This is a genomic window from Hydrogenobacter sp. T-8, assembly GCF_011006175.1.
GTDB classification, from domain to species: domain Bacteria; phylum Aquificota; class Aquificia; order Aquificales; family Aquificaceae; genus Pampinifervens; species Pampinifervens florentissimum.
On sequence record NZ_CP048795.1, the window covers coordinates 871699 to 1752268 of the forward strand.

The window sequence follows — 880570 nt, forward strand, 5'->3', positions numbered from 1 at the left end:
ATTATCCTTCCCGCATCGTCGGTAAGTATTATCACGCTGGCGGAGGTCTTATTTAGTAAGTTTTGCAGGACCATCCGCAGACGCCTTTTGGTTTCTGGGTCTATATCGTATTGAATTATATCAAGCTCCATATAGCTCCCTCCAGTTGGGATGATAGAGTATATTATAGTCCTATGATCAGGGAAGGGTGGGTTATTCTTGCCTTTGTGGTTATACTGGGTGCTATAGTCCTGCCCGTGCCCGCCCTTCTTCTTGACCTTCTATTGGCTCTTAGTATTACCTTTTCAATGACGGTTCTGGTGCTTACCACCTTCATAAAAGAGCCTCTTGAGCTTTCTGCCTTTCCTAGTATTCTGCTCCTTGGAACGCTTCTGAGGCTTTCTCTTAACATAGCTGCTGCGAGGAGAATACTCCTATACGGACACGAGGGAACCTCTGCCGCAGGGCATATCATAGAAGGCTTTGGCACTTTTGTGGTGGGTGGTGATGTGGTGGTGGGTCTTATTGTGTTTCTCATATTTATAGTTATAAACTTTGTAGTTATAACCAGAGGTGCGGAGAGGGTCTCCGAAGTGGCAGCGCGTTTTACCCTTGATGCAATGCCCGGAAAGCAAATGAGTATAGATGCAGACCTCAACGCAGGACTAATTACAGAAGAAGAGGCTAAAAAAAGAAGGGCTCAGCTTGAGCAAGAGGCAAGTTTCTTTGGTGCTATGGATGGTGCCAGCAAGTTTATAAGGGGAGATGCCATAGCAGCTTTGATAATACTCTTCCTTAGTCTTGTGGGCGGTCTTCTTGTGGGTTTGGTTTTTAAGGGTATGGGTTTCTCCGACGCTATAAGGACATACTCTCTCCTTACAGTGGGTGAGGGGCTTGCCAGCCAGATACCTGCCCTTATGCTTTCTACCTCTGCGGGTATAGTGGTCACCAAGTCCTCTTCAAGGGAGGAGATTGGCAGGGTGCTTTTCAAAGAGTTTTCAAAAGAGCCAAGGGTTTTTCTCTTTTCCTCTGCACTTCTTGTCTTTATGGGTTTAATACCGGGCTTTCCCAAACTTCCCTTCTTCTTCATGGCAGGTCTGCTCGGAGGGCTATACTATGCCCTAAGCAGGGCACTTAAGGAGGAAGAGCTGAAGAAACTTGAAGAGCTACTCAAAGAGCAGAAAAAAACACCTACGGAGAAGAGAGAAGAGGAGGTAATCACACAGCCAGAAACCATAGCCCTTGAAATAGGTTATGGACTTATTCCCTATGTGGATGAATCTCAAGGGGGAGATGTGCCAGAGAGGATAAAGACCATAAGAAGACAGCTTGCAAGTGAATATGGCGTTGTTATACCTCTTGTGCATATAAGGGACAATCTAAGACTTAGACCTCACCAGTATCGCATACTCATAAGGGGTATAGAGGTGGACTCTTATGAAATAGTGCCAGGGCACTGGCTTGCCATAGATTTGGGCAATGCCAGAGAGCCACTTCAAGGCATAGAGACCAAAGACCCATCCTTTAAGCTAAAAGCCTATTGGATAAGGGAAGACCAAAAGGAAAAAGCACAAAAGCTGGGATATATGGTGGTGGACATATCCACGGTTATGATAACTCACATAAGCGAGACTATAAAGAAAAACTTGCATGAAATACTGGGAAGGGCGGAGGTTCTTGAGCTTGTAGAAAACCTCTCAAAGAAGTATCCAAAGGCAGTGCAGGGGCTTGTGCCTGATGTGGTGCCTGTCTCTGTGCTTCACAGGGTGCTTCAAAACCTTCTCAGAGAGGGCATACCCATCAATGACCTTCTTACCATCCTTGAAACCCTTGCGGACTACATAGACCAAACAAGAGACTCAGACCTTCTTACAGAGTATGTTCGTCAAAGGCTTGCCAAGAGAATAACAAGACTTTATTCCACAAATGGAACCCTGTATGCCATGATACTGTCTCCAAAGGTAGAAACAAAGCTCACCGCCTTGGTGCAAGAGGGCAAGGAGGAGGAATTTTTAGACCTTCTTATAAATGGACTCTATCCGAAGCTCTCTCAGGAGGTCACAAAGTTTACCCAGTATCAGGCTATGCCCCTTCTTATAACCTCAAGCTCTATAAGGAGACACATAAGAAAGGTTCTTGAAAACTACATGCCAAACCTCATTGTGCTGTCTTATAATGAACTTGATAGGCAGTTAAACCTAAAGGTCATAGGTGTCATAGATGAAAATTAAAAAGTTGGTGGTGGACTCTCTTCAGGAGGCGGTGGAGGAAGTGAGAAGCCTATATGGTTCAGAGGCGGTGATATTATCCACAAGGGTTATAAAGCAAAGGTTATTGCCCTTTTTACCCTTCCCTAAAAGGTCAAAACTTGAGATAACGGTGGGTATACCAGACAAAGAGGACTTTGGAGAGGAGCTAAGAAAAGAAGAAACCTTATACCAGGAGATAAACAGGCTAAAGGAAAACCTAAAAGAGGTTATGGAGCTTGTCAAAAGACAGAGGGTGGAAAAGGAGGAGATAAGGAGGGATGACCTTGAGGGAGAATATTCCCTCAGAGCCTTATACCTAATGAATAAGCTCATAAACAGAGGAGTTTCAAGGGATGTGGCGCAGAAGATAGTAGAATCCGCATGCGGATATGACTTTGAACTAAAAAGGCTTGACCTAAAAGGGGAAAACCTTGAGTCTCTCATAGAAGGCTTTAGCAAAAGTCTAAGGCTTGTGGAAAACTTTCCAGAAGAAGGCTTTAATGTGGTCGCCCTTTTGGGTCCAACAGGTGTGGGTAAAACCACCACCATAGCCAAGCTGGCGTATAACCTAAAGCAAAGAGGTAAAAGGGTTGGGCTAATAACCATAGATAGCTACAGGACGGGCGCGGTTCAACAGCTTCAAACCTATGCCAACATAATGGAGCTTCCCTTTAGAACTGCGGACACACCTTATAGACTTAGAGAATGTATAGGAGAACTTTCTTCTTTGGATATAGTGCTTGTGGATACCGGTGGTAGAAGTCAGTATAATGAGGTCAAGTTAAAGGAGCTTGCATCCTTCTTTACAAAGCTTCCAGCACTTAAGGCGTACATAACCCTAAGTGCCAACACAGAAGAAAGGGTTCAGTATGAGATAATACAGAGCTTTAGCGTGGTAGAGCCTTCCGGTCTCATATTTACCAAATTGGACGAGACCAGCTACTTTGGGACTTTAGTCAATGTTGCCTACAGAACCCAGATACCTATCCTATGCCTTACAACTGGTCAAAGGGTTCCCGAGGATATGATTATGGCAAGTTATGAATACTTGGCTAAGATATTCTTAGAGGTGCAGTAATGGAGGCTCAGGCTCTTCATCTTATGAGAGTGGAAGGTAAAGAGAGGAAAACGGGATACATTGCGGTGGCAAGCGGAAAGGGTGGGGTTGGTAAAACGCTGATAACCATAAATATGGGAAGGATAATAGGAAGGAATGGCAAGAGGGTGTTAATAGTTGACGGAGACCTTGGGCTTAGCAATGTGCATATAATGCTTGGGATAACTCCAGCAAAGAATTTGTATCACTTCTTTATGGGTGAAGTGTCCCTTGAAGAGGTAGTAGTTCCTGTGGAAGAAAACCTTGACTTTATCTCCAGCGGTAGTGGAGTCAGAGAGCTTGTAAACCTGCCACCTGCACAGCTCAGAAACCTCATATACAAACTACAAGAATACGCAGAGAAAAACTATGAGTGGGTGATATTTGACACACCACCAGGCATACATTCAGACACCACAGCCCTCGTTTCCTCTTCCCACATACCTGTAATAATAACCACTCCAGAGCCCACCGCTATAGCGGACGCCTACGGGCTCATAAAGGTGCTAAACCAAGAGGAGAAGGTGAAAGAGTTTTATGTGCTTGTGAATAAGGTTAGTAGCGATGAGGAGAGCCTTAGGGTTTACGAGAGCATAAGGGTAGTGTGTGAAAAGTTCACATCCGCAGAGACCAAATACCTTGGAGGCATAAGGTATAACCCTAAAATGATAAGGAACATAGTAAACCAAAATCCCTTCAGTGAGGATCTGACAAAGGACCTTACAAAGGCATTGCTTAGACTACCTCTTGATATAAAACCTTACGCTCCAAGTTTCTGGGAAAGACTATTATCAAAACTGAGGAGATAAGCATGGTGCTGGGAATTATAGGCTACGGCAATATGGGAGAGAGCTTTGCTAAGGCTCTAATAGGTCATGTGGAGGTGCTTGTATACGATGTGAGTGAGGAGAAAAGGTCAAAGGCACTTTCTGAGGGTTTTGGGGTTGCTTCTGACCTTGAGTTTCTTCTAAAGAATTCCAATTGGCTTTTGGTGGCGGTAAAGCCAAAGGATGTGGAAAGGCTCTTAGAGAATTTAAGGGGAAAGCTTGACCGAAAGATTCTCATAAGTCTTGTGGCTGGGCTTTCTCTTGAGAGGATAAGGGAGCTTTCTGGAACTTCAAGGGTCATAAGGCTTATGCCAAACATAAACGCTCTTGTAGGAAAGGCGGTCATAGCCTTTGTTTGTGGTGAGGCTATAGAAGAAGGTGAAAGGGAAAAGTTCATATCTCTTTTTTCTCACTGTGGAAGTCTTTATGAACTTGAGGAAAGCCTTTTTGACGCCTTTACCGCCCTTGCAGGCTCTGGTCCTGCCTTTGTCTTTAGCTTTATTCACGCTCTTTCTCTTGCTGGCGTGCTTGAGGGGTTTTCCTATGAGAAGGCAAAGGCTATAGCCATAGACATGGTGCTTGGCTCTTGTGAGCTACTCAAAAGGCTTGGTGGAAACCCAGAGGAGTGGATAACAAGGGTTGCCTCTCCCGGCGGGACGACCATAGAAGGTATAAAGGTGCTTGAAGAGAGAGGCTTTAAGGGCATAATAATGGAATGCGTGCGAAGGACCTCAGAGAAGGCAAAGAAACTCTAATATTTTCCTTACAAAAAGGAAGGGCAAGGCTTGCCATAAAAAGGTGGCAAGAGGACAGCGATGTGCTAACTCTTAAGCAAGTGCATTCTGCGAGGGTCTATCTGCTCTCAGAGGCAGTTGAAGGTTTGGAGGGAGATGGCATAATAACCCAAACCCCTGGGTTAAAGATAGGTATTAGGACTGCGGACTGCGTGCCTCTTGCCTTTCTTGGAGAAAAAACTGTGGCGGTGGTGCATGCAGGCTGGAGAGGTCTAAGGGAAGGCATAATAGAAAAAACCCTTGAAATACTCTCAAGCCTTGAAAGACTTGAAAACTTCCTCGCCTTTGTGGGTCCCTCTGCGAGAGCCTGCTGTTATGAGGTGGGTGATGAGTTCAAAAATTACTTTGTGAGCCTACATTACAAAAGTGGCAGGCACTACATGGACACCCAAAGGGAGACCATCCTAAGGCTAAAAAAAGGCGGAATAGGACGGATTTTCCAGTATGGTGTATGCACCATATGCCACCATAGCCTACCCTCATACAGAAGAGACAAAACGCAAGAGAGAATTTTAACCCTTGCGGAACTTGTTGCCTAAGAAGAGAAAAGGTTTAGAATATTCTATGGTATGGACTATATACTTGAAAGAAAAGTCAGAGAGCGTGCACCTGCATACTTTGGAAGGTATTTTAGAAGGGTAAAGGTGGTCCCTATAGAGGAGTGGTCAGAGAAATTGGAAGATGCTCTGGATGGTGGGCTCATAAGTGAGGAAGAAAGGAAAGACGCACTAAACCTTGATGCATTAATAAGGGTGAAATCTGAAGATGGTAGAAACCTTCTTCTTGCAGTGGAAGTATCCCACACACTTGAGGACAAGGATGCAGATAGGGCTCTCAAAAGGGCTAATGTTATTGCAAGGGTATATGGCATAGAGACCATTCCTGTGGTAATTGGAGCATATGTTCCAGAAGGCTTGCAGGACAGACATCCAAAGGTGCTTGTAGTTCAGGTTTCAGATGATAACTAAGAGAACAGTTGGAGAGGTTTTTTCCTCTGTAAGCAGAAAGTATGACTTTTTTCTAAACCTAATAACCTTCAGGAGAATAGAGCATTGGCAAAGAGACCTGTTGAGTATGCTAAGTCCAGAGGGTAACAGACTTGATGTTGGCACCGGCACGGGCGAAGTTCTTTTAAAGTCTCAAAACAAGGGCATGAGGGTAGGAATGGACCTGTCCCTTGAGATGCTAAAGCTGGCAAAGTCCAAGTGTAAGGTTTGTAAGTTTGTGGTAGCGGATGCAGAGAATATGCCTTTTAAAGACTCTTCCTTTGGCTCTATAACTCTATCCCTCGTATACAGGCATCTTTTAGATAGAAAAGCCTTTTTAAGAGAAGCCTACAGGATTTTGGAAAAGCACGGACAAATTGCTATGCTTGACATAAACCGCTTTAGTTTAACGCCTATTCTTATATTCCTCATGAAGTATCCACTAAAACCCTTGGGACTTCTCCTCTTTGGCAGAGAAAAGTGGGACTTTTTTATCCACTCTTTGGAAAACTCCTTGAGTATTGAGGAGGTGAAAAAGGAGTTTGAGGAGGAGGGCTTTGAGGTTCTGGAGGTCCAAAAAAGGCTTTTTGGACTTGTCTACCTTATCCTTTCCAGAAAGAGGTGAGCTTTTACAGTTTTTGCTTTTTCTTTTTCTTTTAGCCTTTAGCCTTTGGAGGGTAGAGAGAGAAAACAGATATCTTTGGTTCAAGGACGAGGGTATTGTTTGGCTAAGGCTTGAGGGAGTGCCAATAGAAACAGACAGGGGCTTGAGGTTTAGGGCAAAGGTAGTGGGTGGAGACCTTCCAGACATATACGGTAGGACTGCCTTTGTAAACATATACGGTCTCAAAGACCTTCCGGCAGATTCCTTTAGCCTCTACGCACATGTGAAGGCGGAAGGCTCAGAGCTTTTCATCAGCGGTAGCTACAGGGACATAGAGGACATATTTTCTGAAAAGACCTTGAGGAAGTCCTACATAGACCGTGTTCAAGAGAGAATACAAGACCCGCAGGTGAGAGCCTTTGTGCTTACATACCTTCTTGGCGAAGCCCGTGAGAGCCTTCCTCAAGACCTTCAGTATTACTTTACCAAAACGGGTCTTATTCACCTTCTTGTAATATCTGGCTTTCATGTGGGAATGGTTTTTCTCCTTCTTAGGTATCTCCTACCCTATCCTTACGGTTTGCTTTTGGGTGTTGTGGGTGTGAGCCTTTATGTGCTTTTGCTTGTTCCTAAGGAAGCTCCAGTTCTTAGGGCAGGGCTTATGCTTTCGCTTTGGGTCTTAGTGAGGCTTTCTGAAGGTAGACCAAACTCTCTTGGCATACTGCTCTTTTCTGGTTCTCTCTTGCTTTTGTATAGACCTGAGTTTTCCCAGTCCTTTTCCTTCTGGCTTTCCTTCTTTGCGGTCCTCTACATAATTCTTGGTCTTAGACTTTTGCCTTCGGAAGGCTCATGGGTATACAGAAACTTGGGACTACCCTTTGGAGTTTCTCTTTTTGCCTTTCTTGGAGTGTCTCCTCTATTGCTTTCCTTTACCCATACAAGTCTTGGCAGTGTGCTTTTTAGTCCCCTTGTGGGCTACATGCTACTTCCCTTTACCGCCTACGGAGTTTTGGAGCTTATCACCTTCTTTAGCCTTCCCACCCTTCCTTTGGAGCTCATGGGTAAGGCTGTCATACAGGTAGTGGAACTGCTTTCAGTTTTTGACTTAAGGGTAGGTTTTGACCTGTCTGTAGGAAGCTCCTTTGCAATAAGCACTCTTGGAGCTTTTCTGCTATACCTTTTGTCCCTTGTGTCTTGGCGACCAGTCTCCGAAAATATTGACATTTATACCTAATAATGGTAATTTGTTGCTTGAATTGTTTCACACACAAACTCACAAACAAAAGCTATAATATCCCTATGTATAGGGCTATTGAAGTCTCTTGCCCTACCACAAAAAGAAAAAGCACCCTTATAGCTCATGTCCTAAAGCTATACAGAAAAACCGCTGAAATAATAGCAAACTTCCAGTGGTCTCTTTTCTTCAAAAATGGCTCTTTTAACAGAAAAGCTAATATAAAACACTTAAACTGCCCACTTTCAGAAAGGTTCAAGTCCACTATCCAATACCATGTGGTAGTCCCTACACTGGAAAGTTTTATTGCCAATGTCCAAGAAAGGTTCAAAGAGATAGTCCTTAGCTCTACTCTTCCTGAAAAGACAAAAAGAGTTCTCCTTTATATCAACTCCAGAGAGGAATGGCTTATTCCAAAAAGTGAGAAAGCCCTGTGGATAGATAAAGACAAAAACAAGCACGAGTATGAGATAGTCAAAGAAGAAAGAATGCTTGCTAAAAAGATATTCAAGCATATTCTCAAAAGCTGGAAAAAGCCAAGTTTTAGAGGTGTTTCTATGCTTTTAGACAGCAAGTGTGCCTTGCTGGAAAGACCAAAGAAAGCAAAAGGCTTTGACTTCTGGATAAGACTGTCAACTCATGAAAAGAGAAAGCCTATATATCTGCCTGTGAAACTTCATGAATACTTTGAGGAAAGAGGTGGAAAGCTAACAAGCATGGTTCAGATAGCAGAGGATGGCAAACTAAGGCTTGTGAAGGAGATAGAGAGGAAGGAGATAACTCTCAGTGGAGAGGTAGCTCTTGACTTTGGCATGGAGTGTTTTCTTGTTTCAGACAGAGGAGACCTCTTTGGCAGGAAGTTTTACAGCAAGGTCAGAGAGTATGCGGATAAGATAGACAGAATTCAAAGGGAGATGCAAAGGAGAGGAAAAAAGCCAACAGAGAGCAAGAGGTATTTAAGACTTCAACACAGGCTAAGTGAGTATGTGAAGAACGAGGTAAGGAGGGTAATAAACAGGGTTATAGAGCTATACAGACCACGAAGGCTTGTGCTTGAGGACTTGAGAGGATTTCTGCAAAGGGTAATAAACAACTTCCCAAAATCAGTAAAGCGAGTGCTTATAAGGTTTGGGCTTGGGGAGATAAAGAAGAAGTTAGAGGAAGTGAGAGAGGAATATGGCATAGAGGTCGTGTATGTAAATCCTGCCTATAGTTCACAAGCATGCAGTAATTGTGGGTATGTAGACAAAGAGAATAGGAAGACAAGGAGTGAGTTTGAGTGTGAGCTATGCGATAAAAAGCTCCATGCGGATGTGAATGCAAGCAGGAATCTACTTAGCCGTGCTAAGTGGAGCTTGCATTTACGCAGGATGGAGCAAGCCCTTATCAAGCAGGTAGAGGAGTTTATGGCTCGCCTGTTTGATGAGCGGTTTAAGTGTCTTTGGAGTAAGGCACTGGGATTGATTGAAAGAAATCCATACTTTCAGTCAGTCCCTAAACCCGAGGTGTGGATAAATGTCCCTAAAAGGGATATTTGTCTAGGCTAAGGGATACTCTTTATAATATAATTCCATGACAACTTCCGAGCTTGCTAAGCTCATCAATGCCAAACATTTTGGAAAGCCTGCCTCTTTTAGTGGTTTTTCCATAGACAGCAGAGAGGTGCAAGAGGGTCAGCTGTTCGTGGCAACAAAGGGTAGGGTTCATGACGGGCATGACTATGCTCTGCAGGCAATTCAGAAAGGAGCAGTGGGGGTTATATGTGAGAGAGAGCTTGGACTACCTAAGGATACTCCTCAAATAGTGGTGGAAAGTTCCTTGGAAGCTTTAAGAAGGTTTGCAAGTTGGAAAAGGGAAAACTTCAAAGGAAAGGTAGTTGCCATAGCAGGGTCTGCGGGTAAAACTACCACGAAGGAACTTACCGCCTTTTTGCTTTCAAGGGTAGGGAAGGTTTGCAAAACGCCCAGAAACTACAACTCTCAAATCGGTGTTCCTCTTTCTATAGCTAACTTTGAAGGGGACTGTGATTTCTGGGTTGTAGAGATGGGTGCAAGCCAAAAGGGGGATGTTAAAAGGCTCGTGGAACTGGTAAAGCCACACATAAGGGCAATAACCGCCATAGGTGAGGAGCATCTTGAGACCTTTGGATGCCTTGATGATGTGGTGCTTGGAAACGGCGAGGTATTCTACCAGATGCGAGAGGAAGACCGTGGCGTATGCCCTGCTTATGTATCTCACTGCTACCATATACCCAGAAAGTTGGTCTTCGGAGATGGCAGGTTCAAAGCGGAAGACCTAAAGCTTTCCGAAGAGGGTGTTAGCTTTATAGTGGACGGAGTGCAAGTCTTTATTCCAGTGCCAAGTCTTGCGATAGTAGAGAACGCCCTCTGTGCCCTTGCCATACTTGAGGCTTTGGGGATAGACTGGAAGGGTCTTTGTGGACACCTTGCAAACTTTCATCCAGTGGAAGGTCGCTTTCGTATCCTAAGGAAGAGAGAGATGACCCTGATAGACGATACTTATAACGCAAACCCTCCTTCCATGAGGATGGCTCTTAGAAGTTTGAGTTTTTTCAAAACTAAAAAAATTGCAGTCTTAGGTGACATGTTAGAGCTTGGAGCGGGCTCTGAGAAATACCATAGGGAAGTGGGAAGACTTTGTGTGGAGCTAAGCATAGATGTGTGTCTTTTCTTGGGAGAGAATATGAGACATGCCTACGAAGAGTGCAAAAGGCTTAAGGAAGAGTGCTTTTTCTTTGAATCCCATGAGCAAATTCTTCATTGGCTTCTTGAGAATGTTCATGAAAAAGCGGTTATACTTTTTAAAGGTTCAAGAGGTATGAACATGGAAAAGTTGGTGGAGGGAACTCTTAATGGCAGACCTTGTTGATGTTTATAAGATACTTGAGGGTGGCGTCCTCTTCCATACAAGGCTTGAGAAACTCAAATATCAGGAAGGCAAGCTCTACTTAGGCATAACACCCCTCGTCAGAAGGCTAATATTGACTGGGGATGTAGTAAACCTTGGGTATATGAACTTCATGCTGCCGGGAAGGGTTGTAGGTAAAAACGAGCATATCATAGTGGACATCTTCTACGCCGGCGAAGGGAGGCTTGGAGACAGAAGCAAACCAAGGGTCCCAGTTCAAAGGGACCAAACTTTTGTGGTTCTTCTTAAGATAGAGGGGGTCTTCCGTGCTTTTGCTCCTATTGATATATCGGAGGGTGGCTTTTCCATTGCGGTAACAGATGTATCTATTGTGCCTAACATGTTAAACAAAAGTTTAGACTTTAAAATTACGGGTAGGGAGGAGCTTTCTGGAGTATCTGGCACTGCGAGGCTCGTGGGTATAATGGAGGAAAGCACATACAGTTCAAAGCTCGCATTTGAGATAGATGTTGATGATGCAAATTCCACAAAGATAAGGCTATACGTTGTAAACACTATTAAGAGGTTGCTGAGTGGTGCTTGACATATTAGTATATAATGATATAATTATATTGTGATAAACCATGAGAATAGTGGTTCTGTTGCTCACGATTTTTAGCTTGGCTTTGGCGAGAGAGGTTGAACTCAAAGAGGCTATAGAGCTTGCCCTTAGAAACAGCCCTCTCATAAAATCTGCCCAGAAGGACCTTAAGGCTCAGGAGCTGGAGCTAAAAGCGGCAAAGGGTGCACTCTTCCCCAGAATAAAGGTGGAAGAAACCTTTACAAGAACTGATGTGCCAGCATATGCCTTTATGAGCAAGCTCAATCAGGAAAGGATAACTATGCAGGACTTTGACCCTGCAAAACTGAACAATCCCAAAGCAATAAACAACTTTGAAACAAAGTTTACCCTTGAAGTTCCCATATGGCTCGGCGGTAAAGTGCAGTCCGCACAGAGGATGGCGGAGTACGAATACAGAGCTGTAAGTCTTGAGGCAGAAAGAAGGAAAGAAGAGGTTATAAGGCAAGTATACAACGCTTACATGGATGCGGTGCTTGCCAAAGAAAGCATAAAGGTTGCAAAGCAGGCGGTTGAGGATGCAAAAGAACATCTTAGGCTCGCGGAGCAGATGCATACAGTAGGTATGGCTTTGCTTTCTGACGTGCTAAGGGCGAGGGTATACCTCTCGAAGGCAGAAGAAAACCTCCAAAAGGCAATGAGAGGCTATGATATTGCAAAAAGGGGACTTGAGGTTGTAGTGGGTGTCCCTCTTGGGGAGTTTGAGGTTCATGATATAGGACAATGCCCTGAGGTGGATATAAAGGTTCTAAGAGAAAAGGTTCAAAACAGAAAAGACATAAAAGCCTTAGAAGAGAGGGTCAAGACCCTTGAGGAGGCTTTCAGGTTCACCCTTTCAGACAATCTACCCCAGGTTTTTGCCTTTGCCCAGTATTTCCTTAATTCAAAAGACTACCCTCTTGGTGCAGATGGAAAAGGCTATCTTGCGGGCATTGGAGTGTCTTGGACTTTTGATACGGGGCTTACAACCCTAAGAAGGGCTCAAGCAAACTTAGAGAGAAGGGCAAGCCTTCAAGAGAGGTTAAAGCTCCTCAAGGATTCTGCAGTCTTTGACCTTGATAGGTCTTACGCAGAGTATGAAAATGCACTTGACATGCTTAGGTCAGCGGAAGACAGAATAAGGGCGAGCCAAGAGGTTTTAAGGGTTATGGAGGTAAGATACAAGAATGGGCTTGCCAGAATGGTAGATATATTGGATGCACAAACAGAGCTTGACAGGGCAAGGATAGAAAGGGTTCAGGCGATAAACGCCTGCAGTAAGGCGTATATGGATATTCTTTACAACGCAGGCTCTGTGGAGGAGGTAAAGAGATGAAAGGCTGGATAAAGTATGCGGTCTTTGTTTTGATAATACTTGCCATGATAGTCTGGCTTGGGGGGTTTCTCACAAAGAAGGAAAAGCCTGGTGAATTGGCAAAAGAAGCAAAGGTTGTTGAAGGTCTCACTATAGGCACTACGGAAAAACTCTCGGAAGTTCTAAGCCCCTACACTGGTCAGATAGTGGCGGACAAGAGGGTGGATGTCTCCACAAGGATAATGGGAAAGATAAAAAGTGTTCTGGTCAAGGAAGGTGATAGTGTAAGAGCAGGTCAGCTCCTTGTAAGCATAGATGCAGAGGACATACAGGCTCAGACGGAGGCGGTCAATCATCAGATGGCTCAGGCGGAGCAAGCCCTCAGGTCTGCAATGGCAAACTACGAAGCGGTGAAGAAGACCTTTGAAAGGTATTCCACACTTCTGAAGGAAGGTGCTATAACTCAACAGGAATTTGACCAAGTAAAAGCCCAGTTTGAGTCCGCACAAGCACAGGTGGAACAGGCAAGGGCAGGAGTAAGGGCGGTCCAAAGCCAAAAACAAGCAATAGGGAGCAACCTAAAGTATGCCAACATAACCTCGCCCATTAACGGCTACGTGGTTCAAAAGAGTGTAGATGTAGGAGACCTTGCTGTGCCTGGTCATCCGCTCCTTGTGGTAGAAGCTCCCCCATACCTATTTGAAGCCTTTCTGCCAGAAAGGTTCGTGGGTAAAGTCAAGATGGGTCAAGAGTTTGAAGTGAGCGTGTCTGGACTTGGGAAGACCCTAAAGGGTAAAGTGGTAGAGGTTTCGCCCGCACTTGACCCTGCTACGAGAACCTTTAGGGTTAAGGTAAGGTTAGAGAATGCGGAAGGGATAAAGAGCGGTATGTATGCAAGCCTTCTAATACCCGAAAAGGTTGATGTGATACTTGTTCCAGAAAATGCCATAGTAAGACGCTTTGATTTTACAGGTGTATGGGTGGTAAAGTCAGACAACACCTTAGAGTTGAGGTTTGTAAAACTGGGTGAAAGGAGAGGTGATAAAGTTGAGGTGCTGTCAGGTTTGAAGGAGGGTGAAAGGATAGTTATCCAAGGGATTGAAAGAGCCTGTGAAGGTTGTAGGGTAGGAGGCTGAGCATGTATGGTTTTGCAGGAAGGCTCGCCAACTACTTTATAGACTCAAAGCTCACACCTATAATAATACTGGTTTCTCTTGCCTTGGGTCTCTTTGCGGTTATTACCACTCCAAAGGACGAGGAGCCACAGATAGTGGTTCCTATGATAGACATAATGATCTCCTACCCCGGTGCCACCCCAGAAGAGGTGGAAAGAAGGGTTGTAGCACCCCTTGAAAAGAAGTTGTGGGAGCTAAAAGATATTGAATACATATACTCCGCCAGCATGGAGGGTATGGCGGTTGTAACTGCACGCTTTTATGTGGGCACAAACCCAGTAAAGGCTCTTGTGGACCTAAACACAAAGATGATGTCCGCTATGGACTTGGCACCCCCTGGGGTTATCCTACCACCTCTCATAAAGCCCAAGTCTATAGATGATGTGCCCATACTTACCCTTACCCTTTGGGGCAAAAACTACGACCCGTACGACCTAAGGCGAATATCTGAAGCCCTTGAAAACGAGATAAAGAAGGTTCAAAACGTGGCGGATGTGTTCTTGGTTGGAGGAAGACCAAGACAGGTTCGCATAGTCCTTGACCCTCAGAGAATGGCGAGCTATGGGGTTTCTCCCCTTTATGTAGCCCAAGTCCTTCAATCCGCCAACGCTCAAGCCCTAAGTGGTAAGGTGGTCCAAGGGGGAAAAGAATATGTGGTAAGGACAGGAGAGTTTTTAAGGTCAAGGGAAGATGTGGAAAATATAGTGGTTGGTGTCTTCAATTCAAGACCAGTATATATGAAGGATATAGCAACTGTGGTGGATGGTCCCTCCGAAACAAAGGACTATGTCTTTATGGGCTTTGGACCTCAGTATAGGGAAAAGGGGATACAGGGTGTAAAGCCCGGGGAGCTATACCCTGCTGTCACCATAGCGGTCTCTAAGAGGGTAGGAACCAATGCGGTGGAAGTAGCTAAAGAAGTTCTTGACCTTGTAGACCACCTAAAGGGGAAAATAATTCCCAAAGACCTGAATGTGACCATAACAAGAAACTATGGAGAGACCGCAAAAGAAAAGGCGGATACCCTTATAAAGAAGCTCATAATAGCCACCTTCTCTGTGATACTTCTTATCGCAGTTGCCCTGGGCTTTAAGGAAGCCATAGTGGTAGGTATTGCGGTGCCTGTTACCCTTGCCATAGCCCTATTTCTCAGTCAAGTTTTTGGCTTTACTCTAAACAGGGTCACCCTCTTTGCCCTCATTTTTGCCATAGGTATTCTCGTGGATGACGCCATAGTGGTGGTGGAGAACGTGCACCGCTGGTTTGAGCTAAAGTTGGCAAAAACTCCAAGAGAAGCTATTGTCAGAGCCACTGACGAAGTGGGAAATCCCACCATATTGGCAACCTTTACCGTCATCGCAGCCCTCATGCCTATGGCTTTTGTGACAGGTCTTATGGGTCCCTACATGAGACCCATACCCATAAACGCCTCAGTTGCCATGTTCTTCTCTTTGCTTGTTGCCTTTATCATAACTCCATGGGCAAGCTACTTGCTTCTGAGAAAAAAGTTTGACCAAGAACATGAGAAGCACGAAATTGACATAAAGGAAACAGCCTTCTGGAAGGTTTATTCCCGTTTAATGGTTCCCCTGCTTACCAGTAAAGTTAAAAGATACGCCTTCTATGGTCTTACACTTACCCTTATGGGTCTGTCGGTGGGTCTTCTGCTTACCAAAGTGGTAGTGGTTAAGATGCTACCTTATGATAACAAAAGCGAGCTTCAGATAGTTATAGACATGCCAGAGGGCACAACTCTTGAGAAGACCCTTGAGGTGACAAAGGCTATAGGAGACTACATCTCAAGACAGTCCATAGTGACCGATTATCAGGTATATGTGGGAACAGCCTCACCCTTTAACTTCAACGGACTTGTAAGACACTATTATCTGCGTCAAGGTTCAAACCTTGCGGACATTCAGGTAAACCTCATAAACAAGGACAAACGTCAAGAGCAGTCTCATGATTTTGCAAAAAGGATAAGACCTGCGGTTCATGAAATAGCCCAAAAATACGGTGTCAAGTATGTAGCGGTGGTGGAAGTCCCACCAGGTCCGCCAGTGCTTTCTCCCATAGTGGCAGAAGTTTATGGTCCAGACCTAAAGACTCAGCAAGACTTCGCCAGAGAGGTGCTTAAGGTTTTCAAAGAGAGCAAAAGTGTAACAGATGAAGGCATATACCTTGAAGACCCTGCACCTCTGCTCAGGCTTGTAGTAAAAGAAGACAAGGCAAAACTTGCTGGATTTTCAAGACAAGAGATAGTATACACATTACAAGCCCTCCTCGGAGGCTATCAGGCTGGCATAATACAAAACACAGACACAGAACATACTCCCATAATTGTTAGGTTTGACGAAAAATACAGAACCCTTGAAACCTTGAAAATGCTCCAAATTCCCACAAAGGATGGCAAAAGAGTGCCACTATCGGAGATTGTGGAAGTAAAGGAAGACACCATACCAACCACCATATACCGTAAGAACTTAAGACGCGTGGTGTATGTGATAGGCGACGTGGCGGGAAGAGAAGAAGCACCTTTCTATGGCATTCTTGATGTGAGGTCTCAGATAAAGAACTTACCGAACCCTTACGGAGAGGTGAAGGAGCTTTGGATGTCTCTGCCTCTTATAGAGGATGGTATTTATGTTAAGTGGGATGGAGAGATGCACATAACCCTTGAGGTCTTCAGAGACCTTGGTTTAGCCTTTGGCGTTGCCCTCTTTGTCATGTATGTCCTTATACTGGGCTGGTTTAAGGACTTCAAGATACCAGGTATAATCATGGCACCCATACCCCTCACATTGGTTGGTATAATCCCAGGGCATCTTATAATGAACGCCTTCTTTACAGCCACATCTATGATAGGCTTTATTGCCCTTGCGGGTATAATAGTGAGAAACTCCATCCTTTTGGTGGACTTTGCAGAAGAGAGGATAAAGGACGGAGTGCCACCTCACCTTGCAGTAGTAGAAGCAGGAGTAATAAGGACAAGACCTATTCTCCTTACCGCTATAGCGGTTATAGTGGGTGCCTTTGTTATAATCTTTGACCCCATTTTCAACGGTCTTGCCATATCTCTAATATTCGGAACCATAGGCTCTACAACCCTCACCCTTGTGCTTATACCTGTGATGTATTACGCAAGCAGGGTAAAGAAAATGGAGACCCTGCCCACTGCGGAAGAGGTGCAAAGGGATATTCTCAGATAATAATCAGGCTGTCTGTAGTGCCAAAGGGGTTAGGAACCTGCTGGTCTGCGGACAGCTCATTTTCCCAGTATTGTCCGTCAATAAGGTATTTAAACCGGTAGCTCCTGCCAGTCTTTAGTCTCTTGCTTATCCAAAAAGTCCCATCCTTTTTCCTGCGCATGGGCTCTGGTTTCCAATCGTTCCACTCACCTACAACCTCAACCCTTTGTGCATCATCCCTTTTTACATAGAAGCTCACCACGCATGTGTTTTTGCCTTCTTGATAGCTCTTCCTTATCATTGGCCACCCCCCTGCGTAATTTATAATTCAGTTTAACCCATAAACCTTGCCTTCTGTTATAATAGACCCTTATCTGAAGGATGAACCTAAGCCAAGAAGAGGTAAATAGACTATCAAGGGACTACAAGGTAATACCTCTATACGCAGAGTTTATGGCGGATACAGAGACGCCTCTTTCTGTTTATCTTAAGCTCAAAGAAGGTTGGAAGTATAGTTTGCTTTTGGAGAGTGCGGAGGGTGGAGTTAAATGGGGTAGGTATTCTTTCGTAATACTTGCAAATACCTTCCATTACGCTTGGAAAAGTGGAATAGCATACCTATACGAAGGGGGAAGGGTTAAGCTCTTTGAAAAGAGAGACCCACTAAGACCAATAAAGCTCTTGCTTGAAGACTTTAAAGCCTATCATGACCCATCTCTTCCAAGGTTTTGGGGAGGCTTTGCAGGTTATGTGGGCTACGACATTATAAAGTGCTACGAGCCTATAGAGGATAAAAAGCCAGACACTCTTGAGGTTTTTGACCTTTTCTTTATCCTTAGTGATGTGGTGGTGGTGCATGACAACCTAAGCGGTAGTTTGAAGGTTATAGTGCCTTTGCATGCAGATAGGGACATATCAAGAGAATATGAAAGGGCAAAAGGGCTCATAGAAGACATAAAAGAGAGGATTTTCACTACTTGCGTCTATCCTATGCACTTTCCTCAGAGAGCTATAGACCTCAAAGAATGGCGTTCAAACTACACAAAAGAGGAGTTTATGAGTTTGGTAAAAAGGGCAAAGGAGTATGTGGAGCAGGGAGATATAGTGCAGGTGGTTTTGTCTCAAAGGTTTAGTAAGGTCTTTTCTGGAGAGCCAGAGGGCATATACAGGTCTTTGAGATTTCTAAACCCATCACCCTATATGTATTACATGGACTTTGGAGACCTAAAGGTAATAGGCTCTTCTCCAGAGGTCTTGGTAAGGCTTGAGGGGAGCAGGATAGAAACAAGACCCATAGCGGGGACAAGAAGGAGGGGAGAAACTCCCGAGGAGGACTTGGCTCTTGAGAGGGAGCTCCTGCAAGATGAGAAGGAAAGGGCGGAACACTTAATGCTTGTAGACCTGGCAAGAAACGATGTGGGACGCGTAAGCAAGCCAGGAAGCGTAAGGGTAGAGGGCTTTATGAGGGTAGAAAGGTATTCTCATGTTATGCATATGGTGAGCGATGTAATAGGTGAGCTAAAGGATGGTCTTTCTGCGGTGGACGTTTTGAAGGCTCTATTTCCTGCGGGGACAGTGTCTGGTGCACCCAAGGTTAGAGCCATGCAGATAATAGAGGAGCTTGAAAAGGAAAGAAGAAGCATATACGCAGGGGCGGTGGGTTATATATCCTTTGAAGGGAACATGGATATGGCAATAGCCATAAGAACTGCGGTGCTACTAAGAGACCAGGTTTTTCTCCAAGCAGGTGCAGGCATAGTGGCGGACTCTGACCCAGAAAAGGAGTGGTTAGAAACTGTAAATAAGGCAAAAGCTCTTATGAAGGCTGTAGCTATGGCTGAGTCAATCCACGAACAAAGATAAACTCTTTATACCCTTCTCCTTGAAGAGTTCCCTTTTTATCATAGCCTTAAAAAGCTCTTGGTCTTGCTTAAAACTTGCAAACTTCTTCATAAGGATTGCTTTTTGCTCCCTGCTTAGTTCATCCCACAATTTTTTGGCTATTTCAGAAGAAAGGCTTTGTAGGATTTCCTCCGCACTTTGCATATCCTCTGGCATTTTTACTTGTATCTTTCTTCCTAAAATCTCTTCCGCAAGCCTTAGTTTTTTGAGAAACCTTTCCTTCCAGTCCAGACCTTGTGAAGTTTTCTTGATATAGAACCTTTTCAGTTTTTGTATCTGCTCAAAGCTCATAAAAAGTGGTAGCTTTGAGGCTCTATTTGGAGGATGGAAAAGAAAAAACCTTTTTATACCTTCTTTCACCACTTCAAGGGGGTAGCCTTCCTCTTCAAGAAACTTCAAAAACCACCTATCTCTTGGCGAAAGAAAAAAGTCTCCCTTTATCTGCAGTATAAAGTCCTTAAGTTCTCTGTAATAGCTCATGGGCTCTTTTTAGCACCTCTTCGTGGCTAAGTAATGTTCTAAAACCCTCGGGGCTAAAATGTGTTCTTGTGCCTTCAAAGACCTCTAAAAACCTTTCTATAGTGGGTGATTGTCCTATGCGAAAGGTTTTGCATATGGAAGAGATAGTATAAAAGCCCAAGGTTTGAGCTCTTGACTCATCTTTTATTCTTTTTAAGAGCTTATTGGTGTTTTCTGAGATTTCTACCATGCCTCTCGTTTCCCATAACCTTTGGACAAGCTCCTCATCCCAAAGGTTTCCAAGCCAAAGAGGTCCTGCAACCAAAAGTCTATTCTTGCAATGAGGGCACTCATGCCTTATGTTCTCCACCTGCACACCCTCTCTGTATAGACACCTATCGCAGTAGAGCAAAAAGCCTATTTGTCTTATAAGAGCGTTGGTCCTTTTTGGTCCTATGTCCTTTATGAAGAAGGCTCTCATATAGTGCCTGTAGGAATAGGAAAACACTGGCTTTAGAGCGTAGTCCATCTTTGCACCTTCTTCTACTACCTTTTTTATGAGGATGCGTAAGCCTACCTCGTGGTAAAACTCCGCACTGAGAAGGGGCTTTGAGCCATATCTTCTTTGACAGGTTTCTGGATATGTGCCAGAAAGCACAGAAGTATCTGTGGCACTTACAGCCAGCAAGCCATACCTTGCCAAAGGCAGTATACCGCCTTCTAAGAAGGGCACGGGTGAGCCAAAGGGGTCTATATCCACATAGTGGCAGTTTCTGAGTTTTCTAAGAAGAAGGCTTGCATCTTCCTTGTATACTTCCACTTTATCTTCTGGAATGTTATGAGACCTCAAAAGGTTCAGAAAGAACTCTACCGCAGAAGGGCTTATGTCATTGTATATGGCTTTTTTAACCTTGTTGGTCTCAAGCAAAAACCTCATAAGCCTTATACCGCTTGCACCCATGGGGTCGCAGACTGTAAGGTCTTGGCTTGGCATGTTCAAGAGCATAAGAAGGCTTATGTCCCTGTTTTCCCTCATGTGTGGGTTATAAAAGACCTGCATCTTTGAAGAGACAACCTCTGGAAGCTCAATGTCCAAAAGGACCTTTCCCTCTCTTATCATGAGAGGCGATAGCCCTTTACCGTATCTACGAGAAGTTTTACTTTGCTTAGCTCCATATCTGGCATAAGACCATGTCCTAAGTTAAAAACATACTTGGTCTTTCTTGGTATACATCTGAGAAACTCAAGGGTCTTTTTTTGAAGGCTTTCCTCATCACAGTAAAGAAGTGTAGGGTCAAGGTTTCCCTGAAAGGCTTTTGAGCTTTCTTTCATGGCAGAGACCATATCCACCGTCCAGTCTACAGAAAAAGCATCCACTGGCAAGTTTTCAAGGGCTCTTAAAAAAGAGCCAGAGCCTCTGAAAAAGTATATAACTGGTTTGTCTGTATGTTTTTTTAGCTCTTCAAAGAAGGGTTTTAGATAAGTGTAGACATACTCCTCAAAGTCTTCGTAAGAGAGGTGCATTGCCCAGCTATCAAAGACCTGCAAAAGGTCCGCACCAGCCCTTATTTGACCAATAAGGTATTCAAGTAAGTTTTCACAAAGCAGTTTCATAAGGTCCGCATATTGCTCTGAAGTCCACATAAAGAGCTTGGTCTTCTTAAAGTCCTTGCTTGAGCGTCCCTTTACCATATAAGACATAAGAGTAAAAGGAGCACCACTAAAGCCTATCACTGGCACATCTTTGACCTGAGCCTTTACCCTTCTTATGACCTCTCCCACAAACTCCACCTGAGAAAAGGATATTTTCCTTAAACTCTTTACACTTCCATCCCATTCAAGCCTTGGACCCTCACCCTCAAGAAACTCTACCTTAACGCCCATAGGCTCAAGGGGGACAAGGATATCGGAAAAGATTATCACCGCATCCACTTGGAGAAGCTCTACAGGTAAAAGGCTTACCCTACTTGCAAGGTTTACGTTTTTGCAAAAGCTGAGAAAATCCTTCTCTTTTTCTCTAAGCTCTCTATACTGGGGCATGTATCTACCTGCTTGACGCATAAGCCAAACAGGAAAGCGTGGGATTTTCTCTCCTTTAAGGCTTTTCAAAAGAAGCATGGTTTAATATCTTAGCATATTTTTCACCCCCGGGGGAGGGGGTGAGGGAGGAGGTGAGCCATGGGGTTGCTGGGGTATGAGATATAATAATATAGCATGAACTTTACAAAATTGCAAGGGTCTGGAAACGACTTTATAGTTATAGACAACAGAGATGGCAAGGTATACGAGCTTTTAAAGAGGCTTGAGCTTGATATAAAAGACTTTGTGATAGCACTCTGCAAGCAACACACGGGTATAGGTGCGGATGGGCTTATCCTTATAGAAGACCCTCAAGACCCAAAGAACCACTTCAAATGGCAGTTTTTTAACTCCGATGGCTCTGTGGCGGAGATGTGTGGCAACGGCTCTCGCTGTGCGGTAAGGTTTGCCTATGAGAAGGGTATAGTAGGCGAAGAAGTGCGTTTTGAGACCCTTGCGGGTGTGATAAAAGCGTGGGTCAAGGAAGGTGGAAAAAGAGTAAAGGTACAGCTTACAAGCCCAAAGGACCACAGAGAGGTATCTTTGCAGGTAGATGGTCTCCATATTGAAGGTAGCTTTATAAACACGGGCGTGCCTCACTTTGTGGCAGTGGTGGAAAACCTGCAAGACCTAAATTTGGTAAAGCTGGGAAGGGCTATAAGGTTTCACAAAGAGTTTGAGCCTAAGGGCACGAATGTGAACTTTATAGAGAAGCTCTCAGACAAGGCTATAAGGATAAGAACTTACGAAAGAGGTGTGGAAGGAGAGACCCTTGCCTGTGGAACTGGAGCAACCGCATCAGCCATAGTGGCTTATATGAAGGGTTTGGTAAAGGAAAAGCCTGTGGAAGTGCATACAAAGGGTGGTGAAATTCTCCGAATTGACTTTAGCGAGGGCTTAAGGGAAGTATTCCTTGAGGGTGCGGTCTGCAAGGTTTTTGAAGGCTTTTTCTCAGAAGAAGACCTGCTTTGCATGAGATAGCTCACAGATAGGCACAATATAGGAGCTTATAATTCTACCTATGGCACAGATAATAGTGGCGGAGCATGCAGGTTTTTGTTTTGGAGTAAGAAGGGCTATAAACCTTGCGGAAGAGGCGGTAAAGGATACACATTTAGACAGAAAAGTCCTCAGCATGGGTCCCCTCATACACAACCCTCAGGAAGTTAAAAGACTTGAAGGCAAGGGTCTTATGCTTTTAGAAGATGAAAGCATGCTAGATGAAAACAGCACGGTGATAGTGCGTTCTCATGGCATACCACCACAGAAGGAAAGGGAGCTCCTTTCAAAGGGTGTAAGGCTTGTGGACGCTACATGCCCCTTTGTAAAGGCGGTTCATGAGGCGGTGGTAAAGCTCTGCAAAGAGGGATACTTTGTGGTGCTTGTGGGAGAGAAAAACCATCCAGAAGTGATAGGCACTTTGGGATACCTACAAGAGTGTGGTGGCAAAGGTGTGGTGGTGGAAAGCAAAGAAGACCTAAAGGCGGTTCTTGGAAAGGAAAAGGTTGGCATAGTGGCACAAACTACTCAAAACGAACAGTTTTTCAAAGAGGTGGTAGGTGAAATAGCCTTGTGGGCAAGGGAAGTAAAAGTGATAAACACCATATGCAACGCCACCTCTGAGCGTCAAGAGGATGTATACAAGCTTGCTCCACAAGTGGATGTGATGGTTATAGTAGGTGGGAAAAACAGCGGAAATACAAGAAGGCTTTATGAGATATCCAAATCTCTAAACTCCAACAGCTACCATATAGAAACACCAGAGGAGCTAAGAAGGGAATGGTTTGAAGGAGCTCAAAAAATAGGTCTTACCGCTGGTGCGTCAACCCCTGACTGGATAATACAGGCGGTGGTAGACAGGATAAAAGAGCTTATAATTTAAACCATGAGGCTTTTATTAACTCTCTTGCTACTTTTGAAGCTAAGCCTTGCCCAAGACCTATACACAGAGTTTATAAGGTCTCAAGTTAAAGAAATACCCCTCAACAAGGCTATCGTGGTAGGTAAAGGGAAAAGGGAGCTTATAACCTTTATAAACCCTGACTGTGGACACTGCAGGAAAGAGTGGCAAGCCCTAAGACCTCACTTAGACAAGGTAAAGGTCTATGTTTTTCTTTTACCTTTTAGGAGCTTTCCAGAAAGCCACGCCAAGTCTTATTACATAGCCTGCTCAAAGGATAAACTAAAAGCACTTGATGAAGTCCTATCTGGAAAGTTTGACGGAAGAACTCCACAGGTAAAGGAGTGTCCTCTTGTTTATGAGCACATAAAGATAGCGGAAAAGTTAAATGTGCAAGGAACTCCATACAACATAATACTTGGGAGCTACAAGGTTATAGAAGGCTATAGCCCAGCTCTCTTGGAACATCTTGGCATTAGATGATAGTAGTGGTTATGGGTCTTTCTGGCTCTGGCAAATCCTTTCTTGCAAGCATACTCCACCAGGACTTTGGCTTTGAATGGCTAAGGAGCGACCTAATAAGAAAGGAGCTTGCTGGTATAAACCCTTATGAGAGTGCTAAATCTGGCTACGGTGAAGGTATATATTCACAAGAATGGACAAAAAGAGTTTATGAGGAGATGATAAGAAGGGCTAAAGAATTGGTCTGTAGTGGTAAAAATGTAGTGCTTGATGCAACTTTCCTTCAGGATTGGCAAAGAGAACTGGTAAAGAAAAGCTTTCCAAATGCTATATTTCTGCTTGCTTATGCAGATGAACAGGTTGTGATTAAAAGACTTAGGGAAAGGCGCGACGTATCTGATGCGGACGTTGAGGTGTATTTAAAGCAAAAAGAAAATTTTGTCCCACCTTCCTATGCAATACCTATAGATACAAACAAAAGCAGAGACGAACTTAAGGTTGTCCTGCAGGAGATACTCCAAAGGCTTGAGAGGAAAGACATTCAAGAGAACGCTCTATAGGGTTTTCCTTTTCCAGCTTGCAGTCAGGGTTTATACCCTTATCGGTAGTCACAAGCTCACCACTTGGAAGTTTCATCTCAAAGGTTATAAGCCTTAGCACATTACCGCAGGAGTCAAGGATATACATGTTGCTCCCTACATACTTGCCCACGGTGTTTTCCCCCACTATAACTGCACCCGCATACCTTCTAAGCAAAGTGGCTACCAGCTCCGAGGCGGAGGCGGTGTGTTTATTAACAAGCACAATAATCGGTTTATTAAAGCTCTGTCTGTTTGTGAACTGATAAACCCCTAAGTTCCTTCCTCTGCCCTCAAGGTAGAACATAACACCCTCACCCCCTATCAACATATCCACTATACTTTTGGCTACAGAGATAAGCCCACCACCGTTATCCCTTAGGTCAAGTATAAGGACATCTATGTTGTTGGCGTTGAATTTTTCCATAACCTCCCTAAACTGCTCTACCGCAGGCTGTGTAAAGTTTACGAGTTTTATATATCCTATCTTTTTGTCTCCATGATCTATTATCCTCACCTCTTCTATTACGGGCACGGAGAATTCACCCTTTAAAACCTTTATCTCCATAAACAACCCTTCCCTTATTATTTCAAGGTTTATGATTCCTCCCTTTTCTACCTCTCTTATAACTCTCCTCCACTGGTTTTTGTCATTTACACCGTTTATGGCTAATATAAGGTCACCCTCTCTGACACCATGCTGTTCTGCGGGAGACTTGGGAAAAACCTTAACCACATAACCCTTGTCATCCCATCGCACACCCAAACCTATCATTTTTGAACTTGAATACCAAAGCCTATCTTCCTCCTGTCTTGTTATAGAAGTCCAACGGTCACCTATCTTTCTTAGATGGTCTATTAGCTCCTGCTCACTTTTCCACTGACTATCCTTTATCCTATCCCACCAAAGATAATGCCTTTCCATGAGTGCGACAACTTTCTTTAAGAGTTCTTCCCTGGAGCAGTCTTCCCCTGCAAAGGATACATGCAGGAGCAAAAGCACAAGCAAAAAGGACATACCCATGGAAGTTCAGCTAAAGAAATATAATTCTGTTGACAAAAACTTCAAGGGTTATAACTTATAAACACCTACTATTAACTTTTTAGGAGGCAAGGCATGTACTATGTGGCTGAGGTCATAAACGAAGAGTGCAGTAAGTACAACTGCAAGCAGTGCACCCTCTTTTGTCCTGAGCCCAACACCCTTATGTATACTGATGAGGAGCATCATGCCTTCGTGGTGCAAGAACGGTGCAAGGGCTGTGCCTTGTGTGTCTATGTCTGCGTAAATCTCTTAAAGAGAAACGCCATCCACATGGTCATGCCGGAAGTGCATGCGGAGAAGTAAGGCATGGCAGTAAGGGAAAAGCTCTGGACTTATGAGGATTATTTCCAGCTTGAGGATGAAAAAAGGTATGAGATAATTGACGGAGAGCTCCTTGAAATGCCAGCACCAAGCCTAAGGCATCAGAAGGTTATTTGGAATCTTGCCTATGTCTTTAGAAGATATCAAGAGAAAAAAAAACGCGGAGATTTCTATCTTGCTCCAGTGGATGTGGTTCTTTCTCAAGAGCATGTGGTTCAGCCAGACCTTGTCTTTGTCTCAAAGGATAGGCTTTCTATAGCAAGGGATAAAGGTATATTTGGTGCTCCAGACCTCGTAGTGGAAGTGGTCTCTCCATCTACCTTTAAAAGGGATACAGAGGACAAGAGAAGGCTATACGCCAAGCATGGCATAAAGGAGTATTGGCTTGTGTTTCCAGAGGAGAGGGTGGTGGAAGTACTTACCTTGAAGGGAGATGAGTATGAAGTATTCTCCCACGCCTTTGAAAGCGGAAAGGTTTGTTCAAAACTTCTTGAAGATTTTTGTCTAAATTTAGAAGAAATTTTTTAAGGAGGTAAACTATGGCAATACTTGGACCGTCAGGCTTTTCACCCTATCCTGTGGCTGTTTATGAGGGTATTTTGAATCCTCCACCGGGCAAGGCTCTAATGTTTAACGAGATCGTAGAAGAAGAGCTTGCTATGAGAGAAGCTGCGAAGGCAATGCTCACAAGACCTAACCCCACCATATTCCCAGGTCCTCAGGTTCTTTATGCTTGGAACGAGGAGGCAAAGGAAAAGGCAAGGTTAGTAAAGAAGATGGCACAGGTTCTTGGTGCAAAGATTATTCCCATGTATGACTACAGACCTAAATATCCCAAAATAAACCCAGCGGTGGAAATAAACCCTAACCATCCAAACCTTACCATATGGCACAACAAGATAAAGGCGTGCATATTCGTAGGCGTGCATTGCCACTATGCCAATGTAGCTCTCAAGATAATAAGGGCTGAAACGGACTGCTTTACCATAGCCATGTGCGGTATGGCAGGGCATGAAGATGCTATGATAACACTCAGAGACCAGCATATAGAAGAGATGGAAAAGTTCATAAATATCGCAGAGGAGGTAAAGAGGGAGCTAGGAAAATGAAAACCCGGGAAAGGCTTTGGACTTATGAGGACTACCTAAGCCTTGAGGAAGAAAAGAGGTATGAGATAATCAATGGAGAGCTTTTTGAAATGCCAGCACCCAGTGTTAGACATCAGGAAATTCTAAAAAGGCTTGTGAGGCTCTTTCAGATAGTAGAGGATAAAAAGCTGGGGCTTTACTATTTCTCACCAATAGACGTGGTGCTTTCAGAGAAGGACGTTCTCCAGCCAGACCTTGTGGTAGTGCTTAAGGAGAATTTGTCCATAGTTCAAGAGAGGGGCATCTTTGGCGTTCCAGACCTTGTGGTGGAAATTGTCTCTGCCAGCTCCTACAAAAGGGACACAGAGGACAAAAAAAGGCTATATGCAAACTATGGTGTAAAGGAATACTGGCTTGTGCTTCCAGAGCTAAGGCTCATTGAAGTGCTTACCCTTCAAGAGGGTGAATACAGAGCTTTTTCCTTTGCCTGTGAAAGGGGCAAGGTGTGTTCAAAGGTGGTTGAGGGTTTGTGTGTGGAGTTGGAAGGAGTGCTACCATGATAGCAGAGAAGGTCTGGACTTATGAAGACTATCTAAGCCTTGATGAAGAAAAGAGGTATGAGATAATTGACGGGGAGCTATTTGAAATGCCAGCACCCAGCGTTAGACATCAAGAGATATCTGGTAGGTTGTATGTGAAACTTTTCAACTACATAGTGGAGAGCTCTCTTGGGATAGTCCTTTACGCTCCTATAGACGTGGTGCTTTCAGAGAAGGACGTTCTCCAGCCAGACCTTGTGGTGGTGCTTAAGGAGAATTTGTCCATAGTTCAAGAAAGAGGTATCTTTGGCGTTCCAGACCTTGTGGTGGAAATTGTCTCTGCCAGCTCCTACAAAAGGGACACAGAGGACAAAAAAAGGCTATATGCAAACTATGGTGTAAAGGAATACTGGCTTGTGCTTCCAGAGCTAAGGCTCATTGAAGTGCTTACCCTTCAAGAGGGTGAATACAGGGCTTTCTCCTTCGCCTGTGAAAGGGGCAAGGTTTGCTCAAAACTGGCTGATGGTTTGTGCATAGACCTTGAGGAGGTCTTTCGGTGATAAAAATCAGCTTGCTTATCGCCACCTTTTATAAATTTAAAACAAACTTCTATAGGAGGTAAGGTCATGCAGACATCTACCGAGACGGTCATATACAACAGGGCAGGACAGAGGGTGGTTTCACCTGACTACCTTCTTTTTGAAGCTCCAAGGACGAAGCATTTCATGACAGGCTCAGAGGCAGTAAAGGAGGCGGTAAAGAGGGCTTCAGTAGACGCCTCTGTGTCCTACCCAATAACACCCCAGTCTGAGGCGGCGCACCTCATCGGTGAGCTTTGGGTTGAGGGCTATGTGGGTGTATACTTTAGAGGCGAATCTGAGTTTGGCGTTATGTCAGAAATAGCGGGATGCGCCATGGCGGGTGCAAGGACAATAACCACTACCTCTGGACCTGGAACTCTTAGGGCTTTTGAAAACTTCCCCATGTGGGCGGGGACAAGAATACCCGTCCAGCTTGTCCTTATGGCAAGAGGTGTAAACTCTCCCCTTTCTATACAACCTGACAACCTTGAGGTGGGTTTCCTGCTTGATACTGGTTGTATGATATGGTATGCGGAAAACGCACAAGACCTTTTTGATATGATACTGGCAGGCTTTGTGGTAGCAGAACAGCCAGATGTGCATGTCCCAGTTATAACTGTGGTGGACGGCTTTTTTGTTTCTCATACACGTGAAGCAGTTATGCTCCCACCAGATGATATAGCCCTTCCACCCTACAATCCTTACAAAGCACCCATGCCTGTTATAGACGCAGAAGTGCCACCAGGAAGATTTCTCAGAGACCCATTTGTGATGAAGTCCAACTACATCTCCTATGCAACCCATGCCAGCTGGCAGTGGGAAGTGAGGTCCGCCATTGAAAGGTCAAGACCCTACGCAAAGCACTATCTCAGAGGTCTCGTAGAGGAGTTTGGAGACCCCTCCGCAGAGCTTGTCTTTGTAGCTTGTGGCACTGCGGCTGCTCAATCAAAGGAGGCGGTCAGACTTCTTGAAGAAGAGGGCATAAAGGCAAGGGTTATCAAGCTAAAAACCATAAGACCTTTCCCCATAGAAGAGTTAAGGCAGGCAGTAAAGGGTGCTAAATACATCTTTGTGCCAGAGTTTAACGTGGTAGGATGGCTTGAAAGAGAGGTAAGAAGATATCTTTACGGACACTCTGACGCAGAGGTTATAGGTGCACCAAGGGTAGCCGGTGGAATGACCATGCCCGCGGAGGTTATAGTCAAAGAAGTTCTTAAACTTACAGGAAAGGAGGTAAAACATGTCATATAAGATTTACGAAATAAACGAAGAGTTTTTGGATGTTATGCCTCAGGAAATAAAAGACCTTCAGTTTAAGGCTACCTGGGGCAACCCCAAGAGGGGTGTTATGGACCTTCCTTATTCAAAGGAGTTAATAGAGGAGCATTCTCTGTGTGCGGGATGCCCTGAGTCCATGGCTCTCAGGTATATCCTCGCCTCTTTGCCAAACCCCGAGGACACCATAATAGTCAACTCTACAGGATGCACCTCTTTGGTCTTCCCCCACATAGCCCTTCATACGGTCCACTCCCTCTTTGGAAACCAGAATGCGGTAGCCTCTGGCATAAAGAGAGTGCTTGAGTGGAGGTTTCCCGACAAGGTCAAGGATGTGGTAGTGCTTGCTGGAGATGGTGCCACAGTGGACATAGGTCTTGACTGCACCCTTCAGTCCTTCTTTAGGCAAGAGAAGATAACCACCATATGCTTTGACAACGAGGTCTATGCCAACACAGGCGGTCAAGAGAGCGGTTTGACGGTAAAAGGTCATGTCTTTAAGATGGCACCAAAGGGCAAGCAGTGGGACAAAGTCCCCATGTGGCAACTTGCCATAGACTCAGGATGCCACTATGTGGCAAGGCTTACCGTGTCCTCTCCCAAAAGGGTAGAAACGGTCATAAAGAAAGCCATATACGTGGCAAGAGAAGTAGGACCCACATATGTGCATCTTTATACTCCTTGTATTCTTGAAATAGGTCTCAACTCTGATGACGGTCTTGATGAGATGAGGCAAAGGGACAAGGAAAGGTTTGCCTTCTTTGAGTATGTTTCTGAACCTGCAAAAGAGGTCATTGAACGCAAGAAAGAGGAGGGCTTGCTATGATGAGGAGAAGGGTAAACATTCGTATGCCAGCCCTTGGAGGTCAAGGTGCAGTTACCGCTGCACACATAATAGCCACAGCGGCGGACTACGAGGGCTACTATGCGGTTTCTAACCCCTTCTTTGGTGCGGAAAAGAGGATGGCACCAGCGGAGAGCTATGCACGCATAGGAATGGAGCCCATCTACGACAGAGGCGAAGTGGTCTATCCGGATGTTATCATGGTCTTTCACCCTCAAGTCATCACCATGGGTAAATCCTACACCATGCCCTTCTACTCTGGCATAAAGAGAAAAGGTCTTATCATCATAAACACAGAGGAAGACCTACTTACCGACGAGGACAAAGAAAGACTTGAAGAGCTTGAGGTAAAAGTATTTAACTTCCCAGCTACCAAGTTTGCTATAGACATAGCAGGCACAGAGCTTTCCACCAATATGGCTATGATAGGTGCCCTCTTTGGTGCTATAGGCGCGGTTGGCGTTGAGGCTATAGAAGAGGGTATAAAGTCAAGGTTTCTCAAGAAATTTGTAGCCTCTGGTGGAACTGCTTCTTTGGACTCTGCTCTTGAGAGGAAGTTCAAGAAAAAGCTAGAGCTAATAGAGAAAAACCTCAACACCGCAAAGGCTGCATATGAGCTTGCTCAAAGGTGGGCACAAGAGCAGGGGCTTGAGCCTTTCCTTCCTCCCCCACCCAAAAAGGTAGCAGTGTAAAACCTTGGGGGCTTTGCCCCCCCTGTAAAAACTTGATATAGTAATAGCTAAGGTATAAAATTTAAGCATGGGGTGGATGGGAACGTTTTTAAGACTGGTTTTCTTAGGTTCCTTAATAGTGTCTACACCGTCTTTTTCATGCCCTGAGGGCTTGCCAAAGTTGTCTTGGAGCTATGAAGTTTCTCGCAAGAAGGGGAAGGAATACAGAAGGGTGGATATAGAAATAGTAAAGTCAGAAAGAGTAAGCACTGTTATACCAGACAACAGATTGTCTTACAAAACATCTGTTAGTCCCGATGGTTTTATAAGGGTGGAAGTGCTTAACAACAGCAATGAAACGATAAAAGATGTAATAATATCTCAGAGGTTTGAAGGTGTCTTTGAAGGATTAGTAAGAGCAAGACGCATACTATCCAGAAGCCCACTTATAGTAGAAGACTTTATTACTGCTCCCTATAATATGGAAGAGGGTAAGCTCTATATAGGCATTCCAATTTTGCACGCAGGTGAACAACTACAACTTGAATACAGTGTGAAAGCTTCAATTATATACAGACCAAAGCTCGTCTCCCCTGTGGTCAAGAAGGAAGAGGTTCGTGAAAGAGTTGTTAAGAGCTATACCTTTTACTTCCCCTTGGGTAAGACAAAGCTGAATGATTTGATTGTTGAAAGACTGATAATGGAGATAAGCCTACTACCTTCTGGTGAGGACTATAGAATAAGGGTAAAGGGCTATGCGGATTCGGCTGGTAGCCTTCCTGTAAACGAGAGGATAGCAAAAGAGAGGGCAATGAATTTAATAAGTCTTATTACGAGTAGAAGTCTCGCCTGCCTTGAAAAGCACCATTACGCTGAAAGCCTTACGGGCACACCCCTTGAAGCCAAGTAAGCCTTCAGCTCTGGTATGCTTATTTCCTTAAAATGGAAAAGCGAAGCCGCAAGACAAGCATCCGCTCCACCGAGGGTAAAGCCCTCATAAAAATGCTCCATTGAGCCTGCTCCACCCGAGGCTATCACCGGTATGTTTACAGCTTCAGAAGCGAATCTTGTAAGTTCTATATCGTAGCCGGACTTGGTGCCATCCCTGTCCATGGAAGTTAACAGTATCTCACCCGCTCCAAGACTTTCTACTCTCTTTGCCCACTCAATGACATCGAGCCCAGTGGGAGTTCTACCACCGTGTATGTAGACTTCCCAGCTGTTTCCCTTTCTCTTTGCATCTATGGCAACCACAATACACTGAGAGCCAAACCTCTTTGCACCCTCGTAGATGAGCTGAGGGTTTTTCACCGCAGAGGTGTTTATTGAAACCTTGTCCGCACCAGCTTCTAAGAGTTTCCTCATATCCTCAAGGTTTGATATACCACCACCTACGGTAAAAGGCATGAAAACCTCTTCTGCTACCCTCTTTACCACCTCAAGGGTTATCTTTCTGTCTTCTGCAGAGGCGGTTATATCAAGAAAGACCAGCTCATCCGCTCCTTGTTCTTCGTAAACCTTTGCCACCTCCACTGGGTCGCCTGCGTCCACAAGGTTTAAAAACCTCACCCCTTTTACCACCCTTCCCTTATCAACGTCAAGACAGGGTATTATCCTCTTCGCTAACATCTTAGCCTCTCTGGAGCTTTTTGTAGATATCGCCAAGATATATCCGGTAGTATATGGGTCTGCCATGAGGGCACACTTCCTTATTCTCAAAGGAAAGCCACAGGTTTAAAAGCTCCTTTGCCCTCTTTTGGTCAAGTCTGTCTCCTGCCTTTATGGAAGACCTACAAGCCTTGTCCTCTTCCATCTTAAGAACCTCGTAATTATACCTTTCTGAAAGCAAATGCTGGTCAAAGAAATAGAGATAATCTCCCAGCTTAGCCACAATTAGCGTGTTATCTATTATACCAATAAGCTCTGGCTCTGTTTGGTATTCCGCCTTTTTTTGAGATAACAAGGCAGGCATGTGTTTGTGCCTTGTTTCCAGAGCAGACTTTATGAGGTTTTTTACATTACCTTCTTTGAGAATTTTCACCTCTGTCTTCTTTGGATGGACGTTTACATCCAAAAGGTATGGAGGCACTCGCACATAACAAAGCACTAAACCAGTCTTTCCCAAAGTCCTTCTAACATACTCAGAGAGGCTTTTGTTTTGCACTGGTCTACCATTTATAAAAAGGAAAAGCTCTTTTCCCTCTCTGTTTAAGGGAAGTAGTAAGTCAACTTTAAAGGATTGCTCTTCTTTTGTTATATGCTCCAACTTAACTTGAAAAACTTCTTCCGCCCGTTCCTTTATGTCTATAGCAGGCTTAAGATGGTATATATCTTTCCCCTCTGCCCTTAAGCGAAAGGCAGTTTTTGGGTTTGCCAAGGCAAGAGCTTTAAAGACTTTGTATATTTTTCTTCTCTCTGTGTCTTCTTTTCCAAGGAAGGCGCTTCTCACAGGCGCATTATAAAAGAGGTCATAAACCTCTACATGCGTTCCCACAGGCATACCAACGAGTTTTTCACTTACCACCTTTCCACCTTCAACTTTTAGCTCTTTACCTACCTCTTCTTGGAAAAACCTTGACCTAAGAACCATCTTACTTACAAGACTGATAGCGTGAAGGGCTTCACCCCTAAAGCCATAGGTGGAAAGGCTTTGAAGGTCTTCAAGGGTTCTTAGTTTACTCGTTGCTCCGCTCATTACCGCTTTACTTATATCTTCTGAGGGTATTCCTATGCCATTATCCCGCACGCTTATATACCTCTTGCCGCCCTTTATTACTTCCACATCGACAAAGGTAGCACCTGCATCAAGAGAGTTTTCCATAAGCTCTTTGACGCATTCCGCAGGACCTTCTATAACCTCTCCAGAGGATATGCGGTTTTTCACCTCTTCTGGCAGAAGATTTATACGCATAAGAATATAAGATATGCTTATTTATGCCTTAAACATCTCTAATTGCTTTTGGATAAACATTTGTTATCTTATTTAACAAGGAGGTGGAAAAATGGTAAGGTACTTTCTAATCATTTTCACTCTCTTGTTTCTTGCTTTTGCTCAAGAGGATGATGTGCTTATAAAAACACCTCTTACGAAACGTCTTGAAGAATTCAATGTAAGCATAGGTATAGTTAGCGTTGACGAGCTCAAAAAAACCTTCCCGAGAGCTTACAGTCTGTTAGAGAAGCACAATGGCGTACCAGCAAAGCATGATACTCACCATCTTGCAGTGGCTATTTGGAAAAAGGAAGGTGACAAGATAGTCTACCTCTCTAACTTTAAGGTTGAGGCAGAAGTTAGGTCTCCCATACTAAGAGCTCAGAAGAAGGAGCTTCACAAGTATCCTCATACACATGGCGACAACTTTGGAGGATGGTTTCAGATGGAAGAAAAGGGGCTTTATTCAATAAACATTTACATAAAGGACGAAAAGGGAAAAACCCGGAAGGTTAACTACGACTACATGCTCCAGTAATCCTACAAGGCTGAGCTTTCTCACAGTAAACTCTTAGCAAGAACTTAACTTTATACATAGGAGGAATACTATGCCCAACAGACTTATAAGCTCAAAGAGCCCATACCTTCAGAAGTCTGCCTATCAGCCAGTAGATTGGTATGAGTGGTCAGAGGAAGCCTTCCAGAGGGCAAGGGAAGAGGATAAGCCCATACTGCTCTCCATAGGCGGTGTGTGGTGCCACTGGTGTCATGTAATGGCTCATGAGAGCTTTGAAGACCCAGAGATAGCCAGAATAATAAACGAGAACTTTATTCCCATCAAGGTAGATAGGGATGAGCGTCCCGATGTGGACAGAAGGTATCAGGAGGTAGTTATAGCCCTCACCAACTCCGGAGGATGGCCCCTAACGGTATTTTTAACCCCGGAGGGTAAAGCCTTCTTTGGAGGTACCTATTTCCCACCCAATGACCGCTGGGGAAGGCCGGGCTTTAAAAGCCTGCTCTTAAGGATAGCCCAGCTCTGGAAGGAAGACAGACAACGGGTCCTTAGGTCTGCAGAGAGCATATATGAAAGCCTCATAAACTACAGCAGGCAGAGCTTTAAGGACCCAGTGGAGGAAGACCTGCTCCAGCAAGGCATATCCACCCTCCTTGCCAGCATAGACTACCAATGGGGAGGCATAGGAGCCGCTCCCAAGTTTCACCATGCCAAAGCCTTTGAACTGCTTATACATCACCACCACTTTGCTCCATCACCCCTCCTACAAAGAGCCATAATGAGTTCCTTGGATGCCATGGCAAAGGGTGGCGTATACGACCATCTTCTTGGGGGCTTTTTTAGGTATTCCACCGACGAAAAATGGCACATACCACACTTTGAGAAGATGCTATATGACAATGCAGAGCTTTTGAGCCTGTATTCCATAGCCTACAAGGTTTTTGGAAGGGACCTATACAGAAAAACCGCAGAAGGTATAGTAAACTATTATAGGCTCTATGGCTACGACCCTGAGGGCGGCTTTTATGCCTCTCAGGATGCGGACATAGGAGTGCTCGACGAGGGAGGATATTACACCTTTACCCGGAAAGAAATTGAGAGCCTCTTGAGCCCTGAGGAGCTAAGGGTGTTTAGCCTTCACTTTGGTCTGGCGGATATGCCACACGAGCCAGAAAAAAAGGTGCTATACATAAACATAGAAGAGGAAGAGGTTGCAAGGGTAACAGGAGCGGAGCTTGAGGAGGTGAAAAGGCTTTTGGGCTCAGCCAAGGCTAAACTCCTCCAACACAGACAAAAGAGGGAAATGCCCTACATAGACAAAACAGTCTACACAAACTGGAACGCCCTTATGATATGTGCCTTGTGTGAATACTGGAAGGTCTTCTCAGACAGCTGGGCTTTAGACACTGCAAGGCGGAGCGCCCAGAGGATTTTGGAAGAATACTACAAAGAGGGTGCCCTTTTGCACAAGGAGGGTGTGGAAGGCTTTTCTGAGGACTATATTTTCCTTGCGGGTGCCCTTCTTTCCCTTTTTGAACTTACACAAGAGAAGAGGTATCTTGAGCTCTCAGGAGAGATAATGAGGAAGGCTTTGGAGCTTTTCTGGGATGAGGAGGGCTGGGGTTTTTATGATACTGCAAAAACCGGTAATGGGCTTTTAAACATAAGGCTTAAGAACCTTCAGGACACACCCACCCAGTCGGTAAACGGCTATGCACCCTATGTGCTTCTCTTGCTTGGCACTCTGACCGGTGATGGCAGGTTTATTGACTATGCGGAGAAAACCCTACAGGCTTTTTCAAGGTTTGTAAGGGAAGTGCCTATGGTGTCTCATTCTTACCTTATTAGCCTTTACTCCTATCTGAAGGGTATATACAAGGTAGAGACAAGAGACTATTTTGAGCAAGCTCTGAAGCTCTTTAGACCCTTTAAGTTTGTCCTTAGGTCTGAGGTGGAAGGGTTGATAATATGCGAGGGGCAAACCTGCCAGCGGTTTGACAGTCTTAATGAAATCTTAACAAAAGCGCACTAAAATTATATACAAAAGGAGGTGCTAAGGATGCTGATAAGCTACGAAACCAGCAAGGGTGTTGATGAAGTAAAGCAAGCCATTGAAGAGAAGGCAAAGGAGAAGGGCTTTGGAGTTATGGCGGTTCATGAAGTTTCAAAGGTCTTGGAAAATAAGGGTGTGCCCATAAGCTACAAGTGTGTAATAGTTGAAGTCTGTTCTCCAAAGCATGCAAGCAAAGTGCTCTCCACAGACCCTTACATATCCACCGCCATGCCCTGCAGGATAGCCATCTTTGAAGAAAATGGTAAAACGGTAGTGAGCACCATGGCTCCCACTGAAATGCTCTCCATGTTTGAAAGACCAGAACTGGAAGATATCGCACAAGAGGTAGAAGAGCTCATGGAGCAGATAATGGAGGAGTGCCTATGAAGGTGCTTAGTGTAAAGGACAAGAAGGTGGCAAGAAGGTTAACAGACAGACTTCTAAAAAAGGGTCTTGTGGTTGCACAGGCGGAGAAGGAAGAGGACCTAAAAAAGGACTTATCCAAGAAGGCGGACGTGGTTATCTTGTTTTCAGAGGGTGTATCCAAAACTCTTGACTAATTCTGGTCTCTTCTTCCAGTCTGGCTTTACCCTTACAAAAAGCTCAAGGTAGACCTTCCTGCCTGTTATAAGCTCTAACTCTTCTCTTGCCATCTTGCCTATGGACTTTAGTCTCTGCCCGCCTTTTCCTATGATTATAGGCTTGTAGTTCTCCCTATCTACTACAATGTCCGCCTTTATGACAAGGACGCTTGGGTCGTGCTTTCCTTCAGAAACTTCCGTTATAAGCACCGCCACGCCCTGAGGGATTTCTTGGTGAACCTTTAGCAAGACCTTTTCCCTTATTATCTCTGCAGCCATAAGCCTAAAGGGTAGGTCTGTGACCATCTCCTCGGGAAATAGTGGCTCACCCTCTGGAAGGTATTTTATTATGGTCTTGAGAAGCTCATCTATGTTATAGCCCTTTAAGGCACTTATGGGTATTATCTCTTTTATTTGCGGATACTCCTTTGAAAGCTCTTCTGCAAGAGGTAAGAGATTTTCTACACCCCCTACCTTGTCCACCTTGTTTATAAGGAGGAAAACAGGTTTGTTTTCCGCATAGGGCTTTATGTATTTTTCAAAGACTTGTCTATCGTCATCCCTGAAGCCGTCCTCCGCATCTATCATAAAGAGTATAAGGTCCGCATCCTCTAAGGAAGTGCTTGCGGTCTGCACCATAGCCTCTCCCAGTGCATCCCTTGGTCTGTATATGCCAGGGGTATCTAAAAAAACTATCTGTGCCTGCTCTGGTATGTTTTTCACACCAAGCACCCTTATGCGTGTAGTCCCTGGCTTTGGAGAGATAATAGAAACCTTCGTGCCTAATATTTGGTTCAGAAGCGTGGATTTGCCCACATTCGGTTTGCCTACGATAGCTACATATCCTACCTTCATCAAAGTTATTATAAGCCAAGCTCTGCAATAATTAAAAGCACTATTCCAAGTAAGACTACCGCAAAAGAAGCACCAGAGGCGTAAACCTTTGAAGGAAGCCTTTTAGCTAAAAGTCCACCCGTTAGTGTTCCAAAAACAAGCCCTGCAAGACCCATAGCTATAAACCGCCAGTCAAGAGAAAGTAGGTCAAGGTTTTGATAAAAGCTAAGCCTTATGAGTATATTGGAAGTAAAGTAGAGGTTAAGCATAAGCCTTATGGAGTAGGGGTCAAAAAGGTGCTGACTAAGGAAAACGAGGGGTGGCGGTCCTCCCATACCCATAAGCCCTGCAAAAAGACCACCAAGAAAACCCACAGGAAAAGCCATATGTCTACCAAGCCTAACTTTTAAAAGCCCCCTCTGGACCAGCAGGTTATAAACTCCCAAAGCGAGGATAAAAGCTCCTATGGTGAGTTTTAGGGTCTTTGTGTCTGCCTTGTCCAAAAGATATGCACCCAAGAATATTCCTGGCACTGAACCCGCTATTAGAGAAAAAAGTAGCTTTGTCTCTATTTTTCCCTTCCTGTTTTGATACAGAAGGCTGAGAGTTCCAAAGAGGTTGAAAATGGCAGAGGACACAACCACCATCTTGGGGTCATACAACATGGAAAGAATACCTATTATGAATATCCCAGCTCCAAAACCTGTTATAGATTGAAAAAACCAAGCAAAGGAGACCACAAAAAAGGGTATCATTTACCAAAAATTGACTTTATAAAGTTTATAAACCCTCCAAACCTTCTCTTAAACTCCATGCGTAGGTTTTCTACCCATTCACCTATTCTGCCAGAGGTTTTTGAAAGAAGGGACTTATCTTTTATGTGGTCTGTGAAGAGAAACTCTTTTAACACTTCGTTGGTCTCCTCAAGAGCCCTTATAAGGCGTTTTAGCTCCTCTTTGTTTTCAAAGTTTGCCTTGTTTATGGCTTGCTCAAGGCTTTTGAGTATACCCTCAAGGGCACTATCAAAGCTCGCATTCCTCGCCTGTGTGTCTGTGGGAAACTGGTTTATAAGTTCTACCAGTTTTGACTTTAGCCTAAAGCGGTATTCAGAAAGCAAGGAGGGAAAGGGTTCCTTTGAAGGCATGTCTTGGAAAAACTCCTCCACTATTAGGACAACCCTTTCCTCTATGCTGTATATCCTATCCATTAGTCCGTCTCCGTGTGGTGTTCCTCACCAGTTGGGGCTTTTTTGCCTTCCTCCAAGTCATAGAAACGGTCTTCAAGTTTTTTAAGTATTTTAGGCAGTGTGGTGTATTCCATCTCTTCTGAGGGCAGTCTATGAGGTTCAAATATCCCTTGACGCCTGAGGATGTCTGCGATTATCTGGGCTTGTTCTCTTGCCTTGTCAAAGGCTGGGTCATCAAAGAGGTCTCTGGGACCTATAAGTTTGCCGTTGGCTATCTGATATCCTGCGGCGATAACCCTTGGAGGTCCGTCAAACCTTGAAGGAGTGGCATACTTGAAGGATACGGGCATAAGGGGTCCATTGTGAGAACCTCTCATCCAACCCTCCACTATCCAAGGTCTCGCAAAAGGCTCAAGTATTTCACCTATGGCGGGAAAACCGGACTGAGACCTCACTATCATAACAGGGTCATCTTTGCCTACATACTTGCCTGCGATTAAGGAAAGCCTTTGTGTGGATGCAACCGCAGCTATCTCCCCGTCAGAGTTTCTCCAGACGCTTTTTACCGCATAGCGCTCCACACTTCCAATAAGGGCAAGAAGGTCATACAGCTCCGCTGGTGTAGAGAGCTTTACCGCCTTGCCTGTAAAAGTATCAAGCACCTCAAAGGTAAAGCCATCATGCATTTTGGGGTCTATAACAAGACCTGCACAGACCATGGGGTCAGCAAACATCTCATAAAGGGGCAAGCTCCATGCACTGGGTGCGGTCTTGTCCGCAAAGAAGACTATTACAGGTTCAGAGGGTCTTTCTTCAAACTCCATCTCCGCCACACCAGGACCCATACCCTTCACATTGCCAGAAAAGGTATCAGAAAGTAGGTCTTGACCCGCACCGTAGAGCTTGAGCCTTTTGGCTACCTGTGTTCCCTCTTCAAAAGCTCTCCATGCTATACCATGCACAAGTTCACTGTCCACACCATGCTGGTGGGTCATCACAAGAGCAATATCATCGCCACAAACAAGCACTTGACAGTCAATAAGGTTTCCCTTTTGGACTTCCTTTAATCCTATTTCTTTTACCTTTTCCACCACCTCAGGATGTGCGGAAGAGTGCCCCACATAACCCCCTATGTCTGCCTTTATTACACTCAAAGTTATTTTCATGACTACCTCCTTTGTGCTTTGCTTTTTATATTATAACATCTCATGAAGCTCTTTATAGTGGAGAGCCCTACAAAGGCAAAAACCATAGCCAAGTATTTAGGGGAAGGTTGGATAGTTAGAGCTACTCTGGGTCATATAAAGGACCTGCCAGAGGACAGGCTTGGTGTAGATGAGGAGACTTTAAAGCCAACCTTTGTATGGGTAAGGGGTAAAAGAGCGCTTATGGAGAAGTTAAAGGCTCTGGCTCGCAAGGCAGAGTCCATATACATAGGCACAGACCCGGACAGAGAAGGAGAAGCCATAGCCTACTTTATCTATAAGGAGCTTGAAAACCTTAAAAAGCCCATAAGTAGAGTAGTTTTCTATGAGGTTACTCCTCAAGGTATAAGGTCCGCCATACAAAAGCCTACCACTATAAACCAAAACCTTGTAAAGGCACAGTTTGCCAGAAGGGTGCTTGACAGGCTCATAGGTTATAAGCTCTCTCCCTATCTGTGGAGAGCCCTCAGCAGAAATACCCTCTCGGTGGGAAGGGTTCAATCTCCTGCTCTAAGGCTCATAGTGGAAAGAGAAAGGGAGATAATGGCTTTTAGAAAAAAGGAATACTACTACATAAAGGTGGTCTTTGAAAAGGATGGTGTGGAGTTTTCCGCCTTTTGGGACTATAGGTTTGAAAAGCCAGAAAATGCCAAGCCCTACCTTGAAAAGTTAAAATCTGCCCTTTTTGAGGTCCTAAGCTATGAAGAGAAAGAAGAAAAACATGAACCTCCAAAGCCCTTTATAACTTCAAGTCTTCAGACAGTAGCCAGTGGGGTTTTAAAGGTTGGTGTGGAGCAAGTGCAAAAGATGGCTCAAAAACTCTACGAAGAGGGGTATATCACTTATCCAAGGACGGACAGCTATAGGATGAACCCACAGAAGGCAGAGGAGTTTATGAAATACATTGAAAAGACTTATAGAAGGGAATATGTGGGTAGGCTAAGGAAGTTCAAGGAAAAGGAGCTCTCTCAGGGTGCTCATGAATGTATAAGACCCACAGCACTAAAGGTCCCGCCTCTTAAGGGAAAGGAGTTAGACCTTTATATGCTTATACTAAAGAGAACCCTTGCAAGCCTTTCAAGCCCTGCGGTCTTTCTCAAAAAGAAGGCGGTTATAGTGCCCATATACGAGAAAAGGAAGGGTGAAGATATGAGGTTTTTAGCTAAAGGTTCAGAGCTTGTCTTTGATGGATATTTGAGAATTTACCCAGAGGAACAGGAGATTGTGAAACTACCACCTTTGAAAAAGGGAGAGGTTCTAAAGCCTAAGAAGATACTCCTTGAAAAGAGGCAAACTCAACCACCATCAAGATACACAGAGGGCTCTCTGGTTAAAAAACTTGAAGAGCTTGGCATAGGTAGACCTTCCACCTATGCGGTTATAGTAAAAACCCTAAAAGAGCGAGGCTATGTGGTAGAGGAGAAGGGACACCTAAAGCCCACTGAAATAGCCTTTGAGGTGGCGGACTTTTTGCAGGAAAACTTCCCAAAGGTAATAGACTATGCCTTTACAAGCCAGATGGAGGGGGGTCTTGACAAGGTGGAAGAGGGTCAAAGGGACTGGCGTGAGGTGGTAAGAGAGTTTTTCTCACAAGTTCAATCGGGGCTATAATTTATAGTTTCAGATGGATACCATTCTTGATAAGTTCAAGGGCGTTATTCTTGGTAGTGCCATAGGCGATGCCATTGGCAAAAGTCTTGAGGATGTGCCTTTGGCAGATGTGCTTGAGTTTTATGGTGGCAAGGTAAAAGGCTTTGTAGAGCCACATCCTCTTAGTCCTTCCGTGGGTCTTGAGCCAGAAAAAACTTCTGATGAGACCACCATAAGTGTGCTACTGGCTCAAAGTATAGTGGAGAAAAAATTCTTAGACCCTTACCACTTTTTTGAAAAGCTCAGAGAGTGGGCGAGTAAAGAAGAAAGCCACAGATATCCAGACCCTGCACTGATTACTGCCATAGACCTTATATCCTCTGGAGTAGGTCTTGAGGATACGGGGCTTGTATCTTCCTCTGTGGAGGGAGTGCTTAGATGTGCTATAACTGGGCTTTTCCACTATTACAATCCACATCTTGCAGTTGAGGCTGGCAGGCTTGTAAGCCTAATTACACACAGAAGCAAGGAGATATACGATGCCAGTGCCTTGGTTTCTGCCCTTGTTAGCTATCTTGTGCTTGAGAGCTTTGACCTAAGAAACCCAGTGGAGAGGTTTGCACTCCTTGAAAGCCTTAAAAACTTTCTCAAATATGACAAAAGCAAAAGATACCTTGACAGCGTGAAAAAACTCTTAGAAGAGGAAGCAGACACAGAGAAAGCCATAGAGCTTATAGGAAACTCCACCTATGTTTTTGAAGCCCTACCCCTTGCCCTTTTTATCTTCTTAAGACATGTGGACGACCCTATACAAGCCTTCTGGGAAGGAGTAAACGCCTGCGGTATGGTGGGAGGGGACACGGACGCTATAGGATACCTTGTGGGGTCTTTTGTAGGTGCATACGCTGGGCTTTGGGCTTTCCCCTTGGAACTTCTTGAAAATTTGGAAAACTACGAGTATTATATTCTTTTGGCAGAAAAACTTTATGATACTACCATGGAATTTCTTGAAAGGAGGAGATGAGATATGGCTTACAAACTTCAAGAAGCCTTTTTAAACACCGCAAGGAAAAGAAGGGTAAAGGTTACCATCTATCTTCTTAACGGCGTAAGGCTTCAGGGAAGGATAAGGTCTTTTGACCTCTATACCATTCTTATAGAGGATGGGCGTCAGCAAACGCTTGTTTACAAGCATGCCATAACCACCATAATACCCTCAGAGAGGATGGAAATAGAGTTTGAAGAAGAAGGAGTGCCAGGGGCTGTATAGCCCCCTATCCTTAGAACATACCTGGAGGTTTACCCTTAGAAACCACAAGCCTTTCTACTGGTTGACCACCCTTTAGATGGCTTTGAACTATCTCATCCACATCTGAAGGCTTTACATTTCCATACCATACCCCATCAGGGTAGACCACAATCGTAGGTCCGAGACCGCAGGGTCCAAGACAGCCTGTGGGAGTCACCGCAGTGCTCATAAAAAGCTCTGGGTCCATTTGCAGTTTTTCCATGAGCTTCATGTATATATCCCTTCCGCCCTTCTCCGCACAAGAACCCATGGGATGACCAGGTGGTCTTTGGTTTACGCAGACAAAAACATGCCTAAACTCCATAGGATACCTCCTTGAAAAGTTTTGAAAGAATTCTACCAGAGAGTTTGAAAATTTTGTATGAGACTAATCACTTTTTAAGGAGGGGAGGAAGAGCCTCCCCAGAGGAGTTTAGAACTTCCAGTTGAGACCTATGGCTATGGCGTTTTGGGCGTTTTGGGCTTCCACGAGGAAAGCTCCTGAAGGGTCTGTTGCCTTTACCTTCTTGTTGAAGGCATGCTTGTAAGCAAGGTCTATTCCAAAGGTTTTTGTAAACTCATATCCAAGACCGAGGGTTATGTGATGTTCTGTTATCGCTGGGAAGCCTATAAGGTTAAACCATGCTATATTAAAGTCACTAAAGGGTGCAGAGAAGTTGGGTATACTGTTGGCATTCATGGGATTCTTAGCTCCGCCCCTTATGGGAGACTTTCCATAGTTATAACCTGCTCTCAAAGCCAGCTTTTCTGTAGGCTTATACTCACCACCAAGGGCTATAACCCACTGGTCTTTCCATTGGAAGTGCTTGTAGCCCTTTGCGTTCTTCCAGTTTATCCATCTTATGTCCATACCTACCTTGAAGTTGTTCATAGGCTTTACACCAAGACCAAAGGCAAGCTCTTGAGGCTGAGTGAGTTTTAGGTCTTCAAACCTTCCATCATTATTGCTGTCAAAGACCCTTTTGTAGGTCATAGAAACAGGGCTCTGGTAAGTTATACCTGCATACACAAAGTTTCCCATGTTGTAGGCTAAGCCAAGCTGAAAGCCTATTCCATAGGTCTGAGACTGTCCACCCCCAGCATTCCAACAGTTTGTAGTCATTGGCTGACACATGTTTGCTCCCATATCAAGTGAGCCATAAGCCAAGTGAAGAGCACCTGAAACAGATATGGCGTTATTCACTTTGTACGAAAGGGCTGGTATAACCCGCATAAACTGGAGGGTCGTATGCATGTTGGCAAGTCTTTGGTCCTTGTTTCTGTAGTCCACACCCATCCCTGAGACACCAAAGGCACCTATACCAAAGCTCAGGTTATTATTAATCTGTTGCACTATACCAACTTCCGGGACAACAAACATATCCGCCTCACTAGTAGCAGAGGCTGGAGGGTTCATAGGACCCATGGGAGTTACGTTAGTTTTTGCCTTAACCTCAGGCATAAAGAGTATTCCACCAAAGCTTAGGTTAAAGCCCTTATACTGGCTCATCCAAGCAGGGTTTCTAAAGATAGAGTCCGTAGGTCCTACTGGCATACCCACACCTATACCACCCATACCCCTTGAGGCTGGAGATACACCTATTAGGTTATCCCCGTTTGTAGCAAAAGAGAGCCCCGCAATTCCTAACAAGGCAGTTAAAGCAATAGCCTTTTTCATAGCCTTTACCTCCCTTCAAAGGTTTTCTCTCACATTTTATTCCTCATAACAGTAAACTTGCAATTCAAAGGACTTATAAGGTTTTAAGCCTGTGTTATATAAGAATTTCAGTATATTCCTATAAGTTTTCAATCAAGACAGCCCTATTTTGCAAACACTCTATAAGTTTTTCTATGCCTTCCCTCCTTACAAAATACACCCTTCCACCCAAAGGAACACCGTATTCCTTCATAGGTTTTATTCTCACATATCCCAAGTTTTTACCTGCAATGTAGCCTGTTATGTAATCTGGGTCATCGCTCCAGCATAGCTCCGCTATAACTCCGCAATGTATATTCTTTGTAGCAAGGGCAAGGGCATCAAGAAGTCTTTCAAGGTATGGCTTTTTTAATCCTCTTTCTCTCAAGACCCTCTTGACCTCTTGCCTGTCTTTCCAGTCCACCCTTACGGTTCTTATGCCTCTTTCCTTGTCTGGCTCAAGCCGTTCACCTGTATGAATATCCATTAGCACCGCACCTCTCATATTCCCACCCTTTGGGTTTGCTCCTCTCTTTAAGGTCTCAAGTGCCTTCAGGGCTATCTCCTCTGGAATGCCTTCCTTCGATAGGCTTTTTATGGCAAAGTTATGGGCTTCTTCTACGCTTTTAAAGTCATAGCTGTATATGGTAAGTGCCTTTGGAATTGTGGTTATCTCTTCCACCCTTTCAAGGGTTATAACCATCTTGTCATAAGCCTTGGGTCTTTTGATAAGTTCCTTTATAGTCTTTTGAAGGGCGTCAGGTTTTATAAGCCTTTCCGCACCAGATATGTGCTGTCCCTTTAACTCCGCTCTCATACGAAGGCTAAGCATAGCTTTTCCAAAACCTAAAGCCTCTTTTTAGAATTGTAAGCAAGTTTCTACCAGAAAGCAAAAGCTTTGGCTTTTTTGGAAGTGAAGAAAGCACCAACTTCCAGCCTTCTTTGAGGTTTCCAAACCTCATACACACATCTCCCACATGAAAAAGAAAATATGGCAAGTATTCCTCTGGAATTTTATCTCTGTAAAACCTGTAAACCGCCATAGTGCCTTCATAAAGCCTGATGCTTTTGCTACTTCTTTTCCCATGCTCTCTTATTTTTACCGTGTTAGTATCGCAAATTTCTACCTTTAGACCTTTAAGCACCGCCCTAAGGAAGATTTCCCAGTCCTCTCTAAGCATGAATTGGTCTTTGTATCCTAAAAAGCTCTCTTTTCTGAATGCGGTAGCGGATGGGTAGCCTACCATTCCAGAAAACACCAAAATTTTGTAGTCCTTTGGTATCTTTTTTCTTGAAACTCTCAGAATTTTACCCTCCGAGTTTACAAGGGTTCTCGGAAAACTATAAACCATATCCGCAACCTTTAAAGCGCCCATTAGTTTCTCCACATGGTTTTTTTCCCAGAGGTCATCATGGTCAAGGAAAAAGACATATTCACCCCTTGCCAAGCTAACTCCAAGGTTTCTTGAGTAGCACCTTTCCATGTTCTTTGGGTTGCGATGGTAATGCACCCAGCGAGAAAATTCACTCTTTACTACCTGCTCTGTTCTATCCGTTGACGCATCGTCTATAACTATTATTTCGTCAACCTTTAGGCTCTGCTCCAGCACTGACTGTATGGCTTGTGCTATGTATTGCTCTCCGTTATAGACGGGTATGACCACACTTACCATAACTTGGAAACCTTTTCCTTTAACTCAAGCTCGTAGAGAAACTTATACTTAAGGAAGGTGTAAAAGAAGGCAGAAAGGGCAACCATAAAGCCTCTTAGACCATCAAGAAAACCCAATTGGACAAAGTATACCTTAATAAAATGCCAAAGAGGATTGAATATTAGCTTATATAACCTGAACCTTTTGCCTTCACTTTTCATAATTTCCGCCATTGTGTATGCATAGTGTACCGTTTTTAAATACTGGTCTTTTAGACTTTTGTATGAATAATGATAGAGGTCTCCCTTTAATCTTCCTACACTACCACTAAATATAGCCCTTTCGTGGAGTAATCCTTCAAACCTTACCTTTCCTTTACGAAAAAGCCTAATCCTCCACTCGGGATACCATGCGTGTTTTAAAAAATCTCCCAAGTAATAAGTCCGTCTGCTAACCATATAAATATCATGCTTTGGGTTTTTGATTACCTGTCCTATGCTTTCCCTTAGCTCTTTGGAAACTTCCTCATCCGCATCAAGCACAAACACCCAATCTCCAGAACATAGACCTATGCCGTAGTTTAGTTGGTCTGGGTATCCTTTCCATTCCCTAAAAAAAACCTTTGCCCCCAGCTCTTTGGCAATTTCCACAGTTCTATCCGTTGAGCCAGAGTCTACCACAATAACCTCATCCGCAAGCCCCTGCACGCTCTTTATGGCTCTTTCTATGTTTTTCTCCTCGTTTTTTGTGCGAATTAAGACAGACAACATTTTAGGCTTATAATTATAAACTATGGGAAAATTAAGGGTTCAAGATGTGGCAAAGGAGCTTGGTGTTCCAGTCAAAGAGGTGAGAGAGGTTCTCAAAGAATGGGGTATAGATAAGGGGAATTTTGCCTACCTTAACGAGGAAGAGCTTCAGATAGTTTACGACCATTTTTCTGTTCCCAAAGAAAAGCCGGTAGAAAATGGAAGCAAAGCAGTAGCAAAAGAGGAGACCGTAGTAGTTTCTGAGCAGTCCAAAGAAGAAAAGCAAAAAGAGGAAAAAACCGAGCCAAAAAGAGAAGAGAAAAGATACAGAGACCAAAGGGATAAGAGATACCATGAAAAAGCAAGACAGCCAGCAAGGGAAGCACCACCTCCAAAGCGAGAGAGGGCGGAGGAAAGGGAGAGACCAAGAAGGGCAGAGGAAAGAAGACCCTTCCCAGCAAGGGTTCCTGCACCACCACCTATGCCTCCAACTCGCGAGCAAAGGGTAGAAGAAAAACCTCAAAAACCACAACCAAAGGAAAAACTCAGTAAAAGTGAAGAGCAAATGCTTAAAAAACTCCAACAGCCAGTGAAAAAGGAAAAGAAGGAAGAAAAGGAAGAGGAAATTAAGATAGTTCAAATTCCTGAGGTGATAACAGTAAGAGAGCTTGCAGACCTTTTGAGGACACCTCCAAACCAGATAATGGCGGAGCTTCTCAAGAGAGGAATACTTGCTACCATAAACCAAACAGTTCCTTCAGAAGTAGCACTTCAAGTAGCGGAAGCCCTTGGATTCCTTGCGGAGATAAAGTCGGAGGAAATAAAGGAAGAAGAGGAGACAGAGGTCTCTGAAGAAGGTGGAGAACCAAGACCTCCAGTGGTAGTAGTTATGGGACATGTGGACCACGGGAAAACTACCCTTTTGGATACCATAAGAAAGACAAGGGTTGCGGAGAGAGAAAAGGGTGGAATAACCCAGCATATTGGTGCGTCGGTGGTGGAGATGTCAGACGGAAGGAGGATAACCTTCTTGGACACACCGGGTCATGAAGCCTTTACTTCCTTAAGGGCAAGGGGAGCTCAGGTTACAGACATAGCGGTTTTGGTGGTTGCTGCGGACGATGGCGTCATGCCACAAACTGTGGAAGCCATAAACCACGCCAAAGCCTTTAACGTGCCTATAATCGTAGCGGTCAATAAGATAGACAAGCCTGGGGCTGACCCTCAAAGGGTAAGGAGAGAGCTTTCTGAACTTGGACTAATACCAGAAGAGTGGGGTGGAGATACAGTGTTTGTGGATGTTTCTGCCAAGACGGGGCAGAATGTGGAGACCTTGCTTGAATACATACTCTTGGTGGCAGACCTGCTTGAGCTAAAAGCCAATCCAAACAAGCCAGCAAAGGGGACAATAATAGAATCTAAACTTGACAAGCAGAGGGGCGTGGTGGCAACAGTTCTGGTACAAGAGGGAACTCTTAAACTTGGTGATATCTTTGTGGCGGGAACTACCTATGGGCGTGTTAGGGCTATGTTTGACGATAAGGGCAGGAAGGTCAAAGAAGCAGGACCTTCTATGCCCGTTGAGGTGTTGGGCTTTGAAGAGCTTCCCATGGCAGGAGACCAGCTCAAAGTGGTTGAGGATGAAAGAAAAGCCAAACAGATAGCGGAGCAGAGAAAACTCAAAAAGGAGCAGATGGAAAAGGTAGCAAAGGGCTTTGTGCTTGAGGAGGTCTTTAAAAAGATACAAGAAGGGGAACTAAAGGAGCTAAGGCTCATACTAAAAACGGATACACTTGGCTCTTTGGAAGCTCTGAAGAAGTCTTTCTCTGAGCTTTCCACACCTGAGGTCTCTGTAAGAATAATACATGGGGATGTGGGTGGCATAACAGAAAACGATGTTATGCTTGCTAAGGCGAGTGGTGCGGTTATAATCGGCTTTAACACGCGTCCAGACATAAAGGCAAGGGAAACTGCGGAAGCGGAGAAGGTAGATATAAGGCTCTATGGAATCATATACGAGGCTATAGAGGATGTGAAAAAGGCACTTAAGGGTATGCTAAAGCCTGTGGAAAGAGAAGTGGTTCACGGCACTGCGGAGGTAAGAGCAACCTTCAAGATAAAGGGTGTGGGCACCGTTGCTGGATGCTATGTGCTTGATGGAAAGATACTCAGAAATGCAAAAGCAAGGCTCGTGAGAAACGGCGTTGTGGTCTTTGACGGTAAGATAGAAAGCCTAAAAAGATACAAGGAAGATGTGCAGGAAGTGGCTAAGGGCTTTGAATGTGGAATAAAGCTGAAGGACTACAATGACGTGAAGGTAGGTGATATCATAGAATGCTACGAAGTGAAGTTAGAAAAGCCTCAATAAGCGTCAATGAAATATACCCAAGCATACAAGGAGAAGGGCTTTTGGTGGGGACACCAAGCCTTTTTATTAGACTTCAAGGTTGTAATCTCAGATGCCCTTGGTGCGACCAGCCTTCCGCTTTAGCCTTTAGAGAAACTTCTATAGGTTTAGAGGAACTTCTAAAAGAAGTTGATAAGTATCCTCACAGACATGTAGTTATAACGGGCGGAGAACCTTTTACAGAAGAATCTCTACCCTTGCTTGTGGAGGACCTCCTAAAAAGAGATAAGTCTGTTCAGATAGAGACAAATGGTACACTGTGGCAGGACGCTATAGGAGAGCTTGCACCACAAATTCATATAACCTGCTCTCCAAAGGCTGTTGCAGGCTGGTTTGTGCATCCAAAGATAAGACAGTATGCAAAGGAGCTAAAGTTTGTGGTAGACCAAGAGCTAAGCCTTGACGTGCTTCTTAAGTTTTCTGATTTTCTCCAAAGAGGGGTGGTAGTGCTACAGCCAGAGGGTAATAAGAAGGTCTTTCTACAAAAAGCCCTTGAGATGCAGTTAAGGCTTTTGGAGATGGGTTATCAAGTTAGGGTAATTCCGCAGGTGCATAAGTTTCTTGGGCTGAAGTGAGCTTTTGTGTGGTAGGGAAGAAGTATTCTACAATTGCAAGATATAATGCCCTTGCGAAGCTATCCTGAAAATCCTTGTCAGACATCATCAAAGCTTCTTGCGGGTTTGTCATAAATCCCACCTCCACAAGGACAGAAGGTATGCCGGGGGTTTTAAGCACAGCAAAGCCTGCCCTTTGGATACCCCTAAAATGCACATCCCTGCCAAGCTCTCTCCTTACTACTTTAGCAATTCTATTTCCAAAGACTACACTCTCATTAAGCGTCACATCCATGGCAAGGTCTGCCAGCACTGCCCTTGCGGATGTGGGTATATCATCTCTTCCGAAAACAAGGCTTGCATAATTTTGATTGCTAACTATCTGCTGACGGCGTCTTTGTGCCGCTTCTGAAGATATGGCAAAGATAGTTGTCCCTCTTGCCTCTGGAGACCTCTGAGGATGGGCGTCTGCATGTATGCTTATAAAGAGGTCTGCCCTGTTTCTTAAGGCTATGTTCGCCCTTTCCTGAAGAGGCACAAAGGTGTCATCCTTGCGTGTCATTATAACTTTAAACCTTCCATCTTTTTCAAGGTAATCCGTAATCCTTTTAGCAATAGCAAGCACCACATCCTTTTCTTTTATTTGCATAAAACCTATAGCCCCTGGATCGTGTCCTCCATGCCCTGGGTCAATCACTACAACTCTTCTTTGAGTTATCACCTGCCCTCTTCTTACCTCATTAACCACTCTCTCGCCAGAAGGAGCCATGTTAGTGTGACGCAGTATTCTTACAAATACAGGGTCTATTATCTCTATAAGTTCATCCCTTTCCTCCACCTTTGCAACCGCCCTTTCTATATATGTCCCCGTGTATACATCTATAACTATCCTGAATGGCTCTTGCAGAGAAAAGGCTTTTATGTCTTGAAAGTTTCTCTCAAAAACCAACCTCGTACCCCAATGATGCTTACCAATACGACCTTGCATGTTTGCGGGAAGGTTTATATTGACATCCTCCATAATATCCACCACAACCCTCTTTGGGTTTTCAAGGGTGTAGACTTTGTAGTTTACGCTTTTGTCCAACTGGAGAACTATACGCTCCTTTTCTGGATACTTTCCTACCCTAACAACAGCCTTCTGAGAAAAGGCAAAGCTCATAAACAAACTAAAAATTACCAAAATCCTCAGGAACATGGACCTCCTCCTCCACTTCAGAATACCTTGTTGCCCATGCGGGCTTTGGAAATCTCACAATCATAGGGTTTGGTATGTCAGGCTGGTATAGAATCATACTGCCCTTCTTGAGCATTATGGCTCTCTGTTTGAAGTTCCCTGTAAGATACTCGTATTCCTTGCTAAGCACCTCGCTGGAGTCCATTCTACCCAGCACTTTAAGGGCTGAGTTTGCCACCACCCTTTTTTCTACCTCGCTGGCGGTTTGCTGAGCACCTATGAGTATAACTCCCAAGCTCCTACCTCTTTCTGCAATATCCAGCACCACGTCCTTTATAGGGCTCCAGCCCTCCTTTGGTGCATACTTGTTTAGTTCGTCAAGAACCACGAAAACTTTAGGATAGGGCTTGCCTATGTTTTCTTTTTCTTTGAAGACCTTCTTGAGTATGGCTCCCACCACAAACATCTTGCCTATGCTGTGAAGACCGCTTATGTCCACCACAGATAGCCTGTTGTCCTCCCATCTGGGCGGGCTTGATAAGCCTCTTATGAGCCTTCCCACGTGCATACAAGCCCTGCTGAACCTTCTAAAGAAGGCATAGGCGGTCTGGGTTTGAGCATCCCCAAACCAGCTCCTGTATAGTTCAGATCCCTTATTCTGCTCCTTGTCCCTTATGGCTTCTTCAAGCCTTTCTTCAAGGTCTTTAAGGCTCTCTATATCCCTTGAAAAGTCGTCCAGAAGCCTCCCGGGCGGACTGTTTTGTGCAAGGGCGTAGAGCTTGTTGGCTATCCTGTCTATCACGTAGTGTATATTGGAAACGCCTTCCTCACCCTCGGTGAACATAAACCTTATAAGCCCTTCCTCTGCAAATTCCCTTATACTCCAGTAAAAGGGGACCACATTCTTGTCCAACCGCTCGCAGTCTGGCGTGTGCGGGTCGTGGTAAGAGGGTGGCACATAGAACTTCACATCCCTAAAGGGCTCAGCCCTTAGCCCCATAGCTTCATAGACCTTATGGCTTTCCTCATCAAGGTTTTTGTTTCTCTTATCAAGCCAGAGAAGGTCCTTGCCCTTGACGTTGAAGATTATCCCATGCACCTTGTCCCTGTCCCCAGCCTTTTCAAGGATAGAGTAGAGGAGAAAAAGAGCGTAAGAGGTTTTTGTGGCTATGCCAGACATGCCCGATATACTCACATGGGCACCCTCCAAGCCGTTTATAAAGTGGTAGTTCACATAGACCACATTACCGTTTCTATCCAAGCCTGCGGGAATCTTCTCCTTCATCTGGTCATAGTAGAGGGCTCTTTCAAACTCCTTGCCCTTTGCCTTGTAGACCGCATCCCCGGGAGAGGGTGGTGCAAAAACCTCTGGCTCTATTCTTGTCACATTAACCCTTGCCACATAGGCTATGTTTACAGGAATTATACCCTTGCTAACCAAATGTGCGTCGTAGACAAACTCTGCACCTTCCAGGAACTTTTGAACTTCGTTAACTATGCCATAATACTTGACCCTTTGACCCCCCACCTGGCTGTCCACATAAAGCACATCGTCCAGCTGGACCACCTGACCCTCCTCCACCCCAACCCAAAACTCAAGGGGACTAATGGGCTTTGTGCCGAGAACTATACCCACCCTCATGCATAAAAATATAACACTTTCACAAGCGGGCGATGGGATTTGAACCCACGACCTTCTGCTTGGGAAGCAGACGCTCTACCCCTGAGCTACGCCCGCTTGATATATATTATATTCCATGGAGTTTCCAAAGCTAAGACCAAGAAGACTAAGAAGGAACGAAAATATACGCAGGCTTGTGAGAGAGACCAAGCTAACCCTTGACGACCTTATATACCCCATCTTTGTGCGATATGGTCAAGGCATTGTGGAAGAAGTCCCAAGCATGCCCGGGGTTTATCGCTACAGCCTTGACAAGGTAGTGGATGCAGTAAAAGAGGTAAGAGACCTTGGTATACCTGCCATAATACTCTTTGGCATACCAGAGCACAAGGATGAAGTAGGCTCAGACACTTGGAGTGATGAGGGCATTATACAAAGGGCTCTAAGGCTCATAAAGAAGGAAGTGCCAGATATGTATCTTATAACGGATGTATGCTTTTGTGAGTATACAACGCACGGGCACTGTGGGGTGCTGTGTGATGGAGATGTTCACAACGACCTGACCCTTGAAAACCTCAAAAAGCAGGCTATATCGCATGCCAAAAATGGTGCGGACATGCTTGCACCCTCTGGCATGATGGATGGGATGGTAAAGGCTATAAGGGAGGCTTTAGACTCTTCTGGCTTTGAAAACATTCCCATAATGGCATATTCTGCTAAGTATGCCTCTGCCTTTTATGGACCCTTTAGAGAAATAGCTGAATCCGCACCAGCCTTTGGCGACAGAAGAAGCTACCAGATGGACCCAGCAAACTCAAGAGAAGCTATTAAAGAGATACTCTTGGATGTGCAAGAGGGTGCGGACATTGTGATGGTAAAACCTGCACTTGCATACCTTGACATAATATCAAAGGTAAAAGAGCTTACACTTTTGCCCGTGTGTGCTTACAACGTGAGCGGTGAATATGCCATGATAAAGGCAGGTGGTAGGCTTGGCTGGATAGATGAAAAGAGGGTGATGATAGAAACCTTGCTTTCCATAAAGCGTGCGGGTGCGGACATGATAATCACCTACTTTGCCAGGGATGTGGCAAGGCTCATAAACAGTGGAGAAGTTTGATGGGCTTGGTTGAAAGGTATCCAGTAAGATACACAGTGGAGGACTGGAAACATTGGCAGGGAGACTGGGAGCTGGTGGAAGGAGTTCCCTACGCCATGGCCTCGCCAAGACCCATAAACCAAAGGCTTTTAATCTTAGTGGCCTTGCTTTTAGAGGGAATACTCAGAGATAGATGTCCAGATTGTATGGTTTGCGCAGAGCTTGATTGGTATATTTCTTATGACACAGTTATAAGACCAGACCTTATGGTGCTTTGTGGAGAAATTCCAGAAAGGGTAGAAAGCCCACCGCAGATGGTTGTAGAAATAGTTTCGCCTTACAGCAGGCAGATGGATGAGGGGCTAAAGTTTGAGCTGTGTGAAAGAGAAGGTGTGAAATACTTTGTGCTTGTGTATCCAGAAGAGAAAAGAGTGAAGGTCTTTGAGCTCGCTAAAGGTAAATACAGGGAGAAAAGGGACAGAGGCTTCAGCTTTGGAGAATGTAAGGTAGAAATAAAGCTTGAGGAGGCTTTGATATGAGGTTCTATGGCATACCTTTTGAGGATAGGGTGCTTGAAATAGTAGAGAGGATAACAGATGGTGAATGGCTTTATGAAGAGAATGGCAATAGGGAAGAGCTGTCCGCAGAGGAAGTTAAGAAAAAACTCCTTGAGCTGGTCAATATGGTAAAGAGTTGGAAGCAAGAAAGTAGGCATATACCCGCAGGCACAACTTTCTTTTTTGTAAGCACTCCAGACAACCCTCAAGCTATAAAGGTCTATGACCTATCTTCTCTTGGATGTTCCTCAAGTCTTAGCCCCGCAAGGTGGAAGGTCTACAAAAAGGAGTTTGAAGGTCAGCTTTGATGGTATATTTCCTCAAGTATCTCTTTGCCACCCTCTTCTAAGAGCCTCCTGGCAAGTTTTTTGCCTACTTGCTCCGCTTGATGGAGGTCTCCTTCTTCTATTCCCTCTAAAAACTTCCTTCCTTCAAGGTCGGAAATAAAGGCTTTTAGCTTTAATTTCTCGCTCTCAATCCATGCATAGGCACCTATGGGCACTTGGCAACCACCTTGAAGTTCTCTCAGAAAAGCTCTTTCACACTCCGCCCTAATACGACTTTCTCTATGGTCAAGAAAGGCTATAGCCTCATACACCCTCTGGTCTTCTTGTCTTATCTCTATGGCGAGACTTCCTTGACCCACTGCAGGAATAAAGTCTTCCAAGACCTCGCTTACCCTTTCCTCAAAGCCCATTCTCTTAACACCTGCGTAAGCAAGCACTATGGCGTCATAAAGTCCTTCCTCCAGTTTTCTGAGCCTCGTGTCCACATTTCCGCGAAGGGGCTCTACCCTCAAGTCTGGTCTTTTTCTCTTTATCTGAACCTGTCTCCTCAAAGAGGAAGTGCCTACCTTTGCACCCTCTGGAAGCTCTTGAAATCCTCTTCCATCCCTTGATATGAGCACATCAAAAGGCTCTTCCCTCTCTGTTATAGCTCCAAGAGTGAGACCCTCTGGCAGAACCATTGGCACATCCTTTAAAGAGTGAACCGCAAGGTCTATATCTCCTCTCAGAAGTGCCTCCTCTATCTCTTTTACAAAAAGTCCTTTGCCTCCTATTTTTGCCAAAGGAGCGTCAAGGATTTTATCGCCGGTGGTAGTGATAAGCACAAGCTCCACGCTGTAGCCTCTGCCCTCAAGCCTCTCCTTTACATAGTTTGCCTGCCAAAGAGCCAACTTGCTCTTTCGTGTGCCTATGCGAAGTGTATTCTTACTCATCCTTGTCAACCCTACCAAGTTTTTCTATTATCCTTCTAAACTTTTCAAAAGGCATGACTTTCTCACTTTCTTCAATCCGCTCTGTGGTTATTACGAAAGCTCCGTCCATATCCACTTCAACGATAGCCCTACCCTTTTTTGCAAACCTTTTTCTTGAGAGGTCCTTATCTTCATCAAGTGTTATAAAAAAAACTTTTATATTTTGCGTGAGTTTTGATTGTTTCAACTTCAAAGACCAATAACCTGTTTGAGCTATTCTTTCCCTTAAGGTAGCTTTTACGGATATTATCGCTAAAGCTCTGCAATTCTTATTGTATATAACTAAATCAGCATCTGGAACATGCATCCCAAACTCACCATAATCAACAAGTATACTCCTTTTCACCATGCATAGACACTCATCTAACACTATACCACTTAACTTTGAACCACTTATTATATTTAAACCATGTTTTTTAACTTCAGAACTTATAACTTCCACTATCAACTCTTCAAGAAGCCTCCCTTTGAATGCTTTCCAGCTTTGCTCTGCGTCTTTTATACCAAACTTGGTTATTTCCCCAGAGAACTCTTGCCTTATGGTTTCAAGAATATTAGAAAGGTTTTCTATGCCCTTTAGTTTTACATCTTCTATAGCTTTCAATTTTAATGTTTCAAGGAAAAACTTTTTACTATCTTTCATAGAAATTCCACCTTATTTTCGTCCCTTTCTTTTTAACACTCTCATCTTTTCCAACTATTATGAGGTATTTAAAACCTCTTAGATAGAAGTTATGCTGTAAAGCCTTGCTATGCCAAAAGGGGGTATTTGAAGCTTGATTTCTGCGAACCACACAAACCACATCAACAGGGGAAAAATATTTTGTAAGTCTTTCGTATATCTTAAAGCCCACTGGAATATATTCCCCCTTTGCCCATTGGTCACCTATTAACCAAGCCAATACTTTGCCTTTTTTGAGTATTCTATAACATTCCTGCATTACTTTTTCAAGCTCCTCGTAAAACTCTTCAGAACTTGCAGGTATATGACCTATATTTAAGGGATGGTCGTTATATTTGATGTTGTCTCCGTATGGCGAGTCTACAAACACTAAATCCACCGTTTCATCCTTCAGAGGTATGTTTCTGGCATCCGCCTGTATTATATCTTTTCTCGTTGGCACTATATCAAAGGCTACAACCCTTCTCCTCTCTTCAAGGCACACATCTATCGTAGTCCCAGAACCTGCCATAGGGTCGCATACTATCTCACCAGGTTCAGTGTATCTCCATATGAGGTTATAAATAATGAAGGCTGGAGTAACGCCAGGGTATTTATTATTACCCTTTTTGGTATATCCGTAACTTTGGTATGGATAGTCCCACAAGGTAGTTGTCATCATTGGGGGTATGTATTTGTCATCTACTATTTCTTCCTTGCGAAACCTATTTATTGCTCTTCCCTCAAGGATATTCTTTATCAGAAGTGCCCCCTTCTCTGTCAGTATATCTCTCCACGAGATGTTAAGACTTCTAAAGATTGAACTTGCCTTTTCAACTTTTTTTATGGTTTGTGTTGTTTCAAAGCGTATATAGTAAGGGTATCTACCTTCAAAGATTGGAATATCTTTATCATATCCAGGTTCGCCTTTTGCAGTAAAAGTGCCATAAAGAACATCTTTGTCAAGATTATACAGAAAAATAAAATCGCCTTCTTTAACTGCGAATAACTTATTTGCGTAATTTTTCCCAGTCAAGATTATCCTATTAGACAATAGTGTTTCCTCGCTCTTGTCAGTGCAAGCAAAGATAAAACCATGTCTAACAAAATGCTTTTTTACTTCACTTTTTTCTACCCCCACCGAGCTTAGGAAACCCATTTCCTCTAACCTTCCACCACCCTTATATGAAGCTCCTTGAGCTGTTTTGGCTCCACATAGTCTGGTGCACCAGTGAGAGGGCATATGCCCTTTTGAGTCTTCGGAAAGGCTATCACATCCCTTATAGAGTCCAAGCCTCTCATTATGGCAATTAGCCTGTCCAGTCCAAAGGCAAGTCCACCATGTGGTGGTGCTCCAAAGCGTAGTGCGTCAAGTAGAAAACCAAACTTCTCCCTTGCCTCCATCTCTGGTATCTCCAAAAGCTTAAAGACAAGTTCCTGAAGGTCTTTCCTATGTATACGAATAGAACCTCCTCCCACCTCGTATCCGTTTATCACAAGGTCGTAAGCCCTAGCCCTTACAGAATGAACAAGCCTCTTTTTCTCCTCCAACTCCTGCACCTGTAGAGCCCTTTCAAGAAGCGGAATATCCTCCTCTCTGGGTGAAGTGAAGGGGTGGTGCAAGGAGACAAACCTTTTCTCCTCCTCATCCCATTCCATGAGAGGAAAGCCCACCACCCAAAATATATCAAACTTGCTAGTGTCTATAAGGTTGTATTTCTTGCCTATGTGAAGCCTTAGATTTCCAAGAATACGGTAGACCACTTCCCTTTTGTCCGCGGAGAAAAATATCACATCACCTGGCTCAGCCCTTAGCTTTTGTAGAAGCTCTCTGGTCTCTTCCTCAGAGAAAAACTTTACTATTGGTGAGTTTAGTTTGTCTTCTTCTACCTTTATCCAAGCAAGACCCTTTGCTCCAAGGCTTTGCACAAACTGGGTAAGCTCATCTATCTCTTTCCTTGAGAGGTTTGAGCCTTTGAAGTTTATAGCCTTTACCACTCCACCAGATTCTATGGCTTGACGAAACACTTTAAACTCTGTATTTTTAAAGACCTGTGTGAGGTCCACAAGCTCAAGCCCAAACCTACGGTCCGGCTTGTCCGAGCCATAAGTTTCCATGGCATACTCGTAGGATATGCGGTCAAAGGGGAGCTTTAGCTCAACGCCAAGAAGCTCCTTAAAGAGGCTATATATAAGCCTTTCGCTAAAAGCCATAACATCCTCTTCTTCTACAAAGGACATTTCAAAGTCTATCTGGGTAAATTCAGGCTGACGGTCTGCGCGCAGGTCCTCGTCCCTCAAACATTTAACTATCTGAAAATACCTATCAAAACCTGCAACCATAAGCACTTGCTTAAAGAGCTGTGGAGACTGAGGAAGGGCGTAAAACTTGCCCGGATGTAACCTTGAGGGAACAAGAAAGTCCCTTGCACCCTCTGGGGTGGACTTGGTAAGAAAGGGTGTCTCTATTTCCACAAAGCCTTCTTCAAGGAAAACCTTCCTTATTACCTGATAGGCTCTATGCCTAAAGAGAAGGTTTTCCTTCATGCTCTCCCTTCTTAGGTCCAAGTAGCGATATTTGAGTTTTGTCTCCTCCGAAAGGTGTGTCTCTTCGTCAATGGGAAAGGGTAAGGTTTCTGAGGTGTTGAGAATTTCAAGCTCTTCAATTACCACTTCGTAGTCTCCCGTCTTTAGCTTTGGGTTTTCTGTGCCCGGGGGTCTTTTCCTAACAGTGCCACGCAGGGAAACCACATACTCTGACCTGAGCCTATCCGCAAGCTCATACACCTCAGGGTTTGTTTTTTCTTCCACCACACACTGGATTAGACCCTCTCTATCTCTGAGGTCTATAAAGATTACTCCTCCGTGGTTTCTTATGCGATGAACCCAGCCGTTTAAAATAACCTCCTTTCCGAGGTCTTGTTCGCTGATGTGTCCGCAGTATCTTGTTCTTTTTAGCATATTTAAATTATAGAAAATCCCTTCTTTGCATGCTTTAAGATGGTAGAATATAAGGTGATGAAGGTAAGAGTTCTTATCCTTCCCAAGAAAGGACTTCTTGACCCAGAAGGCAGGGCGGTAAAAGAGATGCTCCTTGACGGCGGTTTTGATGTAAAGGACGTAAAGGTGGGAAAGGTTGTGGAGCTTGAGGTGGGAGAAGGCACAGACATAAAAGCCCTTGTGGAAAGGTATCTTGTAAATCCCTTAGTTGAGGAGTATGTAATAGAATGAAGTTTGCGGTCTGCGTATTCCCAGGTTCTAACTGTGATTATGATACTTACTATGTGATAAGAGACTTGCTTGGGCAGGATGTGAGCTTTGTAGACCACAATACAAAAAGGCTCAATGGTTTTGACTGTGTGGTCCTCCCGGGTGGTTTTTCCTTTGGTGATTATCTGAGGGCTGGAGTGCTTGCCAGCAAGACTCCCCTGGGTAATGCTATAGTGGAATACGCACAGCAAGGGGGTCTTGTGCTTGGTATATGCAACGGCTTTCAGATCCTTACAGAACTTCACCTACTGCCGGGTGTTTTACTCAGGAATGAGAACATGACCTTTCTGTGTAGAGATGTCTACCTTAGGATTGAAAACAATTCCCTGCCCTTTACCAGAAGGTTTGAAAAGGATGAGGTTATAAGGCTTCCTATAGCTCATGGGGAAGGGAGGTATTATGTGCCAGAGGAGGACCTAAGGGTCATGGAAGAAAGGGGGCAGGTGGTTCTAAGGTATTGCGATGAAAATGGTAATATAAACCCTTCCGCTAATCCCAATGGCTCATCGCACAACATAGCGGGGGTTTGCAACAAAGAGGGTAATGTCTTTGGTCTTATGCCCCACCCAGAAAGAGCCTGTGAAGACATACTTGGCTACCGAGACGGCATAATACTCTGGCATTCTCTTGTCGCTTAAGGCTATAATTTAAGCATGAGGTTTTCCAACGAAACCAAGGTAGGTTTTCTCGTGATTGTTTTTTCCCTTGGCTTTGCCTTTCTTATACTTACCTTTGGAGAGGTTCCCTTTTTCAGACCTGCGGTAAAGACCTACAAGGTCTACTTTGACAATGTAGCGGGGCTTAGTGTGGGTGCGGAGGTAAGGGTGGCCGGTATAAAAAGTGGAAAGGTTAAGTCTGTCAGCTTAAAAGATGGCAAGGTGGAGGTGGTTTTTGAACTTGATAAGAATATAGCCCTATACAAGGATGCACAGGCGGAGATAGGAACTCTTGGTCTTATGGGAGATAAATACCTAAACATATACCCCGGAAGTCCACAAGCAGGTGTGTTGGAAGAGGGTGGGACTATAAGTAAAACCCTTGGTTATGCGGATACGGACCTTCTTATAAAGCAAATGACAGATGCCTCAGAATCCATAAGGCTAATGGTGGAAAGCTTCCAGCTTATACTTTCTGAAAACAGAGAAGATATAAGGAGAGTGGTGCAGAACTTGGAAATGCTTACCCGTAATCTTAACTTAATAGCCCTTGAAAACAGAGAGTCCCTAAGGGGAGCTATACATAACATAAACCTACTTGCCTATAACTTAAACAGAACACTTCCTCAAACTATAGAAAGCATAGACAGGCTTGCGAAGAGTCTTGAAGCCATAGCCAGCGAGAACAGGCAAGACATAAGAGAAACCGTTGCAAACCTAAAACAGCTTAGCAATGACCTAAAGACAACCCTTCCCGAACTTTCAAGAAACCTTAACGAGCTTTCAGTAAATCTAAACGCCTTGATTGTGGAAAACCGTCAAGATATAAGAACCACCACATCAAATCTCTCTGAACTTACCAAAAGCCTTAAAGAAAGCTCTGAAAGGTTAAATAACATACTGGCACATATTGAAAGAGGTGAAGGCACATTAGGGAAACTAATAAAGGATGAGGAACTATACAGAAATGTATCCTCTGGTGTTAGGGTGCTTGGCAAAGCAGGAGAGGTCGCAGATAGGACAAATCTCTACATAGGCTTTAGGGGTGAGCTCTACAGGGCTGGTGATTCAAAGGGGATACTTACTGTCAAACTGCAACCCGATAACGAAAAGTATTACCTCTTAGAGATAGTTGGGGACTCAAGGGGTAGAGTCTACAAGGAGGAAATACTCCCTAATCAATGGATAGTTAAAAAGGAGTTTAAGCCTGAAGTTACATTGCAGTATGCAAGAATATTTCCCTTCTTTGGTAAGGAGCTTGTCTTGAGAGGTGGACTAAAGGAATCCACAGGCGGAGTAGGTGCTGACCTTATATATTCACAGAGACTCGCCTTTACCACAGACCTTTGGGACTTTGGAAGAAGAGACAGACCACAGGATAAGGACCTAAAGCCAAATCTTCAGGTGGGTGTAAACTACAAGGTTAATGGTCCTATGTATGTGAGGTTTGGTGGCGATGACCTTTTAAATTCAAAGCTAAGGGGTGTATTCGGTGGTGTAGGTCTTATGTTCACTGACAACGACCTAAAATACCTGCTTGGTGGTTTAAGACTGCCCTTGCCATAAGGTAAATTGAAATAAATTTATGAGTAATAGCCATGTATAGGGAACACATATACAGGCTCTACAGAGTGAACATGAACTTGAAAGAGGACGAGTCTTTGCTCCTGCTTACGGATACGGAGAAGGACTACCTTTTGGCTCTGATAGACCAGTTTGTGGAAAGTGCAAGAGCCATAACACAAAAAGTAAGGCACTGTGTTTATCCCTCTTTGGGAGGGCATGGCAAAGAGCCACCAGAGGAGGTTTGGAGGCTTGCCTTTGGAGATAGAGCAATAGATGAGCTAAGAAAAAAGGGTCTCTTTGAGCATATACTCCTTAAAGAAGACTATTCGGAATATGAAGCTCTGCAAATACTCAAGGCTTACGCAGAGGATGTCCCTCAAGTGGTGGTAGCCTTTCCCTACTTTTCCACCACACATACCTTTTTTAGAAAAGCTCTTACAGAAGGCTTTGGCTGTAGATACGCAAGTATGCCTCTTTTTGAGCCGGAGATGTTTTACGGTCCTATGAACGTGGACTGGGATTACGTAGCAAAGTTGAGCCTTGATGTAGCAGACATGCTCTCCGAAGCGGAATGGGTGCATGTAAAGGCGGAAGGAACAGACATGGAGTTTTTTGTGTTAGGAAGGAGGGCTATAGCGGACACGGGTCTTTTCCATCATAGCGGTCAATATGGAAACCTGCCTGCTGGCGAAGCCTTTGTAGCCCCTATAGAGAACTCAGCCTTTGGAAAGCTAACCATAACCTACGGTCCTGATAGGAAACTGGAAAGACCCATAACCCTTAAATTCCGAGATGGTGCGGTGGAAGAGATAGAAGGCTTTGAACCATATAGGAATTACCTTGAAGAGGTGTTTAAAAGATACGAGAATGCCCGAGTAATTGCAGAGTTTGGCGTTGGGACAAACCCAGGTGCAAAAAGACCCGACAATGTGCTTGAGGCAGAGAAAATTCTTGGCACAGTGCATATAGCCATAGGAGACAACCATACCTTTGGAGGTGTGAACAGAGTTTCCTTCCACACCGATTATGTGGTTTTTGAACCCCAAGTAACCATAGGAGGTAAGGGATGGCAAAAGAGACTTTTAGAGAAAGGCAGGCTCAGGACCTGAGGATTGACCTACTAAGAAAGGTTCACATTTTTGAAGACCTGTCAGAGGATGAGCTCAGGGATGCCCTGAACTACATGCAAGTTAGGGAGTTTAGAAGAAATGAGTATCTCTTCTTTGAAGAGGAGGCGGAGCCTGGCGTTTACATCCTTCTGGATGGTCTTATAAAGCTCTTGAAGGAAACCCACGATGCAAGGATTGTTATAGTTAGGCTTGTCTATCCTGGGGACATATTTGGCTGGATAGAGTGGGGTAAAAAGGTTCCAAGAAATACTTACACCGCTAAGGCGATGCTTGAAAGCAAGACCCTCTACATTTCCAACAGGGACTTTATAAACCTCTCCATAAAGCATCCTGCTATTGCTATAAAGATGACCTGCGAAGCAACTACCACACTTCTGCATAGTTACGAAACTCTCAAGAGCATAGCGGGTGGTAAGGTAGAAGAAAGGATTGCGAAGGTCCTTCTTGAGATAGCGGACAGAATAGGGAAAAAATACGAAGATGTCATAGTCATTGATGCACCCCTAACAAGGCTTGACATTGCAGAGATGACTGGCACAACTGTGGAGACCACCATAAGGGTTATGAGTAAGTGGAAAAAGCAAGGCATAATAAACGCAGAGAGGGGATACATAGAGATAATAAAAAGGCGTGAGCTTGAAAGGCTTGCAGTATGAGCCGGGCGGGATTTGAACCCGCGACCCACGGATTAAAAGTCCGTTGCTCTGCCAGCTGAGCTACCGGCTCTAAGTTTAGTTATTATAACATCTATGAGATTTCTATTCAAGCAGTTTCTCCTTCCCTTTACCCTTTAAAATTCTTAGTTTAGACCTTTCAATAGCAAGGTCACCATCAGGCACATCTTTGTTTATTACAGAACCACCTGCCACAAAAGAATAGTTTCCAAGCCTTATTGGAGCGATTATCAAGGAGTTGCTACCTATAAAGGCACCCCTTCCCACATAGCTCTGATGCTTTCTCTTTCCGTCAAAATTTGCAAAAACCACACCAGCACCTACATTCACATCATCCTCAATAGTTGCGTCTCCTATATATGCAAGGTGCTTTGCTCTTACTCCTTCTCCGATAAAGGATTTCTTGACTTCCACGAAGTTTCCTATATGGCTACCTTTCCCTATTAGGCTGTTTTCTCTAACATGGGCAAAGGGTCCTATCACAGCCCCAGACTTTATGTGTGAATTTCTTACTATAGAATATGCCTCTATCACTGCTCCCTCTTCCACCACGGAGTTTTCCAAGAGGCTACCTTTTCCTACCAACACACCCCTGCCGAGCCTTGTGTTGCCCCTTAACATAACATCTGGATATATCTCTACATCGCCCTCTAAAACCACGTCTGGTTCTATCCACACACTTTCTGGTTGATGTATGGTGTTGCCCTTCTCCGCCCACTCCTGAAGTATCCTTAGCCTTATCACATTCTCCGCTATGGCAAGCTCCCACCTCGTGTTAGCTCCAAGGACTTCCGTAGGGTCTTCCGCCATAAAGCTCCTTACTGTGTAACCTTTCTGGTGCATGAGATTGAAAACCTCTGTGAGATACACTTCACCCGTCTTAGGACTGGGCTTTACGTGAAAGAGGGTTTCTACAAGATGAGGACAATAGAAAATGTAAACCCCTCCATTTATTTCCTTTATTAGCTTTTCTTCAAAGCTCGCATCCTTTTCTTCCACCACCTTTATCACATTTCCCCTTTCGTCCTTTATTATCCTTCCATAACCCGTTGGGTCTGGTAATTGTGTGGAGAGTAAAAGGGCACTTAACTTGATACCCTCGTATTCTTCCACCATATGCAAATATCTCTGCATGTTTTTGAGGGTTTGTGACTTGACTAAGGGAGAATCTCCGTTTATTACCAACATATACCCATCGTAGTCTCTCCAAAAGTCAATGGCAGAAAGCACTGCATCACCAGTTCCACCCTTTGGGTTTGATTGGTAAAAGTAATGGTAAGAATCTCCAAAGTATTCCCTTATCTGCTCCGCCTTATACCCCACCACAAGGGCAATATTTTCTATATGCAATTCCTTCAGAGTTTTTAGAACATACCAGAGCATGGGTTTACCAAGTATGTTATGCATAACCTTTGGCTTTTCGCTTTTAAAGCGCGTTCCAAGACCTGCGGAAAGAACAAGGGCTCGCATTGGAATATTTTAACTCCTCCCTGCGTCTCTTGCGACACCTCTTTTTGAAGTCCTTATGAACTCCACTAAGTTTCTTACCTCTTTGTGGTCTCCGTATTCACTAAGAAGTAAGGCTATAGCATCCTCCTTCAACATACCACTTCTAAAGAGAATTCTGTATGCCCTTTTGAGAATGGCTATTGTTTCCTTGGAAAAGCCTCTCCTCTCAAGTCCAATCGTATTTATGCCGTATAGATGTGCATGTTGTCCTGACGCCCTCACGTAGGGCGGTATATCAAGGGATACTCCAGATAGACCCCCCACCATGGCGTAAGCTCCAACCCTCGCCCATTGGTGGACTGCGGAAAGCCCGCCTATAAAGGCATACTCTCCCACCTCTACATGCCCTCCAAGGGTAGCACAGTTTGCCATGATAACTCCCCTTCGGACTATGCAGTCATGTGCCACATGGGAATAAGCCATAAGCATCACATCATCCTCTATAACTGTTTTCATCTTGTCTATGGCTGTTCCCCTATGAATGGTGACGTATTCTCTTATTATTACATTATTGCCCACTATCACCTCGCTTTCTTCTCCTGCATATTTTAGGTGTTGTGGCTCCTCTCCTACGATAGCTCCGTCATGAATCCTACAGTTTGAACCTATGGAGACCTTTCCTTTTATTGAGACCCTTGCACCTATTTTTGTTCCCTCTCCAACTACCACCTTGCCTTCTATGATGGTGTAGGGACCGACCTCCACGTTCTCTCCCAGCTCTACCTCCCCCCTTATTATAGTTGTTGGATGAACCTTTGGCATTTTAGACCCCCCTTATAAGGTATTGCCTAAGTATTTCAAGAGCCCACTGGGTAGCTATGAAACGGTTCTCATTCCTGCTACCCTCAAAGAGAAACCTTCTAACAACCACTTCCCTGTCTGTTGCGAGGGCTATGTAGGTAAGCCCCACAGGTTTTTGGTCTGTCCCTCCTTCTGGTCCGGATATACCCGTTATGGCAAGTGCTATGTCCGCATCCGTTTCCTCAAGAGCACCCACCGCCATCTGTCTGCAAACCTCTTCAGAAACCGCACCGTGTCTTCTTATAGAGCTTTCTTCAACCCCGAGCAGTTTTGTCTTGATCTCGTTGGCATAGACCACAAAGCCACCTACGAAGTAGTGAGAAGAACCTGGAACATTTACGATCCTTGCGGAAAGTAGACCACCTGTACAACTTTCCGCAATGGCTAGCTTTAAGCCTTTTTCTCTTAAAAGGACTCCTACAATCTCCTCCATACTCTTCCTTCCAATTGCGTAGACAAAGTCTCCATACCTTTCCATAAAGACCTTTAGCTCTTCCTCATCCTTGATAAGAAAGTCAACACCGCCAACCCATTTCCTGCTTTTATAGCCCTCAATAACATCTAATCCTATAGTCCTGACTAAAAAACCTTCAAACTCAATAGGATCCTCACATACACCCACCATCATAGGAAGACCTCATACCTGTGATAGGGATTTTTTAGGAAAGCTCCAACTCTATGCCCTGGGTCAAAGGGTTGAAATTCTTCATACTCTGAGGGTATAAAGATAACGCCCTCTGCTATATTTTCTGTGGTGATTAAGTCAAAACTTATACCTCCTATCTGTATGCTATCCTTTAGTCCGATCCTTCTTGCAGTGTGCGTGTTTATATAAGCCCTTTGAAACCTTTCCATCTCATGAGTCCAAGGGTTCCAATGTCCCAAGTCCTCCACAAGGGTGCTGTCTGTGTAGAGGAAAAGCTCCCCCTTTCGTGTGTAGTAATCACCTGAAAACCCCTTCGAACCAATGTCTTCCATCCTAAGCTCTACCTCACCCTTTGTTTCTAAATCTTCATAGTATTCAAAGTCTTTTAGGCTTACCCTTAGCCCAAGAGCTTTTCCAAGCACGTCCGCAGGACTATAAACATCTTGCGCATCTACCGTCTTTGGTGAATATACAAGATAGCCAAAGCCATGCCTGTAGTTTATAAAGTCTCGCTCTTGATACATGCTCAAGGCAAAAAGCATGTCCGAATAATGGGCTGTAATGTTTGGGAAAACCTGAAAGCTAACCACAAACTTATCCTTAAGGGCTTTTAGATGGTCTTCCCTTAGATATCTAAAGTGGTTTCCTACCACCACAAGGTTATCAAACTCCTCAAACCTTTCAAAAAACTCCTCCATAGGCTTGGCAGGGAAAGGCATAAGGTCTCCCACAAAGCTGTAGTTGACACCAAACTTCTTTCTAAGCCCAGCAAGAATAGAAAGTATAGCTTCTCTAAAGGGAGAGTTCAAAAGGTGTGCCCCCACAAGGACAAGGGCACCTCTCATGAGAAACAGGCTTCTTTTAACAAACTCCACCTTGCTATCACCCTTTTCAGGCTTAAGAATAGCCTGCAAAAACTCTATAATAGAATCTGGCTTTAATAGCAGTCTATCCTTTGCCTTGGCACAGGTGGTTTCATACCTGCTGGAGAGACAAAAGAGGTATGCACCCGCTTCTATGGCATCTACCACCCACCGCGTTGCCATAACCTCAGAAAAAACTGGCTCCGCATCAACGGAGAGTATGAACTTTGCCCTTTTCCAATCAGTGGGCTTAAGACTTGAAGGCATAAACTCTACAATGGGGGCATCAACAAAAACATCCTCTGAGAGGCTTCTGGCAAGGAGATAATCCTCAAGTCCTGCCTGCCTACCAAGCAAAAAGGCGGTCTTGCCCTTTGATAGTTTTCCCTTCAGGATTTCAAGAGCTTGAGCGTAATCAACAGAAATAAACTCATCTCCCTTCCTCATAAAAATACCTTTTAGTCTCATAGGATTGGTTGTCGCTTCCTGTATATAGGCTATACCTTTGGTGCATAGACTTCCCATCCCCCTTGGGTCTGCAGGGTGTCCGTATAAGTCTACTATCTTACCTTCCTTTTGGTAAAGGATATATCCGCAGGCACATCCACAACCTGCACAAAAACCTACCTTTTGGCTGTCAAACTCCTTCACCGTGAGAGGTATTTTTGTGGGCTCAAGGCTCATTGAGTAGAAGATTATACGACAATTTTTTTACGGATTTATCTTGTGGGTTTTCTGATAGTTAATTATTGTTTGACATTATTATAGTATCAAACTACTTGACATTTTCCAAAATAGGTATATAATCATACCCATGGATGAGGTAGCCAAGATAATGGCAAGAGGGCTGGTAGCTTTGCCCAGTGATGTTAGAAAAAGGCTCGGGCTAAAGGAGGGAGACTTGGTCAGGATTGAGGTAAAAGATGACCAGCTCATAATAAAAAAGGAGCAGAGGGTTTATGACCTAAAGGGTAGCATCCCATCAGGACAAACCCAACAGAAGAGCTTTGCCCAGATATTAGCGGAAGAGTTCCAAAAACAGAAGGGAGGGAAGAAGGATGGCGGAGCTTAAGGCTACAAACCCCTACGATATAAAACCCCCTGAGCCGAAAGTTCTACCCAAAAACTACACTCAAGGCGTAGACAATCTCTCTTCTGAAGACTTCCTAAAAATATACATGGAGACACTAAAGTATCAAGACCCTTTCCAGCCTCAAGACCTCTCAAAGATGTTAGAGGACATGACAAGGCTAAATCAGATCAGGTATATGAACGATATGAAAAACTTTATGGAAAGTCTCAAGGGTTGGTTTAATCAAATCACACTTCTCTCAAGCCTGAGTTTGATAGGTAAAGAGTTTGTGTTTTCCACTGACAAAATAGACACACTAAAGGGTGGGCAATACTACCTTCTGTCTTCAGAGGATATAAAGGGTGCTACCATTAGGATAATGGATGGGAATGATGTGATAAAGGAATATCAAGTAGATATAAACAAGGGGCTTAATCCTATTGAACTTAGGGACCTGCCAAAGGGGCAGTTCAGCGTGCAGATACTTAAGAACGGTATGCCCGTTGATGGTCTAAATCTTGGTGTTATGGGTAAGATAAAGTCTGTTAGTGTTTCTGGTGGGGAACTGCTTTTTGAGCTTGAAAATGGAGAGCTTGTCTCTCCTTCAAGACTAATATATGCAGGAGGGACGTAGTCATGATGAGGAGCTTTTTTAACGCTGTAACGGGCATGAACGCCTACAGAACATGGATGGACATAACCGCAGATAATATGGCAAACGTAAACACCATAGGCTTTAAGGGTAGTAGACCCATTTTTCAGGACGTTATATCTTCGGTCACCATAGGTCTTAATACAGTAACCAACACCATTAAGTCTACCACATACGGAGCGGGTGTTTTGGTTGATAGCACGCAAAAGCTTTGGACAATAGGCAACTTCAAGCAGACAGGTATAAATACCGACCTTGCCATACAAGGCAGAGGGCTTTTTATAATAAAGGACCCCATTTCAGGAATCAACTACTACACAAGGGATGGACAATTTAGGCTTAGCAGGGATGGCTATATGGTTAATTCTGGTGGTTTAAAACTGCAGGGCTTCAGGGTTGACGAAAGGGGAAAAACCGTAGGCACAGGTCTTGAGGACATTCATGTTATACCTCAGCTTCCACCAAAAGCTACAGGGCAGATAAGGTTCTTGGGTCCAACAAACCTTAACGCAGATGCAGGTGTACCTGCTATTGCTTTTGACCCAAATGACCCTGCAAGTTACAACTACAAATACACCATAACCATATACGACAGCCTTGGAACCCCCTATCAAGCAGACCTGTTTTTCAGAAAGACGGGAACAAATACATGGGATATATACCTCAGAGCAGATATCGACCCAGCAAATGCAGGATATGAGCTTTCTGGTGACTGGACAGGTGTTCAATTTGATTCCTCTGGAAAACTGGTCTACGACGGAACGGTAGTTAGGAGAGAACCGTCTCCCGATGGGAAAAGCCATTACTACTATCTTGACCCAGGTGCTCTTTCCGTTCCTACAACCACTCCCAGCGGTGGAACTTTCCCTGCAAACACCGACTGGAGGATATACGTAGGTGAGTCTCTCCAATCTGTGACAGTAAATAATGGAGACCCTATCCCAAATTCATACATAACCCAATACTCTGCAGACTTTCTTGTCACAGCAGACCAAAATGGCTACGCCAAGGGTGACCTCGTAGATGTCTATGTTCTGTCCGAAGATGGTGCGGTTGTAGGGGTATATTCCAACGGAAAATCTCTACCCCTTTATAGAGTGGCGGTTGCAGTGTTCTCTGACCCAGAAGAGCTTATCAAGAAAGGTGCAAATCTCTATACTTCCATCTCTACACCAACCATAATGACTCCAGGTGGTGCGGAGAAAGTCAGGTCTGGCATGTTAGAAATGTCCAATGTGGATATAGCCTCTGAGTTTATAAATCTTATATCTGCCCAAAGGGCATATCAGGCAAATACGAGGGTAATAACCTCATCCAACGCAGTGCTTGATGATACAATAAATCTGGTAAGGTAACTTAGAAGATGGGTATGGGAGGGAACAAAGGGGTGGGAGGGGGTTAAAGCTTTTCAAGGGACTTAAAGAGCCTTTCAAGGTCATCATCCGTGTACCTTAGTGTTGTGGTAAGTCTTAGCCTTGCCATGCCTCTGGGAACTGTGGGATATCTTATAGCTTGAATAAGTATTCCTTGCTTAAGAAGTCTATCCCTCAAGTCTAATGCTTTGGCTTCCTCGTAAACCATTATGGGCAAAATAGGGGTATGGTGAAAGAGAACCTCAAGCCCAAATGTGGAGAGCCTGTTATATATCAACTGGCTTCTCTCTCTTAGCTTTTTTACCCTCCAGCTTTCTCGCTGGATTATCTCTATAGCCTTTTTTGCACCAGCACATACCGCAGGAGGAAGAGATGTAGAAAATATCAAGCTCCTAGCTCTGTTTACCAGATAATCACATAAAACCTTAGAACCGCATACAAAGGCACCATACGAGCCTATCGCCTTTGATAGAGTGCCCATAACCACTATATACTCTTCCCAACTCTCTCCAAACTCTTCAAGACCACCTCTTCCAGAAACTCCAAGCACACCCGTTGCATGGGCTTCATCAAGATAAAGCATGCAGTCAAATTCCTCCGCATACCCTTTTAGGGTCCTAATATCCGCAATGTCACCATCCATGCTAAAAACCGTATCCGTAACTATAAGACATCTTCTGTGGTCGTTTCTAAAGGTTTTGAGTAGCTCTTCTAAGTGTTGATAATCTCTGTGTCTGTAGACAAGCACCTTAGATTTAGATAACCTACAAGCATCTATAATACTTGCATGGTTTAGCTGGTCGCTCAGGACTAAATCATCCTCCCCCACAAGGGCGGGTATAGTGCCAAGGTTAGCAAGATAGCCAGAGCCGAAAAGAACACAGCAAGGTGTTAACTTAAACTCAGATAGTTTGTCTTCAAGCTCTTTATGATGCTTTGTATATCCAGACACAAGTGCGGAAGCCCCAGACCCAAGACCGTAATTTCTAAGAACCTTTACACTTTCCTCAATTACCTCGGGGTGGTCTTTCAGTGCAAGGTAGTCGTTGGAGCAAAAGTCTAAAAGACCCTCTCTTAGGCTCCTTTGTCTGTATAGACTTTCAAACCTGAGCCTTTCAAGCTCTTCTTCTATCCATTGCATTCAGTTTATGAGCTTGTTAAGGTCTTCCTCCGTTGGAAGCCCTGAGTGCAGCTTCCCGTTCATACCTATAAAAGTAGGTGTCCCTCCTATGCCCAGCTTGTTCATAAGCTCTAGATTTGCTTCAACAGCCTTCTTACCTTCTTCACATTGATTCTTTGAAGTGTAGCCTTCTGCGTATTCCTTAAAGCCTTTCTTGTCGCATATTACAGCCACCGCCTTACCAAAGGCTTCTGGATGTATTGGAAGGGGGAAGAAGATAAGTCTTATCTGGACATTGTTTTTCTTTGCCCACTCTTCTACTATTGGGTTGCTCCTCTTACAGAAGGGGCAATCTGGGTCTGTTATAAAGTATATATACTTGCTTCCTTCTCCGTACCTAACATTTACATGCTTTTCTATTTCTTTAAGTTGGTCTGCGGAGACCTTCATAAACTCCTGCTGTCTGTCTCTGGTTATGTTCTTTTTGTCTTTTACGCTTATTAGATTACCAGCAAGCAAGTATTCACCTTTGCTATCCATGTAGAAGACCAGAGGTTGTGCTCCAACCTTGATAACCACTTCACAAAGACCGCCTATGCTTTGAACTTGGGATACAGCTTCAACGCTAAAATCTTGAGGTATGAAGTCTTTCACAGAGGTTTTGACCTGTTCCTTTGTAGGGCACTTAGCAGAGCTCTGCCCACAGGCATTAAGAGAAAGCAACGCAACTACAAAGGCTGAGAGGAAACCTATTTTTTTCAACATGACACCTCCTTTGGAGTTCATTATAAAGTAAAAGTGTAGTTTCTGCAAGCATGAATTATATTCTTTGCAAGCAAGGAGGGGTCTATCGTCCCATCAAGCTCAAGGTGGGCTTTGCTATAAATTTTAGACCTGCTTTCAAAAAGTTTAAGTAGCTCTTCCTTGCTCTTTCTCAAAAGTGGTCTTGATGGGTCTTTTCCACATCTTTCCAGAAAGGTTCCGAAGTCCACCCTTAGCCAAACAACAAACCCTGAGCTTTTCATTAGCTTCATAGCTTGAGGGTTTGAACCCAAACCACCTCCTGTGCTTATTACGAGCCCTTCTCCTTTGACTAACTCTGTAAGAACCTCCAACTCACGCTTTCTAAAATAATCTTCTCCCTTAATTTTAAATATCTCAGGTATGCTCATCTTTTCTATCCTTTCAACTTCCTTGTCTATGTCCACAAATTGCCAGCCTAACATATCAGCAAGAAGTCTACCTACCGTGCTTTTTCCACTGCACATAAATCCCACAAGAAACACCCTCTTACAGCTCATGTCTGACAAAGAGTATGTTAAGCACGGTAAAAACCATGCCAAGTATAACTGCATAGGAGAGTGTTTTAGGTTTTATCCTTTTTAGGAGATTGAGGTGAACTACCACGGCGTAGTATGTCCACAGGTATAGCACAAATATTAGCTTTGGGTCGTTTACCCAGTGTTTTCCGAAGAAGCTCCTGCTCCAGAAACTTCCAAAGATAAGGGTAAGTGTAAAGAATAGAAAGCTCAGGTTCATGGAAAGCCTTTCCGCCCCTCTGAGAAGACTAAGGGGCATAAAAAAGCCAGTTATATTCTTGTGTTTTAGCCTTGTCTCAAGAAAGAGTTTGAACATAGATGAGAGCCCACCCAGAAAGGCAAAGGCGTAAGAGACGAGGGCGGAGGTAATATGAAGGGAATACAAGGGGCTTCTGTAGGGTGAGGGTTCTGCGGGCATAGCCAGTAAGGTCGAAAGTATCCCAAATATGGCAAAAAAGGCGGAAAACTTCCAAAGATATTCGTATCTGAAGGACACAAGGATTAGTATGCATAATATAACATTTCCCAAGAGGGAATAAAAGCCATAAGTGTCCGCAAAGGGGAAACTACCCACTTTAACAGATAGAATTGTCGCATAAAGCATATAAAAGAGAAGAGCTACAAAAAGGAAAAGACGGGTAAGTTTTTCAGCCTTATTTAGAAAATAAGAAACCAGAGAAGACGCAAAAGCCAGAAAGTAGAATACTATGCTAAGAGTAAGCAAGGACATGTAAGATAGTTTATCATGGTGGGCATTGACATAGTGAGCAATAAGAGGATAAAAGAGGCGGTGGAGAGGTTCGGAGAGAGGTTTCTAAGACGCGTTTATACGGAAGAGGAGCTAAGATACTGTATGGGTCAGCAAGCCTTTTATGAGTGCCTCTCCGCAAGGTGGGCTTGCAAGGAGGCAGTGCTGAAGGCCTTCTACCAAACATACGGGATTGTTCTAAAGTTCTCAGAGATAGAGGTTCTTGGTGACAGGGGGAGACCGGCAAGGGTAAGAATACTTAGAAGAGGCTTTGAGGATGTGAAAGTCCTTGTTTCCCTATCCCATGAGAGAGAATTTTCTGTGGCGGTCGCTTATCTTCCAAAGGAATAGAAGGGCCACATGTGGTTGAGGGGTCCATGCCCTTTACCGAGAGGCAATGAATCTTCTATAGCCTTCTGAATGTATTCCTTTGCCATTATGAGTGCTTCTTTTAGACTATGCCCCTTTGCCAGATGGGCGGTTATGGCGGAGGAGAAGGTGCACCCAGTGCCATGAGTATTCTTTGTCTTTATAAACCTACCCCTTAGGTATTCAAAACTCTGCCCGTCGTAAAGCACATCCACCGACTCCTCGCCTTCCATATGCCCTCCCTTTACCACCACCGCAGAGGGACCATAAGAGAGTATCTTCCTGCAGGCTCTTTCCATATCCTCAAGGCTTTTTATCTCAAAACCGCACAGCTCCTCCGCCTCTGGGATGTTTGGGGTAACCACAAGGGCAAGGGGAAGGATTTCTCTTATAAGCGTCTCTCTTGCAGATTGCTTCAATAGTGGGTCTCCAGACTTTGCCCTCATTACAGGGTCAACCACGAGCTTTTCAATTTTTGTGTCCTTTATAGCCCTTGCGACCGCCTTTATTATCTCTTCATTGGAAAGCATGCCAGTTTTGCAGGCATCTACGCCTATGTCTTCTACCACAACCTTTATCTGTTCGTAAACCGCCTCTGGTGGAAGGTCTACAACTTGGTAAACTCCTAAGGTGTTTTGGACGGTTATGGAAGTTATGGCACTCATACCATACACGCCAAGCACGGTAAAGGTCTTTAGGTCCGCTTGGATTCCAGCACCGCCACTGCTATCAGACCCCGCTATAGTTAGAGCCCTTGGCACCATTAGAAGAACACTCCAAGAACAAAATGTATCCTACTCCTTGATGTATCGCCTGGCACTTTTTTCGTTTTAACCGCCCAGTCTAACTTTATGGGTGCAAAGGGTGTTATAAACCTTATGCCTACGCCGAACCCCCCTTTCAGGTTCTGTGCCTTTAGCTCGCTCCAGTCGTTAAAGCCGAGGCCCGTATCGTAAAAAACCGCACCGTACAGTATGTTCTTATAAAGAGGGTAATTTGCCTCTGCGGATAGTATAAGCTGTCTCTTGGCTCCAATGGGGTCTTTTGTGTTGGGGTCAAGGGGACCTGCATAGCCGTATTTATAACCTCTCACAGTAAAGTCACCTCCGACGAAGAACCTTTCATCAAGGGGGACCTTTGCACCCCCATAAGGTTCCACAATTCCAAAAACACCCTTAAAGGAAAGTATAAGACCAGTGTCCAGCCATGGGTCTTTGAAGAACTGCTGATGGGAGAGGGTTATCTTGTTAAACTTCTCGTTTCCTCCAAGCACTGGGACAGCTACCGAATAATTTAGTTCTGTAAGAGCACCAGTCGATGGAAACAGATAGTTGTCCCTTGTATCCCGTGTGAGACCCAAGAGGAGCTTTCTAGATTGCCTGGTTCCAGCTTCCTCTTTTATGAGGGATGAAGCATCAGGGGATATGTTCGTATACCTCACTCTTTGCAAACTCAACCCTGCGCTTGCCCTCCAAAACTCTGCAAACTCCCTTGAGAAGATAAAGTCTACACCAGTTCTTTCCACCGTGTAGGTGGTGTATTCTACCCTCCTGTCATAAACAGAACCAGTAAGGTCAATGGGTTGATTCAGAAACCATTTTCTCGTGTAGGAAAGGGAGTTATCCCTGTATTTACTCCCGTATGATAGGGATATACCGGCTATATCACCCGTTCCAAGGAAGTTGCCCTTACGCAGGGATATAAAGCCCGAGACACCTGTGACCTGATTGTAGCCCAGACCTATGGAAAACTGCCCTGTAAACCTTTCCCTTACCCTTGCGGTAAAGTCCCAGTTTTTATCCTCCGCGGGGAATGGGTCTATGGAGACATCCTGATAGTATCCGAGATTAAAGACTCTTGTCCTTGACCTGTCTATTTCCCTTTGGTTCGCCAGCTCGCCTTCCTGAAATCTCAGCTCTCTCCTTATCACATAATCTCTGGACTCATAGTTGCCCTGCACCTCTATCCTACTTACATACACAGGCTCTCCTTCCCGCAGGTTCATATTTACGCTCACTCTTTTGCTTTCCCTGTCCACCACTTCTTTCTCTTCAATGAACACTCCAAGATAGCCTATTTCTGAATATCGCCTTCTTATATTTTCCTTTACCCTGTCTATAACTTCCCTTCTGTAGTAGCCTCCCCTGTTTTTCCTAAGCAGGTCTCCCACCAGTTCAGAGTAGGCATACAGAGTGTTGCCTTCTATCTTTAGCTCAGAGAGCTTGTATCTTGGTCCTTCCTGTATTTTTATGTTTATCTCGTATCTATTCCCTTCCTTCCTTATTGAATAATCTATCTCTGCCTCAAGGAAGCCCTCGGAACGGTAGAAATCTCTTACTTTTCTTAAATCTTCTCTAAGAACATCCTCACTGTAGGGTGGCTTTAACCTAAAGGCAAGGAGGCTCACCGGCTTTGTCTCCATAAGCCCCAACAGTCTGCCCCTACTAAAGGTTCTGTTACCTGTGAAGTTTATGCTCTTTACATACTCTGGCTCTCCTTCCACTATTCTGTACACCACCTTTGATGCTCCCTTCTTTGGAACAAGTTCATAGTTTACCTGAACATTTGAATACCCCTCTTTTACATAAGCTTCCACTATTTTCCTCTTTATAAACTCCAACTCTTCACGAGTAAGCACCCTTCCAAGCCTGAGCCTTCTTTGAATTTCCAATCTCTCCTCTACCGCAGGCGCTGAGGTAAATCCCTTTATAAGCTCCTCTGGTTCTATTTTGCCCACTTCTGTTTCTATTCCTATTTTCCTTTCAAGCTCGTCAGACTTTATCTTTCTGTTGCCTACAAACTCAATCTTGTATATAACAGGGAGGTCCTTTACCCTGTATATGAGCACTACATCCTCACCCACCCTTTCCTCGTAGACCTCCACCTGATCAAAAAAACCTGTCCTATACATGCGTCTTATGCTTTCTCTGACCATATCTGGACTGTATAGACTTCCCTGTTTTATGTTTATAAGCCCTACTATTACATCCTCTGGCACATACTGTGCCCCTTCAACCCTCACCTCCTTTACCACCTGCCCGAGAGAAAAACCTACTAAGAGGAATACAGGTAATAAAGCTCTAAACAATAACCACATCTTTTTTACCCTCCTCAATAAAACCACAAACAAAGGAAGAAGGAACCACACCAAGAGCAGTAGGCATATCCTCTTTTCCAACCACCACCATAAATCCTACACCCATGTTGAAGGTTTTGAACATTTCCTCCTCCTGTATTTTCCCTAAGTCCCTTATCCAGTCAAAAAGGATTTTTTTTGGAATTTTCTTCTTTTCCACAACTGCCCTCAGCCCTTCCGGAAGTATTCTAACAAGGTTTCCTGGTATACCACCACCTGTTATATGAGCCATTCCCTTTATCCTTATACCAGAAGATTTCAAGGCACGCACCTCCTGCAGGTATATTCTTGTGGGCTCTAAAAGCACTTCCCAGACCCTTCTGCCCTCAAAGCTGTCCTCGTAGCTTATGCCTCTGTCCTGAAGCACCTTTCTTATAAGGCTGTATCCGTTGCTGTGAAACCCGCTTGAAGGCAAGCCTATTATAACATCTCCAGCTTTTATATTTTCTCCAGTGATAAGGTCTTCTTCTTCACACACACCAAGACAAAAACCTGCAAGGTCATAAACGCCTTCTGGATAGAAGTCTGGCATCTCTGCGGTCTCTCCACCCACGAGGGCAACCTCTGCGAGCCTGCACCCCTCCACTATGCCATCCATAAGGGCTTTCATAACCTCAAGGTCTATCCTGCCAGTGGCTATGTAGTCCAGAAAGGCGATGGGGGTTGCACCAGTAGTAAGAAGGTCATTTACGTTCATGGCAACGAGGTCTATGCCCACCGTGTTATGAACACCCACTGCTTGTGCTATCTTAAGCTTTGTCCCCACACCATCCGTTGTAAGCATTAGCACTGGGCTTTTATAACCTGTGAGTTTTAGCCCGCTGGCAAAAGAGCCAAAAAGAAGAGCCTGTTTTGGCAAGGCTTTAACCCTTTCCCTTATGTATTCCACAAAGGCGTCCGCCCTCTCTATACTCACTCCAGCCTTTTCGTAAGTCCACTCACCCATGGAAGTAAAACTCCTCTATGACCGTGTATATGGGTCCCACTGCAGTCAAGGAGCTCTTGACCAATGCTATTTTGTCCACAAGGTCCTCACCGAAGAAGGTATTTTCGTGCTGACGCAGAAGGTCTTTGAGAGCCCTCTTATCAAACTCCTTTATCCTGCATATGGTTACATGTGGGTGGAAGGGTTTGCCCTCTTCCCTTATTCCTATCTGCCTGTTTGCTCTCACTATGCTCTTGGCAAGGTCTATTAGCTGTCTATGACCATCGGACACACCTATCCAGAGGACTCTGGCTCTATCAAGGTTTGGGAAAACACCCAGTCCCCTATACTTTATCCTTACTGCCTTGGCATTCTGAGCTATTTCCTGAAGGTTTTTCAAAAGGTCTGTAAGCCTTTCCTGAGGCACCTCACCTATGAACTGAAAGGTCATGTGAAAGTTCTGTGGTTCAACCCACTTGCCCTTTATAAACCTTTCGCTTTGGGACTGTAATTTTTCCACCGCTTCCTGTATCCTCTTGGTGGTAAAAAAACCCACAAAGACCCTTATCATCACCAGCACCTAAAGGGTCCAGTATCCAAATGCACAAAGCCAGACCTTGGGTAATATCCCACGCCTCCAGCCCGCAGACTCACTGCTAAGTCTCTAAGACCGCTTAAGCTCATTCCATCAATCCTTATATCTATAGCCTTTCCATGCGTGTGATAGCTGTCTTTGGCTACGCCTTTTTTAGTTCTACGAAGGTATGCATTGGTGGCAGGAGACCTATAGCCCGATATTACCTCTATCCTCTCCCTTTCAGAGAGCCTGGTTATAAGAAAAAGAAGGTCAATCAGCTTGAGGTCTATGTCTGCAACCTCTCCGCTTCTGTAGTCCCTCAGAAGCCAGTTTATCTCCTTGATAGAGCTGTTTATATACTCTCCGTCCACCCAGTAGACAACCTTTAGGCTCTCTCCCGTGTTTACAGAGTAAAGGTTAAGAAACCTTGCACCTTCTGTAATGCCCACCATTGAAGGAAGGGAAGCGTAAGAAATTGAACCTGTCAATAGCATGCATCCCATGTATCCCATTGACTTTAAAAGCTCTCTCCTTGTCATCTTCTACCTCCAGAATTGGAAAGTGCACGGGACAAAATTGTATCATACTCGTATAGGTCTTCCCTAAAGTGTATCTTACCGTCCCTTTCAAAAGTGGTAAAGTAGAGGATGTATACAGGCACGGGGTTTGTAAGGCGTATGGTTTGGGTCTGCTGGCTCTTTATGAGATTGTCCAGTCTTTTTGCGTTCCAACCCTCTCCAAGAAGGGCTAAAGCTAAGTCTCTTGCCCTCTCCACCCTTATACAGCCAGAGCTAAAAGCCCTATGGCTTCTGTTGAAAAGATGTTTGTCTGGAGTGTCATGAAGATAAACCGCAAAGGGATTGGGAAAGTTGAACTTTATATAGCCCAGTGAGTTTTTCCCTCCTGGCTCCTGCACCAGTCTGAAGGGAAAGTATCTCTCGTTGTATTGACCCCAGTCTATCCGCAGGGGGTCTATTTCCTCTTCTCCCTGAAAGACCCTAAAGCCCTTTCTTATGAGATACTGCGGGTCTTTTTTGACCTTTGGAAGGAGGTCCTTGACAGATATGCTTACAGGCACATACCACTTGGGGTTTATGGTGATGCTCTCTATCCTGCTGTAGAGCATGGGTGTGGGTCTGAAGTCCTCCTTGTAGCTTCTGCCCACTATTACCCTTGATTGGAGCCTAACCGAGTTGTTTTCTATGAGAAAAAGCTCAAAGGAGGGTATGTTGACCACCACTGCCCTCTTGAAGTCTTCTGGAAGCCAGCGATGTTTTTCAAGGTTTAGGTATACCTGCGAAAGCCTTTCCTTAGGGCTCACATTTAGTTTTGCTATGGTCTTTGTGTCTATAACTCCCGTATCTGGTAGTCCATGTCTTCTTTGGAAGCTCCTGACCGCCTTAAGAAGCGTATCGTCAAAGGTCTCAGAAAAGGTATACTCCTCAAGGTCTCCAAGTAGGAAGAGCCTAAACCTTATCTCCTCAAGGCAGGCATCCCTATCACCATATGACAAGGGCTTTGAAAGCCTTATGGGCTTCCATTCAAAAGAGGACAGGTCCCTGTAGAGCCTTGCCTGCTCCACGAGAAACCAGTATTCTCGGTTTTTGGGCGCAAGCTCAGAGAAAAGGTCTTTTAGTCTTCCCTCTTTTATAAGAGTTGCCAACGTCTGGAGGACTCTATCCTGCTTTTGAGGGATACTCCAGCCCTTGTAAAGCTCTGAGGGTCTCACCCTCCCATAGTAAAGGTGGTAGGCAAGCCTTATGAGGCTGTCTGTAGTAGCCAGCTCTGGGTCTATACCATCCACAGGCTTGTAGCGATCTGGGTTAAGTCCATGGTGAACCGCTTCCCTTAAGATTTGTTGGAAATCTGAAATTTCTTTTGTGGGCAGACCATCACAATACCATATGCATCTAAAACCAAGGAGTTTATACAGCTGGTAGACCTTCTGAGGGTTTGAGAGCCTATCCCAACTTTCCCCTATCTTTTTCTCGTATGCGGTAGCAGTTCCTAAGAGGAGTAGAATCAAAAGGGGAAAGGCGACCGCCATAGGCGGTCAATATTATATCACATGGGCTTGCCCTCTATCACATCTCCACCTTCGCCCTTTTGGGTGGTCTGTCCTTGATAGAGGTGGCTTCCCACCTTGCTGGCAACCTCAAGGACCTTTTCGGTGGTTCTTCTTACCTCCTGCAGGTCTTGAGAGCTGGCAAAGACCCTCTTTGCTTCTTCTATAGCCTTTTCTGCCTCAGAAACCACATCCGCAGGTAGCTTGTCCCTGCTTTCTCTTAGCACCTTCTCAAGGTTGTAAACATGCTGGTCAAGTTGGTTTTTAGCTTCCACCAGCTCCTTCTTTTTCCTGTCTTCCTCTTCATGAAGCTGGGCTTCCTTTACCATCCGCTCTATCTCTTCTTGGGTTAGACCAGAGGATGCCTGAACCCTTATGGACTGCTCCTTGCCTGTGCCGAGGTCTTTTGCGGTCACGTGCAGTATACCGTCCACATCTATGTCAAAGCATACCTCAATCTTTGGAACGCCCCTGGGTGCAGGTGGAATGCCCGTAAGGTAAAATTTCCCAAGAGACTTGTTGTCCCTTGCCATAGGACGCTCACCCTGAAGCACATGGATCTCCACCTCTGTCTGGTAGTCGCTGGCAGTGGTGAAGGTTTCACACTTCCTGTAGGGTATGGGTGTGTTTCTGGGTATAAGAACTGTCATAACACCGCCGTAGGTCTCCACACCAAGGGAGAGAGGCGTCACGTCCACAAGGAGTATCTCCTTCACCTCACCAGACAGCACGCCCGCCTGTATGGCAGCGCCCACCGCCACCACCTCGTCAGGGTTCACACCCTTGTGGGGCTCTTTCCCAAAGAAGTCCTTTATCCTCTGCTGAACCAAGGGAATCCTCGTGGAACCTCCTACAAGCACCACCTCGTCAATATCCTGAGGTCTTAGTTTAGCATCCTCAAGGGCCCTCTTGACTATTTCCATGGTGCGGTCCACCAGGTCTTTTATCATCTCCTCAAGCCTTGCCCTTGTGAGCTTTTTCTGAAGGTGAAGGGGCTGGTTTGTAGAAGGGTCTATTGTAATAAAGGGTAGGTTTATCTCTGTCTCCAGCTTAAAGGAAAGCTCCTTCTTTGCCTGCTCGCTGGCTTCCTTTAGCCTTTGCAGGGCGGTTCTATCCTTCTTTAGGTCAACGCCCGTCTCCTTCTTGAACTCCTCTATGAGCCATTCCATTATCCGCTCGTCTATGTTGGCACCGCCCAGATGGGTATCCCCAGCGGTGGCCTTTACTTCAATGACGCCTTCTCCACCCTCAAGGATAGACACATCAAAGGTGCCACCGCCAAAGTCATAAACCAGAATCTTCACATCGCTCTTCTTGTCAAGACCGTATGCAAGGGCCGCTGCAGTTGGCTCGTTGAGGATTCTTAGCACATCAAGCCCTGCAATCTTGCCCGCATCCTTTGTTGCTTGCCTTTGTCTCTCGTTAAAGTAGGCAGGAACCGTTATAACCGCCTTCGTTATCTTCTCTCCAAGATAGGCTTCCGCGGCTTCTTTGAGCTTTTTTAGCACCTGAGCTCCTACTTCCTCTGGACGCACCTTCCTACCTATGTTGGGTATCTCAAAGCTGGCATCTCCCTTGTCGTCTGCCACCACCTTATAGGAGACTCTCTTAGCTTCCTCAATCACCTCTTCATACTTTCTACCTATGAACCTCTTGGACTCGTAGACCGTGTTTTCAGGGTCAAGGATGGCGCGTCTTTTTGCAGGTTCTCCTACAAGCACCTCCTTTTCCTTTGTCCAAGAGACCACAGAGGGTGTCAGCCTTGAACCCTCCTGGTTGGCAATAACCACAGGCTCATCACCGATAATAACAGCCACCACCGAGTTGGTCGTTCCAAGGTCTATACCTATTATCTTCTCCGCCATAGGATACCTCCTTTGCTTAGCTTTATGTCATCTAATATAAAACTTTAGTAGAGTTTTGTCAAGTTTTTTATGTAAGGTTTTTAGAGGTTGCAGTAGATGAGGGATGGCATTAAAATAAACGCAGGATAGTGGAGTAGTTTCAAGGCGTGCTACGGGACATGGCAAGAGAGGTCTACGCACGCTTGGCTCAAGGGAAGTTTATCTTAAATACCTAAGTATACTCATATCCCTCTGGTCTGCAATTATGCGCATAAGGGCTTCGTAAGCCAACCTATAGCGGGTGTAGTCCATTATGCTTTGAGAAAGGTCCGCATCCTCAAGGTCGGATTTCTGTTTATTTAGGTTATCACTAAGATTTTCCTGCAAAGGCTGGAGATTTTTGACTTGAGATAACACGCTACCCACTTGAGACCTTCTGAAAGAAACCCTGTCAAAGGCTCTCTGCAAGAGCATGAGGTCCGCATCATCAGGATACAGGGCGGAGGAGAGCTTTTCTCCTACCCTTTTTACCGCCTGAAGCACATTCGGAGAGTAAAAGTCCACAGTCCCCACATCAAAGTCTCCACCACTTGTATCGGAGACAGAAATATCCTTGCTTATGTCCACTGGCATAAGCATAAGGGAATATGTGCCATCAGGGTTTTGGCTCACCTTTGCCTGAAGAAGGCTTGAATGGTTGGTGTTTATAACCTCTACAAGGTCATTGAGGGTTTGGGTTGTGGTGTAGTTTACATTTATGAGAGTATTTCCCACGCTTATGTTCAAAGCACCTGAAGTGTTGAAGTTGGTGGCGGGGCTTGAGAAGCTAGCCCTTGATATGGCTACATTAAGACCAAAGGTCTCCGCACCATTTAGAAGGGCGTCCACTTTGAGATTGTCCGAGAGCCATACCTTAAAGTCCTCTGTGGAAGCTTTATAGTCAAGGGTGTTCTCGTCAAAGGGTTTTTGGGTGAGGCTTGCACCTCCAAAAATATAGTTGCCTCCCAGCTGGTCATTTACCCTATCAAGAAGAGACCTAAGGCTTGCGGAAAAAAGCTCTCCTATTGACATAAGTTGGTCAGATTGAAGCACTTGGTTCTTTGCCTGTATGGTTTTGGCATAGAGAAGGTTCAGGGTGTCTGTTATCTTTCCAAGGTTAAAGTCCACATAGCTAAGGGTTGTGTCCGCAAAGAGCCTGTTTTTTGAATATTGGGAAAGCTGGGATATATCCTTTTTGAGCTCAAGCACCTTGTATGTAGCAGATGGGTCGTCGGATATACTTTGATACTTCCTACCAGTGGAAATCTCCAGAGACTTTTCTGCAAGCTGTTTCCTTATCCTGGCATCCTGCTCCTGAAATAGGGAAAAGAGCAAATTATCGGGCACTTTCATGGCTTTTCACCTCACACCATATTTAGTGTTGCCTGAAGCATCTCGTCCATAGCATTTATGGTTCTTGCAAGGGCTTCATAGCTCCTCTGAAGTTTCATTAGTTCAATAAACTCGTTATCCACAGAAACTCCCTGCATCTCCTGAAGCCTTGCGTTCAAGGAATTCAAAAGGGCATTTTCTATGTCATACCTTGTCCTTAGGTCCCTCTGCCTTGAAGCCACACTGTCCACAAGCCCATTGTATATAACCTTTACATCTTCCCACCAGCCCCTTGAAAAATCCATAAACTCATCCACCTTTTCGTAGTCAAGGTTCTGTATATAATTGTTTATGTTTGGGTTTAGAGCCATGTCCCCTATACCAGTTCCAGTAAAAAGAGGCTCAGAACGGTAGATAAGGTTGTTGCTGTCTTCTATGGTGTATGAAGGGTTGTTGGCGGTTATCCGCATTGTGTAAGTGCCATCTGGGTTCTGGATAAGGCTTGCGGAAAAGCTACCGCCAAGGTTTGCGTTTATGGCGTTTACGACATCGTTTAGGCTATCTGTAGATGAATAGTTAAGAACCACAGGACCACCGGGAAAGTTAAAGGTAATGCTTCCAGAAAAGCCCAAGGGTGCGTTTGGGTCGCTTACATTTTTGAACCAAAACCAGTTTGTGGTGGCTTGTGCATTCAGTGGCACCTTTACTTGGCTTATGAGCCTTTTGGCAGTTCCCTCAAGCTGGTTTATGTAGTCCTGAAGGTCTTGCTGGAATTCCAAAAGCCCCCTAAGCCTTCCACCGCTTATAAGATTACTTATGTCCACCTCTGAGCCATCCTTTGACTTCCACAAGACCCTTCTGTTGCCCGCATCATACTTTAGCTCCCAGCTGTATCGGTCTTCTACAAGCACAAAGCCCTGACTGGTTTCTACCCTTACCCTTCCAATATCATCTTCTTGCACCTGAATATTTATAAGCTCCGAAAGCTCCCTCAGGTAGCTATCCCTTTCGTCCAGCAGGTTTTTGTAATCCTTACCCCGTGCATAGGTCTGGGCATAGCCCGTGAGTATTTCTTGGTTTATACTGGCTATCTTCTTTGTTAGGGTGTTTATCTTGTTTATGTATTGCCTCATGTCATAGTGGGTGCCTGCAAGGCTTTTGTCCATATCCCTTCTTCTGTCCCTTAGGTAGGCAATAAGGCTCTGGGCGGAGTTCAATAGTTCGCTCCTTGCTCCTTCGTTGGTAGGCTCTTTCATTAGGTTTTGGTAGGCGGTAAAGAAGCGGTTTATGTATTCACTGCCACCGAGCCCCTGCGTAAACTCCTGAAAGAGGTTCTCCACCTGAGCGTTGCCCTTTATGGTGGTGTCAAGGGAGGACACCACGGAGAGTTTTTGGTTTCTCAAGGACATGTAGTAGAAGTTTTGACTTCGGAGGATATCCTCCAACTTTATGCCCACCGGTGCAAAGCTCTTTATCACCGGGTCCTCTTGGGCGTAGTCTGGGTTGTTAGCGTTCAGTGTGTTCCTGTTCCTTATATCCGCAGACTTTCTAAAAAGTTCAAGCCCCTGAGCCACTATACCAAAGGTAGCACCAAACATTTACACCTCCCTCTTTATTATCGTAAGGCACGGGCTAAAATTTAGCAATATCTTTTATACCCATTGGTGCTATGGCAGATTTTGAGGTGGTTGAGAGGGTTTGGCTTTCTGCGGTTTTTTCTGAAGAAGTCGCCAGGAGTTTACCAAAAGACAGCCCAGAGCTTGAGAGAATGCTATCTTGGCATTGGGCTTTCAAAAGAGACCTTTACACGGTTCGCAAGACTAAAAGCACCACGGACTTGGAGGATGCCCTTGAGGTGGCTCTCAGGAGACGCAAAAATAATAAAGGAAATAACAGAAAATGCAGATAAAGCCAATAGTAGTTGGAGAATACCCTTAATATGCTAACAAAAGAAAACAAGATAAACTCTTCACACTCCTCAAAGAATACAGGAAAAAAGTAAGTCAAATAGCAAAATACTAGTGGCTTGTTTCACTTCTAAAAGAAGGGAAGTTTGATAGATATGTTAGTGTAAAACATATCCAAAGCAAACTATCCGAGAGATATAAACAAACATGCCTATGGCAAGTGATATCTGTGCTTGAAGGCTGAATTATAGCACGCATAGGTTTTAGGCTTACAGATATAATAGAAAATTATTATGACAGTTCTCTTGGGAAAACCCAAACCCTTTGTAAAATGGGTGGGTGGGAAGAGGCAGATAGTGGACTTGCTTGTGGCTTATATGCCATCAAAATATAAAACTTGCATAGAGCCTCTGGTAATAACCAACTACTGAACCATGTCTGAGAACAAAATAGAAAAGGCGGTAAAGCTCATAAAAGACTTGTCGCAGGAAGACTATAAGCGTCTCAAGAGGAGCTTTGGCATCGGTTTATATCTTTTTAACCTTTTAAAGGACAGCCTTGAGCCCTCATACCTTGAAATGTTAAAGGATTTTGACAAACTTCCCTTTGAGAAGCAAAAGGCTATTCTAAGGAGCATTGAGGATAGGCTAAAGCATCCTTTACCTACCCTTGAGGTAGACTTCTCTAAGGTGGAAAAAAAACCAGTAGAAGCCTTCTTTAAGCCTGTGGATAAACTAAAAACACTTGATGAGAGGGAAAAGAAGACCCTCAAAGCCTTTGGAATAAAAGACCTTTATTCCGCCCTTTGGTTTGCTCCTTTGAGGTATGAGGATAGAAGGCTCATATACACCGTAAAGACCGCAAAGCCCGGGCAGAAGGTAGCCCTAAAGGTCAAGGTGGTTGCCACAGGTTATAACCCACAGGAAAAATATCCCGCTTGGGTTTTGTGTGAGGATAGCACGGGAAGTTTATACTTGAGGTTTCGCTACAAGGATGAAAGAGCTCTTTATAGATTTGGAAAGGGTCAGGAGCTTATAGTGTATGGAAAAATAAAGGAGTTTGCGGGCGAAAAGTATATGGTTCATCCTGAGTTTCTAAAAGAGACGGAGGTTGGAAGGGTTTTGCCCTTTTACTACATAAGGGTGGACGGAGAGCTAAGGAGTATATCTGCGAAGAAAAGGCACGAGAGGATAAGAAACCTTCTCTACAAACTTTCCGAAACCGCAAAGTATATGCCCGAATATCTCCCTCAGTGGATTATAAAGGAGAGGAACTTCCCACCCATTGGAGAGAGCCTATACCTTCTGCACAGACCAGTGGGTTTTTCCGAAGAAGACCTAAACAGCTTTTCTACGCCCTTTCAAAGAAGACTAATATATGAAGATTTATTCCTGTTTCAGCTCTCTCTTCATCTTATAAAGTCTCAGGTAAAGAGTCAGCCTGCCATAGCCCTAAAAGAACCAGAAAAGCATATTAAGGAATTTTTAGCTTCCTTACCCTTTAAGCTCACTCAGGCTCAAATGAAGGCTATAAGGGAAATACTGGCGGACATAAAAGAAAACAGACCTATGAATAGGCTTTTGCAGGGTGATGTGGGAAGTGGGAAAACGGTTGTGGCTATGGCTATCGCTTACGCCTTTGCAAAGGAAGGCTATCAAAGTGCCATAATGGTCCCTACCGAGATATTGGCACTTCAGCATTACGAAAACTTTAGGAAGTTTCTTGAGCCTCTTGGGGTTCATGTGGGTCTTTTGACTGGGTCTGTAAAGGGCTCTAAGAGAAAAAGCGTCCTTTTCCATACAGAAAGGGGAAACATAAAGGTGCTTGTAGGCACGCATGCCCTTATTCAGGAAGGCGTGGAGTTTCAGAGGCTTGCCTTTGTGGTGGTGGACGAACAGCATCGTTTTGGTGTCATGCAGAGGAAACTTCTTTTGGAGAAGGGTAAAGGTTATTATCCTCATAGCCTTGTAATGAGTGCCACGCCCATACCAAGAACCCTAGCTCTTTCCCTGTATGGAGACCTTGACCTTTCAATAATAGACCAGATGCCTATTGGCAGAAAACCTGTTATTACAAAGCTCCTCTTTGATTCGGAGTTTGACAAGGTTTTGCAGGCAGTAAGGGGAGAGCTTTCAATGGGAAACAAGGTCTATGTTATCTACCCTCTCATTGAGGAGTCGGAGACCTTAGCCTTAAAGTCTGCCGTTAAGGAGCATGAAAGGTGGAAAAGCCTTTTTCCAGACAAGGAGGTGCTATTGCTTCATGGAAAGCTAAGGGATGAAGAAAAGAGAGAGGTTATGGAAAAGTTCAAAAGCACTGGAGATATACTTGTGGCTACCACTGTGGTGGAGGTGGGCGTGGATGTGCCATCCGCAACCCTTATGGTTATAGAGTCCGCACACCGCTTTGGTCTCTCTCAGCTTCATCAACTTAGAGGAAGGGTAGGAAGGTCAGACAAGCAAGCCTATTGCTACCTTGTGGTGCCAGATGAACTAAAGAAGGACCAAGAGGCTATGAAGAGGTTAAAGGTTGTGGTAAGGTCTAATAACGGCTTTGAGATTGCAGAGGAAGACCTAAAGCTGAGAGGTCCTGGGGAGCTGTTGGGTGTTTCTCAGTCAGGATACTTTGGCTTTATGGTGGCAAACCTTGCGAGGGCTCAAGACAGGGTTATGCTTGAGCTTGCGAAGGAAGACGCAAATAAGACCCTTAAGGAAGACCCAAACCTTGAAAAATACGTGGACTTAAAGAAGGTTCTCATCCATAGATACGGCGATAAGATGGGCCTTGCTTATATGGCGTGAAAGGCTGGGGTGCAGGAGAAAAACCTTAGCCCAAAGTAAAACCTCCACAAACGAAAACGGTAAGTGTAGACCTGCACACTATAATTGCCACCATCTTGTAGAGTTTCTCTTATAGACCTTTGGTCAAAGACCTTATATATTGTGCCATTCCTTAGGAGAAATATCAAAACTCTCTTTTCATAAAAGTCCGCACTTAGCACTGCAGGGGTTTTAAACTGGTCGCCCGGAAAGAAAAAACCTGTTCGCGAATACGCATATATTTGTGGATTCCTGCTTCCTGTGAAGGGCATGAGGGCTGTGTTCTCGTAAGGGTCGCACTGACCTGCATAGTATAGGTTTTTCCTATCTCTCAGTATAAAGCTGTAACTGGGTATGTCTAACTTCCATAGGGAAATGATTATTGGCATATCCGATGCCAGGGGTTTACATTGGCTTAGACTAATGAGAGAATAGGGGTCTGAGGGCTTTTCAAAAAGAAGGGTTTTAGGTATGTATTCAAAGAGAAAATATAAAAGCCATTTACTAAGCCCAATATCTCTGTATCCTTTTACCTTTTCCTCCTCCATATGGCAGGCTATTGCATTTTTTCTTTCTAACTCTTCTTGAAGTTTTTGGGGGTTTCCCAAGGGGCTGTTGTAGACACTTTTAGGGTTTATAACGCATGCACATTGCTTTTGAAAAGGCATGGGCACTGGAGAAGGAATGGAATAGTTTACATGGTCAACATAAACATAGGGCAGGCAATAATAGAGAAAAAAACCAACCAAGTATAAACTCATTAAAAACCTAATAACTCCCTGGCATCTCTTCCTCCACTTTTTTAAGATTTTTGAGCTTGTATATGTAAAACTTCCTTATCTCTTTACCTCTCCAGAGAATTGGAAGCTCCTTCTCTTCTATTATACCCTCACTTGCGGATAGGACTCTTGGGTTTATAGGTGCATAATCTACAAAGATAGCGTCGCCTTCATAGTTCTTTCCCCAAAGGTCATACTGGTTCATCCTCCTTCCAAGATTTATGCAATAAGTCCTTGGGTTTCCTTTCACATAGAAGGCAAGCTCCGCACTAATTTGATAGTGGGGGCTTATTATGCTCTCCTGTGCTCTTCTCATTTCTGAAACCACCTCTCCCAGCTGAGCCCAGCCTATGCCTGCCTTTGTGGGGTCCCTGTGAGGTGGAAGAAGCCATCCAAGCCCAACCTTATCAAGAAGAGGAGTAAAGTGCAGAAATACAAACAAAAGTCCTGCCAGAAGGTAAGAGGGCAAAAGCAGTCTGCTTTTTGATAGATATAGGCTCACTAACACAAGGGCGGAAAAGTAGGAAAACCCAGCCCAGTTTGCTTCTACCCTTTTGAAAAGGGAAAGCACTGCAAAGAAGAGAAAGGGTATAAGGGAGAAAAGAACAAAGAAGGCGGTCTTTTCTCTCTTTATGTTTTTGACCCAGAGGTATGGCAAAAGTAAAAAGGGAATAATTGAAAGCAAAAGAGCCTGACCTGCAAGAAACTCAAAGAAAGAGCCAAAGTTTAAAAAGCTTGCGGACTTGCTGGCAAGGGTGGAAACATGCTTGAAGGAGACAAAGTCATGCCTATAGTTCCAATACAAAACAGGCAAGGATAAAAGAAAAGCAGGAATGAGGCTAAGGTAAGGCTTGTAGTCTCTAAGTAGGTTTCTTTTAAGGAAAAAGCCATATAAAAGTGCACAGGGAAGAAGAAAAACCGCTGGATACTTACTCAAGAAGGCAAGCCCACTTAAGAATCCTGCCAAAAGCCAAAGCCAAAGGAGGTTTCTCTCAAAGGCAAAGAATAGCACTATAAGACTCAAAGACCAGAAGAAGATAAAGCCTGCATCTGTGGTCATAAGCAGGGAGTTTATTCCAAAGCCTACTGTTATCTGTGGTAAGGTTGAGGCTATTATGGCAGACCTCTCGTCAAAGACTCTTTTTACAAAAAGGTAAGTAAATAAAGAAAGAAGAAAGGACAAAACTATAGGTGTTATCCTCACCGCAAGTTCTGAGACGCCGAAGATTTCTCTTGTCAAAAAGTTCAAATAGGCGACCATAGGGGGTTTTGAATAGTAGCTTAGGTCTAAGTGCCTTGACCAGTCCCAGTATTGGGCTTCCTCTGGCGTGAGGTCAAGGGGGTAGTAAACTACATAAAACACTCTAAAAAGGAACAAGATTAGGTTAAAAGAGAGGACTGCTATCACGACCTAAAGCTGTGTTCTTTGCCTTCCATGAGTCTTGCTATATTCTCCTTGTGGCGGTATAGGATAAAGAAGAACATAAGGAGTGCCATGAGAAATATTTTGAGCGGGTAGCCTGAAATAAGGAGGAGCAAAACCGCAAGGGCGGACGCAGACAAGGAAGCAACAGAAACTATACCTTTCCACCTAAATATAAGCCCCCAGAAGGCTATGGAAAGGACGGCAATTAGTGGAGAGAGTGCAGTAAGAGTGCCAAAGGCGGTAGCCACACCCTTTCCACCTTTGAAGTTATGAAAAACTGGATACATATGCCCCAAAAGGCTTGCAAGACCCACAAAAAAGGCAGTCCAGCTTTCAAAACCAAAGTAGAGCCTTGCAAGAAGCATAGGAATTAAACCTTTGGAGAAGTCAAGTAGAAAGACCAAAACAGCATACCTCTTACCAAGCGCCCTTCCCACATTGGTAGCCCCCACGTTTCCGCTCCCCACAGACCTTATATCTACACCCTTTGACCTTGCTATATGCTCACCAAAGAGAACTGAACCATAGAGGTAGGCAAAGATCACAAGAAGCATGCTGTCCATGGAAACTATGATAACCTAAATCTATGCGTGTGGTAGGCTATCTTATACTCTTACTGCTTGCCCTGTACTTTCTTCTAATAAAACCCTATCTTTTGGCGAGGAACATAGAGATTGAGATAGAGGGGGTTGGACTGAGCTTTGAGAGAGGGCTGAGCTTTAGGAATCTTCTCGTATACATACCTCTTAATGGGAGAACTTTTCATGTCTTTGTCAGCAACGGAGCTATAAGACCATGGGATATTAAGGCTGGCGAGTTCAGTTTTATAGAAGTATCTAAAACCCCACCCTCTGACAAACCTTTTGACTATGACTTTGGACCTCTTATAGAATTTGCAAGCAGGCTGAATCTTAGGGTAGACCAGCTGTACATTTCTACTAACTATATCCCTCATGGGGAGAGCCTTACCCTATTTATACCCAGAACCGAATTAAAAGCGGGTAAGGTCTATTCTACTGGATGGGCACAGGCTTACTGGCTACACCACAAGGACATATACCACATTGAAGTTTTTCTCAGGAAGGCTCACACGGAAGGTAGAAAGTTTGTATTGGAGCAAGCCCAAGTAAAAAGCGACCTCTATGAATTTAGCTTAAGGGGAGCATGGGAAGGAAGGAAGGGGGTCTTTGATGCAGAAGGATATATAGAGCCTATTCATAGGGAGAGCTTCTCTCTTATGAGGACTAAACTAAAGCTATCGGGAAGTCTAAGCTATACTCAAATAAGAGCAGGCTTTTCTGGGTCTGCGGAGGCTCTTGATATAAAAGATAGGAAAGAATTTAGAAATCTAAAGCTGGAAGGAGAATACCTCTGGAAATGGAGGGAAAAAAGCCAGCTTAAGGCGATAATAACAGATAGTTTCACCAAGGCAGAAGTTGACTATTCTCTAAAGGATGGAGTTTTGCACGCGGTGTTTAGAGGTTTACCAGTAGACCATAGGCTTTTAGGTATAAACCAAAGATTGTCCACTATAGCCAGCGGTCAGCTTGAGCTTGACTTGAAGAAAAAACTCTTAAAACTACAGGCTTATTCACCTATGGCAAAGTTTGAAGCTCAAGAGGTTATGGGCGTTAGCCTTAGGTTGACCCTCAACTATGAAGGAGTCCAGCGGGGAAACTTTGAGCTCTCCGTAGCTCAGCCTTTTTTACTTTCCGTAGGCGGTAGTTTCTACGGTAAAGACTTTACTGGAAGTGTAGAGCTTTTGGGATACAAACTAAGGCATGAGGACTTGTCCGCCATAGTTTCCTACAGCGGGTCTTTAAGGTTCCAGCAGGGTCAAGCCTATAGCTATGGCAGGGGAAGGCTTGAAAACCTGCTTGTGAGGGATATAAGCCTCGGAAGCACCAGCTATGACCTATTCCTTGAGGGGGATAGCTATAGGATAAGCCTCAGGGGAGAGGGTTATTCTCTTTCAGGTGCTGGTTCTTTAAAAAATAGAGATTTCTCTGGCAGTTTAAAACTTGAAAGTATGAACCTTTCATATGCAGATATTGATTTAGAATCTTTGAGAGGAATCATAGACCTCAAGGTGGGGGAGAACAGGGCATGGGGTTTTGGAAGGCTTGAGGGTAGGATTTTCAGAGAAGGTATTTCTTCTTGGGCTGGCATATCCTTTGAAGTGGAGAAAAGGGGAGAGCAGTTAAGGGGCAGTTTTAAAGGAGAACTAAGGGATGTAAAAGCCTTTCAGTTCTCTTACTCAGAGGGTAACTTTGAGGGAAGGGTAGAGGGTCAAAAGGTCTTCTTTTCCTTTGACCTCAAGGATGGGCTTGTGGGTAGGGGTTATTACGATTATAAGAATACATCCTACAGCCTTGAGGGTTCTCTCAAACATGTTCAGGGCAGCCTCTTGGTGGCTTCAGAATACCGCCTGAATGGCAAGGGCAGAGACTTGCATCTTGAAATTTCAGGCGATGGTAGATACAAAAACTACAGCTTTCCGCTGAATGCCAGCTTAAACATAAAGGAAGGCAGGCTTGAGGCTTTAATGAAGGGTTTTATCCTCAGGATGGGTATTGTTTTTCTTAAGGTGCCAGATGTGAAGGCGTACGGAAGCACAGAAAGTGGGAGCATAGAGGTTAATCCTATTACCGTGGGTATAGGACAAGAAATGCTGGCAAGGGTGGAGTTTCAAAGGGGAGAATATAAAGGCAAGACCCTTTCAATTAGAGGCAAGATGTATGGAGCTCTTGAAGGCTGGCTTGACTTTTCCTACAATGGAAAGCCAAGGCTCTCCTCCGAAGGTGTGCTTGACCTTGGCAAGCTTTTTTCTGTAATAAGGAGCAGAGTTCTTGCAGATGCGGAGGGTAAGGTATCTTACAGGCTCTCCTACACAGACAGCTTGAATTTGAAAGCAGGCTCTGAAAAGATAACCCTTAGGTCCAGATACCTTGCGGTGCCATTGTCTGGTGGGCTTGAAGTAATCTTTAGGGATAATAGGCTTTCGGGCTTTGTAAGCCTAATTGGCAACCAGAGAACTTCCATCCTTGCAAACTTTACAGGCGACAATAAGTTTGCTCAGCTTAGCTTTGAGGTTTTGCAATTACCCTTATTATATAGAAACGATATTATTAGAACAAGCCTGTTTATCTCGGGTAAAGGTGTGCTAAGCTCCGATTATAAGAACTTGAGCATAAAAGGCGATTTTTACACCTCTGGGGTTATTAATCTACAGCGAATCAAAGGAAGGTCTGGGGAAACTCCCGAGGAGTATAAAAGGGTAAGCCTTGAGATTTCCCTTGCATCTTCTGAACCTTTGAGAGTTAACCTACCAGAGGGGTTTGTATATACGGACGTTTCCGCAAAGATAAAAGGCACTCTCTACGAGCCTGACTATGTGGTGAATACTTACCTTAGAGGAGGTGCTCTAACATACTTTGAAAGGGAATTTTATGTAAAAAGGGGCGAGATAGCCTTTACCAGCAAAGACAGCCAAATGGACCTCACCATAATAGCACCCACACCGGATTACAGCATTATCATTGACCTTAAAGGAAACCCCCAGTATCCAAAGGCGATAGTAAGGTCTGAGCCTCCCAGAGATACAAGAGAGGTGCTTACCACTTTGGTCCTCGGAGGTGCGGAAACAGAGGGGCTTATACCAGTGGGCGGTGCCCTTATAAGCCAGATACCGCAAATAAGCGGTCTCATAAAGGGTGCGAAAGGCATGACAGGTCTTGACATAAGGGTTCAAGTGTCACCATCTGTATCTCCCACAGGAGAAGTTGGGTTAAGTGCAACAATTTCCAAAGACTTAACTCAGAGAATAACTGTGGAACACAGGCAAAGCACTCTGAAAAACCCAAAGGAAACTTACACAGGCGGGGATGTAAAGCTCACACCCAACACTTCCATAGGTGGAAGATACTACTCAGACAGAACTCAAGAAGTAAGGGTTAGGTTGAGAAGGAAGTTTGACTTCTGAGCCTTTTTAACCCAGAGAAGGCGTAGTCTATCCACGAAAGGGAGAGCATAAGCACACTGACCCAAAGCATAAACTGAGAGGGAAAACCAACCAGACACAAAACAATAAAAAGCGATAGGATAAAGGTAAAAGCCTTACCTAAAAGCCTTGCGGGCGGAACGCTCCCATTTCTGCTGGTAAGGATAGCCCCTCCCACGAGGAGAAATAGGTCTCTTGCCAACACTGCGTAGAAGAAGGCTTTAGGTATCACCTGTAGCTTAAAGGTGCATACAATAAGCCCGCACAGGATCATTACCTTGTCCGCTACTGGGTCAAGCATCTTGCCAAGCTCTGTTTGAGCTCTTAACTTCCTTGCAAGGAATCCATCCAGAGCATCAGAAAGGGCAAGAGGAAGGAAAATAAGAACTAAATAATCCTCCCCCACAAGGAGTAGCAGTGGGCTGAGTATTAACCTAAGAGAAGATAAGAGGTTTGGTAAGTTAGTCAATAAGCAAGACCTCTCCATAAACAACACCTCTTTTCATGTAGGGCATTCTTTCAAGAACCATGCCCATAGGGTCTATTATGCCCGTGTCTCCTGAGTTGTTTACCCAAAGCACATATTTACCCGTCTCCAACGTCCTTACCCTTGCCCAAAGGTAATGTTGGCTTACGCAGTCAGAATCCTTAAACCAGCCATCGTTGGTTAGAACCGCCATAAGGTTTGCCCCTTTGGAAAGATCCCTAACTAAACCGTAGTAGGCTACTTCAAAGCATATAGGCGTGGCTATCTTCATGTTTCCGTATTCTAAGGGTTTTAGGCTTTCTCCCGGAAAGTAGTCAAGCCCGCTTATGGCTGGGAAAAGCTCTTTTAGAAAGCCGAAGGGGAAGGGCATGTATTCTCCTATGGGAAAGAGTCTTATCTTGTCGTATCTTTGGACTGCAATACCGTCTTTTAAAAGATAGGCGGAATTGTAAGGCTTTAGACCCTCCCTTATGTCAACAAGACCTACAAGAATAGGTGTCTTTTGACTAAGTAGCCTTAGCTCAAAGTTGGCTTCATCGCTTTCCTCTGAGTAGAAAAAGTGAAAGGCGGACTCAGGAAGAACTACAAGGTCTACACCCTTCTTATTGGCTTCTTCTATCAACTTAAGTATTTCTCTCGCATGTTTTCTGAAGGACTCTCTTTGGAGTTTATCTTCCTGAGGCACTGCAGTTTGCACGAGTGCAACCTTTATGAGCTGTGCTTTCTCCATTACACGATTCTTTTCTTTTAGAGCCAAAAAGCCTATAAGCAGGAATAGTGCCCAAGCAAGGGAAATTAATTTTACCTTCCTATACAGGATAAAAAGGACTGTATACAGTAGAAAAAGGCTCTGAAGATAAACATTTGCATACAAAAGGCTGTGTTTTACGAGGGGTAAGTATACAGAGAGAGATCCCACAATAAGCCAAGGAAAGCCTCCGTAAGGAAAGTGTGAGCGGATAACTTCAAAAGACCCATACAAAAGAGGCAAAAACCACACATTATCTCTAAACAGCCTTTTCCACAACCAAAAGGGTAGATAAAATTGGTAGAGGCTAAGAAAAAAGGCAAAAAAACTGAAAAGCCCATAAGAAAGAACTGGGCTAACGCCACCATAATCCACACTGGCAATGTTAGCGCACCTTAAGGAAAGAAAGAAGAAAACAAAGCCTGAAAGAAGCCAGTAGAGCCCAAACCTTATACGGAAAAGAAGCATAAAGGCTGGCAGGACAAAGAACCAAAGTTCATACTTAGAAAAGGGCAGGTACAGTAAAAAGCCTGTCAAAAAAGCCAGAGCTACCTGCCTGATGACAGACTTATCAACACTATTCCACATACCACCAAGAGTATACCAAAGGCTCTCAGCCAACTGAAGGGTTCACCAAGAAGGATAAAGGCGATAAGAGAACCCCATAGAGGCGAGGTAGAGGCTATGGGAGCTACTACAGACACATTTCCACGCTTGACAGCCTCAAAGAAGAAGAATAGCCCTAGAAAACCTGACATTATACCACCTGCTACTATGAGCATTACTTCCCTAAGTGGATAATTCAACTTCATTCCCGTGATAACTGTAATCACAAAGGCGAGCAAGAAGGCGGAAAGGTTATGAAAAACTAAGGCACTTATTGGATGTATATCGCCTCTCAGACCAAGTTTAAAAAGCACCGGAGCTGTTCCCCACATCAGGCTTGCAAGAATTGCAAAAAACACGCTTTTCATGTTTAAAATCCTTAAAAATCCTCTTGCATCTTGACTTGACTTGGTATATCATTATAAACTGCTAAAAAACTTTGTAAGGAGGGAATGCCATGACCAAAGCTGAGCTTGTTTCAGCCATAGCCAAAGGGGCAGGTATTACCAAGAAGCAGGCTGATGCTGCCCTCAAATCTGCCATTCAGGCTGTCTCTGGAGCCCTCAAGAAGGGTGAAAGAGTTGCAGTGCCAGGGTTCGGAATATTTACTGTCCGGACAAGGGCAGAAAGGAAAGGCCGCAACCCAAGGACTGGTGCGGAGATAAAGATACCAGCCAGAAAGGTGGTCACTTTCAGACCTGCAAAGGAGCTCAGAGAGTCTGTAAAGTAACTGCTGGCGGGGCATCCGCCCCGCTTCCTTTATGGAAAGGTTAATATGCAGTGGTAAGGAGGGAGATTTTTTAGTTGTAGGTGGGCAAGAGTTTAATCACCTTAAAGCCTTAAGAGTTAAAAAAGGAGACAGGCTTGAGGTTTTTTGTGAAGGTAGGTTATTCTTAAGCGTCCTTTTGTCTATTGAAAAAGGCTACGCCCTCTGCAAGCCCTTGGAAGAGATAAACATTCCTCTGCCAAAGCCAGAGGTAAATCTATATCAGTGTATACCAGTGGAACTAAGACTTATGGAGGAAGTAATAGACAGGGCAAGCCAGACAGGGGCAAACTTGCTCATACCTGTAGTATGTAAAAGAGGTTTCCAAAAGTTAAGTATTGTTGAAGAGAAAATGGAAAGATGGAAAAAACTGAGCCTTGCCTCTTTTAAGCAATGCAGAAGACCAAAACCTATGGAGATAAGTAGACCCATAAGGCTATCTGAGATAGAAGCCAAAGAAGAATTAGCTCTTGTGCTTGATAACTTCTCCGCAGAGGCTGATATAAAAAGCCTTGACCTGACCAAAAGAAGCTACGGTGTGCTGGTGGGTCCTGAGGGTGGTCTGTCTATTGAAGAGGTGGAGTTTCTAAAAAGCAAGGGCTTTAAGCCTCTTTTTCTTAAACCTTACATACTAAGGACTGAAATGGCTGGGGCTGTGGCAACTGCTCTTATAATGAACCTTGCAGGAAAGGATTGAGGGGATTATAATAAAAGGATTAGGAGAGCGTAGCTCAGCTGGCAGAGCAGTGGACTGTGGATCCACGGGTCGCGGGTTCGACTCCCGTCGCTCTCCCCATGTTATAATCCTTTGGATGGTTTTTGAGTGGTCTGAGTTTATCCAGAAGGTAAGGGAATTCTTTAAGGGAAAGGGTTACATTGAAGTTCATACACCTGTGCTTCTTGAGTTTCCCAACATTGACCTAAATGTTGACCCCATAGAGCTTAAGGTAATAGAATGCGGTAAGGAAAAAACTCTGTGGCTTCAGACCTCGCCAGAGTTTCCTATGAAAAAGCTACTCTCAAAGTACAAAAAGGACATATTTCAGATAGCCAAGGTCTTTAGAAATAACGAGTGCGGAAGGCTCAACAAGATAGAGTTTACCATGCTTGAGTGGTATAAAGTTGGTGCGGACTACAGTTATCTCATGAGGGAGATAGCTGAATTGCTTGAGTTTTTGGGAATCTCAAAGGAATACAAGACCACAAGGCTTGAGCATGCCTTTGAGGAGTATGCGGGCGTGGTGCTTTCCGAGGATGAGGAGATATTCAAAAACAACCTACTTGCCTACGGTTATGAATTTGACGATAAAGAGGACTGGGAAAGTCTCTTTTTCAGAATATATGTGGATGTAGAAAGAAATCTTGGCAGAGAAAAGCCTGAGTTTATAACCCATTTCCCTCAGAGGCTAAGCTCTTATGCAAAGGTGGTAGATGGTTATGCGGAGAGGTTTGAGCTATATATAAAGGGCATAGAGATAGCCAACGGCTGGACAGAAGAAACAAAACCTGAGGAGATAAGAAGAAGGATGGAAGACTTCAGAAGAAGCAGGAACCTGCCGTTGGACGAGGAGCTTCTTAGTGCCTACAAAGACTTTCCTCCCTGTGCGGGCTGTTCCATAGGACTTGAGAGACTTTTTATGGTTTATAAGGGACTTAACAGCCTTGATGAGATATACTTTTAAGCATGGCATACAGGTGCATGGTAATTTCCCTTGAGGGCGACGATAGAGAGATAACCGCAAAGCTCAACGAGGTTCTATCCACAATAGAGCAGGAAGGCGGAGAAGTGCTTGATGTGGAGACAAGCCTTGCAAGAGAGCATGGTATAGATGGCTTTGTGGTGCTATACACTATAAAATACAGGGCTCTCAGGGAGATAACGGAGGAATGATTTTTAAGGTAAAAGCCAGGCCTGGGTCAAAGGTAGAATATGTGAAAGAGGTAGAAAAAGACCTATACGAAGTTGCGGTCAAAGACCCACCAGAGGGGGGAAAAGCCAACGAAAGAATAAGAGAACTACTGGCAAAGCACTTTGGAGTTTCAAAGTCAAAGATAAAACTCCTAAGAGGCTCTACCTCAAGGCTTAAGGTTTTTGAGGTCATCAAAGATTAGAAAAATTTGGCTAAATCCAAAGGGTTTTGTAGCTCAAAATCTGGAACTTCCTCTTGGACTTTAACATACCCCCACTGGGCAAGACCCCTTTTTACGCCTGCGAGCCTGCCTGCCCTTAGGTCTGCCTCCGTATCTCCCACTATAATAGCTTTTGAAGGCAGAGTATCAACACGTCTCAAGGCTTCCAACACGGGTAAAGGTGAAGGCTTTTTCTCTGAAAGAGTGTCCCCTCCAATCACCGCTGAAAAATACTCTGCCATGCCAAGCTTCTGAAGAATGGCCTTAGAAAGGCTTTCCATCTTGTTGGTAACCACCGCAAGCTTTATCCCCCTAACCTTTGCCTCTTCAAGAAGTTCCCTTATACCTTCAAAAGGCTGGGTGTATATGACGGGATCTTTCATATAATACTCTCTAAAGACCATTAAGGCTCTTTCAAGAAGACCATCTTGGAAAAACCTCCTTAGAAGTTCTCTTGCCCCTCCTCCCACCATATGCTTGACCTCTTCTATGTCCACCTCCTGCCTTTTAAAGTCCCTTAATGTCCTATTTAGATGTATGCCTATATCCTTGTAAGAGTCTATAAGCGTGCCATCTAAGTCAAAGAGTATGGCTTTTATATGCATCTTTCTGCCTTTAGGTAATCCATATACTGTGTGTCCTTGTATCTTCCCTCTTTTACAAACCTTATACTACAGGCGAGGGTTTTGGGTGGTTGATAGCCCGGCAGATGAAGCACTATGTTGCCTTCTCTGTCGTAGAAGAAAAGCTGAGGAAAAGAGTTGACCTTGAGCGATCTTGCAAGCTCCTCTTCGGTGCTTACATGTTCCTGTCCCTTTAGTATGTATCTGACCCTTGCGTTGCTTTCATAAAGCACACTGAATACATCCATTCCCCTTATCTCTCGTGCGAGTATTTCACTTTGAAGGTCTTTCCTGAGCTGTTTGCAGTATATACAGCTCTCGCTCTCCACTATCAACATGGCATACTCATGCTTTGGCACTATGTCCTTTATCTCTCCCTTTCCTGTGGACTGCTTTTGCTGGCATGAAAGCAAAATTAGGAGGGCTATCAAAGAAACTAACCTCTTCATGCTTTATAATTTTAACCACAGGTGGAGGTAATTCAACTCTTAGAGTATGCTTTCTTGTTTGCGTTGGGTGCAGTTCTGGGGAGCTTTTACAATGTGCTTGTATACAGAATTCCCAGGGGCATGTCCATAGTCTCACCTCCCTCCAGTTGTCCTCACTGTGGAGCGAAGATAAGATGGTATGACAACATACCCATAGTCTCCTACCTTCTTCTTAGAGGTAAGTGTAGGCACTGCGGAGGTAGGATATCCCCGAGGTATCCCCTTGTGGAGGCTTTCACAGGTCTTCTTGCGGTTCTCTGTAGGCTCAGGTTTGAGGACATTTTTTTAAGTCTTGTCTTTTTTGTGTTTTTCTCCATCCTTCTAGTGGCAAGCCTTATAGACTGGGATACCTTTGTACTTCCAGATACTTTCACACTTGGTGGACTTGCCTTTGGGCTTGTGGTGTCTTTCTTTAGACAAGACTTTAGCCTAAAGGAGAGTCTTTTTGGTGCTTTTGTGGGTGGTGGTTTCTTTCTACTTATATACCTTTACTATACAAAGCTCAGAAAGATGGAGGGGCTTGGCTTTGGAGATGTAAAACTCATGGCTTTTATAGGCTCTGTGGCTGGTGTATGGGGTGTGGCTTATGCGGTCTTTTTGGGGTCTTTGCTTGGTCTTTTGTATGCACTGCCTATAATATTGAAAAACAAAAGCCTGCAGTTTGCCCTCCCTTATGGACCCTTTCTTTCTATGGGTGTGTTCTTGGGTCTTCTTTTAGACCTCAAGAGGTTTTTCCTCTAACCTCCAACGGAAAAGCTCTCTATATAGCTCTGAGTCTATCCTTTTTGCCATATGTCTTTCTTTTGGCACATCCTCTATCTCCACAAAATACAGACAGTTGGTGACACACTTAGACACGCAAGAGGGCAAAAGCCCGGCGTCCACCCTTTTGTAGCAGTAATCACACTTTTCCACCTTCATAGTGGTAGGATTAAAGGCTATAGCTCCATAGGGACAGGCAATTATGCACGCCTTACAGCCTATGCATCTTAGCTCTTCCACATAGACTATGCCGTCCTCTCTCTTCCTCATGGCGGAGGTAGGGCAGGCATAAACGCAGGGTGCTAGCTCACAGTGAAAGCAGTTCATAGGCAGAAAGAAGGCATCCGCCCTGTCTCCAATGCCACTTACTCTGAAGACCTTCATGGGTCTTATGCCGAAGTTCTCAAGCCCCTTTTCTTGTTTACATGCAACCTCACAAGAAAGACAGCCTATGCACCTGTCAAGGTCTATTAGCATTATGGGTCTTTTCATAGCATTTCCTGAATTTTTCTTTTGTATTCTTGTAGCTTTTCAAAGGTATCGTCTATCTCCGCATCTATTTCAAATATCTCCTTCTCCACATCGTCCACTTCCTTCCGCATATCCCTTATCTGCTTAATCCTGTCCGCAAGGGATTCTACTGCCTGAAAAACCTCTTCTCCCAGTGTCTCCTTTATCCTCTCAAAGCTCTGAGGGTTGCTCTCGTATTCTTCCAAGAAGTATAGGGCGGTTTGTATATCAATACCCACCTCTTCCTCAAATACCTTTTCAATCTCTTGTATCTTCTGCCTCATTTCCTGAACCCTCTTATACTGATAGAGCACCTTCATACGCCTTTGCCAGAGGCTCTCCTCCATATCAAAAAGCTCCTTCATGAACTTCTCTATACTCATGCATAAAATTATATGCATGAAAAGTCCTTTGGTGGGCATAATAATGGGTAGTCTTTCTGACTGGGAGTGGCTAAAGCCCGCTTACGAAGTCCTTCTGCAGTTTGAAGTCCCCTGCGAGGTTAGAGTTGTGTCCGCCCACAGAACGCCAGAAGCCATGTATGAGTATGCAAAGACCGCAAGAGAAAGAGGTATAGAGGTGATAATAGCGGGTGCGGGAGGCTCTGCACATCTCCCGGGCATGACCGCCAGCATGACCACACTGCCAGTAATAGGCGTCCCCGTGCCTTCTAAACATCTAAGCGGTGTGGACTCCCTTTACTCTATAGTGCAGATGCCAGCAGGCATCCCTGTGGCAACTGTAGGCATAGGTAATGGCACAAACGCAGGACTTCTTGCAGTAAGGATACTCTCCATAAAATACCCAGAGCTTGAGGAAAAACTAAGAGACTACGAGGCATCCTTAAGGCAAAAGGTCAAAGAAATGAACGAGAAGCTAAAAGAACAACTCTCTTAGATAACTACCACCCTGTTTTTCCCCTGCTCTTTTGCTCGGTAAAGTGCTTCGTCCGCCCTTGAAATCATGCTATCTATAGTGTCACCTTCCCTGTAAGTAGTTGCTCCCAGAGATATGGTTACGCTCAAATCTTTACAGAACTTACAGTTTTCAACTGTCTGTCTTATCTTCTCCGCAGGTGCATAAGGCTCTAAGGTCATAGGAAGAAGCACCAAGAACTCTTCACCACCCCATCTTCCAAAAATATCGCTTTTTCTTAGGACCTTTTTTACCGCCTTAACCACTTCTTTCAGAGCCTTGTCTCCCATAAGGTGTCCGTATGTATCATTTAAGCGTTTGAAGTTATCCATGTCAAAGATTATCAGAGAAAAGGGTGTTTGGTATCTTCTTGCCTGAAATAAAAGACGCTCAAAATCGTGGATAAGTGCTCGTCTGTTAAATATGCCAGTAAGTTGGTCTCTTGTGGCGAGTTTTGTGAGTACTCTTTCTCTTCTTACTTCTTCTGATATGTCTACCAATGTTATGACAGAAACAGTTCTTCCCTTGAAATAGGCTACAGTTGAAGATAGGTTAACCCATTTTATCCTTTCACTTTTGGTAATAATCCTTAACTTGTAGCTGATAGTGCCCCTGTATCCTTCTTTCCTTTTCTTCAAATTTTCATAAACCTTTTCTCTATCTTTCCAAAATATGAGGCTGATGGGGTCTTCAAGGTTTAACAATTCTTCTCTGCTATAGCTAGAGAGTTTTGTTGCCCTGTGGTTTGCGTAGAGAACTCTGTTTTGCTGAAAATCATAGACCAGCACCGCATGAGGGTTTGACTCTGCAAGAATATGGAAAAGCTCTTCCTGTTCATGTTTTTCCGTTATATCCAGCAAGTATCCATAGTAGCCAATTATCTCACCCTTTTCGTTAAATAATGGCACGGTATGGTCAAGAACCCATATGTATTCTCCGTCTTTTCTTTTGAGCCTATAGTCTTGATGTATCCAAAAGGAAGATTTCTTGTCTGTATGATACTTTACCTCTTGAGCTACCCTTTCCAAGTCTTCTGGATGTATAAGGTCTGAATACTTTATCCTTCCAGATATAAAGTCCTCTGCGGTATATCCCAAAAGCTCAGACACGTTAAGTGAGACAAACTCCACAGGCCAGCCCTCTGCCCTTTTCCATTGGAAAAAGACCACGGGACCTCCAGAAAGAAGAAACTCCGTCCTCTGACCACTGAGCTTTAGATTTTCCATAAGGTTAAAGAGGTCTATATGAAGCTCCACATAAAAACCCTTTTCTGGAAGGTGCTGAGCTACAACATAAAAATACCTTTCACCCTCTTGCGTTTTGTGAACATGCACGACGCCAGACTTTTCTACCCCCAGCTCTTTTATGTTTTTGACTGGGCATGAGTGTCCCTCGTATTCATAACATGGTTTTGAAAAGGAATGAGAAAGCCCATAGCAGGTTTCTGCCCTATTACCGTATACCTCTCTTGCCTTTTTGTTAGCAAAGAGAACTTGGTAATTCTCATCCACTATTAAAACTGGCTCTGGTATAAGGTCAAGTGCGGAGTAGTCCATTAGCAAAAACCCAAAGATTTTTCCATTATAAACCAAATTGCAAGTTATTATATAGTGCTTTCCTGTCAATTACAACTCAAAAGCCTCTCCTCCCTCAAAACCTCCAAAACATCCCCAGAGTTTATTAACTTCTCTATCAAAGCATTTAAATATTCCCTGTCCCTTATGCCCTTCACCTTTACTTCCACACCTTCAGGAACTCGTCCAAGCTTGCCCCTTATAAGAGTCAACACTGTATCTTGCAATGCTTTTATGAACCCTTCCTCATGTCCAATCTGTTTACCTTCCTCAAGACCAATCTGCTTACCTTCCTCAAGCCCAAGCCTATACAGAATATCCTTTCTCAACTTCCTCTTTGGCAGTTTTATATCCTCAGGTCTAACCACTATAGGCATGTGCCTAACCTCCTCAGACAGCCTTATCCTTAAGTTAGGTCTTAGCTCTGTCAATGTCAATAGCTTCATGATGTAGTCTTTTCTTTGTTCCTCTTCCATGCCTTCCATCGTCTCCAAAAGCTTCTCTATCAAATAGCCTTCATCCTCTACTTTGCACAAACATGCCATTATCCTATCTACAGGGTCTTGGCTCTCAAGTAGTATCTTGCAGTCTATCTGCCTTATGTCAAGTATTTCATACTTAAAGACTAAGTTCTTAATCTTGAGAGAGGACTTCATTCTGAGCTTTTCATTTCCCACATACACGACAAGCTGTTTTATGTTGTGTGTTTTGTATTTTTCTGCTATGGCGGTATAGTAGCGAAGCATTCTCCAAGGCATGTTTGTATCGTTAAAGGATTGGAACTCCATATGTAGGATGCTTTCATCTTCAAGTCTTGCCAAGAAGTCCACTCTTAGCTCGGTGGATGGCAGAGATGTTGGCAATAGCTCTTTGATAGGGGCTGGAGAGAGGATTTTGCTAAGCCTGTGGGGGACTTCCTCAAAGATGTCTTTGAGAGTTATATCTTTTGAGGGCACAGAGAGATTATATCATCAAACAACTTTCTACTCGTATACCTCATGGCGGACTCAAGGTTATTAATTTTCTATAGCTTGTAACTTGCGTTATTATAACCCAAACTGTGCTATAATTATATGTCTTAAGTATAAAAGGAGGTCTTAGCTATGAGCTTGCTTCAGAAAATTGAGGAGTTATATCTTCCAAAAAAGCAATACCCAGCCTTTAAGGTAGGCGATACGGTAAAGGTTCACTACAAAATAGTGGAAGGAGAAAAAGAAAGAATACAGCCCTTTGAGGGTGTGGTTATAAGGATAAAGGGTGGTGGCATAGGTAAGACCTTTACTGTAAGGAAAGAGTCCTATGGTGTGGGTATAGAAAGGACATTTCCCTTTTACAGCCCAAACATAGAAAAGGTTGAGGTGGTCAAATATGGAAAGGTCAGGAGGTCAAGGCTTTACTTCCTGCGTAAATACAAGGGCAAAGAGGCTATGGGTAAGATAAGAGAGATAAAGCCCTGGGAACTCAAGAAAAAGGCATGACAGAATACGAAAAGCCCCACTGGGAAAAGGGTCTTTTGGTGGCGGGTGTTGACGAAGCGGGTAGAGGTCCTTTGGCTGGACCTCTTGTTGCCTGTGCGGTTATACTTCCACCCTTTACAGAACCTTTTATAGACAAGGACTCAAAGGCTATGAGTGCAAGGGAGAGGGAGGAGGCTTATGAGCTTGTAAAGGCAAAAGCACTTGCCATAGGCACTGCGGTGGTGGATTCTACTCTTATAGATAGGCTTGGTATTCTGAAGGCAAATCTGCTTGCCTTTAGAAGGGCTTTGGAAGACCTAAAGCACAAGTTTCATGTGGTTATAAGCGACTACCTGCCTGTGGAAGGTTATGAATGTATTCCTCTTGTGAAGGGTGATGAAAAAAGCCTTAGCTGTGCCTGTGCCAGCATTGTGGCAAAGGTTCTCAGAGACAGAATAATGGAGCATTACCACAAACTCTATCCTCAGTATAACTTCTCAAAACATAAGGGCTATGCAACAAGGGAGCATATAAAAGCTATAAGACTTTATAGAGAAAGTCCAATACACAGGAAGAGCTTTTCTCCGATAAGACAGTTCAGCCTTTTTGAAGATTAATGCATGTTCCCGTTCTTCTTGAAGAGTCCACAGACTTGCTTTTAGGCAATGGTGGAAAACTCTATGTAGATTGCACCATAGGTCTTGGTGGACATACGCGTAGGATATTAGAGAAAAACTCACAAGCCTTTGTAATAGGTATAGACAGAGACCCTTATGCACTTGAGATGGCACAGGAAAACCTCAAAGACTTTGAAGGTAGATATAGCCTGTATCATGCAAACTTTTCAGACCTTGACCAAGTCCTCAAAATGGAAGGACTTTTGCAGGTGGACGGTTTTCTCTTTGACCTTGGTGTCTCTATGCTACAGTTAAAGAGTCCAAGAGGCTTTTCCTTTCAAAGGGACGAGCCATTGGATATGAGGATGAACCCAGAGGACAGATTGAGTGCTTACCAAGTGGTTAACAACTACTCTGAAAGAGATTTGGAGAGAATATTCAGGGAATACGGAGAAGAGCCTTATGCAAAAAGGATAGCGAGGGCGATAGTGTTGGCGAGGGCAAAAAAACCTATAGAAACTACCCTTGAGCTTGTGGAGATAATAACTTCGGTCTTACCTTACAAGGGTGGAAGGATACATCCTGCCACGAGGGTCTTTCAGGCTATAAGGATAGAAGTTAATGAGGAGCTAAAGAGCCTTGAGATAGCCTTGCGGAAAACCCTTGACTTTCTTAGGTCCGGCGGTAGGGTGGTAGTTATATCCTTTCACTCTCTCGAAGACAGGATAGTAAAAAACTTTATAAAAACACACCTTAAACCCTTGACAAAAAAACCGATAACACCTACTATGGAAGAAGTGAAGAAAAATCCTGCAAGTAGGAGTGCAAAGTTGAGGGCAGGAGAAAAGCCATGAAATACTTACTTTTGGCTTCTCTGCTTCTTTTGTTTAACCTGCTATACTCCGCCTATAGCCTAAATGTGGCAAGAGATTATGCCAAAAAGGTCTCTGAGCTAAAGAAAGAAAAGGAAAAGAGCCTGACGCTAAAGGCGGAGATAGAAAAGTATGTAAATTACAAAACGGTTAAGAACTATGCGGAGTCTTCTGGCTTTAGCCCTATTGACTGGAGCAAGGTAAAGGTTGTAAAGACCTCTACTCAGGAATAACCCTATAAAACCTCTTTTTACCAGCCTGAAGTCTTAGCTCCCGAGAAACATGAATTTCTTGGTTTGGGTCTTGTATCTTTTGACCGTTTATCTTTAGACCTCCACCTTCTATGAGCCTGCGTGCGGAGTTCTTTGACGCTTCTATACCCAACTCAAAGAGAAACTCATAAGCCCTTTGACGGTAGCCTGCGGGAACTTTTATAATTTGTGCGTCCTCTGGAAACTCTCTTTGAGAAAAGGTTTTTTCAAAGAACTCAAGAGCTTTGTCCGCACTCTCCTTTGAGTGATAGCGAGAAACCATGTAGTGTGCGAGCTTCTTTTTGGCTTCCATTGGATGAAGGTTTTTCTTAAACTCTTCTATCTCCTCTTGGCTGTAGTCCGTAAGTAAAAGGTAGTAATCCCACATGAGCTCATCGGATATGGACATCAATTTTCCAAACATATGGTTTGGCTCTTCTGTGATGCCTATGTAATTGCCATAGGACTTGGACATCTTCTTTACACCATCAAGACCCACCAAAAGTGGCATGGTTATACACACTTGAGACTTTTGACCAAAGGCTCTTTGAAGGTCTCTTCCTACAAGCAAGTTAAACTTCTGGTCTGTGCCACCCAGCTCCACATCCGCCTTTAAGAAAACAGAATCATAGCCCTGAAGCAGGGGATACAGAAACTCATGGATATATATGGGATTACCCTCTTTAAACCTTTTTGAAAAGTCATCTCTTTCTAACATCCTCGCCACTGTGTATTGACCTGCCAGCTTTATAATACCCTCTGTTCCAAGAGAAGAAAGCCAGGTGCTGTTAAAGACTATGTTGGTTTTCTCTGGCAGGAGCACCTTAAAGACTTGATGCTCGTAGGTTTTGGCGTTTTCTAAGACCTGCTCCTTACTGAGAGGTGGTCTTGTCTCACTTCTTCCTGTGGGGTCTCCTATCATGGCGGTAAAATCACCTATCACAAAATAAACCTCATGCCCCAAGAGTTGAAACTGACGCAGTTTTTGAAGAAGGACCGTATGCCCAAGATGAAGGTCTGGAGCGGTAGGGTCAAAGCCAGCCTTTATGCGAAGCGGTCTACCCTCTTTTAGCTTTTCCAAAAGCTCCTCTTCTTCTATTATCTCTACAGTTCCCTGCTTGAGAAGTTTAAGTTGCTCCTCTGGGCTAAGCATGATGGAGTTAAAATTATAACCTATGAGAACGGAGCTTTTACTTGGCGGAGAGTGGGTATCAAAGGAAGAAAAACTGCCGGTGGTATACCCTTACACTGGCGAAGTTGTGGCAGAGGTTTCAAAGGCAAGTGAGGAAGATGTCTATAAGGCTATAGAGGTGGCAAAGGAAGGGTATGAAAAACTTTCTGCTTTGACTCCTTACGAGAGATACGAGATACTCATGAGGGCAAGCCAGCTCCTAAAACAAAGGGCAGAAGACTTTGCCAAAAGCCTTGTGCTTGAGGTGGGAAAAACCATAAGGGAAGCAAGAACAGAGGTTCAAAGAGCCATACAGACCCTTATCTTCTCTGCGGAAGAGGCAAGAAGAATAGGAGGAGAGGTCATTCCCATTGACGCCCATCCTAATGGAAAGAGCAAAATAGGCTTTTACCTTCGCCAGCCTGTAGGCATAGTCTCTGCCATAACACCCTTTAACTTCCCCTTAAACCTTTCCATGCATAAAGTAGCACCAGCCCTTGCCTGCGGAAATGCGGTAATCCTTAAACCCTCAGAGAGGACACCTCTTACTCCCCTTATGCTCGGTGAGGTTCTGCTTGAGGCTGGACTTCCTCCGCAAGCCCTTAGCATTCTGCCTGGCTACGGTGATGTGGGAAAGGCTATGACAACACATCCTGATGTGAGGGTGGTATCTTTTACAGGTAGCAGAAAGATAGGAGAGATAATAACCCGTCAGGCAGGTATAAAAAAAGTGGTGCTTGAGCTTGGGTCAAATTCTGCCATAGTGCTCCACAAGGATGGAGACCTAAAAAAGGCGGTGCAAAAAACTGTCTTGGGAGGATACGCTATAGCGGGTCAGGTTTGCATATCTGTGCAGAGGGTCTTTGTCCACGAGGAGCTTTTTGACCAATTTCTTGAGGAGCTTGAAAAGGCGGTAAATGGGCTTAAGGTGGGAGACCCCATGCAAGAGGACACGGATGTGGGTCCAATGATAGGGGTTTCTGAGGTTCAAAGAGTTCAGGAGTGGATAGATGAAGCTCTTCATGAAGGTGCAAAACTTATAACTGGTGGTGTTTCTTGTGGAGATAGGGTTTCTTCTGTGCTTTTGCCAACGATTGTTTCTCTTGTCCCTCCAAACACAAAACTCTATAGAGAAGAAGCCTTTGCTCCAGTGGTGGTGGTCAACCCCTACAAGGAAGTAGAGGAAGCCATACAGATGGTTAACGATTCAGAGTATGGTCTTCAGGTGGGAGTATTTACCAAAGACATAGACATAGCTTGGGAATTTATAAGGAAGGTTCAAGCGGGTGGAGTGCTTATAAACGAAGGACCTAACTTTAGGGCGGACCATATGCCATACGGCGGTGTTAAATACTCTGGCATAGGTAGAGAAGGACCACGCTTTGCCATAGAAGACTACACGGAGATAAAGATGGTAATTTTTGACCTTTCTTAAGCCAAGCAGGTCCCTTTTACTCTTGAAGATAGGGACAGGATTATAAGGCTTGAGGGAAATCAAAAGGCTTTAATGCAGAGGATAGATGACACAAACAAAAGGATAGACGACTTAAACAAGAGAATAGATGATGTAATAAACATTATGCTATGGGGCTTTGGAGTTTTGTTTGCTGGTATGATGAGCCTTATAGGTTTTGTCATATGGGACAGGAGAAGTGCACTCGCTCCAGCTATCAGAAAGACAAAGGAGCTTGAAGAAAGAGAGGAGAAAATTGGAAGGGTAAAAGAGGCACTAAAAGAAGCTGGCATCCTTTAGACCTTTTAAGCTAAAATATTCTTATGAGTGTAAGACATCAAGTAAGGAATTACGTGGAAAAGCTCTTTGAGAATATAAAGGAAAAGGGCTTAGGTGAGCATACCATATATTGCATATACTCTCCTGTGTATGTGCAGAGGGAGAGCCTGCCTGCCAATCAAATAGATGTGGAAGAGTTTGAAATCATAGACACAAAAGTTAACCTAAAAGACCCAGAGAGCGTAAAAAAATTTCTTGATAGAACCACAAGAGAAGCTCTTGAAAACGAAGTCAGGGGATATTATCTCCTTGCTATGGTGCTTGACAGGGACGGAGAATACTTTTTCTCCTCTGAAAACCCCATCATAGAAGAACTAAAAGATGATATAATGGATAGGATAGAAAGGCTCAAGGAAGAATGATAAGCCTTATTCTTCTCTCCGCAGGTGAGGGAAGACGCTTTGGCAGGAAAAAGCAGTTTGAAAAGCTCTTTGGAAAGCCTCTTTTTATGCATTCTTTGGAAAGACTTATTGGTAAGTTTGATGAGACCATTCTTGTTTTGCCTCCTGAAGATATAAATCTTAGCATTCCCGCTGGAGTGGTTAAAGTCCCTGGCGGAAAGGAGAGGCAAGATTCTGTCTTTAATGCACTTCTTGAAGCCAAGGGAGACCTTGTAGTAGTGCATGACTGTGCAAGACCCTTTGCAAGCCTTGAACTTTTTTTAAGGGTTTGTGACCTTGGAGAGTTTGAGGGAAAAATTCCTGCCCTGCCCGTGAGAGACACAATAAAGAGGGTAGCCCATGGCATGGTGGTGGAAACAGTAGACAGGACAAACCTGTGGCTCTCTCAGACCCCTCAAGCCTTTAGGAAAAGAACCTTGCTTGAATGCCATTTCAAGGCAAGGAATGAAGGTTTTTATGCCACCGATGACGCTCAACTCCTTGAAAGATATGGCTACAAGGTTGGCGTGCTTTTAGGAGAGCCGACGAACATAAAGATTACCTATCCGGAGGACTTGCCCCTTGCGGAGGCAATAGGCAGGCTCTTAGGATACAGCTAATCTCCTCAAAGGCTTCCTTGTCTATCCTCAGTTCTTCTCCTTCAAACTCCTCCACCACCGCACACAGCAGGAGAGAGTTAAGCACAAAAATGCCGTTGTAATTCCTTGGGTCCTTTATGTATTCCTCTTTAACCTCCAAGCGTCTGCTTAAAAATTCAAGGGCAGTGCCCCAGAGAAGTCCGTTCCCCCTTGCGGGTGTGTATAACCTTGAGCCTTTTACAAACAGCAGGTTTGCGGTTGAGGTTTCACAGATATATCCCTTCTCGTTCAGGATTATGGCATCCCAGAAACCTCTACTTAGGGCGTGTTTCTTAACAAGTAGGTTAAAAAGATAAGAGGTGGTCTTGTGCCTGCACACGGGATCCGAAGAGTGTCTTCTATAAGGTGAAATACAAAGCCTTACCCTTTGAGGCAGGGGCTTTAAAGGTTTTACCACTACAAGCTTTCCGTAAGACTGGGCACTGTCTGTGAGGTTCTCCCCTCCCTTTGAGAGTAGCACATACTTTAAATAGAGGTCGTTGCCATCCTTTGCCATGTCCTGAAGGTCTCTCAAAAACTCCTCATAAGAGGGGCAGGGTATTCCTAAAAACTCCGCAGATGTGCTAAGTCTTCGGTAGTGAAGTTTCAGCTTTTCCTCTGAGGGTTTCCATCTTATGGTTTCAAAGAGCCCTTCACCGAAGAAGAGGGTGCGAGTTATCATTTTCCCACTCTCAGGAGTAGCTCCCAGCTCGTAAACTCCACCACATGGCAAAGCTTACCAGAGCATAAGCCTACCTTTAGAGATGTGCAACGAGTGTGAGTTATGGAACAGGCTACGCTTTCCCTAAACTTGGAGACCTCTGGCTCATCCGCTTTGCAGAAAACCCTTACCACAGAGCTTATAAAGTCAAGGGTGTGCCTGTTTTCCCTGTAGCACCTCCTTGGCACTATCCAGACGCTCATGCTGTAAACTCTGTCAGAAAACTGCCCCCTTAGGGTAGCATTGCGGTAGGCGTAGACCATCTCGTCCGAAGACCTTTTCTTTTTATATCTTAGGGCGTTTTTCTGCAAGAGGCTTTTACACTCAAAAAACTGCCTTTCAAGGTTTTGAGGGTAAGCCACTATCACATTATATCATCTTGGGAGCCGGGCAGGCTCCCTGTGAGTCTTACCTTACCTGTGGTCTTGGTGTTTTATCCGTTGACGCTGGCAAAACTGGTACTTCAAGGGCGTGCTTTGGTATTTGACCAGTGAGGGACCTCAGGAAGGCTACTATATACCGTGTTTCTTCCTCCGTTAGTTTTCTTCCAAGCTGGGTTTCTGCCATTATCTTAACTGCGTCCTCAAGGCTCCAAACACTTCCATCATGGAAGTAAGGATAGGTTTTTTCTATATTCCTGAGAGAAGGAGATTTGAATACAAACATGTCTTCTTCCTTCTTTGTAACACCGAACCTTCCAAGGTCAACGGGAATGGTAGGCTTATCAAGGGTTACGTAAGGTGCGGTAGCCCTCCAGTAGTCCACAAACTGACCAAACTTAAAGAAGGCATTTCCACCTACCGCAGGTCCAGAGTGGCATGCTACACAGCCTACTTCAATAAAGAGTTTTAGACCCTTCTTTTCCTCTGCGGTTAGAGCCTTTGTATTGCCCTTGAGAAACTCATCAAACCTTGAGGGCGTCGTCAGAGTTCTTTCAAAAGCTCCTATAGCCTTACCTATGTTTTCATACCTAAGAGGCTCCTTGTCGTTAGGAAAAGCCTTTTTGAACATTTCCACATATTCTGGAATAGACCTTAGCCTTTCAATCACTTCCTTTTCAGAAGGCATAGCCATTTCTATTGGGTTGAGTATAGGACCAAGAGCTTGCTCTTCTACGTCTTTGGCTCTTCCATCCCAGAACTGAGCGGTATGCAGTGCAGCGTTGTATACAGTAGGTGCGTTCCTTGGACCTATTGCCCAGCCATGTCCTATGGAAGTGGGCAGGTTATCCACTCCGTAGGTTGCCAGATTGTGGCAAGTATTACAACTTATAAGACCGCTTTTTGAAAGCCTTGGCTCATAATAGAGCGTTCTGCCAAGCTCCACTTTTTCCTTGGTTATAGAGTTTTGTGGGTTTTCAACCACTGTAGGGAGAGGTTGGAAAAACTGTCTTGCCTGCTCAAGAAGCTGTGCATCTTCATCCTTCGGCTGAGGAGCTTGAGCCTTTCCTTTGCTTTGGGCATAAACTCCAGCACCCACCACAAACGCCCCGACCACTGCACTCAAGAGTAGTCTTTTCATATCTTCACCTCCTTATAAGTTTTACTTATGATATTCAACATGATATAAATTATACTTAGTCTGCAAATTTTTTGCAAGAGATTTTTATGGGCAAAAAGTTAGTTAACTCAGAAGATTAAATTTTTTGCTCTCACCATCTCCTCAAGGCTCAACTGCCCCGGGGCTACCGCTGAGCCTATAAAGGCATAGCTTATCACAGACCCAAAGACAAAGCCTGCAACCCTTGAAACCTTTCCATATTCACCCATGGCAATTAGGATTTTTTCTCCTTCTTCTTCTTTACCAAGACACAAAAGCCTTGCGGTATCTTGGTAGGAGTTTGCCTTTACAGAAATCTTTACGATATCCGCATCCCATCTTCTTGCTTCTCTGAATACTTCCCTCAGTATCCAGTTGGCAGGCGTAAGCTCAAAGTTATGGTAGGAGATTATGAGTTTTTTCCCGGCGGTCTTTACTATGTCCCTGACCTGAGAGATGATATCTTGAGAGGAAAGCTCTATGTCTGTGTAATCGCTATATGGAGCTACCTTTCTGAAAATCTCCAGCCTGTTTTCAACCCGTGAGCCACCTTCCCTTTGGCTTCTTACCGTAAGAATAGTCTTTAGACCCTCCTTTTGAACCTTTTCCACACATTCAAGGACGAACTGAGGGTCCTTGTTTTCAAAGAGGTCTACCCTAAGCTCTATTATGTCCGCACCCTTTTCTTTGCAAAAGCTCAGGTTTTCTTCAAAGCTTTTGTCTGAGAGAGGAACTGCTATAAGCATATTTTACCTTCCTCTCACCCTTCCCAAAACCTTCAGTGGAAGTCCAAAGACCTTTGTGAAGTTAGCACCAGCCTTGTGGTCAAAGGCGTCCCTTTCAGAATAGGTTGCCAAGTCTTCCACGTATAGGCTGTTGGGTGAGCTCCTACCCACCACCTGCACGTGTCCTTTGTATAGCTTAAGCATAACCTTGCCGTTTACATACTCCGCAAGGGTGGAATTAAAGGCGTCCATGGCGTCCCTAAGAGGTGAAAACCACAGACCTTCGTATACCACCTTTGCATACTCGTGTGGAATATGGGTTAGGAAATAGTGGAAAGTAAACCTGTCAAGCACCAAGGAAAGCAAGTCCCTGTAGGCTTCATAAAGCACCGTTGCCCCTGGAGCTTCGTAAACCTCTCTGCTTTTTATTCCCACAAGCCTGTTTTCCACCATGTCTATGCGTCCAACTCCATGCCTTCCCGCTATGGCGTTTAGCCTAAGGATAAGTTCGCTTAGCCTTTCAAACTTCTCTTCGTTTATGGTGGCAGGCACTCCTTTTTCAAAGCCTATTTCCACATACTCTGGCTCATCTGGTGCCTTTTGAGGTGAAAGGGTCCACTCAAAGGCATCCTCTGGTGGCTCAGTCCAAGGGTCCTCCAACGGACCGCATTCTATGGATATGCCCCAGAGGTTTTTATCTATGGAATAGGGTTTGTCCTTTGTAGCCTTGACGGGTATGCGATGCTTGAGAGCATATTCAACCTCTTCTTCCCTTGAACGAAATTCCCACTCTCTCACGGGTGCAAGCACCTCAAGGTCTGGGTTCAAAGCCCAAACGGAGAGCTCAAACCTCACCTGGTCATTGCCCTTCCCAGTAGAGCCGTGTGCCACATAGTTCGCACCCAGCCTTTCTGCGTATTCTACCAACTTTTTGGCTATGAGAGGTCTTGATAGGCTTGCGGTTAGAGGATATTTACCTTCATAAAGAGCCAAAGCCCTAAGGGTCGGCAGACAATACTCTCTTGCAAACTCCTCCTTTAGGTCTTCTACTATAGCCTCTACCGCACCAGAAGCCTTCGCCTTTTGAGGTATTTCAGAAAGCTCTTCACCTTGCCCTACATCCGCAGTGTAGGTTATAACCTCATAACCTCTATCGGTTAGCCATCTTACTATTACGGAAGTGTCAAGCCCACCAGAATAGGCAAGTATTACTCTTTTTGGCATAGGTCTATTATATCATCTTAGCCTCTCGAAGGCTTTTGTAAGGTCAATTTCTAATTGGCAACCTCCGAGACTAAACTTCATACTATGCTTCTCCACATACCTACCCTTAGAAAGCTCAAAGACCTTCACTGCTTTCTCATCAGGATAAACAAGCACAAAGTATTTAACGCCCTCCTTCTCACATAGTTCAAACTTTAATCCCTCATCCATTTGCCTGCTTGATGGTGAGACTATCTCAATAACCATCTGCGGTGGGATTTCTACCCTTTCTGGTATTTCTCCACATAAAACCATTAGGTCTGGTCTTATAACAGTGTCGTAAGAGATATACCAATCAAGCTGCACGCCCACAAAACATTCTATGCATTCCCTTTCAAAAAGACTCTCTAAAAGAAAAGTAAGGCGAGAAAGCAAGATTTGATTAATAGGTCTTGGCGAAGCCATGGCATAAGGGATGCCTTCTATAAGCTCCCAGTCTCCCTGCCAGTGTTTCCAGTTTTCTATCGTATATCTTACAGGATATCTCTCAGCCAAGCCCATGGAAAGCCTCCTCAAAGTTTATCTCCACTTGGCATCCATTAAAGAGAAAACTTCTATCCTGCTTTTCTGTGTACCTGCCATTAGATAGTTCAAAGACTTTCACCATCCTCTCGTCAGAATAAACCAAAACAAAGTATTTAACGCCTTCCTTCTCACACAGTTCAAACTTCAACCCTTCATCCATTTGCCTGCTTGATGGTGAGACTATCTCAATAACCATCTGCGGTGGGGTTTCCACTCTCTCTGGTATCTCTCCACACAACACCATTATGTCTGGTCTTATAACAGTGTCGTAAGAGATATACCAATCAAGTTCTGCGTAAACCATGCAACTGGGACAGTTTTCTAAAAGTGCACTTCTGATTGCCCACACGAGGTTGGAGAGTATTGCTTGGTTTATAGGTCTTGGAGATGCCATGGCGTAAGGGACACCCTCTATAAGTTCCCAGTCTCCTTGCCAATGCTTCCAGTCTTCCACCGTATACCTTACAGGATATCTCTCAGCCAAGCCCATGCTTTAAATATAGGCTTATGGGTTATCGTATGACCAAGAGCATAAATAAAAATTACTTACAGGGTATAAATTTTTAGAAAACTTAAGGAGGGTTTACTATGGAGACAAAAGAGTTTCATTATAGAGCCTATAGACCAAGACCTTTCACAAAGGAAGAGAGGTCAAAAACCACCATACTCTTTGGTGGACTTACATGGAAACACGAAAGGCTTATACAAGGCTCTCTTGAGAGGATGGGATACAAAAGCATGCCTCTGCCTAATATAGAAAGACAAGACTTAGACATAGGAAAGGAGTTCATAGATGTGGGGGCTTGCTGTCCTACTACTTTTACCGCTGGGAATTTGGCAAGGACATTGATGACTTTGAGAGAAAGAGAGGGTGAAGAAGGCGTAAAGAACAATTATCTTTTCGTAACCATAGGAGCTTGTGGACCGTGTAGGTTTGGTCAATATCACGAGTCTTATGAAAGGGTGCTTGAAGGGTTAAACCTTACAGATTTTAGACTTTTCCTCCTTGACCTTTTGCAGATGGAGCAGTCCGCACCCGGTGGTGGGCTTGAGATAAGCATGCCTCTTACCTTTGGTCTTGTGTACTCTATGTTCTACGGAGACCTTATAACGGACATGGAATATGCCATAAGACCCTACGAGGTAGTGGAAGGCTCAACCGATAATATGGTAAGGGAAAGTGTGGAGCTACTTTATGAGAGGCTCAAAAATAGACCTATAAAGGGCAAAAAGATAGACTCCTTGATATGGCATGTCTTCACAGGCTACTTTGTGGATGCCTTAAAGGAGGTAAGAAGGCTATGGGATGAGATAGAGGTAGATAGGCTTAGAGTAAAGCCAAAGGTGAAGATAACTGGTGAGTTTTGGTTGCAGACCCACGAGGGGGATGGCAACTACAACATAAAGAGGTGGCTTGAGAAGGAAGGGGCGGAGGTTATACCACCACCTGTGGCAGTCTGGATGGACTATTTGATAAACATGGAGCTTTTTAAGTTGGAAGATGCCAAGGGCTTTGTGAAAAAGTATTACCTTAAAAAGCTCGCCATAGGCACAATAGCAGGGCTTTACAAGATGGTCTACAACCGCCTCAGAAAAGCCCTCAACAACATACCAAACCCACTGCCAGACCAAAGGAAACTCAAAGAATTGGCAAGACCATACTTCCACTACAGGCTCACAGGTGGAGAGGGTCATATGCTTATCGGCAAAGCCCTGTATGCCTATTTAAATAGGCAGGCACATATGATATGTGAGCTATCTCCTTATGGATGTCTGCCTAATACCATGTCGGTGGGTGCTATGGCAAAGGTGCTTGGGGACTATCCAGACCTGCTTTATGCACCTATTGAGATAAAGGGAGATGCGGAGGTGCATGCCTACTCAAGGTGTCAGATGATACTAACGGAGGCAAAAAGAAGAGCAAAAGAGGAGTTTGAGGAGGTTTTGGAAAGGACTGGTTTGACGGTGGAAGATATAAGGAACTTTGAAGAAGACCATCCAGAGCTAAGAAGGGCAACCTACAAAGTCCCACACTACGGATATGCGGGCACTGCCAGCAATTATGCGATGCATATAGCAAAGCTCATGGGGAGGATATAGTTATGCTCTTGCTGGGTATAGATGTGGGTAGCACCACCTGTAAGTATGTGCTGACGGACGAAAAGGGCAATATCCTTGATAGAGCCTACGAGAGGCACAACACAAAACAAGCTGAGAAGGTTTTGGAGTTTCTCCTAAGGCTTGAAGGCGGATATGGGCTAAAGCCAGGCAGGGACAGGGTGTACATCACAGGCTCTGGCGGTGGCTTTGTAGGAGAGCTAATAGGGGCTCGCTTTGTGCAGGAGGTGGTGGGGGTTGCCACTGCGGTGGAAAAACTGCATCCAGATGTGAGGTTTGTAAGCGAGATAGGCGGGGAGGATATGAAAACCATCTTTATAAAGGAACAGGAGGGTAAAAGAAACAAACAGGTCTATATGCAAAATGTGTGTGCGGGTGGGACTGGAACTTTTATAGAAAAGTCTGCGAGAAAGTTAGGCATCTCCTCTGACGTCCTTTCCCAGATGGACTACGAGGGCTATACGCTTCACAGAATAAGCTCCAAGTGCGGCATTTTTGCGGAGGCGGATGTGAACTCTTTGGTGAAAGCGGGCGTGCCAAAGGAAGAGATAATTGCCTCCCTCTTTGAGGCGGTGGTCTACCAAAACCTCGCTCAGCTTACCAAGGGAAACACTCCTCTTCCTAAGGTGCTTCTTCTTGGAGGTCCTAATCTCTTCTTCAAAGGACTTCAACAGGCTTGGAGACTGCATCTGCAAAGGCTCTGGAAGGAAAGGGGCATAGGGGACTTTAGCAGGGAGGAGATGGAAAAGCTGGTTATTGTTCCAGAAAACTCCCTATATTACGCTGCGCTGGGGTGCATATTCACAGCTCTTGAGGAAGAAGGAGGGCTTTACGCAGGCACAGAAAGGCTTCGCTGGTGGGTGGAAGAAGGTCAATATGAACAAAAGCTAAAAGAAGGCAGGAGGGGTCTTGTTTCCTTGGAGGAGGAGCTCCTTGAGTTTAAGAAGAAATACTCCTACGTGGTGGAAAACAAAATTCAGCCAAAGAAGGCAAAGGAGATAATCATAGGATGTGATTTTGGCTCTACCACCGCCAAGGCGGTATGCATCACGCCAGACAAGGAAATAGTCTTTTCCTGCTACAGCCTAAGCAAGGGAAATCCCATAGAGGATGCAAAGGACATATTCAGGCAGATAAAAGAATACCTTGGCGATGGAAAGGTTCTTGCTTTGGGACTTACGGGTTATGGTAAAGACTTGCTAAAGGATGTTCTTGGTGCGGATGTGGCGGTGGTGGAAACGGTCGCTCATGCGGTCGCTGGGCTTCACTTTTTCCCAGATGCGGACTGCATATGCGACGTGGGTGGAGTGGATGTAAAGATTATGATACTGCGTCAAGGTTCTGTGGTGGACTTTAGGCTAAACTCTCAGTGTTCTTCTGGGAATGGTGCCTTTCTGCAGGGAGTGGCGGAGAGGTTTGGTATTCCACTTTCTGAGATAGCGGACAGGGCTTTCTCTGCAAAAGCTATGCCGAGCTTTACCATGGGCTGTGGCGTTTTCCTACAAAGCGATATAGTAAACCAGCAAAGAAAAGGTTGGAAGGCAGAGGAGATTCTTGCAGGACTTTGCTATGTGCTTCCTCTCAATGTGTGGGTCTATGCGGGCAACATAAATAACCTCTCACAGGTAGGTAAGAAGTTTATCCTCCAAGGTGGCACGCACAGAAACCTTGCGGTGGTGAAAGCTCAAATAGACTTCATAAAGTCCAAAGTCCCAGATGCAGAGGTCTACGTGCATCCCTATTCAGGCGAGGCAGGAGCTATAGGTTCAGCACTTATCGCACTTGAGCATTACCAAAAACATGGAAAGACTTCCTTTAGAGGCTTTGAAAGCATAGAGAGGCTCACCTACAGGTCCACCACTTCAAAGGACACAGTGTGTCATTGGTGTCCTGTAAACTGTCAGAGGAGCTTTATAGATGTTTACATAGGCGAGGGTGAGGGAAGACCTTGGAGCAAAGTTCCACTTGAGGCAGGATGGGTAAGGCTTATTGTTAACAACGCCTGCCCGAAGGGTCTTGTGGAAGACGAAAGAGAGCTAAAGGCAGTCAAAGAAAAGATGGAGAGGTTAAAGCATGAATTTCCTAACCTCGCTGACTTTGTTAAAAAGGAGGCCTTTAAAGTCCCAAGGGGACAGAAGGTCCATTAAGGTAGGTATCCCTAAGTTCCTCAACATATGGGGCACTCACCAATTTTGGGTGGGCTTTTTCCAAAGCCTTGGCGTGGGCAGGATAGTCTTTAGCTCAGACACCTCTGAGGAGCAATACAGAGAATATGGAAAGGGTAGAATAACCATGGACTCCTGCTTTCCTGTAAAGGCTCTCGCAGGGCATATGGGCGAGCTTCTTCACAAGGATATAAACCTGCTTTTTGTTCCCATGATATACTCCCTGCCATCCTTTCTCAAGGGTCATGTGGTGGATACTCTCTCTTGTACTCGGGTAATGATGAGCGTGGAGAATATAAAGGCTGGCTTTTTGAGGGAGAGAAAGGAGTTTGAAGAAAGGGGAATAGCCTTTGTTTCTCCCTTTGTGCCTTTTGCAGAACCTGAACTTCTTCCCAAGTATCTGTGGGAGTCCTTAAAGGAGCATATTCCGGGTCTTACTCTTGAAGAGACCGCAAGAGCGGTAAAAGAAGGCTTTAGAGCCCTTGAGGACTTTGAAAGAAAAATGAGAGAAAAGAGCCTTGAGATAATAAGGTGGTGCGTAAAAAACAACAGACCTGCCATCCTTGTCCTTGCAAGACCTTACCATATGGACCCTGGCATAGGGCATGATATAGATGGAGAATTCCAACAGTATGGCTTTCCTGTGCTTTGGTATAACTACCTACCCTTAGATGACTGGCTCTTGGAGTGGCTCTTTAGCAAGGAGATAAGGGCTGGCATAATAAGGAGCTACTTTGATATCTCAGATGTGTGGACTTCCTCATACAGCTCAAACACCAACGAGATAATATGGGGAGCAAAGTTTTCTGCGAGGCTTCCGTGGATAACGGGAGTCATAAGGCTTTCCAGCTACGAGTGTGGCATGGACCAGCCAACCTTTACACCAGTGCAGAAGATAGTGGAGAGTTCTGGGACGCTCTTTTTCAAGTTCGGAGAGTTAGATGAGACAAAGCCTGCAGGTAGTGTAAAGATAAGAGTGGAAACCATAGTCTACTACTTGGAAAAGTATTCACAGGACATCATAAAGAAAAAACTCAGCAGGCTTGGAGCTGTGCCTTCGCAACTTTTGGTTTAAAATGAGAATATAATGCATTCATTTTTCACCACCGCTTACTTTGAATTTGCCTTTATACTGCTCCTTGCGGTTTTGCTGGGTCTTTTGGGTCTTGTGCTTCGCCAACCTCTCATTATAGCTTACATAATCCTTGGCATTTTGCTTGGTCCCTCTGGCTTTGGGCTTGTTAAGGCACAGGACACGGTAGATATTTTGGCTCAAGTAGGCGTTGCGGTGCTTCTCTTTCTTGTAGGTTTGGAACTAAACCCTCAGTATGTGCGTAGACTTGGTGCGGTGGCGGTAGCCACTGGCTTGGGTCAGATAATCTTTACCAGTGTTATAGGCTTTTTTATAATCTTGCTTCTTGGCAAACTGCTCCTTTTCTTCTTTATAGACCTTGGCACTAAGTTTGACTTTTCTGTAATTCGCATGGACTGGCACATTGCGGTTATTCTGTCCCTATTTGTTCTAATTGGCAACCCTCTTATTGTTATGGTGATAATGGGTATTATGGGATACAGGAAGAAAACAGGCTTCTTGGCAGGTCTTACAGTGGCACAGATAAGCGAGTTCTCCATAATCTTCGTGGCTATGGGTATGTCCTTAGGTCATGTGGGAATGGACGCCCTTAGCATAACCACCATGGTGGGTCTTATAACCATAGCCCTTTCCACTTATATGATACTCTACTCCCATAAGTTATATAAATGGCTTGAGCCTTATCTTAGTGTTTTTGAAAAGAGGACACCTCATGCAGAGCTAAGGTTTGAAAAGCTCTTTTCTGAAGAAAGACCAGTGGAGGTTGTCATATTTGGACTTGGCAGGCTCGGTGGCGAGCTCTTAGAGCACTGTAAGGAGATGGGTATAAACGCCATAGGCTTGGACTACAACCCTTCAAGGGTAGGTGAGCTTAGAGAAAAGGGACTGCCTGCCTACTTTGGCTCTGCGGAGGACAAAACAACCTTGGAAGAGCTACCTATAAGTCAGTCCAGCATAATAGTTATAACCGTCCCAGAGCTGGAAGACATAAAGACACTGGTAAATAACCTAAGGGACATGGACTACAAGGGCAAAATAATAGCGGTCGCAAGGTCTCAAAAGGATGCGGAGAAGTTAGAAAAGATGGGAATATACAGGGTAATAAATCCCTACTACTACGCCTTTGAGGAGCTTGTAAAGGAGTTTGTAAGCCATGTTGGTGCTAAAAGATAAACTACCCTCTGCCAGAGATGCGCGCATATACATGTCTGTGGAAAGAACATACCTTGGCTATGTCAGGCTTGCCCTATACACCTTGTCCTTTGGAGTATTTCTCAGAAAGTTGGAGACACTGGCTGTCATTACCCAAAAGATACATGCTTCTGTGCTTCTTGAATGGACCGCCAAAGTCTCTGGAGTTATAGGAGTTTTTATGATTATCGCAGGTTTAATTACCTTCTACTTAGACATAAAATACATAGAAGGAGGTATTCCTGTGCATCCAAAGGAAGTTACAGACCCAAGGATTTACATGGCAGCGGAGAGGACCTTTCTTGCTTGGGTGAGGACTGCCATAGCCCTTATAGTTTTTGGCTTTGTTATAGAGAAGTTTGAGTTTTTCCTGCTTCAGCTTGAAAAGGTTTTTAACATTCACCTTGCGGAAGAGCACCACAGGCTTGTAGGCATAGGTATCTTTGTTATAGTGGTTGGCTTGCTTACCTTAATCCTTGGCATGGCTAACTTCTACAGAACTATACAGCAGGTTGACAAAGGCTTCTATAGGACACACACTTGGCTTTACAAGGCTTATGGAGTGGTTATATTTATAGCCTGCTTGGTGCTAACCTTCTATGTGCTGAAGGTAATATAGGTTAAAATTTAAAGCCATGAAAAGCTATGACGTAGTGGTTATAGGTGCCGGTGGTGCTGGTCTTCGCACCGCTATAGAGTGTGCAAGGGACCCATCCATAAGGGTGGCGGTGGTTTCAAAGGTCTACCCCACAAGGTCTCATACAGGTGCAGCACAAGGGGGTCTAAACGCTGCCCTTGGAAATGCGGTTCCTCAAGATAACCCGGAAGCCCACGCCTTTGATACCATAAAGGGTTCTGACTTTTTGGCGGACCAAGATGCAGTCTACTTTATGTGCAGGCATGCACCCGAGGTGGTCTATGAGCTTGACCGTTGGGGTGTGCCCTTTTCAAGGATGGAGGATGGCAGGATAGCCCAAAGACCCTTTGGTGGTGCATCTTTTCCAAGGACTGTTTACTCCGCAGACAGGACGGGACATGTGCTTTTGCACACCCTTTTTGAGCAGGCACTTGCCAGAGAAAACATAGACTTTTTCAACGAGTTTTTCCTTCTTGACCTTATCCACGACGGACAGAGGGTCAAGGGTGTGTCCCTATACGATATAAAAAACGGAGAGGTGGTAAACCTAAAGGCTAAGGCGGTAGTCCTTGCCACAGGTGGCTTTGCACGCATATACTGGCAAAGAAGCACCAACGCAATAGGTAACACGGGAGATGGTGTGGCGGTAGCTCTTCTTAATGGTCTCCCCCTAAAGGATATAGAGTTTATCCAGTTTCATCCCACAGGTCTTGCCAAAACTGGCATACTGCTTTCAGAAGCCTGTAGAGGAGAAGGAGGCTACCTAATAAACAAACTAGGCGAGCGCTTTATGGCAAGGTATGCACCAGAGAAGATGGAGCTCGCACCACGGGACATGGTCTCAAGAGCCATAGAATACGAGATAAGGGAAGGCAGGGGCTTTGGAGAGGGGACCTCCGCCTACGTGCTTTTGGACCTAAGACATCTTGGAGAAGAGAAGATAAAGGAAAGACTACCTCAGGTGCGTCAGCTTGCTATAGACTTTGAGGGTGTTGACCCAGTTTACGACCCTGTGCCCATAAGACCCACTGCCCACTACTGCATGGGTGGCATACACATAGAAAACTACATGACCTCCTCCACACCCCTTGAGGGTCTTTATGCAGTAGGTGAGTGTGCCTGCGTGTCCGTGCATGGTGCCAACAGACTTGGAGGAAACTCCCTTATAGAACTTCTGGTCTTTGGAAAGTTCTGTGGCATATCCGCAAGGGAATACGCCAAACAGGTGGATTTTCTTGAGCTTTCAGAGGGAGAAAAGGCTAAGGGTAAAGAGCTTATAGAGGGTCTTATGAAAAGAGAAGGCTACGAAAAACTCGCGGACATAAGGAGGAAGATGGGCGAGATAACTTGGGAAAAGATGGGTATATTCAGGGATGAGAAGTCCCTACAAAGTGCTTACGAGGAGCTTTCTGAACTTTTAGAGCGTTGGGAGAACATTCCAGTGGTGGACAAAAGCAAGGTCTTTAACACAAACCTTATAGAGGTGCTTGAGCTAAGAAACATGCTACACCTTGCAAGAGCGGTAGCCTACTGTGCCCTCCACAGGAGAGAGTCAAGAGGTGGACACTACAGAGAGGACTATCCAGAGAGGGATGATGAAAACTTCTTAAAGCATACATTGGTTTGGCAAGAAGGAGACAAGCTCAAGATAGACTACGCAGAGGTAAAGATAACCCAGCACCAACCTGCGGAGAGGAAATATTGATGGACCCACAAACCGCGGTAGTAGCCTTACCAGCCCTTATGATGGCTGTTATTTTGCACGAATACGCCCACGGATGGGTTGCCTATAAGATGGGAGACCCAACCGCCAAGGAGTTCGGCAGGCTAACCCTAAACCCCATACCCCACATAGACCTATTGGGCACTATAATCCTCCCGGGCATGCTCATGCTTATAGGTTCTCCCATACTCTTTGGCTGGGCAAAGCCTGTGCCCATAAACCCCCTCAGGTTTAGAGACCTTAGAGTAGGAACTTTTTTTGTTTCCATAGCGGGTATAGTGATGAACGTATGGCTTGCTTTGGTTTTTGCCTTCCTCTATCGGACCATAAGGGAAGGCTATCTGAACTTTCTGAGTGACGCTATACTCATACCCCTTGCCCTCTTCTCCGCTAATGCGGTTTTGATAAACTTGGTGCTTGCCTTCTTTAACGCCATCCCTATACCACCCCTTGATGGAAGCCGGGCGGTGATGAGCTTTTTTTCCGTGAGATACTGGGAGCTCTTCTATAGGTTTGAGATGTATGGCTTTCTTATAATCACCCTTCTCCTTTTCACTGGTATCCTCGGAAGAGTCATATTTCCCCCAATTCTATTTCTTTGGAAATATCTTTTAGGTAGGCTATGAGGTCTTGGGTTTACTACATAGAGATATCCGCATACTATCAAAAAGGTAGTAGGGAAAGGGCATCCGCCGTCTATGTGGTTGCTCTGCCAGAGGACAAGCCCTTGAACCCAGTGGACATGGAATGCTACGCCTCTGAATACGCGCCGGTGAGGCTGGCAATAGAGCATGGCATGGCTTACGCCATAGGCTTTGACGAAGAGATTAAAAATCCACAGGACTACGACCTCATGGGCTACAGGGAGGACATGGAGCTTTATGTATTCAAGGAAGGACTTAGTTTCAAAGAAGGACTTGAAAGAGTCTATCGGCTTTTATACGAAAGCATAGAAAAGGAAGACCTTGTAGCCATAGAGCCTGTGGTGGATGTGGGAAGTCCACCAAAGGAGCTGATGTTTGAATGCCTTAAGAGGGCAATTTCAACTTAGCCCCTTTTCAAAGTCCTCCGGCTTTATGTTTTCAAGCCACTCCTTTAATTTTTCCTTCTCCTCTTCCTCTTCTGGCTTCGGCACCTTGGACTTTTCAAGCACCTCTTCCTCTACAAATACAGGAGCATCAAACCTCAAGGCAAGGTTTATAGCATCGCTCGGTCTTGAGTCTATTACTATAAGGTTGTTGCCCTGCAGGAGGTGAAGCTCCGCATAGTAAGTGCTATCTCTAAGGTCGTTTATGACCACCTTTTCCAGCCTCGCTCCCATGTTTTCTATGATGCTTTTTGTAAGCTCATAGGTCATAGGTCTTGGGGGCTCAATGTTTTGAAGTTGACGCACTATGCTGTCCGCCTCAAAGATACCTATCCATATGGGTAAAAGTATCTCTTCGTTGTCCTTAGCCTTAAGCACTACTATGGGCATTTGAGATACAGGGTCAAGGGTCACTCCGTGCACCACCATCTCAATCATGGCAGACCTCCATGTATAAATTTACTCCTCTCCTTACCTGTAGCAATATGAAGTGTAAGTGTTTATCCTATTGCCCTTAGGACTTCACACTCCATATTAAAGGGCTTTGAGCTTAGCACTTTTACCTTTACCAACTTTCCGAGCAGGCTCTCCTTTCCATTAAGGGTAGCCCACCGGTTTGTTCTCGTCCTGCCCATGAGCTTTCCATCTTCGTAGCTCTCTATCAAAACCTCCTGCTCTGTCCCCTCGTAGGACTTGGCTATCTCTGATAGTATCCTCTTTTGCAATTCAAGAAGTCTTGACATCCTCTGGGTTTTTATCTCATCAGGAATCTGCCCTTCCATGCTATAGGCTGGTGTGTCTGGTCTTGGTGAGTATTTAAAGGAGAAAACCTGTTCAAACCTCACCTTTTCTAAAATATCCAAAGTATCCTCAAAGTCTTCTTCCGTTTCTGTGGGAAAGCCTACTATTATGTCAGTGGAGAAGGTTATACCCTTCACATATTCTCTCAGCATTTGGACCTTTTCAAGATATTCCTCCTTTGTATAACCCCTGTCCATGAGCTTGAGTATCCTTGTGGAACCTGCTTGGACTGGTAGGTGTATATGCTCGCAAACTTGAGGTATCTCTCCCATAGCTTTGGCGATGCCCTCTGTTAGGTCTTTGGGATGTCCGGTGGTAAACCTAATCCTTTCCACACCGGGGATTTCCGCAACTCTGTAAAGTAATTCTTCAAAGGGAATACCAAGGTCCTGCCCCCATGCGGTCACGTTCTGACCAAGCAAATGTATTTCCCTCACACCATCTAACACAAGGCTTTTGACCTCCGATAGTATGCTTTCGAGACTTCTTGACCTTTGCCTGCCTCTTGTTTTTGGCACCACACAGTAGGTGCAGTTTTTATCACAACCCTTCATTACCGTCACGTAGGCACAGAACTTGTTGTCCCTTACCGTAGGATATTCCCACAACTTGTCTTCGTCCTCTGGTGGGTTTTCAAGGATGGCTATAGCCTTATATCCTGCCTGAGCTTGCTGAATTAACTCTGGAAGCTGGTGCATGTTAAAGCTGGAGAACATAAGGTCCACCATGGGAGCCTTTTGCACCAGCTCCTCTCCCATCCTTTGGGCAAGGCATCCGCATACGCCTATGATAGCCCCCGGGTTTTTCTCCTTTATCTTCTTGTATTCTCCCAGGTGGGAGTAGACCTTCTGGTCGGGCTTTTCCCTTATGGTGCAGGTGTTTATGAGGATTATGTCCGCCTCTTCCCAGCTTTGCGAGGGCTCATAGCCCATGCTCTGCAGTATGCCCTTGAGCCTCTCTGAGTCATTAAAGTTCATCTGGCATCCAAAGGTTTTTATGAAGTACTTCATGGTGATAAAATTTAGTTCAATGGAGGAAAGAAGACCAGAGGTAGTAGAAGAAAGCATATGGGTAGCAGGAGAAGCCATCAAAAAAGCCCCCAAGCTATACGGTGTGCCTACTGGTGTGGAGGGTCTTGATGAACTCTTCTTTACTTCAGAGGTTCAAGGGGGAAAGCCCGTAAAAAAGCCCCTTGGAGGTATACCCGCCTATTCGGTTGTAAACATAACAGGTGTCTCCGACACAGGCAAAAGCCTTATGGCGGAGCAGTATACGGTAATGCAGGCAAGCAGGGGTGAAGCGGTAGCTTTTATAACGGTGGAATCCCCCGCTCACTTTACCGTCGCTGGGATTAGAGAGAGGGCAAAAGCTATGGGTATGGACTTTGAAAACATAGAAGAGCGTATTATCCTTATAGATGCTGCAAGCCATGGCAGGTTAAGAGAAAACATCCCAGACCTCCTGGCAACCCTGGCTCATGTGATAAAGACTTACAAGGTCAAGCACACGGTTATAGACTCAGTCACAGGGCTATACGAAGCCAAGGAGATGCAGGCAAGGCTTGTGGTGCGTCAGCTCTTTAACTTTATGAAAAAGTGGTATCAGACCGCCCTTTTTGTCTCTCAGAAAAGGAGCGGACACGAGGAGCTTACCGCAGAGGCGGCGGGTGGCTATGCCATAAGCCATATAGTGGACTGCTCCATGGTGCTTTCCAAAGACCTCGTGCTCACACAAGCCCAGTCTAAGCTCTACAAAAAGCCCATAGGGGATGTGGTTCGCCTCTTTCGCATAGATGGCTGTAGGCTCTGCGGGCATGATACAAGAACGCACCTTATGGAAATAACAGAAACAGGTCTTGTAAGGATTGGACCACCGCTGAGTGGATGAAATTAAGGGTATGCTACTACACCCATCGAGGCTACAGACTCATTAACGAAGATGCTCTTCTCATTGGGGGGCTTGTCCTTCAGGAGCAGTTCATGGAAGGGGTAGAATGCCTCAGCTTTGAAGGAGGTGGTCTCTTTGCGGTAGCGGATGGTCTTGGTGGACATGTGGGTGGAGACATCGCCAGCAGGCTACTTCTTGAAATTCTTGCTCAGCTAAGACCGAGGACAGAGCAGGAGCTTCTGCAGGCTCTTAGGAAAGCCAGAGACAGGCTTGAGGACTTTGTGAGGGAAAAGCCAGTATACTCTGGACTTGGCACTGCGGTAGCAGGTCTGCTTTTGCTTGAGGAAAGAAGACTTGTTTTCAATGTGGGAGATTGCAGGGTGTATGGTATAAAAGAGGGCAAAGCCCTGAGGCTTACACAAGACCATTCTGAGGCGGAGGAGCTCGTAAGGGCGGGACTTCTTGATCCCGAAAGGGCAAAACATGACCCAAGGAGAAACTTTCTCACATCTGCTATAATAGGAAGCTCTAACCTTAGAAACTTTGAGGTCTTTATGAGAGAGGTGGAACACTACGGACAATACCTCATATGTTCAGATGGGGTGTGGGAACCTCTCGAGGAGCAAGAGCTTACCCTAACACCAAAAGCTATGGCGGAGCTACTGCTTGAAAAAGGCGGTGATGATAACATGAGCTTTGTGCATATAAGTGTGGAGGTGTAAGATGGAATACCATGTAAAAGACCTAAGCCTTGCGGAGGCTGGCAAAAACAGGATTGAGTGGGCGGAAAGGGACATGCCTGTGCTAAGGAGTATAAGGGATAGGTTCTCAAAGGAAAAGCCCTTCAAGGGCATACGCGTATCCGCCTGCCTTCATGTCACCACCGAGACCGCCAACCTTATGATAACCTTGAAGGAGGGTGGTGCGGAGGTATACCTGACCGCCTCTAATCCCCTTTCTACTCAAGATGATGTAGCTTCTGCCCTTGTGAAATACTTTGACATACCCGTCTTTGCCATTAAGGGAGAGGACACGGACACCTACTATATGCACCTCAGAGAGGTCATAAAAAGAGAGCCACACATAGTAATAGACGATGGTGCGGACCTGATATCCACGCTTCATAGGGAGTTTCCCGAGCTTGCAAAGAAGGTATACGGAGGAATGGAAGAGACCACCACGGGAGTTATAAGACTAAGGGCTATGGCTCAGCAGGGAGTTTTGCAGTTCCCCATAATAGCGGTAAACGACGCCTATACAAAGCATATGTTTGACAACCGATATGGTACAGGGCAGTCCACCATAGATGCCATAATGAGGGCTACCAACAGACTCATAGCAGGCTCTTACTTTGTGGTCGCAGGATACGGATGGTGTGGCAAAGGTGTAGCCCAAAGGGCAAGAGGTATGGGAGCAACGGTTATAGTCTGCGAGGTAGACCCCATAAAAGCCCTTGAGGCAAAGATGGACGGCTTTTTGGTTATGCCCATGGCAGAAGCCTGCAGGCTGGGAGACTTCTTCGTGACGGTCACTGGCAATACCTCTGTAATAAGAGAGGAGCATTTTGAGAGGATGAAAGACGGTGCCATTATCTCCAACGCTGGACACTTCAATGTGGAGATAGACATAGAGGCTCTTGAAAAGTTAAGTGCGAGTAAAAGGGAGATAAGACCTTTCGTGGAGGAGTATAGGCTCAAGGATGGTAGAAGGCTCTATCTTTTGGCACAGGGAAGGCTTGTGAACCTTGCCAGTGCGGAGGGTCATCCTGCGTCAGTGATGGATATGAGCTTTGCCAACCAAGCCCTCTCTGCTGAATACATACTAAGGAACCACAAAGACCTCAGGAAGGATGTTTACAGAGTGCCAGAGGAGATAGATAGGGAGGTGGCATTCCTCAAGCTAAGGAGTATGGGCGTGGAGATTGACCAGCTTACCCCCGAGCAGGTTAAATATCTTTCCTCTTGGGAGTTTGGCACTTAGTTTATAATATTGTGTTCCTTGAAGGAGGTTTAGAAATGGCAAGGTGTTATGTTTGTGGAAAGACCACCAAGTTTGGAAAGAGCGTAACCTTCTCCGCAGAGCAAAACTCAAGGACCTTTAAGCCGAACCTTCAGAAAGTCAAGATTGTTCTTGAGGATGGAACTGTAAAAAGAGTATACGTCTGCACCAAGTGTCTAAAAGCGGGTAAGGTAGTAAAGGCGGTTTCTGTAAGAGACTGATGCCTATTAGGTTTCTTACCGCAGGAGAATCTCACGGAAAGGCTTTGGTTTGCATCCTTGAGGGTATTCCTGCAAACCTTGAGCTTTCTTCTGAGTATATAAACAGAGAACTTCAAAGAAGACAGAGGGGCTATGGCAGAGGAGGGAGGATGAAGATAGAAAGCGACAGGGTGGAGTTTCTCTCTGGTGTGCGCTTTGGCAAAACCCTTGGAAGCCCCATAAGCATGGTCATATGGAACAGGGACTGGGAAAACTGGCAAGAAAAGATGGCATACGAGGGAGAGCCACCAGAGAGCCTTGTGCCCTTTGTAAGACCTCGCCCGGGGCATGCGGACCTTGCAGGTGGCATAAAGTATAACCAGAAGGACCTCAGGAACATCCTTGAGAGAGCCTCCGCCAGAGAGACCGCCTCAAGGGTTGCGGTGGGTGCGGTATGTAAAAGGCTATTGGAGGAATTTGGCATAAGGATAGGTAGTTATGTGGTAAGTATAGGGAGGCTAAAGCCAGAAATAAGGGAAGAGGACCTTCTCAAAAGGCACGAGCTTGCAGAGCTTTCTGAACTGCGTTTCCCAGACCCCTCAAAAGACCAAGACTTCAGGGCGGTTATTGACGAGGCAAAGGAGAGAGGCGAAAGCCTCGGTGGTATCTTTGAGGTCTTCGCCGTAGGTGTGCCACCGGGGCTTGGAAGCCATATCCAGTGGGATAAACGCATAGATGGAAGGATAGCACAAGCTATGATGAGCATACAGGCTATAAAAGGAGTGGAGATGGGGCTCGGCTTTGAAAGTGGCAGGCTCTATGGCTCTGAGGTACACGACGAGATTGGCTGGTCAGAGGAGTTGGGATACTTTCGCTATAGCAACCGCCTTGGAGGAACAGAAGGGGGCATTACCAACGGCATGCCCATTCTTGTTCGGTGTGTCATGAAGCCCATACCAACCCTTACAAAGCCCCTTAGAAGCGTAGACCTGCGGACAAGGGAGGAGGTAAGGGCAGGAAAGGAAAGAAGCGACGTGGTGGCAGTGCCAGCTGCCTCTGTGGTGGGAGAAGCCATGCTTGCCATAGTCTTGGCGGATGCACTGCTTGAAAAGCTGGGCGGAGATTTTATGGAAGAAATAAAGGAACGATTTGAGAGGTATCTCCAGCATGTCAAAAGTTTTTGAGGAGGTGGGAAGGGCTACGCTCCTTACCCTCTGGGGTCTTTACTTTATCTTCAGAAGACCTCCAAAACTAAGGCACTTTATAAAACAGCTTGCATACCTTGCCTCCGAAACGGTGCCGGTTGTAGTAATTACATCCCTTTTTTCTGGAGGTGTAATAGCCCTTCAGACCTACAGCACCTTTCATCGCTTTAATGCGGAGTTCCTCATAGGTGCGGTGGTAGCCATATCCATGGGAAGGGAATTGGGTCCTGTGCTTGCCTCCCTTATGGTGGTGGCAAGGGTAGGCTCCGCCATGACTGCTAATATAGGCACTATGAGGATAACGGAGCAGATAGATGCCCTTGAGGTCATGGGCATAAACCCCAAAAGCTACCTTGTGTCTCCAAGGCTCTTTGCGGGCATTGTGGGCGTTCCCATGCTCGTGGTAATTGCGGACATCTCTGGTATATTTGGTGGATGGTTTGTGGCGGTCAAACTTTTTGGAGTAAATGAATACCTCTTTTGGGAAAAAATGAAAGACCTCGCAGAGCTTTACGACTTTATCGGCGGTCTATACAAGGCGGTCTTCTTCGGCTTTATCATCTCTGCGGTAAGTTGCTATTTTGGATACTACACAAGGGGAGGAACAGAAGGCGTGGGAAGGGCAACTACCAATAGCGTGGTAGCCTCTTCCATGCTAATTTTGATTTCTGACTACTTTTTGACTGCGATAATATTCTAAGTGCATTCTCGCATGACCCGCTGAATGCATTATAATGTAAGGCAAATGCTCTCAGGTAAAAAGGAAAACTTATATAGGATAGAAAACCTTAAAATTGCATCAGTAGAATGATAGAGATGGACAATTTAAATATTCATAAATGGAAAGAAAGAATAGAAGAGAAGCTCAGAGAGCTTTTAACGCCCTTTGAGCCACAGCTCCTTTATCAAGCCATGTCCTACTACCTTTTCCAGGAAGGCAAACGTATAAGACCCCTCTTTTTGTGTGCGGTGTGTAATGCTCTTGGTGGTGATATGGAAGATGCCATCACTGTGGGCTGTGCGGTGGAGATGGTGCATAACTACTCTCTAATTCACGATGACCTTCCTGCTCTTGATAACGACAACCTAAGAAGAGGAAAGCCCACCTGCCACATAGTTTTTGGCGAAGACCTTGCCATACTGGCGGGCGACGCCCTTCTCACCTATGCCTTTGAGGTGCTTTCAAAGAGGGAAAACTTTAATAGTCTTGGGGAAAGGGAACTCCTACTCCTTGTAAGAGAACTTGCCAAAAGCTCAGGCTTTGAGGGCATGGTGGGAGGGCAGGTAATGGATATAAGGAGGCTCTCCTCTCAGGAAGAAATAAGTTTGAAGAAGACCGCAAGGCTCTTCTCCTTTTGCTTTGTGGCAGGGGGCATAGTAGCCAAAAGGTTGGAATTCCTCCAAGCTCTTGAAAACCTCGGGCTAAAGGTAGGATTGCTCTTTCAGATGGTGGATGATTGGAAGGATAAGGACGGCTTTTATCTTTACTATGGTGAAAGCCTATGGAAAAATATAGAGCTTTTTAAGGAGGAATGTATTCACGTAGCTGAAGGTATGAATATGAGAACAGAAGAATTCTTAGGGCTTGTGGAACTCATTACTGGCGGAGGGGGAGGGATTCGAACCCCCGGTGGGCTGTAAACCCACTGGTGATTTCAAATCACCCGCCTTCGTCCACTCGGCCACCCCTCCTAAGCAGACTATATATTATAGCTTTATCTTCCCTTCCTTCAACTCTCTTCTTAGCTGTCTCTCAAGGTCTCTTTGACGGAGCTCTTCTCTTCTATCGTGAGCCTTTTTACCCCGAGCGAGGGCTATCTCCACCTTTGCCTTTCCATTTTTGAAGTATACTCTCAAAGGTATAAGGGTGTAGCCCTTTTCCTTCACCTTTCCCATAAGCCTGAGTATCTCCCTTTTGTGAAGCAAGAGCTTTCTTGTTCTGAGTGGGTCTGGAGGCTTTATGGTTGCATAGCGGTATGGTGCAATATACAGGTTATAGAGCCACGCTTCTCCGTCTTGAATTCTCACAAAGCTGTCTTTGAAGGAAACCGTCTGTCTGTTTCTGAGGGCTTTTACTTCGGGACCTTCAAGGACTATGCCAGCCTCATAGGTTTCCAGTATCTCGTATTCCGCTTTTGCTTCTTTGTTGTAGGCTACAGTAAGCTCTCCAGTCTGCTTAGCCATTCTATTAGTTTAGCATAGCCAATATTTGATGCCTTAACACATGGGCTGGTTTGTAGTCCGGTGCTACCCTTATTGCATTCTCTGCCTCTAAGAGAGCGTCCTTGAACATGCCCTTCATCAGGTAAATTCTCGCCAAGTTCATATGTGGATACTGCCGTGGTTCGTATCTGGGTGCGGTTATAGCCCTCTTGAGCCAGGGAATTGCCTCATCAAGTCTTCCCATAGCCATAAGATATGACCCTATGTCATTATAGGGATTTCCGAAGTCCGGGTCTATCTCTATTGCCTTCAGACAAAGTTCTATCGCAGTGTCAAGCTCACCGAGCATGCTGTATGCCCAGCCCATGTAGGTGTAGGCTTCAGCGGTAGGTTGAAGGTCTATGGATTGTTGGTATAGCTCTATAGCTTGATGCAGATTGCCTGCCATATGTTCCTGAAGAGCCTTCTCTAAAAGCTCCTTTGCATCCTTGCTTATTTCCCTCATAGTGCTATTAAATATATCCCTATCACAAAAATTGACAATATAAGACTAAAGCATGGGTTTACAAGAGGTTATACTTTTTCAAAGCCCTTGCAATTCTTTCATCTTCCTTTGCTAAGTCCTTCATGGCTTCCAGTAGGTTTTTAAACTTTCCACTTTCAAACTTTTCAAGAGCATCATCTGTAGCTTTTTTAACCACCGTCCTTCTATCCCATATAAGCACACCTATAACCGTTGCGACAAGAGCAATTTGCCCCGCAAATATGGCAAGCATTATGTCGATAAGTCTATCTATTTGCCTTTCTACTTGCTCAAACCTTTTGTCTATCTGCTCAAACCTATGCATGATAGCCTTCTGACCCTCCTCAAGCCTTATCATTCTGTCTCTGTCTTCTAAGGTAAAGGGAACTTCCTTAGGAAAGGCAATGCCAAAGAGTAGCACTATCAAAAGAAGTTTCACCATAACTTACCTCCGCTTAGATAATAATTTACTCCCACTCCCTCTCTCTTAGAGAACTTTGAAGGTTTTTGGGAACTTCCACCCTTATGCCAAAGAGCAGTTTTAGCTGAAGAGCATTAAGCACTGCCTGAGCCCTAACAGTGTTGTTGAAGAAGATATAAGTGTCTCTTTCTCCAAGCCTTCTAACCTTTTCCTTTATCTTCTTTAGCTCATCAAGAGAGTAGAGGTAATCGTATGGTTTTTCTGGGTCTCTTCCGTGTAGCCTTATGTAGTTTATGGCACCTATGCCAATCCACGGACCCACGAGAAAACCCTTTCCCTTGGGTGCATCGGTGTTTACAAGGGAAAAGCCAAGCTCTTCAAGGAACTGATAGAAGTCAACCTTCTTAAAGCTCTTGCTTCTGACTTCAATGACCTTTTGAATGCCTTTAAAATCCTCCGATAGCTTTTTTATGTGTCTAAGGTTTTCCTCTCCATAGCCGAATCGCTCGGGAAACTGAAAGAGAAGGGCTATAAACCTGTCCTCTTCAAGAGTTGGCTCAAGGGCATGCAGGAACTTCTTGACATCCTCTTGGGTATAGCTCCTGTGGTGGGTGAAGGTTCTATGAGCCTTGAAGGCAAACCTAAGGCTTGAGCTTCTGGAGAGCATGCTTTTGACCGTGCCTCTGTTGGGAAAGTTGTAAAAGGATGAGTTAATCTCCACCACTTGAAAATACTGGGAGTAAAACCTTATGTAGTCCTCTCTCTTTAAAAGGGGAGGGTAGAACCCTCCCACCCAGTCCTTGTAGAAAAAACCACTACAGCCTATGTATACTCTCAAGGAATGAACTTAGATTTAAAGTCTTTCAGAGCTTCCTCTATCTTTGCCTTGAGCTGGTCATCAAGAGCCTTTTTCTCCTTTATTTCCCTGAGGATGTCCGCCCGCTCCCTATCAAGGTAAGCATACAGCTCCTTTTCAAACTTTCTTACAGACTCAACGGGTAGGTCGTCAAGATATCCGTTTGTGCCTGCGTAGATGGCAATTATCTGCTTTTCTACCGGTATAGGGCTGTAGGGTTCCTGCTTTAGAAGTTCCACGAGCCTAAGACCTCTGTTTATGGTTTGCTGAGTTGCCTTGTCAAGCTCTGAAGCGAACTGCACAAAGGCTTCCAACTCTCTGAACTGAGCAAGGTCAAGCCTGAGGGTTCCAGCAACCTGTTTCATAGCCTTTATCTGTGCCGCACCACCAACCCTGGACACAGAAAGACCCACGTTTATGGCAGGTCTTATGCCCTTGTTGAATAGGTCTGGCTCAAGGTAAATCTGACCATCGGTTATGGATATAACGTTTGTAGGAATGTAAGCGGCCACGTCCCCCGCCTTGGTCTCTATTATGGGCAACGCGGTAAGGGAGCCTGCACCCATCTCATCGTTTAGTTTTGCTGCGCGCTCCAAGAGCCTTGAGTGAAGGTAGAAGACATCTCCGGGGTATGCCTCTCTACCGGGAGGTCTTCTCATAAGGAGAGAGAGCTGTCTGTAGGCTTCTGCGTGTTTGGAGAGGTCATCATAGATAATAAGGGCGTGCTTTCCGTTGTCCCTGAAGTATTCTCCTATGGTGCACCCCACAAAGGGAGCAAGGTATTGCAAAGAGGCTGGGTCTGTGGCGGACGCCACCACCACGCAGGTATATTCCATAGCACCACTTCTTTCAAGAAGCTCTATTATTCTTGCGGTGGTGGACCTCTTTTGACCTATTGCCACATATATACAATAGACATCGGTATCCTTTTGGTTTAGTATAGTGTCTATACATATGGTAGTTCTTCCAGTAGACCTATCTCCAATAATTAGCTCCCTTTGACCCCTTCCTATGGGTATCATGGCGTCTATGGCTTTTATACCCGTCTGTAGCGGCTCGTGGACAGACTTTCTCTTTACCACGCCTGGGGCTATTTTTTCCACTGGAGACCTGTATTCATATTTTATAGGACCCTTTCCATCAAGAGGATTACCCAATGGGTCTATAACCCTTCCTATAAGACCCTCGCCCACAGGAGCGTCCAATATTCTCCCTGTCCTTCTCACTATTGAGCCTTCTCTTATACCGCTCTCGCTACCAAGCACTATAATACCCACGTTGTCCTCTTCAAGGTTAAAGGCAAGTCCCATAGTCCCACCTTCAAACTCCACAAGCTCGTTCGCCATCACATTATCAAGCCCGTAAGCCCTTGCCACACCATCACCCACATAGTAGACCACACCTACCTCTTCCATCTTTGCGGACGCTTCAAATCCCTTTATCTGCTCTCTCAATAACTGAAGAGCTTCCTCATAGGTTATAGTTGCCATAACAAACCTCCTTAGGGTTTTGGAAGTATTTTACTACAAAACTCACAGAAAAACCTACTCTTGGCATCCACATCCTGCAGACTGTTGGAGAAGTTCATAACGCATTTTTTATTTTTACAGTGCATCAGTCCAAAAGTATGACCCAGTTCGTGGTTAACCTCCTTGAAGACCCTTTCAAAGAAAAGCCTCTCATCTTCACTCTTTAATCTGTATGTGCTTACCACCGCATACCTTCCACCAAGTTGGGCAAGCCCAAATATGAAGTTTAGTCCCTCTTCATAAAGGTCAAAGGGTAAGAGTGCCAGAAACTTTAGCATATCAGGATAGTAAACCTTTGATAGAACCTCTAAAAGCGTATCACCCTTATACTGCCCTCTTTGTGGGTTATAGCCAAGTCTTGGTGGAAGTGTAATATGCGAGAACCTTACACCAAAACCAAACACCTCACGTATGTTCTTTGCAGTGGCAAGTATGAGCCTCTTTTCCACACCAAAACCAGCGAGATATATAAACTTACCTTCTTGCATTTCTGAATTCCCTTACTCTCCTGTTGTGTTCTTGATAAGTTTTGCTAAAGTAGTGCCCGCCTGAGCCATCCGCAACAAAGTACAGATAATCAACCTCTGCAGGTTCAAGAACAGCCCTTAGGGACTCAATCCCAGGGTTGCATATGGGAGATGGTGGAAGACCAAAGTAAACATAGGTGTTGTAGGGATCTTCAAGCCTAAGATGGTTAAGTGTCAAACGCCCATCCCATAAGTTTTTTCTTTTCAATGCATATATGACGGTGGGGTCTATCTGCAGTTTCATACCCCTTTTTAGTCTGTTGCGTATAACTGCGGACACAAGGGGTCTTTCTTCTGACTTTGCGGTCTCCTTTTCTATCATGGACGCTATGGTGACCCACTCTTCAAGGGAAAGTTCCTTAAGGTTCTTCCTAAGTTCTTCGGTTTTTCTTAAGAAGTTTTTGTGCATTACATCAATAACCCTTAGAGGGTGTGTATTCTTTGAGAAAAAGTAGGTATCTGGAAAGAGAAAACCTTCCATACTGCTTACTTTGAGCCCATATCTCTTAATGGTTTCTTCAGAAAGCGCATATTTTAGAAAGTCTTCTGCGGAGCATATGCGATTCTCCTCCAAAATCCTCGCTATATCATAAAGGTCTGCACCTTCTGGGATAGTTATTCTGTAGACCTTTTTGAGACCTTTACTGAGCTTTTCGTATATGTCCCATGGAAATACAAGCCCGCCAAACTCGTATTCTCCAGCCTCAAGTTTTCTCTTGTATACCGCATGAATAAGTATAAAACTCATAGGGTTTCTCAGAAGTCCTTCCCTGTATAGCTGGAGGGCTATATCCTTTGTTGGAGTCCCGTAGGCTATTTCTACAGTTTTTTCCTCAGTTTTTACAGGCAAGAAGGAGTAAAAAATAAAAAGAGCTAAGATAAAGAACGGGAGAAAAAACTTCAGGTATCTCATAGGTTCTCTATATATTCCAAAAGTATAAGGTAGGCGGATAAACTATCTTTTAGCTTTTCTCTTTTTTTGGGGTTTACATCCTGCATCAGTCTATAGGCTTCCTCTGTGGTGTATCTCTCATCCCAAAGTAGTACCTCCACATCCTCGGACAAGAAATTTTTGAGCTTTTCCGAGAAATCCTTTACCTCCCTTACTCTTTGTCCCTCCCTTCCTCTTGGTGTGAGGGGGAGCCCTATAAGAATAATATGTGCACCGAATTCCTTTACTTTATCCGCTATTGTCCGAAGGGTTTTCTCACCCCTGTTTTCAATACCTTCCAGCGGTAAAGCTATACCAAGCCTTGTGTCTCCAAGGGCTAACCCTATGCGTTTACTACCATAGTCTATGGCAAGGACCTTCAACCTGTCCTTATACCCACCACCCTATATAGGGGGCAGAAGCCTATGGCAGAAGTCCCTATGAACACTATGCCTATTATACCCAATATCCACCAGGCACCGCCCTTGGTGAAGGCAAGGTAAAGAAAAACAAGTCCTAGCACTATCCTTATAGCCCTGTCCCATGTTGCCATGTTTTTTTCCATGGTTTGCACCTCCTTTTGTAGTAATTTTAACATAATAGACCATGAAGGGTTTTGTGGCAATGCTTACTGACTTTGGGCTGAGGGATGGCTTTGTGGGTGCTATGAAGGGTGTAATACTTAGCATTAATCCTGAGGTTCAGGTCGTTGACATAAGCCATGAAGTAGAACCCTTTAATATACTTCATGGAGCACTGCTTCTAAGAGCTCATTTCTCATACTTTCCTAAGGGTACCATATTTCTATGCGTTGTGGATCCGGGGGTTGGTTCAGAAAGGCTTCCCGTGGTGGTTTCATGTGGAGGCTACACATTTGTGGGACCTTACAATGGACTTTTTGACCTTGCCCTCAGAAATATAGAAGAAACCCCGAAAGCTTATAGGATAGAAAAATTTACACTTCCAAGGATAAACCAGACCTTTCATGGCAGAGACGTGTTTGCACCAGTGGCTGGGTGGCTAAGCAGAGGTTTAGAGCCTCAGGAGGTGGGAAGTCCGATAGACTATCAGTTTAAACTATCCTGGGAAGACCCAGAGGATAGAGGGGACGCAGTGGTAGGAAAAATAGTTTACTTTGATCACTTTGGCAACGGTATAACCAACGTACCCTGTGGCAGATATGCGGAAGGATATTTCAGAGGAGAAAAGCTAAGGGTTGTTTCCTACTTCCTTGAGGCAGAAAGGTGCAAGCCTGCCTTTGTGTGTGGCAGTTTTGGTCTTATGGAGGTATTCCTGCCAATGGAAAACCTCAAAGAAAGGCTTGGGGTCAGGCTCGGAGAGGGGGTGATCTTGAAAAAACTACTCACATAACCGATAATATACTCATGATTGATAGGGTAGACATACAGAGGATAATTGGGTATATAGCGGAGCTAGAGGAAAGGAAGAGAAGGCAAGTTCAGGAGAAGGAAGAAAGTCAGGGCGTTAGTGTTGAACTATCCCAGAGGCTTCAGAAGGGCGGGGTTGTAAACTACGAAGACATTAGCAAAAAGGTGGAAAGCATAAGGTCTCAAATGCAGAAAAACGCCTATGAGGTCTCTCCAGAGAGAATACTGCAAGGTCTTGAGAAGTTCCTTTCCTCTAAATAGCCCTCAGTAATTCTTGAGTGTAGGAGTGTTTTGGGTTGTCAAAGATACTCCACACATCTCCTTCCTCTACCATCATGCCATCTTTTAAAACTATAACCCTATCTGCCACCTCCGCCACAACGCCAAAGTCATGAGTAACAAGAATAACGCTTCTGTTCTCCTCCTTCATAGCTCTGAAGAGTTTAAGTATCCTACTCTGAATCGAAACATCTAAGGCAGTGGTGGGCTCATCCGCAAGCACAAGCTGTGGGTTGCACACTGTGGCTATGGCAATGCAGACTCTCTGCTTTAAGCCACCAGAAAGATGATGGGGATAGCTGTTGTATATCCTATCTACTTCCTTAATGCCTGCCTTTTGGAGTGCCTGGAGAGCCTTTTCCTTTGCATCCTCTTTCCCAAAGTGTGCCATATAGGCTTCTTCTACTTGAGTGCCTACTCTATAAAGAGGGTCAAGATATACGGAGGGTTCCTGGAAAACTATGGATATATGCCTTCCTCTTATGTTTCTGTATTCCTTTTCTGAAAGACTGACTAATTCTTGCTCTTTGAACCTTATAGACCCTTCAAGTTTGGCATTTTCTGGCAATAGTCCGATTATGGAGTAAAGAATGGAAGTCTTCCCAGAACCCGACTCACCTACTATGCAAAGCACCTCTCCCTCTTTTAGGTCAAAACTTATGTTCCTCAGGACATGCTTATCGCTATAGTATAGGTTTAGGTTCCTTACCTCAAGAAGCATTGAGTAGCCTTTTGAATACTGGTTTCATCCTATCATACAGCTCATAAAGGTCTTGAGATATAACCTTAGTATCCGCAAGGGTTTGCATAAAGTTGGTGTCTCCAAACCATCTTGGGACTAGATGGAGGTGTATGTGGCTTTCCAATCCAGCACCCGCAGCCCTGCCAAGGTTGTAGCCTACGTTTATGCCGTGGGATTTCATCACTTCCCTTATGAGCTGTATACTCACCCTAGTAAGCTGGTGCATCTCAAGAGCGGTCTCTTGGTCAAGAAGCAGATAATCCCCTATGTGGTCTATGGGTGCCACCATTAGATGTCCAGGGTTGTAGGGAAACTTGTTAAATATTACAAAAGCCCTTTTACCACGGTGCAGAACAAGGTAGTCTCTGAGCTTCTCCTCTGGTTGAGATACCGCTTCACAAAGAAAGCATCCCTCTTGCTCGTCCACCTTTTCCACATATTGGCTTCTCCAAGGTGCCCAAAGGAGCTTCATAGTCTCAAAAGCCTCCTTATTGCCCTTTCTACTTCCTCCTCCTCGGGGATGTAGTCATGCCTTTCCAACTCCATAGTATCCCTGAAATATAATACCGTGGGAAAGTCAAAGACACCAAGGTCTTCTGCACTCGTGTGCTTGCTCACATCCATCCAGTAAAAGTTTATCTTATCCCCATAAAGCCTTTGAAACCTTATAAGCCTCTCGTAAAAGGTTTGGTTTTTGGGATTGTCTGGCATGGTAAGTAGCACCACCGCAGGCTTTTCCCCCGCCATTGCCTTTTCGTAAAAGTCTTTGTCTGTCAACTCCTCAAAGCCCTCAAACATGTTAACCTCCTGACAGGTTTTATTATAGAGCAATCCGCCTTTTCTAAGTGCTAATATTATTTCCTATGAGGCTCACAGACTTTCTTAAGGAAAGGAACATATCCGTGGGTGACAACTTTCGCCTTCTACTGGATACCCTAAAGCTTAGCGGGGAAGAATACATAAGGGCAAAGGAGCAGGAGATTGGGGAGCCCGCCAAGATGTCCAAGTCAAAGGGCAATACCGTTGACCCAGAGGAAGCCATAAGGAAATACGGAGCGGACACGGTAAGGCTCTACATACTCTTTGCCGGACCTGTGGAAAAGGACTTTGAGTGGACGGAAGAAGGTGTGCAGGGAGCCTACAGGTTTCTCAGAAGGCTATGGAGCCTTTTCCATCAGCATTTGGAAAGCCTAAGGTTGGTAAAGTATAGCGGAGAGGACTTTACATCCCTTGCGGGAAAACAAAAGGAGATAAGACACAAAACCCATCAAACCCTCAAAAAATACCTCTCCAGCATGGAAGACCTCTCTTTTAACACAGCAATAGCCAGCATAATGGAGCTTCTGAATGCCCTTCAGGACTTCCAGCCATCCCAAGAAGTGGACTACAAGGTGCTAAGGGAATCTCTTGAAACCCTTCTCTTCATGCTCTATCCCATAACTCCTCACATATGCGAAGAGCTTTGGCACAAACTGGGACATGAGAGGCTTATGGTCTTCTATCCCTTCCCAGAACCCGATGAGAAAGCCCTTGCCCTTGAGGAGGTAGAAATCCCAGTGCAGGTGAACGGAAAACTCAGGACCCTCTTAAGGGTTCCGGTGGATGCGGAAGAGGAGCTTGTGAAGGAAATGGCTCTCAAAGACCCAAAGGTGAGCCAATGGCTGGATGGCAAGCAGGTAAAAAAGGTTATATACATAAGGAACAAACTCCTCAATCTGGTGGTGTAGGATGGAAAACTTGATAAACCTGCTTCTGTTTTTAGGAAAGCTCCTGCTTTTGATGGTTCTTGTAGGACTACCACTCCTTTTGATAATAGTCTTCATAGCGGATAGGGTATACAGAAAGGTGGGTCCGAGATACGAAGAGCTAAGAGATAGAAGGATAAGAGAGCTGGAGGAGGAAGAAAAGAAGAGCGAGGATAAGAAAGGGAAGAAAAAGACATGATTTTTATCATACAAATTCCCCTTGACAGCCTTTAAGCTCATGCTAATTTTTTGATAACCCATTCATAAGGAGGTTAAGGCATGCCGATGGAAGTTTTGCCAGGACCCGCTGGTTATATACCAACCCCAGCAGCCTTTGAAGGTGTTGAACTTCCTCCACCAGGAAAAGCATTGCTTTATGGGAAGATAGTGGACGAAGAGACCGCAATGAGAGAGGCTGCAAAAGCCATGCTTACCAGAAGAAACCCTACCATATTCCCAGGACCGCTGGTTCTTTGGGGATGGAACGCAGGAGCAATGGAAAAGGCAAAGGCTGTTCTTGAACTTGCCATGGAAATACCCAATTGTAGGATAATACCCATGCCCGACTACAGGCCCAAGTATCCCAAAATAGACCCAGAAGCAGAGATAAATCCAAACCACCCCAACCTAACCATACTTCACAATAAGATAGAAGCCTGTATCTTTGTAGGTGTGCATTGCCACTATGCGAACCTATCTCTTAGAATGATAAGGGCTGGAACCAACTGCTTTACTATAGCCCTTTGTGCAGAAATGGGCCACGAGGATGCTATGGTCTCCCTAAGAGACCAGCATGCGGAAGAAATAAGACGTTTCAAGGATGTGCTTGTTCAGGTAAGAGAAGAGCTTGGTATAAAGTGGGAGCCAAAACTTCCACCAGAGAACCCATCCCTTCCAAAAGAAGAGTATCAGACCCTTTCTGTTTTGGACTATGGAGAGTATTCTTATCTTTTAATCCCCAGAAGGGGAGAACACGTGACCGAAAGCGAATAAAAACGGAGGTAGTGTCATGCCAGAGCAAAGAGTTGTAGATGCGGATTACCTTCTTTTAGAGGCACCGAGGGAGAGAAAGTTTATCACCGGTGCCCAAGCTATGGCGGAGGCTGTCAAGCGTGCCAACGTGGACATAGCAATAGCATACCCTATAACACCCCAATCTGAGGTTATGCACCTTGTGGGTGACCTATGGGCTCAGGGCTATCTCAAGGACTACTACAGGGCGGAAGAGGAATACGGTGCTATGTCCGCTATAGCTGGAGCGGTCAGAGGTGGTGCAAGAGCTTTTTCCGCTACTTCTGGACCAGGTCTCCTTAGGGGTTTGGAAGCCATAGCCTCTTGGCCAGGGCATAGAATACCTGCGGTTCTTGGGGTTCTCACAAGGGTTGTGAACGCACCCCTTTCCATACAGCCTGACAATGTGGAGATAGCTTACCTGCTTCACTCTGGAGTGGTGGTATTGCATGCAGAAAACCAGCAAGATGTTTTTGACTTTACGCTTGCCAGCTTTGTTATATCTGAGAAGGTGGACGTTTATATACCCATAGCGGTTTGCACCGAGGGCTTTTTTGTAACACACGCCAAGGGCTATGTCCACATGACTCCAGAAGACATGAAACTGCCACCAAGAGACCCCTACAAAGCACCCGTGCCACCCACAGACTGCGAAATACCCCCTGCAAGGATACAGAGGGATGCACCAGTTCAAAAATCTAACTTTATGAGCTACCTTATACACGCGGTATGGCAACAAGAAGTTTGGGCTTCTAACATAAGGGCAATGAAATACATCTACAAATACCTTGGTGGTCCTATAGAAGTGGTAAACCCAGACGCAGAAGTCTTTATAGTTGCCTCTGGATGTGCCGCAGCACAGGGAAGAGAGGCGGTGCGTTACGCCCAGCTTGAGGGTCTAAATGTAGGGCTTGTAAAGGTCAAGTCCATAAGACCCTTCCCAGAAAAGGAGATAAGACAAGTTCTTTCAAAGGCTAAGGCGGTTATAGTGCCTGAGCACAACATAGTGGGATGGCTTGCAAAAGAGGTAAAGGCGGTCATACCTAACAACGACATAGTTATAGGCGGTCCAAGAGTCTACGGCGGTATGACGCTACCGGTAGAGCTTATCATGGAAAAGGTATACGATGCCTTTGGCATAAAGAAAGCAAAGAAAGTTGTTGTATAAAAAAACTTAAGGAGGTATAGATATGGGTTTGGAATACGTCAGAATATCACCAGGCTTTGAAAAATATATGCCCAAGGACTATGTAGACCTGGTCCAATATGGGCAGTTTGGTAGAGAGGTAGATGTGCAACAGCTTGGACAGTTCAAGGAGCTTGTGGAAGAGCACCCCATGTGTGCAGGATGCTTTATGGCATATTTCATAAGGATATTCTACGCAGCTCTTCCAAAGCCAGAAGACACCATTGTTATAGGCACCGCAGGTTGTGCAAGACTTGCCCTCTCTCAAGCAGCCGTTCCCTTCATATACGGAAACTATGGAGACACTAACGCAGTTGCTTCCGGTCTAAAGAGAGCTCTCAGCATAAGGTTTCCCGATAAGGTAAAGGATGTGGTGGTTATAGCAGGAGATGGTGGTCTTATAGACATAGGCTTTGGAATGACCATGCACTCTTGGTTCAGAAGAGAGAAGTTCACCACCATCATGGTGGACAATGAAGTTTATGGAAACACTGGTGGTCAAGAGAGTGGTATGTCTCCAAAGGGTGTTCAACTAAAGATGGCTCCCAAGGGCAAGCAGTTTGACAAAATAAACGCGGTGGAGCTTGCAAAGACCGCAGGCTGTGTATACGTAGCAAAGCTGGCACCCACCAATCCCAAGAGAATAGCAAAAACCGTCCGCAGGGCAATACTTGCCGCAAGGCACTTTGGACCCACCTTTATACATGCCTACACCTCTTGTAACATAGAATACTCCATACCCACAGAAAAGGTTCTCGAGGATGCCAGAAAGAGAGAAAAGCAAGACTTTGGTTTCTATGAGTGGATGACCGATGAGGTAAAGGAATTCTTTGAAGAGATAGAAAGGAAGCCAGAGGAGGTAAAGGCATGAAAAGGTATAACATACGCATAGCTGGTGTTGGTGGGCAGGGGGTGGTTACCTCCGCCCACATCCTTGGTAATGCCATGTCTGCCGCAGGTAAATATGCAACTCTTGTCCCCTTCTTTGGTTCAGAAAAGAGGATGGCACCCGTTGAAGCCTACGTTAGGGTCTCCGACCAACCCATATACGAAGTGGGTGAGGTGGTATATCCAAACGTGATAATGATTTATCACCCTCAGGTCATAACTCATGGAAAGTCCTACACCATGCCCTTCTACTCAGGTCTGAAAGAAAACGGTCTTGTGATAATAAACACGGACGTGGACATAATTCCAGAAGAGGACTGGAATATTCTCAAAGAACTCAACACAAGGGTCTACATGTTCCCAGCTACAAAGATAGCCCTTGACATTGCTGGAACTGAGCTTGCCACAAACATGGCAATGATAGGTCTTTTCTTTGGTATAACCCGTATTGTAGGCTTTGAACACATAGAGCAGGCTGTAAGAGAGAGATTTCTTGGAAATACCTTCGTAGCTTCTGGTGGAACAACAGCCCTTGACAGTGCTATAGAGAAGAAGTTCAAAAAGAAGATGGAGCTTCTTGAGAAAAATATGCAGGTTATAAGAGAAGCCTTCAAGATAGCGGAGGAAAGGGGCTGGGTGGAAGAAGAAGCTCTTACGGGTTAAATTAATCTATAAGGAGGCAAGGCAGGTATGTACTATGTGGCGGATGTAAAGGAAGCGGATTGTGCTAAGTATAACTGTAAGCAGTGTGTGCTCTTCTGTCCAGAGCCAAACACCCTCATGTATCACGACTCCAAGCATGTGGCGTGGGTAAACTACTCAAGGTGTAAGGGCTGTGCCATATGTGTTTATGTATGCTCTGACCTTTTAAAGAGAAACTGCATAGAGATGGTAATGGTGACCGCTGGAGATTAAGGAGGTAGAGCATGAACTTGGAGGAAAAGTTTAACTTACTGGCGGAAGAGGTCAAGAAGAGTATGGCTAACCCAGACCTTGATATTGAGTTATGCTTTCCCAACGAGGTGGACCAAGCTTGTGAAATAAGGAGCTATCCATACCTAAGGGTAAAGTATGTGGTGGAGGGGCACGATGTTTATGAAAAGGAGATAGATATAGAGCCCATGTATTGGGAAAAGGATATAAAAGACCTTGCTGGTCTTGTTACTTTTCAGATACAGCAGTTTATGGAAGAGATAGACTCTGTGGAGTACGGCGGAGAGTGAAATGCTTCCTGCCTTCGTGATAACAGGCTTTCTCGGAGGCGGTAAGACTACCCTGTTGCTCAACTCTGCGAGAGAGCACTTTTCTAACAAAAGGGTAGCGATTATAGTCAACGAGCTTGGCGAGGTGGGCGTGGACGGCAAGGTTCTCAGAAATGCCTATTCTGAGGTGCTTGAACTTCCGGAAGGATGTATATGCTGTTCCCTGCATGCAGAGTTTGAAAAAGCAATTGAGGAAATAAGGGTTAAATATGAGCCCGAGGTGCTTCTTGTAGAGACCTCTGGCGGTGCGGTACCTTTCCCTGTGATCCTTAGCCTTCAGTCGCTTGGCTGTTCTGTGGATGGGGTCCTATGCCTTGTGGACTGTGCCAACTTTGAGAGGTACAAGGAAGACAGCACCGCAAGATATCAGATAGGTGGATCAAACATAGTGGTTCTAAATAAGACCGATTTGGTAGCAGAGGAAAGGGTTTCTGAAATAGATAGAGAGGTAAGAGAAATCTGGAACCTCTACAGACCGGTTAACTCCTTCACAGGCGAAGCCTTCTACACCAAGCTCAGGGTCTATAGAACCAGCTACGGTAGGCTTCCAGCAGAGGTCTTCTCTGGCGCCTATACCATTCCTGAGCTTAAGAGTATAGCAATAGACCACGCACACACCCACAAGCACAAAGTGGTAAGCCTGCTTGAGCCTTTGGATTATGAAGAGCTTGAGAGAAGATTGAGAAACCTGCCTGATAATATAATAAGGGCTAAGGGAATAGTGAGGCTCAAACACTATCCCTTTCCTGTTGCCATAAACTACTCCTTTGGATACATAGATAACCCTGTAGAGGTCAGCGGCTACGACGGACCCTCCTTCCTTGTCTTAATAGGAAACTGACCTTCGGAGGTATCTTATGGGTCTTGAACTGCTTTTGCAGAACATACTCAATCCACCTGTGCTAATGTTTTTTCTTGGGCTTGGTGCGGTGCTTCTAAGGACAGAGCTTGAGGTGCCACAGCCTCTTCCGAAGCTCTTTTCCCTATATCTTCTTATAGCTATAGGTCTTCATGGTGGCTATGAGCTTTCAAAGAGTGGTATAACCCTTGATGTGCTTAAAGTCTTACTCCTTGCTATGTTCATGGCGGTTGCTGTGCCCATTTATGCCTTTTTTATACTTAGGCTCAAGCTGGATGTCTACAATGCGGTCGCCATAGCTGCTACTTACGGCTCCATAAGTGCGGTGACCTTCATAACTGCAGGCTCTTTTCTAAACAGCCTTGGGGAGAGCTATGGTGGCTATATGGTAGCTGCTATGACCCTTATGGAGTCTCCGGCTATAGTTATAGGGCTTGTGCTACTGATGCTCTTTGCCAAAAGAAACAACAACTCTGCGGTAAACTGGGGTGAAGTGCTTAGAGAGGCTTTTCTAAACCCTTCCGTTTATATCCTCATGGGAACGCTCCTAATAGGTTTTCTGACAGGGGAAAAGGGTTGGAAAGCCATGGACCCGCTTTTTGGTGTGCTCTTTAAAGGTATGCTTGCCTTTTTCCTGCTTGATATGGGTATAGTGGCTGGTCGTAGAATAGGGGATATAAAAAAGGTTGGCTTGTTTCTTATAGCCTTTGGGGTTTTTCTACCCGTGTTTAACGCCTTGGTGGGTATATTCTTAGCAAAAAGCTTTGGCTTTGTTAAGGGAGATGCCTTTATGTTTTCTATACTATGTGCCAGTGCTTCTTATATCGCAGTTCCTGCAGCTATGAGGCTCTCCGTGCCCGAGGCAAACCCAAGCCTTTACGTGACCATGTCCCTTGCCATTACCTTTCCCTTCAATATAGCGGTAGGCATACCGTTATACTACTTTCTAATAAACCACCTATGGGGGTGAGAGCATGAAACCTATGAAAAAGGTGGAAGTGGTCATTGACAGCATATACCTGAGCAGGGTGTTGGAAGTGTTAGAAAAAACTGGAGTCTCTGGCTACACGGTCATAAGGGATGCCCTTGGAAAGGGGGAAAGGGGTATTATGGCGGGTGATGAGCTAACGGATGTATTTAAAAATAGCTATGTGTTTACCGTGTGCTCAGAAGAAATAGCTCAGAAAATAGCTGAAAGCCTTAGACCACTTCTTAAAAAGGTGGGCGGGGTATGCCTCATATCAGACGTGCTATGGCTCACACACTGATATAAGGAAAACTTATAATCTTTATCATAATTACTAATGGCACAGGTCAGATACAGAACTTATAATATGAGGATAATCTTACACAGGAGGTGTTTGAGATGGCAACTATAACACCAGACAAGACCCTTGATGCTTCTGGGCTTAACTGTCCTCTTCCTGTTCTTAAAACAAAGAAGGCTATTGAGGAGCTTCAATCTGGGCAGATTCTTGAGGTAATAACCACAGACCCCGGTGCAAAGGCGGACATACCAGCCTTTTGCAACAGGACAGGGCATCAGCTCCTTGAAACGGTAGAAGAGGGAGGAAAGATAATCTTCTACCTCAAGAAGAAATAAGGAGGGATAAAAATGGCTACAGAAAGGCTTGCTATAATAGCCACAAAGGGTACGCTTGATATGGCGTACCCGCCTTTAATATTAGCCTCAACCGCCGCATCTCTTGGTATAGAAACTGCCATCTTCTTTACCTTTTACGGGCTTAATATTATCCATAAAAAGAAAATGCACGAGTTAAAAATAGCCCCCATAGGAAACCCTGCCATGCCCATGGCTTTCCCTCCCTCCATGCAGAACCCAGTAACAAACGCAATATCTTCCATATTCCCAGGACCTCCACAGATAATGGGTATAATCCCTGGCATGACAGACCTTATGAGTTTTATGATGAAAAAGACCATAAAGGAGCATGGAGTGGCGGACATACCTGAGCTTATAGAAGCGTGTAAAGAGGCAGAGGTGAAGCTCATACCATGCCAGATGACCATGGAACTCTTTGGCTACAAATACGAAGACCTCATAGATGGTCTTGAACCTCCAGCCGGCGCTGCCACCTTTATGAATTATGTGCTTGAAGCGGACAAGCCTATGATAATCTTCGTCTAAGGAGGATAGATATGGCATACGAGAAGGTGCTTTTCTACATTCTAACAGTGCCCTTCTTTGAAAGGGCGGAGCCGACAACTGGCGAGCTAATTAACCCACAGGCTGGTGCTCCTTTCTTCCTCGCTACCGCAGCCACCACCATGGATTACGAGGTGGAAATGGTTATAACTTCAGAGGCAGGCTTTCTACTTATGAGAGACAACGCCAAAAAGGTAAAAGTCAGACCGGGAGTGGAGCAGACCATATACGACTTTATAAAGATGGCAAAGGATGCGGGTGTGAAGATATACCTCTGTGTGCCTTCTCTTGACCTAACAGAGATATACAAAAAGGAAGATGTGAACCCTGAGCTCTGCGACGGCATAATAGGTGGTGCTGCCTTCCTTGACAAACTTATGAGTGGCGAGTATGCGGTTCTTACCCTTTAAGGCTTTTTCCACCTCCCCCTTTTTTGAGTATGCACTCATAAGTTTATCCTTATATATACATAAGCAAAATTTAATTGACTTTTATCATTTGTATAATACCTTTATAGAAAGTAGAAACCCTAAGGAGGTTTACCATGGATGGACATATTTATGGATATAACCTCCCCATATCGGAGAAAACCAAGGCAGTGCCTTGGGAGGAAAAGGTTCGTATAGTGGAGGAGGTAAAGTCAGACTTTCGTTTTAAGGAATACATCTTTGGCTGTCTTAACTGCGGTGTTTGCACCGCATCCTGCCCTTCCAATAGGTTTTTTGACTACTCTCCAAGGGAGATAGTTCAAAGGTTCTTGGAAGAGGACGTGGAAGTGCTATATGACATGATGCATGAATACATATGGGCATGCTCTCAGTGCTTTACCTGTTGGATAAGATGTCCCTTTGTGAATAACCCCGGTGGTCTTGTTGCTATAATGAGAGAGGTGGCGGTGCGTAATGCCTTTGAAGCCACAAAGGACCTTCTAAAACCCTACGGAAGGGTTCTTCTCAAGGTTATGACCACAGGAAACCAGCTCTCTGCGGACATGCTTCAGCCAGACTTCTTCCCAGACTGGGGTCCCAAGATGGCGGACAATATGGAAAACCTGAGGGCAAAGAGGCTTGCCATACCCTTTGACGTGGGCAAGTCTGTCAAGACCGCATGGGAAGTGTCTTTGGAGACCGCAATAGAGATGTATACCATATGGAGAGAGACAGGCATCTTTGAGATGCTTGAAAAGCTTGACCCAAACCTCTACAACGTCATCATGGACATAGTAGAGGAAAACGAAGAGAGGTATGCGGAGCTTTATGAAGAGGAAGAGTAAGCTAACAAGAGGGGTTGATGCCCCGAAAAAACTAAGGAGGTGTAATCATGGCAAAACATGGCTTTGGACATAACAGCCCCGGAGGCCTTCTGAGATATCCAGAACAGCCCCCCTTCCCCCTCAAAGAATACAGCGCCCACTACGACCACATCTTTGAGATGATGGAAGAGCTCGAAGCCAAGGGCGAAATTCTCATACACAGGATTACGGAGGAGCACCAGCCCGTAGAGGTCTTTACAAGGACCGGAAGGATAAAGCTCATACCCACCAACAAGCTCTGGCATCACAAGTCCTGTGGTCAGTGTGGAAACATCCCCGGATATCCTGCCTCTGTCTTCTGGTTTATGAACAAGTTTGGCCTTGACTACCTTAACGAGCCTCACCAAACCTCCTGCACCGCATGGAACTATCACGGCTCTGGCACATCCAACCCAGTAGCTTTGGCAGCGGTCTGGCTCAGAAACATGCACCAAGCATGGAAGACTGGATACTATCCTCTCATCCACTGCGGAACATCCTTTGGCTCTTACAAGGAGACAAGGGAACAGCTCATCATGAACAAGGAGTTAAGGGATGCGGTAAAGCCTATACTCAAAAAGCTCGGAAGGCTCACAGAGGATGGAAGGATAGTTATACCCCAAGAAGTGGTCCACTACTCCGAGTGGGTCCACGCTATGAGATACAGGATAAAGGAGCTATACGAAAAGGAAGGCAAGGCTAAGGGCATAGATGTTTCCAATGTGAGGGTTGCCATACACAACGCCTGCCACACCTACAAGATGATAGCGGATGACTATCCCTATGACCCAGAGGTCTACAACGGTCAAAGACCTGCTGCTTCTACAGCAGTGGTAAAGGCTCTTGGTGCACAGGTGGTGGACTACTCCACTTGGTATGACTGCTGTGGCTTTGGCTTCAGGCACATACTTACCGAAAGGGAGTTCACAAGGTCTTTTGCCATACAGAGAAAGCTCAAAGTTATCGCAGAAGAGATAAAGGCGGATCTCATAGTAACTCACGACACAGGCTGCACCACCACCTTTGAGAAGAACCAGTGGATAGGAAAAGCTCACGGTATGTATCACCCTGTAGCGGTTATGTCTGACGTTATGTTTGCAGCTCTTGCTTGCGGTGCTCATCCCTTTAAGGTGGTCCAGCTCTACTGGAACTGCTCCAACTACGAGCCTCTCCTTGAGAAGATGGGTATAACCAACTGGAGAGAGCTAAGGAAAGAATGGGAAGACACCGTTAAATACATAGCAGACCTTGAAAAGGCTGGCAAGTACGATGAGCTCATGGAGTTCTTCAAGGAATACGACCTGTATGAGCCCTACAGCAGAACTTCCACGGGTAAACCAAAGGCTTCCGCAACCGCAAACATGCCCCTGTTTAAGTCATAAGCTTTTTCTGGGGGCTCTGCCCCCTTAAGAACAATTAAAGGAGGTTTAGCATGGCTAAGAGCGTATTGGTGATCGGTGGTGGTCCCGCAGGACTTGCGGCAGCAAGAACCTTGGGAAGGCTCGGAGTTTCCACCATCCTTGTGGAGAAGGACAGTCAGCTGGGTGGGAACCCCATCAAGAACCATTATCACACACTAATTCCCAGAAAACTAAAACCCTCCCAGGTGATAGGTCCTTACATAAAGGATGTGGAGCAAAATCCCAATATTAAGGTGCTTCTTAACACGGAGATATCCGCCTGTGAAGGAGAGCCTGGAGAGTATAGGGTAACCCTCTCAAACGGTGAAAAATATGAAGTTGGTGCCATCGTGGTTGCCACAGGGTTTGAACACTTTGACCCAAGGAGGAAGGGAGAACTTGGTTACGGGCTTTATCCCGATGTTATCACAAACCTTGAGCTGGAAAGGATGTTCTCTCAGGAAGGTAAGCTCTACAGACCCTCTAACGGACAGCTTCCCAAGAGGGTTGCCTTTGTCTTCTGTGTGGGCTCAAGGGACAGACAGCTTGGTGTGACAAACGTGCACTGCTGTAGATATGGCTGTGCCCTCTCTGGTCTGCAGGGTATGGAGATAAGAGAACACTACCCCGATGTGGATGTTTTCTGCTACTACATGGATGTGAGGACCTACGGCACTTGGGAATATCCCTTCTACTGGGCTCCTCAGGAGCAGTACGGTGTAAGGTATGTAAGGGGTAGGATTGCGGAGATTACATACAGCCCTGCAGACGGCAGGCTTAGAGTAAAGCACGAGGATACCATCGTACAAAGACCTGCAGAGGTGCCTATGGACCTTGTGGTGCTTGTGCTTGGAATGGAGCCATCCCCCGGAACCAAGAAGGTTGCCAAGATACTTGGTCTTGCTCAAGACCCCGACAGCCAGTTCCTTGTTCCCTCTGAAGAGTCTGGCTCTAACATCATATCCAATAAGCCGGGAATATTCATAGCGGGTGCCTGTAAGGGTCCAATAGACATAGAGTCCTCCTTCTCGGAAGGTGAGGCTGCTGCTGCTGAAGCTGCAGCCTTCCTTGGTGCAAAGGTGACAGTATGAAAAAGCCTGTAGTTCTTGACGACTTTTTGGTTAGGGACTATCTGATAAAGATACTTGGAGAAGGCGAGGAGTTTGTCCAGGAGTTTTACAAGGACCTCCTCGCCAAGTCCCTCCTTTTCCAGCAGGCTTTTTCCAAAGAAAGGCTACCCTCTCTGACAGAGGAAGACCTTGACCTTGTGCTTGAAAAGATATTCCCTGCAAGAAGAAGAAGACAGAAAATAATCCAAGAAACAGGCGTTAACAAGCTCAAAAGAGCCATAAGCGACCTTCTCTATGGCAAAGCTCAGACTTGGGAAGAGAGGGTAGAAAAGTTTGTAAGAGAGATAAGGGGTGTGGACAGGAAGTTTGCAAGGGATATAGCCAGCGAGATACTCCACTTTACCTTTCCAGAGGAGTATGTGCTTTGGACCAGTTGGATATGGGACCCAGAGAGCGAAAGTGGTGCAGTGGTTTTTCTAAAGGAAGAGCCACCAAAGAGGAGCATGTATGGAGAGACTTACGAAGAGTTTGAGCTCATATACAAACAAATTCAGGAAAAGCTCCTTGACTTTGGTATAAAGGTGAAGGGGTATCTCTTTGTGGATATATTCCTCGCTATGATATACGCCACCTATGTGGACTATATGACCCTGTCCACCATGCATAGTGCCAAGGGCTTCTTCCCTCCTGCAGGAGTTATGGCAAGGAGGCTCCTTGGCGTTATAAGAAAGGAAGACCTTTTGGAGGTATAACCATGGCGATACATGAGCGTAGCCTTGTAGAACCAGAGAGAATTTTAAGGAAGGAAAGGCTTGTTATTGACGGTGTTGACGTCTCTGGAGACTGGAACCTTATAATCCTTCCAAGGGTTATAAACGACTACGACCTTGACTTTGCCAAGGAGATTATAAACTCTCCAGATGGCAAGACCATAAACCAGTGCTATCAGTGCTCTTACTGCACTGCATCCTGCCCTGTGCATAACTATTGGGATGAAAGATATAACCCCAGGCACTTTATATACTTGGCAAGGCTGGGTATGATAGACGAGCTTCAAAAGCGTGCGGATGTGATGTGGAGGTGCGTTTCCTGCCACAAATGCACCCACAGATGTCCAAAGGGCGTGCTTGTGGAAGAGGTACTAAAAGCCATACTTAGAACTATGGCAAAGAAGGGACTTATAGAGGAGTATCCTTCCAAGAAGTTTGATAAGTTCTTTACAGAGTCTGTGCTTGAATACGGAAGAATAGAGGATGGAGAGCTTCTCTTTGGGTGGATAGAAAAGCAAGGATACAAGGTCTTCAAAGACCCCATACTCAAAAAGCCCATACCTTTCCTTGGTGAAACACCTGAGTGGTTAAAAGAGCTAACTGTAAAACCTATAAAGTCTATGAACATAGGCTTTCTGGTGCTCAATGCCAAACATATGCTCTTCCATCCAAGAACAAAGAACTGGAGCAGGTTCAAGCAAGTGCTACGCAAGGTTATGCAGGAAGAAGGTGCATTACATTAAGGAGGTTTAACATGGGTGTGATAGGAAAAAGGGTTGCTTATTATCCAGGCTGTTCCCTTGAGGGTGCAGCGAGGGCTTACGATGTTTCTACAAGAATAGTAGCAAAGGAGCTTGGTCTTGAACTGGACTACCTTGAGGACTACAACTGCTGCGGTGCTATGGAGTCCAAAAATGTCACCTTTATGGGCACCATGCTCCTAAATGCCAGAAACATGTCCTTGGCAAGAAAGCAAGGGCACAATGTTATCGTAGCCCCCTGCAACGGATGTTCCTTTTCCCTGCAAAGGGCGGAATACTTCCTTGAAACAGATAAGGCGGTATATGACAGGGTCAATGCACTTCTTAGAGAAGGCGGTGTAGACCCCCTTGACCAAATACCTCAGACCTATCACATATTAGAATGGTTCTATCACGAGGCTGGACCACAGAAGGTAAAGGAAAAGACAAGAAAGCCCCTGAGAGGTCTTAAGGTGGCAAACTACTACGGATGCCTATACACAAGACCCCACTTCTACGCAAGAACCTACGCTCACGCAGGTGGTCAGGACGAAGAGGCAAGACCAAGAAAGAGGGAGACCGCCGATGACGACGAACATCCATACTATATGAACGCCCTCCTTGAGGCTGCTGGTGCTACGAGCGTGGAGTTTGAACCCATGCATACCCAGTGCTGTGGAGGTCCTCACTCGCTTTCTGATGAGATGGTCTCTGAAAAGTTCGTAATGATGATACTGCAGACTGCCAAACGCAACGGTGCGGATATAATAGCTACCGAATGTCCCCTCTGCCATGCATCTCTTGAAATGTATCGTCACAGGCTTATGATGAAGGGCGTGCCGGATGTGGATGTGCCTGCTGCCTACTTTACACAGCTTCTTGGGCTCGCCTTTGGCTACAGTGCAAACGATGTAAAGCTCAAGGACAACCTTTCAGACCCCTTGCCAGTGCTAAAAAGATTGGGACTTGCCTAAGAGGGTGAAAAATGGGTGTGGTGCAGGAGCTGGAAAGCGGGAACGAGTGGGAATACAACGGATGCGTTGTCCCTCTTGACTTATACTACGAAATAGAAACCCAAACATGGCTCAAGGTGAACGAGGATGGAACGGTCACCATGGGTCTTACCGATGTGGGTCAAGTAAGGGCTGGAAGGCTCCTGCACGCCCGTATCAAAAATGTGGGCAAAGTGATTCAGAAGGGTAAACCTGTGGCATCTCTTGAGAGTGGAAAGTGGGCAGGACCTATAAACGCCCTTGTGGAGGGCGAGGTGGTGGAAAGGAACGAGAAGATCCTTGAACAGCCTGATATAATAAACTATGACCCATACGGTGAGGGATGGATAGTAAAGATGAAGCCAGTGGACTTGCAAAGAGACATAAAGGACCTCCTCTATGGTAAAGAAGCCATAGAGGAAATGAGAAAATACATTGATGAATGGGATATAATCTGTATGAGGTGCACATGATGGCTGCCAAAGATAAGCATGTTATACTGCTTGTTTCTCAGTGGTGTGCCACATGTCCTGATGCGGATGCCCTTTGGAAAAGGCTTCAATCTGAATATGGCTTTAAGTATGAGGTGCTTGATGTGGCACAGCCAGAGGGGAGAATGTGGGCAAAGAAGCTCATAGTAAGGGCAGTGCCATCTACTATAATTGACGGGAAGCTTACCTTTGTGGGTGTTCCTGATGAAGCGGAAGCCAGAAGGGTGATAGAATCATGAAGGTAGTTATACTGATGACCAGCGGACCAAGAACGCCTTGGAGGTGCGCTTCTCCCTTTTACATAGCAGCTCTCATGGCTGCTAATGAAGCAGAAGTTGAAATGTTCTTCAACATGGATGGCACAAGGCTTCTCAAAAAGGGTGTTGCGGAGAAGATAACGCCCGCAGAACCCAACTGCTTGTCGCCCAACGGCAAGAAGCTTAAAAGCGTATACGATTTTATGAAGGATGCCAAGCAGGCAGGGGTAAAATTCTACTCCTGCAAGCAAGCTATAGACTCTATGGGTTATAAGCCAGAAGACCTTATACCAGAGCTGGATGGGGTGTTTCCCGCCAGCGAGTTTGCCCTTAGGGCTATGGAAGCGGATAAGGTGCTAACCTTTTAAAATTTCTATAAAGGAGGGTAAAGCATGGCAACAGTGAACGGATGCAACATACCCGAGGACCTTCTTTATGACGTGGACCCAGAGGCTAACGCCTTCACCTGGGCAAAGGACAACGGAGACGGCACCTTCACAGTGGGTCTCACCTCTGTGGCGGCTGCCATGGCAGGAAGGCTTGTGGCCTACACGCCAAAAAAGGCTGGCAAGGTCATAGAAAGACGCAAAAGCATAGCCACCATTGAAAGCGGTAAATGGGTGGGTCCAGTTCCTACACCTCTAACTGGAGAAATAGTGGAGATAAACGAAGCCCTCAAAGGCAACCCAGCCCTTGCAAACGATGACCCATACGGTGCAGGATGGATAGCCAAGATAAAGCCTACCAATCCCGAGGAAATTAATAGCCTTCTAAGGGGTCAGGCGGCAGTGGACGCCCTCACAAAGGTTATAAACGAGAAGGGTATAAAGTGCGGATGATAGACCTCAGGGGGGTAAACCTCCCCCCATCTTTTGAAGATTTAGAGTTAGACCAAACTCTTCTTGATGAGCTCTACGAAGGTTTCCAGATAAGGCTTAGAAACTTTGGCAAGGATATATTCTTCCATAGCCCGGGCTTTAAGCACTACGAGGTGGAGGACTTTTCCATAAAGACAGGTCCAAAGTTTGTGGATATCTCCATAACTGGCAGAAACTGTGAGCTTATGTGTGACCATTGTGCCTCTAAGATACTTTGGCACATGATACCGGCTACAACCCCTGAAGAACTTTGGAGGGTGGCACAGGAGCTAAAAGAAAAGGGCGTGGATGGGATTCTCATATCTGGAGGTTCTAACAAGGACGGTGTGGTAGAGCTGTATCCCTTCTTGAATACTATGAAAAGGATAAAAGAAGAGCTTAGTATGTTCGTAAGCTGTCATGTGGGTTTGGTGGACAAAGAGCTCGCAGAGGGCTTAAAGGAGGCTCGGGTAGATGCGGTTCTTCTTGATATCATAGGTGATGACCAAACCATAGCGGAGGTATACAAGCTACCTCACAAGAGCGTAAAAGACTACGAGGAGTCCCTGAGGCTTCTTAAAGAGGCAGGACACAACATAGTTCCGCATGTGATAATAGGACTTCACTACGGACAAATAAAAGGTGAATACAGAGCCATAGACATGATAGCCAAGTTTGACCCCTCCGCCCTTGTTATGGTGGTGGTTATGCCCTACTATGGTAAAGCCCGTTTTCAGCTTCTACCTCCACCAAAGCCGGAAGAGAGTGCCAAGGTAATACTTCATGCCAGAAAAGCACTGCCAAGTAAACCTGTGGTTATAGGTTGTGCAAGACCTGCCGGTCCAGAAAGGGTGAAGTTTGACCTGTATGCCCTTCATGCGGGGGTGAACGGTATAACCTTCCCAGCGGAGGGCATCTTTACCTATGCAAAAAGCCTAGGATTGAGACCAGTGGTATCACCAAACTGTTGCTCCACTGTCTTTTTGCATTAAATTTAAAAACCATGAAAGTTTTTGATATTGACACAGCAAGAGACCTAATAACAATTATAAAGCCCATAGTAGAGGATATAAACCTAAAGAAAGAAGAGCTCTATTCCTGCCTTGCAAGGCTTGAAGAGGAAAAGGACGAGTTAGAAAGGCTCTATCTCCAAAGCCATGTGGAAGACCTTGATATAGAAATACGGAGGCTCTTCCAAAAAATAGAGGCACTGGGTGGTGTGATAAAGGGCATAGACCCCATCCTTGTGGACTTTCTCTCCTTCCATCAAAATCGCTACATATGGCTTTGTTGGAAAGAAGACGAGGACACACTCATGTATTGGCACGAGCTTGATGAAGGTTTTGCGGGCAGAAAACCCATTGAATTACTTTACGAATGAAAATCCATATAGACCTTTGAGGGCGTAGCCCCTCTTTGCCCCTGATATTTACCCCTGTATGGTTTTTCCGCCCTTTTGTCTAACCTTGCCAGAACTATCTGGCATATGCGTATGCCTTTGTATATGCGTATGGGGCAGTTGTTGGCGTTGTATAGCTCAAGGGTTATCTGTCCTTCGAAGCCTGCATCTACCCATCCTGCGTTTTCTATGAAAAGCCCAAGCCTTCCAAGAGAAGACCTACCTTCCACAAAGGCGGTAATATTCTCCGGAAGTTTTATGTATTCCTCTGTGGTTGCCAGAAGGAAAGCCTTTGGTGGTATAAGAATTCCTTCCTCGGGTATGTTTATCTTCTCCACTGACATGTTTTCACTCTTGAGGTCTATGCACCCAGACCTATAGAAGAGAAGCTCTCCGCCTAAGGTGAGGTCTATGGAGGATGCTTGGACGTTTTCTTCCTTGTATGGCTCTATTACAAGCCTGCCTCTCTTTATAAGCTCCTTGATACTTCTATCGCTCAATATCATGGCAAGGTGTGGGGGTGGAGGGACTCGAACCCTCACGGCTCATCACCGGCGGATTTTAAGTCCGCTGCGTCTGCCAGTTCCGCCACACCCCCTGCTGGTATTAAATTATAATATTTCTCGCAGAGTTATGAGCTACTGGCGAGGTATAATACACAAATATAAGGAGTTTTTACCTGTAAACGAGAAAACACCTATAATAACACTGTGTGAAGGAAATACTCCCTTAATCTATGCAGAGAACTTAGCGAGGGCTATAGGCTTTAAGGGGGACATATTTCTCAAATACGAAGGTCTGAACCCTACAGGCTCTTTTAAAGACAGGGGCATGACCGTAGCCATATCCAAGGCGGTGGAGGCAGGAAAGAGAGCGGTAATATGTGCCTCAACGGGCAATACCTCTGCTTCTGCGGCCGCTTATGCGGCAAAGGCTGGTCTCAAAGCCTTTGTCCTCCTTCCAAAGGGTGCAGTGGCTCTGGGTAAGCTCTCCCAGGCAGTCATATACGGTGCAAAGGTAATAGCCATCCAGGGAAACTTTGACGACGCTTTGTATATTGTGAGAAAAATAGGAGAGCTTCTGCCTGTAGAGATAGTGAACTCGGTTAACCCCTACAGGATAGAGGGACAAAAGACGGGAGCTTTTGAGGTGTGCGATGCCCTTGGCAGGGCACCAGACTATCACTTTATTCCTGTGGGCAACGCAGGAAACATAACCGCCTACTGGAAGGGCTATGGAGAATACCATAAAGCTGGGAAGATTAGAGAACTGCCCAAGATGATGGGTTGGCAGGCAGAGGGTTCCGCCCCAATAGTGAAGGGCTATCCTATAAAAAACCCACAGACTATAGCCACTGCCATAAGGATAGGAAATCCCTACAGCTGGCAACCAGCCCTCCAGGCGGTGCGTCAATCTGGCGGGCTTATTGATGCGGTGAGCGATGAGGAAATACTCCACGCTTATAAACTAACTGCTTCAACGGAGGGTGTGTTTTGCGAGCCTGCCTCTGCGGCCTCTGTTGCAGGTCTTATAAAGCTCACAAGAGAGGGCTTTTTCAAGGGTGGAGAGCTGGTGGTTTGTACCCTCACGGGCAACGGTCTAAAGGACCCAGATACGGCTATGAAGGTCTGTGAACCCCCTATAACACTTCCGCCAGATGTGGAAAGGGTTATGGAGGTGATAGACCTGTGAAGATGGTAAAGCTCACAAGCCATATTCTCAACAACGTAGCCAACACTCTCAAAGAGGGGAAGATAGTATGTTTTCCCACAGACACCATATACGGGCTTCTGGCGGTAGCCAACAACAGAGAGGTGGTGGAGAGGCTCTACTCTATAAGAAGACCCTCTGGTAGACCTTTCATAATTCTGATAAAGGGCATCCACTGGCTGGAAACCCTTGGGCTATGGGCCAGTGAATTACATACGAGGCTCATGGAAAGGTTTAACGCCACCTTTGTCTTTTATAAAAGAAGTACCTTGCCCCTATACCTGACCAGAGGAAGAAAAAGCCTTGCGGTGAGGATTCCTCCCTTTGACAGCCCTGTGTATGAGCTTCTTGAATATCTAAACGCGCCTGTGGTAGCACCCAGTGCAAACCCAGAGGGTCAAAAGCCAGCAACCACCATAAAAGAAGCTATAGAATACTTTGGAGATAAGGTTGACCTTTATGTGGACGGTGGCGTAAGAAAGGGCAAACCCTCAACCATAGTAAGAGCCCTATACCCTAAAGGTCTTAGGCTCATAAGAGAAGGTAACATACCCTTTAAAAAAATACTCCAAGCCTACAGGGAGTTAAGGACTACCTTTTCCGCCTTGCCTGAAGACGCTCCTTTAGGGTCTTCCTTTTTGGACCTTTTTGACCCTGATCTGCCTTTCCCTCCGCTCCGCTGAAGACTGCCATGCTTAGGAGCTTGTCCCTTTCTTGCTCTTCCCTTTTTAGCTCCTCTTGAACCTCCTCTTGGGTTCTCACCTGCATGTGCATTATATCCGATATGGTCTTTTCTCGGAACCTTGATAGCATATCCTCAAATAGGTAGAAGGATTCCTTTTTGTATTCTACCAATGGGTCTTTGGAGGCATAGCCCCTTAGGTATATGCTCTCCCTAAGCCTGTCCATGGTGTGCAGATGCTCTCTCCAAAGGTGGTCAAGGTTTGAAAGCATGAGAATTTTTGCAAGCTCTCTGAAAACTTCTTCTCCGAGCTCTTCTTTCCTCTGAAAGAGGGATTCAAGTACCCTTTGGGAGAGTTTTTCTATAAGCTCTTCCTTGTCCCTTGCGCTGGGTATGTCTATGTCCCTGCCTGTAAGCTCTTTTAGGTAATCCCTTAGGGGTTCAAGCTCCCAAAGCTCCGGCTCTTCTTCCTTTATGAGCTCTTCCACCCTTTGGGCTACAAGGTCGTAGACAAACTCTTGCAGGTATTCCTCAATCCCTTTAGACTCAAGAAGGTCTCTCCTTATGGCATAAACGGTGAGCCTCTGGGTGTTCATCACCATATCATACTCAAGGAGCCTCTTTCTTATCTGGAAGTTTTGGGCTTCTACCCTCTTTTGTGCGTTTTGTATAGCCTTGGTAACCATACCGCTCTCTATGGGCTCTCCCTTGGGAATCTTGAGTATCTCCATGAGCTTCTTTACCCTGTCGCCACCGAATATTCTCATGAGGTCATCTTCCAAAGATAGTACGAAGCGGGACTCACCGGGGTCTCCCTGCCTTCCTGCTCTACCTCTGAGCTGGTTGTCTATCCTCCGGGATTCGTGCCTTTCTGTGCCTATAACCAGAAGACCACCCAAATCCACCACCTTTTTCTTTTCCTCCTCTGTTATCCTGTATGCCTTCTCTAAGGCTTCCTTCCATTCCTCTTCTGTGGCTTCCTCTGGGGCTTTGCCCTTTGCCCTTAGTATCTCCCTTGCCAAATACTCTGGGTTTCCTCCAAGAAGGATATCTGTTCCTCTTCCTGCCATGTTGGTGGATATGGTGACCGAACCAAGTCTTCCCGCTTGAGCTATTATCTCCGCCTCTTTCTCATGCTGCTTGGCGTTTAGCACGTTGTGAGGTATCTTCTCCTTTTGCAGAAGCCTTGAAAGATGCTCCGAGTCCTCTATGGAAACAGTTCCCACCAGTATGGGTCTTCCCTTCGCATGCTCTTGTTTGATAAGGTCTACCACCGCCTGCCACTTTTCTTCCTTTGTTTTGTAAACGAGGTCTGGATGGTCCTTTCTTCTCATGGGTCTGTGGGTTGGGACTACCACCACCTCAAGACCGTATATTTCCTTGAACTCAAGAGCTTCCGTCTCGGCGGTTCCCGTCATGCCAGAGAGCTTTGTGTAGAGCTTGAAGTAGTTCTGGAAGGTGATGCTGGCAAGGGTTTGGTTTTCCTGCTGTATGGGAACACCCTCTTTTACCTCTATAGCCTGATGAAGACCGTCGCTCCAACGCCTACCCGGAAGCACCCTTCCAGTGAACTCATCCACTATGAGAACCTCGTTGTCTCTTATTATGTAATGCACATCCCTTTTAAAGAGGGTGTGGGCTCTGAGGGCTTGGTTTACCGCATGAAGGAGGTCTATGTTCCTTATATCGTATAGGTTTTCTACACCAAGGAGTTCCTCCACCTTTCTTATGCCCTGCTCTGTGAGCTGGACAGTTCGGTTCTTCTCATCCACTACAAAGTCCTCGTCCCTTACGAGCCTTCTTACCACCTCGTCCGCCTTGTAGTATACGGAGGTATCCATCTCCGCAGGACCAGAGATTATAAGGGGCGTTCTTGCTTCGTCTATAAGGATAGAGTCCACTTCGTCCACTATGGCAAAGTTATGCCCCTTTACCTGCACTATTTCCTCAAGGGAAAAAGCCATGTTGTCCCTAAGGTAGTCAAAGCCAAACTCGTTGTTGGTTCCGTAGGTTATACTGCACTCGTAGGCTTGTCTTCTGGTGCAGGGCGTTAGCTTAGTATAGAAAGCCTTCTTTGCTTGAACCTTTATGAGGTCTGAGGGTAGAGTTTCCTCAAAATAGCCCTGTGGCCAAACCCTCCAGTCTTCTTCTATAGCCCTCTGTGCCAGCTCTGGGTCTGCCCATTCTACCCTGTAGGAGCTATAGTCAGAGTTTATAACACCCACATCAAGACCAAGGAAAAGATATAGTCCACCCATCCATTGGGCGTCCCTTCTCGCAAGGTAGTCGTTGACGGTAACCACATGAACCCCTTCCTCTGTCATGGCGTTGACCACCACTGCAGAGGTAGCCACTAAGGTTTTACCTTCACCCGTTTTCATCTCCGCTATCTTGCCTTCGTGAAGCACAAGCCCACCTATAAGCTGAACGTCAAAAAATCTAAGCCCAAGAGCCCTTTTGCCCGCCTCCCTTACAAGAGCAAAGGCGAGCTCCACCTCTGGAATTATCTCACCTTTGATTATCTTCTGCTTTAGTGTCTCATCCTGCAGTATCCTTTGCCTTAAGTCTTGTGCTATAAGTCTTATCTCTTTGTTTGGAAGTTGGTCAAGTTCTTTCTCCTTTTGTGTTATCCTTTGGACTACCTTTCTTAGCCTTTTGACTTCTCTCTCGCTCTTTGTCCCAAGGAGCTTTTTAACAAGCCATTCTATCATGGTATTAAAATTATAACGCTTTAGCTTTGTGGCTAACGCTCTTGAGTATGTTGAGGTGGTGATTGTGGCGGGCTTTGGTTTGTTGAGGGTTGAGAGGTGGTATCTTGTATTGTGTCCTGTTTTTTGTAGCATTCTTCCGATGCGAGGCACATAAATTGATTGGCTGTCCTTAAATGGTATATTGATAGGAGAAAAGACAAAATTACTGCAAAAACCTGAATAAAGAACAAGAAATATGAATAATCCTGTTTATCACTTACATCTATAAGTAAAAAATTTATAGAAATAACCAGAATAAAAAAAGCTGAGGATATCAGTATGAACCTTTCAGGCATATTCCTTAAAGAAGATATCAAAGAGTTTAAAAACACGCATTTTTTTATTACTAGATTAAGTAAAAGTATCGTGTAAACTATAATATAAATGAATAAGAGAAAGAAGTACATTAAAAAATATGTGATAGCAGACAAGCTTGATATAATCTTAGGAAGATTTGAATATGATGCAACAATAGAAAAATTTCTAACAATATAAATTATTGAAAAGATAATCAGCATAGTAGAACACACATAAATGCTTATAGAAAGACCAGAAAAACCTTTAGCCAATGCAAAATGAACCTCAGAAATTCCTAAGGTGAATTTTGTTTTTTCATTAACCATAGGTCTAACAAGAGCTATAAAATGTCTCCATTTTATATCATTATCCACGTATAATTCTCTATTATGTAAACCTGCATCTAAATTTTTCTCGAATAATCCAAGAGTAGAAATTAGTCCAATCCAACTAAAGAACTCTCCAACAAAAACAGATACGACCAAAAATGCTATCACATTTTCATTAAAAATCCTTAAGGTTCTCTTCACAGCCCATTTCAAATCTTTCCATGTAAATCTGAGATTGTTTATGCTAACTTGATTTTTGCTTTCGATGCTGTCCATACTTTGGCGAATAACTTTTTTCTCTGCATCGCTCCTTTGTGTTTGATTATAATAATACCTCTCTGCAACACTAACATTAAAAATAAAAACCAATATAGTTATAAGCCCTACCGCGACGCTTACCAAAATCCTATACAGCTCTATCTTTAGCAAGTTTTCAGACATAACTCCAACTCCCCCACAAGATTACCTTAAATTATTATAACGCAAGTTGCAAGTTATATTAGGTTCATTTTCCACATTCTATACAGATTATAGGAAACCACAGCGGTATAGATTTTCACAAGAAGCCCATTCAGGCTAACAGAATAAGGTCTCATACCGATAAACCTTTTAAGGACACTAAACACACTCTCCGCAAGCCTCCTGTATAACCTCTTTGCATACTCAATCCATTCACCCTCATATCTGCTTTCCTTTATACTCATTAATGGGTTAAGCACTATGCCCTCTTCCTTCAAGATATCCTCCATCAGATAATTCTTGTATGCCTTATCACATATGATTTCCTTACTTTCTACACTGTAAAAGCTCATGTTTGCCAAACCATCAATATCATGCCTACTCCCCTCAAGTAGATGAACCTCTCTAATTAAACCCTTAGAGTCCATAAGTGCGTTTAGCTTAAGCCCGTAAAAGTATTCTCTCTTGCTTGGTGTATATCCTCTGTATAGCTCACCTTTTAATGTTTTGCATGTCCATATGCGTGCATTCTCACACACTTTCACTGGCATGCTATCAATTAGGTAATATCTTTCATCCACCTGTGGTAGAGATGCGAGTTTTAATATGATGGTTTGCATATAAGGTAGCAGTTTTTCAAGTCTTCTTGAGAAGGTAGATTTATCAGGGACTTTAGGGAAGAGATGACTACAGAAACTTTTAAGCCAATCAAGAGCCTTTGAGTAGTTTGCACAAAAATCTATGTGGGCTATGACTGCCATTGTTAACACCTCCGAGTTAGATATTACCGCTTGTGGTTCTTCACGAAGTCTAAGTTCATTGAGCAAATCGTCTATAATTGCAAAGTATGTTATTATTCTATCTTCTGTCATTTTTGCACCTCCCTATGGGGATGCTCCATAGGGAGCTTTTTTACCACATCTCTTTATAACTTGCAACTCGGGTTATTATACAACACACTCGACCCTCAACTACAGCACGAACCTTTCCTTCCCCTCCGCCAAAGGTAAAACGAGAAGATCACCAACAAAAACGGTGCTAAGTATTCCATATCACACTTCCTATCCTATATGCAAAGAAACCGAAGAGCCAGCCCACGAGTAGGCTATATGCGAGAAAGGTAAGGGCAAAACCCTTTCCTGCCTCTCTCCACATTACCGCCACCGTTCCAAGACAGGAAGTGTATAGCAGTAAAAATACCATAAAAGCCAGAGCGGACGCTGGCGATATACTCTGTGCTATTAAACTTCTTAAGCTGTCGCTTCCTTTTTCTTCTACTTCAAAAGCAGTTGGCACTGGCTTGAAGATATTTATCACAGCCTCCTTTAAGGCATTACCAAAGCCAATAGCTTGCCCCTTTAGAGCTTCCGAGAAGACAAAATGTTCTTCTCTCTTCTCTACCTCTGCGGTGTATATGGTTCCCATAGAACTTAGCACTATCTCTCTTGCAAGGAAGGCTGGTATAAGGGAGGTTGATATTCTCCAGTCCTCAAGACCTAGGGGTTTAAAAATGGGAGATATAGCTTTTCCTATCTGTCCTGCGAGGCTTTCAGAGGGATTTTTGACACCCGGTGGTAGATTCAGCAATAGCCATATGAAAACCGACGCTGCAAATATGAGGGTACCAGCTCTGTATAGAAAATCCCTTACATAAACCCATACAACTCTGAAAAGAAGTCTCAGCGTGGGAAGTCTGTAAGGTGGCAATTCCATAACGAAGTGATAGAGAGTTCCTCCGTATAGAGTTTTTCTCAAAAGAAAAGCAGTCAAAAATGCAACGAAAATGCCTAAAAGATAAAGTGAAAATATAATGACCGCAGGGTTTTTGAAAAAGAGCACCGCAAAAAAGGAGAAAACTACAAGCCTTGCAGGACAACTCATAAAGGGTATCATGGCTATGACGAGAAATTTGTCCCTTTTTGTTTCCAAAGCCCTCGTGGCAACTATGGCAGGCACATTACATCCAAAGCCGAGAAGCAAAGGAACAAGGCTTTTACCATGGAGACCAAGTTTATGCATAAACCTGTCCATAAGAAAAGCAACTCTCGGAAGATAACCCGAAAATTCCATAAGAGCAAGCAGGAAGTATATGACCGCAATGAGAGGAACGAAAGTCAGAACAAAGCCCACACCACCTATAAAGGCTTCTGCAAAAAGTCTCTGAACCCAATCACCAACACCCATAAGGGACAGACCTTCTGAAATAGCAGGAGCAATAAAGCCGTTTACAAACCCCTCTACCCACTCCATAAAAGGTGCAGAAAAGTCAAAGGAGAACTTAAAGAGCAGGAACATTAACAAAAAGAATATGGGTATGCCAAAGATAGGGTGCAATAAAACCTTGTCAAGGGAGTCTGTTATATCTCTTGAGGTCAGAGGTTTTCTCTCTACCACTTCCCTGTATAGACCATGAGCCTTTGCATACCTTTCGTCCCTAATGACATCTTGAACATCTCTACCCATAAGGCTCTTTATGGACTCTCTAAGCTCCCTAAACTTTTCCGAGTTGAGGAGTTTTCTTATAAGCTCCGCCTTGGTTTCGTCTTCCCTTTCTCTTACTTTCTCAAGTATGTCTTCCAATTCTTTACTGTATCTCAAAGCCTTTGTTTTTTCCTTAAGGTTAAAAACTTCCACTATGTTTGGAAGTAAAGCCTTTACACCTTCGCCAGTCCTTCCGTTTGTCCTGAGGACCCTCACACCAAGAAGTTCAGAAAGCCATTTGTCTTTGACCTCTATTCCCAGCTTTTGGGCTTCGTCCGTCATGTTTAGGACTAAGATGAGAGGTATTTCATGCTCAAGAAGTTCTATGGTTAAGAGTAGGTCTCTTTCCATGTTGGGTGTTTCTATGATATTGAGTATCAAGTCTGGTTTTTCCTGCGTTATATAGTTGTATGCAACCCACTCATCCTCCGATATGGGCTCAAGGGTGTATATACCCGGAAGGTCTACAAGGTTTATTTCATAGTCCCAAAACTTTACCTTTCCTTCCCTCTTTTCAACAGTTACTCCGGGCCAGTTACCTACCTTAAGGTTTGTTCCCGCAAGATGGTTAAGAATACTTGTCTTTCCTACGTTGGGATTGCCCGCAAGGGCTACCTTTATACTTTTCATTGAACCTCTATGCCTTTTGCCAGGTCTTTACTTATAACTATCCTTGAGTTGTCCACCTTCAGAAGAAGGTTTCTTCCAATCTTTTGCAGAAGAGATACCCTTCTACCCTTTCTAAGACCCATTGCCTTAACCTTTTCTAAGACCTCCTCTCTACCGCTGAGACCAAGTATTACCACTTCCTGCCCAGGTTTTACCTCTTCAAGGTTCATGCCAGACCTCCAAAAGAATTTGGAAATTAATATACAATTCCAAAATTAGAATGTCAAGTAGAAAATCCTATCTTACAGTCTTGCCTCTCTTATCTCCTTTCTCTTAAATACTCCTCCCTGCACTTCAAAAAAGGCTTTTTGGAGCTCTATAAGCTGTTTTATACCCTCAAGCCCAAGAGACAGCATCTTGTCAAAGTCTTCCCTTGTAAAGGAATGCTCCTCGCCCAAGGCTTGTATCTCCGATATCCTTCCTGAGCCTGTTGCTACCAAGTTCATGTCCACCTCCGCAGAGGAGTCCTCTTCAAAGTTAAGGTCAAGAAGTATCTGGTTATTTACTATTCCAACGCTCACCGCCGCTACGAAATCCTTTATAGGTGTGGATGTTAAGACTCCATCGCTGTATAGCTTTATAACCGCATCCACAAGTGCTACAAAAGCTCCAGTTATGGAGGCAGTCCTTGTTCCACCATCCGCCTGTATAACATCGCAGTCTATCCAGAAGGTTCTCTCTCCCACTTTGGTAAGGTCAAGAGCGGTTCTCATAGCCCGCCCTATCATTCTCTGTATTTCGTGAGTTCTACCCCCAATCCTGCCCTGCACAGATTCCCTTATATTTCTTGTCTGTGTAGCCCTTGGGAGCATGGAATACTCAGCGGTTATCCAGCCTTGCCCTTTGCCTTTTAGAAAGGGGGGGACACTGTCCTGAACGGAGACAGTGCATATAACCTTGGTGTTTCCAAACTCCACAAGAACAGAACCCTCTGGATGCTTGAGATAATCCCTGACTATCCTTACCGGTCTTAGCTCTCCGGGCCTTCTTCCGTCAGACCTCAAACCTTAGCTCCCAGAGCCTTGGCTTTCTCCACCACCTCCTCTATGGTGCCCACCATATAAAATGCCATTTCAGGAAGGTGGTCGTAGTTGCCGGTGAGTATCTCTTTAAAGCTCCTTATGTTGTCTTCCAGCTTGACATACTTTCCGGGCATGCCCGTGAACTGCTCCGCCACGTGGAAGGGCTGAGCCAAGAACCTTTGAATCCTTCTTGCCCTGTTGACTATAGCCTTGTCCTCTTCAGAGAGCTCTTCCATACCCAGTATGGCTATTATCTCTTGAAGCTCCTTGTATCTTTGGAGTATTCTCTTGACTTCGGAAGCTACCTGATAGTGCTCCTCTCCTACAAACTCGGGAGCCAGATACTTGGAAGTGGACTCAAGTGGATCAACCGCTGGGTATATACCAAGCTCCGCAAGTCTTCTGGCAAGCACTGTAGTAGCGTCAAGGTGGGCAAAGACCGAATAGGGTGCTGGGTCTGTAATGTCGTCCGCTGGCACGTAAACCGCTTGTATAGAGGTTAGAGAACCCTTCTTGGTGGAGGTTATTCTCTCTTGGACTTCACCCACGTCCGTATTTAGTGTGGGCTGATATCCAACCGCAGAGGGTAGCCTTCCAAGTAGGGTGGAAACCTCAGAACCTGCCTGGACAAACCTAAAGATGTTATCTATGAAAACAAGCACGTCCTGACCTTCCACGTCCCTGAAGTATTCCGCCATGGTTATGCCCGTTTGTGCCACCCTAAAACGCACGCCTGGTGGCTCGTTCATCTGTCCGTAAACCATGACCGTGTAGGGTAGAACTCCAGACTCCTTCATCTCGTGCCAGAGGTCATTTCCTTCCCTCGTCCTTTCTCCAACGCCTATGACTACGGAAAAGCCTTTGTGGAACTTAGCTATGTTGTGGATGAGCTCCTGCATAAGAACCGTCTTACCAACTCCCGCACCACCAAAGAGACCAACCTTTCCACCCTTCACATAAGGCTCAAGAAGGTCCACCACCTTAATACCTGTTTCAAGTATCTCCACCTTTGTGGACTGCTCTTCAAGGGGTGGAGGCTCTCTAAACATGGGCCAGTATTCTTCTGCGTTTACAGGTCCTGCCTCGTCTATGGGTTGACCCACCACATTGAATATCCTACCAAGGGTTGCTCTACCCACTGGAACCTTTATAGGACCTCCGAGGTATTCCACCTCTTGACCTCTCACAAGACCATCGGTGGCACCCATTGCCACACATCTGACTCTGCTTTCTCCTATGTGCTGAGCCACTTCAAGGAAGAGCTCCTCTTCTGCCCAATTACCTCTGTCATCTATGAATTTTCTTCTTGTCTTGAGACCGTGTCTGACAGGTGGGAGGTTCTTGTCTCCAAACTCCACGTCAATGACCGCACCTATAACTTGCACTATTCTTCCCTTCATGTTTGCCTCCTTTATTTCATGGCTTCCACTGCGTTCACTATGTCTATAAGTTCAGAGGTGATGGACTCCTGCCTTGCCTTGTTGAAGATAAGGGTCCATGTTTTCACAAGCTCGTCTGCGTTCCTTGTGGCGTTGTCCATGGCTACCATACGGGCAAAATGCTCCGCAGCATTTGACTCAAGCATTGCTCTGTAGAGCTGATAATTTAGATAAAGGTCTATAAGCCTATTTACAAAAAGCTCCTTATCCACCTCAAATTCGTAAACACCATAGTCTCCATCGCCCTGAACCCTTTCAAAAGGCAGGAAATTTCTCACTACTGGCTTGTAGCTTACCCTTGTGACCATCTCGTTGTTTATCAGATACACTGCATCTGTTTCTTTGTTTGTATACCTCTCCCTGAGAAGCTCTCCCACTTCCTTGACCACGTTGAAGTTTATCTCTTTTCTGAAAACCTCATCATAAGCCTTGAGTATGCTATAACTCCTCCTTCCAAAATACTGAACACCCTTTCTCCCAATAAGAACAAGGTTTATCTTTACACCCCTTTCCTGCTTTTCCTTTATGATGTCTTCTGCCCGCTTTATAAGGTTTGAGTTAAAGGCTCCTGCAAGACCTCTGTCTGCGGTTATAAGAACCAGATCACAAATCTTTTCTTCCCTCACATCAAAAAGTGGATGAGTTTGGGAATCTATGTGAGAGGCAAGGCTTTTTAACACCTCGTAAAGCCTTTCTGAGTAGGGTCTTGAGGCGTATATGAGCTCCTGAGCCCTACGGAGCTTTGCCGCTGAGACCACCTTCATGGCGTTGGTTATCCTGCGTGTGTTCTTTATTCCTTGTATCTTTCTCCTTATGTCTCTGGGTGAGAGCTTTGGCATGGAGATATTATACCATATCTTCCAAGTGTTTCATCACATGCATCATGTCCTTGTCGCCCCTGCCAGAGAGGTTAAAAAGCACTATGCCATCCTTCCCTACTTCTTTGGCTATTTCTACCACCCTCAAGACCGCATGAGCTGGCTCAAGGGCGGGAATGATACCTTCAAGCCTTGAAAGAATCCTAAAGCCTTCAAGGGCTTCTTCGTCTGTTGCATAGGTGTACTCCGCCCTTCCGCTCTTGAAAAGGTAGGCATGCTCTGGTCCAACACCTGGGTAGTCAAGCCCTGCAGAGATGGAATGGGTGGGTTGGATTTGTCCCTCTTCATCCTGCAAAAAGTAGGACTTCATACCGTGCAAAACTCCCACAGAACCGCCGTTTATAGAGCTTGCGTGTTTACCCGTGTGCAGTCCAAGACCTCCAGCTTCTACGCCTATTAGTCTTACCTCTTCGTGCTCCATAAATGGATAAAATATACCCATCGCGTTTGAACCACCTCCTACGCAGGCAACTACCGCATCGGGAAGCTTGCCCTCCAGCTCAAAAAGTTGTTCTTTTGCCTCCTCCCCTATCACCTTCTGGAAATCCCTAACCATCATGGGAAAGGGGTGAGGTCCCACCACAGAGCCTATAATGTAGTGTGTGGTTTCCACGTTGGTAACCCAGTCCCTTAAAGCTTCGTTTATGGCATCCTTTAAGGTTCTTGAACCGCTCTTTACGATGCGAACTTCCGCACCCAGCAGTCTCATCCTAAAAACGTTAAGTTTTTGACGCTCTGCGTCCTCCTCTCCCATATAGACCACGCACTCAAGACCAAGTAAAGCACAGGCGGTGGCGGTTGCCACTCCATGCTGTCCTGCTCCCGTCTCTGCTATTACCCTTTTTTTGCCCATTCTCTTAGTAAGAAGTGCCTGACCAAGTGTGTTGTTTATCTTGTGAGCACCCGTATGCAAAAGGTCTTCCCTCTTTATGTATATCCTTGCACCCCCTGCATACTGTGTAAGCCTCTTGGCAAAGTAGAGGGGTGTGGGTCTTCCTGCAAAGCTCCTAAGGTAGTGGTTTAGCTCCTCCCAGAAGGAGGGGTCTTCCTTTGCCTTTGCATAAGCCCTTTCAAGCTCCTCAAGGGCATACATGAGGGTCTCTGGTACAAACCTGCCACCGAACTCTCCAAAGTATCCCCTTTCATCTGGAAGAGTGTATAACTCTTGTTTTATCATAAGCTTTCCTCCTTTCTTTTAATCTAAGCTCCTTTTGTATATTTGGTCTATGTGTTTTAAGAAAGACCAGGGGTCTAAGGCTTGCCTTATCTCTTCTTGACTAAGGAAGACACTGACCTCTTGGTCTTCCATAAGGCTTTTTTCAAAGGATATGCCCTCTTCCCAGCTCCTCATGGCACACCTTTGCACCATGTCGTAGGCTTTGTCCCTTGGCACGCCCTTTTCCATGAGTCTAACCAACACCCTTGAAGAGCCATAGAGACCATGGGAGAGTTCCATGTTTTTCCTCATTCTCTCTGGGTTTACCACAAGCCCTTCAAGCATTTCAAGGAAGAGACCCAGCATATAGTGGAGTGCTATGGTGGAGTCTGGCAGGATTACACGTTCTGCGGAGGAGTGAGATATGTCCCTTTCGTGCCAGAGTGGAATATTCTCAAGAGCTACCAGAAGGTTTGCTCTTATTATGCGTGCAAGACCACACAACCTTTCTGCGTGTATGGGGTTTTTCTTGTGAGGCATAGCAGATGAGCCCCTTTGACCCTTCTCAAAGGGCTCCATAAGCTCTAAAACCTCCGTCCTCTGAAGGTGTCTTATCTCCGTGGCAAACCTCTCAAGGGCACCGGCGGTGGAGGCGAGTGCGTACATAACCTGCGCATGCCTGTCCCTTGGCACTATCTGGGTAGACACGGGTTCTACCTTAAGCCCAAGCTCCTGGAGGGCAAGCTTTTCTACCTCAGGCTCAAGGTTAGAGTATGTCCCCACTGCACCAGAGAGCTTACCGTAAGAAACCGTTCCAAGAGCCTGTAAAAGCCTTTCCTTGTTTCTTTTGAGTTCCTCATACCAGCTTAAAAACTTAAGCCCCAAGGTCATAGGCTCTGCATGCACTCCGTGGGTTCTTCCCATCATGAGGGTACTCTTGTGTTCAAGGGCAAGGGACCTAAGCCTTTCAATAACCCTGTCCAGCTCTTGGATTATAAGCTCCAGAGCTTCCCTAATCTGCAGTGCCAGAGCAGTGTCCACCACATCAGAGGAGGTAAGACCCATATGAAAGTAATGAGAATACTCTTGAATCTGCTCGTTTATTGCGGAAACAAAGGCAAGCACATCGTGTTTATAAACCCTTTCATACTGGTATATCTTCTCCACTACCTTTTCGTCCACAAAGGTTCTCTTTTCTATTTCCCTTAGTGCCTCCTCTGGAATTTTTCCGAGCTTGTGCCATGCCCTACATACCGCTATCTCCACTCTGAGCCAGAGCCTGAACTTGTTGAGCTCAGACCATATGTGTCCCATCTCCTTTCTTGTATACCTCTCTATCATCCTTTTCCTCCGCTCTAAAGATTGCCACTGGTTTAAGGGGGTTTGTGGGAACGCTTGAATAGAACTTAAACCATTCTAAGGGTGCCTTTCCCCATATCCTACGCCAGTTTTCAACCCATCTTTTGGTAAAACCCCAAGGTGGTATGACTGGACAGTTAAGGGCTATGGAGACTATCAAGTCTCCCCTTTCGTTTACAGAGGGCACTATAGGAAAACTCCTACAGTCTATGGGATGTCTTCCATGTATTCCACACCAACCATCCACGTTAAAGGGACAATCCTCTTCGGGTGCAAGAAAGCCTATGCTAAAGCCGTTAACATTCATCTCCGGAAAGGCTTTTCCGTTGAGCAGGGTAAGAAGTCTATTCTCTCCCGGCAGAAGTATGACAGCTTCCCTTAGTCTGTCACAGGGTTTTAATCTACCACCCTTCGCACACAGGAAACAGTTAATCTCTCCACAGCCAAGCTCTATAGGTTCTTGTGCATATATTTCATTGATTATGTCCATAAGCTCCTCGTATGCGGTATCTTCCATGTTCTCAGTCCTCCCCAAGAATTTCAAAGGTGCTACTTGTCCCTATCCTTTCCGCACCAAGCTCTAAAAACCTCAGGACCTGAGCCCTTGTCCTTATACCACCGGATGCCTTAATTTTAAGCCTTCCCCTTGATAGGTCTATGAGAAGTTTTATGTCTTCTTCAGTGGCGCCTGATGGTGCATACCCCGTTGAAGTCTTAACAAACGCCATACCTGTATCCGCAATAAGCTCCACCGCGAGCCTCTTCTCCTCCTCGCTTAGGTAGGCAGTTTCAATTATAACCTTCCTTACCACCCCCTCTGTGTTTCTGGCTATGGCTTTTAGCTCCTCCTCCACATATCCATACATCCCGCTCTTGAGAGCAGAGATATTCAGGACTATGTCCAATTCACTGGCTCCATCCTCCAGAGCCCTAACCGCTTGCATAACCTTCTGCTCTTTTGTATCAAGACCAAAAGGGAAAGATACCACAGAACATACTACGAGCCTGCCACCTGAGGTCTCCACCGCCCTCCTGACCCAGAAGGGATTTACGCATACCGCATATACGCCGAGCTCAATACACTGGCGGACCTGCTCCTCAAGGTCTTTAAGGGTGTGGTTTGGTCTCAGTATGGAATGGTCTATGAATTTTGCTATATCCATGAGTGAATACCATAAGTAAGGTCGTGGTATACGGAAAGCAGAGCCTTTGCACCGTCCCCCGCTGCTGTTATTATCTGTTTTGCAAATACATTGGTGCAATCTCCCGCAGCATAAACGCCACGCTCTGAAGTCCTGTTATTGCAGTCTATTATTATCTCCTCCCTTTGCGTGGTAAGAACACCCAGAGACTTTGCCAACTCAGAGTTGGGCTTTAATCCCACCTCCACAAAAACCCCCTCCACCTCCAGCTCGTAGACCCTCTTGCGGTTGAGGTCTTCCACTAGAACACTTTTCACATTCCTCTTATCACCTTTTATCTCTAAAACCCTGTGTCTGAGAAGAGGGACTACCTTTTGGCTTGAGAGCACCTTCTCCCTTAAGACCTCGTCCGCCTTAAACTGCTCCCCTATTTCCATAAGGTATATCCTTCTTGCGTAGTTTATAAGCTGGTCTACTGCCTCAAAGCCCGAGTTTCCTCCTCCCACCACCAACACATCCACGTCCTTAAAAAAGGGTGCATCGCATGTATAGCAATAGGAAACGCCCCTTCCCGTGTATTCCCTCTCCCCAGGAACTTCCAGCTTCCTGTGTTCCGCGCCGGTGCAGAAAAGAACAACCTTTGACACATACTCCTTTCCAGAGAATGTCCTGAGGAGAAACCCTTCTTCCAATCTTTCTACCTTTACCACCTCATCCAAAATTGGCTTAACCCCAAGCCTTTCCATCTGCTCCATCATCCTTTGCACGAACATAACTCCATCCACCATAGCATAACCCAGATAGTTTTCAATCTCACCCGCCTTTATTACCTGACCCCCTATCTCCCTAGTTATAAGGACAAAGTCCATCCTTTTTCTTTGGGCGTATATGCTGGCGGATATACCTGCCGGTCCTCCGCCTATTATAACCAACTGGTGCATAGTGTATATTATAAAAAACCGCTATAATTTTCCCATGTCCTACGAAGATAACCTACCAGAACCACTCAGGTTAGTTCTTGAAAAGCTCACCCAGATACCTACCTACGGAGGGAGGTCTGCGGGAAGGTTTATTTACAACTTTCTCAAGCTACCTGTAGAGAGAAGGCTTGAGCTGGTAGAAGCCCTTCAGAAAGTTGCGGAGAAGATAAGACCCTGCAAAGAGTGTGGGCTTTACACGGACCAAGAGATATGCAAAATATGTTCAGACCCAAAGAGGAGCAAGAAGTTTATATGCGTTGTGGAAGAATCTCAAGATGCCTTTGCTATTGAGAAATTAGAAAGATACTCTGGAGTTTACCATGTGCTGGGTGGGAGAATAGCGCCCCTTGAGGGCATATCACCAAAAGACCTCAGCATAGACAGTCTCATGGAAAGGATAGAAAGGTATAGACCAAGGGAGGTGATAATTGCCACAAACCCAAACCTTGAAGGTGAAGCAACCGCCAACTATATCGCAAGGCTAATAAGGAAACAATTTCCCACACTTAAGATAACTCGCATATCTCACGGTCTGCAATTTGGCTCTCTCATTGAGCTTGCGGATGAGCTTTCCTTAGAAAAATCCGTGGAAAACAGAAGAGCCCTCTGAAATTCCTCCCTTCTTAATATCCTCATTCGGACATCTGGTTTAAGCATACGGAGCCTTCTTGGAATTCCGCTTTCATAGTCTTGGGCATGCCCTCTACCTACAAGCACCACTATTTTGTAGTCAGGATACTTATCCAAAAGTCTTGCTATAGCCAAAGCCATGCCATTGTCCCATGCGTTCTGCACATCAAAGAAACTCTTTTCGTCCACCTTGGGATGGGTTTTTAGAAACTCTCTTAGCTCTTTTATCTCCTTCTCTGTCTGCGGTATTACAGGATAAGGCAGACTTTCATCTCTTACCTTTTCAATACCTTCTTTTCTTATCCTCTGTAAAAGCTCTGAAGAGATGTTTATAGCCACTATCCTTATACCCCTATCCTTAGCAAAGCTCCATATATCTCTGTAAAGGCTTGGGTCAAAGCCCCACCTTCTTCTATAATCAGTCCTTCTAAGCATTTCCTCTTCACTTATTTGACCAGTTACATACAAGTCAAGGGCATCCTGAAAAGGTTGTTGAAACATCTCCATGGCTATTATAAACTTGTAGTTTTTTGAGCTTAGGAGCTTTATAATGTCAAGCTGGAAGTTGTGGTCTTCCTTATTAGTGTGTTCCTCTGGGAGGAATATAACTTGGTAGTTATTGGCAAAATTTTCCATACTCTCTTGGGCTTCCGTGATTGAAATCAGCAAGATAAAAAACAAAAACAAGGTTTTCATGCTATAATTTTAAATGTAGGAAAACTTTAAAAGGAGGAGTAACATGGCTAGAAAACCTAGAAGAAAGGGTGGTGCAAGGTATAAAAGGGTAGTGCTTTCTCTCCCCAAGAGGCTCTACTATGTCCTCAATGGTATAGCCATGGGGGACGAAAGGAGATTAAATAGGCTCATAAAGGGCATACTTGAGGACAAGCTCATGGAATCAACGGTTGCGGAGCTTGAACTTTATCTTGGAAGGGCTGAGGAGGAAGAAGAGGAGGAACAAGCCCAAGAGCAACAATGATAAGTAAAAGGGTAAGGGAACTTGCCCCATATAAGACGGAAACAACGGAAGCGAAGGTCAGGCTCTCTTCTAACGAGCTTTCCCTTCAGCTTCCAGAGGATGTAAAGAAACGCATAGGGGAGGAGGTTTCCCGAATCCCCTTTAACAGATACCCAGACCCAGAGGCAAGGGAACTCAAAGAGGTTATAGCCCTTCGCTTTGGAGTAAAGCCAGAGAACATAGTCTTAGGCAATGGCTCAGATGAGCTCATATACTATCTTTCCATAGCTGTGGGCGAGTTTAGCAGTGGTGTTTTCTGCCCTGTCCCTACCTTTTCCATGTACAGTATATCCGCTCAGGTTCTAGGAAGAGAAAGGATTGAGGTAAGACTAAACGAGGAGTTTGATATAGACCTCCAGAAAAGCCTTGAAGTAATAAGGAAAAAAAAACCAGCCCTTGCCTATTTCGCCTATCCCAACAACCCTACAGGAAACTGCTTCAGCGAGGAAGGGATTAGAGCCATAAGAAACCAAGGAGTCTTCACCATAGTTGACGAAGCATACTACCACTACTCTGGGAAAACCTTTCTCAAAGAGGCACTTGAGAGAGAGGATACGGTAGTGCTTAGGACTCTTTCAAAAATAGGAATGGCTGGGCTTAGGGTGGGTATTTTGATAGGCAAAGAGGAAGTGGTCAAAGAAATAAACAAGATAAGGCTTCCCTTTAATATAACCTATCCTTCTCAGGTTATAGCGGTTTTAATACTGAGAGATTTTTATCATATCATAGAAGAAGCTATTCAGACAGTTATCTCAGAAAGACAAAGGGTCTATAAAGAGATGCTTAAAATGGAAGGTATAAGGGTCTATCCCTCAGAGGCAAACTTTATCTTTTTTAAAAGCCTTTATCTTTCTGGAGATGAGCTTTACAAAAGGCTTTTGCGGAAGGGGGTGCTTGTTAGGAATTTTTCTTATATGGTAGCAAACTGTCTCAGGGTAAGCATAGGGGAAAGAGAGGAAAACGATGCCTTTCTACAAGCCCTGCATGAGGTTCTTACTACCTCTTGACAAATGATAACTATTTGCATATAATAAAAGAAAACAAACAAAGGAGGCATGCTATGAGAAAGATTACCAGAGATGAAATCCTCAACATCTACGAGTATGAAAAGATTCGTCCTCAAAAAGTTCAAGAGGTCATACAGCTTAAAAAAAACAGAAGAGTTTTCATAGAGCCGTGGGTGCATCTTGTTTTTGAAAACAGGGAAACGGTCTGGTTTCAAATTCAGGAGATGATAAGAGCGGAGAGGATGGTAAAAGAGGAAGAGATACAGCAGGAAATAGATGTATACAATGATCTCATACCTGATAAAAATGAGTTATCCGTTACCATGTTTATAGAAATACCTGAAGCCAGCGAAAGGAAAAGACTTCTTCCACAGCTTGTAGGCATACACGACCATCTATATTTTCACATAGGGAATAAACACACCATAAGAGCAGTTGCGGACGAAAGGAGCAGAGAAGACTACGAATATGGAAAGGCAGCGGTGGTGCATTTTCTGAAGGTAAAGTTTACAGAGGATCAGGTAGAGGATTTCAAAAGAGAGCCTGTGAGGGTTGAAGTAAATCACCCCAACTACAGGGCTATTACCCTAATCCCTGAGGAGGTAAAGCAAGAGCTTATAAAAGACCTTATTTCTGATTAAAATATCTTTGATGATCTATGTCTACGCCAGCTACGGAGGGGTTTTTAAGAGACTTGGACTTGACCAGTTTGGAGACATAAAAAAAGAATCCGTAGTGTGGCTTGATGTGGAAAAGCCAAGCGATGCAGAAATTGACTGGCTTAAAAGTGCCATAGGATTTCACATGCCTCCCAGAGAGGTTTTTGGAGACATTGAAATAAGCAGTAAATACAAGGAGGAAGGAGAAGCTATATATATGAACCTCTCCTTTGTAATACAACAAAAGGAAGATATAAGCGTTGAGCCTGTGCTTTTTTTCATAAAGGGAAGGTATATGGTAAGTATACGATACAGAGACATACCAAGCATGTTAATTTTTATAAAAAGGATGGAACAGAATCCCATAAACTTCCAATTTCCAGAAGCCATATTTTCACAGATAGTAAACATAGAGGTGGACAGACTGGGCGACAGGCTTGAGATATTGGGAAGACGCATAAGAAACCTTAGAAAGGAGGTCTTTGTGGAACAATCTGAAGAAATAATAAGAGAGATATCTTACTACGATGAGCTTAATATAACCATAAGGGAAACTATAAACGAAAAGCTGAGAATTCTAAGCCACTTCGTGAAAAGTCCAAAGATAAACGCTCAAACAAAGAGGGAGATAAAGATAGTCCTCGATGACTTACATACATTACTTGACTACACAAGTTTTTACATGGATAAGCTGGATAGCATACAAAACTCTTTACTGGGTCTTATATCCATAAAGCAAAACGAAGCGGTAAAGGTCTTTACGGTGCTTGCTACCATATTCCTGCCTGCAACGCTCATTGCAAGCATCTTCGGTATGAACTTTGAACACATGCCAGAGCTACATTGGAAGTATGGCTATCCTTATTCTTTGCTTCTTATGGTGGCTATAACTCTATCCCTCATATACTGGGTGAGAAAGAAGGGGTGGCTATGAAGCTGAGCTACAATAAGGAAGACTTGGTAATAGGCTTTTTTATAGTCCTTGCCATATCTTATCCCTTTATCACCGCACTTTTTATTTTCTTAGAGGATGTAAAAGGAAAAAGGCATGAAATGGAAGATTTGAGGGCTTTTTATAGCTTTTTATTCGGGCTTGAGGAGTGCAAAAGGGAAAGGGCGGAAGAACTTATAGACCTTGTATCTGAAAACCTCTTAAAGGATATAGGAGGTGTGGATGGACTCCTTAGGACCTGTGAATCCTACAGAAGGACATATCAAGGTGCAAGGGCTGAAGAAAAGGTTATCAAAGAGGGTGAGCTTCTTGTGTCCTTAGTGAGGAAAGAAAAGGGAATGACCCAAAGACTGGTTTCTGTAAGGGTCTATTATGAAAAGGGAGATGAGAGCATAAAGATAAAAAGGCTTGAATATGAGAAAGGGAGTTGACATAGGGGGTAGCTTTATAAAGGTTTACTGGGAGGATGGTAGAAGGGAAAAGCATTACATAAGGGACATATCCAAAGACAGGGAACTTTTTTTACAAAGGATAAGGGAGATAGTCTTTGAGGGATATCCTTCCTCTGTAGGAATTGCGGTCGCAGGTTTTACCTCCTTAGAGGGTGTGGTTTATAAATCTCCTAACATACCAGCCCTTAATGGTGTAAACCTTAAGGATATTCTTAAGGGAATTAATGTGAAGGTGATTAACGATGTTTCCGCAGGAGCTTTTGGAGAGTGGTTTTATGACCATAGGGAAAGTAGGGTTTTACTCTTTGTTGCGGTGGGCACTGGGCTTGGTGCTGGGCTTGTGGTTAATGGAAAGCCTTTTCTGGGAGCATGCGGAAGTGCTCTTGAGCTGGGACATCATACCATACTTCTTGGAGGAGAAAGGTGTAGTTGCGGAAGGTTAGGGTGCTGGGAGGCTTATTGCTCCTCTTATGGTCTTGAGAGGATATACAAAAACCTCTCGGGAGAGGATCTCAAGGACTACCAGATAATTCAGAGGGCAAAGGAGAGAGAGACCTATGCTTTGGAGGCGGTGGCAAGTTTTAAAAGGTTTCTTCTCGTGGGTCTTATGAACGCAGTTCACATACTAAATCCAGATAGGGTGGTGCTTGGTGGTGGTCTCATTGATGCCATGAAGGACCTACTTGGCAACCTTGAAGCAGACCTAAAAGCCCTCTGTGAAAGCCTACCTGCGGAGTGCTTCAGTCTTAATTTTTCTTCCTGTGCGGAGTATTGTATGGCACGTGGGGCTTTAGCTCTTGCCCTAATGGACGATATTTAACCCTATGGAGATTAGAAGGATAGAAGGTATTCTTCTCCAGCAGGCTATTGAGCAGTCAAAACCTTCTCAAGCACAGAAGGCTGGAGAAGAGTTCAGGATAAAGGTTTTGTCTAGTGTTCCAGATGTTTTTCTTGAGCTTTCCTCTGGAGGCAGTAGCACAATAAAGGCAGAAGTCTCCTCTTCTGAGGGCAATCTTTTAACTCTCCTTCTAAAGGATGGCTTTGAACTGAAAGCTGAAAACAGGTCTTCTCTTAGGTTTTTCCCCGGTGATATCCTTGAGCTTAAGATTGAAGAAGGAATCCCTCTCACCTTCAGGATAACAGGTCTATATAGGAAGGGCTATGAAGGAAACATCTTAAACCTCGTGCTTGAAGGAGAAGAAAAGTTTTACATATCTATCAATCCGGAGAAGTTCATGGAAGATTTGGATAATTCTGGAATCTTTTACGAGAGAAAGTTGGTTGAACTACTTCTTGGAAAGCTAAAGCCAGAGGAACTCATTAAAGATAAAAAAGCACAGCTTGTTCAGTCTATGCTTGTATATGCTGAGGAGCTTTCATCTTTGCTTAACATGGAGTATGAGCAAAGTGTTGATGGTATAAAAAAACTTCTTGAAGCTTTAAAACTAAAGGTTGAAGAGTTCAATAGGGTATCCTCTTCCCTCAAGACCTTGCTCTTTGAAAACCTTGACCATGAAGAATACATAAAGCTGGCAAAGTTTTTTGAATCTATGGGGGAAGTGAATCTCCTTAAGGCTATGGAGACAAAGGATACTCTTAACTTTTTGAGGTCTTTCTGGAATCTAACAGAGAGGGGTGTTCTTTCTGAATACAGAGAGGTCTTTGAAAAGCTCAAAGACTCCGAAGAACCTGTGGTAAGGGATTTTTTTAGGCTTGTGATAGAATCCTCAGAAAAAGACGCAAGAAATGTCTATAAAAGTTTTCAGGAATACATAGAGAGGGGTCGCAGTCTTTTGGAGTTTTATAATAGCAAAGGGGAGCGTATGGAAAGCTTCCTAAGCAGGCTGGAGTTTATAGAGCATCTGCAGTGGCTTTTAGCTAAACAGGGAGGTGCCTTTTACATACCCATATACTACCAAGGTGGTAAAGGCGGGCTTATGTTTAAAAGTGGACAGGAATATTCCGCAGTGTTTAGGCTTGATTACGGAGATAGTTTTATTGCTGGTCTTTTAAAGATGCCAAGGTCTAAAGGGCTTTTGGATGTTATACTGTTTACAAATACAGAAAGTATAGCAGAAAAGATCAGGTCTAGGAAGGAGCTACTTCAGAGAATGCTTTTAGAAGAGAAAATAAAGCTTAGGAGCTTTTCCATAAGCGTGTCAACAAAAGAAGGTGCGGCAGACACCATAAGGTCAAACTACGGAGAGGGTTTTTTCTTGTTGGTGTAACCATGGAAAGGAAAAAGGCAATAGCCATTAGATATGATCAAGGAAAGGATAAGGCTCCTATGGTTGTAGCAAAGGGCGTGGGTGAGCTTGCGGAAAAGATAATAGAAACTGCAAGAAAACACGGCGTTCCTGTCCTTGAGGACAAAGCTCTAATATCTGCATTAATGAAGGTGGAAATATACGAAGAGATACCTCCAGAGCTGTATAGGGCTGTAGCAAAGGTGCTCGTTTTTATAAAGGCTGTAAAGAGTTCAAGCTAAGTTCATATAAGCCCTGCGGGCAAGGGCTATTTGATACTTTAGAAGACTTGAAAGGCTATGGACCTCTTCTGCAGTGCTTAGCAGTATGTAGTAATCGCTCTTTCTCTGGGCTTCCTCTAAGGAGCTAAGTATCAACCTTAATTTCTGCATCGGGTCTCCCTCCAATAAACCCTGCAGAAATATGGGGCAAGATTCCTCTATTGCAGGAAGTATAAACCCCATCCAAGACAGGGCTTCAAGTATGAGATTAACCGTGTAATCGTCCCTTAGTTCTTCTGGAGAACTCAGTAGCTCACTTATCATGTCAAGAAGCTCAATGTTGTAGTAAAGAACATCAAAGGCGGTGTTTACGCTCAGTCTTGCTTTCTGAGAACCTGAGATAAGTAGGAGGTTTACCAGCTTCTCCTGAAGGGAAAGAAACTCTTCAACCCTTTCTAATATGTCCCTCATAGTATGTATTTGGAAAGCTCCACATCCTTTACTATACCTTCCAGCTTTGCCCTTACAAACCTTGCGTCTATGATTATCCTCTGACCCGATAGCTCTGGTGCATTAAAGGATATGTCTTCAAGGAGCTTCTCCATTACCGTATGAAGCCTTCTTGCCCCTATGTTCTCAGTGCGACTGTTGGCATCCTCTGCGATGCGTGCTATCTCCTCAAGGGCATCCTCTGTAAACTCAAGCTCAACTCCTTCTGTTTTGAGAAGCTCCGTATATTGCACTGTTAGGGCATTTTTTGGCTCTTTGAGTATTCTTACAAAGTCCTCTCTTGTGAGAGGGCTTAACTCAACCCTTATGGGAAACCTTCCCTGAAGCTCCGGCATGAGGTCTGAGGGCTTAGATATGTGAAAAGCACCCGCTGCGATGAAAAGTATATGGTCCGTTCTTACTGGTCCATACTTGGTCTTTACCACTGTTCCTTCTACTATGGGAAGAAGGTCTCTTTGCACTCCTTCCCTTGACACTCCCGGACCAACACCCGGAGTTTTTACCGCAATCTTATCTATCTCGTCTATAAAGATTATCCCAAAGTTCTCTGCTCTGCTTATGGCTTCTCTTGCTACCTCCTCTTGGTCTATGAGCTTTTCTGCTTCTTCTGATTCAAAAACCTGAAGGGCTTCTCTGACTTTGAGCCTTCTTCTTTTCCTACCACCGCCAAGACCACCCAGCATGTTTCTAAGCTGTTCTTCAAGCTCCTCAAGACCTGGAGGTCCAGCTATACCTATCACTGGAACGAACTTTTCCTGAACTTCAACCTCTATAACTCTGTCTTCTAATTCTCCTCTTCTTAGTTTTTCTCTTATTTCCTCCCTTTTACCTGCATCTTGTGGGCTTCTTATACCAAAGCTCAGCTGTTGAGGGACGAGGTAGTCAAGAAGTCTCTCTTCCGCAAGCCTTTTTGCTCTTTCTCTCACCTCTTGCATTTTCTCCTGTTTTACCATCTGGTAGGAGACCTCCACCAGCTCCCTTACCATAGACTCCACGTCCCTTCCCACATAACCTATCTCCGTATACTTTGTGGCTTCTACTTTGACAAAGGGAGCTTTTATAAGCTGTGCTATCCTGCGTGCTATTTCTGTCTTCCCCACTCCTGTGGGACCAATCATAAGGAGGTTCTTGGGTGCCACCTCGTCCCTTATGTGTTCTGGCAGTTTCTGTCTTCTCCATCTGTTTCTGAGGGCTATGGCAACTGCCCTTTTGGCACTCTCCTGTCCCACAATATACTTGTCCAGCTCTTCCACGATCCTCTTAGGTGTTAGCTCTTCAAGTAGGTCAGAAAGGTATTTCGTCATCGTCCGCCTTCTCCCACTCTAAGGTTTCTATTTCAACATTTTTAACAAGATTGTCAAGGAAACTGTCAAGGTCTTCTGGAAAGGCTTCAGCCTTAAAGCTAAGAGGGAAAACCCTTTCCACCACCTCTATGGGGGGATTGCCTACACCGAGGGCTGGCTCAATAACCTTAGGTATGCGTCTTGAAGCCTCAAGACATGCCATTTTATATGCCTCAGAAAGTGCAGTTTCTATATCTGAGAACCTTGCCACCTCATCTCCATATTCATAGAGCACTATATCGTAGGCACTTTCCTTGAAGGCTTCCCAGTCATGCACTTGGACCACATATTCCCTACCCTCTAATTCCCTTGTCTCCACACAGCTTTTATCCTTGAGTTTAAAGGATATTATGTAAGCATCTACAAGGTATCTGTCCGCATAAACATCGGGGAAAAAATAAAATTCCATAGTCTTTATAATATAGCATTGGTGCGTGTATTTTCCAGCTCTGAAGAAGAAACCCTTAAGATTGGAGAATTGATAGGCAGAAATCTAAGAGGTGCGGAAGTGATCTGCCTTATTGGTCCCCTTGGTGCGGGGAAGACTACACTAATAAGGGGTATAGCGAAAGGTATGGGTCTACTTGAAGGCTACCAAGTGCGTAGCCCTACCTTTACTTTAATAAACGAGTATCCCACAGAAAAGGGTTTGCTAATACATGCAGACCTGTACAGGGTCAAAGAGCTGGACCTCGAGGAGTTTATGGGCAGGGGAGTTCTCGTGGTGGAGTGGGGAGAGGGCTTGCAGGTGTGCACCTGCACCATAAGGATAGAAATATGGCAAGAGGGTAGAGTTTTGGATTTCTCAGAATGTGAAGAACTTGCTACAGCCCTTTCGTATGGCAAAGCCTGTTGAGATGTTTTAGCTCAAACCTCCCTGAGTTATACCTAAGATGGGTTATTCCCGTGTTGTCCATGTGTATGTTCCAGAGGTTCTCAAGCCCAAGCCCAAGGGCAAGGCATGTGATGGCATGAAGCGTTCCACCGTGTGCCACTATGAGAAGGTTTTCATAGTCTGACCTTAGCACATCCGCCATGAAGCTCTCCACCCTTTTTCTGAAGCTCTCCATGTTTTCCTGGGTGGGTAGGGGGTTTTTCAGAGGGTTTGAGAGCCACGCTCGGAAGGTTTCTCCTTCTTCTTCCATCAGCGTCCAGAAGTGTTTGCCCTCATAGTCTCCAAAGGATATCTCCCTGATGCGCTCATCTACCACCACTTCAAGCCCTAAAAGGTCCGCCACTGTGAGGGCTGTCTTGTATGCCCTTCTCTGGGGGGAGGAGTATATCACCTGTATTTTTTTATCAAGAAACTCCCGGGCTACCAGCCTTGCCTGAACAAAGCCAAGAGGCGTCAGGTCGCTATCTAACCTTCCTTGAAATATTCCCTTTTCGTTATACTCACTCTGAGCGTGACGTAGGAGGTATAGGTTTTTAAACCTTTTAAACAGGGTTGACATATTAAATACTGGAACTATAATTATACACAAAAAAAAGATAAAAGGAGGTGTTAGGGTATGAAATACCTGGTGGGAGCCATCTTAGTAGGGGTGATTTCATTTGTTGTGCCTTCTTATGCACAAGAAGATCATGAATATGCAAAGGATGTAAAAGAAAGGACCCTTAGAATACCCACATGTAACAAACCCATAGGCACTGTTGCAGCACGCAGGTTCTCGTGTAAGGCTGCGGCTTGTAGGGGTGGGACTGTATACCTTGGACCTGGTTATACAGTTACTTTAACTACAGAGGCACTTGGTGATGGTCTTGCGGATATGCTTGTAACTGCGTTAGCCAATACTGGATGTTTTAGAGTATTAGAAAGGGCTGCAATGCAAGAAATAAAAGAAGAGCTTGAACTTATGGGTGTCCAGCCAAAGCAAACTCTTAAGGCTGCAGATTTTATAATTACAGGTGCGGTAACTGCCCTTGAGACACAGGCTTCTGGTATAGGAGGTGGAGGCGTTGTTATCCCATTGCCTTTCAAGATTGGTGGAGGTCTAAAGATAGGCAAAGGCTCCGCTCATATAGGGTTAGATATGAGGCTGGTTTACGTTAAAGGAGGGGAGGTAATAGCTGCAAGGACAGTGGAAGGTAAATCAGAGAGATGGCGGTTTGGTATCGCTGGTGGTGGTCTGTTTGGTACTACTATTGCTGGGGGTTGGTTTGAAGCCTTTAAGAACACACCCCTTGAGGAAGCAACCAGAGACCTTATAGCTAAGGCTGTAACCCTTATAGTTGAAGATGCAAAGAGGTTTGCCCCAGCTGATGTAAGCGTAGGTGAAAAAGTAGTTATGTATGATGAGAAAGGTAATGTAGTAAAGGAAGAAATAAACATGCCTGTCTCAAAGGCACAACGTGAGGCTGGCGAGGGAGTGGTAGCCGGTTCTGTAAAAAGGGCAAGTTATAGTTTCTCTCATTACAAAAATGTGCTTTTGAGTGAGGACTTTTCCGGCTGTAAAGTTGTGCCTACTAATTTTCAAGTGCGTGGTAAGGCAGAGTGTGTGGAGATGGGAGGTAAAAGGTGGGTTTCCACCACCTACGGTCAAGTCATTCTTGAACGAACAATCCCTAAATTTGACCCAAAAGCTAACTGGGCTATAGAATATAAAGTAGCTCTTAGCCAAAGAGTGAGATTCCCTCAGGGTGCAGCCTTACATATTGGTAAGCAAGGAGGTCCGCTGGTTGTTTGGATAAAAGATGAAGGGAAAAAAGTTACAGTAAATGATCATACCGCACTTCAAGAAAATTTGGTTGGTAAAATAGTGAAGATAGGTATTGTGAAAAAAGACAACCAGGTTGACGTATTTGTGGATGATAAGAGGGTGTATACAGGAATACTTGACCCTGTGGCTATATCAAAGCTTGAACCCAAGCTAATATTTGATCTCCATGGTGAGGATATAGAAAAGGGGATATATACTCTGATTACGGATATAACGGTTTCTCAAGAATAGCTTTTTAGAAGTTCTAAACTGTTATTTTGATAACCTTCCCTGTAGGGATGCTATGTTTGTCTGTGTTTATTTGAATATAGTTTTCTGTGAGTAGTTTTCCGTAATCTATAACTGTTGCCCTTAGCTCCCTACCTCTGTTCTTTTCATAAAACTCTCTCCTTTTCTCACTATCCAGTTCCTTAAGTATTTTTACCCTTTCCTCCTTTGTTTGAGAAAACACTTTCCCCTCCATTTTACTCGCTTTGGTAAAGGGTCTATCTGAGTAGGGAAAAACATGCATGTAGGCTATGGGTAGCCCCTCTAAAAGTCTGTAGGTCTGCTCAAAGTCCTCTTCTGTTTCTGTAGGAAAGCCCACTATAATGTCTGTGCCTACGGCGGATATGGGTCTTTTGCTTATTATCTTATCCACAATCCTTACATAATCGCTCACCGTGTATTCTCTCTCCATAAGCTTTAAGATTCTGTCAGACCCGCTTTGAAGTGAAATATGAAAGTGGGATGCTATCTTTTCCTCTGAAGTTATAAGCTCCAAAAGCTCTCCCTCTATCTCGGAAGGATGCATGGAAGAAAGTCTTATAAGTTCAATGCCCTTGACTTCTATAAGCCCTCTTAGAAGCTCATAAAGGCTTGTTCCCATGTCCCAGCCATATTGAGTTAGCTGTGTGCCTGTTAGGACAACTTCTTGGAAGCCTTTTCGTGCCAAGAGTTCTACCTCTTTTATAACCTTCTCAGGTGGGACACTTCTTACCTTTCCTCTCGCATAGGGTATTACACAAAAAGTGCAAAAGCGATTACAACCCTCTTGGACCTTTATAAAGGGTCTTGCCTTTTCAAAAAAGGTTATAAGGTCAAAGCTCTCAAGTCTTGACTGACGGAAGATGTTATCTACAAAGATATTCTCTCCCTTATCCTGCAAAAACTCCTCAATCAGCTCAACTATCCTGTGCTTGTGAGAGTTTCCCACTACCATATCCACGTCCTGCATACTTGATAATGCCTGTGGGTTTACCTGTGCGTAGCACCCTGTGGCTACCACTAAAGCTTTTGGATTTTTTCTCTTTGCTCTATGTATTGCTTGACGAGAGGACCTATCCGCCTCTGAGGTAACGGTGCATGTGTTTATTATGTAAATGTCCGCTTGTTCTTGGTAGTTTACAACCTCGTAGCCTTTTGACTTAAAGTAGTTTGCCATAAGCTCCGTATCAAAGGCGTTGCTCCTGCACCCGAGGGTTATAAGAGAAACTTTCATAGGTTTTAAATTTAAACCTTGACAAGAGGAAAAAAAGTAAGTATATATATACTATCATATGAAGGAGGTTTTGCATGTTTACCATAACCGAGTATCTGACAGAAGAACACAGAGAGTGTGATGACCTGTATGCAAGAGTGGAGGAGCTTGTGAACTCTGGAAGTTGGGAAGAGGCGAGAAAGGCTTTTGAAGCTTTCAAAGACGAGACTCTCAGACACTTTCAAAAAGAAGAGGAGGTGCTATTTCCTGAGTTTGAGGGAAGGACAGGTATAGTCATGGGTCCTACGCAGGTTATGAGGATGGAACATGCTCAGGCGAGAGAGCTTATACAGAGGATGGAACAGGCTCTTGAAAAAAGGGACAGGAAGACTTTTCTCTCCACTGGAGAAACCTTTATGATACTTATACAACAGCACAATATGAAAGAAGAGCAGATACTCTATCCCATGTGTGACCAGCATCTTGATGCACCAGAGGTTGTGCAAAAGATGGAAACACTATGAGCTTTCCCAAAGGGTTATCCCTATCTCAGGCTCCACCCTTCATTGTTGTTTCAGGCTTTTTTATAACAGCTTGTCTTTTGTGGTTTTTGGGTTCCTTGCTTGAAGTCTATGCCCTTCTAACAAACAGATTAAGCATACCTTTCCTTACACATATAACCACCGTTGGCTTTGCCCTCTTTACTATGTTTGGTGCCCTTTTTCAGATGCTTCCTGTTGTAGCAGGTGCGGTAATACAAAAGCCCAAACAAAAGGCTTTTATCTCTTGGCTTCTTTTATTGCCGGGCTATCTATTGCTGTTATTTGGTTTTTATTTAAGTAGCTTTTCTGCACTTCTTGCTGGAGCATCACTCCTCTTTACTGGGATAGCTTACACAAGCCTTCTTATGCTTAATAGGCTTATGAGGATAAAAAGCTATACTCCTACCTCGCAAGGCATAAAGTTTGCACTTTTGTTTGTGCTTATAGGAGGGTTTTCTGGCTTTCTTACTGCACTTTCTTATGGTGGCTATATTGACAACACGGAAATCTTTCTGAAAGTGCACCGCCTATTTATGCTCTTTGGATGGATATTCCTTCTCATAACAAGCGTTTCTTTTCAGGTTGTAGAGATGTTCTTTGTCACAAAAGCCTATCCAAGGCTTTACGCTATGAATTTTCCATACCTTTTGACTCTTGCCCTCATCTTTTCTCTTTTTGAATTTAAACTATCAAACCTTCCACTTTCTATGCTTGTGTTTTTTCAAGCCCTTATTACACTCCATAGACTTTTCACAAGAAAAAGAAAAATTGCGGACAAAAGCCTCTACTTCTGGTATCTTTCCCACATCCATCTTTTAATAGCTGTTATTTTTCTGGTTTTTGATGGCTTTAATTATCGTTTCCTTTTTGTCTTCTTCCTTTTCTTTTCAACTCTAATAACAGGCATGATGCTTAGGATTATTCCCTTTCTTGTGTGGTTTCACCTTAGCAATGAAGGCTCATTAAAGGTCCCTCTTATGTCTGAAGTCATAGACCAGAAGCTTATAAATCTCTGCCTTTTGCTTAGTTTTGCAATATCTTTAAGCGTATATCTCTTGCCTATTATTGGACTTGCCCTTATACCTGCCTTCATGCATTCAGCTCTTAGCTTTCTTCTTTCTTACTCAGTAATTAAGGGTTCGTTTCTTTACTTTAGGCTAAGCCCTCTTTATAATCCTTCTAAATGAGAGTTTTTGTTTCAGGCGGTGGCACGGGTGGACACTTTTTCCCTGCGCTGGCACTTATAGAGTGTCTTCTTGAGGAGAAAATAGATACTGTTTTTGTGGGTTCGGAAAGAGGCATAGAAAAAAGGCTAAGCGACAAATTGCCCGTCCAAAGCCACTTTGTGCAGGCTTATCCTTTTATGGGTAGAGGTATAAAGGAGAAACTCACTTCTGTGTTTAAAAACTTCAGGGGAGCTTTGCAAGTAGCCAGGCTATTAGAAAGAGGGGACAAGGCGGTGGTCTTTGGAGGATATGCGAGCCTTCCTCTGGGTTTAGCTTGCCCTCTAAAAGGCACTTCCTTATACCTTCATGAGCAAAATTCTGTGCCAAGCAAGACCAACAGGCTACTATGGAGGTTTGCAAAAAGGGTCTTTATAACCTTTGAATACACAAAAAGATACTTTCCAAAGGAAAAGACTGTTAAGACTGGTCTGCCTGTTAGGAAATCCCTGTGGGAGGGACTTAGTCTAAGCAAGGAAGAAGCACTCAAAAGGTTGGGTTTGGAAGACAGAATTACGCTCCTTGTAGTGGGAGGCAGTCAGGGTGCAAGTTTCTTAAACCAGATAGCCCCCGAGGTCTTTCAAAAAACAGGCTGGCAGGGCATACACATAACTGGAGAAAGGGATTACGAAAAGTTAGAAGAATTTTATAAACAAAAAGGACTAAAAGTTTTGGTCTTGCCCTTTAGTCATGAAATGCATATCCTATACAGAGCAAGCACTGTAGCCCTTAGCAGAGCGGGTGCAAGCACCATAACAGAGCTTTCTCTTTTCGGCGTGCCTTCCGTTTTTATTCCCTTTCCTCATGCAATTGGAGACCATCAATATTACAACGCAAAAGAGATAGAAGACCTTGGAGGTGGACTCCTTCTAAGACAGGAAGAAGTAAGCGTAGAAAGGTTAGTCAAAGAGATAGAGCGTATACTCAAAGACTATGAGCTTTTCTCCAAAAACATAAAAGTTTTTGCCAATCCACTTGCCTGTGAGGAAATAAAGAAGTATATTCTTCATGAGGAGGGAAAATGAAGAGGTTGTTTCTTTGCTTACTATTCTTTTTTAGCATGTCTTTTGCCCTTACGCCAGAAGAGGAAAAACAGTTGCTAAAAGATGTTGCGGAGATAAAGGCATCCTTAAAGGTGTTTATGGAGCAGACAGAAAAAAGGTTTGAGCAAATAGACAAAAGGTTTGAGCAGGTAGATAAAAGGTTTGAGGAAGTTAATCACAAAATTGAGATGATTCTGGTCTTTATGGGTATTCTTGCTGGCACTTTTGCCACCATAACTGCGGTAACTATAAGCTTTGCCATATGGGACAAGTTTGAAGCCTTTGGAAAGCTGGCAAAAAGAGATGAGGAGCTTGCAAAATTCTTAAGAGAAAGAAATCTACTTTAAGGAGGGTATAAACATGGAAGTAAGAAAGGCAGTTTTGCCAGTAGCAGGCTGGGGGACAAGGTTTTTGCCAGCAACAAAAGCTATGCCAAAGGAGATGTTTCCTATAATTGACAAGCCTGTCATACAGTTTATCGTGGAAGAGTGCCTTGATGCTGGCATTGACAATATTATATTCGTCACAGGAAGGCATAAAAGACCCATTGAACACCACTTTGATATAAACACAGACCTTGAAAAGCACCTTGAACAATGCGGAAAAACGGAGCTTTTGAAAAACATAATGGAGATAAGCAGGTTAATAAATCCCATATACATAAGACAAAAGGAACAGCTCGGACTTGGTCATGCGGTGCTTGTGGCAGAGCCTGTGGTGGGTTATGAGCCTTTTATAGTGTGTCTGGGAGACGTGATACTCAGAGATGAGGATAATGTGCTAAGAAAAATGATGGACGTATACAAGAGGTTTGGTAAAAGCGTAATAGCGGTCTTTGAAGTGGAACAAAGGGAGGTTTCAAAATATGGCATCATAGACGGCAGGCATATTGAAAAGGACATATACATAATAGATGACCTCGTGGAAAAGCCAAAGCCAGAAGAAGCTCCCTCAAGGCTCGCCATAGTGGGAAGATATCTCTTCACTCCAAGGATATTTGAAAAACTTAAGATAACACCGCCCGGTAAGGGGGGTGAGATACAGCTTACCGACGCCATAAGACTACTTCTTGAAGAAGAAGCGGTCTATGCCATAAAGATTGACTCAAGGGTCTACGACACGGGAACACCTATGGGATACATACAGACCATCCTTGAATTTGCATTGCAGAGGGAAGACCTCAGGGAGGGATTACTAAGGTATATAAAAGAGCTCACCATTGAAACCACTGAGGTATAATTTATAGCTATTATGCTGAGGCTATTCTTAGGACTTGCGATACTGTTTACCTACATAGTGATGATATGGGGAGGGGCGGTAAGGTCAACGGATTCTGGGCTTGCTTGTCCTGATTGGCCCCTCTGCTATGGTAACTTTCAGCCACCAAAGGAAACTTCTGCAAAGTTAGAAATGGGACACAGAACGGTTAGCGGGCTTGCGGGTATTTTTGTATTCCTCACCTTTTTCCTTTTATGGTTCAAATACAAGACTGCTCCAAAATCCGCAAAGATAGCATCTCTTGTTGCCTTGCTCTTTACCGTATCCGCTGCGCTTACTGGGATGAAGATGATAAGGTTAGAAGCTCCAAACCTCAAATATGTGTCTCATATGCTCCTTGAGTCCTTCCACATATACGAGTCCATGATAATTCTTGGTGCTTTGGTTTTAACTTACAGATTTTTGCAAAGGGATGAAAAACCTTCTGGTGGTGTCCCCTTATGGGCTTATGCCTTTGCCCTTACCACTATGATAACCGGTGTCCTTGTGCGATACACGGGCTCTGGTGAAGCCTGTGGTCATGAGTGGCCTACCTGTGCAGGAAAGCTAATACCAGACCTTACTAACTGGCAGATCGCTCTCCAATTCGCCCACAGAAACATAGCCTATGTTACATGGCTTGCCTTTCTTTTGGCTATGGTATCTAACTTTAACAGGACAACGCTTACCGCCTTTGTTTTTATAAACCTTCAGTTCCTGTTCGCCATTTCTATGGTGGTATCTGGGTTCTTTCTCCCCTTTGTGTTTCTTGATACCGCTATGGGCTTTTTCTTTTTTGCTTGGCTTACATATAACCTTCAACTTAGTAAAACTCCAGAGCCAAGGGTAAAACCTGCATGGTAAATAGGGCTGTGGTATACAGTAGTCTCATAAGGGATTACATAATCCTCACAAAACCTGGCATAGTCTTGCTCGTTCTAATAACAACTCTCACTGGCATGTATTTTGCCAAGAGAGGCTTTCCAGACCCTTGGCTCGTCTTTTGGACCCTTCTTGGGACTGGACTTGCCTCTGCGGGCTCTGCGGTTCTCAATCAATTCTTTGATAGGGACTTGGATGCCCTTATGAGTAGGACAAAGGACAGACCACTGCCAAGCGGAAGCATACCACCTTCCAACGCCCTCGTCTTTGGCTTGTCTTTGCTTGTGCTTTCTGCGGTTGTAATGATTCTTAAAGTAAACCTGCTTTCAACCTTTTTTGTCTTCCTCGCTTCCTTCTTCTATGTGGTGGTCTATACCATCGCTCTAAAAAGAAAAAGTCCATTGGCAACAGAAATAGGTGGTGTTTCAGGTGCTCTTCCTCCTGTGATAGGGTATGCGTCGGTGAGAGGAGAGGTAGGCTTTGAAGCTCTTATACTTTTTCTCATAATGTTCATGTGGCAACCACCCCACTTTTGGGTTTTGGCAATAAAGTATGCGGAAGACTACAAAAGAGCGGGAATTCCAACCCTTCCTGTATCAAAGGGAATAGAGCATACCAAGATAAAAACCCTCATATACACTGCAGGACTACTTCCCCTAAGTCTTCTGCCTTCCCTTTATGGGTTGGCTGGGCATATCTATTTTATCTCCGCCCTTGTGCTTAGCGGTTTATACCTCGCCCTCACCCTTAGGTTTGTCCTTTCAAAAAAGCCCAACGGTATGTTTTTGTTTTTCTACTCGGTTCTCTATATAGCCCTTTTATTTTCTGTGATGGTCTTTGACATGAGGAGATAAACTATGCACAAAAAATGGCTTTTGCTTTCTATTGTTTCTTTGGGTCTTGGTGGTTTGCTTGCCCTCGTTGCCGCGATAGCAAGAACCCCCGCAGTTTATAAACTTGTCCCACCCGGCTATTTTTACCATTCTATAATAGGACATGTAGACCTTGCTATAGTGGGATTTTTCTTAACTTTTAGTCTTCTTCTTTGGCAGTTGACCTTCAGAGAGGAGCTTAAAACCCCCCTTTACTTCTCTTTAGGTGGTATTTTCCTTATAGCTCTCGTTTCTCTTCTTGGAGTTGGCAAGGGAGTGTCTAACAACTACCTTCCCACCATAGACCATCCACTTTTCTGGCTTGGTGCTTTGTTCTTTTTCGCCGGTTTTTGGCTCGGTGGCTTTGGACTTTTGGCAAGAGCTGAAAAGGGTATATTCTCAGAAAACCCAAGGAAACACTTAGCATCAATTTCTATCCTGCTTTCTATTTTTATGCTTCTTGCCTTCCTTACCTCTATACCAAAGGCAGGCTCAAGAGAAGAGCTCTACCTTTTTTACGAAAGGCTCTACTGGGCTCCAGGGCACATCCATCAGTTTATAAACGGTGTTATGCTCCTATACGCTTGGTATTACTTGTTTGAGATAAAGGGTATAAAACTTGAACTTGGAAGACTTAGATATGTGAGCTTTTTGTTTCTTTCCTTTTGCTTTATGTATGTGTTTATTCCCATAGTTTTTGCAGACCCTGTTTCTGAAAGTGCAAGAAGACTTACAGACCTGGGATATGCGGTAGGGCTTGGTCTTCCCATATTCTTCCATATATACTTCTTGCTTAAAAACTATAAGATGGGCAAAGACCTATATTCCACAGCCTTTTTTATCTCTCTTGTCCTCTACCTGCTTGGTGTATTTATCGCCTATGCTGGAGTTCTGCCTTCCCTTGTGTCTTATTTTATTAACCCCTCAAGCGAATACATAGGAATGAAGTCAAACCTTAGCATTCCTGCCCATTATCATGGAGTAATAACCAGCCAAACCCTTGCCTTTATGACAATCGCTTACCACCTCTTTAAGGAGCTGGGATATACCCAAAGGCTTAGCAAATTATCCCTGCCCCAAGTTTATCTATACGGCACTGGCATGGTGCTTTTTGTGTTGGGACTCTTTTTTGCAGGTTTAAGGAATGCACCAAGAAAAACCTATGGCACAGGCTTTACCGATGACCCATTAGTGCTTATGTCTTTGGGTCTAATGGGTATTGGCACACTTCTTGCAGTTGCAGGTGGTGTTATATTTGTTCTCTACTCTCTTAAAGTGTTATTTGGTAGAAGTTCTCCACAATAGGGTGTTTTGAATCTGTCTTTTCCGTGTCCCTTACAACCCTTATAGTTCTCATACCAGCGGACCTTGCACAGTCAAGCTCCTCCTCCAAGTCAGACAAAAACAAACACTCCTCCGGCTTTAGACCTATAAGCTCAGCAATTTTCAAATAAGACTCCTTCTCCTTTTTACTTCCCACAGAAGTGTCAAAAAAACCATCAAAAAGATAGGTAAGGTCTCCATAGTCCGTGTTTCCAAAAAAGAGCTTTTGAGCCTTTACAGAACCAGAAGAGTAAACATAGAGCCTATAGCCTTGCTCCTTCCACTCTTTGAGTTTTTTGTAAGCATCTTCGTATATGTGTCCTTTTAATTCTCCTGAAGTAAACCCCTCTTCCCATATATGCCCTTGAAGTTCTTTGAGAAGTGGTTCCTTTAGGTCCCTGTCTATCCATTCCTCAAAGGTCTTTACTGCGGTGTCAAGGTCTACACTTCTTTGGAGCTTTTCCTCAAGCCCTCTTATTAGCTCCTTGACCTTATCCTCTTGCCAGTGAGCCTCAAGAAAACTTCTAAGCCTTATCTCTGAGTAGGGAAACATAACCTCTTTTACATAGGATATGGACGAAGTTGTCCCCTCTATGTCTGTTATGATCGCCCTTATCATCTTAGCTTTAGGATATGGTCATGACTTGGTATTTTTTTGGATATGTCAGAGCCAGTAAAGTTCGCCACCCAACCATCAGGTATGGAGAAAAACCTAATAGCCTTAAAGAAAGGCTCTGTTCCCATATCAAACCAGTGCTTTGTGTTTGCAGGCACGCTTATGAAATCACCCTTCTCACACAAGACCGCATAGACTTTATCCTCAGGGTGCAGATAAAAGGTTCCACAGCCATCAACAAAAAACCTCACTTCAAAGTCTGAGTGCGTATGCTCTGAAAGGAACATATTCCTTAGCTCTTCCTTTTTTGGATGCTCTGGTGTTAGGCTTACCACATCAATAGACTTGAAGTCAAACTCCTTCACTATCCTGTCCACATCCTCCTTGTAGGCTTCAAGCACCTCTTCTTGACCTGCAGACCAGGGAAGCTCTGCCTTTGCCTCCCACCTTTCAAAGCGTATGCCAATGGACGCAAGCCTCTGAGATATCTTTTCGTAATCCCTTTCAACCTCCAAAAGCCTTCCTTCTTCGTCATAAACCACCAGCAAGCTCATTTCGGACCTCTTAAGTTTATTATAGCTTAAACTCAAAAGTGTCTTTTGTCCTCATCTAAATTGTTAGTTAAAACGAACTTCCTCCGCAATATTCATCTGCACCATTTTTCTATTTATGTGGATTTTATTTTTAAGAAATACTCTGGCAATAACTGTATCATAAGGACTTTCTTTGCTATTACTCACAAACTTCAAAAACACCTCTTTGCCCTTTACATAACGGTTCAAATATTCTAAAGCAGACTTCTTGTCCTTAATCCTCACACCAGCCAATTTCACTTTAATGCCAGTAGAAAGTAAGAGGGTATCTTCTGAAAGCACTTTTATAACTTTGTATAATCTATCTCCGTTAAACTTAAACTTCTTTTCATCAATCAATGGCTTAGCATCTTTTATCTTTGGCTCATAATTGACCTCTTCTACCTTATAGTCCTGAACTTCCCTTTTTATGACCTCAAGCCCAAACAAACCTAATTTCTCTCTCACCAATTTAACGTAGTCTTCCTTTATCTCATAGCCTATGGCTTTTCTACCAAGCTCTAAGGCTACTTTGAGAGTTGTCCCACTGCCTGCAAAAGGGTCAAGCACCGTGTCTCCTACAAAGGAAAACATCTTTATTAGCCTTCTTGGAAGCTCTTCTGGGAAAACCGCCTCGTGGTCAACTTGTCTTGCACCTGCGAATTTCCAATGACCAGAGAAGTATTCCTTCCACTCTTCTTTTGTCAATTTTGAAGCCTCTTTAACGCTTTTTTCAACCTTGCGTTTACCTTCTTTTTTGAAAATTAGTATAAACTCGTAGTCTATTTCTACGATACCATTCGGCGGATATGGAAAACTACCCATTACGTTTGCCCCACCTGTGGTATTCATAGTTGTCTTTTTCTGCCATATTATAGCACCCATATAGTCAAAGCCTATTTCTTCACACATGCATATTATCTCCGCATGGATGGGGATAACCTTATATGTTCCATAGACTATGCTACGGGCAAACTGGTCTCCTATGTTTATGCAAAGTTTAGTTCCTCCTTTTAGAACCCTGTAGCATTCTTTAAAGACCGCATATAGGCTTTTTAAATACTCGTGCAGGTTCTGTCCATATCCTATTTGACCTTCAACTCCATAGTCTTTGATGTGCCAATAGGGTGGTGAGGTAATGACAAGGTCTATACTCTCGTCGCTCAACTCTTTCATACTTCTTGCGTCCGCAATATAAAGCCTTGCCTTCATGCCAAACGCATTAGCCTAAGCTCACACTCAAAGAGAAACTCAAAAGCCTCAAGCCTTATATAAGCCTCCCTTATGCCTTTGCCCCATGTGTATAAGCCATGAGACCTAAGGAGAAAGCCGTAAACCTTTTCTTCCTTTAGTCTCTTTTCAATTTTCTTAGATAACTCCTCCATGTCTTGGCAGTTTTCAAAGACAGGGACACTTATAATCGTTTCGTGGGTTTTTATGCCATCAAAGGCTTTCAGAAGCTCATACCCTTCAAGCCTTATGTCTTCTTGTGCCATTCTTGATATTAACGTGGAGTTTATAGAATGCACATGCAAGACGGACTTTGCCTGTGGAAAAACCCTATAGACTAAAAGATGAAGCTCCGTTTCCGCAGAAGGCTTTTTTGAGCCTTCTAATATCTCTCCCTTTAGGTTGACCACCACAAAGTCTTCTCTTGTAAGATGTCCCTTGTGGCTTCCTGAAGCGGTAATAAGCACCCTCTCATCCTCAAGCCTCACAGAAAGATTTCCACCACTTGCAGGTAGCCAACCCCTTAAATGCAAAAGCCTTCCTATCTCTATAAGTTCAGAGACTTCTGCGTGCATAAGGTTTATAATTTTAGCACTTTAATTGAAAAGCCTTACTATCCTATAGTATGTGTCCCTCTGGGCAGGGATAAAGCCTGCGGACTTTATGGCTTGAACCATGTCCTCCACCTTCGGTATGCTTACCTTGTAGGAAGTAGAGGAGATGACATTTTCCTCTATCATCACACTGCCAAGGTCGTTGGCACCAAAGTGTAAGCCTATCGTTCCTATCTGCATGGTCTGAGTTACGTGAGAGCTTTGTATATTCTTGAAGTTGTCAAGGTATATTCTTGATATGGCAAGCACCTTGAGATAGTAGGTAGAAGAGGCTTCCTCCACCTTGTCCAGCAGGGTATTACCCTTCTTGAAAGTCCAGGGTATAAAGGCGGTAAAGCCACCTGTTTCATCCTGTATTTTTCTTACCCTCTCTAAGTGTTCCACTATATGCTCTGGTTTTTCCACATGCCCAAACATCATAGTGGCGGTAGAGGTCATACCAAGCTCATGGGCAGTTCTGTGCACAAGCTCCCACTCCTCTACACTGCACTTGCCTGGGCTTAGAAAATTTCTTACTTCCTGAGATAGAATCTCCGCACCACCACCGGGCAGAGAGTCAAGACCTGCGTCTTTTAGCCTTCTTAAGACTTCCCTTATGCTTAGCCTTTCTATCTTAGCCAAATAGACTATCTCAGGAGCGGAAAAGGAATGAACCTGAACTTGTGGAAACCTCTCCTTTATGGAGCTTATGAGGTCTTCGTAGTATTCTATTGGCAGGTCTGGGTTTAGACCACCTTGCATAAGTAGAGTAGTCCCGCCCCAATCCACCAGCTCTTGCACCTTTTTGAGGATTTCCTCCTTTGAAAGCACATAACCCTCTGGCGACCCTACCTTTCTCTGAAAGGCACAAAACTTGCACCCAGCAACGCACACATTGGTGTAGTTGACATTTCTGTCTATTACAAAGGTGGCTATGTTCTCAGGATGATGTCTTTTCCTTATCTCGTTGGCAAGAAAGCCAAGAGTGGATAGGTCTTCCTCAAAGAGCCTAAGGGCTTCCTCTGGGCTTATCCTTTCTCCTTCAAGAACTTTATCGTAAATCTCTGTTTGCGTCTTCATGCCATAGAATTTATCTCAAGCACCAAACTTGGCAAGCCTTAAAGAGTGTGCCAACATGAGATTTATGAGCTTTTCTGCGGGAAAAATGCCAAGCTCACCCTTTAAACACTCCCTCTCTGTAAACCTCTCTGAAGTTCCACCCAGCGCGTAGGGAGAATGCAAAAGCACTGGCACAGGATGCCAAGAGTGTCCCCTTAGCACGGAGGGAGTAGAGTGGTCTCCTGTTATAACAAACACGTCTGGTTTTAACTCCAAAAGCTCTGGCAGATGTTTGTCAAACTCCTCTATCACCCTTATCTTGCCTTCATAGTTGCCATCCTCACCGTAAGAGTCCGTTTTCTTTATATGCAGGAAGAAAAAGTCATAGTCCTGCCAGACATCTTTGAGAGCCATTATCTGGTCTTGTATGGACTGACCTTCAAAGTCTATGAGCTCCATACCCACAAGGCTTGCAAGACCCCTATACATGGGATAGACCGCAATAGCACAGGCTTTTAGACCAAACCTCTCTTCAAAACTTTCCATCTTTGGCTTTTGAGAAAAACCCCTCAAAAGCATATAGTTAGCCTTTGGCTCATCTGCGAGCACTTCCTCTATTTTTTCCAAAAGTCTTCTCAAGACGTGAGCCACCTTTTCTGACGCTTCGTTCAAGCCTTTCGGCTCTATAGGCTCAAGTCCTTCCTTTTGTGGGTCTGTGTCCCTTATACGGTCGCTACCCTCTGGAAGAGCCTCTGGAAACCTTAAGAGCAAGGCAACTCTGTGCTCCATGCCCGGTGCAAAAAACACCCTTACACCATCCACTTCCCTTATCGCTTCTGAGAGCTTCTTAGTTATTCTTCTGTTCTCCTCCGTAGGAATCCTTCCTGCCCTCCTATCCTTTACTATTAACCTACCATCTACCCTCTCCACCGTGGCGTAATTGCCCCTTATGGCTATGTCTGTATCCCTTACCTCAAGTCCAAGACCAAGAGCCTCCAATATACCCCTACCTATCTGATACTCCAAGGGATTGTAGCCAAAAATACCCAGATGACCAGGACCACTACCGGGTGTTATGCCATAGTCCACAGGAATATGCATGCCAAGGGCAGACCTTTTGGCTAAGCGGTCAAGGTTTGGAGTGTTGGCAAGCTCAAGCTCCGTCTTTGTATCCTTCACAGGTAGCCCACCAAGACCATCAAGGACCACCATGAGTATCTTTGTATTGTTTTTTACAAGCAAGTCCTTCAACATAAGTTAAGATTTTACCAGCTTATGGTCCTATCTGTCTTAGGAAAGGAGGTATTTCTTCACTTTTGAGCCATCCGCATTCCTCAAGCCCTCTTTCTACAGCTTCCTGTGATTTTTTTGTCCTCTCCATAAGCAGTTTCACAAAGTCCTGCCTCCTGCCCTTATACTCCTCTATCTCTTCGTAGCTAACTTCAGGAAAACGGGAAACTATCCTATCCTTTACTATGTTCCACGCTGCAAGGTTAGAGTATAGGTTAAACTCCTTGTCTCTGACAGTTTCCTTTACCGCAAGGGATTTTAGAAACTCAAACCTTTCTGGCTTTATGGTTAGGATGGCTTCCGCCATAAGCGGGTCAACGGTGTAGAATACACCAAATAGCTTACCCAGTATTCTCCTTTGAGTTCTTATAATCTGGTCAAGGATGCTCTGGACTTCTGGCTCTACCTTGTCGTATATCAGCTCAAAGTAGTTTAACTCTTCCAGTTCAAGACCGCCCAGATATCTTATAAAGTTGGCAAGCTCATGGTAGCTAACATTTGCTTCCTCTTTCCCTTCTTCCTCCAACTCCTTTTCAATCTCTCCATAGTCTAAGACCACATCCGTGTGGACTGGTGGTATTATGTGGTAGGTTTCAGACTCCCAGCCAGCCTTTCTTAGTATCTGCTCCGCACCATCCTCAGGGAGGTTATACTTTTGCATTAAAAGTCTTTTTAACCCAGCTCTGTCCTTCTTGTATTTATCAAGCTCCCCATCGGGTATGTCCACCTCTACATAAACGAGCTTTTCTTTCCCATCTTGGAAAATCACCACGTTCTTTCTTCCCTTTATATGTCTTTTTATAAACTTCCAGTCTTCGTCGGTCATTATGGGCTCGGGATGCCACTGCTTTGACATTTCTTCCTCAAGCTCAAGGTATGGGACTGTTTCATACCATGTTGCCTTGCTTAGCTTTGATTCTATTACTTCCTCACTTTCGCCGGTCTTTTTCCTTGCGTATTCTACGAATTCCCTTCTCTTGAACTTAAACCTTTCTATCTCATCAAGGGTAAGCTCTGGGAAGAGAACTTTTAGCTTGTATTTTATAAAGTCCCAGTTTCCGAATAGGTTTTGAGGTTCAATAGCTTCATATCCGTATGGGTTTGTCCGGAGAAAATCAAAGTAATAACCTATAAATTTTCTTACCCTTGGGTCTGTTAGGGCAAGGGTCTTTATAAAATCTGGGTCGTAGAACTCAATTATGCTCAAGAGCCTGGCTATATTGACCTTTTTTATGTTGTGCAGATGGCAAAGCTCTACCGCATACCTCTTTGGCATATTGTCCACACCGCAGTATTCGTTTAGAACCTCCATCTCAGAACGCAAAAGACTTCTAAAGAAGACTAATTTTTCCCTGTTTGAAAGGCTTTCTTTGTTAAGTATTAGCTCTATCATTTTTCCCACCTCCTTAGTTTTGAATATAGTCCCCATATACTTTCAGTCAATAAAGCCTTTTTATCCCTTTATAAGGAAATTTTTGTTGGTGTTCATGGTCATAGTCTGTTTTAAAATATACATAGGAGGGATGGTATGGGTAAAACTGTCAGCCTTGATATTGAGACCTTCTGTTTATTAGAGGAACTTACAGAGGAAGACCTTTCATACCTTAAAGGAAGAAAAGATTACGAGTCTGAAGAAGATTTTCATAGAGACCTTGCAACTAATCCATATGTTTCTTTTTTAGTTTCCTTTTCTCTTTTCTTCTTGGAAGAGAGCAAAGGCTACGTTTTTTACATGGGGGAGGAAGATAGAAAAGAAGAATCTCATACTACAGTAGGCGAGAGGAACGTGGAAGTCCTATATACATCTATATCCCTAAAAGATGGGTTTCTTTCTGCGGAGAGAAGGCTTCTTGGTGTCCTTTGGGAATATCTAAGGCATGCGGATACGCTCATCACTTTTCACGGAAAGTATTTTGACATGGAGTTTATAAAGATAAGAACCATAATACAAGGTATGAAGCCTACCGCTTTTTACAAACACCTCTATTCTAAGGGTATAAGCCACATAGACCTCAAAGACCTATTCAAGGTGGGCAGGAATAACTATTCTCTTAACTTTATTGCGAGAAGGCTCAATCTTCCCATAGATAAGGGCGACATGGATGGTTCAAAGATAAGGGATGCCTTTCTAAGAAAAGAATACAGGAGGGTTGCGGATTACAACCTAAGGGACGCTCTTCTTACAGGCATGCTTTATGAGAGAGTTAGAGACTATCTTTATCATGAGCCTGCTGTTGAGCTCGTAAAGTCCGCCGGTTTTTCTAACGGCAGAGAACTTATAGAGTATGCCCTTGATAACAATCTTCTTAGTGGAAGGGAAACCTCTATGCTTATAGATATATGCAAGGAAAAGGCAGACTCTGGACCTACAGAAAGACAGGTAGCTTATCTACGTGATCTGGTCAAAAACTCTGATTTAGACCTTAGGGATGTGTGTGGACTTTTGGGTTATGAGACCATAGACAAGATAATAAAGCTATCGGAGGAGGAAGAGATAACTTGATCTTGCTCCTGCGGAGGTTGGGGATATATTTATGAGAAGGAGGTTAGTATGTCTTTGAAACCCTTAAAACTTAGAAATAAAACTGTTCCAATTCCCATAATTCAAGGTGGGATGGGTGTGGGTATATCCTGGGAAAAGCTGGCAGGTGCTGTAGCGAGGGAGGGTGCGGTCGGTGTAGTATCTGCGGTAGGCACTGGCTACAGATATCCAGAGCTTGTCAAAAGAGACAGGTTTGGAAGACCCATAGGCTCCATATACACTCATAGCAAAGAAGCCCTCACAAGGATAATACAGGAGGCAAAAAAGATTTCGGAGGGTAATGGTGCCATAGGTGTAAACATACTCTGTGCCATAACTGACTACGGAAGAGTGGCACAGGATGCGGTTGAGGCTGGTGCGGATGCCATAATATCAGGTGCTGGTCTTCCCCTTAGGCTTCCTGAATATGTAGGTGATGCGGATGTGGCATTAATTCCCATAGTTTCCTCTGCCAGAGCCCTTAACCTTATATGCAGGACTTGGGAGAAAAAATACAAAAGGCTTCCTGATGCGGTTGTTCTTGAGGGTCCAAAGTCTGGAGGGCATCAAGGCTTTAAATACGAAGAATGCTTTATGCCAGAATATCAACTTGAGAACCTTTTCCCTTCTGTCCTTGAAGAGGCCCAAAGGTGGGGAGGCATTCCGGTTATAGTGGCTGGTGGTGTATGGAGCTATAAGGACATAGTCTACTACATGCAGAAGGGTGCAAGCGGTGTGCAAATGGCAACACGCTTTATAGCTACTCATGAATGTGATGCACCACTAATATACAAGGAGACAGTTCTTAATGCGGAGGAAGAGGACATAATTCTCTTTAAATCTCCTGTGGGATATCCACTAAGGGTTGTAAGGACACCCTTTATAGAAAGACTTCTTGCCGGATACAATGGGTGGAACGGCTGTGTTTCTCATTGCATAACACCCTGCAACAAAGGGGAAGAGGCTAAGAAGGTAGGCTTTTGCATAGCGGACAGACTTGGCTCTGCGTGGCTTGGAAACTACGAGGAGGGTATATTCATAAGCGGTGCAAACGGTCATCTTCTCAAAAAGCAAGGAATAATAAGCGTAAAGGAGCTTATTGAAATACTCACCGGCAAAAGACCAGACCCAACCCTTGAGAAAGAAGTTGTTTTAAAATAAAACTTAAGGAGGGGTAATATGTTTAGGGCACTTTGGACATCGGCTTCAGGTATGACCGCTCAGCAGACAAACTTGGATGTGATATCCAACAATATGGCAAATGTGAACACGGTGGGCTTTAAGAAAATGAGAGCAACCTTTCAGGACCTGGTTTACCAAACCATAAGGGATCCGGGAGCACCTACATCGCCCGCTACGAGAAATCCATCTGGTTTTCAGGTGGGCTTGGGAACATACATATCGGACACTTACGGCATCTTCACTCAGGGGAACATCTTCCAAACAGGCAATCAGTTGGACATAGCCATTCAGGGAGAGGGCTTTTTTAAGGTGGTTTTGCCAGATGGCACAATAGCCTACACAAGGAACGGACAGTTCAGGCTTGATGCGGACGGAAGGATAGTTAATCCAGATGGCTATCCAATTGACCCAGAGATAACCATACCCCCAGACGCTATAAGCGTGGGTGTGGGTCCTGATGGAACTGTGACGGTTTTGAGGCAGGGTGCTACCGCTGTGGAAGAAGTAGGTAGGTTTGAACTTGCCAAGTTTGTAAACCCTGCAGGTCTTAGAAGAATAGGAAACAATCTATTTATACAAACTGATGCATCAGGTGAGCCAGTAGTGGACAACCCAGGTAATCAGGGCATAGGTACGCTTCTTCAGGGGTATCTTGAAGCCTCCAACGTGAACATAGTGGAGGAGATGGTAAACCTCATAATAGCTCAAAGGGCTTTTGAGTTCAACACAAAGGGTATTACCGCTGCGGATGAGATGCTTGGACAGACCGCTAATTTAAGAAGGTAAGCTATAATTTAATCCATGGCTGAGGAGGTAAAAGAAGCAAAAGAGGAAAAAAAGGGCGGGTCTAAGAAGATACTTTTTATTTTACCGCTCCTGTTGGTTCTACTTGCAGGCGCTGGTGGAGCCTACTTTTTCCTTTTTGCGAAAAAGGAGAAAAAGGAAGATAACGCACCTCTCCCTTCTCAAGTAGGTGTTATGATGGACTTGGGAGTTTTTACCGTAAACCTTGCAGACAGGGAAGTGGATGCCTACGCAAGAGTTTCCATAACCCTTGAGCTTTCTAATGAGAAGGTAAGGCAAGAGGTAGATAAGAGGCTACCCATAATAAAGGATGCTATAATTGATGTAATAAGCAGTAAAACCTCCTCCTTTGTGAGAACTCCCGAAGGTAGAGAAAGCCTAAGGCTTGAGCTTATAAAAAGGATAAATACCATACTCTTTGAGGGTGGAGTTAGGAACATATACTTTACAGAATTTGTGGTGCAGACCACATGACTGACTTCTTCCTTAGCTTTCTGCGTGCCCTTATTGCGCTAGGCATAGTGATAGTCCTTATACTTATCACTCTTCCATACCTGCTTCCTCTTCTTCAAAGGCTCCGCTGGACAAGGGAGGAAAAAGGGTCAGAGATTAAACTTAGAAGGGTCATACCCCTGGGTAGAAACATGCTCCTTGTGGAGCTTGAGATAAGAGGAAAGCTCTTTGTCCTTGCTATAACAGAAGGTGCGGTGGAGGTGGTCTATAGGGATGAAGATAATCCTGCTTAGTCTTCTACTTTCTTTACCCGCCCTATCTCAACAGATAATCCCCAACATAGACATAAGGGTGGGGACAGGTCAGTTAGACACATCCATAAGACTTCTGATATTGCTTACCATCCTTTCCCTTGCACCCTCTATCCTCATAATGACCACATCCTTTATAAGGATAGTTATAGTTCTTTCTCTTCTTAGACAGGCTTTGGGGGTTCCTACTGTTCCACCCAATCAGGTTATAGTTTCCCTTGCACTCTTCCTTACCTTCTTTATTATGAAACCCGTCTTTGATAGGATAAACTCTGAGGCACTCCAACCCCTTCTTAAGAACCAAATCACAGACAGTGTTTTTTTTGATAGAACCTCTTCCATCATGAAGGAATTCATGGCAAAAAACACCAAAAAAGAAAGCCTAAAGGTCTTCCTTGATATATCGGGTCTATCAAAGGAAGAGAAGGAGAATATAAAAAGCCCTCAAGATGTCCCTCTGAGCGTTCTTATACCTGCTTTCATGGTAAGCGAAATAACCACAGCCTTTCAGATAGTCTTTTTGCTTTATCTTCCCTTTTTGATAATAGACCTTGTGGTTGCTTCTATCCTCATATCCATGGGTATTCTTATGATACCGCCTCAAATAATATCTCTACCCTTTAAGATAATGCTCTTTGTGCTTGCCAACGGCTGGGAGCTTGTGGTATTATCCCTTGTAAGGAGCTACCAATGAGCCCAGATATGGTTATATCCTTTGGACAAAAGGCTCTTGAGATGGCTCTTATGCTCTCCGCACCAGTGCTTCTTGCCACCTTTTTAGTGGGTCTGATAATAAGCATCCTACAGTCCGCCACGCAGATACAGGAAATGACCCTAAGCTACATACCGAAGATAATAGCTGCATACATAACCGTATTGGTGTTAGGTGCGTGGATGCTAAATAAACTTCTTGACTACACAAAAGAGCTAATCATAAATATGCCCACTTGGCTAAGATGACCCTTGATATAAACGCTCTCCTTACCCTATTTCTTGTATATCTTAGGGTGGTTAGTTTCCTCCTTTTAGTGCCCCTGTTTGGCAAGGAGTTTATGCCAAACACCTTTAAGGTTTTCTTGGCAACTGCCATAGGCTTTGCCCTATTTCTCTATTCAGATATAAAGCCTGTTGAGTTCCCTACAACCGCACACTTTTTCCTTGCATGTTTAAAGGAAGTCCTCTTTGGATTTACTGCAGGGTTGATGCTTAGGCTTATTTTTGATGCCATGCAGATGGCTGGAGAGCTCATAAGCCTTAATATGGGTCTTGGTCTTGCTACCATATTTAACCCACAACAACCTCAGACCACAGTCTTCGCCTTTTTCTTGTCCCTTTTGGCAACTATGTTTTTCCTTGCCTTAGGTGGTGCGGAGATTGTTTTGCTATCTATGAGCAGGAGTTTTCAGAGTGTTCCACCGGGAGGCTTTGACTTATATGGAATAAACCCTGAGGTCTTTCTGGGCTTTTTCTACGAGAGCTTCCTTTTGGCTTTTAAGGTTGCACTTCCAATCATAATGGTTATGCTCTTTTTTAACCTTGTGCTTGCTCTAATAAACAGGTTCATACCTCAGATAAATGTCTTCATAGTTGGGTTGCCCATTCAGGTTTTTATAGGTTTTGTGGTTCTAACTTTGTCTTTTCCTGTGATATTTCTTGCTTATTCTTCCCACGTAAGAGAGTATATAATTAAGTTTGTAGCCCTTATAGGTGGACAGTAATGGCTCAAGAAAACAGGACAGAAAAGGCAACGCCCTATAGGCGGAAAAAATTAAGGGAAGAGGGAAATGTAGCAAAAAGTCCAGAAATCGCATTTTCCTTAACGGTCTTTCTATCCACCGTTGTTTTGTTTTTTATAGGTGCTTATCTCTTTTATGAGGTCGTAGGTTTTATGCATTTTATTGTGGATAACCCTTCTATGAGTTTATCTTCTGCGGTTAAGTATGCAAGCCAACGCTTTCCAAGAATACTTTTGCCACTATTTCTTATAACACTGCTTACCGTAGTGCTTGCCCATATGGGTCAGTTTGGCTTTATATTCACTCTAAAGCCACTCCAGTTTAAGTGGGAAAGGCTAAACCCTTTTGAAGGTCTAAAAAGGATTTTTTCCCTTAACACCGCCTTTGACCTTTTTAAAAATATACTAAAAGTGTCCCTTTTTATGGCAATTTCCTACTTCATACTTAAGGGAGATTTGTATAACCTTCTCAGTGCCTCTTCTCACGACACTTCAAGCTTCCTGCTTTACGCTATAAGGCTTACCTTTAAGCTAATCTTAGTGCTTAGCGTTTTTGCAATACTTATAGCCTTGCTTGATTACGCTTACAAAAGGTGGGACTACGAAAGAAGAATAAGGATGAGCAAGGAAGAGATAAAGGAAGAATACAAACAACAAGAAGGAAACCCCCAGATAAAATCTGCCATAAAAAGGCGTATGAGACAGCTTGCCAGAGGTAGGATGATGAAAGAAGTTCCAAAGGCAAGCGTGGTTATCACAAACCCCACACACATAGCCATAGCCTTAAGATACAACCCTGAAGAAGGAGACAAAGCACCAAAGGTTTTAGCAAAGGGAAAGGGAGTTATAGCGGAAAGGATAGTTAGCATAGCCAGCGAGAGTGGTGTGCCAGTTATAAGGAAAGAGGAGCTCGCAAGAGCCATGTATCCTGTGGTGGAGGTGGGAGAAGAAATACCTCCAAAGTTCTACAGGGCTGTTGCAGAAATTATAGCCTTCATAATGTTTAGGAAAAGGAGGCTTACCGCATGAGTGAGGTGGGCAAAGTGATTCTGCTCATGGGTGTTGTCCTTGTTATTCTGGGGCTACTGCTTACCTTCTTTGAAAAACTTCCCCTTGGGCTTGGAAGACTTCCAGGAGACATTGTGATAAAAAGGGATAACTTTACTTTCTACTTTCCCCTCGGCACTTCCATAATACTGAGCGTAGTCCTCTCTTTGCTTCTTACCCTTCTTTTTAGCCTGTTGAGGAAGTAAAATTTTCTTATGCGTGTGGGCATTCTTGGTGGTGGACAGCTCGGCTGGATGACCATCCTTGAGGGTAGGAAGTTAGGATTTGAGTTTTTTGTCCTTGACCCAGACCCTAAGTCCCCTGCAAGCAAAATAGCGGATAGGTGGTTTCCACCAGATAGGGTAGAAGAGTTTATAAAAACTTGTGATGTTATTACCTATGAGTTTGAACATATACACCAAGAGGTTTTAGAAAAGGTTTATGACCTTACCACACCATCCCTAAACGTGCTTGAGACAAAAAGGAGTAGGATAAGAGAAAAAGAGTTTTACAGAAGAAGAGGCTACCCTACCGCAGAGTTTACCACCGCAAGTTGGAAAGACCTAAGGGAGAAGATAGAAGACTTTGGACTTCCCTGTATGGTAAAGTCAGAAAGTTTAGGATACGATGGAAAGGGACAGTATAGAGTTTACTACTTAGAGGATGTGGAGGATATTCTAAAAAATCATACTGAAGGAGAGAAGTTCCTAATAGAGCGGTTAGTGGATTTTAGCTTTGAGTTTTCTCTCATAGGTGTAAGAGACCAAAAGGGCAACAGCAAACTCTATCCTCTCACTGTAAACCACCACGAAGGTGGGGTTTTACTATATAACCAAACGAGGAGCTTTTCCATAAAGGAGGCGGAGGAGATAGTTTTGTCTCTAATGGAAGATTTAAACCTTGTAGGTCTTTTGGCGGTTGAGTTTTTCTACACTTGGGATGGTAAGGTCCTCATAAACGAGTTTGCACCCAGACCTCACAACACAGGGCATTACAGCCTTGATGCCTGCTATACTTCTCAGTTTGAAAACTTGCTAAGGGCTATATGTGGTCTTCCGCTGGGCTCAACAAGGCTTAAACTGCCTTCAGGCATGGTTAACATCTTAGGGCTCTCCTTGGAGGATATAGACCTGTCAAGCCTTCTCTCCCTTGAGGGAGCAAAGCTCTACTGGTATGGAAAGGATAAAAAGCCAAAAAGAAAGATGGGACACATAAACATAATTGCAAGCACAGAGCAAGAGCTTGAGGAAAGGATTGAGAAGATAGTTAACCTTCTTTATTCCCATGAGCCTTCTTAAGGAATTTCTCAGTCAGGTGGGTGAGGGTTATTTGCTTATTGACAAGGAAGGAAGGGTGGTTTTTGGCAACGATTTTCTATTGAAAAGAAGGCTTTTAAGAGAAAACTTTGAAGGTAAACCCTACTATGAGTGTGTCAACAACCTTACAGTGGTGAGCTGTCTTGCGGAAGCCCTCTCAGAGAAAAAGGATAAGGTTTGCAACTTTGACCATGAGGAGAGGGAGTATACTCTATACGCCTTTACGAGAAGTGATCTCACCGTGGTTCGTTTTTCTGATATAACGGACCTAAAAAGGTATGAAAGGTCAAGAAGGGAGTTTGTTGCCAACGTGTCTCATGAACTGAAAACACCCATAGCGGTGCTTAAAAGCCTTTTGGAGACTCTATACGAAGAGGAGGACAGGGAGGAGAAAAGAGTATTTTTGGAAAAAGCCCTCAAACGTATTGAGGACATGAGAAGGCTTGTAGAAGACCTTCTTATACTTACCAAGTTGGAGTCTGGTGAGGAAAGAATAAAGAGGGAGGATGTGGACCTTAGGCTCTTAGTTGAGGAGGTCTTTGACCTTCTTGAGCCTCAGGCAAAGGAAAGGGAGGTGAGTCTTGTAAACTCTGTGGAGCAGGGCTTTAAGGTCAGAGGCGACTGGGATAAGCTCTTCCTGCTTTTCAAAAACCTCGTGGACAACGGCATAAAATACAACAAAAGGGATGGCAAGGTAGAGGTCAGGGCAAGGAGGTCTGGCTCTCAGGTTCAAATAGAGGTGGAGGACACGGGAATAGGCATACCCAAGGAGCATCTGCCTTTTATCTTTGAGAGGTTCTACAGGGTAGACCCCTCCAGGTCAAGGAACTTGGGCGGGACTGGTCTTGGTCTTTCTATCGTAAAGCATATAGCCCTCTCTCACGGTGGGAGGATAGAGGTGGAAAGCAGGGAGGGCATGGGTAGCACCTTTACCGTATACCTTCCCTTAGAGTAGGTGCCCCAGCTTTGTTTTCTTTGTCTCCAGATATCTCTGATTATGCTCGCAGGCTGGGAGTTTGAGAGGAACCCTTTCTACCACCTCAAGCCCATAGCCTTCAAGGGCTACTATCTTTCTGGGATTGTTGGTCAAAAGCCTCATCTTTCTTACACCCAGGTCAAGGAGTATTTGCACACCTATGCCGTAATCTCTGAGGTCTGCGGGGTATCCCACCTTCTCATTGGCTTCTACTGTATCATATCCCATATCCTGAAGGTGGTATGCCTTTATCTTGTTGACTATGCCTATGCCTCTACCCTCATGACCCATTATGTATACAAGCACTCCCTTGCCTTCTTGAGCTATTATTTCCATTGCGGTTTCAAGCTGTCCCCTACAGTCACACCTAAGAGACTTAAAAACATCCCCAGTAAGACATTCAGAGTGAACCCTTACCAGAACAGGTTCTTCCTCCTTCCACTCACCCATAGTAAGGGCTACTTGCTCCTCACCGGTAAGTATGTGTCTGTATGCATGTATCTTGAAAAAGCCATACCTTGTGGGTAGGTTTGCGGTAGCTTCGCGCACCACCAGCCTTTCCCTCTTTAGCCTGTATCTTATAAGGTCCGCTATGGTTATTATCTTTAGGTCAAACCTTTTGGCAAACTCCATAAGGTCTGGCAGTCTTGCCATCGTGCCATCCTCTTTCATTATCTCACAGATAACACCCGCAGGATAAAGACCTGCAAGCCTTGCAAGGTCTACGCTTGCCTCTGTATGCCCTGCTCTTTCCAAAACACCCCCTGGCTTTGCCTTAAGAGGAAACACATGCCCCGGTCTTATAAAGTCCGATGGTTTTGCATCTGGACTTACCGCAAGCCTTATGGTCATAGCCCTGTCGAAGGCAGAGATGCCTGTGGTAGTGCCATACTTAGGGTGAGCATCTATAGATACACAAAAATAAGTGCCCTTTGGGTCTGTGTTTCTTACCGCCATTGGATATAGGTCAAGCTCATCACACCTTTGAGGTGTTAGTGTCAAGCATATAAGTCCTCTTGCATACTTTGCCATAAAGTTTATGGCTTCTGGTGTTACCTTCTCTGCGGCCATAACAAGGTCGCCTTCATTTTCCCTATCTGGGTCATCCACCACTATAACCATCTTCCCCTGAGCTATGTCCTCAAGGGCTTCTTCTATGGTGTTGAACTTAAAATCCATGCAAAACCTCCTTTAGGAGTTATTGGTGGAAGTGTCTTCCTTTTTTAAGACCTTTTTTATTCTTTCCCAAGCTTCGTCTATTATGCTTTTCCTATAGGATTGTTGTAGAGGAACCTCCTCCTTCTCAATAGCACCCTTTTTTAGCTCTTCTCCATACTGCCCTCTAAGTCTCTCCGCTAAGGGACTTCCATAGTGAACCCATACGTGATCTATCAAGAGAAAAGCCAAAATTATCCCTACAATCCATCTCACCATGGCTCTTTAATAAAATAGTCTTTCACATGGAGAATATCAAGTGGGCTATCAGGCGTCTTAGGGTATATTGGCATCTTATACTTCTTAGCCTTTTAGGCTCAGTCCTCGAAGCCACCGGAACCGCAGGTGTAAGTCTTCTAATAAAATCCCTCGTGGATGAGGTCTTTCTGCTAAGGGAAGGTGAACAGATAGTAAAAATAGTCATATCCCTAATGGGTCTGGTGTTTCTTTCTCAGTTGGGGAACTTTACAGTTAGGCTCTTTTCTTCTCTATACACAGAGCTTGAGATGAAAAAGTTAAGAGCTGAAGCTTTTGGAAGGCTTATGAGGGCGGATTACTCCGCCTTTATGGGTATCTCCGCAGGAGAGTTTGCCTCAAGGGTCATATCAGACATGAACCTCTACAGAAATCTAATAGGCTCTTACGCAATAAAGCTCATAAGAGAGCCTATAACGGTGCTTTTTCTCTTTGGAGTGCTTCTATACAGAGACTGGGTTCTTACCCTGAGCCTTCTTATTCTCCTTCCCCTTCTTGCCTTTGCGGTTAGATATTTTGGCACAAAAAGAGGCAAACACATAAAGAAGGCTCAAGAGGGATATGCCAATATCACAGACAGGCTTTTTAGCTCCTTCTTGGGTTTTGATAGCATAAGGAGCTTTAAGGCTCAGTCCATGTTTGAGAGTCTTTTCCAAAAGCTTAATAGCCTTCTCTTTAGGTCCAGCTTCAAGTCGGAGCTATACTTTGCCATGAACTCGGTTTTTAACTACACCTTTGGCTACTTTGTGGTTGCTATGGTGATACTCTACGGTGGATATAGAATTGTGGAAGGTAGCTTAACCCCTGGGGATTTCATATCCTACATTACCGCCCTGGTCTTCTTACAAAACCCTCTTATGGAGGCTCAAAAGGGTGTGATGGAGGTGAGGTCTTCCCTTCCAGTGATACAGAGAATTAGAGAAGTCCTTAACCTGAAGGAGGAAGAGGAAGGAAGTCTCCCTCTTAGGAGCTTAAGGCAAGGCATACGGGTAGAAGGGCTCAAGGTAAAACTTGGAAATGTGGAGCTTTTAAAAGACATAAACCTTTCTATTCATAAAGGCGAGAAGATAGGCATAATGGGAGATACGGGCTCTGGAAAAAGCACCTTCTTGCGTGTTTTGGCAGGTTTTGTGCCATACGAGGGAAGTGTAAAAGTAGACGAGCTTGAGTTAAAGCATATAAGCAAAGAGGAGCTAAGAGAGCTCTTTCTGTTTCTTTCTCAAGACAGCTTTGTTTTTCCCGGCACGGTTAGAGAAAACCTCCTTATTGCAGAAGACAGGGACGAGGCAGAGCTTTGGGAAGCCCTTAGGCTTGCGGGTTGTGATTTTGTAGAGGACCTTGACCAACAGGTAAGTCCAAAGAGCCTATCAGGCGGGGAAAGGCAAAGGCTCGCTCTTGCAAGGCTTTTCTTGAGGTCTCCAGAGGTTCTTTTGCTTGACGAAGTCACCTCCGCCCTTGATGCCAAGAAGGAAGAAGAGGTTCTAAACAACCTGTTTGAGAGGTTCAAGGACAAGACCATGGTGCTCGTTGCACACCGATTTTCCAACATACTAAGGTGCGATAAGGTTTTTGTTTTCAAAGAGGGTAGGGTAGTATTTCAAGGTGAGCCAAAAACCGCCATAGAGTTTTTCCTTCAAAGCCCATAAACCGCTATACCATACTTGTCTGCGAGTTTTATGAGCTTTTCTTTTTCCAAGAGGTATACCTTTCCAGCCTCTACAAAAAGCGTATCTCCTTTTATCTTCTTTATCGCCTCAATGGTTTTTGGACCTACAGTAGGCACATCTATGCGAAAGTCTTGACTTCTTCTTGCCACCTTTATAACCCTACAGCCCTTTCCCGCAAGCTCACCAGCCCTTTCTATGGCCTTTTGAGTGCCCTCCATAGCCTCCACGCTCACCACCGCCTTATCCTTTACCACGATAGTTTGTCCCACGTCAAGGTCTGCTATTTGCCTTGCTATAGGAAAGCCCCAAAGACCGTCTTCTATGGCTTCCTTAGAGGGCTCTTTTGAAGATATCTTACCTGCAGGTGCAAGAAGTTCTTCAAGGTAAGGCTTTGGGTCTGGAAACTCAAAACCAAGAGCCTCAAGCTCCTCCATGAGCGTTTTTATAAGGGTCTGAGGCTTTTTATCCTTGGCTTTCCTTAGTATCCTTATGGCAAGCTCATCAAGGGTCAAAAGGTGAGAAAATATGAGACTATGCTCAAACTTTCCTAACATTACTATATCTTTTATCCCTTTTCTCTCAAGAGTTTTGAGTAGCCTTTCTATCTTGCCTAAAGGAAAGTATTCGTCCGCTTGCAGGTCCGTTATACCCTTAACCCCCGCAACAAAGACCTCAACACCCTTTTCCCTTGCACTTTTTAGAAAAACTTTTGGTAGTTCTCCAGAGCCAGCTATCAGACACAGCCTCATAGAGGATGCTTGCCTACAAGCTTTAAAAACTCCTCTCTTGTCCTTATATCGCTAAGGAATAAGCCTCTAAGGGCAGACGTAACGGTAAGATGCCCCGGAGACATTACACCCCTCATGGACATGCAAAGATGCTCCATCTCAAGCACCACCGCCACACCCTTTGGCTTTAGCTGTTCCATGAGGAAGTCCGCTATCTGGTTTGTAAGCCTTTCCTGCACCTGAGGTCTTAGGGCAAAGGCACGCACGGTTCTGACCAACTTGGAAAGACCGCATACTATGCCGTCGGGTATGTAGGCTATATGGGCCTTGCCGAAAAAGGGGAGGAGATGATGCTCACACAGGGAGTATATGTTTATATCCTTCACAAGCACCATCTCGTTGTATGAACCAAACTCCTCAAAGAGCTTAAAGTCAAAGCTCCGCTGCCTTTCAAACTCTTCCCACATGCGGGCAACCCTATCGGGCGTTTCTCTTAGACCCTCTCTGTCTGGGTCTTCTCCTATACCCTCAAGGAAGAGCCTTATAGCCTGCTTGATTTTTTCCTTGTCTATAGCCATAGGCATTAATTATAAAACCTCACGGCTTTAGCCTTTATGATATTTGACTATGGAGGAGCTAAAAAGACATCAAAGCATATTGATTAGTAGTATAAGACGCATAGCCTGGGTTTTTGACGCCTTTATCATTTTCACACTTTCAGTAGTGGGCTTATTTCTCATAGTGTGGATAGTCTACGAGTTTTACTTGGTGCTTTCGGGACAACTACCTCTTGAAAGAGGAGGTCTCAGTATTCTTGGCTCTGTTCTCATCCTCTATGCCATATCTGAGCTTTTGTCTGAGGAAATAAAGCACATAAGAGGAGGAGCGGTAAGCATAAGAGCTTTTGTGGGCGTTGCCTTAGCAGCGATTATAAGGAAGGTTCTTATCATCTCTCTTTCGCCAGAAAAGGTTCAGGAGCTTATAACCCTCGCTTTGGTTTTGGTAGCCTTGGGTCTCGTCTTCTGGCTTATTCATAAGGTGGAGAGCTCTTCATGAGAATAGTCATATAACCTCCCCTTGAAAAAGACCACCATAAGGCTATCATATTCTTAAGAAATTCTTACAGGAGGTAGTGTTATGCAAAAGGTAGCTTTTAATTTCTTTGCTACAGACAAGGCGGTTCAGGAGGTGTTGAGGATAGCCCAAGAGAACAACATCACTGAACCCATACTCAGGATAAGAGTGGTCCCCGGAGGATGCTCCGGTTTTCAGTATGCCATGGGCTTTGATGACACAATTGAAGAAGGAGACAATGTATTTGAGTTTGGTGGGCTTAGGATAGCAATAGACCAGTTTTCTATGCCATATGTAAACAACGCAGAGCTTGACTATGTAATGGACTTTATGGGTGGTGGATTCACCATAAGGAATCCTAATGTAACTGGTTCCTGCGGTTGCGGTAGCTCCTTCTCCTGCGGATGATATTATGTGCCCCCTTCGGGGGCCTTTATTATCTTTACCCTTACGTATTCAGGCTCAATCCTTTCAACGGTTACCAAGAATCTTGGCAGGTTTTTCGCCTCTACTTTTAGAATGTATTCGCCTTCTTTCATACCTTTCACGTTTACCCCTACACCTACCCCTTCCAGCATTTCCTCAGGAACAAACCTTTCCATCACTTTGAGCCTTATCCTTGCTCTTTTCCTTTCCAGTTTGTATTCATAGCCCTGCTCTTTGTTATATACTTCAATATTCCTTTCCACGCTCATAGGAACCCTTTCTCCAAGGTTTACAAAAAACCACAAAGTTGTACCCATCAGGAGAGAAAGGAGCTTGTATTGCCAATCTTTAAGCAGAAAAACCTCAAGCCTTCTCAATTCTCAGCTCCTTTAAAAGTAGTTCCTTTAGCATTTCTGTGTCAAGGTTTCTATGAAGTTTTCCTCCCACTGCGAGAGATATCTCCCCAGTTTCTTCAGAGACTACCACACACAGGGCATCTGTTTCTTCAGCAATACCTAAAGCCGCTCTATGCCTTGTCCCGTATTTCTTGGGAAGTTCCGCGGACTTTGAGAGTGGAAGTATACAAGAGGCGTATACAACTCTATCCCCTCTCACCACCACCGCGCCATCATGCAAAGGTGATATGGGGTTGAATATGGTAATTAGCAGTTCAACGGATACAAGGCTGTCTATAAGCACGCATCCTTCTACCACACCTTCCACGCTTTGCCCTCTTTCAATAACTATAAGAGCTCCTATTTGCCTGTCTGATAGAAAGGAGCATGCTCTCACCACCCTGTCAACAACCCTTTCCTCCACAGGCTTTATGACCGATATGCCTGTCCTCTGACCCAGCCTGCTGAGGGTCTTTCTTATCTCTGGTTGAAATATGACTACCAGCGAGAAAAGCCCCACTGTCCAGAGCTTTTCAAATACCCAGGAGAGAGTCCTAAGGTTCAGAAGCTCCGCAAGAAGCCAAAAGCCTGCAAGCACCACTATTCCTCTAAAGATCTGAAGACCCTTGGTTATGCGAAGAAAATGTAGAATGCCATATATAAAGGTAGAAACTGCCAGTATGTCAAGTAGGTCCCTCCATGAAAGTAGGTCAACCAGCTCCCAGCTAAAATTCGCCATAGGTTCTTACCGTGTCGAGAAGTGCAAGAAACTCTCTGGTTTCCTTCACATCGTGGACTCTCACTATGTTTGCTCCCTTCATAACCGCAGGAGCAATAGCTCCCAAGCTGCCATATAGCCTCTCTGTAGGCTCTGTTTTTTTCCTAAGTAATCCTTCCAACACAATGCCTATAAAGGACTTTCTTGAAGCACCTACCAAAAGGGGCAAACCAAATATCTTTAACTCATCAAACCTCTTAAGTATTTCCACGTTATGCTCGGGCAGTTTTCCAAAGCCTATGCCCGGGTCAAGTATCACTTGTCCCTCGTATTGAGTTTCTCTCAATATTCTTAGCCTTTCCTCAAACCAAAGGATTATCTCCTCTACCACATCCTCGTAAATAGGAGGTTCTTCCTTCCATGTTTCGGGCTTGCCCTTTATGTGCGTAAGCACATAGGGACAGCCATAGCGGGCAATTACTTTAAACATATCCTCATCAAAGGTTCCACCGCTTATGTCGTTTATCATATCCGCCCCTTCTTCAAGGCAGGCTTCTGCCACCCTTGCCTTGTAGGTGTCTACGGAAATCCAAACCTTTGGAAGCTCCCTTCGGACCTCTCTAAGAACTGGTAGGATTCTTCTTAGCTCTTCCTCTGCATCTATCCTCTTGGAGCCAGGTCTTGTGGACTCTGCACCTATATCTATTATATCCGCACCCTCCTCAGCCATCTGCACAGCCCTTTTTATGGCATTGGAAGGTTCTAAATACAGACCACCATCGGAGAAGGAGTCTGGTGTTATGTTAAGAACACCCATAATGGCGGTTTTTATACCCAGAGGCAGTATTTTCTGGTTGTATTGGAGCTTAAAGGACCTTTTCCTGTAGCTTTGGAGCTTTTGGAGTATTTCAATCGCAAGCCTCTTGTCTTCCTTCACGAGAAGAGAGCAGAAATCTCTCAGCTGAGCTTCTGAACCGCAGAGGGCTACAGTACTGTCACCATAAAAGGCATGCAGGCAAGACCTTTTTGCCAGAGGGACAATAATCTCCGCCTTTACTCCCTTCAGATATAGCACATGGAAAACTCCTTCAAAGCCTCTGTCGTAGGCTTCTCTGAAAAACACGCCCATTTTCTCCTTCAGAAACCTATAGAAGGCTTCCCGACTTTCAAAGTGCTTGACCAGCATACACAATAGGATACATTATTTAAGCATGGTTCTAAAGCTAAAAATAAGAAGGCAGGAAGACTCAGGGAAATCCTACTACCAAACCTTTGAGATACCCTACCAGGAGGGTATGACTCTTCTTATGGCACTCCAGAGGATAAAGGAGGAGCTTGACCCGAGCCTTTGCTTTAGGCATTTCTGCAGGGCGGGTATATGTGGCACCTGCACCATAATGGTCAATGGTTTTCCAAAACTCGCTTGCAAGGAGCAAGCATTACCCTACGCCCTTTTTGGGCAGGAGGTTCTTATAGAACCCGTAAGGAACTTTAGGGTCATAAGGGACTTGGTGATAGACAACGAAAGGGTGATAGAGAAGATAAAAAGCCTAAGGCTCTGGATAAGGGAACAGAGCAAAGACCCAAGGATAGAGCCAGAGCTTAGCAGGAAGATAGAGAACTCAGCGGACTGCATCCTTTGCCTTGCCTGCCAGTCCTACTGTCCTCAGGTTTTGGAGGAGAACTACGCAGGACCCCTTTTCTTTGCCAAGCTCTTTAGGTTCTACGAAGACCCAAGAGAGGAGCAAAAGGAGCTAAGGGCGAAGCAGGCGGTAAGGGAGGGAAACCTCTACCACTGCCTTTCCTGCAACAAGTGTAATCTGGTCTGTCCTAAGGAGGTGGAGCCTGCCACCCTCATAAGGGAGTTGATGCAGAGGATGGATGTGGCTTCTTAGCCTTTTGCTCCTATTCTCTTTTGCCTTTTCCAGTCCAGAAGAGCTTATAGAATCAGAAGTCTACAAGCGTTTTGGCAATAGTGTAAAGGTTCAAAGTGTCAGGCTTTTTGCACCTAAAAACTTGGAGGTTGAAAGAGTTGAGCTAGATATGGAATACGGCAGGAGCAGGGCGGTTGCTTATCTCTATTCTGGCAAGGAGAGGTATCAAGCTATTGTAAATGCTTTGTGGAAGGCAAAGGTCTTTATAGCCCTTGAGGACATACCAAAGGGAAGTCCCATCAGACCTGAGCAGTTTAAGGTAGAAGAAAGGTTTATGAAAACCATTCCATCAGACCTAAGGCTAAGCTCAGAAGACTTTGAAAAATACATAGCGTCAACGCGTATAGCGAGAGGAACTATTCTAAGAAGGTCTCTTCTCAAAGAGGTACCTATTGTGAAAAGTGGTGATTTAGTTGAAGCAGTATACAAAAGCGGTTCCATTGAGTTGAGCTTTCAAGCAGTGGCAGTGGATTCTGGCACAGCGGGAAAGATAATACGCATAAGGAGAGAGGATAAAATATTGAGGGGAAGGGTTCTGGCAAAGGGCAAGGTGGAAGTTCTACCATGAAGGAAGAATTTTCAGCAGGAGGTGTGCTAATAAAGGATGGAAAGGTATTGCTTATAAAGAATCCTTCTGACGTCTGGACGTTTCCAAAAGGTCTTGTGGAAAAGGGAGAAAAACCAGAGGAGGCAGCGGTCAGGGAAGTTTACGAAGAGACAGGAGTAAAGGGAAACATAGTTTCTGAGCTTGGTGAGATAAGCTACTGGTATGTGAGGGAGGGAGAAAAGATAAGGAAGAAGGTTTTTTATTATCTTATGAATTATATTCATGGAGAGCTTAAGCCCTCGTGGGAAGTAAAAGATGCAGAGTTTTTCCCGCTCAAAGAGGTGGAGAAGCTACTCAAGTATAAGGGGGATAAAGAAATATTCCGCAGGGCATTAGAGGTCATTTCTCCTCTAAATATTTCTTCATAAAAAGAGTAGACCTTATAAGAGCATCCTTTGAGGCAAGGTCATCCGCAAAGGTTCTCCTGTCAAGCCTGAAGTCAAAGCCTCTACCCACACCAGGATAAACCACTATCCATATGGGTACACCTTTAGCTCTGAGGTGTTCTACAGCTACCAGTGCTGGTCTTATTCTCTGATACTGTTCATTCTCACCTACGAGTATAAGGGTTGGTATCTTAAGGCTTTCCCATTCTGGGGCGTAGCGGTAAACTTGCTCAGGCTCTGGAGCGTTCGGGTTTTGCATGTGCGGGTAGTAAGCTACAAAGCATGCTATATCCTTTTCTTGTCTTTTAAAGGTCACGAGCAGTCTAATTGCATAGTAACCCCCTCTGGTCAGCCCGTAAGCACAGAGTTTCTTACCCTTTATGTCACCTCTGTTAAGGGCGTACACAAGGACCGCGTCAAGGTCTTCCTCAAGCACTGGGTCATGCTCTATTGGAAATTGGGGTATGAGCCTACCAGTGTAGAGGTCTGGAGCTACTACAAGGAATCCTTTGCTCGCAAGCCTCTTTGCATGTAATTTAAAGAGGTCATCAAGACCTCTTCTTCCATGTATAAAAAGAACCCCTGGATACTTCTCCCCGTCGTCAGGTCTGTATATGAAAACAGGTACTTCTACATCTTTCTTTTTGACTACTGCGGTTTCCACCCTTACCCTGTAGTTAGGCACATTTTCTATATAGCCCTCATCCCACCATTTTGAGTTCCACCACCAAGCAGACTGACCTTTCTCCATGAGCTTTTCTATAAGTCCTTTTACAAACTCATCGGTTGCAATGCCTATGCTTACCAGAGTCAAGAGAAAAAAGACTATCTTTTTCATATCAACACCTCCACCACCTTGCCAGGGTTAAAGAGGTTTTTGGGGTCAAAGAGCAGTTTTATTCCCCTAAGGAGTTCATACCCTGCTGGTCCAAACTGCCACTGGAGAAACTTCTTTTTGGTAAGCCCAACACCATGCTCTCCAGTTATAGAGCCATTGTATTTGAGAGCTATTTCAAACACCTCATCCACAGCCCTTTCTGCTCTTTCTTCCTCTTCCCTGTTTGCCTTATCATAGAGAAGGTTCACATGCAAGTTTCCATCGCCTATATGACCAAATATTACCATCATAAGGTCATACTTCCTTGCTACTTTTCTGAACTCTGGTATGGCTTCTGAGAGGTATATCCTTGGTATTACTATGTCTTCGTTTATCTTACCTGTTTTGAGATTTCCCAAGGCTGGACCAAGGCTCTTTCTGGCACTCCATAGTTTTTCTTCCTCTTCTTTGCTTTGTGCGGTTTTCACTTCAATTCCCATAGGCTCAAGAAGGTTTTTTATATCTCTTATGTCTTCTTGGACGCTCTGGGGTGAGCCATCCACCTCTATAAGTAGCAGGGCAGATACCCTTGGCAGACCCACTGGCTTGTAGTCCTCCACAGCTCTTATGGCGTCTTCATCCATAAACTCAAGGGCGGAGGGAAATATGCCTGAGGTGAAAATTTTGGTGACCGCCTTGCCCACATCCTCAAGCCTGTTAAAGAGAGCCAGCGCAGTTGCCCTCGCCTTTGGTTTTGGTATGAGCTTGAGGGTTGCGGAAGTAATAAGACCTAAGGTCCCTTCTGAGCCTACAAGGAGCTTTGTAATGTCGTAGCCTGCCACATCCTTTATAACAGGGTTGCCTGTCTTTATGGTCTGTCCCTCCTTTATGACCGCAGTAAGTCCAAGCACATACTCACGAGTGACCCCATACTTTAGACATCTTGGACCGCCTGCGTTTTCTGCAATGTTGCCCCCAATGGTGGAATACTTAAAGGAGGAGGGGTCTGGAGGATAGAAAAGTCCAAGCCTTTCCACATACTCCTGAAAGTGAGCGGTTATTACCCCAGGCTGGACTTCTGCAGTGGCATTGTCTACGTTTACTTCAAAACGGTTCATCCTTTCAAAGGAGACTACCACACCCCTTTCTGAGGTGGGCACCGCCCCCCCCGTTAGCCCAGAGCCAGCGCCTCTTGGAAATATAGGTATATCCTCCTCGTAGCAAACCTTTACCAGCTTTACCACATCTTCATGGCTTTCTGGAAAAACCACAGCGGAGGGAAGAGCCCTTTCAAGGGGTATGGGTGTAGCATCGTAAGAATATAGTTTCCTTTCAGGGAGGGAAGTGTTCACCTTTTGCTTTCCCAAAACCTCTACAAGTTTGTCAAGGGGCTTCTTTCTCAGCATTCCTAACATGGCATAAAATATAAACCCAGCCTATATTTATAACAATGCCTCTTGTCAGTATGCTTTGGGGAAGCCAGGAGGGACATAGCTTTTATCCTCAGAAAATATTCTGGCTTTTGGAAAACCCTCATCCACACTGGGTAGAGACGGTGAAGGACAACCTAAAACTTGACTTCAGAGAGAGTGGCTTTAGGCAGTTTGTCTCCCTGTCCTCTAAACACCTTATTACCGATGCCATGCTCATGTTTGGGCTTGAGTATGCCCTTGAAAGAGAGCGTCTCATAGAGAGCTTAAATCCCATAAGGCTTACCGTTAGGGTAAAGCCTGGTAGTTTTTTGGGTATAAGCCACCATTTCCTTGGAGCACCCTTTGAGATAGAAAACGACGAAGTGCTTAGGGAGTTTCTTTACACTTCAAGAAGACTGCTTGAGGAAGGTGGCTTTGGGTTAAGTGTGGTGGTAATATCTTACAGTCCCTTTGTGGAGGATATAATTTTAGAAAACTTGGAGAAGATACGCGGTCTTAACTACAGGTTTCATGGAGCAAGGCTATGATGGATAAAGGCTATAGGGGTATTTTTAGCAAGATGGGAGAGGGTCTATTGGAGAAGTTTATAGAGGACTTAAAAAAGGAGATAGAACAAAAACCACAAGACCCAGAGCTTCTTTTCAAGCTGGGAGTTGCCTACACGAGAGCTGGAAAGGTTTCACAGGCAAGGGAGGTCTACAAAAGGCTAAAGGAAATAGACCCACAAAAAGCCAGCGAGCTTCTTGACATCATATACGAAGTGTAGGCTCACTTGGTGGGTTTATATATCACCGTTAGGGTCCTTGCACCCACAAGAAGGGCTATACCAAGGGTCCAGAGGACCACATCAGTCCCCTTAAGATTCCCAGCGAAGATATATATCATAAGCTCTCTTATCATAAAGGCTATTGCTATTTCTATGAGAATTTCAATTCTAACCCTTTCGTGTTCAAAGTAGTCCACGAAAGCCCTCACCAGTTCAAGGAGTATAACTATAGACAGCACGTTGGTGACCAACTCCTTTATGCTAAGCCTCACCGTTTCCTCGGTGAACACAAAACCAAGCTCCATAATGGTCCTTCCCAAGCCCACAAAGAGCGAGAAGAGAAGTATCACTATGGCTATGTTGAAGACTATTCCAGTAAAAAACTTGTAGATCCTTAATATGTTCTCTTGCAGGTTCATATCCTTTTGAACTCTGGAGGTAGCTCCCTTGGTGGCACGCCCGTATACTCGGTCTCCGTTTCTTCATCAAGCCTTTTGGAGAAGGGCTTTTCTGTGGTTAGCTCTTCGTAAACGTGTGCCACAAGCCCTGGCACCCTTCCTATTATGAAAAAGCCCTTTCCAAGCCTCCAATCAAAGCCCATCTCCGAGGCAACTGCAGCAATACCTCCGTCCACATTAAGAACCAGCTTTTTACCCTTTTGCCTGCCAATTTCCTCCTGGACTGCCTCTGCAAACTCACAGTGCTTGCCATAAAAGCCAAGCTCTTTGGCTATATCCATAAGCCTCTTTGTCCTTGGGTCAAAGTCCTTGTAGTATCTGTGTCCGTAGCCGGGTATGGGTCTTTTTGTCTCAAGATACTCCCTTACTATATCCTCCACACTCTTTTGACTTGCCACGCCCTCTTGGATAAACTTCATGGCATCCTCAAGAGCACCACCATGAGCAGAGCCAAAGGCAAGCACGCCTGCCGCAACACCCACATTGAGTGAGTTTCCACCAGAAGCGACCGCCCTTGCGGATATGACAGAGGGTGGTGCTATGCCGTGGTCTATAACAGAGACAAATATGGCTTCCATCATCTTGGACTCTTTTTCGCTGGGAAGCTCACCTTTGAGAATGAGGTATATAGCCTGAGCAAAGCTCAAGTTTCCCACGAGGTCCAAAAGCCTATAGCCCCTTATGTAGGTCTCATGACCCACATGCTGTGTTATGGCGGTTCTCCACTTTTTCTCCATCTTATCCACCTCCAAGTAGTTCCTTGTTTATGCGTATTTTAGTGTTCTTTTTCAGATATTCCACATACTGGTTTAGCATAGCTTGAGATTTAAGACTAAGTATGTCTTTGAAGGCTTCTTCTTTCTCTTCTGGCTTTAATTCCCTTTTGCTCCTCTTTTCCACAAGCACTACGCCGTAGCCCTGTCTGAGGGGGTATGGACCAAAGACCCTATCCTGGGAAAGCACTATACGGGCTATATCCTTTTGGTCTATGTTAGCCACTGCATTAAGCTGAAGAGCTGGCGTATCGGAGAAGTTGAGGAATCTCACCTCTGGCTTTTTCCCCTCCTTCAAGAGCCTGGCAACTTCCTGTGCCTTTTGCTCTACCAAAGATAGAGACTTTTCCTCTACGAGTTTTTCCTTTACCTTTTCCTTTACCTTTTCAAAGTCCTCATAACCTGCAGGGATAACCTGCTTGAGATACAGAACCAAATAATCCTCACCCTCCTTTGTAATACTTACTCTCTCCTGAGGTGTGAGCCTTTGAGCTTCTTTCTCAAGAAGACCACTCATCTTCTGAAAGTCTTCTGGCAGTTTGTATTCTTGATAGCCTTCTGCTTCTTTTCCAGCCTTTAGATTGTTATAAATAGAAAGTGCCTTCTCCTTGTTCTTTTCTCTCCACACCCAGACTACTTTTCCTTCTGGTCTTTTGAAAAGCTCTTTGTTCTTCTGGTAATACTCCAATAGCTCTTGTTCTGTAGGCTTGTATTTTTGGGATACATCCGCAGAGGTTATAAGGTAGAGACTACCGCTCAGAAGAGTGCTGTCCGCAAGAAGGTTTATTTCCAATTCCTTCTCCGTAAGGTAGACGCCGTTGGTTAGAAAGCTAAGGAGTTTTTGAATGCTAAGCAGTTTTCTTATGTATTCTTCATATTCCTTTGGCGTCATACCTATCCTTGAGAGCACCTCTCTGTATTTGGAAGAGCTAAAAAGCCCACCCTCTTGAAAGGAGGGGTCAGACTTTATAACCTCAACCACCTCTTCATCACTTGCGATAAAAGATAGGCTCTTTGCCCTTTGATAAAGTAGCTCTTGGGCTATAAGGTTAGAGAGAACCTGCTCCCTTACCAGCTCCTCCATCCGTGGGTTTTTCAAAAGTTCAGAAAACCTCAAAAGCTCCCTTCTGTAGTCCTTAAGGGTTATACACCCTGAGCCTACCTCCACTACACACCTTTTAGAAGGAGAGGTTATATCTCTAACACTTCCTGCGAAGAAGAGCCATAGGAAAAAGCCACCAGTAGCCAAAGCTATGATGGCTACAGTTATACTTTTGTATCTGTGAAGAATGGAATACATCGGGAAAAATTTTAGCATATATTATTCTGAATTCCTTTTTCAGGAGGGCTAACATGCTGAGTAGAGAAGAGCTTGAAATTCTTAAGGAGAAACTTCTTGAGGAGAAGGCAAAGCTGTTAGAGCGTTACAGAAAAAAGGAGGACACACAGGCGAGGATTGAAGAGGAGGTTAAAGAGCCAAGGGACTTGGAAGACATAGGCCAGATGACCTATACTCAGGAACTTCTTGATACTCTCTCCGCAAGGGAATTTTTCATAATCAAAGAGATTGACCATGCCCTCAGCAAGATGCAGGCAGGAACCTACGGTATATGCGAATACTGTAGCGAAGAGATACCCTTTGAAAGGCTAATGGCAATACCTTGGACAAGATACCACGCCCACTGTGCGGAAAAGGCAGAAGAGGAAGGCATATTGCCCACATACCCAGCCCTAACCTTTGAGGCAACCATACCCGAAGAGGTAGAAATCCAAAGGGAAGACATAACAGAGGCATGAACTTTGAGTTTTACCTCCCCGTTGAGATAATCTTTGGTGTGGGTTCTGTAAACAAGGTTGGAGAAGTTGGTAAACGCTTTGGCTACAGAGTCCTTATAGTCACTGGAAGGAAAAGCACAAAGGAAAATGGCTCTCTTCAAAGGGTGATTGAATCCCTTAGAAGAAATGGTGCGGAAGAGGTTTTCCTATTTGACGAGATTGAGCCAAACCCCACAGACAAGAGCGTAAACAAGGCAAGTGAGCTTGTGGTAAGGGAAAAGATAGACTACATTGTGGGTCTTGGTGGAGGTAGCAGTCTTGACAGTGCAAAAGCCATATCCATAGTTTCTTCCAATGAAGGCTACGCCTGGGACTATGTGAACTATCCTGAAGGTCCAAGGCTCATACCCTTCTTGAATAGACCTGTGATATGCATTCCAACCACTGCAGGCACGGGAAGCGAGGTAAACAGGTATGCGGTTCTTTCAAACCCCATAAGAAAGGAAAAGCTGGTTATATCTCACTCCTTAAACTACCCAAGGGTAGCCATAATAGACCCATCCTTGACTGTAAGTATGAACGCAAGGCTTACCGCCATAACAGGCATAGACGCCCTTATGCATGCCCTTGAATCCCTTACCAACAAACTTTCCAATACCCTCGCAGAAGAGTTTGCCATAAGAGCCATAAGCCTCATAAAGCAGTGGCTACCTATTGCCATAGAAGAGCCAGAAAATCTTCAGGCAAGGTCTTATATGAGTTATGCGAGCATGCTCGCAGGCATTGCCATAGACAGAAAAAGGGTAGCCCTCATACATGGCATGGAGCATCCCGTGTCCGCCCACTATCCTCAGGTAGCTCATGGAGAAGGTCTTTCCGCTTTGGCGGTTGCCATTACGGACTTTAATTACAAAGGAAATCCACAAAAATACGCCCTCTTTGCAGAGCTTATGGGTTATGAGCCAAAGCCTCACATGGCAGTAAAAGCCCTTGAGGATTTCTTAGAAAGGGTTGGCATGAGACTTAGCCTCAAAGACCTTGGCGTGGAAAAGGATAAACTTGAAAGGCTTACAGAGGATGTGTATATGCTCTCAAGAGGCTTGTTTGCCATAAACCCCGTAGAGCCTACCCTTGAGGATGTGCAAAGGCTCTATGAAAGGGCATATGAGGGATATTGAGTGTCAATATTTATGATTTAACGCATAGCCTTTTATTAAGAATTTCATTATATTGTAATACGCTTAAAAACTCTTAGGAGGTGCTAACATGTATGGAAACTATATAGTGGACGTTCCAGAGGATGCAATAGTTAACATAAACTATGTGGTGCTCAAAGAGGGTGTTACCATTGACGATGTGGCAGAAAGGGTGGCATACCTCTGCGAGCATGTAAAGACTTACCACTCAGACACTGGCTTTTACGGAGGCTTTGTGGCACTCAACACTGGCGGTGTCTCCCTTGAGGGCTCAACCGCAGGTCAGACCACAGAGCACCCACTCAAAAACAGAGAAGTGCTTATCATTACCTTCTGGAGGTCCTTGGAAGACCACGAAGAATCCCACAGAAGCGAGGGCTTTAACAAGCTCTTTAAGGAGCTAACGGAGCTCGCAGAAAGCACCCACGAAGTGGTCTATCAGATGCTTTGGCAAGGCAAAGCCTACGACCCAGAAATGGCAAAGAAGGCAAGAGAAGCAAAAGAGGCAAACTGCGTCAACTGTTAATCTTCCCAATACTCCGCCCCACAGTCTTCCTTTTCCCAAACCACAACTTTGGAGACTGTGGGGTATTTTTCTTTGACCTTCTCATAAATCCACCTTGCCATATTCTCCGCACTTGGAGAGAAATCCACAAACTCGTTCAAAAGCCTGTAGTCTGGCAATAGCTCTCTCAAGAATGCGTCAACCTCCAAGAAATCGTAGCCCATACCACCTGCATCCACCTTGTCCGCCCTTATGTGCACCTCTACCATCCATGTGTGTCCATGAATAGGCTCTGGAGCACCATGATAGTCCGTAAGGAAGTGAGCCCAGCTGAATTTTTTCTTTACTATCACATTCCAAGGCATGATTTTATTATACCTTTTATTTGTTAAGCATTTTATACATATTTTTGGCTCTATACATGCTTTTGTCCGCTTCGTGGATTAACTCTTCTATGCTTTGTCCATGTTCAGGGTAGCAAGCAAAGCCAATACTTAGAGTAACTTTTACATCTCCATACGAAACATTTACCTCACTATACAATCTATCTATTACCTCAAGTAGTTCATTACAGTTTGTTTCTGTAAGAAAAACAGCGAATTCGTCACCACCCCATCTTGCGATAATATCACAGTCTCTTAAAGTATTTGAGAGCTTTGTTGCTATTAAATTTAACACCTTATCCCCTGCGGAATGTCCGAATCTGTCATTAATTAATTTAAAATCATTCAAATCGATGAACAAAACACTGAACTTTTTATTATATCTCTTAGCTTTTCCTAGTTCTTTCTTTATATATTCTTCAAAGAAATATCTAGAGTAAACACCTGTCAGGGAGTCTATAATTGCTAACTTTTTATCAATCGCATTTCTTGTTCTTAATGTGTATAAAAGAACAGAGGTCCCAATGATAATGTAAAAAATACCTATAACATAGGGAATTTGGGTAAAGGATAAACCTATGAAGCACAGCCCTATTACTAAAGAGTATATATTTTTCGCAAGCATAGAGACTATTAAAATGAAAATTCCCAATAGAAAGGGTATTAGTGATTCAACTTCCATCCAGTTCCTCCCCCCTTATGAGCCTTTGGGCGTAGTTTACACAGGCTAGCACCATAAACCACAGGGCGTGGTTGTTGATATCTTCAAAGTTCTCCTTTACCCAGAGGGTTCCATCCTCTTTTTTTACAAGACTTATGTATTCAAAGGCTTTCATGGCAAGGGCCTTGTTGGAGACCTTCTGAAGGATTTTCTCCTTTATATCTTCAGGGAGGGGCATTTCTTCCATCTCCGACCTCCTTGCGCACAAATAAGAAAAGGGGCGTAAGCCCAAAGTAAAACCTCCACAACCTGAAATTATAAGTATATGCCAGAAGGAAACTTCTTCCAGAAGGTGCAGGTAGCTCAAAGTAGGATCCGGCATAGAATTCCTCCCTATCCTCTTTCAGAAGACATAGGAGACAGTTAGTGGGCGTCAGAACTTTGAGTGTTTGGGATTCTTTCCAGAATAAGGTAGGCTTTTTGCTGAAGGATATTAGGGTATTGCCTTGCTGAAGCTCTCTGAGAAAGTCCTCTGCGCCCTTTACCTTTCTGTCCGTTATAAGAAAGTTCCTCACCATTCTAAAGCTGTGCTGGTAGTTGGGAAATAAAAACCTTATGCCCACCTCCCTTATGTATACCTTTACATGGTGGTCAAGCCCGGCAACCACTGGGTTTTTTATATCCATATTCATATACATGAGAGCGTATCTTTTTATGTCTACAAGCCTCTTTAAAAAGTTCAAAGCCAAGTCTACGGATACTAAAGACCTTAGAAATATGTATGGCAAAAGAAAGAAAAGTAGCATTTTTCTCTCAAGCAGAGCATCCTTTAGGTCTATCAGCTCAAAAAGATAGTCCTCTGGGAGTGGAAGACGCCATTTGTATTTTTCCTTAAAGGGGTGTGCTACCACCCTTAGGTCTCCTACTTCAAGAAGATCTCCCAGTATCTTGCCCTTTTCATCAGTAATCTTTACTTCCTTACCCGCTATTATGCCCTCATCCGCAAAGTATTTTATATGGTCGTTGTCGTGGTCTGTAATTATGAGAAAGTCTATATCTTCTTCTTTCGAAGCCCTTTTTATATCTTCTGGTTTTCCAAGAGAGTCGTAGGAAAACTGTGTATGGATATGGAGCTCGAAGGAATATAGGTATAGGGGTGGTAGGTTTGGTAGGTTTGCTTTGTTAATCTTCTCAACCCTTAAAAACCTTATGGGATAAAGCTCAGCAATCAGTATATATATGGCAAAGAAAAGGATCGCCAAAAGTATGTAGGTCATCCCACCTTTGTTTTTAATCTCACTTCTTCCATAGTTTCTTTGGCTATACGCCTTGCCTTTTCCGAGCCTTCCTCAAGGATATATATAAGAAGCTCCCTGTCTTTTGCAACCTCTTCTCTTCTTTCTCTCATGGGTTTAAGAAAAGCCTCAAGACCCTCAAGCATGATTTTTTTACAGTCCACGCATCCAAGTCTACCGCTTTTGCATTCCCTTTCTATTTCTTGAGTTTTTTCTGATGGAGAGAAAATCTTATGGTAGAAAAACACAGGGCATATTTCTGGTCTTCCAGGGTCTCCTTTTCTTAGTTTTTGTGGGTCTGTGTAAAAGCTCATGACTTTCTTCTTTACCTCTTCTTCGCTGTCTGCAAAGTATATGGCATTGTTATAAGACTTGCTCATCTTCCTTCCATCTGTGCCTGGAAGTCTTGGAGTTTCTGTGAGTATAGCCTGAGGCTCTGGAAAGGTTTCTCCGTATAGGTGATTAAACCTTCTTGCTATTTCCCTTGAGAGTTCTATGTGAGGTAGCTGGTCTTCTCCTACTGGAACTGCCTGAGCCTTGTATATGAGTATGTCCACCGCCTGAAGCACTGGGTAGCCCAAAAAGCCATAGGTGTCCGTGTCGTAAAAGTCCCTCTTTGAAACATTGAGCTCCTTTAGCATTTCCTTGTCCAGATAACCCTCAAAGAGAGCAGTTATGAGGGCATCGGACAGCATATCGAGAAATAGTTCCTCAAGTGCTTCGAAGTCCTCAACTTTGTAAGGAAGTTTTGCTATAAAGGTCTTTACGTGGTCTCTAAGACCGCCTTTAAACATAAGGCTAAGGTCGGCAATTCTAAGAAGGTTATACTTAGTGTCCTTGTAAGTGGGGTTCCACTCAAGCCAGCTCTTGGGGGTTATCATGGAAAATATGAGGAAAAGCTCCGCATGTTCCTTTACCTTTGATTGTTGAAATACCACACTCTTTTTTGGGTCAATGCCTAAAGTAAGCCAGTCTATTAGCATATCCTCTATGTTTTGAGGTATCTCCTCTACCCTTTTATAGCCTGTAGTAAGGGCATGCCAGTCCGCCACCATATAAAAGGTTTCGTGCTCCTCTTGGAGTTTTACCCAGTTTTTTATCACACCAAAGTAATGCCCAAGGTGCAGTTTACCTGTAGGTCTCATACCGCTTAAAACTCTCATGGTCTAAATATTAAAACACAGTTGACGATTATAATAGTTATCATGGATCTCCTTACGGTCATAGGTATTGTGGGAGGGCTTGTAGCTCTTCTTATAGGCGCGGTTCTTAAGGGGGCAAGCATCCTTTTTCTTATTCAGCCCGCTGCCTTTGTTATAGTAGTCCCTACAACCCTCTTTGCAAGCCTTGTAACCATACCTTTGTCAAAGTTTTCTCTAATCATAGAGGGGCTTAAACTGGCTTTTAAGGGTGGAGGCAACGAGGTTCTTGAGACAAAGACTCAGCTTGTGGAGTTGGCAAATGTTGTAAGGAAGGAAGGTATGCTTGCTCTTGAAACCCGTGCGGAGGAGATAGAAGACCCTTTTCTTAGAAGGGCCATAGACCTAATGGTTCTTGGTGTGGATGAGAACGTGCTCGTGGAAAGTCTTGAGGCGGAAATAGCAAAAAAAGAAGAAGACTTTGAAATAGCGGTAGAATACTGGAAAAACTCCGCAGAGAGCGCACCTACCTTTGGGCTTGTGGGTGCTGTCTTTGGGCTCATGAAGGCTCTAAAGAGCCTTGATAATGCTCAAGAACTTGCTTATGGAATATCCGCAGCTTTTGTGGCAACCGTCTATGGTATAACCTTCTCCTATCTTGTCTTCGGTCCTCTCTCCAAAAAGATTAAGATAAAGTCCAAGGAAGAAATACTAAGAATGTATATGATACTGGATGCTTGTAGAATGATGGTGAGGGGTGAGAACCCAAGGCTTATAGAAGAAAGGCTCAGCTCTTACGTTGAGGTCAAATAATGGCGAGGAAAAAGAAGTGTCCAGAAGAGGTTTCAGAAAGGTGGGCAATACCCTATGCGGATTTTCTAACGCTACTTCTTTGTCTTTTTATAGCCCTTTTTGCCATGGCTCAAGCTGGCAAGCAGGCAGCCCTTGAATATGCTCAGGCTTTTGCAAAGGCTTTTGGTATGAGGCTTGTTCCCTTTCAGGAAACTTTGCCAAAACAGATACTTCCAGAGCCGGTGATTAAAAGGGCGGAGCCAACAGAAAGGGGCAGAAGAATTCAAAGGCAACTTCAAGAGCTCCAAGAGATGCTAAAAAAGATGGGGCTTGAAGGAGAGTTTAAAATAGCTTACGAAGCTATAGGCATAAGGCTAATACTTCAGGAAAAGCTCCTCTTTGAGTCCGGAAGTGCAGATATAAAGCCAGAGATGAGACCTGTGCTTGACAAACTTTACGAAGTAATCAAAGAGCTTCCAAACCCTGTGGAGGTGGAAGGACATACCGACAATATACCTATATCGACAGAAAGGTTTCCCTCTAACTGGGAGCTGTCTACCGCAAGGGCGAGCACCATTGTAAGGTATTTCATAGCCAAAGGCATAAACCCAGAAAGGTTAAAGGCATCGGGTTATGCGGACACCAGACCTATAGCTCCCAACACCACTCCAGAAGGCAAAGCCCAAAACAGAAGAGTAGAAATAGTTATCCTCAACATAAGGGGTTCGGAGCTAACCCAACCTCAACCATAAGGCTTTCTGTGATAAAGTTTATCTCTTCCTCGGTAAGGTAGGGATGGACTGGTATGGAAAAGACTTCTTTTCTGAATTTTTCTGCGTTTGGTGTGGGTAAGTGCTCCGCGCCTCTTAGCTGGTGCAAAAGATAGCTATAATAGACCCTTGCGTCCACACCCTTTTCCCTTAGTTTTTCCACTATGGCGTCTCTGTCGGGATGCCTTAGGGTATAAAGATGGTATACGTGGTATGCTCCTTCTCTTTCCACAGGATGGACAAAGCCACCGTTTAAGGATTGCATATACTTAGAGGCGTTCTCCCTTCTTTTTTTGTTGTGCTCTTCAAGCCTTTTTAGCATAAGGTATCCAATGCCTGCTTGAAACTCGGTTATCCTAACATTAAAGGCAGGGTGGTCTCCAAAGTCTATCCACTTTTTTATCTCTTTGGCGAGTTCGTCGCTGTTTGTGGCTATTGCACCACCTTCTCCCATAGGTAGGTTCTTGGAGGCATAAAAGCTAAAGGCGGAGATATGCCCGAAAGAGCCAGCCCTTTTGCCCTTCCAAAGAGCTCCGTGAGCTTGAGCGGAATCTTCAAGCACATAAAAGCCATATCTTTCAGAGAGCCACATAATGGCGTCCATATCCGCAGTCTGTCCGTATAGATGCACGGGTATAACCACCTTTGGTCTGTATTTTTTTACCGCATCCTCAAGTTGCTCAGGGTCCATGGTATAGTAGCTGTCCACATCCACTACCACTGGCACACCACCCGCAAGATAGACCGCATCAATGGTTGCCATAAAACTCATGGCAGGGACTATTACCCTTTCTCCCTCAACACCAAGAGCCTTCAAAGCTATAAAGAGAGCCACAGTCCCAGAGCAAACAGTAAATACGTGCTCTACACCAAGGTATTTGGCAAACTCCTCTTGAAAGAGAGAAGTCCACTTACCCCTTGTTATCTGCCCACTTTCCAATATCTCAAGGACAAGCTCTTTTTCCTCCTGTGTAAACCTCTGCTCAATAATTTTAATCATAATCAGACCAATATATGCCTAATGCCTTTGCAAAGTTGCGAAGGGTAAATTATATCAAATCCATAACAGTTGCAAACTTTCACAAAAGCTTAAGCAAAGTTTCCAACTTCTCCGCATCAGTGAAGCTTGTAGACAAGTCCGCAGTAGGATGTCCATAAAGACCACAAAGGGTAACCACTTTGGTGTCCGTGTGCTTTTTCAAAAGCCTTATTACAAAGTCTGTCCTGTAGCAATGGACTCCCACAAGCACCGTTAGGTCATGTTTCCCGTGCAGGACCGCATGGTGTGGGTTTGGTGGGTCCATCTCCACCGCAGGGTCATACTTTTTGAGCTTTGGTCTGTAGTCAGGTAAGACCTTTACATTAAACTTCCCTACCTTTTCTATCAGTTCCCTTACAAGCCTTGCCTTATTTTGTAGCTCCTTATCTCCAAAGTCCCAAAAGAGCAAGGGTCCCACCACCAGCGTGGGTCTTTCCGACTCCCTTATCCACTTTGCAAGGGTTTCAAAGGCTTGCTGGTAGCTAAGGACTTCTTCTCCTATGGTTGCCTCCCCGAGGAAAACCTCCCTTTGCATAGAGGTTCTTGTCCTGTCCTCCTCAGGCGTCGGCACTGCCTTAGGCTTTTTGTAATAGGAGGGTTTAAAGTCCACAAGGTAAGGTGAAAAGTCAAAGCTAAGCTCCCTTTTGCCAACCTCCTCTTTCACATCTTCCTTTATGGAAAGGCTCTTGTAGAGGTCTTCTTTTATAAGGTCAAGCTCCACTGTAAACTCTCCATGATATGCCTTTTCTTCCTCTTCCACTCCAAGACTGTAGCAAGTGGTCCCTACTATATCAAAAAGCACACCTTTTGCACCCTCTTGAGAAGCCCTTCTGAATATCTCATACCGCTTTTCGTAAAACTCATAACAGCAATGTCCTATATAGGTGTATCCATTCTGAGCACACCAAAGGAGCGTATCCCTCAAAAGCTCAAAGGAGGTTATAGTAATAGGTATCATGCCCTTTTGGTAGGCAAGCCTGTAGGCATCTCCTACCGTGCAACCTCCACACTCCCCACAGTCATCAAGATGTCTGTAGTCGCACCAGCGAGGCTTAGCACAGTAAGGCAGAAGCATAACCTTAGCCTTTTCTATGTTTTCTATAAGCCCACCACCTATGGACGCTATTATGTTATTCAGTCTTTTTTTTTCTATACCCAAGTCTATTCCCTCTGTTTTTCTGAGAGGAAAGAGCACCGCCTCTACAAGGTCTTCCACGGTGAGGTTTAGCCCTTCCCAGTCCCTTTGAGAGAAGAACTCCCTTATTCTCTTTTCCACATCCACTATGGGTGTGTGCTTTAGATAAGCCTCAAGGTCGTATATGAGCCTTTGAGGTCTCACGAAAAAGTCTCCGTTTATTATTACCTGTTGGAGGACTTTGCTCTGCAGGTCCACCTTGGCGGAAACCCTAAAAGTCCCCCCAGGACATCTGTATATACCAAAGAGCATTTCACTATCTTCAGGTGCCTTCTTTACATGATAGACCCAATCATCACTTCTAAAATAGTCCCTTTTTTCTTCAAGCAGCCTTATCTCCTCCTGTGTGAGGTCTCCCCACTCAAATTCAATGTTGAGTTCTTCCCTTAGACCCTCAAGGAGTGCGGAAAAAACCTCTTCCTTGGGAGGCAAATATCCCAAAGCCCTCTTTACCCACTCAACCCTGTCCTCTGCGGATTTTATACCCTTTGAGGTGAGCTTTTCCACAGGAATCTGCAATGACTTTAGCATCCTTTCCACGTTAAAGTCCATAAGCACTGTTCCTTGATATAGGAAAGCTCTGCCTTCAAAAACTCCACCTGTGCCAGATATCTTTCTGCCCTCCACCTCTATGTCATTTCTTGGTCTAAACTCCGCCCTTATTCCAAGTTTTTGAAGTCCCTTTGCCACACCGGTGCATATTTTCCTTGTAAGCTCTTCGTAGCTAAGGTTTCCAAGCTGGTCGGTGGTGGCTATAACCTCCCACCCTATCTGCGTTTCGTCAAAGTATATGGCACCACCGCCTGTTATCCTTCTTCCTACCTCTATGCCCTCTCTTTGTGTATATTCAAGCCTTACCTCTTGCTCCACAGCTTGATGAAAGCCCACAAGCACACACTCAGGTTTAAACTGCAAAAACCTTATAGTGGGTGGAATTTTGCCCTCGGACATTAAGTCCAGCATTATCCTATCAAGTGCTATGTTCTCATAGTGAGGTCTTTGACCTGTATACAAAACTCGCCACATACCTGCCTCCTTTTTAAGTTCAAGTAAATTTTAGGCTTTTGTGTAGTTTGTTTTTGTGATATGCGTCAGATTATTTCAAGAAAGGCTGTGGTAGGCTTTTAACAGGTTATGAGTTTTCTCGCCAAGTTTCAAAGCCTTTGGGTCATCTTTGCAGTCCTCTTGGGTTTGTATTTGAGTAGGTTTGAGGTTATAAGGGAAGTCTCTGGCTACCTTATAACGCCCTCTTTGGTTCTTATGCTCTTTGGTCTATTTCTTGGCATGCCCCTTAGGGAAGTGTTAGATGCTTACAGAAACCGTAGGTTTTTCTTTATAAGCCTAATGGTTAACTTTCTCATTACCCCTGCGGTTGCATATCTTCTTGGGTATATATTCCTAAGGGAAAATACAGCCCTCTGGATAGGCTTTGTGATGCTCTTAGTCACTCCTTGCACTGACTGGTATCTTATCTTCACCGCCATGGCAGGTGGAAACCTACCCCTTAGCACCTCCATACTTCCTGTGAACTTTTTTATGCAGGTAGCCCTTTTGCCCCTTTATCTGGAGCTGTTCTTTTCTAAGGAAGGCTTTGTTAACCTCTGGTCTATTTTGGAAAGCATAGCCTTTGTGATAGTGTTGCCCCTTCTTACTGCCCAAGCTCTCAGAAGGTTAAGGTTTTCGGAGAGGCTTTCCTTCTTAGCGAGTTTTCAAAGCCTTTTTCTCTTCATTGCCATCGTATCCATGTTTGCCTCTCAAGGTCAGGCTATAACCCACAAGCCATTTTTGCTTTTGAAGATGCTTACGCCTCTTCTTATCTTCTTTCTCTTTGCCTTTTTAGTAGGTGTTTTTCTTGGACGCCTCATACTCAGGAGCTACCAGAACACTGCCAGCTTGACCCTTACCCTAATGGCAAGGAACTCACCCATAGCTTTGGCTATAGCCCTTACCGCCTTTGAGAACGAACCCCTTATAGCCCTTGCCTTAGTGATAGGACCCTTGGTAGAACTGCCCGTGCTCTTTTTAGCAGTAAGAGGGCTTTTACTCTTAAAGAAATTGAGCTTATAATTTCCCCATGCAGAAGCCCTGGGAAGGCAGGTTTAAAGAAAAAACAGAGGAGTTTGTGGAGAGGTTTACCCAGTCGGTAAGTTTTGACAAGGAGCTTGCCCTGTGGGATATAAAACAAAGCAAAGCCCACGTAAAGACCCTACAAAAGGCTGGAGTGCTTACAGAAGAAGAAGCCCAAAAACTCCTTCTTGGTCTTGAAGACATAGAAAAGGACATAAAGGAAGGAAGTTTTGACTTCAAGCAGGAGCTGGAAGATGTGCATATGAACATAGAGGCGGAGCTCATAAGAAGGCTTGGAGAAGTGGGAGGAAAGCTACACACCGCAAGAAGCAGAAACGACCAAGTGGCTACCGACGAAAGACTATACATAAAGGACAAGCTCACAGAGGTTATCCAAAGTCTAAGAGCTCTCAGAAAAGAGCTCGTGAAATTAGCGGAAAGGTCCGTAGATATCCTACTGCCTTCCTACACTCACCTTCAGAGGGCTCAACCTATAAGGCTTGCTCACTACTTTCTTGCCTACAGAGAGATGTTTCTAAGCGACGAGCAAAGGTTTATAAACGCCTATAGAAGTGCGGACTGTTTACCCCTTGGCTCTGGAGCGTCCGCAGGCGTAGACTTTCCACTGGATAGGTTTTATACCGCAGAGCTCTTAGGCTTTGGTAGGCTCTGTAGAAACTCCCTGCAGGCAACTGCAGAGAGGGACTTTATACTTGATGTGTTATACGCCTGTGCGGTTTGTGGCATGAGGCTTTCAAGGCTTTCAGAAGACTTGATAATCTGGTCTACAGAGGAGTTTGGCTTTGTGGACCTACCCGATAGGCTATGCACTGGAAGCTCCATAATGCCTCAGAAGAAAAACCCAGATGTGCTTGAACTAATAAGAGGCAAAACTGGAAGGCTTTATGGAAATCTTATGAACCTTTTGGTGGTCCTAAAGGGTCTTCCCATGGCATACAACAGAGACCTACAAGAGGACAAAGAACCCCTCTTTGATAGCTTAAGGACTATAAAGGACTGTATTGAAGGTATGACGCTTGTGTTAGAAGGTATGAGTATAAGGACAGACAGGATGGAAAAAGCAAGCGGAGGCTTTACCCTCATGACAGACCTTGCCAATTACTTGGTCTTGAAAGGAATCCCCTTTAGGCAGGCACATAAAACCGCAGGCTCAATAACCGCCTACCTTCTTGAAAAGGGTAAAAGACCAGAGGAGCTTACCCTTGAAGAGCTAAGGAGCTTTTCTGAGCTTTACCAAGAGGATGCCTTGGAGCTTTTGAGACCAGATAGGGTAGCGGACAGGAGAAAAACCTACGGCGGGACTGCAAGGGAAGAAGTTTTAAAAAGGCTACAAGTAGCTAAAAGGGAGGAAGGCATACCATGAAGATGGTTCTGGTTTTTATTCTTCTCATAATAATTGCAGGAATATCTGGCACTATAGTATTCCTCAATCAGGAAAAGGTTATGTTGGTGCTTACGCCAACCTTTAGAGATGTATACTACATAGTCCCTCCAATCCCTCTGGGACTTTTGGTAGTTTTGAGTTTCTTTGTAGGTCTCTTCATAGGCTACGTAGGTGGAGTTATATCTAAATTCTTCAAGTAGAGTTATAGATTGAACTCCTCCTTTAAAACGTGGAGCAAGTCTTCAGCAACTACAAGTTTTTTAAACAAAATCAGTTACCTCGTCTGGCACATAGCCGAGCCTACATTCTATGAGACTTAAAACCATCTCTTGGGTGGACTTTAAAAGACCTTCCTCAAGACCGATTTGCTCGCCTTCCTTAAGCCCAAGCCTATATAGAATATCCTTTTTCAGCCTTCTCTTTGGCAATTTTATATCCTCAGGTCTAACCGCTATAGGCACATGCTTGACATCCTCCGTGAGCCTTATCCTTAAGTTAGGTCGCAGTTCTGTTAGTGTCAATGCTTTCAGTAGATAGTCCTTCCTTTCTTCCTCGTTCATCCCTTCCATAGTCCTTATGAGTTTCTCTATCAGATATGCCTCGTCCTCTACCTTACACAAACAAGCTAAAAGCCTATCCATAGGGTCTGGGCTTTCCAAAAGCACTTTGCAGTCTATCTGCCTTATGTCAATCATCTCGTAGCTAAAGCTAAGGTTTCTAAGCCTTAGCCTTGACTTCATTCTTAGTTTTCTGTTTCCCACATACACAAGGAGCTGTTTTATAGGACTGCTTGGATATCTCTCTAATATGGCAAGGTAATAGCGTAGCATTCTAAAGGGCATGTTAGTGTCGTTAAAGGACTGGAACTCTATATGCAGTATGCTTTCATCCTCAAGCCTTGCTAAAAAGTCCACTCTTAACTCTGTGGAAGGGAAGTTGGTGGGTAGCAGTTCCTTTATGGGTGCGGGTGCGAGTATTTTGCTTAGTCTGTGTGGGATTTCTTCAAAAACATCCTTTAAAACTATGTCCTTTGAAGACACGGGAAATTATAGCACACTACTTGCAACCTACATTAAAATATAAACTGGGGAGGATGAAGGTATGGCGATAGAATACCAGCCCTTATACATACTATCAAGCGGAATGCTACTCCAACAGAGAAAGTTGGAAACCATAACCAACAACCTTGCAAACGTGGACACGCCAGCCTTTAAGAAAGACCTAATTTTGGCAAGCCTCTGGGAAACTCCTATGGGTCAGAGCTTTCCAGACATTGACCCACAAAACCCAAGCAACAACTTTTTGTATCCAGTCGTAGAGAGAATCTTTACAGACCTCTCTCAGGGTGCTATAAAACAGACGGGCAACCCGCTTGACCTTGCCATAGAGGGCAATGGCTTTTTTGCGGTTAGAAGTGGTCAAGAGGTGCTATATACAAGAAAGGGAAACTTTAGGCTGGACGCAGAAAGCTATCTTGTCAATGAGCTTGGCTACAGAGTGCTTGATACAAACCTCAATGAGATAAGGCTGGAAGGGCAACCAACTTTTGGTATTGATGGTTCTGTGTTTGTGAACGGTCAGCAAATTGCTACTATCGGTGTGTTTGAGCTTCAAAACCCTCAGAAAATAGGAAGAGACCTCTTTACAGGTCAGGCTCAGCCTGCTCAAGGCTATAGGCTCATGCAAGGCTTTCTTGAACTTTCCAATGTGAACCCTATTCTTGAAATGGCAAAGCTTATTCAAACCCACAGAGCTCACGAGGTTTATTCCAATCTTATAAGGTCTCTTGACGCCATTTATGAGAGGTTTAACCAGAGCTTTTAAAAAAGGCTCTTCTGTGTGGATGTCTTTGAGAGGCTGTCAAGCTCCTTTATAAGGCTTTTCATTTCCAATTCTTCAAACCTTTTCCTTAATGCGTTAAAGTTAGGACTTTTTAGCCTTAACTCTTCTTCTTTTAGGCTTAAACCCTCTACTTTTTGCAGTTTTAGAAGAGATAAAGCAAGCTCAAGGCTTTCTCTGTTTGCCTGAGGAAAGGCTCTAAGGAAGTCTTGCCAGTTTCTCAAAAGGTTTTCCACACTACCGTAGGCTTCAAGAACTTTTATGGCAGTTTTTGGACCTATACCCTTTACGCCTTCTATATTATCCACCTTATCACCCACAAGGGCAAGGTAGTCTGGAAGTTTTTCTGGTGGAACGCCAAACTTTTCCAAAACTTTTTTCCTGTCAAAGACCTCACCGCTTATGGGATTAACCACCACAAGCCTTTCACACACAAGCGACAATATATCCTTGTCTGGTGAGTAGACTTTTACAGAAAAGCCTCTTTCAAGAGCCCACCAGCTTATGGTTGCAATTATGTCATCCGCCTCATAGCCTTCCACTTCATACCTTTTAATGCCAAGAAGGTCAACAAGCTCCTTTATAACTGGTATCTGGACCTTTAAGGGGTCTGGCATGGAAGGTCTTTTGGCTTTGTATTCTCTATAGACCTCTTCTCTCTTTGTGGGTGCAGGCAGGTCAAAGGCTATGGCAAAGTAAGAAGGCTTTTCTGTTTTTAGTATGGAAAAGATAGCCCTCATAAAGCCGTATATGGCACCGGTGGGAAAGCCAGACCTTGTGGAAAGAGGTGGAAGAGCAAAAAAGCTCCTATACAGAAAGGCGGAGCCGTCAAGGAGATGCAAAACCTTCATGGAGAGCCCTTCTGTAATAGCCTTTCATAGCTTCCACAAGGCTTCTTGTAGCCTTTTCTACGTCCTCAAAGCCAAGGATAGCAGAAACCACCGCAATACCCTTTGCACCCGCAGCGAGCACTTCCGCAACACGATAGTGAGTTATACCACCTATGGCGACTATGGGCTTTGAGGTTAGCTTTACCGCTTGACGCAGACCCTCTATACCCACCAATTTGTAGTTTGCCTTTGTGGTAGTCTCATACACAGAACCAAAGCCTATATAGTCTATGGGAAGATGCTCCACCTCTTTTAGCTTATCCACAGAGTTTACTGAGTAACCTATAAACATCTTGTCTCCTACGAGCTTTCTGACCACATCGGGAGGAAGGTCTTCTTGACCCACATGAACACCGTCCGCAGACACCGCAAGAGCTAAGTCCACCCTATCGTTTACCACAAGCTGAACATTATACCTTTGAGTGAGCTCTCTAAGAACCAAAAGCTCCTCATACATCTGCCTTGTGGACTTGTTTTTAAACCTATACTGGAGTGCAGTTATTCCACCCTTTATGGCGGACTCTATGGTAGATACGAGGTCCCTGTCCATAAAGTAGCGGTCATCGGTTACAAGGTATAGGGTTAGATTGGGCTTTTGCATGTTTTCCTCCTGTTGCAAATGATATTCAGTTAGACTATATTATATGCTATGCAGTTGGAAGAGCTAAAGCAGAAGTTTGAGCAGTTTCTCAGACAGAACGGACACAAGATAACAAAGGGCAGGTTTGAGATAATAGACAAAATAGCCAGCTATGGTCCTCACTTTGAGATAGAAGAACTTGTCCGCTGGATAGCAAACCAAGACAGGACAATAGCCAGCCGGTCCACCGTCTACAGAACCGTAAGGCTTCTTCAGGAGTTTGGAGCAATAAGGGAGGTAATAAAGCTGGGTAACAGAACCATATACGAGTTTGTGGCGGGAAAGCCACACCATGAGCATCTCATATGCGTGGAATGCGGGAAGATAATAGAGTTTTACAAAGAGGAAATAGAGGAGTTTCAAGACAAGGTATGCGAAGAGCACAACTTTACACCTTTAAACCACAGACTTGAAATTTTTGGTATATGCTCAGACTGCAAGGCAAAAAAATATGAGAATAGAAGGCTGGAAGTTGGAGCTTAAAACTACGAGAGCAGGGCATATAAAACCCAGCGAGGACTTTAGCTCTTACCTTAACTCTGCTATAGAAAAACCACAGGAGCAGGTCAATAAAGAAGCCTTGCCAGTAGATGCAAGAATTAGTGCAAAGGTGGAAGAGGTATCCAAAAAGTATGGTATCCCTAAGGAGTTAATCTATGCAATAATAAAGCAAGAGAGCAATTTCAACCCTATGGCTTACAATAAAAACAAAGATGGCACAGAGGATAGAGGTCTCATGCAGGTCAACTACCAGCACAACCTAAGGCTTATGAGAGAATATGGCATAACAGACCCAAACCAGCTTTTTGATATAGAAACCAACATAGAGCTTGGAGCAAGGATACTCTATGAAAACTTCCAAAGGTTTGGCAACTGGGCTATGGCTGTAAAAGCCTACAATGGGCTAAGGGCGGACAACTGGGACTATGTGAGGGGAGTTTTTGAGAAGCTGGCTCTTTTTAGGTGAGGTGCAATGGAAATAAAGGAGCTTACCCAAAAACAAAAGGACTTTCTAAAAAACCTCTTTGGGATTGAAGAACTTCCAGAGGATATGGAGTTGGAGGAGTTTCTTGCCTCAAAGGGTTGTAAACTATACGAGTGCCTAAGTTGTGGCAAGCTGGTATTTCACGATAATTATGAGTTTTGGAACTTAACGGATTGTTGTGATGACAATTCAAAGCTGGTGGAAGGTGGGCTACTTTGTGAGGTATGCTACTCAAGAACTCCAGAGAACCTAAAGCACTGGATATTTTTCAGACCTACTTACTACAAAGAGGTGAGCTTTTTGTCACCAGAAGGTAAAAATAAGCCAACAAAAGAATAGAAGCCAAAGGAAAACTTATAATATCTATATGCCTCTCATAAAGGACATTGAGGAGGTAAAGGAGTTTATAAGAAAAACCTCGCAGAAGACCGCTGTTTATGTGGGTTGTGATTCAAGGCAGGTTAAAAACCACACGGTCTTTGTTTCTGTGGTAGTTGTTCACATAGATTCTTCCAGAGGTGCAAAGATATTTTGGAAAGTAGACAAAGTGCCACGCATAAGGTCCCTCAGACAAAGGCTTTTAGAGGAGGTGAGTAGAGCAGTCTACCTTGCCCTTGAGGTTTCTGAAGTGGTTGGCAACAGACCTTTTGAAGTCCACCTTGATATAAACCCAAACCCAGAGCATAACTCCAGCGTCATACTCAAGGAAGCAATAGGCTATGTGCTCGCCCAGGGTCTAAAGCCTGTGGTAAAGCCTCATTCCATCGCAGCTACTACTGTGGCGGACTATATTACCGGCAAATACTAAAACACGTATTCACCGGATATGAGCCTGTTATAAAAGCTCTCTGGCAAGAAGGCATGACGGTGCATGTCCGCAGAGTATAGCTTTGTCTGAACCTTTACCTCTCTGGAAGGTTCTCTTACGGGGTGCTTCTTAGAAGCTATGGACATGGTCCACCAGTATCCTGCGTATCCTGGTATTACTGCGGTGTAGAGGTCTACTATTGGGAAAACTTTCTTAAGAGCCTTCTGTATTCTTCTAACTATTTCAATGTGGTAATGTATGGACTCTGTCTGACCCACGTATATGCCGTCCTCCTTGAGGGCGCTGTAGACATACTTAAAGAACTCCTCTGTGGTTAACACGTGGGCAAAGCCTACTGGGTCTGTGGAATCTACTATTATCACGTCAAACTCATTCTCATAGTCTTGAATGTATTTGTAGCCATCTTCATTAAGGATTATTGCCCTTGGGTCTTCAAAGGCGACCGCCATGGTAGGTAAAAACCTTTTGGAGACCTCTATAACCTCCTTGTCTATGTCCACAAGGACAGCCCTTTTGACCTCTGGGTGCTTAAGAACTTCCCTTAGAACTCCGCCGTCTCCTCCGCCTATTATGAGGACATTTTCTGGGTTGGGATGGGCATATAGGGGCACATGTGCCATAAACTCGTGGTAGATGAACTCATACCGCTCGTCGCACTGAGCAACACCATCAAGCACCAAGATTCTTCCGAAGTGTGGCGACTCCACAACCATTATCTCCTGATATTCGCTCTTGCCGTGGTAAAGCACATTGCTTATAGGGTAGCAGTGTCTTATGGGTGCATAGGGGTCTCTTTCCATAAAGAAGGTGTCCATCATCGCTTTTCACCTCTCAGTTTTTGGAGCATATTATAAAGCATAAGAACTCTGTCTGGTTCAAGAGTTTCAACTCTGCACATAGGGTCAATACCTGCTTTAAGAAGTATAGTTTCTGGAACTTTATTCTTTAGAGCCTTTCTCCTCATGGAGTATAAGCCTACCAAGAAACTCTTATAGTCCTCAAGGTCTAACTTTGGAAGCTCCTCCCTTCTGCTTAGCCTAATAAGTCCGGATTGCACCTTTGGGGGTGGCACAAAAAAGCGTGCGGGCAAGCTCATGAGATACTCAACTCTATAAAAAGTCCTTACAAAGGTAGAGAGCCAAGAAGCTCCCTTTTGAATTTTCTCCGCCACTTCTTTCTGTAGCATGTAAACTGCTATTGGAATGCAGGAATGGTGAAAAACTGTGTTTTCCAATATAAGACTTGCCACATTATAGGGTAGATTTCCCACCACTTTGAGGTTTTCTCCCAGAGAGCAAAGGTTAAACTTGGTGGCATCTTCCCTATGGATAAACACTTTATCCCTTTGTATGTTTTTATGAAGAATTTCTACCATCTGCGGGTCTATTTCTAAAAGATGAAGCTCTTTGAAGTTCTTTTTTAGGATTTCTTTCGTTAGGTTTCCAGTGCCTGGACCTATCTCAACCACTATGTCCTCCTCTTGGAGTTCCAAAAACTCCACTATGCGTTCAAGGACACCCTTTGCCACAAGAAGGTGTTGACCAAGATGTTTTTTAAGCTTCATGCTTTATAATTTTAGGCATGTTTCTTTTCCTCTTGCCTTATAGTAGGCTTCAAAAGAAGTTGGTCTTTAAAAATTGTGATGAGAGCAGGTTTACACTTGAGGAGTTTGAGCCTCTTGCAAGGTCTATTGAAAAGGAGTTTGTCAAAGACCACTCTCTTGCACCTTTGTATAGAAGATTTAGGAATGTTTTTTGGGAAAGTCTTGAGCTGTGGGTCTTGCCTCCTCCTGTGGTTAGATACATAGAGGAAAATTCCTGGGTCTTGTCTCCTTTGTATGGTCTTGTTAAACCTACCGCTTGCATTCCCTTTGCACCTGTATCTTGGAAGGAATTTTATGGAGGGAAAACTCTTATGGATTTCTGGAAAGAACACATAAGAAACCTCTCAAAAAAGCTCCTTTCTGAAAAGGTTGTCGTTTCCTTTCTTGGTAAACCTTATGAGAAACTCTTTGACCTAAAATATGCCAAAGGCTTTTTGAGCTTTGAGTATTATAGGAAAGAACAGAAGGTAAAATTACCCTATAAACACTATGCCTATACGCTAAGATACATAGCTGAGAAGAACTTGAGCCTTTCTGAGCTTGAGAAGATAAACTTCTATGACTACAAGGTGGAAAGTATAAGGAGCGTGGATAATAAAACTGTAGTGTTTATGAGGTCGGAGGGTAGGTATGAAATCTGATACATATATCTCCATAGTTATACCTGCCTACAACGAAGAAGACAACATACCCATACTCTATGAAAAGCTAAAAGGAGTTCTTGAAAGGCTTGGAAGAGAGTATGAGATTATTTTTGTGGATGATGGTTCTGTAGACAGGACTTGGGAAAGGCTAAAAGATATAGCGGAAAAAGACCAAAGAGTAAAGCTAATACGCTTTAGGAAAAACTACGGACAGACCGCTGCCATGTATGCGGGCTTTCAGCACGTTAGCGGAGAGGTAGTCATAACCATGGATGCAGACCTTCAAAATGACCCAGAGGACATTCCCATGCTCCTGCAAAAGCTGGAAGAGGGCTACGACATAGTAAGCGGGTGGCGAAAAGACAGAAAAGACCCCTTCCTCTCCAGAAAGCTCCCCTCTATGATAGCTAATTGGATAATCTCAAAGGTAACTGGTGTGGAGCTTCATGACTACGGATGCACTTTAAAGGCTTACAGGGCGGACATAATAAAAAGGCTTGAGCTATACGGAGACATGCATAGGTTTCTGCCTGCACTTACAAAAAGGCTTGGAGCGAAGATAACAGAAATTCCAGTAAGGCATCATCCAAGATTGTATGGAAAGTCAAAGTATGGTATTGGTAGGACTGTAAGGGTTATTCTTGATATTTTCTTAGTAAAGTTTCTCAACGAATACATAAACAAGCCCATGTATGTGTTTGGCACGGTGGGCTTTGCCCTTTTGAGCCTTGGATTGCTTATGCTTTTCTACCTTGTTTTCATAAAGCTCTTTCTTGACGAGGAGATTGGAAGAAGACCTCTGCTTATACTGAGCGTCCTCTTTACCCTTGCGGGCATACAGCTTCTTTCCACCGGCATAATAGCGGAGCTTCTTGTGAGGATATACTACAGAACAAAGGAAGATAAACCCTTTGTAGTGGAAGAAAAGGTCAATCTTTAAACAAAAACCTATGACCACCTTCATTGAAGCCTTTTCATATTTATGCTTAACTAATAATTAACACCATGAAAAACATTGATATTGACCTAAGATTGCTTGAGCTCTTCTGTTGTGTATATGAGAAGGGTAGCCTATCTGAAAGCTCTAACTGTCTACACCTCTCTCAGTCCACTATAAGTTTCCATATGCATCAGCTTGAAAAGTCCATAGGACTAAAGCTCTTTTATCGCAAGGGAAGGAGGCTCCTGCCCACAAGCAACGCCCACATGCTCTATCCCTACGCAAGAAAATTGCTTGAGCTAAAGCTCTCTGTGATAGAAGAGATAAGGCTTCTGACGGGTTCTTACAAGGGCTACATAAAAATAGGAGCAAGCTCCATACCGGGAAGCTACCTACTTCCACATTTTATAAGCAGGTATCTTAACAAAAACCCAAGCACCCAAATAGACCTGATAGTGGAGGATTCGGAGATAGTGCTCAGTAGGCTTGAAGCTGGGGAAGTAGACATAGGCTTTACAGGCTTTGTTCAGCAAGACAGAAGGATGGTAATAAGGGAGGTTTGGGAGGACAGCATACTTTTTGTCGGTGGCAAGGATGTGAAGGATTGGCTTACCTTAGAAGAGCTTACCAAGATGCCCTTTGTTCTGAGGGAGGAGACCTCGGGCACAAGGAAGTTTGTGGAAGGCTTTTTGAACTCTGTGGGGGTGGATGTGAGAAGCCTAAATGTGGTTCTTGTAGTGAACAAGAATGAGGTCATATTGGACGTATTAAAAAACATAAGGGCGGTTTCCTACCTCTCTTCCCATGTGCTGAAAGGGTCTGATGCGTCCGAAATACGTGTCCTAAGGGTTCAGGGTTTGGAAATACCTAAGAGGAAGTTCTACATGGTCTATAGCAAGGACAGACCACAGAGCCCGGCGGTTAAGAACTTTCTTGAGGAGTTCAGTAAATTCCTACAAGAGGTAAGCGTCTAAACTTCCGCACCCTCCAGTATGCGGTCGCAACCGCAGGTTCTATTCTCTGGTAGTCTCTTTATAAACTCAACTATCAACTTGCCTATTTCTTGCTCTTTTTCTTTCATAAGACTTATAACCTCATCGCTGGTTAACCTGTAGCCCGCTATACCTGCTGCAGGGTTTGCCACTATGCATATGCTTGCATAACACATGGTGAGCTCCCTTGCAAGGACCACCTCGGGATAGCCTGTCATACCTACCACATCACCACCGAGCCTCTCTATAGCCCTTATCTCCGCTGGTGTTTCAAACCTTGGACCCTCTGTGCAGGCGTAAACGCCAGAGGGATGGTAGGTAAGTTTTAGGTCCTCTAAAACTTCAAAGAGAAGGTTTCTCATCTGAGGGCAGTATAGTTGGCTTGCGTCTATGTGAACTACCTTTCCTTCTTTCAATAGTTTGGCTACCTTGTCATCACCATCCACAGGTAGAGAAAACTTACCTTCATAAAAGGTGTCTTTTCTGTTTTTTGTGAGGTCAAGAAGGTCATCAATCACCACAAAATCTCCTGCTTTAAAGGTTTTGTTTATACCACCGACCGCAGACACAGCCAAAATTCTCTTTACACCAAGCTCCCTCAAAGCCCAGAGGTTCGCTCTATATGGCACAAGGTGAGGAGGGTATACGTGCCCTTCACCGTGCCTTGAGATGAAGGCGAGCTCCCTATCTCCTACTCTGACTATTACCACTTCAGAGGAAGGTTCACCAAAAGGCGTCCTTACTCTAAGTTTTTTCACTATTTCAAAGCCTTCAAGTTTATAAAGTCCACTGCCACCTATTACACCTATCATAGCTCCCTCGAAGGACAAAGGTCATAAAGAGGACACTCATGGTGTTTAGGCTTTTGTGCGGTGCATATATACCTTCCAAGAAGAACAAGGAGGTTAGAGAATTTCCCCCACTGTTCCCTTGGGACTATTTTCATTAGGTCTTTTTCTATCTTTTCAGGTTTTTTCTCCTTTGTTAGACCCAGTCTTTGACTAACCCTTGACACATGCGTATCTACCGCAATGCCTTCGTTCTTTCCAAAGGCGTTGTATAGGATAATGTTGGCACTTTTTCTGCCTATTCCAGGCAGGCTTGTGAGAGCTTCCATACTGTCTGGAACTTGTCCTCCAAACCTTTCCACTATATGCTGACAGGCGGACTTTATAAACTTTGCCTTGTTTTTATAGTAGTTTATGGAGCTTATATCCCTTTCTAACTCCTCTAAGGGTGCTTTAAGATAGTCTTCACAGCTTCTATATTTCTTAAATAATTTCTCGGTCAGTTGATTTACCTTTTTGTCTGTTGACTGTGCTGCAAGTATGACGGCCACCAGTAGCTCAAGCGGGTTTGAAAAGTTTAGTTCAAGTCTATCTGGAAACACCTTATCAAGCCTTAAAAGGATTTCCTGCACCATTTTAGGTCTGATAGAATTATATCACGAGGGTTTACTTGGATGCACCTATGGTGTCAAGAATAGGCTCTATTTTGAAAAGGTTCTAAAGGAAAAGGTAAGTAGATACAAGATGTTTGGCGTGCCTCGTTTAGTAGATGGGGTTGAGAAAAAGGAAGAGCTTGAGTTTTTCCTTGAGCTTGACGTGGACTTCATTCAAGGCTTTATATTTTCCAAGCCAGAGCCTTATCCCAAAATAAGACAGATAGAGGAGTTGGCATATAATAGTATTTCGTCCTATTAAAGTAGGAGGTATTTGGCATGAAAACTCTTGCCTATGGCTTCCCAAAGCTTGGAGAGAAAAGGGAGTTCAAAAGCCTTCTTGAAAACTTCTGGAAGGGCAAGATATCAGAGCAGGATTTCATAGATGGCATGAACTCTTTGAGGGATTGGATTGCTGGGCTCTACAGCCAGTATGTAGACCTTTTTCCTTCTGGAGACCTTTCTTACTATGACTTTATGTTGGATATGTCCATAACCCTTGGTGCAATTCCCAGAAGGTTTGGAGAATACAAGGGTCTTGAGACCTACTTCCAGATGGCACGGGGCGGTCAGGCTCTTGAGATGACAAAATACTTCAATACCAACTATCACTACCTTGTTCCAGAGCTTGAGGGCAAAAACTTTAGGCTTTTCAAAAACATACCCCTTGAGGAATACTCATATTTAAAGGACAAAGGATACGAGGCTTTTCCAAAGGTAATAGCACCCTACACTTTCCTTAAGCTTTCAAAGGTCTTGAAAAGGTCTTCTCTGTCAGATTTGCCTCTTTATGAGCTTTCAAAGTTGGAAGGTCAAAAGGACTTTGAGGAATATCTCAATGCGGTGTTTCCAGCTTACGAAGAGTTGCTCAAGGCACTAAGTTCTGCGGGTGCACAGGTGGTGATAATGGAAGACCCTGCTTTGTGTCTTGATATGCAAGATTGGGAGTGGGACCTGGTGCATGAGACCTATGCTTGCTTGAGCAAGTATGTAGACCTTTATGTGATAACCTACTATGACAGCGTTTCTAACTACAAGAGGTTTGTGGAACTTCCTGTCAAGGCTCTTGGTTTTGACTTAGTTTCCAACAGAGAAAACCTTGAAAATCTAAGAAAGGAAGGCTTTCCAGAGGATAAGGTTTTAATAGCGGGCATTATAAACGGCAGGAATGTGTGGAAGGCAAACCTCAGAGAAAAGCTAAACCTTGTGGAGGAGCTTGCCAAACTTAGCAAAGAGCTTATTGTTTCCAACTCTTGCCCCCTTTTCCATCTGCCTGTGAGCGTAGAGCCAGAGGATAGCCTGCAGGAGGGTCTAAAGGAAAGGCTTTCTTTCGCAAAGGAAAAGCTAAGAGAGCTCCACACCATAAAGAAGGCTCTGCAAGGAGACCAAGATGCGATAAGAGAAGTGGAACACTCAGAAAAGCTCTCTACGCAGGCTTTTGGTGTAAGAGAGGAAGTAAGAAGATGGGTCGCATCCCTTACCGCCTCGGACTTTGAGAGGGATGTGCCATATGCGGAAAGGATAAGGCTACAGCAAGACCTCTTGAAACTTCCTCTTCTTCCCACCACTACCATTGGCTCTTTCCCACAGACAGAGGAGGTGAGGAAAACAAGGACTGCATACACCTCTGGGAAAATAACAGAGGAGGAATACAAGGACTTTATAAGGAAACAGATAGAGCATGTGATAAGGGTTCAAGAGGAGATAGGGCTTGATGTTTTGGTGCATGGTGAGTTTGAAAGGACGGATATGGTGGAGTTCTTCGCTCAGAGGTTAGAAGGTATTGCGGTCACAAAGCACGGATGGGTGCTCTCTTACGGCTCAAGGGTTTATAGACCACCCATAATATATGGCGATGTTTACAGACCTGAGCCTATGACGGTAGAGGAGATTAGCTACGCACAGTCTCTCACGGAAAAGCCTGTAAAGGGTATGCTCACAGGTCCTGTAACCATACTAAACTGGAGCTTCTACAGAGAAGACATAAGCAAGAGAGAAATAGCCTATCAGATAGCTCTGGCACTGCTTGAGGAGGTCAAAGACCTTGAAAGGGCTGGCATAAAGATAATTCAGATAGACGAGCCTGCTTTTAGGGAAGGTGCACCTCTCAAGAGAAGGGACTGGGAGGAATACTTTGACTGGGCGGTAAAAGCCTTTAGGCTGTGTTCCAAGGCTCAACCACAAACTCAGATACACACCCACATGTGCTACAGCGAATTTAACGAGGTTTTGGATTATATATATCAGATGGACTTTGATGTAATCTCCATAGAGGCTTCACGGAGTAAGGGCGAGATAATTTCTGCCTTTGAAAACTTCAAGGGTTGGGACAGGCACATAGGCATAGGCGTTTATGACATACACTCTCCTGCCATTCCTACAAAGGAGCAGATGAGAGCTGTCTTGGAAAGGGCTATGAAGGTTCTGCCAGTGGAGATACTGTGGGTAAACCCCGACTGTGGTCTAAAGACCAGAAGATGGGAAGAGGTCATTCCATCCTTGAAGAACATGGTAGAGACCGCACAGGAGCTTAGAAAAGAGCTGGTTCAGGCATGAGTAGTAGGGATGGGATTCTTATAAACACCATAAGGTTTCTAAGTGTAGACCAAGTAGAAAGGGCAAAGTCGGGACATCCCGGCATGCCTCTTGGTGCAAGCCACATAGCTTATCTTATCTTTGACCGTTTTCTACGCTTTAATCCCCAAAACCCAAACTGGATAAACAGAGACAGGTTCGTTCTATCTGCGGGTCATGCCAGTGCCATGCTTTATTCTCTCTTGTTTGTGATGGGATATGACCTTACGCTGGAAGACCTAAAGGCTTTTAGACAACTCGGTAGTAAAACTCCAGGACATCCCGAGAACTTTCTCACTCCCGGCGTGGAGGCTACCACTGGACCACTTGGTCAAGGTATAGGCAATGCGGTAGGTATGGCACTTGCAGAAAAGTATCTTGCCTCTTACTTTAACAGAGAGGGCTTTCCTATAATAGACCACTATACCTTTGCACTGGTAAGCGACGGAGACCTTATGGAGGGTATATCCTGCGAAGTGGGAGAGCTTGCGGGACACTGGAAACTCCACAAGCTCATAGTAATCTGGGACAACAATAAGGTTTCCATAGATGGACCCACATCCCTTGCTTGGTCTGAGGATGTGTGCAAGAGGTTTTCCGCTTTTGGCTGGTATGTCCAGCACATAGAGGATGGCTACAACCTTGAGGAGCTTGAGAGGGCTATAAGGAATGCCCTTTCTCAAAAGGAGAAACCTTCCTTTATCTCAGTCAGAACGCATCTTGGCTATGGCTCTCCAAAGCAGGACGATGCCAGCGTGCACGGTGCACCCTTGGGAAGGGAAAAGGCACTTGAGACGAAGAGAAACCTCAAGTGGGTAGAAGAGGACTTTTATGTGCCAGAGGAAGCCTTAAGCTATAGAGAGGAGAAAATAAAAAGGGGCAAAGAGCTTGAGGAAGAGTGGAACAGGCTCTTTGATGCATACGCTAAGAGCTATCCAGAGCTGGCACAAGAACTCCTTAGGGCTTTCAAAAGGGACTGGGGAGAGGAATACAGAAAGCATATCCCAGTTTTCACAGAGGCTATGGCAACCCGTCAAGCAAGCGGTAAGGTTTTAAATTTCATAGCTCCCCATATACCGACCCTCTTTGGTGGCTCTGCGGACCTATCTGAGTCTAACAACACCTACTTGCATGGCATGGGAGACTTTTCTGCAGAAAACCCCACTGGAAGAAACCTGCACTTTGGCGTAAGAGAGCATGGAATGGGTGCCATACTTAATGGTATGGCATACCATGGTGGCATTCTGCCTTATGGTGGGACTTTTCTTATCTTTTCTGACTACATGAGACCCTCCATTAGGCTCGCCAGTATGTCCGGTTTGCAGGTAATTTATGTCTTTACCCATGATTCCATAGGGCTTGGAGAGGATGGTCCAACCCATCAACCCGTGGAACAGCTCTCTTCTCTGAGGCTCATTCCTAATCTTTGGGTTATAAGACCTGCGGATGCCAATGAGACTGCAGTAGCATGGGACATGGCAATCCAAAGAAAAGAGGGACCAACCGCACTCATACTCACAAGACAAAAGCTACCCCTAATAGACAGGTCTAAGTATCCACCAGCACAAAACATCACAAAAGGTGCTTACACACTCCTTGACTGTGAGGGTCTACCAGAGCTAATCTTAATAGCGAGTGGTTCAGAAGTCCACCCAACGCTAAGGGCTGGTGAAATGCTCTCTCAGGAAGGTCTAAAGGTAAGAGTGGTTAACATGGCGAGCTTTGAGGTCTTTGAAAGCCAAGAGGAAGAATACAAAAGGTCAATATTACCCCCGGAGGTAAGAAAAAGGGTGGCGGTAGAAGCTGGAAGAAGCCTATGCTGGCACAAGTATGTGGGACCTGAAGGTCTCGTCATAGGACTTGACACCTTTGGCAAGTCCGCACCGGGCGATGTGCTTATGGAACACTTTGGCTTTAGTCCAGAAAAGATAGTGAAAAGGATAAAGGAACACTTTAGCCTATGATAAGTCGCATTGAAAGAAAGCCTCTGGAAGATATCTTTTTGACACTATGATAGACACGCACTGCCACCTTGACCTTTTGAAGAAGGAAGACTTGGAGGAAACCCTCCAGGACAAGGGATTGGAGTATCTTATAACGGTAGGATACGATAAGAAAACCATAAAAAACGCCATAAGGCTCTCTGAGGAAAACCCTCATGTCTTTTGTGCGATAGGCTTTCATCCCCATGAGGCGGACAAGGTAAAGGAAGAAGACCTACTGTGGCTAAAGGAGACTGCACAAAAATATCCAAAGGTGAAAGCTCTCGGAGAGATGGGTCTGGATTTTTATAAGGACTACTCTGATAGAAAAAAACAAGAAGAGGTCTTTAGAAAACAGATAGCCATAGCCAAGGAGCTTGGACTTCCCATTGTGGTACACTCAAGGGAGGCAGAAAGGGAAACGGTAAGTATCTTGAGAGAAGAAAAGGCATACGAAGTGAGTGGCGTAATGCACTGTTTTACTGGCTCTTACGAATTTATGAAAGCCTGTCTTGACTTGGGCTTTTATATATCCTACTCTGGCATAATTACCTACCCCAACGCTCAAAACCTCAGAGAAGTGGTAAAGAGAACGCCTACCTACAGACTGCTTATTGAAACGGATGCACCCTTCTTGGCACCACAGCCTGTGCGGGGCAAACCCAACAAGCCATCCTACATACGCTACACCGCAGAGGCTATGTCACAACTTATCCCCAACAGCTCCTTTGAAGACATAGAGAGGATGACCTCAGAAAACGCCAAACTTCTCTTTAACCTCTCCACCAACGGTCATAAGGAGACCATAACCTATGTAATAAACAACAAGCTATATATAAACCTTACCAACAAGTGCAATCTCCATTGTGAGTTTTGTCAAAGGGAAAGGGAGAGAAACTTTATGGTAAAGGGCTATTGGGTTTGGGTATCCAGAGACCCCTCTGTGGAAGAGGTGATAAGGGAAATAGGAGACCCTACGAAATACGAAGAGATAGTCTTCTGTGGATACGGCGAGCCTACTTTGAGGTTTTCTGCTCTCAAGGAAATAGCCAAGTGGGTAAAGGAGAAAGGTGGTAAGGTGCGTGTAGATACCAACGGGCTCATGTTTACCTTCCTTCCAAAGGAAAAGCTAAGAGAATTAAAGGGTCTTGTGGATGTGTGGTCGGTGAGCCTTAACGCACAGGACAAGGAAACCTATAACAAAGTCTGCAGACCTGCACAAGGAGATGCCTTTGAAAAGGTTGTGGAGTTTATAAAAGAAGCTGTCAAGGAAGGCTTTGAAGTGGTTGCCACCGCCGTGGACTACGAGGGCGTGGATATGAAAAAAACCGAAGAGCTTGCAAGTTCTCTTGGGGCAAGGTTCCGAGGCAGGATTTACGAGTCCGTGGGTTAAGCAGGGCTTATAGATTCTATAAGCACATCTGATAAACTAAAACCACAAGAACCATGCTAAAATTAGGGAAAGGAGGGTCAGTATGATTGATGCGGATATTCTCCTGCTGGCTATAGTCAACATGGCAGAGGGTGTAAAAAACCTCATAGGAGACAAGGGGGCAAAGGCGGTTATGCGCGATGCGGGCAAGCAGGCAGGACCCAAACTCTTAGAGAGCCTAATAGGGCATTTCCCCGAGACACTGCCCAAAGAAGAAGCTCTCAGACGGGCATGCATAATCCTTGAGGATCTGGGCTTTTCCAAATCCATAAGGATGGAAGATGGAAAGGTTATAGCAGAAGAGGACATCTTTACCGACGCCATAGTGGGCGAAGACCTTATCAATTCGCCTGTGGTCTACTTCTTTGCTGGACTTATAGAAGGCTTTGTTTCCTTTATGAGCGACCAAAAGGTGGTTCTTGTTCCAGAGGAGGTCCAAAGGGGTAAAATAGTATACAGGTATGCATGATAAATATAGAAAACTTTACCCTTAACCACAAACTCTTTTTCCTTATAAACCACAATAGGCATCCCCTTCTTGATGTTTTCTACAGGCACTTTTACCTTCTTGGAAAGGGTTGGTTTGGGGCTTTTGTGGGGATTGTGCTTTTTGTCTTGCATGACCCCCGCTTTGTGAAATACCTTCTTGCCATGCTATTGCAGGCTCTTGTGGTAAAAGCTCTTAAGTATAGTATAAGGGCAAAAAGACCTTCTGCAGTTCTTGAAAAGGTCTACCTTCTTGAAAGGCTTAGGCTAAAGTCCTTCCCTTCTGGAGACTCCGCCATGTCTATGACTATAGCCTTGTGTCTCTTAAAAGGTTCTCCTCACCTTCTTAAGCCTGTGTTGTTAGCCTATCCTATACTTATAGGCTATGGTAGGGTCTATATGGGTGCTCATTTTCCCTTGGATGTGGTTGTTGGCTGGGCTATAGGTGTGGTATGTTTCCTTTTAGTCTGCGTTGGGTTTTAACCCTTTCTCTTTTCTTTTTCCTCTTTGGCAGTTGGGTCTTGTCCTTTACCTCCCTTGACGAAGGCAGGAACGTGGACTCAGTCCAAAATATGCTTAGGAGCAAAGACTTTGTCTCTCCAGTTTATAACTGTGAGTGGAGGTTTGAAAAACCACCCATGCTCTACTGGCTCATATCCCTTGGCTCCTACCTTTTTGGACTTAATGAGTTTTCCGCAAGGCTTATCTCTGGACTTTCCGCAGTGGGTTTAGTCTTGCTTACCTACCTTATAGCCGGGGATTTTTTCTCGAAGGACATAGCCATAAAGTCCGCATTTGTCCTTATTACCTTTCCTCACCTTTGGCTTGAGTCGAGGGCTGTTGTTCCAGAGATGCTAAACACCTTCTTTGCCCTACTTGGTCTTTATGCTTTTTTGAAGGAGAGGTTTACCCTTGGCTGGCTTGCCTTGGCTTTTGCCTTTCTTACAAAGGGTCCTGTGGGTGTGGTGCTTTCTGTGGGTGCGTATCTTCTCTGGAAGAGAAGGCTTGACTTTATAAAACCCACTGGTCTTTTGCTTTTTATTCTTGTAGGCTTTTCGTGGTATGCCCTTATGCTTTTTCAACATGGCTACGAATACTTTTATAGGTTCTTTATCTACGAAAACCTAATGCGATATACAGGACAAAGGTCTACACATCCTGCACCCTTTTATTACTACCTTCTTGTCCTTTTGGTGGCTACCCTCTGGTATGTGCCTTTGTATCCAAAGCTAATAAGGCATTTCAAAAGAGAATGGCTCCCTCTCTTACTCTGGGCTTTCCTCGTTATCCTTTTCTTTAGCCTTGCAAAAAACAAACTACATCACTATATACTCTTTTCCTACCCATCCATAGCCATAATGCTGTCTTATTTGGTAAGTGAGCGGTATCTAAAGGTGGTTCTGGGACTTTCCACTGTCTCAATACTCTTGCTTACCCTTGGCTTGCATCTTTATGAAAAGGAAAGGTTTACACCCAAAGCCTACCCTGTAGTAAAAGCCTATAAGGGAGATGTTTACTTCTATAGGGCGGAAGATTCTGCCCTTGTTTTCTACTCTGGCAGGTGCATAAAAAAACTTGAAGACCCCAATAGGGCAGAGGGGCTTGTCATAACAAAGGAGAAATACCTTAAGGAATTTAGTGAATGCTTACTCCTTCAGAAGGGTAGGGAGTTTGACGGCGTATATGTATTGTTAGACTGCACTTTTGGTCTAAAATAAACTACTATGGAGAAGAAATACGGAGAGAAAGCCATAGAAGAGGCTCAGCTTGAGCCTTGGGAAAACCCCACACCAGAGAGAAACTATATGATAGAGATAACCTTTCCTGAGTTTTCTTGTCTTTGTCCTCGCTCTGGGTATCCAGACTATGCCACCATAAGGATAAGGTATATTCCAGATAAATACATTGTGGAGCTTAGGTCCCTAAAGCTCTGGCTTAACAAGTTTAGAAACCGCTACATATCGCACGAGCAGGCTACTAACGAGATATACACTGCCCTGTATGAGACGCTAAAACCTAGATTTCTTGAGGTGATTGGTGACTTCAATCCGAGGGGTAATGTGCATACGGTTATAAAGGTCAGGAGCGATGAGAATTACGGATAAGCTCCTTCAACCTTTTGAGGGTCCTGTAGCCCTCTTTTATCTCATCGGGGTAGACTCTGTAAGGAGAGTATTTGTGCCTTTGGTATATGGAAAGAATAAACTTTACATGGTTATATAGCTCTGTGTTCCTGCAGGCGGATATGATCTCTTCTGGTAGAGCCTTGCTGTGGACAAGCCCTTCCCTGTGGAGAAGCTCTCTTGTTTTCACATAGAGGTTCTCTGGCGTTTTTCTCAAACCTTTAAAAAGGTAAAAGCATAGGTATAGTGCCAGAGCAACAAGGAGAAGCTGAAGGACTTGAAGGAACCTCCTTCTGAGGTTTTCTGGGCTAAGTTCTGCCCTTACCCCTTCTCCTATGCTTCTAAAGAGCTTGAGCTGTTTTTCCGAGGAATAGCCCACAATGTTGGAATACCAGAAGCTCACGATGGAGTCTCTTATTAGGGAAAGGGTGGAGATTTCCTTTACCGCCGGGGATGTGTAGGGTGGGGTGGTATCTACTCGTAACCAATGCCCCTTTACATAAGCCTCTACCCATACATGTGCCATAGAATTGGTCACTATGTGGTAGCCTCCGTAGGGGTTCCAAAGGGCTCCTTTATAGCCTCCCACTACCCTAGCAGGCACGCCCATAAGCCTCAGAAGTAGTGCGGTGGCGCTGGCATAGTATTCGCAGTTGCCCTTTTTTGAAACAAAGACAAAGTAATCCAAGGGGTCGCCTTCGTATTTTTCCAACTTTAAGCTGTAGCTGTAGCCCTTTGAAAAATGCTCCACAACCCTTCGGAGCTTCTCCACATCATCCCTTGTACCCTTGGCCAGGTCCTCCGCAAACTTCTTGAGGTTAGGACTTATATCCGGTGGGACCTGCAGGTAATCCTGTAGGTCTTCCCACAACCATAGGCTCTTTGAAGAGCTTACCTTTAACCTTATGGCTCTATTTATCTCTCTGTCAAGGCGTAAGGTGTTGCCCGTGGTCATATAGGCGTTTGCGGATATGCCTTCCACATTTAGGACTCTGTAAGGGTAGTCAAGAGCGGGTATTATATTATCGTAAGAGGGCTCTATCACAAGGGTATACACTATATCTCCGCTACCTGCGGGCATATGGAAGGGCTCTTCTTTCACCCTCACCCATGTGTTTTTCGCATAGCTCCCGAAGACTACCGCCCTCCAGTAAGGGTCTTTTATACTTTGGGGCAGTCCGTAGGCTCTGAGGACTACCGTGTTGTCCTCCTGTATTTCTCCCACTTTGCCGAGGCTTACGCTCTCCGCAAGACCAGTTTTTAGTCCACTGCCTCTGGATATGAGGTCAAAAAGAGGAGTTTGTGTTCTTGGAAGAAGAAAGAAAAAGGGAAGGGTAAAAACCGCAACTAAGAGAAAGAGTAGAAAGCTCACCAATATGTAATGCTTATAAATTGAAAGCTCAAGCCTCTTATCTCCCGCAGTCCTGTATAGATTAAGAAACACAAGAGAAGAAACACCTAAAAGACTATGCAGGATAAAAACAAAAAGAAAGCTAAGGCTAAGGTTATAGGCGGTAGATATGGAAACTGCAAAAAGGCTAAGTAGAAGTATCTGGTATAGGTCTCTGGGCTTTTTCTCCTCAAGGCTCTTTATAGAAAGAAGCAAAAGAACTACATGAGAAAAGGGCTTGAGAAGGTCTTCAAGGCTGAGAAAGGACAGAAAATATAAGGTCAAGGCAACGCCAAAAAGGTTTAGAAATAGCCTCCTTACGGGATATATAGCCTTTATGTCCATAGGCACACCCACAAAGTAAAGGGCTAAAAAGCCAAGAAAATATACCGCATCCGCCACATTCCACAAGGACAGTATACCCACAAGGGAAGTAAGACGCACAAGGGTTATGGTTGTTAGGCGAGAGCTACTTAGATATTTTTCTAACATACTCCCTGACCTCTTCCTTGTATCTTGGATGTGCGTATATTCTGTAAAGTCTTATATCTTCCAAGGAGGCGACAATAGGAGATACTTCTCTCAAACTAAGTAGTTCATGCCCGTCCCATATAGGTATGTCTTCGTCCAGCACCCTTTTGCTTGCTCGGTCAAACCTCAAAAGGTCATCCTCATACTTTTCCAAAAGTCTTTCTTTTACCACTTCAAACAATTCCTTTGATGAGGTGGAAAAGACCTGTCTGAAATGCTCCCTTCCCAACACCCTTCTTACCTTCTCCTCCATGTGCCTGTCTAACATGAAATGAAGTATGTGTTGGTCTGTTTTCCTGTAAAGTTCTTCTGGCTTTAAGAGACCTCTTTCCACAAAGTCCTGCACCACATCCTCTAAATGTATGTTGAGTATGCGCACCACCTTGTGGAAATAGACCTGAGAATACATAAAATACCTTCCAAGAATAAAGCTCTCCAAGGCTCTGAGTGCACTTATATGGACGCACTTTTTACCCTCTATAAAAAGCATATTCTCCAAAAGCCTACGGTAGTCAAAAAAGCCATAGGAAGTTCCGCAAAAATAGGCATCTCTCCTGAGATAGTCCATCCTGTCCGCACCGAATTCTCCAGTGATTATTTTTGGCAGGCTACTGCCCTTTCTAAAGGCAAGCTCCACAATAAGCTCAATATCCTCAAGAGAGTATCCACAATTTTTTAGTATGTCCGCAATACCCTCTTCAAAAAGCACCCTCTCTCCTATGGATTCGTGGCTTTTGTCTCCAAGGAGGACCTCTGTGGTATGAGAAAAAGGTGTGTGTCCAATATCGTGCAAAAGACCCGCCAATCTCACTATTCTGTAGAGCTTTTCATCTTTGAGCCCAAGGCTATTGTAAATTCTTCCTGCGAGCTCCATAGTTCCCAAGGAGTGTTCAAACCTGCTATGCTGTGCGGAGGGAAATACCAGATAGGCTATGCCCAACTGACTTATGAATCTTAGCCTTTGGAGAGGGTAGCTGTCTATTATTCTTATTTCGCAATCATCGGCTTTTATCAGCTCATGTATGGGGTCTGAAAACTCTTTGAACATATATCCCCCTCAAAGAAATACTTGTCCTTATCCTTGCGGAAAACTCTATTTATCATATCCCCAAACTTGTTAAAAATTCTTCTAAGCCAATTCCCTCTCTTCTTCTTTTGGTTTATAAACTCTATCCTTAGGGGGCTTATACTTTTCCCCACCTCTGCCCTTCTGAGAAGGGTCTCAAGATCTCTTTTGAGTTTATAGAGGTTAAACCCGTAGTATACATCTCCGAGTTTTTGTGCTTCCTGAAGAATGTCCCTTATTTCCCTAACAATTTCTCTTCCCTGACCCAAATAGACTCCTGCAAGTCTATAAAGCAGGTTGAAGTATTTCCTTTCTGCTGGGTATCTTTCTACGCAGAGTTCACAATAACTTCTCAACTCTTCATAAATGCCTTCGTTGAACATCATGGTGGATATCACTACCGCATCCTGAGCGGTCAAATGCTTCCTGTAGAGCATGGTTCTGCTGAGTATGTTCCAGAGTTTTAGCACCTTTTGGCTTATGCTCTCAAAGACATTAAGGTATTCGCTCCTTAGGCTTATAAAGTGTATGCTACCTTCCTCTACCCTGTATATGTCCTTGCCCATGTATATATTCCCATAAAGGTCAGATACCACAAAGAGGTTCATTTCTACTAACACATCCTTCCAGTAGTTCCGTGCATTTCTGAAGTTCCTGTAAGCACAGGAGAGAAACTTCTCAAGCTCCACATAGGGGTTTCCTTCCCTCCTTACAAGCTGTGAGTAGCACATTAGATAAAAGACCATCTCCTTCTTTGAGGGGTCGTCCAGCACCTCAAGCACCAGGTTGCTAAGGGGGTCTCTTTCCTTTATTTCCAGCATACTTATAATATAAGCCCAAGGCAATAGAAGTTTTATGATATTATGTTAAGCAAAGGGTAAGAGCCTCTAAAGATGAGTAGGACTGGAAAATACCTTGAACTTGTCAAGTTTGAGCATACCATTTTTGCACTACCTTTTGCTCTTGCGAGCGTAGTTCTGTTGTATGAGCAGATACCTTCCCTCTGGAGGCTTTTCTGGGTCCTTCTTGCCTTTATTAGTGCAAGAACCGTAGGTATGGCACTTAACAGGCTTATAGACCTTCCTATAGACAGGCTAAACCCAAGAACGAGCCAATGGGTTCATGCAAGGGGTGAGGTTTCAGAAAAGGACATAAAAAGGCTCATACTTATCTCCTCTGGGCTCTTTCTCCTTTCGTCCCTTATGATAAACCTCTATGCCTTCTTGCTTGCTCCTGTGGTGCTTCTTCTTCTGTGGCTGTATCCCTACGGCAAGAGGATAACCTACTATCCCCATCTCCTACTGGGAGCGGTCTACTTTCTCATCCCCTTAGCCATAGATATTTCCTTCAACGAGCATGTGTCCTTTAACGCCATAATTCTTGGCTTTGCAATGGCTTCCTGGGTTGCTGGCTTTGATATTTTGTATGCCCTTCAGGACTACCAGTTTGACCGTGAGCAGGGTCTTAAGTCCATACCTGTCAAGTTTGGGATAGAGGGGGCTTTGTGGATTGCAAGGCTTTTTCACTTTATTACCTTCCTTGCCCTCCTTATACTGCTCTTCAGGGTTGACTTTCTTGGTTTTGCGTATCTTCTTGGTCTTTTGGGCATTGCCATGTTTCTCTACTACGAGCATAGTTTAATAAAGCCCTACGACCTTTCCAAGATAAACAAAGCCTTCTTTACTGTAAACGGATACATAAGCGTGGTCTTCTTTTTTGTGGTGCTTTTAGATAGGATACTTTAGCTTGCCTGTTCTATAACTTCCTTGGGTATGTCAAAGTTGGCTATCACCTCTTTTACATCGTCAAGGTCTTCAAGGGCATCAAGCAGTTTGATTATCCTTTTTGCGGTCTCTACATCTTGGACCTGAACAAGGGTGTTTGGTTTGTAAGCTATTTCTGCCCTCTCCACCTGAAGACCCATGGACTCAAGGGCTTCCTTCACCGAGTAGAGGTCTTCGGGCTTTGTGTATAGGGTATAGGCAAGCTCTCCCACCTCCACATCCTCCGCACCTGCCTCTATAGCCTTTTCGTATATTTCATCCTCGCTTATGCCCTCCTTTGGCACCTCTATAACACCCATCCTGTCAAAGAGGAAAGAGACACACCCAGAAGAGCCCAGGTTTCCACCGTGTTTGGAAAGCACATGCCTGACCTCAGAGGTAGTTCTGTTTCTGTTGTCTGTATAGGTAAGTATCATAAGTGCTACACCCCCAGGTGCATAGCCCTCGTAGAGCACTTCCTCGTAGTTCTCTCCAGCCAACTCTCCCGTGCCCTTTTTAATGGCTCTCTCTATGGTGTCTGTGGGCATATTGACCTTTCTAGCATTTTCTATAGCTGTCCTCAGTCTTGGGTTTGTGTCTGGGTTTGGTCCACCTTCTCTAACTGCGACGGTTATCTCTCTTATTATCTTTGTAAATATCTTGCCCCTTTGTGCGTCAATCTTTGCCTTTTTGTGCTTTATCTGAGCCCAATGACTGTGTCCTGCCATGGTAGATATATTATAGCTTCAATCCGTGAAGTGTGGTATAATAAACCCACCCACAAAAAGCAGGAGGTAAAAAATGGACCTGGAACAAAGGATAAAGGAGATAATAGCTGACCAGCTCGGTGTTGAAGTAGACAAGCTAAACCCCAGTGCAAAGTTTGTGGAGGACCTTGGTGCGGATTCTTTGGATGTGGTGGAGCTTGTTATGGCTTTTGAGGAGGAGTTTGGCATTGAAATACCAGACGAGGATGCGGAGAAGATAAGAACCGTGGGTGATGTTATAGACTATCTCAAGGAGAGAGTGAAGGGCTGATGCGTCGTGTGGTGGTGACCGGTCTTGGGGCTGTAACCCCCATAGGGACCGGAGTGCAGAAGTTTTGGGAAAATCTCATAGCAGGTGTTAGTGGTATAGACATCATAAAAAGGTTTGACCCTGTTGAGATAGGGCTGTCCGTTCATATAGCGGGTGAGGTAAAGGACTTTGAGCCCGAGAGGTATTTTGACAAGAAGGATGCCCAGAAAGTTTCTGACTTTATAAAGTTTGCGGTGGCTGCTTCAGAAGAGGCAATAAGGGACAGCGGGCTATTGGAGAGCAAAGTAGACCCCTACAGGGTGGGGGTGATAATAGGCACGGGTATAGGTGGGCTAAGGGACATAGAAGAACAGCAGAAGGTCCTTATGGAAAAGGGTCCCAGAAGGGTGTCTCCCTTTTTTATACCCTACGGCATTTCCAACATGGCAAGCGGGCTAGTTGCGATAAGGTTTGGTTTTAAGGGACCCAACTACTGCGTAGTGTCCGCCTGTGCTACTGGAAACCACGCTATAGGGGATGCCATGAGGCTCATCCAAAGGGGCGACATAGATGTGGCCATAGCAGGGGGGTGTGAAAGTGCCATAACACCCCTTGGTGTGGCAGGCTTTGCCTCAATGAGGGCTCTTTCTACAAGAAATGACGAACCCCAAAAGGCCTCAAGACCTTTTGACAGGGACAGGGATGGCTTTGTGATGGGTGAAGGGGCTGGCATTTTGGTTTTGGAAGAATACGAGCATGCCAAGGCAAGGGGTGCAAAGATATACGCAGAGCTTGTGGGTTATGGTGCCACAGATGATGCTTACCACATAACTGCTCCCTGTGCGGATGGTGAGGGTGCATATATGTGTATGAAACTTGCTTTGGAAGATGCAGGCATAAGACCAGAGGATGTGGACTACATAAACGCTCATGGAACATCTACGCCTCTAAACGATAAGTCTGAAACCCTTGCCATAAAGAGGCTCTTTGGAGAGCATGCCTATAGGCTCAAGATAAGCTCAAACAAGTCTATGATAGGGCATCTTTTGGGTGCGGCGGGTGCAGTGGAAGCGGTGGCGACGGTGAAAACTATAGAAACGGGCATAATTCCTCCTACCATAAACCTTGAAAACCCAGACCCCGAGTGCGACCTTGACTATGTGCCAAACAAGGCAGTAGAGTCTCCTGTCAGGTATGCCCTGTCCAACTCCTTTGGCTTTGGTGGAACAAATGCCTGCCTTATCTTCAAAAAGCCTTGATGAGCTTCAGCAAAGGCTTGGCTATAGCTTTAATAACCCAGAACTTCTTATACAAGCCCTCACCCATAAATCCTACGCAGGAGAGCATGGTCTAAAAAGTTATGAGACCCTTGAGTTTCTTGGAGACTCCCTTATAAACTTCTTCGTGGTGGACATCCTGCTTTCTGAGTTTCCCTCCGCTTCTGAGGGAGAGCTTGCCATGATGAAATCCTACTTTGTAAGCGAAGACTACCTGCATGAGCTGGCAGAGGAGCTATCCCTTGACATGTATATACTCTACGGCGGAAGAAGAAAAAACAGCTATGTGAGCTCTTCCCTTATGGCAGATACCTTTGAAGCTCTGTGGGCTGCAGTGTATCTGGACTGTGGAAGGTCTGCAGATTTTGTAAAAGAACTCTTTAGCAAGCTATACAGAGAAAGGCTTGTGTCTGCGGTCAAAAACAAGGACTATAAAAGGGATTACAAAACCCTTCTCCAAGAGGAGACCCAAAAAAGATGGAAAGAAAGACCTATCTACCGTGTGGTAAGCGTAGAAGGTCCCCATCATAGCAGGGTCTTTGAGGTGGAATGCAATATAAGGGAGTTTAGGGCTACTGCGAAGGGAAAGAGTAAAAAGTCTGCACAACAACTCGCAGCAAAAAAGGTCCTTGAACTTATTCTGTCTTCTGAAGGCTGAGTTCGTTGAGCTTTTTGTTAAACTCAAGACTTTGTCTTATTACTTCTTTATAAACTCTGAAGGGTGTAAGTATCGCAAACATCTTTGGGCTCTCCTCTGCAATAAGCAGGATCTCTTCGAATATAGTAATTATCAATTCCAGCTTGGAGTTTATGGAGTTTACTGCGTCGAGCCTTTCTATTTCTCTACCCAACTCCTCTGGGAGCGTAGAAAGAAAGGTTATGTCAAAGTTAAAAACCTCATATATGTCGTATATATGGTCTATAACTTCTGATATTTTGGCTAAAAGGTCTGCCTCAACCTTGAGAACTATATCCCTGTATCTCATGTATTCCTCTTCAGAAAGACAAGCCTCTGCAAGAATGCTCAGTTCCTCCACATCAGCTTTTATTTCTCTGAGAATGCCTTCTAACATCTGAATGTTGAGCCTTATTAGTCTGTCCTGCACCATCAGTGCACCTAAGATTGCGGATTTCTCCATCTATGTCCTCCACATAAAGTATTCCTCTGCTCCTTAGCTCCTCTCGAAACTCTTCTATTAAAATATAGCCCTGTTTGGTTAAGATTTCTTTAACCTTTGAGTTTATCCTTTCGCCGTGCTTGTCAAGGTCAAAAAGAATCACTACCTTCTCAAAACCCTCAAGAAGGTCTGGAAGGTCTGTAAGCCTTTTCCCCTCAAGGGTGAAGATGTTTTTTATACCGAGCCTCTGAAGGGCTTGCCTGTCCCTTTTGCCCTCCACGAGGACTGCACTGCTTTCAGAGACTTTTCTTAATTCCTTGAGCCACTTTTCAAGCATCCTGCCTATGATATAATTTTAAAACCGCATGGAAGTCATCACCGTCCCCATAGAAGAAGAGGTTAAGCAGTCCTACATAGACTATGCCATGTCCGTTATCGTTCTACTTTTTCTAACCTCTGGCATTATTCTGTCAGTTAACCTTGATATGGTGCTTGCAGATAGTCTTGTGCGGTAGATGTTTTCAAGGATGTCTTGGATATCTCTTGTGGATAAGCCTTTAGAGTATAGTAGGAATAGTTTGTCTTGGAGTTCTTTAAGCAGGACTTTTTCGCCTTTTGGGACGAGAGTGGGTTCAAACTCAGATAGTCTATCTCTTGGTATAGAGACTTTGATTTGACCTGAGGGGGTATTGATGGTTTTTTCGTATGAGCCATTTCTGGAGTTAGGGTTGTTGGAGCGTTTGTATTTTTCGTAGCCGAGGAATTCATCCAGCTCTGCCTGTAGCATTTTGCCTATGGTTTGAGCCATAAAGTCTTTTAGGACTTCGCTGAACTCCCTACGGTATTGCTCTACTTTTTCTTTGCTTGGCTTTTTCATGTTAACACCTCCTTACTTTATTTTTACACAATGGATGAAACAGTCCCAAATAAGGAGGTCATATGTGATAAGGCATACAAGAATTATCTGATAGAGGACATCTTGAAGGAAGAGGGCATACTGCTTACCCCCTTAAGGAGTGTAAAGGAGAGGAGATATGAAGATGAGTGGATTGAGTAGGCAAAGATGTTATACAGGAGGCTTGCGGAGAGTGTGTTTAGTGTTCTTAAAAGGTTTATCGGTATGAGACCTTATTCTGTCAGTCTGCGCAGGATTCTTGTGAAAATCTATACAGCTGTGGTTTCCCATAATCTATATAGAATGTGGAAAATGAATCTAACATAATCTTGTCTAACATAATCTTGCAATTTGCGTTGGGATAATGGGATGTGTCAAAAGCGTATAAAAGGAGTAAACAACTAAAAAATCACTTTATAAATTAACAGAAAAGTTTGAATGCACTGCTTTTGAGCAGTATCTGTTAAAAATTTGGACAACCAACATCCTAGAAATAAAAAAATCTATGAAAAATCTATGTTTGGAAAGGTGTAAAGACTGGCACTGAATTTGCAATATAAAAAGTTGGAACAAAGTTAGGAGGTATAAGTCATGAAGAAAAAAAGCAAAATGAGTACATACCGCCAAGCCAACTGTAGTCTGTCCGTGGACAGGAGAGACTTTTTAAAACTCTCGGGAGCTGCAACTGTTTTAGCTGGCGCCGCAGTGGGTAAGGCACGTGCCTCTGTTGCTCCTTCCTTACCTTATAAGAAAGTAAAGGTAGCAAACATAAGGGACATCAAAGAGGACCAACCTGTTCTCTTCAACTATCCTGATGAGTCAAGCCCTGCCATACTGGTAAAGTTAGGGAAGGAAGCCATTGGAGGCGTTGGACCGCAAAGGGATATAGTGGCCTTTTCCGCTCTTTGTACTCATCAGGGCTGTCCTATCAGCTATGAGAAGAAAAGGTTTATCTGCAGATGTCATTACAGCATGTTTGACCCAGCAAAGAATGGACAGACCTATCAAGGACACGCTTCAGAGTGGTTACCTCAGGTCATCTTAAGGTTTGAACCTACTACGGGAGACATATACGCGGAAGGCATTGAAGGGCTTGTTTGGGGTAGGTCAAAGAACATCATCAAATAAAAGGAGGTGAAAACATGGCTCTGTTTGCAAGAAAAGACCAATTACCAATACCGCCAAAGGATGCAGAAAAGCGTACTACAGTCTGCCAATATTGCAACGTAGGCTGTGGTTATGATGTTTATGTCTGGCCTGTAGGTAAGAATGGTGGAGCAAAACCCAACGAAAATGCCTTAGGTGTAGACTTTACAAAGCAGCAACCTGCGTTGGCAGGGCAGGCAATTGTGGAAAACATGCACTCTGTAATAACTGGAAAGGATGGGAAGCAATACAACGTACTCATAATTCCCTCTAAGGATTCTCCCATAAACAGGGGGAATTATTCCATAAGAGGTGGTACCAACGCGCAGGCAACATATGCGCCCACAAAGCCTACAAGGGCAAGGCTCCACCATCCTATGATAAGGGTTGGTGATGAGTTTATGCCTATAAGCTGGGACGAGGCAATAGACCTTATAGCGAGGGTTGTAAAGGGTGTAAAGGATACCTATGGACCAGACTCTGTGGCTATGAAGATACACGACCATGGCGGTTCTGGTTCCGGCTTTGAAGACAACTGGGCTGTTGGTAAGTTCTTCTTCATAGCGGTGGGTACAAGGATGCTCTCCATTCACAACAGGCCTGCCTACAATTCAGAGGTTTGGGGTCAAAGAGAAAGAGGAGTGCACGAGCTAAACTACACCTATGAGGATGCAAGGCTTGCAGATACCATAGTTCTTTGGGGGGCAAATTCTTTTGAGACAGCTTCTGTCTTCTACACGGAGCATATGCTTGCCAACTTCCAAGGAGCTACAGAAGAAGAGAAGAAAAAGGAGTATTTAAAGGGAGAGCCTATAGAGCCTGCAAGGATGATCATAGTAGACCCAAGGAGGACTGCAAGCCTTACAGTAGCAGAAAGCATAGATAAAAGCAGGGTGCTCCATCTTCGTCCAAACCTTGGAACAGACTATGTTTTAGCTAACGCCATAGCAAGAGCAGTTTGGGAAAAGGGCTGGCATGATAAAGAGTTTATACAAAGGAGGACAGACCTAAAAACCTTTGAAGAATACAAGAAAAAATCCCTAATGCTTGATGTTCCTTATGATGAGTTTATAAGTAGGGTAGAAAAGCTTACGGGTGTCTCAAAGGCTGATATAGAAAAGGCTGCAGAGTGGATAGCAAAGCCAAAGTCTGGGGGTTTTAGAAGAAGGACGCTTATCATATATGAAAAGGGTGTAATATGGGGTTATAAGAACTATGATACCATAGCAGCCATAGCTCAGCTAGCCGCCCTTACAGGAAACTATGGAAAGCCGGGGACAGGTTGTGGCAGGCAGGGTGGACATCAGGAAGGCTATGTAAGACCTCACAGCTCATCAAGGGCAAAGCTTGTAGGTTCCATATACGCAGGAGGGCCACCTCCTAACATAGATGAGTATGTTAAGAACGACCTAAAAGCCAAGGTTTACTTTGTATCTGGAACAGACCCATACCTTTCCACGCCAAACGCCCAAGAGTACAAAAAGAGGGTGCACGAGAGAACCCTTGCTTTAACCAAGTATCTTTCAGAGTACAGCGGGTTTGCTGGAGAGCCTGCAGGTTCAGAAGAGAGAGCAAAGCGTATACTGGAAGGCCTTAGCAAGACAGATGGACTTTTCCTTGTAGTTATAAACATGTATGAAACAGAGGTTGGTAGAGATGCCCATGTTATCTTACCAGCCGCAGGATGGGGTGAAACGCCTACCACCTATATAAATTGCAACAGCAGGCTTCTTAGGATAGCAGACCAGTTTATGGAACCACCGGGCGATGCAAAGCCAGACTGGTGGATATGGGGTAGGATAGCCACAAGGATGAAAGAGCTCTACGAAGCTGAAGGAAACCATGAGGAAGCAAAGTACTGCTCTGGTATGGATTGGAAGACTGCAGAGGAGGTCTTTTTGGATGGTGCTAACGAGTTCCCTAACAATAGAGTGCCAGAAGAAGATGAGGCAATGCTTCCTGCAGAATGCTATAAGGGTGTTACTTACGAGTACCTAAGGAAGGTAGGACAGAAGGGTATACAGGTTCCTGTAAGGATAGACCCAAAGACAGGTCAGCTTGTTGGCACAAAGAGAAGGTATGTTCATAGATTCGGAACTCCTGATGGTAAGTTCAAATGGTATGGCACAGACCCATGGGAACCCGACCCTAAGAAGTTCTATCCACCTCAGATTACCAAGTACTTTAAGAACGGTAACGAGAGGCGGTTTCCCTTCTGGTTTACCAACGGAAGGACGCAGATTATCTGGCAGACTGGTTACAACGATAGGTACTTACCGGAGAAGGTTTACACCTTACCCATGCCTTACGTAGAGATAAACCCTGTTGATGCGGAAAGGCTCGGTGTAAAAAGCGGTGACCTGGTAGAAGTGTATAACCTGGAAGGCAATGTAGTAGCTCTTGTACTCGTGAACGACGCACCCCCTCCAGGAACAGTATTTGGTCTTATGTACAGATGGAGAGAGTCTTTGAACCACCTTACAACCAGCTATACAGACCCCAAAACCACCATACCATGGTACAAGGCTTCAAGGGTTGGCATAAGGAAACTAAAGGGCAGTCTGGAAAGCGTTCTCAAGAATACCTCCTTGCTACCCAATAATAGCTTCATTTAATAGGAATGGGGGGAACTTCCCCCCATCCTTAAATATAGTAATTATCAATTCCAGCTTGGAGTTTATGGAGTTTACTGCGTCGAGCCTTTCTATTTCTCTACCCAACTCCTCTGGGAGCGTAGAAAGAAAGGTTATGTCAAAGTTAAAAACCTCATATATGTCGTATATATGGTCTATAACTTCTGATATTTTGGCTAAAAGGTCTGCCTCAACCTTGAGAACTACTTCCTTGTATATCTTGTATTCTTCCTCAGAGAGACAAGCCTCTGCAAGAATGCTCAGTTCCTACACATCAGCTTTTATTTCTCTGAGAATGCCTTCTAACATCTGAATGTTGAGCCTTATTAGTCTATCCTGCACCATCAGTGCACCTAAGATTGCGAATCTCTCCATCTATGTCCTCCACGTAAAGTATTCCTCTGCTCCTTAGTTCTTCTCTAAAGTCTTCTATTAAAATATAGCCCTGTTTGGTTAAGATTTCTTTAACCTTTGAGTTTATCCTTTCGCCGTGCTTGTCAAGGTCAAAAAGAAGCACTACCTTCTCAAAACCCTCAAGAAGGTCTGGAAGGTCTGTAAGCCTTTTCCCCTCAAGGGTGAAGATGTTTTTTATACCGAGCCTCTGAAGGGCTTGCCTGTCCCTTTTGCCCTCCACGAGGACTGCACTGCTTTCAGAGACTTTTCTTAATTCCTTGAGCCACTCTTCAAGCATCCTGCCTATGATATAATTTTAAAACCGCATGGAAGTCATCACCGTCCCCATAGAAGAAGAGGTCAAGCAATCCTACATAGACTATGCCATGTCCGTTATTGTGGGCAGGGCTATCCCTGATGTTAGGGATGGTCTAAAGCCTGTCCAAAGAAGAATACTCTACGCTATGCACGATATGGGTCTATACCCAGAAAAGGCTTTTGTCAAAAGTGCCAGGATTGTGGGTGCGGTGCTTGGATATTACCACCCTCATGGAGACCAAGCGGTATACGAAGCTCTTGTGCGTATGGCACAGGACTTTAACATGAACTATCCTTTGGTGATAGGTCAAGGGAACTTTGGTTCTGTGGACGGAGACCCACCCGCGGCTATGAGGTATACGGAGGCAAAGCTCTCCAAGTATGCGGTAAAGCTCTTAGAGGACATAGACAAAAACACGGTGGACTTTGTGCCAAACTTTGACGGCTCTACCCTTGAGCCATCGGTATTACCCTCTAAGTTTCCAAATCTTCTTTGCAATGGCACAAGCGGTATAGCGGTAGGTCTTGCCACTTCCATACCCTCTCACAACCTAAGAGAGGTCTGTCAAGCTCTTATTGAGCTTGCAAAGAACCCAGACCTGACCACGGAAGAAATTATGAAATACATAAAGGGTCCAGACTTTCCCACTGGTGGGATAGTGGAGAACTACTCGGAGCTCATAGAGTTTTACGAGAAGGGCAAGGGTCAGGTGCGTATAAGGGCAAAGGCTCATGTGGAAAGGATTCAAGGGGGAAGGGAGCAGGTAGTGATAACCGAGCTTCCCTATCAGGTAAACAAGGCAGACCTTATAAAGCGTATGGCAGACCTTGCAAGGGAAGGAAAACTAAAGGAGATATCTGATATAAGGGATGAATCTGACAAGGAAGGCATAAGGATAGTGGTGGAGCTAAAGCGTGAGGCAAAGGGGGAAAAGGTCTTAGAAAAGCTATACAAGTATACCGCTCTAAGGAAGAACTTCCCTCTAAACTTTGTGGTTTTGGTAAGGGGTGAGCCAAAGCTCCTTGGCATAAAGGCACTGCTTCAAGAGTTTATGGCTCACAGGCTGGAAGTTATCCTAAGAAGGTCTAACTTTTACCTGCAAAAGGCAAAGGAAAGGCTTCATATAGTGGAAGGCTTGCTCATAGCTCTTAAAAACCTTGACAGTGTAATACAGGATATAAGAAGCTCTGCAGACACACAAGAGGCAAGGGAAAGGCTCATGAAAAACTATGGGCTATCTCACGCTCAGGCAAATGCAGTGCTTGATATGAGGCTTCAGAGGCTCACATCCTTGGAAAGGAGCAGGCTTGAGGAAGAGGAGAAGGAGCTAAGGCAGAAGATAGAGTATTATACGAAGTTGGTGGAAAGAGAAGAAGAGAGGGTAAGGGTCTTTATAGAGGAGATGCAAGAAATGTCAAAGACCTTTAGCACGCCTAGGAGAACCTTAGTTGAAGGACTTCAAGCTCCAGAAGAGGGTAGCCTCACGGTGGTGGTCTACGCAAGGGGCAGGGTGGCTCCCCTTGAGGAGATAGAAGAGGGAGAAGAAGTGGTCAACATACTGGAGGTTCCCTTTACCGATGGGCTTTTCATGGTATCCGACCGGGGAAGAGTATACTGGATAGCGGGATCTCAGGCTCTCAAGGGAAGCCTATTATCTCTAAAAGAGCCAGAGGAGAGGATAGTGGGGGCTTTTGTGCGTTCCGGCGTGGATGGAAGAATACTCCTTGCGACAGAAGGGGGCTATGTGAAGAAGATACCCCTTGTGGACTTTGAATACAAATCTCAAGGAATGCAGATAATAAAGTTTTCCGAAGAAGATGACAGAGTTGTCAAAGTAGTGCAAGCACCAGAAGAGGGGGATATTATCCTTTTTACACACAGGGGCAGGCTTTTGAGATTTCCAGTGGGTGAGGTTCCACCTGCAAGTGCAGGCTCAAGGGGTGTCCAAGGCATAAAACTTGAAAAAGAAGACAGGGTGGTAGGCATAAGGGCATTAAGGGATGCGGAGTATCTTTTGGTAATAACAGAAAATGGAGGTATAAAGAAGGTATCTCTTCAAGAAATTCCACAGAGAGGCAGGTATACCAAAGGAGTGGAAGTCTTGGGCTCTATGAGGGAAAGGCTTGTGGATGTAATACCCATAAGGGGGTCTGTGGAGCTTATGTTAGTAAGTTTTGAGGGGAAGGTTTTTTACGATAGAATTGAGGAAAAGGACTTGCCTCTTAGTAGGCTTGACCAGAGGGCAAAGAAAAGGTGGGAGCTTGGGGAAGATAGACTTGTGAGAGTGGTGGTAAAGGGGTAATTTCTGTGAAGCATAGAAAAAGTCGGAAGAAAAACAAATGTTTCCCTAACACCATAGTATATAGAGCTATGGAAATAAGCTGTAAGGATAACTTAGGTAAACAACAAAGTGTGAATACAAAAGCACTTCTAAATCGGTTAGCGGGTAGCGTAAGCATGGGAGGCGATGCGGTTAAGGAGGAGTGGGGTCTTTATACCTAAAGGAAGATTAATAAAAAGGGTTTATAATAAACAACATGGTTATAAGAGGTAGAGTGTGGAAGTTTGGAGACAATGTGGACACGGACCAGATAATACCTGCCAGATACCTAAACACCTCTGACCCTTATGAACTTGCCCAGCATGTAATGGAGGACTCGGAGCATCCAGAGTTTGCAAAGGAGCACAAGGAAGGAGATATAATAGTGGCGGGTAGAAACTTTGGCTCTGGCTCTTCAAGGGAGCATGCACCCATAGCCATAAAGTATGCTGGAGTGCCTGTGGTTATAGCCAAATCCTTTGCAAGGATATTCTTCCGTAATGCCATAAACATAGGTCTTCCTATAGTGGAAGCACCACAGGCAGTGGATGAGATAAAAGAGGGCGATGAGATAGAGGTAGACTTGGAAAAGGGTATTATAAAGAATCTGACGACCGGTAAAGAGTATACCGCCACCAAGTTTCCAGATACTTTAATGGCTATCCTAAAAGCCGGTGGTCTGATGGAGTATGCTAAGGAAAAGTTGAAAGCCAATGGATAGAGAAAGACTAAAAGCTCTAATAAGGGAAAGGTCTCTCAAGGTTGCGGACGAGCCTATATTCAAACTTTCTTCTGGAAAGCTAAGCAAGTATTATATAGACCTAAAGCAGATAACCTTTGACCCAGAAAGTGTGTATATTTTGGGTAAGGTTTTATATCAGGCTATAAAAGACCTAAAGCCTCAGGGTGTGGGAGGTCTAACCCTTGGTGCGGACCCTATAGCCTATGCGGTAAGCATGGTCTCATACCTTGAGGGAGATACCATAAAACCCTTTGTGGTCCGAAAGGAGCCAAAGGCTCACGGCACTGGAAAGCAGGTGGAAGGGCTACTAAGGGCAGGAGACAGGGTTGTGGTTTTAGAGGATGTGATAACCACAGGAGGTTCTGCTCTCAAGGCAGTCCAAGCCTGCAAAAGGGAGGGCTATGAAGTGCTTTGTGTCTATGCGGTGGTTGATAGAGAAGAGAGTGGCAGGGAAAACTTACAAAGGGAAGGTCTTGAAGTATACGCTCTTTTTAGAGTGTCTGAGCTTTTGTAAGGATGGAAAAAGAGCTAAAGGAGCTATACAGAGAAGATTTTCCTCTCTGGGCTGAGATAAACTACCAACTTCTCAAGGCAGGAAGATATCAAGAAGTTGACTGGGAAAATCTATACACAGAATTGGAAAAGCTAATCCAGAGGGAGGTGGACGAGGTAGCAAGCTATTTATCTTTACTCTTGGAAAAGCTATACATATGGGAAAACTACAAGGAGCTTATAAAAGAGCCAAAAAGACACAGAATAGAGATATATCACCTTAGAGACAGGATTGAGTTGGAGTTAGAGTTTTCGCCAAGCATGAGACAGAGGCTTGAAAGGGAACTTTATAGGGCTTGGAACTACGCAAGGGTTAGGATAAGACTTTGGCTTGAGAGCTTGGATAAGAAGTCAGAAGCTATAAGTTTTTTCTACACCTTTATAGATTGTCCCTATGACCTAACAGAAGCCCTTACGGGTAAAATAGAAGACACATGAACATACTTTTCATATCCTCTCTTCTACTTCTTGGCACTTTTCTTGGTAGCCTGCTTGCTGTCCTGCTTAAAAAGCCCTTTTTAAGCGTTGGTGTGAGCCTTTCTTTTACAGGTGGTGTTATGCTCGTTGCCAGCTTTACAAGTCTTATCTTGCCTGGGCTTGAGGTGGGTAGCTTTTTTGAGGTTGCCTTTGGCATTGTTTTAGGCTTTGTGCTTATGGCTTTGGTGGAAAGCCTTGTGCCTCACGAGCATACCATAAAGGGTATGGAAGGTATCTCTCCTCAAAGACTAAGCAGGCTATACTTGATAGTGTTTGCGGTAATTATTCACAACATACCCGAAGGCTTAAGCGTAGGTATAGCATCCGCCTACTCAGGAGAGAAAGGTTTTCAAACCGCTATAGCCATAGCCCTCCAAGATATTCCAGAAGGCTTTGTGGTGAGCTTACCTCTCATGGTGATTACAGGCAAGGTTCTTATGCCCTTGTGGGTTGGCTTTCTTAGCGGTTTTCTTGAAGCCCTCTTTTCTCTAATAGGCTATGCCTTTTTTGAGGTCTTCAAAAACCTTTTGGCGGTAGGTCTTGGTTTTGGTGGTGGTGCTATGGTATACATTACCGCAAAGGAGGTCTTCCCAGAAGCCTACGCAGAAGGCAAACACACCCAGTCCACCATAGCCTTTCTTTTGGGACTTTTGCTTATGCTCTTTCTTGATACCTCACTTTAGAGCATTTTGCACAAGCACGGGTATGAGGTGCACATTATGGCATCTGTAGCAAAACTGTCCTACCTCCGAGAGATGTTTAAAGACATTGTCTCTGTTTATCTGAGGAGCCTTGAGGGCCTTCTGGAGGTTATCAAGTGCGGTAAGATACTCCTTTCCTGCAAGGGACTCTATAGAAGCCTTTGAGGTATGACACTTGGTGCACATGGTATTGAGCTGTTTTGCCCTTTCCACAAAGTTATCGCCATGCTCCCTTGCTTTAGAAACCTCACCTTGAAGCAGAAACACCCTCAGAGACTTCATAGAATCCGATAACTTTTTCATGTAGTCCTTTGTCTTTAAGTTCTGAAGCTCTACAGGGTCTTCGAGGGTTATGTTGTCATATCTTGGAAAGTGATAGTAGAGCTTTACCACTGCTTGATTGTCCTGATGGCACTTGCTACAGGTTTGTCCAAGCTCTCTTGATGCATTTATTACCGCATCCACATTCTTTGACTGGACCGCCTTTACAAGATTGTCCGCCAGTGCTGGCTTGAAATAGTCCCTCCACTCTGGCACCATCCTTGCGGATTCTTCATAGGTTTTTTTAAGCTGGTTAGCCCACTCAAGAGCTTTATCCCACCTACCTTCGTTTATGTTTAGGTTAATTCCGTGAAAGGCTACGCTCATGGTATGCATATTGGACAGATATTCCATCCTTTGAGACTGAGGAGGGTAGTATTTTTCAAGGGACTTGGGCGGTCTTTTCATGGTTATCTGCTGTGAGAAAGAAATTCCAACAAGCAAAGCAAAGGCAAGATACAGTCTTTTCATAGCTCCACCTCCTGGGTTTATGCATAATTTTAGTAGAGCTGGGACAAATTTCAACCTTATAGGTTTATGCTTATTCCCTTAAAATTCTATACATGCATGTCCTTTTGGTAGGACTTGGCAATATGGGAAACAAATACTTTTGGAAGTTAGAGGAGCTTGGTGAGAAACTGGTTCTGTGCGATATAGACCCAAACAAGGAAAAAAAGCCTTACCCTTTCTATTGTCATTTTGGAGATATTAAAGAAGAGCTCAAGGCGGTTATAGTAGCAGTAGACCCAAAGGAGCATGTAGGCATAGCCCAAGAATTTTTAAAGAAAGGAATACCTCTTCTTCTTGAAAAGCCTCCCGCATTAAGCTCTAAGGAGTTTGACAGAATAAAAGACTACCCAAACCTGTATATCTCAGAGGTGGAAAGCTATTCGGTGTGTGTGGATTTTTTGCAAAGACCGAAGAAGTTCATAAAGATAGAGAGGTTTGGCAGAGCAAAAGGCTACATTTCGCCACTTTGGGACCTCGCTTGGCATGACCTGTATCTCCTTCAGAGAATTTCCAAAAACATAGTTCTTAGAGACCTTAGAATAGAAAAAAACATATGGACTCTTGAAGGCTACATAGATGGAGTCCCCTTTAGCCTAAGTGTCGCATGGGAGCATCCAGAGCCAAGAAGAGTGTGGAATATAGATGACAAGCTCATGCTGGACTTTGGCAACGAGAGAGTATACGAAGACCAAAGGGTGGTCAAGGAAGAAAAAAGAGACAAGCTAAAACTTATGCTACAGGACTTTTTAAGAGGCACATACGACCCACAGAGCGTAGAGAGAGCATACATAAACCTAAGAATTCTTGAGAGTCTCTCTTAGTCGTATTTTTCCTTCTTTATCTGGTTCTTATCCACTCCAAGCTCAAGAAGCATGCTTGCTATGTCTTCCACAAAGGCTGGTGGTCCACAAAGGTAGTAGAGATTTGTAGGAATATCCTCCACCTCTTTTAGTATCATCTCCACATTTATCCTTCCCGTGTATCCCTTCCAATCTGGTGGATGAGAGCGTGTAAGGGTGTGGACTACCTTTATGTTTGAGTGCTTATCCATTCTCTCTAACTCTTCTCTGTAGATTATCTCCTCATAGTGGGTGTTTGAATATAAAAGCGTAGCCTTCACGTGTTCTAACTTGGCGGAGACTATGTATCTTAGTATGCACATAAGAGGCACTATGCCACTTCCTGCACCTATAAGCACAAGGCTTGTGCCCATTTGAGGAAGCCACACAAACTTTCCATAGGGTCCCTTTAGGAGAAACTCGTCTCCTTCCTTTACCTTTTCTGTGAGATAGGTAGAGGCTCTGCCTTCTGGCACTTTCTTTATGGTTAGCTCAAGGGTCTCTTTTTGAGTGGGTGGGCTTGCAATAGAGTAAGCTCTTTTTAGCACTTGATCCTCGTAGGGGACATTCACCATCACATACTGCCCTGGGTAGAAGTCAAAGTCCACATGGCTTATGTCAAAGACCAAGGTTTTTGTGCTGGGCGTCTCGTGTATAACCCTTATAACCTCTGCGGTAAATTCCCTTATTGGCTTTTTCTCAAGCTCCATCAGACCCTCCTCAAGGCTGGAAAGAGTATAACCTCCCTTATAGAGTCCACGTCTGCCAGTATCATCACAAGCCTGTCTATACCTATGCCTTCTCCTGCGGTTGGCGGCATACCATACTCAAGGGCGGTTATAAAGTCCTCGTCCATCTGCATAGCTTCTTCGTCTCCCATCTCCTTTTCCCTTAACTGCTCCAAAAACCTCTCCCTTTGTTCAAAGGGGTCGTTTAGCTCCGTGTAGGCGTTGGCAAGCTCCTTTCCTGCCACAAAGAGCTCAAACCTCTCCACAAGGTCTGGGTCTTCTCTGTGGCTTTTGGCAAGAGGCGAGAGTATCTTTGGAAAGTCCAAGACAAAGCAAGGACCCCAAAGCTCATCCTCCACTAAAAGGTCAAAAACCTTATCTATGAGTTTGGCATGAGTTAAAGTCTCTGCCTTTGGCACTCCTATCTCCTTTGCAAGCTTTCTTAGACCCTCTAAATCTCTTAAGAAAAAGTCCTTGTCCTTGCCTGTTTTTTCCTCTAAAAGCTCAAAGTATCCATACCTTTTGTATGGTGGTGTAAAGTCAAGCTCTCTGCCTCCATAAGTTAGCTTTAGACTGCCCACCGTTGAAAGTAGAACATGCGATAAAAGCCTTTCTGTAAAGTCCATAAGGTCCTTATAGTCCCAGTAAGCGGTATAAAACTCCACCATGGTAAACTCTGGGTTGTGGGTGGTATCCACACCCTCGTTGCGGAAGTTTTTACCAAGCTCATAGACCTTGTTAAAGCCACCCACGATTAGCCTTTTGAGATAAAGCTCTGGTGCTATCCTAAGGTATAGGTTCTGCTCAAGGTAGTTGTGATAGGTTATAAAGGGCTTTGCATTAGCCCCAGAGGCTATGTGTTGAAGTATGGGAGTTTCCACCTCAAGGAAACCTTCCTTGTCTAAAAAGTTTCTTAGCTCCTTAATGACCTTGCTCCTTAATAGGAAAATCTTCCTTGCCTCTTCGTTGGCTATTAGGTCAAGGTATCTTTGGCGGTATCTTACTTCCACATCCTTTATGCCGTGCCACTTTTCTGGCATAGGGTGTAGACTTTTTGAGAGTATCTTAAAGCTCTCTACCTCTACCGTTAGCTCTCCTGTGTTTGTCCTAAAGAGCTTGCCCCTCACGCCCAATATATCTCCAGTATCCACAAGCTCCTCAAACTCCCTAAAGGATTCCTCACCCACCACATCCTTTTTGAGGTATATCTGTATCCTACCTGTAGCATCCTGCAAATGTCCAAAGATAGCCTTACCCATGCTCCTAAGGGTTATAAGCCTTCCAGCGAGGGAAACCTCTTCAAAGTTAGGGTCAAGGTCATAAAGAGGCTTTATATCTTCTATCTCAAGGGCTTGTCCCTCCCACAGAACCGCGTCATAAAGGCAAAGCTTCCCCTCATACCTACCAAGTTTTCCCATAAGGACGTATTCCTGTCCAACCTTTAGTTCTTGTTGTGTTATGGCGAGTATCTCCACGCCTTTGGAACTTGCAAGCCTTAAAAGACAGCCCTCTTCTATTTTCGAAGACCTTTTTACAACCCCTCTTAAGACAAGCTCTCTGTTTTCTGTAGGTTTTTCATACTTGTTCCTAATATCGCCTATCTGAGTGCTTATCTCAAACCTATAGGGATAAGCCTGTTTTCTCTCTGCTAATTCCCTTAACTTTTCAAGTCTTGACCCTTCCATAGAGAAAGGATTATAGCACTTTTGGAGTATAATCATCTTCATGAAGACAGGCATTGTTTACGACCCCATATACCTTAAGCACCACTGGAAGGGTCATCCAGAAAACAAGGATAGGCTAATAGCCATAATTCAGGAACTTGAAAGAAAAGGTATTTTAAAAGAGCTTGTTCATATAAGCCCAAGGAGGGCTAACGCTCAAGAGGTTTCCCTCAATCACGACCCCGCATACATACAGGAAGTGGCAGATTTTTGCTCTGCCGGTGGAGGATACCTTGACCCAGATACTTACACAGTTCCTGATTCTTACGAGGTAGCTCTGTATGCGGTGGGCGGAGTGCTTGAAGGTATAGACAGGCTCTTGAACGGAGATGTGGAGGCAGTCTTTTGTGCAATAAGACCTCCGGGACATCATGCAGAATACGCTAAGGCTATGGGCTTTTGCCTTTTTAACAACATAGCCATAGGCGCCCACTATCTTCTTCAGAAAGGCTATGAAAGGGTCTTTATAGTGGACTTTGACGCCCACCATGGAAACGGCACTCAAAGGAGCTTCTACGAAGAGGACAGGGTTTTTTATTTCTCCTCCCACGAGTATCCCTTCTACCCCGGCACAGGCTCTTCAGAGGAAAAGGGTGTAGGTAGAGGCTATGGATTTACTCATAACGAACCCCTTCCTGCGGGAGCAGGTGATATGGAGTTTGACAGGATATATGGTGAAGTTTTTCCAAGGCTCTTTTATGAGTATTCGCCTCAGTTCCTTCTTGTCTCAGCGGGCTACGACGCCCACAGGGATGATCCTCTTACATACCTTAATCTCTCCACAGAGGGCTTTGGTAGACTTGTGGAGAGCCTTCTCCAAAATACCAAAAGGCTGTCAGTGCCAGTCCTCTTTGCCCTTGAGGGAGGTTACAATCTCAAAGCCCTCTCGGAGTGCGTCAGCATTACACTGCAGAAGATGTTGGAGGCTTAGATGCTTGCAAGACTAAAGCACTACCTTTTTCAGGCATTTTCCTTTGTGCTACTTGTCTACGGCTTTTACCTCCTTTTTCTCTTTCTCCTTGATACAAGCCTGAGGCTAAACAGGACCCTTGCCTATCCCTTTTCCATAGCCCTCACCCTCCTCCTGTTTACCGCAACCCTCATATATTGGGTCAAAAAGAAGAGACTGCCCCTATAAAGTCCCTATACCAAAGGTAGAATTCCTCGGTAAAGTATCTGACCCTTCTTTTCTTGAACTCCCTCTTGGAGAAAAGCACCTTGTAATCTTTTAAGGACAACTCCTCCGCTATTTTTCTGACAAGGGCTTCTACCTCACCTCTGTCCCTTCCGTGCACCATGGAAAAGAGGTTATACCTCCAAACAGCGTTTGTAGTTCGCTCGTAGCAATGGGAAACTCCCTTAAAGCCCGCTATAAACCTTCCCACTTCCTCAACCCTCTCCTTTTCCACATTCCATACAGCCATCCCATTGGCAATCCAACCAGCCCTTCTATGGAAAAGGATAGCTCCTATCCTCCTGAGAATACCCCTCTCCTTAAGGGAACGCATAAGCTCAATAAGCTCTTGCTCTTTAACTCCGAGCTTTTTTGACCATTCAAGAAAGGGTCTTTTTACAAGTGGCATATCTTCCTGAGTAACTTTCACCAGCCTTATCTCTATATCCTCAAGCGGTCTGTAAATAAGTTCCCTTTCTTCTACCTCCTCCCTCTCTTCAAGGTTTTCGTAGGTAAGTCTAACTCCAATCTTGAACATTCTGACAGTTCTGAGTATTACAAAGTCTTTTACACCAACCCTCTGTGCCATAAGTCTTACAGTATCCTCAAGGCTTAAGGGAGCGTTGGGCGGAACCGCCAGCGTAAACCAAAGATTGAACTCATCTTCTCTTTCATAGTTATGACTAACGCCTGGATGGGAATTTATAAACCTTGCAACATCCTCAATCTTCCCTAGCTCAACCCTAAAGGCTACGAGCGAAGAGTCATATCCAAGCATTCTCGTATCGTATATAGGTGATATCTGCCTGATGATTTTCTCCTGTTTAAGGGTTTTTAGCACCTCTATTACCTCTTCCTCTTTCATGCTAAGCCTATCCCCTATAGACAAAAAAGGTCTTTGGGTAATTGGTATTTCCTGTTGAACTTCCTTGAGCAGGCTTTCGTATTCCCCCATGGCAAGTTTTAAATATAAACTCTTTGTATGTGATTGGCAACTTACTTTTATCCTCAACAAGATGTGAGAAAAGGTGTATAATATTTAGTTGTTGGGCGATTAGCTCAGAGGCAGAGCGCCATCCTCACAAGATGGAGGTCGGAGGTTCAAGTCCTCCATCGCCCATTATCTACAAAGTTCAATATTGACAAATATCATATTCTGTCTATGTTTTAAGCATAACTACCTAAAGGAGGCTAAGATGGAAAGCCTTTATCACATATACAAAAGGAGGGGATACACAAGGAGAGATTTCTTAACCTCCGCTCTTTTGCTTTCTACCGCCCTCGGATTATCCTCTTCCTTGCTACCAAAAGTCGTCAAAGCTCTCGAGGTAAAACCAAAGCCTGTGGTGATATGGCTTGAGTTTCAGGACTGTGCGGGTTGCACCGAGTCTTTTATAAGAAGCACAAGCATATTGCCTACCGATGTCCTTTTAGATTACCTTTCCCTTGAATATCATAAAACCCTCATGTCTCCCTCGGGCTTTTATGCGGAGGAATCAAAAAGAGAAGCAATGGAAAAGCACAAAGGCAAGTATGTGCTCGTGGTAGAAGGCTCTGTTTCTCCTAAGGATAAAGGTGTATACTGCACTGTAGCCGGCAAGTCAAACGTAGACACAGGTTGTGCAAGTTCACACCATCTTTGGTGGAAAGAACCCCCATCCCAACTTTGCGGTGGGGGGTATGCCATCGCCCATTGACCTTGATAGCGACACAGCCATAAACATGGAAAAGCTCGGAAGGGTCAAAACATTGATAGACCAGATGGTAGACTTTGTGGATAGGGTTTACCTTCCGGACATAGTGGCTATCGCCAGTTTTTACAAAGAGTGGTTCCAAAAGGGGGAGGGTATTGGTAACTTTTTGGTGCTTGGAGAACCAGAGGGCGACTCCTACAGAGAAGGTAAATTTTTCATTCCACCCACCTTTATAAGAAACAGAAGGTTGGAAGCCTATGAGGATGTGGACTACTCAAAGGTGGAGGAGTATATTACCCATAGCTGGTATAGTTATTCTAAGGGGGATCAGGTGGGACTTCACCCCTTTGAAGGTGAGACGGTGCTTAATTACACAGGTCCAGAACCACCCTATGAATTTCTTAATGTGGAGGGTAAATATAGCTGGCTGAAGGCTCCAAGGTACGATGGTTTGCCTGCGGAGGTGGGCCCTCTTGCCAGAGTTTTATCTCTATACGCAAGGGATATGCTTGGTGTAAAGGAATTGGTAGATTCCTATCTCTCAAAACTCGGACTTAACCACTCAGCCCTCTTTTCAACCATGGGCAGGACACTTGCCAGAGGCATAGAAACCCACATCTACGCACACGCTATGAAAAGATGGTATGATGAGCTAATAGAAAACATAAGGTCTGGAGATACAAAAACCTTTAACGCGGAAAAATGGAAACCTTCCACTTGGGAGAAGGAAACAAAAGGGCTTGGCCTCATGGAAGCACCAAGGGGTTCCCTTTCCCACTGGGTTCACATAAGAGATGGCAAAATAGAAAACTATCAGGCTGTGGTGCCTACCACATGGAACGGCTCACCAAGGGATGCAAAGGGTCAACCATCTCCCTACGAAGCCTCCCTTGTGGGACACGCCCTTGCAAATCCCCAAGAACCTCTTGAGATTTTAAGAACCATACACTCCTTTGACCCTTGCCTTGCCTGTGCGGTGCATCTATATAGAGAGGAAGAAGAGCTAACCTCAGTAAGGATCCTGTAGCTTTAACTTTCTAAGGGAATAAAATTAATACCATGGGTCTGAAGGAGAGCCTCCTCAAGGTTTCCGATTTTGTGTATAAACTTCCAGAGAATACACTGCAAGGGCAGAAGGTTCCAGTATACTTCTACCTTAGTGATAAACTCTTTGAGCTTCTTGAGGAGGATGCCATAAGGCAGGCGGGCAACGCCGCAACCTTGCCTGGCGTTGAAAAAGCTATATATGTTATGCCAGATGTGCATGTGGGTTATGGCTTTCCTGTGGGGGGCGTGATGGCAACGGATATAGAGGAGGGTGTCATAAGCCCCGGGTCCATAGGATACGATATAAACTGCGGGGTAAGGCTCATAGCCACCAACCTTACCGCAGACAGGGTTCAACCCGTAAGAAGAGAGCTTATGCAGGAGATACTCAAGAGTGTGCCTGCGGGTGTAGGTTCAACAGGAAGGCTTAGACTTTCAAAATCTGAGCTTTCTGAAGTTGCAGTAAAGGGTGCTCGCTGGGCGGTGGAAAAGGGTTTTGGCTTTGAAGAAGACCTTACGCATATAGAAAGCGGTGGAGCCCTTCCCGAGGCTGACCCTTCAAAGGTTTCAGACTTTGCCTTTCAAAGAGGGGCAGAAGAGCTTGGAACTGTAGGCTCTGGAAACCACTTTGTAGAAGTGCAATACGTGGATGAGATATACGACGAAGAAGTTGCACAAAAACTTGGGCTAAGCGTAGGGCAGGTTACCATAATGGTTCATTCAGGTTCAAGGGGCTTTGGTCATCAGGTGTGCGTGGACTATCTAAAGACCGCAAGGGAAGCCTTAAGAAAGTATCAAATAAATATACCAGATATGCAACTGGCTTGCATGCCCTTTAGCTCCCTAGAGGGGCAGGACTACTTTAAAGCTATGAACTCCGCTGCCAACTACGCCTTTGCCAACAGGCAGATATTGGGATATCTGACCGCAGACACAGTCCGCAGGTTTTTTGGACTTTCATGGGAAGAGCTTGGCTACAGGCTTATTTACGACCTTGCCCACAACATAGGTAAAGTGGAAGAACACGGGATAGATGGTAAAAGAAAGAAACTCCTCGTGCACCGCAAAGGTGCCACCAGAGCCTTTCCGCCACACAACCCTGACATTCCGCCTGCCTATAGGGATATAGGTCAACCGGTGCTTCTGCCAGGGGATGTGGGAAGGTATTCTTTCCTCCTTGTGGGTCAAGAAAAAAGCATGGATATGAGCTTTGGAAGCGCATGCCATGGGGCAGGAAGGCTCATGTCAAGAACAAAGGCAAAAGAGTTTGTAAAAAAAGAAGGGCTTGAAAAAGTGCTTGGCGGTCTTGTGGTAGTGGCAAGGGGCAAAGGAACTGTGGCGGAGGAAATTCCGCAAGCATACAAGGATGTCTCAGAGGTTGCCTATGTGGTTCATTCACTGGGTATAGCAAAACTGGTGGCGAGGTTCAAACCCTTAGGCACTTTAAAGGGTTAAGTGTTATAATAAAAAATTCTGGAGGAACTTATGGGCGAGTTTGAAAAGCTACTTGAAGAAGGTCTTGAACTTAAAGAACTAAAAAGGGGTGAGGTGATAAAGGGGAAGGTGGTGAAGATAGACGAAAGAAACATCTACGTGGATGTGGGGTACAAGGTAGAGGGTATAATATCAAGGGAAGAACTGCCAGATGCAAGGGTTGGTGATGAGATAAAGGCAGTGGTTGTAAGGTTCACAAAAGGTGGCTCTCCCCTTCTATCCTATAGGAGGTATCTTGAAGACAAACTAACAGGCTTTTTGAAAGCCTGCTATGAGAAGGGCAAATTTATAACAGGAACGGTGGTAGAAAAGAAGGATGACGGTTATGTGGTGGATGTTAGCGGTCTAAGGGTTTTTCTCCCCATGAAAGAAGCCATCAGAAACCTCAGAGAAGGCAAGAAGATAGTGGCAAAGATAACAGAGTTTAAAAGAGAAGAGGATGGGCTTAAGGTGGTCCTCTCCCAAAAGGACTATATAAAAGCTCAGGAGGAAAAAAAGAGGGCAAGGCTCCTTTCCAAGATAAAGGTGGGAGACCTGGTTGAAGGCAAGGTGATAAAGATAGACCCAGAAAAGGGCATAACCCTGCTAGTGGGCAATGCACTCAGAGCCTTCCTCCCCCTTGAGGAACTAAGCTGGGGAAGGGACAGAAACCCCTACAATTATGCGGAGATTGACGAAAGGCTAAGGGTGAAAGTAAAGAGGATACCCAAGGACGGTCAGTTTATATTTGTAAGCCTAAAAGAAACAAAGGAAAACCCATGGCAGAAAGCACAGCAGAGCATACAGAAGGGTCAGGTGGTAAACGGAAGGGTTTTAGAGGTTAGAGAGAACGGGCTAATCTTTGAGGTCATGGAAGGGGTGGAAGGTTTTGTGCCAAAGGATGAGATATCTTACGACGGAAGCATCCCCAAAAAGGGCGACAGGGTCTCTGCTCAAGTGCTTGACTTTGACCCCAAAAGGCATAAGCTGGTCCTCAGCATAAAGAGAACTCTTCCAAAACCATGGGAGGAGTTTATAAAGAAATATCCAGCTGGTAGTAGAGTTGTGGGAACAGTGGAGAAGATAGAGGGCGCAAGGGCTATAGTAAGCCTTGAACAGGGTGTGCAAGGTGTTATTCACAGGAGCGACCTTGCTTGGATAAAGCCTGGAAGGATAGAAGATGTGCTTAAGGTAGGTCAATCCATCGAGTTCGCTGTGCTTGGGCTTGACGGAAGGTTTGTAAAACTTGGTCTTAAACAGCTCACAGATAACCCTTGGGAGACAGTCCTCAAAAATTACAAAGTAGGTGATAAGGTAAAACTAAAGGTAAAGAGCGTGCACCCCTTTGGTGCCTTTTTGCAGTTTCCGGAGGGTATAGATGGGCTCCTTCCCATATCTGAGATCCCAAAGGGTCTAAAACTTCAAGAAGGTCAAGAAGTGGAAGCGAGAATAATAGAGCTTTCTCAAGACAAGATAACCTTCAGCATGAAGGAAAAGGAAGAGGAGAAGAAAGAAGATATAATAACCACCTCTGATAAGGGCTTTACGCTGGGAGACATACTCAAGAAAAAGATGAAAATATGAAAAAGAAAACCCTTGTTGAGAGGCTACACGAGGAGTATTCTCATGTTTACTCAAAGAAAAGGGTCTATAAGATGATAAATTTTCTATTAGATAGGATGAGAGAAGGTATAGCCTCTGAGGATGGCTTGAAGATTTCAGGCTTTGGCAGTTTCAGAAGGAAGGGTAAACGAGTCCTGTTCAGACCAAGCAAAAAGCTCATAAGCAAGTTGAAATCAGAAGCTAAAAGGCTTAAAATGTAAATTTAACGGGGTGTGGCGCAGGCGGAAGCGCGCTGGCATGGGGGGCCAGAGGTCACGGGTTCAAGTCCCGTCACCCCGATTTTAAAAGAGGAGGTACGAATATGGTTGTGATCGTCCAGCCCGTAGAAAAGGACTTGGAAGCATTGGTTCTAAGAGTGTTCCTCAAATCTATTGATGTGCTTGGGGGACTTTCAAAGCTGGCGGAATACAAAACCCTCACATGGCTTCCATCCCTTGCCAGAGCAGTTTACTGTGTGGTGCTTAGGGAAGAGTATTTCAAAACGGACAGAGAAATAGCGGAGAAGGTAGGTCTTACTGTCCAAACGGTAAGAAACATCTTAAGGGCTGAACCCTCTACCGCTCTTGAAAAGCTCAAAAGGATAGAGGAGCTTCTTGAAGAAGAGAAGAAGGAATTAAAGGTCCATACCGCGGGCGGAATAGCAAAACTTGCCTACAAACTCGTAAAGGAAGGGCACGAAGAACCTCAGGTATTTCTCCAATACTGTGAGAGGGTTGCTTATGCCCTTGACATACCATGGGCTTATATGGTGCTCAAAAGACTGAAAGGAACAGACTTTCCCATACAGTCCGCGGGGGCCATATCTGACAGATTTGAGGGTGTTTACATAAAGGGCAGAACCGCAAAGGAAGTGCTTCAGGAACTGGAATATCCCATAAAGAACCCAGCTGATCTTCTACACAGGATAAAGGAAAACCTCAAGATGCATGGGCTGGAGTGACCTAATCCTTTAGTATCCTCTTTTCGTATATGAGTGCAAGGGTGAACAAAGTTGTAAATACTATAGGTCCAAGGAATATGCCCACAAAGCCGAAGGTCAGCAAACCGCCTACTATGGAAAAGAAGAGCACTATGTAGGGCATGCTTACGCCCATTTTCATTATGAGGGGTCTTATAAAGTTATCTATGGTGGATATAACGAACATGCCGTATATGAACATGAAGATACCGTTGTATAAACCCTTGACCGCAAAGGTATAGACCGCCACTGGAAACCAGACAAAACCCGCACCGAAGGGCGGTATAAAACTGCTCATGAAGGTAGCCATGGCGAGAAGTACGGCATAGTCCATACCAGCCAGCTTGTATCCTATGAAGCCTACCGTGCTTTGGGCTATACCAACGCCTATGGAACCGTATACGGTAGCGAGAACTGTCTTGTATATGGTAATAAACACCTGTTCTACATCCTCTTTGTGCATAGGAAGAAACCGCTCTGCGAACCTCACAAACTTTGGACCATCCCTTAGGATAAAAAAGAGCGTAAGCAGGAATACAAAGCTCTTGAAGATAAAGCTACCCACAGCTGGCACCATGGACGCCGCAAGGTTTAACCCCCTTTGCAGAAAGTCTCTAAGACCGCTCATAAGGATGCCTTTGAACTCTTCAGATTCTAAGTAGGCTATAAAGCTGTCTATTTCTTCCTTGGTAAGTATTTTCTTAAGCAATGGGTTTTCAAGTATGCCCCTTATCAGGTCCATGTAGGAACTGTTTTGGGTGAGACTAACTGCAAGATGGAGAAGGTCTATGGACTGCCTTATTGCCATGGTTAAAAGAAGGCTGAAGGGAATCACCACAAGGGCAAGCACAAGGAGGGTGAGTGCAAGGGCGGAGGGTGTGTTGCCTATTCTCTTTGCAAGTTTTATATGAACAGGATAAAGGACAAGAGAGAATATAACCGCCCAGAGTATGGGTTTAAGAAAGGGAAGGAGCATGGTAAGAGCAAGGGCGGTAAAAAAGCCTGTAAGGGAAAGGAGAAAGTAAAGAAAGACTCTTTCTCTCACAAGACTAAATTATAAGTTATGGAAAGGTGTCCAAGGTGCGGAGCTTTGCTTGAGGTTATAGAGTGTTGTGGCGGTGGGATATTTAGGTGCGGTAGCTGTGGTGAGTATTACTTCTACGGAGAGCTTATAAAGTCTCAAAAGGACTTTGAGGAGGTCTCCTCAGAAGCTCAAGTGCAACATCCCGTGGAGGATACCCCTCAACCACCACTCTGTAGACCGCAGTGCTTATAGGTGCATGTAAGCTTCTCTCTGTAGAGAGCCTGTAGACCGCTTTAACCGTGTGTATGCCTTCTACCGTCTGGTTGAGCCTTTGTAGGATTTCTTCCATAGAAAGCCCCTGACCAAGAAGGTAGCCAAAGGTTCTGTTTCTTGACTGTGGAGAGCTGGCGGTAAGAAATAGGTCTCCCATACCAGAAAGACCGTAGAAGGTTTCCCTCTTTGCACCAAGGGAGACACCGATCCTCACCATCTCCGCAAGTCCTCTTGTCATAAGAGAAGCCCTTGCGTTCTCCCCAAGCCCAAGTCCATCAGATATGCCACAGGCGATTGCTATAACATTCTTCAACGCCCCTCCAAGCTCAACACCCACAAGGTCTGTAGAGAGGTAAACCCGAAAATTTTCAGAGCTTATCCAGTTTCTTATCTTCTCCATCTCCTCAAGGTCATTTCCTGCAAGCACCAAGGCGGTAGGCAAGCCCTTGGAAACTTCGCTGGCAAAGGAAGGACCAGAAAGACAAAAAACCTTTACATCAGGGTCTATCTCAAGAAGCACTTCAGAAACCCTCTTTTCAGTTCCCACTTCAAGCCCCTTGGAGGCGGAAATTATCCTTTTGCCCCCTAAAGCTTTCCCGCCTAAGACTTCCCTTATGACTTGGACGGGTAAGGCTACTATTATGTAATCCGAAAAGTCAAGGGCTTTGTTAAGGTCTTGTGTAGCGTCCACCCCCCTTAGCTTGATTCCTTCCGTGTATGGGTGTTTTCCTTCTTTTATGAGCCTGACTGTTTCTTCTTTTCTTTCAAAGACTAAAACCCTGTGTCCTAAATTTCCTAAATGTAAAGCGAGGGCAGTGCCCCAGCGACCCCCACCAAGGACAGAGAAGTTCATGTGTTATACTATATCAGAATATGCTTGAGGAAAAACTTGAAAACAGCCTTTACTGGGGCGTGTCTTTGATTCTTAACTTGATAATCTTTACCCTCTTATCTTTGTATCTTTCTGTCAAAATTGAACTCAAAAACCCCCCAGAGCCTATGGAGGTGTATCTTCAAGAAATTCCCGAGCTTAAGGAGATAAAGCTAACTTCTGGCAAAAGCACTCCTATTGTAAAACAGCAAGCAGGCGAGGGTATTATAAAGAAGGATAGACACCTTGTCAGCTCAAGCCCTATGGAAGTTTCAAGAAGCACAGGAGACCTTCAGGTTCCCGCAGGCAAGCCAAAGGAGGAAGAGCCCTCCCTACTTCAGGAAATTGAGCAAAGGGTGAGAGGAAGAGAGAGGGAAGTAGAGAAGGAAGGCGTAAGAAGCGCGGACATCGGGAATATAACCGCAGTTGTCTCACCTGGAGGTATTGGTCTCTCAGGTGGTGGAAGGGCAACTGTATACATTCCACCCTTTCCAAGAATAAGTTCTGATGAGCCTCTTAGCCCTTTAAGGGTAAGGGTATGGATAGAGCCTTCAGGTGTGGTCTCAAGGGTTCAAATAATTCAAAAAAGTGGCTCTCCACAGATAGACCAAAGGATGGTGGAGTTTGTTCGTGGCATAAGGTTTGAAGCCATAAGGGAAAACGTAGTCCAGACTGGTGTAATAACCTTTAGGTTTAAGGGAGGTTAAAAATGAGTATAGGAAAGCAGGTAAGGTTGGAAAGGCTTATTAACAGGGATACGGGCAAGACCATAATAGTGCCCATGGACCATGGGGTGAGCTCAGGTCCTATGGAGGGTATTGAAAACATAAGAAAAGCGGTAGAGGATGTGGCAGAAGGTGGTGCCAACGCAGTGGTGCTACACAAGGGTATGGTGAGGGCAGGACACAGGGGCAGGGGCAGAGATATAGGGCTTATAGTCCACCTTTCCGCCTCTACTGACTGGGCACCTACCAAAAATGACAAGGTGCTGGTCTGCACAGTGGAAGAAGCCATAAAGCTGGGTGCGGACGGTGTATCTATCCACGTGAACGTGGGTGCGGATATGGAAAGGGAGATGCTAAGGGACTTTGGATATGTTTCTAAGGTTTGCGAGGAGTGGGGTATGCCTCTGCTTGCCATGGTCTACGGAAGGGGTAAGGATATGAACCAATACGAGCCCAAGGTTGTAGCTCACTGTGCAAGGCTTGGTGCAGAGCTTGGTGCGGATATAGTTAAAGTCCCCTACACAGGAGACCCAGAGAGCTTTTCAAGGGTGGTTGAGGGCTCTCCTATACCAGTGGTTATAGCGGGCGGTCCTAAGATGAAAACGGAGAGAGAAGTGCTTGAGATGGTATATGGAGCTATACAAGCTGGTGCAAAGGGTCTTTCCATAGGTCGCAATGTCTTTCAGGCAAAAAACAGGGTCGCCATGGTAAGAGCCTTGAGCCTTATAGTGCATGAAGGCAAAAGCGTGGAAGAAGCTATAAAAATCTTAGAGTGAGGAGGCATGGTATGGGTCTTCTTGAAGGCAGAAAAGCCCTTATAACGGGTATAGCCAATGAGCGTAGTATAGCCTACGGTATAGCAAAAGCCTTTTACAGAGAGGGAGCGGAGCTTTGTTTTACCTACGCCAACGAAAAGCTCAAAAAGAGGGTGGAAGAGATTGCCAAAGAGTTTGGCTCTGAGCTTGTGTTTGAGTGTGATGTTTCAAAGGACGAACACATTACCGCTTTGAAGGATTGGCTCTCTAAGGTTTGGGGAAGTTTAGATATAGTAGTTCACTCTATAGCCTACGCTCCAAAGGAAGAGTTCAAAGGCGGTGTTATAGATACCTCAAGGGAAGGTTTCAAAATTGCCATGGACATATCTGTCTACTCTCTTATAGCCCTCACTAGGGAGCTACTTCCTCTTATGGAAGGTAGACAAGGCTCAATAATAACCCTTTCTTACTACGGTGCGGAGAAAGTGGTGCCACACTACAATGTGATGGGTATTGCCAAGTCCGCCCTTGAGAGCACGGTGCGATACCTTGCCTATGATATTGCCAAACACGGACACAGAATAAACGCCATATCCGCAGGACCCATAAAGACCCTCGCTGCATACAGCATAACGGGTTTCCACCTTCTTATGGAACACACCACAAAGGTAAACCCCTTTGGAAAAGCTATAACCATAGAGGATGTGGGAGATACAGCGGTGTTTCTCTGCAGTGATTGGGCAAGGGCTATAACCGGTGAGGTCATCCATGTGGACAACGGCTACCATATAATGGGTGTCTTTGGAAGGGAAGAGGAGATAAAGAAGGAGGTCTTTGGAGAACAAAAGGAATGAAACACTACGAGCTTTATGGTCTAAGGGAAGAAGAATACAAGAGGATAGTCCAAAGGCTCGGACGTGAGCCAAAGGAGGTGGAGCTTGGCATACTTGGAGCTTTGTGGTCTGAACATTGCTCTTACAAGTCCTCAAGGGTGCACCTTAGGAAGTTTCCCACCAGTGCAAACTGGGTGATTCAGGGACCTGGTGAAAACGCAGGGGTGGTGGAGCTTGACAGCAAGGTCTGGCTCGCCTTTAAGGTGGAGAGCCACAACCATCCTTCTTACATAGAACCCTTTCACGGTGCAGCAACGGGTGTGGGAGGAATAATAAGGGATGTCCTATCTATGGGTGCAAGACCCATAGCCCTTGTGGACTCTCTGAGGTTCGGACTGCCTATAGACAAAAGGATAGTAAAGGGAGTGGTAAGCGGTATATCTCATTATGGCAACTGTATAGGCATTCCCACCGTGGCAGGAGAGACCTACTTTGAGGAGTGCTACAGGACAAACCCTCTGGTAAACGCCTTTTGCCTTGGTATTCTGCCTGCAGGGAGGATGCTTAGAGCGAGGGGCAAACCCGGAGACCTCCTCTTTCTCTTAGGGTCTTCTACTGGAAGGGATGGCATACACGGTGCGGTTATGGCTTCTGCGGAGTTCGGAGAAGGTGCGGAGGAAAAGCTACCAAACGTCCAGATAGGAGACCCATACTTTGGCAAAAAGCTCATAGAGGCGGTTCTGCAGGCTATAGAGGAGGGTCTTATAACAGGTCTTCAGGACCTTGGTGCGGCGGGGCTATCGGGTGCTTCTTCGGAGCTTGCCAGCAAGTCCAAGTGTGGCGTGGAGCTATGGCTTGAAAAAGTCCCTCTAAGAGAAGAGGCTATGAAACCCTTTGAGATACTCCTATCAGAAAGCCAAGAGAGGATGCTACTTGTAACACAAGAGGACAAGGTGCAAAGGCTTTTAGAGCTTGCCAAATATTACCATCTTGAGGGTGCGGTGGTAGGAAGGCTTACAGAAAATGCAATGTTTAGGGCTTACTACGAGGGTCAGATAGTGGCAGAGCTTCCAGTAAGCCTTATAGTGGAGGAAGCCCCAGTATATGAAAAACCCTACTCAGAGCCTGCCTATATAAAGACCCTCTGGTCTTTTGACCAAAAGGAGCTACCTCAAATAGACCTGAAAGAAGCACTTCTTAAGCTCCTTGTCTCACCCAACATAGCCTCTAAGGAGTGGATATACACCCAATATGACCACCAAGTGGGGACAAACACAGTCCTAAAGCCAGGAGGAGACTCTGCCCTTCTTAGGGTCAAATGGGTTCAAAAGCCAGAGCTAAAAAGTGAGAGGCTCATAGCCATTACATCGGAAGGTAATGGTAGGATGTTCTTCCTTGACCCCTACGAGGGTGGAAAATATGCAGTGGCGGAAGCCCTCAGAAATCTTGCCTGCGTGGGTGCAAAGCCTTTGGGAATAACAGACTGCCTTAACTTTGGAAACCCAGACAGACCAGAGATTATGTGGCAACTTGTGAAGGCTATAGAAGGCATATCCGATGCCTGCAAGTTCTTTGAAGTTCCCGTGGTTAGCGGTAATGTGTCCTTGTATAACGAGACGGTGGAAAGAGAAGAGATAAGAAACATATACCCCACACCCATACTGGTTGCGGTAGGCTACATAGATTCTGGAAGGTGGGTAGACCATCGCTTTAAGGAGGAGGGAGACCTTATCTTCTTGGTGGGAGACCTCAAAAGGGAGTTTTCCCTTGCTGGCAGTGAATACCTAAAGGCGGTGCACGGAAAGGTGGCTGGCAGGACTCCTCAGGTAAACCTTGAGAAGGAGAAAAAACTTCATGCCTTACTTATAAGGCTCATAGAGGGGGGTATTCTTAGGTCTGCTCATGACGTGTCTCAGGGTGGGCTCTTGGTGGCACTTCTTGAGGGTGTTTTTGGAACAGGTTTAGGTCTTGACATAAACCTATACGTGGAAGACAGGCTTGACTTCTTTCTGTTTTCTGAAAACCCCACCCTTGTGGTTGTGAGTTTGAAAAAGGAGGATGCGGAAGCCTTTAAAGACCTCGTGGAAGAGTATGAGCTTGACTGGATGTTTTTGGGAAAGGTGAAGGAGAAGAGGTCTTTCACCTTAACAAATAACGACGAAAGCCTTTTAGAACTACCTTTGGAAGAGCTTGAAGAGTTATGGAAAAAAGCCTTAGAAAGATTGCTCTAATATATGGGCTCACCGCCTTTATGGTGCTAAGCCTTGACCTTATTACCAAAAACCTTGCAGAGTCCTTTCTCAAAGAGAGGGACATTAGCCTTTTGCCCTTTCTTCATCTCGTGCTTGTCCACAACAGGGGCGTAGCCTTTGGACTTCTTGCAGAGGCACCCGACCTTATAAGGATTCCCGTCCTTTTTATAACTCCTTTGATTGCTCTTGTTATAACCTTTTTGTATGCGGTAAGGGTCAGGGGCATACTTGTTCCAGTGCTTATGGGTATGGTGGGCGGGGGTGCTTTTGGAAATCTCTATGATAGGGTTTTACTTGGATATGTAAGAGACTTTATATACCTTTCCTATGGAGGGCTTTCTTGGCCAGCCTTTAACTTGGCAGACGCCAGCATAAGCACCGCCATATTTCTTCTCCTCATGAGGGAGCTCCTACCAAAGGGTGGAAAAAATTAAGATACTCTGCTATATTCTATCCTTATGGTAGAGAAGATAGCCCATCTTGCAAGGCTAAAGTTAACAGAGGAAGAGAAGGAATACTTTGAGAAACAGCTTACAAGCATCCTGCACTTTGTGGAACAGCTCCAAGAGGTGGACACCCCAGAGGTAGAACCCTTTACCTCTCCTTTTGAGGAGACGCCCATGCGGGAAGACGAGCCCCTCAAGGACTTTGACCCTCAACTGGTTTTGGAGCAGGCACCAGAGGCGGAAGGGAGTTTCTTTGTAGTGCCAAGAGTGGTAGAATATTAAGAGGAGACACATATGATAGAAGAAATCCAAAAGGAGACCCTTGAGAAAAGGAAGGCTTTAGAAAATGCTCTTGCAAGCATAGAGAGGCGGTTTGGCAAAGGCTCTATAATGCCTCTCAAAAATGCGGAAAAGGTGAAGGTGGATGTTATACCTACAGGCTCTCTTGCTCTTGATATAGCCACAGGTATAGGTGGCATACCAAAGGGAAGGGTTATTGAGATATTCGGTCCAGAGTCCTCTGGAAAAACCACCCTCGCCCTTCATATAATAGCGGAAGCACAAAAGAGAGGAGGCATAGCGGTCTTTATAGACGCAGAACATGCCCTTGACCCCAAGTATGCGGAAAAGATAGGAGTGGACACGGAAAACCTCTACATATCCCAGCCAGACTACGGAGAGCAGGCTCTTGAGATAGCGGAGAGCCTCATAGCGAGCAATGCGGTAGATGTCATAGTGGTAGACTCTGTGGCCGCCCTTGTGCCGAAGGATGAGCTTGAGGGTGAAATAGGTGAAGCTCATGTGGGTAAACAGGCAAGGCTCATGTCTCAGGCACTTAGAAAGCTAAAGGGTATGGCTCACAAGGCAAACACCGCTATCATTTTCATAAACCAGCTCAGAGAGAAAATAGGTGTAATGTTTGGGAACCCAGAGACCACACCCGGTGGAAGATCCCTTAAGTTCTTTGCGGACATGAGGCTTGATGTGAGAAGGATAGGAGACGTAAAAGATAGCGGAGAGAAAACGGGTAGCAGGGTAAGGGTAAAGGTGGTAAAAAACAAGCTTGCACCACCTTTTCAAGAAGCGGAGTTTGATGTGCTTTATGGAGAGGGTATATGTAAGCTCTGCGACCTTATAGACATAGCAAGCGAGCTAAAAGTTATAAACAAAAGCGGTGCGTGGTATAGCTACGGTGATATAAGACTGGGGCAGGGTAAAGAGCAGGCTAAGAAGTTTCTTATGGAAAACCCCGAGATTGCCAATGAGATAGAAAAAAAAGTAAGGGAGGTAGCTGGGCTTGCTCCAGTTGATACTTAAGAGAGCGGTAGAGCTTGGTGCATCGGATATACACCTAAAGACAGCATCTCCACCTGTAATAAGACTGAAAAAGAAGCTCCAGAGATTGGAGGATTTTCCTGTTATAGATGAAAGGGTTATGGAAATGTTCCTCAATGAGGTTCTTGGTAAAAATCGCAGGAAGCTTGCGGAGTTTGAGGAGCTGGGAGAGACGGACACCTCCTACTCACTGCCCGGTGTTGCTCGCTTTCGTGTAAACGTATACAGACAAAGGACAAGTGTGGGTATGGCTTTCAGAACCATACCTTACAGCATACCCTCCTTTGAGAGCCTCAACCTCCCTGCGGTTATGAAAAAGATTGTTCTTGAAAATACCAAAGGTCTTATACTTGTCACAGGACCCACAGGCTCGGGCAAATCCACCACCCTTGCCTCGCTTATAAACATCATAAACAGCACGAGAAGTGATGTGATAGTTACCATAGAAGACCCAATAGAATACCTCTTTAGGGATGAAAAGTCTTATATAGTTCAGCGTGAGGTGGGTATAGATACTTCTTCTTTCGCAAGAGGACTTCGTGCAGCACTTAGAGAAGACCCAGATGTTATTATGGTGGGTGAGATAAGAGACCCAGAGACCGCACAGATAGCACTGCAGGCAGCAGAAACGGGACATTTAGTTATGTCTACCCTACACACTCTGGATGCCAAAGAAACGATAAACAGACTTATAGGTATGTTTAACCTTGAGGTAAGGGAGCAGATAAGGATACAGCTTGCGGAAACCCTAATAGCCATATTTTCCCAAAGACTCCTTCCAAAGGCAGACGAAACAGGAGTTGTTCCTGCGGTTGAAGTCCTAATAAACACAGCTTCTATAAAGGAAGCCATCATAGACCCCTCAAAACTGGACGAGATTTCCCTTCTTCTTGAAAAGGGCAAGCCTGCCTATGGCACTCAAACCTTTGACCAACACTTAGAAGAGCTGTATAGAAATGGTCTAATAGACTACAATACCGCCATAAGGTATGCAAGCAGACCTACAGATTTAGAGCTTAGACTAAAGGGTATAGCTTCTGGAGGTAGAGGCTTTATCTGATGAAGATAGCCATAGATGGTCCTGCGGGAAGTGGGAAAAGCACCGTGGCACGCAAGCTATCTCAAAGGCTTGGCTTGCCCTACCTAAACACAGGGCTCGTATACAGAGCCTTTGCATACATATACAGGGAGGAAGGACCAGAAAACCCCATATTACTTTTTGAAAACCCACCCTTGGTGGAAATCCTGCCTGCAGAGACAAGGGTCTTCTACAAAGGAAAAGACATAAGCCAACTACTTGGCTCTGAAGACTTGGGAAAAACCGCCTCTGAGATAGCTAGCCTGCCAGCCTTTAGAGAGAGGATAAATGAATTTTTTAGGTCTTTGGTAGGACAGGGGCAAGTGGTAGCAGAAGGCAGGGACGCGGGAACGCATATATTTCCAGATGCACCTATAAAGATATTCCTTACCGCATCTGCAGAAGAGAGGGCAAGAAGAAGGTGCGAGCAACTCATGGCTCAGGGCATACCTGCCAACTACCAAGAGGTGCTTAAGGCTATAGTGGAAAGGGACGAGAGGGACAAAAATAGACCCTTGTATCCCTTTAGACCTGCAGAGGATGCAATTGTGATTGATACCACAAGCCTTAGCCCAGAGGAGGTGGTGGAAAAAATACTTAGCCTTGTAAAAGAAAGGGTATAATTATCCTATGAAAGACTTCTGGTTTTGGGCGGAAGAATACGACAAAAAGCTAATAACCACCGCACTTGAATCTGGTGCAAGGGTAATACTTTTGTCTGACCCCTCAAAGTCTTCGGAGGTCAAAGCCCTTGGTAGGGTTCAAGTAGCCTCAAAGGAAGGTGGAGACCTTAAAGAGGGTCAGGATTATGTATATGTTCTCATAAAAGGCAAAGAAGACGAAAAAAGAGCAGGAAGGTTTCCACCTCATATAAAGGTGATAGTGGAGACCACTGACTGGACCATAATACCCCTTGAAAACCTCATAGCACAGAGAGAAGAGCTCTATGCGGTAGTGAAAAACGAAGAGGAGGCAAGACTTGCCATAAGGGTGCTTGAAAAGGGTGTAAAGGGTATTGTCCTCAAAACTAAGGATATAAACACCATAAAGAGGGTGGGAAAGGTTCTTGAAGAGGAGGAAGAAAAACTCCCCCTTGTGGTGGTAAGGATAACGAGGATACTGCCTCTTGGTCTTGGAGATAGGGTCTGTGTGGATACTACTTCTCTGCTAAACAGAGGCGAAGGTATGCTTGTGGGAAACTCTTCGGGCGGTATGTTTTTGGTGCATGCGGAGACAGAAGAAAACCCCTACGTGGCTTCAAGACCCTTTAGAGTAAACGCAGGTGCGGTGCATATGTATATAAGAGTGCCAGAGAACAAGACCAAGTATCTTTGTGAGCTTTCCGCGGGAGACCCTGTGATGGTTTATGACTACACGGGTAGAGGAAGGCTTGTCTATGTGGGTAGGGCAAAGGTGGAAAGAAGACCTATGCTTTTGGTGGAAGGCGTTTATGAGAAGAAAAAGCTAAGTGCGGTGCTCCAAAACGCAGAGACCATAAGACTTACAAGACCTGATGGCACTCCCATATCTGTGGCGGAGCTAAAGGAAGGCGATGAAGTGCTCGGATACATAGAAACACCCGGCAGACACTTTGGCATGAAGGTGGAAGAGACCATAACGGAGAAGTGATTATAATTATGTAGTCATGCCATCAAGAAGAGACTTATTCAACATTATATGGCTAACTCCCACACTGCACTATTACACCTCTCCAAGCAGAAAGAAGACTTTACTTCTCAAGACAAGGCTTGCAGGATATTTATACTACGGTGCGGATAAGGTTTATCCATACGTAAGGTTTGGAAATGCTTTTGACCTTAGGCGTGAACCACACAACCCTTATGACCACAAGGCTGTGGAGGTATGAACCTAAAAGAAATCCTCTCTTATGCAAAGGGTATAAGCTCCAACTCCAAGGAAGTCCGTGAGGGTTATGTTTTTGTAGCCATTAAAGGAACGCAGGTGGATGGGCATGACTTTGTGGAAGAGGCTTTGCAAAGGGGTGCTCTCTACGCGCTTGTGGAGAGAGAAGTAGGCATAAAAGACCCACGCATTATAAAGGTGGAAGATACAAGAAGGGCTCTTGGTGAGCTGGCAAGTCTTTTTTATGGTGAGGTTTCAAAGAGGCTTAAGATAGTGGGCATAACGGGGACAAATGGCAAGACTACCACAACGCACATAATAGAGTCTATCCTCAACAAGGCGGGTATAAAAACTGGTCTTATGGGGACGATTTACTACAGGCTTGGAGAGAATATATACGAATACGAAGGGAGGACCACTCCAGACCCTATAAAGTGGCACTCCACACTAAAAGCCATGTGGGAAGAGGGTGCAAGTGCGGTGGTTTGCGAGGTTTCCTCTCATGCACTTGACCAAAAGAGGATATGGGGCACAGACTTTTATATGGTGGGCTTTACCAACCTCAGCCAAGACCATCTTGACTATCATGGCACTATGGAAGACTACTTCCTTGCAAAGGCAAGGCTCTTTGAGGAGTATGCATATACCTATGCGGTGATAAATGAGGATGACCCATATGGCAAAAGGCTAAAGGCTATTGCAAAAAACCCAAGAACCTACGGAAGGGAAGGAGACCTTAAAATTCTTGACTTTCAAACAGACTTTGAGGGCTCAAGGCTAAGAGTGGCATACGAAGGAAAGGTGTATGACTTTTTCTCCAACCTGCGAGGGAACTTTCAGGCGTATAACCTCTCTCTTGGTATCCTTGTGGGCTTTCTGTGGGGGCTTGAAAGCCAAGCTATACAAGAAGGCATAAGGCAGGTGCAAGTCCCTGGTAGGTTTGAAACCTATAAGGGAAAGGGCTTTGTGGTGATAATAGACTATGCTCATACGCCTGATGCTTTGGAAAAGGTCTTGAGGACCGCAAGGGCTCTTTGCAAAAACAGGCTTATTGTGGTCTTTGGTGCTGGGGGAAACAGGGATAGAACAAAGAGACCTCTTATGGGAAAGACCGCAGAGGCTATTGCAGACCTTATAGTCTTGACCTCGGACAACCCAAGGTTTGAAGAGCCGATGGCTATAATTGAGGATATCTTGAGCGGGATAGAAAACAGGGGGGCGGTCTTGGTGGAGCAGGACAGAAGAAAGGCAATAGAGCTTGCCATAAGCATGGCACAGGAGGGGGATGTTATCCTAATAGCGGGCAAAGGACACGAAGACTATCAAGAAATAAAAGGTGTAAAATATCCCTTTAAAGACTCTGAAGTGGTCAAGGAGGTCCTCGGTGTGTGATTTTGAAACGCTCCACTATAACCTCAAAGACGAACTGTTGAATATCTACAAAGAGGCGGAAACGCCACAGCCAAAAATAAAGATAACCAGTCTAAAAAGCGGTAAGGTATGCGGTCTTGCCAACCTTGCCAAGCTCATCCTCTACTTTGAAAGAGAGGGCTATCTGGTGGTGTTAAACAAGGATGAGGACTACAGGGAATGGGAGATACAAATAGAGCCGGGCATACTTGACCTTATGTTTGGGTATGGATAAAATTTAGCCTATGAACATTTTTATGATAGGCTTGGGGAGGATGGGGCTTGGTATGTCAAGAAGGCTACTTTCAAAGGGGCATAAAGTAGCGGGCTATGATGCAAACCCGGAGGCAAGGGAGAGGGCAAGGGCTTATATGGAAGTTTTGGAGAGCCTTGAGGGTCTTAGTGGGCAGAAGTTAGTATGGCTTATGGTTCCTCACGAGGTGGTGGACAAGGTTCTTGAAGACATAAAGCCTTATCTGCAAGAGGGAGACATAGTGGTGGACGGTGGAAACAGCTTTTACAAAGACTCTCAAAGAAGGGCGGAGGCTTTGAAGGATATGGGTGTTTACTTTTTGGATGTGGGTGTTAGTGGCGGTGTTTATGGTGAGGAGCTTGGATATTGTCTTATGGTGGGTGGGGACAGGTCTGCCTTTGAGAGGATTGAGCCAATTTTGAGAGACCTATCCTATGAGGGTAGGGGCTATGCCTATCTTGGTTCTTCTGGTGCGGGGCATTTTGCCAAGATGGTTCACAACGGCATAGAGTATGCCTTTATGCAGGCTATTGGTGAGGGTTTTGAGCTCCTCAAAGAAAGTGGCTTTGAATATGACTTGAAGGAGGTTGCACGCATATACAATACGGGTAGTGTTATCCGTAGCTGGCTTATGGAACTCACTCAAAAGGTCTTTGAGGACTTTGGAGACCTGCAAGAGCTTGAGCCTTATGTGGAAGACACGGGAGAGGGTCGGTGGACGGTAGAGGAAGCCATAAAAAGGGCTGTGCCAGTGCCAACTATTGCGGAGGCTCTCTTTGCTCGCTTTCGCTCAAGGCAAGATAACTCCTTTAGAGACCGCCTTTTGGCAGGTCTTAGGTTTGAGTTTGGAAGACATCAGGTAAAGAAAAAGGATGAATAGAAGTTTCTCTCTTTTTATTCTTGGTGGGACGGGAGACCTTGCAAAAAAGAAACTCTTTCCTGCACTCTCAAGGCTTTACGCAAAGGGTTATCTAAGTGGACTTGACAGGGTGTATTCCTTGGCAAGAAGTAAGCGAGAAGATTGGGAGCAGGTGGTTTGTAGACTGGACGCTGGCTTTGGAAAGCTATGCAACTTTTTACCCTTTGATGCACGAGATTGGAACTCATACGCAGAGCTTGGAAAGCTCATAGAAAACCTAAAGGGTCAAGAGCTTATCTTTTTCCTTGCACTTAGTCCATATCTTTTTGAGGACACTATTAGAAATCTTGGAAAGCTCCTAAGAAACTACACAAACCCAAGAAAGATAGTTATAGAAAAGCCCTTTGGTTTTGACCTAAAGTCCGCAAAGAGGCTAAACGATATCCTACATAGGTATTTTATTGAAGAGGAGATATACCGCATAGACCACTTTCTTGGCAAGGATACCATACAAAACATCTTTTCTTTGAGGTTTTCCAATACCATCTTTGAAGGCATATGGAACAGGAATTTTATTGAGCATGTGAAAATATACGCCCTTGAGAAGGTGGGAGTGGAAGGAAGGGGAGAGTTTTATGACAAGGTGGGTGCTATAAGGGATATGCTACAAAACCATATGCTCCAAATGCTTGCCTTTACCGCCATGGAGCCACCCGCCTACATGTCAGAGAAGTTTATAAGGGACGAAAAGGTAAAGGTCTTAAAAAACACACGCATTGAAAAGCTCACAAGAGGTCAATACGAAGGCTACAGGCAGGAGATAGGAGTGGAAAACTCCAAAACAGAGACCTTTGTGCTTGCCAAGGTCTTGGTGGAAAACTTCCGCTGGCACGGAGTGCCCTTTTATCTAATGACAGGAAAAGCCCTTTCTGAGAAACTAACCCAGATAGAGATAGTCTTTAGGGAAGTTCCACAGAGCTTTACCAAGCTCCTTGACTGCAAGCCACACCAAAATAGAATAGTCTTTCAGAGTGCACCAGAGAGTAAGCTCCAGATAGTCTTTGAACTAAGACCGCCCACTGGCAGGTTTATGGCTTGCCCAGTGGAGACCTTTATGGAGTATAGGTTTCCCTCAGAGTTTAAGGACGCATACGAGGTCTTGCTCCTTGATATTGTAGAAGGAGACCAATCTCTTTTCATAAGAGGAGATGAGATAGAAACCCTTTGGGAAGTGGTTGAGCCATACTTAAACATGGAGGATGAGCCTTTTGTTTATCCAAAGGGTGTAAAACTGCCAAAGGAGGCAGAGGAGTTTTTACCCTAATCGTCTATGCAGTGAATTGAGGAACAGACATTGAACTTGCAAATGAGCCAAGAAGGGAGATATTAGTTAAAGATGACCCAAGAGGAGTTTCTTAAGAAATATTCTTGGGATGGAGAAAGGAGCAGGGAGGAGCTTTTGATAAGAGCTATACTATATGCCAATCCTCTTGAGATTGCACCGCTTTTTAGCAAAGAGGAGTTAAAAGGGATATTTCTAAACAATCTCCATAGGTTTCACCGCAAGGATAGGAGTTTTTGGAAGGTGGTTTTAGAGGTTTCTGAGGATGAGCTTAAGAGATATTCAGAAAAGAACTTTAGAGAAGGTAGTATCCTTATCCCTTACTGAAGGCTTTTACTTGGCAGGAGGAACAGCTTTGGCTATTAGATATGGACATAGACATCTCTCCCTAAAGAGCTTATCAAAATCCTTAACAAAAGGCATGTCTTTTGTAGGTGTCTATTCTAATAGCCTTTGACTTAAATAAGTCCCTTGCTTTTTCTATCCAATCCTCTATGGGGTTTCAACTCCACACGGTGGATTAGCAACATGAACTACGATGAAGCCGTAGAGGTCGCAAAGAAGCAGTTTCAACTCCACACGGTGGATTAGCAACTCCAGTTGGTGGGCTTTTGTCTCTTGGATTATTTTCGTTTCAACTCCACACGGTGGATTAGCAACCTCAACTCACAACATAAAGAATAATAAGACATATCAAGCCTTTTGTCAAGGGGATACCCCTCTCAAGTGAAGGTGGTTTGCCAGAAGTGTCAGGTCATGCAGGGTTGAGTATGGTATTGTCAAATTTAAACCCTTGAGAGACAAGGTTTTGAGACATATGTCATCAAAACATCAAAGCATCACTGCATCTTTATGCCAAAACATAAAAGCATAAGGGCATTAAAATATAACCTATGAGAGGTAAGCAGAGGAAAAGGCAAAAGTTTAAGAGAACCACTATATCTCTACCCTATGACCTCTGGGAGACCCTGCGTATAGAGAGCATAAAAAGGAACATCTCAATGGGAGAGCTAATAGCCAAAAAGTTAAAGGAGTTGGAAAAACTCAAAGAAAAGACCACCATCATGCAAGTGGACGAGGAGGGACTTCTCAAGCCTCTTGAGTGAATACTACTCCTTTAGCCTCAAGAATCAAAAGCCCTATTCAGTTGCCAAAATGTCATGGGAGCAAATGCTCCCTAAAAGCCTTATAGGGAGTATTATACCATAAAGAACAATTTAGAGGATATTGGAAGTTGGGTCTTCCCCCTCGGTGAGTATTTCTCTTTTGTAGTCCACAAGGTCGTCAAAAATGTAGATTATGAGGCTATCCTCTTTTTTGTTTATTACTTGCAATAACTCGCTTTTTAGTCTTTCAAGTTTTGATTTTGTTATGTTTCCCTCAAAGACGGACTTTTGCACGTGGTTTATGTATCTCTTTGCTATCTTCCGCACTTTATTGAGCCTTTTCTGACCTTCTCTGTTTTCTGTAGATATATCATATACAAGGATTATCCACATCAAAGGCTTGCGTAGTTTAGTGGTCTGTAATTTTCTTCTGCAAGGAGGTGTTTTATTAGCTTGTAGAGTTCAAGCCTTATAAGTTGTCTGTGGGATATCTTTCTTTTTAACCTTCTGTGCCTTACTGTAGACTCAAGAAGTTCATCAAAGGCTTTTGCAAATAGTCTTCTTCCCTCCGGAGAGAGATATGTAAAGTTAAGCTCTTCAGAAAAGTGGTATTCCTGTAAAACCCCATCTCTTATAAGCTTGACTATTAGGACATCAGAAAGTATTGGTTTAAAAACCTCCGCTATGTCAAGACACAAAGAAAAGCGTTTTGTGGAAGGTTCATGAAGATAGCTCACAGTAGGATTTAGCTGAGTATGGTAGACCTCACCTAAAACTTTGGCGTATACTAAGGAGTTTCCAAAGGAAATAAGTGCATTGAGAGGATTCTGAGGTGGTCTCTTGGTTCTTTTCTCAAACTCCCAGCCAGTTTCTTGTTCTAACCTTCTATAAAAATCCTTTCTGAGGTCCGCCTCTACCTTCATAACTTCGGGAATGTTCTTTGCCTCACGGAGTGCAAAAAGATAGTCCTCTTTTCTTAGACCAAAAAGTGTGCTTAGGTTTACGATAGCTCCTTCTACAAAAGCCTTTGCAAGATATAGCCTCTTTTGGGTATTTGTGTAGTGCTCCACTTGTTTAATTAGCAAAAAGCCAGAAAGGTTTGTCTCCCTTGGATAAAAGCTACCTATATAGTATCCGTAGTGATTGAAAAAGTGTGCTATTACACCCTTCTTGGAAAGCAATGCTAAAGCCTTGCTGTTGGTAGAAACCTCACTAAAGAGGAAAAGTTCATCAATATCCTCTATGGGTATAGACTTTTTTATGCTTGAGTTTTCAAAAATTATGGTATTTTCCTCTCTTCTTAGCTCTCCAGAATGAGTTATATAATAAACTCTACCCATAGCAAAATTCCTCGTAAGCACAGCTCTTACAGTAAGGCTTTTCTTCTATAGGTGGTGGCTTTTCCAAAGAAAGTATATACCCTATACCCTTGAGTGCGTCCTCTATAATAAACTCATCCTCTTTGCTAAGATAAACCTTTCTTATCTCTTTAGCCCTTGGATAGTGCAAAATGCCGTGAGAAACCTCAAGCCCTTTGCTTTTTAGGTAGTACATGTAATACTTAACTTGGAGAAGGTGAGACTCTTCTATGGCTCTTGAGTGCTTTACCTCGTGAACCACAAGCCCATCATATGTTTTTATGAAATCCATCCTTACAGGCTCGTCGTAAAAACCTTCTTCTCTTTCCCTCTTAAAACTTTCTTCGTCAAGCAACTTTCCCAGAGCCACGCTTTCAGAAAGATGCTCAAAACCTATGCCTTTAGAAAAAAGCCACAACTTTCTTTTACAAACCACATAGTAGGCTACCTGAGTGCCTTTGTATTTAAGCTCCCTAATCACCATACATTATCCGAGCTTAGCTCAGGGTCTTCTCTAAGTTCAGCCAATCCCTTCTCCTCGTCATAAGGAGCCTTCAGCCAGTGGAGGTTAAAGGTTTCAAGTCCTTTTATCCTTTCTAACATGTTATCCTTTGGCATATAAGCGGGGATGTTAAAGGTATAGTCCAAAATTTGGTTCAGAGCTTGGATTTTTTCCTCCTTCTCTGTGCTATTTTTGTAATTCTGTATGAGTGCCTCTACTTTATCCTTGTAATATATGGGTATTACCGTGATTGAATGGATATCTCTAAAAAGTTCTTGGGCTTTTTTCCTGCTCTCTTGAGAGATAAGCCCTAAGGTATTCCAAATGTCTCTCACATATTCTTTCGCCTTTGAGTAATCTTCCATGTATTTAGGGTCTATTTTGGAGAGGGTTTCTCTTGAATATATCTCGGAAAGCAGGTTCCTTTTGTCTTGCTCTGTCCATATACCCTCCCGTAGTTTACCTTTAGAGTATTCATGTATGCTTTTTCTGTAGACACCGCCTATGCCAGAGCAGTCTTCTGTAAATATGTAAGCGTTAGGCTCTTCTACTTGCTTTTTTCCTTTTCTGTTTACCCTCCCAAGCCTTTGGAAAAGGCTGTCTGGTGTGGAATACTCCGTTATCAGAAAGTCCGCATCAAGGTCAAGAGAAACCTCTGCAAGCTGTGTGGTAATCCATATGCCACCATTCCCCTCTTTGAAAAAGCTCTCTATTTCCTTTTCCCTTTGTTTTCTTTGCAGTTGTATAAACCTTGAGTGCAACAGATTAGGTTTTAGCCCTTCCTTCTTCAAAGCATCATAAAGGTCAACAGCCCTCCTTACTGTGTTTAGAATAACCAAAACCTTTCCTTCTTGAGACTTCTCTTTTATTAGCCTCAAGGCGTTTTCTGAAAGGACGCTATCCTTTATAAGTTTTAGGTTATGGCGAGGCTTTGGGTTGTCAAAAACCTTCTCTGTAAAATCTGGTAAGTCTTCTCGGATAAACTCTGGCACGGTTGCTGTCATAAGCATTACCTTAGCTCCCACCTTCTTTGCAAGTTTTATGCCTTCCACCAAAAAGCCAAGAGTATGAGGCTCAAAAAGTTGAAACTCATCCACCACCACTCTTGAATAGGAAAGGACTGCAAGGCTCTTTTCAAAGCCCTTGTAGGCAAAAACAAAAGGAAATAGCTGGTCTGGAGTGCAAACAAGCAATGCCTTTGAAAAGTTTCTGGCATATTCGTAGTCCACAATAAGCCCAGTTAAGTGGTTTCTGTTTTCCTCTATAAGAAAGTTCAAGGCGGTAGAATGTAAAAGTCCAGCCTTTTCTCCAAAGAGGTCCTTAGCCCTCAGATATAAGGCATTTGCAGAAGTTCTAACTGGTATGGTAAAAAATCCTTTACCTTCTAAGTATATAAAGCCCGCTTCCGTCTTTCCGTATCCCGTAGGTGCACTAAGGAGTAAGTCTTTGTCTCTGTTCTTTAAGACAAACTCCTGCAGGTCATTTAGTTCAAAGCCCTTTTTGTCTTTTATAACCTTTGCCACATCCCTTATCGGCTCAACCTCAAGGCTCTCTATATCCTTATTACTGCTTGCATGGTCTATACGCAATAAAAGACCCTTTAAGAGTATATAGAAATTCCTCAAATTTTCCATAGGTTTTTCATGTTTTTTAGAAAGGTATATGAGAGCTTCGTATTCCAATCTTCTTAGCAATCTCTTGTGCCAACTCTGTATAGAAATACCAAATTCCTTAGAGGCAACTTCCTTAACCTTTTCCGCTACATCGTTGCCTGTTTCCACCCTATGATGGTGAATTATGGTAAGAGCACATATGTCTCTCAAAAACTCATCGTCCAAATTTTCCATGAAAGCTGGAGATAGTAGGTTATGTCGTATTTTTTCCACATATGAATCTGGATAGTTTTTGTTTTTTACCACTTCCCTTTGGAATTTACAATGAAGTTTTCCATAGTCATGATACTCGCAGGCAATCTCCAAAGCCTTCCAAAGATAGCTCCTCAAACCTACAGGACAGGCTTTTTCTATATCCTCTCCGTATAGGCTTCTAAGGAGTTTGAGATTTTCCAAGAGTTTGTCTGTATGCTCTCTTATAGAAGTGCCATCACTCTTCGCCCAAGCTATCTTCAGTTTCTGTGTTAGACTCATCCTTTCCCTCCTTACCGTTCAAGCCAATAAGAAAAGCGTAGGCTATTCTTTCTAAGCCCTCCTCCTTTATAGCACTTAGAAACACACGCGGTATAGGCTTTTCCACTTCAAGGTATGCCCTTATTAGGTTTTGAGAAAAGTGGTCTATGTCCCTTCTTCTAACCGCCTCAAGCAAACGGTAAGAGAGGCTTTCTATCTTATTCTTTGCCCTATCTTCTCCAAGGCTTTCTTTGTAGCTTTGTGCTAACTTCTTACCCTCCACAAAAGCTGAGTTGATTTCTTTCTCCTTATTTGCTTGCATGTTTAACACCTCCTGAAATTTTATTAGATATATAAGACTTTTATCCAAACCACTCTTTTGTTTAGAGCTTCTTTCACTTTTAAAAGCAGCCTCAGTTCCATATTTAATAAGCCTTACATCATCATTAATTTTCTCCTTACCTTCATAATTACCTGCAAAAATATAACCTAACATTATCTTGTATAGCATATGATATAGGCTTTTACCATAGTAGACATACTTGAGGAATATATCAAAGAGAGGGTTAAGACTCTTCGGATATTCTTCTATGTATTCTCTGAGGGCGTGTGCCTGTATTTGGCTTAAGCTGAAGGTGTAGATATTGCTTTGTGCTTTACTTACAGTTTGTATCTCCACAACATAGATGTTTTCCAAAGACCAGCCAGCCTTATACTTCTCAATACTCTTTACCACTTCAATAAGACTTTCTTTTATTATGTCCGCAGATATCCACTTGCGGGTCTCCAAGGCATTATTTATACCTATCATAGATCTTATATCATCCGGAAGATAAACAAAAATATACCTTCTTTCAATATCTGTAAAGCCAAAACAAGCAAAGTAAAGCAATGCCTCACATTCTTTACATAAAAACATAGTATTTACACCGTTGTAGAAAAGGTTTGGAAAAGTGTTTGGACTTGCAGAAAGCGGTGTGAAGTTAATCGCATCAAAAGTCTTGTAGAAATTTTCCTTTTTGTAAGAGTTTCTTTCCTTACAGAAAAAGCATTTAGGGAAGTTATTTGAAGTATTAACAGAAAGTAATTTTTGAAAGAATTTTTCTATTTCTTTTTTATTATTCAATGATATCTTTGCTTTAGGATTAGGATTAGTTAGAGGTGAGTTGTTGTAAAAAACTTTAAGCCTTGAAATGTTAGCAGGGTATTTTAGAAGATAGTCCGCATACAGTTCTGGAAGTCTTTCCCATAGGTCTTGTGGAACTTCCAGGACACGCTCTTTGAAGTAAGGTAGTGGGTCAATTTTTGCATGATTTAAAACCTTAGCAAAACCTACCGCACTGGAAGCCATAAGCCAGTTGTCTATCCGAAACCTTATAGCCATACTGGAAGCCCTCCTTCTTTTTCCATCAGGATTTCACCCTCCTCTACTACAGTTCCCTTTTGGAGGTAGTAGACTTCCATCCATTCGTGCTCTCTTAAACTGCTGTTCCTTTTTAGAAAGGTTGGCAAAAGATAAAATATACCAGATGGGTATGTAGATAGGTTAATATACCTATCCTTTGGTAAAAAGGCGGACCATTCAAGTTTAAGCTCTTCCACCTTTCTCTCCTCAAGCTCTACAAAATCTATCCTTCGTATCTTTACAGCATACTCTCCACCAGAGAGGTAAAGATAAGTCTGCGGCTTTTTCAAAGCCTCTGCAAACTCTCTCAAAAGCTCATATTCGCCGTATAGATGGACTATTAGCTCAAGCTGGTAAAGTATGGGGACTTCAATGGGAACAACTTCTAACTTCTTTTTATCCACATTATACTTCCTAAAACGCACATAATCTCTAAAAAGGGCTTGGTACCTGCCTTGTATGGATATTTGAAACTCTTCGCCTTGCCATTTTCTTCCTATGGCGGTATACAAAAGACCTATTATGGTAGAATAGGGTGGAAGCGGATAGGTCTCTATACCCTTTAAGGAAAAAGGGGCCTTGAAGATGCCAGTAGGCGTAAAGAGTTCAAACCTTAGGGCTTTCATCTTAGAGCACTCCGTAAACACTCTTAACCTTTTGCCTTAGGCTCTCAAAGACCTCTGCTACACCTTTTGCACTTAGCTGGGTTCTTATATCCTCTTCGTTATGAAAGTGTCCAGAGGCAACTCCCACTAAAACCTCCTCACCTTCTGGGACAAGGTCTATGGCATCTCTTAGGGCGTTTATGTCAAGAATTAGCTTTCCTTCCTTTTCCACAGCCTTTACCGCATCCATAAAAAAGGGATTTTTCACGCTAAAGACACCACCAACTACAAAAACTGGGGAGAGGTTTTCCCATCTGCCTCTTATCTGCCTGCTAAGGGTCTTTATAACCTCAAGAAGTTCCACCACTCTTTTTGCCTTTGCCTGAGAGTCTATGACCTCTTTTATTTCTCCCTCCTCTGTTTCCCACACACCCACACGGTCAAGGTCTACAGTAAGGGTGTAGATGTAGTGAGAGGTGTGTTGTTCGGAGTTTACTATCGCTTGGTCGCCTCTATCCTCTATGTGCCTTATGTATCTGTTGTAGGCATCTATGTTGTTCATAAAGTCCATATCGGATTTGAAGGGACTTACGGAAAACATATAGCTGGTTTTGACTACGCTTACCCTCTTTACCGCATCACCCTTTGAGAGCTTTAGGGACTTCTTTTTACCATCCTCTTCCTTAGCAGGCTTTGTAAAAAGCCCACCAAAAAGGTCAAACTCTTCGTAGTCCTTTACCAAGTCCTCGCCAAACTTATCCACATCAAGAGTATCCTTAGAAGTGTGTCTTGCAATATACTCCTTTAGCTTTTCATCCAACAGCCTCCAGCCAAACCTTTCCCTTCCATGCCTTCTTATCTCATACTTTAAAGCCTTGTCAGAGGCATAGGTTAGCTGTGTGTTATCCGCAAGGGTAATCTTCTTAAGCACAGACACATTACCTATACTCTCTCCATAGTTGAGAGAGCTTGCCCTGTGGGTTATTACCGTAAGGGTTAATCCAGCCATTTTTGACCTCCCTTAGTTGTTCTACTTACTTATGTTAACAGACACTTTTTACAGTTTCTGACAGTTTAAAATTTTCTCTATGCGTTTTTTGGTGAAAATGGAAAGTCAAAGGGGAGAGAAGATACCCATAGACTACAGACGCAGGCTCATATCTTTGATGAAGAGGGTTTTTGGAGTTAGGGAGTTTCTTGAAAATCCAGTAAGACCCTACACCTTTGCGGTATACCTCGGAAAGGGTGTGGTCTTTGAGGAAGAAACCATAAGCGGTGTAAAGTTTATAAACCTACGCATCTCCACAGGAGACCCAGTTTATGGGCTAAGGCTCTACAATGGGTTATCTTCTCTCAAGGGTAAAACCCACAAGATAGGAGATGCGGAGTTTGTTATAAAGGAGATTAAGTTAGAAAAGGAGGGAGATTGGTCAAAGGGCAGTTTCAAAAGCCTGTCTCCTGTGGTAGTGGAAAAGCCGGTATTTTCACAAGACAGCCCAAAAGCAAGATATCTAATTCCTATGGAAGAAGGCTTTGAAGATGCTCTTCTTGAGAACATACTTAGACGCTTTAGGGTTATAAAGGGCTATGAGCCAAAGATAGAAGAGTTTTCCTTTAGCTTTAAATACTTCAAGGAAGAGTTCATAAAGCACTATGGTGGGCACATTAGGGCTTTTCTTGGAAGGTTTCGTATAAACACAGATAACCCAGAAGTTTTGAGATTTGTCTACCAATATGGGCTTGGTCTAAGGACGGGTCAAGGCTTTGGATACCTTGAGGTGGACTAAAATTAAAACACTTTAAATCTCACTACTTGTGTGCTATATTTAAAATATGACCTCTATCATGTTGGAGGTGCAATATGAAAAATGTTATCTTCAACACTCCAGACCACAAGGTGGTCTTCTTTGAAGAGCTAACCCCTGCTTCTGCGGTGCAGGCAAACCAAGTGCTTATCATTCATAAGGGCGAAGGCATGCTCCTTGACCCAGGAGGTCATAAGGTTTTCTCCAAGCTCCTTTCAGACCTCTCGCTCTACATACCACCCAACCAGATAAAGTATATATTCCTCTCTCACCAAGACCCCGACATAGTAGCCTCTATAAACGGCTGGCTTATGACTACAAGGGCGGTCGCTTACATTTCCAAACTCTGGATGAGGTTCTTGCCACACTTTGGGTTGGACTCTCAGCTTGAAGATAGGGTCTTCCCCATAGACGATGGTGGAACGGTGTTAACTCTTGGTGGAGACTGCAAGCTATACATCCTGCCAGCACACTTTATGCATTCTCCGGGCAACTTTCAGGTATACGACCCATGCTCTAAAATACTCTTTTCTGGAGACCTTGGAGCATCCCTTGGGCAGGACTACTTTGTGGTGGAGGATTTTGATAAGCACATAAAGTATATGGAAGGCTTCCACAGGAGATATATTGCAAGCAGTAAGATACTACGCTTTTGGGCAAATATGGTGCGTCAGCTTGATATTGAGATGATAGTGCCACAGCATGGTGCTATATTCAAAGGTAAAGACATGGTAAACCGATTTATAGAATGGGTAGAAAACCTTGAGGTGGGTGTTGACCTAATGACTCAGGAGAGATATCAAGTGCCCACTGGCTAAAAAAGTTCAGAGTTTCTTGAGTTTTGGTGCTGGTATGGGCTTGCTTTTATAGTTCAAGGTTTTAAAGGCTTGCAATAGAAGGCACATAGCTTTATAACCTATAGGTGGTCATGAGAGACTTTGTCCATTTGCATCTTCATACACAGTATTCTCTTTTGGATGGTGCTATAAAGATAAAGGACTTGGTAAAGAGGGCAAAGGAGCTGGGCTATAAGGCAGTTGCCATAACAGACCATGGAAACCTCTTTGGCATTTTGGACTTTTACAAAAGCATGAAGTCTGTGGACATAAAGCCTTTGATAGGTATGGAAGCTTACTTTACCACCGGCTCTCGCTTTGACAGAAAGGGTAAGGGTTCAGAGGATAACATCACAGACCGCTACAACCACCACCTTATACTTATTGCAAAGGATGACAAGGGTCTTAAAAACCTTATGAAACTCTCTACACTTTCTTATAAGGAAGGCTTTTATTACAAGCCAAGAATAGACTACGAGCTTCTCAGTCAATATAACGAAGGGCTAATAGCCATAACCGCATGTCTGAAGGGAGTTCCCACATACTACGCAAGCATTGGTGAAAGAGAAAAAGCTCAAGAGTGGGTCAAAAAGTTCCTTGACCTCTTTGGTGAAGACCTATACCTTGAGCTTCAATCTAACTCTTTGCCAGAGCAGGAAACTGCCAACAGAACTCTAATAGAAATAGCTAAAAGGCTTGGTGTAAAGCTAATTGCCACTAATGACTCACACTACCTTATGCCAGAAGACAGGCTTGCCCATCAGGTGCTCATGGCGATACAGATGAAAAAGACCCTTACAGAGATTCAACAGGGTAATGGTTTTAAATGTGCCAACGATGGGCTTCATTTTGCCAGTCCTGAAGAGGTTTGGGAAAAGTTTCGTGGAAAGTTTGAAGGGTGGGAGACCGCACTTTCAAACACCCTTGAGGTGGCAGAAAAGACCGCAGATAGCTTTCAACTTTTGGAAGGTGGTTCATATCTTATGCCACATTTTCCCACAGAGGGAGTGCCTCTTGGAGATTTTCTCAAAGAGCTTGCCATAAAGGGTCTAAGACAGAGAATTTCACAGGGTCTGGCAAAGGATAGTAAAGAATACTGGGATAGGCTTGAGTTTGAGCTTAATGTGGTTTCTCGTATGGGCTTTGAAGGATACTTCCTTATAGTCCAAGACTTTATAAACTGGGCAAAGTCTCAAGGTGTCCCTGTGGGTCCGGGTAGAGGTTCTGCGGCAGGTTCTCTCCTTGCCTTTGCCTTAGGTATAACGGACGTAGACCCCATAAGGCATGGGCTTTTGTTTGAGAGGTTTCTAAACCCCGAGAGGGTCTCCATGCCAGATATTGACGTGGACTTTTGCATGGAAAACAGGGACAGGGTCATAGAGTATGTGAAAAACAAGTATGGCTCTGAAAACGTGGCACAGATAATCACCTACAATGTAATGAAGGCAAAACAAACCCTTAGGGACACCGCTCGCGCTCTTGGAATACCCTATCAGACCGCAGACACCTTAGCCAAACTTATACCACAGGGTGATGTGCAAGGCACATGGCTCTCTTTGGAAGAGATGTTTTTAACTCCCATAGAGGAGCTTTTGAACAAATACGGAAGGCACAGAACAGATATAGAGGAAAACGCAGGAAAATTCAGAAAGCTCTGCGAAGAGAACCCAGAACTAAAAAGCCTTGTGGAGATAGCCCTTAGGCTTGAGGGTCTTACAAGGCATACTTCCTTGCATGCAGCGGGTGTGGTGATAGCACCCAAGCCCCTTGAGGAGCTCCTGCCCCTTTACTATGACAAAGAGGGTGCTATTGCAACCCAGTTTGATATGGCAAAGTTGGAAGAGATAGGTCTTATAAAGATGGACTTTTTGGGTCTTAAGACCCTCACAGAACTTCAGAGGGTAAGGGAGCTCATCAAAGAAAGGCACGGTGTGGATATAAACTACCTAAGCCTACCCCTTGATGACCCAGCTGTCTTTGAGCTTTTGAGAGAAGGAAACACTACGGGAGTCTTTCAGTTAGAAAGCAGTGGCATGAAGAACCTACTCAAAAGACTTGCACCAGACAGCTTTGATGACATAGTGGCGGTGCTTGCCCTTTATAGACCTGGACCTCTAAAAAGCGGTCTTGTGGATAGTTATATAAACAGAAAGCATGGAAAGGAAAAAGTGGAATATCCCTTCCCCGAGCTTGAGCCAGTCCTAAAAGAAACCTATGGTGTGTGGGTCTATCAAGAGCAGATAATGAAAGCCTCGCAGATACTCGCAGGGTTTACACCAGGTGAAGCGGATACACTAAGAAAAGCCATAGGTAAGAAAAAGGCAGACCTAATGGCTCAGATGAAGGAAAAGTTCATAAAGGGTGCAGTGGAAAGAGGATACGATGAGGGAAAGATAACTCAGCTATGGGAAGACATAGAGAAGTTTGCCAGCTATTCCTTTAATAAATCTCACTCTGTGGCTTATGGATATCTCTCTTACTGGACCGCCTTTCTGAAGGCACACTATCCAGAGGAGTTTTTCTGCGTAAAGCTGTCTACCGAAAAGAACGACAAGAAGTTTATAAATCTCCTAAAGGATGCAAAAAACGAAGGCTTTAGGATATTGCCACCAGATATAAACAAGAGCGGTGTGGACTTTGTGATAGAAGGTGAAAAGACCATAAGGTTTGGTCTTGCGAGGATAAAGGGTGTGGGCGAAGATACCGCAAGACTAATAGTAGAAAGCAGAAAAAGAGCGTGGACTTCTCTTGGAGACTTTGTAAGAACGGTGGATAGCAAGAAGGTAAACAAAAAGACCCTTGAAGCACTCATAAAGGCGGGAGCTTTTGACTCCTTTGGAGAAAAAAGAGGAGAACTGCTCCAAAGACTTGAGGGAAGCTCTGCATTGCTTGGTAAAGGTCTTTTTGCCACAAGGGAAGAGAAAAGAGAAGAGGACTACTCTAAGTATGAAAAGGAAGTGCTTGGCTTTTATGTATCCTCTCATCCTCTTGACCCCTATGAACATCTCCTCAAGAATAAGGTTTCTAATCTTGAGGTCCTTGAAGAGGCAGAGGGAGGAACATACACCTTTGCGGGTGTTATAACAGACCTTAAGACAAAAAAGACCCAAAAGGGCAACCAAGTTGCCTTGTTTAACCTCGTAGACAAGACGGGCATAGCACAGGTCTTTGTCTTTCCAGAAACTTATTCACAGAATAGTGAGAAGATAAAAGAGGACAAGGTAATAGTGGGTAAGTTTGAAGTGGATATAGACCAAGAAACAGAGGAGATAAAACTTCTTCTGAGAGAAGTATACACGCCAGAGGAATTCCTAAGGAGCGAAGACATGAAAATAAGGCTGGTCTTTCTCAGAGAGCTACAAGAAGAGGCACTACTAAGACTAAGAGAGCTTATAAGAGAATGTGAAGACCCAGAGGGCAAAGAACTTACCCTTGAACTAAGGATAAACGGCTATAGAACCATACTCCACGCAGACCCAAGAATAAAGGTGGGAACAAACATCGTAAAACTAAGGGAAAAACTAAGGGAGATGGGAATAAACTTAGAAATCTCCTAATATTGGAAAGATAGGATACTCTTTTATATCTCCACCAGCCTCTAAAATTTGTAAGTGTTTGATTACATGCTCAAGTAGATAGGCTATGTCTATACCTCTAAAGCTCTCCCTACAAGGTTGAAGCTGGTGGTAAACCATCTTTAGAACTCTTATACAGCTTTCTCTCCTTCCACATATATAATGGTTGTAAGCAATGGCAAGCCTTATTAGCCCTTGGTAGCAGTTTCGTGAAAACTTATCTTCCTTTGGGAAAAGCCTCCATATATCCTCAAGCACTTCGTGAGCGGAGTAAAAATCTCCCTTGTCCCATAGGCTTTTTACTTTCCTCAGAAGGTCTCTCTCGCTCAAGTTTTCAGCCCTATGGCAAAGCCCACTGCAAAACTGCCAGCGAAAGCCAACTTTCTTATAAGTCCATGCACAAAGGCAGTAAAGCCTTCAAACATACCCTTAAACAATGCAAATAACTGCTCCCATTCAACTGTGATTATACCCTTGCTGGCAAGCCACATGAGAGACAAAATATAAAGACCAAGCAGGAGGAGAAAGAAGTTAAGCACTCTCCTTACTGCAAAGCCCACCACAAAGCCTGCAAAACCCGCATAGCCCATATCAAAAATAAGCTCACTCCAATTCATTGATACCTAAAAACGCTTGGGTTTAGCACATCTGGATAGTTAGTGGTCATTTCATAGTCAAAGAGCTGTTTTCTTATTCTCTGAAGGTCTGACCTGTTTGGCTTGAAGGGATAACTCTTTATGTCGCTCACAGAGCTGTCTCCAAAAGGTCTGTTGCAGGCAACCTCTGTGGTCTTGCCTCTACAACCTGAGGTCATAAAGGGTCTTCCGCTCCAGAAGAGCTCCTCAAAGGTGTCCTTGTCTATGCCAAAGTCTATCACTTGACCCTTTTCGTTAAACTTCATATCTTCATAGCGAGCTATCTGATTATCTATGAGATATCTGGCAAACTGCACTCTTCTGTATTGAGGTGCAGGGCAGGGTTTTTCCTTTTCCATCATGGACCCTTCCTCTGGCCAGAAGGAAAAGAGGTGTGTCCTTGCTCCAAGGTCTCTCACTTTCTGTATGGTTTCTATCATCTCCTGCTCTGTTTCACCAAGACCCACCACAAGATGACATCCTGCGTATCCATCCCCCATAACATCACAGGCCCATTCAAGGACCTTCCAGAAGGTTTCCCATCTGTGAGGGCTGTTCATGGGTCTTCCACGGAGCTTTTCAAAAACCTCTGGTGTCCCGCAGTCTATAGCAACGGTGACCGTGTCCGCACCAAGTTTTTTATAATCTTCCATGTCCTCGTAGGTTGTCCCTGTTGCGTTTATAAGCAAAGAGACAAAAATCTGGTCTCCAAGCTCAGAAAGCACCCTCTTGAGCACATACTTGGTATCCCTTATAGCTCTTGGATGGGTTATCTGGGCTATGCAGAGCCTTTCCACATGTCCTACCTTTTTAGTCCTTTCTATTATATCGTCAAGCTTTACTGTAGGCCACTCAACCCTTATAAAGTTCTTCTTTGAATATTCCATCTCCCTTGCCTTTTGAAGACCGCAGTAGGCACAGGTGGCATGACAACCAGAGGGGTACGTAAGAAGAGTATTTATACAGCTCAATCTTGTATTTCTATAAAACTGACCGGGCACTATGCCAAGGGTCATAGCCGCAGCCATGCTTATCTGAAGGTATTCTGGGCTCTCCTTTTGTTCTGTGAGCCTCTCTAAAACCAACCTGTCCATCCTTACACCTCCAGAGAGTTATTATAAGCCTTCCTACGAAGGCACTTTTAACAATTTCTTATAGTCTTATAAGCTCATCTTTTTCCTCTTCTCTCCAGCACAATCCTTGAAACTTCTGCCGCCTTTTGAGGGTCCATAGCTTCCAATATGGCGGCCGCCTGTCTTTCTTTTAGATTAAGTAAAATCTCCGCAGCGAGGCTTGGTTCAAGGTTGTTCATAATAGCACCTGCTTCGTCAGGAGATGCTTTATTGAATATATCCACAAGTTTTTGGACTTCAGGTCTCTGTTCCTCTTTTGGCTTTGATGTCTTTTTTAGTTCTTCAAGCCTTTTACGCTCCTCTTCTATCTTTTTTAGTTTTTCTTCAAGGTCTTTTGAAATGGAGCTGATCTCCTCCTTCGCCTTCCTCTCTCTGTCTTCTCTAAGTTTCTTTTGAAGGGCAGATTGAGAGAGTGCAATACTAAAAACCAGAAGCAGAAGAATTACACTCCTAAGCATCTCTCCATCTCCGCCTTATGAGATGCATAAAGCCCATCCTCTGAAATTCAATATTTAGGTTCTTTATAGTGTTTTCCCTTTCTTTGTTTATCCTTAATATCTCAAGAGCCTTCAGGTCTCTGTATGCTTCTTTTAACCTCTCTCTTTTTTCTATCCTCAAAAGCTCCAATTGACGAATTCTTTCCGTTAGCTCTTTCTTTTTTGCCATAAGGGCTTTGTACCGAATAAGAAGACTCTGAGAAAAGGAAACCTTTAGCTCCTCATTTATGCTTTCCGCTTGAAGGTCTAAAAGCCTTACTTCTTCTTTTAGTGCGTCAATTTGCATATCCAGCTCTTTTAATTCCCTTGCCCGTGCTTCCTTTATACCTTCCTTTAGCTTTATTATCCTCTTTAGAGACATGTTAAAATTATAAATTGATGACATGATGGAGAGAAAATGTTCTGTCGTGTAAAAAGTGGTGGGATTCTGGGAATAGAGGGTTTTGAAGTAGATGTAGAGGTAGATATTGCCAACGGATTGCCACAGTTTTCTATCGTAGGTCTTGGAGACAAAGCCATAAACGAAGCACGGGAAAGAGTAAGGTCTGCACTCAAAAACATTGGCTTTCAACTACCTGTAAAAAGGATAACTGTAAACCTCTCACCCTCACATCTCAAAAAGCAAGGAACACACTATGACCTACCTATAGCCTTGGGTATCCTCAAGCTCTCAACAGGTATAGATTTTCCCGAAAACCATGTGGTTCTTGGTGAGCTGTCTCTTGATGGTAAGATAAACCCAGTTAAGGGTGTCCTGCCGATAGTTCTCTCTCTAAGAGATCTTGGCTACAAAAGGTTTATTGTTCCAGAAGGCAATGCAAAGGAGGCCGGTCTTGTCAAAGATGTAGAAGTTTATGGTTTTGAGAGCCTAAGGGATGTGTTGGATTTTTTCAGTGGGAGCCTTTCAAAAAAGCCAGTGGAGGTGAACTTAGAGGAGGTCTTTGAACAAAACCTTTCCTTTGATGTGGACTTTAGCGAGGTTTATGGTCAGCATCAGGCAAAAAGGGCTATGGAAATATCCGCAGCAGGATTCCATCCTATTCTCTTAGTGGGTCCGCCTGGTGCTGGCAAAAGCATGCTTGCCAAAAGGCTCATTACCATTATGCCACCCTTGACCTTTGAGGAAGCAGTGGAGATAACGCGTATATACAGCGTTGCAGGTCTCTTGAGCGAGGACAAACCCCTTATAACAAAAAGACCCTTCAGAAACCCTCTAACAAACGCCTCAGATTCTGCTCTTGTAGGTGGTGGCACAGTGCCACAGCCCGGTGAAATATCCTTAGCACACAGGGGAGTGCTTTTCCTTGATGAGTTTCCAGAATTCAGCAGAAAGGCTATAGAGTCTCTAAGACAGCCCTTGGAAGATGGAAAGGTCACCGTGTCAAGGGTTGGTGGTAGGATAAGCTTTCCTGCGGAGTTTTTGCTGGTAGTGGCTATGAACCCCTGTGCCTGTGGCAACTACGGAAACCCATACAAAGCCTGTGTATGCACTCCCATGCAGTTAAAAGCATACCAGTCAAGGATATCTGGTCCCATAATGGATAGGATAGACCTAAAGGTTTGGGTATATCCAGTGGAAAAAGAAGACCTGCTAAAGATGTCCTCAGGCGAAAGCTCAGCACAGATTAGACAAAGGGTTATGAGAGCTGTTGAAATTCAAAGGGAGCGTTTTAAAAACAGTCCAACAAAATACAATTCACGCATGACAAACGACCAAGTTAAGAAATACTGCGAGATGACCCAAGAAGCTAAATCTCTACTTCAAAGTGCCATAGATAGACTAAACCTAACTGGCAGAGGCTATATGAAGGCACTGAAGGTGGCGAGAACCATAGCAGACCTTGAAGGAGAAGAAAAAATAGCCAGCCATCACATAGCAGAAGCTCTCCAGTATAGGATAAACGAAAAAGCACCCACTCTATGATATAAATCATAAAAGAATTTCACACCCTGTTTCTAAGTATGGCTTTTTCCATAACTTTTTTAGCCCGAATTTCACAGGGAATTTCACACCCTAAGGCGGAATTTCACATCTGATACAAATCATATTTCTAAGTATGGCTTTTTCCGTGTATTTTTAGAGGCGAATTTCACAGGTTTTTCGGTTTTTCACAGGAAAATTTCACACCCTGTGAAATTCTTTAGGGTATGTTTCTAAATATGGCTTTTTCCAACATTTTCTAACATACACAAAAACGGAAAAATTACGGAAAAATCCATACTTAGAATGCGGACCTGTGAAATTGTGAAATTCGTCTGAAGTGCTTGATTCTCAAGGGTTTGCTACAATCGTGAAATCAAGGAATATCAAGCATTTGAAAGGGGGTGTGAAATTCTGTTTCCGCAAGTGCTTGATTCTCAAGGTTTTCCCTAAGGGGGTGTGAAATTCGCGGGGGTCTATTATTATTATTTCTAGATAGAAATAAAATAAAAGAAATAAAGAAGAATAGGAATTTCACATCCAAGCCCGTCAGTAAGAACCCGCTTGGTCTTGTTAAATAGATGGAAAAAGCCTACCACTTATCTCAGCGGGTTTCTAAACATAAAAGGTGAAAAGGGACGCTACGAGATGTTTCCATTAGGCACTTCTATCTGAAGGAGCCTTTCATATCCTAAGTCCTTGAGAAGTTGATAGTCCTTTTTTATGTCCCTTCCTGCTCTTGTGAGATAGCCACCCACCATCATGGCGTTAGTCATAAGAACAGCCATACCGTGAAAGTCTCTCAAGTTTTGCTCTCTTCCTCCACAAAGTCTTAGCTCTGCCTTTGGGTTTGTAAACCTAAACATGGCTATTATTTTTAGAGCTTCAAGGGGGCTCACACCCGGAGCAGTTTCCATAGGCGTTCCTTCTATAGGCATAAGGAAGTTAAGCGGTATAGAATCCACCTCCAACTCTCTGTATGTAAGTGCAAGGTCAACCCTATCTTCGTCAGACTCTCCCATGCCAAAAATTCCACCACAACAAGTGGAAAGCCCCACGGACTTAATCCTTTTTATGGTCTCATACCTTTCTCTCCATGTATGTGTGCTTACTATCTTAGGAAAAAAGTTCTCCGATGCCTCAAGGTTATGGTTTACCCTTTTGACTCCTGCGGATTTTAGTCTCTTGAGGGATTCCTCATCAAGGGTTCCGGCAGAGACACAGACATTTATGGGAAGCCCTTCCTTCCTAATCTCCTCTACACCTTCACATATTCTTTCCACCTCTTCCTTAGTTGCGGATTTGCCACTAAGGACGATGCAGTATCTATTTGCACCAAACTCCACACCTCTATATGCACCTTCCAATATTTCATCCTTAGGGACAAGGTTGTATATGTTTATGGGCGTTTTGTAAAACTTGGACTGGGCACAGAACTTGCAATCTTCTGAACAGGCACCACTTTTTGCGTTTATTATAGAGCAGAACTCTACTTTGTCTGGTGGATGAAAGTGGTTTTTTACCTTTTGTGCCAGATAGACCATAAGGGCAATGTATTGGTCTGGTATTTGCAAAAGTTTTAGTGCGGTTTCCTTATCTATAGGCTCATAGGCTATAGCCTTTTCTGAAACTTCAAAGAGAAAGCTCTCCACTCTGTCCATGCAAGCCTCCTTGCTAAGGTATTAGTCTACTAAATATATATCTCTTGTGTAAGCTCGCCCTGATAGTTTAGCCTATCAAGAATAGCTTTTCCTCTCAGGGATTTGGCAGGTATTTCAAAGACCTTTCTTGAGGAGTAGATTTTTATAATATCCTCTGTAACTTCAATCTTTTCGGGAGGCTTGCCATCTTCAAGCACCACTATATTCTTGTATGATAAATCTTCCTTGTTGTAGACTTTCATGTGGATTAATCTACACTTTATATCTGTATTTGAGATGACAGGTTTATGTGATGAGAGTCAGATTTAGAGTGGCGGTCTACAGCAAAGAAGGTAAAAGACTTGGTAGGGAAGACTTTATAGCGTTTCGTGAGCCTCTTTATGTGGGCATAAGGTATGTGGTAGAGTTTAAATACCTTGAGGCAACCAAGTGGCTCATGCTTGCAAAGGATTGTCAAGAGAAGTATCTGCTTTTGGCATTGCTTAACTTCTCTCTTGGTCAAGAAACGCAGGCTCGTGAGTTTTTGCAAGAGGCATTAAAGCATGAAAGGGCTACTGATTACCTTTTTGTGATAGAAAAGCCAGAAGAGGGTCTGAAGGTGGCTATTGAAAGGATAGAAGCCTCCTTGCCTGATTTTCTATTATCCTTGTAAAGGCTGTAGGAAGTTCGCTTATGCTCTTTATCCTTATGGCACTTTTCTCAAAGTAATAGTCTGTGTAATTTCTTTCTGTGCCAACTCCTATGCCTATGATTGGTATTCTTGACTTTATCTGTGCTATAAGACTCTTTAGCTCTTGACCTTTTAGACCTCTTGTAGGCTCTCCGTCAGAGAAAACTACAATGCATCCCCTAATGTGATTTTTCAAGCAGAAGGTCTGAAGGTCTTCATAAGAATATATAAGGGCTTTTTCAAGGTTTGTCCCACCGCCCAGCAGGTTAAAAAGCTCTATTATTTTCCACTTTACAGCCTTGTAGTCCTCTGAAAACGCCTTTAGTCTAAAAACCCTGTCTGAAAACACATCTATGGAGAAGGACATTTTAAGGCTTTCTATAACCTCTGAAAAGAGCAAAAGAGCCTTTATGGCGTTTTGTATTTTGTCCTCTCTTTTCATAGAAGTGGAGATATCTATGAGGAGCTTAAAGGCTAACTCTTTTCTTACTGGTATGTGCCTTCTCATGTATATTCTTCCTCTTCCAAGAGGTGCTTCCACGCTTAGGCTTTTAGTATCAATCCTTCTACCATAGAAGTGTTTTCCGGTCCAGCCTTCCTCTTCTTGTGGCATGAGTTTGACCAGTTTTCTCTTTAAAGCGTCTATGTGTGGCAAAATATCAGAGAGCATTCTTTTGTAGACCATAAAGTCTTCTTTTCCAAGACCGTAAGCCTTCTCATACAGTCTATCCTCTTCTGTTTTTTCTCTTTTGCTTCTTCCAAAGCCAGACTGAGAAGAGGAAGAAGACTGCTCTTCCCATCCCTTTATAATAAAGCTCAAAAAGCCTCTGTGTTCTATATCAACCTCAAGGGTTTTTGGCAAAAAGTGTCTTATAAACTCCACATCCCTCTCTATCAAGTTTATGTAAGACATCTGCTTTAGGTAGTCTCGCATCCAGTCTGGGACTGCCTTTAAACTTTTGAGTATTTCTTTTCTGTCCGCTTCTGATATATCCACCGCCCTTTTGTCCTTGTTTTGCACTATTATCTCTTGAAGATGTTCTGGTAATTTCTTTAGAAGGTCTGTCATTATCCTGCCTCTGTGGGCATCCACTCTGGTCTTTCCTCTTGCCTCTTCCAAAAGCAGGTCAACATAGTTTATGTCTTGTGCCTTTTCTATATGGCTCATGTATCTTCCAAAGAGGTCTTCCATAATTATGTCATAGGCATCCCTGCTTTTTGCATTTAGATACTCTTGGAGGAATTTCTGTGTATCTTTTTGATAGTTCCCTTCACCAAGCCAGTTTTCCAGAAGAGAAAGAGCAAAAAGGTGATGCGGATAGTAGGTTTCTAAGTTATTCAATATGTTTTTGTAATGCTTTTTTACAGTTTGCAAGCTATCTGGACGGCTTTTTATAAGCCTTTCGTCTGTTTTTATAGACTCCAAAACCGCATAAAGCACTAAAAAGGACGTAGGCGTAAAGCCAAATTTATAGAATTCCCTTTGACCAAGCCTCCAAAGGTAAAGGTCAGTGCTAAAAAGATACTCTATTTCATGCCTTATGGTGTTTATGGCTTCCTCTTCTGGTTTGTTAGAAACTTCCTGAAGATAGAAGGCAATGCCAGAGGGTCGCTTTACTGGTTCTGGCACATCTTCTACTTCCCCCTTTGCCCACATTTCGGTGAGAGGTAGAAACTTAGGGTCATAGCCAGCTCCCCAGCCCTCGTAGCTTGCCTGAACCTCTATATCATATTCGTCAGATAGGAGCTTCTCTATTACCTTCCAACGCTCTTTCACTTTTCGCCTATTACCATTATGGCACCGGGTCTCTTTATACGCGGTGCTATAACTTCCATAACCCTAAAGTGGTGCACCATGTTGGTAGATTCCACGTAGGCAAGGCTAAAGTCAAGCCCAAGGACAAGGTCCATATTCTGCGGTCCTACAGACAGGAGAATAGCCTTTCCTTCTGGGACTATAGGTGTATGGTAGACATCGGAAACCAGCTTTTTAATCTGCTCAATCTCAAGAAGTCCTGTGTTGTGATAGAGCCTATTGAGCTTAAAGTAGTCCCTTGGGTTTAGAAGAAGATAGTATGGTCCATAAAAGCCCTTTTCTGAGAGCTTTGATATACCAAGGGATACATCGTTAAAGGCGTTGCCAAGCACATCCCAGTCGCTCATGGACATGCTCTGCCTTCCTTCCACCGTAAGAAAGCCCTCTATTTCCATTTTTGGATTGCCGTGAATTATGAGGGTATCCTCCGCCACTGCAGTGGCAAAGGCTGCAGCAGATGCCTGAGAGGTATCAATTGGCAAGTTAAATTGTCTGAAGTATTCAAGGTCTCTCCAAGTTATGGAGAAAGGCTTGAATATGGTGGGAAGGGTTATGTATTTTCTTCTTCCTGTTCTCACAGGCTCGCAGGCTTCGCTCTCTTCTCCCGGTCTTACTTCACATACTCCCGGTTCTACACCAAGGTAAACATCGTAGGCTATTACCTGATGCCCAACGCCTATTGGTCCTATAACTGGCATAAACCTTCTGCATACAAGGGTCTTTTTAGCCACATCAATAACCGCACTTTCTAATTGCTCCCATTCTTCAAAGGTAAGTGGTGATTGCTCTCTTCCTAAAAAGTCCATTTAACCACCTCCTAACTTAAATTATACGCCAATATTCTTCAAAGGCTATCCATGTTTTTGGGATTATTTCCTTTAGGTTGTCCCATCTTTTCATGTGTTTTTTCCTCTTTTCTGATGCCCTCCATAGGGTGCTACCAAAGACCTCTTGAGCTTCCTCTTCAAACTCTTCTGGAGAATCCTCACATAATGCTTTACCTGCCATATCCCCCGATATGACCGCGTTGGCTATTCCACCGCCAGTTATGGGATGACAAAAGCCACCCGCATCCCCCACAAGCAGAACCCTCTTTCTTACCAAAGGCAGTAGCCCATCCGCAGGTATCCATCCACCCGTTCTTTTTATTATTTGTTTTTCTACTATACCCTCTGCAACCACCTCTTCTACGAACCTTTTGAGGCTTTCCATCACATTAACTCCATAATCTGGGTCAACCCCCACTCCCACGTTGGCGAGCCTTCCCTTTGGAAAGACCCAGCCGTAGCCTCCTGGGATGTAGTCTCTAAAGTATATAAGAAGGTCTTCAAGCTCTTTTGTCAGTTTCATTGTTATTTGTGCAGTGGTGAGGAATGTCTGGGTTTTTTCACCAGTGAGCCTTGCCACCTTTGACCTTGGTCCGTCCGCACCCACTACAAAGTCCGCCTTTACTGGAAACTTTTCTCTCGTGTCAATCTCTTCAAGCCATGCAAAACCATCTTCAAAGCCCAAAAATTGTGTTCTAAGCATATATACCGCACCCTGCTCCTGTGCCAGCTTGGCTATCTGAGCGTCAAAGACCTCTCTGTTTAATACAAAGCCCTCCGACCACATACTTACCACCTCTCCCCAAGGTGTAAAATGAACCATATTCTTTACCCTCTGAGCTATAGCCTCCTGTGGAAAGAACTCCTTAAACTGATGGTATAGCTGAATAGGGACAAACTCCGCACATTGCACAGGCTTTCCTATACTTCTTTTTATGTCAACTACCAAAACCCTTTTACCAGCCTTTGCAAGCCTATAGGCACAGGAAGAACCTGCAGGACCTCCTCCAACTATTAAGACATCAAACTTTTTCATGCCCTTTATTGAAAACACTTGAAGGCTTAAAGCCTATACTATACCTTTCCTCCACATACATCTCTATGCCAGTCTTAGGGTTCTTTATAAACCTTCCGCTCAGCCTCCTTATTTTAAAAATGCCAAATCCTCTAAGTTCAAGCCTACCCTTTTCAAGAACAAGGTTAACTATCTCTTCAAAAAAACTGTCCACAAAGAGCTTAGCGTCCGCCCTGTTTTTTATATTAAACTCCTTCCTAAGGCTTTCTATTAGGTCTGTTTTTTTCATCCTTTTCCTCCACATAGAAGGTTCTTACCCGTGAATTTTTACTAACCGCAACCGCCCTATCTTCTTTTCTGTAGTAAACTATCTCATCCGCCTCAACAAAATTCTGCCCTTCTTCCACCTTTGCCTTTCCTATCAGGGTTATAACCTCATCCTTAAGGTCGTAGACCATTTTGTTGGCGGAGGCTTTCCTATTTCCTTCCGTGTATCTCGCATTTCCCTCTGCTTCTATGAGCTTTGCTTTTTTGCTCTCGTCCAAGTGTATAACTACCCTGTTTGCAGTAAGAAGTGCATTTCCTCTTGTGATTCTCACATTTCCCGAATACACCACCTTATCCTTCTCATAGGTGAGATTGTCCGCTTCGCCTACTATGGGCTGTGCAAACATAAGCGTAGGTATTAAGACCAAAAGAATTACAACCTTTCTCATCTTATGTCCGTCCTTGCCCTATTAATTATAACCTTTAGAGGTTTTAGGGTTATCTCAAAGCCCTTACCCCTTACGAGACTTTCTCCCTGCAATATTTGGATGTCCCCTTCTCCCCATATTTTACCCTCCTTTAGGTTTATGTATGCGTTCTGTGTCTTTGCGGTAATGTCTTCAGACTTAACCTCCACCCCTTCTGTGAGCTTTCCTTCGCCTGTAGACCTGTCTATATAAGCCTGAACAGCTCTTATGTTAGCCTCCTTTGAAAAGAGCTCCGCCTCGTAGAGCTTAACATCTTTGCCAACCACCTCAAGGGTCTTACCCCTTATAGTCCACTCAATACCAGTCTTACTATAGGCTTTTATGGTTACACCTTCAAGTAGGCTTACCATCTCTTCTTGTCCACCGCTCATTGCAAAGCTGTCTACATACATCTTGAGAACGGAAGCAAGAAGGATTATCAGTATACTAAGGAGCAAGCTCCTAAGCATAGTATTGGCTTATGACCTCTTCCCATTGTCCTCTTAGCTTTAAGATAAACTCTATGGCATCCCTTACCGCTCCATGCCCACCCTTTGAGTTTGTTATGTATAGGGCATGTTCTTTTATCTCTTCTGGTGCATCCACAACCGTCATGGGAAAGCCCACCCTTCTAAGAATTGGAAGGTCCACATAGTCATCACCAAGAAAGGCGATCTCTTCCAAGCTAAGAGAAAGCCTTTTCATCACATCTTCAAGGATTGGAAGTTTCTGGTTATAGCCTAAGTGCACTTCATCCACTTTTAACTCCTTTAACCTGTTTATAAGTGCCTTGCTTTTTCTTCCAGATATTACACCTATCCTTATGCCAGCCCTTTGAGCCAGCTTTATACCAAGCCCGTCCCTCACATTAAAGACCTTTATCTCTTCACCCCTTGAGGTATAGTAGAGCCTTCCGTCTGTAAGCACACCATCCACGTCAAGTAGAAGCAGTTTTATCTTTAAAGCTCTATCCCTTAAATCCATCCTATGCTTGAGCGTAGCTCTCTTTCAACTTCTTTATCCTCCAGAGAGCTTTGCTGTCTTCAGGTGTGATAAGGCTGTAGGCTTTTCCATAAGTGCCTATCCTTCCAGTCCTACCTATGCGGTGTATGTATACCTCTGGGTCTTCTGGGATATGGTAGTTTATCACAAGGCTCACACCCTTTATGTCAAGCCCTCTTGAGGCTACATCTGTAGCCACTACTATCTTAACCTTGCCATCTCTGAAAAGTCTTAGAGAGTTTTCCCTCTGCCTTTGTGTCATATCTCCATGAAGGGAGACCACATTAAAGCCCTTTCTTTTCAGCTCTTGCGTTATATCCTTTGCATCCTTTTTTGTCTTTACAAAGACTATAACCTTTTCAAGGACATGTTCCCTCAGTATCTTTTCAAGCTCAGACATCTTTTGTCCAGAGGAACTCAGCTTTATAAGCCTTTCCTCTATCTTTGGCTTTAGTTCTTCTGTTATAACCTTAACAAACTTGTAGTCCTTTTTTAGGTGTTTCTTGGCAAGCTCTTCTACCTCTCTTGGTATGGTAGCAGAAAAGAGAAAGGTCTGTCTTTCCTTTGGAAGCTGAGCTATTATCCACTCAATGTCTTCTATAAAGCCCATATCAAGCATTCTATCCGCCTCATCTAAAACGAAGTATTTTAGGCTTTCAAAGTTAAAAAGGCCTCTCATGGTAAGGTCCTTTATCCTCCCAGGCGTGCCTACTACGATGTTTGGTGTTATCTTCCATAGAAGCTCAAGGTCCTTCTGGACTGGTGTCCCACCGTAGAAGCTAAAGACCTTTAGTCCCTTATACTTAGAAAGCTGATATAACTGTTCTTTTACTTGAAGAGCAAGCTCTCTTGTAGGTGTCATTATAAGGGCGGTTGTTCCTTCTTCCTTTTCGCTTCCTTCAATTATAGGTATACCAAAGGCGGCGGTTTTCCCTGTTCCTGTTGCCGCCTGACCCATTATGTCGTAGCCCTTAAGGGCTAAGGGTATGGCTTCCTTCTGAATTGGAGTGGGTTTTTCAAAGCCCATGTCCTTGAGTGCCTTACGCAAGGGAATACTAAGCTGTGAGAAATCAAAGTCCATTTCTTCCTCCTTTTTACTTTAATTATAAGCGAGCCACAGAAAATTACCAGCATAAGAAAATTCTTATTTTGAAATGTTAGAAGATATTCTTTGAAAATTTGAATGGATATTTATTCCTTTTAGCTCTACATTTTATCGTGAGGTTATCAAAGGAGGTGTAAAAATGGAGCTCACAAGGCGAAGTTTTCTAAAAGTTGCAGGCGTTTCTGCGGGTGCTACCCTTACTGGTGGGCTCGGTTTTGACCTAAAGCCTGCCATGGCGAGGGTTAGAGACCTTAAGATTTCCAACGCAAAGGCTGTAAAAAGCACATGTCCCTATTGTTCTGTTTCCTGCGGGGTAATAATCTACAGCCTTACCGATGGTGCTATGAACGTAAAGCCAAGGGTCATACATGTGGAGGGCAACCCAGATGACCCAGTTAACAGAGGAACATTGTGTCCAAAAGGTGCGACACTTAGAGATTTTATAAATTCACCTCAGCGTCTTAAAAAGCCCCTTTATAGACCACCTGGGGCTAGAGATTGGCAGGAGATAAGCTGGGAAGAAGCTCTAGACAGGATAGCTCGTCTAATAAAGCATACGAGGGACAGAACTTTTATAGAAAAGGATGAACAAGGAAGAACCGTCAACAGATGTGAAAGCATAGCTTGGGTTGAAGGTAGCACCATAGCTAACGAAGAGGGCTACCTGTGGGTAAAGATGGGGGTTGCCCTCGGGCTTGTTGCACGGGAAACCCAGGCGCGAATATGACACGCACCAACGGTGGCCAGTTTGGCCCCAAGATTTGGAAGAGGTGCGATGACCAATGGATGGAACGACATAAAGAACGCAGACCTAATACTGGTTATGGGAGGAAATCCTGCGGAGAACCATCCCTGTGGCTTCAAATGGGCGATAAAAGCGCGTCAAGAAAGGGGAGCCAAGATAATTTGCATAGACCCAAGGTTCAACAGAACCGCTGCGGTTTCTGATATATTCCTGCAGATAAGACCTGGGTCTGACATAGCCTTTATGGGTGGTCTTATAAACTATGTGCTTCAGAACAAGAAATACAACGAAGAGTATGTAAAGCACTTTACAAACGCTGCATACATAGTAAAAGACACTTACAGCTTTGACCCACAGACAGGTCTATTCTCGGGTTATGACCCAGAGAAAAGAAAGTATGACCAGTCCCTTTGGGGATACGAGCTTGACGAGAAGGGTATGGTAAAGAAGGATATGACCCTTCAGCATCCAAGATGTGTCTTTCAGCTTATGAAGGAGTTCTACTCAAGGTATACGCCAGAAGTAGTAGAAAAGCTTACAGGCATCCCAAAGGACAAGTTCCTTGAGGTGGCAAAGCTCATAGCGGAAACCTCTGCACCAGACAAGTCAATGACACACCTCTACGCTCTCGGATGGACACATCACTCCACAGGAACACAGCTCATAGGTTCTATGGCTATACTTCAGCTCCTTCTTGGAAACATAGGGGTTCCTGGCGGTGGTGTAAACGCTCTAAGAGGTCATTCAAATGTGCAGGGCATGACCGACCTAGCAGGAGAAGGAAGATTTCTACCAGGATATCTAAAACCACCAATGGCAAATCAGCAGACTCTTAGGGACCACATAGAAGCAAACACTCCAAAGGCTGTGGACACTTCAATGAATTACTGGTCTAACTATGGTAAATTCTATGTAAGCCTTCTCAAAGCATGGTTCGGAGACGCTGCAACCCCAGAGAACGAGTTCGCATACCACTATCTGCCAAAGCTGGAAAAGGTCATTTCCATGGACGAGATACTAGACAGGATGTATAGGGGTAAGATGGAAGGCTTTGTTTCCGTGGGTATGAACATACTTGCAAGCAATCCAAACGTCAAGAAGATAGCGGAAGGACTTGGAAAGCTAAAGTGGATGGTGGTTATCGATGTCTTTGAGACGGAGATGGCAGGCTTTTGGAAGTATGTGGATGACCCATCAAAGGTTCAAACAGAGGTATTCCTCTTACCATCCGCTCTGTTTGCGGAGAAAGAGGGGTCTTATACCAACAGTGGAAGGGTTATAAAGTGGAAATACAAGGCGGTAGACCCACCAGGGGATGCAAAGGACGAGCTATGGATAGCGGGTCAGCTGTGGATGAGGCTCAAAAACCTTTACAAGAAGGAAGGTGGTAAGTTCCCTGACCCTATACTAAACCTCACATGGAACTTCCAAAACCCCTACTATCCAACTGCCGAAGAGGTCTTGAGAGAAATGAACGGCTACGCCCTTGCGGACCTTACAGATGACAAGGGTAATGTGGTGGTTAAAAAGGGTGAAAGGCTACCCGGTTTTGGTGTGCTAAGGGATGATGGGACAACAGCCTGTGGCATGTGGCTCTACTCTGGTGTTTTCCCTCAATCGGGCAACAGGGCAAAGTCTACAGACCTCTCCGACCCATCAGGTTTGGGAATCTATCCGGGCTACGGCTACAGCTGGCCAGCCAACAGAAGGATACTCTACAACAGGGCATCCGCAGACCCAAGCGGTAAGCCTTGGAGCGAAAAGAAGAAATACATCTGGTGGAACGAGGCGGAAGGTAAATGGGTTGGCTACGACGTGCCAGACATAAAACCAGACCTCACACCCGATTATGGACCCTTCATAATGCTTCCAGAAGGAAGAGGTAGGCTCTTCTGTGCACCTCTTGTGGATGGACCCTTCCCAGAACACTACGAACCCTTTGAGTCTCCAGTAGAGAACATCTTGCATCCAAAGACACCTCATAACCCAGTGGTTAAGATATACAAGTCAGACCTTGACCTACTTGGAAAACCCGATGAATTTCCATATGTGGCGACCACCTATAGGGTCGTTGAACACTTCCACTATTGGACAAAACATATCTACGGCACCTCTGTGCTTGTTCCCAACATGTTTATTGAGATACCAGAGGAGCTTGCAAAGGAATTGGGTGTAAAGGAGGGTGACAAGGTAAGGGTTGTTACCGCAAGAGGTTCTGCGGAAGGTTATGTCCTTCCCACTAAGAGGATAAAGCCTCTCACAATAAACGGTAAAAAGGTATATACGGTAGGTATCCCTATACACTGGGGTAATGAGGGTGTAGTTAAAGGTGCTCTTGCCAACATGATAACGCCCTTTGTGTGGGACCCTAACTCTCAAACTCCAGAGTTCAAGGGTTTCCTTTGCAGGGTTGAAAAGGTAAAAGCATAAGGAGGTGAAAAGATGGCTACAGTAACCACAGAAGGAACGGTAGGATTGGGGTTGAGGCGGGTCTCCGCCTCTAAATCCCCTGACCAAAGCATAAAGCAAGCTGACCAGCTTGCAATACTTGTGGATGTATCAAGCTGTATAGGTTGTAAAGCTTGTGAAGCAGCGTGTTCTCAGTGGCACGACCTAAAGCCACCTCTCAACGTGGGACAGCAGGCATTCTTTGGTTATCAGTCTGGTCCTGGTCTTGCTCCTAACCTCTTTATGTATATGCGTTTTCATGAGGAAGAAACTCCAAATGGGCTTGTCTGGGCAATAACCAAGTATCAGTGTATGCACTGTGCAGACCCGGGCTGTCTTAAGGCGTGCCCATCTCCTGGTGCTATAGTTCAGTATGCAAACGGCGTTGTGGACTTTGACCACTCTAAGTGTATAGGTTGTAAGTTCTGTCTATCTGGCTGTCCCTTTGATGTGCCAAGGTATGATGCAAACAACAAACCATGGAAGTGTAACTTCTGCATAGACAGGGTCTCCGCTGGTCTTGAGCCCATGTGTGTAAAAACCTGTCCCACAAACGCTCTGCACTTTGGAACAAAGGAAGAGATGCTTATAAGGGCTAACAAGCTTCTTGAAGGTCTTAAAAAGAGAGGTTTTGAAAAGGCATCCATATACGACCCACCGGGTGTAGGTGGAACTGGATACATCTACCTTCTGCCTCACGGGGATAAACCCGAAATGTATGGGCTTCCAAAAGAGGCAAGCATATCACCTTTGGTGAGTCTTTGGAAGGGTCCATTAAAACTTATAGGCTCAGTAGTGCTTTGGGGAACGCTCCTTGGTGCTTTCTTACAGCTTATACTCTTTGGACCCATAAAGGTAGGCAAGAAGCATAAGAAGGAGGAATGACCATGGAAGAAGTTAAGAACCTTGAAGAGATTGAGGTGGAAAGGTTTTCAGCCTTTGACAGGTTTGTGCACTGGCTTACAGCCATACCTTTTGTATACCTTTTCCTCTCAGGGCTTGGTATGTATTCTCCAAAGTTTGCCTGGCTACTTCCCTTCCTCGGAGGAAGAGAGTTCTCCGCATGGCTTCACAAGTGGGCGGGCGTAGTGTTTGCTGTTGGTGTTTTCCTTATGTTTCTAAGATGGGCAAAAGACTTTGTTCTTGACAGCGATGACATTAGGTGGCTTTCCAGCGTAAAGCACTACATAAAGGGAGAAGAAGAAAAACTTCCTGAGGTGGGCAAGTATAACGCAGGTCAAAAGATCTTCGGCTGGATGGTCTTCTTAGGTGGTGCATTGTTTCTTGTAACGGGTATAGTCATGTGGTTTCCTGAGAGTTTTCCTGCAAACATAGTAAGGCTTTCCATACTCCTTCATGATGTTGCTTTTATCTTGGTGGGTGCAGGTTTTATAGTGCATGTTTATATGGGCACTGTGGGTGTTCCCGGTTCACTTTCTAGCATCATAACGGGCAAGGTTTCCGCACTCTGGGCTATGCACCATCATCCTAAGTGGTTCAGACAGATTATGAGGAGGCAATAATATGAAAGGGCTTTTGCTGGCAGGACTGGGGGGCTTATGCCTCCTCGCTTCTTTTTCCTTTTCTGAAGAGCTAAGAGCCTATGCAAACCTTATAAATACGAAGGGAGAAGAAGTGGGAAAGGCAGAATTTACAGAGACTGTCTCTGGAGTGCTTATAAAGATTGAAGCTTCTGGACTTCCACCTAATGCTGAGCTTGCCCTGCATATACATGAATTGGGAAAGTGCGACCCACCTGATTTTATGTCTGCAAAGGGGCATTTTAATCCCTACAATAAAAAGCATGGCTTTCTAAATCCCGAGGGACCTCACGCAGGAGACATGCCTAACGTTTTTACCGACGAAAAGGGTAGGCTCAAGGCTCATGTTTTGAACACCTTTGTAACCCTTCAGAAAAGAAAGGTCAACAGCCTTTTGAAGGATGGAGGAACGTCCATCATGATACATGCACACAAAGATGACTATAAAAGCGACCCTGCAGGACAGGCTGGACATAGGATTGTTTGCGGGGTTATAAGGTGAACTTATTCAAGTTAAGAGAGAAAGAATACGCTCTTGAAAGGCTAAGGGTATTAAAGTCAAAATATCCAGAGGCTTCTGAACTTCTTGATTTTTATTCACATATCCTTGAATACCAGAGAGAGGTCTATGAAGCCCTTGAAGGCAAAGAACCAAACTGGCGAAAGGGTATGAAATGGTTTTACAAGCTACTTGAAATATGCAGAGAAAATGGAACAATGGAAATATCTGAAAGGGCAAAGGAATTAAAACAAATGGAGAGGGATAAAGTGGGTAGTATGATAGATAGGTTTATAAAAGAGAAGAAAACAGAGGACATAGACAGGTTTTTATTTCTTGCCTTCCTTGGTCCCTTTTACGAACGCATGGCGGAGAGCATGGATATTGATAAGGAGAACTGGTTAAAGACCAAGTGCCCTGTTTGTGGCTTTAGACCTCACATATCCTACATAGCGGACAAGGAAGATGTGGAAGGTGGTAGGTTTCTCCTTTGTGTTTTATGTGGAACTGATTGGCTATATAACAGGAACAGATGTGTAAACTGCGGAAACGAAGAAGATAATTCCATCGATTACTACTACAACGAGGAAAACAGAGCTGTTCAGATACAGTATTGTCATAAGTGTGGTCATTACATTAAAATTGTGGATATGCGACTTGATGGTCTGGCAGTGCCAGTGGTGGATGATATAGCCACACTTGTCCTTGACCTATGGGCGAAGGAAAGAGGTTTTATAAGGTTTGAGAGGAATATCTTTGGTTTATGATAAGCAGGAGAATTCTCCTTAGTTTTCTGCTTTCTATACCTATCTTAGGCAAGGTAAGGGTTATGGATATTGAAGTTCAAGGTTGCATCATAAAGGCGGACAGGCTATACAGGGTAGATGAAGAAAGAATGCTTTTCCAATGGGTGAAGGATGAGGGCTCAGGGGTTTACTCTGTGGGTTTCATGCAGGTGCTTTCCTCTCTCATTTATCCCCTTTATGCCATAAGGATAAAGCCTGTTAACACGGTGGTGGAGTTTGATTCAAACCTTGCGGTAGTTGAGTCTGGAAAAAGGGTCTCCACCTTTCCAAGCCCCCTAAGTGGAAGGATAGTAGAGTCTAACAAGATGTTAGAGAGGGAGCCTTCCCTCATAGTAAGTAGACCTTACGAGAGCTGGGTTGTTAAAATAAAGGCTGAACGTCCAGAAGAGCTGAAAAGGTTAAAAAGAGCTGAAGATATAGTAGAGATGGTTAGAGGTGTAATTCTTAGGGAAAAGATAGAGTGTCTGCCAAAGAAGTAGGGAGAGTTTGGCGCGCTGGTGCGGTCCCGGGACTTCAAATCCCGTGAGGGGTCCTGTTAGGGGTCCCTGGAGGGTTCGATTCCCTCACTCTCCCGGTTTATAATACTGATATGAGGGTGGCGGACTATATAAAGGAAGGGCTAAAAAACTTTGTGGAGGAAGTGCCAGAAGGATATGGAGAGATTGGAAAGTGTAGCTCAGGCTGTCATTCTGTTAGGTTTTTCATAAAGGGTAGTCCAGAAAGGGTAGAGGATGTAAAGTTCAAAGCAACCAACAGATGCAAAAAGCTCCTCGCAATAGCGGACTACGCTTCGGAAAGGATTAAGGAAAGGGGGAAAATTGAGCTAAAGGAAGAGGAAGTGCTTTCATATTTTTCTGAAGAGAAGGAAAAGGATAAGCTAAAAGACAGACTAAATATGGTAAAGACCGCCTTAGGGTTGAAATAGTATATATAATTAACCTTATGGAGAAGGTTAAAGTAAATGTAAACGGTAAAGAACTTACTGTTGATAAAGGCACACCTTTGGGTGAAGTTTTTAAAGCTCTTGGCATAGAGGACGCCATAGGTGGAAAGTCCGGCTCAAGGCTCATAGACCTACTTACTCCCATAAGAGAGGATATGGAAATAGTGCCTATCTTTAAGCAAGACCCAGAGAGCCTTGAGATAATGAGGCATACCCTTTCTCATATAATGGCTCAGGCTCTAAAAGAGCTCTATGGCTATGAGAAGGTTCATCTTGGTGTGGGTCCTACCACGGAGGAGGGCTTTTACTACGATGTGGAGGTGGAAGGGCACACTATAAGCTCAGAAGACCTTCCGAAGATAGAAGAGAAGATGAGAGAGATTATCTCAAGAAACTACCCCCTCTTTAGGAAGGAGCTTTCAAGGGAAGAAGCCATAAAGCTCTTTTCCGATATGAAAGAAAACTACAAGCTGGACATAATAGCGAGGATAGACCCACAAGATACCATATCTGTGTATGGTCAGGATGGTTTTACAGACCTCTGTAGAGGTCCACACGTGCCTTCCACAGGTATGGTGGGAGAGTTTAAGCTGACCCATGTGGCTGGTGCTTACTGGATGGGAGACTCTTCAAAGCCTATGCTCCAGAGGATATACGGTATAGCCTTCTGGGATAGAAAGGAGCTTGAAGAAAGGCTAAGGTTTTACGAAGAGGCAAAAAGGAGAGACCACAGAAAACTCGGTAGAGAGCTTGAGCTATTCCTTATAGAGGACGAGGTGGGTGCGGGACTTGTTATATGGCTTCCCAAAGGTGCAATCTTGAGAAAGACCCTTGAGGATTACTGGAAGGAAGAGCATATAAAGAGAGGATATCAACTTGTATACACTCCACATGTGGGAAATGCAAAGCTCTGGCAAACAAGCGGGCATTTGGATTATTACAGACCTAACATGTTTTCTCCTATGGAGATAGAGCATGAAGAGTATTTTGTAAAGCCTATGAACTGCCCTTTTCATATAGCGGTCTACAAAAGCAAAGTGCGTAGCTACAAGGAACTGCCTCTTAAACTAGCAGAGCTTGGCACGGTCTACAGATACGAAATGTCAGGCGTCCTTCATGGGCTTATGAGGGTTAGAGGTTTTACGCAGGATGATGCTCACATAATATGCACTCCAGAGCAGGTGGAGGAAGTAATACAGGAAACCCTTGAGTTTGCGGTTGAGATGCTAAGGTCTTTTGGCTTTGAAGACTTTAAAGTTTATATCTCCACAAAGCCTTCCGATGCCATAGGCTCTCAGGAGCAGTGGGAGCTTGCGGAGGGAGCTCTCAAAAAGGCGGTGGAGAAGGTGGGACTTCCCTATGAGATAGATGAGGGTGGTGGTGCCTTTTACGGACCAAAGATAGACGTGAAAATAAAGGATGCTATAGGCAGGCTTTGGCAATGCTCCACCATACAGTTTGACTTCAACCTTCCAGAGCGTTTTGACATGGAGTATGTGGGTCCAGATAACAAAAGACACAGACCCTATATGGTCCACAGGGCCATATTTGGTTCAATAGAGAGGTTCGTGGGCGTTTTACTTGAGCATTACGCAGGGCTTTTGCCACTTTGGCTTTCTCCCGTGCAGGTAAAGGTCATACCCATATCTCCAGAAAAGCACGGAGACTATGCAAGAGAAGTGGAAGCATATTTGAAGAATAAGGGCATAAGGGTAGAGCTTGACCTTAGAGAGGAAAGACTAAACGCTCGCGTAAGGGATGCGGAGCTTCAAAAGATTCCCTACGTGGTGGTGGTGGGAGACAAGGAGGTAGAAGGCAAAAGCCTCTCTGTGCGAAGCAAGAAGGAAGGCAATCTTGGCTCTATGACGCTGGAGCAGTTTCTGAGCATGTTGACTGAAAAAATAAGAAACAAGGAATAATGTTTGGAAGAGTTGCAGTCCATATATGGGAAGAGGATTACGAGTATCTTAGGTATGTAAAGAGTTTGCTTTCCAGACTTAACATAAAGCCTAACTTCCTCTTTGTAGAGGAAGAAAACCTTCTTGGAGACCTCGTAAACTTCTTTTCAAAGCCTTCTGAAGAAAGGGAAAAAGCCATAAGAAAACACATAGAGGAGCTATTTGAGGACTACGAGTTTTACACTCTACCCAGCTCTGGCAATGCCACCCTTGAGCATCTTCAGGAAAACTATGACCTGATATTCGTAAAATACAAGAAACAGCTCTTTCGTAAGTCTGTGCCAGAATGGATAATATCTGGAACTGACGGCTTGAGGTTGTGGGTTTATAAGGATGGAGCTAATGCAAGCGTAAAGAAGGTGTGCCTTCCCATAGATTTTTCGGAGAGGTCTATAAGGCAAGTAGAATTTGCCCTTAAGTTAAGGGAGTTTATACCCTTTGATTTTGACTTGGTCTATTCTATCAACATAAGTAGGTTAAAGGATAAGCTGTTTATTGGCGATTATGAAAAGCGTCTTGAGGATAAGAAAGAAGAGGCAAGGCATATGTTTACCGATATGTTTGGCGAAAGGGACATGAACCTGATATTTCTTGAGGGAGACCCATACAGGGAGATGGTTAAGTTTATAAACTCATCCCAGTATGACTTGGTGGTTGTGGGAAGAAGAGGCAGAGGCATGAGGGAAAGAATAGGTAGCGTTTCCCTTCATCTTATAAGGAGCTTGAAATGTCCAGTGGTTGTCCTGTAAGTAGGTTTTCAAAGATTTTCCTTGCACCCCTTTGTCCTCCTGTTAAGAGGGTTTTCAGGAGTATATTTCGCATAGAGGCTTATGGGCTTGAGAATATTCCAAAAGACCCTTGCATAGTGGCAAGCAATCACAGAAGTCACCTTGACCCTCCCGTGCTAAACAGCGTTTTTCCAGAGCCTTTGAGATTTCTTGCTAAGGAAGAGCTTTTTAAAGTGCCTATCCTTGGAAAACTACTTCCCCATATGGGTGCATTACCAGTCAAGAGAGGCTCTGGAGACTTGGAGGTGCTTGAGCTTGCCTTAGAGCTTATGCACTTTGGTTGTAAGGTTTGCATATTTCCAGAGGGAACGAGGGCAAACCCAGGGGAGTTTCTAAGACCTAAGCTAGGCGTAGGCTTGTTGGCAATAAAAAGCCAAAGACCAGTGCTTCCTGTATACATAGAAGGGACAGACAGAGTTTTTCCAAGAGGTGCCAAGTTTCCAAAACCAGGACATCCCATAAGGGTTTTTATTGGCAAGAGCAAGGTCTATTATGATGAGGACAATCTTAAAGGCTACAGAAGGGTAGCGGAAGATATAATGGAAAGCATAAAGGAGCTCGCCCGTGCCAAAGATAGTGAGCATAGTAGGATACCATAACTCGGGAAAAACCACGCTTATAGAGGCACTCATACCCCAGCTTAAGGCAAAGGGTTTAAAGGTTGGATACCTCAAACATGACCCAAAAGCTCATGGCATAACCGATAAGGAAGGAAGTGACACAAACAGGGTTTTCAAAGTGGCGGACAAGGTAGGGCTTTTGTCTCCAAAGGGACTAACCCTATGGGAAAGGAGAGAGGATGACCCTTTAAAGGTGGTAGAAGAATACTTTTCAGACTTTGACATAGTCCTTTTGGAAGGCTGGAAGTCTCTAAAAGGCATAAAAAAGGTTGTCCTTGGAGGGCTTGATGTTGAGGGTTTGAAAGTGGAAGGTCTAAAGGACTTGCAAAAGGTTATAGATTATATATTGGAGGATTAATATGAGTTTGCTTTTCCTTTTGCTTTTGCTGGTAGCTTCTATTACGCACGCTGATGCCTTTACACAGGAAGACCGTGAAATGCTAAGAAGCACCTACATAAGGGTGGAAAAACTTGAGACTAAAGTGGAAGTGGGTTTTCAACAAATTGAAAAAAGGTTTGAGCAGATAGACAAGAGGATAGAGCAGGTAGATAAGAGAATTGATATGGTTATAACCTTTATGGCTATACTTGCGGGCACTTTTGCCACTATAACTGCGGTAACTATAGGCTTTGCCATATGGGATAGAAGGACTATGATAAGACCCTTTGAAGATAAGGACAAAGAACTTGCGGAGCTTATGAAAAAGTATAACATGTTATAAAAAGGAGGAGATACATGGTCTGTATAACCCATCTTGAGCTATGTCCTTATTGCAAAAGGATAGCACTTAGGGTTTGTGAATATGAGGAGCCCTATCCAAGAGTGGAGGCGGAATGCCAATGCTGTGGCTACAAGGCTTATGATGTGCCTATGAGGCTGACACAGGAAGACTTTAGAAGCATATTGGACAAGCTGGGAAGAAAGCTCATAGGAGAGGTTTGCATAGATGACCGGTGCGGTTCTACCAAGGTGATAAGGCTTATAAAGGAAGGTAGTTATGCGGAATACCGTTGCCTTGAGTGTGGCTCGGAGTGGAACAGCGATGAGGTGCAAAAAGCTATAGATAGGGTAAAAAAGGTGCAGGGTGGTTTAAGGAACGGAAACAGGCTTATGGAACTTCTTAAGGCTGGAGAAGGTGAATGCCCCCTCTGCGGATGGGACATAGGTCATATGCATGTGGGATATGCGGTCTCCATTGAATGCTTTGTCTGTGGCTATCATACAGATACAAGGGAGGTCCTACCTCAAGTAGACCCCTCAAGCCTTGAGTGTCCTGAGTATGAAAGGTCGGAGGAGACAGGTTGAGAGTTCCTCATCAGGAGTTTATAAGGTATGAAAACTGGAAGGAGCGGTTTCTAAAAGACTACGAACTTATAAGCTCAAGGGATGTGGACAGATTGGCACAAGAAATTTCCAGCCTGTATCCTCAAAGGGAGGAAAGGCTTCTCAAGGCCCTCATCTCCATGTATGTGGGAGGCTACGAAAAGAGGGTGGAAGACCCAGAGGTGCGTTATTGGACCAACTGGGCGGGAATAAAGACCTACAAGACCTTCAATGGCTTTCCACAACTTTCAGATATAGAGCTTGCATTTGTCTTCTATGCCATGGGTAAGGTCTTTGTCCCTCTCCTTTTGCACGAAAGAGGTGTAAAGTCTGAAAGCTTTAAAAGCCTAAGCCCAGAAGACCAAGAGAAGGCGGTAAAAGAGGAGTTAGAGGTCGTATGGGAAAACCACCTCATAAGAGTTCTTCAAATACTGCCCTTTCTCGGACTTAGTTCCACAAGCATATAAAAGCCATCTTTGCTTGGAAGAGCCCTGACACTCCAACCATGTAGCTCCGCTATATGCCTTACTATGGCAAGACCAAGACCCATACCCTGTGGGTTTTCCGAGTGGTATGGCATGAAAATGAGCTCTTCTTTTCCTTCCTCTATACCCACCCCATCGTCTTTGTAGATTATCATGTTCTCTTTTAACTCAACCCACACCCTCTTTGCACCCCACTCAAGGCTGTTGTTAAAAAGATTGAAGAACATGTCCCTTAATAGCCTCTCGTCACCTGCCACCTTCAAAGAGCCATATACCTCTATGGAAAGACCCTCATAGAGCCTTGAGACCTGCCTGAGCAACTCTCCCAAGTCCACATCCTTAAACTGAGGCTCTGTATCTATGGAGAGACTTCTAAACTGGTCAATGGTCTTCTTGACCCTTTGAATCTCTTGGAGCATAAGCTCAGCCATCTGTGCCACACGCTCCATATCGCACTGACCCCTTTGCAGAGACCTTATAAGCCTTTCAAGGTTTAGACTTATGGGTGTGAGAGGGTTTTTTATTTCATGGGCTATTCTCTTTACCGCCATCTGCCAAGTTTTAAAGCGTTCCGCAAGAATAACCGCCTCAAGGTCTTCGTAAACCACGACCTTTCCAAGCTCAAGCTCAATAAGGCTTTGTCTTACGTTGCTTTTCTTTGCAAGCTCCTCGTAGGTTTTGTTATGAAACCTTTCCCCATCCTTTGATATAAACACTATACCCACAGGTAGGGCATCAAAGAGGGTCAAAAGAATTTCCTTTTCCTTGTTTAGCCTTTGGTATAACGCCTTTAACTCCTCTTTCATCCTTAGAAAACTGCTTGCAAGTTCTTGCACCTCGTCTCCCGTTTGAGGCACTTCTACATGAACTTCAAAGTTCCCCTTTGCTAACTCGCCAGCCTTTTGTGAAAGCCTTTCAAGAGGTAGGCTAATGTATCTTGCAACGAGATTGCCAAACCATACCGCAGAAAGAAAGGAAACAAAACCCGCAAGCACTATAAAGTATATGTATATGCCACCTATTATGTCCCTTGCCTTTACCATATTCCTTAACTCACCTGCGGTCTGGTATATGTAATTGACTAAGGAGTTAACTTCTGAATCCCTTCTTATACTTACACTGTAGCCATCAATACACAACACAGCCATTTCTTCCTCAAGGCTTTCCTCGCAGTTTGGATTTTTGATAACCCTAACACCCTCCAAGGCTTCAAGCACCTGAGGTTCCACACCCTTTTCCTTTAAAAGCTCTGCAATTTTCCTATAGTCCTCTATTTTCTTCTTCTCCTCCTCCTCTATGAGAAGTTTTAGACTTTCTGACCTTCTTGCCACCTCCTTTAACTGCCCGCTCACAAAGGACTTGGTGGATTGCAGGAGTATAATGGAGGTTGCTACGTTAAGAAATATAAGAGGCGTTATAATGTAGAGCAAAAGGCCTGTGGATAGCTTACGCCTTAGTGGACCCTTTCTACCAGTGAGGTATGTTTTTATAAACTTTCTAAAAAATATAACAAAGACCACAAAGAGGATAAGAAGGTCAAGGTTTATAACCAAAAGCACAAGTGGATAGCTTATACCCCATATTTGTCTGAGGTTGTCTAAAAAGGCTATGTTTATGAGGATAAAGACAGAGAGAAAAAGGAAAAAGGCAAGGTAAAGCCTCAATGCATTTCCTTCTCCTTAATGTGCTGGTGCTTTACCACCTCTCCCTCAGACCAGTATATGGTCATCTCCGCTATGTTCTCCGCATGGTCCGCCATCCTTTCAAAGTGCCTCGCTATAAAGGAGAGGTGCATAGACCTCTTTATGTTTCTCGGGTCTTCAAGCATGTAGGTGATAAGTTCCCTTTGCACTTGATGGTATAGCTCATCTACCATATCATCCCTTTCTATGACCTTTTTGGCAAGGCTTATGTCCCTTTGGAAAAAGGACAGCACCGCATCCTCTATCATGCTTTTCACATTTGCAGCCATAAGGGTTAGGTTTACATAGGGTTTTAATGGTGGCTCTTGTGCCAAAAGTATAGACCTTTCCGCTATGTTCTCCGCCTCGTCCGCAATCCTTTCAAGGTCAGACACTATCTTGTATATACCCATTATGAGCCTTAGATCTACCGCCTCTGGCTGATATAGGGCTATCATCCTTATACACCTTCTCTCTATCTCCACCTCCATCTGGTCAATCTGGTCATCTCCCTTTATGACCTCCTCCGCAAGCTCCACGCTTTGCTTGTTTAGAGACTCTATCGCCTTGTCCACAGCCTCCTTGACAAGACCTGCCATCTTTAAAACAAGGTTCTTTGTCTCCTCAAGCTCCTGAAAAAGTTTCATCATGACCCTCCATTAATTATAGTATTTTAATGACCTTTTGTTAAGATTTTGTTAAAGGCTTTCTTTGTCTACTCTCATCTCCACAAGTTTACCCTCAAGTTTAAGGGTAAGTATGACCTCTCTGTGGTTTTCTCTTTTGCTTACAAGGGTTGCCTGAGCGTCCGCTAATATCCTTTGAGGTTCACCCTCTTCCACTATCTTTCCTTTGTGTATTTTTATCACCCTGTCTGCGAGCCTTAGGGTTTCTTCCTTGTCATGGCTCACCATTAAAGCGGGTATTGATGCATTTCTTTGGAAGTTCCTTAGCTCTTTTTGAAGTTCAAGCCTTAGTTCTGGGTCAAGGGCAGAAAGAGGTTCATCAAGCAGTAAAACCTTTGGCTCTTTTGCAAGGGCTCTCAAAAGGGCTACCCTTTGCTTTTGACCTCCAGAGAGCTTGTCAGGTTTTTTGTCCTTTAGACCCTCCAAGCCAGCCATCCTGAGAAGTTCTATAGCTCCGTCTTTGTCCTTTTTTCTCATTCCATACATAACATTTTCAAGCACCGTCATGTTGGGAAAAAGGGCATAGTCCTGAAAGACAAAGCCCACGTTCCTCCTTTGAGGTGGCAGGTTTATCCTTCTCTTTGAGTCAAACCAAACCTCTCCATCTACCTCTATATAACCCTCTTCTGGTGTTTCAAGCCCTGCTATACATCTCAAAAGGGTTGTCTTTCCACTACCAGACTGTCCAAGAATAACGAGAAATTCCGTGCCTTTTACTTCAAGCTCTGCGTCAAGCCAAAAATCTCCATCAAAGCCATGCAGGAGCTTTTTTACCCTTGCTCTTATCACAGGCTCCACCTCCTGTTAATGGCGTATAGCATGGCAAGGCTTATAAAGGAAGCTACGAAAAGAAGACCTGCATAAACGTGTGCGGTCTTGTAGTCTATGGCTTCCACCGCATCGTATATGGCTATGGATACCACACGGGTTTGTCCCTCTATGTTTCCACCTACCATCAAAACCACACCAAACTCTCCTATGGTGTGGGCAAAGGATAACACTATGCCAGTAAGCACAGAAGCCTTCATGTTGGGAAGTATCACTCTAAAGAGGGTCTGAACTTTTGACTTTCCAAGAGTCCAGCTGGCTTCTATGATGTTTCTCGGCACGCTTCTAAAGCCAGAGGTAAGTGGATGCACCATCATAGGCAGGCTGTATATGACAGAGGCTATAACTATACCCTCAAAGTGGAATACAAGCTGATAGTCAAACAGCCTATACCATACAGAGCCTATAATGCCGTTTTTACTCAAAAGCAGTAGAAGGTAAAAGCCCAAAACTGTTGGTGGCAGGACAAGAGGAAGGGTAGCCAGAGCTTCTATAACAAGCCCCAGCTTGCTTTTTGTGTAAGCGAGGTAGTAGGAGAGTGGAACGCCTATTATAAGTAGTAATATGGTGGTCCATATGGAAAGTTTTACCGTAAGCCATATGGGAACTGGGTTTATCTCCGCCATCATTTTACTTCACCTGGCAAGACAAAGCCGTATTTGACGAATATTCTTCTTGCCTCTGGAGAGCCTATAAAGTCGTAGAATCTCCTTGCGTTTTTAACCTTGCCTCCCTCCTTTGTAATGCCGTAGCCTTGTTCAAGCCTTTCGTGCTTATCCTCTGGAATTAGCCAGTATTTACCTCTTGCCTGCAGTTCAGGAGCAAGTGCCAATGATAGTGCTATTATCCCAATGTCTGCCGCACCTGAGTATACAAAGCTGGCGGTCTGAGATATGTTTTCTCCAAGCACAAACTTGTTCTTTACCCTATCAAACACACCATAAGCCTCAAGAGCTTCCTTTGCTGCCCTTCCGTAGGGTGCATGCTCCCAGTTGGCTATGGCTATCTTCCTAACTTTCGGGTCAAGTAGCACTTCTGGAAACTTAGAGGGGTCAAGAGGAGAGTCCTTTGTGGTCCAAACCACTATCCTACCGATGGCGTATAGCTTTGGTTCCGTTATTATATGTCCTTCTTTGTAGAGCTCTTCCACATACTTCATGTTGGCAGAAAAGTAGATGTGAAAGGGTGCACCAGCTCTAACCTGTGCGTAGCCCTTTCCAGAGGAGCCAAATACAAGCTCCACTTTGTCCTCTGGATACTTTTTCATATAAAGGTCTGCGACCTCTTTTAGGGCATACTGCAGGTCCGCTGCTGCAAAGACCCTTATGAGCTCCGCATGAGCAAGGCTAAAAAGCCCAAGAAGTAGGAAAAGCAGTGTCCTCATAGTAAAACCTCCTCAAGGGATTTTTTTTCATAACCCGGTAGGTAAGAAAGTAAGCGTGTGTGTCTTTTGCCTTTGAGAAAGTCAACAACTCTAAGAAAGTTTCTGTCTTCTTCTAAATCCGCTTTGTAGCAGAGGCAGTAATCCTCCCACTTTACACCCAAGAAGCTAAGTCCATACTCAAGGGCATAGGCTTTTGTGGTAATCCCCACATCACCAAAGCCTTCCATTAGGCTAAAGGCTATCTTTTCATGACCTCCAGAGACAACTCTGAAGTTTTCTATTGCCATGTCCTTTCTTAACTCTTCAAAGACCTTCCTTGCACCGCTTCCTTCCTCTCTTGCAAGCCAAAGTTTGCTCTTTAACTCCTGAAGAGAATACTTTTCTCTAACCGCTATACCTTCTTCCCAAGAGAAGAGCTTTACAACCTTATATCCTCTACCAAGAAAACTTCTTGCCAGCCTTATGTTCTCTTCAAAACTTCCCATGTGGACACCTGCCATATGAATAAAACCATCTTTGAGAAGCTCAAGAGCCTTCTTGCTTGGAAGGTTTATAACCAAGAGCCTTATTCCCTCTTCTCTGAGGGCTTTTGAGAGGAGTTTAAAGGAAGGGTCGCAACCCGCAAAGGTGTATGTGGGTAGAGTTTGTCTATTGAACCACTCCGCTTTGCCTTCTTTGAAATAGCCCTCTGGGCAGTCTTCCGCCTCTGACAGGTTTATTGGAAAGAGAACTCTCCTCTCACTTACCTGATAACTAACAAAAAGCCCTTCCTTAAAGCCCAAAAAGGGGACAAACTCTTCCTCTCCAAAAAGTTCCTCTACCGTGCATCTTAGAGCCTTGGCAAGCCTTAGAGCATAGTCTACAGAGGGTGTAGCCTTTCCAGACTCTATGGCACTTATGGTAGTCCTTGGAATGTTTGTTATCTTAGATAGCTCCTCCTGAGACAAGCCAAGCCTTTGACGCAGTTCTTTGACCCTGTGCATGACAATAAATTGTATCTTAATGACAAAAAATTGTCAAGAGGTTAGTGCCTCCAGACCTTGTAGGCGGATATGAGTAGGATTAGCACGAGCAAAATTCTTAGCAGGCTTTCAGGGGCTATACCCAATAGAAGGCTTCCACCCACATAACTGCCTGCCATTGAGCCAAGAACCATAAAAAGCACAAAGCTATGGTTTTCCTTAAGGACAAGGAAGCTCTTATCTCTGCTGTATCTGGCAAAGGCGGATATCATAGTGGGCATGCTAACCATAAGGGATAGGCTTCCTGCCAGTTTTAGGTCAAAGCCATAGAGGAGAACAAAGGTGGGTATGAGAAGCTCACCACCTGCCACCCCCATAAGTGCTGCTACAACACCTATGAAAAAGCCTGCAAACAATGCCAAGAAGATAAGGAGATAGCCATGGGGTTTTGGCAAAGCGTTGTTTAAAATATAGCCTTCCACAAAGAGGACGAGGGCAATAAAAAGGAGAAGGAGTGCGATGGTTTTTTGGAGGGTCTTTGAGTGCACCTTTGTTGCCCAGTCCGCAGCAACCCATGCACCAATAATACTTCCTGCCAAAAGATTAAGCACAGCAGACCAATACCCTAAGAGAGTCTGAAGGGGGATAACTTCAAGCCTTGAGAAGAAACTTGAGGACACCACCACAAGACTTATGGCTTTGTTTATTATCACCGCCTGAAGGGGCAAAAAATGAAAGAGGCTAAGAAGGAAGGGAAGTCTGAACTCCGCACCACCGAGCCCAATTAGACCACCAAGCAGAGCCACGAAAAAACCCACAAGAAAGGAAAGGATGTTCCTCTTCATTCTCCACATCTTAGCACAAGGGCTTGAACTTCTACAACTCCATCTTTGAGCATATCTAAATCCCTTGCAGCGGAATAGGAAAGGTCAAGGACTCTTCCAGGCTTTAGTGGACCTCTGTCTATGACCTTTACGACCACTTCTCTACCGTTCTTGAGGTTTTTTACCCTAAGGAGGCTTCCCAGTGGCAAGTCTGGGCTTGCGACATAGTAGCCATGCATGTCATACCTAATTCCATAGGTGGTTTCTCTACCATGGTAGGCTTCTGCGTAATAACTGGCAAGACCTTTTATCCTTGCAGGGCATGTTCTTCTGTCATCTACTCCGCATCTTTGAATTTCAAGCCTTGCTGGGAAGGGTGCATCTCCGAGAATATTTTTAAATCTCTCAGGAACACATATGCCTTTTATGTCTTCTCTTCTGAAAACCGCTATAGTTATGCTTTTGCCAGTGGCTGTGTTAACTACCCTTACTCTGCTTCCGCTTTGAACCAAATTGCTGTATGCTCTATCTCCTGTGCAGTAAAAGCCTTCAGTCCACAATACCTCAGGGCAGTTAACCCTTAGCTCACCACTCATTCCTGTAGACCTATCCTGCACCACCACAGAACAGGAAGAGATAAGAAGTAAAAGAACGAGTAAGAGTATTTTCATAGCCTTCTGAATATGATAGACAAAATTAGTCCGTTGAGGTTTTGCATAAGGCTAAAAAAGGCACCGGGAAGGGCGGACTCTGGAGGGAAGTATCTGAGGGCGAGGACTGTAGCCAAGCCAGAGTTTTGCATCCCCACCTCTATGGAAAGGGTTTTGGCATAAGTTCTGTCAAAACCTACCACTTTTGCAAAGATGTATCCAAGAAGAAAACCCAAAAGATTGTGAAGCAGGACGAGTATAAAAACTTGCATAGAAAGCTCCTTGAGCCTCTCTGAATTGACAGCAAAGACGGTGGCGATTATAACTCCTATAAAGAACACCGCAAGGTATGGTAGTAGGGTCTCAAGATGCCTAATCCTTGGGAAAACCCTTCTTATAAGGATACCTGCCACAACTGGTAAGAGGACTATTAAGAGAAGGTCTAAGACCATGGAAGCTAACGGCAGGTCAACCCTCTTGCCTATAAGCGTATAGGTAAGAAGGGGTGTCATTAGGGGAGAAAGGAGAGTAGAAAAGGTTGTCATGCTCACAGAATAGGCAAGGTTTCCACCCGAGAGGTAGGTTATTACATTAGAAGCGGTGCCGCCGGGAGCAGAACCAACCAAAACAGAGCCATACATAATCTTCTCATCAACTCTGATTAAAATAGCAAGGATGTATCCTAACAAGGGCATTATGGTAAACTGCAAAAGCCCAGCGTATATTATTCTCAAGGGCTTTCTAAACACCTCGTAGAACTCCTCACCTCTTAGTGTTAAACCCATGCTTAGCATAATAAGGGCGAGAAGATATGGAATAGCTGGCTTTAGCTGTGAGAAGAGCTCCTTTACATAAAACCCTAATAGGCTAAAGGTAATTAGCACACCCAAAGTTATAACCGCCTGCATACTGCTATAATATACCCATGAAGCTGTTGATTCTGGTTATCTTCATACTTAACATTGCCTTCACCAAAGTGGTAGCGCGCATAGATAAGGAGCAAATAACCTCCACCGAGGTCCAACAAGCCTTTAATGCATACTGGAGGGAAATACTACATTTACCCATAGCAAGAGCTACACGCAGAGACCTTCAAGAGTTTCTTGTAGAGTATGTAAGAAGCAAGATAATACAGATGGAAGCCAAGAGGATGGGGATATCCGTTAGCCCGCAGGAATTTGAGGAGTATGTGGAAAGGCATGTAGGTAGTAAGCGTCTAAGTGATGTAGCGAAAGAGCTTATAACTACAGAGATACTAAGCCAAAAAATAATAAGCAGGATGGCAAAAGACCTTGACGTTAAGGAGGGACAGATAACCGCATACTATTACCTTAACCTAAGGGATTTTAAACTTCCCGCTCAAGTTCTCTTGGAAAGATACACAACAAGTAGCCTTGATACCGCTAACGAGGTATATTACAGCCTTTCAAGAGGACAGGTTGTTAGAGATGTGGAAGCAAGGGTAGGTCAGCCCATGTGGTATTCTATCCAGACATTACCAGAGATAGTAAGACGCCAGCTGTATCCCTACGAAGTAGGCAAGACCACAAGACCTATAGAGGTGGGTGAAAGCTACGTTGTCTTTAGGGTGGCGGACAAGAGGGGAAGTGGTATAATGCCCCTTGAGGAGGCAAAACCCATAGTAAGAGAAAAGCTCCTTAGAGAAAAAAGGCAGGAGGTGTTCCGGAGATGGTTTCAGGAGGTCTCAAAAAGATACTCGGTGGAGTTTTACTTTGGACAACTTTGAGCTTTTCTGCGGTTCTTGTGGACAAGGTGGTAGCTTCTGTAAACTCAGAACCAATACTTGAGAGCGACATTAAGATGGGTATGCTTTATTATGCGACCGCAGATAGAAAGCAGGTTCTGGATAAACTCGTAAATGATATGCTTTTCTATCAGTTCCTCGTGGGAAGAGGACTGCAGGTTCCTCCTGAACTTATAGAGGAGGCTATCCAGAATATTGCAAGAGCAAACAGAACGTCCCTCGAGGGTATAGCCCAAGAGCTGACAAAGGAGGGTCTAACCCTTCAGGACCTAAGAAGGTTCTTAGAGAGAGAGCTTTTAGCTACACAGGGGCTTAGTGCCTTCCTTGAGAGGGAGGTTAAGGTTTCCGATGTGGAGCTTGAGTTGGAAAAGCTAAAAAGTGGTAATGTAAAGGTGGTCAGAGACATAGAACTCCTTGTAATAGACAGAAAGGATGAGGGAAAGTTAAAGGCTACCTTTAACCCTGAAAAGCCACTTGAAATATTAGCTAATGAAATGGGCTTAAACCTGGAAAGGTTAAGGGTTGGAAAGGGTGAATTGGTTGATGATCTGGACAAAGAAGTCTGGAAGGCAAGCCCAGGACAACTTGTGTTCGCAGAAGACAAAGACCATATATACATAGCAAAGGTTATAGCTCAGGGGGAGCTAACTGAAGGTAAAAGCCCAGAGGAGCTGAGGCAGGAGATACTTCTTAGGAAGATAGAAGCCAGAAGACAGGAACTTCTTGAGAGGCTAAGAAGAAACAGCTTTATAAAGATAATCCAGTAGTTCTGAGAGGCTATCAAAAACCAAGTCTGGGGTAAAGCTCACCTTTGATAGCTCTTCCTTTTTGTATTTACCCGTAGTCATAAAAACCGTTTTTATACCGAGCTCCTTTGCACCCACAAGGTCTGTGTATATATCGTCGCTTACCAAATATACTTCACTACCCCTTAACCCCTCAAGGGCGTATCTTATAAACTCCTCAGAAGGTTTGCCAAGATTAGGTAGAGCCTCGTCATATTTAGAAGCATGAGCTATAGCTGTAGCAATTGACCCTGCTCCCGGAAAGTAAAGCCCATCATCGTCCTTTACAATTCTACTTAAATTTATGGGAATTAGCTTAGCACCTTTTAGAAAAACCGCAGAGGTGGCAATTTTTAGCTTGTTAAAGTCAAGGTTTCTATCTTGTCCTATCACTACCGCATCCACCATATAGTCCTGAGCTACCTCAAAGCCAAGAGTTCTTATGTATTCTTCTACCACAGGCATGCCTATAAAGAAGAGCCTCTTTACACCTTGAGCTTTAAGGTAGTCTCCAAGGATGGACAGGGGTGAAATAAATTCCTCCTTTTGAAGTTCCACACCTTTCCTTTTTAGTTCTTCTATTAGTTTATCTGGCGGTCTTGTGGAATTGTTAGAAACCACTCTAAAGGGAATGTTCAGCTTTCTTATGTTTTGTAGGAATTCAACGGTGTCCTCAAAGGGGTTCAAAGCCTTATCCTTTACTAAAACTCCGTCAAGGTCAAGGAGTAAAACTGGCAACTTCATTGCTTAAAGGGTATACTAATCCAAAGCTCATCAAAATCGTCTTTGTCTTTTCTTATATCTACTTCTATCTTGTTAACTTCAAACTGTGGATATTTGGAAAACACTGATATAAGGTCATCCTTAAGTCTATCAACGAAGTTGGGTGGAAGACCTTTTCTTTCATAAGATAAAACAAGAGTAAGTCTTCTCTTTGCCTCATCTTTGCTCTTACCTCTGTTGAAGAAAAGGTCCCATATCATACCTATCTCCCTAAGAGCTTTTCAATAAGCCCCCTCTTCTCTCCATAGCGGACCATAGGAACATCCTCACCCTCAATCCTTTTTGCCATATCTATGATAGCCTTTGATGCGTTATAGTCCTTTGACAGAACTATAGGTTCACCTCTGTTGGTAAAGTCCACAAGTTTTGGTTCTTCTGGCACTATACCTATGGGTTGGGCTTTTAATATGTCCACTATGTCTTCCACTGAGAGCATCTCGCCCTTTTTCACACTTTCCCACTTTATCCTGTTTATGACAAGGTAGTATTCTTTTTTACCCATGTTTTCTAACAGTCCAATTATCCTGTCCGCATCCCTTATTGAAGAAACTTCAGGATTTACCACTACAAGTGCTTTATCTGCTGGCAAGGAAGCTATCTGAAAACCCTGCTCTATACCTGCAGGGGAGTCTATGAATATGTAATCGTATTCGCCAGACTCTTTCACCCTGTTTATAAGGTCAACCCACCTGTCTCTGTCTATGGCATCCTTATTTCTTGTCTGGTTTGCGGGGAGTAGCCACAGGCTCAGCCCCCTTTTATCTTTTACGAGAGCCTTGTGAAACTCCACCCTACCCTCAAGCACATCAAGCACATCATAAACTATTCTGTTCTCAAGCCCCAGTATCATATCAAGGTTTCTAAGTCCTATGTCCGCATCCACCGCAAGAACTTTTTTTCCAAAACTTGCCAAAGCAACGCTGAGATTGGCTGTTATGGTGGTTTTACCTACGCCTCCCTTTCCAGATGTAACAACAAAGACTATACTCATCTATACCCTCTCAAGTATTATATTACCATCTTCAACTTTTGCAATTTCAGGATAGCCTGGGGATTTTCTTTCCTCTTCGTTTAATATGGCTACTTTTTTACCTATTCTTATCTGCTGTGGTTCCATTTCCAGGGCAACTACCACCGCATCTTCATCTCCCAAAGCTCCTGCTATGGCAATGCCTCTTAGCTTACCCATCACTATTATGTTTCCAGTTGCCACTACCTGTGCGTCCTTATTTACATCTCCAAGCACCAAAATATCTCCGTTGTGTTCCACCCTCTGACCAGACCTAAGGTGTTTCTGAACTACCATTAGCCTTTCCCTTTTTGTGTCTCCCAAACCTGAAAGACTAAGCTTCTTTACGCTTTTTATATTTCTCTCTGTAAGGGCTTTTTCTATTTTTTCAATTTCCTCCTTCTTAAGCAAACCCTTTCCATCTATTAGCACGTAGCTACCTTCAAAGAGTTTTGAGGAAAGTTTCTGCTCTATCTCTTCTACGAGAGAGTTTACATTTTCCCCTTCTTTTATTTCTACCAACACAACGGGAAGGGTTATTCCTCTTATCTCTACCATGTTTTTATTGGCTCCGGGGGAGGGACTCGAACCCCCAACCTGACGGTTAACAGCCGCCTGCTCTGCCGGTTGAGCTACCCCGGATTCATAGATATATTATACACCTCTTTTACCCTTTGGTATACTTTTATCGTGCTGAAAAACTGGGATGGGTGGATAGTCTTTAGCCTCTTAGCCTTATTTTTAATAGGAGAAACTGTCATAATCAGCGTGAACGTGGTTCCATATCTCGTGGACTCTTATCAAAAGCTGAGCCTATACAAAAAGCCACTCCTTCAGTTTATGGTTTTCTCCATAGGCTTTCTGCTGGCAAGCCTTTTGGCAAGACTGGACTACAAAAAATATATGAGTGGGGCTATTCCCTATCTGATTTCCCTTATCACTATCCTGAGCCTTCTTTTTGTTTTTATAAAAAAACTCTTAACCGGCAGGTCTGTGGACAGGTGGCTTTTCGGGGGTAGCATACAACCCCTTGAATTTGCCAAAATTGCACTTGTTGTGTTTTTTTCCTATTACATAGTTCGTAAGGGAAATCTTAGACAGTGGAGACATCTCTTCTGGGCTCTGCTTTTTCCCTTGTTTATAGCTCTTTTACTTCTTGCACAACCTGACAAGGGTGGAGCGGTTTTTATACTTCTTATGACTGCCCTTATGGTTTATGTAGGTGGTGTTCCAAAAAGGGTTTATCCTCTTGTGTTCCCTCTGTTTTCTCTTATGGTTTACTACATACTTACCTCAAAAGGCTATGTGGCGGAAAGACTTTCCGCATGGAAAGATCCCTTTTTAGACCCAGAAGATAGCGGATATCAGATAATACAGTCCCTTTATGCACTTGCAAGAGGTGGTTTTATGGGTGTGGGTGTGGGTCAGGGGCTTCAAAAGATGGGTTCTTTGCCAGCTTCAGACACGGACTATATAATCGCAGTCATTGGAGAGGAGATGGGCTTTCTTGGGATTTTTGTGGTTATAGTCCTTTATGCCATATTAGTGGGAAGGTTGCTATGGTATGCCTTAATGGCAAAGGAGCATATGGAGAAACTCTTGCTTTTTGGAACTGCCACGAACTTTGCCCTGTCCTTTCTGTGGAACCTTGCCATGGTCTCAAACCTTATACCCCCCAAGGGCATAGCCCTGCCCTTTGTAAGCTATGGACCCTCTAATCTTTTGGCTTCTCTCCTGTTTCTTGGCATAGCCCAGTCTGTCATAAACCATCAAGAAAGAAGTCTTTCAAGCCCCCTAAGAACATCATCCACACCCACCATACTTAAGCACGCTTGAGTCCCTGTCCTACATACCTTAGGGTTTGGTGAGCAGGGAGAACAATAAAGCTCAGGTTTAACATAATCACCTATTAGAGGGTAAAAGCCGTAATCTGGAGAGGTTGCGGTATATACACTAAGGGCTGGTATGCCAAGGGCGTTGGCTATATGCACTGGCGATGAGTCGCAGGAGACGACCCCTTTGGAGAGGCTTATCACCGCCATAAGCTCCCTTAGGGAGGTCTTGCCCACGAGGTTTAAAGAGCTTGTCTTATCAAAGATTTCAGCCCTGTGCCTATCTCTTTCTGTCCCAACCACTACCGAGGGTATTCCGAGCCTTTTGACAAGCTCTACCCATCCTTCAAGGCTCCATTCCTTTAACCTAAAGTTGGAGAAGGGAGAGAGCACTACAAAGTCCTCTGGAAGTTTAAATTTGTCTTTAACCTGCCCTTTTTCCTCCTCTAACACAGAGAGGTATGGCATTCTTTCAAAGTTCTTTATACCCAGAGGTCTCAAAAGTTCAAGGTTTCTGTCCACCTCATGGAGTTCCCACCTGTGTCTTACGGTGTGCGTGTAAAGCCACCTTAGCTCTGACCGGTCAAAGCCAACCCTCATTGGCACGCCGGCGAAAAAGAGTATGAGGGCGCTCCTTGCGGATATGTGAGGGCTTATGGCCACATGGTAATCCCTTATCTTCTCCACTATTTCAAAGCTCTCCCACAGCCCTTTGTCAAAGGTGATAAGCTCCACGTCCAATCCTCTTAGTAAATCCCTAATAAAGCTCCTGCCCACGAAGGCAATACGGGAAGATGGGAAGGTTTTTCTAAGGGTTCTTATAAGGGGTGTGGCAAGCACCACATCCCCCAGATAGGCTGTCTGCCATATGAGTATGTTCATTTAATGCCCGAGATGCTGGCTATCCTCCACCTCTTTTCGTCCTTTATCACTATAAAGGTGAAAATCTTCTCAACACCCTCTTTGTCCACGACCTTCACTATGACCTCCGCATGCTTGTCATCTATCCTGCTTGCATCAAGCACCTTTATCTTCTTTATGTTCTCCCCCATAGAGGACAGAAGACAGGCGAGCACTTCTGATGGCTTCATCTCTGTAAGCTGAAGAGGCAGTTTTACATCCTGCACAAGGGCATCCCTGAAGGGTGGATAAAGGAGCTTTACCGCTTCCCTGCCTTCCCCATCCCTTATGTTTTCAATAAAATCCTTTACTATGCTCTTTGCGGACTTTTCTGGGTTTTCTTCGCAAGACTTGAAAACAAAAAAGGCAAGGAGCACCGCTCCAACTGCGATGGCAACCTTTTTCATAGCCTTACCTCCTCTATGAGAAATTTATGGATTGCTTGTGCGGACTTTCTGCCTTCTGAAAGAGCTCTGACCACTGTGTCTCCCCCATTTACCGCATCACCTCCTGCAAAAAGACCTTTTATAGAGGTTCTAAAATTCTCATCCACTTTAATAGTTCCCCATTTTGTAAGTTCAAGACCCGGCATGTCTTCATAGGCTATGGGATTAGCCTTTTGACCTATGGCGAATATTACAGAATCGCACTCAATAACGTGCTCTGAGCCTTCCACCGGCACAGGTCTTGGTCTTCCACTCTCGTCTGGCTCACCCAAGGTCATCTTTATGCACTTGAGACCTACCACATTACCCTTGTCATCCCCTATTATCTCTATAGGTTGAGTGAGCCAGTGTATTATAGCACCCTCTTCTGAGATGTGGTCCCACTCCTCTTGGCGAGCGGAAGAGGTTTCCCTTGTTCTTCTGTAAACCACATGGGTTTCCACACCAAGCCTAAGAGCGGTTATGGCACAGTCCACTGCGGTAAAGCCACCACCTATTATGGCGGTTCTTTTGCCAAGGTTTACCGGTGTTCCACTTTGAGGGAACAGGTCAGCTCTTACAAGCCCAACCCTTGTAAGCACCTCTATGGCAGAATAGACCCCCTTAAGATGGTCTCCTCTTATTCCCAGAGAACCCCTGCCCGCACCCACACCCAAAAAGACCGCATGGTATCTTTCCAAAAGTTCCGATAGCTTTATGGTTCTTCCTACCACGTAGCCAAAGAAGAACTTCACTCCAAGCCTTTCAAGCCTTTTTATTTCCCAATTGAGAAGGTCTCTTGGAAGCCTTGCATGAGGTATGCCATATGCCATCACACCACCAGCCTCTGGTAAGGCTTCAAAGACATGAACCTCATGCCCCCACTTGGCAAGGTCGTAAGCACATGCAAGCCCCGCCGGTCCTGCACCCACCACTGCTACCCTGTAGCCTGTTAGCTCCGCCCTCTCCGTGTCCACGTCAAGACCTGATATTCTTATAAAATCTCCCACGAACTTCTCCAAAGCACCTATGCTTACAGGTAGCCCCTTGTTTTTCCTTCCACGAACCGTATCGTAGTATAGTATGCATGAGCCTTCACATTGCCTTTCTTGAGGACATATCCTTCCGCATATGGAGGGAAAGGGGTCTGTTTCTACTATCTTTTTGTAAGCTCCAAGAAGGTCTCCTTCTGTTATCTTCCTTATAAAGCCTGGTATATCCACATTTATAGGACAACCCTTTATACACCTTTGGTCCGCATCCTTGCAAAAGAGACATCTTTGTGCTTCGTCGAGGGCAAGGCTTACCGAGTAGCCAAAGGCGTATTCTCTAAAGGTCTTTACCCTCTCTGAGGGTGGCATGAGTGGCTCTGGGTTTCTATCCTCGTATCTTATACGCTTTGCCATAGGTAAATAATTATATGCATAAAGGCTGAAACTTGGTGAGAGCTCTTGCAGACACCCCTTGACAAATGAAAAAAGTTTGCATATAATATGTATAACCAAAAACCTTAAAGGAGGTGTTAACCATGAGCAAGAGCCTGCAAGGCACAAAGACCCTTGAGAACCTAAAGCATGCCTTTGCCGGGGAATCCCAGGCAAACAGAAGGTATCTCTACTTTGCCAGAAAGGCGGACATTGAAGGCTATCCAGACATAGCCAACATCTTCAGAGAGACCGCAGAGGGTGAAACTGGCCACGCTTTCGGACACATTGAGTTTATGGAAAAATACGGCGGTGGAGACCCAGCCACCAACATGCCCATAGGGACCATGGAGCAGAACCTTGAGGCGGCCATAGCTGGAGAGACCTACGAATACACAGAGATGTATCCTGGCTTTGCAAGAGTGGCGAGAGAAGAAGGCTTTGACGACATAGCGGAGTGGTTTGAGACCCTTGCAAGGGCAGAAAAGTCCCATGCAGGAAGGTTCCAGAAGGCTTTAGAGTCTCTGAAGGGATAATCCTTCACTTATGGGGGCTTTGCCCCCCCCTCCTTAAAGACATAAAAGGAGTATGTCATGCAAGAGCTTGCCCTTGGTGGAGTAAAGGATTTTGAATTCAACATTAAAGACCCCAACTTTCTCAACGAAGAGGCTCTGTGGGAAGAGGCAAAAAGGGTCTACTCCAAATGTAAAGACTGTAGGATGTGTGTCACCTACTGTCCATCTTTTCCAGCCCTTTTTGATGCAGTGGACAGACATGAGGATGACCTGCAAAAGCTCTCAAAAGAAGAGCTTGCCCTTCCCTTAGAGCTTTGTTTTCACTGTAAGCAGTGCTACTTTAAATGTCCCTACACACCACCCCACGAGTGGAGGATAGACTTCCCTCACCTTTCTCTGAGGTATAAGGTTTGGAAGTTTAAAAACAAGGGTGCAAAGCTCACAGACAAACTCATGCTAAATACAGACCTTGTGGGCAAGCTCTCCGTGCCCTTTGCCCCGGTGGTAAACAAAGTAAATAACATACCCACCTTCAGAGTGGTTATGGAAGGGCTTATGGGCGTTGACAGAAGGGCAAAACTGCCACCCATAAACTCAGAGACTTTTGTAAGCTGGTTTAAGAAGAACAGAAAACCCGTAAGGGGAGAAAACGGCAAGGTGGCACTATTTTACACATGTCTTCTCAACTACAACTACCTTGAGCGGGGCAAAGCCCTTCTTAAGGTTTTTGAGAAAAATGACATATACGTGGAGATTCCGGAACAGCAGTGCTGTGGCATACCCTTTTTTGACATTGGCGATATAGCATCTGCCACAGAAAAGGCAAGGTTTAATGTGCAAAGGCTTAAGCCCTATGTGGATGCGGGTTTTGACATAGTGGTCCCTGTGCCTACCTGTGCCTTGCAGATAAAGTATGAATATCCCTTGCTACTACCTGACGACCCAGATGTGAAGGCAGTTTCAGAAAGGGTCTACGATGTGCATGAGTATCTTTTTAGGCTACATCAGGAAAAGAGGTTCAACAGGGACTTTAAGGTTTCTATGGGAAGTATAGCATACCATATACCCTGCCACCTTAAGTCTCTCAATGTGGGATACAGAGCCTTGGCTCTTATGAGGCTTATACCCAACACAAAGGTTCAGCTAATAGAGAGATGCTCAGGGCATGACGGGACCTTTGGGGTGAGAAAGGAAACCTTTGACATGTCCATAAAAGTCGGCTCAAAGCTCTTTGAGGACATGAAAAACTCTGGTGCGGACCTCTATGTGTCAGACTGTCCTCTATCTGGAAATCATATAGAGCTAATGACGGGCAAAAGGGTTTACCATCCCCTTGAAGTGCTTGCCATGGCATATGGTGAGGACTAAGATTTCTCTGTGGAGGGTAGAAGATACCTTGAGCTGATAGGTAAGGCTATAGAGAAGGCTTTGGACAGGGAATGCCTTGTGGTTTTCTTTGGTTCTATCCTAAGGCAGGATTTTGGCAGAGGTTCGGATATAGATGTGGCGGTCTTCTGCTCAAAACCTCTTAAGGGTCACGAATATGGTCGTATACTCTCTGAGTTTGAAAAGCTCCCCATCCTTAGAGATATAGACCTTGTGGACCTGTGGTGTGTAAATTCGCCAGAGTTTCTGAGTAAAATACTTGAGGAGGGTTTCATTTGGAAAAGCTCAGAAGGGCTTATGAATCTTTTGAAAGAGCGTTTAGAAGATTTGAGGAGGTTAGAAACCAAAGCCTGATGAGTTTTTTCAGCGAGGAGTTCTACACGGAGGTGGTAGTAAAACGCTTTGAGTATACCTACGAATCACTCTGGAAGCTCACAAGGGAGTTCCTAAGGTCAAGGGGCTTAGAGTGCTACTCTCCGAGGTCTTGTTTTTTAGAGCTTCTTAAGGAAGGGCTTGTTTCTCACTCACAGGAGCAACTTCTGAGCGAGCTTATACAGATAAGGGATAGACTTGTTCATGTTTACGATGAGGAGGAAGCCAGAAGGCTCAGGGAAAGAGTGCTAAAGGAGGACATACACAACCTTTTTGCTGAGCTTCTGCTCAAGCTAAAGCCATGAGATACTTTCCTTTGGGTGTTGCAGGGCATGTGGACCACGGGAAGACAAGCCTTGTGAAAGCCCTTACCTCCATAGACACGGACAGGCTACCAGAGAAAAAAAGAAGGGGCATGAGCATAGACATAGGTTTTGCCTTTTTGGACTTTCCCGAGAGGGCTTTGCGAGTGGAGGTGATAGACCTACCGGGGCATGAGAGGTTTATAAAGAACGCCATATGCGGGCTTGCTCCCGTGTGGGGGCTTTTGCTGGTAGTGGACGCAGGAGAGGGGGTTATGCCTCAGACGGTAGAACACTTAAGGCTTGCAAAGAGTTTTGGTATAGAGGAGGTCCTCCTTGCTCTTACAAAGGTTGACAGGGTAGACGCAGACACGGTAGAGCTTGCAAAGGAGGAGGCTCTACAAAGTCTAAGGGAAGAGGGTATTGAGGTCTACGGGGTTTTCCCCGTGTCTGCCCTAACTGGCTACGGGGTTGAGGGTCTAAGGGTAAGCATTGGGGCCTACGCCCAAGAGAGGCTTAGGAGCAGGGAAGATGAGCTTTTCAGGTTTTTTGTGGACTCTGCCTTTAGCGTGAAGGGGTATGGGACGGTGGTGAGGGGCAGTTGTGTCTCTGGAAGGCTAAGGGAGGGTGATAGGTTGACCCTTGAACCTCTTGGAAAGGTGTGCAGGGTGAGGAGCATGCAAAACCACGGGGTTTTTGTAAAGGAGGGTAAGGCAGGCGAAAGGCTTGCCATAAACATCCCTGAGTTGGAGCCAGAGGAGATAGAAAGGGGCTATTTCTTGGTCAAGGGCATAAGGTCCTCCAGCAGGCTTATAGTTACGCTTGAAGGAAAAGCCCCAAAGGGCATGGGCTTTCTCTTTCTTGGCATGCGCGAAGTATCTTTTACGCATGCACACATACAAGAAGACATATACTTCCTTAGGCTTTCTGAGCCTGTGCCTGCGGTGAGGGATGACAGGGGTCCGGTGTTGAGCTCCTCGGGGGAGTTTATAGGCTCATACCGTGTGCTTCATCCCATGCCACTAAGAGCCTCCAAGAAGTTCATAAGGGAGAGGCTTGGCTTGCTCCTGGAGAGCCCAGAGGAATACTTACTCCTTGAGAGGGGAAAAAGGGGGCTAAGCCTTGAGGAGCTCTTTTCCTTTTATGGCAGGGCGGTGCAACCGCCAAGGTATCCAAAGGCAGGAAACCATTTTTACCATCCAGAGCTTCTCCTAAGCCTGTCTCAAAAGACTGTGGAGCTTGTCTCCTCAAGGGGTGGTGCCCTTCCTCTCGCGGAGCTTCTTTCCAAGCTAAGAGTGCCTCAGGAGCTTTTGAGCCTTTTATTGGAAGATGCGAAGGATATAAGGGTGGTCGAAGGCTATGTGCTGGACACCAAAAGGGCAAACCTACAAGAACTTGAGGGCTACAGGAAGTTAATGGGGCTTTTACAAGAGGGCATAAAGGAGGAAAGAGAGCTCCAAGCCTACAAAGAGCATCTCTCTCTGGCGGTAAGAAGGGGCGTGGTATACAGCCTTGGGGATTATCTTTACATATCAAAGGCTATGTTTGAGGATTATGTGAACAAACTAAGAACCCTTGGAAAAGAGTTCACACTGCAGGAGGCAAAGTCCCTCCTTGGGCTTAGCAGGAAGTATCTTATCCCTCTTTTGGAGCATATGGACAGGCTGGGTATAACAAGAAGAGAAGGAGAAAGGAGGGTATTTGTGAAATGGATGCCTTGAGGCACATACCACAGGTTTCAAAGCTACTACAAGATTTCAAGGACTATCCACAGGAGCTGGCAAAGAGGGCAATAAGGGAAGTGTTAGAGCAAGTCCGGAAGGAGATAAGGGAGGGCAGGAGAAAAAGCCTTGAAGACCTAAAGGACCTCATAGAGAGAAGGATAAAGGAACTATTTAGCACAAGCCTAAGAAGGGTTATAAACGCCACAGGCGTGGTGATAAACACGAACCTTGGTAGGTCTCCCCTTGCACGAGAGGTGGCGGACTTCATAAGAGAGATAGCCATAGGCTACTCAAACCTTGAGTATGACCTTGAGAAGGGAGGAAGAGGCTCAAGACTAAGTCATGTGGAAGGGCTTTTGAAAGACCTCACCGGTGCGGAGGGGGTTCATGTGGTAAACAACAACGCAGGAGCGGTCTACCTTGTTTTGAACACCTTAGCCTTTGGCAAGGAAGTGGTAGTCTCAAGGGGCGAGCTTGTGGAGATTGGCGGGAGCTTTCGCATTCCAGATATTATGAGGGCGTCGGGTGCAAGGCTTGTGGAGGTGGGCACCACCAACAGGACAAGGCTCTCGGACTACGAGAGAGCCATAAGCTCGGAGACTGTGCTTCTTATGAAGGTGCATAGGAGCAACTTCTACATGGAGGGCTTTGTGGAAGAGGTCCAGCCAGAGGACCTACTAAGGCTGGGGCTTCCCCTTTATTACGACATGGGGAGCGGTAGCCTTCTGAACCTGAGGGAACTGGGTATAAGAACGCAAGAGCCAAGTTTTGTAGAGGGTATAAAGAGGGGTATTCATATACTCTCTGGCAGTGGAGATAAGCTCCTTGGTGGACCTCAAGCGGGTATAATCTTGGGGAAAAGAGAATTCATTGAAAAGATAAAGAAAAACCCCATGAGTAGGGCTCTTCGCATTGACAAGCTCACCCTTGCGGGGCTTGAGATGACCTTGAGGTTATACATAAGAGGAGACTATGAGAAAATACCCACCCTTCGCATGCTTTTGCAGAAACCCGAGGAGATAAAAAGGAGAGCCCTAAGGCTCTCAAGAAAGCTCAGGTCGTTGGAAGGGTTTGAGATAAGGTTGGTCAGGGAAGTTTCTCGTTGCGGTGGCGGTGCCCTGCCAGAGCTGAGCTTAGAAACCTACTGTCTTGGTCTTAGGCATAAAGGTTTAAGCCCAGTGGAGCTGGAGAAAAAACTCAGGAACTCAGACCCATCCATTATAGCAAGGATAAAAGATGACATGGTGCTTTTGGATATGAGAACTGTGGAGGACAGGGACCTGACGGATATTTTGAAGGCTTTAAAGCTCTTGGAGGTTTGATATGCCATACTTTCCTATGTTTGTAAACCTTGAAGGCAAAAGGGTGGTAGTGGTAGGTGGTGGTAAGGTGGCAAGCAGGAAGGTGGAAAAACTCCTACCCTTTGAGCCGAGGATTAGAGTTATAGCACCCCAAATTACACACTACATCCATAGCCTTGCAAAGGAAGGAAAAATAGAGCTTTTAAAAAGAAGGGTAAGGCTCAAGGACTTAAAGGACGCTTTTATGGTTATAGTGGCTGTGAATGACCTGAGGCTTCAGAAAAAGATATATGGCTTTTGCGTAAAAATGGGAATACACTGCAATGCGGTAGACAGCCCAGATTTTTGCACCTTCCTATTTCCAGCCCTTGTGGTAAGGGGTAACCTTGTTATAGGGGTATCCACATCAGGCAAGGCACCAGCCTTGTCCGCAGGTATAAGAGAGTTTATTGAAAATAGACTTCCGGAGGGTGTTGAGGAACTTCTTTCGGAGCTTGAAAACTTGAGACGGACTGTACCAGAAGGCAAAGAAAGACAGGAAAAGCTAATAAGGCTCGTAAGGCATAAGCTTGGCTTATAATCTTTCTGTGTGGGTTTTGGGTCAGCACGACGAACCTTACAGAAGGCTTAGAAACTCTATCCTCAATCTTGTGGGCAACACGCCTCTTGTGAGGCTCAGAAAAATCATTCCACCGGGGGTTTCTCCAAAGGTGGAGATATACGCCAAGTTGGAAAGTTTCAATCCAGGTGGTTCTGTAAAGGACAGACCAGCCCTTAGTATGTTTCTGGACGCTATGGAAAGGGGACTTCTCAAAGAGGGCAAGGTGGTTATAGATGCCACCTCTGGAAACACGGGCATAGCCCTTGCCATGGTGGGTGCTTGTCTTGGTGTGCCTGTGGAGCTTGCCATGCCCGCCAACGTGAGCGAAGAGAGAAAAAGAATAATAAAAGCCTACGGTGCAAAGGTCTACTTTACAGACCCTTTGGAGGGCACGGACGGTGCCATACTCTTTGTGAGGGACAAGGTGAGCAAAGAGCCAGAGAAATACCTCTACCTTGACCAGTATAACAACCCTGCCAACTGGAAGGCACACTTTTATTCTACGGGCATTGAGGTATGGAACCAAACGGGGGGAAGGATTACGCACCTTGTGGCAGGCATAGGCACGGGCGGGACCATCATGGGCACGGGAAGAAGGCTAAAGGTATACAATCCAGAGGTTCAGATAATCGGCGTCCAGCCTGCCTATCCCTTTCATGGAATAGAAGGGCTAAAGCACATTGAAAGCTCTATAAAGCCCGGCATTTTTGACGAAACCTTTCTGGACAGGACCATATTCGTAGAGACAGAACCCGCCTATGAGATGACCAAAAGGCTTGCCAGAGAGGAGGGCATACTTGCAGGTCAATCCTGTGGTGCAGCACTGCACGCAGCCCTCCAGCTGGCTAAGGAGCTGGAAGAGGGCGTTATAGTGGTTATCTTCCCCGATGGCGGGGAGAAGTATCTTACCACCGCACCCTATAGAGATTGATTTAAAATATTTTCATGAAAGTTCCCTTCTCTTGGCTTTCAGAGTTCATAGATGTAGAGGGGCTTGAGCCTCAAAGGGTAGCAGAGGAGCTTACCCTGAAAAGCGTCGAGACCACCCTAAGCAGGTGGGATATGGACCTTGACGGTGTAGTCTCTGCAAGGGTGGTGGAGAAAAAACCCCACCCCACAAGAAACCTCTATGTGTACAAAGCTCAGGTGGGCGAGGGTCATTTTCTTCAGGTGGTATCTGCGGATGCAAAAGTGCAAGAGGATCAATGGGTCTTGCTAGCCCTTCCAAACGCCAAGGTGGGTAGCATGTGCATAACCCAGAGGGATTTTGATGGAGTGGTATCTCAGGGTATGTTTCTGTCTGCCAAGGAGCTGGGGCTTGAAGACCACTCTGAGGGCGTGCTTACCTTTGAGGAAGAGCTAAAGCCGGGCTTGTCCGCCTATGACCTTCTTGGCTTTGGAGAACACATACTTGAGATAGAGCCCACCCCCAACAGAGGAGACCTCCTCTCGGTGAAGGGTCTTGCGAGGGAGATATGTGCCATAATGGGAGTAAGCAAAAAGGAGAGGCAATACCCAGCCTTTGAAGACTTTGGGGATATGGACATAAGGCTTGAGTCTCCAGACTGCAGGAGATACCGGGGGGCGGTCATAGAGGGCATAAGGGTAAAGGGCTCACCCCTTTGGCTCAGAAGGAGGCTCTGGCAGTGTGGTATAAGGACCATAAACAATGTAGTGGACATAACCAACTATGTGATGCTTCTTGAGGGTCAGCCCCTGCATGCCTTTGACCTCAAAAAGTTAAGGCTTCCCCTTTTTGTGAGGGATGCAAGGGAGGGCGAGAGGATAACCACTCTTATGGGAAGTGAGAAGGAGCTGAGCTCTAAAAACCTTCTCATAGCGGACGCAGAAAAGCCCCTTGCCATAGCGGGAGTGGTAGGCGGTCTTGAAAGCTCTGTAAAGGAAGACACAGAAAGCATACTCCTTGAGTCCGCCTACTTTGACCCATACAGGATAAGGAGGTCTGCAAAATCCTTGAGCCTTCAGACGGACAGCTCCTACAGGTTTGAAAGGAACGTGGATATAGAAGGGGTAAAGACCGCACAGAACCTTGCAATAAAACTACTTCTTGACCTGGCGGGCGGCACTCTTATCGCCTTGAGGGATGTTTATTCAAATCCCTACGAGCCTAGAAAAGTATTCCTTAGCCTTGAGAAGTTCAGGAGATACTCAGGCAAAGACTTTGACAGGCAAAAGGTTTCACAAGCCCTAAGTGCCCTTGATATTCCCCATGAGGTCATGAGATGTGGTGTGGAAGTTTTTATTCCATCCCATAGGAGCTTTGATATGCAGGGAGATGTAGACCTAATAGAGGAGCTTCTAAGGGTTGAAGGATACACGCAGGTTGGCTCACCAATCCTAAAAGCTCCATCCAGACCCTCACAGATGGAAAGTATAGTAGACAAACTTAGAAACTTTATGGTGAGTAGGGGCTTTTCTGAGGTGATAACCTTCTCCTTTGAAGATGCGGAGCTTTATGAGCTTTTGTCTTTGCCTCTTCCCCAGTTGGAGATCCTGAACCCTCTTAACAAAAGCCAAAGGTTTATGAGAACTTCCCTCCTGCCCTCTCTACTGAGAGTATGTCTTGATAACATAAGAAACTACAACTACAGCATGGCTATCTTTGAGGTGGGTAAAGTCTTCCTCCAAGAAGAGGAGTTAAGGCTTGGCTTTCTTATGACTGGCTACAGAAGGCTCTTCCCAGAGGAGGAATATACACCCTACCATGGGCTGGCTCTTGTTCAGGATATTTTGAGAAACTATACAGAAGAATATAGATCAGAGCCATCTGCTATGCCTTTCTTGCATCCCAGGGTGCAGAGGGCTTTCTACGATGGAGAAGAGGAGTTGGGATATTTTGGTCTTCTCAATCCTGCCCTTCAGGATAGGCTTGGTTTTAGGCATAGGACTATTGTAGGTGAGCTAAGGCTGAGCCTTCTTAAGGAGAGAACTAAGAGCTACAGACCCATAGCCCAATATCCGCCTGTGATAAGGGACCTCACCCTGCTTATGGACAAAGAGGTAAGTCTGGATAAATTAATATTCCATATCAGGAAAAAAGAGCTGGTGGAAGACATGAAGGTTTTTAGCCTCTATACAGACCCAAAATTTGGGGAAGGCAAGAAGAGCGTTAGCTTTAGGCTGACCTTTAGAAGTAAGGAAGGCACCCTTTCTGACCAGCAAGTTAACAAGCTTGTGGAAGAGATAGTGGCTGAGCTGGAAGAGAAGTTTGGGGCAAAGCTCAGATAAAACCTGCCCTGTGCGTGGTGAAGGAGTTTATATTGGGGTCCACATGGTGAGGCAATAGGGAGCCCGGTCTCCGGAAGAGCCAAAGAGGCTTTCCGGGAGGGCACCCACCTAAGGCTCTTGGGGCCCACCGAAGGCTCCTTCCTCCACGGCATGGGCGGGTATTTCTTGCCTTCCCCTCCTGAAAAGGAGGCGGAAGATGAAAGTGTTTGCTAAGAAGGATATAAGAAGAAGGATTATACAGAAAAGAGAAGGTCTAACAGAGGAAGAAAGAGAAAGGCTGTCAGAAGGCATAGTAAAAAATCTCTTAAGTCTCAGGTCCCTATGGGACGCGGATACCCTTCTTATGTTTTGCCCTCATAAGGGAGAGCCTAATATTACGCCTCTCTTTTCTTGGGTTCTACAGAGGGGTAAGAGTCTCTTGCTTCCAAGGGTAGAGGGGAAAGACCTAAAGCTAATAAGGGTTGAGGACAATACCAGCCTTAGCCCCGGTGCTTTTTGTATACTTGAACCCTCTGGAGGTGAGGAGGTAAGACCAGAGGAGGTAGACTTATCCCTTGTCCCAGGGGTAGCCTTTGACAGGGAGGGATACCGCATAGGCTACGGCAAGGGATACTACGATAGGCTTTTGGGGAGACTAGGGGGGCTAAAGGTGGGAGTTTGCTATGAGTTTCAGGTCCTAGAGGAGGTGCCAAGGGATGACTGGGATATGCCTGTTGACCTTGTGGTCACGGAGGAAAAAATCTATCAAGGAGGTAAGGAAAGATGAGTATGGAAGTGCTTGTTGTGGCTTTTTTAGCTTTGGCTATAGGAGGTATCGTAGGCTTTATCCTCTCAAGGAGAGGGACGAGCACCTCACCTGTCATGGAGATTACGGTAGACCTTGAGGAAAAGAGGAAAGAAGCGGAGCTCATAGTTTCAAAGGCTAAGGAAGAGGCTCAGGAGATACTAAGGAAGGCTCATGAAGAGGCAAGAGAGGTCAAGCTAAGCTCTGAAAGAGAGGCGGAGAAGATAGTAAGACTTGCCCAAGAAGAGGCGGACAGGCTAAGGGCAACCCTCAAAGAGGAAACGGAAAAGATAAGAAGAGACCTTGACAGGAAAAGCAGAGAAATGGAAGAATACCTTGCAGAGAGGAAGCAAGAGATCCAAAGGTTAGAGCAAACCCTCCAGCACCGTGAAGCCAACTTAGATAGAAGGGTTCAAGCCCTTGAAAGGCGAGAGGAAGAGCTATACAGAAGGGAAAAGGAAATAAGGGAGATGGAAAGGCAAATAGACCAGGCACAAAGAGAACTACAGGCTAAGCTCAAGGAGTTGGAAGAAAAGGAAAAAGAGATAGAAGCCCTTAGGCACAGGGAGATTCTTGAACTTCAAAGGATTGCCAGTATGACCCTTGAAGAAGCCAGAATGGAGCTTTTAAGGAAGGTGGAAGAAGAGGCAAAAATAGAAGCCATAAGATTAGCTAAGCGTATAGAGGAGGAGGCAAGGGAAAGGGCGGAGTTTGAGGCGAAGAAGGTGATAACCACCGCAGTGCAGAGGCTCTCCTCTGAGATAGCCATCAACTACACCACGACCACCGTGGAGCTTCCCAGCAATGAGTTCAAGGGCAGGATAATAGGAAGAGAAGGAAGGAACATAAGAACCTTTGAATTACTCACAGGTGTGGACCTTATAATTGATGACACCCCAGATATAGTCACCATTTCCTCCTTTGACCCCATGAGGAGGGAGCTTGCAAAGGATGCCCTTGAGAGGCTCATAGAGGATGGAAGGATACACCCTGCCAGGATAGAAGAGGTGGTGGCAGAGGTCAAGAAGGAGATGGACGAGAAGATTAGGAAGATGGGAGAAGAAACCTGCATGGAGCTTGGGCTATATGACATAAACCCCGGTCTTTACTATTACATAGGCAAGCTCTACTACAGGACGAGCTACTCGCAGAACGTGCTTTTACACTCAAAGGAAGTTGCCTACCTTGCTGGGATGATGGCGGAGGAGCTTGGGCTGGATGCCAAAATGGCAAGGAGGGCTGGGCTTTTGCATGACATTGGCAAGGCTATCTCCCACGAGCTTGGAGGCTCTCACACAGACATAGGCATAGAGCTTTGCAAACGTTATGGAGAGCCAGACCCAGTCCTAAATGCCATAAAGGCTCACCACAACGAGGAGCCAGTAAGATATCCAGAGGTAGCCCTTGTATGCGCAGCGGATGCCCTCTCTGCGGCAAGACCAGGGGCAAGGAGGGAAAGCCTGGAGGCATATCTCAAAAGACTTGAAAAGTTAGAGGAGATAGTCAAATCTTTCAAGGGTGTGCAGAACGCCTATGCGGTGCAGGCAGGAAGAGAGGTAAGGGTCATAGTTAGCCCCGAGGAGATAAGCGACGAGGAAGCCTACATGCTTTCCAAAAACATAGCAAGGAAGATAGAGGAAGAGATGCAGTTCCCCGGACAGATAAAGGTGGTAGTCATAAGGGAGACAAGGCATGTGGAATACGCCAAGTAATGAAGACCTGACCCCCATGCTCTCCCAATACCACCACTTTAAAAAGCTCTACAGAGACTGTTTGCTCTTTTTCCGTCTTGGAGATTTCTACGAGCTTTTTTACGAAGATGCGGAGCTGGGGTCAAGGGAGCTGGGGCTTGTGCTTACCTCAAGACCCGCTGGCAAAGGAAGGGAAAGGATTCCCATGTGTGGTGTGCCATATCATTCCGCAAGCTCTTATATTTCAAAACTGGTTTCTAAGGGCTATAAAGTAGCCATATGCGAGCAGGTGGAGGACGCCTCTCAGGCTAAAGGTCTTGTGAAGAGGGATGTCATAAGGGTTATAACCCCAGGAACCTACTTTGAAAGGGAAAACTGTGGGCTTGCCAGTCTTTTAAAAAAGGGAAACCTCTATCTTTGTGCCTACCTAAACCCAGCAACAGGGGAGTTTTTGGGGGGCACTTTTGACCATACTGGCACAAGGGAGTTTATTCTTAAATTTTCTCCAAAGGAACTTCTAATTCCTCAGAACCTTTCTTTTGATATAAAGGAGCTTGACCTGTTTGTAAACACTGTAGAAGAAGACTACTTTTATGAGGGTCTTAGGGTGATCCTTGAGGATATGAAGCTCTACAGTGCCAAAGGGCTCGGCTTTGAAAGAGAAGAGGAGCTTTTGCCTTTTGGGGGGTTATACCTTTACCTTAAGAGCACACAGAAATCCTTTCTGCCCTTTGTGGAAAAACCAAAACGGTATATGGGAGAAGGCTATGTTGGTATAGACTACAGAACAAGAAGGGGGCTGGAGCTTTTGGAGTCTTACGAGGGCTCAGAAAATTATTCTCTCTTTGGAGTTATAAACAGAACGCTAACTGGCATGGGAAGAAGAAGGCTCAGGTTTCACATACTACACCCCTTTAGGGAGAAAAGTGCCATCCAAAAGGTGCAGTCCGCAGTGCAAGAGCTTATGGAAAAAAGACAGCTCTTAGAAACCCTAAGGCAGGAGCTAAAAAACATGCCAGACCTTGAAAGGCTTGTAAGTAGGATAAGTGGTGGCATCTCTACTCCAAAAGACCTCTTGCAGGTAAGGAGGGCTCTTGAGTCTTTAGAAAGGATAAAGGAACTTCTCAAGGACACCTCTTCAACCGCACTTAGAGAAGTCTACGAAGGGCTACTTGAACTTATTGACCTAAGAGAGGATATAGAAAAAACCCTTGTGGATGACCCACCTTTGCATGTAAAGGAGGGAGGTCTTATAAGGGATGGCGTAGACCCAGAACTTGACCAACTTCGCTACTATAGAGACAACGCCCAAAGCCTAATAGACCAATATGAGGCAAAGCTAAGAAAAGAAACAGGCATTCAAAGTCTTAAGATAGGCTTTAACCGTGTTATGGGCTACTACATAGAGGTAACCAAGCCAAACCTCAGGTATGTGCCTTCACACTTCCGCAGGCGTCAAACCCTTTCAAATGCAGAAAGGTTCACCACAGACTATTTACAGGAGCTTGAGGAAAAGATCCTTTCCGCTCAGAGCAAAATAAACAACCTTGAGTATGAGCTCTTTATGGCTTTGAGAGAGAGGGTTATAAAGAGACTTGAGGAACTGGCTCACAATGCAAGGCTTATCGGCTGGCTTGACTATCTTCAGTCCTTGTCAAGCATCGCTTTGGAAAAGGGATGGATAAAACCTCAGCTAACGGAGGAGAAAGTCTTACACATACAAGAGGGCAGGCATCCAGTTATAGAAGAGTTTGTAAAGGCTTACTGTCCAAACGATACCCACATGGATGAGAAGAACTTCCTTTTCATCATAACTGGTCCAAATATGGCAGGAAAGTCCAGCTACATAAGACAGACCGCAATCCTTACCCTTTTGGCTCACATGGGATCTTTTCTTCCCTGTAAGTCCGCAAAGATTGGTCTTGTCTCTTCTATTCATGCACGCATTGGCTCTGGAGATATTCTGGCACTTGGAGTTTCTACCTTTATGAACGAGATGCTTGAGGTTTCCAGCATACTCCACAATGCAGATGAAAAAAGCCTTATAGTTCTTGATGAAGTAGGAAGGGGGACATCTACCTATGATGGTATAGCTATAAGCAGGGCTATAGTGGAATACATCTTAGAGAACATAAAGGCGAGAACCCTTATAGCAACCCACTATTTGGAGCTTACGGAGATAAACAAAGAGGGTGTAAAGAACTACCATATGGCGGTAAGTAAAGAAGGGGAGGAGATAAATTTCTTGTATCTTCTAAGACCTGGTAGGGCAGAGGGGAGCTTTGGCGTAAGGGTGGCAAAAAAGGCAGGACTGCCAGAGAAGGTCATAGAAAGGGCAAAGAGTATACTGTTAGAGCTGGAGGCTTCAAAGACCTTGCCCGTGTTAGAAAGGGTATATGAAGAGAGCCAAAGAGAAGAAGAGAAACAACTTTTAGAAGAGCTTTTAGAACTTGACATTGCAAACCTAACACCCTTGCAAGCACTTATAAAACTGGCGGAGCTAAAAGAAAAAGTAGTTAGCTTGAGAAAAACGAGAGCCTAAGAAGGAATATGAGCTTTTGAATTAGGTTATGAAATTTTCAGCTCAGTAGCTAAAACCTGCATGAAATCCTCAGAAGCAGAAACCAACTTCTTGGCTAAAGACCTCAGAAAGTCCACATCTTTTATTTCCCTTATCCTATTTGCTATCTCCTCAGGCACATAGCCAAGTTTAGCCTCAATTATGGCTACAACCATATCCTGTGCGGACTTTAAAAGACCCTTTTCAATACCAATAATTTCACCCTCTTGAAACCCAATTTGCTTACCCTTTTCAATACCAATAACCTCCCCCTCTTGAAACCCAATATGTTTACCTTCCTCAAGACCAAGCCTATAAAGAATATCCTTTCTCAACTTTCTCTTTGGCAGTTTTATATCCTCAGGTCTAACCACTATAGGCATGTGCCTAACCTCCTCTGTGAGTCTTATCCTTAAGTTAGGTCTCAGTTCTGTCAGCGTCAAGGCTTTCAATAGATAGTCCTTTCTCTCTTCTTCGTTCATGCCTTCCATAGTCTTTATGAGTTTCTCTATCAGATATGCCTCATCCTCTACCTTACACAAACATGCCAATAGCCTATCCATAGGGTCTGGGCTTTCCAAAAGCACTCTGCAGTCTATCTGCCTTATGTCAATCATCTCATAGCTAAAGGTAAGGTTCCTAAGCTTTAGTCTTGACTTCATTCTTAGCTTTCTGTTTCCCACATACACAAGAAGTTGTTTTATAGGATTACTTGGATATCTCTCCCATATGGCAAGGTAATAGCGTAGCATTCTGAAGGGCATGTTATTGTCGTTAAAGGACTGGAACTCTATATGCAGTATGCTTTCGTCCTCAAGCCTTGCTAAAAAGTCTACTCTTAGCTCTGTGGAAGGAAAGTTTGTGGGTAGCAGTTCCTTTATGGGTGCTGGTGCAAGTATCTTGCTAAGCCTTTGTGGGATTTCTTCAAATATGTCTTTTAGGGCTATGTCTTTTGAAGACACAAGCAGATTATAGCATATGTATTTTAGGAGTTGAGTTAAAATAATGGGTTTAATGAAGAAAGTATTAATCCTTGGCAGTGGACCAAATCGTATAGGTCAAGGTATAGAGTTTGACTATGCATGCGTCCATGCGGTTTTTGCCCTAAGAGAACAAGGCATAAAGACCATAATGGTAAATTGCAACCCAGAGACAGTTTCCACTGATTATGACACTGCGGATACGCTTTACTTTGAGCCAGTGGTTTTGGAAAACGTGCTTGAGGTCATAAGAAGAGAAAAGCCTGATGGAGTCTTTCTTCAGTTTGGTGGTCAAACGCCTCTTAAACTCTCCCTTCCTCTCAAGAACCTTGGTATAAACATACTGGGAACTCCTCCAGAAAGCATAGATATGGCAGAGGATAGGGAGCTCTTTAAAAAGCTCATTGACACCCTTGGCATAAAGCAGCCACCCAGTGGAACTGCAAGGACAAAGGAAGAAGCCATAAGAATAGCGGAAGAGCTTACCTTTCCCGTGCTTGTGAGACCTTCCTATGTGCTTGGTGGCAGAGCTATGAGAATAGTTTATGACAGGGAGGAGCTTATCCAATACCTTGAAGAGGCGGTAAGTGTGAGCTTTGAAAGACCCATACTCATAGACAAGTATCTTTCTGACAGCATAGAGGTGGACGTGGACGCCATAGGAGATGGCAAGGATTATCTCATAGGAGCGGTGATGGAGCATATAGAGGAGGCGGGTGTCCACTCAGGAGACAGTGCGGCAAGCATACCACCATACACTCTCTCAAAGGAAGTGGTAGAAGAAATAAAAAGACAGTCCAAGCTTATAGCGAAGGCTCTAAAGGTGAAAGGGCTTGTGAACCTTCAGTTTGCAGTAAAGGATGGTGAGGTCTACGTGCTTGAGGTTAACCCAAGGGCCTCAAGGACAGTGCCCTTCGTAAGCAAAACCATAGGCTACCCCTTGGCAAAGCTGTCAGCCCTTATAGGCGTTGGTAAAAGTCTAAAGGAACTTGTCCCTGAGGTTTTTGAAAGACTTGAAGGAGGCAAAGCCCACCTTGCCAGCGACTTTATGCCTTCTGACAAGAGGATATACTCTGTCAAAGAGGTAGTCTTTCCCTGGAGCAGATTTCCAGAAGAAGACCCTGTGCTTGGTCCGGAGATGAAAAGCACAGGAGAGGTTATGGGTATTGCAGAAGACTTTGGTCTTGCCTACTACAAGGCACAGCTTTCCGCTGGTAGCAGGCTACCCTTAGAGGGCAAAGTTTTCCTTAGTGTTGCGGACAGGGACAAACCAAAGGTGGTAGACCTTACAAAAGGTTTTCTTGAACTGGGTTTTGAGGTCTATGCCACTGGAGGGACATACAAATTTCTAAAAGAAAGAGAGCTGAATGTAAAGCATGTGCTAAAGGTCTCTGAGGGAAGACCCAACGTGGTGGACATGATAAAAAACCAAGAAATACAGCTCATCATAAACACGCCAACGGGCAGAAAAGAGAGGAGCGACGCCTACCACATTAGGAGGTCTGCCATTCAGTATGGCATCCCCTACACAACCACTATAAGAGGCGGATATGCTATGCTTGAAGCCATAAGAAGCTACATAAAGCACGGCGGTAGACTGAAGGTTTACGCCCTTCAGGACCTATGAAGATAGTGCTCACAGGGGAGCCAGGTATAGGAAAAACCACATTCATAAAAAAGCTGGCAAAGGCTTTAGGGGACAAAGTCATAGGCTTTTGGACAGAAGAGGTAAGAGACCCAAAGACAAAAAAACGCACAGGCTTTAAGGTGGTCTCTACAGAGGGCAAGAGCCTTCTTTTTGCCAGCAAAACCTTTACTTCAAAGCATCTCGTGGGCTCTTATGGTGTAAATGTGCAAAGGTTTGAAGGTGTGGCTCTTCCAATTCTTGAAAAGGCTTTGCAAGAGGACAAGGTGGTGCTTGTGGATGAAGTAGGCAAGATGGAGCTTTTCTCAAAGCCCTTTAGAGACTTGATAAGAGAGCTTATTCATGACACAAGAAAAGATATGGTGATAACAATCCCCATAAGGGATGTGCATCCTCTCGTTGCAGAGATAAGAAGACTTAAGGGAGCAGTTCTTTTGGAGATAAACAAGGAGAACAGGGATGGGCTCTTAGAAGATATTCTGAACCTTCTTGACAGGGTTTGACCTTTTGGGGTATAGTTTTACCTGCCCCTCTGGGGCAAAGGAGGGTTGCTATGAGAAAATTTTTCTTCTTATGTGCTATTCTTTCAGCACTTAGCCTTTCCGTGCCCACAGACCTGTCTTTTGCAAATACGCAAACGAAAAAACAGGTGGTGCAGGGAAAGGCTAAGCAGGTAAAGAAGAAGAGCTTAGCCACGAATAAGGGTTCAAAGAAAACCTTAGTAAAAGGTAAGTCAAACACTAAAAAAGTCGTTTACAAGAGACCTCGTTATGCCAGCAATGTTAACCAACCCAAAGAGGGTGAACTTCTTAAATTAGAGGGTATGATAAAAGACCTAAATGAACAGTGAAGAGATACGTCTCATAGAAGAGCTTAAGATAAGGCAGGGTGACACGTGGCGTGTGCTTAAGATAATGAGTGAGTTTGTCCAAGGTTTTGACGCTCTGTCTTCCGTCGGTCCTGCCATAACTTTTTTTGGAAGTTCAAGGCTTGATGAAACAGACCCTTACTACAAGAAGGCTTATAGGACCGCCTTTATGCTTGGAAGCCTTGGCTTTCATATAGTTACCGGTGGAGGTCCGGGCATAATGGAGGCTGCAAACAGAGGAGGAAAGGACGCAGGAACCCTCTCCGTTGGTCTAAACATTCAAATACCCACAGAGCAGGTGCCAAACCCTTATCAAAACATCTCTTTAAATTTTGACTACTTCTTTGTAAGGAAGGTGATGCTCCTGAGGTATTCTACCGCCTACCTTATATTCCCTGGTGGTTTTGGAACTCTTGATGAGCTTTTTGAAGCTCTGACTTTAATACAAACAGGCAAAAGCCCCCGATTTCCTATAATCCTCTTTGGCTCTGAATACTGGAAGCCCCTTCTTGACTTTATGAAAAACACTATGGTGTCCTACCGCACTATAGACCAAAGGGATATAGACCTTATATCCCTATGCGACAGTCCAGAGGAAGCGGTTGAGCTTATAATAGAGGAGATGACCGCCCTCTACAGAAGGCTTGAAAAGGAAGAGCCCTTCAATCCAATGTTTGAAAGGTTAAGGACCATACTTTCTGGAGCAGGTGTTTTGTCATGAGAATTCTACATATAGCGGACCTTCATGCAGGTAAAAGACTATACGACAGGATAGGCAGAAATGAAGACCTCTTGTATGCCCTTGAGCAGATAAAAAACATATGCAAAGAAGAGAGGGTAGACATTCTTTTGATAGCGGGAGATGTCTTTGACAAGAGAAACCCTGACTTTGAATCTCAGGGGTTGATAATGGAATTCCTCACAGAAATGAACGCCCTTGGACTGCATATACTGCTTATAGCAGGAAACCACGACAGCTACGACTTTATGAAGATATACAAAAACCTGAGGAAACTTGCGAACATTCATGTCTTTGATAGACCTTCTGCAAACCTCAAGGAATCCATATTTCAATACGAACAATTAAAGGTTGCCTGCCTTCCCTATCCCGATGAGAGGGTCCTGACTCACTTTGACGAAGAAAGGCAAAGAAGCTATGCGGAAAAAGTAGCGAATTACATGAGAGCCCTTGCACATGAAGTAGAAGACTCACGCTATAGGGTTCTTGTTGCCCACATGATGGTAGACAGAGCCCAAATAGCTGGCAGTGAACTCCAGTCAAGCGTAAGCCCCTACTATGCGATAAAGGCAGAGACAATCCCAGATACCTTTCAGTATGTAGCTTTAGGGCATGTTCACAGAAATCAAAGGATAGAAGGCATAGCCCCCAAGGTCTATTATTCGGGCAGTCCTTACCAGATAGATTTTTCAGAAAAGGGCATGGATAAGTTTGTAAACTTGGTGGTGCTTGAGGATGGCATGGCAAAGGTAGAACCTATAAGGCTTGACCTTAAGAGACAGCTTGTGGAGATAAGATTGAAGGAGGGAGAAGATATACAAAAATCTCTTGAACCACTGGCTAAGGAAAACCTACTGGTAAGGGTTGTCATGGAGGTAAAAATGTCAGACCCCTTTTTCCAGCAAAAGAGAGATGCTGTTTTTAGAATCCTTGGCGATAGACTGGCAAGGCTTGAAATAGAACCTGTAGGAACTTTTCAAGAGACAAAGGCGGAGACTGGCAAGATGGACTTGCTTAGCTTGTATGAGGACTTTCATAGGTTCAAATACAGGTCAGAACCCTCTGAAGACCTAAAGGCTTTACTTCAAAAACTTATAGACAAAGTTAGCCATGAGACCCATAAGGCTTGAGCTTGAAAACTTCACCGTCTACAGAGGAAAGCACAGTATTGATTTTTCACCTCTTAGCTTTTTTGTCATAAAGGGCAAAACTGGTGCAGGAAAGACAAGCCTTATTGATGCCATATGCTACGCTTTGTATGGAAAAGTTCCAAGATACGGAGGAGAAAAAGCCCATGCACACCTTGTCTCCAAAGGTCAAAAGTTTATGCAAGTGTCCTTGGAGTTTTCTGTAAAGGGAAAAAGATACAAAATAGAAAGAGAATATTCAGAAGGTAGAAGGAAAAGCCATTCAGAGTTTAGGTTCTACGAAGAAGGGAAACCCAAGCCTTTTAGAGAAAGGGAATTAGAAGACTATCTCAAAAATGTGCTTAGGCTTGACTATGGTATTTTTACAAAGGTTATATTGCTACCTCAAAACCAGTTTGATAGGTTTTTAAAGCCACAAAATCAAAGGGAAAGAAGAGAAATACTCAATTCCTTGCTTGGATTTTCTGAGCTTATTTCCTCACTAAAAGACTTAGTGGGAGAAGAGTATAAACATCTCACTGGCAAGCTTCAGCTTATGCAACAGAGATTTGAGCAGATGGCTCATATAACTCCAGAACTTATACTTCAAAAGGAGAAAGAACTTGAGAGGGTGGAAAAAGAATATAAGGAGCTTTCAGAAGAGGCATCCAAACTAACAGACCTACTTCTAAGGTGTAAGGAACGGGACAGCCTTTTGCAGGAATACAAAAAAACATTGGAAAACTTAAACAATTTATCCCTTCAAGAAGAAGACATAGCAAGCAAAAAACAACTTCTTGAGACCGCCCTTGAAATACTTCCTTACCTTCCAAAGGTAGAACAGTATGAGAACCTTCTTTTGCAAGAAGAAAATCTCAAAGAAGAGAAAAAGAAAAAAGAGCTTGACCTAAAAAAGCATTATGACGAAAGGGAGCTTGCGGAGCAGGAGTTTAAAAGGATAGAAGGAGAGTTTAAAAACCTTGAGTTATACCACAATAAACGAATTGAGATAAGCCAAACCTTACAGCTTATTGAGCAATATTTAAGTTTCAAAAAAGACTTAGAGAAGATAGAGGGAGATATACAGCGTTTAGAGGAGCAAAAAAACCTTTACGAAACACAGTTAAAGGAGCTAAGGGAAAGGTCTCGCAAAGGTTATGAGAAGATAAGAGAGGTGGAGCAAGCCATACAAAAACTTGAGGAAGAGGGTATAGAGCAAGAGTTTATTCAATCTCAGAGGATAAAGGAGCAGGTGGAGAAGTTGAGTGAATTGAAGAGGGAGCAGGAACAGGTCAAAAAACAGGTAGAAATACTTGAAAAAGACCTAAAAGGCAAGGAGGAGGAGCTAAACAAAGCACTAAAAGAAAAGGAGAAACTGGAGCATGCCATAGAAGAAATAGAAAGAGAGATATATAACCTTAGGAACTTTTTAGAAAAAGAGGGTGAACTACTTCAGGAGAGCTTTAGGCTTAAGGAACAGCTAAGTAAAGCTTTGGAACTCAAGCAGGTAAGCGAAGAGAAAGCTATGCATAAACAAAAATTGCAAGAGCTGGAGAAAAACCTAAGCCTTATGGAAGAAGAGTTGGAAAAGCTAAAAGAAAGAAGGCTTGAGGTGTATGCCTTTGAGATAAGGTCAAGTTTGAAGGAAGGAGACATATGTCCCGTATGCGGTCATAGATTGGAGCATATAGAATTTGAAGGAAAGGGAGAAGACATCGCAAGTCTAATTAGAAGACAAGAAGAATTAGAAAGAGCTATAAATGGTCTTAGGTCTGAGCTTTTTGAAAGGCAAGCCAAGTTCTCCCTTTTGGAAAATAAGGAAAAGGAATTGCAAGAATCACTGCATGGACTTTCCACAGAGGATATTCACAGAAAACTCTCTGAGGTAGAGGACATTCTAAAGGAAATTGAGGAAAAAAAGAGGCTTTTAAAGGACAAGGAGCAAACCTTAAGAGACCTCAAGACCAAACAATCTGAACTATCCAACTTTATAGACAACCTAAGGTCCGAAGAAGGCAGAATAAGAGAGGAGTTTCTCTCAAAGAACTCTATCCTTGAGAGGCTTATAGAAGAAATAGACTCCTTAGTTAAGTCTTTGGGAGAACCTTTGGATGTGGTGCTTGAAAAGGTCAAAGAAGTAGAAAAGGCGTATGAGGAGCTTAAGTTGTTGAGGGAAAGGGAAAGGAAGTTTAAACAGAGGTTTGATGAGATACAAAAAGAGCTTATGGAAAAGGAAAAGAAGTATGCGGAGCTTGAAGAGAGGTTAAAGGGATTAGCAGAGCAGAAGAGGTCTTTGGAAGAAAAACTTATGGACTTAGGCGGTAGGGTTATAAAAGCTACCGGAGAAAGCCCCTCTGAACTCTTAGCACACAAGCTAAAAAAACAAAACCAAGAGTTGGAAAGAAGGATAAGGGAAGTGCAGGAGAACTACCAAAAGACCCTCTCCTACTTGCAAAGATTGAGAGAGCAAGAAACGAGGCTTACTTCGGATATTCAAAACATAGAAAGGATGCTTTATCAATTGCAGACTCAAAAACAAAGCATGGCAAGTGAGATATACTTTCTCCAAGAGAAGTTTGGTAGTTTGCAAAACCTCAAAAGATATGCTTTGAGTCAAGAGCAAATAAGGGAGCTTCAACAAGAGATAGAAGAATATAACAGAGAAAGGCATAATCTTGAAAATAGACTAAAGGAGCTTGAGGTAAAACTTCAAAGCCTAAGAGAACTTCCTGAAACCTTTCAGGTTGAAGAGGAATTAAAGAACTTAAATGCATCTATTGAGGAAAACAGAAGACTGCACGGAAGTCTCCACAGCGATATAGAAAAGCTAAAGAAAGACCTTTCCGAGAAACAACGTTTGGAAAAGGAACTTTCTGAGCTTCGCATGAACTTGAGTCTTTACGAAAGGCTAAGGAACGACCTTGTAGACAATCAATTTCCAGAGTATGTGAGCCAGCTTATGCTAAAAAGGATTATTGATAGGGCAAGTTATTACCTTTTTAAATTCACTACGGGACTTTTTACCTTTGACCTACTTGAGGGAGACCTACATGTATATGACCACTCTACTGGATATCACAGGGTTGTTTCCAGTTTGAGCGGTGGTGAGACCTTTTTGGCGAGCCTTTCTCTTGCCTTTGCGGTTGCGGACATACTTTCCCAAAATGCACCTCTTGAAAGTCTTTTCATAGATGAGGGCTTTGGTTCTTTAGATAGGGAAACAAGAGATTCCCTTTCTGAGTTTTTTGATATGATAAGGCAGTCCACAGACAGGCTTGTGGGAGTTATAACCCACGTGGAAGACATAGCGGAAAAGTTTAGTCAAAGAATAGAAGTGGAAAAAAGGGACGGCTACGCAAGGCTTAAGGTCATATATTAATACTCATGAGAACCATAAGCAAAGAAGAGCTTAAAGCACTCTATCGCAAGGACTTTCCACTTTGGGCGGAGATAAACCACGAGCTTTTGAAGGAGAAACTCTACGACCTTGTGGACTGGGAAAACCTCTTGGAGGAAATAGAAGATATGGCACGGTCTGATTTGAAGACTTGTATAAGTCAATTGGCAAGGATATTGGAGCATCTCTACAAGTGGGATAACTTCAGAAACCTCGCTGGTGGAGAAACTGCAGGAAGAGGCTGGATAAAAAGTGTAAACAATGCAAGAAGGGAAATATTGGCAATGTTTGATGTTTATCCAAGTTTGAGGAATAAATTGCCTAACGAAGTTAGCACTGCATGGAAGTTTGCAAAGAGGAAGCTTGAAAACTGGCTTGAAGATAATGACTACAATCCGGAAGACTTTTATATTCCAGAGGAATGTCCCTATACTTACGAGGAGGCTATGACAAGGGACTTGAGAAAGGAGCTATGAGGATATTTTTATTACTTTTGGAGGTGTTTTTTATGGCGACAATGGTTTTTGCTGGAGAGCTAAGGACTTATAAGCTTCCTAACGGTGCAAAGTTAGTGGTAAATAAGAGAGAGGATACAGAAGCGGTAGCCTTGCATGTGTGGTTCAAGGTTGGCTCTGCCTACGAGGACTATCAGCAAAAGGGTATGGCTCACTTTTTGGAGCATATGCTCTTTAACGGCTCGGAGAAGTATCCATACGGACAGATAGACTACATTATAGAAAGTCTTGGTGGAAACCTTAACGCCGGCACTTCAAAGGATTATACCTTTTACCACATAACTATAGCAAAGCCTTATTGGAAACAAGCCCTTGAAGTGCTCTATCAGTTAACTCAAAAGCCTCTGCTCTTGGAAAACATGGTGGAAAAGGAAAAGCCCATTGTTATAGAGGAGCTAAGGCGTGGAAAGGACAATCCTACTACAGTCCTGTGGGAAGAGTTTGAAAAGGTCTTTTACAAAGTCTCTCCATACAGACATCCTATTATAGGCTACGAGGAAACCATTCAGAAGTTTACAAGAGACATGCTCCTTGAGTTTTACCACAACTTTTACCAGCCAAGGAACATGTTTGTGGTGGTGGTGGGATATGTGGAGCCGGAGGAGGTCTACAAGGAAGTGTTGGAAACCTTTGGAAAAGAAGAAGGTAAGCCTGTGCCAAAGGTGGAGATATTGCCAGAGCCAGAGCAGTTGGAAAGTCGCTCAAAGACCATAAGGGACAAAAGAGTGGAAAGGACATACTGGCTCATAGGTTGGAGAGCTCCTGCCATAGGCACGAAGGAATACTATGCCCTTGCAGTGCTTGACCAAATATTGGGAAATGGTAGGACTTCTCTCTTTTATAGGGAATTAAGGGAAAAGGGTCTTGTTTACAGCGTATCTACAGGAGACTTTGGAAAACCAAGGGATAACCTATTTTTCATTTACGCTACCTTGGACCAAGAGAAATTGGAGGAAGTAAAGGCAAGGGTCTTTGAGCTTATGAGGTCTCTCAAAGAAACTTTGACAGAAGATGAGGTTCAAAAGGCAAAGGAAAGGCTCATAAATTCAGAAGCCTTTGCCCTTGAGAGGGTAGAAAGGGATGCCTTTTATATTGGTTATTCTCTTACCGTTGTAGGTCTGCTGGACTATTACAAATACTTTGACAACAACATAAGAAGCGTGCGTCGTGAGGATGTGTTAAGGGTTCTTGAGAAATATATCCTTAGCAAGCCTTACAGTGAAGTTATTATGGTGCCAGAGAGATGAGGTTTATAATACTTTTGCTTTTTTTACTTAGCCTTTCCTTTGGAGGTGCAAGGGTGCAGGAACACATTTTGGAAAATGGAGTAAAGCTGATAACAAAGGAAACAAGGGGAAGAGGTATAGTCTCTGGTGTGATATTTATAAGGTCTGGGACGCATGGGGAGAAAAGGAGAGGGCTTACGAACCTTACCGCCTTGCTCCTTACAAAAGGCACAAAGACCTATAGCTCTTACCAGATAGCAAGCACCTTTGAGGACTATGGAGGTAGCGTATACGCCTCTGCCAGCGATGATTATGTGGAGATAGGCTTTTCCACTAAGGTGGAGGGTCTAAAGGAGGGTCTAAGAGTCATAAGGAGTATGCTCCTTGAGCCACTCTTTTCTGAAGAAGACCTTGAGAGGGAAAGACGAAACGTGCTACAGGCTATAAGGGCGAGAAGAGAAAGGGGGCAAGAGCTTGCGGTGGACGCTCTGCGAAGAATTACCTACAAGGGTTCTAACTACGAGGTTTTTCCTCTTGGTCTTGAGGAAGATGTAAAGGCTATAAGCAGGGAAGATGTGATAAATAGGTGGCAGGAAATACTGCGTTCTAAAAATGTGGTGGTAAGTCTTGTGGGAGATTTTAAGACAGAGCAGGTTTTACCTATGCTTAGAGAGGTTTTTTCTGAAATTCCCGAGGGAGAGTATCCACTAAATCCTGTGGATGTGCCTATGAGGGAAGACCTATTAGAAAGGGTGAAAAGACCGGGCTCTCAAGCTACGGTGCTTTGTGCCTTTGACGCTCCTGAGTTTAAGGGAAGAGAATACTTTGCCTTTAAGGTGTTGGATGCTGTGCTTGGAGATGGTATGACCTCAAAGCTCTTTAAGGAACTAAGAGAAAAAAGGGGCTACGCCTATGCGGTCTATTCCACATATCCCACTCGCCTTTCCTCTCCAAGGCTAATAGCCTATATAGGCACTTCTCCTGAGAAAAAGGAAGATGCTCTTAGAGACTTGATGGAAGTGATAAAGAATAGTGAAATAACGCCAGAGGATGTGGAGCTTGCCAAAAACAAGATAGTGGGAGACTTTCTATTGGCTCGCCAAACAAGGGCAAGACAGGCATGGTATTTAGGCTTTTTTGAGGTAATGGGCTTTGGCTGGAAGATGGACTCAGAGTATGTGGACAAAATAAGGTCAGTGAGTTTTGAAGAGGTGCAAGCCTTAAGAGAAAAATACCTTAAAATACATCACTGTGTGGTGGTGGAACCCTAATGGGAGACTTTACAAAGGCTGGACTTGACAAGGGAGACCTGCAAAAGGAGTTGGAGCATGTTTTAATATCTGCAAAAATGCTCTACAGAACCTACTTGGCAGGCATAGAAGACCTCACAGAAGAAGAGCTTAGCTACGACCTTATAGAATACAAAGACCAGCTTGAGAGGGTAATCATTCCCTTAGTCAAAAGGGCGGAAGCGGAAGGGGATGTAAAGCTTGTGGATATGGCTTACGAAATTAGATACACCTACGAGAAGCTCTTAGAGCTCATTCAACAGAAGCTAAAAACCTCTTGAGCTTTTCTATGGCATTAGCCTTTATTTGAGAAACCCTTGCCATAGATACGCCTAAAAGCCCTGCCACCTCTTTTAGTGGTAACTCCTCGTAATAGAGAAGCTGTAAGACCAACTTTTCTCTGTAGTCAAGAGTCTCTATAGCCTTAAGCAGTTTTTCTCTGAGGTCTTTTCTAATTACTGCCTCTTCTGGTCCTTCTTCTGTGCTTTCAAAAAGCTCCTCGTAGCTCCTACCCTCTTGAAAAAGTTCATCCAGGCTCATAAGATAAGAAAAGCTTATTGCCTGAAGGTCTTCTCTAAGCCTTTCTGGGCTCTCACCAAGATATTCCGCCAGCTCCTCATCGCTTACTTCACCGCCCTTTTCCATACTGAGCTTATCAATAGCTTGCCTTATCATCTTTTCTTTAGACCTAAGGCTCCTGCTTACAAAATCAAGACTTCTCAAGTAGTCGTATATAGCTCCCTTTATACGGAGCCTGAGGTAAGCGGTAGGGTTTTTGCTTTTGTCTAACTTTGGCAGAGACTCCACAAGAGCCAGAACTCCATATCCTATTAAGTCTCTTACATCCACAGAGGCAGGTAGGTGTCTGTGTATGCGGTAGGCTATCTGCTGAACTAAGGGCAGGTAAGAAAGCACAAGCTCTTTCTCTTCTGCGGTCATGGAAATATTTTAGCGGTTATGAGCTCTATCAGTGCATGGTAAGAATTTAAGTATACATTTACTTAAAAACTTAGGAGGTATTTAGGCATGCTTGAACTTAAAGATCTTCCAAAGGTTGCCAACGAGCTTTTTAACGCCCTGCACGAGGATGAACTACAGCTGATAAGGGAGCTATACATCTCCTGTGAGAAGGACAATCTTGAAGAGGTGGACAGGTTAATGGATATGCTCCTCTACGATGTGGAAGACCATTTCTCAACGGAAGAGGAACTTATGAGGGAGGCGGAGTTCTTTGCCTATCCTATGCACAAAGCTGAGCATGACAGCATGAGGAAAGAAATAAAAGAGCTTTACAGTAGCTGGAAGTCTGGAAGAAATACAAAAGATATCATGCACTTTCTAAAAGAGAGGCTCATACCATGGCTCCTGCTCCACATATCGCGTTGGGATTCAGTTACCGCTATGCATATAGGAGACTAAGAAGCCCAGCCATAGTATGTTGCTTGCAAGGTGCAAAAGGCTTACAAAAACCAAAGAGCCAGTCCTTTGGTATGCGTAGCCGTAAAGCAAAGAGGGCAAAAAGGTAAGCACAGACCAAAGGTCTGTGTAGAGTATCACATGAGGCACCGTAAAGAGAACTGAGACGTTTAGGTTTGACAGCCTCTGCATAAGGTATGCCCTAAAGAACAACTCTTCTGCAAAAGCCTGAAGGCTAAGGCTCATAAAGTTTTGAGGATGTAAAACATAAAGCAAAGGTAGTGCCAAAAGGCTTAAGTTCCATGGACTTTTTACTCCAAACCTCTCTGAAGGTAGAAAGACCAATAGTTTTCAACCCCTCAGACCCATTAAAATCTAAAATAAACGGTCAGCTCTCTGGTGGTGGCATGAGCTTTAGCCTATCTGGCACCTTAGAGAGACTACAGCTTAGGAGGTAGAGGCATGGAAGTAAAGCTACTTGTAAACGGAAAAGAGGTAAGACTAAAGGACTTTCCTCAAAGGGTGCTTTATAATCTCATTGAGGGTTATGTGAAAAGCCTAAACCTCCAAGAAGAGCCGAGGCAAGTAGAGGTTCATGTTAGGCTCAAAGAGGACCATAGTAGAGACACTAACCTTTGAGGTAGCAGAGGAACAAGAGGGTCTTAGGCTTGACCAGTTTCTCTCTCAGGCTTACCCCGACTTTTCAAGGAGCTACCACCAAAGGCTCATAGAAGAGGGCTATGTGCTTGTGGATGGTCTTGAGATAAGAAAGCCTTCAAAGAGGCTAAAAAGGGCAAGCCAAATAACCCTGCTTATTCCAGAGCCAGAGCCTCTTGAGGTGCTCCCAGAAAACATCCCCATTGACATAGTCTACGAAGACCAGCATATTCTCGTGCTTATAAAACCCTGCGGTCTTGTGGTGCACCCATCCCCGGGATACACCTCTGGAACGCTTGTGAACGCACTTCTTTATCATGTTAAAAGCCTCTCCTCCATAGGTGGTGTGGAAAGACCGGGCATAGTCCACCGGCTTGACAAGAACACCATGGGACTTATGGTGGTGGCAAAGACCGACATGGCACACAGAAGTCTCGCAGAGCAGTTTAAAGAAAGAAAAGTGGAAAAACTATACAAAGCCTTAGTAAAGGGCATTCCAAACTGGAGCTACAAGCTCATAGAAGCACCCATAGGAAGACACACAGAAGACAGAAAGAAGTTCACCATAAGAGAAGAGGGCAAGCCAGCCAAGAGCGAAGTCTGGCTTTTAAGAACCTTTCCCCGTCAAAGCATAAGCCTGCTTAAGGTAAAAATACACACAGGCAGGACACACCAAATAAGAGTGCACCTGTCTCATCTTGGCTTTCCCATCTTGGGAGACACCACCTATGGCTTTAAGAGAAGCTCCGTAGACAAAAGGCTACTTCAGACCCTTGGCGGTTGCCACATGCTCCTTAGCTATCATCTCTCCTTTGAGCATCCCCAAACAGGGCAAAAGCTCACCTTTGAAATACAAGAGCCAGAACCCTTCAAAAGCACCTTAGCCCTCATAGAAAAGCTTGAAGAAGAGCTCTCTTAGTCTTTGCACCGCACCCTCTCCACCAAGAACCTGCCTTAGCCTCTTAAACTCAAGCCTTTGGCTTTCCTTCCAATCCTCCTTCAGCTCCGAAAAAAACCTACACAAAGCCTCTGGACTTTTTTGAACCATCTCGGGCACCACATCCCTCTGGAGTATAAGGTTTGTGAGGGCTATGTTTTTTACCTTAACAAGAAGCCTTCCGAGAAGATAGGTTATGGGACTTACCCTATAAAAGACCACATGAGGAGAGTCCAAAAGGCTTGCCTCAAGCTCCGCAGTGCCACTGGCAAGAAGCGTAAAATCCGCATAAGCCATAGTGTTGTAAGAAGCCCTATCCAAGTCCTTGTTGGTTATGACCCTTATTGGAAAACCTGCAAACTCCCTCTCTAAGAAATCCCTAAAAGCCTCAAAGGTAGGAACAACCATAGGCTTTTCCACCCTCAGACATCTTAGCACCTCCTTCAGATAAGGCACATGCCTTTTTATCTCACTCCAACGACTTCCCGGAAGCAAAGCCACATAGTCCTCAAAGCCAAGAAAACTCTTCATAGCCTCCCTGCTTAGGCTTGGCTTTGCCAAATCCACAAGAGGATGCCCCACAAAATGCACCCTAAAGCCATCCCTTGCGTATTTTCTGTAAAAGTCCACCTCAAAGGGAAGTATCACAACAAGATGGTCTACAAGCTCCGATATTAGCCTTGCCCTGCCCTCCTTCCAAGCCCAAACCTGTGGAGAGATAAAGTAGATAATTTTTCTCACCTTCCCCTTAGCCCTCTTGAGAAGTGGCAAATTAAAGGCAGGAGCATCACACAAAAGGAGCACATCCACCTCAGGAAGAAGAGCCTCTATCTGTCTCCAAAGCCTGTAGACCTTTGGAATTTTTGGAAGAGCCTCCACAATACCCACTACAGAAAGCTCCTCTATGCGTGCCACACTTTTAAAGCCCAAAGACTCTAACCTCTCATCGGTTATGCCAATAAACTCCACACCCCCAAAGTCCTTGAAAATCTCATAAACATAGTTGCTTGCAGACCTCTCCCCCAGAGAAACAAAGACCCTCATTCAACCTTTGCAAAAGCTCCAAAGAGCCCTTCACCCTTCCTCTCTATCCTAACCCTCACACCCTCCAACCTCACAAAAAAGGCATAGGAAACCTCCACCCTACCAGAGCTCCTCACACTTACATACCTCTCCGCCCAGCAGTCCTCCAAGGCATTCCTAAAGGTCGCCTTCAAATAAGCCCCATCATGATGCTCCATAATCTCTGTGTAGACCACCTCCATGTAGTTATTCTCCTCCACCGCAGACCTCCACAAGCCCTCAAGCCCATCCTCAGAAACCTCAAAGGACACACCAAACTCCAAATCCTCTGGGTCCATGCCCTCAAGATACTCCTCTACCTTTGTCCTCAACACACCACAAAGCTCCCTTACCTTATCAAGCGAGGTCTGTCTGTAGGTTTCGTCTATAGGCATAGAATTATGATAACATTAAAAAGCATATAGTGTCGTAGTAAAATCGTATTACAGGTAAAAGCTTATGCAAGAGGCTAAATATTCTATCAATTATGTAGTTAGGCTACTTTTCAAAACATCTTCTATTAATGTTGCTTCTAGGATATTTGGATATTTAAGAACATTTTCTATAGCAATTTTGTTAGGATTTTCCTTGGATACGGATGCAGTCTTCCTTGCCCTTTCCATAATAGGATTATTTATTTTATTCTCTGAGTCTTTTGATACCGTTGGAGTTTCAAAGCTAGTAAGGTTATTTGAACAAGATAAAGAAAAATTTAAGATATTTGTTACAAATCTTTTTACACTTATTATACTTCTGTCTATCATAAACGTGTTTTTTGTAATTATATTGGTTTCTATATTACCATATGTAAGATTCATACCAAAGGAAATATCTATGTATGAGCCATTCAAACTTTCAATGTTTATTTTCTCTTTATACTCTGCTTTAAATTTCATATTTACTTTTTTTGGAAGTCTTACAAGAATAAGAAAACATTTTGTCTTATATTTCTTTGCAGAGTTTGTTTTTTATTTTTTCAATTTTGTTCTGACAACATTAGGATTAATGTATATTAAAAGCTATGTGATAATTCCAATATCTTTCCTAATCTCCTTATTCCTTGCAACTTTAATACTTATGCTTAAGAATCTATCTTATTTGGATTTTTCTGGTCTTAGTCTAAATTATATCAAAAAAGAGCTTAAATATATATTAAATGACTTCATAAGTGTATCATCCGCTTATGGAGCTTTCTATCTTTATACACTTGTAGATAAGTTTTTTGCAATCCACGTCGGAGAAAAAGCCCTATCTGCTCTTAATTATGGCTTTCTATTAGCAACTTCTGTGTGGAATATTTTAAGATTTGAAAGGATAGCTATTATAAACTTGGCAGAAAATTTGCAAAACTACAAAGCTTTTACGATTTTACTAAAAAACTATATTAAAATGCTAATTTTAATTTCTATCCCCTTTTCAATTATATTCTATGCATTACCTTATTACATAGTTAAGTTGCTATTTGGGTATGGAGCCTTTAGTTTAGAAGATATTTTATTGACATCAGAAGCGTTAAAGTATTATTCTTTTTCACTACCATTTACCATACTTTGGCCATTGGTTTTTAGAGCTATGATAGTTTCTAATCTTAGGCGTGCTGTTTTCGTTTTATCTATTTTTACTATACTCTTAAATATAATTACAAATTACATTTTTGTATTTATGCTTAGCTTAGGTATAAAGGGTATATGCATTGCTACCTTTATATCCTATGTGGTTTTAGTTGGAGGAGGGCTTTCTGTTATAATAGTAAATGGGAGAAAGGAAAAATGATTTTTCTCTTCCTATTTCTACTTAGTTGCATCATATTTTGGTGGATGCCTTATTTCATAAATATTCACGTGGGTATAGATAGAGAAATAAGTCAGTATACTTTTCTCGTATCTTTATTCAATTTTCTATTCTTTTCAATAGGTTATATAACTTTATACTTTTCTCTGAAGAATATCCGTTTTAGACCGTTGTTTTTTAGAGATTACAGTCTAAGAAAACTTTCTGAGTTTGCTGAAAATCTTTTGGTTCTTATAACACCTATATGTTTAATTTTTGCAATAACCTTTTTTTTCATGAGATTAGGTTATAAATACGGCGAAGGTCCTTATATGCCATTTATATTTCAGGTGTTCTTTTACTTACAAATATTTCTATACTTTGTATATGCAACTACAATAGGCACTAATAACTATAAACAAAGAAAGTTTATATTGTTAACTATATTTTTTATTTTAACTCGTTTCATAGTATCTTTACAATGGGGCAGGCTCTTTTTAGCTTATTCTATAGTTCCACTTTTTATACTACTACTTGCAAGAGGAATAATAAGACTCACTTTCAAAAATATAGTTGTTGCACTTGGTTTGTTTTTCGTTTTATTGTTTGCTATACCATTTTTTAGAGGGGATTTTTCTAAAATTCAGGGGGACAGTATATTTGTTGAAATCGGTTATTTGCTAGCTTTTGGTGGTCCAATTAGTCTTTTTGATGAATATAAGGATTTTTCTTATGAAGAAATTGCTAAAGCTGTAGGTATAGATGATAGATGTAATCCTTTGCTTATTTCTCTTACTGCTTGGCTAATTCCATATAAATATCTTGGTATTTGCACTCTTGATATATGGCAAGCAGAGGGTCGTCCTGCTACGCTTGATAGAATTTTTGCTATGTTAGAATTGGGTCCAAAAACTGCTTACGAAACGCTTTATGGTCCGGGTTCTGTATATTTCATAGAGCTTTACTTTGCCTTTGGTGAAAATCTTTTCATAGTTTATTTAATGTCTGCTTTGTTAGGAGGACTTTCTGCGTTTGCTTATACAAGGCTGAGATATAAGACTTTATTTGGAGTTGCATACTTAGAGATTTTACTTAAAGTATTGTTTGCGACAAGGTCTAATTTTGGACAGATATTTGAGAAAGCTATTCCTTTTGCTTTTGGTGTTATAATTATACTATTACTGATAAGTACTGATAAGCTTAATAAATTTCTTAAGGAGGTTGGTCATTGTCCAGCGAAATCCGCAAAGTGCTTATAACAACCAGTTCTAATGTTGGAGGAGTAAGGTTTGTTATGGAATCTTTATATTATGGTTTTAGTAAACTAGGCATAGAAAGTGAACTTGTAAACTTAAACAATTTAATTGCTAATGGTAAAAGATTAAAAGAATTGAGGGATACAAATATTTTAAAAATATTGAACCTTCATGCATTGTTTATTTCCCCTTTATGTAAGAACTGTATAAGTGTAGCACATGGCTTTCCAAGAAAGGATACATATAAACTTCATAGATATTTAGGTATATTATCTGCTTATATGTTGGCATCTAAGTTTTCAAAGTTTATAGCGATTTCAGAATTCACAAAAATGATTGTAGAGAGTATAATGGGCATAAAGATGTATGGAGTAATACATAGTCCCATACCACACGATTTTGCAGATTTGATATATTCTGGATATGATAGGCAAGACAAAAAGAAATACATAACTTACGTAGGAAGATTTCATCCTGACAAAAAAATAGATATATTTATAAATCCTCTTAAAGAGCTACTTAAACAATATACAGATTATAAGGTGTTAATAGTAGGTTATGGTCCATTGAAGGAAAAAATACAGAATTTGATTGGTGAAGACGATAGATTTATGATTATAGATAAACCAAGCAGAAACAAAATAAAAGATATACTTCTTAAAAGTAAAGTATTCTTCTCTGGAAATCCTTTTGAAAATTTTGGAATTACGTATCTCGAAGCTTTAGCTTGTGGTTGTAATTTGGTAATGCCTAATTTTGGCGGTGGAATAGAAATAGCACCAGAATATATAGGTAAAAGGATATTCACATACTATTTACCTGTTACTGATGAAAGGATATATGAAGCCTTAAAGAAAGCCTTAGTTTCTGAAAATATTCAAATAGACCTAAGTGAATATTTACCAGAAAGAGTAGCTATGAAGTATCTGGAGGTGGCAAAAAATGGATAAGAAGCCTAAAGTAAGCGTAGTAATGGCTTGTTATAGGGAACCTTTGGAGTATGTAAAAACAGCTGTAGACTCAATCCTAAATCAAACTTATAAAGATTTTGAGTTTCTTGTTATATTGAACGATGCAAATAATAGAGAATTGTACGATTTTTTACAAGATTTATCCAAAAGAGACAATAGAGTTAAGCTGTTTATATCAAATTTTAATCTTGGAATAGCTTCCAGATTTATATACGCGGACCTTTATGCAAAAGGAGATTATATAGCTATAATGGATGCAGATGATATTGCATTTCCTGACAGAATTGAAAAACAGGTTGAAATACTTGAAAAAAATATTGCAGATGTGGTAAGTGGTTGGATAGAAGAGTTTGATGATGAGAATAAAGATAATGTAGTAATAGGTATTAGGAAAGTTCCAGAAAAACATGAGGACATTTTAAAATTTGCAAAAAGAAGAAATCCAATTAATGATCCAACTACTATGTTTAAAAGGCAGTGCCTCTATGCTTTAAAAGGGATGAGTATATTAAACCATTTCGGTCTAGAATATATGATTTGGGTAAAATTGATGAAGGAAGGATGTAGATTTTATAATATTCAAGAACCAATATTAAGGTTTAGATTTAATCGTAGAACATACATGAGACGGAGAGGATTAGGTATATTTTGCGAAGAGCTAAAGGTGTTAAAATTTATGAAAGATATAAATTTCTTAAACAAGGAAGAGTATTATTTTAATCTTTTTGCAAGATTTACTGCAAGAGTTTTACTCTCACCTTTTATACCCTATATATATGCTATTCTAAGGAGGCGTTAAATGGAAAAAGAAAAAATACACTCTGTGAACGATGATGAAGTGGATCTGTATCAACTTATATCTATCATATGGCGAAGGAGAAATATTGCGGTTATGACCTTTCTTGTGTCTACCATTTTGGGCACTACAATAGCCTTTCTTTTACCTAATATCTATCAAGCAAGAGCTACTATACACTTGAATGTTGATTTATGGAAATATTATTTAGAGGAAGTAATTTCAAGCATCTCTCAAAATGAAAAGTTGTCTGTAATAGTACAATCTGATACTAAAAGTTCTAAAACTCAGGAACTAACACAATTTTTAGTATCCGCACTAAATGGATATGAATCTAGATTGAGAATTGCAAGAGAGCTGAAGGAAAAATATGGATTAGACTTAAATCTAAGTGATAGAAAAGATTTGGATAGAATTTATACTGTTCGCTTGGACAAAAATGGGGTGAACATAGTGTTAATCTCTGAAATGAAGGATAGAAAAATTGCTGAAGCCACAATAAAACTACTTATTGAGGAGCTTGATAGGAAGGCTAAGGAGTTTATATACGCATACTGTAGAAATGCTTATAAGGTGTGTGAAGAACACTATAGTATAGTTTTTGTAGAAGAGCCCTTTTCCTTTGATAAACCGGTAAAACCAAAGAGGGGTCTCATTATATCTGCATCAGCAATTTCTGGTCTTCTGCTTGGAATATTTTTAGCCTTCCTTTGGGAAGGATTGGCTCGGAGAAGGGATGAACTTAAAGCTAAGTCTAATCTTTCGATGTAGCCCATTGTGGCATCTTTTTACGAAGCAGTCTAAAGTATAAAAACACATAAAAAGAAGCATATAAGACAAAGCATAGGGCAAGCATAGGGCTTGAAGAGTGAAAGACAATTGCAGGAATTAGTGCAATTAGGTTGATAATCCACATAAATGTAGATGTGAGAGGGTTTCTGAATGGATGTTTTTTTGCTTTGAAAAACTTTTTTGTGTATATTTTGTAGACAAGCATGTGTAAGTGAAGACCGTCTGGTATCATGGGAGATAGCTTTCTCAAAATGGTTTTTCTATATACAGAAAAAAGCGTCTCCACTACTGGATAGCTATTAACCATAAGGGCAAACCATGGCGATACTTGTGGATTTCTCTCTACAAGCAAGATAGAAAGAGCACCAACGAGAAAACCAATTATATAGGCACCACCGTCTCCTAAGAATATAAGACCATAAGGATAGTTAAGCACAAAGAAGCCTATTATGGCAGAAACTATAAGGAGAGAAACATACAGGAGAGTTAGGTCATTGTGTTTGTAAGCTACGTAAGCTATGGCTAAAAGGTTTAGCACTGCGGTCATGCTGGCAAGCCCATTAAAGCCGTCTATTATGTTGTAGGCATTTACAAGACCTGCAAGGGCTATGGCGGTAAAGAGCAAAGAGAATACCTGCAGGGTAAAAAGATAGTCCACGTAAGGAATATCTACCTTTGAGACAGAAGAGCCAGTAAGGAATACAAAGGAAAGACCAGAGAGGAAAATTATGGCAAGTCTTTTTTTGGGGCTTAGGCTTTTGGTGAGGTCCTCTATTATGCCTGCAAGAAGGGCAGGCAGGGAGCTAAGGATTAAGAGGGCAAAAAGAGGAAAGAGGCTTTTATCTTTGAAAAATACAAGCGGTAGTGCAAGGCATAGGGATAGGAATATGGCAAGTCCACCAAGTCTTGGCGTGGGTTTTTGATGGAAGGTTTGGGGTCCTATGTGCAAGTGGTCGGTTATAAAAGTCCTTATCTTGTTAGAGAGCAAGACTATGCCAAGGTTAATGAAAAGCGAAACTAAGAAGGCAAAAACTAAGATTAATAGTTTTGACTCTTGCACATCAATCCCTCCCTCATACTTTCAACACCACCTTTCCAAAATGCCTTGATTCTTCTAAATACCTGTGAGCCTCCTGAGCCTCTTCCAGTGGAAAGACCTTGTCCACAACAGGCTTTAAAAGACCTCTTTCAAAAAGCTCCGTTATCTTAAAGAGGTCTGCCCTTGGACCCATATAAACGCCAAGTAGCTCTATTTCACGCACAAAGATATATCTTATGTCTATCTGTGTCTGTGAGCCTGTGGTAGTGCCAAAAAAGACCAACTTTCCACCTCTTTTTAGACACTCCACGCTTTTCCAAAAGGTTTGCGTTCCCACATGGTCTACCACTATGTCTACTCCTTCCTTAAAAAGCTCTCTGACCCTTTTGACCACATCCTCTTGGTAGTGGTTTATGACCATATCCGCACCAAGCTCAAGGCATCTTTTGGCTTTCTCCTCTGAGCCTGCGGTGGCTATAACAAAAGCTCCAAAGAGTTTTGCAAGCTGGATGCCTGCCACTCCCACACCAGAGGAGCCTCCCCATATGAGCACTCTGTGGTAAGGCTTTATGTGGGCTTTGTTAACCAGAGCGTTCCACACAGTCAAAAAGGTAAGAGGATAGCTACTTGCCTCTTCAAAGCTGAGGTTCTTTGGCTTTTTTATCACATTCCTTGCTGGGACGCTTATATACTGGGCGTAGCCTCCCTTTGACCTAAGACCTATAATGTCGTAATGCCTGCAGTGATTGTCCTGACCTGACTGACACTCATAACACACACCACAGGAAAGCCCCGGCGCCACCACCACCTCATCACCCTCTTTTATGTCCCTTACAAGACTTCCCACCTTTTCCACCACCCCGCTTATGTCTGAGCCAAGTATGTGAGGGAGCTCTGGCTTTATGGCAAGTGCTCCAGTTCTTACCCATATGTCAAGGTGGTTTAGGGCTACCGCCTTAACCCTTATGAGAACCTCGTCCTCTTTTATCTGAGGCTTGGGAAAGTCCTCCACAAGCCTTAGGTTCTCCACTCCACCAAAGTTTTCAAGAATAACCGCTCTCATGTTATGCTTATTATACTATGCGTATAGAGGATTTGAGAAACTCCGCTTGGAGGTTTAACGAGAGGCTAAACTTTGTAAAAAACAGAGGGCAGGTGCTTACAGAGGAATACGAGCATGTGGTAAAGGAGATAATCCAAAGAGTCCAAAAAGAGGGTGATAAGGCTATCATAGAATACACAAAGAGGTTTGATGGTCTTGAGCTCACTTCTGAGACTATGGAAGTCCCTTACGAGGAGCTTGAGAGGGCTTATAACGAGATAGAGGAAGATGTAAGGTCCGCCCTTGAGGTAGCCCATGAGAGGATAAGGAGGTTTCACGAAAGGCAGTTGGAGAGGAGCTTTTTCACAGAAGAGGAGGGTATTGTCCTTGGCAATAGGGTCTTACCCCTTGAGAGGGTGGGTATATATGTGCCTGGTGGGAAGGCGGCATATCCCTCTACGGTGTTAATGAACGCAGTGCCTGCGGTGGTGGCGGGTGTGGAAGAGGTTATTATGGTTTCTCCAAAGCCTAACCCCTATACCCTTGCCTCCGCCTTTATAGCAGGTGTAAGCAGGGTATACCAGATTGGTGGTGCTCAAGCTGTCGCAGGGCTTGCCTTTGGAACGGAAACCCTCCCCAAGGTAGATAAGATAGTAGGTCCTGGAAACATATTCGTAGCCCTTGCCAAAAAGCTCCTTTACGGCGTGGTGGACATAGACATGATAGCGGGACCCTCTGAGATACTCATAATAGCGGACGGTAGTGTAGACCCCAAGTGGACTGCCTCTGACCTTCTCTCTCAGGCGGAGCACGACGAGCTGGCGGGAGCTTTTATGATAACCACCGACGAAGAATACGCAAGGGAGGTCTCCCAATGGGTGGAAAAGCTCCTTGAGGACTTTCCAAGAAGGGAGATAGCCCAGAAGTCCATAGAGAGGTTTGGAACCATATTCCTTGTGGAAGACCTATACAAAGCCTGTGAGGTAGCAAACTACATAGCACCAGAGCATCTTGAAGTGCTTACAGAAGAGCCTTTTGCTCTGCTCCCTTACATAAAGCATGCGGGTGCGGTTTTTCTTGGCAAGTATGCAACAGAGCCTCTGGGAGATTATGTGCTTGGACCAAACCACACCCTACCCACAGGAGGGACTGCGAGGTTCTTCTCACCTCTTGGAGTCTATCACTTTCTAAAGAAAAGCTCTGTGATATACCTTTCTAAGGAGGGTTTTGAAAGGGTGGCGGACTATGCGGAAAGCATAGCAAAGGCGGAAGGGCTCTTTGCCCACTACTATGCGGTTAGAGTAAGGAGGGAGCCATGAAAAGACTGCTTTTGCTTTCCTTGCTTTTATCCTCCTGTGCTACCTTTGTCTGTCCTGAGGGAGAGGAGGTCAAAAGGACCTACTCGGAGTATAAATCCCCCAACTCCTATACCGCAGACCTTTCCCTTAGGTATGGTCTTTTGAGAATTCCCATAAGGGTCCAAAAGTCTGAGGGTAAGTTCCTCATAAGCGGTGAGGGTAGGACTGGAGAGATTTCTCTTAACAACCTGTGCGTAGCGGGTGCTTGTATAGACCTCCCTGTAAGTCCAGATGGTGTGATATTTGGCACGGTGCTAAGAGGCGATGAGAAGATGGCTTGTTCCTATTCTGGAGTTTCCTTTGAAAGGGATGATGGAGTGTTTAAGTCAAGGTATGTTTTCAAGGATGGAAGGCTTGCCTTGGCAGAGTTTTATGACACTAAAAGGGATAGGAAACTTACCCTTAACTACCTTGAGTGGTCAAAGGAAGGCTTTGCCAGAGCCATAAGGGTTCAGACAGAAGGTATAACCCTTACCCTCACTGTGGATAGCTTAAAATTTTAGCCATGTATCCCGTGCTTATAGAGATTTTTGGAATTAAGATATACACCTACGGCGTGCTTGTAGCCCTTGGTGCCCTTATTGCTTACTGGCTGGTGCTTAGGTTTGCAAAGAAGGAAGGCATAAACCCAAACCATGTGGAAAACACCCTTTTGCTTGCCCTCCTGCTTGGCATCCTTGGTGGAAGGCTCTCCTATGTGATAGAACATCCCGAGCATGTCCAAAGCCTTACGGATATTCTTTCCATATGGAACGGTGGTATGGACTTCTTTGGTGGTCTTGCAGGCGGAGTGGTAGGTGCGATCATTGGCATAATAAAATATCGCCTGCCCTTTTGGAAAACCGCAGACATGGCAGTGGTTGCCCTTAGCATAGCCCACGCTATTGGAAGGCTCGGATGCACTTCTGCGGGGTGCTGTTATGGAAAGCCCTTTCCCGTTGATGGCTCTGTGCTTCCGGGTATACACTTTTCAGACAAGTTTCCCTTCTTTTATGTGGTCTTCCCTCCCGGTGCGGTAGCACCCCCCTATATGCCTCTCTATCCCACTCAGCTTATGGAGTTTATGGGTTTAATGGCTATCTTCTTAGTTCTTCTCTTCGCCTATAGGAGAAAGCCCTTTGACGGCTTTGTCTTTTCCCTTTATATGCTTCTGTATGGCGTCCTTAGGTTTTTCCTTGAGTTTTTCAGGGGTGTGACGCCTCCCATAAGTGGCATAGGTCTCACGTGGAATCAGGTAGTTGCCTTGCTTATGATAGCCACCTCTATAGCTTTAGCCCTTTGGCTCTATAGGGAGGCAAGGCATGAAAAAGTGGCTTAAAAGGCTTTTGCTTTTTGGCATAATAGTTATGGTGCTTGGCTTTTTGGGGTCACTTCTTTCAAGGCTTCCAGTAGGCGACAGGGTAGCGGTCATAAAGGTAAAGGGTGCCATAATTGAACCAGATAGAATAGTTTCAAAGATACAAAAGGCAAAAGAGGACAAAAGCGTCAAAGCCCTCGTTCTCAGGGTAGACAGCCCCGGCGGTTCGGTGGGAGCCTCTCAGGAAATATACAGAGCCCTTGAGGACTTTAAAAGCTCTGGAAAACCCCTTGTGGTCTCCATGGGAAATGTGTCCGCCTCTGGAGGCTACTATATCTCCGCACCCGCAGACCTTATATTTGCCAACCCAGGGACCATAACAGGAAGTATAGGCGTGATAGTCCAACACACGGAGCTAAAGGACCTACTTGAAAAACTCGGCATAAGGACAACCGCCATAAAGACGGGAAAGTTTAAAGACACCTTGTCTCCCTTTAGAGACCTCACGCCAGAGGAGAAGGAATACCTCCAAAAGACCATAGAGGACGCTTACGAGCAGTTTCTCCAAGCCATATTGAAATACCGTTCAAAGAAGATAAGCGAGCAAAAACTTAGAGAAATAGCGGACGGAAGGGTTTTCACGGGCAGGGTAGCCAAAGAGCTGGGTCTTGTGGATGAGCTTGGAAACCTTCAAGATGCCATAAACAGGGCAAAGCAGATGGCAGGCGTGCCAGAGGCAAGGGTCTTTTATATGGAAGACAGGAGAGGCTTTATAAGAAAGCTCATGGAAGAGGGCTTTGAAGGTTTTGGAGGAGACTATCCTCTAATGCTTTACTATCTTATGAGATAAAGGCGTAGCCTCCGTAACCTACAACTCTTGCTGTATCTCCAGAACTATCTGCGGAAGTGCGGTAGTCTACAAGAACAGCCCTTAAGTTTTTCCTCCTTGCGTAGTCTAAAGCCCCTTCTATACCTCTTTTCCCACAGGCTTCGCATAGTTTACCCTTATCCTCATCTCCCTCCAAAATCCATGTATGACAATGACTATCAAGTTTCCTCGCGGTCTGGTCGTCGTAATAGTGGCTAAGGTCAGAGCTTATCACAAAAAGACATTCTCCATCGCAAAAGTGTTCAATCAAAGCTCTTATATCTTCCGCCTTTACTCTTCCGTAGACCACGGGGATAAGTAGAAATTCTCCTAAGGCAAGCTGAAGAAAAGGGAGCTGGACTTCAAGGGAGTGTTCCCAGAGATGGGGTTCGTCGTAAAAAAGCTCCTTCTTTTCCTTTGCGTAACTTTCAATACTTTCCCTGTCCACAAATACCTCTCCCAATGGTGTTTCAAAGGCTTCAAAGCTTCCAAAGGAATAACCTTTAAAGTCAAAAAAGTGGGAGGGACCTATAAGAAGAACTCTCTTTATAGGCTTTCCCCTTACCAAAGTGTAAACCTTCCCCGCAGTCTTCCCAGAATACTCATATCCCGCATGTGGCACCACAAGCCCTCTCACTTCTCCCCTTAACTCTATGCTTTCTTTCATAAGTTCCTCTATGTTTTTTCTCAACCTGTTTGGTTCTGAAGGATAAAAATAACCTGCAACCGCTGGTTTTCTTACCTTCATAGATTTAAATTTAAACCTGTGAGGGCTATAGCGTGGCTCAGCGAAAAAAGGAATGGGAAGATACTTTGTAAAGCCTGCTCTCAAAGATGTCTATTAGGTGAGGGAGAATATGGAAAGTGTGGAGTTAGGGTAAAAGAGGGTGATAATCTCTACCTTACTGTTTACGGTCTTGTATCCGCTATAAACGTAGACCCCATAGAGAAGAAGCCCCTTTACCACTTTCTACCATCCACGAACAGCCTTTCTATAGGCACGGTAGGTTGTAACTTTTCCTGTCAGTTCTGTCAAAACTGGGAAATCTCCCAGTATCCTAAAACGCATCATCATGAAGTTTTTGGCAAGGAGCTAAGTCCAGAAGATATTGTGAGGCTTGCGGAGCTTTACAAAACGCCTTCCATATCTTATACCTATAACGAACCGGTTATTTTCTTTGAGTTTGCTTACGATGTGATGAAGTTGGCAAAAGAAAGGGGAATAAGAAATATATTCGTTACAAGCGGATACGAAACGGAAGAAGCCATAGATATAGCCCTTCCTTACCTTGATGCCATGAACGTAGACCTCAAGTCCTTTTCCGATGATTTCTACAGAAATATATGCGGGGCAAGGTTAAAACCAGTCTTAAGGACCATTGAATACGCCTTTAAAAAGGGTATTTGGATTGAGATAACTACCTTGCTGATACCGGGCTACAACGACACAGATGAAGAGATAAGACAAATAGCCAGGTTTATAGCGGGGCTTTCAAAAGATATACCTTGGCATATATCTAGGTTCTTCCCCGCCTATAGGATGCTCCATGTCCCTCCTACGCCAGTAAGCAGTTTGAAAAAAGCCTATGAGATTGGCAAAGAGGAAGGTCTTAACTTTGTTTATGTGGGAAACTACTGGAACGAAGACCTTGAATCTACCTATTGTCCTAACTGTGGTAAAAAGGTAATAGAGAGGTTTGGTTATAGCACAAGGAATCACCTGAGAGAGGGAAGGTGTCCCAATTGCGGATATCAGTTAAAGGGTGTGTGGCAATAAACGTGTCCGGGGGGACTTGAACCCCCGACCTTGGGTTCCGGAGACCCACGCTCTATCCAGCTGAGCTACGGACACTCAAGAGAATATAATATACCTATGTTTAGAGAGAGGGTCAAAAGTTTTCACTTCGTAGGTATAGGCGGAATAGGCATGAGCGGTATAGCCCAGATACTCCTTGAGATGGGCTATGAGGTCTCTGGCTCGGACATAAGGGAAAACAAAAACACGGAGCTTCTCAGGAAAAAGGGTGCAAGGGTCTACATAGGACATTCAGAAAAAAACTTAGAGAGGGCTCAAGTGGTGGTTTACTCCTCTGCGGTCTCTGAGGACAATCCAGAGATAAAAAAAGCCAAGTCTTTAGGCATTCCTGTTATTCCTCGTGGGGAGATGCTTGCAGAGCTCTTTAGGCTTGGGGAAGGTATAGCGGTATGCGGTTCTCATGGCAAGACCACGACCACTTCCATGATAGCCCATGCCTTTCATGAGGCGGGGTATGACCCTACTGTCCTTATTGGGGGTGTGCTCCAGAGGTTTGGCTCTAATGCTAAACTTGGCAAGGACAAGCTAATAGTTTCTGAGGCAGATGAAAGCGACGGGAGCTTTTTAAAGCTCTTGCCTACCGTGGCGGTGATAACCAACATAGACAAGGAACACATAGGCTTTTATAGGGATATTGAGGAGATAAGGCAGGCTTTTTTGAGGTTTGCGGATGCGGTGCCCTTTTATGGCTTTGTGGTAATTAACGCAGATGACGAAAACTGCAGGTGGGTTATAGAGAGAACCCATAGAAGGGTAATAACCTTTGGGCTAAGAGAAGGTGCCAACTATACCGCAAGAGAGCTTAGGCTCATAGAAGGAAGGTATGCCTTTGAAGTTTGGCACGAAGAGCAAAGGCTCGGTGAGGTGCATCTTGGTGTGCCGGGTAAACATAATGTCTATAATGCCCTTGCCTGTATCTCCGTCTGCCATAGTGCCGGTTTGGGCTTTGAGGATATAAAGAAATCCCTCGAGAGCTTTAGGAATGCGGAAAGAAGGCTTGAGCTAAAAGGATACTTTCATGGTGCACCCGTCTACGATGACTATGGGCATCACCCAACGGAGATAAAGGCTGTCTTAAGTGCGGTTAGGGACATGCATCCTGAAAGGAAAATAATTTTGGCTTTCCAGCCTCATAGGTACTCAAGAACCTTTCACCTTTTTGAAGACTTTACACAGGTCCTTAAAGGGGCAGACCTATGCCTTGTTACGGATATATATCCTGCTGGTGAGGAGAACCTATACGGGGTGAGTGCAAAAGAGTTAGCATTAAAATCCAATGCCATATACTGCCCTACAAAGGAGGACCTCTTTGAAGCACTTGAGGAAAGGATATCTGAAGGGCACGTAGTCCTCTTTATGGGTGCGGGTAGCATATCCAAGTGGTGTGAAGAGTTTCTGGCACTCAAGAGGGCATGAAGGGTCTTTCTGGAAAGGAATGGGTGCTTTTGAGCAAACTTATAAAGCCAGAGGAGGCTTTGTCTCGAAGGCTTGGAGGATTAAAGGCTCAGCTTCTTGCTAACAGGAACTTTGGGGAGGAGTTTCTTGAAAGTAGGCTCAATAAACTAATTCCACCCTTTGGTATTCCAAATATATATGAGGCAGTTGAACTCATTGGGTCTTATGTAAAAAAGGGTCGTAGGATAGTAATCTTTGGGGATTACGATGTGGATGGTATAACGGGCACCGCCATACTTTATGACCTTTTGAAAAAAGCGGGTGCAAAGGTTGTCCCCTTACTTCCCTCAAGAAAGAGAGGCTATGGGCTTACGAAGGAACTTGTCATAAAGCTAAGCAGGTATGCGGACCTTCTCATAACGGTGGATAACGGAAGCACTGCGGTAGAGGAGCTAAGCCATGCAACCATACCCACCATTGTGCTTGACCATCATAACATAAGCGAGATTATGCCAAAGGCTCTTGTAGTAAACCCAAAGTTAGGAGAAGGAAGAGAACTAAGGGAAATATCCTCCTCCGGGCTTGCCTTTTATATGTCTGCACTCCTTAGGAAAAGTTTAGACCTTGACTTGGACGTGCGTCATTACCTCCATTTTGCCTCTATGGGGACTGTTGCAGATGTTATGCCCATGAACTTGGTAAATAGGATAATCGTCTCAAACGGCATAAGGCTTTTGAACCATGTCCTAAGGGGTGAGTTTCACGCACCGGGCATAAGGCTTTTGATGGAAAGGGCGGGCATAAGGGATGAAGTAAGCTCAAGGGACATAGCCTTTTCTTTGGCACCTCGCTTAAACGCTCCTGGTAGGGTTGCCAAGCCCTATGTTGCTCTCAAACTACTTCTTGAAAAAGATGAAGATAAGGCGAGAATGCTCGTAGAAAGGATAGACAAGCTAAACCAACAGAGAAGACAGCTAAGCCATTTAGCCTTGGAGAAGGCTATGGAGCAGGCTATTGTTCAAAAAGAGAAGAGCGTCATTATAGTGAAACTTGAGGACTGGGCTGGTGGCGTTGCGGGCATAGTGGCAGGAAGGCTCGCAAACATGTTTACAAAACCCACAGTGGTAATATCCGTAGGCAAAGAATATTCAAGTGCATCTGTTAGAGGAACAGAGGGTATGGACGTGCATTCTGTCCTAAAAAAACTGTCCTATCTCTTCATAAAATGGGGTGGACATTCTACCGCAGCAGGCTTCACCATAAGGACAGAAGACATACCTCACTTTGAAAGCCTTGCAAGGCTTCTTTTCTCAGAGATTACCTCAGAGGAGGGTAAGCTATACATAGACATGGACCTTCCCTTGGGCTATGTGAACCAAGAGCTTTTTGACGCTATAAGAGACCTTGAGCCTTACGGTGAAGGCTTCCCAGAACCCCTCTTTATGTCAGAACCTTTGAACCTTAAGCCTATAGGCGATAACGGAGAGAGATTGATCTTGAAGTCGGACCGCTTTAACCTAATCTCTTGGGATAGCACTATAAACAAAAAGGTCTACGCCCTTACTTCAAGACCCAGAAGAGTAGTCTATCAGCTAGACAGGAGAAGACCCAATACACTTCTGCTTGTGGATGTGGAGGCTTAGATGGCTCTTGGAAGAGGTCATGATTTTGTAAATCTCCTTGCACTTCCTGCTTGCCTATACTTTGTCCCAAGGGAGTTCTTTCTTCCCTTTGTGGGAGGCTACCTTGTGGGGACTTTTCTTCTTTCTCCAGACCTTGACCTTCCTCGCTCAAAACCCTCCAAGAGATGGAAGACACTGAGATTTATATGGAAACCCTACCAAGCTCTTTCAAAGCACAGAGGGACATCTCATGTTCCAATTCTTGGAACTTTTCTTAGGCTTACATACTTCTTGTTGGTGGTTATGTTTTTCTACTTTGTCCTACTTGGTGTCTCCTCTAAGTATATGCCTGAGATTAAAGAGCTTCTCCTTAGCTTTGACCCCTTTGAACTTTTCTCAAAGCTCGCCAAAAGGGAAGAGGTCTTCTACTTTGCCCTTGGCGTGGTTCTTTCTGAGGTTTTTCATGTTTCCCTTGACCTTTTGACCAGCAGGCTTAAAAGGTTTAAAATATAGATGTGAGACTTCTAATACTTGCCTCTGAATCAAAGAGGAGGGTTCAGATACTTAGTATGCTTGGCTTTAAGTTTTTGGTAGTACCTTCTTATTTGGAGGAGAAACATCATAACAAACCCATACTCACCGCAAGAAGGCTTGCCTTCAAGAAGGCTTTTACCGTTTGGAAGGACTACAAGTTTGCCACCGTTTTAGGAGCGGATACCATAGTGGTCCTCGGGAGGGAGGTCCTTGGAAAGCCAAAGGACAAAGAGGAGGCCATAGGAATGCTTCGCAAGCTCTCCGGAAAGTGGCACAGGGTTATAACGGGTGTTTCTATCATATCTCCAAAGGGGAGGTATACCTTCCATGATACCGCATGGGTAAAATTTAGAGCTATGAGTTTGAAGGATATTGAAGAGTACGTAGAAACAGGAGAGCCTATGGATAAGGCAGGAGCCTATGCGGTTCAAGGCATGGGTGCAAGGTTTGTGGAAAGGATTAAGGGAGACTTTTACACAGTTATGGGTCTTCCTGCAAGCAAAACCTACGAGGTGCTTAAAAGTGTTTTGGATTAGCCTGTTTATAGTGTTTTTGTGTGGCTGTTCTGCAGTGGTAAGCAGGGAGGACAGCAAAATGGACATAGGCGGTGGAATGCAGATACAGATACAGCACAGGAGGTAAGCCATGCCATTAAAAACAGGTGATAGAGCAAAGCCCTTTGAGCTTCCCGACAAGGATGGGAACTTCTACTCCCTTGAGGACCTTCAGGGCTACAAGCTCCTTGTATTTTATAAGGTTACCTGCGGTGCCTGTCAGCTTACGTTACCCTTTGTAGAAAGGATCCATAGATTATACGGGGACAAGGTGGCTGTGCTGGGCATAGCCCAAGACCCAGAGCATGCGGTGGAAGATTTTGCCAAAACCTACAGGCTAAGTTTTCCACAGCTCATAGACCATCCTGACTACGGTGTCTCTGTGGACTACGATGTGCAGGTGGTGCCTACCATATTCCTGATAGACCCAGAGGGTTTCATAGAGTTTGTAAGCCACTCCTTTGTAAAGGCTGAGCTTCAGAGGCTCACAGAGAGGTTGGCTCGTATAGCCCAGGCACCCTTTGAGGACATCTTTGCAGGTCAACGCGTGCCTGAGCTAAAGCCTGGCTGAGGCTCAAGAAGTAGGCGTTAGGTTAACGCTATGAGCTGTGATAGGCTAAAAGAGGTGGAAGAGAGAATTCAAAGAGCCTGCGAGCACGCAGGGAGAAGGAGAGAGGAGGTTCTACTCCTTGGAGCCTCCAAGTCTGTGCCTTCAGAAAAACTTAGGAATTTCTTCCACTGTGGTCTTAGAGCCTTTGGAGAAAACCGCGTCCAAGAGTTTTTGAAAAAATACGAAGACCTAAGAGACCTGCCCGTAGACTGGCACTTCATAGGGAGGCTCCAGAGCAACAAGGTAAAATACATCATAGATAAAATAAGCCTTATACATTCCCTTGACAGGGAAAGCCTACTGGAAGAGATTCAAAACAGAGCGGGCAGGCTTGGAAAAGTTCAAGAGGTTCTCATAGAGGTCAATGTGGGCGGTGAGGAGACAAAGGGAGGCGTTGAGCCTGAAAATCTGAAGGAATTCTTTGAGAAATGCCTAAGGGCTAAAAATGTAAAACCTCTCGGGCTTATGTGCATACCCCCCTATAGAGAAAACCCCGAGGAGGTGCGACCCTACTTTGCACTTCTGAGAAGTTTAAGAGACCAGTTAGAGCAAGAGTTTGGTCTCAAACTGCCTCACCTCTCCATGGGCATGTCCTACGACTTTGAGATAGCGATAGAAGAGGGGGCAACTATCGTAAGAATTGGCACTCTACTCTTTGGAAGCCGGGTTTAAATAAACCTCCCTCACTGGGAAAGGTATCTTTATGCCCTCTTGCTCGTATCTTTTCTTTAGCCTCTTTATAAACTCATGCCTCAGAAGGTGCTGGCTTCCGAAGTCCTTTGCTCTAAGTATCACATTAAAGTTTATAAAAAAATCTCCAAAGGCAGTAAGACGTATCATTGGCTCAAAGTCTGGCACTCCACCTTCTACTTCTTTTTGCACCTCCCTTGCCACTTCAAGAGTAACCCTTTCTACCTTTTCTAAATCGCTGTCATAAGAAACACCAACAGGCACTATTACACTCATTTCTGGCTGAGGCATGTGGAAGTTTGTGATTATGGAAGTGGAAAGTTTAGAGTTCGGCACTATTATAAGGTTGTTTGCAGGCTGACGCAGAATTGTGTTTCTCCATGTTATGTCCTCTACAAAGCCTTCTTCACCACTTTGAAGCCTTATGTAGTCTCCTACCTTTATTTGCTTTGTTGCTAATATATGAAAGCCTGCAAAAAGGTTCTCAAGGGTATCCCTGAGAGCCAGAGCTACCGCCAAGCCACCCACACCAAGTGCAGTGAGAATAGGCGTTATGGCTACGCCGATCTTATCAAGGGCTATGAGCACTCCCACCACAAGAATAACAACACGAGAAACCTGAACCACAAGGGAAGTGGCAGGAAGGTCTTCTCTGTATCTGTTTATGTATAGTCTAAGAAAGCCACCTACCAGTCTTGATACGAAGAGCGCGAAGGAAATAATAAAAAGAACCCATAGGGCTTTATCCTTAACTAAGACGATACTCTTAGGTAGTTTTAGCTCCTCTGAAACCAGATATAAGGCGACCAGAAAGGACCAAAGGGTAGGTATATACCTAAGAGAGTCTATTAAAACCTTATCCCAACCCCAAGGGCTCTTTTCTGATAATTTTCTTAACTTATAAAACACAAACCTCTCTACAAAGAGACCCAACGAAGGAACGAGTATAAGTATTAAAAGAAGTACACCGTAGGTTTTTAAGAGGCTCATAGAGTAAATTTTAGATTAAAAGGCGGGCAGAGCCCGCCAAAAACTTTTAGATGTAGTTCCTTGCTATGATAATAAGCCCTGTGCCAACAAAGACTATAGCCCAAAGTATCACTATAAACACAGATACTTCACCAAGATGATGTTCTGTCTCGCTTGCCTGATATACTTCACCTTTTGGTGTTCTCCCTGCCTTATAAGCCATCCACCAAGCGTAGGCGTAGAGTATAAGACCTGTCAGAGTTGTTCCTAAGAAGAGCATTGGGCTAAGCCATTCAAGGTTCACCTTGTATTCGTATATGGAGTATCCAAAACGTACGGTAGAGGCGACCCTGAGGTATTCTCTAAAGACCGCTATAAGAAGAGTTGCCACCGTGCCAGCAACGAGAGAAGGAATTGCCATACCAATGGGGTTCTTTTGGGCTATGAATATAACACCCGCACAGAGCAGTAGTCCAAGGACAGAAAGCCATGCAAAGATGCTACCCTTCGCGTTCCAATCTGCTGGAACGGAGAATATGTAAAGCACATGGAAGACTATCCAGCCAGCACCACCCATGAGAGCAAGCTTTGCACCAAGTTTTGCAGAAAAGTTTACATAGTCCCTTTCAAACTCTGGTCTTTTTCCAAAATACCAAGCGTATAGCATCATAAAGACGCCAATAACGGAAATAGCAGGAAACACAAGAAAGGCAAGGTATCTGAATATGTTAAAGGCGTATATACCCCAACCAGTGTGGTTCATGGTGGTTCCGCCAGAGGTATACCACTCTACCCACTTTTCTGGATAGAGAGCCTGGTAGTTAACCACATGGATTATAAAGCCCACTAAGAGCAAGAAGATAACACCACCTATAGAAAAAAGGGTGGCAATCTGTGGTTTCATCCTTGTAAAGTATGCACCCCATATAAGATAGTAGCCGATAAGCAGGGAAACTATGAACATAATATACCAGCTTGCAGATAGGTTAGCGGATGCATACCAAAGTGGGTCGTAGATGACTTGATAAAACAGCAGAGGTGCTACTCCCAACACTATAGCCAAAGATACAGAGACCTTTGAAAGCTCAAGCATAGCCTTTGCAAGCCTTTGGTGGTTTGGGTCTTTTCTTGTAAAGCCGTATATGGCATAGAAAAGTCCACCTATGGAAGTCCAAACAAAGACTATGTGGAGAGCCCAGGTGAGCACTTGCAGTATTTGCATAACCACTGGGAAGAAAGGTGCACCTGCAGGGTCAGCCATGGCTTTTAGCATAGCGGATACATCCGCGAGGGACTGCCCTGCGAAGGCAAGCCTGCCACCAAGTAGCATGAGAGCCAATACACCGAGCAATAACCACCTTGTTAGGTTTTGATAGGCCACCATGCTCATGTCCACACCTCCTTATTTATGAGCTTGAATGCTGGAAGTTGGCACTTCTATCTTGGCGGAGACTCTGCCACCCTTTGAGACCATGTCCGCTATGTAGGCTGAAAGGGCTCGGAGCTCTTCGTCCTTACCCACAAAGTAGGGCATGTATGCGGGATGGGCTTGAGGAGTAAGGTAGTTGGAGAGGAAACCATAAACTGCATCCTCTGAAGTCATACCTTCAAACTTTTTGGCAAAGGGTCTGAGACCAGAAGCTCCTGTCACGTTGTGGCATCCAGAGCATTGGAGTATGGCTATCGCCTTTCCTGCCATTATCTTGTTTTCGGGTGTTATGGTCTTTAGACCCTCTGGCACGAAGGGGTTAACTTTGAGAAAGCCCTTTTCTTTAATGGTATCCACCTCAGACTTTATACCTTTGGCTGGCACGTCTCTGGCGATAATCTGGTTGACCCACACAAATTCACCAGCCACATAGGGCTTGCGGATGGTTTCCCTTATTTTCTCCTCTGGATATACACCCATGAAGAATATGAGTGCATATATGGGGTATGCGATATAGGGTCTTGCAACAGTTGGCTTTATGGAAGTGAGCACAAAGTGTGCAAGGAGGACAAGAAGTATGCCGAATATTAGAGCGTAATACCACTTTGGCACTATTCCAGCAAGCATTATGAGGCTTCTTTCTGGTAGTGTGGAAACATACCATCCGAAGAACATAGTCCCAAAGACAAGACCACCTATACCCCAGTAGGACATGGTCTTGACTATGCTCTTGTATACGTTCTCAGGCACGTCCTTTTTCATAAGGCTTGCAATAACTATGCCGATAGTGCCCGCTATAGCAAACATGAAGGAGCTTCTCATAAGAAGGTGTGGGAAGTAGTTCTTGTTATAAAAAGCGTCAAGGATGTTTCCTGTGGTAAACCACTTCTCATGACCCGGTGAGAGCATAAAGGAAAGGATGCCTACGATTATATACATGGTTGCCCAAGAGCCTATGGCAAAAGTCCAAGCAAGCCTTAGCCAACTCTTTTGGTCTATCCTGCCAAGGGTGTAATAGAGTATATAGACCAGCGTCACCTCAGCCACGAACCATATCCACTCTGCAGCCCAGACCCAAACGAAGTTGTGTATAAGGGCAGATATACCTCTGGGGTTTGCCACTGTGGCGGAGAACCATATGCCAGGACCGGTTATAGAACCAGAGACATAAGAAAATACCAAGAGTGCCAACAGATACCTTTTGATGTAGTCGTAGATCTGCGGGATGTTTTCTCTATAGGCTTTTGTGGCAAGGTATGCCAGCAAAATGGAGGCACCCACTGATGTGTGGGATGCCATGACGTGAATGGTGGCGATAATGGCGATGACCGTGGCACTGCCTATGGTAGGCACATACCACATGGGTTGAAAGCCAAGCACATCCATGTTCGCACCTCCTGTGCGGTTTTAACTTGAAGTTAACATTTAATATAACATGACTTTTATCATTGTCAAGGGTCTGAGGCTTTTTTGATAAGTTGTGCTTATAATTTCATAAAGGAGGCTTATGAATGAAGAAGGTTGTGATACTTGGTGGTGGTGTAGGTGGTGTGGAGTGTGCCATACATTTGAGAAAATACCACTTTGATGTAGAGCTGGTATCTGACAGGGACTTTTTGTATATCTACCCCACATCCATATGGCTACCCACGGGCGAGGCAAAGTTGGAAAATGTTAGTATTCCACTGAAGGATATTGCTAAGGCTCATGGCTTTAAGTTTGCAAAGGGTAAGGTGGTAAAGGTGGACGCAGAAGGCTTTGTCTTTGAAGATGGCAGGCAGGTGAGGGACTTTGACTATCTTGTGGTAGCCCTTGGACAGAGCAAGCTAAAACAGGAAGGAATAGAACACACCTACTCCATATGCTCCTCGCCAGAAGAAACTATGAAATACAAGGAGAAACTTTGGGAACTTCTGCGGAAAGGCTCAGGCAGGTTAGCCTTTGGTTTTGGAGGAAATCCCAAGGCAAAGGAAGCAGTAAGAGGTGGTCCAGTTTTTGAACTACTTTTTAACGTAGATACGCTCCTCAGAAGACGCGGCGTAAGGAATAACTTTGACCTTGCATTTTTTGCACCTATGCCAAGACCGGGGGAAAGACTTGGGGAGAAGGCTTTAAAGCTAATGGATTATATGTTTAAGAAGAGAAACATAAAGGTTTACACGGGCAAAAGGATAGTCAGGTTTCTACCCTATGGGATTGAGTTGGAAGATGGAACTCTTATAGAATCTAACCTTACTCTTTTTGTGTCCGGCGGAGATGGACACCCTGCTATAAAGGAAGGAAACCTACCAAAGACTGAGGCAGGATTTGTAAGGATAGACGGACATTGCAAGGTGGAGGGGTTGGAAAAGGTTTATGCCATAGGTGACTGTGCCAACATAGAAGGACCCGAGTGGAAAGCGAAACAGGGACATCTCACCGAGGCTATGGCACGCATATGTGCAAGACATATGGCATACAAGGAAGGGCTTACTACAAAAGAACCAGAAACATACCACGAGCATATAAATATTCTCTGCTTGATGGATACGGGAGATGGCGGAGCCTTGGCTTATAGGAGCAATAGTAGAGCTTTGCTGTTGCCCATGCCCTTGTTGGGACATTGGCTTAAGAAGGCTTGGGGAATTTATTACGGACTTTCAAAACTTGGCAAAATTCCACAGATTTTATAATAGGCTTTGTTGTGGAGAGGCGTGCAGGCATACTGCTCCACATAAGCTCTCTTCCCTCTGACTTTGGCATAGGAGACCTTGGACCCAACGCCTACAGGTTTGTAGACCTTTTGGTGGAATCTGGTCAAAGCCTTTGGCAGGTTTTACCCCTTAGCCCCACAGAGTTGGAGCATGGAAACTCACCCTACTACTCTTCTTCTCTCTTTGCAGGAAACCCTCTATTTATAAGCCCAGAACTTCTATACGAGGAAGGTCTGATAGACAGACGGACCCTTGAGAGCCTAAGGGTAGAGCCCTCCGATAGAGTAGACTACGAGAGGGTTTACGCCCTAAAGGCACATATGCTGGAAAAGGCTTTGGAAAACTTCAAGGAGAGCCAAGAGTTTTACCTTTTTTGCCAAGAGCAGGCATACTGGCTTGAGGACTATGTTAGATTTAACCTAATAAAGAAAAAACTTAAAAAGTCTTGGTGGGAATGGAAACAGTTGCCAGAGCTTTCAGAGAAGGAGGTTCTAAGAGAAAAGGTAGTCCAGTTTCTTTTCTTCAAGCAATGGAAGGCTTTAAGAACCTACGCCAACTCAAAGGGTGTGAGCCTTGTGGGAGACCTACCCATATACCCTGCACCAGACAGTGTGGATGTTTGGGCAAACAGAGAGATATTCAAGCTAAGAGAGGATGGACTTCCAGAGGTGGTGGCTGGCGTGCCACCCGACTACTTTTCAAAAACGGGACAGCTTTGGGGAAACCCCGTATACAGATGGGACAGGCTAAAGGAAAGGGCTTTTGACTGGTGGCTTTTGAGAATAAGGCATGCCCTTGAGCTTTTTGACTTTGTAAGGCTTGACCACTTTAGAGGCTTTTGTGCCTTTTATCAAGTTCCCTATGGAGAAAAGACCGCAGAAAGAGGCTGGTGGGAAAAAGCAGAGGGCTATAGTCTTTTTGAAACTATAAGAAAAGAGTTTCCACACATGCCTTTTATAGCGGAAGACCTTGGCACAATAGACCAAGAGGTTCATAGCCTAAGAGACCACTTTGGACTGCCGGGAATGAAAGTCTTAGCCTTTGCCTTCTTTGACAAAAACTCAGACCACCTGCCTCATAACCACACCTATAACTCTGTGGTCTACACCACCACCCATGACAACATGCCTATAAGAGGATGGTTCTTTGAGGAATTAAACGAGTGGCAGAGGGCAAGGGTTTTAGACTATCTTGGATACACACCTGAGAGCATAAGCCATGCACTTGTTAGACTTGCTTACATGTCTGTGGCAAAGTATTGCGTAATTGCTATGCAAGACCTACTTGAGCTCGGACAAGAGGCAAGGATGAACACTCCTGCCAAGCCAGAGAGCAACTGGGAGTGGAAGTTAAGGGAAATGCCAAATAGAGAGCTTTGGGAGTGGATTGGTTTGTTGTGCGAGCTATATGGGAGGGGTTAAAATTTCTACATTATGCTTGAAGAAATCCAAAACAAGCTAAAGGCTTTGGGCTATGGTGGTTTCTACACGTGGTATGACCCGCCGGGGACTTATTACGACTGGCATACGCATCCGGAGGATGAGGTAAGATATGTGCTGGAGGGTGAGATAACTATAGGGACTGAGGAAGGTGTGTATCATTTAAAGGCTGGGGATATGTTAGAGGTAAGGGCGGGCACGAGGCACTGGGCAAGAACCGAAAGGGGCGTGAAGTATATCTGTGGACGTAGAAGGGTGTTAAAATAAAAGGGGTGAAGGGATTTGTTGAAAGGGCTATAAGGGAAAGGATAAAGGAGCTGTACTCCTTAGAGCTTGACTCTTTTAGCCTTGAGCCACCAAGGGAAGAAGGCTACGGAGACTATGCCACCAACGTAGCCTTTTTGCTCTCCAAGTTTCTTAGGAAAAACCCACAGGAGATTGCTCAAGAGCTGGCGAGCAAGCTCTCAAACCACCTAATGACTGCAGAGGCGGTCAAGGGCTTTGTAAACATAAGGCTCAGCGAGGAGTTTGTGAGGGAAGAGTTCAAAGGGCTTCTCACAAAGGGGCAAGACTACTTCTTTGAGCCTGTGGAAAAGCCTATGTATATTCAAGTGGAGTTTGTAAGTGCCAACCCTACTGGTCCTTTACATGTGGGACATGGAAGGGGTGCGGTAGTAGGCGATGTGCTTTCAAAGGTTCTCCAAAGGTTTGGACACAAGGTCCTAAGGGAGTATTACATAAACGACGCAGGCAATCAGGTCTATATGCTTGGGCTTTCTGTCCTGCTTAGATACTACGAGCTTTTTGGAAAGGAAGACCCAGGGCTAAGGGAGGTCTTTGAAAGGGAGGGCTACAAGGGCAAATACATAAAAAGGCTCGCCAAAGACTTAAGGGCTTTTTACGGAGAGGAGCTTTTAGACCTTGAAAGGGAGAAGGCTATAGACCTTTGCAAAGAGTATGCTCACAGGAGACTTCTGGAGGATATTAAAGAGACCCTTGAGCTTTTGGCTGTGGCCTTTGATAGTTGGTTTAGCGAGAGAAGTCTTTATGAGAGGGGTCTTGTGGAGGAGGTTATGCAAAGGCTAAGGGAGAAGGGCCACCTATACGAAAGGGACGGTGCCTTGTGGTTCAAAAGCACAGATTTTGGAGATGACAAGGATAGGGTAGTTAGAAAATCCGATGGCTCTTGGACCTACTTTGCCTCAGACATAGCCTATCATTACCAAAAGTTCCAGCGAGGCTTTGACAGGGTTATAAACCTTTGGGGTGCGGACCATCACGGATACGAAAGAAGGCTTATAGGTGCTCTAAAAGCTCTTGATGTTCCAGAAGATTGGCTGAAGGTGGAGTTTGTCCAGATGGTTAGGCTCATGAGCGGTGGTCAAGAGGTGCGTATGTCCAAAAGGACTGGCGAGTTCATTACCCTGCAGGAGCTTATAGAAGAGGTGGGAAAGGATGCGGTAAGGTTTGTTTTTCTTACAAGGGACAGTGATACGCCTTTGGACTTTGACATAGACCTTGTAAAGAAAAACACCACAGAAAACCCCGTCTTTTATGTGCAGTATGCCCATGCAAGGATAAGGGGAGTCTTTAGAGAGGTCAAGGAAAGGTATGGCATAGACCCAGACAAGGAAGACCTAAGAGGATACCTGCATGGGCTGTCTGAAGAAGACCTTAAACTGATTAAAAGGTGTCTATATATGAAAGATACCTTTGAGGCGGTAGCCAAGACCTTCTCTCCTCACCTTATAACTTACTCGCTCCTTGAGCTTGCAAGGGAATTTCACCACTACTACAACCACCACAGAGTAATGGTAGAGGACAAAAACCTTATGCTCTTGAGACTTGCCCTCTTTAAGGGTGTGGAGATAACTCTAAGGACTGCTTTTGAATTGCTGGGAATAGAAGCTCCTGAGAGGATGTAGGTTTTCTCCCTTTGCTACACTTACCGCAAGTGTATAGAGTTGGTCGTTAGAGAGAAGAAGCTCCTGTCCGTTTATCTCCATGAAATATTCAAACACTACTACCGCAGTTCTCTTATTGCCGTCAACAAAAGGATGGTTTTGTATGAGTTTTGAAAAAAGATTAAAGCCAAGAGAAAAAAGGTCATTTTCACCCTCGTATTCCTTTTTATTAATCACGGAGGCTATCGCAGATTCTACGAGGTTTCTATCCCTTACTCCAAAAACTCCCTTATGCTCTTGCATTATGACCCTATTAATCTCCACCACTTCCTCGGTGGTAGGTAGTATGAGCTCCTTTTCTGAGAGTTTTAGAAGAAGCTCTTTCCTGCGTTCAAGGATGTTAGAAACCCTCTTATAAAAGAGTGGACTAAATTCCATGGTTTAAAATATAAGCCATGAAGCTAACTGTAGTTGGAGGAGGATACGTAGGGCTTACAACGGGCGTGTGCTTTGCACACCTTGGGCACGAGGTTATGGTGGTGGAGAAAATCCCTCAAAAGGTGGAGCTCCTGAAGGCTGGTAAGTCACCCATTTATGAGCCGGGACTTGAGGAGCTTATGCATGAGAGTCTAAGTTCTAATAGGCTAAAATTCACCACGGACCTGAAGGAAGGGCTTGAGTTTTCTGATGTGATATTTATCTGTGTGGGGACGCCACAAAGACCTGATGGCTCTGCGGACCTTTCACAGGTGGAAGAGGTGGCAAGGGAAACCGCAAAGCTCATGACCTCTTATAAGCTCCTCATAGAAAAGTCCACCGTTCCAGTAAACACACACCAGCTTATAAAAAAGACAGTGCAAAGATACATAAAAAGTCCAGATATACCCTACGATGTGGCGTCAAACCCTGAGTTCCTTAGAGAAGGCTCCGCCATAGAGGATTTTCTCAAACCTGATAGGATAGTGGTGGGAGTGGAAAGCGAAAGGGCAAAGAAGATATTTGAGGAACTCTATAAAGACTTTAACTGTCCCATAATCTTTACAGACCCAGCTACCGCAGAACTTATAAAGCATGCAAGCAATTCCTTCCTTGCTATGAAAATATCCTTCATAAACATGGTCGCAGACCTCTGCGAAAAAACTGGTGCGGACATAAAGCTGGTTGCGGACGGTATGGGCTACGATAAACGCATAGGAAGGGATTTTCTCAATGCAGGCATAGGCTATGGAGGTTCTTGCTTTCCAAAGGATGTGAAGGCTTTTATAAGGATAGCTCAAGACTACGGGCTTGACTTTGGACTTTTGAGGGAGGTAGACAGGATAAACCAAGAAAGACCCATAAGGTTTGTGGAGAAGGTAAAGAGGGTTCTTTGGAGCGTTAAAGACAAAAAGCTGGCGGTTTGGGGGCTTGCCTTTAAACCAAACACGGATGACATAAGAGAAGCACCATCCATAAAGATAGTGGAAATGCTACTAAGGGAGGGTGCAAAACTTTCCCTTTATGACCCCAAGGCTATGGAGAACTTCAAACTCCTCTTTCCGGAAGGTAAGGGCATAAGCTATGCAAAAGACCCTTATAGTGCGGTAGAAAATGCGGAAGCCCTGCTTATACTTACAGAATGGGAAGAGTTTAAAAAAGCGGACTTAAAAAGGGTAAAGAGCCTTATGGCTTTACCCATTATAGTGGATGGCAGAAATGTATACGAACCACCGGAGGTAAGGGCTTTAGGCTTTGAATACTACCCTGTGGGAAGATGAGGGTTTTGATAACCGGCGTGGCAGGCTTTATAGGTTCGCATCTTGCGGAGAGGTTCTTAGAGGAAGGCTTTTATGTTATAGGCATGGACAACTTTCTCACTGGCAGTCCAGACAACATAGCCCATCTTTTTGAGAAGAAAAACTTTCGCTTTATACACTACAACGTGGTTAACTACATATACGTAGAAGGTCCAGTGGACCTCGTAGTCCATTTAGCCTGTCCTGCCTCTCCCGTAGACTATATGAACCATCCCATACACACCATGAAGGTGGATTCCCTTGGCACTCTCAATACTCTGGGTTTTGCCAAGCTAAAGGGTTCAAGGTATGTCTTTGCCTCCTCTTCTGAAGTCTATGGTTCTGCACAGGTCCATCCTCAACCAGAAGACTACTGGGGATATGTAAATCCAGTGGGTCCAAGAAGCGTTTACGATGAGGCTAAGAGGTTTTCTGAAGCGTTGTGTATGGCTTATCACAGAGAACATGGACTTGATGTGAGGATTGCAAGGATATTTAACACCTACGGTCCACGTATGAGGAGAAATGACGGAAGAGTAATACCCACTTTTATAGAGAAAGCACTTAGGGGTGAGCCACTACCCATATATGGAGATGGCTCACAGACAAGGAGCTTTTGCTACATAGATGACCTTGTGGATGGACTTTTTAGACTATCTGTGGAAGAGGGACTCGCTGGCACGGTGGTAAACTTGGGAAATCCTGAGGAAGTTTCTATATTGGAACTTGCCCAAAAGGTTATTGAGCTTTCCGAATCTTCCTCAAAGATTGAGTTTCTTCCGCCCAGAGATGACGACCCACCCAGAAGATGTCCAGACATAAGCAGAGCAAAGAAATTGCTGGGCTGGTTTCCTCAAATATCCTTTGAAGAGGGTCTAAAAATAACCTTTAGATGGTTTGTAGGGTTATAATAATCTCATAAAGGAGGGTAGCTGTGAAAAGAGAAAGGCTTGTAATACTTCTCGGAGTGCTTGTTGCCCTTGTGTTTTTTTATCTCGGTTTGAATGAGTGGCTAAAGACCAAAGAAGAAAAGGTTCAGCCACCGCCCCTTGTAGTTAAACCTTCATCTCAGAAGAAAGAAGAGCCGCAGGCTCAACAACCTCCTGCGTCTACGAAGTTAGAACCTAAATCAGAGCCTAAGAAACAAGAAGAGAAGCAAGAAATAAAGGAAGCGCCAAAAACTAAAGAGCAAGACGTGATAGCTCAAAAGATAAAGGAGGAAAAGAAGACAGAAGCACCCCAAAAAACAAAAGAGGGTGAAAAAGTCACAAAAGTACCTTTGAAAACTTATACAGTTCAAATAGGAGCCTTTAAGAGTAAGGAAAGTGCGGAGAAGGTAGTAGAGAGGGCAAGAAAAATGGGTTATAAGGTCAACATAGTTGAAGAGGATAACTTCTATAAGGTTAGGGTTTTGGTGAAAACTGATGACATAAACAGTGAACTAAGAAAACTGAGAGGAACCTTTGGTGGTGCTATAGTTAAGCAATGAGAAAATTCACATTCTTGATTTTTCTCTTTATCTTTTCCTGTGCTCCAAAGCAAGAAGATGTTTCTAAATCCCAGTGGCAGTATTTTTATGACCTTGGCATGTCCTCTTACATAGCCAAAAACTATTCAGAAGCTATAGCCAACTTCTTCAGAGCAACACAACTTGCACCACAAGAGCCAAAGGTATGGAACGCTTTGGGGCTCGCCTACATGGAGGTGCAAGAATACCAAAAGGCAGAGAGTGCCTTTCTTAGAGCCCTTCAGGTGGATAAAACATATACGGAAGCAAAGCTCAACTTAGGAGTGCTCTACTATAAACAGAAGGACTATGAGCGGGCTATAAGGGTTCTTAGGGATGTCATAGAAGACGAAGCATTTCCTCAAAAGCACATGGCTTTTTACTCCCTAGCAAAAGTCTATCAGGCTATTGATAGGAAAGAAGACTATCTTGCTAACCTCCGTAAGGCTGTTGCTTACAACCCCATGTTTATTGATGCACAATTGGAGCTTGCCCAGCTCTATGAAGGCGAGGGGGACTATGCTTCTGCCAAGGAAGTCTATCAGCGTCTTATAAACAACGGCATGGGAAACCCATCCATATACCTCAGCCTAGCTGGTGTCGAATACAAGCTTGGCGACTACACTTCTGCCAAGGAATACATAAGGAAGGTTTTAGAGGATAGACAGACCACGTCTCAATTCAAGTCTAGAGCCTATGAGCTTCTCAGTCTTGTCCTTATAGCAGAGCAGAGCAGACAGAGCACGCCGAGGCTTCTAGAGAGAGAAGAAAAGCAGCAAGAACCAGCTTCTGAAAAGAATAGGTCCAACCAAGTAAAACCCCAAGAAGCAGAAGTTCTTAAGCCAGCCATGAAATTTTACAGAATTCAGCTTGGTGCCTTTTCTTCCGCAACCTCTGCAAGGGCTTGGAGAGATAGGCTTGAGAAGGAGCTAAATCTCAAAGATGTATCTGTCGTGGAAAGTGCGGGCATTTTTAGGGTTTTCTACGGCAGGTATGAGAGTAGAGAGGAAGCTATGAGGCAACTTGAAAAGCTTCGTAGCATGAACCTATACGGTTTTATAGTCTACGAGTAGCTTATAGGCTTCCCTTTGTTGAGGGTATACCTCCGCTTGTAAGGCTCACCGCCTGCCGAAGGCTCAATGCAAGACCCTTAAAGCAGGCTTCTGCCACATGGTGAAGAATTTTGCCGGAGATCACCCTTATGTGAAGGGTGCTTTTGCTTTCTAAGGCAAATCCTTTAAAGAACTCCCATATGAGTTCAAAGTCAAACTCTGTTATCTTACCCCTTAGGTTCAAGTCTTCGTAAAAAAACAGAGGTCTTCCTGATATGTCTACGCTTACCATGGCAAGGGCTTCGTCCATGGGCACTATAGCGTATCCGTAGCGGTTTATACCCCTTTTGTCTCCAAGGGCCTGCAGAAAAGCCATACCCAGCACTATACCCACATCCTCCACCGTGTGATGATATGAAACATGCACATCACCTTCTGCATAAAGCTCTATGTCAAACCTTGCATGCCTTGCGAGGGTTTCCACCATGTGCGTTAGAAAACCCACAGGCGTCTCTACCCTGTAGCTTCCCTCCCCATCAAGGTTCAGAAATACCTCTATCTTCGTCTCCCGTGTCTGCCGAGTAATATGTGCCTTCCTCATGTAGCATGTATTCTATCACAAATTCCCTTAGAGCTTGTGTTGGGTCTGAGTAGTAAACCTTTATGCCTATGTCTAGTAGGTAAAGGTTTCTAAGCAATAATCTAAGGTCCTCGAGGGAGTTAGCCTTGAGGTACTTCTTAAAATTCAAAACCTGGAACTTGTGTTTTACATCCACTTCAGAAAGAGCTTTTTCCATATCCCATCCTTCCTGCACTAAGGTTTTTGCGGTATATAGCTTAAGGACGTAGTTAATAAGAAGGCTAAGGACCTGAAGAGGATGTGTGCCAGACCTCAGAATAGAAGTAAGGGATTTTAGGGCTTTTTCGTAGTCCCTGAGAAACAGCCCATCCACTAGGTCAAAGATGCTAAGCTCAGGCTCTGCGAGCACCATATACTTGATGTCTTCAAGGGTTATGCTCTTTTTTCCGTAAAGTATAAGCTTGTCTGTTTCAACTTTCAATGTCATGAGCTGGTAGGAGGTAGCTTCCAAGAGATAATCAAGTGCGGAATCCTCTATGCTTATGCCTTCCTTCTGAAGTTTGTTTTTCACAAGATCCCTCACCTTTTTCTTATCAAGCCTGCCCGTGTATATGATATCCCCCAGTTTTGACAAACTTAGGAATGGCTCTTTTTGAATGTCCTTTTCACTAAGTTTATAACCCAAATAAAAAAAGACCTTTTTACCTTTTATCCTTTCAAGGTGATCAATTAGGTTCTTGTAGGTTTTTAAGTCCCTTAGAAACTCTTCAGCCCTATAGATAAACAGAGCTTCTTCCTTTGCAAACATACCTACGGTGCTTATAGCACCTACAAAGCCCTCAAGGCTCAGTTCATCGCCCCATAGAATTCTCACAGGAATTATCTCTCTTAGCTTGTCAAGAAAGTTTTTTACAAGATATTCTTCTTCTCCATATATGAGGTTTACTGCCTTTATCTGCCCCTTTCCAAGGTTTTTTTGGTATTCAAGCAGGCTTATCACGAGTGCATAGCCTTTAAAAAGTCTTTGTTGGTCTTGAACTTCTTGAGTTTATCAAGGAGAAACTCCATAGCTTCTATGGCGTCCATAGTGGCTAAGAACTTCCTTAAGACCCATATCCTCTGAAGTTCCCAATCTTCAAGCAGAAGCTCCTCCTTCCTGGTGCCAGACTTCTCTATGTTTATGGCTGGGAATATCCTCCTCTCCATTAGCCTTCTGTCTAAGTGTATCTCCATGTTCCCTGTGCCCTTGAACTCTTCGTATATAACATCGTCCATCTTTGAACCAGTTTCTATAAGAGCGGTTGCTATTATTGTTAGAGAGCCACCCTCTTCTATGTTCCGTGCCGCACCGAAAAATTTTTTGGGTCTTTGAAGTGCGGTCGCCTCTATACCACCGGTCAAAACTCTACCTGTGGGTGGGGTAACTGCGTTGGCTGCCCTTCCAAAGCGGGTCATGGAGTCCAGAAGTATCACCACATCCTGCTTTAGTTCTACGAGCCTCTTTGCCTTTTCTACAACCAGCTCCGCCACTTGCATATGTCTTTCTGGTGGCTCGTCAAAGGTAGAGGCGATAACTTCTGCACCATCACCCACTATCCTTCTCATTTCTGTGACCTCTTCTGGTCTTTCGTCTATGAGCAGGATTATCAGATGCACCTCAGGGTGATTCTGTATAAGGGCTTTTGCTATTTTCTGCAGAAGCACCGTCTTTCCAGCCTTTGGTGGTGCCACTATCATACCTCTCTGTCCCTTCCCTATGGGTGCTATAAGGCTTATAACCCTTGTGGATAGTTCTGTAGGGGATGTTTCAAGGTTAAACCGCTCTGTTGGATGGTAAGGAGTGAGTTTTTCAAACTGAGGTCTCGCCTTAAGAAGGTCTGGGTCTGGTGGTAGTCCATTAACGGACTCAATCTTTATAAGTGCTTGGTATTTTTCCTTCTCCTGTGGCGGTCTTGCAAAGCCTACTATGGTATCACCAGTCCTTAGTCCAAACCTCTTTATCTGGGATGGTGCCACATAGACATCGGTGTAGCTGGGCATATAGTTGTTCTCAGAGCTTCTTATAAAGCCATAGCTCTCAGGCAAAATCTCTAATACACCCTTTACAAAGTTTAGTCCCTCCTCTTTTGCCTGCACTGTGAGTATTTTCTCTATAAGCTCTTCCTTCCTTAGCCCAGTTACCCTTGAAAGCTCAAGGTCTCTACCTATTTTCTGTAGCTCCTGAAGGGATAGCTTCTTAAGCTCTTCAAGTGTATAAACCTTTTTCTCTTGAACTTGTTCCATACTCCAAAACCTCCTTTATTTTCCTATGCAGAACTTTGAAAATATACTTCCCAGCACATCTTCCGTGCTAACAACTCCAAGAATTTCCTCCAAATAGCTAAGGGCTTCTCTCAAATCAAGCATGAGTATCTCTGGGAACAGCTCTTCTCTCTCCAGTCTGTATATTAATGATTTTAACACTTCTGAGGATTTTTTCAAGAGGTTTTCATGCCTGACGGTAATGTAAACCTGTAGTCCATCGCCTACATGGAGACCAAGCCTTTGCAGGGTTCTCTCCTTCAGCTCTTCCAGTCCACGCCCAGTTAAAGCACTTACCCCCATAGCCTCAGGGAAGACCCTAAACACCTCTTCCTTAACACCTCTGTCTATCTTGTTAGCCACCACAATATGCTCAAGGTCTTTGACCATGGAATATATGTTTAGGTCTTCTTCCTCAAGAGGACTGCTAACGTCCACCACAAAGAGAACCATGTCCGCACTTTTGAGTTTTTGGAGACTTCTTTCCACTCCTATCTTTTCCACAGGGTCTTGTGCATGCCTTATGCCCGCAGTATCTATGAGGTTTACCGGTATGCCCTTAAGAGTTAGAGTTTCTTGCAAAAAGTCTCTTGTAGTCCCGGGAATGTCTGTAACTATGGCTCTTTCCGTGCCAAGCAATGCATTAAAGAGAGAGGATTTACCTACATTTGGCTTTCCAACTATAGCAAGGTTTATGCCCCTTCTGAGAAACTCTCCAGTTTTTACCGTTGAAAGGAGGCTTTCTATGTCCCTAAGGATTTCCTTGAGCAGGTTTATTAGCTGGTTTCTGCTAAGGGTGGGTATGTCCTCCTCTGAAAACTCTATGTCCGCCTCCACATAGGCAAGAAGTTCAAGAAGTCTGTTTCTAAGGGAGTTTATAAGAGAAGAGAGCTCTCCCTGGAGTTGCCTCTGGGCAGACCTCAGGCTAAGTTCAGACTTAGCACCGATGAGGTCTCCTACTGCTTCCGCCTGCAGGAGGTCTAACTTTCCATTTAAGAAGGCTCTCTTGGTAAACTCCCCAGGCTCTGCCAGTCTTATACCCCTTGAAAGGAAAAGCTCAAGGGCTTTTTTTAGAATTAAGGGGTTTCCATGCAGGAAAAGCTCCACCATGTCTTCACCCGTGTAGCTTTTTGGAGATGGGTAAAAGATTAGAATTCCCTCGTCAAGCACGCTACCATCCATATCCTTTAATTTCACAAAATGGGCATACCTTGGCTTTAGACTTCCTCTGAGAAGCAAAAGGTCTTTTATCCTTTCCCATACACCAAGACCAGAGAGCCTTATAGCTCCAATGGCACTTTCACCAAAGGGGGTTGCTATGGCAACTATGGGTTCTCTTTGCCTTACCATGGGTTTTAGAAAAAACTTATTCAGTCTAATATAAGCGTCAAGTTCTTAGCATGCTCAAGGGCTTTCCTAAACTCCTCTTTGCTTATCCTTCTTGAAAGTTCAGGATACTTGTAGGCTTGATAGTATGGCATGTATTGGTCCATTACATTAACCGCCATGCGAGGGGAGATGGACCTTAGCTCTTCCATTACCGTTTTTGTTTTGGCTATATCTTGTGGCAGGACAAGATGCCTCACTAAAAGACCCCTTATGGCTATGCCTTCTTGGTCTACTTGAAGGTCTCCCACCTGCCTATACATTTCCCTTATCGCCTGAAGGGCTACCTTGTGGTAGTCCCTTACCTTTGAGTATTTCTTACCAGCAATGTCATCACCATACTTGAAGTCCGCCAAATATATGTCTACAATACCATCAAGAAGCCTAAGACTTTCAAGACTGTCGTAAGAAGAAGTGTTATACACTATAGGAATTCTTAGACCACCCTTTACCGCGATGTATAGGGCTTGAAGTATCTGAGGCACCACGTGGGATGGGCTCACAAGGTTTATGTTATGACAGCCAAGTCTCTGGAGCTTTAGAAAAACCTCCGCAAGGTCTTCCGGTTTTAGCTCCTCACCCTCTCCCAAATGGCTTATGGTATGGTTTTGACAGTAAACACATCTCATATTGCAGTAGGAAAAAAACACCGTTCCAGAACCCCTTTTGCCCCTTATGGGTCTTTCTTCGCCCCTGTGAGGAAAGTAGTCTGCCACAATTGCGTATCTGCCAGTTTTGCAATACCCCCTTTCGTCTTCCAGTCTGTTTACACCGCATCTATGGGGGCAAACCCGGCAATTAGAGAGCATATCAAGAGCCCTGTTTATGCGAGCGAGCCACTCCTCCTCGCTTAAGTTGAGATAGGATGGATGTTTTCTCATCGCAGTTTGGGTTATAATATACGCTATGAAACTAAAAATAGACAAGGGAGAATTTTTGTCCGCCCTTCAGAAGGCAAAGAACGCCACAGAGAAAAAGTCTGCCCTACCCATACTGAACAATTTTCTCCTAATCGCAGAGGATGAGTTTCTTACTCTAAAGGCAACAGACCTTGAAAACTTTCTATCCCTGCGTATATCCGCAGAGGTAGAAGATGAGGGTAAAACAGCAGTTAACGCAGATAAGCTCACCAATGTAATAAAAAGCCTTCCCGTTGCTACAGTTTATCTTGAGCTAAAGGAAGACAAGCTAACTGTGGGAGGTGGCAGGAGCACCTTTAGGCTTACAACCCTTGACCCAGAGGACTTTCCAGAGTTTCCTCAACCAGAAACCTCCACAGAGCTTCCTTCGGTAGACCTTATCAAGGCGATAGACAAGGTGGAGTATTCCATATCAAAGGACGATGCTCGTTATGCACTGCAGGGTCTCTATGTTCACGAGGTGGATGGAAAGACTCACTTTGTGGGCTCAGACGGACACAGGCTTGCCCTCTTTTGGCGGAATTCCCCTTTCCCTATGGAGCTACTTATACCAAGAAAAAGCCTAAAGGTTATTCAAGGTCTTATGAAGGACTATATTGGTGTTGTCCAATCTGGAAAGGATGAGTCCTTTGCCCACTTTATTGGAGAGGACTGGAGCTTGTCAGTAAGGCTCTTGGAGGGTGAATACCCAGACTACATGGCGGTCATACCCAGAAACTTTAACCATGAGGTGGTTGTTAACAAGGATGCCCTTCTTGAAAGCCTAAAGAGGCTTTCCGCTATAGCGGAGTCTTCCGCCTTTCCTGTGAAGATTAGCTTTTCCGACCACGTTGCCCTTCTTGAAATATCAGACCCAGAGTATGGAGAGGGAAGGGATGAGGTAGATGTGGACTACACCGGTGAGCCTGTAGAGGTAGGTTTTAACGGCAAATACCTTATTGAAGCCCTTGACAGTTTTGATGTGGATAGGGTATGGATAAAGATTGTTGACCCAGATAGTGCGGTAGTTATTGAGTCCGATGACACAGAAAGGGACCCATACCTCTGCGTGGTTATGCCAATGAGGCTCTAAGAATTGGCTTTCTGTTTGCCTCCGCTTCTTTTATTCTTCTCACTGGCGTTTTGTGAGGAGAGGACTTGAGATGTTCGGGGTTTTCTTGTGTGGTCTTTACGATCTCCTCTAAGGCTTTAGCAAACCTTTCAAGGGTCTGAGGGCTTTCCGTTTCTGTGGGTTCTATCATAAGAGCTTCCCTTACCGTAAGTGGAAAGTATACGGTGGGTGCATAAAAGCCTCTATCCAATAGAGCCTTAGCCACGTCCATAGCCTTTACATCCCACTTTAAGAGGTTTTGAGCGGACAAGACAAACTCATGCATGCAAGGGACATGCTCATAGGGGTCAAGTAGTAGGTCTTTAAGAAGCGTTCTCAAATATCTGGCGTTGAGGATAGCGTATTTTGAAACCAAGTCTATCTGCGAGCCGTAAGAGAGTATATAAGCCAAAGCCCTTACAAAGACACCTACATGTCCATAAAAGGCAAGGAGCTTACCTACGCTCTTGGGTCTGTTCCAGTCAAGTCTGTATTTACCATCCTCAAAGACCACATGAGGGACAGGAAGATAGTCTACGAGCCTTTCTGAAACACCTACCGCACCGCCACCTGGACCACCACCACCATGAGGTGTGGAAAAGGTCTTATGAAGATTAAAATGCATAACATCCACACCCCACTCCCCTGGTCTTGCAGTCCCCACAAGGGCATTCATGTTAGCACCGTCCATATACAAAAGAGCGTCCCTTTCATGAAGAGCGTCCGCTATTTGTCTTATCCTCCTTTCAAATATACCCAAAGTGTTAGGGTTCGTTATCATAAGGCATGCGGTCTCATCGCTTAGCTTTTTTTGAAAGTCTTCCCAATCAAGCTCTCCCTCTCTGTTGCTCCTTACCGTTATTACCTCAAAACCACACAAGGAAGCGGTTGCAGGGTTTGTGCCGTGAGAGGTGTCTGGGACGAGGACCTTTCTCTTATGGAAGTTCCCCCTGTCTCTGTGATAGGCAAGTATCATTAAAAGACCCAAAAGTTCCCCATGAGCCCCTGCTGCAGGTTGCAGAGAAACCTCTCTAAAGCCACCTATCTCCTTCAAAAGCTCCTTTAGTTCATACATAAGCTTTAAAGTTCCCTGAGCGTAGTCTTCTGGCGTCATAGGGTGCAGGTTCAAAAAGCCTTCAAGGCTTGCGAGCTCTTCGTTTATTCTTGGGTTGTATTTCATGGTGCAAGAGCCAAGAGGGACCATGGTGGTATCTATGGCGTAGTTAAGTTGAGAGAGCCTTGTGTAATGCCTTACTGCGTCAAGCTCAGAGACCTCTGGAAATTTAAGGTCTTCTCGGAAGTATTCACCAAGATGCTCTTTGAGGTTAACTTCTTCTATGTCCAACTCTGGCAGGCGATAGCCCTTTCTTCCCTTTGAAGATAGCTCAAAGATTAGCATTTTGAAATTATACACCCTATATTTTTTTATCTGCTATGGTTGAGGTAAAAAAGTCCTATAGAGGCTATGCCCTTTTGGTAGTTTCCTTTGTCCTCTTTACCGCTACCGTTATCGTTGGGCTTTTTCATCTTGAGGAGAGAGGCACTCTTTACTTTGCCCTTCTTGGTGGCACTTCCGCACTTTTTACCTTTGCCCTTCTCTCATATGCCTTGAGTGTATACAGTTTTCTAAGGGAAGAATACACAAGGAAAAAGAGCCTTTGGTCTTTTCTTTTTGATTTTCTTGCAGACCTCAGGCTTGCCATATTCATAATGATACTCCTTGCCCTTCTTTCTATGCTTGGGTCTACTTACGTTCAACAAAACCAACCTATAGAGTTCTACCTTGACAGGTTTGGTGCGGATTTAGGCTATTGGCTTTGGAGGCTTTGGATAACGGATGTCTTCCGTTCTTGGTACTACATCGGGCTTATAGTGCTTCTTGCGATAAACCTCATAGCCTGCTCCTTTAAGAGACTTCCAAGAGTATGGGTCCAGACCTTTACAAAGGAAAGGTTTCAGAGGTTGGATGAAAACATGGAGAGACACTTAAGAGCCATATCCATAGAGGTGAACCCTTCAAAGGAAAAAGTGGCACGCTTTTTTGGAAAGCTCGGCTTTAGGGTTTTTATGGAAGAGGAAGGTGGAAAGACTTACTTCTACGGAGAAAAGGGAAGGTATGCCCGTCTTGGCGTTTATGTGGTTCACATAGGTCTCCTTGTTATAATGGCAGGTGGACTAATAGATGCCATATGGGGTATAAGGGGAACGGTCATAATTCCCGAGGGTTCAAAGAGCGATACCCTCATCATACCCGCCAAAGAAGAATCCATAAAACTACCCTTTCAGATAGAGTTGGAGGACTTCAGAATAGTTAGCTATGAAGAGGAATTTCAGAGAAAGGGTAAAGCCAAGGAGACACCTTTCAAGGATGCTATAGCGAGCTTTGAAAGCGATATAAGGATAATTCAGGACGGGAAACCTGTAGCAAAGGGCATGACCGCAGTAAACTCTCCCTTTGACTTTGGCACATATAGAATATTTCAAGCAACCTATGGGCTAACAGGAAACGCAGGCAGGGCAAAGATAGCCATTTTTGACAAAAAGCTCGCACCCCAAGACCCAAAGAAGGCTTTTGTTGGAGAAGTGGAGCTAAGAGCTGGCAAAGTGTCCGAGTTTAAAAACATGCTCTTGGCAATAGATAGGTCTACTCTAAACATAGAAGACGAGCAAAAAGGCTTTCAAGGAGAGCTCAAGCCTGCTCTTGTGGTCAAGGTTCTTATGGACGGAAAAGCTTACGATGTACCTGTGGTCTACTCGCCAGAGCTTACAGTTTTTGCTCAGTCTCAGATACCACAGCTTGCGGAGTTTCCCTATGTCTTTTTCCTTGTGGACTTTGAGCCTCAGTTTTTTAGTGGTCTTCAGGTTTCGCGCCAGCCTGGCACACCCATAATATGGCTTGGGTCTATACTGGTTGTGGGTGGAATGATTCTTGCCTTTTATACAGTCCATCGCAAAGTGTGGGCAAGGCTTGAAGGTAATACCCTAAAGGTAGCCTTTTGGTCTCACAAGTTTAAAGAAGAGTTTAAAAGGAGCTTTCTAAAATCTCTGGAGGAGCTAAAGCATGAAAATCCTTCTCATGGAAAAGAACCTAATACTTCTTAGTAGGATAAGGTCATCCCTCGGCGGTCATGAAGTAAGGGTTGGCACCAACTACGAAGGTGAGGATATAGTCCTCATAAGCCTTGAGCAGTTTCCTGTGGAAAAGGTTGCTGAGCTAAAGGCTCTGGGTGCAAAGGTTATAGCCTACTGTGGGCATAAAAACGTAGAACTAATGAAAAAAGCTCAGGAGCTCGGTGCAGACCTTGTGGTGCCAAACAGTCAAATAGTGCAAGCGGGAAGTCTAATTGAAAGCCTCTGAAAGCTCTATAATCCTTTCCGCTTGCTCTTTGTTTAATGGCACAACAGATAACCTTGGCATCCTTAGGAGAGGAGAGTCTTTAAAGAGTGGTTCAGCCCTTAAAGCCTTGAGACTTACAGGATTTTTAAAAAGACTCACAGGCTCTAAATCCACAACCCAGAGATTATTATCATCCTTATAGGGCTCAGAAATTACCTTTGCAAGTCCCACCACCGCCTTTATGTTGCCCGTATGGTATATAAAGCATGTGTCTCCCACTTTCATAAGACTGATATACTTTTGTGCAAGAGGGTTCTTAACGCCATCCCATCGGGTTATTCCATCCCTGAGAAGGTCCTCGTAGGAATACTCAGAAGGCTCTGTTTTGAGAAGGTAATACATTTAGGAACACTTCTCCGCCAAGGATTTTATCATGGGTGGCATATATCCAAAAACTCTGCCTATTTCCTGCCCATTTTTCAAGAATATAACTGTCGGAGAGCCTATAATTCCATATGCTTTAGCCAGTTCCCTATCCTTGGTTATATCGTAAACCTCTACTTTTAGGTTTGGATACTTGCTAAGCTCCCTGTAGCTGATTTTACAGGATGCACAACCGGGTTGTTCAAAAAGCAAAACCTGACATAGGGCAAGAGCTACTGTAAGCATGGTTTAAATTTAATACAATGCAGGAGTTTGTGCAAGTATGCCTTGAGCTTGCAAAGAAAGGCTTTGAAAAGTCTGAAGTGCCTGTAGGCTGTGTGGTGGTAAAGGATGGAGTAGTCATAGCTAAAGCCCACAACAGAGTAGAGGAGTTAAAAGACCCTACCGCACATGCAGAAATGCTCGCCCTTAGAGAAGCTATGCAAAAACTCGGTGAGAAATACCTCTATGGCTGTGAGGTCTATGTAAGCCTTGAGCCATGTCCCATGTGTGCCTACGCCATGGTGTTAGCAAGGGTAGAAAGGGTTGTCTTTCTTGCATTAGATGAAAAGTATGGTGCGGTTATGAGTAGGTTTAACCTCTTTGATGAACCATATTTTAACCACAGGGTAAAGTGGGAATATCTACCTATGGAGGAAGCGAGGAGTTTGTTGAAGGAGTTTTTCAGAAAGAGGAGAATATCAAACACTTAATTCTTTTTTTCAGAACTCCCAAAATATCCTCAGAGCTTATCAGCTTTTTAATCAAGGCACGTAAAAATCCTCTATCTTTCATCTTTCTTACTCTCTATTGCAAAGCCTCTGGCACATACCAAGTTTGCCCTCTACCAAAGTGATAACCATCTTCTGTGCAGACTTTAAAAGACCCTCTTCAATACCAAGCCTATACAGAATATTCTTCTTCAACTTTCTCTTTGGCAATCTTATATCCTCAGGTCTAACCACTATAGGCATGTGCTTGACCTCCTTCGTTAGCCTTATCCTTAAGTCAGGTCTTAGCTCTGTCAGTGTCAATGCCTTCAAAAGGTAGTCTTTTATCTCTTCTTCCTTCATGCCTTACATTGTCTTTATGAGTTTCTCTATCAGATACGCCTCATCTTCTACCCTACACAAACATGCCAACGACCTATCCATAGGGTCTGGGCTTTCTAAAAGCACCTTGTAGTCTATTTGGATACTGTTTCAAAATTTGTGTAAGTTATAACCATACCTCATAGCCTGCCCTCAAAAAGAATTATCAGCTGGACATATATTTTCTCCCAATCCCTCAAAGGCTTTATCCTCCTCTATGTCCATCGCTACCCCATAACATACCTTCAAGCCTCATCCCTCGGAAATACCCTCTTGCCATATATCACCTTCCTTATCTCGCTGTTTATACTCTCCACAAAGTTTGTAATCGCCAACATACTCCTTATCTCATACGGATATCTGTAAAAGGTCAATATCTCCTCAAGTCTCTTTCCCACTCCTTCACTACCTGTGGATACTCTACTTGGTATCCCCTCTTAAACCTCTCAAAGTTCTCCTTAGCTTGCATCTGCGTGGCGGGCATGTATATTGCCCTCAAGGCACTGGCTACTCTCTTCCTGTCTTTGTATTTGACCTTCTTTAGACTGTTCCTTACCTCGTGAACCAGACACTTCTGATGGTCGCTTATGGGATATACGCTCCTTACTGCTTCTTGTATACCCTTTAGCTCGTCGCTTACCACTACAAGTATGTCCTCTACTCCTCTTGCCTTGAGGTCATTGAAAACATTTACCCAAAAGCTGGCACTTTCTTCTTTTGCAAGCCAAAAGCCAAGTATTTCCTTGTAGCCATCTGTATCTGTTCCAGCTACCACATACAGGGCTCTATTTCTGGAGTTAGTGTTATGGGAGCGTTTGTATTTTTCGTAGTTCGTCCGCTTTATGTTAGCATCCCCTACTTTATTTTAACACAGTGGATGAAACAGTCCAGAATAGACATATGGTTAAGACTTTTGATAGCAACAAGCGAAGGGGATCTGATAGGGAGGAACTTTTTTGAGTTTTTGAAGGTATATGATACCAAAATAACCAAAAGAATGGCAGAACTTCAAAGAAAAGGGCTAAAGCCACAGGATAAGAAATACAGGTATCTCAAGAAGATGTCAGAGAGAGGATGAAGATGATAAAGCCTATAAAAGCCATTGACTACTTTCACTTCATAGGGCGTATAGAGGCTTTCCTCCGAGAGCTTGCAAGACCAAGGAATATGGCTCAAGACATAGGCACATAGACCCCTTCCCTTATCTTTATGGCTGTGTGTTTTCTACCCGTGTCTTCAAGGATGGTCTCCTCCGAGGTCATGTGTTTTCTGAGCCTTTCCGCAAGCTCAAGGGCTTGCCATGGTGCTTCTGTGCAAGGTTCCAGCTCAAAATCTTTAGAAAACTCCTCCAAAAGCACACTGGCAACCTCTTGAAAGTCAAAGGACCTTCCCAGCTCCCTTTCAAGCCAGCCTATGTTTTCCCAAAGGCTCTGCCTTACCCTTTCCCTTGTGCGTGGTTCTGGAACATTAAAAAGCTCCGCCATAAGCTCTGGGTCGAATCGCAGAAGTATGTTGCCTACAAAGACAAAAAGCCTTCCTATGTCCCCCGCACCTTGCCCGCTGACCTTTCTCTGACTTTCCCTTACCACAAGGTCGTTTATGGGTTTGTATTCCACATCAAGCCCAAGCCTGGCATAAGCCTTTATAACTGGCTGGGAGAGCCTTCTGTAGGCATCCTCTACCTTAAAGGGCACAAGGCTTTTGGGAAGCACAAGCTGATAAAAAACCTGCCCCGGTGCCAAGAGCACCGCACCGCCTCCCACCTGCCTCCTTATAACACCAAGTCCCAGCTCCTTGCACCTTTTGAGGTCTATAAGCTCCTGAGCCCTGTCAAAGTATCCAAGGCTTACGTAGGTATCCTCTGGCTCACAGAGTATGAGACCCTCATAGCCCAGCTCCGCCATGGCGTGAAAGAGGGTGGTGGAGAGCATGCGGGGAAGTTTTCCAAGCACATAAGCCTTCATGGTATAATTTTAACGCCATGATAAAGGTAGAGATAGTCACACCTCAGGGACTTCATTTTTCAAGGGAGGTAAACTCGGTAAACATACCAACCGCAGAGGGTGAGATAGGTGTTCTTGAAAAACATATGTATCTGATGACCATGTTAAAGCCAGGGCTTGTTTACTTTGACGGAAAGCAAGAAAATGGCATTGCGGTAACCTACGGCTTTGTGGATGTGACGCCTGAAAAGGTGATAATCCTCGCAGAAGAAGCCTACAACATAGGAGACATTGACCCTGGCAAGGAGAAGGAACTCTTTGACCAAGCAATAAGAAGACTGGCAACCGCCCAGACCATGGAGGAGATAGAAGAGCTGGAAAAACTCAAAGAACGGGCAAGAACCCTACTTGAACTTGTAGAAAGGTTTGGAAGAGTATAAGGAGTTTGAATTCTTCAGAGGAAAGGTAAGGTTCAAACAGCCAAAAACACACAGACTGTCAATAGTAGAGATACTTTTCGTAGCAAATCTTAAAGGCATAAAAAAAAGCTCAAAAGTCCTTGACCTTGGTGCAGGTTTTGGCACGCTCTCCATACTTATTTCCCTCAAACACTCTTGCCAAGTTTGGGCTATGGAAAGGGACCCTATTATGCTCCAGCTTCTCAGAGAGAATATAAGGCTCAACAAACTTGAGGATAAAATCCATGTTCTTGACCTTGACCTCAGGATCGCAAAGAATTTCCTAAAGCCTCAGAGTTTTGATGTGGTGGTTGCCAATCCTCCCTTTTATAGGGTTTATAATCCAGCTAATGTCTATCATCATGAGACAGATACGAGTCTTGAAGATTTTGTGAAAACAGCGAGCTTTTTGCTTAAAGATGGTGGACATTTTAACATTTTAGTAGCTTCACATCGCCTTATAGAATCCATAATCCATATGAAAAACTACAGAATGGAGGTAGAATCCTTGAGATTTTTTTACCCAAAGCTACAAAAAAACGCAAAAATAGTGCGTATACATGCATTAAAAAATTTAAGACCTTCGCCTTTTGTTGAAAAACCTCTAATAATCAACGAAGATAGTGGTGAATACACACAGGAAGTCAAGAGCCTTCTTGAGAGTTTTCTGTGATATAATTGATAAGATTTAGGAGGCGGTGTATGAGGCTACCTGAGAAACTTGTGGAGAGGATAGCGGATAGGATTATAAAGGAACTCTATGAGAACGAGAAAATAATAGAGCCAGAAGACCCCTATACCTTTAAGAAAAAGATAATAGCCATATTTAAGGAGGCGGAAGAACAGGAAAGAATGCTTGACGAAAAAACTAAGGAAATACTCAAGGAAAAGTTGGAGCTTCTTGAAGAAACCAGCCTTGATTATAGGACAGCCTACAAAACTGTTAGGAGCAAGCTCGCAGAGGAGATGAACATACACACCTCAAGGAGGGAGAGGATGAACCAAATAGCCCATAGAATAAAGGACATGATAATGGAAGACCCTCAGGTGGAGATATACGAAGAGCCGAGCGTAATAAGGAACAGGATAAGGGAGATTCTCATGGAGGCGGTTAGAGAAGAGGAAGAGATAGACAAAGAGGTAAGAGAAAGGATAAGGTCTTATTCAAAAAGGATAGTGGAGGGTACCCCCGAGTGGAACCATCTCTACAAGAGAATATACGAAGATGCCCTAAAGAGAAGAGGTCTACTCTAAGGCAGGTATGCTATAGGGTTTTGTCTGACCCCGTATTTTAGAACCTCATAATGGAGGTGTGGTCCAAACGCCCTACCGGTAGTTCCTACGTTTCCTATTATCTGACCCTTTACAACCCTGTCTGAGTAGGAAACCTTTATGTCCGATAGGTGTGAGTATAGGGTTGCAAAACCATAACCGTGATAGATAATAACTGTCTTGCCATAGCCCCTTATCCACCCTGCGTATATAACCCTGCCCTCAGAAGAGGAAACCACAGGTGTTCCGTAAGGTGCGGATATGTCTATGCCAGTGTGAAATTCTCTTCTCCTTCCCATGGTTCTCCAACCGTAGTCTGAGGTTATAACACCCACCACTGGCCATATGTCTGGCTTGACTGTTTCTATAGTTTTGACATTGAAAAGCTCTTTCATGGCTTCTTCCACAGACATCTCAGTGGCTATAATTTTGCTGACTGTATCCACGTCAAAAAGTTCCTCACTTGGTTCAGTATTTTGATAGGAGACCTCTGAAGGCCCACCTATGCCTAGGGGAGACGCATCCATTATGGGCTTGCAGAGAGCTCCCACCAGGGCGAGGGTAAAGACAAATCTTTTCATGGCACTACCTCCCTGGCTAAGTTTCCAAAACTCTATCATAGGGTTGCAAAGGTTGTCAAGAGGTTTTATAATATTTTCTCTAAGGGTGCGTAGCTCAATGGCAGAGCGGGCGGCTCATAACCGCCCGGTTGGGGGTTCGAGTCCTCCCGCACCCATTAGTTTATAAATTTTTCAAGCACATCACCAAAGAAAACAAATATGCCTATTCTAATAGCTCTTGCAATAAGGCTTGCTAAGATAAAACTCCACAGGGGCATGTGAAAGAGCCCCGCAAGCCAGCAAACCAGCTTATAGGGTTCTCCTATGAGCACCGCCCAAAAGCCGTATCTGTTAAAGAGGGCTTCCCCCTTCAGGTAAAGTCTCTGACCAAAAACCTTTCTTACAAAGGCTTCTCCCAAGATTCTTGCAAGATAGTAGGCAACCAGAGCACCTAATATATTTCCTGCAAAGGCTACAAAGCCTGCAGTGTATGGACTTAGCTTGAATATGGGAGCACTCACTATAAAGGGATATGGTGGCACTGGCTGCATTATGGATTCTGTGAAAGAAAGTATAAAGAGTGCAGTGTAGCCATGCTCCTGCACAAACTCTTCCGCCCATCTTTTTAACTCAGGGAAAAAGTGTTCCAACACTAAAGGACTACCTCCATAAAGTCCTTCGCAGGTATCACTGGTATTCCGTATTTTTGAGATAGCTCTTTTGCAACCCTTTCAGGGTCATGTTGTAAAAGAAACTCATACCCAAAGTGTGTTAGTATGACCTTTTTAGGTCTTAAACCACATATCAACCTTTCCGCATCTTCAACGGTAAGGTGGTCTATGGGTTTTGTCTTCCTGTAGAGTGTGGTGTTTATTATCATCACATCTACATTATGTGGATACATCTGTAGCATCCTCTCTTCATAAAGAGCACAGGAAACGTAAAGAATTCTGTCGTTGAAGAGGAGTGCATAGGTCTCTGCACCATGATGTGTATGTTTCATCACAGCCTTTACACTCACTGATTTGTAGGAGAGGAGTTCACCTTCTCTAAGAAAACCTTCCATCACAAGCCTTTCTCTTATAAAGGGCAGAACCACTCTGTGATGCCCCTCAAAGGCGGACTTTGGAGCAAAGAGAGCTACATGTCTTATCTTTCCTCCGTCCGTGGCAGATTCTATGACCGCATTTACATCTGAAGAGTGGTCAAGATGTATGTGGGATAAGACTACCAAGTCTATGCTTCTTGGGTCCACCCCAAGCTGATGAAGATAAACAAAGGCACCAGGACCAGGGTCTACATGCACCAGCGAATCAGATAAAAAAAGCAAAAAGCCCCCAGACCTCCGCAAAAATCTAAAAACGCTTGCCCTACCGCCTGCAGTTCCAAGAAAGAGTATCTTATCCAACTCAGTATAGAATTATAGACCCGCTGGGACAATCCTCTGCCACCTGAAGGATGTCCTCATATACATTCTCTATAGGCACCCTTATGATAACAAGGGGGATGCCATCCCCCTTGTCCACAAAAACCTCTGGGAGCCTGTCGTAGCAAAGCTCACAAGCGGTGCACGTATCTATGTCAACCCTTACGCTTACACTTCTTCTGTTATGATAGACCCACTGGGACATTCGTCGGTAACCTCTTTGACCTCGCTTTCAAGCTCTGCAGGGACAAGCATCCAGCCATCGGGCCCAGGGCTGACCACTTCTGCTATGCCATCGCCCCTGTTTTTGTAGACCTCGGGAACCCTGTCATAGCAGAGCTCGCATGAGGTACAGGTATCTGGATCAACCTTGGTCTTCAGAGCCATATTAACACCTCCTTAAAAGTTTGGGTTTATAAAATATATCACAGGTTTAGTTTATCAACATATATTTAATCATATCTTTCCGATAGCCTCCGCCACAGTCTTTCCTATAAAGGCAGGGTTTTCTATTACCGTCACGCCTGCTTCCCTTAAGGCTTGCATTTTTGCTTGAGCTGTGCCTTTGCCTCCACTTATTATAGCACCCGCATGTCCCATACGCCTTCCCGGTGGTGCGGTTATGCCTGCAATGTAGGCAAATACTGGCTTTTTCACGTGCTCCTTTATATACTCCGCCGCTTCTTCTTCCGCAGTTCCACCTATTTCTCCTATCATAAGTATAGCCTCGGTTTTTGGGTCTTGGTTAAACATGGCTATAACGTCTTTGTGAGAAAGCCCATGAACTGGGTCTCCACCTATTCCCACCGCAGTGGACTGTCCAAGTCCAAACTGAGTGAGCTGATAGGATGCCTCGTAGGTAAGCGTCCCACTTCTTGAAACTATGCCTATAGAACCTCTTTTGAAGATATGCCCTGGCATTATGCCCACCTTTGCCTCGCCTGGGGTTATCACTCCTGGGCAGTTTGGACCTATAAGCTTGGCGTTGGGATAGTTTTTCTTCATGTAGTCTTTCACCATCATCATGTCTCTAACTGGTATGCCTTCTGTTATACATACCACGAGCTCTATGCCTGCATCCAGAGCTTCCACTATGGCATCTCCTGCAAAGGCTGGTGGGACAAAGATAAGTGAGCAGTTAGCACCAGTTTCTCTGACAGCATCTTCCACAGTGTTAAAGACAGGTATACCCTCTACAGACTGACCTCCTTTGCCAGGAGTAACACCTGCCACTACCTGAGTGCCATAGGCTTTGCATTGGATAGCATGGAAAGAGCCTTCCTTTCCTGTTATGCCTTGGACTAAGACTTTTGTGTTTTTGTCTACAAGGATTGACATGACTTAACCTCCTTATAAATTTTTGCAATTTTTCTTTCCAGAAGCTCAGCTAACCTTAGGTAAGCAGGTTTGAGTCTCCCATCAAAGTTTTTGAAATACTTACATAATTCCTTCAATGTAGTTCCTTCCTTGAAAAGCACTTTCATTATTCCATCTTCTTCCCATAAAGCCTCGTTCTCAACTATTTTCTTCCAAGTGCTTACTGATAAGCCCTTTAATTTAGTAAAACTATCTTCTACATCTGAGTCATAGTCTATTACTGGAAAATCTGGTAGGGTTTTCTTCCAGCTTTCTATACAACATACCAAATTATCCCAATCTTGACCTATACGGAAAAATTCAAATAACTCTCTGCCATAAAAAAGATAAACCTCCAAGTTAAAAAAACTACTAAGCTCTCTTAACTTGCTCTCGTAATAATTTTTGTTCTTCTGAAAGGTATTGTCAATGAAATACATTATTCCCGCTAAGTTCTCATACTCGCCATAAACCTCAATAAACGCCTCTAACTTCCTTTGAAAATTAAAAATCTGTCCTTCCTTTTTAGACGAGTCATGGTCGTCTCTAACCTTTACTTCTATTAAATATGCAGATTTATCGCCTTCAAGCAGTATATCCACGCTAAGATTTTTTCCATTGGAAGTTAATCTCTCGTTTACCTTTGAATTGAAACCCTGTTCCTTAAAAATATTCGCTATTATATCTTCCATAGCATCACCAAATTTAATCTCGTGAGATTGCAGTAGAAATTGTATAGCTTTCGCATAGGGCTTAGTAGGTCTGAAAAGTCCTATAAACCTTTCTGGATTTTCCGCTAATCTCTCAATAAGTTCTTGTTTATCTTTACCAAATATGGCATCGTTTAGGACAGAAATTATATCTTCACACTTCATGTTTTAACCTGTTCGTATAGTGATTTAGTTCTTATAGAAGCTAACCTCTTTACTGTCCAGTCTACATATTCCTCCTTCTTTTCTATCATAGTCCACCTTCGACCAAGCATGCTTGCGGTATAGCCAGTAGTCCCAACTCCAGCCATAGGGTCTAAAATAAGGTCTCCCTCCCTTGTAGAGACAAGAATTATTCTTTTAAGAAGTTCAACGGGTTTTTGTGTGGGATGAACTTTTTTGCCCTTTTCATCCTTTAGTCTTTCCTCCCCTGTGCATATGGGTATTCTCCACACATTCTCGTAAACCTTTCCAATGCCAAAGGCTTTTGCGTATTCTTTGTTAAAGGTGTATTTTTTGACGCTTTTGTCCTTTACAGCCCATATAAGTGTTTCTGTGGCGTTTGTAAACCTAACTCCAAGCCAATTAGGCATAGGGTTAGTTTTTAGCCATATAACATCGTTTAATATCCAAAAGCCCATATCTTGCATTATCTTGCCCCAGCGGTGGATGTTATGGTATGTTCCTATAACCCACAGAGTTGCGGTTTCTTTCATCACTCTTTTTACCCCTTCTAAAACCTCTTCCACAAAGCTATCGTAGGCTTGGAAGTTTTCAAAGTTGTCCCACTCCTCGCACACTCCGTTAACCTCTGTGCGAACCTTCCATCTCCTTAACTGCTTTTTTGGAAGCTGAAGAAAGTAAGGTGGGTCTATAAAAACCATATCAAAAATACCATCTGGTAGCTTATCCATTACAGTCCTGCAGTCTCCGTGTATAAGAGTGTTTTCTGGAATAGAGCCAGTAAAGTCTTCTTCCCTTACCACACTAAAGTCCATTTCTTGCCAACTCCACCGCCTTCTTTGCCCCATCCCACATATCCACTGCGTTTATAAAGTTCAGTCCAGATTCAGCTAAAAGTCTTCTGCCTTCTTCTACGTTTGTCCCCTCCATACGAACCACAACGGGAACCTTTATTTCCACCATCTTTGCAGCCTCTATAAGACCATTGGCAAGCCTGTCGCATCTAAGGATACCACCAAAGATGTTTATAAAGACCGCTTTTACATTCTGGTCCGCCATAAGTATCCTAAAGGCGTTGGCTATCTGTTCCACGTTGGCACCACCGCCCACATCAAGGAAGTTGGCAGGCTCTCCTCCTGCAAGCTTTATTATGTCCATTGTGGTCATAGCAAGCCCTGCACCGTTTACCATACATCCTATGTTTCCATCCAGCTTTATGTAGTTAAGGTTATACCTCTTTGCTTCCACCTCAAGAGGGTCAAGCTGAGTGAGGTCTTCAAGCTCTTCAAGGTCCTTGTGCCTTATTAGGGCATTGTCGTCAAGCTCCACCTTTGCGTCAAGAAGCACAAGGCTTCCTTCTTTTGTAAGGACAAGTGGGTTTATCTCCACAAGGCTTGCATCAAGGTCTATATATGCCTTGTAGAGAGCCAAAGCTATCTTTACAAACTCGTTTACAGGAAGTCCAAGTTTAAAGGCTATCCTTCTTGCCTGAGAAGGCATAAGACCTAACGCTGGGTCTATATGGAGCATGTGTATGGCTTCTGGTTTTTCCTTGGCAACCTCCTCTATTTCCATTCCACCCTCCGCAGAAGCCATCAAAACGGGTTTAGAAACCGCCCTATCAAGGGTTATAGAGAGGTAGTATTCCCTTTCTATGTTGGTAGCCTTTTCTATCCATACCCTGCTTACAGGTTTTCCGTCAGGACACTGGAAGGTCTTAAGCACTTTCCCAAGCATACCCTCCACCGCTTGCTGGAGCTCTTCTGCGTTTTTGACTAACTTTACACCGCCAGCCTTTCCACGCCCACCGCAGTGCACCTGAGCCTTTACCACAAGAGGAAACTCTCCAAGCTCTTCGCACGCCTGCAGGGCTTCTTGAAGGCTAAAGGCTACTCTTCCCTCTGGTACAGGAAGACCATATCTTTTCAAAAGCTCCTTTGCCTGATGCTCGTGCAGTTTCATGCCTGCCTCCGTGAAGGTTTGTAAGTTAAAAGATTATAGCAAAGCTCATAAATTTTTGCCACCAAGCTCAAAAACTAACCGCTTAAACCTCTCTCCCCTTTCCTTGTAATCTCTAAACATATCAAAGGAAGCACAGGCTGGAGAAAAGAGGATAACATCTCCCCGTCTGGCAAACTCAAAAGCTCTTGATACCGCAGACTCAAGGTCTTTCTCCACATAGACCTCGCAACCCTGCCAAGCCTTTGCGATCTTCTCCTTTGCCTCACCTATGAGAATGCCGAGCCTTGTCTTTTTCTTAACAAGCTCCTTTATACTTTCAAAATCTCCACCCTTGTCCTTTCCACCTGCTATTAGGATAACCTTGCCATCTTCAAAACTTTCAAGGGCGGACCTTAAGGCGTTAACGGTGGTAGACTTAGAATCGTTGTATACCTCTACACCACCAAAACTTCCCATATACTCCATCCTATAAGGCAGTCCAGAAAAGCTATAGAGAACTTCCTGTATTATCTCCTTCTCCACACCCATAAGTCTTGCCATAGCACTTGCAAAAAGGGCATTGTGCCAGTTGTGTTTCCCCTTTATCTTGAGCTTCTCCACCTCAAAAAGCTCCTCGCCGAGAAAGTAGGCTCTGCCTTCCTTTATGTATCCTTGCATACCCTCTTCAAGGAGGAAAAACTTTTTTGCATCACTTGGAGTTTCTCTTATTCTTGGGTCTTTTGCGTTCAATAAGAGAAAGTCTTCTTCCCTTTGCCTTGAAAAGATGTTTCTTTTGCTCTCAAGGTAATCTTGGAGGCTCGGATGCCAATCAAGGTGGTCCTCCGAAAAGTTTAAAAAAGCCCCTCCTATGGGTCTAAAGGTTTTTAGAGTTTTACCCTGAAAGGAGGAGACCTCAAGCGCCGCAAGGCAAGAGGGATTGCTTAAGACTATCTCAGAGAGAGGCTTGCCTGCGTTCGCCCCCTCCTCCACGTTGGCATAGACCTCTTTTAGCATAAGGTATGTAAGCCTTGTAGTGGTAGACTTCCCGTCTGTGCCAGTGATAGCTAAGGCTCTGCCCTCAAAGAACCTCCAAGCGAGCTCAAGCTCTCCTATGACTTCTACTCCCTTCTCTTGTGCTTTTTTCCAAAGTGCGTGGTGCGGTGGTATGCCCGGAGAGAGAACCACCGTATCCACTATATGGAGGAACTCTTCAAAGCTATCACCCTTCGCATCGTCTCCTGCATATACCTCAAAGCCCTTAGCCTTCAAAAGGTTAACCGCAGACCTTCCGCTAACGCCAAGACCCCAGACAAGAACTCTCTTCATTGAGTTTAAAATTCTATCATGGCACTTCAGGACAAGGAAAGGTGGGACTTTAAATATCTACAGGGTTGGCAAAGCACGCTCCACAAAACCTTGGTTGAATTTTACACCTATGCACCTGTTGGAAGGGCACTTGAGATAGCTTGTGGAACTGGAGAGAATGCGATTTTTCTTGCAAAGCAAGGCTTTACTGTAGATGCAATTGATATATCTATTGTTGCACTCAAAAAGGCAAGAAGGCAAGCCAATGAAAGGAATCTTAAAGTGAATTTTATATGTGCTGACCTTGACTACTTTGTATTGAAAGAAGATACATATAACCTTGTTGTGAACTTCTATTATCTAAATAGAAGACTTATACCCCAAATAAAGAAGGCTCTAAAGCCTAATGGTTTGATTATCTTTGAAACCTACAATGAAAGGCATACCCTTATAAAAAGGGACTTTAATCCCGATTACCTTCTTAAGGAGGGAGAGCTTTCCAGATTTTTTGAGGACTTTAGAGTAGTTTTTTACAAGGAGGAGTTTAACATATCCACGCTTGTAGCCTTTAAGTAAGCTCCTTGTGTATGCCTTCCATGTATATCCTTTCAAGAATCTTTCTTGCTATAGGTGCAGCGACCGCACCTCCAGAGCCTCCATGTTCTACAAGTACTCCTATCACAAAAACAGGGTCTCTGTAAGGTGCAAAACCCACAAACCATGCATGGTCTCTAAGATGATAAGGGAGGTTTCTTCTTCTTGCACTGTGGATAGAGACCTGAGCAGTTCCCGTTTTGCCTGCTATATCAACGATTGTGGAATAGGCAGAGGTAGCAGTTCCTGACCTTACTACATCTCTAAGTGCTTCCCTAACAATGGCAAAATGCTCTGGCTTAGCTTTTACCAACTTATAAACGCTCTTGCCGGCTTTCCATATTACCCTTCCGCTTGCGTCTCTTTTTTCCTTTACCAGCAGAGGTTTGTATATAACCCCATTATTGGCTATCGCCATCATCATAAGAGTTTGCTCAAAGAGGGTAGCCTTCATGTATCCTTGCCCTATAGACATGTTAACCGTGTCTCCACCATACCATGGCTCTTTTACTTTGCTTCTTTTCCATTCTGGGGTTGGTATAAAACCTTTTGCAATAGGAAGGTCAAAGGGTATGTTTTCTCCGTAAGAAAAGCTCCTGAGAGTTCTTTCTATCTCCCTTGGACCAAGTTTGTAGTAGCCAAAATGATAAAAGTAGACGTCGCAAGAGTCTTTTATTGCTCCGTGTAGGTTCTCCCAGCCGTGTCCTGCCTTGTTCCAGCAGAAGAACTTTCTGTTTCCAAGCTCAAAATGTCCCCTGCATACAACACCTTCTCTTGGAGACACACCCTTTTCAAGCAAGGCTACTCCCAATGCAGGCTTTATAACCGATGCAGGGGGATACTTTGCCTGTGTTGCCCTATTGAAAAGAGGTCTGAATTTATCACTGTTATATTGACTCCATAAGTCTGCTATTCTGTTGGGGTCAAAAGATGGGTAGCTTAGAAGTGCCAACACCTCACCAGTCCTCGTATCCATTATAAGAACCGCACCAGCCTTGTGTCCAGAGTCTCTAAAGACCTCATAGGCTATTTTCTGTATTCTTGAGTCTATGGTGGTTAAAAGGGTTATGCCCTTCTTTGGCTCTTCGTAGCCCAGATTTCCTATAACCCTTCCAATTGCGTTCACCATAACTTCCTCAGCCCCGACCCTGCCCAGAAGGTCTGTATCAAAAACCCCCTCAAGCCCATATACACCCACCAAACTCTGACTTCCGATCCTGTCCCCATATTTCTGATAGTGTCTTTCCGTAGGGTAGGAAACATAGCCTACCACATGGGCACATACCTCACCCAGAGGGTAGTTTCTTGTTGGCACCGTGTTTATAAAGACACCTGGTAGCTTGTAGCTGTAGTTATAGAATTTATCTATCTCTTCTTGTGTCTTTAGCTCTGTCAGGACAACCGGTTCTATTGCCTTTCTCTTTTTTATACTTTCATAATCCAGTTTAACTCCAAATATTTCTTCAACATTCATCAAAACCTCCCTAAGATTCCCTTCTTCTTGCAATTTTTGATGGTCAAGAAGGAGTATATACCTCGGAGTGTCATAAGCTAACTTTTCCCCTCTTCTGTCAAGAATATCCCCCCTCTGAGGATATATAACCCTCTTCCTCACGTAATTTCTTTGAGCAAGCTCTCTGTAGTATTCACCTCTAAAAAGTTGAAGGTAGAGCAATCTAAGGAAAATAAGAGCATAGACAAAGATACCTACAAGCATAAGGAATAAAAATCTCCTCCTACTCATGTTTCCTTACGAAAATATCTTCCTGAGATAAGGTAGAGGAAAAGAGCTTCAAAGGCAAGGCTCAGTGGCAAAAGCCATAGGTTAAGGTCCGCATAGTACTTTACCCTGAACAGAAGAACTACCCAGAGCTTTTCAAATAAAGAAAGCAGAAGGTAGGCAAGCAGTAAAGAGAGTTTGCTTGGGAGTTCAATCCTCAGTTTCATTATGTTAAAAAGAATAGCAAAGAAAATATGTCCTGACAGGTTCAATCCAAGAGAGTCCTGAAACAGGTCAAGGAAAAAACCCGTTATTATCGCCTTCCTAAGCCATCCATTGTCCTCCTTAAAGATATTAAGGAAAAGATAAACAAGGAGAAGATTAGGAGCCATGAGCATATTATGAAAGACAGCGATCAACACCGCACCTTGAAAATAGGCAAGCAAAAAGGCAACTATGTAGAACTTCATAACCTTTCTCTTATGACGAGAATAAGGTAAGCCCCTCTTACATCTGCGGAGGGTTTGACATCCACCTTCTTAAAAAAGCCCTTTCCATCATGAGACACTCGCTGAACAGTGCCGACCTTCAACTGAGGGAAGACTTTGCCCGGCACCCTTACATAAACCACATCGCCCACATTAATCTTGTCATCAACCTTGACGTGAAGTAAAGACCCCATGGGGAACCCACCTCTGTATATATACGCCTTATCTCCCACCCCAACGCTAAGCGTGAATTCCTCAGAGAAGACTGTTCTTATCCTTGAAGAGCTTCCATACACACTATCTACGATGCCCACCAAGTTCTCTCCAGAAAATACCAACATACCCTCAGATATATCCTTATCCTGTCCCTTATTTATAAGCACGAAGGTATCCCTACCTGATGGGTCGTAGGCAACCACATTTGCGTAAACTATTGAATATTTGCCTGAAGGAAGGGGAAGGTCTATGGCTTGGCTTAGGCTTTTCAGGTTGCTCTCGCAGGCAAGAAGTTGAGCCTTGTATAATTTATATTCTTCAAGCTCTTGCCTTAATCTATAGTTTTCTTCGCTCACATTTCTTAGAAACAGGTAAGTTTCCACTATCCTTTTTGTGTTTTCTTGGACATTTCCCTTTAGCTCAAAAAAGGGATAAACCGCCAACCTAAGGAGGTTATAAACCCGGCTTAGGTATGGCAATGCGGAAAGATTGATAAAATAAATTACAATGCTCAATAACAAAGCTATGGAAGGTGCAACAAATCCTTTCATATCATGGAAACTTTCCTTATCAGCTCTATATTATCAAGAACCTTTCCCACCCCTCTGGCTACTGCAGTTATAGGGTCTTCGCAGTAGTTGGTCTTTATGCCTGTTTCGCGCTCTATTCTCACATTGAGGTTCCTTAGGAGAGAGCCTCCTCCAGCCAAGGTTATACCCCTTTCTGCTATATCAGAAGCGAGTTCTGGTGGTGTCCTTTCCAAGGTAGACTTGACTGCGTTTATAATAGAAGACAGCACATCCTCAAGGGCTTCTGTAACATCTCTATTGCTTATTTTCACCACCTTTGGAAGTCCCGTTATGTCTCTTCCCTTTACTTCCATAAACCTTTCCTCTTCTTCGTATATGGCACTGCCAAGCTCTATCTTTGCCCTTTCTGCGGTTTGCTCACCTATAAGGAGATGATGTTTTTTCTTAACATGCTGTATTATAGCTTCCGTCATCTCATCGCCTGCTACCCTTATGGAATTGGAAACCACTATGCCCGCAAGAGAAATGACCGCTATCTCTGTAGTGCCACCACCTACGTCTACTACCATATTACCTATAGGGTCTTCTATTGGAAGCCCAGCACCTATGGCAGCGGCCATTGGCTCAGCTATGAGATAGACCTCTCTCGCTCCTGCACTTTTTGCAGCGTCAATGACTGCCCTTTTCTCCACCTGTGTAACCCCAGAGGGCACGCCTATGACAACCCTTGGCTTTGCCTTGAATATACTTCCCCCTATTGCTTTGTTTATAAAATAAGAAAGCATAACCTTAGTGGCTTCAAAGTCCGTTATCACACCGTCTCTGAGGGGTCTAACAGTTTGTATATTCTCGGGAGTTTTCCCAAGCATCTCCTTTGCCTCTTTACCTACCGCCAAAACTCTACCAGAACGCACATCAACTGCAACGATGGAGGGTTCATACAGCACTATGCCCTTTCCCTGAGCGTAAACCACCGTGTTGGCAGTGCCGAGGTCTATGCCTATATTACTGGCGATAAAACCAAGAAGATTTGCTAATTTGCCTAACATCCATAATATTATAAACTATGGAGACTACTTTACACAAAAAGCACGAGGAAAGGCTCTTCAAAGCTCTAGGAAACGAAGATAGCAAAGTGAAGAAGGCTCTTGAGTTCGTGGAAGAGAAGCATGCAGGACAGTTTAGAAAATCCGGAGAGCCTTATGTGGTCCACCCTGTAGAGGTTGCCATAATCCTCGCAGAGCTGGGCATGGACAGGGATACGGTGGTGGCTGGGCTTTTACACGATGTGCTTGAGGATACAGAAACCACCTACGAAGAGCTAAAGGAGAATTTTGGAAAGGATGTGGCGGATATAGTGGAGGGTGTAACTAAACTGGGAAAGATACACTTCAAGGATGTGGAAACCCAAAAAGCGGAGAACTACAGAAAGCTCATCCTTGCCTTTTCAAAGGACCTAAGGGTCATCTTTGTGAAGCTGGCAGACAGGCTTCATAACATGAAAACCCTGCAGTTTTTCCCCAGGGAAAAGCAGGTCAGGATTGCCAAGGAGACCCTTGAGGTATATGTGCCCATAGCAAACCGGCTCGGTCTTTGGAGGATAAAAACAGAGCTTGAAGACCTATGCTTTATGTATCTGTATCCAAAGGAATACGAAGAGGTCAAAAACTTTGTAGGTAGGAGCAGAAGAGAGCTTGAAGACTATTTGAAGAGAGTATTCATACCAAGGCTAAAGGAAGAGTTAAAGAAGGCAGGCATTCAAGCCCATGTGTCCTATAGACCAAAGCATTTGTACGGTATATGGCAAAAGACCCTAAGAAAGGGCATAAAACTTGAGGATGTGCATGACATACTGGGTGTTAGGGTTATAGTCAACACGGTTCAAGAGTGCTACCTTGTGCTGGGCATAGTCCATAGCGTATTCAAACCAGTCCCAGGAAAGTTTGATGACTATATATCTCTGCCTAAGCCAAACCTCTACCAGTCCTTGCATACTGCGGTTATAGGTCCAAAGGGTAGGATGGTGGAGGTGCAGATACGCACATGGGAAATGCACGAAAGGGCGGAGAAGGGTATCGCAGCGCACTGGGCTTATAAGGAAGGCAAAAGCGTAAAGGACGGTGGAGTGTATTCATGGCTGAAGAGCCTTGTGGAGAGCGTGCAGGGTAGCAAGAACCCTCAGGAGCTTTTGGAAAACCTCAAGCTGGAGCTTTTTTCCGAAGAGGTTTTCGTTTTCACTCCAAAGGGAGACCTGCTGGTGCTTCCAAAGGGGGCAACGCCGGTAGACTTTGCCTACTACATACATACGGAGGTGGGTAACCACTGTGCTGGAGCAAAGGTAAACGGCAGGATTGTGCCACTCAATTACAAACTTCAAAACGGAGACATGGTGGAGATAATAACCAATCCTAACAAGAAGCCTAATCAAGAATGGTTGAATTTTGTGGTTACCTCTAAGGCAAAAAGCAGGATAAAGGCGGTTTTAAAGGAGCTTGAAAGGGAGAAATACATACAGATAGGAAAAGAGAAGTTTGAGCTGTATTTACAAAAGCTGGGTATTGGCAGAGAAATTTTACTGAATAAGCTCACTGAGGAAACAAAGGCAAAGACGGAAGAGGAGCTTTATCTACTTTTGGGAAGTGGAAAGCTCTCAAAGGAAAGGGTTTATTCCCTCTTTAGAAAAACCCAAAAGGAAAAGCCTCCAGAAAGGGTAGAGGACATACTTCATATAGACGGGCTTGGAAATGTGCTACATACCCTCGCGGAGTGCTGTAATCCTCTGCCGGGGGAAGAGGTTTACGGCGTCATATCAAGAGGCAAGGGCTTGGTTATACATTCAAAGGATTGTCCTAACCTAAAGCATCTATGGAGTGTGTCAACAGAAAAAGTCATAAAGGTCTTGTGGAGCAAGTCTCAAGGACTGCATCCAGTAAGGTTAAGGCTTATAGTCAAAGACCGTATGGGTATTTTGGGAGAAGTGACTACCACCATAGCAAAATCTGGTGCAAACATAACAGAAGCCAGAACCAAAAGCCTGCCCTCTGGTCAGGCCTTAATGGACTTTACACTGCAAGTGGAAAACTACCAGAGCTTTTTGAAGGTCAAGGAAGCTCTAAGTGGTTTGGAAGGTGTGGAAAGTGTGCAGAGGTTGATGGGGTAGTTGGCATAAGGTGTATTTTACCAGTCGGGAAATTGTTTAAAAAAAGCCCCCATGCGGGGGCATGAGTTTTATGCTGAGCGTCTTAGTCTCCTCGCCAGTGCAAGGACTGGAGGCACAAGCCACCAAAGCATAGAAGGGTTAGCATTTTCACTTAGCAGATATAACTTCTAAGAGCTCACAAACTCCAACTTTCCATCTTTCAAATCCACCATTACCCTTTGCCCGTCTTTTATCTCCCCCTTTATTATGAGGTTTGCCAGAGGAGTTTCCAAGTGCTTTTGAAGAGTTCTCTTGAGAGGTCTTGCACCGTAGGCAGGGTCATAGCCGAGCCTTACAAGGTGCTCCTTTGCCCCTTCTGTTAGCTCTATGGAGATGTTCCTTTCCGCCAGCCTTTTGTTTATGCTTACCACAAGCAGGTCTATTATCTGGAAGAGCTCCTTCATGGTCAAGGGTTTAAAGACAATTATCTCGTCTATCCTGTTTAGAAACTCTGGTCTGAAGTGATAACGCAGTTCTTCAAGCACCTTCTCTCTTGCCTTTTCAAACTCCCTTTGAACTCTTTCTTCGTCTCCGTCCACAGGTATGCTCAAAAGATACTGAGAGCCTATATTGGAGGTCATGATTATCACCGTGTTTCTAAAGTCCACCGTCCTTCCATGAGAGTCTGTGAGCCTTCCGTCGTCCAACACCTGCAGGAAGAGGTCAAAGACCCTTGGGTGTGCCTTTTCTACCTCGTCAAGGAGCAGGACTGAATAGGGCTTTCTGCGCACCGCCTCTGTGAGCTTTCCTCCCTCTTCGTAGCCCACATAGCCCGGTGGTGCACCGATTAGTTTTGCCACGCTGTGCTCTTCTTTGAACTCAGACATATCAAGCCTTATCAGGGCATCCTCGTCGCCAAAGAGTAGCTCCGCAAGAGCTTTTGAAAGCTCCGTTTTTCCTACGCCCGTGGGTCCCAAGAAGAGGAAGCTGGCTATGGGTCTCTTGGGGTCTTTTAGACCTGCCCTTGCCCTTCTTATGGCTTCTGAAACTGCAGTCACCGCATGCTCTTGGTCTATGACCCTCTTGTGCAGTTCCTCTTCCAATTTGAGGAGCCTCTCCATCTCCTCTTCCTTTAGCTTCGTGACAGGTATGCCCGTCCATTCGGAGACCACCTGAGCCACATCTTCCCAACCCACAAGAAGCTCCTCTGCCTTCTTGCTCTCAAGCTCTTTTAGTTCCTTCTCCAGCTTGACCTTCTCAATCTTGAGGTTTGCCTCCCTTTCGTAATCGCCCCTTTCAGAGGCTCTTAGTATCTCTTGGTCAAGCTCTTCCATACGCCTCTTTATCTCCGATATCCTCGCCTCCACACCGCCAGATTTAGAGAGAAGGTCTTGCTTTTCCTTTTCCAGCTGAACCTTCCTTATCTTTAGCTGTGCCTCCTTCTCATAGTTGCCCTCCAAGTATGCCTTTTGTATTTCCTCCTCTAAGCTCTTTAGTCTTCTCTCTATCTCCTGCACCTCTGGCGGTAGGGAGACTGCCATGAGCTTTTTGCGGGCGGAGGCTTGGTCAAGGGCATCTATTGCCTTGTCAGGCAGTTTTCTAAAGGTCACATACCTTCTTGTGAGCTTTACCGCCGCCTCAAGGGCTTCGTCGGATATTTTTACCTTGTGGTGTTTTTCCAGCTTGGGCTTTAGACCCTTCAGTATTTCAAGGGCTTCCTCCTCTGTAGGCTCGTCCACGTAGATTGGTTGGAAGCGCCTCTCTAAGGCTGGGTCCTTTTCTATGTATTTGCGATATTCGTCCACCGTGGTTGCACCTATAACCCTTATTTCACCTCTTGCCAGAGGAGGCTTTAGCATGTTGCCAGCGTCTACCGCACCCTCCGCTTTGCCAGCACCCACCACGGTGTGAATTTCATCTATAAAGAGTATTACATTGCCCTTTTGCTTTACCTCTTCCAAAAGGCTTTTAAAACGCTCCTCAAACTCTCCCCTGTATTTAGAGCCCGCTATAATAGAACCCATGTCCACGGATATAACCGCTTTGTCTTGAAGCTCTACAGGCACTTCCTTGTTGACTATCCTTTGTGCCAGACCTTCTACTATGGCAGTCTTTCCAACGCCAGGGTCTCCCACAAGCACAGGATTGTTTTTTGTCCTTCTGAGTAGTACCTCTATAAGCTGGTTTATCTCCCGCTCTCTTCCTATAACTGGGTCCAGCTTGCCCTCCCTTGCCATCTGTGTGAGGTCTACACCAAACCTCTCAAGGGCGGACTTTTCTTCTTCCCTTAGCTCTTGTGCCACATCCTTCATCCTTTCACCTCCTGTTATATCTTCTAAAATCTTACCAGCAATAGTATCCTTTGCTTCCAAAAGGCTCGCCACTATATGATAGGGCTCCACCTGAGAAAGACCCTCAGAGACCGCTTTGTCTTGAGCCTTTTCAAGAACCCTTATGAGGTTCTGAGAGTAGTCAAAGGCAGGCTCTTTGCCAAAGACAATCTTTCCTACTGCGTCTATGACCCTCTCTGGCGAAAGCCCAAGCTCCTTTACCTGCTCCACAAGGCTTGAGCTCTCAAGAGCCTTCCTAATAAGCCCGTCAATGCTGAGCCTGTTTTCCAGGAATGCCTTCACATCCTCAGACCTAAAGACCGCAGAGAGGCTCTTCTCTACGCCTTCCAGCTGGCTTCTGTGTTGGCTTTCAAGCCTTTCAAGTCGGGCAAGCTCCACTTGTAGTTCCTGAAGGCTCCAGTAGTCGCCATACCTCCTCGCTTTCTCCAGTTCTGCCCTTATTCTCTCTTTTGCCCTCCTGACCTTTTCCAGCTCTATTTGCACCTGTCCTATGTCGGACTTTACCTGCATTATCTTGCTTCTGAGGTCAATAAGGTGTTGGGCTTCCTGCTGGACCGCCTTGCCTATCTGGGAGGAGAGCTTTTCAAGGTATTCAGAGACCTTTTTGTAGAGACCCCTTGTGTCTACACCCCTTTTTTCAAGATACTTCGCCAGTGCGGATTTTTCATCCACGAGAAGGGCAAGGAGTAGGTGATCTGTGTCCACTTTGCTGTCCCCGGCTTTCCTTGCAAGCTCCTTTGCCCTGTTTATGTATTCAAGGGTTTTTGCAGAAAGCAGGTTCTCACTAAACATTCCATGCCTCCTGTAAATTTATAATGACATTTATAATATGCTTTAGTAGATTGTTGTCAAGTTTTTGGTGGAGGGAAGAAAGCAAGTGGTAGAATTCTAAGGCTGTAGTATATGTTCACAAGCAGGAAGAGTGCGTAAAATATTGAAGAAAGAGTTGGGTTGAAGTTCTCATTTAGGAGTGCCAGGACAAAGGATGGAAGCCCCGCAAAGAGGTAAAACTTGAGAACTTCGGGATTTATAAGCTCTTTGAGCGTTGGAATCTTCTCTTTTCCAATCTTTGGTGCGTATACCCTCCACCAGTAGAGGAAGGGGACTATGTGGTAAGAGGCTCCTATGGTGATAAAGAGGAGGAAACCATAAAGCATACCATCTCTGTGCCAGCCTATAAATCCATAATTGCCACTTCCGGCGGTGGATATGCCGATGGAGAGGAAGAAAACTGCCATAAAGAGACCGAGTATAAGATAACGCACTGATGGGTCTAAGCCTTTGAGAGGGCTTTTCTTCTGAAGAAGGCTCTGGTAGACTACAAAGGCCAGTAAGAAAAAAGAGAGAAGCACAAATAGTCCAGAATAGGCTACAAGTTTCATGTTTCCCACATGCCAGCCATAAAGAAAAGGCGGGATTGAGAGGTTATGCAAGATAAGACTTATCCACCTTGCCTTTGGATGTTTTAGTTCCTCTACCTGAAGCATGGGAACGAAGACATAGTAAGCACCTAATATTACATTAAGAAAAAACCCAGCAGTAAGCGTATGCTTTATCATAAGAAGGTTCAAATCCATGAGCATAAAAAAGCCAGAAAGGGCAAAGTATACACCTCCAAGCAGGAAGAATACCACAGATGGATCCCTAAGGCTTTTTGTGTTTATAAGAAGAAAAGCAAGGCTAAGAAGAGCAAAAAGAAAATAGAAATATGGGGAAGATGCAGGTTTGACAAAAAAACTGAAAAGATTGGTTAAAAACAAGGCAAGGTGGATATATGTTAACCATTCCCACCTTATGGCTATACCCTGTAGGGTAGGATACATCTGGAAAAGAGTGCCCATTATAAGAAGTGGGAAAGCTATGAAGATAAGAAGCTCTGTATAGGCTTTCCCAAGGAGCTTAAAAAGGAGTGATAGGTCTATGAGGATAAGGCTGAGGAAGATGTATATAGATGTGAGCCTTACGAAGGATGCAGGTCTTATCATTTACCTACGAGCCTTCTAAGTTCTATAAGAAGTTCCTGGAACTTTTCGTCGGACATCCTTCTTATTTTCTTGGCTTGTCCGAGGTTCACAGTATGGGGTAATATCTTCCTCAGTATAGGGTTCTTAAGGGGCGTGAAGCCATACTTTATAAGCACATCAAGGGCTTCAGGAACCCTTTTTAAAAGCTCGCCTACGTTGGTATTCTCATCTATCTCAAATTCAAGCTCTTTTGCACATTCGGTTTCTTCAAATCTTAGAGGTTGTGAGGACTTTTTCCATATTCTAAGAAGGTATCCTTCCTCTGTCTCCCTCAATTCATAGCGGTATCCCAGCTCCTCAAGCCTTGGCAGGAGATGGGTGAAGGGTCTTGAACCAAGCACCTCAAGGGTCTCTCCCTCCTTAAGCTCCTCAAGAGCCTGAGCAACCTTAATCATAGGCTGTGGTGGTTCAAGGTTTCTCACATCAAGCCTTTTCATGGTTCAACCCCGAATAGATATCCTTCAAGCTCCACATCAGCTTTGTAGCCCAGCCCTTCAACCTTTTCCTTAACCGCCTGCAGGAGATAGCTTCCTACAGGGCAAAAGGGGCTTGTAGGTTTTATTACAACTCTAAGCCTTCCCTGTTCAATCTCTTTCACCTCTCTTACCATGTTCATGCCAACTATATCCATACCCGTGTGAGGATCAATGACTTCCTTTAAGACCTTCAGCACATCTTCCATGTCTATCTACCCCCTATTCTGTCTCTGAAAAGCTCATGGCAGGCAATACATCCCTGAAGCATGTTGGTATAAGTCTTAAAGGCTTGGTCCCTTTTGCCTTCCCTTAAAAATTTCATGACCTCCTCCGCACCGCCGTGAACCTGCTTCTCAAAAGCTGGCATAAATCTCATAAACTCTTCCCTTTTTGATGGGTCTATGTATCGTAGGGGTCCGCCCTTTGGTACGGGGTGTTCTGCTATCTCTCTGGCACCTTCCAGAACCATGGCATCGTTACCCAAAAGAAAGCCCTGAAGCATCTTGGTGGCTGACTGGTTTACCAATTGCATAACCTGTTTGAAGTTCAGCTCACTTTCAACCTCATGAGAAAAACTCAAAGCAAACATCAGAAGTGAAAATACCGCAATCTTTCTCATTTTACAACCTCCATATCCTTATCTTCCAAAAGTCCTCTCCATAGTCCACATACTCCCACCCAACTTTTCCAGGAAAATTCATAGCTATCTGAAAATAGAGTGGTAAAGGGTCATGGTCGTTTACAATAAAGAAGGTCTCCGCCTCCTTGAGCTTAGAAAACCTCTCCATTACAAGAGAATGCCTTATACCATGCTCAAGGGGTCTGAGGTCTAAAGTCTCACCCTTTACAAAATTCTCCTGCCCGAGACTTATCTCGTAAAGAACCACCTTTTCCTCTGGTAGAAAACCAAATATATCAGCCCTCTCCACAAGAAAGTAATAGGGTGCTTCCGCCCTTCCAAATCTATGACCGATTATATACCTGCCAGCACCCTTTGAAAGTATGTATAGCCTTCTGTATCCAAAGGCGGAGGGCATAAGCCCCCTTTCCAGGACTCTTACTACAAGACCTTCCTTACCAACCCTTCCTTCAGTCAATACTCCGTGCATTTTTTTTACCTCCTAAGGGATAAATATGTGAGAGGGGGCAAAGTATGTAAATGATTACAATCATATAAGTTTTTCTTATATCTTGACAAATTAATCTTAATCATATATTATTAAATAAATAAGAATACTTCGGAGGTGTGCTATGAGAAAGCTTCTCTTCATCGTCCCTCTGATGAGCCTTGTCCTTTCCTGCCAACAAAAGCCCGTAGAAAAACCTGCGGAGGCACCAGCTCAACCTGCAGAAGTAAAGAAGGAGGAAGAGCCGGCGAGCGATAAGGGTATAGGACCTATAAGGGAGGTCCAGCTTGGGCCCATAGACCAAGCCCTTGTCAAGAAGGGTAAAGAAATCTTTGATTCCAAGTGTGCATCTTGCCACAAGCTTGAAGAGAAGTATGTGGGACCACCCCTAAAGGGTGTTACAAAGAGAAGAAAACCCGAGTGGATAATGAACATGATACTAAACCCTGCGGAGATGGTTCAGAAGGACCCTGTAGCGAGGGGACATTTAGCAGAGTATCCCATACAGATGCCCTTTCAAGATGTATCCCAAGAAGAGGCAAGAGCAATACTGGAATACCTGAGAAGCGTTGATGAAAAGTAAAAAGTTTATAAAGGAGGTGTTGCCATGCTGGGCAAAAAAAAGGTTCTCCTGGGAGGGCTTTCGGCCCTCGTGGTAGGTTCATTGCTGGCGGGTTGCCCGCCGAAAAAGGAAGCCTTAAAGACAAGTGCTGTGGGTACGGATGCAGCTTCAAAGGTCTATGTCCCACCTGGTAAACATGACGAGTTTTATGTTTTCTTCTCTGGAGGCTTCAACGGTCAGGTGACCGTATACGGTATTCCGTCAGGGAGAATACTAAAGGTTATAAAGGTCTTCTCAGTTGACCCAGAAACTGGCTATGGCTTTACGCCAGAAACCAGACCTATGCTTATGACTTCACATGGGTTCATACCTTGGGATGATACTCACCACCCATGGCTCTCTCAGACTAACGGAGAGCATGACGGAAGATGGTTGTTTATAAATGCAAACAACACACCGAGGATAGCAAGGATTGACCTAACTACCTTTGAAACAACCGAGATAATAGAAATACCAAACTCTGCAGGAAATCACCCATCACCTTACGGGACTGAGAACACAGAGTATGTGGTGGCAGGAACAAGGTTCTCAGTTCCCGTTCCCCAAAAGGATGTTCCCATAGATTCCTATGCGCAGAACTTTAAGGGAACAATAAGCTTTATAAAAGCCAACGAGCCCGGCAAGATGGATGTTGCCTTCCAAATACTTATGCCCGGCTTTAACTATGACCTTGCGAGGTGTGGAAGAGGTCCATCACATGGTTGGTGCTTTTTTACCTCCTACAACACAGAACAGGCTCATACACTGCTTGAGATAAATGCATCAAAGAATGACAAGGACTATATAGCGGCGATAAACTGGAAAAGAGCGGAGGAATGCCTATCTCAGGGTAGGTTTCAGGAAGTGCCCGCGGTCTACTACCACAACTACTATGATGAGAAAAAGCATATGGCTGTTTCCGAAGTCAAAAAATCTGTAAAGATGATAAACCCGAAGGACTGCCCTGGAGTTGCTTACCTTTTACCAACACCCAAGTCCCCCCATGGTGTGGATGTCTCCGACGATGGTGAATATATCGTAGGTGGTGGGAAGCTGGCAACGGTCATACCCATACACTCTTTCTCCAAGATGCTAAAAGCCATAGAGCAGAAGGCTTTTGAGAAGGAAATAGACGGGGTTCCGGTTCTCAAATATGACGCAGTCCTGCACTGTGAGGTTGAGAAACCCTGCCTTGGACCCTTGCATACGGAGTTTGACGGAAAGGGTTTTGCCTACACCTCCTGCTTTGTTTCCTCCGAAGTAGTGAAGTATGACTACAAGGGTTGTAAGGTGGTGGATAGGGTGCCTACATACTACTCTGTGGGACACCTGCTAATACCCGGCGGAGACACCAAAAAGCCCTACGGTAAGTATCTCGTGGCCATGAACAAGATAACCAAAGACAGGCAACTTCCAGTAGGCCCAGAGCTACTTCAGTCCGCACAACTCTACGATATAAGCGGAGAAAAGATGCAGCTTATCCACGAGTTCTTCACCATAGGTGAGCCCCACTATGCTCAGGCTATCCCCGCAGATAAGATAAAGGACAAGATTAAGAAAATTTATCCGCTCGCTGAGAACGAACACCCCTATGCGGTAAAGGCTGAAAAAGACGCAAGGGTTGAAAGAAAAGGCAACGAAGTTCATGTTTACATGACCATGATAAGGTCTCACTTTGTTCCAGATAACATTGAAGGTATAAGAGTTGGGGATACGGTATATTTCCACGTGACAAACCTTGAACAAGACTGGGACATACCTCACGGCTTTGCGGTCAAAGGTTCTGAAGAGGCGGAGATTCTTGTCATGCCCGGACAAACAAAGACCCTCGTGTGGAAGCCAAAGGCTCCAGGTGTTTATCCCTTCTACTGCACAGACTTTTGCTCAGCACTTCATCAGGAAATGCAAGGCTATGTAAGGGTTTCCCCAGCTGGCTCTAATGTGCCACTCAGATACTACACCGGCACACCAACCACACAGAAATGAGGAGGTGAGCTATGAACATACTCTCAAGAGGGCTTCTTGCCCTCGCTTCCCTTTTGCTTATCCTGACTTACTTCCTCCCTCTCTGGAGGATAGAACTTGTCGCACCTCAGTATCCTGAGGGTCTTAGGATGTTCATATGGGTAAACAGAATTACAGGCGGGACGGAGTTCGACCTTTATAACATAAACCTCCTAAACCATTACATAGGCATGAAGCCAATAGAGCCAGAGGCCATACCTGAGCTTAAGATACTGCCTTTCATAATTGGCTTTCTTATAGCCTTTGGTCTTTTGTCAGCTATACTTGGAAAAAGGGTTCTGCTCTACGCCTGGGTTATAACCTTTGTCCTGCTTGGGGTCGCTGGGCTTGCAGACTTTTACAAATGGGGATATGACTATGGACATAACCTTAACCCCAACGCCCCCATAAAGATACCTGGTCTTGCCTATCAACCACCTCTGATAGGCACAAAACAGCTTCTCAACATGCTTGCAAGTTCTTTCCCTGATGTGGGAGGCTACATAGCGGTGGTTTCTTTGTTCTTAGGCTTTCTGGCAATCGCAATAGACCTTAGGTTTTCAGAGACTGGGAAAGCGGAGGTGAAGCCAGCATGATACTCCGAGTGCTATGGGCTTTCCTCCTGCCCCTTTTTTTCTTTTCCTGCAGGGAAGAAAGACCGGAACCTATAAGGCTTGGTGAAGATGTATGTGAATACTGTAAGATGGTTATTGCTGACGAAAGGTTTGCGGCGGAGGTGATAACGAAAAAAGGCAGGGTATATAAGTTTGATGCTATAGAGTGCATGGTTGGCTATTACAACGAGAATGAAGAAGATATAAAGAGGGCTTATGTAGTGAATTTTCTTAATCCAAAGGAGTTTATACCCGCAGAGGAAGCTATGTATGTAAGAAGCCCTGACATAAGAAGTCCAATGGGCATGAACCTTTCTGCCTACAGAAGCGAAACGGAAGCAAAGAAAGCGATTGAAGGGAAAAGGGGGGAAATCCTCAACTGGACTTCCCTGAGAGAGTTTATAAAAAAGGAATATAGGTTTTCACACTAACATGTTAGGCATAATTTTTTCTACATTGTTTGTATGCTACGATTGCAAGTTTAAAGACATCCAGAGTGCTATAAACTACGCAAGGGATGGAGACAGGATAGTGGTAAAGTCTGGAACATACAAGGGGCCGGTGGTCGTTGACAAAAGGGTTGAACTCGTCGGTGAAGGTGGACCAGTGCTTGATGGTGAGGGGAAATATCAGGTATTGACCATAAAGGCGGATGGTGTAAAAGTGGAGGGCTTTGTTATAAAAAACTCAGGTATGTCCTACAGTGAGGATATAGCTGGTTTGAAAGTTGTGGATTCAAGGGATTGCATAATAAAGGGCAACAAGTTTCTGAACAACTTCTTTGCTTTGTATCTTGAAAGGGTTAGCGGATGCTTAGTGGAGGGCAACAGTATAGTAGGCTTTGCAAGGTCGGAGGGCTCTTCTGGTAATGGTGTGCATGCGTGGAACTCGGAAAGACTTATTCTAAGGAATAACTATGTGAAGGGACACAGGGATGGGATATACTTTGAGTTCGTAAAGGATAGCCTTATAGAAAACAATAGAAGCGAGCTAAACCTAAGGTATGGGCTTCATTTCATGTTTTCCAATGACGATAGCTACAGTAACAATTACTTTTACAAGAACGGTGCTGGAGTCGCGGTTATGTATTCAAGAAATATACACATGGTGGAGAATGTGTTTGAAAGAAACGAGGGTCTTGCAAACTATGGCCTCCTTCTCAAGGATATAACAGACAGCAAACTATACAAAAACAAGTTTCTAAACAACACACATGGAATTTATTTGGAGGGATGTAATAGGAGTATCTTTGAGGGTAATCTTTTTGAAAAGAATGGGTGGGCTGTAAGGATATACGCTAACAGCGAAGATAACCTATTCAGAAGAAATTTGTTTATAGGAAATGCCTTTGATGTATCCACAAACACACTATCTTACTTTAGAAACACCTTTGAAGGAAACTACTATGACAGATACGAAGGCTATGACCTTGACAGAGACGGCTATGGGGATATACCCTACAGACCTGTTTCCTTTATAGCCTTTCTCTTTGAAAGGTTTCCCCTTACCCTTATACTCTACGAAAGCTTTCTTATGAAAATTTTAGACACGATGGAAAGGCTCATACCTCTCCTCCACCCAGAAGCCCTTGTGGATAAAAAACCGCTTATGGTGAAGCAATGATAAAACTTGAGGGTATCTTCAAGTCCTTTGGTAAGAAAATCCTCTTCAAAGACCTCAGCCTTGAGTTTGAGATGGGGAGGACAACCGCCCTCCTTGGTCCTAACGGCTCGGGTAAAACAACCCTTGTAAAGATCTTGCTTGGGTTAGTAATACCAGACAGGGGAAAGGTTTACATAAACAAAAAAGAGATAGGAAATGATAGCTTTCACAAAAGGCTTATAGGCTACATGCCACAGGTTCCAGAGTTTCCTGAAAACCTCACTCTTAGAGAGATAGTGTCAATGGTAGAAGACCTAAGAGGGGAAAAGGCTAAGAGGCTTGAGGAGCTTCTGGAAGTGCTCAATCTTAAGCCAGAGCTTGAAAAAAGGTTTATGAACCTCTCGGGCGGAACAAAGCAGAAGGTTGGAGCTCTTGTAGCTCTCGCCTTTGACCAGCAGATTCTCATACTTGATGAACCCATGGTGGGTCTTGACCCAGTAACAGCCTATAGGCTTAGGGCTTTTATCCGCAAGGAGAAGGAGAATGGTAAAACCATCCTCTACATTTCGCACATAATGCCAGAAGTGGAGGAGTTGGCTGACGATGTGGTTTTCATAACGGAGGGAAGGGTTGTGTTTAAGGGTAGCGTGGAAGTCCTGAAGTCCTCAACGGGTAAGGAAAAACTTGAGGAGGCTGTGCTTTGCTTATTAAGCTGATAAAATACGAGCTTTATGACCTTTTAAAGAGCAGATGGATGTTGGGTATAACTGTTTTTTATGGGCTTTTGGTCTATTCGCTAGTGAAATTTGGAGGTAATACGAGAAAAGCTGTTGTCAGTCATACGAACCTATCTCTTCTCACGCTCCCGCTTTTCTCCCTCCTCCTTTCCATAAACTACTTATACACAAACAGAAACTTTATTGAATTTGTGTTAACTCAGCCAGTAAAGAGAAGCTTTCTTTTCGCATCCCTTATAATCAGCCTTAGCTTCTCTATCTTTATTAGCTATGCAGTTGGCTCTAGTTTTGTTTTTTACTATCTTGAGGGCTTTTATCCTCCTTTTGCAAAGACCCTTTCTCTAACAACCTCCCTTATTCCCCTCTTTGTATCCCTTGGTATTCTCTCTGGACTCCTTGTAGAGGATCGGTTAAAGGGTATCGGGCTTGTGCTACTTCTTTGGCTTTTTTTCTCAGCTATGTATGACGGAATAGTTCTTTATATAATACTTGCCTTCTCTAACTATCCTATAGAAAAACTCGTTCTTTTCCTTACCCTTTCAAATCCAGTTGACTTTATAAGGCTCAGTTCTCTCACGGAAGCTGGTCTTTACGAGGCTATGGGTTTTGTTGGAACATGGGCTAAAAAATACTTAAAAGACCTCTGGTTTTTACCTATCCCTTTGTCCTTTCTATACACAGCGGTTATCTTTATGCTTGGACTGATTGCCTTTAAGAGGAAGGATTTTTAGGAGGTTTGCTATGTGGCTTTTAGTCTTAGTATGTTTGGTTTTCTCCTGCGATGTCCCAAAAGGGCAAAAGAAAGCTGAGCCCTCGGTTGAGCCTTCAAAGGTAAAGGAGCTTTTCAAAGCAAGAGGATGCACCGACTGCCACGACAGAAGAATTGCCCTCGTGGGACCAGCTTTTGTTGAGATAGCTAAAAGATATAGAGGAAGGGAAGAAGCGGAAAGCATGCTTATTAAAAGTATAAGAGAAGGCTCATGCAGCAGGTGGAAGGCAAGGTGGGAGTGCATGCCACCACAGAGGATTGAAGAAACAGAAGCAAGGGCTATGGTAAGGTGGATTCTGAACCTTACTTTAGAATAAGGAAGTTTCCTGTAGCCTCGTCATAGGTTATCAGCACGCTCTCCTTTGGATTTTTCGGAGGTTCAAACTCAAATTCTTTAACTTTTCCCCTATGAACTGTTTCTTCTACCCTTATTTTGAGCTTTTGAGCATCACCCTTTAAGAAAAGTTCCTCATAGACAAATATGGAGGCGTCCCTTCTTATACCCCTTGGTTTGTAAACCTTTGAATATATAAGATTCCCATCCTTGTAAACCTCCATCTTTATTGGAGACCTTTCTTTCACTATAGCACTTTGAGCCTGCATATGTTTTAAGCCACCTACTTTGACCTGAGCCACCTCTTTGACTGGAGAAGACCTGTATTTAAAGCTCAGGATAACAGCAGAGCTTTGGATTGGATAGAAGGCTATTTTGTGGGTGGTAAGCGGATAGAATAGAAATATGGGAATTGCAAGTATGGCGGTAGCAACTGGGTAGTTTAAACTTTCAGTTTTGACGACCTTCACATCCTGCCCCTCCTTCTTAGAGCTTATAAACTCTTCTATCTCTTTTTCAATAGACTTCACATAAGGAGCTTCAAGGATAAGCACCCGCCCTCCCATAACCTTTTTCCTAAGTATGGGTCTTCTTTTCCTTTCATACCTCTCTTCAAGCCATTTATTCCCTTCTCTGAAGTAGCAATCTTCATACTCACAGGAAACAAGAACTACACCTTCTACACCCATATTTAGAATATCCTCCACATACTTTGTGTTCACAACACCTATACATGGGACAGTAAAGGTAAGGAGTTTTTCCCTTTTTGGCGGAATCGCACTAAAAGGACAGCGAAAAACCACATAAGAAGCCTTTTCCCTTTCTATCTTTTCCATAGTCTCTTCTAAGGGGAAGGTGGGGATGTCTATAGCAAGACTGCTGCAAGAGCCAACACATATACCACAACCTGCACACTTACTTTCCTTCAGTAGGGCTTTCTTTTTATTATCATACTCCTCCATTACTATAGCCTCATAAGGACAGTCTATGTAACATTGTTCACAGCCTGTGCATTTTTCAAAATCAATGCGGGCAGGTGGATTTCTTCTACCTTTTATAAGCCATGGGAAGACGAAAAGAAAGGTAAAAAAGCCAAGAAAAATGAGCCAGTTTATGGACATGGGTATGTATTTAAGAAGGGGATAACTAAAAAGGTAAAACCAGTCAACGCTCATCTCAAAAGGCAATCTGTTTATATAAGCTGGTGGGTCGCTCTTTGCGGGGAAGATAAGAGAAAGTGTTATGAGAAGGATAGTTATGGTTATGTAAAGAAACCTTGGTGGAATAAGTCTCGGTCTGGCGTTTCTCATAACATGAACCCAAAGGGTAAAAACAATGAGTATGGTAAGAGCTATATGGGCAAAGAGCAATATTCTGAAAAGACCACCGAGATACTTTATGTCGCTTCCGAGAAAGGCACTCATCAGTGCATCTCCAAAGACTGGCAAGAAGGAAAAGAACTTGGCGGTCAGAAGTCCAGTGAGCTGTGCCCTTGCGTCCCAAACTAATATGTAACCCGATATTCCTATAGCTAAAAATATAAGAAGGGTTGCCACGCCAGTAACCCATGCAACCCATCGGAACATTCTGAACCTGTCCGTTATTATCACATGCACCATATGGGTAAGGGTTGTAAGTATTAAGGCATCAGAAGAGTATCTGTGTATTCCCCTCATTATGTTTCCCAGGAAATCTTCAGATATTCTTTCCACTGACTGATAGGAGGTTTGAGGGTCTATACTGTAGAAGAAAAAGAGGTAAACACCTGATACTACGTCTATGATTAGAAGGAAAATAGCAATAGCACCAAGGTGATAAAGAGGATTGAGCTTTGAGGAAAATAGCCTGCTCATAAAATGAGAGAGCTTCTGAAAGCCTATGTATAGTGGCTGTATACTTGCCATATGCATGGGAGCCTCCTGTAAATAATCATTTACTAATAATATAAGCCCTTTATTAAATATTTACAGGTTTTAATTTAAAGTTAAAATATGATAAATTTAATTATTGACAAAAATATCTTTTGATATTAATCTATAAGTAAGCATTCACCAAAGGAGGTGTAGCCATGGAGGAAAAGGAAAAGAAGGTGCCTTTCCTTCAGCTGGTGCTGGACGATTTTATGTTTCTGCTTTTCTTAGGGGTCACCATTTATGCGGTCTCTTACCTAATATGGGGGCTTCTGGAGTTAGCCTGGCTCTCCCCTATACCCAGCGAAATCAAAGAAAGTCTATTAGGAGGTAAGTAACATGGCACTGCTTCCACCTGAAGAAGGATGGTATTTTAAAAGGGTCGCAAAGGACGAAAAGATGTGGATAACCATAGCCCTTGTGGTGTGCCTTGTTCTTTTCTTCTGGATGATAGTGTGGCACGTCTACGGAAAGCAAAACCCCTCTTTCACAACCTACAGGACAACACCTCAAGAATTCAACGCCCTAACGCAGGCTTTCATACAGAAGTATAAGATAGGTGAAGAAAAGGGTATACCTATAGTAGAACCGCCACCCAACAGTGACGTGTTTCTTCTGGGTAAAATGTGGGCTTGGGAGCCTATACTTGTGCTTAAAAAGGGCCAAGAATACAGATTCCATATATCCTCCCTTGACCTTCTTCACGGCTTTTCATTACAGCCTGTAAATATGAACTTTATGGTATATCCCGGCTATGATTATGTGCTTACCTTTAGACCTACTTCCGCCGGAGAGTTCTACATAGTTTGCAATGAATTCTGTGGTATAGGTCATCACATGATGATAGGGAAGATCATAGTAAAAGAGTGAGGAGGTTGAGCCATGTTTAGAACTTGTGATATTACCGGATTAAAGGTTGATTTGAGGGCGGAGAAGCTTATACAGCTCAATGCGGTTATGGCTGTTGTCTCTCTACTCATAGGTGTTATCGCTGCATTACTTCTTGTTCTCACAAGATGGCAAGTGGTTCACCTTCTGCCCGTAGAGTGGTATTACAGGGTTCTCACCCTTCATGGTCTTAACGCCCTCATATTCTGGATAGTCTTTTTTGAAATAGCGGGACTTTACTTTGGCTCAACTATTGTGCTTAACTCTCGCATGTCTTCTCCTAAATTTGGCTGGCTCGCTCTAATCCTGATGGTTCTTGGCTTCCTACTTGTAAACTTTACCATACTAAGTGGTAATGCGGATGTTCTTATGACTTCTTACGCACCATTGCAGGCACATCCTCTTTACTATCTTGGTGTGATACTCTTTGCGGTTGGTGCCCTTACAGGTGTTTTTCTCTTCTTTGCAAACCTTCTTATAGCAAGGAAAGAAAGAACCTATGGAGATTCCTTGCCTTTATTTACTTTCGGACTTGTTGCAGCAGCAATTATAGCAACTTTAACTCTCGCAACAGGCGCGATTATATACATTCCTACACTTCTATGGTCGCTTGGAATAATAAAGACTATGGATGCCGGTGTTTATAAACTGGTCTGGTGGGGTCTTGGACACTCCTCCCAGCAGATAAATGTGACCGCCATGATCGCTGTCTGGTATCTTGGAGCTTTTCTTACCGTCGGTGGAACATCCATAAACGAAAAAGTTAGCAGGTTTGCCTTCGTTTTCTATGTTATAGGAATAAATGTTGCTTCCGCACATCACCTCCTTGTAGACCCAGGACCAAGCCCAGCCTGGAAGGTTTTCAACACAAGCTATATCATGTATATTGCAGTCCTTGCCTCTATGATACACGCCTTTGCTGTTCCTTCTGCGATAGAATCCGCTCAGAGAAGAAGAGGCTATACAAAGGGTCTTTTTGACTGGCTTAAGAATGCACCTTGGGGCAACCCTGCTTTTTCTGCGGTGCTTCTGTCCATCATAATCTTTGGCTTTATAGGTGGTGTGACCGGTGTTGTAAACGGTATGGAGCAAACCAACATAATAGTCCACAACACCCTTTCCATACCCGGGCACTTTAAGGGAACAGTTGTGGGTGGAACTACTCTTGCCTTCATGGGCGCAACCTATTACTTAATACCTCTTGTGTTCAGGAAGAAGATAGCCTTCTTTGGTCTTGCCAAGATACAACCATGGCTTTTTGGGATCGGTATTGCGGTGCTTGCGGTTTCCATGTATATACTTGGAGCCTTTGGTGTTCCAAGAAGGCACTACGATATCACCTTCTCCGGCGGACCCTTCACTTACACCTTTAACCCAGCGGTGGACTTTTTCTGGGTTCTTTTTGCCCTTGGTGGTCTGCTGGCGGTGGTTGGCGCCCTTGCATGGATACTCATAGTTGTCATTTCTGTTTTCTTTGGTTCTCCTGTAAAAGGTCCTCAAGATATGCAACTTCAATTAGCCTCTCCACCTCCACCTGCAAAGGAAAACCATGGCTTTGAGGCGCCTGGAACTCTGACCCTTACCCTCCTCTTCATGGGTGTATTCCTTATATTCCTCCTACTCAACTGGGGATGGCTCTCTGCCATGTGGGAGGTAAGATAATGCTTTTCTACCTTTCCCTTTCCCTTTTTTCCCTTATAATGGCTGGCATTTTCGGGCTTCTTATAGCCTTAACGAGGACACCAGCGGTATCACTTCTTAAATCTCCAGAGCTTTTTTATCATTTCCTTGTAGGGCATGTAACCTTTTCCATAACTGTATGGTTGATGACTTTTACCTTAGCCTTCTGGCACTATAAAGAAGGCAGGAAGGGAAGGGTTGCACCTCCAGCCACCCTACTGGGCATGCTCCTCCTTTCCCTCTCCTGCCTTTTGCCTTACGGAGAGCCCTATCTGAACAATTACATACCCGTTGTTGGAACTCCCCTCTTCTATATTGGGCTTTTCCTGTTCTTTTTTGGTTTTCTTCTTGAGGTTCTACAAAGGTTGAGGGATGCAGTTAGACTGAATGAGCTGTATTCTCTCTCTATTTTTTTTGGACTTCTCACTCTTCTTTCGATACCCCCTTCTTTCCTCATTGCTCACCCCGAGGGTGGCATGAAGCTTTTCTTTGAGAGGCTCTTCTGGATACCAGGACATTTTCAGCAGTTCATGTATGCTTCTGTAATGCTTGCAGTATGGCATGAACTCCTTAAAAGAAGCTCTGGCAGGGTGGTAAGCAGTCCTCTGTTGAAAGGTGCTAACCTTCTTCTCTTACTGTTTGCCCTACCACTACCACTGGGCTTCTTTACAGACCCACTTTCTGAAAGCTTCAAAAAACAGCTGTCCTTCTCCTTTGGGGTTGGGCTCGGCGTGCCTATCCTACTTCACAGCTATTATGTGCTTAGAAATCTTAGGTTAAGCTGGAATGTGGCCACCATCAGCCTTCTGTTCTCTATGGTCGTATACCATGTAGGTGCTTTTATAGCTTATGGTGGCATGCAAAGTGACTTGAGAATTCCAGCTCATTACCATGGTGTTGTCTCAGGCGTAACCATAGCCTTCATGGGCTTTACCTATTATATGCTCAAAGAAAGGCTTGGCTATGTCTTCTGGGAAAGTGTTGCAAAACTCCAACCAACCTTCTTCGGCTTAGGAATAAACCTTCTTGTTCTTGGTTTTTATTTGGCAGGCAGTATGGGTGCACCGAGAAAGACATACGGCTTTGAGTATGTTCAAGATGTAAAGGTTGTCCTTGCCTTGAATGTTATGGGCTTTGGTGGATTGCTGGCGGTGTTTGGTGGACTGCTCTTTATATCCTACGCCACCCTATCTCTTTTCAGAGGTTACAGAAATGTCAGGTATTTTTAGCCTTTTACTCCTACTGGTCCTACTGTCGTGGGCTAATGAACTGCTACCTGATGAGAAGAAGACCATAGGCACATATGTGCCAGATGTAAGTCTTGAAGATAGCGATGGAAGAGTCTTTAGCATAAAGGGGCTTAACAAGGTTGTGGTGCTGAACCCTATATACACCAGATGCACCTCCGCCTGCCCACTTATGACGCAGGGACTCAAGAAAGCCATAAAAGACCTTAGGGAAGATCTCGTAGTCCTTTCCCTGACCTTTGACCCTAAGGACGGTCTTGAGGACCTTAGAAGGTTTAGAGAGGTTCACAACCTGCCAGAAAACTGGTATGTGGTAAGGAGTAAAGAAGCAGAAAAACTCCTGCGAGCCATAGATTACAGGTATAGGTATGATGAAAAGCTCGGGGAATTTGACCATCCCAACCTTTATGTGGTGCTTACACCCTCTGGAAGGGTGTCAAGATACCTGTATGGTGTTAACCCAAAGCTTAGAGACCTTGAGCTTGCAGTGCTTGAAGCCAAGAGGGAAGAGGTCAGGCTGAGCCCCATTGAGGGCTTCTGGTTGAGATGCTTTAGGTATAACCCAGAAAGGGGAACTTACGAGGTGGATTGGTTTTTTGTTCTCAACGTAGCAGGAGGAATGTTCACCTTTACCCTTGTTCCCGCCCTTGTGTGGGGCAAAGGCATTTACAAGTTCTTCAGGACAATTCCTTATTTTTTAGTGAAAAACTCTTGACATATGGTAAACAATTACTTATATTTATGAATATGAGTAAAATCACCTAAGGAGGTCATAGCCATGGGTAAGAAGGTATTGCTAAGCGGTGTGCTGGGGGCTGTTGCCCTTGCGGGTAGTATGGCGGTGGTTTATGCACAAAACCAGAAGAAGGAGGAGCTTCCCCCTCCTCCACCTATAACAAAGGAGGAGATGGAGATAGCCAAGCAGATCTACTTTGACAGGTGTGCAGGATGTCATGGAACCCTGAGGAAAGGGGCAACAGGTCCGAAGCTTACGCCTGACAGAACGCGTCAACTTGGGACAGAAAGTCTCAAGGTATTCATCACCTATGGAACTCCCGGTGGTATGCCTGACTGGGGAAGGCAAGGAATACTAAGCGACAAAGAGATAGACATATTGGCAAGGTTTTTGCAGCATGACCCACCTGCACCTCCAGAGCTATCCCTTGCTGACCTGAAAAAAACTTGGAAGGTTTATGTTCCACCAGAAAAGAGACCTAAAAAGCCCGAGCATGATAGAAACTGGCAGAATTTCATGGGTGTGATACTTAGAGACGTGGGCAAGGTGGCAATAATTGATGGTGATACGAAAGAGCTTGTAAACATAGTGGATACAGGCTTTGCAGTTCATATAATAAGATACTCCGCCTCTGGTAGATATATGTATACCATTGGAAGGGACGGAAAAGCAACCATAGTGGACCTATGGATGAAAAAACCCGACACCGTAGCGGAAGTTAAAGCCTGCAACGATGCAAGGTCCATAGACTCCTCAAAATACAAAGGACCAAAGGGAGACTTTCTTGATAAGTATGCCATAATTGGATGCTACTGGCCTCCAATGATGGTGATACTTGACGGTCAGACCCTTGAACCGCTAAAGCTAATATCCACAAGCTCCTATACCTACGACACTAACGAGTTTGTAAGGGAGGCAAGGGTAGCCTCCATAGTAGCTTCTCATCATGACCCAGAATGGATTGTGAACATAAAAGAAACTGGTCAAATATGGCTCGTAGACTACTCCAATATAAAGGCCCCAAGGATAACCATGATTGAAGCGGAAAGATTTCTGCATGACGGCGGATGGGATGCTTCAAAGAGGTATTTCCTTGTTGCGGCCAACTTTAGGAATAAGGTCTCTATGGTAGATACTAAGGAGAAAAAACTCGTAGCCAACATAGAAACGGGTAAGATCCCTCATCCCGGTAGAGGTGCTAACTTTATTCATCCACAGTATGGACCTGTATGGTGCACTGGACATCTTGGTGAAAACACTATTGCCTGCATAGGCACAGACCCCAAGAGAAAGGAATACTTTGCAAAGGTTGTGGCAAAGGTTGAACTTCCAGGCGAGGGCGGTGGAAACCTCTTTATAAAGACCCATCCTAAATCAGAAAACCTCTGGGTGGACAGACCACTCAACCCTGATCAAAAACTACAAAGAAGCGTGACGGTTCTTGATAAAAACACTCTCAAGGTTAAAGCCCAGATAGAAATACCTCCAGAGTTTCAAGGAAGGGCTGTTCATCCAGAGTATAACAAAGACGGCACCGAGGTATGGATTTCTGTATGGGGTAAAAAGGGCGAGCCAGAAAAGCAAGCTATACTCGTATACGACGACAAGACCCTCAAACTCAAGCACGTTATCAGAGGTGACTGGGTTGCTACTCCAGCTGGTAGGTTCAACGTATACAACACAATGAAGGATATCTACTGATGAAGAGCTTTCTCCTGTCCATTATTTTCTGCTCCCTCTCCCTTGCGGGGGGAGCGGAGCTTTATCAAAGATACTGTTCCTTCTGTCATGGTGAGGATAGGCTTGGAAGGGTCGCACCTCCCCTCTTTTCCCTCCCCCCTTTTTTCAATTTGAAAGAAGATGAAAAGCTCTACCGGGTGATAAAGGAAGGCACAACGGGCATGCCAGCCTTCAGGGAATTAAAGGATGAAGAGATAAGAGCTATAGTGGAGTTTATTAAGAAGCCTGTTGAGAAGGAAAGTCTCAAGTGGGATCAAAAAAGAATTGAAGAAAGCAGGGAAAGGGACAAGGTGGATAGGGTCAAGATTGAGAACCTGAGAGATTACACCCTTGCTGTAGAAAGGGGCAGAAACCTTGTGTGGGTAATGGGGGGTAAGGAGGTTCTTGCTAAGTTTCCTTTCCCAAACATGCACGGGGGCATAAAGTTTACCATCTCAGGAGAGGTCTACATACCATCAAGGGATGGATGGATAGGTAAATACAACCCTTCTCAGGGAAAACTTGAAAGGATAAGAGCTTGCATATATCTAAGGAACATAGCCCTATCACCCGATGGGAATATACTTGTGGCAGGTTGCTGGATACCCTCACAGCTTGTGCTTTTTGACAGAGACCTTAATTTAATAGGAACGCTAAGGATAGAAGGAAGGATAAATGCGGTCTATGAGCTATACGGTGAGCGAGCCTTCATACTCACCTTCAGAGACAAACCCATTGTGGGATTTCTTGACTACAGGGACCTTTCCCTTGTTTACAAGCATATAGACAGCCCTTTAGAGGATTTTATCATAGACCCTTTAGAGGAATACCTCATAGGAAGCACAAAGGATGGGCTCAAGGTTTATTCTCTGAGTGAACTAAAGCCGATAAAGGAAATAAAAGCGGTGGGAATTCCACACCTTGCCTCTGCTTACTTTTGGTATTCAAAGGGAAGTTTTTATTTTGCAACACCCCTGCTCAGAAAGGGAACCCTTTCCATATGGAGGGCATATCATTGGGAGCATGTAAAGGATATACCGCTGGGTGGAGAAGGCTTCCTCGCAAGGAGCAATTATGGAACGCCTTTTGTTTGGGTTGACAACTCATCAGACCAAATGCTTCTTGTAGACAAAAGAAGTCTTGAGGTAAGAAGCATCAAACCCGTAGAGGGCAAGAGGGCAACCCATGCTGAGTTCACCGGTGATGGAAGGATAGCCTACATAAGCGTCTACGAAAGGGATGGTGCCCTTGTGCTTTACGATGGTGTAAGCCTTAAAAAAATTGCGGAATATCCTGCAAGCCATCCTGCTGGTAAGTATAACTTTATAAACAAGTCAAGGAGGTTTGATTCCGCACAGCTTGGCTATCAGGTCTTCATGGAAAAATGCTGGGGCTGTCATCATACTACAAAAGAAGCTTTTGGTCCACCCCTTAAGTGGTCTGTGCAAAACAGGAGTATCTCTCTGATTATGGCTCAAATAATTGACCCTCAGAACACCTACAGACTTCTGGGCTACTCAAGGAACGCCATGCCAAAGATTGAGCTGAAAGATGAGGAGCTGAAGGCTCTTTTAAAGTTTATGGAGGCTTTGAAAGATGGCTGGATGGATTGAAGCCATATCACAGATAAAAAGACCACACCTTGGCAAAGATATACCCATACTCGTCTTTAGAGCCTTCAGGGTTTTTACGGGTATGTATTTAGAGGATGTGATAGGAGAAAAAGGTGCTATAACTTTAATCCAGAATGCAGGAAGAGAGTTAGGGAAGGAAGTTGGAAAAAGTTTAAAGGACGAAAAGCTCGATAGCTATCTTGGAAGGGTAATAGACTTTGTCAAAGATGCAAAAATAGGTCTTCTAATACCTGTGGATGTAAATCAGGAAAGAATAATAGTTTCCTTAGATGAGTGTATAACCTGCTCAGGCATGCCCAATATAGGCAAAAGGATATGCCATTTCGAAGCTGGTTTTGTTGCGGGTATTGTAGAGGTTTACACAGGTAAAAAGGTAAGAGCCTATGAAACAAAATGCAACGCTCATGGAGAGGATATATGCGAAGTCCATGTGGAGTTGAACTATGCTTAGAATAACTGAATACATAAGAGATACTCTTGAAGGAAAAAAGCCAAGACGTCTTGAAGGTCTTATACTCATCTGGAACCTTACCAACACTTGCAACCTGTATTGTAAGCATTGCTATTCTTCCGCCAATCAAGAAAGAGAAGGAGAACTTACCCATGAGGAGGTGGTGAGCCTTGTGTATAGATTGCCTTCTGTGGGAGTAAGGTTTGCCATACTATCGGGTGGTGAACCTCTCCTACGGGAGGACATTTTTACTCTTGCTAAGCTTTTGAAAGAAAGAGGCATAAGCACATACCTTTCCACTAATGGTCTTCTCGTGAAGGAATGCATTGAAAAGATAAAAAAGCACTTTGACTATGTGGGCGTAAGTATAGACGGTGAGCCAGAAGTTCATGATGCCTTCAGGGGTAAGAGAGGAGCTTTTGAAGAATCCCTGAAAGCCATAAGGGAATGCATAAGGGAGGGCATAAGGGTAGGGCTCAGGTTCACTCTTACTCCTGTTACTTCAAAAAGCCTACCCTTTGTCTTTGACCTTGTGGAGAGGGAAGGAATTCCAAAAATCTACATATCTCATCTTGTATACTCTGGCAGGGGCAAAAAGCTTTCAGACCTTGAGAAGGAGGAATACAGAAGTTGGGTAAGGTTTGTTATTAACAAATCCTTTGAATATGTGGAGAGAGGACTTCCTATAGATGTAGTCACAGGCAACAACGAGGCGGATGCGGTCTTGCTATACAGAGAGTTTGTAAAGAGGTATCCAAGGTTTGCAGAAAGCTTTTACGAAAGACTTCTTTTGTGGGGTGGTAATCAGGCAGGTGTTAGGCTTATGAACATAGACTTCAGAGGCAATGTAAAACCTGACCCCTTTTTCTTCCACAGTGTGGGCAATGTAAGGAAGGAGGACATAGTCAAAATATGGCAGGGTAATGGGCTACTGGGCTTTCTCAGAGAAAAACCACGGAGGCTTAAGGGGAAGTGTGAGAAGTGTTCCTTCATAGGTATATGCAACGGAAACTCAAGGGCAAGGGCTTATGCAGTTTTTGGAGATTACAGAGAGGAGGACCCAGCATGCTACCTATGATATTACTTCTCTTAATCTTTCCTGTCCTTGTCCTCGCGGAAAAGCTGTATGTGGTTGAAAGGGAGAGAGGAAGACTTGCGGTTATAGAGGACGGAAAACTTGTAAAGGAAATAGAAGGGCTTGGAAATCTAAACCATGCAACCCTTAAGCTATGGAAGGGTAAAGCCTATCTCATAAGCAGGGATGGATACCTAAGCCAGATAGATATACAAAGGGATGAACTCTTGAAAAAGGTAAAGGTTGGAGAAAGCACCATAGGCATAGACTTTACAGAAGACCATGTGGTGGTCGCCAACTACGAACCAAAGACAGTTGTGGTCCTTGATGAAAGGTTAAACATAGTTCGGAGCTTCAATACGGGTTCAAGGAACGTAGGCATAAAGGGCTTTGAGGGAGGCTTTGTCTTTTCTCTCATGGACAGGGATGAGATATGGCTCGTAAGGAATGGAGAAGTAAAGGTATTTAAAGAGGTAGGAGCTATGCCCTTTGATGCCCTTCTTAAGGGGGATGTTTACGCGGTAGGCTTTTTCAAGGAGGAAGGCGTTGGGCTTTTGAACATAAAGGATAAAGGCTACAGGAAGGTTTTCTTTACTTCTGGCGATAAAGAGGTGGTTTTTAAAATACCCCACTTTGGCACGTGGGGACTTGTGGATGAAAGGGCTTTTATTCCTGCAGTTGGTGAAAGAAGGCTTTACGTGGTAAACCTCAAAGGCTTCAACCTTGAGGGTCATATAGACCTATCAGGACTGCCCGTCTTTGCTACCACCTCACCAGACGGCATTTATATAGCGGTGAACTTTAGCGGAGACAGGGAGGACTACATAGCACTTGTGGAAGCAAAGGCTATGAAGGTAATAAAGGAGTTGCGAGTAGGCAGAAGGGTAATGCACACGAGGTTTTCTAAAGATGGCAAAAGGCTTTACATCTCCTCCTACTTTGACTCAAAACTTAGAGCCTTTTCAGTGCCGGAGCTAATACTACTTTACGAAGTTGATGTTCCAAACCCCTCTGGGGTTTTTCTAATAAAGTAAGGAGGTGTAGCCATGGGTAAGGTCTATCTTGTGGGAGCAGGTCCAGGAGATATAGAGCTTTTAACCCTTAAGGCTTACAGGCTCGTAAGGTCTGCGGACGTCATACTCTACGACAGGCTTGTAAACCCTGAGGTGTTATTGCTTGCAAAACCAGACTGTGAGCTTGTGTATGTGGGTAAAGAGGATGGAAAGCATACCATAGAGCAGGAAAAGATAAATGAGCTTCTCCTTCAATATGCTCATACGAGGGAAATTGTGGTTAGGCTCAAGGGTGGAGACCCCTTTGTCTTTGGAAGAGGTGGCGAGGAGACTCTGTTCTTAGCCCAGCATGGCATAGACTTTGAGATTGTCCCAGGTATAAGCTCCGCTATAGCAGTCCCAGCCTATGCGGGTATTCCTTTGACCTTTAGAGGCATCTCTTCTTCCTTTGCGGTTATAACTGGACATGAAGACCCTAAAAAGAAAAACTCAAGCATAGACTGGGAAAGCCTCAAAGGAATAAACACTCTTGTTTTTCTTATGGCGGTTTCTAACAGACAGGAGATAGCAAGAAGGCTTATTGAGGTGGGTAGGGAGCCAGATGAACCTACCGCTTTTATAGAAAAGGGAACAACATCAGAACAGAGGGTTGTTATAACAAACCTTGGAGAACTTTCTGAAAATCCTCCAGAGGTAAAGCCACCTGCGGTTATGGTAGTGGGAAAGGTGGTTGGACTTAGGGATTATATGAACTGGTTTTCTGCCTTTGAAAAAATCCACGAAGTTCCTCTAACTTAAGAAACAATTCCTTAGAAGGGTTATTTCTTGGTGTTTTCCTCGCTTGTCTCTTTCAAAAAGTCTTTTTATGATTTTAAAGTAAATAAATTATCAAGGAGGTAATTATGCTGAGAGTGGATATTCAAAAAGAGTTCTTTTTGGGAAGGGTTCTTCCAAAGGTTGTGAAAAGGGATGGTGCTTTTGTGGACTTTGACAGAGGCAGAATTGAGCGAGCCATTTCAAAGGCCTTCAAGGCTGTGGGAGAGCCTCTTGATGGGCAGGTTCTTGAGGAGCTTGTGTTGGAAGTTGTAAAAAGGGTCCTGCGGTCTGACAGACCTGCGGTTCACGTGGAAGAAATACAGGATATAGTGGAGGAAACGCTTATACTCCATGGCTTTGCGAAGGTTGCAAAGGCTTACATTTTATATAGGAAGAAGAGGGAAGAACTAAGAGATATATCAAAGGCTATAGTTGATGCGGAAAGAGTAGTTCAAGATTACATACACCAACAAGACTGGAGAGTTCAGGAAAATGCCAACGCAAGCTATTCCTTTTCCGGTCTCATGCTCCACACCGCGGGAACTGTTATAGCCCACTACACTCTTACACATGTCTATCCTGAAAAGATTGCGAAGGCTCACAGGGAGGGCGACCTTCACATACATGACCTTTCTCATGGTATAGTAGGATACTGTGCGGGGTGGTCTATGGAGGACCTTCTGAGAAAGGGTTTTAGGGGAGGTCCAGGTAGGGTTACCGCAGGTCCTGCAAAGCATCTATCTTCTCTTCTTGGTCAGATGGTTAACTTCCTTGGAGTGACACAGATGGAGTTCGCCGGTGCTCAGGCTCTAAATTCTGTGGACACCTTCCTTGCACCCTTTGTCAGATTAGACAAACTTGGCTATGGTGAGGTGAAACAGCTCATTCAACAGCTTATCTTTTCCCTCAACGTCCCTTCAAGATGGGGAGGGCAGGCACCTTTCATAAACTTTTCCTTTGACTGGACAGTGCCAGAGGATATGAAGGACAGGCCTGTCATAATTGGAGGCAAGGAAAGACCCGATATAGGCTACTATGGGGAGTTTCAGAAGGAGATGGACATGATAAACAAAGCCTTTATGGAAGTGATGATGGAGGGGGACTATGAAGGCAGGATATTCTCTTTTCCCATACCCACCTACAATATAACCCCCGACTTTGAGTGGGATTCGGAAAACGCAATGCTTCTATGGAAAATGACCGCCAAGTATGGCATACCGTATTTTCAAAATTTCATATCCAGCTCGCTAAAGCCCGGTGATGTAAGGAGTATGTGTTGCAGGCTACAACTTGACCTGAGGGAGCTAAGAAGTAGGATGGGGGGTCTTTTTGGAAGTGCGGACAAAACAGGCTCTATAGGGGTTGTCACCATAAACCTTCCGAGAATAGGCTACCTTTCAAAATCTGAGGATGAGTTTTTTGAAAGGCTCTCCGAGCTCATGAACCTTGCAAAGGAAAGCCTTGAGATAAAGAGGAAGGTCATAGAAAGAAACCTGAAAAAAGGCCTTATGCCCTACTCAAGGGAATACTTGCAGTCCTTTGACACTTTTTTCTCCACCGTAGGTCTCGTGGGTATGAACGAGGCTTGTCTTAACCTTCTTGGCGTATCCATAGCGGAGCCTGAAGGCAAGGCCTTTGCTATAAAGGTGCTTAGATTTATGAGAGAGAAACTTTCGGACTTTCAGGAGGAGACAGGACATCTCTATAACCTTGAAGCAACACCCGCAGAAAGCACATCCTACAGGCTTGCAAAGATTGATAAAAGTAGGTATGCGGACATAATAACCGCAGGGGAAAAAGAACCTTATTACACCAACTCAACCCACCTACCAGTTAACCACACCGATGACCCTTTTTTTGTGCTTGAACATCAGGCTGACCTCCAAAGGCTTTACACGGGAGGAACCGTTATCCATGTTTTCCTGCAAGAATCTCCTGATGAACTTGCGGTAGCAAGGTTCATAAAAATAGCCTTTGAAAAATACCCTATACCCTATCTTACTATAACTCCTACCTTTTCTGTCTGTGAGGACCATGGATACATAAGAGGAGAACACTTCCACTGTCCACATTGCGGAAAGCCCACAGAAGTCTACTCAAGGGTAGTGGGATACTACAGACCTGTTCAACGATGGAACAGGGGCAAGCAGGAGGAGTTCAGGCAGAGGCTTGAATATACTATTTAATCGGAGTTTCCACTGGCACGGGCTGGTTCATGCCTGTGCCTGCTTTCCACATCCGCAAGCTCCGCTATGGTGGTTGTGGTGAGGTATTCCAGTATTCTTTCCCTTAGCTCAGTCCACTTGTGATGAACCACACAGGGAGAACTCTGCCACTCCTCACATCTTCCCGGTCTTAAAGCACAGTAATCCAGCTTGTAGTCCTCGTCAAGGTATCTTATAACATCCATTATGGTTATGCTCTCTGGCGGGACCGCAAGGGTAAAACCTCCCGTTGGTCCTTTGTAGGATTTTAAAACCCTCTCCCTTGCCAGCTTGTGAAAAATCTTTGAAAGAAAGGGCTTGGGAATCCTTTGGGCTTCTGCGATTTCTTCTACCTTGACGAGTCTGTCTCTGTTTAGGGCAAGGTAGGCAAGCGCCAGCAGTGCATATTTAACAGTTTCTGAGTATATCATGAAAATAAATTATATGTCAAAAGCCCCCTTTTGTAAAGTTAAGATTAGAATATAAGAATGTTCCCCTCAGATTGGTGGAAAAAGGCGGAGGAAAGGCTCTACAACCTACAAAGGGCAAAAGAAAGTCTTGAGGAGCTTCTGAGAAGACACCCTGAACCCCAGAGCCTTGTGGAATATCTCAACGAGAGGCGGTTTTTGCTCCTCCTTGAGCTTCTTGACCAGTCAGAGTGCCTTAGAAAATTCCTTGTAAACCATCCAGAGGAGTTCCAGAGAACCATACCGGGTCTTTGGTATGTCTTCAAGGACAAGAGGATATACTTGCGGGAACTTGAGGAGCTTTTATCTAACTGCGTGTCTGATGAGGACTTTTCAAAGCGTTTGGCTTATTACCGGCATAGGGAACTTATGAGAGTCATGGCAAAGGAGATACTGGGCACCGCCCGGTATGAGGAGCTACTCCAAGAGTATTCACAGCTACCAGATGCCATGCTGGAGCTTGCCTACAGAAGAGCCTATCAGGATGCAGTGGAGAAATACGGAGAACCCCTTGAGGAAGGGGGAAAGCGGGCCACCGCCTGCATAATCGCCCTTGGAAAGTTAGGAAGTTATGAGCTCAACTACTACTCGGATATAGACATAATGTTTATCCATTCTACAGACAAGGGTCAGGCGGGAAGGCTTACCCTCAACGAGTTCTTCTCAAGAGTCTTTCAAAGGGTCTTTAAACTCCTCACACAAATAACGCCGGAGGGAAAGCCCTACGAGATAGACCTAGACCTCAGACCCTTTGGAAAGTCTGGACCCATAAGCATGTCCTTGAGGAGTGCAGAGCTATACTACGAGTCTTACGGGAGAACCTGGGAGCGTTTTGCCCTGCTGAGGGCAAGATACTCTGCGGGTGACGAAGAGCTTTACAAAGTCTTTGAAAGAGAGGTTAAAGAACCCTTCGTCTTCAGAAGGTCTGTGGACTACAGGATACTTGAGGAGATAAGGCTTATAAAGGCTCAAATAGCCAGCGAGGCAAAAAAACGCCTTTTGGGCAAGAACAACATAAAGACAGGAGAAGGAGGCATCCGAGAAGTAGAGTTTGCAGTTCAGTCCCTTGTGCTACTGCTCGGTGGCAAGTTTCCCTTTATAAGGGAGAGCAATACCTTTAGGGCAATATGGAAACTCAGCCAGAAAGGTGTCTTTTCAGACGAGGAGGCAGTATTTCTGGAAAGGGCTTACGAGTTTCTCAGGAGGCTTGAACACAAGGTGCAAATGTGGAATTGCACACAGACCCAGAGCTTCTCAGAGGCGGATATACCAAGGCTTGCAAGAGCTATGGGCATGCGGGAGCAGGAGCTCAAGGGGAAATATCAAGAGTTCACAAGAGGCGTAAGCCTTATCTTCTCTCAGATAATGCCCTCTCAGGAAGAGGAGGATCTACACCCCATACAAAGAGCCTTGCTAAATGGAGACATTGAGGATGCAAGGGAAGTCCTTAGTGGCTACCGCTTTAGAGACCCCGTGAGGGCTTTCAACATCCTCCAGAGCTACATAAGCGGAAGAGAGGGCATAAAGCTCTCCACGCAAGAAAAGCAGGCTTTTATAAAAGTCCTGCCACAGCTTCTTGAAAGCATATCCCAAACGCCAGACCCCGACGAGACCCTTTCCAACTTTGACAAGTTCTTTTCTAATCCAACGGGTAGAAAGGTCATTCTTAGTCCTGCAAAGGAAGATGTAAGCAAGACTCTTTGTAGGGTATTTTCCTTGTCCTCTTATTTGTCCACTCTCATAAGCAGGTATCCAGACCTTGTGGAGGATGTGCTTACTCTTTATCAAGACTTTCCAGAGGAAGAGAGGTTTACCGAGGAGTTTGAGAAATACAAGGCTACCCTAAACTTAAGCCATGAAAACCTCTACAGAAGGTTCAAGAGGGTTTGGGAGATAAGAATAGCACTTGTATACTTAGTGAAAAGAGAAGATAGATACAGAAAGCTCTTTAGCTTTTTTGAAAAACTCTCAGACCTTGCGGATTTTATGCTGAGAAATCTTTGGAAAGAGGTGGGTTTTGAGGACACGGTCATCGTGGCACTGGGCAAGTATGGTAGTAGGGAGCTCACCATAGGCTCTGACCTTGACCTTGTCTTTGTGTGCAAAGAGGCAGGAGAGGAGAAAACAAAAAAAGCTCAGGAGTTTATCGCCTTTCTCACAAAGCATACCTCGGAGGGCTATTTATACGATGTGGACTTCAGACTAAGACCCATGGGCAGTGCGGGAGATATAGCCCCGCCAATTGGCTTCTACAAGGAATACTTCCTGCATCAAGCGAGGACCTGGGAGAGGCTCGCATGGACAAGGTGCAGGTATGTGGCAGGACCCCATGGGCTTGCAGAAGAGTTTGAAAGCCTTCTCAGGAGCTTTCTTTTTGAAAAACCCCTGGGTGAGAAGGAAAGGAGGGAAATAAGGGACATGAGGTTTGCTCTTGAAGGTAACGCTAAGAAGGGAAAGGGACTTGTTGACCTTAAGTTCTCTCCAGGAGGCTTGATAGATGCGGAGTTTCTCATTCAGTATTACACGCTTTTAGAAGGACTTAGAGAGCCATCCATGATAAGGGCGTGCCAGAGGCTAATGGGAAAGTATCCAATACTTAGAGAGACTCACGAACACTATACCTTTCTAAGGCTTGTGGAAACAAGGCTAAGGCTCTCCAAGGAGAGGGCAGGGTCCTTGCTAGGACCTCAGGAGAGCAAACGGGTGGCAAGCTCTTTGGGTATGCAGGTGGAGGAGCTTCAGGAAAAGGTTGGGCAGAGTATGAGGAGACTAAGAGAGATATTCCTTGAGGTTTTTGACTGAATTTCACAAAAGGAGCGAGGCTACCAAAAAGTAGATGAACACAGATATAATGTCCTGCAGGAAGGTGGCAAGCGGACCACTTCCATGGGCTGGGTCTGAGCCAAGCCTTTTGAGAAACATAGGCAATATAGATGCTACAAAGCCGGCCACAGTAGAGGTGAGGAGTATGGCAAGGGATACCACAAGGGCGATTTTTAAATCCTTCCAGAAGATGATGCTAACCTTTTGTTAAAACTTAACCTAAGAGAGTCAGAGCCTTTATGACCCTTTCCACCACCTTCTCCTTTGGCATCACATCGCACAGTATATCCACGCCCACCCCCTCAAGCTCACCGGTAAGAGAAGCCCTTAAGGCATGCCACACATCCTTAGCCTTCAAGTTTAGCTCCCTTTGTATCTCCTTGACTATCTCCTTTACCTTTTGTGAGTTTAACTGACCCTCCTGCACCTTCTGAAGGAATAGCTCTAACACATCCCTTGAGTGCTGGTTTTCAAGAACCGCCATCGCCTCCTCTGAGTAGCTTAGGCTTTCTGCAAAGAAGGGTCTTAACCTTTCTACGCCTTCCAGCAAGGTATCAAAGGAGTCTCTGGTCTTTTGGAGAACCCTTTTCACATACTCCTTGTCAGCTCTATAGCCCGCTCTTTCCAAAAAGGGCATAAACTCCTCCACAAGCCTATCAAGAGAAAGCACCTCTCTTATATATACTCCGTTCATCCACCTTAACTTTTCCTTGTTAAAGACCGCAGGTGCGGAGTTTACCCCTTCCAAGGTAAACAACTCTATAAGCTCCTCTTTGGAGAATATTTCCCTTCCTTCTTCTGGTGGAGACCAGCCAAGAAGACAGAGGAAGTTAAAAAGTGCAGGAGATAGGTAGCCTTCTTCTCTGTAGTTTCTAACAGAGACCGCACCATGCCTCTTGGAGAGTTTGCTCCGGTCTTCGCCCAGTATAACAGGTAGGTGGGCAAACTTTGGAATTTCAAAGCGGAGGGCTTCGTATATGAGTATCTGCTTGGGCGTGTTAGGAATGTGGTCTTCTCCCCTTATCACATGAGTGACCCCCATGAGGGCATCGTCCACCACCACCACAAAGTTGTAGGTGGGCGTTCCATCGCTCCTAACTATCACAAAATCCCCAAAATCATCCACATTTATAGCTATATGACCCTTTATGAGGTCTTCAAAGACCACAACCCTGCCATCTGGCACTCTGAAGCGTATGGTATAGGGCTTGCCTTGTCTTTTGAACTCTTCCACTTCTTCTTTGCTTAGAGCTCTACACTTGCCAGAGTATCTGTAAGGCACTCCCCTTTCTTCTGCCTTTTTCCTTTCTTCTTCAAGCTCTTCCACGGTGCAAAAGCAGGGATAGGCATGTCCGCTCTCTATGAGCCTTTGGGCGTATTCCTCGTATATGTGAAACCTCTCCGATTGTTTGTAGAATTCATCCCATTCTATGCCAAGCCACTTAAGGTCCTCAAGGAGCATTTCCTCAAACTCCTTTGTAGACCTTTCTCTGTCTGTATCTTCTACCCTGAGGATAAACTTCCCGCCGTGATGTCTGGCAAAAAGGTAGCTAAATATGGCGGTTCTTGCGTTTCCAAGATGCAGGTATCCCGTAGGACTTGGTGCAAAGCGTGAAACTACCATGAGAAACTATTATAACTTTTTAAGCCTCTTGTCCCAAAGCCCTCTCTTTTTCCTATCTTCAAAGGTAAGGCTGACCCCATGAAGGGAAAGCTCATAGAGAACCTTGTGCTTTTCCTTATCCGCAGACTCAAGCCTCTTTATAGCATAAGCCACATATTCTTCAGAAATATCTATTCCTATATACGCCTTACCCAACAGCTTTGCAGATACAAGTGTAGTCCCTGTGCCACAAAAGGGGTCTATGACTACACCGTATCTGTCTTCAAGAATAGAGTAGATTATCCTTGTAGGAAGCTCTATGGGAAAAACCGCAGGATGGTCCTTGTGTCCTTGTTCTGGTCTTATGTCCCATATGGATGTGAGCTTTGCATGACTTGGACTTAGCTCCTTAGGTTTACCCTTTACAAGCCAATATATCCTCTCTTCAACCTGCCAAAACCTCCACCCTCTGATGTTCCCTGCTATCTTCCTGTTCCATATAATCTCCTGCCATATATTCCACTTGGTTTTTGTAAGCCACTCAAGAGGATGTATCATCTTTCCGTTTTCGTATCTAACCTTGTGGTTGTAGAAAAAACTGCCACCCTCCTTTATCACCCTGTAGAGTTCATCTAAAACGTCTATCTGCCATCTTTGATAGTCCTCTTCCTTCATAGCGTCTCTGTAAGTTTTGTATATCACTTTTGGCACAAGCCAACCGCCATGTTTTTCCTTTTTGTTATAAGGCGGTGAAGTTATCCCAAGGTCTATGGAGCCAGAGGGTATGTCCCTAAGAACTTCTAAAACATCTCCGCATATAACTCTGTTGAGAAACTCTTCTATGCTATGCATTGCACTTTTTATTTACCAAGACTACTATAGTAATCACACCACTTGCTTATTGGACATTCTCCGCACTTTGGCTTTATGGGTTTGCATATGGTTTGACCAAAGGCTACCAAAAGTCTGTTGTAGTCTCTCCAATACTCTCTTGGCAGTATTTCCATCAAAGCCTCTTCTGTCTCTTCTGGAGTTTTTGTCTTCACAAGCCCCCACCTGTTGCTTATGCGATGCACATGCACGTCTACCGCTATGGCTGGCTTTCCAAAACCTTCAGAAATCACAATGTTTGCTACCTTTCTTCCCACGCCCTTTAGCTTTAAAAGGTTTTCAAGATTGTCTGGAACTTTACCATTAAAGTCTTCTACAAGCTGTTTTGCAAGCTCCTTTAATTGTCTTGCCTTGTTTCTATAAAAGCCTACGGGGTATATGAGTTTTTCAAGCTCCTCTTGGTCTATCTCCAAAAGGTCTTGTGGGTCTTTGACCCTTTGTAAAAATCTTTTGCAGACCTCTGCGGTTGTTTCGTCTCTTGTCCTTGTGGAAAGGAGAGCACAAAGAAGTGCACTAAGAGGGTCTTTCCTCTTTTGTGCTATGAGTTTTACTATTGGTGCATGCCACTTTGGAAACTCCCTTTTCATTATCTCAAGCACTTCAGGAAGGTCTTCCCTGGTCATTGGGCTTTATATTTTACGACAGCAAGAAGAAGTCCAATAGCTAAAAGATGTAGCCCTACAGAGTAAACTATGAGAAAAAGGAGAGAATACTGGTAAAGCAGACCCATTAGAGCACCACCTAAGAAGGCAGAAAGCCCCATAAAGAAGTGGAAAAGACCATAAGCCCTTCCTCTTGCGTCTTCTGAGGAGAGCTTGGCAACCGCAGACCTCATTATAGATTCTTGAACTCCAAGGCTTATACCCCAGAAGACCACCGCCAAAAGTGGCTGGCTTATAAGAAGTAGAAAGAGGGTAGAAAACATACCAATAGAAAGTCCAGCAATCAAAGACATAAAGCCAACCCTATCGTAAAGAACACCAAAAAGAAGTGCGGACAGGGCATCCACTCCCATAGCAAGTGCAAAGAAGAGGGCTACCTGCCAACCCTCAAAGTTTAGTTTTTGAGTTAGATGAAAACCCATAAGTGGAAACTGCAAAAAGCCAAGAGAAACAAGGCAGGAAGCAATAAGATATAGATAGAAGGCTTTGCCAAGAGAAGCCTCTGACCCTCGTCTTTCCTTCTGCAAGTCTTTTACTTCCAAGCCTTTTGCCTGCAAGAGAAAGAGCATGGCAAAGACCGCAGGCACAAAAAGCAGTGCAAAGGCAAGCCTATAACCAAAACCAAGATAAAGCACGAGGGCGACCACAGAAGGACCAAGAACCGCACCAATCTGGTCAAGAAACTCATGAAGACCGAAACCTTTTCCATGACCCACTACCTGAGTAGCCTTTGAAAGAAGTGTATCCCTTGAAGGAGTTCTTAGTCCCTTTCCCGTCCTCTCAAGAAGCAAAAGAAGGCTTGCGGTCTGCCAACTGCCTGCAAGAGAGAGAAGAGGAACCGCAAAAAGGTTTAGGGCATACCCACTTAGGGTAAAAGCCCAGTAGCTCCTTAGTTTATCAGAAAGAAAGCCAGAGAGAAGCCTAACCCAGTATCCCAGAAGCTCTGCCAGACCAGACACAAGGCTAACCCAAAGGGCGGAAGCTCCGAGAAAGGCGAGGTAAGGACCTATAATACCCTTTGCACCCTCGTAGGTAAAGTCCGCAAAGAGACTAACTACCCCCATAAGGACTATAAACCTGTATGCTCTTTTTTTATCCCACATCTATGCTCTCTACCTCACCCACAAGATTAAGCTCGGGAAGGAAAGACCTGACCCCTTCAAGAACCTCCAAAAGTCCAGAAAAGGTGTCTGGCGTGGCTATAAGATAAACCTCCTCTGAGGATTTTTCCCTTGTCCTTACTATGGCATATCTGCCAGACCCGTCTATGAGGGCTGTAAAAAGACCTATCTTCTCCTTAGGAACTTTTACCAGAAGAACCCTTGCCTTTACCTCTTTGCTCATGGCTAACTATCTTTGCACCAAATATGTCCTTTACCTTCTCCACAAAGGGTGGCAGACCGCCTTCCTCTTCCTTTTCCTCTACCACGAAGTCAATCTTAGGGTTCAAAGCCTTTATCTTTTGCATATTCTGTTCTATTAGGTCTCCCTTTCTTACAAAAAAGACAAACTTGTCTTCCTTGACCTCATACTTTGACCTTTTGAGTGCCTCCATTAAAAGGATGTCCAGCTTACCCTCAAGAGGTTTAAAAGGGTCTTCTTGCTCTGCTTCTTGTTTAGTTTGCTCCTTTTGTGTAGGTTCTACAGGTCTTTCAGAGGACATATACCTTATAAGCTCTCCAATGGGAAGAATGTCTCTGATTATCTGGGTCTTTATTATGGCAAGCTCACAGGCTCTGAGAAAGTCCCTGCTCCTTGCGTCAAGCCTTGCGGTGTTAACTACCTTTTCTAAATAGAGCAGTGCATTTAATGGAGTGTCCGCAAAACTCTTATGAAACTCCTCTACCCTCATAACCTTTTCTGGGTTCTTTAGGCTTTTGTAGAGCATTAGGTTTCTTATTTCCTCTTCAAGAGAGTCCCAAAATCTTGTGAGATTAAAACCTCTCTGGCTTATATCTCTTATAAAGGCAAGGGCTTGGTCTGTTTCAGAGTTTAAGAGGAGTTTAAGAAAATCCCTTACCCTCTCTTGAGATACTATACCCAAAAACTCTTCAAGGGTTTCAGACTTTACCTTACCCTCACCGTAGGTGCTTGCTTGGTCAAGCAAAGAAACCGCATCCCTCATACCACCATCGCTGAGCCTTGCTATAGTTATAAGAGCTTTTTCTTCACACTCAACACCTTCTCTTTCGCATATAGCCTTTAGATATTCCGCTATCTCCTCTTCCCTTAGTTTTGTGAAGATTATCCTTTGGCATCTTGAGAGTATGGTGGGCATTATCTTTTCATATTCTGTGGTGCAAAGCACAAAGATGGTCTTTGGTGGAGGTTCTTCAAGGGTCTTTAAAAGGGCATTAAAAGCCTCTCTTGTAAGCATATGGGCTTCGTCAAGGATGTAAACCTTGTATTTACCCTTTATGGGTGCATAAGAGACTGCATCCCTTATGGCTCTTATATCGTCTATACCCCTGTTGGAAGCAGCGTCTATCTCAATAAGGTCTGGAAAGTTCCCCTTGTCTATGGAAAGGCAGTTTTCACACCTTCCGCAGGGTTCGCCCTCCTCTGGCTGGAGACAGTTTACCGCCTTTGTTAGTATCCTTGCAAGGGTGGTCTTCCCCGTTCCTCTTGGACCCGCAAAGAGGTAAGCATGGGAAAGCTTGTTAAGCCTTACCGCATTTCTCAGCACACGCACTGCTACATCCTGACCTACCACCTCGGAGAACCTCTTTGGTCTATACTTCCTTGCAAAGGGAACATACATGCTGTTAAATAGTATAATCCTTATTGCAAAACTTTTTTCCTTCGTTATCTTTATCCTATAAGAGAGGTGTGAGAGATGTTTGAGAAATTTACCGAGAAGGCAAGACAGGTAATCCTCCAAGCAAGGGAGGAAGCCATAGAACTTGGGCATACATACCTTGGCAGTGAGCATATACTGTTAGCCCTTATAAGGGAGGAAGACCTTCCCTCCCTCGTGCTTACACGCTTTGGGCTGACCCAGGAGAAGGTGCGTAAAGCCATAATGGGTCAGATAACCCGCGGGAGCCACTCGGGTGAGATACTTTTTGCACCAGACGCCAAAAGGGTCCTTGAGTTTGCGGTGGAAGAGGCGCGCATACTGCACCACCAGTTTGTGGGACCCGAGCACCTGCTTATAGGCATCGTCAGAGAAAAGACGGGCTTGGGTGGAAGGATACTCAGAGGCTTTGGTCTTGATGAGTATTCTGTCAGAAGGGAGGTCCTGCAAATTCTTGGGGAGCTTCCTCCTCAAGAGACCACCAAGTATGCACCCACTCCAAACCTTGACAGGTTCTCAAGAGACCTCACGCAGATGGCAAGGGAAGGTAAGTTAGACCCTGTCATAGGAAGGGAGAAGGAAATAGAAAGGGTCATACAGATACTGGTCAGAAGAAGAAAGAACAATCCTGTCCTCCTTGGCGACCCCGGTGTTGGTAAAACCGCCATAGTGGAAGGTCTTGCACAAAGAATAGCCTACAAACAGGTGCCAGACCCCCTTCTCAACAAAAGGGTCGTAGCCCTTGACCTTGCAGCCTTGGTGGCTGGGACAAAGTATAGAGGTCAATTTGAAGAGAGGCTCAAAAATATCCTCAAGGAGCTTGAAAAGGCACCTAACGTGATACTCTTTATTGATGAGATACACACCCTTGTGGGAGCAGGTTCCGCAGAGGGTTCCATAGATGCCAGCAACATGCTAAAGCCAGCCTTGGCAAGGGGTGAAATACAGGTTATAGGTGCCACAACCCTTGACGAATACAGGAAATACATAGAAAAAGATGGTGCTTTAGAAAGAAGGTTCCAACCCATCATAGTGGACCAGCCATCGCAAGAGGACACCATAAGGATACTCTATGGGCTTAAAGCCAAGTTTGAGGAGTTCCACAATGTGGAATACAAGCCAGAAGCCATAGAGAAGGCGGTTGTGCTTTCTGAAAGATACATAACAGAAAGAAACCTGCCAGACAAAGCCATAGATGTAATAGACGAAGCTGGCTCTCTGGTAAAACTCAGGGCATACCAGCTACCACCTGAACTAAAGGAGATAGAAGAGAAGATAAGGGAAATAGAAGAGAAGAAAGAAGAGGCCGCAAACCAGCAAGACTACGAAAAGGCAGCGAGACTAAGGGATGAGGAGCTAAGGCTAAGGGCTAAGCTGGAGAGCCTCAAAGCCAAGTGGAGACAGGAGATGTCCGCCAACAGACCAAAGGTAACAGAAGAGGATGTGGCCGAGGTGGTGGCAAGGTGGACAGGCATACCTGTCAAAAGGATACACGAAAACGATATGGAAAAGCTCCTACACATTGAGGAAGAGCTTCACAAGAGGGTTATAGGGCAAGATGATGCCATAAAGGCTATAGCCAAAGCCATAAGAAGGTCAAGGGTGGGACTAAAGGGTAGGCACAGGCCCATAGGCGTTTTCCTTTTCCTCGGACCAACAGGCGTGGGAAAGACCGAAACCGCAAAAGCCCTTGCGGAGTATCTCTTTGGCTCTGAGGAAGCACTCATTAGGTTTGATATGTCTGAGTATATGGAAAAGCATACTGTCTCAAGGCTTGTGGGTGCACCTCCGGGATATGTGGGTTACGAGGAGGGTGGACAGCTCACAGAAAAGGTCAGAAGAAGACCCTACTCAGTGCTACTCTTTGACGAGATAGAAAAGGCTCACCCAGATGTGTTTAATATCTTCCTCCAGATATTTGATGACGGAAGGCTCACCGATGCCATGGGAAGAACGGTGGACTTTTCCAACACCATAATCATAATGACCTCCAACCTGGGTGCAAGGCTAATAGCCCATGGCTCTCAGATGGGCTTTGAGAAGAAGTTCGGCATGATAGACTACGAGCAGATGAAAAAGAATGTGCTTGACCAAGTCAAGAGGACCTTCAGTCCAGAGTTCCTCAACAGGCTTGACGAGATAATAGTATACAGACCCCTTGAGAAGGAAGATGTGGTAAAGATACTGGAGCTACAGCTTGAACAGATCAACAAAAGCCTGCAGGAGTGGAATGTGAAGGTCAAGCTCCACAAGAGCTTCATAGACTGGATAATAGACAAGGAATACAAGCCCGAGTATGGTGCAAGAAGCCTAAAGAGGGCCCTTCAGCACCACGTGGAAGACTTGCTGGCAGAAGAGCTTCTCAAGGGAAGCCTCGCAGATGTGGAAGTGGTAGAGATAAAGGTCAAGGATGACAAGCCTTACATAAAGCCTGTGAAAAAGAAGGAGAAGCTGGAAGCCATCTTCAACCAGTGAGAAGCTGGGCTGGGTTTTCTAGGGCAAAGACCTTGGATACCCCGCCCCTTCCGCTAACGCCTATGACCTTGTCTGCAAAACTTGCGAGGACTTCCCTCAACGTGACCACTATAAACTGAGCTTTTTTTGACCTCTCCTTTATAAGCTCTCCCACCCTTCTGGCGTTTGCTTCATCAAGGTGTGCATCCACTTCGTCAAAGTAATAGAAGGGTGATGGTCTGTAGTCTTGTATGGCGAAGATAAGAGAAATAGCAGCAAGTGTCTTTTCACCACCAGATATGGCTTCTAAGTATTGCACCTCCTTTCCTCTTGGCTTTACCACCAAGCTCACACCACCAGAAAATGGGTCATCCTCTCTCTCAAGCACCATGTATGCCCTTCCACCAGGAGAAAGCTCAGAGAAAATGTGCCTAAGGTTTCTATCCACTGCCTGAAAGGTTTCCATAAAGGCTCTTAGCTTTTTTGTCTCTATTTCCTGTATGAGTTCTTTTATAGACTCCTTTTCCTCTTTTAGCTTTTTGTATCTTTCCTGATAGTCTGTGTATCTCTCTTCATATTCCCTGTATTCCTCCTCCGCCTTGAAGTTCACACCGCCGATAGAAGAAAGTTCCTTCAGTATTCTTGAAAGCTCTTCTTTGAGTTTACCAAACCCCTCCTTTACCTCCACCACATCCCCCTCATAGTGGAGGTCTCTCAATTTGCTGAGGCTCTCTTCGTATCTCTCTTCAAGTTTTGCCCTTTCAAGCCCAAGTCTATGAAGCTCTTCTCTTATGGTCTCTTCGTGAAACTTCAACTTTCCAAGTTCTGACTGAAGGATTCTTTGCTCTTCTTCCAGTTTGTCCTTCTTTCTGTATAGTTCGTAAGCCTGCATATTGACCTGCTTTAGTTCTTCTTCTATCTCTTCTCTCTTTCTGTGTAGTCCTTCCAGCTCTTGGTTTAGTTTTTTAATCTCCTCCTGGGCACTGTCAATAAAGGCGAGTTTTCTGCCTATTTCCTTCTGTAAGCTCTCTCTTTCCATCTGTAGCTCTTTTAGTTTTAGCTGTTTTAGGTGTATGGACTCTTTTAGCCTTTCTATCTTTTGCTTTTGTTTTTCATATTCCCGTCTTAGGTCTTCCACTCCAGACTCCTTGTAATGGGTCAGAACCGACTGCCTCTTTATGTTGAGGTTTTCCAGCTTTTCCTCAAGATAAGCTATTTCTTCTTTTAAAGCCTGTGCTTTCCTTTTGGTCTCTTGCGACTCTTGTTCCAATATCTGAAGGTATTCTTCCGCCTTGCGAAGTTTCTCTTCTATATCTTTAAGTCTCTCATAGCCAGCTTTATCGGACTCTTCCACTTCCTCAAGCCTTCTTTTAAGGATGGCTATGATGCTTTCCTTTTCAAGAAGCTCATCCCTGAGAGCTTTTAGGAGCTTTTCCTCCCTTTGTTCCTCTTCCTTCAATTTCTGTTCAAGCTCCAAAAGTCTGTTTAGCTCCTCAAGATAAAAGGCTCTTCCAAGTTCACCCCTTTCTTCGCTATGCCCCCCACTTATGACGCCACTTTTCTCAAAAAGCTCTCCATCAAGGGTGACCATCCTATATGCATTCCCAAGGGACCTCGCAGTCTCAAAGCTGTCCACAAGGAGCGTGTCTCCAAAGATAAACCTTACTGCCCTTTCAAACCTTCTGTCGTATTCTAAGAGGTTCACCACAAAGTCTATAACACCCCTTTGTCTTGGTGGATAAGGTGGCAGGTTCGTTTCCCTTATCCTGTTCAAGGGTATAAAGTTTAGCCTTCCCCATTTTAGCTCCTTGAGCCTCTGTATGCACCTTTTTGCTACCTCTTCATCTTGAACCACCACATAGGAGAGCCTTCCACCCCCTGCGGTCTCAACCGCTCTGAGGTATTCAAGGTCTTTAACTCTTATAAGGCTTGAAGCTCTGCCGTAAACTCCTTCTATGCCCTCAAAGGGTAGGTCTTCTGGTGGCATGCTTGCCAGCCTACCCTTAAGCATGGATACCTCCTTAATGATTTCTTCTCTTTCTTGTCTTATTTTCCTGAGCCTTTCCTCTTGGCTTTGGTATTTATCCTTCTTTGCCCTTATGGACTTCTCTTCCTCCTTTAACATCTTCTGGTAGTTTTCCCTCTTCAGAAGGGACTCGCCCATGCTTGCCTTTATTTTTTTCTCCTCCTCCCTTAACCTTTCCATATCTTCTCTAACTTTCTCCTTTTTAAGCTCCAGCTCTTTCAGTTTCAGTTCCATCCTTGAAAGCTCTTTCCTTGCCTCCGCCAAAGTATTAGAAAGCTCTTTTAGTTTCTCCTCTGTCCTTTCCATCTCCTCAAGGGAAACCTTTAGGCTCTCCTCCCTTTCTTTTATACTCTTCCAAAGAAGGTTTGTAGCCTCTTCCAAGCCCAAGAGTTCCATCTCCTGCCCCTCAATCTCTCTCAGAAGCTCTTCTTCTTCCCTTTTTAGAGACTCCCTCTGGGATTCAAGAGAGCCTATCTGTTCCTGTGTATAGAAGACTTCCTTCTCAAGGTTTTCAGTTTTCTTTTTATGTTTTTCTATCTCTTGGCTGAGGACTTCAATAGACTGCGACAGCCTGCCAACCCTTTCTCTATAAGGAAAGAGACTCTCGCTTACGCTCTTTAGCTCCTCTTCTAAAAGGGTGAGCTTTTCTTCGTATTCTTTAAGCATCCCTTTGAGTTTTCCAAGCTCTTCCTCCTTCTGAGCCATAACTTGGGACACCTGCTGCAGTGATTTTTGAAGGTCATAGGCGGTCTTTAGATTGAGCTTTATCTCTAAAATTCTTCTCTTTTCTTCTAAGTCTCTGTATAGGTTTAGCCTCTTTAGCTCCTCTTTGAGCTTTTCCATCTGCACTTCCATCTCATCCATAAGAAGCCTAAGCTCCCTTAGTTTTAGCTCCACCTCTCCAAGGTCCGCAAGAGCCTTTTGCTTTTTCTCCTCATACTCTTCTATACCCGCTATCTCCTCAAGGAGCTTTCTCCTCTCCACAGGCGTCATCTTCAAAAACCTTACTATGTCTCCTTGAAGCACCACATTGTAGGCGTTTTCGTATATGCCAGCCTTAGAGAGAAAGTCCATCAAATCCCTTTCCCTTACCACCGCACCGTTTATTCTAAAGACCGTTCTCCCATCCTGATAGACTTTCCTTGAGATAACTATATCTTCTTCCTGAAGAGGGAAAAGCCCGTAGTTTTTAAAATGCACCTCCACATAGGCGTAATCCGCTCTGTCGGAGTTTTTTGAGTATATAAGGTAAGAGAGGTTTTTTGCCCTAAGGGTCTTTGCAGTAGCTATGCCAAGGCAAAAGGATATGGCATCACCTATATTAGACTTGCCCGCACCATTTGGACCAACAATACCTATGAAGCCCTGACCTAAGGGTATCTCTACCCTCTCTTTTCCGTAAGATTTAAACCCCTCTAAGGTTATTTTTTCTATCCAAGCCTTCACAGTTTAATAGTATAATTTAATATGGCAATGAATAGATATACAAAAACTGTAGAAAGGGATAGGTTGGAGGAATTGAAAGGAGGGCTTTTAAAAATACTAAAGAGATTCCTAACAGAGGAGTCCTATAAAGTCATTGAACTCAAACACTTAGATGGTTTTTTGAAACTCTTAACATGCGAGGACTTTGATAGGAAAAGTTTTAGGAGGCTGAGGGCTATATCAAAGTTCCTTATAGGCTTGCGTATTCCAGAAACAGCCTTAATACAAGCCTATAAGCTTATAAAGAACTACGCACTTTTAGAGGGGGACGATAAACTTATGTCAAAGATAGAATTTATATTCAAAAACCTATATAAACCTTATTTAATTTTGCATAAACTGGAAAGACTACAAGATGTTCACTTTCATTTAGAGGGTGACCTGTTATACCAAATGAATAAGTTAAAAGAAATCTACCTTAAAGAGCACAAAAGGCTAATTGGTAATATATTCAGCGATGACAGGGTTTTAAACTTAGATTCAGAAGCGGACTCACTGCTTTCTTCACTGGAAGCTTACTTTAAGGATAGTAAAGTTTATAGCAGACTTTTAAGCTTACACGAGCTTTATAAAAGAACTCTTACATCTATTGCGGTTGTTGAAAGCGACTTTATAAGCCTGTATACACTTACAAAAGATGTAGAGCTTATATTTAAGGATATAATAAACCTTATAGATGAGGCTATAATAAGTCTTCTTTCAGAGACCGCCTTCTTAGACGTGCTTACAGGGGTGTATAGTAGAAACTACCTTCAGCTGATTCTTGGAAAGGAAATAAGCTTTTGCAAAAGACATAACATACCAATCTCGGTTATACTTTTGGATGTGGATGATTTCAAATTAATAAATGACAAATACGGTCATGACGTGGGTGACCTTGTGCTTAGATTCTTAGGAGAGTCCATAAAACGCATAATTAGGTCTTCAGATATACCAGTAAGGTATGGAGGTGAGGAGTTCCTCATACTACTGCCCTTTACTTCTTTAGAAGGAGCCTATACAGCAGGTGAAAAAATAAGGGCTTATTTTGAAAGAAACATCTTCACACACAATTCTTCATCTATAACTATAACCATAAGTGCGGGTGTTGCCCAAATAAAAAATTTTGAAAATCCATGGCAGGATATTAAAAGAGCAGACAAGGCTTTGTATATGGCTAAGTCTCTTGGTAAAAATAGGGTAATGATCGCAAGCGATGATATCTGAGCTTTTCCTATGTATTTATGCAGGCTCTCTTTTCTGTATGGTTTTTTTGGTTGCACCAACACTCCTAAGGACCAGCGAGAATAAAAACCTTTTAGGAAGCCTATACGGAAGGGTGCTTTGGAGGTTTTACAAGGTTGCTTTTTTTATGCTTTTGTTTTATCTTATCTTAGGTAATGCAAAACTTGATGCTATACTTCTTATGCTGGGTCTTGGGTTGAACGTGGGGACTTCATACTGGCTGAAAAACTACAAGAGAAGCTTAGGGAACATAGACCTTCTTGATTACGATGAACCCAGAAGGGTAATCTTTAGAAGGGTTTCCATGCTTTCAACCTTTATTCTTCTTACTAACTTCTTGCTTTCTATGTATGTGCTTATAAAACACCTAAAAGGAGGTTCACTTGCAGGAGTATAGAGTTAACAGACAGATAAAAGCTAAGGAGGTAAGGTTAATAGACGAAAACGGAAAGCAGGTGGGCATAGTTCCACTGCAGGAGGCTCTTAGAATAGCCAGTGAAAAGGGTCTTGACTTAGTAGAAGTAGCACCTCAGGCAAACCCTCCCGTTTGCAAGATACTGGATTATGGTAAGTTTCTCTATGAGCTAAAAAAGAAGGAAAAGGAGGCAAAGAAAAAACAAAGAGAGCATGCTATTGAAGTAAAGGATATGATGCTTTCGGTAAGAATTGACGAGCACGACCTTAAGGTAAAGCTAAAGCACATGAGAGAGTTTCTCATGGATGGAGACAAGGTAAGGGTAAGGATTCGCTTTAGAGGAAGAGAACATCTCCACCCAGAGCTTGGTGATAAGTTAGCAAACAGGATAGTGGAAGAGTTATCCGATGTGGGACAACTTGAATCTCCAATAAAGAAAGAAGGAAACTTTTTGATCTTTGCCCTACTTCCTAAGAAGAAATAAAATTCTAATATTATGCTAAGCCTGAGGGTAGGTGAGCTTGTTAAAGGTGAAGAACCGCTTATCTCTTACGAGTGCAGTCTAAGGGAAGCCTTCGAGAAAATGAGAGAAAAGGGAAGGGGTTATATACTCCTTATGAGAGAAAAATATCCAGCAGGTATACTAACAGAAAGAGACCTTATTAGACTTATTGAGCAAGGTGTCTCCTTTGAAGAAAGAGCCATAGATTATGCCTCAAAAAGACTAATTCATGTTAGAGATTACAGAGACCTATATTATGCCCTTAGCCTTATGGTAGAAAACAACATAAGAAGGTTAGTGGTTGTAGATAAGGATGGTAACTTTCTTGGAACCCTTACCATGGAAGAGGTTTTGGCTCAAGCGGAGGAAGATATATTTAAAAAGAAGCTTAAGGTCAGAGAAATACTCTTGGACAAGGAATTTGTCTGGGTTTCTGCGAAAACAACCCTTTCTGAGTGTTTAAGGCTTATGAAGGAAAAAAATATCGGTGCCCTACCGGTGCTAAAAGAGGGTATGCCTGTAGGCATAATAACGGAGAGAGATATAGTTAAGCTCTTTGATAGGATCAACCTATCAGACCCTGTGGAGCTTTATATGAGCAAGCCAGTTATAACCATAAATGAGGACGCTCTGGCGGAATTAGCCCTAAGGATTATGGAGGAAAATAGGATAAGAAGGCTTGTGGTTGTGGACGATAAAGGTTTTGCGGTAGGTATAATAAGCAACAGAGATATTGCGAAAAACGCTTACGAAAGCTATTGGAAGTTCCTTGAGACCAAATTAAGGCATGCAAAAGATGTGCTTAATCTCCTACCCGAACCCACCTTTGAAGTGCTTGACCTATTCTCAAGCCAAGTTATTGTGTGGATGAATGCAAAGGCTATAGAACTCTTTGGTAGCCTTATAGACCATGATATAACAGAGGTAATTCCAGCAAAGGACTGGTCCTATATATACTCAACACTTTTAAAAGATAGAAGGGTTGAGAGACAGAGGTTTAATATTGGGGACAAAACCTATGAACTATCCGCCAGTTATCTCTTTGTGGAGACAGAGAAGGTCAAAGGAAGAATAAAGCTGATGCTCAGAGACATCACTCAGGACCTGCACTCACAGAGAATAATGGAGAGGGAGTTAAGTAACTATATGAGGATTATGAACTCTACAGAAGATATGATAATCGTATACGAATCGGATAGTGGAAAAATAAAGTTTGTAAACAGGGCGGCGATAAGAAAGCTCGGCTATACGGAGGAAGAGCTCAAAAACATGACCATATTTCAGATAGTGGATGCAGACCCTGAGTTTATAAGGCAAAACATACAAAGAATTGTAAGAAAAGATGAGGTCATAAGAGGTAGGAGGTTTTACAAGGACAGCTATGGGAACAGACTACCAGTGGATATAACTGCCACAAAGGTGCATATGAATAGCGTTCCATACATACTTATAGTGGCGAGAGATATATCGGATAGACTAAAATTAGAAGAGGAGATAGAGAGAAAAACAAGGGAGCTTGAAAACCTACACGATTTTATCCTTAACCTAAACAGATGTAGCTCAGAGGGCGAAGCTTACAATCTTTTGGCACATATGCTTGTAAAAGTTGCTGGGGTGGATGCCCTTGCAATATACAGAATAAACCCATCTTTGAATAAGGTCGTTGACAAACTATTTTATGGAAGTATGGAATACGCAGAATGTCTTGAGGAAGGTGAAGAGCCTTCTGCGTGTAAGGTTTTCCAAAGTGCCCAGCCTTTTCTTGTTAGAGATAAAAAAGCCTATTCATGTCCTCTTTTCAAGTCCGAATATGGCTCTTATATGTGTATGTCTGTAGTATCTGGAGGAAAAACCATTGCACTGCTAAGTATGGTATCTCAGAAGGAAGACTTTTTTGATAGAGAGAAACTGGACTTTATAGAAAACATAGTTAACACCTTTGCACCCTTTTTGTCTAACCTAAGACTTATAGAGATAAACAAAGAGCTATCCATAAGAGACCCTCTCACAAACCTCTATAACAGAAGATTCATTACAGAGTTCTTGCATAAAAAGATAGAAGAGGCAAAAAGGACTAAGTCCCAGTTTGCTTTACTGCTTTTGGACCTTGACCACTTTAAAAAGATAAACGACACTTATGGACATCAATTCGGCGACCTGTGTCTAAAAGTTCTTTCTGACGTTCTAAGAGACACAGTCAGAAGCATGGATATAATAGGAAGATGGGGAGGCGAAGAGTTTGTGGTTATTTTGCCAAATACTGGAAGGCTAGAAGCGGTTGAAGTTGCAAACAGGATAAGGGAAGGTTTGAAGAAAAAGCTCCTCTACTCGGATAAGGGTATACCAGTAAGCATGACCGCAAGCATTGGTGTTGCAGTTTTTCCAGAGGATGGAGAGACTGTGGATGACCTTTTCAAGGTGGCGGATGATAAGCTGTATCTCGCAAAAAGTGAAGGAAGGGACATGGTAATTCCATGAAAAAGGAAAAGACCTATTTTGTGTGTCAAGAATGCGGATACTCAAGCCCGAAGTGGCTGGGTAGATGTCCCTCCTGCGGTGCCTGGAACTCTATGGTGGAAGAGAAGGAAATAAGGTATCTCTCTGGAAAGGTAGAAGCAAGGGCTACGCCGAAACCTCTCCATCTTTGGGAAGAGCAAAGGGCTATAAGGCTCAGCACAGGTTTTGAAAGTCTTGACTATGCTCTTGGTGGCGGGATAGTTAAAGGACAAGTTTTGCTCCTTGCAGGCGAGCCGGGCATAGGCAAGTCTACCCTTTTACTCCAGGTATGCGAAAGATTTTCAAAGCTATATGGACCTGTTTTATATGTTTCTGGAGAAGAATCTCCATCGCAGATAGCCCTCAGAGCAAAAAGGCTAAGAGTGGGTTCAGAAAGCCTTTTAGTGTTTCCAGAAACTAACCTTGAGGAGATATTGCAGACCCTGAGGGAAGAAATACCTTCTCTCCTTGTGGTGGACTCGGTGCAAACCCTTTATAGCTCAAGCCTTGAGTCTTCGCCTGGCTCTGTCGCACAAGTAAGAGAATGCACCTTTAGGCTCTCCGAAGTTTGTAAGGAGCTAAACATTCCCGTTTTTTTGGTGGGTCAGGTCAACAAAGAAGGCGTGCTTGCGGGTCCAAAGGTGCTGGAGCATATTGTGGACACGGTTCTTTATTTTGAGGGGGAGAGGTTTAACTTCTACAGGGTGGTCAAGACGGTTAAAAACCGCTTTGGTGAGTCTGGGAACATGGCGGTCTTTAGGATGACAGGACAGGGGCTTGAGGAGGTTCAAGAGCCTTCCGCCTTTTTCCTGCAAGAGAGGGTTGGCTCTCCTGGGAGCGTGGTTTTTCCTCACACAGAAGGTAGCAAGCCAGTGCTTTTGGAGGTGCAAGCCCTAACCATACATGCACTATACACCACCCCTCAGAGAAAGACTCAAGGCTTTGACCCAAACCGCTTAGCTCTTATACTTGCAGTGCTTGAAAAGGAAGCAAAGGTCTTTACAAGAGACAGGGATGTGTTTGTAAACATAGTGGGTGGTGTAAGGGTGGAAGAGCCAGCCATAGACTTGGCGGTTGCCCTTGCAGTGGTAAGCTCCGTAAAGGATAAACCTGTTGGTGATGTGCTTATTTTTGGTGAGCTTGGTCTCTCTGGGGAGGTGAGGTCTGTCCACTTTGCACAGGAAAGGCTAAAGGAAGGTCTTCGCTTTGGCTTTAAGAGGGCTATAGTTCCAGAGGGTTGCAAGGTAGAATTAGAGGATTTAGAAGTCTTTGGCGTAAGACATATTAGAGAAGCCATTGAGCTTATAATCTAAAATGTGAAGGTGCTACTTGTGGAAGATGACAGGCTTTTGGGGGAGTCTCTTAAGGAGTATTTGGAGTCAGAAGGCTTTTTGGTGGACTGGATATACGATAGTAGGGAGTTTTTTGACCTTCTTGAGGTTTCTATATATGACGCCATTGTGCTTGACCTTATGATGCCTCATATAAGCGGTGAGGAACTTCTAAGAGAGCTAAGAGAAAAGGGAGACACCACCCCTGTGCTTATACTTACTGCAAAGGGCAGGATTGAGGACAAAGAAAAGTGCTTTTCTCTCGGTGCGGATGATTATCTTACAAAGCCCTTTGAACCAAAGGAGCTACTACTTAGGCTCAAAGCCTTATACAGAAGAACCGTCAGACAAGAAAGGCTAAGGCTAAAAAACGTGGAGGTTGACCTAAGGGCTGGTAGGGTATGGGTTGAAGGTAGGGAGATAAGGCTAAGTAAAAAGGAGTGGCTACTGTTTAAGCATCTGGTAGAAAACAGGGATAGGTTTGTCTCCACAGAGGAGCTACTCAACTATGTGTGGGGAGATGAGCCAGTGGGGGACGAGGTGGTGAGGGCTCACATAAAGAACCTCAGAAGGCTCTTGCCAGAGGGCTTTATAGTCTCTCAAAAGGGGAGGGGCTATAGAGTTGAGGCTTGAGAAATTCCTGCTTTATCTTTCTCTCTTTACGCTTTTGGTGGCTGGTTTTGGACTTATAAACCTTGTAGTGTTTCTTGAAATTAAAAGGCTCATTGAGGAGAACTCCTACAGGCTTGCCTATCAGCACTTTTTAACCCATCTCCAAAACCCACACCATATAGGAGACAAAGACTTTGTTATAAACCCACCTGCAGTTGAAGGATACAGGATATATGTCTTTGAAGCTCCGGAAAACCCATTAAAGAGCGTAAGGGTAGGTATAAGGGAAGAGTTTCTTAGGGAAAGGAAGGACAGCATAATGAAAAGACTTCTGGTGGCGGAATTTTTCCTAATTTTTATGCTCGTTTTTCTCTATCAGAGGATTATTGAAGAGTATTTTTCAAGGCTAAAGGGAAAGGAGGAATGGATAAAGTCCCTTATGCTATCTCTTACCCATAGACTTGGAAACTTTATAGCCACACAAAAAGTCCTTTTGGCTATGTTAAAAAAATCCTATCCTCAAGATGAAAAGATAAAGAGGTTGGAAAAAAGTCTCCACAAGGTTCAAAGGGAGTTAAGCCTGTTTATAAACCCAGTTAAGGAAGGGAGAGAAAACAAGAGAGAGAATATCCAGTTGGAAGACTTGATAAGAGAAACCCTTAGCTTTTTTGAAGAGGAGCTAAAGGCTAAAAGGCTCATATTGAGAACCGAAAGGCTATTTGTATACATGAACAAGGAGGACCTTGAGGATGTGCTTTACAACCTTATAGGCAATGCCATAAGGCACTCAAGAGAACTTATCCACATAAAGGTCTGTGCGAAAAAAGGGCTTTTGGTGATAAGGAATGACCTTGGTGGTGAGGTAAAGCACGGTATGGGATTGGGTGTAGAACTTACACGCATGGTCTTAAGGAGATACAACTTTGGCTTACAGATAAGCCTAAAAAGGCACTATACCGCCTTTGTGCTTTTTAAAAGGCAGGGCTAAACTCTACCCTTGTTTGAATTCCAGAATTAAGGTCCTTGAGGGTATAAAAGCCACCAGCCATCTCCTCTTCTCCCACTATAACTGCGTAGTCCGCCCTTATCTTGTTGGCAAGCTCAAGCTGTTTTTTGAGACCGCCTCTTTTGTAAGAGACCTCAACCCTTTTACCCTCTGCCCTGAGAGCCTTTGCTACCTGCAAGGCATAGGGTAGAACATCACCAAAGGGTATGACCAAGTATAGTGGGTCTTCTGGAGGAAGGTTTTTCACAAGCATGGAAAGCCTCTCTAAACCCACTGCAAAGCCTATGGCTGGGGTGGGAGGTCCACCCATCTCCTCCACAAGGTAGTCATACCTACCACCTGCTATCACGGTAATATCAAGCTCCTCAGAGACCGCCTCAAAAACCGTCTTTGTGTAGTAGTCAAGTCCTCTCACAAGGTTTGGATTTTCTCTGTAGGGTATAGACATGGCATTTAAATATTCCTTTAGCTTTGAGTAGTGCTCTCTACACTCCTCGCACAAAAAGTCCACCATTTTAGGAGCATCCTTGACCGCAGACTTACAGGTTGGCACCTTGCAGTCTAAGACCCTAAGAGGGTTTCTGTCCTTTCTGTCAAGGCAGACCTCACAGAGATGTTCCTCCACACCCGTAAGATAGGCACTCAAAGCATCTCTATAGGCAGGTCTGCAAACCTTACATCCTATGGAGTTTATCTCTATAACCACCTTAACGCCAAGTTCAGAAAGTATCTCATAGACAAGACCTATAAGCTCCGCATCCACCACAGGCTCAAGGCTTCCGAAGACCTCCGCACCCAGTTGATGAAACTGTCTGTATCTGCCAGCCTGTGGACGCTCGTAGCGAAACATGGGACCCTCATAGAAAAGTTTCACATAAGGCTTTAAGGCATATAGCCTGTTTTGAACATATGCTCTGACCGCACCCGCAGTGCCCTCAGGTCTAAGAGCAAGCCATCTACCCTTTCTATCCTGAAAGGTAAACATCTCCTTTTGGACTATGTCCGTTGCCTCTCCTATGCTCCTTTGGAATACCTCCGCATATTCCACCGCAGGAAGCACCATTTCCTCAAAGTTATAGAGCCTTAGCTTTTCCCTTATGAGGTTAGAAATATACCTGAACCTTTTTAGGTCTTCTCCATAAATATCGTGAAAGCCTCTTACACTTTGAAACTCAGGCATAGAGAATAATTATAGTCCTCTGAGTTGACACTTTCCCAATTCTGCATAGAATATAAGTAAGGATTTACTATGAAAGAGCTTGTGCTTTTCCTCCACCTTGTCCTTGCCTCCCTATGGGTGGGAGGCATGCTATTTCTTGTTTTTGTTCTTGCCCCCTTTGTAAGAAAACTGCCAATTAGAGACCAAGCCTTTCAGGAAGTGGGGAAACGCTTTAGCCTCTATGGAACCCTTGGTTCACTCTCTTTACTTTTCTTGACAGGGCTTTTGAACATACACTACATAGTTGGTTTTTCAAGCCTCCTTGACCTCTCAAATCCTTATACTAAAACCCTTATGCATAAATTGGGTGTTTTTATATTAGTAGTCTTTGTTTCTCTGGTTCATGACCTTTACTTTGGACCGAAGTCTGTAAATTCATCCCTTCATAGAAATATGGCAAGGATTCTTGGATTTTTGAACTTGCTCCTTAGTCTTTTAATCGTCTATCTTGCGGTAAAACTTAGGTTTGGAGGTTAGAAAATGGCAAAAATCTTAAAGGCAGAGGGTAGTTTTTCAGATTTTATGCCAGTGAAAAAAGCTATTCATGTAGAGGAAGGCTTAAGGTGTATCGCCTTTTATCTGAAGGCTGGTCAGAAGATAAACTTACACACATCCCCCCACAGGGTTATAACCATCGTCCTACATGGTGAAGGGGACTTTTTTGTGGGTTCAGAAGAAAACAGGGAAAGGCTAAGGGCGGGCGAAGCCCTTCTCTACGAACCCAACGAGCCCCATGGTTTTCAAGCGGTAGAGGACATGGCGGTCATGGCTATTGTAGTGTGATATATTTATATGTGATGTATCGCATATTTGTATGGGGCGTAAACTTCAAAACCGCCCCAGTAGAACAGAGGGAGCTTTTGGCTTGTAGCAGGGAGGATGCTTACTATCTTTTACCACCCCTTAAGACCGTAAAGGGTATAAGAGAGATAATGCTTCTTTCTACCTGTAATAGGGTGGAGGTTTACACTGTTGCGGAAGACTACGAGCCTATGAACAGGCTTATTCTTGAGCTTCTTCAGCTCAAAGGTGTGGACACAAGACTTAGGAAAAACTCTTTCTTTTTAGAGGACGGTCTTGCAGTTGCCCATATCTTTAAGGTTGCAAGTGGGCTTGAGTCCATGGTGGTGGGAGAAACGCAGATAGTAAACCAGTTTAAGGAAGCATACAGAATAGCAAAGGAACTCCAATGCACTGGCAAGGTTCTCAATAGACTATACGAGAAGGCTCTCAGAACTGCCAAGAGGGTGCGCACAGAAACAGGCATAAGTAGGAATGCGGTGTCGGTGAGCTATGTGGCTGTAGAGCTTGCCAAGAGAATATTCGGAAGCCTTGCAAAGACAAAGGTTCTCCTTGTGGGTGCTGGTGAAATGGCTGAGCTTTCTGCGAAATATCTTAAAAAACTTCAGGCACACCTTTTTATAACCAACAGAACATACGAAAGAGCGGTGGAATTAGCAAAAGAGCTTCAAGGGCACGTGCTTAGGTTTGAAGAGCTTTCTGAACATCTTCATGAATTTGATATAGTGATAGTCTCTACAGGGAGCAAGAGGTTTATCATAGACACTCCTATGGTCAAAAAGGCGATAAAGAAAAGAAACTACAAACCTATCTTTTTCATAGATATATCTGTTCCCAGAAATGTGGACCCTGAGGTGAATGAGGTTGACGAGGTGTTTCTCTACGATATAGATGACCTACAAGAGGTTGCGGAGAAGAACCTAAAGGAGAGGTTAAAGGAAAAGGAAAAGGGAGAGATAATAGTATGGGACGAGGTGAGTAAGTTCATGAAGTGGTTGGAGTTTCTCAAGGTTGAAAGATACATAGTAAGCATAAAAAGGGCGTGGAGAGACGTGGAAGAAAGAGAACCAATGGTCAGAAGGCTCATTCACATTGCGGTGGAAGAGATAAGAAAAGACCCTTCCCTTGCGGAGAAGTTGGTTAAAATATTCTTGCAGGAGGTGGAAGATGCAGACACAGAGCGAAGGCTACCCCATGTCTATAACAGAGCTTATGGAACTTGAGAGCGAATATTCCATAAAGGCTTACGTGCTTATAAAAGCAGACCCAAGAGAAATTCCTTCCATAATGCTTGCTTTGTCAACCTTTGAAGGCATAAAAACTGCGGATGTAGTAACAGGTCCCTATGACATAATCGTCTTTGCAGAGGTAAGGAATCAGGATGAACTCGGTAGGCTCGTAATAAGCAAAATACATTCCTTGGAGGGAGTAAAGGAAGCCCTTACCTGTGTGGTGGTAAGGATATGAACGATTTTCCTCTTGTAGTGGAAGAAGCTGAGAGAATATTGGTTATATACTCCGAAGAACCGGCGGTTCATAAGGAAGAAGACGATGGTGTTGAAATTTTTTATTCAAAAAGTGGAGAAGTTGTGAAGATAATAATAAACAAGGATGAGAAGCACTACATCATATACTTCTGACTATCTTGTGATAGAAGGAGGCAAACCTTTAAAGGGAAAGGTAAGTATCTCTGGATCAAAAAATGCCTCACTGCCCATACTAATAGCAAGTATACTTACTAAGGAGACTTGCACCGTAGAAAATGTGCCTGACCTTCTTGACACGAGAACAACCCTTGAACTTCTTCAACATTTAGGTGCAGGTGTGAAGTTTAAAGATGGAAAGGTAAGCCTCTATCCGAGTTCAATAAATATACACACCGCACCAGATGAAGTGGTAAGACGTATGAGAGCCTCTGTTCTTGTAATGGGACCATTACTTGCAAGGTTTGGAAGGGCGATTGTATCTATGCCTGGAGGTTGTTCCATTGGGGTGAGGTCCATAGACCAGCACCTTAAGGTATTTGAAAGGGCGGGGGCTAACATAAGTGTAAGACATGGCTACATAGATATGGAAATAAAGAAGATAAATCCTGTGGAATACACCTTTGAGGTTATAACGGTAACGGGAACTGAGAATGCTCTTATGTTTCTCAGTAGCTGTGAAAAAAGGAGCGTATTGAGAAACATAGCCTTGGAGCCTGAAGTCATAGACCTTGTGGAAGTGCTCAGAAAAATGGGCGCGGAGATACATATAGAAGACAGGACAGCAATAGTAAGAGGAAGCGAATATCTGAGAGGCTTTAGCCATAGGGTTATACCTGACAGAATAGAAGCAGGGACTTTCATGGTGGCTGGTTTTTTAACGGGTGGAGATGTCTTGCTTGAGGACATAAGGGTGGAACATTTAGGTAGCATAATAGAGAAGCTCAAAGAGGCGGGTGCCAATGTTGATATTCTGAGCCTTAACAGTCTTAGGGTAAGAGGCGGTAACATTATTAAACCTCTCACCATATCCACCGCCGAGTATCCAGGATTTCCCACGGACATGCAAGCCCAGTTTATGGTGCTTTGCTGTCTTGCGGATGGAGTGTCAGAGATAAGGGAAAACATCTTTGAAAACCGCTTTCAGCATGTGGCAGAGCTTCAGAGGATGGGTGCGGACATCCACGTGAGGGATAGGACCGCAATTATAAGAGGGGTCAAAAAGCTCTATGGTGCGGATGTTTATTCTACTGACCTAAGGGCATCTGCCAGTCTCGTGTTAGCAGGGCTCGTAGCAGAAGGAACAACAGTTGTAAAAGATATATACCATCTTGACAGAGGATACGAAAGACTTGAGGAAAAATTTAAGGGTTTGGGAGCTGTCATAGAAAGACAGCCCCCCAGAAAAGTTTAGGTTATTTCTATCTTTTTCTCCTTTGCACTCTCAGCTTTTGGTATTCTTATTTCAAGCACGCCATCCTTGAACTCAGCCTTTGCGGATTCTACCTTTACATCCGTAGGCAATGGTACAACCCTTTCGAACCGTCCGTATACTCTTTCAACCCTATGGTAGGTTTCCGTTTTCTCTTCTTTCTCTTCCTTCTTCTCACCTCTTATGTGCAGGGCGTTATCCCTTATGGATACTTCCACGTTCTCCTTCTTAACTCCAGGAAGCTCTGCCTTTACAACCAGCTCTTGGTCTGTCTCATACACATCCACAACAGGTGCAAAAACCCTTTCACCTTCCTCCCTGGGCACAAGCTCCTCAAGGAGCCTATCAAACTCCCTTCTTATGCGTTCAATCTCTGCAAATGGGTTCCATAGTGTAAGTCCTCTTCTCATGGCAACCACCTCCTTTAAGGTTCTTCTATTAAATTATTTTAGTCCTTTGTTATAAAATGTCAAGGGATCCATGAACAAAACACCAAACTTTTAGTCAAACTTGGTTTATACTTAGTTCCAGTCTGTTATACAAAAGCCCAAAGCTATAAGCCAAGGGCTATCCCGGCAGAGCTCCGTTCCGTCAGGACATGGCAGACCATATAGCAAGCGGATGAACGGAAAGGTTCCGAAGTTGGTTGGATAGACAAGTGTGTATAAGCATAGCAAGTGGAACGGATAGATACCTCCTCTATAATGCTATAATTCTATAAGAACATTCTTAATAGGAGGTTTAGACAATGGAGCAAAAAGCACCAGACCTCGTGATAATCCTGCTAACAGGAAAGGAAAACGCCAAAAGGCTACCATCTGCTTTCTTCCTTGCATCCACTGCTGCTGCAGAGGATATGAATGTGGTGGTATACTTCACGGGTCCAGCTACTGAGCTTCTCAAAAAGGGTGTTGCGGACAGCATCTATCCAATGGAAGGCGGACAGCCACTTTCTTACTTTATTAAGCTCGCCCTTGACAACGGTGTGCAGATGGTTGCATGCAAACAGTCCCTTGACCTCAACGGTATGAAAGAGGAAGACTTAGCTTACAATTTCCCAGTGATGACACCCACTCAAGCACTTCCTACCCTTGGAATGGCTGGAAGAGTTCTAACTTGGTAGTTAAAATACGGGGTATGGGCTTTTAGCCCTGCCCTTCTAAAAGTCTTTTGGCTACCGCAAAAACCTCCTCTGGTGCTATATCGAGGCACGGGTATGGGTATTCTCCCAATCTACAGCTTCCCTTTCCATGAAGGTCGCAAGGCTGACAATATAGACCTTTGAAAAGGTATACTCCTTCTTGAGGTTCAAGAGCAAAGCCTAAGGTGGGATGTGTTCCGCCATATATCTGAATAGCCTTTGCCCCTACCGCCCTTGCCAAGTGTAGCAGTCCCGAGTCGTTGCCTATAAAGAGAGAGGCACCCTTTATTATGCCAGCCACATCCAAGAGAGAAAGCTCCCCGCATAGATTAATACCCTGCCAGCTTTTAGTAAGCTCTTTGTCCTTTTTGTCTCCCACAAGAACCACCTTGTAGCCCTCCCTAAGGAGAAGCTCTATTAACCCTTCAAAGCGTGGATAACGCTTTTTCTCATACCTTGCACCCGGAGCTATGCATACATAGTCTCCAAGTTTTTCTTTCCAAGCCTTTAACCTCTCCTCAGAGATTAGTATCTTTGGTCTTCCTTCCCTGTAGCCTATGCTTTCAAGGTAGGCTTTTACCACGCTGTAGGGTTTTCTCATACTTTTAAAATACACAGAAAGCCTTCGCCTAAGGGATTGCTTGTTGTAGCTCTTCCACTTTCCACCAAGCCTTATCCTCAAGAGTAATGTTTTCAAATTTTTATGCATGTCAAGGTATAGATCAAAGCCCTTTAGCCTTTGAAGAGTGTCCTTTCTAAAGAGCTCTTGCTTTTTTACTTGAAAAACCTCAAGCCTTGGGTCTTCTAAGAAGACTTCACCAAAGGGTTCAAGGGTCAAAAGATATGGCTTATATCCCAGTTCAAGCAAAGGGTCTACAAGGCAAGAGGTCAGCACCACATCACCCAGGGAAGATAGTCTTACTATGAGAGCTCTCTTATCCACCGCTCACTGGAGGTATGACCGCCACCACTTCCTCTCCCTTTAGCTCGTAGTCTTCACCCACATACTCGTAATTGACCGCAAACCTTGAGACCTTTATGATATCCTCAAGCTCAGGATATTTTTCAATCAAGAACCTACGGAGTTCCGACACCTTCCCACTAAACTCAATTTCTTCAAACTCAGCCTTGAGCCTCTCCTTAAGTATAGAAAAGTAAAGAAGTTTCATTCCTCAAGCACCTCAGAGAGTTTTATTTTAAGCTCTGGCAAAAGCTCAAACTCCTCGTCAAAAGAATAAACTTCCACAATGCCTTTTTTATGCAAAAACGCTTTTCTTAGTCTTGGGTCTACGAGCAAAACCCTTTCCACGCCAAAGTCCAAAAGCTCTTGCACCTTCTCCTCCATTTCTGTGTAGGTATTTGAAGGTGAGAGTATCTCTATCACAAGGTCTGGAGGCACTTCAAGAGCCTTGCCTTTGAGTTTTGGTAGCTTTTCCTTGCTTATATATACCACGTCAAGCCCTCTAAGTGTTAAAGGCTCTTTTTTAAGCAATATGCCCACTTCACCTACAAGCACATAGCCCTTCTTTCTCAGCTTACTTTTAAGGTAGTAGGAAAAATCAGCTTCATAAGACCCATGAACATCACCTATTGGAGCCATTTCTACCACCTCACCGTTGACTATTTCATAAAGCCCTTCTGGAAGAGTTCCCTTCAGCACATCTTCGTAGGTATATACCCTCTCCTTTACCTGCATGAGTTTAAATTTAGTGTCTAAAGTGCCTTGTGCCAGTAAAGACCATAGCCATGTTGTGCTGGTTTACCGCCTCTATTACTTCCTTGTCTCTTATAGACCCTCCAGGTTGAATTATGGCAGTTATACCTGCAGAATGAGCTATATCCACGCTGTCTCTAAAGGGTAAAAAGGCTTCAGAGGCAAGAACACTTCCTCTTAGCTCAAAACCAAACCTCTGGGCTTTTGCTATGGCACATCTTAAACTATCCACCCTTGAAGTATTTCCAGAGCCTATGGCTAAGGTTTTTCCTTCCTTTGCTATAACTATAGCGTTAGACTTTACATACTTGCAAACCTTCCACGCAAAGAGCATGTCTTCCTTCTCGGTTTCTGTGGGCTCTCTTTCCGAAACCACTTCAAATCTCTCATAATCAAGACTGTCCTCTTCCTGCAGAAGAAAACCACCGCTTATCTTTTTTATGTCAAAGGAGTGGGAAAAACCAAAGACCTGTATTAGCCTTAGGTTTTTCTTCTTTGAGAAAACCTCAAGGGCTTCCTCGGAAAACTCTGGAGCTATAATCACCTCAAGGAAAACTTCTGTGAGTCTTTGGGCTAAGTCCTTGTCTACCTTGTCGTTAAAGGCTACTATGCCTCCAAAGGAAGACTCGGGGTCTGAAGAAAAGGCTCTCTCGTAGGCTTCAAGCAGGCTGTTGCCTAAGGCTACACCGCAGGGGTTGTTGTGCTTTACTATCACGCATGCAGGCTTTGAAAACTCACTTACAAGCCTAAAGGCAGAGTCGCTGTCAAGGTAATTGTTAAAGGACATTTCCTTTCCCTGCAAAACCTTAGAACGGGCAATACCAAGCTCCTCAAGGGGATTGAGATAAAGCCAACCCTTTTGATGAGGGTTTTCTCCGTATCTTAGCTGGCTTGCTAACCTCATGGGTATGGCGGAGTATGTAACTTCTGTTTGCACCTCAAACATATTTGCCAAGGCTTTTGATATAAGAGCATCGTAGTAAGCGGTAAGGGAAAAAGCCTTTACCGCAAGGGCTTTTCTCTCTTCAAGGGTTAGACCACCTTCTTTTATTCTCTCCGCTACCCATCCGTAGTCCTCAGGGTCTACCACTACCGCAACTCTGTAGAAGTTTTTAGCGGAAGCTCTGATAAGAGTTGGTCCACCTATGTCTATAAACTCCATAAGCTCCTGCTCTGTTAGGTCTTCTTTTAGTTTCTCTTCAAAGGGATATAGGTTAACCACCACAAGGTCTATGGGCTGTATGCCAAGGTTCTTTATTTCTTCTTTGTCCTTTTCTACCCAATCTCTGTAGAGAATACCGCCATGCACCGCAGGATGCAAGGTCTTTACCCTACCGTCCAATATCTCGGGAAAGCCTGTGAGCTCTTCCACCAGCTTTACCTTATAGCCAAGGCTTTGGATAAACTTTGCAGTGCCACCAGTGGATATGACCTCAAAACCCTTCTCATAGATAGCCTGCAGAAGTTTTTCAAGACCTTCTTTGTAGTATACAGAAATAAGTGCCCTCATGGAATTAAGATTTTAACACCTTCTAAGGATATTGGCACAAAGCCAGTTTATGCATATTCTATAAAGTATGGAACTCCATCAAAAAATAAGGCTTATGTCAAGGCTTGCCAGCTTTGAGAGGGATGGGGATTATAACTTTGAAAGTTGTGTCTTTTACGCTTCCACACCCAAAGGTAAAGTGCCTATCCTCAAGCTCATGCAAACAACCATGTGCGATAAAAACTGCATGTATTGTGCCTTTAGAAGAGACAGGGACGAAACAATAAGGATAGCACTAAAGCCTGAAGAAATAGCAAAGGGGTTTATGGAACTATACAAGGCGGGAAAGGTAAGCGGGCTTTTTCTTTCCTCGGGCATTTTCGGAAATCCAGACTTTACCATGGAAAGAATGATAGATACCGCAAAGATACTTAGAGAGAAATATGAATTCAAAGGCTACATACACCTTAAACTCATGCCCGGGGCTTCTTTGCAAAGCGTGGAAGAGGCAGTTAAAGTGGCAAGTAGAGTCTCCATAAACCTTGAGACCTCAAAGGAAAAGAGACTCAAAGACATAGCAAAGGGTAAAAGCATACTTCAGGATATGCTTCCCAAAATAGAGTATGTGGATAGGCTTATAAGAGGTCAAAAGGGTAAAAGTCAGATAAGTCAGATGATGGTAGGCGTTGGAGATGAAAAGGATGAGGAGATAATAAAAGCGGTAGATTATCTAAACAAACGCTTTAGACTGGGCAGGATATACTTTAGTGCCTTTTTCCCCGTGAAAAACACCCCGCTTGAAAATAGACCACCGGAGAACCCAAAGAGAGAGCACAGGCTTTATCAGGTTGATTTTCTTATAAGAGAGTATGGCTTTTCTTTTGAAGAGTTAAAACCAGTACTAATAGATGGCAATCTCCCTCTTGACAAAGACCCAAAAACTGCATGGGCGGAGGCAAACATGCACCTTTTCCCAGTGGAAATAAACACCGCAGACTACGAAATGCTTATAAAAGTCCCTGGCATAGGAAAGGAGACCGCAAAGGAGATATTAAGGAGAAGGAGAGAAAAGAATCTAAGTTCAATTCAAGATTTGAAAGGTATTAGAAACCTAAATAAGATACTAAATTATGTAGTCATAAATGGAAGATATTTTTGGCAAAATTCTTCATCTTTCCCATCTATTACACAGCTTTAAAAATCCCTCTATTATATGCCTTGGCTCTGGTGGACATCCAGGTATGTGAAGATGAACTGGTATATGCTTCCCTACTGGACCCTCCACCGCATAGGAATCTTTGAAATAACTACAATCCTTGGTGCAGTCTCCTAGGGTTACAATAAATTTTGGGTTTGGTGCGTTTTCATATGCCTTTATCATGGGGACGAGCATGTTCCTTGTTACACAACCAGTTATTAAAAGCACATCCGCATGTTTCGGAGAGGCGACAAACTTTATGCCAAACCTTTCTATATCGTAGTATGGATTGTTGAGATTAGCAACCTCCACCTCACAAGCATTACAGGAGCCAGTATCCACTTCACGGACGAACAGACTGCCACCAAAAACCTTATCTATTGCCTCACGCAGTTCACACAATAACTCTTTGTGTTCTGGCATTATTTCTTCGGTTTTCAAACGAAAGGCTCTCTTCATAAGAAAAAGCATAGCTTTCCTCCTTTAAAGGTCATTCCCTGCATAAGAAAGGTTCATACTTTTGTTAACAAGCGGGAAATCCGCTATTATATCTCCAAGAACTGCATACTGTATTGCTGGCCAGTTTCTAAAGGATGGGTCTACATACTTTAATCTGTATATTTTTCCATCCTTATCAAACATCACAAAGAAAAAGGCATTGCCTCTGGGTGTTTCTGCGTTCCCAATATTCCAAGAGTAGGGTTCAGGTTTTTGCATCTTGTTTGCTTTTTCTGTATGCTCTGGCAAATTCTTGAGAAAAAGTTTTATAAGTCTTATGGACTCATAAATTTCCCTCGTTCTTACAAGAAACCTTGCCATAACATCCCCTTCTTCAAAAGTATGAAGGTTTACATCCTTGTATGCTAAATATGGAAGCTCTACGCGCGTATCCCTTTCAAGACCAGAAGCTCTGGCACAAACACCGCAAAGAGACAACTCCATAGCTGTATTTTTGAAAACTCGCCCTGTAGTTTCAAACCTATCCCTTACAGAAGGGGTTTCCAGGGCAAATTCCTCTACCTGTCTTATCTCCTCCTCTATAACTCCAAGTAAGTCAATCAAATCCCTTTCCCTATTCCTATTAAAGTCAACCTTCACAGTTCCGAGTTCACACACATCAAACATAAACCTGTGACCTGTAAGACTCTTATTAAACCTCATAAGTTTCTCTTGTAATGAAAAAAGGTGCTGAGCGACCAGTGGAAAAGCTATGTCCATGAACAGCCAACCTATATCTCTAACGTGGTTCCAAACCCTTTCAAGCTCTCCAAGTATAGACCTTATAACCTTCACCCTTTCAGAAGGTTCAAGTCCAAGAAGTGGTTCAACCGCGTTAAGGTATGCTATAGATATATTAACCGCATTATCTCCGGAAATCCTGTTTACAATCTTAAGCACCTGTTTGGGGTCCTTCCCTTCACACAGCTTTTCTATTCCCCTATGCTTCCAGAAGTGCCTTATCTCCAATTGAAGTATGGCTTCGCCAGCAAGGGAAAACCTAAAATGACCGGGCTCTATTATGCCTGCATGTATTGGACCCACAAGTATCTCATTAACTCCATCTCCCATAACCTTTTTATAGGTATAATGACCATAAACCTTAAATTCTGGCTTTTCTCCTTTATAGTCCTTTCTAAGGGGGTGTATGGCTGGGTCCCAGTTTTCTGGATATAGCATAAGCCTTCTACTATCGGGATGTCCTTCGGGCAAAAGCCCAAACATATCCCTTATTTCCTTCTCGTAGTTCTTTGAGGATGGACAAAGGGAAACTATAGAGGGAAATTTATCCTCAGTCCTTAGGATGAATACCCTTACACTTCCCTTCTTCATAAAGAAATACCTAACCGCAAATCCTCTCCCCAACTCTCTCTCATCACTTCCTACCATACCAAACAGATAGAATCCTTCCCTGATAGCGTCTCTAACCCTGCTGTAAAGGTTACTACCTTCTACCTCTTCTTCAATGAACACAATTAGAATTATAACACTTGTTCTGTGGTATAATGATTATTATCATGTCCGAAGGTTCAAGTAGTGGAAGCCTAAGCGTTTTCAAACACGCACCACTTGTTGCCTCATCTTTTATAGCCTTATCCCTTTTGCTTTTACCAAGGGAGTTCACAGTTCAGCTGGGCTTTTTTGAGGCATACTTCAAACTTGACGCTCTATCTATATTTTTTTCTTCTCTTCTTGCTTTTGTATCTTTTTATGTTTCTATATACACCATTGGATATGTTAGTGAGTTAAAGGGAAAAGCTCATCTTGTCTTAATCCTTACAGGGGTATTTATACTTTCCATGTTTTTCACTATTATAAGCAACGATCTAATTAGCTTTCTCTTCTTTTGGGAGATAATGTCTCTATCTTCTTTTTATCTCGTTATTAGTGATGAGGGGAAAGAAAGCTCAAAGGTAGGATTTATATACCTTTTAATGACCCATCTGGGAACAGCGTTTATAATTCTTTCTTTTCTTCTTTTATACATAAAAACCTCATCCATGAGTTTTGATAGTTTTCGTGGTTCTGCAGACCTCTACATTGTATTGTTAGCACTTTTAGGTTTTTCTGTGAAGGCTGGAATAGTTCCTTTTCATGTATGGCTACCCTATGCACACCCTGTAGCACCTTCTAATGTCTCAGCCCTTATGTCTGGGGTGATGCTAAACACAGCTATCTATGGTATGATGAGGTTTCTTTTTGAATTTTCCTCTTCAAACTTTCTCTTTACAAGTCTGCTACTTATCGTTTTCGGTTGTCTCTCTCTTGTGTATGGTGCCATTTACTCTCTTACTGAGTCAAGCGTTAAAAAGTTTCTTGCATACTCTAGCATAGAAAACATGGGCTTGTTAGTTATTGGTATGGGTTTGGCTAATCTTGGTCTTTACAAAGAAATTCTGCCCATATACTCTACATCTAAAGCCTTTGTATTGCTACATACCTTAAACCACTCTCTTCTAAAAAGCTCTCTCTTTATGGGTGCAGGGGTTATGGTCAAGATGACCCATGAATATAGTATGAACAGGCTTGGTGGCCTTTCAAAGGCAAGCCCATTGCTCTTTTACCTCATGTTAGTATCTTCTGTCTTTATTTCCGCTCTTCCTCCTTCTAATGTCTTTTTCAGCGAACTGCTCCTTTACAAAACCCTTTTCTTAGCTCTAAATATCAAAGGTGACCCTTCGTCCTACATACTGATACTTGTGCTTACTCTACTTGCACTGTCTGGCGTTTTCGTAGGTGCTACCTTTGTAAAGTTTATTGGGGTGGTTTTCTTAGGAAAGTCCAGGGGTGCAAAGGTCTCCAACAAACCAAGCGTAGCTGAACTCTTTGGAATAGCATTACCAGTCGCCCTTTCTGTTTCAATAGGCATTTATCCATATCCTTTGCTTAGTATCCTTTCTAACATATATTCCCTTTCCCTTCCAGACCTTAACTACTTACCCTTTAATCTCTTATTCGTGTCCTTTATTCTTTTACTTGTTATTTTCCTCGCCATGAGAAAAAACAGGGCACGCATTTACGAAACATGGATTTGTGGACTTGATGAAGAAAATCCATCCGCACAAGCTACTACCCTTTCCCAAACCTATAGCATAAGGAGACTTTTTTCTATGTTTTACTCCACTGTATCTGAGATAAATTTTGATGCGGAGATAAAAAAGTATTTCAGAAGCAGTATTTTATACAAAGAAGAATTAAAAGATATTTTTGAAGAGAAGATATATAAAAGACTTGCTGGTTATATACTTGCCGTCTCAGACCAAATTAGGAAAATACTCCAGACTGGAAATATAAATCTTTACATAAGCTATATATTCCTTACACTTCTTCTCTGTTTTCTTATTTACATAGTGCTAACAGGAGAAAAACCATGAATTTACTTCTTGGTATCATACAGGCTCTTATGGTGCTTATGTTAGCCCCATTCTTTGCAGGTTTTATTCACAAGCTAAAGCAAAGAATAAGAGGTCAAAAGGGCATAAGCGTCTTTCAACTTTACAGAAACCTCTATAAACTCCACAAGAAAGAAATAGTCCTTTCAAAGGACACAAGTTTAGTCTCAAGACTTGCTCCATATTTCTACTTTTTGCCTCATGCTCTACTATGCTTTATGCTTCCCTTTTTCTATGAAAGCCCTTTACTTGGAAACTCTTCAAACCCTGTTGTTCTTCTATACCTTCTGTCTCTATCTATATTCTTCATGACCCTTTATGCCCTTGATCAGGCAAGCTCCTTTGGAGCTCTTGGGTCAAGCAGAGAATGGTTTATAAGCAGTCTATCAGAACCAAGCGCGATTTTGCTTTTGTTTTCTCTTTGCATATACACTGGAGAATTCAATCTAAGCCATGCCTTTTTAACACTAAGCAATGAGCTTCGCTCCTTCTTCTCTGAGCACCCAAGCCGTTTTTCAATAAGCATCCCATTCCTCCTTTTGTTTACCCTACTAATACTCACGCTTGCTGAGAACGCACGCATACCTTTTGATAATCCAGAAACCCACTTAGAGCTTACCATGGTCCACGAAGCCAACATACTGGAGGCAAGCGGTCCACATCTGCTACTCTTTGAATATGGCTCTTATCTAAGACTTACCCTGTTTCTAAGCATCATGTCCATACTTATCTTTCCCTTTATAGGTGATTCTACTTTCTATCCTTTGGCTTTTGCCCTTTATCTGTTAAAGATGCTGTTTCTTTGTATACTCATCGCCTTTGTAGAATCTTTCAATGCGAAGATGAGGCTATTTAGAATTCCAAACGTCCTATCTTTTGCTTTTGTCCTTTCCTTACTTACACTTATACTTTCTATGGAGGCTTAAGGTGGAAAAGTTAGCGAGTTTTTTTGCTCTTATGGTTTTGGTATCAGCGGTTTTGAATGTTGCATCTCCCTTTTTAAAATTTGCCATAAGACTAAACATGCTACAATCATGGATGCTTGCCTTCTATATACTTGTGGTTGCTATAAGCTCGGGTGTCTTCCATCTTTACCTTTCCTTCTTGGCTACTTTAGTTTTTAAGGGCATACTTATACCTATTTTGCTCTTTAGAGTTCTTAAAAGAACTGGTAGGGAAAGGGAACTTGATATGGTCATAAGCATACCATCTGCGGTAGTGATATCTGGTATTCTCATAATCATATCCGCCATACTTCTTACAAAGTTCGGTGGTCTTGAATTTCTCTTTGGCAGGTTTGTTTTTGTGTCTTCACTATCAACCTTCTTCATAGGTGGTATGCTTCTTGTTATAAGAAAAATCCTCTTTTCCCAAATACTTGGGCTTTTAATAATGGAGAACGCCATATTCCTCGCTGCAAATAGTGCAGTTACAGGAATGCCTTTGGTGGTAGAGCTTGGTATACTTTTTGACATACTTGTAAGTATACTTATAGCTTCTGTTTTACTGCTTCGCATAATGAAAAACTTTGAAGATATTAGAGTTGATGACCTGGAGGTGTTGAAAGAATGATTTCAATACTCTTTTTACTACCCGCATTAGGTCTTCTTCTTTCACTTTTGGTAGATGTTCTTATCATGTCCTATCTACAGCTTCTTATATCTCTTAGTTTGTTCCTTTCAAGCCTTTACATTTTCTTTCATAAGGAATATTCTACGCATTTATACAATCTCTTTTTTGTGGACCCTGTGAATTCTTTTCTTCTTTTGACTGTTGCCCTGCTTGAGCTTTTTGTAGTCTTTTACTCCTTTGGCTACATAAGAACAGAAATATCTCAAGGAATGTCTAAAAGACGTTTTAAGTATTACTATTTTTGGAAAAATGGCTTTATCTTTAGCATGATACTTTCCATACTTTCCAACAATCTTGGCGTGTATTGGGTTGGATTGGAAGCTACCACCCTAACAACAGCCTTTCTTATAGCCTTCTACAGAAGTAAAGAATCCTACGAGGCTTCATGGAAGTATGTAATAATGTGTTCTATTGGTATCACATTAGGTCTTTTTGCTATTGTATTACTTTATTATTCAACCGCGCACATATACGGTGAAAGTCTAAAAGCTCTTTCTTTCCTTGATATAATGGTTTCAGTTCAAAAACTTGACAAAGATATACTTTTCCTTTCTTTTATACTTGCCCTTGTAGGCTTTGGCACAAAGGTAGGCTTTGCACCTATGCATAACTGGCTTCCCGATGCACACTCTCAGGCACCAAGCCCTATCAGTGTTCTTCTCTCTGGCGTTCTCCTAAACACCGCTTTACTTGGTGTTTTAAGGTTTTATCAGATAAATGAAAAGGCTGGCGTAGGCTATGCAAGGGACTTTATGATATTCTTTGGTTTTCTTACCCTTTTCCTTGCAAGTTTGATTATGCTAAGGCAAGGAGAATATAAAAGGCTTTTTGCTTATTCTTCTATGGAAAACATGGGTCTTATAGCTCTTGGCTTTGGTGTAGGTGGCTATGGTGCTTTTGGTGCGTTTTTTCACATACTTTTTCATGCTATAGCAAAAGGCGTGCTTTTTATGACTTCTGGAAATATACTTTCTGTGTTGCACGAAAGGAGAATTGAAAAGATAAATGGACTTTTTAAAGATATGAAAACTACCTCCTTTGTAATGCTTTTAGGCTTAGCCAGTATATCTGGATTACCGCCTTTTTCTACCTTTTTTAGCAAGATTTACATAATAATTGGTGTTATTCAAAAGAGCCACTTTCTTGGTATTTTAGTTTTGTTTTCTCTTGCGGTAGCCTTTTCTGGAATTTTCTGGCAGATTTTACCTATGCTTTCTGGAATTAGTAAAGGAGAAAGAGAAAAAGTTTTACACCCATTTATGATAATAATACCAACATTAATGTTGCTTATATTGATAGCTCTCACTTTCTATACGCCAGAGACTTTAACTCAAATTATAAAAATGGCGGTCAACGAGTTATATGGATAGGAAAGTTATATATTGATAATCTTCTCTTTGCCTTATGACCCTGTATTTACCTTTCTCCACAAGCACCTCGCAAGCTCTTGGTCTCACATTGTAGTGAGAGGACATGGCAAAGCCATAAGCACCTGCGGAAAGAACAGCTAAATATTCACCCCTTTCTACCGCCTGAAGCTCTCTATCCAAGGCAAGAAAGTCTCCTGTTTCACATATTGGACCCACCACATCGGTCTTTATATAGGGTCTATCCTTTCTTTCCACTGGAACTATGTGATGGTAGGCTTCATACATGGCTGGTCTCACAAGGTCGTTCATACCCGCATCCACTATCACAAAGTGCTTATGTCCTTTGTCTTTGATAAACTGAACCTGCGTTAAGAGTATGCCTGCGTTTCCTACCACAGACCTTCCTGGCTCAAGAATAATTTTAGCCTTTACCTCCTTGACTACTGGAAGTATGGCTTCTGCAAGGTCAGAGGGTTCTGGATTTGACTGCTCTGGCTTATACTTTATCCCAAGCCCGCCACCAACGTCAAGGTATTGGATATCAAAACCCTCTTTAATAAGCTCATAATACAGCTCCACCACCTTCTGAGACGCTTCAATGTAAGGGGAAACATCCAATATCTGAGAGCCTATATGACAGTGAATACCAACCACTTGCAGGTTTTTCAATTTTCTGGCATGTTCGTATTCCTTTTTTGCGGTCTTTATATCCACTCCAAACTTACTCTTTTTCATCCCAGTGGATATATAGGGATGCGTCTTTGGGTCCACATCTGGGTTCACCCTTATGGCTATGCGAGCCTTTTTACCAAGTTTTCCAGCAAGCTCGTCAAGCACCTCAAGCTCCATAAGAGATTCCACATTAAACATAAGAATGTCTGAGCTTATGGCATACTCCAGCTCCTTGACCGTTTTCCCTACGCCTGCGTACACTATCTTTGAAGGTTCTATTCCTGCCTTTAGGCTTATAAAGAGCTCACCACCAGAAACAATGTCCGCACCAGCACCCTCTTCCTTGACTAAGGCAACTATGTGAGGGTTAAAGTTTGCCTTTACCGCATAGCATATAAGTGCTTCAGGGAAGGCTTCTCTGTATGCCTTTATTCTGTCTCTGATGTAGCTACCGCTGTAGACATAAAGTGGAGTGCCAAACTTTTCTGCAAGAGCCTTCAGAGAAACACCTTCCAAGTAAAGTTCTTCGCCCTTGTATTCAAGATATGGGTTGTATTCTTTCAGCATGGATGAGTATTATAACCCAGAAGGTGAAAGACTTGCATCTATAGAAAAAATACATAACTTAAAAACAAGGAGGTGGAGCAATGAGCGTAAAAAACTTTGCAAGAAAAGAGGTTATTACACTTAAGCCTGATAATACAGTTTATGATGCGGTCAGGCTTATGAAGGAAAAAAACGTAGGAAGTGTGGTTATAGTGGATGATGAGAACAAACCCATCGGCATAATAACGGACAGGGATGTGGTCGTAAGAGTTGTCTATAATGAACTTGATGTAAAAAATACGCTCCTTGAGAAAGTTATGACGAGAGGGCTTTCTGTTTTAGACGAAAATATGGGTCTTTTTGAAGCTCTTAGGTTTATGAAGGATGAAGGCGTAAGGAGGTATCCAGTGGTGGACTCTGAAGGAAAACTGACAGGCTTCTTTTCATTGGATGATGTGCTTTTCCTGCTTGGTAAGGAACTCGCAGCTGTCGCAGACATAATAGCCAAGGAAAGCCCAAACCTTTAGACCTTTCTCTCAAAAACAGCATATTTGATCGCATAGTCGTACATGGAGAGGTACGCTAATAGCACGGAAATCCACAAAAGCACGCTAATGTAAGCCAGCTCAAAACACAGGGCTATAAGGGTTATAAACTCAAAAAAAGCCTTTGCCTTTCCAAGATAGGATGCGGGCATGGCATAACCCTTTTCTACAGAAACGCTCCTCAAAAAGGACACAGAAAGCTCTCTTATAAGAATCAGCACAAAGGGTAAAAGTCCAACTTCATTGGCGTATAGAAAATACGAAAGCACACCAAGGACGAATATCTTATCTACAAGCGGGTCAAGGAGAACTCCCAGTTTGCTCACCTGATTGGTTTTTCTTGCTATTCCTCCGTCCAACCAGTCAGAAACCCCAGCAACTATAACAAGAGCTCCTGCAAGGTTTTTTTGCTCCTCTTGTAGAAAGTAAAGCGTTGGAAAAAGGAGAAAAAATCTAAAAAGCGTTATAGCGATTGGCATGTCTCTATTTTACAACATCTTTCATAAGGTAAACCAGAGCATAGGATGGTATATTTAACTCCTTGAAGGTTATTATCCTCTCTTTTATAGTGCCTGTGGGAATACCCGTAAGTTTTTCAAACTCTTGATAGTCAAATTCAATAAAGAGGCTTCCGTGTATAAGAAAAGCATCCTTTAGGACTCTCATGGCACAGGCGAGTATTTTCTTGCCTCTGTAGGTTATCTCCCCAAGGGTTGGATAAAAGTAGCAGAAAAAGTCCTCATAGCCTCCCCTGTATCTGCTCATTTCAAATTCAGCGTTTAACTCCTTAAGACTTTCTAAGATAAGACCCATGAAGTTTTTATAGACCTTTGCAAAGCTCCAGCCCCAATCCTTTCTAAGTCCTGCGTATGAAAAGGACAAATCCCAACCATGAAGGAGAGCACCTCCACCTGTAGGTCTCTTTACAACTGGGAGAAGTATGTCAGGTTCTTTTTGTGAGTATCCTATGCTTATGGTCGGTTCTTGCCATCGGTAAAGTCTAAAAAGAGGTTTTCCTGTCTTTTCCACGAGGAGAAGGTTTTCCCAATCCTTTTGCATGTTTTCTACACCGCTGAAGGCTTCAACATAAGATAAATCATAGGTTTTTACTTCGTTCATGGTTAATATTTTAAAGTTATGCGTTTTGTTCAAAGGCTGTTGGGTAGAAGAGAGAAGGAAGAGGAAAAGATCTTCAGACTTACCACCCCTAAGGGTGAGCTTACGCTAAAGCCCGAGGATTTCCTTGAAAAAGACCCAGATGCACGCATAGAGGAGTTTTGGGTGGATACCATGGATGTATCCGAGGACGGGTATTGGCTTCTTGTGGGCAGAAGGCACGGGCTTTTACAGCTCTACGATTGGAGGGGCAAAATTCATAGACTACCCTCAAGACCACCCGCACAGGTGATTACGGATATCCTATTTAGAGGAAGGTATCTCGCCCTTATAACGCCACCCTATTTGGTTGTTTATCTTCTTGAAGATATTAAAAACCCCCAAACATGGAAGAGCTTTAGGACAACACAAGAAGGTATAAGGGCATCTGTGGGGCTTGACCTTCAGGGAAATCTTCTTGCCTACGGCGTTGTGGGAGAGAGGGTTTATGTGATAGATATCTCTGGGGGCTTCGGGTCAGAGGGCTTGGACTTTAGAAGCACCTTCTCCTACTCAGAAGCCCAGATAGGAGAGCTAAGGTCTTTGAAGTTTATAGGAACTGGTAAGCTCCTTTTGTCTGGCACAAGAGGCGTAGCTCTCTATGACCTTAGTGGAAAGCTACTCAGAAGGCTTGACCATGCCTCGGGTAGGGCGGTTCTTCCCCTAAGGGACAAGCTGATCCTTGCAGAGGGAAACAACATCTATGTCTACGATCCACAACTTGAAGGACCCCTTCATAGCACTACAACACCCATAAACATCTCTCAGATAGACCTGTCGCCAGATGGTGAGTTTATCTTCCTTGCGGATGCGGAAGAAAACAGAATGGGGCTTGTTTATCTTCCTAATCTTGAGTTTCTCCATGGTTTTGAGGGCTTTGGTTATTCTGTGGTAAGGGTCTCTCCAGATGGAAGCATATACACCTGCACCTATAGAGAGGAAGATGACAAGAGACTTTATAGCCTTAGAGCTATAACCACCAACCTTACAGACTTTATATACAACAAAGATAGACAGTCCCAGATTATAAAAAGGGCGGAGGAGGAGCTGAAAGCTCTGAAAAACAAGCTCAAAAGGGTAAGCACTCTTTCAGACCCTCAAGAATTTGAAGAATACAGAAGGCTCCTCTCCATGGATTCACCAATAAGAAGACTCAGAGAGGTAATATTTGAAGCACAAACCCTTATAGAGGAAGCAAAGTTTAACACCTTTGTGAAAAGTTTAGAGGACAGGATAAAAGAAGGCAAGGCGGATGCGGGAGACCTTAGAGACTTAGAGTCAAGGATAAAAGTGGAAGAAGGTGAGAGGGTGGAGAGACTAAAGGCTCTTAAAGAAAGCCTTGAAACCTATTTTCAGAAAGCTCTACAGGAACATTTAGAAAGGGTAAGAAATGCGGTCAGTGAAGTTGAGAGTAGTGACCTAAGAGACTTTGAAGCCCTTGAGGAGGTAAAAAGGGCAAGAGAGTTTATAAACAAACTACCCAGTCACCTAAGCCAGCAGGCACAGGCTCAACTTCTTAAGGTTTTTCATGAAAAGCTACTTCAAGACAGGCTCAGCAGATATAGGATAAGGTTTGAAGACTCAAGGGTAATCTTTGGGTCCGAAGACTTTCCAAAGTTTTCTGGTGAGAGAAGGAGGTTAAAGTGGAGAATAAGGGTTGAAGAAAGACTGCCCTTGCAGGACAAGATATTTGCTAGAATAGCCTTTGAAAGAGAAGACGGCGTGCTGGTTGAACCTAAAAGATATCCAAACCTTATCCCCCAGGAGGAGTTAAAGACATTGCCCTTGTGGGTTAGGAGATATCTCAGACACCTAAACGGTCTGTTTTCCTCTGAACCTTCAAGACTTCCCCTCTTTGTTTCCTACGAGGAGACTCCATGGTTTGTAAGAAATTTAGAGAGGTTTGCATCCTTGGTAAAGGAACAGCTCATGTATTCTGAGGGTATTCTTATACTTGAAGGAGATGCAGGTGTAGGAAAGAACTTCCTTGTAGAGGTTTTTTCCGCTCTCACCAACAGACCCCTGTATATCATACCCTGCAACTCCAAAATGGAAAAGGAAGACATTACCTTTGTATACGAGTTTGACCCAAGGAGGGGGACAAAGAGGACATACTCGGACCTTGTAAAGGCACTTCAGACCCCAGGTGCGGTCATATACTTTGACGAGATAAACACCTTGCCTGCTGGAATGGTAAAGCTTTTTAACCCCCTCTTTGACTACAGAAGATACCTTACACTGCCCACAGGTGAGGTCATAAAGGCACATAGGGAGGTGGTGCTCATAGGTGGTATGAACCCTCAGAATTATCTGGGAGTTTCAGAGCTTCCACAAGACATAAAGTCAAGGGCGGATATTATCTTTGTAGACTACCCGCCCTTTGAAGATGAGAAGGGTATATACCACCCCGACGAGGCAATAATACTCAAAGACCATGTGCGAGAGCTCTCGTTCCTTACCCTTGAAGAGTTTATCTACCTCTGGCATTCGGTTGTAAACGGTCTGAAGACCGAACCTCTTGAAGGTCAAGAAAGACTTGAAAAAAGCGTATGGAAGGTCTTTGAGCTTCTCAAAATAGCTAACGCCATAAGAAAGGCTTATAGAGCATACCAGACTCAGCAATCTGAAGAGCCTGTAGATTTCGTCTTCTCTATAAGGGATACCATAAGATGTGCCAGAAGGCTTGACAAGTATCCCAGTGTGAAAAGTTTGGTGTTAGAAACCATACTACCGAAGGTGGGGTCTCCTCTTGAGAAGGAGATAATAAAGAGCATCGTGGAAAGGTTATAATAGAGTTAATGGCAAAGAGGCTGATAGTTTTGTCTTCAGATGAGTTGATACTATCCTTTCTCATAGACGGTGAAACCACTTACAGGATAAGCGCTGAACCAATGGGAGGGCAAAGGCTATTAGATAGCATATTCAAGGGTAGGGTCAAAAGGCTTGCAAAGGGTATGGACGGTGTGTTTGTAGACATAGGTATCGGTAGAGATGCCTTTTTGCCTCTAAAGGGTGAGAGTTATAAAGTGGGAGACAGTGTGATAGTGCAGGTATTAAGGGAACCAGAGGGTGAAAAAGGAGCAAAGCTCACCACCAGCATAAAGTTTGTGGGCAAATATCTCGTATACTTTCCTAAGGGAAAGGATATAAGATGTTCCAGCAAAGTGCACGTGGAAAAGAGGGAAAGCCTATGCAAACTCTTAGAGGGGGATATAGGGGAAGAGGGTGTAATAATTAGGAGTTCCGCAGTTCATGCAGACCCAGAGGCTATAAGGAATGAACTACATAAGCTCAGAGATCAATGGCAATGGGTTCAAAGGAAGGCAAAAGCCCTCAAGAAACCTCAAATTATCCTTGAAGAATACCCAAGCTACATAAGGCTCATAAGAGACTATTGGCAAGAGATAGAAGAGGTGGTATCTGACAACACTGTAGTATGGAACAACATAGCCTCTTTCCTTGAAGAGTTTGAGCCGAGCCTTCTTAGAAAGAACCTCTACCTAAAAGACCCCTCCAGTTATGTGCATAGATACAAACTTTACGAAGTCCTTAAAGGCGTTTTTAACAAGGTATTATGGCTAAAAAGCGGTGGCTACATAGTTATAGAGGAAACAGAAGCCTTCACCATAATAGATGTAAACAGCGGAGACCCTTTAGGGTCATGCCATGAGGAAAATGCGCTAAAGACAAACCTTGAGGCTGTAAAGGAAATAGTCAGACAGATAATACTAAGAGACATAGGTGGTATAATTCTTGTAGACTTTATAGATATGAAAAAGCAGGAGAACAGAAACCTTATAATAAACAGCATGCTGTCAGCCTTTGGTGAAGAAGCCTGTGGGGTTAACATCTACGGTTTTACTAAGCTGGGTATTTTAGAGATGTCAAGGAGGAAAACTGGCAGAAGCGTAACCAAAATGCTATCGGAACCATGCCCCATATGCTCTGGTAAGGGTCATATAAAGAGCTCCTCTCTTTTCTTCCTTGAACTTGATAAGGATATTCCCCTATACCATCAAAGCTCCGTTGAACTACAAGTGCACCCCCTTAGATACGAAAGCGTGAACAAAAGATTGCGAGCAAGAGGGTTCACAAACGTGCAACTGAGCATAAGCGAGGATATTAACATAAACAGCTACAGCTTAAGCCATGCGTAGACTCTTAGTGCTTTTACTCATATTCTTAGTGGGTTGTGCCAAGATGACAGAAGAAAAAAGGGCGAGGCTTGCAACAGAAAACTACTCTCAGGGCATGTCCGCCTACGCAAGAAAAGACTACAAAGAATCCATAAGCAAGCTCTCAGAGGCTCTGAAATACTTAGAAAACCTAACTCCAGAACAGATAAAGTCCGCCAAATATACCATAGGTGAAAGCTACTATTTGAGAAAGGATTACATAAATGCCATAGTTTACCTTGAGGACTATCTCTTTTACTATCCAGAAAGCCCCGAGGCGGAAAAGGTTTACTTCATGGTGGTAGACAGCTACATGAAGGTGGCACCAGACGCCTATAGAGACCAAAGCTACACACTAAAAGCCATAGACAAAGCAAAAGAGTTTCTCAGCAAGTATCCAAACAGCCCGTACACAGATAGGGTCATGGAGCTTATAGACAATGCTCAAACAAAAATAGCAAGACACGAATACCTAATAGGCAGGTTTTATGAAGACTTTGGTTACTACTACTCCGCCTCTTTAAGATACAGAAATCTTCTTGTAAACTACCCTGAGCAAGTTTCAGAAGCGGAGGTCCTATACAGGTATATAAAGTCCTTACTGCGTGTGAAAGATCAAGCAAAGAGACAGGAGGCAAAATATAAAAAATGGATAGAATCTGCGGAGAAGGAACTAAGGACTGCCAAGTCTGAAGAGGATAGAAGGGCTATCCAAAACAGAATTGACTTCTTGAATAGAGAAATAGAAAGGTGGAAAAACCTTGCAGAGATGAGTAGACAGGAAGGCTTAAAACTGCTTGAAACATACGCACAGGTATATGGAGAGAACGTCTATTATAGAGAACTAAAAAGGTATGCAGGACAGTAGGGAACTTTTAAAGACTATTAAGAATCTATTAGAGGAAAAAAAGGCGGAGGATGTGGTAGTATTGGATGTTTCGAAACAAACGAACATAGCGGATTACTTTGTAATAGCCACCGCTAACTCTGTGGTGCATGCAAGAGCACTCCTGAAACACCTAAATGAAGAGCTTGAAAAGGTAGGTATAAAGCCAGACCATGTGGAAGGAGTTGAAGAAGCTAACTGGATACTTGTTGACCTTATTGATATAATAGTTCATATATTCCAGAAGGAATGGAGAGAATACTATGACCTTGAATGGCTCTACTCTAATGCGGAGAGGGTAAGTTTATGAGCGTAATAAAACTCCTCCTTCTTATAGCCTTTCTTACAGCTTTCCTCCTTTTTATAGCTCAGAACTCTGGATATGTGGAAGTCCGTTTTTTCTATATAACCTACAACATACCTTTGTTTGTGCTTCTGCTTTTCAGTTTTGCCCTTGGTTTTTTACTTCCCTCTATCTACCTTCTTTTGAAAGAGACAATGCTAAAGAGAAGACTTCATGGACTGGAGGAGGGTCTCAGAGAACTTTCAAGGGGATATCTGGGCAGGGCGGAGCGACTGCTTCTTTCTGTAGGAAGGTTTGTTGAGCCAGCAAGGTCGCTTGTTGCAGAGGTAGTCCACAGACAAGGAAGACTTGAGGAGCTTAAGAATTTCAACAGCACAGCCTCAGCCATTGTGGGTGAGATCATGCTAAAGGAAGGAAACCTGCAGGAAGCGGAGGGGAAGTTCAATCATGCACTCTTACAAGATGGGGAAAACCTTAGGGCGATTAAAGGGCTAAGAGATGTATATGCCCTCTTAGATGACTGGGAAATGTCCTTGGGGTATCAAGAAAAAGCCCTTCAGCTATGCGAGAAGTGGGAGAGGGAAAAGCAAAAGGGCATTAAGGCGGAGATAATGGCCATGGTCTACCTTAAAAAGGGAGAGGAAAGGCTTATAGAAAAAGCCTTTGACTTAAACCCGTCGCCTTTTGTTTACTCAGTTTACATAAAACACCTTCTTTCTCAAGATAGGATAAAAGATGCCAGAAAAGTTTGGGAAAAGGCTGTATCTGTGGGATATCAGGAAGAAGTGCTTTGGAACCTTCTGGAAGATGAAAAGGCTCTTACGAAACTGCTTGACGCCATAGAAGCAAGGGCGGAATCCACAGACCCCGATGTCCTTTGTATGGTATACCTTCGCCTCAATCTACTCAGTAAGGCAAAGGTCTTGGAGGAAAAGCTCACAACCCCCTTTAAAGCTCTTCTTTACAGCTCCCAATCCCACAGAGAACAGGACAGGTACTGCCTGCTTGGAATAAAGGAGCTCCTCAAACCCTTTGTCTGTTCCTGCGGAAAGGCTTATAATACATACAAGCCCTTATGCATAGAGTGCATAAGGTGGGGAGAAATTAAGCTCAGGAGGGAAATAGATGTTGGTAGACCTTGAAAGAAAGATCATAAGGCTAAAGGTGGTTTATTACGGTATAGGTCAATCTGGCAAAACAACAAACCTTGAAAAGCTCTCAGAAATGGAAGGTCTTAGTCTAATGAAGATAGACACCCAAGAAGAGAAAACCCTTGTCTTTGACTTTGCCACAAAGAAGGTAAAGGTTGGAGAGCTTACCCTTTCCTTCGCACTATACACAGTGCCTGGTCAAGACATATATAAAGATATAAGGCTTACTGTTCTCAGGGGTGTTGATGGAGTGGTGTTTGTTGTGGACTCACAAAAGGAAAGGCTAAAGGAAAACATAAACTTTTACAGTCTTCTGAAGGCAGATCTGCTTCGCATTGGTAAAGACCCATCAAGTGTTCCAGTGGTAATGCAGTATAACAAGCTTGACCTACCAAACGCAATGGACTACAGGGAGATGGAAAAGGTTATAAATCTCGAAAACTACCCTTCTGTTTGTGCAAGTGCCATAAGGGGCGAAGGGGTGTTAGAGACCTTTAAGGTTCTTGAAGACTATCTCATATCAAAGGTAGAAAGGATGTTATTATGATTTCTGGATATTTAAGTTCAAAGCAAGACCTGGTAGACCTTCTAAACGGTTGTCTTTTTAACAGAGTGGGCACTCTTGACCTTTTTCTTGGTGTAAAGGTAGTATCCTTGTATACTGAAAGGGGACTAATAAAGGGCTTTAAGCTCGGTGATAGTGATGAGATAAACACTGAAAACAAGAGGTCCATGCTTTTATACCATCTTTCCGAACTTATGGAAAACCCAGAAGCCTTTTTTACCTTCAAAGAAGGAAAGAGGGAAAAAATCCTTGAACTTGAAGACCCCATATCAGTAGAAGAGCTTGTGCTTCAGCTTCAGCTGGTTCATAGTGAATTGAAATCTTTAATGGAAAGGGTTATAACCCCCATGGCTGTGGTCAAAGTTATAAAAAATTTTGAAGAAGCCAGCTTTTATGACAGCAAAAGTGTATATCAGATACTTGTCAGCTCAAAGAATAGTCTTGTTGAAGAAATAAGAAGGTTAAAATCCCTTTTTTCCAGTGGCTATTTGGATATAAATCAGTTTTATAATCCCGAATTTCTGAAAGAGGAGATAAAGTTAGAATACCTTATGAAGGGAGTTGAAGCTGATAGAGTTAACCTTATAACACTTTTAGAAAGTTTTCATTTTAGCAAGTTTAGTGGAATTATTCAGATAATGGGTGGTGATTTTGAGTTTGAACTCTATTACAAAAAGGGTAGGTTATCCGCAATCTACCCATATAATTCGGAAATCTTTGACTTTTTCCTCACGCCAAAGAAAAATTCTGTGTTAAATGTAATAGATATAGGTGGGGATGCCATTGACCTGCTTATGTTAAAACATTCTGAAGAAAAGGTAGTAAGCGGCTTACCTGGGTCCTTTCTGGAATTGGGTAAGATACTCATAGGCATGGGCACGGAAGGAAGAACAGGCATGATAACCACATACTCAGAAGGCTCAAAAACTTACATAATATACAAGGAAGGGCTACTTCTTGGTGTCGTAGAAGATAGTAAAGAGGGCTTAAAACTGGTTAAAAGCCTGCCGGTTGAAGAAATAGCGTGGATGGATATAGTCCTATACCAACCGATGGAAAACATAAGAGATGTTATACATCAATTCTTACTTAATGCCATATACAGTATACTCCTCAAACATGCAGGACATCTAAACCATATAATACTGGCTCAGCTTGCATCTTCAGATGTTTTGAAGTACCATGAGGGAGTAATAGTTTATAGAAGAATGCCCAGAGGTGAGGAAGGAGTGTTTAGCTTTCTTCAATTTCTCCTTGACCTCAGCTACAGCGTGCTCGGTAATGAAAGATTAGAAAGAGAGTTAGAAATAGCCTTACAACCCTATAGGGATATATTAAAAATTCTCAAGGTAGAAGAGTATCTAATGCTTCCTGAGGCATGAGGGTTTTGCTTGTTGAAGATGACCAGCATCTTGGTAGACTTCTTCTGGATGGACTGAGCCATGAAGGGTATGAGATTGATTGGGTAAGAGACGGCTATTCCGCAGTAAACCGCATATTGGAAGAAGACTATGACCTTGTGCTTCTTGATATTATGCTTCCTAAAATGGATGGGATAAAGGTCTGTAAAAGGATAAGGGAGGTTAAGGACATACCCATAATTATGCTGACCGCTAAGGGACAGATCGAGGATAAGGTGGAGGGGCTTTCTGCGGGAGCGGACGACTACATAACAAAACCCTTTTCCTTTAAAGAGCTTCTGGCAAGAATTGGTGCTGTCCTTAGAAGATATAAAAAGGAGGGACCTGACACTCTGAGGGTGGGCGAGTTGGAGCTTAGATTAAAGTCCTTTGAGGTATACTACAGGGGCAAAAAGATACCAATGACCCAAAGGGAGTTCAAACTTCTAAGGTTCCTTGCGGAAAGGGTAAACACCGCAGTAAGCAGAGAGGAGATATACTTGAAGGTCTGGGGCTACTCTTATGGAGAGGGCTCAAACGTGGTGGACGTGTATATAAAAAACATAAGGACAAAGTTGGAGGATAAGGACCACAGGCTAATAAGGACGGTTAGGGGCTATGGCTATATGATGGCGCAAGAGGATGTCAGTAAGGGTTAAGGCTATACTACTTTTTCTTAGCCTATACTTAGGCAGTGTAGCCTTGTTGTCCTTTTTTAGTCTAATGGTCATAAGGTCAACCCTTTATAAGTATACGCTTCATTATATGGAGTATCAGGTAAATCCTCTTCTGGATTTTTATAAAAACTATTACAAAAATCCAAACTATTATGCAAAGTTGCTGGCAGAAGATGTGGTTTCAAGGGAAATAGCCAGTATCCTTGTGGATGAAAAGGGCAAAGTGGTAAAAAGGGAGAGCTTTCTTGATGGAGAAATGCCAGAAGTGAAAGTTCAAGATATACAAAACATGATAAAAGTGCAAAAAGGAATAGGTAATGACTACGCTTTTATGGTAAAAAGAGTAGGAGATTACCACCTTATACTCCTTGGAAAACTGGATAGCATAAGAGATGTGGAAAGACAGATAATATTCTTCACCGCCTTGGTCTTAGTTGCTGTTTCATTACCCGCCTCTCTTCTTGCCTTTTACTTTATAAACCTACTGTTAAAGCCCTTAGCATATCTTACAGAAGTCTCAAGACGCCTGTCAAGGGGAGAGCTTGATGTGGAAATAAGAAAAAGCGATAGCAAGGATGAGTTTGGTCTTCTTGAAGAAGCCTATGCAAGCATGGTAGAAAGGCTCAAAAGTATAATTCTATGGCAGAGGGAATTTATAAGAAACGTAGCTCACTCACTAAAGACCCCCCTTACCTACATAAAGGGGCAGGCGGAGCTTCTGCAGAGGAACAAGTATACAGAAGAGGAGCTAAAGGAGGTGTATCGTAGCATACAGCTTCAGGCGGAAAAGATGGGAAAGCTTATAAACCAGTTAACTACGATAATGAGGCTTGAGTCTCAAGTTCCTCTAAAGGTGGAAGAGGTTAGTCTAAACCAGGTCTTTGCAGAGCTTGAAGAGGAATACGAGTTTATAAGATCAAGCAGACGGTTTATCGTAGAGTATCTTGATGAGGATGTGGTGCTATATATGGACAAGGAATACTTCAAGATGGCTCTTAGAAACCTAATAGAAAACGCATATAAATACACAGAAGAAGGTCAAGAAATAAGGCTCTATTTTAGGGATGGCTGTGTGGCGGTTGAAGACAGGGGTATAGGCATGGAGCATCCAGAAAAAGCTGGAGAGCTCTTTTATAGGGAGGCCACAGACAAAGAAGGTTCAGGTCTTGGACTTTCCATAGTTAAACTCATAGCCCAAAGAAGCGGTATGAGTATGAAAGTAGAAAGCCAAAAGGGGGTTGGCACAAGAGTGAGCCTGTGCTATAATTTTAAATTATGAGAAAATTAACAACTCTTATAGTTCTACTGCTTTTGTTTGCCACATCTTGCAAGAGACAGCATGAATTTTACGGACACCTATACGACCAACCTGCATACAACTTTGAGCTTACAGACCATGAGGGAAAAAGGGTAAAGCTCTCTGATTTTACAAACCAGAAAAAGATAGTGCTACTCTTCTTCGGATACACCCACTGCCCTGATGTCTGCCCTATGGCACTTGAAACCATGGCAAAAGTTATGAAAAATCTCACCCCCGAGGAGGCAAAAAGAGTCCAGGTGCTTTTCATAAGCGTGGACCCAGAAAGGGATACATCTGAAGTGTTAAAGGGTTACGTTCCTTATTTCAATCCCACCTTCATAGGACTGACTGGGAATGAAAAGGAAATAGAAAAGACCGCAAAGGAATACAAAGCCTATTACAAGAAGGTAGAGGGTGAATCTGCTGGTGGATACCTTATAGACCACACTGCAACCATATACTTGGTCACACCTGACATGAAAATTAAGCTACTTTATACACCTGCAAAGCAAGAGCCAAAAAAGATGGCGGAGGATATAAAATTCCTGCTGGAGAACTCATAGTAGAACTCTTTTACAGGAACGGTTTTGAACTCTCCAAGGAACAAGTAGAAAAATTTGAGATTTATCTACAGGAGCTAAAAAGATGGAACAGGGTCCATAACCTTACCGCTATAGAGGACGAAAAAGAAATAGTCCTAAGACATTTTGTGGATTCGCTGACCGTTAGCTTGTGTTTAAGAGAAAAAGCTATACAGATAGATGGTCTTTCTGTGTGTGATGTGGGGAGTGGAGCTGGTTTTCCGGGAGTGCCTCTTAAGATATACTACGGGGACAGTATAAACCTAACTTTGATTGAGGCTGTGGCAAAGAAATGTTCCTTTTTAGAGTATCTCAAGACAAAACTCGGAATTGAATACAAAGTATTATGTAAGGAGGCCCAGAAGGTTCAAGAGAACTTTGACCTTGTGGTTAGCAGAGCCCTTGGAAAAACTGAAAAGATACTACCTCTGCTCCAAAGGCTATCCAATAGATACATAGTGATTATGAGGGGAGCGGAACCTCTTGAAGGATACGACCACTGCAGGATAGAGCTTACAGACATTAAGAGCTACATCCTTTTTCTCGCAAAAACCAGATAGCCTGTATGGGCGGTCATAGTGTCCTGAGGTCTAAGGCGGTCTGGGTTAGGCTTGTAGGGTCTGTGAAGTATCTCCAAAACTTCCACATTGCAAAATAGGTTTTCCATTGACTTAAGGAGGTTGCTTACTTGGTTTGTTGTAGGAAGGATAGTGGCAAAGGGTGCACCAAACCTCAGGACTTTCCAAACCTTTTGTATATATAAGGTTGGTTCCTTCACATCCACAAAGACCGCATCAAAGAAGTTTTCCTCAACATCTGCAGACATAAAGTCAAGGTTTTCAAGCTTCACATTCTTGCAAAGACCGAACTTTTCCCAATTCTTTTTTGCAAGCTTATAAAACTCTTCCCTTACTTCATAAGCCCAGACCTCACCTACCAACTGAGAAAAAACCGCAGTGGATGCACCACTTCCTACACCAAACTCAAGAAGTCTTTTGTCCTTTGAAAGTCCAAGTTTAAAAGCTATATAAAAGCTGTCCTTTGGGTATACTATCTGAGTTTTTCTCTGAAAGCCGAGCAAGATCATTTCTTCGAGGGTGGGATTAAGGACATAAAAGCCGTTAATAAAACACCCAGGCTCTCTTCCCACTATGTCTTCAAACCTTATTACCCTTTCCTTGTAGTTTAGGCTAAAGTCCTTGGTTAGTGCCTTGAGATACCTTCTATCTTCGCAGACTAACAATATATAATCTCCTTCCCTAAAGTTCATCTTAGCTCCAGTATAGCCCTTCCAAGATTATAGGATGCAATAGAGTATTTTAGAGCATATTCGTAGTCTCCAACCCTGTAGTTTTCTCTTGCAACTTGGTAAAAAAGAAGCTGGTATGTGTATATCTGAGGATACTTCTTTGAGTATTTTGCGGTTTCGTTTAGAAGAAGGGAAGCCCTTCTTAGTCTTTTGCTGGCAACTACTCTGTCCTTTCCAAAGCTTTCTGGAAACTTTATGTTTTCAAGAGCCTGCAATATGTTGTCCGCGGACCTCCCTGCTTTTTTATCCCCCTTTTCACATGCTATGTTTATAAATATCTCCGCTTCTCGCATCAAGTCTTCGTATATCATATCCTCCCTTAGGGCGAGGAATCTTACCCTAAGGAGCGAGCAGTCTTGAGCGTATGCATGTAAAAAGATAGAAAAAAGCAGTAGCCAGAACACAGTAGAGTTATTATAATATTAGCAATTAGCCTTCGCATGGTATTGGGTTTACTAAGAGTAGAGCTTTTCTTTCCCGAGAACGGGTCCCTTAAGGAGAAAAGGCACTACCTAAGGTCTATTAAGGACAAGGTGAGGTCTTCCTTTAATGTTTCTGTCTCTGAGGTAGACTACCATGACCTGTGGCAGAGGTCAAGCCTTGCCTTTGCATGTGTTTCTCATGAAAAGTCAATAGCGGAAAACACCCTAAGCGGTGTGAAAAAGCTACTTGAAAGGCACTACCCAGAGTTTATACTTGAGCTTAAGAGCGAATACCTATTCCTCTAAAAGCCTATGCTTGCGTAGGAAACTATAGAGTCTGTGGGATTTTCGTAGTAGAAGCTGTAATCAAAAAGCTCACCCTTCTCAAGCCCTGCCTTCTTTAACATATGGGAAAATACAAGGTTTGTATACTGACCGTCTATGCGTGTGGAGTTTTTAGTCTCTTGGAGCAGTTCAAAAGCATCATCTCCTTTGAGATTTTGTAAAAGTTCAAGGTATTTCCTGTCTCTAAAGGAAGGGTCATAACTTTGCATATCTCCGAACTTTTTCCCCACATGGCTTAGGTCAACGCTTGAAATTATAAGGGTGTGATGAAGTTCTTTGTCTATTACCTTTAAAAGGTTTTCCGCAAGGGTTTTTAGGAAGTCTTTATCTCCATAGGAAACTATAAGGGCTAACGCCTTTGACTCTGGAAGGAGCATTTTTGCATAAATTGAGACAAACTCTATGGAATGTTCTTGTCTATAGGAAAAAAGGTCGTGAGTTATGTCAAAGCTGTAGAAGGATTGCAGTTTCTCAAGCAGGTCTTTTCTTGTTTCAAGTATGCCAAAGGGTGTTTCCATATGGAGAGGTAAGACAGAAAAGGGCATCTCATGCCAATAGTGGGAAACGCCTAATATTACCACAAGCCTTTTGTCCGCCTTGAGCCTTCCATAACCTTCCCAGTACGTTTTTCTTGCAACTCTTAAGTCCATATGAGGAACCATAAGCCCTAACAGGTCCCTCTTTTCTTTTTCCTCTCCCATGAGAAAGGCTTTGCAACTTTCCGCATCCTCAGGGTATACCTCACCCACATGGGACATGGGTCTTATGCCTTTGCAGAGCATTTCTTGACGCATGGAATTGAGAGTCTTTTGGAAATTCTCTCCCTCTAACAGAAGGGATTTTTCAAGAAGCTCAATAAACTCCCTGAGTTCTTGCTCTCTAAGGATTATGCCAGTCCTTTTAAAAAATTCAGCCCTTAGCTCCTCAAACTCTCTCGTTCCGTCCATAAGGGATAGAAGGAGGAGAGCATGGTAAGACACCAAAAGACCATCGGATATTCCCATTGGGTCTTTGAGCCAGAAGGACTTGCCTTGAGGAATTACTTCAAGGGGTCTTATTTTTGGCTTCATCCAAATATTAAAATCTCTTCCTCTCTAAACTTTTGGTCAACAAGCTCCCAGCTTCTGTAGGAGACCACCTTGCCTTTGCTTACAGAAAGTATTAGATAAGAAAAGCCTTCAAAAGCCCTCTCCTCATCAAATTGAGAAGGTCTATCTGGATGGTCGGGGTGGGAATGGTATACGCCTACTATCTCAAGTCCAAACTCTTTTGCCTTTTTCTCAGCCTTTAGGTAGTCTTCCGGTGCTATCTCGTAGCGGTCGTTCTTTCTATTAGGGTTTGCGTTAGGTGTCTCGTAAGCTCCGAAAACAGTCCTTACATTCCCTTCCACTTTTCCTAAAAGAAGACCACAGGTCTCGTAGGGATAATCCCTCTCTGCCTGTGCTATGGTCTTTTGAAGAGCAGATCCCTTGATCCTGAGCATTTTTACACCATGGCATATTGTGTTAAAAGTTCTGCTATCTGCACTGCGTTGGTAGCCGCACCTTTGCGTATGTTGTCCGCCACTACCCACATGGAAAGCCCTGGCTCAAAGACCAGGTCTTTCCTTATCCTTCCTACAAAAACATCGTCTTTCCCTGCCACATCTACCGCGAGGGGATATTGACCCTCCGTAGGACTATCAACCACCACAACACCTTTGGCTTTCCTTAGGATTTCCCTTGCGGATTCTGGGGATAGTTCAGATTTGAGTTTTACGCTTACAGCCTCTGAATGTCCGTAGAGGACTGGCACTCTTACGCAGGTTGCGGAGACCCTTATATTGGGGTCGTGGAGTATCTTTCTGGTCTCGTTGAGCATCTTTAGCTCTTCCTTCGTGTATCCGTTTTCTGTAAAAATGTCTATCTGTGGCACTACGTTGAAGGCTATTCTTTTTGGTAGTGCCTTTGCTGGTGGTATTTCTTTTCCTTCGCACCATGCCCTTGTTTGTTCTTGAAGCTCCATTATAGCTTTTGCACCTGCTCCAGAGACAGACTGGTAGGTGGAAACAACAATCGCTTCTATCCCAACCGCATCGTATATGGGCTTTAGTGCTACAAGCATCTGTATGGTAGAGCAGTTAGGGTTGGCTATTATACCCTTGTGGTCTTTGACATCTTCTGGGTTTACCTCTGGCACCACGAGGGGCACATCGGGTTCAAGCCTCCATGCGGAGGAGTTATCTATAACAACAGCACCGTCGGAAGCAAACTTTGGGGCGTATTCCTTGCTTATAGAAGAGCCTGCGGAAAAGAGTGCTATGTCTATACCTTTAAAGTCAGCAATTTTATTGAGTGCCTGAACTTTTAGCCTTTCGCCCCTAAAGGTAAGCTCAAGCCCTTCGGACCTTTCAGAGGCGAAAAGAAGTAGCTCATCCACGGGAAAGTTTCTCTCTTCCAAAACTCGGAGGAACGCCCTTCCAACTTCGCCTGTTGCACCAACTACCGCTACCTTGTAACCCATGAGTATAAATTATATCCCAGTTAGAAAGTGCTAACCTTAAACATTTTACAAGACCCTTCCATGATTATGCGGACCAAGGTAGTGTCGCCTATGTTCATCCTCTTTAGAAAAACCTCCCTTCTATACCTATGGGCGACTATTATTGTGTGGATGGCTTCAACTGTTTTGTCGATGAATTCGTTTACCACTATATAATCAAAATGCCTCGCACAAGCTATCTCCTCCTCAGCTTTCTGAAGTCTTTGTTCTAAATTCTCCCTGCCATAGCCCCTGCTTAGGAGCCTTCTCTTTAACTCTTCAAGACTTGGTGGCATAAGAAAGATGAGCACGCTCTCTGGATAGACCTCTCTTATCTTGCTTGCACCTTGCACATCTATAACAAGAAGGGAGTCCACACCTTCTTGCTCGTTCTTAAGGACCTGGTCCTTGGGAGTTCCGTAGTAGTTCCCATAGACGTTGGCGTATTCAAGAAAATAGCCTTCTTCTGTTCTTCTTTCAAACTCCGTCTTGTCCATGAATATATAATCCACACCGTGTTCTTCCCCTTCTCTTTTTGGTCTTGTGGTTGCTGTTATGATCCTTCTCACTCTTGGGCAAGTTTTGAGAAGTCTATCCGCCACTGTAGTCTTGCCTGCTCCAGAAGGTGCAGAAAGGACAAAGAGCATGTTATAATTATAACCCAAGGCGCGTAGCTCAGCTGGCAGAGCGCTGGCCCGACACGCCAGAGGTCGGCGGTTCAAATCCGCCCGCGCCTACCATGGTATAATCTTCCCAATGGTTCTGGACTTTGAGAAGGAACTTCAGGAGATCTACCAAAAGGCAGAACAACTCAAGAGGCTCTACAGCCTTGGAGACAAAGAGAGGGAAAAAGAGCTCAGAAAAGCTCAAAGGGAATTCTTAAAAAAGAGCAAAGAGATATATTCAAAACTTGACCCTTGGGAGAGGGTTCTCCTTGCAAGACATCCTCAAAGACCACACGCAGTTGACTACATAAACCTCATATTCAAAAACTTCATAGAGCTTCATGGAGATAGATGTTTTGGGGATGACAAGTCCATAGTGGCTGGCTTTGCTTACTTTGATACTTTCCCTGTGGCGGTGATAGGTCAAGAAAAGGGTAGGACAACAAAGGAGAAGATGGAAAGGAACTTTGGCATGCCTCATCCAGAAGGATATAGAAAGGCTATAAGGATAGCAAAGTTGGCGGAAAAGTATGGTATGCCCGTTATAACGCTCATAGACACACCGGGTGCCTATCCGGGTATAGGTGCGGAAGAAAGGGGGCAGTCTGAAGCCATAGCCCAAAGTCTCTACACCTTTGGCTACTTAAAAGTTCCAAGTATTGCAGTGATAATAGGAGAGGGGGGGTCTGGTGGTGCCCTCGCCCTCGGAGTTGCCAACAGAGTGCTTATGTTAGAAAACGCAATTTACTCCGTTATATCCCCCGAAGGCTGTGCGGCTATACTTTGGAAAGATCAGGGTAAGGTTAAAGAAGCCTCAAAAGCCCTTAAGCTCACAGCTCATGACCTTTTGAAGCTGGGGGTAGTAGACGTCATAGTGCCAGAGCCTCTTGGTTCAGCTCATTGGGACTACAAAAGGAGTGCAAGAATTTTAAAATACATGCTTAGAAAATGCTTAAAAGAACTTATATACATGAGCCCCGGAGAGGTCATACAAGATAGAATAAGGAAATTTGAGAAGATGGGTGTCTTTGTGGAGCTATGAGCCTTCTATGTGTTCACTGTCACTTCCATCAGCCTCCGAGGGAGAACCCCTACTTAGGTCTTATCACCTTAGAGCCTTCCGCCCAACCTTTTGAAAACTGGAATGAGAGAATATTCAGAGAGTCCTATCTTCCCAACCTCTACGCCCATTATAGGAAAGGGGGGAAGATCCTAAAGGTCGTCAACAACTATGAACATGTAAGTTTTAACTTCACCTTTACTCTTATCTCCTGGCTTTTCAGAGAGAAATACTGGTTTATTGACAGACTTAAAGGAGCAGGTAAAAATGCCATTGCTACGAGCTTTAACCACACCATACTACCCCTTGACCCAGAGGAAGACAGAGAGGTGCAAATAGTCTGGGGTATAAGGGCTTTTGAGAAGGTTTTTGGAAGAAAGCCTTTGGGCTTTTGGCTTCCAGAGCTTGCGGTAGATAGAAAAACCCTATCCCTTTTGGTAAAGCATGGCATAAAATACGTTATACTTGCACCACATCAGGTCAAAACAAAGGGAAGCTACCTCAGACATAACCTTCCGGAAGGACATATAGACATCTTTGTCTATGATGGAGAGCTATCTCATGGTATAGCCTTTGGAGACCTCATAAATCATATGGATGAGGTTATAAGAATAGCGAGTGCAAGAAAAGGTCTTACCCTTATTGCAGTAGATGGCGAGACCTTTGGTCATCACAAAAAATTCGGTGAGATGGGACTTGCCTATCTTGTGGAGAATTATCCAAACATGAAGACCATTGAAGAATTGTATAAGACCATGCATCCAGAGGGTGAAACGGAGATATGGGAGTTTACTTCTTGGAGCTGTGCTCACGGTATAGAAAGGTGGAGATCTGACTGCGGATGCACCACGGGAGGACTGCATGGCTGGCATCAAAAGTGGAGAGGACCTATGAGGGAAGCCCTTGAGATGGTGAGGTCAGAAGTAAGGGAAAGACTATTTAGAGTTTTGGAAAAGTATACAAAAGACCCACAGAGTGCCCTTTTTGACTTTGCGGATATACTGCTTGGAGGTTCAAAAGAGGAATATCTCCAGGACAAGGCAAAAAGATCTCTTAGCAAAGAGGAAAGAGTGGAGCTTTTTAAGCATCTATATGCTTACAAATACATAAGCTATGCCTTTTCTTCTGATGGTTGGTTCTTCGCTGATATCTCTGGTATAGAGGCGGTAAAAAACCTACTCTTTGCAAAAAAAGCCATAGACCTTATTGGCAATGGAGAGCTTGAAGAAAGATTTCTTCGTGTGCTTTCTGAAGCTCCCAGCAATCTACAATCCTATGGCAGCGGTCTTGGAGTATGGCACAGCCTTGTTTTGCCTCAGAAGGTTTCGGAAAGGCAGGTTATAACCTCAATAACAGCTCTTGAGCTGTCGGACGTGATCCCTCAGGAGGGAACTCTTGGCAATTTCTACTACAGGGTGGAAGGCTTTGAACCCTGGAAAGTCTATCTCAAAGACATGGAAACAGAGGAAGAGTTTGAAGATATGGAAGAATTGAAGGAGTTTAATACCAACAATGTCCCTCAACCTCTTCTCAGTTGGCTACTGGACAAATGGGCTCTTGCATACCTTTCGGAGGCTGTGAATTTTACAGAAAACCACGAACTTCTACTTGAGGACCTGCTTGTCCACGCACGGGGCAAATACTTTGAAGCAGGAAATCTAATAGAGAGCAATGTGGAAGCCTACCTCAGGCTAAAGCTTTATCTTCTTCTCAGAGAGCTTGCTCCAGTGAAAGAGATCAAAAGAGTGCTGGAAAAGGCGGACTACCTTAACCTTAACGTAAGGAATGTTTCTGTTAAGTTCTGGATGGAAAGATACATAAGCAAGAAGATACTAATGGGTATATCGGAAGAAGAGGCAAAGGAGATAGTGACATTTATCAAAGAATACAACACGGCGGTAGGAAGGTATGACCTTATGGTAAACCTGTGGGACCTTCAAAACTGGGCATGGGAAAACAGAGAAAAGCTAAGCCCTGAAACCCTCAGCCTCTTAGAGTTTGCGTAAAATACTACTATGCCATCAAAGGCACTCTTCACGGACCTCTATGAGCTTACCATGGCTCAGGCTTACCTTGAAGCCAATAAGGTAGGCAGGGCGGTCTTTAGCCTTTTTGTGAGAAAACTTCCAAAAAACAGAAACTTTCTTGTTTCCTGTGGGCTTGAACCTCTTATTGAAGCTCTTGGGGAGTTTAGGTTTGGTGATAAGGAGCTGAGGTATCTGAAGTCTCTGAATATGTTTAAGGACTGGTTTTTAGATTATCTGGAGCAATATCAGTTTAGGGGAAACCTCTACGCTATAAGGGAGGGCATGATAGTCTTTCAGAATGAACCACTTGTTCAGATAGAAGGCTCTTTACCAGAGGTGCAAATCCTTGAGACTCTTGTTATAAACATAGTGCATTACAATACGCTTATTGCCTCAAAATCCGCAAGGTGCTACTTGGTATCTAAGGATAGAGCTCTCGTGGACTTTGGCTTAAGGAGGGCACATGGGCTTGACGCAGGTCTCTATGGAGCAAGGGCTTGCTACATAACGGGCTTTGCGGGCACTTCAAACCTCTATGCGGGAAGGAAATACGGAATTCCAGTCTTTGGCACTATGGCACACTCCTTTGTTATGGTCTTTGAGGAGGAGGAAGAAGCCTTTAAGGCTTTTGCAAGGAGCTTCCCAGACAGGACTGTATTCCTCATAGATACCTATGACACCTTTGAGGGGGCAAAGAAAGCTTTAAAGCTGATGAGGGAGGGTATAAAGGTTGTGGGAGTGAGAATTGACAGTGGAGACCTGCTTGAGGAGTGCATAAGGGTAAAGGACCTTTTCCAAAGGGAAGGCTTTGAGGATATAAAGATAGTAGTCAGTGGAGGGCTTGACGAAGAAGACCTGCATAGACTTTTATCTGGCGGTGCACCTGTGGATATCTTTGGCGTTGGCACTAAGGTTTTGACCTCTGCGGACGCTCCCTATCTTGATATAGCCTACAAGCTGGTGGAATACGAGGGAAAGCCAAAGTTTAAGCTAAGCCCTGGGAAGCAAACCTTTCCCTACAAGAGACAAGTTATAAGGCATTACGAAGATGGTCTTATGTGCTATGATGAGGTTATTCCCTACAGAGAGGGAGGGCTAGTGGAGGTCGTATACAAGGAGGGAAGTCTTATAAGACCCTTGCCCAGTCTAAAGGAGATAAGGGAAACCTTTTTAGATGAACTTTCCAAAATGCCTGCCTGGTTAAAGTCCTTAAACAAGGAAAAGGATTATAATGTTTTATTAAAGGAGGTTTGAGAATGAGTAGAAGACCAAACATAGAGGAGGCGCTTAAAAAAGTGTCTTCAAGATATGAGCTTGTGCACGCTGCAACAAAGAGAGTAAGCCAGCTACTGGAAAGGGGTGAAGACATCTTTGTAAGGGATAAGACAAGAGGTGAGCTTATAAAGAAGACTTTCCAGGCTATAGAAGACATAGCCCAGGGTAAGGTTCAGGTAGTAAGACTAAGGAGAAGCTCTGAAAATGATTAAGAGTTTGGAATTTCTTCACATTTTTTTTGCCATTGTATGGATAGGCGGAATGGTATACAGCCTGCTTTTTCTTAAACCATCCCTCAAGGAGCTTCCTAACGAGGATCAAAGACACAGGCTTCTTCGCTCGGTATTTTCAAAATTTTTCCCTGCGGTTTGGCTCTCTATACTTGTTTTGTTCATAACGGGCATGGGGCTATGGCATGGCTACAGGAGGGACTTCTCTGAAAATCCTCTCTTTCATACCAAGCTCTTCCTCTTTGCCCTCATGATCCTGGTGTTTACATACATCTACTTTTTCCTCTTTAGGAAGAACAAACTTTCACACATTCCCAACCTGATATTGGTGAACCTCCTCTTTGGGATATTCATATTGCTTATAATCACTTACATAAGCTAGTATGTTCCTACTACTGTTTTTAATTTTTCCTTTTCTTGTCTACGCACAGCTACCACCAGAGTATATACTTCTTATAAACTATATGGAGAAAAGGGATGCCTTGATTGGATACAGGATATTAAAGGATTATCCAGATGCGGTTTTTAAAGATGATTTAAGGCTTTTTCTCGCACAGGATGAGTTAAAGGCAGGGAAAACTCAATCCGCCAGCAGGCTTTTGATGGATATAAACCCAAGAAACCTTAGAGAGGACTTAAGGGGAGAATATGTCAAGCTATGGAAAGACCTTGGCTTAGACCCAAAGGTGGGTTTTTTAAGGTCTCCTGTGCTATTTAGAGAATTTATACCTAAGATACAACTTAGTTCTGAGGAAGCTCTGTCCGCAGGGGAAGAACTTTTTAGAAGAAGGTATTACAGAGAAGTGGTTTCACTTCTTGAGGGCATGGACTTTCAAAGGGTCTGTTACATGCTTGGCATGTCCTTGAGGTCTCTTAGAGAAAACGAAAGTGCTTTTGAGGTATTCCAAAGATGCGAAGACGATAGGGCGAGGGTTGAACTGGCTATAATGCAATACGAAAGAGGGCAAAGGGCAGAGGTTGAGGTAACCCTTTCATCTATCAGAGACAGGAATCTTCTTTCGGATGCCCTTTTTAGGCTTGGAAGACTAAACCTACATAGGGGAAGTTTTCAGGAAGCAATAAACTACCTTGTCCGCATGGAGCCCTCGTACAGAAGAGATTTTAACCTTGGTTTATCCTACTACGCCATTGGAGATTATGCAAAAGCCCTTGAAAACTTTATAAACTCAACAAGGAACGCCCAGAGTAGGGATGAAGTATCCGCCGGCAATTTCTGGGCATATAAAAGTGCATTGCTCTTAGGGAGAGAAGACGCAGGAGAATACCTCATAAAGGCTTCCAACGGTGCCGGTTTTTATCATGCGGTTGCCAGCTCCCTGTTGGGTCTTCCAGTGGCAAGTAGGGCTATGAGGGTGGTTATGGAGGACGAAAGCTTTCCAAAAACCGCAAAGGTAATAAAAGCTATATGGGAAGCGGGTTTTCCTGAATATGCAAGGCTTGAGGCTCTTAAAAGGCTTAGGGATATAAGCTCTTCCGATATTATAGCCCTATCTCGTCTTGACCCTCACCTGGCGGTAAAACTTGCAGTTAGAAAATATGGCTACGGAAGTTTTGTATACAACGCGGTAGCCTTTCCCAAACCATATAGAGGCGTTGTGGGGAAAGCCTCTGAGAAATATTCCATAGATGTCGCTCTCATATATGCAGTAATGAGACAAGAAAGTCTCTTTGACCCCTATGCAGTGTCTGTAGCAAACGCCAGAGGGCTTATGCAACTTATAGACAGTACCGCACAGTATGTGGCAAGAAGAGAGGGAATAAAGATAAGAAACATCTATGACCCAGAGACCAACATTTTGCTCGGCACAGCCTATTTAAGATACCTGCTGGATAGGTGGAATGGTGACATAGTGAAAGCCATCGCCAGCTATAACGCCGGACCTGCAAGGGTAAGCGGTTGGGTCCAACACGAAGACCAATACCTTTTTATAGAAACCATACCTCTCAGAGAAACAAGAGACTACGTCAAGAGGGTGCTTTATAACTACTATGTATACTCAGAAATTTTAAAGTGATGCCACCGCTTTGTCTATCTTCTCAAGGGCTAAGTGTATGTCTTCCTCCGTGTGTGCAGTGCTAAGAAACCATGCCTCAAACTGAGCAGGTGGGATGAGAACACCTTCTTTAAGCAAAGCTCTGAAGAACTTACCAAACAGTTCCCTATCTGACCTTTTGGCTGTCTCGTAGTCATAGACCTCTTCCTCTGTGAAAAAGACAGTAAACATAGAGGCTATCTGGTTTATCCTGTGGGGTATACCCTTTCTATGTAGTATTTCTGATATTCCAGAGGTAAGCATCTTTGTAAGACTTTCTAACTCTTTGTAGGGGTTTAGACTGAAAAGTTCACTTAGGGTTGCAATACCTGCTACCATGGAAAGGGGGTTGCCAGAAAGGGTTCCTGCCTGGTATACTGGACCCTCTGGTGCTACCTTTTGCATTATCTCTTTTCTTCCACCATAAGCTCCGAGGGGCATACCACCACCTAATATCTTCCCCATACAGGTAATGTCTGGGTCTCTGCCAAAGAGCTCCTGTGCACCACCCTTTGAAAGCCTAAAGTTTGTTATCACTTCGTCGCATATGACTAAGGCACCGTATTCCCTTGTTATCTCTCTTATTTTCTCTAAGAAGCCCGGCTTTGGCAGAACCACCCCCATATTGCCTGCTACAGGCTCTACAATTACACAGGCTATGTCCTCTCCATATTTTCTGAAGACCTCCTCAAGGGCTTGTGGGTCATTGTAAGGAATTACGAGGGTGAGGCTTGCTATCTCTTCTGGAACTCCTGGCGTCCCCGGTATACCAAGGGTGGCAATACCAGAGCCAGCACTCACCAAAAGGCTATCTCCATGTCCATGATAGCATCCATCAAATTTCACCACGTATTTTCTTCCCGTATATCCTCGTGCTAACCTTATGGCGGACATGGTAGCCTCTGTGCCAGAGGAAACAAATCTAACCATTTCCACCGAAGGCATTGCAGACACCACAAGCTCCGCAAGGGTTATCTCATGCTCGTTGGTTAGTCCATAAGAGAGACCTTTCTTAGCTTGCTCATACACTGCTTCCACCACTTTGGGATGGGAATGCCCAAGTATAAGAGGACCCCAAGACATGAGAAAGTCAATGTATTCTTTGCCCTCCACATCCCAAAGCCTTGAGCCTTGAGCCCTTGAGACTATTATAGGCTCTCCACCTACAGCCTTAAAAGCTCTAACAGGAGAGCTAACACCCCCTGGCATAAGTGCCTTTGCCTTTTCAAAGAGCTCAATGTTCCTCATTTAGACCCTCCACATCTTCTGGGTAGGAATAAACCTCAAAGCCATACTCCTTTGCAAGGTTCATCGCCTTTGAGTCCACCATAGGGGATATAATCAAGACCCTATCTACCTCTTTGCCTTCTCTCTTTTTGTAAAACTCCACTTTTCTTTTCAAAACAAACACATCAGGCTTACTAATTGAAGACTTTATCTCCGCAATAAGGGTTTTACCATCCCTTATTATCAGGTCAAGCTCCACTTGGTCTGGTCTTCCAAAGACTTCTCCCTCTTGGTCGTAAGCTAAATACCTTTCCACCTTCACAGGAAAGTCTTCTTCAAGTATGCCTTTTATAGCCTCTCTAAAGGAGCTTTCCGCTCTTAGACCCCACCTTGCACCCAATGCTCCTATGCCTGTGTCGTATTTCCTATGGAGTTTCTTAATCTCTTCCATTAGCTCTCTGTTTATTTTCTGTTGCTCTTCCCATCTTCTTTGTTGCTCTTCCCATCTTCTGTTTTGTTCTTCCCATAGTTTCCTTTGCTCCTCCCATCTTCTATTTTGTTCTTCCCATCTTTTATTCTGCTCTTCCCATCTTCTTTCTTGCTCTTCCCATCTTCTGTTCTGCTCTTCCCATCTTCTATTTTGCTCTTCCCATCTCTTGTTCTGTTCTTGCCAGAGAGCGCTTTGTTCTTGCCATCTTCTTTCCTGCTCTTCTCTGAGTCTCACAAGCTCATCGCCTATTTTTACCAATTGTCTGTATAGCTTCTCTATATTGTCTTCTGTTTTTTCCCTGTCCGCAAAGTAAGTGGAAAGCTCCTTAACTACGTATTCTCTGAGCTCGGGTTCTTGCAAAACCTTTCTCAAAAACCTTTTCGCCTTCTCTACAAAAACTCTTTTTGCCATGGCAAGACTTATATTATATTATCTTTACTTTTAGATTCCTCCGGAGGTAGCAAGATGGCAAGTGTGCTTGGACTAAAGTGCAGAGAATGCGGAAGGGAGTACAGCTTAGAACCCATTCATGTGTGTGAGTATTGCTTTGGTCCCCTTGAGGTGGTTTATGACTACGATGAGATAAAGAAAAAGGTCAGCAGGGAAAAGATACAGGAGGGTCCAAAAAGCCTATGGAGGTACATTGACCTTCTGCCGGTAGAAGAGCCAAGGGTTGGTCTAAATGCAGGTTTTACGCCTCTCAAAAAGGCTGAAAACCTTGGTAAGATGCTTGGGCTTGAAAACCTCTACATAAAGGACGATTCTGTGAACCATCCCACGCTCTCTTTCAAAGACAGAGTGGTCTCCGTTGCCATATCAAAGGCAATAGAGTTTGGTTTTGACACCGCTGCGTGTGCTTCTACAGGAAACCTTGCAAACTCTGTGGCAAGCCACTCCGCTCAAGCTGGTCTTAATTGTTTTGTTTTCATACCTGCCAACCTTGAGTCCCAGAAGATATACGGAAGTCTTGTTTTTGCTCCCACGGTGGTGGCAGTGGAGGGCACGTATGACGACGTAAACAGACTTTGCTCTGAAATTGCCAATGAGCTCCAATGGGCTTTTGTAAACATAAACATAAGACCCTTTTACGCGGAGGGTTCAAAAACCCTTGCCTTTGAGGTTGTAGAACAGCTTGGATGGAGAGCTCCAGACGCAGTGGTAGCCCCAGCAGCTTCTGGGTCCCTAATTACCAAGATATGGAAGGGTCTAAAAGAGCTCGTAAGGGTTGGTCTGATAGAGGAGATGAATACAAGGGTTTACGGTGCACAAGCGGAAGGGTGCTCTCCAATAGCTCAAGCGTGGAAAGAAGGAAGAGACTTTATAAAGCCTGTAAGACCCAATACCATAGCCAAGTCCATAGCCATAGGAAATCCAGCGGACGGCATATACGCCCTGCAGGTTACCAAGGAAAGCAGAGGAGACTGGGAAACTGCTACCGATGAGGAGATAATAGAAGGCATTAAGCTCCTTGCGGAGACAGAAGGTATATTCACAGAAACCGCAGGCGGGACAACCATAGCGGTCCTTAAGAAACTGGCACAAAAGGGTGCTTTTAGAAGGGACGAGGTGGTAGTAGCCTACATAACAGGCAATGGCTACAAGACTATGGAAGTCCTTGACAATCATCTAAAAGAGACTATACATATAAAACCAAGCCTTGCGGACTTTAAGGAGAAAATACTGGCTCGTGTTTAAATACCTTGCCCATATCCTCTTTCTCCTCCCCCTTTTTTTTCTAATTTCCTGTTCTCAGGAGACTTTGCCTAAAATACAGGTAAGGACTCTTGAAGGTAAGGAGGTGTATCTCTCGGACTACAAAGGGCAAAAAATCCTCATTTACGTGTGGAGTAGAACTTGTGTGGGACACAGCGAGCATCTAAGGAAGTTAAACGACCTACAAGAAAAGAAGAAAGACCACCTTATCATCTCCTATGCGGTGGCTATGGAGCCTGAGGATGTAATAAAAAGCTATCAAGAGTTAGATATAAAACCCAGATTTCTCACTCTCGTGGATACAGAGGTAAGGTTTAACGATTATTTTCCCATTACCTTTCTGCCGTCCACTTACATATTTGACGAGAAGGGTAGGTTCGTAAGTAGCCATCCCGGTCTATATATCCCATAAAAGTCCAAGCCATGCTATAATCCTTTTTCTATGAAGGACATAGGACAATACAACCATAAGGCAATAGAGTCCAATCACTCAAAGAGGTGGATAGAGAAGGCTCTTTATTCTGTAGAAAACCCTTCTTTTCAAAATAGGTTTTCTGTAGTTATACCTCCACCTAATGTGACAGGTTCTTTGCATATGGGACATGCCTTAAATGCCACTTTGCAGGATATAGTTTGTAGATGGCAGAGGATGCTTGGCAAGGATGTGGTCTGGGTGCCAGGCTTTGACCATGCGGGTATTGCGACCCAGTATGTGGTGGACAAACGTCTTCAAGAAGAAGGACTAAGCAGGTTAGAGCTCGGTAGAGAAGAATTTCTCAAAAAAGTCTGGGAATGGGTTCCTATATCAAGAAACGCTATAAGACAACAGCTTGAAAAGCTCGGTGTTAGTGTAGATTGGAAGAGGGAGAGGTTTACCCTTGACGAAGGCTTTTCAAGAGCGGTCAGGCACGCCTTTAGAAGGTTATACGAAGAGGGTCTCATATACCGTGCGGAGTACATGGTAAGCTGGTGTCCAAAAGACCTAACCGCCCTTTCTGACCTTGAGGTGGAACACGAAGAAGAAGAGGGAAAGCTCTACTACATACGCTACCCTCTTGAGGACGGTTCAGGCTACATAACCGTTGCTACCACAAGACCAGAAACCATGCTCGGAGACACTGCGGTTGCGGTCCATCCTCAAGACGAAAGGTATAAGAACCTTGTAGGTAAGAAGGTTAGACTTCCCCTTGTGGATTGGAAAAGGATAGCTATGGATGGCTCAGAGGTGGAAAACCTTATCCCCATTATAGCGGATGAAAGGGTAAAGCCTGAGTTTGGAACGGGAGCGGTAAAGATAACACCCGCACATGACCCTCTGGACTTTGAAATAGGAAAGTCTCACGGTCTTGCCTTTGTGCAGGTAATGGACCAGTTTGCCAATATGAACCAAAATGCGGGCAAGTTTGCAGGGCTTGACAGATATAGTGCGAGGAAAAGGATAGTGGAGGAGCTTGAAGAACTTGGACTTCTTGAGAAGGTGGAAAATCATAGACATGCGGTTGGTAAATGTTATCGCTGTAAAACTGTTCTTGAGCCTATGGTTTCTACCCAATGGTTTCTAAAGGTCTCGGACCCCAGAATAAAAGAAAGGGCTACACAGGTAGTCAAAGAAGGTCTCATAAAATTTGTCCCAGAAAATTGGAAAAAGATATACCTCCAGTGGATGGAAAACCTCAAAGACTGGTGCATATCCCGTCAAATATGGTGGGGACATAGAATACCCGTATGGTATTGTGAGGACTGCGGGCACGAAAACGTGTTTACCGACGAAGACTTTGACAGGGTCTATGACAAACTCATCTTTAACCTCATAGCGGACCGCAAAATAAAGGAGGAATTTACTCCAGAAGAAGTAGCCAGTATACTCCACTCTCCCTCCTTTGTCCATCCAGAGCTCACCGTGTTGGACTTTTACAAGAAGTTTGCCTTTCATAAATATCACTCTACCGAAGTGGATGCTAATTCTCTAAGGCTCTTTTTCACCCAAGACCTAAACCCCATGGCTATTCTCACAGAAAAGAAGAGCAGATACAGGTATGACAGCAAGAAGAAAACCTACAGGTTTGTTTTGCGTTGTAAAAAGTGCGGTTCTGAAAATCTAAGGCAAGAAACAGACGTGCTTGATACATGGTTTTCCTCTGCCCTTTGGCCCTTTGGTGTCTTTGGCTGGCCCGAGGAGACACAAGACCTCAAGGGACTATACCCCACAGACCTCTTGGTAACAGGCTTTGACATTATCTTTTTCTGGGTTGCCCGTATGGTGATGATGGGCACTTACTTTATGGAGGATATTCCTTTCAGGGATGTATACATACATGCTCTTATAAGGGATGAAAAGGGACAGAAAATGTCCAAGACCAAGGGTAATGTGATAGACCCTCTTGATATTGTGGAGAAGTATGGTGCGGACGCACTGCGTTTTACCTTGGCTATTCTTACACAGCAGGGAAGGGATATAAGGCTCTCTGAAAAGCGTTTTGAAGGTTATAAGCACTTTGCCAACAAGCTGTGGAACGCAGGCAGGTTTATACTTATGAACCTTGAGCCAGACCTACTTACAAAGCTACCCTACTGTGCACCACCAAGGGTAGAAGACCTCTGGATAATTACAAAGTTAAATAGGACCATAGAAAAGGTAAACAAAGCCCTTTCAGAATACGAATTCTCAGAAGCTGCAAAAGAGCTATATGAGTTTATATGGAGCGAGTTTTGTGATTGGTATATAGAGTTTTCAAAGCTCAGGCTATACGCCAAACCAGAGGAGAATGTGTCAGAAGAAGAGAGAAAGGCACAAGAAGAAGCCATAAACAGAGAAAAAATAACCGTTCAGGCAACCTTACTAAACGTATTTGAAAAGACCCTTAGGCTTTTGCATCCCTTTATGCCCTTTATAACAGAGGAACTATGGCTTGAGCTTCCCACAGCCCACAGGGAAAGCATATCTTTGGCAGATTATCCCCAGCATAACCCCTCAGAGGTCTACGAAGAGGCGGAAAAGAAGGTAGAAAGGCTAAAGGAAATTATCTCTGCCATACGCTCCCTCAGAAGCGACTTAAGAATTGAACCTTCACGGAAGATAAGGCTCTACTACAAGGCAGGAGAAAGCAAGGGGCTTGTGCAGGAGTTTATGCCCCACATCTTGAGCCTTGCAAGATTAGAGAGTTTTCAAGAGGTGCAAACAGAACCACCCAACTGTGTAGCAGGCTTTTCAAGAGATTTTGAGTTTTATCTCCCCGTAGAGGAGGGTATAAAGGTTCAAGAGCTACTAAACTCCTATTCAAAAAGGCTCTCGGAAATAGAAAAGTCTTTGCAAGGCTTTCAGCAAAAGCTAAGCAACGAAAACTTCTTAAGGAGAGCCCCAGAAGAAGAAATTAACAAAGCCAAAGAATTCCTTGAAGAGCTCCGAGAGGAAAAGCAGAAGGTGGAGAGCCTACTTTCTTTTCTAAGGCGTTTGGTGTGATAGGATGTTTATACGCACATGAATACTATCTAACTGAAAAGGGACTTAGTGCTTTGGAATAGTTATGCTCTAAAAACACCGCTGAGAAGTCTCCACTCTCTTAACGCTTTAGTTCATGGAGCTCACGCGCCGCTGCGTAAAGCACTGCGGTGGCCACCACTTCAGAGCCTACCTTTGCGGTGCCTTTCATTTTAGATAGGCTTTTCTTTAGGGATATAACCTCAAGCTCCAGCAGGAGCTGGTCACCAGGATAAACCGGTCTCTTGAACCTTGCTTCATCTATACCTGCAAACACTATGGCATACTTTCCTATTTCAAGTCCAAGGGATTTTATCATAAGAATACCACCCACCTGTGCCATGGCTTCAAGAATATAAACACCCGGCATGAGAGGAAAGTTAGGAAAGTGTCCCTGAAACACAGGCTCATTCACAGACACATTTTTGATCCCCACTATTCTCTTGCCCACCTCCATCTCAACAATCCTATCCACAAGGAGTATAGGGTATCTGTGCGGTAAGATTTCCATTATTTCTCTCGTGTTCAGCATAGCTAAAGATTATAAGCCAAATTTTCATAAAATTTTAATCCTTAGTGGTGTATACTTTTGGCATCAAGTGTGGAGGTATTAACATGAAGAAGATTGTCTACTTGGCTCTTGCTTCTGGAGCATTCTTTGCCTTTTCCTGTCAGCAGAAGCCTGCGGAACAGCCTGCACAGCAGGCACAGTCTCAAGGACAAGCACAACAGCCAGCACCTCAGGCAGAACAAAAGCCAACAGAACAACCTAAGGCGGAAGAAAAGCCTGCACAACAAGAGGCTCAAGCTCCAGCAGGACAGCAAGTAGCTCAAGTAAAGGACATGCAGGCTTTTGCCCAGCAGAAGGGCTGTTTTGCATGCCATGACATAAACAACAAGAAGGTGGGACCTGCCTTTAAGGAGGTTGCAAAAAGGTTTGCGGGACAGCCTAATATAGAAGAAGAGCTCGCTAAGAGGATAAAGAACGGTGGTGTGGGAACATGGGGTCAGGTGCCTATGCCTCCTCAGAATGTTACAGAGCAAGAAGCTAAGGACTTGGCTAAGTGGGTGCTTAGCTTGAAGTGAAGGAAATTCTCAGAGGTTTTATAGAGCTTCACTTTAAAAAACCTGTGGAGGTCTCTCAGTTTCATGTAAGGGACCTCCTTCTTCTTTCTCTTTTTCTTGACTACTTTGGGCTTGACAATCCTCTCGGTGTCTATGTACTTGACCTATATCCTCTAATGCTTCATGAGTTTCACATCTGGCATAGAAGTGTAGGTCTTGAAAGAGGAGGGCTTAACTTTCTACCGTGCTGTTGAAAAGGCTTGTATTCTTTGGAGGAAAGGGAGGCGTTGGTAAAAGCACTCTATCCTGTGGTGTAGCCCTTAGGCTCTCTAAGATAGACAAGACGATACTCCTTTCTGTTGACCCAGCCCACTCCCTGTCGGGCATACTGGGAGTGCCCGTGGGAAGCCACATAAAGCATGTCAAAGAGAGACTTTTTGCGGTGGAGCTGGATGCTCGGGTGCTGGTGGAGGAGTATGCCCAGAGGGTCCTTTCCGCCCTTGGCGAGCTCCTGCCCTCTGTAAGCTCTGGCATAAGGGAATACGCAAGGTATCTAAAAAGCTCTCCCACCGCTCAGGAAACTGCGGCTCTTGATAGGCTCTTAGACTACTGCCAAGAGTTTACTTATGTAGTGGTGGACTCTGCGCCCACTGGTCAGATGCTCAGATTTTTTGAAACCGCCCATATGGTAGAAGGATGGTATGGATTTCTCCATAAGGTTGCCAAAGAGAGACACAAGGTGGAGAGCTTTATGGGGAGGGAAGACAAACTCATAGGGTTTATACAAAACAGAAAGGAGAGGCTTGAGACACTGCTTCATGTGTTGAGGGAAAAAGCCCTTGTTTTTGCAGTTGCCAATGAGGAACCTCTCTCCCTGCAAGAAGCCAAAGAGATAAGGGAAAAGCTGAGGGACATGAAGGTTTACACTGTGATAAACCGTTGGCACAGTATGGAGTGCGATTGTATAAAAGTGCCAGAGACCGAAAGACCTTATGGCTTGGAAGCTTTGGAAGGGTTTAGGGTGGAAGAGATAGTGGAGTTTGTTCTTAGGTAAGTAAACCATTTCCTCAGCTCTATGCCAAGGAAGGTGAGTATGGGTAGGAGGACTACATAGGGTATATGCCTTGGTGAGAGGGCGACCGCATGGAAGTAATCCGCAAGCACGGTTATGGCAGATAGCTGGAGCACAGCTCCGAGGAAAATGCCAAGGTATACATAAGGGTTTAATTTTATATGCTCTATGGGATTTCTGAAGAAGGGTCTTTCGCTTACTTCCTGCACTCCAACCGCCCATTGGCTCACCACCGCCGAGGTAAAACTTATGGTAAGTGCCAACTCGTAAGGATAGTTTTTCAGAAGGTGTAGAAAAAGGAAGTAGTGCATAAGAGCCATCAAAAGCCCATTGTAAGCCAAGGTTATGAGCTGTTCTCTACCTATGAAAACCTTCATGGGGTTCTTGGGTTTTTCCCTCATGGGGTCACCCTCATACTTTGTAAAGGGATAGGCTTTGTCTTGGACGCCGTCGGTCACCAAGTTTATCCAGAGTATCTGCGTGGGATAAAGGGGCAGGGGCAAGCCAGTGATTATTGCCAGAGAGTTGTATAGAATCTGGAAGGAGTTGGCAGAGAGTAGATACCTTATAACCTTTGAGATGTTCTTGGCTATAAGCCTTCCTCTCTTTATGGCGTTGACTATTATGGCGAGGTTGTTGTCCACTATTACCATCTTGGCGGCGTCCTTTGCCGCCTGAGAGCCTGAACCCATAGCAATACCCAAATCTGCCACCCTCAAAGCCGGTGCGTCGTTGGCTCCGTCGCCGGTTACCGCCACTATTTCGCCCCTTGCCTGCAGGACTCTTACTATTCTGTATTTATCCTCTGGCGTAGCCCTTGCTACCACGCCTACTCGCCTAAGCACATTGTAAAGCTCATCGTCGCTGTATTTTTCAAGGTCCTTGCCCTCTATGGCTATGTCTTTGTCCTCATATATTCCCACCATGCTCCCTATGGCTTTGGCGGTCAGCAGGTTATCCCCCGTTATCATTATCACCCTTATGCCTGCCCTCTTTGCGGTCTCCACCGCCTCCTTTACCCCTTCTTTGGGCGGGTCCATAAAGCCCACAAGTCCCACCACCTCTATCTTCACTTCATCTACACTCTCTGGAACTTTGTCAAGCCTCGCATAACCGAAGGCGAGAACCCTCAGCCCTTTCTGTGCCAGCTTATCATGTGCCTGCCAAACCTCCGCAGGACAACCTTCTTTGCACATGCGGGCAAGGCTCTCTAACGCACCCTTCACATAAAAGTCAAAGCCAGAACCTCCAGAGACTATAACCGCCATGAGCCTTCTTTTTGTATCAAAGGGATGCTCCCATAGTCTTTCGTAGCCTTTTCTTAGTGCTTCCCAGTTTACCCTTTCCTCCTCAAGCCATTGCAGGAGTGCCACCTCAAGAGGGTCTCCCTTTAGTGCATCCGCATCGTTGCAAAGAGCGGAGCATAGAAAGAGCTTTCTTTTGTTATAAGCTACATATTCGCTGACCTTCAGCTTGCCGAGAGTTATAGTGCCTGTCTTGTCAGAGCATATGTAGGTGGCACTTCCAAGGGTTTCCACCGCTGGAAGGTATTTTACCAACACCTTTTCCCTTGATAGTCTAACCGCACCCACCACAAGGGCTATGGTGACCACTATGGGAAGTCCCTCTGGCACTGCAGAGACCAGCTGAGCTATGGCAAAAAACACTATGGTTTTTGCATCCCTCCCTTGGAATATTCCTATCGCCACCAGCAAAGACAGGAAGATGAGAAGTATAAGTATCCACCTCCTTCCAAAGCTACCCAGGGCTTTTGTGAGGGGGCTTTCTGGGGATTTTTCTTGTAGCCTCTGGGCTATTCTTCCAAGCTCCGTGTTCTTGCCTGTGGCAAATACTACTCCAAGTGCTTTTCCCCTTACCACAGTAGTTCCCTTATACAGACAGTTGCTCCGTGCGTGAAGGGGTGTATCTTCTGCAAGAACAGTCCCCGCCTCCTTTTCTACAGGCAGAGACTCACCAGTTAGCATGGCTTCGTCCACCATAAGCCCCGCACTCTCAATGAGCCTCATGTCCGCAGGGACCACATCCCCCTCGCCCAGAAGAACAAGGTCTCCCGGCACAAGTTCCATGCTGTCCACTTCTTTCTCTACACCATCCCTTATGACCTTAACCTTTAGAGCGGTAAGAGATTTGAGGGCCTCTATGGAGGCTATAGCCTTAAGCTCCTGATAGAAACCCAAAAGCCCGTTTGCGATCAAGATGCCATAGACCACTACCGCATCCTTTAGGTCTCCAAGAAAGAGGGCTATAAAGCCGGCCACAAAGAGTATAAGCACAAAGGGGCTCGTGAACTGTCTTACAAAAACCCTGAGCTTGCTCTCCTTTTCCTCCCTTAGCAGGTTATACCCGTAAAGGGTAAGCCGTCTTTCCACCTCCTTCTCGCTCAGCCCTTCAGGGCTTGTTTGTAGCTCCCTCAGGCTCTCCTCCGGATTCTTGTGGTGCATGCAAGAATTTTATGGTATAATCTTCTTACCATGCAAGAGCTAAGCCTAAGCCATGTATACTTTGGCATGCTTGCCATGGCGATTTCTATAGGTCTCATTTCTCTGGCAGGTAGGCCCTCTATCAAGCCTACAAAGTTCCAAGCCTTCTGGGAAGGGTATGTGCGTTTTGTCAGGAGCATGGTTCTTGAAAACATGGGGCATGAAGGACTAAGGTATGTTCCTCTCATAGCTAGCATAGGGCTATTTGTGTTCTTTTCCAACCTCCTTGGCATGGTCCCTGGGCTTGAGGCTCCAACGGGTAATGTAAACACAAACCTAGCATTGGCTCTTATAGTCTTTCTTCTATACAACATAGAAGGCTTTAGACTGCACGGTGTAGGATACCTAAAGCACTTTGCTGGTCCAAACCCCTACCTTGCACCTGTTTTCTTCCTGATAGAAGTAATTCCCCATCTGGCCAGACCCATAACCCTTACGCTGAGGCTTTTTGCCAATATGAAGGGCGGTGCACTACTGTTGGTAGTCCTTGTTGGTCTTGTAGTTCAGAACCCATTCACTATGGTTGTTTCTCCTGTATTTTTGCTCTTCATAATAGCCATAAAGTTTCTTGCGGTCTTTATACAGTCTTATATATTCATGATATTGTCTGTTGTTTACCTTGCGGGTGCGGTATCCCATGAAGAACACTGAAAATAAATCAAAGGAGGTTGGACTATGAAAATCAAAATCATGACAGCTCTGACACTGCTTGCCCCTGCTCTGGCTATAGCAGCAGAGCCCGGACAGGGGGAGACACTAAAGCAGGGGCTTATGTTCCTTGGTGCAGGTCTTGCCATAGGTCTCGCAGCTTTGGGAACTGGCGTTGGTATGGGACACGCTATAAGAGGCACTCAGGAAGGGGTGGCAAGGAATCCTACCGTTGGAGGTAGGCTCCAAACCATAATGTTCATAGGCCTTGCCTTTATAGAAACCCTCGCTCTCTACGCCCTACTTATAGCTATAATACTACTCTTTGTGAAGTGATGGGGGTGCTTCCCCCTTCTTTTATGACTTTGGAGGTTTAGGATGGCGACGCAAAGAAACATAACGCGGATATCAAACCTTAGACGCAAACGCAAAAGCGGTTTTCTTGCCAGAATGGAGACCAAAAGCGGAAGGGCTATCATCAAAAGGAGAAGGCAGAAGGGAAGGAAAAGGTTGACGCCTTGAAGAAGATAGTTATTGGGTTCTTAAGATTTTGGCAGGTGTTTATTTCACCTCTCTATCCTCCCAGCTGTAGGTATTACCCCACCTGCTCTAACTATGCCATAATGGCAGTGGAAAAGCATGGAATCCTAAGGGGTATGCTAAAAGCCATTTGGAGAGTTTTAAGGTGCAATCCCTTCTCTAAGGGCGGAGTGGACTATCCCTGATGGAGAGAAAGGATTTAGACCTAAGAGGACTGCTCATCATCTTCGTGGTAATGACCCTATTCCTTTTTGGTTATCAGGCTTATCTTATCCTTTTTTCCCCTCAGCCTGAGCCACAAACACAAGAAAAGCCAGAAGAAAAGCCTCAAAATGTCCCATCCTTGCTACTTGGAACGAAAAGGGAAACCCAAAAACCAACCTCTCTTAAGACCCTTGACTTTGATAAGTTTGCCCTTACGCTTTCAGTAGAGGGTGCACGTATTGTCAGCCTTGTGGACAAGAGATATGGAAAGGAGCTTATAACAGAGGAAGAGAAAAGGCTGGGTATATATCCTCTTGAGGTCTTCACAGGCGAGCCAGAGCTTGACCTTGTGCTAAATTTATCTCCGTATGATATAACCTTAGAGGGCAACAGGATAGTAGCTACCTTGAGTGCGAAGGGCTTTGAGCTCAGAAAAATTCTTGAATACAAAGGTGATTACTTTACCCTTAAGCTGGAAAGCAAGGGGCTACCGCCTCTTTTTGTAAACGCAGGCATGCAAGTAAGGGAAGATGACTTCTTTACCCATTCAGGTCCCGTGCTAAAAATAGGCGACAAGGTGCAAAGGCTTGACCCAAAGAAGGTTGAGGGCAGGGAGCTGATAACTGGCGATATAAAATTTGCCGGTGAGGAGAGCAGATACTACTTCAAGGGCTTTTCTGGAAAGATTGGTGCGGTGGCAGTTTATAGACTTCAAGGGCAAGAGACTTTAACGCTGGTAAGGTCTGGAAATGAGCTCCTCTTCTATGCAGGTGCAAAGGAATATTCAAGGCTGAGGGTCATAGGTCTCTCTGATGTTATAGACTTTGGCAGTCTAAGGCTAATAGTCAAACCTCTCTTTGTCTTCATGTATTGGATATACGAGCATCTTCATTCTTGGGTCTTTTCCATCTTTGCCCTTACACTGATTGTAAGGCTTCTCATGTTTCCTCTTACCTACAAAAGCACTGTAGCCATGAGCAAGATGGCAGAGCTTGCTCCCAAGATGCAAGAGCTCAAAGAAAAATACAAAAACGACCCTGCAAGGTTCCAAGAAGAGATGATGAGGCTTTACAGTGAAGTAGGCTTTAATCCTATGTCAGGATGTCTTCCCATTCTTCTTCAAATACCCGTTTTCTTTGCCCTTTATAAAGTTCTTACCATAACTACAGACCTTCAGCTTGCGAGTTTTCTGTGGGCTCCAAGCCTCGCACAGAAAGACCCCTATTACATACTGCCAATTCTTATGGGTGCTACCATGATAGCTCAGCAGTTTATTAGCCCAAGTCCAGAAAAGTCTCAAAACTACGTCATGATAATAACCTCTGTGGTCTTTACCTTTCTCTTTGCCAGCTTTCCCGCCGGGCTTGTCCTATACTGGACGCTTAACAATATTTTCAACCTTGGGCAAACTTACATAATAAAGAGGCTAACCTCCAAAGGTAAGCCTTCACAACCTCAAAGGAAGAAAGGAAAGAAAAAATGAGATTTTTGGTCACAGGTGGTGCAGGCTTTATTGGTTCAAGCTTGGCGAAAGCCTTAGAGAAAAAATACCCTAAGGCAAAGGTGTATATCCTTGATGACTTTTCTTCGGGGCATTTTAAGAACCTTATAGGCTTTAGTGGTGAAGTTATTACCGCAGACCTTTCAAAAAAGGAGCTTTGGGAGTGGCTAAAGACAAACTTCCAATTTGATGCGGTATTCCACCAAGGTGCGATTACCGACACCACCGTGCAAGACCAAAGGAGGATGATGGAGGTAAACGCAGACAGTCTGAGGTATATCCTTGATGCTTGTCTTCATTGGAAGGCTAAGCTAATTTACGCCTCATCTGCTGGAGTATATGGCAACAGCAAGCCACCTATGAAAGAAGAAGAGGGACTTGAGCCAGAAAACATATATGGCTTTTCTAAGCTAACTATGGACAGGATAGCTATTAACTTCTTGGAGGAGCATCCAGAAATTCAAGTGGTGGGTCTTAGATACTTTAACGTTTACGGACCTGGGGAACACTACAAGGGCAAAACCGCAAGCATGATATACCAGCTATACAGACAGATGAAAGAAGGAAAGCGTCCAAGGCTTTTCAAGTGGGGAGAGCAGAAAAGGGATTTTGTCTATATAGAAGATGTTATAAGGGCAAACCTCTTGGCTTTTGAAGGAAATATTTCTGGTGTGTTTAATGTGGCTACTGGAATACCAAGAAGTTTTAATGAGATAGTGGACATACTCAACAGATACCTTGGGACTAACTATGAAGTTGAATACTTTGACTGCCCTTATGACTTTTATCAAAACTTCACTCAGGCAGACCTTTCAAAGGCAAGGGAGTTTTTGGGCTACGAGCCTTTGTATAGCTTAGAAGAGGGTATAAGGGATTACCTTGAAAGGCTTGGAGAGACTATGTCTCCAAAAAAGGATGATTAATTTGGTATGTATCCTTTTGCTTATCCAACTAATAGCACTACAGCGTAGCAGAATAATAGCTTTGTGTTTATATATGCTTAAAAGTCAGTTAGCTTGTTGTTCTCCTCACCCTTATCTTACCACTCATGAGGTTGTGAAGTAGGCTCTTAAATAGGTTCTGAAGTGCTTTCTTATACTCTTCTTCTTTTTGCAGTTTCTCGTCTATGGCTCTTAGGACTTCCGCTATGGCTTTCTGCTCCTCAAGTGGTGGGAGGGGGATGGAGAAAGTCTGAAGTTCTGATTTTGATATTGCTTTAAATGTAGAACCTGTCCCCAGCTTTTCAATTTTTTCCTTCGCAAAGTTAAAATAGTAGAAAAGGAATTCGTTTTCACCTTCCCTAAGCTCTATACAAGCTAAACCTCTTCCGATGCAATATTCCCTGTCTGCTATATTTACATCTCCTACTGGTGCTCTAACAGAAAACAAAATAGAGCCAATCCTTGAAGTTTTAATTGGATGAGTTGTATACTTAGTTACATTGGGATAAATATTTCCAAATTCAGCTTTTCCTTGTAAGAATGGTACCCCCTTGCCATTGCTATTATATGTTTCTCCGGGTGGTGATTGACCCATTATTATCTCCGCCACCTCCCCCAATCTCACCACCTCCCAATCAACAGGCAAAGGACCCAGTTCTGTATCTTTGAAATCCCTCTCCTCGTAAAACTCAAAACCCATAGCAGAAAATTATAAAACTTTGGCTTTATATACCAAGCTCTTCCTTCAAAACTCTTGGAAGTATACACTGAACAGGTTAAATTCAAGAATAAGAAGTGGAAGATGGAAGTGTTCTTGAAAATATCTCTGAGGGACTATGGAATAAAGGAGTTTGAGGATACAGGCATGATAATAATAGTAAAAAAAGGGCTATCTGGAAAGCCAGACTACTCTATAGATGGGGAAGGTTTTGTGGTAGAGTTCAAAAATGGAGAGATATACATTATAGACATATACGACCCTGAGGTGGCGAGAAACTTCCGCGAAAAGCTATCTCTTAGCTATGTATAGTGTCCTCGGGCTTGACCTCGCAGGTAGTGAAAAGAGGAAAACGGGCTACGCCTACTGGGAAGGAAGTAGCCTAAGGGTGGGTGTGGTATATACAGACAGAGAGGTGCTTGAGCTTTCAGAGGGTTTTTCTCTGATAATGATAGATGCTCCGCTTTCCATACCTGCTGGAAGAAGTAGTCTTGAAGATAGAGGACCTCACTTAAGAGAGTGCGACCTTTTGTTGAAAAAACACGGGCATAGGTTTTTCCCCGTAACCTTGGGTCCTATGAGGATGCTAACCAAAAGGGCTATGAACTTGGCAAAAGCTATGAAGGAGAGAGGAGCAGAGGTTTTTGAAACCTTTCCCGGTGCTACCTATGACCTGCTGGGGCTTGACAGAAAGGATAGGAGTTTAATACTTAACTTCTATATGAAATTGCCTCTGGCACTTGAAGAAAGAGAATACTCGCAGGATGAGTTGGATGCGGTTGCCTGTTGGCTTGCGGGCATTTGTCATCTTATGGGCAAAAGCCTTGTATTCTCTGGCGTAGATGGACAGATAGTGATAGCAAACAAGGAATGTGTTGATGGTCTTGACAAAAGATGAATTGCGAATTATTATCATTTACAAGGAGGTAAGGAATGGACAGAGTATATATCTTTGACACCACCCTCAGAGACGGAGAGCAGGCACCAGGCTTTTCCATGACCACGGAGGAGAAACTACAGATGGCACACCAGCTTGCAAGGCTTGGTGTGGACGTGATAGAAGCAGGCTTTGCGGCAGCATCAAAGGGGGACTTTGAGGCGGTAAACCTCATAGCCCAAGAGGTAAAGGGACCAATAATATGTTCCCTTGCAAGGGCTTTAGAGAGGGACATAGAGCTTGCAGGACAAGCACTTGAGCCTGCGGATAGAAAAAGAATTCATACCTTCATAGCCACCTCGGAGATACATATGAAGTATAAGCTACGCATGTCTCCGGAGGATGTCTTAGAAAGGGCAAAAAGGGCAGTAGAATACGCAAGGAGGTTTACCGACGATGTGGAGTTCTCTTGCGAAGATGCTACCAGAAGTCAAAGGGATTTTCTGTATAAGGTAATAGAAACTGCCATAAGGGCTGGTGCTACCGTTATAAACATACCAGATACGGTGGGATATACGGTTCCGGAGGAGTTTGCTGACCTCATAGAGGGTATAAGAAACAACGTTCCTAACATTGACAAGGCAATAATAAGTGTCCACTGTCATGACGACCTTGGAATGGCAGTTGCCAACTCCCTCATGGCAGTAAAGCACGGAGCAAGACAGGTAGAGTGCACCATAAACGGCATAGGAGAAAGGGCAGGAAACGCAGCCTTGGAAGAGATAGTTATGGCTCTAAGGGTTCGCAAGGACTTCTTTGGAGGTCTATACACAAACATAAATACCAAAGAGCTGTATAGGACAAGCAGGCTCTTGTGTAGGATTACAGGCAGTTTTGTTCAGCCAAATAAGGCGGTGGTGGGCGACAACGCCTTTGCTCACGAGTCTGGTATTCATCAACATGGTGTGCTATCTAATCCTCTCACCTATGAGATTATGTCGCCGGAAGATGTAGGCTTTCCATCAACGCGCATAATCCTCGGTAAACATTCAGGAAGGCACGCCCTAAAGAGCAAGCTAAGGGAAATGGGTTTTGAGTTCTCAGAGGAAGACTTGGACAGGGTTTTTGAGAAATTCAAAGCCCTTGCGGACAAGAAGAAGGAGGTCTACGAAGAGGACATAGAGGCACTGGTCTACGAGGAGTTTGTAAAGCACGAAGAGGAAGAGCCCATAAGGGTTATCCACTATCAAGTTCAGACAGGAGACAAACTTTTACCTACAGCCACCGTGGTGCTGACCTTTAAGGGAGAGGAAAGAACCGCTACCTCTACTGGTAATGGACCTGTAGACGCCATAATAAGAGCAATACAGAAAGCTCTCGGTGTAGAACCTAAGCTCTTGGACTTTTCTATCAAAGCACTAACTCCTAACACGGACGCTCAGGCGGAGTCAAGGCTTGTGATAGAGCTTGAGGGAGTTAAGGCAAGCGGAAGAGGTGTGGACGTGGATATAATAAGGGCAAGTGTAAGCGGATTTGTGGATGCACTCAACAGGGCTATAATGAGGAAAAGCTACATAGTTTCAAGGGAAAGCCTAAGAAAGGAAGGCACAGTTTGAAATTTTAGAACTTTTTTATCCTTAATGCCCTACCAGTCCTAATGGTTAATGGAAAGGCTCTGCGTATAGGTAAACACATCCCCACTACCGGAGCCCTTAGGGAAATACTAACTAACGTAAACCCTTAGCCCTTCCCCCTCTTCTACTTTTCCTATGACCCACACCCTTAAGCCCAAGTTCTCCGCTTCTTTCTTAAATGTTTCTTCCTTATCCTCTGGAAATGTAAAAAGCAAACCCCCTGAGGTTACAGGGTCTGTAAGCAGTAAAATTTGCCACCACTCAAGTCCTTCGTTTATGGTCCTGTCCCTTACAAAGTTGTAGTTATCAAGAGCACCTTTTGGATATATCTTTTGCCTTATTAGGAAAACAGACTCTTCGTATATGGGAACCTTAGAAAAGTCTATGGCGAACCTTACCTTGGACTTTGTCGCTATGTTCATGGAATGACCCAAGAGACCAAAACCCGTCACATCAGTGCAGGCACTTGCCTCTACAGCCTTTGCAAGCTCAGAAGCCTTTTCGTTTAACATAAGCATATATCCTATGGCATCGCCTATATCCCTCTCGCTAATCTTTCCTTCCTTTATCCCCTTCGTAAGCACACCCACACCCACAGGTTTTGTGAGAGCTATAAGGTCTCCGGGCTTAGCTCCTTCTTGGGTAAAGTATCTTCCATTCTCGCATACACCCATGACCGCAAGACCAAACTTTGGCTCTTTGTCGTCAACGGTATGCCCACCCAGAAGAACAGTTCTTGCCTCTCTCAGCTTATCCGCACACCCCCTCATAACTTCCTTAAGAACATCTATCTCAAGGTCGCAGTTGTTAAAGCCTACTATGGCTAAGGCATTTAAAGGCTTGCACCCCATAGCATAAACATCGCTCAAGGAATTAGCGGATGATATGGCACCCCAGAGGTATGGGTCGTTAAGTATGGGAGTTATGAAATCCACCGTATGGACAAAAATCTGCCCACCGTAAGTGTAGACCCCTGCATCATCACCCACGCCCAAAAGGGTCCGTTCATCTACATATAGGTCTATACCCTTTATCAACTTCTCAAGGTCCGCCGGACCCAGCTTGCTCGCTCAACCAGAAGCCCTCACAAGCCTTAAAAGCTCCATAGACTTATATCATAAAACCGCTCTTCAGAAGAATACTTTGAACTTTTCAAAGAACCCACAACTCATTCTTTGAAGATTTCAAAAGCTATCATGGTTTAAAATTTCTACTATGAAGGAGATACTAAAAAAGCTATCTGAGTTTCAAAACCTTACAAGGGAAGAGGTAAGGCAAGCTCTTGAGGACATAGTAGAGGGCAGAACTACCGATGCCCAGATAGGTGCTTTTATTATTGGCATGAAGATGAAGGGTGAAACCCCAGAGGAGATAGAAGGTGCTGCGAGCTTTTTCAGAGAAAAGGCAACAAGGGTTGAAATAACAGACAAGGAAAACCTTGTGGATACCTGCGGAACGGGTGGCGATATGACAGAGACCTTCAATGTCTCCACTGCGGTCGCTTTTGTTTTAGCAGGTGCAGGTGTTAAGGTTGCCAAGCATGGCAATAGGTCTGTGTCTTCAAAGAGCGGTAGTGCAGACCTCTTAGAGTATCTCGGTGCAAAAATAGACCTCAATGCGGAGCAAGTAAAGAAACTCATAGAAGAGATAGGAATAGGCTTTATGTTTGCTCCTATGTTTCACCCAGCCATGAAAAGGGTCATAGGTCCAAGAAGGGAAGTAGGCTTAAGGTCCATATTTAACCTTGTGGGACCTCTTTCAAATCCAGCGGATGCAAGAAGACAGCTCCTCGGAGTTTTCTCTGACCAACTTGTGGACAAGGTAGCCTTTGCCCTAAAGGGTATGGGAATAAGAAGAGCCTTTGTGGTGCATGGGAAGGATGGCATGGACGAGGTATCCATAAGTGCACCTACGCGTATTGCGGAGTTAAGGGATGGTGAGGTCTTTTTGTATGACTTTCACCCAGAAGAGGTGGGTTTTAAGACTTATCCCATTGAATGCATACGTGTATCTTCTGTAGATGAAAGCTCAAAAATGGTGCTTTCTGTGTTAAAGGGAGAGGTTTCACCTGCATACTACATGGTTTTATTAAATTCCATGTTTGGAATACTCGTTTCTGGAGCTACAGAGGACAGAAATACCGCCCTTGATATGGCCAAGGAATCCATACACTCTGGAAGAGCTTACAAAAAACTGCAGGAGTTCATAGACCTATCGAGAAAAGTCTAATGATAGAAGTAGGTAAGGTAAGCTACCTTAACACACTGCCCCTTTTCTACAGTTGGGACACTCAAGAGGTAAGCCTTATAGAAGGGCATCCATCAGAGCTTGTGAAAAAGCTCAGAGCAGGTCAGATACAAGCAGGCATTGTCTCTTCTGTAGAATTTCTGCTTCATCCAGAAGACTACAGAGTTGTGCCCGGCATATCCATATCTTCAAAGGAAAGAGCTTGCTCTGTTCTTATTTTCTCCCAAAGACCTCTTGAACTCATAAGGAGCATACACCTTACGCCAGCCTCCATGACCTCTAAGATGCTCGCCATGTATGTACTTAAAAGGGTCTACGGAAATAGTCCTGAGGTTGTGGAAAGGTCCCAGGCGGAGGCCCTTCTACTTATAGGAGATGAGGCATTCAGTGAGAAGGCTTCTGGTAGGTGGGATTATATTTATGACCTTGGCGAGGAGTGGTTTCGCCTCCACGGACTTCCCTTCGTCTTTGCCCTCTTTCTTGTGAGAAGGGACGCCCCTGAGTGGTTAGACCAACTCATACTGGAGCAGTGCAGGAAGTCAAGGGAGGAGTTTTACCACGACCTTGAAGAGGGTAAGCTCAGGCTACAAAAGCCTCTCAAGGATTACTTTAACCTATGTCTTGACTATACCCTTGACGAGGAGGGGTGGCGGTCCTTAAGTCTTTTTAAGGAAATTTTAATGGAAGATGCCATATTATGTAAAAATAAGGAGGTGATAGTATGAGAAGAAAGGCTCTGGTCTTGCTAACTGTTTTCTCCGTGGGTTTTCTATTCTCCTGCGGTCAGGTAACCACACAAAGAACTTATGAGGGAGCTACCGTAGGAGCGGTGGGTGGTGCTATAGCTGGAGCTCTTATAGACAGAAACAACAGATGGCGTGGTGCGGTTATAGGTGGTGCTCTCGGTGCGGTTATAGGTGGAACTATAACAGAAATAGCGGCAAGAGCTTCAAGGGAGGCGGCGGCTCAGAACAAGCCCGTGGAATACAAGTCTGAAGATGGAAGGGAAAGGGTGGTGGCAGAGCCCGTAGCTTCAAGGGGCAACTGTAGGATAGTAAAGACTACCTATTATCAGGACGGTAAGGTGGTAAAGGTTGAGGAAAGGGAGGTATGCCCCTAAGGGGCTACCTCTTATAAACCCTTACATTTAGTGTTTATGACACCGTAGTTTCCCCCTCTCTTTCTATAAACTATTCTAAGCGTGCCTGTTTCTATGTCAATGAAGGGAAGGAAATAGACACCAGAATCCTGAAGTTCAAAGACCGCATCTTCCATGCTCATTGGCTTCTCTATTACGAGCTCTTCCTCTACTATGAGAGGTTTTTCCCTCTCTTCATGAGGTCTTATCTCTTCTCTTATAAGCTCTTCCTTTATCTTATGACCTTTGCGTCTTAGTTCGTGCCTTCTCTGTTTTAGTTTTATAAGCTGTCGCTCTATCTCATCCATCACCCTGTCAAGGGCTGAAAAGGGGTCAATATCTTCGTCCCAGGCGTGCAAAGCACCACCACCCCAGGTCTTTAGGTATATGTCCATGTCAACCCTGTAGAGGGTTGGTCTGCTCTCACCCGCAAAGTCCTTTTGCTTCGCTCTTGAGGTAGAAAGTGTTACCACCACCTCTACCTGGTCTTCCTCAGCTTCCTTTAAAAATCTGCTGAACCTCTCGACCTTACCTTCTACAAAGGCCTTCATTGAGTCTGTCCATTCAATGCCTTTACCTATAAACTCCACGTTCATTCTCTGACCTCCTCTAACCTTCTATGGAGTAGAATATGATACCATGAATTTAGGAGTTCTTGTATCAGGGCGTGGTTCAAACCTTCAGGCAATAATAGATGCTATTGAGGCTGGAAAGCTCAAGGACAGGATAGCCTTAGTTATATCTGACAGAGAAGGCGTTCAGGCAATAGACAGGTGTGTAAAACACGGTATTCCACACAGGGTCATTAAGAGGAGAAGTTTTGACAGCAAGGAGGAGTTTGAAAAAAAACTCGTGGAGGCTATGAAGGGGTCTGGAGTTGATTTGGTTGTTCTTGCAGGTTTTATGCGTGTGCTTTCTCCTATATTTCTTAAGGAATTTCCCATGAAGGTTATAAACATACATCCATCCCTTATACCAGCCTTTCAGGGAATGCATGCTCAAAGGCAAGCCTTACAATACGGAGCAAGAATAAGTGGTTGCACCGTCCATTTTGTCACGGAAGAGCTGGACAATGGTCCAGTTATAGCTCAAGCATGCGTGCCAGTCCTTCCAGAAGACACAGAAGAGAGCCTGTCTGAGCGGATACTCCGCCATGAGCATAGGATACTGCCACAGGTAATAAGATGGATATCAGAGGGAAGGGTTAGGGTTGAGGGCAGAAAGGTGGTGGTGGAAGGGGCAAGGTATGGAACGCTACCCTTTAACCCTGAGCTTGAAGACTTTTGATATAATCTTAAGAAAACTGACAAGGAGGTGGAAACATGTTAAGTCTTTTTAGGAGACGCCTGCTTGTGCTTGGAGTGGCTGGTTGTTTTTTTGCCTTCAATTCGTCTCCAGCCCTTGCTGGACTTGTGGGTTCAAAGCCTACTTCTGAAACCCTGACTATGAAGAGAGAGGAAGATATAGCCAAAATCCAAAGAGCCCTTGAAAGCAAACAGCTTCAGGAAAAACTAAAAGCTTATGGTCTCACAAAGGAGGAGGTGGAGAAAAAGCTCTCTGAGCTAAATGACGAGCAGATACATATGTTGGCAAAGGCTTCTGACAGGGTTCTTGCCGGTGGTGATGGTGTTGGGCTCGCCATAGGTATACTTATAATTGCCATCCTTCTTGTAATACTTCTTAAACTTCTAAACAAGGAGATAATCATTAGATGAGAGATGCTCCTGCTTTTGCTTCTTTTCCCCCTTGTTCTTTACTCCAAAAGCCTTGATGTTCCCTTTGTTAAACAGCGGGACCAGTTTTGCGGTCCCGCATCCCTCAGCTCTGTGCTTGCCTATTATGGGCTAAAGGTGTCTCAGGAAGAGATAGCGGAGAAGGTATACAACCCCAAGCTAAAGGGTGCCCTCATTACAGACCTTGAAAACTATGCCAGAGCAAGGGGTTTTAGGACTCTTCTAAAAACCTCAAACCTGCAGGAGCTGAAAAACTACATAGAGGAAGGTCATCCCCCCATAGTGCTTGTGGACTTGGGAACGCTGTGGACAAGCGTCCCCCACTACATGGTAGTTGTTGGATACCGCGAAGATACCTTTTATGTTCACACGGGATATGAAGCCAATAAGCCTATTAAAGCCAAAGAGCTTGACAGAATATGGTCAAAAATGGGAAGGGTTATTCTGATGGTCTATCCATACTGAACCTTTTGGAGAACCTTTTTGTAACCCTCAAGTAGGTCACCTAAGTCAAACCTGAACCTATCTTTATCCAGCTTTTCTCCAGTTTTTGCATCCCATAGCCTGCATGTATCCGGAGATATCTCGTCTATCACCGCAAGGGCACCATCGGGAAGCCTTCCAAACTCTAACTTGAAATCCACGAGCAAAAGACCATGAGACTTAAAAAACTTTTTCAGTATGGTGTTTACCTTAAGGGCTATTTTCACTATATCCTTCAAAGTCTTTTTATCCGCTATACGGAGAAGGATTGCGTGTTCAACACATATAAGTGGGTCGTGTAACTGGTCGTTTTTGTAGAAAAACTCCAATAAGGGCTTTTCCAATTTTTCTCCTTCTTTGAAGCCGAGCCTTTTACATATGCTTCCTGCAGTTATATTCCTTACTACGACCTCTAAGTCAAACCTTTCTGCCTTCCAGACAAGCATTTCTCTTTCGGAAACACGCTCTATAAAATGGGTTTTTACACCCTTTTCTTCCAGCAATTTAAACATTAGGCTTGATATGGTGTTGTTAAGAACACCCTTGCCCTCCACTTCAGCTTTCTTGGTAGCGTCAAAGGCTGTCGCGGTGTCTTTGAAGTATATCAGGCATTTTTCCTTGTCAACCTCGTAAACTTTCTTAGCCTTGCCTTCGTAAAGAAGTTTCATATAATGTATTTTATAGCAAGGAGGGTAAAATGACACCTACACAAAGAGTTGAAGCACTAACGCAGAGTATAAAGTTGACAGATATACTTTACAAAGCTGTTCAGGCAAACGCCTCTGACGTGCATATAACAGCCGGTGCAAGACCGTCGCTAAGGATTGATGGAAAAATAACACAGCTTGTTGAGTATCCTATATTAATTCCAGATGTGACCCAAACGCTTGCCTATTCTGTCATGTCGGAAAGACACAGGAAAACACTTGAAGAAAAGGGACAAGTAGACTTTTCCTTTGGTGTCAAAGACCTTGGTAGGTTCAGAGCAAACGTTTTTTACCAAAGAGGAAGTATCGCAGCGGTTTTTAGAAGGCTTCCCAGTAAGATACTAAGCGTCAAAGATTTAGGGTTAAGTGATAGGGTTCTGGAGGTTTGTCACAAAAGTATGGGTCTTGTTCTTGTAACTGGTCCCACGGGATCTGGAAAAACTACAACTCTTGCAGCACTGATAAATTACATAAATGAAAACTTTCCCCATCACATTATAACTATTGAAGATCCTATAGAATACGTGTTTTCGCATAGAAAGAGTATAGTAAACCAGAGAGAAATAGGTGAGGATGTCCACAGTTTTGCAGATGCTCTCAGGGCTGCTTTGCGTGAAGACCCAGATGTCATCCTTGTGGGTGAAATGAGAGACCTTGAGACAATAGAAATAGCACTAAGAGCAGCAGAAACAGGGCACCTTGTTTTTGGAACACTTCATACAAACACCGCCATATCTACCATTACAAGGATAATAGATGTATTCCCTCCAGAGCAGCAGGAGCAGGTAAGAATACAGCTTTCTTTTGTGCTTCAGGGTGTTATATCTCAGAGACTAATACCTAAGATTGGCGGCGGAAGAGTCCTTGCTTATGAGCTTATGATACCAAATACTGCAATAAGAAACCTAATAAGGGAGAATAAACTTCAACAGATATACGCCATAATGCAGAGCGGGCAGGCTCAAACGGGCATGCAAACCATGAATCAGTCCCTTTACGGACTTTACAAGGCTGGTCTTATATCCCTCGAAGATGCTTATAAATACTCGCCAGATATAAAAGAGTTGGAAAGAATGATAGAAAGAGGAGGGTAAAGATGCCAAGGTTTAAGTATAGAGCCTTTGACGAAACAGGAAACTTTGTAGAAAGTGAAGCAAATTATCCAACTCAAGAAACTTTGATAGCGGACTTACAACAGAGGGGTTTGAGTATCATAGAAGTAATAAAGGTTGATAAGGAAGAAAAAGAAGAGGGTAAAAGAGGGTTAGTTCTCAAACTTCCAATAGGTGGTAAAGTAAGCGATAGAGACCTTTCCATATTTTGCAGACAGCTTGGAACAATGATAAACGCAGGGCTTAACATAATAGACGCTCTTAACATATTGGGAGAACAGCTTCCCAACAAAAAGCTTGCGGAAGCCAGCAAGAAGGTTGCAATAATGGTAAGCGAAGGTAAACCCATATCAAACTCTATGGCTGAATTCCCTGCGGTTTTTCCGGAGTTTGTAATTAATTTGGTTAGGGTGGGTGAGGAAACGGGTAATCTTGATATTGCTCTTATGAGGGCTGCAGATTATTACGAGAAGATGGCAATGATAAAGAGCAAGATAAAGAGCGCAGCCTTTTATCCTACCTTTGTGGTTATAATAGCCACTGCCATAGTTACGGGTATACTCTATTTTCTGGTTCCAACCTTTGCAGAGATTTATGCTTCTCTTGGTGGTGAACTTCCCGCTCCTACCCAAATGCTTATCGCTGCCTCTAACGCCCTTAGGTCAAACCTTATCTTTATACTTGGTTTCATAGTGGCTTTTTCTTTAATATTTAGATTTTTACTCAACAATAGCTACCAGTTTAGAAAATCTGTGCATTCCTTCATGCTAAGAGCTCCAAAGATGGGTGAACTTGTGATGAAAAGCACTATGGCAAAGTTTGCCAGAACTATGGCAACCCTCTTTTCAAGTGGTGTGGCTCTTGAGAGGGCTTTTGAAATAGCAGGTCAGGTAACGGGAAACGTGGTGATAAGAGAGGCTCTTGAGTCTGCAAAGAAGGGGGTTATAGAGGGTGAGCCCATGCACAAGGCTCTTGAAAAAACTGGAATGTTTCCAAAACTTATAATAGCCATGGTGAGGGTAGGTGAAGATACGGGTAGGCTTGATGATATGTTAGACACTATAGCGAGATTTTATGAAGACGAGTTTGATAAGGCTGTGGAGGGGATGATAAAGCTAATAGAGCCCATGCTCATAGTCTTCATAGGTGGTATAGTGGGAGCTATACTCATAGCCCTGTACATGCCCATATTCAAGATGGGTGAGTTGATAAAGTAAGCCTTAGAGTTTATAATTATCAGCTTATGGCTTTAAGCGTAGGAATTGTAGGACTGCCTAATGTAGGAAAATCCACCTTGTTTAATGCTTTAATACAGTCCGCAAAGGCCACAGCCGCCAACTACCCCTTTTGCACCATAGAGCCCAACGTGGGCACAGTTGAGGTGCCAGACGAGAGACTATACAGAATAGCCCAGCTTGAAAGGTCAAAGAAGGTTACGCCTACTTTTATAGAGTTTGTGGATATTGCTGGACTTGTGAGAAACGCCAGCAAGGGAGAGGGTCTTGGAAACCAGTTTCTTGCCCATATAAGGGAAGTGGACGCAATTGCTATGGTGCTTAGGTGCTTTCAAAACCCCGATGTGGTTCACGTGGAGGGCACTGTGAACCCCATAAGGGACGCCCAAATAATAGACCTTGAGCTTATAGCAAAGGACATAGAAACTGTGGAAAAAAGGAAGGAAAGGGTGGAGAAGATGGCAAGGCTGGGAGACAAAAAGGCAAAAGAAGAGTTGGAAATGCTGGAAACAATAAGGGCAATTTTAGAGAACATGGAGCCCCTCAGGAAACATGCAAGGGAGCTAAGCTCCGAGACCTTAGAATATGCGAGAAAAAACCTCTTTCTCCTCACCACAAAACCTCTCATGTATGTGGCAAATGTGAGCGAGGCTGACCTGCCAGAGGGCAACGAGCTTAGCAAAAGTGTTTTTGAATACGCCCAGGCGGAGGGTTCCCCTGCGGTGCTTGTATGTGCCAAACTTGAGGAAGAGCTTATAGGTCTTGAAAAGCAAGAGAAGGAAGAGCTACTAAAATCCTACGGGCTTGAAGAACCAGGGCTAAACAAACTCATAAGGTCTGCTTACTCGCTCCTTGAGCTTATAACTTTCTTTACCGCAGGAGAAAAGGAAACAAGGGCATGGACGGTAAAAAGAGGCACAAAGGCACCACAAGCTGCGGGCAAAATACACTCAGACTTTGAAAGGGGTTTTATCGCTGCGGAGGTGATAAACTACGAGGACTATGTAAAGGTTGGCTCTATGACTAAGGCTAAAGAGCTTGGTCTTGTAAGGCTTGAAGGGAAAGAGTATGAAGTCAAAGATGGTGATATTATCTATTTTAGGTTTAACGTGTAGTAAGCTCATACAAAGCTTTTAAAAACTCTTCAGTGATTTTTTCCCGAGAGAACTTTTCTCTGTATATCCTAAAGGATTGAAAAGAAAAGCTCTGCCATTTTTCCAAAGTAGCTTTAATTTTACAAACGAGGTCTTGAGTATCACCTGCTTTAAAAACATATCCATTTACGCCTTCTTGAACTGCTTCCTTTATACCTCCTACATGGGAGACTACCAAGGCACAACCGCAGGCAAGTGCTTCTACCGCAACTCTTGGGAAGGCTTCTGTGTATTTTGAGGGTATTACACATACATGGGCTAGCTTATAATACTTTTCAACTTCAGCGGTGTATCCTACTAAAAAGAGTTTTTCTGATAGATAGTTTAGCTGAATGAACCTCTCAAGCTCTGTCCTTGCAGAACCATCACCAACCACATAGGCATGTATATCCTCTCTTTCCTTTGTCAATTCAAGAAAGGCTTTAACAAAGTCAAAAACTCCCTTACCCTCATCTAACTTCCCCACAAAAAGAAGGTTTATGGGCTTTTCAGCTTTTTTTACGTATGTAAACCTTTCCTCATCCACTAAATTGTAGATAACTTTTATCCTTTCCCTTCTCACGCCCTCTGATATGAGATTACTTTTAACGCGTTCACTTACCGCAAAAAACATGTCCACATAAGGAAAAACAAACTTCCTTACCATCCACTGTTTCATTCTTTCCATATGTCTAAAGAAGGCAACCTTTGCTCCTGCATATTTACCAGCATACAATGCGTTTGGGTATTCCTTTCCATTGTTTGCTATTATTACGTCAACCTTTTCTTTTTTCAGGACCCTTGCTAATCTTATGGTGTTAATTACCGCGAGGCTATTGGGAAAGGAAATGTAATATTTTCTGACTTCCCTTAGATGTTTGTCCACAAAGGAATCTTTTGCACATACAAGGAATAAATCTACATCCCTTCTTAGCAGTTCCTTAACCATCTCAACAGTATGTATCTCTGTGCCTCCAAAGTTTGGGTTTGGGTTGCCGTTAAGCCAGGCTATTTTCATAGTATCTTTAGCAAAAACTTTGGTAGAAAATCGTTGCCAAAGACAGTTATGCGTCTTAGCTCAAAAAGGTTTTCACTGTCTTCAAACCTACCATGCTTTGTGGTAAAGGCTAACTTATAGCCAGCCTTTTGAACTAAGTCTCTTATCCTTTCATCGTAATCCCCATAAGGATAGCAAAAAGCGGTTATCTCTGAGCCAAGCTTGTCTTCTAAGATAGCCTTTGAGGTGTATATCTCTTCCCATGCTTGTTTTGGGTCTATCTTGGACAGATAGGGATGGGTCAAGCTATGAGAGCCTATTTCAAAGCCAAGATGATGAAGTTCCTTTATCTTACCCCAGTCCATTATAGGTTTTTTTATCCTTAGCTTTTCGTAGTCCCAGCGGTTATATTCGCCCACAAGCCCAACAGGGACAAAGATAAGACATCTGAGGTAATGTTCTATGAAAATAGGCAAGGCTAAATACCAAAAGTCCATATAGGCATCATCAAAGGTAAGCAAAACGCCTCTTGAAGTGCTTCTATTGGGTATTAGGTCTTGAGTCCTTAAAAAGCTAAAGCCTAAGAGCTTAAGCAAACGCACCTGTCTGCTCAATTGTTCTTTGCTTACAAAAAGAGTCTTTAGCCTTGCCTCTTTTGGAGGCTTGCCCACATTATGATAGGTTAGTATTTTCACACCCACAGGCTTATATTTTAAACCCATGTATAGAGACCTTGACGCACAGACCAGAGAAGACCTAAGGCTCTATTTTCAAGACAGGGACTATATGGTAGTCTCTGTGCCAAAGGATGAGCTTATAAGGGTTTATACCCTGCAGGCAAACCATGCAGTGGCGGTTGCCAAGAGAATACATAACTTGGAAGGTCAAAGGGCGGAGCTTATGGGCTATGCCATAATGTCCGCTTTGCTTTTGACATCCCTTGTAAAACATGCAACAGAGCAAAAGGTGCTTTTTAAGGTGCAAACAGATTCTGGAGTTGTAGTCTCAGAGGCGGACGGAAAGGGAAGGGTGAGAGGTTTTATAGAAGGCGACCCACAAGAAGGTTGGGTCTCTGGAGTTTTAACCGTAGTAAAAGAGCTAAGGCTTGGCGTGCCTTACACGAGCATAGTCCCAGTGGTGGGTAGAAACCTAAAGGAGGCACTTTCCTTTTACTTTGAGCAATCAGAACAAACAAAAACCTATTTGGATATGCACTTGGAATTTACCTCAGCAGGAGCTCAGGCAAAGGCTTATCTTGTGCAAGTGCTTTCTGGAGTTTCTCAAAGAAGCATTGACCTTATAGAGGAAAACCTAAGAAACCTCTCCTTTTTAGGCAAAAGACCAGAGGAAATTGCAATTGAAATACTCAAGGATATGGAACCAAGGCTCATAGGTCTCAAGGAGGTGGAATACTACTGCCCCTGCAGTGAGGAGATAGCCCGCTCAAGCCTAATGCTTTTGCAAGAGGAGGAGCTCCAAGATATACTAAACGAGGGTCCTGCGGAGGTGGTCTGTAAGTTCTGCAAGAGGGTCTACCGCTTTAGCAGGGAACAGCTTATGCTATAATTTCTCTAAGACCGCACCTTTCCCGAATGGGTTGCCCCGAGGGGGTCTGGGAAAGGGTGGCAAAACCCAAGGAGGTTAATATGGCTGTAGTTTCTATGAGAGACCTTTTGGAAGCTGGTGTCCACTTCGGACACTCAAAGGGCAGATGGAACCCCAAGATGGCACCCTATCTCTACGGTGTGCGTAACGGTATACACATCGTAGACCTCAACAAAACGGTGGTTTTCCTTGAGCAGGCGTATCACTTTATAGCGGACAGTGTGGCACAGGGTGCGGAGGTGCTCTTTGTGGGCACAAAAAAGCAGGCAAAGGATGTGATAAAGGAAGAAGCGGAAAGGGCTGGCGTACCATACGTGAACGAAAGATGGGTAGGTGGGCTTCTTACCAACTTTAGGACTGTCCGTAAAAGCATCCTTAAGCTCCATACCCTTGAGAGGATGGAAGCGGAAGGTGTCTTCGATGTGCTCCCCAAAAAGGAGGTAAGAGAACTAAAGAGAAAGATGGAAAGGCTCAGAAAGCTGTATGGTGGCATAGTAAACATGGAAAGGTTGCCCAGCATCATCTGGGTTGTGGACACAGTGAGAGAAGCCATAGCGGTCCAAGAGGCAAAGAAGCTGGGCATAACGGTGGTGGCGATAGCGGACTCCAACTGCGACCCAGACTTGATAGACTACCCTGTTCCAGGAAACGATGATGCCATAAAGTCTATAAAGCTCCTTACCTCAAAGATTGCGGATGCAGTGCTTGAGGGCAAGCAGAGAAGGGAAAGCCTTGGAGAGGCTGCAATTGAAGTGCCAAGGAGAAGGGTCATTGCGGTTGAGGAAGAAGAAAAAGTGCTCTTTGAGAAGGCTATGGAAATGTCCGAGAAATACGAATACATTGACAAAGGCGCAGAGGAGGAGTAAGCATGATAAGTGCGGAGATGGTAAAGACCTTAAGAGAGATGACCGGTGCAGGCATGTTAGAGTGCAAGAAGGCTCTGGAAGAAGCAGGCGGTGATATGGAAAAGGCAAAGGAAATACTCAGAATAAGAGGGCTCGCCAAGGCGGACAAAAAGGCAGGAAGGGAAACAAAGGAAGGCATAATCTACGCCTATGTTTCAGAAGATAGAAAAAGGGGAGTGCTTATAGAACTAAACTGCGAGACAGACTTTGTGGCAAAAAACGAACACTTTGTGGAGCTTGCCCTTAACATCGCAAAGCACATAGCAAGCATTCCAGAGAACAAGGATAGGGCAGGCACTGGTGAAGATATTGCAAGCCAAGCCTATGCACAGGACACAAACATAAGCGTAGGAGACCTCATAAAGTCCGCTATAGCCAAGATAGGAGAGAACATACAGCTGAGAAGGTTTGTAAGATACGATACCGAGGGATTTGTGCATGCCTATGTGCATGGCATAGGAAAGGTAGGCGTGCTTATAGACTACTTTGCTCCAAGCCTTAACGACCAAACCCTTAGGGTTGTGCAAGATGTGGCTCTTCAGATAGCCGCTATGAAACCTGAGTTTGTAAGCATAGAAAGCGTTGACCCTGAAGCCCTTGAAAGAGAGAGGAGGATACTAACAGAGCAGGCAAGACAAGAGGGCAAGCCAGAGAACATCATAGAAAAGGTGGTGGAAGGAAGGCTCAGAAAGTTTTATCAGGAAAAGGTGCTATTAGAACAGGCTTTCATAAAGGAAGAAAAGAAAACCGTGGGACAATACATAAAGGAAAGCCAGACAGGTGTGAAAATCAAACGTTTTGTAAGGTTTGAAGTAGGTGGTGTCTGATGGAGGAAGCACCTGTATACAAAAGGGTGCTTTTAAAGCTTTCTGGAGAGGCTTTTGCTGGTGAGCAGGATTTTGGTATAGACCCTAAGTTTCTTGAATATATAAGCCTTGAGATAAAAAGCCTTGTGGAAGTAGGAGTCCAAACCGCAGTAGTGATAGGAGGGGGCAATATCTTTAGGGGTATAGAAGGGCTTGAGATAGGTATAGACAGGGCAACGGGTGATTACATGGGTATGTTAGCAACGGTGATAAATGCTCTTGCCTTGCAATCTGCAATTGAGAGGATAGCACAAATTCCTACGAGGGTCTTGTCTGCTATAGAGATGAGGCAGGTGGCAGAACCCTACATAAGAAGAAGGGCTATAAGACATTTAGAAAAGGGTCGTGTGGTAATATTCGCTGCAGGGACAGGTAATCCCTTTTTCTCCACAGACACCGCAGGTGCTCTCAGAGCCATAGAGATAGGTGCGGACCTTCTTATAAAGGCTACAAAGGTAGATGGCATATACACCGATGACCCGCTGAAAAACCCAAAAGCTGAATTTATCCAAGAAATAGCCTATCTTGAGGCCATAAACATGGGTATTAGGGTTATGGACTACACTGCCATGACCCTCTGCAAGGAAAACAGGCTACCCATATTGGTTCTTAACATAAAGAAGCCAGGGAATCTACTGAGGGCTGTGATGGGTGAAAGGGTTGGGTCTTTGGTGAGGTAGGGGATGAGAAGAATACAAACATACACACAAGGAGGACAGCCATGATAGAGGATATTTTTAAAAGTGCGGAAGAGGATATGAAAAAGGCGGTAAACTACTTTAAGAACGAAACTGCAGGGCTAAGGACAGGTAGGGCAAGCACATCTCTTGTTGAAGAGCTAAAGGTAGAATATTATGGTTCAAAGGTGCCTCTTAAACAGCTTGGAAGTATAAGCGTAAGCGATGTAAACCAGCTAACCATCCAGCTTTGGGATGCCAATGCAGTCTCGGGTGTGGAAAAGGCAATAATGGAAAACTTAAACCTTACACCTCAAAGACAGGGCAATGTGCTAAGGATAACCCTACCACCTCTCACACAAGAAAGAAGAAAGGAGCTTGTAAGGATACTCCATAAAATGACAGAGGAGGCAAGGGTAGCGGTCAGAAATATAAGGAGAGACGCAAAGGAAATGCTTGAAGACCTTGAGGGAGTTTCTGAAGATGAGATAAAGAGAGCTTTAGAAAGGCTTCAAAAGCTCACGGACAAATACATAGAGGAGATAAACGCCATTGCAGAGGCTAAGGAGAAGGAGATAATGGGAGGATGAGGCTTTTTTCCAACACTATACTCCTTGACCCAGAGGAGCACAAAAACCTCAAGTGGCAATGCCTCAAAGGCAACTGTCCTCAAAGCTGTTGTCTTATTCCCGACAGGACCTTTGTGGTCCTTGAAGAGGTGCTTTCCCTCTCAAGACACTTTCCTGTGGTTATAAACATTGAGGTTGACGAAGGAGGAAAAGAGCAAAGGCTTCTTTGTGCATACTTTAGATTAAGGGAGGATAATAAGGGATGTATATATCTCAAAGATGGTGTAGGCTGTCTTTTAGAGGGGGAGAAACCCTACACCTGCAGACAGTATCCCTTTTTTATAAAGGGTGGCTATCTCGCTCTTGACCTTACCTGCCCTGGCTTTTCCGAGGTGGAAGGAGAGGCACTTTGGGAAGGTCAGCTTGTAAATTCCCGCTTTGAACGGGATTTTTATATCTACTCCCTTAGACTTGAGGAGGGGAAGGCTCAAACAGAGGATTTCCTTGACTTGCTTTTTGACCTCGGGTTGGTGGTTGGAGGCAGGGTAAGCTATGAGGGTGTTGAGGTGTCCTTTAACATGGTGGACGAAAAGAGGCTTTTTGAGCTTCCAGAAAATGCCTTAAAGGAGCTTTCAAAAAGGGGATACATAAGGATCATCTACGCTCACCTTAACTCATTGCAGAATTGGGAGCGCCTTATAAAAAGGTATATTAGCGGTTAGATAGTATAAAGATAAGGTCTCCAATCTCATCACGCTGGGAGAGTCTATTGGGCTGTGCCTTTTGCCTTTCAATCCCTGCGTAGGTTTTATTGGAATGTTCCAATCTTCTCGCAAAGAGAAACCTTTTGTTCCAATAGGGTTCATCTATCCTGTTTATTGTTATGCCGGTTTTTTCACTGGCATGCACGAACCTGCCATTTCCTATGTATATGCCTACGTGGGATGGGCCAGGTCTATAGGTAGTAAAGAAGAGAAGGTCTCCGGGCTTTAGGTCTTCAAGTCCTACCTGCACTCCCACACGGGACTGTTCTGCGGTGCTTCTTGGAAGCCTTACGCCGTTTACTTCAAAGACCCTCTGCACGAAGGCAGAGCAGTCCATTCTATAGAGTTCATTGGCACCGAATTTATAGGGTCTTTCCATATAGGTGAGTGCGGTAAGCACTATGTTTTCAGAAGTTGCAAACACAAAACTAAAACTCAGCATTAACCCCGCTATGCCTCCCCTCATGCCTTTTGAGTATATATTCTATTTTTTCCCTTGTCAAGTGTTTTAAAAACTCAAGCCAACCTTTCCAATATATGTCCTTGTAAGTTTTATCCCCTGTGAGCACACGGTAGAAATTTCTCAATGCGTAATCTTTTCCCATTTTGAAGGCAACCCTTTGAAATCTATAAGCAATTCTTGCTATCTTTCCTGCGTAAATAAGCTCTTCCGCCAATGGTTTCAGCATTAGTTCGTAGGCTTTTGTTGGTTCAGAAGGATTTTGTATTATGGCTTTCGCGAGGATTTTGCCTGCCCAAAGGGCGTAGTATATGCCTTCACCGAGTAGAGGGTCTGTCATATTGGCAGAATCTCCTGCGAGCAAAACTCTCTCCTTACCTATTTGAATGTCCTTTTTCCCTTCTGGAAAGGGTATATGCCAACCCTTTGGATGTTTAAAGTTTATGTTTTTACTGAGAGCGTAGTCCCTTAGGATTTCAAGCAGGTTTTCCCTTCCAGTGGTTGCAATGCCAAGGCTTATGCCATCACCATGAGGAAACACCCAAAGATAACCTCTACTTACCCATCCTACCTCAATTAAAACCTTATCCCTTAGACTACCCTCCGTAAACAGCTCAAGACTTCTGAAAAACTTTCTTTTCTTGTATCCAAGAAGTTCTGCGGTTTTAGAATGAAAGCCGTCCGCACCAATTAGATAGTCTGTGTAGAAGTTTCCTCTGCTTGTATAGACCTTGTATTGGTTTCCCTCCTTCTCAAAGCCTATAAACTCCCCAATAAGGAGCTCCGCACCAACTTCAAGAGCTTTTTGCACCAAAAAATGGTCAAACTCAGACCTATCAACTATGTAAGCAACCTCTCTGTTTACCTCCACCTCATACTCCTGCAGACCTCTATAGCCAAGTTTCCCAGAGTTTATCGTGTTTAGTATTAACCCTTTGTAGCCCTCTGGCAGAAGCCTTAGGGTTCTTGCGGACAAACAGCCCGCGCAGAGTTTAAACCTTGGAAGTTTCTCCTTTTCAACTATTAGGACCCTAAGACCAGATTTTGAAAGATGGTAAGCAGTGGAAGCCCCAGCGGGACCACCACCTACAACTACAGCATCGTAAAGCACATATAAAGTTTAACTCACTTACCGTAATACTTACTCAGATATTCAACCATCTTTTGAACATCTTCTTCTTTTATGGGTGCCCCAAAAACTTTTATCATCTTGTTTACAGTCGCTTCCCATCCCTTTTTGTCAAGGAATGGGGAGTTCATCTGTATGTAATCCAAGCTGTGGCATGCTACGCAATTGGCCTCAACAAGGTCTTTACCAGAACCGTTTTTTAGCTTTACGTTCTCGTCAAGGGCAAAGGTAAGGAGCGGAGTAGAAATAAGGATAAAAACAAGTTTTTTCATGGTATGTCCTCCTTATACAACTTTTATGCTGACCTTATGCACCACATTATGATGATAGCCTGCAGGGTTCCATATTAATTCAAAGGTTTGGGTTTGCCCTATGCTGTTTGTAGCCTTTACCATAAGTGTGTATTCACCTTTCTTCAACGGTTTGAAAGTGTAAGACCATTGTCTCCATGAGAATCTTCCATAGTCCCTACCCAGTTCTGCATCGTGCCATGTCTTCCCACCGTCGGTGGAAACCTCAACTTGTTTAATTACGTATCCTCCATCCCATGCTATGCCTTTTATTTCTATAGGCTCACCTCTTCTAAACACCTGGCCATCCTTTATATTGGTTATAAGGGAGTTAACCATAATTTCAGTTATAGGCGTATTTACATTGGTCTCCTGAGATACAAACCTATCCCTCATAGGAAATTTACCAAGAGGTAATCTATAGGCTGGGTTCATCCAAAAACCTTTGTATGCTGTGGATATTACATCTATGCTTATTAGGTGTTTTATCCAGTAAGTGGCAGTCCATCCTGGAACTACAAGTCTTGCTGGGAAGCCATTCCAATGGGGCAATGGCTCTCCGTTCATTTCGTAAGCTATTATGGTGTTTTCATCAAGAGCCTTCCATATGGGTATACTCTTTATGAAATCGGGCGTTTTTTCCGCTACTCCAGTATCTGCCCCGTCAAAAACTACTTCAAGGGCATTGGCTTTTAGACCAGCTTTATTCAGTATATCTTTTAACCTTACACCTTTCCATTTTGCATTACCCATTGCACCGTAACCCCACTGTATACCAGGTACGTGAGGTTTCATAAGTCCCCTTCTGTTTCCGGAACATTGACAAACGGCAACAACTTCCACTTGTTCAAACTTTGTCTTTAGGTCTTCAAGTGTAAGCTCATAGGGTTTTTCTATAGCATCACCACCTATCCTTAATCTCCAACTCTTTGCATCTACTTCTGGTATGTTTGAAAGGTGATACCTTACAAAAAATGCATCGTTTGGCGTAAATATTTCGTTAAAGTAGGATACTGGAGTTTCAAAGTTTGGAGGTCTGTAGGTTTTCTTAATTAAGGGCTTTTTCCCTGGTAAGGTTTCAAGTGTTTGAGATTCAAGTGTACCCTCTGGCAAGTCTTTTACCGCTGTGCCAAGGAGGTCTGGGTTAACAGAGGCAAACACATACTTGGGTAGCAATAAACCTCCTGCACTTAAAGCAAAGGAACCAAGAAGTTCCCTCCTGCTCAACATTTTCACACCTCCTTTTAGTTGTATAGATGGAGTTTAATATGCGTTTAAAAAGCTGTCAACGAATAAGATCTTATATGCTGATAAGAACAATTAATATCCTAATATCCTTATAAGATATAAACCTAAAACCTTAAAAGGCTTGCACCCCATGTGAGCCCGCCACCCATAGCGGTCAAAAGCACTAAATCCCCTCTTTTTAGCTTTCCTTCTTTGTATGCCTCACAGAGAGCTATAGGAATGGATGCAGCGCTTGTATTACCATATTTGTGTATGTTGGAATAGACCTTTTCCATAGACACACCAAGCCTTTCCGCAAGGGCTTGCATTATCCTTATGTTTGCCTGATGGGGGACAAGGAGGTCCACATCCTCTACGGAGAGACCCGCTCTTTGAAGAGCCTCTTCACACACCTCTGCCATGGCACGCACTGCCAGTTTAAAGAGCTCCTTTCCTTTCATCCTTATGTATCCACACCTTTCCGCATAGAGAATTTCCCAGTAGTTGCCGTCAGAACGCATCACAGAGGAGAGAATCTCACCCTCACCCTCGGAGCTAAGCACCACCGCTCCTGCACCATCACCAAAAAGAACGCATGTAGCCCTGTCTGTCCAATCCACTATTTGGGAGAGTTTTTCCGCACCCACTAAAAGCACAGTTTTAGCCCTTCTGGAGGATAGCATAGAACTTGCTATCTCAAGACCATACAGAAAGCCACTGCAGGCTGCGGATATATCAAAGGCGTAAGCCCTGTTTGCACCAAGCCTTGCCTGAAGAAGACAGGCACTTGCAGGAAAGCCAAGGTCTGGAGTAAGGGTCGCAAGGATTATGGCATCAATCTCTTGAGGGTCAATCTGCGCGGACTCTAAGGCTTCAAGGCTTGCCCTATAAGCCATATCTGTAAGGCTTTCTGAACCTGCTATCCTCCTTTCCTTTATACCCGTTCTTGTGGTAATCCAATCGTCGGAGGTATCCACCATCTTTTCAAGGTCAAAGTTGGTAAGCACCTTATCAGGCACATAATAACCCATGCCCCTTATGGTTATGCCCATTAGACCTTTACCTCTTGAGGAAGGAGTTTTTTCAAGTTCTCTGAGAGCCTTTCGTTAAAGTGATGGGTTAAAAACTCATTGGCAACCCTTATGGCGTTCTTTATAGCCTTTGCGTTTGCCCTTCCGTGGGTTATTATCACAGGCTTCTTAGCTCCAAGAAGGGGAATACCACCATACTCTGCGAAGTCCGCCTTTTTCTTAAAGTTGTTAAGGGCTGGTTTCATAAGAACAGCTCCCAGCTTTGCCAAAAAGCTCTTTTGCACCTCCTCCTTTATCATCTGAATCACCGCAAAGCCCAAGCTCTCACTGGCTTTGAGTATTACATTACCCACAAAACCATCGCACACTATCACATCAAAGGTTCCTGCGTATATGTCTCTTCCCTCAGCGTTTCCAAGAAAGTTTAGTTTGCTGGCTTTTAAGAGCGGATAAGTTTCTTTGACAAGCTCGTTGCCTTTGCCCTCCTCCTCTCCTATGCTTAGAATACCCACCCTTGGGTTTTTTATGCCTAATATCTCCTCCGCATAGGTGTGTCCTATAACTGCAAAGTGGAGCAGATGCGAGGGTTTACAGTCCACGTTTGCTCCCACGTCAATGAGAACCGTTTTACCTTTTGGATTAGGCAAGGCGACCGCTATGGCTGGTCTTTCAAGGTCAGGAATAGAGCCTATTACAAACTTGCCAACCGTTAGAACCGCACCCGTGTTTCCCGCAGAGACAAGACCCTCCGCCTTGCCCTCTCTTACCAACATGCCTGCCACATAAAGAGAGGAGTTTTTCTTTCTCAAGACATTAGAGGGTGCCTCGTGCATCTGCACCACATCCCCTGCATGAACTACCTGCAGACCGTCAAACTTCTCCCTTTCAAGGACTTGTCTTATTTTTTCTTCGTCCCCTACGAGGATGCTTTCAAGACCAAGCTCCTTGTAGGCAAGAATACAACCCTTTACTATCTCCTCGGGGGCGTAGTCCCCTCCCATACAGTCAACTGCTATTTTTGTCATGAAGTCTTAAGAACTTCCCTACCCTTGTAGTATCCACAATACGGGCAAGCTCTGTGTGGCATCATAAGCTCACCACAGTTAGGGCAGGTGGCAAGGGATAAAGAACTCAGTTTTGCGAAAAAATTCTGTGCTCTCCTTTGGTCTCTTCTCCACCTTGAGGTTTTTCTCTTTGGAACTGCCATCTTATAGCCTCCATAAGGTCTTAGTGGGAATTGTATTATAACACATTCGCCTTTTTGAGAAGGTCACCAAGGGTGGTGGTTTTTTCCTCAAGGTTTTCATAGAATCCCGCACTACAGTCAGGACTGCAAAGGGGCTTTGTGGGTATGCTAAGTATTATCTGCTCTCTCACAAGCTCTGTGAGGTCAAAGAACTCTTCATCCTCAAAGAAGGAAACATCAAGCTCTGAAGGCTTTAGATATAGCACGTCCTTAGTAGGATATGGCTCTATCCTAATGGACTCACTCCTACCTATGTCCTTATGGAACACAGTCAGACATCTGCTACACTCAAGCACCACATAACCTTCAATCTCCATGTTTACCCTATATCCACCCTTTTCCTTGGTTATCTCCACATAAACGCTCACAGGCTCTCTTATTTCACCAAGGTCTGGAGGTAGCTTTAGGTCTTCTGGCTTGAAAACATAGCTCTGGGAGAACCTGTTTTTTGTTTTGAATATCTCTTTGAGGTTTAGCTTTACCATAATGGTTTAAAATATCTCAAGGCTGAGGAAATTTCAAGGAGGTCATTATGAAGCTTGTAGCCATTGGAGGAGGAACGGGGCTTTCAACACTTTTGAGGGGGCTAAAAGAGAAGGTGGGAAAAGAGATTGAAGACCTCTCTGCCATAGTCACGGTGGCGGACAGTGGAGGAAGCACGGGAAGGCTCAGAAAAATATACAACATGCCAGCACCGGGAGACATAAGAAACTGCATTGTTGCTCTTTCGGAGAGCGAGGAGATAATGCAAAAACTTTTTCAGTTTAGGTTCAAAGGTGGAGAGCTTGAGGGTCATGCCTTTGGAAACCTTTTCCTTGTGGCTCTTACAGAGATAACAGGTAGCTTTATGCATGCGGTAAACATAGCCTCACAGATACTGAGGACAAGGGGAGAAATAATACCTGCAACCCTTGAAAGCGTTCAGCTTTGTGCAGAGTTTAGCGACGGGAAGCTCCTCTGTGGAGAAGAGGATATAACCGAGTATGGAAAGCACGACGGAGTGAGGATTAAAAGTATATGGATAGAGCCAAGGGAGGCAAAAGCACCCATAGATGCTATTGCAAAGATAGAGTCTGCGGATGTGATAGTTTTTGGTCCTGGGAGCTTATATACGAGCATAATCCCTAACCTACTCATTCAAGACATAAGGGAAGCGGTAAACCATTCCTTAGCCCTAAAGGTTTTTGTGGTAAACGCTATGACCCAGCCTGGAGAAACCGACAGCTTTACCGCCTATGACCACATAAAGACCTTTAAAGAGTATACGGGCATTGAAAGGATAGATGTGGCTGTGATAAACACAAAAATGCCATCAAGTTCTGTTTTGAAGAGGTACTTGGAACAAAAGCAAGAACCCGTAGTGCCAGATGTGGCAAGGATAGCAAAGGAAGGTATAGAAGTATATACAGAGGACCTAATAGGCGATAAGGACGACTTTGTAAGGCACGACCCACACAGGCTTGCAGACCTTATAGTGGAAATATACAAAAAGCATGGCGTATTTTCTTAACTTTGACATTTCAAGGCTTTCTGTAGAAGAAGCTAAGGTGGTGATTTGTGGTAGTGGCATCGCAGGACTTACCAGTGCCATAGTTTTAAAGGAGCTTGGCATAGAGCCTGTTGTCCTCACAAGGGGGATAGGAAACACCTACTACTCTCAAGGTGGCATTGCCTGTGCCCTTGACCCAAAGGACAGTCCATACCTTCATATGCTTGATACTCAAAAGGCAGGAAGGGGGCTATGCAAAGAGGAAACCCTCAAAATTCTCGTGGACGAAGGCATTCAAAGAATGGCAGACCTCAAAAGGTGGGGTGTGGTCTTTGACGAGGAGACCACCATAGAGGGAGGTCATTCCTTTCCAAGAGTCTATAAGGTAAAGGACTATACGGGCAAAGCCATATACCAAGCCTTGTGGAAGAGGGCTCAAAGCTTAGGCATTAGGGTAATAAGGGGAGAGTTAGAGGAAATCCTTGGAGAGGAAAGGGTAGAAGGGCTTGTTTACCATGAGGGGCAAAGCCTTAGAGTTATAAAAACACCTGCCATCCTTTTGGCAACGGGCGGTTCCGCAAGCATGTTTTTGCATACCTCTAACCCAGTAAAGGTAAGAGGAGACGCACTGGGCATAGCACTAAGGAAGGGCGTAAAACTAATTAACCCAGAGTTTGTGCAGTTTCATCCCACAGTGGTGAAAAACACCAGCATACTCATCTCAGAAGCAGTAAGAGGAGAGGGTGCTATTTTGGTGGATTCCAAAGGTGAGAGGTTTGTGGAGGAACTCCAGCCAAGAGATGTGGTAGCAAGGGCGATATACAAAAAGCTAAGACAAGGACAAGAGGTTTTCCTTGACCTAAGACCCATAAAAGCCAAAGGAGTAGACCTCTCCAAGAGGTTTCCCACCATATACTCCATGCTAAGGGAAGCAGGCTACAACCCAGAAACCCAACCCATCCCCATCACACCCGCATCTCACTACTTTATAGGTGGCATTGAGGTAGACAGCTATGGAAAAACCACCTTTGAAGGTCTCTATGCGGTAGGAGAATGTGCCTGCACGGGCGTGCATGGGGCAAACAGACTTGCCTCTAACTCCTTGCTTGAGGGCTTGGTTTTTGGATACAGAACCGCCTACAGAATTTTTCATGACCTTTCCTTTTTGAAAAAGCCAAAGGAGACCTATTACAAAAACAAAAGGGAAGGGCAAAAAGACCCACCTTACACCTTTGAAGACCTGAGAAGGCTTATGTGGGAAAACTGTGGACTGGAAAGGGAAGAGACCTCTCTCAAACAGGCACTTGAAAAGCTAAGCACATGGCTACAAACATGGAAAGACTGGAAACCCACCATAGAAAACCGCCAGCTTTTTGACATAAGCCTAACCGCTATGGCTACCCTTAGCTGTGCTCTTTGGAGAAGGGAAAGCAGAGGCGTGCACTATAGGGTGGATTATCCTTTTGAGAGAGAGGAGTTTAGAAGGGATAGCCTTTTTACTCCTCGTTTTCTTATGTTGGGAGAGTAGTCCTTTTTACAGGTCTTTGAGAGTTTCTATTTTTTGTCTTTAAAAGTTTTTACCCCTCACGGTGGGTTTAAAACCAAAGAAATAGAGGAGGCACAGGAAGTGCTGACAAAGTCGCCATCCCTCACGGTGGGCTTAAAACCGTTGCCATACCAACACCAAAGGACGCCCAGAAAAGGTCGCCATCCCTCACGGTGGGCTTAAAACTTACAATAGGGTTTTGCTCTCCCTCCTTGTAAACTTCAGTCGCCATCCCTCACGGTGGGCTTAAAACCGTCAAAGGCTGGATAAGGTTTAGAAAGCCTCTCACTAAAGGTCGCCATCCCTCACGGTGGGCTTAAAACCTCAAACCTACACACAAAGAAAAGCAAGAAATATCAAGCATTTTATTAGGGTAGCACCCCTCTCAAGTGAAGGTAGTTTGCCAAAAGTGTCAGGTCCTGCAAGGTTGAGTGTGGTATTGTCAAATTTAAACCCCTAAGAGACAAGGCTTTGAAGCATCTGTCATCAAAACATCAAAGCATCATTGCATCTCTATGCTAAAACATAAAAGCATAAGGGCATTAAAATATAACCTACGAAAGACAATCCTCACAAAAGGCAAAAATTCAAGAAAAGCATCATATCTCTACCCTATCACCTTTGAGAAAACCCACAGGTCAGAAAGACTATAGGGAAAGACCGCCACAGTGGAAGTTAACAAACAGAGACCTGTCAAAGCCTTTTAGTCAATACTACCCCCTCAACTTCAAGGAACAAAAACCCTATTCAACTGCCAAAATGTCAAGGGAGGCAAAGCTCCCACAAAATGCCTTGGGATTATTATAGCTCAAAACCTCTTCCATATCAATCCAACACAAAAACAAAGGGGATGCTATAATAAAAAATTCATGGAGGCAAAGCTAAGTAAATACTACAGGGATATAGACATAAGGGAACTGGGTAGGCTCTTTGAGGAAAAGCTCAGAAGGGTCTCTCCCACTATGGAGTATGTGAGAAACCTTATACTTGATGCCAAAATGCTCTATAGGATACTCTCTGACGAGGAGTTTGACCTAAAGGAAGAAGCCAAAAGGGACTTTGTGTCCGCACTCTTATACTTTATAGAAGACAAGGACTCCATACCTGACCGCATACCCATGATTGGATACTGGGATGACTATAAGCTCGTAAGATATGTAAAGGAAAAGCACAAGGAAGAGATAAACCGCTACTTCTCACAGGTTAAGCACTTTATAGCCAACTACTTCTAATGGTGGGCTTTCTGCTCTATAGGCTTTTTCAGGCTTTTATAACCCTGCTGGGTGTTACCTTTTTGTCCTTTCTTATCATAAAACTTGCACCGGGGGACTACCTTGACCAGCTAAGGCTAAACCCTCAAATATCTCCAGAGACCATAGAAGCTCTAAAGAGACAATACGGTCTTGACCAAAACCTCCTTCTGCAATACGTAAAGTGGCTTACCTCTGCTCTTAGGTTTGACCTTGGATACAGCTTTCAGTATCATGCTCCAGTTTCTCAGCTAATAGGTGAGAGGATTTGGAATACTCTTTTGCTTACTGCCACTTCTACGGTTTTATCTTGGCTCATAGCAGTCCCTCTTGGTTTGTTGGCAGGGCTAAAGGAAGGCACTTGGATAGACAGGCTTATAAGGGCTTATAGCTACGTTTTTATGTCTTTTCCTTCCTTTTTTCTCGCTTTTATTATCCTCGTTTTGGTTTCAAAAACTGGCTACTTGCCAGTGGGTGGTCCCTTTAGCCCAGACTTTCATAAGCTAAGCCTCTGGAGTAAAATAGTGGATGTGCTTTCTCATCTTTTTGTGCCTGTGCTTACTTTGACCCTTGTATCCTCTGCGGGTCTCATAAGGCTCATGAGAAGCAGTGTTATAGAGATAAAAAACAGCCCCATGGTGGTAATGCTTAGGGCAAAGGGTGTATCCGATTGGGTTATTATTAAACATATACTCAGGAACGCCATGAACCCTTTTACCACTCTTATTGGCTACGAGATAGCGGGTCTGCTTTCGGGTGCGGCGCTTATTGAGATAATAGTGGGTTGGCCTGGGCTTGGGACTCTTATGTTGGATGCGGTGCTCTCTCAAGACCTCTTCCTTGTTATGGGAGGTCTATACATTGGCACTATAATGCTACTTATAGGAAACCTTATTGCAGATATCCTTCTTGCTATTGTGGACCCGAGGGTAAGGGAGAGGGAGATAATAAAATGAAGGAGGTTTTGCTATGCCAAAGGTAGCCATTATCCTTGCGGAAGGTTTTGAAGAGGTGGAGGCGGTTGCACCCATTGATGTGCTAAGGCGTGCGGGTGTGGAGGTTATAATTGCTGGGCTTTCTCCCGAGCCTGTTGCCAGTGCAAGGGGTGTAAAGATAGTTCCAGATGCCACCATTGACCAGCTTAATGCGGAGGAGCTTGACCTTGTCATATTGCCCGGTGGTGCAGGTGGAGTGGAAAAGCTAAAACAAGACCCAAGGGTGGAAAGGCTCATAAAGGCTATGCAGGAAAAGAAAAAGCTCATCGGTGCTATCTGTGCAGCACCTACCGCTTTGGCAAAGTTTGGTGTTCTTGAAGGCAAGAAGGCAACCGTGTATCCCACCCTTGTGGAAGAAATTAAGCCCGCTCAGTTTGTGGACAACCCAGTGGTAGAGGATGAGAATGTGATAACCAGTCAAGGACCAGGCACAGCCCTTGAGTTTGGTCTAAGGCTCGCAGAAAGGCTCGTAGGAAAGGAAAAGGCTAAGGAAGTGGCAAGGAGGATGTTAGTTCAATACGAATGATACAGGTTAGGGTAAAGCCCGGTGTAGAGGAAAAGATAAGAGGCTTTTTCCCTTGGGTATATAGACCAGAGATTATAGGCTACTCTAAACCACCTCAAAAGGGAGACCTTGTGGTAGTAAGGGACTTTGGAGGTAAGTTTCTTGGCTATGGCTATATAAACCCTTCCGCCAACATAAGCATAAGGATACTGTCCTTTGACAAGGAAGAGCCAATCAATCAGGAGCTCATAAGAAAAAGGCTACAGCAAGCCCTTGAGTATAGAAGGAGGTTAAACATAAACAGCAACGCCTACAGGCTTGTCCACTCGGAGGGAGACCTCTTGCCCGGTCTTGTGGTGGACGTATATGGCGAATATGTGGTGGTGGAGTTTACCACCTACGGGATGAATAAGCTAAGAGACTGGGTAATTCCTGCACTTATTGACCTTTTGAAACCTAAGGGGATTTACGAAAAAACTGACGAGTATGTAGCCTCTGCGGAAGGCTTTAGAGAAAAGGGAGGTGTTATATACGGAGAAGTGCCAGAGGAGGTCATAATCTGGGAGCATGACCTTGAGTTTATAGTCAACATCCCTCAGGGGCAAAAAACCGGCTTTTTCCTTGACCAAAGGTGGGCAAGAAGGCTCATAAGGAGCTTTGTTCGTCCGGGGGATGAGTGTCTTGATGTTTTCTGCCACACGGGGGGCTTTGCCCTTAGTATGAAAAAGGCGGGTGCGGGAAGGGTTATAGCCATAGACATCTCTGACCTTGCCCTTGAAACTGCAAAGAAAAACGCAGAGCTAAACAAAATTGAAGGCATAGAGTGGATAGAGGCAAACGCCTTTGACCTGCTTAGACAGTTTCATAAGGAAGGAAGAAAATTTGACCTTGTGGTAATAGACCCACCTTCCTTTGCAAAGAATAGAGCGTCCGTTCCAAACGCCCTGCGAGGTTATAAGGAGCTTTTAGTGAGAGGCTTGCACCTTACAAAACCCGGTGGATACTTAGCCATATACTCCTGTTCCTTTCATATAACAAGGGAGCATCTTTTAGAAGTGCTCGCATCCGCAGGCAAAGATACAAGAAGGCAGGTTCGTATTGTGGCGGAGAGCTTTCAAGACCTTGACCATCCATGGGTCTTGCAGATGCCTAATACCCTATATCTAAAGGGAATATATGCGGAGGTGTTATGATGGAGATAAGTCAAGCCTTTATATTGGGGGTGGTGGAGGGACTTACGGAGTTCCTGCCTGTTTCTTCCACAGGACACCTTATCCTCACCGCCCATCTTCTTGGCATACCTCACAACACCTTTACCAAGAGCTTTGAAATTTCCATACAGCTTGGCTCAATACTGGCGGTGGTTTTTCTCTATTGGAGGAGGTTTCTTACAGACCTTGAGCTTTGGAAGAGGATAGCGATTGCCTTTCTGCCTACAGGAATTCTCGGCTTTAGCCTCTACAAGTTCATTAAGGGATACCTTATAGGCAACGATGTGGTGGTGGTTATAGCTTTAGTGCTTGGTGGTGTTTTTCTCCTTTTTGCGGACAGAGTGTGCGAAGGTTTTTGTTATCTTAGAGATGCAAGAGAGCTCAGCTACAAAAGAGCCTTTGCCATAGGTCTCTTTCAGAGCCTTGCCATGGTGCCTGGGGTTTCAAGGTCCGCGTCCACCATAATAGGTGGTATGCTAATGGGTCTAAACAGGAGGGCATCTGCGGAGTTTTCCTTCCTCCTTGCGGTTCCCACCATGCTTATTGCCACAGGTTATGACCTATTTAAGTCTCATGGAGAGTTTCAAAGTCAAGACTGGCAGGTGCTTTCTGTAGGCTTTATAACCGCCTTTGTCTCTGCCCTAATAAGCGTAAAGGCACTGCTTGCTTTCCTCTCAAGGCACTCCTTTGTTCCCTTTGGCGTATATAGGATAGTCGTAGGCTTGGCTTACGCCTACTTTTTTCTGCTATAATTTATCTGATGAAGCTCATAGCAGGAAACTGGAAGATGAACCTCACACCCTCTGAAACAAAAGAATACATCTCAAGGTTTCTCCCTCTTGTGGAAGACATCTCAGACAGAGAAATACTCCTGTGCCCACCTTTTACATCTCTGTGCGTAGCCCATGAGCTCCTAAGGGAAAGCAAGGTCAAGCTTGGCGCTCAAAACTGCCATTATGAGCAAAAGGGTGCATACACGGGGGAGATTTCTCTCAATATGCTAAAAGACCTTGGCGTTTCCTACGTGATAATAGGTCATTCAGAAAGAAGATGGATTTTTGGCGAGTCTGACGAGCTAATAAACAAAAAATTGACCACTTGCCTTCAGGGGAATATAAGACCTGTGCTTTGTGTGGGTGAAAGGCTTGAAGAGAGAGAGGCGGGTTTAACCTTCAAGGTGGTGGAAACTCAAATAAGGCTTGCACTTTCTGGAATAGAACACTACACGGACAGCATAGATATAGCCTATGAACCTGTCTGGGCTATAGGGACAGGAAACCCTGCCACACCAGAAGACGCCCAGCTTGTCCACGCCTTTATAAAAGACCTGCTCCACCAAATAAACCCACAGCACGCAGGAAAAACAAGGGTGCTATACGGTGGGAGCGTAAACCCAAAGAACGCAGGAGATTTTATGAAGATGAAGGACGTGGACGGCTTGCTTGTGGGTGGTGCCAGCTTAGACCCTGAATCCTTTGCTCAAATCGTAAAGTCCTTTTAAACTCAAAATAGGTATGGGAGCGTAGAGGAGAAGTATCAGGGGCAGGCTCAAGTTTGTGTTTTCTATGGTAGACCTAATAAGGTTTATAAAAAACCAATGGGCGGAGAAGGAAACAACAAGTGCAAAAAGTCCGAGTTTTAGACTTCGCCATCTTATGTAAACCCAACCCACTATAAGGCTCATAAAGAGAGGAAGAAAAGAGGTCAATGTTCGCTTTGATAGCTCGTAGGCGTATTGTCTGTAGTTTATTCCTATGCCTTTACCAAGAAGGCTAAGCACAAAAAGCTCCCTCATGGAGAGGTGCTCTGGCTTTTCCGCAAGAGGACCTATCTGAGAAAGGTCAATAAATTCAAAGGTTAGCTTTTGAAGTTTTTCTTCGCCAGTAGAGAGGTCTTTAAGGCTCGCCTCGGGAAAGTCCAACATTTCGCCATGCCACTCTCCAGTCTCTGCGGTTGCTACTTGCGTTATAGACCCATCCTTTACCTTAAGAAGATAAAAGCCATGCACCTTGCCAGTGGATAAGTCTACAAGCTCAAAGTTGTAAAATTCTTTTTCTCCATTTTTTTCCTGCGTAAGCCACAAGTTTCTCACTATTCCCTTTTCTATCTCCTTAGCCTTTTTGTATTCCTTTTCTATGCTAAAAAGCCTCTTTTGACTTTGTGGATAGAGCCAATAACTACCAAAAAGGTTAAAAATTGAAAGGAAAAGAGAGAAAAAGATAGCAAAGGAGAAAAATCTCAAAGGTGAGATGCCAAAGCTTTGAATAAGCAAGTCTATCTTTCTCTGAAAGAGTCTCCTGAGAGCTACAAGCAAGGCAAGGGCGTTCACAAAAGCACCAGAGTAAAAAAAGGCAGTGGGAAGGAAGTTAAGAGAATAAGATAGCACAACCTCAGGATTTCTATTCTTGAAAACCAAGAAAACCTCACCTATCATATAGGCGTATAGTATTCCTATGAGAACCATAAGAAGGAGAAAAAAGGTTTTGATGTGATTAAGAAGAAGGTATTTACTAAGCATGGGCTAAAATTTTAATATGAGAACGCCACTCTATTCAAAACACAAAGAACTCGGTGCAAGGTTTGTGGAGTTTGCAGGCTGGGAAATGCCTCTTGAATACAAGTCCATAGTGGAAGAGGTAAGGGCGGTAAGAAGCTCTTGCGGGCTTTTTGATGTGTCTCATATGGGAAGGCTAATTATCTCCGATGGCTTTGAGACACTACAAAAGCTAACTTCCAGAGATATTGCAAAGCTAAAAGAGGGTAGGGTGCAATACAACCTGCTTTTAAACGAGCAAGGTGGAGTAAAGGATGATATAACCCTCTATAGGCTCTCTGAGAGGGAGTTTTTTATGTGTGTAAACGCAGGAAACAAGGAAAAGGTCAAGGAGTGGCTTTTGAGATGGGGGCTTTCTGTAAAAGACATGAGCCAAGAGTGGATACAGCTTGCCCTTCAAGGACCAAGCTCGCAAGAGGTTCTTAGCAAACACCTACCTGTGGAAGACATAAAGTATTACAGCTTTAAGGTCTTTGGAGATATGCTCCTTTCACGCACGGGATACACGGGCGAAGACGGCTTTGAGGTTTATGCACCAGTGGAGAAGGGCTTGGAGCTTTTTATGGAGCTTTCTAAAGAGTGTATGCCTTGTGGGCTTGGTGCAAGGGATGTCCTGAGGATAGAGGCGGGAATGCCACTGTATGGACACGAGCTTTCGGAGGATATAACACCCTTTGAGGCTAATCTTGACAGGTATGTAAGCCTTGAAAAGGACTTTTTGGGCAAGGACGCACTTCTACAAAAGAAGGTGGAAAAGAAGCTCTTTGGACTTGAGCTTTTGCAAAGAGGCGTGCCAAGAGAGGGCTACAAGGTATTTTACAAAGACAGGGAGATAGGGTATGTAAGCAGTGGCACTTACTCTCCAACCCTGCAGAAGGGTATAGCATTATGTTTTGTCCATGTAGACCACAGAATTGATGGGCACGAGGTGGAGCTCCAAGTGAGAGACAGAAGGCTACCTGCAAAGCTCAGAAGTTACCCCTTCCTTCAGAAGGCATGAGTATATATCCTTCAGTCTTTCAAGGCATCTATCTATTTGGTCGCAGTTGAGCTTAAAGGATGGGTGCTTGTGTGGTTTGTAAGTTTTGTCGTAGTATTCCCTTATAAGGAACTCCGCAAACTCCTCTACGCGTTCCTTGCTTAGCAGTTCAAGAGCCAACGAGTAATTCTTCTCTCCAAGATACCTTCTTATCCTAAGCAAGGACTCCTTTGCCTCTTCCTGCCAGCCTTCAAACTTAGTATACTCTTCAAGAATGTTCTTCACCCTCTTCTCCAATGATGCTTCAATTTCTACATATACTCCCTCTTCCTTCTTTTTCCAGAAGGACTCTGGAAGATGTATGTTACCTATTACCCTGCTCTCATCTTCGGTAAAGATAAGGTCTGATTCTGCTCTTAGAAGGCTCTCATATAGGAGGGCATCAAACATCTTTTGACTTACTCTTTCCCTTATGCCCATCCTTCCAAAGGCAGAGCCTCTGTCTTTTGCAAGACCCTCAAGGTCAACCACAGGATAGCCTTCTTCCCTGAGCTTCCTTATTATAAGCGTCTTTCCCACGCCAGTTTTACCAGCAAGCACTATAAAACTCTTACCTTCAAGGATTCTCTCCATTTCTCTAAGGATAAACTCTCTGTAGGCTCTGTAGCCACCTTCAATCCTTAGAACCTCAACCCCCATAGATTGAAGAACTTTACATAGCTCCTGACTTCTCAAGCCACCTCTCCAACAGTAAACAATCACATATCTGTGCTTTTCCTTAAGATCTCTGAAACTTTTCAAAAGACCCTCAAGTTTTGATTCTGCTATCTCATAACCTACGTGCTTTGCCCTATCTACTCCATCGCTCCTGTAGATGAGTCCTATAAGTCTTTTCTCTTCATCCTCAAATAAAGGCAAGTTAATAGCACCGGGTATATGAAACTCTTGGTATTCTGAGAGGCTTCTTATGTCTACAAGAACCTTATCCTCAAGTTGGTATATCTTCTCAGGGCTTATATCCATAGTTTAATAATTTAAGGCGTCTGTATACTACTTCACCAATCTTTCAAGACGAATGGTTTTATCCTTTAGTTTAAACTCCGCAACACTAAAACCCTTTGATTCTCCACAGGCAACTACATACTCCGCATCCTTGTTTTTCCCTAACGACCGCAGAGGTTCACCCTTCAACAAACCTATATATAAACACACAGATTTCTCTTGCGGACATTCGCAGGCTATTGAGCTTTTGAGGTCTATCATATTTACCATTCGCTCCGCAATCCTTTTCCTTGAGGTCTCTCTGTTTTCTGCATAGGGGAAGAAAAAAAGACCATGCAGGAACTTTGATAGGATAACAATGAAGACGGTTATAAGGAATAGCCTTCTAAAGGTTTCAACCTTGAGGGCTTTGTGAAGGTAATAGGCAAAAAGGATTGCCAAAAGGGGATAAAGTGGCATTATGTATCTGCCAGCGGAGTCAGAAACCCAGTAGGGAATGTAGTTGGCTAAGAAAAGCAAGAAAACTCCTCTTAGCTGTGGAGGGAAGTCAAGGTCTTTTCTTGCCACATACAAAGACAAAGGGAAAAGAAAACTCCAAGGTAGCGTATCTTTGAAATTTACAAGTAGGAAGAAGAGCATATGCCTTAGCCTTGAAAAATCTCCTTCTACTCTGCTAAAGCTCTCTCTCCATAGGTTTGCTAAGTACTGTATTGGCTCTGGTGTTTGAATTATCCACAAAAGCGGTATAAGAAGGGAAGGTATGTATACAAGAAGGGCATCTGGTTTAAAAACTTTCGCAGGACTTTTTTTATAGAGGGCAAAGGTTAGTATAGATATACCCATAAAGGCGTAAGCAGGCAAACCTTTGAGTAAAAAGGCAAGACCAAAAACCACGCCTGCCAAAAAACCAACAACCTTTGAACCCGTGCTCCACCATATGTAAAGAAGGCAAAGGCCAAGAAATACAAAAAAGGTGAAGGTAATATCAATCTCTCCAAGAAAGCCGTAGAAAAAAAGCACATTACCAAAGGTTAGGAAAACAAGAGAGGATAGGGTGGCAAGAGAGATGTTTCTAAAAAGATAATGGGAGAATATGCCCACGAGCAGTGTGGTAAGCAAGAGAAAACTAAGGCTTACAGCCCTTACGGTCATCTCGCTCCAAGGGATTATGTGAGAATACAAAACTATGAGCCAGTTAAAGAGGGGAGGCTTGTTAAAGTAGGGCTCGCCGAGGAAGGTAGGCTGAAGGTAGTTCCCAGAGTGCCACATCTCAAATGCTATCTGAGTGCGTAGAGACTCCTCGTTCTTGAAGGGATACCTATGGAGGTTTGGCAGGAGGCTAATAAATGCGAAAAGGATAAAAACTAAAAACATACTCTAAAGCTTTGGCTCAAGCTCGTAATGCCTATATACGTGCTCCCACCAATAGGAAACTCTAAGGAGCGTTCCCTCATCAAAGGCTTTCCCTATAAGCTGTCCACCCACAGGAAGACCTTCGGACATGCCTATTGGTATGGATATTCCAGGAAGACCCGCAAGGTTTACGCTTACAGTGAATATGTCTGAAAGATACATGGCGATGGGGTCTGAGGTTTTTTCTCCAAACCTGAAGGCGGTTGTGGGGCTTGTGGGTGTGGCAATAAGGTCTACCCTCTCAAAGGCTTTTTCAAAATCCTGAGCTATAAGCCTTCTCACCTTCATAGCCTTAAGGTAGTAGGCATCGTAGTAGCCTGCGGAGAGGGCAAAGGTCCCAAGGAGTATTCTCCTCTTTACCTCTGGTCCAAAGCCCTCATCCCTGGTCTTTGCATACATTTCAAAAAGGTCCTTGTATTCCCTTGTCCTGTATCCAAACCTGACACCATCGTAGCGTGCAAGGTTAGAAGAAGCCTCTGAGGGTGCTATGATGTAGTAGCAGGGTATGGCATACTTTACGTGAGGGAGGGAAACCTCTTCTACCTGCATGCCCTCCTTTTGCAGTTCTTTAAGAAAGTTTTCAAAGGCACTCTTTACACCCTCTTCCAATCCATCTTGCATAAACTCCTTAACTACGCCAACCCTTAGCCCTTTTATTTCCTTCCCAAGCTCCTCCGTATACTTGGGGACAGGTCTTTTAGTGCTCGTGGAATCCCTCGGGTCATGTCCAGATATGACCTCCATAAGTAGTGCGATATCTTCTGTCCGCCTTGCAAAGGGTCCTATCTGGTCAAGAGAAGAAGCAAAGGCAACAAGACCATATCTGGAAACCCTTCCATAGGTAGGCTTTAGCCCTATAACACCACAAAAACTGGCAGGTTGACGAATAGAGCCTCCCGTATCTGAACCAAGGGAAAGAGGGGCCGAGCCCACCGCCACCGCCACCGCAGAGCCACCAGAAGAGCCACCGGGCACACTCTGTAAATCCCAGGGATTTCTTGTTGGGTAAAAGGCAGAGTATTCAGTAGAAGAGCCCATGGCAAACTCGTCCATGTTTGTCTTGCCCACTACTAGGGCACCAGCCTTCTTGAGCCTCTCTATAACGGTAGCATCATAAGGTGAGATATAGCCCTGAAGAATCTTTGAAGCACAGGTGGTAGGATAGCCCTTCACGTTTATGTTGTCCTTTATGGCAATAGGTATGCCTGCAAGGGGCATCTCCTCTACAATCTTTAAGCTCTTTGCCTCCTCAAGTGCCTGCTCGTAAATAGGCGTTATATAGGCCTTTACCTTCTCCTCTGTTTGCAAAAACCTCTCGTAGAAGCTCTGAAGCACTTCTTCTGGCTTTAGCTCCTTTTTCTTTATAAGGGAAACAAGCTCTACCGCAGATTTTTTCCAAAGCATGATTTATAGTTTATCATATGCATGTAGGCTTAGAGAGTGCCAAGGGAACAGGTGCTGAGCTTGAAAGACACCTTCTTTTTCTCCTCTGGCTCTCCGAGGAGTGCAAGAAGAGGGCAGTGGTAAACCTCATTCTTGACTAACTGCAAAGGCAAGCACAAGAACGTTATCTTTATCAAGAGCTTAAAGTTATAATGTATAAAGATGAAGGAGATGCACTTAAGCCCTGAAGAGCTAAGAGATAGATACCACAAGGAAAAGCTCCAAAGATTCCTGCAAGGTTATCTTTTGAGGTTCAAGAGGACAAGACCAACAGACCCCTTCAAATCAAAGACCATAACAACGCCGCCTGCGCAAGAAATACTTTCCTGCAGGGCGTTTAGCGATCTTTTCAACAAAGGATAGCTTATGCGGGTCTTTGACCTTTACGCAGACCGATACGACCGCTGGTATGAGCTACCCTTTGGCAGTTCCGTCTACAGCCTTGAGGTGGAGTGCCTTAGAAGGCTATACAGACCCACCAGGCTTTCCCTTGAGGTGGGTGTGGGCAGTGGCAGGTTTGCAAAGGCTCTTGGCGTGCGGTATGGTGTAGATACCTCCATAGAACTTCTAAGGAAAGCGAGGGAGAGGGGTATAAATGTAATTCAAGCCCGTGCGGAGGGACTACCCTTTAAGGACAAAACCTTTGAAAGCCTTCTTATGGTGGTCTCCATATGCTTTTTTGAAAGACCCTTGGAAGCCCTCTTAGAGGCAAAACGTGTGCTAAGAAAGGATGGTATGCTACTTCTTGGTCTTGTGCTTTCTGACAGTCCATGGGCTCGTTTCTATCAGCAAAAAGCCCAGCAGGGGCATCCTCTATACTCTGTGGCGAGGTTTTACTCCTTTGAAGAGATAAAGGGCATGCTCTCTCAGGCAGGCTTTAGGCTTTCAAGGGTTGCCACCACCCTCTTTGACTCACCACAAGACACAAAGAAGGTAGAAAACACAGAAATAAAAGAAGGCTACCATCCAGAGGGTGGTTTTTTCTGCCTTATGGCTACCCCTTGAAATTTGACAAAACTTGACTAAAATCTTTTAACATGGCTCAGTCAGCAAAGAGGGATTACTACGAGGTGCTTGGTGTTCCAAGAAACGCCACGCAGGAGGAGATAAAGAAGGCATACCGCCGGCTTGCCAGAAAATACCACCCAGACTTCAACAAGGACCCAGAGGCTCAGGAGAAGTTCAAGGAGATAAACGAAGCCTATCAGGTGCTTTCAGACCCGGAAAAGAGGAAGCTCTACGACCAGTATGGACACGCTGCCTTCGGAGCTCAGTCCGGTGGTCAGGAATACCAAGAGGTGGTCTTCCAAAACGTGGGAGACCTATTTGAAGAGCTATTTAGAGGCTTTGGCTTTGAAGACATCTTTGAAAGAGCAACACGTAGAAAAAGGCGTGAAAGCAGGAGACCTGTAAAGGGTGAAGATATATACTACACGGTGGAGCTAAGCCTTGAGGAAGCCTACAGGGGCACGGTGGTGAGCATTCCTCTGGTGAGAGAGGTTCTCTGCGATGCCTGCGGTGGAAGCGGTTACGACAGGAGCAAGGGAGAGAGGGTCTGTCCTACCTGTGGTGGAAGGGGGGAGGTGGTTCAAAGGCAGTTTTTCATGACCATAGCACAAACCTGTCCCACCTGTGGTGGTGAAGGTGTTATAAGAGAACCATGTTCCAAGTGCAGAGGTAGGGGAACCCTTCCTCAAAGGGAAGAGGTAAGGGTAAGGATTCCAGCTGGTGTAGATACGGGCAGTAAGGTGCTGGCAGAGGGCAAGGGCAACGCAGGCATGTTTGGGGGACCTCCTGGAGACCTTATCATAACCATAAAGGTAAAACCCCACCCTATCTTTGAAAGAAGGGGTAACAACCTCTATGTGGATGTAAACCTTAAGCTCACCGAGGCGATTCTTGGGACAGAGCTTGAAGTTCCTACCCTTGAAGGTAAGAGTGTTAGGGTGAAGACTCCCCCAGGGGTGAAAGAAGGAGACACCATAAGGGTAGAAGGGCATGGTATGCCAAAACTGATGTCCGAGGGAAGAGGAGACCTCTTTGTGAGGGTTCACATAGATGTTCCCAAGCTGGGCCTTATGGATAAACTATTTGGCGATGGTAGGAGGATAAAACAGCTTCTTGAGGAGCTTGACAAACTCTTGCCAGAGCCAGAACGCATAAGGGAGAGACAAACATGAAGAAGGAAAGAACACGGCTCTACACCATAGGTGTGGTAGCCAGCATGTTCAACATACACCCGCAAACCCTCAGGCTCTACGAAAGGGAAGGTCTTATAAAGCCCACAAGGAGCAAGGGAAGGACGCGCTACTATACCGAAGAGGACATACAAAGGCTTGAGTTTATCCTTACCCTCAGCAGGGACTTGGGTGTAAACCTTGCGGGCATTGACATAATCCTTCGCATGAAGGAGCAGATTGAGGAACTGGAAGCTCAAGTGCAAAAGCTCATAGAGTTCATACAAAGGGAGGTTTCAGAGGTATACCAGAAGGATGAGGGCATAAAGTCCATAGTCCTTGCAGAGAGGAGGGACATACTCAAGTCCATAAGGAAACAGTAAAATATAGTTTATGGACATAAAGGAAACGGACTTGCCTGGCATAGGCAAGAAGTATTCCATAAGCCTGAGAGAGGGGAGGGAGTTGGTGCTTGTAATATACAACACGGGCAAGAGGGAAATATATCTCATGGAAGAGGAGGAGACCGCCTGTGTCTTTGACCTAACAGAAGAAGAAGCAAAGGAGCTTGGCTTTTTGCTTGCGGGGGCTCTCTATCAGCCTATAAAGGCGGATAAGATGGAGCTTATCCTAAAAGAGGTAGTTATGGAATGGGTAAAGATAGAGGTGGGGTCAAACTTTATAAACAAAACCATAGCGGAGCTTCAGATAAGAAGGACAACGGGTGTGTCTGTTATAGCTATAGAAAGAAAGGGGAAAATTATACCAAGCCCAGACCCATACAAGGAAAAGATAGAGTTAGGGGACGTGCTAATAGTTGTGGGCACGCGTATGCAGATAAACCATTTTCTGGAACTCTGCGGAAGGTGTAGCACGTAGCATGCACAACCCTCAAGACTTCATACTGGCTGGGGGAGTATTTCTGCTCCTTTTCTTTTCTGCTCTTTTTCTCTCAAGGATAAAGGTTCCCTACATTCTTTCCTTCATGCTCGCAGGTCTTTTAGGTAAGTCCTTTTTACCTCACAGGGCGGAGGATGTATTGATAATCTTTGAATACTCTGCGGTTATCCTCCTCTTTTTCTTTATAGGTCTTGAGTATTCCTTTGAAAGGCTGGCAGGCATGAAAAGGGTGTTAAAGCCTAGCTTCTTAGATTTCCTGTTTAACTTTGTGCCTGCCTTCATTATCACCTACCTTTTCACGAAGGACTTGGTCTTTTCCCTCGTTATGGGTGCGGTGGTATATCCCAGTAGCACTGCCATAACCGCAAAGCTCCTTATGGACTACAAAAGGCTCGTAAACCCAGAGGCGGAGCTGTTAATTGGAATACTAATTTTTGAAGACCTTGTGAGCATAGTGCTTTTGTCTGTGCTTACTGGTCTTACCTTTGGGGGTGAGCCGGATGTGATAAGTGTTTCGAGGGGAGTTCTGGCGGTAGTTTTCCTCTTCGGAGTTTTCTACCTTTTGAAGGCTCCTTCTGAGAAAGCCTTTGATTACCTTGACAGAAAACTGGATGAGGGGCTTGTCCCCTTTATGGTGCTTGGCTTTTTGCTTCTCTCCTCTGGAATAAGTCTTAAGGTAGGTCTCTCTGATGCACTTGTTGCCTTTATGTTAGGTGTGCTGGTGCCAGAAAAGAGCAGGATATTTGAGGTCATAGAAAGGTCTCTTTCAGAGCTAAAGGACATATCTGTGGGAGTTTTCTTCTTCATGTTTACCTTCCATGCAAAGCTCAATTTTGACTTTGACCCTTGGCTTTTAGCCATCCTACTGGCGATTGCTATCTTGCTTAAACTTCTCTCTACCTATTACGGTGCGATTGTCTACGGGCTTACAAAGAGAACTGCTATGAGAGCCTCTCTCTCCTTTATCCAGCGAGGGGAGTTTTCTGTTATCTTTGCAAGCTTCTATGAGCCCACCCAATCCCTTACCTTTGCCCTCGTGCTTTTTACTGCACTGCTCGGTAGTTTTAGCTTCCTTTTAGCTCCAGGGTTTTCTCAGAGACTTTTCCCAAAGAGAGAAAAGAAAGGACCTCCTCCAGCTCCTCCCTTTTAGCCTCTACGCTGTCCTCAGGGAGAACCCAAAGAGGACTACCTATCCTCACTTTTGCCCTTGAAAAGGGTAAAGGGATGGTAAGCCTATCCCACGTTTTTAACCTCACAGACCAATCAAAATCCACATACACAGGAATTATAGGTGTGCCTGTTTTCTGTGCGAGCAAAATTACACCTGCCTTTACCTTTCCATAGGGACCCTTTGGTCCGTCCACCGTTATGGCAACCGTGTTTCCCTCTTTGAGGACTTTTACCAACCTAAGAAGTCCTACGCTTCCACCCTTTTGTGGCTTTCCCTCTTCGCTTGAGCCTCTCACCACCTTGTAGCCAAGGCTAAGAAGGAACCTCTCCGCAATGTCCCCATCTCTGAACCTACTCACTAAGGCGTATATGCCCCTGTCTATACCGAGCATGGCAACCCCAAGAGCGTTTCCATGAAGAAGGGCTATGACCTTGCCCCTGTATAGCTCGTAGTCTATCCTCTTGTCCCACCTTATGGTTTTGTGAATAAGTCTTAGTAAAAAGGCAACGAATGGCGCCAAAAAAACAGAAAGTCTGTGCCTTAACCTTTTCATCTTGCCTCAAGGACAGAAAGTATGTTGTCCCTTATCCACTTGGAGTCAAGCCACTGAAGGGGATTTACTTCATACCCTTGCACCAAAATCCCAAAGTGAAGATGGTCTCCAAGGGCAAGACCTGTTTTGCCAGTCTTTCCTATGACTTCTCCCTTCTTTACATACTGACCTTCTTTGACACCGACTTCTGAAAGATGACCGTAAAGGCTCATAAGACCCATGCCATGGTCTATTACCACCGTGTTTCCATATATGCCAAGGTCTCCAGTAAAGACCACCACTCCCGAATTGCTCGCTGGCACTTGTGCCCTCTCCACAGAGGCAAAGTCAAAGCCCATGTGCCTACTTTCACTGACCTTTTGCCCATTATAGTAGTAGTGTCTTATTTCTCCATAACCTGCAAGCACCTTGCTCTTTGGCAGTTGTAAAAAGGCACCTTCCCAAAGGACCCTTGGCTCACTTTTCCTGCCTATCTCCTGAAGTCTTGCCATATCTCTTTGTCTCCATAGCTCGTTTACTCTCTTAAAGGCTTGTAGGGATTCAAGTCCTTTACCTTCCTCTCCGAGAAGGGGGTATATAACCCTGTTTATGAAGTTATCATCTATGGTTATCTTGTCCTCCTTAAACCTTACGCTCCTTACCCTTAAGGACAGAGTTTGTTGAGAGCGGTTTCCCACTTTGTCTTTTACTACTACTGTGATACTGTTTAAATCCTGTTGGTCAAGCCTTATGGGAAAGAGACCAAAATAGTATCCATCGCCAAGAGGATAAAGCCTATACTCATACTGTCCTATAAGAACAAAAGCATCAACCTCTTCTTCCGTCCTTATCTTTATTGCAGAGGTTCCACCAAGCGTGGGAGAGGAGAGGTAAGAGATAAGGCTAAACCTTGGGGGTATGGTATCTACAAGGGCATCAAAGGAATAGCTCCTGCTCTGTAAAAAGCCTGAAGAAATCTTCACGTGAAGTCTTGCACTGCCATCTTTAAGACCTGTTTCCTTTGCTCTAAGGGTAAAACTTATTTCCTTTGAAGGTTCTGAGAGCTTTGCTTGATATATCTCCCTTTTTTGACCTTCTTGCTCTGCGTAAATCCTTATTTCCTTTATGGGTTTACTGGTTTGAAGAGTAAAGGTTTTTTCCGAAGGTATAAGGGACAAAGACCTTAGGTATTCTTCCGATATGCTTGGTCTTCCACCTGTAAAGATAAAAAGTGTGTAGAACATTATAAGGACAAGGGAAAAAATTGCCAGCCTCCTTATAAGCCTTATAAGTCCCAGCCTTTTTTCCCTTTTTTCTTCAAGTCTATATCTGTATCTCATTGCACCACCACAACGCCATACCAGTTTTCCAACCTCTTTATTTTAGCAGGTCTTAGACCAAGCAGGTCAAGAAAAGCCCTTAGGTCTTCCTTTCCGTAAAGTCCAGAAAAAACGCCAACCCTTCTAAAGAGTTTCATAAGATACGGAAGCTCCCTTTTAAATATCTCTAACTCAAGGTTTGCCACAAGGAGGTCAAAGGTTTCTCTTATGTCCTCTGGTTTGGCGTGCCAACACTCAATCTCAACGCAGTTCTCTTTGGCATTATGCACACACTCTTGGACCGCAAGGGGGTCTATGTCTATGGCAAGGACCCTGCCAGCTCTTAGTTTTTTGCAGGCTATGGCAAGTATACCCGTGCCAGTTCCCACGTCCAAAACAGACCAACCCTCTTGCAAATACTCTTGGAGGAGCCCAAGACAGAGGCGTGTGGTAGCGTGTAGCCCAGTGCCAAAGGCTACTCCCTGTCTTATAACCACTGGCTTTATCCAAGAGGGCAAAACCATAAACTTCCCTACCCTGCGAGCCCTAAAGACCTTTTCTGGCGGGAGGACTTCTACCTCAAAAACCTCTAAGGGTTCAAGCCCTTCATAGGGTTCATAGAGTGCAAACTCCACAAAGGACTCACCTTCTGAAAGTATTTCCACGCCCTTTCCATACTCTAAGAGAAACTGATAAAAGCTTTCTGGTTCAAGCCTGTAGACATACTTCTTGTGTTTTTGCGTCATGCCTTTAATTATAAAGGTTTGTGCCTTATATTATTCTCATGTGTGGAGTTTTTGGAGTTTTTAACGCACAGCATGCGGAAAGATACGCCTTTTATGGCATATATGCACTTCAACACAGAGGGCAAGAAAGCGTAGGTATAGCGGTCTCTGACTACGAGAGCGTAAAGGTGATAAAAAAGCCGGGGCTTGTGCTTGAAGCCATTAGAAAAGAAGACCTCCAAAACATGTTTGGATACCTTGCTATAGCTCATGTAAGGTATTCCACTGCGGGAGACTCTGGAGGTGTAAACTCCCAGCCTATTGTAAGAGAAACTTCCTTAGGAGTATGTGCGGTAGTTCACAATGGGAATTTGGTCAACTACCTTCCTCTAAGAGCGGAGCTTGAAGCTAAGGGTGTAAGGCTCTTTCATACCTCAGACACAGAGCTTTTCCTTGCTTTGCTTGAGGAGGGAGAGTTTGTGCCAGAAAACATAGACCTACATCCCTCTGATAGAGACCTTCTTCCAAAGGTCTTTTATGTGCTTTCAAGGGTGAAGGGTGCTTATAGCCTTATCTATCTTTTCAAGGACAGGCTTGTGGCAATAAGAGACCCTATGGGCTTTAGACCCCTTTTGATGGGAAGGCTAAAAGATACCATTCTCTTTGCCTCTGAAAGCTGTGCCTTTGATATACTGGGTGGAGAACTATGGAGGGAGGTAAAGCCAGGAGAGGTGGTGGTAGTAGACCAGCAGGGTATAAGGAGCTACTTTCCCCTTAGGTCAGAAAGGAGGGCTATGTGCATTTTTGAGCTTGTATACTTTTCAAAGCCAGAGAGCTTTGTTTTTGATAACTGGGTATACAAGGCACGCAAAAGGATGGGAGAGCTACTTGCCTATGAAGACCAGGTGCAGGCGGACGTGGTTGTCCCAGTCCCAGACTCTGGGATAGTGCCTGCCATAGGATACTCTCAGGCAAAGGGTCTTCCCCTTGAGCTCGGTATTATTAGAAATCACTATGTGGGTAGGAGCTTTATAGAACCTACGCAGGAGCTAAGGGACATAAAGGTGCTTATGAAGCTAAACCCCAACAGGGCGGTGCTTGAGGGCAAAAGGGTAGTGGTTATTGACGACTCTCTTGTGAGAGGGACTACTTCAAAGAAGATAGTTAGCATGCTAAGGCGTGCGGGAGCAAGAGAGGTCCATATGCGTATAGCGTCTCCACCAGTTATAGGACCCTGCTACTATGGAATAGATACACCCACAAGGGATGAGCTTATTGCCAACAGAATGAGCGTAGAGGACATAAGAAGGTTCATAGGTGCGGACTCTCTTAAATACCTTTCCCTTGAGAGCTTAAGGTCTGTGGTGGAAAGCCCTCAGGATTTTTGCGATGCCTGTTTTAGCAACCATTACCCCCTTGAGGTGGAAGGGACCGCACTAAGAATGCGTTGAACCGTCTCAAGAACCTCTCTTAGCTGAGAAAGAGGTATCATATTAGGACCATCAGACAGAGCCCTGTCTGGGTCTGGATGGGTTTCCATAAAGAGACCGTCCACACCCACTGCAACAGCGGCACGAATTAGAGGAATTACAAACTCTCTCTGTCCTGCAGACCTGTCTCCTGCACCACCGGGGAGCTGAACGCTATGGGTTGCGTCAAATATAACCTTTGTAAACTCCCTCATTATCACCAAACTTCTAAAGTCCACCACAAGGTTGTTGTATCCAAAGCTCACACCCCTCTCTGTTATGTAGTAGTCCACAGCCCCTGCAAACTTGAGCTTCTCCACAATATTTTTTGCATCCCAGGGTGCAAGGAACTGACCCTTTTTCACATTTACAGACTTTCCACTTCTACCCGCTTCTAAGATAAGGTCTGTCTGCCTACACAAAAAGGCGGGAATCTGCACTATATCCACCACCTCTGCGGTAGGCTTTACCTGCCAAGTTTCATGCACATCAGTGGTTATCTTTAGACCAAACTCTTCCTTTACCCTCTGTAAGACCCTTAGCCCAGCCTCAAGCCCAGGACCTCTAAAAGACCTGTGGGAGCTTCTGTTAGCCTTGTCAAAGGAAGACTTAAAAACAAACTCAAAGTCTCTAAACTCCTCTGAGAGCCTTTTTATGTGCTCTGCGGTTTGCATAATAACCTTTTCGCTTTCTATAACACATGGACCCGCTATAATAAGCATGTTTTAAAATATAACACCCAATGGTTCTTTTGGTGAAGATAGGCTCAAACCTCATACAAACTCAAGAGGGAGATATAGACCTTAGCTTTCTTTCAAGGCTTGCAAGGGATATAAAAAAGCTAAGGGATATGGGTCATAAGACCCTTATAGTATCTTCGGGTGCAGTGCTATGTGGAGTAAAAAAGCTAAACCTTTCTCATAGACCCACAGACCTCCGCACAAAGCAGGCGGTCGCAGGAGTAGGACAAGCTTACCTTATGCATCTATATGACATGGTCTTTTCCAACTATGGGCTTACGGTAGGTCAGGCTCTTCTTACCGCAGACATATTTAAGGATAAGGAAAAGTTTGAAAACGCAAAGAACGCTCTAAGCAGTATGCTATCCCTTGGCATAGTGCCTGTTATAAACGAAAACGATACGGTAGCCATATCGGAGCTACTTTTTGGAGACAACGACTTCCTTGCAATTCACACCGCATATATGATGAAAGCGGACCTCATAGTTATCTTTTCTACCGCAGGAGGTTTGCTGGACCATGAAGGAAGGGTAGTCCCCGTGGTGGAAGATGTGGACAAAGTTCTTCACCTCGTTAAGGGCGTAAACTCCCAGTTTGGCACTGGAGGTATGTTAAGCAAGATAACCGCATCAAGGATAGCGGTAAGGCTTGGTATACCAGTAGTCATAACAGGTAAGGAAGATAGCCTACTTGATATACTTGAAGGTAGGACTACAGGCACATACTTTAAACCTTCTGAAAAACCTCTCAAAGAGGGAAAAAAAGCCCTCGCCATGCTTGAAGAGCCAAAGGGTGCCATATACATAGACGAAGGTGCATACAGGGCAATAAAACAGGGTAAGAGCCTTCTCCCTGCAGGTATAAAGAAGGTGGAAGGTAGCTTTCAAAGAGGAGACGTGGTAGTGCTATACGATGAAAGAGGCTTTCTTGTGGGAAAGGGAAAGGTAAACTTTAGCTCAGAAGAGGTTCGCAAGATTATAGGCAAAAAAGGAAAAGAGGTAAAGGATTTACTGAAAACTTCCATTGAAGAAGTGGTGCATACAGATAGGCTCGTTATATTCTAAACTTACAAATACCCCGCCTCAACACCTATACATGCATTCCAAACCACACCTATCTTGTCCTTATACTTTTCTATGACCTCTAAATTTTCACAACCGGGCTGTAGCCACACACACTTGGCACCTACTTTAAGTGCTTCCTCAAAGATGGGTTCTATATGTGCTGGGTTTCTAAAGACATTTACAATGTCTATGGGCTCTGGCACTTCGGAAAGGGAGGAAATTACCTTAATGCCCAGTATCTCCTGCCCTGCATACTTGGGGTTTATCAGATAAACCCTGTGCATACCTTTAGCTACCACTCTCTCTGTTACATAGTATGAAGGTCTTTCTGGGTCTGGAGATATACCAACTACCGCCACAACCTTTGACTCTTTTAACACTTGCAGAGCATCGTCTTGATGTGGATGATGAAGTTCCTTCATGGGAAGTATTATACTACATATATGGTGAAAATAGGCATAACGATAGGCGACCCTGCGGGAGTGGGACCTGAGCTCATAGTGAGACTTTCCAGATACTTTGACCCTCAAAAGGCATACATAATATACGGAGAGAAGAAGATAATACAGGCGGTCAAAAGGGAGCTAAGTGTGGACTTTGAATTTTCGGAGATATACACGGTAGAGGAGATTAAATCTCCCGGTGTATATATAGCGGACTTAAACATAAGCGAAACAGATAGACCATTGCCGTCTTTGACATCAGGAAAAGTAGCGGTTGCATACTTGGGAAGGGCTGTGGTAGATGCGGTTTATGGAAAGATACATGGACTTTTGACCATGCCTATAAACAAATTCTGGGCAAGGTTGGCAGGGTTTTCCTACGAGGGTCAAACGGAGTTTTTAGCTCAGGCTTGCAATGTGAGAGAGTATGCTATGCTTATGTATTCAGAGAAGTTAAAGGTAGTGCCCTTTACCACACATATACCTCTAAGAGAAGTGCCAGAGAGAATAAGAAAAGACGATATCGTTAAAAAGGTAAAGCTAATAGACAGAGAGTTCAAAAGACTTTTTGGACTTGAGCCAGTAGTTGGCATTCTTGGTCTTAACCCCCATGCGGGTGATATGGGAGCTATAGGGGAAGAGGATATGAAAGAGATTGCACCTGCGGTAGAGGCTCTAAAGGAAGAAGGCTACAAGGTTGAAGGTCCTCTATCTCCAGATAGTGCCTTTTTGAACATAAACTACGATGTTTATCTGTGTATGTATCATGACCAAGGGCTTATACCTTTTAAAATGCTCGCCTTCAGGGAAGGTGTGAATTTAACGCTTGGAATACCCTTTGTGAGAACCTCCCCAGACCATGGAGTAGCTTATGACATAGCTTGGAAGGGTATAGCGGATGAAGGTCCATCTCTTAATGCCCTCAGGTTATGTGAAAGGTTGGCAGGAAAGGCATGACGATAAAAAAGAGAGTGACTCTTAGCTTGGTTTTTTCCCTTGCCTTTACCCTTACGGTTTCCTTCCTTATTCTTTACCTAATATCCTCCCAAATCCTTGAAAGGAGACTCGAGGAAACTTACAGGCTCGTATATGAAAACTATAAAGAGATATTGAAGGGAGAGGTGGAAGAATCGGAAAAGCTTAAAGCCTTAGCAGACTCTGGACAACTTTCTCTTGCGTATCATTACATAGAAAAAGCCTCTGGAGGGAAATGTGAGGAGACAGCATATTACCGTGTAACTTCCATAGGACTTCACTACGGTATAAACAGGCAATATCCAGAAGGTTGTTTCTTTATAGGTGTAAACATTGAAGAAATACTTAGATTTATGGAAAGCCTAATGGGTATAGATTGGGTGGTATATTACGATAGAGATATGGTCCCTGAAATCGTAGGTGGAAACTTGGATACCTTTATGAAAGATAAGGTAATTATAAACAACATGGTTATTGACCGGTTTTCCAAGCAGTATGTCCTTAATCTACCTCTCAATGTGAAAGGATATACGCTGTATGGTAGCTTTCTTGAAAAAAGCCTCCTTATGGAGATTCCCCTAACAAACATGAAAGGCTTGCCTGTGGGTAGAATCATTTTTATAAAGGATATTTCAGGATTATACAGGGAAGCCTACACAGTCCTTTTTGTGCTTGCTCTTTATTCAGTGTTTATGTTGTCTCTTCTTGCCCTTTTACTCTTTAGGATTGTATCCACTGTGATAAATAGAATAGTTTTCCTAAAGGATGTAACCGCAAGAATAGAGAAGAAAGACTTCGCTGTGATAAATCTCCTTGAAAATTCAAAGGAAAGATGGAAGGATGAGGTTTATGAATTAAAGCACAGCATATACAACATGGCTTTGAGCCTAAAATCTGCCTTTGAAGAACTTGAAAAGAAGAAATCTGAACTTGAACAGCTTGCATACTATGACCCACTTACTGGACTCCCCAATAGAAGATTTTTCTTTGACCATGCAAGTCTTATTCTTGAAAGCTCAAAAAGATACGGAAATCCACTTAGCCTTCTCATCATAGATATAGACCACTTTAAGAAAATAAATGATACCTACGGTCATGAGGCAGGCGACCTTGTATTAAAGAGCTTTGCAGATATCTTAAAGAAAACCATAAGACAGTCAGACCTCCCAGCAAGGCTTGGGGGAGAGGAGTTTGTTCTTCTTATGCCCAACACTACCCTCCAACAGGGCAAAGTGGTGGCTGAGAGAATAAGAGTCAGCTTCCAGAATAGCCTTATAGTATATGAAGAAAAGGAAATAAGGGCAACTCTAAGCGGTGGGCTTGCGAGTTTTAAATCGGGTATTGAAAATGTTGACGACCTCATAAGAATGGCGGATGAAGCCCTTTACAAGGCGAAAGAGTTGGGAAGAAACAGGATAGAGGTTTATGAGCCTTAGAATATGGGAATTTCAAGGGCTGGGTTGGACAAAGCCCTCAACATACCAAGCCTTATGGCTCTGACTACCTTCTCTTCTAACTTCCTTTCCCTAAACCTTATAAAATGATGGAAAAGCACACCGCTTGCCTCAAGACCAAGCCCTCTGTCAAGAAGAAGTTTTTCAGACCAGCTTTTTATGGTTTGAGACCTCAAAAATCTATTCCTTGGGTTTAAGCCTTTGTTTTTCCCCAACCCCACAAACTGATAACCGCATACGCTTCCATCCTTTAAAAAAACCTTTACCAGCTTTCCTTCCCACTCAAAACTATAAGAGCTTTCTGAGTCTTCAAAAGTCCCACCACTTCCTGCTGTTGCTATCCTTGTCTTTACCGCATTGTAGTCCACAAGCCCTGGGTTTTTAACTTTTAACCCTGCCATGTTAAAGCCTGCTATAGCTCCAGCCTGCTGTGCAGGTGGAAAGAGAGCTATCCAACGGTGGTTTCCCCAGGCATCCAAACCAGAACATATATCACCAGCTGCGTAGACATCTGGGTCTGAGGTCTGTTGGTATTCGTTAACCAGTATACCACCCACGACCCTGCCGGTAGCTTCGTTTATATGTAGCTTTATGTCCGTGTCCGCCACAAGGTTAGTCCTGGGTCTTACTCCTGTTGAAAGAATAACCATGTCCGCCTTTATGAACTTGCTCCTGTCCGTGCCATTGGGTCTTATCTCCACCGCTTCTACCCATTGGTCTTCTCCATGTATGGCTACCACTTGATGGTTTAGATAAAAGTGAATTCCCCCCTCCTCAAGAGGCTTCATATACTTGTCTGCCATAAACTTGTCCAACATCCTTGGAAGGACTCTATCAAAGAACTCCACCACATGCACCTCAAGACCCATATGCCTTAGGGTCTCCGCATCCTCTATACCTATAGGACCCGCACCCACTATTACCACGCTTTTGACCCTCCCAGAGAGAACCCAATCCCTTATCTTCTTTGCATCGTAGAGGTTCTTGGCGGTGGTTACTCCACCAAGCTCAACTCCTGGTATGGGTGGCACAAAGGCGTAAGCCCCAGCGGCCAAAAGGCACTTGTCATAGGGTATCTCCTCCCCACCTCTGACTATGACCACCTTCCTCTTGTTGTCTATCCCCACCACCTCCTTTTTAGGTCTAAAGTCTACTTTATACTTTTCGTAAAAGCGAAAGCCTCCTTTGTAAAAAAGAGCTTCTTCGGATATGTCTCCTCTTATCACATTTTCCATGCAGTTGGGTGCGTATGTAGGAAACTCCTCGTCAGAAAGCACTATTATGTCAGAGTCCTGGTCCACCTTCCTAAAGGCTTCTATGGCACTGGCAGAAGCTGGTCCGTTTCCTACTATAACCACTCTCATTTTTCACTAAGTTTCAAAATATACTCCAAGCATGTCCTTACGCCAAAGCCCGTGCCACCCTTTGAATAGTATGAGAACTCCTCTCTTAGGTGGGCAGGTCCTGCGATATCAAGATGCACCCACTTTATCCCTTCGCCCACAAACTCCTCAAGGAACATGGCGGCGGTTATGGCACCTCCGTAGCGACCTCCAGAGTTAAGCACATCTCCCTCACCCTTCTTTATCTTTTCTCTCAGCCTTTTGTCATCCATGGGTAGCTTCCATGTGCGTTCTCCTGTAAGTTTTGAAAGGCTAAAAATTTCTTCACCAAACTCCTCATCGTTGGTAAAAAGCCCTGCGGTGTATTCTCCAAGGGCTACCATGCAAGCACCCGTTAAAGTTGCCATGTCTATTATTCTTGACACTCCAAGGTTTGAGGCGTAAGAGAGGGCATCCGCAAGGGTTACTCTTCCCTCTGCGTCCGTATTGTCTATCTCTATGGTTTTTCCGTTCATAGCCCTTATTATGTCATCGGGTCTGTAGGCAGTCCCGCTTGGCATATTCTCCGCAGCACCAAAGATGCCGTGGACCTCCACCTGAGGCTTTAACTGTGCAAGGGCTTTCATTATGCCTATAACCGCACAGGCACCAGACTTGTCCATCTTCATAGTTCTCATGTAGTCTCCAGTCTTTATGTTAAGCCCACCGCTGTCAAAGGTAAGACCCTTACCCACTATGGCAATTTTCTCCTTTGGCTCGCCCTGAGGTCTGTATACCATATGGACAAACCTCGGCGGAGTTGCGGAACCCTTTCCCACACTCCAGAGGGCTTGCATACCCATCTCTTGGATCTCCTTCTCATCATATACCCTACATTCAAGCCCATACTCTTGTGCAATCTTTTGTGCAATCTCCGCAAGGGTTATAGGGTTTATAACGTTCCCAGGTTCATTTACAAGGTCTCTTGTAAAGTTCTGTGCCTGTGCAAAGACCATACCAACTTCCACCCCCTTTGGGTCTGCACCACATATATAAACTTCTTCAAGTCTTTGGTTCTTCTCCTCTTCCTTCTTTGTCTTATACTTGTCAAAGCGATAACTTCCAAGGATTGCACCTTCGGTAATTGCTTTACTTAGCCTGTAGTCAAGGCTTCCAGCGTATATATACAGGGTTTTGACCTCGTCCTTGTTTGCCCTCTTAGAGGCTAAGGCAGAGGCAATCCTGTAGCTATCCTCACCTACCTTCTCCTTCTTTCCAAGCCCTACCACATAAAAGACCCTTACATCATCACCCACAAGCAGACTAACCTTTGCCAGAGTTTCTTCTTTACCCTTAAAGTTCTCCGCAGAAAGTATTTTCTCTACCTGCCCCTTAAGAGACCCAAGAAAATCAAGGTTCTCTCTGTCATCTTCAAAGAGGAATATAGCTATAGGCTCTTTCACTTCCTCCGCTTTAAACTCTCTTGCTTCTACTCTCATCCTTCACCTCCAAGAATATCTATTCTAATTCAATCTCGGCTTTGAGCCTTTCGTAGATTTTGATTAAAGAATGCCTCTTGCTGAATATTCTATTTATAGTCTCTATCAGTTCCTCTTCAAGTAGGCTATAATCATGATTGACCGCATCTCTAAGCTCCCTTAACTCAAACCACTCTTTTGAAGGGTCAACAATGCCTAGTTTCTCTGTAAGGTTTATCATATCTATAGGATACATAACATCCACATTGTAGCCTACTTTTCTCAGGAAAATTCTAAGCAGTTTCCCAAGGAGCTCTTGGAGCTTTGCCATCCTGTATATAAAGGCATATATGAGAACTTTGCTCTCAACTTCCGTATTGTAGTATCTTTTCAAAGGAAACAAGTGAGAAATTTTCTCTTCAAGTTTCTCCAAAAATTCCACATTCCTCCTACAGGCTTCAAGGTAGTATAGAAGTTCTTCCTTCATAGCTTTATGCCTTCCGCAAGGGCTCTTTTATGAATTGGTAGCTCTTCCTTTTCTGGGTTATAGTAAACCACGTCAACCTTCTGCTGTCCTATCCTCTGCCAAAGTTTGTATATAAACTCAAACTTTTTCTCAACAAACTCCTTAGGCGTCATAGAGGTTTTAACCAAAAGGTCTATATCTCCACCCCGTCTGTTTGGGTCAAGTCTTGAGCCAAAGAGAATTATTTCCACATCCTTGTCAAAGACTTCAGATGCGGTTTCCTTTATGGCTCTTATCTCTTCCTCTGATAGCCTTACCTTCATTCCTCCTCTTGAGGTGTGCTTTCCCTTTTCATGGCTATTTTGCCCGTTCTTGCCATCTCTTTTATGCCGAAGGGTTTTACCAGCTCTATAAAGGCGTTGACCTTGTCCTCTGTTCCCGTTATCTCAATGGTGTAGGTTTCTGGAGAAACATCTACTACCCTGCACCTGAATATCTCCACGAGCCTAAGCACCTCGTCCCTTGCTCTTGGTGTGGCGGTATGGACCTTTATAAGGGCAAGCTCTCTTTCCACATGAGGCGTGTCTGTTAAATCTTTTACTTTTATGGTGTCTATGAGTTTTCTAAGCTGTTTTACCACTTGGTCTATTACCACATCATCGCCTATTACCTCAAGGGTCATACGAGAAATACCCTTTTCATGGGTTTCACCCACCGACAAGCCTTCTATGTTGTATCCCTTGCCTGCTATGAGGGTTGCAATGCGAGCAAGAACACCAAGCTCATTACGCACAGTAAGGGTTATAATGTGCTTGCGCACCTCTCCCTTCTTCACTTCTCTGAAAAGGGGGGCTTTTACCGCATCAAGCTGAGAGCTTCCAATGGTATCTGACATCCTAAAACCTCCTTTAGCCCACTAAATACATGGTCTCCGCTTCTACTGCCTTTTTGCCATCTTCTAATATCATATCTCTGTAAGACTTTCCTGCAGGAACCATAGGAAGCACATTTTCCTCCCTGTCCACGTGGAAGTCCATTATAACGGGCTTGTCCTGAACCCTTAGGGCTTCTTCTATTATCTCTCTCACCTCTGAGGGCTTTTCCGCCCTAAAGCCCACCGCACCGCAGGCTTCAGCGAGCTTTACAAAGTCAGGCTGAACGGAAAGGTCTACCTCCGAATATCTTCTCTCGTAGAAAAGCTCTTGCCACTGACGCACCATGCCCAGATATCCGTTGTTTATTATAGCAACCTTAACTGGCACTCTGTATTGCACCGCAGTAATAAGCTCCTGCATGGTCATCATAAATGAACCATCTCCGTCTATTACAAACACCTCCTTGTCTGGTCTCCCCAGTTTTGCCCCAATGCCTGCAGGAAAGCCAAAGCCCATGGTTCCAAGCCCCCCAGAGTTTATAAACTGTCTTGGAAAAGAATATTTATAGAACATGGCGGACCACATTTGATGCTGACCCACGCCTGTGGCGATTATAGCTTCGCCCTTGGTAGCCTCGTATATCTGCTCTATTACATACTGAGGTTTTATAACAATGTTGGAGTTTTTATAGGTGAGGGGGTGCTTCTTTTTCCATGCCTCAATCTGCTCGAGCCATTTCTGTCTTTCCTCTGGGAAGAAGAGCTTTGCACCTTCTCTTTTTATCTCCTCAAGTAGCTTCCTTAGGACTATTTTCACATCGCCCACTATTGGCACATCCACCACTATGTTCTTGGATATGGAAGCGGGGTCTATGTCTATGTGGATTATCTTTGCCTGAGGAGCAAACTCTTCTACCTTTCCTGTAACTCTGTCGTCAAAGCGCGCACCCACCGCTATAAGTAGGTCGCAGTTATATACCGCCATATTGGCGTAATATGTGCCGTGCATTCCAAGCATGTGGAGAGACAGAGGATGAAGCTCTGGGAAGGCACCCTTGCCCATGTTGGTAGTGGTAACTGGTATCTTCATAAGTTCCGCAAGTTCCACAAGCTCCTTTTGTGCCTCTGCCTGCACCGCTCCACCACCCACATAGAGGACTGGTCTCTTGGCTTCCATTATGAGCCTTACCGCCCTTCTTATCTGCTGGAGGTTGCCCTCAAGGTGAGGCCTATAGCCGGGAAGGGATTCCTTTACCTCCTCAAGGGAAGGAATTGACACATCGCTGAGCTTTTGTGTTATGTCTTTTGGAATATCCACAAGCACGGGTCCTGGTCTTCCAGTCCTTGCTATGTAGAAGGCTTGACGAAGTATGAGAGGTAGGTCTTCTATTCTTTTTACCAAAAAGTTATGCTTTGTTATAGGTCTTGTTATGCCCACTATGTCCACTTCCTGAAAGGCGTCGTTGCCTATAAGATGAGTGGGGACTTGCCCCGTTATAAAGACCACGGGCACAGAGTCCATATAGGCATCCGCTATGGCGGTTACCAAATTCGTAGCTCCTGGTCCAGAGGTGGACATGGCAACACCCACCTTACCCGTAGCCTTTGCGTAGCCCTCCGCCATATGTCCTGCACCCTGCTCATGTCTTGCAAGGATGTGCCTTATGCCTCCATCTCTGTAGAGGGCATCGTAGACCTCCATTATGGCACCGCCCGGATGACCAAAGATTATCTCCACACCCTCTTCCTTTAGAGCCTCTATTACAATATCCGCACCCTTTCTTGGCATCTTCTACCTCCATTCTCAGAATCTGTAAAGATATAAAATATATGCAAGTGTTTAAATTTTGTTAAACCTTCCTCACCATAGCATAAGTTCATAAGAATTAGCTTAAATAAGCATTATTAATGATCTATTAAACATATTCTTATTGACAGGCTCGCTTTTCAAGGTTTATGATTTTAACCAAATCCTTTAAGGGAGGTAAAGCATGATTACAAGGCGTGACCTTTTAAAGTCCGCAGGAGTAGGGGCTATTGCTCTGAGTGTTTCCTCACAGCCTGTCTTTGCAGCGGCGGAAAGGGTGGTCAAAATGGAAGCCCTAATGCCCCCACCAAAGGGCAACAGGGTGGTAATATGCGGTGGTGGATGGGCAGGTTTAACGGTGGCAAAGTATCTAAAAAAGGAAAACCCAAACATAGAGGTAATTCTCATAGAACAAAAACCTGTCTTTTTCTCCTGTCCCATATCTAACCCTTGGCTTGCAGACCTTGTAGGTTTAGACTTTCTACAACACGATTATCTCCAACCTGCATCCAAATATGGCTACACCTTTATGAACGATAGGGTTATTGCCATAGAAAGGGACAAGAGAAGAGTATACACCACAAGAGGGTATATACAATACGACTATCTTGTTTTGGCACCTGGCATAAGGTATAACTATTCCGCATGGTTTGGAGATAACAGGGAACTCGCAAGGCTTACCAAGGTCAACTTCCCTCCCGCATATATACCCGGCTCTGAACATTTGGCTCTTAAGAGAAAGATACACGAATTTGAAGAAGGAGACTTTATCATAGTGGTCCCACCAGGTGCCTACAGGTGTCCACCTGCTCCATATGAAAGAGCTTGTATGGTAGCAGAGGTATTCAAGAGAAACAAGGTTAAGGGTAGGGTTATAGTTCTTGATCCCAAGGAAGACATAGCACCCAAGGGACCAGGTTTTAGAGCAGCCTTTGAACAGGTATATCTTGGCATTATTGAGTATGTGCCAAAGGCTTCCATAAAGGAGATTGACCCAGTAAAGAAAGTTATAAAGACCACCGCAGGAGACTTTAAGTTTACAGATGCCAACATATCTCCACCCCATCAGGCTGGTGAGCTTGTATGGATGGCGGACCTTATAGCAAAGGACAAGGAAGGAAAACCAACAGGCTGGGCAGACCAAGACCCGCTTACCTTCCAAGCAAAGGCGGACCCTCATGTGTTCTTGGTAGGTGACGTTATAGGAGGAGTTCCTTATCCAAAGAGCGGGCATATGGGCAACTCCCAAGGTAAGATAGTGGCAAAGGTCATAGCTTCCAGAATAGCTGGCAAGGAATACAAACCAACACTTCCTGACAATACCTGCTACTCCATGGTCAATGGCTCACCACAGGAAGCCATAGTTATAAACGTTACCTATGAATACAACGAAAAGGAAAAGAAGATAACACCTAAGCCCAAGACCATAAACGAAAGGTCAGAGGCCCTCGCAAAGGCAACATACGAATGGGCACGAGCCATATACAGGGACATGTTCTCATAATGTTCTTGGGGCGCCCTCCCGCCCCGTTGCAACACATGTTGCAGAAGGGAACAATTTTTATATCTGGAGTTGGGTTTTTAAGCCCTTTTCTTTATGGCACTGAATTTGCATAGTTATCAAGCGAAAAGTTTATAATAACATCCAAAGAGGTGTGATGCATGGACAGAAGGGATTTTATAAAAACCTGCGGCACTGTAGCTGTGGTTTCTATGCTAAATAGAGACTTCTTTTCTCAAGCCTTGGCACAACAAAAGGATGGCATGTTTCAGGCATACAAAAAGGCACTCTTGGTAAAACAAGATGGTTCTCCTCTAAAGGAAGAAGACATAAAGCCCCATGTAAACTACATATTCTTCTATCCCCATACCGCCACACCCTGCTACCTGCTCAACCTCGGCGAATCCATACCGCCGGCGGAAATAAAACTAAAGGATGGCAAAAGCTATAAGTGGGGCGGTGGTGTTGGGTCAAAGAAAAGCATAGTTGCCTACTCCGCCATATGTGCCCACCAGTGGAGTTATCCAACTCCCCAGTATTCCTTTATTAACTATTACCCACCGGACACACCCTCAGAAACCACAAAAAAGGCTGGAATAATCCAGTGCTGTGCTCATCTTGCCTTGTATGACCCTAAGGCAGGAGGTAGCGTAATAGACGGACCTGCGGAGTTTCCTCTTGCCTCCATAGTGCTTCAGGAGGAGGGAGGAAACTTTTATGCGGTTGGCGTCTTGGGCAAAGACCAGTTTCAACAGTTTTTTGACAACTACAGAACAGAACTAAGACAACAGTATGGCTCCACTGCAAAAGCCAGAGAGTTAGTGGATAAATGTATTGTTATGGAGGTGGATAAATATGTCCAAGCAGTGGTCAGGTGTTAATAGAAGAGAGTTGATAGGAGGAGCTGTAGCTTTTGGCTTGACCGCACCATTGATGGTTTATGCAAGAACACAAAAAAGACAAAAGGCTCAAGTAGTCATAGTGGGTGGCGGATATGGAGGCGTTACAACCGCCAAGTATCTGAAAAAGGAAAACCCAAACCTTGATGTGGTGCTCATTGAGGAAAGACCCTTTTTCATGTCCTGTCCCATGTCAAACCACTTTCTTACCGGTCTTATGGAGCTTACACCACTTTGCTTTTCTTACAATGTGTTAGAGGTAAAGCATGGAATAAGAGTCCTAAATGACAAAGTCCTTGGTGTGGAGCTTGACAAAAAAGTTGTGAGAACTTCTTCTGGTTATATAGCCTACGATTATCTTGTGCTCTCTCCTGGTATAGACTACGACGTAGAAGATAAACCCTTTTACAAAGAGTCTCTGGTTTACAACCCCCCAGCCTTCAAACCCGGTTCAGAGCATATATACCTCAAAAGGCTTATAGAGGATTTTGAAGGCGGTGATATAGTAATCACAGTTCCACCACCGCCCTACAGATGCCCACCAGCACCCTACGAGCGCGCAGCTTTGATAGCCAGTATGATAAAGAAAAACAATCTAAAAGCTCATATTTACTTTATTGATGCCAATGAAAGGCCCATAATAAACTCAGAGGGCTTTCTATCCGCTTACTATGACCTCTATAAGGACATAGCCACCTACATAACCTCAGCACAGGTAAGAGATATAGATGTTCACAAAAGGGTGGTGAAGACTTCTCATGGGGATTTTAAGTATGACCTTGCAAACATAATCCCACCCATGAAGGCAAGCGGACTTCTTGAAGATGCTGGGCTTTTGAGGAAGGGTCAGAAGTGGGTGGAGGTCAATCCTCTAACCTTTGAATCTTCTGTGAAGAATGTGTTCGTCATAGGTGATGCCTGCCAAAGCTATCTACCAAAGAGTGGATATGCTGCGCATTCAGAAGGTAAGATGGTGGCAAAGATCATAAATGCAAGGATAAAGGGCAAAGAGGTAAAAGAAGAATACCTGCAGATGATATGCTACGCAATGGTAAGTGACAAGGAAGCCATAATGACAGAGACCGCCTTCAGATACGATACGGTGTCAAAGAGGTTCGTTCCAACCCATAGGGAGGACAATCAAAGAAAAGAAAGCACTGCCAAAAGATATGAGGAGTGGGCAAGAGGTCTATGGAGAGACCTCTTCGGTTAAAACTCTTTTAACATTCCTTTTACCTTGTCTTCCCAGCTTGGGTGGACAAGGGTTGCCTTTCTTAGTCTTCTTTTTCTGTCTTTTGCCTTGTGGGTGTTGTAGTGTGAACCGCCAGCCTTCTGTCTTTTTATCTTTCCCGTTGCGGTTATCTTGAACCTTTTCTTTGCGGACCTGTTAGTTTTCATCTTAACCTTTGCCATATCCATACCTCCAAGCAGAAAATTATACTACAATCAGCATCCAAGAAGCTCTTTGAGATCCTTTTCCAGCTCTTTGTAAACGCCAAGCCTTATGCGGTATATTTTACCATTCTTGTCAAGAAGGTAAGAGGTGGGGAAACCCATGAGCTTTAGTTCCTTTTGGAGGTCTTCTGAAGGTCGGACTATGGTAAAGGAATAGTTGTTTTCCTTTAAAAACTTTTGCAGATTGCCCTCTGAGCTATCCATGTTGACCGCAAGCACCTCAAAGCCTTTGTTTTTGCATCTTTTGTATTCCCTCTCAAAGATAGGCATCTCCTCTTTGCAGGGTGGACACCAGGTTGCCCAAAAGTTGAGAAGCACTGCCTTGCCCCTTAGCTCGGAGAGCCTCAGTTCCTTACCATCAAGTGTCTTAAAGGTAAAGTCTGGGAGAGTTTGCTCCACTGGAGGCTTGTAAGAGTTTTGCAGTTCATCCTCTTGCCTGTGTCTTAGTCCAAAGAATAGCACCATAAACAGCAATATGCCCGCAAGGATGTAGGGAATATACTTCATCATGGTTAATTAATTTACTATAGCCTTATTCCTTTTCAAGTGGTGTATTCCGCATTTATCCTTATGTAATCATAAGTAAGGTCTGAGCTGTAGTAGGTCCAGCTTTCTTTGCCTTCCATAAGGTCAAGGGTTATCTCCACTTCTTGAGATTCCTCAAGATATTTTTTTGCGGATTCTATAGCCTTTGGGTGGACTCTTCCGTCATACAGCAGGTGGTTGCCCATGTAAACTTTTAGCTTAAACTGGTCTATGGGAAAGGGGGTTGAGCCTGCGGCGGCCACTATCCTTCCCCAGTTTGGGTCTTTGCCGAAGACTGCGGTCTTCACAAGGTTTGAAACTGCTACCGCCTGAGCTATAAGCCTTGCCTTGAGCTGTATAGAAGCGTTTTTCACATGGACTTTTATAACTCTTGTTGCACCCTCTCCATCTTGAACTATTTTTTTGGCAAGGCTTAGAGAAACCTCCTCTACCGCTTCGCTCACCATCTGAAGATCTTCCTTTAAAAGTCCAAGGCTTATAAGACCAAAGCTGTCATTGGTGCTCATACACCCATCCACACTTATGGAGTTAAAGGTCCGCTCATTTATGTCTCTATGAAGCCTTTCTATTACATCTTCCCTGAGGTCTGCATTGGTAAACACAAAGGCAAGCATGGTGCCCATGTTGGGATGTATCATGCCTGCACCTTTTGCAAAACCAAAAACCTCAAGTCTCCCCTTCTTCACAAAGTCATACTTTGGAAAGCTGTCGGTGGTGGATACCACCTCGCTTGCCCTTTTTAGGTCAAGGGGCTCAAGAAGTCCGCAGGCCGAGTCTATTGCATTTAGAACATCTCCTATGGGCATGGGCTTGCCGATTACCCCTGTGGAGAAAACAAGCACTTCATCCTCCTCAATTTCAAGCCTTTCTGCTACCCTTTTTGCCATAAGCTCCGCATGGGTCAGCCCATCTTTACCCACTCCACAGTTTGCGTTTCCGCTGTTTATTACCATTGCCCTCACTTTTCCTTTGAAAACCCTCTGTGAATAAAGCACGCTTGCGGACTTGAAGTGATTTTTTGTAAAGAGGAAGGAAGCTACGCAGGTCTGAGGAAGAAGAAGCACGAGAAGGTCAGGCTTCCCTCCAGATTTTAATCCCGCCCTTCCAACACCCATAAGAATATCCATAAGGAAAAATTCTATCACATACCGCCGAGTCTTCTTAGTCTTTCTTTTGCATCTGATGCCCACTCTGCCTTTCCTTGAGATAGCTCAAGAGCGGTTCTATAGTGTTCTAACGCTTTGGACACTTGACCCATTGCTTCGTAGTTTCTGCCTAGATAGTAATGGGTGCTTGCATGGTCTGGTATAAGCTGTCTTGCCCTCTGAAGGTATCTTAGGGATTCCTCATTTTTCCTTTGGAAGAATTTAACATAGGCGTAGACATAGTTTGTAAGGAAAACATCGGGCATGGTTTCCAGAGCAAGCCTTGACTGCCTTTCAGCTTCCTCAAGCCTTCTTTCGTTGGCAAGAATGTATGCCATATAAGCCCTTGCCACATAGTTCTCTGGGTATAACTCCACCGCCCTCTGAAAGTGTGTAAGAGCAAGGCTGTAATCCCTATTGGAAAAGGCTTTGCTTCCCTTCTTGAACTCCTCAAAGGAGGGTTGAGTTTTTAAAAGTTTAGCCTTCATACGCTGAAAATCCTGGGTGTCTGTTATGAAAGCACCCTGAGGTCTAAGTTTCTGTATTTCCCCTTTGGCTTCCGCAATCCTTGTTTCTGGAAGAGGGTGTGTGGAGAGCCACTCTGGTGGTCTGCCTCCCCTTTCCATAGATTTGAACATCTCAAACACTCCTATAATACCCATTGGGTCATAACCAGCTCTGTGGGTGTAGAGTATGCCCAGCTGGTCCGCCTCCCTTTCTTGGTCTCTGCTGAACTTAAGGCTCAAAAGTCCTGCTCCCACCTGACCAAACTGAAGCAGTGCTTGTCCGTATGGCTTGTCGCCTACAAGAAGGGCTCCAATATTGAGAAGAAGGTTCAGTCCAAACTGCTTTTCAAGAAACCTCGCATGATGCCTTGCGTTTATATGCCCCAGCTCGTGTCCCAAGACGCTTGCAAGCTCGCTTTCAGAGTTTAGCTTCATAAACAGTCCCCTCGTTATCATCACAGGACCACCAGGAAGGGCAAAAGCATTTATCAGTGAGGAGTTAACCACATAAAACTCGTAGGGTAGTCTCCTCTCTGTATGCTTTACCAGTGATCTCCCAACACTTCTTACGTATTCTTGCACTTCCCTGTCTGGATAAAGACCGTCAAACTCCTCAATGGCGTAGGGAACATAAGCCTTGCCTATTTCTATTTCTCTGCTTTCGGGTAAGAGGTTCAAAAAGGGTCTCCTCGCAGACACATCCGCACAGCTGAGAAGTGTTGAAAGGAGCACAATAATAAGAAGCCTCATGTTCTTAATAATATAGCCTCCCTGAGTTTCCATAATACTTCGTTTATGAGAAGCATTCCCTTTCTGTTTAATATTAGCCTCTGCCCCTCTTCTACAAAGAACTCTTCCAGACCTTGAGGTAGCTCAGACAAAACCTCTCTTTCCACACCCCTTGTAGTCCTTAGCGCGGTAAAAAGGTAGTCATATAGCAGGTCCTTGCCTTCAAGCCTTTCCTCGTACTCCACAGGCTTTTCACTCCTACTAACCTTTTCCGCATATAACCTTAGGTTTTTAGTGTTCCCAAACCTTACCCTACCTATAAAACTCCATGCGGACACTCCAATACCTAAATACTCTTCATGACTCCAATAAACCATGTTATGCTTACATTCATACCCAGGAAGTGCAAAGTTTGAGACCTCATATTGCATAAAGCCCATACTCTCAAGACTTTCACATATGAATTCATACATGTCCGCTACAGTATCCCCATCGGGCAAGTCAAGGAGACCCTTTTGATACAGCAAGCCAAACTGGGTATCTTCGTAAGGTGTCAGGAGATAAAAGGATACATGACTTATAGGCAGGGTTCTTGGAGCTTTCAGCTCACCTTTTAGGTCTTTTAGGCTCTGCCCCTGATAGCCATATATGAGGTCTATGTTTATGTTTTCAAAACCAGCCTTGTGTGCAAGCTCAATTGCCCTTATAGAGTCTTCTACGGAATGAAGCCTGCCAAGGGCTTTTAAGCCTTCTTCTCTGAGGCTTTGCACACCAATGCTTACTCTGTTAAAACCTATTTCCTTTAGTTTTCTAAAGTCCTCAAGGGAATAATTCTCTGGATTGCATTCAATGGTAAGCTCTTCCAGAAATGAGGTGTCCAAAAGCCCGCTAAGTTTTTCAAAAAATGCCTCATAAACCTCTGGCTTTATAAGGGACGGCGTTCCACCTCCAAAGTAGAGAGTTTTAGGCTTTATGCTCAAGTCCTTGTATAGCTCAAGCTCCTTCAGAAGAAGACACATATACTCCTTTGGTTCTACCACAGGCTCTACCACAGAGACAAAGTCGCAGTAAGGACACTTATAAGAGCAAAAGGGAATGTGAAAGTATAAAGCCTTAACCATTTTCAAACCTTATAGGTCTGTTTCTTTGCTCCCTAATTATAGAGAAAGCTACACCTATAAGCAAGGAAAAGGTGATTATGCTACTACCTCCGTAGCTTACAAAGGGCAAAGGCACACCTACAACGGGAGCCAATCCCATAGTCATAAGAAGATTTACGCCCGTCTGAAAGAGCCAAAGCCCAGCAAAGGTGCCAAGGTATATCCTCTCCGTAAGGTGCGGTGTATCCATAGCGTAGTATACGATCCTGTAAAAGATAACAAGAAAAGAAACCAAAAACACTAAGCCCACAACAAAGCCCCATTCCTCAGCTATTACAGAAAATATAAAATCCGTGTGCTTTTCTGGAAGGAAGAGAAGGTGGGACTGTGTGCCTTGCAGGAAGCCCTTTCCCAGAAAACCGCCTGAACCAACCGCTATAACGGATTGAATAAGCTGATAACCGCTACCGTGATAATCTTCATAAGGGTCAAGGACCGCCAGTATGCGCGCCTTTTGATAGTCCTTTAGAAAGTGCCAGACTAAAGGAGACATAAGAAGTAGAGAAAAGCCAGTAAGTATAAAGTATCTAAGACTGAGCCCTTTTAGAAAAAGGATAAGAACCACTATCACACCGTATATCACCGCAGTGCCAAGGTCTGGTTGTTTTAAGGTAAGGACTGTTGGCATGGCAAAAGCGGTAAGCAGGATTAAGGTTTCCCTACTGAAGAGTTTATTCGTATGTCCAAGTGTGTAGAGGGTAAAAAACAAAAGGGAAAATTTCATGAACTCCGAGGGTTGTATACTTACCGGACCGAGGTCAATCCATCTCTTTGCTCCGTAGACAGTCTTACCTACAAGTGGCACAAGCACAAGGAGGAAAAGGTTAAGAAAGTATATGGCTGGTGCCATATCGTAGAGAGCCCTAAAGTTGACCCTTGAAAGCAGGAATATGATGATTAAGCCTACCAAGATGTATATGGTCTGCTTTATAAAGAGAGGAGAGGGGCTTCCCTTATAGGTGGCACTGTAGACACCCACAAGTCCCAAAAGGCAAACAAGTAAAAGAGCTAAGATAATGTATAGGTCGTAGTCTCTTATGAAGCTCCTAAGCCTCACCTTCATAGTAGACGAGCCTTCCACAGTTTGGGCATATCACTACCTCCCCCTTTATCAGTCTTGAATAGAGGGCGGAGGGCAGTTTTGTCCCGCAGTTGGTGCAAGACCCAGAGGAGTCTGCGAGTAGTATAACAGGCAGGCCATGTCTTCTTTTCAGGGCTTCGTATTCATCGAGCACCTCTCTCTCCGTACCCTGCCTTAGCTTGTGAAGTTCCTCTGTAAGTTTATTGACCCTGCTAAGGAGCTTAGACTGGGAGTATCTTAGGTCCTCAAGCTCCTCCTCAAGCTCCTGTATCTCTTTCAGTAGCTTCTTGTCTTCTTTATCTTCCTCAAGTTTCTTGAGTTTTTCCTCAAGATCCCTAAGGCTGTTGGTGAGCTTTATAACACAGTCTTCATGCCTTGCCTTTTCTCTAAGAAGTGCCTTATACTCCTCTGCCTTTTTCACAAGTTGTAACCTCTCTTCCGCCCTTTTTGCACCAGCCTTGCATTCTTCAATCATCTCCCTATGTTTTTTTAGCTCCCTTTTCAAATCCTCTACGCTTTTGAGGATATCATCCCTCCTTTTTCTCAGTTCCTCTATCCTCTTGACCACATGTTCTGCCTGAGATATAAGCCTTCCAAGTGCGCTTTGTGTTCTTACCAATTCCAGCTCCACCCTCTGAAGCTGGAGCATCTTTTGAAGTTTTTCGTTTTTCACAAGGAATATAATATAAGCCATGTTTGACCTTTTGATTAAGTCCGCCTTTATACCGGACAAGGGCAAGACTATGGACGTGGGTATAAGGGATGGGGTCATAGTGGAACTGGCTGAGAGCCTGGAGGGAGAGTCAAGGTATACCATAGAAGGTAAGGGTAAAGTGCTTTTCCCATCCTTTGCCAACATGCACACCCATATATCCATGAGCCTACTGAGAGGTCTGGGTGCAGACCTTCCTCTTATGGATTGGCTTCAGAAGGTTATATGGGTTTTGGAAGGTGAATTTGTATCTCCAGAATTTGTAAGGGACGGTGCACTTATAGGAATTGCGGAGGCCATAAGCTCCGGCACGACCCTCTTTATGGACATGTATTTCTTTGAGGAGAGCGTGGCGGAAATTGCCCAAATGGCTGGCATAAGAGCAGGGCTTGGCTTTGGCATCCTTGACTTTCCCACAAAGGTGGCAAAAACTCAAGAGGAATACCTAAAGAGGGCAAGAGAATTTATAAAAGACTTCAAAGGACAGGAGCTAATATTTCCAACCCTTTGTCCTCATGCGGTCTACACCTGCTCTCCAGACACCCTGAGAAAAGCTCTCCAGCTTGCCCTTGAGGAAGATGTATACATTCACATCCATGTAGCGGAAACCCAACAAGAAGTGGACGCATCCTTAGAAAAGTTTGGCAAAAGACCTGTGGAACACTTATACAGTCTTGGTCTACTTACAGACAAAACTTTGATGGCTCATGTAGTATGGACTACAGAGGAAGAAAGGGAAATGATAAAGGAGAAGGGTGCAAAGGTCTTGCACTGTCCTGAGAGCAACCTAAAACTCGCCTCTGGCATTGCACCCATAAGCGACTATATAAGAAGAGGCATTCATGTATGCCTTGGCACTGATGGACCAGCTTCCAATGACAACCTTGATATGCTTGAAGAGTTAAGCCTTATGGCAAAGCTACAAAAGGGTGCAAACCTTGACGCAAAAGCAATGGATGCAAGAACTGCCCTAAGGATAGCAAGCGAAGAAGGCTTTAGAGCGGTGGGTATAAAAGCAGGAAGGGTTGAGGTAGGATACGACGCAGACCTTATACTTCTTGACCCTAACAAACCTCATCTACAACCCCTTTATGACCCCATTGCCCAGCTTGTATACTCCGCAAAGTCCTCAGATATAGATACGGTCATATGCAAAGGAAGGGTCTTAATGGAAAAGGGAGAGCTAAAAACCATAGACCAAGAAGAGGTTCTCTTTGTTGCCAACAAGTGGAAGGAAAAAATACAAGGTTTTTTAAAGAGTAAAATTCTATCCTAACGGGGTGTGGCTCAGGTGGCAGAGCGCCTGCTTCGGGAGCAGGAGGTCAGGGGTTCAAGTCCCCTCACCCCGATGTGAACACTCAAAGCTAAGTCTTGATAGACCTTTAATAAACATAAAGCGGACGAACAAGGAAGAAGTAGAACAATACCGTAAGGAGTTCAATGAACTACTCAAAGACCTGATGGCTCAAACCATCGGCAAAATGCTACAGGCAGAATTGGATGAATTCCTTGGCTACGAAAAATACAAACGCTCCTATAACCCTAACTCCAGGAATAGAGCCTTGTATGTGGTAGCTGGAATAGACACAGATGGCTACAAGGAAATACTTGGCTTTTGGCTTGCAAAAGAAGAAAGTGCCAGCTTTTGGGTAAATGTTTTCAATGACCTCAAGGCAAGAGGAGTAGAGGACATACTTGTAGTGGTAAGCGACGAGCTAAAGGGTATACAAGAAGCAGTAAGGAGCGTATATCCCATAAGCGACCATCAGAAGTGTCTGGTTCACGAGGTAAGGAACAGTCTAAAGAAGGTCAAATACAAAGACAGGAAGAGAGTAGCCAGTGCCTTGAGGGCAATATACATGCCCGCCACGCAGATGCAAGCTAAGGAGAACTTTGAGAGGTTTAAGAGGGGATACCAAGTAGAGTATCCACAGGTAGTGAAGGAGTGGGAAAGAGACTTGAGGAGATATTGACCTTTTACAGATATCCGTATGAGATAAGGAGTATGTTGGCGATTACAAACTTTGTGGAGAGTATAAACAGCGAGATAAGGAAGGTGATATATGGCAAGAGGGTATTTCCGAGGGATGAGGCTTGAAGGTATGTTATGGGGTAGCGATGGACATAGAGGAGGATAAAGCCTTTGAGGGATTGGGAGAAAATATATGTCCAGCTGATAATTCTTTTTGAGGGCAGGCTATGAAGTATGGTAGAATTTACACAAATTTTGAAACAGTTCCTAAATCTCCTCTATATAGCCCTCACAAGAACAAGCCTAAAAACTAAATTCCCTCAAGAAATTCAAGACACCCTTGATTTTATTAGTAGTTTGCAAAGAGCAATAGGCTATAATACAATTAATGACACATGAGTATAGCTTGACAGAGAATATAAACATGAGACAAGAATTTAATCACAACATTGAATATGTAATAGGTGATGCGAGAGTTTATGAACCTGACGAGGAGGTGCACCTTGTAGTAACATCTCCACCTTATTTCAATTATATAGATTATGGAACTCAACAAGGGCTTGAAAACATAAACAATTACCATGAATATATAGAGGAGTTGAAAAAAGTTTTTCAGAAAATTTACAACTTTATTACATTAGGAGGAACGATTTGTATAAACATTACTAATATGAAATCAAGAAAGAAAAGGGAGGGACAATCTTTCTTATATCCAATTGTAGCAGATGTAATAAAATTTATGATTGATATAGGGTTTGTGTTTTTTGACGAAATTATTTGGGTGAAGGGTTATGGTAACAACGGAGCGTTAAAGGGAAAACCTCTTTTTGGTTCGTATCCGTATCCACCTACTCCTAAAATTCTTGATAGCATTTTTGAAAATATCTTAATTTTCAAAAAAGCAGGTAAAAGGACAGTTTCCAAGGAAATTAAAGAGTTGTCTAAAATTAGCAAAGATGAATGGATATTATATACAAGGGGTATTTGGTATATAGAACCAGACAAAAAAAGTAAGCATCCTGCATCTTTTCCCTTAGAAATTCCTATGAGATTAATAAAACTTTACTCTTTTTATGGTGATACTGTTTATGACCCATTCGTAGGTTCTGGAACGACTCTTATAGCAGCAGCTATGTTAAATAGAAGAGGGATTGGATTAGACGTAAATCCAAAATATAAAAGTGAGTTTGAAAAAAGATGGAAAGAATTAACATTAAACAAGAACTTATTTTAAAATCTATATGGTTTACATGTGCATCAATATCACAAACATTTGAAAGGACAAGTAGGTCAAGAGAGGATATTTTATATCACGCATGGAGAATATTTACAGGAAAATTAGGAGAACTTACATTTGCAAACTGGTTAGTAGATAAAAATTTATTGTCTTCAGAAGATTATAAAAAATATGAAGATAATGCTTTAAGTATCTTTTGGGGTAAAACTAATGTAGATGAATTTGATTTACATGTAAATGGTTATTTAATAGATATTAAAACTCTGCCAGAACATTCTCATAAATACCTTATAATACCTAAGGATCAATTTGAAAATCAACCCAAAGATATATATGTATGTTTGAGGCTGGAACATTCACTAAATAATAATGAAATGAAGATTAAATTATTAAACAAGAATTGCTTTGAAATCTACACTCTGTTAAAAAACAATACTATAAAAGAACAGTATAGATTCACCGCAGAAATTCTGGGTTTCATTGAAAGAAGGACAACCCTTTTTGAATTTTATGAAAAAGATGCTGTATGCCCTGAAAAATCTTGTTATAGAATACATATTAATAGATTAAGCAACATAGGAAATCTTTTTCCTCTTTTAAACCCTTTAAGTAGTTGACAGATGCTATGTTCAACAATACCAATTTTAAACTTTCATCAAAACTCCACATTAAGTCTTTGAACTTCAACAACTTTAAGATGCTCACCCATAATGTTAGACAGAGCAATAGAAATCATGCATCACAAGCAGGGGGTCGGAGGTTTAAGTCCCTCACCCTGATTTAAAGATATGCTGATATGCTTAAATAAGTGTCAGTAATCTTTACTACAATCAACTTTTATAGCCTCACCACACCTACACAGATAAAATTTTTTTCTCAAAAGCACAGGAGGAAAAGCATGAAAAGGTTTTTAGTCCTTAGTGTAGTCAGCATTTCCTTGGCACAGCCAGTGATTGACCCACCCTTTGCGGATAGGCTCTTTCCCTATGTAACCTATGGAGAGGTTTGGACAGGCACGCCTGCGGTAATTAAGGATGCAACTATCCCAAATACACTTGTGGTCTATGGCTCAAAGGAAGACCCTGATATAGTTGCCCTTGCGAGCAGGATAGCCTACTACCTCGGACAATGGACGGATGACATAGGCTTTACCGCAGAGGACGTTCGTCAATCTAAAATGCCAGAGCTTCTCGTAAGCGACCAAAGGCTCAAAGGGCTTAGCTACCAGAATCTCATAGTGGTGGGAGTAAACAATGAAATAGTGAAGGAGGTGGGTTTGAGTTTTGAAAAGCCTACTATAAAGGTAGTGCAAAAAGATGGCAAAAACATACTAATTGTAGGTGGTGCTAACAAGGAACAGATAATGCAGGCAGGTAGGTATCTTGCAGATGTAAGGCTCAACTTCAAAGCAGGTGCATACAGAACCTTTTTCTCCTTTGTAGCTCTTAGGGGGTATATAGAAAAGGGTGAGTTTGATGCAGGGCTAAGGCTTATAAGAAGCCCCATGGGGCTGTCCGCCTGTGGAAAGAATATGGCTTTGGCAGGTCCAATGGTAGCCCAGTGGGGAGATGACCTCAAGGCAGTTGTCAGACACAGAAACAACATCCTCTACAATGAGCTTCCAAAAGCTCTTGAAGCAAAAGACAAAGAAAAAGCGGTTAACCTCTGGAAAGAAGCCATGCTTACTTGCTACCAGTGCCATCAAGGCATAAACGTGCCACAGGTAAGAAGGTTCAAACCCATAGAGAGCATACACGCCAAACACCAGCAAATAGCAGAGAGCTTTGGTCTTGTAAAGGTTATTGGCACAGAAAAGTCCTGCATAGCCTGTCATGCGGGACCTACAACAATAAAAGGCTACAAGTAAGTTATACTTAACATATGGCGAGTAAGAAGTGGGCTGTGAGCTTTTTTCTCACAGCTCTTTTCCCTATTCTCCTTACACTGTTTGTAGTTCGCCTTGCCTTCACAGACATTTTTGTGGAGTTCCTCTATAAAAGAGTAGACCTGCCACCAGACCCAATGCCCTATGAGCTAAGACTAAGCATAGCCAAACTCGGGCTTAGGTCTGTTCTTTCAGACAGTGGCATGGAAGAGTTCAAAAGCTCTGGAATTTTTAACGAAAGAGAGATAAAACATATGGAGGATGTGAAGAGGCTGTTGAGTTTTTCCTTTGGTTTTATGTATATCATCCTTCCTCTTTGGCTTTTTGGATTTCTTAGTTTAAAGAATAAAAGGGAGATGGGAAAGGTTTTATTCTTTGGTGGGCTGTTGCTTGAAGTTTTTGTCCTTTTTGTGTTAATTGTTTCTGCGGTCAACTATGACTGGCTTTTTACTGCCTTTCATAACCTTTTCTTTGACCCTTATTCGTGGCGTTTTAGAGACGAAGACATGCTTTTGAGGGTCTATCCCATGGACTTTTGGTTTAAGGCAACCTTGTATACTGCCTTAGGAGTTTTTCTTGTAAATCTTTTCCTTCAGACCCTTGGTTTTATCCTTTGGAGAAGAAGTTCCTGAGCTTCTCTTCCGCAGGTCCAGGCTTTCCTATGTAATAACCCTGTGCGTAATCTATGCCTAAGTCAAGGAGGATATCAATGGTCTCCACATCTTCCACATACTCCGCTACCGTTTTTATGCCAAGACCCTTTGCCACCTCTACCATGCTTTTTACAAAAATCCTGTCCACATGGGACCTCTTCATACTCTTTATAAATTCGCCTTCTATTTTAAGAAAATCCACAGGAAGATACTTAAGGTAAAGAAAAGAAGCATAACCAGAGCCAAAATCGTCTATGGCAAACCTAAAACCTGCCTCTTTTAAACCCTTTAGAAAACTACTCATCCTACCTATATCCTGTATTGCCTCCCTTTCTGTTATCTCAAAGACTATACGGTCAGTTTCAACACCATAAGTCCTTGCCCTTTGCACCACATCCTTTATAAAGTCATGCGTAAGATCCTGAGGTGAAAGGTTAATAAATAGTAAAATATCACTGTTATCCTTAATATAAGCTATCTTCTGAAACAATCCCTCTATCATGGCAATGTCCAGCTTTTGAACAAGCCCCATATCTTCTGCTATGTTTATAAACCTGCTTGCAGGAAGAAGCTCATCGTCTACTTTTAGCCTCATCAGTGCTTCAAAGCCCTCAACCTTTTCGGTGCTTAGATTAACTATGTCTTGCAAGAATACCTCTATAGATGCCTTTTCAAGGCTCTCCAGAACCTTTCTCTCAATCCTTCTAAAGGATGTATAAATTTCTTTTACAGATTCCTCTACGGTCTTTACCCTTCCTTTACCTTCCCTTTTTATGGCATGCATAAGGGCTTCACCGAGCGATAGTATCTCTTCCTTATTCTTCGCGTCCAGTGGATAACATACTATACCCACGCTTAAACTTGCACGGATTTCCGTATCACCAAAAGCCAGTGGCATATTTAGGATTTCCTGCCTCAACCTCTCCGCTATATATTCCACCACACCCTTATTAGCCTTTGGCAGTATTACGCCAAACTCATCTCCACCCAGCCTGCCAGCGGTATCAAGCCTTCTTATCTTCTTTTTGAGCACCTCAGCAACATGCTTAAGGACCATATCTCCCACGTGGTATCCGTAAGTGTCGTTTATAATTTTAAAGTTATCCACATCAATAAAAAGCAAACATAAAGGCTCTCCAGACCTATCAGACCTTTCTATTTCATCTTCAAGAAGCTTTTCAAAGCTTTTTCTGTTGTATAGCATGGTTAATGGGTCATATTCAGTTAAGAATCTTATACTTGCCTGTGCTTTCTCAAGGTCTTCTATCACCTTCATAAGCTTTACCACATGGAAAAGCTGATTGCTTACCGTTTTCAAAAAGAGAAACTCCTCTTTGTCAAAGCCTTTGTCTTTCCTAAGTCCTAACAAGCCCGACTGGTAAGAATTGCTTTCAAATTTGCAGTAAATGTATTTATCTCCCGCTCCATACATATCTGGACTTTCCATTACCTTTTCCAAAAGTTGGTGAAGTTTAAAATCTGGAAAGTTCTGCAAGAAACCACTTGAAAAAACCACTCTTTCTGGAAGCTCCGCATTCTTATTCCACATGTAGAAAACACTTCCATCCATCTTAAGGGTATAGTCAAGCCTTTCAAGCACCTGTTTAGAAAAGGTATCTATGTTGTTATATGCCTGAGTGGCATATTCAGAGGTTTCTAAGAGAAGGTAAAGTCTTTCAAGCTCCTTAGCCTTTTCCTCTATGATTTTATCAAAGTTCATGGCGTTTAGAAGATAGCCAAGTATTATCCTTTCAGTGTTTATTACATGAAGCCTGTCAAGCGGACTTTCCGGATACGCACTTAATCTGCTAACAATAAGATAGTCCTCATAAAGGCTGTAATGATATTCTCTGTCAAAGTATTGACCTCCAAGGTCCTTCAAAAGCCTTTTTATACTGTTCAAATCAATACCATCAAGCTTATAGCCCTTTGGACCATGAGCCACAGCCACAAGCCTGTTTTCCTTAAGACTGTATAAAAACATAAACTCAACGATGTAGGAAAAACCCTTATCCAGCCTTAAGAAAAAGATATTCTCCTCCTTTGTGGGTTTTGACCTTATTATTCCAGTGAGCAGTGTAAGGGCTGATTCCATAATTTGTAAAGCTCTCTGCCTAAGATTAATATAAAGGACTGCATAAAGTATGATTAGGTATGCCAAGAACCTATAAAAAGATGCAAGAACTATAAGAAAGTCATAAAAGTTTTTGTATAAGAAAAGGCTCAATGAGGAAAGAGAGATTAAATTAAGAGCTGTAAAAATATACCAAGAACATACACTTTCAAAGACCTTGTTTCTTACAACATAAAGGGCAAGGGAAGAGTAAAGAATTATAGAGAAGGCGTCAAAAGCATCTCTGTGCCAAGTCTGTCCTATACCCTCAAGATACAGGGGCGGTAGGTATGGATGAAACATAACTATCCCGAAGGAGGCTACAAGAGAAAAAGCTGTCAAAAATCTGTAGGATTTAAGAGGAATGTAGGTTTTAACTTTTGGATAAAAGGCGGAAATATAAAAGGCAAGCAAAACTAAACTTTTGGAGAGGAGAAAGAGATAAGCTACTTTGTTTCTTGTGTTCTTAGTTATAAAATCTGGGAAAAATACGAAGGAGAGTATATGAAACAGGTCTGGAATAAGGGAGGGTATTAGGAAAACTCCGAGGGCATAAAGCCTTTCGCTTATAAACCTTCTTCCCAAGGCGATGAGGGTTGCCACAAGAAAAAGGAGAAGGGCAAAGGAGCTTATTCTCAAAGTTGCTATCCAAAATGCAAAATTAGTCCTATCAAGGACAAGCTGGTCTCTATAGATGTAAGCTAAAAGCGTAACAAAAACTCCTCCCAAGAGAAGCATAAAACTTACATATCTGTGCATCAAATAGTATTATAATCGTAAGAACCACTTGGAACTTTAGAGCTTATTAGCTTTAGGATAAAGTCCGCTACTTTTTCTGGAGGCTTTAGGGTCATTGGGTTTTCATGTGGATACGCCTTTGCTCTCATCTGCGTTCTTGTGGCACCGGGATTAAAGGCATAAACCCTTATGTCTTTGTCTTTTAGCTCCTCTGCCAAAAGTAAACTAAAACCCTCTATACCAAACTTGGAGACCGCATAAGCTCCCCAGTAGGGTGCAGGTCTTTTGCCAGCACCAGAAGACATATTAACTATAACCGAGCCAGGGTTCATGTAAGGAATTGCATATTTTGTCATATAGAAAACTCCGTTTATATTAACCCTTATAACCTCTTCCCACACATCTTCGGGATAGTTCTCAATAGAAACTCTCTCACCCAGAAGGCTTGCGTTGTTTACCAAAAGGTCAATGCGTCCCATATTCTGAACGCAAAAGCGGACAAAATCCCTAACAGAAACCCTATCCCCCACATCACAGGCTTTTGTGTATAGACTTTGAGGGTTTCCCAGCTCCTCCCTTAATCTTCTTAGGTCTTCTTCTTTTCTTGAGCAGGTGCAAACCTGCCAACCCTCCTTTATAAGTCTTTCCACTATTGCCCTTCCTATACCCTTGCTTCCACCAGTTATTATGGCTTTTTTACCATCCATGGTTTATATTTTAAGGATATAATAAAGACCTAAAGGAGGTAGAAAATGCTTCTTAACCTTGAGGTGAGAACCCAGCTCAAAGACATATTCTCAAAGGAGCTAAAGGAACAGGTAAACCTAAAACTCTTCTCTCAAGCCATAGGCTGTGAGACCTGTCAAGTGGCAGAAGAACTTTTGAAGGAGCTTGCGGATGTAGAACCGGAAAAGATAAAGCTGGAGGTCTACTCACCTCTCATAGACAGGGAAGTAAGCCAGAAGTATGGTATTGATAGGGTGCCAACTATAGTGATAGAGGGCGACAAGGATTATGGCATACGCTACATAGGTCTTCCTGCAGGGCTTGAGTTTACTACTTTGGTTCAGGGTATAGTGCAAGTATCAAAGAGAGAGCCAAAGCTCTCAGAGAAGACTGTGGAAATGCTAAAAGGCATAGACCTACCGATGGAGATTATGGTTTTTGTTACCACCTCTTGTGGATACTGTCCTTCCGCAGCCATAACCGCTATGAATTTTGCCATGACAAACGATAACATAACCGCACTAATAGTTGATGCCAGCGAGAATATGGACCTTGCGGAGAGGTTTCAGGTTGTGGGTGTGCCAAAGATAGTTATAAATAGAGGGCTTGCGGAGTTTGTGGGTGCACAGCCAGAAAACAATTTCCTCGGGTATGTAATATCCGCCTACGAAAAGCTAAGGAGAGAAAATGGACAGGCTTGAGTATTTTAAAAGTTTGTTGGAAAAGACACCAGACAGTCCTATTTTGCATTACTCTTTAGCACTGGAATACTACAAGCTAAGAGATTACCAAAACACCATAAGGCATATGGAGAAGTATTTGAGCCTAAAGGAAGACGAAGGGGCAGGCTATCGCATCCTTGCCAAGTGCTACGAAGAGCTCGGCGAATACGAAAAAGCTATAGAGGTCCTACAGGAAGGCGTGGAAAAGGCTTTAAAGCATAACCATCCAAGCATGGCAGAGGAGTTTAGGTCTTGGATAGAGCAGTTAAGGTCTTTACAGTCCTTTTAGGGCTTATTGGTTTTTCTTCTGCTCAAGAGCTAAAAGCCTGCTACAAGGCTTATCTACTTTTCCTGCCTGTGGCAGAGACATGTATAACTTATAAACAGCAAAATAACAACCTCAAGGTTGAAAGCTTTGTTAGAACCATAAATGTGGGCAAGCTGGTAAAAAGGGTCTACAATAGGGGTGGTGCAGAGATAGAGCTTCCCGAACTTTCTCCACGACGCTTCGTTTACTATCAGGAAGAGGGAGAGTTCAAAAGATATCAAGAATACATCTTTGGCAACGGTAAGATAAAGACCACTGAAATAAAGTATGTAAAACTGAGCGACCAGATTGAAAAGAAAGAAGAGAAGGAATATAACTACAAAGGCTTTGTAGACCCATACACAGCCAGTCTAATACTGTATAGAGATAGTGCAAGGGTAGAGAAGGGGACGGTAAAGATGTTTTATGACGATAAGGAATACTGGCTACCTTACGGTGTTGTAGGAAGGGAACAAATAGACACGTCAGCAGGCTCTTTCATTACAAGAAAGATAGAAGTCCATCCTAATATAGAAACAAAGGGACTATTGAAACCCAGAGGCACATGGTATTTATGGATAGATGAGGAAACAAACTTACCAGTCAGAATGGAATTGAAATTTATTATAGGCTCCGCATCTGCAAGACTTGAGAAAGTAGAAGGAGATAAAAATCTTCTTAGAAATGTCTTAAGTGCAAAAAAGTAGGGGGCGTATAGCCCCCAAGAGGTGTTTACTTCTTTTGTTCTGCAGGAGCACCTTCCTTCTTTTCTTCCTTCTTGTGTTCTTTCTTGTGCACCTTCTTGTGAGCCTTTTTCTTTTCCTGCTTTTGCTCCTGCTTTTGCTCCGCTGCAGGCTTTGCAGGTTCAGCTGGCTTAGCAGGCTCAGCTGGCTTAGCAGGCTGTGCCTGCTGTGCAAGAGCTGCACCGCTGAAGGCTACTGCAAGCAGTAGTGCAAGTGCTTTCTTCATGGTTAAACCTCCTTTAGGTTTTTGATGTTTAAAAGCATAAAAAAAGAAAGATGAAAATTTCATGAAAACTCTACAATTTTTGTTTAAGGAGTAAGAGGACTAATTGATAAAGCACAGAGGCTAAACCCACCGCGTAATAAAAACTGTGATGATGTTCTATAAACCATATAAGCCTGTAGGCGATACCCATAAGAAGTAAGGTGGACAGGGCGTTAAAAATACCAGCCAAGTATTCCCTTGAAGAGGTTTTCTTGTCATCGCTTACTATCCTATTAAGGCTCAGTTTGTAGACTTTGAAGTCTGTAGCAAAAGTCTTTCCTTCCCTTTGGGTAAGAAGGGAACCATCCTCAAAGGTAAGTGTTCCCGCTTCCACTCTTGCCTTCTTTGCTACAACCACACCCTCATTAAACTTGAAGAATATACCTTCAAGAGTGTTTCCATCTCTCTTTTCTACATATAGGGTAAACTGTCCAAAACTTTGAAAACTCTTTGAAGGGATGGAAGTTATTAGAAGAGCGTAATATTTCAGTGTAAGCTGTCTTCTTACAAAACCAATATCCTCTTCGTTTAATGTTAGAAACACAAAGGAAAGGGCAAAAATAACAGGAAACAGCATAAAAATGCTTTTCGTATATAGATTAATAGGTCTTATTCCAAAAGACTGTATAACATGAAGTTTTTTACCTTCTTTTAATTCAAAAAGTTGGAAGGCAAAGGCTATAAAGAATGCGGTTGGAAGCATGTAGGAGAAATAAAACAAAAACCAGAGTAAAAGAAAAGGCAGAGAGTCTTTAAGAGGCAACTGAAACAGTATTTGGTCAAGTCTAATTATCTGGAATATGAGAAACACAAAGGTAAACAGAAGGCTGATAATCACAGCAAGTCTAAAAAACCTCCAAAAAAACCAACTAAATATCATTGAGCTTTTATCTTACCCTTTAGCCTTTCCTTTTGGTTTGGTTCTCCCCTTTTACCCTGCATTAGCAGGTCATAGGCTTTTTTGTAATATTCCTGTGCTTCCTTTTCCCTTCCTAACTTGAGGAGGATATCTCCCATGTGTTCGTATAGCACAGGGTCTTCCTTTTCCTTTTCAAGAGCCTTGAGAAGAAGCTCCTTAGCCTTTATGTAATCTCCACGGTAATACAAAACCCACGCCATACTGTCTATATATGCGGGGTTTTCTTGGTCTTTTTGAAGAGCTCTTTTTATGAGCTTTTCCGCTTCATCCAATCTTGCACCTTCATACCAAAGGAGAAGAGAGTATCCAAGATGGTTCAAAAGCTCTGGGTCATCAGGGTTTAGCTCAAGAGCTTTTTTGAGGTCTTCCTCCGCAGACAGTATCTTGCCCAATTTGTCGTAGACTATTGCTCTTAGGAAATAACCTCTATAATCCCTTGGGTTTATCTCCACTGCTTTGTTTACGTATTTAAGGGCTTGCTCAAGTTCCTCCTTCTCACTGTAAAGGTTTCCCATAAGAAGGTTTAGCTGATAACTGTTTGGGTCTACTGCAAGAGCCTTTTTGAGTATGTCCTCTGCTTTTTGGTATTCTTTCCTATCTATGTATATACCAGCGAGTCTTTCAAGGATCTTTGGGTTGTTTCCTACCTTTTTCTGAAGGTTAAGATATATTTCAAGAGCTTTGTCAGTTTCCTTTTCAAACTCAAGAAGGAGTGCATAGCTATAAGCCACGTCTGGATTATCTGGATTTTCCCTATACAGATTCTCTAAAAGTTCTTTAGCCTTTTTCGTGTCTCCAGACCTTATAAGGATAAGGGCATACTGATACAGATAATCGCCGTCGGGATAAAGTTCTGCCAGTTTTTGGTAAACATCCTTTGCTTCTTCATATCTGCCTGTTATTGCATATATGTTTGCAAGCCTTTCTAAGGCACTTCTGTTGGCTGGGTCTTGCTTGAGTATGTCCTTATATAAGCTTTCCGCTCTTGAGTATTCTCCTCTCTGTTCGTATATGCTTCCAAGGGTTATAAAACCAGCTTCAAAGTCTCCTTTTACCTTCAGAGATTTCTCAAGGTATTCTATAGCTTCTTGCTGTTTACCCTCAGAAAGGGCAATTCTTGCAAGCATAAAATAGGGTAGAGGATTTTCTGGACTAAGCTCTGCCAGCCTTGTAAGCACACTGCGAGCCTTTACCATCTGTCCACTTCTAAGGTATTCTTCTGCTAAAAAGACCATTATCTCCTTTGACTCTGGGTTCTTCGAATATCCTTCCTCAAGGACTTTTAAGGCTTTTTCTCCTTCTCTTCTTATACCGTATACACTATGGAGCAGGAGGTATGGGTCGGGCATATTAGGATACTTTGACTTAAACTCGCTGGCAACCTTGAGTGCCATGTCGTTTTTTTTCAGCTTGAGGGCTAACCTCACAACGTCCACATACAAAGATGGTGTTGGTGCCCTTTCAAGGGCTCTCAGGCAGTAGCTTTCAGCTTTAAGTGGTTCTTTCTCTTGATAGAGCCTGCAGAAAACATAATCGGTATATGGATTGTAAGCTAAAGACACACCAAGGAGCATAAGAAAAAAAAGCACCCTCATTCTAAACTCCTATGTATAATAAGAGAAACTTCCAGAGACCTCAGAAGTTCCGAAGATGTGCTTCCAAGAAGCACCCTCTTGAAACCAGAAAGACCTCTACTTCCCAATACCACTATATCTATGTCTGGATTTTCCTTCAAAAAGTTCCTTATACCATCCGCAGGTGATTTATCCTCAAGTATATAAGCTGAAGCCACGAAGCCAGATTCTCTGAGCCAATCTTTAATTTTTTCAATATGTTTTAACTTTTCTTCCCTGTACTTTTCACTTAGAACATCCCTTATTCCTTCAACAAGTGGCAGTTCAATAGTTTCTTCCACATGTAGAAGAATTATATGAGGAGAAAAGGGCTTTAGTAGGTTTACAGCAAATTCAAGGGCTTTTCTTGCATGCTCCGAGAGGTCATATCCTATAAGGACCTTTTTTATACCCTCTGGTTCCTTTCCCTTTAGCACAAAAACAGGCTTTTTTGAATACTTCACAACCTTTTCTGTTGTTGAGCCAACTAATATCCTTTCCACAAGACCCTTTTTGTGGCTTCCCATAAAGACAAGGTCATAGGTCTCTTCTTTCTCTAACACCACCTCCGCAGGCTCTCCTATTTCTACGAGAATTTCCACTTCCAGAGGCTTTAAAAACTCCACAAGACCCTTTAATCTCTCTTTTGCCTCTTCCTTTTTTCTCTCCTGAAGCTCCGCAAGTAGCTCAAGGTCTACTGTGCTCATACCGAAGCTTTCTGGATAGGGAAGGTAAAGCACAGGAGACACTGTATGAAGGAGATGGACCTCGGCATTGTGGGCTTGAGCAAAAAGTTTCACTACTCTAATAAGCGGGTTTGTTATCTCCGTAAAGTCAACTGGTGCAAGGAATTTCATCTTCATCTCCTCCCTTCAAAATTACTAAAAAGCTCTAAGAAGTCTACACTCACTTCACATCCATCCAGTTTAAAAACCCTATCTAACTTTTTTCTGTATTTCCCATCCACAAGTTCAAAGACCTTTACCATCTTCTCGTCAGGATATAAGAGGACAAAGTATTTCACGCCTTGCATCTCACACAACTCAAACTTAAGACCTTCATCCATCTGCCTGCTACTTGGAGAAACTATCTCCACCACCATCTGTGGCGGACTTTCCACCCTCTCTGGAATTTCTCCACACAATACCATTAGGTCTGGTCTTATGACCGTGTCAAAGGATACATACCAGTCAAGCTCCACATAAACTTTGCAAGTGCTACATTCTTCCTGTAAAAAAACATTCCTTAAAAAAGCACCAAGTTCGTTAAGAAGGTATTGGTTTAAAGGTCTTGGCGAAGCCATAGCGTAAGGCATACCTTCTATAAGTTCCCAATCCCCCTGCCATTTAAGGTAGTCTTCCACCGTATAGTGTGGTCTATACTTATAGGCTAAGCTCATGAAACTCCTCAAGGTTTAATTTAAGCACTTCTTGTATAAAAGGAAAGCATAGGTCATTTCCTGCATAAACATCCGTCCCCATGGAAAAACCCTTTGTAAGTGCAACCTTAGCTCCAGACTCTTTGGCTATAAGAGAGCCAGCGACCACATCCCAGGGATTTAGCTCAAACTCCAATAGCCCATCAAAGACACCCTCTGCAAGAAGACAAAGGTCTACCGCTGCAGCACCAGGTCTTCTCATCGCACCTACCTTGTCAAAAACCTCTCTGAATATGTTCCAATAGGAATCCAAGTTCCTCTTTGCCCTTGAGGGATAGCCATAAGCAACATAGCACTTCTTGAGCTGAGCCTTTTGCTTTATCCTTATAGGCTTTCCATTTTTGAAAGCACCACCCCCCTTTAGAGCCCAGTAGAGGCTGTCAAAGGCAGGTAAGTATACCGCTCCTACAATAGGCTCTCCTCTGTATAAGAGCCCCACAGAAGTTCCAAAGATGGGAAAGCCTGCTATGTAGTTCTTTGTTCCATCAAGAGGGTCTATATACCACACGTATTCACCGTCCGCAGAGCCTCCCTCTTCCTCTCCTACTACTTTGTGGTCTGGCAGGTATTTTTGTATGTGCTCTCTAATCCTTTCTTCTGATAGCTTGTCTGCAAGGCTGTATATGTCCTTTTCTCCCTTTTCCATTATAGGGTTGTTTTCCTTTCTGTAAAACTCCTTTAGGACTTGCCCTCCCAAAAGGCTTGCTTCCTTTGCCACCTTTAGGAAAAGCTCAAGCTCACGCATCATCCAACACTTCTATACAAGGGAGGCTGTTGCCCTCTAAGAGTTCCAAGAAGGCACCACCACCTGTGGAGACAAAGTCTATGGCGTTATACACTCCAGCTCTATGTATGGCATGGTCTGTATCTCCTCCACCTGCGATGGTAAGAGCGGGAGATTGAGCAAGGAGCTTTGCGGTTTCATATGTGCCATCTTTGAACCTATCAAGCTCAAACACACCCATGGGTCCGTTCCATACTATGGTCTGTGCGTCTGACACTATTTCCCTCAAAAGACCCACAGAAACAGGACCTATGTCAAGACCCATCCAACCCTCTGGTATTTCTTGCCATGGAACTACCCTTGTAGGTGTATTGTCTGAAACCTCTCTGCCTATGACAAAGTCTACAGGAAGATATAGCCTCACATCCAGCTTTTGGGCTACCTCTAAAATGTCCTTTGCGGTGGGGATGAGCTCCTCCTCTACAAGAGAGCTTCCCACCTTATAGCCCATAGCCTTTATAAAGGTAAAAGCCATAGCACCACCTATAAAGAGTTTGTCTACTCTCTTAAGAAGGTTCTTTATAATTCCCAGCTTGGAGGAGACCTTTGCACCCCCTATTATGGCAACCACAGGTCTTTGTGGGTTTACCATAGCCTTTTCAAAGTAGCTTATCTCCTTCTCAAGTAAAAAGCCCATCACCGCAGGTTTTAAAATCTGTGGGACGAGGTATACAGAAGCATGCTTTCTGTGGCATGTGCCAAAGGCATCGCTTACATAAACCTCTCCAAGTTTCGCCAAGCTCTTTGCAAATTCCTCGTGTCCTTTACTTTCTCCCTCATGAAATCTCAAGTTTTCCAAAAGCACCACATCCCCCTCCTGCATTCTCATAACCTCTTTTTCCACCTCTTCACCTACACAGTCAGGAAGGAGTCTCACATCCCGATTGAGATATCTTGAGAGCCTCTTTGCCACGGGTGCAAGGCTAAGCCTTTCATCCCTTCCCTTTGGTCTTCCAAGATGAGACATAAGAATTATCTTCGCCTTTGCGTCAAGCAGATACTCTATGGTTGGCAGGCTTGCCCTTATTCTCGTATCGTCCTCAATGTTTCCAAGCTCGTCCATCGGCACATTAAAGTCCACCCTTACAAGAACCCTCTTACCCTTTAGCTCCACATCTCTGAGTGTTTTTTTTCTAAAAGGCATAGACTACCTCCTAAAAGTCAAAGTCTATATCCTCGTCATCAAATTCAGGACTCTCGCTTGTTTCAAAAATACCCCTTAAGTTCAAAGCAAGTCTTTTGATGCTCTCAAGGTAAAAGACTATATCTTCGTAAACCTCAAGGAGTGTCCTGTATCTTTTTATCTCTTCATAGCTCAGCCTTCTTGTCTTTAAGAGCTTCTTTACCGCTATTCTTGACACAAAAGCTCTTGAATACTTTTCCTGCCATTCCTTCCAGAATTCTTGACTGTTAACGGGAGCTTTGACAATAAAATATTCAAGGTTTGATAATTCTTCCATAAGGTTTAGGTCAAGGGTGTTTTTCACAGGACTACCTCCTGCTAAAAATTATAACCCATTAGCTCCTTCAGTTTTTTTACAGGGTCTTGGCTTTTCATAAGGCTCGTCCCCACAAGAAAAGCATCAACTCCAGAGTTTTCAAGTCTTAAAACCTGCTCACGGTTTTCTATACCGCTCTCCGCTATCACAAACTTTGCTCCCATCTCCTTTATCTTTGGTGCAAGCCTTTCAGACAGGCTTATGTCTACCTTAAGAGTATCAAGGTCTCTGTTGTTTATGCCTATTATGTAAGCACCAGCTTTTAGAGCCCTCTCCGCTTCCTCAAGGCTAAAGACCTCTACAAGATGAGAAAGACCCAGCTCTTTGGAGTAATCCAAAAGGTCTTTCAGTAGCCTATCTTCCAAGATTCTAACAATAAGAAGCACTATATCCGCACCATAAGCCTTTGCCTCAAGAACCTGCATAGGGTCAAGGATAAAGTCCTTTCTAAGCAAGGGAAGGTTTACTATCTGTCTGACTTCATACAAGTCCTCAAGAGAGCCCTTAAAGAACTTCCTATCTGTAAGCACGGATATGGCTACCGCGCCTGCTTTTTCGTATAGTTTGGCTTGTTCCCCTGCGGATATGTCTTTTATTTTACCCTCAGAAGGCGAAGCCCTCTTGACCTCTGCTATAATCCTTGTCCTGCAAGAACAAAGAGCCTTTTCAAAGGAAAAGAAAGAGTCCCTAAGGCTTACCCTTTCCTCCAAAGCCTTTATGTAATCTGGGTCTTTCCCTATCTCAGCTTTTTTGTTCTCAACTATCCTTTCCAAAACTCCTATGGATAGACCCTCCTGTATTTCTTACCTTCTTTCTTGTATATAGCTTCCACACCAAAGCCTTCTTTTTGTAGTTGGTCGTATATCTCCTTTGCCTCCTTGTAGCCATGAACCGCAAGCACTACACCGCATCTTGGGTCAATCTCATCGGGTATGGGTATGAGCTTGGCTCTGCCACCTAAAAACTTCTCCGCCCTTGTGCCTTCCGATATGGCGGTAAAGGTTATAAAGTGGTCGGGTTTTTTGATAAAAGGATTTAAGCTCATAAGGATGTGCCTTACATGTAGCTTGACCCCCAGAGAGTGGAACTTGACCCAATACCATAGAGAGGGTTCTATGGCTTGAGAGCCTTTTCTTAAGACCGCAACCACTTTGCCATCTTCCTTCTTGAGACTTACAAGCTCATTACCCGTTTGACCGCACCAGCTTAGTATATCCCTCTCAAAGCCTGGGTCTGTGGATATAACAATGAGTTTTTGACCTTCCTTTAGCTTCCTCATTTTTTCCGAGGTCATCACCACAGGCAAAGGGCACATGAGCCCTGTAAGGTCAAGAACCTCTTCCTTTTCCTTTAAGACCTCCATGTTATTACCTCACACCGCTATAACTTTTGCCTGAGGTCTTTCTTCAAGACCTTCTATGTATAAATTTATAAGCTTTCCTGCCCTTTCAAGGGTCTTCATTAGCTCCTTATCGTAAAGTTGCATAGGACTATTCACGTAAAAATACACATTAACCTCTCCCCTTTCAAGTCTTACAGGAACACAAAGGCGTTGATTATCCATGTCAACCACTGGCTCTTTTATGTAATCCCCCTTGGAAGGTGTTATGCTTACCATTTTCAACTCAAATATCTCTTTTACATTTCTTAAATACTCGTAAATGTCCTTGCTTTGGATAAGCTGGTCAAGAAGCAGCCCCTCTCTAAAGGCATTTTGAGAACCCTTTTCCAATCTTGCGTATTCGCTGGTTAGTTTGGAGTAGGACTTTCTTAAGTTTCTTACGTAGAGCCTCTCCTTTCTCAGAGCCTCCACGAGGTCTGGATGCAAGGATGCCATAAAAAGGGAAAGAAAAGCTGGCAAAAGAACAAGCCCCCAAACACCATAGTAGTAAAAACCAAAACCTACAAGAAGCCAAAGGAAAAGCATACCCATGAAGACATTTCTGCTTGTATAGAGAGCTACTGCTGTAAAAAGAGCAAGTATAGCTTCCTTTTGACCAGTAAGAAGGGCAAGCAAAGAGAGGAAAAAAAGGTCCCCATAGTTTTTAAAAAGTCTTAGCCTGCCAGGGTAGAGAAACACGAAGATACCCAGGATTAGGTATAAAGCGGAAGGTACAACTATAAGTGCTTGTTGTGAAGGAGACTTACCTATAGACAGGGCAAGGAAAAAGGCAAACAACAAAACCCTCAAAACAAGAAATATAAGACCAATATCCCTAAGCACGGGAATATTTTACTCCACCTCTATTCTTTTCACCTTTTCCTTTTTTTCCTTCCCTTCCACCCTGCTTTCTAGCCTTTGCACTTCGTAGTCCACAATAGTCTTGATTATCTTCCAAAAGGAAAGCTCAATGGTGTATAGATTTTTCATCACCTCCCTTCTGACCTCCTTTGGTGGCAATAAAACCTCAAAGAGCTTAAACAGGTCTTTCCTTAACTCCTCCACTTGCTCCTCAAGACTTTCTTCCTTTAGCTCCTCCTTCTTCGCCATGATATGTAAATATAGCTAATCTCTAAGTAGTTGCAAGAACTCCTTGACAGCCCTTTCTATACCCCAAAGAAGTGCGTTGGAGATTATAGAATGACCTACGTTTAACTCTTCTACCACATCCCTCAAGGATTCTACAAGTAAAGAAGTGTTTTTGTATGTAAGCCCATGCCCTGCGTAAACCCTTAGACCTAGAGACCTTGCCTTTAGACCAGCCTCTTTTAGTCTTTGTATCTCCCTCTTTGCTTCCTCAATTTTGTGTGAGTTGAAAAGGTTTGCATACCTCCCCGTGTGAAGTTCCACAGCGTCAGCCCCCACTTCCTTACTTGCGTATACTTGGGACTCTTCTGGTTCTATAAAAAGGGAAACCTCTATTCCAGATTCCTTGAAGTCTTTTATATATTCCCTTAGATGGTCTTTCATGGCAACTACGTTTAGCCCGCCTTCTGTGGTTATTTCCTCTCTTCTTTCTGGTACAAGGGTTATCCTGTTGGGCTTAACCCTCAGAGCTATAGCCTTCATCTCATCCGTTGCTGCCATTTCAAGGTTCACTGGCACATGCACTGCCTTTTTTATAAGCTCCAAGTCTTCTTCTTGCACATGCCTTCTGTCCTCTCTTAGATGTAAGGTTATTTGATGTGCTCCTGCTTGCTGGGCAATCAAGGCTGCAAAAAGAGGGCTTGGCTCAAAGGTTTTCCTTGCCTGCCTAAGGGTTGCCACATGGTCTATGTTTACACCGAGCCTCATGACTGCCCTTCTATGAGGATTATATCATCATCCCCTAAATACTCGCCCATCCTTATTTCTAAAAGTTCTGCTACTACAAACCCCACATTCTCAATACTGTAAGGGCTTGTCTTATAAGCGTAAGCAGTATCACCAGCTGTGTAATAGCCAATTTTTGAACTGGTCTTTATACGAACAGTCCCTTTCAGAACTGTCCAGGTTCTGTTATGGTGCATGTGCATACGATTACTTATGGACCTTCCAGGAAGTATACTTAACTTACTTATTCTATAGCCTTGTCCCGTCTCCAAGATTAGCTCTGTTCCCCACTCGTAGCTATTTTCAACATGGAAGTAGGCTTCCTTATAACCTTTCTCCTTTAGAAGTTTTACTAAATCCCTTACTTTTCTAGCACTTCCCCTTTTCATCACAAGAATCGCATCCCTATTTTCTATTACCGCAATATCATTTACATCTAAAAGACATACTAACTTACTGGTGCTATAGACTAAGGAATTTTCACTATCAAAGCATAGACTCTTACCCATGCACACGTTGTCTCTATCATTCTTTTCTATAACAGAATAAAGACCATCAAAAGAACCCACATCACTCCAAAATATATCCATAGGAACCACAGCACCCCTTCGTGTCTTTTCCATCTCCATGTAGTCAAAGGCTATATCAGGAAGTCCACAGTAGTTTTCAAGAAAAGTTTCATAACCCTCAGACATCACTCCGTAAATCTCTGGAGCATTTAACTTAAACTCTTCAATGGCAGTGCGGACGCTAAAGACAAAGTTTCCTGAGTCCCAAAAGTAAGACCCTTCCTCCAATAATTTTTGAACCAATTCACCCTTGGGTTTCTCTATAAACCTTTCCATCCTATAGGCTTTTATCTCACCCTGCTCTTTAAGTAAAGCACCCGCCTTTATGTATCCAAAGTTCTCTTCTGGTCTGGTAGGATGAATGCCAAAGGCTACCACGTACCCATCCTCAGCGACACTGCTGGCAAACCTCAGATACTCCACAAACCTGTCCTCTGGTTTTATAAGCTGGTCAGAGGCAAGCGTAAAAATTACCTCCTCTTCCTGCACACCCAAAACCTCTTTCATGTATAGCAAGCCCAGGGCTATGGCTGGACCTGTGTTTTTTCTACAAGGCTCTGTAAGAAGTGTATACCCCTCATAAGGATAAAGGTCATTTATGACCTTATGCTTATAATCTTTATGTGTTATTACAAGTATATTCCTGTGGTCTACCAGCTTTAGAGCTCTTTCGTAGGTCATTCTCAAGAAGGAAATATCATCAAATAGCTTTAAAAACTGCTTTGGATGGTTTTCTCTTGATAGAGGCCAAAGCCTTGTGCCACTACCACCTGCCAGTATCATAACCTTCATAAGCTAACCTCCTTAAGGCTTTTTCTAAAAGCAGAGAGCTTGTCAAGACTTCCATATTCGTTATTCTTTACCAGCCCATAACTCATAAAAGAAAAACTTCTCAAGCCTAATCTGTATAATCTCCCTATGTAGTCTGAGTTATTCATATAGGTCATGTCATCCGCAACCACGTCTGCCCTCTTATTATTTGGCATGTAGTGAGCAAGATGCAAAGGCTTACCATACTGAGAGAAAAACTCACAATTTTTGAGTATTCTCTGAGGATTGCCATAGCCCCCGTTTTCAGACATTTTATAGTCAAACATGCTTTGAAAAAATATGGCATTGCTGTTCTGGATAACAGGCTCAAAAAATCTTATGAAATTTATGCCTTCTTGAAATTCTACAAGCCATCCACCAAAGCATATCCCATAAACCGCATCCACACCACTGTTTTTTATGATGTCTATGGCATTAAGAAGATTGCTTCTTAAACGAGTGTAATAGTCTTTAGTAAGGTCATTTATACTATCCGTATAAGGAATTTCATGTTTGCAAGTTTGGTTATACCTACAAGCGGTATAAGTAGATTGTTCAGTGGCAAGGGCTATGTATACCTTACCTTTTACTTGAGACTTTAAAATAGACAAAACATCCCGAAGGTCCTGCAAAAAGGTTTGGGATATGTGATACTCTCCGTAAGTTGGTCCACCAAAAGAGGGGTTTTGACCGTCGTAGTTTTCCCAAGTTATTAGCATAAGACTGTAGCCAAGCTCTGACCACTCCTTAAAGCGTCCCTTATTAGCCCAATCCCTTATAAAGTGCATGCTGTTTCCATAAGGTTGTTTACGGTCATCTACAGAACCATTTAACCAAAAATTAAGTATGTTTGGTTCAAGAATGTCTAAAACTCTTTTTCCTTCAGGATCATAACCATTAACAAGCCTTTCTGGGTCTTCCCCAAGCCCAAAGAGTATGGACCTCCCCTGCGGTAGCTGTGGTTGTGGCTGAAGAGAGGATGAATTACCGCCAGAACTTCCACAACTTGCTACACCCAAAAGTAAGCTAATCAGAAAAGTTCTTCTGTCTACCATTTATAAACTTCCCTATTAGTGTTAGTGTATAGCATATATTTTAATCCATCATATACAAGGTAAAAATTTGGGACAAAGCCAGATTCAGATTTGATAAATCTCTTTTTTATAGCATCTTTTGAATTTCTACTTATCAACATACAATCTGCAAAGGTTATAGGGTTTGACAGAGCGGTATAGTATGTGTAATTGTGCGGGAGTATAAATATATTGGAACTTCCTGTAAAATAAACCACTGGAAAGGTGTAAGCATCGTCAGAGAGAATTTTTTTACACCCGTAGCCAATTAAAAGTTCCGCAATTATCCTGTCTTCTTTTATGCTTATCCTTTCTGGTATGATTCTACCTTTGAGGGAACCAATGAATTCTTTCTCATTTAAATCTTTTGAATGATCTGGTATAAAGAAAGCAGAAAGAAAAGCTATAATCATGGAAAACAAGTAGGGCTTTGAGTTTGCTATCCTTAGGTAAAAAGCAAAGACAAGGGAAAAGAGTAGAAACAAAACGGATGAATACATGTATGGGAAAGACATGCCAAAATATATGGAGAAATAAAATACAAATATGGGTACTATATAAACCAAAAACAGAGGAGTTGTATATAAAAGTTTAAACCTCTTTATGTAAGGTATAACTAAGAAATACGGTAGAATGAGAAGGCTATTTAAAAACAACTGCTTTAAGGTAAGGTAAAGACTTCGTATAAATGAGCCAGATGCTTGTATAAATTCATCAATAACAGGCTCACTTCTGAAAAAGGAATAAGGACTTTGAATAAAATTAAGGGGATTACCTGTGAAAATCCAGTTTAAATAGAGCCAAGAAAAAAGGAAAAATACAACAGGAGTAATTTTCACCACCACAATTGCAACCCTGTAGGGAAAATTTTCTTTACTAGTCAACAGAAAAAGGCTGATAAAGTATACAGGAACTACAAAAAGACTCCTAAAGTCTACAAAGAATGTTATGCCAAGAAGCAAACCTGCGACGAATATATACAAGGAATATTTTGTTTCTATATGTCTTACTGTGTAAAAAACAGATAGGGAAAGCAGTATATAGAATAAAAGCACATCAAATCTCTGGGAAGATAGAAATAGGTATAGAGGATTGAGCATAATAATAGAAATACTCAAAATAGATAGAGCGTCTGTTTTATAAGTTTTTATGAGATATGTTATTAAAAATGTGGAAAACAAAGCACTTATGATAGGTGAAACTAAAAGAGGGTCGTTGACTATAAGGAAAGGCACAAAGGCGATAGGTGGATAAACAAAACCTATATTTTCCACTCTAAAACCACTTTGCACCGCTATCAATGCTTTTTCCGCAAAGAAAAGTAAATTGCTATGGATATAATCAAACTTAAAAAACAGCTCTTGTGATATATAAAAGTAAAGCAAGAAGAGTATAAAAAATACTATGAAGGCTATCATGAGCCAACTACCGGTGGTTTGTATTTGGTTATGCCATGTTGTGTCTTTTGCCAGTAGAAGGGCTTTGTAAACAATTCATATAGTGCTTTATATGAAGCTATAGAATGAAGTATCCAATATATTGGATTTAAAAAAGCGTAAGGAAGTAGTTCGTAATAGCCTCTTTTGAAAACTGCAATCATATTTAGGTAAATGCCTATAAAATTACCTATTAGGAGATTAAATAAAGATACATGTAGCAATAATGGAGGGAATATTGGTTCATAAGTCTTTGTTTGAGTTATAAGCCATATTAAAAACATAAACCACATTATAGGGTTCATCAGAAATGTAAGAGGAGTCCCTCCTATTAGAAATAGGAAAGATAACATTCCCTTAAATCCGACGGTTTTGTAAAGTCTTTTTAGGTTTCTTGAGTGCACTAAAAAGGTCTGCATGTATCCTTTAATCCATCTTGACCTCTGTCTTATCCAGTTTTTTAATTTTGCGTTTGCCTCCTCATAGGTCGTGGAGTTAATTATGCCTACTTTGTATCCTTTCCCAAAGCCTCTGACCCCAAGGTCTGCATCTTCTGTGGTGTTAAAGGGATCCCACGCGCCTATCTCACGAAGCTTTTCCACATCAAAGTGGTTGCTTGTGCCTCCAAGAGGAATGGGTAGTTTAAGGTTGAAAAGACCAGGTAATAGATAGTCAAACCAGTAAGAATACTCAAGAGTAAACATCTTTGTAAGAAAGTTTTCATCCTTGTTAAAGTAGTTTAGTGCTGCCTGAAAACATATGTAATCTTTGCCAGCCTTTCTAAAGGCTATAACTGCCTTTTTTAGTTGGTCCGGCTCAGGTATGTCCTCCGCATCGTATATGGTTAGATATTTCCCTTTGGCAAAAAACAAACCGTAATTACACGCCTTTGGTTTTGTTTTGGGAATACTGTTGGGTACTATAATAAAACGCCAGTTGGCTGGTGGTCTGTGGTCTTTTGCAGCCTTTAATGTTTCTGTATCATCCTCCTCAAGAAGCAGAATAACATCCAGTTTATCCTGGGGGTAGTCCATCTTTTTTAAACCTTCCATCAGTATGCCGACAACTTCAGGTTCTTTGTATACAGGAACAAGTATCGTATATACAGGCAATTCATCATCCTTCAAAGCTTTAACCTCTTCTTCTGTTATGAACTGCTCCATTTCACTTTTTGCCCCCGCTATACTAACGACAAGTTTGAATCCTATAGAAAGAAGGTAAAAAACTTGTGCTATTCCTATAATAGTTATAAGAGTAAATACAGCATTTATATAAAGTCCAATTAACACTGAAAAAAGCACAAAACCCATAAAGAGAACCTGCATTTTTGAAAAAACTAAAGATGCAGAATACTCAGGAGATAAATAAAATAACCCCTTAATCGCCTTGTCTATTAGCAAATCCTTATAGATATATTCAAGAGTTTTTATAAGGTCAAGGTCAGTTATAACCACTAACTCTGTCTTGTATCCACTAAAGTGCCTGTTTATAAACTCATCAAGCTCAATACTTCCAGGGTTTGACACAAAAAGTTTTACAGTATTTGTATATTTATCTAAATTTGCGGGTATAACCTCATATCTTATAAGTTCTTGAACTTCAAAACCCTTAATAAATTCAGCGTTAATTTGCATAAGAATCTTTTCTGTTCCCAGTAAGAAAGGAAGGTTAAAATGTTCTGCAAGTGCCCTATAAAGGTCAATTCTCCTAATATAACCAAGAGAGGCAAGTATCCATCCTAACCTCCCACCGCTTTTTTCCTGATATTCAAGAGCTTCTTTAAGTTGCTCTTCTGTGATATAACCTTTTTCAACTAATATACTACCGATCAAGCTTCTTTTAGAAGCTATACCATAAATTGAAGAAGAAGCCATGTGCATCTCCCACCCTTCTGCCATAGAGGGTTTTCTGATAACCTGGCACTAAGGAAAGATTTCCTAATTTTATTCTTGGTGCTATATTTACCTGCACCAGTTTATAGTCTGGTTCAAGAAAAACATTTTCACCAATTGATTTCCTCTTGCCATTTCCAAGACCAATTTGAGCATCAACAAAGGTCAGAAGCTGAAGGCTCTGAGTTATGTTTATACCGCCACCGCTGTATGCCCTTATCTGACTTGAAGGATAACCAAAGTAATATCTATAACCCACACCAGAATCCCAAAAGCCCCAATTACCAGAAAATCCGTATAGTAGACCGCCCTCTACTGCAAACCTTCCGTATCCTATTCTTGGATTATCCTTTATGGAGTAGCCTGTAGGCATGATTAAATTTCCATAAAGAGATAAGGAGTCTCTTTGACCCTTACGCACATTTCTTATAATTCCAAGCTCAAAGTCTCCCAAACCAGAAGTTTCACCATCTCCACATTCTAACCAGCTATAGGGTAATTTGAAAACAGCAGTATGTTTTGGGTCTATTCCGTATTCACCATAGATTTGTAGCTCTCTTTTTTCAAAGGTGCATCCTATAGGACGCCTTTTACTGTCTTTATCGTAATATTTTGTTGCTTTTTGGTAGTTAAAACTCGTTGAGATAAAAAACTCACCCTCTTGCCTGACCCACGCTGAGGCGAATACAAATGAGCTTGATAAGAGTACAAGAGAAAGAGTCCTCATACTGTCCTCCTTGTTAGTTTCCTATAGGTATGCATTAGAAGGTAAAGCACAGGTATAGAGAGGAGTATTATTATAAGCAATCTATACTTCATCCAATAATAACCTATTCCCCTCTCCCTTTCGTATCTCAATCTTAGTTTATCTCCAATCTCAAAAGATGCAAAATAGCTTTCTGATATCACCGCCACATTACCGTATAGGTTCAAATAATCTTCTATAGAATACATATGGGCTAAAGCTGGAACATCTGGATTACCATAAAGGCTTACCTTTAGCTCTGGAGTAGAAAGATCCTTTAGCACCAAATAAACAAAGGGCAACTCGTATTTTGCGGAGAACACAACCCTTTTTTCTACAGGGTCATAAACTTCAAAAAGTCCCTTATTAGAATCTGGCTTAACAAAGCTGAGAATATAATCATAATTCTCATCTTCTTTCTCTATAAACTCAACTGTGCCTATACTTTTATTTACCTCTGGAAGCATATTTAGAATCCTAACTGCAAGTGGTAGCAATTTGTTATCTTCTATTCTCAATCCCACCCTTCCGTTAATCATCTTAAAGAAGTCCGCTATTGTTTTTACCCTTTTGTTAACACTATTCCAGTAAAAGTATGAATTGTCAAAAACAGTCAGCACAGATTGCGCCACTGCACCAAAACAGTTGTCCGAGGAGGTGAAATTGACTAAGTTGACCACAAGGCTGTTATGACCGTATGAAAGTTCCTGAGATGGTATTTTTATATCAATGCCCTTTGTTCCATGACTTTCAAGAGGAAGTGTTTTTATAAGTGTGTCGTTCAAGTATACTCTCAGTTCCATTTTATCTTTTTGGTGTGCCGGGGTGTGGGCAAAATTAAGCCTAAAGTATAGCGTATCTGGTATTCCACCGAAAGAAGCCAAGTTGAAAGGTATGTGGAAGGAAATGTTTGACATACCTTTTATAGTAGCAGTTTTAATACCAAGCTCTTTGAGAGAAAACTCCTTGTATTTGGGTGTTTTCCTCTTCTTTGCTTGTTCTACTTGGATTGATTTACCAAAGATAAATGGTTCGTAGCCATATTGTATAGCTTCCAGTAAAAGCTTATTGACATACAAGGTATTACCTTCAAGTTTTGTATTGTCTTTAGACATTTTTATTATCTTTTGACAATTATCACTTATTCCCCAGTTGAAAACAGGCAAAATGGCTCTGACCTTGGATATGTAGTATACTAATGGTAAGAGCTCGCGGTCTTCTATACAAAATTGTCTTTCGTAATCCATCAGAAATGTCCTTATATCCTCCGCTGGTTTATACGAAAAAGTAACGGTGCTGTCCGCATGTATTATAAGATAAGGCTTATCAGAGAAAACATCTTCACATATGTTGTTTGAAAGTCTTAGATTTCCTCTTATTGAGACCTTTATAAAATCTCTACCTCTTCTTGGTCTTATCTCAAGATTTATTGGCTGACCAGAGTTTTGCATGGTTATAGTATACTGAGGCACATCATCTACGAGTATACTTACGGATGAGTCTTTTCTTAAGTATGTTGGAATAGTAAGTTTTAGATTTATGTTTGCTCTGACTAGGTTGTTATAGAGGGGTATGTAAAAATCATAAGCTGGGCTAATACCCCTTAAAACCATATCTTCTTTTAGAAGATTTATTTCCTTGAAAGTATACTGCACTACTTTATATGAGGTTTCCGGCGTTTGTTTTGTTTCATACTTTTTATTTTGTATTTTTGACGAGGTTTTATCCAATGTATTAACCTCTGATTTTGTATGGATTCTTCTTTGAGAGATATCTTTAACCCTTTGCTCTCCCCTTGGTTGTGTATCAGAAAACACTTCATCTACACTAGGAAGATTTCTTTGAAAACCACCAGCATTCACTTTCGCTACAGAGACAAAAATAAGTAGAAAAATAGCCAGTTTTATATAGCTTATTCTTATATTTGATTTCATGCTGCAGATTATAACATATCTGCAGTGAAAATTTCGTGAAAATTACCCTCCTTAAAGCGTCCTTCAGTCATATATCAAATATAACCTCCGCAACCCAAAGGTCTCCTTGCCTTTCCACTTTGAGGTCATGGTAAGTAGCCGCTTTTATTACCAGCTTTGGCTCGTTTTTCTGTGGGTCAAACCTGTCTCCAATGAGTTTTAACCTTGCATAGTCTTCTCTGACCTCCAATGGCTCACACCTTGACGCTACAAACAGCTCCGCTTCGTGCAGGACAATTGATTCGTTTATTAGGTCTGCAAGCAAAAAGGGGAGCTCTGAGTTTACTTCTATGACCCTTTCCTCTCTTTGTGGTATGGATTCTATAGGCGTTATTTCGTTAAAAGTTGCCAGTATGCTTTTGCATAGAAGCTCCTCAAGGCTTTTAGCCCATACTCTTATGCCCGCATCCGCAGTTATACGGTCTATGGTCTCGTAAAAGCTCATAGCCCCAAAACATCAAACATGGAATACCAACCAGGCTTTTTGCCCCTTATCCATCTTGCTGCCTCTATTGCACCTTTGGCAAATATATCCCTTGAGCTTGCCCTGTGGGTAAGTTCAAGCCTTTCTCCAAAACCAAAAAAGTAGACGGTATGCTCACCCACCACATCTCCACCCCTCAGGGACATAACCCCCACCTCTTCTAACTCCCTTGGTGCAATTCCATCTCTGCAATGGACTTTCTTTTGTAGGTTCATAGTCCGTAGGAGTATCTCTTCAAGTTTTAGTGCGGTTCCGCTTGGTGCATCCTTTTTGTATCTGTGATGAATTTCAAGCACCTCTGCATCAAAGCCTCTGCCCCTTAGGACATTGCTTGCTATTTCCACAAGCCTAAAAAGCAGGTTCACACCCAAGCTCATGTTAGGTGAGACAAGTATGGGAGCATGCTCTGAGTAGGATTTTAGTTCTTCTAGTTCTTGTTCCTTAAAGCCAGTAGTTCCAATTACCACACCCTTTCCTGCAAGGGCGGAAAGTTTTCCATGAGAAACCGCTGCAGTAGTATTGCCTGAAAATTCTATAACCACATCACAAAGACCGAGGACATCTTCAAGCCTTGAAGTGAGAGGAAGACCCTTTAGCTCTTCTATACCAGAGGCTTCACCAAGGTCATGAGACCTTATACAGTCTGGATGCTCCACTCCTCCAACTACTTGAAAGTCAGAATACTCAAGGGAGAGCCTTAGGATGCTTTTACCCATCCTACCAAGGGCACCACAGACTACCGCCTTTGTCATTCCTCCTCCTCTTCTCCAAAAATCATATCCTCAAGCTCTTCTACCGCGTCTTCCGCTTGGTCTGGTGGCACCACTGAGGGATAAAGGGCTACTTGAATACCCTCGGTGAAGAGAAACCTACTTATTATCTCCTGTAGCTTCTCCAACTCTTCGGGGCTGAGGTCTCCTCTTATGCTCTCTTCTACGGGCTTGTTGGTGAAGAAGAAACCCACGAGGCTGAAAGGCACTGCGTAAAGTTGTTCTTCCATGACACTCTCCTTTTTGGTTTTGAAAAATTATAATATGAATATGGACTACAAGCCTCAGGAAATAGAGTCAAAGTGGCAAAGAGTTTGGGAAGAGCAAGGTATTTTCAAAGCAAGGGAAGAGGGCAAAAAACTCTATGTGCTTGAGATGTTTCCTTATCCTTCTGGCAGGATACATATGGGACATGTGAGGAACTACACTATAGGAGATGTCATAGCAAGGTTTATGAGGTTTAAAGGCTACTCGGTGCTTCATCCTATGGGATGGGATGCCTTTGGATTGCCTGCGGAGAACGCTGCCATAAAGCATGGAGTCCACCCTGCCAGCTGGACCTACGAAAACATAGCCTATATGAAAAGGCAGTTAAAGAGCCTTGGCTTTTCCTACGATTGGGATAGGGAGATAGCCACCTGCGACCCTGAGTATTATCGTTGGAATCAGTGGATTTTTCTCAAGTTTTTTGAGCATGGCTTAGCCTACAGGAAGTCCGCAGAGGTAAACTGGTGTCCTAACGATGAAACGGTGCTTGCCAATGAGCAGGTTATAGAGGGAAGATGCTGGAGGTGTGGCACGCCCATAGTAAGAAGGGAAGTGCCCTCTTGGTATTTGAATATAACCGCCTATGCGGAGAGGCTTTTGGAAGACCTCAAGGAGCTTGAAGGCAAGTGGCCAGAAAGGGTTATAGCACAGCAAAGAAACTGGATAGGAAGGTCAGAGGGTGCTATCCTTAAATTCTTTGTGGAAGATATATCCATAGAGGTTTTTACCACAAGACCAGACACGGTCTTTGGTGCTACCTTTGTAGTGCTTGCACCAGAGCATCCTCTTACCCTTGAATTGGCAAAGAGAGGAAACTTCTCAGAGGTCAAGAGCTTTGTGGAGCGTATGAAACAAAAATCCACAAGGGAAAGGGGAATAGAGGAAGAAAAGGAAGGTGTGTTTCTTGGAGTTTATGCGGTAAACCCTGCTACGGGAGAGAAGATACCCGTCTGGACCGCCAACTATGTGCTTTATGAGTATGGCACGGGTGCCATAATGTGCGTGCCAGCTCATGACCAAAGGGACTACGAATTTGCCATAAAATATGGACTACCCATAAGGTATGTGGTTAAACCTTTGGAGGGAGAGTTTCCAAAGGACAGAGCCTACGAAGAGCCGGGTATTCTCATAAACTCTGGACAGTTTAATGGTATAAAGTCCACAGAGGCAAAGAAAGCCATAACCCAGTGGCTTAAGGAAAGGGGTCTTGGAGACTTTAAAATAACCTACAGACTAAGGGACTGGAACATTTCAAGACAGAGATACTGGGGCACGCCTATACCCATAGTTTACTGCGACCACTGTGGAATAGTGCCAGTCCCAGAGGACCAACTTCCCGTGCTTTTACCTCAAAGGGTGGAGATAACGGGTCATGGAAACCCTCTTGAAAAAGTCCCAGAGTTTGTCAACACCACCTGCCCCAAGTGTGGAAGACCTGCAAAAAGAGAGACGGATACAATGGATACCTTCTTTGACTCAAGCTGGTATTTCTTACGCTTTTGCGACCCCAAAAACTCAGAAAAGCCCTTCTCTCCAGAAAGGGTGGAGTTCTGGATGCCCGTAGACTTATACATAGGCGGTATAGAGCATGCGGTCTTGCACCTTCTTTATGCGAGGTTTTTCCAAAAGTTCCTTTATGACCTTGGATTGGTAAAGGACAAAGAGCCCTTCCTTAGGCTTATTACTCAAGGTATGGTGCTAAAAAGGTGGGTAAGCGTGGAGAGGTATTTGGAGTATTTGGAAGAAAAGTATGGAGTGCAAAGCCTTTTGGAAGAGGACGTGGAAAAGCTAAAAGAGTTAATGGAAAGGGATATGGGTTCAAAGAGCTAACCTCAAAGATACAGCCTTGCTCCCTCAGTCCCTTTCAAAGAACCCACTAATAGCACAAGGGAAGAGCCAACAGCTAAGAGCTGAAAGCTCCAAAAGCTAAGCAGTTTAAGGTAGGCAAGGGGTGAACCAAGAAAAAGCAAAAGCAGGCTTGTAAGATTATCTAAAAAGGAAAAGATAAACAGAAAAATACCTATCCAGAGGGCTGTCCTTCTTTTTACTCCCGCAAAGGGTAAAAGATGAGCCAAGGCAAGAGAATAAATCGCCATGGCTATAAGATGGGGATAAAAAACTTTAAAAACGCCATTAAAACTCTTAGCCCTAATGAAGAGGTCTGGATTGCCAAGAAAGTAGTTTCTTATGCCTTCAACTCCAAATCCCATTTTAGCATGAAAGTTCAAAAAATTGGAGAAGAGAAAAAAAAGAGAAAAAAAAGCAAAGGTAAGGCTTATGAGCTTTAGAGTATCTGTTTTCGGTGAGTTTTGTTCATCTCTTAGGATGTAGAGGGTGGTCAAAAGCCATGTAATTAGATAATTAAGTTGGTAAGCTAAGAAGGAAAGGAGCTTTAGCATAACTGTTTTTGTGCCAAGCAGAAGTATAAGGAAGTCAGAAAGCAGAAACAAAAGGGCAAAGAAACTTGTGGAAGCTATAAGCATTAACTTGGTTTTCTTGGATAAGACCGTTATATTTAGCAGAGAAAAAAGGGTTATCAGAAGCATTCCATGGATAAAAACTCCCACATGAAAGTCCTCCGAGACCTGTGCTATGGAAACCCTTTCGGGAAATTCTGGGTCCATAAAGAAATATCTCACAAGGCTCTCCTGAGAAAAGCCATACTTGGAATAGAAATGAACCCAAGAGGCAAGCCAGAAAAGCAAGGCAAAAACCAAGAAAAAGAGCACTGCGTAGTATAGAGGTGTATTCTTCTTTATGTTAGCAGATATGAAAAACCTCACCTTTGACCTCCAAAAAGTATCTGCCACATGGCAAGCACTTTACGGGCATTGTCAGTTATAGCTCTTGCTGTCAAAGTAGCACCTGTTATATTGGGAATATCTCTCCTAAGTCTTATGGGGTCTTTGCTTAGCTGTTTACCTGCAAAGAGCCTAAGCCATTGGTCCTCTGGCATATACTCAAGAGGCTCATAAAAGGCAAGCACCTCTACCACGTCAAGCCTTCCGTCTGGGGTAATTGTATATAGGACTACCTCTGGATGCGTCCTAACTCTGTGTATGTCCGCATAGCCATAGGCTACTATTTGTCCACCTTTTTTGACTATATACCACGACGCAAGCCTTGATTCTAACCTGACGCCAGATATCCTTTGGACCTCTTCCACCTGCTCTCTCGTGAGGGTAATATTCCTAACCTCTATTTGAGAGCCGGGATAAATCTGAGAAAGGGCTTGCTCTGGTCTTTTAAACTCCTTTGCTTGCAAGGGGTTAGGGGATAAGAGAGTGTAAACAATAAGAAATAAAAGAGCCAACAGAGCCATGTTAACCTCCTGAGCTTTTAATTCTACTCCATTAACTTTTACACTAAAAGCCCCTCCCGAAGGGGAGGGCACAACATGAGGAAGAGCCATCAGAACATAAAACCAAGAGTGAGCCTGTATTCGTTTTCATCCTTCTTTGGCTTGCTGTAGTCTAACTTCGCATAGTCCGCCTTTATGGCTACGAGAGGGTGTGGTTTATAGGAAATGCCGAAGTTATAAACCTTTAGCTTATGTCCGTCAGGTTTTAGATAGCCAGAGGGCACTTTCTTGTGTGTATCAAAGTCCTCGTATATTCCAAAGACATAAAGCTCCTGATTTTCTGGTCCAAAGAGCCTAAAGAGGTCGTAAGCAACCTGCACATAAAAGCCTTGCTGTTCCTTTGGCATTATGTTATTTCTGTTAGCACCGGTGTTTGGGTTCTGGATGTTGTTTCCAAAGAGGTCTCTGGACATCTTTAGAGCATCCTCAGTTTTCACCAATGCTCCTACAAACCTCACATCCCATCCCGCATACTGCCACCATATGTGAGGAGAGAACATGGTAAGAGAGCCAACCTTTGAACCTCTTCTGAGACCAAGCTGAGAATCTGAACCACCCTTAGACTGCACATCTGCGTAGACAAAAGAACCTCCAATTTTTAGGTTAAAGGGCAGGTCTATATCCACTCTTCCCGTATATCCAAGCCTGTCTGCCACAGCCCTTGCACCTCTTTGTCTGACAGTTTTTAAAGGCTCAAGTGCATTGTAGTCTCCACCACCTTTCAGCATAAGTCCGTTTATCAGATAAAACCTGTAGTCTACAGGACCTACCGTCCCATACACTCCAAGACCCATCTCTTCCCATGTGGACATCATTATCCTACGTTCAAAGAAGGGTCTTTCCGCAGAGGGGAAGGTGGGAGGCTCATGAACTTCGTTGATTATTCCTACGGGCATAAGAAGGAGACCACCTCTTAGCCCTAACTCTGGTCTAAACCTATAGTCAAGATATGCCAGCTCCGCCTTGAAGTATCCTCCGCCTGTGCCATGCCCTCCAGAGGTAGAGGCGTGCTCCAGCTCAAGCTCTGAGTTGAACTTGAGCTTTTCATCAAAGGCATAACCAAGATAGAGTATAAGCCTCTGCATATCCGCTATGCTCTTTGCCCCACCTCTAGCGTTTACATCATTATGCACAAAGGTAAGCTCACCATAACCTCCGATGGAGACGCCCCTTGGGTTAAAGTGCACCTTTGAGGCTGCAGGACCAAGTCCAGAATAGGACTTAATTTCAAGTTTTGGCATGGCAATGTCAAGCCTGAGCTGTCTTACTTCTTCCTTGAGGGCTTCTGTTTCCTTCCTTGTTTCTTCTGCCTTCTTTTGCTCCTCTTTTAGCTTTTGAACCTCCTGCTGGAGCATCCTTATCTGCTCCTCAAGCTGACGAATTCTGTCCTCTGGCGTTTGGGCAAAAACTGCAGTGGAAAAGAGTGCGGTGGCTAAAAGCACCTTCTTCATGCCAAACCTCCTTACACTAAAATTGAGATTTTGTAGCAAGAAAGTATAAATAAATTGAAATCCGTTGTCAATATGATTTTTCTCATGTATAGCTTATCCTCCTCAGACCTTGGTGCCAGCTTTTGCTCCAACTCCTGCTTTGTGGCAGATATTACCACATCTTCAAGGGTCTCTTGGGCAAAGACTGTAGAGCTAAACAAGAACAACAGTAAAAACTTTGTCCTCATTTCTACACCTCCTACCAAACCATGACTTTTGTGCTTTCACCTGAAAGTCTTGGGAAAACTACAGCCGGATTTGCCCACTGGATACCCTCTAAGAGCTCTTTGATCCCAAGCTTTCTTCCCCAATAAGGACACGCATATACCATTCCGCCTTCTCTCAACACATCCACCAAGCCTTGCCTATAGATAGATTTCCTTTGGTAGCTTTTCTGAGCCAGCTTTACCGCAGGACCTTCAAGGACAATAACTACCTCATTACCAGCTGATAGCAAAGACTTAGCCATGGTAAATGCTGTCTCTGTCCTATGATGGTTTTCCTCAGAAACGAACATAAGCACCCTTATATGAGGCAAGCCTTCGTTCGGTTTCAACTGGTGGGCAAAGGCTAAAAGAAAACTAAAAACTAATATCAAAAACCCTCTCAACATTTGACTACCCCTCTAAAAAGGGGGAGGCAAGGCAGGTAAGCCCCCCACGAGCAAGAGCCTGCATGTTAGTGATAGACCTCAATCTGACCGGGCTTTCTGAGCATTTTGTTGACCTCATCGTAGTGTTCCAGCTCTTCCTTGAGCTTTTCCCTTGTCCACTCCTCGAGCCTTGGGTCCTTGTCCTTTACCAGCTCAAGCAATGCCTTGTATTCCTCAAAGGCTTTTAGCTCATGCTCCAGAGACTCCTTTAAGATTTCCTCAATTTCGTGCCTGTAGGTCTCCAACAGTGGACCTATAGCCAGCGAGGGATGGCCGCCAAGGTAAGTGATAAGCTCTCCCACTTCTCTTGCATGCTGGAGGGCTTCTTCTGCTTGTTTTTCAAGCCACTTGACGATGGGTATACGGTTCACCCCATAGACCATAAGCGCATAGTGAGTGTAGCGCACCACACCTGCCAGCTCCAACTCAAGGATACGGTTGAGCCTCTCAATGACCGCCTGCTTGTCCATGTCTATACCTCCTAAAGTATGGTTGACACCACATAAAGAACAAAAAGCAGGTCAAAAGCCAAAAGCCAAAAGGCTTTGCCCCATTCCATGGCTCACCTCCTCTCACACATTATAATACCAAAATTAAAATCAAATATCAAGACTACTCCCCTCATTTTTTACCAGCCTCTTTATCTCCCTCTCCAGACTGCACACACCATGAGAGTGGCAAAAGATGCACCTATCCTTTGCATAATCTTTGGCAAGCCGAACCATGTTGTGCCCCACAAGACCAGTGAAGACTATTACCCAGTCCGCACACGCCAATGCACTGTCAATGTTCTGCTGTGTTTCTTGGTTTATAAACTTGATGTTTACTCCATACCTCTTGGAAAGCTCTTTAACCCTTGCCCTCATCCTGTCGTGTCCTCCAAGAACTAACAACCGCATGGCTACCTCCTATATTGAAATCTGATATCAATTTTATAGACCCTCCTCTCAAAAGTCAAGATGACGAAAATCATCTATAATACTCCCTATGAAAGAACCAAAAACTCCCTATCTTGCAGTGGATGGTATACTAAGGCTCTGGGAAGGTGAAAGATTTAAAGGTTTAGTGCTTATAGAAAGGTTATACGCTCCAGAGGGTTTAGCTCTGCCCGGAGGCTTTGTGGAGGTGGGAGAAAGCGTAGAATCCGCAGTGTTAAGAGAAATAAAAGAAGAAACGGGTCTTGATGCAAGGATAAACAGGCTCTTTGGAGTCTATTCTGACTCAAAGAGAGACCCAAGGTTTCATGTAGTTTCTGTAGTCTTTGTATGTGATGCGGAGGGTGAACCAAAGGCTGGAGATGACGCAAAAAGGGTAAGGGTTTACAGACTTGAAGACCTGCCCCTTGACCTATTGGTCTTTGACCACAAGAGCATACTTTTAGACTACATGAAAAAATGTTAAAATTTTCTTAACACTCGCCATTGGAGGAGCTAAATGACCAAGGAGTTTGAAATAGGCATAAACCTACTCAAAAGAGTTCAGAAGGAATTGGAAGAGCTTTCTCAGGCTCAGGACAGACTAACTGCGAGAAAAATAGTTAACAGCATAGTTAATCCAATTACAGCCTCCGCCTACCAGATAAGGGTAGGTGATGGTCCATACAAGGAAGAGCTTCTTGAAAATCTTCTAAAGCTGGTAAAAGAGATGAGAGAGCTGTCAGATATGAACGGTGTTAGGGAAACCATTAAGAAACTGCTTGAGCTTTTGAAAGAGGTAGAAGAAACCTCTACAGAGAAGAAAGAAGGCTAAGGATGGAAAGCATAACGGTAAGAAGCCTTTTTAAGAAGAAGCAAGAGGGAAAGAAGATAGTTATGGTGTCTACCTATGACTATATATCTGCAAAACTCTGCGAACAGGTAGGTATAGACTGTATACTTGTGGGAGACTCTCTTGGAATGGTCTTCCAGGGACAAGATACTACCCTGCCTGTTAGCCTTGAGGAAATGATATACCACACAAAGGCTGTCAGAAGGGGTGCAAAAAACACCTTTGTTATCGTGGATATGCCCTTTATGAGCTATCAGGTAAGCCTTGAGGAAGCCATAAGAAACTGTGGAAGGGTTATAAAGGAAACGGGAGCAAACGCAGTAAAGATAGAAGGTGGTGAGGAGGTGGCGGAGTTAGTATACAGGCTCGTAAGCATTGGCATACCAGTGGTGGGGCATATTGGTTTTACACCTCAGAGCGTGCATGCACTGGGTGGATATAGGGTAGTGGGAAGGGCAGTGGAAGAGGCGGAACGTGTCAAAAGGGGCTTTAAAGCACTGGAAGAGGCAGGAGCCTTTATGGTGGTGCTTGAAAGTATACCGAAGGGGCTTACAAAGGAGCTCACACAGGGCTCAAGAGCCATAACCATAGGCATAGGTGCAGGACCTTACTGCGATGGTCAGGTCTTGGTGTTTCATGACCTTGTGGGTTTGGTGGAGGATATAAAGCCGAAGTTTGTAAAGAGATACATTGAGGGTGCGGAGCTTTTCAGAAATGCTCTAAAAAAGTTCAAAAGTGAAGTGGAAGAGGGAATTTTCCCTTCAGAGGAAGAAAGCTATGGATGAGGCAAAACTTTTAGAGCTTTTGGTAAAACTCGGATACATAAGCGGAGATAAAGCCATAGAGGCTCAGAAAGAGAAAGGGAAAGATGAAGACATAATAAGCACGCTTTTAAGGCTTGGTTTCATTGACGATGTTAGGCTTATAGATTTTTATCAGAAATATATGCCACAGAGGTTGTGGAGAGGTAGCATTGAAAATATAGCCCTTCCCGAAGGATTAAAAGAAAAACTTCCAGAGAGCCTACTGAGAAAACATACCATAGCACCCGTCAAGTACGAGGATGGGAAGCTCTACGTTCTCACTATAAACCCTTTTAATCAAAGCGCCATAAACGAGCTAAGGTTCAAGACAAAGATAAACACTATAGTACCCTTTGTTTCCACGAAAAAGTCTATAGAAGACCTGCTTAACAAGCTGTATCCTGCGGTAGACAGAATTGTGGAGAGCTTTGAAGTGGGTGATGAGGTAGAAATAGAAGCAGAGGAGATGGAACTATCCCCCGAGATGCTGATGGCGGAAGCAGGAGAGGGACCTATCGTTAGATTGGCGAACTTCCTTATAGCGGAAGCGGTAAACCTTGGAGCTTCGGACATACACATAGAGCCTCAGGAAAAAAAGCTCTTGGTAAGATACAGGGTGGACGGTGTTTTGAGAATATACCACGAGTTTCCCGTAAGGATAAAGGACTCTTTGGTAGCAAGGTTCAAGATTATGGCAAACCTTGACATAGCAGAAAAAAGAAGGCCTCAGGATGGAAGGATAAGAACGAGGTTTAAAGGTAAGAAGATAGACCTCAGGCTTTCTACTGTCCCAACGGTTTATGGGGAGAAGGTTGTTATGAGAATTCAGGAAGCGGAGAGGTATTTGAATGTGAAGCTTGACGACCTTGGCTTTGAACCCGATGACCTTGAGAAATTTAGAAAAGCCATATGGACCCCTTGGGGTATGATACTTGTTACTGGACCCACAGGGTCTGGTAAAACCACCACCCTTTACGCATCTCTCATGGAACGCAATAGTCCCGATGTGAACATAATGACCGCAGAAGACCCAGTTGAGGTAGCTATTCCAGGACTAAATCAGGTGCAAATCAACGAGAGAATAGGACTTACCTTCGCAAGTGTTTTGAGAGCCTTTCTAAGACAAGACCCAGACATAATACTCATAGGTGAAATAAGGGACACAGAAACTGCGGAGATAGGCATAAAGGCAGCGCTTACAGGACACTTAGTCTTTTCTACTTTGCACACCAACGACGCACCCTCTTCTGTAACGAGGCTCGTAGACATGGGTATAGAGCCTTTCTTGGTAGGTTCTTCTGTAATACTCATAGTAGCCCAAAGGCTTGTGAGAAAGCTCTGTCCTAAGTGTAAGATGCCGGACGATACACCCAGAGAAGCACTCTACAGGCTCGGTGTCCTAAAATCACCTGATGAGGACATAGTTATCTATAAGGCAAACCCTAAGGGTTGTGAACACTGCAACGGCTCTGGCTATAAAGGCAGGACCGCTGTGCATGAGATACTGGAAGTGGACGAAGAGATGAGAAAGCTCATCGTAAAGGGTGCCACCGCAGAAGACATAAGAGACCTTGCCAGAAAGAAGGGCATGAGAACCCTATATGAAGCTGGTATACTTAAGGTTAGGAAGGGTATAACTTCCCTTGCTGAGGTGGAAAGGGTGCTTGCAAAATAGCTCAAGGGTTTTATAATTAAAAACTCCATGGAGACCAAGGCTATTAAACACGACAGGGAGCTGGACATAAGAGGTGATATCTGCCCCTTTACTTTTGTAAAGAGCAAGCTGGCTCTGGAGCAGATGGAGGTGGGTCAGGTGCTAAGGGTTATAGTGGACTACAAGCCTTCTGCAGAGAGCGTTCCCAAGAGCATGAGAGAGGAAGGTCAGGAAGTGCTTGGTGTTAACCAGATTGCAGAGAATACCTGGGAGATATTAATAAAAAAGGCAAGATGAAGTTTCTCATCATAGTAACCAGCAACCCCTTTGCTAAGGACTACAACACTATAATCAATCTTACAAGAGAACTTATGAAAAGAGGAGAGGTTGTTATATTCTTCTCTGGAAACGGTGCCTATTACACCATAAGACCCGAAACGAGAGAGCTAAAAGATATGGGAGCAAGGCTACTCTACTGCGCTCACTCCGCACACCAAAGGGGTATAGAAAAGCCTCTTGACTTCTTTGAGAGCAGTTCCACCTACAACCTCTCAAGGCTCATAGGGGAATACGATAAGGTGTTAAACTTTAACTAAAATGAAAGTCGCTTTTGTGATAAAGGGAGACCCCTTTTCGTGGAAGTGCCACGAAGCCCTAAGGGTAGCTATGGCTCTTGGAATAAGCTGTGAAGTAAGCCTTATACTTATCAAGGACGGTGTGTATGCCCTTAGCAGGTGGCATCCAGAAGACTTGGGTATTCAGGGCTTTGACCGGCTTATAGAGAATATGGGTTATGTCAATGTAAAGGTTTATGTAGAGGATACCTCCCTTGAAGAGAGGGGTCTAAAGCCAGAAGACCTTCTTTGTGAGGTTGAGGTCAAAAGCATAGAAGACATAAGGAGCATTATCGCAAGCTCGGAGGCGGTTATGATATGGTAAAGACCCTTTGGCTTGTAAGAAAACTTGGAGACTTTAGCTCTGACCTTGTGGAGGAGGGAGATATAGTGGTGTTAATTCAAGACGGAGTTCTGAGGTTTCCCACAAAAAAGGGCTGGTATGCCTGCAAGGAAGATGCTCAGGCAAGGGGCATAAGGATACCTGAGAACCTCACGAAAAGCTACGAGGAGATAGCGGAGCTTATAGTAAAATGTGAAAGAGTGGTAGTCTGGTAATGAGGTGGCAGATATCAAAGACCTTCAGGTTTGAGGCAGGACATAGGGTTTGGAAGCAAAACTTAACCTGCGGAAGGGGTGCGGACTTTACCGTAGGTAAAGAAGTCCCAGTAAACAAATGTATAAATCTCCATGGACACGGCTATGTGCTTGAGGTGGTCTTAGGCTCTAATACCCTTTCAGAGCAAGATATGGTTATGGACTTTTATCATGTAAAAAACGCCCTAAAGGACCTCATAGACACCATGGACCACAGTTTCATAATAGACGTAAACGACCCCATGTATGAGGAGCTAAAGGCTGTTGCGGAGAAATATGGAGCTTTAAAGATATTCCCTGTGGATTTTTGTCCTACCGCAGAAGCCCTTGCTAAGTTTTTCTATGACTTTTTAGTGAAAAAGCTTTCTGAGGTTGGTCTTTTGGGAGACGTAAAGGTGGTAAAGGTAGTCCTTTGGGAGACCGCTACCTCAAAGGCAGAATACTACGGTGAATGAACCTAAAGCTGGCTCTACCTAATGGAAGAACCCTAAAGGTAAAGGCTCACTTTCCCTACAAAGACAGTCCCATAGGCTATAGGGTCTTATTCTCGGGAAAGACCGCAATAGTGGTAGGTCTTGCGGAGGAAGGTCAGGAGGCAAGTCTTGAGTTTCCAGACACAAAACCCTTTACAACAGAAAAGCACATAAGGGCTATCCTTGATACCGCAAGCTATTACGGACTTATGCCCTGGTATCTTTTGTATAAGCTTTTGCCCTCTGCCTTTGATTGGAGGCTGGAGGAGTATATAACCCTTTCTGATAAGCCTATAGCCTTTTTGGATAAAAACAGTCTTGAAATCCTCAGCTGGGTAAAAGCAAGGGGTAAGGTAAAGGAAGAGAGCATAAAAAAGCGTTTTGGAAACAAGCCTGTGGAATACCTTCTGGAGCTTGGGTTTCTCACGAGAAAAAGAGAGTGGAAAAGCCCAAAACTTGTGGAGAAGTTCTATAGGCTATGTGTTCCCTTGGAGGAAGCTCTACAAAGGCTCAAAAGGTTGAAAAACAAAGAGGAAGCGTCAAAACTTGTCTACTTTTTGCTTGAGAGACGGTATGCCAGCTTGGAGGAGTTGAAGGAGCAGGGCTTTAGCTCCACACAGATAAGGGCTCTTTTAAAGAAAGGCATTATTTCACAGGTAGAAGATGTCATACCCTACACAAACCCAAATTTTGCTAAGCTAAGGCAGGAAAAAAAGCCTCTATTTAGACCGCTTGGGAGCAAGAGCATATTGATGGGTAGTTGGCATGATATAAGGGAGAGGCTTTTTGAAGAGTTTACCTTGCATATAGAGATGGGAAACTCCGTCTTTGTCTTTTGTGACCAAGTTGAGTTATTGAGAAGCCTTTACGAAGAAATGTATGCTATTTTTGGCGATAGGCTTGTGCTTCTTAGCTCCTTTCAAAGGGAAAAGGACTTTGTGAAAAACTGGTTCAGAGTTTACGAGGAGAAGGGTCTTGTGGTGCTGGGAAGCAGGATAGCTCTGCTATCTCCTATAAAAGACCTAAGACTTGTGGTTGTTCTTGGAGACAGGGCTTCAAGGCTTCAAGATGGGACGGACCTAAGACACTTTCTCTTTGAGCTTTCTCGCTATTATGGTGCTAACTTTTGTGTGGCAAGTCCACTGCCACCCCTTAGCCTGTGCCTCAGAGAGGGCTGGCACAGGGAAGTGTTTATACCCTCTGCGGAGGTAACAGTAATAAAGAGAAAGCCAGAGGAGGTGCTTACAGATACCGCAATAAGACTTTTGAAGGAGGGCACAAAAGAAGAGAGCCTTGTCCTTGTAAACAAGGTGGGTTATGCCTACGCCTACTGTAAGGCTTGTGGCTATATAGTGGAGTGTCCAAGGTGTGGTAGCTTTTTAACCCTCAGTAAGGACAAAAGCACCGTCTTTTGCACTTCTTGTGGATACAAGGGATTGGCAAGCTGTCCTGAGTGTGGAAGGGGGCTTCAAGAACTTGGCTTTGGTATAGAGAAGGCAGTGGAAGAGGTAGAAAGACTTGTAGGACTGAGGGAAAACATAACCTTTCAAACAAAGCCAGAGCTCGGTAGGACCTACGATAACGTGCTTGTGCTACATGCGGACAATATTCTCTCTGTCCCATGGTATGACTCTGCGGAGGAATATTTCTCCTATATGTGGAAGGCTCTAAGCATAAGTAGGAAAAGGCTCATAGTCCAAACGGTCTTAGACCACAACCCCCTTTTGGAGTTTTTAAAGGCGAAGGACTGGGAAGGCTTTTGCAGAGAGGAGCTCGAAAGGAGAAAGGAAGAAAACCTTCCACCCTACACAAGGCTCATAAGACTTGAGGTAAGAAAGGAGCCAGACCTTAGCCACCTTCCTGTAGAGGTAAGCAAAAGAAGGGTGGGAGACCTAAAGGAGTTGCTTGTAAAAGTAGACACTAAAAACTTTGCCTCGGTTTTGAAGTTCCTAAGGTCCATAAGACCTATGCGTTTGGAAGTATTATAATTTTAAATCTACGGGGACGTAGCTCAGTGGGAGAGCGCCTGCATCGCAAGCAGGAGGTCGGGGGTTCAACTCCCCTCGTCTCCATTTGTTTTATAATTAGTCTCAATGGAAGAGGGTATAAAGGGTATAGCCTTTTTTTACAATACCTTTTCTGAGTTATTTCTCACAAAGGATTATTACTATTTAAACCAACTCTGTGAAAATATGACAACTTCTGACTACTCGGAGCATGCCCTAAGAATACTTGAACATATAAACAGTAGAAGGCTTCCTGCAGAGCTTGACTTTATTGATGAGGTCTCTTTGCTGGAAAGAGATTACAGAGAGGTTGACAAAAACCAACTTATCATGTCTTATGAGCACCTCGGCTATCGTCTTGAAGAAGGTTATGAGCCTGACCATATTGGGATAGAGCTTAAGTTCTTAGCCCTATTGTGTGTGGAAGAGGATATAACAAAGGCTTATATAAATCAGTATAGGTTCATCCATAACAGGCTATCATGGCTAAGACACCTTGAAGATGCCCTTAAGGGCAAAGGCTTAATGGCACTGAAAGACTGCCTTTCTTTTCTTACCTCCTTTTTAAGAGACCACAAAGCCTTTCTAATGAAACAACTTCGGATAGAACCCTCTCACTAAAGGTGATAAAAATTTAAGCAGTTGTCCTGATAAAAATTTGAACATCCATAATGGGGTTCACAATGGAAACCCTTGATATTCCATAATTAAAACCGCGTTACTCTTTGGCATGTTTTTTGCGTATGCAAGCCACGAGAGATTTTTTCAGGAGGTATATTATGAGTCAAGAGCTGAAGGAAAAACAGGCATCACGGAGAGGTTTTATAAAGGCTCTTGTGGTTGGTGCAGCCGCTACCTGCGGTGGTGCGGTGCTTGAAAGTGCAAGGGCGGAGAGGAACTTCCCTGAGCAGAAGGGGAAAAATCGCTTTGTGTTTGTGGTGGATGTGCGCAAGTGCATAGGGTGTGATGCTTGTGTTGCTGCTTGCAAGGCAGAAAGGAACACTCCACTTGGCGTTTTCAATACCTGGGTAGAAAAATGGGAAGTAGGGTATACAGACCCTAACACTGGTGAAACAAGGGTAAAGGTTCTTAATGTTCCAAAGTTGTGCAACCATTGTGAAAACCCACCCTGTGTTAAGGTCTGTCCTGTGCATGCAACATACAGGGACGAGGGCGATGGTCTTGTGCTTCAGAGATATGAGCGGTGCATAGGCTGTAGACTTTGCGAGCAGGCATGTCCCTATGGCGTGAGATACATAGACCCGATAATGATGGTGATGAACAAATGCACTTGGTGTGACCACAGAACGAGAAACGGTTTGAAGCCTGCTTGTGTGGATGTATGCCCCACAAAAGCAAGAAATTTTGGAGACCTTTCAAACCCAAACGACCCCATATGGGAGTTGATAAAGAAAAACAGCATTCAGGTTGTAAAGCCAGAAGAAGGCACAAAGCCAAGAGTGTTTTACATAGGGTTGGAAGGCATAGAGGGAATCTACGTAGGCACGGGAAGCTCTACAGAGAACCAGCACCCACCTGCGGTGTGGACAGACCCTGCAAGCGGTAAGGTATACACTTTCAACGTGCGTATGCAACACAACATGTTTAGAGAATTAAGATAAGGAGGTAAGCCATGATAGTAACTCATGGACCCACGTTGCCCAACCACATAGTGGAGTGGGGTGTTCTTATAGTAACCTACCCCTACTTCACTGGTATAGTTGCGGGTTCTACAGTTATAACCGCCCTTGTTTATCTCTTTGGTCTAAGAAAACTAGAGCAGTTAGAAAGGGCAGGACACTTCTTGGCTATAGCACTAATGCTCGTTGCACCCCTTGCTCCCATGTTTGACCTCACCCAACCCATAAGAGCCTTTAAAGTCCCCTTTTATCCTAATTTCTCCTCACCCATAATCCTCTTCTTCATCCTCTGGACTATCCTCTTGCTTGTGATGTTCTTAAAGAGCTACTTCCTTTTCAGAAGAGATTTTATTCAAAAGGCTAAAGAAGGTGGGATTTGGGGTTCAATAGCTGGTTTTCTAACCTTTGGTGCAAAGGATGTTAGACCTGAAGAGGATGATAAGAAGGTAAAATTCTGGGCTGGGGTTAGCATACCAGTTGCCATGTTTTTCCATGCTTATGTGGGTTTTCTTATGTCCGCCATGCATTCTATGCCCCTTTGGGGAACCTCTATACTTCTCCTTGTGTTTTTAATATCCGCAGTGGTTTCTGGTATTGGTGCGACCTTACTGCTTTACATAGTAGGGCAGGCTATCCTTGGTGAGAAGGTGAACCCTCAGGTTCTAAAAGTGCCAACCCTTGTCATGGCAAGCTTTGCAGGCTTTGACCTTTTTGTGCTTTTCATAAAGTATGTTTCTGAATGGTATTGGAATACCGCGGAATGGCCTCTTATAGCTATGGCGATAAAGGCAAACATGCTCTTTTACCTTGTGGAGTTTGTTGGTCTTCTCTTTGTGCTGATAGGTGGTTTTACCCCTCTAAATAGCACCGTAGGAGGTATATCACTTCTAAGCATAGTTTCACTTATATCGGTTTATGCCGCAAGGTGGACTATGGTTATACCAGCCCAGATGATAGATAAGGGACATAGGGGCATTGTAGAACCACATATAAAGCTGATAGGAAGGGAGGGGGTAACGGAGGTTATAGCACTTTATTTCTTAGTGTTTTTCCTCTTCTTCCTGTTTGTATCCATAGCAGGATGGAAGAGTGCATCACATAAAGAGGAGGTGGCATAACATGAGTGCAACAAGAAGAGACTTTCTAAGAAACGCAGCTTTGGCAGGAACAGGTGTAGGTTTTCTTGCCTTTGGAAGCTCAGCCCTCAAGGATATAATAAAGGGTCCCTTCAAGCCCATACCCTACGCCAATGCTGCACCCCTGTCTATGGCTGACGCGGAGAAGATGAAGGTAGTTCATTCCCTGTGCCTTGGTTGTAATGCAAGGTGCGGATTAAGAGCAAGGGTCTACGATGGTATGGTCTACAAGGTAGAAGGAAATCCCTACTGCACGTCAAACAGCTTCTGGGAACCTCTTCCCATGGATACACCTTTGGAAGAGAGCTTTAAACATGTAGGAAAGATGTGTCTCAAAGGGCAATCCATAGCCCACTATACATACGACCCCTATAGGATAGTAACCCCACTAAAGAGGGCTGGAAAGCGTGGAGAAGGAAAGTTTAAACCCATAAGCTGGGAACAGCTCATAAATGAGGTAGTGAACGGTGGGGTTATAGAAGAAACGGGTGAAAAACTGCCCGGCTTTAAGATGTATGCGGACCTTTATGTGTCTGAGGAAGAGGTCATAGAAGCGGTTCTGAAACATGTTAGCATGGATTTTCTCAAAAAGTGGGCAGACGCTATAACCCATGGAAAACCCGTTGAAGACTGGAAAAAGTTCTTAGAGGAAAACATATACAAACTCTGGCTACCAAAAGAGGAAGCGGAGAAGCTCCCCGAAGACATAAAGAGAAGGCTCATAGACCCTGAGATGCCAGCCCTTGGTCCAAAGTCAAACTTTGTCTTAGTTGTAGGTGGTAGAGTCACAGAGGGAAGAGGTGAGTTTCTTGAACGTTTCCTTTATGGAACTATAGGTTCTAATAACTTTCTTGGACACGCGGACGTTTGCCAGTGGCCTAAGTGGGCAGGTCAAATTTTTGCCTTTGATAGACCACACGTGGGACCAGACATAAAGTCCGCCCATTATATAGTAGCTTGGGGTGCTCAGATCGCAGAATCCTTCAACCCTGCAGTGCCAGTATGGAGTATATTCCATTACAGAAGAGGGAATGGAGACCTAAAGGTTGTTTGGATAGACGTAAGGGCTCATAATGGAGTGGTAGCCTATTCTCACAGACATATAATGCCAAAACCCGGTGAGGATGGTGCGGTAGCTTCAGCCATCATAAGACGCATATTCGAAAAGCAATCCTTTGACAGGAGATTTTTGGAAAACCCAAACCTTAATGCGGCAAAAGAAGACGGTGAAGCTGTCTTTTCTAATGCGAGCCATCTTGTGGTAGTTGGTCCAAAGGATAGCCCACACTTTAGGAAGCTCCTAAGGGCTTCCGAGCTGGGACTTGGTGGTGAAGATGAGTTTGTGGTGGTAGACAAAGAGACGGGCAGTTTAAAAGCAAATACCCAGTCAAAAAGTGCATACATCCTTATGGATGAATACAAGGAAGCTAAAGAGATACCAAACAACCTATACGATGAAGAGGATACAGACCCAAAGAGGGCAGAAAAGTATCCCAAGAAGACGAAGGGCTTAGAGGTCAAGCTCAAAGATGGGTCTACAGTTTATGTAACCACCGCCCTACAACTTCTAAAGGACTTTGTATCTGTAGAAACCGTAGAAGGCTGGTGTAAGATAGCAGGAGTGAACCCAAAAGACGTAATAGATACCGCAGATGAACTTACATCCTACGGAAAGAAAGCCTGCGTTGTTAGTTACAGGGGTCCAGTGATGCACATGAACGGCTCTATTACACAGTGGCTCATAGACTCCATAAACATGCTTATAGGAAACATAGGACATAAAGGTGGAATGATATGGCAGGTGGGAACTGGTGAGAAGGGTAAGGGTAGGTATGACCTTGGTGGGGGAAGAAAGCCATGGGGTCTAAAGCTCCATAGAACTCAGAAAAACTACGAAGAGACCGCCTTCTACTATAGGGCAAAGATGGAAGGTAAAAACCCCTATCCTGCAAAAATGCCTTGGTTTAAGTTTATAGGTCCCAAGTATCACTGCACGGGCATGTTCCCCTCCATGGCTCATGATTATCCCTACGACCAGAAAAAGGCTGGTGTCCCCTATGCGGTTATCCAGTATATGTCCGACCCGCTCTTTACTTACCCAGCACAGCTACATTACAAAGATATACTTAACGATACAAAGAAGGTTGGCTTATGGATACATATAACTACGGTTATTGACGATACCTCCTATCTTGCTGCGGACTACATAGTGCCAGACATTACCTATGCGGAAGGACTTACAGGTGTGCATGGGCTCTACCACTACTTTTTCTTCAACGCAATAAGAAACCCAATAATAGAGCCCCTCACAGACAAGACACCCGATGGAAGACCTATGCAACTTGAGACCTTCTTTGTAGATGTAGGCAGAAAGCTTGGCTCTCCCCTCTGGGGAGAAAAGGCTATAAAGGGGATGGGACCCAATGAGGGCAAAACCTATCCTCTCATGAGAGCGGAAGACTACCACCTTAAACAGATAGCAAATCTTGTCCACGACCTTGAGTCAAAGGGATATAAGATAAACCCCAAGAAGGAAGATGTGGAGTTCGTGGAAAAGAACTATCCAATAGCCAAGTATAAGAATGCGGTTTCTCCAGAGGAATGGCCAAAGGTTGCCTTCCTGCTTTCAAGAGGGGGCTTTTTCATAGGCTATGAGGATCACTTTAGCGAGGGTCTATACAAGTTCCCACTTAATAAGGACAATATAGTAAGGTTCTATTTTGAGGGGCTTGCACTAAGACGCAACCCTATAACAGGTAAATTCATGCCCGGACATCCGAGGTATGTATCTTTGAGGGAAGCAGGTCAGTATCAGGGCTTTGACCCAGACAAGATAGAGCAAGAATATCCTTTAAAACTCATAACCTACAAACCCGCCTTACACACTCAGTCAAGAACCATAAACTACATATGGGCACTTGAATCTGAACCCGAAAACATGCTTTGGATAAACCCTGTTGACGCTCAAAGGCTCGGCATTAAACAGGGTGACTATGTAAAGGTTCTTGCACCCGGTTATGAGGATTGGGCGGTTGATGTTAACGGTAAAAGGGTGGAGTATAAGATCAAGGCATATGTAACCAACAGGATAAGGCAGGGCGTAGTAGCCATATCCACAACCTTCGGTCACTGGTGTCATTCTGGCACATATAGAGTTCCCCTTGAAATACAGAACCCAGAAAAGGTTCTACTGGGTCTTGCAAAGTTCAAAGAATTCCCAGAGTGGAGAATAAAGGCACTTCATGGAACTATGAAGATAGCGGACGGCAACAGGATACTTTCAGACCCCAAGAGAGACAAAGGTGCTCCATACATAGCCATGTATCCTAAGACAAAACTACCTACTGGGGTGGTCTATCCGCAGATGGAGTGGTTTGGTGGTGGTGTAGCCTTCTACAGCGGTAATGTGAAGGTTGTTAAAGCATAACATATCTATAGCTTGGTTAAAGAGGGGGGCGGTTTTTGCCCTCCTTTTCATTATCTTTTGTGGTAGTTTTGAAAGGAGGGTAGAGCACAAGCCTTTTGTAATGCCTATGCTTTTAGAAGAGAAGGGGAAAAGGAGCGAAGAAATACCAAGAACTGGTGCTGTTTGGGTTGAAGATTTTGATGCCTTTTTGAGGCTTGTTGGGGATGAAAAGGTTAAGAAAAAGGCATACTGGAAGCTTGAGTGGGATACTGGAGAGTATGAAGATGGAGGTTTTACCCTTGATTAAAGTGCCAGAAGTTTATTACCAGGTTTGCTCAAGCTGTCACTCGGTAAAGACCTTAAATCTTAAACAGGGACGCTCCGCACCTGACCTTTCTGAGATAGCCTATAAAGCCAAGAAGGAAGGAGGCTTTGTTGCCTATATAGAAAGAAAGTATAAGGTTGACCCTTACGAATTTTTTCTATATCCATCTAAGTATGTTCCCGAAATGGCTCTGGTAGAAGGGAAAATATATTCTAAGGATGTGGACGAGCTTATAACCTTCATTGACCAGATACCGCCAGCCAAAGGAGACGGTTATTTATGGCTTTTACCCCTGGTGTTGCTTGCCATAGGCTTGATAGTCTTACAAAGGAGGTTTAGAGATGGACGAGCTTGAAGCGGTTTCAAAGATTAGGATTTTTCTGAGGCAAGAAGGCTTTATAGTGCCAAAGAAGCCGGTGCAAGAGTTTTACTCAAGCATAGTAAAGCTCTCTGGCTTTGGTATAGGAGGCATACTAAACATGTCTGGTAGAAAGGCTGGAAGGATGGCTGGGCAGATACTGAAAGAATTTATAGGGAACCAAACGCCTTCTATTGAAGATATAGAGCTTTATCTTAAAACCTTTCTCGAAGAAGCTGGTATAGGGATTGTTGACCGTTGGGAGAACAGGGAAGACAGGATAAAAATACATATCAAAGGCTCCGTTTTTGTGGGAGGGCAAGAGAGTAAGAAGCCCGTATGCATACCTTTGCAGGGTGCCCTTGCAGGCGTCTTTGAAGAGCTAACGGGTCTAAAATGGGAATGCAGGGAGATAGAATGTATGGCACAAGGGAAGGAGTTTTGTATCTTTGAACTGGAGGGGAAGTGATAATAAAAACTCGGGACTGTTTCATCCATCGTGTAAAAATAAAGTGAGGATGTATCTGTGAGAGCTGAGTAAAAAAGCCCCCCTTTTGGGGGCAACCTTTGTGGCAGTTGCGTCTTAAAATTCCATCTGAAGCCTTGCAAAGAGCTCATTTACGGATTTCTTTGCACCAGCGTTATACACAGCCCTTCCCGCATCACCAAGGCTTGCAATAGCACCACCAAACTCAAGGTTCATATGCTTGCCAAGGTTTGCGGTGAAGGTAACTCCAGCCTCCGTTCCAAGGCTTTTGCCATTCCCACCCATGTCCTTATTAGACCTAAATGTTCCTACAACACCTTGCACGGAAAAGCCCTTTGTTATAGGAACGTCCACCTTTGCTTGCACTGTTGTAAGACCGTATCCCCTATTTCCTGGCTCAAGCCCAAAGTCGTTCACGTCAGATGGTCCATGTGGTGTGAAGATGTAGGTGTAAGCCCAGTAGCCTCCTGTGCCAAGAAGTTTATGAACTGTTTGGAAGCCATTTCCGTTATCTTTTCCGGAAGAGTAAACTCCAAGTAAGCTCACTCCAGCAGGACCAAACTTTGTAGATGCCTCAAGCCTTGCAAGCCAACCATTTGTAGAATTTTGTGCTATCTTACCAGTATTTGCAAGCACAACTCCATGGAGGGTAAAGGGTTCAAACTTCACAGTGACATGAGGTCCTATCCATGTTTGGTTGAGTGTGAAAAAGTCAGCCGAGGTGCAATTCTCACCTTTGCCGCATATCTTCCCGTAAGTCCCATAGTAGTGAAGTCCTGCGTTAGCTATACCAAACTGGGTGTTTAGGTCTAAGACCAAAAAGTGCTGGTCTTTATCCTTAATTGCTGTGTTCCTATAAAATACACCTTCAACAAGCCTTACATAGGCAGCTCTGTAGTCAAAGTTTCCCACCTTACCAACGTAAGCTATACCGCCTACGTTAAGGTCCCAGTCTGCGGAGAAGAGCATCTGGTCAACTTGATCGTTCGCTGGAAGTATACCAGCCAAGACAGTGCCAGGACCTACTGGGAAGTAAAGATAGCCATACCTTATACCTCTTGCCTGAAGTCTGTTAAAGGCGTTTACAGCATAGGTATCCCTTGGGTCGCTCTTTGCTGGGGATGAGCCACCCCATCCGCCCCTGTACTCAATCTGGAAGAATCCACCAACACCACTTTCAGTTTTAACGTCAAAGTTGAGCCTAAGCCTTTGTCTGAAAAAGTCATACTGGTTGTTGGATTGAATGTTAGAGTTGTTGTACATGATCCTGTACTGGATGCCAAAGTCAATGTCTGCATCTCTTAGCTTAATGGCATAACTTGGTGCCGCAAGAACTGCAGATAGCAAACAAGCTCCCACAACCTTCTTCATGCTTTCACCTCCGTAAGTTTTTCTTCGTCTTCTTTTTTGCAAAAAACATGCCATCTATGGAAACAAGGTCTATCAAGGGTTTTAAGCTGAAAAGAAAAAGAAGAACTGCTCATAATATGAGCATAAAGTTCAAATCCTGAACACTGTTCATTTTTTATTACCTAATGTTTATTACCTATGCTCAAAAAATAAGCAATGTTGGAAGGTTTCATTAGGGACTGTTTCATCCATCGTGTAAAAATAAGGTGAGGAGGTGTTAACGAAAAAAGTGGAACGATTAAGGTTTTTATTTTCCTTTTAGCTTAGATGTTAGCGTGTTTCTGGACATTCCAAGTATCCGAGCTACTTTGCTTTTGTTCCCTTCAAACCTTTCAAGAAGCTTGTTTATGACTATAAGCTCTATTCTTTCAAGGAAATTTGCGAGCTCTTCCTCTGGGGTTCCTTGTAAGTAATTTTCTATAATAAGTTCAAGGTTCTCTTTTTTACCTTTCTCTAATTCTTTAAGCTCAAGGTCTATTTCTGTAAGCACTCCGTATCTTTTCTTTATACATGCTCTGAAAACTACATTTTTTAGCTCTCTCACATTCCCAGGCCATGGATAGTTAATAGCTCTTTCTATAAATGAATTGTCCGCACCTTGCACACTTGTGCCAAGCTCTTTATTGGCAAGGCTAATAAAGTGTTCTACAAGGGGAGGTATATCTTCCTTCCTTTCTCTTAGAGGAGGGATATGTATGTGTATCTGGGATATTCTATAAAAGAGGTCTTCTCTAAATTCTTGTTTTTGAACAAGTTCTTTTATATTTCTGTTGGTAGCACATATAATCCTAACATCCGCATGTAGTTCTTTGCTTGAACCCAAAGGGTAGAAGCTCTTCTCCTCTATAAACCTCAGTAGCTTTGCTTGCTTACCATAAGGAAGCTCACCCACTTCATCCAAGAATAGAGTTCCACCCTCAGCTTGCTCCACTTTACCTTTTCTATCTGAAGCCGCACCTGTAAAAGCTCCCTTTGCATATCCAAAAAGCTCTGCTTCAAAAAGCTCCTTTGGTATGGCACTGCAATTTAAAGCAACAAAGGGCTTCTTTCCCCTTGCGGAGTTTGCATGTATAAGCCTTGCTACTATTTCTTTACCGACGCCAGTTTCGCCTGTTATAAGCACATTGAGATCGCATCCGCTCGCAACACCAGCTTGTTTAAGAACTTCAAACATCTCCTTTGATGCACATACCACACTTTTGGGCTCCAAAAGAACAGTCTTTATAGTGGGCTTTTGTGCGGTAACACCTTTTATAACCCTCAGCAACTCTTCAGCACCAAAGGGTTTTTTAAGCACATCAAGGGCTCCAAGCCTTGAAGCCTTGACTATCATATCGGGGTCAGTGTAAGCGGTTATAAAAACCACTGGTATGTTATGCCCTTTGGCTCTAAGCCCTTCTACCACTTCCACGCCGTTTTTGTTCAAAAGTCTAATATCCATTATGAGAAGCTCCGCTTCAGCAATATGCTCTTCCAAACCTTCAGGACTTAAAAAGGTCAACACATCAAAGCCTTCCTTAGAGAGCACCTTTTTTATTGCATGTAAAACAAGCCTCTCATCATCAACCACCAAAACCTTACCCATTGAGGGGAACCTCCAGATAAAACCTCGTTCCATAACCTTTTTTAGATTCAAAGGTAAGGTATCCCTTTAGCATGTAAGTGTATCTCAAAGCTATAGAAAGACCAAGTCCAGTTCCTCCCTTTTTTGTGGTAAAGAAGGGTTCGAATACTTTATTTTTCAAATCCTCATCTATGCCTGGACCATCATCCCACACACAAAAAACTAACATGTTCCCTTTGACTTTGGTCTCTAAACCCACATTTCCACCCACTTTAACTGCATCTACTGCGTTTTTAAGTAAGTTCACAAGTATAAGCTCCAAGTATCCTCTCTCCATAAAAAGGCTTATATCCTCTTGAATGTCTATTATAAAATTTATGCCTTTTTCTCTAAACAAGGGCTCAAAGAGATTGTGTATACCTCTTACAAGTTCTCCAACAGAAAATTGCGATTTTACTTCCTTATCCTGCCTTGCAAAGTTAAGCATGTTTATAAGAACTCTATCCACCCTCACTAAAGACTGTTTTACTACGTTAATATCTTCCTCATCCCATTCTTTCACATCCGCCAAAAGTCTTATGGGCAAGAGGGCGTTCTTTAGTTCATGGGCGAGTCCCACACTCATCTCTCCAAGAAGGCTAAGGTTTTCCATGAGCCTAACCCTTTTCTCCATCTCCTTTAGCTCACTTATATCTCTCATAGTAACAAGGTAAAACTCTCCTTTCCACATGAAGTTTAGAAGAACATTAACCTTCCCACCTCTGCCTCTAAAGTAGCAGTCAAGTATTAGGCTCTCCCTTAAAGCCATAGCTCTTCTTAGCTTTGAACGCACCTTCGGGTCACAGACTAAGATAATAAACCGTCTCCCTATAAGGTCTTTATATCTATAATGAAAATGGCTTATAACACTGTTTGCAAAAATTATTCTACCTTCCGTATCCAAAACAAAAATCATTTCGCCAAGGGAGTTTATAAGGTTGGAAAAGAAACTTCCTTCAAACCTTGCGTTTTCCAAAAGCCTCTCTATGTTTTTAAAGCTTTGATATAAGTGGTTTGCAAATTCTTGAATTTCATCCTTTTCAATAAAGGACACAGGATAGACCTTTCCCTTTTCTGCATCTGTTGCCATCTTTAATATGCGTTTAAGCCTTCCGTATATCCTTAAAGATATTGAAAGTCCTAACATAAAACCGAACGTGGCAAAAAGGGAGGTAAAGCCTGCGGAAAACAACTTTATAGGCATAAGAGAGTTTTCTACATAACTGTTATCTACTTTGAAGACAACCCTTCCTATAATTATATTAAAACTCTTTATGTCAACACTGACTTCTCCCTCCTGTGGGAAATAGTAAGTATATATGGGAAAACTTTGCGGTTTTGAATGTGCCAAAACAAAACCTTGAGGGTCAAGAATGGCAACATACTCTATACCCTTAAAATTTGACCAAGCCTCCACCCGTTTAAAAATTTGCCAGTAATCTCCGTTAATGATAGCTGTTCTAAGGTTTCCTTCCTCCGCTTCAACGCCCTTTAAAATACTTTCTTCTATTTGCTTTCTTAAGAGGTCTTCTGAATATTTTATTATCAGATAAGACAACGGCAGAGAAACACACAGTATAACTGCAAGAAAAGTTATAGACAATTTAAAGCCTATGCTTAATCTTAAGATTTTACTTATTAGAGGTGCCATTTCTTTTCACATAATCAAGCATTTCTTCTATTGGCTTGTAAAACTCATCTCTTACTGTCCTAAACCCAGATACGCCCAATACATTCAGTATCCTTCTACCTTCTTCGTCTTCCTTCATTTTAAGCAATGCATCTTTAATCCTCTCAACTGTTAGGTTGTCTAAACCTCTTCTGTATACAAAGGGTGTTATTGGAAAGGGTCCATACTTTTCCACCACCTTAATCTCCCTTTCCAGTCTTTTGTCAAGTCTTATTGCCTGTTCGTAAACAAGGCTGTCCACACTTGCACCCTCTACGAATCCCTTATCCACAGCCAATATGGACTCGTAATGGGAATAGGTATAAACCACAGGTCTAAAAAACTCGTCAGCCTTTAATCCCTTCTTTAAAAGGATATAGGTAGGAACGAGGGAGCCTGAATTGGACTTTGGGTCTGAAAAGGCGTAAGGCTTTCCTTTAAAGTCTAAGAGGCTTTTGTAGGGCTTCTCCTTTCGCGTTATAACTAAGGAATAGTAATATGGCTTTCCCTCATGGTTAAGAGGAACAGCGAGTATCTTATAACCATATCTTTCTCTACCCTCCACATAAGGACCTCCACATATGTATGCAATATCAACCTTGCCTATTGATAAAAAATAGTCCATTTCATCGTAAGACTTAGCAAAAACAGGCTTTAGTGCAAGTCCTGTCTTTTTCGAGATATAGTCTAAGAAGGAATATATACTTTCCGCATCTTCTCTTGTTATAACCGCGGTAAAGCCAACTTTTATGTCCCGTGCGTAAGCTGGGAGAACAGGTAATAAAACAAGAAGATATAAACTTACCGCTAAAAGCATTTTCATATTATATTAGTATACGCTTTTGAAGGTTAACCAATGGTGGTTTCAACTTTTACAAAGCCATATAAAAGTTTCCTTGCCGAGCAACCTTTCCCTGCATCTCAAGGTCTGAGAGTTTTACGCTTAGCTCAGAATATCTTAGTCCTGTAAGTAAAAGTAGCTCATCAAAGGTCTTCGGAGTGGACAGAAGGTCAAGGAGAGGGTCTTTCTGGACGTTTGCGTTGGGTATGCTTTCAAAGAGGTCAAGGGGGCTGTGTATTATCTTGGCTTTTCCACTGTTTACGAGGTTTATACAGCCAAGCCACCTTTGGCTTGCGGAGTTTCCTATGTATACCCAAAGAGGCTTTTTCTGTTTTACTGCATAGTCCGCAGTTATGAGTGCTCCGCTCTTTTGTCCTGCTTCTGCCACTACCACCGCCTTGGATATAGCACTTATTAGCCTGTTTCTTCTGGGGAAGGTAAACTCCTCTGGGGGTGCATTGGGTAAAAACTCAGACACAAAGACCATGTTCTCTCCTCTTAGCTTTTGGAGATAATGAGGAATATTCAAAATACCCATACCAAGAAAGCAAACACTAAAGCCACCTGCCTGTAGGCACTCTCTGTGGCTATGATAGTCGCATCCTATGGCACCGCCAGAGCACACTCCATATCCTCTTTGCACCAACTCTCTTACTAACTTACTGATAAACCAGAGGCTTTGTGTGTCTGGCTTTCTTGTGCCAACTATTGCAATAAGGGATGTGTTTTTCAAAGCTCCTGTAAGGAAAAGCACAGGTGGCGGGTCATCTATTTCTTTCAGAAGTGCTGGGTATTCTTGGTCTTCAAGGGTCAGCCACTGAATCTTTTCCCTTTCTACCAGCCTTATGACCTCTTCTGGGTCAAAGGAAAGCTCTTTTTTGAAAAAAGCCCTTGTTTTCTCCTCGCCTAAAAGCTCTCTTATATCTTCGTAGCTTCCAGAGAGGATACTCTCTGCCTTTCCAAACCTCAGCCAAAGCCTTTTTATAGAAACCTCACCGAGACCCTTTATAGCCTTTAGCAAAAGCCAGTTATACAGCCTTTCCATTCCTTAACCAATTTCCTATAAGTCCTCCAAAACTTTCAAAGAAGGCGGAGATAATAGCTTTGTCTTCCTCAAGCTCTATGCAAAGCCTTCCGTTGCAAAGACCCACCTTTACGCCTCTTTTTAGAGCCTCTGGCAAAAGGCTAAAAAGCTTTTGGTTTATCACAGAAGAGACCTGCCACACCTCAGAAAAGGACAGGCTTTGAGTGGAAACGAGAAGTCCATACCCTTCCTCACTAAGCTCAGCACCAAGACTGAGAAGTTTACCCTCTATAAACTCTTTCAAAGCACTTTCAGAGAGAACCTTTACCCTTATCCCCTCTAAGGTCTTTGACCACTGAGACTTTCCACCAGTCTTTTCCAAAAGCCTTATCTCCTCTATAAGCATGCTATCGTCCATGCCCTTACACATATCGTAAACGGTAAGCAGGGCTACACTGACCGCAGTGAGGGCTTCCATCTCGTAGCCTGTTTTGTTTATGCCTTTAACATAGGAAAAAACCTCTAAATAGTCCTCTCCAAGCTGTGCCTTTATCTCCACATGCTCCAAGCTCACAGGATGGCAAAAGGGCAGAAGCTCTGGAGTTTTCTTTGAAGCCATAATGCCTGCAAGCCTGCAGGCGGAAAGCACATCTCCCTTTGGCACTCTACCCTCTCTTATTGCCTGCACCGTATCCTTTTTTAGTCTTATCCTGCCGTAGGCACTGGCACTCCTAAGGGTCTCAGGCTTTGTGCTAACATCTACGGTTTTCATAATAAAAACTATAAAGCAAAAGCCTATATTTAAAATCATGAAGACCATAAGCAAGGAAGAGCTAAGAGAACTATACTACAAAGATTTTCCACTCTGGGCGGAGATAAACTACGAGCTTTTGAAGGAGAAACTTTACGAACTTGTGGACTGGGAGAACCTTTTGGAGGAGATTGAGGATATGGCAAGGTCTGATCTAAAGGCTTGTATAAGTCAGTTGGCGAGAATATTGGAGCATATGTATAAGTGGGATAATTTTAGGGATTTGGCTGGAGGCAAAACCGCTGGTATGGGATGGATAAAAAGTATAGAGAATGCAAGAAATGAGATACTTGACGCCTTTGACCTCTCACCAAGCCTAAGGACAAAACTACCCAATGAGCTTAATATAGCTTGGCGTTCAGCAAGGAGAAGACTATATACATGGCTTATTCAAAATAATCATAGAGTAGAGAACTTCTCTATTCCACAAGAATGTCCTTACACATATGAAGAAGCCATGACAAGGGACTTGAGAAAGGAGATAGAGCAATGAGAACTATAAGCAAGGAAGAGCTAAAAGAGCTTTATCACAAGGACTTTCCACTCTGGGTGGAGATAAACTACGAGCTTTTGAAGGAGAAGGCTTACGAGCTTGTGGACTGGGAAAACCTCTTAGAGGAGATATGGGATATGGGACAAAAGCACTTGGACTCTGGCATAAGCCACTTGGCGGTTATCTTGGAGCATCTTTATAAGTGGGATAACTTTAGAAACTTGGCTGGTGGAGAAGGTGCAGGGCATGGATGGATAAGGAGTATAGAAAATGCCAGAAGTAGGTTAAAGGCACTTTTCAAAAAATACCCAAGCCTTAGGCATAAACTTCCACAGGAAATTGAAAGTGCATGGATTGATGCAGTTGCGGAGTTAGAGATATGGCTAAGAGACAATAACTACAACCCAGAGGAATTCCACCTTCCAGAAGAGTGTCCTTATACATACGAAGAAGCCATGACAAGAGACCTAAGAAAAGAGATTGGAAATTTTGCAAATGAGCAAGCCTTGTTTAAAGAGCCCTCTGCAGAAGTGCAAAAGTAAAAAAAGGCTTGACAAGAGGAGTTTTATCTGCTATTATGTAGTTATCAAAACCTTTAAAGGAGGGTACTAACATGAGGAAGAGCCTACTTGCAGTAGCAGCCCTGATGGGTGCAAGCGTATTGCCAGCCCATGCGGTAAGCTTTAAGGTCGCAGAAGACGTCAGCGGAAACATGGGCTTCAAAGCCCAAATCTGGGGACAGTACTTGGGCGAAAGAACTAGCGGAAACAAAAGCGCTCTTGACTTTAGTTTGAATAATGTAAGGCTTTACGCCAACGGAAACGTGGGTAAGTACATGTACTTTTTCTCCAACTTGGATTTTACACCGGCAAGTTCAAGAGCAACCGATGCTGCTATAGGTCTCAAGTTTATGGATGAGCTTCGTATCCAAGCAGGTCTCTATAGGACACCCTTCTCAAGGGCAGCTCTTACAGACAGCTATACATACCTAATACCTACAGGATACTTCTATGGTGGCTATAATGTGGCTGCACCACTGCCTGGGCCAACCACATACAGAAATGCTGGTCTTACCGTATGGGGCGATATAGCAGACGCAATGGTCAAATACTACATAGGAGTGTTTGATGGTCCATACAACAACAGCACTGGTACAAAAGGAAAGGATAACCTTATGTATACTGTAAGGCTTCAGTTTACTCCCACAATGCTTGGCTTCAAGGGTGAAAAGGGTTATGGTTTAAGGGATACCTACCTTGGCAGGCAGAATGTCCTATCCTTTGGTGTAGGTTATGCAACTCAGAAGTGTGGTGATACTACAGCTGGAGCATGTAATACTGGTGCTGGTAATCTATCCTTTACTACAAAGGCATGGACAGTTGATGCAAAACACGAGCAGAAGTTTGGCGACTTTATACCAAACGTGGAGCTTGCTTACTTTGATGTTAAGGATGTAAACACCGGCAAAGACGATAGGAAAGGCTACTACCTCCAAGTGGGTGGAATATATGACCAAGTTGTAGGTATAGGAAAGCCCGGTCTTGCTCTTAGGTATGACTACTCAGAGGAGAAGAAGCAACTTACTGGTGCTAAAACGAAATATAAGAGGTTTGGCGGTGCTGTAAACTACTTCCTAAAGGGTCAAGATGCTCTCATCCAACTGGCTGTAGACAGCGTTGACAGACCAACAGGACAAAAAGACTACACAGACGTAACCCTCGCCTTCCAAGTGCAGTTCTAAGGGTCTAAAAACTCCTTCTCAGCCCCGCACAGAGCGGGGCTTTTTTGTTTTATAATTGGTCTGTGTATGCACTTCCAAACAAGCTCAAAAACCTTGAGGAGCTAAGAAGTTTCTTAGAGAGTTATTTTAAAGACAGAAACGTCAAGGTATATCTTCTGGGTTCACGTGCGAGAAAGGACAACAGGGTGTTCTCTGACGTATACCTTGCCTCTGAAAGCAAAGAAGACCTCTCCAAAGAGTATCCCTTAGCATGGACAAATACCCCTTTTGTGGACATTTATCCACACCTCGGGTTTAGGGACTGACTGAAAGTATGGATTTCTTTCAATCAATCCCAGTGCCTTACTCCAGAGGCACTTAAACCGCTCATCAAACAGGCAAACCATAAACTCCTCTACCTGCTTGATAAGGGCTTGCTCCATCCTGCGTAAATGCAAGCTCCACTTAGCACGGCTAAGCAGATTCCTGCTTGCATTCACATCCGCATGGAGCTTTCTATTGCATAGCTTACACTCAAACTCACTCCTTGCCTTCCTATTCCCTTTGTCTACATACCCACAATTACTGCATGCCTGTGAACTATAGGCAGGAGCAACATACACCACCTCTATGCCATATTCCTCTCTCACTTCCTCTAACTTCTTCTTTATCTCCCCAAGCCCAAACCTTATAAGCACCCTCTTTACTGATTTTGGGAAGTTGTTTATTACCCTCTTCAAAAATCCTCTTAAGTCCTCAAGCACAAGCCTTCGTGGTCTGTATAGCTCTATAACCCTGTTTATTACCCTCCTTACCTCATTCTTCACATACTCACTTAGCCTGTGTTGAAGTCTTAAATACCTCTTGCTCTCTGTTGGCTTTTTCCCTCTCCTTTGCATCTCCCTTTGAATTCTGTCTATCTTCTCTGCAAATTCTCTGACCTTGCTGTAAAACTTCCTGCCAAAGAGGTCTCCTCTGTCTGAAACAAGAAAACACTCCATGCCAAAGTCAAGAGCTACCTCTCCACTAAAAGCTATCTCCTTTCTCTCTACCTCCTTCACAAGCCTTAGTTTGCCATCCTCTGCTATCTGAACCATGTTTGTTAGCTTTCCACCTCTTTCCTCAAAATACTCATGAAGTTCCACAGGCAGATATATAGGCTTTCTCTTTTCATGGGTTGACAGTCTTATCCACAGGTCAAAGGCTTTTGCTTTCTTTGGTCTTTCCAGCAAGGCACACTTGCTGTCTAAAAGCATAGAGATACCTCTAAAACTTGGCTTTTTCCAGCTTTTGAGAATATGCTTGAATATCTTCTTAGCAAGCAGTCTTTCTTCCTTGACTATCTCATACTCGTGCTTGTTTTTGTCTTTGTCTATCCACAGGGCTTTCTCACTTTTTGGAACAAGCCATTCCTCTCTGGAGTTGAGATAAAGGAGAACTCTTTTTGTCTTTTCAGGAAGAGTAGAGCTAAGGACTATCTCTTTGAACCTTTCTTGGACATTGCCAATAAAACTTTCCAGTGTAGGGACTACCACATGGTATTGGATAGTGGACTTGAACCTTTCTGAAAGTGGGCAGTTTAAGTGTTTTATGTTGGCTTTTCTGTTAAAGGAGCCAGTCTTAAAGAATAAAGACCACTGGAATTTTGCTATTATTTCAGCGGTTTTTCTGTATAGCTTTAGGACATGAGCTATAAGGGTGCTTTTTCTTTTTGTGGTAGGGCAAGAGACTTCAATAGCCCTATACATAGGGATATTATAGCTTTTGTTTGTGAGTTTGTGTGTGAAACAATTCAAGCAACAAATTACCATTATTAGGTATAAATGTCAATATTTTCGGAGACTGGTCGCAAAGACAAAAACTATCCTTCTGCTCCATAAAAACCTTCAAAGCTGGAAGGAAGAGGTCACCTCTTATGGCACCCGTTGGGTCCATGTATTGAAAGCTCCATCTTATCTTTTCTATTTCTTGATTTACGTGGGAAGGGCTTATTTCTACATACTTCAGGCTTTGTAGGGTCCTTATTGCGTAAGATACCACATCTGGGTCAAAGTGTGTTGAAGCAAGCTCTTCCATTTCCTTAAATGCCTGTTCCCAACTTTTTGCCTTCTTATATATCCTTCTTGAAGTCATGGCTTCAAAGGAATCCGCCACTGTGTATATTCTTGCAAGTAAAGGTATCTGTTCACCCCTTAGACCAAAGGGGTAGCCAGTTCCATCATACTTTTCCTGATGATACAGAAGCACATCAAGGGCTTCTTTGGGTATTTCTGAACCTTTTACCAATTCATAGCCAAGGCTAACATGCAGTTTCATTATCTCAAACTCCTCTTTGGTGAGCTTTCCTGGCTTAAGGAGTATCACATCCGGTATTGCTGTTTTCCCTACATCGTGAACCATTCCACCCATGCGAAGATACTCAAGCTCCTTAGTGGAAAGCCTCATGTTTTCTCCTATCTTTAGAGCGTAAAACACTCCTCTGTCCGTATGCCCTCTTGTGTAGACATCCCTGTATTCAAGAACTCTAAGCAGGGTATCTGTAACGTTCTCTTTCATCGTGTGTAAGTATAATCAACGCTCACTCTTTTGCAACTCCGAGCTTTGAGGGGATTTTCAAGCCATTGAACCACAAAAGGGTAAATACCGCCCACATAAGCACTAAAGCGAGGGCAAATGCGGTCATATACATATAGCCATGCTTTAACACATAACCACCCCAGATACCACCTGCAAAAGCTCCAAGAAACTGGGTAGTGTTGAAAAATCCAAGGGAAAGCCCTCTCAGGTCTTTGTGTGTTAGCCTTGTAAGTAGGGACGGCACAAGAGCCTCAAGTATGTTAAAGCCTATGAAAAAGAAAAGCACCATAAAAACTATCCCCCAGAAGTTTCCAAATATAGCAAAGGAAAGGAAGGAAAGCCCGAGAAATAAAACGCCGAGCATAAACACCTCTTTAAACCTTCCCCTCTTCTCTGCAAAAATTACCGCAGGAACCATAAGGGCAAGGGCGATAATTATGGTAGGTAGGTATATTTCCCAGTGTTTTAGCTTGGGCAGGTTATAAAGATAAACAAGCTCATAAGGCACTACGGTAAATATAAGAACCATAAGGGCATGAGTCAGAGCTATGGAGAAGTTAAGAAAGAGCTGGTTTCTGTCTGTGAGGAGAAGGGTGATGTTTTTTAGGGATGGGTTTATTTCCCGCTCTTTAGCCCTCTGGGAAGGCTCTGGAACCTTTAGCATAAGCAATGCGGTTGCCACAAGGCTCAAAAAGGCAGTAAGGAAAAAGATAAAGGGAACTCCAAACTTACCCGCAAGAACTGGAGCTATTGTTAAGCTCAAAGCAAAGGTAAGCCCTATGGAAGCACCTATGTGGGCGAAAGCCCTTGTCCTTACCTCTTCCCTTGTAAGGTCTGCGGACAGAGCTATCATGGCAGAGGATACCGCACCAAAACCTTGTAGAAAACGGGCAAAGACCATGCTCCATATGTTTGAAACAAGACCAGCCATTAGACTTCCAATAGCGTAAGTGAGCATACCTACGAAGATTATGGGCTTTCTTCCATACTTATCAGAAAGATACCCAAAGGGTATCTGTAATATGGCTTGTGCAAGACCGTATATGCCTATGGCAAGACCAATAAGCGTTGGAGTAGCTCCTTCAAGAGTCCTAAGGTAAGGAGAAAGAACAGGAAGGAGCAAGAAAAGACCGAGCATACGCACCATAACCGCAAAGGTTATGCTAAGAACAACCTTCCTTTCCTGTGATGTGAATTCCTTCAGCATAGCTAAAATTGTTTGAGAAACCTTAGGTTATTTTCATAAAAGAGCTTTATGTTGTCTATGCCAAAGTAAAGCATGGCAAGCCTTTCTACACCCATACCAAAGGCAAAACCTTGATACTCTTCTGGGTCTATCCCGCAGTTCTTAAGAACCACAGGGTGAACCATGCCACAGCCCATCACCTCAAGCCACCCACTTTCTTTGCATACCCTACAGCCACCGCCACCGCATATAACACAACCTATGTCCACCTCTGCGGAAGGCTCTGTAAAAGGAAAGTAAGAAGCCCTAAAACGCACAGGCACATCCACCTTAAAAAACTCTCTCAGAAAGGTCTCTATGGTGTATTTCATGTGTCCAAAGCCTATATCTCTATCTATAGCAAGCCCTTCTACTTGGTGAAACATAGGTGAATGAGTTGGGTCGTCATCCCTTCTGTAGACCTTGCCCGGTGCTATCATATATATGGGTGGCTTCTGAGATAGCATAGCTCTTATCTGGACAGGAGAGGTGTGCGTCCTTAAGAGATAGCCATCTTTGTTTACATAGAAGGTGTCCTGCATCTCTCTTGCAGGATGCTCCTTTGGGATATTTAACATGTCAAAGTTGTACTCTTCAAGCTCTATCTCAGGACCTTCCATTACAGAAAAACCCATACTAACAAAGATATCTCTTATTCTTTTCATGGTCTGAGTTATAGGATGAAGGCTTCCAAGTTCTGTCTCAAGAGGCACAGAAAGGTCAACCCACTCTTGAGAGAGTCTCTTTTCAATCTCAAGGGCTTTGAGCTCCTCTTCCTTTTTCTTGAATAGCTCTTCTGCAAACTCCTTTAGCCTGTTTACCCTAAGCCCGTATTCTTTCCTTTCTTCTGGTGGCACTTCCCTTATGCGTGCTATAGCTTGGGTTATGAGACCATTTTTCCCGAGATATTTTGCCTTGAGCTGTTGCAGTTGGCTGAGGTCTTTTACAGCCTCTATACTACCTTCAAGCTCTTCTTGAACTTTCTGAAAATCTATCATACAGGTTGTGCCAGCGCTTCCTTTGCCTTCTCCACTATCTTGGAGAATCCTTCTGGGTCTCTTACTGCCATTTCTGCGAGCATCTTCCTGTTTAGGGTTATACCAGCCTTTGAAAGTCCGTGCATAAACTTGCTATAGGAAAGTCCATGAGCCCTGACCGCTGCGTTTATACGAGCAATCCAGAGCCTCCTAAACTGTCTCTTTCTTTGCCTTCTATCTCTATACTGATACTGAAGAGCCCTAAAGACATATTCCTTTGCCCTTCTGTATACGTTCTTACGCTGACCTCTAAAGCCCTTTGCCAGCTTTAGTATCTTCTTCTTAAACTTCCTTGAGGATGGACCCTTTACACGCATCTCTGCCTCCTACAGTTTTCTGACAACTGAATTTTTAATTATAGCACAGACAAACCGCAGTCGCTGGAATGTTTCCACCCTGCTACGGAAATAGGTAAAAATGCACTACCGCCACTTGGAGAAAAAATGCTTGCTTCCGGCGATGGACCTATGTTATTATAGTAGTTGCTGCTGAAGGTTTTTTAGAGTTACATGGTAACGGGTTTTAGTTGCCAATTGTGGGATTGAAAGCGGCATAGTGCGGAGGTATTAAATAGCTTTTTTAAGGTTTTAGTTGCCAATTGTGGGATTGAAAGAGAAGACCTAAAAAATGCAAAGTTGGCAGAAGCTCTTGTTTTAGTTGCCAATTGTGGGATTGAAAGACGGACAAGCCGTTCTGCTCGTATATGATTATCAGCTCGTTTTAGTTGCCAATTGTGGGATTGAAAGGGAATAATTACATCTGTGGTCGTTTTTTCAGATATCCCTCATAATTTCCTCCGCATGGTAAGAAGACCGGGCAAGGGGTTTGGAGAGAACCCCTTCAAATCCCATCTCAAGTGCCATCTCTTCAAGTTTTTTGAAGTCTTCTTCATGATAGAGTTTTTTCACAGGATAATGTCTGGGGCTTGGTCGTAGATATTGACCTATTACAAGGATAGAAACACCTACCTTTCTAAGGTCTTCTATGGTCCTAAGTATATCCTCCCAGCTCTCACCAAAGCCCAGCATAATACCAGATTTTACAGGTGCCACCTTGCTCTCCGAATAAAACCTGAGAACTTTTAGACTTCTTCTGTAGTCTCCCTGAGGTCTTACTTCCTTAAAAACCCTCTCCACAGTTTCTATGTTGTGAGAGAGTATGCTTGGCTTTGAGTTTACCACCTTCTCCAAAGACCTCTCAGAGCCCTGAAAGTCCGGCGTTAACACCTCTATCCTTAGATGGCTGTCTTTGGACTTTAAAAACTCCACGCATCTTTTAAAGTGTTCCGCACCGTAATCTGGCAAGTCATCCCTGTCTACAGAAGTAATTACTACATGCTTGAGCCCAAGCTCCTTTACCGCATAATAAAGTCTTACTGGTTCTGATGGGTCTGGTGGTTTTGGCTTTCCTGTGGATACATGGCAATACTTACAGGCTCTTGTGCAAAAACTTCCCAACATAAGAAAAGTGGCGGTTCCTTTTGAAAAGCACTCCCCCATATTGGGACAGAGAGATTCTTCACAAACGGTATTGAGAGAATATTTTTTGACTATCCGCAAGGTTTTTCCGATTAGTTCTGTCTGGGGTGCCTTAACTGAGAACATATTTCAAAAGCTCCCTTTTGCCCTTGCCTTCCTTTGAAGAGGTCAAGACCACCTCTGCGTCGGACACTTCCCTTAACCTCTTTAGACTTGAGCTAATCTCCTTTTGGCTCGCTCTGTCGCACTTGGTAAGAGCTATGACATAAGGAAGTCTAAGGCTCTGTAGCCATTGGATGCTTTCCATATCAAGCTCTGTAGGACCTACAAGACTATCAATGAGCAGAACTACCAGCTTTATATTCCTCCAGCAGGTATGGAAGTAGTTTTCTATGACCCTTTTCCATTCATCCCTTAGCCTTTTTGAAACCTTAGCATATCCATAACCCGGCAAGTCTACAAGGTATAGGTCATACTCTTCAAGCAGGAAAAAGTTTATAGCTCTTGTTCTACCCGGTTCTTTGCTTACTCTTGCTATGTCCTGCCCTACGAGCATGTTTATCAAAGAGGACTTTCCCACGTTTGACCTTCCCACAAAGACCACATGCCTTAGCTCATCTTCTGGAAAGTTTTCAAAAAAGCTCCCTACAAACCTAACCCTCATATCATCCTGCTTTTTTCCAAACTCTCCTTTACCTCACCCACAAGATATAGAGAGCCAAGAACCAATAAGTCTTCCTTTATTTCCAAGACCTGCTCCGCACTATCAAGAAAAAGCACTTCTCTAAAGCCCATTTCCTTTGCCTTTTCGTATAGCTTTGTCAAATCTTCACCTCTGTGATGCTTTAAGGGAACCAAGTAGACCCTCTCTGAAAGCTCTCTTAGGTAAGAAAGAGAAAGCTCCCACTCCTTATCCCTAAGGGCGGTAAAAACAGGTGTAAGGCTTCCAAAGTGCCTTTTTACTTCCTTTACAACCCTTGCCACACCGTCTGGATTGTGAGCTCCATCAAGCAAAAGTAAAGGCTTTTCCCTTAATACCTCCATCCTTCCTTCCCACCTTGTGTCCCTTAGTGCCTTTTTGAGAGGCTCTTCTTTCAAATCAATCAAAAGCCCCACAGCTCTTATGGCAAGGCTTGCATTGTCTATTTGATATTTACCCCACAGACCAAGCTCTGCATTTCTAAGCTCTACTTTTTCATCTTGATAAAAATCTAATATCGTCCTTGTCCCCTCAACCCTTCCCGCAGAGAAAAAGTCTATACCCGCCACCCATAGGTCCCTTATATCGCATAGCTCAAGGGCTTTCGTGTAAAGTGGATACCTCATGCTTCCCAAAACTAAGGGCTTTCCCCTTTTGTATATACCCAGCTTTTCTACCGCTCTACTTTCGCAGTCTTTTCCGAGCCATTTTGTGTGGTCTCTTTGCACGTTGGTTATTACGCATACTTCAGGTTGGCAAACCTTTGTGGCATCCCACCTTCCACCCATTCCTACTTCGAAAACCGCAAAATCCACTCCTTCCTCTTCAAAGTATAATAGTGCCACAAGAGTGCAGGCTTCAAAGTATGTAAGCTCAAACCTCTCAAAGACCCCTTTTAGCTCCTTTACATACTCAGAGAGTCTCTCCTCAGATATCTTCTCTCCGTTTATCCTCCACCTTTCTCGCTCCTCAAAAAGATGTGGAGATACAAACCATCCTACTTTGTAGCCATGATGCTTAAGTATGTTTTGAGCAAAGGCACAGGTAGAACCCTTCCCGTTAGTTCCACCTATTTGAAGGGAAATATAGGAAGGTTTAAAGGAAAGATAGCTTACCGCCCTTTCTATTCTATCCAGAGTGGGGACTATTTGATAGTCTTTGCCTTCATAAAGGTCGTAAATCCGCATAAGGATAAATTATAGCCCCCCGAAGGGGGGAAGGTTCAAGACAAGACCCTTACGTTCTTTGCCCTTAAGCCTTTTGTATCCTGTTCTACTTCAAACTCAACCCTTTGTCCTTGCTCAAGGGTTTTAAAGCCTCTTTGTTGTATGGCGGAGAAGTGGACAAACACATCCCCTTGATTGTCATCTCGGGTTATAAAGCCATAACCCTTTTCCTTGCTAAACCATTTGACTGTGCCTGTAAGTGACATGGGACAAAAACCTCCTAAAAAGTTATTACTGAGCAAGCAAGAAAGGTAGGCGCCCTCCCTTTCTTTACTCACTCTGGGATAATCATAAGCCATCCTCTTGTCTTTGTCAAGGGGTAGGCATATAATTAAAAGTCAAGGAGGTGAAAGCATGCATTTCCCATTACCTTGGCAGATAGTGCTTATACTTCTTGTAATCCTTGTTATATTTGGTGCGTCAAAATTGCCCGAGTTCGGTAAGGGTCTGGGTGAAGGCATAAGGAACTTCAAGAAAGCCCTTTCAGGTGAAACAGAAGAGGAGAAAAAGCCAGAGAAGAAGGAGCAGGCATGATACCACAGCTCTCCCTTACGGAGATACTACTCATATTAGTGGTGGCTATGCTCCTGTTCGGAGCGGGCAGGCTTCCAGAGATAGGGAGGTCCCTCGGTGAAGGCATAAGGAACTTCAAGAGAGCCTTTTCAGGTGAGGAGGAAAAGGTAAAGGAGGTAAAGGGACAAGAAGTCAAGAAGGGAGAGAAGTCTTAACCTCCACTCAGCCTCTCTCTCACCACCCTTCCAAGGATGCCGTTTATAAACCTTGCGGACTTTTTGCCCGCATATTTTTGTGCGAGCTTTACATAATCATAGGTGGTGAGTTTGGGGTTTTTTACACCTATATACAAAAACTCCGCAAGGGCTATCCTTAGTATGTTCCTTTCTATATAACCAACCCTGTCTATGTCCCACTTTTCTGAAAGCTCTGCTATGAGCTTGTCAATGTCTGTGGAATTATCCATGTATGTTCTTACCAATTTTCTTATATATCTTCTTTGGTCTGAGATGTTTATACGGTTTGCGGATATGTATTCCTCCACCAAAGATTCTAATGGCTCTCCTTTCATATCCCACTGGTAGAGGACCAAAAAGGCGTCCTTTCTCGCTTTAGGCTTGTATATCATTCAAAACTTCTCAGAAGGTTTACCATCTCTATAAGGGCTAATGCGGACTCCCAGCCCTTATTGCCTTGCTTTGTCCCAGCCCTTTCTACTGCTTGCTCCAAAGTGTCCGCGGTTATGACCCCAAAGCTAACAGGCTTGCCCGTCTCAAGACTTACCATGGCAAGACCCTTAGCAACTTCGCTGGCTATGTAATCAAAGTGCGGAGTCTGTCCTCTTATAAGGACTCCAAGTGCAATAACACCGTCCACCTTCTTTTTGTTTATGAGCTCCTTTACCGCAATTGGAAGTTCCCAAGACCCTGGGACTCTTACAAGATGTATGTTTTCTTCGCTTCCTCCGTGCCTAAGTATGCAGTCTATAGCTCCTTCTATAAGCCTATCTACAAGAAGATGGTTAAACCTGCTTGCCACTATACCAAAGCTAAAACCTTCTGCCCTTAAAAGACCTTCATACTTGTGCATCACCTAACCTCCAGTTGTCTATAAGCCTCGTATTGCCTACCCATACCGCAAGAAGAATTCTATCACCTATCTTTACTTCGCTAACAGGTTTTAGGTCCTGGTCGGTTATTTCCACATAGTCTATCCCTTTTACGTGTGGATGCTTTAGTATAAACTCCCTTATGGCTTCTTTTAGAAGGTTTGCGTCAGTGTTGCCACTCTTAAAAAGTTTTTCCGCAAGGAGAAAAGACCTATAGAGGGAAAGAGCGGACTCTCTCTCTTCGGGGGAAAGGTATGTGTTTCTTGAACTAAGAGCAAGCCCATCTGGGTCTCTAACTGTGGGAACTGGCACGATTTCCACAGGCAAACTCAAGTCCTTTACAAGCCTTTGAACCACTTTGAGTTGTTGATAGTCCTTCTCTCCAAAGTATGCCCTGTCTGGCTGGATGATATTAAAGAGCTTAAGCACTACGGTGCACACGCCGTTAAAGTGCCCTGGTCTAAATTTACCCTCCAGTATGTCCGTTAGTCCCTTAATCTCAATGTTTATTAGAGGCTTTTCTGGATACATATCCTCATCGGAGGGAGCAAAAACCACATCCGCACCCTCTTCCGCACATATGCTTATGTCCCTTTCTAAGTCTCTGGGATATCTTTCGTAGTCTTCTCCTTGACCGAACTGGAGGGGGTTTACATATATGCTTACCACTGTTATATCGTTTTGTATCTTCGAGTCCCTTATGAGCCTTCTGTGTCCCTCGTGAAGGTAGCCCATAGTGGGGACAAAGCCTATACTCTGCTTGCTGTCGCACCTTACAGACTTCAGATAATTCCTTATCTCCCTTGGCTTTCTAAAAAGTGTAGGCATGGCACACGGTTCAAGGAAGTATAATTATAGCATATGTCCGCAAAAGGTAGTTTTCTTATTCTCAAGAGGTATAGAGCAGGTGATGAGGACATAATCTTAAAGGTTTACGGAACGTGTGGAATTGCAAAGGTCTTAGTGCCAAACGGGTTTAGAGTGGAGCGTGGACTTTTGGGATATACAGAGCCCTTTAACTTTGTAAGCATAGTATACAAGCAAGCAGGAAACGTTATAATCCTCCAAGACCTACTTGAAGTGGAGTTTTTATCCTATCTTTCCCTTGAAGACTATAAAAGGTATGTTTGGATGAATTCTCTTGCACTTTTTGTGGAAAGATGGTTTCTTCAATATGACCCTGAGCTTTTCAATATACTACTTTTTTACATAAGCATGGACCCAGAAAACCACGACCTTTTTCTTTTGAGGTTTAAGTTGGAGTTTTTGAAACACATGGGACTGTATAAGGAAGATATCTTTGAGGAAAGGCTCAGAGGCTTTGTGAAGAGGTTGATAGAAGAGCGGTCCCTAAAAAAACTTGAAAGACTAAGGGTAAGCAAGGAGCTCATTACTAAGCTTGACCAAGCAATAGAATCTCACCTTTCCTCTTCTCTGTAGAGGTCTAATATCCTCTCAATTATCTTAGAGGTAGAAATGTCAAACTCAAACTCAACCCTCTCCACCTTCCCACCATAAGATAGCACAAAGTCCGCACCCACTATATTTTCTACCTGCCAGTCCGCACCCTTTACAAGCACATGGGGTCTTATAGCCCTTATGAGTTCTATGGGTGTGTCTTCTTCAAAGATAACCACATAGTCTACTGGCTTGAGACAATCAAGCAAGTAAGCCCTCATATGTTGGGGTATTATAGGTCTTTTTGGACCCTTTATTCTCCTTATGGAGCTGTCAGAGTTTAAACCCACCACCAATATATCACCATAGCTCTTAGCCTTTGAAAGGTAATGAGCGTGTCCCGCATGAATTATGTCAAAGCATCCGTTAGTAAAGACTATTCTTTTTTCCTCTCTAAGAGGCTCAAGAACCCTTAAAAGCTCCTCAAGACTAAGAACCATATTTCCTTAGCATTATAGCGGTAGAATAAATCCTTTCATATTCTCTGGCACTCTTTTCCCAAGAAAAATCCTTTTTCATGCATCTTTTTATTATCTCCTGCCATTCCTTTGAGTGGTCGCAGGTATGCATATCGTAGTAGACCCTTGCCTTTAAAAGGGCATGCATAAGCTCTTTGCTTGAGTATTCTTCAAAGGCAAAGCCGTTTCCCTCGTGTGGGTTTTCCACAAAGTCCACCACCGTGTCTTTTAGACCACCTGTTGACCTCACTATAGGTACAGTGCCATACCTCATGGCTATCATCTGAGATATGCCACAAGGCTCAAACAGAGAGGGCATTAGAAACATATCCGCACCTGCGAATATCTTGTGAGCGAGCTCTTCGTTGTATTCTATCCTCACTCTTACGCTTTCTGGATGTTTTTTCATAAACTCTATTAGCATATCCTGATACTTTTCCTCACCAGAACCCAGAAAGACAAAGTCAAAACCTTCTCTAACCGCTTCGCAGATGATACCTTGAACAAGGTCAAGACCCTTTTGTGCGGTAAGCCTTGAAACCATTCCAACAAGAGGTCTATCATTAGGAGTTTTAAGTCCAAAGGTCTCTTTTAAATGCTTTTTGTTACTTGCTTTTCCCTTGTGGAAATTTTTCAGACTGTAGTGGTATTTTATAAACTTATCAGTTTCGGGGTTCCAAACCTCGTAGTCTATGCCATTTAGGATACCAAAGAAGTATTTTTTCTCCCTTATAAGACCCTCAAGCCCATAGGCGTATTGCCTTAGCTCCTCCGCATAGGAGGGGCTTACAGTAGTCAGAACATCACAAAAGGCTATACCAGCCTTTAGAAAGTTTATCCTTCCATAGAACTCAATGCCTGTAAAAGGATGGTAAAGCTCCCAAGGTAGGTTCAAAAGGGGCAAGAAGTGTGGGTCGTATATACCTTGGTGGAGGGCGTTATGTATGGTAAACACAGTAGGGATAGGCTCTAACTCTGGATAGTGTATTTTCTTATACAGGGGGACAAGTCCCGTATGCCAGTCGTGTAAATGTATAATGTCGGGGTTCAGTTGCAGGCTCTTTATGACTTCAAGGCTTGCCAAAGAAAGAAAGCCAAACCTTAGGGGGTTGTCTTCATATTCACCCTTCGGGGTTGAGTATATGTGTTCCCTTTGATAATATTCAGGATAGTCCAAAAAGTAATATCTCACATGGTCTTTTATCTCTTCAAGTATTCCAAACTCTACCCAATGGTTGTTGAAAAAAATCTTTCCCTTAGCCACATTTTTGGGCTCTATCCTAACTTTTGAGTATCTTGGCATTATCACATAAAGGGTGTGTCCAAGCCTTATAAGTGCCTTTGCAAGAGAGTGAACCACATCCCCAAGACCCCCTGCCTTCACAAAGGCGGAACTTTCTGAGGCAACAAACACTATTTTCATAGCTCCCCCTTAAAATTATAGTCTATGATAGACAACCTTTTGTTAAGATTCGTTGAAGAAGACTTGGGACGAGGAGATATAACCACAGAAGGCGTATTTAGAGGCGAGAGGGCAAGAGGGGTCATAAGGGCAAAGGAAGGTGGAGTCCTTGCTGGAATAGACTTTGCTCTTAGGGTGTTTCAGCTCTTGGGGGAAATAAAGCTAATATATGCAATGAAGGATGGGGAAGAGTTTTCTAAGGGGGATGAAATTTTGGTAATAGAAGCTCCTGCCAACTTGCTCTTGATGGGTGAGAGGGTAGCTCTTAATCTTTTACAGAGACTGAGCGGGATAGCAACCCTAACACGAGAGTTTGTTAGAGCCCTTGAGGGAACTGGAGTGAGAATACTTGACACAAGAAAAACTACGCCCGGTATGAGATACTTTGAAAAATACGCTGTAAGGGTGGGAGGTGGTCTTAATCATAGGTATGCCCTTTACGATATGGTGTTAATAAAGGATAATCACAAAGCCATAGCGGGTAGCATAACAGAGGCGGTCAAAAGGGTTAGAGAGAGGATAAGCCCAGTCTACAAAATTGAGGTGGAGGTGGAAAACCTCCAAGAGCTCCAAGAGGCTCTGCAGTGTGGTGTTGATATGGTATTGCTTGATAATTTTAGTCCAGAGGAAGTAAGAAAAGCGGTAGCCTTAACAAAGGACAGAGTTATAGTGGAAGTATCTGGGAATATAAACCTTCACAACATAAAGGACTATGCCATAGAAGGCGTTCACTTTATATCAAGCGGTGCAATAACTCACTCTGCAAGATGGCGTGACTTGAGCATGAGGCTTTTTAGAATATAATTAACAATTTAAGGAGGTTAAGATGTTTCAAGTTCCAGAGGTTGGACCACAAGAAGCAAAGGAGCTGCTACAAAGGGATAATGTAGTCCTTCTTGATGTTAGAACACCGCAGGAGCACGTTCAGCTTAGAATTCCCAATTCCATGCTCATACCCCTTGATGAACTCAGATACGCCTATAAGGACCTTCCTAAGGATAAAACCTACATAGTTTACTGCAGGAGCGGTGAGAGAAGCGCCTTTGCGGTATACTTCCTTAGGCACATGGGCTATGAAGCCTACAACCTCTCAGGTGGTATAATTGTCTGGCCCTACGAGAAGGAGTCTGGACCTCCTAAATGAAAAGGCTAATAGCCTTACTCTTCCTTTTAGCAGGTTGTGGCATCAAGGCAAACCCAGGGGTGCTAAAGGATCCAGAGGTTGAGATTAGAAGGATAGGAAAAAAGGTTTATGTAAGAAGTCTTTTTGGAGAGGTGCAAATAAAGGGATTTGAAAGACAAGGCGATTACTGGGTGAAAGAGGAAGAAAGACCTTTTTGCTTTGTAGTGGAAAGGATTGGTGAAGGTTCAAAGAAGTTTTGCGTGGGTGGCGCTCTCGAAGAAAAGCCTTCTTTGAAAATATCAGAGGGCGAAGCCTTTGTAGAGGTTTACCCTTCTAACTTTGAAGCCTACAGGCTATACAACCTCAGAGACAGCTCCCTGTCCCTTGAGAATGCCAAAACCTTCAGAGAATCTATTAGTTTGGAAAGAGACTACTGGGAGAGGTGTTATGCCATTACAGGCATTAGGGGGAATGTAGAAAGCCAACCTGTGGAATTTTGTGTAAAGCCAAAACAACCACCCACCGTGTCTGAAGTTGATGGGCTTGAGATAAGGGAGGGAAAGCAAGCTCTATATCTTGTATGGTTTTACGAACAGGACTACAGAGAATTTGTTATATATAGAGATGGCAAAGAGATAGGAAGGACTACAGGCTTTGCCTTTGAAACGGAACTTCCAAAGGAAAAAACCACCTTTACGGTAAAGGTGGTCAGTCCTCTGGGTTTTGAAAGCAAGGGAAGGTCTGTAGATTATAGCCCGTAGTATGCGGCAATTGCTGCAGATATTGCAAGTGCAAGGCTTTCTGGGTCTTCTTCGCCCTCTATCTCAAAATCGTATGTAGGCAGTTTCTCCTCTAAAAACCTTATACCAAAAGTGCCAGATATAAAGTCTGGGTCTCTTATTATCTCCCTATGGAGGGGTATGTTGGTGGGGACTCCTCTCACAATAAACTCATCTATAGCCCTTCTTGCCCTTGCCAACACCCTGTCCCAAGTGAGAGCCCACACGCTCATCTTGGCTATCATGGAGTCATAGTATGGCGGTATCACATAGTCCTTGTAAACACCCGCATCCATTCTTATACCGGGACCACCCGGTGAGTAGTAAGCGGTTATCCTACCGGGAGCAGGTGCAAAACCCCTTCTCGGGTCTTCCGCATTTATCCTAAACTCAATGGCATATCCTCTGAAGGTAATATCGCTCTGCGTAAAAGGTAGTGGCTCGCCCATGGCAACCCTTATCATGGTTTCCACTATGTCTATGCCCGTTACCATTTCTGTGATGGTATGCTCCACCTGAAGACGCGTGTTCATCTCTATAAAGTAAAACTCTCCACTTTTTAGGTCTACCAAAAACTCTAAAGTCCCTGCACTATAGTAGCCCACCTGCATCATAGCCTTTACGCTAAGACCCAGCATCTTCTGCCTTATATCCCTCGGAAGCACAGGACATGGAGTAAGCTCAATCACTTTCTGATGTTTTCTCTGCACAGAGCAGTCCCTCTCACCCAAGTGGACCACATTACCATACATGTCTCCCAAGATTTGAACCTCTATATGCTTGGGGTTATCCAAATACTTCTCCACAAAGAGGTCTCCCTTGCCAAAGAAGGTCTCTGCCTCTCTATAGCCAGATTCAAAGAGCCTTGGCAGGTCTTCAAAGCTACGCACCACCCTCATACCCCTACCACCACCGCCGTAAGCGGACTTAAGGATTACAGGAAGACCTATTTCTTTTGCATAGTGCATGGCATCTTCGTAGTTTTTAAGAGGGTCTGGAGACCCAGGTATGGTGGGAATGCCAAGTTTTTGCATAGCCTGTTTTGCCTTTACCTTGTCTCCAAAGAGCTCAATATGCTCTGGAGAAGGTCCTATGAAGGTTATGCCCTTTTTCTTGCAATAACGGGCAAAGTCTGCGTTCTCCGCAAGAAAACCATAGCCCGGATGTATGGCATCCGCACCTATAGACTTGGCAAGGTCTACTATTCTCACGTAGTCAAGATAGGCTCTTATAGGGTCGCCGGGTATTAGGTAAGCCTCATCCGCCTTTTTCACATAAAGGGATTTTGTATCCGCCTCTGAGTATATGGCGGCAGTCTTTATACCAAGCTCCTCACACGCCCTTATTATTCTAAGAGCCACTTCTCCCCTGTTAGCCACAAGAACCTTCCTAAACATGCTATAAATTTTAAACCATGACGCTTTTGGTGAAGAAGCTAAAAGGCATCTTGAGAAGACTTGGGAAGGAGATAGAAAAGTCTACAAATAAGAGCCTTTCACTTTTACTTTTTGGTTCTTATGCAAGAGGAGATTTTCACTCAGGTTCGGATGTGGATGTTTTTGTTATAGTTCCAGAAAATTGGACGGATATTGATAAACAAAAGGCGATGGAAATAATCACCAAATACAACAACCTATATAACACACTAATAAGTCCTATCTTTGTGAAAGAAAACCAGTTAAAAGACCTTACAATAAGACCAATAATACACATATACGGAGAGGCAAGGATGGAGGAAAAGGAGAGATTTTCAGAGAGTAGTAAGTTAAAGTATGCGGAGATGCATTTATCCAAAGCCAAAAGGCATCTGCAAAGAGCAAAACAGCTTTTTGAAATTGGAATGTATCCACCTGCAGTTCATGAAGCCTACTATTCAGTCTTTCACTCTTCTAAAGCCTATCTATTTCTCTTGGGAGAAGACCCTCAAACACATAAGGGCGTGAGGCAATTGATGAATTTATATCTTTTTAAAGAAAAGAAGTATGTTAGCCTTTCAAAGATATACGACCAAGCGATGTATATGAGGCAAAGGTCAGACTACGATGTTATAGGAGATTTCATTGATAGAGAGGAGTGTGAAAAACTTTTAAAAGATGTGGAAATTTATGTGGGGAAGTTAGAGAAAATTATCCAAAATCTCATAGAAAAGGTTTAACTATTCAAGTTTTTCAATAATAAAGCTCTGGTTAGTGTATATACAAATCTCACCTGCTATCTTGAGAGATTCTCTAACTATATCCTCTGCGGACATGTCTGTGTTTCTGTAAAGAGCCAAGGCGGAAGCCCTCGCATAGTCTCCACCAGAACCTATGGCAAGCACGGGTTCGTCTGGCTCTATTACATCTCCGTTGCCAGAGAGAAGCAACATACGTTCTTTATCCGCTACAAGCAAAAGAGCCTCAAGCCTTCTTAGACTTCTATCCATTCTCCAATCCTTTGCAAGCTCCACACAGGCTCTGAGAAGGTTTCCTCTAAATTCTTCCAATTTCCCTTCAAGTCTTTCCATAAGGGCAAGTCCATCCGCCGCAGAACCAGCAAATCCCACCAAAACGCTATCTTTGTAAAGTTTCCTTATTTTCCTCGCACTGTGCTTTATCACAGAAGACCCAAGAGTCACTTGCCCATCACCACCCATAACCGTTATATGATTTCTCCTTACCGCAAGTATGGTAGTTGACCTTGTGCCTCTCATTGTTATAATATTTTACTGCCTGTGGTGAGAAAAAATCTAAGCTGTTTGGAGCTCTACAGACAAACTTTAGTGTCAAACATAGCTTGCCTCCTTGAGTATATGCAAAAGTTGTTCTACCTCTACGAAAGAAAGGGGGAAAGTCTTTCTGTGCTTCTTCTGGATGTGGATAATATGAAAGAAATAAATAGAAGTGGTGGATACGCATATGGAAATGAGGTTCTTTTGAAAATATCCGAAGTCATATCAAACAGTATAAGGAAGAGCGATATAGCAGGCAAGTACAAGGGTAGCTCTTTCCTTATATTACTTCCAAACTCTGACGCAAAAGGAGCTGAAAAGGTTGCAAAAAGGATAAAAAGTAGAATAGAAGTCCTTGATTTTAACTCAAAGGTAAGCATAACCATCGGTATATACAGCTTTGTGCCTACAGGTCAAAGTGTAGAAGCTGTGCTTGACCTTATGGAAGCACATGTGGCGGAGGTTAAAAGTAGAGGTGGTGGTGATATGGTGCTTATTCAAAAGGAACTGCCCAAGAGAGCCATTGACTACCAGACCCTCATTGAAGCTCTTAAGAAAAAGCTTGTAGAGCCTGCCTTTCAACCCATATACAACCTTGAGAGTGGAAAGATAGAAGGCTATGAAGTGCTTATGAGGCTTGTGATGGAGGATGGAAGAGTCCTGCCTGCTGGTTGTTTCATAAAAGACCTTTTAAAAACCTCCTTTATAAGCCCCTTTGAGGAAATTGTGCTTCAAAAGGCTTTTTCAAAGTTCACAGCCTATGGTCTTGAAGGTAAAATTTATGTAAATTTTCCTTACAACTTTGTTAACTTCATAGCAAAGGGTAGGTTCAAGCTGTTAGACTTCTACAAGGAAGTAACCTCTTACGGAATTGAACCATCCAGAGTGGTGTTAGAGCTTTCTGAAGGTAAGATGACAGGAAGCACTGAAGACCTATTAGAACTTGTAAAGGAAGCGAGGAGCTATGGATTTGGAATTGCGGTGGATGACTTTGGCGTAGAATACTCTTCTGTAGAGAGGCTTATTAAAACAAAACCAGACGTGGTAAAACTTGACGGGTTTTTCTTGAGAGATGCACGTTCTATGTTAAAATGGGTGGTTGTTGGGATGAAAAGGCTTGGCTTTAAGGTGGTTGTGGAACAGGTGGAAAATGAAGAGGAATTTGAGTTTATAAAAAGCCTCAAGGTGGATATGGCACAGGGATTTTATTTAGGAGAGCCTCAACTACTATGAAGAACTTTATAATACCCGCCATTGACCTAAAGGAAGGTAAAGTAGTAAGGCTTTTCAGAGGGGATTTTGAAAAGACAAAGGTCTACTCAAGCTCTCCCGAGGATATGGCAAAGCTCTTTGAGGAGCTTGGTTTTAAAAGACTTCATGTGGTAGACCTTGATGGAAGCCTTGAAGGTATGCCAGTGAATCTCCCTTCCATTAGGCTCATAAGAAAAGCCTTTTCTGGCTCTATTGAGGTTGGCGGTGGTATAAGAAGCGTGGAAACCTGTAAGGTCTTGCACGAGGAAGGAATAGAGTTCTTTGTGGTTGGCACTTTGGCAGTAAGAGAGCCAAGAACCTTTGAAAAGATGGTGGAGCTCTTCCCAGAGAGGGTTATATTGGCTGTGGATTCAAAGGGTGGAAAGGTGGCGGTAGGTGGTTGGAAGGAGGAAAGCTCTACAAGCCCGCAGGAGCTGGCTTTAAGATACGAAAACACACCCATATGGGGTTATCTTTACACCAACATAGACAAGGATGGCACGCTTGAAGGTGTGGATACAAAACCTTATGTGGAGTTTAAAGGCTATACAAAAAAACCCGTGCTTGCCTCTGGAGGTGTGGCAAGCCTTGAAGATATAAAAAGGCTCATGTCTATAGTGGAAGGAGTAGTGGTTGGAAAGGCAATATATGAGGGCAGAATAAACCTAAGAGAGCTGTTATGATTTTCCTATGGTTGGAGTAGTCCTTTTTAACATGGGAGGTCCAGACAGCCTATCTGCCATACAGCCCTTTCTCTATAACCTCTTTTCTGACCACGACATAATAAGGTTTCCAAGACCTATTCAAAAACCTCTTGCTTGGCTCATTTCAAGGCTTAGAGCTAAGAAAACAAGACATTATTACGAAATAATGGGTGGAAAATCTCCACAAAGGGAACAAACCCAGGCTCAGGCAAAAGCTCTGCAGGAAGCCCTTGGAGAAGACTTCAAGGTGGTGGTTGCCCTCCGCTACTGGCATCCTCTCACAGAGGAAGCTCTCAGCGAGCTTTTGTCTTACCCCGTTGAGAGGATAGTGCTACTGCCCCTCTATCCTCAATACAGCAGGACCACCACAGGCTCTTCCTTTAACGAGTTTGACAGGGTTTTTAGAAGACTCAAAGGTTCAGGAAAGCACTTTTCTCTAACTACCCTAAAGGGTCAAGAAAACCCATACTTTTATCCCTCTACTTTACCTATCCATAGAATAAACTGTTATCACAACCATCCCACCTACATAAGAGCTATGGTAGAGAACATAAAGGAACATCTACCAAACTGGCAAGAATACTTCTTTCTCTTTACTGCCCATAGCCTTCCAGTTAGTATCATAAAGGAAGGAGACCCATACCAAAGGCAAACGGAAGAGACAGTAAGGCTTATTATGGAACACTTTCCGGGTGTAAGGCATGCCCTTGGATATCAAAGCAAAGTAGGACCCACCAGATGGCTTGAACCCTTTACAGATAAACTCTTAGAAGAACTTATTAACTCAGGCGTAAAAAGGATAGCGGTTATTCCAGTATCCTTTACCTGCGAACACTCAGAAACCTTGTATGAGCTTGACTATCTTTATGGAAACATGGCAAGGGAAAGGGGTGTGGACTTTGTTAGAATCCCAACTCTCAAGACACACCCCACGTATATACAAGCCTTAAAAGAGCTTGTGATTCAGACTATCTCAAGCTGTGAAAAGATAAAGGGTATTTCGTAGTCCGCAGACTCTTTGGAGTCCGAAGCGTGCACTGCGTTTTTGCCCTTGTCGGTGCCAAAGAGCGCCCTAATGGAGTTAGGAGCCACCTTTCTTGCCTCGTTGCTGTCTGTAGGACCTATTATTTCTCTAACTCTTCTTATGGCATCTTCACCTTCCAAGACCATGGCAACCACAGGACCAGAAGTCATAAACTCTACCAGTTCTCCAAAGAAGGGTCTTTCTCTGTGAACCGCATAAAAGCCTTCCGCCTGCTCTCTGGTAAACCTAAAAAGCTTAAGAGCCCTAATCTTAAAGCCCTCAGATATAAAACGGTCAATTATCTTGCCCGTAGCACCCTTCTCAAAGGCATCTGGCTTGACTATAACCAGCGTCCTCTCCATCTTATACCTCCTTTATTCTCCTTCAAAGGATTGTAGCTCCTCCATAAGAGATTTAACTTGGTGCATAATTGCACCTAAAAGGTTTTCCACGGGAGAGTTCCAATAGGCTTCATTAAAGACTATCTCTTTTTGCGGACCCTCCTCATCTCCTTCAAGATAAGTAATCACAACGGTAGGATACTCCACAGAATCCTTATCTGGCAGTAGCAGTTCCACATCCACCTCTGGTGGTATAGCCATGGACTTTAGTTTTCTTGATAACTCTTCAAACTTTTCCTTTGGATACTCCATATTAGCCTCTCAGAATGCCCTCAAGCCCTCTTCTTACAGAAGCATCAAGCACAAAGCTGGAAGTCTTCAAAAGAAAGCCACCTATAAGCTCTGGGTCTTCTACAACTTCAAACTCGTAATCCCTACCTGTATAGTCTCTTATTACCTTTTTTATCCTTTCAAGCTCTTGATCTTCTACCCTTCTTGCGAGAACAAGCAACGCCTTGCTAAGCCTTAGGAGTTTTTCCACCTCGTAGTCGTAAACCCTTTTTACCTCACCAAGGGAGGGAATGGCGTTTATGTCCAGTATGTATTCAAGCACTTCATCCAAGCCCTGCCCTATGCCAAACCTTTCTCTAAGACCTTTCAAAAAGGCGAGCTTTTTCTCTTTGGGTATTGTAGGGTTTAGCACAAAGCCCCTAAAATCCTTTTCTGACTTGTAGAGTCTGTATAGAATTTCCAAAAGCTGTGATACCTTTATGAGTTCTTGTCTCTCCTTCTGCGTCTTTTCCAAAAGCAGTTTTGCCACCTTTCTTATTATCTCGGGCCGTGCCTTCATCTTTTCGCCTCCAGATTTTTGAGGGACTTCTCTATGTATGCGGTCTGCACCTTTTCGTCCTTAAACCTTTCCTTTAGAACCTCCACAGAGAGCTGATAAGCCCTCTCCGCACCGTAGCGAAGTAGCTCTTCCTTTGCCTTCTTTAGCTCTATGTCTATCACTTCCTTTGCCTTCTCCCTTATCCTACCAGCGGTTTCTTGTGCTTTTCTTTGCTCTTCTTCCTTTATTGTCTGTGCGGTCTGCTGGGAAATTTTAAGCTGTTCTTCATATCTTCTCTGTGCATCCTGAAGGCTTTCCTTAGCTCTTTTTAGCTCTTTTTGAGCTTCTGAAAGCTCCTCTTCAGAGCCTATGAGCTTTTCCGTCAAACCATGAAAGTATCTATTGAAGGCTTCTGAGATAGGTTTTTTCCCAAAGTAGTAGACTATACCAAGAAAAGCCAAGATGTTAAGACCCTTCCATATAAGCTCAAGGATGTGGTGTCCTTCGCTCATGCTGCCTCCTCCAAGACTTTGCTTGTTATTAGCTCTGCTATTTCCCTTACCCTTTCATCAAGTTTGCTCTTTTCTTCCTCAAGGCTTTTTCTTATCTCTTCTACCGCTTTGGCTATTTCCTCTTGGGTTTCTTGCTCCACCTTTGAGAGTATCTCTGCCCTTAGCTTTTCCGCCTCTTTTCTTGCCTGCTCCAGTATCTGGTTTGATTCCCTTCTTCCCTTTTCTAAGATGCTTTGAGCTTCTTGGATATACCGCTGAGCTTCTTCCCTAAGTTTTATTGCCTCTTGTGTGTTTTCTTCAACGAGCCTTTCCCTTTCCTCTATTACCTGAGAGTAAGGCTTTACAAGAATGCTCCTTATTATGGCAGTAAACACAAGGAAAAGAATTGCCTGAATAAAGAGGGTTATGTTAGGATACATAGCTTGTTGTATATCCATTTTAGCCTCCTACGAAGTTATTATATCACAGCTCAAGCCTTTTGGACTATATTTAATGAACTATGAAACTGCCAGTGGTAATAGAAAGGGATGAGGATGGCTTTTATGTGGTAGAGTGTCCACTGCTTAGGGGATGCTACACACAAGGTAGAACTTTGGAAGAGGCACTTGAAAGACTTAAGGAGGTCATAAACTTGTGCCTTGAGGAGGCAGAAAATCTTGAGATAGCCAAGGATTACAACCCAGAAGAGTTAATTTTCAGTGTAATGGAAAGTGGGTAGGCTAACTCCGCTCCCTGCGTGGAAGGTTATAAAGTGTTTTGAAAAACTTGGCTATGAGGTTATCAGGCAAAGGGGAAGCCATGTGAGGCTACATCACAAATATAGAAACCCATTGACTATCCTTTATCACGATGAAATAGGGGTAGGGCTACTAAGAAAGTTGATAAGAGACGCTGGCATAACAGTAGAACACTTCATGAAGATTCTTGAAGAGTATCCCTTAGCCTAGACAAATATCCCTTTTGTGGACATTTATCCACACCTCGGGTTTAGGGACTGACTGAAAGTATGGATTTCTCTCAATCAATCCCAGTGCCTTACTCCAAAGACACTTAAACCGCTCACTAAACAAGTTCTTTATAAAAACCTCCACTTGCTTAGCGAGGGCTTGCTCCATACGACGTAAATGCAAGCTCCACTTAGCACGGCTAAGCAGATTCCTGCTTGCATTCACATCCGCATGGAGTTTTCTATTGCATAGCTCACACTCAAATTCACTCCTTGTCTTCCTATTTTCTTTGTCTACATACCCACAATTACTGCATGCTTGTGAACTATAGGCAGGAGCAACATACACCACCTCTATGCCATATTCCTCGCTTATCTCCTTTAACTTCCTCCTTATCTCCCCAAGCCCAAACCTTATAAGCACCCTCTTTACTGATTTTGGGAAGTTGTTTATTACCCTCTTCAAAAATCCTCTTAAGTCCTCAAGCACAAGCCTTCGTGGTCTGTATAACTCTACAACCCTATTTATTATCCTCCTTACCTCATTCTTCACATACTCACTTAGCCTGTGTTGAAGTCTTAAATACCTCTTGCTCTCTGTTGGCTTTTTCCCTCTCCTTTGCATCTCCCTTTGAATTCTGTCTATCTTATCCGCATACTCCCTGACCTTGCTGTAAAACTTCCTGCCAAAGAGGTCTCCTCTGTCTGAAACAAGAAAACACTCCATGCCAAAGTCAAGAGCTACTTCTCCACTGAAAGCCATCTTCTTCCTCTCTATCTCCTTCACAAGCCTTAGTTTGCCATCCTCTGCTATCTGAACCATGTTTGTTAGCTTTCCACCTCTTTCCTCAAAGTATTCATGAAGTTTCACAGGCAGATATATAGGCTTTCTCTTTTCATGAGTTGACAGTCTTATCCAGAAGTCAAAGCCTTTTGCTTTCTTTGGTCTTTCCAGCAAGGCACACTTGCTGTCTAAAAGCATAGAAACACCTCTAAAACTTGGCTTTTTCCAGCTTTTGAGAATATGCTTGAATATCTTTTTAGCAAGCATTCTTTCTTCTTTGACTATCTCATACTCGTGCTTGTTTTTGTCTTTATCTATCCACAGGGCTTTCTCACTTTTTGGAATAAGCCATTCCTCTCTGGAGTTGATATAAAGGAGAACTCTTTTTGTCTTTTCAGGAAGAGTAGAGCTAAGGACTATCTCTTTGAACCTTTCTTGGACATTGGCGATAAAACTTTCCAGTGTAGGGACTACCACATGGTATTGGATAGTGGACTTGAACCTTTCTGAAAGTGGGCAGTTTAAGTGTTTTATATTAGCTTTTCTGTTAAAAGAGCCATTTTTGAAGAAAAGAGACCACTGGAAGTTTGCTATTATTTCAGCGGTTTTTCTGTATAGCTTTAGGACATGAGCTATAAGGGTGCTTTTTCTCTTTGTGGTAGGGCATGAGACTTCAATAGCCCTATACATAGGGATATTATAGCTTTTGTTTGTAAGTTTGTGTGTGAAACGATTCAAGCAACAAATTACCATTATTGGGTATAAATGTCAATATTTTCAGAGACTAGTCGCCAAGACCTTTAGAGGATTGTTCTATCTCCCTTATGAGCCTTACCCTCCTTTCGTGCCTTCCGCCCTCAAAGTCCGTGGAGAGCCATGCGTCCACTATGGCAAGGGCAAGGTCATCCCCAAGTATCCTGTCCCCAAGGCATAGCACGTTGGCATCGTTGTGTTTTCTGCTCATACGAGCCATGTATTCGTTTAGGCACAGGGCAGCTCTTATGCCCTTGAATTTGTTAGCGGTTATGGACATGCCTATGCCCGTGCCACAAACAAGGATACCCCTCTGAGCCTCACCCCTTTGAACCGCAAGGCACACATCCCTTGCAAAAAGAGGATAGTCGGTGGAGTCTGTGGACTCCGTGCCAAAATCAAGGACCCTATAGCCCTTTGAAAGGAGATACTCCTTTATCTTTTCCTTCAGGGGAAAGCCCGCATGGTCTGAACCTATGGCTATGGTAAACATTAATATGTATTATTATAATCTACCTATGGAAAAGGGAAAAAGCCTGATATTTCGCATAATCTTGGTTTATATCCTTCTAACCTTATCCGTGTATATGGTCCTTTATGTGGTGGCTGTGCGTTATATGGACGCCTTCATTAAGGAAACTGCCCGCCAGACCGCAGATGGCATCTCAAAGCAGGTATTCAGTTCCATGTATCAGGTTATGAAAAGGGGTTGGGAGAGAAGGGACCTTCTTGAGTTTATGAAAGCTCTTGAAGTTTCCTACCAAGGGACACCTGTAAACATAAACATATACAGGTCTGACCTTGTTAAAGAAATCTACGGCACAGTTCCTGAGCCAGCTAAGGGGGAACTTCATTTTCTTGCCCTCAAGGGTGAGCCTCAGAACAAGTTTGAGGGTGGCGTTTACCTATACATAAAACCTGTGAAGGCTGAATCGGAGTGTTTAAGGTGTCACTGGAACGCTCAGGAAGGCAGTGTTCTCGGGCTTGTGGAAACAAGTATAAACATACAGAGCTTTGTATCAAATGTAAGGCATACTTTGAAGGCGTTAATAGCAGGACCTCTGATTGCCTTTTCTCTTGTATTGACCTTTATTTTGCTTACCTTAATAGGTTTGCTACGACAGTTAAGTAGAAAAATAAGTGAAAGCATTGAGAATATAAGGTCAATAGAAGATGTGGAAAACCTGCACAAAAGCATAGAAGACTCCTACAGGGAACTAAAACCAGTGTATGAGTCTCTTCAGCATCTTGGTGAAAGGATAAAGTCAATAGCCATAGATAGGGAGATCCTGGATATGGAAGCGAAGCTCTTAGAAAGGTTCATAATTACGTCAAAAACCATAAAAAACTGGCACGATTATGTAAAGAATCTGATAGATGAAATGAACCAGATAATTCCCATTGATATAGTCTTTACTCTCTTTCTTGAGCCAGAAGTGCTCAAGGTTGAAATATTCTGGTATAAGAAGGCAGATGAAAGAACAGAGAGATATATTGAAGCCTTTATAAAATCGAAGATAACCCTTGAGCTTCCAGTGTCTTTGTTAATGGGAAGACAACTGCGAATCATGCATCATACGGTAAACGGGAAGGAAATCTACAGCGAAGAGGATAAGGAGAAAATAAGGCTCAGGACTAAGGCTGTATTTTTTGATAAACCACAAATTGGGGGAATAGTCGGGCTTGGAGTGGAATCCTGTGTAATGGACGATGTAGCAAAGCAGGCGGTGTTAAACAGTCTACTTTCAACTCTTGTGAACACAATAGGTTCTTCAAAGGCAATAAGCGACTACATTGAGCAGGTGGAGTTCTATGCCATGAGGGACCCGCTCACCACCCTTTATAACCAAAGAACCTTCTGGGAACTGCTAAGCTATGAGATAGAGAGGGCGAAAAGATTTGATAGAAAACTTTCTCTTATAATCCTTGACCTTGACAACTTTAAATTTATTAACGACACCTACGGTCATCACGTGGGTGATATGCTTCTTAAGGAAGTTGCGAGGGTTATAGGCGAGCGGAAAAGAAAGTCTGACATAGCTGCAAGGTACGGTGGGGATGAGTTTGTGATTATTGCAGTTGGTGCTGACCCCCTCAATGCTTACGCCCTTGCATCCTCTCTGAAGGAGCAAATAGAAAGCATTACTCTGAACCTACCAGATGGGAGTTCCATTTCACCAAGGGTTTCCATGGGTATAGCGGTATATCCAGAGCACGGAGAAACGCCGAAAGACCTTTTCCTCATTGCGGACAGTATGCTTAGGAATGCGAAGGAGGAGGGTAAGGGAAAGATAAGGCTTCCCAGTCAAGAGGAGCTTGTGCAATCATACCGAGAATACAGCAGTAAGGCTATAAGGGTGCTTACAGCCTTTGATAAAGGAGAGATAGTTCCCTTCTTCCAGCCCATAGTGGATTTGAGGAATGGTGAAGTTTTCGGTAACGAGGTTCTTATGAGAATAGGAGACAACTTAGCTCCAGCTGGAGAGTTTATAGAGATGGCAGAGAGGCTTGGTATAGTTCTTAAGATGGACATGCAGGTCTATGAAAAAGCCTTTAAGAAGGCGTACAATGCGCATTATAGAGGTAAGCTCTTTCTTAACCTTTCTCCAAGGGCGATGCTTGTGGAAAACTTTATTGAAAACATGAGGGACCTCATGCGGAGATATAACATGGAGCCATCGCAGGTGGTTTTTGAACTTACCGAAAGGGAAAGTATAAAAAACATCAGCCTGCTTGAAAGGTTTATAAGGAAGCTCAAAGAAGAAGGCTTTCTGTTTGCGATAGATGACTTTGGCTCTGGTTATTCCTCTTTTCATTACATAAAAAAGTTGCCTGTTGACTTTGTAAAGCTGGAGGGTGAGTTTGTAAAGGATGTGATAGAAGATTGGAGAGACAGGATATTTATAGAATCTGTGGTTACTCTTGCAAGGGGTATGGGAATGAAAACAATAGCGGAACATGTGGAAAACGGAGAAGTGCTGAAGATACTTAAAGACTTAAAGGTTGACTATGCCCAGGGTTATTACATCGGAAAGCCATCAGAAAGGTTGGTTTAAGGTTCTTTACCTAAGCATCTCCTTAAGAATTCTGTTCACCAACTGTGGGTTTGCTTTGCCCTTTGCCTTTTTCATAACTTGACCCACAAGAAAGCCAAAGAGCTTTTCCTCTCCTGCTTTGAAACGTTCCACCTCCTTGGGGTTTTCTCTGAGAACTTCCTCTATCATAGACCTTATCTGACCTTCATCGCTTACCTGCTTGAGACCTTTCTCTTCTACTATCTGAACTGGACTTTTGCCCGTTAAGACCATGTCCTTGATAACTTCTTTTGCGAGTTTTGAGGAAAGGACATTTTCCTTTATGAGTTTCACAAGTTCTGCAAGGCTTTGGGGGCTCACTGGCGAGCATTCTATGTCTTCGCCCGCTTCTGAGAGGTTTCCAAGAAGGTCGTTAAGTAGCCAGTTGGCAGTTAGCTTGGGGTCTTGTCCATAGTGCCTAAGGGACTCTTCAAAAAAGTCTCCAAGCTCTTTGTTATCAGTTAGCACCTTTGCGGAGTATTCGTCAAGACCAAGCTCTTTTATAAACCTTTCAAACCTTTTTTCGGGTAGCTCTGGCATGCTGACTTTTATCTCCTCCAACCACTGCGGAGGAATAAGGAGGGGCAGTAGGTCTGGCTCTGGAAAGTATCTGTAGTCCTCTGCCTCTTCCTTTGTCCTCATGGGGTGTGTTAGACCTGTGGAGGGGTCAAAGGTGCGTGTCTCTTGCACTATCTTCTCTCCGGAAAGGAGGAGTTTTATCTGTCTTTCCATTTCGGACTCTATCGCCTTTTGGACAAAGCGAAAGGAATTGACGTTTTTTATCTCCACCCTCGTGCCAAGCTCCTTTGAACCCTTTGGTCTTATGGAGATGTTTATATCACAACGAAGCTGTCCCTTTTCCATGTCCGCACGAGAGACGCCAGTGTATCTCATTATGTTTCTTAGCTTTTCAAGAAACTCCCTTGCCATTTGTGGAGAGTCTATGTCTGGCTCTGTCACTATTTCCATAAGAGGTGTGCCAGCCCTGTTTAGGTCCACATAGGTTTTTGAACCCTCGTGGATGTTTTTACCTGCATCCTCCTCTATGTGTAATCTTCTTATTCTTACTCTCTTGCCACCTACTTCAAGCCATCCATTGACCGCAATAGGTTCTTCATACTGAGATATCTGGTATCCCTTTGGAAGGTCTGGGTAAAAGTAGTTTTTCCTTGCAAAGACGGAACGCATGTTTATCTGGCAGTTAAGGGCAAGTCCAGCTCTTATGGCAAACTCCACAGCCCTTTTGTTTATAACGGGTAAACTCCCAGGCAGTCCAAGACATACAGGACAAACATTACTGTTTGGTTCCGCACCAAACTCCACAGGACAGGAGCAGAAGAGCTTGGTTTTTGTATCCATCTGCACGTGTATCTCAAGACCTATAACTGGCTCAAACTCCATGCTTATAATTGTAGCATGGTGAGGAAAATTCTTGTAGCAACCACAAACTTGGGAAAAAGGAGAGAAATTCTCTCCATACTTAAGGAATACGAGGTTGAGGTTTTATTCCCAGAGGAAGACCTAAAAGTAGAAGAGGGAAGCTGTAGCTTTTTAGAGAACGCTTATCTGAAGGCAAAGGCATACTACGAGGCTTACAAAATACCAACCCTCGCAGAGGATTCTGGACTTGTAGTTCCAAGCCTTGATGGGTATCCGGGCGTCTATTCCAGCAGGTTTTATAACTTAGAATGGGGAGGAAGGGAAGAGCCAAAAGAGGCCAAAGACAAGGCGAATATAAACAAACTTCTAAGGCTTATGGAAGGCAAGCAGGACAGAAGGGCATACTATGTAGCCTTTGCGGTGCTTTTTATAGAATATGGTGGTCTTTGGTCAGAAGGGAGATGCTATGGCACTATACTCCAAGAGCCAGTTGGAGAAGGAGGCTTTGGCTATGACCCAATTTTTCAGCCAGAGGGCTTTCAGAAAAGTATGGCGGAGTTAAGTATGGAAGAGAAAAATCTTATATCCCATAGAGGCAAAGCCCTCAGAAGGATAATGCAAATGCTAAAATAGAAGTTCCATGAAGATAGCCTTTATATCCACCAAAAACGCAGTAAGGAGCATAATGGCAGAGGCGGTGGCCAAGAAAATCTCAAGGCTCGCCCTTCTTACTCCAGAGATATACTCTGCGGGGGTAGAGCCAGCACAGGAAGTGTGGGAGGAGGTCATAGCCCTTCTCAAAGAAAAGGGTTATCCCGCGGAGAACCTCCGCCCAAAGGGTGTGGACAGCATACCCTACGACCAAGTGGATGTGCTTATAACCCTTTCACCAGAGGCGAGGGATAGATGTCCTTACTCTGAAGGTCACATGAGAAGGGAACACTGGGTGCTTGAAGAGCCTTCAAGCATGAAGAGGGAAGAACTGTCAAGGCTCTTAGAACAGATTGAGAATCTGGTGAGGAACCTTTTTAAGATAAGTTAGCCTTATCCTTGCCATAAGAAGGTTTTATATTAAAATTTTAAACTGTAATGATAGACATTAGCAAGCTCAAGACCTTTGTGGCGGTTGCAGACCTTGGGAGCTTTTCAAAGGCTTCCGAGATACTCTATATAACCCAGCCTGCGGTAACTCAGCAGATAAAGGCTCTTGAGAGGATAATAGGAGCAAAGCTTTTCCAAAGACAGGGTGGTAGGATAGTGCTAACAGATGAAGGAAAGAGAATATACGAGATTGCCAAGAGCCTCCTCTCTAACTACGAAAACCTCATGGAGGAGATGGCAAAGATAAAGAAGGACTTCAAAGATACCCTCCTTTTGGGCATAAGCACCACTCTGAGCGAATACAAGGTCCCAGAGCTTCTCGTGGAATTTCACCAACAACTTCCCAATATTTCCATAAGGGTGCTTGTAGACAATTCCCAGCACATAGAGGAAGCCCTGTCCTCTGGTGTGCTTAACATAGGAGTTATAGAGAGAGAACCATCAGAAAGGTTCAGCTCCATAAAGTGGTTCATGGATGAAGTGGTCTTTTTTACCTATCCCTCCCATCCCTTTGCCAAGAGGGGAGAGATAGAGCCAGAAGAGCTTTACGGTGTAGACCTCATATTTAGAGAGGTGAGCTCTGGCACAAGGAAGGTGGTAAAGGAAGAGTTGGAAAGACTTGGAATAATTTTTGAGAGGCTCAACATAAGGATAGAGATAAACTGCGGAAGGTCAATCCTTAGCATGGTTAAAAAGGGCTATGGCTGTAGCTTTCTCTCAAAGGGTATAGTTGAAAAAGCAATAGAAGAGGGTAGCGTTGTTCCCGTGAAGATAAAAGGTTTTAACGCGATAAGGTGGTATTACATAATCTACCCAGAACATGAAAAACTTACCTTTCTGGCAAGCAGGTTTATGAAATTCTTGCTTTCTAAGGCAAGCTCTGAGTTGGTCGCAGGATGAAGAAGGGTGTCATTTTTGATGTGGACGGGGTTATAGTGGATGTGAGCCAGTCATATCATTACGCCATAAAGCACACTGCGGAGCAATTCCTAAAGAGAGAGGTTCCCATAGAAGAAGTAAGAAGGATAAAGTTCTCCAAAGGTATAAACAACGACTGGCTTGCCACTCTTGAGGTCATAAGGGAATATGGAGGGGATGCCAACTTTGAAGAGCTTGTAAAGGTCTTTAATGTGTTTTATGCAACCCTCAGAGACAAGGAAAGGCTCATGCTGGGTCAGGACTTTTTCACAGAGCTAAGAGCTATGGGATACCCCCTTGGCATAGTCACAGGAAGACCAAGGGAAGACCTTCTATACCTTTTTGAAAGGTTTGGACTTTCGAGCTACTTTGATTTTGTGGTAGACGAGGACACCATAAAGGAAGAGGAGCTCAGAAAACCACATCCCTATGCTCTGCACTTATGCGTAGAGGCTCTTGGGCTTGACGCAGGCGTCTATGTGGGCGATAGCCTTGCGGACTGGCAGATGTTTAGGGATTACAAAAGACTTTACGGTAAACCCTTTGAATATGTGCATGTGGGAGAAAGGTTTGTGTTAGAGGGTGTCAGGAGCTCTCAGCCTGAGGCGCTTCTTCCAACTCTTCAAGAGGTCTTGCGGAGTCTATAAGGAGTATGGGGATGTCCTCTTCTATGGGGTAGTATACCTTACAATTGGGGCATATAAGCACATTTTTTCTTTCATCGTAAAGGAGGTCTCCCTTACACTTTGGGCATGCCAGTATGTCTAAAAGCTCCTTGCTTAGCATTTTACTCCTCCTTTATATACTCCCACAGCTCAAGCATGAACCTTTTAAACTCTGCCCTTTGACCTTGCCCGAGCCTTTCAAGAAGCCACTCTTCATCAAAGATGAGCTCTCCAGATAGCGGAGAAAAGTCAAGATGCTCAAGATGGGCGGTTTCAAGACCAAATATGCACATGTAACGCTGGGCTTCTTCTTTGAACCTTACAAATTCTTCTTCGTAGGGTTCAGATTCTTTTGTGGTCCAATGATAGGCACCACCGAAGGGGTTTAGCCAGTATTGTTCGTTGGACTCGATGCAGAAGCGCGCCCTTTTTATGGATACAAGGTCTGTGAGGAGTTCCCCATCGGGCATGCTGACAGCCCATACACGGTTCTTCAAGGGGTTTATCAAAAATTCCACCTGCCTGTATTCTATCATCCTTACCCCCCTACTTTAAACATCTCCACCTTCTTTGGCATTATACCAGTTTTGATAAGCTCAAGCCTTTGTTCTGAATATCTGTCTGACCTCTCAGCCCAGACCCTTCTGACAAAATCCCTTATGTCTTCTTCTCCCGCATGGCTTCTTATAAGTTCCTTTATGTTAGGACCATCCTGAGCAAAGAGACATGTAAGCAGTCTTCCATCTGCGGTGAGCCTGAGCCTGTTGCAGTCTCCACAAAAGGGTTGGGTTATAGAGGATATAAAGCCCACCTCCAGACCATCGTCCTTGTATCTATACCTTTGTGCCACTTCTCCGCGATAGGACTTCTCCACAGGCTCAAGCTCAAAGTGTTCGCTGAGAAGCTCCAGCATCTCCCGTGCGGAGTAAACCCTCTCAAGGGACCAACCGTTGAGGTTTCCCACATCCATAAACTCTATAAACCTTACCACCACACCCATACCCTTAAAAAACCTTGCTATGTCTAGTATCTCTCCATCATTAACACCCCTTATGACACAAACATTCACCTTCACAGGCTTTAGCCCAACCTTTAGAGCCTCCTCAATGCCTTCAATTATCTGAGAGACCTTTACATTTCTTCCCACAAGCCTTGAGAAGACCTCATCCTTAAGAGAATGGAGACTTACGGTAATTCTTCTGAGCCCAGCCTCTTTTAAGACCCTTGCCTTTTCTTTAAGAAAGAAGCCGTTGGTGGTGAGGCTTATGTCCTCAAGGGGAAGCTCTGAAAGGTATCCTACAAGGTTTTCAAGATGCCTTCTCAAAAGAGGTTCACCGCCGGTGAGCCTTACCTTTTTGATACCAAGGGGAATAACTGCTCTTACAAAGGTGGCTATTTCCTCAAAGGAGAGTAGCTCTTCACGGCTAAAAAATTCGTATTGCTCTCCCTCTGGCATACAGAAACTGCATCTGAAGTTGCACCGGTCCGTGACCGATATCCTCAGGTCGTGGAGCTCCCTTCCAAGGGTATCCCTAATCATGCTCCAAGCACCCACTCACCCTTCCCGTTGCTGAAAACTTCCTTTTTCCATATGGGTGCTCTCTTCTTTACCTCATCCACCGCATACCTGCATGCCCTGAAGGTTTCATCCCTGTGCCCGCCAAAGACCACCACCATGAAGGAGGGCTCTCCCACCCTTACTACACCAAGCCTGTGATGTATAAAGACTTCTCGGACTGGAAATTCTCTCAGGGTTTCCTCTCTTATCTCCTCCATGACCTTAATAGCCATATCTGGAAAGGCTTCATAGTGAAGCTCTACCACGTCGCCGTCTTCGGGTGCGGACCTGGCAATGCCCAGAAAAACGAGACCTGCACCGCAGTCCTGGGGAGGTTGATACTCAGCCAGCACACGCTCTGCACCGATCCACTCCACACCGAGGTAAACTTTGGGAACCATATGTATAATTATATGTCTTGCTTTTAAGGTTTTTAATGACCTACCTCAAAAAGTTTTAAACTATTATACATGCCAGAGGTCAAGAGTAAGCTGAGCAAGGCTCAGAAGGCGGCCATACTGCTGATGGCAATGCCACCACAGGTAGCGGTGGAGGTGATGAAAGAGCTGTCTGAGGATGAAATTCAGGAGATATTGCTTCATGCTACAAACATTGAAGGGATAACCCTCAAGGATATAGAGGAGGTAGCAAAGGAGTTTATAGAAGAATACAAGGCAACTTCCTTTATAACCCCAGACATAGACGCCTTGCTTGAGTTTGCGAGAAAGGCTCTGCCACCGGACAAGTTTGCCAAAATATACGAGTTTCTCAGCAGTTCAAACCTGATAAAGAGCTTTCAGGAACTGGAGAGGGTTGACAGCAAAATATTGGCGAACATATTGATGGGTGAGCATCCCCAAACCATAGCGGTAGTTTTGTCCCAGCTAAACCCGAACAAGTCTGCAGAAATATTGAAGCTACTACCAGATACCCTCGCCATAGAGGTGGTAAAAAGGCTTGCAACCCTTGAAAACATATCCCCCGAGTTCTTCGGAGAGCTGATAGAGGTTCTTGCAGAGGAGATAAGGAGTATGGGAGTAAGCGGTATAATGCAAAAGATGGAAGGCATAACCCTTACCGCAGAGCTCCTAAACATGCTTGACAGAGACACCACCAACAGAATACTGGCAAAGCTAGATGAGGAAGACCCCTACCTTTCGGAGAAGATAAAGGAGAAGATGTTCACCTTTGAAGATATAAGGAAGCTGGATAACAGAGCCATCGTGGAGATACTAAAGGCTGTGGAAAAGAGCACTCTTATAATAGCCCTAAAGGGTGCACCCGAGGATATAAAAGAAAAGTTCTTCTCCAACATGTCCAAAAAGGCTGCGGACATAATGAGGGAAGACATGGATGCCCTCGGACCAGTAAGGGCTTCTGAGGTGGAAAAGGCTCAAAAGCAGGTTATACAGGTAATAAAGAGCTTGGCGGACCAGGGGATAATAGACATTACTGGCGGTGAGGCTTATGTCTGAGTTCAAACCGCTTCATCATCTACATGACCTGGAGCCTAAGGAAAGTGAGCGGACTTTAAAGGCTGAAGGTGTTCAGGAGGAAAGGGATAACCCTTGCGAGGAGTTAGAGCTAAGATGGCAGGCGGATATGGAAAAACTTAAGGATGAGCTGAGAGCTTTGAAGTTCCAGCTGGAAAGCCTTGAAAAGGAAAAAGCAAAGGTTGTTGAGGAAAGGGATAGCCTTCTTAGGGAACTGGAGGACAGAAGAGCTGTGGAGGAGCTTCTTGAAAGGGTCCATGAGAAGTTGGCGGAGGCTCTTAAAACTGTGAGGGTAAGTATGGAAGAAAGCACGATTGAGATTGTGAAAGACCTTTTGAAAAAAATACTCCTTAGCCAAGTGTTGCCAAAGGAGGACCTAATACTAAGGCTTTTATCAAAAGTTCTTGAAACTGGTATTGAACTCAGGGGTCAGATAAATCTGTACCTGAACCCTTACGATTCTCAGAGGCTCTCTCCATATATGGAAAGGCTCAAGGAGAAAATGGGCAGTGCGGTTGAGCTAAACATCCTTGTGAGGGAAGACCTTAAGGAAGGCGAATTCCTCTTAGAGACCCCCAAGGTCTGGATAGAAAGACGCTATGAAGATATAATTCAGGACCTTTTGGAGAATATGAAGGATGAAGGGGGTGTTCAGGGTATATCATAAGGTTTACAGGGCGAGCGGTGTTTACCTTGAGGCATACAACACGGAGGGAGCGGTAGGAGACCATGTGATAGTATATCCACAGAAAAACAAGCCGGTAGAGGGCGAGATAATAGGCTTTAACGAGGACAGATGCATAATAATGCCCTTTAGCCAACCCTCTGGAATAAAAGCAGGAGATAGGGTGTGGATAAGGAAGGAGCATGTGTCCACAGTAGTGGGGAAGAACCTACTCGGTGAACTCCTTGACCCCTTTGGAAGGAGGCTCTCGGATGGTTCACTGCCAGCGGGAGAGAAGAAACCAATTCTCTTAGAAGATATAAACCCCATGGAGAGGGAAAGGATAAAAGAGGTTTTTGACTGTGGTATAAGGTCTGTAAACGCACTACTGACCCTGGGAAAGGGCCAAAAGGTGGGCATATTCGCCGGAGCTGGCGTGGGTAAGAGCACACTTTTGGGGATGATAGTAAGAAACAGCAAGGCTGATGCTGTAGTCCTTGCTCTTATAGGTGAGAGGGGAAGAGAGGTAAGAGAGTTTGTGGAGGATGTGCTCGGCGAGGAAGGAAAGAAAAGGAGCATAATAGTGGTCACCACCTCAGACCAGACACCCATACTAAAGGTGAAGGGTGCTCTCAGTGCATTAGTGCATGCAAGATACTTGGCAGACCAAGGCATGGATGTGCTTTTGGTTATGGATTCCATCACTAGGCTTGCCATGGCTCAGAGAGAGGTGGGGTTATCGGCGGGAGAGCCTCCCACCATGAAGGGCTACACGCCTTCTGTTTTTTATATGCTTTCAAAAGTAGTTGAAAACTGCGGGAAGTTTAGGAAAGGCAGTATAACGGGCATTTTCAGCGTTTTGGTGGAAGGTGATGATATAAGCCTTGACCCAGTGGCAGATTCCCTAATGGGTGTCCTTGATGGGCATATAATCCTCTCAAGAAAGAGGGCAAACGCAGGCATATACCCCGCCGTAGACCCCGTAAGAAGCCTCAGCAGGCTCATGCCTCAGGTGGTAAGCAAGGAACATATGCAGGTGGCCATGTATGTCAGAGAAATCCTGAGTGCCTATGAGGCTATGGAGGACATGGTAAACCTTGGTCTTTACAGTCCGGGTAGCAACCCTCTTGTAGACAGGGCGGTAAGGCATCAGGAGGAGCTAAGGGAGTTTTTCAAGCAGAAGGTGGTGGAAAAGGTAAGCTACGAGGATAGCTTGGAAGCATTGAAAAGTCTATACGGAAAACTGATATAATTTTAATACCATGGTGGAGCTGAGGTCCTATGCGGAAGAAAGGGTGGAGCTTGCCCGCTCCACGCTCAGAAGGCTCATGTCCCTAAAAACAGACATAAAGGACAAAACCCTCCTGAGAGCCGCAGAGCTTTTACAAGAAAGAAGGGATTTTATAAAGGAAGAAAACCAAAAGGACATAGAATACGCAAAATCTCAAGGGCTTTCACCTGCTCTTATAGACAGACTACTTCTCAATGACAAACGAATAGAGGGTATGGCAAAGGTTCTAAGGGATGTGGCGTCTTTACCAGACCCGGTGGGAGAGATAACGCGTATGTGGACGCGTCCTAATGGTCTACAGGTGGGAAAAATGCGTGTTCCTCTTGGAGTTATCTTTATTGTCTACGAGGCAAGACCTAACGTCACTATAGAAGCCGCCTCTTTGTGTATGAAATCTTCAAACGCTGTAATCTTAAGGGGTGGAAAGGAAGCCATAAACTCCAACAGGGCTCTTGTGGAGGTGCTTCGTCAAGCCTGTAGAGAAACGGGTTTTCCAGAGGAGGCGGTTCAATTTATAGACAGACCAGAGAGGGAGATAGTGTGGGAGATACTGGGTATGGAGGGCAAGGTGGACGTGGCAATTCCAAGGGGCGGTGAGAGCCTCATTAGGGCGGTGGCAGAAAGGGCAAAGGTGCCAGTTATAAAGCATTACAAGGGAGTTTGCAACATATATGTGGATGAGGAGGCGGACCTTACAAAGGCTTACCATATAGTCTACAACGCAAAGGTGCAAAGACCCTCTGTCTGTAATGCGGTGGAGAACCTCATAATCCACAAAAGTCTCTTAAATACCTTCTGGGTAAAGATGGCGGATATCTTAGGAAAGGCAGGAGTGGAGCTAAGGTGCGACCCAGAAAGCCTTGAGGTGATAAAGTCCAGACCAGAGCTTTCTCATGTAAAGGCAGTCCCTGCCACGGAAGAGGACTACTATGAGGAGTTTCTTGACCTTATACTTGCAGTTAAAACGGTAGAAAGCCTTGAAGAAGCCATAGAGTTTATAGAAAAATATGGTTCAAAGCACTCAGATGCCATAATAACGGAAAACTACACAAAAGCCATGAAGTTCATAAAGGAAGTGGACTCCGCAGCGGTCTATGTGAACGCTTCCACCCGCTTTACAGATGGCAACGAGTTTGGTCTTGGTGCGGAGATGGGTATATCCACCGATAAAATTCATGCAAGAGGTCCGATGGCTCTTGAGGAGCTAACCATTGAGAAGTTTATAATTTTTGGTAATGGACAGTTAAGAGACAACGTGGGAGTTCCTCCCGAATGGATGCAATAGACACGCAGGAGCTTATAGATTTTCTAACTAAGGGAGAAGCCTCAGAGGCTTTGGAGAGATACTTTAAAGAGGTAGAAAGAAAAAAGGGTAAGATTTTCCTCTCCAACTACACTATTCTTGAGCTTGCATATCTTCTTGAATACAACTTCGGAGTAAGCAGGGAGCTTGTGGCTAAGAGTTTAAGGACTATAATTGAGGACAGGCTCTTCAAAGTAGAGGGTAAAAGGGAGCTGGAAGAGGCTCTCAAGCTATACGCAGAGGGGATGGACTTACTCAGTGCTTTAAAAGAGGTTCAGCTAATGAAAGCTAACGCAAAGAGGGTAAAGCTATGAAAATAAACATAACCTTTGACCTCGCACCCTTTCTCCCATGGCTAAGGGATTATGACAAGGATAAGTTTACCAGAGACCTTATAGCTGGACTTACGGTAGCTGCGGTGCTTGTGCCTCAATCTATGGCTTATGCCCTTTTGGCAGGCATGCCACCCATATACGGACTGTATGCCTCATTTCTTCCTGTTATTGTAGCTGCACTCTTTGGAAGCTCAAGGTTTCTGGCTACGGGTCCAGTCGCCATGACCGCCATTCTTACAAGCTCAGCCCTCTATGGGCTTGCGGAACCATCCAGTGAAAGATGGGTTATGCTCGCCTCCGTGCTTGCCCTTATGGTGGGCTTTATAAGGTTGGTTGTGGGGGTGCTAAAGCTGGCTTTTGTGGTGGAGCTTATATCCACAAGCGTAATAATGGGTTTTACCAGCGCCGGTGCTCTTGTGATAGCCCTCAGTCAGGCGGGACATCTTCTTGGCTTTAAAATAACGCAGAGCACCCATATATACGAAGTGCTTGCGGACATAATAAGCAAGCTTTCCCAGACAAACCCCTATACGCTCGTGGTGGGCATAGTTGCCTACGCCATAATTTGGTTTTCAAAAAAGATAAGCCCCTTGATTCCCGGCGCCCTTTTGGCGGTCTTTATAACATCCATAGCCTCCTACTTTCTGGGACTTCAAAACCTTGGCGTTTCAATAGTGGGAGAAGTGCCCAGCGGTTTGCCTTCCCTCGAGGTGCCCTCTGTAGACTATAGGACCTTTTCCCAACTCTGGGTGGGTGCTCTTGTTATATCCGCCTTTGGACTTATGGAAGCTGTTGCCATAGCCAAACAGCTCGCCATAAAGGCAGGAGACAAGTGGGACCCCAATCAGGAGCTTATAGGTCAGGGTCTCGCCAACATAGTGGCAGGTCTCTTTAAGGGTTTTCCCGTAGGCGGCTCCTTTTCAAGGTCCGCCCTTAACTTTCAGCTTGGTGCAAAAACACCCATAGCCAGCGTCATAACGGGTTCAACTGTAGGTCTTACCCTGCTCTTTCTTGCACCCTTCTTCTATTATCTGCCCAAAGCCACCCTCTCAGCCATAGTGCTCTCCGCGGTTATAAACCTTATAAGACCCCAAGAGATATTAAAGCTCTACAGGATAAACCCTGTGGACGGTGTTGTAGCAGGGGTTACCTTTGCCACTGTCTTTTTCATGGACCTGTGGGTTGCCATAACCCTGGGAACGCTCATAGCCTTTGGTAGCTTTGTATACAAGACCATGTATCCAAGGATAGTCCTGCTCACAAGAAATCCCCAGTCTTCCACCTTTGTGAACGCAGAAAGGGAGAAGTTGCCTGAATGCCCGCAGATACTCTACGTAAGACCCAACATGTCCATATACTTTGGCAACGCAGAGTACGTATACGAGTATGTGCTTCAGAAGGTGGAAGAAAGGAAAAAGACCCTCAAGTTTGTCCTTCTTGACCTTGAGGCGGTCAACTACATGGATGCCTCAGGCAGTTTGATGCTTGTGAGGCTACTGGATAGGATAAGGGCGATGGGTATAGAGCCAGCCTTTGCCAACATAGGATGCACCGTCTATCCCCTTCTTGAAAACGTGGAGTTTGACAAACATATGGATGTGGACTACGTGTTTGACTCAAAGGGTCAGTCCATAGTGGAGCTTTTCAAAAGGCTTGACCACGAGTATTGTAGGAAGAAATGCCCCTATGCGGTCTTTAAAGAGTGTTGGACTGTAAAAGAACAGAACTTTAAGCCTATTGAAAGGGTGGCATAGCTTATCTATAAAGACCCCTTGAAAGTATATACTCCTCCACCTTTTCTGGCACGAGCCATTTTACGCTTTTGCCTTCTTTTAGCCTTTGCCTTATCTCTGTTGAGGATACATCTACTCGTCTAACTGAAACAAGATGGAAATCCCTTCCTTCTTTAAGCTCTGGGAAATGCTCCCTTATGTAGCCTTTAACCTCCTGCCACCTGCCCTCTCTGTCTATTATCACAAAACCTGCAAGGGAAATAAGCTCCTTAGGCTTTTTCCACAGGTGAAGGCTCAAAAAGCTGTCCGCTCCTACGAGAAAATAAGGCTTTTGTCCAAGAATTTTGTGTAATTCCCTTGCGGTATCCACCGTGTAAGAAACTCCACCCCTCTCTATTTCTATCCTGCTTACCTCAAAGCCTTGAAAACCCTCTGTTGCAAGGCTCACCATGTTATACCTGTCCTTCGCACTTGCCCTGTGTGGCTCTTTTAGAGGTGCTTGATAAGCTGGTAAAAAAACTACCTTTTCAAAGCCCAAAAGCTCAAGGGTATCCCTTGCTACTAAAAGATGACCTATATGTATTGGGTCAAAACTACCACCAAAGAAAAGTTTCATGCTTATAATTTTATATTTGGCAGGTGAAATGCGAGGTGGCAGTTTAAGTAAGTCTATTATAGGTTCATCTACTGCAAAGGGAGGTTTTGCCAACGAAAGAATTATAGCTGAGAAATTCAATAATTACAAATGGGATACTGATGCACAGTTGTGGCTAAGGTATATGGGATATGACCCGAAATTTATCAAAGAATTGAATGCAGAGGTTGTGCCTGTTAGAATATCATTAAAAGATGTAGTTAAATTCGGACTTGATAAAAATAAAGTCCTTGAAGAGCTCAAATATAAGAAAAGCGATGTCCAAGTTAGGATAGAAATGTTATATAAAAGTGTCTACTTTGTGGAAAATATTTCTGTTAAGAAAGCCAATAGTGATGCAGATTATAACCAAGTGGATAAGAGAAAAGTTGAGGAATATAGAAATATGTGGAACTTTGATGAAGAAATAACTACGTGGTTAAAGTACTTTACAGGAGAATTAGAACCACCTAAGGGTTTAAACAAAAGAGACAAGAGAAGGTTATTTCTTGATGAAATGCCTGAGGAAATTAGGAATAAGATAGTTAACTTTTTTAGGGAGAATAAAGTTCTTATTGTTTGTGATGTTATAAAGGGGAGAGGTTCACTATCTGCAGGATGGTTTATGGTTGCTAAGTATGACAAACTCAAAAATGAAACGAGTTTTGCGATAGCTAACATAAATTTAGCGATAAATATATTTGGTAGTGGTGAAGTAAGTATCTCACCAAAGGGAAGTCTGTATATAGGTAAGGTAGTTATGCAGAGAAAAGGAGGAACACCTGATCCGACAAAACTACAGTTTAAGATAAAACCGTGCGAAATTTTCCGTGTAGGAGGATTAACATGAAGATAGAGTTAGACAAGGTTTATCACGGAGACTGCATAGAGATAATGAAACAGCTTCCCGACGAATGCGTAGACCTAATATTTGCAGACCCACCTTTCAATATAGGTGTAAGATACGATAAATGGAAAGATAACCTTAAGTATGAAGAATATCTTCAATGGTCTGAAAGTTGGTTAAAAGAAGCCTACAGACTTTTAAAGAAAAACGGCTCTATATACGTGGCTATAGGAGATGAATTTGCTGCAGAATTAGCTATTATACTTAAAAGGCTTGGGCTTTATATGAGAAATTGGATAATATGGTATTATACCTTTGGTCAACACCAGAAGAAAAAATTCACTCGCTCTCATACGCATATACTATACTATACTAAACATAAGTCCCACTTTACTTTTAACGCTGATGCAATAAGAGTGCCATCTGCGAGGCAAACTATATACAAGGATAGGAGAGCAAATCCAAAAGGTAGAATTCCGGACGATGTTTGGACATTTCCAAGAATATGCGGGACTTTCAAAGAGAGGGTTGGTAATCATCCATGCCAAATGCCTACAGCTTTGCTGGAAAGGATTATATTAGCCAGTTCAAATCCAGGAGATATAGTGCTTGACCCTTTTGGAGGCACGGGGACTACCGCAGTAGTCGCTAAGAGATTAGGTAGACACTTTATCACTATTGAATTATCGGAGCAATATTATAGTGCTATAGTTAAACGGTTAAAAATGGAAGATGACGCCAAGAGTATGAAAAAAAGCACAAAGGGGCTGTTTCAAAGTTTGTATGAATTTAGTCATACTTGATGATATAGTTCCTCATCCTATAGAAAAATATTCCACAGGACGAGGTTTCGCAGGCAAGGGGACTATAAGCTCCCTTGTGAACCGCATAAGAACATTCCTTGCACCTACTACGTCCGCATCCTCCTCATACCCACACCGTAGGCACTTGAAATATTCTCCATTACGGTTCAACTTATCCTGATATCCACACTCAGGACAAGCCCTGCTTGTGTAAGCTGAAGGAACTATGTGATATTGGACGCCAACTACCTCACATAGCTCCTTTATCCTCTTTAGAACATATCCATACAACCAATGATTAAACCTCCTGTTTACCACCCTACTCCATACTCCACTTTTACCCTTCTTCAAATTCTTTAATCCTTCAAGCACTGGAGAAAAACTGCCATCTATCACCTTCTTGAGTATCCTGTTTATCTCTGTCTTCAAATAATGCTTCGCCCTTTTCCACCTTCTTGAACCTTGCTTTTTAGGTTCTATCCTCTTTTCTATGACTTCCTTGACTTCCCTTCCAAAAACTTCTCCTTCTGATGTAGCGATTAACTTCCTGTATCCTATATCTATGCCCTTTGGCTTTTTGCTCTCTAACTTGACCTCTTTCTCAAAGATGAGCTTTATATACCACTTGCCATCTCTTTTCAAAAGTTCTATATCAGAGCATAGTTTCCAATCTCTGAAGTAATTGTTAGCATACTCATAGCTTTTGAAAGGTAAAGCAATCCATCTCTGGTTCTGAGGGTCTCTCAAGAAGAGCCAAAAGTCAAAGGAGTTTCTACCTTTCTCAATCCTGTAAAACCTACTGTCAAGTTTTAAGGCAGGCTTTTTTATCAAAGGTTTTTGAGGATTTTTGCCTTTTTTGAGTTTTGAGAAAAGGCTTTTAAGGATTGCTTTTGCCTGCTGTAAAGCACAACCAAGATATCTCTTGCTTAACCAAGTTTGGTATGGGTAGCTTTTAACATGTTTATAGGAAGGTAGTGTTTTAGTTTCATAGCCTACATCTACAAAGTATTGACAAGCCTTTTGATATTCCTGCCAGAGGTTTTCAAGAAAACTTAACTTTCCTGTATTTGAAAAATCCAGAGAGAAGAGCAAACTTCTTTTGATGCTACTTTGCATAGCAGGTTAAAATTTTAATGTCAACCTCTATAAGTGTCAAGTATATACATCTATAAATTAATTTCTATACTTTCAGTGATTAGTTTCTAATACCTCTTTGGCTCAAGGGCAAGAAAAGATAACAGAATATTTTCTGACGTAGACCCTTCAAGGTCAACAAGCTACCATAAGCCTAAAAGGCGGTGCTAGGATAGACAATGCCAACATAGTAAAAACAGACATAGAAGCCTCCAACGGTGTTATACACGTGATAGACACTGTCATAATGCCTAAGTAAAGCCTTGCCCCCTTTGGGGGCTTTTTGTAAAATGCTTTATGTGAGGCAGTTCCCAAAGCCAAGAGTAGTAGTCAGTGCCTGTCTAAATCTAAAACCTGTTCGCTACAACGGTCAAGAGGTTAGGGATGAGTTTGTCCTTAAACTTCTTCCTTACTGTGAAGTCGTAGAGGTCTGTCCAGAGATAGCCATAGGGCTTGGTGTTCCAAGAGAGAAGATAATAGTCTATAAAAGAGACCATGCCTTTGGTCTTTCTCAACCTGCAACGGGTCTTGAGCTAACGGAAAGGATGGAGAGCTTTTCAGAGAAGTTTTTAAGCGGACTTTCAGAGGTAGATGGCTTTATACTAAAGAGCAAGTCGCCCTCTTGTGGGGTTTCCAATACAAAGGTATACAAAGACCCAGAGGGAAGAGAGTTTTATTCAAAGGGAAAGGGGCTTTTTGCCATGAGGGTCTTAGAAAAATTTGAGGACATACCTGTAGAAGACGAAGGCAGGTTAAGAGATAAACAACTACGCACGCATTTCCTCACAAGGCTTTTTTCTATTGCAGACCTCAGAGAAAGCTTCAAGAGGATAGAAAAGGTAAAAGACCTTATGGACTTTCACCAAAGGTATAAGTATCTTCTTATGGCATACTCTCAGGCAAAGCTAAAGACCCTTGGAAGACTTACCGCACAGGCAAGAGAGGAAAACCTAAGAGAAACTCTTGAAGAATACAAAAAGGTTTTCTTAGAAGCCCTCAAGAGGAAGCCCTCTGTGGGTCAGCATACCAACGCAATACTCCACATCTTCGGACATCTCTCAAGAAACTTCAAGCCATCAGAGAGGGAGCACTTTTTAAAGTTGGTGGGAGACTACAAAAAGGGAGCTGTAGAAAGAAAACTTCTCGTGGAGTTTCTAAAGAGCTACGCCTACAGGTTTGAAAACCAGTATCTCCTCACACAAACCTATCTCCAACCTTATCCAGAGGAGCTTGAGCTTTAGTCTTCATCAAGGATTTCCATACCCTCAAGGGTGTAATAGGGTCTTTCGTAGCTTGAGTAGTAGTATGGTGTGTATGCGATAAACTCTCCAGCACAGGTATCTACGCCCTTAAAGGCTGGGACTATGTTCCACTGATACCTAAGGTTTCTTATCTCGTGCTCCTCCATGTCTTTGAGTTTTGCTATCTCTAAGTCCGAATAACCCATCTCTTTGGCAAGCCTTAGGGTCTGTGGGTCCAAGTCTTTTTCCTTTATAACCTTTTCAAATTCCACTATCTGCTTTATATTTTCCAGAAACCAGGGGTCTATCTTTGAAAGTTCGTAGACTTCTTGCACGCTATAGCCTTTTCTGAAAGCTCCAGAGATATACCAAAGTCTGTTTGGATTAGGTATTCTTAGACCTCTCTTTATCTCCTCATCCTCCAGCATTGAGTAGTCTGGAAGTGCAAGTCCATAAAGGTCTTGCTCAAGGCTCCTTATGGCTTTACCGAGAGCTTCCTTGAAGGTCCTTCCTATTGACATAACCTCCCCAACGGACTTCATCATTGTGCCAAGGGTTCTGTCTGTTCTTGGAAACTTGGCAAAGTCAAAGCGAGGAATTTTCACAACCACATAGTCTATGGAAGGTTCAAAGGAGGCAGGTGTAAAGCGTGTAATATCGTTCTTTAGCTCATCAAGGGTATAGCCTACCGCCAGTTTTGCTGCAACCTTTGCTATAGGGAAGCCCGTTGCCTTAGAAGCAAGCGCAGAGGAGCGAGAAACTCTTGGGTTCATTTCTATCACGTAGAAGTCTCCGTCCTCTGGACTTACCGCAAACTGTATGTTAGAGCCTCCTGTGTCTACGCCTATCTCTCTCATTATCTCAATGCAGGCATCTCTAAGTATTTGATATTCCTTGTCTGTAAGGGTCTGTGCGGGTGCAACGGTGATAGAGTCACCCGTATGCACGCCCATGGGGTCAAAGTTTTCAATGCTACAGACAATTATCACATTGTCCCTTGAGTCCCTTATGACCTCAAACTCAAACTCCTTCCAGCCTATGAGGGACTTATCTATTAGTACCTGATGTATGGGAGAGGTCTTTAGGGCAATCTCCACCTTTTCCTTGAACTCCTCCATGTTGTAGGCAATAGAGCCTCCGGTGCCACCCAAGGTAAAGGCAGGTCTCAGTATGGCTGGAAAGCCCACCTCTCTCACCCTCTCAAGGGCCTCTTGCAGAGTAGATACAACCACGCTGGGGGGCACCTTTAGCCCAATCTTCTCCATAGACCTTCTAAAAAGGTCTCTGTCCTCTCCCTTCTTTATGGCTTGGTAGCTAGCACCTATGAGCCTCACACCGTATTTCTCCAATATGCCTTCCTCGTAAAGCTTTACCGCAAGGTTAAGGGCGGTTTGACCTCCCAGCGTGGGAAGCAGGGCATCGGGTCTTTCTACACTTATTATCTCCTCCAGCACCTCCACAGTAAGTGGTTCTATGTAGGTTCTGTGGGCGAACTGGGGGTCTGTCATTATGGTGGCTGGGTTTGAATTGACTAACACCACCTCATAGCCCTCTTGCAAGAGAGCCTTGCATGCTTGAGTGCCAGAATAGTCAAACTCCGCCGCCTGACCAATTACTATGGGTCCTGAGCCTATGATGAGTATTTTCCTTATGTCTGTGCGTCTGGGCATTAAAGGTTATATTATATTAGATTTACGGTATGGCTTACGACAAGATTATCATAAGAGGCGCCCGTCAGCACAACCTCAAAAACATAAATCTTGACATTCCAAAGGAAAAGCTGGTGGTTATCACCGGACCCTCTGGCTCTGGCAAGTCCTCTCTGGCTTTTGACACCATTTACGCAGAGGGTCAAAGAAGGTATGTGGAGTCTCTTTCCTCTTACGCGAGGCAGTTTCTGGGTATTATGGAAAAGCCAGAAGTGGACATAATAGAGGGGCTATCGCCCGCCATAGCCATAGACCAGAAGACCACTTCAAAGAACCCACGGTCTACTGTAGGGACCGTGACGGAGATTTACGACTACATGAGGGTGCTTTGGGCAAACATAGGAAAGCCTCACTGTCCTGAGTGTGGAAGGCTCTTAGAGGGGCTATCCGCACATGAGATATTAGAAAAGGTCTGGGAAAAATATAAAGGAAGACGCATAGCGGTTCTGTCTCCGCTTGTGAGGGGCAAAAAGGGCGAGTTTAGAGAGCTTTTCAAGGAGCTTGACCGCATGGGCTTTTCAAGGGTTAAGGTGGACGGCGAATACATGAGGATTCTGGAAGTGCCACCTCTTGACAAAAACAAAAAACACCACATAGACCTCGTGGTGGACAGGCTAACCTTGGAAGAGGAAGAGAGGGCAAGGCTATTGACAGCCATGGAAAAATCCCTTGAGCTTTCAAAGGGGCTTTTAAAGGTTGAGGATGTGGAGAGCCAGAGGGAAGAGCTTTTCAGCGAACACCTTACCTGCCCAGACCATGGCTTTTCTATCCCTGAGCTTTCTCCAAGGCTTTTTTCCTTCAATTCTCCCTACGGTGCCTGCCCAGTTTGTAAGGGGCTTGGCGTCAAATGGGAGGTGAATGTGAAGCTCTTGGTGGATGAAAGGGAGCCGGCGGTGGACGCCTTTAGGATAACAGAATCCTCTTTCTTTGACTACCTGCGATATCCCATAATGAACATTCTAAGGAAGCTGGGGTACAACCCAAGGACGCCCTTTGGGGAACTGCCCCAAAGCGTGAAGAGCCTTCTTCTGTATGGTGGGTCTGTGGAGGGGGGTAGTTTTGAGGGTATTGTAAAACACCTTGAGAGACGCTTTCTGGAGGAGGAATCTGAAAGGCTCAGAGAAGAAATATCGGAGTTCATCAAGGAAAAGCCCTGTCCAGATTGTGGTGGTGCAAGGCTAAGGCAGGAAGCCCTTGCGGTGTTAGTGGATGGCAGAAACATATGGGATGTGGTTCGCATGCCCATAGGGCAGGCAAAGGAGTTTTTTGACCAACTTATTCATAAGCTCGGTGGCAGGGACCTGCTTGTGGCGGAGAGGCTCATAAAGGAGATATCCGACAGGTTGGGCTTTTTGATAAATGTGGGCTTGGATTACCTTGACTTGGCACGCAGTGCGGTCACCCTCTCAGGTGGAGAGATGCAACGCATAAGGCTTGCAACACAAATAGGCTCAAAGCTCACGGGTGTGCTGTATGTCTTGGATGAGCCTTCCATAGGACTTCACCCGCGGGACACGGACAAGCTCATAAAGACCCTGAAAGACCTAAGGGACTTGGGCAACACAGTTATAGTGGTAGAACACGACCCAGAGACTATCCTAAGTGCGGACTGGGTAATAGATATGGGTCCGGGGGCTGGTAAGAAGGGCGGTGAGGTGGTCTTTTGTGGCACAGTGGAAGAGCTGTTCTCCGACGAGCGGTCTTTGACAGGTGCCTATCTCTCTGGTAGGCTGTCTATTGAGGTGCCATCAAGGAGGAGAAAGCCAGAGGGTAAGTGGCTCAGGCTCGTGGGTGCAAAAAGGCACAACCTAAAGAACATTACTGTAGAGATTCCTGTGGGGCTCTTTGTATGTATAACGGGAGTCTCTGGCAGTGGAAAGTCCACCCTACTATACGATATCCTCTGGGAATACACAAGGGCGGTCTTTTATGGTGACACCGCAGAGGTGGAGGGCTTTGACCGCATCGAAGGGCTTGAACACTTTGACAAGGTGATAAACATAGACCAATCGCCTATAGGAAGAACTCCGAGGTCCAACCCTGCCACCTACACCAAGGTCTTTGACTATATCCGAGAGCTCTTTGCCCAAACACCAGAGGCAAGGGCGAGAGGCTACAACGCCGGCAGGTTTTCCTTTAACGTAAAGGGAGGCAGATGTGAAGCCTGTCAAGGAGAGGGGGTGATAAAAGTGGAAATGCACTTTTTACCACCTGTTTATGTGCCATGCGATGTATGTAAGGGTAAAAGGTATAACAGGGAGACTTTGGATATTCTCTATAAGGGCAAAAACATCGCTGACGTGCTTGATATGACTGTGGACGAAGCCTACGAGTTCTTTGAAAATGTGCCAACCATCAGAAGAAAGCTCCAGCTTTTGAGGGACATAGGACTTGGATACATAAGGCTGGGACAGCCTGCCACAACCCTTTCTGGAGGCGAAGCCCAAAGGATAAAGCTTGCCAGAGAGCTCTCTAAAAAGGAAAGCGGAAAAACCCTATACCTCTTAGATGAACCTACCACAGGTCTACATATGGACGATGTGAAAAAGCTAATAGATATACTCCAAAGGCTTGTGGAGAGAGGAAACACGGTGGTGGTTATAGAGCATAACCTTGACGTGATAAAGTGTGCGGATTGGGTTATAGACCTTGGTCCAGAGGGAGGAGAAAGGGGAGGCTATGTGGTGGCGGTGGGAACTCCAGAGGACATAGCACAAAACCCAAACTCTTACACAGGACAGTATCTGAAAAAGCTTTTAGAGCCTCAAGGTGTAAAGGCATATAATTAAAAACACTATGCTGAGCTACGAAGTTTACAAAATTCTTGAAGAAGAGTTAGGCAGGGAGAAGGCGGACAAGGTGGCAAGGATTTTAGAAGTAATCCTGAAAGCCATAGAAGAGAAGGTCAAGGAGCAAAAGCCTATTCTCAAAGCGGAGATAAAGGAGGAGCTTACAAAGGGGTTGGTAACCAAAGAAGAGTTTCATGGAGAGCTTAAGGCACTGAGGCTTGAGTTAGAGAGAAGGATAGACAGGCTTGAGGTTTACCTTAAGGTTCTCATAGTGCTTGTGATACTTGGTTTGACGCTCCTAAACCCTGCCTTTTTGGATTTAATAAAGTCCATATTTGGCTCAAAATGAAGAAGCAAGTGGCGGTTATTGGCTCTTCTTCTGCAAAACCAGAGGAGGAAGAATACATTTTTGCATACAGGCTTGGCAAAGAAATTGCAAAAAGAGGCTTTGTGGTGGTTTGTGGAGGGCGTGGGGGTGTTATGGAGGCGGTGTGTAAAGGTGCTAAGGAAGAGGGAGGTCTCACCGTAGGCATTCTGCCCTCTTACGAAGGGGAAGAGGCAAACCCTTACGTGGATATAAGGATAAGAACTGGCATGAGTTGGAACAGAAACCCTCTGGTGGTGGCAAGCGGTGATGTGGTGGTTGCAATAGGTGGCAATTGGGGGACGCTTTCTGAGATTGCCTACGCTCTTATTCTCAAAAAACCCATAATAGGCTACAAAACCCACAAGATTGAGGGGCTAACACAGGCAAATAGCCTTGAGGAAATTCTCCTATTTCTTGACAAAAATCTCAGTTGAAATCTTCTCTCAACAGACCATATTTATACAGGAGGGTCAAAGATGGAGAAGGAAGTTTTCTTCTTGGAAGACCTGCTTTTTAAAAGCACCGCTCAGGAAATAGAGGAAAGATACCAAGAGGTATTACAACTCTATGCTCACGACCCAGAGATACTCAATATAGCCAAGAGTATAAAGGGCATGTGTGATTACATAATGAAAACTTACAAGGAGATACCAAACCCAGAAAAGAAGTTGGACGAAAGCCTATACACGACCCTCTACCAAGTGCTAAAGGACCTTAGCATAACCCTTTATGACCTCTCTATAGCAGAGGGCGAACAGATATACTACGTTTTGTCCTCCGCTTACCAGAAGCTCAACGGTGCTAACAACCTACTGGAGAGGCTCGTCTAATCTCCTTAGGAAACAAGCACCAAGAAGAAGGCAGAAGAAGGAATAATACAGCCAAACAAGAAACAAAAGGGGTGAGCCAATTACACTATACAGCGGGCTTGCACTTATCAGCTTTATGACCACTATAGAAAAGACCTTGTTGAGTATGAAAAGCAATAAGGAAGCAAAGGCGGAAGCCAAAAAGGTATACCCTCTTGGGCGAAAGTATAGAGAATACAGCATGCTAACCAGAAGAAGGAGAAGCAAAAAGTTGGCAAGTTCTGTTAACCTTTGGTATATACCCTCAAGAAAGGACTTGGCTATGGCTAAAAGGGCTAAGCCAAAGGACAAGGCGGTAGCATAAAGTATGAGGACAAGGGGCATAAAGACCCAAAAGGCTAACTCACTTTCCAAAGGCTTTTTCTTGTAGACCATAGAGAAGGAAAAGTTTAGGCTTTTGGCAAAGGACAGTGCAAAGTAATAGGCAAGGGCAACAGACAGGAGAGAGCCAGAAGCTCTTTTTTCATACACGGGGAGAAGTTTCTCAAAAATTAGCTCCGCATAGGAAGGAAGATAGTCCTTTACATATTCATAAACCCTTGAAGGCTCAAGAAAAGGCAAATACATGGATACAAAACCAAGAAGCATTATCACAGAACCTACGACGGTGAGAAACTGATAGGTGAGGGACGCACTATGATATCCAAGGTTTTCTCTAAAGGCGTCTACGAAAGAAAGCACAAGGGCTCTAATATAGTTCCGCATCTCTTATGGTATATTCCACAATGCCATCTAAGGGGCTTTTGAAGGTGTATGTGTCTCCAGAAACGCTCAATATGTAATTAGGGCTTATGGGAACTTTACCCTTTCCTCCCGGCAAGTCCACTGCGTAGGTGGGTATACCCATTCCAGAAATCCTACCTCTAAGATACTCCATTATCTCAAGACCCTTCTCAAGGCTTGTCCTAAAGTGCAAAGCACCTTTGACTGGGTCGCAGTGGAAAAGATAAACGGGTCTTACCTTTATCCTAAGGAGACCTCTCATAAGCTCTAACATTACCTGTGGGTCATCGTTTATACCCTTTAGCAGGACAGTTTGGTTGTTGACTGGCACTCTATGCCTAAGAAGCCTTTCCACAGCCTCTGCGGACTCTTGGGTTATCTCTTTGGGATGATTAAAGTGGGTATTTATCCATATGGGCGAGTATTTTTCAAGGATGTGCAAAAGCTCCTCATCAAAGAACCTTTGAGGTGCAAGAACGGGAAGCCTCGTGCCAATCCTAATAATTTCCACGTGTGGAATTTTCCGTAGATTAGAAAGCACATACTCTAACTTCTCATTACTTACAGAAAGTGGCTCTCCACCAGATATTAGCACATCCCTTATTTCTTCGTGCCTTCTTACATACTCTAAAAACCTATCTATCTCTTCCCTTGTCCTTGCCCGCTCTCCCTCTTGGAAAATCCTTTTCCTCATACAGTGCCTGCAGTAAACCGCACAAAAGGTAGTCAAGGTAAAAAGCACCCTATCGGGATACCTATGAGTAAGACCCGGAATGTGTCCTTCCTCTCTAAAGGGGTCTGGCTCTCCCATAGACTGAACTCTTTCGTCCACTTCCACCGCTCTTGGAATAGCCTGAAGCCTGATGGGGTCTTGTGGGTCTTCGGGGTCCATAAGAGAAAGGTAATAGGGCGTTATAGCCATAGGATACAAGCCTGTGGTCTGGTCTATGCCTCTTTCTTCCTCTGGCGTAAGCCTTATATACCTTTTTAGCTCCTCTTTAGTTTTTATCCTGTTTTGTATCTGCCAATGATAGCTCCGCCAAAGCTCCTGTGGAACATCTGTGAAAAACTTTCTCATAACTTGTATATATGTTATACTAATCTCTAGCTGCAGTTCTGGGTTAAAAGCCCAGTGGCATCTTGGCAATTGAATAGGGTTTTGCTCTTTGAAAGCAAGGGGGTAGTATTGACTAAAGAGGTTTGAAAAGCCCTTCCTCGTTAACTTCCATTATGACGGTCTTTCCCTTTATGCTCCTTATTTGTAGGCTTTTCCAAAGGTAGTAGGGTAAGCGATGGTGGTTTTCCTAAATTTTTGCCTTTTCTGAGGCTTGTCTTTCATAGGTTATATTTTAATGCCTTTATGCTTTTATGCTTTGGCATAAAGATGCGGTGATGCTTTGATGTTTTGATGACATATGCCTCAAAGCCCTGTCTCTCAAGGGTTTAAATTTGACAATACCACACTCAACCTTGCAGGACCTGACACTTTTGGCAAACCACCTTCACTTGAGAGGGGTGCCCCCTTGACAAAAGGTTTGATATGTCTTATTATTCTTTATGTGGTGAGTTGAGGTTGCTAATCCACCGTGTGGAGTTGAAACCATGTCTTGGGTTTTCTGCGTAGGTAGGCGGGTATGGTTGTTGCTAATCCACCGTGTGGAGTTGAAACGGAGATTTTGGCTGAACTTAAGAAGTCTGCTGAGGTTGCTAATCCACCGTGTGGAGTTGAAACTAAGTTCATTATACTTTTCCTCGCCTATCGCATCAAGTTGCTAATCCACCGTGTGGAGTTGAAACCATGGCATTCACGAAACGTGGGTCAGCTTTATCTAAAGTTGCTAATCCACCGTGTGGAGTTGAAACGGTAGGTATCCAATGCCTATAATGAGGAAAAGCCAATAGTTGCTAATCCACCGTGTGGAGTTGAAACTTGATTGAGGATGAGGGTTGCTATGTTTTTCCCTTCTGTTGCTAATCCACCGTGTGGAGTTGAAACGTTTTATTTCACCGTCTTTGACTGCAAGCTTCCATACGTTGCTAATCCACCGTGTGGAGTTGAAACTTCTGGAACGCAGAGCTTATTAAGTAAACTCGCAACAAGTTGCTAATCCACCGTGTGGAGTTGAAACTACACATCCAAAAAGCTATAAACTAATTACCCATGAAGTTGGCAGTCCTCACTGGTGCTGGCATATCCGCAGAGAGTGGTGTTCCCACCTTTAGGGGGCAAGGTGGTCTTTGGAAAAGCTACAGACCAGAAGAGCTTGCCACTCCCCAGGCTTTTAGAAGAAACCCAGCCTTAGTGTGGGAGTGGTATCTTTGGAGAAGGGGCGTAATAGCAAAAGCGGAGCCTAACGCTGGGCATATTGCACTTGTGGAGCTTGAGAGAAAATACTGCGAAGACTTCCTGCTTATTACCCAAAACGTGGATGGACTTCACCAAAGGGCTGGTTCAAAAAGACTTGTGGAGCTTCATGGGAATATATGGAGGGTCAAATGCCTCTCCTGTGGTGCGGTTTACTATGACTATTCTGTAAGCTACGCACAGCTTCCACCTGCCTGCAAGGAATGTGGTGGGCTTATTAGACCAGATGTGGTCTGGTTTGGTGAGGCTTTGCCTGAGGATGCCTTAGAGCTTGCCATAAGGTGGGCAAGGAGTTGCGATGTGTTTGTGGTTATTGGAACTTCCGCAGTGGTGTATCCTGCGGGTGAGCTTCCATACCTTGCAAAGGAACATGGTGCAAAGGTTATAGAGATAAACCCAGAAAGCACACCTGTCTCTCCCATTGCAGATGTTATAATAAAAGAACCAGCAAGCAGTGGTGTGAAAAAACTACTGGAGGTCTTATGAAAGTCCACATAATGGGCTCTGACCAAAGAATAGTCCGCTGTGCTCGTGTATCTTTTGCAAAGGACAAAGAGGTTGACAAGGAAAGGGACACAAGGCTTATAAAATATCTCTTCCAGCACAAACATGCCTCACCCTTTGAGCATGTAATAATAGCCTTTGAAGCTGATAAAGAGCTTTGGCTTGAAATCCTTAAAAACCTGCCAAGCCCTGCGGTGCAAGTTTACTATTCTAAAGGATACATATGGCTCAACCTAAGGAACTACATAAACGCCATGGAGCTCTTCACATCAGAAGTAAAAGAGTCCCTAAAGGAAAAACTACCTGCTACCACTGCAATAATATTCGGTCAAGAACCACAAGACTACTCTACAGACCACGCCTACGTGAAGGATAAGATAGAAACTTCCTCCGGCTGGCTTGGCCTGGTCGATAGTCTTGAGCTTGGAACAGATATGGACTACTATACCTTTGTAGTGGAATGCCCGCTCTTTGTTGCCCGTCAGTGGCACAGGCATAGGTTTGGCTCATATAACGAAGTTAGCAGAAGGTATGTGAGCTACGAGCCGGACTTTTACATTCCTCGCTATCTTAGAAAGCAGGCAAAGAGAAACAAGCAGGCATCAATTGAAGAGCCAATAGAAGAGCCATGGAACTCTATTTTTCTGAAAAAGATAAACTGGTATGTGCAAGACCTACAAGACCTATACAAGGCTATGACGGAAAAGGAGGTTGCCAAAGAACTGGCAAGGGGTATTCTACCCCAGTTTATGAAGACAAGGTTTTATTGGACAGTGCCAAGAGTAGCCCTGGATAACTTCATCACCTTAAGAACCCACGAGGGAGCTCAAAAAGAAATAAGAGAATTCGCACAGGTCATAAAAGACTTAGTTGACTACAAAGAAACAGACAAAAGGCTCAGGCTTTAGCGGTCTCAAGGGGCAAGACGCTTACTACCTTTTTATTTCTCCTGTTTTCAAACTTCACCACACCATCTATCAAAGCAAAGAGGGTAAAGTCCGAACCCATTCCCACATTTACGCCGGGATAAACCTTTGTCCCTCTCTGTCTTATTATTATGTTTCCTGCCTTGACTATCTGACCATCATGCCTTTTTACGCCCAGCCTTTTGGAATGACTATCTCTACCATTTCTCGTTGAGCCACCGCTTGCTTTGGATGCCATGTTAAACCTCCTGTATGTCCTTTATAAGTATCTCCGTATAGGGCTGTCTGTGCCCTCTCCAACGCTTATAGTTTTTCTTTGCCCTAAACTTAAACACTATAACCTTTTTATGCTTTCCGTGAGACAAAACTTCAGCAAGGACTTTACCCTTGCCAAACTCTATAGAACCATCCTCTCTTCTCAAAAGCAAAGGGGAAAACTCAAGAACTGCACCAACATCGCTGGGCAGTTTTTCTATCCTTAGCTTAGTCCCTTTCTCAACCTTATACTGTTTCCCACCAGTCTCTATAATCGCATACATAGACCTTTCTCCTCAGCAAAAAGTTTAAAGGAGGGGGCAAAGCCCCCGCGCAATCTTATTTCTTCTGCTCTCCAGCAGGTTGCTGTTGTTGTTGCTGTTGCTCTCCAGCAGGCTGTTGTTGCTGTTGTTCTCCAGCAGGCTGTTGCCGCTGTTGCTCAGCAGGTTGTGCTGGCTGAGCGGGTTGTGCAGGTTGTTCCTGCGCGGGTTGTGCAGGTTGTTCTGCGGGTTTTTGCTGGCAGGATGCTGCCAGGAGTGCAAGGCTTGCAACTCCAAGTGCTATGAACTTCCTCATTTTAGCTACCTCCTTCATGGATTATACAAACTACCATTATACAACCTGTCAAGTGGTTATGTCAAGTTCTCTAAGCAGGCTTTCCACATGACCTTTTGCCTTGACATTATAAAAGGCTTTTAGTATCTTCCCCTCTGGAGATATCACGAAGGTGCTCCTAATTACTCCCTCTGTCTCTTTCCCATACATCTTTTTCTTGCCATAGGCTCCGTAAGCCCTGAGGACCTCCTTCTGAGGATCGCTTAGCAGGATAAAGTTAAGCCCATACTTTTCTTTAAACTTCTTATGGGATTGTAGGCTGTCTGGGCTTACGCCAACGACCCTAAAGCCCTTTGACCTCAGGCTATTTAGGTTGTCCCTAAAGTCGCAAGCTTCTTGGGTGCAACCTGGCGTGTCATCCTTAGGATAGAAGTAAAGTATAAGGGGTAAGGAGAGTAGGTCCTTTAGACAAAACTTACCTTCTTTTCCCTCCTCGTCGATGCCCTCAAGACAAAAGTCTACCGCAGGGTCTCCTTCTTTTAGCATAGTAATTATTATAAGACAGGTGGGGGCATACGCCCCCTTTTTTTCAGCCGTAGGTGTCGCCTTCTGGCTTGACGGGTTCTATCCTCAAGAGAGCGTCATCTGGGGTCACGTTGTCGCCAGGCTTTACGAAGACCTTTTTGACCACGCCGGTAATTGGGGCGTGTATCTCGTTTTCCATCTTCATGGCTTCTACAATGGCAACCGTTTGACCCTCGCTCACAGGCTGACCCTCCTGGACAAGCACTCGCACCACCCTTCCCGGCATGGGTGCGGTAGCATCTCCGGGCTGTGTGGCCTTTGGTATACCCTTTTCCTCCGCCTGAGCTACTGCCTGAGGAACACCGCCAGAGGGTATGGCTTCAAGCTGTGGTGTGAGCTGAACTTCTTCCAGCCTTCCGTCCACCCTTACATAGTATTTTCTTGGCTTACCAGGCTCTGCGTGGGCACTTACTCCCTCTACTTTTACTTTGAACTTCTCTCCGTGGTATATGACCTCAAACTCCACAGGTGCTGCGCCAGGCACGGTGCCCGGTTTTACCTCGGTAGCTTCCGCCAGCTCCTCCAAGGGTTCTGCACGGAGCTCTCCCTTCTCTCTTGCCACAAAGAAATCCTTTGCCTGCATTGGGAAGAGAGCATACAGTAGCACCTCCTCGTCAGTGGGTTCCTTTCCAAGGAGAGACCTTGTCTCTTCATAGGCCTTGTCCCAGTCGTTGGGGTCCGCAAGGTCTGCAGCACGCACAGAAAAGTCTGGTTCTTTTCCAGGTCCCAGTATCTTTTCCGCCAGCTCCTTTGAGATAGGACCTGGGGGCTTTCCGTATTTGCCCTCCACATAGTCCCTGACCTCTTTGGTTATCACCTTGTATCTCTCGCCAGATATCACATTAAGCACCGCCTGCACACCCACTATCTGAGAAGAGGGTGTTAGAAGTGGTGGATAGCCCAGGTCCCTTTCCACGTTGGGCACTTCCTCAAGGGCTTCTTCTATCTTATCTATGGCGTTTGCTTCTATTAGCTGGGCAACCATGTTAGATATCATCCCGCCCGGTATCTTGTGAATAAGCACCTTGGCGTTCACCCCCGCATACTCGGTCTCGTATTTCTTGTATTTCTTGCGTATCTGCTTGGTAATCTCCGCACACTCTTCTATCTTCTTAAGGTCAAGACCTGTGTCAAAGGGTGTGCCTTCAAGCATAGCCACCACGGACTCTGTAGCAGGGTGAGAAGAACCAAAAGCCAAAGGTGAAAGCACCGTATCCACCATGTCCACACCAGCAAGTATGGCCATCATGTGGTTTACTATGGCTGTTCCGCTCATGTCGTGGTTGTGTAAAAGCACAGGCAGTTTACCGCCTGTGGCTTCCTTTATCCTCTTTATTATGGTGTAGGTTTCAAGGGGCATAATAATACCAGTGGCGTCCTTGAAGGACAGCCAGTCCGCTCCCATCTCCGCTATCTCAAGGGCATACTCTACCCACTTGTCTATGGTATGCACGGGGCTTCTTGTATAGCTTATCTCCGCATGGGCTTCTCCACCAAGCTCCTTTATAGCCTTTACCGCAGTTTGGATGTTCCTGTTGTCATTAAGAGCATCAAAGACCCTAAAAACAGTTATACCGTTAGCTATAGACCTTTCTACAAACTTGTAAACCAGCTTGTCAGACTTGGGTCTGTATCCTACAATGTTCTGACCCCTAAAGAGCATCTGAAGTTTGGTGTTGGGCATAACCTCCTTTATACGCCTTAGCCTCTCCCAGGGGTCTTCTTTGAGATACCTAAGACACACGTCGTAGGTGGCACCACCCCAGACCTCAACCGCATAAAAACCTACCTTGTCTAACTTCTCACACAGAGGTAGAAGGTCATCGGTTCTTACACGGGTGGCAAGTTTGCACTGCTGACCATCCCTGGGCGTGAGGTCTGTGATAAGTATCTTTTTCTTAAAGCCAGACCTCTCCATTTCCTTGAGCTGTGCTTGAATTTCCTCCATTATCTCCACAACTTGCATGCCTTACCTCCTTTTATAGTCCATGATATGCGGCTATCGCCGCAGATATAAAGGCTACAAAGTCCTCCTTGTTTCTTACCTCCTCATACTCAAAGAGATGAGGATGGGTTTCCAAATACTTGGTGTTAAACTTACCAGCCCTAAAGTCTGGGTCCTTCATTATCTCTATAAGCAAGGGTATGGTGGTCTTTATGCCAGTAATCTCGTAGGTTTCCAAAGCTGCCTTCATACGGTCTACCGCAACCTCCCACTGAGGAGCCCAGACTATGAGCTTGGCTATCATAGAGTCATAGTAAGGGCTTATCTCATAGCCCCTTGACGCTGCGTGTTCTACTCTTATACCAAAGCCACCGGGTGCATAATACCTTTCTATAGTTCCTATGCTTGGTGCAAAGTTCTTTTTGGGGTCTTCTGCGTTTATCCTCACCTCTATGGAGTAGCCGTTAAACTTTATGTCTTCCTGTTTATATCTTAGAGGCTCGCCAGCAGCGATTCTAAGCTGCCACTTTACTATGTCCACACCCGTTATCATCTCCGTGACTGGATGCTCCACTTGAATACGCGTGTTCATCTCAATGAAATATATGTTTCCCTTCTCGTCCGCTACAAACTCCATGGTGCCTGCGCTGTAGTATCCTATCTCCTTCGCTGCTTGAGCTACCAGTTCTCCGTAGTATGCCCTTTTGCCTGGTGTGAGAAGTAATGAGGGGGCTATTTCCACCAGCTTTTGGTTTCTCCTCTGAATGGAGCAGTCTCTTTCGCCAAGGTGTATCACATTACCATATTTGTCCCCAAGCACCTGAAACTCTATGTGGTGTGGGTTTTCTATGTATTTTTCAAGGAGCAGGTCACCTCTACCAAAGGCTTTCAGAGCTTCGTTATAGGCGCTTTCGTAGTTTTTCAGCAGTTCCTCCTCGTTCCTACATATCCTTATGCCTCTTCCACCACCACCTGCGGAAGCCTTCAAAAGCACAGGGTAGCCTATTTCTCTCGCTATTTGTTTGGCTTCTTGCTCATCCTTTAGAATACCATCACTTCCAGGTACAGTGGGAAGTCCTGCCTTTTTGGCTATTTCCTTAGACCTCGCTTTGTCTCCCATAAGCTCTATAACCTTCCAATGAGGACCTATAAAGTTTATTCCCTTTTCCTCACAGAGCCTTGCAAAGTGTTCGTTTTCCGCCAAAAAGCCATAGCCCGGATGGATGGCATCCGCACCCACTTCCAAAGCAAGGTCTACTATGCGTTCCGCATTAAGGTATGTGTCTAAGGGGTTTACCCCTATCATGTAGGCTTCATCTGCCATCTTCACATGCCTTGCGGTGGACTCTATCTCGTTGTATATGGCAACGGTCCTTATGCCAAGCTCCTTGCATGCCCTTATAACCCTGCAGGCTATCTCGCCCCTATTGGCAACGAGCACCTTGTTAAACATGCTTATCCTCCATAGGTCTTTTTATAGGTTTCATAAAAGACCCTCCTTTGCCTTTCTTATAGCGGGAGCAAGTGCAGTCCTTCTATCCCATAAAACAAAACCTATAAGCGTCATCATACCTGCAAACAAAACTCCAAAACCCCAAAGCATTATGCTTATCACATCATCTATCCTTTTGTTTGTATCCTCTATCCTCTGAATAATAGCTTTCTGACCCTCTTCCAGCCTTATGATTCGTTCTCTATCTTCCAGAGTAAAAGGCACTTCCCTCGCAAGGACAAAACCCACCATGAAAACAAAAACTAAGAGTAGCCTCACCTTATCACCTCTACCCTATACTCAATAGGTGCTACCTTGTTTATCATGTAGGCTATGGAGCAGGTGCCAGGGTCGTATATGGTTTTGTCAAGGGCTTTTTTCACATCCTCTTCAGAGACTTCGCCTTTTACCTTCACAAAGAGATATATTTTTGTGAATACCTTTGGATAACCCTCTGTTATTCTCTCTGCATCCGTTTCTATCTCTATGTGTTCTGTATGCTTACCCTCTTTGTGTAAGGCTTCGTAGAGGTGTATACCCACACAACCCGCTATGGAATGAAAGAGAAGCTCTGGAGGTCTTATACCCCTGCCCTTACCACCCACATAGCCTGCTGCGTCTATAGGCACTTCTCTGCCAGACTCGCCTGTGCCTACAAAGTGAAAGTCTTCCTTTTGAACCACCTTCACCTTCATGCTTGCCTCCTAAAAATAGTGGGTAAATATTATAAGCAAAATAGCCAAAAAGTGATGGTTTTTATCATAGAAAATTAAAAGGGGGGAGGGAGGCAAGGCATGGGGAGTTTAGATACTTTTATCAATGAATGAATGCGTGTAAAGATAAAGCGTAGGAAAAGGTCCCCGTGGGGGGACCCTATTAGACTTTATGCAAATATATCTCTACCGTCCGTTCTCCAGACCGCTATTACAGAGGGTCTTGGCACCTGCACGTTATCTCCATAAGGCCATCTACTATTTGGTTCATTCGTATCTGTCTCTCCCGGGTGCTGTATAGCACAGAAAAAGGTCTTCCAATCATCCGAAAACTCAGGTCCGCATATTTCACAGCCAGGCACTCCAGAGAGGAACATTTTAAATTCCTTAGTAAAGGGATTGAGCACGTAGACTCCATCATTCTTCCTGAGCCTTGAGGAGCTTGGATTGCCATCCGTGGCTATCCATACGTTTCCGAGCCTATCTATCACAAAGTTGTCTGGTGCAGAAATAGCAGGCGTTGAGGAGCTTGCGAGTTGACCGTAAATTATCAATTTATTGTTCTGGTCAGAAGCGTTAGGATCACCACACAATATTGGTATTTGCCATGTGAAGGTGGTTGACGCGGGATTACCATTTGCCTCTTTTATCTCTACTATATGACCCATTACGTTGTTCGGTCTGGGGTTAGCTCTGTCAGTTCCTGGTTGTCCACTTGCTCCCCTTCTTTCATTGTAAGTTAGGGCTACCCACGCGCTTTTTGTCAACGGATTCCATTCTATATCTTCGGGTCTGTCCATTTTTGTAACTCCCAGAGCATCTGCTGCACCTCTGGTATTTATGAAACAAAGGACTGGGTCGCTCTTAAAAGGTTCAGGAAGGTTTGGATTGGGTGTTATAGCATAAGTGCCATCTGGCTTTTTTTCGCATTTGGCTATGAGTATCCACTCTCCAGTAAGGTCGTCCTTAAACTTTGCTACATACAGCTCTCCCTCGTCAAGAAGGTCCATGTTTGCCTGCCTGTTGTTAGGGTTGTATTTGCCCTTTGTAATAAATTTGTATACATACTCAAACCTTTCATCGTCGCCCATATAGACCACTACCCTACCGTCTGGTGCTATGGCATATGTAGCTGCTTCATGCTTGAGCCTTCCGAGAGCTGTCCTCTTCTTGGGTGTGCTATTGGGGTCCATGGGGTCTACTTCCACCACCCAGCCAAACCTGAAGGCTTCGTTAGGCTCGTCGTTTATATTAAACTTACTTTTACCTGACTCACCTTTTAGGTTCATGAAGCCGTAGTAGGGTGCGAAGCTACCCGGCACACCATATCTTTGATGTATAGACCTCACTAAGTCATCAGGTATGTTATTCCTATTACCTCCAAAATAACTATGGAAGTTCTCTTCACAGGTTAGCACAGTGCCCCAAGGAGTTTTGCCCGCAGCACAGTTGTTAAGCGTGCCATACACAAAAGTTCCCTCTGAATCGTAGTAAGTTCTCATAAGCCTATGACCTCTTGCAGGCCCTGTTATTTCGCATTTAGTAGAGCCTGTTATTCTTCTGTTGTAAAGAGAATTCTTTACATACTCCCAGCTTCCATCTTGTCTTTTTCTTATTTCCACCACAGAAAGACCATGGGCTTCAAGCATAAACCGAGATTCCTCTTCGGTAGGTCTTCCTTGACTTGGTGCATTTCTAGACAGGAATGGAACAGGAAACATAAGTTCTGGATTGCAGTATTCGTGGTTTACTACAAGTAGGCTTTTGCCATCTTGAGTTCTCAAAAAACCCACAAAGTCGCAGTTATATCCAAAGCACTTCTTCTGACGCTCCACATCGTTTGAGTCTACTCCTTGGCTTCTTATCTTGTTCCAGTCAAGGTTTGAACCAATATCCAGTGCATCTCCCCACCTTATTACCACATTGTGGTTAAAGCCCTCTGGGATAGTTATTTTATCTTCGGTGTTGGGATAGATGGTTCTGAAGGTAAGGGGTTGAGGGCTTGCACTGACGCCACCGCCACCACAGGCAAGCAGGGTAAGCCCAGCACCACCAAAGATAGCAGACTTCAAGACACTTCTTCTACTCATAGCTCTTGATAGCACATCACCAAAATACTCAGCCATGTTGAAACCTCCTACGGTGGTTTTGGTTAATATCTTAGGTGGGGGTTGTTAAGAAACCGTTAAGGAGCTGTTAAGATTTGGTTAAGAAAACCTCTTGTGTGAGAAAAGGTCAACGAAGGGAGACCTCTGTCCCTCTACGTATTCTTTTACAATCCTTGCGGTAATAGGTGCGTGGAGTATGCCGTTTCTATAGTGTCCTGTGGCTACAAAGTAGTTTTCTCCAAATTGAAAGATAGGCTTTTCATCAGGTGTTGCAGGTCTGTAGCCGTAAAGGGTATTCATTAATGTAGCCTTAGATAAGGTAGGAACAATGCGTATAGCACCTTCTGAAAGTTGCTTTAAGCCCTCAAGGGTGTTTCCGCTCATAAAACCCACATCTTCAGAAGTGGCACCTACATAGAGGTATCTTTCTCTCGGTATAAGGTAAGAAATGGAAGAGTAGTGAACCCTTGGGAGGTTTGCCCCCTTGAGTTTAAGCCCCTGCCCCTTTATTGGATAAACAGGAAGGTCAAAGAGCTCCCTCGTCCAAGAACCTAAGGCAAAGATGTAGAAATCACCCCTGTATTCAGACTTGAGACCTTTTATGCCTTCTATCTCATCTCCCTTTTTTGTCACCTTAGTAATCTCGTCCACCACATAGTCCACACCAAGCCTATTCATAGCAAAAAGCAAAGCATCCATTAGCATCTCTGCGTCCACCCACGCCTCTTCTGTATAGTGTATGAGGGATATAACATCCTTTGACAACTCCTCCCCCTTCTGTAAAAGTTCAACACCATAGCCTGCCCTTTTGTATCTTTCTGCCACTTTGAGAAGTTCCTCCTCTCCTTCTAATACCACCCTGTATATACCCTCTTGCCAAAAGCCAACCCTCTGCTTGGATACATCACTCAAAAACCTTATAAAATCTGGATATACCTTAAGGCTCTGGTAAGAGAAGTCAAAAAGCTCACCCTCTAAGCCTTCGGAGAAAGGTGCTAACATCCCTCCAGCGGTCCAAGAGGTAGCTTCTTCTGGGTTTCTGGTTATGACCTGAACTCTGTAGCCCTCAGATGCAAAAAGCAAGGCACAGCTCAAACCTATTACTCCACTTCCCACTACAATGATTTTCCTCATGATATATAATTTACCCATTATGGGTGAACTTAGAAGGAAACTTGACACAGATTATGTTTACTTTGCGGAGGTTGAACTGCTCTTTAACTACGGTGTGGGATACCCAGACCTAATAATCAAGCTGAGGGAGAAGGTCTACCAAGAGGGGCTTGAAGAAAGCGTCTATGTGAAAAAAGCAGACAGAAAGCTCTTCCAGAATGTGCATCGGTTCCTTGAGGTTCTTGATGGGTCTGATGAACCCATGCAAGATGACGACAGCCAACCCATAGAAAAATGGTGGTGGCATCTTCATAAGATAGCAAAGGGCAAGTATCCAAGCCTCATGTTAAAGGAGTACCTCAGGGAAGTTTACAGAAAGCGTAGAAAGTATTGGAAAGTAAAAGAGAAAGGCTTATATTCTCTAAGGCATTCCACCAATCAGGAATTTAAGCCTTTGCACTTGACAGGTAAGTAATGGATGACCTTAGGGAGCTAAGAAAAGAGATAGATACCATTGACGAGGAAATTTTACGGCTTCTTAATCAGAGGGCAAAGCTCGCCAAAAGGGCGGGCGAGATAAAAAAGGATATGGGGCTTGAGGTTCACGCACCAGAAAGAGAAAGAGAAATAATAAACCGTATCATAAGGCTAAATAGGGAACTTTACGGAGAGGAGTTTCCTACTGAAGCGGTAGTCCATATATATAGAGAGATAATCTCAGCCTGCCTATCGCTTGAAAAGGAGCTTAAGATAGCCTATCTGGGACCGAAAGCCACCTTTACACACCAAGCTGCACTTGAATACTTTGGCTTTTCCGCTCATTATGTGCCAGTAAGCACAATAGGTGATGTCTTTAAAGAGGTTGAAACAGGTAGGGTTGACTACGGTGTGGTTCCAGTGGAGAACACCACTGAAGGTGTTGTCAATTATACTCTTGACATGTTTTTGGAATCTGACCTTAAGATAGTAGGTGAGGTAGTAATACCTATCAAGCTCAACTTACTCTCCACTGCGAGCAGTTTGGAGGATATAAGGACCATTTATTCCCACAGACATGCCCTTGCACAGTGTAAAGAGTGGCTTAAGAAAAATCTTCCAACCGCAAGCCTTGTAGAAACTGAAAGCACCGCCAAAGCCTGTGAGCTTGTTATGGAGCTTGAGGATGCGGGGGCTATAGCCAGCGAGGTTGCTGCATACACCTACCACCTTAACATACTTGCGGAAAATATACAAGACAACCCTAACAATTACACAAGGTTTTTGGTTATAGGTAAGAGGTGGATGAAACCAACTGGAAAAGACAAAACGAGCCTGATATTTGCCATAAGGGATGAGGCTGGGGCTCTCTATAAGGCTTTGGAGAGTTTTTACCGGCATAGTGTCAACCTTACAAAGATAGTCTCAAGACCATCAAGAAAAAAGGTTTGGGATTATGTGTTTTTTGTGGACTTGGAGGGACATGCGGAAGAGGAAAATGTAAAAAAGGCTCTGGAACTTTTGCAAGAGAGGTCTCAGATGGTCAAAGTCCTCGGCTCATACCCAAAGGCACTTCTACAGGAGGGCTAACTCAGTCAGCAATCTTCTTTTGTGGGAGACACCTGTTGAGGGTTCAATAGTCCTGTCTGTTAGCTTTAGTCCTACTGGTCTTCCTTCTGAAGTAAACCTTATCACCAAGTATGCAAGTTTTGATATCCGCTCTTCTAAGGTTCCTTCCACCATATCCAGGCTGAGGATCACAGGTGGTGCGGACTCTTCCACCATTTCCTTTACGTATAAACTGCCTGTTTTGGCTGATAGCTTCCAATGGATAAGTTTTAGAGGTTCGTTGGAATATTCTCTAACTCCGTATAGTTCTTCATAACCACGCTTTCTGCTCAAAATGTTTGCTTGTCCCCTTTGTCTTGGGAAAATATTCAGAGACCTTTCCACAACTTCCATAGGATGTGGAAACACCACAAGATTTATGGGAATATCTACATTATAAAACCTCTCAAAAAGCCCCACAGGGAAAGAGGAGCTTATCTCAAGGCTTATAGTTGAGTAATGCCCTCTCTTTTCAAAGGTTGTAGAGACCCTACCCTCTACCTCTTTACCTCCAAGTATAAGAGGAAACACATGACTATCTTCTCTTATCCTTATATATATAAGAAAGGCAGGAAATCTTTTTGTGTTTTTAATTAAAGTCCTAAGCCCGGTTTTTGAACCTACATAAACCTCTTCTGGAGGTATCAAAACTACTTCAAGCCCTCTTAGGTTGTAAAGAGACAAAACACCAGAAAGTAGCATAAAGGAAAGCATGTAAGATACTACCAGATATAGTAGATTGTTGGCGGTATTTACAGCTGCCACGCCCAAAAATATGGTTATACCTATAAATATAACTCCAGCCCTGTTAACCCTGACCTTGTATCTTGTTTTCACCGAAGAAAACTCTAAAAAGCTCTGTAGGTATTGGCACAAGAACTGTATTGCCTGGCTTTGTGGCTACATTTTGTATGGTCTCAAGGTATCTAAGCTGGATAGCTATAGGCTGGGTTGCAAGTATTTGTGCCGCCTCTGCCAGCTTTTGTGCTGCTTGATATTCTGCCTCTGCTGCGATTATCTTTGCCCTTCTTTCCCTTTCCGCCTCTGCCTGTCTTGCCATGGCTCTGCGAAGCTCTTCTGGTAGGTCTATTTTCTTTAGTTCAACTGCTACCACCTTTACACCCCAGGGGTCTGTTTGTCTGTCAATAATTTCCTGAAGTTGAAGGTTTAGCTTTTCTCTTTCAGAAAGTAGTTCGTCAAGCTCTGCAGCACCACACACGCTTCTTAAAGTAGTTTGTGCTATCTGAGAGGTAGCGTATAGGTAGTTTTCAACTTGGACTATAGCCTTTACAGGGTCAACCACTCTAAAATAGACCACTGCATCCACGCTAACAGACACATTATCTCTGGTAATTATGTCCTGAGTAGGCACATCCATGGTGACGGTTCTGAGGTCTACCTTTACCATTTTGTCAATTATGGGTATAAGTATAAAAAGACCAGGTCCCTTTGCTCCTATCACCCTTCCAAGCCTAAAGATGACCGCCCTTTGATACTCTGGAACTATCTTTACCGCCACAGCAATGAAAACTACCAATGCTATTACTATCACAATAAGGGGTGAAAAACCCATGGCTAAACCTCCTATGAACTTAAATATGTCCCCACCCACTATGCTGGCAAAAACCACTACCAGAAAAAGCAAAAAGGGCAGTAGATCAAGAATAGGCTTCATGCCCTAAATTATATCATGCCTCAAGGATAGCACCCTTTGAAGCGGAGGAGACAACCTTCACATACCTTCTGAGCCATGAACTCCTTATCTCCTTTTGTTTAGGCACGAAGTTTTCAAGCCTTCTTCTGAGTTCCTCCTCTGTAATAAGAAGTTCAAGTCTTCTGTTAGGAATGTCTATAAGTATTTCATCACCCTCTCGTACTACACCGATGGGTCCACCAGAGGCTGCCTCGGGTGCAATGTGTCCTACACATGCTCCCCTTGTGCCACCGGAGAACCTGCCGTCAGTAATTAGGGCTACCTTGTCTCCCAAACCCATACCCATTATGGCAGAGGTGGGTGAAAGCATCTCTCTCATACCAGGTCCGCCCTTTGGTCCTTCGTAGCGTATGACCACCACATGACCGGGTTTTACCTTACCTCCAAGTATACCTTCTATGGCTTCCTCTTCTGAATCAAAGCATATGGCTTTGCCTCTAAAGACCAACATGTTAGGGTCAACTCCTGCGGTCTTTACCACAGCACCTTCTGGTGCAAGGTTTCCAAAGAGTATGGCTATACCACCTTCTTTGGAGTATGGCTCTTCTACTCTCCTTATGACTTCACCGTCCGCATCGGGTGCTTCTTGGGCTATTTCTCTAAGGGTTTTGAGGCTCACCGTTGGTCTATCTGGATAGGGTAGATGCCCACCTCTTATAAGCTCCTTGAGTATGGCGGGCATTCCACCCACATTGTCAAGGTCTTGTATGTGGTAATGAGACGCAGGTGATATTTTGCATATATTGGGTGTTCTTCTTGATATTTCGTTTATCCGTGCGAGGTCGTATTCAACACCTGCCTCACGGGCTATAGCCAAAAGGTGCAGTATGGTATTGGAAGAACCACCCATGGCTATGTCCACTGCAAAGGCATTGTCAAAGGTCTCTTGTGTTAGCAGGTCTCTTGGTCTTATATCTCTCTTGAGTAGCTCCATTATCTGTCTTGCGGCATTGCGAGCAAGAACCTCTCTCCTTGGGTCTACCGCAGGAATGGTGCCATTGCCGGGCAGAGCCAAACCTAAGACTTCCGTAATACAGTTCATAGAGTTTGCGGTAAACATACCAGAACAACTTCCACAGGTGGGACAGGCATGTTCCTCTATAACCCTTAGTTCTCTCTCCGTAATCTTACCCGCCTGAAGCTGTCCTATGCCTTCAAAGACGCTTATGAGGTCTACTTTCTTCCCGTTTACCTCCCCTGCCAGCATGGGACCACCGCTTATGAAAATGGCAGGAATGTTTAGCCTTGCAACCGCCATGAGCATACCGGGGACTATCTTGTCACAGTTGGGGATGCATATGAGAGCATCAAGCTGATGAGCTTCAACTACCGTTTCAATGGAGTCCGCAATGAGCTCCCTTGAGGGTAAAGAATAATGCATACCGTAATGTCCCATAGCTATACCATCGTCCACACCTATCACATTGAACTCTATAGGAACACCACCTGCTTTGCGAACCTCATCCTTTATGGGCTGAACGAACTCCCTCAAATGCACATGTCCCGGTATGATATCTATGTATGAATTGGCTATGCCAATAAGAGGCTTGTCAAAATCCTCATCAGATAACCCACAGGCTCTGAGAAGTGCCCTATGAGGCGACCTCTCTATCCCCTTCTTAACCTTATCGCTCCTAAGCATCTTTCACCTCCTCAAAGTTAAGAATATCCATATACTCCCATTCTCTGTAAGCCATAGCATATATGTTAGCCTTAGACAATTGCTTGATAAAGTCCTCATTAAAGCTAAGGCTTGCCATTATAAGGATTAGTCTCTTACCCGCAAACTCAGGAAAGTATTGCAAAAACCTATTGGCTTTCTCCTTAAACTCCTCTATATGCTTTTCCCTTGGAGTGGACTTTACCTCAAGTAAAAACACCTTGTCCTCACACACTGCCACCGCATCAAACTCTTCGTATATGCCCTTTTGACGATTTGTGTATTCAAGCCTCATAAAGGTTTTCTCTAGCTCACAGCCAAAATATTTCCTTATCACAGGTCTAAAGGCTGGATATATGATGTCTTCCACGATTGTTCCCAACTTGTTGACAAGCTCGCCCCAGCGTTTGTTGTTTTCTTTGCGATATTCCTCTATTTTTTTATTTGTGTCCTCCTTATATTCCCTTATTTGCCTATCCACCTCCCTCTTGTATTCAGACAGAAACCTCACCACCCATTTTTTGAAGTCAGCCATCTCCTCTATAAAGTATTCAGCGAGCCTCTCAAGTCTTTCAACTCTTTCTTCAAGTTTTTCCATAACTATAGAATATAAGCTAACACTGCAGTCAAAACCACGTTCACTATGGATATGGGTAGCATTATCTTCCAGCCTATCTCAGTTATGTCCTTTGCTTGAAACCTTGGCAGTGTCCAGTGTAGCCACAGCACAAAAAAGACAAGGGCAAACATCTTTATGAGAAACCAAAGGTAAGGAGACAAGGGTCCAAAGATATACGGTCCTGACCATCCACCAAAGAAGAGCACCACCGCTATAGCAGACAGTGCCATAACGTTTAGATACCACTCCGCCAATGGAAACACTCCAAACCTCATACCGCCATACTCCACGTTATAGCCTGTAACGAGCTCCGCCTCTGCCTCTTGGATGTCAAATGGAACTCTTCCAGACTCCGCAAGCATACAGAAAAGGTATAGAATAAAGGCAACTGGTTGGTAGACTATAAACCATACGCCCCTTTCTATCTGAGCCTGCACTATGCCTGTGGTGCTCATAGTGCCAGCGAGGAGAATAACACCAAGCACAGAAAAACCAAGCACCACTTCGTAGCTTATTATCACCGAAGCCTTCCTAAGAGAGCCAAGAAAGGCATACTTGGAGTTAGAAGCCCATCCAGAGAATATGGTTCCGTATACCGCCAGAGAACCAAAAGCAAAAACCAGAAGTAAAGCTATGTTTACATCCGCTATTATAGGTTTTATCTGATAACCAAAAAGGGTAAACTCAGGACCAAAGGGTATAACAGAGAAAAGAAGTATGGCAGGAGCTACCGCCATAACTACCGCTAAGTAATACACTGGCTTGTCCGCATTTTGAGGAATAACGGACTCCTTTGTTAAAAGTTTTATGCCGTCCGCCAAGGGTTGCAAAAGCCCAAAAGGACCTACTAATTTTGGACCCATGCGAGCTTGAATATGTCCTGCCAACTTTCTCTCAAACCACGTAAGATATGCACCTACTCCAAGGAAAACACCAAGAACCACAAGGATTTTAATGAGAGTTATCAAAAGAGAAAGCCACAACTCCATCACACTACCTCCAAAATTTCTGAAAATTTCCACTTAACTCCCTTGTAAACTTCCACCTCTTCCTCAAAGGAGTGGACGCTAATCCTTCTTTCTTCGTCCACCACCAAGACAAGCCTTTTAATGAGGTCTACAAAAACCATCCTGCCTACTCCAAAGTTTATGTAGTCTCTCAACTTTTCCTCAAAGTATTCCATTGAGGTCTCTTCTGCTATCACCTCTACCACAAGGTCTGGCGGCTCGTGTAAAAAGCCCTTTGGAATGTGGCTTAACTTTTCCTTTGAATAGAAGGCTATATCGGAAGCTCTCAAGGTCAACGGCTCTTTCTTTATGAGAAGTCCAAGCTCTCCTGCAAGCACATAGCCCTTCTTAGTGTCTTCAAGAGACCTTATTAACCTTTCTGTTATCTTTGCTACTGCCCTTGAGTGCCAACCTCCTGCTGGAGACATTTCTATTAGCCTCCCTTCTACCACTTCGTATCTGCCTTCCTTTGGCAAATCCTTTAGGTCTTTGTAGGTAAGTAGGTCTTTGGTAGTCATCTATCTGTTTCTCCCACCACTGGGTCAAGGCTTCCCAATAGGGCTATGGCATCTGCAATTGTCCCATCCTGTATGAGCTTTGGGAATATGGAGAGGTTATAGAGAGCTCCCGACCTAATCCTTAGTCTGTAGGGTTTTGAGCCTCCCGTGGAGTATATGTAAAAGCCAAGTTCTCCCCTTGGGTTTTCTCCACTGGAGTATACCTCTCCCGGTGGTGCGGACTCTCCATGCACTACTATACGGAAGTTCTTTACCATGTCCTCAAGGTCCATAAAGACATACTCCTTAGGTGCCATTACCGCTGGATGCTCCTTGTTTACATAAGGTGCGGACTTGGGAAGTTTTTCCAGCTTTGCCACGCACTGCTCTATTATTCTTAGGCTTTGCACCATCTCCTCCATACGCACCAAATACCTGTCGTAGACATCCCCCACCTCACCTACAGGAATATCAAACTCCACCTCATCATAAGCAGCATAGGGTTCAAGTTTCCTTATATCGTAAGGCACCCCAGAACCTCTGGCTACAGGACCAGTAAGACCGTAATTAAATACATCTTCCCTACTTATAACACCAATGTCCTTTGTCCTTCTTAGCCATATGCGATTTCTTGTAAGCAGGTTGTGATACTCCTTAAGCCTGTTGGGAAAGTCTTTTATAAAGGCTTTTACCACCTCCAAAGTGCCTTCCGCAAGGTCGTAGTGAACCCCTCCTATCCTCAAAAAGGCAGAGGTTAGCCTAAAGCCAGCGTTTCCCTCTATAATATCCATTATCTTTTCCCTTTCTCTGAAAGCGTATAGGAAAACAGTCAACGCTCCAAGGTCAAGGGCACCAGTGCCAAGCCACAGCAGATGAGAGTTTATCCTCTGAAGCTCTGCAAACATAGTCCTTATGTAGCGAGCCTTTTCTGGCACTTCCACACCCAGCAATTTTTCCACTGCGGTCACGTAAGAAAGCTCGTTGCAAATGGCGGAAATGTAATCCATACGGTCTGTGTAAGGCAAGAATTGGAAGTAATATACGTTCTCTGCTATCTTTTCCATTCCTCTGTGGAGCTGTCCAAGAATGACGTCTGACTGGACTACTTTTTCGCCATCTAAGTCAAATAAAAACCATATGGTGCCGTGGGTCCCAGGGTGCAGTGGTCCCCAGTTTAGCACAAGCTGTGCCTTCTTTTGAAGCCTTGACTTTTCTGTTCTTTCAAGGTCTTCAAGGGTTGCCACCCTTGTGTGCATAAGCTCATAGTCATGGCTTGGTGGCTCTGTCCTCCCTGCGTATAGCTCAGTTAAAGAGGGAAGCTCCACCTCTGGAATACCCTGTAGAGGAAAATCTTTTCTAAGAGGGAAGTATGGGTAGCCCTCCCACATAAACATCCTTCTGAGGTTTTCATGCCCCTCGTAGGCCACACCGAACATGTCATAAGATTCTCTCTCTGCCCATTTGGCACACTGCCATAGCCCACTAAGAGATGGAAGTTTTCCATCCCTTGCCCAGGTTTTGACTATGACCCTTTCATTAGTATCTGGGTTGTAGAGTATATATATACCTTGAAACCTCTCCTTCTTATCAGGAAAGTCTATACATGTATGGTCTATAAACAGCTTGTAGCCTTCTTTCTCTTTCAGGTGCCTTAGCAGGTCTATGAGCCTTTCTTGCTTGACATGCAGGTTGGTTGTGTGTTTTGTAAACTCTATCTCCACATCCTTAAACTCAAACTTTACTCTGTCCGCTACCGCTTTGTTCATCCAAGGCATTTTTCACCCTCATACAGTTATTTCTCTTGGAACAAGTCCTTGACGCTCTATGTCCTTTTTAAACTCTTCAAAGGCTTTGTCATATTTCTTGACGCCCTTTTCCTTTATCTTTTTCTGAAGTTGTAGGATGCCATAGAGAAGCCCTTGAGGATGCGGAGGACAACCGGGTATATAAACATCCACAGGTATTATTCTATCCATGCCCTGCAGTGTTGAGTAGGTAGGAAAAGGACCACCTGCAGAAGCACAGCCTCCCATGGTTATACACCACTTAGGGTCTGGCATCTGTTCCCAAAGGAGCTTTAGCATGGGTGCTACCTTGTTAACCACAGTGCCAGCCACTATAAGAAGGTCTGCCTGCCTTGGAGAGGCCCTGAATATGACACCAAGCCTATCAAGGTCAAATCTTGAGGCCGCAGCGTGCATCATCTCTATAGCACAACAGGCAAGTCCTATGGTAAGCGGCCACAAGGCATTGCGTCTGCCCCAACTTAGTAGCTCATCCACCGTTGTCAAAACAAAGCCGTTAGAATTAAGCATAGCCATCTCAAACCTCCTTACTTTAAAAGTCTTATTATCTCTAAAATTAAGCCCAAAGCGTCTCTATTAAAGACCGCTACAAGCACTGTGAGAATAATAAGCCATAACTTGATAAGCCTTAGCTCCGCAGTAAACTTTACCTCAAGCACTTTTACTTCAGCTCTAACTTTTTCTACCTCTGCCCTGACTTTTTCTATCTCCGCCTTAGTCTCCGCAATATCTGCCTTTGTTGCAAGCTCTTTAGTTAGTTCCTCCTTTATCTCAGCTTTTAAGATAGGTTTTTGTTCCAATGCCCTTTTTTCTATAGCGTTTAAGGCTTCCTCAATGGCTTTGCCAATTCTCTCTGCTTTTTCCTTTCCAACCTCTTCCTCTATAACCTTGTAAACCTCATAAGGCAAAATAGCCATAGCCTCTTAAAAATTATCCTTTTTGTCTAAAACTGCCACTTGAGAGCCCCCTTCTTCCACTCGTAAGCAAGACCAAGGGTAAGAATAAAGATAAACAGCAATGCCCCCACAAGTCCATAAAGACCTACCTCTTCAAAGACAACTACCCATGGAAAGAGAAAGGCTACCTCAATGTCAAAAAGAATAAGAGAAATACCTAACAGATAATAACCTTGCTTAAAAACTCCTCTTGCCTCTGGGTCATACAGAGGAACACCACACTCGTAGGGATAGCCTTCCATCTTTTCCTTTGTCTTTGGACCAAGTAGGTCATTGAGAAAGCTAAAGGCAAGCCCTATAAACAAGGCGATAAAGAAAAACAGCAAAATGCCTACGTATTCCATGTTTTTATTCTACCATCTTTGCCTTTTTATTTCAAAAGTTTATGATATTAATCAGGCTACTGGATATAGACCCTCCACAAAGCCTTTCCAAACTTCAGGCATCTTATCAAGCTCTTCTTGTGCTATTTTCCTCACAAGCTCTTCAAGGCTTTTGAGGTCTTTCTTGGTTCTTACGCTCACGTCCAAGACCTGAGGTTCGTTTATAGGTTTTCCTATTTGTGAGACTATATAGCAGTAGGCTTCTTCTACTTCTTCCACTTCCTTTACAACTCTTTGGGCTATGAGGTTTGCAACTCTGTTGTATATCTTGCCTATGTGAGAGATTGGGTTTTTACCTGCTGCTGCCTCAAGGCTCATGGGTCTGTAAGGAGTTATCAGACCATTTACCCTATTGCCACGACCCACCTGACCATCGTCTCCTTGCTCTGCGGATGTGCCAGTGACCGTAATGTAAACGGAGTTGTTTTCCTTGCTGTCTGCAGTGTTTATAAAGATGTCCACCTCTTTGGATATGACCGCTTCTACCCTTTCTTTGACCTTTTTGCGTATTTCTTCCTTCTTTTGGAAATAGTCTTGGATGTCCTTTATATACTTACCCACAAAGGCGAGGGCTATAGTAAGCCTAAACTTGTCCCTTATACGCACACCCATAACCTTTATGTCTTCTCCTATCTCTGGATGTTCTTTTTTTATCTCCTCTGAGTTTAAAAACCTTTCCGCTTCAAAGACCGCTCTTTCTAAGCTATCAAGGGGTGCATAACCTACGCCAAAAGAAGTATCGTTTGCCAGTGGCACTTCACCTTTTTTCTGAAATCTTTCAAAAAGCTCCACTAAATCTCTACTTCCAGGCTTTATTTTTGTATGTATAACCACATGCCTTTCCACATCCAAGTTCTTTATGTTTTCCCTTAACCATCTTTTTGCACTTTCTACCGCAAGGTCATGAACGTCAAGCCTTTTGCCATCTTTTTCTAATATTGCTCTACCCACAAGGTATATCTCTATGGGTTCTATAACCTCACCACCGCCAAACTCCGCCCTTGCAACACCACCCACAAGAAGTGCCTTATCCACATTATGATGCATAACCGCACCGTATTCTCTCAAATACCACAAGCACAGTTCTCTTGAAAGGTTTTCCGCAAGGTAGTCGCATATGGTATCTGGATGACCTGTTCCCTTACGCTCTACTATCTCCGCGTCAAGCTCATAGGTAGGTCTAAAGGTCATGGGAGTTATTACTATGTTTGCCACTTGACTACCTCCTTTGAGAATTGCCAACAGAAAAGTATAACATAGTTGGAGTTTAATAGCCCTTTATGATAAGCATTGACAGAGTATTAGAACATGCTTATAATTGAATAAATGACTAAAATCACAAAAGGATGCGAACCATGAAAAGAGCAGTGCTTGCCTTAACCTTTGGAGCCTTGAGCCTTGTGGGGGCAGTCTTTTCTTATGACAAGGAGCTTGCAAAACGTTTCAACGCTATGTTTTCCCAGATGACGCCGGAGGTTCTCAAACAAAGACCCTGCCAAATAACCACTCAACAGCTTCTCCAGATGATACAAAGGGGCGAAGACTTTGTGATACTTGACGTAAGAACTCCTGCAGAGATGGCGGTGGTAGGACCCACTTGGAAAAATACACTTCGTATACCCATGCATGAACTATTCAAAGAAGAAAACCTAAACAAACTTCCAAAGGACAAGAAAATAGTGGTGGTGTGCCACACAGGAGACAGAGCGGCAGCGGTAGTCACTGCACTTAGAGCCTTAGGTTTTGATAAGGCTTTCCAATTCAGGGGTGGTGTGGCAGAGCTTGCAAAGGAGGTGGGAAGAGCTGCAACAGACTACGTAAAGTAAATTCTCTTGGGGGCTATGCCCCCTCTTGAAAAGAGACTATATTTATATCCTATGAAAACCATTTTTAACGAAAATCTCATAAAAAAGTATGACCGTCCTGGTCCAAGATACACAAGCTATCCACCTGCTACAGAGTTTCACGAAGGAGTAAGAGAAGAAGACTACAAAAGAATGCTTCTTCAGAGCAATCTCTCTAAAAGACCCCTTTCTCTGTATTTTCATATACCCTTTTGTGAAAGTGCCTGCTGGTTTTGTGGTTGTAATGTGATAATCTCCCACAGGAAGGATGTTACCAAAAGATACTTGGACTATGTCTACAGAGAAATGGAAATGCTAAAGGACTACCTTGATACTTCAAGACCAGTAGTTCAACTCCATTGGGGTGGTGGCACTCCAAACTTTTTAAGCAACGAGGAGATAAGAGAGTTTTTTGGAAAAATAAGAGAGATCTTTAATATTTCACCGGATGCGGAGATAAGTGTAGAAATAGACCCCAGATATCTCTCGGAAGGTCAATTGGAAACCCTCAGAGAGGTAGGCTTTAATCGTGTAAGTATGGGACTTCAGGACCTTGACCCAGAGGTTCAAAGAGCTATAAACCGCATACAACCCTACGAACTTATGCAGAGGGTTATGAAAGACCTAAGAAGTTTGGGCTTTAAGAGCATAAACATAGACCTCATATATGGACTGCCTTACCAAACACCAGAAAAGTTTAGAAAGACCCTGCTTCAAACCATAGAGCTTGACCCAGACAGGACAGCGGTCTTCAACTTCGCCTACGTGCCTTGGCTTAAGCCTTTGCAAAGAAAAATAGACCCCTCCACACTGCCACCACCAGAGGACAAGCTCACCATATTGGAGATGACCATAGACCTTTTCCAAAAGGCAGGTTATGTCTTTATAGGTATGGACCACTTTGCTAAACCCGAAGACGAGCTGGCTCAAGCCCAAAGAGATGGGACTCTTTGGAGGAACTTTCAAGGCTACACTACCAAGAAAGGTGTAGACCTAATAGGCATAGGTGCAACCTCTATAGGCATGCTCCATGAGGGATATTTCCAGAACTACAAGACCATAAGAGATTACTACCTTGCCCTTGACTCAGGAAAACTACCCATAATGAGAGGCTACATCCTTACAGAAGAGGACTTCATAAGGCGTGAGGTTATAATGGAGCTTATGTGCAATTTCCGTTGTGACTTTGAGAAAATAGACCAGTCTTTTGGTATAAGGTTTGAGGAACACTTTTCTTCAGAGTTAGAGGAGCTCATGGATATGGAAAGGGATGGTCTTTTAAAGATAGAGGACAGAAGTATAAAGGTCTTGCCAGAAGGTAGGCTTTTGATAAGAAACATCGCTATGGTCTTTGACCAGTATATAAAGACAAAAAAGGAGCAGAGGTTTTCCAGGACTATATGAAAGAGGAGCTACTTCGTATAGAAAAACTTTCCAAGGTCTTCACCGTTGGTCTATTCTCCAAGAGGTTTATCTGGGCGGTAAAGGAGGTAAGCTTTGAGATAGGATATGGAGAGATATTCTCTCTTGTGGGAGAGTCTGGGTCTGGAAAAAGCACTATTGGTAAAGTTATTCTTAGACTTGAAAAACCAACCTCGGGAAGAGTTCTTTTTGAAGGTAAAGACCCCTTCCAAATGGGAAAAGAATACACAAGGCTTGTCTCAGTGGTTTTCCAAGATCCAAGGAGCTCTCTAAACCCGCGCATGAAAGTGGGAGAAATAGTGCAAGAGCCACTGCTCGTTCACGGAGAAAAAGACAGAAAAGAGAAGGTGCTTCAGGCTTTGCTTATGGCAGGGCTTGAGGAGAGTTTTCTGGAAAGAAGACCAGAAGAGCTCTCTGGAGGTCAAAGACAAAGGGTAGCCATAGCACGAGCTATAGTCCTAAAACCCAAGCTCATAGTGGCAGATGAGCCTACCTCAGCCCTTGATATGAGCTATAGGGCAGGCATATTAGAGCTTTTTCTCAAGCTAAAGGAAGAAGGTATAAGCACTCTGCTTATAACCCACGATATAAGGGCGGTTGAAAAGGTTTCTGATAGAGTGGGCGTTCTATACAGAGGAAAACTCGTAGAGCTTGGTCTATCAAAGGATGTGCTCAAGAATCCTCTGCATCCCTACACTCAGTATCTTTTAGGCACAGTTCCTGCAAGGCATCCTTCTCAGAGAAAGGAGTTCATTGAAGATTTTGTAGAAGAAAGCCTGCCAAGCCCTTGCCCCTTCTTCTCCCAGTGCAAGTATAGAATAAAAGAATGTAAGCAGGAAGTTAGGGAGGTAAACCAGAATGGACGGCTCGTCTCATGCAATCTATACTGAGGTGCTCATCTTTTTCTTCCTACTATTTATGTCTGGTTTTTTTAGCTCCTCAGAGGTGGTCTTTTTTGGTGCAAACAGGTATCTTCTCAAACTCAAGGAAAGGAAAAGGATATACAGGGCTCTTTTAAAGCTCCTTTCAAAACCCAGAGAGGTGCTCCTTACTATCCTGCTTGGAAACGAGCTGGTAAACATACTCATATCCTCATATGGGACAAAGCTATTTGTGGACCTTATGGGTCCAAAGGGTGCAGGCTTTGCGGTTATTTTCTCAAGCGTGCTGATATTTATCTTTGGAGAAGTGATTCCAAAAAACACAGTTTTACCCTTTACCACAAGGCTTGCACCCATATACTATGTGCCTTTTATCCTCGTTCATGGACTCATAAAGCCTATTCGCACAGTGCTTATGGGACCAGTTAGCAAACTTATAGGTCTTGTGGAGGTGGAAGAAAAGGACAAAGACTCCAAGGATACATTTATGGAGTTGCTTGAAAGGGGTATATCCCTTGGATATTTTGATAAGAAGGATTTGGAAGTTGTGGAAAGGGCTATAAACCTAAAGGATACCACGGTAAAGGAGATTATGACCCCAAGACCAGACATATTTATGTTGCCAGAAGATAGCCTCTTGGAAGAGGTTATTGAGGAGATAATCCAGAGAAAGCACAGTAAAATACCGCTTTTTTCAAAAAACCCCGACAACGTGGTAGGCATGCTATACGTAAAGGACCTTGTTCCCATCTCAAAGAACCTAAAGAGACCTCTAAAGGACTTCAAAAGAGAGGCACTATTTGTGCCAGAGATACTTAGCATAACAGAACTTATAAAGGAGATGAGGTCTCATGGAACTCAAACTGCCCTTGTGGTGGGTGAGCATGGAGAAATATCTGGTCTTGTAAGCGTATATGACATAATGAAATATCTCTTTGGAGATGTGCCAGAAAGCTGGGAAGAGGATATAGTGAAGGTTTCCAAAGATACATACATGGTAAGCGGGTGGGTAGATGTGGAAACGGTGGCAAAAAGAATAGGATTTAGATTGCCAGAAGACTATGAATACGATACAATAGGTGGCTTTGTAATGGCAAAACTTTCAAAGGTTCCAGAAGAAGGAGATGAGTTTTTCTACGATGGGTTCAAGTTTGTGGTGGATAAAATGGAAGGCAACAGAATTGTGAGCGTTTTTATAACCGCAAAGCAGGAGGAAAAAGTTGAAAGATAAGCCCATAAGGGTTTTGCCACAGGTAAGGACAAGCCTGCTATTGAAAATAGAAAACAGCCTTGAACTGCTTTTGAAGACCTCAGAAGAGCTTCTGCAAGAGCTTGAACTAAAACAAGAAGAAAACCCTCAAATAAAGCTAACACTAAAGACAAGACCAAGATGGTTTTATCAGGAATACGCAGAGCATCAGCCTATCTTTTCACAAAGTGAAATAAGTAAGGTTGAAGAGCAGGTAAGATATGAGTTTGATGGTCTTGACCTTGACATAGCCCTTGAGATAATATCTGGACTTAACCACAAGGGATTTTTCCTCGGAGACATAGGAGAAATAGCTAAACATTACGGAGTTAGCCCTGAGTATGTGGAGGAGATAAGAGAGTTTATAATGAAAGAGATTGAACCTTTGGGTGTTGCCAGTAAAAACCTTGAGGAGTTTATACTTGTCCAACTTGAAGAGCTATACCCCAAGGAGGAAGAGCTTCATAGAGAAGTCCTAAGGGTGCTAAAGGGCAAAAGTAGAGACCTAAGGGCAAGAGAAGTCTTGTCAAAGCTAAAACTTAGTCCTTTTGAGGGCACTCAAGTGGCGTATAAAGGCGGTAGCGTGGATGTGGTCTTTGAATACGATGGAAGTCAGTGGTATGTTTTTCTTATGGAAGACTTCTGGGATGTGGAGGCGGTAGGGAGTCTAAAGCCTATAACTTTTATATTGGAAATGAGAAGGAGGGTTATGCGTGTGGTTGGAGACCTAATTTTGGAAAGACAGGCAGGCTTTATGCTTGGGAAAGAGCCTCTAAAGAGCTTAACTCTTAGTGAAGTAGCCCAAAGGGCAGAGGTTAGCCTCTCAACGGTAAGCAGGATAGTTAGCAGAAAGTATGCAAAAACCCCCATAGGAGTGTTCCCTCTTAGGTCCTTTTTCCTAAGGGAGACAAAGGAAGGCTATAGCAAAGAAGAGATAATGAAAGCCATAAAGGAGATACTTCAATCTGAAAAGGGCAGGCTTTCTGACCAAGAGATTTCAAAGCTACTAAAAGATAAAGGCATACACATAGCAAGAAGGACTGTAAACAAATACAGAAGAATGCTTGAGGGCAGGTCATGAAAAGAATAGAAAAAGTCCAGGAGCTTTTGAAAAAGCATAAACTTGACGCTTTTGTATTTAGTTCACAGGCTAACGTTTTCTATCTCTCTGGCTTTAGGTCAAGCCATGCCTATGTGGTCATTACAAGGGACTCTTATCATCTTTTGACCGATGGCAGGTATTACGAGAAAGCCAGGTCTACTCTAAAAGACTGGGATGTGGTGCTCATTAAAGAAAATGCCATAAGGGTTATAAAAAACTTCCTAAAAAGACTAAAAGTTTCCAAGGTGGGCTATGAAGAGGATAGGGTGAGTTGTGAGTTTAGGAAGGCTCTAAAGGGTAGCTTTATATGGAAGGGCGTTTCGGGCATTCTAAAGGAAATGAGGGCTATAAAGGATGAGGAAGAGCTAAGGGTAATGAAGGAAGGGGTGAAAATTAGCGACAAGATATACGAAAGGCTTTTGCATGAGCTAAGAGAAGGAATGACTGAGCTTGAGGTAAGGTCTTGGCTTGTGGGGGAGTTTTTCAAAGCGGGGGCAAGTGGTGAGAGCTTTCCTGCCATAGTGGCAAGTGGTAGGGGTTCTGCTATACCCCACTACGAGACCTCTCAGAAGACTATAAAACACGGTGAGCCAATTCTCATAGACATGGGGCTTTTGTGGAAAGGCTATTGCACGGACTTCACAAGAACAATCTTTTTGGGAAAGGCGGATAGCGAGTTTAAGAAGGTTTACACTGTGGTAAGAGATGCTCATCTCCTTGCACTTGAGAAGATAAAAGTAGGAAGGACACTGGGAGAGATTGACAAGACCGCAAGGGAACACATAAGAAAGAAGGGCTTTGGCAAGTTCTTCAACCATTCTCTTGGACACGGTGTGGGCGTTGAAATACATGAATATCCAAGGGTTTATTACAAGGGCAAAGACAAGGATGTGAAGATAGAAGAGGGGATGGTTTTTACTGTAGAGCCGGGCATATACCTTCCTGGAAAGTTTGGCGTAAGGCTTGAGAATATAGTGGTTGTAAAGGGCGGATATGCAGAGCCCTTATCGGAAATCCCTCTTGACTTGGTGGAGCTGTGATGTTATAATAATATATCCCTACGCGGGGTGGAGCAGCCTGGTAGCTCGTCGGGCTCATAACCCGAAGGTCGGAGGTTCAAATCCTCCCCCCGCAACTTAAAAACCTTATAAATCAAAGCCTTGAGAAAAGCCATTCTTAAAAGCCTTGTCTTTCAATGGGATAGTTTTCAAAGCCTTGTATGTCAAAGGTCTGACATTACAGAAAATTACAGGAAAACACAGGAAATTACGCCCAAAAGTTAACCTGTAGTTAACACTTCCAAGCCTTGTCTGTCAAGGGTTTTAGATGGTCTGGGTTAACTGGTTTGTAGTGTGTTAACTGGCATGTTAACTGAGAATATGGCTAAGGCTTAGCAGTCAAGGATTTTGTGGAGTTAACGAAATAGCCCGTAATCTGGCAGACTAAACTTCACCTCTGGGAGGTTTATAGGCTTAGGGTTTAGCCAGTTATTCAACTTGCTACTTACAAAGCCTTCTATTGGTTTTGCTATGCCCTGCATTAGCCCACTACCCACACCCATGCCTATTGCTCCCAGTATCGGAGAAAGTAGCCCAGGGCTACCGCCTTTTGTAACAACTACAGGCTCTCTTCCTTGTTGTTTATAGCCCAATGTAGATTGTAGAGGTATGTCAAGCATATACTTTTTCATGACAGAAAGGGCTAAAAGGTCACCCACTCCTACACCACTGCCACCAGAACCCGCTTGCCTATCCCACGGCACTATAGGGGAGTTGAGGTCTCTAAACACCGCAGACAATAACCTGCTGTAGTTGTCCCAAAATTCTCTACCTCTCTCTGGATTTAGAAAGGTAGGGGCTACAAACCTACCATAATAGCTATCCAAAGCAGGGTCAGAAATGTAATTAGCCAGTGGGCTGATGCTTTGCTTTGCTGGGCTTCCGAATAAAGCTTTGCCTACTCCACTTACAACTTTGCCTATTGCCTTACCGATACTGCCCATGACATTACCTCCTTAGGTTTTCAAGTCTTTGCTTGGCTTCTTGAAGTGCTTGGATAAGCTCCTTGTTTGTTGAAACCTGCATTTTCATCGTTCCATCTACTTCCCACTTACTTCTTAAATCTCCTGTCGCCCTCAGGAATAGCTCTATTGCTTTTAAGTTTCCTCGCTGTGCTTTCTCTATTAGCTTTTGATAGATGAGAGGAGTTGCTTCGTTAAATAGCCTTTCTTTGGCTTCCTCTGTTATTAGCTTGTAAAAGTTTATGCCTTTGACCCTTAATGCGTGGATTTCAGATTTAGCTGTGTTGTAATTGACCCCCGCAATCTCACAGGCTTGTTTCAGTGATAGAGTAAAGGCATGTTCTACCATTGCCCTATAAACCCTTTGCAAAACTGGTGGCAGGTCTTCCACTATAACCATCTCAATGTTTAAGATGTGCCTGTGTCAAGGGCTAAAATGAACCTACGCCACTCAATCTATGACCTTAGGGCTGTCAAAGTCCATAACCTTAAACTTGGCTGGCTATGGCTAAGGGTTAACGGTCAAATGGTGCTTGCCCTCTGTCCTTGTGGTTAACTAACCATAGCCCTTTGTCTGTCATGGTTAGTTAACTCCCTTACCAGTTTTAAGAGCATTCTCACCCGTATTGAATACCCTCACCCTTTGCCTCCACACAGGATAAGGGTAGCCATCATCCACAGGCTTTAGTTCTCCGCTTATGGCTTTTTTGCACATACCTATGACAAGCCCGTAGCTTATGTCTGGGATGTGGAAGTCAAGCCTGTAGATGACCCTACAGTCTTTGATGAGATAGACATATAGCACTATGCCCGCCTGTGTGTTGTAGTCTACGCTAATGCCTTCCTTTAGCATGAGCTTTTTTAGAACACCCATGAGCTGGTTTACATCCCGCAGGTCAGAAGAGGAGTTCATCTTCATCCCTCCCACCCTCATAAGGTTTCTGTGAAAAGCTCTTTTGGTAGTTAACTAACCTTGCCCCTTGCCTGCTGTGGTTAGTTAACTCCCTCTTCCTCTTTTCTTGCCAGATAGCTTCCACCAGTTGTTCTGGGATTGTGTAGCATACATACACCGCTTCCAATTCCCGCAAAATCTCTTCTTTTGTTTCCAATTTCAGTAAAATGTCAAGCTTGTCTTGTATGTCTTCCCATGTGAGAGTTAAACACTCCTGCGTAGTATCCTCTTTCCTTTTATGCCCTTCTCCCTTTTCATAGACCTTTATAAGCTGACGGTCTCTGTAAACCTCAAGTCTGTTATCTCTATCCACAAAGCTGACCCTTCCTTGTGTGTCCCTTGCTTGCAGAAGTAGGCTAAGCACTAAGTCCTCACTGTAGCCCTCTGCTATTAGCCTGTCTGCCCTCATGACTAAGCCAAGCATGTGTCTTAGCTCAAGCTCTATCATGGCAAGGTCTTTTTGCTTATACTGGACTTCATAAACCTTTATGCTTTCTTGACCTCTTTCCCAGTAAACCGCCAGCCTATCCTTGTAGTGGACTTCGTAAACCGCTACGCCATAGTTTCTAACTCTCTCACACAAGCCAGCCATAAGCTCTCTGGCTTTGTCTCTCTGTGGGTCAAAGGGTAGGTCTACTCCTTGAATTGGCTCTAACTTAGGCTTAGGCTCTGGCTGGGTTTGGCTTGTGGCTTCAAAGTCAAAGTTAAGGTTATATCTTTTCAAGAACTCTCCTAACTTCATGGCTTACCTCCCGTGGTTGGTTTTTGAGACCCGATCCATTTTTCTATTTTTCTGGCTATATATATATAGGTCGGAAAAATAGAAAAATAAGCAAGTCCTTGATACACAAGGCTTTGAAGGGCATGAAAGCCCATTGAGAATAATTTGCAATTCGGAAAAATAAGGAAGTCCTTGTCCCTCAAGGCTTTGGTTAACTCACAAGCTAATGCCATCATCCTCCTCCTGTGTCTGTGCGTCCGCTTTCACATAGACATATCCCTTACCCGTTGACTTGTTGGACTTTTGCACTCTTATAAGTCCCTTGTCTTGAAGTAGTCTCAAGAGTTTTAACACCTTGTCCTTGCCGTAGCCAAGTCTTATTTTGCCCTCTTCCACAATTTCCTTTTGTGTATATTCCCGACCAGCTTCTATTAAGTCCAGTAGTTTTTTGGCTTCTGTTTCCTCTTTGCTTTCTGGTGTCTGGGTTTCTACTTTAGCCCCGCCTTCCAGTAGAGTTATCTTGATAACCGGAGAGCCCATAAATCTCAGCTTACCTGCCTGCAGTAGGTAAACATTACCTTCCCTTTGCACATAGAAAAGCCCATCCGCATCCGCCTTAACAACACCAGAGCCTCTGTATTTCAGTTCGGCTGGTAGCTTGTCATCTACAGAAGCATACTTCTGGGTATGGTGTAGCACCAGCACTGCATGCCCCATGTCTCTTATTTCCTTTAGCTCGCTCATGACCTCTCTCATGTCTTTATCAGAGTTAGGGTCATAGCCTCGTGTAAAAGCTCCCAGCGTGTCTACTACGACTAAACACCGCCCTACATTCTTGAGAAGCCTTTTGACCGCCTTCCAGTGTGGGTTATCCTTACTTATGCTTAAGTCCGCTCGTTGCCTTGAGAGAATGAAAAGCCTTTCTCTGAGTTCCTGCGTTAAGCCAAAGTCCTCAAGGTTTTGCTTTATGTAGGGTAAGGAGTTGTCCGCATCAAGATAAACCACTTTAATGCCTCTTTTAATAGCAGTTTTAACAAGCCCGTAGGCTAAGAAGGTTTTTCCTGCCCCCGCCTCACCGGTCAAGACTGTTAAATATCCGAAAGGTAAAAAGCCTTCAAACAGGAACTCAAGGCTCTGGTCTTGCAGGTCTTCCATACTTAAAAATAAGTCAAAGCCCTTCAGCTCCTCTATCTCATGTTGTGCTTTTATATTTTCAAGGTCAAAAGGTTTAAGTTCCAGCTCTGCCAAGACTTGTAGGCACTTTTGCTCGTCCACTGGGTAGCACCCCAGAGCTTCAAGGAAATCTGTGATATCCGCTCCCTTTTTCAGTTCTAAGCCAAGTTTCTTAGCCTCTTCAGAAAGGTCTATCCACTTTACCGTTCTGGCAAAGTTCAAAAGGTCAGAGCCTACTTTTATAAGCCAGCTTTTACCAGCTTGGTCGTTGTCTGGAATTAAAATCACCTCCAGCCCAGCAAACTCCCCTGCCAGCTCCGTAGACCAATCGTTAGCCCCTCCTGAGGTTGTAGCAAGAAATCCAAGAGCCTTTAAAGTTTCTACATCTTTTTCACCTTCTACAAAGAAAACTGGCAAGTTTTCCTTTCTTGCTTTGATGATAGCATCATGGTAGTTATAGAGCAAAGGTGGACAATCTTTTGGCTTTCCTGCTACCCATACCTCTTTGTCATAGTCATAATGCTCGTAAACAAAGCTCTTACTGCCATCTGCATGCCTGAGCTTCTTTTTCCTGTAGGCTAACTCCGCATTCTCCGTGTGGTGATAGTAGTAATAAACAGCCTCCTGTTGTGGCTTGGCTTGTTTTAAAACTCCAAGCCTCTTGAGTATGTTTACCGCTTCCGCTCGCTCTATTCCATGAATACCTTCTACAAGCTTTATTACCGTGCCAGTTTCTCCACAGGCTTTGCAGTGAAACCTACCGTTCTCAAGGTTAACAGCAAGGCTTGGATGGTTGTCATCATGGAAAGGACACCGCATTATAGCCCAGCCCTTTTCATGGTAGACTTTACCGCCTCTTTCTTCTACGAGGTTCTCAATAAAAGTCAGCAGGGCATCCTTGTTGACTATTAGCTTACTTGCTGGGTCTGGTAGGTTGGGGTGCTTGCCATTGACATTAGCATTGACAGGTTGTTCGTTTGGAGCTATAATTTCACTCATGGCTTGCCTCCTTTTTCTCTTGCGTGGCTAAACCTCCTTCTTCCCTTCTTTCTTTTCCTCCTACGGGCTTGAGGGCTTTTTCAAGGTCTTCTCTGGAAACATAAAGCGTCCTGCCTAACCTACGAGCAGGAAGATGCCCTCTGTAAATTAACTGACGCACTGCTCCTGGGCTTTTCCCCAGAAGGCTCGCAAGTTCTTGGACTGAATAAAATTCTTTCGTCATTTTCTCCCTCCTTGATTTTTTTTCACAGTTTTTAATGTAAAACCCTGTCAAGTCCCCTCCCCTTCTATGCTTTCGTGTTGTGTGTTGTTTAAATGAAGTTTTTCGTTGTTGTCTTCTCGTGTAAAGTTTATGTGGCTTCCATAACCTCTTCAGTAAACTCTCGGATAGCCACATCTAAATCACCCGCTATCTTCAAGCAAATGTCCTTGAGCTTTTTAGGATTGTCATGGTAGGTGTAAAGGCATGCAAGCAGAAGGTCAACAGCGTTTTCAAGCTCAAGGATTAGCCCCATGCCTGCCTTTGCTATAGGGCTGTTTAGCCTGCTAAGTTCATCCTTAACAACCTCATTCGTTCTCATGTTTTACCTCCTTTGCCTTTCATAAACAAAAGCTCAAGTTCTTTGGCAAGATAAATGAGTTCTTGCCTGTTAAGGCTAAAGTTGACCTTGACGGTGTTGTCCTTGTCTCCTTTCTTGCCCTCTGATAGGCTAAGCATCACACCGCCATCCTCTGCTATGGATACGGTTAGCTTTTTGTAGCTTTCAGTCTTATCGTTGTAGTGCAGGAGGCTGACCGCCTCCTGCCAGCCGTTGGTTTGCTTAGGTTTGCCATTCATACTGCTACCTCCATAGAGTTCTTGCTTTCTTGTTCCTCTAAGACCTCAATGACTTGTTTAACAAGCTCCTTTATCTCCTCTTCTCTCTGGGATAGCCTTTCCCATTCCTTTAGCAAAACATCCACCTTGTCCTTACGGAGTTCCTCAATAACCGCCATACCACCTATCCTTTTTATGTTGCCCAGAGACTTCCACACAGCTTTGGCATGCCCTACGGTTCTCCACACATACAGGTAGGTGTTGCCCTTGATAGTCTTAAGGCTGTAGCCTTGCAGGTTCATTAACTTCTCAAGGCTTTTCTTTCTTGCCTTGAGTTCCTTTAGCTCTTCCCTTAGGTCTAAGAGCCAGCTTTCTAAGGTTCTGAGTTCTTGCATGGCTAAACCTCCTTTTAAGGTATTCATAGGGATAATTATAATCCTGTCTCTTAGTCCTGTCAAGTAGTCATGGCATAAAATACAGGTTGACAGAGACATAAAAGCTGATATAATTAAAGACATGCCAAGGATAAAAGGAGCTAAAAGGTTAAGCAGTCTGTTGAGAATTGCAAGGATAGAGTTAAGAGTGCCAGAGGACTTAAAGGAATGGCTTACGCAGAAAGCAGAGAAAGAAGGCAAGTCCCTATCTCTGTTAATCACAGAAATCCTTGAGACCGCCCGCCAGAAGGATGAGGAAGGAAAACAATGAATACCTACGAACTCATAGGCTTTGCCTCAATCCTTCTTGGTGCTTTAGGCATTGGCTTTTCCCTTGCTGTTTTTGTTTACAGAACACTGAAGGAAAGGCATGGTTAGGCTATGTTTGAGCTTGTGGTGGTGCTTGTAGTCGGTTCTGTGATTATTGCTGGGCTTGTCTACATGCTTTATGAAGAGTTTAAGCCTACGCCCCATGAAAAGGGTAAGACTTAAGCCATGTTTTTGTGGTTAACTAACCATAAGGCATTAGGTTATAAGGGTTGGTTAACTGCCATGTGGCTATAGGAGTTTAGGAATGAAAGGCAGTGAGGAAGTGAAGGAGCTAATAGCTTACTACAAGCACCTATTTAGCCATGTGTGGAATGCTTTACTTTTGCTTACTGGTGGTCTTGTGGGGCTTGCTTTTAAGTGGGAGAGCCTGCTTGCAAAAGGGCTAATCTTGTCAGGCTCTTTAGTGTGGGTTTTTCTTTTTATTTTTGCTATCAGTTTACACATAAGAGCCAGAAGGCTCATAAGGAGGTTATAGCAATGGACAAGCTATTAGGCATTAGCATAATCGTATTAATCTCAGTCCTACTTGTAGGTATGCTTGCCTACATGACATGGACTGTCTGGCACGATGAACCTAAGGGTTGAGGTCTGTCATGGCTAAGGCAAGAAAGAAAGGCAAAGTATCCTACGGAGACAACCTTTATGAAATTCATGGCTCTTATTGGCTAAAGTTCACATACAAAGGCAAGACTTACTATGAGAGGATTGGCAAGGTTGATGAAATGCCTTTGACAATGGCAAGGAACATAGCCATAAAGATAAAGCAAGAGATAATTCAAGGCACTTACCTACCAGTAAAAGAGAAGGGACTGACCTTTAGAGAAGTGGCACAGGAATATCTCAAGTGGTATGAGACCCACCATCACAACACTAAGGAAAGCACCAAGAGAAAACACAAGCATGTAGTCCAAAAGCTCGTAGAAGTTTTTGGCTCTTTGCCTGCAAGCAATATAACCACACTGAGAATTGAAAGCTACAAACAGGAAAGGCTTAAAGAAGGAGTTAGTCCAAAAACAATAAACAATGAGCTTTCTACTCTTAGAGCCATCCTCAGAAAAGCCAAAGAACTTGGACTTATCCACTTTGACCTGCCAAAGATAAACCTTTTAAAGGTTAGCAATGAAAGAGTTAGGTATTTACTCCCAGAGGAAGTAGACAGGCTTATAAGCAACCTGCCAGACTGGTTAAAGCCAATGGTAGAGTTTGCCCTTTACACCGGGCTAAGGGCTGGAGAACTCACAAGCCTTAAGTGGGACATGGTAGACTTTGCAAGCTCAAGCCTACAATTGCCCGCCAGCCTTTCCAAAAACAAAGAGACCGCACGCATACCACTAAACTCCAGAGCTATTGAGATACTAAAGGAGATAAAGGAAAAGCAAGAGAAGTCAGGCATAGGACATGGCTATGTGTTTACCAACTCAAAAGGTGAGCCATACTCAGAAGGTGGCTATAGGAAAGCCTTTAACAACGCACTAAGGAAGTCCAACATAGTGGACTTTAGGTTTCATGACCTTAGGCATACCTTTGCCAGCTGGCTTGCCATGAAAGGAGTAGACCTCTACACCATACAACACCTAACAAGGCATAAGTCTACCAACATGGTAAAGAGATACGCCCACCTTAGCCCAGAGCATCTAAGAGAGGCTGTCAAGAAACTGGAGGACATGCCTAAGGTCATACCTTTCCCTAATGCTAAGGAAAATAGTTAACCTGTGGTTAATGCTAAGGCTTAGGTATTCCTAAAACCTTTATCAATCAAGAACTTCAGAAATTTAGCTTTCTGGCTCATAACCCGAAGGTCGGAGGTTCAAATCCTCCCCCCGCAAGTTAAAACCCTTATAAATCAAAGCCTTGAGAAAAGCACCCCTCGTATAACTTAAGGGATAAATAAGGAGCTAAAATCTCCTAACGGGAAGGTCTTCGAGTTTCTTGTAGTTTCCATCTTTCAGAAGTCTTAACAATAGGAGGGCGGTCATATAAGCATCCTCAAGGGCGTTGTGTTGGGTTGATATGGGAAGTTTAAAGATTTTTAGAAGTTCTTCAAGGCTTGGCACTTTACCCTTGTGTTCTACCAAGTCCAACAGGTCAAGGGCGTAGGCTTTCAGGGAAAAACCACATTCTTCTTTTATGAGCCTTTTGAGCATAGCCATGTCAATTTGAAGAAAGTATCCTGCAAGTATACATCCCTTTGCGTATTCTAAAAACTCCATGCATATCTCTTTTCTTGCTCTGGCATTGCGTAAATCCTCTGGAGTTATTCCATGCACCTTTATTGATTCGTTATATTCCCTCGTAGGCTTGAGAAGTGCATAGAAATTCTTACTTAGGTCTACTCTGAGGTTTTCTATCTTTACCGCACCGATGCTTAAAGCCTCGTCCTTTTTAAGGTCAAGCCCAGTAGTCTCCGTATCAAAGACCACAAAGCACAGGTCTTCAGTTTTTGTCTCTTTGTTTACCTCCCAGCTAAGCTCTTCCCTACTCCCTAAGAGTTTATCTATGAGAGCCCTTATCATTCAAAATACCTCAAGTTATATCTTTCATATAGAAACTCTTGAAACTCTTTTATTATCATGAATACATCCTTAAGCGTTCCCTTTTCTGCCTTTGATATTTGGTCAGGGTTTATGTAGTTGTCTGGTTCTTTGCCTTCTTTTATCTTTTGTGCCTGAAATTTAAACCTCATGCCGAGGAGAAATCTGTAGGCTTCTTTTAAGTCTTTTGCATATTCTGGTGTTAAAACTCCGTTTTTACTTAACTCCTCTATACGCTCAAAGGTGTTTTGTTGAGATATACCCTTTTCAAGTGCTAAGGCTCGCACACCCTGAGTTATGGGGAATATGCCACCCTTTTTAATGTCTATCTCACCCTTATGCTCTCCACTTCTTTCTACTACAAAGTCTCTAAAAAATCCAAGAGGTGGCTTAAACCTTACTGCATCTACCGCAAGGAAGGGAATAAAGCCCGGGTTTTTCTTTATGCTATTTTTCACGTGTTCCCAGAGCTTTTGCACCAAAGTTTGGTCTCCAAACACATTTCTAAAGTCAAAGAAGATCGCCACGTTAAGTATGTTTTCTGGCTTTGGCTTTTCAATCCACTCTGACACCACACTTTCCCACTCTCCTGCAGACCTCCTCCAGAAGGGGTTTGATATCATCACGTTCCCAGGACAAGCTGGAAAACCTATCTGAAGAAGAACCTCTATGTAGACTTTTGAAAACCTTTCAAAATATGCCCTTGGCTCAAAGTCAAGAAGAGGATAGTCTTGATATATAAGTGCGTTGTCTTGGTCTGTTTTTAGGCTTTGCTCCTTCCTGCCCTCGCTCCCTAAGACCATTATGCTAAAGGGAACGAGGGGTTCTTCTCCAAGCCTATTCAAAGCTATGTAAACTGCCCTTTTCATAAAGCGGTCGTTTATCTCTGATATGTATTCTCCAAGTTTTTCTGGGTCTGTGCCATGAAAGACCAATTCCAACACCTGCTCTCTTACAAGTCCGTAAAGGTATCTTAGCTCTTGCACTGTCTTTGCCTTGTCTATTTCCTTTATGAGTAGAACCGCATTCTTGCTCTCGTAGGCTATGATATCTCTGTCCTCAAGCAAGCCTATGGGTGTGCTGTTTTTGAGCACGAGTATTTTCCTTATGCCATGCCTTGCCATAAGCACCATGGCTTCGTAAAGGGTTTTATTGCTTTCTATAGAAACTACTGGAAAGGTGGCAACATCTTTCAGTTTTACTTCTTCTGGCTTTAGTCCCTTGGCTAATACCCTTTTTAGCACATCCCTCTCAGTTAGTATTCCCAAACCCTCTTGAAGTCTTACAAGAACATAGGTGCTATCCTTTGCCACCATTTCTCTTATAGCTTCCTCAACTGTCTTAGAGCTATCAAGGGTAAGTGGTGGTCTTAGGTTTAGGTCTTCAAGAAGAACTTCCATATGTTTTTCTACTGTGGAGGTATGCTGTTTTTTTGAGGCAACCAACCTTCTTGCCAGTTTCTGAGTAAAATATTCTCTAAATCCTTCGTGCTCTCCCATTAGGGAGCTAAAAATTTTTCTGTTAAGTAAAAAAACCACACTATCTTCTACAGCCTTTGCGGTTGAAGTTGGTGGGTTTTTGCTCATCAAAGACACATATCCAAAGCACTCACCTTCATGGAGGTATTCCACTGGCTCTCCTTCTCTCTCAAGCAGAACACTACCACTTCTAAGTATGTATAGAAACTCCAGAGGTTTTGAGCCTTCCTTGAATATTACATCACCTTTATTGTAGCATTCCACCAATAGGTTATGAGCTATAGCTCTTCTCTGCTTTTCACTGAGAAGGTTAAAGGGTTCAATCTCCGATAGAAACCTTTCTGCGTCTAACATCAGAATAATTTTATGACCGCATACCTAAGTAATAAAAGGGTAAGAACTATGGCAAGGGTATGACAACAGGGAAGAAACTTCCTGTAGACCCTGTATGCGGGTTCTGTAGGCATATAAAGCATGTTGTAGAAAAAGTTTCTTCTATCTGTTGTGAAAAAGGAAAGGGCGGCTCGCCCAAGGACGAGCCACATATAAAAGGCAAGGCTGTAATTGAGAAACTGCTCCATTACTCCTGAGCTCCAGCCTTTACTGCACCCTTTGGATAGCGTATGCTGTCCACAAAGTCTTGAATGTGCTTGGGTGGGGGTGGTGTAAGCCTTGAGACCACAAGGGCAACCAGGAAGTTAAGAGGCATGCCAAATATACCAGATGCTATGGGCTTTATGCCAAAAAGCTCTATGCCTTTGAACCTGCTAAGGTATAAGTATATGATGGTTACGCTGAGACCTACGATTATACCCGCTATAGCCCCCTGCTTATTCATCCTCTTGTCCCATATACCAAGCACGAGAGCTGGGAAGAGAGAAGCTGCGGCAAGAGAGAAAGCCCATGCAACGAGTTCAACGATTATAGCAAGCCTGAAGCTGGCAACATAGGCGCCTATAAGAGCAACCACAAGCAGTAGAGCTTTTCCTATCTTAACCCTCGTAGAAGGCGAAAGGTTAGGGTTTATCATCTTGTAATAAAGGTCGTGAGATATGGCGTTAGAGATGGTAATAAGAAGTCCGTCTGCAGTGGAGAGTGCTGCGGCAAGACCTCCCGCTGCCACAAAGCCAGCTATAACATAAGGAAGACCAGCTATCTCTGGAGTAGCAAGCACTATCATATCTGGATGTATGGATATCTCCGCAAACTGCACTATCCCATCTCCGTTTAGGTCCTTTATGGTTATCAGGTTTACCTTTGCCCACTTTTGAACCCAGTCAGGAAGTTCACTAAAGGCTTTGCCTACGAGGTTTAGCATCTCGTATCTTCCAAAGGCTGCATATGCGGGTGCGGTTATGTATAGAAGAAGTATGAAGAAGAGAGCCCATCCTGCAGAGGTTCTTGCCTCCCTTACCGTTGGTGTGGTGTAGAACCTCATTATAACGTGTGGAAGCCCTGCGGTTCCGAGCATAAGCATAAGCGTGAGTGCAAGAAAGTTTGCCATGCCTTTTGCATCGGAGGGAGGAGCTATGTAGGATTTTGGAGGCTTGGAAGCCTCAGTTGCCTTCTTCATGGCATCAGTCCACTTTTCCTTGGCTTCCTCAGGAGACTTAGGATACTCTTTTAGCTGTTTTTCTATCTCCGCTCTTTGTGGGTCATCCGCAGGCAGAGCCCTTAGCTTTTCCTCAAGCTCCCTTCTGCCTTGCTCCCAGCTCTGAGGCAGTGCCTCTATCTTTGCCTTTAACTCTTCTGCCTTTTTCTTATGTATTTCTCTAACTTCCTGCTCCTTTGGGTCATCTTTTAGCTGTGCAAACTTCTGTTCTATACCCTGAAGGGCAAAGCCATAGGAGACCTGAGATATGGGATTGCCTGTGTATTTGTAGGAGAGCACGGTCACTGGTATCAGGTAGGCTATTATAAGCACTATATACTGAGCAACCTGCGTCCATGTAACCGCCTTCATACCACCGAGAAAGGAGCAAACCAGAATACCTGCAAGACCCACAAAGACACCCACTTCAAAGGGAAGACCCAAGAGCCTACTGGCGATTATTCCAACACCAGTTATCTGTGCGGTAAGATAAGTGAAAGATACTATTAGCGTTGCGATTATACCTACAAACCTTGGAAGCTTACCACCATACCGAGCATCCAAGAAGTCTGGAATGGTGTATGCACCAAACTTTCTCAGATAGGGTGCAATAAGGACACCCAAAAGCACGTATCCTCCAGTCCAACCCATAATGAAGGCAAGACCGTTATAACCCTGAAGGGCAAGAGCTCCAGCCATTCCTATAAAAGAGGCTGCGGACATCCAGTCCGCTGCAGTTGCCATTCCGTTAAAAACCGCAGGGACTCTTCTTCCTGCCACATAGTATTCTGCAACTTGACCCGTTCTTGAAATAATACCTATGGCAGCGTATACCGCTATTGTTCCAAAGAGGAAGACATAGCCTATAAAAGTGGGAGAGAGTCCAAAGAGCTTCTCACCAATGTAAAGAAGAATGAGAAGTAATATAAGACCACCCGTATAGATGGCGTAGACCTTTCTTAGCCTTTCCGCATAGCTTCTGTCTACCATATTATTCCTCCTCTACTTTGTATTTTTTATCTACGCTGTCCATTTTCTTTGCATAGAAAATGATAAGAAGAAGGAAAACTATTAAAGAACCCTGTGAGCCCATGTAATAACCAAGGGGGAAGCCAAATATGACTATTTTGTTGAGCCAGCCCGATATAAGGGCTGCACCGTAGGAGACAAGAGCCCAGATTAGGAGAACCAGAATCATAAGGTTTCGGTTCTCCCGCCAATAGCTTTCCAGCTGCTCTTTTGACAGCATGGTTTTACCTCCTTTCAAAAGTTTGTGATTTATTTTACAAGTTTTTTGTTTCGTGTCAAGAGTATAGTATCTTTAGCATATATTTATGTTTCTTTTTTCAAAAATATATGATAAAAGTCGTAACATTTTGACAAAACTGATAAAAATTTTAAACCACAACCACTAGTTTTGAATTCCTATCTATACAAATGCAATAGTGGGTTATATTTTTTTTTAATAAACTTGTAGAGGAGGTCCAACATGGAAGTAAGGGAAGAGGTTCACCTCAAGGTGGAGGAAAAGTATAGTCCTCCAGCCCACATAGTAGAGAAGGCATGGGTCAAGGACTACGAGAGCCTATATCAAGAGTCCATCAAGGACAGGGAAGCCTTCTGGGCAAAGGTGGCAGAGGAGCTCCACTGGTTTAAAAAGTGGGACAAGGTGCTCGAGTGGAACTACCCCTACGCCAAATGGTTTGTAAACGGCAAGACCAACATAACCTACAACTGCCTTGACAGGCACGTGCAGGCAGGAAAGAGAAACAAGGTCGCTTACATCTTTGTGGACGAGGATGGAAGGGAGAAGAAAATAACCTACGGCGAGCTTTTGGAGCTTGTAAACCGTATAGCCAACGGTCTTAAGTCTCTTGGTGTTAGGAAGGGAGACAGGGTTTCCATATACATGCCTAACACTATAGAAGCTATAGCTTGTATGCTTGCATGTGCCAGGATTGGTGCAATACATAGCGTGGTCTTTGCAGGTTTTAGCGAGGGGGCTCTCAGGCTTAGGATAGAAGACGCAAAGGCAAAGGTGCTGCTAACCGCCAGCTATACGAAAAGAAGGGGCAAAAAGATAGACCTCTTTGCCACAGCTCAAAGGGCTATAGACGGTCTTGGCTTTGTGGAAAAGGTGGTGGTCTGGGACAGGGACGGTGATGTGCTAAATGGCTCTGGAGGGCTTTTTGTGAGCTTTGATGAGCTTATTAAAAACAGCTCTCCAAATTGTGAACCCGTGGAAATGGATGCGGAAGACCCTCTTTTCATACTTTACACCTCTGGAACTACAGGTAAACCCAAGGGCGTGCTCCATACCACGGGTGGCTATATGGTGGGCACATACTTTACTACAAAGATAACCTTTGACCTTCATGAAGATGACATCTACTGGTGCACTGCGGACATAGGTTGGATAACTGGACACAGCTACATAGTATACGGGCCCCTTGCTTGCGGTGCTACCTCTGTGATAACCGAAGGTGCGCCCGATTATCCTGACCCCGGAAGATGGTGGAGCTATGTGGAAAAATATAGGGTAAATGTTTTCTACACAGCTCCCACTGCCATAAGGATGTTTATGAGGTATGGAGAGCAGTGGCCCGCCAAGTATGACCTTTCATCTTTAAGAATTCTTGGCTCTGTGGGAGAGCCTATAAACCCCGAGGCTTGGCATTGGTATCACAAGCATATAGGCAGGGAGAACTGTGCCATAGTGGACACCTGGTGGCAAACAGAAACAGGCATGCATATGATAACCACCATACCCGCATACCCTGCTAAGCCCGGAAAGGCAGGAAAGCCCTACTTTGGCATAGAGGTGGCGGTCGTAGACAGCCAAGGTAAAGAGCTTCCTCCTAACACTGTTGGAAACTTAGTTATAAAAACACCATGGCCCTCCATGCTTAGAACCTGCTGGGGCGAGCCAGAAAGGTATGAAAAATACTGGAATACCATACCTGGGTATTACCTTGCTGGCGACCTTGCTACTTACGACGAAGAAGGCTACATAATGATACTGGGTCGTGCGGACGATGTTTTAAATGTGGCAGGACACAGGATAGGGACTATGGAGGTGGAAAGTGCAATAGTTGACCATCCAGCGGTGGCGGAAGCGGCGGTTATAGGAAAACCTCACGAGATAAAAGGTGAGTCTATAAAGGCTTTTGTAATTCTAAAGAAGGGCGTTGAACCCACAGACCACCTCAAGGAAGAGATAAAACAGCACGTAAGACAGATACTCGGTGCTATAGCAGTTCCAGATGAGATAAAGTTTGTAGAAAAACTTCCCAAGACAAGAAGCGGAAAGATAATGAGAAGGGTGCTAAAGGCTCAGGAGCTTGGGCTTCCTGTGGGAGATATTTCAACTCTGGAAGACTAAAGCACTTGGGGGCTTTGCCCCCCTTTACTTGCTTCCTCCATAACACATTTCCCGTTAAAGATAGACCCTCTTTCTATGTGAAGCACCTCTGCGGTTATATCTCCTTTTACCACACCACCCTGCAGGTCTACATCCTTAGCCTTTATATTACCCTCAATTCTGCCATATATAACCATGCGTTCCAACTCCAAATTACCCAGTATCTCAGCACTTTTCCCCACTATTAGGCTTGCTTTACCCTTTACGTCTCCTATAACCCTGCCATCTACCCTTACCACCGTGCCATCGGTAAGTTTTATATTACCTTCAAACTCCACTCCCTGGGCTATAAAGGTTTCAACCTTTTCTGGAGCTTGCCTCTCTTGTTTCTTTGAACTGAACATGTTTTACCTCCAAACTAAGAACTTCATAGGGTCTAAAGCCTTGTTGTCCAATATAACCTCATAATGAAGATGTGGTCCAGTAGACCTTCCCGTAGAGCCAACTCTACCTATTATCTGACCTGCTTTTACATGTTGACCATCATGGACCTCAATACGAGATAGATGAGCGTATAGGGTAGAATAACCAGTAGGATGCTTTAATATTATAGTTTTTCCATAATTCCCAAAGATGTCTGCAAACACCACAATACCGTCCGCAGTAGCCCTGACGGGTGTGTTGTATAGTGCTTCTATGTCTATACCTGTATGAAACTCATATCCCCTGCCGAAGGGGTTTTTACGAAGTCCGTAGGTGGAGGTTATGTTTCCTAAAACTGGATAACCTATGGGTAGACCCCTAAGGTTTTTGTAAGTCTCCTCTGCAAAAAGATTTAGAGCTTCAAGTCGGTCTAAATGTGCAGGCTCAAAGGCTTTTCCACCACCTACCGCACCCCTTAAGTTTATTCTTATGCCCCTTTCTGAGAGGTATTTCTGTATATCTAAGAGTTTTTTCTCCAACTCACTAAGCCTGTGCTTTTTTCTTCTATCTTCCGCCTCTCCTCGCCAAGCCTTTTCCACTCTTCTTCTAAGTCCGCAACCTTTTGTGTGAGCTGTTCTTTCTGAGCCAATAGCTTCCACCTCTCCGCATAATTCCAAAGAGCCCAAACCTTAAAGCTTATAAGGAGCAAAAGCACAAAGGAAAGCAAGAGGGACAACTTCCTTAGAGAGGACTTCTTTAGACTAAAGCTGACTGGTTTCCTGTGGTCATGCCATAAAATTGTTATTGTGATCCTATCCTTCCTTTTGACCCTCCAAAAGTCCTACTAAGATTATAACCCTTACAAAAATCATATTGAACTAAATCCCTATGTGCTTATCTTATAAAACACACTTACCAACTCTAAGGAGGTTTATTATGCTAAGAGCGGAGTGGATAGAAGGTAGAAAAAAATACAAAAACAAAACCCAGATGCACCTTGCCCGTCAGGGTATCATAACAGAGGAGATGCGTTATGTTGCCAAGAGAGAAGGCTTGCATCCTGAGTTTGTCCGTCAAGAGGTTGCACGCGGGAGGATGATAATACCTGCCAACATAAACCACCTGCATCTTGAGCCCATGTGTATAGGTATAAACTCAAGGGTAAAGGTTAACGCCAACATAGGAAACTCTGGCTTGGCTTCCGATATACCTACAGAGATAGAAAAGGCAAAAGTAGCTATAAAGTATGGTGCGGACACCATAATGGACTTATCTACTGGCGAAGCCATAAAGGAAACAAGAGAAGCCATAATAGGCGTAAGCACAGTTCCCGTTGGCACAGTTCCCATATACGAAGCCCTCAGGAGGGCAAAGGGTAATGTGAAAAACATGACTGTAGACCTTATTCTTGATGTGATAGAGGAGCAGGCTCAACAGGGTGTGTCCTATATGACCATCCACGCAGGCGTGCTAAGGGAGTTCTTGCCCATGGTTCAACACAGGGTGATGGGGATCGTCTCCCGTGGTGGTGCCATAATGGCACAGTGGATGGTAGAACACGGAAAGCAAAACCCACTATACGAGCATTTTGACAAGATATGTGAGATATTCAAAAAATACGATGTTAGCTTTTCACTTGGAGATGGTCTAAGACCTGGAGCTATAGCGGATGCGTCAGATGAAGCACAGCTTTCAGAGCTCAAAGTCCTCGGTGAGCTTACAGAGAGGGCTTGGAGGCATGATGTGCAGGTGATGGTGGAAGGACCAGGGCACGTGCCTATGGACCAGATAGAGTTCAATATGAAGGTGCAGCAAAAAGTGTGCCACGAAGCACCCTTCTATGTGCTTGGACCGCTTGTGATAGATATCGCACCGGGTTATGACCATATAGCCTCTGCCATAGGTGCAGCGATGGCAGGCTGGTATGGTGCGGCGATGCTTTGCTATGTGACTCCAAAGGAGCATCTTGGTCTTCCAAACCTTGAGGATGTAAAGCAGGGGGTTATAGCCTACAAGATCGCTGCACACGCTGCGGACGTGGCTAAGAACTGGCCCGGTGCAAGGGAATGGGACCTCGAGATGTCAAGGGCTCGCTTTGCCTTTGACTGGAATAGACAGTTTGAGCTTGCCATTGACCCAGAGACCGCAAGGGCATACCATGACGAAACACTACCACAGGAAGGCTACAAGACCGCCAAGTTCTGCTCCATGTGTGGTCCTGAGTTTTGTGCCTATAAGATATCCCAAAACGTCTCTTCTAAGATGGAAGAGGTCCTTCATCTTGAAAACTGGATAGCTCCATAAAAACCTTTTTGGGGGCTTTGCCCCCTTCTTAACCAAATCTTAACCAAACCTTAAAGAAATCTTAACTTTTCCACCCTATCCTTTTTCTCATGAAGCTCGCCATAGTGGAACTGCACGACGTGAGCCCTTACTACAAGTCTGAATTTTTGAGTGCCCTTGAGCTCTTGGAGGAGGTGGGATTGGATAGATTTTCCCTCTTGGTGGTGCCTTACTTTTGGGAATACGCACCCCCGGGAGGGGACAGGAGCTTTTTAAATCTTTTAAGAAGTCTTCAGGGGGAGATGGTTCTTCATGGATACACCCACAGGGGTAGAAAAAGACTTCAAGACCTGCTTTGGACGGACGGGGAGGGAGAGTTTGGAGGGCTTGACCTAACTGAAACCTATGAGAGGGTTCGCTCGGGCTTGGAGCTTATGGAATACCTTGGTCTGAAAACCACCTTCTTTGTGCCACCCGCATGGATAGGAAATCCCTACCTTGAGGATGTGCTTTACTCTCTTGGTTTTGAAGGCATAGCCTACAGGTGGCATATAAAAGACTTAGGCAATGAAAAAAGCATAAGCTCTCCCGTTCTTAGCTTTAGCAGTAGAAATCTTCTGTCTTGGCTTAGCCTAAAGGCTCTTCCCAGCATGGAAAGGCTCTACAAGGACCATCAAGTTCTCAGGCTTGCACTTCATATGACAGACTTTAGAGACGAGAGAAAGGTCAGGCTTTGGAAAGAAATACTAAGCAATATAAAAAAGGAAAGGAGGTTAATAAGCTATGGGGAATTACTTAGCAAAAGCGGACTTGCACCTTCATTCAAAGGCTTCCAACCTACCGGGAGGTTGGTTCAGTAAGCTGGTGGGATGTCCAGAGAGCCTCACAGAGCCTATGGAGATATACAGAAGGCTCAAAGAAAGGGGTATGAGCTTTATTACTATTACAGACCACAACACCATAAACGGAGTCCTTGAGCTGGCACATCTTCCTGAGGTCTTTATAAGCTGTGAGTATACGGTGGAAATTCCCGAAGAGAAGGGAAAGGTTCATGTGCTCGTATACGGCATCACGGAGGCTCAACATCAAGACCTTCTAAGGCTAAGAAACAACATCTACGATTTTGTCAAATACCTAAAGTCTCATAGAATAGCCCACTCCCTTGCCCACCCTCTATATTCTGTTCAAGGAACCAAGATAACCCGTAGCCTTTTAGAAAAGTTGGTCTTGCTCTTTGACAACTGGGAGGTGATAAACGGGACAAGGGGAGACGGTGTCAGATATGTGGAAGAGTCCATAGCCCGTGCCTACGATGGATGGGATAAGATACATGCCCTTGCGGAAAGGCATAGGATAGAGCCTCAGAGGATAAGGGATAGGATAACCTTTACCGCAGGTTCAGATGACCACGGTGGAATGGACGTGGGAAGGACTTGGACCGCAGTTGAGGGTGCTATAAGTAAAGAGGACTTTTTAAAGGGTCTGTGGGAAGGGAAAACGCAGGTGGGCACAGAAGAGCTTGGGGACAAAAGGCTTCTAAACATGGTATGCAGGGTGGGTTATGACTTTCTAAAGAGCAAAAACCATATACCCTCTGAAGTTAGACCCATAACCGACTATGTCTTTATGCACTCGGACAACCCAATGGTGGGTATGCTTTTGAGGAACTTTCTTGGTATAAAGTCCGAAAGGTCAGAGCTATTGAGGGAAATAGCAAAAAAACTGCCCTCTTTTACTTTGGAAAGGTTTTTGAAAAGCCCCTCACCGCAAACCCTCGGGGAGCTGTGCCTGTCCCTCATGGCTCATGGCTTCCCCGCCTTTTTAAAATACGCCCAAAAAAGGGAAGAGGAAAAGATAAAGGTTCTTGGAAGAGAGTTTGGCATACTAAATGGAAGGTCTCCAAAGGTTGCTTATCTTACAGACACCTACCACCATATAAACGGCGTTGCAAGAAGTGCTAAGCTCATAAGACAGATAGCCCTTGAGGAAGACCTACCCTTTACAATAATAGTTTCTAACTCACAGGTGAAAGAAGAGGAAAAGCTCATAAACTTAGAGCCTATTGTGGAGATACCCACACCCTTTTACGAAGAGTTAAAAATGGGTCTTCCAAACCTGATAGAGCTTATGGACCTTCTTGAGAGGGAAGGCTTTACTCAAGTTCACATAGCAACGCCAGGTCCTCTTGGACTTATGGGATTTCTTGTGGGTAAGATTCTACGTCTTAGGATTACCTTTGCCTTCCACACAGACATACCCACATACGCAAGGACATATACGGGAGACCCCGAGGTGGAAAGCCTTCTATGGAAAGCCTTTGTCTTCCTTGGTAATATCTCAGATAGGTTTTTTGTCCCATCAGAACACTACAAAAAGCTCTTTGTAAGCAAGGGGCTACAGTACAGTAAGATAAGCACCTTCAAACGTGGTGTGGATACAGAGCTCTTCTCTCCTTACAAAAGAGATGAGGACTTCTGGTCTAAAAGGCTCGGAGTTAAAAAGCACCAAAGGGTTATCCTATATGTGGGCAGGGTTTCTAAGGAGAAGGGCTTAGACACTTTTCTTTACACTGCAAGGTGCTTCCCAGAAGACCTATTTGTGATAGTGGGAGATGGACCCTACAGGAAAGAGATAGAGGGCAAAAAGCCAAAGAACGTGCACCTTTTAGGATATATGGTGGGAGAGGAGCTGGCTACCGCCTATGCAAGCTCTGACGTGTTTTTGTTCCCCTCTGAAACGGAAACCTACGGACAGGTAGTTTTAGAGGCTATGGCGAGCGGTCTTCCTGTGGTGGTAAGCTCAAAGGGTGCATCTCACGAGCATGTTCAAGAGGGTGTAAACGGTTTTATAGCCACAAAGCCCGAGGACTTTATAGAAAAGCTCTCCCTTCTTCTATCCAGCGAAAACCTAAGGAGGAGCATGTCTCAAGAAGCCCTATACTATGCAAGAAGCCTTGATATGAGAAAAACTTATATAGACTACATGTTAGCTATAGCTGGTCTTGGGAGGCTCGTCCATGAAACTTGTTGACATAACCCCCTATTTCCATAGTAAAAGCGGAGGCATAAGGAGATACCTTCTTGAAAAAAGCAAGTATATGCAGAAAAAGGGTATAGAACATGTGCTTATAATACCCGGCAAGGAAAGAAAAACATACCATATTAACTCCACCAAGGTCTACGAGCTTCCTTCTTTTCCTCTGCCTTTGACAGGTGGTTATAGGTTCTTCTCTTCCTTTGCGGAGATAAGGGAAATACTGCAAATAGAAGAGCCTGACGTGGTAGAGCTGGGTGGCACTTATCAGCCCATAAGCCATCTGAAGTCAGATAGATATCTGCTAAGCGTCTTTTACCATTCTGATATAAGGACGGACCTCTCGCTTTTGCCAGCTCCAGAAAAGCTCAAAAAGGTCCTTTTGGAACACACTATAAGAAAAAAGCTCTCAAAGGCAGACCTTATAATAACCCCCTCAAGGGGGCAGGAGGAATTCCTAAGAGCCTATGGTCTTGATAACATAACCACCGTAAACCTTGGAGTGGACACAGAAGTTTTTAATCCTTCTAAAAGAGACCCATACTTTGAAAAGGCTCTTGGCATAGACTCTGGTAGATTTAAACTGATATACGCTGGTAGGCTCTCGCCAGAGAAAAATATAGACCTTCTCTTGGAAGTCTTTCAACACCTTGACCCTACCCTTTTCCATCTTGTAGTGGTAGGAGACGGTCCTCTAAGGAAAAGAGTAGAAAGGCTCTCTCAGAAACTTCCCAACCTCACCTATCTTGGATACCTCCAAAAAGAAGAGGACTTGGCAAAGGTTTATGCAAGCTGTGATATCTTTGTTAGCACCTCCATAGGAGAGACCTACGGGCTTGCCTTTCTTGAAGCTCAGGCTTGTGGTTGTCTGCTGGTTGCCTATGATATGGGTCTTGAAACACAACCTTTTAAGGAGTTTTTGGTAAAAGAGCTCACTTTGGAAGCCTTCTACCATGCCATAGTCCGCGCCTGCAACGAGGTGAGTCTGGTTAACAAAGAAAAGGTCAGCTCCTTTGTGCTTAGTAATTTCTCTTGGAATGCTACTTTTGAAAAACTTCTTGATGTTTACCAAGGAGTTCTTGTTTAAGTAAGAGTTAAAAACATACTGCAAACCGCAAAGGAAACAAAACCCGCCTTATGAGAAGTGTCCTTGTATTTTCCTTGTATTCCACCCCCTCAACCCCCTCCACCCCGTTCATACCACGGAGAAAAAGCTCCCTTTCCGCAGTGCTTGAAAAGTAGAGCCTTGCCTCACCTTTTCTGAGAGATACATACTCAATCATTGCAGAAGATTATAGAAGATAATTGTTAAGATTTGGTTAAGCATGTTAAACTTTTTCAACCCCAATAAGCATGCGTTCCAATTTCATGAGAAGCTGATACAGGGTTAGAGATATGTCCTGCATCTTTTTAACGAGGGCTTCGTCTGGGTTTTTGCTATCTATTTGCTTGCCTATTTCATGAAATTCGCAATGGACTTTTTCTATTTGCAATATAACCTCTCTTATTGGTTCTGGAAACTCCTCAAGGTTTGGCATTATTTCCCTGTAAAAGGTTTGACCAAAGGCACAGCAGTTTTCCTTTGTATCCCTACAGCACTCCTTGTAGGCAAAATCTCCTCTTGACTCTATAGCCCTTTTTAGCCTCTTGATATAAAGCTCGTGCTGAGCCATATAAAATTTCACATCCACCATGCCATGCCTCTCTTTCTTTAGGATACCCCACACCTTTCATAGGTTTCAAGTTGTTTACAAAAGCCACATATACCTTTTATGCAAAAAGCATACCATTGAAGGAGTGCTAAACAAAAGCCTGTAATTAACACCTTCTACCATTCCTCTATCTTGCAATTTAGGTAAAATTGTTTACAAATATGTAAAATTGTTTACACTCTATCTTTGACTCTCGTTCTCAGGCATAGGATTATAATCTTTCTCATGCTACGCCTTCTTGTCCCTGCAAGCACCAGCAACTTTGGTTCAGGCTTTGACGCCTTCGGTCTTGCCCTTAGCCTGTATAACGAGTTCTATATAGAGCCTTCTGAGAGGTATACCATAGAGATAGAAGGTGAGGGTGCAAGCCTGCCAAGAAACGAGAGCAATCTCTTTGTAAGGGTCTACAAAAGAGCCTGTGAGGTTTTTGCTTTTGAGGAAAAGCCTTTTAAACTCAGGCAGGTAAACCGAGTCCCTACCGCAAGAGGGCTTGGCTCTTCTGCCACTGCCATAGTGGGTGGCATCTTAGCTTTTGAATCTTTGCATGGCATTAGACTAAGCCTTGAGGAAAGGCTAAAGGTTGCCTTTGAGTTTGAACCACATCCAGACAACCTGCTTCCTGCCTTTCTTGGTGGCTTTGTGGTGTGTGTAAGCTCTGAGGAGGGTGTTAGGTTTCTAAGGCTTGACTTCCCAGAGGAACTAAAGGTGGTGGTATGTGTGCCAGACTTTGAGCTTTCCACCCAGAGGGCAAGAGAGGTGCTAAGGAAAGAGGTATCTCTAAAGGATGCGGTCTTTAACCTGCAAAGGTCTGCCCTCTTTGTGGGTGCGATTCTTACGAAGAGCTTTGACCTTTTGAAAGAGTCGGTCAAGGACAGACTTCATCAGCCTTACAGGGCACAGCTGGTGCCGGGCTTTGGGGATGTGATGGAGAAGGCTTACGCGGAGGGTGCTCTGGCGGTCTTCCTGAGCGGTGCAGGACCTTCTATGGCGAGCCTGTGTCTTGAGAGGTTTAACGAGGTAGGCTCTGCCATGGTGGAAGCCTTTAAAAGGCATGGCATAAACTCAAAGTATATTTCCCTCGAGGTTTCCAAAGAGGGTGCAAGATGTGAGGGTTTTAACTCTTGATGTGGGAAATACATCGGTGGATGTGTGCCTCTTTGATGGCTCTTTGAGGTACGTGGGTAAGTTCAGCCATAGGGACGTGCCACTCTTGAGTGCAGACCTTGTGCTCGTGTCCTCTGTTAAACCCTCGGCGAACAATATCATCCTTGAAAAATACCCCCATGCGAGGTTTATAAGAGCGGAGGATGTGCCACTTCAGACCGCCTTTAAGGGCAAAGAGAGAGTAGGCATAGACAGATTGCTTAACCTTTACGGTGCGGTCCAGCTCTTTTCAAAGCATGTGGTGGTAGCCAGCTTTGGCACCGCCACTGTTATAGACCTTGCGGTGGATGGTGTCTTTCAGGGTGGCTTTATAACCCTTGGTGTGGGTGCAGGGCTTGAGTGCCTTTCTCAAAGGGCAGAGCTAATTCCCGAGCTCAAACTAAAAAAACTCCTCCCTCCCATAGGCACAGATACAGAAGGTGCTATTCTCGGGGGCTTTTTGCGTCAGAGCTTGCACTTTCTTATGGCTTGTGTGCAAAGCTGGAGCGAGCTATACAGAAGGCAGTTAGGGCTACTTATAACTGGGGGCGACGGTTGGCTCTTTGAAGACATAGCACCCTATGAGCCACTCCTTATACATAAGGCTATGCTCCTTCTTTTAGGCTTTTATAGTAAGCCCTAAGGAATTCTATCGCCTCTTCCTTGTTTTTTACCTCACCAGAGAACTGAGCCTCCTCAAGGGCTTTCTTTAGCTGTCCCACAAGTGGTCCAGGCTCAAGACCCAAAAGCTCCATTATTTCTCTGCCATCAAGAAGAGCCTTAGTGGGCATACGAGATAGCTTCTGCCTTTTGAACTCCACAAGGTCATGAACGGTCTGCAGAAGTCTTTTTATCTCCTCTTCCTCGTCACCACTCCCTATAGCGTCCGCAATGGCATGCAAGAAGAGATGACCCGCTATATCTTTACACTCTCTCCAGAAGTTTGCCCTTCCTCTGTCTGTAAGCTGACCCTTAAATAGAGACTCTCTCAGATAAAAGGGTCTTAGGTGTTCTCTTACTAGCTTTGCCACAAACTCCGTAGCTGGCTCTCCCCATTTGTAGGCTTTGCCATAACTTCTTACCAGCTCCGCACCCAGCTTGTCATGGTTATAAAAGGTTATCTTTCCTTCCCTAATTTCAAAGGTGTGAGGCTTTGCAAGGTCATGAAAGAGTGCGGAAAGTTTAAGTAGCTCAATGTCAGAAAATTCCCCATGCACTTCCATTTTCCCAAAGTTTTCCAAAAGCTCCGCAGGCAGGTATCTGTCTTTTTCTTGTAGCACCTTTTCCAGTGCTTCCAGCACCTTAAAGACATGCTCCTCAAGAGGGTATATGTGATGCTCCCCTTGGTCTCTTACCTCTTTCCAGCGTGCGGTGTCGGGGAAAAGCTCCTGCAGGACTCCATACTCATAAAGCTCCTTAAACACCTTATAGCCTTGATAGTGTCTGAGGATCTTGAAAAGCTCAAGGCTTATCCTCTCCGATGGTGCCTTTCTTATAATGTGCTTTTTCCTCCTTACAAACTCATGGAAATCCTCTGTAAGCTCAAGCCCCTTCTCCACAGCAAGGCGAAAGCCTCTTAGTATCCTTACTGGGTCTTCCTCAAGGTTTTTGAGCGAGATTGGTCTCAAAAGCCCTTGTTCCAAGTCCTCCACGCCATGGGCTGGGTCGTATATGATGGTCTGCTTTGCTCCTATGCTTAGAACATCGTCAATGCTTACTGCCATAGCGTTGGCGGTAAAGTCCCTTGAAAGGAGGTCTTCCACGAGGGACTTCTCAAGGTCTCTGCCCTTTATCTGAGCAAAGTCAAAGCGGTATTTATAAGGTGGAAGCCTTAGGACTACGGTGGCTATGGTAGGTCTCCTAAGCAGTCCCTTTTTCTCAAATTCAAAGTAAGAGCCACCTATCCTCTCTGCGAGCTTTTTGGCGGTTTCTCTTGGGTCGCAGGTTACCAAAAGGTCTACATCTATATGGTATCCCACAGGCTCACCCAGAAACCTATCTCTTACCCAACCACCCACTATAAAACAGTAGGCTTCCCGCGGCAGAACCCTTGCAATATCGTCAAAGTAGGTCATGTAAAAGTTAAGCCCGTGTGCGGTGTGCTTTATGCCTTTTTCAAAGAGAATTTCCTGCATGTTTATATAAGATATGCCTCTTAACCAATTCTTAACAATAGCCTCCTATTATTACCCTTTAGGAGGTGTGCCATGAAGTTCCTTACCCAAGAAGAGCTCATAGGGTATGTGTCAGAAGGTATAGCCAGCGTGGGGGGAGAAAGGGCATACAAGACTTTTTATAGGCTATGGCAGGAGCTAAAGGGTGTTCATCCAGTTGTGGCCATAGAGAGGGTGGTAAGCTACGCCTTTGATAGTGCTGGGCATGTGCTTATTAACCATATAGGAAGGAGGATTGCCAAAGAGAAGTGTGAGAGCGTTAGCCATGTGCCCTTGCAAGAAGGTGTTTTGTTTGTGGAGCTTGCCAACTGCCCAGTGCACGAGCTTTCACAGGAGCTGAGGCCCACCGAGGCGGTAGTCTGCTCCCTTTGTAGAGGTTTTATGGAAACATTGGGAGAAAACATGAAGCTGGGTCATCTTAAAGAGGTGAGCTATATAGAGGGAAGATGCACTTTTGTTTACGGAGGTGTAGCCTATGGACATGATAAGCTACAGGCTCAAGGAGCAGGAGCTTGAGGAGATAACTAAGAGGCTCCAAGAATACAAGAACTCCCTCCTTTTAGACCTTGTGGTGCTTATGGACGACGGAGGAAGGCTTGTGAGCTTTGCTCCATATGTGGATAGCTATAAACCCATAGCCCAAAGGGTTGCACTCGTGGGTGCGGCGGTGGTGGGTGCGGTGGACCAGCTTGAGCATGTAATATCCTCCAAAAAGAGCATGTTCTTCTCAGGACAGGAAAAGAACATGTATGTGCATATGTTAAGCCACAAGTTTATGTTAGCCTCGGTGTTTAATCATAAGGTCCCCCTGGGAAGCGTAAAGCTCTTTAAGGAAAAGCTATCAAGGGAGTTGACCACACTTTTGGAAAATGCCCTTGCAAGAGGTGAAAGCAGGGTAGTAAGGTTTGAGGACTTGGCTCTATGACATTACGCATCCTATACCACGGGCTTGGTATGGCAGGAAAGACCACGAACCTTGAAAAACTGCGTGAGATATATTCCGATTATGTCTCAGACAGAATCCATCAGCAAACTTCTGAAGGCAGGACCGTATACCTTGACATACTGTCTCTCAGCATAAAGACCAGGTCTGGAGATAAGGAAATAGGCGTTGAGCTTTTTACTACGCCAGGTCAAGAGAGGTTCAGAATCTTAAGAAAGTGGATATTTGGTCGCGTGGATGGTCTCGTGCTTGTGCTGGACTCTACAAGAAGCCTTGAGGAAAACCTTAGGGCTTATGAGGAGGTCAAAGAATACGGACTGAGCGGTGTGCCAATGGTGCTTCAGCTAAATAAACGAGACGTAGGAAACCTAAGTCCAGAGGAGGTAAGGGTGGCTTTTGGCGATGTTCCTCTCATGGAAGCGGTCGCTATTGCGGGCATGGGTGTGGCGGAGACCTTCAGGGCAGTCCTTAAGGAGGCTTTGAATGCAAAAGCTACTGCTGGCTAACCAAAGCCTAAGGTTAAAGCCCTTATATGGACCCTTTCACAGGGATATGTTGAACATATCCTGGCTACTTGAGTCTATCAAAAGCTCTCTAAGAAATGGATACTTCATGTTTCAGTCCCTTGGGGAGCTTCATTTCCTGCCTGCTTTTGATGGAAAGCCAGAGGGAGAGTTTCCACAGGACTTTGAGCTTGTTAGCTTTTATCAGTCCACAGAGAACTTCCTCATACACGCCTTTGACCTTTACGAGAGACATAGACTTCCCCTCTACAGCGATAGACCCCTCTGGGTTAACTTGGAGAGCATAAACTTCAACATAAGGGAGTTTTTCAAGAAACTTCTGGATTTTGAGGTAACGGGCTACATGGTGGTGGAAAACAGGGTAAAGCTCGTAAAAGGTTTGCTCTTGCTCCAGAAGGGTATGGTCATGAAGGTGGATTATGCAAACCTCAGAGGAATGGATGCTCTCAAGAGCCTTCTTGAGGACCTTAGCAAGGATGTGTGCATTCTAAGGGTATATGAGCTGTCTGAGGAGCTACTATCTATAATGCTTTCAGAGCCAGAGCTTGCTGGCGTCTATCAGGACTACGAAGCTGTCCCGCTTAAGAGTATAAGAGGAACAGCCCTTCTTGTGAGTGTTTCTGCGGAGAAATACGGCTACAAGGTATACCTGCAAGGAGAAGAGGTCTACTCAGAGGGCTTTGAGGAAGAAGCACCCTTTTATGAGCTCTTTGTGGTTGGCACGCCACTTTCAGAGCCACTTGATGTGCTATCCATGATAGAGGGAGGCAACAAGCTCAGAGTAGTAAAATACGACCTAGAACATCCCATTCTCTACTTTTGTCCAGCCTGCTGGAGCGTGATTTCCAAAGATGACAAGGTATGCCCAAACTGCGGTTATGACCTTACAGAGTTTCACAACCTCCCCTACGAATATAAGCTCATAATGGCTTTGGAACACCCTGTCAAAGACATGAAAAAGAACGTCATATATACCATAGGCAGGAAGGACTTGGAAATTGCCCTGCCACACTTTGAGCTTATGATAAGCAGAGAAACAGACCCCCTTATACTTATGGAGATAGCGGATGCCCTTGCGAGAATGAGTTCACCTGAAGCCATAAGACTTTTGAGGGAACTTGCCCAACACAGATATCCGGTGGTTCGCTCAAGGGCTCTCATGCACCTTCAAAGGAAGCTTAAAAATGCTACAGAATGAGCTAAAAAGCTCTTTGGGAAAGGAGTTTTTCTCAAAGCTGAAAATAGAACCATACTACCAACCCATAGTTGACCTAACTGGCTCGTCGGTCTTTGGCTACGAAGCTCTCAGTAGATTTTTGTTGGATGGTGTTCCCATGAAACCTATAAGGGTGTTCAAAATGGCGGAAGGGCTTGGAATTCTGCCAGAGCTTGACCTTATGTGTAGAAAGCTGGCAATAGAAGCCTTTTCAAAGGGTCTGAAGGGTCAGCTTTTTATAAACATCTTCCCAGCCTATCTGGTGTCTGAGTATGTGGGGAAGGGTCATACGCTTACCTTCCTTCAGCAGATGAAACTCAGCCCTTCAAGTGTGGTGCTGGAGCTTAACGAGGCGGTAAAGGTGCAGGATATGAGCCTTCTTAAGAAGGCAATAAAATACTACAGAGATCTTGGCTTTGGAATAGCCATAGATGATATAGGCACTGGTTTTAACTCTATACACAGTTTGTTGGAGCTTGAGGGGCTGTTAGACTATGTGAAAATACCCAGGGAGCTTGTGGATGGTGTTTCAAAGAGCAAGATAAAGTATAACCTAATAAAGGTGCTTTCTGATGTGTGTGCCAGCATAGGAGCAAAAGCCATCTACGAAGGCTTGGAAAAGGAAGAGGACCTTATGACCATATACTATGATTTTAACGCTCAGCTGGTGCAAGGTTTTTACTTCTCAGAGCCTATTCCCGTCCAAAGGGCAAAGGAGTATAGCCCTTCTGTAAACCTTCCAAAAGAGTGTGATGGCAATTGCCTGCATGGTAGGAGGTTGCAAGAATTAAAACTTAGTCCTTCAGAGAGGTTTTACCACTTCCTTGAGTGTGTGGAAGGTTTAATGGAAAGGTATGTGTTGCTGGAAGTGGAAGATAAAAGGTATTTTGTGGACCTTTGGAAACTCAAAAGCCAGCTTGATAGCAGGAGAATAAACCTCTATTACTACAAAGAGCTAAAAGAGGTTATAAGCAAGGAAAGGGACATCTTTTTGGAGCTTCATAACTTGCCAACGATAAGGTCGGATGCCACAGATATCAGGAACCTCTTTGATTTGGTAACTAACTCAAGGAAGGAGGTCTTTCTTTTGATGGAAGGTGATAAAGTAAAAGTGATTGAAAGGCACACCTTACTTGACCATTTTTCCAAAAGACTTGCCAAAGAGCTTGCCAACGTGAACCCCCTCACACACCTTCCCGGCAACAGGGTTATAGAGGAGAAGATAAAGCGTTTTAGCTCCACGGTGGATGAATTCTGGGTTTGTTATATGGACTTGGACAACTTTAAGGCTTTCAATGATGCCTACGGCTTTTATGCAGGAGACCAGATGATAAAGAAAGTGGGGTTTCTTCTTGAGAACTTTCGCAAGGAAAACCCTGACAGGGTCTTTGTGGGACATGTGGGTGGTGACGATTTTGTTATCCTGCTTTGGGACATGAGTTTAGGGGAAGCAAAGGAGAAACTTTTAAAACTCTTGAAAAACCTACAGGAGAAACTCCTTGAGTTTTACAGCCCTGAGGACAGAAAAAGGAGCTACTTTGTGGCAAGGGACAGGGAAGACGAACTAAGGGAGTTTCCTATCGCCTCAATCTCTGCAGTTCTTTTAAGAGGCTCCCCAGACCCCCTTGACATTTCCAAAAGGTCCGCCCAGCTAAAGAAAAAGGCAAAGTCCTACAGAGGAAGCGTCCTTTTTGTGGAGCATCTTAACGAAATCTTAACAATTAACCTGTAAACTTATAGCAAAATCTCTAAGGAGGTGGTAAAATGAGAAAGAGGATGTTGCAGAGTGCTGTCCTCTCAATGGGAGCTTTGGCTCTCTTGTCCGTGCCTGCGAAGGCACAGCAGATAATCAAGATTGACGGCTCTTCCACCGTCTACCCTATAACGGAGGGTATAGCGGAAGAGTTCCAAAAGGCAAAAAGGGGTGCGGTAAAGGTCACAGTGGGTATATCTGGCACAGGTGGTGGCTTTAAGAAGTTCTGCAGGGGCGAGACAGACATATCCAACGCCTCAAGACCTATACTGGCAAAGGAAATGGAAGAGTGCAGGAAGAACGGCATTCAATACATTGAGTTACCTGTAGCCTACGACGGTCTTGCGGTGGTTGTAAACCCCAGGAACAACTGGGCGACCTGCATGACGGTGGAACAGCTAAGAGAAATATGGAAGCCTGAATCCCAGGGCAAAAAGTTCATGTGGTCAGACCTTGACCCCAAGTGGCCCAAACAGGAAATAAAGCTCTGTGGAGCTGGTTCTGATTCTGGAACCTTTGACTACTTTACCGAGGCAATAGTGGGTAAGGCAAAGTCTTCAAGAGGTGACTACACCGCCTCTGAGGATGACAACGTGCTTGTGCAATTTGCCCAAAGGGAGAGGGGTGCTCTCTGCTACTTTGGACTTGCCTATGTGGAAGAAAACAAGGGTAAAATAAAAGCTATACAGATAAAGAACCCCAAAACCGGTCAGTGCGTTGCACCCACATACCAAGCAGTCCAAAACGGCACATACCAACCACTCTCCAGACCACTCTTTATATATGTAAACGCAAAGGCGGTGCGGGAAAGACCTGAGGTAAGAGAGTTTGTAGAGTTTTATCTCAAAAACGCAGGCAAGATATCCAAACAAGTGGGATACATAGCACTTCCTGACAGGGCTTACAAAATGGCAGAGGAGAGGTTCAACAAGAGGGTGCTCGGCACCGTCTTTGGTGGTGAGCCAGAGGTTGGTCTTACCATAGATGAACTTCTCAAGAGGGAAGCCAAGCAATGACACTATCCTTAGGGACAAAGAAGGCTATAGACCTTGTGGTTTTCCTGTTTCTGCTTTTTATGGGTGCTGTGTCTATACTTGTTACCTTTGCCATAGTTTGGGTTTTGCTCGTAGATACCATAAGGTTCTTCACCCACCCCGATGGGGGTGGCTTCCCCACATCTCTTATAAGGTTCTTTACGGAAACTCAATGGACACCCACCTTTTACGAGAAGAAGATAGGCATATGGCCTTTGCTGAATGGAACCTTTATGATAGCGGGTATATCCATGGTCATATCCATTCCTCTTGGTCTTTTGGTTGCTGTATACCTGAGCGAATACGCAAGCTGGAAGGTTAGAGAATCTGTAAAGCCATGGCTTGACTTTCTTGAGGCGATTCCGACGGTTGTCTATGGTTATTTTGCTCTGCTTTTTGTTACGCCAATACTCCAGAAGTTTTTTAGCCTGTTTGGTATAGAGGTTCAGGGTATGAATGCCCTTTCTCCGGGTATAGTGTTGGGTGTGATGATACTACCCTTTACCGCCTCTATGGTGGAGGATGCCTTTAAGGGAGTGCCTCAGTATTTGAGAGAGGCTTCTTACTCTCTCGGTGCTTCCAAGCTAAGAACCGCCCTTTTTGTAGTTTTGCCCGCCGCAAAATCCGGTGTGCTTTCCGCTTACCTTCTTGGCTTTTCCAGAGCCCTTGGTGAGACCATGGTGGTTGCAGTGGCAGCGGGCATGTATCCTCAGATAACCGCAAACCCTCTTGAGCCTGTTCAAACCATAACGGGATACATAGTTCAAGTGGCTTTGGGAGACCTTCCCTTTAACTCCTTTGAGTACTTATCCATCTTTGCTGCGGGTATGTTGCTTTTTGTGATTACTCTGCTTTTCAACTCTATTGCGGTTTACATGAAATCCAAGTCTGTGGGGTATTGATATGGAACAGAGCCTGGAAGCAAAGCTGAAGGAATTTGATGTAGAAGGCTATACGCACGGTGTAAGGAAAAGGGACAGGCTTTTTGAAATTGCTGGTCTTATTGCTACCCTTTTTGTGCTTACCTTCCTCTTCGCAGTTTCTGTAGACCTTTTAATTGATGGTTGGATAAGGCTCAAAGAACCAAGTTTCTATACATCCTTCCCTTCAAGATTTCCAGACCAGGCGGGAATACTGTCCGCATGGGTAGGAACTCTTTATGTGATGGCTGGTGCCCTTTTCTGGGCGATAGTGCTTGGTATACCAGCTGGTATATACTTAGAGGAATACGGAGGCAAGGGTAAGATTGCCAGAATAATAGAGGCAAACATCTCAAACCTTGCGGCGGTCCCCTCCATAGTTTACGGTCTCCTTGCTCTTGGTGTATTTGTTTATAGGTTCAAGTTTGGAGAAAGCGTGCTTACCGCAGGGCTTACACTTGGACTTTTAATGCTTCCAGTGGTTGTGGTCTCCACGAGGGAATCCATAAGGAGAATACCGCGTTCCATAAGGGAGGCTGCTTACGCCCTTGGGGCTACAAGATGGGAGACACTTGTCCATCACATACTTCCCTACTCGCTGGGTGGTATACTTACAGGGTTGATAATCGGTGCTTCCAGAGCCATAGGCGAAACCGCACCCCTCATAACCATAGGGGCTCTTACCTTCATAGCCTTCCTACCGCCAGCACCTTGGGAAGATTTTATTGGAATGCTTAAGTCTCCCTTTACGGTTTTACCCATACAAATGTTCAATTGGGTCTCAAGACCTCAGGAAGAATTTCACTACAATGCGGCGGCCGCTGGTTTTGTGCTTCTCGTGCTTGCCTTTTTGATGAACTCCATAGCCTTCTATATAAGGTTCAAAGTCAGGAGGAAATACCAATGGTAAACCCTGCTAAAATGTTAGAAGAGAGGAAGGTGGTGCAAAGCGTAGGACCTGCCAATACAAAACTGGAAGTTAGGAACTTTAACTTCTACTATGGCAGTTTTCATGCCCTCAAAAACATAAACTTCCCCATCTACGAAAAGAGGGTGACCGCAATAATCGGACCTTCGGGCTGTGGAAAAACTACTCTTCTTAGAGCCTTCAACCGTATGCATGACTTATATCCTGGTGCCCGCTACGAAGGTGAGATAATCATGCACCCCGATGGTATAAACCTTGTGGACAGCAAAACGGACCCACTCAGGGTTAGAATGCGTATAGGAATGGTTTTCCAAAAGCCTAACCCCTTTCCTAAGAGCATATACGAAAACGTAGCCTATGGTCTTAAGATAAGGGGTATAAAGAACAAAAAGCTCCTTGACGAGGCGGTGGAGAAAGCCCTCAGAGGTGCCGCCCTTTGGGAAGAGGTAAAGGACAGGCTTCAAACCAATGCATACGCTCTCTCAGGCGGTCAACAGCAAAGGCTTTGTATAGCCAGAGCCATAGCGGTAGAGCCAGAGGTCCTTCTCTTCGATGAGCCCACCTCAGCCCTTGACCCCATATCCACCGCAAAGATAGAGGACTTAATAGTGGAGCTAAAGCAGAGGGTTACCATAGTGATAGTGACCCACAACATGCAACAGGCTGCGAGGATATCGGACTATACCGCTTTTATGTATCTTGGAGAGCTTGTGGAGTTTGGACCCACAGAAAAGATTTTCACAAAACCTGAGAAGAAACTTACAGAAGACTACATAACTGGAAGGTTTGGATAAAATATCTCTGTGTTTATATACCGCAGAAGGGTTCAGTTTTACGAGACAGACGCTCAGGGAATAGTGCACCACTCTAATTACTTTAGATATTTTGAAGAAGCACGGGGAGAACTCCTGAGGTCTCTGGGTTATCCCTACTCAAAGCTAAGAGATGAAGGCATAGATGTGGTCTTGCTTTCTGCAAACTGTGAATTTATAAAACCTCTGCGTTATGACGAGGAGTTTGAGATTGAGCTTACGCTCCTACACTTAGACCGCTTTACCTTCTCTTTCCAATATCTTCTCAGGTCTTCAGAAACAATAAAGGCAAAGGGTAGCACAAAGCACTGCACTGTAAAGGAAGGAAAGATATGCTCCATACCTACACAAGTCAAAGAAAGGCTCATTCAATTCTTTTCAAATCCCTGTAAGCATTCCTAAAGCCTGAGATTATGCCTACAAAGAAGAAAAAGAGCAGTCCAAATGGGAAAGTTTTTAAACCCAAAAGACCTTCCATAAGCCACTTGTCAAAGGCATAGCCCACTAAAAGACCAGCAATTATCCCACCGAGAAGGTTAAAACCCACATTGAGTGCAAGAAAGTCTCTACCCTTCATCTTTTAAAAGTATAAAGTGCTGGCACTATAAAAAGGGCAGTCAAGAAGGAGGATATGACGCCTCCAAGCATAGGAAGGGCTATACGTGATATTACCTCCGCACCCGTTCCCTGAAGGTATACCGCCGGTAGCAAGCCAGCTACTATAGTAAGCATGGTCATACTCTTTGGTCTAATCCTCTTTACCGCACCTTCGTATATGGCTTGGTAGAGGTTCTTCCCTTTGTCTTCTTCAAGAGCTTTCATTATATAGACTACCATCACTATACCCATTTCTGCGGATATGCCAAGAAGTGCCAGAAAGCCTGCTATGGAAGCCACAGACAGTTTGTAGTCAAGAAGATACATAAGAAAAAAGCCACCAAATATGGAAGAAGGTAGTATGAAAAGAATCAAGAGGGTTTCAAAGAGCCTTCCAAGACTTAGATAGACCAGAAGCACTATGCTCAAAAGCACAAGAGGGATTATTACCTTGAGGTCTTCCATAGCCTTTTTGTAGTATTCAAACTGACCGCTCCATTCGTAATAGTAGCCTGCAGGCAGGCTTACGCTTTCTTGTATTCGCCTATTGCCTTCCTCTATTATCTTTAAAAGGTCTGAACCGGGCTTTGGTGATATGTAAATATAGGCTACCAGCAAGCCCTTCTCCGACTTTATTTCCATAGGACCTTCAACCCTTTTGAGCTCTGCGACCGCCTTAAGGGGAATGAGTTTATCCTTTAAGGGTAGGACAAGACTTTCAAGGTTTTCTCTGTAGTCTATTGGGACTCCAAGGGTTATGTTGTATCTTTCTCTGCCAGATACATAGACAGACACTGGACTATTGGCTAAGAGGTTTTCCACCGCAGAGGTTAGCTCTTCAAGGCTAAGCCCATACAAGCCGAGCCTGTCTCTGAGGGGAATTATCTCTATGTATGTGGCACCGCTTAGTCTTTCTGCGTAGAGGCTCATAACACCTTCCATGCCCTGAAGGGCATTTTCCAGCTCCTCAAGAAGTCTTGAAAGCTCATCAATGTCTTTCCCGTAGACTTTTATACCAAGGGGCGTCCTTATGCCTGTGGTTATCATATCTATCCTGCCCTTTATGGGCATAGTCCAGCTGTTCACTACTCCAGGAAACTGAAGAGCCTTATCAAGCTCAGATATGAGCCTTTCGTAGGTCATTCCCTCTCTCCACTGGCTTTGGGGCTTTAGCACTATAGTGGTCTCTACCATAGAAAGGGGGGCTGGGTCTGTGGCGGTGTTTGCCCTTCCCACTTTACCAAATACGCTTTCCACTTCGGGAAAGCTCTTTATTATCCTGTCCTGAAAAATTAGTAGCCTTTGGGCTTCTTGTATGGAAATGCCCGGTGCGGTTATGGGCATATAAAGAAGTGTGCCCTCTCTTAGGTCTGGCATAAACTCCCTGCCTATGTTTTTGTAGAGCAGATAGGTGGCTGGTATTGAAAGAAGGGCAACTATTAAAAGAGCATACCTAAGCCTAATAGAGAGATGGAAAAGGGGTGTATAAAGTTTTATGAGGAGCCTTACCACTGGGTTTTTTTCTTCGGGTAAAACCTTCCACCGCCCAAGGTAATAAAGAAGGACGGGAAAGAGTAAAATAGTGAGAAAAGAAGCCACGAGCATGGCTAAGGTTTTTGTTATCACAAGAGGTTCAAAGAGCCTTCCCGCCTGACCCTTTAGAGCTAACATAGGGACAAAGGAAACCGCAACTACAAGCAAAGCAAAGAATATGGGTTTCCCTACCTCAGAGACAGACTCAACTATGGCTGTCTTTAAAGCCTTGCCTTCTTCTCTCTTTCTTGAGAAGGCTTCCACAAGCACTATACCCGCATCCACCATAGTCCCAATGGCTATGGCTATTCCACCAAGGGACATGATGTTAGAGTTCACACCCATGTGGTTCATGAGGATAAAGGTTCCAAGAAGGGAAAGCACCAAAAAGACCACCACCGCAAAGCTAAGGGGTAGGTTTAGGAGGAAGACCGCTATAACAAGAATTACCACGATGGACTCTTCAACGAGAACTCTCCAAAGGTGCTTTATCGCACTCTCTATTAGCTCTGACCGGTCGTAAACTGGGACTATATTTACATCCTCTGGTAATCCTCTTTTTATATCTTTTAGCTTCTCTTTAACTTCCTGTATGGTTTTGTAGGCATCCGCACCATATCGCATTACCACTATGCCACCCACCACATTACCCATCCCGTTGTAGTCCGCAGTCCCCATCCTAAAGGCTGGAGTTTCCACCACCTTAGCCACGTCCCCCACCCTTATGGGTATGCCTCCCACTTCCTTTATAACAGCCCTTTCTATATCCTCCTTTTCTCGCACATAACCCCCTGCCCTTATGATAAATTCCCTTCCATTTAGCTCTAAATACTTACCACCTGTTTCAAGGTTAGAGCCTGCTACCGCTTTTGCTACATCTTGTAGAGAGAGCCCATAGTATGTGAGAAGCTCAGGCTTTAGGGTCACTCTGTATTCTCTTTCAAAACCGCCTACACTGGCTACCTCCGCCACATTAGGCACTGAAAGGAGGGCATACCTTATGTAGAAGCTCTGCAGGCTCCAAAGCTCATCGAGGCTTCTCTTTTCCGAGTAGACCACATACTGATATACCCAGCCAAGACCAGTGGCATCAGGACCAAGTTCTACCCTTGCCTGAGATGGTAGCTGACTTCTTATGGAGGACAGCTTTTCAAGAACCCTTGAGCGAGCCCAATAGAGGTCTGTGCCATCTTCAAATATCACATACACAAGCGAGTAGTTAGGCACCGAGTAGCCTCTTACCGCCTTCACCCTCGGAAGCCCCAGCATGGCGGAGCTAAGGGGATAAGTGAGCTGGTTTTCAATGACCTGCGGAGATTGCCCCATCCACTCGGAGTAAAGGATCACCTGTGTATCTGTTAGGTCAGGAAGTGCGTCTATGGGAGTTTTTCTTATTGCATAAAAGCCGTATACTAAGATAAAGGCGATGAGTATTAGAATTGTCAATCTGTATTTCAGCAGTAGCTCTACAAATCTACTCATTCAACATCCTTAATGAACATGTCCAGTGTCAAGATGCTCAAGGAAAGTCCTATCTATCTCCCTAAATTGATAAACTCTGTTTTTTGCAGAGTTTGGACTTTTGGCAAACTCCTGAGCGTCAATCCTGCTTCTAAAAGGCACAAGGTCATAACCCATAGGTCCTTCCTTTATAGGAACATAAAAGGCTTTTGTGCCTTCTATCCATCTGCCACTTTTATAGTCCTTTACCCAAAGCTCTGCCACCTTATCTTTGTTATCCAAGTAGTATCTAATTATGTGCTTAGGAGACTCTGCATACTTGTATGACCCATCCTTGAGCCTTACCTGCGATGTTAGCTTTGGGTCAATGTTGACATCCATACCGCAGACTACACACCTTTCACCCTTCGGCGGTTCCTTAGGCTGTGAAAAGGCGGAAAGGCTTAAGATGAAAAGTAAAAGAACCAAAACTTTCATGGCTTGACCTCCTCTCATTTTAGTATTTCCTCCATCTGCCTTTTCATTTCATGGTTTTTCTCAAGAACTTTTTTCATAACATCCTTATGTTGAAGCATCATATGCATCATCCTTTCCATAAACTTAGGGTTTTCCATCATCATATCCATCATCTGCTGTCTACACCTTTGCATATGCTCCATCATCATCTTATACATCTCAGGGTCTTCCATCATCATGGGCATCATGGGCATCATCATGCCCGGTTTAACCTGCTGGCTTTGGGTATCATGCCTATGCTGGGCATAAAGGCTTACAAGTGGTAAGGCTAACAAAGTAGCTGACAGCAAAAACTTCTTCATGTCTCTACCTCCTTACAATTTCATACTGTTTTTCGTAATCTCCTATAGCACTGGCTTTGCCATGAGTAGAAGCTACACCTCTCAGGTTTTTGTCTCTTAAGACCCTTTTTACACCCTCTGGAGGCACATGACCTTCTATGAACCTGCCTTCATAAACCATTGTGTGGCATGACCTGAGCTGTGGTGGAACGGAAAGTTGACTTTTAATTTCCATAAGCCTTTCTGGGCTTACCTCTACCCTTTTGACCTTAAAGCCATCTCTTTCCAGCTTTGAAAAATATTTACTGCAACAGCCACAACTTGGGCTATAGTAGGCGGTTATTTCAGAGGCAAAGGCACAAAAGCTAAGGGCAAGTAGTAAAGACATGGATTTTTTCATGGCAGAACCTCCTTATAATTTTTTTATGGATGTTTTTCTGTATTTTCTTGGGCTTTTTCTCTTTACCTCTTTGATGGTATATCTTCTCCTCCTCTATGGTAGGTTTATGGGTAAAAAGTAGCTCAATGATGGTGTTCATGACCTCTTACCTCCTGTCCGTAAAAGCCCCTCAGCTGTGCTTCTGAGTCTAAAAGAAAGGTTCCTTTGACCACCACCTTCTCACCCTCTTTAAGACCCTCAAGCACCTCATAGTAGCCTTCCGCTTTCTTTCCAAGCCTTACCCTTCTTGGCTCGTAGAGCCCTGGCTCCTTTTCCACAAAGACCACCTGCCTTCTTCCCGTATCCACCACAGCACTTTCTGGCACTGCAAGGATGTTTCCTAAGGGCTTTTCAAAGTAAACTTCAAAAAGTTGATTTATCTTCAAGTCCCTTCTTGGAAGGTCTATTCTAACCTTCAGCGTTCTTGCCTCCTTATCCGCCTCCGGAAAGATGTATTCCACCCTACCATAGAAGGTTTCATTGCTTCCCACAGGGCTTAGCATAACCCTCATACCTCTCTTTACGCTTCCTGCGTATTGCTGAGGCACTTCCGCAATTACCCATACCTTTGATATATCCGCTATTCGGTATGCGGTATCACCAGCCTTTACAAACCCTCCAGGTGAAACCTTTCTTTCTAAGATTACTCCAGAGTGAGGAGAGGTTATCACTTCACCTGCCTTTAGGTAAGAAAGCCTTTCCTTTACAATCCCTTCAAGCTCACCCTTTCCCATCTCCTTTGCAAGCTTTAGCTCCTCCCTTGCTATCTCTACCTCTGGACTCAAGACCTTCATGAGAGGTGTGCCTACTCCTATAAGCTCTCCCTCAAACCTTCCAAAGGTATCTAAGACCCATGCGTCAGACCTAAGAGTAATCTCATAAGTCCTTGAAAGGTCGTAGGACACATACCCAATGGTGCTAAAGCTCTCCATAAGGTCAACCTTTCTCACTTCCTCTGTTTGCACTCCGATTAGCTGAAGTTTTTCTGGGCTTACCCTTATGCCCTCCTTAGCGGAAGTTCCACTTCCTTCTCCTCCATAAAGAGGTATGGAAACTTCCTTCTTTAGAAGCCTTCCCTCAACTTGAGCGACTATCTGCCATGAACCAGCCATGCTTATGTTTACAGTGCCCTCATACCTTCCCTTTCCAACCTCCTTAAGAATAGCATCCTCCCTCATCTCACCCATCCCGGGCATGGGTGGCATATAAAAATAAAGGCTCTGGAGTTTTCCCTCTGGACTGACCTCAAGGATTAGGTGGTTCTTGCCTACTCTGAGAGTGCCATCCTTTGAATAAAGCGTAAGCCTTATCCCCTCTGACTCAAGGCTAAGCAAAGCCACATTTACTTCTTGCCTGTGGTCTCCAGAGCTTTTCTTTAGATATAGAAAAATGGGTATTATCAAGAAGCTCACAAAAAATATAAGTAAAAGTGCCTTCTTCATCGGTAAACCTCCGCCCTTATGTAGAGACTTTTTTTAGAAAGTTCAAGCTCAAGAAGGTTCATCCTAAGCTCCCACAGTTCTCTGTAGAGCCTGAGTATGTCCCTAAAGTCCGCCTTTCCAAAGGAATAGGAAACCTGAAGGGCTTTGAGTTCTCTTTCCTTTTCTCTCTTTAGCTCTTCTGTTAAGGATTGCAACTCCCTTATCCTTTCTTCCTCAATCCTTAGCGAGTTTATATCCCTTTTGACTTGAAGTCTAACCTTCTCCAGCTCTTGCTCCTTTGCCTTGAGGTCCTCTAACTTCTCAAGCACCATAAGGTTCTCTCTTCGAGACCTTCTAAGAGGAAGGCTTACGCTCGCCCTTAGACTGAACATATTGTCAAGCCCCGGTCTTATCATGTATTCCGCCATAAGCTCTAAGTCTGGCAAATATTCCACCTTCCTCCTTTCCAGCTCAGCCTTGAGCCTTTCCACCTCAGCCCATACTACTCTTAGGTAAGGGCTTTTATCTTCATCAATTTCTTTCAGGTCAATCTCTTCAATTGTTGGCTCTTCTCCCTTAAGCTCCATGCTTTTCCCCACAAGGCTATCAATTTCCGCTTTTATAAGCCTCCTCTCTTCCATTAGATTTTTTATTTCCCTTTCAACTCTAAGAGCCTCCGCCTTTAGAGAAAGAAGGTCAGAGAGGCTCGCCTTGCCGAGCTTGTAGTTTTCCTCAGTAAGCTTTTCAATAGACCTTATCTCAGAAAGTATGTTCCTTAAAAGGTCTTCTTTCTTTTTTGCGTATAGCCATTCAAGGTATTTCAACTTTATATCCCTTATAAGCTCTCTTCTCGCCAGCTCTTCCTGAAGTTTGAAAACCTCACCCTCCATCCTTGCAGTAAAAGATTCTCTCTCCCTTTTTACAGGAAGTATATACATCTGGCTTATTCCTATAGAAAAACTACTCATGGGCTCATACTTGCTTGGATAGGGTCTATTTATAGGGATGTTGTTAAAGCCAACAGAAATAGATGGGTTTGGAAGGCTCTTTGAGTACACTTCTCTGTATTCCGCAGACCTTTTCATATGTTTATAAGTTTTTAGTGTTGGTGAATTCTCAAGGGCATGTTTTATAAGTTCTTCAAGCTCTCCCGCTCTGGATAAGGAAATAATAAGGAGAGTGAATATCATTAAAAGCATGCTTGGTATTATAGGCTTGAGAATATTTTAATTCAAGACTTTTATTTCACTTTATTTTCACTTTATTTTTGTAGACAAAAAGCACAACTTTACCGTTAACTTTATCCTCTCTTAAAACACATATATGCGTAGTATCCTCCGTATAGCATTCATAGACCTCTCCCTTTTTTCTGTTAATGTAATAAACCTTATCCTCAGCGTGGTCTTCTTTGCAAAACTCTTTGATATCAAAAACCCTTAATTCAATCTGAGCGTTTCTGTATCCATAAACAAGCCCAAGGAGAAAGGCAATGGACTTATCGCCTTTTGTGTCTATTCTTTGCATGCTTATATTTTCTTCTTCCTCCTAAGGTAGGCTGGTATTTCCTCAATTTCTGGCTGGACAGGTTCTATTGTGGTTTCTGGAACTGCCTTCTTTATAGGTTCTTTGAACTCAGGCTTTTTAACCACCTTGAACTGTCCAAGGCTTTGGGCGTTTTCAAAATCTGTGGCAACCACAGCCACCCTCATAAAGTTCTCCTTGCTGTTTTCAAGCATGGCACCAAAGATTATGAGGGCATCCTCATGAGCGGTCTCTCTTATCCTACTTATGGTTTCCTCAACTTCTCTAAAGGGCACATCCTCGCTTACCCAGAGGGTTACAAGAAGCCTCCTTGCACCTTGTATACTATTGCCTTCAAGCAGAGGACTGCTTATGGCTTGCTCTACCGCATAGTCTCTCCTTCCGTCCCCTTTACCTTCACCCATACCTATAAGGGCAAGACCACCCTTTTCCATAACCGTTTTCACATCCGCAAAGTCCACATTTATAAGAGCAGGAGTAACCACTATACTGGTTATACCCATAACCGCCTTAGAGAGCACATCATCCACCATTTTAAAGGCATCCCTTATGCTAAAGTTTCTATCCGCCATCTCTACCAGTTTTTGATTGTTCACCACTATGTAGGTATCCACCACATCCCTAAGTTTTTCCAAACCTTCATTGGCTACCTGCATTCTCTTTGGTCCTTCAAAGTTAAAGGGTTTTGTAACCACAGCCACCGTGAGTATACCCATATCCTTAGCTATCTCTGCTATTATGGGTGCAGCGCCAGTCCCTGTTCCTCCACCAAGACCACTGGCTATAAAAAGCATGTCTGTGTTTCTTAGGATCTCTCTTATCTTATCCGCATCTTCAAGTGCTGCCTGCTCTCCTATCTCTGGCTTTGCACCAGCACCAAGACCTTTTGTGACCTTTTCCCCTATCTGTATTTTGTTGGGAACTGCAAGAGAAGCGAGATGCTGGACATCTGTGTTTATCACAAAAAGGTCTACCCCCTCTATACCCTCGAGATACATCCTGTTTACCGCATTGGAGCCGCCGCCCCCAACTCCAAAGACCTTTATTCTGGTAGGGTTCAAGGCTTCCATATCTCTCCTCCTTAGTTCACATTATATCCTTAAAAAAGGCTTTGAACCTCGTTATAAGGTTTGAAAGGTTAAAGTTATTCTCTGTGGTCTTCTCCTTCCCCTTCTGCAATGTTCCTCTCTTTTCAAGAGCAAGCTCTCTGTGAGCCAACTTAACAAGCCCTACCGCTACCGCATAAGCTGGGTCTTGAACCTTTTCCTTTAGACCTATCACACCCATAGGATAGCCTATCCTTACAGGAAGGTCGAAGTATCTCTCAAGAAACTCCCGCATGCCTGCCAACTTTGCAGAACCACCTGTTATAACCACGCCCGCATGGAGCGAGTCTAAGTTTACTCCCTGAGCGTTCAAATAATCCGCCACCTTTTCCATAATCTCTTCAAGCCTTATTTGTATGACCTCAGCGAGTTGTCTTCTACTTACGGTAACTTCCTTTTCTTCACCCCTGGGCTTTATCTTTATCCTCTCTGTTTCATTTACCGCATCCGCTAAGGCATAACCATTTTCTATCTTTACCCTTTCAGCCTGCTCTATGTTTATCTTCATAAAATGTGCAATGTCCTTTGTTATATTAACACCACCCATAGGAATACATCCGGTGGTAAGTATAGAACCCTCAGAAAAAACCACAAAGTTTGTGAGTCCCGCACCCATATCCATCATAAGCACCCCTTCCTCCTTCTCCTCATAGCTAAGCACCGCTTCCGCACCCGCAAGAGGGGACAAAAACCTACCCGCTATATCCACACCAGCGTTAGCTACCACCTTTTCTATATTTTTTAGAAGACTCGTCCCTATCTTTACCACATGTACTTCTGCGGACATCTTTGAACCAAGGAGACCCACCGGGTCTATTACGCCCTCTTGCTCATCCAATATAAACTTCCTCGGTATAGCACTGAGTATTTCATAACCTTCCTCCTTTGAACGCATTATGGCTCTATCTATTAGCCTCTCTATGTGCGTATAGTCTATTTCTACAGGCTGAGAGGATATGCTTACCGTATCCCTTTCGTTCTGGCTTTTTAGGGTTGGACCAGAAATACCAAGGACAACGGTTGATAGCTTTATACCAGACATTTCTTGAGCCTCTTTGATTGCATTAAGAACCGAGTTTACCGCAAGGTCAAGGCGGGTAACATAGCCCCTATCTATGCCCTTTGAAGGACTTTCGCCTATGCCAATGATATGAACATCGCCGTAGCTATCTATCTCACCCACAAGAGCTACTACCTTACTGGTTCCTATGTCAAGGGCTGTTATGAGCTTCATTTTACCTTTCCACCTCTTATTATTACTAAACCCTCCATATTTAAGTCTAACTCTTTTGTGTTCATATCAATATTATAAACTTTGAAGACATTGGTCAACTTCTCCACTACCCGCTTGTCCAGAAGAAATATAGGAGGCATGGTTATCTTTAATCCATCTTCGGTATATGCTACCGTATTCAGGTTCGTTATGTAGATTTCTCCAAGGTTTCCTCCAGTTAGCTCAATTAACATATCTAATTTACTAAAGTTTTTCTTTATAAGTTCAATGTCATGGGTATACACCAAGGGTTTAGCAACTTTCATATATTGTGATTGGAACACAGTGCCGTTTTTATCAAAGAAATATACAATATCGTCTTTAATAACGGTGATAATTGGCTTTCTTTCTTCGATAAATATTTTTAATTCTACTCCCCTACTGCTAAAAACTCTATCTATCTTCACACTACTAACTGAGTTTCCAGTTCTACTATTTAGGTTTTTTAACAGAGTTGTGCTGTCAATGAACAACCAGTTATTTTTGAATTTTTTTATCTCGTCAACTACAATCTCAGATGGTATGGTTTTAAGACCTTCTATGTGTAGAGCTTTTATTTTGAAAAATTCTATGTTGTCAGTAAAGTAAGGGAAAAAGAAACCAGAAAGACCCATTGAAAAAAGCCACAGGACAGAAAGAATATAACCGAGCCATTTTCCCCGTCTCCCATCTTTTTTCATGACTAAAATAATAACATATTTATCAATCCCTTAAAATCAATCCCTACCCTTTTGCAAGCCATGGGGAAAAGGCTCAGTTCTGTCAAGCCAGGTATTGTGTTCACTTCTAAGAGGTAGGGAGTCCCGTCCTTGCCTACCCTAAAGTCCACTCTTGAAAGGTCTTTGAGTTCAAGAGACTTGTGGGCAAGAAGGGCGATTTCTTGGAGTTTTTGGGTGAGGTCTTCGTCCTCCACAAAAAGGTATTCTGTCATACCCTTTGTATATTTACTTTCATAGTCATAAACTCCCTTCCTCGGTCTTATCTCTATGGGTGGAAGTGCTCTTTCTTTCAATATCCCTACAGTAATATCCTTCCCCTCTATGTATTCTTCCACCATAACCTTTTTTGAGATTTTAAAACATTTCTTTATGGCTTCTTCTGCTTCTTTTTGGTCTTTTACCACAAATAGCCCAACGCTTGAGCCTTGGTCTGCGGGCTTTACAACTGCAGGATAGATGTCCCAATTTAGTTCCTCCTTTTCATCTCTTATGCAGACCCACTTTGGCACTTTTATACCATGAAAGGAAAGGACTTTTTTTGTTATATCCTTATCCATAGCAATACTGCTTCCAAGGATACCAGAGCCCACATAAGGAATTCCAAGTATGTCAAGAAGCCCTTGCACTCTTCCATCCTCTCCATAAGGACCATGAAGAGCTATAAATACCTTGTCAGGCTTTGTTTCTCTTAGCTTTTCGCAAAGGTCTTCTGTCAGGTCTAAGGCTATGGCTTCATGTCCAAGCTCTTGGAGTGCCTTTAATACCGCCTGACCGCTCTTGAGAGATATTTCACGCTCCGCAGACCTTCCACCCATAAGCACCACAACCTTCAACGAGCCTTACCTCCTCTTCCAAGAGTATGCCAAAATTCTCAAAAACCTTCTTTTTTGCCTCTTGTATTATTTTAACCACTTGCTTATAGCTTCCTTTTCCAAGGTTTACGAGGAAGTTGGCATGTAGCTCAGAAAAGGCTATATCTCCCATTCTGTAGCCCTTCATCCCCACCTTTTCTAAGAGCCTTCCCGCATATTCACCTTGAGGGTTTTTAAAGGTAGAGCCACTTGTTGGCATGTTTATAGGCTGGGTCTGTTTTCTTTTTCTCCTTATCCTCTCAAACTCTTCCTCTACGCTATGCTTAGTGGTTGGCACTTTAAAGGTAGCCATAAGCACTATTCCAAGCTCGGGAAAGGGAGATTTTCTATAAGAAAAGTGCAGGTCTTCCTTCCTTGCACTCTGAAGCCTTCCCTCCCAATCCATAAAGACCACCTCCACAAGATGCTGACTTATTTCGTATCCAAAAGCCCCAGCGTTCATGGCAACTGCACCGCCCACCGTGGCTGGAAAGCCCCCAAGCCTATAAAAGCCCTCAAGGTTCTCCTCAAGAGAAAGTTTAACAAGCTCAGACAAAGGTGTGCCAGCTTTAGCCCTTATTAAAAAGTATTCGTCTCTATTCTCTATCTCAATCCCCCTGAGATTAACAGTGCTTAAGACTAAACCATCAAAGTCTCCAAAAATAGTATTTGCTCCCCTACCAAGAGGAAAAACCTCAAGACCCTTATCCTGTGCAAAGAATATCACATGCTTTAACTCTTCTTCATCCATAGGCTGGCTAAAATAGCTTGCAATACCGCCCACTTTTATGGTAGTAAAGGGTGAGAGTTTTATATTCTTTTCAATAACCATATTTAAAGCATTATCCAATAAACAAAACCTGCAGTCAAGGGCACGGTGAAGTTGTCGTCAAGCCTAAGGGGTAAAGCCTCCACAATGGCGGAGAAAAGCGATACCGATAGGGCTTTCCACAGTCCTATAAAGGGCAAAAGCACAAAAAAACTTGATAAAAGGAAAGCAAGCATGCCCTCAAGGCTTCTGTCTCCTATCTTTCTTCTGCCACACCTTATTCCCACTATGCTGGCAAAGGCGTCACCTACCGCAAGCACCACCACAGATACCATAGCAGGCTCCTTTCCAAAGAGCAGAAAGACCATGAATATCCCAAGGCTTGCCCACAGAGCCTGTATTCCCGGTCTTGAGTAGTTTTTCTCTCTTTCAAGTTTGTAAACAAACCTATAGTAAAAAGCCAGCCTTTCCTTGCCAACGCCCAAGACAGTTAGCAGGTTTAACCCTATCACAAGGGCAAAAACCAGCAGAGTTATAATGCTTGGAAGATAGTTCAAAGGTAAAAGCCAGAGGAGCAATGCAAAAAGATGAAAGACCTTTCTTCTTGTCTCTAAATCCTCTATAATTTCTCTTATGTTCATCTATGAGCCTACCAACCCTGAGGTTATTTTAATACACCTTCATGGATTTGCCAGTAATGTGAGGGGTAGTAAGATTGAGGTTCTAAAAGAGAGAAGCCTCCGTGGCAGGTTTTCCTTCTTTGCCATGGATATGGACTACCAGACAACTACCACAAGCAGAGTTCTTGAGGTATTGGATGCCCTTGTAAAGGGCTTTTCTCAGAAGTTCTCCACCCTGTGGCTCTCTGGAAGCTCCCACGGTGGGTATGTGTCCCTTAACTACCTTAAGTTTTACAAGCCCGAAAGGGTAAGTAAAGTTTTTCTCTTTGCCCCCTCTTACTCTACCTTGGGGCTTACCCTAAGGGAAGTGGGAGAAGACAGATGCAAGAGATGGTTGGAGGGCAGGGAAGAGCTTAGCTTTACAGAGTGTGAAACAGGACTTGAGATAACCATACACAAGGACTTTGCGGTGGACATCCTTCAAAGGGGCTATGAGATAATAAGGGATGGTGAGGTGAACTTTCCCTCAGAACTGCCCTACGAGCTGTATGTGTTTCATGGCACACAAGACAATATGGTGCCAATAGAACACTCAAGGCTTTTTGCAAGCAAGGTAAAAGTTAAGGAGTTTCTTGAGCTTGAGGATGACCACAGACTTAGCAAGACTTTCAAGGGGCTTGTGGAAAAATATCTGTAAGCCATATCTTTGATAAAGGTCATAGCAACTTCGGTCAAAACTATCATATTCTATTTCATCAATGTTAAGGAGGTGTTAAGATGTTTGAATACAGCGAGAAGGTGCTGGACCACTTTTTGAACCCGCGTAATGTGGGTGTGCTTGAGGATGCCAACGCCATAGGGCAGTGTGGCAATCCAGCCTGTGGCGACGCCATGCTGTTTACCCTCAAGGTCAACCCAGAGAACGATGTTATAGAGGATGTGAGGTTTAAAACCTTTGGCTGTGGCTCTGCCATTGCGGTCTCCTCTCAGCTTACAGAGATGATAAAGGGTAAACCCATCAGCTACGCCTTAAACCTCACCTACAAAGACATCTTTGATGAGCTGGGTGGACTTCCTCCGCAGAAGATACACTGCACTAACCTTGGACTTGAGACACTTCATGTAGCCATAAAGGACTACCTCCTTAAGCAGGGAAGGGTAGAAGAGGCTATGCGTATACCGGACTGTTACGAGGAGGAAGAGGAAGAAAGCAGGGAATTTGAATTCTTGTCCACATGAAGGTAAGGGCTGTTGCTCTTTTCTCTGGAGGGCTGGATAGCTCCTTAGCGGTCCGCCTCCTTCAGGACCAAGGTGTTGAGGTTAAGGCACTGCACTTTTATACAGGTTTTTGTATAACCGAACATAAAAGACGCCTTGGCCTGAAGAGAGAAGACGGGTCGCACTATGTTAACCCTGCTCTCAGGGCAGCAGCCCAGCTTCAAGTTCCCCTTGAAATAGTTGACATATCCCAGGAATACTTTGACATAATCCTAAATCCAAAATATGGTTATGGCAAGAACGTAAACCCCTGTGTGGACTGCAGGATATTCATGCTCAAGAAAGCAAAGGAAATAATGGAGAAAGAGGGCTACCACTTTGTAGCCACCGGCGAAGTGCTTGGGCAAAGACCTATGAGCCAGACCTATGATAGGCTTATGCTTATAGAGAAGGAATCAGGACTTGAAGGATACATACTCAGACCACTTTCCGCAAAACTGCTTCCGGAAACCATGCCTGAAAGGCTTAGGTGGGTAAACAGAGAAAGGCTGTTAGCCATAAGCGGGAGGGGTAGAAAGAAGCAGATAGCACTGGCAAAGAAGTATGGCATTGACTACGAACAGCCTGCCGGTGGTTGTTGCTACCTTACGGATGAAAACTACGCCTACAGGTTCAGAGAAGCCCTAAGTATAGAAGGCTTAATAACCAAGGATGACTTGGTGCTTTTTTCTGTGGGGAGGCACTTTAGACTTCCCTCTGGTGCCAAGCTCATCGTGGCAAGGAACGAGGGTGAGGTAAGGTTCCTTCAGGGCTTTAGGAACAGGTATGACCATGCATACAGAAAGGACATGAAGGGGACATTTGCCCTCATAAAGGGTAGCCTAAGAGAGGAAGAGAGAAAACTCGTGGCGGACCTTATTGCAAGGTATTCCAAGAGGGAACCCTGCGAGGTGGTCCTAAACCTAAGAGATGGCGAGCTTACCCTTTGGGGAGAGCCAATGGAGGAAGAGCTGGTTCAATCCCTTAAAATATACAATATACAAGGAGCAAAACATGGAGCTTGAAAACATAAAGCCAGACGTGGTGCACGATGTGGTGGGAACCTTCTGCCCCGTGCCTGTGGCTGAGACTGCAAAGATGATAAAAACCATGCAGGTAGGTCAGGTGCTTGAATTGGTGGCAGATGACCCTGGCGTGGTGGAAGACATACCCGCATGGTGCAAGGCAACAGGTCAGGAATTTCTTGGTCTTTACGAAGAGGATGGTGAGTATCATCTTTTTGTTAAAAAGGTAAAGGAAACATGAGGGAGAGAATAACATTAGACACAAACCTGATGGAGCTTCTTAGGAACTTTCCACAGGCGAGGGATGTGCTTATGAAATATGGCTATAGTGTGCTTATAGAGGAAGACATAGAGGACGTGGTAGCAGACAAGCTCACCCTCAAGGGCTTTTGCAGGTTGATGGATTTAGATGATGAAGCTCAGGGAAATCTCTGGCAGGAGATACAAGATTTATACAGACAGCTGGAGGATTAAAGATGGAAGAGAAGGAATTTAGAGAAGTAGAAGAAATACTAGAAAGGATTAGGCCAGCCCTTAAGGAGCACCACGGAGACCTAAAGGTGGTGGACATAAGGGAAGGCGAGGTTTACCTTCAGTTTGAGGGTGGCTGCACCGACTGCCCGATAGTGGATGTGAGCGTTAAAAATGTGGTGGATATGGCTATTAAGGGTAATCTGAGCTGGGTCAAAAGGGTAGAGATACTTCAACCCAAGTATCAGATTGGATGACCCTTGACGGAAAAACTCAAGTCTATGGCATACTGGGTTACCCGGTAAAACATTCCCTCTCCCCAGTTTTTCAGAACAAGGCCTTTGAGCATTTCTCTATAAATGCGGTCTATGTTCCCTTTGAAGTGAAACCTGAAGAGTTTGAGACTGCCTTTAGAGGCTTGAAAGCTCTTGGTATAAAGGGCGTTAACATAACGCTTCCCCACAAGGAGAAAGCCCTTGAACTTTCGGACTTCATAGACAGCCACGCACAAGCTATAGGTTCAGCCAACACCCTCAAGATTACAGAAGAGGGTGTGTATGCCTACAATACAGACTGGGTGGGCTTTCTGAAGGCTGTAAAGAAATTGACGCCCCAGCTTAGAAACCTAAAAGTCTTGGTGCTTGGTGCGGGTGGTTCCGCAAGGGCGGTGCTGTATGCCCTGAGGTTTGAGAAAGCTGAGGTTTTTCTATGGAACAGAACAGAGGAAAGGGCAAGAAGGCTATGTGAAGAGTTCGGATGTTTTCACATTAAAAGGCCAGAGGATGTTTTAGAAGAGGTGGAGCTTATCGTAAACACCACATCCTTAGGTTTAAAGGAAGAAGACCCTCACATATTTGACTACAAGAAACTTAACCCAAGGCACAGGGTTATGGACATAATCTACAAGGATACCCCACTCCTCAAGTCCGCAAGGGAAAGAGGATGCCTCTATCAAGATGGTCTTGATATGCTTTTGTATCAGGGTATGGAGAGCTTTAAGATATGGACGGGTTATGATGTGCCTTATGAGGTGGTAAAAAGCTCTGTGCTTGAATATTTGAATGCCATATAATTAATATGCAGGGATGGAATCTTTTGTTTTAGATACAAGCGTATTTACCAATCCAGATGTATACTCACAGTTTGAGAAAGACCAGCTCGGTGCTATAGAAAACTTTATAACTCTTGCATCTCACAGCAGAGCAAAGTTTTTTATGCCCACCTCTGTTTATGAGGAGTTCAACAAGATGGTAGAGCTCGGAAGTCTAAAGCCAAGGTTTGAGCTTGCGGTAAGGATTCGCTCTCCAAGGAGGTTTAACCTCATGGTTCCTGCGGAGTTTCTATATGAGTTCATAGAGGAGGTGCGCTACAGGATAAACAAGGGACTAAGGATAGCGGAAGAGCATACAAAAGAGGCTGGAAGACTTGCACAGGAGGATGTGGGAAAACTCATAAACAAGCTCAGGGAGAAATACAGAGAGGCTCTGAGGACTGGGATAATAGATAGCAAAGAAGACCTTGATGTGCTTTTGCTTGCCTACGAGCTTGATGGCATCCTTGTGTCTGGTGATGAGGGTCTCAGAAACTGGGCGGACAAAGTGGGCATAAAGCTCATAGACCCAAGGAGTTTTAGAGTAATACTTGAAAGCTACGCACTTAGAACCTAATCTATAAGAGAGCCACCTTTTAAAAGGTGTCCCAGAAGCCCTGTCATATTAAGGAAAACCTTTTCAAACTCCAAAAGCCAAAACTCTCCTTCTTGCCTTAGTGATAGCTGGTTTACCTGTATGTGGACGGATGCATGTTTCATCTGTTCCATGAATATTAGGGCGTTTTCCCTTTTTCTAAACTTACATCTAAATACCCTACGGACTTTACCTTCTTCCCTTGCCATTTTACATGCTTGAAAAAGACCGCTCAAAAAGGCCTCTCCAAGCTCTCTGAAAAGCTCTTGAGTTTTTTCCAAACCTTCCTCTTCTATAAACAAGGCAAGCCTTAATAGCCTGTTGGTGTAGTAGTCTGCGGGAATTCCGAGCATATTGAGAGACGTAATCCTTATATCGTTAAGATTGGCGTAGCTGGTAATATACTTTACTCTTTTATCCCTCTCTGAGTCTTCCTTTAGAACCACGCCTTCCCTTTTTTCCTCATTTAGCCTTCTGAGGAGAGCCTTTAGGTCTTCTATCTGCTTTGGAGTGTATAGTCCATACCTCTCCACGCTGGGAAGGTTGTATTTTTCAATAAGCCTTAGCTTTTCCCTGTAGGGCAGGAAACCTTGACGGTTTTTTTGCATTATATCAAAGAGGAAAAACTTCACATCCTCTTTCACATAGGGAGGGCTTTCCTCCACGTAGGGGTTTTCAGGTCCTGCTACTTCCATGCATAACACGAGGTCTGGATTTTCCTCAAAAAAGACTGGGTCTATGAAGTCCAGAACCCTGTCGGTGCTGAAGGCACACACATAGCCTCCTCTTGTGAGGGCATATATTTCCCCTTCATGCATAAAGACCCTAACGTTGTAACCATCTACCTTCTCCTCAACCCAGAAAGGGGCTTGGAACTGCTCTGGTATGCCTGTGGTGAGCTGAAATATTCTACCTATATGTGGATAACCCCATAAAATGTTATCTTTGAAGAGGAGGGTGCCACGGGGCACTTCTTTAAAGTCGTCAGTAAACCTCAAATACTCAAGGTTTCCAAAGGTTTCGCTCCTTAGCTTATTTTTCCTGAGGGCCTCTTTTAAGGTTTCTTCTGCAATCATATACAGGTTTTAATTATAATTTCTTTTTGGTGGAGGTGAGGCGTGAAAAGTTTACACTTTGAGGGTTTTAGCTCCCTAGCCCATTTTTTAGTCTTTATACTGCTTATGCTATTCCTTGTTTTTGCAGGCAACCCTTTGGTTGTTGTGCAGTCTGGCTTTGTGGGTGTAAAGAGAACCTTAGGTAAGATTGACCCAGTGCCACTAAGGGAGGGTCTGCACCTTAGAATTCCTCTTTTGCAGACAGTGGAAAAGATAGAGATAAGGACAAGGGCTGTGGAGTTCACAAAAGAAAAGCAAAACCCCATAAGCAGTCTTTCTAAGGATGGTCTACCTGTTAATATGGATGTGGCGGTGCTTTATAGAGTTGACGCTAACAAAGCCCCAGAGCTTATAAGAGAATACGGACCTGACTACGAGGAGAAAATAATAAAGCAGATAGTGAGGACTTCTGTAAGGGATGCCATAGCGGAGATGGAAAGCTCTGTAGTTTACCAAGAGAGACAAAAGCTACAAGAGAAGATAAAAAGGGAAGTTAGCGAGCAACTTACAAGAAGATACCTAATTCTTGAGGATGTGCTTATAAGGGACATAAGGCTTCCAGAGAGCGTGGTTAAGGCAATAGAGGAAAAGCGAAAAGCCTATGAAGAGGCTCAAAGGATGCAGTTTCTTTTAGAGAAGGAAAAGCTTGAAGCGGAGAGGAAAAAGGTAGAGGCTCAAGGTATAGCGGAAGCCAACAGAATAATAGCAGGCTCGCTAACAAGGGAATACCTCATGTGGAAGTTTATAGAAAACATCCAAGAATACGCCAGAAGCCAGAACAACACTATAATACTCCTGCCTTACGATACGAGGATGACGCCTATAATAAATGTCCCTCAGGGAGGTAAAAGATGATAAAGTTTGGCACAGACGGATGGAGAGCCATAATAGGTGATACTTTTACCTTTGAAAACGTAAGAAAGGTAGCCTACGCACATGCAAAGGTCTTAGAAAGGCAAGGGAAAAAGAAGGTGGTGGTGGGCTACGATAATCGTTTTATGTCAGAAAGGTTTGCTCTTGAAGTTTACAGGGTTTTTAAAACCCTGGGCTTTGAGTGTTATCTTAGCATAAAGTCTTGCACCACTCCTATGGTCTCCTTTGCGGTTAAGTATATGGGCTTTGACAACGGAGTTATGATAACTGCGTCGCATAATCCACCAGAATATAACGGATATAAGATAAAGGACTCCTTTGGTGGCTCTGCTACTCCAGAGTTTATAGCACGGGTAGAGGATGAGATAAAAAGGTCAGAGGATATAAAACCAGAGAAGTTTGAACCAGAGTATGTAAACATCTGGGGAGAGTATATGAGGGAGATAAAGAGAAGGGTAAGTATGGAGCTTTTTAGTCAAAAAGACCTTTCTCTGGTGCACGATGCCATGTATGGTTCTGCTCTTGGCACATACTCACATGTGCTATCTGGAACAAGAGTTTCAGTAAGCAGTATAAGAAGCTACAGAGACCCACTCTTTGGAGGACATGCACCAGAGCCAGTAGAGAAACACCTTGAACCTCTCATTATGAAAGTTAGGGCTGTGGGTGCAAACCTTGGCATAGCCAACGACGGAGATGGAGACCGTATAGCCTTGGTGGATGAAAAAGGGAACTTTATAAACTCACAACTTATTTATGTGCTTTTGCTCTATCACCTTTTGAAAAACAAGGGCAAAAGAGATGGCGTGGTGGTAAAGACCGTGTCCACCACATACTTGGTAGACAGGATATGCAGGAAGGAGGGTGTTGAGCTAAGAGAGGTGGCGGTTGGCTTTAAGAACATAAATGAGGTAATCCTTAGGGAAAAGGTCATATTCGGCGGTGAAGAGAGCGGAGGCTACGGTATTGTGGACTTTTTACCAGAAAGGGACGGGCTTTTTGCGGGTCTTAATATACTGGAACTTTTAATCCTGAAAGACAGTCCACTCTCTGAGATAATATCAGAAATATTCAGGGAATACGGAGAGGCATATTTCAGAAGGATTGACCTTCATGCGGAGGAAGATAAAAAGCAAAGGCTTAAGGAGCTCATAGAGAACCCACCAGAAAGGTTGGGCGACCTTAAAGTTGTAAAGACTATAACTCTGGATGGTCTAAAGCTGATTTTTGAAGGAGATGGGTGGGTGCTTTTTAGAGCCTCTGGCACAGAACCCCTTATAAGGGTCTATGCAGAGATGCCCAGCAAGGAAGGGACAGAACAAGTCCTCACGAAGGCGGTAGAGCTTTTCGATTGACAAAACCACACTCCCAGGTGGAACCTTCAAGCATCTCCCTTCTATACTCTGTGATGTCCAGTATACCTTTTATTTCCTGTCTTTCTCTGTCAAGGAAGGAGCGCATTAGCTTAGACATAAGCCTGTAGTATTCCTCTTGAGTTTCTCCTTCAACAAGTTGGCAAAAGAGCCTATACCACCTTCCGAGATGTTCCCTGAAGAAATCCTCATAACCTTTACCAGCTATCTCCTTCTTCTCTACTTCGTCAGCGTGGACCTTCTTTAAAAGCAACAGGCTCAAAAACTCCAGCTGTGGAATCAACCCATCTGGTTCATATCCCTGCTTTACCTCAAGCCCGAAGGCTCTGTAAAAACCTTCTATGTCCGCAAGCTCGTGGGCTTTCCTTCCCGCCTTCTCAAGCTCATATGCGGTCTCCCAGTTTGGTACCTTAAGAGATGTGATAAAGAGGGAACTCCACTCACACTGAAGGTCTAAAAGCCTCTCTTCCCTTTCGTAATCTTGCAGGCAGGTTTTCATGGCATTAATGTCAAAGTCGATGCCAAGGCTTTTAAGACATAAGGATAGGTCATCAAGAGCCTCTTTCAAAGTCTTCAGCGTTTCCTCCCCCGGATACTCAAAAGCCAACGATAGAAACCTGTAAAGGAAAGCTTTATAAAGCTCCATCTTACTCTATCCTCAACTTTATCCATGAATAGCTTAAAGACTTTCTCGCACCAACCTCTCCGTTAGAGCCGTCCCATACCGCAAAGCTGACAAAAGTTTCCTTGCCAGGTCCCCACTCGGGGTTTGAAGTGCTCTCCTCTACAAAAGCCCTTTTTATAACCACATACCATTTCCCATTTCTATATACACCTTTGCCTTCTGCTCCCTGTATATCCTTCCACGTGGAAGATCCATAGCCCTCTGCTACCACCTCCCTTACCGGTGTGTTAAAGGTGTTCTTTCTGAAAACCTTTTCACCCCCTATATAGTTCAGAGCATACTGATTAGCCCAGTTCTCAGGGTACTTATATGGTGGGTCTGCATGGGGATACCAGTCGTAAGCATAATTAGGGTATATCTTGGCGGTATCAGAATAGCCCTTTTCTATATTCTCTTGTCTGAAGGCTGCCCAGTGTAGTATTAAGACCCTCTGTCCCTTGTCTCCCATAGTTATTGGAACATCTGCGGATGGCCTGTAAGGAATTTGAATTGCTACCGCATCAGAGAATTTACCTATTAAGTGAAACCTATCTTCGGTTTTATCGGACCAAACTAAATGGAAAGCTATGTTTTTACCATCATTAAGACATTTGACAGAAATACTCGTTATTGAGGGCTTAAGTTCCATTGGAGGCACAACCGCCTGACCACTGAGAGAAATATCTACAGGCTTGATATTTGTCCACGCCTTATCAAGCGGGTCCAGTGGAAGGCTTTTTACTCTTTTGCATACTATCTCTTGAGAAAAAACAACACCTGAAAGCACAAGTCCTAAAATTAAAGCTCCTGTATATCTCATGGCTAACCTCCTCCTTAAGGTATATCTTGTCTTACTACATCTAACTTTTCATCCTTGTGAGGTCTGTGTTGGATAGGCTCAACAATAGGAACTCTGACTATCTCCTTTCCTACCTCATCGTATGCTATAACTTCATTACCAACTACTTTGAAGGTATGAGGTATCCTTGGAGTTGAACCAAAAAGGTGCAAAAGTGCCTGAAGCTCTGGCTCTTTGCCTTCTCTCATAGCCATATAGGTCTTTACTGCGTGCTCCGCACCAGGTCCAAACATCTGTTTTAGGAAACTTAGAGGGACATTTATGGGTGGAATATAGTAAACATTAGGCTCAAGACCGCTTTGAGGATAGAGCGGTAGGGCAACCTTTTTTACATGAACCAGAAAGTCTATAGGGTTATCAGGTTTTGCATTTTCAGGTGGGTTTATAAAGCCCATAAGCCTTATCTTACCTATACAGGTTATAACGCACTGAGGCTGGTAGCCATCTTCTACCCTTGGAAAACATCCAATGCACTTTTGGGAAATTCTTGCTACAAAGTTGAAGTGTGTTTTCTTGTAGGGACAGGCTCTTATGCATTCTTGATAACCTTCACATCTTTCTGGGTCTATAAGTACAATACCGTCTTCCTCCCTCTTATATATTGCCTGTCTTGGACAGGCGGCGACGCATGCGGGGTACGTGCAATGATTGCATATTCTTGGAAGGTAGAACATCCATATTGGATGGGGAAGATTTTCAAGGACAGTTCCCACATCAACAGGTTCATTAACCTCATCCTCACCTACATTTGGATACATCCAGTCAAGTTCATCTGGCTTCCATCCAAGGACCACTTCCCCCTCTGGTGCATCGAAAACCGTTTTCTTATTGCCATCAAGAAGTTCGAGAAGCTTTATGTCCCAACCAAGTGGATAAAAGCCCCAGGGCTTTGTCTCTACATTGTTCCAAAGCATGTACTCTTGACCTCTTCCCGGAGTCCATGTAGTTTTACAGGCAACAGTGCATGTCTGACAGGCTATGCATTTGTTAAGGTCCATAACCACGGCGAACTGCTTTTGGGGTCTCTTAGGCTCGTAGGGATAGTTAACTTCCCTTCCAAGTTGCCAATTGTAGGCTTTATATACCATGGCTCACCTCCTTTTAAATAAACTTACCTTGCAGATACTTCTTAAGAGCTTCTGAAGCAGTTGTGGGTCTAAAGCCCAGTCTTACCGGCCTCCACAGCCCCTTACCACCTATTCCACCATCCTCCGCCTTGCTTATCTTACAGAAGCCCTCTCTTGGAGCACCTATAAGTCCATGCACGTCAAGCTCAAAGCCCTTTCCTATTATCTGACCCATAAGGTTCTTCCTTATCAAAGTATCAGTCTGGTATGTAGGCTTGAACCATCCCCTTGTAACAGACTGATGGCTTCCGCGCCTGTAGAGGGACTGGTAGTTAGTATCTGGGTTCTTTGCCATACCGTCTTTTCTTGCCTTTGTCCCCCTTACAGTTCCGTGAGATGAGCCATACATGTTGAACCATATCTTGGCACACCCCGGTGGTGTATTGTTAGAAGCGCGTGCCCTAAGAAGCAGTCTGCCAACCTCGTAATCTTCTTTTCTTTTCTGCCAACCTTCAAAAGGTCTATCCTGAGGGTCTGCATCCACGTAGACGTAATCACCATCCTGTATACCCATTTTCTGAAGGTCCTTAGGGTTTATGTCTATGTATGCTTCAGAAATAAAGGGCATCCGCTTGTCATGTCTGTATATGTCCCCAAAGGGTCCAAAAAGAAGCGTAGTTACGTCCGTATCCCCTGTAGTTGTATGTGCTGCATGTCTATATTTGGGTGTATGAACTATGTGGCTTGCTCCTACGGTTACTATGAGTGGATGCTTTGTTCCGGGTAGCTTTTCTGGTTCTATAAGTACATTCCTTGCCTGACGCCATTCTGTGTTTATAAGAGCGTCTTTACTGCTTATTCCATAATCCTCTGGCTTCTTAGGTTTTAGAAGTGGATGCGGTTTTGCCACGATTACATTGGGTTCATAATGAGTTGAGTCTATTGGTTCTCTGTATATTGGAAGGTTCTCCCCGGCGTTTATAAACTCATCCTCTTCTCTGTAAAACTCAAGCCTTCCACTTTTGGTATACCATGGCATGCTTTCCTTTGTTTGGTCTTCGCCCACATATTTGGGATAACTTCTTGTCATTATAAGCGATGGTATACCTTCGTGAGCTTTTTTAGCTATATCTTCGAGCTTGTATCCTCTCAAGTTTGATGAGGCGTTTATAACTCTTTGAACATAAACCACATCCTGCTTTCCTTCTAACACAAACTTCCAGTAGTTTCTAAACCTTTCGTCTCCTGTAAGTTCTGTTAGCCTATTGGCAACAAGGGCAAAGGTTTCCGCATCGTTTTTTGTGTCAAAGAACCTCCTGTGTCCTGTCTTTGGCCATACATACACAAAGGGATTGGTAACAGAGCCTGCTATATCCCAATATTTGTTTTCATTCCATGCATCTACGCCTAAGACTATGTCCGAGTATTCGCATGTAAGGGACCACCACCATTCATTGGTAATTATACATTCTATCTTTGGAAGCGTGTTCATTATTATGTTATATTTCCATTTGGCGTTACCAAGGGCTGAATTAGCATCTACAAACCATATGAATTTTGTCGGCGTTGGCATATGGGTTTTGCCGGTGATAAGATGTTCACCCATATACTGGGGATGGTCGTCATGGGAGTAATAGTGGGCGGATTCAGGCTTCCAGTAAAACCTTACCTTTGCAGGCTTTTTTGGGTCAAGCTCTATATTGAAGGGGTCCTCCGCAAGATATTGCGGTGCTCCATTAAATAGGGCTAGCCTAAAGTTTCCCGCATACGAGCCTATGTTTCCAGTAGCATGACCGATGTTGTCTGTAAGGGCACATATCATATACATAGCTCTGTCTTTCAGGTCCGCATGCTGATACTGATTTACACCCATACCCTGAGCCAGCTTCATATTTCTTGGATGTTTTGCTATCTCCCTTGCAAGGCTCTCTATTTTTTTCGCTGGAACGCCAGTTATTATCTCAGCTTGCTTGGGCGTATAGCTACTTTCAAAGAACTCAAGGTAAACTTGAAAGAGAGGCTTTACTTGAACCTCCTTACCATCCACAGTCTTAACCTTATAGCTTCCAGTCAAAGCTGGGTCTATACCAAGCTTCCAGAAATCTTCACCTACATCATCCCTCGTTATAACCTTTGGAGAATTGGTTTTTGTGTCCCAGACCACAAAGTCGTTCATATCCTCATTTCTTATCCGCTCTGGGACATACTGTTTGTCCTGTTTGTAGAAGGGGGGAAGTGTTTCACCGGGCTTAAAGACAACCGCCTTTTTAAGCGGTTGAGGTTTGTAGTTAGGTATGATATCCCTCGCCCTCAATAACTTTCCATTGTCCATCCTGACGAGCAGTGGCATGTCGGTAAAGCTCTTCACATATCTTTCCTGATAGAGTTTTTCTTTCATTATTACGTAGGCTATTGATAGGGCAAGTGCGGTGTCCGTTCCAGTCCTAACAACAATAAGCTCATCCGCAGCCCTTGCTGTAGGTGAGTAATCATTGGATATGACTACAACCTTTGACCCCTTTATCCTTGCTTCTGTAAGCCAGTGGCAATCGGGCATCTTTGTGGTAAAGGGGTTCATACCCCAAAGGATAAGGAGCTTAGAATGCTCAAACATACAGAGGTCAAACTCCACATTCTGTTGCCCAGTAACCATGGGATGCCCGGGGGCAAGGTCAGTGTGGAAGGCGTAGTTATCCCATCCTCTCCCGCCAAGAGCTTTATCTGGACCAACACCCCTAATATGGCTATCAAGAAGAGCCATCATGTTTGCCATTCTGTAGGGAGACGTATACCTTATGACCGCAAGAAATGGCATGCTACCCCTAAACTTGAGAACCCTTGTCCCAGCCCCTTCCATGGCATCAAGCATTGGCTTTGGATAGTGTCCTTGTGCCTCAAGCCTTTTCCTTCCCTCCTCTCCTGAGTATGTGGTCGCTATGTTTATCATCGTTTTTGCTATTATGTCTGCAACTTCATCCCATGTAACTTTTATGAACTTATCCTTACCTCTCTGAAAGTATTTCTCTGGTGGCTTGCCCGTATTTGGGTCCCTTGGAAAACCCGCTTTATACCATTCATAAAAACCTCTCCTAACCATGGGACCCTTTACTCTTCTGTCCCCGTAGAACCTTCTCATAAGAGCTAAGCCCTTATTACAACACCTTGGGTCCCATCTATGAGAGGCCTTAAGCCCATAGATGTCTGTTGCCTCACCAAATTTATATGTAGGTTCTATCCTTGTTATGACGCCATTTTTTACGTAGGCTGTTAAAAGGCAGTTATGTGTATCGTTAGGAGCGCACAGAAAGACAAAGGAAGACTCTGCACGGTATATATCTCTATAAAATCTCTCCCAATCTCTGTTTGGATAGTAGGAAAGTGGATTTTCTACCTTTACAACTGGCTCAAAGACCCTTATGGCCGAAAAGGTAGGGCTTGAAAGGGAAGCCAAACTCAGAACTCCAACCTTTAAAAGCTCTCTACGATCGATGGCTCCCATGGTTCACCTCCTTCTGATTAAAGTCATATTCCTAATTATAAGCTACTATTATGTTAATGTCAAGGTTTTAATTTCTTTATATTTTTATCTTAAAATTTCACCATCCCTCATCTCCACCACCCTTCTAGCTTGCTCCGCCAATTCAAGCTCGTGGGTTACCATCACTATGGTAGTGCCTTGAGAGTTTATCTCTTTGAATATCTCCATGACCGCTTGGGTGTTTTTGCTATCTAAGTTTCCCGTTGGTTCATCCGCAAGTATCACAGAAGGCTTATTCATAAGAGCCCTTGCTATGGCAACCCTTTGCATCTCACCGCCAGATATCTGAAAAATCCTTCTCCTTTCCTTTCCACCAAGCCCCAAAGCCCTCAAAAGCTCATAAGCTCTCTCCTCCGCTTGCTTTCTTTCCATACCCATCTTTATGGCAGGTAGCATAACATTTTCCAAAAGGGTAAACTCGGGAAGTAGATAATGAAACTGAAAAACAAAACCTATTTTTTTGTTTCTTATCTCCGATAGCTTTTTCTCGTCGGAAAAATCAACCACTTGACCTTCAAATAAGACCTCGCCCTCTGTAGGTCTGTCAAGAAGACCCATAATGTAGAGCATGGAGCTTTTACCAGAGCCACTTACCCCTATTATGGCAACAAACTCTCCACTGTATACCTCAAGGTCTATGCCCTTAAGTATCTGCTCTTGACCTATAGACTTTTTTACACCTCTTAACTCTACTATCCTCATTGGCTTCTAAAGATGTCCACAGGGTTTAGTCTACTTGCTCTATAGGATGGGTATAGGCTTGCCAGAAGGGAAAAGAAGAGAGAAAAGACCAAAGCATACACATAAAAAATGGGACTTCTGTCAAGCACAAAGCCCTTTGTCCTTATAAGACCTTCTACGTCAAGTCTTACAGACTCAAGGTATTCCTGAATTCCAAAACCCAACAAAGACCCAATTATAGCACCAAGAATCCCTATCACAAAGCCATCCACCATAAAGATAAGAAGGATATCTCTCCTCAAAAAACCCATAGCCATTAGAATGGCAATATCCCTTTTCTTCTCTAAAACGGTCATCATTATTATGTTAAAGATACCAAAAGCGGATACAGTCAGTATGGCAAAGACTATCATGTAGGTTATGATGTTTTGTATTTTGAAGATGCTTAGGAAGTTCCTGTATGCCCTCTGCCAGCTTTCTACCTCGTAGGGTATAGACTCTTGGAGTTTCCTTGAAAGTTTTTCCGCATTGTTTACATCTACTATTTTTATCACTATCTCGTTGACCTCCCCTTGCTTTTCCAAAAGGCTCTGTAGGGTCTTTATGTTTATGTATACCCTCGTGTCATCTATGTTGGTAATGCCAGATTCAAAAAAGTCCTCTACTGTAACCAAAAGAGTCTGTCCGTTGGGTGCCACTAAGAGAAGTTTTTTGCCTAAGTCTTCTATACCAAGGCTCTTTGCTACAAGCACTCCTATAATAACTCCTGTTCTGTTTGTTTCAAGTCTGTGTAGGTTCTTATGCACCAAAAACCTTTCTATGATAGATGCCCTTGGCTCTCTTTGTGGGTCAATGCCCAAGAGGGTTGCAGGTTTTTCCTTTACCCCATACTTCAGGATGCCTCTACTTACAAGTCTTGGTGCTACACCAAGCACCTCTGGGTTCTTTTCTAATCCTTGCAATATATCCTGCCATCCCAGTATTCTGTCCTTTTCTCTTGGCTTTTCTCCAAGAAGAAGAGCTTTGGGGTCTATCTGCTGACGCTCTTCTCTTGGTTTTATTCTTATATGTGGCTCAAGGTCTATTACTTGCTGTATAAAATAGTTTTGAAAGCCGAGCATGAGTGAGCTCATTACTATAAAGGCGGAAACGCCTATGGAAACCCCCAGCACGGAGATAAGCGTCTGTCTTTTCCTTTCAAAGAGGAGTTTGAAGGCTACAAAAAGGACATGCGTCATGGCACTATAACCTTATCCCCGGGCCTTAGCCCTTCTATTACCTCAAGGTATTCTCCGTATCTTCTCCCCACCTTTACAGGCACTTTGACCCTTCTCATGCCGTCATACAAAAGCACATAGCCCTCTTGGTAAACACTTGCTGGGATAAGGATTGCCCTTTTTCTCTCCACTTCTATCTGTCCATCCACCGTTGAGCCATTGGGAAGGTTCTCAGGTAGCTCCGCCTGGACTTTCACAGTGATAAGTTTTCTATTTCTGTCCACTTCTCTTATTACTTGAAAGACTTTCCCCTCAAACCTCTCATTAGGGTAGGCGTCTACCCTAAGGATAACCCTTTGCCCTTCTCTTAGCATGCCTGCATACTCTTCATCTACCTCAAGCCAAACCTCCCAACCCTTTGAGCCTATTGAGAAAAGCCTGTTTTCTTGACTTAAATGGTTTATATAATCGCCTGGGTTTACAAACTTTTTGAGAACATGCCCCTCTATGGGACTTCTTATAACATATTTTTCTCTTTCCTTTGTTAACCTTTCTCTCTCTGCCAAAAGCACCCTCTCTTCGGACCTGAGGGAAGTTATGGCATCTTGATAAGTGTTTTTTAGTCTTTCATATTCCTTTTGGCTTACCTCATACTGAGTTTTGCTCTGCTCGTATACCTCTTTTGGTATAAGTCCTTGTGAGAAGAGCCTTTCTCTCCTTTCAAGAAGCCTCTTGTTGTTTTCCATGTTTATTTTTGAAGACTCAAGGGCATTTTCAAGGCTTTTCAGATAGGCAGACCCCTCTTTTAGTCTTTCACGCACAAGATTTAGCCTTTCTGATACCTCTTTTATACTTGCGTCTATGGTTTTTGTATCTATTATGGCAAGAGGCTGTCCTTTGCTTACAAAATCCCCCTCTTTTACAAGGAGCCTTTCTATGTAGCCAGAGACTTCCGCCTTTACCACCACATAGTTTTCCGCCTTTGCATAGCCAGAGCCATAAACGAGGGTTTTAACCTCCTCTTCTTTAACAACTGCGTAGTTTTCTTTGTTCCCCTTTACTGCAAAAAAAAGTATTAAGCCTGCAAGAAGAAGAAAAGGGAGGGCTATAAAAAGCCTTCGCATCCTTGTTATATTATCACAGAACCCCTATCTTCTCCCTCCTGCCTAACACTACCAGAATGTCATCTTGAACTATTACCTCTTCAGCTGATGGGTTGACTATGAACTTGTCGCCTCTCTTTATGGCAAGGACTGTCACATCGTATTTTCTTCTTAAGTCAAGCTCCTTAAGGGTTTTGTTGTGCAGTCTCTGTGGCGGTTTCATCTCAAAGATGCTGTAGTTTTCCGCTATGGGTATTTCCTCTATAAACCCACCTACAAGAAGGGAATGAGCAAGTCTTATAGCCATATCCCTTTCAGGGTGTATGACCCTGCTTACTCCAAGCCTTTCAAGTATTCTTCCATGGAGAGGGTTTACCGCCTTGGCTATTATCTCCTTTATCCCAAGCTCCATAAGTTGGACTACTACCAATATACTTGCCTCTATGTTTTCACCAATGCTCACTATTACCGTATCCGCATTGGCAATGCCAGATTCTTTAAGAGCCTTCTCGTCAGTTGCATCCAATATAAAGGCTTGATGAACAAGCTCCGATATTTGTTTGACTTTTTCCTCATCTATATCACAAGCTATAACTTCCGCACCGCCTTCTGCAAGGGTTTTTGCCACATTAAAACCAAACCTACCGAGCCCTATAACTCCAAAGACCTTTTTCATAGCAAGAGCCTCGTCTCGGGAAGTTTCACATGACTTGGCTTTTCCTTACCCACTAACGCCAGCATAAAGCCAAGCACACCCACCCTTCCTGCTATCATGGTTAGAATTATAAGGAATTTACCAAGCGGTGAAAAGTCCGCAGAAAGGCTAAGTCCCTTGGGATTACCAAGGGAAAGCCCAACGGTGGAGAAGGCGGAAACCGTCTCAAAGAGAGCTGGGAGAAGTCTTATGTTTTCAAGCTCAGCCAAAAGTGTTGCCATGAAGGTGTTGTAAGCAAAGGCAAGACTGAGCACTACCATCGCCCTGTGAACCTGTGCATCTATAAGCCTCCTGCCAAAGACTACCACATCTGGTCTGCCTCTAATGTAAGAGAAAACAGCAAGAAATACAACCACTGCGGTTATGGTCTTTATGCCACCTCCTGTTCCACCCGGCGATGCACCCACGAACATTAAGTTTATAAGCACAAACTGAGAAGCTTCCGACAGTTTGCTTATGTCTATGGTGTTAAAGCCTGCGGTCCTTGCGGATATACTGTGAAACAAGCTTGCCAATATTTTCTCCTCCACAGATAAACCTTTAAACCTCCATATATCAAAAAGGAGCACGATAAACCCAAAAACTATAAGCACTGCGGAGGATAAAAAGACGAGCTTTGTGTGTGTGGAAAGCCTCCTAACCTCTCCCTTTTTGTAAAGTATTAGCTCATAGATAGTATAAAAGCCTATGCCCCCAATTACTATAAGAAGGCTTATTACCATATTGACCCATAAGTCTCCCTTAAAGCCCATAAGGTTTTCTGAGAAAGTGGAAAAGCCAGCGTTGTTGAAAGCGGAAATGGAATGAAAGATGCTTGCAAAGATGGCGTTAGCAGGGTCTTTTAACCTAAAGAGAAAAGAAGGAAACAAGGCAAAAGCACCAAGGAACTCAATGAAGAAAACTATAGGAATTATCCTCTTTACAAACCTTACAAGCCCGTGCATACCCGGATAGTTAAAGGACTCAGCCAGTATAAGCCTCTCCCTCAGACCCAATTTCCTTCTTAGGGCTATAAGGAAGTAAGTGGTAAAGGTCATATAACCCAGACCACCAAGCTGTATGAGAAGAAGGATAATAAACTTTCCAAAAAGGGTAAAATCCTTCTGTGTGTCCAAAACCACAAGCCCTGTAACTGTTGTAGCGGAAGTTGCAGTAAAGAGAGCATCAAGGTAGCTTATTGGTCTTAGAGTGGAGAGCGGAAGATAAAGAAGTAAAGACCCAGTGAGAATTACTCCAAGGTAGGAAAAGAGCAGTATTCTGTGAGGCGTCCACTCAAAACCTCGCATGTTTACCTTAAATTTTATACTGTGGACCTAAATGACCTTCTGGAAGAGCGTATAAGACAAAAGGCAGTTGCTCTACCGCAGGAAAACATAAGGCATATAATCCTTGAGTTGAAGGCTTGGCTAAAACCTTCCGTTGAGGAAAAGGGTATAGTTCAGACTCAATCTGGCGACTATACACTCGTCCATCCTCTATACGGAGAGCCTTACCATAGCCTATCCGCAGGTGCAATAAGAGAGTGTATTGAAAAATTTCTTGAGCCTTCTGGTTTGTTGGAAAAGGCAGAAAAGCTCAAAAAGGTTCGGATTCTTGACATAGGCTTTGGGCTTGGCTATAACATTGCAGTAGCCATAAAAAGGCTAAGAGACATAAACCCATCTATGGAAATAGAGGTTCTTTCCTTTGAGAAGGAGCTTCCTCAAAGTGTTCCACTTCTTCCAGAGGAGTTTGCCAAATTTCACAAACTTCTTTGGGACAATCTTCCAGAGTTTGAAAAGGACTGCATACGCTTTAGGTTATATCTTGGAGATGCAAGGCAGAGCATACTGGAGGTTTCTGAGTTTTCTGCGGATGCGGTCTTTCACGATGGCTTTTCTCCATACAGAAACCCCGAGCTTTGGACTTTTGACTTCCTGTCTCAGATAAAGAGGCTTATAAGCCAAGAAGGCACTTGGGTCTCTTACAGCTCTTCTTTGCCTGTGAGAAAAACCTTAAAGGAGCTTGGCTTTGGCATATGCACCACTAAAGGCGTAGGAAGGAAAAGAGGCGGAACTAAAGCCTGTCTTTTGTGTGAGGATAGCCTCTCGGAGGAGGAAAGGATAAAACTGAGCACTTCGCCCTATGCCATTCCCTTCCTTGACCCTACACTTAAAGGCGAACCTTTGGACATACTCATAGACTACAGGATAAGGGTTGAACTTCTAAAAGTGGCCCAGGGCGGAGTCGAACCGCCGACACCCCGGTTTTCAGCCGGGTGCTCTACCAACTGAGCTACCGGGCCTATGGGGATAATATTATATATCCAAGGAGGGAAAAATGACAGTTCTTTTTATCCTCTTTGCCTTTATAAGCTCCTGTGGAGAGGTGTTTGTGGAAAAGGACTTGCTTGAAAGACCACAAGCGAAAAGGTGTTCCGACTGCCATGCGGAGATATTCAAAGAGTGGGAAAAGAGTAGACATGCTATGGCGTGGAAAAGTGAAAAATTTAGGCTTGAAAGTGAGGAATACACAAAGACAAAATGTCTTTCTTGCCATGCTCCTCATCAAGTTGACCCAGAAATAAAACCAACGCTTAGAGTTGAGTTTAGAGAGGATGGAGTTTCTTGTGTCGCATGCCACTTTAAGGAACAAACAAAAGCCATGCACGGACCACACAAGGTATGGTCACCACCCCATCCTTCAAAACAAGACATTAACTACGCAAAATCCTTTTTCTGTGCTGGATGCCACCAAGAAACATACAAAGAATGGCACTTGACGAAGGTTCAAAAGTCCTGTCAGGATTGCCACATGCCCTCTATTGGGAACAAAAGACTTGTCCAGAAGTTCCCCTTTGAATACTTCCATACTAAAAAGCCAAGACACGACCATAGCTTTCCAGCAGGCATAGCAAAGCCCGAAGATATACAAATTGAGCTGGAAAGGGCAGAAAACCTTAGGTTGAAAATAACCAATGTGGGAGTTCCCCATAACCTCCCCACCGCAGACCAAGGAGACCCAAAGCTCTATATTATAGTAGATGCGGAATTACCCAATGGAGAGTCTTCCAGAATAGTTAGAGTTTTATCCTATCAGGCAAAGAATGCCCTCGTATACGGAATCCCTACCTACATTGAACTTCCTTGGCGGGAAGTGGAGAGCCTAAAGGTAAGCCTTCAAAGAAGGCTAAGCTGGAAAGAGGAAAGGGAAAAGATAAAGGAGGTCACTTTTAAGTAGTATAAGTTTTTCTTATAATACTATAAGAAATTGTGCATTGATTGTGCGTAAGAGGAATTATTAATATTTTTACCCCTACAAGCCTGAAAGGAGGTAAAAGATGGCACAGCACGAGGTGCACCACCATCTGGGAGAGCACGAGTATAGCTATTGGCCCCTGCCTGTAGGTCTTGCGGTCCTTCTTATCCCCCTTACCTTTATAGCCTTCATGGTTTGGCAAAAGCCCATGCTGGCTCTTATCTTTGGGGGTGTAAGTCTTGTCCTTTTTGTGCTTGGTATAGCTGGCTGGGTTCATGAGTTCTTCTCCAAGGGTCATGAAGAAGGGCTTGGTATGCCCGCCATGATGTTTTTCATAGTGTCTGAAGTGGTCATATTTGGAACTATGTTTGCCGGTTTCTACATGGCAAGAGCGACCCATGCGGATGTCTGGGCCCAGTGGGTTCCAAAAGGCATGAACTTAACAATACCTGTCATACTTACCTTCATCCTTTGGGCTTCCAGTGCTACGATAGCTATAGCGGAGAAGTTCTTTGAGAAGGGTAAGAATGGACTGTCCGCTCTTTTTGTCTTCTTCACTATAATTCTTGGCTCCGCCTTTATGGTTATACACATTATGGAGTGGCTACATCTGTGGCACGAGGGCTTTACCCTCAGCTCAAACATGTACGGCACTGGCTTTTACATGCTAACAGGCATACACACTTCTCACATAGTTGTTGGTCTACTTACCATGCTGGTAGGCATGTTTCTCCTTCTTACGGGTAAGGCTGGTGAGCATAAGGGACACACTTATATCAAAGCCATAACCATGTATTGGCACTTTGTGGATATTATGTGGCTTCTCGTGGCAAGCAGTGCATACCTGATAGGTAGCCTAGCATGAGGTTGTTTCTGTTTACGATGATAGTTCTTTCCACACTTTTTGCAAGAGAGCCTTACGAATACGGTAGATACACAAGCTATTATGGAGAGCAGGACGTTAGCGTGGTAAAAATTCAAGAGGACCTGTTCATCGGTAAAGAAGTTGCGGATGTTAGGGTAAAAACCCTGAGCGGTGAGGTCAGGCTTAAGGAATTTATAAAGGGCAAACCTACTGCCCTGCTCTTTGCATACTATACTTGCGATACTGTCTGCCCTATAACTGCAGAAAACCTCTACAAGCTATCAAAAAATCTCCCCAAAGACTACAGGTATGTGGTTCTCTCCTTTGACGAGAGGGATAACCTTAACACTATGAAGGAGTTTATGCAAAAGAACTTCCGCACGACTAATTTGCCCGATAACTGGCTTGTGGGAATTCTCTCCAAGGAAGACATAAGAGCAATAACCCAATCCGTGGGATACAAGTTTTACTTCATAGATAGAGATAAGATATTCATCCACCCCAATGTGACTGTGTTCCTTTCCCCAGAGGGCAGGGTAATGAGATATCTGTATGGTGCCTTCTTAAGGGATAAGGACATAAGCCTTGCCTTTGTAGATGCTCAGAGGGAAAAGCCTTCAATAAACAACATTGTAGACCTTGCTATACTTGCCTGTTATAGGTATGACCATGCAAGAAGCAGGTATGTGATAGACCCAACCCTAATATTTGCGGGCATTGGAATTCTTGGTGTTATAGGCACTTTTACTCTTGCATATTTTTACAGTAGAAATAGAAAGGAGGTGCACCCATGAAAGAAGTGCTTGCCTATCCTGCCAACTATTGGCAGACTATGTATGAAATATGGCTGTTTATAGCGGTGGTTATCTACCTTGTGGTTTTCATACCCGGAGCGTATTTTCTCGTTAAATACCGCTACAAAAAGGGTGCTAACGAAAAGGCACAGCATGTGCATGAAAGCAAAGCTCTTGAAGTTCTCTGGACTATAATACCCACAATAGTTGTCATATACTTAGCGACGCAGAGCTTTGCCTTTTACAGGGTTCAAAGGACTGCTCCTGAGGGTGCTATGGAAATAAAGGTTACTGCTTTTATGTGGGGTTGGGAATTTGAGTATCCAAACGGTAAGAAGGTATTTTCCTTCTTCAACAGCGTGGTAAATCCAGAAACCAACGCTTACCTAAAGCCAGAAGAGGTAAACGATATGTTCAAGGCATATATACCTGCGGGAACACCCATAAAAGTGCTCCTAACCTCAAGGGATGTGATCCACTCCTTTTATGTTCATCCAGCAAAGGTAACTGAGGACGCTGTGCCTGGAAGGATAACCCATATGTGGTTCCAAATAAACCAACCTGGTGAATACTGGATCTTTTGTAGGGAATACTGTGGAACACAGCACTCAAAAATGGCAGCGGTGCTAAAGGTCGTTCCCAAAGACCAGTTTGAAAAGTGGCTTAAGGAAGGTATGCAAACAAGCAACTTTTCAGATAAACAAAACCTTTAAAGGAGGTGCATCACCATGGCAGCGGTAAGCTACAGACCGTATTTCAGTGCGGGTCTGAAAGAGTGGATATTCACCACAGACCACAAAAAGATAGGCATCATGTATGGAGTGACCAGCCTCGTGTTCTTCCTTATAGCTGGTCTGTCTGCACTTGCTATAAGGATGGAGCTTTTTCAGCCTGGGCTTCAGTATATGAGTGAAGATACTTACAATCAGGCTCTTACAGTGCATGGAGTCCTCATGCAATTTTGGTGGGCGGTTGCCATATGGAGTTCCTTTGGAAACTATCTTCTGCCTTTGATGATAGGGGCAAGGGATGTGGCTTTTCCAAGACTGAATGCCCTTAGCTATTGGTTTTTCTTTGCTGCAAGCGTTTTAGCCCTTATAACACTCCTTCCTGGCAATCACATAAGAATGATGTGGACAGGCTATCCTCCCTTTTCTCTGAACGATAATGCCGGACCTGTTGCCTTCTATGCCCTTATAATCCACCTTCTTGGTGCTTCTTCTTTGGCAAGTGCAATAAACCTGGTGGTAACAAATCTTACAATGAGGGCACCGGGTATAACCCTTAAGAAAATGAACCTCTTTTTGCACTCCTTCCTTGCAATGAATGTCATTCAGATACTGGGTGTGCCAGCCCTTGCGGGTGCGGTAACTATGCTCCTTATGGATAAATATTTCCACACAGCCTTCTTTGACCCCACAAGAGGTGGAGACCCACTTCTGTATCAAAACCTTTTCTGGTTTTACTCTCACCCCGTTGTCTACGTTATGATACTGCCTGCCTTCGGTCTTATATCTGAGATGATAGCTACCTTTTCAAGGAGGGAGATATTTGGAAGGACCTCTATGATAATAGCCATATGGGGCATTGCAATCCTTGGCTTTATGGTCTGGATACATCATATGTTTACCAGCGGTGTGCCAGACTGGATAAGGATAATCTTTTCCTACACCACAGTTCTTATAGGCGTTCCAACAGGTATAAAGATATTTAACTGGATATTTACTCTCTACAAGGGTTCTGTCAGATTTACAACACCCATGTTATACACCCTTTCCGCCATATTCATGTTCCTCATAGGTGGTCTTACTGGTATACCTCTTGGTCTTCCTGCTTTTGATATTGCGGTTCATGACTCTCACTTTGTTGTAGCTCACTTTCATTATGTGCTTGGTATGGCTCTTACCCTCGCAGCCTTTGGTGGCTTCCACTATTGGTATCCCAAGTATACGGGTAGGATGTATAGTGAGTTCTGGGCAAAGATTGCTCTCGTGCTTATAATGATAGGTTCAAACCTTTTCTATTTCCTTCAGTTTATAGTAGGTCTTGAGGGTATGCCAAGAAGGTATGCGGACTACCCTGCAATAGAGAGCTGGATTAGGCTTCATGAACTTCAAACCATAGGTGCTATGATACTTGGCTTTGGTGTCTTTATAGCTCTTGCAAACCTCATACTTTCCACTAAGTTTGGCAAAAAGGCAGAAGACAATCCCTGGCAGTCCCCATCTCTCGAGTGGCTTGTTCCTTCACCACCACCACCACACAACTTTGACAAGACTCCTCATATGCCAGAAGACTGGGACCCATACAACTACGAGTGGCTTGAAAAACAGCATAAGAAACAGTAAAACCTTGGGGGCTTATGCCCCCCTTAGAAACATGAAGAAAAAACTACTCTTTCTCATATTTTTGGGTGTGGCAGGCTTTTCCTTCTTACTGAGTGCACTTTACTTTACAAACCCCCAATATAGAAAGGAAAAGATAGGCCACTATAAGCAAAAAATTGAAAAAAGAAGACCTCAATAGTAATAGCCCACAGACAGGTAGACCTTAAACTTATTCAGCCATTTTTCTTCAAAGGGAAAGGCTACATCCAGTCTTATGGGTCCTATTGGTGTATTTACACCTAATGCTAAGCCCACATCAGCCTTGAGATTTTTAAATAAATCCTTAGGCTTGTCGCTAACACTTCCAGCATCTCCAAAGGCAACTCCCACGAATGGCTCTCTCAGAGGAAATATAAATTCAAGTCTTCCAAAAGTGTAGTACTTACCACCGTTAGGCTGACCTACCTCTTCAAAGGAATAACCTCTCAGGTCTCTAAGACCGCCTAAGAAAAATCTGTCAAATATGGGTGCATCACCCCAGACTGCACCTCCTGCCACTTTGAAGCTAAGTTTAAAATTTCTTGGCAGTGGTATGAGATAGAAGGTGGATAGGTCAAATCTGGTGTAACGTGCATCGCCTTCTGCAAGACTAAGGTTTACGCTATCGTAGTGTATTCTGCTTGGTGAGAAGATGTCATCCTTAAACTCTCTTAAGAGAAATACTCCGTACTTTCTGAGGTTATACTTCTGCCCATCTACCTCGTTCCTAAGAAGGCTAAAGACAGGACCTATAGATGTATTCCTAGTTATCCTATAGCCTAATTGAAGGTTAGAGCCGTATGAATCAAGGTTATAGCTTTTGTGCTCTTCATAAGTTTTAAACATGTTAGACTTGAGCCAGTATCTACTTGAAAACAGAAAGTTGTCTGAGAGGCTAAGTTCATAAAGCTCTCTTTTACCGGTTTTTCTATATTTCAAGCCAGAGGAAAGCCCAGCTCCAAATAAATTCCTTAAGCCAATAAAAGCCTCAAGAGATATATTTTCTTCCGTGTTGTATCCAATAGAAAGGTCAAAAATACCTCTTTTGTCCTCTGATACCTGAATTAGTCGGTGAACCACCTTCTTTTCTTTGTCAACAAAGGTGTCTATTGACACGCCGTTAAATATACCGCTGGTTAGCATGTTGTGTAACGTTTCATCATCAAGATTTTGTGAGTAATTCTGTGCTCTTTTTGTCATATAAGATAGCTCTCTTGGTGAGGTCTTTTCATAGCCATAGTAGATAGTATCACCGAGCTTGTAAACCTGCCCCTCTTCCACTTTGTATGTATATATGTAGAATATGTTTTCTCCTTCCTCTTGGACCTTAACATCTATATCAAAATTGCCGTCCATTAGACCTTTTTTGAGGAAATAATTTTGTAAGTCTATGTTTATGGCTTCAATTAGGTTTGTGTTGAATATGGCAGGTAGTTTATCTCTATATTTGCTAAATAGTTCCTTTATATCCTTGTTTTCGCCTTCATACTTTACATCCTTTAGTATCTGCCTTTTTCCCGGATTTATATCAAACTCTACCTTTACCTCTTTTTTGTCTCTAAGGACTTCCCTTTTTAATCTACCATCTGCAAGCGTATAGCCTTCTTTGTATAACTTTTCCAGTTTAGACTTAAGGATTTTTTCTAACACATCCTCATCATAAAACTGTCCGTCAAAGCCTTCCCCAAGGATTTTATATCTGTCTCCTTCCTGTATTTTGAAATTTATAGTGTATTCTGTCATTTCATATTCAACTTTCACATCAAAGAAACCCTTCTTCTGATATGCTCTTATTATGTTTTCCCTTGCTTCCTCAAGTGAAAAGGGGTCAACACCCTTGCTTTGTAGACCGCTTATAGCGGTAAGCTCCTTTTCTGTAAAGAAGCTTGCTCCTTCTGAGTTAATTTTATATCTCCTACCTTCAATTATCTGAAACACGGGTCTTGCAATAAAGCCCCTTCCCGTTATGGCTCTGAAGGTGGCAATTGGATGGCTAAAAAGGTTTGAGATGCCCTCAGATAAAGAACCAAGAAACTTGAGGGGTTTTCTCCTAATCTCCCTATCTCCAGGCATAAGCACATGGTAGAAGGGTCTGCTCAATCTTAATTTTCCCAGTCCCTCATAATACACAAAACTGTCCCAGAAGCCCTCCCTAATGTAAAAGTCTTGAAGCTGAAAAACACTCTCTCTGAAAAAACTTTCCTTTACTACCCTGCCTCTTACAAGCCCTATGGACTCATCCAAAACAGAAGACGGATAGCTTGCTCCTCTGTATACTCCCTCATCTGTAAAATAAACAGGCCCCTCATCTATTCCTATATATAGGTCTATGTAGCCATCTTCATCTTTTATTAATGTAACCCCTACAGACGCGTCAAGAAAGCCTCTATCCATGTATAATCTTTTGACCCTTTCTTCCACATCCAAATCTTTGAACTCCGGACCTCGCACTGGCATTCCCTCATAGAAGCCAAGATAAGATAGTATCTCCTCTCTGATAAGTGCCACATTTCCCTTTATATGTATAGACCTTATTATGGGAAGTCTTTCCACGTAGATGTATATTCCTTCTTCACTTTCCATAAGGTAAACATCTTTTACATCTTCTATCTTTCTTATGATATCCACCATGTCCCTGTAATTCCGCTCGTTAATAACCCTTTCCATGTTGCTTTTCCTCAGCGGGTAGTTGGACATTATGAAAACCTGGGCAAAAAGGCTCAATGGGAAAAATAGAAGAAGAATGAGGAAAAGCATAGTATAATTTTAGCAATGGAGCTCGGCAAAAGAGTGCTGTTTTCTCCTAATGGGCTGAATTACTTAGATGTTATGAAAAAGGACAAGAAGGCAGTCGCCATTGAGTTTGAAGCCATACTTCTAAAGGAAATTATGAAAGAAGCCTTTAGACCTATGTTAGAGGGAAAATCCTTTGATACTAAGTTATACTACGATACCTTCCTTGAAAATGTTAGCAGGAAGTTGGCAGAGGCTGGTGGTATAGGCATAGCAAAGTTTATGCTTGATAATCTAAGAGATGGGAAGACTTGACAGAGTAAGCCCGTTTATAGTTATGGACATTCTTAAAGAAGCCCAAGTCATGGGGGATGTGGTTCATATGGAGATAGGTGAGCCAGACCTTGAGCCTCCACCTTCTGTCCTGGAAGCCCTTGAAAGAGCTATCAAAGAAAAAAGGTTCTACTACACACCCAGTCTTGGTCTATGGGAGCTTAGAGAACTCATAGCTCAGCACTATTATCAGTATTATGGCGTTGAGGTCTCACCTTCTAGGGTTGTTATAACAACTGGAACATCAGGAGCATTCCTTGTAGCTTATACCATATTAATGGATGCAGGGCAAAAAGTTGTGCTTTCTGACCCTTCCTATCCCTGCTATAAAAACTTTGCCCATGTGCTTAACATAAACCCTGTTTTCGTAAATGTGGACAAAAGCACAGGATATCAGATAACTCTGGACCATCTTAGAGAAGTCGGGGACTTTACCGCTGTTCACATATCATCTCCTGCAAATCCCACGGGCACTCTTTATCAGGATGAAAATCTCAGGTCTTTGATAGAATACTGCGAGGAGAAGGGTAAATACTTTATATCCGACGAGATATATCATGGACTTGTATACGATAGAAAAGAAAGAACCGCTCTTGAGTTTAGTGAGAGGGCTATAGTTATAAATGGCTTTTCAAAGGCTTTCTGTATGCCCGGCTTTAGGCTTGGTTGGATGATACTTCCTGATGAGGTTATGGTCAGAAGGGCAGAGCTAATTATACAGAACCTCTTCATATCTGCTCCCGTATTGAGCCAATACTCCGCCCTTGGAGCCTTTGACTACGAATACCTTGAAAGGGTTAGAGAAATTTACAGAAAGAGAAGAAACCTTCTATACCAAGAGCTGAAGGATGTTTTTGATATTGATGCATACCCAGAGGGGGCTTTTTATCTTTGGGCAAGGGTAGAAAGGTATGGTCTTGATGGCTATAGTCTATCACAGAAACTTTTAAAGGAAGCTAAAGTTGCTGTTACACCTGGCGTAGATTTCGGGGATAACAATACAGACAAATACATAAGGATATCCTTTGCCAAGGATGGGGGCACCCTCAAAGAGGGTGCCAGAAGGATAAGAGATTATTTTATGAGGTAGACCCTTACAGCCCTTTGCTGGGCGTGTTTTGGACCGAGAAGGTCCGCCACTTCCTTACCGTAAGACGCTATCCTTATTCTTCCTATATCCACACCCTTCCTTGCTAAATAGCTGGCAACCATTTGTGCCCTCCACATGGAGAGGTTGAAGTTGTATCTGCTGCTTCCTCTTGTGTCCGCAAAGCCAACTATTAGGATTTCTCTGTTATCCCCTGTTAGTTTTCCAACCATATCATCAAGCTTTTTTGCCTCGGAAGACTTTATGTTGAACTTGTCAAAGTCAAAGTAAACAACACCCACCTCCTCAAGTTGCCACTTGTATGGACCAACACCTTCTTCCTTCTTAGGGGCTGGTGCTGGTGCCGGTCTGCTTTCAAGAGCCCTTATGCGTCTCTCGTGGTCTTCTGCAGTATTTTCTAACTTCTTGACCCTTCCCTCAAGGTCATTGACTTTCTTGCTAGCCTCTTCTGCCAGCCTCTTGCTCTCCACTATGGCATCAAAATAGCCCTTATAGCACTTGTCCAACATGTACTTGGAGTAAAACTCCTGTGGGCTTCCACAGGGGTCCATGGGCTTTTGCTTATCCTGAGCCATTACAAAGCCTGAAGCTAATGCCATGGCAAGTGCGATTTTCTTCATGTTGCCACCTCCTTTCCCCTATATTATACATCGTTTTTATGAAAAAATTATTAAGGTTTAAACCTTGCTTTGATATTTTCAACTATGTCTCCTATTATTTGGTCCGCCTGCTGTCCGTCCCTTGTTATTATCCTGTGAGAAAGACAAAGGGGTGCAAGTTCAAAGATGTCTTCTGGGACCACAAAGTCCCTGTCTTTGGTATAAGCCAGTGCTTTGGCACAGTTTATCAAGTGTATCAGTCCTCTAGTGGATACACCGAGAAGTATATTTGGGTGCTGTCTAGTTGTATGAGCTATCTCCACCGCAAGGCGAGCAACTTCCGGAGATACATAGCACTTTTTTATGTTTTCCATGAGAGATATGATATCCTGGGTCTTTACTACCGTCTTTAGCCTCTCCACTTTCTCAAGGGGATTTTCTCCTCTAAGTATCTGGGCTTCTGTTTCCATGTCTGGGTATCCAAGGCTAAGCCTCATGCTGAATCTGTCCAGCTGAGATTCTGGCAGAGGATATGTTCCGTGCTGTTCTACAGGGTTTTGGGTGGCTATTACAAAGAAGGGCTGAGGAAGCTCGTAGGTTATTCCATCAACAGAAACCTTACCCTCCGCCATTGCTTCAAGCAATGCACTCTGGGTTTTGGGTGTAGCCCTGTTTATCTCATCCGCAAGTATGAGGTTGTTAAATATTGGTCCCTTTTTAAAAACAAAGGACTTCTTTGACTGGTCATAAAGGCTCACTCCGAGTATGTCCGAAGGGAGAAGGTCGCTTGTAAATTGAATCCTTGCAAAGGACAGCCCTAAAACTTTTGCCATGGAAAGGGCAAGGGTGGTTTTCCCTACGCCAGGCACATCTTCCAAAAGAAGGTGTCCGCCAGAAAGAAGGCATATGAGGGAATATTTTACTATTTCATCCTTCCCCCTGAGCACCCTCTTTACTTCCGATATAACAGCTTCAAGTTCCATACCAAGAACATTATACAGTGCTATAATTGTAGAACCATGCATTTACAAGAAAAGTTGATAGCGGAAAAGGTTAAGGAGATGGTGGAGCCTATAGTGAAAAACATGGGCTACAGGTTATTTGACGTGGAGTTTAAATCTGAAAGGGGATGGGTCTTAAGGGTGATACTTGACAAAGAGGGTGGTATAACCCTTGGCGACTGTGAGGAAGTAAGCAAAAGAATAAGCGCATTGTTGGACGTGGAAGATATAATACCTGTATCTTATGTGCTTGAAGTGTCTTCGCCTGGGCTCACCAGAGAGCTTACCAAACCCTCCCACTTTGAGTTTTTCCAAGGAAGGCTTATAAGGGTTGTCCTTAGAGAACCCGTAGAGGGTAAAAGGGATATGAAGGGATACATAGAGGGGGTTAAAGAAGGCATCCTTCAGCTAAGAGAAAAGGAAACGGGTAAAGAATATCATATTCCTCTTTCTTTCATCGCAAGGGCTAACTTGGAGATTGAAAGATGGTAAAGAATCTAAAAAAACTTATAGAACAGGTTGCAAAGGATAAGAACCTTCCGGAATGGGTTGTGGAAAGGTCTCTTAAGAACGCTATAGCCCTTGCCATAAAAAAAGATAGAAGAATAAGGGATGACCTTGAAGTGCACCTTGAGGATGACCAGATAAGGGTGTGCGTAGTGAGAAGAAAAAACGGTGAAGTGGTAAAACTTCCCCTGGACATATCAACAGAAGATGTAAACAGGATCGCAGCTCATGCAGCGAAGGAGGAATTCCTAAAAGAGCTGGAGAAGGCAGAAGAAGAAAGGGGATACCTTGAGTATTTAGAAAGAGAGGGAGAGATAGTCTTTGGTATAGTAAGAAAGATAACAGAAGAGGGTGATGTAATAGTGGACCTTGGTAAGGTTGTGGGGATAATCCCAACGAGAGAGCAGATAAAAAAAGAAGAGTACAAACAAGGGAGCAGGCTTAAGGCTTTGCTCCTAAGCGTAAGCAGGAGAAAGGGTAAATATGAGATAATTCTTTCAAGAACCCACCCAAAGTTCCTCAAAAAACTCATAGAACATGAAGTTCCAGAAGTTGCAAGGGGTGATGTGGTTATAAAAGCCATAGTGAGAGAGCCGGGGGAGAGAGCAAAGGTGCTCGTGCATTCTGAGGACACCAAGATTGACCCCGTGGGTGTTATAGTAGGAGTGAGAGGTTCAAGGATAGCTCCCATATCTGAGGAACTCTCTGGTGAGAAGATAGATGTGATAAGGTGGACGCCCAACGAGGAGGAGCTCATAAAAAGAAGTATCTCTCCTGCTCCCGTGTCAAAGATAAGGCTTGACAGAAAAAACAGAAGGGCTGAGGTGGCAGTGCCAAAGGAAAAGCTATCCCTCGCCATAGGCAAGCATGGTGTAAATGTGAAGTTGGCAAATAAACTCACGGGCTGGTATATAGACGTTATGTCTGAGGAAGACTTTGAAGCCCTCACGAGACTTTCATGAACCTGCAAGAGAGCCTCTACATAAAGAAGCTCGTTTACGGTGGTTATGGTCTTGCACAGAAGGAAGGGAAAAGTGTCCTTGTGGACTATGCACTTCCTGGTGAGATAGTAGAAGTTCAAACCCTTCAGGAAAAGAGAGATTACCTTCTTGCAAAGACAAAGAGGGTGATACTCCAATCCTCCACAAGAAGAGAAGCACCCTGTCCCTACTTTGGAATCTGTGGAGGTTGTCAACTCCAACATATGGAATATCCGACTCAGGTAAGGTCAAAAGAAGACATACTTCTTGAGACACTAAACAGAATAGGGAAACTGGAGCTAAAGAGTCTTGAGCCTTCTCTATTTTCTGAGGAGTTTGGCTATAGGGTCAAGGTTCAGTTTAAGGTTTCTGGGGAGAAGTTGGGATTTTTTGAAAGGAGAAGCCATAATATAGTAGAGATAAAAGAATGCCTTGTTGCTCATCCTGCCATAAATGACCTTATCCCTTCTCTCAAAGAGCTTGCGAAAAAGGTAGATGGTTTAAAGGAGATACATGTTTTCTACTCTCCTAATGAAGGAGAGTTTTTGATAAAACTCCTCTCAGAAAAGTCTTTTCCAAAGGAAAAACTAAAAAAGCTCATAGATAATCTTCTTCCTAAAAGGGTGATAGGTGTAGGTGTGTATATAGAGAATAGACTCTACAGTCTTGGTAGGGATTTTACCTTTGTAAAGGTAGGTTCATACAAGTATAGGATGAGTATGGACTCTTTTATTCAGGTTAACCACTTTCTTTGGGAAGACTTTGTCAACTTCGCAGTGCCAAAGGAAAGATATAACCATGTGCTTGAATTACACTGCGGTATAGGATTTTTCAGCTTTTTCTTGGCAGAAAGGTCTAACTTTGTCCTCGCTTACGATGTTAACAGGTCAGCTATAAGAGATGCGGAATACAACGCAAAGATAAACTCCGTAGGTAATGTGAGTTTTCAACATGAAAGCGGTTTTGAAGCCTTAAAAAAGCATGCGGGAGAGCCTATAGATTTGCTCTTTCTTGACCCCCCAAGGTCGGGTCTTTCTGAAGGCGAGGCAAAGCTCGTCTTGAAGAATAAACCCAAGGAGATAGTGTATGTTTCTTGCGAACCTACAACCTTGGCAAGAGACCTAAAGGTCTTAGTAAAAGGTGGCTACAAGATTCTTGGCGTCAGGATGGTAGATAACTTTCCAAACACTTACCATATTGAGGCAATAGCCCATCTAAGAATGGAGTGATGCACTTCAGAAGTATTTTTATGGAAGAACCCATATTAAGGATTTAGGGGTGGAGGGCATGACTTTTCAAGGAACTCTGAGTTTGCCATATGGTATCCGTAGTCATAAACTAAGACCATTGCTATCCATAGAATATAAGGAAAGGAGGTAAACTATGCATGTCCTTAAAAGGAGCGGAAAGAAGGAGTCTTTGGACATTTCCAAGATACGCATAGTCATAGATTTCGCATGCGCAGGTATAGATGTAGACCCTATGGAGCTTGAGCTGGATGCCCAGATACAGTTCAGAGATGGAATAAGCACAAAGGAAATACAACAGCTCCTTATAAGGACCGCAGCGGAGAAGGTTTCACCTCAGACACCCCAATGGCAGTATGTGGCGGCAAGGCTACTTTTGTATGACCTCTACAAAGATGTAGGGCATCTCAGAGGCTACAAGGTAAAGGACAAGATAAATGGTAAATACAAACCCTATAACCCAGATAGCTTTTACAGGCTCGTTAAGACCTATGCGGATAGGGGTATATACGGGGATTATCTCCTAAGGGAATACACGGAAGAAGACTTTAATACCCTTGCAAGGTATATAGACCCTGATAGAGACCTGCTTTTTAACTACACGGGCATAAAGGTGCTCGCAGACAGGTATTTGGTAAGGGACGAGGATGGAAACATAGTGGAGCTCCCTCAGGAAATGTATATGCTTGTGGCTATGACCTTGGCTATACCGGAGAAGAAGGAGGAAAGGCTAAAGTATGCAAAGCTCTTTTATGACCTTATGAGTAAGCATGAGATATCTTTGGCAACTCCTACCCTTATGAATGCACGCAGGACTCATACACAGCTTAGCTCCTGCTTTGTGTTAACGGTGGATGATGACCTTTATGATATCTTTGATAACGTGCAAAAGGCTGGGCAGATATCCAAGTTTGCAGGCGGTCTTGGTATATACTTGGGCAAAATAAGGGCAACGGGTGCTCCTATTAGAAAGTTCAAAGGTGCAAGCTCTGGAGTGCTTCCTGTGGTGAAGATTCTAAACGATGTGATGATATATGTGGACCAACTTGGTATGAGAAAGGGTTCTGCCTCCATAACCCTTGATATATGGCACAAGGATGTTTTGGATTTCCTTGAGGTAAAGACCAACGTGGGAGATGAGAGGAAAAAGGCTCACGATATACATCCGGCTATAGCCATACCAGACCTCTTTATGAAAAGGCTCAAGAACAGACAAAAGTGGACTTTGCTTGACCCCTATTACTGCAAGAAGGTGAAGGACGGGAAAAACCTTGAAGATTTCTATGGAGAAGAGTTTGAAAGGCTTTATGAAAAATTGGAAAGGGAACTGCCAGCACATGCAAAGAAGGAAGTGGACGCCTTTGAACTTTGGAAAAGGCTTTTGACGGTGATTTTTGAAACTGGTGAGCCATACATATTCTTTAGGGATACCGCAAACAAACTAAACCCCAACAAGCATTGTGGTATGGTATACAGCTCTAACCTGTGCCATGAGATAGTGCAAAACATGTCTGCAACCATCCACATGGAGGATACGCTTACAGAGGATGGAATTATAGTTCACAAGAAGAAGGCTGGAGATGTGGTAGTTTGTAATCTTGGGTCTGTTAATCTTGGCAAGGTCTACACACAGGAGGACATGGAAAGGGTTGTGCCACTGCTCGTGAGGATGTTGGATAATGTGATAAGTATGAACTTCTACGCCATAAAAGAGGCAGAATGGACAAACAAAAGATACAGGTCAATAGGCATAGGAGTGAGCAACTACCACTACTGTCTTGTAAAGCATGGCATACAATGGGAGTCAGAGGAGCACCTTGAGTTTGCAGATGCCCTATTTGAAAGGTTGGCTTACTATGCTATAAAGGGTTCAATGCAGTTGGCAAAGGAAAGGGGAAGGTATGAGCTTTTTGAAGGTTCAGACTGGAGCAAGGGTATATTCTTTGGTAGGAGCGCAGAGGAAAATACAAGGATTTCTAAGAACGGCTTTGACTGGGTAGGTCTTGCAGAGGAGGTGAAAAGCTACGGCATGAGAAATGCCTACCTTATTGCGGTGATGCCCACGGGTTCTACCTCCCTCATCGTGGGTGCAACACCTTCGGTAGACCCCATATTCGCCAAGTATTACAAGGAAGAGAACATGTCTGGAATACTCCCTCAAGTGCCACCAGAAATAGATAAGTACTTCTGGCACTACAAAAGTGCCTACAACATAGACCAGGAGTGGGTCATAAGAGCTGGTGCGGTAAGGCAGAAGTGGATAGACCAAGCACAATCTCTTAACCTCTTCATAGACCCAGAGAACATAGATGGTCCTAAGCTCTCTAAACTTTACGAGCTTGCATGGGAGCTGGGTTTGAAAACCCTTTATTACACAAGGAGCAAGTCTATGACCGATATAGAAGAGTGCGAAAGTTGTTCCACCTAAGGAGGTAAAAAATGGAAAGGACTATAATCTTTAACCCCGAAGGCGACAGAGAACCATCAAAGAGGAAGATAGTCTTTGGAAACCCTACCAACATAATGGAACTAAACAGCGTCAAGTATCAGTGGGCTTTTGACCTTTATAAGACCATGGGCTTTACCAACTTCTGGATACCAGAAGAGATTCCCATGCACGAAGATAGAAAGCAGTATGAAAAGGAACTCTCTGAGTATGAAAGGAGAGCCTACGAAATGGTATTGTCCTTTCTGATAGCTCTTGACTCCTATCAGGTAAACATGCTAAAGGAGTTTGCCCGCTATATAACCGCACCAGAGCTTGTTATGGCTCTTACTTCTCAAGAGTTTCAAGAGGCACTGCACAGCTATTCATACCAGTTTATCCTTGAAAGCGTCGTGGACCCGAGGGTTGCGGACGAGATATACAACTACTGGAGGCAAGACAAGGTTCTTATGGAGAGAAATAGGGTAATCGCAGAGCTATATAACGGGTTTATAAGAAAGCCCACTGAGGAAAACTTTATAAAGGCGGTTTTTGGCAACTATGTGCTTGAGAGCCTATACTTTTACTCTGGCTTTGCCTTTTTCTATACCCTTGGAAGACAGGGAAAGGTAAGGAACACTGTCCAGCAGATAAAGTATATAAACAGAGACGAGCTAACCCACGTGACCCTCTTTAGGAACATAATCTTAACCCTCAAAGAAGAACAGCCTGAGCTTTTCACTCCAGAGATTGAAAAGTGGGTCTATGAGTTTTTCAAGTTTGCCACAGAAAAGGAAATAGAGTGGGGTAAGTATGTCACCCAGAACCAGATACTGGGTCTTAATGACTATCTTATAGACAGGTATATAAAGTATCTCTCTAACCTTAGGCTTACTCAACTTGGCTACAAGCCATTATATCCTGAAGTTACAGAAAACCCTATGAAATGGATAGACCAGTTTAGGACTATAAATGACACAAAGACGGACTTTTTCCAAGCAAAACCTCAGACTTATGCCAAAAGGAGTGAATTAAAATGGTAAAAGGCAAGCAAAGGGAGTAAGGTTGTTTTCAAGCCTGCTTGCGTATTCTTGAAGTTTGACCTTGCTTGCGGGATGTATAAGGTTGGGGTTTAATTCAAGAAGTGGAAAAAGGAAAAAGTCTCTTTCTGTAAGGTAAGGATGTGGAATACGGAGAAAGCTAAGCATCAAAATATGGTTTTCATAGAGTAATATATCAAGGTCTATCTCTCTTGGTCCCCACCTTTCCCTTGGTTTCCTACCAGCCTGTCTTTCTATGTTTTTCAAAATCTCAAGAAGTCTTATAGGGTTAAGCTCTGTTTCAAACTCAAGGACGCCATTTATAAAAACTGGCTGGTCTGTCTTGCCCCATGGCTGGCTAAGGTATAGTGTGGAAACCTTTTTTATTGAGCCATAACCCTTTAGAAGCTCCAAGGCTTTTATTATGTAATTGAGCCTGTCCTCTACGTTGCTCCCAAAGGCTATATAGCATAAAGGCATAAAAAAAAGTTAATACATACCACCATTTACATGCAGAACTTCACCGGTAATATAGCTGGCATAGTCTGAACACAGAAACACCACCGCGCCCGCCACATCCTCTGGCTTTCCAAACCTACCAAGTGGTATGTTCCTTAGATAGGCTTGCTTTAGCTCATCGCTTAACACTGAAGTCATATCCGTTTCTATAAAGCCTGGTGCTACCGCATTGACAGTTATGTTCCTGCTTGCCAGCTCCTTGGCGAGGCTTTTGGTAAATCCAATAAGGGCAGATTTTGTTGAGGAGTAATTTACCTGCCCTATGTTACCCGTAAAGCCTACCACAGAGGATATGTTTACTATCCTACCCCATCTTTTCTTAAGCATACCCTTTACCGCAAGGGAGGTTATAAGAAAAGTTCCAGTAAGGTTTACTCTAAGGACTTCTTCCCAGTCCTCAAGGGACATTCTCAAAAAGAGCTTATCCTTTGTTATGCCTGCGTTGTTTACGAGTATGTCTACTCCACCAAAAAGGGACTCTATCCTTTCGTAGGCAGAGGTTATGGAGTCCTTTTCGGACATATCCATGGCAACACCAAGGGTTTCTACACCGTAAGTTTGTGCTATTTCCTTTGCTACCTCTTCCGCCCTACCTTGGTCTCTCCCTGTTATTATTACCCTTGCACCTGCCTTTGCAAAATACTGGGCTATGGCTTTTCCTATTCCACGAGTAGAGCCTGTTATAAGGGCGTTCTTACCATTTAGCTCTATATGAAACATGCTAAGATTTTAACATAAGCTGAAGAAAGCACCAAGTGGTTGTATAATAGAAACCATGCTTACCACTTTTATAACTCTTTTGAGTATGCTTACCATATCTGTAAGTGGAGTTGCCATAGTTCTTGGTATATTTCTCATAAAGTCTGGCAAAAGAGAAGCTCACAAAAAGGCTATGATAACCGCCTCAGTGTTTGCCCTTATATTTGTCCTCCTATATATCCTTAGGAACGTTCTTCAGGCTCAAGGGCTCGTGCCTGTTGGAAAGTATGAGGGTCCCTACAGAGGGCTGTTTCTTTTTATTCTCTGGTCTCATACCGCTCTTGCCATAGTGAACTTTCCTCTTGCGGTTATAACCCTGAGGTATGCCTTTAAGGGATTGTTTGAAAGGCACAGGAAAATTGCCCCCATAACTGCTTTTGTCTGGATATACGTAGCTGTGACGGGTTGGCTTATCTTCTACTTTATGCAGTTCCTTAACCGATGAACATAAGAATAGGACTTGGTTTTGACTCACATGCCTTTGAAGAAGGCAAACCATTAAAGCTCGGTGGTGTAGTTATTGATTTCCCTCTTGGACTAAAGGGACATTCAGACGCAGATGTTTTGCTCCACGCTATAACTGACGCCATACTTGGTGCATTGGGTGAACCCGACATAGGGCAGATATTCTCCGATAAGGACCCAAGGTGGAAAAAGGCGGATTCTAAGGTTTTTCTCCAAGAGGCTATAAATAGAATGAGGCAAAAAGGTTATCGCCTTATAAACCTTGACTGTGTTATTGTGGCGGACAAACCTAAGATAGCACCTTACAAGGATGCCATAAAGGAAAACCTCTCAAGGATGCTGGAAATAGCACCGGAGAACATTTCAATAAAGGGAAAGACAAGAGAAGGGTTTTGTAGAGAAGACGGGATTGCCTGTTTTTGCACTATCCTTTTAATACATGAAGGTTAACCTTGCACTTTCTGGTGGAGCATCTCGTGGCATAGCACATATAGGCGTAATAAAGGCTCTTGAGGAGCTGGGTTTTGAGATATCTGCGGTGAGCGGTGTAAGTGCTGGAGCTTTGGTGGGTGCCTTTTACTGCGATGGATACACTCCAGAAGAAATGCTAAGGGTTGTAAAGTCAAAGGACTGGCTCAGATATCTTAGACCCACTGTGCCAAGGCTTGGGCTAATATCCCTTAGGGATGCGGAAAAGTATCTTAGGAATATGCTTTCTACAGACAGTATAGAAGGGTTAAAGAAAAGGCTCTTTATCGGTGCGGTAGACCTCAAGAGTGGTAAAACCTTGTATTTTAAAAGTGGAAGCCTGTTTCCAGTTTTGTTAGGTAGCTGTGCTTTACCTGGCATATTTGAACCTATAAGGTATAAGAATTACCTTCTCGTAGATGGTGGCATAACCAACAACTTACCTGTTGAACCTCTTCTTGGAATGGAAGGGTTGCTCGTGGGTGTTGATGTGAACCCAAATACGCCACTGGAAAAGGTGGGAAATATCTTTCAAGTTCTTGTGCGGAGTTTCCTTTTGGCGGTTAGGTCTAACGCAGACAAAAGAAAGGAGCTATGTAATGTTTTAATAGAGCCTGAACTATACTCTTATTCACCCCTTAGCCTTTTGAAAGCGGATGAGCTATATAAGCTTGGCTACGAAAAAACCATGCAGGTAATGAGAGCCTATGTCCCATAACAGAGTGCTCATAGACCCTTCAGAAGGTAAGTTAAAGGTCGCACGTAAAGTTCTAAAGCTGGCATTCCCCATAATTTTGTCAAACTTGCTATACACAGTAGAGAGTGCCTTCTCTGTAATTTTGGTTTCTGGACTATCCGCCTCTGCGGTCGCTGCAGTTGGGTATTCCGCCAGCATGCTCTGGTTCATATACTCCCTTATGGCTCTTGCCTATACAGGGACATCTGTGCTTGTAGCCCAAAGGGTTGGAGCTGGCAAAGACCCATCACCTGCACTCCTCTGGGGCATTATTCTTTCCTTCCTAATAGCACTCCCTCTTACCTTCTGGGGTAAGGACTTGGTTTCCTACCTTATGCTTACCTTTGGAGCATCTCAAAATGTGGTAAACCTTGCAAGAGAATATTTAGAACCTGTATTTCTCTTTATAACCATTGGCTTTATCACCAACGCCATATATGCAGGCTATAACGGATACGGAGACACAAAAACACCCTTCAAGGTTGCCCTTCTTATGAATGTGGTCAATATAGGCTCCGCTTACCTTCTCATATATGGTAAGTTTGGCTTTCCAAGACTTGAAGTTGCAGGTGCAGGCTGGGGTATAGCCTTATCGGAAGTAGTGGGTCTTGCCTTTTATGTCTACCTTTATGCAAAGCACAGAAAGCCCTTTCCCATTAAGCTGAGCTTGAGAGGAGACATACTCCTTCAAATGCTCCGCATAGGAACGCCCACCGCCATAGAGAGGGCTTTTACAAGCCTTTCTTTTAACATCTTTGTAGGTCTTGTTGCCCAGTTTGGGGATAAGGTTCTTGCAGCGCATCAAATAGGACTAAGAGTAGAGAGCGTTTCTTTTATGATAGGGTTTGGTATGATGATAGCTTCCACCACCTTAGCAGGACAGAACTACGGAGCAAAGAACTTTAAGGGACTTGACTACGGTGTGAGAGTTAGTGCCCATACCACCGCCCTTATAATGGGTTTAATAGGACTTCTGATAGCCCTATTTCCTCAGTATTTTTCCCTCATATTTACAAGAGACAAAGAGGTTATAAGCTATGCGGTTTACTATCTTGTTATAGTAGCCCTCTCTCAACCCCAGATGGCTTACGCCAGCATATTCTCAGGCTCTCTAAAAGGTATGGGTAAAACCCACATACCCCTTGTGGTAAACTTATCTTCTTTTTGGCTCTTTAGAATAATCCCCTCTATGATATTTCTGAAATTGCTACCAAGCCCAATAGTCCCTTGGGTGTTCATGAGTATTGAAACTACCCTCAGGGCTCTAATCTTTTACTGGGCATACAAGAGGGAGATAAGGAAAAACTTATGAGTTTTTGCTTTTCTTTTGATGATACATAAGGTAGTCCGCCTCTTTTATCATCTCTTCCAGGCTGGAAAACCTGTCCTCTGACTCAACCACTCCGTAGCTAAAGGATAAACTAACCTTTTCACCCTCAACAACTACTTCTAAGTCCTCTACAGCCTTTTTAAGCCTTTCCGCTACAGCTATTGCCTGCTCCCTTCTCGTCCCTGGCATAAGCACAGCAAACTCATCACCTCCCCACCTCGCTAGTATATCCTTAGCCCTAAGGTTTTGCCTCAGTAAGAGGGCTATGCGTCTAAGCACCAAATCCCCAGCGGAATGTCCATAGAGGTCGTTTACCCTTTTGAATCCATCAAGGTCAATAAGGACAAGGGAAAATATGGCTTGTCTTTTTTTATACTCCTCAAAAGATTCCCTAAGTGCCCTTTCAAAGGACCGCCTGTTGAAGGTGTTTGTAAGATAGTCTATATTCGCCTCTGTTTCCGCTTGTTCCAGTCTTTCCTTAAGTTCCTCTATCATATGTTGTTGTTCCTCTATCCTCTTAAGGAACCTTTCATTCTGAGCTTTTATGTCCCTTATGTGCATAAGGAGTTCCAGTATCAGTGGTGTAAGCTCGCTTTCAATGGCTTTCTTTTCAATGTGGGACAGCTCCTCTTCCTTCTTATCCGCATAGTCCTTGTGTTCCTTTATAAGCCTATGGAATTCCTCCATTAGCTTGCCCAGCACCTCAAGGGTCAATTCCACATCAAACTTCACATCGCTTATCTTTTCATCTTTGTATATGGTCTGATATACCTCCACAATCTCCGCATCTGGAGGGAGTTTACCCTTTTCAAGCAGATGACAAAAGACCAAAAACCACCTTTCGTAGTTTCTTGGTGTGGGCAATATGTTATTTCTCACAAGAAACTTCAACTCCTCCCTTATTATCTCCCCGAGCAATTTGACTTCATTATCATTGAGAGGTAGTCCCCTCGTTATCTTTGAATAAAGTTCACACTTGTTCATTTCTTCCCTTTGTAAATATATTTTATACACATGGGTATATTTATTGAAGACCTTTTGAACTTTGGCAATTTGATAGATGCGGAGCTTGAAATAAGGCTTACCGGAGAGGAGCTTGGCAAGGCTTACCCCGACCTTAACTTTGACATAAGGGATGGCATACTCAGGATACTCACAAGGAAAAAGGTGCTTTTTATGAGCAAGAGCCAAGAGATAAGGCTTTCGGATGCGGACTGCACCGTGAGGAAGGACAGAGAAACCTCAAGACAGTGGGCTTTCTTTAAGATGCTTTCAAGGGATGGACTTGAGCAAGTGCAGAAGTTGGAGGGCTTTAGCAGGGAAGGTGAATACCTGGGTATAGATGTGATGAAGGCTGTGGTGCTTACCGACACCTATGAGAAAATACCAAGGCAATTTAGAGACAAGCTCCTTATAAGCAGGTGCAAGATAGGCAGGGATTACCTTTCTGTCTTTTTCAGGTTTGAAAAGTAGTGTATAATCTCTTAAAAGTTCTGGAGGATAAGGATGGCAAAGGTTTATTACGACCAAGATGCAAGCCTTGAGCCATTGATTGGAAAAACTGTTGCCATACTTGGTTATGGAAGCCAAGGGCATGCCCATGCACTCAACCTCAGAGACAGCGGTATAAGGGTGGTTATAGGTCTCTATGAGGGCAGTAGGTCTAAAGCAAAGGCTATAGCGGATGGCTTTCCTGTTTTGCCACCAGAGAGAGCAACCCAAGAGGCGGACATAATAATGTTCCTAACCCCAGATACAGTTCAGCCTCAGCTATACAAAGAGAGCGTTGAGCCCTTTCTTGACAGCTCAAAGAGCCTTGCCTTTGCTCATGGGTTCAACATACATTTCAGACAGATAGTCCCACCAAGGGATGTGGACGTGTTTATGGTGGCACCAAAGGGTCCAGGACATCTTGTAAGGTGGATGTATGAAGAAGGCAAGGGAGTTCCAGCTCTCATTGCGGTCTATCAAGATGCCTCTGGCACCTGCAAGGAAAAAGCCCTTGCATACGCAAAGGCTCTTGGTGCTACAAGAGCTGGTGTTATAGAGACTACTTTTAAGGAAGAAACGGAAACAGACCTCTTCGGAGAACAGTCAGTTTTGTGTGGTGGAGTTACTGCACTTATAAAGGCAGGCTTTGAAACCCTTGTAGAGGCTGGATATCAGCCAGAGGTAGCTTACTTTGAATGCCTCCATGAATTAAAGCTCATCGTAGACCTCATATACCAATATGGAATAGCAGGTATGAGATACTCTATCTCTGACACCGCCAAGTATGGAGATGTGACAAGAGGAGACAGGATATACAATGTGGTCAAGCCTCTCATGAAGGGTATATTGGAGGAGATACAGAAGGGAGAGTTTGCCAGAGAGTGGATTTTGGAAAACCAAGCAGGAAGACCAGTCTTTAATGCCTTGCTTGAAAGGGACAGGCATCATCTTATAGAAAAGGTAGGTGAAGAATTAAGACGCATGATGCCTTGGATTACAGGAAAGGAGCTTAAATGAACCTCACAAAGAAAAGGGAAAGCCTTAGGAAGGTCTATCAACCAGTGGGTGTTGCCCTCTATAAGCTTCACCTTCCTCCAAACTTTATAACCCTTCTGTCTGTTGCCCTCGGAATGGCTTCCGCCTATGCCTTCTATTACGGGAAGTTTCTCACCGCTGCGAGCCTTCTTTTGCTTTCTGGTCTCTTTGACCTTGCGGATGGTATGGTGGCAAGGCTTTCAGATAGAGCGTCAAAGTTTGGAGCGGTTTTTGACTGGCTTGCGGACAAGTGGGTGGATGGCTTTGTATTGGGAACTGTGGGATACTTTTACGCAGGACCCCTTACCGCAATAACCGTGGTGACCGCATCCATGCTCCACTCCTTTATAAAGCCCGTGGTATACGCAGAAATAGGCTACGAAGAAAAGGTCAAGGGCAAGATAAGAGATCCCCTTGAAGGTGTGGGCTTTTTTGGAAGACCAGAAACTCACATTACGCTCATTATCTTTACGATCCTGGAAAGGTTTCATGCACCCCTCGGTCTTGAGTTTGGAATAAAGCTCATAGCGGTGCTCACTATGGCTTCCTTGCTCTTAAGAATCCTATACCTGTATAAGCACTATGGGAGGGAATACGAATGAGACCTTACGTGATAATCGTCTCTGAGGTGAGTGTGGACGGAAAGCTAACCCTATACAGGGGCGCCTCCAGTAAGGAGTTAATGACGCTAATGGACCAAGAAGCCTATAGGTATCTACACGAAATAAGGGCAAAGGTGGACGGCATAATGGTAGGGTGTGAAACAGTTAGGACCGACAACCCCAGCTTGACCGTTAGGTATGTGGAAGGACAAAACCCTACAAGAATAATACCCTGCTCCACAGCCAACGTACCGCTGGATGCCAACATTTTCTCAAAGGATGCACCAACCATAATAGTTACCACCAAAAGAGCCCCAGAGGAGAAGCTACAGAAAATAAGGTCAAAGGGTGCGGAGGTGCTTGTTGTGGGGGAAGACCTTGTGGACTTTGAAAGGCTTATGCCTATTCTCTATGAGAGAGGGATAAGGAGCCTTATGGTGGAAGGCGGTGCTTCTATTAACTGGGAGTTTATCAGAAGAGGCTTTGTAGATGAGATAAGGCTCATACACCTGCCAGTGATAGTGGGTGGAGAAAATGTTCCTACTCTCGTGGGTGGTGAGGGCTTTAAGAGCTTAAAGAACCTACTCCATCTTAGGCTCAGGTCTCACTTCAGAAGAGGTAGTCACCTCATAACTGAATGGGAAGTGGTCAAATAGCTACTTCTCTTCAATTATAAGGAGCACCTCGGGGCTGAGACTACCGTTTATAAAAACACCTTCTCTCACAAAAAGCCTCTTTACCACACCCCTCACAGGAGACGCTATACTGCAATATTCTATAAGTCTTTCTGTTCTCTGGAGCTGAGCCTTGAGGGCTTCGTACTGTGCAAGCTCTTTTTCATATTTGCTTTTCCAGTCTTCGTATTCGCTCCTTGAAAGAAGCCCTCTGTTAAAAAGCTCTTCATACCTTTTGAAATCCCTCTCCACTTTCTCAAGGGTCACCTTCTGAGAGTTGACCTGAGCCTGTAGGGTATCTTTCTGAGTTGTGTAAAGAATGGGGTCTATCCGCACGAGCACTTCTCCCTTTTCCACCCTCTGACCTTCCCTTACAAAAACCTTCTCTACTTTACCCTGCACTATAGCGGAGACCCTTACCTCCTGAGCCATCAAAAGGTTTATGAAAAACAGAAGCAGGGTCAAAGTCCTCATAGTGTCATACTCTCCCTAAAGACTTTTTCAAAGTCTTGTGGGTCTTCGCAAACCACAAAAACTTCTTGCACGGACGTACCCATCTTATACAGGAGCTTGTAACCTGAATTGGTTCTGTATTTTAGAAAAAGCCCCTTTGAACCTCTCCCTCCGTTTTGCCTGCTTATCCTCCCAGGTATTATGGATTTCACACAGTCCATGCGAGATAGTCTTTCTAAATACTCCTCCAAGCCCTCTAAGAGGTGATGTTCTAATTTTACTTTGGCTTTTCTGTGCTTTGCCATAGTTTAAAATTATATGGTGGTTTTTGCAAACAGGGAAGAAGCAGGTAAGTTGCTTGGAGAGCATCTCAAGACTCAGGGTCTTGAGGTTGACTTAGTTCTTGGTATTCCAAGAGGTGGTGTTGTAGTGGCAAAAGAGGTTTCAAAGGTTCTCCATGTGTCCATGAGCCTTCTAATAGTGAGAAAGCTCGGGGTTCCTTCAAATCCCGAGCTAGCCTTTGGAGCCATAGACCCAGAAGGTCGCATATACACGGACAGATGGACCATAGAATATTTTAGGCTTTCCCAGGAGGAAATAAAGAGAGTGGCGGAGGAGGAGCTAAAAAAGATAAGGGAAAGGGAAGAAAAGTTTTTAAAGGGTAAGGAACTGGATGTAAGGGATAAATCGGTTCTTGTAGTGGATGATGGGATTGCTACAGGGCAGACGGTTATAGCTGGAGTGGAATATCTAAAAAGAAAAGGTACAAAAAGGGTCTTAGTGGCTGTGCCTGTATGTCCGTTGGAAAGCATGAGGAAGCTAAAAGAACATGCGGATGAGGTCTATTGTCTCCATACCTCCGAGAGCGGTAGCTTTGCGGTTGGCATGTTCTATAGAGACTTCAGGCAGGTGGAAGACTCAGAAGTAGAGGAGCTTTTGAAAGATGGAGTTCTTTGAGGTTCTAAGAAAACGACATTCCATAAGAAGCTACCAGAAAAGACCTGTTGAAGAAGAAAAGATAAGGGCTATAATGGATGCGGTAAGGAGTGCACCCTCTGCGGGGAATCTTCAGGCTTATGAGGTGTTGGTGGTTCTTGATGAAGTTAAAAAGACAGAGGTTGCCCGCTGGGCTCTGAGCCAATGGTTTATAGCGGAAGCTCCTGCGGTCTTTGTCTTCTTTGCCAATCCTTCAAGAAGTGCGGTAAAGTATGGCAAAAGGGGTACGGAGCTCTACTGCATACAAGATGCTACCATAGCCTGTGCCTACGCTCAGCTTTCTGCGGTAGCACTTGGATTAGGCACCTGTTGGGTGGGTGCTTTTGAAGAAGCGGGACTAAAAGCCTCCCTTTCCACACCCAGGGAGTGGAAGCCCATAGCTATCCTTACAGTTGGATACCCAGCGGAAGAACCAATACCGACACCAAGGAGAAGCATAGAGGACATATTCACCATAATTTAGGTTGCCAGAGAGGAGAAGGGTAAATATATTTTAGAAAGTTATGGGGTCAGAAGTTAGAAACTTTGATAAGGGCAGTAGATCACACTGCATAGTATGTCAACCTCTAAATCTCGTGGAATGCATAATATCCAAAAGGATTATACATACAGGAGGTTTTGGATGATATACAAACAGCTCATGAAAAAGCTAATTGATGTAAGTGAAAAGGGCTATGTAACCTACGACGAAATCAACGAGCTTCTTGGACCTGAGCTTGTGGATACGGAGCTCTACGAAGAGATAATGGACTTTCTTCAGGAGAGAGGAGTAAAGATAGTGGAAACAGAAGAGTCTGTGGAGGAGATGGAAAAGGAAGATGCCTTTACCGTTTCCACCGAGAGCTTACTCCTTACGGGTAAAGATGGGGACCCGGTAAGGCTTTATCTTAAAGACATGGGTAAGATACCTCTCCTCAAAAGGGAAGAGGAGATAATGTATGCAAAGCAGATAGAGATGGGAAGAAAGGTAATGAGAAGGGGGCTTTTAAGAACCTCTTTTCTCATTGACAGAGTTTTGAGAGATTGGGGAGAGGTATGCAATGGCAAGCTAAAGGCTACAGACCTTATGGATACGGTAGATGACAGTAAGACCATAGAAGAATACGAAGAAAGCCACGAGCATTTAGAAAGATACTTCATAGAAAAGGGTTTTGAGTTGGCAAAGGCATACAAAGAAGCCCTCTATTGGAGAGATTCCTACCTTTTCTACGCAACGCCAGAATACAAAAAGGAATATCTAAGAAGACATGCTAAGATGAACAGAATCCTCAAAGATATGAAACTCAAGCATTCCAAGTTTGAACGAATTGCGGATGAGCTTTTAAACCTATACAACAGATACACACGGAAGCTAAAGGAGTTTGAGGTAAGGAAGAAAAAGTTAGAAGGCATACACCCAGACATAGAAGAGCTCGTGCGGAATTACGACCAAGACGAAACTCTACAGAAAAAAGCAGAGAGGGCAGGTTATGGCTTTGCAAGGTTTCAGATGCTTAGAGATGAATATCTTACCCTCAAGAGAGAAATAGAAGACCTTAGGCGCGAAATGGGCATTCTCCCAGAGGAGCTTCAAAGGGTCATACACATAATAAGAGAAGGCAGGACAAAGGTCACTCAAGCAAAACAGGTGATGGTAAAATGCAACCTCAGACTTGTAGTTTCCATAGCCAAAAAGTATGTGAACAGAGGTCTTCACTTCCTTGACCTTATTCAAGAGGGCAACATAGGGCTTATGAAGGCAGTGGATAAATACGACTACAGAAAAGGTTACAAGTTTTCTACCTATGCCACCTGGTGGATTCGTCAGGCAATAACGAGGGCTATAGCAGACCAAGCAAGAACCATACGCATACCTGTTCACATGATAGAAACCATAAACGACATAACAAAGGCACACAAAAAGCTCTTCCAAGAGCTTGGTAGAGAGCCAACCGCAGAGGAAATAGCTAAGTATCTTGGTATATCACCAGAAAAGGCAAGAAAGGTGATGAGAGTATCCCAAGAACCCGTATCTCTTGAAACACCTATAGGAGACGACGAAGAAACCCATCTGAAAGACTTTATAGAAGACAAGAGTGTCCCATCGCCCGAGGAGCAGGTTTCAAGAAAACTTCTCAGAGAACAGCTCATAAAGGTGCTAAGCACCCTTGGTGAGAAGGAAAAGGAAATTCTCATGTATAGGTATGGGCTTGTGGACGGCATAGAGTATACCCTCGAGCAGATAGGCAAGATGTTTAACGTAACAAGGGAAAGGATTCGTCAGCTTGAGACGAAGGCAATAAGAAAGCTAAGACATCCCGCAAGGGCTAAGTATCTGAAAGACTTTGAGCTTTAAGCCTTTTGTATAGCTCTACGAGGACCGAAAAGTCCTCGCCCCCCATGCCTAAATATTTTGCGAGGGCGTATGCGTTCTTGACATTTTGAAGGCTAAAGCTAAAAGCCCCCAAGCCCTTTACCATATCTTCCGCATAGTGCAGGTCTTTGTGTATAAGGTCTACAGAGAAGTGAACGGAATAATCGCTCTCAAGGAGCTTCTTTTTTTTCACTTCCAAAAGATAGGACTTTCCCGCACCGCTCTCAAGCACCTCTATAACCTGCTCCCTGCTAAAACCAGCCAGCTCCCCGATGGCTATGGCTTCAGAAAGCACCTGCATAAAACCACCAAGCACCATATTGTTTATGAGCTTTAGCTTGCTGGCATCTCCAGCCTCGCCCACATAGAAGATATTTCTGCAGAACTTTTCAAAGATAGGCTTGTTTTCCTCAAACCTCTGTCTATCGCCACCCACGAGAACCGTAAGCTCACCCCTCTCAGCAGGTATCACACTGCCCAAAATAGGGGCATCAAGGTAGTAAGCTCCCAATTTTCTAAGCTCCTCGTAAGCCATACGGGCATAGCCGTAATGGTTTGTAGTCATATCCACTATGGTTTTGCCCTCCACACCGCCCTCTACAAGACCGCCCTTTCCAAATATGACCTCCTCCGAGGCGCTTGAGTCAAAGACTATTAGAAAGACCCTATCCACCTGTTTTATGAGGTCTGCAGGGCTTTCAGCTACAGGAAGCCCCAGCTCAAGGGCTTTTTCCTTTGTCCTGTTCCAGAGCAAAACCTCAACGCCTTGCTTCACGAGCCTTTTCACTATTGCCCTTCCAAGGTTTCCGAGCCCTATAAAACCCACCTTCATAGTAAACTCATTATAACAGGGCTTGCAGATTCCCAATCCTCGTATGTGAGGCTCACATAAGCCCTCTCAGAGTCAGACATCACATCCTCCTGCATGCCTCCAATACTTTCCACTAGTCTTTTTAACCTATCTGCCTTTTCCTTTGGAACGCTTATGGTGTAGGTCCTGCCAGCCCAGCCCTCGTAGCTCTTCTCAAGGTATATGTCTATCCATATGTCCCCAAACTCGTAAGAGAGCATAAAACCCATAGGCTGTGCAAGACCGAGGATTTTTGCCACCTGTGATATGTGAAAATCCAGCTGGTCCATATTAAAATCTTAGCATGAAGTTTTTTATCCTCTCCATATTTGGCAAGGACAGACCGGGCATAGTGGCGGGAGTTTCAAGAGCCTTATATGGGATGGGCTTAAACCTTGAAGATTCTTCAATGACAAGGCTCAACGGTGAGTTTACCATAATGCTTATAGTGGCTTCTGACAGGGATATAAACGCAGAGGATATACTCCAAAACCTTCAAGAGGTAGGGCAGGAATACGAGCTTTTTATGGTGTGTAGGGAGTTAGAGGAAGTGGTATATCCTAAGGCGGAAGCTATTTATAGGATTGTGGTCTTTGGCTCTGACAAGCCTGGGATAGTCTATGAGGTATCTTCAGTCCTTGCAAGCCTTGGCTTAAATATAAGCGACCTTAGAACGGAAAAGAGGGGAAACCTATATGTGATGGTTATAGAAGCGGAAGGGCGAGAGGATGTAGAGGGTATCTTGAGACTTGAGCTTGAGAAGTTAAAGGACTTGTTGGGTGTTGACATAAGCGCGGAGAGGGAGGAAGAGGAAAGGCTATGAGAAGGCTAACCATAATAACCTACCCAGATGAAAGACTAAAAACCCCTTCCCTTGAGGTAGTTTCCTTTGACAAGAGTCTTGAGAGCTTCATTGAAGACCTTATATACACTATGAAAACCTCTCCTGGATGCGTGGGCATAGCATCTCCGCAGGTGGGGGTTCACAAGAGGATAATAGTGGTGGATACATCTAACTCTAAGCATAAGGAAAACAAGCTAAGCCATGGGCTGATGGTGTTAATAAATCCTGAGATAATCCAGCATGACGGCGAGCTTGTTGTAAGAGAGGGTTGCCTAAGCGTGCCAGACTACACAGGCAATGTGAAAAGGCATTATTGGATAAGGGTGAGGGCCCTTGACCAAAGGGGAAACCTTGTGGAGTTTGATACAGAGGGCTTTGAAGCAGTGGTCATCCAACATGAAATAGACCACCTTGATGGTAAAGTTTTTATTGAAAGACTTGTTTCTCCCAAAGACCTCTTTAGGAGAAAGGTCTATAAGTAATCGCTAACTTTTCTCAAACTTGATAAAGGTCATAATATGGTCTATAATGTTAATTATAACGCTAAATTGGAGGTAAAATCATGAGAATGAAACACCTTATATTAACAGCGGTGCTCGGACTTATGCCCTTTGCAGGTATGCCTTCATGGGCTCACGAGGGACACATGCATCAACATCACACTCAGGCTCAGGATAACATAACCGTAGTAGTTAACCTAACAAGGGACAAGGCACCCTCTGCGGTTATGGCTATAAGGTTTGCCACCGTATCTCTTGAAAGGGGTAATCCAACTATAATTTGGCTTAACTCTGAGGGCGTAAGGCTTGCGGACGCAAAAGCAAAACCCTCTCAGGCAAGCAAGATGCTTCAGGAATTTATCTCAAAGGGTGGAAAAGTTTATGTATGTCCGCACTGTGCCAACGCGTTAGGGGTCAAAGAGCTTGTAAAGGGTGCAGAGTTTGGCAAGCCTGACATGGTTTTTGGGCTACTTTCTGAGGAAAGAGTGAGAATTATATCTTGGTAAGGAGGTAAGACATGAAGAAGGCACTTCTTTTAGGGGCGGTTCTTAGCTTTCCAGCCTTTGCACAGGAGGTGTTGCTAAAGGAGGTTGAGGTAAAGGGCAAAAGGGAGACCTTTAGAGATAGCCTTGAAATAAGAGAGGTGAGAGAATCCTTTGCAAAGGATGTAGGTGAGGCACTAACAAAAATTTATGGGCTTCACAAATTCAGAAAGGCTGGAATTGCCAACGATGTGGTCATAAGGGCTTTTCAAAGGGACAACATAAACGTGCTTATTGACGACACCGAGGTTCACGGTGCGTGTCCCAATAGGATGGACCCGCCTGCCTTTCATGTGGACTTTTCTGAGGTGGAGAGGATAGATGTAGTAAAGGGACCCTTTGATATAAGACATCAAGGTTCACTGGGTGGTCTTGTAAACATAGTTACCAAAAAGCCAGAGCAGGGCTTTAGGCTAAGACTCAACGCCACTGTTGGTTCTTTTGATTTTAGAAACTTTTCACCTGTTATCTCCTACAAGGATGAGAAGTTCTACGGACTTGCGGGATATTCTTATAAGTATTCCAAGCCCTACAAGGACGGAGATGGTAAAAGGATAACAGAGTATGCAAACTACAGACCACAATACATAAACTCCAAAGCCTTTGAGATAAACACCTACTGGACTAAGTTTGGCTTTAAGCCCTTAGAAAACCACGAGTTTGAAGTGGGTTATACAAGGCAGGATGCAAGGCATGTGCTATATCCAGCCCTTATGATGGATGCGGTATACGACAAAACGGATAGGTTTAACCTGAATTATAAGGTAGGAAAGATATCAGACCTGCTTAAATCTCTTGACTTTCAGTTTTACTATACGAAGGTAGACCACTGGATGGATAACAGGTATAGAACCTTTATGGGAAATCCATCAGGACCTTACTCTATGGCTACGGATGCTCAAACAAAAACCTATGGCGGAAGGATAGAGGCAAAGGTTGCTGACTTCACTTTGGGGCTTGAAGCCTACAAGAGAAACTGGGATGCGGTAAACTACATGTGGAATCAGATGGCTGGCACTTATGGCAAGCAGTTTATAATACCCGATGTAGATATAACCAACATAGGCTTGTATGGAGAGTATAAAAAATCCCTGACTCAAAACCTAAGGCTAGTTGCAGGTTTGAGGCTTGACAACACAAAAAGCGAGGCGGATTCTTCAAAGGCAAACACAAACCTATACTACGCCTACCACAATACGAGAAGCACCTCAAAAACAGACACATATCCTTCTGGAAATGTTCAACTCTTTTACAACCTCACATCAGAGCTTGAACTGTTTACGGGTGTAGGTTATGCGGTAAGAGTCCCAGACCCACAGGAAAGGTATTTTGCCCTCAATAGGGCTATGATGTGTAATCCAGCACAGAATAACTTCTACTGTGCGTGGGTTGGCAATCCTAACCTAAAACCCTCCAAAAACCTTGAGCTTGACCTTGGTCTAAAACATCAAAGTGCCAAATCTCTCACAAAGGCAACGGTGTTTGTAAGCTATGTGCAGGACTATATAACTGTCAACAATAAACCTGTGGTGAACCCCATGCCCATGGTTGCACCCGCTAATGGTAGGGCTATGACTTACGCTAACACGGATGCACGCTTTTGGGGCTTTGAACTAAGCTCCACATACAACGTATGGAACAATCTCTTCCTTGTTGGCGGAGCCAGCTATGTAGAAGGTAGGAAAGACAGAAAGCCAGCCATAGGTATAACCGACAAGGATGTGGCAGAGGTACCACCGCTCAAAGGCAGGATAGGTCTAAGATACGACACTGGTATATGGTATGTAGAGGCAGAAACTGTAGCGTCTGCTACTCAAAACAAAGTAGACTCAGACCTAAAAGAGCAAAAAACCTCTGGCTGGGCTATAGTTAATCTAAAGGCTGGGGTAAGCTATAAGGGTCTTAACATAAATGCTGGGGTGGAAAACCTCTTTGACAAAAAATACTTTGAATATTTCTCTTATGTAAGAAATCCCTTTGCTACAGGTGTAAAGGTCCCAGAACCAGGAAGGAGCTTTTATGTAAGTGCATCTTATCAGTTTTAAGCCCAGCATGGCAATGCTCAAGGCTCTTCCCGTATGGGGGAGCCCTCCTTTTAAGTAAAATGTAAAAAATTCTCTACCAAATACACAGACAAGGTAGGAATATGAAACGCATGAGAGCCTTTATAGTAGAAGACGAACCCTTGGCAGTCCAAAGACTAAAGAGGATGTTAAGTCAAGATGGCAGGCTTGAGGTAGTTGGAGAATCAGGCACATACGAAGAATCCCTAAAGCTAATAGAAGAAAAAAAGCCAGAGGTTTTGTTTCTTGACATAAGGCTACCCGATGGCACTGGTATAGACTTGGCAAAGGAAGTCCTCTCTATGGGTCTAAAACCTTACATAATCTTTACCACCGCATACGGCGAGTATGCCCTTGAAGCCTTTAGAGTATCTGCGGTAGATTACCTTTTAAAGCCCTACTCTCAGGAAGATTTAGCCAAGGCTATAAATAAGGTGCTGGAAAAGAAAAGCAACTTTGAGCAAGTGTCTAATCTCATAAGGGTGGAGCGTCCTATAATACCCGCAAGAATTGGGAATAAAGTTCTGTTTCTAAGTCCAGAAGATATATACTACGTTTAGGCGGAGATGGGCGAGGTAAGCGTAAGAACAAAGGAAGGACTTTTGCCACTTAGCAAAAAGCTCTACGAGATAGAGGATATGCTTAGACCATACAACTTCTTTAGGGTCCATAGGTCTTACCTCGTTAACCTAAACAAGGTAAAGGAGCTAAAGAGCGTAGAACAGAGCAAATATGTGATAGTTTTCAAAGATATCAACGAAACTCTAAAAACAAGCAGAGAGGGTGCAAAGGCACTAAGGGACTATCTAAATATTTAGCTTTCCTTTTGTGGAACTTCCAATATTTTAAAGAGAACCAATCTTATCTCTCTTATGTCCTCTTTTAACTCTGCCTCCGCATGACTTATTCTTCTGTTAGTTTCCATAATCTCAGCCTTAAGTTCTTGACGCGTGAGGTCTACTTTTGCATCTACCTTTTGTATTTCCTCCCTAAGTTTGTTTATGTCCTCCTTTAATTCCTGTTTAGAAGTTTCCACTTTTACATCTACTTTTGCATCTACTCTATCTATCTTCTCCTCAAGTCTTTTTATTTCTTCCATAAGCTCCTGCTTTACCTTATCAACCTTTGCATCTACCTTATCAACCTTTGCGTCTACTTTACGTATTTCCTCCTTTAGTTCCTGTTTAGAAGTTTCCACTTTTGCATCTACCTTTGCATCTACTCTATCTATCTTCTCCTCAAGCCTGTTTATCTCTTCCATAAGCTCCTGCCTATAGGTATCCGTCTTTTTATCAACTCTTTGAATGTCAGCTTGGAGTGCATCCAGTCTCTTATCTATATGCATCATCAAAAACACACCAACTCCAACCACCGCACCTATAATCGTTATAGTGCTTATAATAAGCTCCACAGCGTGTATAAATATAGGCTTGTAGTTTATACAGTCAAGAAAGGGCTCTGTATAGCTCTTTTGCGATGCTTATCCTTTGGTAGTAATTTACAATGGGTTTGTGGTAGGGTAGTGCATACCTTATAGGGTCATGTAGCTTTTCGCAGGGTATGTCTGAAAGCTCTGGTATATACCTTTTTATATACTCACACTGTGGGTCATACCTTTGGGCTTGAAGTATGGGATTGAAAAGCCTAAAGGGTTTGGGGTCTGCACCCACAGAGGCGGTCCACTGCCAGTTTCCTATGTTTACCACCTCGTCGTAGTCCAAAAGGTATTCCTTGAAAAACTCCTCTCCTATCCTCCAGTCTATAAGCAAAACCTTTGTGAGGAAGCTACCTACTATCATCCTCATCCTGTTATGAAGCCACTTTTCTTCCTTTAGTTGTCTAATGCCTGCGTCCACTATGGGATAACCCGTTTTTGCCTCAAGGAAAGCCTGTAGGTATTCTTGCCTGTTTTCCCATCTTATGTTTCTTCTCTTTTCATGAAACTCAAGGTCTTTGGTCTGTGGAAAGTTGTAGGCTATGTGATACCAGAACTCTCTCCATGCTAACTCCTTTATAAACTGCTCACTTCTACCCTGTGCGATCTTAAAGATACTTCTCAAGGATAGCACTCCAAATCTTATGCAGGGAGAAAGCCTTGAAGAACCATCTATCGCCGGATAGTTCCTAAGCTCTTCGTATCTTTCAAAGGGAAAGCTCCTTAACCTTTCAAAACAGTCCTCTGGATGAAAGGGTTCTAGACTATCAAAGTCTATGTTTAAGTCCTTTAAGGTGGGCAATGGTAGGTCTGGCACTTTAAAGTCTTGTGGGTCTTCTTCCGTAAGGTCTACTCTTTTTATCCATTCTGTGTAAAAGGGCGTATACACCTTTTTTTGAGGTATGGATTCTGGTCTCACAAGAAAGTTTTCAAAAACTTCCACATATTCCACACCGTAGGCTTGGCAAATACTTTTTATGACCTTGTTCCTTTCTCTTCCACTCCAGCTGTAAGACGTTGTGGTGTATAGATGGGTTGGCTTAGCGGTTTTAAACACTTCTTTTAAGACTTCTTCTGTGCTACCTTGCATGCAGTAAACCTTTATCTGTGAGGACAGGAGGGCTAAGACTTTGTATAAGTAACCAAGCCTTTTTCTGTCAACCTTTAAATCTCTAATTATATCCTTGTCAAAGATAAAGAAAGGGACAATCTCCTTGTGTCTTTTTGACGCATAGGCAAGCCCTCTGTTATCCCTTGCTCTTAGGTCTCTTTTGAACAAATACACCGCTCTCATGGTTTGGCTACTGCAAGGTAGATAACTATTAGGGATATGGCTATAAGTGGCAGGGCTACTATGTATGTAAACAGGTCGTAGTTTTTATAGGCTTTTGGCTTTTCCTTTGAACGAGGTATGTAGAAGTTAACAAGCCAAAAGTTTATGACCTCAAGGGGTAGTATGATACCCAAAACAAGAGGTAGCTTGTAGTTTAGCCAGTTTATGTCAAACTTATACTTGAGGATATGAAGCATATAAAAACCCATTACTATAGCTAACACAAAGCCAGCTATTTCAAGGTTCGTCATCCAACGGTAGAAGTTCCTAAGCAGGTCTTGGTTGCAACCTGTGGGTCTTTTCATGGAGTAGAGCATAAAGAGCCCAAGAGAGGAGGATGCTCCAGCCCAGATAAGGATGCCCATCAGGTGGATAAACTTTGCGATCGTGTATTCCATGACCTTAGGTATTTTACAGACCTTTTTATATATGGGTATATCCTTTTACCTATGAATGGTATCCTTTTGAGCCTCACTATGTCCCTTTTGGAAGCTCTGGAAAGCAGTATAAGGGCAAGAAGATACAGGGGAACGGTGGGGAGTATAGGTAGAAAGATGCCGAGAGTGCCAAGCCCCAAAAAGAAAAAGCCAGATAGCCTGTATACGCCCTTCATCAGCTATAAAATATAGGCTTTTGCCCTTGTGTTTTTTGAAAAGTAGGCTTTACCTATGTGGATATGTAGAAGTTTAGAAATATAGATACCTCTTGATACTTATGAAGGTTGACATTAAAATTTAATCTGCTATGCAGGGTAGCATCAAAAGAAGCCTGCTCTTTTCTCTGGACTTTGCGAATACAGGCAAGTTAGACTTCCTTGAAAACCTCTGGCACGAATATCAAAAGGCTTGTCAATACTTTGTAGATGTAGGCTATGAAACTAAAACACTACCTTCCTATAAACATGTTAAAAGCTACCCATACCAAACTTGGTTAAGTAAGAGATATCTTGGTTGTGCTTTAGAACAAGCAAAAGCAATCCTTAAAAGTATTTTCTCAAAACTTAAAAAAGGTAAAAATCCTCAAAAACCTTTGATAAAAAAGCCTGTTTTAAAACTTGATAACAGATTTTACATGATTGAGAAAGGTAGAAACTCCTTTGACTTTTGGCTTTTCTTAAGAGACACTCAGAACCAGAGATGGATTGCTTTCCCTTTCAAAAGCTATGAGTATGCTAACAATTACTTCAGAGATTGGAAACTCTGTTCTGATATAGAACTTTTGAAAAAGGATGGCAAGTGGTATATAAAGCTCATCTTTGAGAAAGGGGTCAAGTTAGAGAGGAAAAAGCCAAAGGGTATAGATATAGGATATAGGAAGCTAATTGCCACTTCAGAGGGGGAAGTATTTGGCAAGGAGGTAAGGGAGATAATAGAGAAGAGGATAGAACCCAAGAAGCAAGGTTCAAGAAGGTGGAAAAGGGCAAAGCACTATTTGAAGACAGAGATAAACAGGATACTCAAGAAGGTGATAGATGGCAGTTTTTCTCCAGTGTTTGAAGGATTAAAGAATTTGAAGAAGGGCAAGAGTGGAGTATGGAGTAGGGTGGTAAACAGGAGGTTTAACCACTGGTTGTATGGGTATGTTCTAAAGAGGATAAGGGAGCTATGTGAGGTAGTTGGCGTCCAATATCACATAGTTCCACCACAATACACAAGCAGGACTTGTCCTGAGTGTGGATATCAGGATAAGTTGAACCGTAGTGGAGAATATTTCAAGTGCCTACGGTGTGGGTATGAGGGGGATGCGGACATAGTAGGTGCGAGGAATGTTCTCCTGCGGTTCACAAGGGAGCTTATAGTCCCCTTGCCTGCGAAACCTCATCCTGTGGAATATTTTTCTATGGGATGAGGAACTATTAGCTCCACCCTGCCTATTAACAGGCTATGGTCTGGAAGCTCAACAAGCCTTTCTTGTTTGCATTCATACACAAGGAGGGATTGCTCCACCATGTAGGCGTCTACTTTCAGGGCTTTGAGAGGTTTTATTTCCTTGAATAGTTTCCATTTATCTGTTTGGTCTCCGTGATATTTTCCTGCAGTAAGGATGTCTTCAAGGTAGGTTTCAGAGAGGAAGTTTACGGTGAAATCTTTTCCCTCTAAGACCAGCTTGTGGCTGTAGTTTTCCCTTGCTATGGCTACCGCATACATAAAGGGCTCTTTGTTTGTGGGCATGTGCCAAGCTACTGCCAGTGGGTTTTCTCCCACACAAAGGAGTGCCACTGGCCTTGGCACATAACCCAAAAAGTAGGCATCTTCAAGGGTCTTGAAAGTTTCCTGAGGGGCGGGGGAGACCCCTTCAGGAGGAGGCAAGGCTTATGACCTTCCAGTAGTCTTTGAGGAGGTCTATCTCCTCCTGCAAGGTTATAAGAGGTTCAAAGTAGAGGCTTTTTCTAAGGAGGCTTGCCAAGGCTAATATAGCTTCTTCCGCTTTGCGAGGGTTTTGATAGACAAGCTCCGCCAATGCGTTCAACGTATTAAACATAAAGTGAGGGCTTATCTGACTTTCTAAGTTTCTTATGTGCTCCTCAAGGAGTAACCTTTTGTTTTCTTCTTCTCTTCTTTGCAAAGAGACCAGCTTGTAGAGAAGATAGCCAAGGGATGCGGTCATAATTCCCAAGAAAAAGGAAAGGCTAAGGGCTTTGCTCATGGGAAGATGCAAGTCCACTATTCTAAAAGTTTCATTGGTAAGGTAGCCACCTATTGCACCAAAAAAGCCAGAAAGTAAGGCAAGCAAAAGGCTAAAGGGTGTTCTTAAAAACTCTGGCATTTTCTTTACAATCCAACGGTTGTTTATCTCTGTGGTTATAAGGGAGAGGATAAATATGTAGCCTGAGGTAAGTAGTCCAAGAAAAGCCATTGGCATTAGGTTTTGACCGTGCAAAGATGCTACAAAGCCTGATATGGAAAAGCCAAGAAGGAAAGCGAGTAAGAGTATGTATAACCACTCCCTTAGGCGAATCCTTAGCATATTTGAAAGTCCCTTTCTATAAGTTTTAGCAGGTTTATGACGCCCATGCTAACGCCGGGCCAACCTTGACCCGGAAAGACCGTATCTCCCACAAGATAGACACCCTCCACAGGCGTAAGTGGTGAGGGATAGGAAAAGGGAAAGTTCTCCTTTATAACGGGTATTCCACCCACTGAACCCCTATATCTTTCCGTGTATCTCTCAAAGGTTTTTGGAGTGCCAGCAAAGACTTGAAGTTTTTTCAAACTCCTTAACTCTGGCAGATGCTTATAGATTAGCTCAAGACAATACTCTGTAGCCCTTTCCTTTCTTTCCTCGTATTCTTCCTTTGAAAGCCCCTCCCATAGCTCAAGCCTTGTGTGGGTAGATATGGTAATACTACGGGTTTTTTCCTTGCTAAGCACTGGGTCATCTTCCTCTGAGATAGAAAGAAACAGAGACCTACTGCCCGTGTAGGGTATAGGCTCTCTCAGAAGTATAAAATGGTGGTGAGAAAAGTCCTTTGGAAGCTCTCCCTCTACCGTCATGTATATGGTAAAAGCACCCCACAGCTTGGAGTATCGCCTTTTTGCCCTTTCGGAAAAATCCCTAAGCTCTTCTATAAGGTCTCCAGCCTTCCACAGGGTAGTGTTTAGAATAACTCTTTTTGCCTCGTATTGCCCCTTGTTGGTCTCTATAAGGAAACCCCAAGGCTTTTTCCTTATGGATTTTACCCTCGTTTTCATGCTTATGACTTTTACCCTTTTGGCAAAGGTGTCAAGAAGTTTCCCCATACCGCCTATCACATAATAGTTTGTTAGGTTTGGATAGGTAAGCCCCAAAGAGGCTACAGAGAAAGGCACCTCTTCCAAAAAGCCCTGCGCGGTAATTAGAGTGTGATGTGTAAGAAAAAGCTCATAGTCCGAGTTAAAGTTTCCAAGGTATACCTTCGCAACCCTTTTGGCACTAAAAAAATTACACAAAAGGGTGGAAAGAAAGCTAATAGGATGCTTTGAAAGGTTTCTAAAAGGCAAAGTTAAGCTGGGATAAGGCAGACTATCGCACCACATACTCCACATGGCATCGCTTACTTCGTATACCCTCTTCCAAAAGGCTTTGTGGTTAAGTTCTGGAAAGGCTTTTGATATCTCCTCAAGGGCAAGCTCTCTGTCTCTCCACCTTCTTATAGTCTTATCCTCCAAATATATTACCATGGCAGGGTCTATAGGCTTTATGGGAAGCTCTAAACCCACGTACTTTGCTATTTTCCCCACAGGAAGCTCTTCTTCCGCACCCACAAAGGTAGCAGCACCCACATTGTAATAAAAACCCTTCCTCTGAAAAGTCCCCGCACAACCCCCAAGATAGTCAAGGGTTTCAAAAAGAATAACATCCTTTCCCATATGAGAGAGAAGTGAGGAAGCCAAAACACCACCTATACCACCACCAACTACTGCGTAGTCAAACATAAATAAAATATTCCGAGATAGAAATATTAGATTGAAGCGTATGCTATAAAGGTTTAAAAGCACTTTCTTTCAGTTAACGACCTTATCCCCCTAAGCCCTATGTCCCTTCTGTAATGCATGCCCTCAAACCTTATCTTCTCAACCGCCTTGTAAGCCCTTTCCCTTGCTTCCTGTAAGTCCCTTCCCCAAGCACATACATTCAAAACCCTTCCACCCCTTGTGTATATTTTGCCATTCCTTTCCTCCGTTCCAGCATGGAAAAGCACTATATCCTCTAATTTTTCCACTTCCTCAAGCCCCAAGACCTCCTTACCATCCTCTGGCTTTTCTGGATAGC

At 44.0% G+C, this 880570-nt stretch carries 982 protein-coding genes, 16 tRNA genes, 3 pseudogenes and 1 CRISPR repeat array (2 of these 1002 running past the window's edge); of the genes and pseudogenes, 552 read left to right on the forward strand and 449 right to left on the reverse strand.

What is annotated here, in order from left to right; genetic code table 11:
- Nucleotides 1–131, reverse strand: partial view of a roadblock/LC7 domain-containing protein gene (locus G3M65_RS05115; protein WP_173833514.1) — the beginning only. It extends 367 nt beyond the left edge of the window; the window shows 131 of its 498 coding nt (coding positions 1–131); the start codon lies at nucleotides 129–131; its stop codon lies off the left edge, out of view.
- Between the two features lie 42 nt (nucleotides 132–173).
- Here G3M65_RS05115 and flhA point away from each other — a divergent pair, with 42 nt between their 5' ends.
- The 14 genes from flhA to G3M65_RS05185 all read left to right on the forward strand — a co-directional run bounded on the left by flhA (nucleotide 174) and on the right by G3M65_RS05185 (nucleotide 16952).
- The gene (flhA, locus tag G3M65_RS05120; protein ID WP_173833515.1) at nucleotides 174–2210 is read left to right on the forward strand and encodes a flagellar biosynthesis protein FlhA; all 2037 of its coding nucleotides are present in this window, start codon (nucleotides 174–176) and stop codon (nucleotides 2208–2210) included.
- The gene (locus tag G3M65_RS05125) at nucleotides 2200–3306 is read left to right on the forward strand and encodes a flagellar biosynthesis protein FlhF (protein ID WP_173833516.1); all 1107 of its coding nucleotides are present in this window, start codon (nucleotides 2200–2202) and stop codon (nucleotides 3304–3306) included. The genes flhA and G3M65_RS05125 overlap by 11 nt, the downstream gene beginning before the upstream one ends.
- The gene (locus G3M65_RS05130) at nucleotides 3306–4133 is read left to right on the forward strand and encodes a MinD/ParA family protein (protein ID WP_173833517.1); all 828 of its coding nucleotides are present in this window, start codon (nucleotides 3306–3308) and stop codon (nucleotides 4131–4133) included. The genes G3M65_RS05125 and G3M65_RS05130 overlap by 1 nt, the downstream gene beginning before the upstream one ends.
- A gap of 2 nt (nucleotides 4134–4135) precedes the next feature.
- Nucleotides 4136–4906 carry a pyrroline-5-carboxylate reductase gene (gene proC / locus G3M65_RS05135; protein WP_173833518.1) on the forward strand — a complete coding sequence of 257 codons (771 nt, stop codon included), beginning with the start codon at nucleotides 4136–4138 and terminating at the stop codon, nucleotides 4904–4906.
- On the forward strand, nucleotides 4867–5484 hold the full coding sequence (gene pgeF, locus G3M65_RS05140) for a peptidoglycan editing factor PgeF (RefSeq protein ID WP_173833519.1): 618 nt from the start codon (nucleotides 4867–4869) through the stop codon (nucleotides 5482–5484). The genes proC and pgeF overlap by 40 nt, the downstream gene beginning before the upstream one ends.
- A gap of 30 nt (nucleotides 5485–5514) precedes the next feature.
- Nucleotides 5515–5913, forward strand: a complete 399-nt coding sequence (locus G3M65_RS05145) for a hypothetical protein (protein ID WP_173833520.1) — start codon at nucleotides 5515–5517, stop codon at nucleotides 5911–5913.
- A complete protein-coding gene (locus tag G3M65_RS05150) occupies nucleotides 5903–6556 on the forward strand; it encodes a class I SAM-dependent methyltransferase (protein WP_254426320.1) in 654 nt (217 codons plus the stop codon). Before G3M65_RS05145 ends, G3M65_RS05150 begins: the two co-directional genes overlap by 11 nt.
- Complete coding sequence (locus tag G3M65_RS05155) at nucleotides 6519–7769, forward strand: ComEC/Rec2 family competence protein (protein ID WP_173833521.1); 1251 nt, start codon at nucleotides 6519–6521, stop codon at nucleotides 7767–7769. The genes G3M65_RS05150 and G3M65_RS05155 overlap by 38 nt, the downstream gene beginning before the upstream one ends.
- A gap of 65 nt (nucleotides 7770–7834) precedes the next feature.
- Nucleotides 7835–9316: an RNA-guided endonuclease InsQ/TnpB family protein gene (locus G3M65_RS05160; protein WP_173833522.1), complete on the forward strand. Its 1482-nt coding sequence runs from the start codon at nucleotides 7835–7837 to the stop codon at nucleotides 9314–9316.
- Between the two features lie 25 nt (nucleotides 9317–9341).
- The gene (locus tag G3M65_RS05165) at nucleotides 9342–10658 is read left to right on the forward strand and encodes a UDP-N-acetylmuramoyl-tripeptide--D-alanyl-D-alanine ligase (RefSeq protein ID WP_173833523.1); all 1317 of its coding nucleotides are present in this window, start codon (nucleotides 9342–9344) and stop codon (nucleotides 10656–10658) included.
- Nucleotides 10642–11241, forward strand: a complete 600-nt coding sequence (locus G3M65_RS05170; protein WP_173833524.1) for a DUF8089 domain-containing protein — start codon at nucleotides 10642–10644, stop codon at nucleotides 11239–11241. The genes G3M65_RS05165 and G3M65_RS05170 overlap by 17 nt, the downstream gene beginning before the upstream one ends.
- A 40-nt stretch (nucleotides 11242–11281) precedes the next feature.
- Nucleotides 11282–12592 carry a TolC family protein gene (locus G3M65_RS05175; protein WP_173833525.1) on the forward strand — a complete coding sequence of 437 codons (1311 nt, stop codon included), beginning with the start codon at nucleotides 11282–11284 and terminating at the stop codon, nucleotides 12590–12592.
- A complete protein-coding gene (locus G3M65_RS05180; protein ID WP_173833526.1) occupies nucleotides 12589–13707 on the forward strand; it encodes an efflux RND transporter periplasmic adaptor subunit in 1119 nt (372 codons plus the stop codon). Before G3M65_RS05175 ends, G3M65_RS05180 begins: the two co-directional genes overlap by 4 nt.
- Nucleotides 13708–13709: 2 nt before the next feature.
- The gene (locus tag G3M65_RS05185; RefSeq protein ID WP_173833527.1) at nucleotides 13710–16952 is read left to right on the forward strand and encodes an efflux RND transporter permease subunit; all 3243 of its coding nucleotides are present in this window, start codon (nucleotides 13710–13712) and stop codon (nucleotides 16950–16952) included.
- Here G3M65_RS05185 and G3M65_RS05190 read toward each other — a convergent pair.
- Complete coding sequence (locus tag G3M65_RS05190) at nucleotides 16945–17232, reverse strand: isoamylase early set domain-containing protein (RefSeq protein WP_173833528.1); 288 nt, start codon at nucleotides 17230–17232, stop codon at nucleotides 16945–16947. The genes G3M65_RS05185 and G3M65_RS05190 overlap by 8 nt on opposite strands.
- A gap of 80 nt (nucleotides 17233–17312) precedes the next feature.
- Here G3M65_RS05190 and trpE point away from each other — a divergent pair, with 80 nt between their 5' ends.
- On the forward strand, nucleotides 17313–18794 hold the full coding sequence (gene trpE / locus G3M65_RS05195) for an anthranilate synthase component I (protein WP_173833529.1): 1482 nt from the start codon (nucleotides 17313–17315) through the stop codon (nucleotides 18792–18794).
- Here the strand turns inward: trpE and G3M65_RS05200 are convergent.
- From G3M65_RS05200 to hemE, 3 genes are read right to left on the reverse strand one after another with little or no spacing between them, the layout of a single operon-like run.
- Complete coding sequence (locus G3M65_RS05200; protein WP_173833530.1) at nucleotides 18774–19313, reverse strand: hypothetical protein; 540 nt, start codon at nucleotides 19311–19313, stop codon at nucleotides 18774–18776. The genes trpE and G3M65_RS05200 overlap by 21 nt on opposite strands.
- Nucleotides 19291–20412 carry a tRNA (guanine(10)-N(2))-dimethyltransferase gene (locus tag G3M65_RS05205; protein WP_173833531.1) on the reverse strand — a complete coding sequence of 374 codons (1122 nt, stop codon included), beginning with the start codon at nucleotides 20410–20412 and terminating at the stop codon, nucleotides 19291–19293. The genes G3M65_RS05200 and G3M65_RS05205 overlap by 23 nt, the downstream gene beginning before the upstream one ends.
- Nucleotides 20409–21410 (reverse strand): uroporphyrinogen decarboxylase, encoded by a 1002-nt coding sequence (hemE, locus tag G3M65_RS05210; RefSeq protein ID WP_173833532.1) that lies wholly within the window; start codon nucleotides 21408–21410, stop codon nucleotides 20409–20411. Before hemE ends, G3M65_RS05205 begins: the two co-directional genes overlap by 4 nt.
- 96 nt (nucleotides 21411–21506) lie before the next feature.
- Here hemE and dapF point away from each other — a divergent pair, with 96 nt between their 5' ends.
- Genes dapF through G3M65_RS05230 form a run of 4 tightly spaced genes read left to right on the forward strand, consistent with a single transcriptional unit; the run spans nucleotide 21507 to nucleotide 24293 of the window.
- Entirely contained in the window at nucleotides 21507–22352 is an 846-nt protein-coding gene (dapF, locus tag G3M65_RS05215) for a diaminopimelate epimerase (RefSeq protein ID WP_173833533.1), read from the forward strand.
- Between the two features lie 40 nt (nucleotides 22353–22392).
- Complete coding sequence (gene ispH / locus G3M65_RS05220; protein ID WP_173833534.1) at nucleotides 22393–23253, forward strand: 4-hydroxy-3-methylbut-2-enyl diphosphate reductase; 861 nt, start codon at nucleotides 22393–22395, stop codon at nucleotides 23251–23253.
- 3 nt (nucleotides 23254–23256) lie between these two features.
- Nucleotides 23257–23754, forward strand: coding sequence for a DsbC family protein (locus G3M65_RS05225; RefSeq protein ID WP_173833535.1), 498 nt, complete (start codon nucleotides 23257–23259; stop codon nucleotides 23752–23754).
- On the forward strand, nucleotides 23751–24293 hold the full coding sequence (locus tag G3M65_RS05230; RefSeq protein ID WP_173833536.1) for a P-loop nucleotide/nucleoside kinase family protein: 543 nt from the start codon (nucleotides 23751–23753) through the stop codon (nucleotides 24291–24293). Before G3M65_RS05225 ends, G3M65_RS05230 begins: the two co-directional genes overlap by 4 nt.
- Here G3M65_RS05230 and G3M65_RS05235 read toward each other — a convergent pair.
- The gene (locus G3M65_RS05235) at nucleotides 24226–25329 is read right to left on the reverse strand and encodes a S41 family peptidase (protein ID WP_254426321.1); all 1104 of its coding nucleotides are present in this window, start codon (nucleotides 25327–25329) and stop codon (nucleotides 24226–24228) included. The two genes, G3M65_RS05230 and G3M65_RS05235, sit on opposite strands and share 68 nt — an antisense overlap.
- A 99-nt stretch (nucleotides 25330–25428) precedes the next feature.
- Between G3M65_RS05235 and G3M65_RS05240 the strand changes: the two genes are divergently transcribed.
- The 9 genes from G3M65_RS05240 (at nucleotide 25429) to G3M65_RS05280 (ending at nucleotide 31585) form a co-directional block, all read left to right on the forward strand.
- Complete coding sequence (locus G3M65_RS05240) at nucleotides 25429–25659, forward strand: 4Fe-4S dicluster domain-containing protein (protein ID WP_173833538.1); 231 nt, start codon at nucleotides 25429–25431, stop codon at nucleotides 25657–25659.
- A 3-nt stretch (nucleotides 25660–25662) separates the two neighbouring features.
- Nucleotides 25663–26205, forward strand: a complete 543-nt coding sequence (locus tag G3M65_RS05245; protein ID WP_173833539.1) for a Uma2 family endonuclease — start codon at nucleotides 25663–25665, stop codon at nucleotides 26203–26205.
- A gap of 11 nt (nucleotides 26206–26216) precedes the next feature.
- Nucleotides 26217–26786: a carbon monoxide dehydrogenase beta subunit family protein gene (locus tag G3M65_RS05250; RefSeq protein ID WP_173833540.1), complete on the forward strand. Its 570-nt coding sequence runs from the start codon at nucleotides 26217–26219 to the stop codon at nucleotides 26784–26786.
- Nucleotides 26783–27325, forward strand: a complete 543-nt coding sequence (locus tag G3M65_RS05255) for a Uma2 family endonuclease (RefSeq protein ID WP_173833541.1) — start codon at nucleotides 26783–26785, stop codon at nucleotides 27323–27325. Before G3M65_RS05250 ends, G3M65_RS05255 begins: the two co-directional genes overlap by 4 nt.
- The gene (locus G3M65_RS05260; RefSeq protein WP_173833542.1) at nucleotides 27322–27864 is read left to right on the forward strand and encodes a Uma2 family endonuclease; all 543 of its coding nucleotides are present in this window, start codon (nucleotides 27322–27324) and stop codon (nucleotides 27862–27864) included. The genes G3M65_RS05255 and G3M65_RS05260 overlap by 4 nt, the downstream gene beginning before the upstream one ends.
- Nucleotides 27865–27930: 66 nt before the next feature.
- Complete coding sequence (locus G3M65_RS05265; RefSeq protein ID WP_173833543.1) at nucleotides 27931–29136, forward strand: transketolase C-terminal domain-containing protein; 1206 nt, start codon at nucleotides 27931–27933, stop codon at nucleotides 29134–29136.
- A complete protein-coding gene (locus tag G3M65_RS05270; RefSeq protein WP_173833544.1) occupies nucleotides 29126–29986 on the forward strand; it encodes a thiamine pyrophosphate-dependent enzyme in 861 nt (286 codons plus the stop codon). Before G3M65_RS05265 ends, G3M65_RS05270 begins: the two co-directional genes overlap by 11 nt.
- A complete protein-coding gene (locus tag G3M65_RS05275; RefSeq protein WP_173833545.1) occupies nucleotides 29983–30696 on the forward strand; it encodes a 2-oxoacid:ferredoxin oxidoreductase family protein in 714 nt (237 codons plus the stop codon). Before G3M65_RS05270 ends, G3M65_RS05275 begins: the two co-directional genes overlap by 4 nt.
- A 151-nt stretch (nucleotides 30697–30847) precedes the next feature.
- The gene (locus tag G3M65_RS05280; protein ID WP_173833546.1) at nucleotides 30848–31585 is read left to right on the forward strand and encodes an OmpA family protein; all 738 of its coding nucleotides are present in this window, start codon (nucleotides 30848–30850) and stop codon (nucleotides 31583–31585) included.
- On the opposite strand, the gene hisF is transcribed toward G3M65_RS05280, so the two are convergent.
- Nucleotides 31543–32304 (reverse strand): imidazole glycerol phosphate synthase subunit HisF, encoded by a 762-nt coding sequence (gene hisF / locus G3M65_RS05285; protein ID WP_173833547.1) that lies wholly within the window; start codon nucleotides 32302–32304, stop codon nucleotides 31543–31545. The genes G3M65_RS05280 and hisF overlap by 43 nt on opposite strands.
- Nucleotide 32305: 1 nt before the next feature.
- Nucleotides 32306–33586 carry a DNA mismatch repair endonuclease MutL gene (mutL, locus tag G3M65_RS05290; RefSeq protein ID WP_173833548.1) on the reverse strand — a complete coding sequence of 427 codons (1281 nt, stop codon included), beginning with the start codon at nucleotides 33584–33586 and terminating at the stop codon, nucleotides 32306–32308.
- Between the two features lie 91 nt (nucleotides 33587–33677).
- Between mutL and G3M65_RS05295 the strand changes: the two genes are divergently transcribed.
- The 4 genes from G3M65_RS05295 to G3M65_RS05310 all read left to right on the forward strand — a co-directional run bounded on the left by G3M65_RS05295 (nucleotide 33678) and on the right by G3M65_RS05310 (nucleotide 36737).
- Nucleotides 33678–34145 (forward strand): hypothetical protein, encoded by a 468-nt coding sequence (locus G3M65_RS05295; RefSeq protein WP_173833549.1) that lies wholly within the window; start codon nucleotides 33678–33680, stop codon nucleotides 34143–34145.
- Nucleotides 34146–34215: 70 nt separating this feature from the next.
- Complete coding sequence (locus G3M65_RS05300; protein WP_173833550.1) at nucleotides 34216–36156, forward strand: thioredoxin domain-containing protein; 1941 nt, start codon at nucleotides 34216–34218, stop codon at nucleotides 36154–36156.
- 27 nt (nucleotides 36157–36183) lie between these two features.
- Nucleotides 36184–36564, forward strand: coding sequence for a DUF302 domain-containing protein (locus tag G3M65_RS05305; protein ID WP_173833551.1), 381 nt, complete (start codon nucleotides 36184–36186; stop codon nucleotides 36562–36564).
- Nucleotides 36561–36737, forward strand: coding sequence for a hypothetical protein (locus tag G3M65_RS05310; RefSeq protein WP_173833552.1), 177 nt, complete (start codon nucleotides 36561–36563; stop codon nucleotides 36735–36737). Before G3M65_RS05305 ends, G3M65_RS05310 begins: the two co-directional genes overlap by 4 nt.
- Here G3M65_RS05310 and era read toward each other — a convergent pair.
- The 4 genes from era to fbp are packed head-to-tail and all read right to left on the reverse strand — an operon-like array spanning nucleotide 36708 to nucleotide 39944.
- Nucleotides 36708–37613, reverse strand: a complete 906-nt coding sequence (era, locus tag G3M65_RS05315; protein ID WP_173833553.1) for a GTPase Era — start codon at nucleotides 37611–37613, stop codon at nucleotides 36708–36710. The two genes, G3M65_RS05310 and era, sit on opposite strands and share 30 nt — an antisense overlap.
- A gap of 8 nt (nucleotides 37614–37621) precedes the next feature.
- A complete protein-coding gene (locus G3M65_RS05320; RefSeq protein WP_173833554.1) occupies nucleotides 37622–38347 on the reverse strand; it encodes a sulfite exporter TauE/SafE family protein in 726 nt (241 codons plus the stop codon).
- The gene (locus G3M65_RS05325) at nucleotides 38344–38799 is read right to left on the reverse strand and encodes a hypothetical protein (protein ID WP_173833555.1); all 456 of its coding nucleotides are present in this window, start codon (nucleotides 38797–38799) and stop codon (nucleotides 38344–38346) included. The genes G3M65_RS05320 and G3M65_RS05325 overlap by 4 nt, the downstream gene beginning before the upstream one ends.
- Entirely contained in the window at nucleotides 38799–39944 is a 1146-nt protein-coding gene (gene fbp / locus G3M65_RS05330; protein WP_173833556.1) for a fructose-1,6-bisphosphate aldolase/phosphatase, read from the reverse strand. The genes G3M65_RS05325 and fbp overlap by 1 nt, the downstream gene beginning before the upstream one ends.
- A 42-nt stretch (nucleotides 39945–39986) precedes the next feature.
- Here fbp and topA point away from each other — a divergent pair, with 42 nt between their 5' ends.
- Genes topA through hfq form a run of 3 tightly spaced genes read left to right on the forward strand, consistent with a single transcriptional unit; the run spans nucleotide 39987 to nucleotide 42843 of the window.
- Nucleotides 39987–41594, forward strand: a complete 1608-nt coding sequence (gene topA, locus G3M65_RS05335; RefSeq protein WP_173833557.1) for a type I DNA topoisomerase — start codon at nucleotides 39987–39989, stop codon at nucleotides 41592–41594.
- 13 nt (nucleotides 41595–41607) lie between these two features.
- Nucleotides 41608–42597, forward strand: coding sequence for an ADP-ribosylglycohydrolase family protein (locus G3M65_RS05340; RefSeq protein WP_173833558.1), 990 nt, complete (start codon nucleotides 41608–41610; stop codon nucleotides 42595–42597).
- A gap of 3 nt (nucleotides 42598–42600) precedes the next feature.
- Entirely contained in the window at nucleotides 42601–42843 is a 243-nt protein-coding gene (gene hfq, locus G3M65_RS05345) for an RNA chaperone Hfq (RefSeq protein WP_173833559.1), read from the forward strand.
- 10 nt (nucleotides 42844–42853) lie between these two features.
- On the opposite strand, the gene G3M65_RS05350 is transcribed toward hfq, so the two are convergent.
- The 5 genes from G3M65_RS05350 to G3M65_RS05370 form a co-directional block, all read right to left on the reverse strand.
- Nucleotides 42854–43186 (reverse strand): (2Fe-2S) ferredoxin domain-containing protein, encoded by a 333-nt coding sequence (locus G3M65_RS05350; protein ID WP_173833560.1) that lies wholly within the window; start codon nucleotides 43184–43186, stop codon nucleotides 42854–42856.
- A gap of 108 nt (nucleotides 43187–43294) precedes the next feature.
- Nucleotides 43295–44539 carry an OmpP1/FadL family transporter gene (locus G3M65_RS05355; RefSeq protein ID WP_173833561.1) on the reverse strand — a complete coding sequence of 415 codons (1245 nt, stop codon included), beginning with the start codon at nucleotides 44537–44539 and terminating at the stop codon, nucleotides 43295–43297.
- A gap of 118 nt (nucleotides 44540–44657) precedes the next feature.
- Nucleotides 44658–45389, reverse strand: a complete 732-nt coding sequence (locus G3M65_RS05360) for a 6-carboxyhexanoate--CoA ligase (protein ID WP_173833562.1) — start codon at nucleotides 45387–45389, stop codon at nucleotides 44658–44660.
- Nucleotides 45382–46230, reverse strand: coding sequence for a glycosyltransferase family 2 protein (locus G3M65_RS05365; RefSeq protein ID WP_173833563.1), 849 nt, complete (start codon nucleotides 46228–46230; stop codon nucleotides 45382–45384). The genes G3M65_RS05360 and G3M65_RS05365 overlap by 8 nt, the downstream gene beginning before the upstream one ends.
- Nucleotides 46224–46979, reverse strand: coding sequence for a glycosyltransferase family 2 protein (locus G3M65_RS05370; protein ID WP_173833564.1), 756 nt, complete (start codon nucleotides 46977–46979; stop codon nucleotides 46224–46226). Before G3M65_RS05370 ends, G3M65_RS05365 begins: the two co-directional genes overlap by 7 nt.
- Nucleotides 46980–47001: 22 nt before the next feature.
- Here G3M65_RS05370 and infB point away from each other — a divergent pair, with 22 nt between their 5' ends.
- Both infB and G3M65_RS05380 read left to right on the forward strand, forming a co-directional pair.
- Nucleotides 47002–49326 carry a translation initiation factor IF-2 gene (gene infB / locus G3M65_RS05375; RefSeq protein WP_173833565.1) on the forward strand — a complete coding sequence of 775 codons (2325 nt, stop codon included), beginning with the start codon at nucleotides 47002–47004 and terminating at the stop codon, nucleotides 49324–49326.
- Nucleotides 49293–49940, forward strand: a complete 648-nt coding sequence (locus G3M65_RS05380) for a 7-carboxy-7-deazaguanine synthase QueE (RefSeq protein WP_173833566.1) — start codon at nucleotides 49293–49295, stop codon at nucleotides 49938–49940. Before infB ends, G3M65_RS05380 begins: the two co-directional genes overlap by 34 nt.
- Here G3M65_RS05380 and G3M65_RS05385 read toward each other — a convergent pair.
- The 3 genes from G3M65_RS05385 to G3M65_RS05395 all read right to left on the reverse strand — a co-directional run bounded on the left by G3M65_RS05385 (nucleotide 49897) and on the right by G3M65_RS05395 (nucleotide 52834).
- Complete coding sequence (locus G3M65_RS05385) at nucleotides 49897–51117, reverse strand: N-acetylmuramoyl-L-alanine amidase (RefSeq protein ID WP_173833567.1); 1221 nt, start codon at nucleotides 51115–51117, stop codon at nucleotides 49897–49899. The genes G3M65_RS05380 and G3M65_RS05385 overlap by 44 nt on opposite strands.
- Nucleotides 51089–52738: an ATP-binding protein gene (locus G3M65_RS05390; RefSeq protein ID WP_173833568.1), complete on the reverse strand. Its 1650-nt coding sequence runs from the start codon at nucleotides 52736–52738 to the stop codon at nucleotides 51089–51091. The genes G3M65_RS05385 and G3M65_RS05390 overlap by 29 nt, the downstream gene beginning before the upstream one ends.
- Before the next feature lie 24 nt (nucleotides 52739–52762).
- Nucleotides 52763–52834, reverse strand: a tRNA-Gly gene (locus G3M65_RS05395).
- A 19-nt stretch (nucleotides 52835–52853) separates the two neighbouring features.
- Here G3M65_RS05395 and hemB point away from each other — a divergent pair.
- Genes hemB through G3M65_RS05410 form a run of 3 tightly spaced genes read left to right on the forward strand, consistent with a single transcriptional unit; the run spans nucleotide 52854 to nucleotide 54681 of the window.
- Nucleotides 52854–53837 carry a porphobilinogen synthase gene (hemB, locus tag G3M65_RS05400; protein WP_173833569.1) on the forward strand — a complete coding sequence of 328 codons (984 nt, stop codon included), beginning with the start codon at nucleotides 52854–52856 and terminating at the stop codon, nucleotides 53835–53837.
- Nucleotides 53837–54355: a Uma2 family endonuclease gene (locus G3M65_RS05405; RefSeq protein ID WP_173833570.1), complete on the forward strand. Its 519-nt coding sequence runs from the start codon at nucleotides 53837–53839 to the stop codon at nucleotides 54353–54355. The genes hemB and G3M65_RS05405 overlap by 1 nt, the downstream gene beginning before the upstream one ends.
- Nucleotides 54352–54681 (forward strand): hypothetical protein, encoded by a 330-nt coding sequence (locus tag G3M65_RS05410; protein WP_173833571.1) that lies wholly within the window; start codon nucleotides 54352–54354, stop codon nucleotides 54679–54681. Before G3M65_RS05405 ends, G3M65_RS05410 begins: the two co-directional genes overlap by 4 nt.
- Here G3M65_RS05410 and hemC read toward each other — a convergent pair.
- The 4 genes from hemC to aspS are packed head-to-tail and all read right to left on the reverse strand — an operon-like array spanning nucleotide 54672 to nucleotide 59253.
- Nucleotides 54672–55592: a hydroxymethylbilane synthase gene (gene hemC / locus G3M65_RS05415; RefSeq protein WP_173833572.1), complete on the reverse strand. Its 921-nt coding sequence runs from the start codon at nucleotides 55590–55592 to the stop codon at nucleotides 54672–54674. The genes G3M65_RS05410 and hemC overlap by 10 nt on opposite strands.
- On the reverse strand, nucleotides 55585–56274 hold the full coding sequence (locus G3M65_RS05420) for a BsaWI family type II restriction enzyme (RefSeq protein WP_173833573.1): 690 nt from the start codon (nucleotides 56272–56274) through the stop codon (nucleotides 55585–55587). Before G3M65_RS05420 ends, hemC begins: the two co-directional genes overlap by 8 nt.
- On the reverse strand, nucleotides 56264–57451 hold the full coding sequence (locus G3M65_RS05425; protein ID WP_173833574.1) for a DNA methyltransferase: 1188 nt from the start codon (nucleotides 57449–57451) through the stop codon (nucleotides 56264–56266). The genes G3M65_RS05420 and G3M65_RS05425 overlap by 11 nt, the downstream gene beginning before the upstream one ends.
- Nucleotides 57452–57456: 5 nt before the next feature.
- The gene (aspS, locus tag G3M65_RS05430) at nucleotides 57457–59253 is read right to left on the reverse strand and encodes an aspartate--tRNA ligase (protein WP_173833575.1); all 1797 of its coding nucleotides are present in this window, start codon (nucleotides 59251–59253) and stop codon (nucleotides 57457–57459) included.
- Nucleotides 59254–59310: 57 nt separating this feature from the next.
- Between aspS and purS the strand changes: the two genes are divergently transcribed.
- From purS to G3M65_RS05455, 5 genes are read left to right on the forward strand one after another with little or no spacing between them, the layout of a single operon-like run.
- On the forward strand, nucleotides 59311–59523 hold the full coding sequence (purS, locus tag G3M65_RS05435; RefSeq protein ID WP_173833576.1) for a phosphoribosylformylglycinamidine synthase subunit PurS: 213 nt from the start codon (nucleotides 59311–59313) through the stop codon (nucleotides 59521–59523).
- A complete protein-coding gene (gene purQ / locus G3M65_RS05440) occupies nucleotides 59520–60200 on the forward strand; it encodes a phosphoribosylformylglycinamidine synthase I (protein ID WP_173833577.1) in 681 nt (226 codons plus the stop codon). Before purS ends, purQ begins: the two co-directional genes overlap by 4 nt.
- 15 nt (nucleotides 60201–60215) lie before the next feature.
- Complete coding sequence (locus G3M65_RS05445; RefSeq protein ID WP_173833578.1) at nucleotides 60216–61784, forward strand: MlaD family protein; 1569 nt, start codon at nucleotides 60216–60218, stop codon at nucleotides 61782–61784.
- A gap of 32 nt (nucleotides 61785–61816) precedes the next feature.
- Nucleotides 61817–62893 carry an aminopeptidase gene (locus G3M65_RS05450; protein ID WP_173833579.1) on the forward strand — a complete coding sequence of 359 codons (1077 nt, stop codon included), beginning with the start codon at nucleotides 61817–61819 and terminating at the stop codon, nucleotides 62891–62893.
- Nucleotides 62851–63570 (forward strand): Crp/Fnr family transcriptional regulator, encoded by a 720-nt coding sequence (locus G3M65_RS05455; protein ID WP_173833580.1) that lies wholly within the window; start codon nucleotides 62851–62853, stop codon nucleotides 63568–63570. The genes G3M65_RS05450 and G3M65_RS05455 overlap by 43 nt, the downstream gene beginning before the upstream one ends.
- On the opposite strand, the gene G3M65_RS05460 is transcribed toward G3M65_RS05455, so the two are convergent.
- From G3M65_RS05460 to G3M65_RS05480, 5 genes are all read right to left on the reverse strand, one after another.
- A tRNA-Lys gene (locus G3M65_RS05460) sits at nucleotides 63568–63640 on the reverse strand. The genes G3M65_RS05455 and G3M65_RS05460 overlap by 3 nt on opposite strands.
- 32 nt (nucleotides 63641–63672) lie before the next feature.
- Nucleotides 63673–65058 (reverse strand): bifunctional UDP-N-acetylglucosamine diphosphorylase/glucosamine-1-phosphate N-acetyltransferase GlmU, encoded by a 1386-nt coding sequence (gene glmU / locus G3M65_RS05465; protein ID WP_173833581.1) that lies wholly within the window; start codon nucleotides 65056–65058, stop codon nucleotides 63673–63675.
- A 9-nt stretch (nucleotides 65059–65067) separates the two neighbouring features.
- Complete coding sequence (lpxA, locus tag G3M65_RS05470; protein WP_173833582.1) at nucleotides 65068–65859, reverse strand: acyl-ACP--UDP-N-acetylglucosamine O-acyltransferase; 792 nt, start codon at nucleotides 65857–65859, stop codon at nucleotides 65068–65070.
- Between the two features lies 1 nt (nucleotide 65860).
- Nucleotides 65861–66526 carry a CinA family protein gene (locus G3M65_RS05475; RefSeq protein WP_173833583.1) on the reverse strand — a complete coding sequence of 222 codons (666 nt, stop codon included), beginning with the start codon at nucleotides 66524–66526 and terminating at the stop codon, nucleotides 65861–65863.
- The gene (locus tag G3M65_RS05480) at nucleotides 66523–68091 is read right to left on the reverse strand and encodes a molybdopterin-dependent oxidoreductase family protein (RefSeq protein WP_173833584.1); all 1569 of its coding nucleotides are present in this window, start codon (nucleotides 68089–68091) and stop codon (nucleotides 66523–66525) included. The genes G3M65_RS05475 and G3M65_RS05480 overlap by 4 nt, the downstream gene beginning before the upstream one ends.
- A gap of 130 nt (nucleotides 68092–68221) precedes the next feature.
- Here G3M65_RS05480 and G3M65_RS05485 point away from each other — a divergent pair, with 130 nt between their 5' ends.
- Genes G3M65_RS05485 through G3M65_RS05495 form a run of 3 tightly spaced genes read left to right on the forward strand, consistent with a single transcriptional unit; the run spans nucleotide 68222 to nucleotide 70486 of the window.
- Nucleotides 68222–68479 (forward strand): AbrB/MazE/SpoVT family DNA-binding domain-containing protein, encoded by a 258-nt coding sequence (locus G3M65_RS05485; RefSeq protein WP_173833585.1) that lies wholly within the window; start codon nucleotides 68222–68224, stop codon nucleotides 68477–68479.
- Nucleotides 68466–69113 (forward strand): flagellar hook assembly protein FlgD, encoded by a 648-nt coding sequence (locus G3M65_RS05490; protein ID WP_173833586.1) that lies wholly within the window; start codon nucleotides 68466–68468, stop codon nucleotides 69111–69113. Before G3M65_RS05485 ends, G3M65_RS05490 begins: the two co-directional genes overlap by 14 nt.
- 2 nt (nucleotides 69114–69115) lie before the next feature.
- Nucleotides 69116–70486, forward strand: coding sequence for a flagellar hook protein FlgE (locus tag G3M65_RS05495; protein ID WP_173833587.1), 1371 nt, complete (start codon nucleotides 69116–69118; stop codon nucleotides 70484–70486).
- A 43-nt stretch (nucleotides 70487–70529) separates the two neighbouring features.
- On the opposite strand, the gene bioF is transcribed toward G3M65_RS05495, so the two are convergent.
- The 4 genes from bioF to ccsA are packed head-to-tail and all read right to left on the reverse strand — an operon-like array spanning nucleotide 70530 to nucleotide 73673.
- Entirely contained in the window at nucleotides 70530–71645 is a 1116-nt protein-coding gene (gene bioF, locus G3M65_RS05500) for an 8-amino-7-oxononanoate synthase (protein ID WP_173833588.1), read from the reverse strand.
- Complete coding sequence (locus G3M65_RS05505) at nucleotides 71646–72389, reverse strand: DsbC family protein (protein ID WP_173833589.1); 744 nt, start codon at nucleotides 72387–72389, stop codon at nucleotides 71646–71648.
- Between the two features lie 20 nt (nucleotides 72390–72409).
- Entirely contained in the window at nucleotides 72410–72925 is a 516-nt protein-coding gene (locus G3M65_RS05510) for a shikimate kinase (RefSeq protein WP_173833590.1), read from the reverse strand.
- The gene (ccsA, locus tag G3M65_RS05515; protein ID WP_254426233.1) at nucleotides 72915–73673 is read right to left on the reverse strand and encodes a cytochrome c biogenesis protein CcsA; all 759 of its coding nucleotides are present in this window, start codon (nucleotides 73671–73673) and stop codon (nucleotides 72915–72917) included. Before ccsA ends, G3M65_RS05510 begins: the two co-directional genes overlap by 11 nt.
- 15 nt (nucleotides 73674–73688) lie before the next feature.
- Between ccsA and acpS the strand changes: the two genes are divergently transcribed.
- Nucleotides 73689–74042 carry a holo-ACP synthase gene (acpS, locus tag G3M65_RS05520; protein ID WP_173833591.1) on the forward strand — a complete coding sequence of 118 codons (354 nt, stop codon included), beginning with the start codon at nucleotides 73689–73691 and terminating at the stop codon, nucleotides 74040–74042.
- Here acpS and thiD read toward each other — a convergent pair.
- The 9 genes from thiD to flgK all read right to left on the reverse strand — a co-directional run bounded on the left by thiD (nucleotide 74024) and on the right by flgK (nucleotide 85576).
- The gene (gene thiD, locus G3M65_RS05525; RefSeq protein WP_173833592.1) at nucleotides 74024–74824 is read right to left on the reverse strand and encodes a bifunctional hydroxymethylpyrimidine kinase/phosphomethylpyrimidine kinase; all 801 of its coding nucleotides are present in this window, start codon (nucleotides 74822–74824) and stop codon (nucleotides 74024–74026) included. The genes acpS and thiD overlap by 19 nt on opposite strands.
- Nucleotides 74824–77157: an outer membrane protein assembly factor BamA gene (bamA, locus tag G3M65_RS05530; RefSeq protein ID WP_173833593.1), complete on the reverse strand. Its 2334-nt coding sequence runs from the start codon at nucleotides 77155–77157 to the stop codon at nucleotides 74824–74826. Before bamA ends, thiD begins: the two co-directional genes overlap by 1 nt.
- A complete protein-coding gene (gene purM, locus G3M65_RS05535) occupies nucleotides 77141–78142 on the reverse strand; it encodes a phosphoribosylformylglycinamidine cyclo-ligase (protein ID WP_173833594.1) in 1002 nt (333 codons plus the stop codon). Before purM ends, bamA begins: the two co-directional genes overlap by 17 nt.
- The gene (gene thpR / locus G3M65_RS05540; RefSeq protein WP_173833595.1) at nucleotides 78135–78692 is read right to left on the reverse strand and encodes an RNA 2',3'-cyclic phosphodiesterase; all 558 of its coding nucleotides are present in this window, start codon (nucleotides 78690–78692) and stop codon (nucleotides 78135–78137) included. Before thpR ends, purM begins: the two co-directional genes overlap by 8 nt.
- On the reverse strand, nucleotides 78692–79237 hold the full coding sequence (mepK, locus tag G3M65_RS05545) for a peptidoglycan L,D-endopeptidase MepK (protein ID WP_173833596.1): 546 nt from the start codon (nucleotides 79235–79237) through the stop codon (nucleotides 78692–78694). The genes thpR and mepK overlap by 1 nt, the downstream gene beginning before the upstream one ends.
- Nucleotides 79234–80745 (reverse strand): L,D-transpeptidase family protein, encoded by a 1512-nt coding sequence (locus tag G3M65_RS05550; RefSeq protein WP_173833597.1) that lies wholly within the window; start codon nucleotides 80743–80745, stop codon nucleotides 79234–79236. Before G3M65_RS05550 ends, mepK begins: the two co-directional genes overlap by 4 nt.
- Nucleotides 80746–80762: 17 nt before the next feature.
- Nucleotides 80763–82628 carry a molecular chaperone DnaK gene (dnaK, locus tag G3M65_RS05555; RefSeq protein WP_173833598.1) on the reverse strand — a complete coding sequence of 622 codons (1866 nt, stop codon included), beginning with the start codon at nucleotides 82626–82628 and terminating at the stop codon, nucleotides 80763–80765.
- 198 nt (nucleotides 82629–82826) lie between these two features.
- Nucleotides 82827–83999 carry a flagellar hook-associated protein FlgL gene (flgL, locus tag G3M65_RS05560; RefSeq protein WP_173833599.1) on the reverse strand — a complete coding sequence of 391 codons (1173 nt, stop codon included), beginning with the start codon at nucleotides 83997–83999 and terminating at the stop codon, nucleotides 82827–82829.
- Between the two features lie 11 nt (nucleotides 84000–84010).
- On the reverse strand, nucleotides 84011–85576 hold the full coding sequence (gene flgK / locus G3M65_RS05565) for a flagellar hook-associated protein FlgK (RefSeq protein ID WP_173833600.1): 1566 nt from the start codon (nucleotides 85574–85576) through the stop codon (nucleotides 84011–84013).
- A 71-nt stretch (nucleotides 85577–85647) separates the two neighbouring features.
- Between flgK and G3M65_RS05570 the strand changes: the two genes are divergently transcribed.
- From G3M65_RS05570 to recG, 3 genes are all read left to right on the forward strand, one after another.
- Nucleotides 85648–85887 (forward strand): hypothetical protein, encoded by a 240-nt coding sequence (locus tag G3M65_RS05570; RefSeq protein WP_173833601.1) that lies wholly within the window; start codon nucleotides 85648–85650, stop codon nucleotides 85885–85887.
- A gap of 291 nt (nucleotides 85888–86178) precedes the next feature.
- On the forward strand, nucleotides 86179–86316 hold the full coding sequence (locus tag G3M65_RS05575) for a hypothetical protein (RefSeq protein WP_173833602.1): 138 nt from the start codon (nucleotides 86179–86181) through the stop codon (nucleotides 86314–86316).
- A gap of 3 nt (nucleotides 86317–86319) precedes the next feature.
- Nucleotides 86320–88686: an ATP-dependent DNA helicase RecG gene (recG, locus tag G3M65_RS05580; protein WP_173833603.1), complete on the forward strand. Its 2367-nt coding sequence runs from the start codon at nucleotides 86320–86322 to the stop codon at nucleotides 88684–88686.
- Here recG and G3M65_RS05585 read toward each other — a convergent pair.
- The 3 genes from G3M65_RS05585 to plsY are packed head-to-tail and all read right to left on the reverse strand — an operon-like array spanning nucleotide 88674 to nucleotide 91472.
- A complete protein-coding gene (locus tag G3M65_RS05585; protein ID WP_173833604.1) occupies nucleotides 88674–89465 on the reverse strand; it encodes a hypothetical protein in 792 nt (263 codons plus the stop codon). The genes recG and G3M65_RS05585 overlap by 13 nt on opposite strands.
- A gap of 7 nt (nucleotides 89466–89472) precedes the next feature.
- The gene (locus G3M65_RS05590; protein WP_254426234.1) at nucleotides 89473–90861 is read right to left on the reverse strand and encodes an ArnT family glycosyltransferase; all 1389 of its coding nucleotides are present in this window, start codon (nucleotides 90859–90861) and stop codon (nucleotides 89473–89475) included.
- A gap of 26 nt (nucleotides 90862–90887) precedes the next feature.
- Nucleotides 90888–91472, reverse strand: coding sequence for a glycerol-3-phosphate 1-O-acyltransferase PlsY (gene plsY / locus G3M65_RS05595; protein WP_173833606.1), 585 nt, complete (start codon nucleotides 91470–91472; stop codon nucleotides 90888–90890).
- A gap of 23 nt (nucleotides 91473–91495) precedes the next feature.
- Between plsY and G3M65_RS05600 the strand changes: the two genes are divergently transcribed.
- Entirely contained in the window at nucleotides 91496–94891 is a 3396-nt protein-coding gene (locus G3M65_RS05600) for a translocation/assembly module TamB domain-containing protein (protein WP_173833607.1), read from the forward strand.
- Here the strand turns inward: G3M65_RS05600 and G3M65_RS05605 are convergent.
- Genes G3M65_RS05605 through G3M65_RS05615 form a run of 3 tightly spaced genes read right to left on the reverse strand, consistent with a single transcriptional unit; the run spans nucleotide 94863 to nucleotide 97118 of the window.
- On the reverse strand, nucleotides 94863–95396 hold the full coding sequence (locus G3M65_RS05605; RefSeq protein ID WP_173833608.1) for a CDP-alcohol phosphatidyltransferase family protein: 534 nt from the start codon (nucleotides 95394–95396) through the stop codon (nucleotides 94863–94865). The genes G3M65_RS05600 and G3M65_RS05605 overlap by 29 nt on opposite strands.
- A complete protein-coding gene (gene lnt / locus G3M65_RS05610) occupies nucleotides 95371–96732 on the reverse strand; it encodes an apolipoprotein N-acyltransferase (protein WP_254426235.1) in 1362 nt (453 codons plus the stop codon). Before lnt ends, G3M65_RS05605 begins: the two co-directional genes overlap by 26 nt.
- Nucleotides 96693–97118 (reverse strand): EamA family transporter, encoded by a 426-nt coding sequence (locus G3M65_RS05615; protein WP_173833609.1) that lies wholly within the window; start codon nucleotides 97116–97118, stop codon nucleotides 96693–96695. The genes lnt and G3M65_RS05615 overlap by 40 nt, the downstream gene beginning before the upstream one ends.
- 89 nt (nucleotides 97119–97207) lie before the next feature.
- Here G3M65_RS05615 and G3M65_RS05620 point away from each other — a divergent pair, with 89 nt between their 5' ends.
- The 6 genes from G3M65_RS05620 to G3M65_RS05645 all read left to right on the forward strand — a co-directional run bounded on the left by G3M65_RS05620 (nucleotide 97208) and on the right by G3M65_RS05645 (nucleotide 99628).
- Entirely contained in the window at nucleotides 97208–97480 is a 273-nt protein-coding gene (locus G3M65_RS05620; protein WP_173833610.1) for an HU family DNA-binding protein, read from the forward strand.
- A 31-nt stretch (nucleotides 97481–97511) separates the two neighbouring features.
- Complete coding sequence (locus tag G3M65_RS05625) at nucleotides 97512–98213, forward strand: RsmE family RNA methyltransferase (protein ID WP_173833611.1); 702 nt, start codon at nucleotides 97512–97514, stop codon at nucleotides 98211–98213.
- Nucleotides 98214–98236: 23 nt separating this feature from the next.
- Nucleotides 98237–98312: transfer RNA gene (locus tag G3M65_RS05630), tRNA-His, on the forward strand.
- 16 nt (nucleotides 98313–98328) lie between these two features.
- Nucleotides 98329–99198: an elongation factor P--(R)-beta-lysine ligase gene (gene epmA, locus G3M65_RS05635; protein ID WP_173833612.1), complete on the forward strand. Its 870-nt coding sequence runs from the start codon at nucleotides 98329–98331 to the stop codon at nucleotides 99196–99198.
- A 2-nt stretch (nucleotides 99199–99200) separates the two neighbouring features.
- Nucleotides 99201–99407 (forward strand): hypothetical protein, encoded by a 207-nt coding sequence (locus tag G3M65_RS05640; RefSeq protein WP_173833613.1) that lies wholly within the window; start codon nucleotides 99201–99203, stop codon nucleotides 99405–99407.
- Nucleotides 99404–99628: a DUF167 domain-containing protein gene (locus G3M65_RS05645; RefSeq protein WP_173833614.1), complete on the forward strand. Its 225-nt coding sequence runs from the start codon at nucleotides 99404–99406 to the stop codon at nucleotides 99626–99628. The genes G3M65_RS05640 and G3M65_RS05645 overlap by 4 nt, the downstream gene beginning before the upstream one ends.
- Here G3M65_RS05645 and G3M65_RS05650 read toward each other — a convergent pair.
- Entirely contained in the window at nucleotides 99625–100251 is a 627-nt protein-coding gene (locus G3M65_RS05650) for an HAD family hydrolase (RefSeq protein ID WP_254426236.1), read from the reverse strand. The genes G3M65_RS05645 and G3M65_RS05650 overlap by 4 nt on opposite strands.
- Nucleotides 100242–100718 (reverse strand): thioredoxin family protein, encoded by a 477-nt coding sequence (locus G3M65_RS05655; protein WP_173833615.1) that lies wholly within the window; start codon nucleotides 100716–100718, stop codon nucleotides 100242–100244. The genes G3M65_RS05650 and G3M65_RS05655 overlap by 10 nt, the downstream gene beginning before the upstream one ends.
- A 21-nt stretch (nucleotides 100719–100739) precedes the next feature.
- Here G3M65_RS05655 and G3M65_RS05660 point away from each other — a divergent pair, with 21 nt between their 5' ends.
- Nucleotides 100740–101498, forward strand: coding sequence for a prepilin peptidase (locus tag G3M65_RS05660; protein ID WP_254426237.1), 759 nt, complete (start codon nucleotides 100740–100742; stop codon nucleotides 101496–101498).
- Here G3M65_RS05660 and G3M65_RS05665 read toward each other — a convergent pair.
- Together G3M65_RS05665 and G3M65_RS05670 are read right to left on the reverse strand one after the other, a co-directional pair.
- Nucleotides 101472–102011, reverse strand: coding sequence for a 4Fe-4S dicluster domain-containing protein (locus G3M65_RS05665; protein WP_173833616.1), 540 nt, complete (start codon nucleotides 102009–102011; stop codon nucleotides 101472–101474). The genes G3M65_RS05660 and G3M65_RS05665 overlap by 27 nt on opposite strands.
- Nucleotides 102008–102412: a hypothetical protein gene (locus tag G3M65_RS05670; protein ID WP_173833617.1), complete on the reverse strand. Its 405-nt coding sequence runs from the start codon at nucleotides 102410–102412 to the stop codon at nucleotides 102008–102010. Before G3M65_RS05670 ends, G3M65_RS05665 begins: the two co-directional genes overlap by 4 nt.
- Before the next feature lie 16 nt (nucleotides 102413–102428).
- Between G3M65_RS05670 and purE the strand changes: the two genes are divergently transcribed.
- The gene (gene purE, locus G3M65_RS05675; protein ID WP_254426238.1) at nucleotides 102429–102926 is read left to right on the forward strand and encodes a 5-(carboxyamino)imidazole ribonucleotide mutase; all 498 of its coding nucleotides are present in this window, start codon (nucleotides 102429–102431) and stop codon (nucleotides 102924–102926) included.
- Here the strand turns inward: purE and G3M65_RS05680 are convergent.
- Entirely contained in the window at nucleotides 102923–104536 is a 1614-nt protein-coding gene (locus G3M65_RS05680; RefSeq protein WP_254426239.1) for a diguanylate cyclase, read from the reverse strand. The genes purE and G3M65_RS05680 overlap by 4 nt on opposite strands.
- Nucleotides 104537–104565: 29 nt before the next feature.
- Nucleotides 104566–105474, reverse strand: coding sequence for an RpnC/YadD family protein (locus G3M65_RS05685; protein WP_173833618.1), 909 nt, complete (start codon nucleotides 105472–105474; stop codon nucleotides 104566–104568).
- Nucleotides 105475–105621: 147 nt separating this feature from the next.
- Between G3M65_RS05685 and rplS the strand changes: the two genes are divergently transcribed.
- The 4 genes from rplS to G3M65_RS05705 are packed head-to-tail and all read left to right on the forward strand — an operon-like array spanning nucleotide 105622 to nucleotide 107697.
- Nucleotides 105622–105996: a 50S ribosomal protein L19 gene (gene rplS / locus G3M65_RS05690; protein ID WP_173833619.1), complete on the forward strand. Its 375-nt coding sequence runs from the start codon at nucleotides 105622–105624 to the stop codon at nucleotides 105994–105996.
- Nucleotides 105993–106592: a ribonuclease HII gene (gene rnhB / locus G3M65_RS05695; protein WP_173833620.1), complete on the forward strand. Its 600-nt coding sequence runs from the start codon at nucleotides 105993–105995 to the stop codon at nucleotides 106590–106592. The genes rplS and rnhB overlap by 4 nt, the downstream gene beginning before the upstream one ends.
- Complete coding sequence (gene rsmH / locus G3M65_RS05700) at nucleotides 106592–107446, forward strand: 16S rRNA (cytosine(1402)-N(4))-methyltransferase RsmH (protein WP_173833621.1); 855 nt, start codon at nucleotides 106592–106594, stop codon at nucleotides 107444–107446. The genes rnhB and rsmH overlap by 1 nt, the downstream gene beginning before the upstream one ends.
- The gene (locus tag G3M65_RS05705) at nucleotides 107443–107697 is read left to right on the forward strand and encodes a hypothetical protein (protein WP_173833622.1); all 255 of its coding nucleotides are present in this window, start codon (nucleotides 107443–107445) and stop codon (nucleotides 107695–107697) included. Before rsmH ends, G3M65_RS05705 begins: the two co-directional genes overlap by 4 nt.
- On the opposite strand, the gene tyrS is transcribed toward G3M65_RS05705, so the two are convergent.
- A complete protein-coding gene (tyrS, locus tag G3M65_RS05710; RefSeq protein WP_173833623.1) occupies nucleotides 107684–108868 on the reverse strand; it encodes a tyrosine--tRNA ligase in 1185 nt (394 codons plus the stop codon). The two genes, G3M65_RS05705 and tyrS, sit on opposite strands and share 14 nt — an antisense overlap.
- A gap of 22 nt (nucleotides 108869–108890) precedes the next feature.
- Between tyrS and G3M65_RS05715 the strand changes: the two genes are divergently transcribed.
- The 4 genes from G3M65_RS05715 to ispD all read left to right on the forward strand — a co-directional run bounded on the left by G3M65_RS05715 (nucleotide 108891) and on the right by ispD (nucleotide 111678).
- Nucleotides 108891–110321: an aldehyde dehydrogenase family protein gene (locus G3M65_RS05715; protein ID WP_173833624.1), complete on the forward strand. Its 1431-nt coding sequence runs from the start codon at nucleotides 108891–108893 to the stop codon at nucleotides 110319–110321.
- Between the two features lie 72 nt (nucleotides 110322–110393).
- A complete protein-coding gene (locus G3M65_RS05720; protein ID WP_173833625.1) occupies nucleotides 110394–110639 on the forward strand; it encodes a hypothetical protein in 246 nt (81 codons plus the stop codon).
- 23 nt (nucleotides 110640–110662) lie between these two features.
- Entirely contained in the window at nucleotides 110663–111040 is a 378-nt protein-coding gene (locus G3M65_RS05725; RefSeq protein WP_173833626.1) for a hypothetical protein, read from the forward strand.
- Nucleotides 111037–111678, forward strand: a complete 642-nt coding sequence (gene ispD, locus G3M65_RS05730; protein ID WP_173833627.1) for a 2-C-methyl-D-erythritol 4-phosphate cytidylyltransferase — start codon at nucleotides 111037–111039, stop codon at nucleotides 111676–111678. The genes G3M65_RS05725 and ispD overlap by 4 nt, the downstream gene beginning before the upstream one ends.
- On the opposite strand, the gene G3M65_RS05735 is transcribed toward ispD, so the two are convergent.
- The 7 genes from G3M65_RS05735 to G3M65_RS05765 form a co-directional block, all read right to left on the reverse strand.
- Entirely contained in the window at nucleotides 111617–112378 is a 762-nt protein-coding gene (locus tag G3M65_RS05735) for an aminotransferase class IV (RefSeq protein WP_173833628.1), read from the reverse strand. The genes ispD and G3M65_RS05735 overlap by 62 nt on opposite strands.
- A complete protein-coding gene (locus G3M65_RS05740) occupies nucleotides 112375–112779 on the reverse strand; it encodes a hypothetical protein (RefSeq protein ID WP_173833629.1) in 405 nt (134 codons plus the stop codon). The genes G3M65_RS05735 and G3M65_RS05740 overlap by 4 nt, the downstream gene beginning before the upstream one ends.
- A gap of 46 nt (nucleotides 112780–112825) precedes the next feature.
- On the reverse strand, nucleotides 112826–113938 hold the full coding sequence (locus G3M65_RS05745; RefSeq protein WP_173833630.1) for a cytochrome-c peroxidase: 1113 nt from the start codon (nucleotides 113936–113938) through the stop codon (nucleotides 112826–112828).
- Nucleotides 113939–114045: 107 nt separating this feature from the next.
- On the reverse strand, nucleotides 114046–114702 hold the full coding sequence (gene aroD, locus G3M65_RS05750) for a type I 3-dehydroquinate dehydratase (protein WP_173833631.1): 657 nt from the start codon (nucleotides 114700–114702) through the stop codon (nucleotides 114046–114048).
- Between the two features lie 3 nt (nucleotides 114703–114705).
- Nucleotides 114706–115905 (reverse strand): argininosuccinate synthase, encoded by a 1200-nt coding sequence (locus G3M65_RS05755; protein ID WP_173833632.1) that lies wholly within the window; start codon nucleotides 115903–115905, stop codon nucleotides 114706–114708.
- A 12-nt stretch (nucleotides 115906–115917) separates the two neighbouring features.
- The gene (locus tag G3M65_RS05760; RefSeq protein ID WP_173833633.1) at nucleotides 115918–116445 is read right to left on the reverse strand and encodes a Uma2 family endonuclease; all 528 of its coding nucleotides are present in this window, start codon (nucleotides 116443–116445) and stop codon (nucleotides 115918–115920) included.
- Entirely contained in the window at nucleotides 116432–116959 is a 528-nt protein-coding gene (locus tag G3M65_RS05765; protein ID WP_173833634.1) for a Uma2 family endonuclease, read from the reverse strand. Before G3M65_RS05765 ends, G3M65_RS05760 begins: the two co-directional genes overlap by 14 nt.
- Before the next feature lie 98 nt (nucleotides 116960–117057).
- Between G3M65_RS05765 and G3M65_RS05770 the strand changes: the two genes are divergently transcribed.
- Genes G3M65_RS05770 through G3M65_RS05805 form a run of 8 tightly spaced genes read left to right on the forward strand, consistent with a single transcriptional unit; the run spans nucleotide 117058 to nucleotide 126447 of the window.
- A complete protein-coding gene (locus G3M65_RS05770) occupies nucleotides 117058–118569 on the forward strand; it encodes a hypothetical protein (RefSeq protein ID WP_173833635.1) in 1512 nt (503 codons plus the stop codon).
- A gap of 2 nt (nucleotides 118570–118571) precedes the next feature.
- A complete protein-coding gene (locus G3M65_RS05775) occupies nucleotides 118572–120734 on the forward strand; it encodes a BadF/BadG/BcrA/BcrD ATPase family protein (RefSeq protein ID WP_173833636.1) in 2163 nt (720 codons plus the stop codon).
- A 49-nt stretch (nucleotides 120735–120783) separates the two neighbouring features.
- Entirely contained in the window at nucleotides 120784–121827 is a 1044-nt protein-coding gene (locus G3M65_RS05780) for an acyl-CoA dehydratase activase-related protein (RefSeq protein ID WP_254426240.1), read from the forward strand.
- Nucleotides 121828–121839: 12 nt separating this feature from the next.
- A complete protein-coding gene (locus G3M65_RS05785) occupies nucleotides 121840–123018 on the forward strand; it encodes a cation:proton antiporter domain-containing protein (protein WP_173833638.1) in 1179 nt (392 codons plus the stop codon).
- Nucleotides 122999–123655 (forward strand): YidH family protein, encoded by a 657-nt coding sequence (locus tag G3M65_RS05790; RefSeq protein WP_173833639.1) that lies wholly within the window; start codon nucleotides 122999–123001, stop codon nucleotides 123653–123655. The genes G3M65_RS05785 and G3M65_RS05790 overlap by 20 nt, the downstream gene beginning before the upstream one ends.
- Before the next feature lie 16 nt (nucleotides 123656–123671).
- The gene (locus tag G3M65_RS05795; RefSeq protein ID WP_173833640.1) at nucleotides 123672–125378 is read left to right on the forward strand and encodes an FAD-dependent oxidoreductase; all 1707 of its coding nucleotides are present in this window, start codon (nucleotides 123672–123674) and stop codon (nucleotides 125376–125378) included.
- Entirely contained in the window at nucleotides 125378–126022 is a 645-nt protein-coding gene (locus G3M65_RS05800; protein WP_173833641.1) for a site-2 protease family protein, read from the forward strand. The genes G3M65_RS05795 and G3M65_RS05800 overlap by 1 nt, the downstream gene beginning before the upstream one ends.
- Entirely contained in the window at nucleotides 126019–126447 is a 429-nt protein-coding gene (locus tag G3M65_RS05805; protein WP_173833642.1) for a hypothetical protein, read from the forward strand. Before G3M65_RS05800 ends, G3M65_RS05805 begins: the two co-directional genes overlap by 4 nt.
- Here G3M65_RS05805 and G3M65_RS05810 read toward each other — a convergent pair.
- Both G3M65_RS05810 and miaB read right to left on the reverse strand, forming a co-directional pair.
- Nucleotides 126439–126921: a bifunctional nuclease family protein gene (locus G3M65_RS05810; protein ID WP_173833643.1), complete on the reverse strand. Its 483-nt coding sequence runs from the start codon at nucleotides 126919–126921 to the stop codon at nucleotides 126439–126441. The genes G3M65_RS05805 and G3M65_RS05810 overlap by 9 nt on opposite strands.
- Before the next feature lie 62 nt (nucleotides 126922–126983).
- The gene (gene miaB, locus G3M65_RS05815; protein WP_173833644.1) at nucleotides 126984–128294 is read right to left on the reverse strand and encodes a tRNA (N6-isopentenyl adenosine(37)-C2)-methylthiotransferase MiaB; all 1311 of its coding nucleotides are present in this window, start codon (nucleotides 128292–128294) and stop codon (nucleotides 126984–126986) included.
- Between the two features lie 19 nt (nucleotides 128295–128313).
- Between miaB and G3M65_RS05820 the strand changes: the two genes are divergently transcribed.
- From G3M65_RS05820 to G3M65_RS05850, 7 genes are all read left to right on the forward strand, one after another.
- Nucleotides 128314–129171, forward strand: coding sequence for a KaiC domain-containing protein (locus G3M65_RS05820; RefSeq protein WP_254426241.1), 858 nt, complete (start codon nucleotides 128314–128316; stop codon nucleotides 129169–129171).
- Nucleotides 129168–129893: a PP2C family protein-serine/threonine phosphatase gene (locus G3M65_RS05825; RefSeq protein WP_173833645.1), complete on the forward strand. Its 726-nt coding sequence runs from the start codon at nucleotides 129168–129170 to the stop codon at nucleotides 129891–129893. The genes G3M65_RS05820 and G3M65_RS05825 overlap by 4 nt, the downstream gene beginning before the upstream one ends.
- Before the next feature lies 1 nt (nucleotide 129894).
- The gene (gene ahcY, locus G3M65_RS05830) at nucleotides 129895–131151 is read left to right on the forward strand and encodes an adenosylhomocysteinase (RefSeq protein WP_173833646.1); all 1257 of its coding nucleotides are present in this window, start codon (nucleotides 129895–129897) and stop codon (nucleotides 131149–131151) included.
- Nucleotides 131152–131186: 35 nt separating this feature from the next.
- The gene (rpmB, locus tag G3M65_RS05835; protein ID WP_173833647.1) at nucleotides 131187–131390 is read left to right on the forward strand and encodes a 50S ribosomal protein L28; all 204 of its coding nucleotides are present in this window, start codon (nucleotides 131187–131189) and stop codon (nucleotides 131388–131390) included.
- Complete coding sequence (gene aroC, locus G3M65_RS05840; protein ID WP_173833648.1) at nucleotides 131390–132553, forward strand: chorismate synthase; 1164 nt, start codon at nucleotides 131390–131392, stop codon at nucleotides 132551–132553. The genes rpmB and aroC overlap by 1 nt, the downstream gene beginning before the upstream one ends.
- A complete protein-coding gene (locus tag G3M65_RS05845; protein ID WP_173833649.1) occupies nucleotides 132537–133274 on the forward strand; it encodes an MlaE family lipid ABC transporter permease subunit in 738 nt (245 codons plus the stop codon). Before aroC ends, G3M65_RS05845 begins: the two co-directional genes overlap by 17 nt.
- A gap of 116 nt (nucleotides 133275–133390) precedes the next feature.
- Nucleotides 133391–134215: a polyprenyl synthetase family protein gene (locus tag G3M65_RS05850; RefSeq protein ID WP_173833650.1), complete on the forward strand. Its 825-nt coding sequence runs from the start codon at nucleotides 133391–133393 to the stop codon at nucleotides 134213–134215.
- Here the strand turns inward: G3M65_RS05850 and G3M65_RS05855 are convergent.
- From G3M65_RS05855 to G3M65_RS05900, 10 genes are all read right to left on the reverse strand, one after another.
- Nucleotides 134176–134266 (reverse strand) — tRNA-Ser (locus G3M65_RS05855). The genes G3M65_RS05850 and G3M65_RS05855 overlap by 40 nt on opposite strands.
- A gap of 15 nt (nucleotides 134267–134281) precedes the next feature.
- A complete protein-coding gene (smpB, locus tag G3M65_RS05860; protein WP_173833651.1) occupies nucleotides 134282–134758 on the reverse strand; it encodes an SsrA-binding protein SmpB in 477 nt (158 codons plus the stop codon).
- Nucleotides 134759–134762: 4 nt separating this feature from the next.
- A complete protein-coding gene (locus G3M65_RS05865) occupies nucleotides 134763–135242 on the reverse strand; it encodes a tetratricopeptide repeat protein (protein ID WP_173833652.1) in 480 nt (159 codons plus the stop codon).
- A gap of 58 nt (nucleotides 135243–135300) precedes the next feature.
- Nucleotides 135301–135702: a hypothetical protein gene (locus G3M65_RS05870; protein WP_173833653.1), complete on the reverse strand. Its 402-nt coding sequence runs from the start codon at nucleotides 135700–135702 to the stop codon at nucleotides 135301–135303.
- A 25-nt stretch (nucleotides 135703–135727) separates the two neighbouring features.
- Entirely contained in the window at nucleotides 135728–136519 is a 792-nt protein-coding gene (locus G3M65_RS05875; RefSeq protein ID WP_173833654.1) for a DUF72 domain-containing protein, read from the reverse strand.
- On the reverse strand, nucleotides 136516–138027 hold the full coding sequence (gene atpA, locus G3M65_RS05880; protein WP_173833655.1) for a F0F1 ATP synthase subunit alpha: 1512 nt from the start codon (nucleotides 138025–138027) through the stop codon (nucleotides 136516–136518). The genes G3M65_RS05875 and atpA overlap by 4 nt, the downstream gene beginning before the upstream one ends.
- Before the next feature lie 11 nt (nucleotides 138028–138038).
- Complete coding sequence (locus G3M65_RS05885; protein WP_173833656.1) at nucleotides 138039–138554, reverse strand: archaemetzincin family Zn-dependent metalloprotease; 516 nt, start codon at nucleotides 138552–138554, stop codon at nucleotides 138039–138041.
- Nucleotides 138541–139506: an endolytic transglycosylase MltG gene (gene mltG, locus G3M65_RS05890; protein WP_173833657.1), complete on the reverse strand. Its 966-nt coding sequence runs from the start codon at nucleotides 139504–139506 to the stop codon at nucleotides 138541–138543. Before mltG ends, G3M65_RS05885 begins: the two co-directional genes overlap by 14 nt.
- Nucleotides 139503–139907 (reverse strand): Holliday junction resolvase RuvX, encoded by a 405-nt coding sequence (gene ruvX / locus G3M65_RS05895; RefSeq protein WP_173833658.1) that lies wholly within the window; start codon nucleotides 139905–139907, stop codon nucleotides 139503–139505. The genes mltG and ruvX overlap by 4 nt, the downstream gene beginning before the upstream one ends.
- The gene (locus G3M65_RS05900) at nucleotides 139904–140089 is read right to left on the reverse strand and encodes a YgaP family membrane protein (protein WP_173833659.1); all 186 of its coding nucleotides are present in this window, start codon (nucleotides 140087–140089) and stop codon (nucleotides 139904–139906) included. The genes ruvX and G3M65_RS05900 overlap by 4 nt, the downstream gene beginning before the upstream one ends.
- A 41-nt stretch (nucleotides 140090–140130) precedes the next feature.
- Here G3M65_RS05900 and G3M65_RS05905 point away from each other — a divergent pair, with 41 nt between their 5' ends.
- Nucleotides 140131–140895, forward strand: coding sequence for an SAM hydrolase/SAM-dependent halogenase family protein (locus G3M65_RS05905; protein ID WP_173833660.1), 765 nt, complete (start codon nucleotides 140131–140133; stop codon nucleotides 140893–140895).
- A gap of 14 nt (nucleotides 140896–140909) precedes the next feature.
- Nucleotides 140910–141173: a hypothetical protein gene (locus G3M65_RS05910; RefSeq protein WP_173833661.1), complete on the forward strand. Its 264-nt coding sequence runs from the start codon at nucleotides 140910–140912 to the stop codon at nucleotides 141171–141173.
- Here G3M65_RS05910 and G3M65_RS05915 read toward each other — a convergent pair.
- From G3M65_RS05915 to G3M65_RS05925, 3 genes are read right to left on the reverse strand one after another with little or no spacing between them, the layout of a single operon-like run.
- Nucleotides 141166–141912 (reverse strand): ABC transporter ATP-binding protein, encoded by a 747-nt coding sequence (locus G3M65_RS05915; protein ID WP_173833662.1) that lies wholly within the window; start codon nucleotides 141910–141912, stop codon nucleotides 141166–141168. The genes G3M65_RS05910 and G3M65_RS05915 overlap by 8 nt on opposite strands.
- A complete protein-coding gene (locus G3M65_RS05920; RefSeq protein ID WP_173833663.1) occupies nucleotides 141902–142405 on the reverse strand; it encodes an HIT family protein in 504 nt (167 codons plus the stop codon). The genes G3M65_RS05915 and G3M65_RS05920 overlap by 11 nt, the downstream gene beginning before the upstream one ends.
- Nucleotides 142402–142731, reverse strand: coding sequence for a thioredoxin family protein (locus tag G3M65_RS05925; protein ID WP_173833664.1), 330 nt, complete (start codon nucleotides 142729–142731; stop codon nucleotides 142402–142404). Before G3M65_RS05925 ends, G3M65_RS05920 begins: the two co-directional genes overlap by 4 nt.
- A 65-nt stretch (nucleotides 142732–142796) precedes the next feature.
- On the opposite strand from G3M65_RS05925, the gene G3M65_RS05930 reads away from it, so the two are divergent.
- From G3M65_RS05930 to G3M65_RS06055, 26 genes are all read left to right on the forward strand, one after another.
- Nucleotides 142797–143660 (forward strand): class I tRNA ligase family protein, encoded by an 864-nt coding sequence (locus tag G3M65_RS05930; RefSeq protein ID WP_173833665.1) that lies wholly within the window; start codon nucleotides 142797–142799, stop codon nucleotides 143658–143660.
- Nucleotide 143661: 1 nt separating this feature from the next.
- Complete coding sequence (locus G3M65_RS05935; protein WP_173833666.1) at nucleotides 143662–143877, forward strand: hypothetical protein; 216 nt, start codon at nucleotides 143662–143664, stop codon at nucleotides 143875–143877.
- An 80-nt stretch (nucleotides 143878–143957) separates the two neighbouring features.
- The gene (locus G3M65_RS05940) at nucleotides 143958–144671 is read left to right on the forward strand and encodes a carbon monoxide dehydrogenase beta subunit family protein (protein ID WP_254426242.1); all 714 of its coding nucleotides are present in this window, start codon (nucleotides 143958–143960) and stop codon (nucleotides 144669–144671) included.
- A gap of 16 nt (nucleotides 144672–144687) precedes the next feature.
- The gene (locus tag G3M65_RS05945) at nucleotides 144688–145857 is read left to right on the forward strand and encodes a transketolase C-terminal domain-containing protein (RefSeq protein ID WP_173833667.1); all 1170 of its coding nucleotides are present in this window, start codon (nucleotides 144688–144690) and stop codon (nucleotides 145855–145857) included.
- Between the two features lie 22 nt (nucleotides 145858–145879).
- The gene (locus tag G3M65_RS05950; protein WP_173833668.1) at nucleotides 145880–146746 is read left to right on the forward strand and encodes a thiamine pyrophosphate-dependent enzyme; all 867 of its coding nucleotides are present in this window, start codon (nucleotides 145880–145882) and stop codon (nucleotides 146744–146746) included.
- Complete coding sequence (locus tag G3M65_RS05955; RefSeq protein WP_173833669.1) at nucleotides 146743–147426, forward strand: 2-oxoacid:ferredoxin oxidoreductase subunit gamma family protein; 684 nt, start codon at nucleotides 146743–146745, stop codon at nucleotides 147424–147426. Before G3M65_RS05950 ends, G3M65_RS05955 begins: the two co-directional genes overlap by 4 nt.
- 27 nt (nucleotides 147427–147453) lie before the next feature.
- The gene (locus G3M65_RS05960; RefSeq protein WP_173833670.1) at nucleotides 147454–147678 is read left to right on the forward strand and encodes a ferredoxin oxidoreductase; all 225 of its coding nucleotides are present in this window, start codon (nucleotides 147454–147456) and stop codon (nucleotides 147676–147678) included.
- An 11-nt stretch (nucleotides 147679–147689) separates the two neighbouring features.
- The gene (locus G3M65_RS05965; RefSeq protein WP_173833671.1) at nucleotides 147690–147986 is read left to right on the forward strand and encodes a hypothetical protein; all 297 of its coding nucleotides are present in this window, start codon (nucleotides 147690–147692) and stop codon (nucleotides 147984–147986) included.
- Between the two features lies 1 nt (nucleotide 147987).
- On the forward strand, nucleotides 147988–148866 hold the full coding sequence (locus tag G3M65_RS05970) for a CobW family GTP-binding protein (protein ID WP_173833672.1): 879 nt from the start codon (nucleotides 147988–147990) through the stop codon (nucleotides 148864–148866).
- Nucleotides 148867–148882: 16 nt separating this feature from the next.
- Nucleotides 148883–149854, forward strand: a complete 972-nt coding sequence (locus tag G3M65_RS05975) for a sodium-dependent bicarbonate transport family permease (protein ID WP_173833673.1) — start codon at nucleotides 148883–148885, stop codon at nucleotides 149852–149854.
- A gap of 4 nt (nucleotides 149855–149858) precedes the next feature.
- Complete coding sequence (locus tag G3M65_RS05980) at nucleotides 149859–150152, forward strand: P-II family nitrogen regulator (protein WP_173833674.1); 294 nt, start codon at nucleotides 149859–149861, stop codon at nucleotides 150150–150152.
- Nucleotides 150153–150250: 98 nt separating this feature from the next.
- A complete protein-coding gene (locus tag G3M65_RS05985) occupies nucleotides 150251–150487 on the forward strand; it encodes a sulfurtransferase TusA family protein (RefSeq protein WP_173833675.1) in 237 nt (78 codons plus the stop codon).
- Between the two features lie 12 nt (nucleotides 150488–150499).
- Nucleotides 150500–151033 (forward strand): DsrE/DsrF/DrsH-like family protein, encoded by a 534-nt coding sequence (locus tag G3M65_RS05990; RefSeq protein ID WP_173833676.1) that lies wholly within the window; start codon nucleotides 150500–150502, stop codon nucleotides 151031–151033.
- Nucleotides 151034–151044: 11 nt separating this feature from the next.
- Nucleotides 151045–151461, forward strand: a complete 417-nt coding sequence (locus tag G3M65_RS05995; protein ID WP_173833677.1) for a DsrE family protein — start codon at nucleotides 151045–151047, stop codon at nucleotides 151459–151461.
- A 134-nt stretch (nucleotides 151462–151595) separates the two neighbouring features.
- Nucleotides 151596–152324 carry a 4Fe-4S dicluster domain-containing protein gene (locus G3M65_RS06000; RefSeq protein ID WP_173833678.1) on the forward strand — a complete coding sequence of 243 codons (729 nt, stop codon included), beginning with the start codon at nucleotides 151596–151598 and terminating at the stop codon, nucleotides 152322–152324.
- A 47-nt stretch (nucleotides 152325–152371) separates the two neighbouring features.
- Nucleotides 152372–153724 (forward strand): heterodisulfide reductase-related iron-sulfur binding cluster, encoded by a 1353-nt coding sequence (locus G3M65_RS06005; protein WP_173833679.1) that lies wholly within the window; start codon nucleotides 152372–152374, stop codon nucleotides 153722–153724.
- A 50-nt stretch (nucleotides 153725–153774) separates the two neighbouring features.
- Nucleotides 153775–154833: an FAD-dependent oxidoreductase gene (locus G3M65_RS06010; RefSeq protein ID WP_173833680.1), complete on the forward strand. Its 1059-nt coding sequence runs from the start codon at nucleotides 153775–153777 to the stop codon at nucleotides 154831–154833.
- Nucleotides 154830–155564, forward strand: a complete 735-nt coding sequence (locus G3M65_RS06015) for a hypothetical protein (RefSeq protein ID WP_173833681.1) — start codon at nucleotides 154830–154832, stop codon at nucleotides 155562–155564. The genes G3M65_RS06010 and G3M65_RS06015 overlap by 4 nt, the downstream gene beginning before the upstream one ends.
- Before the next feature lie 2 nt (nucleotides 155565–155566).
- Nucleotides 155567–156325: a 4Fe-4S dicluster domain-containing protein gene (locus tag G3M65_RS06020; RefSeq protein WP_173833682.1), complete on the forward strand. Its 759-nt coding sequence runs from the start codon at nucleotides 155567–155569 to the stop codon at nucleotides 156323–156325.
- Between the two features lie 11 nt (nucleotides 156326–156336).
- Entirely contained in the window at nucleotides 156337–157296 is a 960-nt protein-coding gene (locus G3M65_RS06025; RefSeq protein WP_173833683.1) for a CoB--CoM heterodisulfide reductase iron-sulfur subunit B family protein, read from the forward strand.
- An 11-nt stretch (nucleotides 157297–157307) separates the two neighbouring features.
- A complete protein-coding gene (locus G3M65_RS06030; protein ID WP_173833684.1) occupies nucleotides 157308–157787 on the forward strand; it encodes a glycine cleavage system protein H in 480 nt (159 codons plus the stop codon).
- On the forward strand, nucleotides 157787–158044 hold the full coding sequence (locus tag G3M65_RS06035) for a thioredoxin family protein (protein WP_173834683.1): 258 nt from the start codon (nucleotides 157787–157789) through the stop codon (nucleotides 158042–158044). The genes G3M65_RS06030 and G3M65_RS06035 overlap by 1 nt, the downstream gene beginning before the upstream one ends.
- Nucleotides 158041–158430: a DsrE family protein gene (locus G3M65_RS06040; protein ID WP_173833685.1), complete on the forward strand. Its 390-nt coding sequence runs from the start codon at nucleotides 158041–158043 to the stop codon at nucleotides 158428–158430. The genes G3M65_RS06035 and G3M65_RS06040 overlap by 4 nt, the downstream gene beginning before the upstream one ends.
- Nucleotides 158431–158454: 24 nt before the next feature.
- Entirely contained in the window at nucleotides 158455–158901 is a 447-nt protein-coding gene (locus G3M65_RS06045; RefSeq protein ID WP_173833686.1) for a glycine cleavage system protein H, read from the forward strand.
- Nucleotides 158898–159911, forward strand: a complete 1014-nt coding sequence (gene lipS1, locus G3M65_RS06050; protein WP_173833687.1) for a LipS1 family lipoyl synthase — start codon at nucleotides 158898–158900, stop codon at nucleotides 159909–159911. The genes G3M65_RS06045 and lipS1 overlap by 4 nt, the downstream gene beginning before the upstream one ends.
- A gap of 11 nt (nucleotides 159912–159922) precedes the next feature.
- Nucleotides 159923–160300, forward strand: coding sequence for a DUF2203 domain-containing protein (locus G3M65_RS06055; RefSeq protein WP_173833688.1), 378 nt, complete (start codon nucleotides 159923–159925; stop codon nucleotides 160298–160300).
- Here the strand turns inward: G3M65_RS06055 and dcd are convergent.
- Nucleotides 160291–160824: a dCTP deaminase gene (gene dcd, locus G3M65_RS06060; RefSeq protein ID WP_173834684.1), complete on the reverse strand. Its 534-nt coding sequence runs from the start codon at nucleotides 160822–160824 to the stop codon at nucleotides 160291–160293. The genes G3M65_RS06055 and dcd overlap by 10 nt on opposite strands.
- A 9-nt stretch (nucleotides 160825–160833) precedes the next feature.
- Nucleotides 160834–160916 (reverse strand) — tRNA-Leu (locus G3M65_RS06065).
- 35 nt (nucleotides 160917–160951) lie between these two features.
- Between G3M65_RS06065 and thrC (G3M65_RS06070) the strand changes: the two genes are divergently transcribed.
- Together thrC (G3M65_RS06070) and G3M65_RS06075 are read left to right on the forward strand one after the other, a co-directional pair.
- Entirely contained in the window at nucleotides 160952–162010 is a 1059-nt protein-coding gene (gene thrC / locus G3M65_RS06070; protein WP_173833689.1) for a threonine synthase, read from the forward strand.
- 2 nt (nucleotides 162011–162012) lie between these two features.
- Nucleotides 162013–162711 carry an L-threonylcarbamoyladenylate synthase gene (locus G3M65_RS06075; RefSeq protein ID WP_173834685.1) on the forward strand — a complete coding sequence of 233 codons (699 nt, stop codon included), beginning with the start codon at nucleotides 162013–162015 and terminating at the stop codon, nucleotides 162709–162711.
- Here the strand turns inward: G3M65_RS06075 and secA are convergent.
- The 13 genes from secA to G3M65_RS06140 all read right to left on the reverse strand — a co-directional run bounded on the left by secA (nucleotide 162620) and on the right by G3M65_RS06140 (nucleotide 177632).
- A complete protein-coding gene (gene secA / locus G3M65_RS06080; RefSeq protein ID WP_173833690.1) occupies nucleotides 162620–165421 on the reverse strand; it encodes a preprotein translocase subunit SecA in 2802 nt (933 codons plus the stop codon). The two genes, G3M65_RS06075 and secA, sit on opposite strands and share 92 nt — an antisense overlap.
- Before the next feature lie 32 nt (nucleotides 165422–165453).
- On the reverse strand, nucleotides 165454–166527 hold the full coding sequence (locus tag G3M65_RS06085; protein WP_173833691.1) for a hypothetical protein: 1074 nt from the start codon (nucleotides 166525–166527) through the stop codon (nucleotides 165454–165456).
- 53 nt (nucleotides 166528–166580) lie between these two features.
- Nucleotides 166581–167417, reverse strand: coding sequence for an IS982 family transposase (locus tag G3M65_RS06090; RefSeq protein WP_173833692.1), 837 nt, complete (start codon nucleotides 167415–167417; stop codon nucleotides 166581–166583).
- A 166-nt stretch (nucleotides 167418–167583) separates the two neighbouring features.
- The gene (feoB, locus tag G3M65_RS06095) at nucleotides 167584–169656 is read right to left on the reverse strand and encodes a ferrous iron transport protein B (RefSeq protein ID WP_173833693.1); all 2073 of its coding nucleotides are present in this window, start codon (nucleotides 169654–169656) and stop codon (nucleotides 167584–167586) included.
- Nucleotides 169653–169865 (reverse strand): FeoA family protein, encoded by a 213-nt coding sequence (locus tag G3M65_RS06100; protein ID WP_173833694.1) that lies wholly within the window; start codon nucleotides 169863–169865, stop codon nucleotides 169653–169655. Before G3M65_RS06100 ends, feoB begins: the two co-directional genes overlap by 4 nt.
- Before the next feature lie 72 nt (nucleotides 169866–169937).
- On the reverse strand, nucleotides 169938–170699 hold the full coding sequence (gene rph, locus G3M65_RS06105) for a ribonuclease PH (RefSeq protein WP_173833695.1): 762 nt from the start codon (nucleotides 170697–170699) through the stop codon (nucleotides 169938–169940).
- A complete protein-coding gene (atpD, locus tag G3M65_RS06110; protein WP_173833696.1) occupies nucleotides 170696–172117 on the reverse strand; it encodes a F0F1 ATP synthase subunit beta in 1422 nt (473 codons plus the stop codon). Before atpD ends, rph begins: the two co-directional genes overlap by 4 nt.
- Nucleotides 172118–172128: 11 nt before the next feature.
- The gene (locus G3M65_RS06115) at nucleotides 172129–172995 is read right to left on the reverse strand and encodes a F0F1 ATP synthase subunit gamma (RefSeq protein ID WP_173833697.1); all 867 of its coding nucleotides are present in this window, start codon (nucleotides 172993–172995) and stop codon (nucleotides 172129–172131) included.
- A gap of 7 nt (nucleotides 172996–173002) precedes the next feature.
- Nucleotides 173003–174211 (reverse strand): tryptophan synthase subunit beta, encoded by a 1209-nt coding sequence (gene trpB, locus G3M65_RS06120; RefSeq protein ID WP_173833698.1) that lies wholly within the window; start codon nucleotides 174209–174211, stop codon nucleotides 173003–173005.
- A gap of 18 nt (nucleotides 174212–174229) precedes the next feature.
- On the reverse strand, nucleotides 174230–175531 hold the full coding sequence (gene purB, locus G3M65_RS06125; protein WP_173833699.1) for an adenylosuccinate lyase: 1302 nt from the start codon (nucleotides 175529–175531) through the stop codon (nucleotides 174230–174232).
- The gene (locus tag G3M65_RS06130; RefSeq protein ID WP_173833700.1) at nucleotides 175485–176066 is read right to left on the reverse strand and encodes a hypothetical protein; all 582 of its coding nucleotides are present in this window, start codon (nucleotides 176064–176066) and stop codon (nucleotides 175485–175487) included. The genes purB and G3M65_RS06130 overlap by 47 nt, the downstream gene beginning before the upstream one ends.
- A 4-nt stretch (nucleotides 176067–176070) precedes the next feature.
- Complete coding sequence (gene deoC, locus G3M65_RS06135) at nucleotides 176071–176712, reverse strand: deoxyribose-phosphate aldolase (protein WP_173833701.1); 642 nt, start codon at nucleotides 176710–176712, stop codon at nucleotides 176071–176073.
- Nucleotides 176703–177632 carry an NAD(P)/FAD-dependent oxidoreductase gene (locus G3M65_RS06140; protein WP_173833702.1) on the reverse strand — a complete coding sequence of 310 codons (930 nt, stop codon included), beginning with the start codon at nucleotides 177630–177632 and terminating at the stop codon, nucleotides 176703–176705. The genes deoC and G3M65_RS06140 overlap by 10 nt, the downstream gene beginning before the upstream one ends.
- 34 nt (nucleotides 177633–177666) lie before the next feature.
- Between G3M65_RS06140 and recR the strand changes: the two genes are divergently transcribed.
- A complete protein-coding gene (recR, locus tag G3M65_RS06145) occupies nucleotides 177667–178281 on the forward strand; it encodes a recombination mediator RecR (protein ID WP_173833703.1) in 615 nt (204 codons plus the stop codon).
- Here the strand turns inward: recR and G3M65_RS06150 are convergent.
- Nucleotides 178197–178997: a ChaN family lipoprotein gene (locus G3M65_RS06150; RefSeq protein WP_173833704.1), complete on the reverse strand. Its 801-nt coding sequence runs from the start codon at nucleotides 178995–178997 to the stop codon at nucleotides 178197–178199. The genes recR and G3M65_RS06150 overlap by 85 nt on opposite strands.
- Before the next feature lie 43 nt (nucleotides 178998–179040).
- On the opposite strand from G3M65_RS06150, the gene G3M65_RS06155 reads away from it, so the two are divergent.
- Genes G3M65_RS06155 through G3M65_RS06190 form a run of 8 tightly spaced genes read left to right on the forward strand, consistent with a single transcriptional unit; the run spans nucleotide 179041 to nucleotide 184877 of the window.
- Complete coding sequence (locus G3M65_RS06155; protein WP_173833705.1) at nucleotides 179041–179280, forward strand: hypothetical protein; 240 nt, start codon at nucleotides 179041–179043, stop codon at nucleotides 179278–179280.
- Nucleotides 179277–180326, forward strand: coding sequence for a histidinol-phosphate transaminase (hisC, locus tag G3M65_RS06160; RefSeq protein ID WP_173833706.1), 1050 nt, complete (start codon nucleotides 179277–179279; stop codon nucleotides 180324–180326). The genes G3M65_RS06155 and hisC overlap by 4 nt, the downstream gene beginning before the upstream one ends.
- A gap of 53 nt (nucleotides 180327–180379) precedes the next feature.
- Entirely contained in the window at nucleotides 180380–180967 is a 588-nt protein-coding gene (locus G3M65_RS06165) for a DUF3501 family protein (protein ID WP_173833707.1), read from the forward strand.
- Nucleotides 180968–180977: 10 nt separating this feature from the next.
- Complete coding sequence (gene corA / locus G3M65_RS06170; protein WP_173833708.1) at nucleotides 180978–181919, forward strand: magnesium/cobalt transporter CorA; 942 nt, start codon at nucleotides 180978–180980, stop codon at nucleotides 181917–181919.
- Nucleotides 181916–182368, forward strand: coding sequence for a hypothetical protein (locus tag G3M65_RS06175; protein WP_173833709.1), 453 nt, complete (start codon nucleotides 181916–181918; stop codon nucleotides 182366–182368). The genes corA and G3M65_RS06175 overlap by 4 nt, the downstream gene beginning before the upstream one ends.
- Nucleotides 182352–183209, forward strand: a complete 858-nt coding sequence (locus G3M65_RS06180) for an ROK family protein (RefSeq protein ID WP_173833710.1) — start codon at nucleotides 182352–182354, stop codon at nucleotides 183207–183209. Before G3M65_RS06175 ends, G3M65_RS06180 begins: the two co-directional genes overlap by 17 nt.
- 4 nt (nucleotides 183210–183213) lie before the next feature.
- On the forward strand, nucleotides 183214–184617 hold the full coding sequence (locus G3M65_RS06185) for a hypothetical protein (protein ID WP_173833711.1): 1404 nt from the start codon (nucleotides 183214–183216) through the stop codon (nucleotides 184615–184617).
- Between the two features lie 2 nt (nucleotides 184618–184619).
- Complete coding sequence (locus G3M65_RS06190; RefSeq protein ID WP_173833712.1) at nucleotides 184620–184877, forward strand: EscU/YscU/HrcU family type III secretion system export apparatus switch protein; 258 nt, start codon at nucleotides 184620–184622, stop codon at nucleotides 184875–184877.
- Here G3M65_RS06190 and G3M65_RS06195 read toward each other — a convergent pair.
- The 3 genes from G3M65_RS06195 to G3M65_RS06205 are packed head-to-tail and all read right to left on the reverse strand — an operon-like array spanning nucleotide 184869 to nucleotide 187118.
- Nucleotides 184869–185327, reverse strand: coding sequence for a hypothetical protein (locus tag G3M65_RS06195; RefSeq protein WP_173833713.1), 459 nt, complete (start codon nucleotides 185325–185327; stop codon nucleotides 184869–184871). The genes G3M65_RS06190 and G3M65_RS06195 overlap by 9 nt on opposite strands.
- A complete protein-coding gene (gene hslU, locus G3M65_RS06200) occupies nucleotides 185324–186670 on the reverse strand; it encodes an ATP-dependent protease ATPase subunit HslU (RefSeq protein WP_173833714.1) in 1347 nt (448 codons plus the stop codon). The genes G3M65_RS06195 and hslU overlap by 4 nt, the downstream gene beginning before the upstream one ends.
- A complete protein-coding gene (locus G3M65_RS06205; protein ID WP_173833715.1) occupies nucleotides 186651–187118 on the reverse strand; it encodes a hypothetical protein in 468 nt (155 codons plus the stop codon). The genes hslU and G3M65_RS06205 overlap by 20 nt, the downstream gene beginning before the upstream one ends.
- A 21-nt stretch (nucleotides 187119–187139) precedes the next feature.
- Here G3M65_RS06205 and tsaE point away from each other — a divergent pair, with 21 nt between their 5' ends.
- Nucleotides 187140–187565 carry a tRNA (adenosine(37)-N6)-threonylcarbamoyltransferase complex ATPase subunit type 1 TsaE gene (tsaE, locus tag G3M65_RS06210; RefSeq protein WP_173833716.1) on the forward strand — a complete coding sequence of 142 codons (426 nt, stop codon included), beginning with the start codon at nucleotides 187140–187142 and terminating at the stop codon, nucleotides 187563–187565.
- Here tsaE and G3M65_RS06215 read toward each other — a convergent pair.
- Nucleotides 187534–188163, reverse strand: coding sequence for a histidine phosphatase family protein (locus tag G3M65_RS06215; protein WP_173833717.1), 630 nt, complete (start codon nucleotides 188161–188163; stop codon nucleotides 187534–187536). The genes tsaE and G3M65_RS06215 overlap by 32 nt on opposite strands.
- Nucleotides 188164–188220: 57 nt before the next feature.
- Here G3M65_RS06215 and G3M65_RS06220 point away from each other — a divergent pair, with 57 nt between their 5' ends.
- A complete protein-coding gene (locus G3M65_RS06220) occupies nucleotides 188221–189660 on the forward strand; it encodes a CsgG/HfaB family protein (RefSeq protein WP_173833718.1) in 1440 nt (479 codons plus the stop codon).
- 13 nt (nucleotides 189661–189673) lie between these two features.
- Here the strand turns inward: G3M65_RS06220 and mtaB are convergent, their stop codons facing one another.
- Entirely contained in the window at nucleotides 189674–190909 is a 1236-nt protein-coding gene (mtaB, locus tag G3M65_RS06225; protein ID WP_173833719.1) for a tRNA (N(6)-L-threonylcarbamoyladenosine(37)-C(2))-methylthiotransferase MtaB, read from the reverse strand.
- A 74-nt stretch (nucleotides 190910–190983) separates the two neighbouring features.
- Here mtaB and G3M65_RS06230 point away from each other — a divergent pair, with 74 nt between their 5' ends.
- From G3M65_RS06230 to G3M65_RS06265, 8 genes are read left to right on the forward strand one after another with little or no spacing between them, the layout of a single operon-like run.
- On the forward strand, nucleotides 190984–191412 hold the full coding sequence (locus tag G3M65_RS06230) for a hemerythrin domain-containing protein (protein ID WP_173833720.1): 429 nt from the start codon (nucleotides 190984–190986) through the stop codon (nucleotides 191410–191412).
- Nucleotides 191409–192617, forward strand: coding sequence for a hypothetical protein (locus tag G3M65_RS06235; RefSeq protein WP_173833721.1), 1209 nt, complete (start codon nucleotides 191409–191411; stop codon nucleotides 192615–192617). The genes G3M65_RS06230 and G3M65_RS06235 overlap by 4 nt, the downstream gene beginning before the upstream one ends.
- The gene (gene murG, locus G3M65_RS06240; protein WP_173833722.1) at nucleotides 192614–193678 is read left to right on the forward strand and encodes an undecaprenyldiphospho-muramoylpentapeptide beta-N-acetylglucosaminyltransferase; all 1065 of its coding nucleotides are present in this window, start codon (nucleotides 192614–192616) and stop codon (nucleotides 193676–193678) included. The genes G3M65_RS06235 and murG overlap by 4 nt, the downstream gene beginning before the upstream one ends.
- On the forward strand, nucleotides 193675–194043 hold the full coding sequence (locus tag G3M65_RS06245) for a hypothetical protein (RefSeq protein ID WP_173833723.1): 369 nt from the start codon (nucleotides 193675–193677) through the stop codon (nucleotides 194041–194043). The genes murG and G3M65_RS06245 overlap by 4 nt, the downstream gene beginning before the upstream one ends.
- Before the next feature lie 13 nt (nucleotides 194044–194056).
- A complete protein-coding gene (gene galU, locus G3M65_RS06250) occupies nucleotides 194057–194935 on the forward strand; it encodes a UTP--glucose-1-phosphate uridylyltransferase GalU (RefSeq protein ID WP_173833724.1) in 879 nt (292 codons plus the stop codon).
- Between the two features lie 12 nt (nucleotides 194936–194947).
- Nucleotides 194948–195817, forward strand: a complete 870-nt coding sequence (locus G3M65_RS06255) for a COX15/CtaA family protein (RefSeq protein WP_173833725.1) — start codon at nucleotides 194948–194950, stop codon at nucleotides 195815–195817.
- Complete coding sequence (cyoE, locus tag G3M65_RS06260; protein ID WP_173833726.1) at nucleotides 195811–196689, forward strand: heme o synthase; 879 nt, start codon at nucleotides 195811–195813, stop codon at nucleotides 196687–196689. The genes G3M65_RS06255 and cyoE overlap by 7 nt, the downstream gene beginning before the upstream one ends.
- A gap of 3 nt (nucleotides 196690–196692) precedes the next feature.
- Nucleotides 196693–198012 carry a heme-copper oxidase family protein gene (locus tag G3M65_RS06265; protein ID WP_173833727.1) on the forward strand — a complete coding sequence of 440 codons (1320 nt, stop codon included), beginning with the start codon at nucleotides 196693–196695 and terminating at the stop codon, nucleotides 198010–198012.
- Here G3M65_RS06265 and mtnC read toward each other — a convergent pair.
- The 7 genes from mtnC to G3M65_RS06300 all read right to left on the reverse strand — a co-directional run bounded on the left by mtnC (nucleotide 197978) and on the right by G3M65_RS06300 (nucleotide 204783).
- Nucleotides 197978–198649, reverse strand: a complete 672-nt coding sequence (gene mtnC, locus G3M65_RS06270; RefSeq protein ID WP_173833728.1) for an acireductone synthase — start codon at nucleotides 198647–198649, stop codon at nucleotides 197978–197980. The genes G3M65_RS06265 and mtnC overlap by 35 nt on opposite strands.
- On the reverse strand, nucleotides 198646–199200 hold the full coding sequence (locus G3M65_RS06275) for a 1,2-dihydroxy-3-keto-5-methylthiopentene dioxygenase (RefSeq protein WP_173833729.1): 555 nt from the start codon (nucleotides 199198–199200) through the stop codon (nucleotides 198646–198648). The genes mtnC and G3M65_RS06275 overlap by 4 nt, the downstream gene beginning before the upstream one ends.
- A 63-nt stretch (nucleotides 199201–199263) precedes the next feature.
- A complete protein-coding gene (locus tag G3M65_RS10585) occupies nucleotides 199264–200430 on the reverse strand; it encodes a DNA-methyltransferase (protein WP_305793573.1) in 1167 nt (388 codons plus the stop codon).
- Nucleotides 200427–201023, reverse strand: coding sequence for a methylthioribulose 1-phosphate dehydratase (locus tag G3M65_RS06285; protein ID WP_173833730.1), 597 nt, complete (start codon nucleotides 201021–201023; stop codon nucleotides 200427–200429). The genes G3M65_RS10585 and G3M65_RS06285 overlap by 4 nt, the downstream gene beginning before the upstream one ends.
- A gap of 21 nt (nucleotides 201024–201044) precedes the next feature.
- Nucleotides 201045–202121 carry a cyclic dehypoxanthinyl futalosine synthase gene (mqnC, locus tag G3M65_RS06290; RefSeq protein WP_173833731.1) on the reverse strand — a complete coding sequence of 359 codons (1077 nt, stop codon included), beginning with the start codon at nucleotides 202119–202121 and terminating at the stop codon, nucleotides 201045–201047.
- 15 nt (nucleotides 202122–202136) lie between these two features.
- A complete protein-coding gene (locus G3M65_RS06295) occupies nucleotides 202137–203354 on the reverse strand; it encodes a 2,3-bisphosphoglycerate-independent phosphoglycerate mutase (protein ID WP_173833732.1) in 1218 nt (405 codons plus the stop codon).
- Nucleotides 203355–203373: 19 nt separating this feature from the next.
- Nucleotides 203374–204783: a hypothetical protein gene (locus tag G3M65_RS06300; protein WP_173833733.1), complete on the reverse strand. Its 1410-nt coding sequence runs from the start codon at nucleotides 204781–204783 to the stop codon at nucleotides 203374–203376.
- 135 nt (nucleotides 204784–204918) lie between these two features.
- Between G3M65_RS06300 and G3M65_RS06305 the strand changes: the two genes are divergently transcribed.
- The 12 genes from G3M65_RS06305 to G3M65_RS06360 are packed head-to-tail and all read left to right on the forward strand — an operon-like array spanning nucleotide 204919 to nucleotide 213714.
- Nucleotides 204919–205893: a ribonuclease H-like domain-containing protein gene (locus G3M65_RS06305; RefSeq protein WP_173833734.1), complete on the forward strand. Its 975-nt coding sequence runs from the start codon at nucleotides 204919–204921 to the stop codon at nucleotides 205891–205893.
- 48 nt (nucleotides 205894–205941) lie between these two features.
- Nucleotides 205942–207072, forward strand: coding sequence for an NAD(P)H-dependent flavin oxidoreductase (locus G3M65_RS06310; RefSeq protein ID WP_173833735.1), 1131 nt, complete (start codon nucleotides 205942–205944; stop codon nucleotides 207070–207072).
- A gap of 18 nt (nucleotides 207073–207090) precedes the next feature.
- Complete coding sequence (gene flgG, locus G3M65_RS06315; RefSeq protein ID WP_173833736.1) at nucleotides 207091–207879, forward strand: flagellar basal-body rod protein FlgG; 789 nt, start codon at nucleotides 207091–207093, stop codon at nucleotides 207877–207879.
- Between the two features lie 15 nt (nucleotides 207880–207894).
- Nucleotides 207895–208371, forward strand: a complete 477-nt coding sequence (locus tag G3M65_RS06320; protein ID WP_173833737.1) for a flagellar basal body-associated FliL family protein — start codon at nucleotides 207895–207897, stop codon at nucleotides 208369–208371.
- Complete coding sequence (locus G3M65_RS06325) at nucleotides 208368–208643, forward strand: hypothetical protein (protein WP_173833738.1); 276 nt, start codon at nucleotides 208368–208370, stop codon at nucleotides 208641–208643. The genes G3M65_RS06320 and G3M65_RS06325 overlap by 4 nt, the downstream gene beginning before the upstream one ends.
- Nucleotides 208624–209355: a flagellar type III secretion system pore protein FliP gene (gene fliP, locus G3M65_RS06330; protein WP_173833739.1), complete on the forward strand. Its 732-nt coding sequence runs from the start codon at nucleotides 208624–208626 to the stop codon at nucleotides 209353–209355. The genes G3M65_RS06325 and fliP overlap by 20 nt, the downstream gene beginning before the upstream one ends.
- Complete coding sequence (fliQ, locus tag G3M65_RS06335) at nucleotides 209352–209621, forward strand: flagellar biosynthesis protein FliQ (protein ID WP_173833740.1); 270 nt, start codon at nucleotides 209352–209354, stop codon at nucleotides 209619–209621. Before fliP ends, fliQ begins: the two co-directional genes overlap by 4 nt.
- Nucleotides 209618–210379: a flagellar biosynthetic protein FliR gene (gene fliR, locus G3M65_RS06340; protein WP_254426328.1), complete on the forward strand. Its 762-nt coding sequence runs from the start codon at nucleotides 209618–209620 to the stop codon at nucleotides 210377–210379. Before fliQ ends, fliR begins: the two co-directional genes overlap by 4 nt.
- Nucleotides 210379–211425 (forward strand): flagellar biosynthesis protein FlhB, encoded by a 1047-nt coding sequence (gene flhB / locus G3M65_RS06345; RefSeq protein WP_173833742.1) that lies wholly within the window; start codon nucleotides 210379–210381, stop codon nucleotides 211423–211425. Before fliR ends, flhB begins: the two co-directional genes overlap by 1 nt.
- Nucleotides 211422–211649: a DUF2905 domain-containing protein gene (locus tag G3M65_RS06350; protein WP_173833743.1), complete on the forward strand. Its 228-nt coding sequence runs from the start codon at nucleotides 211422–211424 to the stop codon at nucleotides 211647–211649. The genes flhB and G3M65_RS06350 overlap by 4 nt, the downstream gene beginning before the upstream one ends.
- Before the next feature lie 9 nt (nucleotides 211650–211658).
- The gene (locus tag G3M65_RS06355; RefSeq protein ID WP_173833744.1) at nucleotides 211659–212741 is read left to right on the forward strand and encodes a 5-(carboxyamino)imidazole ribonucleotide synthase; all 1083 of its coding nucleotides are present in this window, start codon (nucleotides 211659–211661) and stop codon (nucleotides 212739–212741) included.
- Complete coding sequence (locus tag G3M65_RS06360; protein ID WP_173833745.1) at nucleotides 212728–213714, forward strand: sensor histidine kinase; 987 nt, start codon at nucleotides 212728–212730, stop codon at nucleotides 213712–213714. The genes G3M65_RS06355 and G3M65_RS06360 overlap by 14 nt, the downstream gene beginning before the upstream one ends.
- Here the strand turns inward: G3M65_RS06360 and G3M65_RS06365 are convergent.
- Nucleotides 213706–214914, reverse strand: a complete 1209-nt coding sequence (locus G3M65_RS06365) for a bifunctional 3,4-dihydroxy-2-butanone-4-phosphate synthase/GTP cyclohydrolase II (RefSeq protein ID WP_173833746.1) — start codon at nucleotides 214912–214914, stop codon at nucleotides 213706–213708. The two genes, G3M65_RS06360 and G3M65_RS06365, sit on opposite strands and share 9 nt — an antisense overlap.
- Before the next feature lie 12 nt (nucleotides 214915–214926).
- Complete coding sequence (locus G3M65_RS06370) at nucleotides 214927–215169, reverse strand: hypothetical protein (RefSeq protein WP_173833747.1); 243 nt, start codon at nucleotides 215167–215169, stop codon at nucleotides 214927–214929.
- Nucleotides 215170–215195: 26 nt separating this feature from the next.
- On the opposite strand from G3M65_RS06370, the gene G3M65_RS06375 reads away from it, so the two are divergent.
- Entirely contained in the window at nucleotides 215196–216851 is a 1656-nt protein-coding gene (locus tag G3M65_RS06375) for an ABC transporter ATP-binding protein (protein WP_173833748.1), read from the forward strand.
- Here G3M65_RS06375 and G3M65_RS06380 read toward each other — a convergent pair.
- Nucleotides 216839–217621: an LpxI family protein gene (locus G3M65_RS06380; RefSeq protein WP_173833749.1), complete on the reverse strand. Its 783-nt coding sequence runs from the start codon at nucleotides 217619–217621 to the stop codon at nucleotides 216839–216841. The two genes, G3M65_RS06375 and G3M65_RS06380, sit on opposite strands and share 13 nt — an antisense overlap.
- Complete coding sequence (gene folE / locus G3M65_RS06385; protein WP_173833750.1) at nucleotides 217618–218178, reverse strand: GTP cyclohydrolase I FolE; 561 nt, start codon at nucleotides 218176–218178, stop codon at nucleotides 217618–217620. The genes G3M65_RS06380 and folE overlap by 4 nt, the downstream gene beginning before the upstream one ends.
- Nucleotides 218179–218227: 49 nt before the next feature.
- Here folE and G3M65_RS06390 point away from each other — a divergent pair, with 49 nt between their 5' ends.
- Together G3M65_RS06390 and G3M65_RS06395 are read left to right on the forward strand one after the other, a co-directional pair.
- A complete protein-coding gene (locus tag G3M65_RS06390; protein ID WP_173833751.1) occupies nucleotides 218228–218656 on the forward strand; it encodes a phosphate-starvation-inducible PsiE family protein in 429 nt (142 codons plus the stop codon).
- An 81-nt stretch (nucleotides 218657–218737) separates the two neighbouring features.
- Nucleotides 218738–219082: a HesB/IscA family protein gene (locus tag G3M65_RS06395; protein WP_173833752.1), complete on the forward strand. Its 345-nt coding sequence runs from the start codon at nucleotides 218738–218740 to the stop codon at nucleotides 219080–219082.
- A gap of 2 nt (nucleotides 219083–219084) precedes the next feature.
- Here G3M65_RS06395 and G3M65_RS06400 read toward each other — a convergent pair whose 3' ends face one another.
- Genes G3M65_RS06400 through folP form a run of 3 tightly spaced genes read right to left on the reverse strand, consistent with a single transcriptional unit; the run spans nucleotide 219085 to nucleotide 221399 of the window.
- Complete coding sequence (locus G3M65_RS06400; protein ID WP_254426244.1) at nucleotides 219085–219477, reverse strand: YbbR-like domain-containing protein; 393 nt, start codon at nucleotides 219475–219477, stop codon at nucleotides 219085–219087.
- Nucleotides 219464–220234 carry a diadenylate cyclase CdaA gene (cdaA, locus tag G3M65_RS06405; protein WP_173833753.1) on the reverse strand — a complete coding sequence of 257 codons (771 nt, stop codon included), beginning with the start codon at nucleotides 220232–220234 and terminating at the stop codon, nucleotides 219464–219466. Before cdaA ends, G3M65_RS06400 begins: the two co-directional genes overlap by 14 nt.
- Nucleotides 220221–221399: a dihydropteroate synthase gene (gene folP / locus G3M65_RS06410; RefSeq protein ID WP_173833754.1), complete on the reverse strand. Its 1179-nt coding sequence runs from the start codon at nucleotides 221397–221399 to the stop codon at nucleotides 220221–220223. The genes cdaA and folP overlap by 14 nt, the downstream gene beginning before the upstream one ends.
- Nucleotides 221400–221424: 25 nt before the next feature.
- Here folP and G3M65_RS06415 point away from each other — a divergent pair, with 25 nt between their 5' ends.
- Genes G3M65_RS06415 through G3M65_RS06425 form a run of 3 tightly spaced genes read left to right on the forward strand, consistent with a single transcriptional unit; the run spans nucleotide 221425 to nucleotide 223122 of the window.
- Nucleotides 221425–222108: a succinate dehydrogenase/fumarate reductase iron-sulfur subunit gene (locus G3M65_RS06415; RefSeq protein ID WP_173833755.1), complete on the forward strand. Its 684-nt coding sequence runs from the start codon at nucleotides 221425–221427 to the stop codon at nucleotides 222106–222108.
- Nucleotides 222095–222715, forward strand: coding sequence for a flagellar basal body P-ring formation chaperone FlgA (gene flgA / locus G3M65_RS06420; protein WP_173833756.1), 621 nt, complete (start codon nucleotides 222095–222097; stop codon nucleotides 222713–222715). Before G3M65_RS06415 ends, flgA begins: the two co-directional genes overlap by 14 nt.
- Entirely contained in the window at nucleotides 222712–223122 is a 411-nt protein-coding gene (locus tag G3M65_RS06425; protein WP_173833757.1) for an NUDIX hydrolase, read from the forward strand. Before flgA ends, G3M65_RS06425 begins: the two co-directional genes overlap by 4 nt.
- Here G3M65_RS06425 and G3M65_RS06430 read toward each other — a convergent pair.
- Both G3M65_RS06430 and G3M65_RS06435 read right to left on the reverse strand, forming a co-directional pair.
- Nucleotides 223094–223978 carry a dienelactone hydrolase family protein gene (locus G3M65_RS06430; protein ID WP_173833758.1) on the reverse strand — a complete coding sequence of 295 codons (885 nt, stop codon included), beginning with the start codon at nucleotides 223976–223978 and terminating at the stop codon, nucleotides 223094–223096. The two genes, G3M65_RS06425 and G3M65_RS06430, sit on opposite strands and share 29 nt — an antisense overlap.
- On the reverse strand, nucleotides 223975–225372 hold the full coding sequence (locus tag G3M65_RS06435) for an FAD-binding oxidoreductase (RefSeq protein ID WP_173833759.1): 1398 nt from the start codon (nucleotides 225370–225372) through the stop codon (nucleotides 223975–223977). The genes G3M65_RS06430 and G3M65_RS06435 overlap by 4 nt, the downstream gene beginning before the upstream one ends.
- A gap of 35 nt (nucleotides 225373–225407) precedes the next feature.
- Between G3M65_RS06435 and G3M65_RS06440 the strand changes: the two genes are divergently transcribed.
- Both G3M65_RS06440 and G3M65_RS06445 read left to right on the forward strand, forming a co-directional pair.
- Entirely contained in the window at nucleotides 225408–225917 is a 510-nt protein-coding gene (locus G3M65_RS06440) for a hypothetical protein (protein WP_173833760.1), read from the forward strand.
- Complete coding sequence (locus G3M65_RS06445) at nucleotides 225914–226156, forward strand: tetratricopeptide repeat protein (RefSeq protein ID WP_173833761.1); 243 nt, start codon at nucleotides 225914–225916, stop codon at nucleotides 226154–226156. The genes G3M65_RS06440 and G3M65_RS06445 overlap by 4 nt, the downstream gene beginning before the upstream one ends.
- A gap of 2 nt (nucleotides 226157–226158) precedes the next feature.
- Here the strand turns inward: G3M65_RS06445 and G3M65_RS06450 are convergent, their stop codons facing one another.
- Genes G3M65_RS06450 through G3M65_RS06460 form a run of 3 tightly spaced genes read right to left on the reverse strand, consistent with a single transcriptional unit; the run spans nucleotide 226159 to nucleotide 228687 of the window.
- Nucleotides 226159–226575 carry a phosphate-starvation-inducible PsiE family protein gene (locus tag G3M65_RS06450; protein ID WP_173833762.1) on the reverse strand — a complete coding sequence of 139 codons (417 nt, stop codon included), beginning with the start codon at nucleotides 226573–226575 and terminating at the stop codon, nucleotides 226159–226161.
- On the reverse strand, nucleotides 226572–227351 hold the full coding sequence (locus G3M65_RS06455; RefSeq protein WP_173833763.1) for a citryl-CoA lyase: 780 nt from the start codon (nucleotides 227349–227351) through the stop codon (nucleotides 226572–226574). The genes G3M65_RS06450 and G3M65_RS06455 overlap by 4 nt, the downstream gene beginning before the upstream one ends.
- 1 nt (nucleotide 227352) lies before the next feature.
- Nucleotides 227353–228687, reverse strand: coding sequence for a peptidylprolyl isomerase (locus G3M65_RS06460; RefSeq protein WP_173833764.1), 1335 nt, complete (start codon nucleotides 228685–228687; stop codon nucleotides 227353–227355).
- 53 nt (nucleotides 228688–228740) lie between these two features.
- Here G3M65_RS06460 and G3M65_RS06465 point away from each other — a divergent pair, with 53 nt between their 5' ends.
- From G3M65_RS06465 to G3M65_RS06475, 3 genes are all read left to right on the forward strand, one after another.
- Entirely contained in the window at nucleotides 228741–229184 is a 444-nt protein-coding gene (locus G3M65_RS06465; protein ID WP_173833765.1) for a TraR/DksA family transcriptional regulator, read from the forward strand.
- Nucleotides 229181–230341, forward strand: a complete 1161-nt coding sequence (locus G3M65_RS06470; RefSeq protein ID WP_173833766.1) for an iron-containing alcohol dehydrogenase — start codon at nucleotides 229181–229183, stop codon at nucleotides 230339–230341. Before G3M65_RS06465 ends, G3M65_RS06470 begins: the two co-directional genes overlap by 4 nt.
- 88 nt (nucleotides 230342–230429) lie before the next feature.
- Nucleotides 230430–230885, forward strand: a complete 456-nt coding sequence (locus G3M65_RS06475; protein ID WP_173833767.1) for a ligand-binding protein SH3 — start codon at nucleotides 230430–230432, stop codon at nucleotides 230883–230885.
- Here G3M65_RS06475 and G3M65_RS06480 read toward each other — a convergent pair.
- The 5 genes from G3M65_RS06480 to trpS are packed head-to-tail and all read right to left on the reverse strand — an operon-like array spanning nucleotide 230882 to nucleotide 234366.
- Entirely contained in the window at nucleotides 230882–231229 is a 348-nt protein-coding gene (locus tag G3M65_RS06480; RefSeq protein ID WP_173833768.1) for a 6-pyruvoyl trahydropterin synthase family protein, read from the reverse strand. The two genes, G3M65_RS06475 and G3M65_RS06480, sit on opposite strands and share 4 nt — an antisense overlap.
- A 16-nt stretch (nucleotides 231230–231245) precedes the next feature.
- Nucleotides 231246–231929, reverse strand: coding sequence for a GGDEF domain-containing protein (locus tag G3M65_RS06485; RefSeq protein WP_173833769.1), 684 nt, complete (start codon nucleotides 231927–231929; stop codon nucleotides 231246–231248).
- Nucleotides 231919–232155, reverse strand: coding sequence for a hypothetical protein (locus G3M65_RS06490; protein ID WP_173833770.1), 237 nt, complete (start codon nucleotides 232153–232155; stop codon nucleotides 231919–231921). Before G3M65_RS06490 ends, G3M65_RS06485 begins: the two co-directional genes overlap by 11 nt.
- On the reverse strand, nucleotides 232133–233185 hold the full coding sequence (locus tag G3M65_RS06495; protein WP_173833771.1) for a PHP domain-containing protein: 1053 nt from the start codon (nucleotides 233183–233185) through the stop codon (nucleotides 232133–232135). Before G3M65_RS06495 ends, G3M65_RS06490 begins: the two co-directional genes overlap by 23 nt.
- A complete protein-coding gene (gene trpS, locus G3M65_RS06500; protein ID WP_173833772.1) occupies nucleotides 233182–234366 on the reverse strand; it encodes a tryptophan--tRNA ligase in 1185 nt (394 codons plus the stop codon). Before trpS ends, G3M65_RS06495 begins: the two co-directional genes overlap by 4 nt.
- Nucleotides 234367–234408: 42 nt before the next feature.
- Between trpS and G3M65_RS06505 the strand changes: the two genes are divergently transcribed.
- Nucleotides 234409–235155 carry a motility protein A gene (locus G3M65_RS06505; RefSeq protein ID WP_173833773.1) on the forward strand — a complete coding sequence of 249 codons (747 nt, stop codon included), beginning with the start codon at nucleotides 234409–234411 and terminating at the stop codon, nucleotides 235153–235155.
- Entirely contained in the window at nucleotides 235155–235886 is a 732-nt protein-coding gene (locus G3M65_RS06510) for an OmpA/MotB family protein (protein WP_173833774.1), read from the forward strand. The genes G3M65_RS06505 and G3M65_RS06510 overlap by 1 nt, the downstream gene beginning before the upstream one ends.
- On the opposite strand, the gene G3M65_RS06515 is transcribed toward G3M65_RS06510, so the two are convergent.
- Both G3M65_RS06515 and G3M65_RS06520 read right to left on the reverse strand, forming a co-directional pair.
- Complete coding sequence (locus G3M65_RS06515) at nucleotides 235846–236904, reverse strand: DegT/DnrJ/EryC1/StrS family aminotransferase (RefSeq protein ID WP_173833775.1); 1059 nt, start codon at nucleotides 236902–236904, stop codon at nucleotides 235846–235848. The genes G3M65_RS06510 and G3M65_RS06515 overlap by 41 nt on opposite strands.
- A gap of 79 nt (nucleotides 236905–236983) precedes the next feature.
- Nucleotides 236984–239164, reverse strand: a complete 2181-nt coding sequence (locus G3M65_RS06520) for a lipoyl protein ligase domain-containing protein (RefSeq protein ID WP_173833776.1) — start codon at nucleotides 239162–239164, stop codon at nucleotides 236984–236986.
- A 108-nt stretch (nucleotides 239165–239272) separates the two neighbouring features.
- Here G3M65_RS06520 and G3M65_RS06525 point away from each other — a divergent pair, with 108 nt between their 5' ends.
- Genes G3M65_RS06525 through G3M65_RS06535 form a run of 3 tightly spaced genes read left to right on the forward strand, consistent with a single transcriptional unit; the run spans nucleotide 239273 to nucleotide 241810 of the window.
- On the forward strand, nucleotides 239273–240205 hold the full coding sequence (locus G3M65_RS06525; RefSeq protein ID WP_173833777.1) for an arsenic resistance protein: 933 nt from the start codon (nucleotides 239273–239275) through the stop codon (nucleotides 240203–240205).
- A gap of 7 nt (nucleotides 240206–240212) precedes the next feature.
- Nucleotides 240213–241589 (forward strand): argininosuccinate lyase, encoded by a 1377-nt coding sequence (gene argH, locus G3M65_RS06530; RefSeq protein ID WP_173833778.1) that lies wholly within the window; start codon nucleotides 240213–240215, stop codon nucleotides 241587–241589.
- Nucleotides 241586–241810 carry a hypothetical protein gene (locus G3M65_RS06535; protein ID WP_173833779.1) on the forward strand — a complete coding sequence of 75 codons (225 nt, stop codon included), beginning with the start codon at nucleotides 241586–241588 and terminating at the stop codon, nucleotides 241808–241810. The genes argH and G3M65_RS06535 overlap by 4 nt, the downstream gene beginning before the upstream one ends.
- Before the next feature lie 60 nt (nucleotides 241811–241870).
- On the opposite strand, the gene G3M65_RS06540 is transcribed toward G3M65_RS06535, so the two are convergent.
- Nucleotides 241871–242650, reverse strand: a complete 780-nt coding sequence (locus G3M65_RS06540; RefSeq protein WP_173833780.1) for an RpnC/YadD family protein — start codon at nucleotides 242648–242650, stop codon at nucleotides 241871–241873.
- A gap of 61 nt (nucleotides 242651–242711) precedes the next feature.
- Here G3M65_RS06540 and G3M65_RS06545 point away from each other — a divergent pair, with 61 nt between their 5' ends.
- On the forward strand, nucleotides 242712–243434 hold the full coding sequence (locus tag G3M65_RS06545; RefSeq protein ID WP_173833781.1) for a flagellar hook-basal body protein: 723 nt from the start codon (nucleotides 242712–242714) through the stop codon (nucleotides 243432–243434).
- On the opposite strand, the gene G3M65_RS06550 is transcribed toward G3M65_RS06545, so the two are convergent.
- Together G3M65_RS06550 and thiE are read right to left on the reverse strand one after the other, a co-directional pair.
- The gene (locus G3M65_RS06550; RefSeq protein ID WP_173833782.1) at nucleotides 243431–244300 is read right to left on the reverse strand and encodes a 5'-3' exonuclease; all 870 of its coding nucleotides are present in this window, start codon (nucleotides 244298–244300) and stop codon (nucleotides 243431–243433) included. The genes G3M65_RS06545 and G3M65_RS06550 overlap by 4 nt on opposite strands.
- Nucleotides 244278–244940: a thiamine phosphate synthase gene (gene thiE, locus G3M65_RS06555; RefSeq protein WP_173833783.1), complete on the reverse strand. Its 663-nt coding sequence runs from the start codon at nucleotides 244938–244940 to the stop codon at nucleotides 244278–244280. The genes G3M65_RS06550 and thiE overlap by 23 nt, the downstream gene beginning before the upstream one ends.
- A gap of 48 nt (nucleotides 244941–244988) precedes the next feature.
- Here thiE and G3M65_RS06560 point away from each other — a divergent pair, with 48 nt between their 5' ends.
- From G3M65_RS06560 to G3M65_RS06575, 4 genes are read left to right on the forward strand one after another with little or no spacing between them, the layout of a single operon-like run.
- On the forward strand, nucleotides 244989–245462 hold the full coding sequence (locus G3M65_RS06560) for a Fur family transcriptional regulator (RefSeq protein ID WP_173833784.1): 474 nt from the start codon (nucleotides 244989–244991) through the stop codon (nucleotides 245460–245462).
- Complete coding sequence (locus G3M65_RS06565; RefSeq protein WP_173833785.1) at nucleotides 245431–245946, forward strand: lytic transglycosylase domain-containing protein; 516 nt, start codon at nucleotides 245431–245433, stop codon at nucleotides 245944–245946. Before G3M65_RS06560 ends, G3M65_RS06565 begins: the two co-directional genes overlap by 32 nt.
- A 6-nt stretch (nucleotides 245947–245952) precedes the next feature.
- Complete coding sequence (locus tag G3M65_RS06570) at nucleotides 245953–246303, forward strand: hypothetical protein (protein WP_173833786.1); 351 nt, start codon at nucleotides 245953–245955, stop codon at nucleotides 246301–246303.
- A 28-nt stretch (nucleotides 246304–246331) separates the two neighbouring features.
- Complete coding sequence (locus G3M65_RS06575) at nucleotides 246332–246772, forward strand: ribonuclease H-like YkuK family protein (protein ID WP_173833787.1); 441 nt, start codon at nucleotides 246332–246334, stop codon at nucleotides 246770–246772.
- Here the strand turns inward: G3M65_RS06575 and speE are convergent.
- Nucleotides 246769–247611 carry a polyamine aminopropyltransferase gene (gene speE, locus G3M65_RS06580; RefSeq protein WP_173833788.1) on the reverse strand — a complete coding sequence of 281 codons (843 nt, stop codon included), beginning with the start codon at nucleotides 247609–247611 and terminating at the stop codon, nucleotides 246769–246771. The genes G3M65_RS06575 and speE overlap by 4 nt on opposite strands.
- Complete coding sequence (gene rsmA / locus G3M65_RS06585; protein WP_173833789.1) at nucleotides 247608–248357, reverse strand: 16S rRNA (adenine(1518)-N(6)/adenine(1519)-N(6))-dimethyltransferase RsmA; 750 nt, start codon at nucleotides 248355–248357, stop codon at nucleotides 247608–247610. Before rsmA ends, speE begins: the two co-directional genes overlap by 4 nt.
- Nucleotides 248358–248374: 17 nt before the next feature.
- On the opposite strand from rsmA, the gene yaaA reads away from it, so the two are divergent.
- From yaaA to G3M65_RS06600, 3 genes are all read left to right on the forward strand, one after another.
- Nucleotides 248375–249037, forward strand: coding sequence for a peroxide stress protein YaaA (gene yaaA, locus G3M65_RS06590; protein WP_173833790.1), 663 nt, complete (start codon nucleotides 248375–248377; stop codon nucleotides 249035–249037).
- On the forward strand, nucleotides 249027–249980 hold the full coding sequence (locus G3M65_RS06595) for a glycosyltransferase family 2 protein (protein WP_173833791.1): 954 nt from the start codon (nucleotides 249027–249029) through the stop codon (nucleotides 249978–249980). The genes yaaA and G3M65_RS06595 overlap by 11 nt, the downstream gene beginning before the upstream one ends.
- Nucleotides 249981–250045: 65 nt before the next feature.
- Entirely contained in the window at nucleotides 250046–250954 is a 909-nt protein-coding gene (locus tag G3M65_RS06600) for a LysR substrate-binding domain-containing protein (RefSeq protein ID WP_254426245.1), read from the forward strand.
- Here the strand turns inward: G3M65_RS06600 and mtnP are convergent.
- Both mtnP and nth read right to left on the reverse strand, forming a co-directional pair.
- Entirely contained in the window at nucleotides 250951–251784 is an 834-nt protein-coding gene (gene mtnP / locus G3M65_RS06605; RefSeq protein ID WP_173833792.1) for an S-methyl-5'-thioadenosine phosphorylase, read from the reverse strand. The two genes, G3M65_RS06600 and mtnP, sit on opposite strands and share 4 nt — an antisense overlap.
- Nucleotides 251781–252395 carry an endonuclease III gene (gene nth, locus G3M65_RS06610; protein ID WP_173833793.1) on the reverse strand — a complete coding sequence of 205 codons (615 nt, stop codon included), beginning with the start codon at nucleotides 252393–252395 and terminating at the stop codon, nucleotides 251781–251783. Before nth ends, mtnP begins: the two co-directional genes overlap by 4 nt.
- 118 nt (nucleotides 252396–252513) lie before the next feature.
- Between nth and G3M65_RS06615 the strand changes: the two genes are divergently transcribed.
- The 8 genes from G3M65_RS06615 to queF all read left to right on the forward strand — a co-directional run bounded on the left by G3M65_RS06615 (nucleotide 252514) and on the right by queF (nucleotide 260992).
- Entirely contained in the window at nucleotides 252514–252675 is a 162-nt protein-coding gene (locus tag G3M65_RS06615) for an EAL domain-containing protein (protein WP_173833794.1), read from the forward strand.
- A gap of 17 nt (nucleotides 252676–252692) precedes the next feature.
- The gene (gene metE / locus G3M65_RS06620; protein ID WP_173833795.1) at nucleotides 252693–254969 is read left to right on the forward strand and encodes a 5-methyltetrahydropteroyltriglutamate--homocysteine S-methyltransferase; all 2277 of its coding nucleotides are present in this window, start codon (nucleotides 252693–252695) and stop codon (nucleotides 254967–254969) included.
- Nucleotides 254966–256951, forward strand: a complete 1986-nt coding sequence (gene tkt, locus G3M65_RS06625; protein WP_173833796.1) for a transketolase — start codon at nucleotides 254966–254968, stop codon at nucleotides 256949–256951. The genes metE and tkt overlap by 4 nt, the downstream gene beginning before the upstream one ends.
- A gap of 46 nt (nucleotides 256952–256997) precedes the next feature.
- Nucleotides 256998–258362: a TatD family hydrolase gene (locus G3M65_RS06630; protein ID WP_173833797.1), complete on the forward strand. Its 1365-nt coding sequence runs from the start codon at nucleotides 256998–257000 to the stop codon at nucleotides 258360–258362.
- Between the two features lie 82 nt (nucleotides 258363–258444).
- Nucleotides 258445–258870 (forward strand): hypothetical protein, encoded by a 426-nt coding sequence (locus G3M65_RS06635; RefSeq protein WP_173833798.1) that lies wholly within the window; start codon nucleotides 258445–258447, stop codon nucleotides 258868–258870.
- Nucleotides 258867–259370: a phosphatase PAP2 family protein gene (locus tag G3M65_RS06640; protein WP_173833799.1), complete on the forward strand. Its 504-nt coding sequence runs from the start codon at nucleotides 258867–258869 to the stop codon at nucleotides 259368–259370. The genes G3M65_RS06635 and G3M65_RS06640 overlap by 4 nt, the downstream gene beginning before the upstream one ends.
- Entirely contained in the window at nucleotides 259340–260605 is a 1266-nt protein-coding gene (locus G3M65_RS06645) for an ArnT family glycosyltransferase (protein WP_173833800.1), read from the forward strand. Before G3M65_RS06640 ends, G3M65_RS06645 begins: the two co-directional genes overlap by 31 nt.
- Nucleotides 260606–260611: 6 nt before the next feature.
- Nucleotides 260612–260992 (forward strand): preQ(1) synthase, encoded by a 381-nt coding sequence (queF, locus tag G3M65_RS06650; protein ID WP_173833801.1) that lies wholly within the window; start codon nucleotides 260612–260614, stop codon nucleotides 260990–260992.
- Here queF and G3M65_RS06655 read toward each other — a convergent pair.
- The 3 genes from G3M65_RS06655 to G3M65_RS06665 are packed head-to-tail and all read right to left on the reverse strand — an operon-like array spanning nucleotide 260967 to nucleotide 264818.
- Complete coding sequence (locus tag G3M65_RS06655; RefSeq protein WP_173833802.1) at nucleotides 260967–262892, reverse strand: transglutaminase TgpA family protein; 1926 nt, start codon at nucleotides 262890–262892, stop codon at nucleotides 260967–260969. The genes queF and G3M65_RS06655 overlap by 26 nt on opposite strands.
- Nucleotides 262870–263979, reverse strand: coding sequence for an HD domain-containing protein (locus G3M65_RS06660; protein WP_173833803.1), 1110 nt, complete (start codon nucleotides 263977–263979; stop codon nucleotides 262870–262872). The genes G3M65_RS06655 and G3M65_RS06660 overlap by 23 nt, the downstream gene beginning before the upstream one ends.
- A complete protein-coding gene (locus tag G3M65_RS06665; RefSeq protein WP_173833804.1) occupies nucleotides 263943–264818 on the reverse strand; it encodes a hypothetical protein in 876 nt (291 codons plus the stop codon). The genes G3M65_RS06660 and G3M65_RS06665 overlap by 37 nt, the downstream gene beginning before the upstream one ends.
- A gap of 72 nt (nucleotides 264819–264890) precedes the next feature.
- Here G3M65_RS06665 and G3M65_RS06670 point away from each other — a divergent pair, with 72 nt between their 5' ends.
- Nucleotides 264891–265742: a UbiA-like polyprenyltransferase gene (locus G3M65_RS06670; protein WP_173833805.1), complete on the forward strand. Its 852-nt coding sequence runs from the start codon at nucleotides 264891–264893 to the stop codon at nucleotides 265740–265742.
- Here the strand turns inward: G3M65_RS06670 and G3M65_RS06675 are convergent.
- On the reverse strand, nucleotides 265739–266488 hold the full coding sequence (locus tag G3M65_RS06675; RefSeq protein WP_173833806.1) for a YebC/PmpR family DNA-binding transcriptional regulator: 750 nt from the start codon (nucleotides 266486–266488) through the stop codon (nucleotides 265739–265741). The genes G3M65_RS06670 and G3M65_RS06675 overlap by 4 nt on opposite strands.
- Nucleotides 266489–266561: 73 nt before the next feature.
- Between G3M65_RS06675 and acpP the strand changes: the two genes are divergently transcribed.
- The 3 genes from acpP to rnc are packed head-to-tail and all read left to right on the forward strand — an operon-like array spanning nucleotide 266562 to nucleotide 268712.
- Nucleotides 266562–266798 (forward strand): acyl carrier protein, encoded by a 237-nt coding sequence (acpP, locus tag G3M65_RS06680; protein ID WP_173833807.1) that lies wholly within the window; start codon nucleotides 266562–266564, stop codon nucleotides 266796–266798.
- Nucleotides 266798–268036, forward strand: a complete 1239-nt coding sequence (gene fabF / locus G3M65_RS06685; RefSeq protein ID WP_173833808.1) for a beta-ketoacyl-ACP synthase II — start codon at nucleotides 266798–266800, stop codon at nucleotides 268034–268036. The genes acpP and fabF overlap by 1 nt, the downstream gene beginning before the upstream one ends.
- Nucleotides 268008–268712, forward strand: a complete 705-nt coding sequence (gene rnc / locus G3M65_RS06690) for a ribonuclease III (protein WP_173833809.1) — start codon at nucleotides 268008–268010, stop codon at nucleotides 268710–268712. Before fabF ends, rnc begins: the two co-directional genes overlap by 29 nt.
- Here the strand turns inward: rnc and G3M65_RS06695 are convergent.
- The 3 genes from G3M65_RS06695 to G3M65_RS06705 form a co-directional block, all read right to left on the reverse strand.
- Nucleotides 268690–269193 (reverse strand): hypothetical protein, encoded by a 504-nt coding sequence (locus G3M65_RS06695; RefSeq protein ID WP_173833810.1) that lies wholly within the window; start codon nucleotides 269191–269193, stop codon nucleotides 268690–268692. The genes rnc and G3M65_RS06695 overlap by 23 nt on opposite strands.
- Nucleotides 269093–269509 carry a toprim domain-containing protein gene (locus G3M65_RS06700; protein ID WP_173833811.1) on the reverse strand — a complete coding sequence of 139 codons (417 nt, stop codon included), beginning with the start codon at nucleotides 269507–269509 and terminating at the stop codon, nucleotides 269093–269095. The genes G3M65_RS06695 and G3M65_RS06700 overlap by 101 nt, the downstream gene beginning before the upstream one ends.
- 81 nt (nucleotides 269510–269590) lie before the next feature.
- Nucleotides 269591–270049 carry a transposase gene (locus tag G3M65_RS06705; RefSeq protein WP_173833812.1) on the reverse strand — a complete coding sequence of 153 codons (459 nt, stop codon included), beginning with the start codon at nucleotides 270047–270049 and terminating at the stop codon, nucleotides 269591–269593.
- A gap of 30 nt (nucleotides 270050–270079) precedes the next feature.
- On the opposite strand from G3M65_RS06705, the gene G3M65_RS06710 reads away from it, so the two are divergent.
- The 3 genes from G3M65_RS06710 (at nucleotide 270080) to G3M65_RS06720 (ending at nucleotide 273828) form a co-directional block, all read left to right on the forward strand.
- On the forward strand, nucleotides 270080–270229 hold the full coding sequence (locus G3M65_RS06710) for a hypothetical protein (RefSeq protein WP_173833813.1): 150 nt from the start codon (nucleotides 270080–270082) through the stop codon (nucleotides 270227–270229).
- 429 nt (nucleotides 270230–270658) lie between these two features.
- Entirely contained in the window at nucleotides 270659–271195 is a 537-nt protein-coding gene (locus G3M65_RS06715) for an arsenate reductase (azurin) small subunit (RefSeq protein WP_217422969.1), read from the forward strand.
- Between the two features lie 14 nt (nucleotides 271196–271209).
- Nucleotides 271210–273828 (forward strand): arsenate reductase (azurin) large subunit, encoded by a 2619-nt coding sequence (locus G3M65_RS06720; RefSeq protein ID WP_173833814.1) that lies wholly within the window; start codon nucleotides 271210–271212, stop codon nucleotides 273826–273828.
- Nucleotides 273829–274177: 349 nt separating this feature from the next.
- On the opposite strand, the gene G3M65_RS06725 is transcribed toward G3M65_RS06720, so the two are convergent.
- Nucleotides 274178–274537, reverse strand: a complete 360-nt coding sequence (locus G3M65_RS06725; protein WP_173833815.1) for a toprim domain-containing protein — start codon at nucleotides 274535–274537, stop codon at nucleotides 274178–274180.
- A gap of 28 nt (nucleotides 274538–274565) precedes the next feature.
- On the opposite strand from G3M65_RS06725, the gene G3M65_RS06730 reads away from it, so the two are divergent.
- The 5 genes from G3M65_RS06730 (at nucleotide 274566) to G3M65_RS06750 (ending at nucleotide 279332) form a co-directional block, all read left to right on the forward strand.
- Nucleotides 274566–276860, forward strand: a complete 2295-nt coding sequence (locus tag G3M65_RS06730) for a DNA gyrase/topoisomerase IV subunit A (protein WP_173833816.1) — start codon at nucleotides 274566–274568, stop codon at nucleotides 276858–276860.
- Nucleotides 276861–277095: 235 nt separating this feature from the next.
- Nucleotides 277096–277599, forward strand: a complete 504-nt coding sequence (leuD, locus tag G3M65_RS06735) for a 3-isopropylmalate dehydratase small subunit (protein ID WP_173833817.1) — start codon at nucleotides 277096–277098, stop codon at nucleotides 277597–277599.
- A complete protein-coding gene (gene pyrE / locus G3M65_RS06740; protein WP_173833818.1) occupies nucleotides 277592–278134 on the forward strand; it encodes an orotate phosphoribosyltransferase in 543 nt (180 codons plus the stop codon). Before leuD ends, pyrE begins: the two co-directional genes overlap by 8 nt.
- Nucleotides 278135–278136: 2 nt before the next feature.
- On the forward strand, nucleotides 278137–278610 hold the full coding sequence (locus G3M65_RS06745) for a DUF29 family protein (RefSeq protein WP_173833819.1): 474 nt from the start codon (nucleotides 278137–278139) through the stop codon (nucleotides 278608–278610).
- Nucleotides 278607–279332 (forward strand): ZIP family metal transporter, encoded by a 726-nt coding sequence (locus G3M65_RS06750; protein WP_173833820.1) that lies wholly within the window; start codon nucleotides 278607–278609, stop codon nucleotides 279330–279332. The genes G3M65_RS06745 and G3M65_RS06750 overlap by 4 nt, the downstream gene beginning before the upstream one ends.
- Here G3M65_RS06750 and G3M65_RS06755 read toward each other — a convergent pair.
- Nucleotides 279324–280142, reverse strand: a complete 819-nt coding sequence (locus G3M65_RS06755) for a hypothetical protein (protein WP_173833821.1) — start codon at nucleotides 280140–280142, stop codon at nucleotides 279324–279326. The genes G3M65_RS06750 and G3M65_RS06755 overlap by 9 nt on opposite strands.
- Nucleotides 280143–280234: 92 nt before the next feature.
- Between G3M65_RS06755 and G3M65_RS06760 the strand changes: the two genes are divergently transcribed.
- On the forward strand, nucleotides 280235–281002 hold the full coding sequence (locus G3M65_RS06760; protein WP_173833822.1) for a Gfo/Idh/MocA family oxidoreductase: 768 nt from the start codon (nucleotides 280235–280237) through the stop codon (nucleotides 281000–281002).
- Here G3M65_RS06760 and G3M65_RS06765 read toward each other — a convergent pair.
- Together G3M65_RS06765 and lysS are read right to left on the reverse strand one after the other, a co-directional pair.
- Nucleotides 280999–281730, reverse strand: coding sequence for a ferredoxin reductase (locus G3M65_RS06765; RefSeq protein ID WP_173833823.1), 732 nt, complete (start codon nucleotides 281728–281730; stop codon nucleotides 280999–281001). The two genes, G3M65_RS06760 and G3M65_RS06765, sit on opposite strands and share 4 nt — an antisense overlap.
- The gene (gene lysS, locus G3M65_RS06770; protein WP_173833824.1) at nucleotides 281730–283433 is read right to left on the reverse strand and encodes a lysine--tRNA ligase; all 1704 of its coding nucleotides are present in this window, start codon (nucleotides 283431–283433) and stop codon (nucleotides 281730–281732) included. The genes G3M65_RS06765 and lysS overlap by 1 nt, the downstream gene beginning before the upstream one ends.
- 40 nt (nucleotides 283434–283473) lie before the next feature.
- Here lysS and G3M65_RS06775 point away from each other — a divergent pair, with 40 nt between their 5' ends.
- Nucleotides 283474–284403 (forward strand): histone deacetylase family protein, encoded by a 930-nt coding sequence (locus tag G3M65_RS06775; protein WP_173833825.1) that lies wholly within the window; start codon nucleotides 283474–283476, stop codon nucleotides 284401–284403.
- On the forward strand, nucleotides 284404–284610 hold the full coding sequence (locus tag G3M65_RS06780) for a hypothetical protein (protein ID WP_173833826.1): 207 nt from the start codon (nucleotides 284404–284406) through the stop codon (nucleotides 284608–284610).
- Here G3M65_RS06780 and ahbA read toward each other — a convergent pair.
- Nucleotides 284585–285601 carry a siroheme decarboxylase subunit alpha gene (ahbA, locus tag G3M65_RS06785; protein WP_173833827.1) on the reverse strand — a complete coding sequence of 339 codons (1017 nt, stop codon included), beginning with the start codon at nucleotides 285599–285601 and terminating at the stop codon, nucleotides 284585–284587. The two genes, G3M65_RS06780 and ahbA, sit on opposite strands and share 26 nt — an antisense overlap.
- Before the next feature lie 93 nt (nucleotides 285602–285694).
- Between ahbA and G3M65_RS06790 the strand changes: the two genes are divergently transcribed.
- The 8 genes from G3M65_RS06790 to G3M65_RS06825 all read left to right on the forward strand — a co-directional run bounded on the left by G3M65_RS06790 (nucleotide 285695) and on the right by G3M65_RS06825 (nucleotide 291423).
- Nucleotides 285695–285766: transfer RNA gene (locus G3M65_RS06790), tRNA-Val, on the forward strand.
- A 76-nt stretch (nucleotides 285767–285842) separates the two neighbouring features.
- Nucleotides 285843–286343, forward strand: a complete 501-nt coding sequence (locus tag G3M65_RS06795; protein ID WP_254426246.1) for an NADH-quinone oxidoreductase subunit B family protein — start codon at nucleotides 285843–285845, stop codon at nucleotides 286341–286343.
- Complete coding sequence (locus G3M65_RS06800) at nucleotides 286318–287367, forward strand: nickel-dependent hydrogenase large subunit (RefSeq protein ID WP_254426329.1); 1050 nt, start codon at nucleotides 286318–286320, stop codon at nucleotides 287365–287367. Before G3M65_RS06795 ends, G3M65_RS06800 begins: the two co-directional genes overlap by 26 nt.
- Nucleotides 287368–287399: 32 nt before the next feature.
- The gene (locus G3M65_RS06805; RefSeq protein WP_173833829.1) at nucleotides 287400–288842 is read left to right on the forward strand and encodes an RtcB family protein; all 1443 of its coding nucleotides are present in this window, start codon (nucleotides 287400–287402) and stop codon (nucleotides 288840–288842) included.
- Nucleotides 288843–288872: 30 nt separating this feature from the next.
- Nucleotides 288873–290444 (forward strand): S1 RNA-binding domain-containing protein, encoded by a 1572-nt coding sequence (locus tag G3M65_RS06810; RefSeq protein WP_173833830.1) that lies wholly within the window; start codon nucleotides 288873–288875, stop codon nucleotides 290442–290444.
- Nucleotides 290441–290683 (forward strand): HU family DNA-binding protein, encoded by a 243-nt coding sequence (locus tag G3M65_RS06815; protein WP_173833831.1) that lies wholly within the window; start codon nucleotides 290441–290443, stop codon nucleotides 290681–290683. The genes G3M65_RS06810 and G3M65_RS06815 overlap by 4 nt, the downstream gene beginning before the upstream one ends.
- A 6-nt stretch (nucleotides 290684–290689) precedes the next feature.
- Nucleotides 290690–290762, forward strand: a tRNA-Pro gene (locus G3M65_RS06820).
- 22 nt (nucleotides 290763–290784) lie between these two features.
- Nucleotides 290785–291423, forward strand: coding sequence for a helix-turn-helix domain-containing protein (locus tag G3M65_RS06825; RefSeq protein ID WP_173833832.1), 639 nt, complete (start codon nucleotides 290785–290787; stop codon nucleotides 291421–291423).
- Between the two features lies 1 nt (nucleotide 291424).
- Here G3M65_RS06825 and G3M65_RS06830 read toward each other — a convergent pair whose 3' ends face one another.
- Together G3M65_RS06830 and G3M65_RS06835 are read right to left on the reverse strand one after the other, a co-directional pair.
- Nucleotides 291425–292486 carry an AI-2E family transporter gene (locus G3M65_RS06830; RefSeq protein ID WP_254426247.1) on the reverse strand — a complete coding sequence of 354 codons (1062 nt, stop codon included), beginning with the start codon at nucleotides 292484–292486 and terminating at the stop codon, nucleotides 291425–291427.
- A 124-nt stretch (nucleotides 292487–292610) separates the two neighbouring features.
- Nucleotides 292611–293591, reverse strand: a complete 981-nt coding sequence (locus tag G3M65_RS06835) for an NAD(P)H-dependent glycerol-3-phosphate dehydrogenase (protein ID WP_173833833.1) — start codon at nucleotides 293589–293591, stop codon at nucleotides 292611–292613.
- Between the two features lie 20 nt (nucleotides 293592–293611).
- Between G3M65_RS06835 and G3M65_RS06840 the strand changes: the two genes are divergently transcribed.
- The 17 genes from G3M65_RS06840 (at nucleotide 293612) to G3M65_RS06920 (ending at nucleotide 307866) form a co-directional block, all read left to right on the forward strand.
- Entirely contained in the window at nucleotides 293612–294316 is a 705-nt protein-coding gene (locus G3M65_RS06840; RefSeq protein ID WP_173833834.1) for an energy transducer TonB family protein, read from the forward strand.
- Nucleotides 294317–294318: 2 nt separating this feature from the next.
- Nucleotides 294319–295110, forward strand: coding sequence for a 2-amino-3,7-dideoxy-D-threo-hept-6-ulosonate synthase (locus tag G3M65_RS06845; protein WP_173833835.1), 792 nt, complete (start codon nucleotides 294319–294321; stop codon nucleotides 295108–295110).
- An 11-nt stretch (nucleotides 295111–295121) separates the two neighbouring features.
- A complete protein-coding gene (locus G3M65_RS06850; protein ID WP_173833836.1) occupies nucleotides 295122–295943 on the forward strand; it encodes an enoyl-ACP reductase FabI in 822 nt (273 codons plus the stop codon).
- Nucleotides 295940–298153, forward strand: coding sequence for a phosphoribosylformylglycinamidine synthase subunit PurL (purL, locus tag G3M65_RS06855; RefSeq protein WP_173833837.1), 2214 nt, complete (start codon nucleotides 295940–295942; stop codon nucleotides 298151–298153). Before G3M65_RS06850 ends, purL begins: the two co-directional genes overlap by 4 nt.
- On the forward strand, nucleotides 298123–298608 hold the full coding sequence (gene lspA, locus G3M65_RS06860; RefSeq protein ID WP_173833838.1) for a signal peptidase II: 486 nt from the start codon (nucleotides 298123–298125) through the stop codon (nucleotides 298606–298608). Before purL ends, lspA begins: the two co-directional genes overlap by 31 nt.
- A gap of 24 nt (nucleotides 298609–298632) precedes the next feature.
- Nucleotides 298633–298902: an Asp-tRNA(Asn)/Glu-tRNA(Gln) amidotransferase subunit GatC gene (gatC, locus tag G3M65_RS06865; RefSeq protein WP_173833839.1), complete on the forward strand. Its 270-nt coding sequence runs from the start codon at nucleotides 298633–298635 to the stop codon at nucleotides 298900–298902.
- Between the two features lie 12 nt (nucleotides 298903–298914).
- The gene (gene recA, locus G3M65_RS06870; protein ID WP_173833840.1) at nucleotides 298915–299937 is read left to right on the forward strand and encodes a recombinase RecA; all 1023 of its coding nucleotides are present in this window, start codon (nucleotides 298915–298917) and stop codon (nucleotides 299935–299937) included.
- A complete protein-coding gene (locus G3M65_RS06875; protein ID WP_173833841.1) occupies nucleotides 299918–301015 on the forward strand; it encodes a type IV pilus twitching motility protein PilT in 1098 nt (365 codons plus the stop codon). The genes recA and G3M65_RS06875 overlap by 20 nt, the downstream gene beginning before the upstream one ends.
- Complete coding sequence (cmk, locus tag G3M65_RS06880; RefSeq protein WP_173833842.1) at nucleotides 301015–301656, forward strand: (d)CMP kinase; 642 nt, start codon at nucleotides 301015–301017, stop codon at nucleotides 301654–301656. Before G3M65_RS06875 ends, cmk begins: the two co-directional genes overlap by 1 nt.
- A gap of 7 nt (nucleotides 301657–301663) precedes the next feature.
- Nucleotides 301664–302662: a 3-dehydroquinate synthase II gene (locus G3M65_RS06885; protein ID WP_173833843.1), complete on the forward strand. Its 999-nt coding sequence runs from the start codon at nucleotides 301664–301666 to the stop codon at nucleotides 302660–302662.
- Between the two features lie 16 nt (nucleotides 302663–302678).
- Nucleotides 302679–302900 carry a hypothetical protein gene (locus G3M65_RS06890; protein ID WP_173833844.1) on the forward strand — a complete coding sequence of 74 codons (222 nt, stop codon included), beginning with the start codon at nucleotides 302679–302681 and terminating at the stop codon, nucleotides 302898–302900.
- On the forward strand, nucleotides 302897–304288 hold the full coding sequence (locus G3M65_RS06895; protein ID WP_173833845.1) for a UDP-N-acetylmuramoyl-L-alanyl-D-glutamate--2,6-diaminopimelate ligase: 1392 nt from the start codon (nucleotides 302897–302899) through the stop codon (nucleotides 304286–304288). The genes G3M65_RS06890 and G3M65_RS06895 overlap by 4 nt, the downstream gene beginning before the upstream one ends.
- Nucleotides 304281–304541, forward strand: a complete 261-nt coding sequence (locus G3M65_RS06900; RefSeq protein WP_173833846.1) for a hypothetical protein — start codon at nucleotides 304281–304283, stop codon at nucleotides 304539–304541. The genes G3M65_RS06895 and G3M65_RS06900 overlap by 8 nt, the downstream gene beginning before the upstream one ends.
- 10 nt (nucleotides 304542–304551) lie before the next feature.
- On the forward strand, nucleotides 304552–305439 hold the full coding sequence (gene gnd, locus G3M65_RS06905; RefSeq protein ID WP_173833847.1) for a phosphogluconate dehydrogenase (NAD(+)-dependent, decarboxylating): 888 nt from the start codon (nucleotides 304552–304554) through the stop codon (nucleotides 305437–305439).
- Nucleotides 305432–306742: a glucose-6-phosphate dehydrogenase gene (gene zwf / locus G3M65_RS06910; protein WP_173833848.1), complete on the forward strand. Its 1311-nt coding sequence runs from the start codon at nucleotides 305432–305434 to the stop codon at nucleotides 306740–306742. Before gnd ends, zwf begins: the two co-directional genes overlap by 8 nt.
- A gap of 72 nt (nucleotides 306743–306814) precedes the next feature.
- Nucleotides 306815–307087 (forward strand): hypothetical protein, encoded by a 273-nt coding sequence (locus G3M65_RS06915; RefSeq protein WP_173833849.1) that lies wholly within the window; start codon nucleotides 306815–306817, stop codon nucleotides 307085–307087.
- A gap of 566 nt (nucleotides 307088–307653) precedes the next feature.
- The gene (locus tag G3M65_RS06920; protein ID WP_173833850.1) at nucleotides 307654–307866 is read left to right on the forward strand and encodes a chromosome segregation protein SMC; all 213 of its coding nucleotides are present in this window, start codon (nucleotides 307654–307656) and stop codon (nucleotides 307864–307866) included.
- Nucleotides 307867–307977: 111 nt separating this feature from the next.
- Here G3M65_RS06920 and cas2 read toward each other — a convergent pair whose 3' ends face one another.
- Genes cas2 through cas7i form a run of 7 tightly spaced genes read right to left on the reverse strand, consistent with a single transcriptional unit; the run spans nucleotide 307978 to nucleotide 314871 of the window.
- Nucleotides 307978–308259 carry a CRISPR-associated endonuclease Cas2 gene (cas2, locus tag G3M65_RS06925; RefSeq protein ID WP_173833851.1) on the reverse strand — a complete coding sequence of 94 codons (282 nt, stop codon included), beginning with the start codon at nucleotides 308257–308259 and terminating at the stop codon, nucleotides 307978–307980.
- Entirely contained in the window at nucleotides 308259–309206 is a 948-nt protein-coding gene (gene cas1b / locus G3M65_RS06930) for a type I-B CRISPR-associated endonuclease Cas1b (protein ID WP_173833852.1), read from the reverse strand. The genes cas2 and cas1b overlap by 1 nt, the downstream gene beginning before the upstream one ends.
- Nucleotides 309199–309708, reverse strand: coding sequence for a CRISPR-associated protein Cas4 (gene cas4 / locus G3M65_RS06935; protein ID WP_173833853.1), 510 nt, complete (start codon nucleotides 309706–309708; stop codon nucleotides 309199–309201). The genes cas1b and cas4 overlap by 8 nt, the downstream gene beginning before the upstream one ends.
- The gene (cas3, locus tag G3M65_RS06940) at nucleotides 309702–311873 is read right to left on the reverse strand and encodes a CRISPR-associated helicase Cas3' (protein WP_173833854.1); all 2172 of its coding nucleotides are present in this window, start codon (nucleotides 311871–311873) and stop codon (nucleotides 309702–309704) included. The genes cas4 and cas3 overlap by 7 nt, the downstream gene beginning before the upstream one ends.
- On the reverse strand, nucleotides 311830–313236 hold the full coding sequence (cas8a1, locus tag G3M65_RS06945) for a type I-B CRISPR-associated protein Cas8b1/Cst1 (protein ID WP_173833855.1): 1407 nt from the start codon (nucleotides 313234–313236) through the stop codon (nucleotides 311830–311832). Before cas8a1 ends, cas3 begins: the two co-directional genes overlap by 44 nt.
- Nucleotides 313227–313883 (reverse strand): type I-B CRISPR-associated protein Cas5b, encoded by a 657-nt coding sequence (cas5b, locus tag G3M65_RS06950; RefSeq protein ID WP_173833856.1) that lies wholly within the window; start codon nucleotides 313881–313883, stop codon nucleotides 313227–313229. The genes cas8a1 and cas5b overlap by 10 nt, the downstream gene beginning before the upstream one ends.
- A gap of 1 nt (nucleotide 313884) precedes the next feature.
- Nucleotides 313885–314871 (reverse strand): type I-B CRISPR-associated protein Cas7/Cst2/DevR, encoded by a 987-nt coding sequence (gene cas7i / locus G3M65_RS06955; protein WP_173833857.1) that lies wholly within the window; start codon nucleotides 314869–314871, stop codon nucleotides 313885–313887.
- Nucleotides 314872–314950: 79 nt separating this feature from the next.
- On the opposite strand from cas7i, the gene cas6 reads away from it, so the two are divergent.
- From cas6 to dnaE, 3 genes are all read left to right on the forward strand, one after another.
- Complete coding sequence (gene cas6 / locus G3M65_RS06960) at nucleotides 314951–315649, forward strand: CRISPR-associated endoribonuclease Cas6 (RefSeq protein ID WP_173833858.1); 699 nt, start codon at nucleotides 314951–314953, stop codon at nucleotides 315647–315649.
- 74 nt (nucleotides 315650–315723) lie between these two features.
- A complete protein-coding gene (locus G3M65_RS06965) occupies nucleotides 315724–316485 on the forward strand; it encodes an oxygen-binding di-iron domain-containing protein (RefSeq protein ID WP_173833859.1) in 762 nt (253 codons plus the stop codon).
- 110 nt (nucleotides 316486–316595) lie between these two features.
- Entirely contained in the window at nucleotides 316596–320060 is a 3465-nt protein-coding gene (dnaE, locus tag G3M65_RS06970; RefSeq protein ID WP_173833860.1) for a DNA polymerase III subunit alpha, read from the forward strand.
- On the opposite strand, the gene G3M65_RS06975 is transcribed toward dnaE, so the two are convergent.
- The 5 genes from G3M65_RS06975 to G3M65_RS06995 form a co-directional block, all read right to left on the reverse strand.
- On the reverse strand, nucleotides 320046–320408 hold the full coding sequence (locus G3M65_RS06975) for a DUF309 domain-containing protein (protein ID WP_173833861.1): 363 nt from the start codon (nucleotides 320406–320408) through the stop codon (nucleotides 320046–320048). The two genes, dnaE and G3M65_RS06975, sit on opposite strands and share 15 nt — an antisense overlap.
- Nucleotides 320405–320695, reverse strand: coding sequence for an FUN14 domain-containing protein (locus tag G3M65_RS06980; RefSeq protein WP_173833862.1), 291 nt, complete (start codon nucleotides 320693–320695; stop codon nucleotides 320405–320407). Before G3M65_RS06980 ends, G3M65_RS06975 begins: the two co-directional genes overlap by 4 nt.
- Nucleotides 320692–321807, reverse strand: coding sequence for a radical SAM protein (locus tag G3M65_RS06985; RefSeq protein ID WP_173833863.1), 1116 nt, complete (start codon nucleotides 321805–321807; stop codon nucleotides 320692–320694). The genes G3M65_RS06980 and G3M65_RS06985 overlap by 4 nt, the downstream gene beginning before the upstream one ends.
- A gap of 74 nt (nucleotides 321808–321881) precedes the next feature.
- Nucleotides 321882–322304 (reverse strand): MotE family protein, encoded by a 423-nt coding sequence (locus tag G3M65_RS06990; protein ID WP_173833864.1) that lies wholly within the window; start codon nucleotides 322302–322304, stop codon nucleotides 321882–321884.
- Complete coding sequence (locus G3M65_RS06995; protein WP_173833865.1) at nucleotides 322297–322704, reverse strand: coiled-coil domain-containing protein; 408 nt, start codon at nucleotides 322702–322704, stop codon at nucleotides 322297–322299. Before G3M65_RS06995 ends, G3M65_RS06990 begins: the two co-directional genes overlap by 8 nt.
- Before the next feature lie 36 nt (nucleotides 322705–322740).
- Here G3M65_RS06995 and G3M65_RS07000 point away from each other — a divergent pair, with 36 nt between their 5' ends.
- Nucleotides 322741–324267, forward strand: a complete 1527-nt coding sequence (locus G3M65_RS07000) for a YifB family Mg chelatase-like AAA ATPase (RefSeq protein ID WP_173833866.1) — start codon at nucleotides 322741–322743, stop codon at nucleotides 324265–324267.
- Between the two features lie 638 nt (nucleotides 324268–324905).
- On the opposite strand, the gene bioB is transcribed toward G3M65_RS07000, so the two are convergent.
- Complete coding sequence (gene bioB / locus G3M65_RS07005) at nucleotides 324906–325925, reverse strand: biotin synthase BioB (protein WP_173833867.1); 1020 nt, start codon at nucleotides 325923–325925, stop codon at nucleotides 324906–324908.
- A 29-nt stretch (nucleotides 325926–325954) separates the two neighbouring features.
- A complete protein-coding gene (locus G3M65_RS07010) occupies nucleotides 325955–326167 on the reverse strand; it encodes a pantothenate kinase (RefSeq protein ID WP_173833868.1) in 213 nt (70 codons plus the stop codon).
- A gap of 50 nt (nucleotides 326168–326217) precedes the next feature.
- Here G3M65_RS07010 and G3M65_RS07015 point away from each other — a divergent pair, with 50 nt between their 5' ends.
- Nucleotides 326218–326577: a hypothetical protein gene (locus G3M65_RS07015; RefSeq protein WP_173833869.1), complete on the forward strand. Its 360-nt coding sequence runs from the start codon at nucleotides 326218–326220 to the stop codon at nucleotides 326575–326577.
- Here the strand turns inward: G3M65_RS07015 and G3M65_RS07020 are convergent.
- Genes G3M65_RS07020 through G3M65_RS07055 form a run of 8 tightly spaced genes read right to left on the reverse strand, consistent with a single transcriptional unit; the run spans nucleotide 326528 to nucleotide 333070 of the window.
- Nucleotides 326528–328372 (reverse strand): vWA domain-containing protein, encoded by a 1845-nt coding sequence (locus G3M65_RS07020; protein WP_173833870.1) that lies wholly within the window; start codon nucleotides 328370–328372, stop codon nucleotides 326528–326530. The two genes, G3M65_RS07015 and G3M65_RS07020, sit on opposite strands and share 50 nt — an antisense overlap.
- Entirely contained in the window at nucleotides 328369–329217 is an 849-nt protein-coding gene (locus tag G3M65_RS07025; RefSeq protein ID WP_173833871.1) for a family 1 encapsulin nanocompartment shell protein, read from the reverse strand. Before G3M65_RS07025 ends, G3M65_RS07020 begins: the two co-directional genes overlap by 4 nt.
- A 16-nt stretch (nucleotides 329218–329233) precedes the next feature.
- On the reverse strand, nucleotides 329234–330274 hold the full coding sequence (locus G3M65_RS07030; protein ID WP_173833872.1) for a geranylgeranyl reductase family protein: 1041 nt from the start codon (nucleotides 330272–330274) through the stop codon (nucleotides 329234–329236).
- Nucleotides 330261–330542, reverse strand: a complete 282-nt coding sequence (locus G3M65_RS07035) for an HU family DNA-binding protein (protein ID WP_254426248.1) — start codon at nucleotides 330540–330542, stop codon at nucleotides 330261–330263. Before G3M65_RS07035 ends, G3M65_RS07030 begins: the two co-directional genes overlap by 14 nt.
- Complete coding sequence (gene lptA / locus G3M65_RS07040) at nucleotides 330511–330969, reverse strand: lipopolysaccharide transport periplasmic protein LptA (protein ID WP_173833874.1); 459 nt, start codon at nucleotides 330967–330969, stop codon at nucleotides 330511–330513. The genes G3M65_RS07035 and lptA overlap by 32 nt, the downstream gene beginning before the upstream one ends.
- Nucleotides 330966–331457 carry an LPS export ABC transporter periplasmic protein LptC gene (gene lptC, locus G3M65_RS07045; protein WP_173833875.1) on the reverse strand — a complete coding sequence of 164 codons (492 nt, stop codon included), beginning with the start codon at nucleotides 331455–331457 and terminating at the stop codon, nucleotides 330966–330968. The genes lptA and lptC overlap by 4 nt, the downstream gene beginning before the upstream one ends.
- Nucleotides 331450–331971 (reverse strand): KdsC family phosphatase, encoded by a 522-nt coding sequence (locus G3M65_RS07050; RefSeq protein WP_173833876.1) that lies wholly within the window; start codon nucleotides 331969–331971, stop codon nucleotides 331450–331452. The genes lptC and G3M65_RS07050 overlap by 8 nt, the downstream gene beginning before the upstream one ends.
- A 1-nt stretch (nucleotide 331972) precedes the next feature.
- Nucleotides 331973–333070 (reverse strand): DEAD/DEAH box helicase, encoded by a 1098-nt coding sequence (locus tag G3M65_RS07055; protein ID WP_173833877.1) that lies wholly within the window; start codon nucleotides 333068–333070, stop codon nucleotides 331973–331975.
- 163 nt (nucleotides 333071–333233) lie between these two features.
- Between G3M65_RS07055 and fdnG the strand changes: the two genes are divergently transcribed.
- The 15 genes from fdnG to G3M65_RS07130 all read left to right on the forward strand — a co-directional run bounded on the left by fdnG (nucleotide 333234) and on the right by G3M65_RS07130 (nucleotide 345233).
- Nucleotides 333234–336269 carry a formate dehydrogenase-N subunit alpha gene (gene fdnG, locus G3M65_RS07060; RefSeq protein ID WP_173833878.1) on the forward strand — a complete coding sequence of 1012 codons (3036 nt, stop codon included), beginning with the start codon at nucleotides 333234–333236 and terminating at the stop codon, nucleotides 336267–336269.
- A 12-nt stretch (nucleotides 336270–336281) separates the two neighbouring features.
- Nucleotides 336282–337172, forward strand: coding sequence for a formate dehydrogenase subunit beta (fdxH, locus tag G3M65_RS07065; protein WP_173833879.1), 891 nt, complete (start codon nucleotides 336282–336284; stop codon nucleotides 337170–337172).
- Nucleotides 337173–337174: 2 nt separating this feature from the next.
- Nucleotides 337175–337810 carry a formate dehydrogenase subunit gamma gene (locus G3M65_RS07070; protein WP_173833880.1) on the forward strand — a complete coding sequence of 212 codons (636 nt, stop codon included), beginning with the start codon at nucleotides 337175–337177 and terminating at the stop codon, nucleotides 337808–337810.
- Between the two features lies 1 nt (nucleotide 337811).
- On the forward strand, nucleotides 337812–338330 hold the full coding sequence (locus G3M65_RS07075; protein ID WP_173833881.1) for a superoxide dismutase family protein: 519 nt from the start codon (nucleotides 337812–337814) through the stop codon (nucleotides 338328–338330).
- Nucleotides 338327–339094 carry a formate dehydrogenase accessory protein FdhE gene (locus tag G3M65_RS07080; protein ID WP_173833882.1) on the forward strand — a complete coding sequence of 256 codons (768 nt, stop codon included), beginning with the start codon at nucleotides 338327–338329 and terminating at the stop codon, nucleotides 339092–339094. The genes G3M65_RS07075 and G3M65_RS07080 overlap by 4 nt, the downstream gene beginning before the upstream one ends.
- Nucleotides 339091–339612, forward strand: coding sequence for a biotin/lipoyl attachment domain-containing protein (locus G3M65_RS07085; RefSeq protein WP_173833883.1), 522 nt, complete (start codon nucleotides 339091–339093; stop codon nucleotides 339610–339612). Before G3M65_RS07080 ends, G3M65_RS07085 begins: the two co-directional genes overlap by 4 nt.
- Nucleotides 339612–339707 (forward strand) — tRNA-Sec (locus G3M65_RS07090). Before G3M65_RS07085 ends, G3M65_RS07090 begins: the two co-directional genes overlap by 1 nt.
- 15 nt (nucleotides 339708–339722) lie before the next feature.
- Nucleotides 339723–340058: a nicotinate phosphoribosyltransferase gene (locus G3M65_RS07095; RefSeq protein ID WP_173833884.1), complete on the forward strand. Its 336-nt coding sequence runs from the start codon at nucleotides 339723–339725 to the stop codon at nucleotides 340056–340058.
- A gap of 17 nt (nucleotides 340059–340075) precedes the next feature.
- Complete coding sequence (gene thrS / locus G3M65_RS07100; protein WP_173833885.1) at nucleotides 340076–341995, forward strand: threonine--tRNA ligase; 1920 nt, start codon at nucleotides 340076–340078, stop codon at nucleotides 341993–341995.
- Nucleotides 341995–342783 (forward strand): universal stress protein, encoded by a 789-nt coding sequence (locus tag G3M65_RS07105; RefSeq protein WP_173833886.1) that lies wholly within the window; start codon nucleotides 341995–341997, stop codon nucleotides 342781–342783. Before thrS ends, G3M65_RS07105 begins: the two co-directional genes overlap by 1 nt.
- Nucleotides 342762–343421: a lysophospholipid acyltransferase family protein gene (locus G3M65_RS07110; protein WP_173833887.1), complete on the forward strand. Its 660-nt coding sequence runs from the start codon at nucleotides 342762–342764 to the stop codon at nucleotides 343419–343421. Before G3M65_RS07105 ends, G3M65_RS07110 begins: the two co-directional genes overlap by 22 nt.
- Nucleotides 343387–343800, forward strand: coding sequence for a molybdopterin-guanine dinucleotide biosynthesis protein B (gene mobB, locus G3M65_RS07115; protein ID WP_173833888.1), 414 nt, complete (start codon nucleotides 343387–343389; stop codon nucleotides 343798–343800). The genes G3M65_RS07110 and mobB overlap by 35 nt, the downstream gene beginning before the upstream one ends.
- Nucleotide 343801: 1 nt before the next feature.
- Entirely contained in the window at nucleotides 343802–344164 is a 363-nt protein-coding gene (locus G3M65_RS07120; protein ID WP_173833889.1) for a hypothetical protein, read from the forward strand.
- 14 nt (nucleotides 344165–344178) lie between these two features.
- Nucleotides 344179–344748: a hypothetical protein gene (locus tag G3M65_RS07125; protein WP_173833890.1), complete on the forward strand. Its 570-nt coding sequence runs from the start codon at nucleotides 344179–344181 to the stop codon at nucleotides 344746–344748.
- A complete protein-coding gene (locus tag G3M65_RS07130) occupies nucleotides 344745–345233 on the forward strand; it encodes a hypothetical protein (RefSeq protein WP_173833891.1) in 489 nt (162 codons plus the stop codon). The genes G3M65_RS07125 and G3M65_RS07130 overlap by 4 nt, the downstream gene beginning before the upstream one ends.
- Here G3M65_RS07130 and G3M65_RS07135 read toward each other — a convergent pair.
- From G3M65_RS07135 to G3M65_RS07175, 9 genes are read right to left on the reverse strand one after another with little or no spacing between them, the layout of a single operon-like run.
- A complete protein-coding gene (locus G3M65_RS07135; RefSeq protein ID WP_173833892.1) occupies nucleotides 345191–346915 on the reverse strand; it encodes a sensor histidine kinase in 1725 nt (574 codons plus the stop codon). The genes G3M65_RS07130 and G3M65_RS07135 overlap by 43 nt on opposite strands.
- The gene (phoU, locus tag G3M65_RS07140; protein ID WP_173834691.1) at nucleotides 346912–347580 is read right to left on the reverse strand and encodes a phosphate signaling complex protein PhoU; all 669 of its coding nucleotides are present in this window, start codon (nucleotides 347578–347580) and stop codon (nucleotides 346912–346914) included. The genes G3M65_RS07135 and phoU overlap by 4 nt, the downstream gene beginning before the upstream one ends.
- Nucleotides 347581–347631: 51 nt before the next feature.
- A complete protein-coding gene (locus tag G3M65_RS07145; protein ID WP_173833893.1) occupies nucleotides 347632–348408 on the reverse strand; it encodes an ABC transporter ATP-binding protein in 777 nt (258 codons plus the stop codon).
- A complete protein-coding gene (gene modB, locus G3M65_RS07150) occupies nucleotides 348405–349076 on the reverse strand; it encodes a molybdate ABC transporter permease subunit (RefSeq protein ID WP_497707017.1) in 672 nt (223 codons plus the stop codon). The genes G3M65_RS07145 and modB overlap by 4 nt, the downstream gene beginning before the upstream one ends.
- A complete protein-coding gene (modA, locus tag G3M65_RS07155) occupies nucleotides 349073–349831 on the reverse strand; it encodes a molybdate ABC transporter substrate-binding protein (protein WP_173833894.1) in 759 nt (252 codons plus the stop codon). Before modA ends, modB begins: the two co-directional genes overlap by 4 nt.
- On the reverse strand, nucleotides 349828–350814 hold the full coding sequence (locus G3M65_RS07160; protein WP_173833895.1) for a substrate-binding domain-containing protein: 987 nt from the start codon (nucleotides 350812–350814) through the stop codon (nucleotides 349828–349830). The genes modA and G3M65_RS07160 overlap by 4 nt, the downstream gene beginning before the upstream one ends.
- A gap of 41 nt (nucleotides 350815–350855) precedes the next feature.
- Nucleotides 350856–351638, reverse strand: coding sequence for a sulfite exporter TauE/SafE family protein (locus G3M65_RS07165; protein ID WP_173833896.1), 783 nt, complete (start codon nucleotides 351636–351638; stop codon nucleotides 350856–350858).
- On the reverse strand, nucleotides 351635–352288 hold the full coding sequence (locus G3M65_RS07170) for a septal ring lytic transglycosylase RlpA family protein (protein WP_173833897.1): 654 nt from the start codon (nucleotides 352286–352288) through the stop codon (nucleotides 351635–351637). Before G3M65_RS07170 ends, G3M65_RS07165 begins: the two co-directional genes overlap by 4 nt.
- Nucleotides 352285–353175 carry a bile acid:sodium symporter family protein gene (locus G3M65_RS07175; protein ID WP_173833898.1) on the reverse strand — a complete coding sequence of 297 codons (891 nt, stop codon included), beginning with the start codon at nucleotides 353173–353175 and terminating at the stop codon, nucleotides 352285–352287. The genes G3M65_RS07170 and G3M65_RS07175 overlap by 4 nt, the downstream gene beginning before the upstream one ends.
- A gap of 17 nt (nucleotides 353176–353192) precedes the next feature.
- Between G3M65_RS07175 and G3M65_RS07180 the strand changes: the two genes are divergently transcribed.
- The gene (locus tag G3M65_RS07180) at nucleotides 353193–354014 is read left to right on the forward strand and encodes a peptidylprolyl isomerase (protein ID WP_173833899.1); all 822 of its coding nucleotides are present in this window, start codon (nucleotides 353193–353195) and stop codon (nucleotides 354012–354014) included.
- Nucleotides 353957–354799 (forward strand): SurA N-terminal domain-containing protein, encoded by an 843-nt coding sequence (locus tag G3M65_RS07185; RefSeq protein WP_173833900.1) that lies wholly within the window; start codon nucleotides 353957–353959, stop codon nucleotides 354797–354799. The genes G3M65_RS07180 and G3M65_RS07185 overlap by 58 nt, the downstream gene beginning before the upstream one ends.
- Here G3M65_RS07185 and G3M65_RS07190 read toward each other — a convergent pair.
- The 5 genes from G3M65_RS07190 to G3M65_RS07210 all read right to left on the reverse strand — a co-directional run bounded on the left by G3M65_RS07190 (nucleotide 354764) and on the right by G3M65_RS07210 (nucleotide 357251).
- The gene (locus tag G3M65_RS07190) at nucleotides 354764–355561 is read right to left on the reverse strand and encodes an HAD-IIA family hydrolase (protein WP_173833901.1); all 798 of its coding nucleotides are present in this window, start codon (nucleotides 355559–355561) and stop codon (nucleotides 354764–354766) included. The two genes, G3M65_RS07185 and G3M65_RS07190, sit on opposite strands and share 36 nt — an antisense overlap.
- Nucleotides 355558–355800, reverse strand: a complete 243-nt coding sequence (gene minE, locus G3M65_RS07195; RefSeq protein WP_173833902.1) for a cell division topological specificity factor MinE — start codon at nucleotides 355798–355800, stop codon at nucleotides 355558–355560. The genes G3M65_RS07190 and minE overlap by 4 nt, the downstream gene beginning before the upstream one ends.
- A gap of 2 nt (nucleotides 355801–355802) precedes the next feature.
- Nucleotides 355803–356591: a septum site-determining protein MinD gene (minD, locus tag G3M65_RS07200; protein ID WP_173833903.1), complete on the reverse strand. Its 789-nt coding sequence runs from the start codon at nucleotides 356589–356591 to the stop codon at nucleotides 355803–355805.
- On the reverse strand, nucleotides 356592–357167 hold the full coding sequence (minC, locus tag G3M65_RS07205) for a septum site-determining protein MinC (protein ID WP_173833904.1): 576 nt from the start codon (nucleotides 357165–357167) through the stop codon (nucleotides 356592–356594).
- 8 nt (nucleotides 357168–357175) lie between these two features.
- A tRNA-Asn gene (locus G3M65_RS07210) sits at nucleotides 357176–357251 on the reverse strand.
- A 48-nt stretch (nucleotides 357252–357299) separates the two neighbouring features.
- On the opposite strand from G3M65_RS07210, the gene G3M65_RS07215 reads away from it, so the two are divergent.
- Nucleotides 357300–358445, forward strand: a complete 1146-nt coding sequence (locus tag G3M65_RS07215) for an FtsW/RodA/SpoVE family cell cycle protein (RefSeq protein WP_173833905.1) — start codon at nucleotides 357300–357302, stop codon at nucleotides 358443–358445.
- Here the strand turns inward: G3M65_RS07215 and G3M65_RS07220 are convergent.
- From G3M65_RS07220 to gltA, 3 genes are read right to left on the reverse strand one after another with little or no spacing between them, the layout of a single operon-like run.
- Entirely contained in the window at nucleotides 358379–359323 is a 945-nt protein-coding gene (locus G3M65_RS07220; RefSeq protein ID WP_173833906.1) for a glycosyltransferase family 9 protein, read from the reverse strand. The two genes, G3M65_RS07215 and G3M65_RS07220, sit on opposite strands and share 67 nt — an antisense overlap.
- On the reverse strand, nucleotides 359320–359748 hold the full coding sequence (locus G3M65_RS07225) for a DUF4878 domain-containing protein (protein WP_173833907.1): 429 nt from the start codon (nucleotides 359746–359748) through the stop codon (nucleotides 359320–359322). Before G3M65_RS07225 ends, G3M65_RS07220 begins: the two co-directional genes overlap by 4 nt.
- Nucleotides 359745–361172, reverse strand: a complete 1428-nt coding sequence (gene gltA / locus G3M65_RS07230) for an NADPH-dependent glutamate synthase (protein WP_173833908.1) — start codon at nucleotides 361170–361172, stop codon at nucleotides 359745–359747. Before gltA ends, G3M65_RS07225 begins: the two co-directional genes overlap by 4 nt.
- A gap of 122 nt (nucleotides 361173–361294) precedes the next feature.
- On the opposite strand from gltA, the gene G3M65_RS07235 reads away from it, so the two are divergent.
- From G3M65_RS07235 to mutS, 12 genes are all read left to right on the forward strand, one after another.
- Entirely contained in the window at nucleotides 361295–361726 is a 432-nt protein-coding gene (locus tag G3M65_RS07235; protein ID WP_173833909.1) for a rubrerythrin family protein, read from the forward strand.
- Between the two features lie 57 nt (nucleotides 361727–361783).
- Complete coding sequence (locus G3M65_RS07240) at nucleotides 361784–363073, forward strand: heterodisulfide reductase-related iron-sulfur binding cluster (protein ID WP_173833910.1); 1290 nt, start codon at nucleotides 361784–361786, stop codon at nucleotides 363071–363073.
- Nucleotides 363074–363082: 9 nt separating this feature from the next.
- Nucleotides 363083–363445 (forward strand): nucleotidyltransferase domain-containing protein, encoded by a 363-nt coding sequence (locus G3M65_RS07245; protein ID WP_173833911.1) that lies wholly within the window; start codon nucleotides 363083–363085, stop codon nucleotides 363443–363445.
- Nucleotides 363445–363768: a nucleotidyltransferase substrate binding protein gene (locus tag G3M65_RS07250; protein WP_254426250.1), complete on the forward strand. Its 324-nt coding sequence runs from the start codon at nucleotides 363445–363447 to the stop codon at nucleotides 363766–363768. The genes G3M65_RS07245 and G3M65_RS07250 overlap by 1 nt, the downstream gene beginning before the upstream one ends.
- Nucleotides 363765–365486, forward strand: coding sequence for a selenocysteine-specific translation elongation factor (selB, locus tag G3M65_RS07255; protein WP_173833913.1), 1722 nt, complete (start codon nucleotides 363765–363767; stop codon nucleotides 365484–365486). The genes G3M65_RS07250 and selB overlap by 4 nt, the downstream gene beginning before the upstream one ends.
- Nucleotides 365474–366811 carry an L-seryl-tRNA(Sec) selenium transferase gene (selA, locus tag G3M65_RS07260; protein ID WP_173833914.1) on the forward strand — a complete coding sequence of 446 codons (1338 nt, stop codon included), beginning with the start codon at nucleotides 365474–365476 and terminating at the stop codon, nucleotides 366809–366811. The genes selB and selA overlap by 13 nt, the downstream gene beginning before the upstream one ends.
- Nucleotide 366812: 1 nt before the next feature.
- On the forward strand, nucleotides 366813–367370 hold the full coding sequence (locus G3M65_RS07265) for a precorrin-2 dehydrogenase/sirohydrochlorin ferrochelatase family protein (RefSeq protein WP_173833915.1): 558 nt from the start codon (nucleotides 366813–366815) through the stop codon (nucleotides 367368–367370).
- A gap of 7 nt (nucleotides 367371–367377) precedes the next feature.
- Nucleotides 367378–368322, forward strand: coding sequence for a cysteine synthase B (gene cysM / locus G3M65_RS07270; RefSeq protein WP_173833916.1), 945 nt, complete (start codon nucleotides 367378–367380; stop codon nucleotides 368320–368322).
- A 14-nt stretch (nucleotides 368323–368336) separates the two neighbouring features.
- Complete coding sequence (gene pheT / locus G3M65_RS07275) at nucleotides 368337–370640, forward strand: phenylalanine--tRNA ligase subunit beta (protein ID WP_173833917.1); 2304 nt, start codon at nucleotides 368337–368339, stop codon at nucleotides 370638–370640.
- A gap of 196 nt (nucleotides 370641–370836) precedes the next feature.
- Nucleotides 370837–371406, forward strand: a complete 570-nt coding sequence (locus tag G3M65_RS07280) for a 5-formyltetrahydrofolate cyclo-ligase (protein ID WP_173833918.1) — start codon at nucleotides 370837–370839, stop codon at nucleotides 371404–371406.
- Nucleotides 371403–373136 (forward strand): ribonuclease Y, encoded by a 1734-nt coding sequence (gene rny / locus G3M65_RS07285; RefSeq protein ID WP_438616888.1) that lies wholly within the window; start codon nucleotides 371403–371405, stop codon nucleotides 373134–373136. Before G3M65_RS07280 ends, rny begins: the two co-directional genes overlap by 4 nt.
- A complete protein-coding gene (gene mutS / locus G3M65_RS07290) occupies nucleotides 373117–375657 on the forward strand; it encodes a DNA mismatch repair protein MutS (protein ID WP_173833920.1) in 2541 nt (846 codons plus the stop codon). The genes rny and mutS overlap by 20 nt, the downstream gene beginning before the upstream one ends.
- Before the next feature lie 26 nt (nucleotides 375658–375683).
- Here the strand turns inward: mutS and G3M65_RS07295 are convergent, their stop codons facing one another.
- Nucleotides 375684–376637, reverse strand: a complete 954-nt coding sequence (locus G3M65_RS07295; protein WP_173833921.1) for an RpnC/YadD family protein — start codon at nucleotides 376635–376637, stop codon at nucleotides 375684–375686.
- 52 nt (nucleotides 376638–376689) lie between these two features.
- Between G3M65_RS07295 and carB (G3M65_RS07300) the strand changes: the two genes are divergently transcribed.
- Genes carB (G3M65_RS07300) through G3M65_RS07345 form a run of 10 tightly spaced genes read left to right on the forward strand, consistent with a single transcriptional unit; the run spans nucleotide 376690 to nucleotide 387742 of the window.
- Nucleotides 376690–378282, forward strand: a complete 1593-nt coding sequence (carB, locus tag G3M65_RS07300; protein ID WP_173833922.1) for a carbamoyl-phosphate synthase large subunit — start codon at nucleotides 376690–376692, stop codon at nucleotides 378280–378282.
- Complete coding sequence (locus tag G3M65_RS07305) at nucleotides 378279–378803, forward strand: NTPase (RefSeq protein WP_173833923.1); 525 nt, start codon at nucleotides 378279–378281, stop codon at nucleotides 378801–378803. The genes carB (G3M65_RS07300) and G3M65_RS07305 overlap by 4 nt, the downstream gene beginning before the upstream one ends.
- A gap of 50 nt (nucleotides 378804–378853) precedes the next feature.
- Nucleotides 378854–379150, forward strand: coding sequence for a hypothetical protein (locus G3M65_RS07310; protein WP_173833924.1), 297 nt, complete (start codon nucleotides 378854–378856; stop codon nucleotides 379148–379150).
- Complete coding sequence (locus G3M65_RS07315) at nucleotides 379140–379889, forward strand: LOG family protein (protein ID WP_173833925.1); 750 nt, start codon at nucleotides 379140–379142, stop codon at nucleotides 379887–379889. The genes G3M65_RS07310 and G3M65_RS07315 overlap by 11 nt, the downstream gene beginning before the upstream one ends.
- Nucleotides 379886–381037: a metallophosphoesterase family protein gene (locus tag G3M65_RS07320; protein ID WP_173833926.1), complete on the forward strand. Its 1152-nt coding sequence runs from the start codon at nucleotides 379886–379888 to the stop codon at nucleotides 381035–381037. The genes G3M65_RS07315 and G3M65_RS07320 overlap by 4 nt, the downstream gene beginning before the upstream one ends.
- On the forward strand, nucleotides 381018–384413 hold the full coding sequence (locus G3M65_RS07325; protein ID WP_173833927.1) for an AAA family ATPase: 3396 nt from the start codon (nucleotides 381018–381020) through the stop codon (nucleotides 384411–384413). Before G3M65_RS07320 ends, G3M65_RS07325 begins: the two co-directional genes overlap by 20 nt.
- Nucleotides 384414–384418: 5 nt before the next feature.
- On the forward strand, nucleotides 384419–384907 hold the full coding sequence (locus G3M65_RS07330; RefSeq protein ID WP_173833928.1) for a DUF29 domain-containing protein: 489 nt from the start codon (nucleotides 384419–384421) through the stop codon (nucleotides 384905–384907).
- Between the two features lie 32 nt (nucleotides 384908–384939).
- On the forward strand, nucleotides 384940–386193 hold the full coding sequence (locus G3M65_RS07335; protein ID WP_173833929.1) for a M16 family metallopeptidase: 1254 nt from the start codon (nucleotides 384940–384942) through the stop codon (nucleotides 386191–386193).
- A complete protein-coding gene (locus G3M65_RS07340) occupies nucleotides 386190–387443 on the forward strand; it encodes a M16 family metallopeptidase (RefSeq protein WP_173833930.1) in 1254 nt (417 codons plus the stop codon). The genes G3M65_RS07335 and G3M65_RS07340 overlap by 4 nt, the downstream gene beginning before the upstream one ends.
- Nucleotides 387443–387742 (forward strand): hypothetical protein, encoded by a 300-nt coding sequence (locus G3M65_RS07345; protein WP_173833931.1) that lies wholly within the window; start codon nucleotides 387443–387445, stop codon nucleotides 387740–387742. The genes G3M65_RS07340 and G3M65_RS07345 overlap by 1 nt, the downstream gene beginning before the upstream one ends.
- Here the strand turns inward: G3M65_RS07345 and G3M65_RS07350 are convergent.
- Nucleotides 387714–388400 (reverse strand): sigma-70 family RNA polymerase sigma factor, encoded by a 687-nt coding sequence (locus tag G3M65_RS07350; RefSeq protein WP_173833932.1) that lies wholly within the window; start codon nucleotides 388398–388400, stop codon nucleotides 387714–387716. The two genes, G3M65_RS07345 and G3M65_RS07350, sit on opposite strands and share 29 nt — an antisense overlap.
- Before the next feature lie 87 nt (nucleotides 388401–388487).
- On the opposite strand from G3M65_RS07350, the gene G3M65_RS07355 reads away from it, so the two are divergent.
- Complete coding sequence (locus G3M65_RS07355) at nucleotides 388488–388880, forward strand: bacteriohemerythrin (protein ID WP_173833933.1); 393 nt, start codon at nucleotides 388488–388490, stop codon at nucleotides 388878–388880.
- On the opposite strand, the gene G3M65_RS07360 is transcribed toward G3M65_RS07355, so the two are convergent.
- Nucleotides 388851–389123, reverse strand: a complete 273-nt coding sequence (locus G3M65_RS07360) for a CPBP family glutamic-type intramembrane protease (RefSeq protein ID WP_173833934.1) — start codon at nucleotides 389121–389123, stop codon at nucleotides 388851–388853. The two genes, G3M65_RS07355 and G3M65_RS07360, sit on opposite strands and share 30 nt — an antisense overlap.
- Nucleotides 389124–389179: 56 nt before the next feature.
- Here G3M65_RS07360 and G3M65_RS07365 point away from each other — a divergent pair, with 56 nt between their 5' ends.
- Genes G3M65_RS07365 through G3M65_RS07375 form a run of 3 tightly spaced genes read left to right on the forward strand, consistent with a single transcriptional unit; the run spans nucleotide 389180 to nucleotide 390453 of the window.
- The gene (locus tag G3M65_RS07365; protein WP_173833935.1) at nucleotides 389180–389335 is read left to right on the forward strand and encodes a hypothetical protein; all 156 of its coding nucleotides are present in this window, start codon (nucleotides 389180–389182) and stop codon (nucleotides 389333–389335) included.
- Between the two features lie 4 nt (nucleotides 389336–389339).
- Nucleotides 389340–389516, forward strand: coding sequence for a hypothetical protein (locus G3M65_RS07370; RefSeq protein WP_173833936.1), 177 nt, complete (start codon nucleotides 389340–389342; stop codon nucleotides 389514–389516).
- Nucleotides 389473–390453: an RluA family pseudouridine synthase gene (locus tag G3M65_RS07375; RefSeq protein WP_173833937.1), complete on the forward strand. Its 981-nt coding sequence runs from the start codon at nucleotides 389473–389475 to the stop codon at nucleotides 390451–390453. The genes G3M65_RS07370 and G3M65_RS07375 overlap by 44 nt, the downstream gene beginning before the upstream one ends.
- Here G3M65_RS07375 and lpxB read toward each other — a convergent pair.
- On the reverse strand, nucleotides 390415–391515 hold the full coding sequence (gene lpxB / locus G3M65_RS07380; protein WP_173833938.1) for a lipid-A-disaccharide synthase: 1101 nt from the start codon (nucleotides 391513–391515) through the stop codon (nucleotides 390415–390417). The genes G3M65_RS07375 and lpxB overlap by 39 nt on opposite strands.
- Nucleotides 391512–391928 (reverse strand): hypothetical protein, encoded by a 417-nt coding sequence (locus tag G3M65_RS07385; protein ID WP_173833939.1) that lies wholly within the window; start codon nucleotides 391926–391928, stop codon nucleotides 391512–391514. The genes lpxB and G3M65_RS07385 overlap by 4 nt, the downstream gene beginning before the upstream one ends.
- A 64-nt stretch (nucleotides 391929–391992) precedes the next feature.
- On the opposite strand from G3M65_RS07385, the gene G3M65_RS07390 reads away from it, so the two are divergent.
- The 5 genes from G3M65_RS07390 (at nucleotide 391993) to G3M65_RS07410 (ending at nucleotide 397097) form a co-directional block, all read left to right on the forward strand.
- Nucleotides 391993–393306, forward strand: coding sequence for a lipid II flippase MurJ (locus tag G3M65_RS07390; RefSeq protein ID WP_173833940.1), 1314 nt, complete (start codon nucleotides 391993–391995; stop codon nucleotides 393304–393306).
- Between the two features lie 68 nt (nucleotides 393307–393374).
- Nucleotides 393375–394562 (forward strand): hypothetical protein, encoded by a 1188-nt coding sequence (locus tag G3M65_RS07395; RefSeq protein ID WP_217422970.1) that lies wholly within the window; start codon nucleotides 393375–393377, stop codon nucleotides 394560–394562.
- Nucleotides 394532–395509: a glycosyltransferase family 4 protein gene (locus tag G3M65_RS07400; RefSeq protein ID WP_173833942.1), complete on the forward strand. Its 978-nt coding sequence runs from the start codon at nucleotides 394532–394534 to the stop codon at nucleotides 395507–395509. Before G3M65_RS07395 ends, G3M65_RS07400 begins: the two co-directional genes overlap by 31 nt.
- Nucleotides 395502–396329, forward strand: a complete 828-nt coding sequence (locus G3M65_RS07405; protein WP_173833943.1) for a glycosyltransferase — start codon at nucleotides 395502–395504, stop codon at nucleotides 396327–396329. Before G3M65_RS07400 ends, G3M65_RS07405 begins: the two co-directional genes overlap by 8 nt.
- The gene (locus tag G3M65_RS07410; RefSeq protein WP_173833944.1) at nucleotides 396330–397097 is read left to right on the forward strand and encodes a Wzz/FepE/Etk N-terminal domain-containing protein; all 768 of its coding nucleotides are present in this window, start codon (nucleotides 396330–396332) and stop codon (nucleotides 397095–397097) included. It begins immediately after the preceding gene.
- On the opposite strand, the gene G3M65_RS07415 is transcribed toward G3M65_RS07410, so the two are convergent.
- Together G3M65_RS07415 and G3M65_RS07420 are read right to left on the reverse strand one after the other, a co-directional pair.
- On the reverse strand, nucleotides 397081–398178 hold the full coding sequence (locus G3M65_RS07415; RefSeq protein WP_173833945.1) for an MraY family glycosyltransferase: 1098 nt from the start codon (nucleotides 398176–398178) through the stop codon (nucleotides 397081–397083). The two genes, G3M65_RS07410 and G3M65_RS07415, sit on opposite strands and share 17 nt — an antisense overlap.
- 13 nt (nucleotides 398179–398191) lie before the next feature.
- On the reverse strand, nucleotides 398192–399220 hold the full coding sequence (locus G3M65_RS07420) for a zinc-binding dehydrogenase (protein WP_173833946.1): 1029 nt from the start codon (nucleotides 399218–399220) through the stop codon (nucleotides 398192–398194).
- A gap of 17 nt (nucleotides 399221–399237) precedes the next feature.
- On the opposite strand from G3M65_RS07420, the gene hisD reads away from it, so the two are divergent.
- Genes hisD through sppA form a run of 4 tightly spaced genes read left to right on the forward strand, consistent with a single transcriptional unit; the run spans nucleotide 399238 to nucleotide 402704 of the window.
- On the forward strand, nucleotides 399238–400518 hold the full coding sequence (gene hisD / locus G3M65_RS07425) for a histidinol dehydrogenase (protein WP_173833947.1): 1281 nt from the start codon (nucleotides 399238–399240) through the stop codon (nucleotides 400516–400518).
- Entirely contained in the window at nucleotides 400515–401060 is a 546-nt protein-coding gene (locus G3M65_RS07430; protein ID WP_173833948.1) for a hypothetical protein, read from the forward strand. Before hisD ends, G3M65_RS07430 begins: the two co-directional genes overlap by 4 nt.
- Nucleotides 401061–401062: 2 nt before the next feature.
- Nucleotides 401063–401875, forward strand: coding sequence for a prolipoprotein diacylglyceryl transferase (lgt, locus tag G3M65_RS07435; protein ID WP_173833949.1), 813 nt, complete (start codon nucleotides 401063–401065; stop codon nucleotides 401873–401875).
- Nucleotides 401859–402704 (forward strand): signal peptide peptidase SppA, encoded by an 846-nt coding sequence (gene sppA, locus G3M65_RS07440; RefSeq protein ID WP_173833950.1) that lies wholly within the window; start codon nucleotides 401859–401861, stop codon nucleotides 402702–402704. Before lgt ends, sppA begins: the two co-directional genes overlap by 17 nt.
- Here sppA and amrB (G3M65_RS07445) read toward each other — a convergent pair.
- On the reverse strand, nucleotides 402694–403470 hold the full coding sequence (gene amrB, locus G3M65_RS07445; RefSeq protein WP_173833951.1) for an AmmeMemoRadiSam system protein B: 777 nt from the start codon (nucleotides 403468–403470) through the stop codon (nucleotides 402694–402696). The genes sppA and amrB (G3M65_RS07445) overlap by 11 nt on opposite strands.
- A gap of 18 nt (nucleotides 403471–403488) precedes the next feature.
- Here amrB (G3M65_RS07445) and amrS point away from each other — a divergent pair, with 18 nt between their 5' ends.
- Nucleotides 403489–404499, forward strand: a complete 1011-nt coding sequence (amrS, locus tag G3M65_RS07450) for an AmmeMemoRadiSam system radical SAM enzyme (RefSeq protein ID WP_173833952.1) — start codon at nucleotides 403489–403491, stop codon at nucleotides 404497–404499.
- A 1-nt stretch (nucleotide 404500) separates the two neighbouring features.
- On the opposite strand, the gene G3M65_RS07455 is transcribed toward amrS, so the two are convergent.
- A tRNA-Arg gene (locus G3M65_RS07455) sits at nucleotides 404501–404574 on the reverse strand.
- A gap of 21 nt (nucleotides 404575–404595) precedes the next feature.
- Between G3M65_RS07455 and murC the strand changes: the two genes are divergently transcribed.
- The 6 genes from murC to G3M65_RS07485 all read left to right on the forward strand — a co-directional run bounded on the left by murC (nucleotide 404596) and on the right by G3M65_RS07485 (nucleotide 409925).
- The gene (gene murC, locus G3M65_RS07460; protein WP_173833953.1) at nucleotides 404596–405954 is read left to right on the forward strand and encodes a UDP-N-acetylmuramate--L-alanine ligase; all 1359 of its coding nucleotides are present in this window, start codon (nucleotides 404596–404598) and stop codon (nucleotides 405952–405954) included.
- The gene (gene recJ / locus G3M65_RS07465) at nucleotides 405951–407576 is read left to right on the forward strand and encodes a single-stranded-DNA-specific exonuclease RecJ (RefSeq protein WP_173833954.1); all 1626 of its coding nucleotides are present in this window, start codon (nucleotides 405951–405953) and stop codon (nucleotides 407574–407576) included. The genes murC and recJ overlap by 4 nt, the downstream gene beginning before the upstream one ends.
- Nucleotides 407577–408068: a metal-binding protein gene (locus G3M65_RS07470; protein ID WP_173833955.1), complete on the forward strand. Its 492-nt coding sequence runs from the start codon at nucleotides 407577–407579 to the stop codon at nucleotides 408066–408068. It begins immediately after the preceding gene.
- A gap of 2 nt (nucleotides 408069–408070) precedes the next feature.
- Nucleotides 408071–408625, forward strand: a complete 555-nt coding sequence (locus G3M65_RS07475; RefSeq protein ID WP_173833956.1) for a Maf family protein — start codon at nucleotides 408071–408073, stop codon at nucleotides 408623–408625.
- Between the two features lie 109 nt (nucleotides 408626–408734).
- Nucleotides 408735–409214, forward strand: coding sequence for a peroxiredoxin family protein (locus G3M65_RS07480; protein WP_173833957.1), 480 nt, complete (start codon nucleotides 408735–408737; stop codon nucleotides 409212–409214).
- A 30-nt stretch (nucleotides 409215–409244) separates the two neighbouring features.
- A complete protein-coding gene (locus G3M65_RS07485; RefSeq protein ID WP_173833958.1) occupies nucleotides 409245–409925 on the forward strand; it encodes a YggS family pyridoxal phosphate-dependent enzyme in 681 nt (226 codons plus the stop codon).
- Here G3M65_RS07485 and G3M65_RS07490 read toward each other — a convergent pair.
- From G3M65_RS07490 to G3M65_RS07500, 3 genes are read right to left on the reverse strand one after another with little or no spacing between them, the layout of a single operon-like run.
- Nucleotides 409902–410933 carry a mechanosensitive ion channel family protein gene (locus tag G3M65_RS07490; RefSeq protein WP_173833959.1) on the reverse strand — a complete coding sequence of 344 codons (1032 nt, stop codon included), beginning with the start codon at nucleotides 410931–410933 and terminating at the stop codon, nucleotides 409902–409904. The genes G3M65_RS07485 and G3M65_RS07490 overlap by 24 nt on opposite strands.
- A 46-nt stretch (nucleotides 410934–410979) precedes the next feature.
- Nucleotides 410980–412302 (reverse strand): hypothetical protein, encoded by a 1323-nt coding sequence (locus tag G3M65_RS07495; RefSeq protein ID WP_254426251.1) that lies wholly within the window; start codon nucleotides 412300–412302, stop codon nucleotides 410980–410982.
- A gap of 12 nt (nucleotides 412303–412314) precedes the next feature.
- Nucleotides 412315–413727, reverse strand: a complete 1413-nt coding sequence (locus G3M65_RS07500; protein ID WP_173833960.1) for a cytochrome c family protein — start codon at nucleotides 413725–413727, stop codon at nucleotides 412315–412317.
- A gap of 125 nt (nucleotides 413728–413852) precedes the next feature.
- Here G3M65_RS07500 and G3M65_RS07505 point away from each other — a divergent pair, with 125 nt between their 5' ends.
- From G3M65_RS07505 to argS, 4 genes are read left to right on the forward strand one after another with little or no spacing between them, the layout of a single operon-like run.
- Nucleotides 413853–415013 carry an NAD(P)/FAD-dependent oxidoreductase gene (locus G3M65_RS07505; protein ID WP_173833961.1) on the forward strand — a complete coding sequence of 387 codons (1161 nt, stop codon included), beginning with the start codon at nucleotides 413853–413855 and terminating at the stop codon, nucleotides 415011–415013.
- 11 nt (nucleotides 415014–415024) lie between these two features.
- Nucleotides 415025–416455, forward strand: a complete 1431-nt coding sequence (gene malQ / locus G3M65_RS07510) for a 4-alpha-glucanotransferase (RefSeq protein WP_173833962.1) — start codon at nucleotides 415025–415027, stop codon at nucleotides 416453–416455.
- A 12-nt stretch (nucleotides 416456–416467) separates the two neighbouring features.
- Complete coding sequence (locus G3M65_RS07515) at nucleotides 416468–416740, forward strand: cupin domain-containing protein (RefSeq protein ID WP_173833963.1); 273 nt, start codon at nucleotides 416468–416470, stop codon at nucleotides 416738–416740.
- Nucleotides 416741–416745: 5 nt separating this feature from the next.
- Nucleotides 416746–418398, forward strand: a complete 1653-nt coding sequence (gene argS / locus G3M65_RS07520) for an arginine--tRNA ligase (protein WP_173833964.1) — start codon at nucleotides 416746–416748, stop codon at nucleotides 418396–418398.
- Here the strand turns inward: argS and G3M65_RS07525 are convergent.
- A complete protein-coding gene (locus G3M65_RS07525; RefSeq protein ID WP_173833965.1) occupies nucleotides 418348–418815 on the reverse strand; it encodes a type II toxin-antitoxin system death-on-curing family toxin in 468 nt (155 codons plus the stop codon). The two genes, argS and G3M65_RS07525, sit on opposite strands and share 51 nt — an antisense overlap.
- A gap of 17 nt (nucleotides 418816–418832) precedes the next feature.
- On the opposite strand from G3M65_RS07525, the gene G3M65_RS07530 reads away from it, so the two are divergent.
- Genes G3M65_RS07530 through G3M65_RS07545 form a run of 4 tightly spaced genes read left to right on the forward strand, consistent with a single transcriptional unit; the run spans nucleotide 418833 to nucleotide 422732 of the window.
- Nucleotides 418833–420134: a UDP-glucose dehydrogenase family protein gene (locus G3M65_RS07530; protein ID WP_173833966.1), complete on the forward strand. Its 1302-nt coding sequence runs from the start codon at nucleotides 418833–418835 to the stop codon at nucleotides 420132–420134.
- A complete protein-coding gene (locus G3M65_RS07535) occupies nucleotides 420131–421063 on the forward strand; it encodes a UDP-glucuronic acid decarboxylase family protein (RefSeq protein WP_173833967.1) in 933 nt (310 codons plus the stop codon). The genes G3M65_RS07530 and G3M65_RS07535 overlap by 4 nt, the downstream gene beginning before the upstream one ends.
- A 23-nt stretch (nucleotides 421064–421086) precedes the next feature.
- Nucleotides 421087–421641, forward strand: a complete 555-nt coding sequence (locus tag G3M65_RS07540) for an SPOR domain-containing protein (protein ID WP_173833968.1) — start codon at nucleotides 421087–421089, stop codon at nucleotides 421639–421641.
- Nucleotides 421638–422732, forward strand: coding sequence for an SPOR domain-containing protein (locus G3M65_RS07545; RefSeq protein ID WP_173833969.1), 1095 nt, complete (start codon nucleotides 421638–421640; stop codon nucleotides 422730–422732). Before G3M65_RS07540 ends, G3M65_RS07545 begins: the two co-directional genes overlap by 4 nt.
- A 1-nt stretch (nucleotide 422733) precedes the next feature.
- Here G3M65_RS07545 and hisB read toward each other — a convergent pair whose 3' ends face one another.
- The 5 genes from hisB to G3M65_RS07570 are packed head-to-tail and all read right to left on the reverse strand — an operon-like array spanning nucleotide 422734 to nucleotide 427859.
- Entirely contained in the window at nucleotides 422734–423312 is a 579-nt protein-coding gene (gene hisB, locus G3M65_RS07550) for an imidazoleglycerol-phosphate dehydratase HisB (protein ID WP_173833970.1), read from the reverse strand.
- Complete coding sequence (gene holA / locus G3M65_RS07555; RefSeq protein WP_173833971.1) at nucleotides 423248–424291, reverse strand: DNA polymerase III subunit delta; 1044 nt, start codon at nucleotides 424289–424291, stop codon at nucleotides 423248–423250. The genes hisB and holA overlap by 65 nt, the downstream gene beginning before the upstream one ends.
- Nucleotides 424288–425574 carry a transcription termination factor Rho gene (gene rho / locus G3M65_RS07560; protein ID WP_173833972.1) on the reverse strand — a complete coding sequence of 429 codons (1287 nt, stop codon included), beginning with the start codon at nucleotides 425572–425574 and terminating at the stop codon, nucleotides 424288–424290. Before rho ends, holA begins: the two co-directional genes overlap by 4 nt.
- Nucleotides 425575–425589: 15 nt before the next feature.
- Nucleotides 425590–426942 (reverse strand): tRNA uridine-5-carboxymethylaminomethyl(34) synthesis GTPase MnmE, encoded by a 1353-nt coding sequence (gene mnmE / locus G3M65_RS07565; protein WP_173833973.1) that lies wholly within the window; start codon nucleotides 426940–426942, stop codon nucleotides 425590–425592.
- A gap of 20 nt (nucleotides 426943–426962) precedes the next feature.
- Entirely contained in the window at nucleotides 426963–427859 is an 897-nt protein-coding gene (locus tag G3M65_RS07570; RefSeq protein WP_173833974.1) for a radical SAM protein, read from the reverse strand.
- Nucleotides 427860–427884: 25 nt separating this feature from the next.
- Between G3M65_RS07570 and dnaN the strand changes: the two genes are divergently transcribed.
- Complete coding sequence (dnaN, locus tag G3M65_RS07575) at nucleotides 427885–428970, forward strand: DNA polymerase III subunit beta (RefSeq protein ID WP_173833975.1); 1086 nt, start codon at nucleotides 427885–427887, stop codon at nucleotides 428968–428970.
- Here dnaN and gcvPB read toward each other — a convergent pair.
- Nucleotides 428951–430387: an aminomethyl-transferring glycine dehydrogenase subunit GcvPB gene (gene gcvPB, locus G3M65_RS07580; protein ID WP_173833976.1), complete on the reverse strand. Its 1437-nt coding sequence runs from the start codon at nucleotides 430385–430387 to the stop codon at nucleotides 428951–428953. The genes dnaN and gcvPB overlap by 20 nt on opposite strands.
- Nucleotides 430388–430422: 35 nt before the next feature.
- On the opposite strand from gcvPB, the gene resB reads away from it, so the two are divergent.
- The gene (resB, locus tag G3M65_RS07585; RefSeq protein ID WP_173833977.1) at nucleotides 430423–432090 is read left to right on the forward strand and encodes a cytochrome c biogenesis protein ResB; all 1668 of its coding nucleotides are present in this window, start codon (nucleotides 430423–430425) and stop codon (nucleotides 432088–432090) included.
- Entirely contained in the window at nucleotides 432050–432346 is a 297-nt protein-coding gene (locus tag G3M65_RS07590) for a hypothetical protein (protein WP_173833978.1), read from the forward strand. Before resB ends, G3M65_RS07590 begins: the two co-directional genes overlap by 41 nt.
- Here G3M65_RS07590 and G3M65_RS07595 read toward each other — a convergent pair.
- Together G3M65_RS07595 and G3M65_RS07600 are read right to left on the reverse strand one after the other, a co-directional pair.
- A complete protein-coding gene (locus G3M65_RS07595; RefSeq protein WP_173833979.1) occupies nucleotides 432329–432727 on the reverse strand; it encodes an EVE domain-containing protein in 399 nt (132 codons plus the stop codon). The two genes, G3M65_RS07590 and G3M65_RS07595, sit on opposite strands and share 18 nt — an antisense overlap.
- The gene (locus tag G3M65_RS07600; RefSeq protein ID WP_173833980.1) at nucleotides 432728–432994 is read right to left on the reverse strand and encodes a thioredoxin family protein; all 267 of its coding nucleotides are present in this window, start codon (nucleotides 432992–432994) and stop codon (nucleotides 432728–432730) included. It abuts the gene before it with no gap.
- Nucleotides 432995–433011: 17 nt separating this feature from the next.
- Here G3M65_RS07600 and G3M65_RS07605 point away from each other — a divergent pair, with 17 nt between their 5' ends.
- Nucleotides 433012–433461 carry a nucleoside deaminase gene (locus G3M65_RS07605; RefSeq protein WP_173833981.1) on the forward strand — a complete coding sequence of 150 codons (450 nt, stop codon included), beginning with the start codon at nucleotides 433012–433014 and terminating at the stop codon, nucleotides 433459–433461.
- Between the two features lie 87 nt (nucleotides 433462–433548).
- On the opposite strand, the gene G3M65_RS07610 is transcribed toward G3M65_RS07605, so the two are convergent.
- Together G3M65_RS07610 and G3M65_RS07620 are read right to left on the reverse strand one after the other, a co-directional pair.
- Entirely contained in the window at nucleotides 433549–433821 is a 273-nt protein-coding gene (locus G3M65_RS07610) for a hypothetical protein (protein WP_173833982.1), read from the reverse strand.
- A gap of 263 nt (nucleotides 433822–434084) precedes the next feature.
- Nucleotides 434085–434614, reverse strand: a pseudogene (locus G3M65_RS07620) (IS256 family transposase).
- Between the two features lie 30 nt (nucleotides 434615–434644).
- Here G3M65_RS07620 and G3M65_RS07625 point away from each other — a divergent pair.
- Nucleotides 434645–434917, forward strand: coding sequence for a hypothetical protein (locus G3M65_RS07625; RefSeq protein ID WP_173833985.1), 273 nt, complete (start codon nucleotides 434645–434647; stop codon nucleotides 434915–434917).
- A gap of 94 nt (nucleotides 434918–435011) precedes the next feature.
- Here the strand turns inward: G3M65_RS07625 and G3M65_RS07630 are convergent, their stop codons facing one another.
- Nucleotides 435012–435803, reverse strand: coding sequence for a lipoate--protein ligase family protein (locus G3M65_RS07630; protein WP_173833986.1), 792 nt, complete (start codon nucleotides 435801–435803; stop codon nucleotides 435012–435014).
- A 17-nt stretch (nucleotides 435804–435820) separates the two neighbouring features.
- Here G3M65_RS07630 and atpC point away from each other — a divergent pair, with 17 nt between their 5' ends.
- The 3 genes from atpC to G3M65_RS07645 are packed head-to-tail and all read left to right on the forward strand — an operon-like array spanning nucleotide 435821 to nucleotide 437494.
- The gene (gene atpC / locus G3M65_RS07635; protein WP_173833987.1) at nucleotides 435821–436222 is read left to right on the forward strand and encodes an ATP synthase F1 subunit epsilon; all 402 of its coding nucleotides are present in this window, start codon (nucleotides 435821–435823) and stop codon (nucleotides 436220–436222) included.
- A complete protein-coding gene (locus G3M65_RS07640; protein ID WP_173833988.1) occupies nucleotides 436209–436913 on the forward strand; it encodes a tRNA1(Val) (adenine(37)-N6)-methyltransferase in 705 nt (234 codons plus the stop codon). The genes atpC and G3M65_RS07640 overlap by 14 nt, the downstream gene beginning before the upstream one ends.
- A 29-nt stretch (nucleotides 436914–436942) precedes the next feature.
- Complete coding sequence (locus G3M65_RS07645) at nucleotides 436943–437494, forward strand: DUF507 family protein (RefSeq protein ID WP_173833989.1); 552 nt, start codon at nucleotides 436943–436945, stop codon at nucleotides 437492–437494.
- On the opposite strand, the gene G3M65_RS07650 is transcribed toward G3M65_RS07645, so the two are convergent.
- The gene (locus tag G3M65_RS07650) at nucleotides 437491–438093 is read right to left on the reverse strand and encodes a M23 family metallopeptidase (protein WP_173833990.1); all 603 of its coding nucleotides are present in this window, start codon (nucleotides 438091–438093) and stop codon (nucleotides 437491–437493) included. The genes G3M65_RS07645 and G3M65_RS07650 overlap by 4 nt on opposite strands.
- An 83-nt stretch (nucleotides 438094–438176) precedes the next feature.
- Here G3M65_RS07650 and G3M65_RS07655 point away from each other — a divergent pair.
- A tRNA-Ile gene (locus tag G3M65_RS07655) sits at nucleotides 438177–438248 on the forward strand.
- On the opposite strand, the gene G3M65_RS07660 is transcribed toward G3M65_RS07655, so the two are convergent.
- The 9 genes from G3M65_RS07660 to murD all read right to left on the reverse strand — a co-directional run bounded on the left by G3M65_RS07660 (nucleotide 438249) and on the right by murD (nucleotide 445014).
- On the reverse strand, nucleotides 438249–438725 hold the full coding sequence (locus G3M65_RS07660; RefSeq protein ID WP_173833991.1) for a YqaA family protein: 477 nt from the start codon (nucleotides 438723–438725) through the stop codon (nucleotides 438249–438251).
- A complete protein-coding gene (locus G3M65_RS07665; protein WP_173833992.1) occupies nucleotides 438725–439480 on the reverse strand; it encodes an MBL fold metallo-hydrolase in 756 nt (251 codons plus the stop codon). Before G3M65_RS07665 ends, G3M65_RS07660 begins: the two co-directional genes overlap by 1 nt.
- A 1-nt stretch (nucleotide 439481) precedes the next feature.
- Nucleotides 439482–439703, reverse strand: a complete 222-nt coding sequence (locus G3M65_RS07670; protein WP_173833993.1) for a ferredoxin — start codon at nucleotides 439701–439703, stop codon at nucleotides 439482–439484.
- A complete protein-coding gene (locus G3M65_RS07675) occupies nucleotides 439667–439885 on the reverse strand; it encodes a ferredoxin (RefSeq protein WP_173833994.1) in 219 nt (72 codons plus the stop codon). Before G3M65_RS07675 ends, G3M65_RS07670 begins: the two co-directional genes overlap by 37 nt.
- A 69-nt stretch (nucleotides 439886–439954) precedes the next feature.
- Nucleotides 439955–440836 (reverse strand): succinate--CoA ligase subunit alpha, encoded by an 882-nt coding sequence (gene sucD, locus G3M65_RS07680; protein WP_173833995.1) that lies wholly within the window; start codon nucleotides 440834–440836, stop codon nucleotides 439955–439957.
- Complete coding sequence (locus G3M65_RS07685; RefSeq protein WP_173833996.1) at nucleotides 440821–441729, reverse strand: HpyAIV family type II restriction enzyme; 909 nt, start codon at nucleotides 441727–441729, stop codon at nucleotides 440821–440823. The genes sucD and G3M65_RS07685 overlap by 16 nt, the downstream gene beginning before the upstream one ends.
- Nucleotides 441726–442562, reverse strand: coding sequence for a DNA-methyltransferase (locus G3M65_RS07690; RefSeq protein ID WP_173833997.1), 837 nt, complete (start codon nucleotides 442560–442562; stop codon nucleotides 441726–441728). The genes G3M65_RS07685 and G3M65_RS07690 overlap by 4 nt, the downstream gene beginning before the upstream one ends.
- Nucleotides 442552–443709, reverse strand: coding sequence for an ADP-forming succinate--CoA ligase subunit beta (gene sucC / locus G3M65_RS07695; RefSeq protein ID WP_173833998.1), 1158 nt, complete (start codon nucleotides 443707–443709; stop codon nucleotides 442552–442554). Before sucC ends, G3M65_RS07690 begins: the two co-directional genes overlap by 11 nt.
- Before the next feature lie 45 nt (nucleotides 443710–443754).
- Nucleotides 443755–445014, reverse strand: coding sequence for a UDP-N-acetylmuramoyl-L-alanine--D-glutamate ligase (murD, locus tag G3M65_RS07700; RefSeq protein WP_173833999.1), 1260 nt, complete (start codon nucleotides 445012–445014; stop codon nucleotides 443755–443757).
- Between the two features lie 18 nt (nucleotides 445015–445032).
- On the opposite strand from murD, the gene G3M65_RS07705 reads away from it, so the two are divergent.
- Entirely contained in the window at nucleotides 445033–445569 is a 537-nt protein-coding gene (locus tag G3M65_RS07705; protein ID WP_173834000.1) for a class I SAM-dependent methyltransferase, read from the forward strand.
- On the opposite strand, the gene mrdA is transcribed toward G3M65_RS07705, so the two are convergent.
- The 4 genes from mrdA to G3M65_RS07725 are packed head-to-tail and all read right to left on the reverse strand — an operon-like array spanning nucleotide 445562 to nucleotide 449590.
- The gene (mrdA, locus tag G3M65_RS07710; protein ID WP_254426252.1) at nucleotides 445562–447304 is read right to left on the reverse strand and encodes a penicillin-binding protein 2; all 1743 of its coding nucleotides are present in this window, start codon (nucleotides 447302–447304) and stop codon (nucleotides 445562–445564) included. The genes G3M65_RS07705 and mrdA overlap by 8 nt on opposite strands.
- 23 nt (nucleotides 447305–447327) lie before the next feature.
- Entirely contained in the window at nucleotides 447328–447777 is a 450-nt protein-coding gene (locus G3M65_RS07715) for a hypothetical protein (RefSeq protein ID WP_173834002.1), read from the reverse strand.
- The gene (mreC, locus tag G3M65_RS07720) at nucleotides 447774–448562 is read right to left on the reverse strand and encodes a rod shape-determining protein MreC (RefSeq protein ID WP_173834003.1); all 789 of its coding nucleotides are present in this window, start codon (nucleotides 448560–448562) and stop codon (nucleotides 447774–447776) included. The genes G3M65_RS07715 and mreC overlap by 4 nt, the downstream gene beginning before the upstream one ends.
- On the reverse strand, nucleotides 448559–449590 hold the full coding sequence (locus G3M65_RS07725) for a rod shape-determining protein (RefSeq protein ID WP_173834004.1): 1032 nt from the start codon (nucleotides 449588–449590) through the stop codon (nucleotides 448559–448561). The genes mreC and G3M65_RS07725 overlap by 4 nt, the downstream gene beginning before the upstream one ends.
- Nucleotides 449591–449607: 17 nt before the next feature.
- Here G3M65_RS07725 and G3M65_RS07730 point away from each other — a divergent pair, with 17 nt between their 5' ends.
- Nucleotides 449608–451701 (forward strand): RelA/SpoT family protein, encoded by a 2094-nt coding sequence (locus G3M65_RS07730; RefSeq protein WP_173834005.1) that lies wholly within the window; start codon nucleotides 449608–449610, stop codon nucleotides 451699–451701.
- 167 nt (nucleotides 451702–451868) lie between these two features.
- On the opposite strand, the gene G3M65_RS07735 is transcribed toward G3M65_RS07730, so the two are convergent.
- Genes G3M65_RS07735 through G3M65_RS07760 form a run of 6 tightly spaced genes read right to left on the reverse strand, consistent with a single transcriptional unit; the run spans nucleotide 451869 to nucleotide 457640 of the window.
- Nucleotides 451869–454823 (reverse strand): ATP-dependent Clp protease ATP-binding subunit, encoded by a 2955-nt coding sequence (locus G3M65_RS07735; RefSeq protein ID WP_173834006.1) that lies wholly within the window; start codon nucleotides 454821–454823, stop codon nucleotides 451869–451871.
- 56 nt (nucleotides 454824–454879) lie between these two features.
- Complete coding sequence (locus tag G3M65_RS07740; RefSeq protein ID WP_173834007.1) at nucleotides 454880–456016, reverse strand: hypothetical protein; 1137 nt, start codon at nucleotides 456014–456016, stop codon at nucleotides 454880–454882.
- On the reverse strand, nucleotides 456013–456492 hold the full coding sequence (locus G3M65_RS07745) for a DUF1858 domain-containing protein (protein WP_173834008.1): 480 nt from the start codon (nucleotides 456490–456492) through the stop codon (nucleotides 456013–456015). The genes G3M65_RS07740 and G3M65_RS07745 overlap by 4 nt, the downstream gene beginning before the upstream one ends.
- On the reverse strand, nucleotides 456489–456737 hold the full coding sequence (locus tag G3M65_RS07750) for a metal-sulfur cluster assembly factor (protein WP_254426253.1): 249 nt from the start codon (nucleotides 456735–456737) through the stop codon (nucleotides 456489–456491). The genes G3M65_RS07745 and G3M65_RS07750 overlap by 4 nt, the downstream gene beginning before the upstream one ends.
- A 2-nt stretch (nucleotides 456738–456739) precedes the next feature.
- Nucleotides 456740–457150, reverse strand: a complete 411-nt coding sequence (locus tag G3M65_RS07755; RefSeq protein WP_173834009.1) for a hypothetical protein — start codon at nucleotides 457148–457150, stop codon at nucleotides 456740–456742.
- Nucleotide 457151: 1 nt separating this feature from the next.
- Nucleotides 457152–457640: a DUF2249 domain-containing protein gene (locus G3M65_RS07760; RefSeq protein ID WP_173834010.1), complete on the reverse strand. Its 489-nt coding sequence runs from the start codon at nucleotides 457638–457640 to the stop codon at nucleotides 457152–457154.
- Nucleotides 457641–457782: 142 nt separating this feature from the next.
- Here G3M65_RS07760 and G3M65_RS07765 point away from each other — a divergent pair, with 142 nt between their 5' ends.
- Genes G3M65_RS07765 through G3M65_RS07800 form a run of 8 tightly spaced genes read left to right on the forward strand, consistent with a single transcriptional unit; the run spans nucleotide 457783 to nucleotide 464302 of the window.
- Complete coding sequence (locus tag G3M65_RS07765) at nucleotides 457783–458241, forward strand: c-type cytochrome (protein WP_173834011.1); 459 nt, start codon at nucleotides 457783–457785, stop codon at nucleotides 458239–458241.
- A gap of 24 nt (nucleotides 458242–458265) precedes the next feature.
- Nucleotides 458266–460245, forward strand: coding sequence for a Sec-dependent nitrous-oxide reductase (gene nosZ / locus G3M65_RS07770; protein WP_173834012.1), 1980 nt, complete (start codon nucleotides 458266–458268; stop codon nucleotides 460243–460245).
- Between the two features lie 11 nt (nucleotides 460246–460256).
- Nucleotides 460257–460859 (forward strand): hypothetical protein, encoded by a 603-nt coding sequence (locus G3M65_RS07775; protein WP_173834013.1) that lies wholly within the window; start codon nucleotides 460257–460259, stop codon nucleotides 460857–460859.
- Nucleotides 460856–461308, forward strand: a complete 453-nt coding sequence (locus G3M65_RS07780) for a nitrous oxide reductase accessory protein NosL (protein WP_173834014.1) — start codon at nucleotides 460856–460858, stop codon at nucleotides 461306–461308. Before G3M65_RS07775 ends, G3M65_RS07780 begins: the two co-directional genes overlap by 4 nt.
- A 1-nt stretch (nucleotide 461309) precedes the next feature.
- A complete protein-coding gene (locus G3M65_RS07785) occupies nucleotides 461310–462500 on the forward strand; it encodes a nitrous oxide reductase family maturation protein NosD (RefSeq protein WP_173834015.1) in 1191 nt (396 codons plus the stop codon).
- Nucleotides 462497–463195 (forward strand): ABC transporter ATP-binding protein, encoded by a 699-nt coding sequence (locus tag G3M65_RS07790; RefSeq protein WP_173834016.1) that lies wholly within the window; start codon nucleotides 462497–462499, stop codon nucleotides 463193–463195. The genes G3M65_RS07785 and G3M65_RS07790 overlap by 4 nt, the downstream gene beginning before the upstream one ends.
- On the forward strand, nucleotides 463180–463947 hold the full coding sequence (locus G3M65_RS07795) for a NosY protein (protein WP_173834017.1): 768 nt from the start codon (nucleotides 463180–463182) through the stop codon (nucleotides 463945–463947). The genes G3M65_RS07790 and G3M65_RS07795 overlap by 16 nt, the downstream gene beginning before the upstream one ends.
- A gap of 10 nt (nucleotides 463948–463957) precedes the next feature.
- The gene (locus tag G3M65_RS07800; protein ID WP_173834018.1) at nucleotides 463958–464302 is read left to right on the forward strand and encodes a c-type cytochrome; all 345 of its coding nucleotides are present in this window, start codon (nucleotides 463958–463960) and stop codon (nucleotides 464300–464302) included.
- Here G3M65_RS07800 and G3M65_RS07805 read toward each other — a convergent pair.
- Entirely contained in the window at nucleotides 464289–466229 is a 1941-nt protein-coding gene (locus G3M65_RS07805; RefSeq protein WP_254426254.1) for a hydrogenase iron-sulfur subunit, read from the reverse strand. The two genes, G3M65_RS07800 and G3M65_RS07805, sit on opposite strands and share 14 nt — an antisense overlap.
- Nucleotides 466230–466387: 158 nt before the next feature.
- Here G3M65_RS07805 and G3M65_RS07810 point away from each other — a divergent pair, with 158 nt between their 5' ends.
- The 12 genes from G3M65_RS07810 (at nucleotide 466388) to G3M65_RS07865 (ending at nucleotide 479674) form a co-directional block, all read left to right on the forward strand.
- Nucleotides 466388–466567 (forward strand): hypothetical protein, encoded by a 180-nt coding sequence (locus G3M65_RS07810; RefSeq protein ID WP_173834019.1) that lies wholly within the window; start codon nucleotides 466388–466390, stop codon nucleotides 466565–466567.
- A 1-nt stretch (nucleotide 466568) separates the two neighbouring features.
- Entirely contained in the window at nucleotides 466569–467099 is a 531-nt protein-coding gene (locus G3M65_RS07815) for a cupredoxin domain-containing protein (protein ID WP_173834020.1), read from the forward strand.
- A 12-nt stretch (nucleotides 467100–467111) separates the two neighbouring features.
- The gene (locus G3M65_RS07820) at nucleotides 467112–468779 is read left to right on the forward strand and encodes a cytochrome c oxidase subunit I (protein ID WP_173834021.1); all 1668 of its coding nucleotides are present in this window, start codon (nucleotides 467112–467114) and stop codon (nucleotides 468777–468779) included.
- Nucleotides 468779–470026, forward strand: a complete 1248-nt coding sequence (locus tag G3M65_RS07825; protein WP_254426255.1) for a cbb3-type cytochrome c oxidase subunit I — start codon at nucleotides 468779–468781, stop codon at nucleotides 470024–470026. The genes G3M65_RS07820 and G3M65_RS07825 overlap by 1 nt, the downstream gene beginning before the upstream one ends.
- Nucleotides 470010–470759: an SCO family protein gene (locus tag G3M65_RS07830; RefSeq protein ID WP_254426256.1), complete on the forward strand. Its 750-nt coding sequence runs from the start codon at nucleotides 470010–470012 to the stop codon at nucleotides 470757–470759. Before G3M65_RS07825 ends, G3M65_RS07830 begins: the two co-directional genes overlap by 17 nt.
- Nucleotides 470760–470822: 63 nt before the next feature.
- Nucleotides 470823–472481: a nitrite reductase gene (locus G3M65_RS07835; RefSeq protein ID WP_173834022.1), complete on the forward strand. Its 1659-nt coding sequence runs from the start codon at nucleotides 470823–470825 to the stop codon at nucleotides 472479–472481.
- The gene (locus G3M65_RS07840) at nucleotides 472481–474112 is read left to right on the forward strand and encodes a cytochrome D1 domain-containing protein (RefSeq protein ID WP_173834023.1); all 1632 of its coding nucleotides are present in this window, start codon (nucleotides 472481–472483) and stop codon (nucleotides 474110–474112) included. The genes G3M65_RS07835 and G3M65_RS07840 overlap by 1 nt, the downstream gene beginning before the upstream one ends.
- Nucleotides 474096–474584 (forward strand): V4R domain-containing protein, encoded by a 489-nt coding sequence (locus tag G3M65_RS07845; RefSeq protein ID WP_173834024.1) that lies wholly within the window; start codon nucleotides 474096–474098, stop codon nucleotides 474582–474584. The genes G3M65_RS07840 and G3M65_RS07845 overlap by 17 nt, the downstream gene beginning before the upstream one ends.
- Complete coding sequence (locus G3M65_RS07850; RefSeq protein ID WP_173834025.1) at nucleotides 474577–475662, forward strand: radical SAM/SPASM domain-containing protein; 1086 nt, start codon at nucleotides 474577–474579, stop codon at nucleotides 475660–475662. Before G3M65_RS07845 ends, G3M65_RS07850 begins: the two co-directional genes overlap by 8 nt.
- Nucleotides 475650–476693, forward strand: a complete 1044-nt coding sequence (locus G3M65_RS07855; protein ID WP_173834026.1) for a cytochrome D1 domain-containing protein — start codon at nucleotides 475650–475652, stop codon at nucleotides 476691–476693. Before G3M65_RS07850 ends, G3M65_RS07855 begins: the two co-directional genes overlap by 13 nt.
- 12 nt (nucleotides 476694–476705) lie before the next feature.
- Nucleotides 476706–477470, forward strand: coding sequence for a uroporphyrinogen-III C-methyltransferase (gene cobA / locus G3M65_RS07860; protein ID WP_173834027.1), 765 nt, complete (start codon nucleotides 476706–476708; stop codon nucleotides 477468–477470).
- A 104-nt stretch (nucleotides 477471–477574) separates the two neighbouring features.
- Nucleotides 477575–479674, forward strand: coding sequence for a ribonucleoside triphosphate reductase (locus G3M65_RS07865; RefSeq protein WP_173834028.1), 2100 nt, complete (start codon nucleotides 477575–477577; stop codon nucleotides 479672–479674).
- On the opposite strand, the gene G3M65_RS07870 is transcribed toward G3M65_RS07865, so the two are convergent.
- Nucleotides 479671–480123, reverse strand: a complete 453-nt coding sequence (locus tag G3M65_RS07870) for an RrF2 family transcriptional regulator (protein WP_173834029.1) — start codon at nucleotides 480121–480123, stop codon at nucleotides 479671–479673. The genes G3M65_RS07865 and G3M65_RS07870 overlap by 4 nt on opposite strands.
- Nucleotides 480124–480180: 57 nt before the next feature.
- Here G3M65_RS07870 and glnE point away from each other — a divergent pair, with 57 nt between their 5' ends.
- Nucleotides 480181–482961, forward strand: a complete 2781-nt coding sequence (gene glnE / locus G3M65_RS07875; RefSeq protein WP_173834030.1) for a bifunctional [glutamate--ammonia ligase]-adenylyl-L-tyrosine phosphorylase/[glutamate--ammonia-ligase] adenylyltransferase — start codon at nucleotides 480181–480183, stop codon at nucleotides 482959–482961.
- Nucleotides 482962–482964: 3 nt separating this feature from the next.
- On the opposite strand, the gene G3M65_RS10660 is transcribed toward glnE, so the two are convergent.
- Genes G3M65_RS10660 through dnaX form a run of 7 tightly spaced genes read right to left on the reverse strand, consistent with a single transcriptional unit; the run spans nucleotide 482965 to nucleotide 488899 of the window.
- Nucleotides 482965–483144, reverse strand: a complete 180-nt coding sequence (locus G3M65_RS10660) for a magnesium transporter (RefSeq protein WP_173834031.1) — start codon at nucleotides 483142–483144, stop codon at nucleotides 482965–482967.
- A gap of 52 nt (nucleotides 483145–483196) precedes the next feature.
- Nucleotides 483197–484606, reverse strand: coding sequence for a glutamate--tRNA ligase (gltX, locus tag G3M65_RS07885; RefSeq protein WP_173834032.1), 1410 nt, complete (start codon nucleotides 484604–484606; stop codon nucleotides 483197–483199).
- 9 nt (nucleotides 484607–484615) lie between these two features.
- Nucleotides 484616–485437, reverse strand: a complete 822-nt coding sequence (locus G3M65_RS07890) for a DNA-methyltransferase (protein WP_173834033.1) — start codon at nucleotides 485435–485437, stop codon at nucleotides 484616–484618.
- 8 nt (nucleotides 485438–485445) lie between these two features.
- Nucleotides 485446–486099 carry an endonuclease III domain-containing protein gene (locus G3M65_RS07895; protein WP_173834034.1) on the reverse strand — a complete coding sequence of 218 codons (654 nt, stop codon included), beginning with the start codon at nucleotides 486097–486099 and terminating at the stop codon, nucleotides 485446–485448.
- Nucleotides 486096–487241, reverse strand: a complete 1146-nt coding sequence (locus G3M65_RS07900) for an MFS transporter (RefSeq protein WP_173834035.1) — start codon at nucleotides 487239–487241, stop codon at nucleotides 486096–486098. Before G3M65_RS07900 ends, G3M65_RS07895 begins: the two co-directional genes overlap by 4 nt.
- On the reverse strand, nucleotides 487231–487482 hold the full coding sequence (locus G3M65_RS07905; protein ID WP_173834036.1) for a DUF4911 domain-containing protein: 252 nt from the start codon (nucleotides 487480–487482) through the stop codon (nucleotides 487231–487233). The genes G3M65_RS07900 and G3M65_RS07905 overlap by 11 nt, the downstream gene beginning before the upstream one ends.
- Nucleotides 487436–488899 (reverse strand): DNA polymerase III subunit gamma/tau, encoded by a 1464-nt coding sequence (gene dnaX, locus G3M65_RS07910; RefSeq protein ID WP_173834037.1) that lies wholly within the window; start codon nucleotides 488897–488899, stop codon nucleotides 487436–487438. The genes G3M65_RS07905 and dnaX overlap by 47 nt, the downstream gene beginning before the upstream one ends.
- Before the next feature lie 75 nt (nucleotides 488900–488974).
- On the opposite strand from dnaX, the gene G3M65_RS07915 reads away from it, so the two are divergent.
- Nucleotides 488975–491410, forward strand: coding sequence for an ATP-dependent Clp protease ATP-binding subunit (locus G3M65_RS07915; protein ID WP_173834038.1), 2436 nt, complete (start codon nucleotides 488975–488977; stop codon nucleotides 491408–491410).
- Here the strand turns inward: G3M65_RS07915 and smc are convergent.
- Entirely contained in the window at nucleotides 491400–494861 is a 3462-nt protein-coding gene (gene smc / locus G3M65_RS07920; RefSeq protein ID WP_173834039.1) for a chromosome segregation protein SMC, read from the reverse strand. The two genes, G3M65_RS07915 and smc, sit on opposite strands and share 11 nt — an antisense overlap.
- Before the next feature lie 27 nt (nucleotides 494862–494888).
- On the opposite strand from smc, the gene G3M65_RS07925 reads away from it, so the two are divergent.
- The 7 genes from G3M65_RS07925 to G3M65_RS07955 are packed head-to-tail and all read left to right on the forward strand — an operon-like array spanning nucleotide 494889 to nucleotide 502468.
- The gene (locus tag G3M65_RS07925; protein WP_173834040.1) at nucleotides 494889–496106 is read left to right on the forward strand and encodes a GGDEF domain-containing protein; all 1218 of its coding nucleotides are present in this window, start codon (nucleotides 494889–494891) and stop codon (nucleotides 496104–496106) included.
- Nucleotides 496107–496143: 37 nt separating this feature from the next.
- Nucleotides 496144–496521 carry a hypothetical protein gene (locus G3M65_RS07930; protein ID WP_254426258.1) on the forward strand — a complete coding sequence of 126 codons (378 nt, stop codon included), beginning with the start codon at nucleotides 496144–496146 and terminating at the stop codon, nucleotides 496519–496521.
- On the forward strand, nucleotides 496508–497023 hold the full coding sequence (infC, locus tag G3M65_RS07935) for a translation initiation factor IF-3 (RefSeq protein ID WP_173834041.1): 516 nt from the start codon (nucleotides 496508–496510) through the stop codon (nucleotides 497021–497023). The genes G3M65_RS07930 and infC overlap by 14 nt, the downstream gene beginning before the upstream one ends.
- 12 nt (nucleotides 497024–497035) lie before the next feature.
- Nucleotides 497036–499519 (forward strand): diguanylate cyclase, encoded by a 2484-nt coding sequence (locus G3M65_RS07940; protein ID WP_173834042.1) that lies wholly within the window; start codon nucleotides 497036–497038, stop codon nucleotides 499517–499519.
- Nucleotides 499516–500850, forward strand: coding sequence for a DNA repair protein RadA (gene radA / locus G3M65_RS07945; protein ID WP_173834043.1), 1335 nt, complete (start codon nucleotides 499516–499518; stop codon nucleotides 500848–500850). The genes G3M65_RS07940 and radA overlap by 4 nt, the downstream gene beginning before the upstream one ends.
- A 3-nt stretch (nucleotides 500851–500853) precedes the next feature.
- The gene (locus G3M65_RS07950; RefSeq protein ID WP_173834044.1) at nucleotides 500854–501501 is read left to right on the forward strand and encodes a response regulator transcription factor; all 648 of its coding nucleotides are present in this window, start codon (nucleotides 500854–500856) and stop codon (nucleotides 501499–501501) included.
- Nucleotides 501491–502468 carry a sensor histidine kinase gene (locus G3M65_RS07955; protein WP_173834045.1) on the forward strand — a complete coding sequence of 326 codons (978 nt, stop codon included), beginning with the start codon at nucleotides 501491–501493 and terminating at the stop codon, nucleotides 502466–502468. The genes G3M65_RS07950 and G3M65_RS07955 overlap by 11 nt, the downstream gene beginning before the upstream one ends.
- On the opposite strand, the gene hisS is transcribed toward G3M65_RS07955, so the two are convergent.
- The gene (hisS, locus tag G3M65_RS07960; RefSeq protein ID WP_173834046.1) at nucleotides 502452–503666 is read right to left on the reverse strand and encodes a histidine--tRNA ligase; all 1215 of its coding nucleotides are present in this window, start codon (nucleotides 503664–503666) and stop codon (nucleotides 502452–502454) included. The two genes, G3M65_RS07955 and hisS, sit on opposite strands and share 17 nt — an antisense overlap.
- Nucleotides 503667–503735: 69 nt before the next feature.
- Between hisS and G3M65_RS07965 the strand changes: the two genes are divergently transcribed.
- The 6 genes from G3M65_RS07965 to murA are packed head-to-tail and all read left to right on the forward strand — an operon-like array spanning nucleotide 503736 to nucleotide 507404.
- Nucleotides 503736–504182, forward strand: coding sequence for a DUF4149 domain-containing protein (locus G3M65_RS07965; protein WP_173834047.1), 447 nt, complete (start codon nucleotides 503736–503738; stop codon nucleotides 504180–504182).
- A 3-nt stretch (nucleotides 504183–504185) separates the two neighbouring features.
- Nucleotides 504186–504488, forward strand: coding sequence for a cupin domain-containing protein (locus tag G3M65_RS07970; RefSeq protein WP_173834048.1), 303 nt, complete (start codon nucleotides 504186–504188; stop codon nucleotides 504486–504488).
- 14 nt (nucleotides 504489–504502) lie between these two features.
- Nucleotides 504503–505729: a glutamyl-tRNA reductase gene (hemA, locus tag G3M65_RS07975; protein WP_173834049.1), complete on the forward strand. Its 1227-nt coding sequence runs from the start codon at nucleotides 504503–504505 to the stop codon at nucleotides 505727–505729.
- Nucleotides 505674–505973 carry an Lrp/AsnC family transcriptional regulator gene (locus G3M65_RS07980; RefSeq protein ID WP_173834050.1) on the forward strand — a complete coding sequence of 100 codons (300 nt, stop codon included), beginning with the start codon at nucleotides 505674–505676 and terminating at the stop codon, nucleotides 505971–505973. The genes hemA and G3M65_RS07980 overlap by 56 nt, the downstream gene beginning before the upstream one ends.
- On the forward strand, nucleotides 505970–506146 hold the full coding sequence (locus tag G3M65_RS07985; RefSeq protein WP_173834051.1) for a hypothetical protein: 177 nt from the start codon (nucleotides 505970–505972) through the stop codon (nucleotides 506144–506146). The genes G3M65_RS07980 and G3M65_RS07985 overlap by 4 nt, the downstream gene beginning before the upstream one ends.
- Nucleotides 506118–507404, forward strand: coding sequence for a UDP-N-acetylglucosamine 1-carboxyvinyltransferase (gene murA / locus G3M65_RS07990; protein ID WP_173834052.1), 1287 nt, complete (start codon nucleotides 506118–506120; stop codon nucleotides 507402–507404). Before G3M65_RS07985 ends, murA begins: the two co-directional genes overlap by 29 nt.
- On the opposite strand, the gene G3M65_RS07995 is transcribed toward murA, so the two are convergent.
- The gene (locus tag G3M65_RS07995) at nucleotides 507401–507832 is read right to left on the reverse strand and encodes an Hsp20/alpha crystallin family protein (protein WP_173834053.1); all 432 of its coding nucleotides are present in this window, start codon (nucleotides 507830–507832) and stop codon (nucleotides 507401–507403) included. The genes murA and G3M65_RS07995 overlap by 4 nt on opposite strands.
- Nucleotides 507833–508170: 338 nt before the next feature.
- On the opposite strand from G3M65_RS07995, the gene G3M65_RS08000 reads away from it, so the two are divergent.
- On the forward strand, nucleotides 508171–508545 hold the full coding sequence (locus G3M65_RS08000; RefSeq protein ID WP_173834054.1) for a DsrE family protein: 375 nt from the start codon (nucleotides 508171–508173) through the stop codon (nucleotides 508543–508545).
- 22 nt (nucleotides 508546–508567) lie between these two features.
- Here the strand turns inward: G3M65_RS08000 and G3M65_RS08005 are convergent, their stop codons facing one another.
- The 4 genes from G3M65_RS08005 to purH are packed head-to-tail and all read right to left on the reverse strand — an operon-like array spanning nucleotide 508568 to nucleotide 511787.
- Nucleotides 508568–509506 (reverse strand): glycosyltransferase family 9 protein, encoded by a 939-nt coding sequence (locus G3M65_RS08005; protein WP_173834055.1) that lies wholly within the window; start codon nucleotides 509504–509506, stop codon nucleotides 508568–508570.
- Nucleotides 509499–509732 carry a MoaD/ThiS family protein gene (locus G3M65_RS08010; protein WP_173834056.1) on the reverse strand — a complete coding sequence of 78 codons (234 nt, stop codon included), beginning with the start codon at nucleotides 509730–509732 and terminating at the stop codon, nucleotides 509499–509501. The genes G3M65_RS08005 and G3M65_RS08010 overlap by 8 nt, the downstream gene beginning before the upstream one ends.
- Nucleotides 509729–510259, reverse strand: coding sequence for a Uma2 family endonuclease (locus G3M65_RS08015; RefSeq protein ID WP_173834057.1), 531 nt, complete (start codon nucleotides 510257–510259; stop codon nucleotides 509729–509731). The genes G3M65_RS08010 and G3M65_RS08015 overlap by 4 nt, the downstream gene beginning before the upstream one ends.
- Nucleotides 510260–510269: 10 nt before the next feature.
- Nucleotides 510270–511787 (reverse strand): bifunctional phosphoribosylaminoimidazolecarboxamide formyltransferase/IMP cyclohydrolase, encoded by a 1518-nt coding sequence (gene purH / locus G3M65_RS08020; protein ID WP_173834058.1) that lies wholly within the window; start codon nucleotides 511785–511787, stop codon nucleotides 510270–510272.
- Nucleotides 511788–511854: 67 nt separating this feature from the next.
- Between purH and G3M65_RS08025 the strand changes: the two genes are divergently transcribed.
- Nucleotides 511855–512964: a radical SAM protein gene (locus tag G3M65_RS08025; protein WP_173834059.1), complete on the forward strand. Its 1110-nt coding sequence runs from the start codon at nucleotides 511855–511857 to the stop codon at nucleotides 512962–512964.
- Here the strand turns inward: G3M65_RS08025 and G3M65_RS08030 are convergent.
- Together G3M65_RS08030 and G3M65_RS08035 are read right to left on the reverse strand one after the other, a co-directional pair.
- Nucleotides 512935–513435, reverse strand: coding sequence for an NADH-quinone oxidoreductase subunit B family protein (locus G3M65_RS08030; RefSeq protein ID WP_173834060.1), 501 nt, complete (start codon nucleotides 513433–513435; stop codon nucleotides 512935–512937). The genes G3M65_RS08025 and G3M65_RS08030 overlap by 30 nt on opposite strands.
- Before the next feature lie 12 nt (nucleotides 513436–513447).
- A complete protein-coding gene (locus G3M65_RS08035; RefSeq protein WP_173834061.1) occupies nucleotides 513448–514935 on the reverse strand; it encodes a hydrogenase large subunit in 1488 nt (495 codons plus the stop codon).
- A 44-nt stretch (nucleotides 514936–514979) separates the two neighbouring features.
- Between G3M65_RS08035 and G3M65_RS08040 the strand changes: the two genes are divergently transcribed.
- From G3M65_RS08040 to G3M65_RS08055, 4 genes are read left to right on the forward strand one after another with little or no spacing between them, the layout of a single operon-like run.
- Entirely contained in the window at nucleotides 514980–516836 is a 1857-nt protein-coding gene (locus G3M65_RS08040; protein ID WP_173834062.1) for a proton-conducting transporter transmembrane domain-containing protein, read from the forward strand.
- Nucleotides 516833–517780, forward strand: coding sequence for a respiratory chain complex I subunit 1 family protein (locus tag G3M65_RS08045; protein WP_173834063.1), 948 nt, complete (start codon nucleotides 516833–516835; stop codon nucleotides 517778–517780). The genes G3M65_RS08040 and G3M65_RS08045 overlap by 4 nt, the downstream gene beginning before the upstream one ends.
- A 1-nt stretch (nucleotide 517781) precedes the next feature.
- Nucleotides 517782–518426, forward strand: a complete 645-nt coding sequence (locus G3M65_RS08050) for a hydrogenase (RefSeq protein ID WP_254426259.1) — start codon at nucleotides 517782–517784, stop codon at nucleotides 518424–518426.
- Nucleotides 518423–519856: a proton-conducting transporter transmembrane domain-containing protein gene (locus G3M65_RS08055; RefSeq protein WP_173834064.1), complete on the forward strand. Its 1434-nt coding sequence runs from the start codon at nucleotides 518423–518425 to the stop codon at nucleotides 519854–519856. Before G3M65_RS08050 ends, G3M65_RS08055 begins: the two co-directional genes overlap by 4 nt.
- Here the strand turns inward: G3M65_RS08055 and lysA are convergent.
- Nucleotides 519845–521095 (reverse strand): diaminopimelate decarboxylase, encoded by a 1251-nt coding sequence (lysA, locus tag G3M65_RS08060; protein WP_173834065.1) that lies wholly within the window; start codon nucleotides 521093–521095, stop codon nucleotides 519845–519847. The genes G3M65_RS08055 and lysA overlap by 12 nt on opposite strands.
- 80 nt (nucleotides 521096–521175) lie before the next feature.
- Between lysA and G3M65_RS08065 the strand changes: the two genes are divergently transcribed.
- Nucleotides 521176–521601, forward strand: a complete 426-nt coding sequence (locus tag G3M65_RS08065; protein WP_173834066.1) for a CBS domain-containing protein — start codon at nucleotides 521176–521178, stop codon at nucleotides 521599–521601.
- Here the strand turns inward: G3M65_RS08065 and pgsA are convergent.
- Complete coding sequence (gene pgsA, locus G3M65_RS08070; RefSeq protein ID WP_173834067.1) at nucleotides 521598–522098, reverse strand: CDP-diacylglycerol--glycerol-3-phosphate 3-phosphatidyltransferase; 501 nt, start codon at nucleotides 522096–522098, stop codon at nucleotides 521598–521600. The two genes, G3M65_RS08065 and pgsA, sit on opposite strands and share 4 nt — an antisense overlap.
- Before the next feature lie 4 nt (nucleotides 522099–522102).
- The gene (locus G3M65_RS08075) at nucleotides 522103–522738 is read right to left on the reverse strand and encodes a lipoyl protein ligase domain-containing protein (RefSeq protein WP_173834068.1); all 636 of its coding nucleotides are present in this window, start codon (nucleotides 522736–522738) and stop codon (nucleotides 522103–522105) included.
- 18 nt (nucleotides 522739–522756) lie between these two features.
- Here G3M65_RS08075 and G3M65_RS08080 point away from each other — a divergent pair, with 18 nt between their 5' ends.
- Genes G3M65_RS08080 through rsmG form a run of 11 tightly spaced genes read left to right on the forward strand, consistent with a single transcriptional unit; the run spans nucleotide 522757 to nucleotide 534373 of the window.
- The gene (locus G3M65_RS08080; protein ID WP_173834069.1) at nucleotides 522757–525564 is read left to right on the forward strand and encodes an AAA family ATPase; all 2808 of its coding nucleotides are present in this window, start codon (nucleotides 522757–522759) and stop codon (nucleotides 525562–525564) included.
- Between the two features lie 8 nt (nucleotides 525565–525572).
- Nucleotides 525573–526931, forward strand: a complete 1359-nt coding sequence (locus G3M65_RS08085) for an Rne/Rng family ribonuclease (RefSeq protein ID WP_173834070.1) — start codon at nucleotides 525573–525575, stop codon at nucleotides 526929–526931.
- Complete coding sequence (locus G3M65_RS08090) at nucleotides 526924–527817, forward strand: outer membrane protein assembly factor BamD (RefSeq protein WP_173834071.1); 894 nt, start codon at nucleotides 526924–526926, stop codon at nucleotides 527815–527817. Before G3M65_RS08085 ends, G3M65_RS08090 begins: the two co-directional genes overlap by 8 nt.
- Nucleotides 527804–528145 carry a ribosome silencing factor gene (gene rsfS, locus G3M65_RS08095; RefSeq protein ID WP_173834072.1) on the forward strand — a complete coding sequence of 114 codons (342 nt, stop codon included), beginning with the start codon at nucleotides 527804–527806 and terminating at the stop codon, nucleotides 528143–528145. Before G3M65_RS08090 ends, rsfS begins: the two co-directional genes overlap by 14 nt.
- Entirely contained in the window at nucleotides 528142–529281 is a 1140-nt protein-coding gene (locus tag G3M65_RS08100) for a lipopolysaccharide assembly protein LapA domain-containing protein (protein ID WP_173834073.1), read from the forward strand. Before rsfS ends, G3M65_RS08100 begins: the two co-directional genes overlap by 4 nt.
- Nucleotides 529265–529837 (forward strand): ADP-ribosylation factor-like protein, encoded by a 573-nt coding sequence (locus G3M65_RS08105; protein ID WP_173834074.1) that lies wholly within the window; start codon nucleotides 529265–529267, stop codon nucleotides 529835–529837. The genes G3M65_RS08100 and G3M65_RS08105 overlap by 17 nt, the downstream gene beginning before the upstream one ends.
- Nucleotides 529834–531237 (forward strand): hypothetical protein, encoded by a 1404-nt coding sequence (locus tag G3M65_RS08110; RefSeq protein ID WP_173834075.1) that lies wholly within the window; start codon nucleotides 529834–529836, stop codon nucleotides 531235–531237. The genes G3M65_RS08105 and G3M65_RS08110 overlap by 4 nt, the downstream gene beginning before the upstream one ends.
- Nucleotides 531234–531914 (forward strand): response regulator transcription factor, encoded by a 681-nt coding sequence (locus G3M65_RS08115; RefSeq protein ID WP_173834076.1) that lies wholly within the window; start codon nucleotides 531234–531236, stop codon nucleotides 531912–531914. The genes G3M65_RS08110 and G3M65_RS08115 overlap by 4 nt, the downstream gene beginning before the upstream one ends.
- On the forward strand, nucleotides 531898–533211 hold the full coding sequence (locus G3M65_RS08120; protein ID WP_173834077.1) for a sensor histidine kinase: 1314 nt from the start codon (nucleotides 531898–531900) through the stop codon (nucleotides 533209–533211). Before G3M65_RS08115 ends, G3M65_RS08120 begins: the two co-directional genes overlap by 17 nt.
- Nucleotides 533208–533795: an SCO family protein gene (locus tag G3M65_RS08125; protein ID WP_173834078.1), complete on the forward strand. Its 588-nt coding sequence runs from the start codon at nucleotides 533208–533210 to the stop codon at nucleotides 533793–533795. The genes G3M65_RS08120 and G3M65_RS08125 overlap by 4 nt, the downstream gene beginning before the upstream one ends.
- A gap of 59 nt (nucleotides 533796–533854) precedes the next feature.
- Nucleotides 533855–534373 carry a 16S rRNA (guanine(527)-N(7))-methyltransferase RsmG gene (gene rsmG, locus G3M65_RS08130; protein ID WP_254426330.1) on the forward strand — a complete coding sequence of 173 codons (519 nt, stop codon included), beginning with the start codon at nucleotides 533855–533857 and terminating at the stop codon, nucleotides 534371–534373.
- On the opposite strand, the gene G3M65_RS08135 is transcribed toward rsmG, so the two are convergent.
- Entirely contained in the window at nucleotides 534343–535083 is a 741-nt protein-coding gene (locus tag G3M65_RS08135; RefSeq protein ID WP_173834079.1) for a tRNA (adenine-N1)-methyltransferase, read from the reverse strand. The two genes, rsmG and G3M65_RS08135, sit on opposite strands and share 31 nt — an antisense overlap.
- Complete coding sequence (locus G3M65_RS08140; protein WP_173834080.1) at nucleotides 535080–535526, reverse strand: hypothetical protein; 447 nt, start codon at nucleotides 535524–535526, stop codon at nucleotides 535080–535082. The genes G3M65_RS08135 and G3M65_RS08140 overlap by 4 nt, the downstream gene beginning before the upstream one ends.
- Nucleotides 535527–535562: 36 nt before the next feature.
- On the opposite strand from G3M65_RS08140, the gene G3M65_RS08145 reads away from it, so the two are divergent.
- Nucleotides 535563–535850 (forward strand): DUF503 domain-containing protein, encoded by a 288-nt coding sequence (locus G3M65_RS08145; protein WP_173834081.1) that lies wholly within the window; start codon nucleotides 535563–535565, stop codon nucleotides 535848–535850.
- On the opposite strand, the gene amrB (G3M65_RS08150) is transcribed toward G3M65_RS08145, so the two are convergent.
- The 4 genes from amrB (G3M65_RS08150) to gmk are packed head-to-tail and all read right to left on the reverse strand — an operon-like array spanning nucleotide 535847 to nucleotide 539056.
- The gene (amrB, locus tag G3M65_RS08150; RefSeq protein WP_173834082.1) at nucleotides 535847–536959 is read right to left on the reverse strand and encodes an AmmeMemoRadiSam system protein B; all 1113 of its coding nucleotides are present in this window, start codon (nucleotides 536957–536959) and stop codon (nucleotides 535847–535849) included. The two genes, G3M65_RS08145 and amrB (G3M65_RS08150), sit on opposite strands and share 4 nt — an antisense overlap.
- Nucleotides 536956–537372 carry a M67 family metallopeptidase gene (locus G3M65_RS08155; protein WP_173834083.1) on the reverse strand — a complete coding sequence of 139 codons (417 nt, stop codon included), beginning with the start codon at nucleotides 537370–537372 and terminating at the stop codon, nucleotides 536956–536958. The genes amrB (G3M65_RS08150) and G3M65_RS08155 overlap by 4 nt, the downstream gene beginning before the upstream one ends.
- A 2-nt stretch (nucleotides 537373–537374) precedes the next feature.
- Complete coding sequence (asd, locus tag G3M65_RS08160; RefSeq protein ID WP_173834084.1) at nucleotides 537375–538391, reverse strand: aspartate-semialdehyde dehydrogenase; 1017 nt, start codon at nucleotides 538389–538391, stop codon at nucleotides 537375–537377.
- A 20-nt stretch (nucleotides 538392–538411) separates the two neighbouring features.
- Nucleotides 538412–539056 carry a guanylate kinase gene (gmk, locus tag G3M65_RS08165; RefSeq protein WP_173834085.1) on the reverse strand — a complete coding sequence of 215 codons (645 nt, stop codon included), beginning with the start codon at nucleotides 539054–539056 and terminating at the stop codon, nucleotides 538412–538414.
- Nucleotides 539057–539073: 17 nt separating this feature from the next.
- Between gmk and G3M65_RS08170 the strand changes: the two genes are divergently transcribed.
- The 7 genes from G3M65_RS08170 (at nucleotide 539074) to G3M65_RS08200 (ending at nucleotide 545702) form a co-directional block, all read left to right on the forward strand.
- Nucleotides 539074–539149, forward strand: a tRNA-Val gene (locus G3M65_RS08170).
- Nucleotides 539150–539165: 16 nt separating this feature from the next.
- The gene (locus G3M65_RS08175) at nucleotides 539166–540116 is read left to right on the forward strand and encodes an acetyl-CoA carboxylase carboxyltransferase subunit alpha (RefSeq protein ID WP_173834086.1); all 951 of its coding nucleotides are present in this window, start codon (nucleotides 539166–539168) and stop codon (nucleotides 540114–540116) included.
- Complete coding sequence (locus G3M65_RS08180; protein ID WP_173834087.1) at nucleotides 540113–542140, forward strand: DUF3536 domain-containing protein; 2028 nt, start codon at nucleotides 540113–540115, stop codon at nucleotides 542138–542140. The genes G3M65_RS08175 and G3M65_RS08180 overlap by 4 nt, the downstream gene beginning before the upstream one ends.
- A 9-nt stretch (nucleotides 542141–542149) precedes the next feature.
- Nucleotides 542150–543415, forward strand: coding sequence for a nicotinate phosphoribosyltransferase (locus tag G3M65_RS08185; protein ID WP_173834088.1), 1266 nt, complete (start codon nucleotides 542150–542152; stop codon nucleotides 543413–543415).
- A gap of 2 nt (nucleotides 543416–543417) precedes the next feature.
- Nucleotides 543418–543648 (forward strand): DNA-directed RNA polymerase subunit omega, encoded by a 231-nt coding sequence (gene rpoZ, locus G3M65_RS08190; RefSeq protein ID WP_173834089.1) that lies wholly within the window; start codon nucleotides 543418–543420, stop codon nucleotides 543646–543648.
- On the forward strand, nucleotides 543641–544048 hold the full coding sequence (locus tag G3M65_RS08195; protein ID WP_173834090.1) for a hypothetical protein: 408 nt from the start codon (nucleotides 543641–543643) through the stop codon (nucleotides 544046–544048). Before rpoZ ends, G3M65_RS08195 begins: the two co-directional genes overlap by 8 nt.
- 1 nt (nucleotide 544049) lies before the next feature.
- Nucleotides 544050–545702 (forward strand): lytic transglycosylase domain-containing protein, encoded by a 1653-nt coding sequence (locus tag G3M65_RS08200; RefSeq protein ID WP_173834091.1) that lies wholly within the window; start codon nucleotides 544050–544052, stop codon nucleotides 545700–545702.
- Here the strand turns inward: G3M65_RS08200 and hemL are convergent.
- Complete coding sequence (hemL, locus tag G3M65_RS08205) at nucleotides 545694–546968, reverse strand: glutamate-1-semialdehyde 2,1-aminomutase (RefSeq protein ID WP_173834092.1); 1275 nt, start codon at nucleotides 546966–546968, stop codon at nucleotides 545694–545696. The genes G3M65_RS08200 and hemL overlap by 9 nt on opposite strands.
- A complete protein-coding gene (locus tag G3M65_RS08210) occupies nucleotides 546955–547848 on the reverse strand; it encodes a PD-(D/E)XK nuclease family protein (RefSeq protein ID WP_173834093.1) in 894 nt (297 codons plus the stop codon). Before G3M65_RS08210 ends, hemL begins: the two co-directional genes overlap by 14 nt.
- Before the next feature lie 54 nt (nucleotides 547849–547902).
- Here G3M65_RS08210 and thrC (G3M65_RS08215) point away from each other — a divergent pair, with 54 nt between their 5' ends.
- The 3 genes from thrC (G3M65_RS08215) (at nucleotide 547903) to G3M65_RS08225 (ending at nucleotide 552610) form a co-directional block, all read left to right on the forward strand.
- Nucleotides 547903–549132, forward strand: coding sequence for a threonine synthase (gene thrC / locus G3M65_RS08215; RefSeq protein ID WP_173834094.1), 1230 nt, complete (start codon nucleotides 547903–547905; stop codon nucleotides 549130–549132).
- A gap of 64 nt (nucleotides 549133–549196) precedes the next feature.
- A complete protein-coding gene (locus G3M65_RS08220) occupies nucleotides 549197–549562 on the forward strand; it encodes a TlpA family protein disulfide reductase (RefSeq protein ID WP_254426260.1) in 366 nt (121 codons plus the stop codon).
- A 30-nt stretch (nucleotides 549563–549592) separates the two neighbouring features.
- The gene (locus tag G3M65_RS08225; RefSeq protein ID WP_173834095.1) at nucleotides 549593–552610 is read left to right on the forward strand and encodes a valine--tRNA ligase; all 3018 of its coding nucleotides are present in this window, start codon (nucleotides 549593–549595) and stop codon (nucleotides 552608–552610) included.
- A gap of 100 nt (nucleotides 552611–552710) precedes the next feature.
- On the opposite strand, the gene fabZ is transcribed toward G3M65_RS08225, so the two are convergent.
- On the reverse strand, nucleotides 552711–553157 hold the full coding sequence (gene fabZ / locus G3M65_RS08230) for a 3-hydroxyacyl-ACP dehydratase FabZ (protein ID WP_173834702.1): 447 nt from the start codon (nucleotides 553155–553157) through the stop codon (nucleotides 552711–552713).
- A gap of 314 nt (nucleotides 553158–553471) precedes the next feature.
- Here fabZ and G3M65_RS10530 point away from each other — a divergent pair, with 314 nt between their 5' ends.
- Genes G3M65_RS10530 through G3M65_RS08245 form a run of 3 tightly spaced genes read left to right on the forward strand, consistent with a single transcriptional unit; the run spans nucleotide 553472 to nucleotide 554747 of the window.
- Nucleotides 553472–553714, forward strand: coding sequence for a c-type cytochrome (locus tag G3M65_RS10530; RefSeq protein WP_438616894.1), 243 nt, complete (start codon nucleotides 553472–553474; stop codon nucleotides 553712–553714).
- A complete protein-coding gene (locus G3M65_RS08240; protein WP_173834097.1) occupies nucleotides 553711–553947 on the forward strand; it encodes a DUF7990 family protein in 237 nt (78 codons plus the stop codon). Before G3M65_RS10530 ends, G3M65_RS08240 begins: the two co-directional genes overlap by 4 nt.
- The gene (locus G3M65_RS08245; RefSeq protein ID WP_254426261.1) at nucleotides 553938–554747 is read left to right on the forward strand and encodes an ArsA family ATPase; all 810 of its coding nucleotides are present in this window, start codon (nucleotides 553938–553940) and stop codon (nucleotides 554745–554747) included. Before G3M65_RS08240 ends, G3M65_RS08245 begins: the two co-directional genes overlap by 10 nt.
- Here G3M65_RS08245 and G3M65_RS08250 read toward each other — a convergent pair.
- The gene (locus G3M65_RS08250) at nucleotides 554684–557227 is read right to left on the reverse strand and encodes a cation-translocating P-type ATPase (RefSeq protein WP_173834098.1); all 2544 of its coding nucleotides are present in this window, start codon (nucleotides 557225–557227) and stop codon (nucleotides 554684–554686) included. The genes G3M65_RS08245 and G3M65_RS08250 overlap by 64 nt on opposite strands.
- Before the next feature lie 30 nt (nucleotides 557228–557257).
- On the opposite strand from G3M65_RS08250, the gene atpB reads away from it, so the two are divergent.
- The 6 genes from atpB to rfaD are packed head-to-tail and all read left to right on the forward strand — an operon-like array spanning nucleotide 557258 to nucleotide 561082.
- Nucleotides 557258–557917, forward strand: a complete 660-nt coding sequence (gene atpB, locus G3M65_RS08255; RefSeq protein WP_173834099.1) for a F0F1 ATP synthase subunit A — start codon at nucleotides 557258–557260, stop codon at nucleotides 557915–557917.
- A gap of 24 nt (nucleotides 557918–557941) precedes the next feature.
- The gene (gene atpE, locus G3M65_RS08260) at nucleotides 557942–558250 is read left to right on the forward strand and encodes an ATP synthase F0 subunit C (protein WP_173834100.1); all 309 of its coding nucleotides are present in this window, start codon (nucleotides 557942–557944) and stop codon (nucleotides 558248–558250) included.
- A 42-nt stretch (nucleotides 558251–558292) separates the two neighbouring features.
- Nucleotides 558293–558436, forward strand: a complete 144-nt coding sequence (gene rpmH, locus G3M65_RS08265; RefSeq protein WP_173834101.1) for a 50S ribosomal protein L34 — start codon at nucleotides 558293–558295, stop codon at nucleotides 558434–558436.
- Nucleotides 558433–558639, forward strand: a complete 207-nt coding sequence (gene yidD, locus G3M65_RS08270) for a membrane protein insertion efficiency factor YidD (RefSeq protein ID WP_173834102.1) — start codon at nucleotides 558433–558435, stop codon at nucleotides 558637–558639. The genes rpmH and yidD overlap by 4 nt, the downstream gene beginning before the upstream one ends.
- Complete coding sequence (yidC, locus tag G3M65_RS08275; protein WP_173834103.1) at nucleotides 558639–560141, forward strand: membrane protein insertase YidC; 1503 nt, start codon at nucleotides 558639–558641, stop codon at nucleotides 560139–560141. The genes yidD and yidC overlap by 1 nt, the downstream gene beginning before the upstream one ends.
- Entirely contained in the window at nucleotides 560138–561082 is a 945-nt protein-coding gene (rfaD, locus tag G3M65_RS08280; RefSeq protein ID WP_173834104.1) for an ADP-glyceromanno-heptose 6-epimerase, read from the forward strand. The genes yidC and rfaD overlap by 4 nt, the downstream gene beginning before the upstream one ends.
- A gap of 88 nt (nucleotides 561083–561170) precedes the next feature.
- On the opposite strand, the gene G3M65_RS08285 is transcribed toward rfaD, so the two are convergent.
- The gene (locus G3M65_RS08285) at nucleotides 561171–561800 is read right to left on the reverse strand and encodes a restriction endonuclease subunit S (protein WP_173834105.1); all 630 of its coding nucleotides are present in this window, start codon (nucleotides 561798–561800) and stop codon (nucleotides 561171–561173) included.
- Between the two features lie 102 nt (nucleotides 561801–561902).
- On the opposite strand from G3M65_RS08285, the gene G3M65_RS08290 reads away from it, so the two are divergent.
- From G3M65_RS08290 to leuA, 3 genes are read left to right on the forward strand one after another with little or no spacing between them, the layout of a single operon-like run.
- Nucleotides 561903–562130 carry a hypothetical protein gene (locus G3M65_RS08290; RefSeq protein ID WP_173834106.1) on the forward strand — a complete coding sequence of 76 codons (228 nt, stop codon included), beginning with the start codon at nucleotides 561903–561905 and terminating at the stop codon, nucleotides 562128–562130.
- Nucleotides 562123–562716 carry a DUF429 domain-containing protein gene (locus G3M65_RS08295; protein ID WP_173834107.1) on the forward strand — a complete coding sequence of 198 codons (594 nt, stop codon included), beginning with the start codon at nucleotides 562123–562125 and terminating at the stop codon, nucleotides 562714–562716. Before G3M65_RS08290 ends, G3M65_RS08295 begins: the two co-directional genes overlap by 8 nt.
- 35 nt (nucleotides 562717–562751) lie before the next feature.
- On the forward strand, nucleotides 562752–564311 hold the full coding sequence (gene leuA / locus G3M65_RS08300) for a 2-isopropylmalate synthase (protein WP_173834108.1): 1560 nt from the start codon (nucleotides 562752–562754) through the stop codon (nucleotides 564309–564311).
- 107 nt (nucleotides 564312–564418) lie between these two features.
- On the opposite strand, the gene selD is transcribed toward leuA, so the two are convergent.
- Complete coding sequence (selD, locus tag G3M65_RS08305) at nucleotides 564419–565366, reverse strand: selenide, water dikinase SelD (RefSeq protein WP_173834109.1); 948 nt, start codon at nucleotides 565364–565366, stop codon at nucleotides 564419–564421.
- Between the two features lie 178 nt (nucleotides 565367–565544).
- Here selD and trpD point away from each other — a divergent pair, with 178 nt between their 5' ends.
- The 3 genes from trpD to G3M65_RS08320 are packed head-to-tail and all read left to right on the forward strand — an operon-like array spanning nucleotide 565545 to nucleotide 567696.
- Complete coding sequence (trpD, locus tag G3M65_RS08310; protein ID WP_173834110.1) at nucleotides 565545–566558, forward strand: anthranilate phosphoribosyltransferase; 1014 nt, start codon at nucleotides 565545–565547, stop codon at nucleotides 566556–566558.
- A complete protein-coding gene (locus G3M65_RS08315; protein ID WP_173834111.1) occupies nucleotides 566558–567301 on the forward strand; it encodes a menaquinone biosynthesis protein in 744 nt (247 codons plus the stop codon). The genes trpD and G3M65_RS08315 overlap by 1 nt, the downstream gene beginning before the upstream one ends.
- On the forward strand, nucleotides 567298–567696 hold the full coding sequence (locus tag G3M65_RS08320; protein WP_173834112.1) for a glycine zipper 2TM domain-containing protein: 399 nt from the start codon (nucleotides 567298–567300) through the stop codon (nucleotides 567694–567696). Before G3M65_RS08315 ends, G3M65_RS08320 begins: the two co-directional genes overlap by 4 nt.
- 11 nt (nucleotides 567697–567707) lie before the next feature.
- Here G3M65_RS08320 and hpf read toward each other — a convergent pair whose 3' ends face one another.
- Complete coding sequence (gene hpf / locus G3M65_RS08325; RefSeq protein ID WP_173834113.1) at nucleotides 567708–568310, reverse strand: ribosome hibernation-promoting factor, HPF/YfiA family; 603 nt, start codon at nucleotides 568308–568310, stop codon at nucleotides 567708–567710.
- A gap of 43 nt (nucleotides 568311–568353) precedes the next feature.
- Between hpf and purN the strand changes: the two genes are divergently transcribed.
- Genes purN through G3M65_RS08340 form a run of 3 tightly spaced genes read left to right on the forward strand, consistent with a single transcriptional unit; the run spans nucleotide 568354 to nucleotide 569912 of the window.
- On the forward strand, nucleotides 568354–569001 hold the full coding sequence (purN, locus tag G3M65_RS08330; RefSeq protein WP_173834114.1) for a phosphoribosylglycinamide formyltransferase: 648 nt from the start codon (nucleotides 568354–568356) through the stop codon (nucleotides 568999–569001).
- Nucleotides 569002–569036: 35 nt separating this feature from the next.
- On the forward strand, nucleotides 569037–569429 hold the full coding sequence (locus G3M65_RS08335) for a PA2779 family protein (protein WP_173834115.1): 393 nt from the start codon (nucleotides 569037–569039) through the stop codon (nucleotides 569427–569429).
- A gap of 3 nt (nucleotides 569430–569432) precedes the next feature.
- Nucleotides 569433–569912, forward strand: a complete 480-nt coding sequence (locus G3M65_RS08340; RefSeq protein ID WP_173834116.1) for a C39 family peptidase — start codon at nucleotides 569433–569435, stop codon at nucleotides 569910–569912.
- Here the strand turns inward: G3M65_RS08340 and purC are convergent.
- Complete coding sequence (gene purC / locus G3M65_RS08345) at nucleotides 569900–570598, reverse strand: phosphoribosylaminoimidazolesuccinocarboxamide synthase (RefSeq protein ID WP_173834117.1); 699 nt, start codon at nucleotides 570596–570598, stop codon at nucleotides 569900–569902. The two genes, G3M65_RS08340 and purC, sit on opposite strands and share 13 nt — an antisense overlap.
- A gap of 29 nt (nucleotides 570599–570627) precedes the next feature.
- Here purC and G3M65_RS08350 point away from each other — a divergent pair, with 29 nt between their 5' ends.
- Genes G3M65_RS08350 through ychF form a run of 3 tightly spaced genes read left to right on the forward strand, consistent with a single transcriptional unit; the run spans nucleotide 570628 to nucleotide 574099 of the window.
- A complete protein-coding gene (locus G3M65_RS08350) occupies nucleotides 570628–571731 on the forward strand; it encodes a type IV pilus twitching motility protein PilT (protein ID WP_305793575.1) in 1104 nt (367 codons plus the stop codon).
- 2 nt (nucleotides 571732–571733) lie between these two features.
- Nucleotides 571734–572966, forward strand: coding sequence for a type II secretion system F family protein (locus G3M65_RS08355; protein ID WP_173834118.1), 1233 nt, complete (start codon nucleotides 571734–571736; stop codon nucleotides 572964–572966).
- A gap of 26 nt (nucleotides 572967–572992) precedes the next feature.
- On the forward strand, nucleotides 572993–574099 hold the full coding sequence (gene ychF / locus G3M65_RS08360; protein WP_173834119.1) for a redox-regulated ATPase YchF: 1107 nt from the start codon (nucleotides 572993–572995) through the stop codon (nucleotides 574097–574099).
- Here the strand turns inward: ychF and G3M65_RS08365 are convergent.
- Nucleotides 574089–575135, reverse strand: coding sequence for a glycosyltransferase family 4 protein (locus G3M65_RS08365; protein WP_173834120.1), 1047 nt, complete (start codon nucleotides 575133–575135; stop codon nucleotides 574089–574091). The genes ychF and G3M65_RS08365 overlap by 11 nt on opposite strands.
- A complete protein-coding gene (locus G3M65_RS08370; protein ID WP_254426262.1) occupies nucleotides 575132–575815 on the reverse strand; it encodes a polysaccharide deacetylase family protein in 684 nt (227 codons plus the stop codon). The genes G3M65_RS08365 and G3M65_RS08370 overlap by 4 nt, the downstream gene beginning before the upstream one ends.
- 19 nt (nucleotides 575816–575834) lie before the next feature.
- Between G3M65_RS08370 and G3M65_RS08375 the strand changes: the two genes are divergently transcribed.
- The 6 genes from G3M65_RS08375 to G3M65_RS08400 all read left to right on the forward strand — a co-directional run bounded on the left by G3M65_RS08375 (nucleotide 575835) and on the right by G3M65_RS08400 (nucleotide 580458).
- A complete protein-coding gene (locus G3M65_RS08375; protein WP_173834121.1) occupies nucleotides 575835–576680 on the forward strand; it encodes an Hsp33 family molecular chaperone HslO in 846 nt (281 codons plus the stop codon).
- Nucleotides 576681–576760: 80 nt separating this feature from the next.
- A complete protein-coding gene (gene rpsB / locus G3M65_RS08380; protein WP_173834122.1) occupies nucleotides 576761–577585 on the forward strand; it encodes a 30S ribosomal protein S2 in 825 nt (274 codons plus the stop codon).
- A 2-nt stretch (nucleotides 577586–577587) separates the two neighbouring features.
- Nucleotides 577588–578451, forward strand: a complete 864-nt coding sequence (gene tsf / locus G3M65_RS08385) for a translation elongation factor Ts (protein WP_173834123.1) — start codon at nucleotides 577588–577590, stop codon at nucleotides 578449–578451.
- Nucleotides 578451–579170, forward strand: a complete 720-nt coding sequence (pyrH, locus tag G3M65_RS08390) for a UMP kinase (RefSeq protein WP_173834124.1) — start codon at nucleotides 578451–578453, stop codon at nucleotides 579168–579170. The genes tsf and pyrH overlap by 1 nt, the downstream gene beginning before the upstream one ends.
- 41 nt (nucleotides 579171–579211) lie before the next feature.
- On the forward strand, nucleotides 579212–579757 hold the full coding sequence (frr, locus tag G3M65_RS08395; RefSeq protein WP_173834125.1) for a ribosome recycling factor: 546 nt from the start codon (nucleotides 579212–579214) through the stop codon (nucleotides 579755–579757).
- The gene (locus tag G3M65_RS08400) at nucleotides 579754–580458 is read left to right on the forward strand and encodes a SapC family protein (RefSeq protein WP_173834126.1); all 705 of its coding nucleotides are present in this window, start codon (nucleotides 579754–579756) and stop codon (nucleotides 580456–580458) included. The genes frr and G3M65_RS08400 overlap by 4 nt, the downstream gene beginning before the upstream one ends.
- On the opposite strand, the gene G3M65_RS08405 is transcribed toward G3M65_RS08400, so the two are convergent.
- The 8 genes from G3M65_RS08405 to G3M65_RS08440 form a co-directional block, all read right to left on the reverse strand.
- The gene (locus G3M65_RS08405) at nucleotides 580448–580942 is read right to left on the reverse strand and encodes a C40 family peptidase (protein WP_173834127.1); all 495 of its coding nucleotides are present in this window, start codon (nucleotides 580940–580942) and stop codon (nucleotides 580448–580450) included. The two genes, G3M65_RS08400 and G3M65_RS08405, sit on opposite strands and share 11 nt — an antisense overlap.
- The gene (locus tag G3M65_RS08410) at nucleotides 580929–582071 is read right to left on the reverse strand and encodes a geranylgeranyl reductase family protein (RefSeq protein ID WP_173834128.1); all 1143 of its coding nucleotides are present in this window, start codon (nucleotides 582069–582071) and stop codon (nucleotides 580929–580931) included. The genes G3M65_RS08405 and G3M65_RS08410 overlap by 14 nt, the downstream gene beginning before the upstream one ends.
- 14 nt (nucleotides 582072–582085) lie before the next feature.
- Entirely contained in the window at nucleotides 582086–582361 is a 276-nt protein-coding gene (locus G3M65_RS08415; protein ID WP_173834129.1) for a c-type cytochrome, read from the reverse strand.
- Between the two features lie 12 nt (nucleotides 582362–582373).
- Nucleotides 582374–583609, reverse strand: coding sequence for a molybdopterin-dependent oxidoreductase (locus tag G3M65_RS08420; protein WP_173834130.1), 1236 nt, complete (start codon nucleotides 583607–583609; stop codon nucleotides 582374–582376).
- Nucleotides 583610–583731: 122 nt separating this feature from the next.
- Nucleotides 583732–584658: a beta-ketoacyl-ACP synthase III gene (locus G3M65_RS08425; RefSeq protein ID WP_173834131.1), complete on the reverse strand. Its 927-nt coding sequence runs from the start codon at nucleotides 584656–584658 to the stop codon at nucleotides 583732–583734.
- Nucleotides 584658–585662, reverse strand: a complete 1005-nt coding sequence (plsX, locus tag G3M65_RS08430) for a phosphate acyltransferase PlsX (protein ID WP_173834132.1) — start codon at nucleotides 585660–585662, stop codon at nucleotides 584658–584660. The genes G3M65_RS08425 and plsX overlap by 1 nt, the downstream gene beginning before the upstream one ends.
- Nucleotides 585659–585844, reverse strand: a complete 186-nt coding sequence (gene rpmF / locus G3M65_RS08435; RefSeq protein WP_173834133.1) for a 50S ribosomal protein L32 — start codon at nucleotides 585842–585844, stop codon at nucleotides 585659–585661. The genes plsX and rpmF overlap by 4 nt, the downstream gene beginning before the upstream one ends.
- A gap of 35 nt (nucleotides 585845–585879) precedes the next feature.
- Nucleotides 585880–586368 carry a YceD family protein gene (locus G3M65_RS08440; protein WP_173834134.1) on the reverse strand — a complete coding sequence of 163 codons (489 nt, stop codon included), beginning with the start codon at nucleotides 586366–586368 and terminating at the stop codon, nucleotides 585880–585882.
- A gap of 47 nt (nucleotides 586369–586415) precedes the next feature.
- On the opposite strand from G3M65_RS08440, the gene G3M65_RS08445 reads away from it, so the two are divergent.
- Together G3M65_RS08445 and nadB are read left to right on the forward strand one after the other, a co-directional pair.
- Complete coding sequence (locus G3M65_RS08445; RefSeq protein ID WP_173834135.1) at nucleotides 586416–587393, forward strand: gluconeogenesis factor YvcK family protein; 978 nt, start codon at nucleotides 586416–586418, stop codon at nucleotides 587391–587393.
- Complete coding sequence (nadB, locus tag G3M65_RS08450) at nucleotides 587377–588900, forward strand: L-aspartate oxidase (RefSeq protein ID WP_173834136.1); 1524 nt, start codon at nucleotides 587377–587379, stop codon at nucleotides 588898–588900. The genes G3M65_RS08445 and nadB overlap by 17 nt, the downstream gene beginning before the upstream one ends.
- Nucleotides 588901–589021: 121 nt before the next feature.
- Here nadB and G3M65_RS10665 read toward each other — a convergent pair whose 3' ends face one another.
- On the reverse strand, nucleotides 589022–589150 hold the full coding sequence (locus G3M65_RS10665) for a hypothetical protein (protein ID WP_438616889.1): 129 nt from the start codon (nucleotides 589148–589150) through the stop codon (nucleotides 589022–589024).
- Nucleotides 589151–589787: 637 nt separating this feature from the next.
- On the opposite strand from G3M65_RS10665, the gene G3M65_RS08455 reads away from it, so the two are divergent.
- From G3M65_RS08455 to tpiA, 6 genes are read left to right on the forward strand one after another with little or no spacing between them, the layout of a single operon-like run.
- Nucleotides 589788–590150, forward strand: coding sequence for a YkvA family protein (locus G3M65_RS08455; protein ID WP_173834137.1), 363 nt, complete (start codon nucleotides 589788–589790; stop codon nucleotides 590148–590150).
- A complete protein-coding gene (locus G3M65_RS08460) occupies nucleotides 590150–591124 on the forward strand; it encodes an ABC transporter permease (protein ID WP_173834138.1) in 975 nt (324 codons plus the stop codon). The genes G3M65_RS08455 and G3M65_RS08460 overlap by 1 nt, the downstream gene beginning before the upstream one ends.
- A 13-nt stretch (nucleotides 591125–591137) precedes the next feature.
- A complete protein-coding gene (locus tag G3M65_RS08465) occupies nucleotides 591138–591689 on the forward strand; it encodes a DJ-1 family glyoxalase III (RefSeq protein WP_173834139.1) in 552 nt (183 codons plus the stop codon).
- A complete protein-coding gene (locus G3M65_RS08470; RefSeq protein ID WP_173834140.1) occupies nucleotides 591686–592861 on the forward strand; it encodes a class I SAM-dependent rRNA methyltransferase in 1176 nt (391 codons plus the stop codon). The genes G3M65_RS08465 and G3M65_RS08470 overlap by 4 nt, the downstream gene beginning before the upstream one ends.
- On the forward strand, nucleotides 592861–593631 hold the full coding sequence (locus G3M65_RS08475) for an undecaprenyl-diphosphate phosphatase (protein ID WP_173834706.1): 771 nt from the start codon (nucleotides 592861–592863) through the stop codon (nucleotides 593629–593631). The genes G3M65_RS08470 and G3M65_RS08475 overlap by 1 nt, the downstream gene beginning before the upstream one ends.
- A gap of 8 nt (nucleotides 593632–593639) precedes the next feature.
- Nucleotides 593640–594380 carry a triose-phosphate isomerase gene (gene tpiA, locus G3M65_RS08480; RefSeq protein ID WP_173834141.1) on the forward strand — a complete coding sequence of 247 codons (741 nt, stop codon included), beginning with the start codon at nucleotides 593640–593642 and terminating at the stop codon, nucleotides 594378–594380.
- On the opposite strand, the gene G3M65_RS08485 is transcribed toward tpiA, so the two are convergent.
- A complete protein-coding gene (locus tag G3M65_RS08485; RefSeq protein WP_173834142.1) occupies nucleotides 594339–595397 on the reverse strand; it encodes an LptF/LptG family permease in 1059 nt (352 codons plus the stop codon). The two genes, tpiA and G3M65_RS08485, sit on opposite strands and share 42 nt — an antisense overlap.
- Before the next feature lie 16 nt (nucleotides 595398–595413).
- Between G3M65_RS08485 and gcvT the strand changes: the two genes are divergently transcribed.
- Entirely contained in the window at nucleotides 595414–596433 is a 1020-nt protein-coding gene (gene gcvT, locus G3M65_RS08490) for a glycine cleavage system aminomethyltransferase GcvT (protein WP_173834143.1), read from the forward strand.
- Here gcvT and mnmH read toward each other — a convergent pair.
- From mnmH to gatA, 3 genes are read right to left on the reverse strand one after another with little or no spacing between them, the layout of a single operon-like run.
- Complete coding sequence (mnmH, locus tag G3M65_RS08495; protein ID WP_173834144.1) at nucleotides 596389–597435, reverse strand: tRNA 2-selenouridine(34) synthase MnmH; 1047 nt, start codon at nucleotides 597433–597435, stop codon at nucleotides 596389–596391. The two genes, gcvT and mnmH, sit on opposite strands and share 45 nt — an antisense overlap.
- 27 nt (nucleotides 597436–597462) lie before the next feature.
- Nucleotides 597463–598788, reverse strand: coding sequence for an ArnT family glycosyltransferase (locus tag G3M65_RS08500; protein ID WP_173834145.1), 1326 nt, complete (start codon nucleotides 598786–598788; stop codon nucleotides 597463–597465).
- A gap of 3 nt (nucleotides 598789–598791) precedes the next feature.
- A complete protein-coding gene (gene gatA / locus G3M65_RS08505; RefSeq protein ID WP_173834146.1) occupies nucleotides 598792–600231 on the reverse strand; it encodes an Asp-tRNA(Asn)/Glu-tRNA(Gln) amidotransferase subunit GatA in 1440 nt (479 codons plus the stop codon).
- A 17-nt stretch (nucleotides 600232–600248) separates the two neighbouring features.
- Here gatA and G3M65_RS10590 point away from each other — a divergent pair, with 17 nt between their 5' ends.
- From G3M65_RS10590 to G3M65_RS08535, 7 genes are all read left to right on the forward strand, one after another.
- Entirely contained in the window at nucleotides 600249–600371 is a 123-nt protein-coding gene (locus G3M65_RS10590) for a hypothetical protein (RefSeq protein WP_256370806.1), read from the forward strand.
- Between the two features lie 61 nt (nucleotides 600372–600432).
- Nucleotides 600433–600633, forward strand: coding sequence for a hypothetical protein (locus G3M65_RS08510; protein WP_173834147.1), 201 nt, complete (start codon nucleotides 600433–600435; stop codon nucleotides 600631–600633).
- 3 nt (nucleotides 600634–600636) lie between these two features.
- Nucleotides 600637–601275 (forward strand): class I SAM-dependent methyltransferase, encoded by a 639-nt coding sequence (locus tag G3M65_RS08515; RefSeq protein WP_173834148.1) that lies wholly within the window; start codon nucleotides 600637–600639, stop codon nucleotides 601273–601275.
- Between the two features lie 32 nt (nucleotides 601276–601307).
- A complete protein-coding gene (gene dnaJ, locus G3M65_RS08520) occupies nucleotides 601308–602450 on the forward strand; it encodes a molecular chaperone DnaJ (RefSeq protein WP_173834149.1) in 1143 nt (380 codons plus the stop codon).
- Nucleotides 602447–602830, forward strand: a complete 384-nt coding sequence (locus G3M65_RS08525; RefSeq protein ID WP_173834150.1) for a heat shock protein transcriptional repressor HspR — start codon at nucleotides 602447–602449, stop codon at nucleotides 602828–602830. The genes dnaJ and G3M65_RS08525 overlap by 4 nt, the downstream gene beginning before the upstream one ends.
- A 10-nt stretch (nucleotides 602831–602840) precedes the next feature.
- The gene (locus G3M65_RS08530) at nucleotides 602841–603326 is read left to right on the forward strand and encodes a cation:proton antiporter regulatory subunit (protein ID WP_173834151.1); all 486 of its coding nucleotides are present in this window, start codon (nucleotides 602841–602843) and stop codon (nucleotides 603324–603326) included.
- Nucleotide 603327: 1 nt separating this feature from the next.
- Entirely contained in the window at nucleotides 603328–604497 is a 1170-nt protein-coding gene (locus G3M65_RS08535) for a cation:proton antiporter (protein ID WP_173834152.1), read from the forward strand.
- Here G3M65_RS08535 and G3M65_RS08540 read toward each other — a convergent pair.
- From G3M65_RS08540 to G3M65_RS08550, 3 genes are read right to left on the reverse strand one after another with little or no spacing between them, the layout of a single operon-like run.
- Nucleotides 604412–605071 (reverse strand): lysophospholipid acyltransferase family protein, encoded by a 660-nt coding sequence (locus G3M65_RS08540; RefSeq protein ID WP_173834153.1) that lies wholly within the window; start codon nucleotides 605069–605071, stop codon nucleotides 604412–604414. The two genes, G3M65_RS08535 and G3M65_RS08540, sit on opposite strands and share 86 nt — an antisense overlap.
- The gene (locus tag G3M65_RS10535) at nucleotides 605068–606390 is read right to left on the reverse strand and encodes a M23 family metallopeptidase (protein WP_173834154.1); all 1323 of its coding nucleotides are present in this window, start codon (nucleotides 606388–606390) and stop codon (nucleotides 605068–605070) included. Before G3M65_RS10535 ends, G3M65_RS08540 begins: the two co-directional genes overlap by 4 nt.
- Nucleotides 606387–607115 carry a 50S ribosomal protein L11 methyltransferase gene (locus G3M65_RS08550; RefSeq protein ID WP_173834155.1) on the reverse strand — a complete coding sequence of 243 codons (729 nt, stop codon included), beginning with the start codon at nucleotides 607113–607115 and terminating at the stop codon, nucleotides 606387–606389. The genes G3M65_RS10535 and G3M65_RS08550 overlap by 4 nt, the downstream gene beginning before the upstream one ends.
- Nucleotides 607116–607153: 38 nt before the next feature.
- On the opposite strand from G3M65_RS08550, the gene purF reads away from it, so the two are divergent.
- Entirely contained in the window at nucleotides 607154–608545 is a 1392-nt protein-coding gene (gene purF / locus G3M65_RS08555) for an amidophosphoribosyltransferase (RefSeq protein ID WP_173834156.1), read from the forward strand.
- Here purF and kdsA read toward each other — a convergent pair.
- Nucleotides 608503–609285: a 3-deoxy-8-phosphooctulonate synthase gene (gene kdsA / locus G3M65_RS08560; RefSeq protein ID WP_173834157.1), complete on the reverse strand. Its 783-nt coding sequence runs from the start codon at nucleotides 609283–609285 to the stop codon at nucleotides 608503–608505. The genes purF and kdsA overlap by 43 nt on opposite strands.
- A gap of 20 nt (nucleotides 609286–609305) precedes the next feature.
- Between kdsA and proB the strand changes: the two genes are divergently transcribed.
- The gene (proB, locus tag G3M65_RS08565) at nucleotides 609306–610367 is read left to right on the forward strand and encodes a glutamate 5-kinase (RefSeq protein ID WP_173834158.1); all 1062 of its coding nucleotides are present in this window, start codon (nucleotides 609306–609308) and stop codon (nucleotides 610365–610367) included.
- Between the two features lie 2 nt (nucleotides 610368–610369).
- Here the strand turns inward: proB and G3M65_RS08570 are convergent, their stop codons facing one another.
- Nucleotides 610370–610789: a CoA-binding protein gene (locus G3M65_RS08570; protein ID WP_173834159.1), complete on the reverse strand. Its 420-nt coding sequence runs from the start codon at nucleotides 610787–610789 to the stop codon at nucleotides 610370–610372.
- Between the two features lie 21 nt (nucleotides 610790–610810).
- Here G3M65_RS08570 and pdxA point away from each other — a divergent pair, with 21 nt between their 5' ends.
- A complete protein-coding gene (pdxA, locus tag G3M65_RS08575) occupies nucleotides 610811–611767 on the forward strand; it encodes a 4-hydroxythreonine-4-phosphate dehydrogenase PdxA (RefSeq protein WP_173834160.1) in 957 nt (318 codons plus the stop codon).
- On the forward strand, nucleotides 611764–613221 hold the full coding sequence (locus G3M65_RS08580) for a GGDEF domain-containing protein (protein WP_173834161.1): 1458 nt from the start codon (nucleotides 611764–611766) through the stop codon (nucleotides 613219–613221). Before pdxA ends, G3M65_RS08580 begins: the two co-directional genes overlap by 4 nt.
- On the opposite strand, the gene G3M65_RS08585 is transcribed toward G3M65_RS08580, so the two are convergent.
- Genes G3M65_RS08585 through ilvB form a run of 6 tightly spaced genes read right to left on the reverse strand, consistent with a single transcriptional unit; the run spans nucleotide 613218 to nucleotide 619168 of the window.
- Entirely contained in the window at nucleotides 613218–614603 is a 1386-nt protein-coding gene (locus G3M65_RS08585) for an NAD(P)/FAD-dependent oxidoreductase (RefSeq protein ID WP_173834162.1), read from the reverse strand. The two genes, G3M65_RS08580 and G3M65_RS08585, sit on opposite strands and share 4 nt — an antisense overlap.
- Nucleotides 614600–616060 (reverse strand): leucyl aminopeptidase, encoded by a 1461-nt coding sequence (locus G3M65_RS08590; protein ID WP_173834163.1) that lies wholly within the window; start codon nucleotides 616058–616060, stop codon nucleotides 614600–614602. The genes G3M65_RS08585 and G3M65_RS08590 overlap by 4 nt, the downstream gene beginning before the upstream one ends.
- Nucleotides 616061–616079: 19 nt before the next feature.
- Nucleotides 616080–616526, reverse strand: a complete 447-nt coding sequence (locus G3M65_RS08595; protein ID WP_173834164.1) for a hypothetical protein — start codon at nucleotides 616524–616526, stop codon at nucleotides 616080–616082.
- Nucleotides 616523–616828: a nucleotidyltransferase domain-containing protein gene (locus tag G3M65_RS08600; protein WP_173834165.1), complete on the reverse strand. Its 306-nt coding sequence runs from the start codon at nucleotides 616826–616828 to the stop codon at nucleotides 616523–616525. The genes G3M65_RS08595 and G3M65_RS08600 overlap by 4 nt, the downstream gene beginning before the upstream one ends.
- Nucleotides 616825–617400, reverse strand: a complete 576-nt coding sequence (ilvN, locus tag G3M65_RS08605; RefSeq protein WP_173834166.1) for an acetolactate synthase small subunit — start codon at nucleotides 617398–617400, stop codon at nucleotides 616825–616827. The genes G3M65_RS08600 and ilvN overlap by 4 nt, the downstream gene beginning before the upstream one ends.
- Nucleotides 617401–617413: 13 nt before the next feature.
- The gene (ilvB, locus tag G3M65_RS08610; protein ID WP_173834167.1) at nucleotides 617414–619168 is read right to left on the reverse strand and encodes a biosynthetic-type acetolactate synthase large subunit; all 1755 of its coding nucleotides are present in this window, start codon (nucleotides 619166–619168) and stop codon (nucleotides 617414–617416) included.
- A 202-nt stretch (nucleotides 619169–619370) separates the two neighbouring features.
- On the opposite strand from ilvB, the gene G3M65_RS08615 reads away from it, so the two are divergent.
- The 3 genes from G3M65_RS08615 (at nucleotide 619371) to G3M65_RS08625 (ending at nucleotide 622799) form a co-directional block, all read left to right on the forward strand.
- Entirely contained in the window at nucleotides 619371–620690 is a 1320-nt protein-coding gene (locus G3M65_RS08615) for an NAD(P)/FAD-dependent oxidoreductase (RefSeq protein WP_173834168.1), read from the forward strand.
- 158 nt (nucleotides 620691–620848) lie between these two features.
- Entirely contained in the window at nucleotides 620849–621568 is a 720-nt protein-coding gene (locus tag G3M65_RS08620; RefSeq protein ID WP_173834169.1) for a Rieske (2Fe-2S) protein, read from the forward strand.
- Complete coding sequence (locus G3M65_RS08625; RefSeq protein ID WP_173834170.1) at nucleotides 621543–622799, forward strand: NAD(P)/FAD-dependent oxidoreductase; 1257 nt, start codon at nucleotides 621543–621545, stop codon at nucleotides 622797–622799. Before G3M65_RS08620 ends, G3M65_RS08625 begins: the two co-directional genes overlap by 26 nt.
- Here the strand turns inward: G3M65_RS08625 and rpmI are convergent.
- From rpmI to G3M65_RS08660, 7 genes are read right to left on the reverse strand one after another with little or no spacing between them, the layout of a single operon-like run.
- A complete protein-coding gene (gene rpmI, locus G3M65_RS08630; RefSeq protein ID WP_173834171.1) occupies nucleotides 622796–622999 on the reverse strand; it encodes a 50S ribosomal protein L35 in 204 nt (67 codons plus the stop codon). The genes G3M65_RS08625 and rpmI overlap by 4 nt on opposite strands.
- A 33-nt stretch (nucleotides 623000–623032) precedes the next feature.
- Entirely contained in the window at nucleotides 623033–623551 is a 519-nt protein-coding gene (locus tag G3M65_RS08635; protein WP_254426263.1) for a TlpA family protein disulfide reductase, read from the reverse strand.
- Nucleotides 623552–623583: 32 nt separating this feature from the next.
- Nucleotides 623584–624714, reverse strand: coding sequence for a bifunctional glutamate N-acetyltransferase/amino-acid acetyltransferase ArgJ (gene argJ / locus G3M65_RS08640; protein ID WP_173834172.1), 1131 nt, complete (start codon nucleotides 624712–624714; stop codon nucleotides 623584–623586).
- 14 nt (nucleotides 624715–624728) lie between these two features.
- Complete coding sequence (locus G3M65_RS08645) at nucleotides 624729–625988, reverse strand: M48 family metalloprotease (protein ID WP_173834173.1); 1260 nt, start codon at nucleotides 625986–625988, stop codon at nucleotides 624729–624731.
- Complete coding sequence (hemW, locus tag G3M65_RS08650; RefSeq protein ID WP_173834174.1) at nucleotides 625985–627088, reverse strand: radical SAM family heme chaperone HemW; 1104 nt, start codon at nucleotides 627086–627088, stop codon at nucleotides 625985–625987. The genes G3M65_RS08645 and hemW overlap by 4 nt, the downstream gene beginning before the upstream one ends.
- Nucleotides 627081–628190, reverse strand: a complete 1110-nt coding sequence (rodA, locus tag G3M65_RS08655) for a rod shape-determining protein RodA (protein ID WP_173834175.1) — start codon at nucleotides 628188–628190, stop codon at nucleotides 627081–627083. Before rodA ends, hemW begins: the two co-directional genes overlap by 8 nt.
- Nucleotides 628174–628902: a zinc ribbon domain-containing protein gene (locus G3M65_RS08660; protein WP_173834176.1), complete on the reverse strand. Its 729-nt coding sequence runs from the start codon at nucleotides 628900–628902 to the stop codon at nucleotides 628174–628176. Before G3M65_RS08660 ends, rodA begins: the two co-directional genes overlap by 17 nt.
- Here G3M65_RS08660 and G3M65_RS08665 point away from each other — a divergent pair.
- The 7 genes and pseudogenes from G3M65_RS08665 (at nucleotide 628901) to G3M65_RS08700 (ending at nucleotide 634646) form a co-directional block, all read left to right on the forward strand.
- Nucleotides 628901–630196 carry an amidohydrolase gene (locus G3M65_RS08665; protein ID WP_173834177.1) on the forward strand — a complete coding sequence of 432 codons (1296 nt, stop codon included), beginning with the start codon at nucleotides 628901–628903 and terminating at the stop codon, nucleotides 630194–630196. The genes G3M65_RS08660 and G3M65_RS08665 overlap by 2 nt on opposite strands.
- A tRNA-Pro gene (locus G3M65_RS08670) sits at nucleotides 630197–630269 on the forward strand.
- Between the two features lie 132 nt (nucleotides 630270–630401).
- Nucleotides 630402–631018: pseudogene (locus G3M65_RS08675) on the forward strand (IS256 family transposase).
- A 262-nt stretch (nucleotides 631019–631280) separates the two neighbouring features.
- Nucleotides 631281–632126, forward strand: a complete 846-nt coding sequence (locus G3M65_RS08685) for a DNA-methyltransferase (RefSeq protein ID WP_173834179.1) — start codon at nucleotides 631281–631283, stop codon at nucleotides 632124–632126.
- On the forward strand, nucleotides 632090–632746 hold the full coding sequence (locus G3M65_RS08690; protein ID WP_173834180.1) for a hypothetical protein: 657 nt from the start codon (nucleotides 632090–632092) through the stop codon (nucleotides 632744–632746). The genes G3M65_RS08685 and G3M65_RS08690 overlap by 37 nt, the downstream gene beginning before the upstream one ends.
- Nucleotides 632747–633027: 281 nt before the next feature.
- Nucleotides 633028–633996, forward strand: a complete 969-nt coding sequence (locus G3M65_RS08695) for a cellulose biosynthesis cyclic di-GMP-binding regulatory protein BcsB (RefSeq protein WP_173834181.1) — start codon at nucleotides 633028–633030, stop codon at nucleotides 633994–633996.
- 14 nt (nucleotides 633997–634010) lie between these two features.
- The gene (locus G3M65_RS08700; RefSeq protein ID WP_173834182.1) at nucleotides 634011–634646 is read left to right on the forward strand and encodes a TIGR01906 family membrane protein; all 636 of its coding nucleotides are present in this window, start codon (nucleotides 634011–634013) and stop codon (nucleotides 634644–634646) included.
- On the opposite strand, the gene G3M65_RS08705 is transcribed toward G3M65_RS08700, so the two are convergent.
- Both G3M65_RS08705 and G3M65_RS08710 read right to left on the reverse strand, forming a co-directional pair.
- Nucleotides 634621–637539 (reverse strand): bifunctional diguanylate cyclase/phosphodiesterase, encoded by a 2919-nt coding sequence (locus G3M65_RS08705; protein WP_173834183.1) that lies wholly within the window; start codon nucleotides 637537–637539, stop codon nucleotides 634621–634623. The genes G3M65_RS08700 and G3M65_RS08705 overlap by 26 nt on opposite strands.
- Complete coding sequence (locus tag G3M65_RS08710; RefSeq protein ID WP_173834184.1) at nucleotides 637539–638225, reverse strand: SDR family NAD(P)-dependent oxidoreductase; 687 nt, start codon at nucleotides 638223–638225, stop codon at nucleotides 637539–637541. The genes G3M65_RS08705 and G3M65_RS08710 overlap by 1 nt, the downstream gene beginning before the upstream one ends.
- Before the next feature lie 45 nt (nucleotides 638226–638270).
- Here G3M65_RS08710 and pdo point away from each other — a divergent pair, with 45 nt between their 5' ends.
- Genes pdo through G3M65_RS08725 form a run of 3 tightly spaced genes read left to right on the forward strand, consistent with a single transcriptional unit; the run spans nucleotide 638271 to nucleotide 639980 of the window.
- Nucleotides 638271–638945, forward strand: a complete 675-nt coding sequence (gene pdo / locus G3M65_RS08715; RefSeq protein ID WP_173834185.1) for a protein disulfide oxidoreductase — start codon at nucleotides 638271–638273, stop codon at nucleotides 638943–638945.
- Entirely contained in the window at nucleotides 638932–639255 is a 324-nt protein-coding gene (locus G3M65_RS08720) for a tetratricopeptide repeat protein (RefSeq protein ID WP_173834186.1), read from the forward strand. The genes pdo and G3M65_RS08720 overlap by 14 nt, the downstream gene beginning before the upstream one ends.
- Nucleotides 639219–639980 (forward strand): DUF3108 domain-containing protein, encoded by a 762-nt coding sequence (locus G3M65_RS08725; protein ID WP_173834187.1) that lies wholly within the window; start codon nucleotides 639219–639221, stop codon nucleotides 639978–639980. The genes G3M65_RS08720 and G3M65_RS08725 overlap by 37 nt, the downstream gene beginning before the upstream one ends.
- Nucleotides 639981–640005: 25 nt before the next feature.
- Here G3M65_RS08725 and G3M65_RS08730 read toward each other — a convergent pair whose 3' ends face one another.
- The 22 genes from G3M65_RS08730 to G3M65_RS08835 all read right to left on the reverse strand — a co-directional run bounded on the left by G3M65_RS08730 (nucleotide 640006) and on the right by G3M65_RS08835 (nucleotide 659769).
- On the reverse strand, nucleotides 640006–640242 hold the full coding sequence (locus tag G3M65_RS08730) for a hypothetical protein (protein ID WP_173834188.1): 237 nt from the start codon (nucleotides 640240–640242) through the stop codon (nucleotides 640006–640008).
- A 70-nt stretch (nucleotides 640243–640312) separates the two neighbouring features.
- Nucleotides 640313–641119, reverse strand: coding sequence for an LptF/LptG family permease (locus tag G3M65_RS08735; RefSeq protein ID WP_173834189.1), 807 nt, complete (start codon nucleotides 641117–641119; stop codon nucleotides 640313–640315).
- A gap of 38 nt (nucleotides 641120–641157) precedes the next feature.
- The gene (locus tag G3M65_RS08740; RefSeq protein WP_173834190.1) at nucleotides 641158–642795 is read right to left on the reverse strand and encodes a tetratricopeptide repeat protein; all 1638 of its coding nucleotides are present in this window, start codon (nucleotides 642793–642795) and stop codon (nucleotides 641158–641160) included.
- The gene (locus G3M65_RS08745; protein WP_254426264.1) at nucleotides 642792–643676 is read right to left on the reverse strand and encodes a universal stress protein; all 885 of its coding nucleotides are present in this window, start codon (nucleotides 643674–643676) and stop codon (nucleotides 642792–642794) included. Before G3M65_RS08745 ends, G3M65_RS08740 begins: the two co-directional genes overlap by 4 nt.
- Nucleotides 643673–644212, reverse strand: coding sequence for a Uma2 family endonuclease (locus G3M65_RS08750; RefSeq protein ID WP_173834191.1), 540 nt, complete (start codon nucleotides 644210–644212; stop codon nucleotides 643673–643675). The genes G3M65_RS08745 and G3M65_RS08750 overlap by 4 nt, the downstream gene beginning before the upstream one ends.
- Nucleotides 644196–644999, reverse strand: coding sequence for an inositol monophosphatase family protein (locus tag G3M65_RS08755; RefSeq protein WP_254426265.1), 804 nt, complete (start codon nucleotides 644997–644999; stop codon nucleotides 644196–644198). Before G3M65_RS08755 ends, G3M65_RS08750 begins: the two co-directional genes overlap by 17 nt.
- Nucleotides 644989–646179 (reverse strand): phosphoglycerate kinase, encoded by a 1191-nt coding sequence (locus G3M65_RS08760; protein WP_173834192.1) that lies wholly within the window; start codon nucleotides 646177–646179, stop codon nucleotides 644989–644991. Before G3M65_RS08760 ends, G3M65_RS08755 begins: the two co-directional genes overlap by 11 nt.
- Before the next feature lie 10 nt (nucleotides 646180–646189).
- Nucleotides 646190–646522, reverse strand: coding sequence for a hypothetical protein (locus tag G3M65_RS08765; protein ID WP_173834193.1), 333 nt, complete (start codon nucleotides 646520–646522; stop codon nucleotides 646190–646192).
- 14 nt (nucleotides 646523–646536) lie between these two features.
- The gene (trpC, locus tag G3M65_RS08770; RefSeq protein WP_254426266.1) at nucleotides 646537–647307 is read right to left on the reverse strand and encodes an indole-3-glycerol phosphate synthase TrpC; all 771 of its coding nucleotides are present in this window, start codon (nucleotides 647305–647307) and stop codon (nucleotides 646537–646539) included.
- Between the two features lie 5 nt (nucleotides 647308–647312).
- Nucleotides 647313–647897 carry a sulfurtransferase TusA family protein gene (locus G3M65_RS08775; protein WP_173834194.1) on the reverse strand — a complete coding sequence of 195 codons (585 nt, stop codon included), beginning with the start codon at nucleotides 647895–647897 and terminating at the stop codon, nucleotides 647313–647315.
- A gap of 9 nt (nucleotides 647898–647906) precedes the next feature.
- Complete coding sequence (locus tag G3M65_RS08780; RefSeq protein ID WP_173834195.1) at nucleotides 647907–648758, reverse strand: hypothetical protein; 852 nt, start codon at nucleotides 648756–648758, stop codon at nucleotides 647907–647909.
- A 9-nt stretch (nucleotides 648759–648767) separates the two neighbouring features.
- Nucleotides 648768–649025, reverse strand: a complete 258-nt coding sequence (locus G3M65_RS08785; protein ID WP_173834196.1) for a hypothetical protein — start codon at nucleotides 649023–649025, stop codon at nucleotides 648768–648770.
- Nucleotides 649026–649040: 15 nt separating this feature from the next.
- Entirely contained in the window at nucleotides 649041–649769 is a 729-nt protein-coding gene (gene pdxJ, locus G3M65_RS08790; RefSeq protein ID WP_173834197.1) for a pyridoxine 5'-phosphate synthase, read from the reverse strand.
- Entirely contained in the window at nucleotides 649766–651148 is a 1383-nt protein-coding gene (locus tag G3M65_RS08795) for a mannose-1-phosphate guanylyltransferase/mannose-6-phosphate isomerase (RefSeq protein WP_173834198.1), read from the reverse strand. Before G3M65_RS08795 ends, pdxJ begins: the two co-directional genes overlap by 4 nt.
- Nucleotides 651145–652221: a hypothetical protein gene (locus G3M65_RS08800; protein ID WP_173834199.1), complete on the reverse strand. Its 1077-nt coding sequence runs from the start codon at nucleotides 652219–652221 to the stop codon at nucleotides 651145–651147. Before G3M65_RS08800 ends, G3M65_RS08795 begins: the two co-directional genes overlap by 4 nt.
- Nucleotides 652215–653657 (reverse strand): hypothetical protein, encoded by a 1443-nt coding sequence (locus G3M65_RS08805; RefSeq protein WP_173834200.1) that lies wholly within the window; start codon nucleotides 653655–653657, stop codon nucleotides 652215–652217. Before G3M65_RS08805 ends, G3M65_RS08800 begins: the two co-directional genes overlap by 7 nt.
- Complete coding sequence (locus G3M65_RS08810) at nucleotides 653654–655573, reverse strand: glycosyltransferase family 2 protein (RefSeq protein ID WP_254426267.1); 1920 nt, start codon at nucleotides 655571–655573, stop codon at nucleotides 653654–653656. Before G3M65_RS08810 ends, G3M65_RS08805 begins: the two co-directional genes overlap by 4 nt.
- Nucleotides 655515–656294 carry a hypothetical protein gene (locus G3M65_RS08815; RefSeq protein ID WP_173834201.1) on the reverse strand — a complete coding sequence of 260 codons (780 nt, stop codon included), beginning with the start codon at nucleotides 656292–656294 and terminating at the stop codon, nucleotides 655515–655517. Before G3M65_RS08815 ends, G3M65_RS08810 begins: the two co-directional genes overlap by 59 nt.
- Nucleotides 656291–658246, reverse strand: a complete 1956-nt coding sequence (locus G3M65_RS08820) for a cellulose biosynthesis cyclic di-GMP-binding regulatory protein BcsB (protein WP_173834202.1) — start codon at nucleotides 658244–658246, stop codon at nucleotides 656291–656293. Before G3M65_RS08820 ends, G3M65_RS08815 begins: the two co-directional genes overlap by 4 nt.
- 67 nt (nucleotides 658247–658313) lie before the next feature.
- Nucleotides 658314–658730 carry an archease gene (locus G3M65_RS08825; RefSeq protein WP_173834203.1) on the reverse strand — a complete coding sequence of 139 codons (417 nt, stop codon included), beginning with the start codon at nucleotides 658728–658730 and terminating at the stop codon, nucleotides 658314–658316.
- Nucleotides 658727–659521 carry a 4-hydroxy-tetrahydrodipicolinate reductase gene (gene dapB / locus G3M65_RS08830; protein WP_173834204.1) on the reverse strand — a complete coding sequence of 265 codons (795 nt, stop codon included), beginning with the start codon at nucleotides 659519–659521 and terminating at the stop codon, nucleotides 658727–658729. The genes G3M65_RS08825 and dapB overlap by 4 nt, the downstream gene beginning before the upstream one ends.
- The gene (locus G3M65_RS08835) at nucleotides 659518–659769 is read right to left on the reverse strand and encodes a hypothetical protein (protein WP_173834205.1); all 252 of its coding nucleotides are present in this window, start codon (nucleotides 659767–659769) and stop codon (nucleotides 659518–659520) included. Before G3M65_RS08835 ends, dapB begins: the two co-directional genes overlap by 4 nt.
- 40 nt (nucleotides 659770–659809) lie before the next feature.
- Between G3M65_RS08835 and leuS the strand changes: the two genes are divergently transcribed.
- On the forward strand, nucleotides 659810–661636 hold the full coding sequence (leuS, locus tag G3M65_RS08840; RefSeq protein ID WP_173834206.1) for a leucine--tRNA ligase: 1827 nt from the start codon (nucleotides 659810–659812) through the stop codon (nucleotides 661634–661636).
- 2 nt (nucleotides 661637–661638) lie between these two features.
- Here leuS and G3M65_RS08845 read toward each other — a convergent pair whose 3' ends face one another.
- The 7 genes from G3M65_RS08845 to G3M65_RS08875 form a co-directional block, all read right to left on the reverse strand.
- The gene (locus tag G3M65_RS08845) at nucleotides 661639–662589 is read right to left on the reverse strand and encodes an Aq_1264-related membrane protein (RefSeq protein WP_173834207.1); all 951 of its coding nucleotides are present in this window, start codon (nucleotides 662587–662589) and stop codon (nucleotides 661639–661641) included.
- A complete protein-coding gene (locus tag G3M65_RS08850) occupies nucleotides 662586–663128 on the reverse strand; it encodes an FMN-binding protein (RefSeq protein WP_173834208.1) in 543 nt (180 codons plus the stop codon). Before G3M65_RS08850 ends, G3M65_RS08845 begins: the two co-directional genes overlap by 4 nt.
- Nucleotides 663129–663217: 89 nt before the next feature.
- Complete coding sequence (locus G3M65_RS08855) at nucleotides 663218–664618, reverse strand: FlxA-like family protein (protein WP_173834209.1); 1401 nt, start codon at nucleotides 664616–664618, stop codon at nucleotides 663218–663220.
- Between the two features lie 11 nt (nucleotides 664619–664629).
- The gene (locus G3M65_RS08860; protein WP_173834210.1) at nucleotides 664630–664845 is read right to left on the reverse strand and encodes a hypothetical protein; all 216 of its coding nucleotides are present in this window, start codon (nucleotides 664843–664845) and stop codon (nucleotides 664630–664632) included.
- A gap of 11 nt (nucleotides 664846–664856) precedes the next feature.
- On the reverse strand, nucleotides 664857–665174 hold the full coding sequence (locus tag G3M65_RS08865; RefSeq protein WP_173834211.1) for a DsrE family protein: 318 nt from the start codon (nucleotides 665172–665174) through the stop codon (nucleotides 664857–664859).
- Nucleotides 665175–665335: 161 nt separating this feature from the next.
- Nucleotides 665336–665779: a ferritin-like domain-containing protein gene (locus G3M65_RS08870; RefSeq protein WP_173834212.1), complete on the reverse strand. Its 444-nt coding sequence runs from the start codon at nucleotides 665777–665779 to the stop codon at nucleotides 665336–665338.
- Between the two features lie 129 nt (nucleotides 665780–665908).
- A complete protein-coding gene (locus G3M65_RS08875) occupies nucleotides 665909–666208 on the reverse strand; it encodes a DUF2325 domain-containing protein (protein ID WP_173834213.1) in 300 nt (99 codons plus the stop codon).
- 88 nt (nucleotides 666209–666296) lie between these two features.
- On the opposite strand from G3M65_RS08875, the gene G3M65_RS08880 reads away from it, so the two are divergent.
- From G3M65_RS08880 to G3M65_RS08965, 18 genes are all read left to right on the forward strand, one after another.
- Nucleotides 666297–666710, forward strand: a complete 414-nt coding sequence (locus G3M65_RS08880; RefSeq protein ID WP_173834214.1) for an NUDIX domain-containing protein — start codon at nucleotides 666297–666299, stop codon at nucleotides 666708–666710.
- Between the two features lie 33 nt (nucleotides 666711–666743).
- On the forward strand, nucleotides 666744–667058 hold the full coding sequence (locus G3M65_RS08885; protein WP_173834215.1) for a hypothetical protein: 315 nt from the start codon (nucleotides 666744–666746) through the stop codon (nucleotides 667056–667058).
- Nucleotides 667059–667060: 2 nt separating this feature from the next.
- A complete protein-coding gene (panB, locus tag G3M65_RS08890) occupies nucleotides 667061–667861 on the forward strand; it encodes a 3-methyl-2-oxobutanoate hydroxymethyltransferase (RefSeq protein WP_173834216.1) in 801 nt (266 codons plus the stop codon).
- Nucleotides 667854–669554, forward strand: a complete 1701-nt coding sequence (locus G3M65_RS08895; protein WP_173834712.1) for a GspE/PulE family protein — start codon at nucleotides 667854–667856, stop codon at nucleotides 669552–669554. The genes panB and G3M65_RS08895 overlap by 8 nt, the downstream gene beginning before the upstream one ends.
- A 27-nt stretch (nucleotides 669555–669581) precedes the next feature.
- Nucleotides 669582–669830, forward strand: coding sequence for a sulfurtransferase TusA family protein (locus tag G3M65_RS08900; RefSeq protein ID WP_173834217.1), 249 nt, complete (start codon nucleotides 669582–669584; stop codon nucleotides 669828–669830).
- Entirely contained in the window at nucleotides 669827–670129 is a 303-nt protein-coding gene (locus G3M65_RS08905) for a DsrE family protein (protein ID WP_173834218.1), read from the forward strand. The genes G3M65_RS08900 and G3M65_RS08905 overlap by 4 nt, the downstream gene beginning before the upstream one ends.
- 1 nt (nucleotide 670130) lies before the next feature.
- Complete coding sequence (locus G3M65_RS08910; RefSeq protein WP_173834219.1) at nucleotides 670131–670472, forward strand: DsrE family protein; 342 nt, start codon at nucleotides 670131–670133, stop codon at nucleotides 670470–670472.
- Nucleotides 670466–670705 (forward strand): sulfurtransferase TusB, encoded by a 240-nt coding sequence (locus G3M65_RS08915; protein WP_173834220.1) that lies wholly within the window; start codon nucleotides 670466–670468, stop codon nucleotides 670703–670705. Before G3M65_RS08910 ends, G3M65_RS08915 begins: the two co-directional genes overlap by 7 nt.
- The gene (locus G3M65_RS08920) at nucleotides 670705–671199 is read left to right on the forward strand and encodes a 6-pyruvoyl trahydropterin synthase family protein (protein ID WP_173834221.1); all 495 of its coding nucleotides are present in this window, start codon (nucleotides 670705–670707) and stop codon (nucleotides 671197–671199) included. The genes G3M65_RS08915 and G3M65_RS08920 overlap by 1 nt, the downstream gene beginning before the upstream one ends.
- On the forward strand, nucleotides 671196–673205 hold the full coding sequence (locus G3M65_RS08925; RefSeq protein ID WP_173834222.1) for a primosomal protein N': 2010 nt from the start codon (nucleotides 671196–671198) through the stop codon (nucleotides 673203–673205). Before G3M65_RS08920 ends, G3M65_RS08925 begins: the two co-directional genes overlap by 4 nt.
- Before the next feature lie 12 nt (nucleotides 673206–673217).
- A tRNA-Ala gene (locus G3M65_RS08930) sits at nucleotides 673218–673289 on the forward strand.
- 21 nt (nucleotides 673290–673310) lie between these two features.
- The gene (locus tag G3M65_RS08935) at nucleotides 673311–673844 is read left to right on the forward strand and encodes a molecular chaperone TorD family protein (protein WP_173834223.1); all 534 of its coding nucleotides are present in this window, start codon (nucleotides 673311–673313) and stop codon (nucleotides 673842–673844) included.
- 158 nt (nucleotides 673845–674002) lie between these two features.
- Nucleotides 674003–674845 (forward strand): 4Fe-4S dicluster domain-containing protein, encoded by an 843-nt coding sequence (locus tag G3M65_RS08940; RefSeq protein ID WP_173834224.1) that lies wholly within the window; start codon nucleotides 674003–674005, stop codon nucleotides 674843–674845.
- Between the two features lie 11 nt (nucleotides 674846–674856).
- A complete protein-coding gene (nrfD, locus tag G3M65_RS08945; RefSeq protein WP_173834225.1) occupies nucleotides 674857–675981 on the forward strand; it encodes an NrfD/PsrC family molybdoenzyme membrane anchor subunit in 1125 nt (374 codons plus the stop codon).
- A 1-nt stretch (nucleotide 675982) separates the two neighbouring features.
- Nucleotides 675983–679426: a molybdopterin dinucleotide binding domain-containing protein gene (locus tag G3M65_RS08950; RefSeq protein WP_173834226.1), complete on the forward strand. Its 3444-nt coding sequence runs from the start codon at nucleotides 675983–675985 to the stop codon at nucleotides 679424–679426.
- A 100-nt stretch (nucleotides 679427–679526) separates the two neighbouring features.
- Nucleotides 679527–679712 carry a hypothetical protein gene (locus tag G3M65_RS08955; protein WP_173834227.1) on the forward strand — a complete coding sequence of 62 codons (186 nt, stop codon included), beginning with the start codon at nucleotides 679527–679529 and terminating at the stop codon, nucleotides 679710–679712.
- Complete coding sequence (locus G3M65_RS08960; RefSeq protein ID WP_173834228.1) at nucleotides 679690–680085, forward strand: hypothetical protein; 396 nt, start codon at nucleotides 679690–679692, stop codon at nucleotides 680083–680085. The genes G3M65_RS08955 and G3M65_RS08960 overlap by 23 nt, the downstream gene beginning before the upstream one ends.
- Nucleotides 680072–680557: a V4R domain-containing protein gene (locus tag G3M65_RS08965; RefSeq protein ID WP_173834229.1), complete on the forward strand. Its 486-nt coding sequence runs from the start codon at nucleotides 680072–680074 to the stop codon at nucleotides 680555–680557. The genes G3M65_RS08960 and G3M65_RS08965 overlap by 14 nt, the downstream gene beginning before the upstream one ends.
- A gap of 114 nt (nucleotides 680558–680671) precedes the next feature.
- On the opposite strand, the gene G3M65_RS08970 is transcribed toward G3M65_RS08965, so the two are convergent.
- The 6 genes from G3M65_RS08970 to moaC form a co-directional block, all read right to left on the reverse strand.
- Complete coding sequence (locus tag G3M65_RS08970; RefSeq protein ID WP_173834230.1) at nucleotides 680672–681946, reverse strand: hypothetical protein; 1275 nt, start codon at nucleotides 681944–681946, stop codon at nucleotides 680672–680674.
- 286 nt (nucleotides 681947–682232) lie between these two features.
- Nucleotides 682233–683570: a sigma-54-dependent transcriptional regulator gene (locus G3M65_RS08975; RefSeq protein WP_173834231.1), complete on the reverse strand. Its 1338-nt coding sequence runs from the start codon at nucleotides 683568–683570 to the stop codon at nucleotides 682233–682235.
- Nucleotides 683563–685191, reverse strand: a complete 1629-nt coding sequence (locus tag G3M65_RS08980) for a sensor histidine kinase (protein ID WP_173834232.1) — start codon at nucleotides 685189–685191, stop codon at nucleotides 683563–683565. The genes G3M65_RS08975 and G3M65_RS08980 overlap by 8 nt, the downstream gene beginning before the upstream one ends.
- A gap of 28 nt (nucleotides 685192–685219) precedes the next feature.
- Nucleotides 685220–686080: a phosphate/phosphite/phosphonate ABC transporter substrate-binding protein gene (gene phnD / locus G3M65_RS08985; protein ID WP_173834233.1), complete on the reverse strand. Its 861-nt coding sequence runs from the start codon at nucleotides 686078–686080 to the stop codon at nucleotides 685220–685222.
- A 49-nt stretch (nucleotides 686081–686129) separates the two neighbouring features.
- Nucleotides 686130–687143 (reverse strand): DNA-processing protein DprA, encoded by a 1014-nt coding sequence (gene dprA, locus G3M65_RS08990; protein ID WP_173834234.1) that lies wholly within the window; start codon nucleotides 687141–687143, stop codon nucleotides 686130–686132.
- Nucleotides 687127–687894 (reverse strand): cyclic pyranopterin monophosphate synthase MoaC, encoded by a 768-nt coding sequence (moaC, locus tag G3M65_RS08995; protein ID WP_173834235.1) that lies wholly within the window; start codon nucleotides 687892–687894, stop codon nucleotides 687127–687129. The genes dprA and moaC overlap by 17 nt, the downstream gene beginning before the upstream one ends.
- A 37-nt stretch (nucleotides 687895–687931) precedes the next feature.
- On the opposite strand from moaC, the gene G3M65_RS09000 reads away from it, so the two are divergent.
- The 4 genes from G3M65_RS09000 (at nucleotide 687932) to G3M65_RS09015 (ending at nucleotide 690472) form a co-directional block, all read left to right on the forward strand.
- On the forward strand, nucleotides 687932–688426 hold the full coding sequence (locus G3M65_RS09000) for a DUF29 domain-containing protein (RefSeq protein ID WP_173834236.1): 495 nt from the start codon (nucleotides 687932–687934) through the stop codon (nucleotides 688424–688426).
- Nucleotides 688423–688968 (forward strand): DUF29 domain-containing protein, encoded by a 546-nt coding sequence (locus G3M65_RS09005; RefSeq protein WP_173834237.1) that lies wholly within the window; start codon nucleotides 688423–688425, stop codon nucleotides 688966–688968. The genes G3M65_RS09000 and G3M65_RS09005 overlap by 4 nt, the downstream gene beginning before the upstream one ends.
- Before the next feature lie 71 nt (nucleotides 688969–689039).
- The gene (locus tag G3M65_RS09010; RefSeq protein ID WP_173834238.1) at nucleotides 689040–690167 is read left to right on the forward strand and encodes a putative porin; all 1128 of its coding nucleotides are present in this window, start codon (nucleotides 689040–689042) and stop codon (nucleotides 690165–690167) included.
- A 62-nt stretch (nucleotides 690168–690229) separates the two neighbouring features.
- Nucleotides 690230–690472, forward strand: coding sequence for a nucleotidyltransferase domain-containing protein (locus G3M65_RS09015; protein ID WP_173834239.1), 243 nt, complete (start codon nucleotides 690230–690232; stop codon nucleotides 690470–690472).
- On the opposite strand, the gene G3M65_RS09020 is transcribed toward G3M65_RS09015, so the two are convergent.
- The 9 genes from G3M65_RS09020 to G3M65_RS09060 form a co-directional block, all read right to left on the reverse strand.
- Nucleotides 690413–691894, reverse strand: a complete 1482-nt coding sequence (locus G3M65_RS09020; protein WP_173834240.1) for a zinc ribbon domain-containing protein — start codon at nucleotides 691892–691894, stop codon at nucleotides 690413–690415. The two genes, G3M65_RS09015 and G3M65_RS09020, sit on opposite strands and share 60 nt — an antisense overlap.
- 7 nt (nucleotides 691895–691901) lie before the next feature.
- The gene (locus G3M65_RS09025; RefSeq protein ID WP_173834241.1) at nucleotides 691902–692702 is read right to left on the reverse strand and encodes an HD-GYP domain-containing protein; all 801 of its coding nucleotides are present in this window, start codon (nucleotides 692700–692702) and stop codon (nucleotides 691902–691904) included.
- A gap of 22 nt (nucleotides 692703–692724) precedes the next feature.
- Nucleotides 692725–693930, reverse strand: a complete 1206-nt coding sequence (locus tag G3M65_RS09030; protein WP_173834242.1) for an MFS transporter — start codon at nucleotides 693928–693930, stop codon at nucleotides 692725–692727.
- Between the two features lie 2 nt (nucleotides 693931–693932).
- Complete coding sequence (gene pheS / locus G3M65_RS09035) at nucleotides 693933–694946, reverse strand: phenylalanine--tRNA ligase subunit alpha (protein WP_173834243.1); 1014 nt, start codon at nucleotides 694944–694946, stop codon at nucleotides 693933–693935.
- The gene (gene rplT, locus G3M65_RS09040) at nucleotides 694943–695302 is read right to left on the reverse strand and encodes a 50S ribosomal protein L20 (protein ID WP_173834244.1); all 360 of its coding nucleotides are present in this window, start codon (nucleotides 695300–695302) and stop codon (nucleotides 694943–694945) included. Before rplT ends, pheS begins: the two co-directional genes overlap by 4 nt.
- A gap of 456 nt (nucleotides 695303–695758) precedes the next feature.
- Nucleotides 695759–696589, reverse strand: a complete 831-nt coding sequence (gene lipA / locus G3M65_RS09045; protein WP_173834245.1) for a lipoyl synthase — start codon at nucleotides 696587–696589, stop codon at nucleotides 695759–695761.
- Nucleotides 696576–697127 carry a ribosome biogenesis GTP-binding protein YihA/YsxC gene (gene yihA / locus G3M65_RS09050; protein WP_173834246.1) on the reverse strand — a complete coding sequence of 184 codons (552 nt, stop codon included), beginning with the start codon at nucleotides 697125–697127 and terminating at the stop codon, nucleotides 696576–696578. The genes lipA and yihA overlap by 14 nt, the downstream gene beginning before the upstream one ends.
- Entirely contained in the window at nucleotides 697124–698350 is a 1227-nt protein-coding gene (locus tag G3M65_RS09055; RefSeq protein ID WP_173834247.1) for a bifunctional folylpolyglutamate synthase/dihydrofolate synthase, read from the reverse strand. The genes yihA and G3M65_RS09055 overlap by 4 nt, the downstream gene beginning before the upstream one ends.
- A gap of 35 nt (nucleotides 698351–698385) precedes the next feature.
- Nucleotides 698386–698595 carry a cold-shock protein gene (locus G3M65_RS09060; protein WP_173834248.1) on the reverse strand — a complete coding sequence of 70 codons (210 nt, stop codon included), beginning with the start codon at nucleotides 698593–698595 and terminating at the stop codon, nucleotides 698386–698388.
- Between the two features lie 148 nt (nucleotides 698596–698743).
- On the opposite strand from G3M65_RS09060, the gene tatA reads away from it, so the two are divergent.
- On the forward strand, nucleotides 698744–698923 hold the full coding sequence (tatA, locus tag G3M65_RS09065) for a twin-arginine translocase TatA/TatE family subunit (RefSeq protein WP_173834249.1): 180 nt from the start codon (nucleotides 698744–698746) through the stop codon (nucleotides 698921–698923).
- The gene (locus tag G3M65_RS09070) at nucleotides 698920–699117 is read left to right on the forward strand and encodes a Sec-independent protein translocase subunit TatA/TatB (RefSeq protein ID WP_173834250.1); all 198 of its coding nucleotides are present in this window, start codon (nucleotides 698920–698922) and stop codon (nucleotides 699115–699117) included. Before tatA ends, G3M65_RS09070 begins: the two co-directional genes overlap by 4 nt.
- Here G3M65_RS09070 and nusB read toward each other — a convergent pair.
- The 3 genes from nusB to panC are packed head-to-tail and all read right to left on the reverse strand — an operon-like array spanning nucleotide 699114 to nucleotide 700838.
- Nucleotides 699114–699530, reverse strand: a complete 417-nt coding sequence (gene nusB, locus G3M65_RS09075) for a transcription antitermination factor NusB (RefSeq protein ID WP_173834251.1) — start codon at nucleotides 699528–699530, stop codon at nucleotides 699114–699116. The genes G3M65_RS09070 and nusB overlap by 4 nt on opposite strands.
- Nucleotides 699527–699991, reverse strand: a complete 465-nt coding sequence (ribH, locus tag G3M65_RS09080; protein ID WP_173834252.1) for a 6,7-dimethyl-8-ribityllumazine synthase — start codon at nucleotides 699989–699991, stop codon at nucleotides 699527–699529. Before ribH ends, nusB begins: the two co-directional genes overlap by 4 nt.
- Nucleotides 699978–700838 carry a pantoate--beta-alanine ligase gene (gene panC / locus G3M65_RS09085; RefSeq protein WP_173834253.1) on the reverse strand — a complete coding sequence of 287 codons (861 nt, stop codon included), beginning with the start codon at nucleotides 700836–700838 and terminating at the stop codon, nucleotides 699978–699980. Before panC ends, ribH begins: the two co-directional genes overlap by 14 nt.
- 33 nt (nucleotides 700839–700871) lie before the next feature.
- On the opposite strand from panC, the gene G3M65_RS09090 reads away from it, so the two are divergent.
- Entirely contained in the window at nucleotides 700872–701450 is a 579-nt protein-coding gene (locus G3M65_RS09090) for a hypothetical protein (RefSeq protein ID WP_173834254.1), read from the forward strand.
- Here G3M65_RS09090 and rfaE2 read toward each other — a convergent pair.
- The gene (rfaE2, locus tag G3M65_RS09095) at nucleotides 701429–701908 is read right to left on the reverse strand and encodes a D-glycero-beta-D-manno-heptose 1-phosphate adenylyltransferase (protein ID WP_173834255.1); all 480 of its coding nucleotides are present in this window, start codon (nucleotides 701906–701908) and stop codon (nucleotides 701429–701431) included. The two genes, G3M65_RS09090 and rfaE2, sit on opposite strands and share 22 nt — an antisense overlap.
- The gene (locus G3M65_RS09100) at nucleotides 701898–703349 is read right to left on the reverse strand and encodes a glycogen synthase (protein ID WP_173834256.1); all 1452 of its coding nucleotides are present in this window, start codon (nucleotides 703347–703349) and stop codon (nucleotides 701898–701900) included. Before G3M65_RS09100 ends, rfaE2 begins: the two co-directional genes overlap by 11 nt.
- A 24-nt stretch (nucleotides 703350–703373) precedes the next feature.
- On the opposite strand from G3M65_RS09100, the gene nadC reads away from it, so the two are divergent.
- The 3 genes from nadC to G3M65_RS09115 are packed head-to-tail and all read left to right on the forward strand — an operon-like array spanning nucleotide 703374 to nucleotide 705272.
- Nucleotides 703374–704192: a carboxylating nicotinate-nucleotide diphosphorylase gene (nadC, locus tag G3M65_RS09105; protein ID WP_173834257.1), complete on the forward strand. Its 819-nt coding sequence runs from the start codon at nucleotides 703374–703376 to the stop codon at nucleotides 704190–704192.
- A 22-nt stretch (nucleotides 704193–704214) separates the two neighbouring features.
- Nucleotides 704215–704532 (forward strand): rhodanese-like domain-containing protein, encoded by a 318-nt coding sequence (locus G3M65_RS09110; protein WP_173834258.1) that lies wholly within the window; start codon nucleotides 704215–704217, stop codon nucleotides 704530–704532.
- A complete protein-coding gene (locus tag G3M65_RS09115; RefSeq protein ID WP_173834259.1) occupies nucleotides 704529–705272 on the forward strand; it encodes a hypothetical protein in 744 nt (247 codons plus the stop codon). Before G3M65_RS09110 ends, G3M65_RS09115 begins: the two co-directional genes overlap by 4 nt.
- Here the strand turns inward: G3M65_RS09115 and G3M65_RS09120 are convergent.
- On the reverse strand, nucleotides 705260–706687 hold the full coding sequence (locus G3M65_RS09120) for an acetyl-CoA carboxylase biotin carboxylase subunit (protein ID WP_173834260.1): 1428 nt from the start codon (nucleotides 706685–706687) through the stop codon (nucleotides 705260–705262). The genes G3M65_RS09115 and G3M65_RS09120 overlap by 13 nt on opposite strands.
- 17 nt (nucleotides 706688–706704) lie before the next feature.
- Here G3M65_RS09120 and G3M65_RS09125 point away from each other — a divergent pair, with 17 nt between their 5' ends.
- On the forward strand, nucleotides 706705–707445 hold the full coding sequence (locus G3M65_RS09125) for a HEPN domain-containing protein (RefSeq protein ID WP_173834261.1): 741 nt from the start codon (nucleotides 706705–706707) through the stop codon (nucleotides 707443–707445).
- Here the strand turns inward: G3M65_RS09125 and hslV are convergent, their stop codons facing one another.
- Nucleotides 707446–707982, reverse strand: coding sequence for an ATP-dependent protease subunit HslV (gene hslV / locus G3M65_RS09130; RefSeq protein ID WP_173834262.1), 537 nt, complete (start codon nucleotides 707980–707982; stop codon nucleotides 707446–707448).
- Nucleotides 707983–708081: 99 nt separating this feature from the next.
- Here hslV and G3M65_RS09135 point away from each other — a divergent pair, with 99 nt between their 5' ends.
- Genes G3M65_RS09135 through hemH form a run of 3 tightly spaced genes read left to right on the forward strand, consistent with a single transcriptional unit; the run spans nucleotide 708082 to nucleotide 710961 of the window.
- Nucleotides 708082–709233, forward strand: coding sequence for an EAL domain-containing protein (locus G3M65_RS09135; protein ID WP_173834263.1), 1152 nt, complete (start codon nucleotides 708082–708084; stop codon nucleotides 709231–709233).
- On the forward strand, nucleotides 709230–709934 hold the full coding sequence (gene hisA / locus G3M65_RS09140; protein WP_173834264.1) for a 1-(5-phosphoribosyl)-5-[(5-phosphoribosylamino)methylideneamino]imidazole-4-carboxamide isomerase: 705 nt from the start codon (nucleotides 709230–709232) through the stop codon (nucleotides 709932–709934). Before G3M65_RS09135 ends, hisA begins: the two co-directional genes overlap by 4 nt.
- A gap of 7 nt (nucleotides 709935–709941) precedes the next feature.
- Entirely contained in the window at nucleotides 709942–710961 is a 1020-nt protein-coding gene (gene hemH / locus G3M65_RS09145; RefSeq protein WP_173834265.1) for a ferrochelatase, read from the forward strand.
- On the opposite strand, the gene ndk is transcribed toward hemH, so the two are convergent.
- Genes ndk through G3M65_RS09170 form a run of 5 tightly spaced genes read right to left on the reverse strand, consistent with a single transcriptional unit; the run spans nucleotide 710919 to nucleotide 713098 of the window.
- Entirely contained in the window at nucleotides 710919–711341 is a 423-nt protein-coding gene (gene ndk, locus G3M65_RS09150; RefSeq protein ID WP_173834266.1) for a nucleoside-diphosphate kinase, read from the reverse strand. The genes hemH and ndk overlap by 43 nt on opposite strands.
- A gap of 12 nt (nucleotides 711342–711353) precedes the next feature.
- Complete coding sequence (locus G3M65_RS09155; RefSeq protein WP_173834267.1) at nucleotides 711354–711632, reverse strand: hypothetical protein; 279 nt, start codon at nucleotides 711630–711632, stop codon at nucleotides 711354–711356.
- A gap of 1 nt (nucleotide 711633) precedes the next feature.
- Nucleotides 711634–712170, reverse strand: a complete 537-nt coding sequence (locus G3M65_RS09160; protein WP_173834268.1) for a F0F1 ATP synthase subunit delta — start codon at nucleotides 712168–712170, stop codon at nucleotides 711634–711636.
- Complete coding sequence (locus tag G3M65_RS09165) at nucleotides 712167–712661, reverse strand: F0F1 ATP synthase subunit B (RefSeq protein ID WP_173834269.1); 495 nt, start codon at nucleotides 712659–712661, stop codon at nucleotides 712167–712169. The genes G3M65_RS09160 and G3M65_RS09165 overlap by 4 nt, the downstream gene beginning before the upstream one ends.
- Nucleotides 712658–713098, reverse strand: coding sequence for a F0F1 ATP synthase subunit B (locus tag G3M65_RS09170; RefSeq protein ID WP_173834270.1), 441 nt, complete (start codon nucleotides 713096–713098; stop codon nucleotides 712658–712660). The genes G3M65_RS09165 and G3M65_RS09170 overlap by 4 nt, the downstream gene beginning before the upstream one ends.
- 62 nt (nucleotides 713099–713160) lie before the next feature.
- Here G3M65_RS09170 and G3M65_RS09175 point away from each other — a divergent pair, with 62 nt between their 5' ends.
- Entirely contained in the window at nucleotides 713161–713379 is a 219-nt protein-coding gene (locus tag G3M65_RS09175; protein WP_173834271.1) for a type II toxin-antitoxin system HicB family antitoxin, read from the forward strand.
- The gene (locus G3M65_RS09180) at nucleotides 713372–713608 is read left to right on the forward strand and encodes a type II toxin-antitoxin system HicA family toxin (RefSeq protein ID WP_173834272.1); all 237 of its coding nucleotides are present in this window, start codon (nucleotides 713372–713374) and stop codon (nucleotides 713606–713608) included. Before G3M65_RS09175 ends, G3M65_RS09180 begins: the two co-directional genes overlap by 8 nt.
- Here the strand turns inward: G3M65_RS09180 and G3M65_RS09185 are convergent.
- Both G3M65_RS09185 and rpiB read right to left on the reverse strand, forming a co-directional pair.
- Complete coding sequence (locus G3M65_RS09185; RefSeq protein ID WP_173834273.1) at nucleotides 713600–715081, reverse strand: RNA-guided endonuclease InsQ/TnpB family protein; 1482 nt, start codon at nucleotides 715079–715081, stop codon at nucleotides 713600–713602. The two genes, G3M65_RS09180 and G3M65_RS09185, sit on opposite strands and share 9 nt — an antisense overlap.
- A 94-nt stretch (nucleotides 715082–715175) precedes the next feature.
- A complete protein-coding gene (gene rpiB, locus G3M65_RS09190; protein WP_173834274.1) occupies nucleotides 715176–715637 on the reverse strand; it encodes a ribose 5-phosphate isomerase B in 462 nt (153 codons plus the stop codon).
- Nucleotides 715638–715662: 25 nt separating this feature from the next.
- Here rpiB and G3M65_RS09195 point away from each other — a divergent pair, with 25 nt between their 5' ends.
- On the forward strand, nucleotides 715663–718200 hold the full coding sequence (locus G3M65_RS09195; protein ID WP_173834275.1) for a putative bifunctional diguanylate cyclase/phosphodiesterase: 2538 nt from the start codon (nucleotides 715663–715665) through the stop codon (nucleotides 718198–718200).
- 6 nt (nucleotides 718201–718206) lie between these two features.
- Here the strand turns inward: G3M65_RS09195 and gatB are convergent, their stop codons facing one another.
- Complete coding sequence (gatB, locus tag G3M65_RS09200) at nucleotides 718207–719619, reverse strand: Asp-tRNA(Asn)/Glu-tRNA(Gln) amidotransferase subunit GatB (protein ID WP_173834276.1); 1413 nt, start codon at nucleotides 719617–719619, stop codon at nucleotides 718207–718209.
- Between the two features lie 15 nt (nucleotides 719620–719634).
- Between gatB and rdgB the strand changes: the two genes are divergently transcribed.
- The 4 genes from rdgB to G3M65_RS09220 are packed head-to-tail and all read left to right on the forward strand — an operon-like array spanning nucleotide 719635 to nucleotide 722264.
- Nucleotides 719635–720231 (forward strand): RdgB/HAM1 family non-canonical purine NTP pyrophosphatase, encoded by a 597-nt coding sequence (gene rdgB, locus G3M65_RS09205; protein WP_173834277.1) that lies wholly within the window; start codon nucleotides 719635–719637, stop codon nucleotides 720229–720231.
- 7 nt (nucleotides 720232–720238) lie between these two features.
- Nucleotides 720239–720640: an arsenate reductase/protein-tyrosine-phosphatase family protein gene (locus G3M65_RS09210; protein WP_173834278.1), complete on the forward strand. Its 402-nt coding sequence runs from the start codon at nucleotides 720239–720241 to the stop codon at nucleotides 720638–720640.
- 47 nt (nucleotides 720641–720687) lie between these two features.
- Entirely contained in the window at nucleotides 720688–721599 is a 912-nt protein-coding gene (locus tag G3M65_RS09215; protein ID WP_173834279.1) for a LysR substrate-binding domain-containing protein, read from the forward strand.
- The gene (locus G3M65_RS09220) at nucleotides 721596–722264 is read left to right on the forward strand and encodes an HAD family hydrolase (protein WP_173834280.1); all 669 of its coding nucleotides are present in this window, start codon (nucleotides 721596–721598) and stop codon (nucleotides 722262–722264) included. Before G3M65_RS09215 ends, G3M65_RS09220 begins: the two co-directional genes overlap by 4 nt.
- On the opposite strand, the gene G3M65_RS09225 is transcribed toward G3M65_RS09220, so the two are convergent.
- The 4 genes from G3M65_RS09225 to G3M65_RS09240 are packed head-to-tail and all read right to left on the reverse strand — an operon-like array spanning nucleotide 722203 to nucleotide 724241.
- Nucleotides 722203–722403 (reverse strand): Trm112 family protein, encoded by a 201-nt coding sequence (locus tag G3M65_RS09225; protein WP_173834281.1) that lies wholly within the window; start codon nucleotides 722401–722403, stop codon nucleotides 722203–722205. The two genes, G3M65_RS09220 and G3M65_RS09225, sit on opposite strands and share 62 nt — an antisense overlap.
- A 1-nt stretch (nucleotide 722404) precedes the next feature.
- On the reverse strand, nucleotides 722405–722818 hold the full coding sequence (locus tag G3M65_RS09230) for a hypothetical protein (protein WP_173834282.1): 414 nt from the start codon (nucleotides 722816–722818) through the stop codon (nucleotides 722405–722407).
- 2 nt (nucleotides 722819–722820) lie between these two features.
- Nucleotides 722821–723822 (reverse strand): GTP 3',8-cyclase MoaA, encoded by a 1002-nt coding sequence (moaA, locus tag G3M65_RS09235; protein ID WP_173834283.1) that lies wholly within the window; start codon nucleotides 723820–723822, stop codon nucleotides 722821–722823.
- On the reverse strand, nucleotides 723819–724241 hold the full coding sequence (locus G3M65_RS09240) for a molybdenum cofactor biosynthesis protein MoaE (protein ID WP_173834284.1): 423 nt from the start codon (nucleotides 724239–724241) through the stop codon (nucleotides 723819–723821). Before G3M65_RS09240 ends, moaA begins: the two co-directional genes overlap by 4 nt.
- A gap of 69 nt (nucleotides 724242–724310) precedes the next feature.
- On the opposite strand from G3M65_RS09240, the gene fliG reads away from it, so the two are divergent.
- Genes fliG through G3M65_RS09270 form a run of 6 tightly spaced genes read left to right on the forward strand, consistent with a single transcriptional unit; the run spans nucleotide 724311 to nucleotide 730680 of the window.
- Nucleotides 724311–725315 (forward strand): flagellar motor switch protein FliG, encoded by a 1005-nt coding sequence (gene fliG, locus G3M65_RS09245; protein ID WP_173834285.1) that lies wholly within the window; start codon nucleotides 724311–724313, stop codon nucleotides 725313–725315.
- On the forward strand, nucleotides 725308–726000 hold the full coding sequence (locus G3M65_RS09250; RefSeq protein WP_173834286.1) for a FliH/SctL family protein: 693 nt from the start codon (nucleotides 725308–725310) through the stop codon (nucleotides 725998–726000). Before fliG ends, G3M65_RS09250 begins: the two co-directional genes overlap by 8 nt.
- Nucleotides 725972–727249 (forward strand): FliI/YscN family ATPase, encoded by a 1278-nt coding sequence (locus tag G3M65_RS09255; RefSeq protein WP_173834287.1) that lies wholly within the window; start codon nucleotides 725972–725974, stop codon nucleotides 727247–727249. Before G3M65_RS09250 ends, G3M65_RS09255 begins: the two co-directional genes overlap by 29 nt.
- A gap of 19 nt (nucleotides 727250–727268) precedes the next feature.
- The gene (locus G3M65_RS09260) at nucleotides 727269–728573 is read left to right on the forward strand and encodes a glutamate-5-semialdehyde dehydrogenase (protein WP_438616895.1); all 1305 of its coding nucleotides are present in this window, start codon (nucleotides 727269–727271) and stop codon (nucleotides 728571–728573) included.
- The gene (locus tag G3M65_RS09265; RefSeq protein ID WP_173834289.1) at nucleotides 728561–728905 is read left to right on the forward strand and encodes a hypothetical protein; all 345 of its coding nucleotides are present in this window, start codon (nucleotides 728561–728563) and stop codon (nucleotides 728903–728905) included. The genes G3M65_RS09260 and G3M65_RS09265 overlap by 13 nt, the downstream gene beginning before the upstream one ends.
- The gene (locus G3M65_RS09270; RefSeq protein WP_173834290.1) at nucleotides 728902–730680 is read left to right on the forward strand and encodes a SulP family inorganic anion transporter; all 1779 of its coding nucleotides are present in this window, start codon (nucleotides 728902–728904) and stop codon (nucleotides 730678–730680) included. The genes G3M65_RS09265 and G3M65_RS09270 overlap by 4 nt, the downstream gene beginning before the upstream one ends.
- A 1-nt stretch (nucleotide 730681) precedes the next feature.
- Here G3M65_RS09270 and nadD read toward each other — a convergent pair whose 3' ends face one another.
- Nucleotides 730682–731275 carry a nicotinate-nucleotide adenylyltransferase gene (gene nadD / locus G3M65_RS09275; RefSeq protein ID WP_173834291.1) on the reverse strand — a complete coding sequence of 198 codons (594 nt, stop codon included), beginning with the start codon at nucleotides 731273–731275 and terminating at the stop codon, nucleotides 730682–730684.
- A gap of 16 nt (nucleotides 731276–731291) precedes the next feature.
- Here nadD and G3M65_RS09280 point away from each other — a divergent pair, with 16 nt between their 5' ends.
- Nucleotides 731292–732143 (forward strand): PDDEXK family nuclease, encoded by an 852-nt coding sequence (locus G3M65_RS09280; RefSeq protein WP_173834292.1) that lies wholly within the window; start codon nucleotides 731292–731294, stop codon nucleotides 732141–732143.
- The gene (locus tag G3M65_RS09285) at nucleotides 732140–732943 is read left to right on the forward strand and encodes a DNA-methyltransferase (RefSeq protein WP_173834293.1); all 804 of its coding nucleotides are present in this window, start codon (nucleotides 732140–732142) and stop codon (nucleotides 732941–732943) included. The genes G3M65_RS09280 and G3M65_RS09285 overlap by 4 nt, the downstream gene beginning before the upstream one ends.
- Before the next feature lie 12 nt (nucleotides 732944–732955).
- Here G3M65_RS09285 and G3M65_RS09290 read toward each other — a convergent pair whose 3' ends face one another.
- Nucleotides 732956–734059 carry an RNA-guided endonuclease InsQ/TnpB family protein gene (locus G3M65_RS09290; protein WP_173834294.1) on the reverse strand — a complete coding sequence of 368 codons (1104 nt, stop codon included), beginning with the start codon at nucleotides 734057–734059 and terminating at the stop codon, nucleotides 732956–732958.
- Between the two features lie 190 nt (nucleotides 734060–734249).
- Between G3M65_RS09290 and G3M65_RS10705 the strand changes: the two genes are divergently transcribed.
- Both G3M65_RS10705 and G3M65_RS09300 read left to right on the forward strand, forming a co-directional pair.
- The gene (locus G3M65_RS10705) at nucleotides 734250–734336 is read left to right on the forward strand and encodes a fasciclin domain-containing protein (protein ID WP_497707020.1); all 87 of its coding nucleotides are present in this window, start codon (nucleotides 734250–734252) and stop codon (nucleotides 734334–734336) included.
- Between the two features lie 40 nt (nucleotides 734337–734376).
- The gene (locus G3M65_RS09300) at nucleotides 734377–735318 is read left to right on the forward strand and encodes a YbgA family protein (protein ID WP_173834295.1); all 942 of its coding nucleotides are present in this window, start codon (nucleotides 734377–734379) and stop codon (nucleotides 735316–735318) included.
- On the opposite strand, the gene carB (G3M65_RS09305) is transcribed toward G3M65_RS09300, so the two are convergent.
- On the reverse strand, nucleotides 735315–736988 hold the full coding sequence (gene carB, locus G3M65_RS09305) for a carbamoyl-phosphate synthase large subunit (RefSeq protein ID WP_173834296.1): 1674 nt from the start codon (nucleotides 736986–736988) through the stop codon (nucleotides 735315–735317). The genes G3M65_RS09300 and carB (G3M65_RS09305) overlap by 4 nt on opposite strands.
- Nucleotides 736989–737017: 29 nt before the next feature.
- On the opposite strand from carB (G3M65_RS09305), the gene uvrA reads away from it, so the two are divergent.
- Genes uvrA through G3M65_RS09325 form a run of 4 tightly spaced genes read left to right on the forward strand, consistent with a single transcriptional unit; the run spans nucleotide 737018 to nucleotide 741013 of the window.
- A complete protein-coding gene (gene uvrA / locus G3M65_RS09310; protein ID WP_173834297.1) occupies nucleotides 737018–739816 on the forward strand; it encodes an excinuclease ABC subunit UvrA in 2799 nt (932 codons plus the stop codon).
- A gap of 7 nt (nucleotides 739817–739823) precedes the next feature.
- Nucleotides 739824–740165: a hypothetical protein gene (locus G3M65_RS09315; protein WP_173834298.1), complete on the forward strand. Its 342-nt coding sequence runs from the start codon at nucleotides 739824–739826 to the stop codon at nucleotides 740163–740165.
- Nucleotides 740162–740617: a TIGR00725 family protein gene (locus G3M65_RS09320; protein WP_173834299.1), complete on the forward strand. Its 456-nt coding sequence runs from the start codon at nucleotides 740162–740164 to the stop codon at nucleotides 740615–740617. Before G3M65_RS09315 ends, G3M65_RS09320 begins: the two co-directional genes overlap by 4 nt.
- A gap of 42 nt (nucleotides 740618–740659) precedes the next feature.
- The gene (locus tag G3M65_RS09325) at nucleotides 740660–741013 is read left to right on the forward strand and encodes a hypothetical protein (protein ID WP_173834300.1); all 354 of its coding nucleotides are present in this window, start codon (nucleotides 740660–740662) and stop codon (nucleotides 741011–741013) included.
- Here the strand turns inward: G3M65_RS09325 and G3M65_RS09330 are convergent.
- The gene (locus G3M65_RS09330) at nucleotides 740993–741757 is read right to left on the reverse strand and encodes a YhjD/YihY/BrkB family envelope integrity protein (RefSeq protein WP_173834301.1); all 765 of its coding nucleotides are present in this window, start codon (nucleotides 741755–741757) and stop codon (nucleotides 740993–740995) included. The genes G3M65_RS09325 and G3M65_RS09330 overlap by 21 nt on opposite strands.
- The gene (locus tag G3M65_RS09335; protein ID WP_173834302.1) at nucleotides 741741–742853 is read right to left on the reverse strand and encodes a KamA family radical SAM protein; all 1113 of its coding nucleotides are present in this window, start codon (nucleotides 742851–742853) and stop codon (nucleotides 741741–741743) included. Before G3M65_RS09335 ends, G3M65_RS09330 begins: the two co-directional genes overlap by 17 nt.
- 494 nt (nucleotides 742854–743347) lie before the next feature.
- A CRISPR array of direct repeats spans nucleotides 743348–743904; the repeat unit is 29 nt; unit sequence GTTGCTAATCCACCGTGTGGAGTTGAAAC.
- Nucleotides 743905–743936: 32 nt separating this feature from the next.
- On the opposite strand from G3M65_RS09335, the gene G3M65_RS09340 reads away from it, so the two are divergent.
- Both G3M65_RS09340 and thyX read left to right on the forward strand, forming a co-directional pair.
- Nucleotides 743937–744626, forward strand: coding sequence for an SIR2 family NAD-dependent protein deacylase (locus G3M65_RS09340; protein WP_173834303.1), 690 nt, complete (start codon nucleotides 743937–743939; stop codon nucleotides 744624–744626).
- Nucleotides 744623–745552 carry an FAD-dependent thymidylate synthase gene (gene thyX, locus G3M65_RS09345; RefSeq protein WP_173834304.1) on the forward strand — a complete coding sequence of 310 codons (930 nt, stop codon included), beginning with the start codon at nucleotides 744623–744625 and terminating at the stop codon, nucleotides 745550–745552. The genes G3M65_RS09340 and thyX overlap by 4 nt, the downstream gene beginning before the upstream one ends.
- Here the strand turns inward: thyX and rpmA are convergent.
- The 10 genes from rpmA to thiO all read right to left on the reverse strand — a co-directional run bounded on the left by rpmA (nucleotide 745542) and on the right by thiO (nucleotide 754357).
- A complete protein-coding gene (rpmA, locus tag G3M65_RS09350; RefSeq protein WP_173834305.1) occupies nucleotides 745542–745808 on the reverse strand; it encodes a 50S ribosomal protein L27 in 267 nt (88 codons plus the stop codon). The genes thyX and rpmA overlap by 11 nt on opposite strands.
- Nucleotide 745809: 1 nt before the next feature.
- Entirely contained in the window at nucleotides 745810–746109 is a 300-nt protein-coding gene (gene rplU, locus G3M65_RS09355; RefSeq protein WP_173834306.1) for a 50S ribosomal protein L21, read from the reverse strand.
- 24 nt (nucleotides 746110–746133) lie between these two features.
- Nucleotides 746134–746382 carry a hypothetical protein gene (locus G3M65_RS09360; protein WP_173834307.1) on the reverse strand — a complete coding sequence of 83 codons (249 nt, stop codon included), beginning with the start codon at nucleotides 746380–746382 and terminating at the stop codon, nucleotides 746134–746136.
- Nucleotides 746383–746449: 67 nt separating this feature from the next.
- Nucleotides 746450–746926 (reverse strand): peroxiredoxin, encoded by a 477-nt coding sequence (locus G3M65_RS09365; protein WP_173834308.1) that lies wholly within the window; start codon nucleotides 746924–746926, stop codon nucleotides 746450–746452.
- Between the two features lie 43 nt (nucleotides 746927–746969).
- The gene (gene cfiA, locus G3M65_RS09370; RefSeq protein WP_173834309.1) at nucleotides 746970–748931 is read right to left on the reverse strand and encodes a 2-oxoglutarate carboxylase large subunit; all 1962 of its coding nucleotides are present in this window, start codon (nucleotides 748929–748931) and stop codon (nucleotides 746970–746972) included.
- Nucleotides 748932–748944: 13 nt separating this feature from the next.
- On the reverse strand, nucleotides 748945–750363 hold the full coding sequence (gene accC, locus G3M65_RS09375) for an acetyl-CoA carboxylase biotin carboxylase subunit (protein ID WP_173834310.1): 1419 nt from the start codon (nucleotides 750361–750363) through the stop codon (nucleotides 748945–748947).
- Between the two features lie 30 nt (nucleotides 750364–750393).
- Entirely contained in the window at nucleotides 750394–750681 is a 288-nt protein-coding gene (locus tag G3M65_RS09380; protein ID WP_173834311.1) for a hypothetical protein, read from the reverse strand.
- Nucleotides 750678–751097: an OsmC family protein gene (locus tag G3M65_RS09385; RefSeq protein WP_173834312.1), complete on the reverse strand. Its 420-nt coding sequence runs from the start codon at nucleotides 751095–751097 to the stop codon at nucleotides 750678–750680. Before G3M65_RS09385 ends, G3M65_RS09380 begins: the two co-directional genes overlap by 4 nt.
- Before the next feature lie 188 nt (nucleotides 751098–751285).
- Nucleotides 751286–753241 (reverse strand): PhoX family protein, encoded by a 1956-nt coding sequence (locus tag G3M65_RS09390; RefSeq protein ID WP_173834313.1) that lies wholly within the window; start codon nucleotides 753239–753241, stop codon nucleotides 751286–751288.
- An 81-nt stretch (nucleotides 753242–753322) separates the two neighbouring features.
- Nucleotides 753323–754357, reverse strand: coding sequence for a glycine oxidase ThiO (gene thiO, locus G3M65_RS09395; protein ID WP_173834314.1), 1035 nt, complete (start codon nucleotides 754355–754357; stop codon nucleotides 753323–753325).
- Between the two features lie 19 nt (nucleotides 754358–754376).
- Between thiO and G3M65_RS09400 the strand changes: the two genes are divergently transcribed.
- A complete protein-coding gene (locus tag G3M65_RS09400; protein ID WP_173834315.1) occupies nucleotides 754377–754811 on the forward strand; it encodes a hypothetical protein in 435 nt (144 codons plus the stop codon).
- Nucleotides 754811–755902 carry a prephenate dehydratase gene (pheA, locus tag G3M65_RS09405; RefSeq protein ID WP_173834316.1) on the forward strand — a complete coding sequence of 364 codons (1092 nt, stop codon included), beginning with the start codon at nucleotides 754811–754813 and terminating at the stop codon, nucleotides 755900–755902. Before G3M65_RS09400 ends, pheA begins: the two co-directional genes overlap by 1 nt.
- Here pheA and G3M65_RS09410 read toward each other — a convergent pair.
- From G3M65_RS09410 to G3M65_RS09460, 11 genes are read right to left on the reverse strand one after another with little or no spacing between them, the layout of a single operon-like run.
- Nucleotides 755888–756757: a DUF58 domain-containing protein gene (locus G3M65_RS09410; protein ID WP_173834317.1), complete on the reverse strand. Its 870-nt coding sequence runs from the start codon at nucleotides 756755–756757 to the stop codon at nucleotides 755888–755890. The two genes, pheA and G3M65_RS09410, sit on opposite strands and share 15 nt — an antisense overlap.
- Nucleotides 756729–757595 (reverse strand): slipin family protein, encoded by an 867-nt coding sequence (locus G3M65_RS09415; protein ID WP_173834318.1) that lies wholly within the window; start codon nucleotides 757593–757595, stop codon nucleotides 756729–756731. Before G3M65_RS09415 ends, G3M65_RS09410 begins: the two co-directional genes overlap by 29 nt.
- Before the next feature lie 13 nt (nucleotides 757596–757608).
- Nucleotides 757609–759276 carry a dihydroxy-acid dehydratase gene (ilvD, locus tag G3M65_RS09420; RefSeq protein WP_173834319.1) on the reverse strand — a complete coding sequence of 556 codons (1668 nt, stop codon included), beginning with the start codon at nucleotides 759274–759276 and terminating at the stop codon, nucleotides 757609–757611.
- A complete protein-coding gene (locus G3M65_RS09425) occupies nucleotides 759269–759892 on the reverse strand; it encodes a hypothetical protein (RefSeq protein ID WP_173834320.1) in 624 nt (207 codons plus the stop codon). The genes ilvD and G3M65_RS09425 overlap by 8 nt, the downstream gene beginning before the upstream one ends.
- A gap of 2 nt (nucleotides 759893–759894) precedes the next feature.
- A complete protein-coding gene (gene nuoH / locus G3M65_RS09430) occupies nucleotides 759895–760902 on the reverse strand; it encodes an NADH-quinone oxidoreductase subunit NuoH (RefSeq protein WP_173834321.1) in 1008 nt (335 codons plus the stop codon).
- Complete coding sequence (locus G3M65_RS09435) at nucleotides 760902–761438, reverse strand: Uma2 family endonuclease (RefSeq protein WP_173834322.1); 537 nt, start codon at nucleotides 761436–761438, stop codon at nucleotides 760902–760904. The genes nuoH and G3M65_RS09435 overlap by 1 nt, the downstream gene beginning before the upstream one ends.
- Nucleotides 761435–763192, reverse strand: coding sequence for an NADH dehydrogenase (quinone) subunit D (gene nuoD / locus G3M65_RS09440; RefSeq protein WP_173834323.1), 1758 nt, complete (start codon nucleotides 763190–763192; stop codon nucleotides 761435–761437). The genes G3M65_RS09435 and nuoD overlap by 4 nt, the downstream gene beginning before the upstream one ends.
- A 9-nt stretch (nucleotides 763193–763201) precedes the next feature.
- On the reverse strand, nucleotides 763202–763738 hold the full coding sequence (locus G3M65_RS09445; protein WP_173834324.1) for a NuoB/complex I 20 kDa subunit family protein: 537 nt from the start codon (nucleotides 763736–763738) through the stop codon (nucleotides 763202–763204).
- Nucleotides 763739–763749: 11 nt separating this feature from the next.
- Nucleotides 763750–764139 (reverse strand): hypothetical protein, encoded by a 390-nt coding sequence (locus G3M65_RS09450; RefSeq protein WP_173834325.1) that lies wholly within the window; start codon nucleotides 764137–764139, stop codon nucleotides 763750–763752.
- A 26-nt stretch (nucleotides 764140–764165) separates the two neighbouring features.
- Nucleotides 764166–764522, reverse strand: a complete 357-nt coding sequence (locus G3M65_RS09455) for an NADH-quinone oxidoreductase subunit A (protein ID WP_071212165.1) — start codon at nucleotides 764520–764522, stop codon at nucleotides 764166–764168.
- A gap of 51 nt (nucleotides 764523–764573) precedes the next feature.
- The gene (locus G3M65_RS09460; protein WP_173834326.1) at nucleotides 764574–765776 is read right to left on the reverse strand and encodes a methionine adenosyltransferase; all 1203 of its coding nucleotides are present in this window, start codon (nucleotides 765774–765776) and stop codon (nucleotides 764574–764576) included.
- A 131-nt stretch (nucleotides 765777–765907) separates the two neighbouring features.
- On the opposite strand from G3M65_RS09460, the gene G3M65_RS09465 reads away from it, so the two are divergent.
- The 8 genes from G3M65_RS09465 (at nucleotide 765908) to G3M65_RS10595 (ending at nucleotide 772342) form a co-directional block, all read left to right on the forward strand.
- Nucleotides 765908–766387, forward strand: coding sequence for a rhodanese-like domain-containing protein (locus tag G3M65_RS09465; protein ID WP_217422971.1), 480 nt, complete (start codon nucleotides 765908–765910; stop codon nucleotides 766385–766387).
- Between the two features lie 51 nt (nucleotides 766388–766438).
- The gene (hemN, locus tag G3M65_RS09470; protein WP_173834327.1) at nucleotides 766439–767809 is read left to right on the forward strand and encodes an oxygen-independent coproporphyrinogen III oxidase; all 1371 of its coding nucleotides are present in this window, start codon (nucleotides 766439–766441) and stop codon (nucleotides 767807–767809) included.
- The gene (locus G3M65_RS09475; protein ID WP_173834328.1) at nucleotides 767806–768717 is read left to right on the forward strand and encodes an oligopeptide/dipeptide ABC transporter ATP-binding protein; all 912 of its coding nucleotides are present in this window, start codon (nucleotides 767806–767808) and stop codon (nucleotides 768715–768717) included. The genes hemN and G3M65_RS09475 overlap by 4 nt, the downstream gene beginning before the upstream one ends.
- A gap of 28 nt (nucleotides 768718–768745) precedes the next feature.
- Nucleotides 768746–769939: a hemolysin family protein gene (locus G3M65_RS09480; RefSeq protein WP_254426268.1), complete on the forward strand. Its 1194-nt coding sequence runs from the start codon at nucleotides 768746–768748 to the stop codon at nucleotides 769937–769939.
- Nucleotides 769929–771038, forward strand: coding sequence for an RNA polymerase factor sigma-54 (locus tag G3M65_RS09485; RefSeq protein ID WP_173834330.1), 1110 nt, complete (start codon nucleotides 769929–769931; stop codon nucleotides 771036–771038). The genes G3M65_RS09480 and G3M65_RS09485 overlap by 11 nt, the downstream gene beginning before the upstream one ends.
- Nucleotides 771035–772099, forward strand: coding sequence for a M24 family metallopeptidase (locus tag G3M65_RS09490; protein WP_173834331.1), 1065 nt, complete (start codon nucleotides 771035–771037; stop codon nucleotides 772097–772099). The genes G3M65_RS09485 and G3M65_RS09490 overlap by 4 nt, the downstream gene beginning before the upstream one ends.
- Nucleotides 772100–772120: 21 nt before the next feature.
- Nucleotides 772121–772194, forward strand: a tRNA-Met gene (locus G3M65_RS09495).
- Nucleotides 772195–772219: 25 nt separating this feature from the next.
- A complete protein-coding gene (locus G3M65_RS10595) occupies nucleotides 772220–772342 on the forward strand; it encodes a hypothetical protein (protein ID WP_256370813.1) in 123 nt (40 codons plus the stop codon).
- A gap of 131 nt (nucleotides 772343–772473) precedes the next feature.
- Here the strand turns inward: G3M65_RS10595 and G3M65_RS09500 are convergent, their stop codons facing one another.
- The 9 genes from G3M65_RS09500 to G3M65_RS09540 all read right to left on the reverse strand — a co-directional run bounded on the left by G3M65_RS09500 (nucleotide 772474) and on the right by G3M65_RS09540 (nucleotide 778163).
- Nucleotides 772474–773061, reverse strand: coding sequence for a hypothetical protein (locus G3M65_RS09500; protein WP_173834332.1), 588 nt, complete (start codon nucleotides 773059–773061; stop codon nucleotides 772474–772476).
- Nucleotides 773062–773065: 4 nt separating this feature from the next.
- Complete coding sequence (locus G3M65_RS09505; protein WP_173834333.1) at nucleotides 773066–773479, reverse strand: phBC6A51 family helix-turn-helix protein; 414 nt, start codon at nucleotides 773477–773479, stop codon at nucleotides 773066–773068.
- 183 nt (nucleotides 773480–773662) lie between these two features.
- Complete coding sequence (locus G3M65_RS09510; RefSeq protein WP_173834334.1) at nucleotides 773663–773992, reverse strand: hypothetical protein; 330 nt, start codon at nucleotides 773990–773992, stop codon at nucleotides 773663–773665.
- Nucleotides 773976–774773, reverse strand: coding sequence for a hypothetical protein (locus tag G3M65_RS09515; RefSeq protein WP_173834335.1), 798 nt, complete (start codon nucleotides 774771–774773; stop codon nucleotides 773976–773978). The genes G3M65_RS09510 and G3M65_RS09515 overlap by 17 nt, the downstream gene beginning before the upstream one ends.
- Nucleotides 774774–774968: 195 nt before the next feature.
- A complete protein-coding gene (locus G3M65_RS09520; RefSeq protein ID WP_173834336.1) occupies nucleotides 774969–776924 on the reverse strand; it encodes an AAA family ATPase in 1956 nt (651 codons plus the stop codon).
- Nucleotides 776917–777147 carry a helix-turn-helix domain-containing protein gene (locus G3M65_RS09525; protein ID WP_173834337.1) on the reverse strand — a complete coding sequence of 77 codons (231 nt, stop codon included), beginning with the start codon at nucleotides 777145–777147 and terminating at the stop codon, nucleotides 776917–776919. Before G3M65_RS09525 ends, G3M65_RS09520 begins: the two co-directional genes overlap by 8 nt.
- 127 nt (nucleotides 777148–777274) lie before the next feature.
- Nucleotides 777275–777505 (reverse strand): hypothetical protein, encoded by a 231-nt coding sequence (locus tag G3M65_RS09530; RefSeq protein WP_173834338.1) that lies wholly within the window; start codon nucleotides 777503–777505, stop codon nucleotides 777275–777277.
- Complete coding sequence (locus G3M65_RS09535) at nucleotides 777502–777762, reverse strand: hypothetical protein (protein WP_173834339.1); 261 nt, start codon at nucleotides 777760–777762, stop codon at nucleotides 777502–777504. Before G3M65_RS09535 ends, G3M65_RS09530 begins: the two co-directional genes overlap by 4 nt.
- Nucleotides 777759–778163 carry a hypothetical protein gene (locus G3M65_RS09540; protein WP_173834340.1) on the reverse strand — a complete coding sequence of 135 codons (405 nt, stop codon included), beginning with the start codon at nucleotides 778161–778163 and terminating at the stop codon, nucleotides 777759–777761. The genes G3M65_RS09535 and G3M65_RS09540 overlap by 4 nt, the downstream gene beginning before the upstream one ends.
- 94 nt (nucleotides 778164–778257) lie before the next feature.
- On the opposite strand from G3M65_RS09540, the gene G3M65_RS09545 reads away from it, so the two are divergent.
- The 3 genes from G3M65_RS09545 to G3M65_RS09555 all read left to right on the forward strand — a co-directional run bounded on the left by G3M65_RS09545 (nucleotide 778258) and on the right by G3M65_RS09555 (nucleotide 780214).
- A complete protein-coding gene (locus G3M65_RS09545) occupies nucleotides 778258–778446 on the forward strand; it encodes a ribbon-helix-helix domain-containing protein (RefSeq protein ID WP_173834341.1) in 189 nt (62 codons plus the stop codon).
- A 303-nt stretch (nucleotides 778447–778749) separates the two neighbouring features.
- Nucleotides 778750–778980: a hypothetical protein gene (locus G3M65_RS09550; protein ID WP_173834342.1), complete on the forward strand. Its 231-nt coding sequence runs from the start codon at nucleotides 778750–778752 to the stop codon at nucleotides 778978–778980.
- A 118-nt stretch (nucleotides 778981–779098) separates the two neighbouring features.
- Nucleotides 779099–780214, forward strand: coding sequence for a site-specific integrase (locus G3M65_RS09555; RefSeq protein ID WP_173834343.1), 1116 nt, complete (start codon nucleotides 779099–779101; stop codon nucleotides 780212–780214).
- A gap of 186 nt (nucleotides 780215–780400) precedes the next feature.
- Here the strand turns inward: G3M65_RS09555 and G3M65_RS09560 are convergent, their stop codons facing one another.
- Genes G3M65_RS09560 through G3M65_RS09580 form a run of 5 tightly spaced genes read right to left on the reverse strand, consistent with a single transcriptional unit; the run spans nucleotide 780401 to nucleotide 785354 of the window.
- Complete coding sequence (locus G3M65_RS09560) at nucleotides 780401–781018, reverse strand: 3'-5' exonuclease (protein WP_173834344.1); 618 nt, start codon at nucleotides 781016–781018, stop codon at nucleotides 780401–780403.
- Nucleotides 781015–782868 (reverse strand): putative nucleotidyltransferase substrate binding domain-containing protein, encoded by a 1854-nt coding sequence (locus G3M65_RS09565; protein WP_173834345.1) that lies wholly within the window; start codon nucleotides 782866–782868, stop codon nucleotides 781015–781017. The genes G3M65_RS09560 and G3M65_RS09565 overlap by 4 nt, the downstream gene beginning before the upstream one ends.
- The gene (locus G3M65_RS09570; RefSeq protein ID WP_173834346.1) at nucleotides 782868–783095 is read right to left on the reverse strand and encodes a YggT family protein; all 228 of its coding nucleotides are present in this window, start codon (nucleotides 783093–783095) and stop codon (nucleotides 782868–782870) included. The genes G3M65_RS09565 and G3M65_RS09570 overlap by 1 nt, the downstream gene beginning before the upstream one ends.
- The gene (locus G3M65_RS09575) at nucleotides 783095–785095 is read right to left on the reverse strand and encodes a sodium:solute symporter family protein (protein WP_173834347.1); all 2001 of its coding nucleotides are present in this window, start codon (nucleotides 785093–785095) and stop codon (nucleotides 783095–783097) included. Before G3M65_RS09575 ends, G3M65_RS09570 begins: the two co-directional genes overlap by 1 nt.
- Before the next feature lies 1 nt (nucleotide 785096).
- On the reverse strand, nucleotides 785097–785354 hold the full coding sequence (locus G3M65_RS09580) for a DUF4212 domain-containing protein (protein ID WP_173834348.1): 258 nt from the start codon (nucleotides 785352–785354) through the stop codon (nucleotides 785097–785099).
- 240 nt (nucleotides 785355–785594) lie between these two features.
- Here G3M65_RS09580 and acs point away from each other — a divergent pair, with 240 nt between their 5' ends.
- Nucleotides 785595–787487 carry an acetate--CoA ligase gene (gene acs / locus G3M65_RS09585; protein ID WP_173834349.1) on the forward strand — a complete coding sequence of 631 codons (1893 nt, stop codon included), beginning with the start codon at nucleotides 785595–785597 and terminating at the stop codon, nucleotides 787485–787487.
- On the opposite strand, the gene G3M65_RS09590 is transcribed toward acs, so the two are convergent.
- Entirely contained in the window at nucleotides 787484–787870 is a 387-nt protein-coding gene (locus G3M65_RS09590; protein ID WP_173834351.1) for a bactofilin family protein, read from the reverse strand. The genes acs and G3M65_RS09590 overlap by 4 nt on opposite strands.
- A 3-nt stretch (nucleotides 787871–787873) precedes the next feature.
- On the reverse strand, nucleotides 787874–788566 hold the full coding sequence (locus tag G3M65_RS09595; RefSeq protein ID WP_305793576.1) for a M23 family metallopeptidase: 693 nt from the start codon (nucleotides 788564–788566) through the stop codon (nucleotides 787874–787876).
- 259 nt (nucleotides 788567–788825) lie between these two features.
- Here G3M65_RS09595 and thiC point away from each other — a divergent pair, with 259 nt between their 5' ends.
- The 4 genes from thiC to G3M65_RS09615 all read left to right on the forward strand — a co-directional run bounded on the left by thiC (nucleotide 788826) and on the right by G3M65_RS09615 (nucleotide 794292).
- The gene (thiC, locus tag G3M65_RS09600) at nucleotides 788826–790193 is read left to right on the forward strand and encodes a phosphomethylpyrimidine synthase ThiC (RefSeq protein ID WP_173834355.1); all 1368 of its coding nucleotides are present in this window, start codon (nucleotides 788826–788828) and stop codon (nucleotides 790191–790193) included.
- An 89-nt stretch (nucleotides 790194–790282) separates the two neighbouring features.
- Entirely contained in the window at nucleotides 790283–791032 is a 750-nt protein-coding gene (locus tag G3M65_RS09605; RefSeq protein ID WP_173834357.1) for a DUF2334 domain-containing protein, read from the forward strand.
- On the forward strand, nucleotides 790956–793202 hold the full coding sequence (locus tag G3M65_RS09610; protein WP_173834359.1) for a glycosyltransferase: 2247 nt from the start codon (nucleotides 790956–790958) through the stop codon (nucleotides 793200–793202). The genes G3M65_RS09605 and G3M65_RS09610 overlap by 77 nt, the downstream gene beginning before the upstream one ends.
- Complete coding sequence (locus G3M65_RS09615) at nucleotides 793189–794292, forward strand: glycosyltransferase (protein WP_173834361.1); 1104 nt, start codon at nucleotides 793189–793191, stop codon at nucleotides 794290–794292. Before G3M65_RS09610 ends, G3M65_RS09615 begins: the two co-directional genes overlap by 14 nt.
- A gap of 7 nt (nucleotides 794293–794299) precedes the next feature.
- On the opposite strand, the gene G3M65_RS09620 is transcribed toward G3M65_RS09615, so the two are convergent.
- A complete protein-coding gene (locus G3M65_RS09620; protein ID WP_173834363.1) occupies nucleotides 794300–794488 on the reverse strand; it encodes a hypothetical protein in 189 nt (62 codons plus the stop codon).
- A 45-nt stretch (nucleotides 794489–794533) separates the two neighbouring features.
- Nucleotides 794534–794899 (reverse strand): CZB domain-containing protein, encoded by a 366-nt coding sequence (locus G3M65_RS09625; RefSeq protein ID WP_173834366.1) that lies wholly within the window; start codon nucleotides 794897–794899, stop codon nucleotides 794534–794536.
- Nucleotides 794900–795142: 243 nt separating this feature from the next.
- Here G3M65_RS09625 and thrB point away from each other — a divergent pair, with 243 nt between their 5' ends.
- Both thrB and G3M65_RS09635 read left to right on the forward strand, forming a co-directional pair.
- Nucleotides 795143–796042 carry a homoserine kinase gene (thrB, locus tag G3M65_RS09630; RefSeq protein WP_173834368.1) on the forward strand — a complete coding sequence of 300 codons (900 nt, stop codon included), beginning with the start codon at nucleotides 795143–795145 and terminating at the stop codon, nucleotides 796040–796042.
- Nucleotides 796023–796703: a type III pantothenate kinase gene (locus G3M65_RS09635; RefSeq protein WP_173834370.1), complete on the forward strand. Its 681-nt coding sequence runs from the start codon at nucleotides 796023–796025 to the stop codon at nucleotides 796701–796703. Before thrB ends, G3M65_RS09635 begins: the two co-directional genes overlap by 20 nt.
- Here the strand turns inward: G3M65_RS09635 and G3M65_RS09640 are convergent.
- Nucleotides 796666–798195, reverse strand: coding sequence for an HD domain-containing protein (locus G3M65_RS09640; protein ID WP_173834372.1), 1530 nt, complete (start codon nucleotides 798193–798195; stop codon nucleotides 796666–796668). The genes G3M65_RS09635 and G3M65_RS09640 overlap by 38 nt on opposite strands.
- A gap of 72 nt (nucleotides 798196–798267) precedes the next feature.
- Between G3M65_RS09640 and G3M65_RS09645 the strand changes: the two genes are divergently transcribed.
- The 10 genes from G3M65_RS09645 to G3M65_RS09690 are packed head-to-tail and all read left to right on the forward strand — an operon-like array spanning nucleotide 798268 to nucleotide 806766.
- Entirely contained in the window at nucleotides 798268–798750 is a 483-nt protein-coding gene (locus tag G3M65_RS09645) for a hypothetical protein (protein ID WP_173834374.1), read from the forward strand.
- Nucleotides 798710–799159: a hypothetical protein gene (locus G3M65_RS09650; RefSeq protein WP_173834376.1), complete on the forward strand. Its 450-nt coding sequence runs from the start codon at nucleotides 798710–798712 to the stop codon at nucleotides 799157–799159. The genes G3M65_RS09645 and G3M65_RS09650 overlap by 41 nt, the downstream gene beginning before the upstream one ends.
- Complete coding sequence (locus G3M65_RS09655; protein ID WP_173834379.1) at nucleotides 799156–799683, forward strand: GTP-binding protein; 528 nt, start codon at nucleotides 799156–799158, stop codon at nucleotides 799681–799683. The genes G3M65_RS09650 and G3M65_RS09655 overlap by 4 nt, the downstream gene beginning before the upstream one ends.
- Entirely contained in the window at nucleotides 799661–800899 is a 1239-nt protein-coding gene (locus G3M65_RS10540) for a HEAT repeat domain-containing protein (RefSeq protein ID WP_254426269.1), read from the forward strand. The genes G3M65_RS09655 and G3M65_RS10540 overlap by 23 nt, the downstream gene beginning before the upstream one ends.
- Nucleotides 800886–802649, forward strand: a complete 1764-nt coding sequence (locus G3M65_RS09665) for a GGDEF domain-containing protein (RefSeq protein ID WP_173834381.1) — start codon at nucleotides 800886–800888, stop codon at nucleotides 802647–802649. The genes G3M65_RS10540 and G3M65_RS09665 overlap by 14 nt, the downstream gene beginning before the upstream one ends.
- 32 nt (nucleotides 802650–802681) lie before the next feature.
- Complete coding sequence (locus G3M65_RS09670; RefSeq protein WP_173834383.1) at nucleotides 802682–803686, forward strand: PstS family phosphate ABC transporter substrate-binding protein; 1005 nt, start codon at nucleotides 802682–802684, stop codon at nucleotides 803684–803686.
- On the forward strand, nucleotides 803683–804606 hold the full coding sequence (gene pstC / locus G3M65_RS09675; RefSeq protein ID WP_173834385.1) for a phosphate ABC transporter permease subunit PstC: 924 nt from the start codon (nucleotides 803683–803685) through the stop codon (nucleotides 804604–804606). Before G3M65_RS09670 ends, pstC begins: the two co-directional genes overlap by 4 nt.
- Before the next feature lies 1 nt (nucleotide 804607).
- Nucleotides 804608–805534 carry a phosphate ABC transporter permease PstA gene (gene pstA, locus G3M65_RS09680; RefSeq protein WP_173834387.1) on the forward strand — a complete coding sequence of 309 codons (927 nt, stop codon included), beginning with the start codon at nucleotides 804608–804610 and terminating at the stop codon, nucleotides 805532–805534.
- A gap of 11 nt (nucleotides 805535–805545) precedes the next feature.
- Nucleotides 805546–806346 carry a phosphate ABC transporter ATP-binding protein PstB gene (gene pstB / locus G3M65_RS09685; RefSeq protein WP_254426331.1) on the forward strand — a complete coding sequence of 267 codons (801 nt, stop codon included), beginning with the start codon at nucleotides 805546–805548 and terminating at the stop codon, nucleotides 806344–806346.
- Between the two features lie 9 nt (nucleotides 806347–806355).
- The gene (locus tag G3M65_RS09690; protein ID WP_173834391.1) at nucleotides 806356–806766 is read left to right on the forward strand and encodes an acyl-CoA thioesterase; all 411 of its coding nucleotides are present in this window, start codon (nucleotides 806356–806358) and stop codon (nucleotides 806764–806766) included.
- Here the strand turns inward: G3M65_RS09690 and G3M65_RS09695 are convergent.
- The 14 genes from G3M65_RS09695 to G3M65_RS09760 all read right to left on the reverse strand — a co-directional run bounded on the left by G3M65_RS09695 (nucleotide 806729) and on the right by G3M65_RS09760 (nucleotide 819513).
- Nucleotides 806729–806941 (reverse strand): AtpZ/AtpI family protein, encoded by a 213-nt coding sequence (locus tag G3M65_RS09695; RefSeq protein ID WP_173834393.1) that lies wholly within the window; start codon nucleotides 806939–806941, stop codon nucleotides 806729–806731. The genes G3M65_RS09690 and G3M65_RS09695 overlap by 38 nt on opposite strands.
- Nucleotides 806938–809976: an efflux RND transporter permease subunit gene (locus tag G3M65_RS09700; protein ID WP_173834395.1), complete on the reverse strand. Its 3039-nt coding sequence runs from the start codon at nucleotides 809974–809976 to the stop codon at nucleotides 806938–806940. The genes G3M65_RS09695 and G3M65_RS09700 overlap by 4 nt, the downstream gene beginning before the upstream one ends.
- A gap of 9 nt (nucleotides 809977–809985) precedes the next feature.
- On the reverse strand, nucleotides 809986–810432 hold the full coding sequence (locus tag G3M65_RS09705; protein WP_173834397.1) for a nitrous oxide reductase accessory protein NosL: 447 nt from the start codon (nucleotides 810430–810432) through the stop codon (nucleotides 809986–809988).
- Nucleotides 810433–810446: 14 nt separating this feature from the next.
- Nucleotides 810447–810773 (reverse strand): hypothetical protein, encoded by a 327-nt coding sequence (locus G3M65_RS10545; RefSeq protein WP_254426270.1) that lies wholly within the window; start codon nucleotides 810771–810773, stop codon nucleotides 810447–810449.
- 4 nt (nucleotides 810774–810777) lie between these two features.
- On the reverse strand, nucleotides 810778–811152 hold the full coding sequence (locus G3M65_RS09715; protein WP_173834399.1) for a DUF411 domain-containing protein: 375 nt from the start codon (nucleotides 811150–811152) through the stop codon (nucleotides 810778–810780).
- A gap of 122 nt (nucleotides 811153–811274) precedes the next feature.
- Nucleotides 811275–812633 carry an efflux RND transporter periplasmic adaptor subunit gene (locus tag G3M65_RS09720; RefSeq protein ID WP_173834402.1) on the reverse strand — a complete coding sequence of 453 codons (1359 nt, stop codon included), beginning with the start codon at nucleotides 812631–812633 and terminating at the stop codon, nucleotides 811275–811277.
- Nucleotides 812630–813811, reverse strand: coding sequence for a TolC family protein (locus G3M65_RS09725; RefSeq protein WP_254426271.1), 1182 nt, complete (start codon nucleotides 813809–813811; stop codon nucleotides 812630–812632). Before G3M65_RS09725 ends, G3M65_RS09720 begins: the two co-directional genes overlap by 4 nt.
- Before the next feature lie 46 nt (nucleotides 813812–813857).
- Complete coding sequence (locus G3M65_RS09730; protein ID WP_173834404.1) at nucleotides 813858–814136, reverse strand: hypothetical protein; 279 nt, start codon at nucleotides 814134–814136, stop codon at nucleotides 813858–813860.
- Nucleotides 814137–814138: 2 nt separating this feature from the next.
- Nucleotides 814139–815224: a cell division protein FtsZ gene (gene ftsZ, locus G3M65_RS09735; RefSeq protein WP_173834406.1), complete on the reverse strand. Its 1086-nt coding sequence runs from the start codon at nucleotides 815222–815224 to the stop codon at nucleotides 814139–814141.
- Nucleotides 815225–815240: 16 nt separating this feature from the next.
- Nucleotides 815241–816494, reverse strand: a complete 1254-nt coding sequence (ftsA, locus tag G3M65_RS09740; protein ID WP_173834408.1) for a cell division protein FtsA — start codon at nucleotides 816492–816494, stop codon at nucleotides 815241–815243.
- Nucleotides 816491–817213: a cell division protein FtsQ/DivIB gene (locus tag G3M65_RS09745; RefSeq protein ID WP_173834410.1), complete on the reverse strand. Its 723-nt coding sequence runs from the start codon at nucleotides 817211–817213 to the stop codon at nucleotides 816491–816493. Before G3M65_RS09745 ends, ftsA begins: the two co-directional genes overlap by 4 nt.
- A gap of 2 nt (nucleotides 817214–817215) precedes the next feature.
- The gene (locus tag G3M65_RS09750; protein ID WP_254426332.1) at nucleotides 817216–818076 is read right to left on the reverse strand and encodes a D-alanine--D-alanine ligase family protein; all 861 of its coding nucleotides are present in this window, start codon (nucleotides 818074–818076) and stop codon (nucleotides 817216–817218) included.
- Nucleotides 818042–818935: a UDP-N-acetylmuramate dehydrogenase gene (murB, locus tag G3M65_RS09755; protein WP_173834414.1), complete on the reverse strand. Its 894-nt coding sequence runs from the start codon at nucleotides 818933–818935 to the stop codon at nucleotides 818042–818044. Before murB ends, G3M65_RS09750 begins: the two co-directional genes overlap by 35 nt.
- Before the next feature lie 2 nt (nucleotides 818936–818937).
- A complete protein-coding gene (locus G3M65_RS09760; RefSeq protein ID WP_254426272.1) occupies nucleotides 818938–819513 on the reverse strand; it encodes a diacylglycerol/polyprenol kinase family protein in 576 nt (191 codons plus the stop codon).
- Between G3M65_RS09760 and G3M65_RS09765 the strand changes: the two genes are divergently transcribed.
- From G3M65_RS09765 to G3M65_RS09800, 8 genes are all read left to right on the forward strand, one after another.
- Nucleotides 819506–820189 carry a YqiA/YcfP family alpha/beta fold hydrolase gene (locus tag G3M65_RS09765; protein ID WP_173834416.1) on the forward strand — a complete coding sequence of 228 codons (684 nt, stop codon included), beginning with the start codon at nucleotides 819506–819508 and terminating at the stop codon, nucleotides 820187–820189. The two genes, G3M65_RS09760 and G3M65_RS09765, sit on opposite strands and share 8 nt — an antisense overlap.
- Nucleotides 820190–820269: 80 nt before the next feature.
- The gene (locus G3M65_RS09770; RefSeq protein ID WP_173834418.1) at nucleotides 820270–820731 is read left to right on the forward strand and encodes an iron-sulfur cluster assembly scaffold protein; all 462 of its coding nucleotides are present in this window, start codon (nucleotides 820270–820272) and stop codon (nucleotides 820729–820731) included.
- Nucleotides 820728–821774, forward strand: a complete 1047-nt coding sequence (locus G3M65_RS09775) for a hypothetical protein (RefSeq protein WP_173834420.1) — start codon at nucleotides 820728–820730, stop codon at nucleotides 821772–821774. Before G3M65_RS09770 ends, G3M65_RS09775 begins: the two co-directional genes overlap by 4 nt.
- A complete protein-coding gene (locus tag G3M65_RS09780) occupies nucleotides 821764–822015 on the forward strand; it encodes a sulfurtransferase TusA family protein (RefSeq protein ID WP_173834423.1) in 252 nt (83 codons plus the stop codon). The genes G3M65_RS09775 and G3M65_RS09780 overlap by 11 nt, the downstream gene beginning before the upstream one ends.
- Nucleotides 822012–822248: a DUF1858 domain-containing protein gene (locus G3M65_RS09785; RefSeq protein ID WP_173834425.1), complete on the forward strand. Its 237-nt coding sequence runs from the start codon at nucleotides 822012–822014 to the stop codon at nucleotides 822246–822248. The genes G3M65_RS09780 and G3M65_RS09785 overlap by 4 nt, the downstream gene beginning before the upstream one ends.
- A 2-nt stretch (nucleotides 822249–822250) precedes the next feature.
- On the forward strand, nucleotides 822251–822502 hold the full coding sequence (locus G3M65_RS09790; RefSeq protein WP_173834427.1) for a NifU family protein: 252 nt from the start codon (nucleotides 822251–822253) through the stop codon (nucleotides 822500–822502).
- Nucleotides 822499–823317: a shikimate dehydrogenase gene (gene aroE, locus G3M65_RS09795; RefSeq protein WP_173834429.1), complete on the forward strand. Its 819-nt coding sequence runs from the start codon at nucleotides 822499–822501 to the stop codon at nucleotides 823315–823317. Before G3M65_RS09790 ends, aroE begins: the two co-directional genes overlap by 4 nt.
- Nucleotides 823318–823330: 13 nt before the next feature.
- Nucleotides 823331–823912: an RNA ligase partner protein gene (locus G3M65_RS09800; protein ID WP_173834431.1), complete on the forward strand. Its 582-nt coding sequence runs from the start codon at nucleotides 823331–823333 to the stop codon at nucleotides 823910–823912.
- On the opposite strand, the gene G3M65_RS09805 is transcribed toward G3M65_RS09800, so the two are convergent.
- Entirely contained in the window at nucleotides 823909–825006 is a 1098-nt protein-coding gene (locus G3M65_RS09805) for an RNA ligase (protein WP_173834434.1), read from the reverse strand. The genes G3M65_RS09800 and G3M65_RS09805 overlap by 4 nt on opposite strands.
- 42 nt (nucleotides 825007–825048) lie before the next feature.
- Here G3M65_RS09805 and G3M65_RS09810 point away from each other — a divergent pair, with 42 nt between their 5' ends.
- Both G3M65_RS09810 and G3M65_RS09815 read left to right on the forward strand, forming a co-directional pair.
- Nucleotides 825049–825900: a prohibitin family protein gene (locus tag G3M65_RS09810; RefSeq protein WP_254426273.1), complete on the forward strand. Its 852-nt coding sequence runs from the start codon at nucleotides 825049–825051 to the stop codon at nucleotides 825898–825900.
- Nucleotides 825897–827273 (forward strand): phosphoglucomutase/phosphomannomutase family protein, encoded by a 1377-nt coding sequence (locus G3M65_RS09815; protein WP_173834436.1) that lies wholly within the window; start codon nucleotides 825897–825899, stop codon nucleotides 827271–827273. Before G3M65_RS09810 ends, G3M65_RS09815 begins: the two co-directional genes overlap by 4 nt.
- Here G3M65_RS09815 and G3M65_RS09820 read toward each other — a convergent pair.
- The 9 genes from G3M65_RS09820 to G3M65_RS09860 all read right to left on the reverse strand — a co-directional run bounded on the left by G3M65_RS09820 (nucleotide 827245) and on the right by G3M65_RS09860 (nucleotide 838421).
- Nucleotides 827245–827937 (reverse strand): TorD/DmsD family molecular chaperone, encoded by a 693-nt coding sequence (locus G3M65_RS09820; RefSeq protein WP_173834438.1) that lies wholly within the window; start codon nucleotides 827935–827937, stop codon nucleotides 827245–827247. The genes G3M65_RS09815 and G3M65_RS09820 overlap by 29 nt on opposite strands.
- Nucleotide 827938: 1 nt before the next feature.
- Nucleotides 827939–828775 (reverse strand): ethylbenzene dehydrogenase-related protein, encoded by an 837-nt coding sequence (locus G3M65_RS09825; RefSeq protein WP_173834440.1) that lies wholly within the window; start codon nucleotides 828773–828775, stop codon nucleotides 827939–827941.
- A gap of 14 nt (nucleotides 828776–828789) precedes the next feature.
- Nucleotides 828790–829902: a dissimilatory nitrate reductase subunit NarG gene (gene narH / locus G3M65_RS09830; RefSeq protein ID WP_173834443.1), complete on the reverse strand. Its 1113-nt coding sequence runs from the start codon at nucleotides 829900–829902 to the stop codon at nucleotides 828790–828792.
- A gap of 13 nt (nucleotides 829903–829915) precedes the next feature.
- The gene (gene narG / locus G3M65_RS09835; RefSeq protein ID WP_173834445.1) at nucleotides 829916–833380 is read right to left on the reverse strand and encodes a dissimilatory nitrate reductase subunit NarH; all 3465 of its coding nucleotides are present in this window, start codon (nucleotides 833378–833380) and stop codon (nucleotides 829916–829918) included.
- 84 nt (nucleotides 833381–833464) lie between these two features.
- Nucleotides 833465–834121, reverse strand: a complete 657-nt coding sequence (locus G3M65_RS09840; protein WP_173834447.1) for an ABC transporter ATP-binding protein — start codon at nucleotides 834119–834121, stop codon at nucleotides 833465–833467.
- A complete protein-coding gene (locus G3M65_RS09845; protein WP_173834450.1) occupies nucleotides 834118–835338 on the reverse strand; it encodes an ABC transporter permease in 1221 nt (406 codons plus the stop codon). Before G3M65_RS09845 ends, G3M65_RS09840 begins: the two co-directional genes overlap by 4 nt.
- Nucleotides 835335–836441: an efflux RND transporter periplasmic adaptor subunit gene (locus G3M65_RS09850; protein ID WP_173834452.1), complete on the reverse strand. Its 1107-nt coding sequence runs from the start codon at nucleotides 836439–836441 to the stop codon at nucleotides 835335–835337. The genes G3M65_RS09845 and G3M65_RS09850 overlap by 4 nt, the downstream gene beginning before the upstream one ends.
- A 13-nt stretch (nucleotides 836442–836454) precedes the next feature.
- Nucleotides 836455–837096 (reverse strand): potassium channel family protein, encoded by a 642-nt coding sequence (locus tag G3M65_RS09855; RefSeq protein ID WP_173834454.1) that lies wholly within the window; start codon nucleotides 837094–837096, stop codon nucleotides 836455–836457.
- Nucleotides 837093–838421 carry a TrkH family potassium uptake protein gene (locus tag G3M65_RS09860; RefSeq protein WP_173834456.1) on the reverse strand — a complete coding sequence of 443 codons (1329 nt, stop codon included), beginning with the start codon at nucleotides 838419–838421 and terminating at the stop codon, nucleotides 837093–837095. Before G3M65_RS09860 ends, G3M65_RS09855 begins: the two co-directional genes overlap by 4 nt.
- Nucleotides 838422–838799: 378 nt before the next feature.
- Here G3M65_RS09860 and G3M65_RS10550 point away from each other — a divergent pair.
- Nucleotides 838800–839141 (forward strand): annotated as a pseudogene (locus G3M65_RS10550) (MnmC family methyltransferase); the annotation flags it as partial.
- Between the two features lie 205 nt (nucleotides 839142–839346).
- Here G3M65_RS10550 and G3M65_RS09870 read toward each other — a convergent pair.
- A tRNA-Phe gene (locus tag G3M65_RS09870) sits at nucleotides 839347–839419 on the reverse strand.
- Between the two features lie 35 nt (nucleotides 839420–839454).
- Between G3M65_RS09870 and G3M65_RS09875 the strand changes: the two genes are divergently transcribed.
- From G3M65_RS09875 to G3M65_RS09895, 5 genes are all read left to right on the forward strand, one after another.
- Nucleotides 839455–840354, forward strand: coding sequence for a multiheme c-type cytochrome (locus G3M65_RS09875; protein WP_173834458.1), 900 nt, complete (start codon nucleotides 839455–839457; stop codon nucleotides 840352–840354).
- 100 nt (nucleotides 840355–840454) lie between these two features.
- Entirely contained in the window at nucleotides 840455–841237 is a 783-nt protein-coding gene (locus G3M65_RS09880; protein ID WP_173834460.1) for a cytochrome c oxidase subunit 3, read from the forward strand.
- A 17-nt stretch (nucleotides 841238–841254) separates the two neighbouring features.
- Nucleotides 841255–842031 carry an SCO family protein gene (locus G3M65_RS09885; RefSeq protein ID WP_173834463.1) on the forward strand — a complete coding sequence of 259 codons (777 nt, stop codon included), beginning with the start codon at nucleotides 841255–841257 and terminating at the stop codon, nucleotides 842029–842031.
- Entirely contained in the window at nucleotides 842028–842744 is a 717-nt protein-coding gene (gene coxB, locus G3M65_RS09890; protein WP_173834465.1) for a cytochrome c oxidase subunit II, read from the forward strand. Before G3M65_RS09885 ends, coxB begins: the two co-directional genes overlap by 4 nt.
- A 15-nt stretch (nucleotides 842745–842759) precedes the next feature.
- A complete protein-coding gene (locus G3M65_RS09895; RefSeq protein ID WP_173834467.1) occupies nucleotides 842760–844379 on the forward strand; it encodes a cytochrome c oxidase subunit I in 1620 nt (539 codons plus the stop codon).
- A gap of 171 nt (nucleotides 844380–844550) precedes the next feature.
- Here G3M65_RS09895 and G3M65_RS09900 read toward each other — a convergent pair whose 3' ends face one another.
- Nucleotides 844551–847154, reverse strand: coding sequence for a BamA/TamA family outer membrane protein (locus tag G3M65_RS09900; RefSeq protein ID WP_173834469.1), 2604 nt, complete (start codon nucleotides 847152–847154; stop codon nucleotides 844551–844553).
- 15 nt (nucleotides 847155–847169) lie between these two features.
- On the opposite strand from G3M65_RS09900, the gene G3M65_RS09905 reads away from it, so the two are divergent.
- Both G3M65_RS09905 and G3M65_RS09910 read left to right on the forward strand, forming a co-directional pair.
- The gene (locus tag G3M65_RS09905; protein ID WP_173834471.1) at nucleotides 847170–847445 is read left to right on the forward strand and encodes a hypothetical protein; all 276 of its coding nucleotides are present in this window, start codon (nucleotides 847170–847172) and stop codon (nucleotides 847443–847445) included.
- Entirely contained in the window at nucleotides 847432–848553 is a 1122-nt protein-coding gene (locus G3M65_RS09910; protein WP_173834473.1) for a pyridoxal phosphate-dependent aminotransferase, read from the forward strand. The genes G3M65_RS09905 and G3M65_RS09910 overlap by 14 nt, the downstream gene beginning before the upstream one ends.
- Here G3M65_RS09910 and G3M65_RS09915 read toward each other — a convergent pair.
- Nucleotides 848538–849191, reverse strand: a complete 654-nt coding sequence (locus G3M65_RS09915; RefSeq protein ID WP_173834474.1) for an OmpA family protein — start codon at nucleotides 849189–849191, stop codon at nucleotides 848538–848540. The two genes, G3M65_RS09910 and G3M65_RS09915, sit on opposite strands and share 16 nt — an antisense overlap.
- Before the next feature lie 50 nt (nucleotides 849192–849241).
- Nucleotides 849242–850153, reverse strand: coding sequence for an AAA family ATPase (locus G3M65_RS09920; RefSeq protein WP_173834476.1), 912 nt, complete (start codon nucleotides 850151–850153; stop codon nucleotides 849242–849244).
- Between the two features lie 36 nt (nucleotides 850154–850189).
- Between G3M65_RS09920 and rimP the strand changes: the two genes are divergently transcribed.
- The 5 genes from rimP to G3M65_RS09945 all read left to right on the forward strand — a co-directional run bounded on the left by rimP (nucleotide 850190) and on the right by G3M65_RS09945 (nucleotide 856373).
- Nucleotides 850190–850663 carry a ribosome maturation factor RimP gene (rimP, locus tag G3M65_RS09925; RefSeq protein ID WP_173834478.1) on the forward strand — a complete coding sequence of 158 codons (474 nt, stop codon included), beginning with the start codon at nucleotides 850190–850192 and terminating at the stop codon, nucleotides 850661–850663.
- On the forward strand, nucleotides 850657–851640 hold the full coding sequence (gene nusA / locus G3M65_RS09930; protein WP_173834480.1) for a transcription termination factor NusA: 984 nt from the start codon (nucleotides 850657–850659) through the stop codon (nucleotides 851638–851640). Before rimP ends, nusA begins: the two co-directional genes overlap by 7 nt.
- Nucleotides 851637–852887: a class I SAM-dependent RNA methyltransferase gene (locus tag G3M65_RS09935; RefSeq protein WP_173834482.1), complete on the forward strand. Its 1251-nt coding sequence runs from the start codon at nucleotides 851637–851639 to the stop codon at nucleotides 852885–852887. The genes nusA and G3M65_RS09935 overlap by 4 nt, the downstream gene beginning before the upstream one ends.
- A gap of 154 nt (nucleotides 852888–853041) precedes the next feature.
- Entirely contained in the window at nucleotides 853042–855333 is a 2292-nt protein-coding gene (locus G3M65_RS09940) for a ribonucleoside-diphosphate reductase subunit alpha (protein ID WP_173834484.1), read from the forward strand.
- An 11-nt stretch (nucleotides 855334–855344) separates the two neighbouring features.
- Entirely contained in the window at nucleotides 855345–856373 is a 1029-nt protein-coding gene (locus G3M65_RS09945; protein ID WP_173834487.1) for a ribonucleotide-diphosphate reductase subunit beta, read from the forward strand.
- Here G3M65_RS09945 and folK read toward each other — a convergent pair.
- Both folK and fabG read right to left on the reverse strand, forming a co-directional pair.
- Complete coding sequence (gene folK / locus G3M65_RS09950; RefSeq protein ID WP_173834489.1) at nucleotides 856362–856850, reverse strand: 2-amino-4-hydroxy-6-hydroxymethyldihydropteridine diphosphokinase; 489 nt, start codon at nucleotides 856848–856850, stop codon at nucleotides 856362–856364. The two genes, G3M65_RS09945 and folK, sit on opposite strands and share 12 nt — an antisense overlap.
- A gap of 9 nt (nucleotides 856851–856859) precedes the next feature.
- Nucleotides 856860–857609 (reverse strand): 3-oxoacyl-[acyl-carrier-protein] reductase, encoded by a 750-nt coding sequence (gene fabG, locus G3M65_RS09955; protein WP_173834491.1) that lies wholly within the window; start codon nucleotides 857607–857609, stop codon nucleotides 856860–856862.
- Between the two features lie 55 nt (nucleotides 857610–857664).
- Here fabG and G3M65_RS09960 point away from each other — a divergent pair, with 55 nt between their 5' ends.
- The 4 genes from G3M65_RS09960 to G3M65_RS09975 are packed head-to-tail and all read left to right on the forward strand — an operon-like array spanning nucleotide 857665 to nucleotide 860629.
- Complete coding sequence (locus tag G3M65_RS09960; protein ID WP_173834493.1) at nucleotides 857665–858093, forward strand: DUF420 domain-containing protein; 429 nt, start codon at nucleotides 857665–857667, stop codon at nucleotides 858091–858093.
- Complete coding sequence (gene ispF, locus G3M65_RS09965; protein ID WP_173834496.1) at nucleotides 858090–858563, forward strand: 2-C-methyl-D-erythritol 2,4-cyclodiphosphate synthase; 474 nt, start codon at nucleotides 858090–858092, stop codon at nucleotides 858561–858563. Before G3M65_RS09960 ends, ispF begins: the two co-directional genes overlap by 4 nt.
- Complete coding sequence (locus G3M65_RS09970) at nucleotides 858553–859299, forward strand: patatin-like phospholipase family protein (RefSeq protein WP_173834498.1); 747 nt, start codon at nucleotides 858553–858555, stop codon at nucleotides 859297–859299. Before ispF ends, G3M65_RS09970 begins: the two co-directional genes overlap by 11 nt.
- Entirely contained in the window at nucleotides 859289–860629 is a 1341-nt protein-coding gene (locus G3M65_RS09975) for an MATE family efflux transporter (RefSeq protein ID WP_173834500.1), read from the forward strand. Before G3M65_RS09970 ends, G3M65_RS09975 begins: the two co-directional genes overlap by 11 nt.
- Here the strand turns inward: G3M65_RS09975 and G3M65_RS09980 are convergent.
- Entirely contained in the window at nucleotides 860624–861631 is a 1008-nt protein-coding gene (locus G3M65_RS09980; protein ID WP_173834502.1) for a GGDEF domain-containing protein, read from the reverse strand. The two genes, G3M65_RS09975 and G3M65_RS09980, sit on opposite strands and share 6 nt — an antisense overlap.
- 30 nt (nucleotides 861632–861661) lie before the next feature.
- Between G3M65_RS09980 and G3M65_RS09985 the strand changes: the two genes are divergently transcribed.
- Genes G3M65_RS09985 through G3M65_RS10000 form a run of 4 tightly spaced genes read left to right on the forward strand, consistent with a single transcriptional unit; the run spans nucleotide 861662 to nucleotide 864431 of the window.
- Nucleotides 861662–862120 (forward strand): hypothetical protein, encoded by a 459-nt coding sequence (locus G3M65_RS09985; RefSeq protein WP_173834504.1) that lies wholly within the window; start codon nucleotides 861662–861664, stop codon nucleotides 862118–862120.
- 33 nt (nucleotides 862121–862153) lie between these two features.
- A complete protein-coding gene (gene ilvC, locus G3M65_RS09990; protein WP_173834506.1) occupies nucleotides 862154–863155 on the forward strand; it encodes a ketol-acid reductoisomerase in 1002 nt (333 codons plus the stop codon).
- The gene (locus G3M65_RS09995; RefSeq protein ID WP_173834508.1) at nucleotides 863152–863775 is read left to right on the forward strand and encodes a CDP-alcohol phosphatidyltransferase family protein; all 624 of its coding nucleotides are present in this window, start codon (nucleotides 863152–863154) and stop codon (nucleotides 863773–863775) included. Before ilvC ends, G3M65_RS09995 begins: the two co-directional genes overlap by 4 nt.
- Entirely contained in the window at nucleotides 863772–864431 is a 660-nt protein-coding gene (locus G3M65_RS10000; RefSeq protein WP_173834510.1) for a 2,5-diamino-6-(ribosylamino)-4(3H)-pyrimidinone 5'-phosphate reductase, read from the forward strand. The genes G3M65_RS09995 and G3M65_RS10000 overlap by 4 nt, the downstream gene beginning before the upstream one ends.
- Here the strand turns inward: G3M65_RS10000 and G3M65_RS10005 are convergent, their stop codons facing one another.
- Together G3M65_RS10005 and G3M65_RS10010 are read right to left on the reverse strand one after the other, a co-directional pair.
- Nucleotides 864432–864923 carry an efflux RND transporter periplasmic adaptor subunit gene (locus tag G3M65_RS10005; RefSeq protein ID WP_173834512.1) on the reverse strand — a complete coding sequence of 164 codons (492 nt, stop codon included), beginning with the start codon at nucleotides 864921–864923 and terminating at the stop codon, nucleotides 864432–864434. It lies immediately after the preceding gene.
- Nucleotides 864920–865207: a DUF2103 domain-containing protein gene (locus tag G3M65_RS10010; protein ID WP_173834515.1), complete on the reverse strand. Its 288-nt coding sequence runs from the start codon at nucleotides 865205–865207 to the stop codon at nucleotides 864920–864922. Before G3M65_RS10010 ends, G3M65_RS10005 begins: the two co-directional genes overlap by 4 nt.
- Before the next feature lie 13 nt (nucleotides 865208–865220).
- Here G3M65_RS10010 and G3M65_RS10015 point away from each other — a divergent pair, with 13 nt between their 5' ends.
- From G3M65_RS10015 to rpoD, 3 genes are all read left to right on the forward strand, one after another.
- The gene (locus G3M65_RS10015; RefSeq protein ID WP_254426274.1) at nucleotides 865221–865859 is read left to right on the forward strand and encodes a phosphoribosyltransferase; all 639 of its coding nucleotides are present in this window, start codon (nucleotides 865221–865223) and stop codon (nucleotides 865857–865859) included.
- Entirely contained in the window at nucleotides 865846–866361 is a 516-nt protein-coding gene (locus G3M65_RS10020; RefSeq protein WP_173834517.1) for a nitroreductase family protein, read from the forward strand. The genes G3M65_RS10015 and G3M65_RS10020 overlap by 14 nt, the downstream gene beginning before the upstream one ends.
- Before the next feature lie 159 nt (nucleotides 866362–866520).
- Entirely contained in the window at nucleotides 866521–868233 is a 1713-nt protein-coding gene (gene rpoD / locus G3M65_RS10025; RefSeq protein WP_173834519.1) for an RNA polymerase sigma factor RpoD, read from the forward strand.
- On the opposite strand, the gene G3M65_RS10030 is transcribed toward rpoD, so the two are convergent.
- Together G3M65_RS10030 and G3M65_RS10035 are read right to left on the reverse strand one after the other, a co-directional pair.
- Nucleotides 868205–869083: an NAD(P)-dependent oxidoreductase gene (locus tag G3M65_RS10030; protein ID WP_173834521.1), complete on the reverse strand. Its 879-nt coding sequence runs from the start codon at nucleotides 869081–869083 to the stop codon at nucleotides 868205–868207. The two genes, rpoD and G3M65_RS10030, sit on opposite strands and share 29 nt — an antisense overlap.
- Complete coding sequence (locus G3M65_RS10035) at nucleotides 869080–869391, reverse strand: hypothetical protein (RefSeq protein ID WP_173834523.1); 312 nt, start codon at nucleotides 869389–869391, stop codon at nucleotides 869080–869082. Before G3M65_RS10035 ends, G3M65_RS10030 begins: the two co-directional genes overlap by 4 nt.
- Nucleotides 869392–869405: 14 nt before the next feature.
- Between G3M65_RS10035 and G3M65_RS10040 the strand changes: the two genes are divergently transcribed.
- The 6 genes from G3M65_RS10040 to G3M65_RS10560 all read left to right on the forward strand — a co-directional run bounded on the left by G3M65_RS10040 (nucleotide 869406) and on the right by G3M65_RS10560 (nucleotide 873868).
- The gene (locus G3M65_RS10040) at nucleotides 869406–869924 is read left to right on the forward strand and encodes a glycine cleavage system transcriptional repressor (RefSeq protein WP_173834525.1); all 519 of its coding nucleotides are present in this window, start codon (nucleotides 869406–869408) and stop codon (nucleotides 869922–869924) included.
- The gene (gene def / locus G3M65_RS10045) at nucleotides 869921–870427 is read left to right on the forward strand and encodes a peptide deformylase (RefSeq protein WP_173834527.1); all 507 of its coding nucleotides are present in this window, start codon (nucleotides 869921–869923) and stop codon (nucleotides 870425–870427) included. Before G3M65_RS10040 ends, def begins: the two co-directional genes overlap by 4 nt.
- A gap of 80 nt (nucleotides 870428–870507) precedes the next feature.
- Nucleotides 870508–870951 carry a DsrE family protein gene (locus G3M65_RS10050; RefSeq protein WP_173834529.1) on the forward strand — a complete coding sequence of 148 codons (444 nt, stop codon included), beginning with the start codon at nucleotides 870508–870510 and terminating at the stop codon, nucleotides 870949–870951.
- Between the two features lie 11 nt (nucleotides 870952–870962).
- Complete coding sequence (locus tag G3M65_RS10055) at nucleotides 870963–873032, forward strand: TonB-dependent receptor domain-containing protein (protein ID WP_173834532.1); 2070 nt, start codon at nucleotides 870963–870965, stop codon at nucleotides 873030–873032.
- Between the two features lie 101 nt (nucleotides 873033–873133).
- A complete protein-coding gene (locus G3M65_RS10555) occupies nucleotides 873134–873610 on the forward strand; it encodes a LytR/AlgR family response regulator transcription factor (protein ID WP_254426275.1) in 477 nt (158 codons plus the stop codon).
- 6 nt (nucleotides 873611–873616) lie between these two features.
- The gene (locus tag G3M65_RS10560; RefSeq protein ID WP_254426276.1) at nucleotides 873617–873868 is read left to right on the forward strand and encodes a LytTR family DNA-binding domain-containing protein; all 252 of its coding nucleotides are present in this window, start codon (nucleotides 873617–873619) and stop codon (nucleotides 873866–873868) included.
- Here G3M65_RS10560 and G3M65_RS10065 read toward each other — a convergent pair.
- Genes G3M65_RS10065 through G3M65_RS10080 form a run of 4 tightly spaced genes read right to left on the reverse strand, consistent with a single transcriptional unit; the run spans nucleotide 873865 to nucleotide 876431 of the window.
- On the reverse strand, nucleotides 873865–874461 hold the full coding sequence (locus G3M65_RS10065; RefSeq protein ID WP_173834534.1) for a hypothetical protein: 597 nt from the start codon (nucleotides 874459–874461) through the stop codon (nucleotides 873865–873867). The genes G3M65_RS10560 and G3M65_RS10065 overlap by 4 nt on opposite strands.
- A 34-nt stretch (nucleotides 874462–874495) precedes the next feature.
- The gene (locus G3M65_RS10070; protein WP_173834536.1) at nucleotides 874496–875779 is read right to left on the reverse strand and encodes a cryptochrome/photolyase family protein; all 1284 of its coding nucleotides are present in this window, start codon (nucleotides 875777–875779) and stop codon (nucleotides 874496–874498) included.
- Nucleotides 875776–876216, reverse strand: a complete 441-nt coding sequence (locus G3M65_RS10075; protein WP_173834538.1) for a hypothetical protein — start codon at nucleotides 876214–876216, stop codon at nucleotides 875776–875778. The genes G3M65_RS10070 and G3M65_RS10075 overlap by 4 nt, the downstream gene beginning before the upstream one ends.
- Nucleotides 876183–876431, reverse strand: a complete 249-nt coding sequence (locus G3M65_RS10080) for a DUF454 family protein (RefSeq protein WP_173834541.1) — start codon at nucleotides 876429–876431, stop codon at nucleotides 876183–876185. The genes G3M65_RS10075 and G3M65_RS10080 overlap by 34 nt, the downstream gene beginning before the upstream one ends.
- 131 nt (nucleotides 876432–876562) lie before the next feature.
- Between G3M65_RS10080 and G3M65_RS10085 the strand changes: the two genes are divergently transcribed.
- Complete coding sequence (locus tag G3M65_RS10085) at nucleotides 876563–877666, forward strand: RNA-guided endonuclease InsQ/TnpB family protein (protein ID WP_173834543.1); 1104 nt, start codon at nucleotides 876563–876565, stop codon at nucleotides 877664–877666.
- Here G3M65_RS10085 and G3M65_RS10090 read toward each other — a convergent pair.
- The 4 genes in view from G3M65_RS10090 to purD are tightly spaced (at most 53 nt apart) and all read right to left on the reverse strand, a layout consistent with a single transcriptional unit that may run on beyond the window.
- Nucleotides 877636–878127, reverse strand: coding sequence for a flavin reductase family protein (locus G3M65_RS10090; protein ID WP_173834545.1), 492 nt, complete (start codon nucleotides 878125–878127; stop codon nucleotides 877636–877638). The genes G3M65_RS10085 and G3M65_RS10090 overlap by 31 nt on opposite strands.
- Nucleotides 878114–878785: a histidine kinase gene (locus G3M65_RS10095; protein WP_173834547.1), complete on the reverse strand. Its 672-nt coding sequence runs from the start codon at nucleotides 878783–878785 to the stop codon at nucleotides 878114–878116. Before G3M65_RS10095 ends, G3M65_RS10090 begins: the two co-directional genes overlap by 14 nt.
- Nucleotides 878779–880233, reverse strand: coding sequence for a phytoene desaturase family protein (locus G3M65_RS10100; RefSeq protein ID WP_173834549.1), 1455 nt, complete (start codon nucleotides 880231–880233; stop codon nucleotides 878779–878781). Before G3M65_RS10100 ends, G3M65_RS10095 begins: the two co-directional genes overlap by 7 nt.
- A 53-nt stretch (nucleotides 880234–880286) precedes the next feature.
- Nucleotides 880287–880570 carry the 3' portion of a phosphoribosylamine--glycine ligase gene (gene purD, locus G3M65_RS10105; RefSeq protein ID WP_173834551.1) on the reverse strand. Its footprint extends 1003 nt past the window's final position, so 284 of the gene's 1287 nt are visible here — the last part of the coding sequence; its start codon lies off the right edge, out of view — the gene reads right to left on this strand; its stop codon occupies nucleotides 880287–880289.

Bases quoted from the DNA above. Each gene is read 5' to 3' on its own strand.
- flhA (WP_173833515.1), top strand. From the start codon at position 174: ATGATCAGGGAAGGGTGGGTTATTCTTGCCTTTGTGGTTATACTGGGT.
- G3M65_RS05125 (WP_173833516.1), top strand. From the start codon at position 2,200: ATGAAAATTAAAAAGTTGGTGGTGGACTCTCTTCAGGAGGCGGTGGAG.
- G3M65_RS05130 (WP_173833517.1), top strand. From the start codon at position 3,306: ATGGAGGCTCAGGCTCTTCATCTTATGAGAGTGGAAGGTAAAGAGAGG.
- proC (WP_173833518.1), top strand. From the start codon at position 4,136: ATGGTGCTGGGAATTATAGGCTACGGCAATATGGGAGAGAGCTTTGCT.
- pgeF (WP_173833519.1), top strand. From the start codon at position 4,867: ATGCGTGCGAAGGACCTCAGAGAAGGCAAAGAAACTCTAATATTTTCC.
- G3M65_RS05145 (WP_173833520.1), top strand. From the start codon at position 5,515: ATGGACTATATACTTGAAAGAAAAGTCAGAGAGCGTGCACCTGCATAC.
- G3M65_RS05150 (WP_254426320.1), top strand. From the start codon at position 5,903: ATGATAACTAAGAGAACAGTTGGAGAGGTTTTTTCCTCTGTAAGCAGA.
- G3M65_RS05160 (WP_173833522.1), top strand. From the start codon at position 7,835: ATGTATAGGGCTATTGAAGTCTCTTGCCCTACCACAAAAAGAAAAAGC.
- G3M65_RS05165 (WP_173833523.1), top strand. From the start codon at position 9,342: ATGACAACTTCCGAGCTTGCTAAGCTCATCAATGCCAAACATTTTGGA.
- G3M65_RS05170 (WP_173833524.1), top strand. From the start codon at position 10,642: ATGGCAGACCTTGTTGATGTTTATAAGATACTTGAGGGTGGCGTCCTC.
- G3M65_RS05175 (WP_173833525.1), top strand. From the start codon at position 11,282: ATGAGAATAGTGGTTCTGTTGCTCACGATTTTTAGCTTGGCTTTGGCG.
- G3M65_RS05180 (WP_173833526.1), top strand. From the start codon at position 12,589: ATGAAAGGCTGGATAAAGTATGCGGTCTTTGTTTTGATAATACTTGCC.
- G3M65_RS05185 (WP_173833527.1), top strand. From the start codon at position 13,710: ATGTATGGTTTTGCAGGAAGGCTCGCCAACTACTTTATAGACTCAAAG.
- G3M65_RS05190 (WP_173833528.1), bottom strand. From the start codon at position 17,232: ATGATAAGGAAGAGCTATCAAGAAGGCAAAAACACATGCGTGGTGAGC.
- trpE (WP_173833529.1), top strand. From the start codon at position 17,313: ATGAACCTAAGCCAAGAAGAGGTAAATAGACTATCAAGGGACTACAAG.
- G3M65_RS05200 (WP_173833530.1), bottom strand. From the start codon at position 19,313: ATGAGCTATTACAGAGAACTTAAGGACTTTATACTGCAGATAAAGGGA.
- G3M65_RS05205 (WP_173833531.1), bottom strand. From the start codon at position 20,412: ATGATAAGAGAGGGAAAGGTCCTTTTGGACATTGAGCTTCCAGAGGTT.
- hemE (WP_173833532.1), bottom strand. From the start codon at position 21,410: ATGCTTCTTTTGAAAAGCCTTAAAGGAGAGAAAATCCCACGCTTTCCT.
- dapF (WP_173833533.1), top strand. From the start codon at position 21,507: ATGAACTTTACAAAATTGCAAGGGTCTGGAAACGACTTTATAGTTATA.
- ispH (WP_173833534.1), top strand. From the start codon at position 22,393: ATGGCACAGATAATAGTGGCGGAGCATGCAGGTTTTTGTTTTGGAGTA.
- G3M65_RS05225 (WP_173833535.1), top strand. From the start codon at position 23,257: ATGAGGCTTTTATTAACTCTCTTGCTACTTTTGAAGCTAAGCCTTGCC.
- G3M65_RS05230 (WP_173833536.1), top strand. From the start codon at position 23,751: ATGATAGTAGTGGTTATGGGTCTTTCTGGCTCTGGCAAATCCTTTCTT.
- G3M65_RS05235 (WP_254426321.1), bottom strand. From the start codon at position 25,329: ATGTCCTTTTTGCTTGTGCTTTTGCTCCTGCATGTATCCTTTGCAGGG.
- G3M65_RS05240 (WP_173833538.1), top strand. From the start codon at position 25,429: ATGTACTATGTGGCTGAGGTCATAAACGAAGAGTGCAGTAAGTACAAC.
- G3M65_RS05245 (WP_173833539.1), top strand. From the start codon at position 25,663: ATGGCAGTAAGGGAAAAGCTCTGGACTTATGAGGATTATTTCCAGCTT.
- G3M65_RS05250 (WP_173833540.1), top strand. From the start codon at position 26,217: ATGGCAATACTTGGACCGTCAGGCTTTTCACCCTATCCTGTGGCTGTT.
- G3M65_RS05255 (WP_173833541.1), top strand. From the start codon at position 26,783: ATGAAAACCCGGGAAAGGCTTTGGACTTATGAGGACTACCTAAGCCTT.
- G3M65_RS05260 (WP_173833542.1), top strand. From the start codon at position 27,322: ATGATAGCAGAGAAGGTCTGGACTTATGAAGACTATCTAAGCCTTGAT.
- G3M65_RS05265 (WP_173833543.1), top strand. From the start codon at position 27,931: ATGCAGACATCTACCGAGACGGTCATATACAACAGGGCAGGACAGAGG.
- G3M65_RS05270 (WP_173833544.1), top strand. From the start codon at position 29,126: ATGTCATATAAGATTTACGAAATAAACGAAGAGTTTTTGGATGTTATG.
- G3M65_RS05275 (WP_173833545.1), top strand. From the start codon at position 29,983: ATGATGAGGAGAAGGGTAAACATTCGTATGCCAGCCCTTGGAGGTCAA.
- hisF (WP_173833547.1), bottom strand. From the start codon at position 32,304: ATGTTAGCGAAGAGGATAATACCCTGTCTTGACGTTGATAAGGGAAGG.
- mutL (WP_173833548.1), bottom strand. From the start codon at position 33,586: ATGCGTATAAATCTTCTGCCAGAAGAGGTGAAAAACCGCATATCCTCT.
- G3M65_RS05295 (WP_173833549.1), top strand. From the start codon at position 33,678: ATGGTAAGGTACTTTCTAATCATTTTCACTCTCTTGTTTCTTGCTTTT.
- G3M65_RS05300 (WP_173833550.1), top strand. From the start codon at position 34,216: ATGCCCAACAGACTTATAAGCTCAAAGAGCCCATACCTTCAGAAGTCT.
- G3M65_RS05305 (WP_173833551.1), top strand. From the start codon at position 36,184: ATGCTGATAAGCTACGAAACCAGCAAGGGTGTTGATGAAGTAAAGCAA.
- G3M65_RS05310 (WP_173833552.1), top strand. From the start codon at position 36,561: ATGAAGGTGCTTAGTGTAAAGGACAAGAAGGTGGCAAGAAGGTTAACA.
- era (WP_173833553.1), bottom strand. From the start codon at position 37,613: ATGAAGGTAGGATATGTAGCTATCGTAGGCAAACCGAATGTGGGCAAA.
- G3M65_RS05320 (WP_173833554.1), bottom strand. From the start codon at position 38,347: ATGATACCCTTTTTTGTGGTCTCCTTTGCTTGGTTTTTTCAATCTATA.
- G3M65_RS05325 (WP_173833555.1), bottom strand. From the start codon at position 38,799: ATGGATAGGATATACAGCATAGAGGAAAGGGTTGTCCTAATAGTGGAG.
- fbp (WP_173833556.1), bottom strand. From the start codon at position 39,944: ATGAAAATAACTTTGAGTGTAATAAAGGCAGACATAGGGGGTTATGTG.
- topA (WP_173833557.1), top strand. From the start codon at position 39,987: ATGAAGCTCTTTATAGTGGAGAGCCCTACAAAGGCAAAAACCATAGCC.
- G3M65_RS05340 (WP_173833558.1), top strand. From the start codon at position 41,608: ATGGATACCATTCTTGATAAGTTCAAGGGCGTTATTCTTGGTAGTGCC.
- hfq (WP_173833559.1), top strand. From the start codon at position 42,601: ATGGCTTACAAACTTCAAGAAGCCTTTTTAAACACCGCAAGGAAAAGA.
- G3M65_RS05350 (WP_173833560.1), bottom strand. From the start codon at position 43,186: ATGGAGTTTAGGCATGTTTTTGTCTGCGTAAACCAAAGACCACCTGGT.
- G3M65_RS05355 (WP_173833561.1), bottom strand. From the start codon at position 44,539: ATGAAAAAGGCTATTGCTTTAACTGCCTTGTTAGGAATTGCGGGGCTC.
- G3M65_RS05360 (WP_173833562.1), bottom strand. From the start codon at position 45,389: ATGCTTAGCCTTCGTATGAGAGCGGAGTTAAAGGGACAGCACATATCT.
- G3M65_RS05365 (WP_173833563.1), bottom strand. From the start codon at position 46,230: ATGGTAAGTGTGGTCATACCCGTCTATAACGGAGAGCAATACATAGCA.
- G3M65_RS05370 (WP_173833564.1), bottom strand. From the start codon at position 46,979: ATGTTGTCTGTCTTAATTCGCACAAAAAACGAGGAGAAAAACATAGAA.
- infB (WP_173833565.1), top strand. From the start codon at position 47,002: ATGGGAAAATTAAGGGTTCAAGATGTGGCAAAGGAGCTTGGTGTTCCA.
- G3M65_RS05380 (WP_173833566.1), top strand. From the start codon at position 49,293: ATGCTACGAAGTGAAGTTAGAAAAGCCTCAATAAGCGTCAATGAAATA.
- G3M65_RS05385 (WP_173833567.1), bottom strand. From the start codon at position 51,117: ATGTTCCTGAGGATTTTGGTAATTTTTAGTTTGTTTATGAGCTTTGCC.
- G3M65_RS05390 (WP_173833568.1), bottom strand. From the start codon at position 52,738: ATGAGGGTGGGTATAGTTCTCGGCACAAAGCCCATTAGTCCCCTTGAG.
- hemB (WP_173833569.1), top strand. From the start codon at position 52,854: ATGGAGTTTCCAAAGCTAAGACCAAGAAGACTAAGAAGGAACGAAAAT.
- G3M65_RS05405 (WP_173833570.1), top strand. From the start codon at position 53,837: ATGGGCTTGGTTGAAAGGTATCCAGTAAGATACACAGTGGAGGACTGG.
- G3M65_RS05410 (WP_173833571.1), top strand. From the start codon at position 54,352: ATGAGGTTCTATGGCATACCTTTTGAGGATAGGGTGCTTGAAATAGTA.
- hemC (WP_173833572.1), bottom strand. From the start codon at position 55,592: ATGAGTAAGAATACACTTCGCATAGGCACACGAAAGAGCAAGTTGGCT.
- G3M65_RS05420 (WP_173833573.1), bottom strand. From the start codon at position 56,274: ATGAAAGATAGTAAAAAGTTTTTCCTTGAAACATTAAAATTGAAAGCT.
- G3M65_RS05425 (WP_173833574.1), bottom strand. From the start codon at position 57,451: ATGGGTTTCCTAAGCTCGGTGGGGGTAGAAAAAAGTGAAGTAAAAAAG.
- aspS (WP_173833575.1), bottom strand. From the start codon at position 59,253: ATGCTAAAAAGAACAAGATACTGCGGACACATCAGCGAACAAGACCTC.
- purS (WP_173833576.1), top strand. From the start codon at position 59,311: ATGAAGGTAAGAGTTCTTATCCTTCCCAAGAAAGGACTTCTTGACCCA.
- purQ (WP_173833577.1), top strand. From the start codon at position 59,520: ATGAAGTTTGCGGTCTGCGTATTCCCAGGTTCTAACTGTGATTATGAT.
- G3M65_RS05445 (WP_173833578.1), top strand. From the start codon at position 60,216: ATGAGGTTTTCCAACGAAACCAAGGTAGGTTTTCTCGTGATTGTTTTT.
- G3M65_RS05450 (WP_173833579.1), top strand. From the start codon at position 61,817: ATGTATAGGGAACACATATACAGGCTCTACAGAGTGAACATGAACTTG.
- G3M65_RS05455 (WP_173833580.1), top strand. From the start codon at position 62,851: ATGGCAAAAGAGACTTTTAGAGAAAGGCAGGCTCAGGACCTGAGGATT.
- glmU (WP_173833581.1), bottom strand. From the start codon at position 65,058: ATGCGAGCCCTTGTTCTTTCCGCAGGTCTTGGAACGCGCTTTAAAAGC.
- lpxA (WP_173833582.1), bottom strand. From the start codon at position 65,859: ATGCCAAAGGTTCATCCAACAACTATAATAAGGGGGGAGGTAGAGCTG.
- G3M65_RS05475 (WP_173833583.1), bottom strand. From the start codon at position 66,526: ATGATGGTGGGTGTATGTGAGGATCCTATTGAGTTTGAAGGTTTTTTA.
- G3M65_RS05480 (WP_173833584.1), bottom strand. From the start codon at position 68,091: ATGAGCCTTGAGCCCACAAAAATACCTCTCACGGTGAAGGAGTTTGAC.
- G3M65_RS05485 (WP_173833585.1), top strand. From the start codon at position 68,222: ATGGATGAGGTAGCCAAGATAATGGCAAGAGGGCTGGTAGCTTTGCCC.
- G3M65_RS05490 (WP_173833586.1), top strand. From the start codon at position 68,466: ATGGCGGAGCTTAAGGCTACAAACCCCTACGATATAAAACCCCCTGAG.
- G3M65_RS05495 (WP_173833587.1), top strand. From the start codon at position 69,116: ATGATGAGGAGCTTTTTTAACGCTGTAACGGGCATGAACGCCTACAGA.
- bioF (WP_173833588.1), bottom strand. From the start codon at position 71,645: ATGCAATGGATAGAAGAAGAGCTTGAAAGGCTCAGGTTTGAAAGTCTA.
- G3M65_RS05505 (WP_173833589.1), bottom strand. From the start codon at position 72,389: ATGTTGAAAAAAATAGGTTTCCTCTCAGCCTTTGTAGTTGCGTTGCTT.
- G3M65_RS05510 (WP_173833590.1), bottom strand. From the start codon at position 72,925: ATGAGCTGTAAGAGGGTGTTTCTTGTGGGATTTATGTGCAGTGGAAAA.
- ccsA (WP_254426233.1), bottom strand. From the start codon at position 73,673: ATGTCCTTGCTTACTCTTAGCATAGTATTCTACTTTCTGGCTTTTGCG.
- acpS (WP_173833591.1), top strand. From the start codon at position 73,689: ATGGTGGGCATTGACATAGTGAGCAATAAGAGGATAAAAGAGGCGGTG.
- thiD (WP_173833592.1), bottom strand. From the start codon at position 74,824: ATGGTGCCAAGGGCTCTAACTATAGCGGGGTCTGATAGCAGTGGCGGT.
- bamA (WP_173833593.1), bottom strand. From the start codon at position 77,157: ATGTGGTTATTGTTTAGAGCTTTATTACCTGTATTCCTCTTAGTAGGT.
- purM (WP_173833594.1), bottom strand. From the start codon at position 78,142: ATGGGTGAGTGGACTTACGAAAAGGCTGGAGTGAGTATAGAGAGGGCG.
- thpR (WP_173833595.1), bottom strand. From the start codon at position 78,692: ATGATAAGGGTCTTTGTGGGTTTTTTTACCACCAAGAGGATACAGGAA.
- mepK (WP_173833596.1), bottom strand. From the start codon at position 79,237: ATGACAAGGAGAGAGCTTTTAAAGTCAATGGGATACATGGGATGCATG.
- G3M65_RS05550 (WP_173833597.1), bottom strand. From the start codon at position 80,745: ATGGCGGTCGCCTTTCCCCTTTTGATTCTACTCCTCTTAGGAACTGCT.
- dnaK (WP_173833598.1), bottom strand. From the start codon at position 82,628: ATGGCGGAGAAGATAATAGGTATAGACCTTGGAACGACCAACTCGGTG.
- flgL (WP_173833599.1), bottom strand. From the start codon at position 83,999: ATGAAAGTGCCCGATAATTTGCTCTTTTCCCTATTTCAGGAGCAGGAT.
- flgK (WP_173833600.1), bottom strand. From the start codon at position 85,576: ATGTTTGGTGCTACCTTTGGTATAGTGGCTCAGGGGCTTGAACTTTTT.
- G3M65_RS05570 (WP_173833601.1), top strand. From the start codon at position 85,648: ATGGCAGATTTTGAGGTGGTTGAGAGGGTTTGGCTTTCTGCGGTTTTT.
- G3M65_RS05575 (WP_173833602.1), top strand. From the start codon at position 86,179: ATGACAGTTCTCTTGGGAAAACCCAAACCCTTTGTAAAATGGGTGGGT.
- recG (WP_173833603.1), top strand. From the start codon at position 86,320: ATGTCTGAGAACAAAATAGAAAAGGCGGTAAAGCTCATAAAAGACTTG.
- G3M65_RS05585 (WP_173833604.1), bottom strand. From the start codon at position 89,465: ATGAGTTTATACTTGGTTGGTTTTTTTCTCTATTATTGCCTGCCCTAT.
- plsY (WP_173833606.1), bottom strand. From the start codon at position 91,472: ATGGACAGCATGCTTCTTGTGATCTTTGCCTACCTCTATGGTTCAGTT.
- G3M65_RS05600 (WP_173833607.1), top strand. From the start codon at position 91,496: ATGCGTGTGGTAGGCTATCTTATACTCTTACTGCTTGCCCTGTACTTT.
- G3M65_RS05605 (WP_173833608.1), bottom strand. From the start codon at position 95,396: ATGGAGAGGTCTTGCTTATTGACTAACTTACCAAACCTCTTATCTTCT.
- lnt (WP_254426235.1), bottom strand. From the start codon at position 96,732: ATGTGGAATAGTGTTGATAAGTCTGTCATCAGGCAGGTAGCTCTGGCT.
- G3M65_RS05615 (WP_173833609.1), bottom strand. From the start codon at position 97,118: ATGAAAAGCGTGTTTTTTGCAATTCTTGCAAGCCTGATGTGGGGAACA.
- G3M65_RS05620 (WP_173833610.1), top strand. From the start codon at position 97,208: ATGACCAAAGCTGAGCTTGTTTCAGCCATAGCCAAAGGGGCAGGTATT.
- G3M65_RS05625 (WP_173833611.1), top strand. From the start codon at position 97,512: ATGGAAAGGTTAATATGCAGTGGTAAGGAGGGAGATTTTTTAGTTGTA.
- epmA (WP_173833612.1), top strand. From the start codon at position 98,329: ATGGTTTTTGAGTGGTCTGAGTTTATCCAGAAGGTAAGGGAATTCTTT.
- G3M65_RS05640 (WP_173833613.1), top strand. From the start codon at position 99,201: ATGGCATACAGGTGCATGGTAATTTCCCTTGAGGGCGACGATAGAGAG.
- G3M65_RS05645 (WP_173833614.1), top strand. From the start codon at position 99,404: ATGATTTTTAAGGTAAAAGCCAGGCCTGGGTCAAAGGTAGAATATGTG.
- G3M65_RS05650 (WP_254426236.1), bottom strand. From the start codon at position 100,251: ATGCATATAAAAGCCATACTCTTTGACTTAGATGGCACGCTTATAGAC.
- G3M65_RS05655 (WP_173833615.1), bottom strand. From the start codon at position 100,718: ATGAAGAGGTTAGTTTCTTTGATAGCCCTCCTAATTTTGCTTTCATGC.
- G3M65_RS05665 (WP_173833616.1), bottom strand. From the start codon at position 102,011: ATGAAAAGACCCATAATGCTAATAGACCTTGACAGGTGCATAGGCTGT.
- G3M65_RS05670 (WP_173833617.1), bottom strand. From the start codon at position 102,412: ATGAGTATAGAGAAGTTCATGAAGGAGCTTTTTGATATGGAGGAGAGC.
- purE (WP_254426238.1), top strand. From the start codon at position 102,429: ATGAAAAGTCCTTTGGTGGGCATAATAATGGGTAGTCTTTCTGACTGG.
- rplS (WP_173833619.1), top strand. From the start codon at position 105,622: ATGAGCTTGCTTCAGAAAATTGAGGAGTTATATCTTCCAAAAAAGCAA.
- rnhB (WP_173833620.1), top strand. From the start codon at position 105,993: ATGACAGAATACGAAAAGCCCCACTGGGAAAAGGGTCTTTTGGTGGCG.
- rsmH (WP_173833621.1), top strand. From the start codon at position 106,592: ATGCATGTTCCCGTTCTTCTTGAAGAGTCCACAGACTTGCTTTTAGGC.
- G3M65_RS05705 (WP_173833622.1), top strand. From the start codon at position 107,443: ATGAAATACTTACTTTTGGCTTCTCTGCTTCTTTTGTTTAACCTGCTA.
- tyrS (WP_173833623.1), bottom strand. From the start codon at position 108,868: ATGCTTAGCCCAGAGGAGCAACTTAAACTTCTCAAGCAGGGAACTGTA.
- G3M65_RS05715 (WP_173833624.1), top strand. From the start codon at position 108,891: ATGAGAACGGAGCTTTTACTTGGCGGAGAGTGGGTATCAAAGGAAGAA.
- G3M65_RS05720 (WP_173833625.1), top strand. From the start codon at position 110,394: ATGCAGAGGATAGATGACACAAACAAAAGGATAGACGACTTAAACAAG.
- G3M65_RS05725 (WP_173833626.1), top strand. From the start codon at position 110,663: ATGAGTGTAAGACATCAAGTAAGGAATTACGTGGAAAAGCTCTTTGAG.
- ispD (WP_173833627.1), top strand. From the start codon at position 111,037: ATGATAAGCCTTATTCTTCTCTCCGCAGGTGAGGGAAGACGCTTTGGC.
- G3M65_RS05735 (WP_173833628.1), bottom strand. From the start codon at position 112,378: ATGATAACTCGCACCCTCTTCTTCGGTGAAGGGCTCTTTGAAACCATA.
- G3M65_RS05745 (WP_173833630.1), bottom strand. From the start codon at position 113,938: ATGAAAAGACTACTCTTGAGTGCAGTGGTCGGGGCGTTTGTGGTGGGT.
- aroD (WP_173833631.1), bottom strand. From the start codon at position 114,702: ATGCTTATAGCAGTTCCTCTCTCAGACAAAAGCTTTGAAGAAAACCTG.
- G3M65_RS05755 (WP_173833632.1), bottom strand. From the start codon at position 115,905: ATGCCAAAAAGAGTAATACTTGCCTATTCTGGTGGGCTTGACACTTCC.
- G3M65_RS05760 (WP_173833633.1), bottom strand. From the start codon at position 116,445: ATGGGCTTGGCTGAGAGATATCCTGTAAGATATACGATAGAAAACTGG.
- G3M65_RS05765 (WP_173833634.1), bottom strand. From the start codon at position 116,959: ATGGGCTTGGCTGAGAGATATCCTGTAAGGTATACGGTGGAAGACTGG.
- G3M65_RS05770 (WP_173833635.1), top strand. From the start codon at position 117,058: ATGGAGACAAAAGAGTTTCATTATAGAGCCTATAGACCAAGACCTTTC.
- G3M65_RS05775 (WP_173833636.1), top strand. From the start codon at position 118,572: ATGCTCTTGCTGGGTATAGATGTGGGTAGCACCACCTGTAAGTATGTG.
- G3M65_RS05785 (WP_173833638.1), top strand. From the start codon at position 121,840: ATGCATTCATTTTTCACCACCGCTTACTTTGAATTTGCCTTTATACTG.
- G3M65_RS05790 (WP_173833639.1), top strand. From the start codon at position 122,999: ATGTTGGTGCTAAAAGATAAACTACCCTCTGCCAGAGATGCGCGCATA.
- G3M65_RS05795 (WP_173833640.1), top strand. From the start codon at position 123,672: ATGAAAAGCTATGACGTAGTGGTTATAGGTGCCGGTGGTGCTGGTCTT.
- G3M65_RS05800 (WP_173833641.1), top strand. From the start codon at position 125,378: ATGGACCCACAAACCGCGGTAGTAGCCTTACCAGCCCTTATGATGGCT.
- G3M65_RS05805 (WP_173833642.1), top strand. From the start codon at position 126,019: ATGAGGTCTTGGGTTTACTACATAGAGATATCCGCATACTATCAAAAA.
- G3M65_RS05810 (WP_173833643.1), bottom strand. From the start codon at position 126,921: ATGATTGAGATGGTGGTGCACGGAGTGACCCTTGACCCTGTATCTCAA.
- miaB (WP_173833644.1), bottom strand. From the start codon at position 128,294: ATGAAGTACTTCATAAAAACCTTTGGATGCCAGATGAACTTTAATGAC.
- G3M65_RS05820 (WP_254426241.1), top strand. From the start codon at position 128,314: ATGGAGGAAAGAAGACCAGAGGTAGTAGAAGAAAGCATATGGGTAGCA.
- G3M65_RS05825 (WP_173833645.1), top strand. From the start codon at position 129,168: ATGAAATTAAGGGTATGCTACTACACCCATCGAGGCTACAGACTCATT.
- ahcY (WP_173833646.1), top strand. From the start codon at position 129,895: ATGGAATACCATGTAAAAGACCTAAGCCTTGCGGAGGCTGGCAAAAAC.
- rpmB (WP_173833647.1), top strand. From the start codon at position 131,187: ATGGCAAGGTGTTATGTTTGTGGAAAGACCACCAAGTTTGGAAAGAGC.
- aroC (WP_173833648.1), top strand. From the start codon at position 131,390: ATGCCTATTAGGTTTCTTACCGCAGGAGAATCTCACGGAAAGGCTTTG.
- G3M65_RS05845 (WP_173833649.1), top strand. From the start codon at position 132,537: ATGTCAAAAGTTTTTGAGGAGGTGGGAAGGGCTACGCTCCTTACCCTC.
- G3M65_RS05850 (WP_173833650.1), top strand. From the start codon at position 133,391: ATGGACAATTTAAATATTCATAAATGGAAAGAAAGAATAGAAGAGAAG.
- smpB (WP_173833651.1), bottom strand. From the start codon at position 134,758: ATGGCTAAGCAGACTGGAGAGCTTACTGTAGCCTACAACAAAGAAGCA.
- G3M65_RS05865 (WP_173833652.1), bottom strand. From the start codon at position 135,242: ATGAGGGAAATAAGCAAGGATGCAAAGGAGCTTTTAGAGAAGGCTCTT.
- G3M65_RS05870 (WP_173833653.1), bottom strand. From the start codon at position 135,702: ATGGTGAAACTTCTTTTGATAGTGCTACTCTTTGGCATTGCCTTTCCT.
- atpA (WP_173833655.1), bottom strand. From the start codon at position 138,027: ATGGCAACTATAACCTATGAGGAAGCTCTTCAGTTATTGAGAGAGCAG.
- G3M65_RS05885 (WP_173833656.1), bottom strand. From the start codon at position 138,554: ATGCAAGAAGGTAAGTTTATATATCTCGCTGGTTTTGGTGTGGAAAAG.
- mltG (WP_173833657.1), bottom strand. From the start codon at position 139,506: ATGAGATACCTGAAGTTTTTTCTCCCGTTCTTTATCTTAGCTCTTTTT.
- G3M65_RS05900 (WP_173833659.1), bottom strand. From the start codon at position 140,089: ATGGAAAAAAACATGGCAACATGGGACAGGGCTATAAGGATAGTGCTA.
- G3M65_RS05905 (WP_173833660.1), top strand. From the start codon at position 140,131: ATGAAGGGTTTTGTGGCAATGCTTACTGACTTTGGGCTGAGGGATGGC.
- G3M65_RS05910 (WP_173833661.1), top strand. From the start codon at position 140,910: ATGATTGATAGGGTAGACATACAGAGGATAATTGGGTATATAGCGGAG.
- G3M65_RS05915 (WP_173833662.1), bottom strand. From the start codon at position 141,912: ATGCTTCTTGAGGTAAGGAACCTAAACCTATACTATAGCGATAAGCAT.
- G3M65_RS05920 (WP_173833663.1), bottom strand. From the start codon at position 142,405: ATGAAGCTCCTTTGGGCACCTTGGAGAAGCCAATATGTGGAAAAGGTG.
- G3M65_RS05925 (WP_173833664.1), bottom strand. From the start codon at position 142,731: ATGTTTGAGGGCTTTGAGGAGTTGACAGACAAAGACTTTTACGAAAAG.
- G3M65_RS05930 (WP_173833665.1), top strand. From the start codon at position 142,797: ATGAGGCTCACAGACTTTCTTAAGGAAAGGAACATATCCGTGGGTGAC.
- G3M65_RS05935 (WP_173833666.1), top strand. From the start codon at position 143,662: ATGGAAAACTTGATAAACCTGCTTCTGTTTTTAGGAAAGCTCCTGCTT.
- G3M65_RS05940 (WP_254426242.1), top strand. From the start codon at position 143,958: ATGCCGATGGAAGTTTTGCCAGGACCCGCTGGTTATATACCAACCCCA.
- G3M65_RS05945 (WP_173833667.1), top strand. From the start codon at position 144,688: ATGCCAGAGCAAAGAGTTGTAGATGCGGATTACCTTCTTTTAGAGGCA.
- G3M65_RS05950 (WP_173833668.1), top strand. From the start codon at position 145,880: ATGGGTTTGGAATACGTCAGAATATCACCAGGCTTTGAAAAATATATG.
- G3M65_RS05955 (WP_173833669.1), top strand. From the start codon at position 146,743: ATGAAAAGGTATAACATACGCATAGCTGGTGTTGGTGGGCAGGGGGTG.
- G3M65_RS05960 (WP_173833670.1), top strand. From the start codon at position 147,454: ATGTACTATGTGGCGGATGTAAAGGAAGCGGATTGTGCTAAGTATAAC.
- G3M65_RS05965 (WP_173833671.1), top strand. From the start codon at position 147,690: ATGAACTTGGAGGAAAAGTTTAACTTACTGGCGGAAGAGGTCAAGAAG.
- G3M65_RS05970 (WP_173833672.1), top strand. From the start codon at position 147,988: ATGCTTCCTGCCTTCGTGATAACAGGCTTTCTCGGAGGCGGTAAGACT.
- G3M65_RS05975 (WP_173833673.1), top strand. From the start codon at position 148,883: ATGGGTCTTGAACTGCTTTTGCAGAACATACTCAATCCACCTGTGCTA.
- G3M65_RS05980 (WP_173833674.1), top strand. From the start codon at position 149,859: ATGAAACCTATGAAAAAGGTGGAAGTGGTCATTGACAGCATATACCTG.
- G3M65_RS05985 (WP_173833675.1), top strand. From the start codon at position 150,251: ATGGCAACTATAACACCAGACAAGACCCTTGATGCTTCTGGGCTTAAC.
- G3M65_RS05990 (WP_173833676.1), top strand. From the start codon at position 150,500: ATGGCTACAGAAAGGCTTGCTATAATAGCCACAAAGGGTACGCTTGAT.
- G3M65_RS05995 (WP_173833677.1), top strand. From the start codon at position 151,045: ATGGCATACGAGAAGGTGCTTTTCTACATTCTAACAGTGCCCTTCTTT.
- G3M65_RS06000 (WP_173833678.1), top strand. From the start codon at position 151,596: ATGGATGGACATATTTATGGATATAACCTCCCCATATCGGAGAAAACC.
- G3M65_RS06005 (WP_173833679.1), top strand. From the start codon at position 152,372: ATGGCAAAACATGGCTTTGGACATAACAGCCCCGGAGGCCTTCTGAGA.
- G3M65_RS06010 (WP_173833680.1), top strand. From the start codon at position 153,775: ATGGCTAAGAGCGTATTGGTGATCGGTGGTGGTCCCGCAGGACTTGCG.
- G3M65_RS06015 (WP_173833681.1), top strand. From the start codon at position 154,830: ATGAAAAAGCCTGTAGTTCTTGACGACTTTTTGGTTAGGGACTATCTG.
- G3M65_RS06020 (WP_173833682.1), top strand. From the start codon at position 155,567: ATGGCGATACATGAGCGTAGCCTTGTAGAACCAGAGAGAATTTTAAGG.
- G3M65_RS06025 (WP_173833683.1), top strand. From the start codon at position 156,337: ATGGGTGTGATAGGAAAAAGGGTTGCTTATTATCCAGGCTGTTCCCTT.
- G3M65_RS06030 (WP_173833684.1), top strand. From the start codon at position 157,308: ATGGGTGTGGTGCAGGAGCTGGAAAGCGGGAACGAGTGGGAATACAAC.
- G3M65_RS06035 (WP_173834683.1), top strand. From the start codon at position 157,787: ATGGCTGCCAAAGATAAGCATGTTATACTGCTTGTTTCTCAGTGGTGT.
- G3M65_RS06040 (WP_173833685.1), top strand. From the start codon at position 158,041: ATGAAGGTAGTTATACTGATGACCAGCGGACCAAGAACGCCTTGGAGG.
- G3M65_RS06045 (WP_173833686.1), top strand. From the start codon at position 158,455: ATGGCAACAGTGAACGGATGCAACATACCCGAGGACCTTCTTTATGAC.
- lipS1 (WP_173833687.1), top strand. From the start codon at position 158,898: ATGATAGACCTCAGGGGGGTAAACCTCCCCCCATCTTTTGAAGATTTA.
- G3M65_RS06055 (WP_173833688.1), top strand. From the start codon at position 159,923: ATGAAAGTTTTTGATATTGACACAGCAAGAGACCTAATAACAATTATA.
- dcd (WP_173834684.1), bottom strand. From the start codon at position 160,824: ATGATATTGAGCGATAGAAGTATCAAGGAGCTTATAAAGAGAGGCAGG.
- thrC (WP_173833689.1), top strand. From the start codon at position 160,952: ATGAGCTACTGGCGAGGTATAATACACAAATATAAGGAGTTTTTACCT.
- G3M65_RS06075 (WP_173834685.1), top strand. From the start codon at position 162,013: ATGGTAAAGCTCACAAGCCATATTCTCAACAACGTAGCCAACACTCTC.
- secA (WP_173833690.1), bottom strand. From the start codon at position 165,421: ATGATAGAATGGCTTGTTAAAAAGCTCCTTGGGACAAAGAGCGAGAGA.
- G3M65_RS06085 (WP_173833691.1), bottom strand. From the start codon at position 166,527: ATGTCTGAAAACTTGCTAAAGATAGAGCTGTATAGGATTTTGGTAAGC.
- G3M65_RS06090 (WP_173833692.1), bottom strand. From the start codon at position 167,417: ATGACAGAAGATAGAATAATAACATACTTTGCAATTATAGACGATTTG.
- feoB (WP_173833693.1), bottom strand. From the start codon at position 169,656: ATGAAAAGTATAAAGGTAGCCCTTGCGGGCAATCCCAACGTAGGAAAG.
- G3M65_RS06100 (WP_173833694.1), bottom strand. From the start codon at position 169,865: ATGAACCTTGAAGAGGTAAAACCTGGGCAGGAAGTGGTAATACTTGGT.
- atpD (WP_173833696.1), bottom strand. From the start codon at position 172,117: ATGAAGGGAAGAATAGTGCAAGTTATAGGTGCGGTCATTGACGTGGAG.
- G3M65_RS06115 (WP_173833697.1), bottom strand. From the start codon at position 172,995: ATGCCAAAGCTCTCACCCAGAGACATAAGGAGAAAGATACAAGGAATA.
- trpB (WP_173833698.1), bottom strand. From the start codon at position 174,211: ATGATAAAACAAGAGTTATACACTCTTCCAGATGAAAGGGGATACTTT.
- purB (WP_173833699.1), bottom strand. From the start codon at position 175,531: ATGATAGAGAGGTATACAAGAAAGGAGATGGGACACATATGGTCTGAG.
- G3M65_RS06130 (WP_173833700.1), bottom strand. From the start codon at position 176,066: ATGGAAGATACCGCATACGAGGAGCTTATGGACATAATCAATGAAATA.
- deoC (WP_173833701.1), bottom strand. From the start codon at position 176,712: ATGGATATAGCAAAATTCATAGACCATTCCATACTGAGACCAAACCAC.
- G3M65_RS06140 (WP_173833702.1), bottom strand. From the start codon at position 177,632: ATGCACCAGTTGGTTATAATAGGCGGAGGACCGGCAGGTATATCCGCC.
- recR (WP_173833703.1), top strand. From the start codon at position 177,667: ATGTCCTACGAAGATAACCTACCAGAACCACTCAGGTTAGTTCTTGAA.
- G3M65_RS06150 (WP_173833704.1), bottom strand. From the start codon at position 178,997: ATGAAAACCTTGTTTTTGTTTTTTATCTTGCTGATTTCAATCACGGAA.
- G3M65_RS06155 (WP_173833705.1), top strand. From the start codon at position 179,041: ATGGCTAGAAAACCTAGAAGAAAGGGTGGTGCAAGGTATAAAAGGGTA.
- hisC (WP_173833706.1), top strand. From the start codon at position 179,277: ATGATAAGTAAAAGGGTAAGGGAACTTGCCCCATATAAGACGGAAACA.
- G3M65_RS06165 (WP_173833707.1), top strand. From the start codon at position 180,380: ATGAGAAAGATTACCAGAGATGAAATCCTCAACATCTACGAGTATGAA.
- corA (WP_173833708.1), top strand. From the start codon at position 180,978: ATGATCTATGTCTACGCCAGCTACGGAGGGGTTTTTAAGAGACTTGGA.
- G3M65_RS06175 (WP_173833709.1), top strand. From the start codon at position 181,916: ATGAAGCTGAGCTACAATAAGGAAGACTTGGTAATAGGCTTTTTTATA.
- G3M65_RS06180 (WP_173833710.1), top strand. From the start codon at position 182,352: ATGAGAAAGGGAGTTGACATAGGGGGTAGCTTTATAAAGGTTTACTGG.
- G3M65_RS06185 (WP_173833711.1), top strand. From the start codon at position 183,214: ATGGAGATTAGAAGGATAGAAGGTATTCTTCTCCAGCAGGCTATTGAG.
- G3M65_RS06190 (WP_173833712.1), top strand. From the start codon at position 184,620: ATGGAAAGGAAAAAGGCAATAGCCATTAGATATGATCAAGGAAAGGAT.
- G3M65_RS06195 (WP_173833713.1), bottom strand. From the start codon at position 185,327: ATGAGGGACATATTAGAAAGGGTTGAAGAGTTTCTTTCCCTTCAGGAG.
- hslU (WP_173833714.1), bottom strand. From the start codon at position 186,670: ATGACGAAATACCTTTCTGACCTACTTGAAGAGCTAACACCTAAGAGG.
- G3M65_RS06205 (WP_173833715.1), bottom strand. From the start codon at position 187,118: ATGGAATTTTATTTTTTCCCCGATGTTTATGCGGACAGATACCTTGTA.
- G3M65_RS06215 (WP_173833717.1), bottom strand. From the start codon at position 188,163: ATGTCAACCCTGTTTAAAAGGTTTAAAAACCTATACCTCCTACGTCAC.
- G3M65_RS06220 (WP_173833718.1), top strand. From the start codon at position 188,221: ATGAAATACCTGGTGGGAGCCATCTTAGTAGGGGTGATTTCATTTGTT.
- mtaB (WP_173833719.1), bottom strand. From the start codon at position 190,909: ATGAAAGTTTCTCTTATAACCCTCGGGTGCAGGAGCAACGCCTTTGAT.
- G3M65_RS06230 (WP_173833720.1), top strand. From the start codon at position 190,984: ATGTTTACCATAACCGAGTATCTGACAGAAGAACACAGAGAGTGTGAT.
- G3M65_RS06235 (WP_173833721.1), top strand. From the start codon at position 191,409: ATGAGCTTTCCCAAAGGGTTATCCCTATCTCAGGCTCCACCCTTCATT.
- murG (WP_173833722.1), top strand. From the start codon at position 192,614: ATGAGAGTTTTTGTTTCAGGCGGTGGCACGGGTGGACACTTTTTCCCT.
- G3M65_RS06245 (WP_173833723.1), top strand. From the start codon at position 193,675: ATGAAGAGGTTGTTTCTTTGCTTACTATTCTTTTTTAGCATGTCTTTT.
- galU (WP_173833724.1), top strand. From the start codon at position 194,057: ATGGAAGTAAGAAAGGCAGTTTTGCCAGTAGCAGGCTGGGGGACAAGG.
- G3M65_RS06255 (WP_173833725.1), top strand. From the start codon at position 194,948: ATGCTGAGGCTATTCTTAGGACTTGCGATACTGTTTACCTACATAGTG.
- cyoE (WP_173833726.1), top strand. From the start codon at position 195,811: ATGGTAAATAGGGCTGTGGTATACAGTAGTCTCATAAGGGATTACATA.
- G3M65_RS06265 (WP_173833727.1), top strand. From the start codon at position 196,693: ATGCACAAAAAATGGCTTTTGCTTTCTATTGTTTCTTTGGGTCTTGGT.
- mtnC (WP_173833728.1), bottom strand. From the start codon at position 198,649: ATGATAAGGGCGATCATAACAGACATAGAGGGGACAACTTCGTCCATA.
- G3M65_RS06275 (WP_173833729.1), bottom strand. From the start codon at position 199,200: ATGAGCTTGCTGGTGGTTTATGACGAAGAAGGAAGGCTTTTGGAGGTT.
- G3M65_RS10585 (WP_305793573.1), bottom strand. From the start codon at position 200,430: ATGAAGGCAAGGCTTTATATTGCGGACGCAAGAAGTATGAAAGAGTTG.
- G3M65_RS06285 (WP_173833730.1), bottom strand. From the start codon at position 201,023: ATGCACGCAGAAGTCTCTGAACTTATAGAGATAGGAAGGCTTTTGCAT.
- mqnC (WP_173833731.1), bottom strand. From the start codon at position 202,121: ATGAAGACGCAAACAGAGATTTACGATAAAGTTCTTGAAGGAGAAAGG.
- G3M65_RS06295 (WP_173833732.1), bottom strand. From the start codon at position 203,354: ATGTTGAAGGACTTGCTTGTAAAAAACAATACAAAGATACTCATGGTG.
- G3M65_RS06300 (WP_173833733.1), bottom strand. From the start codon at position 204,783: ATGATAGAGCTAATACTTAACAAAGAAAGCCTTTCAAACAGGGAAAAA.
- G3M65_RS06305 (WP_173833734.1), top strand. From the start codon at position 204,919: ATGGGTAAAACTGTCAGCCTTGATATTGAGACCTTCTGTTTATTAGAG.
- G3M65_RS06310 (WP_173833735.1), top strand. From the start codon at position 205,942: ATGTCTTTGAAACCCTTAAAACTTAGAAATAAAACTGTTCCAATTCCC.
- flgG (WP_173833736.1), top strand. From the start codon at position 207,091: ATGTTTAGGGCACTTTGGACATCGGCTTCAGGTATGACCGCTCAGCAG.
- G3M65_RS06320 (WP_173833737.1), top strand. From the start codon at position 207,895: ATGGCTGAGGAGGTAAAAGAAGCAAAAGAGGAAAAAAAGGGCGGGTCT.
- G3M65_RS06325 (WP_173833738.1), top strand. From the start codon at position 208,368: ATGACTGACTTCTTCCTTAGCTTTCTGCGTGCCCTTATTGCGCTAGGC.
- fliP (WP_173833739.1), top strand. From the start codon at position 208,624: ATGAAGATAATCCTGCTTAGTCTTCTACTTTCTTTACCCGCCCTATCT.
- fliQ (WP_173833740.1), top strand. From the start codon at position 209,352: ATGAGCCCAGATATGGTTATATCCTTTGGACAAAAGGCTCTTGAGATG.
- fliR (WP_254426328.1), top strand. From the start codon at position 209,618: ATGACCCTTGATATAAACGCTCTCCTTACCCTATTTCTTGTATATCTT.
- flhB (WP_173833742.1), top strand. From the start codon at position 210,379: ATGGCTCAAGAAAACAGGACAGAAAAGGCAACGCCCTATAGGCGGAAA.
- G3M65_RS06350 (WP_173833743.1), top strand. From the start codon at position 211,422: ATGAGTGAGGTGGGCAAAGTGATTCTGCTCATGGGTGTTGTCCTTGTT.
- G3M65_RS06355 (WP_173833744.1), top strand. From the start codon at position 211,659: ATGCGTGTGGGCATTCTTGGTGGTGGACAGCTCGGCTGGATGACCATC.
- G3M65_RS06360 (WP_173833745.1), top strand. From the start codon at position 212,728: ATGAGCCTTCTTAAGGAATTTCTCAGTCAGGTGGGTGAGGGTTATTTG.
- G3M65_RS06365 (WP_173833746.1), bottom strand. From the start codon at position 214,914: ATGGATTTTAAGTTCAACACCATAGAAGAAGCCCTTGAGGACATAGCT.
- G3M65_RS06370 (WP_173833747.1), bottom strand. From the start codon at position 215,169: ATGGTGAGATGGATTGTAGGGATAATTTTGGCTTTTCTCTTGATAGAT.
- G3M65_RS06375 (WP_173833748.1), top strand. From the start codon at position 215,196: ATGGAGAATATCAAGTGGGCTATCAGGCGTCTTAGGGTATATTGGCAT.
- G3M65_RS06380 (WP_173833749.1), bottom strand. From the start codon at position 217,621: ATGAGGCTGTGTCTGATAGCTGGCTCTGGAGAACTACCAAAAGTTTTT.
- folE (WP_173833750.1), bottom strand. From the start codon at position 218,178: ATGGCTATAGACAAGGAAAAAATCAAGCAGGCTATAAGGCTCTTCCTT.
- G3M65_RS06390 (WP_173833751.1), top strand. From the start codon at position 218,228: ATGGAGGAGCTAAAAAGACATCAAAGCATATTGATTAGTAGTATAAGA.
- G3M65_RS06395 (WP_173833752.1), top strand. From the start codon at position 218,738: ATGCAAAAGGTAGCTTTTAATTTCTTTGCTACAGACAAGGCGGTTCAG.
- cdaA (WP_173833753.1), bottom strand. From the start codon at position 220,234: ATGGCGAATTTTAGCTGGGAGCTGGTTGACCTACTTTCATGGAGGGAC.
- folP (WP_173833754.1), bottom strand. From the start codon at position 221,399: ATGCTGGTCAAGCACTTTGAAAGTCGGGAAGCCTTCTATAGGTTTCTG.
- G3M65_RS06415 (WP_173833755.1), top strand. From the start codon at position 221,425: ATGGTTCTAAAGCTAAAAATAAGAAGGCAGGAAGACTCAGGGAAATCC.
- flgA (WP_173833756.1), top strand. From the start codon at position 222,095: ATGTGGCTTCTTAGCCTTTTGCTCCTATTCTCTTTTGCCTTTTCCAGT.
- G3M65_RS06425 (WP_173833757.1), top strand. From the start codon at position 222,712: ATGAAGGAAGAATTTTCAGCAGGAGGTGTGCTAATAAAGGATGGAAAG.
- G3M65_RS06430 (WP_173833758.1), bottom strand. From the start codon at position 223,978: ATGAAAAAGATAGTCTTTTTTCTCTTGACTCTGGTAAGCATAGGCATT.
- G3M65_RS06435 (WP_173833759.1), bottom strand. From the start codon at position 225,372: ATGTTAGGAATGCTGAGAAAGAAGCCCCTTGACAAACTTGTAGAGGTT.
- G3M65_RS06440 (WP_173833760.1), top strand. From the start codon at position 225,408: ATGCCTCTTGTCAGTATGCTTTGGGGAAGCCAGGAGGGACATAGCTTT.
- G3M65_RS06445 (WP_173833761.1), top strand. From the start codon at position 225,914: ATGATGGATAAAGGCTATAGGGGTATTTTTAGCAAGATGGGAGAGGGT.
- G3M65_RS06450 (WP_173833762.1), bottom strand. From the start codon at position 226,575: ATGAACCTGCAAGAGAACATATTAAGGATCTACAAGTTTTTTACTGGA.
- G3M65_RS06455 (WP_173833763.1), bottom strand. From the start codon at position 227,351: ATGGAGAAAAAGTGGAGAACCGCCATAACACAGCATGTGGGTCATGAG.
- G3M65_RS06460 (WP_173833764.1), bottom strand. From the start codon at position 228,687: ATGTATTCCATTCTTCACAGATACAAAAGTATAACTGTAGCCATCATA.
- G3M65_RS06465 (WP_173833765.1), top strand. From the start codon at position 228,741: ATGCTGAGTAGAGAAGAGCTTGAAATTCTTAAGGAGAAACTTCTTGAG.
- G3M65_RS06470 (WP_173833766.1), top strand. From the start codon at position 229,181: ATGAACTTTGAGTTTTACCTCCCCGTTGAGATAATCTTTGGTGTGGGT.
- G3M65_RS06475 (WP_173833767.1), top strand. From the start codon at position 230,430: ATGTATGGAAACTATATAGTGGACGTTCCAGAGGATGCAATAGTTAAC.
- G3M65_RS06480 (WP_173833768.1), bottom strand. From the start codon at position 231,229: ATGCCTTGGAATGTGATAGTAAAGAAAAAATTCAGCTGGGCTCACTTC.
- G3M65_RS06485 (WP_173833769.1), bottom strand. From the start codon at position 231,929: ATGGAAGTTGAATCACTAATACCCTTTCTATTGGGAATTTTCATTTTA.
- G3M65_RS06490 (WP_173833770.1), bottom strand. From the start codon at position 232,155: ATGGAAGAAATGCCCCTCCCTGAAGATATAAAGGAGAAAATCCTTCAG.
- G3M65_RS06495 (WP_173833771.1), bottom strand. From the start codon at position 233,185: ATGACCTACATACTTTTGGCGATCCTTTTCTTTGCCATATATATACTG.
- trpS (WP_173833772.1), bottom strand. From the start codon at position 234,366: ATGAGAGTTTTAAGCGGTATGAGACCTACAGGTAAACTGCACCTTGGG.
- G3M65_RS06505 (WP_173833773.1), top strand. From the start codon at position 234,409: ATGGATCTCCTTACGGTCATAGGTATTGTGGGAGGGCTTGTAGCTCTT.
- G3M65_RS06510 (WP_173833774.1), top strand. From the start codon at position 235,155: ATGGCGAGGAAAAAGAAGTGTCCAGAAGAGGTTTCAGAAAGGTGGGCA.
- G3M65_RS06515 (WP_173833775.1), bottom strand. From the start codon at position 236,904: ATGATTAAAATTATTGAGCAGAGGTTTACACAGGAGGAAAAAGAGCTT.
- G3M65_RS06520 (WP_173833776.1), bottom strand. From the start codon at position 239,164: ATGTGGCGAGTTTTGTATACAGGTCAAAGACCTCACTATGAGAACATA.
- G3M65_RS06525 (WP_173833777.1), top strand. From the start codon at position 239,273: ATGAGTTTTCTCGCCAAGTTTCAAAGCCTTTGGGTCATCTTTGCAGTC.
- argH (WP_173833778.1), top strand. From the start codon at position 240,213: ATGCAGAAGCCCTGGGAAGGCAGGTTTAAAGAAAAAACAGAGGAGTTT.
- G3M65_RS06535 (WP_173833779.1), top strand. From the start codon at position 241,586: ATGAAGATGGTTCTGGTTTTTATTCTTCTCATAATAATTGCAGGAATA.
- G3M65_RS06545 (WP_173833781.1), top strand. From the start codon at position 242,712: ATGGCGATAGAATACCAGCCCTTATACATACTATCAAGCGGAATGCTA.
- G3M65_RS06550 (WP_173833782.1), bottom strand. From the start codon at position 244,300: ATGAAGGTTTTGCATCTCCTTGACGGCTCCGCCTTTCTGTATAGGAGC.
- thiE (WP_173833783.1), bottom strand. From the start codon at position 244,940: ATGCAAAAGCCCAATCTAACCCTATACCTTGTAACCGATGACCGCTAC.
- G3M65_RS06560 (WP_173833784.1), top strand. From the start codon at position 244,989: ATGCAGTTGGAAGAGCTAAAGCAGAAGTTTGAGCAGTTTCTCAGACAG.
- G3M65_RS06565 (WP_173833785.1), top strand. From the start codon at position 245,431: ATGAGAATAGAAGGCTGGAAGTTGGAGCTTAAAACTACGAGAGCAGGG.
- G3M65_RS06570 (WP_173833786.1), top strand. From the start codon at position 245,953: ATGGAAATAAAGGAGCTTACCCAAAAACAAAAGGACTTTCTAAAAAAC.
- G3M65_RS06575 (WP_173833787.1), top strand. From the start codon at position 246,332: ATGCCTCTCATAAAGGACATTGAGGAGGTAAAGGAGTTTATAAGAAAA.
- speE (WP_173833788.1), bottom strand. From the start codon at position 247,611: ATGATGGACACCTTCTTTATGGAAAGAGACCCCTATGCACCCATAAGA.
- rsmA (WP_173833789.1), bottom strand. From the start codon at position 248,357: ATGAAGCTTAAAAAACATCTTGGTCAACACCTTCTTGTGGCAAAGGGT.
- yaaA (WP_173833790.1), top strand. From the start codon at position 248,375: ATGTTTCTTTTCCTCTTGCCTTATAGTAGGCTTCAAAAGAAGTTGGTC.
- G3M65_RS06595 (WP_173833791.1), top strand. From the start codon at position 249,027: ATGAAATCTGATACATATATCTCCATAGTTATACCTGCCTACAACGAA.
- G3M65_RS06600 (WP_254426245.1), top strand. From the start codon at position 250,046: ATGAAAAACATTGATATTGACCTAAGATTGCTTGAGCTCTTCTGTTGT.
- mtnP (WP_173833792.1), bottom strand. From the start codon at position 251,784: ATGATAGGTGTAATAGGTGGCAGTGGACTTTATAAACTTGAAGGCTTT.
- nth (WP_173833793.1), bottom strand. From the start codon at position 252,395: ATGGTGCAGGAAATCCTTTTAAGGCTTGATAAGGTGTTTCCAGATAGA.
- metE (WP_173833795.1), top strand. From the start codon at position 252,693: ATGAAAACTCTTGCCTATGGCTTCCCAAAGCTTGGAGAGAAAAGGGAG.
- tkt (WP_173833796.1), top strand. From the start codon at position 254,966: ATGAGTAGTAGGGATGGGATTCTTATAAACACCATAAGGTTTCTAAGT.
- G3M65_RS06630 (WP_173833797.1), top strand. From the start codon at position 256,998: ATGATAGACACGCACTGCCACCTTGACCTTTTGAAGAAGGAAGACTTG.
- G3M65_RS06635 (WP_173833798.1), top strand. From the start codon at position 258,445: ATGATTGATGCGGATATTCTCCTGCTGGCTATAGTCAACATGGCAGAG.
- G3M65_RS06640 (WP_173833799.1), top strand. From the start codon at position 258,867: ATGATAAATATAGAAAACTTTACCCTTAACCACAAACTCTTTTTCCTT.
- G3M65_RS06645 (WP_173833800.1), top strand. From the start codon at position 259,340: ATGTTTCCTTTTAGTCTGCGTTGGGTTTTAACCCTTTCTCTTTTCTTT.
- queF (WP_173833801.1), top strand. From the start codon at position 260,612: ATGGAGAAGAAATACGGAGAGAAAGCCATAGAAGAGGCTCAGCTTGAG.
- G3M65_RS06655 (WP_173833802.1), bottom strand. From the start codon at position 262,892: ATGTTAGAAAAATATCTAAGTAGCTCTCGCCTAACAACCATAACCCTT.
- G3M65_RS06660 (WP_173833803.1), bottom strand. From the start codon at position 263,979: ATGTTCAAAGAGTTTTCAGACCCCATACATGAGCTGATAAAAGCCGAT.
- G3M65_RS06665 (WP_173833804.1), bottom strand. From the start codon at position 264,818: ATGCTGGAAATAAAGGAAAGAGACCCCCTTAGCAACCTGGTGCTTGAG.
- G3M65_RS06670 (WP_173833805.1), top strand. From the start codon at position 264,891: ATGAGTAGGACTGGAAAATACCTTGAACTTGTCAAGTTTGAGCATACC.
- G3M65_RS06675 (WP_173833806.1), bottom strand. From the start codon at position 266,488: ATGGCAGGACACAGTCATTGGGCTCAGATAAAGCACAAAAAGGCAAAG.
- acpP (WP_173833807.1), top strand. From the start codon at position 266,562: ATGGACCTGGAACAAAGGATAAAGGAGATAATAGCTGACCAGCTCGGT.
- fabF (WP_173833808.1), top strand. From the start codon at position 266,798: ATGCGTCGTGTGGTGGTGACCGGTCTTGGGGCTGTAACCCCCATAGGG.
- rnc (WP_173833809.1), top strand. From the start codon at position 268,008: ATGCCTGCCTTATCTTCAAAAAGCCTTGATGAGCTTCAGCAAAGGCTT.
- G3M65_RS06695 (WP_173833810.1), bottom strand. From the start codon at position 269,193: ATGGAGAAATCCGCAATCTTAGGTGCACTGATGGTGCAGGACAGACTA.
- G3M65_RS06700 (WP_173833811.1), bottom strand. From the start codon at position 269,509: ATGCTTGAAAAGTGGCTCAAGGAATTAAGAAAAGTCTCTGAAAGCAGT.
- G3M65_RS06705 (WP_173833812.1), bottom strand. From the start codon at position 270,049: ATGAAAAAGCCAAGCAAAGAAAAAGTAGAGCAATACCGTAGGGAGTTC.
- G3M65_RS06710 (WP_173833813.1), top strand. From the start codon at position 270,080: ATGGATGAAACAGTCCCAAATAAGGAGGTCATATGTGATAAGGCATAC.
- G3M65_RS06715 (WP_217422969.1), top strand. From the start codon at position 270,659: ATGAAGAAAAAAAGCAAAATGAGTACATACCGCCAAGCCAACTGTAGT.
- G3M65_RS06720 (WP_173833814.1), top strand. From the start codon at position 271,210: ATGGCTCTGTTTGCAAGAAAAGACCAATTACCAATACCGCCAAAGGAT.
- G3M65_RS06725 (WP_173833815.1), bottom strand. From the start codon at position 274,537: ATGCTTGAAGAGTGGCTCAAGGAATTAAGAAAAGTCTCTGAAAGCAGT.
- G3M65_RS06730 (WP_173833816.1), top strand. From the start codon at position 274,566: ATGGAAGTCATCACCGTCCCCATAGAAGAAGAGGTCAAGCAATCCTAC.
- leuD (WP_173833817.1), top strand. From the start codon at position 277,096: ATGGTTATAAGAGGTAGAGTGTGGAAGTTTGGAGACAATGTGGACACG.
- pyrE (WP_173833818.1), top strand. From the start codon at position 277,592: ATGGATAGAGAAAGACTAAAAGCTCTAATAAGGGAAAGGTCTCTCAAG.
- G3M65_RS06745 (WP_173833819.1), top strand. From the start codon at position 278,137: ATGGAAAAAGAGCTAAAGGAGCTATACAGAGAAGATTTTCCTCTCTGG.
- G3M65_RS06750 (WP_173833820.1), top strand. From the start codon at position 278,607: ATGAACATACTTTTCATATCCTCTCTTCTACTTCTTGGCACTTTTCTT.
- G3M65_RS06755 (WP_173833821.1), bottom strand. From the start codon at position 280,142: ATGAAAAGACTGTATCTTGCCTTTGCTTTGCTTGTTGGAATTTCTTTC.
- G3M65_RS06760 (WP_173833822.1), top strand. From the start codon at position 280,235: ATGCATGTCCTTTTGGTAGGACTTGGCAATATGGGAAACAAATACTTT.
- G3M65_RS06765 (WP_173833823.1), bottom strand. From the start codon at position 281,730: ATGGAGCTTGAGAAAAAGCCAATAAGGGAATTTACCGCAGAGGTTATA.
- lysS (WP_173833824.1), bottom strand. From the start codon at position 283,433: ATGGAAGGGTCAAGACTTGAAAAGTTAAGGGAATTAGCAGAGAGAAAA.
- G3M65_RS06775 (WP_173833825.1), top strand. From the start codon at position 283,474: ATGAAGACAGGCATTGTTTACGACCCCATATACCTTAAGCACCACTGG.
- G3M65_RS06780 (WP_173833826.1), top strand. From the start codon at position 284,404: ATGCTTGCAAGACTAAAGCACTACCTTTTTCAGGCATTTTCCTTTGTG.
- ahbA (WP_173833827.1), bottom strand. From the start codon at position 285,601: ATGGGGGAATACGAAAGCCTGCTCAAGGAAGTTCAACAGGAAATACCA.
- G3M65_RS06795 (WP_254426246.1), top strand. From the start codon at position 285,843: ATGGAAAGCCTTTATCACATATACAAAAGGAGGGGATACACAAGGAGA.
- G3M65_RS06805 (WP_173833829.1), top strand. From the start codon at position 287,400: ATGGGTCTGAAGGAGAGCCTCCTCAAGGTTTCCGATTTTGTGTATAAA.
- G3M65_RS06810 (WP_173833830.1), top strand. From the start codon at position 288,873: ATGGGCGAGTTTGAAAAGCTACTTGAAGAAGGTCTTGAACTTAAAGAA.
- G3M65_RS06815 (WP_173833831.1), top strand. From the start codon at position 290,441: ATGAAAAAGAAAACCCTTGTTGAGAGGCTACACGAGGAGTATTCTCAT.
- G3M65_RS06825 (WP_173833832.1), top strand. From the start codon at position 290,785: ATGGTTGTGATCGTCCAGCCCGTAGAAAAGGACTTGGAAGCATTGGTT.
- G3M65_RS06835 (WP_173833833.1), bottom strand. From the start codon at position 293,591: ATGAACTTCTCTGTCCTTGGTGGGGGTCGCTGGGGCACTGCCCTCGCT.
- G3M65_RS06840 (WP_173833834.1), top strand. From the start codon at position 293,612: ATGCTTGAGGAAAAACTTGAAAACAGCCTTTACTGGGGCGTGTCTTTG.
- G3M65_RS06845 (WP_173833835.1), top strand. From the start codon at position 294,319: ATGAGTATAGGAAAGCAGGTAAGGTTGGAAAGGCTTATTAACAGGGAT.
- G3M65_RS06850 (WP_173833836.1), top strand. From the start codon at position 295,122: ATGGGTCTTCTTGAAGGCAGAAAAGCCCTTATAACGGGTATAGCCAAT.
- purL (WP_173833837.1), top strand. From the start codon at position 295,940: ATGAAACACTACGAGCTTTATGGTCTAAGGGAAGAAGAATACAAGAGG.
- lspA (WP_173833838.1), top strand. From the start codon at position 298,123: ATGGAAAAAAGCCTTAGAAAGATTGCTCTAATATATGGGCTCACCGCC.
- gatC (WP_173833839.1), top strand. From the start codon at position 298,633: ATGGTAGAGAAGATAGCCCATCTTGCAAGGCTAAAGTTAACAGAGGAA.
- recA (WP_173833840.1), top strand. From the start codon at position 298,915: ATGATAGAAGAAATCCAAAAGGAGACCCTTGAGAAAAGGAAGGCTTTA.
- cmk (WP_173833842.1), top strand. From the start codon at position 301,015: ATGAAGATAGCCATAGATGGTCCTGCGGGAAGTGGGAAAAGCACCGTG.
- G3M65_RS06885 (WP_173833843.1), top strand. From the start codon at position 301,664: ATGAAAGACTTCTGGTTTTGGGCGGAAGAATACGACAAAAAGCTAATA.
- G3M65_RS06890 (WP_173833844.1), top strand. From the start codon at position 302,679: ATGCCATCAAGAAGAGACTTATTCAACATTATATGGCTAACTCCCACA.
- G3M65_RS06895 (WP_173833845.1), top strand. From the start codon at position 302,897: ATGAACCTAAAAGAAATCCTCTCTTATGCAAAGGGTATAAGCTCCAAC.
- gnd (WP_173833847.1), top strand. From the start codon at position 304,552: ATGAACATTTTTATGATAGGCTTGGGGAGGATGGGGCTTGGTATGTCA.
- zwf (WP_173833848.1), top strand. From the start codon at position 305,432: ATGAATAGAAGTTTCTCTCTTTTTATTCTTGGTGGGACGGGAGACCTT.
- G3M65_RS06915 (WP_173833849.1), top strand. From the start codon at position 306,815: ATGACCCAAGAGGAGTTTCTTAAGAAATATTCTTGGGATGGAGAAAGG.
- G3M65_RS06920 (WP_173833850.1), top strand. From the start codon at position 307,654: ATGAGAGGTAAGCAGAGGAAAAGGCAAAAGTTTAAGAGAACCACTATA.
- cas2 (WP_173833851.1), bottom strand. From the start codon at position 308,259: ATGTGGATAATCCTTGTATATGATATATCTACAGAAAACAGAGAAGGT.
- cas1b (WP_173833852.1), bottom strand. From the start codon at position 309,206: ATGGGTAGAGTTTATTATATAACTCATTCTGGAGAGCTAAGAAGAGAG.
- cas4 (WP_173833853.1), bottom strand. From the start codon at position 309,708: ATGGTGATTAGGGAGCTTAAATACAAAGGCACTCAGGTAGCCTACTAT.
- cas3 (WP_173833854.1), bottom strand. From the start codon at position 311,873: ATGAGTCTAACACAGAAACTGAAGATAGCTTGGGCGAAGAGTGATGGC.
- cas8a1 (WP_173833855.1), bottom strand. From the start codon at position 313,236: ATGGCTATAAGGTTTCGGATAGACAACTGGCTTATGGCTTCCAGTGCG.
- cas5b (WP_173833856.1), bottom strand. From the start codon at position 313,883: ATGAAAGCCCTAAGGTTTGAACTCTTTACGCCTACTGGCATCTTCAAG.
- cas7i (WP_173833857.1), bottom strand. From the start codon at position 314,871: ATGGCTGGATTAACCCTTACGGTAATAACCCACAGGGCAAGCTCTCTC.
- cas6 (WP_173833858.1), top strand. From the start codon at position 314,951: ATGCGTTTTTTGGTGAAAATGGAAAGTCAAAGGGGAGAGAAGATACCC.
- G3M65_RS06965 (WP_173833859.1), top strand. From the start codon at position 315,724: ATGAAAAATGTTATCTTCAACACTCCAGACCACAAGGTGGTCTTCTTT.
- dnaE (WP_173833860.1), top strand. From the start codon at position 316,596: ATGAGAGACTTTGTCCATTTGCATCTTCATACACAGTATTCTCTTTTG.
- G3M65_RS06980 (WP_173833862.1), bottom strand. From the start codon at position 320,695: ATGAATTGGAGTGAGCTTATTTTTGATATGGGCTATGCGGGTTTTGCA.
- G3M65_RS06985 (WP_173833863.1), bottom strand. From the start codon at position 321,807: ATGGACAGGTTGGTTTTAGAGAGGCTCACAGAACAAAAGGAGAGCCCA.
- G3M65_RS06990 (WP_173833864.1), bottom strand. From the start codon at position 322,304: ATGCTTAGGAGTGTAATTCTTCTGCTTCTGGTTTTTAGTATTGCACTC.
- G3M65_RS06995 (WP_173833865.1), bottom strand. From the start codon at position 322,704: ATGTCTCTAAAGAGGATAATAAAGCTAAAGGAAGGTATAAAGGAAGCA.
- G3M65_RS07000 (WP_173833866.1), top strand. From the start codon at position 322,741: ATGTTCTGTCGTGTAAAAAGTGGTGGGATTCTGGGAATAGAGGGTTTT.
- bioB (WP_173833867.1), bottom strand. From the start codon at position 325,925: ATGGACAGAGTGGAGAGCTTTCTCTTTGAAGTTTCAGAAAAGGCTATA.
- G3M65_RS07010 (WP_173833868.1), bottom strand. From the start codon at position 326,167: ATGAAAGTCTACAACAAGGAAGATTTATCATACAAGAATATAGTGGTG.
- G3M65_RS07015 (WP_173833869.1), top strand. From the start codon at position 326,218: ATGAGAGTCAGATTTAGAGTGGCGGTCTACAGCAAAGAAGGTAAAAGA.
- G3M65_RS07025 (WP_173833871.1), bottom strand. From the start codon at position 329,217: ATGGACTTTTTAGGAAGAGAGCAATCACCACTTACCTTTGAAGAATGG.
- G3M65_RS07030 (WP_173833872.1), bottom strand. From the start codon at position 330,274: ATGAAAAAGTTTGATGTCTTAATAGTTGGAGGAGGTCCTGCAGGTTCT.
- G3M65_RS07035 (WP_254426248.1), bottom strand. From the start codon at position 330,542: ATGAAAAAAACAGACCTAATAGAAAGCCTTAGGAAGGAGTTTAATATA.
- lptA (WP_173833874.1), bottom strand. From the start codon at position 330,969: ATGAGAAAGGTTGTAATTCTTTTGGTCTTAATACCTACGCTTATGTTT.
- lptC (WP_173833875.1), bottom strand. From the start codon at position 331,457: ATGCTTAGGAGCTTGCTCCTTAGTATACTGATAATCCTTCTTGCTTCC.
- G3M65_RS07050 (WP_173833876.1), bottom strand. From the start codon at position 331,971: ATGGATTTAAGGGATAGAGCTTTAAAGATAAAACTGCTTCTACTTGAC.
- G3M65_RS07055 (WP_173833877.1), bottom strand. From the start codon at position 333,070: ATGGACTTTGATTTCTCACAGCTTAGTATTCCCTTGCGTAAGGCACTC.
- fdxH (WP_173833879.1), top strand. From the start codon at position 336,282: ATGGCTACAGTAACCACAGAAGGAACGGTAGGATTGGGGTTGAGGCGG.
- G3M65_RS07070 (WP_173833880.1), top strand. From the start codon at position 337,175: ATGGAAGAAGTTAAGAACCTTGAAGAGATTGAGGTGGAAAGGTTTTCA.
- G3M65_RS07075 (WP_173833881.1), top strand. From the start codon at position 337,812: ATGAAAGGGCTTTTGCTGGCAGGACTGGGGGGCTTATGCCTCCTCGCT.
- G3M65_RS07085 (WP_173833883.1), top strand. From the start codon at position 339,091: ATGATAAGCAGGAGAATTCTCCTTAGTTTTCTGCTTTCTATACCTATC.
- G3M65_RS07095 (WP_173833884.1), top strand. From the start codon at position 339,723: ATGAGGGTGGCGGACTATATAAAGGAAGGGCTAAAAAACTTTGTGGAG.
- thrS (WP_173833885.1), top strand. From the start codon at position 340,076: ATGGAGAAGGTTAAAGTAAATGTAAACGGTAAAGAACTTACTGTTGAT.
- G3M65_RS07105 (WP_173833886.1), top strand. From the start codon at position 341,995: ATGTTTGGAAGAGTTGCAGTCCATATATGGGAAGAGGATTACGAGTAT.
- G3M65_RS07110 (WP_173833887.1), top strand. From the start codon at position 342,762: ATGTCCAGTGGTTGTCCTGTAAGTAGGTTTTCAAAGATTTTCCTTGCA.
- G3M65_RS07120 (WP_173833889.1), top strand. From the start codon at position 343,802: ATGAGTTTGCTTTTCCTTTTGCTTTTGCTGGTAGCTTCTATTACGCAC.
- G3M65_RS07125 (WP_173833890.1), top strand. From the start codon at position 344,179: ATGGTCTGTATAACCCATCTTGAGCTATGTCCTTATTGCAAAAGGATA.
- phoU (WP_173834691.1), bottom strand. From the start codon at position 347,580: ATGAAACTTTTTCAGGAGCTTGAGGAGACAAAGAACCTTGTTTTAAAG.
- modB (WP_497707017.1), bottom strand. From the start codon at position 349,076: ATGATGGCGGAGATAAACCCAGTTCCCATATGGCTTACGGTAAAACTT.
- modA (WP_173833894.1), bottom strand. From the start codon at position 349,831: ATGAGGACACTGCTTTTCCTACTTCTTGGGCTTTTTAGCCTTGCTCAT.
- G3M65_RS07160 (WP_173833895.1), bottom strand. From the start codon at position 350,814: ATGCACAGGGTCAAAGAACTGCGTCAAAGGCTTGGCTTGTCTCAGGAG.
- G3M65_RS07165 (WP_173833896.1), bottom strand. From the start codon at position 351,638: ATGAAGAGGAACATCCTTTCCTTTCTTGTGGGTTTTTTCGTGGCTCTG.
- G3M65_RS07170 (WP_173833897.1), bottom strand. From the start codon at position 352,288: ATGAAAATACTCTTACTCGTTCTTTTACTTCTTATCTCTTCCTGTTCT.
- G3M65_RS07175 (WP_173833898.1), bottom strand. From the start codon at position 353,175: ATGCAGGCGGTTATAACTTTGGGTGTGCTAATTACCTTTAGCCTATTA.
- G3M65_RS07180 (WP_173833899.1), top strand. From the start codon at position 353,193: ATGAAGCTGTTGATTCTGGTTATCTTCATACTTAACATTGCCTTCACC.
- G3M65_RS07185 (WP_173833900.1), top strand. From the start codon at position 353,957: ATGGTTTCAGGAGGTCTCAAAAAGATACTCGGTGGAGTTTTACTTTGG.
- G3M65_RS07190 (WP_173833901.1), bottom strand. From the start codon at position 355,561: ATGAAGTTGCCAGTTTTACTCCTTGACCTTGACGGAGTTTTAGTAAAG.
- minE (WP_173833902.1), bottom strand. From the start codon at position 355,800: ATGATATGGGACCTTTTCTTCAACAGAGGTAAGAGCAAAGATGAGGCA.
- minD (WP_173833903.1), bottom strand. From the start codon at position 356,591: ATGAGTATAGTCTTTGTTGTTACATCTGGAAAGGGAGGCGTAGGTAAA.
- minC (WP_173833904.1), bottom strand. From the start codon at position 357,167: ATGGTAGAGATAAGAGGAATAACCCTTCCCGTTGTGTTGGTAGAAATA.
- G3M65_RS07220 (WP_173833906.1), bottom strand. From the start codon at position 359,323: ATGAACATACTCATATGGCAGACAGCCTATCTGGGGGATGTGGTGCTT.
- G3M65_RS07225 (WP_173833907.1), bottom strand. From the start codon at position 359,748: ATGAAAAAGGTTGCCATCGCAGTTGGAGCGGTGCTCCTTGCCTTTTTT.
- gltA (WP_173833908.1), bottom strand. From the start codon at position 361,172: ATGGCAAAGCGTATAAGATACGAGGATAGAAACCCAGAGCCACTCATG.
- G3M65_RS07235 (WP_173833909.1), top strand. From the start codon at position 361,295: ATGAGCAAGAGCCTGCAAGGCACAAAGACCCTTGAGAACCTAAAGCAT.
- G3M65_RS07240 (WP_173833910.1), top strand. From the start codon at position 361,784: ATGCAAGAGCTTGCCCTTGGTGGAGTAAAGGATTTTGAATTCAACATT.
- G3M65_RS07250 (WP_254426250.1), top strand. From the start codon at position 363,445: ATGAGTTTTTTCAGCGAGGAGTTCTACACGGAGGTGGTAGTAAAACGC.
- selB (WP_173833913.1), top strand. From the start codon at position 363,765: ATGAGATACTTTCCTTTGGGTGTTGCAGGGCATGTGGACCACGGGAAG.
- selA (WP_173833914.1), top strand. From the start codon at position 365,474: ATGGATGCCTTGAGGCACATACCACAGGTTTCAAAGCTACTACAAGAT.
- G3M65_RS07265 (WP_173833915.1), top strand. From the start codon at position 366,813: ATGCCATACTTTCCTATGTTTGTAAACCTTGAAGGCAAAAGGGTGGTA.
- pheT (WP_173833917.1), top strand. From the start codon at position 368,337: ATGAAAGTTCCCTTCTCTTGGCTTTCAGAGTTCATAGATGTAGAGGGG.
- G3M65_RS07280 (WP_173833918.1), top strand. From the start codon at position 370,837: ATGAAAGTGTTTGCTAAGAAGGATATAAGAAGAAGGATTATACAGAAA.
- rny (WP_438616888.1), top strand. From the start codon at position 371,403: ATGAGTATGGAAGTGCTTGTTGTGGCTTTTTTAGCTTTGGCTATAGGA.
- mutS (WP_173833920.1), top strand. From the start codon at position 373,117: ATGTGGAATACGCCAAGTAATGAAGACCTGACCCCCATGCTCTCCCAA.
- carB (WP_173833922.1), top strand. From the start codon at position 376,690: ATGAAGAAAGTATTAATCCTTGGCAGTGGACCAAATCGTATAGGTCAA.
- G3M65_RS07305 (WP_173833923.1), top strand. From the start codon at position 378,279: ATGAAGATAGTGCTCACAGGGGAGCCAGGTATAGGAAAAACCACATTC.
- G3M65_RS07310 (WP_173833924.1), top strand. From the start codon at position 378,854: ATGAGAAAATTTTTCTTCTTATGTGCTATTCTTTCAGCACTTAGCCTT.
- G3M65_RS07315 (WP_173833925.1), top strand. From the start codon at position 379,140: ATGAACAGTGAAGAGATACGTCTCATAGAAGAGCTTAAGATAAGGCAG.
- G3M65_RS07320 (WP_173833926.1), top strand. From the start codon at position 379,886: ATGAGAATTCTACATATAGCGGACCTTCATGCAGGTAAAAGACTATAC.
- G3M65_RS07325 (WP_173833927.1), top strand. From the start codon at position 381,018: ATGAGACCCATAAGGCTTGAGCTTGAAAACTTCACCGTCTACAGAGGA.
- G3M65_RS07330 (WP_173833928.1), top strand. From the start codon at position 384,419: ATGAGAACCATAAGCAAAGAAGAGCTTAAAGCACTCTATCGCAAGGAC.
- G3M65_RS07335 (WP_173833929.1), top strand. From the start codon at position 384,940: ATGGCGACAATGGTTTTTGCTGGAGAGCTAAGGACTTATAAGCTTCCT.
- G3M65_RS07340 (WP_173833930.1), top strand. From the start codon at position 386,190: ATGAGGTTTATAATACTTTTGCTTTTTTTACTTAGCCTTTCCTTTGGA.
- G3M65_RS07345 (WP_173833931.1), top strand. From the start codon at position 387,443: ATGGGAGACTTTACAAAGGCTGGACTTGACAAGGGAGACCTGCAAAAG.
- G3M65_RS07350 (WP_173833932.1), bottom strand. From the start codon at position 388,400: ATGACCGCAGAAGAGAAAGAGCTTGTGCTTTCTTACCTGCCCTTAGTT.
- G3M65_RS07355 (WP_173833933.1), top strand. From the start codon at position 388,488: ATGCTTGAACTTAAAGATCTTCCAAAGGTTGCCAACGAGCTTTTTAAC.
- G3M65_RS07360 (WP_173833934.1), bottom strand. From the start codon at position 389,123: ATGAGCCTTAGCCTTCAGGCTTTTGCAGAAGAGTTGTTCTTTAGGGCA.
- G3M65_RS07365 (WP_173833935.1), top strand. From the start codon at position 389,180: ATGGACTTTTTACTCCAAACCTCTCTGAAGGTAGAAAGACCAATAGTT.
- G3M65_RS07370 (WP_173833936.1), top strand. From the start codon at position 389,340: ATGGAAGTAAAGCTACTTGTAAACGGAAAAGAGGTAAGACTAAAGGAC.
- G3M65_RS07375 (WP_173833937.1), top strand. From the start codon at position 389,473: ATGTTAGGCTCAAAGAGGACCATAGTAGAGACACTAACCTTTGAGGTA.
- lpxB (WP_173833938.1), bottom strand. From the start codon at position 391,515: ATGAGGGTCTTTGTTTCTCTGGGGGAGAGGTCTGCAAGCAACTATGTT.
- G3M65_RS07385 (WP_173833939.1), bottom strand. From the start codon at position 391,928: ATGCCTATAGACGAAACCTACAGACAGACCTCGCTTGATAAGGTAAGG.
- G3M65_RS07390 (WP_173833940.1), top strand. From the start codon at position 391,993: ATGCAAGAGGCTAAATATTCTATCAATTATGTAGTTAGGCTACTTTTC.
- G3M65_RS07405 (WP_173833943.1), top strand. From the start codon at position 395,502: ATGGATAAGAAGCCTAAAGTAAGCGTAGTAATGGCTTGTTATAGGGAA.
- G3M65_RS07410 (WP_173833944.1), top strand. From the start codon at position 396,330: ATGGAAAAAGAAAAAATACACTCTGTGAACGATGATGAAGTGGATCTG.
- G3M65_RS07420 (WP_173833946.1), bottom strand. From the start codon at position 399,220: ATGAGAGCGGTTATTCTTGAAAACTTTGGTGGAGTGGAGAACCTAAGG.
- hisD (WP_173833947.1), top strand. From the start codon at position 399,238: ATGCGTATAGAGGATTTGAGAAACTCCGCTTGGAGGTTTAACGAGAGG.
- G3M65_RS07430 (WP_173833948.1), top strand. From the start codon at position 400,515: ATGAAAAGACTGCTTTTGCTTTCCTTGCTTTTATCCTCCTGTGCTACC.
- lgt (WP_173833949.1), top strand. From the start codon at position 401,063: ATGTATCCCGTGCTTATAGAGATTTTTGGAATTAAGATATACACCTAC.
- sppA (WP_173833950.1), top strand. From the start codon at position 401,859: ATGAAAAAGTGGCTTAAAAGGCTTTTGCTTTTTGGCATAATAGTTATG.
- amrB (WP_173833951.1), bottom strand. From the start codon at position 403,470: ATGAAGGTAAGAAAACCAGCGGTTGCAGGTTATTTTTATCCTTCAGAA.
- murC (WP_173833953.1), top strand. From the start codon at position 404,596: ATGTTTAGAGAGAGGGTCAAAAGTTTTCACTTCGTAGGTATAGGCGGA.
- recJ (WP_173833954.1), top strand. From the start codon at position 405,951: ATGAAGGGTCTTTCTGGAAAGGAATGGGTGCTTTTGAGCAAACTTATA.
- G3M65_RS07470 (WP_173833955.1), top strand. From the start codon at position 407,577: ATGGCTCTTGGAAGAGGTCATGATTTTGTAAATCTCCTTGCACTTCCT.
- G3M65_RS07480 (WP_173833957.1), top strand. From the start codon at position 408,735: ATGCCATTAAAAACAGGTGATAGAGCAAAGCCCTTTGAGCTTCCCGAC.
- G3M65_RS07485 (WP_173833958.1), top strand. From the start codon at position 409,245: ATGAGCTGTGATAGGCTAAAAGAGGTGGAAGAGAGAATTCAAAGAGCC.
- G3M65_RS07490 (WP_173833959.1), bottom strand. From the start codon at position 410,933: ATGAGCCTCTTAAAAACCTACGGTGTACTTCTTTTAATACTTATACTC.
- G3M65_RS07495 (WP_254426251.1), bottom strand. From the start codon at position 412,302: ATGAGCATGGTGGCCTATCAAAACCTAACAAGGTGGTTATTGCTCGGT.
- G3M65_RS07500 (WP_173833960.1), bottom strand. From the start codon at position 413,727: ATGGATGTGCTTGGCTTTCAACCCATGTGGTATGTGCCTACCATAGGC.
- G3M65_RS07505 (WP_173833961.1), top strand. From the start codon at position 413,853: ATGAAGAAGGTTGTGATACTTGGTGGTGGTGTAGGTGGTGTGGAGTGT.
- G3M65_RS07515 (WP_173833963.1), top strand. From the start codon at position 416,468: ATGCTTGAAGAAATCCAAAACAAGCTAAAGGCTTTGGGCTATGGTGGT.
- G3M65_RS07525 (WP_173833965.1), bottom strand. From the start codon at position 418,815: ATGGAATTTAGTCCACTCTTTTATAAGAGGGTTTCTAACATCCTTGAA.
- G3M65_RS07530 (WP_173833966.1), top strand. From the start codon at position 418,833: ATGAAGCTAACTGTAGTTGGAGGAGGATACGTAGGGCTTACAACGGGC.
- G3M65_RS07535 (WP_173833967.1), top strand. From the start codon at position 420,131: ATGAGGGTTTTGATAACCGGCGTGGCAGGCTTTATAGGTTCGCATCTT.
- G3M65_RS07545 (WP_173833969.1), top strand. From the start codon at position 421,638: ATGAGAAAATTCACATTCTTGATTTTTCTCTTTATCTTTTCCTGTGCT.
- hisB (WP_173833970.1), bottom strand. From the start codon at position 423,312: ATGAGGAAGGCACATATTACTCGGCAGACACGGGAGACGAAGATAGAG.
- rho (WP_173833972.1), bottom strand. From the start codon at position 425,574: ATGGAACAAGTTCAAGAGAAAAAGGTTTATACACTTGAAGAGCTTAAG.
- mnmE (WP_173833973.1), bottom strand. From the start codon at position 426,942: ATGGTAAGGCAAAGAGAACCCATAGTTGCCATAGCAACCCCCTTTGGT.
- G3M65_RS07570 (WP_173833974.1), bottom strand. From the start codon at position 427,859: ATGAGAAAACATCCATCCTATCTCAACTTAAGCGAGGAGGAGTGGCTC.
- dnaN (WP_173833975.1), top strand. From the start codon at position 427,885: ATGAAACTAAAAATAGACAAGGGAGAATTTTTGTCCGCCCTTCAGAAG.
- gcvPB (WP_173833976.1), bottom strand. From the start codon at position 430,387: ATGCTAATCTTTGAGCTATCTTCAAAGGGAAGAAAGGGCTATCGCCTG.
- resB (WP_173833977.1), top strand. From the start codon at position 430,423: ATGGTTGAGGTAAAAAAGTCCTATAGAGGCTATGCCCTTTTGGTAGTT.
- G3M65_RS07590 (WP_173833978.1), top strand. From the start codon at position 432,050: ATGAAAATCCTTCTCATGGAAAAGAACCTAATACTTCTTAGTAGGATA.
- G3M65_RS07595 (WP_173833979.1), bottom strand. From the start codon at position 432,727: ATGTATTACCTTCTCAAAACAGAGCCTTCTGAGTATTCCTACGAGGAC.
- G3M65_RS07600 (WP_173833980.1), bottom strand. From the start codon at position 432,994: ATGCTTACAGTAGCTCTTGCCCTATGTCAGGTTTTGCTTTTTGAACAA.
- G3M65_RS07605 (WP_173833981.1), top strand. From the start codon at position 433,012: ATGCAGGAGTTTGTGCAAGTATGCCTTGAGCTTGCAAAGAAAGGCTTT.
- G3M65_RS07610 (WP_173833982.1), bottom strand. From the start codon at position 433,821: ATGAAGGAAGAAGAGATAAAAGACTACCTTTTGAAGGCATTGACACTG.
- G3M65_RS07625 (WP_173833985.1), top strand. From the start codon at position 434,645: ATGGGAGCGTTTGTATTTTTCGTAGTTCGTCCGCTTTATGTTAGCATC.
- G3M65_RS07630 (WP_173833986.1), bottom strand. From the start codon at position 435,803: ATGAAGGCTTATGTGCTTGGAAAACTTCCCCGCATGCTCTCCACCACC.
- atpC (WP_173833987.1), top strand. From the start codon at position 435,821: ATGATAAAGGTAGAGATAGTCACACCTCAGGGACTTCATTTTTCAAGG.
- G3M65_RS07645 (WP_173833989.1), top strand. From the start codon at position 436,943: ATGAGGCTACCTGAGAAACTTGTGGAGAGGATAGCGGATAGGATTATA.
- G3M65_RS07650 (WP_173833990.1), bottom strand. From the start codon at position 438,093: ATGAAAAGATTTGTCTTTACCCTCGCCCTGGTGGGAGCTCTCTGCAAG.
- G3M65_RS07670 (WP_173833993.1), bottom strand. From the start codon at position 439,703: ATGTCCCAGTGGGTCTATCATAACAGAAGAAGTGTAAGCGTAAGGGTT.
- G3M65_RS07675 (WP_173833994.1), bottom strand. From the start codon at position 439,885: ATGGCTCTGAAGACCAAGGTTGATCCAGATACCTGTACCTCATGCGAG.
- sucD (WP_173833995.1), bottom strand. From the start codon at position 440,836: ATGTCAATCCTTGTAGACAAAAACACAAAAGTCTTAGTCCAAGGCATA.
- G3M65_RS07685 (WP_173833996.1), bottom strand. From the start codon at position 441,729: ATGAAGTGTGAAGATATAATTTCTGTCCTAAACGATGCCATATTTGGT.
- G3M65_RS07690 (WP_173833997.1), bottom strand. From the start codon at position 442,562: ATGGACTTTAGTGTGGTAAGGGAAGAAGACTTTACTGGCTCTATTCCA.
- sucC (WP_173833998.1), bottom strand. From the start codon at position 443,709: ATGAAACTGCACGAGCATCAGGCAAAGGAGCTTTTGAAAAGATATGGT.
- murD (WP_173833999.1), bottom strand. From the start codon at position 445,014: ATGAAGAGAGTTCTTGTCTGGGGTCTTGGCGTTAGCGGAAGGTCTGCG.
- G3M65_RS07705 (WP_173834000.1), top strand. From the start codon at position 445,033: ATGGCACTTCAGGACAAGGAAAGGTGGGACTTTAAATATCTACAGGGT.
- mrdA (WP_254426252.1), bottom strand. From the start codon at position 447,304: ATGCTTGTAGGTATCTTTGTCTATGCTCTTATTTTCCTTAGATTGCTC.
- G3M65_RS07715 (WP_173834002.1), bottom strand. From the start codon at position 447,777: ATGAAGTTCTACATAGTTGCCTTTTTGCTTGCCTATTTTCAAGGTGCG.
- mreC (WP_173834003.1), bottom strand. From the start codon at position 448,562: ATGAAAGGATTTGTTGCACCTTCCATAGCTTTGTTATTGAGCATTGTA.
- G3M65_RS07725 (WP_173834004.1), bottom strand. From the start codon at position 449,590: ATGTTAGGCAAATTAGCAAATCTTCTTGGTTTTATCGCCAGTAATATA.
- G3M65_RS07730 (WP_173834005.1), top strand. From the start codon at position 449,608: ATGGAGACTACTTTACACAAAAAGCACGAGGAAAGGCTCTTCAAAGCT.
- G3M65_RS07735 (WP_173834006.1), bottom strand. From the start codon at position 454,823: ATGTTTAGTGAGAACCTGCTTTCTGCAAAAACCCTTGAATACATAAAC.
- G3M65_RS07740 (WP_173834007.1), bottom strand. From the start codon at position 456,016: ATGATAAGACCTGCATCCTTCGTAAGGCTCACATCTATATACATCTTC.
- G3M65_RS07745 (WP_173834008.1), bottom strand. From the start codon at position 456,492: ATGAAAAGGCTTGATGTGAGAAACCTTGAACCACCACAGCCTATGATT.
- G3M65_RS07750 (WP_254426253.1), bottom strand. From the start codon at position 456,737: ATGGAAGATGTGCTGAAGGTCTTAAAGGAAGTCATTGATCCTCACACG.
- G3M65_RS07755 (WP_173834009.1), bottom strand. From the start codon at position 457,150: ATGAGAAAGATTGCGGTATTTTCACTTCTGATGTTTGCTTTGAGTTTT.
- G3M65_RS07760 (WP_173834010.1), bottom strand. From the start codon at position 457,640: ATGCACGGAGTATTGACTGAAGGAAGGGTTGGTAAGGAAGGTCTTGTA.
- G3M65_RS07765 (WP_173834011.1), top strand. From the start codon at position 457,783: ATGAGAAAGCTTCTCTTCATCGTCCCTCTGATGAGCCTTGTCCTTTCC.
- nosZ (WP_173834012.1), top strand. From the start codon at position 458,266: ATGCTGGGCAAAAAAAAGGTTCTCCTGGGAGGGCTTTCGGCCCTCGTG.
- G3M65_RS07775 (WP_173834013.1), top strand. From the start codon at position 460,257: ATGAACATACTCTCAAGAGGGCTTCTTGCCCTCGCTTCCCTTTTGCTT.
- G3M65_RS07780 (WP_173834014.1), top strand. From the start codon at position 460,856: ATGATACTCCGAGTGCTATGGGCTTTCCTCCTGCCCCTTTTTTTCTTT.
- G3M65_RS07785 (WP_173834015.1), top strand. From the start codon at position 461,310: ATGTTAGGCATAATTTTTTCTACATTGTTTGTATGCTACGATTGCAAG.
- G3M65_RS07790 (WP_173834016.1), top strand. From the start codon at position 462,497: ATGATAAAACTTGAGGGTATCTTCAAGTCCTTTGGTAAGAAAATCCTC.
- G3M65_RS07800 (WP_173834018.1), top strand. From the start codon at position 463,958: ATGTGGCTTTTAGTCTTAGTATGTTTGGTTTTCTCCTGCGATGTCCCA.
- G3M65_RS07805 (WP_254426254.1), bottom strand. From the start codon at position 466,229: ATGCATATGGCAAGTATACAGCCACTATACATAGGCTTTCAGAAGCTC.
- G3M65_RS07810 (WP_173834019.1), top strand. From the start codon at position 466,388: ATGGAGGAAAAGGAAAAGAAGGTGCCTTTCCTTCAGCTGGTGCTGGAC.
- G3M65_RS07815 (WP_173834020.1), top strand. From the start codon at position 466,569: ATGGCACTGCTTCCACCTGAAGAAGGATGGTATTTTAAAAGGGTCGCA.
- G3M65_RS07820 (WP_173834021.1), top strand. From the start codon at position 467,112: ATGTTTAGAACTTGTGATATTACCGGATTAAAGGTTGATTTGAGGGCG.
- G3M65_RS07825 (WP_254426255.1), top strand. From the start codon at position 468,779: ATGCTTTTCTACCTTTCCCTTTCCCTTTTTTCCCTTATAATGGCTGGC.
- G3M65_RS07830 (WP_254426256.1), top strand. From the start codon at position 470,010: ATGTCAGGTATTTTTAGCCTTTTACTCCTACTGGTCCTACTGTCGTGG.
- G3M65_RS07835 (WP_173834022.1), top strand. From the start codon at position 470,823: ATGGGTAAGAAGGTATTGCTAAGCGGTGTGCTGGGGGCTGTTGCCCTT.
- G3M65_RS07840 (WP_173834023.1), top strand. From the start codon at position 472,481: ATGAAGAGCTTTCTCCTGTCCATTATTTTCTGCTCCCTCTCCCTTGCG.
- G3M65_RS07845 (WP_173834024.1), top strand. From the start codon at position 474,096: ATGGCTGGATGGATTGAAGCCATATCACAGATAAAAAGACCACACCTT.
- G3M65_RS07850 (WP_173834025.1), top strand. From the start codon at position 474,577: ATGCTTAGAATAACTGAATACATAAGAGATACTCTTGAAGGAAAAAAG.
- G3M65_RS07855 (WP_173834026.1), top strand. From the start codon at position 475,650: ATGCTACCTATGATATTACTTCTCTTAATCTTTCCTGTCCTTGTCCTC.
- cobA (WP_173834027.1), top strand. From the start codon at position 476,706: ATGGGTAAGGTCTATCTTGTGGGAGCAGGTCCAGGAGATATAGAGCTT.
- G3M65_RS07865 (WP_173834028.1), top strand. From the start codon at position 477,575: ATGCTGAGAGTGGATATTCAAAAAGAGTTCTTTTTGGGAAGGGTTCTT.
- G3M65_RS07870 (WP_173834029.1), bottom strand. From the start codon at position 480,123: ATGATATACTCAGAAACTGTTAAATATGCACTGCTGGCGCTTGCCTAC.
- glnE (WP_173834030.1), top strand. From the start codon at position 480,181: ATGTTCCCCTCAGATTGGTGGAAAAAGGCGGAGGAAAGGCTCTACAAC.
- gltX (WP_173834032.1), bottom strand. From the start codon at position 484,606: ATGGTAGTTTCACGCTTTGCACCAAGTCCTACGGGATACCTGCATCTT.
- G3M65_RS07890 (WP_173834033.1), bottom strand. From the start codon at position 485,437: ATGCATAGCATAGAAGAGTTTCTCAACAGAGTTATATGCGGAGATGTT.
- G3M65_RS07895 (WP_173834034.1), bottom strand. From the start codon at position 486,099: ATGACCAGGGAAGACCTTCCTGAAGTGCTTGAGATAATGAAAAGGGAG.
- G3M65_RS07900 (WP_173834035.1), bottom strand. From the start codon at position 487,241: ATGTGGGATAAAAAAAGAGCATACAGGTTTATAGTCCTTATGGGGGTA.
- G3M65_RS07905 (WP_173834036.1), bottom strand. From the start codon at position 487,482: ATGAGCAAAGAGGTAAAGGCAAGGGTTCTTCTGGTAAAAGTTCCTAAG.
- dnaX (WP_173834037.1), bottom strand. From the start codon at position 488,899: ATGTATGTTCCCTTTGCAAGGAAGTATAGACCAAAGAGGTTCTCCGAG.
- G3M65_RS07915 (WP_173834038.1), top strand. From the start codon at position 488,975: ATGTTTGAGAAATTTACCGAGAAGGCAAGACAGGTAATCCTCCAAGCA.
- G3M65_RS07925 (WP_173834040.1), top strand. From the start codon at position 494,889: ATGAATAGATATACAAAAACTGTAGAAAGGGATAGGTTGGAGGAATTG.
- G3M65_RS07930 (WP_254426258.1), top strand. From the start codon at position 496,144: ATGGTTTTTTTGGTTGCACCAACACTCCTAAGGACCAGCGAGAATAAA.
- G3M65_RS07940 (WP_173834042.1), top strand. From the start codon at position 497,036: ATGCTAAGCCTGAGGGTAGGTGAGCTTGTTAAAGGTGAAGAACCGCTT.
- radA (WP_173834043.1), top strand. From the start codon at position 499,516: ATGAAAAAGGAAAAGACCTATTTTGTGTGTCAAGAATGCGGATACTCA.
- hisS (WP_173834046.1), bottom strand. From the start codon at position 503,666: ATGCCTGAGTTTCAAAGTGTAAGAGGCTTTCACGATATTTATGGAGAA.
- G3M65_RS07965 (WP_173834047.1), top strand. From the start codon at position 503,736: ATGAAAGAGCTTGTGCTTTTCCTCCACCTTGTCCTTGCCTCCCTATGG.
- G3M65_RS07970 (WP_173834048.1), top strand. From the start codon at position 504,186: ATGGCAAAAATCTTAAAGGCAGAGGGTAGTTTTTCAGATTTTATGCCA.
- hemA (WP_173834049.1), top strand. From the start codon at position 504,503: ATGTATCGCATATTTGTATGGGGCGTAAACTTCAAAACCGCCCCAGTA.
- G3M65_RS07980 (WP_173834050.1), top strand. From the start codon at position 505,674: ATGCAGACACAGAGCGAAGGCTACCCCATGTCTATAACAGAGCTTATG.
- G3M65_RS07985 (WP_173834051.1), top strand. From the start codon at position 505,970: ATGAACGATTTTCCTCTTGTAGTGGAAGAAGCTGAGAGAATATTGGTT.
- murA (WP_173834052.1), top strand. From the start codon at position 506,118: ATGAGAAGCACTACATCATATACTTCTGACTATCTTGTGATAGAAGGA.
- G3M65_RS07995 (WP_173834053.1), bottom strand. From the start codon at position 507,832: ATGAGAAGAGGACTTACACTATGGAACCCATTTGCAGAGATTGAACGC.
- G3M65_RS08000 (WP_173834054.1), top strand. From the start codon at position 508,171: ATGGAGCAAAAAGCACCAGACCTCGTGATAATCCTGCTAACAGGAAAG.
- G3M65_RS08010 (WP_173834056.1), bottom strand. From the start codon at position 509,732: ATGAAACTTCTTTACTTTTCTATACTTAAGGAGAGGCTCAAGGCTGAG.
- G3M65_RS08015 (WP_173834057.1), bottom strand. From the start codon at position 510,259: ATGCAGGTAAAGGAGAGGGTATATACCTACGAAGATGTGCTGAAGGGA.
- purH (WP_173834058.1), bottom strand. From the start codon at position 511,787: ATGAGGGCACTTATTTCTGTATACTACAAAGAAGGTCTTGAAAAACTT.
- G3M65_RS08025 (WP_173834059.1), top strand. From the start codon at position 511,855: ATGGAACTCCATCAAAAAATAAGGCTTATGTCAAGGCTTGCCAGCTTT.
- G3M65_RS08030 (WP_173834060.1), bottom strand. From the start codon at position 513,435: ATGCTTTTTCTTATGAAGAGAGCCTTTCGTTTGAAAACCGAAGAAATA.
- G3M65_RS08040 (WP_173834062.1), top strand. From the start codon at position 514,980: ATGTCCGAAGGTTCAAGTAGTGGAAGCCTAAGCGTTTTCAAACACGCA.
- G3M65_RS08045 (WP_173834063.1), top strand. From the start codon at position 516,833: ATGAATTTACTTCTTGGTATCATACAGGCTCTTATGGTGCTTATGTTA.
- G3M65_RS08055 (WP_173834064.1), top strand. From the start codon at position 518,423: ATGATTTCAATACTCTTTTTACTACCCGCATTAGGTCTTCTTCTTTCA.
- lysA (WP_173834065.1), bottom strand. From the start codon at position 521,095: ATGCTGAAAGAATACAACCCATATCTTGAATACAAGGGCGAAGAACTT.
- G3M65_RS08065 (WP_173834066.1), top strand. From the start codon at position 521,176: ATGAGCGTAAAAAACTTTGCAAGAAAAGAGGTTATTACACTTAAGCCT.
- pgsA (WP_173834067.1), bottom strand. From the start codon at position 522,098: ATGCCAATCGCTATAACGCTTTTTAGATTTTTTCTCCTTTTTCCAACG.
- G3M65_RS08075 (WP_173834068.1), bottom strand. From the start codon at position 522,738: ATGAACGAAGTAAAAACCTATGATTTATCTTATGTTGAAGCCTTCAGC.
- G3M65_RS08080 (WP_173834069.1), top strand. From the start codon at position 522,757: ATGCGTTTTGTTCAAAGGCTGTTGGGTAGAAGAGAGAAGGAAGAGGAA.
- G3M65_RS08085 (WP_173834070.1), top strand. From the start codon at position 525,573: ATGGCAAAGAGGCTGATAGTTTTGTCTTCAGATGAGTTGATACTATCC.
- G3M65_RS08090 (WP_173834071.1), top strand. From the start codon at position 526,924: ATGCGTAGACTCTTAGTGCTTTTACTCATATTCTTAGTGGGTTGTGCC.
- rsfS (WP_173834072.1), top strand. From the start codon at position 527,804: ATGCAGGACAGTAGGGAACTTTTAAAGACTATTAAGAATCTATTAGAG.
- G3M65_RS08100 (WP_173834073.1), top strand. From the start codon at position 528,142: ATGAGCGTAATAAAACTCCTCCTTCTTATAGCCTTTCTTACAGCTTTC.
- G3M65_RS08105 (WP_173834074.1), top strand. From the start codon at position 529,265: ATGTTGGTAGACCTTGAAAGAAAGATCATAAGGCTAAAGGTGGTTTAT.
- G3M65_RS08110 (WP_173834075.1), top strand. From the start codon at position 529,834: ATGATTTCTGGATATTTAAGTTCAAAGCAAGACCTGGTAGACCTTCTA.
- G3M65_RS08115 (WP_173834076.1), top strand. From the start codon at position 531,234: ATGAGGGTTTTGCTTGTTGAAGATGACCAGCATCTTGGTAGACTTCTT.
- G3M65_RS08120 (WP_173834077.1), top strand. From the start codon at position 531,898: ATGTCAGTAAGGGTTAAGGCTATACTACTTTTTCTTAGCCTATACTTA.
- G3M65_RS08125 (WP_173834078.1), top strand. From the start codon at position 533,208: ATGAGAAAATTAACAACTCTTATAGTTCTACTGCTTTTGTTTGCCACA.
- G3M65_RS08135 (WP_173834079.1), bottom strand. From the start codon at position 535,083: ATGAACTTTAGGGAAGGAGATTATATATTGTTAGTCTGCGAAGATAGA.
- G3M65_RS08145 (WP_173834081.1), top strand. From the start codon at position 535,563: ATGGTATTGGGTTTACTAAGAGTAGAGCTTTTCTTTCCCGAGAACGGG.
- amrB (WP_173834082.1), bottom strand. From the start codon at position 536,959: ATGAAGCCAAAAATAAGACCCCTTGAAGTAATTCCTCAAGGCAAGTCC.
- G3M65_RS08155 (WP_173834083.1), bottom strand. From the start codon at position 537,372: ATGCTCAGGATCAAGGGATCTGCTCTTCAAAAGACCATAGCACAGGCA.
- asd (WP_173834084.1), bottom strand. From the start codon at position 538,391: ATGGGTTACAAGGTAGCGGTAGTTGGTGCAACAGGCGAAGTTGGAAGG.
- gmk (WP_173834085.1), bottom strand. From the start codon at position 539,056: ATGCTCTTTGTCCTTTCTGCACCTTCTGGAGCAGGCAAGACTACAGTG.
- G3M65_RS08175 (WP_173834086.1), top strand. From the start codon at position 539,166: ATGGTTCTGGACTTTGAGAAGGAACTTCAGGAGATCTACCAAAAGGCA.
- G3M65_RS08180 (WP_173834087.1), top strand. From the start codon at position 540,113: ATGAGCCTTCTATGTGTTCACTGTCACTTCCATCAGCCTCCGAGGGAG.
- G3M65_RS08185 (WP_173834088.1), top strand. From the start codon at position 542,150: ATGCCATCAAAGGCACTCTTCACGGACCTCTATGAGCTTACCATGGCT.
- rpoZ (WP_173834089.1), top strand. From the start codon at position 543,418: ATGAGTAGAAGACCAAACATAGAGGAGGCGCTTAAAAAAGTGTCTTCA.
- G3M65_RS08195 (WP_173834090.1), top strand. From the start codon at position 543,641: ATGATTAAGAGTTTGGAATTTCTTCACATTTTTTTTGCCATTGTATGG.
- G3M65_RS08200 (WP_173834091.1), top strand. From the start codon at position 544,050: ATGTTCCTACTACTGTTTTTAATTTTTCCTTTTCTTGTCTACGCACAG.
- hemL (WP_173834092.1), bottom strand. From the start codon at position 546,968: ATGAGGAACATTGAGCTCTTTGAAAAGGCAAAGGCACTTATGCCAGGG.
- G3M65_RS08210 (WP_173834093.1), bottom strand. From the start codon at position 547,848: ATGGCAAAAAGAGTTTTTGTAGAGAAGGCGAAAAGGTTTTTGAGAAAG.
- thrC (WP_173834094.1), top strand. From the start codon at position 547,903: ATGGCAAGTGTGCTTGGACTAAAGTGCAGAGAATGCGGAAGGGAGTAC.
- G3M65_RS08225 (WP_173834095.1), top strand. From the start codon at position 549,593: ATGAAGGACATAGGACAATACAACCATAAGGCAATAGAGTCCAATCAC.
- G3M65_RS10530 (WP_438616894.1), top strand. From the start codon at position 553,472: ATGCAGGCTTTTGCCCAGCAGAAGGGCTGTTTTGCATGCCATGACATA.
- G3M65_RS08250 (WP_173834098.1), bottom strand. From the start codon at position 557,227: ATGCACCACAAGAATCCGGAGGAGAGCCTGAGGGAGCTACAAACAAGC.
- atpB (WP_173834099.1), top strand. From the start codon at position 557,258: ATGCAAGAGCTAAGCCTAAGCCATGTATACTTTGGCATGCTTGCCATG.
- atpE (WP_173834100.1), top strand. From the start codon at position 557,942: ATGAAAATCAAAATCATGACAGCTCTGACACTGCTTGCCCCTGCTCTG.
- rpmH (WP_173834101.1), top strand. From the start codon at position 558,293: ATGGCGACGCAAAGAAACATAACGCGGATATCAAACCTTAGACGCAAA.
- yidC (WP_173834103.1), top strand. From the start codon at position 558,639: ATGGAGAGAAAGGATTTAGACCTAAGAGGACTGCTCATCATCTTCGTG.
- rfaD (WP_173834104.1), top strand. From the start codon at position 560,138: ATGAGATTTTTGGTCACAGGTGGTGCAGGCTTTATTGGTTCAAGCTTG.
- G3M65_RS08285 (WP_173834105.1), bottom strand. From the start codon at position 561,800: ATGGGTTTTGAGTTTTACGAGGAGAGGGATTTCAAAGATACAGAACTG.
- G3M65_RS08290 (WP_173834106.1), top strand. From the start codon at position 561,903: ATGGAAGTGTTCTTGAAAATATCTCTGAGGGACTATGGAATAAAGGAG.
- G3M65_RS08295 (WP_173834107.1), top strand. From the start codon at position 562,123: ATGTATAGTGTCCTCGGGCTTGACCTCGCAGGTAGTGAAAAGAGGAAA.
- leuA (WP_173834108.1), top strand. From the start codon at position 562,752: ATGGACAGAGTATATATCTTTGACACCACCCTCAGAGACGGAGAGCAG.
- trpD (WP_173834110.1), top strand. From the start codon at position 565,545: ATGAAGGAGATACTAAAAAAGCTATCTGAGTTTCAAAACCTTACAAGG.
- G3M65_RS08315 (WP_173834111.1), top strand. From the start codon at position 566,558: ATGATAGAAGTAGGTAAGGTAAGCTACCTTAACACACTGCCCCTTTTC.
- G3M65_RS08320 (WP_173834112.1), top strand. From the start codon at position 567,298: ATGAGAAGAAAGGCTCTGGTCTTGCTAACTGTTTTCTCCGTGGGTTTT.
- hpf (WP_173834113.1), bottom strand. From the start codon at position 568,310: ATGAACGTGGAGTTTATAGGTAAAGGCATTGAATGGACAGACTCAATG.
- purN (WP_173834114.1), top strand. From the start codon at position 568,354: ATGAATTTAGGAGTTCTTGTATCAGGGCGTGGTTCAAACCTTCAGGCA.
- G3M65_RS08335 (WP_173834115.1), top strand. From the start codon at position 569,037: ATGTTAAGTCTTTTTAGGAGACGCCTGCTTGTGCTTGGAGTGGCTGGT.
- G3M65_RS08340 (WP_173834116.1), top strand. From the start codon at position 569,433: ATGCTCCTGCTTTTGCTTCTTTTCCCCCTTGTTCTTTACTCCAAAAGC.
- purC (WP_173834117.1), bottom strand. From the start codon at position 570,598: ATGAAACTTCTTTACGAAGGCAAGGCTAAGAAAGTTTACGAGGTTGAC.
- G3M65_RS08350 (WP_305793575.1), top strand. From the start codon at position 570,628: ATGACACCTACACAAAGAGTTGAAGCACTAACGCAGAGTATAAAGTTG.
- G3M65_RS08355 (WP_173834118.1), top strand. From the start codon at position 571,734: ATGCCAAGGTTTAAGTATAGAGCCTTTGACGAAACAGGAAACTTTGTA.
- ychF (WP_173834119.1), top strand. From the start codon at position 572,993: ATGGCTTTAAGCGTAGGAATTGTAGGACTGCCTAATGTAGGAAAATCC.
- G3M65_RS08365 (WP_173834120.1), bottom strand. From the start codon at position 575,135: ATGAAAATAGCCTGGCTTAACGGCAACCCAAACCCAAACTTTGGAGGC.
- G3M65_RS08375 (WP_173834121.1), top strand. From the start codon at position 575,835: ATGTATAGAGACCTTGACGCACAGACCAGAGAAGACCTAAGGCTCTAT.
- rpsB (WP_173834122.1), top strand. From the start codon at position 576,761: ATGGCTGTAGTTTCTATGAGAGACCTTTTGGAAGCTGGTGTCCACTTC.
- tsf (WP_173834123.1), top strand. From the start codon at position 577,588: ATGATAAGTGCGGAGATGGTAAAGACCTTAAGAGAGATGACCGGTGCA.
- pyrH (WP_173834124.1), top strand. From the start codon at position 578,451: ATGGAGGAAGCACCTGTATACAAAAGGGTGCTTTTAAAGCTTTCTGGA.
- frr (WP_173834125.1), top strand. From the start codon at position 579,212: ATGATAGAGGATATTTTTAAAAGTGCGGAAGAGGATATGAAAAAGGCG.
- G3M65_RS08400 (WP_173834126.1), top strand. From the start codon at position 579,754: ATGAGGCTTTTTTCCAACACTATACTCCTTGACCCAGAGGAGCACAAA.
- G3M65_RS08405 (WP_173834127.1), bottom strand. From the start codon at position 580,942: ATGCTGAGTTTTAGTTTTGTGTTTGCAACTTCTGAAAACATAGTGCTT.
- G3M65_RS08415 (WP_173834129.1), bottom strand. From the start codon at position 582,361: ATGAAAAAACTTGTTTTTATCCTTATTTCTACTCCGCTCCTTACCTTT.
- G3M65_RS08420 (WP_173834130.1), bottom strand. From the start codon at position 583,609: ATGTTGAGCAGGAGGGAACTTCTTGGTTCCTTTGCTTTAAGTGCAGGA.
- G3M65_RS08425 (WP_173834131.1), bottom strand. From the start codon at position 584,658: ATGGGCATAACCATAAGGGGCATGGGTTATTATGTGCCTGATAAGGTG.
- plsX (WP_173834132.1), bottom strand. From the start codon at position 585,662: ATGACAAAAATAGCAGTTGACTGTATGGGAGGGGACTACGCCCCCGAG.
- rpmF (WP_173834133.1), bottom strand. From the start codon at position 585,844: ATGGCAGTTCCAAAGAGAAAAACCTCAAGGTGGAGAAGAGACCAAAGG.
- G3M65_RS08440 (WP_173834134.1), bottom strand. From the start codon at position 586,368: ATGGTAAAGCTAAACCTCAAAGAGATATTCAAAACAAAAAACAGGTTC.
- G3M65_RS08445 (WP_173834135.1), top strand. From the start codon at position 586,416: ATGAAGCTTGTAGCCATTGGAGGAGGAACGGGGCTTTCAACACTTTTG.
- nadB (WP_173834136.1), top strand. From the start codon at position 587,377: ATGGCGTATTTTCTTAACTTTGACATTTCAAGGCTTTCTGTAGAAGAA.
- G3M65_RS10665 (WP_438616889.1), bottom strand. From the start codon at position 589,150: ATGGCGACTGAAGTTTACAAGGAGGGAGAGCAAAACCCTATTGTAAGT.
- G3M65_RS08455 (WP_173834137.1), top strand. From the start codon at position 589,788: ATGGAGGCAAAGCTAAGTAAATACTACAGGGATATAGACATAAGGGAA.
- G3M65_RS08460 (WP_173834138.1), top strand. From the start codon at position 590,150: ATGGTGGGCTTTCTGCTCTATAGGCTTTTTCAGGCTTTTATAACCCTG.
- G3M65_RS08465 (WP_173834139.1), top strand. From the start codon at position 591,138: ATGCCAAAGGTAGCCATTATCCTTGCGGAAGGTTTTGAAGAGGTGGAG.
- G3M65_RS08470 (WP_173834140.1), top strand. From the start codon at position 591,686: ATGATACAGGTTAGGGTAAAGCCCGGTGTAGAGGAAAAGATAAGAGGC.
- G3M65_RS08475 (WP_173834706.1), top strand. From the start codon at position 592,861: ATGGAGATAAGTCAAGCCTTTATATTGGGGGTGGTGGAGGGACTTACG.
- tpiA (WP_173834141.1), top strand. From the start codon at position 593,640: ATGAAGCTCATAGCAGGAAACTGGAAGATGAACCTCACACCCTCTGAA.
- G3M65_RS08485 (WP_173834142.1), bottom strand. From the start codon at position 595,397: ATGCTTAGTAAATACCTTCTTCTTAATCACATCAAAACCTTTTTTCTC.
- gcvT (WP_173834143.1), top strand. From the start codon at position 595,414: ATGAGAACGCCACTCTATTCAAAACACAAAGAACTCGGTGCAAGGTTT.
- mnmH (WP_173834144.1), bottom strand. From the start codon at position 597,435: ATGGATATAAGCCCTGAGAAGATATACCAACTTGAGGATAAGGTTCTT.
- G3M65_RS08500 (WP_173834145.1), bottom strand. From the start codon at position 598,788: ATGTTTTTAGTTTTTATCCTTTTCGCATTTATTAGCCTCCTGCCAAAC.
- gatA (WP_173834146.1), bottom strand. From the start codon at position 600,231: ATGCTTTGGAAAAAATCTGCGGTAGAGCTTGTTTCCCTTATAAAGAAA.
- G3M65_RS10590 (WP_256370806.1), top strand. From the start codon at position 600,249: ATGCATGTAGGCTTAGAGAGTGCCAAGGGAACAGGTGCTGAGCTTGAA.
- G3M65_RS08510 (WP_173834147.1), top strand. From the start codon at position 600,433: ATGAAGGAGATGCACTTAAGCCCTGAAGAGCTAAGAGATAGATACCAC.
- G3M65_RS08515 (WP_173834148.1), top strand. From the start codon at position 600,637: ATGCGGGTCTTTGACCTTTACGCAGACCGATACGACCGCTGGTATGAG.
- dnaJ (WP_173834149.1), top strand. From the start codon at position 601,308: ATGGCTCAGTCAGCAAAGAGGGATTACTACGAGGTGCTTGGTGTTCCA.
- G3M65_RS08525 (WP_173834150.1), top strand. From the start codon at position 602,447: ATGAAGAAGGAAAGAACACGGCTCTACACCATAGGTGTGGTAGCCAGC.
- G3M65_RS08530 (WP_173834151.1), top strand. From the start codon at position 602,841: ATGGACATAAAGGAAACGGACTTGCCTGGCATAGGCAAGAAGTATTCC.
- G3M65_RS08535 (WP_173834152.1), top strand. From the start codon at position 603,328: ATGCACAACCCTCAAGACTTCATACTGGCTGGGGGAGTATTTCTGCTC.
- G3M65_RS08540 (WP_173834153.1), bottom strand. From the start codon at position 605,071: ATGAAAAGGTTAAGGCACAGACTTTCTGTTTTTTTGGCGCCATTCGTT.
- G3M65_RS10535 (WP_173834154.1), bottom strand. From the start codon at position 606,390: ATGAGATACAGATATAGACTTGAAGAAAAAAGGGAAAAAAGGCTGGGA.
- G3M65_RS08550 (WP_173834155.1), bottom strand. From the start codon at position 607,115: ATGACGCAAAAACACAAGAAGTATGTCTACAGGCTTGAACCAGAAAGC.
- purF (WP_173834156.1), top strand. From the start codon at position 607,154: ATGTGTGGAGTTTTTGGAGTTTTTAACGCACAGCATGCGGAAAGATAC.
- kdsA (WP_173834157.1), bottom strand. From the start codon at position 609,285: ATGCTTATTATAGCGGGTCCATGTGTTATAGAAAGCGAAAAGGTTATT.
- proB (WP_173834158.1), top strand. From the start codon at position 609,306: ATGGTTCTTTTGGTGAAGATAGGCTCAAACCTCATACAAACTCAAGAG.
- G3M65_RS08570 (WP_173834159.1), bottom strand. From the start codon at position 610,789: ATGAAGGAACTTCATCATCCACATCAAGACGATGCTCTGCAAGTGTTA.
- pdxA (WP_173834160.1), top strand. From the start codon at position 610,811: ATGGTGAAAATAGGCATAACGATAGGCGACCCTGCGGGAGTGGGACCT.
- G3M65_RS08580 (WP_173834161.1), top strand. From the start codon at position 611,764: ATGACGATAAAAAAGAGAGTGACTCTTAGCTTGGTTTTTTCCCTTGCC.
- G3M65_RS08585 (WP_173834162.1), bottom strand. From the start codon at position 614,603: ATGAGAGTGGTTATAGTAGGAAACGGACCAGCTTCTGCCAGTGCCATA.
- G3M65_RS08590 (WP_173834163.1), bottom strand. From the start codon at position 616,060: ATGAGAGTAGAAGCAAGAGAGTTTAAAGCGGAGGAAGTGAAAGAGCCT.
- G3M65_RS08595 (WP_173834164.1), bottom strand. From the start codon at position 616,526: ATGAAGGAAGAACTTCTATACTACCTTGAAGCCTGTAGGAGGAATGTG.
- G3M65_RS08600 (WP_173834165.1), bottom strand. From the start codon at position 616,828: ATGAAGGTAAGGCTATCAGAGGAAGAGATAAGAGCCATAAAGGAAACC.
- ilvN (WP_173834166.1), bottom strand. From the start codon at position 617,400: ATGTCAGATACCATTGGAAGCTCTCAGCTTGATGCGGTAAAAGCCCCC.
- ilvB (WP_173834167.1), bottom strand. From the start codon at position 619,168: ATGCCAAGAAAGGGTGCGGATATTGTAATAGAGGCTCTAAAGGAAGAG.
- G3M65_RS08615 (WP_173834168.1), top strand. From the start codon at position 619,371: ATGATTACAAGGCGTGACCTTTTAAAGTCCGCAGGAGTAGGGGCTATT.
- G3M65_RS08620 (WP_173834169.1), top strand. From the start codon at position 620,849: ATGGACAGAAGGGATTTTATAAAAACCTGCGGCACTGTAGCTGTGGTT.
- G3M65_RS08625 (WP_173834170.1), top strand. From the start codon at position 621,543: ATGTCCAAGCAGTGGTCAGGTGTTAATAGAAGAGAGTTGATAGGAGGA.
- rpmI (WP_173834171.1), bottom strand. From the start codon at position 622,999: ATGGCAAAGGTTAAGATGAAAACTAACAGGTCCGCAAAGAAAAGGTTC.
- G3M65_RS08635 (WP_254426263.1), bottom strand. From the start codon at position 623,551: ATGATGAAGTATATTCCCTACATCCTTGCGGGCATATTGCTGTTTATG.
- argJ (WP_173834172.1), bottom strand. From the start codon at position 624,714: ATGGATATTCTTATGGGTGTTGGAAGGGCGGGATTAAAATCTGGAGGG.
- G3M65_RS08645 (WP_173834173.1), bottom strand. From the start codon at position 625,988: ATGAGGCTTCTTATTATTGTGCTCCTTTCAACACTTCTCAGCTGTGCG.
- hemW (WP_173834174.1), bottom strand. From the start codon at position 627,088: ATGGTTAAGGCTTTATACTTTCACATTCCCTTTTGCTCTTATAAGTGT.
- rodA (WP_173834175.1), bottom strand. From the start codon at position 628,190: ATGAAGGTGAGGCTTAGGAGCTTCATAAGAGACTACGACCTATACATT.
- G3M65_RS08665 (WP_173834177.1), top strand. From the start codon at position 628,901: ATGTTTGACCTTTTGATTAAGTCCGCCTTTATACCGGACAAGGGCAAG.
- G3M65_RS08660 (WP_173834176.1), bottom strand. From the start codon at position 628,902: ATGGCTTATATTATATTCCTTGTGAAAAACGAAAAACTTCAAAAGATG.
- G3M65_RS08685 (WP_173834179.1), top strand. From the start codon at position 631,281: ATGACACATGAGTATAGCTTGACAGAGAATATAAACATGAGACAAGAA.
- G3M65_RS08690 (WP_173834180.1), top strand. From the start codon at position 632,090: ATGGAAAGAATTAACATTAAACAAGAACTTATTTTAAAATCTATATGG.
- G3M65_RS08695 (WP_173834181.1), top strand. From the start codon at position 633,028: ATGAAAAGGTTTTTAGTCCTTAGTGTAGTCAGCATTTCCTTGGCACAG.
- G3M65_RS08700 (WP_173834182.1), top strand. From the start codon at position 634,011: ATGGCGAGTAAGAAGTGGGCTGTGAGCTTTTTTCTCACAGCTCTTTTC.
- G3M65_RS08705 (WP_173834183.1), bottom strand. From the start codon at position 637,539: ATGCACAGATATGTAAGTTTTATGCTTCTCTTGGGAGGAGTTTTTGTT.
- G3M65_RS08710 (WP_173834184.1), bottom strand. From the start codon at position 638,225: ATGGATGGTAAAAAAGCCATAATAACTGGTGGAAGCAAGGGTATAGGA.
- pdo (WP_173834185.1), top strand. From the start codon at position 638,271: ATGCTTCTTAACCTTGAGGTGAGAACCCAGCTCAAAGACATATTCTCA.
- G3M65_RS08720 (WP_173834186.1), top strand. From the start codon at position 638,932: ATGGACAGGCTTGAGTATTTTAAAAGTTTGTTGGAAAAGACACCAGAC.
- G3M65_RS08730 (WP_173834188.1), bottom strand. From the start codon at position 640,242: ATGAAGAAAGCACTTGCACTACTGCTTGCAGTAGCCTTCAGCGGTGCA.
- G3M65_RS08740 (WP_173834190.1), bottom strand. From the start codon at position 642,795: ATGAGGGTGCTTTTTTTTCTTATGCTCCTTGGTGTGTCTTTAGCTTAC.
- G3M65_RS08745 (WP_254426264.1), bottom strand. From the start codon at position 643,676: ATGAAGATGAAATTCCTTGCACCAGTTGACTTTACGGAGATAACAAAC.
- G3M65_RS08750 (WP_173834191.1), bottom strand. From the start codon at position 644,212: ATGAGCTTAGCCTATAAGTATAGACCACACTATACGGTGGAAGACTAC.
- G3M65_RS08755 (WP_254426265.1), bottom strand. From the start codon at position 644,999: ATGATGCGTGAGCTTGAGCTTTTCCTAAAGGTGGCAAAGGAAGCAAGC.
- G3M65_RS08760 (WP_173834192.1), bottom strand. From the start codon at position 646,179: ATGCCTTTTAGAAAAAAAACACTCAGAGATGTGGAGCTAAAGGGTAAG.
- G3M65_RS08775 (WP_173834194.1), bottom strand. From the start codon at position 647,897: ATGGAGGTCTTAAAGGAAAAGGAAGAGGTTCTTGACCTTACAGGGCTC.
- G3M65_RS08785 (WP_173834196.1), bottom strand. From the start codon at position 649,025: ATGGCGAAGAAGGAGGAGCTAAAGGAAGAAAGTCTTGAGGAGCAAGTG.
- pdxJ (WP_173834197.1), bottom strand. From the start codon at position 649,769: ATGAGGCTCGGTGTAAACATAGACCATGTGGCAACCCTTAGGCAGGCA.
- G3M65_RS08795 (WP_173834198.1), bottom strand. From the start codon at position 651,148: ATGAAGGTTATGATACTGGCAGGTGGTAGTGGCACAAGGCTTTGGCCT.
- G3M65_RS08800 (WP_173834199.1), bottom strand. From the start codon at position 652,221: ATGGTAGACAGAAGAACTTTTCTGATTAGCTTACTTTTGGGTGTAGCA.
- G3M65_RS08805 (WP_173834200.1), bottom strand. From the start codon at position 653,657: ATGATAGCCTTCATAGTATTTTTTATACTCTTCTTGCTTTACTTTTAT.
- G3M65_RS08810 (WP_254426267.1), bottom strand. From the start codon at position 655,573: ATGGCAGAAGGGTGGGAGATGCACATGGCTTCTTCTTCAATTTATGGT.
- G3M65_RS08815 (WP_173834201.1), bottom strand. From the start codon at position 656,294: ATGAGGACTCTTTCTCTTGTACTCTTATCAAGCTCATTTGTATTCGCC.
- G3M65_RS08820 (WP_173834202.1), bottom strand. From the start codon at position 658,246: ATGAAATCAAATATAAGAATAAGCTATATAAAACTGGCTATTTTTCTA.
- G3M65_RS08825 (WP_173834203.1), bottom strand. From the start codon at position 658,730: ATGAGCTTTTACGAGACCATAGACCGTATAACTGCGGATGCGGGCATA.
- dapB (WP_173834204.1), bottom strand. From the start codon at position 659,521: ATGACAAAGGCGGTAGTCTGTGGTGCCCTTGGTAGGATGGGTAAAAGC.
- G3M65_RS08835 (WP_173834205.1), bottom strand. From the start codon at position 659,769: ATGGAAGAACAACTTTACGCAGTGCCTTTCAGCCTCGTGGGTTTCTTC.
- leuS (WP_173834206.1), top strand. From the start codon at position 659,810: ATGGACTACAAGCCTCAGGAAATAGAGTCAAAGTGGCAAAGAGTTTGG.
- G3M65_RS08850 (WP_173834208.1), bottom strand. From the start codon at position 663,128: ATGGCTCTGTTGGCTCTTTTATTTCTTATTGTTTACACTCTCTTATCC.
- G3M65_RS08855 (WP_173834209.1), bottom strand. From the start codon at position 664,618: ATGAAGAAGGTGCTTTTAGCCACCGCACTCTTTTCCACTGCAGTTTTT.
- G3M65_RS08860 (WP_173834210.1), bottom strand. From the start codon at position 664,845: ATGAGGACAAAGTTTTTACTGTTGTTCTTGTTTAGCTCTACAGTCTTT.
- G3M65_RS08865 (WP_173834211.1), bottom strand. From the start codon at position 665,174: ATGTTCGTTTCTGAGGAAAACCATCATAGGACAGAGACAGCATTTACC.
- G3M65_RS08870 (WP_173834212.1), bottom strand. From the start codon at position 665,779: ATGGACAAGCAGGCGGTCATTGAGAGGCTCAACCGTATCCTTGAGTTG.
- G3M65_RS08875 (WP_173834213.1), bottom strand. From the start codon at position 666,208: ATGCGGTTGTTAGTTCTTGGAGGACACGACAGGATGAGGGCAAGGGTT.
- G3M65_RS08880 (WP_173834214.1), top strand. From the start codon at position 666,297: ATGAAAGAACCAAAAACTCCCTATCTTGCAGTGGATGGTATACTAAGG.
- G3M65_RS08885 (WP_173834215.1), top strand. From the start codon at position 666,744: ATGACCAAGGAGTTTGAAATAGGCATAAACCTACTCAAAAGAGTTCAG.
- panB (WP_173834216.1), top strand. From the start codon at position 667,061: ATGGAAAGCATAACGGTAAGAAGCCTTTTTAAGAAGAAGCAAGAGGGA.
- G3M65_RS08895 (WP_173834712.1), top strand. From the start codon at position 667,854: ATGGATGAGGCAAAACTTTTAGAGCTTTTGGTAAAACTCGGATACATA.
- G3M65_RS08900 (WP_173834217.1), top strand. From the start codon at position 669,582: ATGGAGACCAAGGCTATTAAACACGACAGGGAGCTGGACATAAGAGGT.
- G3M65_RS08905 (WP_173834218.1), top strand. From the start codon at position 669,827: ATGAAGTTTCTCATCATAGTAACCAGCAACCCCTTTGCTAAGGACTAC.
- G3M65_RS08910 (WP_173834219.1), top strand. From the start codon at position 670,131: ATGAAAGTCGCTTTTGTGATAAAGGGAGACCCCTTTTCGTGGAAGTGC.
- G3M65_RS08915 (WP_173834220.1), top strand. From the start codon at position 670,466: ATGGTAAAGACCCTTTGGCTTGTAAGAAAACTTGGAGACTTTAGCTCT.
- G3M65_RS08920 (WP_173834221.1), top strand. From the start codon at position 670,705: ATGAGGTGGCAGATATCAAAGACCTTCAGGTTTGAGGCAGGACATAGG.
- G3M65_RS08925 (WP_173834222.1), top strand. From the start codon at position 671,196: ATGAACCTAAAGCTGGCTCTACCTAATGGAAGAACCCTAAAGGTAAAG.
- G3M65_RS08935 (WP_173834223.1), top strand. From the start codon at position 673,311: ATGGAAGAGGGTATAAAGGGTATAGCCTTTTTTTACAATACCTTTTCT.
- G3M65_RS08940 (WP_173834224.1), top strand. From the start codon at position 674,003: ATGAGTCAAGAGCTGAAGGAAAAACAGGCATCACGGAGAGGTTTTATA.
- nrfD (WP_173834225.1), top strand. From the start codon at position 674,857: ATGATAGTAACTCATGGACCCACGTTGCCCAACCACATAGTGGAGTGG.
- G3M65_RS08950 (WP_173834226.1), top strand. From the start codon at position 675,983: ATGAGTGCAACAAGAAGAGACTTTCTAAGAAACGCAGCTTTGGCAGGA.
- G3M65_RS08955 (WP_173834227.1), top strand. From the start codon at position 679,527: ATGCCTATGCTTTTAGAAGAGAAGGGGAAAAGGAGCGAAGAAATACCA.
- G3M65_RS08960 (WP_173834228.1), top strand. From the start codon at position 679,690: ATGGAGGTTTTACCCTTGATTAAAGTGCCAGAAGTTTATTACCAGGTT.
- G3M65_RS08965 (WP_173834229.1), top strand. From the start codon at position 680,072: ATGGACGAGCTTGAAGCGGTTTCAAAGATTAGGATTTTTCTGAGGCAA.
- G3M65_RS08970 (WP_173834230.1), bottom strand. From the start codon at position 681,946: ATGAAGAAGGTTGTGGGAGCTTGTTTGCTATCTGCAGTTCTTGCGGCA.
- G3M65_RS08975 (WP_173834231.1), bottom strand. From the start codon at position 683,570: ATGGGTAAGGTTTTGGTGGTTGATGATGAGAGGCTTGTTTTACATGCA.
- phnD (WP_173834233.1), bottom strand. From the start codon at position 686,080: ATGAAAATGCTTTTAGCGGTAAGTTTATATCTTCTTGTTTTATTACCT.
- dprA (WP_173834234.1), bottom strand. From the start codon at position 687,143: ATGGAAAGGCTGTATAACTGGCTTTTGCTAAAGGCTATAAAGGGTCTC.
- moaC (WP_173834235.1), bottom strand. From the start codon at position 687,894: ATGAAAACCGTAGATGTTAGCACAAAGCCTGAGACCCTTAGGAGTGCC.
- G3M65_RS09000 (WP_173834236.1), top strand. From the start codon at position 687,932: ATGAAGACCATAAGCAAGGAAGAGCTAAGAGAACTATACTACAAAGAT.
- G3M65_RS09005 (WP_173834237.1), top strand. From the start codon at position 688,423: ATGAGAACTATAAGCAAGGAAGAGCTAAAAGAGCTTTATCACAAGGAC.
- G3M65_RS09010 (WP_173834238.1), top strand. From the start codon at position 689,040: ATGAGGAAGAGCCTACTTGCAGTAGCAGCCCTGATGGGTGCAAGCGTA.
- G3M65_RS09020 (WP_173834240.1), bottom strand. From the start codon at position 691,894: ATGTATAGGGCTATTGAAGTCTCTTGCCCTACCACAAAAAGAAAAAGC.
- G3M65_RS09025 (WP_173834241.1), bottom strand. From the start codon at position 692,702: ATGAAAGAGAACGTTACAGATACCCTGCTTAGAGTTCTTGAATACAGG.
- G3M65_RS09030 (WP_173834242.1), bottom strand. From the start codon at position 693,930: ATGCTGAAGGAATTCACATCACAGGAAAGGAAGGTTGTTCTTAGCATA.
- pheS (WP_173834243.1), bottom strand. From the start codon at position 694,946: ATGATAGATTTTCAGAAAGTTCAAGAAGAGCTTGAAGGTAGTATAGAG.
- rplT (WP_173834244.1), bottom strand. From the start codon at position 695,302: ATGCGTGTAAAGGGTCCATCCTCAAGGAAGTTTAAGAAGAAGATACTA.
- lipA (WP_173834245.1), bottom strand. From the start codon at position 696,589: ATGTTCTCAGTTAAGGCACCCCAGACAGAACTAATCGGAAAAACCTTG.
- yihA (WP_173834246.1), bottom strand. From the start codon at position 697,127: ATGAGGGTTAGGTTTGTAGGGAGCTTTTTTGAAAACTTTCCAGAAGAT.
- G3M65_RS09055 (WP_173834247.1), bottom strand. From the start codon at position 698,350: ATGCGGATTTACGACCTTTATGAAGGCAAAGACTATCAAATAGTCCCC.
- G3M65_RS09060 (WP_173834248.1), bottom strand. From the start codon at position 698,595: ATGTCACTTACAGGCACAGTCAAATGGTTTAGCAAGGAAAAGGGTTAT.
- tatA (WP_173834249.1), top strand. From the start codon at position 698,744: ATGCATTTCCCATTACCTTGGCAGATAGTGCTTATACTTCTTGTAATC.
- G3M65_RS09070 (WP_173834250.1), top strand. From the start codon at position 698,920: ATGATACCACAGCTCTCCCTTACGGAGATACTACTCATATTAGTGGTG.
- nusB (WP_173834251.1), bottom strand. From the start codon at position 699,530: ATGATATACAAGCCTAAAGCGAGAAAGGACGCCTTTTTGGTCCTCTAC.
- ribH (WP_173834252.1), bottom strand. From the start codon at position 699,991: ATGCACAAGTATGAAGGTCTTTTAAGGGCAGAAGGTTTTAGCTTTGGT.
- panC (WP_173834253.1), bottom strand. From the start codon at position 700,838: ATGCCTACACTTTTTAGAAAGCCAAGGGAGATAAGGAATTATCTGAAG.
- G3M65_RS09090 (WP_173834254.1), top strand. From the start codon at position 700,872: ATGTCCGCAAAAGGTAGTTTTCTTATTCTCAAGAGGTATAGAGCAGGT.
- rfaE2 (WP_173834255.1), bottom strand. From the start codon at position 701,908: ATGGTTCTTAGTCTTGAGGAGCTTTTAAGGGTTCTTGAGCCTCTTAGA.
- G3M65_RS09100 (WP_173834256.1), bottom strand. From the start codon at position 703,349: ATGAAAATAGTGTTTGTTGCCTCAGAAAGTTCCGCCTTTGTGAAGGCA.
- nadC (WP_173834257.1), top strand. From the start codon at position 703,374: ATGATAGACAACCTTTTGTTAAGATTCGTTGAAGAAGACTTGGGACGA.
- G3M65_RS09110 (WP_173834258.1), top strand. From the start codon at position 704,215: ATGTTTCAAGTTCCAGAGGTTGGACCACAAGAAGCAAAGGAGCTGCTA.
- G3M65_RS09115 (WP_173834259.1), top strand. From the start codon at position 704,529: ATGAAAAGGCTAATAGCCTTACTCTTCCTTTTAGCAGGTTGTGGCATC.
- G3M65_RS09120 (WP_173834260.1), bottom strand. From the start codon at position 706,687: ATGTTTAGGAAGGTTCTTGTGGCTAACAGGGGAGAAGTGGCTCTTAGA.
- G3M65_RS09125 (WP_173834261.1), top strand. From the start codon at position 706,705: ATGACGCTTTTGGTGAAGAAGCTAAAAGGCATCTTGAGAAGACTTGGG.
- hslV (WP_173834262.1), bottom strand. From the start codon at position 707,982: ATGAGAGGCACAAGGTCAACTACCATACTTGCGGTAAGGAGAAATCAT.
- G3M65_RS09135 (WP_173834263.1), top strand. From the start codon at position 708,082: ATGCAAAAGTTGTTCTACCTCTACGAAAGAAAGGGGGAAAGTCTTTCT.
- hisA (WP_173834264.1), top strand. From the start codon at position 709,230: ATGAAGAACTTTATAATACCCGCCATTGACCTAAAGGAAGGTAAAGTA.
- hemH (WP_173834265.1), top strand. From the start codon at position 709,942: ATGGTTGGAGTAGTCCTTTTTAACATGGGAGGTCCAGACAGCCTATCT.
- ndk (WP_173834266.1), bottom strand. From the start codon at position 711,341: ATGGAGAGGACGCTGGTTATAGTCAAGCCAGATGCCTTTGAGAAGGGT.
- G3M65_RS09155 (WP_173834267.1), bottom strand. From the start codon at position 711,632: ATGGAGTATCCAAAGGAAAAGTTTGAAGAGTTATCAAGAAAACTAAAG.
- G3M65_RS09160 (WP_173834268.1), bottom strand. From the start codon at position 712,170: ATGAAGGCACGGCCCGAGATAATAAGAAAGGTGGCAAAACTGCTTTTG.
- G3M65_RS09165 (WP_173834269.1), bottom strand. From the start codon at position 712,661: ATGAGCGAAGGACACCACATCCTTGAGCTTATATGGAAGGGTCTTAAC.
- G3M65_RS09170 (WP_173834270.1), bottom strand. From the start codon at position 713,098: ATGGATATACAACAAGCTATGTATCCTAACATAACCCTCTTTATTCAG.
- G3M65_RS09175 (WP_173834271.1), top strand. From the start codon at position 713,161: ATGAAACTGCCAGTGGTAATAGAAAGGGATGAGGATGGCTTTTATGTG.
- G3M65_RS09185 (WP_173834273.1), bottom strand. From the start codon at position 715,081: ATGTATAGGGCTATTGAAGTCTCATGCCCTACCACAAAGAGAAAAAGC.
- rpiB (WP_173834274.1), bottom strand. From the start codon at position 715,637: ATGTTTACCATAGCCATAGGTTCAGACCATGCGGGCTTTCCCCTGAAG.
- G3M65_RS09195 (WP_173834275.1), top strand. From the start codon at position 715,663: ATGGAAAAGGGAAAAAGCCTGATATTTCGCATAATCTTGGTTTATATC.
- gatB (WP_173834276.1), bottom strand. From the start codon at position 719,619: ATGGAGTTTGAGCCAGTTATAGGTCTTGAGATACACGTGCAGATGGAT.
- rdgB (WP_173834277.1), top strand. From the start codon at position 719,635: ATGGTGAGGAAAATTCTTGTAGCAACCACAAACTTGGGAAAAAGGAGA.
- G3M65_RS09210 (WP_173834278.1), top strand. From the start codon at position 720,239: ATGAAGATAGCCTTTATATCCACCAAAAACGCAGTAAGGAGCATAATG.
- G3M65_RS09215 (WP_173834279.1), top strand. From the start codon at position 720,688: ATGATAGACATTAGCAAGCTCAAGACCTTTGTGGCGGTTGCAGACCTT.
- G3M65_RS09220 (WP_173834280.1), top strand. From the start codon at position 721,596: ATGAAGAAGGGTGTCATTTTTGATGTGGACGGGGTTATAGTGGATGTG.
- G3M65_RS09225 (WP_173834281.1), bottom strand. From the start codon at position 722,403: ATGCTAAGCAAGGAGCTTTTAGACATACTGGCATGCCCAAAGTGTAAG.
- G3M65_RS09230 (WP_173834282.1), bottom strand. From the start codon at position 722,818: ATGATAGAATACAGGCAGGTGGAATTTTTGATAAACCCCTTGAAGAAC.
- moaA (WP_173834283.1), bottom strand. From the start codon at position 723,822: ATGATTAGGGATACCCTTGGAAGGGAGCTCCACGACCTGAGGATATCG.
- G3M65_RS09240 (WP_173834284.1), bottom strand. From the start codon at position 724,241: ATGGTTCCCAAAGTTTACCTCGGTGTGGAGTGGATCGGTGCAGAGCGT.
- fliG (WP_173834285.1), top strand. From the start codon at position 724,311: ATGCCAGAGGTCAAGAGTAAGCTGAGCAAGGCTCAGAAGGCGGCCATA.
- G3M65_RS09250 (WP_173834286.1), top strand. From the start codon at position 725,308: ATGTCTGAGTTCAAACCGCTTCATCATCTACATGACCTGGAGCCTAAG.
- G3M65_RS09255 (WP_173834287.1), top strand. From the start codon at position 725,972: ATGAAGGGGGTGTTCAGGGTATATCATAAGGTTTACAGGGCGAGCGGT.
- G3M65_RS09265 (WP_173834289.1), top strand. From the start codon at position 728,561: ATGGATGCAATAGACACGCAGGAGCTTATAGATTTTCTAACTAAGGGA.
- G3M65_RS09270 (WP_173834290.1), top strand. From the start codon at position 728,902: ATGAAAATAAACATAACCTTTGACCTCGCACCCTTTCTCCCATGGCTA.
- nadD (WP_173834291.1), bottom strand. From the start codon at position 731,275: ATGAAACTTTTCTTTGGTGGTAGTTTTGACCCAATACATATAGGTCAT.
- G3M65_RS09285 (WP_173834293.1), top strand. From the start codon at position 732,140: ATGAAGATAGAGTTAGACAAGGTTTATCACGGAGACTGCATAGAGATA.
- G3M65_RS09290 (WP_173834294.1), bottom strand. From the start codon at position 734,059: ATGCAAAGTAGCATCAAAAGAAGTTTGCTCTTCTCTCTGGATTTTTCA.
- carB (WP_173834296.1), bottom strand. From the start codon at position 736,988: ATGCCCAGACGCACAGACATAAGGAAAATACTCATCATAGGCTCAGGA.
- uvrA (WP_173834297.1), top strand. From the start codon at position 737,018: ATGGCTTACGACAAGATTATCATAAGAGGCGCCCGTCAGCACAACCTC.
- G3M65_RS09315 (WP_173834298.1), top strand. From the start codon at position 739,824: ATGCTGAGCTACGAAGTTTACAAAATTCTTGAAGAAGAGTTAGGCAGG.
- G3M65_RS09320 (WP_173834299.1), top strand. From the start codon at position 740,162: ATGAAGAAGCAAGTGGCGGTTATTGGCTCTTCTTCTGCAAAACCAGAG.
- G3M65_RS09325 (WP_173834300.1), top strand. From the start codon at position 740,660: ATGGAGAAGGAAGTTTTCTTCTTGGAAGACCTGCTTTTTAAAAGCACC.
- G3M65_RS09330 (WP_173834301.1), bottom strand. From the start codon at position 741,757: ATGCGGAACTATATTAGAGCCCTTGTGCTTTCTTTCGTAGACGCCTTT.
- G3M65_RS09335 (WP_173834302.1), bottom strand. From the start codon at position 742,853: ATGAGAAAGTTTTTCACAGATGTTCCACAGGAGCTTTGGCGGAGCTAT.
- G3M65_RS09340 (WP_173834303.1), top strand. From the start codon at position 743,937: ATGAAGTTGGCAGTCCTCACTGGTGCTGGCATATCCGCAGAGAGTGGT.
- thyX (WP_173834304.1), top strand. From the start codon at position 744,623: ATGAAAGTCCACATAATGGGCTCTGACCAAAGAATAGTCCGCTGTGCT.
- rpmA (WP_173834305.1), bottom strand. From the start codon at position 745,808: ATGGCATCCAAAGCAAGCGGTGGCTCAACGAGAAATGGTAGAGATAGT.
- rplU (WP_173834306.1), bottom strand. From the start codon at position 746,109: ATGTATGCGATTATAGAGACTGGTGGGAAACAGTATAAGGTTGAGAAA.
- G3M65_RS09365 (WP_173834308.1), bottom strand. From the start codon at position 746,926: ATGCTAAAAGAAGGAGACCCTGCGGTAGACTTTTGTCTTGAGGGCATC.
- cfiA (WP_173834309.1), bottom strand. From the start codon at position 748,931: ATGCAAGTTGTGGAGATAATGGAGGAAATTCAAGCACAGCTCAAGGAA.
- accC (WP_173834310.1), bottom strand. From the start codon at position 750,363: ATGTTTAACAAGGTGCTCGTTGCCAATAGGGGCGAGATAGCCTGCAGG.
- G3M65_RS09385 (WP_173834312.1), bottom strand. From the start codon at position 751,097: ATGAAGGTGAAGGTGGTTCAAAAGGAAGACTTTCACTTTGTAGGCACA.
- G3M65_RS09390 (WP_173834313.1), bottom strand. From the start codon at position 753,241: ATGGCTGAGTATTTTGGTGATGTGCTATCAAGAGCTATGAGTAGAAGA.
- thiO (WP_173834314.1), bottom strand. From the start codon at position 754,357: ATGAGGAAAATCATTGTAGTGGGAAGTGGAGTAATAGGTTTGAGCTGT.
- G3M65_RS09400 (WP_173834315.1), top strand. From the start codon at position 754,377: ATGGGTGAACTTAGAAGGAAACTTGACACAGATTATGTTTACTTTGCG.
- pheA (WP_173834316.1), top strand. From the start codon at position 754,811: ATGGATGACCTTAGGGAGCTAAGAAAAGAGATAGATACCATTGACGAG.
- G3M65_RS09415 (WP_173834318.1), bottom strand. From the start codon at position 757,595: ATGAAGCCTATTCTTGATCTACTGCCCTTTTTGCTTTTTCTGGTAGTG.
- ilvD (WP_173834319.1), bottom strand. From the start codon at position 759,276: ATGCTTAGGAGCGATAAGGTTAAGAAGGGGATAGAGAGGTCGCCTCAT.
- G3M65_RS09425 (WP_173834320.1), bottom strand. From the start codon at position 759,892: ATGGAAAAACTTGAAGAAAGAGTTGAAAGACTTGAGAGGCTCGCTGAA.
- nuoH (WP_173834321.1), bottom strand. From the start codon at position 760,902: ATGGAGTTGTGGCTTTCTCTTTTGATAACTCTCATTAAAATCCTTGTG.
- G3M65_RS09435 (WP_173834322.1), bottom strand. From the start codon at position 761,438: ATGACTACCAAAGACCTACTTACCTACAAAGACCTAAAGGATTTGCCA.
- nuoD (WP_173834323.1), bottom strand. From the start codon at position 763,192: ATGCCTTGGATGAACAAAGCGGTAGCGGACAGAGTAAAGTTTGAGTTT.
- G3M65_RS09445 (WP_173834324.1), bottom strand. From the start codon at position 763,738: ATGGCTATGCTTAATTCTAACGGCTTTGTTTTGACAACGGTGGATGAG.
- G3M65_RS09450 (WP_173834325.1), bottom strand. From the start codon at position 764,139: ATGGCTATTTTGCCTTATGAGGTTTACAAGGTTATAGAGGAAGAGGTT.
- G3M65_RS09455 (WP_071212165.1), bottom strand. From the start codon at position 764,522: ATGGAATACGTAGGCATTTTGCTGTTTTTCTTTATCGCCTTGTTTATA.
- G3M65_RS09465 (WP_217422971.1), top strand. From the start codon at position 765,908: ATGCGAACCATGAAAAGAGCAGTGCTTGCCTTAACCTTTGGAGCCTTG.
- hemN (WP_173834327.1), top strand. From the start codon at position 766,439: ATGAAAACCATTTTTAACGAAAATCTCATAAAAAAGTATGACCGTCCT.
- G3M65_RS09475 (WP_173834328.1), top strand. From the start codon at position 767,806: ATGAAAGAGGAGCTACTTCGTATAGAAAAACTTTCCAAGGTCTTCACC.
- G3M65_RS09480 (WP_254426268.1), top strand. From the start codon at position 768,746: ATGTCTGGTTTTTTTAGCTCCTCAGAGGTGGTCTTTTTTGGTGCAAAC.
- G3M65_RS09490 (WP_173834331.1), top strand. From the start codon at position 771,035: ATGAAAAGAATAGAAAAAGTCCAGGAGCTTTTGAAAAAGCATAAACTT.
- G3M65_RS09500 (WP_173834332.1), bottom strand. From the start codon at position 773,061: ATGGGCAGTATCGGTAAGGCAATAGGCAAAGTTGTAAGTGGAGTAGGC.
- G3M65_RS09505 (WP_173834333.1), bottom strand. From the start codon at position 773,479: ATGGTTATAGTGGAAGACCTGCCACCAGTTTTGCAAAGGGTTTATAGG.
- G3M65_RS09510 (WP_173834334.1), bottom strand. From the start codon at position 773,992: ATGAACTCCTCTTCTGACCTGCGGGATGTAAACCAGCTCATGGGTGTT.
- G3M65_RS09515 (WP_173834335.1), bottom strand. From the start codon at position 774,773: ATGAAGTTAGGAGAGTTCTTGAAAAGATATAACCTTAACTTTGACTTT.
- G3M65_RS09520 (WP_173834336.1), bottom strand. From the start codon at position 776,924: ATGAGTGAAATTATAGCTCCAAACGAACAACCTGTCAATGCTAATGTC.
- G3M65_RS09525 (WP_173834337.1), bottom strand. From the start codon at position 777,147: ATGACGAAAGAATTTTATTCAGTCCAAGAACTTGCGAGCCTTCTGGGG.
- G3M65_RS09530 (WP_173834338.1), bottom strand. From the start codon at position 777,505: ATGAGAACGAATGAGGTTGTTAAGGATGAACTTAGCAGGCTAAACAGC.
- G3M65_RS09535 (WP_173834339.1), bottom strand. From the start codon at position 777,762: ATGAATGGCAAACCTAAGCAAACCAACGGCTGGCAGGAGGCGGTCAGC.
- G3M65_RS09540 (WP_173834340.1), bottom strand. From the start codon at position 778,163: ATGAATACCTTAAAAGGAGGTTTAGCCATGCAAGAACTCAGAACCTTA.
- G3M65_RS09545 (WP_173834341.1), top strand. From the start codon at position 778,258: ATGCCAAGGATAAAAGGAGCTAAAAGGTTAAGCAGTCTGTTGAGAATT.
- G3M65_RS09550 (WP_173834342.1), top strand. From the start codon at position 778,750: ATGAAAGGCAGTGAGGAAGTGAAGGAGCTAATAGCTTACTACAAGCAC.
- G3M65_RS09555 (WP_173834343.1), top strand. From the start codon at position 779,099: ATGGCTAAGGCAAGAAAGAAAGGCAAAGTATCCTACGGAGACAACCTT.
- G3M65_RS09560 (WP_173834344.1), bottom strand. From the start codon at position 781,018: ATGATAAGGGCTCTCATAGATAAACTCTTAGGGAGTAGGGAAGAGCTT.
- G3M65_RS09565 (WP_173834345.1), bottom strand. From the start codon at position 782,868: ATGTTAGACGCAGAAAGGTTTCTATCGGAGATTGAACCCTTTAACCTT.
- G3M65_RS09570 (WP_173834346.1), bottom strand. From the start codon at position 783,095: ATGGAGCAGTTTCTCAATTACAGCCTTGCCTTTTATATGTGGCTCGTC.
- G3M65_RS09575 (WP_173834347.1), bottom strand. From the start codon at position 785,095: ATGGTAGACAGAAGCTATGCGGAAAGGCTAAGAAAGGTCTACGCCATC.
- G3M65_RS09580 (WP_173834348.1), bottom strand. From the start codon at position 785,354: ATGCTGTCAAAAGAGCAGCTGGAAAGCTATTGGCGGGAGAACCGAAAC.
- acs (WP_173834349.1), top strand. From the start codon at position 785,595: ATGGAAGTAAGGGAAGAGGTTCACCTCAAGGTGGAGGAAAAGTATAGT.
- G3M65_RS09590 (WP_173834351.1), bottom strand. From the start codon at position 787,870: ATGTTCAGTTCAAAGAAACAAGAGAGGCAAGCTCCAGAAAAGGTTGAA.
- thiC (WP_173834355.1), top strand. From the start codon at position 788,826: ATGCTAAGAGCGGAGTGGATAGAAGGTAGAAAAAAATACAAAAACAAA.
- G3M65_RS09605 (WP_173834357.1), top strand. From the start codon at position 790,283: ATGAAGCTCGCCATAGTGGAACTGCACGACGTGAGCCCTTACTACAAG.
- G3M65_RS09610 (WP_173834359.1), top strand. From the start codon at position 790,956: ATGGGGAATTACTTAGCAAAAGCGGACTTGCACCTTCATTCAAAGGCT.
- G3M65_RS09615 (WP_173834361.1), top strand. From the start codon at position 793,189: ATGAAACTTGTTGACATAACCCCCTATTTCCATAGTAAAAGCGGAGGC.
- G3M65_RS09620 (WP_173834363.1), bottom strand. From the start codon at position 794,488: ATGATTGAGTATGTATCTCTCAGAAAAGGTGAGGCAAGGCTCTACTTT.
- G3M65_RS09625 (WP_173834366.1), bottom strand. From the start codon at position 794,899: ATGGTGGATGTGAAATTTTATATGGCTCAGCACGAGCTTTATATCAAG.
- thrB (WP_173834368.1), top strand. From the start codon at position 795,143: ATGCTACGCCTTCTTGTCCCTGCAAGCACCAGCAACTTTGGTTCAGGC.
- G3M65_RS09640 (WP_173834372.1), bottom strand. From the start codon at position 798,195: ATGCAGGAAATTCTCTTTGAAAAAGGCATAAAGCACACCGCACACGGG.
- G3M65_RS09645 (WP_173834374.1), top strand. From the start codon at position 798,268: ATGAAGTTCCTTACCCAAGAAGAGCTCATAGGGTATGTGTCAGAAGGT.
- G3M65_RS09650 (WP_173834376.1), top strand. From the start codon at position 798,710: ATGGACATGATAAGCTACAGGCTCAAGGAGCAGGAGCTTGAGGAGATA.
- G3M65_RS09655 (WP_173834379.1), top strand. From the start codon at position 799,156: ATGACATTACGCATCCTATACCACGGGCTTGGTATGGCAGGAAAGACC.
- G3M65_RS10540 (WP_254426269.1), top strand. From the start codon at position 799,661: ATGCAAAAGCTACTGCTGGCTAACCAAAGCCTAAGGTTAAAGCCCTTA.
- G3M65_RS09665 (WP_173834381.1), top strand. From the start codon at position 800,886: ATGCTACAGAATGAGCTAAAAAGCTCTTTGGGAAAGGAGTTTTTCTCA.
- G3M65_RS09670 (WP_173834383.1), top strand. From the start codon at position 802,682: ATGAGAAAGAGGATGTTGCAGAGTGCTGTCCTCTCAATGGGAGCTTTG.
- pstC (WP_173834385.1), top strand. From the start codon at position 803,683: ATGACACTATCCTTAGGGACAAAGAAGGCTATAGACCTTGTGGTTTTC.
- pstA (WP_173834387.1), top strand. From the start codon at position 804,608: ATGGAACAGAGCCTGGAAGCAAAGCTGAAGGAATTTGATGTAGAAGGC.
- pstB (WP_254426331.1), top strand. From the start codon at position 805,546: ATGTTAGAAGAGAGGAAGGTGGTGCAAAGCGTAGGACCTGCCAATACA.
- G3M65_RS09695 (WP_173834393.1), bottom strand. From the start codon at position 806,941: ATGAAGGGTAGAGACTTTCTTGCACTCAATGTGGGTTTTAACCTTCTC.
- G3M65_RS09700 (WP_173834395.1), bottom strand. From the start codon at position 809,976: ATGAGTAGATTTGTAGAGCTACTGCTGAAATACAGATTGACAATTCTA.
- G3M65_RS09705 (WP_173834397.1), bottom strand. From the start codon at position 810,432: ATGAAAGTTTTGGTTCTTTTACTTTTCATCTTAAGCCTTTCCGCCTTT.
- G3M65_RS10545 (WP_254426270.1), bottom strand. From the start codon at position 810,773: ATGAAGAAGTTTTTGCTGTCAGCTACTTTGTTAGCCTTACCACTTGTA.
- G3M65_RS09715 (WP_173834399.1), bottom strand. From the start codon at position 811,152: ATGAAAAAATCCATGTCTTTACTACTTGCCCTTAGCTTTTGTGCCTTT.
- G3M65_RS09720 (WP_173834402.1), bottom strand. From the start codon at position 812,633: ATGAAGAAGGCACTTTTACTTATATTTTTTGTGAGCTTCTTGATAATA.
- G3M65_RS09725 (WP_254426271.1), bottom strand. From the start codon at position 813,811: ATGCTTTTAATGATATTCACTCTCCTTATTATTTCCTTATCCAGAGCG.
- G3M65_RS09730 (WP_173834404.1), bottom strand. From the start codon at position 814,136: ATGCAAAGAATAGACACAAAAGGCGATAAGTCCATTGCCTTTCTCCTT.
- ftsZ (WP_173834406.1), bottom strand. From the start codon at position 815,224: ATGGAAGCCTTGAACCCTACCAGAATAAAGGTCTTTGGAGTTGGGGGC.
- ftsA (WP_173834408.1), bottom strand. From the start codon at position 816,494: ATGAAGCTCATAACAGCCCTTGACATAGGAACCAGTAAGGTAGTAGCT.
- G3M65_RS09745 (WP_173834410.1), bottom strand. From the start codon at position 817,213: ATGAAAAAAGATGGGAGACGGGGAAAATGGCTCGGTTATATTCTTTCT.
- murB (WP_173834414.1), bottom strand. From the start codon at position 818,935: ATGGTTATTGAAAAGAATATAAAACTCTCACCCTTTACTACCATAAAA.
- G3M65_RS09765 (WP_173834416.1), top strand. From the start codon at position 819,506: ATGTTCATCTATGAGCCTACCAACCCTGAGGTTATTTTAATACACCTT.
- G3M65_RS09760 (WP_254426272.1), bottom strand. From the start codon at position 819,513: ATGAACATAAGAGAAATTATAGAGGATTTAGAGACAAGAAGAAAGGTC.
- G3M65_RS09770 (WP_173834418.1), top strand. From the start codon at position 820,270: ATGTTTGAATACAGCGAGAAGGTGCTGGACCACTTTTTGAACCCGCGT.
- G3M65_RS09775 (WP_173834420.1), top strand. From the start codon at position 820,728: ATGAAGGTAAGGGCTGTTGCTCTTTTCTCTGGAGGGCTGGATAGCTCC.
- G3M65_RS09780 (WP_173834423.1), top strand. From the start codon at position 821,764: ATGGAGCTTGAAAACATAAAGCCAGACGTGGTGCACGATGTGGTGGGA.
- G3M65_RS09785 (WP_173834425.1), top strand. From the start codon at position 822,012: ATGAGGGAGAGAATAACATTAGACACAAACCTGATGGAGCTTCTTAGG.
- G3M65_RS09790 (WP_173834427.1), top strand. From the start codon at position 822,251: ATGGAAGAGAAGGAATTTAGAGAAGTAGAAGAAATACTAGAAAGGATT.
- aroE (WP_173834429.1), top strand. From the start codon at position 822,499: ATGACCCTTGACGGAAAAACTCAAGTCTATGGCATACTGGGTTACCCG.
- G3M65_RS09800 (WP_173834431.1), top strand. From the start codon at position 823,331: ATGGAATCTTTTGTTTTAGATACAAGCGTATTTACCAATCCAGATGTA.
- G3M65_RS09805 (WP_173834434.1), bottom strand. From the start codon at position 825,006: ATGATTGCAGAAGAAACCTTAAAAGAGGCCCTCAGGAAAAATAAGCTA.
- G3M65_RS09815 (WP_173834436.1), top strand. From the start codon at position 825,897: ATGATAAAGTTTGGCACAGACGGATGGAGAGCCATAATAGGTGATACT.
- G3M65_RS09820 (WP_173834438.1), bottom strand. From the start codon at position 827,937: ATGGAGCTTTATAAAGCTTTCCTTTACAGGTTTCTATCGTTGGCTTTT.
- G3M65_RS09825 (WP_173834440.1), bottom strand. From the start codon at position 828,775: ATGAGATATACAGGAGCTTTAATTTTAGGACTTGTGCTTTCAGGTGTT.
- narH (WP_173834443.1), bottom strand. From the start codon at position 829,902: ATGGTATATAAAGCCTACAATTGGCAACTTGGAAGGGAAGTTAACTAT.
- narG (WP_173834445.1), bottom strand. From the start codon at position 833,380: ATGGGAGCCATCGATCGTAGAGAGCTTTTAAAGGTTGGAGTTCTGAGT.
- G3M65_RS09840 (WP_173834447.1), bottom strand. From the start codon at position 834,121: ATGAGGATAGTAGAGTTAAGAGGTGTAAAAAAGTCTATAGGTCAAGAG.
- G3M65_RS09845 (WP_173834450.1), bottom strand. From the start codon at position 835,338: ATGACGCATGTCCTTTTTGTAGCCTTCAAACTCCTCTTTGAAAGGAAA.
- G3M65_RS09850 (WP_173834452.1), bottom strand. From the start codon at position 836,441: ATGCGAAGGCTTTTTATAGCCCTCCCTTTTCTTCTTCTTGCAGGCTTA.
- G3M65_RS09855 (WP_173834454.1), bottom strand. From the start codon at position 837,096: ATGAAAAAGGTCTTTGGAGTTATAGGGCTCGGTAGGTTTGGTTTTAAT.
- G3M65_RS09860 (WP_173834456.1), bottom strand. From the start codon at position 838,421: ATGCGAGGTTTTGAGTGGACGCCTCACAGAATACTGCTCTTTTCCTAC.
- G3M65_RS09875 (WP_173834458.1), top strand. From the start codon at position 839,455: ATGACAGTTCTTTTTATCCTCTTTGCCTTTATAAGCTCCTGTGGAGAG.
- G3M65_RS09880 (WP_173834460.1), top strand. From the start codon at position 840,455: ATGGCACAGCACGAGGTGCACCACCATCTGGGAGAGCACGAGTATAGC.
- G3M65_RS09885 (WP_173834463.1), top strand. From the start codon at position 841,255: ATGATAGTTCTTTCCACACTTTTTGCAAGAGAGCCTTACGAATACGGT.
- coxB (WP_173834465.1), top strand. From the start codon at position 842,028: ATGAAAGAAGTGCTTGCCTATCCTGCCAACTATTGGCAGACTATGTAT.
- G3M65_RS09895 (WP_173834467.1), top strand. From the start codon at position 842,760: ATGGCAGCGGTAAGCTACAGACCGTATTTCAGTGCGGGTCTGAAAGAG.
- G3M65_RS09900 (WP_173834469.1), bottom strand. From the start codon at position 847,154: ATGCTTTTCCTCATTCTTCTTCTATTTTTCCCATTGAGCCTTTTTGCC.
- G3M65_RS09905 (WP_173834471.1), top strand. From the start codon at position 847,170: ATGGAGCTCGGCAAAAGAGTGCTGTTTTCTCCTAATGGGCTGAATTAC.
- G3M65_RS09910 (WP_173834473.1), top strand. From the start codon at position 847,432: ATGGGAAGACTTGACAGAGTAAGCCCGTTTATAGTTATGGACATTCTT.
- G3M65_RS09915 (WP_173834474.1), bottom strand. From the start codon at position 849,191: ATGAAGAAAATCGCACTTGCCATGGCATTAGCTTCAGGCTTTGTAATG.
- G3M65_RS09920 (WP_173834476.1), bottom strand. From the start codon at position 850,153: ATGGAACTTGAAGCTGTTATATCGGAAGTAAAGAGGGTGCTCAGGGGG.
- rimP (WP_173834478.1), top strand. From the start codon at position 850,190: ATGCATTTACAAGAAAAGTTGATAGCGGAAAAGGTTAAGGAGATGGTG.
- nusA (WP_173834480.1), top strand. From the start codon at position 850,657: ATGGTAAAGAATCTAAAAAAACTTATAGAACAGGTTGCAAAGGATAAG.
- G3M65_RS09935 (WP_173834482.1), top strand. From the start codon at position 851,637: ATGAACCTGCAAGAGAGCCTCTACATAAAGAAGCTCGTTTACGGTGGT.
- G3M65_RS09940 (WP_173834484.1), top strand. From the start codon at position 853,042: ATGCATGTCCTTAAAAGGAGCGGAAAGAAGGAGTCTTTGGACATTTCC.
- G3M65_RS09945 (WP_173834487.1), top strand. From the start codon at position 855,345: ATGGAAAGGACTATAATCTTTAACCCCGAAGGCGACAGAGAACCATCA.
- folK (WP_173834489.1), bottom strand. From the start codon at position 856,850: ATGCCTTTATGCTATATAGCCTTTGGGAGCAACGTAGAGGACAGGCTC.
- fabG (WP_173834491.1), bottom strand. From the start codon at position 857,609: ATGTTTCATATAGAGCTAAATGGTAAGAACGCCCTTATAACAGGCTCT.
- G3M65_RS09960 (WP_173834493.1), top strand. From the start codon at position 857,665: ATGCTTACCACTTTTATAACTCTTTTGAGTATGCTTACCATATCTGTA.
- ispF (WP_173834496.1), top strand. From the start codon at position 858,090: ATGAACATAAGAATAGGACTTGGTTTTGACTCACATGCCTTTGAAGAA.
- G3M65_RS09970 (WP_173834498.1), top strand. From the start codon at position 858,553: ATGAAGGTTAACCTTGCACTTTCTGGTGGAGCATCTCGTGGCATAGCA.
- G3M65_RS09975 (WP_173834500.1), top strand. From the start codon at position 859,289: ATGTCCCATAACAGAGTGCTCATAGACCCTTCAGAAGGTAAGTTAAAG.
- G3M65_RS09980 (WP_173834502.1), bottom strand. From the start codon at position 861,631: ATGAACAAGTGTGAACTTTATTCAAAGATAACGAGGGGACTACCTCTC.
- G3M65_RS09985 (WP_173834504.1), top strand. From the start codon at position 861,662: ATGGGTATATTTATTGAAGACCTTTTGAACTTTGGCAATTTGATAGAT.
- ilvC (WP_173834506.1), top strand. From the start codon at position 862,154: ATGGCAAAGGTTTATTACGACCAAGATGCAAGCCTTGAGCCATTGATT.
- G3M65_RS09995 (WP_173834508.1), top strand. From the start codon at position 863,152: ATGAACCTCACAAAGAAAAGGGAAAGCCTTAGGAAGGTCTATCAACCA.
- G3M65_RS10000 (WP_173834510.1), top strand. From the start codon at position 863,772: ATGAGACCTTACGTGATAATCGTCTCTGAGGTGAGTGTGGACGGAAAG.
- G3M65_RS10005 (WP_173834512.1), bottom strand. From the start codon at position 864,923: ATGAGGACTTTGACCCTGCTTCTGTTTTTCATAAACCTTTTGATGGCT.
- G3M65_RS10010 (WP_173834515.1), bottom strand. From the start codon at position 865,207: ATGGCAAAGCACAGAAAAGCCAAAGTAAAATTAGAACATCACCTCTTA.
- G3M65_RS10015 (WP_254426274.1), top strand. From the start codon at position 865,221: ATGGTGGTTTTTGCAAACAGGGAAGAAGCAGGTAAGTTGCTTGGAGAG.
- G3M65_RS10020 (WP_173834517.1), top strand. From the start codon at position 865,846: ATGGAGTTCTTTGAGGTTCTAAGAAAACGACATTCCATAAGAAGCTAC.
- rpoD (WP_173834519.1), top strand. From the start codon at position 866,521: ATGATATACAAACAGCTCATGAAAAAGCTAATTGATGTAAGTGAAAAG.
- G3M65_RS10030 (WP_173834521.1), bottom strand. From the start codon at position 869,083: ATGAAGGTGGGTTTTATAGGGCTCGGAAACCTTGGAAGGGCAATAGTG.
- G3M65_RS10035 (WP_173834523.1), bottom strand. From the start codon at position 869,391: ATGGACCAGCTGGATTTTCACATATCACAGGTGGCAAAAATCCTCGGT.
- G3M65_RS10040 (WP_173834525.1), top strand. From the start codon at position 869,406: ATGAAGTTTTTTATCCTCTCCATATTTGGCAAGGACAGACCGGGCATA.
- def (WP_173834527.1), top strand. From the start codon at position 869,921: ATGAGAAGGCTAACCATAATAACCTACCCAGATGAAAGACTAAAAACC.
- G3M65_RS10050 (WP_173834529.1), top strand. From the start codon at position 870,508: ATGAGAATGAAACACCTTATATTAACAGCGGTGCTCGGACTTATGCCC.
- G3M65_RS10055 (WP_173834532.1), top strand. From the start codon at position 870,963: ATGAAGAAGGCACTTCTTTTAGGGGCGGTTCTTAGCTTTCCAGCCTTT.
- G3M65_RS10555 (WP_254426275.1), top strand. From the start codon at position 873,134: ATGAAACGCATGAGAGCCTTTATAGTAGAAGACGAACCCTTGGCAGTC.
- G3M65_RS10560 (WP_254426276.1), top strand. From the start codon at position 873,617: ATGGGCGAGGTAAGCGTAAGAACAAAGGAAGGACTTTTGCCACTTAGC.
- G3M65_RS10070 (WP_173834536.1), bottom strand. From the start codon at position 875,779: ATGAGAGCGGTGTATTTGTTCAAAAGAGACCTAAGAGCAAGGGATAAC.
- G3M65_RS10075 (WP_173834538.1), bottom strand. From the start codon at position 876,216: ATGGAATACACGATCGCAAAGTTTATCCACCTGATGGGCATCCTTATC.
- G3M65_RS10080 (WP_173834541.1), bottom strand. From the start codon at position 876,431: ATGAAGGGCGTATACAGGCTATCTGGCTTTTTCTTTTTGGGGCTTGGC.
- G3M65_RS10085 (WP_173834543.1), top strand. From the start codon at position 876,563: ATGCAGGGTAGCATCAAAAGAAGCCTGCTCTTTTCTCTGGACTTTGCG.
- G3M65_RS10095 (WP_173834547.1), bottom strand. From the start codon at position 878,785: ATGCTAAGGATTCGCCTAAGGGAGTGGTTATACATACTCTTACTCGCT.
- G3M65_RS10100 (WP_173834549.1), bottom strand. From the start codon at position 880,233: ATGTTTGACTACGCAGTAGTTGGTGGTGGTATAGGTGGTGTTTTGGCT.